We start from the raw sequence: 922,746 nt of genomic DNA, 5'->3' as shown, positions 1-922,746 counted from the left end.
ATATAAACAATGCGATTTCACCTATTTCTCTTTACACGGAATCTCTCCTGGAAACTGAAAAAAATCTGAGCGAAAAAGGAAGAAGGTATCTTGAGATAATAGAGCAGGCCATGGATGACGTGGCTAGCACAGTAAGCAGGATGCGTGAGTTCTACCGCAAACGAGAGCCTCAGCTAACACTTACCAGCCTGAACCTTAATCATATGATTGATCAGGTGATCGAACTCACCAGGGCTAAATGGTATAATTTGCCTCAGGAAAGGGGTGTAGTCATCAATATTGAAAAGCATTTGATGCCTGACATTCCCTTTGTGATGGGGGTAGAGAGTGAGATCAGAGAAGCACTGACCAACCTGATTTTTAATGGGATAGATGCTATGGGAGAAGGCGGGACATTGACCCTGACAACCAAAGTGGCAGAAAGGGCCGGTGAAAATGGGACGGAGCAAACCAGGTATGCTTTGATGGAGATATCAGATACCGGAGCAGGAATGGACGAGGAAACCCAATCCAAATGCTTTGAGCCATTCTTTTCCACCAAGGGAGAGCAAGGGACTGGTTTGGGGCTTGCAATGGTCTATGGCATTGTGAAGCGTCACCAGGGAGATATTGATATACAAAGTGAATTGGGTAAGGGTACCACCATTAGTATAAAGTTGCCTCTGGGTATTCATAATGAAGATGAAGTACTAACCCCAATTACCAGGTCTATGGTTCCAAAGCGTAAGCGGATCCTGGTAATTGACGATGATTCCCGTATCCTGAGGTCTATGTCGGATATTTTGGAAGTAGACGGGCATGTGGTTACCGCCGCAAATGGTGGACAGGTGGGAATAGATCTTTTTACGAAGGAATTTGAGGCCGGTCGTCCATTTCACTGTGTATTTACAGATCTGGGTATGCCTTATGTAGATGGCCGAAAAGTAGCAGGTTCTATTAAAGGTCTTTCTCCTACGGTCCCGGTTATCATGTTAACGGGCTGGGGTCAGCGTATCAACGAGGATGAGGAAACGCCAGAAGGTGTGGACCATGTCATGAGCAAGCCGCCGAAGCTAACAGAGCTGAGGAAAGTCTTGATAAAATTTACTAAAGAAGACCATTGAATTCAGTAATTCAACCAGCATCAGTTATGGATCAAACAGGAAGGATTATCATTGTGGACGATGAACCCACGTTGTTGACAGCAATTCATGATACGCTGCAGGATCAGGGATATGAGGCTGTTGGGTATAGTTCAGGAAAGAAAGCTCTGGAAGGGATTAGAGAAAATGAGTATGATCTCCTTATTACTGACCTTATGATGCCTGAAATGGATGGCATCACCTTGCTACAGGAGGCCTTAAAGGTTGACAAAAACCTGGTAGGTATCATAATGACCGGACAGGCGACAGTTGACCGGGCTGTCGAAGCTATGAAGACCGGGGCCATTGACTTTATTCTTAAGCCCTTTAAGCTAAGAACTATCCTTCCCGTATTGTCCCGGGCTATGGCAATCAGGCGATTAAGAATTGAAAACGAAGAACTTACCAGAAACCTCCTTAAACGAACGGAAGAGCTGGAGACCATCAATAAAGATCTGGAGGCTTTTTCATCATCAGTATCTCATGACCTCAGGGCACCCCTTGGTTTCGTGAAAAATTTCGCCAAAACGATTAAAGATCAGCCGGAATCATCCACGGGAGCCCAAAAGCTGCTTACCGGCATCATTGATAATGTAGAGTACATGGAGGAATTGATTGATAATCTCCTTGATTTTGCCCGGGCGGGAAGAAGTAAGCTGGATAAAACCAGGGTGAATATGAAAGAGATAGCTTGCAGGGTTATTGATCAACTGCATATTGAAAATCAGCAGGCTACTTTAAATGTGGGTGAACTACCTTCGGCTTACGGTGATGAAAAGTTACTCACCCAGGTATTCATAAATTTAATATCCAATGGCATAAAGTACTCATCTAAAAAGGCAAACCCTGAAATTAATATCCGGTACAGGGAAACCCCTGAGGAATTGATCTTTTGGGTTCAGGACAATGGAAATGGTTTTGATAAAGCTGGGAACGGAAAGCTTTTTGAGCCTTTTCAAAGGTTACACTCTGATACTGAGTTTCAGGGGACAGGCATTGGTCTGGCTATTGTAAAACGAATTATTACAAAACATGACGGCAATGTCTGGGCTGAGGGAGTAAAAGGCGAAGGAGCTACTTTTTATTTTTCGCTGCCCAAAGCAAAAGCCTAGAGACTAGATACGGATCAAAGAGTGGTGCCTGAGCTTTTTGATGGGGTATAATCACACCTCACAAAAGCACTCCAACATGCCTGCAGTAGCCTGCCTCTGCCGAAAGCTACTGCAGGCAGGCCACTTTCGGACTCTTACGCTAAAGCTCCTTGCTTCGCCGAAGCTACCATCGGCCGCCAGAGGCTTACCGACGGCACGGCGCGAAGGCACAGTCAGCGCCAGCGTGCAAAGGCAGGCCGGGTGTGGCTGGCAAACCTCACATTTCACTTTGATTTTGATCTTTTATAAAACCTTATAAACCCAGCAACCACGAATAATACAAATGCTACCGTGACTGCCCATAACGGATAATGATTAACCCTGGATTCGACCCACATCTCATAGTCATTGGTAAAGTAATAGGAAGGCTCTACGGTCCAAAGGACTCCTGCATGATCGTGACGGACACTATCCTTTGCCATATAACCATTGGTGTCTATTATTTTGCCAGGCATCCTGATTTCCATATCATAGCTGGAATTGTCCCAAAATACCGTGGCTTTTTCCTCCATTACAGAAACGGCACTATCGATCTCAATTTGGAAGGAAGAATAAAACTCTTCTCCTAAAACATTAGCAAAAACTGAATCTTCATCATTTCCGGACGCATTATTGGTAAGGTATTTAACGAGTTGGGGTTCACTGGACAATAACTCTTCCATGCTTAATTTCATATCGGGGTGATCTTCGGTCAGGTCATAGAATGCATAGATCCACTGCCTCACCAGACAAGTAATCAGCCAGACCTCTGTCTGGGTTTCAATGCTATCTGATAAGGCCTTGTACCTCAGACTATCAGGGCCGCTTATAAGCGATTTTTGTATATCGCCGGGCCAGTAGGCAAATTCCATTTCTTCCCTTGACAGGAAATCGGATAACGGACAATCAAAGTCCAGCCTTTTGTCTACAGTTTCGGAGTACCTGAATACGGAAGAAAACCACCTGAAACTTTTCGAAAAAGCAGCAGTCCTTTTCAGGTTTCTGTTAGCGCCCTGATCGTTTTGATAGGATCTGTTGATCTCCTCAACACTTTCAAAACGCTTTTCCGCAGTAAGGTACCATACGGTATCTTGTTTAGCTGAGTCATCATCCTTTTCCTCCAGTTTCCAGTTTATCTCAATCTGCCAGGTACTGTCCACCGGCACATCCATGCCATTCAGATCCAAATGGCGCTTTGAGCTTGTTCTTACCGAGACCTTCCGGGTGATCGACCCATCTTCATGCACGGTATTGGTGACCAGGGTTTCCTTGAAGTCACAGGAGATGGCCAACATGAGTGACAGCATACAACATGCTAATATTTTCTTTTTCATCTGTTTAGGGTCTTGGAGTTATAAATCTTTGGTCTTCCCTTTTATCTGCTCATGGTTTGGGGACTTTTTGAAAAATGATCCGGTAACGGGATTGTGCTTGAGGCTTTCATTTTCATCTATCATCCTTATATAATCTCTTAAGAGAGTTTCCATATCCTGCACGGAAACTGTAATGCTATCCTGACTCGCTTTATCTTTTAGAGCCATTTTTATCAAGACCTTCTGCATAATGCCCGGCTCATCATCCCTGTAACCAATGCTGCTTACTGCTGACGACAATTGGTTTTCCAGGTCGTATAACCGCTGATCCATGATCACCTGCTGGTGAATGAAAAAACCGACAAGAAAAAAGGAAGCAGTTGCCATAACTAGCCGCCATCTAAAGCTTTTTACCCAGTCAAACAGAATGCCATCAAGCTGCGACAGTAATGAACGATCTGGCTTAGAAGCACGAATTTTTTGCATGACCTCATCTGTCAGCTGGCTTTTATCTGATAAGGTTGGCTGGTTCTTCTTCAGGGCAGCAATTAATCTTAGATATTTATCTTCTTGTTTCATTTCAGAGATATTTTTCAATCATCTTTCCAATTTTACGCCGGGCATGATTCAAATTACTTTTGATGGTTGCTTTGACCATCCCGGTGGCTTCAGCGATCTCATCATGAGTCAGACCTTCTAATTCACTCAACACAAATACTACCTTTTGTTTGGGACTCAGTTTTTGGGTAAATACCCGGATCATTTGTCCTGTTTCTTTGTTTGTCAGGTTGTTCTCAGGGGTATTATCACTAAACACCTCCATCCTGTTCCATTTATCCAATTCAGGATGGATGATGGTTATTCTCTTTTTTCGCCTGAGCACATCCAGGCACTTATTTACAATGACTTTATATAGCCAATTTTCAAAGCTCCTCGTCGTGTCAAAACTTTCCATATTTTTCCATATGGAGATGAAGGATTCCTGAATGATATCTTTTGCTTCATCTTCATCATTAACTATCCGATGAGCTACGGAAAATGCAAAACCCGAATACCTGTCAACCAGCAGTCTGAATGCACTTTCATCCTTGTTAATACAATCTTTAATGACTTGGCGGGTATCCAATTTGAATCCTTTTAGATATATTGATAATACGTATTAATTTTGGCCAGGTAAAATTTTTATTTACCCGCCCCGGAGATTTAGCTGGAAGTTTTCTCTAAGAAACAAAAAGCTCATTAAATACGAGGTGTAGGCGTAAGACAGATAGTATTGAAAAGCATTTTATTGCTTAGGATTGCTTTATATTGGCCTACCGGATCACACGGACCGGGAGGAAAAAGCTACACGTTGATGATAGAGAAACAAGAGTGTATTTGAGTTCTAAGCTTTAAAGGATTATATAAAATTAAAAAAAATAACTATGTCTGTTATCCCTGTTCACCAAATCGATGGAAATGGTAGTTTCACAATAGATGTTGTTCTAATTGAAGGTAAGCTCCTGGTTCGAGTCATTGATTACAGAAGTATGCAAAAGGGCGAATACTACCTGGAAACTGAGGACCAGTACGACCTGATTGAGAAATTTGGTAAAACCGCAGGAAAATATGTGCTCAAGGGATTTGAGTATTGTAGAAAAATTGCGAAAATCCTCACGTTAAAAGATCTCTCAGAAGAATCAAAGACCATTTTGGGACTCATCCCCGAAGGAGAAAAAATAGACCGGAAAGAATTGGCAAAAAAAATCGGGAAAACGCAAAAAGAATTGATTGATGCCCTTAACCCGCTGCAACTAAAGTGGATGATTGGTATGGAAGAGTACAAATATATTTTTATTGAAGATCGACTCAAAAAGTTGAGGGAAAGTTTCAGTGACGAAGCAAATCACAGGTATCTGAATTAGGTCGAGATCCACCTAAAAACTGATTTGGCTTTCGTATTCACGACTTTTCTTAAGCGAATCCCCACCACGAGTCTTCAATTCACTCAATGATCAGGTGCGATTGGTGAATGACCTGCTAATAGTTACCTGATTTTAGTGAAGCCCGGCCTGAAAGGTTCCGGGCTTCAAAATCACTGTCTGATTCAATGCCTGATAAAATCCGTGCTCAGCTCGTGGGTATTTCCCGCCGGAGGTGTGGTATATCCGTTGATTATCAGTGTGAGATATTCTCCGGCATCTATCTCAACAGCCGGAACCGAAAGCAGTACTTCGCTTTCTTCCCCCTGAGATACCAGTTTAAAGTCTAAATTACCAGCCGGAATTTCTTCAAATGCTGTTGCTTCCCTGAAGGAGATACCTGGAGCTAAATTTTCCTCATCAGCAAAGACATCCAGCGTCTGAGTGTCAGGGGATAAGTGAACGACCCTGATCATGGCTTTGCCAGTACCGGGCGCTTCTGAACTATCTTCTAAAACCAAAGCTTCCACATTTGGAGAAGACCCTGAAACGAACACTGTGTAGTACTCATTATTGACAAAAGTAAAGGTAGTGTCAACAACCACCGGGGCCAGGTTCATGTGTTCGGCAAATTTCATCGTTCGCTCACCGGTATAGAAATTCAGGTATCCCGTATAGTCTCCATACCCAAAAGGCTCATTGTTTATCGTACCACTTATGTTTACAATAATGTCAAGATCATTGGTGTTTGGTGCCGCATGGTAGATGCCTACATATGCTGTTTCTACTGGTCCCGGGTCATCATCGTCTTCAAGACATCCTGAAAGACCTATAAGCCCAATCACACAACTACTTATCAGAATAAATCGGGCTTTCATTAAAAAACCATTCAACTTTTCCATGATTTAATTAAAAACTTTATGAGTAACTGAAAACATCTATTAAGACTCGCTTTCTTTAGAATTGGTTGGTGGGAAAGGAGAAAAGATTTTTAAACTCAAGGGTTAAGAATCTACTCCTGTCATATAAGAAACGTAAGGCCGCTAAAAGGTTGGAAGTATTTATGCTTATTTTTCCTTCAAAAGGGGAGGGTAGAAGCTCTTCCCTTGGCACCATGAATAATGAGTTTGCCGGAGTTTAGGAATACCTGATTGCTGGGTAATTTAGCGCTTTGAGCTAAATTGCAGATTATGAAAAATGATGAAATAGACAAACCCATTGAATCGTTGATCAGCACACTTCCGCAGGTAGGTGCGTTAGAGTGGATCGGTATAAGGCCCAAAAAGAAAGCACCTCTTTTAAGTGTGGAAAAAGTCAGGGTTATAGAAGAAACAGGACTTGAAGGCGACCACTTTTCTTCCACATTCAGCAAAAAGCGCCAGGTCACGCTCATTCAGAAAGAACACCTGGATGCAGTAGCTTCGCTCATGGGGCAAAATGCGATTGATCCCGGACTTACCCGGAGGAACCTCGTGGTTAGTAAAATCAATTTATTTGCCTTACGAAATAAGCAGTTTAGCATCGGTGAGGTTATTTTGGAAGGCACAGGTTATTGTCACCCCTGCTCACGGATGGAAGAAAACCTGGGAGCCGGTGGATACAATGCGATGAGGGGGCATGGAGGACTAACTGCGCAGGTGATAAGAGGTGGAGAGATCAGAGTTGGGGATCAGGTGTCGTTGGCCGGTAAGCGGTGAATCGGTGATCGGTATGCCGGTGGTCAGTAATCAGTAAGCGGTGGTGGGTAATCATTATATGCTCGTTTCGATATCCTGTCTCAAATACTGACCCCAAACCCATGAAGCAAGACCAGCCGGCAGCCTACATATACTACCAAAATAGCTGTAAGTATGCCAAGAAACCTTAAATTAAACCTGTTGTTGGATAAATAGGAGCCTATGCTTCCGCCCAGCACCACTGCAATCACAAGCTTTATGAGGAGGTCCTGATCATACTGAAAGGTCCCGGCAACAGTAAGCCCAAAAAGCCCTGCTACTGAATTTACCAATATAAAAGTGGAAGCAAGAGAGGCGACTGTTCTGGGATTTGCCCAGTTCAACAAGTTGAGTACAGGAGAAAGAAAAATACCCCCGCCAATTCCCGATACTCCGGCTAAAAAGCCTATGCTGCCTCCCAGTGAAAGCTTTTTAGTTAAACTAAATTCACGTGATTCCAATTTGGATCTAATATAGCGTAGCAGCATAAATGCCCCTGAGAGGATAAGGGAGGTCCCAAGGATCAGAGAAAATACCTTTTGCGACAATCTGAGTTGTGCACCCAGGTAAGCAAGTGGAATGCTCGATACCAGGAAAGGCCAGAACAATTTGAAGTTGAATACCCGGTTCTTTATAAAAACGAGGGTTCCAATGGTTACCACACAGATGTTCAGGATTAAAGCAGCGGACCGGATCTCATAAAAATCGGTGAGAAAGAGACTCATGATAGCGAGGTAACTCGAGCCTCCCCCAAAACCAACCGAGCTATAGAATAAGGCAATAAAGAAAAAGATGTAGGGTAAATACTCTATAGTCATTTACTTTTTTATAAAAGAATACATGCTATCAGATCTCCGGTCTTTAGGGCCGCTCCTCCGTCTACCTTTGCTAAAGCATTGCCCAATGCCATAGAGTGGATCATGGATGAACTCTGTCCGTCAAGAATGGAAACCTGCTGATCGGCGATATGGGCTTTGAGAAAGGCAGGTCTGTCTCCTTTGAGTTTGAAATCATGGGCTAAGGGAATCTGGCATCTCATAAGGCCTGTTTGGCCAGCTCCACTTAATTTTTGCAAGAGAGGAAGTACATAAACGTAAAAACAGGTAAGTGATGAGGCCGGATTTCCAGGCAGGGCAAAAACGTATTTTTGATCCTTCTTTCCAAAGAAAAGCGGCTTCCCGGGTTTTTGAAAAACCTTATAAAAGATTTCTTCAACGCCATTTTCAACCAGTGCCTGCTTTACATAATCATAATCTCCCACGGAGATACCGCCGGAGAGCAGCAGCACGTCCGATTTATCCAAAAAAACCTGAATGCCGGACCTGATCTCGTCGTAGTTATCTGCTATCTGGTTTTTTTCATCGCAGGTGTATCCATATCTTTTCAAAGCAGCTGTTATGGCAAAACTGTTTGACTCATAGATCTGGCCGGCTTTTCTTACCCGGCCCGGGGTGATTAACTCATTTCCAGTGGTAATTAAACGGATCGTAGGCTTTTGGAAGACCTTGATCCTTTCAATACCAAGCGATCCGATCAGTCCCACGGTAGCAGGGCTGATGAAATGACCTGGAGCGAATACCTCCTGATTTTCGGATAGTTCGCTTCCTTTTACCCGGATGTGCTGGCCAGGTGTTACCGTAGTCTGAACACGTAGGGAATAGTTAGTTACTTCCGTTTTTTCTTGCATCACCACCGCGGTAGTTCCTTCAGGGACTTTACCTCCGGTAAAAATGCGCATGGCTTTACCCTCCTTCAGAAGTTGCCCGGAAGTGTCTCCGGCGGCTACTTCACCAATGATTTCATAGCTATCCGCAAAACCGCCGACGGCATATCCATCCATTGCGGAGTTATCAAAATCAGGAAGATCAAACGGAGCGCTGATGCTTTCAGCCAGGTAAAATCCACCACTTTCTGATAATGGTTTTTCTGAGCTTTTACAAACGACCTGTTGGTTTGCAATGGCTGTGAGTGCCTCTTCTATTGATATCATTATCCACCGATTGAAATCATAGAACGATTCTTTTCATAATGTCCTGAGTCCATTTTCACATCCATTCCGTCTCGTGAATATTTTTTGGTTTTGATAGACTCAAGGATCAACTCTTCCAGCTGCTCTCCTTTTCGGAAAGGAGTGAGCAGGTCTGTTTCTGAAGTGGCAAAAAGGCAATTTTTCATTTTGCCATCAGCTGTGAGCCTGATACGATTACAATCTGAACAAAATGGGTTGGTAATGGTGCTGACAATACCAAAGTTGCCCATATGCCCTTCTACCTTATAATTGACTGAAGTGCTGTGTTTTGGGTTTTTTAATGGCTTGATCTTACCGAATTTACGCTCAATGGTATTCAATATGGTTTCCTGGCTTACGCCTTTACTCCAGTCCCACTGGTTGCCTTTGAAAGGCATAAATTCGATAAACTTCACGGATAGGTTTTGATCCCTGGTCAGTGAAATAAAATCATTGATCTCTTTGTCGTTGACTCCTTTGATCAGAACCACATTCAGTTTGATTTCAAATTGTCGTTTCAGAGCCATATCGAGGTTGCTCATGATCCGGTCAAAGTAGTCTCTTTTAGTAATGAAAACCGACTTGGCCTTGTCCAGTGAGTCGAGACTGATGTTGATCTTCTTTAACCCAATTTCTTCAAAAACCTCAAGGTAGCGATCAATCAGGATGCCATTTGTGGTGAGCTTTAACGTAACTCCAAGCCCGGCCAGCTCCCGTACCAGATATTCAAAATTTTTACGAACCAATGGCTCTCCTCCGGTTAGTCGAATGGTATCTACACCCAGATCCCGAAAGGTTTTTGCTATACTGATGATTTCTTCCAGGGACATAATGTCAGCTCTTTCCATGAGCTCTGTGCCATCCTCAGGCATGCAGTAGAAGCACCTGAGGTTGCACCGGTCAGTGAGCGAAATCCTTAAATAGGAGTGGGGGCGTCCAAATCGATCTATTATTTGTGAAGCCATATTTAATCGTGTCTTTTTCCTGTTAATACATGAAATATGTGCAATAAGTGCGGGAAAATTGAATCCATACATTCTCTGGCGCCATTGGAAGACCCTGGCAAAGCCAGAATGACGTTTCCGTTTTTAATGCCGGCTACTGACCTGGACAGCATAGCGAAAGGGGTGCGATCCTGTCCATAACGTCGCATTTGTTCTTCTACACCCAGCAGTGTAGTGTCCAGTAAAGGCCGTATGGTGTCGGGTGTATTATCCCTCGGGCCTGCACCGGTTCCGCCTGTGAAGATCAGCAGGTCGGCCGTTTGTGATTCAACCAGCTGAGTGATCTGTGCCGGTTCGTCCGGAATAACGTTATAATCGGATGAGAGTCCCAGTTCTTCCAGCTTTCTTACAATGATTTTCCCGGCCCGGTCTTCTTTTTCCCCTGCAGCTACCGAATCAGAGCAGACTACCACTTGGGCACTTAGCTTACCAGATGGGGTTTTGAATGAGGATTTTCCACCTTTCTTTTTTAGTAATTTGATCGTACTGATCTCCACCTGCTTGTCGACGGGCTTGAGCATGTCATACATGGTGAGAGCTACTATGCTGGCACCGTGCATGGCCTCTACTTCTACGCCCGTTTTATAGATCGTCTTCACCGTCATGGAAATGATGATGTCCAAACCGTTGATTTCATATTCAATGCCTGTGTATTCGATCGGGAGCGGATGACAATCGGGGAGGAGGTCAGGTGTTTTTTTTACCCCCAGAAGTCCTGCAGCTTTTGCCATTTCAAAGACGTTCCCTTTCGGGATCTCATTGTTTTTGATCTTGTCAATGGTTTCCTGCTTACTGGTTTTGACGATTGCCTGAGCAGTCGCTTCGCGTAATGTGTTTGATTTATGTGTTATATCAACCATTTTCCCTTCAATTCATTTTTATTGGTCGGTGTTTAGATTTCTTCAAAAGAGAGATTAAAAGCACATTCGTGTCCAAATACTACACGATCATTCATACTTTGTCCTCATATGCTCTTTTTTCCACTGATCGAGAATGTTGTCGTCTAAATTGTGCCCCACCCAAAATTTATCCATTTCTTCAGTTACTTTATTTGCAAAATAGTGTGACAGAAGATCTTTTATCTCTTTTAATTGTTTTTCAGGTAGCTCATAACTAAACAGATTTAGCAATTCACGTTGAAGATTTGTCAGTTCAGCACTTTGTTTCATAACATCTAACTATTGTAGTTTAAAAGGCGTTTAGTTAATCAGATTTCTTAAATCCTCTTCCTTCACCCTCTCCAATGCTCTTAAGTTAACGGTCTGCAGGTTGGTCACAAGACCAACCTGGGCGACGGACCGCACATCCGATGCCCCTGTTGGAGTTGTCTCCAACAGGCTGCTGAGCTTAGCTTAATAGCATTGGCACCCTCTACGAGGGAGGGATATGATGAGTTTAACTAAACGACTTTGGAGTAAGTTTCATCTTTCGGAAACTGTTTAGTCATTTCAAATATTTCATTTGATAACTGCTTGGCTACTTGATAGACATCTAATTCCCTAAAACTCCTTACATAGTTCATTTTTTGCATATATTAAAGTTTAAATCAGTGTAGTCTACAGTACCGACTGATACACCGGCATGCCGATCACTGGTTCACCTTCCACTGGTGCGTTTCGTCCTCAAAAATTTCCTTACCAAACACCGGTACTTTGGACTTGATCTCTTCCACCAGGTAATTACAAGCTTCAATAGCTGCTTTGCGATGGCCTGAAGAAGTAAATACAAACAGACAGATCTCCCCGACATTTACCTTACCCAAACTATGATAGATGTGCATACAGGTCAGATCGTATTTCTCAAACGCTGCTTCTCTGATGTTATGAAACTCTTTTTCCGCCATTTCCATATAAGCTGAGTAGTCAATAGCTGTTACGGTTTTGCCTTCCATTTCATCTGCTCTTACCTGTCCCAGGAAAATGCTATGCGCACCTATATTCGTTTTGCTTTGATGATTGGCAATCGACGTGGCAATTTTTTCAGGGCTTATCGGTCCGTCTACAAATACTTTCTTTGGTTTCTTTTCACTCATTTCACTATGGATTGTATTCCTCCTTCTACATTGATTAAATTTTTAAAGCCATACTTCTCGCTTAAAAGTTGAACGGCTTTTTTACTCCTGATCCCGGACTGGCAATATACATGAACGGTCCTTTCCGTTGGAATTTCCTGATACCTATCCTGTAGCTGACTCAAAGGTATTTTTAGAATATCAGTGTATCCGGGTTGAGGCTGCTCATGTGGATCACGTACATCCAGGTAGGTTTTATCCGGATCTTTCAATTCGCAACTGACAGCTTCCAAAGCTAAACCTCGTTCTTTGATTTTGCGAATTTCGGGTTCATTTCGGCTAAAGGAGATCAGCTGCTCCTGCATGGAAAGCGTATGGATGATCTTGAGCTTCCCACTCAGCACCTGTCCGATATCCAGGATCAGTTTTAATGCTTCTGCTGCCTGGTAGGTTCCCAGTATGCCTGGTAAAAAGCCAATAACACCGGTTTCTTCGCAGCTTATATCAGCTTTTGGCACTTTCGGAAACAGGCACCGGTAGGTGGGGCCATTTTGATAATTGAAGACGGAAAGCTGTCCTTCATATTTGTAAATGGAAGCATATACCCAGGGTTTGTTAGCTATGAGGCAGGCATCATTGATGAGGTATTTGGACTGGAAATTATCTGTACCGTCAATGACTATATCATATCGGTTGATGATGCTGATGGCATTTTCTGTAGTCAACCCATCAGGATAGGTCGCAATCCGGGTATCCTCATTTTGTTGCTTCAGTTTCTCTTTTGCTGCTTCGGTTTTAGGTTTTCCTATGTCTGCTGTCCCGTATAGAATTTGTCGGTGAAGGTTGGTCCGGTCCACTTTATCATGATCCACCAAACCCAATGTCCCGACACCCGCCGCTGCGAGATATTGTGCCACCGGACAACCAAGACCACCCATACCCACGATCAACACTTTGGCCTGACGGATCTTCTCCTGACCTTCAGCACCAACTTCCGGTAGCTTTATCTGTCTGCTATAGCGTAAACGCTCACTCATTATTTCATCCTCCGGCAAAAGGTGGTAAAAAAGCAACTTCATCCCCATCATTCAATTTGCCATCCTTATTCAGCTCCTGGTTAATGGCCAATTGAAGGGAATCGTCATTGGCTAATTCGTATTTTTCGATACAATAAGCTTTCAGGTCTCTGAGCTCTGATCCTATGGATCTGAGATCCAGAGTCTCTTCACTTGTGCCTGTTTGTTCGGCGATAGCGCCAAAATATTTTACATTTACTTTCATGTTTTTCCCGGTTTTTCCTGGTTTAGTGCCTCCAGCTTTTCAAGATCTTCCCTTGTATCTATATCAAAATATCCCATTTCAAAATCCACGATTGTCGTATCCGACAAATGATTTTTAATAATCTTTTTCGCTCCTTTGTCCCCCTTCAGGGATGTCAAATCAGAAAAATAATTTCTGGAAAAGACAACCGGAACACCAACCTGACCTTTATAGCTGCAGGCTGTAATTTCATTTTTGTGACTTTTGAGCAATGTTTCAATCAATTCTTCAGAGACAAAAGGCTGATCAGCAAGCAGAAACAGCACATGCTCCACGTCAGGCATTTTTAGCAGATGCTCCATTCCTGCCCGTATGGACGACCCGATTCCTTCCTGCCAGTCAGCATTGTGAATTATTTCAAAACCTGCGGTCGAAACAGCATGCTCGATCTCAGAATGCTTAGCCCCCAGGACCAGCAGCTTTGAGCAGAAGCCAAAAGATGATCCTACATCCAGTGTATGCTGGAGCAGCGTCTTTTGCCCAAAAGATACCAGCTGCTTCGGCTGTCCAAGTCTGCTGGACGATCCGGCCGCAAGTATAATAACTGCTATGTTTTTCAAACTATCCAAGCGAGGTTACTTTAAATTCAGAATGCCGTTCATGGATTGCTCCTTCTTTTTCTCTCAGCGACCTGCCGTTCGTTCCCGTCAGTACTTTTTGGATCTCTGCCAAAATGGAAAGGGCTATTTCAGCTGGATTTTCAGCCCCGATGTGCAATCCTGTTGGAGCAAAAATCCTTTTCAGATTGTCCTTTGATATTTCTACTCCCTCCTGCTGAAGTTCTTCAAGCATTCGGTCGTACTTCTTCTTTGGTCCAAGGATGCCGATATAGGGAATTTCGGGACGGTGTAATAATAATTTCAGGACTGCCAGATCATAGTTGTAATTATGGCTGATCAGCACGAAAATGGTCCGTTCATTGATCTCAATACTTTCCGAAAGTAGTTCGGGCTTTGTGACGATCACCTGACAGGAGCTGATAAACCGGTCCGGGTTTGCATGGCTGGGTCGCCCATCCGCCACCACTACTGTCCACCCCAGCAGATCGGCCATTCGGGCGAGGATCTGCGCATCATTCCCAGCACCCACCAATACAAGGTTGGGTGGAGGAGAGTGAAGCTCCAGGAAGGCATATTGGGGACCTTCATTTACCATGTATTTGCCGAAACAGGAGTGTTGCTGAGCGAAGACCATCCCGGCATCTTTCCTGACCTGATCGGTAATCTCCTGGTTTGGTAAGCTCCCGCTCATCGGTTGTCGCTCAGTCAAAACCATCAAAGTCCCATCCTGCTTTTGGGTTTTATCCAAATTAAACAGCGTGACAATGACCAGCTGTTCATTGGAATCCACTACTTTTTTCAGGAGCTCAATCGGGTTATCGGGCTTTTTGGGATCGATTGGTTCAAATAGTACCTGTATGACCCCATTGCATCCAAGCTGTGCGCCAATTACTGCATCGTCCTCGTCACTGGTATCATAGGTGATCAATTTATTCTGATCCTGATGCAACGCATGCAGTGCTTTTCTAAGTGCATCACCTTCCAGGCAGCCTCCGCTAATAGCTCCCGTCATCCTCCCGTTTTCGTCCACCAGCATCCGGGCTCCCGCCTGCCGATAAGACGAACCCTCAACGTGTACCACGGTAGCCAAAACACAGTCCAAACCCTGGCTTCCGGCCTGATCATATGCTTTGATAATGGATTCAAGTTCTCTCATGATACAGTCAGTCTAAGTTGCTCAACTGCTTGATTAATTTCATCAATGGCTACCTGTACCTCTTCCTCCTTTGTAAATCGGCCAAACCCGATGCGGATTGAGGAAAGGGCCAGCTCATCGGGAAGCCCCATGCTTTTCAAAACATGTGAGGGCTCTGTGGTGACTGAACTGCATGCGGAGCCCTGTGAAACAGCCAGTTTTTTCAAAGAGCGAAGGAGCTTGCTGCCATCAATATTTTCAATGGAAAAGTTGCTGACATGAGGAAGTCTTGGAGCCTGACTTCCGTTTATCTTCAGTCCCTCAATCGTGGATATTTCCTTCTCAAAAAAGTCCCGAAGGCCTTTAAGTCGACCGGACTCACTTTCCATTTCAGCTTTACAGATTTCACAGGCTTTCCCAAACCCCACAATTCCGGGTACATTCAGGGTGCCTGGCCGGAGGCCTTTTTCCTGGCCACCACCAAAAAGGATCGGTGCAATTTTTACTTTGGGTTGCTTTCTTAGGTACAGCGACCCAACACCTTTAGGTCCATAGAGCTTATGTGCAGAGAATGCTGCTATATCCACACCCAGAGCATCTACGTTGAACGAGATCTTTCCTACGGACTGAGTGGCGTCAGTCATTAACAGCACATTGTGCGCTTGTGCAATTGCGGCAATTTCATGAAGCGGATGGATCACCCCGGTTTCATTGTTGGCATGCATGAGGCTGATCAGGATGGTTTGCTTGGTAATGGTGTGCTTCAGTTCCTCCAAGTCAATAGATCCGGAGGAGTCTACTTTCAGGTAACTGACTTGATAGCCCTGATGCTCAAGCTGCTGACAGGTGTCCAAAATTGCCTTATGTTCAGTAGCACAAGTAATAAGGTGATTCCCCTTGTCCCTGTATGCCTGAGAGACACCAAACATAGCCAGGTTAATGGCTTCAGTAGCGCCAGATGTGAAGAATAGCTCATTTGGTTTGGCTCCGGTCAACTGTGCAATCTGTTCCCGTGAAAGGCTCACTGCTTCTTCCGCTTCCCATCCATATGCATGATTGACACTGGAAGCATTCCCAAATTGCCCGGTGAAGTAGGGGAGCATGGTTTCCAGCACCCGGGGGTCTACAGGTGTGGTGGCATTATGGTCCAGGTAGATGGGTTTTGAGATCATGGCTTTTGAGCTTCACCTGAACTACAAGTATACGATATATATAGAAATATATAACGATTGATTTAAAATATTCAAACTGAATCCAAACACCCTAACTCACATCACACGGGTGTACGACACTTCTGTATTGAATAAAGGAGCCCGCAAGGTCGGACTTTAGGCAGACCGGTCTGAAGTTTTATAAATTTGACTTTTATAAAAGGCAAAAGTGGATAGAAATGACTTTTGCAAAAGTCATTTTGATATCTTTATAATGACTATCGTAATTGCTTTCAGAGCTATTCCTCAAGTCGGACTGTCTTTTTCACATCAGCGCCAGGATTCCCTGATTTTCATTGACGACCTCTGAAAGTTTGTGAATCAATGAGTCGTAGTTTTCGAGTATTTTTTTTCCGCTTTCCGTTAATGCTGCCCCACCACCTTTAGTGCCCCCTTTTTTGGAGATCACCACGGGTTCATTCAGAGTGGCATTCAGGTTTTGAATGATATCCCAGGCTTTTTTGTAGGACATTCCCATTCGTTTGGCTGCTTTAGAAATGGAGCCCTCTGCTTCGATATACTTTAAAAGCTGTGATGGCCCCGGGCCAAATAATTTTTCACCATCATTTTCGATCCAGCATCTGATACGTATTTCTTTCATTCTCTAAAAAATAATTGATGCACTGAGTGAGATTAGTAAAGATAAGTCATTCAAAAGGGTATGTTTTCAGAAATGGTCGTTTGATTTTATAGTTTGTTTGATAGTCGTAATTAGAGTTTAATCAAAGCGAACACATTGCATGGTGAATCCATTTTAAATGGAAAAAAGGTTAAAAATATTTATCTTAATGGGTGTAATGGTAAATCCGGAATTTCTGGGAAAATGAAAAGTAAACCCATTCTTCCTGTGGACGTTCAAAAAGTACCAAATGATGAACGGTAATCAATGAACTTTAGCAAGTAACAACAATAGATCATGGCAGAATTCAGTCTATCAATCAATGGAGAAAAGCAACAAGTGGACGTAGATCCATCAACGCCACTTCTTTGGGTATTAAGAGACCACTTAAATATGGTGGGCACAAAATATGGCTGTGGAATCGCTCAATGCGGTGCCTGTACGGTCCACTTAAATGGCAATGCAGTCAGATCATGTCAGTTACCTGTTCAGTCGATCGGTGAAAATAAGATCACGACCATCGAAGGCCTCTCAGATAAAGGAGATCATCCGGTGCAGAAAGCGTGGCTGGAGCATGATGTTCCCCAGTGTGGTTATTGTCAGGCAGGTCAGATCATGAGTGCTGTAGCATTGCTCAAAAGCAATCCTAATCCGAGTGATGAAGACATAGAAAACGCAATGAGTGGAAACCTGTGCCGGTGCGGCACCTACGTTCGTATCAAGAAGGCAATTAAAACAGCTGCAAATCCTAACACATAAGTATCATGTCAATCATTAAAACAAAAGTTGGAAGACGAGCATTTCTAAAAACCTCAGCTGCTGCTGGGGGCGGATTGATGATTAGCTTCAGCTGGTTAGCCTCGTGTACACCTGGCCAGACGAAAGAAGAAATTCTGGCCATGCCAGATGAGTGGTTTGACCTGAACGGTTACATTAAAATTGGCAATAATGGTGTAGTAACCATCTTCTCACCAAACCCCGAAATTGGTCAGAATGTAATGACATCTATGCCGATGATTGTGGCTGAGGAATTAGATGTGGATTGGAAAAAAGTGATTGTGGAGCAAGGCAAACTGGATGAAGACGCATTCAAGAACCCCCAGTTTGCCGGAGGAAGTCTCTCCATCATGCTCGGATGGAATGCCTTGAGAATGGCTGGAGCGGCAGGTAAACGAATGCTCATGGAAGCAACCGCTAAAGAATGGCAGGTAACCTTGGCAGATCTGACTGCAACTGAAGGTGTAATCAAAGAAGTTAACGGCACGCGAACTATTGGTTACGGTGAGATTGCATCAAAAGCTGTGGGGATCGAGGTGCCTGAAGAATTGGAACTGAAGGAACCTAAGGATTATAAAATCATAGGTACACACAAAAAGAATGTGGAGGGTCCCAAAATCGTAACTGGTAAGCCACTATTTGGACTGGACTTCCAAAAAGAAGGAATGAAACTGGCCATGATCCATCATCCCCCGGCGTTTGGGATGAAAATCAAAGACTTCAACCGGGATGAGATCATTGCGATGAATGGTGTGGTGGACGCATTTACAATTGACACTACCACTGAAGAACCCGTTTGGGCAGAAGTGAATTCATTCAATACATTGATCGCCATCGTTGGTGATTCTACCTGGGAATTAATGAACGCTAAAAAAGCCTTGAGGGTATCATATGATACCATAAGCAATCTTGAGAGCTCTGACATGCACACGAGGCGACTTCAGGAGGATCTGCTGAAAGGGGAGGTGACAGAAAGCCGGGTGGACGGTGATTCTGAGGTAGCATTTGCTACGGCGGCCAAGGTTATTGAGCGTACTTATTCTTCCCCGTTCATTCCACATAATACCCTGGAGCCAATGAACTTTTACGCGGATGTTAAGGAGAATTCTGCGTTATTGATTGGGCCAACTCAAACGCCGAAAACACTGGAAGAAACGACCTCTAAATTGTTAGGAATACCTGTCGAAAATATTGAAGTAGAAATGACTCGTATAGGTGGTGGTTTCGGAAAGCGTCTGTATGTCCATTTTGGCTTAGAAGCTGCGGCCATATCCAAAAAGTTTGGCGGCCCCATCAAGATGATCTACACCCGCGAGGATGACATGACGCAGGGTACCTATCGGCCTGCTTACCTGGCTACTTACAAAGCAGGGCTGGATGAAAACAACAACCTGGTAGCTCTTTCGGTGAAAGGTGTGGGCTTACCGGAAAGTCCGGTATTCCCAAATAGATTTCCTGCCGGTGCAGTTGAAAACTATTCCGCAGAAAAGATAGCCTCTAAGACCAATATTTCCACTGGAGCCTGGCGAGCTCCGCGCTCCCATTTTACAGCGGGTGCTGAACAATCTTTTTTGGATGAGGTTGCTGAATTAGCTGGTAAAGACCCCATCGAGTTTAGACTGGAGCTCTTCGAGCGTGCTAAGAATAATCCGGTCGGTGAAAAATACGATTACGATCCGGATCGATATGCGGGTGTTCTCAAATTAGTGAAAGACAAATGCGACTGGGGACAGGAGACACCGGGTGTGCATCGGGGAATTGCGGCTTACTTCTGTCACAACTCCTATGTAGCAGAAGTAATAGACATCACCATGGCCAATGGCCAGCCTACAGTCCAAAAGGTTTGGTGTGCGGTAGACTGCGGGATTGTGATCAATAGGGAAGGTGCCATAAACATGATTGAAGGGGGTGTGGTAGATGGAATAGGTCACGCCCTGTACAGCGAAATAAAGTTTGAAGATGGCACTCCTACATCCAGCAACTTCAACACCTACCAGTTGATTCGCCACGCTCAGGCACCTAAGGAGATCGAAGTGTTCTTTGTGGAGAATGAGATCGACCCTACTGGTCTTGGTGAACCCGGTTTACCACCAGCAGTTGGTGCATTGGCCAATGCTCTGTACAAAGCTACCGGTCAGCGGTATTACCACCAGCCATTTATGACCGAGTCGGCTCAGCTGGTTAATAGAATTTAGAAATCAAAATAAAAATGCTTAAAACCTCAACCGGAAGTAGGTTATTACGGTCCGGTTGAGGTTTTTATGCGAGTCAAAGATGATGAGAGAGCCCTGGCGTAAGAAGAAATGATTTCATTCATTCCTGATTAAAATCATTTTTTCATAAAACAAACCAGCTTTTTTATGACAGAATAAAAGCTTTAATTCCTGCTCAAACCACCCTTTCAAATGGTATTATGAGCAGCGTTATCAGAAAAATCCTGGGGCCGGCATCAAAATATAACAAGTCCCTTCCTTTTACCTACGAAGCAAGGATAGATACACTGGAAGGACAGACTGATGAGCCCGTCCTTGCCTACATCTACTCGGACACTCTGTGTGGGGTAGTGGAATATCTTGATAAAGAAGACATATCCCCGAAAGATGTGAAATTATATGCGGTGTACCAGGACCGGGAGGTTAACATTGATCCCGCTCCCCTGTTGACAGCCGACCAAAAGTGGCTAAGGCGTCCTCTGCTTTGCAGGTCTCTGGAGGAGCATTATAAGGAAACACTGGACATCCGCTACAAAGGTCACCAGGAAAAAGGAGATTGTTCTTTTACCGATCGTAACCGAAAAGTAATCTGAGAGCGGTTTCAATGGTGAATTATGTAAAAGCAGCCAGGCTACTGTCGGAGAAGAAAAACAAAACGGAATAGCCACACTTCCACTCTATTGGTACAAGTCAATGTTAATATGGTCAGTATCGATAATTTTAAACTTTAGGCCATCGCCACTGAAAACTTCATTATTTTGGGTTTTACCAATCGTTCAAAATCAGGATATTGCATTTGGATCAGCTCGGTGTGTGATCCGGCATTAAAGGCAATTTCATGATCGCCTACAAGGCTGTCAGCTACGTAGACATCCAGGTCATAGAGGTTGCCAAAGGGCGGCATGGCTCCTGTCTCGCAGGAAGGAAACTTATCTTTGAATTCCTTTTCATCAGCAAGCCAGACATTGACCACACCAATGGCATCTTGCAACAACTCAAAATCGATCCGCGAATCTGCCGGTAAAACGACCATGGCCATTTTCCCGTCTGCCATTACTATCACCGTTTTAGCAAGGTTATGGCCCTTTATGTGGGCAGAAGCTGCTATTTTCTGAGAGGTAAACGCCTTTGAGTGACTGATAACTACGTATTCCACATCGTTATTGTCCAGGTATTTTCTTAATTTTTCCAGTACCATGTCAGTGCATTTTAAGTGAGACCATCTTTCTATATAAGTTAACGATATTATCTGAGGGTTGTCAACCATCAAAGGCAGATTTCGAGGTGACTTTAGTCAGGACTTTCCGGTTTTTCAGATATCAGCAATAACCCCGGATTATGGAAGGCGTGGAATTTACTTTTGGGTGCAAATTAATTAAGGGCTTGCGGGCAACTTCCTTCAGGCATTTCCGTCCTTCGATTAGGGCTTGTCTCGTGTGTCCCATGAAAGAAAAAATGGTCTATGCAGCCTACTGTATTGCAGGTAAGATCGATGTGTCTGGTTATAGATCCAGACACCCTGAAAACCTGGTTTCAGCTGGTTCTTCCGAATTATATTATCAGCTCAATCCCTCACAGTATATTTATATTCAGGGATATGGAGCTGTAGTATTTTCAGGTATGAGCTCTGTTGAGATCCGGGAACATCTGGAACGCCTTGCATTTTTTGCTATTCAGCGCAAAAAGACATTTACGGAAGACGATCTGGAAGTGTGTATGGTGGATAACCAGGATCAGCTGGAGCTAAGCTTCGATACCCTTACGCTGGGTCGTTTTGATCATGCGGTCAACAAGTTGATCATGATGCACCTTGCGCAGTCCGTGGCACTGGATCACTTCAACGGGTTGATCCAGGGTATCTTAAGTGAGATCAAAGAATACACTAATTGCATGCAGAATCATGGAAAACTCAAACTCGGACACCGGCAGGCTCTTAAGTTTATAGGAAAAGCCCTGAACGCAAAAAACAACATAGCCGAAAACCTTTACATCCTGGACAGTCCCGACACCACGTGGGACGATGAATACCTGGATCGTCTGCACGTGACCCTCTTGCGCTACTTTGAGCTGGTACAGCGATACAAAGAATTTGATAACACCCTGAAAATTATCGAGGATAACCTGTCTGTATACATTTCCTACTATCACCACCGGGAAAGTAGTCGCCTGGAATGGATCATCATCATACTCATCGTCATTGAAGTGCTCGATACGTTCGCCGGTAAGCTAGGGTGGTGACCTTGATTGGTAGTCTGTGAAGCGTGATCTCAATATAGTTTTCAAAGTTCCTACAATGTGATGTATTGGTCATCGATGTATTATTGATCACCTGCTTCATGTCGGTGTTGTTACCGACGAAGACCAGTAATGCATCACTCCATTGGCGCAGAACTTAGAGGCTATTTCTGGAGAATCAATTCCCAACTATATCTCTGCTAAAGCCACGATGTAGTTATGACCGTATTTCTTTGCACATTTAGGGCATGTGGTATAGTAAAAATAGTATTTCTTCGCTTCTTTTTTGATAGACTTTAGATACCTGTTTGTTTCCTTTATATATTCCGGTACTTTATGATACGGTCCATCGAAAACCTTGCTGATAAAAGAACCACTCAGGTACACATTGTTTTCATCGGGGATCTCTTTCTTGATGGACATGAATAGTTCGCCTTTAAATGGAGAAGGATCATAAGCCAGCAGCAAGAAATCTTTGAGGTCAGGCGCTGCGCCCGCATTTTCTGCTTTTTTCCACATCCTGGTAATTACCCGTTTATAGGTGCCGGGAAGTGGAATGTGAAATACCTCAGGCACAGAATCCTTGAGGAACAGTTTCCTGTTCCATTCGTGCCTGGTTTCCTCCCAGGGTTCCGGGTTAAACTCCGGACAACAAATATCAGCCTCTGCCACTTCCCTGGTTGCTTCTGTTACAGTTTCCATATCCGTATGATTAGGAGCAGAACTTATAAAATAATCTGCTCATTACCCATGACAAAAGTTATTCATCGATAGGATTTTTGTTATCCCTGATCCTTGTTCAGCGCGGGATAAGTGACCTCTAACCAAATGGTATTAATTCTAACTTATCAAGTTATGCTGAATGATCATAGTGAAGTATGGTTTGATGCAAAAGGGCGCTGGTGGGGGTTATAGAAAAATTTATCAAACCCATACTCCCTTACTGCTTAAATGCAACTTGAAGTAGTACTAAAAATACTGTACAATCCATTTAGCCGATCAACCGGAACCTTTTGCAGTTGAGGCAAACTTTATTTTTGACCTGAGAGTTATGTAGTTGTTATGCAATTCAATTGCATATTAACTATTTTTGCAATATGAAATACAGTGAGTTAAAACAGAGTCTTAAGAACCATAAATTGCGGATCACCGATTGCCGTATGGATGTGCTGGAGCATTTTCAGCAACAAAATAAAGCGCTTTCTTTTAAAGACCTGGAAGATAAATTTCATGAGTATGATCGTGTGACGCTTTACCGCACCCTGCACTCATTTACTGAAAACGGATTGTTGCATAAAATTCCCGGAGATAGTGGTTCTGCTACTTATGGCTTGTGTGCAGACTGTGATGTGGAAGCTCACCACCATAACCACATGCATTTCAAATGCAACCATTGCGGCACTACCGAATGCATCAATGAACCGATCAACATCCCCAAAATAGCTTTACCCCGAAACTACAAGATGGTAGATGTGGATGTGATTATTAACGGGGTTTGCGGGCAATGCAACGCTAACTGATATATGCGGTATTTCATTCTGGTGTTATTCGTGGCTGTGTGTTGGGTTGCCTCTGCGCAGAGCATATTGTCGGGAAAGGTGATTGACCCTTCAGGAGAGCCCCTGATTGGAGCTAGTGTGATCATTCATGAGTTGGAGAAGGGGATGACCACTGATCTTGATGGCCGGTTTGAGTTCACAGATATGCTAGCGGCCAATTACCATCTGCATATAAGTTACATTGGTTATGAGGCCAAAACGATCGTAGCTAAGGCTAATGGAGGCTCTGAGATCACCATCACCCTGGAGCCAACTTCCCTGGAACTAAGCGAGATCGTTGTAGAGTCCAATCACTACAAAACCGGCCCGAAAGAGCATACCCTTTCTATGGAGATCATTGATCTCGAATACCTCAAAAAGAACAGAAAAGGTACCCTGGTCAATTCTCTGGAAGACCTGCCCGGAGTGAACGCCATCAATACAGGCGTGGGCATCTCAAAACCCGTGATCCGGGGGATGAGCTTTAACCGGGTGATTGTCAATGACAAGGGTGTGAAGCAGGAAGGCCAGCAGTGGGGAACCGATCATGGCCTGGAAATTGACATGTTTGAACCGGGACGCGTAGAGGTGGTGAAAGGTCCCAGCTCGTTGATGTATGGCTCTGATGGACTGGGCGGTGTTCTGAATATTTTTCCACCTCCGCTCCCTGACCCAGGTGTACACAAAGGCGCCGTACAAGCTATTTACAAAACAAATAATCAGTCCATAAGTACCTCCACTTCCCTGGAAGGGAATTTTGATGATAAAGTATATCGATTGCGATTCAGCACGCAGGACTTTGGTGACTATAGAGTACCTGCAGAGAGCTTTAATTACAATGGTTTTAACCTCCCGCTTTACGATCAGCAGCTGAAGAACACAGCTGGTAACGAACGTAATTTAACTGCCATGGTGGGCTTAAAGAAGAACTGGGGATATTCAACACTCACCGTCAGCAATTTTCATCAAAAGGCAGGGTTCTTTGTAGGGGCAATAGGTATTCCGCGGGCTTACCAGCTGACACCTGATGGCGATGACAGGGACATTGACCTGCCGCGTCAGGTGATCAACCACTTCAAGGTGATCTCTAACAGCAATATCCTTCTGGGAAAAAACTGGCTCGAACTGGACCTGGGATATCAAAACAACTATCGGCAGGAACAATCCAATCCGCATGCCCATGGTAAAGGGCCCCGACCCCAGGGCACTCAGGCACATGCGCTCCGACTTCAAACGTATAGTATCAATGCCCGGTATTTCATTCATTTATCAGACCGTCACTCCAGGATCATAGGTCTTCAGGGCCAGCAGCAGATCAATACCCGGTCCGGTTTTGAGTTTCTGCTCCCCGAATTCACGAGCTCCTCTTTGGGAGGCTTTGTTTTCGAAGAGTTTAATTTTGGAGATCAGCTGACCACCACTGCGGGTCTTAGATTTGATTATGCCAACAGGCAGATCTCTGCTTACCGCGAACCTATATACAGTGATGAAACGACCATAGAACGCTACTATGAGCGAAATAGTGAAATTAACTCAGACTTCTATAATTTCTCCGGAGCTCTAGGGCTAAGCTATTATCCCAGTAAGGCTTTTAACGCCAAGTGGAACCTCGGAACGAGCTTTAAAGTCCCTACGGCTTCAGAACTGTCTATGAACGGCATACATCACGGGACGTTTCGTCACGAGGTAGGGGACAGTACACTAACGTCCGAACGCGGATTGCAGGGAGATCTGAGTTTGAGCTATCAAAAAGCTAATATCAGCCTGATTGCTACGCCTTTCATATCCTGGTTCAGCGACTTTATATATCTGGCCCCGACTGCCCGGTTTTCTTCCAGTATGGATCCGGATTCATTTCCGGAAGGAGGTCAGGTTTTTCAATACCGCCAGCACGATGCATTTTTTGCCGGAGGAGAGTTTGCCGCAGAGTATCACCCAATAGACCCGCTCCATCTTCGGGTAGCTTATGAGTATGTTTATAATTATAACCTTGATACAAGGCTTCCCCTGCCGTTTACTCCGCCCGGATCGATATTATCAGAAATTCACTATGAAATACCAGTAAAATCCAGATGGGTAGAGGAAATCAATATGGGATTGAGCTACAAAAAAACATTTGATCAAAACAGGGTGGATCGCAACGAACGCACAACACCGGGTTATCACCTGTTGGGATTTAATACGGGAACCCATCTTAAGTTCAGCCGATTCGAAGCGGATTTAATCTTCTCCGTTCAGAATCTCACAAACGCCAGGTATTTCAATCACCTGAGCCGCTACAGGCTTCTTAACCTACCGGAGCAGGGACGAAATTTTGTCGTTTCTTTAAACATCCCTTTTGCAATTAAGTAACTATTATTTTATAATTGCAATATTATTGCATTTAAAAAGGTACACATGAAAAACTCAATTTTAAGCTTAGCATTAATTTCAATGTTGTTTTTAGGGGCCTGTGAAGGGGACGATGATCCGGTGGACATTACAGCTCCTACCATCACTTTAGAAGAGCCGGGTTATGGGGAGATGTTTGCTGCCGGAGGCACCATGCATTTCGATGCGCTCTTTGAAGATGATGAAGCCCTGGCAACATTCAATATCAATATTCATAACAATTTTGACGGTCACAGTCATGGAAGGGTAGCGGTAACGCCATTTACCTTTGATCAGAGCTATACACTGACCGGAAAGGCGGATGATGTACAGGAGGATATAGCAATAGATGCGAATGCCACTGCCGGTCCTTATGACTTAGTGGTAAAGGCGATCGATGCTGCTGGTAACTCCACTACGTTTGCTGATGGCTCCTCTAAGCTATTAGAGATATGGATCACCAATGAAGAGATGGCCCACGTGCACTTTGAAGATGCAAATGGTGCCGAAGTGGCAGCCTATGAGGGAGTGGTAGGGGAGCCTTTGATGTTTTATGGTGAAGTGGAAGATGAGGTAGGAGCCCTGGAGCATGTGATCATCATAGTAGGTCACCTGGAAGCGGCGGGAGAGCATGACCATGAAAGTGGAAGGGTGCTACAGGAAGATGAGCATGTTTTTGAGGAAGAATTTGAAGTGCAGGGAGAAACTTCCGTATTGATCCAGGATCTACTGGCAGATGCCAGCATCGTGGTAAGCCAGGGTGACCTGGATGAGCTGGAAGCAGGAGAACACTTATACCTGATCGTACTTGCAGAGGATGAAGATGGAAACATATCAAGACATTCCATTGAGATCCATTTTGACTGAGTAGATTGGAAGACATATTGAATTAAGTTTAGGGAGGGTGTCTCAAAAGGGTAAACGTATTCGGGTACCTACCTGAGAAAATTCTCTTCTACAAAAAACTAGAGGCCGTTCAAAATGCTTTTGAGACGGCCTCTTTTTTTTTACTTTTTTTTACACGCTCAAAATATCGACTCTGGCTGCACTGTCCTTAATTTCGGAAAAGTTCTCTTGCTAACCGGTATCATTTGATCAAATGAAGCCTTTATTAATTAAGGAATAGATAAAGAAGACCAAACCATATATCGTAAGAAAGATGCAAACTGCAAACTATACAAATGAGGATAGCCAGCAAGTAGCTGAATGTGCAAAAAAGATCCTGGGGCACCTTGAAAGGAACATGGACTTAAACTGGGAACACCCTGAGCTTGTAGACCGAATATCAGGAATGCATAGATACATCAGAGTAAATTTCGTCCTGGGTTTAGCAAACTATTCCCGGACCCGTTCTCACAGGCTTTCCGGGTCTTTGACACTGTAACCTTATCTTTAAAGAGTTTCCAGCTCTTCTTCGGGGAGCGTGGCTATCTAGTTAGGGAAAAGGAGAGTTTTTGTTGTCAGTATTTCTTGAATAAGGACGCTGGATAGCCTGGTCGGGAGTGACATACCCCTCTAAAATGTTTCAGTCTTTGTCATCTCCAAATTTGAAGTCTCATTATCTCGAATAAAGATTAATCCTACTTTGTCAAGTTCGCCTTTTTTACCTTGGATCCCTGAAGGGAAAGGCGAAAAAATCAATTTGGCTCCCTTTAGGGTAGGGGTGAACCAAATTGATTTTTATAACTTGACAAAGTAGGATTATCACGGATTTTCTTTATTCCTTTCAGCTCTTTGCCCGTCCTTGATTCCCATAGGTGGGTATCTTATCGAAAAAAATAAATTCTTTCACAATGCCTGACTGTTTTTTTAAATGCTTCATCCTGCATTGGCGGGTGCACAAATGCCATTTCACCAAAATTCTATGTATGTTTATGGATCACATTTTCCATGGACTAACCTATCCCTGATCATGACAAAAAAGATTTCTGATTTCATTGAAGTAAAGAACCCCAGAGTATCGGGCCGATACTCAAAAGGAAAAGTGGCCATGGGTCATTTTGTACAGGATTACATCGATCAAAAAATAGATATCAATACCGATCTTCATGAGCTGATAAGCCTCAGAGGAGAGGTCTTTACTTACAACTACATTGCCCATCATTATTATTTCTTTCTGTCGCGACTGATACCCGAAGTGGTTATTCATTCTAAAAAACAGGACGAGCGTATTGTCCGCAATCACTACGACAACAAAAACGATCTGTTTAGTTGGTTTTTAGGCCCTAAGATGATCTATACCAGCTGCTACTTCACAGATCCTAATGAGAGCCTGGAGCAGGCACAGGAAAACAAAATGAATATTGTAGCTCAGAAAATGCAGCTCAAACCCGGTGAGGAAGTATTGGACATTGGCTGTGGATGGGGGACGCTTGTAGCTCATATGGCCAAGTATTACGGAGTGGATGCCACGGGAGTCACCATCGCTCAGGCAGGGGCCGATTGGGGCATGCGTCAGATCAGGGAGTATGGGGTAGAAGATCGGGCCAGGATCTGGACGAAAGATTATCGGGACATCCCAAAAGACAAGAAGTACAACAAAGTATTTTGCCTGGAGATGGCCGAGCATGTGGGGATCAAGTACTTTAAAAAATTTATGAGACAATGCTACGATCTGCTGGATGATGATGGATTGTTTTACCTGCAGATAGCGGGTCTCCGCGACAGGCCGCATTTGTTTAGTAAGAAAAACCGCGAAGACCTGGTTTGGGGTCTTTTTATGAGTGAGTACATCTTCTCCGGAGCAGATGCAAGTATGCCCCTCAACTGGGACCTCACCCGTCTTGAGAAAGTAGGCTTTGAAATACACTCTGTTGAAAACATTGGAAATCACTATTCCATCACGATCAATCACTGGTACAAAAACTGGCTGTCAAACAAAGAGAAGGTTTTGGAGAAGTATGGAGAAAAGACTTTCCGTATCTACGAGATCTTTTTGGCCTGGTCTGTGCTCATAGGCCGCCATGGAGGCTCCTCGGCGTACCAGATCGTGTGTCATAAAAACAGGGATTACTTTGACAGAATGAGGTTTATCGGGGCTGCCAACCTGGGGGAACACGATCAGTTCAGGAAAACGGCTGAATTGAAAGTTTGATCTGGTGAGCTGACTCGTAAAAAAGCCAACTATTTTTGCGCTCTTTTTCCTTCATACTGTGTTAAAATTTTCTGCCATAACCCTGCTATGCCCTCAAATTTTGTCCCGGCGGGGAACCGCGTGTCTACGCGACCCGGTCTGAAGAAAAAATAACATCAAAAAATTCAGTCACCTTTCTTACAAATCATCACACTGGTGAGTTGCTCTGGTGAATATCAGCGGCTTTTAATTCTATTTAAAACTATGGGTTGAAAACATAAAATCTAAAGAGTAGCCATCTGACGACTATTTCCGCTATGGCAGAGTCGTCTGACGGCTCTCTAAGAGTTATCAAAAACCTCCTTACAGTAGGTGCCTACTGTTTTACTTTTTGGCTGATTTATAAGCCTCTACAAGCTGGATCGCACATTCTTTTGCGACAATGTCCCGCATGGCCATCAGCTTTTCTTTGCCATTTTCCTGCATGTCATCTATATAAAATTTGAGACGGTCATCTTTTAGTCCACTGTAGCCCTCAATAGTCTTCCATATCCGGATGTTGCCATCCTTTTTATAAATGCGCATTTCCACACCCAGATTCAGTGAATATTGTTTCCATTTAGCCGGTGAGTAGGTAGCGGTCCAGGCCATTAGGTTTACAATCAGCTCTACGATGTAGTCGGTATCTACACCTTCATATTTTGACAGGTCTTTGAGTTCGCGGGGCATTTGAAATTCAAAGGGTTCTTCCACCAGCTCAATGTTAGCCATCAATCCTTCAGCACGCATAAGGCTGTCTACATAGTACTGGACCAGCTTATTGGGGTAGTAATGATACTTATCCACGCTATCGGCCAGGTCTGATTTGGTCAGGTTTGCCACGATCCCTTCGCCCACTGCACTTTTGGGTGTCATAAAGTGAAGCGGTGGTGCATTAAACCGGTAAAGCCTGACTTTTGCGGTTTTCAGGTTTTCTTTTTCTTCCGGTGTGAGCTTGCCCTTCTTCTGGGCCACAGCCGAGAAGGATGCGGTCATGATGACCATTAATACACATAGCCATTGTGTTGAAAAATACTGTTTCATTAAACTTAAGTTTGGTTATAGATTAAAAATTAGGCAAAATAAGAAAACCCAAAGTCTTTAACTAACGATTTGTTTACAAAAAACGGAGTAGTAGGAGGCGTGCGAAATAACTACTCGTTAGCGGTAAAACAAAGTTTTCGGCAGTATTTTGCCGGATTAAAGCATTTTTTAGTTTTCATAACCGGATTGGTTATACGGTATTTTATCCTCCTGAATTATATCGTGATACTATATCTTGAATGTCCAGATCAGAAGGCTTTTTGTTTTTAACCTCAGATGCTAATTCCTCATTATCTGAAATCAGATGAATTAAGCGTTCTTTCTGTCGCTTTATTTTATATAAGTTAAGGTTCTGTGCGCCTTTGCTTAATATCCAGGAGCCATGACCATTTACCATGTTGAGCCCTATGGGCCCGATCCCTATACCCGTACTTGTAGTACTGGTACATTGATGAAGGTACAGATTGATTTTCCCAACTTCGATTACCTTGACGAAATCCCGCTCAAAGACCGGAGCTGAATTGTTTATTGTGATATTGTATTTAATGGTAAAACTATCGGATTCAATTACAAATCCCTTTACATCATCCTTTGCCTTGATGGGCGTTGATTCCGGAGTAAATTTGAATTTAACTTTGCTAGGTTTACTTTTCCAGATTGACCAGGAGCCCACTGAATACTTTACATATCCATTTAAAATGCGGTTATTATCCAGGATCAAGTACCCCCTCTTATAGCCCTTGTTTTGAGCATTGATATTTGAAATTGTAACGATCAATAAGAAAAAAAACAGAACTGCTTTTGACTTCATGTGTATAATGTTTATCGTGATTTTTCTCCTTAAATCATGGATCAGGTAGGCTTAACCTTATCGGGTTTCCTCATGACCATTATCTTTTACTACACTCATGCCCAAATAAGATTTCAGCTTAAACTGACCGACCTTGTCTTTAAGCGTTTCCACAATCCTCGAAACCTCCTGAGTACGTTGCGTATACTCGGTCATTCCGGTAGAAAGCTCCGAAGATGAACTTGCGATCTCTTCCGTACCGGCTGCCGTCTGCTCGGATATGACCACTACACTTTCTATGATGTCCACTACGCTGCTGATGTCTGATGTTTGGTGCTTTGTAGCCTCTACGATCAGTTCTGAAAGTTTATGGGTTCGAGCGTATGATGCTGCCAGCTCTTCGAATGAAGCAGAGGCATCCCTGGAGGCTTCTTCCCCGCCTTTTATGCTGGAACTCATTTCTCCTATAAGCTTGGTGGTTGACCTGATGGCGCTTTGGACATCAGCCACCATTATTTCAATCTCCTTGACGGACTTACTTGATCCCTCGGAAAGCTTGCGGATCTCTTCTGCCACCACTGCAAAACCTTTCCCTGCTTCTCCGGCTTTTGCGGCTTCAATCGCAGCGTTCAGAGCCAACAGGTTGGTTTGATCAGCAATACCATTGATGATGTTCAGCACTCGCGAGATCTCCGCAGACCGCTGAGCGAGTATCTCGATGGATTCATTTGTGTCCCGGGAGTAAGACAGTATATTCTGCATGCTGCCACCCACGCGACCAATGAGCTCCTTACCGCGATCACTGTGTTCTACTCCTTCGATTGCAGCCTGATTGATCGAGTCGGCCTGTTTAGCCATTTCGTTGGAGAAGTGAAGTATTCCTTCCAGCAGATTAGAGGACTCATCAATTCGTTTTACCTGATTTTGGGCACCGCGACTTATCTCCCCAATGGAAGAAGCAATCTCCCCGGAACTTACGTTCATTTCTTCGCTGGAGGTCAACATGTCCTGGGAAGAATGCCTTATGACATCAGTCTGTGAAATGATCTCACTCAGCAATTCTGAAAGATTGTTTAACGCCTCATTGAGATTTTCGGTGAGCCGCTTAATATCTCCACTGGCTTCTTCTGTATATCTCATGCTAAGATCACTTTGAGCCATGGCATTTACGATCTCATTGATGAAATTGAACGGCAGTAAAATGGACTCAAAAAGTTTGTTTATAGATTCTCCAAGTTCCCTCCATTCCCCGGATTTGTTTTCAAGATCAATCCTTGCCGAGAAATTCCCGGATTCCACCGCTTCTTTGATCACGTAATTGGTATCTTCAATGGCCAGTTGCAGGCTGTTTTGCTGGAGCTTCAGTTCCTCATTTTGTTCGATGACTTGCTCCGTAGCCTCTTTCACCCTGGCCTCAAGCTCTGCCTTTTGCGCTTTGATCATATTGGATCTCCACTTGTAGACGGTGACTCCAGCAGTGATCAGAAAGATTGCAACGACCATCCTAAACCACCAGGTGGCCCACCAGGGAGGTGTAATGACCACCTTTAAGGAACGACCGGCTTCATTCCAGTAACCATCGTTATTGGAACCCACCACCTTGAAGGTATACTCCCCGGGATCGAGATTGGTAAACGTTGCTTTGCGCTCAGTCCCGGTGCGTACCCACTCTTCCTGTAAGCCTTCCATTATATACTTGTATTGATTGCTTTCCGATTCCCGGTAGTTCAGCGCCGTAAATTCCAGTGAGATAAAATTTTGCGTATGATCCAGGACCAATTCATCAGTGAAAAGTATGTCCTGTTGGAGGATTTCATTTTCTCCGATAGCTACATCCTCGCTGTATAGTTTGAACCCTGTGATATACACGGGTGGAATAAAATCATTTTCCTTTATGTGAGCCGGATCAAAAATATTTAGCCCATTCGTTCCACCAAAAAGCAGTTTGCCATTCCTCAGTTTAAGAAATGACCACCGGTTAAACTGATCCCCCTGCAGGCCATTGTTTTTGGTGTAATTCTTAAAGGTTCCCTTATCCGGGTTAAACTTCGATAGCCCCTTGTTTGTACTCAGCCAGAGGTTTTGATCATTGTCTTCCAGGATTCCCACAATACCTTCGTTTGGCAGGCCATCAGCCTCTGTAAACACGGTAAATACATCCTTTTCTCTGTCATACAGGTTTAATCCGCCACCGCCGGTACCCACCCATAAGCGCCTTTGTGAATCTTCATAGATGGAGTAAATACCATTGGTCGACAGCCCCCTTCTTCCACCGGCTGGTATTTTGGTAAATTTTTCCCGGGTCTTGTCAAATAAATACAACCCCTCATCTTCTGTGCCCAACCAAAACAGGCCAGTATGATCCTGTGTCATGTAAACGATCGGTGAATTTGGCAAAGCGTTGGGATCATTCGCCCGGCCTTCATATTGGGTGAAATCATCGGTTTCCGGATGATACCTGGAGATCCCATTGCCCCAGGTGGCTACCCATAACACCCCATCCTGATCGATGAAGAGGTCAAATATGCTATTGTCGCTTAAACTTCGGGGATTATCCGGGTCATGCAGGTAACGCGTAAACCGATTGGTAGCGGGATTAAATTTGATAATACCACCGCGCCAGGTGCCCGACCAAACATTCCCATCCTGATCTACCTCCACACACAGCACTTTGTCTGTCGACAGGCTATTTGCATTGTCCGGATCATGCTGATAGTGAGTAAACTTGCCCGTCTGCGGGTTGTATTTGTTCAAACCGGACCCATCCACACCTATCCAAATGTTGCCAAAAGCATCTTCGTCCATACCCTGTACATTATCACCGCTGATGCTGTTAGTTTTACTGGCCTGCTTTAAATGGTCGAAACCATATTTGCCTTTGTCATGAATGTTCATTCCCCCATACCGTGTGCCTACCAGCATCCGGTCATTCCTGTCAAAGTACACATCGGTAATGATGTTGCTGTTGAGGCTAAAATCGTCGGATTGATCCTGGACATACCTCGTGAATTCCCCGGTGTTTTCATCCAGCCGGCATAGTCCTCCATCATTTGACACCCAAATGGTTCCATCTTTTCCCTGGCTCGTATTATAGACATAAGGTAAAGGTAATTTCGTCGGATCCATGAGATCAGGGTAAAACCTGATAAACTGATCCCGGTATTGATCATATTTTATGAGACCGGCGTCAAATGTCCCAAGCCAAACGTTGTTATCTTTATCTACAAAGACACTCATGATCTGATCACTGCTGGGCGAATTAGAATTATTTGGATCATAGTGATAGTTGGTGAACCGATCCGTTTTCGGATCAAAGCGGCTGATGCCCCCCATTGTGCCTATCCAGAGGATGCCATCATTATCCTCATAGATGCTCTTTACAAAATTATCCACCAACGTATTGTTTTTGGCCGGATCGTGGTGGTAGTTGATAAAGTTGTTGGTTTTTCTGTCATAAAGACTCAAACCTTCATTGGTGCAAACCCAAACATTATTTTGACTATCTACATATACGGTAGACACTGTGCTATGGGCGAGTGATTGCGGATGGTCATCCGAATGGAAGAATCTCGTAACCGTATTGGTTTTCTGGTCCAGCCGGTTCAGGCCCTCTCTTGTCCCTACCCAAATATATCCCAGCTGATCCTCAGCTATGGATGATACAATGTTGCTGGAAAGGCTGGTCGAATCACCCTTTTTGTTTTTGTAAATAGTAAAGGTATACCCGTTATACTTATTGAGCCCATCTTCGGTAGCAACCCATATAAATCCTTGCTTATCCTGTTTGATATCCCAAACATTTCCCTGGGACAGCCCTTCATTTACTGATAAATGATCAAATTTTACCTGCTGGCCACTTGCTGTATATACAGCGGAAACGAAGAAAAGTATATTGAAGCTCTTGCGAATAAATGTTAGCATCTTGTTTGGATGTGTTAAGTCAGTACATTAAAATATTATTTCCTCACATAAAATATCCCCTCGATTTTTTAGAGTAGAATTAACAATGCTAGTTCATTATGAATAATTGAAGGTTTCAGAAATGACTTCATTTGGTGTAAGAATTGTTTGGTTGCTTCCTTAAACCGAAAAAATAACACCGGATCCGGGGTTATTCTGAGGATTTATAGTAGTGTGACAGCACTTGCCCGGCTCCAGCCAATAGGGAGAAATAGCCATCTGCAGGTCAGAAATGAACTAATCCTGCTCCAGGACATAGCGTTCCTTTAAAGTCATCCTGAAAGGATCTATCACATTCTGAAGACTAATGAACATAGATTCCTGCGGAATGACCCTCGAGGAGGGCCTATTCTCTACTCTACTCAGAGCACTCGCTCGGCTCCAGCCGAGTGAGTCATATTTTAGAGCTTTTAGCTACTCCAAGGTCTGTGGCTCACAGACCTTGTGATATTCCGGCCTGAGAGCCACAGGCCGGGGGATTGGGTAGCCTGGAGCCGGGCGATTGTGGGGGACAGTAAAGGTTTATTTCGATTTCCTTTTACAATTAAAGTAAAGTTAATATTTTTGAGCTTCCCTAACTATGGCGGTTAGAGATGATAAAAAAGGTGGGCGGGTATTTATATCCGCCCATTTTTTATTTTTCCCCATACCGCACCCTTCAGTTAGCTCATTTCACTTGACAGTATTCCTGAATGAGTAACCCATCTATTATTTAAAGATTTAGCCGTCTGACGGCTATATCCGTGGTGAAAGAGTCTTCCGACGGCTCCTTACCAGTCGCTCGGCTTGGTGTGACCGACCAGGTGTGACCGACCAGGTGTGGCCGACCAGGTGTGGCCGACCAGGCCGAGTGACTCATATGGCCGAGGCCTCTGGCCGTGTTTGAAATGTAAAACTTTACATTTACAACATGTCCGAATTGAGAAAAGCTAATACCGACCACTCTTATTTTATTATCATGTCCATAGTGGGCTGGATCGATTTGTTTACCAACCCTCATTTATGATAATATCAGCTACCGATGACATATTTGCAAAACATGCTATATTTCAGAGTTTTACAATTTTCATCATCAGTCATTTTGTGACCCGTCTAACTTAATCATCAACACAACCCTTGTCTCCAACGCTTTCACTTAAAGTAGTGTCATTGATAACAGATGATATGATTGATATGATCATGAAATCAACATTAAAAATTCTCTGGCCAAAAGCTAATTATATACACATGAAAGCAAACTTTCCTTACATTTTTATCATTGCACTTTTGATAGGTGGTGCCAGCTGTGAAGAATCCCCTGAAAACGAAACCCAATGCAGCACGTATGCCGTAGTTGAAGACTGGACGGACCTGGATGGCTGTGGGTACCTGCTCCGACTCGAAAATGGCGAATATCTGGATCCGGTCTTGCGGCTGTGGTGTGGTACTCCACCACTGCCGGAAGGAGACGATGATCCTATGAGAAACTTCACCCTGGAAGACGGCATGCAAGTGCTGGTCGACTATGAAGTAGCTGAAGACGTGGCAACCATCTGCATGAAAGGTACTCCCGTGACCATCAAGTGCATCCAGGAAGTAGAACCTCAGCTCGGTGACTGAATAACCTGCCTTACCGGAAAAGCAAAACTCAAATCCGCACCGAATATGAGGTAATGAACCCGCTTGCAAGCGGACTAGTCACTGAGGAGACTTCCTGGAAATACAGCAGTTCCGGAGTATTTTCACCCTTGAAGCTTACAGAAGGTGGAGAGGTGCAGTAGGTCGGGTGTGGCCGACCAGGCCGCGTAGGCCGGGCCGCGTAGGCGGAGGCCAAAAATCACAGGATAAGGGTCACTCGGCTGGAGCCGAGCGACTGGGTGAGGTGCCCAGTCCAGTGGGTCTTTCATTGTCAGCGTTCATCCTGGAAGCATTTCCTTCGGGAATGATTTTCCGATTTTGATATACAAGGTTTAGTCGCATGATGCCAGGTAATACCCTTCTCCAGTCGGCCCACCTAGCCGGTTGTATCTGGCCGGCCACACAAAAATGAAATCACACTCAGCTTCTTACTTCCAGCCTCTAACATCTGTCAGCTTTTTCTCCTCAACCTCCACCTCACAAACGCAATCCCAACAAAACCTGCAAATACTGCTGTGATCAACCACAGGGCATAATGATTCACCCGGGATTCAACCCACATTTCATAATCCTGGGCAAAATAATAGGCGGGCTCCACAGTCCACATCGCCCCCTTCTCATCATGTTTTTTACCCAGATAGCCATTGGTAGCTATTGGTTTACCGGGCATTTGGATTTCCATATCATAGATGGTGTTTGACTATGGTGAAAACACCCCATTTTGGGTATTCGGTTTTAAGCGTTAAAAACTATCCGGTAACCAAATCCATCCTTAGCTGATGGTTCTATAAACCCTTCGATTTGCATTACCAGATTCTTGACCAGCGAAAGTCCTAGAGAGCTTGTAGATTCAAATTTAAAACCTTTACCGGGACCTTTTCCCGTATCTCTATAGTTAAGACAAAATGTTGACTTGCCGGTTTGATGGCAATGAATGATGATGCTTCCCTGGTGGTTTTCAAACGCGTATTTTATGCTGTTAGTAATCAATTCGTTTAAGATTAGGCCAAATGGGACCAACTTGTCTATGGCCAACCGTATATCAGAAATATCTGTCTCAAATGATATATTATTTGTTGAATAGCTGGCCTTAAAATATTTGATAAGTTCATCAATGTAGGTTTTAAATGTGATCTCCGCCAGGTTCTCTGTCTGATATAATTGCTCATGAATTAAGGACATTGTTTGTATTCGATCCTGACTCAATTTCAACAATTCACCGGCTTCTTTTCCTTCTGCAAAATGATTTTGCAGATTGAGTAGGCTGGCCACAATTTGCAGATTATTTTTTACCCGATGATGGATTTCTTTCAACAGGACTTCCCTATCATTGAGTACGCTCCGGATTTCTGCATTTTTTTCCTTTAGCAGATGTGTTGTTTTATTTGACACTCTAATATACCTATATAATATACCTACAATAATCAGCATGAGCAGAAATCCTCCCAGCCACATCTGAGTATACAGCTTCTGTCTTTGATTTCTTGATTCTTTAAGTTCATTTTCTGCATTTAACAGCTTAATTTCCTGATCTTTTTGAGCCAGATCATACTTATTTTGCAATTCAGCTATTAGGCTTGAATTCTCCAGATTCAAGATTGAATCTTCATAGATCTTGTGTAATTGATAAGTTTTGTAAGCGCTCTCAAAATCGTTAAGATTTGCATAGATCTTTGCTTTTATTCTATATAGTTCTGCAAGCTGTGTTACTGATCCCAGCTTATATGCCATATCTTCCTCTGTATAGGTTTTTGCTAACACCGGGTTGACATCAGACAGGTAATTGGCTAACTTTAGTGAGGTACCAACAATAGATTCCCTTTCGCCCAATTCCTGTTGGATTTTGAGAGCTGCCTGCTGGTAAAACATTGCTGAATCAATGTTTTGTTTACTATAGAAATATTCTCCCAGGTTATTGTATGCAAATGAAAGGCCCCTGCGATCGTTTAATTTTTTCCTAATAGAAATTGATTTTCTCAGGTACCCGAGACCCGCATCAATGTTGTTTTGCTTACTATAAATGCCGAATAGGTTATTATAAGTTCTGGCAATACCGATTGAATCTCCTAAACTTCTTTTTTTATCTATGGATTTAAGCAGATAATCCACGGCGGTACTTAAGTCATTTTGATGATCATACAAGGCTCCAAGATTGTTATATAGCATAGCTACTTCCCTCTCAAGATTGAGCGTCTCACAAATCTTCAAGGATTCCAGGTACCATTCAATTGCTTTGTGATGTTTGCCCTGGCTCAAAAAAACGTTCCCAATGTTTAAGGCATTTTGTCCCATACTCGTCGAATCCTTCAATGCGGTATTAATCTCATAGGAGACATTGTAGAAATACAGGGAGCTGTCATATTCTCCCATAAAAAAAAATATACGTCCCAGGTTATTGTTACTCATCCTGTAAAATTGATTTTCCGGGAAGGATTTCAGTCGCTTGATACAGCTGAAAAAACCTTTCTTCGCCTCCGAATACTGATTTTTATCCAATAGAGATTTTGCCTGGTAGAATTGATCCTTTACTTCCAGTAGAGTAATGCTATCCGGTGATTTATCATCTTGCAAATAATCCACATCTTTTGCCTCGATTTCCCAGACAAACAATAGTGGAATTAGTGAAAATAGCTTTAAACTTATTCTCATGATACGCTAGCATTGGTCTTCAATTTTAGTATAATATTGATTAATAAAAAATGATATTGGTATTTGTAGCAGATATGCCTTATTTGGTGTGCCCTGGACACGTGACCTGTCTATTTTATAGAAAATAGCCGTCTGACTACTATCTCCTTGATGAAAGAGTCGTTTGACGTCCTGAAAAGTTCACAGACCTTACAGGTTTCGATTTGTTTACCAGAGAGCGTTATTGTGAGATCATTATAGATAGCCTTAAATATTGTATGGCTAAAAAGGGGACTAAAACTTTTTGAGTATGTCATCATGCCTAGCCACATCCATTTAATAGCTCAACATTTAGACTGCAAACTGCCTGGCATTATGCTGGATTTTAAAAGTTTTACGGCCAAAGAATTTTTAAAAGCCATTGAAGAGCATGGTGAAAGCCGACGTGAGTGGCTGATGTGCATGTTTCGCTATTTTGCTAAAGGAACGAGGCAAAACAAGGAATGTGTGATATGGGCAAAAACAAGTCATCCGATAGAGTTGAATTCTCCGGAAATTTATGAGCAAAAAGCCGAATATGTGGTAATGAACCCGGTGGCAAGCGGACCAGTAACTGAGGAGACTTCCTGGAAGTACAGCAGTTCCGGAGTATTTTCACCCTTTAGGCTTACCGAAGGAGGTGAAGTGCTGTAGGTCGGGTGTGGCCGACCAGGCCGCGTAGGTCGAGCCGCGTAGGTCGGGCTCTGGGTCGGAGGCCAAAAATCACAGGATAAGGGTCACTCGGCAAAGCCGAGCGACTGGGTGAGGTTAGAGATGATAAAAAAGGTGGGCGGGTATTTATATCCGCCCATTTTTTATTTTTCCCCATACCGCACCCTTCAGTTAGCTCATTTCATTTGACAGTATTCCTGAATGGGTAACCCATCTATTATTTAAAGATTTAGCCGTCTGACGGCTTTCATTAAAGCAAGTGATTTTTAGTCAAGGCATGACTTATTGTTTTTTTGAAGACTAGCCACCAGGCCCCTTAGCTTTACTTTTTACTGACCTGATTTCCAGTTTAAGACAAACCAGATCAACAGTGAAAGCACATAGATGAAAAATCCATAGATAATAGTGATCATGGCTACCTTCAGCCCGCCTACCATCAGACTCAAGGAAACATCCCCCGCTTTCTCAATAGCGTCAAAAGCAGAAAACAGGTCGAGGCTTGTGGCCAGTATCCCGCTCACCAAAGCAAGTAATCCGGTTTCTTTGATTAGGGCCAGCTTACGAGGTGTTGCATCATTTGTTTTCTTTGAAAAAACAGTCCATCCATTGACAACCGCCAATGCCAGCACCGCTACTGCAATTAATGTAAGAATACCCATAAATAATGGACCTCCCTTATAATATAACTCTACCATAACTTTAAAATTTTGTTTTTTTAACTATGGCGTAAAGTTACCAATGCATGCTCCGGAATTATAGGTTATATCCGGTGATAAAGTGGTTGTTAATCGCTTTTTGATACAAAATCCGGAGAAATTCAGGAGATTAGCAGAGGACTCAGCGATAAAAAAATGATTAGACAATCACGACAAATTGTATTTTGGTTATTAACCTTTTTGTTTCTTAATATTCTTTTTGGCCAAAGATGGGATAGCCATATTGATGCGTTTTATTTTACGGTCATGCTGATGCCAATAGCCATCGCGACTTCCTATTTTTTCAACTACTTTCTGGTTCCCAGGTACCTTTTTCATCAGCAGCTTTCCCGTTTTATACTTTATACTGTTTACACCATTGTTATTTCCGTCTTTTTGTCTGAAGTAGTAGTAGTTTTCTCATTTGTGATCCTGGCCAATTTAAAGTGGGATAAAATGGACCCTTTCGTTAAGGATGTATTGCAGCTGGATATAGTGATCTATTTTATTGTATTTCTATTTTCTCTGATTCACTTACTACAATCCAATCTCAGGCATAAGGAAAAGATCTATCAGCTGACTGAGGCTATGGAGACAAATCTCAGGAAAAAAATCAATGTCAAGTCAAACCGCCAAACTATTTCTATCCCCCTTGATGACATTCTCTACATTGAGAGCCTGGCTGATTATGTGAAGATCATCACCACAACCGACATTATAACTACCCGGGAAAAAATAAGCCAGTTAGAAAAGCGGTTACCTGATTGGTTTATCAGGTGTCATCGTTCCTTCCTGTTTAATCATAATCGGGTTCAAAAATTTGGATATGATTATGTTGCTGTCCAAAATGGAAAATTGCCAATAGGCCGAAAATTCAGAGAAAATGTACTGGCTGAACTCAAAAAAGATTGATATAGCCCTATACCCTGCACCACAAAAAAAGAAGTAAAAACCTTATGATATTCCGGCCTGTGAGACTCAGACCGGGGGATTGGTCCTCATAAACAATAAAAAAAGGCCCTCCAATTTAGGAGAGCCGTGAGCATCAAAAATTTGCTGCAATCGTCCTGAGACACGGTGGGTTTGACCTTATTCCGTCACCTGTGCAGTTCCATTTCCTGCGGCATTTTTCCTTCGGGTAGCGCGGGCGCGGGCAGGTATTTCGATCTCCTCTATGATCTGATCTGCTTTTTGGTTTACGTCGGCTACACCCTCAATACCGGCCATCTCCAGTCCGTTTAGTGTACTGGTGAGCGCTATGAGCTGCTGAAGTGTTTTTTCTTTGGCGATGCGGGTAGGCTCCAGGAGGCTCTTTTCCACCTCTTCGTCCATTCGGTCTCCCTGTATGTCTATAAATCCTTCCTGCGAGGTATTCAGTTCGTTTAACCACTCAGTGGCACCGCTATTTTCTACATGAGTGGCAGCCTTGTTCATTTCAGCCAGAAACAGGTTGAGCTCGGCCGTCTGTGCAGCGTATCCGAAGTAAACCAATTTGGCATCAAACTTCTGCACGTGCTTTTGCAGGCTTTGGGCGGCTTGTGATATCACTTCATTTTGTCTGAGGGCGGCCGCTTCCACATACATCCGGAATGCCCGAAAAGCCAGATCCCTTGCTTCATCGGCTTCCACCAGCAGTTCGGTCTGTGTGTTGTAGGTACCGTTTTTACGGGCTTTTTTAAGCTCGTTCAGGGCATTATCCAGACCCGTGGCCAGCGCAGCAATGGCCGGGTTGGAGGCGGTGAGCGGTTCAATGGTTTTCAGGATCTTTTCGGCGAGGGACTGTACCTCTCTGGAGGTAAAAAGGCTCTTGAGGATTTCTCTAATGGTCATAATAAATCGTTGGTTTAATAGTTAATATTAATTAATCAAGCATGAAAGATAATGGTGTTGGTTTATAGATGCAAGTGAATTATAAATTTATTGCAAAAGACCATAGGATCATGTGAAATAATCCGATTCTATCTAAGAATAATATAAAAATGCATCTACCCCCCAGGGGTTTGGAATATGGAGCATAAATACGCGCTTGTCACTGCCGGGTTTTCCGTTCGATACGGAAGTATGATTGCACTACTGCCGGGTTTTCTGTTCGATACGGAAGTATGATTGCACTACTGCCGGGTTTTTAGTTCGATATAGAAGTGTGATTGCATTACTGCCGGGTTTTCCGTTCGATATGGAAGTATGATTGAACTACTGCCGGGTTTTTCGTTCGATATGGAAGTATGATTGCACTACTGCCGGGTTTTTCGTTCGATATGGAAGCATGATTGCACTACTGCCGGGTTTTCCGTTCGATACGGAAGTATGATTGAACTGCTGCCAGGTTTTCCGTTCAATATGGAAGTATGATTGAACTGCTGCCGGGTTTTCGCGCCAGATGAGGTTATTGACCTTTTCCGGCGTTCATCTTTTCTCCCCACCTACGCTAAAGCTTCGGTGGACAAGCCCACTTATGCTAAAGCTTCGGCGGACAAGCCCACTTATGCTAAAGCTTCGGCGGACAAGCTCACTTACGCTAAAGCTTCAGTGGTCAAGCATTATTTATCGATTCTACCTCATTTAGGAAGTTGATCAGGTAGTAAAAGTTTGGGACCAGCTCCTCCTGGTTAGGCAGTTCCGGTGTTTCACTGGTGGTCATACAGTGGAAAAATAAGTCAAGCAGGCTGCGACGAAGCCTGCCGGGAGAAGTAAATTCAAAGAGCTCTTTGAGTTCGGAGAGAATGTGGTGGTCTGTTTCGGAGATGTTTGGTGGGTTAATCATGTTGTCTAAGATAATGGACTATATGCTTAACGACAAATGTGTCGTGTATTATTTGCCGTACTATTTGGAACTTCCCATTTATGGATCGTGAAAAACAGCAATCACTTCAAAAAGCTTTTGGCCAAAATGTAAAGGAGATGAGGCAGTCGAGGGGCCTTACACAAATGCAGCTTGCCGTAAAGGCTGAAACAGATGTCCGTCAGGTCCAGCGGATAGAAGCAGGAGAGATTGCTACTTCCATCTCCCAGGCATACCTGATTGCTCAGGCTTTAGGAGCAACTTTAGATGAGTTATTTGAGTAATACTCGTAGCATTTCTAATGAAAAATACCCCATTTAGGGTATTTTGTACCCTTTTCAACTACCACATTTTGGGTGTTTTTCAGGTAATGGTAGGATATTTCATGGTTTCGGTTGGAGCCTGCCTGTCGGCTGATTATATTTACTCCTATTGTCTTTTTGACATAAATAATGTAATGTAAATGTTGAATCAAAAAGCCCGGCCAATCGCAACTCCGGGCTTTTTGTTTTTTGGTGAAAAATACCCCATTTAGGGTATTTACTGGTGTTGGTGGATTTTGTAATTTGAGGGATTGCTTAAAAACTGCCTTTTTATGAAAAGAATGACATTAACCCTCTTGCTGTTTTCCGCCCTTGCATTTTATTCCTGCTCCGATGATGGTACCTGCTGCAAAACATGCTCTACCGGGAAAGCCTGTGGAGATTCCTGTATTTCTGAAAGTAAAGATTGTAATGAGGGGCCGGGGTGTGCTTGTGATGGGTAAAAAAGTATAAAAATGCTTAAACAAATAGATATTGACTCATATGGGATTTTTAAGAACTATGAATGGAAAAACCATTTTCAAGGAGATCAAGAAGATTTCAGAAAGATAAATATTATCTACGGTCGAAATTACTCTGGTAAGACCACACTTTCGCGGATTGTAAGAAGTATGGAGGAGGAAAAAGTCCATAAAGATTATCCCAATGGAAAGTTCTCATTTAAATCTGATTCCGATTCAATAAAGGAAACCGAGTTAAGTTCTCCCAAAAACAGTTATACCATAAGAGTTTACAATTCAGACTTTGTAAGAGAAAATCTTGCGTGGTTAAATAACGAAGATGGATCAATCAAGCCCTTTGCTATTCTTGGAAAGAAGAATGTGGAGATTGATAAGAGAATAAAGGAGATCGAAGAGAAGTTGGGTTCAGAGGAAGAGTCTGGCTTGCTTTTTTCCTTAATGAAAAAAGAGGAAAAATACCAAGCTACTAAAAATGACTTAAATGGTAAGGTAAAAACATTAGATAGTAGGCTTAAGTCTAAAGCCCAAGAACTTAAGTACGAAAGCAAGTTTTACAATGTGCCAACCTACAATATTTCTGCAATTAAAAAGGATATAGATAAGGCAGGTGACTTTCAGCTTCTAACTGAAACTGAGAAAGAAAGGATCAAGTCATTGCTTTTTGAAGAACCAAAACCAGAAATAGAAGAAATATCTACTGCAAGGCCACAACTACAAAAACACGTTGAAGCCGTTAAGCAATTTCTATCGAAAGAAGTCAATCCTACTAAACAGATTGCAGAATTAATGGATGACAGTTTTCTCCAAGAGTGGGTAAGAAAAGGAATTGATCTTCATAAAAGATCCAGAGAAAAATGTGGGTTTTGTGGAAGTAGGTTGGATAATGATTTATGGGATGAACTGGAAAGCCACTTTAACAAAGACTCTGAGGATCTAAGAAATGATATTTCTAATTATAAGGTCTCTATAGATAAAGCAATAGATTCTGTAAGAATGTTTCTAGGCCTTAATAGGGAAGATTTCTATCATGAGCTAAAGGATGATTTTGATCGAAATATGTCAAAATGGATTAATGAGAGTGGTGACTATATTAAAAGCTTGGAGAGTCTTAAAGAACTATTGACCGAGAGAGAAAATGATATTTTTCATATCAAGGATCTACCTAATATATATGATAATTCAGAGGAGTTGATTAGCGTGATGAAAGATTTTAATGTCCTGATAAGGAGTCATAATGCGAGAAGTGGAACACTTGAATCTGACCAATCCAAAGGGCGTAAAAAATTATTAATATCAGAGGTCAAGAATTTTTTGAATGATATTGACTATGCCTTATGCACAAGCGAAATAGAACAACTTGATGAAACGTTTAAGCAAGAAGAGGAAGAGTTGAAAATCCATCAAACAAATGTTAATGATTTGATTGAAGAAAAGAGGTCTTTAGAGGCCAAAGCGAAAGACGAGAGCCATGGAGCTGAGTTGGTTAATAATCATTTAACAAACTTCTTTGGACACGACCAGTTAAGACTGGTTGCGGAAGGTGAAATGCCAAATACAATTTTTAAGATTGAGAGGGAAGGGGAACCAGCTAGAAATTTAAGTGAGGGTGAGAGTAGCCTTATTTCATTTTGTTATTTCATTGCTCACATTGAGGATGAAATGAAAGATGATCAGATACGAAAGAAACTTGTGATTTATATTGATGATCCAATTTCAAGTTTGGATAGTAATCATGTTTTTTTCATGTATAGTCTCATTGATTCCGTAATTGTTAAACCTAAACTTTATCATCAACTCTTTATATCAACCCATAATCTGGATTTTTTGAAGTACTTGAAGAGATTAAGCATTGGGAATGCTAAAAAACCAAACTATTACCTTATTGAACGGCGCCAAAAGAGGGACGAAAAGAGAAGTTTTTTAGTTAAGATGCCGATCCATTTAAGGGAGTATATCACGGAGTTTAATTATTTGTTTGAGCAGATCTATCAATTTTACAATCAGACTGGAGAGAGTAAAATTGAATTCATTAATGATTACTACAATCAATTTTATAATCTGCCTAATAACATTCGTAAATTCTTAGAATGCTATCTCTTTTTTAAGTTTCCTAACAATAATGACCCTCTTAAAAATCTTGATAAAATTTTTGATGGGAATGTCCCAAGTATGATAATGAGAGTTGTGAATGAGTATTCTCATTTAACTTATATTGATAGGGGATGGAAACCTATTGATATTGATGAGGTAGAGGAATGTGTGAAAATTGTTATCGAAAAGATTAAAGATATTGATAGTGTACAATATGAAGCATTAGTGGAAAGTATTAATTGATGATGAAGTATAAAGAAATTGTAGGCTCAAACTTTATTTGAGTCAGCATCCGGAAAGTCAGCACTTCACCATGGGAGGGGAGGAAATGGTCTAAATTGGGTTGACATCTCTCGTTTCAGGTTTATTCATCAATATTAGCTTAATATAGATGTTTTTCAATCTCAAAAGATTAAATATGAGTAAATTTAACAAACAAGAATTGTGTTTAGGGAACTTCAAAATAACTGTTGTGCTTTGGATGTTCTTGATATTTTGTTCCTCATGCATTACACAAAAAGTACCTCCTGCGATCTCAAAAATTGAACATTTATATGTTATAGATTTCACACCATATTCTGAAAAAGGTTTCTTATTTACTCCTGAAAAATACAATGGTGACTATGAATCTGTTGGTTTATTTAGTTATTACTTTACAACTTCCGCTGAATGGAAAGAAACAGGCGTTGACTTATACGGCTATAAAGTATACGAATGGATCGAAGGGAATTATAGTCTTCAGGAGAGTTTGGGAATAGTTTACGGGAAAATAAAAGATTTGGGAGCTGATGCTGTTATGAATTTAGAAATTGAAACTATTGAGTCTTCAAATCCTAAAGTCAAAGATACGTACTTACCCAGTGGATATGTTATTTCCGGATTTGCAATAAAAAGATTATGACATCTGTGTCTAGCACAAGCGGACGCTGACGCGAATTGAGTCAAGATAGACTTTACTCAGTGTGTCTTAAGCCTTAATAATATGATTTCTTATATAGAAAAAATTCAATTTGGAGGATATAAGTCTATTTCTGACGTTGAAGTAGAATTACGAAAGGGGCTTAATATAATAATAGGGCCAAATGGATCAGGAAAAACTAATTTTTTAGAGTTTTTACTGAGATCACTTAATGGATATCCCAAAGATCTTGATCAATTTTTCCTAGATTTTGAGTTGGTTTTAGAAGAGAATAAAAATCTTTTCCATAAAGATGTCCATAGAATAAAGTCTTCAAGCAAAGTCGTTCCCTATGGAAAAAGTTTTAAAAGAGCATTATGCTTAGAATATTTCACTAATGACGCAAAGATTATTGATGAAGAATCAGAAATCGAACTCTCCGAAGATGTAAATGATTTTTTCGAACATCATTTAGCTCAAAAAAGCTTGCCACCTAGATTTCATAGACATTTTTTCGAATATAATGTTCCAGATGACTTAGTTTTTCTATCTAAGCCAGGCCAATATAGATTTATGTTTGAATGGGGAATGATCCATGGTTTGCCTGACAAAAGGTCTACTATTTTTGAGCGTTACATTTTAGATATTTATGCTTGGGAAATTTTAACAAAGTTGAAGTCTGAATTAGTGAATGGAAAACTCAGCCCCAATTCATCTCTTTCTCAAGAAATAACAAATGAATTTTTGAAGGGAGCTGAATCCAGTTTAAGTCGTAAACTATCAGATCTTTTGTCAGAATTTACACATATAAGCGATGTTAGGGTAGCCAATGCACTTTCTGTTAAATGGGTGAAAAAGGAAAGTTTAACAATAGGCGATATTTTACTTGAGTTTAAAATAGAAGATGAATGGTATAGATGGGATGCTTTGTCTGATGGGACAAAGCGTTTGTTATTAATGATAAGCAGTATACATTCATATGAGTCTGGGGTTATGTTGATTGAGGAGCCTGAACTTGGAATCCATCCTCACCAGCTAGATAAAATGATGCAATTTCTGAAAGAAGAGTCAGAAACTAAGCAAATTATTATAACTACTCATTCTCCCCAAGTGCTTGATATTTTAGAGGAAGAAGATATTGAGAGAATCATTATTTCTGAGTATTTAGATAATAGGACAAGTATAAAGAATATTAGTTCAGATCAGATCCTAAAAGCTTTGACGTTTACAAGGAATAGTTTTTTAAGTGACTTTTGGAGACATACTGATGAGCTTAAATTATGAGAAAGATTGGACTCATAGGCGAAGATCCTTATGATACGGAATCTATTCGCAATCTTTTAAATCAAAGATATTCGGGAAAAATCCAGTTTAAGCTACTTTTAAAAAGGATAAAGGGTACGCAATTGGATACAAAAAAATTTTTAGGCTTACTGGAATCTGCGGTCGAAATGGAAAACAGAATTGATGCAATAATATTTATTCGTGATTTAGATGGAATAATATCAGAGCATAAAAAGGTACAAGAGAGAAAAAAATGGTTTAATGATTGCAAGGAAAAGATAAGTGGAAGTAAATCTATTCTTCTACTAAATATTTATGAATTGGAGGCCTTAATCTTTGGTGACATAGATTATTTTAATAACAGATATAAATCTGATATAAATTTAAAGAAAACACCCCATTACATCGAAAACCCAAAAAATGTACTGATATCAAGAACTAAATACTCTAAGCACAGATATAAAGAATCACATAACCCTGATATTTTTTCTAACCTAGATTTTAACAGCGTTTTAGAAACTTGCTCTAAGTTTAGTGAGCTGATAAAAGTTTTAGACAAATATCCAAAAAGCTAACTAAAAGAGTCTTCTCCTCGCTGGTGCGACCATTATGCTCATACCTTTTGACTTTGGCTAATTTCCCCTTAATTGCCCTCTGTCCCGTAGGGATGGCTTAGTTTTACTCCTTTTTCTAGTTGTATCAGAATGAAATATGGTCTATTCTTTCTGAGGGGTGAAACGATACACTATTTAGGAGTCCTTATTATATTTTTGCCAAGCTTCTCTCAGAAGAATTGCGACCTTTGAAAGCTCATAATTGGGTTCAGAAGTCCCCATATCAAATGTGGCTTCTTCATAAACAGCTTCAGCGAGTCCAGTTGAAACTACATATTTTAATTCAATTGATTGCGGGTCGTTTTCAATAATATCTTTTAGATCATCTGAAAAAGATGCATGTATAGTATGGCATATTAATCTAAGGTCATATTGGCTAAAGTCACCACTTAAAAAAGCTTCGAAAGAAACAGCCAGGTATTCAATTTTCAGTCTTGAATCACTTTGTTCAATTGTAGTAAACAATGCATCACCGAATTTCGCTCTTCTCTTTTTATCCTTCTTAGATTCTTCTATCAGCCGTTGTAGTTGTACCTGATCAATCTCACCAACCTTTTCAATGAATATTCTCACCTTGTTAAGGTATGTAGCATCCCTAATGCTTCTAAATCCTTTGTAAAGGTTTATTGAAGTACCTAATATTGGGATTTGTTTTAATAATTCATTTTCTAACAGATTATCTAAGATAACTTCAGCATTATCTACTAATATATTTTCTACCTCTTCTTTCATTTTGTTCATTACTGACCTAATACGATCTATTCTGTTGCAACAAACTCTTCTAGTGCTTAAATATTCTTTTGGACGTTGCCCTAATTTAATTAAAATGCGATTAAAGCTCATTCAACTCCCCGCTGGTACGAGCAAAATGCTAAAGAAGTTTATTATAAAATTAATCTCAATTACTCACCAGTCGCTCGGCTGTGCCGAGTGACTAATATGACCGAGGCCTCTGGCTGTGTTTAGTTGTGAAATATTTACTTTTACAGCATGTCCGAATTGAGAAAAGCTAACCCAATCCGATAACCCTTAATCTCTTAATCGTCCTCGGTGTGCCAAGAAGTTAGGCACTTTAACATAGATAGTTATAGTTCTTTAATATGCTGTAATTGAGATGGTAGAGAAGCTTGGAAAAAAATCAAGTTTCAGTGGTCTACCGGAGGCGGCTTACAGGAGCAGCCTTCAAAACTACCCTGCGGTGCTGTCCTGGCAGGTTGTATCGCCGTAATCACCTTTAAAATCCTGCGTTTCGCTTGTGCCCTGTTGCCTAAGACTAAAAGAGCAGCCGTCTGACGGCTTCTGAACATCCTTCAATCCGGCCTAAGCCTACACGTTCCGGCTACAGGATCGAACCGGCGTAGGTAAATACCCGCCAGGCCGGAAACACTGGATTTCATCAATCGTTTTAAGGAATCCATCCGGAATTGACACTTAAAACAACGATAAGCCGATAAAAACAAGCATCTGCTAATGGCTTTTGGAAGTAAATAGTATATTTATTGGTTCATACGGACTTAACAAAAACTTTGCTTTCCATGAGGGGTAAAAAAATATTAGTAGCATTTATTGTTTGTTCCGCCTTGTTTATCGTGGCCTGTTCTGACAAAGATCCTGTCATTACCATTTATGGAAGCAGTCAGTGTCATCACTGTCTTGACCTGAAAAAGGCACTGGACAGTGCTCAGATGACCTATACATTTTATGATATTGATGTTAGCGAGCTACATGCCAGGGAAATGTTCAATAAACTGGAAAAAGCCAATAAGTTTAGTGTCAATGTGAGTCTTCCGGTAGTTGAACTCAATGAACAAATGCTGCTGGTTGGTGCAACCTTTCAATCTGTACAAAAAGCGCTTTGATGCATTGTTGAGCGTCAAAGCACTTGACCCTATTTTTGAAGTATTTGAAGTAATAAATCTAAATTCTTTAGTTTTCCAAGCTGTGGAAAGACGAAAATCACCCAAATAGACCTTGACCATACAGGGATCAGTGTAATGGAAAAGATAGACTACTTTATTCCAAATTCACCTGCGCAGATGTCTCAATTTTGCTTTCACTTTTCTTATCCCAAATTTTGATTTCGCAGGTCACCGGGCTTTTAATATCAGGATTCTTAATGATGAAACTTGGCGCTAACTGCGACTCGATTTCAGTCACTTCCATCCCGGATTCGCCGATAAGGTCTTCTTTATCCAGGATCACTTCCCCATCAGCATCCGTTACTTTAAGGCTGAGCCCGATGAAAGCTTTTCCAGCCTCATTCTTAAATCCTTTGAGACCTTCAAAAAGCACATATATGTTCTCATTAAATTTTGCATTGTTGTCAGTAATGGTCGTCTTTCGCTCCAGTGAAAACAAGTAAATTTCACTATAAGATACCCCATTGCTTTCGGTCTTGATTTGATCATTGGGGACAATATCAAAGTCCATTTCTGCCTTATACGTCCCCTTGCCTTTTTTATCCCAGATATTTACGTAAAGTGTATAATTTTCATTTGAATGCATGGGATCGGCCACTGTCACATTAGCTTGCACCAATAGGGGTGAAATGTCTATACCATCCTCATATTTGGCATACAGATCCTCATTGTTCATAACCGTATCCCCTTTCTGGCTGACCACCAGCAGTTGCAAACCAGGGAAAGCATTGCTATTAATTTTTTCAAATCCTTCCACATCCTCGAAATTCAGGTAGATCTTTTCCCCATAAGTGAATGAATTCCTGTTCAATTTTTGTTCACCGTCTGATAGATAGACGTTATCACAGGAAAGGCCGTCTCCCCGGGTGGTTAATCCTGTATTTAAATCTGTACTCACCGATTTTCTGAAGTCACACGAAAAAATGGTTAATGCGATCAGAAGGACTATTGATAGGTTATTTTTCATAGTTATTAAAAAATTTATGGATAGGATCGCTCTCGACGAAAAGTTTCGCACAAAAGCGTTAATAAGTTTTAAGTAGGTACGGATACGGGTTTTACTTTAAGTGTTTTTCAGAAAACCTTCAAAATTGCTCAAGTATAAAATCAATTTTCCGCGTATCCAATCATTCCGGGAAAATCGCTTTTATAAATGCTGATTATTCCGGTAAGGTAAAAGTTCGTGTTATCTAAAGGCGTTACAAACGCCAGTTTTGGAGTTACTCACCATACTGTATGCTTCGTTTGCACACATCTCGAACCAATAACCACCTATTTTTAAAGATATAGCCGTCTGACGACTATATCCGCTACGCAAGAGTCGTCTGACGGCTTTCCGGACAAACGAGGACTATTGGGGAGTGGGAGAGGGTTAGTAATGGGATTTAGGAAATCCCGGGCTAATAATGACCAAAAGAACCGCTTTTTATCCTTAATCATTATCTTGCCTTCATTGATGAATTGTCGATTTAATGAAGCCAATCCCTTTTATAGTATTGTTTTGCGTATTATTCTTTCCTTACCTCTCTCAAAGTCAATCTGTTTTAGACGTTACTTACGAGTGTTTGCCAGATTACGATAAGTATAATGGTGAGATAAATCCTCAGAAAATATCTAAGGATACCATAAGAATTTCCATGAAAAGTTATGGTCCATGTGATGTGGATTTTGATGTTTCTACTGAGGTTATTAGTGGTGTATACGGAGGTATAATATTGAGAGATAAGAATGCTCCTAAAACGGGTGAAACTAAAGTTGATTGTGCGTGCATGTATCAAATTGATTTTTTGATAGTGGGCATGGGACCGGTGAGTAAAGGATGGGCTATCAGTAATAAAACCATGTCCTCGGATGCCTGGGAAGAATGGTACTGGGAGCATAAGGAATAGCTATGCATTATAATAGCCGTCTGACGACTATATCCGCTACGCAAGAGTCGTCTGACGGCTTTCTCAAATCCAAACCAAATGATAAGTCAGAGAAGGAGCAAGTTATGGTGGGAGGTTTTTGATTATATCCGCAATTAGGTGTAGGGTTTTGAAATTGAATTATCATTGTAAGCAAATCTTCTCTGGTGTAATGGATCAGAAATTAAATAAGCGATACAGGTTTTATGAACTCTGTCTGATGGGACTCCTGCTTTTGCAGGTAGGGTGTAAAGATGATGAAGTTACAACATCAGGTTCTGAGTTAAGAGCGCTACTAAATACTCCAATTTACTCGTATCAGTTTCCTCCCGAGCAGGACAGACTATTTGTTGGGACTTACTTTGACCGTTCAGGAGGAGTTACATCAGAGGTTTACAAAGTCGAGCTGGATGATTTTAGTCTCACAAAATTGATGGATACTGAAGGTGGGATTTTTGATGGATTTGCTGTTTCGGATAATGAACGCTATGTCGTCGTTTCAACCTATCTCCAGTTTTCGACTGGTTTTGAGTATCGACTGGAGCTCCATGATCTGGTATCGGATACAAAAGAAACGCTTGTTACTAATTCTGAAAATAGCCTGTTTGCTTATGCGATCAGCCCGGATAACAAGTATGTGCTGTATGGGGAATACCTGAATGGAAGCAATAAGCTTATGCGTCATGAATTAGCAACGGGGGAAAACACCAAGTTATCCGGAGAAGAAAATGCTGTTTTTACTCAGATTCATCCAGTCAATAGTTGGCTCCTTTTATGGACTTATGAGGAGTTTTATTTTATCGATTGGCAAGGGAATCAGATGTCTGATCCGGTTGCCGGATTTACGCCGGGTGGGATAACTTCGGATGGAAACAGGATGCTTTGTAAGAAGAATGATGCGATCTATGTTTTAGATATTAACACTTCAGAAACAAGCCAGGTCCTCACATTAGATGCAGCCCTATCTCCTATATCCTTTTCCAATGATGGTCATTCTATTCTGTTTATCACCGATAAAGATCATCTGACTGAAGAAGGTGATCGTACATACAAGTATGAAATGTACCTGATGGATGCGTCCGGGGAGCATATGAGGAGACTTACTACCAATAAATATTCAGAGTTTCCCATTGGTTTTTTGAGTCAGGGGAACAAAATCCTTTTCACTACCAATAAGGACGATCAAAAAGGGTTATACACTCTTAGTTTTAACTAAGGTGAATTAACTTCCTTCGTTGGTGCGAGCATTATGTACGTACCTCTTGAGAATAGCGACCAGCCGGCTGGCAGGTTGTATCGCTGTAATCACCTTTAAAATTCTGGCCGGTAAAAGTTTGTGTTATCTGAAGGCGTTACAAACGCCAGTTTCGGAAAATCCTCGTTACAAACGAGGGCTATATACCATTTCACACTAATTTCATGTCATTGAAAAAATTTGAACCTGAAAATCATTTCACCAGTCGCTCGGCTGTGTGTGACCGACCAGGTGTGGCCGACCAGGTGTGACCGACCAGGTGCAGCCGGCCAGGTGCAGCCGGCCAGGCCGAGTGACTAATATGACCGAGGCCTCTGGCCGTGTTTAGTTGTGAAATCCTAACCCCACATTTCCCCATCCCTCCATAAACTAAAGTTCTAGCCGTCTGACGGCTATATCCGCTACGCAGGAGTCGTCTGACTTCTTTTCCGGACATCCCCATGGGACAAACGAGGACTATTGGAGCTTGTGATGGATGATATTTGACTTGTCTGACAAGGTCCGGGCTATAAGCTCGAACCAACGTAGGAAAAAATGGGCTAACGTAAGGAGAGCCTCACTTCAAATCTTATGAAGCAAGTATTCTTTCTGCCAGTATAAATACACTGATGATCAGTAGTCCACTCACTCCTGTTTTAAATACAATGTCAGAAGCAGCTCTCCGAAGAGCGTATGCAAAACTGGGCTTTACAAGTTGGGAGTTGGAATCGGTCGTCTTCATATCGCATAATTTAAGTTTAAAAGATTATGTAAAGCTATGTCACGGTTTGAATGGAAACATCGGTATAATTCGGATTGTAAAAAATACGGATTTTACCTAAGCCGGTAGTCTGTATGCCAGCCGGACCTGGAGCAAATAGCTAACACGGCTGCCCAAAAAACCCAAAACCTTCTCTAGTACGAGCCTGTAGCTCGTACCCTCGAAGCTTGTATCCTGCCGATCTCATCTTGCACAGATTTCTAATAAAAACTCAATTACTCCTTTTCTCTCGTTGGAGCAACTTTGGCGCACGACCCTCTATTATAAAGATCTAGCCATCTGACGGACGCACTGCCAGCTACTTCCCACTCCATACTTCCTACACCCCACCCCTCCATAAACTTTTTTCATCTCCTCCACTTTCTCCCACTGAATACTGAAAAACACCCGGATTTTTGAAATAATTGCTTCAGGTAATGAAAATGTAAGCCTTAATCCTCAGTAAGTTATCGCTGAAAGGGCCGATTCAAGCCTTAAAAGCTAGCTTTGAAGCATTTATAAGCATTTTTTATCTGAAGTGGATGAAAGTGGGGGAAAGTGGTTGTAAATGTCAATCTTTTTCCTACATTTGTATTGGTGGTTTATATTTTTCAATGTCCCGCATAAGGCGGGACGGCTCATTATGGCGTTTTTTACAAGCGAGTATGAGTGTAAGTTGGATACTAAGGGTAGGTTAGTCTTACCTGCAAAGATTAAGGCTAATCTGCCCGAGGTGTCTACGCACGAGCTCGTGATCCGAAAAGGATTCGAGCCTAATCTGATCCTGTATCCGATGTTAGAATACAAAAAGATACATGCCAAGATTGCTGCGCTTAGTGAATTCAACGCCGAGCAAAGAGCCTTAAAAAGAAACTTCTTCAGGAGTATTGCTCAGGTAGAGCTGGATAATGCGGGACGAATACTGATACCCAGGGCAATGCTCGCTCATGCCGGAATGGAAAAAGAGGCCATGCTCATCGGTATGGGCAACTATGTTGAAATGTGGAACCCTCAGACATTTGAGGAGCACCAGATAGATGACCCGGCCGAGTACTCGTCTCTTGCCCAGAAATACCTCGATGAGTAAACTGGACAAAGCGAGATGAGCGCCTATCATACACCGGTCCTTTTGCAGGCTTGCATCAAAGGCCTGAACATTGACCCGGACGGCATCTATGTGGATGTGACCTTCGGTGGCGGGGGACATTCCAAAGCCATTTTAAGCCAGTTAAAAGACGGAATGCTATACGCTTTTGATCAGGATGCTGATGCAAAAGCCAACGCTGATCCCGATAGCTATCGGGACGGGCAAAAACGTTCTTTCACGTTTGTTGAATCCAACTTCAGGCACCTGAAAAGGTATTTGAAGTTTTACGGTGTAAAGCAGGTAGACGGCATACTCGCCGATCTGGGCGTCTCCTCCCACCAGTTTGATGAGGGAAGCCGTGGCTTCTCCACCCGGTTTGAGGGAGCGCTGGATATGCGCATGGACCAAAATGCGGACTTTACTGCTCAGGATGTCATCAATGACTATGAGCAGGATAATCTGATCCACATTTTGAGTGCCTATGGCGAGATCAAAAATGCCCGGACGCTGGCTGCTGCGATCATACGCGCGCGCGGCGCAAAAAGGATCACCCGAAATGAGGAGCTGAAAGAAGCAGCGCTGCAGGTAGCCCCCAGGGGACGTGAGATGAAATACCTGGCGCAACTTTTCCAGGCCATCCGCATCGAGGTAAATGATGAGCTGGGCGCTTTACGCGAATTTCTGGAGCAGACTACCGAAGTGATCAGGCCAGGCGGCCGACTGGTAGTCATGAGCTACCACTCGCTGGAAGACCGGCCGGTCAAAAACTTCATGAACACCGGAAACTTCAAAGGGAAAATGGAAAAGGACTTTTATGGCAATGAAATACGCCCATTCAGGCCTTTGACCAGAAAACCCATCGTGCCAGACGAAGAAGAGATCCGGACAAACCCGAGAGCGCGAAGCGCGAAGCTGAGAATTGCGGAAAGAATTGAGAGTTGAGAATTGAGAATTGAGAATGAATGAGCGCGGGTTTCCCCTTCAGGGGCCAGGGGTACGCGGGAAAATGAAAACAAATAGGCAATAGGCAAACAGCAATATGCAAAATGACAATATGCAACTGGAAAAACGGAATTTGAAAAGAAGGAACTGAAAGGGCGGAAGCTTTCCCCTTTAGGGGCCAGGGGTAGAGAGGGAAATGAAGAAGATAAATAGGCAATACGCAAAAAAGGCAGAGAAGAAAGTTTTCCTGCCTACTGAAAGAAAAACTATTAGAAAGAAGTGATTAAAAAATTAAAAAAATAAAAATCCAAAGAAAGCCCCTCTCCTTTGGGGAGGGGTCTGGGGAGGGGACATGGCAACAAACACATACAAAATACCAGGCAAATCAAGCAGCAACAGAGCCCGTCTCGGTGGACAGGGCGGTATTTTCACGCTGTTGGAGAGGCTTTTGCGTATTGACGAGTCGCTGGCCGAGGTGATCCATGTGCGTTTTCTGCCGCAGATACTGTTTGTTTCCCTGCTATGCGTCATTTACATCGGCAGTCGTCATTATGCAGAGAAAAATGTCAAAGCAATCAACAGCCTGGAAAGTGAGGTAGAGGACCTGAGGGCTGACTTTACCACGCTCAAGGCCGATTACATGAAAGAAAGCAAACAATCCGAAGTGGCCAGAAAAGTAACTCCGCTCGGATTAAAAGAATCAAAGGAACCACCCTTTAAAATCATTGTGCCTAAGGAATGAGTATCAAAAAATCCATATTGCTCCGAGTAAGGATCGCTTTTATGCTGGTATTCTTGTTTTCTGCAGGAATACTTTTTCGCATTTTTAAGATCCAGTACCAGGAGGGCGAGAAGTGGAAAGGCTATGCCGAAACCCTCGGCCTCCAGGTGATGGAGGTAGAGGCCACCCGCGGCAACATCTATGCCGATGACGGGAGCCTGCTGGCTACCTCTTTACCATTTTACCAGCTGCATTTTGATCCGTACCTCGCCAGCGATGAGCTCTACAACTCCGGGATCGATTCCCTCTGTTATCTGCTGAGCAATTACTATGGAGATCTCACACAGATGCAGTACCGCAGGAAGATCGACAGGGCCCGGCGGGAGCGGCGCAGGTACATGACGCTCAACCGGCAGGAGGTCGGCTACCAGGACAAAAAGCGGATGGAGCGCTGGCCCATATTTCGGGAGGGGCGACTTACCGGTGGAGTGATCTTCAAAAAGGTGGAACAGCGGTTTCTGCCTTTTTCGCATTTGGGTGGACGGACCATCGGCACGGTCAACTCTGACAATCGCGGAGTAGTAGGCCTGGAGTACAGCTTCAACCGCCAGCTGGCCGGACAGGATGGAAAAGCATTATTTCAACGGATGGCCGGCGGAGGCTGGAAGCCGGTATACGATGGCTCGGAGATCCGGCCAAGACAAGGATACGACATCCAGACAACCATCAACGTAAACCTGCAGGACGTTACGGAATCGGCTCTTTTAAAGCATTTGGTTAAGCACCAGGCCGACTATGGCGTGGCGGTTTTGATGGAAGTGGAGACCGGCGAGATCAAAGCCATCTCCAACCTGAGCAGAAACAGCAAAGGCGATTATTACGAGCGGTATAACTATGCAGTAGGCAGCCAGGGAGCGCGTGAGCCGGGCTCTACTTTCAAGCTGGCCAGCATGATCGCTTTGCTCGAGGATTCGGACATTAAGCTGACCGATACGGTAGATACCGGGGATGGAGTCACGAAGTTTTTTGACGAGACCATGCGCGACCATAAGCCCGGAGGTTTTGGGGTGCTTACCGTTCAGGAAGTATTTGAGAAATCTTCCAACATCGGCACGGCTAAGCTGATCACCGATCATTTTGGCAGCAATCCGTCGCGATATACGGATTACCTGAAAAGCATGGGACTGGATAAGCCGCTTGGTTTTCAGATGGTGGGTGAGGGATTGCCTTACATCAAAGACCCCTCTGATTCTACCTGGAGCGGGGTTTCATTGCCCTGGATATCGCATGGTTATGAGCTGAAAATGACGCCCCTTCAGACCCTTACGCTTTACAATGCAGTGGCCAATGGCGGGAAGATGATCCAGCCACTGATCGTGAAAGAAGTAAAGAAGGCGAACCGGACCATCGACGAGTATGAGCCCAAAGTGCTGAAATCAAAGATCTGCTCGAAAGAGACTTTACGTGAGATCAGGCTGATGCTGGAAGGTGTCGTGGAGCGAGGCACGGCAAGCAACATCAAAAACGACCGGTTCAGCATTGCCGGAAAGACCGGCACGGCTAAAAAAGTAAAAAACGGGCGGTATACCAATGCGTATTACACCTCGTTTGCAGGGTATTTCCCGGCAGATGATCCGAAATACAGCTGCATCGTGGTGATCGACGATCCCAAGGGATACCAGATCTATGGTAGCGATGTGGCAGCGCCGGTTTTTAAAGAGATCGCTGATAAGATCTATTCCCTGGAGATCAATATGCACCAGGAGCTGCCTGACAAGCGCATTGAGTTTGCAGGTATTTTTCCGGTCATCAGGTCCGGCAACCGGGAGGAGCTGACGATGATCTCCAATGAGCTGGGGATCTCCAATCATTCGGAGACTGAAGCCACCTGGGTGACTACCGATGTGGTAAACAACTCGGTGTTTTGGGAAGGCAATCAGCCGCGTCCGGATCATGTGCCCGATGTGCGGGGCATGACCTTGCGGGACGCCATTTATGTGTTGGAAAACCTGGGCATGACGGTGGATGCCAATGGTGTGGGACGTGTGGAAACTCAGTCCATTGCACCGGGAACAAAATTTTCAAAAGGCAGAGAAATAAAACTGCAGTTGAGTTAATGAAGCTACTAAAAGACATATTGTTTGGTATTTCCCTCAAAGCGATCCATGGCGATCGTGATAAGGAGATCTCTGCCCTTGCTTTTGACTCCAGGAAGGTGAAGAAAGGGACGCTTTTCGTAGCGATCAAAGGGCTGACCGTAGACGGGCATGCCTATATCGAAGAATCCATATCCAAAGGAGCTGCGGCAGTGATCTGTCAGGACCTGCCGGAGAAGCAGCTTCAGGAGGTCACATATATACAGGTGGGTAATTCGGCTGCTGCGATGGGTATCGTGGCAGCCAATTTTTATGATCAGCCAACGAAAATGCTGGCACTGGTGGGTGTGACGGGCACAAATGGGAAGACCACAACCGCCACATTGCTGCATCAGCTTTTCAGTACGCTGGGGTACAAGGTTGGGTTGCTATCCACCGTTGAAAATAAGATTGGGGAAAAGGTGCTGCCGTCCAGCTTTACTACGCCGGACAGCTTACAGATCAATGAGCTGTTGGTGCAGATGGTGAAAGCGGGGTGTACACACTGCTTTATGGAGGTGAGCTCCCATGCGCTGGTGCAGGAGCGTACTTCAGGGCTGCAGTTTGCCGGGGGTGTTTTCACAAACATCAGCCACGACCACCTGGACTATCACAGCACCTTTGATGAATACATCAGGGCCAAGAAGATACTGTTTGACCGGCTGCCAAAGGAGGCCTTTGCGCTGGTAAACGCCGATGATAAGCGTGGAGCTGTGATGCTGCAAAATACCAAAGCCGATAAAAACACGTATTCGTTACGCTCCATGGCCGATTTTAAAGGAAAGATCCTGCACAATACCCTGCAGGGGTTGGAGATGGATGTGGATGGTATTGCGGCCTGGTTTAAGCTGATCGGCGATTTCAATGCATACAACCTGCTGGCCGTTTACGCTGCAGCAGTGTTGCTGGAAGAAGATAAGGAAGAGGTGCTGATGGTGCTTTCGCAGATGGAGGGCGCCCGGGGCAGGTTTGAGCAGGTGCTAAACCCAAATCAGGTGTTGGCGATCGTGGATTATGCACATACTCCTGACGCACTGGAGAATGTACTGAAAACGATCGATAACCTGAGAACCAGGCAGGAAACCGTGATCACGGTGATTGGCTGTGGTGGAAACCGCGATAAGGCTAAGCGGCCTTTGATGGCTCGTATAGCTTCGGATTTTAGCAACAAGGTCATTTTGACCTCAGATAATCCACGGGATGAAGATCCGCAGCAGATCCTTACGGACATGATGGCGGGTATCCCAAAGGTGGATCAAAAAAAAACGATGATCATTCAGGACCGGAAGGAGGCGATCCGGACGGCCTGCAATCTGGCCCGGCCGATGGATATTATCCTGGTGGCGGGAAAAGGTCACGAGACCTATCAGGAGATAAAAGGAGTGAGAAATCACTTTGACGATAAAGAAATATTGAATGAAATGCTGAATGGGTAATTGGGAATTGAGAATTGAGAATTAAGAATAGAGAATGCGCGCTGGTTTCCCCTTTAGGGGCCAGGGGTAGCGAAGGGAAATGAAGATAAATAGGCAAAAATGAAAATAGGCAATAGGCAAATGGCAGTACGCAAAAAAGGTAGAAAAGCAGGTTTCCTGCCAACTGCTTATTGCTTACTGCCTACTGGTTGATGCGCGCTGGTTTCCCCTTAAGGGGCCAGGGGTAGCGAAGGGAAATAATGAAGATAAATAGGCAATAGGCAAATGGCAATAGGCAAAAAAATGAAAATGGCAGTAGACAACAGGCAATATGCAAAAAAGGTAGAGAAGAAAGGTTTCCTGCTTCCTGCCTATACTACCTACTGCTTCCTGCCTACTGGGAGAGTGGGAAGGCCCATTCTCAATTTTCAATTTTCAATTCACAATTAATAAAAGAATGCTGTACTACCTGTTTGACTTTTTAGAACAACAATTTGACCTGATGGGGGCGAGTGTATTTCGCTATATCTCCTTCAGGGCAGGCGCTGCTGCATTTGTTTCGCTGCTGATCACGATCGTATTTGGCCGAAAGTTGATCAACGCGCTTCAGCGCTACCAGGTGGGTGAGTCCATCCGGGATCTGGGTCTGGAAGGTCAGATGAAGAAGCAGGGCACTCCTACGATGGGGGGGATCATCATTATCGCGGCTATCGTCATCCCGACCTTGCTGTTTGCGAAGCTGGAAAACATCTACGTGCAGTTGTTGCTTGTGACCGCTCTGTGGATGGGGCTGATCGGTTTTGTGGATGACTACCTCAAGGTGAAAAAGAAAAACAAGGAAGGGCTGGCAGGCCGGTTTAAGATCATCGGCCAGGTGGCTATCGGTTTGCTGGTAGGAATGGTGATGGTGATGCACCCGGATGTGATCATCCCTGAGCTGGGTGGGTTGGGCATAGCCGACAGCAGCTCCATCGTTACGACCATTCCTTTCGTGAAAAACAATGAATTCCAGTATGACTGGCTGCTTCCGTATTTTATGGAAGATTTTACCTGGGTGATCTATGTACTGGCGGTGATCTTCATCATCACTTCCGTTTCCAATGCCGCTAACCTGACCGACGGGCTGGATGGGCTGGCTGGCGGTAGTGCGGCGATCATTGGCCTTACGCTGGCCATTTTAGCTTACCTGTCAGGTAATGCTGTCTTTGCTGATTACCTCAACATTGCCTTCATCCCCAACTCCGGAGAGCTGGTGATCTTCAGCACCGCTTTTGTGGGAGCCTGCATTGGGTTCCTCTGGTACAACAGCTATCCGGCGCAGGTGTTTATGGGCGATACGGGAAGCCTTTCGCTGGGTGCCGTGATTGCCGTGATGGCTTTGGTGATCCGAAAAGAATTATTGATCCCGATACTGTGTGGTGTGTTTGTGGTAGAGAATTTGTCAGTGATCATGCAGGTATCTTATTTCAAATACACGAAGAAAAAATACGGTGAAGGCAGACGCATCTTTTTGATGTCACCGCTTCACCATCATTATCAGAAGAGGGGCTGGCATGAAGCCAAGATCGTGACGCGCTTTTGGACTACGGGCATTCTTCTGGCCATAATCACATTAGCAACGCTTAAACTTAGATAATCTCGATATGACGCTAGAACAACTCTATCAACGAAACGAAAAATTTCAGCAGCAGGCAACTGAGATTGCTGAGCTGGTTCCCGGAAGTAACCTTCTGGGCTTTTCCACCACACTGATCCGGGGAGCAAAAAAACTGGATCAGCAGTTGCGAAAAGTACTGGAGGCAAAATCCGAAATGCGGTTTTTCCAGCAGATAGAAGCCATGGAAGATGAGATGGATGAGATCATTTACCTCCTGGATAAGCTGGATGTACAAAACCGAAAAGATAAGATCGGTGCGATCAATGATTTTCTGAAGAGAGGCTATGAATTGCTATCTCTTTATTCACTGTGCTGTGATCAGATCATTGAGAAAAAAGCAAAAAAAGAAGATGAATTTGAAGCCGACTGAGACCATGGGGCAGCGGTTAACTACAAAAGAGCTAAATGAAGAATGAATAAGTCCATTGCCATATTAGGTGCAGGTGAGAGTGGTATCGGTGCGGCCATACTGGGCAAAAAGCACGGATACACGGTCTTTGTGTCTGATGCGGGTCCGATAGCAGAAGACAGGAAGCTTATCATGGACGCGCATGAGGTGGAGTACGAAGAAAAAGGTCACTCTGAGCAGCGCATTATGGCAGTAGATGAAGTCATCAAGAGTCCGGGTATACCTGACAAGGCTCCGTTGGTGAAAGAGCTGGTAAAGAAGGGAATACCTGTCATATCAGAGATTGAGTTTGCTTACCGGTACATCGATGAGCACGCCAAGGTCATAGCCATCACCGGAACCAATGGAAAAACGACAACCACTTTGCTGACTCACCATTTGCTGAAAACAGCCGGTATGAAGGTGGCCCTGGGTGGGAATGTAGGTGTAAGCCTGGCAAAGCTGGTGGCAGAAGGCGGCTATGACTATTATGTAGTGGAGGTGAGCAGCTTCCAGCTGGATGGTATTGTGAAGTTTAAACCGGATGTGGCGGTGTTGCTGAATATCACGCCGGATCATCTGGATCGATATGAGCATGACTTTCAAAAATATGTGGCGTCTAAGTTCCGGATCACCGAAAACCTCAGTCAGTCTGAGTGCTTCATCTACTGCGCTGACAGTAAGCCGATCACAGAGGAGCTGGCCCGGAGAAAGGTGGAGGCATGTCTGTTTGCCATCTCTGCCACTAGAAATCCAAAGTGGCAGGCATATATGGAGGATCATCATTTGATCTTCAATTACGAATACAAGGAGCGGAGTGAAAGCCATAAGATCCCCGTCTCTGAAATTGCCCTGATCGGCAAGCACAACATGCTGAATACGATGGCGTCCGTATTGAGCGCATTGACGGTGGAGGTGTCTATTGAGAAAATATTGAAAGGGCTGAAGTCCTTTAAGAATGCTCCGCACCGGATGGAGCTTTGCGGGGAGATAGAGGGAGTGAAATTTATCAACGATTCCAAGGCGACCAATGTGGATTCTGTCTTTTACGCACTGGATGGGATCAAACAAAGGATCATTTGGGTAGCCGGTGGGATCGATAAGGGAAATGATTATGAGCAGATCAAAAAGCTTGTATCAGAAAAGGTGAAAGGGCTGGTTTGTCTGGGTGTGGACAACCGGCCGCTGACGGAGTTTTTCGGAGATGTTTTGGAGCATATCCGGGAGACAAAGTATGTCAAAGGTGCTGTACAGATGGCATTTGAAATGGCTGAGCCAGGAGATGTGGTATTGCTATCGCCGGCCTGTGCCAGCTTTGATCTCTTTAGGAATTATGAAGACCGGGGAGATCAGTTTAAAGAAGCCGTAAAGGCCATGATCAAATCCAAAAAGGAAAAGGTATGAATGCAATAAAAGATTGGGCTTACAGAAACTTGAAAGGCGATCCGGTGATCTGGTTCATCGTGTTTGTACTGTCCATGTTTAGCATCCTGGTAGTGTATAGCGCTACGGGAAGTTTAGCCTATAAGATGAAAGGTGGAGATACTGAGTACTACTTGTTAAAGCACTCCAGCCTGGTATTGCTGAGCTTGTTTGCGATGTGGATTGCCCACAAAATAGATTACCGGTATTATTCCAGGATCTCTTTGTTTGCATTGTGGGTATCCGTACCCCTGTTGCTTTATACCTGGCTGTTCGGAACGAACGTCAATGAAGCTTCACGCTGGATCACCATACCTTTTATCAACCAGGGTTTTCAGCCTTCAGACCTGGCTAAGCTTGCCCTGCTGGTGACATTGGCAAGCATGCTATCGAAGCGACAGAAGAATATTCAGGATTTTCAGCGGGCCATCATACCCATGCTTTTCTGGGTAGGGATCATCTGCGGACTGATTGCTATGTCCAATATTTCATCCGCGATCCTCTTGTTTTTGACTTGTATGCTGGTGCTGTTCATAGGTCGTGTACCGGTAAAATACCTGGTGATGCTTGTAGTCATCGGTGCAGTATCCGGAACGATCTCCTTAACCGTCGGACAGCGTACCGAAACGGCTATTAACAGGTTGGAAAGCTTTTTTGAGAAGGAAGAAGTGCCTTTTCAGGCCAAGCAGTCTTACATCGCGATAGCTACAGGCGGACTAACCGGCAAGGGTCCCGGGCAAAGTGATCAGAGAAATTATCTGCCGCATTCCTCTTCGGACTTTGTGTTTGCAATCATCCTGGAAGAATACGGAATGATCGGTGGACTGGTGGTCCTGTTTTTATTTCTCGCTCTGCTCTACCGGGGCATGAAAGCAGCAGCAGAGAGCCACCGGGCTTATGGTGGATTGCTGTCAGCAGGGTTGTCATTTGCGCTGGTCATGCAGGCAATGGTCAACATGGGTGTGGCAGTAGGGTTGGGGCCGATTACCGGTCTTCCACTTCCACTGATCAGTATGGGAGGAACCTCCCAGCTTTTTGCCGGACTGGCCATAGGCATCATACTGAGTGTAAGTCGTGGAGAAATTGATGATATCGGATCGCCACTGGCGAATAGTTATAAAGAACGAATAAAAGAAGCAGCATAATCGAACAGAAAAAACCATATCGTGGATCTCCATTCCGGATCATGATCAGCGGCGGAGGCACCGGCGGGCATATTTATCCCGCCATCTCTATAGCTCAATCTTTGCAGGATATCCTGCATGAGGTGGAGATCCTTTTCGTGGGAGCGGAGGGAAAGATGGAGATGGAAAAAGTGCCGGAAGCCGGATTTAAGATCGTTGGGCTGTGGATCAGCGGGATTCAGCGGAGCCTTTCATTGCAGAATTTCCTGTTTCCGTTTAAGCTGACCTCCAGTATCCGAAAATCTTCCCGGCTGATCAAGTCCTTTAAGCCGGATGCGGTGGTGGGCGTAGGAGGGTATGCCAGCGGGCCGCTGCTATACGCTGCCACTAAAAAAGGCATTCCTACCCTGATACAGGAGCAAAATTCCTATGCAGGTCTTACGAATAAGTTGTTGGCAAAACGGGTAGACACGATTTGTGTAGCGCATGAAGGAATGGAGCTGTATTTTCCTTCTGATAAGCTGGTGGTAACGGGCAATCCGGTCCGGAAATCGATTTTGCTGCCCGAAGATAAGCGGGATGAGGCGTATAAGTTTTTCGGTTTTTCACCGGATAAGAAAACCATCCTTATTGTGGGTGGAAGTCTGGGCGCTCGTTCTGTAAATGAATTCATCCTGGCCGGATATGGCCGGTTAGCGGCATCCGGCTACCAGGTGATCTGGCAGACCGGGGGCTATTACTTTGAAGAAATGAAATCCCGGGTAGAAAAACCCGCAGAGAATATATTGATCAGGGACTTTGTAAAGGAAATGCACTACGCCTATGCAGTGGCGGATGTGGTGATATCCCGGGCAGGAGCATTGTCCATTGCCGAGCTGATGCTTACAGGCAAGCCAGGCATCCTGGTGCCTTCGCCTAATGTAGCCGAAGATCACCAAACCATCAATGCGAAAGCGCTGGTGGAGCGCGATGCAGCGGTCCTGGTAAAGGATAGTGAAGCCATGGAGAAATTGATCGATACGGTTTTTGATCTGATAGAAGACGACGAGCGCAAATGTGAACTGAGCAGAAATATCAAGGCTATGTCTCATCCGGATGCGGCAAAAGACATAGCTAATGAAGTCATAAAAATGATCGTATGAGGCTGGAAGACATCCATAGTGTGTATTTTATTGGGATCGGAGGGATCGGTATGAGTGCGATCGCCCGCTGGTTTGATCAGCGTGGAGCGGTGGTGGGAGGCTATGACCGTGTCCAGACCCCATTGACCGGCAGGCTGGAGTCTGAAGGTATCTGGGTGCATTATGAAGATTATATCAATGAGGTGCCTGATGCTTTTCTGGAAACAGAGGGTACGCTGATCGTGTATACACCTGCAGTGCCAAAAAACCACAACGAGCTCAATTACTTCCTGGACAAAGGGTTTGCTGTAAAAAAACGGTCTGAAGTACTGGGTATCATTTCAGCGGGACACTTTACCATTGCTGTGGGAGGAACTCATGGGAAAACCACGACTTCTTCGATGGTTGCTCATTTGCTGAATGCCTCTGCCACGGGATGTTCTGCATTTGTCGGGGGCATCATGACCAACTATGATTCCAACCTGATCGTGGGAGGTGAAGGAGCTCCGGTAGTGGTCGAAGCTGATGAATTTGACCGGTCATTCCACCGGCTGTCACCCAATTATGTGATCATTTCGTCTGTAGATCCCGATCACCTGGATATTTATGGTGACGAAACGGAGATGAAAAAAGCTTTTGCTGAATTCATTCATAAGAATGCTGAGGATGGAAAAACCATCATTCAGTACGGGGCTGCTGAAAAGATCAAATGGCACCTGGATCGGCCTTACTATACCTATGGGATTGAAAAAGGAGATATTCAGGCCAGAGATATCCGGGCAGTGGATGGAACCTTCGTTTTCAACTACCATGGTAAAAAAGAAATTCATGATCTCCGGCTGACAGTACCCGGCTTCCATAACGTGGAAAATGCGCTGGCTGCTATTACCGTGGCGCTGGATCAGGGGATGGACCCTAAAACTGTTAAAGATCAGCTGGCTGCTTATCGCGGTGTAAAAAGGAGGTTTGAGTATGTGATCAAGGATGATCGATTCATTTTCATTGATGACTATGCACATCACCCTACCGAAATCACTGCTTTTCTGAGGTCTGTCCGAAAGCTTTATCCTGCTAAAAAGGTAACTGCTGTTTTTCAGCCGCACCTGTATAGCCGCACCAAAGATTTTCAGGATGGTTTTGCCGAAAGCCTTGAGCTGGCCGATGAAGTGATCCTGCTGGACATTTACCCGGCCAGGGAAGAACCTATGCCGGGAGTCACATCGGAGATCATCTTTGAAAAGATCAGGAAGGAAGCGAAAACCCTGTGCAGCAAGGCTGACCTTTTGGAAGAATTGAATGGCCGGGAGGTAGAGCTGCTTTGTACGATCGGGGCAGGGGATATCGATCAGGAGGTCCCAAAGTTGAAAGAAAAATATTTAAAGAAATACGGCATTGAAGCGTGAGATAAAAAACATATTGTTCTTTTCGGTTTCAGCAGTGCTGATGCTGATCATCATTGGGTTTACCAGCACCAGAAACAGCGGTAAGCCCGTGAATAATGTGTTGGTAAAGATCAAAGATCAGAATGGAGATTTCTTTACCGACCAAATGGAGATCCTGGACCTGCTGAATGCTGAGAGTACCGACTATGTACTTGGATTGTCACTGAAGCAACTGGATTTGAAAATGTTGGAGAAAAGGGTGGAAGCTCATCCGTTTGTGAAGGATGCCCAGGTTTTTCGTGATGTGAAGGGAAATATTATGGTGAATGTAATTCAGGCTCAGCCTGTAGCCAGGATTTTCCGCAAAGGAGACGATCATCAGTACATCGATGCTGAGGGAAATCTGCTGCCAACGATCACGAAGCATACGGCCCGTGTTCCGCTGGTTGAGCTGGAGCACAGGTTTAGCTGGGAGAAAAACGTGACAGAAACGGATTACGGGAAGAAAGTCCTTGACTTGCTGAACTATATAGACAGGGATGAGTTCTGGCGGGCGCAGATTGCGGGATTGATTATCGAAAAAGATGGAGAGCTGACGCTACTGCCTCAGGTTACCAAGCAGGACATAAAGTTTGGAATGCCGGAGGACTTTGATCGGAAATTTAAAAAGTTGAAAATATTTTATAAGGAGATCTTACCAAACAAGGGTTGGAACACCTATAGTTTGGTCAATTTGAAGTTTAAGAATCAAATCGTTTGCGAATAAATAATGTCATAGGCCTGTAAGGCCAAAGTGTAGAAAACAGAAAACTATTATTGAAATGGAAGAAGATAAAATCATCGTCGGATTAGATATCGGAACCACCAAAATCTGCGCGATCGTCGGTCGCAAAAACGAATTTGGTAAGCTGGAAGTTCTGGGTATGGGCAAGGCGGTTTCTGACGGAGTGATCCGGGGGATCGTAACGAATATTGACAAGACAGTTAATGCCATTGAAAAGGCTGTAAATGAAGCCAGTGAGCAGTCTGGTATTGATATCCGTGTGGTAAATGTAGGCATTGCCGGGCAGCACATTAAAAGCGCTGTTCATCATGGGTCCATCACCCGGGATTCGGATGATGAGATCACTGTAGAGGATGTGGGGCGACTTACTAACGATATGTACCGTATCGTTATCCCACCCGGAAGCGAGATCATTCACGTAATGCCGCAAGATTACATTGTGGATTACGAAGATGGAATTAAGGACCCTGTTGGTATGTCCGGAGTTAAGCTGGAGGCGGACTTCCATATTATCACAGCACAAACCAACGCCATTAACAACATCAACAAATGCATTCGTCGGGCAGGTCTTGAGATTGAAAACCTCATACTGGAGCCTTTGGCTTCCAGCTTAGCCGTGCTCAGCGATGAAGAGAAGGAGGCAGGTGTATGCCTGGTTGATGTAGGGGGTGGCACCACTGACATAGCGGTATTCTATGATAATATCATTCGTCATACGGCGGTCATCCCATTTGGTGGGAATATTGTCACCTCGGACATTAAGCAGGGCTGTATGGTCATGGAGCACCAGGCGGAGCTGCTTAAGACCAGGTTTGGCCGTGCCATTGCTGAAGAGGCAAGCCCCAATGAGATCGTTTCGATCCCCGGCCTGAGAAACCGCCCTCCAAAGGAGATCTCTCTGAAAAACCTGGCGCATATCATAGAGGCAAGGATGCAGGAGATCATTGAGATGGTGCATACGGAGATCATCACCAGTGGATTCAATAAGAAGCTGGCTGCAGGGATTGTGGTCACGGGCGGTGGCGCTCAGCTGACAAACCTTCAGCAGCTTGTAGAATATATGACCGGGTTGGATACCCGTATAGGTCATCCGAACGAGCATCTGGGCAAGAGCAAGATAGATGCAGTGAAAAGCCCGATGTTTTCAACCAGTATCGGACTGGTACTGTCCGGTTTCCGGGCGATCGATATCCGGGAGGAGCGATACAATGAAAAGCGAGGGAAAGCCCCGAAAGGAAGAAACAAGCAGGGAGCTAAGTTTTTTCAAAACATTTTGGAGAAAACCAAAGGCCTTTTGATCGATGATATTGATGATCAGAAGGACTACTAATTACAGAAGCAGAATTTAAAATTATAAGTCATGGCAGATAATACTTATCAATTTGATTTGCCCTCACACCACAAGTCGATCATTAAAGTGATCGGTATCGGTGGAGGAGGTAGTAATGCAGTCAACCACATGTACAACCTTGGGATCAAGGATGTTGAGTTTGTGGTATGTAATACTGATATCCAGGCACTTGAAAGCAGTCCGGTTCCCAGTAAGCTACAGCTGGGAGTTAACCTCACTGGCGGCCTTGGAGCTGGAGCTAACCCTGAGAAGGGGAAAAATGCAGCCCTGGAATCAAAGGAAGAGATCCGGGAAATGCTTGCTGAAAATACGCGAATGGTCTTCATCACGGCTGGTATGGGAGGAGGTACCGGTACCGGTGCAGCCCCTATTATTGCCGAGGTAGCAAAAGAGCTGGATATCCTCACGGTGGGGATTGTCACTGCGCCTTTTGCTTTTGAAGGGCGTAAGAAGACTCAGGCAGCTAATGAAGGTATCGCCGAGCTGAAAGCCAACTGTGATACCGTGCTCGTGATCCTGAATGATAAGCTGAGGGAGATATTTGGCAATCTGCCGATCCGGGAGGCTTTCGGACAGGCCGATAATGTTTTGACTACCGCAGCAAAAGGAATTGCGGAGATCATTACTGTTCCCGGCTATGTCAACGTGGATTTTGAAGATGTGAAAACGGTGATGAAGAATGCCGGCGCTGCGGTAATGGGCTCTGCGCAGACCTACGGTGAAAACCGGGCACGAAGGGCAGCGGAAGAAGCGCTCAACTCGCCGCTGCTTAACAATCAGAACATCACCGGAGCACAGAAGATCCTGCTCTCCATCATGTCAGGTGAGGAGGCCGAGCTGCAAATGGACGAGCTGGCAGACATCACTGATTACATGCAGGAGTTTAGCGGTGACGAAGCTGATGTGATCTTCGGTCACGGTGTGGATCAGGACCTGGGAGAGAACATCCGCGTAACGGTGATCGCGACCGGTTTTGATAGTGATGGTGAGATCCGGCACATCCCTAAAAAGAATGCTTCATCGGAGACTAAAAAGGTCTATGACCTGGAGTCATCCCGACAGATCAAGCTCTTTGATATCAAAGATGAAGAAGATGATGATTATGAAGCGGATGAAGTAGAGGACAAAGAGGAAGAACCGTCATATGATTTCCTAAAGCGAGAGATCAGAAAAGCTGTAGAGGAGGAAGATGAGCAGGAGGAGAATGAATTTGAGTTTGATCTGGGTGCTGATTACGAGGTTTTTGAGGAAGAAGAGAAAGAAGAGCATGCACATGCTGACTTTTTCAGTGTTGAAAACATGACTTCAGATCAAATAAACTCTAAGAAAGTGGAGCTCATGGAGCAGCGCAGAAAACGGGAGGAGATGCTGGAAGGGAAGCAAAAGGAGCATATCTCCAGTCAAAATTTCAAGGAGAAATTTGACGTGCCCGCATACGAGCGTAAGCGCATTAAATTCTCCAAGGTGCCGCACTCTTCCGAACGTAATATTTCGAAGTTTAATCTAACTGATGATAATCAGATACTGGGAAACAATAAGTATCTGCACGATAATGTCGATTAATCCTGACAAGATCCTTAGGGGTTTTGACGGGATTAACTCTGAGGCTCTGTTTGATACAAACGGACAGGGCTTTTAGTGTTAATGTTTTCTGCACATGACGAAAACCGGTAGGATTTTCTTGCCGGTTTTTTATTTTTCAATAAGTAGAGCGCTAAATGCGTTATAAATTTACGATTGACAAAAAAAATGAAAGTATAGTAGGGGTTTTTATTTATATTGATCAATCATTTTATTAAACTTGAAGCAGATAAATCGAATCGTCTAGATATGAAAAATCCTTTGGCCGGCTTTTTTAAAATTTTTCAGCCGAAATACTCCGTAGTGGTTAACATGTATCATGTACTTCCCGGATCTCCGGTGAAGAAACATTCACACATCCATGATTTTGGGAAAGGTGAGTTGGATCGTGCGCAAAGCTTCTTTAATAAAGTTGTTGCAAGACATACTCAGCTTGGGTTTCCAAACACTGAGATCCACTTGATTAAAGGAAAGAAAAGAGTAATCGATCAAATGAATTATGGTCCTGTGGAGATGGTTAAGAATAACTTTAAAGTTCAGAGCGCTTAGCTGATCACCCATTTAGAATATTGAAGCTTGCCGGTTATGGTGAGCTTTTTTTGTTATTAATCTTTCTTACACCTTTTTTGAGTTAACCATTTCATCAATACTAAAATTACCTCAGTTCGGTATAATAAAAAACAAAATACCTCCTTTTGCGATTACTATATGTATGTCACTACATAAGACTTAACTTAAACGTAATCAGACCATTAAAAACAAAAAGCTATGAAAAAATTAATTTCAATTTTCACAATTGCAGCCTTAGTGATGTTCTCAGGTTTTAAGGCAGCCACCGTAGCACAGACCTGGGAGGTAGATATGGCACACAGTAAAATCGGGTTTACAGTGACCCATTTCTTTACACCAGTTGATGGAAAGTTCTCCTCGTTCAAGAGTGAGGTTAATTTCAGCCCGGATGACCTGGCCGGAAGTAACGTAAGTTTTACTATCCCGGTAGCATCAATAGATACTGATAATGAAAGGAGAGACAATCACCTGCAATCGGAAGATTTCTTCAATGTAGAGAAATGGCCCGAAATCACGTTTACCTCTGGCTCCTTTAAAAAGACAGGTGATAATCAGTTTGAGGTGACAGGTGATCTTACTATTCGTGAGGTGACTAAAACGGTGACGGTACCTTTTAAATTACTGGGAGTCCAGGATCACCCGATGAAGAAGGGCTCTAAGGTAGCGGCCGTAAGTGGTTCGGTAAAGATAGACCGTACTGACTATAATGTAGGTGTCGGCGACTGGGCAGCAACGGCTGTGGTCGGCGATGAAGTGGATATCAAATTTGCTTTCGAGCTGGTCAGTAAAAAGTAGTTGATAATAAAAATTACCTCAATTCGATATAATAAAAAACAAAATACCTATCTACTATTTAAACATCCCAGTTGCTTAAAGCCCTTTTCTTGCTGGGGGCAAGGCAATGCTATTAAGCTAAGCTCATTAGCCTGTTGGAGACAACTCCAACAGGGGGGCGGATGTGCAGTAGGTCGCCCTGGTTGGTCTTGTGACTAACCGGCAGACCGTTAGCTTAACGGTGTGGAGGGGAAAAGGTGTGGTGTCTTTCGAAATCGAAAGTGATTCCACGTCTGCCTGCGGGAATGACCGTATTTTGTTTTTTATTAAAGTGCCTACGTCAGAGTTCAAGTTTAAAAAAATACCTGCAGGCAGTTCTTAGTATCCGGGTATGTTCTTTCCCAGAACGATGTTTCTTTCTGCAACCAGTAATCCGCCTTTTTTGTTGAGCTCTATAATCCCTGAGCCACCACGATTCCCGGCCCTGTTTTTAATCTGTGCGGTCAGGTTTGGGTCATCATGGAAGTGATACGAATCGATGTAGTATTCTGAGTATCCGGGTTCTTTGATGGTGGCGTGAATGTGCTGGGCTACGGTGGTATTTGGGTAGGAAGCAGGTCTGAAAGTATAGAAGGTGTATTTCCCATCCGGCCCGGTTTTGATCCAGCCCCGGTGCTGACCGTGCCTTTTTTCCCACCCTTCAGGTTTTTCAGTGGGCTTATAGATACCTTTTTCATTGGTATGATACAGGTACAGTATCACATTTTCAGCAGGATCTCCATTCTGATCGTAGATCACCCCGGTTACTTTCATTGGTTCAGAGGAAGCGCCAAAGCCTGGAATTGTATCGACCGCATTCAAAGCCTGGTTCCCGTATTCATAAATCGCTTCACACCCCTCGCAAGATCCGCCGACCTGCTTTTCCTGTGACTGAGTGCAGCTGATTAGAAAAGCCAATAGTGCTGATAGGAGAAGAAATCGTTTCATGCCGCATTATGTTGGTTCTATTGATTCATACGAGGCAAATACCCAAATTGATTGAAAAAGTTTGATGGGCGGTTTTCAGGATCGGACTTCCGAAGTTTTGGAAACTTCGGAAGTCTGGTGATTTCTGCGAGGGTGTAGGTGTCTAATGATGGACATAGTCTGAATTTCCGCCGGATAATTTTCTGATCTCTGAGAGGTCTTTTTGGGAAAGGCTGTATTCCATTTCGAATTTTTCAAATATCACATTGTCAAAAAGGATGGTGCCTTCATTTTTTGGTAGGTAAAGCTTAAACTCTCCCTCTAAATTTGATACGGTCCCAATCCTGAATTGTGGGATAATGATATTGGTATTGTCCATCGGTTCTTTGCCTTTCTTTCGGAGTATTTTGCCTACCATAAGTAAGCTGTCCCTCTTTAGTTCATAAGTATATCGAACAATGCTTCGTTTGCTTTTGAATTCGTTTTCGTAGGGCTGTTGGACGACCTCAAATGAGAATAAAAATGCGATGAACACAAAAAGTGTAAGTGTAAGAAAACGTTTGATCATCAGATATCTAATAACAACCGGTTTCATCAAATCCCCTTAACAGCCGCCTTATCCACAAACCACAATAGGCTTCCCTGGTCAGGTTTAATATGCGCTGCCGGATAGCTTTCCCATGCTCCTTTCTGGTTCAGAATTTCATCTACCTTTTCTTTCTTGCCTGCTCCTGTTACCAGGAAAACCACTTCTTTGGCTGCATTGATTACTTTTCCTGTCAGTGTCACTCGTTTTTGTCCGGATTCAGGGTGAGTAGCCACATCACAAAGAATATTAGCTTTTAAAAGCTCCATCTGGTGAGGAAAAATAGAGGCGGTATGACCGTCTCCACCCATCCCCAGAATGATCAGGTCAAAAACCGGTAATTCATTTTCAACAGGGAGGTTGTCTTTCAGTTCTTTGGAATACCGTTCGGCTTCCCGGTGGGGCTCGCGTTCTCCTTTTACACGATGGATATTTTGTTTCGGAATAGTGATGTGATCCAGGAGGTGTTCTTTCGTCATCCTGAAGTTGCTTTCCTCATCCTCCGGAGGCACGCAACGCTCATCACCCCAGTAAAAATGAATTCGGTCCCAAAGAGGCGAGTCCTGATAGGCCTTTGCCAGGTAGTCGAAAAGCAGTTTTGGAGTGGAGCCACCGGATAGAGCGCAATGAAGCACTTTTTTACTGCCAGCTTTTTGCATCAGGTAGTCTCCAAATGCAGCTGCTGTGGCTTTGGGATCTTCAAAAATTCGTAGGTTCTTATTGTCTGTCATAATTCACAAAAAATTCCGTCTTCAGCCAGATTTTTACATGGATACCTCCACATCATGTTGTCTCCGTCGATGAGGTCATCCACATGTTCCGGCCCCCAGGTGCCGGCGGGATATCCGTATATCGGTATGCTTTTGTCTTCCTTCCATGCTTTGAGGATGGGATCTATAAACTCCCATGCAGCTTCCACACTGTCTCCACGGGCATAAAGGGTAGCATCTCCCTGCATACAGTCCAGGATGAGCCGCTCGTAAGCATCCGGTACATAGGCATCTGTCAGGTCTGAATACAGAAAGTCCATATTGACATTTTTCACTTCAAACCCTGCTCCGGGCACTTTCATGCCAAATTTCAGCAGGATTCCTTCATCAGGCTGGATCCTGAGTACAAGCATATTTTGAGCATTGATCTTCTGGTTATTACTGAATATGTGGTGATGATTGGGATTGAAGTGGATCACTACTTCAGAAACCCGGGTAGGTAGTTTTTTACCTGTCCGGATGTAAAAGGGCACACCAGCCCATCTCCAGTTGTCAATGAAGAACTTTACTGCTGCAAAAGTTTCCGTTCTCGATTCCGGATTTACACCTTCTTCCTCCCGGTAGCCTTTTACTTCTTTTCCTTTGATCTTGCTGGCCAGGTATTGTCCGCGGATCACATTGGTTCTTATCTCGTCTTTTGTAAGGGGTCTGAGGGACTGAAAAACTTTGAGCTTTTCATTCCGGATGCTGTATGCATCAGATTTTACCGGTGGCTCCATGGCCACCAGCCCAATAAGCTGCAGCAGGTGGTTTTGCACCATATCACGAAGAGCTCCGGACCCGTCGTAGTATCCGCCCCGTTTCTCCACACCTACAGACTCAGCGGAGGTGATCTCCACCCGGTGAATGTAGTTGCGGTTCCAGAGTGGCTCGAAGATGCTGTTTGAAAACCTGGTGACCAGCAGGTTTTGAACGGTTTCTTTACCTAAATAATGATCAATCCGGTAAATCTGGTCTTCCTTATAATCCTTTAGAAGACTCTTGTTTAGCGCTTTGGCAGATTTCAGGTCGTAACCAAAAGGTTTTTCAATGATCAGCCGGGTCCATCCCCTGTCTTCTTTATTCAGACCTACGCTAGCCAGGTTTTTCGGTACTACGGCATACAGGCTGGGAGGGACACTGAGGTAAAAAATGGCATTGTAGTTGGTGCCGAATGATTCGTCTATGGTATTCAAACGGTCGGCCAGCTTCTGATATTCTTCGGCTTTAGCGGTATCGAGGGATTGATAATGGATCAGTTTCGCAAACCGGTCCAGTGCTTCTCCTTTTTCCTTGTCTTTTAAATGGTCATTGTCGTGGACCACTTTTTTACGGAAAGTTTCATCATCATAGTCGGTCCGGCCAACTCCGACAATGGCGTATTTTTCCGGAAGGTAATTTTTCTTATATAGATTGTAAATTGCAGGGATCAGTTTTCTGGTCGTGAGGTCACCGGAGGCTCCGAATATGACCAGAATCTGATTATCATTTTTTACCATTTCTTAGAATATTAAAAAGGAAGCATTAATTTCAAGCCATAAATAAGGATTTCCAGGGAGTCATAGCATTTTCGCTGAAATTCACTTTAGCTTGTCTCATCCAAATACGACTTAAAATTATAGCATAATGGCAGAACAACACGATTTTGGGCTAGTAGGTTTAGGGGTAATGGGAAGAAATTTTATTCTGAACGTTGCTGACCATGGTTTTTCTTCAATGGGTCTGGATACCGACATGGAGAAGGTGAAAGCCCTCAAAGAAGAAGGAAAAAATGTAAAAGTGGATGGCACCACTGATGCTTCCACATTTGTGAAAGCGCTGAAATCACCCAGAAAGATCATGTTATTAGTGCCTGCAGGAAAACCTGTGGATGCGGTCATTGAGACGCTATTGCCCCATTTGGATAAGGGGGACATCATCATTGACGGTGGCAATTCTTTTTATGAAGACACCGAGCGACGAATTGCTTACCTGAATGAAAAGGGCATGCATTTTTTTGGTGCCGGTGTCTCCGGCGGAGCAAAGGGAGCCCGATTTGGGCCCAGCATCATGCCGGGAGGGAATGAAAAAGCCTATGAGCACGTGAAGACCATTTTTGAAGCAGCTTCCGCTAAAGTGAATGGCGAGCCTTGTGTGGCGTACATGGGTAGAGGATCTGCCGGTAATTATGTTAAAATGGTTCATAATGGCATTGAGTATGGACTCATGCAGCTCATCTCGGAAATTTACGATGTTGCCAGAAAAGGTATTGGTTATTCCAATAGTAAATTAGCTGCACTTTTCGAACAGTGGAATAAAGGATCTTTGCAGTCCTTTTTGGTGGAGATTACGGCTGAGATCTTTAAAAAGAAAGATGACCTGACAGATAAAGACCTGGTAGACGTCATTTTGGATAAAGCCAAACAGAAGGGTACGGGCAAGTGGACCTCTCAAAATGCTATGGATCTGGGTATCCCGGTACCGACGATAGATTCTGCAGTAACAATGCGGGAAATTTCTTCCATGAAGGAGTATCGGGAAGAAGCCGATAAAGCTTACTATACCTCATCCATAGCAAATGACAAGCCGGATGGGCGTACATTGGAGCATGCCCTGTATTTTGCCTTTATCGTGACTTATGCGCAGGGTATGAGCCAGCTGGTCGCTGCTTCCAGGGAGTACGAGTACGGCCTGGACATGGAAAGGATTGCCAGGATCTGGAGGGGCGGCTGTATCATAAGAGCCGTGTTGCTGGAAGATATCAGAAAAGCTTTTGATATCAATGCGAAACTGCCCAACCTGATGTTGGACCCGGACTTTGTGAAGACCCTCAAATCCATAGAAGGGGATGCCCGCATTGTGGTGAACTTTGCCATTGCCAGCGGTATTCCTGTGGCTGGTTTGGCTTCAGCAGTCAGCTATTTTGATGCGTTCCGGTCTGGCCGATTACCACTAAACCTGATCCAGGCCCAGCGAGATCATTTTGGTTCACATACTTATGAGCGTACTGACCGGGAGGGTATTTTTCATACCGAGTGGTAGAAAGAACGTTTTCGTTGGTTTTGAGTTCTCTCTATAATCGACATTGATGTCATGAGAGATTATCTCCTTTTTGTGGATACGGAAACTTCCGGGATTCCTTCTTCACTTAGTGCCTCCATTTCTGACCTTGATAACTGGCCATTTGTTTTACAGGTTGCATGGCGGATATATGACAAAGAAGGAACTTTCGTTAAAAAAGAGAACCATTTTATTTTTGAAGAAGAGATCTACGTAGAGGAGTCTTCTACTAAGATCCATGGCATCACCAAAGACGCGCTGAAAGAGAAAGGTGAGGACCGAAAGCATGTAATGCGCTTGTTAGCCAAAGACTTAAGGTATTATCGTCCTTTGATCATCGGCCATTTTGTGGAGTTTGACAGTAAGATGTTACAGGTGGCATTTTTTCGGTCCGGACTAAAAAATATAGTGAAAGGGTATCCGCATTTTTGTACGATGCGGGCTACCACAGAGTATAGCCGTTTTCCCTACCATGACTACCCAAAACTGGAAGACCTTTACCAGGGACTTTTTCGAGCGAAAATGGTTAGGCAGCATGATGCGGCTGTAGATGCTGAGGCCACGGCAGAATGTTTTTTTGAATTGTTTCGCCGGGGGGAGTTAACTGCCCGGCAAATTTCCGAACAGCCGCTGTTTGTTAGAGTTAATGATAAGATGAAGCAAAATACAGGCTGTGGACTGCCCCTTCTCCTGTTTTGTTTTGGGGGGGTAATTTGGATTATGCTATGACTGAAAAACTGGATTTTTTACAGGAAACGAAACCTTTTAATGTGCTTCCTCCGGATGAGTTAAAAGCTCTTGCTGAAAATCTTAAACCTGTAAAATTTGACCATAAGGGAGAGATCTACGAACAGCACACAACGAAAGTTGATGGCCTGGATATTATCCGAAAGGGAGAATACCAGACTTTTTTCTACAGCAGCGAAGGAAAGAAAGAAGCTGAGCGGGACCTCAAAGCCGGTGATACGTACGGGGCCTTTTCCATTCTGCTAAACAAGGGCTGCTCTATCAACACCGTCTTTGTGAGTAAAGGAACGGAGATATACAGAGTGCCGGACAAACTGTTTAAAAATCTCTGTAAGAAGTATGAAGTGTTTTACCAGTATTTTCTTTCTGCCTTTGGCAGGGAGATGCTGAATGACCGGTTTGCCAACTTCGTGACCAACCCGATGGTAGACATGGAGTCCTTGTCTTTTGACCGCTACTTTGTACGCAGGTTAGATACGGTCAATACAAGACCTATTATCAGCTGTAAAAAAGGAACTCCGGTACATGAGGCTGCCGCATTGATGGAGGCTAATAAACTGAGCTGTCTGTTTGTGGAAGAGGAGGGAGTAGGTCTGGTAGGCTATGTCACGGATATTTTATTGAGAAATAAAGTTATCGCATTACGCAGAAGTGCGGATACCCCCGTGGAGGAAGTGATGGAGGGGCCTATCTTCAGGATACCAAGGGATTCTTACGTTTACGAGGCGATCCTCCTGATGTTTAATAACATGATCCGCTACCTCATTATTGAAGAAAACGGGAAGGATACAGGTGTGCTGAGCCGCAATAAATTACTTTCCGATCAGGCCCAGTCTCCTTTTGTTTTTATCCAGTCGGTAAGGCTCGCCATGTCAGTGGAGGAGCTAAAAAATAAGTGGGCCAATGTGCCGGAAGTGGTCTACAATCTGCTGACTCGCGGAGTAAAATCAGAGCTGGTAAACCAGGTAATCACCAACATCTCGGATACCATAGCCCAAAAAGTCATCGAGGGTGTGATCAAAGAGATCGGAGAACCTCCGGCACGGTTTGTTTTTATGTCTCTCGGCAGTGAAGGGCGAAAGGAACAAACCCTCAAGACAGACCAGGACAATGCCATTATTTATGAGGATAAAGCCAATGAGTTTCGCGAAAAGACGAGGGAGTATTTTTTACACTTTGCTGAGCTGGTTTCTGAAAGACTCAACGAAATTGGCTTTTCGTTCTGTACCGGTGGGCTGATGGCTAAAAACCCGAAATGGACACACTCGCTCTCACACTGGAAAAGAAACTACAACCAGTGGATCGATAGTTCTGATGCTCAGTCAGTCATGAACTTCTCTACTTTTTTTGACTGCCGATACATCTATGGTGAGGAGTCTCTCATCAAGGAACTACAGGCACATATTCTTCAGAAGCTGAATGATCCGGGAGAACATTTTTTCATGCAGCTTGCGAAGAATGCGCTTCAGTATGAACCGCCACTTACTTTTTTCCGTGGGATCAGGACTATTTCAAAAGGAGATCAGCAGGTGTTTAATATCAAACGAGCCATGACTCCCATTGTAGACCTGGTACGCGTGTATGCGCTGAAGCATAAAATACTGAAAACCAATACAGGTGACCGCCTGGTCGCATTAAGAAAGCAAAAGGTTTTTACAGATGAGGACCTTCATGAGCTTATGCAGTCCTACTATTACCTTATGGGTATGCGTCTGAGGTATCAGGCGCAGCAAATTATTTATGACCAGGAGGAACCACATAATTTTGTCAGCCCCGGTTCGCTTACCAAGATAGAAGTGGTGACTGTAAAGGAGATTTTTAAAGTCATTGAAAACTTCCAGCAGCGTATTAAGGTGGTATTTACCAGAAATCTATTTGGATAAGATACAAACTGGCACCAAACCCCATACCTGTTCAGTATAGAAATCGCAATAACAGGGGGTCAAAATATCATCTTTATGTAAAATACACATTCATTTAATCAAAAATTATACCGTATCTAAATGTTTTATCGTTCTATTGACAATAATCTATTTGATTCCTTCCTTTGTTATAAATAATTCAATTTTTATGGAGAAATTTAGAACGATCCAACTTTTCAACTTCCTGATGGCGATTTTCGGAATCGGGCTTTGTGTTCTTACGGCTGTATTATTTTTTAATGGTATTTCATTTCCTGTAATGCTCATGACAGGAGTGAGTGGAGCTGTAGTTACGAGTCTTGGTTTTTCCCTGATGCTGGATATGCATAAGTTTAGAAACGAGCTTAGAAATCCGGAATTCAGATTATAAGATCCAGGGCGAACCATTGCACATTCCATTTTCCGGAAATGAGTTCAGTTTCTCTTCCAGGACAGTATTCTCCCCAGATGTTCCGTAACTTTTCGGGTTGATCCGAATTTACCTTTTTACTGTCCCACACTTTGAAATTCCCCCAGCTGCTTTTCAGCGGAGTAAAGATCCTTATGTTGTTGATTTAGTTGGTTGTACTCAGCTTCATTGGCCTTTTTGAATTCATTGTAGGCACTTTTCGAGATCCACTTGTCTATAGCCAGGTACGAGGAATCTTTTGAATTTTTGATGAGATCCAGCCCGAGAAAATCTTCAGACTTTTCAAAGAATGTAAACCATGGTCCCGATCGACTATAGGCTTTTTCGAAATCATCTACATGGTCTTTAGCTACTTCGTAGTGCCATACTACGTAAAACACGTCCATAGATCAAAAAAATTGGTTAGGATCTATAAATATAATACAAATATTGCATTGAAAAATACAGGGGGTGCACGACAGTTTTGCATTCCTGAATGTTCCCAACAATTTTCACACAAAAACAAACTTGCTTATAAACATTCCCCTGCACCCCTTTTTCTAAAGGGGAATATTGGTGTTTTTGTGTAAAAACCTCTTATAATGCCAGGGTCATTTTTTCGCAAAACTGTCGTACATACAATACAGGCTGTGTCATCAAACCTGTGAGAGCTTATTTATGCTCTTCCCGCCCGTCAGCATGCCGGGCAAACCTGCCACTGGACCTGGGGTGAACATGATCATGCTTTGGCCAGGGCCATCCTCCAAATTCAGTCCTTTGGTATTCTGCAAAGGCTTCCCGGATCTCTTCCTGGGTATTCATAACGAACGGCCCGTACTGTGCTACCGGCTCATCGATAGGTTTACCCTGCAGCAGCAGGATTCTGCCTTCCTGCTTGCCATTTTTCAGGACGGTCTTCTCGGAAGCTATCAGGTCAGCCCCAAATTCCTTCCGGATTTTCTGGTCGTTGATCGAAAGCTCGTCCCCTTCATAAAAGTAGATGGATCGGTTTGCCGTTTTGCCGGCGACCGGCAGCTCGTATTCAGCTCCAGGTTCCATTTTGATGGTCCATACGGCTACTTCGTTTTTCGGGTCCGCTGCCCAGGAGTTTGGAGCCGGGTCCGGGGCTTTTGTGCCTTCTACTGTTCCGGCAATTACGGTGATTTTGGTTTTCTTTCCGTAACCGTCCGTGCTCTCCACTACCGGTATGGTATCTGACCAAAGCATTGCAAAATGTGGTTCTACAAACTTATGTTTCCGGGGCAGGTTCAGCCATATCTGAAATAGCACCAGCGGGTTTTCTTTTTCCTGGTTGAGTAAGGGGAACATCTCCGAATGCAGAACCCCTTTTCCGGCAGTCATCCATTGTACGTCTCCATTCCCAAAGCGGCCCGCTGCTCCCAGTGAATCGGAGTGGTCTACCAATCCTTTTTCAACAATGGTGATGGTTTCAAATCCGCGATGCGGGTGCTGGGGAAATCCCGGGACCGTATCACCATGGTACATTCTCCAGCCATCCTTCTTCGTGAAGTCCTGGCCGATGTTTCTGCCTTCCAGGGAGGATGCAGGTCCCATTTGATCGTTTCCTTTTGGAAAATTGTCCTGATGATAAACACAAAAAAGAAATGGGTCACTGGTCTCCCACGGAAACCCTAATGGCTTAATTTTTTTGATAGCGTTACTCATTTTCTGGTTTTTTAGTCAATCAAATAGTCCTGAGCTCAGGTATCGTTCTCCCCGGTCACACACAATGAAAACAATCAACCCTTCATCAAGTTCGGCTGCAACTTCGAGAGCGGCAGTTAATGCACCGCCACTGCTCATCCCCGATAAAATAGCTTCTTCCTTTGCCATGCGTCTTGTCATCAGCTTTGCCTGCTTTTCGCTGACATCTACAATGCGGTCCACGCGCTCAGGTTCAAAAATTTTGGGCAGAAACTCCGGAGACCACCTCCTGATACCCGGTATGCTGGATCCTTCCGTAGGCTGGGTGCCTACAATTTGAATGTCTTTATTTTTTTCTTTCAGGTACCTGGAAACTCCCATGATGGTACCGGTAGTCCCCATGGCAGAAACAAAATGCGTGATCTTTCCATCCGTATCCTTCCATATTTCCGGACCGGTGGTTTTGTAATGCATTCCGTAGTTATCAGGGTTGGCAAACTGGTTGAGTAGAAAATACCCCTCGTTTTCAGCCATTTCCTCTGCCAGCTCCCTGGAGTATTCTATGGTTTTTTCTTCCGGTGTAAGTATGAGTTCCGCACCGTAGGCTTTCATAGCCTGAATACGTTCTGCTGTAGCATTTTCAGGCATGATCAATGTCAGGTGTAAGCCAAATGACTGTGCGATCATGGCTAGAGCGATCCCTGTATTTCCACTGGTGGCCTCTACTAACTTGCTGCCCGACTTAATATCCTCACGCTTGATGGCCTCAGCGATCATGCCGTAGGCTGCCCGGTCTTTCACACTTCCACCCGGGTTTTGCCCCTCCAGCTTTCCGAAGATCTTTACTGAGGGGTTTTTGTTGATTGTCGTAATCTCAACCAAAGGTGTGTTCCCGATAATATCAAACAGCTTCATTCTATTCGTTTTTAACGATGATCAAATCGGCTTTTTCGTTATTGTGCATTTCTGCTTTGTAGTAAACGCGTGATTTTGGAGGAATGCTTTTTGTGAGCCAGACATTCCCGCCAACTATCGAATGGTGACCGATTTTTGTCTGTCCGCCAAGGATTGTGGCTCCAGCATAAACCACTACATGGTCCCCAATGGTGGGGTGACGTTTTACCTTGGCATCCCGTTTGTCCACACTAAGGGCTCCCAGGGTAACTCCCTGGTAGATCTTCACATGCTTACCGATAATGGTCGTTTCACCGATTACCACTCCGGTCCCGTGGTCTATGCAGAAGTATTCACCTATGATGGCATTGGGGTGGATGTCAATACCCGTACGACTATGGGCGTGCTCTGTGATGATCCGGGGTATGTTCTTTACTCCAAGCAGGGCCAGCTCATGAGCCAAGCGGTAAGCAGCTATGGCGTAGAAGCCCGGATAGCAGCGGATTACCTCAGAACGGTCTGAAGCTGCAGGGTCACCTAAAAACATCGCTTCGATATCCAGTTGCAAACGGTCATACAGTACCGGTATGTAATCAAAAAAGGCTTCAACGATCTCATCCTTATTGTCCCCTTCCAGGGAAATGTTTCTGGAGAGAATGTCTTTCAATCGTACCTGCAGCTCCTCCAGCACCTTTTTGACCTTTTCTTCACTGCGGGCCGGATGGCTGGAAAAATCAGGAAACAGAATGCCCAGCAGGTCATTGAAAAATAATATGATCGATGAGGTGGGCGGTATCTTGGTATACTCCTGATGGGAGTCATATATTTTGTGAATGAATTGCTTATCCATAAAAAATAATATTCTGAGTTATGCGAACGCGCTGGTGGAAATATTGTTTATATCAAATTGCAACCATTGTGCAATTTGCCAAAAAGGTGACAAAGTCCCATATTCCGGCTATTCTAAAAAGCAAATCAGTACGCAATTAGTTTCGATACCGGTCCAAAATATCTTTTGAGACAGCCGGTTCTTTTTGCAGCCAGGTTTTCGGGTCGCTTGTCCACCGGTAAAGCCAGCTGATGCCCCATGGCCCAATGTAATTATCCTGTTTTTGGTAGGCGGGATCTTCCAGCGCTTCTGATAAGGAAACAAATTGATAATCTCTACTGGCCAACTTATCTAGAATTTCCTTGAGAAAAGCAGCATTTATGGGATTTACATGACAAAGGAAGATATGCGGAATGTCACGACCCACGATTTCCGATGTAGCTTTTTCAACAAAATCAAACATTCTGATGGTATGGTCCACGTAGGCTTTTCCTATCTCACTCATAGAAGTGCTATCGCCATCCAGCATTGCATCCATAAATAGTTTGTTGTATATGTAATCCGAGCTTTCCACGGTCACCGGCGCTATCTTATATCCATGAGCCTGAAGAAATGTCTCAAATCGGGCTATGGATAAACTATCCGGGCCGGTGTTGAGAAAGGGATGCCTGAAATACTGAAGGTCCGAATCATGGTCGCTTGTGAGTTTTCGGGTTATTACCTCGCCTTTCAGCACTTCTTCCTGAAAAGCTTCTAAAGGGGTTTTGTAAAATGAAGGATGGCTGAATGTATGATTTCCCAATTCCAGCCCTGCTTCCAGCCAGGCATTCAGGATACTGGTACGTTTATCCATTTCGCCGAGTATGATCAGTTTAACTTCATTGACGAACCCGATGGCTGGTACTTCATAATTGACGCAGGTTTGAATGACCTGGTCATTGATCTTGACCATTTCCTCAAGGGAGATCTTGCCTCCACCTCCGTTCAGGGGGAGATCATCTATGGTTATGGCTACTTGCTTTTGAGCAAAAAGTGGACAGGCCAGTAAAAAAGCTGTCAGCAGATTAAGGATTTTCATGTGTTAAAAGTTGTACAATAAGCCATATGCCATCCAACTTTGATCATACCCAGCCTGCCTTTGCCGAAAGTGGCTACTGCAGGCAGGTTGGTGTTGCTCAATAATTGGGTTGAGCATCATGCTCATTTCATTGTATAAAAATTTTACCTGCTAAGTTAACCTGCTGACGGCAAATACTGGTTTCTTATTCATATTTCAGGTTATCTGCCGGGTTGGCATTTGCTGCCTTTAATGCATGATATCCTGTGGTTAAGACAGTAATTACTGAAATGACCAGGAAGACCAACACGTAAAGGAGATAGTTCATGTCCACGTGATATTCAAATGTCCGGAGCCATTCGTTCATAAAATAGTAGGCTATACCAAACGCAGGTATGGCTCCAATCACAACCAGGATGAGAAAGTCTTTTACCAGGAGCGAGACCAATCCCCTCACATTAGCTCCGAGAACCTTTCGGATGCTGATTTCTTTGGTTCGCTGCTCAGCAATGAAGGAAGCCAGTCCCAGGAGCCCCAGGCATGAAATGATGATCATCATAATGGAAAATCCCAGGAAGAGTCTGCCTCGTAGCTGGTCCTCTTCATATTGTTCCATAAACTCCTCGTTGAGAAAAGTGTATTCGAAAGGCATATTGGGGAACACCTCATTCCATTTGGCTTCTATGGACCTGATCGTATTGTTAAGGTCCCCCTGGATTTTAACGAGGACGTTGGAATTATTGATATCTGGGATAAAGAGAAGCGCCTCGATGGGGTTGTAAAGAGACCGCTGGTGGAAATTCTTAACTACTCCGATCACTTTGTGAAATTTAGTGCTGTCCCGGTCAAACTGAAACTTCTTCCCAATGGGGTTATCCCAGCCCATGCGTGCCACCATAGCTTCATTGACCATCACGGCGGTGGCAGTGTCTGTTGGGTATTGTGGAGAAATGTTACGTCCTTCGATCACCTCTATTCCCAGAGTTGAGAAATAGTCATAGTCTATTCCGTAAGAATCTATGCCATACTCCTCCATTACTCCGGTGTTGGTTTCAGCGCTCATTACATTTTTTCCATACCCTCTTCCTGGAGAGGTAGTGGCTGTAGCTGCACTTTTTACATCAGGTTCTTCCAGAAGTTTGTTTTTGAGGACAGGCCATTTGTCTCTTGCATTGGGGTTATCCAAAACAAACAGCATCACCTGCTCTTTGTCAAACCCCAGGTCTTTGTTGCGGAGATATTGCATTTGGTCATAAATCACCAGCGTGCCTATGAGCATGAAAATAGAGATGGAAAACTGCACACCCACCAAAATGCTTCTTAGAAGTTTATTGCCTGATTTGCCCCCCTTTCCTTTCAGGACGGCAGCCGGCTTAAATGCTGACAGGTAAAAGGCCGGATAGCTTCCGCTTAAGATGCCGGTCACCAGAAGCATCAGGATAATCACCGCGATAATCTCTGTGGACAAGAGGTTTGAAAGGTCCAGGTTGGTCTGGAGCTGGTTATTAAAAGCAGGGACGAGTAACAGGAGCAATAACAGGCTGATAACCAGAGAAGCCAGGGTCAAAAGAATGGACTCTGACATAAACTGTCTGATCAAAGATCCTCGTTGCGCTCCCATGACCTTCCTTATGCCTACTTCGAGCGCGCGTCTCATAGATCTGGCTGTGGAGAGGTTCATGTAGTTGATACTTGCTATCAGGATGAGGAAGATAGCTATTGCCCCAAAAATGTAGATGTACTTGAAGTTGCCGAGGGATTCCGGTTCACCCTGAAAGGTAGAGTGCAGGTGAATATCCCGGATATTGATCATTTCATACCTGATTGTGATGTCAAACTGATCAAAGATCACGGCCACATGGGTTTTGATGATATTGTCGTTCAGCTTTTTTTCTACCATGGCCGGGTCGGCTCCTTCTTCCAGCAATACATAGGTATAGATGCCAAATCCACCCCAGTTTTGAGAGTTATTGCGGTCTACCGTGCTGGCTGATATCATGGCATTTGGCCTGATGTGGGAGTTTACAGGCACATCCTCAAATATTCCGGTAATCTCAAGTGAGTTGTTATCGGTTTTCAGGATCTGACCCATCGGGTTTTCTCCTTTGAAGATCTTATTTGCCATTGACCGACTGATGATCATGCTATTGGGGCCTTCTAGAGCAGTTTCGGGATTGCCAGCCGTAAGGTTAAAATCAAATACATTAAAGACTGTACTATCCACCATGAAAATGTCTTCTTCATAGTAGCTGATATCATCTTTACTGAAACGGGTACGTCCGTTTCCGATAAACCGTACATATTGTTCAACCTCTGAAAATTCTGACTTGACCGTCCGGCCCAGCGGGAGCTGTGTTACAGCCCATCTGAAGGCGTTATCCGGTTCTTTGATGTCTGATGATATCCGAAAAATCCGGTCTGCTTTGGGATGTTGCTGGTCAAAGCTGGTTTCGTGAAACAGGTATAACACAATCAATAGGCTGGATACAATCCCAATGGTGAGTCCAACGATATTCAGGGTAGTGTAGGCAGGCTGTCTTAGTAAATGCCTGATGGTGATAGTTAGGTAGTTGCGAAACATGGTTTTGATCGTTTGGGATTAAAATACGACAAAACCTTTTAAGAAGGTTGGAAATGTTACACAGGCGGTAATTCCTTAATAAAATTTAACACTTTTTTTCTGAGTACGAGAATGTGGATAAACCTGTTCAAAAGTACTGTATAACCAGGGTATGAGAATGTATATAAGTCGTGGAAAACAAAGGAGACTGAAAGTTTGAAAAGGCAAAGATTACATCTACTTTAGATAAACCAAACAAGAGATAGGAAGCGAAGTTTACTTCCGGCTTGTTTTGAGAAAGTTATCCATGGTTCAGACTATGGTTGGCGAATCAGAACAGGTCGTCTTGAGGATGTACTTCGAGGATACTCGAAAGAGGGCCTTAAGAGGTTTCTGAACTGTAGTTTGGCGTTTATGAAAGGCTACGGCCTTGCCTAAATGAAAAGGGTGACGTTCGCGAGAGCATCACCCTTTTTGCATTTGTTTGGTCAAACCAAAAGGTTATAATCTAACCACAGAGAAAACAGAGACGCACAGTGGAGAACTAGTGTTAAGTTAACGATATAATGTCTCAGCATAGTGTAGCCATACACTCTCTTTATTTTCCACAGATTACGCTAATCTTCGCTGATTTTCAATGCATTTCTGTGTTTATCTGCGGAAAAAAGGCCGGTCAGCTTTGGACTCCATATCGGCAAGCCGATTGAATATATAATCAATTTTCTGTTTTGCTTCAGTACGTGTATTACTTGAATCCATGGCTATGTATATCATTGATAATCAGCATTATAACTAAGAATAAACAAATTGTTTTTTACGACATCCAAGGCAATTTGAGTAACTTAGGAAAAAATCAACCTGATCATGAAGAGACTATTTACGGCCGGTTTTATTTACCTGATTAGTTTATGTGGCGTTTTTGCACAGCAAGACTCTGTATATCAGTCGTTAAAGCTGATGGGCCTATCATTTACCCAGGCTGAGGTTGACTCCCTTCGGGAAAATATTGCAGAGCAACTTGAGTCATTTAAGGGTATTCGTGAATTGGACTTAAATAATGAGCTTCCATATCCGCTGGTTTTTATACCTCCCACCAACCAGAAGCGGATAGCAGATACTCAAAAAGAGATTAACTGGATGCTGCCGGGAAAGGTAAAGAGGCCAAAAAACCTGAGTGATCTCGCTTTTTATTCGGTGGCCGAGCTCTCTGTCCTGGTCAGGGACCAGAAGGTAACCTCAGAGGAGTTAACAAGACTTTACCTGGACAGGTTGAGGAGGTACTCTGATACGCTGGAATGCCTGATCACACTGACTGATTCTTTGGCTCTGGCACAGGCAAGACGGGCGGATGAAGAAATAAAACAAGGTATCTACAGGGGACCTCTTCATGGCATTCCGTATGGGGTGAAAGACCTTATAGCAGTAGAAGGGTATAAAACAACCTGGGGCGCAAGGCCTTACAGGGATCAGCGAATAGCAGAAACAGCTACTGTAGTAAAGAAACTCGAGGAAGCTGGTGCTGTCCTGGTGGCAAAGCTTACTTTAGGGGCTCTGGCATGGGGTGATGTATGGTATGGGGGTAAAACCAGAAATCCCTGGAATATGGAGCAGGGGAGCAGTGGTTCTTCGGCTGGGTCAGCGTCAGCCACTGCTGCCGGGCTGGTTCCCTTTGCGATAGGGAGTGAAACATGGGGGTCGATCGTATCTCCGTCTACACGATGCGGTACCACAGGATTGCGCCCTACATATGGCGCAGTGAGTAAGTATGGAGCTATGGCGCTAAGCTGGACCATGGACAAGCTGGGGCCTATTTGCAGAAGTGCTGCTGACTGTGCGCTGGTGTATGAAGTGATCCGGGGATATGACGGGAAGGATTTGCAGGTCCTGAGAGATTACCCGTTTAACTACGATTATAGCATAGACCCTAAAACGCTTCGGGTTGGTTATCTCAAAGATCTGTTTGATCGAAAGGGCTTTAATTCAAAAAATGATAGTTTGACACTAACTCTTCTCAGGGCTAATGGTATAGAGCTGACGCCTAAAAAGTTACCAGCATCTTTTGATGCGGAGATCCTGAGTTTTATTCTGACTGCTGAAGCATCAGCAGCTTTTGACGAGCTGACCCGATCAAATCAAGATGATGAGCTGGTGAGACAAGTGCGAAATGCATGGCCCAACGTGTTTAGAGCTGGCCGGTTCATACCGGCAGTAGAGTATATTCAGGCTAACCGACTCAGGTATCAGCTGACCGCTGAATTTAACGAAATGATGAAGGATATAGATGTGCTTGTAACTCCAAGCTTTGTGGGGGATCAGTTACTCATGACTAACCTGACAGGCCATCCGTGTGTCGCCATTCCTAATGGTTCTTATAAAAATGATAAGGCGGGTACGATAACATTGGTAGGTAATCACTTTGATGAGGCAGCAATTCTTATCTTTGCGAGGTATTTGCAATCTCTGACACCTTTTGAGGAGGAACATCCTGAGTTTTTTATGAACTAAGGTGTCATGGAACTGAAAAGTAGCTGAATGATTGACACTAATGAAGACGTAGCCCGTTCCCTTCGGGTCATAAAAAACATACTGGTAGTTTTCCTGGGGATCCTCATCCTGTACCTACTGAAAATTCTCAGCAATTTGCTGGTCCCCATGGCTTTTGCGTTGTTCTTTGCCGTTCTGCTCCAGCCGCTGGTGACTTTGTTCAGGCGAAAGTTCTCATTAAATGTCAGTGTGGTATTGACCACTCTTTTGTCTGTAATAGTCTTCTTTTCAATAGGGTTTGCTTTTTATAATGCAGTAAGTAGTTTCATTTCCAATCGTGAGCAGATCCTGGCCGAAGTTACCCAAGAGCTTAAACCACTGATCGATTACCTGACAGCTTTGACGGGCACTAAACTGGGTGAAGAGGAGCTAAAAGAATATATATCCCGGCTCATCCCTACGGATAAAGTACTGTCCATTTCCGGAACCTTTGTAAACACTGTCAGTGGTTTTGCCACAGAGCTTTTAATGACCATCCTGTATTTTGCAGGGCTGCTTGGAGCCATCGCTCAGTATGGGAAGGTCATTGATTACATCACTGGTAACAACGGGACTGAAGAACGTTCTAAAGCATCGGAAACATTTCGGAGGGTAAAGGAATCCATTAGCATTTACATAAAGGTAAAAACCATTGTTAGCCTGATAACGGGCCTGGGGATAGGTATTATTTGCTGGATATTCGGAATTCAGTATGCACTTTTATGGGGAATTCTTGCTTTTGTATTAAATTATATCCCGTATGTGGGTTCTTTGATGTCATTGGTTCCACCTTTAGTCATAGGAGGACTAACCGCATCGAGCGTATCGGAGTTTATCATTTTTTATGCATTGATGCAACTGCTTCAGATTGTAATGGGAACTATTGTAGAACCTAAAATGGCAGGAAACTCTTTATCAATTAATACTGTCACCGTACTTTTTAGTCTGGTATTCTGGGGATACATGTGGAATGTTGCAGGTATGCTTCTTTCTGTTCCCATGACATTTCTGATCAAAGTAATGTTGGAAAGAGTTCCCGATGCAGGGTTCCTGGTTCGGTTGATGGATAAGAAGACGGGAAAGGAGCTGGGTTGAATTTACTTAAGTGTCGTTGAATGAAAGAAGCCGTTAAGATTGCCTTAATCTATATCATCATTTGTTCGTTATACATTCTCTTCTCGGACAAGCTGGTGTATGATCTTTTCCCCTCTTCAAAGGAGCTTACTCATATTCAGACCTACAAAGGCATTTCTTTTGTTTTGCTTTCCGGCACCCTCATTTTTATTTTGATCAAGCGATTGCTGGTGCGTATTGGATCTATCAATTTGGATCTGAAAATGGCTATTTCTCATCATCAAATGATCTTTGATAAGTGTCCGCTTCCTGCTTTTATTCTGGATAAAAAACGACTGACGTATTTAAGGGTAAATCAGGCGGCACTTTTGAAGTTTGAACGGAATGAAGAGGAGTACCTCAGGTCTACAGCTGCTGACTTTATAGTGGGCATGGACGAGGAGGATCTTTTTCAAATACGTGATAAGATTGAGGAAAACGGGTATTTGGAAGTAAATATAAGTAGTCGGATCCGGGGTGGGAGAATTATCAATCAGCAACTCTTCTGTCAGAATATTATCCATGAAAGGAAGGAGGCCATCTTTGTGATCTCTTTGGATATTACGGCCCTGAGAGCTACTGAGGATGTACTGATGGATAAGTTAATCACCGGGGTGGAAGAGGAGCGGCGGAGAATTGCGAGGGAGATCCACGATGGGTTGAAACAGTACTTTGGCCTGGCTCATGGGATGTTAAAATCAGTGAAGGCTGGCGATATGGACCTGAAAATTTTGGACCGTGTTACTGACCTCATGGGAAAAGGGGTGGAAGAAAGCCGCCGGTTGTCTCATTTGATCACTCCACAGGCTAATCAGGACTTTGATCTTACGGAGAGCCTGAATTACCTGATTGAAAATCTCAATATGCTGACTGATACAAAGTTTGTTTTTAATGCCAGTATGGAGAACGAGTATAAGGAAGATGTTAAAGTCAATATTTACAGGATTGTTCAGGAAGCTTCAAATAATATCAAAACTCATGCTAAAGCCGGCAATGCTTCGGTAGATCTCTTTGAGAAAAATAACAGCCTGTATCTGAATATCGAAGATGATGGAGCCGGTTTTGATGCCAATGTCATCTCTAAAAGCTTAAGGAGCATTGGCTTATCTACCATGCGAACGAGGGTAAGTAAGTTTGATGGGATTTTGCGGTTAAGTAGTAAGCCAAATGGTGGCACGCATATCCATGTAAAGATCCCGCTCTCGGAAAAGGTGATCAGAAATGATTTCAAAGTCCTGGGAAATAAAAAACCCTGATGGATACCACCAGGGTTAATTTCAATATTTTATGTAATGTGGATTAAGCCAGCTGTCGATCCAGTTTTTCACTCAGGGCTGTTTTTGGTACTGCCCCAATTTGCTTGTCTACGATTTCTCCATTTTTAAACACCAGTAGTGTAGGAATAGACCGAATACCGAATTTTGCTGATACTTCAGGGTTTGCATCTACATCCACTTTTCCTATTACAACTTTACCGTCATAGTCAGCAGCCAATTCTTCTACTACCGGCCCAATCATCTTACATGGACCACACCACTCCGCCCAAAAATCAACCAATACTGGCTTATCTGTATTTATGATCTCTTCGAAATTCTGATCTGTTAATTCTAATGGTTTAGCCATCTTTTTGAAAATTTATCTGTCTGTTAATTCTGAAATACACTAGGATAACGCAAAGGTAACTTGAATTGTTGATCCTTGTATTCGTAATCTTTGGAATTGTTAGCCTCAGGACAAAACGACTAAGAGGCTGTTAAAACCTTATAGCGCACTTCTTCCAACAATTCTAGTTCCTTGATAAGTTCATCATTTAAATCCACCGAGATCCTTCGGCTCAGCATCTCCAGATTGATCATGCGATCCTCGTATGCACCTAGTACATTGAGTTTTAGCACACAATTGCCAGGGTATTCCTGGCCGTACCGTTCCAACTCATTGATAAAGATCTCATTCACATCATTTAGTTTCACCTGTAGCTCCAGACCTTTCGTCATTCGCTCACGGATCTCTCCCAGTGGCTCTATGTTAGTCACTTTTAGCTCCAGCTCCGGACTGTTCCACCGGTTTTGTACAATGCCGGTTACATATAAGAACCACCCTGTTTCCAGGAGGGGTTTGAACTTGATGTAATCCTGTGAAAACAGGTAAAAGGTATGGTTGTCATTAAAGTCCTCCAGTGTAAACTGCCCGAAAGGATTTCCTTTTTTGGAGATACGATGCTGTACACTGCTGACGATACCACCGAATCTAAGCTCTCTGCCCTGATGCTTTTCCAGGTCTTTCAGGTCACCTATTTTGGCATTCATCAGGTAGTTCATTTCAAATTTGTACTGATCCAGCGGATGGCCGGAAATGTATAGCCCGACCATCTCTCGCTCGATGTTGAGCTTTTCTATCTCACCATAAGGTTCTATTTTACCCACTTTTGGTTTTATCGTAACTGAGCTGTCAGAGCCGCCACCAAACAAGGATGCCTGGTTACTTTCTTCCTCCTGCTGAAGTTTATTCGCGTAACGAATGGCCTTTTCGATGAGCGAGCTTCCTTCTTCATCCTGCTCCACATACTGACGCCTGTGGTAGGCATCAAAACAATCAAATCCACCGGCCTTTGCAAGACTTTCAAATGATTTTTTGTTGACCGATCTCAGGTTTACTCGTGAAGCAAAATCGAAAATATCTTTAAACGGGCCGTTCTCGTCTCTTTCCTCAATGATGGCTAATACGGCTGACTCTCCCGTACCTTTAATAGCCCCCATACCAAAACGGATCTCACCCTCTCTGTTCACCGCAAAATCCAGGTTGGATTCGTTGATGTGAGGCCCCAGCACCTTGATGCCCTGGTTCCTGCACTCTTCCATGAAAAAGCTGACTTTTTCTATGTTGCTTTGGTTGTGCGTAAGGACAGAAGCCATGTACTCAGCCGGATAGTTTGCTTTTAGGTATCCGGTCTGGTAAGCCACCACTGAGTAGCAGGTACTGTGAGATTTGTTAAATGCATAAGCAGCAAAAGCTTCCCAGTCCTTCCAGATCTTCTCCAGTTTGTCTTCCGGGTGGCCTTTTTCTTTGGCCTGGTTGATAAACTTGGGTTTAAGTTCTTCCAGCAGCTTAAAGATCTTCTTACCCATGGCTTTACGCAAAACATCTGCTTCACCTTTAGTAAAACCGGCCAGTTTTTGCGAGAGTAACATCACCTGCTCCTGGTAGACTGTGATCCCGTAGGTTTCCGCCAGAAATTCTTCCATCTCCGGCAGATCATATGTGATCGGCTCTCTGCCATGCTTACGGGCGATGAAATTTGGGATATACTCCATCGGTCCGGGGCGATAGAGGGCATTCATGGCAATCAGGTCCTCCAGCCGGTCCGGCTTAAGCGCCCGCAGGTGCTTCTGCATACCGGGAGACTCAAACTGGAATGTACCATTGGTCTGACCATTTTGGTAGAGCTCGTAAGTTTTGGTGTCGTCTAAAGGGATCGTATCAATATCGATCTCTATGCCGTGTCGTTTCCGGACGTTGTCCACAGCAGTCTTGATAATGGAAAGGGTCTTCAGGCCTAAAAAGTCCATTTTCAGCATACCTGCTGACTCTACCACACTGTTGTCAAACTGTGTAAGCAGAAGGTCCGAATCCTTAGACCGGGCCAGCGGAACAAACTTGGTCATATCATCGGGCGTGATGATGACCCCACACGCGTGGATACCGGTATTTCTGAGAGATCCTTCTAAGACTACTGCCTGATTGAGGACCAGAGAAGGCAGGTCTTTGCCGCGGCGCATCTGCTCAAGCTCCGGTACTTCGCCCCAGATCTTGGAAAATTTAGCTCCCGGTTTCTCTGGTACAAGCTTGGCAATAGCATCGGTTTCAGGAAGAGGCAGCTCCATTACCCGACCGGCATCCCTGATGGCTGATTTAGGGGCCATGGTACCGTAAGTGATGATCTGAGCTACCTGGTTCATCCCATATTTCTTTACCACATAGTCGATCACCTTTTCCCGTCCTTCATTGTCAAAGTCAATATCAATATCGGGCAGGGACACCCTGTCCGGATTCAGAAACCGCTCAAATAGAAGGTCGTAAGCTATTGGGTCTACGTTGGTAATCCCGATACAGTAGGCAACAGCTGATCCGGCAGCTGATCCCCGTCCGGGACCCACTGATACGCCCATTTCCCTGGCTTTGGTCGTGAAATCCTGAACGATCAGAAAGTAGCCCGGATATCCGGTATTCTCGATAGTGGCCAGCTCAAAGTCCAGCCGTTCGCGGATCTCATCTGTGATCTCTTCGTAGCGTTTTTTGGCCCCTTCGTAAGTCAGGTGGCGCAGATAGGCATTTTCTCCTCGTTTACCGCCATCTTTAGCGTCATCGGGATGTATGAATTCATCCGGTATTTTAAATGCAGGGAGGAGTACGTCACGTTCCAGTTTGTACTCTTCGATCTGGTCAATGAGCTCTCCAATGTTTTCTATAGCCTCAGGAAGGTCTGTAAAAGCCTCCTTCATTTCTTCCTGGGTCTTGAAGTAATACCTGGAGTTTTTCAGGCCTGGCCGGAAACCTCTACCCCGGCCGATCGGAGTGCTTTGCTTTTCGTTTTCTTTGATACAAAGAAGTACGTCGTGGGCTTTAGCGTCTTTTTCATCCAGGTAAAAAAGCTCATTAGCTGCCAGTACTTTGACATTGTACTTTCTGGCAAACCCGATCAGGACTTCATTGAGGTGGTTTTCTTCATCAAGACCGTGCCGGTTTATTTCCAGATAGAAATCATCTCCAAATACCTCCAGCCACCATTGCAGCGCTTCTTCGGCCTGGGTTTCACCTACATTCAGCACAAGGTGGGGGATTTCGCCTGCCAGGCCGCCACTCAGTGCGATGATTCCCTCACGGTGCTGCTCTATCAGCTCTTTGTCAATTCTCGGGTAGAGGCCATAGAGCCCCTCCATGTACCCAAAGGAAGAAAGCCTAATGAGGTTATCATACCCTTTTTTGTTTTTCGCCAGCAGGACCTGCTGAAATCTGCGGTCCGGATTGTCCTTGGTAAACTGAAGCTTTTTACGTTCTTCAGCTACAAAAAATTCACAACCGACAATCGGTTTGATGCCTTCTTTCAGTGCCGCCCTCACAAATTTGAAAGCCCCAAACATATTGCCCAGATCCGTGAGCCCTACGGCTGGCATATCGTACTCCTTTGCTTTGGCAACTATAGACTCTACATTGGGAGTAGCCTGAAGGACTGAAAACTGCGAGTGTACGTGCAGGTGGCAAAATGGGCCTTTGATCTCATCTATGGAAACTTCCTCAGTGCTTAACTTGCCGTCCGATTTCTCTCGGATCCACGCAAAGTTGGCAGCCTCCAGGTCAGGCGCTTCGTACGTTATGGATGCAGGATCAGTGTCATCAAAAGTCTTGATGATCTGGCGTTTCAGGCATTCAAAGAATGCTTTTGCAGTGGCATCTACGTCATAGGCAGCATCATGCGCATCGTCAAACGGAGCGCCAAAGAGCTTTTCATATAATTCGACCAGCCTGGGCTGTTTAAGCCTGCCTCCGATACCCCCTTTCAACTGGCAGAAGTCTACCGTTTCCACGGAAGTGTCAATATTTGGGAAATCCTCCAGAAGGTTATCCGATTCGGATCTCAGGTATTCAGCGCCAATGATCTTATTGTCAAACTCAATGTTGTGACCTACGAGGACTTTGGCTTGCTTTACATCTTCAGAGAACTTGTCTAATACTTCTTTGAGTGGCTCACCTACTTCCAGTGCCCGATCGGTGGAAATTCCATGTACTTTTTGAGCATTGAACGGGATTGTAAAGCCATCTGGCTTTACAATGTGGTTGCCCTGAGAAATGAGCTTGCCATTTCCGTCATGAAGCTGCCACGCCAGCTGTACCAGTCGGGGCCAATTATCAAAATCAGTAATTGGCGCGGTTTTGTTTCTGGGTAGACCGGTGGTTTCCGTATCAAAGATCAGGTACATAAAGGGGAGGTGGTTTCTTTCTTAAACAAAGGACAAAATAAAAAAATCCCCGGGCTAAATCACCGCGGGGATTGATGTTTTTCCTGGCTGTGGAAAACTTGTTGATATGTGTGCGGCTCATTCGTTTCTTAAAGAATGAACCGGATTAGCGCGTGCAGCTTTCCATGACTGGAAACTCATTGTAATCCAGGCAATTCCGGATGAAACAATTCCCGCCATGATGAAAATCCAGACTTTTATTTCCGTACGGTAGGCAAAGTCTTCAAGCCACATTTTCATACCGTAGTAAGCAATAGGGGAGGCCACCACAAAGGCAAGGGCTACCAGCTTGATAAAGTTGAGGGAGAGCTTGCTTACTATATGAGCTACCGAAGCGCCCAGTACTTTTCTGATCCCGATCTCTTTTCTCTTCTGCTCTGCGGTAAATGAAGCAAGCCCGAATAGTCCCAGACATGCAATAAATATTGCCAGAAATGCAAACACTCCGAATATTTTTCCAACCTGCTGTTCACTGGCATATAATCGGTCAAACCGCTCGTCCATGAAGCTATAGGCAAAAGGCTGGCCGGGAGCTAGCTGATCCCAGAGTCCGTTTAGGTAATCTATTGTAGCTTTCGCTTCCTGAGCTTTTATTGTTAAAGCAATGTAACCAGTACTTTTACCAAGATGAAAGATCAGTGGGTTGATATTTTGTCTCAGGGATTCGTAATGAAAGTCTTTCACTACTCCAATAATCTTATAAGATTCAGCATACAACGAATCCTGCTCTCCCCCGTGAGTAGAAACATACGATCCAATGGGGTTTGCCAGTCCCATTTGTCTGACTGCAGTTTCATTTAAGATAGCGGCTGTGGAATCTGAAGGAAAATCCTTGGAAAAGAATCTGCCTTCTTTCATTTCCATACCAAGAGTTTCGATGTAGTGGTGGTCTACCCAGTGATTGCTGAGGATATATGTTTCATTCGTATTGATATTTTTCCCCGGATAGTATACATTATTGTTATTGGAGGTGTTGACCGGCAGAAAACTAGCCACTGTAGCTGAGCTGATTCCGGCATCTCTCAATGCTTCATTCTTAAATGCCTGAACATTATCTCTGAGGATCCAGGCATCATGGACCATGATTACCTGTTCTTTGTTAAAGCCAAGCTTTTTGTTTTGAATAAAAGAAAGCTGATCAAAGACGATAGCTGTGCCCACAATCATAGTAATGGATACGGTAAATTGAAGAACTACTAAAAAGCTCCGGAGTCCGCCGCTTTTTACTCCAAGGGTGAGTTTGCCTTTCAGGGTTTCCACAGGCCTGAATTTAGACAGGTAAAATGCCGGGTAGCTACCGGCAAGAAGGCCTACTACAACCATGATGACAAGAATAACCAGTAGAAACCCCGTTTCGAAAAGTACAGGAGTGGCGAGTATTTTTCCGGATAGTTCATTAAAGTTTGGTAGGAGCAAAATAGCCAAAATGTAAGCGATTACTGTACTTATGATGGTGATGATCATTGCCTCTGAGATAAACTGACGGATGAGCTGACTCCTGAAGGCACCCATTACCTTTCTGATACCTACTTCCTTAGCCCTGTTGGCCGACCGGGCTGTGGCCAGATTCATGAAGTTGATGCATGCCAGAATCAGGATGAAAATACCGATCGCTGAGAAAATATAGACGTACTTGATGTCGCCGTTTGCTTCCAGTTCACCAAGCTTATCCGAGTGCAAATGAATGTCTGTAAGTGGGAAGAGATAAAAACCAGCATAATTACCGCTTTCGTCAAATTCATCGAGAGACATATTCATAAATTGCTTGATCTCGGGACCGATTTTGGATTCGATCAGTGCAGGAAATTTTGCTTCTAAAACATCCGGAGATGCACCTTCTTTGAGCTTCAGGTAGGTGTTGAAATTAAAGCTCATCCACATTGTGGATTCGGCATCTTTCCGGTCTTTCATGGTAAGCATTACATTGTAGCTAAAGTGCGAGTTACGTGGAAAGTCCTCATAAACGCCAGTGACTTCATAATCTGTCTGGTTGTCCAGTACTACAGTCTGTCCTACCGGGTTTTCATCTCCAAAGATTTTCCGGGCGGTGGTCTGATCCAGTACCAGGGTATTGGGCCGCTCAAGGCAGGTTTCAGGGTCCCCTGCAACTAAGTCGATACCCCAGAAATTGAAGAAATTAGGGTCAGCATGGATTACATTTTCTTCTTTGAAGGTGGTCTCCTTGTTTTTACGTTTTATGAACCAGTTTCCCGTAGTTCTAAACCGAAAGGCATCTACTACCTCCGGAAAATCCTCTTTCATGGTTTTGGCTGCTGGAGCACTCGCCAAAGCGGTAATGAACTCATTACCATTGATACCGCCTGAAAAATCCATTCGATAGATCTGATCTGCATCCGGATAGTGCCGGTCGTATTTCAACTCGTCCAGTACAAAAAGGGTAATAAAGACAAAACAGGTAAGGCCTATAGATAAGCCCAGGATATTGATAACGCTATAGAATTTATGCTTGAGTAAACTCCGAAACGCTACATTGAGATAATTTTTTAGCATAGTATTTAAATTGATTGGCTCTTTCAAAAAGGTTGATGCCAAACCTGAGGAAAAGGTTGCATCTGATATGTTTATTTGTACTGTATGATAACGGGTAGTATGTATTGCAAGGTTGCGAAAATTATCAGGAAAATTTTCACTTATAGCAGCTGGCAGGGTTATTCAGACTTCAGGGTTAGTTTTTCGAAAGAAGGCGCATTTATTTCGATACCAGAATAATCGAATGAGTATTCTTTAGCCCCCTGGAGTATGGTGATTTTTTCAAAAAGGAGAAGACCCAGGTCATTTTTTGACCACTCCTCAAAGTGTACCTGAATGATCTCCCCCTTCTCATAAGGGTTGGCTTGTGAGAAGCCTTCCATACGGTACTTGTGCTTGTTGAAATAGAGTCTTACCGGATAACCCAGGTGATCCACGGCTTTGATGGTGTGACATGGTACTTCGAAAAAGGTCGTGTCTATTCCCTGTTTCATATCATAGTATCTGTCTTTCACCTGCAGCATCAGTTCGTGAAATTCGTGCGCTTTTAGTACCGCAATAATGGGGTGCGATAAGGGGCCCTGAGAAACCAGCATGCTGTCCAGTCCGTACCCTTCTTTTTTAGTGTAAATAGCTGCGTAGAATGGGTGGTCTTTATAGGTGTAAGTTTGTTTGAAAAGCAGGTAATCACTGGTGAAAGAGGACTCGGTTATGGTTTTGTAAGCACCTTCCGGACCCATACAGCTTGCCTGTGCAATGATGCTTTGGACCTGATCCGTGTTGCCAACTTTCTTAATGTGCTTTTTGATTATCCGTTCCGAGTCATTTTTGACTGATGAGCAACAGCAAAGAATGGAAAGCAGTAGAACAGGACTGTATTTCATGTGTTTAAAGTTTCCAAAATAAGCGGTTTGCTGCCCAGCTTTGATCATACCTGGTTGGTGTTCTCAATATTTGGGTTGAGCATCATGCTCATTTCATGTGTTTAAAAGTTGGCTTTTAGCTCTTAGCTTTTGGCAATCCTTGAGAGACAAATTTTAATCATCTCCGGTTATCAAAATGCTCAGTTCGCATATTCATTTTAGTGTTTGTACCTATTGCCTTTCAGGAAGTATGAAAGGATGTCTGTATCAATAAGTGAAGGGTTCAAAATTGAGGAATTCGTTCTTTGTTATCTTCCCTGGATTTGTGGAGTTCAGTGGTTAGATCGTCCAACTCCAAATCCTCAAAAATTCCGCTAAATGACAAGGTAGATTTCTCAGTTATGGCATGAGATTCTAAATCGTTAAGATACGAGTCAAGGTTCCGAAGTTTGTCACCTGAAAGTTTCTTGACCTTGTTGAGGATAATATTTCTGAGCTTCTCCTTTGGTGCCATAACGTAAAGTTAGGAATTTTCGCCTTGAAGACCAATGGATCACAACGATCAGCTATCCGGCAGCTGTGAATAGCACTAAAGTAACAAATCCCCAAAGCAGTATGATATATGTTCTCGATCAGCATCTGTTACCGTGATTTTATGGTGCCAGGCCAGGGTTCTGGGGCGCGGAAGTAACTTTCGTACCAGTGGACCCGGGATACGAATCTATTTGTAGCTGAATGGGTGGATTAGCCTGAACTAATTCCAGGGAGTAGACCGCCAGCATCTATTTCTATGAGGCCTTAGCCAGTTTAAACTGACCGCTCAGGTAATTAAATATTTCAGAGACTGTGGATTCACTTTGTTTCCTGAAAAGAAATTTCACCAGCTTCACTTTTGTGTCGGCTATTTTCAACCCGAAGCTGTAAATGAAATCCTGGTAGCCGTCTTTAAATGGGCTGGTGTCAGAGGTTAGTATGGACTCATCCACATTGAGCCCGGAAATATCGGAAAGTCTGTACGTCTGCGTGTAAGTAAATCCGCAGATGAGTTTTAGCTCATTATTTTCCCAATCGATTATGATCTTGTTGGGGTATCTCCAGCGGTCATACAGGATAGGAAATCCGATGAAGAATAATCCTGATAACACCGTAGCGTAATGAAGCCCAATTCTCAACCCTATGGTGAGTAGGGTCACCCCTACGATCACTGATAAGAAAAAACCAACAATACCACTATAACTTTTTTTCTTAATGACGCTGGAGGTAGCTTCATTCACAATTAAGTATCCGTTTTCCTTGAAAACTTCACTCAGTTCAAATTTCTCGGCGGTCTTCATAGTACTATAAATACCGTAAATCGAGAAAAGGTAACTGCATGAAAAAATCCCAGCTAATGGCTGGGATTAATGATTAGTTTAAATAAAATCTTAGAAAAATACTATTCTAAAGTCACCGTCCGCTCTACGGAGTTATATGGTCCGGGGATCACATTTCCATCTTTATCGATGAGTTCCAGTTTTATGGTGACTTCCCCCTTTTCAAGTCCTTCCACATAATGCGGAGCCCACTCCGTGATCAAGTGTTCTTTTCCATTTACAATGGCTCTTACTTTGTTTCCATCCTCCGAAAGCGATACATTCATCAGGAAGAAGTCTATCATAAGTTTCTCTGTGTCACTTCCGCTGTAGGTTCCTTTTGGTCTGCTGAAAAACAGGTGTTGACCATTTGGGTCAAAGTCGTTTTGTCCTTCAGGAGTTCCCACGGTCATTTTTTGCAATACGTATGAGTTATCATTTTTGACTGCCTCATGATAAGATCTGGAGAGGAAAGCAAGAATTACGTAATGGCCTTCTTTCATGTTTTTGGTGAATTCCGGCTCATAGTGAGCAGAATAAGGCCCATTATTCACTATAAAGTGAATGTGTTGTCCTTTTGCTGAATTTGCTATGCCCCGGCCTTCTGCATCCGGTGTTTGTACCCCAAGCTCATAATCAGCTACTTCAAATTTAAAGGTAACATTACCAGTATCGGCTAGCGCAGGCTGAGGTGCTACCATTTTCAAGGAAGATTTGGGATAGTCATAAGACGGAGGTGCCTTGTATACGGCATATTTGGTTTCGCCCAGGCTACTTCCGGCCTCATCTATTTCTTCCTTAGCAGACTCTCCGTCGCCTTTTTTAGTGGGGCCACATCCGGCTAAAAATACAATGGCCAGTAAAAATGCGGTTAGTCTTAGATTGATTTTTTCCATGGTTGATTTTTTGGTTTTTAATGTAAACAGTTAAGAGGTGAGATAGTTTGAGGGGACCTCTAAAAACTCATTTATGGTTAGAGATGTCCCTTGATTATTCTTCATAGGAGGTGTTTTAAAATCCAATCGTCTGTTATTTTACCCAGATCCGTTATAATTTCAGAATGGGCTTTGTTACTGATTTTCTTAGGGACTTTGAAGCTGTGATCGGCTTCTGAAATCGTACTTAAATCTGCTTTCGGACAGGCCTCAACGACTTCTTGTATAAGGCTGTAATTGGCTAAAGCGTCCCTGGTACCCTGAATAAATAGCTGTGGAATGTGAATTTCCGGAAGATGCTCAGCTCGGTCTTTACCTGCTTTTCCGGGAGCGTGCAGCGGAAATCCAAAGTAAATCAGTCCTCTGACCGGATTGTCAGGGTTCTGGTGAACCCAGTGTGAGCTCATCCTTCCGCCGTAGGATTTACCGGAAAGGAACATGGGAATATCAGGAAACTGCTTTTCAAAATGTTTTACAACAAGGCCTGTCGCCTGGATATTAGCCTTAGGGGATCCGGGGAATTTTTTACCTGCTTCAATATAGGGAAAGTTGTACCTGACCACTGTGCCATGATGCTGTGCCATGCTTCCGGCCAATGTACTCATAAACTTATGGTCAAAACCAGCTCCGGCACCATGGGCCAGCAGTAAAACATATTTTTGGTTTTTAGCAATGTCAGTTGCTATTGAGACTTCACCCAAAGCTTCATTCAGGAAAATTTTATCCATACCGAAAGTTAGTTCAATTCTTTTATCGATTATTAGAAAAATTCAAAAGTTAGTACAGTTTTAAAACTTGTTCACTCTTGATATTTTCCCATACATCGAATTCTGCTTTGCTTGGAAATATCTGCTGATTACTTTTAACTTAACAAGTTTATACAAGTTAAGCACAACCTAACCAGGAGAAATATGGCTGAGATAGAAAGACAATCCAGAAGAGCAGCAAAAGACTATTCCATACTCTATGTGGATGATGAAAAACCTAACCTAAGGGGATTCAAATCTACATTCAGGAGGCATTACAATGTCTTTACAGCGCTGGATGGAGAAGAGGCTCTTGAGATTCTGAAAGAGACCAAAATAGACTTGCTGATCACAGACCATCGAATGCCCGGGATTACAGGAACAGAACTCCTGAAACGTGTTCATGCGATGAATCCAGGCATTATCCGAATGATCCTCAGTGGCTTTATCAAGCTGGATGAGTTGAAGGAAGCGACGAGTAGTTTTGGTATTCATGACTTCATCGGCAAGCCATGGGATTTTGATGAGTTGAAGGGTATTTTCGACAGTCTGCTGGGTACTGAAAATGCTCCTGTTAAAGAATTCAATTGATTTCATACGATATTAAGCAGAGGGTGTCTCAAAAGGGTAAACGTATTCGGGTACCTACCTGAGAAAATTCTCTTCTACAAAAAACTAGAGGCCGTTCAAAATGCTTTTGAGACGGCCTCTTTTTTATTAAACGTGAGATTCGCTACTGAATCACCACAGATTCCGAATCTTCATACCCAAAGAGCTCGTCAAGGCCTATTTCCTTGATTTCTCCGTATTTTTTGAGGTTTTCAAAGTCAATTTTGTCTCTGCTCCCTACCAGTACGGTCACAAAATTTTTGTCTTTGACGTATTTTTCGTGAAAAGCGCTGAGGTTTTCAAAATCCATTTTCTTTACATCTTCATAGATGTCTTGTCTTATATCATAGCTTATCCCTTTGTCTTCAGCATTGATGTAACTCCATAAAACTCCTGACCCGGTCACCCGCTCACTTTCTATTTTATTAAGAATCCCTTCTTTGGCAATGTTGAAAGCTTCTTCTGATTCCGGTAAGTTATTCAGCAGGTTCATCATGGCTTCCATTGCTTCAGGCTGTTTGTCAGATTGTGTACCCACGTATGCAAAGAGGTAATTGGCGTCCTCTTTATCTGATGGTTCGGAATAGCTCGAGAACACAGAGTAGGCCAGGCCTTGTGCTTCCCTGATTTCCTGGAAAACGATGCTGTTCATACCCCCACCAAAGTATTCATTGAAAAGCCTGATCTCCGGTGCCAGGTCAGGGTCATAGTCCACACTTTTATGCAGGAATACAATTTCACTCTGAACCATATCATAATCCGCCCAAAAAACTTTTGGTGTTTCCGTATCCAGCTCTTCAAACTTTCTGGAAGCAGGAAGATCTACAAATTGTTCAGGCACATTGTGGTAATCTCCCAGGAATGTAATCAGGTTTTGTTTATCCCTGGGCCCATAATACAGGATTCTATGAGGCATATTTGGGATCTGTTTAATGATCTCCGTCAGCTCTTCTGCTTTGAGCTGTGTGAGCTCATAGTTGGCCAGGACATTTGTAAATGGATTTTCCGACCCGTACTTTCCATAGTTAAACAGGCCGCTCCATAATATGGTGCCCTTCCTTTTTTTGGCATCTGCTCTTGCTTTAAGCATCCGGTCTACCAGTTTGTCCAGGGCATCCTGGTCAGGTTTAGGGCTTTGCAGGAGACTTTCAAACAATGTGGTGGATGCTTCCATATTCTCATCCAGTCCCGATAAGGTCACATAGGTACGGTCATCTGAAGCGAAAACATTAAATGAGCATCCCAGCTTGTAAAACTCCTTTTTGAGTTCCTCAGCCGTATACTGGTCTGTACCAAGATACTCCAGGTACTCTACTGCGGTTTTTAGTTTTGGGTCGGCATTGGACCCTACGTCCAGCAGGTATGTCAATTCAAACAGCTCGTTTTCATCATTTACTTTAGCCAGTATTGGCACACCACTTACCTCTTCTCGCGTGATATCTTTTTGGTAGTCTACAAAAACAGGTTTAAGTTTTCGGACCTCTTTTGAAACCAGCTGTTGATGAAATTCTGATTTATTTTCCCTGTTTACAGGAACTTTGGTGATATATGGTTTTTCTACCTGTTGCTTGTTTGGGTCTTCTCCATTGCGCTTATAGACCACTACATAGTTGTCTTTGTAGTTTTCATTGGCAAAGGCGACAAGTTCTTCTTTGGTGATTTTCTCCAGCCGATCAATTTCCTGGAGGTAATCGGCCCAGTCCATGTCATTGGTAAAAGCCATCACCATATCATTAGCACGGGACCAGTTACTTTCCATGGATTTCATTTCGCTCTTTTTGAAGTCAGTGATCACAGCATCAATCAACCAATCTTCAAACTGACCCTGCTTGATAAGCTCTATTTGCTCTAAAAGAAGCTCTTTTACTTCTTCCAGCGATTGATTTTGCTTGGCGTTTCCATAAAGCGTATGAATGGTATAGTCATTCATTACATCCGGATAGCAGCCGGCATTTAGCACTTTTTGTTGCTGCTTTAGGTTGAGATCGATAAGGCCTGCTTCAGAATTATTAAGAAGCATATCGATCATCTTGACCATGTAGTAATCTTCAGATCCATTCCCATTGAAACGGAAACCCATGCGGAGGCTTTCTGCATCGGGGCCAAATACCTCTTTCACGATAGGTTCTGTGATAGGTTCTTCTTCTATTTTATTCCACTTTGGCAGATCAGGGTTTGGCTGCCAGTCACCGTAGTACTGGTCTATCAGTTTGATGGTCTCGTTATAATCAATATCACCGCTCATACAAATGGCAACATTGTTAGGTCTGTAGTAAGTATCGAAATACTTTTTGATCTCAGTAATCGAAGGGTTTTTCAGATGGTCGATGGTGCCGATCACTGTTTGGGTTCCGTAAGGATGTTTTTGGAAAATAGAAGCATATAACGTCTCATAGGACTTCCAAAGGTCATTATCCAGTGAACGGTTTTTCTCCTCATATACGGCTTCCAGCTCGGTATGGAAAAGGCGGTTAACGATTTTTCTAAAGCGTGCTCCTTCCAGCTCCAGAAATCTTGGTAGCTCATTGGAGGGAATGTCTACAGTGTAGACCGTTCGGTCCTCGGTAGTATAGGCATTCAGGCCTTTCCCGCCCAGAGTGGCAATCATTTTATCATATTCATTAGGGATAGCCAGCGTGGCGGCTTCATTGGATACTGCGTCTATCTGCTTATAAAATGCCTTGCGTTCTTCAGGATCTTCTATTTTGGCATACTGGTTAAACATGTTTTCGATGCTATCCAGGTATACTTTCTCTTTTTCAAAGTCCAGTGAACCAAACTGGTTATTTCCCTTAAACATCATGTGTTCAAGGTAATGTGCAAGGCCGGTATTATCAGAAGGATCATTTTTACCCCCGGCTTTTACAGGTGTAAATACGTGTACTCTGGGAGCATTTTCATAGTCACTCAAGTATACTTTCAGTCCATTGTCCAGTGTGTAGATCCTGGTTTTTAAGGGATCGCCCACCACATATTCGTATGTGTACCCTTCTTCAGTGGCGGTTTTGGTTTCATATTTTTCAGGCGCAGTAGCGCAGCTCAGCAGGAAGGTAATGCCGAGAATCCATACATAGTTTTTCATGTGTTAAGTTATTCGGTTATTCATGATTAACGGATGAAATTAATGGATCAGTATAAATAATGCCTTACCGCTTATGTAAATTCATTATGGCCGGGAAGGTCACTCTTTTAGCTCATAGACCAAGCCGAGTGAAAATACGTGAGCGCTGTATAGGTTTTTTCTGGGGATGATCAGGTCCAGATAATTGAAGTAGGAGAGATCGATCAAAACCTTTTTTGTCAGGTAGATCCCGGCACTCGCTTTGATCGAAGTAAACTCTGTCCCCTCACCACGAACGAAATCCACTACCTCACTTTCGCCAAGAGACTTTTGAAAAGACATGCCCGTAATGAAAATAAATTTATTATTCAGCACCGAACCTACCTCAACTCCCCCCATGAGCTGATCGCTGAATTGAGTGTCTTTATATTTTGTTCGGAGGTTATAAGTGGAGTGCAGGGAAGCAAACAAAGGCACCGGATAGAAGGAGTGGGATCCGGCCAGGCCTATTTTATAGTTCCATTCTCCGTCGCCTGCTGGCAGATTGAGCTGTTCAAAGGCTCGTTCTTTATTCTGAGCAAGGTTGTCTTCCTTAGCTAATGGAATGTCTACTGTAAGTGAGGCTGCCAGGGGGAAATTACCCTGGAGTATCCCGTACTTCACCCCTAAAGGCAGGTCTCCCACAGCGGTCACCTTTTCTGTTGTTTCAAAAAAATGATGTTTTATTTTAGGTCCGTTTGTTATCAGTGTGAGCTGGTCTGTTAGTCCGTATTCCAGATAAAATCCACTGACGATCTGGGTAAACTGTGCAGTTGTAAGTTTTGATCCTCCAAGATTATAGTACTGGTCAGAGCTCCCGTAAATTCCGTACAGTTTCGCAAAATAATTCCCTTGCTTTTGTGTCCAGCCACTTTGCCCGAAAACGTAGCTGACTGGCTGAAAAAACAACATGCCGGCAAACAGCCAGCATGTTATTTCTTTTATATTGTTGGTCATGATCAGTTTAGCTCAGCATGACCAAATTTCACCCCAACAGATCCGCACCAAAGGATCACATGAGTGAACTTACTTCCTAATGCTCCGTCCAGTTTGAAATAATTCTCCCCTGCGTCTGTGACAGGACCTACGATCAGCAGATCCGGATTTCCATTCATAGGGTCAGGAACAAACTCTTCGGATGTAGAAAACCAGACCGTAACAGTTCCTGTAGCCAGGGCTGTGTTAAAGTCATCCCCAAATCGCATGAAATGGTTTCCTTCCGCATCGGTTCCAATCTCTACGGTTCCTGCGGAGTTTGGTGCATTTTCCGTAGCTACAAACATACCGGAAGCTGTAGCAGTAAATTCACCCTGCGGCATGCTGGTGTCTATTTCTACTTCTTTGGTATCATCGTCACATGCAAATACAAGCATGGAAACCACTAGTAAAGCGCTTAATTTTCGTAATAGCATAGTTATTCTTGATTTTGTTTTTCACAAAACTGGGAACTACCTATCACGAAACGGTCACAAAGAAATCAAAGTAAAGTAAAGCAGGTTCACAAAAAAGTATCAAAGATCACTGAAAGGACCCTGTAGATACATACCTGTCATCTTTATCAAAGATGTTGAATGTCTTGGGGGTGATCATACGGCCATACGCGATGAACTGATCCTCAGTGTCAAATAAATTGAACCGCTCCTTGTTGATAAAGCGCCCGTAGGAAATGAAGTTTCCATCCGTGTCAAAGATGCTCATATGGTTATCACTTTTTATAAGGCCGGTCGAAACAAATTTTCCTTCCGTATCGAAAATATTGAAGCGTGGATTGCCTGATTTCGTTCTGTCCTTTTTATGATTTTTTCTTCGGATCACTGGAAACTTGATTTAATGAAAAACAATAGAATAATGTAATAGGTGCCATATAGAAATACAAAAACCGATCATCAAAGGCCGCCTTTCCACTATTCCACAACGTCGGGTAAATGTATTTGTCATTAAAAGTAAGGGATTTTAATATCAAGCAGGGTGTCTCAGGCAGGGTGTCTCAGGCCTGACAGGTCACCACGTCAACGGTCCAACTTGTAATCTTAATCCTTCAGGAAGTTCCTCAGTACATAGTTAAGGATACCTCCATGCTTATAATATTCTACATCTACCCCTGAATCAAGTCTTAAAATGGCTTTGAATTCAGTTTTTGATCCATCGGGTTTAGTAGCTGTGACGTCCACTTCTTTTCCGGGTGTCAGGTCACTGGAAATTCCACTAATGTCATAGGTCTCGTTCCCCTCCAACTCCAGTGTGTCTTGATTTTCACCATCTTTAAACTGCATTGGAAGCACACCCATACCCACCAGATTAGATCTGTGGATACGTTCATAGCTCTCCGTAATGACGGCTTTTACACCCAGCAGGGTGGTGCCTTTTGCAGCCCAGTCACGGGAAGACCCCGATCCGTATTCTTTGCCTCCTATAACGACCAGGGGGGTGCCTTCTTTCTGATATTTCATAGCTGCATCAAATACGGTCATTTCTTCGCCCGTAGGATGATAAGTGGTCCAGCCACCTTCCTTAGAAGCTAATTTGTTTTTGATTCGGACATTTGCAAACGTACCACGCATCATTACCTCGTGGTTTCCCCTTCTGGAACCGTACGAGTTAAAGTCTTTTTGCTCTACGCCATGCTCTACGAGGTATTTTCCTGCCGGGTGTTCCGGAAGGAACTTACCAGCAGGAGAGATGTGGTCAGTAGTCACCATGTCTCCGAGTTGAAGCAATACTTTAGCCCCCCTGATGTCATCAGGTTCAGGCGCTTCTTCTGAGATGTTTTTGAAAAAAGGTGCCTCCTGGATGTAGGTTGATTTTTCATCCCACTCATAGATCTTGCCTTTTGGAGCCTCGAGTTTCTGCCAGGCTTCATCCCCATCAAAAATGGTCTCGTAAGTGCGCTTATAATCTTCTGGAGTCACCACTACATCCATGATCTCATTGATCTCTGCCTGAGTCGGCCAGATATCACGGAGGTATACAGCTTCACCATTGGAGTCTATGCCCAAAGGCTCATTATTCATATCAAAGTCCATGCGGCCTGCTATAGCATAGGCCACAACCAGCATTGGTGAGGCCAGGAAGTTCATTTTGATGTTGGGGTGTATCCTTGCTTCGAAGTTTCTGTTTCCTGAAAGGGCGGAGCAGACCACCAGGTCATTTTCGATCACTGCTTTCTGTACCTCTGGCATCATGTCCCCGGAGTTGCCAATACAGGTAGTACATCCGTAACCTACTGTATGGAACTTCAATGCTTCCAGGTAGGGTAGTAAGTGGGATTTTTCCAGATAATCAGTCACCACCCGCGATCCCGGGGCCAGTGAGGTTTTTACCCAGGGCTTCACGTTAAGTCCTTTTTCAATGGCTTTTTTGGCCACGAGTCCAGAGCCGATCATTACGCTGGGGTTGGAAGTATTGGTACAGGAGGTGATCGCTGCTATAACCACTGCTCCATCGGACAGGTTGTAGCTGAGGTCGCCCCGCGTCATGGGGATGCTTCTGATCCCGGTTTCCACTTTTACGGGTTCAGCAGCCTTACCACCTTCATAAGCCCAGTTTCCGACACGCTCCTGTACCGGGATGTACTCCCGGCTGTGGGTTGCTTTCAGTAAACCAATGATCTTTTCTTTGGCTTCACTGAGTAGTATTTTATCCTGAGGTCTTTTTGGTCCTGAAATGGTTGGTTCTACGGTTCCGAGATCCAACTCAATTACATCGGTATATTCGATTTTATCATCCGGATTTCTCCAGATCATGTTTTCTTTGGCATAAGCCTCTACCATATCCACGTGCTCTTTGGAGCGATTGGTTTTCAGCATATAGGCCAGGGTCTGATCATCGATAGGCCAGTGAGTGTCCGTACAGCCAAACTCCGGAGACATGTTGGAGATGGTCCCTCTGTCGGGCACAGTGAGGTACTCAAGGCCGGGCCCAAATATCTCCACGATCTTACTCACTACACCATAGTCCCTTAATAACCGGGTGACGGTAAGTACCAGGTCGGTGGAGGTGGCTCCCTCTCTCATTTTTCCGGTGAGCTTTAGCCCGATCACCTGTGGCAGGATCATATAGATGGGTTGACCCAGCATAGCTGCTTCAGCTTCAATTCCTCCTACACCCCATCCAAGCACGCCAATCCCATTGACCATTGGTGTGTGTGAGTCCGTACCTACCAGAGTATCCGGAAAAAGGTAGCCATCCCTCTCGATGACCCCTTTAGCGAGGTATTCGAGGTTTACCTGGTGGCAGATCCCCATACCGGGAGGCACTACACTGAAATTACTGAAGCCTTTCTGGGCCCACTTCAGGAGCTTGTATCGTTCAGCATTTCTCTCATATTCCAGGTCTACATTTTTCCGGTAAGAATTTTGAGTGCCAAAAAAATCAACAACCACCGAATGATCTATAACCATGTCTGCTGGTACGATCGGGTTGGTTTTGTTGGTGTCTTTCCCTTTGCGAGCTACCTCTGAGCGGATAGACGCAATGTCCACCACTGCCGGCACACCGGTAAAATCCTGCATCAACACACGGGCCGGAGTGTAAGGAATATCCTTTTCACCTGCTGTCTGATGCCAATTGATCAAAGTATTCAGGTGGTCTTCTGTAACTGCAAAATCATCATAATTCCGAAGGGCATTCTCAAGGAGGATCCTGATAGCATAAGGAAGCTTTTTTACTTCAGGCTTTTTCTTAGCAAGTTCCCTCAGAGAAAAATATTTATGTTTTCCCAGTGGAGTGGTTAGTTCCCTTTCTATACCATAAAAGTCCTGTGCCATTGATGTTTTATTTTAAAAAGTTCTCAATACCCCAAAGAATAAGCAAGTTGATAGTCAAATGCCGGGTCAAATTTTAGAATAATAACAAGCTGCAAGCCAATCTGTTCCGCCTATTCCAAATTATCTTCTTTAAAAGCCTAACATTTGAATTAAATAATTAATTATCATTTTTCAGATTTAAATAACTTTGGCGACTGAATTTTTTGAACAGGAGTAAAATCAAAATCCATGGCATTTGATATTGAAATGATCAGAGAGGTCTACAAGAAGATAGGCCAACGTGTAAATAGAGCAAAAGAGATCACCGGGAAACCTTTGAGCCTGGCTGAAAAGATCCTCTACAGCCACTTGTATGAGGGAGAGCCTACAGAGTCTTATAAGCGGGGCGAATCCTATGTGGACTTTTCTCCGGACAGGATTGCCTGCCAGGATGCTACAGCTCAGATGGCTTTGCTGCAGTTTATGCAGGCAGGAAAGGAAAAGGTAGCTGTACCTACTACTGTGCACTGTGATCACCTGATCCAGGCAAAAGTCGGAGCTGCAGCGGATTTGCAAAATGCATTGAATACCAGCAATGAGGTGTTTAATTTTTTAGAATCTGTTTCCAATAAGTACGGAATAGGGTTTTGGAAACCCGGTGCGGGAATCATTCACCAGGTAGTTTTAGAGAACTATGCCTTCCCCGGAGGAATGATGATCGGTACGGATTCTCACACTGTAAATGCAGGCGGTCTGGGTATGGTAGCTGTTGGAGTAGGGGGTGCGGATGCCGTAGACGTGATGGCAGGTATGCCCTGGGAGCTCAAATTTCCCAAACTTATCGGTGTGAAGCTAACTGGTAAACTAAATGGTTGGACGGCTCCTAAAGATGTAATTTTAAAGGTGGCAGGAATCCTGACTGTAAAAGGCGGAACAGGAGCTATAGTGGAGTACTTTGGTGAGGGTGCAAAGAGTATGTCATGTACGGGTAAAGGAACTATCTGTAATATGGGAGCTGAAATTGGGGCAACTACTTCTACTTTCGGCTATGATGAGTCTATGGAGCGGTACCTGAGAGCTACCTGCCGGGATGAGGTGGCTGACCTTGCCAATGGTGTTAAAGAGCATCTGACAGGTGATCCGGAAGTATATGCTGATCCTGAAAAGTACTTTGACCAGGTGATCGAGATCAATCTTTCTGAACTGGAGCCTCATGTAAATGGTCCTTTCACCCCGGACCTGGCTACACCCATTTCAGAAATGAGCAAGAAGGCCAAAGAAAATGGCTGGCCTGAAAAAGTGGAGTGGGGGCTGATCGGTTCCTGTACCAACTCCTCTTATGAAGATATCTCCAGGGCGGCCTCTATTGCAGAGCAAGCCTTGAGTAAGGGGTTGAAGCCGGCTGCTGAGTTTGGAATAAATCCCGGCTCAGAGCAGGTAAGATTTACGATTGAGCGGGATGGCTTTATAGAGAAATTTGAGAAGCTCGGCACGAAAGTGTTTACGAATGCCTGCGGACCATGTATCGGACAATGGTCAAGAGCGGGAGCGGATAAAGGTGAGAAAAACACGATCGTACACTCCTTCAACCGAAACTTCGCCAAACGTGCGGATGGAAATCCGAATACGCATGCCTTTGTAACTTCTCCTGAGATGGTGGCTGCTATCGCAATATCAGGAAAGCTTGGGTTTAACCCGATGACGGATGTTTTGATCAATGATAAGGGAGAAGAGGTAAAGCTGGATCCGCCAACCGGGTGGGAGCTACCGGTGAAAGGCTTTGATGTAGAAGATCCCGGGTATATTGCGCCTGCTTCAGATGGATCGGATGTGGAGGTTGTTGTGAATAGCGATTCAAAGCGGTTGCAATTACTTGACCCTTTTGACCCTTGGGATGGAAAGAATATTACCGGGGCCAAACTCCTGATCAAAGCAAAAGGAAAATGTACTACTGACCATATCTCCATGGCCGGTCCTTGGTTAAGATTCAGAGGGCACCTCGATAATATCGCCAATAATACACTCACCGGAGCAGTAAATGCCTTTAATGATGAGACTGACAAGGTCAAAAATCAACTGACGGGTGAGTATGGTACTGTGCCTGATACCCAGCGTGCTTACAAAGCTGCTGGTATTCCTACCATTGTGGTGGGAGATCATAATTATGGTGAAGGCTCTTCCCGAGAGCATGCCGCTATGCAGCCTCGACATCTTGGTGTGAAGGCAGTGCTGGTGAAATCATTTGCACGGATACATGAGACCAACCTAAAGAAGCAGGGGATGCTTGCTTTGACTTTTGCCGATGAGGCAGATTATGATAAGATCAGGGAGGATGACACTTTTGACTTTTTGGATCTGACTGATTTTGCCGAAGGTAAGGCGTTGACTATTGAGGTGAAGCATAATGATGGCTCCACAGACACCATTAAAGTCAACCATTCTTACAATGATGGTCAGATTGCGTGGTTTAAGGCCGGGTCAGCTCTTAATCTGATCAAGGAGTTGAATAAGTCATAATTGGTTTTTAAAATCTGAACGAAAGGCTGTTTACTTGTGTAAGCGGCCTTTTTTGTTCCTTATAGATTCTCATGAAAACGTCAAAAAAGGATTCATTACTTATTTCCTTCAATCAGTCGATCTCAAATATGGATTTGCCTGCACAATTCAACAATCCATTTGATTATCAACCACATGAACTTTGCGTACGTGCTGCTGCTCAGGTGCAACAACACCTGGAACAGAATGATTGGGAGCATAATTTTGGTTTGATCGAGGGTAAGGAAGGGACTATTATAGGGAAAATGTTTGGGGTTTTGATCGTAAAGGATGATCAGGATGTCGGGTTTCTGACGGCTTTCTCCGGTAAACTGGGCGGGAGAAATCACTATCCATATTTTGTGCCACCTGTCTTCGATGGCTTGGAAGAAGGAAGTTTTTTGAGTAATGGCATGGCAGAACTTACCAGAATAAATCAAAACTTAAAACGGCTGGAAGATGATTGTAAAGCGGATCATCAGGATGAGATCAATCAACTGAAGCAGCTTAGACGGGATAATTCCAATGCGCTTCAGGACAGAATCTATGAGAACTATCGATTCCTGAATCGGATGGGTTGTGAGAAAGATCTAAGGCAAATCTTTGCCCATACGCATCATAGCAACCCCCCGGGAGGAGCGGGTGAATGCGCGGCTCCAAAACTACTCCAATATGCCTTTCAAAAAGGTTATGAGCCAATTGCAATGGCAGAGTTTTGGTGGGGAGAATCCTCAAACCCCGAAGGTTGGATACATAAAGCCTTTTATCCCGCATGCACCCACAAGTGTAAACCAATTCTTAGCCACATGCTGGCAGGTGTTAGCATGGACCAGAATCCGTTTAGTTGAGTCCGCTCAAAAACTCAAGCGTATCTACCCTGTCCGCATAGTCCCATGGTTCTGGCAGCTGCGCTTTTCCGAAAGGAAGGTATCCATGACCAATTACGCATTGGATTTTTTCCTGGTGATCTTCCAGGTACTTCTCAATAGCTTTTTGATCTGCAACTTCCTGGGCAAATAAAACACCCAATGGGGATACAAGGTCCTCTGTAGGCAACCAAAGTAAAAACCCATTGTCCAGGTGTTTGGTCGTATTGACCAGATAAATGGATTTGTAATAGTCGTAGTTGTTTCGGTATTTATGGTGATTTCCAATCTCACTGAAATGCTCAATGGCCTCAAAGAAAGCTTTTGGGTCGTATCCTTCAGGAATGATGAGCTTGGATACATTCCTGCAGCCTAGACCAAAGTACCAGAAAATATCTTTCCCCAGTTCACTTAGCTCCTCTGAGGTTTCAGAACCATCTAAAATGCCAATCGATGTTCGGTTTTTTCGAATGATCTTCGGAATGTTTCTGAAGTAGTATTCAAAATACCTGGCAGTATTATCACTCCCTGTAGCAATGACAGCATCTATATTATTGAGTCTGTCCCAAAACTCCAGGTTCTTCTTGAATCGAGGCTCTATGTCAAAAAGGAAATCAGCCATGACTTTAGGTAAGTAACTGTCATCGCTGCTTGTCTTTACTGCTGCAAAATGGCCACTTAGCAGCACAGTAAGCATGTCATGAAAACCGACCAATGGGATGTTTCCGGCCATGGCGATTCCCACTATTTTAGGTACCTCTGCGGTAAGCTTGTATTCACTGAGCCACCTCTCAAGCTTTTCTTTTTCCAGCATAAACGCAATGCCTTCAAGGGCTTTCTCAACATGGTCCGGGGTGAACCATGGGTTCTCTGCATAAGCACGATTTGTGATTTCATCCCGCTTTTCCTTTGAAAGGTTTTTGATTTTGTCGCCTAAAATTGAAAAAGCTTCAATTCTTTCGTCTAAAGTCATTAATTATGCATTTGCGTTTGGACGCAAACTTATTGTGAATATTTTTGTTCTTTGTTATTGTAAGGAACAAAAAACAAAGCGATTAGAAATGGCAATAATGATCACAGACGAATGCATCAATTGTGGTGCATGTGAGCCGGAATGCCCTAACACTGCGATCTACGAAGGTGGAGTCGAGTGGAAGTGGGCTGATGGCACGGACCTGAAGGAAGTAGAGATGGAGGATGGTTCCGTAATAGATGGTGATGAGGCCCAGGAGCCGGTCTCTGATGAGTTCTATTACATTGTTTCCGGAAAGTGTACGGAATGTACAGGATTCCATGAGGAACCACAATGCGCGGCGGTGTGTCCGGTTGATTGTTGCGTGCCGGATCCGGATTACGAAGAAACCGAAGAGGAGCTGCTAGCCAAGAAAGAATGGCTACACGTTTAAAGATAACGAAAGCGGGCTCCGGCCCGCTTTTTTTTTATCTGCTCTTTTTATAATCCGACACCCATTGGCAGTCAGTTGTTTTAGAGAGTCAATCTGAATTTCTGCAAGCAAGTCGCATTTATTTATTCAGGCCGTGTTTATTTGGTGAGGAGGATATTTTGAGCTATTGGATGCGGATCGGGTAATAAAGGTTGCTTGTCTGTTACTTTGGCTTTACGTATAATTTTTCGTAAAATTGTACGTATGAATGCAAAGCTGACGCTATCCATTGATGAGGAGGTGGTGAGAAAGGCAAAGAAGTATGCTAAGGAAAACGGCAGGAGTCTTTCTGATCTAATAGAGTCGTATCTGATCGGCATTACCTCAGAACATTTTGAGGGCGAGAAGAAGAGCACTCCTTTGGCGGCTAAGTTGCAAGGTGCTTTTAAAGTGGATGGACAGATCAGCATAAGTGATTTAATCACCAAAAAGTATCAAAAAGCTGATGATTAAAGCCTTTATAGATCCGGATATTATTCTTGAGTTTCTGATCAATAGCGAGCCTCAAGCCAAAGAAGCTGCACAAATTTTCTCCATGGCGGAAAGAAAGGAGGCTAAGCTACTGGCTTTTCCTCAGACATTTGGTAATCTCTACCATGTGTTGAGGCAGTTTGCCAGCCATGAAAAGGTGGTGGAGAAACTGAGATTACTCGCCGAATTGGTAGAAGTTGGGACCCTTGATTCCCGTGCAGTGCTGAATGCCTTAAAATCCAATTTCAGTAACCTTGAAGATGGGATCCAAAACTTTTGTGTGGAATCAAACAATGTTAAAATCCTTATCACCCGAAGGCACAAGGACTACAAATACAGTGGACTTTCAATCATGAGTCCGGCGTTGTTTTTGGAGATGGTCTGAGTTACCGCATTCGCTTTCTTTTAATCAGATAAGCTCCCAGTATCTTTTCAAACGGGTCAGATACATCTGCTTCCACAAAATCAATTTTGTAAGAACCGCATCGGATCTTCAGATCGTTGTAAAGTTCTTTCATCTGGCGGGTGTAGTGTGTCTTTACCTCTCGAGGGTTTAGCTTTATGGACTCATTGGTCTCCAGATCGACAAATCGAAAGGGTCTATCATCAAACTCAAACTCAAGCTCGGTTTTGTGGTCAGTTACATGAAAGACCAGCACCTCGTGCTTATTGTGTTTCAGGTGTTGGAGTGCTTTGAAGATTTCCTCCTGGTCATCGGTCTGGTTAAACATATCACTGAAGATGACTACCAAAGAACGTTTGTGAATGCTTGCGGCAATTTTATGGAGCACACCCGCCACGTTTGTTCCGGCCCCCGGTCCTTTTTTTAATAAAGACGACATCTCAGTCATCAGTTGGTTGAGGTGGGTTTTGGTCGATTTGAGTGGAGACTGGTAAAGGATGTCTTCTGAAAAGGTGGTAAGGCCAACAGCATCGCGCTGCGATGTTAGCAGGTAAGCTACGGATGCAGCACAAAGTACTGAAAATTTCATTTTTGTATTTTCAGGCTGAGGATAATACATCGAACCTGATGCATCCATGAGTATATGAGCTCGCAGATTGGTTTCTTCCTCAAACTGCTTTGTATATAATCGATCGGTCCGGGCATAGACTTTCCAGTCTACGTGCCTGGTGCTTTCGCCAAAATTGTAAAGCTTATGCTCGGCAAATTCCACCGAAAAGCCATGGTAAGGCGATTTATGAAGGCCTGTGATGAATCCTTCCACCAGCTGCCTGGCCAGTAAATCCAGGCTTTCGAATTGCTTAATATCAGCGAGTTTTACATCCATTATTAAATTGTTAATTCCCCCTTTATTCAATCGGATATTACGAAATTAAGTTTTATTTAGCTTATTAGAAGATGGTAACGGTTTGCATTTGTCAAACTTATAATGTTATATTTAATTCTGAATTTTTAAATAACATTGCGAAAGCATATTAACAAGAGACACCAAACCTAAAGTAATAGTGGAAGAGAATAAGGAAAAAGGGAGAGACGAAATTTATTCAGAAAGGGTAAGAGCTGGTAAGAGGACTTACTTTTTTGATGTGAAGTCAACCCGGTCAAATGATTATTACCTGACCATTACAGAAAGTAAGCGTAGATTTAAGGAAGACGGCTTTTTTTATGAAAAACACAAGATTTTCTTATACAAAGAAGACTTCCATAAATTTGTTGATGCCTTGAACCAGACCGTAAACCATGTGAAAAACGAACTTCTTCCTGATGTGGATTTTTCGCAATTTGATCGAAATGATGAGGAAGAAACGGTTAATGTGTCTGATAGCGATGATTCAGAGCTGAAGTGGGATTAGACTACCCATTATGAAAAATTAAAGCTCTCAGTTATTTGGGAGCTTTTTTTATACCGGTAACTTAAGCTCATGAACCGAACCCTGGTTTCTATTGGTATTGTAGTTGGCTTACTGGGCGTAGCAGTATGGTACTTTTCAGACATCTTTGCCTACATTACCATATCCCTGGTATTGGCTACTGTTTTACGTCCCTTGGTAAATCAAATCAGTAGGATAGAGGTTTTTGGGGGGAATATTCCCCGCTTCATTGCTATACTTTCTTCTTTCATAGTAGTCATGGGTATAGCATCCCTCTTTGTTATTTTGTTTATCCCATTGATATCAAACCAGATAGAGGTATTAACCGGTATGAATTTCAATGTGGTGTTTGATTCGCTTATCCAGCCAGTAAAATCCCTGGAGGATTTTTTGATCGCCAATAACCTTACGGATAATCAGGAGGGGTTTATGGTGAATAATATGCGCGATGGCATTATAAACTTCATTCAAAGCATCAATTTTACCGAAATACTTAATCAGCTTATCAGCTTTACCGGGAGTTTTTTCATTGGGATGCTGGCGATCACATTCATTACATTTTTTCTTCTTCTTGAGAATGGGATCCTCAGGCGACAACTTATAGCCCTCATTCCAAATAAGTACTTTGAAGTGTTCATCTCAGCTCTTTATAAAATGGAGCGTTTGCTGTCCAATTATTTACTCGGGCTGCTTTTTCAGATGTTTTCCATCTTTTCGGTTGCAGCTATCGGGTTATCCATAGTAGGAGTTCCATATGCCATTACCATTGCGGTGTTTGCTGCTGTAGCTAACCTGATCCCGTACCTCGGGCCTATTTTGGGAGGAATATTTGGTATTATAGTAGCCGTCAGCACTTCCGGAGATTTTTCTTTTTCCAATGATACCATCATCCTGGTCATAAAGGTATTTTCAGTTTTTGCCGTAGTGCAGGCTACGGACAATATCGTACTCCAGCCACTTATTTTCTCTAAAAGTGTAAAAGCCCATCCTTTAGAAATATTTGTCATTATTTTTGTGGGCGCTACGGTAGCTGGCATTCCCGGCATGATAGGGGCTATACCCGTATATACGGTGCTAAGAGTCTCATCAACAGAGATTTATGCTGGGTTTAATCAATATAAAGTATTTAAAAGCAAGAGCTAAATATGGGTTTAAGATGTGGTATTGTTGGTCTTCCAAACGTGGGAAAATCAACTTTATTCAATGCGCTGTCCAACGCTAAGGCAGAGGCGGCCAATTTTCCATTTTGTACCATCGAACCGAATGTGGGTGTTATTACCGTTCCTGATGAGCGACTGACGGTTTTAGAGAAATTGGTAAACCCTCAAAAAGTAATCCCTACAGTCATTGAGTTTGTAGATATAGCAGGCCTGGTAAAAGGGGCCAGCAAAGGAGAGGGGTTAGGTAATCAGTTTTTGGCGAACATTCGGGAGGTGGATGCTATTATCCACGTGATCAGGTGTTTTGAAAATGACAATATCGTACACGTAGAAGGCCGGGTAAACCCAATAGAAGATAAGGAGGTGATCGACACGGAGCTGCAGCTCAAAGACCTGGAGTCTACCGACAAACGAATCACCCGGGTGGAGAAAATTGCCAAGAGTGGAGATGCCAAGGCTAAAAAAGAATACGATGTATTGATGCAGTTTAAGAAGCATCTGGAGTCTGGTCAGAATGCGCGATCTCTTGAAATGGATAAAGAGCAGCGTGAGATTGTTCGCGAATTACAACTACTTACAGACAAGCCGATCATTTATGTAGCAAATGTGGAGGAGGAGAATGTAAACAGTGGGAATAAGTACAGTCAGCAACTGGAGGAAATGGCTGCAAAAGAAGAAGCTCAGGTAGTAAAAGTTTCAGCAGCGTTGGAAGCGCAAATTGCGGAATTTGATGATCCTGACGACAAAGAGATGTTTTTGGAAGAGTATGGTCTGGAAGAATCAGGGCTTAATCGATTGATAAAAGCTGCTTATTCCCTGCTTGATCTGATTACATATTTTACCGCCGGGGTACAGGAAGTGCGTGCCTGGACGATCAGGAAAGGATGGAAGGCTCCTCAGGCGGCCGGAGTGATCCATACCGACTTTGAAAAAGGCTTTATCAAAGCTGAGGTAATTAAGCTGGATGATTATAAAGCTTTAGGTTCAGAGCAGGCATGTAAGGAAGCAGGTAAATTGGCTATTGAGGGTAAGGATTATGTTGTTCAGGATGGAGACATTATGCACTTCAGGTTTAATGTTTAATCATTCTTAAAAAGGTTTAAACAAAATCACCCCGATCGCTGTTCTACAGAAAACGAACCACATTTTTTAGAGCACGTGAGAATACGAATAACTTTTCAAGTAAACAACAGAGGAGGTCTCGTCCCATTTCACCATCAGTATTTGATAGCTCAGACCGTAAAGGGTCTGCTGGTCTCTGCTGACAGTAAGGAGTTTAAAAATTATCCGTTTTACAGTTTTTCAGGGATCAAGGGACAGACAAAGATCAGTAAAAAAGGCCTGCAATATACCTCCCGTAAGGTCACCATTGTGTTTTCTTCAGGCAGTCCTGATTTTATGGATCATCTTGTACAGCTGATAATGCGACAGGAAGAAGTAATGTTGGGAAATTTGAGCCTGAAACCCGAGATAGCAGAAGAGGAGCTATCGGTTACTTTTGAAAGAGGAACGAAGTATGTGTGTATTTCTCCACTGATCTTGCTTCCATCGTCTTTTAATAGCAGTGAAAGTAAGCAGTTTTTCGAACCTTCCTCTGATGCCTTCTCGGATTTACTTTACGAAAGCACTGTAAAACGTATGACAAAATACGGGGTGGATATGAGTGAAATCCCGGAAGCGCAGAAGTTTCAGCTGGTTCCGGATGAAGAGTACCTTGAGAAAATAAAGATGGGTGGCAAGAAATTCAGCAGGATCTATCCGGTATTTGATCAGGATGTAAAGTATGAAGTGAGAGGGTACACGTTTCCTTTCACACTTTATGCTGCGCCTGAAATCCAGGATTTTATTTTCACCTGCGGGTTAGGCGCTTATTGCTGTAAGGGCTTCGGAATGCTCGATCTGGCAAATAGCGACCCAACAGAACGTACTGTTTTATATAAATCCAGGGACGAGCTAATTTCGGCTTGATAGTTTTTTATACCCGATCAGTTCGTCGTAGTTTTTAGAGGGATCCCTATAGTAGAGCAGGATTTCGTAATCGTTTTGGGTTTGATAGTTACTCCCCTCCAGGTAGTCTGCCGGGAGAGTTTCTGATTTTACCCAGTACATATAGTCGTAGTATCCCTGTCTGAGTAACAGGGAGCCCTGGTAAATGCCTTTATTGGGATTGTAAGCCATGAGATTATTGGTACTTAATCCCCAATTAGTCAAATGACCGTTTATAAATACATCGCCTTCCAGTTTTTCAGAAAGGAGTTCAAAATGAACTTCTACATATTCGCTTTGACTTTGAGCGTCATTTGGGTCGGTGTTTTGTAAAAAATAGTTACCGTTCAGATCTTCATTTATTTGCGTATAAGCAAGGTTGCCTCTGGACTTATCCTGGTTGAGGAAGGCATCTACTTTACCGGGTTGCTTTTCTATATGTGACACGTTCATACCCCGATAGTCAATGGAGCGTAAGTCAAAAAAGCGAAATTCGTTTAGTCCGATAAAGTTATTTTCTCCATTGAAGTGCCGGTACTCCATGTACTTTTGATCATTTCTGATCAGTGTCGGCTTCAAATCAGTAATAGCAGTGTTCCAATTGTGATTCTGGAGCACTGTGATCTTAAAATCCTGCAAGGGGTTGGGATTACTGATGCCTTCATAATTAACTGTAAACTCGATCTGCTGATTACTTACCCTGGCAGCCACAATATCACTTTGTAAAATCTCAGAGGTTATAGCGGATCGTTGAGTGTATACACAAAATCTTCTGACAAAAAGCAGGTCATCCTCGTTGCCTTCATTGTAAACCGCCAGCATGTAGTTACCGGGAATTTTAGGAATGGGGAGGTTGGCGTCATAATGGACATAAGGGATTCGGGTATTGGAGGAGTATTCATAATCACTAATGGAAAACTCGTTGTAGTCATCCAGAAACTGGATGTCGGCCAGCGATGAGCGGGTCCAGTTTGCATTACAGTGTATATATCTGGCTTGTATATACCTGTAATTTTCTTCCAGCAGGTCAAAAGACAGTTGTATGGCGGGATCTGTAAGCTGCATCATGGGGTATTCCAGTGAAGGCCTCTCATTGTTAGTATTCGGGTAAAGCTGAACCATCCCTACTATGGATTCATAGTTAAAATTATCGTAGGCCAGTTTTTTAGTGGGGTTGTAGCTGGAAGTGTTGGTTACCGGTACACAGCTGACCAGGTAAATCAGGGTACAGGTTATGCAGATTGATAATGCTTTCATGTTCGAAGTTTTACTATTTATGGTGGTCTTTGAAACTAACACTTAATGGATATATAGTTTGAGATGCTTAAATTTCATAAATTTGTTAAGAGTGATTACAACTATTTCACTTTTTGTGTGGTCATAATGTAAAACCTAAACCGAACTGAATGTCATTCAGTGATGAAGAATTAATTCACGGCTGCTGTAAGGGAGAACGTAAAGCGCAGCAAAACTTATATGATACATACGGGCCACGTATGTACCCTATTGCTTTGCGCTATTCCAAAATGCAGCAGGAGGCAGAAGATATTCTTCAGGAAGCTTTTTTGAAAGTTTTTCAGAATATTAAAAATTTCAGAAAAGATTCATCACTGGCATACTGGATTAAGCGGATTGTGATCAACACGGCATTAAATCATCAGCGGAGTAAGCTCTACCTGTATCCTATGGTGGATATTGGCGATTTAAAAAATCACCAGAGTTACGACTTCACCTTATCCAGTTTCAGTCATAAGGAGTTGTTGGCAATGGTCCGAAGACTACCTACGGGGTGTCAGGTCATTTTCAATCTGTATGCAATAGAGGGCTTTAAGCATCATGAGATAGCCGAAATGCTGGAAATCAGCGAAGGAACTTCCAAATCTCAATATGCGCGGGCCAAGGGATTATTGAAAGAGTGGATATCAGAAAGTAACAGAATAAATTATGATAGGGCCGGAGAACTCTGAGGATGAATTTGAGAAAGGCTGGCAAGAGGCCTTTGAGGGTGCTGACGCGGCGCCTCCTTCATCAGTGTGGAAGGAGATCGACCGACAGTTGGCATATGAGGAGTTAGCTGCTTACAAGTCCAGAAATGTTTATTACAAATGGGCTGTAGCTGCAAGCATTCTCCTGGCTGCATTTCTGGGTATTTCTCAGTATGTATATTTTTCCGGTCAGGAGGAATCACGTACACTGACTGGCATAGTCACTATTGATAATCCGGAAGCTCAATCTTTCCAGATCGCTATTCCTACACAGCCTGAAAGAGAGGAGCCGTCTTTTCTCAGCAGAAAACTACTCATTTCATCTATCGCTTCGGCTGATGAGCAAAATGAGGAGCAGTTTGAATTGGTGGATTATAATGCTCTGGAGATGGACCGGCTCAATCCCAGCCTGGAAATGGCGAGTCATGTGGATAAGGAAATGTACATGTTGCCAACCTATAACTATGGTTTAGGGAAAAAGAAAAAAACAACAGATAGTGAAGATAGGTATTGGGCGGGTTTGAATGTAGGTTCCGGAAGTTTTGATCCGAACTATGAATCCGGAGTAAATACTTTATCCACATCAAATGCTTCATCCTCTTACTCTCTGACTAGCAATGAAGCTGTAGATACCCAGGGGCCCAATTTACGCGAGGGAATGACTGCCGGAGAAACGGTGGCGCTGGGTGTGAATTTCGGTGTAAAACTAAATGAAAAATGGTCAGTGGAAAGTGGTATCCAATATGCCCGGGCTGATGCTACTACTACCACTAATTTAGTGATCGAGTCCTCCAAAGTACGTGAGGTTATACCTGCCTCAGCAGAAATCAGGAGTATACCACAGGTAGAGAATATCATTGATTCTGAAGAGATTCTGGAGTATAATTATAAAGATGTGGATCTGTCTAATCAGTTTCAGTTTGCCACAGTACCTGTAAAAGCAGGTTATATGCTTATTGATAATAAGTTCAGGTTACAGTTAAATGCCGGGGTTGCCGCAAATCTCTACCTGGGGAACAAACTATCAGATCCTGATAGAGAAATCGCAAATGTAACCATTGGTCCGGGAGAGTCTTCACCGTACAGGGAGATTAGCTTTAGTGGGCTGGCTGGTGTACAGCTGGGGTATGAAGTTCTCAACCGATTTGATGTTATTCTGGAGCCAAATTACCGTCAGGCTATCAATTCACTGACCAAAGAAAACTCCGGTTTTACAGCTAACCCATCAGGGTTTGGCATCATGACAGGTATCCGTTACAAATTCAATTAAAATTTTTCAGAATTCAATCCAACCATTTGGAAGGGGACGTGTGTCTTAGAAACTACAAACTGCCTTACTAATGAAACACACAGAACACTCTCACGAACAAGATCAGGAAAAGCAGGACCTGATCAAGCTATCTACGCTTTCGATCATCATCCTGATCATTTTATCGCTGCTATACAGCGGATGTTATCACACATGTGAGAAATTCACTTACATGACCTATGAGCCAGTATATCTGGATTTGGATTCACTGCGGGATGAAGTGTCTTTTGACGACCCCAGGGAGATAGAGGAGCCTGGAGGTATATATTATAAAGCCGGTTTTGTGTTTATTAATGAACGAACAGAAGGAATTCATATCATTGATGACAGAACCCCCGAATCACCGGTTTCCGTAGGGTTCATAAATATTCCCGGAAACTTCGCCATGGCTGCCAAAGGGGATTACCTCTATGCAGATAGCTATACAGATCTGCTGGTTTTTGATATCAGCAATGAGCAGGAACCTGTTCTGGTGAGGAGGGAAGAAGACGTTTTCCATGACTTTTCAGGCATGATGACCTATTTTGATGCTCAAATGAATACTATAGTCACCTATGTGGAGGCTGAGTATGAAGATACGGATTGTGGAGAAAATAATGGTGGCTGGTTCTGGGGCGGAATGGCTGAAGATGATGTAAGCTATAGCCCGACAATGAACAGTGGTGGAGACGGTGCAAATGACACGGGAGAATCAGGCTCTATGGCGCGTTTTGTAGTGGATGGTGAAACACTTTATGGCGTAGATCACAATACGCTAAACGTTTTTGATGTAACCAACCCAAGCACTCCGAGTAAGCAGGGGACTGTAGACCTGGGATGGGGAATAGAGACCATTTTTCCTTACGAGGAAAAACTGTTTATAGGAGCAATGGACGGTATGTATATTATGGATAATTCCGATCCGTTAAATCCGGAATTGCTCTCCAAGTATGAGCATACAACAAGCTGTGACCCTGTAGTGGTACAGGGAGATTATGCTTATGTGACCCTGAGAAACGGGACAGAATGTAATGGATTTACCAATCAACTGGATATTGTGAATATAAGTGATCCAACCAAACCAACCCTCTCTAAAACTTATGAGATGCTCAATCCACACGGATTAGCGATCAACTCAGAATGTTTGTTTATCTGTGAGGGGAGTCACGGACTCAAGGTCTTTGATGTTAACCTCCAGGACCCCACAAAGATCACCCAAACAAAATTTTATGAGGATATAGATGCCTTTGATGTGATTTCTCTTCCGGATATCCTTCTCATGGTAGGAAAAGATGGTTTTTATCAGTACCACTATTCATGTGGAGAAAATTTATACTTCCTGAGTGAGATTTCTTTTGGGGCCAACCAATAATCCCGGAAACCGACCGCAAAAAGAAATAAAAGAAATAAATGTAACCCGATATCGTTTGAGGAGTATTGTTTAATATAACAACATTACCCTCAAATGGAGTGCCGCATTTTTTCTCTCCTGATTTTTTTAGCTCCTTATTGCATTTTTGGACAGTCTGATCAGGATTCTATAAAAAACTATACCACTAAAAGGGTGGAGGGAACCCCACCTGTAATAGATGGCTTGCTGACAGATGAGTCATGGAATGCAGTGGAATGGGGCGGAGACTTTATTCAGCGAATGCCTGAAGATGGAGCTCCCCCTTCCCAACAAACAAAATTTAAGATCCTTTATGATGCAAAATACCTTTATGTAGGTATACGAGCCCTGGATACGCAACCCCGGGAAGTGGTACGCAGGATGTCACGCAGGGATGGTTTTGAAGGTGATTTTGTAGAGATCAATATTGACAGCTATTACGACAAACGAACAGCATTTTCATTTTCGGCTTCAGCTTCGGGCGTTAAAGGAGAAGAGTATATTTCCAACAATGGAAATAACTGGGATGCTACCTGGGATCCTATCTGGTATCTCGAAACCAGCCTGGACGATGAAGGCTGGGTAGCGGAGTTTAAAATCCCTTTATCACAGCTACGTTTTGCCGATAAGGAAGAACATGTCTGGGGTATCCAGGTCATGCGAATGTTATTTAGGAAAGAGGAGCGGTCTTACTGGCAGCCTATAGCTCAGGATGCTCCGGGCTGGGTTCATCTTTTTGGGGAGCTACGAGGTATAAAAGGCATTCGCCCGCAGAAGCAACTTGAAATTCAGCCTTACCTTCTGGCTGGAACAGAGCGATCCCCCGCAGAAGCAGGAAATCCGTATGCCACCGGGAAAGACAACAATGTGGATTTCGGAGTGGATGCCAAGATCGGGATTACAAGTGACATTACTCTCGACCTGACGATCAATCCGGATTTCGGGCAGGTAGAGGCGGACCCATCGCAGGTAAACCTGTCGGCTTTTCAACTCTTTTTCAGGGAACGAAGGCCATTTTTTCTGGAGGGTAATAATATTCTTGATTTTGGTCTGACGGAATCTGTTGCTGGTGGCCCATTTAACAACGATAATTTGTTTTATTCAAGAAGGATAGGCGGAAGACCCTCTCACTACCCCAATGATGGGGATATAGCCCACGTTGATAAGATTAAGAATACCAGAATACTTGGAGCTGCAAAAATTACTGGTAAGAATAAAAATGGATTTTCCTGGGGGATACTTGAGTCTGTGACAAATCCCCAGAAGGTTGAGGTACAGGACACACGTGGTCAGACCAGGAAAGTAAAGATTGAGCCTTTGACCAACTATCTCGTAGGTCGGGTCCAACAGGACATCAATCAGGGAAATGCCTTGCTTGGGGCTATGGTCACAGCTACTAACAGGTCTATTGATGAAGATCAGTTTGAAGGAATGCACAGGAGCGCCTACTCCGGAGGAATTGATTTTACCCAAAACTTCAACGACCGGAATTACTACGTATCGCTAAATACTGCATTTAGCAATGTGAATGGCAGTCAGCTGGCCATCTATAATACCCAGACCTCTTCTGAGCGGTTTTTCCAACGACCGGATAATCACCATAAGGAAGTAGACTCAAGCAGGACAAGTTTGTCAGGAACATCTGCAATGGCAGCACTAGGTAAAAGGAATGGTAATTTGATCTTTCAGACGGGAGCCACTATGAGGTCTCCGGGTTTTGAGCTGAATGATGTGGGGTTTTTGGTCCAAACGGATTATGTATCACAGTGGACCTGGGCTCAATACAGGATACTGAAGCCGTTCGGGATTTTCAGGTGGTTTCGGTTAAATAGCAACCAGTATCTTACCTGGGACTATGATGGGGTAAACCTCTATAAAGCTTTAAATTTCAATAGCCATATGCAGTTTAAAAACTTTTGGTATTTGGGTGGAGGGTCGACTATAGCGGGCGAAAGTGTATCCAATGCCGACCTGAGAGGAGGGCCATCTATCCGGTATCCGGGTACAAGGGAGTTTTGGGGATATATTGGTTCGAATGATCAGAAAAAACTGACTTTTGAAATCAACCCCTGGTTTTCAAGGGGTAATAATGATTATTACAGGGGGTTAGGCCTCTACACTTATGTGCGTTATCAACCGACGGATGCTATCCGCCTGTCCGTTTCTCCTTCCATAGAATGGAACGATAATGAGCTACAGTATGTGGAACGATACAATGACGGGGAGGACCATTTTATTTTGGGGAAAATCAAACAGGTTACATATCGGGCGTCAATAAGAGCTAATTACATCATAACCCCCAATCTGTCTGTAGAATATTGGGGGCAACCCTTTATCTCGAAAGGTGAATACAGTGATTTTAAAAAAGTTCTGGCCCCGAATGCGGAATCTTATGAGGATAGATACATTTCTTATACTGAGAATGAGATTACTTATGATCCGGAGTCTGACATTTACCTGATTGATGAAAATGAGGATGGATCTACTGATTATGAATTATCGGACCCCAATTTTAATTTTCTGCAGTTCCGGTCCAACTTCGTTATTCGCTGGGAATATATTCCTGGTTCTACTTTGTTTTTGGTATGGACTTCAAATGCTTCGGATTATCATAATTCCAGGCAAAATGAATTCAGGGACCTAACCTCGGATCTGAAATCAATAGATGGTTCCAATATTTTCCTAATCAAATTTACCTACCGGTTTATTTTGTAATCCACACCATTTTTAAGACGCTTTAGCCCCTCTACAAAATAATAGTCAGCATAAGTTAACGGCACATCTACTTCACTATTAGCGGGTAGGTGGCCCACACAATGTTTGATGACAAAGTTTCCATTCTCCCCCGGATCAGCTGTATAGTTTTGATCCAGTGCGTTCAGTATTTTTCGGGCAGGGGAGCTGTAATCCTTTTCCGTATAATTGTCCAGCTCCAATAAGGCAGATGCGATGATGGCTGCAGCAGAAGCATCCCTGGGTGCATCAGCAGGAGCGTCAAAGTCCCAGATGGGTATCATATCCTCTGGCAGGTTGGGGTGAGTCAAAATAAATTCAGCGATTGCCAGGGCCTGGTCAAGATATTTTTGCTTTCCCGTTTCCCGGTAAGTAGTTGTAAAGCCATATAAACCCCAGGCTTGTCCCCTGGCCCATGCAGACTCATCATTTAATCCCTGGGCAGTTCGTTTTTCCTGCACGGCCCCTGTCTCCGGATCATAATTCAGCACATGGTAAGAGCTGGAATCCTGCCTGAAATGATTTTTGATGGTGTTATCCGCATGAGTTACAGCAATATCGTAAAATGAGCTGTCCCCCGTATGTTTTGTGGCCCAAAACAGCAGCTCAAGGTTCATCATGTTATCAATGATGACCAAAAAGTCTTCCGGGTCTGAGTCCCATGAACGGATACAGCCTACAGCAGGAGAAAACCGGGTAGATAATGACCTGGCACTGTTAACCAGTATTTGCTCATATTCCGGCTTTGGGGCGATTTTAAGAGCATTCCCAAAACTGCAATACATCATAAACCCCAGGTCGTGGGTGAAGGTGTTATGCTGTTCCTTTTCCAGGAGCACCATCATACGATCAGCTTCTTTCAGCAGGGAAGAATCTTTTGTTTCTTCAAAAAGGTAAAGCAATGTGCCCGGGTAAAATCCACTGCACCACCAACCTGAATTACTGGTTGTAAATTCACCATTTTCAAAGGACCTTGGAAACCTGTCCTCAGGTAGCTGTTTTGCCATGTTTTTGTACTGAAGCACAGCCAGCTCAATATTTCGGCTGATGAGATCATTATTTTCCGATGGCTGATTCCAGCTGGTCAGCAGTATTAAGCTAAGTAAAAAGTAAGGTCGTTTCATTTTTTGGTGTTTGGATTCCATTCTAGTACACTTATAGAAGATGGCGGAGTATTTTTCAGGCCTTCCCCGTCAATTTGATTTACCCGCTGTAAAAAGAGATGCAGAGTATGGTTTTTTCTCCACACTTCAGGATCTAAAGTTGGCTCCCAAAACGCATATCCATCCCTGGTAAGGTCTTTGATATTCCAGGAATTACAATCAGGCAAATCGCTGTACGCCACTGATACTCTATTGTCTCTTTCTGCATCCCTGAATATAAGAAAAACTGTCTTATCATAACTGACAACCTGCGGACGGGATATGGGTATAGCTTTAGTTCCGAGCCCGGAGAGGCTGAATGGGACAGTACGAAAATCAAGGTTCCTGGTATTCCACTTTCCATCCTGATAATAAACCAGGTGATATTGAGGAATGTCTGAATCTTTTGTCCTCCAATAGGTGGCAATAATTGGATTTCCATTTGTATCAGTGGTCATACTTGTTTGATTGATGAGCTCACTCTTCTGTGGAATTTCCGCAATGTATTCTGCGGAAGCTGCAGTAATGGGGAGCTTATACCTGGTGCCGTCTGACCTGCTCCAGGTTTTACCCTTATCCATGGATTTTGCATAACAAAGGTCATGATTGCTCGATACATCAGGAGATTCGCGCCAGACCCATGAAATGTGGATCACTCCACTTTCATCTACAGTGACCTGCCAGTATGCATTTCGCTCACTCTGTCCATCGATAAGGTTGGACTGGACCCGCTCCCATTTTTCCTTATCAGTGTCATATCTGTTCATTATCAGGCTGCCATTCCCCGAGCCCCCCAGGCGGTACAGGAACAGCAAATCACCATCCGGCATGGCATAAAACTCGGGGTAAGAAATAATATCTTCTTCTGAATTGATCATTGGAAGCTCCTTTGTCAACTGAAGGTTTCCAGGACTGACAGACCGTGCGTACCGAAGTGAGGTATTGTGATGGTCCCAGGAAACATGCAGGTAACCTTTACCATCTACTATCAGGCTGATACTGTTGTGGGCATCCGAGGCATTGCCCTGGTATTGAGTCTTCTTCAGGGACCAGCTGTTACTTCCCAGTTTTCTTTTGCCCAGCACGAGGTTTTGCTCCTGGTCATAAAAAGAGATGTACTGAATGCTGTCCTTTGTAAAAAGAGCATTCTTCCTGAAGATTACGGTATTTACTGAGTTTTTTGCCCAGCCGTGATCGGTTACGGGTATTTTGGTCTGCGCGGAAAGATCACCTGAAAAAAGAAGAATGGCCAGGCAAAAAATGATCGTGTTTGTAAGTGATGATGGTTTCATGTGTTCAAAGGTTGCTGAAACAAGCCGCGCCGCGTAGGCGGTTTGCCGCCCAAACTTGATCATACCCGATTGGTGTTTCTCAATGTTTTGGGTTGAGACTACGCGTGCGGACGGCTAGTCCCCGGCATCATGCTCATTTCATTTTAATAATTTCAGGATACTTAATAATCTGCTGACAAAAGTAAAGGTGTAGATTTATATGGTAAAAAATGTAAGGTCCGGCAGTCGAAGAAACATTTCATACCCATTTCGTCTCATTTTATAACCCTTTTCAGAAATACTAAAAATCTACTTTTGCTTTAGTGTGCTAATGAAGATTTTTTAACTGAACAGGAAAATAACAAGAAAATGAAAAATATATGTGTTTTGGTATTGTTGGGAGGGCTGTTTGCCTCTTGCGGTTTTTCACAAGCGAATAAAGAAACTGATGATAAAATGAAGATAGAAGAACTTATCAGTGAGATGACCCTGGAAGAGAAAGTGCATATGCTGCATGGGAAGGGCAAGTTTGCATCGGCTGGTGTACGGCGGCTGGGAATCCCCGAACTTACATCAACTGACGGTCCTCTTGGAGTAAGAGAAGAAATTCAAAATGACAGCTGGGCTCCGGCAGGATGGGATAATGATTTTGCTACCTTTTTTCCTGCCGGTGGGGGATTGTCATCGTCCTGGAACCTGGAGCTTGCTAAGAAGTTTGGCGTAGCTATCGGTGAAGAGACCCGCGCACGGGGAAAAGATGTACTTCTTGCTCCTGCAGTAAACCTCATCAGGTCTCCTTTGGGAGGCAGGAATTTTGAATACTTCACCGAAGACCCGTATTTAAATAAAAAACTTGCGGTTCCGTATGTGATAGGAGTGCAGGAACAGGATGTAGCAGCCTGTGTAAAGCATTACGCAATCAATAACCAGGAGACGCTACGGGGTTCAATTGACGTGCAGGCAGATGAGAGAACGATCCGGGAAATGTATCTCCCGGTATTTCGTGCGGCAGTAGAGGAGGGAAATGCCTATTCAGTAATGAGCGCTTACAACAAGTTTCGTGGTGAATATCTTTCTGAAAATGATTACATGCTGAATAAGATCCTGCGAGAAGAATGGGGCTTTAAAGGTTTCGTAATGTCAGACTGGGGAGCGGTACATTCCACTGTGGAGTCTGCGCTGTATGGACTGGATATAGAAATGGGCACCGAGATAGATGACTATTCTGAATGGTATTTCTCGGATGCACTGATCCAGGCTGTGAAAGAAGGGCAGGTTGCTGAATCAGTAATTGATGAAAAAGTACGGAATATCCTCTACGTCATGTATCAGATCAAGGCGCTGGGAGAAAAAACAAGAGTTGAAGGGGCCCTGGCTACTCAGGAGCACCTGGATGTTGCATATGACATTGCTAAAGAATCTGTAATTCTGCTTAAGAACGAAAATAAAGCATTACCGCTCAATGCTTCTGATATCAAAAGCATTGCCGTAATAGGAGATAATGCTAAAAGGAAGCATGCAAACCAGGGATTTGGAGCCGGAGTGAAAACCAAAACCGAGGTTACCCCTTATGATGCTCTGGTTGCAAAATACCCGGATGTAAAGATTAGTTACGCTCTTGGATACGAGGAGCAGTACCTGGAAAATGATCTGGACAGAGCCTGGGGGCTTCCGGTAGACTATTCACCTAATGAAAAGCTGATTGCAGAAGCAGTAGCTGCGGCTAAAAGTTCTGATGTAGCTATTGTATTTGCGGGATCTAACCGGTTGGTAGAGACCGAAGCAGAGGACCGGAAAGGGCTGAGGTTGCCATTTGGTCAGGAAGCCCTGATCAAAGCAGTGAAAGAAGCCAATCCGAACACAGTAGTTGTTATGATTGCAGGATCTCCACATGATATATCAGAAGTGCATGATACGGTAGATGGTCTGATTTGGTCATGGTTTAATGGCTCGAGGGCCGGCGATGCTATCGTAGATGTATTGTTTGGTGAGGTTAATCCTAGTGGTAAGCTGCCTATTACCTTTCCTAAAGAGTTGGACGATTCTCCTGCTCATGCGACCAACAGCTTCCCCGGTGGGCCGGAGGTAGTGGAGTACAAAGAAGGTATTTTGGTAGGTTACCGATGGTTTGACACCAAAAATGTGGAGCCTTTTTATCCTTTTGGGTATGGACTTTCATATACCAGTTTTGAGTATGATGGTTTAGCATTGAATGGGTCGGCATTTTCTTCTGAGGATGTTATTAAAGCAACCTTTACATTGAAAAATACCGGGAATCTGGATGGTAAGGAAATTGTTCAGGTCTACGTGAGTAAGCCTGAGTCTAAAGTGCAGCGAGCGGCCAAAGAACTAAAAGGATTTGCCAAAGTAATGGTACCGGCAGGTACTGAAAAGACGGTTACGATAGACATTCCGGTTAGTGAACTGGCTTATTATGATGAGGCTGATGGGTGGACCGTGGAACCGGGAGAATACATTTTGATGAGTGCCACATCTTCAAGAAATATCCGTGAAAAAACGGAATTCTCAATCAAATAATCTGACAAGGTTTATAGAAATCATCACCGACTAATGGGGGCGATCAAACTGATCGCCCCTTTTTTTATGTGTTTAAAAGTTGCTGGGCTGCATTTCAGGAAAGGGAATAGGGGTGAGTTAGGAATGAAAGCTCTTAACTCAACATGCCAACTTCAATTTTGAAATATGATAAAGGGCCTTGCCCTTGAGCGCCAAACGCGCCCGAACGGTAGGCATGTCCATGCTGAGCGCAGCGCGTTTTCCGCTCACCGGAAACTGTCCTGCAGAACGCAGGACGTCATCTCCCTTACCGGAAATGGTCCTGCAGCGTGCAGGGCCCTATCTCCCTTGCCGGAAAATACCACGCTGAGCGCAGGGACCCCTCCACCTCTCCGGAGAAATCATGCTGTTATTACTTCCGTGCTACAATGCTTTTTTTGACAATGGACTACACTGAAGGTGATAAAGCCACTATGTTTTTATTATTCAAGAACAAGTTTATAAACCAAAGCCTGATTGTTTGGTATTGTTGCAGGTGCACTTACTATCAATCCGCTTTCAGTAAGCGACCATGCAATTTCCTCTTGTGTCCCTAATACAGATACAGCGGCAATAGATCTACCCTGAAGGTTTTTAGTGTTGATTGATTGAATCGGTATTTCAATTTCAGGTTCGGGTATGCCCAGAATAATTGCATACAGATTATTTTCTTTTGTCGTGAAGCGGATGTCTTCAGGTGTGTATTGTTTCCACTCAAGAAAATGCCCGGATTCTCCTAAAGTAGTTGGCCCTTCTCCATAAACTGTCCAGGTTCGGGTTCCATAAATAGCCTCACCATTCACTTTCAACCATTCACCAATTTCCAGGAGTACCTTTTTCTGCTCATTCGGGATCACCCCATTTGCTTTAGGAGAAATATTGAGCATTAGCACCCCGTTTTTACTGACAATATCAATCAGGACATGGATAATTTCCACTGCGGGCTTTACCTGTAGGGTTTCGGTGTAGCTCCAGCTACCATGAGCTATGGTCTCATCGGTTAGCCAGAAATAGTCGGTTTTATCATCCATTCTACCTTTCTCCAGGTCCACCAGGCTGACCTCTTTTGGCAACTCCCCGTTTTTATGGGTGATCACTACGTTCTGATCTCGTTTCAGGCTTTCATTGATGTAGTAAGTTGCAAAATCCAGCTTGACCGAATCTGGTAGTTTACTTAGCTCTCCATCGAAGTAGATAAGATCAGGATGATAGTTGTCAATGACTTCTTTGAGCTTACCAACCCAGTTTTCATAAAACCTTTCCCTGGGAATGTTGCCGTACATGATCCGGATCAGCGAGTCTTCACTTGAGGTGGCCATTTCCGGATTGTATGGGAAGTAGGATTTATCATTCAGCCAGTTGGCAGTATCGTCCTGAAAGATCTGCAGGTTTCTGGCCATGTGAAAGGTAGTAACGAACTTTAGTCCCTTGCCATGAATCGCTGATTCCAATTCTCCTACCAGGTCTCGCCCAGGTCCCATATCCTTAGCATTCCATGGGTTTATTTCACTGTCCCAGTTGGACCAACCGTCGTGATGTTCCGCTACAACCCCGGAAAATTTCGCTCCTGCTTTTACGAACAGGTCGACCCAATCATTTGCATCAAAACTGTCTGCTTTAAATCGGGGTACAAAATCATGATAGCCAAATTCAGAAGGGTGACCATACGTCTCCAGGTGCTGTTTGTAGCTGTCCGTACCTTCAATATGCAGGTTGCGCGGGTGCCAGTCATTGGCATAAGCGGGTACCGAGAGCAATCCCCAGTGGTAATAGATCCCGAACTTAGCATCCCGGAACCAATCCGGAGCTTCTTCATACCTGGCTAGTGAATCCCAATTCTCTGCAAATAATTGGGGATCTGCATTTTTTTGTTTGCCAGGAGAGCATGAAAGTAACAAAACGAGTATCAGCGGGTAGAGGTATAGGTATCTGTTCATTGGATTATTGGTTGAGGATTAAAAAAAGCAATTTAATAAGTGTCAGAAATATGCAAGGGGGAGACAATGAATGGAATTGAGGTAAAGAATGTCATTTTTGAAAATATTCTATGTGAAACGTCCATAAACTTCATTAATATGTGATTAATTTAATTGTTAGGAGTGTGTAGAATGATTTTCATAAAAGAAGATATTGTCCGGTTTTTTGGTCTGGTGGTGATGAGTGTCTCATTTTTCGTTGCCTCAACCCAGGATATCCTGGATGTTAATTTTGAACGAATAACAACCTCCGATGGATTATCCAACAACCAGATCCATGATATTTTTCAGGATAGGCAGGGGTTTATCTGGATAAGTACACTTTCCGGGCTCAATCGGTACGATGGATATGAAATAAAGACCTTTTACCATAAAGAAGGGGATGAATCTTCTCTGAAAGACAATACCGTTCATTGGTTAGCCCATGGACCTGAAAACAAAATATGGGCAAAGCATGGCGAAGGGTTTTCTGTATATGATCCCTACCTGGAGCAGTTTAGTACTCCTGAAAAATATTTGGATCTCTTACAGACCGACGCAGCGTTCATCTCAAAAATAGTAGAAGATAAAAATGGAGATTTCTGGTTTTCCATAGATAACAGGGGGGTGGTCAAGCTTGAGGGAGACCAGGATGTGCTTCAGTTTAATAGTAGCTCGGATTCAGATGTTAAAATTGCTTCCAATGAGGTGGGAGATATGTTTTTAGATCGATCAGGAAACCTCTGGATTGTTCACCCTTCCGGAAGTGTAGAGGTGATTGACCCGAAAAACAATAAAGTAATAAAGCGCTATGGCTTGCCGGAATCTTTGGTGAAAAGTGCTCGGTATTGGCACATTTTTGTGGATAAGGACCTGGATTTGTGGCTCTATGGTGTAGAGGATTCTTTCGGGCTCTATTATTTAAATACTCAAACAGGGATTTCAAAGATCCTGGATGAGAAAGAACTTACAAGCGAGCTCGTCAGGGGAATTATTCAAAGCGAAAATGGAGATATATGGATAGGCGCAGATCACGGCGGGGTATCAGTCATCAATAAACATACCTGGAATGTCAGCGCTATACTAAATGATCCTGACGCCCCTAAGAGTATAGTAAATAACAACGTAAGCACGGTGTTTCATGACCGGAATGGAGGCATATGGGTAGGGACCACAAAAAGCGGAGTAAGCTATCATCACCGTGGCGCTAATAATTTTGACCATCACAAGATCAGCAAAAGGGATCCTGCTTACAATGATATGAGCAGTTTTGTAGAGGATGAGCATGGTAATCTATGGATTGGTACAAATGGGAAAAGTCTGCTTCATTTTGATCGTGAGCAAAGAACCCTTTCCAGTATCCTGGATGACCCAACTATCCGCGGCACGATCCCCGAGGTAATTGTCAGCCTGTTGTACACCCGCAACAAGGAACTTTGGGTAGGGACGTACCTTGAAGGACTTTTTAAGTTTAATGGAAAGCGCTTTGAAAAGGTGGATATTCTCCAGGATCAGAATTCAAGGGGCAGCAGTGTTTGGGAGTTATTTGAGGATTCCAAAGGCAATATTTGGATTGGAACTCTGAGCAAGGGTGCGTTTAAATACAACCCTGAAAACGGAGAAATAATCAACTATAATCAGTCAAAATCTCTTAAATCCAATTATGTGACCTGCATCACGGAAGACGATCAAAACCGTATCTGGTTGGGTACAGGCCTGGGTGTTTCAGTGTACCACCCTGACAGTAAAACCTTGAAGACTTATGTAAATGCTGATAGTTCTAAAGAAGGGGGATTAAGTAGCAGTAGTATTTTTTCTCTTATCAAAGACACCTCCGGCCGTGTCTGGATAGGCACCCTGGATGGTTTAAACTTGTATAATGAAGATACGGATAGCTTTACTGTACTTCGGGAAGAAGACGGATTGTCTTCCAATATCATCATGTCAATTCTGGAAGATAATAGCGGTAACCTGTGGGTAAGTACTTCAAGAGGGATCACCAAGATGACCGTAAATGATGAAGGGTATGATTTTCAGACTTTCGATCTTTCTGATGGTCTTCAGGGACAAAATTTCACAGAAGATGCCAGTCTTAAGACCAGTGACGGACATTTGATTTTCTCAGGCCAGAATGGGTTTAATATATTCAAGCCTGAGGATATTATAATCAATGATCATACCGCAAATTTACTTTTTACAGGGTTGTTTCTCTCCAATAATCGGATTACACCGGGCAATGAATTTGAGGGTGATGTGATTTTGGAAAAACCTCTTAACGAAATCAGGGAACTGTACCTTGATTACGATCAAAATTCAGTGGCCTTTGAATTTGTAGCGCTTTCATTTTTCCAGTCTGGTAAGATCCGCTATCAGTATAAACTTGAAGGTTTGGATGACCGATGGGTAAATGCTTCCCCTGAAATGCGTAGAGCAACTTATAACAATCTCAGCCCTGGTGATTATGTGTTCAAAGTCCGCTCTTCCAATAACCCTAACTCCTGGACCGAAGGAAATATTTCACTTAGCATCCACATCAGCCCACCCTTTTGGAAGACACCCTGGGCGTATGTAGCTTATTTTATCATAATTGTTGCGGCCCTTTATTTGACAAGGAGGTCTATTGTGAGAAGAGAGCGGAAAAAAGCGAGTTTAGAAAACGAAAGAAGGGAAGCGGAGCGCCAACATCAGCTTGACCTGATGAAAATTAAGTTTTTCACGAACATAAGCCATGAATTCAGAACTCCCCTTTCACTGGTGCTCACACCAATTGAGCGGATGATAAAAAATCCTGATCGTGTGAAGGTAGGTGATCTTACCATTATCCAGCGAAACGCCAAGCGACTCATGACCCTGGTAAATCAACTGCTTGACTTCAGGAAAATGGAAGCTAATCAACATGTGCTTAACCAGTCAAGTGGAGACTTGATTGCCTTTATGCAGGATATAATTGATTCGTTTTCTGATCTTTCCCGGGAAAGGGAAGTGGCATTGTCCTTTGAAACGGAGGTTAAAAGCTACTACACCTTATTTGATAAGGACAAAATGGAAAAGATCATGTTTAATCTGCTATCCAATGCATTTAAGTTCACATTGCCCGGAGGGGAAATAGTGGTTGATCTGGAAGTTCAGGATAGGTCAAATAACCGAAAAGCAGTGGTGATAATGGTCACGGATACCGGAATCGGCATTCCGGAGGAAAAACAAAAGATGGTATTTAATCGGTTTTTTCAAAATGAAATAACAGATAACCTCATAAATAATGGCACCGGAATAGGCTTATCCATTACCAAAGAGTTTGTAGAACTCCATGCGGGTAAGGTCAGTGTGGAAAGTCAACCCAATATGGGGAGTACATTTACCGTGGAGCTGCCACTTAAAGAACTCAAAAATGATGAGTATGCAGTTGATGAGTTGGTTAGAGAATTAGAGATCTCTGTCAAACAGTCAGGAATAGAAGATGATCAGCCAAAGTCCGGAGATCACCCATCCGTTCTGCTTGTAGAAGATAATTTTGATTTTCGGTTTTACTTAAAAGATAATCTGAAACAATTATATAGTGTATCTACAGCTTCCAATGGCAAGGAAGCATGGAAAATGATCCGCCATGATCTTCCAGACATCATCATTAGTGACGTGATGATGCCTTTAATGGATGGTCATGAGCTTTGCGAAAAGGTGAAATCTGATCCCAGGACTTCTCATATTCCTGTGATCCTTTTGACTGCACAGTCTTCTGATCAACATAAAATACAGGGGCTGGAATCCGGGGCTATTGAGTACATCTCTAAGCCTTTCAATTTTGAAATACTGATAAGTAGTATCAATAGTGCATTGAAATTTCAAAAAAGAGTGAAAGAAGCTAAGAACCTTATTAAGGTGGAGCCGAGTGAAATAGACGTAGAGTCTGTTGATGAAAAGCTGATCAGTAATGCTATAGAGTATGTGGAAAAGAACATATCCAACTCGGAGTTCTCCGTAGAAGATCTCAGTCATGAGCTTGGGTATAGCAGAGGGCATTTCTATCAAAAAATTTTAAAGCTTACAGGCCAGACCCCAATTGACTTTATCCGAAATATTCGAATGAAGCGTGCTGTAGACCTACTTTTAAAGAGTCAACTGAATGTTTCTGAGATCGCTTACAAAGTGGGATATAACAACCCCAAGCTATTTAGCAGATATTTTAAGTCTCAGTATAAAGTTTATCCATCACAGTACAGGGCTCAGGTTGAAGAGATAGACAATCGGGAAGAGTCAAAATAGCCGGGCAAAATTCCGGATCCTCCCAGACTATTACAGCAAAGGTGTCTTTCCATCATCATCAATAAACACTGAGGGGCTTACCACAGTCGTATCTACTATGGATCGAAGGTGAGCTTTCATCATTTCTATATCCTCAGAACAGGTCAGACGGGTAAAGGATAATACATATTAACCAGGGCAGCAGACAAAGTGAAGCTTTCATCTGCTGGTGACACTTTCAATCACATTCGGGTATCCCTTAGGAGCATCTGACCAGAAGAGAATTTTGCTCCACCTCATAGTTTGGATTTAATCGGGATAAGAAATGTCAGATAATAAAAAGCTACCATGTCTTCAGACATTTCTATCAGTGATCCACAACATTTCTGCACCCATTGTTTTCTGGTAATTGAGAAAATTGCAATGAGGTGTTGATTTGAGTGGAGGTGACTGAAACATTGATAATGTAATATCTGAAATGCTAATAAAATTTCAATATTTAATAATCAACCTAAACCGTAAACACTATGATAAGAAGTATTACTTTAATTATCTGTTTATTGATTGCTGCACTTTGTGTGCAGGCGCAGAATTTCGAAACATGTGACCGATGGGCCTCATGGAATGTAAATGGCTACACCATTTATAACAACATTTGGGGCGATGGACACGGCACCCAATGTCTTTGGGCATACGATAAGGGCAACTGGGGAGTTTGGGCAGATCACCCGAATACCGGGGGAATTAAATCGTATCCGAACGTAGACTATGATGTTAATTATACCGTGAGCAGTATGCCAACGATCACGGCCAGTTTTAATGCTTCTACTCCTGGTTGGGGTTCGTATAATACGGCTTTTGACATCTGGTACAACAACTACGACTATGAGATCATGCTCTGGGCGAACTGGAATGGGTCGATGGGGCCTATCTCCTATAACTATGGTTGTAGCGGTTATCCAAGTACGGCATGCCCGGTAGCTACCAACGTGAATGTAGGCGGCCATACCTGGAACTTATATGAAGGTACCAACGGCTCTGCCACTGTCTACTCTTTCTTGCGAACCAGTGACACCAATTCAGGTACAGTGAACATCACCCAGATTTCGCAGTGGCTGGCCAGCAATGGCTATTTTGGCTGGAATACCAATCTGCACGAGATCCAGTTTGGTTTTGAGATCACCAATTCATCCGGAGGCGCGGATTTTAGGGTCAACAGCTACAATGTCAATATCGACAACTCCGGAGGCGGTGGAGGAGGAGGTTCCTCCTACTATACTATGACCAATAGAAGCAGTGGTAAATGTGTGGATGTAGCTGGTGCATCATCAAGTAACAATGCAAATATTCAACAGTATGACTGTCATGGTGGTGAAAATCAGCAGTTTGAATTAGTTGACCTGGGAAATGGTTACTATCAGCTCAAAGCTCGACATAGCGGAAAATGTATTCGGGCAGCAGGTGGAGATGTATACCAGTATGATTGTTATGACTATTACTGGAGTGAGATGTTTGAAAGAATAAATGCCGGAAGTGGCTATTACATTTTGAAGAACCGTAGTACCGGATCTTGTCTCCGGGTAGAAAATAGTTCTGGGTCCAACGGAGCTAGTATTGTGCTGGCCTCTTGCAACACCGGCTGGTGGAGTCAGCAATTTTCCTTTTCCGGTGCCGGCTCCCGTGTGGTTGATATGGTGGAGGCAGAACTTACCGAAGACCTAACCTCAGACCTGGTGGTCTACCCAAATCCGGTCAAACGAAATGACCCTGTTACGATTGCTATGCCGTCCATTTATGAAAATGTGGAGTTGGAGATTGTGAACCTAAGTGGCCAGGTGATGTTTTCGCAACAATATAAAACTACAGACAAGATCATGGTAGATCAGAGATTGGATGAGGGGATCTATACGATCCTGATTAAGACTGATGAAATGATTGCAAACTACAAATTAATTGTCCGATAAATAGTCTTCGGAAAAATGCAAAGAAGCCGTCTCAAAAAGACGGCTTCCTGCATAAACCTGATGTTTGACAACCTAATCCTGATAACACTAGCCCTGGTAACATAGAATAAGCATAATATCTGTTGTTTTAAACTTTAATAATATTTTGAAAATAGTGGTGTGATCACTATCAAACTAATAAGCAATAACGATGAGAAAGAAGTGTTTTGGAAGGGACCGGCTGCCATGCGGACTGGTGTGGATACTATTACCTTTATTATTTATTGTACAAACATTACCTGTAGGTGCTCAAACCTATGAGTGGAACAATGTGGCTATTGGTGGCGGAGGATTTGTATCAGCCATTGTAACCAGCAAAACAGAGCAAGACCTTGTGTATGCCCGCACGGATGTAGGAGGAGCTTACCGGTGGGATGAGACCAATAGCCGGTGGATTCCGCTACTGGATTGGGTATCAGTGGATCAATTGGGCTATATGGGCGTGGAGTCATTGGCAACAGATCCGCAAAACCCTAATCGGTTGTACCTCCTGGCAGGTACTTCCTACTTCAATAGTGGAAAGTCTGCAATCCTTAAGTCAGAGGACTATGGAGAGACCTTTACCGTCATAGATGTTACCTCACAGTTTCATGCACATGGAAATGGGATGGGCAGGCAAAACGGGGAGAAATTAGTAATAGACCCCAATAATTCTGATATTCTCTATTGCGGCTCCAGGGACAATGGACTTTTCAAGAGTACAGATGCAGGATTGACATGGACCAGGCAGTCAGGACTGGATGTGACGACCACACCCAATGAAAACGGGATCAGCCTGGTGGTCATGGATCCGTCCAGTGTCTCAGGTGGTGCTACTCAGACCCTGTTTGTGGGGGTTTCACGGACGGGTACCAATTTTTACAAAAGTACAGATGGAGGCCAGTCATTTACGGCTGTTTCAGGAGCTCCCTCAGACCTGATGCCACAGCGGGCGGTCTACGATGGCAATGGCAACATTTACATTACCTACGGAAATGGGGCCGGACCTCATGCTCATTGGTCAGAGCCGGAGCCCTTTGATCTTGGTGAGGTGTGGAAATACAATATAACCGGTGATTCATGGACCAATGTGAGTCCTCCGGAAAATACGCGTCCGTTCGGAGGGATCAGCGTTGACCCGAACGATCCGGACCGGCTGATCTGCTCCAGTATCAATAACTGGGTGCTTCAGGAAAACGGGCATGGTGACCAGTTTTTCATTACTACAGATGGAGGCGCCAACTGGACAGATATCATCGCGAGGGGCTTTGATATGGACCCGAATGGAGTTCCATGGATTGACGATAGCTCCATACACTGGTGTGGTTCTATTGAATTTGATCCTTTCAATCCACAAAGGGCCTGGGTGACTTCCGGAAACGGCATTTTTCGTACCGAAGATATTGACGCTACCACCAATGTATGGAAGTTTATGATGGCTGGATTAGAAGAAACAGTACCTCAGTCGGTGGTGAGCATTCCGGGTGGTCCCCTCATCTCTGTGATCCTTGATTACGACGGATTCAGGCATACCGATGTTACGCAATATGAGGTCAGGCATACCCCTTCCATGGGCTCCACCACAGGGCTGGACTTTGCAGGACAAGCTTCTGACAAGGTGGTACGTGTGGGAGAGGCTATGTACTATTCTACTGATACCGGGATCACCTGGACTGAAACCACGGTGATCAATGGCGCCAAGGGACAAGTGGCCTTGTCAGCCGATGGCAATGTACTGCTTCACTCACCTGACGGAGAGACCACAACTTACCGTTCTACTGATAACGGAAGCACATGGTCCACTGTGAGTGGGCTGAATATCTCAAATGCCCGTCCCGTATCGGACCGTGTCAATCCCAATAAATTCTATGCCTATGATCCTTCATCCGGAGCAGTGATGGTCAGTACGGATGGCGGAGCAACCTTTTCTCAGACAACAACCGTATCAACCGGGGGCTCCAAAGTGATCCGAGCTGTACCGGATTCTGAAGGAGATATTTGGGTCCCTCTCGGAACAGGAGGTTTGACCCGTTCCACCAACTCAGGGTCCTCTTTCAGCACCGTTAGCAGTGTGACCACATGTGATGCCGTAGGCTTTGGTAAAGCGGCAGAAGGTGCCGACCATCATGCTGTCTACATATGGGGAACAGTAGATAACACTTTAGGCATCTACCGCTCAGTGGATGGAGGTGCCACCTGGGAGCGAGTTAACGATGACGCCCACGAATATGGCGGCCTGGCCAACGGCCAGTTTGTGGTTGGCGATATGAATGTGTTTGGCAGGGTGTATATAAGTACAGCGGGACGAGGTATTGTGTACGGGGAACCTACTGGTACTACAGGTGTACTGACCGTATCACCAGCTTCACTTTCTTTTTCCTCATCCGCAGGAAGTCAGGATCTCACTGTCACGTCCAATCAGAACTGGACTGCTGCTAGTGATCAGGAGTGGATCAGTATATCGCCCTCATCCGGATCGGGGACAGGAAATGTATCTGTAACAACCAACCAAAATACAGATCCAAACGACCGATCAGGAATAGTGACGGTTTCTATTGACGGCATTACCAGGTCAGTGGATGTCATCCAAAGTGGCTGTACGAAGACTACCATTACCCCTTATATACAGGTCAATGAGGGGGCTTTGCAATCAACTTCGTCTTTGTCAGTTTCGGTTGGAGACCTGGTAGTGCTCTCTCCCGAACCCGCCACCGGTGGCGCCTGGAGTTGGAGTGGGCCGAGTAGTTTTTCAGCTACTGGTCGTGAGGTAACTTTTAGCAGCATCCAGGCAGATCAGGCTGGGAAATACATTGCTATCTATACGAATGAAAGTGGCTGCCAAAGTACGCAAGACTTCACCTTAATTGTTGAAAATATCCTCGGGGTATCAGATTGGCAAACCAACGGATTGTTGTATCCAAACCCCGCAAGAAACGGGCGATTTTATGTGAATATCCCGGAAGGTACGGCTAAAACGGATCTGAAAATATTCAATGTGCAGGGGAAATTGGTGCACGACCAAACTTTAACCGGGGGGACGCAAGTCCGGATAAATATTTCATTGAAGCCAGGGGTGTATCTGGTTAAAGGTATCTCCGGATCAACGAGTTTTTCAGGAAAGCTTTTAGTCCGGTAACTACCTACAGACAGTCCTTTGAAAAAGGGTTTTTGATCAACTAAAACTAAATACAAACTAATAACCTAAACAAATAGCTTATGAGAAATAAGTACCAATTTCAAGTGAATCCACCATGGCGAAGATTACGGTGGATAATGGTATCTCTACTTTTATTAGTGGGGGTTTTACGAACGGATGCTCAATCTTATGACTGGGGCAATGTAGCCATCGGTGGCGGAGGATTTGTTTCGGCTGTAATAGCCGACCCAAGTGCTCAGGGTGTTTTTTATGCCCGGACTGATGTGGGAGGAGCTTATAGATGGGACGAAGGCACGCAATCATGGATCCCGTTGACAGACTGGGTGTCTGAAACTGAACTGGGACTCCATGGTATCGACGGAATAGCCGTGGATCCCAATGTGGCCGGGCGGGTATACCTGCTGGCAGGTACCACTTACTGGAACGGCGGTAAATCCATGTTCATGAGATCTGATGATTATGGAGATACCTGGGAGAAGTTTGATATTACCAGCCAGTTTAAAGCACACGGTAATGGTATGGGCCGGGGCAACGGAGAACGAATAGCCGTGGACCCCAACAACAGCAATGTCATTTTTATTGGCTCACGATTTGACGGGATGTGGAAAAGCACCGACCGGGGATCTTCCTGGACACAGGTGTCTTCCTACCCGGTAACCACCACTGCAAACGAAGCTGGGACATCAATTATTGTTTTTGATCCTTCCTCTGCTGTTGGTGGAGTAAGCCAGACGATCTATGCGGGTGTTGCGCGGGCCAATGACAATCTTTATGTAAGTCACGATGCAGGGGCTAGCTGGTCACTGGTGGCCAATCGGCCTACTGCTGGCGGGATCATGCCACAACGTATAGCCGTGAGCAGCGATGGCAATACCCTCTATGTAACCTATGGGAATGGTGCCGGTCCTCATGCTCAGCTCTGGGGTGGTGTTACAGATTATTTCAACAGGGGAGCGATCTACAAGTACGATGTGCCATCCGGCACCTGGACCGATATTTCCCCGGAAAACTATATGCTGGATCTAGATAAAATAGAAGAGGGTACAAGCCAGGTCCACTATGGAGCTTACAGTGGAATTTCCATTGACCCAACCAATGAAAACCGGATCCTGGTGACTTCCATCAATAGCTGGAGAGGTGTACAGTACTGGAACGACAATGGTACCTGGCTGGACAAGTACGGTGATAATATTTTCCTCAGTGAAGACGGGGGACAGACCTGGCGGGAGATGTTCAGGTTTTACTGGACACAAGGCGGACAGTTCCCGGACTATGACATGGTAAGTACCAACGGCATTAACTGGGTCAAAGGATCTACCGTTCACTGGAACAGTTCGGTAGTTATTGATCCGTTCAATTCAGACAGGGCATTTGTGACCTGTGGAAACGGCGTGTGGGGAGCTGACAACCTTTCAGACTTCTTCACCAGAACTGATTCGGAAGGAATTACCACTGAACATGGTAAAGCGACATGGAAATTTAAATCCCATGGGATAGACGAGACCGTACCCCAGGACCTTGTAAGTGTTCCGGGTGGGCCGTTGATTTCGACCATACTGGATTATACAGGCTTTAGCCACACAGATATTACCCAGTATGTGCCCCCTCATAACCCACCTGCTGGTTCTACCACTGGTCTGGCTGTGGCCGCACAAAACCCGGCCAAGGTGGTTCGTGTTGGCGTTGATATGCATTACTCTACGGATACGGCAAAGACCTGGACACAAACCACGATCAATGGAGAAAAAGGAAAATTAGCTTTGTCTGCTGATGGTAATGTGCTACTTCATTCACCTCAGGGGTCATCAGTCATGTACCGGTCTACAGACAATGGCAGCACGTGGAGCACTGTTAGCGGCATCAATACAACATCAAGTTTTTTACAGCCAGTTGCCGATCCGATCAATGTAAATAAGTTCTATACTTACGACCCTGAAACAGGAGCAGTGATGCGCAGTACCGATGGTGGAGCTTCTTTTTCTCAGGTATCCACAGTTGCTATCGATGGAAAGAGGAAATTACGGGCAGCTCCGGGCAGGGAAGGAGACATTTGGATCGCTTTGGATAGTGCTGGTCTGGTACGATCTACCGATTCCGGATCTTCTTTCAGCACTATCAGTGGGATTACTATATGTCGTGCCGTAGGTTTTGGTAAAGCCGCCAATGGGGCCAGCTACCCGGCTGTCTATATCTGGGGAACCATCAATGGCGTAACAGGCATTTACCAATCCATCGACGAAGGGGCCACCTGGACACGTGTCAACGACGATGATCACGAATATGGCGGACCGGCCAACGGAGAATATGTGGTTGGTGATATGAATGTTTTTGGACGGGTTTATATGAGTACGGCAGGAAGAGGCATTGTATATGGCGAACCTGCCAGTACCTCTGATTATCTGACAACCTCCAGCTCTACACTGGATTTCACCTCAGTGGCTTCCAGCCAAAACGTTATAGTCAGCTCCAATGTCAGCTGGACGGTATCGGTTGATCAACCGTGGCTGTCGACTTCTGCAACTTCCGGATCAAATGACGGCAGTTTTTCAGTAACGGTGACGGCTAATGATGCGACTACAAATGATCGAACCGGAACGGTTACCTTGACGGGAGGAGGAATTACCCGAACGATAGCTGTTACACAGCAAGGCGTATCTGATGAATTGAGTTTGTCAGCCAGCTCCCTGAGTTTCACCGCCGCTGATTCCAGTGAAATTGTCTGGGTTGGATCAAATATAGACTGGACAGTGTCAGAAGATCAGACCTGGATTTCACTTTCCAATACTTCGGGATCAGGTGATGGCTCTTTTACGGTTTTTGTGACCGCTAATACGAATACAACAAGTCGTACCGACACGATAACCGTTACCGGAGGAGAGATTACACGGACAGTCACTGTCACACAGGAAGGGAATTGCACGCCATCTGCGATTACACCGTATGCACAGGTGAACGGTGGCTCTTTGCAGCAAACCGATAGTATTTCTGTTACTGTAGGCGATACCCTTACGCTTAGCCCTGCACCGGCAACCGGAGGTACCTGGAGCTGGACTGGCCCTAATGCCTTTAGCGCTACGATCCGTGAAGTCACTATTTCTGACATTCAGACCATCCAGGCTGGGGATTACACTGCTACTTACACTAATGATGGAGGATGTGAGAGTACACAAACCTTTGATGTGGCAGTGACAACTGGCAGCCTGGCAGCATCTCCCGCCTCATTGACTTTTACTTCAGCTGATTCCAGTCAGGACGTGACGGTCAGCTCCGATGTAAGCTGGACGGTATCGGATGACCAATCCTGGATTTCCACTTCTGTAAGTTCAGGATCAAACAACGGTAGCTTTTCAGTTTTAGTGGCTGCCAACATTTCCACAAGCAGTCGTAGTGGGGTGGTAACTGTTTCAGGTGGTGGTGTTACACAAACGATCAGTGTAACACAAGATGGAGATACTTCCGGAGGTGCAACAGGTACAATCCTGCGTGAATACTGGACCGCCATTAGTGGTACAGCTATCAGCAACCTGACTTCCGATGCCAGTTATCCTGATAATCCGAGCGGAAGCGAACAGCTGACTTTACTGGAAGGACCGATTAACTGGGCTGACAACTATGGAACGCGTATCCGTGGATACATCCATCCGACTACCAGCGGCAGCTATACCTTCTGGGTGGCAGGTGATGATGATACTGAGCTGTACCTGAGCATTGATGACAATCCGGCGAACAGCACGCTCATTGCTTCTGTAACAGGCTGGACGAATTCCAGGGAATGGACCAAATACACTTCACAGCAGTCCACTGTAATCAGTTTGACTGCCGGACAAAAGTACTACATCGAAGTGTTGCACAAAGAAAGCGGAGGTGGCGATAATGTGGCGGTAGCCTGGCAAGGACCAGGAATAACCCAAAGCGTGATCGATGGCGCGTTCCTTTCTCCTTATGTACCTACCGGAGGCCCTGCCCAGTATACATTGAACACATCCGTTTCCGGGTCCGGGAGCATTTCCTTAAGTCCTTCAGGAGGTGTGTATGATGAAGGAACTGTGGTGACGCTTACTGCCTCTCCGGATGCAGGCTGGCAGTTTAATGGCTGGAGTGGAGATCTCAGTGGATCGACTAATCCAACTACAGTGACCATGAATAGCAATAAGACTGTAACAGCGACCTTTACAAGTGGAGGAGGAGCTGCTACTACGACACACGTAGAGTGGATAGCTGCAGAAAGTCAAAACGCAGGTCAAGGAAACAAGCGTGGTATTGCTACCATCAATATTCAGGATAATCTTGGCAGTGGAGTAAACGGTGCCACAGTTACAGGAACTTTTAGCGGGTCGTTTAACGAAACGGTAACTGGCACTACTGATTCGAACGGAAACGTGACTTTAGTAACGACAGCTACTGCTAAAGGTGGCGTAACTGTGGACATCTGTGTAGACAATGTGACCCATGGTTCTCTGACGTATGATCAGGCACAAAATGTAATAACCTGCACAGGTGCAGGGGCGCGTATTTCCGCAGGTCGATCCGATGATTTAGAAGATCAGAGCAATTTTGTGCTGTATCCGAACCCCTCAGCGGACGGTAAGTTCTTTATTGATATTCCTTCGGCTGATGGCGAGACAGGGATACATATATTCAACGTCCAGGGAAAACTTGTTTACAGCCAAGCTTCGATCGGAGTGAATAGGATAGAGGTAAATTCAGAACTGAATTCCGGAATATACTTAGTCAGAATTCATTCTGAGTCCATTCATGTTTCCAGGAAACTGGTAATCAAATAAAACTAACTATCAATTTCTAACCCATGCCTTTGGTGAATGAGCCATGGGTATGGGTTAGTTTAATCAGTTAGGAGTATAGATTTTTTATGAATTATGAAACAATGTCGTTTAGCTAAACTCCTATTATCCCTCTCCTGGAGAGGGTGAAGGGAGAGGATATAGTCCTAAATGCATAACTAAATGACATTGAATTATGAAACCGAAACTATTTGATAACAAACTATATGAATTTAAACTAACCTAAATCAATTAACTATGAAAACAACATTGCAGAAACTCCTGAATATAAGGAGTATCATTTTTTTCGTATGCGGACTGTTAATGTCCGGCGTAGCGATCTCCCAGTCACCCACCGCAACCCAGGTTGCGGCCGATATGGGGGTTGCCTGGAATCTTGGAAACACACTGGAACCGGCCTGTGGTGAAGGCTGCTGGGCACCGGCGGTAACCCCGGAATTGATAGATGCCGTTGCAGCGGCTGGTTTCAAGACCATTCGTATTCCTGTTGCCTGGGACAGCCACGCCGACAATTCAAACCAAATTGATCCGGCTTGGCTGGCCCGGGTCAAAGAAGTAGTGGATTATTGTTATGCCAATAACCTGTACGTTCTCATCAACAACCACTATGATAACGGATGGTTTGCTAGCAATGGTTTCAGGAGTTTTGACTCAAACCTCAATGCCAAATTCGAGGCTTACTGGACGCAGATTGCAAACACATTTGTCAATTACGACTCACACTTACTGTTTTGTGCAGCCAATGAGCCGCACGTTGAAAGCGCTTCACAGACAGACGTGTTACTGCAGTACTACCAGACTTTTGTTGATGCCGTGCGTGCCACAGGTGGTCAAAATACGACGCGCTGTTTGGTGCTGTCTGGCCCTCGCACCAATATCCAGGACACTTATGACTGGATGAACTCCTTGCCTACGGATCCAACGCCCGATCGTCTGATGGCTGAGGTGCATTATTATGATCCCTATCAGTTCGCCCTGATGGAAGAAGATGCAACTTGGGGTAACACATTTTACTACTGGGGACAGGGATATCATTCCACCGTCAACACTGATCGTAATGCTAACTGGGGTGAAGAAGACTGGGTAGAAGGCCAGTTTGATTTAATGCAGACTAAATTTGTCAATAATGGCATCCCGGTGATATTAGGCGAATTTGGAGCAATCAAACGCTCAGGAATCCCCGAGGAGTCGTTACATATTGCCTCAAGGGAATATTTCCATAACTATGTGAAGACATCCGCACAAAATCATGGCCTGGTACCAGTATACTGGGACAACGGCTGGGGTGGACAAAACGGATTTGCATTGTTTGACCGCAATACGGCAGCCGTAGTAGATCAGGGTACTATTGATGCCCTGACCGGAGGCGGTAGCCCTGGCAATGTGGCTCCTGTAGCTTCCTTTACCTGGTCATCTACAGACCTGACCGTTGACTTTAATGGTTCGGGAAGTAGTGACAGTGACGGTACGATTGTCAGTTATGACTGGGATTTTGGCGATGGCAATACAGGAACCGGGCAGACCATCAACTATGCCTATGCAGGATCAGGAAATTATACAGTTACTCTTACTGTAACCGATGACGGAGGAGCCTCTAATACCGATTCGCAGGTAGTCTCCGTGAGTGACGGAAGCAACGGCGGAGGTACGGGAACGATCCTACGTGAATATTGGACCAATATCGGTGGGTCAGCTGTAAGCAATCTGACTTCCGATGCTAATTATCCTAATAATCCGAGCGGAAGTGAGCAACTGACTTCATTGGAAGGCCCCATAAACTGGGCAGACAACTACGGGACACGTATCCGTGGATACATCCATCCGACTACTAGTGGCAGCTATACCTTCTGGGTGGCAGGAGATGACAATACCGAGCTGTATCTTAGTACAGATGACAACCCGGCGAACAGCACGCTCATTGGTTCCGTCACAGGCTGGACCAACTCCAGGGAATGGACCAAATACAGTACACAGCAGTCCTCAGCCGTCAATCTGGTTGCTGGCCAGAAATACTACATCGAAGTGTTGCACAAAGAAAGCGGCGGAGGTGATAACGTGGCGGTAGCGTGGCAGGGGCCTGGGATAACCCAAAGCGTGATCGGTGGGGCGTTTCTTTCTCCTTATATACCTACCGGAGGTCCTGCCCAGTATACATTGAGCACATCCGTTTCCGGGTCCGGGAGCATTTCCTTAAGTCCTTCAGGAGGTGTGTATGATGAAGGAACTGTGGTGACGCTTACTGCCAATCCGGATGCAGGCTGGCAGTTTAATGGCTGGAGCGGGGACCTCAGCGGATCTACCAATCCTACTACTATCACCATGAATAGTAATAAGTCTGTAACAGCAACCTTTACAAGCGGAGGAGGAGGTGCTACCACCGCACATGTACAATCAATAACCACTGGCACACAAAATGCCGGAAAAGGAAACAAGTATGGTACGGCTACAATCACCATTCAGGATAATTTGAGTAATGGTGTAAGTGGCGCCACGGTTACAGGAACTTTCAGCGGATCGTTTAGCGAAACAGTATCTGGCACTACTGATTCAAATGGAAACGTGACTTTGGTAACAACTGCAACGGCTAAAGGCGGCGTTACCGTGAACTTGTGCGTAGATGATGTAACTCATGGTTCCCTGACCTATGATCAGGCACAAAATATAATTACCTGCACAGGTTCATCGGCGCGAGTTTCCAATGATCAATCTGCTGAGTTGGGAGAGCAAAGCAATTTTGTGCTGTATCCGAACCCCTCCAATGGAGGAGTATTCTATGTAAATATTCCCCGGGAAAGTGGTGAAGTGAATATCAATGTATTTGATGTTCAGGGGAAATTGGTTCATAAGCAATTTACGAAAGGGGAAAGTCAAATCGTGGTGAATTCAAACCTCACGAAAGGACTTTACATTGTTAAGATCCAAACAGAAATCTCAACTTTCACCAGGAAATTAATCATCCAATAATTTTTAAAAAATCCCAGGGTACTTGTTTACCCTGGGATTACTTATCTCAAATCGAGAAGGAAAATTTGAATGTAATAAGAGTAGGTTATTTTGATTTTTGACTCAAAATACATGAGATCTGATACAAAAGTAAATAGTAAACCAGTTACCATTTATGATATAGCTGAAGAGCTTGGTTTATCTGCATCCACGGTTTCGCGCGCTCTTGGTAACAATTCCAGGATCAGCAGCAAGACCAGGCAAAGAGTGAATGAAATAGCTAAAAAGCTAAACTACAGCCGGAATTCATTCGCTTCTAATTTAAGGCAGGGCAAAAGCGCTACCATTGGAGTCATCGTACCAGAGATCAATCATTACTTTTTTGCTGGCGTAATACATGGTATTGAAGCTGAGCTAAACAAATGGGATTACAGTCTCCTTATCTGTCAAAGCGCTGAACAGGTAAGCAGAGAAATGAGGGGTATAGACTTATTTAAGACCAGTCGAGTCGAAGGTGTGATCTATGCCGCTTCCGCGGAAACGACAGAAACGGGCCATTTAGATCAAATTCTTGAATCGAATGTGCCGCTTGTACAGTTTGACAGGGTTTTGGTGGACCTGGAAACGACCTGTGTTGTGAATGACAACAGGCGTGGTGGATATGAAGCAACTGTTCATCTTATTGAGCAGGGATACACAAAGATTGCCCATCTATATGGACCACTTTCTCTGAATGTATATCGGGAGAGAAAGGCTGGTTACGAGGATGCCCTTCGGGAACATGGAATAGCACTTAATAACAACTGGATCAGAGAGGCGCTTACAGAAGATGCCGGTAAGCGAGTTTCTGTTGAACTGCTTTCACAAATTGATCCACCCGATGCTTTTTTCTGCGCCGGTGATTACTCCGCCTATGGTGTATTTGCAACGGCAAAGGAGAAAAAAATTGAGATTCCAAAAGACCTGGGGGTTGTTGGTTTTGCCAACGAACCCTTTACAAGAATGTTAAGTCCTCAACTCAGCTCCGTAGAACAGTTTAGTGAAAATCTGGGGAAGGAATCAGCAAGATTGATCATGGAAGAGATAAATGAAATAAGTGGGGAAAGTGAAATACGCCGAGCCCGCAGAGTTTTATCATACGGCACCAAATTGATCATAAGGGAATCAAGCAGCAGGGTTTAGGTTGAGACGGGCAAGTTACTTCGGTATTGAAGAGGAACATTTTTTTAAGTTAATCAAACCGGAAGTCTCTAAAAGTGAGATTGACTGATGCCCCGCCGGAAGAAAATCCAATAGAGTAGGAAAAATGTCACGATTGGAGGATAAATAGTTTGTTTTTTCTTCATATGAAGGGTTTCAAACATATGTGTCCGCGATTCAGAACATTTCTGCACCCATGGTTTTTTAGGGATTATGAATATTGCAATAATGTATTGTTGTTAAGGTTGGTAAGTGATGAATTTGATAATTAATCTCCCGATACGTTGATATTTTCAAATATTAATTAAATCTCTTACCCCATAACATTTCATCTAATTCAATATAAATAATAAACCAAAACAAATAGCATATGACAAACGAGTACCAATTTCAAGTAAGTCTACCATGGCGAAGATTACGGTGGATAATGGTATCTCTGCTTTTATTGGTAGGGGTTTTACAAGTAAATGCTCAATCTTATGACTGGGGCAATGTAGCCATCGGCGGTGGAGGATTTGTTTCGGCTGTGATAGCTGACCCAAATACTCAGGGCGTTTTTTATGCCCGGACCGATGTGGGAGGAGCTTATAGATGGGACGAAGGCACGCAATCATGGATCCCGTTGACAGACTGGGTGTCTGAAACTGAACTGGGACTCCATGGTATCGACGGAATAGCCGTGGATCCCAATGTGGCCGGGCGGGTATACCTGCTGGCAGGTACCACTTACTGGAATGACGGTAAATCCATGTTCATGAGATCTGATGATTATGGAGATACCTGGGAGAAGTTTGATATTACCAGCCAGTTTAAAGCACATGGTAATGGTATGGGCCGGGGCAACGGAGAACGAATAGCCGTGGACCCCAACAACAGCAATGTCATTTTTATTGGCTCACGATTTGACGGGATGTGGAAAAGCACCGACCGGGGATCTTCCTGGACACAGGTGTCTTCCTACCCGGTAACCACCACTGCAAACGAAGCTGGGACATCAATTATTGTTTTTGATCCTTCCTCTGCTGTTGGTGGAGTAAGCCAGACGATCTATGCGGGTGTTGCGCGGGCCAATGACAATCTTTATGTAAGTCACGATGCAGGGGCTAGCTGGTCACTGGTGGCCAATCGGCCTACTGCTGCTGGTATCATGCCACAACGCATAGCCGTGAGCAACAATGGTAACACACTATATATAACATACGCAAATGGAGCCGGTCCGCACGCTCAGCTCTGGGGTGGTGTTACAGATTATTTCAACAGGGGAGCGATCTACAAGTACGATGTGCCATCAGGCACCTGGACCGATATTTCCCCGGAAAACTATATGCTGGATCTCGATAAAATAGAAGAGGGTACAAGCCAGGTCCACTATGGAGCTTACAGCGGAATTTCCATTGACCCAACCAATGAAAACCGGATCCTGGTGACTTCCATCAATAGCTGGAGAGGTGTACAGTACTGGAACGACAATGGTACCTGGCTGGACAAGTACGGTGATAATATTTTCCTCAGTGAAGACGGGGGACAGACCTGGCGGGAGATGTTCAGGTTTTACTCGACCGAAAATGGACAATTCCCGGACTATGACATGGTAAGTACCAACGGCATTAACTGGGTCAAAGGATCTACCGTTCACTGGAACAGTTCGGTAGTTATTGATCCGTTCAATTCAGACAGGGCATTTGTGACCTGTGGAAACGGCGTGTGGGGAGCTGACAACCTTTCAGACTTCTTCACCAGAACTGATTCGGAAGGAATTACCACTGAACATGGTAAAGCGACATGGAAATTTAAATCCCATGGGATAGACGAGACCGTACCCCAGGACCTTGTAAGTGTTCCGGGTGGGCCGTTGATTTCGACCATACTGGATTATACAGGCTTTAGCCACACAGATATTACCCAGTATGTGCCCCCTCATAACCCACCTGCTGGTTCTACCACTGGTCTGGCTGTGGCCGCACAAAACCCGGCCAAGGTGGTTCGTGTTGGCGTTGATATGCATTACTCTACGGATATGGCAAAGACCTGGACACAAACCACGATCAATGGAGAAAAAGGAAAATTAGCCTTGTCTGCTGATGGCAATGTGCTGCTTCACTCACCTCAGAGGTCATCAGTCATGTACCGGTCTACAGACAATGGCAGCACGTGGAGCACTGTTAGCGGCATCAATACAACATCAAGTTTTTTACAGCCTGTGGCCGATCCGATCAATGTAAATAAGTTCTATACTTACGACCCTGAAACAGGAGCAGTGATGCGCAGTACCGATGGTGGAGCTTCTTTTTCTCAGGTATCCACAGTTGCTATCGATGGAAAGAGGAAATTACGGGCAGCGCCTGACCGGGAAGGGGACATCTGGATCGCCCTGGATAGCGCCGGCCTGGTACGTTCCACTAACTCCGGATCTTCATTCAGCACTATCAGCGGGATTACTATATGTCGTGCCGTAGGTTTTGGTAAAGCCGCCAATGGGGCCAGCTACCCGGCTGTCTATATCTGGGGAACCATCAATGGCGTAACAGGCATTTACCAATCCATCGACGAAGGGGCCACCTGGACACGTGTCAACGACGATGATCACGAATATGGCGGACCGGCCAACGGAGAATATGTGGTTGGTGATATGAATGTTTTTGGACGGGTTTATATGAGTACGGCAGGAAGAGGCATTGTATATGGCGAACCTGCCAGCACCTCTGATTATCTGACAACCTCCAGCTCTACACTGGATTTCACCTCAGCGGCTTCCAGCCAAAACGTTATAGTCAGCTCCAATGTCAGCTGGACGGTATCGGTTGATCAACCGTGGCTGTCGACTTCTGCAACTTCCGGATCAAATGACGGCAGTTTTTCAGTAACGGTGACGGCTAATGATGCGACTACAAATGATCGAACCGGAACGGTTACCTTGACGGGAGGAGGAATTACCCGAACGATAGCTGTTACACAGCAGGGCGCATCTGATGAATTGAGTTTGTCAGCCAGCTCCCTGAGTTTCACCGCCGCTGATTCCAGTGAAATTGTCTGGGTTGGATCAAATATAGACTGGACAGTGTCAGCTGATCAGACCTGGATCTCACTTTCCAATACTTCGGGATCAGGAGATGGCTTTTTTGATGTATTGGTAACAGCTAATACCGCCTCAGCCAGTCGTAATGGTACGGTGACCGTTACCGGAGGAGAGATTACACGGACAGTCACTGTCACACAAGAGGGTAACTGCACACCATCCCCTATCACACCTTATGTGCAGGTGAATGGTGGTTCCATGCAGCAAACCGACAATGTTACTGTTATTGAGGGAGATAATCTTACATTTAGTCCCGAACCGGCGACTGGAGGTACCTGGAGCTGGACCGGACCGAATGGTTTTACAGCTTCAACACGAGAAGTGACGATTTCCGGCATTCAGACCACACAGGCAGGTGAATATATTGCAACTCATATCAACGATGAAGGCTGTGAGAGTACGCATACCTTTAATGTGACAGTAACTGAATCAGGTAATACTACGAGTGCCTGGCTTGAAGCTGAATGCGGGACGGTAGGTTCTCTGTGGAATACTGCCTCTGATGCCAATGCTTCCAATGGTCAGTATATGACCGTACAATCCGGGAACAATAGCGCAAGTAGTGCTCCAGGTGCAGCTGGACAGATCAACTACACCTTCAGTGTCAGCGAAAGCGGCACCTACAAGGTATGGGCCCGGGTGATCACACCAAATGCGAATGACGACTCATTTTGGGTACGTATGGATGGTGGTAGCTGGACCCTTTGGAATAACATTCCAGCCACATCCACCTGGCAATGGGATGATGTGCATGATTCTAACAATGGGGGATCAGCAGTCAGCTACAATTTAAGCACCGGCAACCACACGCTCACCATAGCTTACCGTGAAGATGGAGCTCAATTGGATAAGGTAGTGGTAACGAATTCAGGTACAGCGCCTTCAGGTGAAGGGTCAGCAGCTGGTAATTGTACAGTAACAAATGCACCGCCTGTTGCTAATGCCGGTGCGGATCAAACGGTTACTGATAGTGATAACAGTGGCAGTGAATCCGTAACATTTGATGGTTCTGGCAGTAGCGATTCAGATGGTACGATCTCTTCATACGTTTGGACAGAAGGTGGAAGCCAGATCGCAACAGGTGTTAATCCTACCATAAGTTTACCCGTAGGTACTCATACCGTTACATTAACAGTAACTGATGACGATGGTGCAACGGGTACGGATGATGTGACCATCACAATAAATGGCGGTAGCACAGGTAATGATGCCTGGCTTGAAGCTGAATGCGGGACGGTAGGTTCTCTGTGGAATACTGTTTCAGATGCCAATGCTTCCAATGGTCAGTATATGACCGTGCAATCCGGGAACAATAGCGCAAGTAGTGCTCCAGGTACAGCTGGACAGATCACCTACACCTTCAGTGTTAGCCAAAGCGGAGCCTACAAGGTATGGGCCCGGGTGATCACACCAAATGGGAATGACGACTCATTTTGGGTACGTATGGATGGTGGTAGCTGGACCCTTTGGAATAACATTCCAGCCACATCCACCTGGCAATGGGATGATGTGCATGATTCTAACAATGGGGGATCAGCAGTCAGCTACAATTTGAGTTCCGGCAACCACACGCTCACCATAGCTTACCGTGAAGATGGAGCTCAATTGGATAAGGTAGTGGTAACGAATTCAGGTACAGCGCCTTCAGGTGAAGGGTCAGCAGCTGGTAATTGTACAGTAACAAATGCACCGCCTGTTGCTAATGCCGGTGCGGATCAAACGGTTACTGATAGTGATAACAGTGGCAGTGAATCCGTAACATTTGATGGTTCTGGCAGTAGCGATTCAGATGGTACGATCTCTTCATACGTTTGGACAGAAGGTGGAAGCCAGATCGCAACAGGTGTTAATCCTACCGTAAGTTTACCCGTAGGTACTCATACCGTTACATTAACAGTAACTGATGACGATGGTGCAACGGGTACGGATGATGTGACCATCACAATAAATGGCGGTAGCACAGGTAATGATGCCTGGCTTGAAGCTGAATGCGGGACGGTAGGTTCTCTGTGGAATACTGTTTCAGATGCCAATGCTTCCAATGGTCAGTATATGACCGTGCAATCCGGGAACAATAGCGCAAGTAGTGCTCCAGGTACAGCTGGACAGATCACCTACACCTTCAGTGTTAGCCAAAGCGGAGCCTACAAGGTATGGGCCCGGGTGATCACACCAAATGGGAATGACGACTCATTTTGGGTACGTATGGATGGTGGTAGCTGGACCCTTTGGAATAACATTCCAGCCACATCCACCTGGCAATGGGATGATGTGCATGATTCTAACAATGGGGGATCAGCAGTCAGCTACAATTTGAGTTCCGGCAACCACACGCTCACCATAGCTTACCGTGAAGATGGAGCTCAATTGGATAAGGTAGTGGTAACGAATTCAGGTACAGCGCCTTCAGGTGAAGGGTCAGTGGCCACAAATTGTAGCAGTGGTAATAATATTGTAGTGCGTGCCTTGGGTGCCCAGGGAGACGAAACCATTGACCTGCGGGTGGATGGTACTACTGTGGCTACCTGGACACTAACCACCAACATGGCGGATTACACAGCTTCCGGAAATGGCGTAGTGACCGTTCATTTTACCAATGATAATGTCGGAAGAGATGTACAGGTAGACTATGTGACAGTTGATGGATTAACCTTTCAATCAGAAGACCAGGCCACCAATACAGGGGTATGGCAGGATAACTCCTGCGGCGGTTCTAATAGTGAATGGCTGAACTGCAACGGGTATATCGAGTATGCCTCTGCCAGTGGTGCCCGCACCGCTGAACTAGAAAGCGTACTTGCCGCTCCTGACCAATCACGAATAGTAATGTATCCAAACCCATCAGAGGACGGACAGTTCTATATTGATGTTCCTGCTGCGGATGGAGAGATCAGGATACAAATATTCAACGTCCAGGGAAAACTGGTTCACAGTCAGAAATCAGCCGGAGTGGATAAGGTAGAGGTAAATTCAGGACTGAATTCCGGAATTTACCTGGTCAGAATTCATTCTGAGTCCATTCATGTTTCCAGGAAACTGGTAATAAAATAAACTCACTATCAATTTCTAACCCATGCCTTCGGTGATGTGCCGGGGGTGTGGGTTAGTTCCTATTGAACACACGTAGTTGCGATTTTGCAAATTGTGGGTGTAGAATAATAAACCGTCAAAAAAAATGGATCAAAGGATAACTGAACTGGTTGGACAGCTTCACCAGGATACAAACCAGACAAGCAGAGCTGTAAGAGCGAAAAATTTCATTGATGAATACTTTGAAAATGTACTGACTATTGATGTGATTGCACATGCTGTTCAGATTTCAAAAACTCAATTGGACAACGAGTTTAAGCAGCAATATGGTGTAAGCTTTTCACAGTATCTCAAGGATAAGAGAATTTCAGAAGCTAAAAAATTGATTAATCATGAGGAGATCCTGTGTGAAGCACCTTCAATTTTGACTAAAGAAGAAAATAAATAAGTGTAAACAATCTCTCTCAGTTCTTCAAGTCTTTTCTTATTAACCAAACCACTTTTCAATCGGAATTTATGAAGATCGCTTATCGAGTATTTTTTATTCATACCGGTTTTTATTCTTATTTCATATATAATTCTATTAGTTAAATAGAAAATTTTTATCAAGTAGGGTCGAAATAATACTTCTACTGGATAAAATAGTTCAAAAAACTTCTATCAAGCATAACTAAAATTTAATTTTTAATAAATCAATTAAACCTAATTCAATCATTATGAAACACTTTTTCAAATTTTCCATTTTTTACCTTTGGGTTCTTTCAGCCTGGGCACAAAATCAAGAGTTAAAACCAATTGCGCGAGAAGTTGCTGCAAGAGTATCAACCAATGAGACATTTACCAGAAATGGTGACCTTTTTCAATTAGCCAGTGCCAGCAAACGAAGAGCCACCACTGCGCAAATTGAAGATGCCAGTGTGCTTGAGCTTCAGCCCAATGCATTACAGCGGTTAATTACGGAGAACCCGTCAAATTTAGAAATAACCATTCCTACAAATTCCGGAAGCATGGTCCTTGAGTTGTATGAAGTGAATCTCTTCAGTGAAGGGTTCTACATTACCACTTCGGATGGCCAGCAGTTTGCCCCTGAAGGAAAACATTACCGGGGGATCATTGATGGTGATAACGAATCACTGGCTGCTATCAGCATTTTTGAAAATGAGGTCATGGGGCTGGTAGTTGATAATACTGGTAATACGGTTTTAGGAAGGATCGGAGAGACAGGAAATGATTATGTTCTTTATAACGACCGGAATTTAAAAAATTTCGAACCTCCGACATGCCAAACGACTGCTGAGCATCTTATATCTCCTATAGAAGAGCTGCCCGAAACAGGTGGCCGCATACAAGCGACCAGTTGCGTTCGCGCATACTGGGAGGCGGATTATGAGCTTTATCAAAATAAAGGAAGTGTTAACAATGTTGTCAATTATCTGACAGGTCTTTTTAATGAATCAAAGATCATCTATGACAATGATGGAATAAGTGTAATGCTTCAGGAGGTCTATGTGTGGACTTCTCCAAGTCCCTACTCAGGCACTACTAACAACAAGCTGTCACAGTTTAAAAACTACCGTACTTCCTTCAATGGTGATTTCGCGCACTTGATCCATACAGATGGAGGTGGCGGAGTGGCCTATGTAAATGCCCTCTGTGGATCCGGCTGGAACTATGGGGTTAGTAACATCAGCACATCTTATGCAAATTACCCGACCTATTCCTGGAGCGTAATGGTAGTCACGCATGAACAGGGCCATATTTTTGGATCACCACATACGCATGATTGTGTATGGAATGGCAACAATACGGCTATTGATCATTGTGGCGGAAACTCTTGTTGGGCTCCGGAAGATTATCCTTCTGATGGAGGTACCATTATGAGTTATTGCCATTTGAAGAGTGTAGGAATTAACCTGACAAAAGGTTTTGGGCCTCAGCCTAAAGCTCGTATTACAAATGCTATAAACTCCAAAGAATGCCTGTCCGGCACATGTGGAGGCGGCGGTGGCGGCGGCACCTCCTATTATGCCATGACCAATAGAGCTAGCAGCAAATGTGTGGATGTGGATGGCTGGTCAACAAGTGATAATGCAAATATTCACCAGTGGGATTGTAGTGGTGGTGAGAACCAACAGTTTGAGCTGGTGGATCTGGGAAATGGCTATCATCAGCTCAAGGCACGGCATAGTGGAAAATGCATTCGGGTAGTCAATGGTGATGTTGTACAGTATACTTGTCACTCTGATTATTGGACTGAGATGTTCGAATTAATAAGCGCCGGAGACGAGTATTACATTCTGAAAAACCGCAATACAGGCACCTGTCTGCGAGTAGAAAACAGCTCATCGTCAAATGGAGCAGATATTGTGCTGGCCAATTGTGATGCTGGCTGGTGGAGTCAGCAGTTCACCTTTTCCGCTTCCAGTAGCTCCCTCTCGGAGGAAACTATAGAGGCAGCAGCGACTGCTGATCTGACCACAGATGTGGTGGTTTATCCGAACCCGAGTGTTGATGGAGATTTTGTAATAGAGGTTCCGGAAACGTTGGTAGATGCCAAACTGGCAATCTTCAATCTGTCAGGAATGGAACTTTTCACCATGCAGTTGGAAGGGAACAGAACGACGCCTGTAAAGGCAGGACTGAAGCCGGGAATGTATTTTGTGAAGGTTATTGGGAATGGCGACAGCATAGAGAAAAAGTTTGTTGTTAGGTAATACATCTTCCTAATGAGACAGTATACAAGGTTGCATTGGTTTGGATATCCCGAACCGGTGTGCCTTGTATTGCTTCCCCCTCCGATGATAATACCAACTGGAGCAAATTGGTTTTTTGTCAATACTTTTTGAAAACCAATAAAAACCTATAAGTGCGGTACAGCCAGCGTTCCAGCTGAGGTTAACAGCCAGCTTCCTGGTAGATCATTTTTCTAAAGCAGAACACAGATTTTAAACAGACCCATTGTTGAAGAGAATACTTCAACTCTGTTTAATACTCGTTCACCCAACCTAAACGCCCATTCACGGAAAAACGTACCGGAAGTGGTCAAAACTTATATACCTTAAAGTACAACTAAAATGGAATAACCTTAATTTATACAAGCCAAGCGATCACTGATTGAGATGAAAATATTGATGGTTAAGAGTAAAGGTTATGAGGGAAAAGCGTCAATTCAGTACTTGGAAAAGGATATTGCTTTTATTGTTTTTTGTTAGACCATGGCATGCAGATGCTCAGGTTAATGAGTGGAAGAATGTGCCTGGTTTTGCTTCGAGGATTATTACCATTGATGTTACCGCACAGATTCATGTTTGTGCAGGACTGGGTCCGTCCAGCGTATCGGTAAGTGCTATTCAGACTTTGTTTGAAGATCGGTTACAGGCTGCCAATTTTCACAAAAGTATATGTGTGAAGTCATTTACAGCCGTTTCGGTTTCAGTTGTTCAACCAGTTCTAAAGCTCCAACAGGCTATTTATAATGGCAAAGGCAACCTTTACATTACTTATGGAAATGGGGTAGTATCCCATGCTCATTGGTACGAGCAAGAACCCATTAACCTTTGTAAGGTATTGAATACAAAGAAGATACTCTTTTCATTCACCCACAGGAAGTCAGGCCTTCCTTGTCTCCTCTAATTTTAGAATCTCAGACTGGATGAAAAAAGGTACTATAATAATACAACATTGATTAAAATGATAACAAACTAAATAATAGTTATATGACAAGAGAGCACCAACTTCAAATAGATCCATTGTGTCGATTACGATGGATACTGGTATCTCTGCTTTTACTGACAGAGGTTTTGCAATCGGATGCCCAATCTTACGAATGGGGAAATGTAGCCATCGGTGGCGGAGGATTTGTTTCGGCTGTAATAGCTGATCCAAATGCTCAGGATGTTTTTTATGCCCGGACCGATGTTGGCGGAGCATATAGATGGAATGAGACAACTCAATCGTGGATCCCGTTGACGGACTGGGTGTCTGAAACTGAACTGGGACTCCATGGTATCGATGGGATGGCCGTGGATCCCAGTGTGGCCGGCCGGATATACTTGCTGGCAGGTACCACTTACTGGAACGACGGTAAATCCATGTTCATGAGATCTGATGATTATGGAGATACCTGGGAGAAGTTTGACATCACCAGCCAGTTTAAAGCACACGGTAATGGTATGGGCCGGGGCAACGGAGAACGAATAGCCGTGGACCCCAACAACAGCAATGTCATTTTTATTGGCTCACGATTTGACGGGATGTGGAAAAGCACCGACCGGGGATCTACATGGTCACAGGTGACTTCCTATCCGGTCACGACGACCGCAAACGAAGCGGGAACTTCTATTGTTATCTTTGATCCTTCTTCGGCTTCCGGAGGAGTAAGCCAGACGATCTATGCGGGTGTTGGCCGGGCCGATGACAATCTTTATGTAAGTCACGATGCGGGGGCCAGCTGGTCGTTGGTAGCAGGACGTCCTACTACTGCGAGCATTATGCCGCAGCGAATGGCCCTGACCAGTGATGGTAATACACTCTACGTGACCTATGCGAATGGTGCCGGACCTCATGCTCAAACCTGGGGTGGGGTAAATGACTATTACAACCGGGGGGCTGTGTATGTATATGACGTTACTTCAGGCAATTGGACAGATATTTCCCCGGAAAATTTTATGCTGGATCTTGATTCAGTAGAAACTGTTCATTATGGTGCCTACAGCGGGATCTCTATCGATCCTAACAATGAAAACCGGATACTGGCCACTTCGATCAACAGTTGGACAGGTGTACAATATTGGAACGTTGATGGTACGTGGGAAGACCGCTATGGCGACAATATTTTCGTAAGTGAGGATGGGGGACAAACCTGGAGGGAGATGTTCAGGTTTTACTGGATCGATGGTGGAAACTACCCTGATTATGACATGGTAAGTGATAATGGTCATGGCTGGATAGAGGGGAGTACCTGCCATTGGAACAGCTCTGCGGTCATTGACCCATTCAACGCAAACAGGGCATTTGTCACCTCCGGAAATGGTATATTTGGAACTGATAATCTTTTGAATTCCTATACTGTAAATGGCGTTGAACATGGTAAAGCGACGTGGAAATTCAAATCTAATGGGGTTGATGAGACCGTACCCCAGGACCTTGTAAGTGTCCCTGGTGGCCCTTTGATTTCAACCATATTGGATTATACCGGCTTCAGTCATACGAATGTTGCCAAGTTCGTGCCTCAACATAACCCCCCCGCAGGTTCTACCACTGGTCTGGCTGTGGCCGCTCAAAACCCGGCCAAGGTGGTTCGTGTTGGCGTTGATATGCATTACTCTACAGATACGGCAAAGACCTGGACAAAAACCACGATCAATGGAGAAAAAGGAAAATTAGCTTTGTCTGCTGATGGCAATGTGCTGCTTCACTCACCTCAGGGGTCATCAGTCATGTACAGGTCTACAGACAATGGCAGCACGTGGAGCACGGTTAGTGGCATAAGTACAACATCAAGTTATTTACAGCCTGTGGCCGACCCGGTCAATTCGAACAAGTTCTATACTTACGACCCTGAGACAGGAGCGGTGATGCGCAGTACTGATGGTGGAGCTTCTTTCTCTCAGGCTTCCACAGTTGCTATCGATGGGAAGAGGAAGCTCCGGGCAGCTCCGGGCAGGGAAGGAGACATTTGGATCGCTTTGGATAGTGCTGGTCTGGTACGATCTACCGATTCCGGATCTTCTTTCAGCACTATCAGTGGAATTACTATATGTCGTGCCGTAGGCTTCGGTAAAGCAGACAGTGCGGCCAGCTATCCGGCTGTCTATATCTGGGGAATCATCAATGGCGTAACAGGCATTTACCAATCCATCGACGAAGGGGCCACCTGGACGCGTGTTAACGACGATGATCACGAATATGGCGGACCGGCCAACGGAGAATATGTGGTTGGTGATATGAATGTTTTTGGACGGGTATATATGAGTACGGCAGGAAGAGGCATTGTATATGGTGAGCCTGCCAGTACTTCGGACTACCTGATAGCATCCTCCAATTCTCTGGATTTCTCCTCATTTGCAGGAAGCAAAGGTGTTACGGTTAGTTCCAGTGTGAGTTGGACCGTATCGGATGATCAGTCCTGGATTTCCACCTCAGATACAACAGGGTCAAATGACGGTAGTTTTTCTGTAATAGTGGCGGAAGATACAACTACAAGTGGTCGCACCGGAACGGTGACCATTAGTGGTGGAGGAATAACTGAAACGATCAGTATTACGCAGGGAGGCGCATCTGAAAACATAAGTTTATCGGCTACTTCTCTGAGTTTCACTGCTGAGGATTCCAGCGAAGTTGTTTATGTTGGAGCTAACATAGCCTGGACGGTATCGGATGATCAGTCCTGGATTTCTACCTCAGACACGACAGGGTCAAATGACGGCTTTTTTTCCGTGCTGGTAACAGCTAATACCGATTCAACCAGTCGTTCAGGAACAGTGACAGTTACAGGTGGCGAGATTACCCGGACGATCGATGTTTTCCAGGCAAGTCCGTTTGGTACTACGAGTGTGTGGTTGGAGGCCGAATGCGGTAATGTAGGTTCATTGTGGAATGTTTATTCGGATGGCAATGCCTCTGGTACATTTGTTACTATCCAGTCCGGAAGCAATAGGATAAGTAGCGCTCCCGGTGATAGCGAGGGTCACATCTCCTATACCTTTGATGTAAGTGAAAGTGGCAATTATGTCCTTTGGAGTAGAGTCATTGCACCGACTGCTTCCGATGATTCATTTTGGATCCGGGTAGATGGAGGGTCATGGCTCGAATGGAACAATATTGCTCCCGGTTCCACTTCATGGACATGGGATGACGTTACTTCCTACAGCCTGGATTCAGGCAGCCATACTTTTACGGTAGCTTACCGGGAAGACGGTGCACGGTTGGATAGATTCATGTTTACCAATACCGGTGAGACACCTACCGGCGAAGGCTCGGCAGCCACCAATTGTTCTACAGGAGGCACGGATGTATGGGTTGAAGCTGAATGTGGCGAGTCAGGTTCTTTATGGGATACTGCCTCTGATACCAACGCTTCAAATGAACAATATGTGACGGTGCAATCCGGTAACAATAGTACAAGTAATCCTCCCGGTACAAACGGGCATATGAACTACAACTTCAATGTCAACGAAGGCGGGAATTACAAGGTTTGGGCCCGGGTGATTACACCAAATGCGAATGACGACTCTTTTTGGGTACGCATGGATAGTAGCAGCTGGTCACGCTGGAATAACATTCCGCTCACATCCACCTGGGGCTGGGATGATCTGCATGACCAAGGAACCAATACCTGGGAGGTCTACTATAACTTAAAGCCAGGGGACCACACCCTCACTGTAGCTTATCGCGAAGATGGGGCTCAATTGGATAAGGTACTGGTAACGAATGCAGGGACTACACCTTCAGGTGAAGGCTCGGCTGCCCCAAGCTGTAACGATAATATTGTCGTCCGTGCTCTGGGTACCAACGGAGATGAAACCATTGATCTGCGAGTGGATGGTACGACTGTGGCGACCTGGACTTTGGACACCACATTTACTGACTATACAGCCAGCGGTAATGGAGAAGTGACGGTTCATTTCACCAATGATAACAGTGGCAGAGACGTACAGGTTGACTATGTGATCATTAATGATACCACCTACCAGTCGGAGGATCAGTTTACCAATACAGGGGTATGGCAGAACAGCTCTTGTGGCGGCTCCAATAGCGAATGGCTCCATTGCAATGGATATATTAGTTACACATCCGCTCCTATAGTCGTCCGTGCACTGGGCTCCAATGGAGATGAGACCGTTGAACTGCGCGTGGATAGTACGATTGTGGCGACCTGGACATTGACTACTTCATTTGCTGACTATACAGCTACTGCAGAAAGTGGTGCTGTGACGGTTCATTTCACCAATGATAGCAGTGGCAGAGACGTACAGGTAGACTATATCACCATTGATGCAACTACTTACGAGTCCGAAGATCAGACGACCAATACGGGGGTATGGCAGAACAGCTCTTGTGGCGGCTCCAATAGTGAATGGCTCCATTGTGATGGATATATTGAGTATGCTTCTGCAAGCAGTGCTCGTAAGGCGGAGTTTGAAAACTCACTTGCAGCTCCCGACCAATCGGGGATAGTAATATATCCGAACCCATCGGAAGACGGGCGGTTCTATATTGATGTCCCTTCGGGTGATGGTAATACAGGGATACATATATTCAACGTCCAGGGAAAGCTTGTTCATAGCCAGGTATCAACCGGAGTGAATAAAGTAGAAGTAAATTCTGTACTGAACTCGGGAATTTACGTGGTCAGAATTCATTCCGAATCAATTAATGTTTCCAGGAAACTGGTAATTAGATAAAGATCACCAACCAGTGTTAACCCATGCCATGGCGACAAGCCGGGCATGGGTTTGTTTATTCCTTGTTGAGACTTCATACATTTACGTCCGTGATCAAGAACATTTCTGTCCCTACGGTTTCTGAGGGATTGTGAAAATTGCAACCAGTGTATAACTATAACAATCCGCCTAAATAGAACAAAACTTATGAAAGTCAATGGGATTCTCATTTTAGCAGGTTTAGCCCTGATGTTATTTATTTCTTGTAATAAAGACGATGAGTTCGATCCGGAAGAGCCGCTACTCACTGTAAGCGCTGATACGCTTATGTTTGGCTCCGGGGAAGATGAATCTATGCTTGGGGTCAGCATGAATGGAAGTAGCTGGACAGGTGTATCGGATCAGGACTGGTGTACGCTTTCAGTGACTTCCTCTACAAAAAGTGATGAGCAAGTATCTGTTTCAGTAGCTGCTAACACCACCCAGGAACAACGCAAGGCACAGCTGACCTTCACCATGGATGAAAAGTATACTGCTACTGTGGTGATCATACAGGAAGCAGCTGACCCGCCACTGATCACGGTGAGCAAAGAGACGCTCAATTTTACGTTCGCAGAGAGCGCCCTTACACTAGAAGTAAATATGAATGGAAGTAGCTGGACTGGTACATCGGATCAGGACTGGTGTACGCTTTCAGTGACTTCATCTACAGAAAGTGATGAACAAGTATCTGTCTCGGTAGCCGCAAATACCACCCAGGAGCAACGCAAGGCACAGCTGACCTTCACCATGGATGAAAAGTACACTGTCACCGTGGAGGTTATACAGAAAGGAGGTTACCCGGACTACAACACTTCTCCGCTGCCTCCGGACGAAACCGGTATGACAAGCACGGCTGTAGAGCTGGCCGCCAACATGAGCCTGGGCTGGAACGTAGGCAATTCACTCGAAGCTTCCGGAAGTGAAACTAACTGGGGCAACCCCAGAGTAACAGAGGAGCTTATCTTGCTTGCAAAAAACAGCGGCTTCAATGCCATCCGCCTGCCATGCTCATGGAATCAATACATGTCTGACCCGGATAAAGCTGAAATAAGTACCACCTGGCTCGATCGGGTAAAGGAAGTAGTGCAATATTGTGTAAATAATGACATGTATGTGTTACTCAACATCCACTGGGACGAAGGATGGCTGGAAAGGAATGTCACACTCGAAAAGCAGGATGAAAATAATGCCAAACAAAAAGCATTTTGGCAGCAGATAGCCACTCACCTTCGCGATTTTGATGAGCACTTACTGTTTGCCAGCGCAAATGAACCGCATGTGGAGAATGCCACACAAATGGCTGTGCTCAACTCTTACCATCAGACGTTTATAGATGCGGTACGGTCTACCGGAGGGAAAAACAGCTATCGGGTACTGGTGATCCAGGGGCCGTCAACAGATGTTCAAAAAACCAATGAGCTGATGACTACCTTGCCGGAGGATGAAGTGCCGGATAAACTGATGGCAGAAGTGCACTATTACTCCCCATATCAGTTTTGCCTGATGACCGAGGATGAGAGCTGGGGTAAGATGTTTTATTACTGGGGCGAGGACAATCACTCTACCACTGACACGGAGCGCAACCCGACATGGGGTGAAGAATCATGGGTTGATGAAATGATGGGACTTATGAAAGTACAGTTTGTCAACAAAGGTATCCCGGTAATTCTTGGAGAATTCGGCGCTATCAAGCGATCCGCCCTTACCGGAGAAGCACTCGAACTGCATCTGGCTTCCAGGGCCTACTATCTCGAATATCTGGTGCGGAGTTCTCTTTCCAATGGGGTCATCCCGTTTTACTGGGATAACGGTGGTTCAGACTTTGCTATATTCAACAGAGACAACAATACGGTTTCTGATCAGCAGGCGTTGGACGGGTTGTTAAAAGGCCTGGAATAGGACAAATGAGATGTACAAGCTATATCATAAATCAGTTCTTAACTAATCCTGCTTAATCACAACTTGACAAAGGCCTAAACACCCTTAAAGTTCTACCTGATACCATAGTTTACAGCAGCTGGCGAACTTCACGAAACGTCAGCTGCTTTTTTGTGCCGGAAGAAAACATAGGGTAGGGCCTTTGGCAAGGTTGGTAAAATAAATGGGTACCTTAGAACCGTACCCTTTCAATCTTCAGCACTGTTAACCTGTCACCCGGAACCCGGAACTTCGTTTTTTGAGCGCTTCTCCAAAAAGTATCACATCTTTTCATTTTTGTATAACAGCTCCACGGCATCCCTCCCTGACCTTTGGATGAGCTAAATAAGTATCATACATCCAAAGGATTAACCATGTCAAAGACAATATTCATCACAGGAGCCAGCAGTGGAATAGGCAAAGAAACTGCCATGTTTTTTGCTAACAAAGGCTGGAACGTAGCTGCTACCATGCGGAACCCGCAACGGGAGCGAGAGCTTAAGGAAACAGCCAATTTGAAGATTTTTGCGCTTGACGTTACCGATCCTGCCTCCATTCAAAAGGCTATAGGTGATGCCATAACCGCATTTGGGAAAATTGACGTGCTCCTCAACAACGCCGGGTATGGGATGGCCGGGGTGATGGAGTATGCTGAGCAGGAATCAGTCCGGCATCAGTTTGAGGTGAATGTCTTTGGCCTCTTTGAGGTGACCAAACAAATGCTCTCGCATTTTCGACAACAGAAGTCGGGTAGGATCATCAATGTTTCATCCATGGGCGGAAGGGTCTCCTTTCCATTATTTACCTACTACCATGCTACCAAATATGCGGTAGAAGGCTATAGCGAATCACTGAATTATGAACTCAATCCGCTAGGTATTGATGTGAAGCTCATCGAGCCCGGAGGGGTGCAAACCGAATTTGCAGGGAGGAGCATGAACTTTGTGGAAGGTGATGATCCGGACTACAATACCATACAAAACAAATTGCTCAAAGCACTCAAAGGTGAAGATGCAGCTTTTCCTTCTCGGCCGATCGATGTGGCCAGGGTGATCTTCAAAGCAGCCACCACCAAAAGTAAAAAAATGCGATATTTGGTTGGTAGCGATGCTAAAATGATGATTGGAATGAAGAAACTTCTGGGCACTGGCAATTTTCAGAAAATGGTAAAACGCTATTACAAGCTATGATGCACTTCACTACCATTTCAGAGCTACTGGAGGCATTTGGCCTGCCCAATTCACGTCATCCGCTGGTATGGATGATGAGCTTTGATGGTTGTGATATTAGTGATTTTAAACATGTGCCGAAATTTACCAGTGATTGTTACTTTATCTTTTTTAAAAAAATCACCGAGGGACAGGTCTTGTACGGGCATTCTGCCTATGACCATACCCAGGGGACGCTTTCTTTTTTCAAACCCCGGCAGATCATCGAATTTAAAGATGTGAAATGCGACGAAAGGGGATTTTTGCTGGTTTTTCATGAAAGTTTCTTACACAATACCAGCTTGTTTAGGAGCATAGACAAACTCAGCTTTTTTGATTATGAGGTCAATGAATCCCTTCACGTTTCGGATCACGAAAAAACGATCATCTGGCAACATTTCCATCAGATGGAAAAAGAATACGACAACAATGAGGATGAATTCAGCAAAGAACTCATCGTGGCCCAGATCGAGTCCATGCTCATCTATGCCAAACGCTTTTACAAACGTCAGTTCCTGCACAGACAACCCTTGCATCCCAACCTGTACTCCAGGTTCCAGCAGTGCTTACAGGATTATTATCAATCAGGACAGCAATTGAATTCAGGACTTCCGTCGGTAAGTTTTATGGCGTCAGCGCTGCATTTTTCTCCCAGGTATCTGAGTGACCTGCTTCACCACGAAACTGGAAAATCGGCGATTGAGCACATTCATTTATACATTATCAACCAGGCCAAACATCTGCTCGTGAGCTCGGATATGACGGTTGCGGAGGCGGCTTATCAACTGGGTTTTGAACACCCGCCGTATTTCACGAGATTATTTAAAAAGAAAACGGGTGTTAACCCGGTTGAATTCAGAGAACAACATATGAACTAACCTAAGATGAAACGACTTACAGATTTGAAAATCCTTTTTACAGTGGTAGCGGTATTGGAATTTTGCTATTTTTTGGCTGCAATGATGCCACCGGATTTGGTAAGGCCTGCCACAGGTTGGGAGCTGACTGCTGATGGGCATTGGATCACAAAGCTTATGGGAGTTGCCCTGCTGACACAAGCCTATATTGCCTGGATTTTCAGGAAAGAGCCGCACTTAGGTGTGGCCAGGGCTCTTGCCTTCTACCAGGTTGCAAGCGCAACGGCTGATTGGGTAATGTGGCTTCTTATGAAGGATCAGGGTATTTTTAATAATTCGTTAGCACAAACTACTGTTATTGCTGCTATCGTTTCACACTATATTTTAGGTGTGCTGCTCATTATCGGCATTAGCAGGACAAGAGGCTATGAAAAGGCTAAGCTCAAATAATCATAAAAACACAGCTGATGAACAACATAGAAAAATATTTTGAAGGGGAGAAGCTGCAGTGCATCGTTGGAATGATCATTTCCCTGATTTTTATTTCTGCTTCGATCTATTTCCTTTTTATGCAAAAGCCCGTATTGAAAGGGATGGCATATGCCTTTATTCCACTGTCCGGTTTACTATTGGCTATTTGCATAGGTATCGTCATCAGAACACCCTCAGACATTGAGCGTGTAACTGCTCTTTACCAAACGGCACCTCAACAAGTACAGACAAATGAGTTGCCGCGAATGGAAAAGGTAATGAAGAACTTTACCGTCATCAAGCGGGTAGAGATTTGCTTCTTTCTGGCAGGTTTACTGTTAGGAGTGTTCTTTTGGAGAAATGAACTGATCAGGGGCATTGCTATCGGGCTGATGATACAGAGTGTTTTACTCTACCTGTTTGATTATAGTGCGGCAATAAGAGGAAAAACATATATCGAATTTCTTCAATCCCTTTAATGACAAAAAGCAGATAAGTCACCCATCAGATAAACTAAAAAGAACATGCAATACTTTGGTTATACTTTAGTTCTTGTTCACAGCATTTTGCTTCTTTGGTCGGCAGGTGGCTTCCTCGAAATGCTTCTGCCCAGGGTGCCGTGGAAACCTTTTACCAATCCCGAGTTTCCGACCTGGGTACTGCTGATCCATTGGGGTTCGGTACTGTTTGCTTCAGTAATTTTCCTTTACGGATACTTTGCCCAGTGGGGCAAAACACCTCAAGTAATGGCGGTAGCTTATGGAATGATGGCGGTCGTTTGTGTCATCGAAACCTTCGGCTATATGACCAACTCAACCAAATATGTAGCCATGGGCGGTGAGTTTTTGGCATACACGATCATCCTGCTTCTGCTTTTCAGATCCGGTTATTTTATCAATTATTTCAACTGAATCATACATTTTTTAACCCTGAAGAAGCTAAATCTTACTCCGGCCCTGTGTGTAGGAGGGTTAAATTGTGAGTTCTAAAATCAGCCCGAAATTCGTGGGACCTCCTGAGTAGGGAATGGTAAACGGACCAATTTGTATAAACTATCTGATATGAAGTTGTTAATTTCTTTGAGCTTATTTGTTGTCACGCTGACAGTTTATTCCCAGTCAACTCAATTTTTATATCTCAGCGGAACAGATAAGGATCATACGGTGGATTGGGATTTTAAAGTTTCAGGTGGACGAAACTGCGGTAAATGGAAACAGATCCCTGTGCCTTCCAACTGGGAGATGCAGGGATTCGGTACTTACAGGTACTGGAGTGACTGGGGTGAAGATCCGGCGGCTGATAGTGTGGGGAACTACAGGTACACATTTGATGCGCCGGGTAGTTGGAAGAATAGGGTAGTGAACATTGTGTTTGAGGGCAGTATGACGGATACCGAGGTGAAGATCAATGGTAAACCGGCAGGACCTGTTCATCAGGGCGGGTTTTATGAGTTCAGCTATGACATTTCCAGTCTGTTGGAATTTGGAGGATCCAATCTGTTAGAGGTAGAGGTGCATCGTTTTTCATCCAATAAGTCAGTGAATCTCGCTGAGAGGAGAGCCGACTTCTGGATGTTTAGCGGCATTTTCCGGCCGGTGTATCTTGAGGCTTTGCCAAAGCAGCATATTGAACGGCTTGCCGTAGACGCACAGCATACAGGGCAGTTTTCAGTCGATGTTTTGCTCAAAAACATTTCTTCATCCAGTAAGCTTTTTGCTCAGATAGAAGCGCTGGACGGTACTCCCGTTGGTGAGGTTTTTTCAGCTCAGCTCAAAGAGAACCAGCAAAAAATAACACTTTCGACTTTTGTAAGTGATATCAAACCATGGTCAGCCGAATGGCCTAACCTGTATCGTGTCCGGTTAGCACTGAAAAAAGGAGACGACACCCTGCATACCATTTCTGAAAAATTTGGTTTCCGAACAATCGAAGTACGGAAAGGTGACGGAGTATACGTCAATGATCAGAAAGTCAGGCTCAGGGGAGCCAATCGTCATACTTTTTGGCCTACTTCAGGTAGGACGACCAGCAAGGAACTGAGCATAATGGATGCCATCCTGATCAAAGAGATGAACATGAACGCGGTACGGATGTCGCATTATCCTCCGGACAAACACTTTCTTGAAATCACCGATTCTCTTGGGCTGTATGTGATCGATGAGCTCACAGGCTGGCAGGATGAGTATGATGCTGAAGTGGGAAAGAAACTGGTGCGGGAGCTGATCGAGCGAGATGTTAATCATCCGTCCATTATTCTGTGGGCGAATGGAAATGAAGGTGGATGGAATGATGATCTGGACTCAGAGTTTTCCAAATGGGACCCCCAGAGCCGCACGGTCATTCATCCATGGGACAATTTTGGAGGGATCAATACCACACATTATGAAACTTATGATTGCTGTACGGATTCTTTTTTTCACGGAGTTGATCTTTTCATGCCTACTGAGTTTCTTCACGGACTGTACGATGGAGGTCATGGTGCGGGGCTGGAGGACTGGTGGAACCTGATGCTTGACAATCCGCTTGCTGTAGGTGGGTTTCTCTGGGCATTTGCTGATGAAGGGATAGTACGTGATGATCTGGAGGGCAGGATCGATGTGGCTGGTAATGGTGCTCCGGATGGTATAGTAGGCCCGTACCGGGAAAGGGAAGGGAGCTTTTTTACAATTAAAAAGATATGGTCACCCGTTTACCTGGAAATGGGAGAACTGGATATTTTCCCGGCTACCTTTTCAGGAAAACTGAAAGTGGAGAATCGATATGATCACACAAACCTGCAAGACGTGATTTTTTCCTGGAAGCTGGTTGATTTTCCAGGTCCTATATCAGGCGAGGAGATTGATGTCGCTGATTCAGGAAAAATGGTTTCCCCTGATGTAGCGCCTCATCAGACCGGCATGCTGTCATTAACCCTGCCAGACAATTGGCAAAGTCATGATGCGCTTTACCTCACGGCTACTGATCCGCATGGTCAGGAGATCTATACCTGGAGTTGGATGCTGGCCTCCCCTAAGTCCCCGGGCCATTTATTTACTACCTGCGGGCAAAAGGTGCAAGGACAACAGGAAAATGGGATCATATCTATGGAAGCTTGTGGAGTAAGAGTGCGGATCGATGCAAAAACCGGTTTGCTGTCCGGAGTGGAAGCAGATGGGGTTGATGTGCCGTTTGATCAGGGCCCGCAGTTACTGGGCGGTTCAGGTGAAGTGGAATCGTTGACTCATGGCCTTCAGGACGAAAGTTATGTGGTGGATGTTCAGCTCAATGGGGGGCTCAAAAACATTCAGTGGAGTTTGCAGCCTGATGGCGGGTTGAAGCTGAAATATGCCTATGAAATTCGTGGCGACAAAAAGTATGATGCTATGGGAGTTACGTTTAGTTTTCCCGAAGATAATGTGACAGGAATGAGCTGGTTGGGAAGAGGCCCTTATCGTGTCTGGAAAAACAGGACCAAGGGTGTGGAGTTTGGTATATGGCAAAAAGACTACAACGATACAGCTACCGGCGAAAGTTGGGATTACCCTGAATTCAAGGGGTTTCACAGTGATATGTACTGGGCAAGACTGGAAACAAAGAGTAAGCCAATTACTATTGTGTTCACTGCTACTGATACCTATCTACGGTTATTTACACCCCGTGAGGGACCTGATCCACGGGCTACTCATGTGAATTTCCCGGAGGGAGATATTTCCATACTTAAGGGTATATCCCCGATTGGTACCAAATTTCATGCAGCTGAGGTGCATGGCCCTGCCGGAGAAAAGAATTTTGTGCAGCGTCATGGCAGATGGATAGGGGATGAGGTGTATTTTTATTTTGGGGAATGATTTTGTTGCAGGATTGATCAATATTGGAACAATTACAGGCTTTTAAACATTGAAAGAGAAGTGTAGCAGTTCCACCTCCTGAGGTGAAATCAAATGAGCAAAATAATCGTTAATTTTATGGGATAATGAAAGCAGACATCAAGACAGAACTAAAAGACCTGATTGATCAGGAGACAGACCTTAGCTTATTAGAGGCGGATGATCCTAAGAAAATGAAGGGTTAGTCTACCTGTCCACCCCTAATCCCACAATCCCGACCCCACTTGCCTGGAATAGGCAGCAAGGAGGTACGGCAATGGGGGTTATAGAAAAATTTATCAAATCCATACTCCCCTTACTTCTTAATCGTAACTTGACAAAGCCGCTAGTACACCTCAACATTAGAAATCACAGGGCAGGCTTTAGCATTGCGGATGTATATTTTAATCCTTGAAGTATTAATCGGATCGATTCTCAGTATCCTCTTATAGCCAATAGTAGTGCCCACAGCAATTTGTTGCCACCCATTATTCTTCCAAACCTCAACGTTGAATGACTTGATCCGTTGACCAAGTCTGATGTACTCCTGAAGCAGAATGTATTTTACTATTTCCTCCCCATTCAGATCGATCTCTAAACTTCCGGAAGTGATGCCATCCTCCGTACTCCAGTAAGTTTCACCGTCACCGTCAGTAGTCCTGGTCCCTGAGTATTTTTTTGCACCACCTCTAATATTGGAAGCTTTTACTGGAGCATTGGAAGCTAGATTGTTTCTAAACTCAGTTTCTAATAATGCTTTAAAACCCTTAAGAGCGGATATATCAGCTTCGTGAAATTGTCCCCTGGTGTCCGGTGGAACATTGAGTAACAGTGTAGACCCCCGACCTACGGAATTCAAATAGATTTCGAAAAGCTGTTCCGGAGATTTGACAAGACTGTCCTCTTTCTCATGGTAAAACCATCCAGGGCGAATGGAAACATCTACTTCAGCCGGGATCCAGTGGGTTCCATTTTCAGAACCAGTGTTGAGCAGATCGGTTATGCCGGCTTTCCCAGCATATAAAGTATCAGGAGTGATGGGGTTCCAGTTAGTTTTTCCGGCTATTCCGTTTTCATTTCCGCACCATCGCACTCCCGGACCTGCATCACTAAAAAAGATCACATCCGGTTCCATTTCTCTGACCATATCCAGGGTTGTAGTCCAGCCGTAGTAATTTTCCCGGTTAATTTTTCTGATTTCATTGGCTCCTCCATAGTACCCATCTCCTCCGTTTGCTCCATCAAACCACATTTCAAAAATGGGTCCGTAATTTGTGAATAATTCTTTTAGCTGATTTCTGTAGTAGTTGATGTACTCCGGACGTCCATAATTCGGGTGATTTCGGTCCCATGGTGAAACGTAGACTCCAAACCTGAGGTCAAACTTTTTGCAAGCTTCAGAGACCTCACGAACCACATCTCCTTCACCACTTTTGTATGGACTGTTTTTTACTGAATGTTTCGTATAAGCTGATGGCCACAGGCAGAAACCATCATGATGCTTACAGGTGAGGATGACTCCCTTGAATCCGGTATCTTTCAACACAGATATCCACTGTTCCACATCCTGATCGACCGGATCAAATACTTCAGGACTTTCATCGCCATAACCCCATTCTTTATCAGTAAAGGTGTTGGTGGTGTAGTGGATAAAAGCATTCATTTCCATTTCATGCCATTGCATCTGAGCAGCAGAGGGTGTAGGATGTATTGCTTCTGGAGGTGCCACATTCTGCTGGCAGGAAAGAAAGGTCAAAAAGGTAGTCAGTGTAATGAGTACTTTCATGAATATTGATTGTGATGTGGGAATCTGGCCCTTTCTCAAGTAAATAAAAATGGGATAAAACCTTCCTTTTTTAACAGAAAGATAGCATTTATTTTATGAAAATGACCTTTTGAGCAATTGTAAGGCCCTTTTTTACCCACCTGACATTTTTATACCCTATTCCAACCAAAACAGCACCGGCTCCAGATCAAATTCCATTTAAAATTGGGAAGTCTTTAATCTAAAGAGTAATTGCTGGCGGATAGGTGCTATGCTGATTTTTAAGTAATAACTACAAATAATATTAAAAGCGTAAATGGATATGAAGAAGATCTATACAGAATGCAGAGGGAAGAGAAAGGCATTATCGGTATCGATAATCTACGCTCTTTTTTACTTTGCTTTAATACTGGGGGCCGTGCCGGTCATGGGACAGGAGCGGATAGTAACCGGGACAATAACTTCAGGAGACGACGGACAGCCAGTTCCTGGCGCTACAGTAGTTGTTAAAGGAACCACGTCCGGTACCGTGACAGATCTTGATGGCAATTTCAGGCTTTCTGTTCCTGGTTCGGACGCCACCCTTACGGTTTCCTTTGTCGGCTACCAGAAAGAAGAAATAGTGGTGGGGGATAGGACGGTTATAGACGTTTCTTTGCAGCCTGATATCACGAGTCTTGAGGAGGTGGTAGTAGTCGGGTATGGAGCCCAGAAGAAAAAGGTAGCTACTGCGGCGACTGTGTTTGTAAAGGAGGAAGACATCCAAAAAACAAACAGTCTGAGAATAGAACAGGCGATCCAGGGGCAGACTGCCGGAGTAAGTATAGTAACCAATTCAGGTCAACCAGGGTCAGCTATGAAAGTCAGGGTACGCGGAGTTGGTACTGTAGGCAACAATGATCCACTCTACTTAGTAGATGGTGTGCCTGTAGAGGACATCAGTTATTTGGATCCCGCAAGTATTGAGCGGGTTGATGTACTGAAAGATGCTTCTTCTGCTGCTATTTATGGAGCTCGGGCTTCTAATGGTGTAGTGCTGATTACAACCAAGTCAGGCAAGGAGGGCAAGCCGATTCTTAGCCTGAACACCTATGTGGGAAGACAAAATGCTTATAAAAAACCGGATTTACTTGATGCACGGCAATATGCCAATCTATTAAATGAAGCCTCACAAAATTCAGGGTCGAGTGTGCTTTACAATCCATCTCAAATTGCGGCTTTTGGAGAGGGGACAAATTGGTTTGATGAAGCATTGAACGATAATGCTCCGATCAGCAATGTTTCTCTTAACCTTTCGGGCGCTTCTGAAAAATCTTCCTTTTCACTTGGCTTTTCGAAGTTCAAACAAGAAGGGATCATAGGTGGTGATTTGGACAAGTCTGTTTATGACCGTACCACTTTCACAATTAATACAAGCAATGAGGCGGTAGATGGCTTATTGAGAATTGGTGAGAATCTGACATATTCCAATTCGAAACAGAACGGAGTGGCTACAGGTGGAATATATTTTAATTCCATCCGGCCATTTTTTAATGCAGCTCCCATATTTGATGTGTATGATGAAAACAGAGAATATGATAGATCCCCTTTTGTGGACCAGTCTAATCCGATTGCTTCAATGGCCTACAATAATTTCAATGACAATAAAAACGATAAGTTACTAGGAAATGTATTTGCCGAATTGACCCCAATAAATGGCTTGACTTTACGGTCTAGTTTTGGGGTGGAGCTTAACTTCTCTACAGGGCGGTCTTTTGTCCCTGTGTATGAGCTGACACCCAGTAACAGGAGAACAGTAAATGAAGCTACGCAAAGTGCAACACGCTCTTTCAACTACAACCTGGATAATACGATCAAATATGAGTTGAATACAGGGCAGCATAATGTGGAATTCTTGCTGGGTAATACTGTTCAGGAACGGACCAGTGTTTGGTCAGGGGCCACCTACGAAGGGTTGATTTTTAGCGACTTTGACCATGCTTACCTGGATAACGGTACCAGTGATACCACTATTAACGCGTGGGGTAGCCGATTTGAATATGCCTTGTTTTCATTGTTTGCCAGAGTGCAATATAACTTCAATGAGAAGTATCTCTTGACAGCAACTGTACGTCGTGACTACTCATCTAATTTCGGAGAAAATAATAGGTACGGAGATTTCCCCTCTGTCTCTGTAGGATGGGTCATTTCAGATGAAGATTTTTTTGATCCTTTGACTTCTTTTATTGACTTTATGAAACTCAGGGCAAGTTGGGGGCAAAATGGTAATGACCGGATCGGAACCTTTCAGTACGTTTCGTTGGTCAACTCCATAAATAAAAATTATTACTTCGGAAGTGGTGACGTAAAATATGTAGGTTCGGCTCCCGATGACATTGATAATCCTGATATTAAGTGGGAGACATCCGAGCAAATTGACATAGGGGTAGAGGCCTCACTCTTCCAGGATTTCACACTTGCGGTTGATCTTTATAAAAAATCGACCAAGGACTGGTTGGTGACTGCCCCAATTCCTCTGCATGTAGGAGCAAATAGTCCAACAATCAATGGCGGGAAAATAGAAAACAAGGGCTTGGAACTTGAATTGGGGTATAAAAAGTTGTTTGGTTCAATTGAAGTTGGTCTCAATGGAAATATAGCCTTCAATAAGAATCAGGTTACAAGAATAGATAATGAGGAAAAAATCATTCATGGAGATGCTAATCTGCTATTCCAGGGTATTGATGAAGTTTATCGTGCCGAGGTGGGTTACCCTGTAGGTTATTTCTATGGGCTCAAGGTGGACGGGATCTTCCAAAACCAGCAGGAGATTGATGATTACAATGTAGATGGACAATTAGTCCAGCCGGGAGCCAGACCAGGAGATGTGCGGTTTGCCGACTTGAACGGGGATGGGGTGATCAACGATGAAGACAACACGATGATAGGCAGTCCCCACCCTGATTACACCTATGGTTTTAATCTGGACCTGAGATACAAAGGATTTGATCTTTCGGCTTACACTTATGGGATGGGAGGAAAGCAGAACCTGATGTCGGTAAGGTCCTATGAAAGGTTTTACAACAACTATACTACAGAAATACTGGATAGATGGACTGGTGAAGGGAGTAGTAACTCATTGCCTCGTGTAACATTAGGCAATGAGCCAAACCAGAACTATCAGAGGTCTTCCGAATTATATGTGAAAGAATCCTCATTTTTCCGGATCAAGGCCCTGAATTTGGGATATAATTTTGCTTCACTTTTTGGTGAATCACCATTTCAGGAGGTACGGCTGTATTTCTCAGCGAATAATTTATTCACTGTCACTAAATATCCCGGTTTAGATCCGGAGGTAGGTTTTGGAGGTACAGGTCCCGGTTCCGGGAATGTTGGATGGGCCAGTGGTCTTGACGTGGGATATTACCCTCAGCCCAGGACTTTTCTTTTAGGTCTAAATGTGAAACTCTAATTGAAAAAGGACATGAAAAAGATACATAAAATAATAGGAGTGTTGATTCTTACTTTTGGAATCTCAGGTTGTGATGAAGATTTTCTAGATAAAACACCGTATACAGAGAAAGTTACTACTAATTTTTATAAAACCCCCGAAGAAGCTTTTGAAGGATTAGTTGCTGTATATGATATGCTTCAGCGAACCGGGTTTGGTCATTTCATTCTTACCTCTGAGTTGGCTTCTGATAATTGTTTTGGAGGAGGTGGCAAAAGCGATGATTTCTCTATGCAATATTGGGATCGTTTTGAAACCGGCCAGGACCTAAACATTGCTCTTTGGCAGAATAACTACAAGGGTATCTATCGTGCTAACCTTCTTCTGGAAAAGCTTCCTGATGTGGACTGGGGAAATAATCCGGACCTGGAGTTGAGGTATGAGGCTGAAGCGAGGTTTCTGAGAGCCCATTTTTATTTTGAATTAGTCCGGGTTTTTGAAAACATCCCATTAGTAACCAAACCACTGGAAAGCGAAGAGTTCATTCAGGAACAGGCAGCACCAGCGGAAGTTTATACGCAGATAGCAGAAGACTTCAAGTTTGCAGTGGAAAACCTGCCTGAAGTACCCTATCCGAATCAATCTTCTGCTGAGTATGGTAGGGTGACAGTATGGGCTGCAAAAGCATATCTGTCTAAGGTCTTTCTCTTTTATACAGATTATTATGAGCAGCCGATGATAGGAGATGTGATAACCAAATCAGAAGTATTGCAACATCTCGATGATGTGATCAATCAAAGTGGTCATGATCTGGTGAGCGATTATGCGTCGTTGTGGAGAGCATCGTCTGTTCAGCCTGATTCTACGCTTGATTACGCAGGTGAAAATAACGAGGAAATTGTATGGTCAGTTAAATATACCCACAAAGGGTTGAGGGATTGGAGTCTGAACGATGGGAACAGGTGGATTGTGATGATCGGTTTACGAACCTCTCGTGTGTTTCCTTATGGGTCCGGTTGGGGCTTTGGTCCCGTTGAGCCGGATTATTGGAACGCTTTTGCTCCGGAGGATACAATAAGAAGAAATGCTACAATCATTTCAGCGGATTATGAGGGAATCACATTTAATGTAAGTGATTGGAGGCAGGCAACAAATTATGCCTGGAAAAAATACAACCCGGTTACGCTGAATGGAACTCAAAACTCATCTGAGGAAATTGGTGGAGATTTTCAGATCGACAATTTTGAAGACTACATAGTCATTCGTTATGCGGATGTACTGTTAATGGCGGCCGAACTCAACCTTGGAGAGAACCAGGCATTGGCCCAGCAATACTTTGATCAGGTCAGATCCAGAGCCATACCTTCTTATGTGGCAGGATCTATTACGGTTTCCAAAGATGCCATTATAGATGAGAGGCGGTTTGAGTTTGGTCTTGAGGGGCATCGGTACTGGGATCTGATCAGGCAGGATATGAATACAGCAAAAGCTGCTTTAGACCACTCAAATGGTGACCCTGAATTTGATGTGTCATTCAGGCCTGAAACAGGTGGTTTCCTGGCAATCCCTGAATCACAAATCACGATAAGCGCTGGAGCTTTTGAACAAAACCAGGGATGGTGATATATGAATTTTTAAATTGAAATAATGAATACAACTAAAATGAAGATGATTATGAAGAATGCAACAATTTACTTGATGACGTTAGTCTTTACGGCTATGTTGTTTATGATCTCATGTAAGGATGATGAGGAGAAGAAATTAACAACAGAAGATCTGGTGTTTTCTATTACCCAAACAGAAGGGTATGACAATGAAGTGACTCTGAAGAATGAAACAGAAGGTACAACTGCGTTCTGGGATTACCAAATAGGCACTTCCACACTTAACGAGGTAACAGTTGTTTTCCCTTTCCCAGGAGAGTATACTATTGCCTTTAGCGCTACAACAGAGGATGGAGATGTATTAGAGGCTGAGCCTCAAACTATTACGGTTTCTGAGTTGGACTCTGAGACCTTCTCAGATCCTGCTTACGAATTACTCACTGGTGGAGTAGAGGGTAAAACCTGGGTTATTGACATGGATGGTCAGCCTAACGGATGGTACGGACTGGAAGAAGAAGGTCAATATCACGATGGTGTTCCGGGGGGAGGTCAGGATTGGAACTGGCATCCTGAACATCAGAGTTGGGCATATCCTTATCAGGATTATGGTTCAGTGACTTTTGATGTGAATGGTGCTTTTAACATGAGTGTTCATCAAATAGACACCTCAGGTGCCGAAACAGACTGTTCAGGAGGCTTTGAACTTAAGCTTGATGAGGACGGCCGTGTAGACTTCACATGTCCTATGTTGATTCCAACTCCTTTGTATGGTCAGACTAGTATTGATACTCAGAATCCTGATGAATCATGGACAAAAGGAACACCGGATACTACCCTGGTTATGAACAATATGAAAATTTTCAAACTGGTTCAGGATACCTTGCAAGTGGGCTGGGTACGGCCTGAGCCAAATGAGGCTGGTGGTTCTTGTTATGTAGTGATACAATATATTTCTTCTGAAAACAAGTAAAGCCCCAGGGTTTGAATAACACAAGCAAACAATACCGAGTTTAATATTCATAATTGCTTAAAACCTGGCACTTGGTGCCAGGTTTTTTCTAATTGATATTTGATTTCAAAAATTCTATGCCTACCAGACTTGTAACCTGTATTTTCATTTTACATTTCTTTATCTCCTGCCAGGAAAGTGGAGACCAAAGAAAGGTTATAAACTTCAATAATTCCTGGTCCTTCACCCTGGCAGACTACCAAAATCCATCCGGTTTTGATCCTGATTCTTTAGAATGGCGTACCCTCGACCTCCCCCACGACTGGAGCATCGAAGGGTCATTTGATCCGGACCACCCTGCAGGAACTGGGGGTGGCGCTTTACCCGGAGGAGTAGGCTGGTACACAAAAGAGTTTTCACTGAGTCAAGCCGATGAAGGTAAAAAGGTTTTTATTCAGTTTGATGGTGTTTACCAAAACAGTACGGTCTGGATTAATGGGAACAAATTAGAGACCAGACCCAATGGCTACATTTCCTTTGAATACGACCTGACCCCTTATGTTTCGTTCGAGACAGAAAACCTGCTTACGGTTAAAGTAGACAATTCCCAGCAACCAAATTCACGATGGTATTCCGGGTCGGGTATTTACAGAGATGTTCGTCTCGTTTTAAAAAACAAAACCTACATTCCGCAATACGGGGTACAGGTTACAACGCCGGTCGTTGATGAAAATACGTCTTCAGTGCTTGTTTCTACTGAGATAAAGAATGAGGAAAATAAAGATATAAATATTGAATTAGTAACTACTATCTCCCATGCGGGAGCTACAGTTGCTCAAAGTAGCGTTCAAAAGATTTTATTCGCCGGTCAGGGAGACGAAGTAGATCAAAAGCTAGTGGTACAAAACCCAAAATTGTGGTCTTCTGAGTCTCCCAATCTTTACAAAGCCACCATTCAGGTAATTAGTAACGGAGAAGTTTTGGATGAGGATCGTGTTTCGTTTGGAATCAGGTCCTTCTCGTTTGATGAAAAGGAAGGCTTTTCCCTGAATGGAGAATCAATAAAGATCAAAGGCGTATGCCTGCATCACGATCTGGGATGCCTGGGAGCTGCATTTAATACCCGGGCCATGGAGCGTCAGCTGGAAATTATGCAGGGGATGGGAGTAAATGCAATAAGGACAGCGCATAATCCTCCGGCGCCTCAGGTTCTTGATCTATGTGACCGTATGGGCATATTGGTGATGGATGAGATGTTTGACATGTGGAAAATGCAAAAGTCGAAATATGATTACGGAATGTACTGGGACGAGTGGCATGAGCAGGATCTTAGGGACTTTATTCGACGCGATAGAAACCATCCGAGTATTATCGTCTGGAGTGTAGGCAACGAGATCCTGGAGCAATACAACCACGCGGACACCACCGGAGGAACGATCGCAAAAGAGCTTGTCAGTATTGTCAGAGAGCTTGATCCTACCCGGCCAATTACCACAGCTAATAATGACACCTCTCCGGACAATCCGCTCATCAAATTTGGCGGTCTTGACCTGGTCGGGTTTAATTATAATCACGAGGAGTATGAACAGTTTCAGGATAATTTTCCTGGTCAAAAGTTTATTGCTACAGAGACCAATTCCGAGCTCTCCACCCGTGGACATTACGATATGCCCTCCGACAGTGTACGAATCTGGCCTCTGGCCTGGGACAAACCGTTTGAATTGGGCAATCCTGACAATACCGTATCCGCTTATGATCATGTGAGACCGCCCTGGGGTTCGACGCATGAGGATACCTGGAAAATCGTGAAAAACAATGATTTCATCTCAGGGATGTTTATCTGGACCGGGTTTGACTACCTGGGAGAGCCTACACCATATGGATGGCCTTCCAGAAGCTCTTATTTCGGTGTGGTAGACCTGGCTGGCTTTACAAAAGATACCTACTTTATGTACAAAAGCGAATGGTCAGATGATACGGTCTTACATATCTTTCCTCACTGGAATTGGGATAAGGGAAAGACTGTGGACGTATGGGCTTATTATAACAACGCTGATGAAGTAGAGCTTTTTCTGAATAATAAGTCTCTTGGTACGAGAACAAAGTCTGAAGGCCAGTTTCACGTCATGTGGAGGTTGGATTTTGAGCCGGGCACTATTCGGGCTGTGTCCAGAAAAGGTGGACTGGAAGTGGCAGTGAAGGAAATAAAAACAGCTGGTAAGCCTTCTCAGCTTAGAGTTTCACCGGATCGGGACCTTATAAACGCAAACTCGGATGATCTATCGTTTGTGACAGTTGAAGTGCTCGATTCTGTTGGAAACATTGTTCCGTACGCAGACAATGAAATTGTCTTTTCAATAACCGGTCCGGGAGAAATTGTTGGAGTGGATAATGGGGATCCTGTAAGTCATGAATCTTTTCAGGAACCAAACCGAAAGGCTTTCCACGGCTTGTGCCTGGCAATTGTTAAAGGAGAGGAACCAGGAGTGATTACCCTCAGAGCTGAGGCTTCCGGCTTACAGGGTGAAGAAGTAAAGATTGAGGTCCAAAAATGATGATTTTAAAAGGTAAAATTTGAACAAAATGAAGGATTTAATTACACACCAGATGAAAAAACTAGGATACCTGTTACTGCTTATATCTTTTACAGGGTTTTCTCAGTTGCAAAATACAGGCATTCTGAATGAGCCGCCGGATATCAGTAAAGATTTTGAAGATCTGAGGAATACTTATTATCTCGCAGATGAGCTTACCTCATTTGATCCGGAGACGGGTAGCGGAACTGTAAAATACCTCAGGCATAATTTTGCCACCAGGCAGGCTTTTAATAATACGCTCATGAGGTTGGTCCCTGTTGAGGCTAATGAGTTTCCTGCGACTGAATATGCGGCATCACCAGAGCATCCTTTTACCATTGAGTTTACTTCTCCCCGGACAGTTCGCATCAAAATGACCTCCGGTCCGCAGTTTCGGAAAAATGAAGAATCCCTGATGCTGGTGGATGGCATTGCCCCGAACGATAGAGGGTCATGGAAGTATTCTAAAACCAATGAAGGGCATGTCTACAAAAGTCAGTATGGCAAAGTAGTCATTACAGAGAAGCCCTGGCACGTTTATATCTATGATGAAAATGACAAGCTGTTGACTCAGACAATGCACTCTGCGGATGTAAGAAATACTTACACTCCCGTGACCCCATTTTCATATGTGCGCCGGGCATCAGACTACTCCAGAAGTATGGATGCCGTATTTAGTCTGTCTCCCGGTGAAAAAATATATGGATGTGGCGAGTCTTTTCAGTCTTTTAACAAACGAGGACAAAAGGTCGTACTGTGGACGGACGATGCAAACGGAGTTCAGAATGAAACCATGTATAAACCTATACCATTTTACATGAGTAGCCGGGGTTATGGTGTATTTATGCATCATTCCAGCCCGATCACCTGTGACTTTGGAAAATACTTCAGCTCTGCCAACAGTATGATGATCGGTGATGATGAGCTTGATTTATTTGTCTTTATTGGAGATCCCAAGGATGTTTTGGATGAATATACTGATCTTACAGGTAAGGCGTCCATGCCTCCACTTTGGTCTTTTGGCTTTTGGATGAGCCGTATCACCTATTTTTCAGAAGCAGATGGGCGGAAAGTAGCTGCAAACCTGAGAAAACATAAAATACCATCTGACGTGATCCACTTCGATACAGGATGGTTTGGCGTAGACTGGCGTTGTGATTACAAATTTGCATCAGACAGATTTTCAGATGCGCCTAAAATGATTAGTGATTTAAATAAGGATGGTTTTGAGATATGTCTTTGGCAGCTGCCTTACTTTACGCCGGAAAATACGCTTTTCGATGAGTTGGTAGAAAATGACCTGGTGGTCAGGGATGCCAAAGGAAACCTGCCGTATGAAGACGCTGTAATGGACCTTTCAAATCCTAAAACCATAGAATGGTATCAAAACAAAATTGCAGGCCTTCTGAACGATGGGGTGGAAGTGATTAAGGTGGATTTTGGTGAAGCTGCTCCTGCGAACGGGATCTACCATTCGGGAAGAACAGGTTTTTATGAGCACAACCTTTATCCTTTGAGATATAATAAAGCTGTAGCAGATATAACTGAAGAGATCACAGGTTATCCGTTTATCTGGGCACGAAGTGCGTGGGCCGGAAGTCAACGGTATCCAGTACACTGGGGAGGAGACGCTGCTACTTCTGATAATGCAATGGCTGCTACCCTGAGGGGTGGACTTTCTTTCGGGTTGAGTGGTTTTAGCTTTTGGTCACATGATATAGGAGGATTTGTAACAAAGACTCCTGAGGATCTATACAGAAGGTGGACGCCATTTGGTATGCTGAGCTCCCATGTGAGAAGCCATGGGGAACCTCCAACTGAACCATGGGAGTTTGGAGAAGATTTTATGGATGCATTCAGGAAGGCGGACAACATGCGATACCAATTGCTTCCTTATATTTATTCTCAGGCTAAGCAATGTAGTGAAAATGGATTGCCGATGGTTCGCGCACTTTTTGTGGAGTTCCCGGATGATCCTGGCTCCTGGTTGGTAGATGATCAGTACTTATTTGGTTCGGATATTCTCGTAGCTCCACTATTTGAAAATGGTGATTCCAGAGAGGTTTATTTGCCGTCCGGAACCTGGATAGATTACCAGACAGGTAAGCAATACGAAGGAGGTTGGCACAATATCAAAACCGGGGAGATACCCGTAGTGATGTTGGTCAGAGATGGAACCATATTACCTCATGCCAAGCTGGCCCAAACAACTAAGGAAATAGACTGGGAAGAGTTGGAGCTACGCGTGTTTTCCACTAACGGAGAAGCTTCCGGATTGCTTTTCACTCCGGGTGATAGCCAGGTCAGCACTGTGGAGGTGACCAAAAACGGAGAGAATTATAAAATGGCTACAGATCCGTATAAAGGCAGGATCAAATATGTCATTAATAAAGTGACTTTGTAATTTATTTGTTTTGCCCTTAACATTGGAAAGGCCTAACCTGAACCGGGTTGGTCCTTTTTATTTGTCTGATGGATTCCATTGGAGAATCCTGGAATTGAAAATACATCAGACTCAATAGGGGTTCTCTCTCTATTGACGCTGAAAGGGAATTTTTCAGGCTTTTATGTGTTCAAAAGTCTATTGAAATCTTGCGGTTTGCCACCCAAGCTTGATCATACACGGTTGGTGTTCTCATTATTTGGGTTGAGCATCATGCTCATTTCATGGGTTGTAGGATTGGATTACCTTTGGAAAAAGATTACGGTATGGTTGATTATAAAGAAATTATCAAGCGCAATCCCAATAAAAGGTTTGGTAAGCCTTGCATACGGAATACCAGGATAACGGTCTATGATGTTTTAGGGTGGTTAGCAGCAGGCATGGATTTTAATGAAATCATATCAGATTTTCCTGAATTGACAATGGAAGATATAAGAGCATGTCTTGCGTATGCTGCTGATAGGGAGCATAGACTTCAACATGCCTGATGAGGTTACTTTTTGACCAAAATATATCATTTAGGATTACAAAAAGGTTGAAGGATTTATTCCCGGATTGATAGTAAGGAAGCAATAATTGACTTTTCCAACAAACTATATGAATAGACGCTTCTGCTCCCGGCTATCACATACCGTCACAATCTGAATGCAAAAGATCATGAGTGTGTCAACAATATCATTGCTTGATGAAGATTGATAAGTCCTTGAAGAAGAGATGATTTATGAGCTATTATGGTAAAAAAGAGAACCTCTAACTCATATTCCTCAAAACAGCCATGTAGTTGCTACGAATTTGGTGTTTTGAGCTGTAAATGATCAATTCCCGGCAATTTTATAGTTTTTCGTCCCACTTTAAATTAAAGTGGATCAAAAATGTGGTTTCGTAGCAACTACAATGGCTCTATACGCTCAATGAAGCAACTTGTGCGGAACTTGAGCTAAAACTCAAAATCACTTGGTCAAAGAAAATATGAAAGCCTGTAGGCAAACACCTACAGAGACTATGTTGTGGTTGTTGTTTCATTACTTACTTAACAGCAAGTACAAGAAATATATTCAACTTCTACCGGGCTTATGGAACCACAGCTACTATAAAATTTAATTTGTGCAGTATTAATCCAACTAGAACCACACCCATATGGATCACCTTCGGGTACAGGTTCAAAAATAGTTACAGTTACAGTTTGATATCCACTCGAAGAAATAGATCTTGTTCCATCAATTTGTACCCATGATTCACTAGTATATGCACCCCAAGCCCCATCAATTTCAACATCTAAATAATATTCAGATGGATTTCCCCTCAATCCAAATTGGAGGGCCGATGGACTTACTGAACATGATGAAACTACTTCACAATCATTTCTATCATCGAGAGTGATTGAACTTATATCACTTTTTGAATTATTGAAACCAAAAAAACTTCCTAAAAATACTAATGCGATAATTTTAAATACCATAATCATACTGTTAAGTTAAAGAAAAATTAAAGTTAAATATAAAATTCATTCTTTTCTTAGTTATGACGATTTCAAAGACGTTGCTTGCTTAGAATTGGAGCAATAAAATAATATTTTTCTATTCACCCACTCGATAGTTAATGCTGAGGATTTCAGGTTTTTCCCGGCCATGCTGCTTATTTTTGCATTCAAATAAGAACAGAATCCAAAGCATATGTCCGAAAAACCCATCACCTCGTTTATAGAAAAACACTTTCTTCACTTCAATGGCGCAGCCCTCCATGATGCGGCTAAGGGTTATAAAACTCACCTGGAAAGTGGGAAAAAGATGCTTGTATCGCTTGCAGGAGCAATGAGCACCGGTGAGTTAGGAATCTCACTAGCGGAGATGATCAGGCAGGATAAGGTTCAGATCATATCCTGTACAGGTGCAAACCTGGAAGAAGACATCATGAACCTGGTGGCCCATTCGCATTATAAACGCATTCCAAACTATCGAGACCTTACCCCTGAGCAGGAGAGGGACTTACTGGATCAGGGGCTCAATCGGGTGACGGATACCTGTATCCCTGAAGAGGAGGCATTTCGTCGTATTCAGGAACATATTTTCAAAATATGGAAAGATGCTGAAGAAAAGGGTGAGCGCTATTTTCCTCATGAGTTTATGTACAAACTGCTTGATTCCGGTTATTTAGATGAATATTTCGAAATAGATCCCAAAAACAGCTGGATGATTGCGGCGAAAGACAAGAGCTTACCGATGGTTGTTCCAGGCTGGGAAGATTCCACGATGGGAAATATTTTCGCCTCCTACTGTGTAAAGGGGGAGCTGAAGCCCGGCACTATGAAATCCGGGATTGAGTATATGACTTACCTGGCAGATTGGTATTTAGAGAACGCAGGTACCGATGGTATTGGTTTTTTTCAGATCGGTGGCGGAATTGCAGGTGATTTTCCAATTTGTGTTGTGCCCATGCTTTATCAGGATCTTGAAAAAACAGATGTTCCATTCTGGAGCTATTTCTGCCAGATTTCGGATTCTACTACAAGTTACGGATCATACAGCGGAGCGGTGCCTAATGAGAAGATCACCTGGGGTAAGCTGGATATCGACACCCCGAAATATATAGTGGAATCTGATGCAACTATCGTAGCTCCATTGATTTTTGCTTATGTGCTAGGGTGGTAAAAGGGCTACTTGATCTTAGGGTCCAACTCACCACGCATAAACTGGTTGTATTCTTCGCAGGTGAGAAATGGCTCGCCTGCAGAGTAAGGGCAAGTCTGATAGATCTTTTCGAAAGGGCCATCCTTTAGAATTACTCCCTCGCCTTTACAAACCGGACAGATCATTTTGTCCAGGCCACCACAATCGTACTCGCCACTGGCAAATTCAGTTTGCATGGCTTCACTATTCTTTCTCGCAAGTTCCAGATACTTGTCCTCAGCTTGCTGGAGAATGCTTGTGGCTTCATCGTAAAATCGTCCCTGGGTGCCTTTTAGCTGAATATACTTGTTTAGCCAGTTGATACTCTGCTTGTACTTGTCCAGGTGAAAACTGGTTTTCCCAAAATAAAACGCCAACTCGGAAGGTAATGCCTGCATGTTGTTCATCACGTATAAAAACTCCTTCTCTGCAAGCGCATACTTGCCCTGGTTCATGAGATCTACTCCCAGATCCATTTTTTGAAACAGTCGCCCGTCTGCTGGTGTTTGACTATACGAGAGGTAAGCGAAAAATATAAATAAGACAATGGTAAAGAATTTCATTTGCATGCTTTGAATGCTGTAAAGATGGTTAATTTCCGGACTTTATTGAAGATATTCATTAGCAAAACCAGTGCCGGGTTCTTTTGATATACACCTTGAATCAATTTAACTTCGTATTATTCGTAACAAATAAACGATTATGGAAGAAAAAACATTAACCCCCGAACAAAATACCCAGGAAGCAGAAGATTTTTTGCCCATTAGTGGGACGGATTATCTGGAACTGTACGTTGGAAACTGCAAACAAGCCGCTCACTTTTATAAAACCGCTTTTGGCTTTCAGTCATTAGCGTATGCAGGCCTGGAGACAGGTCTTAAGGACAGGGAGTCTTATGTGGTTGTTCAGGATAAGATCCGTCTGGTACTGACTACACCTCTGAAGTCAGGCACGGAAATAGGACGTCACATTGACAAGCATGGAGATGGTGTGAGAGTGGTGGCACTCTGGGTAGAGGATGCCGAGAAGTCTTACAAAGAGACAGTTTCGAGAGGAGCTAAGTCTTTTATGAAACCTACAGTGGAGAAGGATGAACAAGGCGAGATCAAAAAAGCAGGTATTTACACTTATGGTGAAACAGTTCACATGTTCATCGAGCGTAAGAACTACAGTGGTGTGTTTTTGCCAGGCTTTAAAGAGTGGAGGTCAGATTACAATCCGGCGCCCGTAGGTTTGAAATACGTAGACCACATGGTGGGTAATGTAGGCTGGGGTGAGATGAACACCTGGGTAAACTTTTATGCTAAGGTAATGGGATTCAGTCAGTTGATCTCATTTGACGACAAGGATATTTCTACAGAATATACGGCTCTAATGAGTAAAGTCATGAGTAATGGAAATGGTCGTATAAAATTCCCTATCAACGAACCTGCAGAAGGTAAGAAGAAGTCGCAGATTGAGGAATACCTGGATTTTTATGAGGGAGCAGGAGTACAGCACATCGCTGTAGCAACGGATAATATCCTGGAGACCGTTAGTGCGCTTAGAGACCGGGGTGTGGAATTCCTTCGGGTTCCAAATACTTATTATGAAGACCTGCTGGATCGGGTAGGGGAGATAGATGAAGATCTGGAGCCGCTGAAGGAGCTTGGGATCTTGGTGGATAGAGATGATGAGGGTTACTTATTGCAGATCTTTACAAAACCTGTCGAACCACGACCAACCATGTTTTTTGAGATCATTCAAAGAAAAGGGGCCAAATCATTTGGAAAAGGTAACTTTAAAGCCCTTTTTGAGGCGATAGAGCGTGAACAGGAAATCAGGGGTACATTATAAAATATCTCTGCATTCCTTCGTTTTATCCCAAAACAAACTATTTGTGTTATGCATTTTAGGATTTTTCTTTTATTGGCATTGATTTTCGGATTTGTAAGCCTTGGATTTGGTCAGTCGACACGAGATGTGGACGCACCTAAGCCTCCGGCTCCTAAGTATCAGGCTGTGAAGAAGGAAAAGAAGGGGTTTTTTCTTTTCAGAATCTTCAAGAAAAAGAAACAATCTGATGTAGGTGAAATTGCCGAGTTTAGGAAAAGAGTTAAAAAGAGACTCGACAAAAAGGCAGCGGACTCCAGGAAGTATGATAAGCCCCAATACACCAATCCATTATACTTTGGGCACAAAAAGCCCCCAAAAAAGAGGAAGGCTGGGAAGAAGAAATTTTGTAAGGAATGCGGGATCGTACATTAGGAGATTAGCCCTGACTTTTGTCAGGGTTTCTCTTTACTTTCGCAGTACCAATATGCAGCAGATAGCCCGCTTTATTGAATCCACTAATCTATCACCTTTCGTCACCGGAAAGGATATCGATTTACTTATCACCTCGGCAAAGTCACTGGGGGTTTTGGGTGTCTGTATACCTCCTTTTTGGGTGAAAAGAGCCAGCAGGGAAGTGAGCGGAAGTGATCTCCAGCTTGTTACAGTGATAGGTTTTCCATTAGGTTATCAGATGACTGAAACAAAAATGGAGGAAGCAAGACTTGCTGTGCGTGATGGCGCTAATGAGTTGGATCTGGTGATGAATATTTCTGCTTTTAAGGATGGAATGTCCCAGCGAGAAGCCGGGATCCAGGCTTTTACACCTGGACCCTGGCCTAAAATAGAGTTGGCAAAAATGTCAGCATTTGCTCATGATCATGAGGTGCTTTTAAAAGTTATTATAGAAGTGGCTTACCTTTCAAAAGAAGAGATCATTAAAGCATGTAAAATTTGTGCGGATGCGGGAGTGGATTACGTGAAAACTTCTACAGGTTTTGCTGAAGGAGGAGATGTATCCACGGATCACATAAAACTAATGCGAGAAGTCCTGCCTTCCAATGTTGGGATCAAAGCATCAGGAGGGATCAAAACACATGGTCAGGCTGTTAAACTTCTGGAAGCAGGCGCAGACCGGCTTGGAACCTCCGGAGCTAAAGAGATACTGGCTTAATCAACTACGAAATGAAAGCAATAGGAATCAGAGTATATGGAAAAGTGCAGGGAGTTTTTTTCAGGGCTTCAGCAAAAACTGTAGCTGAAGATCTGAGATTAACAGGATGGGTGAAAAATGAACCGGATGGAACAGTACTTATTCATGTGGAGGGGGAGGAATCAGCTACTGAGAAGTTGGTCGAGTGGTGTCAGCATGGACCTGAGTTTGCCCGTGTGGAAGATGTACAGATGTGGGAGGAGACAGCCGAAGATTTGTCTACATTTGAAATAAGGAGAAGCTAAGCTGATTTTAACAGTTTGTTTCGTCCTATCTTCACTTTAAACTCTTTAAGGATAGCTCTCCGCATCCCGTAAAACAGGAATTTGTTATTAACCTCTTGTTTCAAAATGCAGGTCTTAAGTATAGCCCGGTAGATCTCCGGTTTTATACATAGTTTTCTCACCCATTCTTCAAATGCATCAGACCAGTTTTCAGCATAGACTTCATAGTGGCTTCTGCCATCCCAGATAATCTCCAGCTGGTTATCTCCTTTTTTAAATCGGTAAATGGCTGCTAGAATTTCATAAAGCTCCTGGAGAAAACTGGTGTCATATTCTTTTACACTTTGCAGCTCCATGATGAAATCATCCACCAGTCCCATGGGGTTTTCCATTTGCATATAGGATTCAAATGCAATCTCGACCCATTTCTTATTGAGCTGTGGCTCCACAAAGCCCTGAGCAGCTCTGAGTATAGAGTTCTTGTCTTGTTTGAAGTATTTATCCTGATATAGCATAAACCAATGTGACTTCACTTAAAGCCATCACCTACATTTTCATCCGTCTGACCACTTTGAGTGGTCTGATGGTTTAACAAAAAAGGGAATGGCTAAACCATTCCCTCAAAGATATTGAATATTGTAAAAGTTTCTTTACTGCGGCACCAGGTTAAATTCCCAGTTTCCGTCAAATCCTGCAACACGACTTCCTGATGTTGGAATATTAAAAGTTAAGCTTAGAGTTGCCCCTTCAGTCACACTCACATTCATTCTGATGCCATCATCTTGTCTAACTAAGACTCCTGTGTTTGTTTGGTTTTCAAAGGTCCAGGATTGAGAGCCTGTAGCAGAACCTGCGTCAATACCCCAAACATCAGAAGCACCGTCATTAGTAGGCACTCCACTGACATTGTATTGTCCTACATCAGTTTCATCATTGTATTGGAATGAAATGGTGAAACCAGACCAATCACCTATGTTTTCACTAACATCATTTTTAGTGATCTCACTAGCTACCCAGGTAGCTGATTCAAGCTTATCTGCTTGCACATCCAGGGGATCCGGATCGCTTCCTTTTTTCTTTTTACAGGAAATGAAAATAACCAACGAGGCGAAAACTAAGGCAGCTAATAGTCTTGTAAATTGTTTCATAATGTTAATCGTTGTAATTGGTTAGCACGGTACTTAATATCAAAAATATGGGTTTTATATCATTTTACCTAGAAGAATTTGTATATGTCCATTTTATTCTGGTGAATCACCTTTTTTGAACGGTGAACGTTTGGAAGTAGTATACGAGTGTGTGGTTAATTTTGAATTTTCAAGGTTTTGAAGCAAAACAGACAGTCACCTCTACATGGGCCTGACGCAGCGGAAAGAATGCGCCCTTAACAGGTTACAGGTTGGACAAGAACCAGACCGTACGTCACCTCTGTGCAGGCAGAGGTCCCATCAGAAAAGAGAGGTAAGGCACTATTTATACCCCTCAATGTTAATGAACTCATCACAAAAAGAGTATTCTTCTTTTTGATTCGAAGCGATGATCAGAGTCCGGTTATTTAAATGGTTTTTTATAAGGTCTTTATACCATTTAGTTCCATTCTCATCCAGGTTGGAAGTGGGCTCATCAAGTAGTATCAGTCGGGACTCAAAGAAAAATGCAAGGGAAAGCCTCAGCCGCTGCTTCATACCAGAGGAAAACTCACTAACCAACTTATGCTCACTGCCGGAAAGCCCGCTCAGGCTGCACATCTCATCTTTTGTAATGAGGGCCTTTTTAAATTTCTGGTGGAAACCCAAATGTTCCATCAGGGTAAACTCTTCAATCAGGTTGAGATAAGGGGCAGCAATTGTAAAACGGACCTGATGGTTTTCATTTTGTTCACTAAATACCACTTTTCCTTCAGATGGAGTTACATAGCCCCCAATGACTTTTAAAAGAGTGGATTTTCCGGACCCGTTATGACCTGTGATAGCCAGCTTTGATTGATCTTTTATTTTTACGCTGAGGTGACGAAAGATCCACTGACGATTGTATTTTTTGCCTAAGTCCTCAAGGTTTATCTCCATGTTATTTCTCTGCAGATCCCCGCATCAGTCCGCGGTTTGAGTTTTCAATAAACCGAATGATGTCATCTCGTTCTTGCGATGGGTTTAGTTCCATTCGGATTTTGTCCATTGCATCTGTATTATTGAGGCCACTAAGGTAAAAAATACGATAAACATCCTGTATATCTTTGATTTGCTGGTTTGAATAACCTCTTCTTCTGAGTCCGATCGAATTTACCCCGGCATAAGAAATTGGTTCTCGTGCTGCTGTCACAAATGGAGGTACATCTTTTCGAACCAGACATCCACCTGAGATCATGGTATGAACACCAATTTTCACAAACTGATGTATGGCTACCGTACCGCCAATAAATGCATAGTCACCTATGACTACATGACCAGCCATCTGAACACCATTTGCCAGGATAACATTATCACCGATCACACAGTCATGAGCCACATGAACGTAGGCCATTAGCAAGGTGTTTTTACCAATCCTTGTGTCATTTTTGTCGAGGGCTGTTCCCCGATTTACGGTTACACACTCCCTGATGGTGGTGTTTTCTCCTATGGTAGTTGTGGAAGCTTCACCCTGATATTTCAAATCCTGAGGTGGTGCGGAAATCACAGCTCCGGGAAATATTGTGCAGCTTTTTCCCAGCCGGGCTCCATCCATGATGGAGGCATTTGGGCCAATCCTGCATCCATCACCTATTATTACATCTTCAGCTATGTGTGAAAAAGGCTCCACCGTTACATTTTCTCCTAGTTGAGCTTTTGGGTGTATGAAAGCATTTGTGCTACTCATAGGCCTCCTTTACCAGATCAGAAAGGTGCTTTTTTATAAGTCGGGCAAACTCGATGTTGGAGGTATGACCCGGACGCCTGGCGATTATTCTTCCTTTGAGTGGTTTGCCCAGCAGGCTGAGATCTCCAATCATGTCGAGCAGCTTGTGCCTGGCTGGTTCATTTGGGAATCTTAAAGTTGCATTATTGAGAATTCCGGCTTCTTGTGCTGGCAGAGAGGATTTTCCAAGCAGGTCCGCCAGGTGATCCAGCTCGCCTTTTTCTACGGGCCTATCCAGGATGACTACCGCATTTGAGAGGTCTCCACCCTTTATCATATTAGCCTGATGGAGCTGTTCCAACTCATGGAGGAAACAAAAGGTACGGGATGGGGCAATTTCTTCAGGAAATTTTTCCATGCTGTTTATTTCAGCTTTTTGAATTCCTAAAACAGAAGAGTTGTAATCAATCTCGACTTCAAGCTGAAGATCATATGCAGGAAATGCATGAATTTCTGTTTGCTTGTCATCGGACTGAAAGGATATCTGTTCCGTGATTTCATAGAAGGTTTTCATAGCGGGCTGGTCAGTAATCCCTGCATTTCGAAAAGCTTCAATAAAAGCCGAACTGCTTCCATCCAGAATCGGGATCTCAGGACCATTCACTTCGATCAGTAGATTGTCAATACCCATTCCGGATGCAGCTGCGAGCAAATGCTCTACCGTATGTACGGATACACCTTCTGTTGATAATGTAGTGCCTCGAGAAGTGTCTGAAACACATTCCAGTGATGCCGGTATTCTGACGGGCTCTTTCAGATCTGTCCGGATGATCCGGATACCATGATCTATCGGTGCGGGGATAAAAATAACCCGTGTTTCAGCGCCGGTGTGTAGACCAACTCCTGAAAGGGTTACCTTGTTTTGTAAAGTCTTTTGATTAATCTCCATGCGTCTTCCCGGCGGACGGCAAATTTAGGATTTTTTGCTCAAGAAGCTCAATCCTTTTCATTAGGTCCGGTAGCTTCCTGAAAAGTGCGTATGACTTCAGGTAGTCTGTATTATTAAATGCAAATTTCCCGGAAATAGTTTGGCCTTTTTTTCGTACCGTTTTGGTTACCCCGGATTTAGCGCCAACTGTGGTGTTATCTGCAACTTCTATATGACCCTGCACTCCTACCTGTCCGCCCATCATGACCTGCTTTCCGATCTTAGCTGACCCTGAAATGCCGGTTTGAGCAGCTATGACCGTATTTTCGTTGATTTCCACATTGTGAGCCACCTGCACCAGATTGTCAATTTTAACTCCCTTATGAATGATTGTGGAATCAAGCGTGCCACAGTCTATGGTAGTATTTGCACCGATATCCACGTGGTCTTCTAATACGACCCGGCCTATTTGAGGAATGTTTTTATAAGTTCCGTCTGGTTGAGGGGCAAACCCAAAACCATGCGAGCCAAGTACAGCACCAGCCTGAATGGTGCAGAACTTGCCAATTTTGCAATTTGGATAAACTTTTGCGCCGGGAAATAAGATGGTATGATCACCAATTTCCACTCCTTCGCCAATGTAGACCTGAGGATAGATCTTTACGTGATTTCCAATCCTGCTACGATCTCCAATGTAAGCGAAGGCGCCAACATATATATTATCTCCAAGAGCAACTTCAGAACCTATATGATGGGGTATTTCCATTCCGTATTTCTTTAGGCTTTTTAGTCGCTCGTACTCCTCAAGGAGTGTAGTAAATGCCAGGTACGGATCATCTACTTTTATTAGTGTGGTTTTCGTAGCTTTTTTCGGTTTGAAATTCTTGTTTACTATTACCGCAGAAGCTTGAGTCTTATAGAATTCAGATTCATATTTTGGGTTAGCTAAGAAGGATATACTTCCGGGCATTGCCTGCTCAAGGGATTCAATTTTGTCCACACTGAGCTGGTCGTTGCCCACTATTTCTCCCTGGAGTAATTCTGCTATCTGTTGTAAAGTAAATTTCATTGCTTAAACCTCCTTTAGTAAAGTTAAGTCTTTGGGGAAGCTGAGGTAATGCTTTTTGACAATTTTGCTCATGGCCTTGATATTAGGGAGGTCTGAGGCTTTAGCTACGTCAATAATTTCTCCGTTTTTCATCAGAATATTTATACTACCTCCTTTAGCGATGTAGGCGGCATTACTTACAGACCCCTTCTGTATAAAATATTTGGCTTCTGAGTTTGTTAGCCCTTTTTCATGAAGCTGCCTTTGGAGGCTATCAATCATATCCATATCAAACTTCTCATTGGATAGTACAATGCCAAATAGTTTTCGGTGGAGGAGGTTGGTACTTAGGGTTCTCAAAACCACATCCCCATGTGACTGCCAGAGCTTGATGGATCCCCAGATATCAGTATCATCCAGCATAGCGAAAATGTCCAGCAGGTCTTTGTCATCAAAAAACTCCTGTCGGGTGATATCTCGCTCAAGGAAGATGCTGAAGGCCGGGGTGGCAGGTACTTCTTTACCTTTTTGCGTAAGTTTTTTAGCTCTGCTGATGAGTGATATCAGCATAGCTTCAGCACTGATGGTGGTCTTATGTAGATATACCTGCCAGTACATGAGTCTCCTGGCACTTAAAAAGTTTTCAATGCTGTAGATGCCTTTTTCTTCCACAACAAGCTGATCTTCGTGGACATTCAGCATCTTGATAATGCGTTCTGCACCGATGGTCCCTTCATACACTCCAGTAAAAAAACTGTCTCGTTTCAGATAGTCAAGCCGGTCAACATCCAGCTGACTGGAGACCAACTGGTGAAGGAATTTACGGTGGTACTTACCGGTAAATATCTGTTTTGCCAGCTCCAGCTTCCCACCAAACTCGGCATTAAGCTTATCAAAGATCCACAATGAGATCTGCTCATGATTTACATCTTTAAAAAGGCTGAACTCCAATGTATGAGAAAACGGCCCGTGGCCAATGTCATGGAGTAAAATGGCAATCAGCGCTGCTTCATACTCCGCTTCAAATATCATAACCCCTTTGCTGCGTAAAGTATCCAGGGTTTTTTGCATCAGATACATGGCCCCCAGAGCATGGTGAAAACGGGTGTGAAGAGCGCCAGGATAAACAAAGTCGGTGAGACCTAGTTGTTTGATTCTCCTGAGTCGCTGAAAATATGTGTGCTCAATGATATCAAATACCAAATCGTTGGGTATATTGATAAATCCGTAAACCGGATCATTTAGAATTTTCTTTTTGTTCAAATGAAGAAGCGGTTTGATTTTTGTTGGAAATTTGCAAAAAAATGACTCATGCAAAAATATAGAATATTGTGGGCCGATGATGAAATTGATCTGTTAAAGCCACACATACTTTTTTTAGATAATAAAGGGTTTGATGTTACACCGGTAAATAGTGGGTCAGATGCGCTTGAAGAGATCGACCATAACACTTTTGATATTGTTTTTTTGGATGAGAATATGCCGGGAATGACCGGTCTGGAGACTTTGAACTACATCAAGTCCACTCATCCCAATCTGCCGGTGGTGATGATCACCAAAAGTGAAGAGGAATACATCATGGAAGAGGCCATTGGCGCAAAAATATCCGATTACCTGATAAAGCCGCTTAACCCCAATCAGATACTACTTTCGGTCAAAAAGATCCTGGATAATAAACGCATTATTTCGGAACATACAAACCAGAGCTACCTGCAGGAATTTCAGAAGCTCAGCATGGAAATGCAGGATGTATATGATTTTGAAGGGTGGTCTGATCTTTACCGAAAACTCGTGTACTGGGACCTGGAGATTGACAGCACGGATGACAAAAGTATGATGGAAGTGCTGAGCAATCAACGCACGGAAGCCAATCAGCTTTTTTCAAATTTTATTGCCGAGAATTACCAGGACTGGATCATCAATCCGGATGTGGATAGGCCTCTGTTGTCTCATCAGGTATTGAAGAAGAAGGTGTTCCCGTTGTTAAAGTCAGAAAAACCTGTTTTTTTGATTGTGATAGATAATCTGAGGTGGGATCAGTGGGAAATAATAGAGCCGGAGCTTTCCGAGCTTTTTGAGATTAAACGTAAAGAGTCTTACTACTCCATCTTGCCGACCACTACAGCCTATGCGCGGAATGCCCTTTTTTCCGGAATGATGCCCCTGGAGATCCAGCAGAAGCATCCGGAACTGTGGGTCGGTGAAGATGTAGAGGAGGGGAAGAATAATTTTGAAAGCGAACTACTGGGTAAAAATCTGGAAAAAGAACGACTGGACATCAAGTATGGCTATCATAAGATCATCAAAGCCAATGATGGTAAGCAGCTAACAGAAGGAGCTAAGAATTTATTGAATAATCAACTAACAGCAGTGGTTTTCAATTTTGTGGATATGCTTTCTCATGCGCGTACGGACATGCAGATGATCCGTGAGTTAGCTCCGGACGAGTCTGCCTACAGATCACTGACAAAGTCATGGTTTACCCATTCTTCACTATATGATTTCCTAAAGTTCCTTGCTGTACAGGATGTGAAAGTGGTGGTTACAACTGATCACGGTACGATACGCGTAAAACGGCCCTACAAGATTATAGGTGACCGAAAAACCAACACCAACCTTCGCTACAAAGCAGGTAAGAACCTGGCCTTTGATGAAGAAGGTGTGTATTTTACTCGTAACCCGGAAGATATCAGATTACCAAAGGTAAATGTAAGCACTTCGTTTGCTTTTGCCCGGGAAGACTTTTTCTTTGCCTACCCTAATAATTTTAATTACTATGTCAACTTCTACAGGGACACTTTTCAGCACGGAGGTATCAGTCTGGAGGAGGTAATTATCCCTATAGTAGAGCTGGGATCAAAATGAGAAAATTTACTATTCAGAGTGAGAAAGGCCTGGAGGAGATAGCGGAGGCGGTTTTGGAAGCAATTTCGGATTATCCGGTCATATGTTTCTTTGGTGAAATGGGTGCCGGAAAGACCACATTGATTAAACGGATCTGCAGCCGGATGGGTGTGCAGGATGCCATGAGTTCACCTACATTTTCGATCGTTAACGAATACCGTGATGTGGATGGTAATCCGGTATATCATTTTGATTTTTATAGAATAGAGAAGGTGAGAGAGGCGATTGATATTGGTGCGGAGGAGTATTTTTACTCAGGAGATGTTTGCCTGATTGAGTGGCCGGAAATGATAAATCACCTGATTCCGGAAAAACACCTTGAAATAAATATTAAATTAGTGGGGGATAATGACCGAGAAATAACATTGGTAACGAATGGCTGATGAAATTAAAACGGGGTTTGCAAAGCTTGCCAGGGAGCAGAGTTTGTATCCTCAGGAAGCTCCTGCTAAGATTAAGAGTGGCTCCAAATCCTTGCTGATTGGAGTGCCAAAGGAGATTTCATTGCAGGAAAGCAGGGTGGCGCTGAAGCCGGAATCCGTGGAAGTCCTGGTAAGCAATGGACAGGAAGTGGTGGTGGAGGCTGGAGCTGGAGTGTCAGCGCATTTTTCTGACAATGAGTACAGCGAGGCAGGAGCCAAAATCGTAGAATCATCTAAGGAGGTATATAAATCAAACATTGTCCTGAAAGTGGAGCCTCCTACCTTTAAGGAAATCGAATACTTAAATGAAGGAGCTACTATCATTTCGGCCTTCCAGTCAGGTAGCCAATCTGTGGATTACATTCATGCGCTGAACAGGAAAAAGATCACTGCGATTGGCTATGAATTCATTGAAGATAAAGTAGGGGGCTTGCCCCTTGTGAGGGCTATGAGTGAGATAGCCGGAAGTACAGTCATGCTGGTTGCTGCGGAGCTATTGAGCAATACCAATGATGGTCAGGGAGTGATACTGGGTGGAATTACCGGTGTGCCACCAACCCATGTTGTGATCCTGGGTGCCGGAACGGTAGCAGAGTATGCCGCCAGGGCATCCATCGGGCTTGGAGTGGATATACAGATCTTTGATAATCACATTTATAAACTGAGAAGGATAAAGCATGCTCTGGGACAGCAAATACATACCTCAACAATTGATAACGCAACTTTAGCCCGGGCAATAGCCAATGCAGATGTAGTAATAGGTGCCGTGAGAGCAGAGAAGGGTAGAAACCGCTGTATCGTAACCGAAGAGATGGTCTCGAAAATGAAGCCTGGTTCTGTGATCATCGACGTGAGTATTGATCAGGGGGGATGCATAGAAACTTCAGAGATGACCAGTCACAGACACCCAACTTTTAAGAAGCATGATGTGATCCACTACGGCGTACCCAACATTGCTTCCCGCGTAGCACGGACCGCCTCATTAGCTATTTCGAATATTTTCACTCCTATATTATTGCACATCGCTGATTCGGGAGGCATCAATGAGATGATTTTTAATCACCCATGGTTTATGCGAGGTGTTTATACTTACAGGGGTAGTATCTGCAATATTCACCTTGCGAGGAAGTTTAATCTTGGGTACAAGGACCTTAATTTGTTAATGGCTGCCCGGTTTTAGTAAGTGCCAAGCCATCGTTTCCAAAATGGAGCACGCATCCACTTTTTTGTGTCTTGCCATTCATTTCTGGAGATTATTACAAGTTCTCTCAATTGCTCATTTTGCTGTTCCATTTTTCCAACACTCTCTCAAAACCTTAGTTTCGTCCCGAATGGCCTGAGTTTCTGACTTTATCGCCTCTGTTTCATTGATAATGCTTAGCAATATAGGCCGCATTGGGTCTTTTTCGTATTCGTTCATCCAGTCTTTCATATCCATATTTTAAAAATACGAAAAAAGATTGAACTGGTTGGTTAGCCTAAGTCTGCGAGGCTTGCCTCCAATGAAGCAATCTTCGCCTGAGCATCCGCCATCTTCTTTTTCTCCATGGCTACCACTTTTTCCGGAGCATTGTTTACAAATCGCTCATTGCCCAGTTTTTTCTCTACAGATTTCAGAAAACCTTTCGTGTATTCCAGCTCGTCAGTTAGTTTTTTACGTTCTGCTTCTACATCGATCTGTTCTGAAACCGGCACAAATAGCTCATTACCCTGAACAACGAAGCTGAAGCAGTTGTCTGGTTTCTCATCCGTGTAGCTTAGGTCCCGGATATTAGCCAATTTACGGATAGACGCTGTAAGCTGGTCAATGATCTCCTTGTTTTCTGTTTTCACGGCCAGGTCCAGAGCTTCGTTGGGAGATATTCCTTTGCTGCTTCTTAAGTTCCTGATGTTGGTGGTTAATTCAAATAAAAGGCTTGCATGAGATAGGATTTTCATATCAAATGACTGACTTTCTGGCCATTTGGAAATGATGATCCGATCATCAGCGCTTCTTTCTTTTAAAGAGGTATAAAGCTCTTCCGTAATAAACGGCATAAATGGATGCACTACCTTTAAGACCAACTCAAAAAAAGCAATCGTCTTATCATAAGTGGCCTGATCGATGGGTTGCTGATACTCTGGCTTGATCCATTCAAGATACCAGCTGCAGAAATCAGTCCAAACCAGCTTATACAGCGTCATCAACGCATCGGATAAACGATATTTAGAAAAATGATCCTCCAACTCAGATTTTGCCTGAGCAAATCGATTTTCAAACCAATCGATGGCAAACTTATTTTCTACGGGAGCTTCTTTGTTGGTGATTTCCCAGCCCTTCACCAGACGAAAAGCGTTCCATATCTTATTGGCAAAATTTCTTCCCTGCTCAACCAGCTTCTCCTCAAAAAGCAGGTCATTACCCGCAGGAGAGGAGAAAAGCATGCCTGTTCGTACGCCATCTGCGCCATATTCTTTGATCAGGTCCAGTGGGTCAGGTGAGTTGCCCAGGGATTTGGACATTTTACGGCGTTGTTTATCCCTGACTATTCCGGTCAGGTATACATCTTTAAATGGCTTATTACCAGTGTACTCATACCCCGCAATGATCATGCGGGCTACCCAGAAAAACAGGATCTCCGGAGCAGTCACCAGCGTCCTCGTAGGATAGAAGTAATCAAGGTCTTTATTCTTGCCCGGGAGTATTTTTCCTGATCCTTTATCAAAGTAAGCATCATCAAATCCATTGAAAACCTGCAATGGAAATAACCATGAAGATGCCCAGGTATCCAACACATCTTCATCCTGCTTCAGGTTTTCAGCCTTTAAATCCTTTATGCCGGATTTTTCCTGAGCAAGTATCAGGGCTTCTTCAATGGTTTCTGCTACCACATATTCGTCTTCTCCATCACCATAATAATATGCCGGGATTCGCTGACCCCACCAAAGCTGACGGGAGATGCACCAGTCTCGTACATTTTCCATCCAGTGGTTATAGGTGTTCTTAAACTTGGACGGGTAAAGCTGTACCTCATCGTCCATTACGACTTTATGAGCAGTTCTGGAGATCTCCTTCATTTTGATGAACCACTGTAATGAAAGCTTTGGTTCTACTACAGTGTTAGTCCGCTCAGATCGTCCTATTCGCGTTACAAATTCTTCCTCTTTTTGTAGGAATCCGGCTTCTTTCAGATCCTTTACGATCTGCTTTCTTACGGCAAACCGGTCCATGCCTACATATTTCTCTACACCACAGTTTTCATTGAGTGTACCATCCGGATTGATGGTATCGATTACTTCAAGATCATGTCGCTGGCCTATTTCATAATCATTCGGGTCGTGAGCTGGTGTGACTTTCAGACAACCCGTACCAAAGTCCAGCTCAACATAATCATCACCAATGATGGGTATCTCACGATTTACGAACGGGACTATAGCTTTCTTTCCGATCAGGTGAGAGAAACGTTTATCTTTTGGGTTTACAGCGATAGCAGAGTCACCAAGAATGGTTTCAGGTCTTACAGTGGCTATGGTGACGGTATCTGAGGAGTCTTTGATTTGGTAGTTCACATAATAAAGCGCTGCCTTTTCGCCACCTTCTTTATAGATGACTTCTTCATTGGAAAGGGCTGTCTTAGCCTCACAGTCCCAGTTGATCATACGAAGGCCCCGGTAGATGTATCCTTTTTTGTACAGATCAACAAAAACCCTGATGACCGCTTTGTAATAGCCGTCATCCATGGTGAAGGCTGTGCGGTCCCAATCACAGGAAGCTCCGAGTTTTTTTAGCTGCTCCAGGATGATACCACCGTATTTTTCCTTCCATTCCCAGGCGTATTTCATGAATTCTTCCCTGGAAAGATCACTTTTCTTTATACCTCGTTCCCTAAGCATAGCCACCACTTTAGCTTCGGTAGCAATGGAAGCATGATCCGTACCCGGAACCCAGCAAGCCTCTTTTCCCTCCATTCGGGCTTTTCTGATGAGTACATCCTGAATGGTATTGTTTAGCATGTGACCCATGTGCAGTACACCGGTGACATTGGGTGGTGGAATCACAATCGAAAATGGCTCCTTGTCAGGGTTAACTTTTGCTTTGAAAAAGCCTTTATCCAACCATTCCTGGTACCACTTGTCTTCCGTCTTTGCCGGGTCGTATTTAGTTGAAATCTCCATTGATGTCCTCTGTATTCTCCTGTGCTTTGGTATTAAGTGCGCAAAGTTAAATTTTTACCGTGAATTGGTTTGGTTAAGGCTATAAGGAATCGAAGGATTATTGAGCCAAACCTTGCGAAAAAGATACGTTGAAATGATTCCGGGAGTAAAGGCATAATATTTTTCACTCAGAGTATCCTTATTTAAGCATCTGATAATCAATATTTTAATTTCATTTCAAAAGTTTTAGTGTCGGTGATACACTAAAATATTTGAACAATGAAAATCTATTTTACCTTTATTGATCGTACTTTAAACAAATTTGAGAATCGAGTAAATTATGATCACGAATCCAGCAGCAGGCCAGGTATCTAACCAACAGGCCAACTATCAGGAACAGAAAGAAGTGCTTTGGAAGCAGCTTTTTAGTTTAACACTCTTGTACGCTTCGGTAATTATTGGGTGGATAGCCTATTATAACTATCAACCGATTCTTCTGGAAACGTACAGCTTTACAGACCTCACATTATTTTTGTTTATTGTACAGGGGATTATCATGGTAGTTACCCCGCCGATTGCAGGCAGGATAGGCGATAATTTCCGAGCAAAAGCCGGGCAGAGGTTGCCCATCATATCCGCAGGAGTAAGCTTTGCGGCTATGATCTTTATGGCCACCGCATTTACATTGTTTACTGAACCAGGCCCTGTTTTCAGGTGGATCCTCCCCGGGTTGATTACGCTTTGGCTCTTTTCTATGGCCTTGTTTACCAGCCCTGCGCTTTCTACCATTGAAATTTTCGTGCCTGTGAGAAAGCTACCAACGGCAATGGCTATGCTAACCATTGTATATGGATTAGTTTACGCTATTGAACCGATTATTGTGGATATTATCAACTTTCTGGGAGCACCGTTGACCTTCGTTGTGGGGGGAGTAGCCGTATTTTTTAGTGGCCTTCTGATGAAGTCTAATGCGAGGATGATCGTGGATAAACCCCGAATGCAGGAGGTCGGTAAGTCTGATTTCACCTATGCGTTTGTATTGGGTGTGGCGCTGGGCCTTTCAACTACCATTTTATTCAATCTTTTTCCGGATTGGATGGATGAGCGTAATTACCACCTTTTTGGGATCACAGGAGATGCCATTATCTCTGTGATCCTGGTAGCGGTTGCCGTTCTGTCTATCCCTATCAGCCAATTTGTTGAAGGGAGATCCATTTACCTGACAATTATGTTGAGTATCCTGGCCATCTTCCTGATCACCACCGGCATCTATTTTACTTCCGGCACTACATTACTGACCATCCTCTTGATTCTTTTTGCTCTTTTTTATGCGATGATGTCGGTGAGCTTCCTGCCGCTGGCTCTCACTGTGGTCAAAGACAGGCAAAAAGTTTTTGGGGTAGGGATATTCTTTGCAGGATTCGAACTACCCAATGGAATTTTAGAAGCCATTCTGGTGGCGAATGGGAGTTTTTAAACCGGATTTTGATATAGGTATCTAACCTTCTAATATTGCAGGTGTTAACCCTGATAAACAAAAAACCTTGCAATGATAAAAGCTAACAACCCCACCCTTAAAAGTTGGATTGACTTAAAGGAAGGTTCAGATTTTCCTATTCAGAACCTTCCTTTTGGTATTTACAAAACAAAAAACAAGGCTCCCCGGGCAGCTTCTGCTATTGGCGAGTATGTCATTGATCTTGATGCTCTGCACAAGCTTCGCTTTTTTAACAGCATCGCTTTACCTGCTGATGTTTTTGAGCACTCCACACTCAATTATTTTATCGGTTTAGGTAAAGAGGTTACGCGGAGTGTTCGTGATCGCCTGTCTGAGCTTTTCAAAGAAGATAATCCGGAGTTGAGAGACCAAAAAGATGCCCGGGATAAAGTACTGATCCCAATGAGCGAAGCAGAGATGCTTATGCCGGTACACGTGGGCGACTATACGGATTTTTACTCCAGCGAACAGCATGCATTTAATGTGGGCAGTATGTTTAGAGATCCTGACAATGCCCTGCTGCCAAACTGGAAACATATACCGGTGGGATATCACGGTAGGGCGAGTAGTATTGTGATCTCTGGTACTCAGATACATCGTCCCAAAGGTCAGACCAGAGATCCTGATCAGGAGAAGCCATCATTTGGTCCAACCAAACGATTGGATTTTGAGCTGGAGATGGCGTTCATAACAGGAAAGGCCAATGTGCTGGGAAGTTCTGTTTCCGTGGATCAAGCTGAAGACTACATTTTTGGTTTTGTACTCTTCAATGACTGGTCTGCCAGGGATGTGCAAAAGTGGGAATATGTTCCCCTGGGGCCTTTTCTGGCCAAAAACTTTGCATCTTCAATTTCTCCGTGGATTGTTACTATGGATGCGATGGAGCCTTTTCGTACAGCGGGTCCAAAGCAGGATCCGGAGGTTTTACCTTATCTGAAGTTTCAGGGAAATAAAAATTATGATCTGAACCTGGAGGTGGCCATACAGCCGGAAGGAACTGATGAAACGACTGTGTCCAGGTCCAACTTTAAGTACATGTACTGGAACATTTGTCAGCAGCTTGCGCATCACACAGTGAATGGCTGCAACATCAATGTAGGTGATATGTATGCCAGCGGTACGATCAGCGGCCCAACCCCTGAGTCGTATGGTAGCATGCTGGAGCTTGCCTGGAAGGGTACGAGACCCTTGAAAATGGCAGATGGAACCGAACGAAAATTCATTCTTGATGGGGACACGGTGATCATGCGGGGATACGCGGAAAAGGATGGAGTTCGAATTGGGTTTGGCGAAGTAAAAAATAAGATTCTTCCAGCAAAATAATTTCAGCTATGCCGATAATCAGACCATCAGAGGTTTCAACCCCGGAGTTTCACCAGATATTACTTGGCGCCGTAGTTCCACGACCCATAGCATTTGCCAGTACGATTGATAAGGCCGGGAATGTGAATCTTAGTCCGTTTTCATTTTTCAATGTGTTTAGCGCCAATCCTCCCATTATGATATTTTCTCCCGCGAGGAGGGTCCGGGACAACACGACCAAGCATACGCTTGAGAACGTGCTGGAAGTGCCTGAGGTAACCATTAATATTGTCAGTTATGAGATTGTGGAGCAAATGTCCCTGTCCAGTACGGAGTATGATCGAGGCGTGAATGAATTTGAGAAATCCGGGCTCACTCCTGAAGAATCGCAGGAAGTAAAGCCTCCAAGAGTGGGAGAATCACCAGCGTCTTTTGAATGTAAGGTGATTGAGGTTAAACCCCTTGGTGAAGATGGGGGAGCAGGAAATTTGATCATTTGTGAGGTTTTGGTAGCCCATATTTCGGATACTATTTATTCGAATGGAACGATAAATCCTTATAAATTAGATGCCGTATCCCGAATGGGGGGCAATTGGTATTGCAGGGCACAGGGGGATGCATTGTTTGAAGTGGCTAAACCTATAAAAAACAAAGGTATGGGAGTCGATCAGATACCGAAAAGCATCAGAAACAGTAAAATACTCACAGGAAACCATCTGGGTAAGCTTGGTAATGTAGAAAAACTTCCGAGCGATGAAGAAGTAGAGCAGTTTGCGCAAGAACCTGAAGTGAGCGCTATCCTCCAATATGTCGATCACGAACCAGACAGGATACAAGTGGAGCTGCACAAGCTTGCTGCCCAGCATTTAGATGCAGGAGACCCTGTAGCAGCGTGGAAAGTGCTGCTTCAGGATTATTGATCAAATAGTGGGTTGTACTTTCACAGTTTTTTGCTAATTTTTACCTGTGAAATGAGCATGATGCCGGGCCGCGTAGGCTCAACCCAAATAATGAGAACACCAACCTGCCTGCAGTAGCCACTTTCGGACTCTTACGCTAAAGCTTCAGCGCCAGCGTGCAAAGGCAGGCCAGGTATGATCAAGTTTGGGCGGCAAACCGCCTACGCGGCGCGGCTTGTTTCAGCAACCTTTGAACACATGAAAGCTGCTTATACCATTTTTTTATTGTTGGTTGTGGGCTTTTCTTATGCCCAAAACAGTATTGACCTGTTCACTGGCTCGATTCGGCATGGTTTTAAACAGAATACTGTAGAAGAAATAGGTGATGCCACGGAAAACGTCCTGCTTTTCAACCTAAAGGCTCCTGTTGTATTTTCTGAGTCTACAATCTGGTATAATAATCTGACCTATCAGGCTTCTTCTGTTACTTATTCGGATGATTTCACTAATACCGTTGATCCTACACGGATTCATGGTTTTATCCTGCAGTCTGGGTTGGTTCAGCGAGTTAGTGAAACCCAGGCTTTTCAACTGCTTTTGGTACCAAGGCTTATGACCGATCTAAACAATGTAGACGTTGGGCATTTCCAATTTGGGGGTATAGGCTTGTTCGAGCAAAAGTATTCAGGGCAATTAACTATGCGCTATGGACTTATGTATAACCGGGAGTTGTTTGGAAATATGTTTGTACCACTTGTATATGTGGATTGGCAGCCTGCTCCCAGGTGGTTTGTAAGCGGTCTTCTGCCCATTTTTGCTAAAGTAGGATACAAAGCTTCTCAGCGACTAACTGTGGGATTCAGTCATTTCGGGCTTATCACCTCGTATCAGATTGGAGATCCGACATTTGCCGGTGATTACATTGAGCGGAAGAGTATTGATCTTACGCTTTTTGCAAGGTATCAGCTGATTGGGAATCTGAATATTGAACTGCGCGGAGGTTATGCAGTAGGGAGGAGCTACCTTCAGTTTGCAGAGGGAGATGAAATGGACTTTCGTGTAGCAATTATCAGTGTGGGGGATGATCGGGTTCAGAAAAATGTATCCTTTGATCCCGGACCCATTCTGGATTTCAGGTTGGTTTATAACCTGCCTATTGACTAGCAGGTGATGCATCCCAGGTACTGATCATTTTCATCAGTATGCAGGATCTCAAGATTTAATCCCATGTCAGTACAGATCTTACTCATGGTATTTTGGTCTGCATATACCCAATCAAACCAGTCTCCTTTCTCTCCATTGTACTCGTACTGGTACCGGATTTCTCCAAAGTAATCTTTCGGCTTTTGAACACTGTCATCGTAGAGATAGCTGATATCTGACGAATCGAAAAGGATTTGGCCATTTGGCTTCAGAAGGGAAAGGCATTTTTTTATAAACCCGGGAATCGCTGAAATCTTACCCGCTATACCCAGACCATTCATGAGCATAAGTACCGTGTCGTATTGACCCCGATGTTTTTGATAGTCTTCCTGAACAACCTGTAATACCCCGGATTGCCTCATGACTTCCGCACAGCAGGGAGAGTTATCCAGAGCAAATACTTCATGCCCTCTACCCTGCAGGACGAGAGCGTGGGCACCAGCTCCGGCTCCCAGGTCCAGGACGGTTCCCAGGGATTCCATTATGGCCAGGTGCTCCAGTGTAGTAAAATCTATCTCATCGCGAAAAAAGACTTCTACAGGCATTTCTTCCGGTTCTCCATAGGAGTTATGCAGGATTAGAGGGCCTTTTTGCTTGCCCTGGTAGTGATCCCGGATAGCCAGGCCGTGGACGTCTTTCAAGCTAGAACGAAAATTTGTCGTGAAATAACGCTATCTCTTCTTTGAAAGCCGGTCGTTTGGATACATCGAGATACTTGCTCAAGTTTAGTTCTGTGCTTACCCGAACCATTCGCAGGTTTAGATGCTGATTTATAAAAATGAATTCAAGGTCGGGGTTTATTTCTTTTAGTACATCAACAATGTCAAGTATAGACAGGTTGCGTTCCACAATGTTGTAGACTCCGGACGGGACATCCGCACCGATAAGTTGATTCAGTAAGTCAGTTATGTAGTCTATGTGGACAAAAGCACGGCTTTGCTTTCCATTTCCGTGTATGGTGAGCCGGTTATTGAAGTTGCTTTCAAAAACAAATTTGTTAATAACTGAATCAAAGCGCATACTGCGGCTGTAGCCATAGATGTTTCCACACCGTATGATGTGAGTTTTCATTTTTGACTTCAACCGGGAGACATGCTCTTCTCCCCGGAATTTTGAGATTGCATAGATGGTACGCGGGTTTGGTAGCGTAGATTCATTTATTTCCGAAGAGGAAAAACCATAGACCCCTATACTGCTGCTGTAAATGAAATGTTTTACGTTACTTTCTTCTGCGGCATAGACCAGCTCTGCAGTTCCCCAGTGATTGACCTGCTCGAAAAAGTGAGGGTCGGTATTGGAGTAGGGAGTAGTTACTTTAGCTGCCAGATGAAAGACCACATCTACATCTTCCAGAGCTTTTTTAAGCTTTCGGGAGTCCAGGAGTTCTCCATGGATAAATGTAATGTTTTCATGGTTAGGATATTTATGACCGGTAAACAGCGCATAGTTATCCCTGCTCAGGTTGTCATAAATTTTAATTTTATCTACTGAGGGATTTTTAGATAAGTTTTTGATCAGTTCCGTACCTAAATATCCGGCTCCTCCGGTGATTAGTATGTTCATGGTTAGGTTATTTCTTTACCAGATCCGTATGCAGACCACACTCCACTTTGTTGAGCCCATACCAGCGGGCTTCTCTTTCCTGCATTTCCGGGTCCAATCTGCGGGTACAGGGCTCACAGCCTATACTCATGTAGCCTTTGGAATCCAGGGGGTGACGTGGCAGATTGTGTTCGCGAACATAAGCAAAAATTTCCTTTATGTTCCAATCCAGCATGGGATGAAACCGAATCGTATTAAACGGAGCGTCCTGTTCGGTCTGCATGGCTTTTCGGGTAGCGCTCTGGTCGCCTCGTACGCCATTGATCCATACATCATGGGTTTTTAACAACTCTTCAGTCGGAGCTGTTTTATTGATAAAGCAGCAGTGGTCAGGATCCGAAGTGAAAAGCAAACGCCCTTCCTCATCACGCTGCATGTACCGGGGCATGGAGGATTTGGTCTCAATGACATTGATGCCAAAAAGTTGAGCAACTTCATCTTTAAAAGCTACTGTCTCCGGGAAATGGTACCCGGTATTCAAAAAATAAACTGGAATCGAATGGTCAATTTTGCTGAGGATATGGAGCATTACCAGACTATGAGTCTGGAATGAGCTGGTAGTAAACAACTTTTTCCCCTCAGCTTTATATGAATCAATCTTTTCCTTGATCTCTGAGATTTCCATAGGTGAAATTTAGAGTACAAAACAACAAGCAATTCATAAGAATTCAAACAAGCCCTGAAAATTTCACCTTATTTAAACGAAACCGACTCAGTTATACCTTGGAGCTTCCAGTAAATAACCAAGTCTGGAGAAGGAATCCTCCTGGCTCAGACCATTTCTGATATTTAGCTTAATGTAAGAGGTAAGCTCTCCTGCTTTGTCCGTTGGTACCTTCATTACCGAGACCAGCCTGTTGATCAGGTTTTCTTTTTTATCACTTAGAGACCCATTTTTCATCAATGTACGCACTAAGTAGTAAACCAGAAGGAAGCGATCTTTAGGGGTGGTGGGCAGGTCTTCCCGGTAAGCCTCAAGGGTAGATTCTTTAATGTTTAGTGAAGGAACTGCACCAATATTTTTGCTTAAAATATGGATTTCATTACCATCAATGATGTTTTCCACCTGGGCGATTGTTACCAGTCTGCTGAGTTGTTTCCTTTCTTTTCTGTTTGAGAGAAGTGAGTTAATCCATTTCATATTCGTCTATATTTCTGCTTGGTTCATAGACAAATATAATTAATTCATCTATAAGTGCAATTAAATAGTTATAATAAATATTGAAATTATACTATTATATTTTCCATGCATGGATTTTCGACTTGCAATTGGTCAAAAAAGGATCTTTGGGTAGTTACATTCCAATTATCCAGCATCTTTGTGAACGATTTGATTATGAATCCAAAAAAGAGATGTTTAATATTTTGAGGCAGAAATTAAACAAAAGTAATTTGCATTGTGTTTGATGGGGGATTGTGAAAATTATAAACCTATTTTGCTGAAAAAGGGAATCGTTTCATGAAAGTAGCCGTTTACAGAAAAGAACATTTCAACGCAGCGCATAGACTCTACAATCCGGACTGGAGTGAGGAGAAGAATGACGAGGTCTTTGGAAAGTGCAACAATCCAAACTGGCATGGTCATAACTATGAGTTGATTGTTAAATTGATTGGTAAGCCAGACCCTGAGACCGGTTACGTTTATGATATGAAAAAGCTCAGTGATCTCATTAAAGAACATGTACTGAAAAAGTTTGATCACAAAAACCTCAATCTGGACACAGAAGAATTTAAAGACATCAATCCTACAGCAGAGCATATTGCGGTGGTGATCTACAATATTCTCAGAGACAAGATTGATTCGGACCTTGAAATGAAAGTATTGCTTTATGAAACAGAAAGAAACTTCGTTGAATACCCCGCTTAAGATAGATCCTATAGCAGACGATTTTGAGGAAGATCACGTGGGTACATCTGATCAGACTCCGCTGAGGCCTGATGCTTTTGAGATGGACGATGAACTTAAAATGGAGCTGATAGCCAAACATTTTAAGGAGATAATGCAAATTCTTGGTTTGGATCTTGAAGATGATAGCCTGCAGGGTACACCCAAACGGGTAGCTAAGATGTACGTTCAGGAGGTTTTTAGTGGGTTAAACCCGAAAAACAAGCCACATGCCAGACTTTTTGAAAATAAGTATAAATATGACCAGATGCTTGTGGAGAAAGACATTACTTTTTACTCCCATTGTGAGCATCATTTTGTGCCGATCTATGGCAAAGCGCATGTAGCGTACTTCTCGAGTGGTAAGGTTATAGGACTTTCAAAAATTAACCGAATAGTTCAGTACTATGCCAAGCGACCGCAGGTTCAGGAGCGACTGACTATGCAGATAGCCAATGAACTTAAAGAAATCCTGAAGACGGAAGACGTTGCAGTAGTGCTTGATGCCACTCATATGTGCGTATCGTCCAGAGGAGTCAATGATACCAATAGTATGACTGGTACTGCTTTCTTTGATGGAAAATTCAAGAATCAGGATATCAAAACAGAATTCCTTAATTACATCAATTCCAAGACTGACCTAAGATAGAAGGTCTGTATTTCTCTATTAATCAGGTCAGGATACTGAGCGAAATAACCAGAGGGGTCACAAATAGTTGTCAAAAGGACAATCAAATAGCTGAAAGATTGTGGGTTTAGAAGCGGTTAAGGGCTGACGCGACCATTCGCCGGATGCATCCGGGGCATCAAAGGAAGGGAAATTTGGACATCGTTTTGTGATGTCTGATCGTGCGAGGGGGGTGGTTTGAATCAAGCCGCGGCAGCTACTCGGACAGAAGTAAGTTAACGTGACTCATGACTACACGAAGTGATTCTCAAATACCTTGAACAGCAAGGTGTTGAGTCCGGAATCGCTAAAATCAAATTTATGGGTGGGCAATAGGAAAATTAGAAAAATGATGACCTAAAAAGGTAATTTCATTTACACTTTTATAATTTCTTTGAAGGCTTATCTTTGCACATCTTTTTAAAAACCAATATTAAACTATGAGTTATTTGATATACGCGGTGCCTCTGTTGGCGTTGGTAGGTATCCTTGTGATGATCATAAAATCACGATGGGTTAAAAAACAAGATGCGGGTGACGAAAAGATGCAGTCGCTTGCCAATCATATTCGAGAAGGCGCACTGGCATTTCTTAGCGCGGAGTATCGGGTGTTGGCCATTTTTGTGGCTGTGGCAGCCATACTTCTATTTATCATCTCAACCTTAGTAGAAACTACCCACTGGTTTATTGTCGTAGCCTTTATCATTGGAGCAGTTTTTTCAGCATGGGCTGGCAATATTGGGATGCGAGTAGCTACGGCTGCCAATGTAAGGACCACCCAGGCGGCCAGAACAAGTCTGCCTAAGGCCTTAAAGGTGTCTTTTACCGGCGGTACGGTTATGGGGCTGGGAGTAGCTGGTTTGGCTGTTTTCGGTCTCAGTCTCCTTTTCATCTTTTTGTTTCACTGGATGATGGGTGGCAGCTGGACCTCCAATAATGATATGACCGTGATTCTTGAAGCTTTAGCGGGGTTCTCCCTGGGAGCTGAGTCTATTGCATTGTTTGCCCGGGTAGGGGGAGGAATTTACACAAAAGCTGCCGATGTGGGAGCGGATCTGGTAGGGAAGGTAGAAGCAGGTATCCCTGAAGACGATCCCAGAAACCCGGCGACAATAGCAGATAATGTTGGTGATAATGTGGGTGATGTAGCAGGTATGGGAGCAGATCTGTTTGGTTCTTATGTGGCCACTGTTCTGGCTTCCATGGTGCTTGGAAACTATGTAATCCGGGACATGGGTGGTAGTATAGAGGATGCCTTCAATGGTATTGGCCCTATTCTGTTGCCTTTGGTAATTGCCGGGCTTGGAATCATTTTCTCTATCATAGGTACCTTTTTCATATCCATTAAAAACAATGAAGCAAAGGAAGCGGAGGTACAAAGTGCCCTGAATAAGGGAAACTGGAGTGCTATTTTGCTGACCGGAGTTGCAGCTTTCTTCATAATTGATCTGATTTTGCCCGCTACTATGCAGATGGACTTTTTTGGGCAGGGCATTGTTGATATTTCATCCACTAATGTTTTTTATGCTGTTTTGATCGGTCTTCTGGTCGGTGGGTTGATTTCTTATTTCACAGAGTACTATACCGGTTTGGGGAAAAAACCTGTTCTTAACATTGTTCAGAACTCTTCGACTGGAGCAGCTACGAATATCATCGCCGGACTTTCCACAGGTATGATATCTACTTTTGCTCCGATCCTCCTTTTTGCCGGAGCAATCTGGGGAGCTTATGAACTGGCCGGATTCTATGGTGTGGGCATTGCAGCATCGGCTATGATGGCCACTACAGCTATGCAGCTGGCTATTGATGCCTTTGGACCTATTGCGGATAATGCCGGTGGAATTGCCGAAATGAGTGAGTTGCCTCCGGAAGTCAGAGAGCGTACGGACATTCTGGATTCTGTGGGAAATACCACAGCAGCTGTAGGTAAAGGTTTTGCGATTGCTTCTGCAGCGCTAACGGCACTGGCGCTTTTTGCTGCATATGTGACCTTCACTGGTATAGATGGAATTAACATCTTTAAAGCTGACGTACTTGCCGCCCTGTTTGTAGGAGGCATGGTGCCGGTAGTATTTTCGGCCCTTGCCATGCGGTCTGTAGGTAAAGCGGCCATGGAGATGGTAAAAGAGGTACGCCGCCAGTTCAAAGAAATACCTGGTATCATGGAAGGCACAGGCAAGCCGGAATACGGTAAGTGTGTGGATATTTCCACAAAAGCGGCTATCCGTGAAATGATGCTGCCGGGAGCTATCACCATAGTGGCGCCATTGCTGATTGGTTTTCTTATGGGGCCTGAAGCTTTGGGTAGTTACATGGCGGGAGTAGCTGTATCAGGAGTGCTTTGGGCAATCTTCCAAAACAATGCAGGTGGTGCCTGGGACAATGCCAAGAAATCCTTTGAGGCAGGTGTAATGATTGATGGTGAGATGACTTACAAAGGTTCTGAAGCCCATAAAGCCGCTGTAACGGGAGATACTGTTGGTGATCCTTTTAAAGATACGTCCGGACCATCTATGAACATTCTGATCAAGCTAACTTGCCTTATTGGTCTTGTGATCGCTCCGATCCTTGGTGAGATCTATGGAAACGTAAGTCATGCTTCTGCGGAAGTAGAAGAAGTGATAGAAGTAAAAGTGGATGCAGAAAAGGCAGTTAGCGTAATTGAAGATGTAAAATAATCATCAATAAATCATTAAATGTAAAAAAGGGCTTTTGGATCTCCAAAAGCCCTTTTTACGTTTATGGGATCGTTTGCTTCAGGTTGGTGTTGTCACCAACCTGTAAATCAGTACATCTGATATGTCGGTGACAACACCGACATAAAGCATAATCAAACCTCTCAACCGTAGTTAAACTTCAATGCCAGTCATCTAATTCACTGTAAATAAGTAGTTTAAAATATTTATTATCTTTGTCTCAAAGAGAAATTACAAAAGGTTACTGATAGACCCGTTTGCCGTGGCAGGCGGGTTTTTCTATATCTGTTTTCCGGATTTCCCATACTTATTTAACCCCACTGTTAATTTTTCTTTTTGTGAATGCTGGAAATAAAAACTGATGAATTTATTTTGCAGCTAAATGATCCGGTCACTAATTTCTTTACACTTTTTTTTCTGCTTGTTTCATGTCCACTCACAGAGCCTTACCTATGCCGAAGTGCAGGCGAAGGAGATTGCCGTGGACGGGAGAGTAAACAGTGCCTGGGCAAAAGGCCGGGATTATGTAGTCATGATTAGCATTGACGGTTTTCGCTTTGATTATGCGGAAAAATATGATGCAAAGAATTTACTCAAACTAAAGGAGAATGGAGTCTCTCTGGAGAAGTTACTGCCTTCATTTCCAACCAAAACCTTTCCCAATCACTATACGCTGGTAACGGGCTTATACCCTGGTAATCACGGACTTGTTTCAAATGAATTTTTCAGTAGATCAAAGGATAGATGGTACCGGATCCCGGATAAGGAGGAGGTGCAGGATGGCTCCTGGTATGGCGGTACTCCGTTATGGGTTCTTGCAGAGCAGCAAGGCATGTTATCTGCTTCTTTCTTTTGGGTAGGTTCTGAAGCAAACATCCGCGGCTTGCTGCCTACTTATTATTATACCTACGATGGTAGCATTCCTAATGGGTATCGGGTAAAGCAGATGGTTGACTGGCTCAACCTGCCAGAGGACAAAAGACCTCATGTTATTCTGGGGTATTTTTCCATTGTGGATGATGCTGGTCACCGTTATGGCCCCGATCACGCAAAAACCCGGGAAGCTGTTCTGGAGATAGACAGCCTCATCGGCAAACTGCAGGAGGGCATTTCAGCAACAGGTTTGCCTGTTCATACGATACTGGTTTCCGACCATGGGATGTCCGGTATTTCGAGGGGGGAGGTATTGCACGAGCTGGTGGAGCTGGGTGATTCCAAAGTGGCTTATAGTTTTCCCCCGATGATCTACCAGACGGACTCTTCAGAAGTCGAGCGAATCTACCGGTCATTACTGGAAGTCCCTACGATCGACGTGTACAGAGGAAACTGTGTTCCGAAGTATCTCAATTTTAAAAATGAAGATCGGATAGGTGACCTGGTCTTAATTACCAAACCTCCTACAGTGATATTAGATAAACCTAAACGGGTTTTTGGAGGAACTCACGGATTTGATCCGTTTACAGACCCTAACATGGGGGCTCTATTTTTTGCAACGGGCCCTCAGCTGAGAGAAAATCTGGTACTTCCTCCAATTGAAAACATTCACGTTTATCCGTTTATTGTAAAATTATTAGGACTGGAAATTCCTCCGGAAATAGACGGGAAGGTCGATTTTTTAGCGCCAGCATTTAAATAGAGTAATTCGGGGATTTTTTTTGGCATACTTTTAGAGTAGGGTGCTGGTATGTTACTGGCATTAGATTATTTCCTCACGGTTTTCCATACAGCTTTTATGCTGTTTGTATTGTTTGGTTGGGCGCATCCCAAAACAAGAAAAACCCATATAACAGCATTGCTTCTGACCCTGGTGGCCTGGCTGTTGGTCGGTTTGTATAAAGGAGTAATTGGCTACTGTCCGCTGACGGACTGGCACTGGGACATCAAACGTGCGCTGGGAGAGCGAGGTATGCCGTCTTCATTTGTAGAATATATGGTAGAAAAAGTGACCGGGATTAATTTCTCAAAAGCACTGATGGATACCGTTACTGCATTTGGACTGGTTTTTGGAGTGGGTATGTCCTGGTATTATCAGCGACTGGAACAGCTTAAAATAAAAAGAAAAAGGCAGCGTCAACCTGCTTAAGAAACCTGGGATGTAAGACACTTCTGCATTGAATAAAGGAGCACGTAAGGTCGGACTTTAGTCAGACCAACCGGGCCTTTGCAAGTTTTTCAGGCCCGCCGCCCGGTAATTCCTCCCATAATTTCTTAACTTAACCTCATGCTGAAAGCACTGATACTAATAGGAGGGAAGAGTACCCGTATGGGACAGGATAAACACCTGCTGGACCATCATGGCCAGCCACAGTACCTGCACTTGTCAAAACTGCTTTCGGAAATGGATATCCCGGCATTCCTTTCCTGCCGAAAGGATCAGGCAGAAACCTTTACTGGCCACCCGTTAATTATCGACCATTATGATTCATACGGACCCATGGGAGGGATAGCTTCAGCTTTTGAGGAGGATGAGAAGTCATCATGGCTGGTGCTGGCCTGTGATATGCCCAATATTAGTGAAAAGTCTGTCAGGAGTTTAATGGAAGCTGATGACCCGCAACAGGATGTCGTTTGCTACCAAAAGGAGGACGAGGAGTTTTTCGAGACCGCATTTGCCATTTATCATCCTTCTGTTTACCCTGAGCTAAAAAAAGCCATTGACAGGAAAGAACTAAGCTTACAGAAGCTGCTGAGGAAGAGTCGTGTAAAACCCATTCACCCGGATGAGCCCGCCACCCTTCGTAATGTTAACACTCCTCGTGACCTGGGCTAAGCCAGTTCCATTTTCTTGTAACTTTCCTTTGATTTGCCGCAAGTTGGGCAATGGTAATCATCCGGCAACTCAATGAATGGGATACCCGGCTCGATTCCGCCCTCAGGATCGCCATATTCTTCGTCATATACCGTTTGGCAGGAGGAGCACTGATACCGTTCCTTTTCGATGTTGTCTACAATTGATTTTACTCGTGGAGAAATAACCTTTTCATCCGTCAGGTTTTCGAAGTAGATCAGGCTAAGCTCCAGAATGAGTGGCGCTAATACACTTTTATCTACCTTTTTTGCATAAACCTGGTACTCGGTGATGTTTGGGTTGAAGTTTTTGCTGTAAAGGATGTTGTAAGTATCGCCATTGTTATCCGGTTCGTTTTTCTCAATGACGATTGAGGTAAAAAGCGTGATGTCCGCTGAAGATTTGATCGTAAATGTAAGTCCGTAAGTACTGATATCCATCTGGTCCAGCTCTCGGACCAGGTAGATCTTCAGTGCCAGGGCTTCCTCGTCTAAAGCAGGCAGATGCCAGTTGAGCTCAAGTGCGGAGTGCCTCAGGTTCATCCCAAACTTACCGAGCAGCTTTTCCCAGCCAATCCGGTCTTTTTCAAAAATCCCTTTGATAATGAATGACTTCCAGGGTGTCAGGCTCACTTTTCCTACCTCCGTATGGATACATCGTTCCATTACTGCCCTGAGGATGGTGGTTTTAAATTTATTGTTTCTCCAATAGAGGCCCAGCCAATATTTATCATCAGCAAGCCGGTTTATTCCCTCATAATAAGGGAAGTGTGTTTCCGGAAGTACCAGCCCTTCAGTGACCGGCTGGGTATTCATCCTGGTGTTTTCAGTCAGGTGATTTAAAAGCGTCTCATAGCTCCAGCCCTTATTGATGAAGTCACTCTCTTCAACCGCTTTTGCAACTTTGGACAGATCCTCATTATACACCAGCACAGGCATTTGCCATGGAGTGTTTTGGATTTTTTGAAACCTTAAATACACATACCAATAGCTCTCCTGGTTGGAAGCAATAAAATTAATTTGTCCTGTAAATAGGGGAACCAAACTCTGTGAGGGATCCACCAGATTGATCCTGAACTTTGGTCGGTAGTCAAAACTGTTTAGCACATAATGATAGATGTGTGAAGCCAGCCATTTCTTACCCGGGAGAATGTCCTGAGAGACATAGGAGCTGCTTATATTCTGATATTCGAAGGTGTTGATCTCATAGTCAAACTGGATGGACTCGAACGCTTTATCCAGAATGGCTTTACTTTTTTCCTTGGCGGGAAAAAGGATGTCCTGTCTTGAACCAAAATGGAGGTAATCAGCTCCGAGTTTCTCCGCCACCAGAATGATTTTGAGAAAGTCTCCGGGAGAGATGATGCCCCCTTTTACAAAGACTCTGACCAGATCTTTTACTTCCATGTTTTTCATTCAACAGCTCTCTTTAGGCAGGCACAAAATAACCAAATTAATGGACTGCCTCAAGAGAAGATTCTATTATTCGTTTTACTTCAGATTTGCAGCTACCGCAGCCCAGCCCGGCGCCAGTTTGCTGGCACAGGTCGTTTAAATTGTCAGCGCCTTTTGCGATTGCCTCCTGGAGATTGCCCTGACCAACGTTGTTGCAGGCACAGACAAGCTTGCCGCGTACAGGGTCGGGAGACTTTCCGGAGCGCAATAGCTTTACCCGCTTTTCTGAAAGTTCTGTACCACTTTCGATCAACTCTTTGTACTCTGCAAACTCGGCTTTGTCACCCATGAGGATGGTACCAACCAATCTGTCATTATGAATGATGCATTTTTTGTAATAGAGCTCTTCACGGTCCAGGAAGATGATCTCACTGTAGTTTTTTCCGTTGACCGGAACTTCTGCCAGGCCTACTGAGCAAAGATCCAGGCTCGGAAATTTAAGAATGTTCATAGGGATGGTTCCCGTATAAAAAGATGTAGGATCCCCCGCCAGATACCTTGCACAGATGTCTGCCTGCTGTTCTGCAGCGGCGGTGATCCCATTGAGTTTTTGCTCATGCTCGGCAATCTCACCAAGAGCAAAGATGTCTGGGTCACTGGATTGTAAATAGTCGTTTACAATCACTCCCCGAGCCGTTTTCAAGCCACATTCTTCTGCGAGCGTGATGTTGGGTCGGGTTCCGATAGCATATACAGCAGCATGGGTGCGAAATGAGTTTCCGCTTTTCAGGTATACATCCAGTTGGTCATCCACAGATTCCATGCTTACTACCTCGTCATTGGTAAATACACGAACACCAAGGCTCTCTACGTATTCGCGAAGCATAGAGCTGGCGACCGGATCAAGCTGACGTTCCATCAGTCTGGACCCAAGCTGAATGATGGTCACCTGTATATGGATTTCGCTTAAAGCAGCAGCAAGCTCCAGTCCTAATAATCCACCTCCGATCACCAAAACGTGGCTGTCAGGACGGAGGTGCTGCTTAAGGTCATCTGCATTGGTGCGATCTCGCATGGTAAACACTCCGGGAAGTTGCATCGGTGCATTTGGCGGGATGAATGCCCTGCTTCCGGTTGCTACTATAAGTTTGTCATAAGGATGCGCTACACCGGCGCTATCGATCACTTCCTTTCGATCCCTGTTAATCTTTTCAATTGGGTTAGACGGGTGAAGCTGTAAGTTTAGCTTTTCAAGCTCCTCCTGTGTGTATTTAATTAGTTGCTCCCAGGATTTCGTTTCATTTACATACTCCGGCAGTAACACGCGGTTATAGAATGGCCACTCTTCCTTGGAGAAAACATGGATGTCGTCATGTTCATTGAAATCACGGTAGGTATTGACAAAACGATAAGCTGCTGCTCCCGCCCCGATTACCACCACTTTTTGTTTAGGAATGGATACCTTTTTGACCTCCACAGCCGAAAATTTGAACCCTGGCTGCTTTGATTTTGGGTCTACTGTGTCATTGGTCAGGTTATTGGATCGTGCAAGGTCGGAGGTTAGTTTTTTACCCCAATGCATAGGAAGAAAAACGACTCCTTTTTTGATCTGGTCGGTTACTTTAGTGCTGACCTGAACAGTCCCCCGAGTATTTTCGATCGTCACCGGATCACCGGTTTTTATTCCTCTTTTCTCAGCATCTCTGGGGTGGATTTCCAGGAATGGCTTGTCAATATGTTTATTCAGTTTGGCCACCTTGCCGGTTTTGGTCATGGTATGCCACTGGTCTCTGATTCTGCCGGTTGTTAGGATCAGGGGATAATCATCACTGATTGGTTCCTGCTCCAGTTGGTCTCCGCTTACACTTATCTTCGCTTTTTGATCTGCTGTCAGGAACCTGCCATCTTCAAAGAGCCTGGGGGTTCCATGATGTGAGGTATCGGGCACCGGCCATTGTACTGATCGCATAGACTTCAGCCGATCATAGGTTAGTCCTGAGATGTCAATAGGCGTTCCTTTGGTCAACCTTGTGTATTCCTCAAAAACCGCTTCAGCATTCTGAAAGTCAAATCCATGAAATCCCATAGCCTTTGCAAAGCGTATGAGGATCTCACTGTCTGGTAAGGCTTCTCCAGGAGCATCTACCACTTTTGGCAGGTAGCTGATCCTGCGTTCGGAGTTGGTCATTGTGCCCTCTTTCTCCAGCCAACCGGCAGCCGGGAGGAGGAGATCAGCATACTTTACGGTATCGCTGCGATTGGAAATATCCTGTACAATTACAAAGCGTGCATTTTTCAGGGCTTCATCTACCAGTCGTGCGTTAGGCAGGCTTACGGAGGGATTGGTACAGATGATCCAGATCCCTTTCATCTTTCCATCCCGCAGTGCTTCGAACATTTTGGTAGCTGTGAGCCCGGGCTCTTCCCGGATTGAGTCTACTCCCCAAAAGTCTGCAACCTCTCGCCGATGAGTTGGGTTGGCCAGGTTTTTATGAGCCGCAAGCAGGTTGGCCATCCCACCGACTTCCCGGCCACCCATCGCATTAGGCTGGCCGGTTAAGGAGAATGGTCCCGATCCGGGCTTCCCGATATTTCCTGTGATTAAGTTAAGGTTGATCAGCGCCAGGTTCTGGTTGACTCCTGCTGTGCTTTGGTTTAGCCCCATGGCCCACATAGTGATAAAGCCTTTGGAGGCTCCGATCATCCGGGCTGCTTTGGTGATCTGATCTGCCGGGATATCGCAAATGGCAGCTGCTTCCTGCAGGGTTTTCTTTTTTACTTCTTTGACCAGGTGATCATACCCGTTGGTGTGTTTTCGGATAAATTCTTCATCCGTGAGGCCTTCCTCGATAAGCTGACGGGTGATGGCATGAAATAATACCATGTCAGTGCCAGGTCGAACCTGCAGGTGCAGGTCGGCCAGAGCACACGAGTCAGTAACCCGGGGATCTACTACTATAATCTTAACATCGGGGTTGTTGGCTTTGTGTTGTTCAATTCGCCTGAAGAGAATGGGGTGGCACCATGCAGGGTTTGCACCGGCTATCATGATACAATCCGAAAGCTCAATGTCCTCATAAGAGATCGGCACTGCATCATCTCCCAGGGTTTCCTTATAGCCGACTACCGCCGAACTCATACAGAGCCTGGAGTTGGTGTCTATATTGTTAGTTCCGAGAAACCCCTTTGTGAGCTTGTTAGCTAAATAGTATTCTTCTGTTAAGCACTGACCAGAGACGTACAAACCCACACTGTCCGGGCCATGCTGCTCCATAAAGGTCTTAAAAACAGCAGCAGCACGATTGATGGCCGTGTCCCAGGAAACTTCCTCAAGGGGATGCTGCTTACTCCATCGCATTTTTGGTACAGTAAGCCGATCGCTCTGATCCATCACTGTATAATGCAGGTTCATTCCTTTTGAGCAGAGCATACCCTTATTTACAGGGTAGGTTTCGTCCCCTTTAAGCGAAAGCTTCCCTTTGTCACTTTTCCTTACTTCTATTCCACATCCAACCCCGCAATAGGAGCAGGTAGTTTTTTGTGGCTCTCCCCATTTCTGTGGCATACTATTTTATTTCAGTATTTTTTATCACCTATGCATATTCAGGTTCCAACTGCACTTCTTTTTCTGCAGCTAATTCTTCTTCGACATCTGTTACTTTTTTGTCTTCTATTGCAAATTTTATCAGTAGTGAAAGGAATGAGACCCCTAATACAATGAAGCCAAGGATCAGGAAGGATTCTGTCCATTCCAGACCAGTAAGGCCTTTTTTGAAAAGAAACATACCCGCTACGGCTCCAGCATTACCCCCTGCACCGACTATTCCGGAGACGGTCCCAAGTGCTTTTTTATTAACAAATGGCACAACGCTGTAGGTAGCCCCCTCACTCATTTGTACAAAGAGGCTGAAGAAGATCATCACCCCAATGATCGTAGGAATGGTCCCCATCCGGGAAAACAGGATCAGAAAGATCCCTTCGCAGAACAGAGCAATAAAAAGCCATTTGACACGACCGTTGAGTCCGCTACGCTTACCAAACCTATCGCCCATTAGACCTCCTAGCGATCTGGCGAAAATATTCATGAGTCCAAACAGCCCGGCTATTAGTCCGGCTGTTTTTATGTCCATATCAAAATAGTCTGTGAAATAGAGGGCCGCCTTTGAATTAACGATCAACTCTACACCGAAGCAAGCTCCGTAAATCACAAAAAGGATCCATACTCTGTAGTCTGTGAGTACATTGCTCAGTGAGCCTTTCGACCCTTTTTTGCCTTTTTGGATTGCTTTTTTTGGTAAATCACTATAGTTTCCTTCCGGAGTATCTTTGGTGAAGAAATAATAAACAATACCCATGAGGAAAAGGAGGATCCCAGGTCCTACCATCGCGTATCTCCATGCAAGATGTTCCGAACCAAAATAAGCCAGCGCTCCAGCAAAAACCAGTGGCATCACCTGCTGAGTTACTCCACCACCCAGGTTTCCCCATCCTGCTGTGGTGGCGTTAGCTGTCCCAACTACATTTGGAGCAAACATCACGGAGGTATGAAACTGGGTGATGACAAAAGATGCACCAATTGCTCCTATAAACATACGCGCCAACAGGAACTGCTCATAACTCTGTGACAGTCCGATAAGCATGACCGGGAAGGAACCGAGTACCAACAGCCAGGAGTAAGTAATCCTAGGCCCTATTTTGTCGCAGAGCCACCCGATAACTAATCGCATAATCACCGTAGATGCCACGGCTATCATGTTGGTATTGACAATCTGGTCTGTGGTGATTCCCAGGTCTTCCCTTATGATGGAGAGCATCGGAGCTACACCAAACCAACCAAAGAAACATAAAAAGAAAGCAAACCAGGTGAGGTGAAAGACCCTCATGTTGATGGTGCTCAGGTTGAATAGCTCAATTCTTTGTGCTTTTCCGAAATTCTTCATGTTGACTATTTACGTGAACTTTTTTCAAAATTACGTAATAGTTCGTAATAAGTAAGTAAAAATACGTAGAAATATAACTATTTAATACTTATTTTTGTGTAAATAGTTGGTAGTTAGGAGCTTATAGGTATGAGTTTTTACGTATTTTCAATTGTACTTAGTCTGCCATTCCTCTTCTTTTAATGGATAATACTTTTTAATGTCTGCGTAAGGAGATTTTCCTCCATCGAGATATTCGCGAACTGTCTTTATCGGTATGGTGTCTTTTAATGCTTCGGCTGCTTCATAGATATGGTTTCCATGAAAGTCATGACACTGCAGGCATGTAGACCACATATTGTTGGCAATTAATTCTTTGTGGCTGATATCCAGAGGATCATTATTCATTTTTGTATCCTCATGACAGTTTACACAATATCCGATGTTCGGTTGGGTTACACGAACTCCATTGTGTTCCACATGGCACCCTTCACATTCCGTCACGCCAAGGTTTTTCCGGGCTTCAGCAAACCGGGCCTCCGTAAAGCGATGTAATGGGTGGCGATCGTTAGGCCGGTCGTGACACTCCAGGCACTTTTTGGTATCTACGTTTTCAGTACCAAAATCTGCTTTGGTTTTGCGTAGACGCATTGCAAACATAATATTGGCCTGAAGCTGTTGAAAGACATTCCCTTTGGCCGTGGTGTGACAGGATTGGCAGCTTAAATTTTCATGGCCGGTATTCATAGGGCCTAATGAGAGCATGTCTTCATTTGGTGGGATGCTCAACAGCGTGTAGACCACTGAGGTTACGAACAATCCCAGGCCAAATCCTATCCATTGTCTTTTACGTTTCCTGCTGATTTTCATGATTCATTATTTTATGTTTTTGATAGGTCAGGACCTTCCAATAACTGGCTAGCCCTGATTTGATGCGGAGTGTTTTTTTAGGGTTATCAGGTCTGGCTTCCCACAGCCTGTAAAAGGTGGCTGTTCCGATTCCGCCTGTCATTAGTAAAAAACCCAGCCAGACCAGACTGATCAAAGGCATTTCGATGGATTTTATCGTGATCCAGTCACGTTGAGATGTGGTCACCTCAAGCTGATAAGTATTTTGGTCCGGGTTTAGATTTTTCAACAGGACCTTTGTGCCAATGGCTTTTATTTCGTCCGGGAAAAGCCTTACTTCCCGATTGGCAGAGATGTGAAAGACAGGTTTTGCTTCATAGGTATTGGATTGATCTGTGATGTGGACTAATGCTTCCAGGGCAATATCATTTGGGGCAGGTAGGATACCGGCTGGGTTTTCATTGATCCGAACTTCTTCCAACCGAAGTTTTAAACCATCAACTTCAAATACTTCTCCAGGCGAAATGGTTTTAGAAACCGTAGGATTCCATTTTACCTTCTCCGGGTCAGGGAAGTTGGTGACGTGGGTGTAAATATCTCGAATAAAATTACTTTTGATTGAAGGGGAGGCCATATATCCCATTGTTGGATTGTTCTGTACCCGTGGGTTTATGATGATCTTTTTTTCTGATGGAAGGCTCAGTTCGATAGCATAGTATTTATTGGCTTCCTTGATTCGTATGGTATCACCCTTTGAGATTTGACCTTCCCTGGGAGAGGTAGTTTGTGACAAAATTTTCAAACCGAGTTCATTGGCAGATAGGAGATCATCTGTTCTAACCAAACCTCCATCATATCGATAATAGGTTCCTTTATAGGTGAAAATGTATCCATTATTTGATTTGGGAACATTTCTGGATAGTAGCAAATTCTCCTGAATGGTATGAACAGGAAGGTTGCTTTCAGGAGCATTGATTGTAATATTCTGGCTCAAGACTTTTTTATGTCCGGCAGAATAGACAAAGCCAATCAGCATGATGGCTCCACCTGCATGAGCCAGCAACCCGCCAGCGGATAGGCTGCGTGTGGCATACATCAGCTCAATGATCAACTTGACCGATATGGTTAATAGCAGGATGCTTCCGGTTATGAGGCAGATATAACCAATATCGGTGGTTTGTCCCATTGGAAGACAAATAGCTGCAGTGATCAACGTAATGATCAAGGGTTTTGTCAGTTCATTTTCCAGTGTTTTTAAAGACCTGATTTTTTTTCGGAAAACCAGCTGTCCGATACTACAGGCCAGACATATACTGAATCCAAACCAGAGCTGGAACTTGCTGTAGAAATTTACCTGGTTAGCCGGAGGGGCAAATTTTTTATCAATTCCCATGCCTTCAAGGATGGCATTTAAAACCGGGATTGATGTAGGCAGGAAGACCTGAAATGCAGAAAGGGCCAGGATTGCAATGCCAATGATCATCCAGAACTCGATGGAGAAGATAGGCGTGTTTTGATCGGCCCTGCCGATGGTTTTTCTCCGGTAAATGAGTGTGGCCAGGCTTCCCAGTGTGAAGAGCAACAATACGATTAGCAACTGTCCGGATAACCCCAGGTCTGTAAATGCATGGACCGAAGCATTGCCAAGGATACCGCTTCTGGTTAGAAAAGTGGCGTACAGTATCAGGATAAATCCTGCCATACTTAGGAAAAGAGTCAGAGATAATCCCTTTTCCACCCGTCGGTAAAGCACTGTGCCATGGACAGCCGCAAGAAGGACCAGCCAGGGGATAAAGACAGCGTTTTCCACCGGGTCCCAGTTCCAGTACCCTCCAAAATTGAGGGTTTCATAGGCCCAATAGGCACCCATCATGATGCCAATACCCAGAACTCCTACACACGTCAGCAGCCAGGGAGCCATTTTCGAAACGAAGGTTTTGAATTGTTTTTTCCAAAGGGCCGCCAAAGCAAATACAAAGGGGACAGCCGATAACGCAAAACCCAGAAAGATCACCGGAGGATGGATGACCATCCAGATATTTTGAAGTAAAGGGTTTAGCCCTGTCCCATTTCGGGGGATAAAGTCCGGGTTTTTTCGGAAAATTTCGTCGTGCGAAACATCTCGCAATAGCAGAAAAGGGGAACTCCCGATTTTTAGATCTGTTGCCAGGTGAACACCCAGCAACATGGAAACAAGGCTGGCCTGGATCATACAAAAGAGGATCATGGTGGTAGGTTCCCAGGACCGGGCCGTTCTTGTGAGAATGAAGCCAATGATCACATTCCAGAAGATCCATAAGAGAAAACTTCCTTCCTGACCTTCCCAGAAACAGGAGATCATAAAGTGTACCGGAAGCTCGTTAGAAGAATGCTTCCAGGCGTAGTGGTATTCATAGTGATGGAAATAGATGATGCTAAACAAGGAGCTAATTGCTGCCAAAACAGAAAAGCCATGCAGACCAAAGCTGATATGAGCGAGTCGGATCCAGTTTGATTGGGTGGTCTTGTCGATGGTCCGGAGACTTTCATAATAGGCATATATTGCAGCAAGGACTGCTACAAATGAGGTAATGACCGATAAATGCCCCAGGTTTCCAAGCATCTTAGTTATATTCAATCACCACATTATTGCTTAAGGGTTTGCAGATACAAGGCAGGACGAGGTTATTGTCCAGATCTTTTTGTTTCAGGGCATGACCTTTCCGCATGAAAACCTCCCCTGATGTACAGGTAGCTTTGCATGTGCCACAGATACCATCCATACAGACATATGGGAGTTTTACTTTTTCATCAAGGGCTGCATCCAGTATGCTTTTACCAGCCTTGACGGGGACAGTATATGTTTTCCCCTTGTGTATAATAGCTACTTCCCGGTTTACCAGCATTGGGCCGGCAGCTTTTACTTCCTGTGCTGAGGGAGGAGGAGCGGAGAACTTTTCAATATTGATCCTGTCGGAGGGTATATTACAGCTTTTGAGACCTTCCTCAGCTTCGATCATCATGCCGGATGGGCCACAGATGTAGTATTCCGTTTGCTGCGGAGGGAATGTCGGCACCTCGCTGAGGAGTCCTTTGACTTGTGATCGTTCTACCCGACCCTTATAACATGCTTCAAAATCACCCGGATTTTCCAGGATATGGATCAGGTGCATTCGTTCTTTATACTTTTCGGCATATTCAGTCAGTTCTTCATTAAAAATGATGGATTCCAGATCGCGGTTTCCGTAGATCAGGGAAACCACGCTTTTAGGTTCATTTGCCAAGATAGATTTCAGGATGGAAAAGAGTGGAGTGATACCACTTCCGGCTCCAAATAATACGAGGTGTCGTTCATTATTTTTGTCCGGATTGACTGTAAATTCACCCATAGGGCGAATAACCTTTATCTTATCCCCGGCTTTAATGTTATTGTAAAGATGATTGGATACTACTCCGTCTTTAATCCTTTTGACGGTGACACTCACATAGTCATCAACACCGGGGGCACTATTCAGAGAATAGCACCTGCGCTCAGTCCGGCCATCAATATTGACAAGCAGGGTCAAAAACTGTCCCGGACTGTATTTTATTTTTTTGAAGAAAGGTTGCTTAAAATGTATGCTTATGGCATCATCAGTGACCTTGATAGTTTTTTGGACCTTGAGTGAGACAATGTTTCCCATATTATTCGTAGTAAAAAACCACCCATACATGGTAGATGGTAAGAAATGTGATAAAAAAGGAGCAGGCTACATGCAGGATCATCCATCCCTGGAAGACGATCTGTGATTTTGATTTCAAAACATCCGGATTGATCAGGCCCAGCAGAAAGTTTCCGAAGAAGGTAAGGCTCAATACAAAGAGATAGGCAAATCCCAGCTTCATGGAGTGTATGTAAAACAGGAGGGGGGTAAAAGCCCCAAGCCAGTTATGAATGTTGTAAAACTTCAAGCTCAGTTCTTCCCACTGAGGACGTGTCCTTACTAAAGTCAGAGTCCACTGGAAGAGTATGACTAGAGAAAGTCCCAGTCCCGACCACCGGCGATACATTTCATCTTGCTGAAGCTCCAGTAAATAGCCCCATTTCCAACTCATCAGGTCCTGGAGTATGAAAAAGACGAATAGAATACTCCCTGTAGTGATAAAAGCTAATCTGCTCATAAAATAGCTCGTTAGTGATTTGATGGATGCCCCACCCGAACCAGTCAGGTGGAGCACAACCAATCAAATCAACATGAAGATTTTTAGATCTTTAAAATTCCTTTTAGCGTTTTCTCAGAGGCCAATTCATTGACACTGTCCAGAAACACTTCAGGTGTAGGAAGCTGATATCCATACGCAGGCCAGCTATTACCGACTGCCGGCACTTCCACTTTAGAAAACCCGGAAGCTTTATCCAGATAGGTCCGGAAGGTAGCAGCTGCTCCGCTTCTGTAAGCCAGAACAATAGCCTGCAGTTCTTCAAACGTTACGGAATCACTGGGATAGGTCCATGTGGTTGCTCCCATGATATCACCCATTTTCCAATCAGTTTTAGTGGTTTCCGGGTGTTCGTTGTGACAATTTACACAGGGAGCAGCGGCTGCAAAATCAGGAAACATCGCTGTGTACAGTTGGTTTTCTTCATCATAAAAGAATTTAGGCTTACTATCTTTTCGGATTTCCTTAAACAAGTCAGCCTGCTTTCCGACAAACTTGTTTGACTTTCTTACAGGGAAGTCTGAGCCTAAAAACAGCCCAAGAGGAACCTCTCCTTTTTTTCGTATATCGCTGGCAATACCGCGAAGAAAGAGGGCCGGAAGCGGACCGGCTTCTACATGATCTTTCTCCCAGTCTTCATGAAACTTCAATCCTTGTTTCTTTCCCGCTCCCACAATGGCTTTCGTATAGAGAGTGCGTGCTACATCGTTTTCTGTAGCGACAATTTCAAACGCTTCTTCAATAGAATATAATTTCTGAGAGCCGGTGGCTGTTTCTCCTTCTTCGGGTAGCGGCTCACAGCCAAAAATGGTCAGTAACAACAGGCTCAGTAGGCCCAGGTTTTGTAGTTGGTTTTTCATAAAACAGGTAGTTAGAAATTGAATAATCAGGCAGCTTTGGCAGCTTCTTTCATAGTGGTAGCAAGCACTGTATAAACAGCCACCCAGGAATCTTTGACTTCTTCATTCCAGTTTTCACCCAGGCCAGTCTCCAGCGTGTAGAGCAAAGCACCGGCTACCGTATCGTAATGACTGTCTTCTACACCATAGTCTACGTGTCTTTTACCAAGGTCCTGGACCACAGGGACGAGGCTATCCAGATCGTCCAGTCCTTTTACGGCTGCAGCAAGCATAGTCATCAGCTTTTTACCCTGTTCCTTTATATCACCTTTAAACAGGGGTTTTAAAGACGGATCCATTTCAAACAATTTGTTATAAAAGATCTCGGCGGCCGTTTCCGAAATGGGAACAACCAGTGAAAATGTCCTTTGTACATGTCCTTTTTGTGCAGAAGAGATGGGACCTTGTTCCTTCCTCTTGAAAATTGATTTTAGAATGCTCATGATTTTTCAGTTGTTTGGTATTGAAGATTAAAAAGTTCGTTAAGTGTTTTATTGAGATGTTCAGCATGGTCACGTTGGCATACATGTTTCAGCTGCAATACAGGTAGCTTTACGATTCGCTGAACAATAGATTGAGATACTTCTTCTATAAGGTCAACCTGCTCTTCATTTGCTTTTTTGAGGTATTTTGCAATTGACTCTTTACGAAGGTGATCCAGGGTCTCTTTAAATTTTCGTATGGAATTCGCGAAAGCCATTGTCTCTCCCCAGTCCATAAATTCGGTGGAATATTGAGCGAGAATGGCTTTCACTTCCGGGATCGCCTTTTCTCTATTACCCATGGTTTTCTGCTGAAGCCTGCTTATATCGTCAATATTGTAGAGACGTGCTATTTCTCTCACTTTTTCTTCAACCACACGAGGTGTTCCGAGATCGACGATGGTTGGTGCGCTGAATCCCCTTTTGGTTATTGTATCCTGAGTTATCAATAATGAAGGAGAATAAGCCGTATTTATAACCACTTTAAAACTTTTCAACTCCTTCCGGTATTGGTCAAACGGAATAAAAGTTGCTCCTTTCTGGATGAGGTGCTTCGCATTTGCAGTTGTCCTGTTTGTCACTGACAGGTTAGTGAACCCGAGTTTTGTGAGATTGAGGAATACATCCGTCCCCATTTGGCCTGCCCCAATGATCAATATCGGATCTTTTGTTTCTGCCAGCTCTTCTGAAACAATGAGTTTTGAAGCATTGTATGAAACAGAAGCAGCGCCGTCTTTGAATTTAGTAGTATGAGCAACTTCTTTGTGTGCAGCAAATACAGTATGCAACAATCGGTGAATAATTACTCCTGCCATACTTGCATCCACAGATTGCTGATAGGATTTCTTGACCTGGCTAAAGATCTGGATGTCTCCCAATACCTGAGACTCCAAACCAACCGCTACCCGGAAGAGATGACCTGCAACAGCTTTTGTGTCATTCAATATAGTGAAATACCGGGTTTGATGAACAACGTTCCGGATTCCCCGCATTGAGCAAAGCAGGGCGATGATCTTATCTGATATTTCTTCCCCTGAAGGAGTGTAATAAACCTCCAGTCGATTACAGGTATTCAGGACCAGTGCTTCCTGTATGGAGAAGCAGTCTTTAAGCTTGTTTAGAAAATCGTATTGCTCAGACTCAGGTATACTAAACTTTTCCCTGACATCCACTGGAGCTGTTGTATGGTTAATGGAAATAAGTGTTAGCCGTACCTTATTCATAACTTGATTTTTAAATGTTGGATCAGGGATATTGAATACTTATAGCATCCGGTCAAATGTTCAACCTCGAATTTTGAAGTTCGCGCTGTAGTTTTTCGATCTCCTTCTGGCTGTATTCCAACTCTGCTTTGAGTTTGACATTTTCCATCATTTGATTGGTGGTTTTAAAGGTGTACTCCTTGTCCTTATCAATCAATTCCTCTTTGAGCTGCATCCCCAGCCTTCTCAGGTCTCTTATTTTTTGATTAGCCTGCTGGATCTGGGATCCTGAATAAGATTTTTCATCAGCCCGAAGCAGATTCAACTCTGAAATAGCCTTTTCTTTCTTTTTGGAGTCTGAGACCATTGGTCGGAAAATGAAGAACACTTCCATGAGGATTAGTAAGAATGTGAACCCCATCAGGTAATACTCCGTAGTGGAAAGGCTTTCAATTTTAGAAGAGGCCTGGCGGTCGTATTCAAAAGTGATCTGATTCATCAACTTCAGAAAGCTGGCCTCATTGGAAATGATTTTTTGCACAGCCCTCTCAATTGCTGGCTTGATATCCGGATGGTTGATCGCTTCAAATTTTATGCTTAAAAGATGATTTGCTGCACCTTTTATGCTCTGAAAGAAAGGTTCTATTTCTGCAAATAGCGCCTTGGATGCCTTGGAAGCATTCATCTCCGAAACGTCAATTTCTTCATTACCATTTTGCAGGTCTTTATGGGATTTTGTCCAGAGAGCAACTGCTTCCCGGAGTTCACCCTGTGCTCTAATGAAATCCTGCTCTGTTTTTGATTCCTTTATTTTTAAAGTGGCTTTGGTAATTTTCTGACTGAGCATTCTCTGACGCCCGGAAATGTTGATGATACGTGCATCCGATTTGCTGTCTTTGATGCTTTTTTGCATTAGGATCTGGCTGCCCAGAATGACCACCGTAAGGATCCCTAATACAATCAGGTATTTCGATGTTATTTTATTCATTGTTAGGAGTTTGTTTAATGATTTAAAAAATTCATGAGATAGCCTCGGTAATCATAGTACTCCGGATGCTCCAGTACTGCTTTCCGGTTTCTGGGCCGTTCAAACGGGATGATCAATTCATCTCCGATTTTCGCAAATGGACCACTGGTCATCATGACGACCCGGTCAGCAAGGAAAATAGACTCATCCACATCGTGAGTGATGGCCACAGCGGTGATCTTTTCCTTTTGCCAGATCTCCAGCAATACGTCCTGGAGCTCGCCTCGAGTTAAAGAATCGAGCATTCCAAACGGCTCATCGAGTAGTAAGACCTTGGGTTTTAAAGCAAAAGCCCTCGCTATGCCTACGCGCTGTTGCATACCCTGTGAAAGGGCGGTGGCTCGTTTATGAAAATCATTGCCTAAACCTACTTTGTCCAGGTAGTATTTGCAGATCTCTTCTTTTTCTGCCCGGCTGGCTGACGGAAAAACCTGCTTTACACCGATCATTACATTTTGCAGGGCGGTAAGCCAGGGGAGAAGGCTGGGTGACTGGAAAACCACTGCACGATCCGGTCCGGCTTCCCTCACAGGTTCGCCATCTACATAGATCTTCCCACCTGAAATATCGTTCAGGCCGGCGATCATGGTGAGCAGGGTGGATTTACCACATCCGGAATGACCTATAATAGAAATGAACTCCTCGGATTTGATGCTCAGGTCCAGGTCTTTCAGTACAGTGTAATCTCCTTTAGGAGTGGGATATATTTTAGTGAGTTCATCACAAACAAGCATGTCCGGTCGTGTGTCCTCCACTGGTTTTGTTTTTTGAAAATCTTTAAGTAATGCTTCCATGGGATTTATTTTTTTAGAAGTATTTGACTTTGTCTTTTTTGCGTCTGAGGCCAAATCGCACACGACCAGGCATGACCGGTTTCAGGTCCGGTAAAATGTATTTCTGGTCGCTGCTTTTCTTCCTGCTGACGCCTACTTCGATCAGGTATTCCAGGATTTTGTTTCTGATCTTTTTATATTCAGGATCCTGGTTGATCTCAGTTACATCTCTCGGCCTGTCAAAGTGGACATGAAACTCCGGTCCCAGTGTAGCTCGGGGTCCCGGGGTCAGAGGAATGATCCGATCTGCCATGATGATCCCTTCATCCACGTCGTTGGTGATGAGCAGGGCCGTTTTTTTGTCTTTGCTCCAGATGTTGATGATCTCCTCCTGAAGGGTGCCACGTGTAAGTGCGTCCAAAGCACTTAAAGGCTCATCCATAAGTAAAACCTCTGGGTTCATGGCCAGGGCTCTTGCTACCGAAACACGCTGACGCATGCCACCGGATAGCTCAGATGGCTTTTTGTCAAGCGCTGGAGTGAGGCTTACCATTTCAATGTACTTTTTGGTGTGTGTTTCTTTTTCCTTTTTGGACCAGCCTGGAAAAACTTCATCAACAGCGAGCTTCACATTCTGGAACACACTAAGCCATGGAAGGAGTGAATAGTTCTGGAAAATAACTCCTCGCTCGGGCCCAGGACCGGTAATGGGTTTTTGGTTCAATAATACCTCTCCTTCATCCGGAAAAAGCAGACCGTTGATCAGGTTGATCAGGGTGGTTTTACCACTCCCGGTGAAACCGACGATCGCTACAAACTCTCCTTCTTCAATGGATAAGTTGATATTGGAAAGTACTTCGGTGACTTCCGTACCCTCCTGGAAGGATTTACTTACGTTACGTAATTCTAAAGTGGCCATATTATGCTGCTGATTTGTTGAAACTCATTACATTTTGTACAGCCAGCATCATGCGGTCCAGCAGGAATCCAATGATCCCGATCACAAACATTGCGACGATGATCTTGGCGTTGGAATCGTTGGCTCCGTTTTGAAATTCCTCCCAGACGAATGATCCCAAACCAGGACTCTGTGCAAGTAGCTCAATGGCAATCAGCACCATCCAGGCTACGGACACCGTAATTCTCAGCCCGGTAAAAATCAATGGCAGGGAAGCTGGTAATATGATTTTAAAGATGTTTTTGCCTACACCCAGCTTCAGTACTTTGGATACGTTGATGTAGTCTTTATCTACTGTGGCTACTCCCATGCTGGTGTTGACCAAAGTAGCCCACATGGCGCATAATCCAACACTGATGAAGGAGATGATAAAGGACTTGTCCATGTTTGGATCTGTGATCAGTGTTTTTACGATCATAAAAACCAGCAACAGCCAAACCACTGGTGATACAGGTTTCAGGATCTGGATCAACCAGTTAAATGAGTTTCGGAGCACATCGCTCAGGCCGATGATGATCCCTATCGGTACGGCTACAAATAGTGCCAGAAGAAATCCCGCGGCTACTGTTTTGAGGCTGGTACCGATCTGGTCTACGAAAGAGGGTCTGCCTGTGTAAGTAATGGGAGCCAGACCCTGAGCTTCCCTCTGCTCGTTTGTTTCTGCTACTTTTTCTCTAAACTCGTCTTTCTTCTCAGCTATCGTCTGATGATCCTTCCAGAGAGCCAGGTAAGCATCATAAACCTGTGCCGGAGAAGGGAGTGTATTTGGCTGGCAGCTGATATCTCCTGATTCTATGCAAGTTTCCATAGCCAGAGCAGCTTCCTCACCCTGATCTTCTCGAGCTTTTTCAATTTTTGCTTCCGCTTCCTTATTAAATAAATAAGCCGCTCCGGCATGCCAGAAGAAAATGAATACGAAAATAGACAGAAGAGGGACCAGTGTCTTTTTGAAAAACCTGGTGAAATTTTTACGTGGTTGTTCTCCCGAGAACACACGGATCAGTGGTTCCAGAAATCCCAACCCAAAATACTTTAGTGTTTTTATTGTCTTATCCTTCATGTTAATTGATTTTGTGGTGGTCAATCAGTGTTTGGAAGTGTTATCTCCTTACCGGGGAGCACTTCCAAACATTGAAATTATTTTCACATTGATTGGTCTTTGTTTCCGATCTCAAAGCTGTTGATATACCCGATCGGGTCTTTACCATCGTAAGTATTGTCATCTATGAACTTGTCCGTAGCTGGCTTGTAGCCATCTGTTTCAGGAATGTCTGAAGGTTCCAGGTGACCCTCTTTGACCAGCAAAGCAGCTGCCTGTTTCCAGATGTCCGGTCGGTATATATCTTTGATCGTCTTGTGATACCAGTCAGCTGGCTTTGATTCCGGGATTTGTCCCCAGCGTCTCATCTGGGTCAGAAACCAGATGCCATCCGAGTAGAACGGATAGGTGGCATGGTATCGGAAGAACACGTTGAAGTCTGGCATGGAGCGTTTGTCGCCTTTTTCAAACTCAAATGTTCCGGTCATAGAGTTGGCAATTACGACAGAGTCTGCTCCCACATAAGCTGATTTGGATAGGATGCCTACGGCTTTTGGCCTGTTGCCCGGAGTGTCCAGCCATTTACCTGCCCGGATTAGTGCTTTCGTTACGGCAATGGCTGTATTTGGATTCTCTTCCACAAACTTTTTAGTCATCACAAACACTTTCTCCGGGTTGTTTTCCCAGATATCGTAGTTGGTCGTTACGGGCACACCTATGCCTTTAAATACTGCCTGCTGATTCCATGGTTCTCCTACACAGTATCCGTAAATGGTTCCGGCTTCCAGCGTGGCAGGCATCTGTGGCGGAGGTGTTACTGAAAGCAGTACATCTGCATCTACCTGCCCCTGAATGTTTTCTGCTGTATAAAAGCCAGGGTTGATACCTGCAGCAGCCAGCCAGTAACGGATTTCGTAGTTGTGCGTGGAAACAGGGAATACCATTCCCATTTTAAAGGGCCTTCCGGATTCTTTGTACTCATCAACCACAGGCGCCAGTGCGTCAGCCTTGATCGGATGGATCGGTTTTCCGGAATCATCTTTTGGTACGGCTGGTTTCATCTTATCCCACACTTCGTTAGAAACCGTAATCCCGTTTCCGTTAAGGTCCATGGAGAACGGAGTAACCAGGTTTGCCTGGCGTCCAAAACCTGCTCCGGCAGCAATGGGCTGTCCTGCAAGCATATGCGAGCCATCCAGCTGCCCGTCAATTACCCGGTCCAATACATTTTTCCAGTTGGATTGTGCTTCTATGGTGACATAGAGTCCTTCATCTTCGAAGTAACCAAGCTCTTTGGCAATGGCCAAAGGAGCCATATCAGTCAGCTTGATAAATCCAAATGTGAGCTGAGGTTTTTCAATCAGTAGCTTTTCTTTACTGCCTGATTTTTTGGTATCAGCGTCTTTGTCGCTGACGGATTTGCTGGACGCACCACCGCATTTTATTAAGATCACGGCAGAAGCCAGTATCCAGGTGATGGTCAGTAGTTTTTTTATGGTATGGAATTTCATAAGTCTTATTTTTTGAAGTTTTTATTCAGATTTGAAAAAAGTGGGTTTGAAAGTGATCATGGTCCATGCCCAGTTTTGGAGTGTGGTTTTGTCACCACCTCTGAGCGCTTCCATAGTATCTGTGGCAAACATTTGGGAATACCCAAGATGCCAGGTGACACCGCCTTTAAGTTTTTTCACATAAACCAGATCCAACTCCGTACCCATGGATTTATCAAGCTCGGTAGTTTCACCGCTGACGAACTGCTTAGATCCTGTCAAAAAATGGTGTACATTGGCATTCAATTTTCCGCCTGCTACACCGAAGCTGGTCTTTAGGTAAAGGTCCGTAACCCCTACGTTTCCATTGGCCGGGCCTACGAAGAAGTAGTCCATGAAGCCATTGTGAGCATGATTGGTACCAAAGTCCGGGGAGAAGTTGGTAATGTCTGAGCTGGTATCATCTGCATCTTTGCCGGATACGTGCTCCGCACCAAAGGTCAATGGTGTTACAGGTGTAGTGAAGGTAAGGTTTAAGCCAGCGAGATATGCATTTACATCATTTCCTCCCAGTTCACCCATTTGGTAGTAAAAATCACCACCTATTTTAATGCCTCCCAACTTGGTAAACCCAGTTGCTCCTGCAGTTTGCTTGAATGAAACCGTAGAGTCAGCATTTTGATAGCCGGCATTCAAGGCTACAAGTGAGAGCGAACCTTCGCTAAAGGTTTTATTGAACCACCCATATTGCATGGTCTTATAGTTGCCACCTACGCTGTAGAAACCTGCGGCCTCACGCTGAAGGAATGCCTGCTCAGGAATGTCTTTATCCTGATTGTATGCAGCTCCAAGATGAAGTTTGGTGCCTTTTTCTACACTTTCGTATAAAAACAAAACTGCGTCATGTCTTCTTCCCTGCTGCGCCCATTCCAGACCACCTATGAAACGCTGATTGTCATAGGAAATGATTTGTCTCCCTATTTTGAGTGAGAGGACTTTGTTAAAGTAGTATTGCCCCCAGGCTTCACTTAAAAAGGTAACTCCCGGTTCAGTTTTAAAGATCTGAGATGTTTCACCCCAAATCCGGATGTCTTGCAACGCCAGCTTGAATTTGAAGTCTTCTGTCGCATAATCAAAATACAGTCTCGACCGCTGCTCTATAAAGAACGCCGGATCTTTAGTCTCGTCGGTCAGGGTCTTAAATCCATTTCTGAATTCTGCTCTGGGTCTTACCTCACCAGAGATGGTAAATTGTGCCAGCGCTTTTTGTGAACCAAAAGCAGCCATAAGCATCATTAAGTAGAAAAATCTCTTCATAAGTCAATTAGTTAGATTTACGTTTACTACGTAATTATTTAAATGATATGTACGTATAATTACGTATTTACTGCAAACGTAGCAGGAGACTATGAAGTATTCTATGAGAGAGTACAGGTATGAATAGTCTTTTACACCACAAAAAAACCTGCGGTTTCGCAGGTTTGATTATATAAATGCTTCTTATGTAGCTATTTAGCTGTCAATAAAGTAATTGTGTTCGGAAATTTCCGAACTAAGTAGTTTTTCATTTTTTATGCCTACTTTTTTGCCTTCGGTATGGATGAGTCCTTCTTTTTTGAGGCTGGACAGCACGCGAATCACCTGCTCTTCAGTGGTCCCTGCAAAGTCAGAGATTTCCTTTCTGGAGAGCTGAATGTTTAACAGGTTATTGGTCTGACCGAATTTACGGTTTATATAAAGCAATGAGTCAATGACTTTTTCTCTCACAGTCATCTGGGCAAACTTTTTCACTTTGGTTTCACTTCGATTAAGTTCCTCAGCATAGAAGGTCATCAGGTCGTAGGTTAAGGAAGGTATTTCCTGAAACATCTGATGTAATAGAAGGCTGGAAAAATTACATAAAGTAGTGGTTTCCAGTGCTACAGCGCTAATTTGGTAGAACTGACCTGCCCCAAAACCACGGTGTCCTATGGTTTCTCCGTTTCCGGCAAACCGAACGATCTGCTCTTTTCCATTTAAGCCGGTTTTAGCCACTTTCACTTTGCCCTTATGGACAAAATATAGCCCGTGAACCGGCGCACCCTCAATAATAAGGTTTTGACCTTTCTTACAGGTGAGACGTGTTTTCTTATCCATAAAATCATTCATTTTTTCTGAATGACTACTTCGCTTGATGATACAGTTATGATTTTCGCATGTCCGGCAATCCTGTTTAAAAGCAACCATTGGCGTTTGTTTTAAATATTTACGTAAAAATACGTAATATTTACGTAAAAATTAAGATCATGTACTTAGTTTTGCTTTAGAGCGTAAGCAGAATAGGTATTTCGTACGGTCAGAGATAGCACGGAATGCATCGGGAAATTACGAACAGAACCTGTCTATGTTTTGATTAGGAGGCTAATGATAAAAGTAGAAGAAGCATTAAAACGGATCCATAGTCAAAAGCTGGAGATTAAATACACGGAAGTAAGTATCCTTAATGCGGAGGGACACTGGCTGGCTAATGATATATATTCACCTATGGATCTCCCTGTTTTCGATAATTCAGCCATGGATGGATATGCCGTACGCGGCAATCAGGAAAACTATCAATTGGTGGGTGAAGTGGCAGCTGGTCAGACTTTTAATAATCAGTTAAAAGAGGGTGAAGCTTGCAGAATATTTACAGGGGCTAAGGTGCCCGCCAGTACCACAGCTGTGATAATGCAGGAAAAGGTAAAAGCGGTGAATGGATCAATCCATATTGAGGATGAATTGACCTTAGGGAAAAACATACGAAAAAAAGGAGAAGAACTAAGTGCCGGTGAGCTGGTACTTGCCAGAGGACAAAAGATCAATTCATCTGCTATTGGTTTACTGGCCGCTCTGGGGATAGATAAAATAACGGTATGTAAGAAACCGAAAATCGCTGTGATTACCATTGGAGATGAGCTTGTTGAGCCCGGAAAGCCGCTAGGAGAAGGACAGATCTATGAAGCCAATGGTAGCTTACTGGAATCAGCTATACGAAGTTGTGGATTCCCGATGGTGGACCGTATCCATCTTTTGGATGATGAAAGGATAATCACCGCTAAGGTGAAGGAGGTATTGTATCTGTATGATGTCATTATATTTTCCGGGGGTATCTCAGTGGGTGATTATGATTTTGTAGGTAAGGCTTTAGATGCTAATGGCGTAGAGGAGATTTTTTATAAGGTAAAGCAGAAGCCGGGTAAACCCATATTTTTTGGTAAGAGTGACAGTACTTTTGTCTTTGGTTTACCGGGGAATCCGGCTTCCAGCCTTACCTGCTTTTATATTTATGTTTTACCTCTTTTACAAAAACATGCCGGAGCAAGAGAAACGGGCCTGAATAAGTTACCGCTAAAACTTTCTCACGGATATCAGCTAAAGGGAGATCGTCCTGCCTTTCTGAAAGGGTATGTAAAAAGTGATGGATCAGTGATCATTCTCGATGGGCAGAGTTCCTCAATGTTATTTTCATTATCCATCGGGAATGCGCTTGTGCTTTTACCTCATGGGGGAGAATATGATGAGGGGACTTTAGTTGACTGTTATTTATACTAGCGTCATATTTATCCCACATAATTCCCGATCACTGACTTTTTTTTAAGGAGATAGGAGATTAATATTTACCTTGGCATTTCCAAATATTTACTATGAAAGATTCAAAGCACACTATTCTCTACGTAGACGATGAACCAGCCAATTTGAGAAGCTTTAAGTCTGCCTTCCGGCGATTGTATAAGGTTCACACAGCCGAACATCCGATCAAAGGGATAGAGATCGTTAAAGAAAATGATATAGATATAGTGGTTTCTGACCACCGTATGCCCGAATTGATCGGAACGGACTTTCTAAAAGAAGTTTTTGAGTACGACAGCAAGATCCGCCGGATTATTTTAAGCGGGTTTGTGAAAAAAGAAGAGCTGCAACAGGCCAATAAGGAATTTGGCTTGCATGGATACATCTCCAAACCATGGGATTTTGAGGATGTTCAGGCTGTCTTTCAAAAACTGCTTTCGGAAGAGGATCCACCCTTGATCGCTTACTGATCTCAGTTGAGTATCCCTTCTTTACTCACCTTTTTGAGGAGCTCGGTAATATTATTTACTTCCAGCTTCTTCATGATGTTGAACCGGTGAGTTTCGATCGTGCGGACGCTCTTCCCCAGTTTTTCAGCGATCTCTTTATTGGATATACCGTCGTAGATCATCTCCAGGATTTCCATTTCCCGGCGGGTGAGCTGGTAACTGTCTCTGGCTACACTTGTAGCTGTCGGGGTGGGGTCTGATCGGTGTGAAGCATTCAGGTAAGAATTCACAATCGTGCTGGAAATATCCCCGCTGAAGTATTTTTGGCCATCCTGCACCATGTGAATGGCCTTGATAAACTCATGCTTGTTGGTGTCTTTCAGAAGGTATCCGTCAGCGCCATATTCCAGAGACTTCAGGATATACTCAGAGTCGTCATGCATGGTCAGTACCAGAACCTTCATTTCAGGATGAGATTTTTTTACTCGCTGAGTGACCTCCAGGCCATTCATAAGGGGCATTCGTATATCTACGATCAGTACATCAGGGGCATCTTTTTCAATCAGATCCAATGTTTCCTGGCCATCGGATGCCTCAGCTATTAGTTGGATTTCCGGGTCCCCTTCCAGGACCATCTTCAATCCATACCGTACCAGCTCATGATCATCAGCTAAAATTACTCGTATCATTTTCAGTCAAGGGATAATGTGATGTATACTCGGGTACCCTCACCCAACTTTGTCTCTAAGTTAAAAACTCCTCCGATAAATGCTGTCCTTTCACGCATGTTGAATATACCGTGACCAGCTTTTTCGAAGTGGCCACTGTCATTTACCCGATCATAATCAAAGCCTTTACCATCATCTTCCACCACGATATTAAGGTTATTGATCGTATGCGAAAACTTCACGGTGATGTTCTTTGCTTTTGCATATTTCAGCGCATTGTTTACCGCCTCCTGGATGATTCGGTAGAGGTTGGTTTCTATTCTTCCCTCCAGCCGGTTAATGAAACGTGTCTCGTTAATAAATGAAACGTTGGCGTTTGTCACCGCGTTGATCTCATCGCAGAATTTCTTAATGGCCGGAACCAACCCAAAATCATCCAGGCTGGAAGGTGTGAGGTTAAATGAAACTCTTCGTACTTCCTGGATGATGCTCTTCATCAGGTCCAAAGCTTCGCGAAGCTTGATGCGCATTAGTTTGGAGTTAGACGGCGTGATGGATTCCAGCATCAGTTTCATCGCCGAAAGCATCTGACCTACACCATCATGGAGTTCACGGGAGAGCCGTTTTCGTTCTTCCTCCTGGCCTTCAAGTATGAGCACCGAGCGATAGTTCTGTTCTTTGACCGTTTTTTCGATACGCTCCCGGTTGATCTCCCTGGACCGGATTTTGGCCTCTTTAAATTCCGTTACATCTCGTGCGATCATCTTGAACTCATCTCCCATACCCACCGGGATCATGTAGGTCTCTATCCAGCAAAAATCTCCTCCTTCGGTTACCAGTTTGATCTCACCCGTCCATTTTTCACCGGCCTCCATAAGCTTAAACAGGTCTTCTGTGAAGTCCTCCTTATACCCACTGGCTGCGAGCATTTGCTGTAGTGTTTTCGGGTGGTCATCCTGATCATATTCCATCAGCTTCCTGAAGGAGGTGGCAAAGTATGAGAAACGCCCGTCTTTCCGGATGCTGGCAAAAACGGTGGGCGATTCCGGCTCCAGGTTTACAGCTTCCAGATCCTGGTAAGATTTCCCCAGTTCTTCGTATAAGATACTGAGCTCAGAAGCCATTTTCTTGGATTCTTTTTCCGAATCGATCAGCTCCTGAACGGTGGCCCGTACACTATTGGCCAGAGGACGGAAGATAAAAAGCAACTCCAGGATGATAATGGTAAGCGAAATAATGAACAGTAAGAGCTCCGTACGGCGAAGCGCTTTTACCTTTTGCTGTGCTTCTTCATCATATTGAAAAACAATCGCATCCATGCCTTCCAGAAATTGCTGTTCCTGATCGAGGATGGTTCTGGTAAACACTTTAGCACTGTCAGGTGTGTATTGTGAGGTCGTTGTGGCGTAGTTCAGCAGGGATTCCGCATTGCGAACCATTGTCCGGAAGTGCGGTTCGATCCGCTGATACATTTCCCGGATCGTATCAGAGTTTAGTCCGGTAAGCGCCATTTCCGGATCACCATTCTGGAGGGCATTGTGTGATTTTTTCCAGAGCAAGAGCGCTTGCTGAAGCTCGTTGATCTGCTCTGGTGATTTTTCCAATGAAAGCTGAAGAGCGGTCTTACTGATCTTCTGGCTCAGCATTCGCTGCCTTCCGGCCACATTGACTATACGGGAGTCATCCTGCTGTCTGCTGATAAATGCCTGTATCAGAAACTGGCTGACAATGATGCTAAGCGCTATGCAGCCTAAGGCTATCAGGTAAAAAAGACCTAACCGTTTAAATCTGGTTTTAGGCATGGACTAGTGTTAAGTTGCAGAAATAACTACATTAAAATGCGACGCAAATAGTTGATTTACAGCTGATTGTTTCTGCTGATTATCTGTGCCATTAGGCACTGGTTTTCCTGCAAATTAAGTAATCAACGGCTTTTTACGTAACACGTTGTGGAGTTTACGTAGTTATTCTGCGAAACCTACATATACTTTATCACCTTCCACCTTCACAGGGTATGTGGCCAGGTCACACTCATCTCCGTTGATGTTTTTCCCGCTTTTCAGCGAAAAGGTCTTTTTATGAAAAGGACAGGCAACTTTTGGCTCATCACCATCTGAGCCGATCATACCGCGGGAGAGGATCATCTGCTTTTTATGAGGGCAAAGGTTTTGGGTGGCGTACCATTCACTACGTCTGGAAAAATTGAATATGGCAACCTGAAGGCCTTTGTAATAGATGCACAGGCCGCCGTTTTTAGGAAAATCCGAGACGTCTGAAGCCTCCACCCATACTTTGACCTCTTCCGGTCTTACTGTTTTATATGCTATTTCTTCCTGAATCATGTTTTTACAAGTTATGCCCAGTCCACTGGCTTTTTCATTTCTCGCATCGAATCAAATTTTTGCGTAGGGTCCGACTCCTCTACGTTGGCGAAGTGCTTAAATTTTTTCTGAAGCTCCTCATCCTCCACCACTGTTCTCCATTCACATTGATAGGCGTTGACCAGTGCCTGCATGTCTTTTTCCAGCTCTTCACCGATTCCCAGACTGTCCTCTACCACCACCTCTCGCAGGTAGTCAATACCGCCATCCAGCTTATTGAGCCAGACCGAGGTACGGTTGAGCGGTTCGGCAGTTTTGATGTAAAACATCAGGAACCGGTCGAGGTACCTGATACATGTTTTTTCGTCGATATCACCTGCCAGCAATAGCGCATGCTGGGGGTTGGCGCCTCCATTTCCACACACGTATAGGTTGTACCCCTTTTCAGTGGCAATCAGCCCAAAATCCTTGCCTTGTGCTTCGGCGCATTCTCTCCGGCAGCCGGAAACGGCTCCTTTGAGTTTGTGGGGTGACCGAAGGCCTTTGTACCGGTTTTCTATTTCAATGGCAAAAGATACCGAGTCATGGAGGCCATAGCGACACCAGGTAGAACCCACACAGCTTTTTACGGTCCGTAGCGCTTTACCATAGGCGTGTCCGCTTTCAAAACCCGCATCGATCAGCTCTCGCCAGATCTTGGGGAGCTGATCAATCCGAGCACCAAACATGTCTATACGCTGACCACCAGTGATCTTGGTATAGAGATTGTACTTTTTAGCTACCTGCCCCAGGACAATCAGTTTGTCCGGGGTGATTTCCCCACCGGGAACCCTCGGTACTACTGAGTAGCTTCCGCCTTTCTGGATATTGGCGAGGAATCGATCATTGGTATCCTGGATCGTATCTTCTTTGAGAATGTGATCATTCCAGATGCTGGCCAGCAAAGAAGCTACCGCTGGCTTACAGGTTTCGCACCCGTCTCCGGTTCCGTATTGCTCCAGCAGGTTGTCGTATGATTTGATCTCGTTGACTTTGATCAGGTCGTAAAGCTCCTGGCGGCTGTAGTCAAAATGCGCACAGAGCACTTTTTTCACCGATTGCCCCATGGACTTCATGGTTTCTGAAAACAGGTCTGAAACCATTGGGGAGCAGGCTCCGCAACCTGTGCCGGCCTTAGTGCAGGAGCGAACCTGTTTGATGTCGGTCAACTCCTGCTCTGTAATGGCCGAGACTATGTCTCCTTTTGTGACATTTTCACATGAACATATTTGTGCACTCTCAGGCAGGTCTGTGATGGCATTGCCTCCGGCGCCTTCGCCACCACGCGCACCCAGGATCAGGTCCTCCGGGTTGGGAGGGAGCGCCATATTATTGACCGCTGTCTGGTGCAGGATGTTGTAGGCGCTGGCATCACCTACCAGTATGCCGCCGATGAGTCGTTTTCCGTCAGAGGAAATATTAATGCGCTTGTAAATACCAGTCTTTTGATCTTCAAACACAATAGGATGTGAGTCCTCGGTTACCCCTAGTGGATCTCCGAAGCTCCCTACATCCACACCGATCAGTTTGAGTTTGGTAGACATGTCTGCTCCAGTAAATCGAAGCTCTCCTTTGCCCAGGATGTGGTCCAGCGCTACGTCTGCCATTTCATACCCCGGAGCTACCAGGCCGTAAACCATGTCCTTATAAGAGGCGGCCTCACCTATTGCAAAGATGTTTGGATCGTTGGTTTGCATGCTTTCATTTACCTTAAATCCACCTCGCTTGCCCGTGTCCAGTCCGCACTGTTTGGCCAGCTCATCCCTGGAGACGATCCCACAGGAGATCACCAGCATTTCTGTTTCCAATGTAGAGCCGTCCGCAAATTCCAGCTCCGTTAGCTTGCCATTTCCCTTTATTTCTTTGGTATTCTTTTCCAGCAGCACATCGATGCCCAGCGCTTCGATTTTAGACTGCAGCATGGCTGCTCCGCCCACGTCCAGCTGCCGCGGCATCAAGCGGGAAGCAAATTCGATGACAGAAGTTTTCAGTTTCATATCAAGAAGGGCTTTGGCGGCCTCCAACCCCAGGAGACCGCCACCAAGAACTGCCCCACTATTTACTTTTTTCGCGTAGGCAATGATCTGCTCCAGATCTTCTATTGTGCGGTAAACAAATACCCCTTTCTTTTCTACACCATTAATAGGAGGAACCATAGCGCTGGAGCCTGTTGCCATGATCAGGTAGTCATAAGATTCTACATCGCCATGATGGGTTTTGATGGTTTTTGCTTCCCGGTCGATCTCAGTAATGAGCTGTGATGTTTTCAGAGTTACGTCATTTTCTACGTACCAGGAGGCAGGGGCCATCAAAAGCTTGTCCGAAGATTGGTCTGAGAAGTACTCACTAAGATGTACACGGTCATACGCAGGTAGTGGCTCTTCTCCATATACAGTCAGCTCCACTTCACTTGATGAGGCCAGCTTGCGTAGTTTTTCACAAAACTTGTAACCAACCATCCCATTTCCTATGACTACAACTTTTTTCATAATTACGTGATTTATGCCTGGTTTTAAGTAGTATTAAGGTGTTTATTACCTCACTACTTAAATTTAATTACGTAAAACTACGTATAAATACTTAATTATGAAATCTTAATTACGTAATTTTACGAAAAAAATAAAGTATGTCACGATTGTTATTAGTAGGAGCAGGCCCTGGTGATCCTGAGTTGATCACCCTGAAGGCGGTAAAAGCACTGCAGGAAGCAGATGTGGTACTTTATGATGCGCTGGCGAATGAGGAGCTGCTGAAACATTGCAGGCCGGACTGTGAGCGGATCTACGTAGGCAAGAAGCCGGGTATTCACCAGTACCAGCAGATCTACATCAATGACATGATCGTGGATCTGGGGAAAAGACATAAAACCGTAGTGCGACTCAAAGGAGGCGATCCGTTTGTTTTTGGGCGTGGGCATGAGGAGCTTGAACATGCCAGGGCACACGGAATGGAAGTGGAAGTAGTGCCGGGTATTTCCAGCTCTATGGCTGTACCCGCCATGAATCAGATACCCCTGACCAAACGTGGCATCAATGAAAGTTTCTGGGTAGTAACAGGCACAACAAAGGACCATGCATTATCTAAGGATATCCAGCTCGCGGCCCGGTCAAGCGCCACTGTGGTGGTGCTGATGGGGATGAAACGGCTGTCACATATTGTGTCCCTTTTCAAAACAAGTAGGGGAGGTGAGGAACCGGTTGGGATCATTCAAAATGGTACACGATCTGATGAACGAAGTGTTTTAGGGACACTGGATACTATTGAAGAAAAAGTAAAACAACAGGGAATAGGTTCTCCGGCAATCATCGTGATTGGAGAGGTGGTGAGGCTGCATCCGGAGTATGTACTGAAGCAGATTGGTCAGAAAGAGAAGGAGGAATGAGGAAGTTTTCTTAATTTTCTAAAATTCTTTACCGAAGCTACATGAACCTGGCACATAAGTTTAACGAACTGAGGAAAAACAGGGGTATTTGTCAGGGAATATTTAGGAAAGCTCCTTTTACCATCCAGAAAGTGTCGCTTACCCACCAGGAATGCCATTTAATCTAAAGAAGGTTTGAAAATGAAAAGTAACTGTTTATCTTGTGCTATATAATCGCTTACGTTTCAACTGACGGAAGATGCTGTCAGTGAAGCCGGTTCTTAATGATAAAAGCCCAATCGAAAGATCGGGCTTTTATTTTAGAGTTCTATTGTTTGTTATGAACCAGTGTTATTAAATGTACTTCCGTCTTTCCTTTTATGCTGTCGCCTTATTGAATTGGGCTTACACGATCAATCAAAATAAACCGGTTTATTCGGGTTTTTATACAGGTCGAAAATAATCTTCAACTGTTCTTTGGTATTTCGAGGAGCAGAGAGCTCTGGTAGATCATGGATGGGGAAGTAGGCTGCATCATCTGTTTCATACCCGCGTTCCAGATTTTCATGGATCAACCCACAAAGAATAAAGATCTTATAGACATAATGAATGTCGGCGGGATGATGATGGCATTTTTTGTCCATCACTGCCAGCAGCCGTTGACTTTTCACTTTTACTCCAGCTTCTTCAGCCGTTTCTTTTTCTGCGATTTCAGATGGCGAATACCCAATATCTGCCCAGCCGCCAGGTAGTGCCCATCCACCATCTATTTTTTCTTTTACCATGAGTAGCTCATCCTTTTCATTAAAGATCACTCCCCGTACATCTGTTTTTGGTGTGATATATTCGTTCCTGGGACGCAGCACGCCCTCAATGGATTTTACCGGATGATCTATAAGCAGGGCCATCATTTCCGTACTGATCTGCTTCAGTTCCTGGTATCGGTCCCGATCAAAATCGTCTTTTTGATAGACCAGTCCTATTTCTGCGAGTGATCTGATTCGTTTTGCATGCTCCAGTAGTTCTTTTGATATCATATGTGTCGTATAAATGACTTGCTTTTTACTTTTAAATAGGCGATTTTACAGAATAGATTGGACAATATCATGAAAAAGGTCATTGAATGGATCTTAAGCTTGATCGCCGCAATCATCTTGCTTCAGACCCTTTACTTCAAATTTACAGGACAACCCGAGAGTATTTACATATTTACACAAGTAGGTATGGAGCCTGTTGGTCGAATTGGTTCCGGTATTGTAGAGCTTATCGCTGGCGTGTTGCTGGTGATTCCACGTTACAGGGTTTTCGGAGCTATTACTGGGATGCTGGTGATTTCAGGCGCTCTTTTCTTTCACCTGACCAGTCTTGGTGTTATTGTACAGGATGATGGTGGTCAGCTTTTCTTTTATGCGCTTGCTGTATTTATTGCCTGTCTGATTATTCTGATTTTTCGGAAAAAGGAGATTCCTTTGATAGGGAATAAGCTTTGACCGATTTTATGCCGCTGACAGGTAAAAAAAGTCACACAGATTTAGCACGCAGGTGGTTCCGGTCGAAAGGCTGGAAGCCGTTTACTTTTCAGGAGGAAGCCTGGCAGGCGTACCTTTTGGGGAAGTGTGGACTACTGAATGCACCAACGGGGAGCGGAAAAACTTACGCGCTTTGGATACCCTGTGTACTGGAGTTTCTCAGGGACCATGATCCGGCAGATGTTACCCCGGAACTGAGAATTCTATGGGTAACACCTTTACGGGCTTTGGCCAAAGACATCCAAAGAGCCATGCAGGAGGTATGCGATGATCTGGACCTGCGCTGGTCTGTGGGCTTACGGACCGGTGACACCACGACCACCGAGCGCCAAAAACAAAAGAAGAATGCCCCTCAGGCGCTTGTCATCACCCCGGAGAGTATTCATATCCTTCTGAGTCAGAGTGATTACCCTAATTATTTCAAAAACCTGAAAGCCATCATTGTAGATGAATGGCATGAAATCCTGGGTACTAAGCGAGGGATAGCAATGGAGCTGGCTATCTCCAGGTTAAAACACATCGCATTGGACCCGCTGAAGATCTGGGGCATTTCTGCTACCATTGGCAACCTGCCCCAGGCTAAACGGGTGCTGCTGGGAGAGGATTACTACAAGGATGCAGTGACCATTCGTGCCAGGGTGGATAAGAAAATAGAGGTGGAATCTATTCTGCCGGATCAGGTTGAAAAGTTTCCATGGTCCGGGCACTTAGGGACTAAGTTGCTTCCAAAGATCCTTCCGATCATCAATCGGAGTAAGACCACTTTACTCTTTACAAACACCCGATCGCAAACAGAACTATGGTACCAGGCGATCCTGAGATATGCCCCTGAGTTGTCCGGTGTAATTGCCATGCACCACGGGTCTATGGATCATGATATTCGAGGCTGGGTGGAGGATGCATTGCATGCGGAGAAGCTAAAAGTGGTGGTCTGTACTTCCAGCCTGGACCTGGGTGTTGATTTTCGTCCGGTCGATACCGTCATTCAGGTGGGTGGACCAAAAGGCGTATCCCGGTTTTTTCAGAGAGCGGGTCGGAGTGGTCATCAGCCCGGAGCTATCAGCAAGATCTACTTTGTGCCTACCCACTCGCTGGAGCTGATCGAAGGGGCGGCGCTGCGTCAGGCCATTAGAACCAAAAAGTTTGAGAGCAGGAAACCTCTTGAAAAAAGCCTGGATGTGCTGGTGCAATACCTGGTGACGCTGGCAGTAAGCGGGGGGTTCAAACCACTCCGGATCCTGGAAGAGGTAAAAACAACCTACTGCTACCGGTTGCTGAATGCTGAAGAGTGGCGATGGGTGCTGGATTTTATCACCACAGGGGGAAAGACGCTCGGACAGTATGATGAGTTTGCGCGTGTATATGAGGAGGATGGAATTTACAGGATCATTAACAAGAAAGCAGCCACTAAGCACCGACTTTCGATCGGAACAATTGTAGGGGATCCGGCCATGAAAGTAAAGTTTCTGACCGGAGGAACTATCGGGACAGTAGAGGAGAGCTTTGTGTCCCGGCTCAATCCGGGAGATACCTTTTGGTTTGCCGGAAAAAACCTGGAGTTTGTTCGGATCAAGGACCTCACGGTACTGGTACGTAAGTCTAAACGAAAAAGTGGAATCACACCTGCCTGGGGCGGCGGACGTTTGCCGTTATCGTCCATGCTTGCCGATGGCATAAGGGAAAAACTCCAGCAATGTATCGATGGAGATTATTCGGATATAGAGCTGCAAACCATCAGGCCTATCCTTGACCTGCAGGCCAAATGGTCCATTATTCCTTCCCGAAATAAGCTTCTCATTGAGCGAACTAAATCGCGTTTTGGCAATCATGTATTTATCTACCCTTTTGAGGGAATGTTTGTCCATGAAGTGTTGGCGGGCATTGTTGCATTAAGAATTAGCAGAATCCAGCCGATCAGCTTTTCCATTTCCATGAATGACTATGGGTTCGAACTGCTTTCTGATCAGGAGATTCCTATAGAAGAGGCATTGGAGGTGGATCTGTTTACCGAAGAGAACCTCATGCGGGATATCGAGGAGTCCATCAACATGACAGAGATGGCCACCCGGAAGTTTCGAGACATTGCTACCATAGCTGGTCTGATCTTTCATGGATATCCCGGTAAAAATATAACTGCAAGGCACTTACAGGCCTCTTCTGGGATCCTATTTAAAGTGTTTAGAGAATATGACGAAGAAAACCTGCTGATCCGCCAGTCGATGGAGGAGGTTTTAACCCTTCAACTAGAACACTCACGCCTTTTTGAAGCCTTCCGAAGGATCAACGGACAGGAGATTATACTAAAGGAGACTAAGAAACCTACACCTTTCGCGTTCCCCATTTTGGTGGACATGCTTCGCCGGCAAAACCTTACCTCAGAGCAGTTATCTGACCGTATTCAGAAAATGAGATTGCAATTGGAGCGGTATGCGGAGAAGGAGAATTGACTCTTGACTTTGACCATGGCCATTGGCTAAAATCACCAGTTAACCAGGACCACTACCTGCTGTGCTACCGGTCATCGGCCAACTAATTTCCTTTTTTTAGCCGTTGACTCTGATTAAGGAAATCTTACTCCAACATACTGAACAGGTTTAAGCTTCCATTTCCTTTTTAAATGGCCTGCGTTTTTAGTAAATTAATAGCATATAGTGGGTATAATTATTATCATAATTTAAACTAATAGGTTTATAAAATTTATAAATAATGATTATTGCACATTTGTGAAAAACAGTCAAACTTTTAATTGATTCAAAAAATGGAAGATAACAACTCATCACACAGTACTAATGGTGAAGGTAAGTGCCCATTTCACAATGGCGCTCTACGTGAAAGTGCGGGTGGAGGCACCCAAAATCGTGAATGGTGGCCTAACAAGCTGAATCTGAATATTCTGCGTCAGCATGCCCCCTTGTCCAGCCCAATGGATGAAGATTTCAATTATGCTGAAGAATTTAAGAAGCTTGACCTTCAGGCTGTAAAAAAAGACCTCAACGACCTGATGACAGACTCTCAGGACTGGTGGCCCGCAGATTTTGGCCACTACGGACCAATGTTTATCCGGATGGCATGGCACAGCGCTGGCACATATCGTGTCGTTGACGGACGTGGAGGTGGTGGTACCGGTAACCAGCGTTTTGCACCTCTCAACAGCTGGCCGGATAATGTAAACCTGGATAAAGCTCGTTTATTGCTGTGGCCGGTTAAGCAGAAATATGGTAAGAAACTCTCCTGGGCAGATCTCATGATCCTGGCCGGTAATGTAGCTTTGGAATCTATGGGCTTCAAGACGTTTGGTTTTGGAGGCGGCCGTGAAGATGTCTGGCAACCGGAAGAAGACATTTATTGGGGGTCTGAAGGTGAGTGGTTAGATAACCAACGCCATGATAAAGATGGGGAGCTCGAGAAACCTCTTGGTGCGGACCATATGGGGCTGATCTATGTAAACCCGGAAGGACCTGATGGAGAGCCTGATCCGAAAAAGGCAGCATACTTCATTCGGCAGACATTTGCCCGCATGGCGATGAATGATGAAGAGACCGTGGCACTTATAGCGGGGGGGCATACATTTGGAAAAACACACGGTGCGGCCCCCGAAGAGCACCTCGCTGCGGATCCTGAAGGAGCTACCATTGAAGAGCAAGGTATGGGCTGGAAAAGTAGTTTTGGAAGTGGTAAAGGCAATGACACCATTACCAGTGGCCTTGAGGGAACCTGGACCCAAACTCCAACACAATGGAGCAACAATTTCTTTAAAAACCTGTTTGAATACGATTGGGAAAAATATAAGAGCCCTGCAGGCAAATGGCAATGGAGACCAAAAGACGGAGCTGGTGAAGGCACCATTCCTGACGCTCATGATCCGGCAAAAAAACATGCTCCTTTCATGTTGACAACAGATCTTTCACTGAAAGAAGACCCTGCATATGAAAAGATCTCCAGACGATTCTATGAAAACCCTGATGAATTTGCAGATGCGTTTGCACGAGCATGGTACAAGCTTACTCACAGGGACATGGGGCCTAAGGAGCTTTTACTTGGTCCTGAGGTACCGGAGGAGGAATTGCTTTGGCAGGACCCCGTTCCGGCAGTGACCCATGAGTTGATTGATGATAAGGACGTGGCTGTTCTGAAAGGAAAAATACTTGATTCAGGGTTAACTACCTCTGAGCTGGTATCTACAGCCTGGGCTTCTGCTTCCACTTTCCGTGGCTCTGATAGAAGAGGTGGTGCTAATGGTGCACATATCCGACTAGAGCCTATGAAGAATTGGGAAGTCAACAACCCTAAGCAGTTAGCGAAAGTGCTGGGAGTACTTGAAGGAATTCAGGAAGAGTTTAATGATGCTCAATCCGGAAATAAAAAGGTTTCGCTAGCGGACTTGATCGTTCTGGGTGGAAGTGCTGCTGTTGAAAAAGCTGCAAAGGATGCAGGCCATGATGTAAAAGTCCTCTTTTCACCAGGTAGGGGGGACGCTTCGCAGGAGCAGACTGATGTAGAGTCCTTCTCATGGTTGGAGCCGCCAGCAGATGCTTTTCGAAATTACTTTGAACCTAAGCACAATACCACAGCAGAAGAGATGTTGCTGGATAAGTCACAATTGTTAACACTTACTCCTCCTGAGATGACAGTGTTAGTTGGCGGTATGCGAGTTCTGGATACAAACTATGATCACTCCAAACATGGCGTCTTCACAAAAACTCCGGGAAGGTTGACCAATGATTTCTTCCTGAATCTTCTGGATCTGGGTACTACCTGGAAAGCTATCACAGAAAAAGGAGATGTTTTTGAAGGAAGTGATCGTAAGACTGGTGAAGTAAAGTGGACCGGAACTCGGGCAGACCTGATTTTCGGATCTAATTCGGAGCTCAGAGCACTTGCTGAAGTTTATGGAGCTACAGATTCTGAAGAGAAGTTTGTAAAAGACTTTGTAAAAGCCTGGGTTAAAGTGATGAATTTGGATCGATTTGATCTAAAATAGACATGAACATCTGAGTTAAGATGTAGATTTAGATTTGCTAAAAAGATGGCCAGGAAGCGGGCCATCTTTTTTTGTTGGGGTTTGTCAAAATATGGAAAATTAATTTTTGTAGTAAAACAGATGATCGTTTGTCGCCTTAACAAACCCGAGGCTGTAGTAGAAATCTCTTACTCTTCGGTTTGATGGGGTGGTTTCCAATGCGATGACCTTTTTCTCATTGGTTTGAATAATCCGCTTAACGTACTTTGTTCCAAGCCCTCTTCCTCTTGCTTCCGGAATAATGTACAGCTCATCTATATGTAAAATATCACTTCCATGTTCATTGCTCCACTGGTTGATGAGTAGACCATACCCTACTATGCGATTGTGGCTTTCTATGATTTCTATTTGACCCTTCATGGGGAACTTAGTCAGTACTCCAATTGTCCGCTCTATTTTAGCCTGATCCATTGCTTCGCCCTCCGGGTCGTCCTGATATAGCGCCAAGATCATCTGTGATAGTTGTCGGTGATCGGATGATTTATATTTTCTTATTTCCATTTCGATATGCTTCTAAAAACGCTTTGGAATAACACCAGAGTAAGCTCAAAAATTCTAGATTATAAATCATTGAGTGATTAATTCTATTTGTTTGTAGTGTAGTATACTTATCGGGTTTTTTCTTGCATTAACTTGAAGTGGCAATACCTCCCGTCTGATATACCACTAACAGGAAAGGGGCTTTCACTATTTTTGTTTTTTCAAAACCTAAAAATGACATGCGATACATTATTGTTTCTTTCCTATTAGCAATTTCTCTCACGTGCTCTGCTCAGTCCATAGTGGGCAAATGGAAGACCATCGATGATAACACTGGTAAGCCAAGATCTGTGGTAGAGATCTATGAGAAAGGGGGTAAGTACTATGGTAAGATCACCAAGTTGTTTAGGGAGCCGGGAGAAGATCAGGATCCCGTCTGCGATGAATGTTCAGGAGACAAAAAAGATCAGAAAATCATCGGGATGGAAATCATTACCGACATGGAATATGATGTTGATGATACCGAATATGACAGTGGTGAGATCCTGGATCCGGAAAGTGGAAGTGTATATGATTGTAAGCTTTGGATTGGTGAGGATAATAATCTAAAAGTTCGGGGATACCTTATGTTTTTCTTCCGCACACAAACATGGCTGCCTTATGAAGGTTAGCAAGGCCCTCCGGCAAACAATTAATCTGCAACTTTGTGGCCAGGATCTTATACTGGATGCAGGCAGGTCCGTTTATTGGCCAGATCAGCAAACTCTGATTGTATCTGATCTGCATTTAGGAAAAGCCGGGCATTTTCGAAAAAATGGAGTGCCGGTTCCTAAAAAGATCCATTTTTCAGATCTGCAACGCCTGGATGAACAGGTCCGAAAGTATAAGCCAGACAGGTTGATTTTTTTGGGCGATCTGTTCCATAGTGATGAAAACCTTGAATGGCAGGATTTTATCAGCTGGTCAGCAAGTCATAAGAGCGTCCGTCAAATTCTGGTAGAAGGCAATCATGATATTCTGGACGAGGCAAGTTACGCCCAAACAGTGATCGAGCTTGTGCCAGAATGGGTAACGGGGCCATTCCGATTTACCCATGAGCCTGTCGATTCGGAAGTTTATAACATAGCCGGTCATATTCACCCCGGTGTACGCCTGCGTGGCCCTGCACGGCAGAGTATGGTCATGCCTTGTTTTTATTTTGGGAGAATGCAGGGAATACTTCCGGCATTTGGCAACTTTACCGGAAGTTACGTCTTAAATCCTAAAAAAGGGGATCGTATTTTTGCCCTGATGGAGGGGGCTATCATTGGGTTAATAGGGTAAATCAGTTAATTTACAGTAGAAATCACCTGATTTATCGTAAAGGGAGGTTACTTTTTATAGACTTATTGTATTTAAAACAGGGAGTTTCGACTTCCTCGGTGTATGAAGGATAGTGAGATTCTTGAAAAGATCAGTAAAGGGGATGAGCGGGCTTTAGACTATCTGTACAAGAAGTATTACAGGATGATGACCAACATGGTCCTTAAGAATAATGGTACGGAAGATGAAGCTAAAGATGTTTATCAGGAAGCTTTGCTTGCCTTTTGGCAAAAAGCAGCAAGCGGAAAACTGGTACTTACATCTAAAATCAGCACGTTCCTATACAGCATCTGCATGAATCAGTGGAGGAAAGAGCTCGAGCGAAAAAGCAGGCTTTCCAGTGAAGAAGTGGATAGTGAGGAGTACCAAACTTATGACGAAAAGGAAAGGTACAAAGTGGTTATGCAATGTATCAGCGAGTTGGGAGATACTTGCAAAAAGATTTTGACGTATTATTATTTTGATGGTCTGAATATGACAGACATAGCTGAGAAGCTGAATTTTGCGAATACTGATACGGCCAAAACGAAAAAATATAAGTGTAAAAAGAAACTGGATAGTTTAATAAAAGAGCGATACAGTACAACTGACTTTTTTGATTGATGGACTTTAAGCAAAAAGATATAATTGAAAGCTATTTGAGAGGTGATCTCGAGGGTAGCGACCTTGCTTCATTTGAAAATCAAATGCAGATTGACCCTGCATTCAAAGAAGAGGTATTGTACGAACAGTTAGTGAAGGAGGGGATCTCAGAATACCGCAAAGCCGAGTTAAAAGGCAGGCTAAACGCAATCGATGTATCTTCCAACTGGGTAGGACTGGGATCTTTTGGTTCAAATACAATCCTGAAATCCATTGGCGGTACCCTGGTTGTTGTTGTTTTGGGTATTGTCGCTTATTACAACATTGATGCAGATGATCTTACCGGTCATCCGGTTGACCACACATACATCGATGGTATCTACCTGCCAAATAAAGACATTGAAATTCCTGAGATTGAAATTCCTGAAGAGGAGCCTTTGGTCACAGAAAAAGCCTTTGAGCCTGCGGGGTCAGAGGCAAGAGAAGAACCTGTTGAAAAAGCTGAGCCGGTAAAAGAGGCTGTTGCTAAGTCTACTGCTGATGAATCCGAACGAGACTTTACACCTAAAGTAAACCTTCCGGGGCTTGCAGATGTAGATAGCGAGGATGCGATGAAAACCGAAGACCTTGATATTCCGGAAGTTTCGTCGCTGGATGAAGTAGGTGGCGATTCGCAACCCCTGGATGTAGAAACAGTAAATCGCAATTCCGGAACCATCAAATACAAATACCTGGAAGGCAAACTGTACCTCTACGGCGATTTTGGTAAGCAACCTTACGAGATTCTGGAGATCAATAAAGCTGATGAGCGTAGAATCTATGTTTACTATGACTCTGAATATTACCAGGTAGAGGTTACGGACAAAGTGGAGGAACTGCCGGTTATCACTAACAAGAAGCTTCGAGAAGAATTGGAGATCTTGCGAAATAGTAAACTGACCGAATAAAGGGCACCTCTAAATCTACAAATCCATTTACATTAGTTAGTTTTGGGGCGGGATGGAACAGAAAACCCGTAAAAAACGTAAGCTAGGAAGCTATCCGTTTGTCAGTGTGGTCTTTAGTATTACACTGGCACTTTTTGTTATTGGCTTATTTGGTCTGATGGCATTGCATACCAATAAGCTCACTTCTATTATTCAGGAAAATATTGAGGTTCAGGTTTTCCTTAACAAGCAACTTTCTTCGAGCGAGATGAGCCGTATAAGCCGAACCATTGGATCTAAGGAGTATGTCCTTGCCAAAAATGACCAACCCGGCATACGTCTGATTACCAGGGAAGAAGCAGCGGAGCAGTTTATGCAGGACACCGGAGAGGATTTCACGGAATTTTTAGGGGACAACCCCCTTCGTGATCTTTATGTAGTAAATATTAAACCTGCTTATCAGGCCTCCGACTCGCTTAAGCTTATCCGGAAAGACATTGAATCCATTCGGGGAGTTTACGAAGTTTCGTATATGGAGTCTCTTGTAGAAAGTATCAATGAAAACCTTACAAAAATAGGAATAGTGCTGGTAGGTTTCTTTTTGGTTTTGCTGATCGTGGTGATCATACTCATTAATAATACCATTAAGCTGGCTATGTTTTCTCAACGCTTTCTGATACGGAGTATGCAGCTTGTCGGTGCTACAGGCGGTTTTATCCGGTCACCCTTTCTGAAGCGTTCAGCGTGGTATGGTTTTCTTGCCGGGATGCTGGCATCTTTTTTTCTGGGGTTGATCCTTATGTACATGAATCAGCGCATTGATGATCTGGAGCAGTTGCAGGATACAAAAAATATGGCCATCCTTTTTACCTCGCTTGTCGTACTGGGTATTGTGGTGGGATACTTAAGTACCTGGCGCGCCGTAAGAAAATATTTAAAACTTTCATTGGACGAACTTTATTAAACACATGTCAGAACAAAGCAAATTTGCCTTTCAGAAAGCCAATTATATCATCATGATCGTAGGGGTACTTACCCTGGTCCTGGGTTTTTCCCTCATGGCTTCTGATAGTGAACCATATGGTTTCGGGTTTTTGGGTATCACCCTGGGACCGATTGTAGTGATGCTGGGCTTCCTGATCGAGTTTGTCGCGATATTCTACAAGCCAAAAAAATCTCAAAACAGCAAGGATAACAAATAAGCATGACCTGGATTGAAGCGCTATTTCTGGGTATCATCCAGGGATTGACAGAGTTTCTGCCGGTAAGCAGTAGCGGACACCTGGAGATAGGTACGGTGCTCCTTGGGGTAGAAACCGGTGATAATTTACTGTTTGCTGTCATACTTCATGCTGCCACAGCTCTCAGTACTGTTGTGGTTTTCTGGCGGGATATTGTGGAGATCATTCGCGGTTTATTTCGACTGGAATGGAATGAATCCTGGCAATTTGCTGTCAAAATCCTCATTTCTATGATCCCTGTGGGTATAGTAGGAGTTTTCTTTGAAGATCAGGTGACAGCTTTTTTTACCGGAAACCTGTTGCTTGTGGGGAGTATGCTGCTGATCACTTCGGCTTTGTTGTTTTTCACTTATTTCAAAAAAGATAACCAAAAGGAGGTTAGTCCTTTTAAGGCCTTTATCATTGGTCTTGCTCAGGCTTTTGCCATTTTGCCTGGTATATCCAGGTCAGGCGCCACTATCGCTACAGGGTTGCTGCTGGGCGTAGAAAAAAGCAAAGCAACTCGTTTCTCATTTTTAATGGTTTTAGTCCCAATTTTGGGAGCCAGCTTCCTGAAGCTAAAAGATTATCTGGAAGCTCCGGTGTCTTCTGGCGGGGTTTCAGGTTTGGTGGTTATGGTAGGATTTGTGGCTGCTTTCATTTCGGGATATGCTGCCTGCAGATGGATGATCGGGATCGTGAGAAGGGGTAAATTAACTTATTTTGCGATCTACTGTTTATTAGTAGGATCAATTGCAATTATATCTCAGCTATGGATCTGAGTATTTTTTCCGAAGGACAAATTCTGTTGATAGATAAACCCCTTACCTGGACGTCCTTTGACGTGGTGAAAAAGCTGCGTTATGTACTGAAAGTAAAAAAAATAGGTCATGCTGGCACTCTGGATCCGCTGGCCACAGGCCTCCTGCTGATAGGGACCGGCAAGTTCACAAAAAAACTCAATGAGCTGCAAGGTCTTGATAAAACCTACACCGGGATCTTTACTATTGGGAAAACCACTCCATCGTTTGATCTGGAAACGGAGTATGATGCTGAGAACTCAATCGATCACATTACAGAAGCGGCTATTCATAGTGCCACAAATGAACTAACCGGAGAGATAGAGCAGGTTCCGCCGGCTCATTCTGCGATTCGCATAAAAGGCGAACGGGCCTATGTAAAAGCACGGCAGAACCAGGAAGTGAAAATTGATCCGAGAGCAGTCACTATTCACCGCTTTGAGGTCACTTCTATCAACTTACCTGATGTGCATTTTCTGATCGAGTGCTCCAAAGGAACGTATATCCGCAGTATGGCCAGGGATTTTGGGGAGATTTTAGGAGTAGGAGCTCACCTGAAGAGCTTACGAAGAACCAGGATCGGGAACTATTCGATTGATGAAGCTGAAAATCTGGAACAATTTGTGCGAAAAATAAAAGGAGATGAAACAGGCCATGCCTGAGATCATTAAGGAGACACACAGGGCCGCCTGCCGAAGGGCAGTACGGCCCCCAGGTAGGAGGATGATTAATCTGGCTACCGGTTATCAGGCATTATTGCAAACTTTAAGCAGATGAAATTAATTGAAGATGTAAATGCATTTACACCTCCTGAGTATGCTGTGGTGACCAGCGGAACTTTTGATGGAGTGCATGTGGGCCATCAGAAGATCTTGAAAAATATAGTTTCCTACGCTCACCAGAAGCAGGGTAAGACCGTGGTAATTACATTTTGGCCACATCCCCGGTTTGTTTTGAAGAAAGGTGCTGATGAGCTGAGGTTGTTGACTACTTTCGAAGAAAAAGCGAGCCTTCTGGAAGAGATCGGCATTGATTACCTGATCAAGATCCCGTTTACCAGGGAGTTTTCAGAGCTTTCTTCTGATCAGTTTATAAGAGAGATTGTGGTTGATAAGATCCGGACAAAGAAGCTTGTTATTGGTTACGATCATCGCTTTGGCAGGAACCGTGAAGGTGGCTTTGAGTACCTTAAGGAGAACTCCGGCCGATACGGTTTTGACGTGGAGGAAATACCTCGGCAGGATATAGAACACGTGGGAGTGAGCTCTACCAAGATCAGAAAAGCCATTGCTCAGGGGAACATTCACATCGCCAATGAGTTTTTGGGGCGATACTATAGCCTTACGGGATTCGTTAAAGATGGCGACAGGATCGGCAGGAGTATAGGGTTTCCTACTGCAAATATCGATGTGCCGGAAACCTACAAGCTGATCCCGACAGACGGAGCTTATGCGGTTTTAGTAGAGTACGGTGGCCGCAAGTTACAGGGGATGTTAAACATTGGGCAGCGCCCGACCGTTTCTGGTACGGAAAGAAGAATTGAAGTGAATATCTTTAATTTTGATGAAAATATTTATAATCAACGATTGACCATCCGGTTTGTGAAGCTTTTACGTAAGGAAAGGAAGTTTGACAGCATTGATCAGCTAAAGGCTCAGTTGAATCAGGATAAACAATCAGCGTTTTCAATTTTAAATGAATCCATATGAAATGAGCATAATGCTCAACTTAGATATTGAGCCATACCAACATGGTATGATCAAAGAGTTGCGGCAAACCGCCTACGCGGCCCGGCTTATTTCGAAACTTTGAACACATGAAAGTATTAAGATTTATCAGTCAGGGAGCTATTATATTACTGTTTGCCGGGTGTGCCGCTTCCGGCCAGGTTGGTTCGATTTTCTTTTCTATTGAGGATGACAAAAAGCTGGGGAAACAGGTCAGCGAAGAAATAGCCTCAAAGCCCGGAGAGTTTCCGGTACTGTCAGCATCTCAGCATCCGAATGCTTATAAGTATCTCAATGCAATGAAGCAACAGATCCTGAATAGTGGCGCTGTGGCTTACAAGGATGATTTTGTATGGGAGCTAAAGATTATCAAAGATGATGAAACCCTCAATGCCTTTGCCACTCCGGGCGGATATATTTACGTGTACACCGGACTCATCAAATACCTCAATAACGCGGATGATCTGGCTGGTGTGATGGGACATGAGATCGCCCATGCAGACAGAAGGCATTCCATTAAACAGCTGGAAAAGCAATATGGTATTTCTATATTGCTGAGCATTGCCTTGGGTGAAAGCCCCAGCCAGCTCGCACAAATAGCAGCGCAGCTGGCAGGAACAGGCGCCGTATTGAAGTTTAGCCGTGGTGCGGAATCAGAGGCGGATGAATACTCCGTAAGATACCTTTCCAAAACTTCCTATGCTTGCAATGGTGCTGCTTCATTTTTCGAAAAACTTCTGAACGAAGGACAGGCTGGAGGAACTCCCGAGTTCCTGAGTACGCACCCCAGTCCCGGAAACCGTGTAAAAGATATCAATACATTAGCAAGCTCAATGAGCTGCTCTACCGACATGATCAACGAAACTGGTATGACTTATGCTGACTTTAAGAAAAGTCTACCTTAAAAACTAAATATTATGGTCAAAATCATAAAAGGATTTACGCTTTTAGCATCTCTTGCACTTTTTTGTGCACTTGGATCTTGTGATAAGAACAATGATGTTGTTTTTTTCTCCGTAGAGAATGATCAGCAGCTTGGAGCCCAGGTGGCTGAAGAGATCGCCAACGATTCTTCATTTACGATCCTGGATGAAGCCGAATATGCGGAGGCTTATGCTTACTTAAATGGTATGGTCGGTGCTATTCTCAACTCGGGTGAAGTCACCTATAAAGATGACTTTGTTTGGAAAGTCCACATCATAGATGATGATGTCCTGAATGCCTTTGCTACTCCGGGCGGATATATTTATGTGTACACCGGACTTATCAAATACCTCAATAATGCAGATGACCTGGCTGGTGTGATGGGGCATGAGATTGCCCATGCGGATCAGCGTCATAGCATCAAGCGTCTTCAAAGGCAATACGCATTATCTGCTTTGATCAGTATCGCGCTAGGAAAGGATCCCTCTCAATTGGAGCAGATTGCAGCGACTATAGCCGGAACCGGAGCTACTTTGGCTTTTGGTCGCGAGGCTGAGGCTGAAGCGGATGAGTATTCTGTTATTTATCTGGCAGAGACAGAATATGCCTGTGATGGGGCTGCATCGTTTTTTGAGAAACTGTTGGAAGAAGAAGGTACTGGAAACGTGCCAGAGTTTTTAAGTACCCACCCCAAGCATGAGAATCGGGTGGATGACATTAACAATAAAGCTTCTGAGCTACCCTGTGATACTTCACCTATTCAGGAAAAAGGAATGAATTACCAGGAATTTAAAGCCATATTTAATTAAGCATGAAAAAGTCGGAAATAAAGCTGGAAGTAGAACTGGACAAGGATAATATACCGGAACGTATAGTGTGGGATGCTGACGATAAGGATCAGCCGGGGCCTTCAGAAACCAAGTCCGTTAGTTTATCCATGTGGGATCACACTACCAAAAATACCTTGCGCATCGATTTATGGTCCAAAGACATGCCAGTGGACGATATGAAGCGCTTTTATATTGACTGTATTGGAGGGATGGCGCAAAGTGTCCTTAACTCTACCGGAGATGAGTATATGTCCTCAGAGCTAAATGCTGTCTGTGATCGATTGGTAGAGCACTTGAAAAAGGAAGTTGGTTAAACCGTTCTTCAAAAAAAGAATACAATGTGTGAGCCTGATAAAAATTCAGGCTTTTTTTATGTTCAAAATGGTGATTTTCTAATCATAAAGAGTTTTGGAAACTGTAAATCTTGATTTTTTTCCTGATATTAGTGTAGCAACATTATGACCAAAACACATCAGCTCTATGAATAATACAATTACGAAATCATTTCTATCCACCCTTTTCGTCTTTTGTTTAGCTACAGCCGTCTGGGGTCAGGTATCTGTTTCCGGGACAGTGACCGATGCGGATTCAGGTGAGCCTCTCATTGGGGTTAATATACTTGTGAAGGGAACAGTATTGGGAACCATTTCGGATGTAAACGGGAATTTCTCTTTGAATGTGAATTCAAAGCCGCCAATAACCCTTACTGTAAGTAGTGTGGGTTATGAGCGCCAGGAGATCAGGGTGGAGCAGGCCAATGCATCCGGGCTTGAGATAAAAATGGCCGAATCCTTTATGCTGGGTCAGGAGGTAGTGGTTTCCGCTTCCAGGGTGGAAGAAAATATTCTCCAGTCCCCCGTGAGTATAGAAAAGATGGACATTCTGTCGGTGCAAAATACTTCTTCTGATACTTATTATAAAGCCATTGCTAACCTTAAGGGAGTGGATATTGCATCCAGCAGCATCAACTTTCAGATCCTGAATGCCAGGGGTTTTGCCTCTACAGGGAATACGCGATTTGTTCAGCTGATAGATGGAATGGATACGCAGGCGCCTGCCTTAAATTTCCCGATAGGTAATCTCAATGGTCCATCAGAGCTGGATGTGGAAAGCGTAGAGCTGATCCCCGGGGCTTCTTCAGCATTATATGGTCCAAATGCCTTTAATGGTATTTTGCTGATCAATAGTAAGAATCCTTTTGATTACCAGGGGGCCAGTGCATTTGTGAAGACCGGGGTGAATCATGTGGGTAGTGGTGCGGATCAGGGAGTTTCACCAATGTACGAAGCCTCACTTCGGTATGCCAAGGCTTTCAATAACAAATTTGCCTTTAAAATACATGGTAGCTATTCGAAAGCTGATGACTGGCATGGTACTTCAACAATGGATCGAAATGCTGCTTTCAATCCCTTTTTATCTCTTGGCGCTGAAAACCCTGGAGCAGATCGGTTGCACTTTATGGGAGACGAAGCAGCTCTTAATCTTAATATACTTCGATTTAGTAGAAATACCCAGACAAGTTTAGGATGGCAAACTTTAGCAACAACGGGGCTGGGAGTTTTTGCAGGGAATGATAATATCGGTCAGACAAATGCATGGAATTATGCTCAGAATGGTTTCTTGCCAAGTCACGTTGTTTCTGCTCCAGCATATGAGGAGCAATATGTCGTAGATTATGGGGCGGAAAATAAGAAATTAAATGCTGGCCTTTATTATAGAATCAATGATCAGTTAGAGTTGAGTTATCTGTTTAACGGAGGTTGGGGAACATCCATTTATACAGGTGCGCAGCGTTATTCGTTGGCAGATTTTGGAGTTCAACAACACAGACTCCAGTTGAGGGGCGATAATTTTTACGTAAGAGCATATACCACTCGAGAAGAGTCAGGGGGCAGTTATATCGCAGAATTTCTTGCAAAACGTATTAATGATGTAAGATTTGGAGGTAATGTTAGTAATTATTTAACCGAATATCCATTATGGTTATTAAGGTATTACTATAATAATGATATAGCTCCGGGTTCAAACCCTAATGATATCCCTCTACAAACCCAACTGGAAGCTCATCAATATGCTTCATCTCAAATGGAGAGCAGGTATCCGCTATCGGCAGGTGAGAGTGATTTTGAGGAGATTAAGAGTGATGTGTTAGAGGGCGTTGTTCCAGTAGGTCCTCTGTTTGATGATCAATCAAACATGTATCATGGTGAAGTACAGTATGATTTCAAAAACGAAATAGATTTTATGGAGCTGCTGGGCGGTGCAAGCATTAGAGTGTTTGAGTTGAAATCAAATGGAACCATTTTCCCAGATACGGCCGGGGCAATTACGATCAATGAATACGGAGCCTACCTTCAGGCTGGGAAGAAGGTAACTGATAATTTGAAATTCTCCGGATCGATCCGGTTCGATAAAAATGAAAACTTTAAAGGGCAGGTTAACCCCAGAATTTCGGCTGTTTATACTGTGAACGACAATCACAACTTCAGAGCTTCTTTTCAAACAGGTTTTAGAAATCCAACAACGCAAGGGCAATATATTTCATTGGATATAATTTCTGCCAGATTACTAGGAGGGTTGCCTCAATTCTACGATTTTTATAATCTCACAAAAAGGAGTTCCACTAATGTCCCATTGGCTTTTACCGGTGGGTCTGTGAATGCATTTCGAAATGAAGTATTTAGTGGGTTGCAGCCTTTTGATCCAGCAGCTACAAGCTTGTTAGAACCATTTACCGAGTTTGAGCCGGTAAAACCTGAAAAGGTTAAGTCTATTGAATTGGGATATAAAAGTCTGATTCAGAATAAGTTACTGGTGGATGCAGTTTACTATTACAATATTTACAACGATTTTATAACCCAGATTCGTGTAGTGACAGCTGGCGAATTAACTCAGCAGGATGCTGATGACATTAACGCTTCAATTGGTTCTAATGTCTACTCAGCAGGAGATCCGGCTTTCAATTCTATTTTAAATGGGACTTCTACTAATACATTCCAGATCTATACCAATCAGGATCAGATAGTGAAGACACAGGGTGCTGCAATCGGACTCACTTACAGCCTTAGCAGGGGATTTACCATTGGCGGAAACTATAACTGGAACAGGTTTATTTCAGGATATAATGAAAATACTTTAAATGATTTTAATACTCCCGAACATAAGTTCAATGTCCAATTTGGCAACAGAAAACTTACCGATAATATAGGGTTTAATCTGACTTATCGGTGGCAGGATGCTTTTAGGTGGGAGTCCTCTTTTGCTGTAGGAGATGTGCCTGCATATAGTACACTAGATGCACAGGTTTCCTATAAACTCGATAAGTTACTTTTTAAAGTTGGAGGGTCTAATGTCCTGGGTGATTATTACATACAGAGTTTAGGAGGTCCGAATATTGGAGCTATCTACTATGTCTCGGTGACCTTTGATGAGTTGATGAATTAAAAAAATAAAACATAAAGATCAGGAGCCCGGGCAGATACTGTCCGGGCTTTTTAATGAATATCAGTTTAGCGATATTTAACTATGAAACAACCTGGATTTAAACATTTCCCGGCCCTTCGCACCAGGCTTTATGTGGTGGTCTTTGGCACCGAGACCCGGGCAGGCAGACTCTTTGACATCATTCTGCTGTGGGCCATCCTCCTGAGCATCATTGCGGTTATGCTGGAGAGTATCATTGCGGTCAAATCAACATACGGAGAAGAACTCCTCATAGCCGAGTGGACCTTCACCATCCTGTTTAGCATCGAATACCTGATAAGGATCTTTATCAGCAAACAGCCCAGGCAGTATATTTTCAGCTACCTTGGGATCATTGATTTCCTGGCCCTGGCACCTACGTACCTGAGTATTTTTATGACCGGTGGAAGTTATTTAATGGTGGTAAGGGCACTTCGGCTGCTCCGGGTACTGCGGATATTGAAGCTGACACGCTACCTGGATGAGGCCAGGGTGCTGGGGAATGCGTTGAGAGGGAGTCTGCGAAAGATCCTGATCTTTATCGGGGCGGTATCTACCCTGGTGATGATCACGGGCACCCTGATGTACCTGATCGAGGGCGGAGAAAATGGTTTCACAAGTATCCCCAAGAGTATTTACTGGGCGGTAGTGACCGTTACTACGGTAGGGTATGGCGATATAGCTCCCCAAACCATTTTGGGACAGTCCTTCGCTACCGTATTGATGCTTACAGGTTATGCCATCATAGCTGTTCCTACTGGGATTATGACCTCAGAACTTTCCAGAATGGATAAAACAGAAAAAGAGAAAAACAGGAAGCCATGCAGCCGGTGTACCACCTACAATGAAGGTGACGCAAACTATTGTCAGAAGTGTGGAGAGCGGTACCAATAAAAAACCCGGACAATGCCGGGTTTTAAATATAAGTTTCAATTTATTGTCCACTTATAGGGGGAGTAACATGAAGCGTCCCATTTAAGGCGGCATCCAGGGTAATAGATGAATCCGGATCTTCAGGATCTGGAACGGTTGCCTGGTATACATCAGTTGCAAAAATTGGCAAATACGTATCAGAATTTTGCGGATCATAAGCTAAAACCCAACCAGTAGGTGTAGTTTCTGAAACAGGTACTTCCAGTATCGTAAGTGAAAGTTCAGAAAGCATTGTTACTGTAGCACCTGCAGAAAGATCACCTGCCTTTAGTTCGCCCGAACTAATGTGGTTTAGAAGGAATCCTCTTGCAACGGCCGGTGAAGAAGTTAATTGAGTAATTGTCGCTTCTTTAGTTTCCCCAAGAACTGCTGTTAAAACATCGTTAGTTGGAATAAAGCAAGTATACTTATTTTCTTTATCGGCAAGAATTCCTCCTATTGATGTTTCTCCATCAGGTACATCAGAATCAGCTACTCCAATAATTCCGGCAACATCAGTAAAAGCAGCTCCCAGTAAAACTGGCTGTGCAAGGGTTCCGAGATTCAAACCAATACTTTGTAAAATAGGATCCGGAACAAGAATAGTTTCTACTTTATGTACCACACCGTTGGTAGCCCTAACATCAGCCTCTAAGATTTCTGACCCATCTGAATCTGTTCCAGCATCGGCAATATTACCATTCTGTCCAATGGAAACAGTGTTTCCCTCTAAGGTTGTTTTAGATGAACCTGGAGTAAGCTCTTCACTTAGTACAGTCCCGGATATAAAATGGAAACGCAATACTCTGGCTATTATTGAAGGGGCGATATCATCTAATGTTTCTACGCCAAGATTAGCTCTAAGTCGATCAAAAGCTGAGTTAGCAGGAGCAAAGAGGGTATATTCAGCTGATCCTTCTATGTAAGCTTTCAGTTCAGCATCAGCGTTTAGGAAAGTAGTAAGTTCACTTAACTCGCTATCGGCTGCTATTATTTCTGCGATTGTTTGTGTTGGATCCGGTTCTCCATCATCATCATCTCCACAGCTCGTTATAAATACAAGTCCGAAAACCACTGTAAACAATGCCAGGGCTTTTAATGGGTTAATTAAGTTTTTCTTCATCATCTTCATTTTTTAATTAGTATAGAAAGTTAATTCCAATCTTTAATAATTGTGACCATTAAAGTTAGAAAAAAAATATTATGCAAGCATACTATTTTTTAAAACTATGTTTGCGGATATAAGACTGAATTGAGAGTGAAAGGGTTGTAATCAAATCCCCTCTTCCGAAATTTTCGAATGCAGCTCATTGATTTTCATCAATGCTGCACTGCCGTACCAGGGGTGTAGCTCCATGGTCAGTCTACCTGCCTGAACAGCCGGGTCTGTATTGGTGAGCTCTTCCGCTTCTTCTATGGTCTCTACTGCAAAAACGTATATTCCCCTTACAGGCCCATCATCCAGAAATGGACCGGCAAGCACCAATTTGCCTTCTTCGGCCATCCTGGTAATGTTGTCCAGGTGAGCCCTCTGAATCCTCGCTGCTTCTGTAGAGTCCTGGTCCCGGTTGGGTCCTGCCTTCAAATAGGCCAGTACATATTGTCTCATCCCGTAGGCGTCCGCACCGGTTTCAGCCGCTAAGAGTGAGTCAAAGGCTGGCTCAGGCTTTGGTTGGGAGCTTTTGGCGGTATCTTCCGACGGAGAAGGTGTACAGGCAGAGACCCATAAAGCGATCATAATCGTTTTAAAGAGCGTTTTCATATTATAAAGAGGTTAATTGCGGATTGACTATATTTTATTTATCATCGAACAAAAGGAAATGGGACCAGGATAATCGAATTCTTAGTCGTTGAACGGTTCGCCATCGTCTAATGAATAAACGTTTTCTTCCGGGTTGTTTAAAAAATCAAAAGCAGGGTTTTTCGAAATGGATTTCATCCAAATTTCTTCTTCATCATTGTTTTCGTATTTATTTCTATTGCTTTCATCTGATTGTAGCTTAATGAACTATAGGATAAATATAAACATACGAAAACGAAAAATCGTTGTAACAACCTTAACTGATCAGGATACAAGGAGTTATTGAAGCAAAGTACTTAGTCCTAACCTTGTCAAGTTGCGATTAAGCAGTAGGGAGTATTAGCGCAAACCTGCAATCTGTGTGAAACAGTAACCAGTGATCGGTGATCAGTGTGTGATCTGTAATCTGTAATCAGTGGTCAGTGTGTAAGCGGTGATCCCAACCCACCACAACTCGCAACCTAACCCGCAACCCACAACCAATCCCCCTAATGGTATTAAGTTAAGGCTTATTGCTCCGAAAAGATCAGTCATTCCAGTGATTCCATCCGGGATTCCATCCGGATAGGGTCTATCAATTATTGAAACGAAAATGCTCAAATTACCAAAGACTCCATTCTGGAGTGACCTTAACTTAATAACATTGTAATCCCCCCAGGGGGATAGATGTTCTCACATGAACCTCACAACCCGCAACCATTAAAACCCGCAACCCGCAAACAGTTTTACACCCCACAACCTCGCAACTCGCAACCTTGCTCACTCAGATCCCTTCCTTTTAGGGCTTTCTCTTGGCTTAGTAATTGTAAGGGTCGCTGTAGATTCCACTCCACTCTGATTAACGGTGATAGTGTAATCTCCGGCTGCCAGGTAGAATAACCCGTTTTCTTTTTCTTCGATTTGATCGTCCTCGTCAAGCTCCAGTATTCCATTCAACTGGTCCGCCTTTGATCTGTCAAACGTGTAATCATACTCGATGTAGTTGAGTCCGGCATCAAGCTTTGCCTCAAAGGAGGTTAGCAGGAGGTCATCTTTATGAATGCTGACAGAAGCATTGCCACCTGATTTTGCGTATACTTCAAAGGTAGTTTCCGGCTCATTAAAGCCAGCCCAGTACCATCCGCCACGATTGCCCCATCGGTCAGAATACCGGGTTTCTTCAGGCTGGAACAGCTTCAGGTTATCCGTTAACCCAGGAAGCTGCTGGATAGTAGAAACATCAGCGATGTAAATAGACCGTCCATGTGTTCCCATAACCAGGTCTTTATCTCGTGGATGGATTACCAGGTCATGCACAGCCACTGCAGGCAGTCCACCCTGAAATGCCATGAAAGTGATACCTCTATCCAGCGAAACGTATGCGCCATGATCTGTGCCTACGTATAGGATGTTTTCATTTTCGGGGTCTTCTTTGATCACATTGACCGGCTCTTTCGGGAGATCAGCGCCTATTTTTCGCCAGGAGTTTCCATAATCCTCCGAGACATAGATCATCGCTTCAAAGTTGTCCCAGCGATACCCATTGAGGCTGAGATACACCCGGCCCACTTTATGATTGGAGGCCTGTACCTGGCTGACCCAGAAATTTTGCGGAAGCCTATCAGAAACCCTGGTCCATGTCATGCCGGCATCTTTTGAAACGTGAACCAATCCGTCATCACTCCCCACGTAGATCAGTCCGAATTGCTTTGGTGATTCGCTGATGGTGGTTAGTGTTCCGTAGCTTACGTCTCCTTTTATGCCTCCGTTGGTCAGGTCCCCTGAGAGCGTCTCGAAGTTTTCACCCTGATCCATGGACCGGTGAAATTTGTTGCTTCCAAAATAGACAATGTCCTGGTTGTGAGCAGACAGCGTGATCGGTGATTCCCAGTTCCAGCGAAGGGGAGTATCTCCCAGCTCATGTTTTGGAGTAATGTAGCTGCGGGCGCCATTGGTCGTGTTGATCCTGAAATAATTCCCAAACTGATAGCCTGTATAAACCAGTTCATTGGTTCGGGTATCGATGGCCACTTGCATGCCGTCACCACCCAGGAGCCTTTCGTACGGATATTTGCCTTCCTCATACCAGCTGTACCTGTACTCATAATCACTGGGGCCTTTCCAGACGCCATTGTCCTGAAGCCCACCGTAAACGTTGTATGGCTCAGCCATGTCCACATTGACAGAATAAAACTGCCCTACGGAGGTCGAGTTGCATTTTACCCAGGTCTCTCCATAATCGTATGAAATGTTTACACCACCATCATTCCCGTCTATCAGGTGTCCTGACCGGTTTGGGTTCACCCACAGGGCGTGATGATCAGCATGCACATTCTCCATTTTGGTAGCTTCCCAGGTTTTACCACCATCCATTGACTTGATTAGCGGAACGCCCATGGTATAAAGGATATCCGGATTTTGGCCATCCACCCGGATCTGACCAAAGTAGTACCCATACGAGTAGACAAGCGATTCGATGTAGTCTTCATGTGTTTTCGTCCAGGTCAGTCCGCCATCGTCTGAACGATAAACTTCAGCGCCTTTTACGGGGGTGTCAAAAAGCATGGAGTTGGCGTCTTCCAGGTATGTGACAAGGTCTATGGGTTTTACGGTTCCTTTTTCTACGTCCGCTTTGATATCCACAGCATTGTATTTGGATGGAAATCCCTCGCGATCCAGAAAGTCATTGATATTGTTGTTGGCGAGGGCAAGGAATGCATCGCGTGTGGTATTTCTAAGTAACTCCCTGGTTACGGCATAGGATTCTTCCTCTTCTTTATCTCTTCTGTCCTGGTTATCCAAAACGGCGTAAACTATAGAAGGGTCTGAGGGTGCAAAGGCCAGACCTATACGACCCATGCCATTAGTGTCGGGGAAACCATTTTCCCCTTTAGATATATTTTGCCAGGTTTCTCCGCCATCTGTGGACTTAAATAGCCCTGACCCTTCACCGGCTTCTACAAAATTCCAGGCTTTGCGATCTTTTTCCCATGCGGCTGTCAGCAATTCAGTGGGGTTTTCCGGGTTGATGGCCAGCTCTACAAACCCGCTTTTGCTGTCTACATAGAGTGTTTTTTGCCAGGTTTTACCTCCGTCTGTGGTTTTGTAAATCCCTCGTTCCTGATTTTCAGAGTATAGGTGGCCTAGTGATGCGACCCAAATGGTATTTTTATCCTCAGGGTGCAGGATCACCCGGCCAATGTGATGGCTTTCTTCCAGTCCCAGATGCGTCCAGCTTTTACCATTATCGGCAGATTTAAACAAACCGTATCCGGAGTAGGACGACCGGCTGGAATTGTTCTCACCGGTTCCGATGTAGATGGTATTGGTATCCCAGTCCACAGCGATATCACCTATGGTCATGACGATTTCATTATCAAATAGTGGTGTGAAAGAAGCTCCTTCATTTTTTGTTTCCCAAAGTCCTCCGGAGGCATAGGCTACATAAAAATGGGTGGGGTCGTCAGGGTCCACGGCAAAGTCTACCACCCGGCCACTCATGATCGTAGGACCTGCATTTCTGAAGGGCACATTTTTGACGAGTGAATTTTCTATCAGTTTCAGGCGTTGCTGATAACCTTCCCATCGTTCTTCGGCAGGGGTGTAGTCCGGATTTCCACTCTTTTTTCTTTTTTGTGCCTGAGCGGATGAGACAGATAACGTGATAATAAGCAGAAGTAGAGAAAATGTTCGCATGGGTATGTTTTTTGACTTGTTGTAATTATACTAAATTTCAATTTCAAATAATTGCATTATTACATGGTCAGAATTTTTCATAATCCGAGATGCCGCAAGAGCAGAGAAACGCTGGAGCTTTTAGAGGACAGGGGCGAAATGCTAACAGTGATAGAATATCTGAAAACGCCTCCATCCAAGGGGGAATTGAAGCAAATAGTGGCAATGCTGGGGATCAAACCTCAGGAGCTGATCCGAAAGGGGGAGACAGTATACAAGGAGAATTTTAAAGGAAAGGAATTATCTGATGATGAGTGGTTATCAGCAATGGCTGACTACCCCAAACTCATCGAGCGACCTATCGTGATAAAAGACGGCAAGGCGGTACTGGGCCGTCCACCACAGACGGTTTTGGATATTCTTTAATGGCTATATTTATATTTCGACTTTTTGGATAGGTTAGGGGTATTTTCCTCTTTTTTCAGCCATTGCATGGACAAAAAGGAAAAGATAAAACCAGAGGCAGCTGCTTCTATAAAGATGATGATTGTAGCACCCCATTCATTGATGTAAACCCCATGAGGTTCTTCGGCTTTCAGCGCTTGCAAAAACGCATTGTCACTCAGCAGGTATCCCAGTACAAATACTGAAAAGGTGATGGTGGTTACCAGCGTGGTTAGTAATCCCATACCCATACCGCTCAGGTAATGAAATTTCTTGCCACTTTGGTGCTTAAAAGAGCGGATGGCCAAATAAACCCCGGTAAACATAATAACACTGTTTAGCGCCCTCAATTCGTAAATGTGAATGAGGCCAAGAACTTTCATAAGAAAGAAAAAAACCATCAGGCCAGCCGTTGTGAGGAGGCCGTATTTTAATCCTCTTTTCTCAAAACTGATCTTTTCCATAGCACTTTGGGTTTGTTGTTCTCTTAAGTATTCATACTAAAGAAAGACTGTGAGGGTGATTTTGTTTAATTTTTCACGGAATTCAAGAACGGATTGTTATGTTCAGCTTTACAGCGCTTAGCTTTACTTAAACCCTCATTTATATGATGAAAGCCATTCAGTGCAAATCTTTTGGAGCTCCTGATAACCTGGTCTTTGACGAAATGTCAACCCCTGAGCCAGGGGATGATGAAGTTTTGATTAGCGTAGCATACTGTGGTGTGAATTTTCCGGACACCCTGATTGTTCAAGGCAAGTACCAGTTTAAGCCGGATCTTCCATTTGTGCCAGGGGGAGAAGTAGCTGGTGTGGTGGAAAAGGCTGGGTCAAGGATAACTCATGTCAAAAAAGGAGATCGTGTGCTGGCAGCGATGGGGTGGGGAGGCTTTGCAGAGTATGCTGTAGCAACAGGCGAGAATACGTTTCTTGTTCCTCCCGAAGTGTCGCTGGAATTGGCCGCATCACTATTGGAAACCTATGGTACTGTGATCCATGCTTTGAAGGACCGGGCTATGATGAAGCCGGGAGAAACGCTCGTAGTTTTAGGAGCAGCAGGGGGTACTGGTACTGCAGCTGTTCAGCTGGGTAATTTGTTTGGCGCTAAAGTCATAGCTGTAGCCTCTACGGAGGAGAAAAGGAACTTTGCGAAGAAGAATGGAGCATATGAGACGCTTACTCCCGGTGATGAACTGAAAGATAAGCTTAAAAAGCTGGGAGGAGCAGATGTGGTGTTTGATCCGGTGGGTGGTAAACTTTCAGAGCTTGCTTTTCGGGCCTTAAAGCCGGGAGGCAGGCATTTGGTTGTGGGGTTTGCTTCCGGTGAGATACCGGCTCTCCCATTCAATCTCCCTTTGCTCAAAAGCGCATCCATTGTGGGGGTGTTTTGGGGACATTTCTGGCGAAATGAACCGGGAGATAACAGGCGGAATGTGAAGTTGCTTTTGAAGTGGCTGGCAGAGGATAGAATAGCTCCGCAAATAACAAGGACCTATGCCCTCAAAGATGCTGCTGCAGCGCTCATGGACATTGTGGATCGAAAAGTAAAGGGGAAGGTAGTGTTAGAGGTTTCGGGCCTTAAAGGTCAATGATGGTGCTCTGTCAGGTACTGCCGATCCAAAGGATTCCTCCCATGGAGTCCTTTCGGACCTGTGAAAAGGCATCTCTGGTGGATAGACCGATCCCCGAATCGTGTTTAGATATGGCATGCACTGTATCATTGTACCTGTTTTATCGTTAACTTTACGTATGGATTTACAAACAAGAAAGCTTCATTTTATAGAGGAAATACTGGCCATCAGCAATGAAAGGATAATTGAAAAGCTGGAATCAGTGCTTAAAAAAGAGCAACAGGAGTTAGACCCTGTTTTGAAAGAAAAGCTGACATCCAGGGCTCTAAAGGCCGAAAAAGACATAAAAGAAGGAAGAGTGATGGATAGGGAAGAACTGGAGAAAAAATTGAATGCTCGCCTGGGTATATGAAGGTAATCTATACCGATCAGTCCTACGAGAGTCTGGATGAATCGTCACATTTTTTATTAGAAGAACAAGGTTGGTCCTTAGAAAAAGTCCTTGAGCTTAGAAACGTTTTGCTGGATAAAGCTGATAAGCTGGTAACCACCTATAATCATTATCAGCAAGAGGAATACCTAATCCATTTAAGGAAAGGTCATAAAAGGGCTGTGGAAGGTTATTTTAAGATTATTTACAGGATAGAAGGGGAGTTTATATACGTGACAGATTTTTTCGATACCAGACAAGATCCATCCAAAATGAAGGGGTAAGTCCACCCACGTCTGCCCAAATCCCCTCAATTCCTGTGGTTTAAGGCTGCAGTTTGAAAAAATCGACCATGGATACTGATCAATACTCCGTCAGGATTTTAGATCAATCTTGCGACGAGATTGGTGCTCCGTCAGGTTTTTGAATCAATATTGCGACAAGATTGATACTCCGTCAGCTTTTTGGATCAATATTGCGACGAGATTGATGTTCCGTCAGGATTTTAGAACGATCCTGCGACAGGATTGATGCTTTCGTCAGGATTTTGAGTGGATAAACCATTAGAATCTGATCCTTCCTCTGATTTCGCTGGCCATAAGCGCGGCCTCAGCCAGAAAGTCAACTTTTAATCCGAATATCCTTACAGACTGCACTCCAACCGTCTTCAGAAGATCATATTCAAAGCCTTCTAATATCAGCAAGATCAGTCCAATGATGATGAGTCCGATACGGAGTACTTTCAGGTACGGGCTAACCTGTCGGTAAATAATGGTAGTAAAATTATTCATGGCTTATGTTTTTTAACAATACAAAGTTCCGATAGCCACTCTACCTGTGTAACAGCGATATACTTAAAATGAAAAATAGGGATTTGACGGATCGGGGGTAGGTATAAATCTTAAGGGAGGACAACCCTCAGTAAGATTTTGTTGCCTATTGCACTAGAATCGCTGATTCATGCGAATACCCACATAGCTATGCCTGGTTGCATTGGTATTCTCCCGGGTTCTCCAGTAAGCAATGAAGCCCAGGTCAAACCTTGGCCAGCTAAACATTACTCCTGCTCTGTGCTGCCATACCCAGCGATAGGCTTCTTCAGTGTAAATGGATTTTTCTCCGATAAAATTTCCCTCGATTGTAGCATTGTAAAATACATATTCAATACCAGGAGAGTAGAAAAAATAAGATTCTATGGTTTCTGGCGAAGGTGCCCCTTTGTGAGGTTGTTGTGGCTTGGGTTCCCTTAAATTTCCGAGTGAGGAGCTCACGTATGCTGATTGATGCAGCGGCAGAAGTTTACCCGTTTTGAAAACCAGATCCTGACGAAATAAGTTGTAGACTGTTCCCAGAGCCAGGTTTGATTCCGTGCTTATCTTAAATGCCCGGGCATCAAACAGCGGCTTAATATAGGATGCATACCCGTTGATAATGGGAGTGTTATTGATCTGGTACTTCCAGCCTTTGGGTTCAGGCATGCCAAACCACTTATGCCAGGTCCGCTGTGTTTCTCCTACCAAAGCGCCGGGGCCCATCCACCCAAGCTCAATCCGCATTTTCAGGTATTGATTGCTATAGAAGTATAGTTCTCTGGAGAAAGTAGCTGAGATCTGACCGGCATAGGGACGATCCAGCTGGTTTTGGTTTTCCCACCCGACCCAGGATGGGGTATACACCCGGTGGTTGAGCCTGGCAGAATAGATAACCTTGGCTTTTTTGGTACTGTCCCCAAGCCATCGCACTGAAGGGTAGATGCCACTGCTATAATATTGATCTTTTGTGAGGTCCAGGGTGAAAACATCATTATCAACTACCAGCTGGTAATCAAAAGTAAGGACCTCCTTAGGCTCTTTTTCTTGTGCGTTTCCAACGAGGACTAAGAAGAAGGTTGTTATGGCGATTAAAACTGTCCGCATGTTGCTTCCAAAGATAGATATTTAGCTAATTTGTGCTCATGAGATTAGATTTTCTTCAGGAAAAACTTGATGAGCGGGAACAAAACGGTAATCTAAGGATTTTGCCCGCTACTGATCAACTTTTAGACTTTGTTTCAAATGACTACCTGAGTCTGGCACACAATGAAGAATTAGGTAAACGGATACTGGAAACGCTGAATGGTGAAAAGCCCGCTAATGGGGGAACTGGCAGCCGCCTGTTGTCCGGAAACCACAAGTATTATTCGGTTTTGGAGGAAATGTTATGCGGATTATTTCAAGCGGAAGCCACATTGGTATTTAACTCGGGTTATGCTGCGAATCAGGCGCTGGTTTCTTCAGTGGCTCAAAAAGGAGATACCATATTATATGACCAGCTCTCTCATGTGTGCCTCAAAGAAGGAGCCTGGCTGAGCAGAGCTGAGACCATCAGCTTTCGTCACAATGACCTGGAGGACCTTCGTCAAAGGCTGTCCAGGGCAAAAGGAAATATCTTTGTGCTTACTGAAACCATTTTTTCCATGGACGGTGATGTGGCTCCTCTGCCCGAGATCGTGTCATTGTGTGAGGAATACAGTGCTTACCTGATCGTGGATGAAGCTCACAGCACAGGTGTTTATGGAGATGGGGGAGCAGGTATGCTGGTAGATCAGGGATTAGCTTCCCGGGTTTTTGCCAGGGTATACACCTTTGGTAAAGGAATGGGAGGTCACGGTGCCTGTGTGGCCGGATCAAAGGTACTCATCGATTATCTTGTAAACTTTGGCAGACCATTCATCTACACCACGTCACTGTCACCTCACAGCATCATTTCGGTGATAGAAAGCTTTAAATATCTGGCTAATCATCAGGACCTTCAGGATACACTCCAAAGCCGGATTGCTGACTTCCGTTCGTTATGGAAAGGATCCATCAGCGAGACCGCTATTCAACCTGTGATGATCGGTTCAAATGAAAAGGCCAGAAAGGCAGCAAAATCCCTGCAGGAGCAGGGGTATGATGTGCGTCCGATCCTTTCCCCAACGGTAAAACGAGGCACGGAGCGGTTGCGGATCAGTCTTCATGTACACAATACACAAGAGGAGATACGTGGGCTAGTCAATCAGATGAAACAACTGGTATAGTTGGCTTAACATTTTCATAGCGTTTTATTAATCATTCGGTTATCGGGCTCATTTGCATCGTTTTTTAGCTTCGTGGCCTAATCTCAACACTATGAAACCAGAATCCTTTTTAACACTTTTTGTGGTCATTTATATGACCTCTTGTTCACAGATAGACACGCCTGAACCGCATATTGTTAAGGTCAGGGGGAGTGAATCCATGTTTGAGGCTTTTGAGGCCTTAAGTAATGATTTTGAATCTACCCAGGATACTGTAAAAATACAGATAGAGGGTGGAGGAAGCCGTACAGGTTTAAATGCTATCCGCAATAATGAAGCTCATATGGGGCTTTCTTCCTACCGCTTTAACCTGGACTCTTTGCTTGGTGCTCAGCATGGAGTAAAGGAGTACATTGTGGCCTATGATGGCATAGTACTCGTTACTAACTTTTCCAATCCGGTAACTGAGCTCAGCAATGAGCAGGTTTCCGGTATTTTTTCCGGAAATATTAAAGACTGGAGTGAAATAGGAGGGAATCCGGGAGCTATTTTGCCTGTTTTCAGAGACCAGAACTCAGGGACTCAACGATTTTTCACCGCTTATTTTCAGGTGGGCGAATTGCCGGGCAATAGTGTGATTGCTTCAGACAATGCAGAGATCGTATCTCTTGTCAAAAGAAATCCAAATGCCATTGGGTTTATTGGGTTTTCTTATTTTTCAGAGAGCATCCACAGTGTGCTTTTAGAATCTTCAGTGAATACCTTCGTAGCTCCCACATTTATGAACTTACGAAACAATACTTATCCGCTAAAAAGACCCCTTCAGGTTTATTTCAGAGATAGCAGTGATCTGGGGTTGCGGGCGTTTCTGAAATACCTTAATTCTGACCAGGCCCAATCGGTCCTTAAAATGCATGGCCTGATGCCACAGAAACGTTTGGTTTATTAAAGCTAAAACACACCTGCTGCAATAGAAATAAGATTTAGAACACAGAGGGTAAGTTGGTTTTAGGCGATTGGTATTTCTAATGTTCATAAGAATTTTCCGGGTTACGCTTTACCTTCGCTGTTATGAATTATTTTGTAACAGCGATAGGTACGGATAGTGGTAAGACGCTGGTGAGTGCCATTTTAACGGAAATGTTACAAGCCGATTACTGGAAGCCCGTTCAGGCCGGGTTTCCCAGAGATACTGAGACTGTTCAGCAGCTGGTATCCAACAGCAAAAGCAACTTCTACAGGGAGAAGTATCTCCTTCGTACACCGGCATCCCCACATGCTGCAGCGAAAATTGATGATGTTACGATAAAAGTAGGTGAGATCATTCCACCGGTATCTAACCGGGACCTGGTAATAGAAGGTGCGGGTGGCGTGCTGGTGCCTTTAAATGAAGAAGAGGTAGTGCTGGACATAGCCGATAGCATTAAGTGTGAGATAGTCCTTGTTTCTAATTTCTACCTGGGGAGCATCAATCATACCCTGCTTACCGCTGAGGTGATCAAACAACGAGGGTTAAAGGTGAAAGGGATTATTTTCAATGGGGAAATGAATGAGGAAAGTGAGGATATCATTCTTAAAAAGTCAGGTTACCCAAAACTTATACACATTGATCAGGAAAAGGAGATCACAAAAGAACTAGTCAGGACATACGCCAAAAAACTAAGATCATGCTGGGACTAACCAACTGGAAAAAAACGGACAAAAAAAATATCTGGCATCCATTCTCGCCTTTGGCAGGAAATGATCCACTGCTGATCAAAAAGGCCGAGGGTGTTTATCTCCATACGGACGATGGCCGAAAGATCATCGACGCGATTTCTTCATGGTGGGTCAATATACATGGTCATGCTAACAAGAAGATAGCCCGTGCTATCGCGAAGCAGTCCAGAGAGCTGGAGCAGGTAATTTTTGCAGGGTTCACCCATAAACCGGCTATTCAGCTGTCCAGGACGCTTCTCAAGTTGCTCCCCCCGAATCAAAACAAGATCTTCTTTTCTGATGACGGCAGTACTTCAGTGGAGGTGGCGCTAAAGCTGGCTATACAGTACTGGCATAATCAGGGAGTGGAGCGGAAAAGGATCATTGCGATAGAAGGTGCCTATCATGGAGATACGTTTGGGAGTATGTCTGTAGGTGACCGGAGCATTTTTTCCATGCCTTTTTTTCCTTACCTGTTTGAGGTGGATTTTATTCCGTTTCCTGAGGGCGACGGACAGAATACCATCAAGGCAATGAAGGACCTGGTATCCCTGGATACTGCTGCTTTTATTTTTGAACCGCTGGTGCAGGGCGCAGCGGGTATGCGTATGTATAACCCGGAGGTGCTGGACGAGCTGATCAAACTGGCTCACGAACAGCAGGCTATCTGTATTGCTGATGAGGTAATGACCGGTTTCGGTCGAACCGGAAAGATGTTTGCCTGTGACTACCTCAAAAATAAGCCCGATCTATTTTGCCTGTCGAAAGGGATTACCGGAGGCTTTCTACCCATGGGAGTTACCACCGTGAGTGAGAAGGTGGTGGAGGTTTTTGATAATACAGACAGGGAAAAAGCCTTTTTTCACGGACATTCCTACACAGCCAACCCATTGGCGTGTGCTGCTGCCAATGCCAGCATGAAACTCCTTCAGGAAAAGAAAACCCAGGAGGCTATTCAAAGGATAAGTGACCTGCACAAAACATTTATCAAATATTTTAGTCCTCCAAAATCTGTAAAAGAAATCAGGTCAAGAGGTACAATACTAGCTATCGAGCTGCATGCAGACGATGCAGGATATACCAGTAAGCTGAAGGAAACGATCTATGATTTTTTTCTTGACCGTGATATCCTGCTCAGGCCCCTGGGCAACGTTATCTATATGATCCCGCCATACATCATTGGTGATGCTCAGCTGGATCAGATGTATGAGGCCATCCAGGAGTTTTTAAAGGAGCCCTGATCAATAAGGAGTAACACTTCGGAAGGAAAGTATTCAATCAGTAAGATAAAATACTTTTAACTGGGTTAACCCTGACAAAAATGCTTTTTGGAGCATTTTTCGTCAATTATTCATTTTCTAATGAATAATACGGGGTTAAATTTAGCCCCTGAACGGATCATGCAACGGTCTTCTATTGCATCATTGCAGTCAGAGTTTATCTAAATATAAAAAAATATATGTCCAAACAGTCGGAAAATAACATTAGGCGGTTTCCAAGAGGTTATAGTTGGGAAGAATCCAAGGAGCGGATTGATTGGATCGAGGGACACACAGGAGTCAGGCTGGCTGATGAGCGAAATACTACTGAAGAGCTGAAGGGGATCATAGAAAACCACATAGGGTTTTTGAACCTGCCGATGGGAGTAGCCGGACCATTGCGGCTGGAAGGGGACCATGCCAGCGGCAATTTTCTGGTGCCGGTATGTACAGTAGAGGGGTCTCTGGTGGCATCAATGACTCGTGGTATGCAGGTGACTTCAAAACTAGAGGGTGTAAAAACCACTCATGTGAAGCAACAGATGACTCGTTCGCCATTTTTCATCCTGGAAGAGGCTTCCGGGCAGGCCCGTTTGGTAAACTGGGTTGAGGAGCATTTTGCGGAGATAAAGTCTGAGGCGGAGTCTACTACCAGCTATGGTAAGTTGCTTAAGCTCGAGACACACGTTGTAAACCGATTTGTGGTTATTGACTTTATCTTTTCAACGGGCAATGCCGCCGGGCAAAATATGGTAACCATCGCTACTCAGAAAGCGAGCGAATACATCAGGCTGCACACGGGCGTTTCTTATGTATTGGATTCCAATTTCTCAAGTGATAAGAAGAGCTCGGACATCACCCGGATACGAGGCAGAGGGCATTATGTGATTGCGGAGACATTTATCTCTCACCAAGCGCTTAACCGTATGCTTGGAGTTTCGGCAAAAGACATTGATATCATGCAGGAGTTTGGTCCTTATGCTTCACATATCTCAGGCAGCAATGGTATCCAGTTACACATTGCTAATGCACTCACGGCCATTTACCTGGCCACCGGACAGGATACTGCCTGTGTAGCTGAAAATGCTTTGGGGTACACTCAGACGAAGACCACCGATGCTGGAGTGAAATTCTGGCTTACTATGCCCTCGATCACTGTCGGAACAGTAGGAGGAGGGACACGACTTGCTCAGCAACGCAAAAACCTCGAAGTGCTTGGCTGCACTGAAGGCGAACATGCATCGAAAAAGCTGGCAGAAATAATTTGTGCGTCAGCCCTATGCCTGGAGATATCCCTGCTGGCCGCCATTCTTTCTAATACGTGGGTACAGGCCCATCTCAAATACGGCCGTGTGGCCAAAGAGGAAAGAGCGAAGTGATCCTGAAACGACTTTCGCGGAAACTGTTTGAGTATTACTGTCGGGTGGTATTTACGATCTATTGTCCGGTACGTGTGCATGGAGCCCATAAGCTGCCGGACCAGCCGTATGTACTCTGTAGCAATCATAGCAGCCATCTTGATTTTATTTTACTCGCCATTTATTCAGGAAAAGGTTTTAGTCATACGAAAATAGCAGTAGCCCGTGATTACTGGTTTGATCACAGATGGCGCAGAACCCTGGTTAAGTGGTTTTTTGAAGCAGTGCCGGTACAGCGCAACTGGGTACGGTCCAGCCAGACGTCCGTGATCCGGGACACCATCGATCAGTTTGGTCAGGCAATAGACAGTGAAGATATTGTGATCATTTTTCCTGAAGGTACCCGTTCTCAGACCGGCAAGGTGGGGCGAATGAAGCCTGGAGCGGCTATCATGGCCTGTGAACTTGGCCTGCCGATCGTTCCTGCTTATGTGTCCGGTAGTCTCCGAAGATGGCCTAAAGGAAAATACCTGATCCGCCCTGGCAGAATGAATGTCCGGTTTGGGAAACCACTATATCCTCCCAATGAGGCAAAACCGGATGATGATTTCAAAGCCTTGATTGAAAAAAGCCGGAAGCTGACCGATCAGCTCCGACAGGCGATCCTTGAGTTGGGAGGGAAGTGAAGTTGCAAGGCATTTGTCGTTTATGAGTGGTGGAGGGTGTACGACAGTTTTGCAAAAAAATGACCTTGACGTTATAAGAGATTTTCACATAAAAACACCAATATTCCCCTTTAGAAAAAGGGGTGTAGGGGAATGTTTATAAGCAAGTTTGTTTTTGTGTGAAAATTGTTGGGAACATTCAAGAATGCAAAATTGTCCTGCACCAGTGATTGATCAGTTTACTTAATCTTATCATAGTTTGTCTAATTTTGGTTATGCAAAAAATTGACCCTGAGAAAAGAGATCATCGGTGGGGATTTGAAGAGACGGGATTTTTACTGAAAGATGGTCAGGTGATCTTTCGTAGTAATCGTCCGGAATTCGAATTTTTTTCCAATAAGCCCTTGCCTGCTTTTAAGCCCTATGTGGAAGAGATGATAGGCGCTCCTATTTTTGATGAGGCTCATCAAAAGGAAGCTGACCCGAAATTTACCCCTGAACCAACGGTTAATGAAAAGTGGACTGCAGCGCTGCAACAAGTTTTCAGGGCTGACCAAATAAGCATTGACCCACTGGACCGACTGATCCACAGTCACGGGCAAACTACCAGTGAAGAGATATGCAAAGTACTCTACAGAGGCTTGTTACCCAAACTGGTTGATATGGTGGTATATCCGGGGAGTACAGAGGATGTGCTGCAGCTGGTAGAGCAGGCTGTGCAGCATGACGTTTGCCTGATCCCATACGGAGGCGGAACGAATGTAAGCAGCGCACTCCTTGTTCCTGAAAATGAACATCGCCTGGTTGTATCGGTAGATATGCGCCGTATGAGTAAAATCCGGTGGATCGATGAAGCTAACCAACTGGCTTGTATAGAAGCCGGAATAGTGGGTCGTCACCTGGAGGAGCAACTTGTGAAACGAGGGTTTACCATGGGGCATGAACCTGATAGTATAGAGTTTTCAACATTGGGGGGATGGATTGCCACTAATGCCAGCGGCATGAAACGTAATAAGTATGGTAACATCGAAGATATTGTCGTGAATTTTGAGATGGTCACCCCAACAGGGCTTATCAGCCATACAGCGTACCATGACAGGGTTTCTACAGGCATGAACCTGGGGCGGCTGGCTTTTGGTCATGAGGGTAACCTGGGCATTATCACTTCGGCGGTAGTTCGCCTTCATCGCAGACCGGAAAGTAAAGAATATGAATCCGTGATCTTTCGTGATTTCAGCAAAGGAGTGAGCTTTCTGAGAGCTATTGCAGGTTCTGAGATCAAGCCGGCCAGTGTACGACTGGTAGATAACAACCAGTTTAAATTTGGAATGGTGCTCAAACCGCGTGAAGAAAACTCCCTAAAACGATTTTCCGATAGCTTGAAGAAGTTTATTATTCTCAACATTATGAAAATGAATCCTGATCAGATGTGTCTGGCTACCATTGTGATGGAGGGAGCGCGGAAAGAGGTCACGCATCAAAAAAGTACGGTTCAAAAGCTGGCAAAAAAATGTGGTGGGCTCCTGGCAGGAGCCGGTAATGGCAAACGTGGCTATGGGCTAACCAATGTCATTGCGTATATCCGCGACTTCCTTCTGGACTACCAGTGTATCGGAGAAACACTGGAGACGACTGTCTCATGGGATAAAATTGAAGTGGTTGGTGAAGCCCTGGAGAAAACACTCATCGAGCAGCATAAACGATTTCAGCTTCCCGGCAAGCCGTATCTGTCGTATAGGGTAACGCAACTTTATCATAGCAGTGTATGCCTGTATATTATGTTTGGTGTTTATACCCGGGGAATTGATAAAGCTGAAGACGTATTTGCTCAAATAGAACGGGAAATGCGCAATACCATCCTGCAAAACGGAGGTTCACTTTCTCATCATCATGGTGTTGGCAAACTACGAAAGCCATTTGTGGGGCAAGTCCTTTCACCGGCAGAAATTGATCTGCATCGAATGATCAAAAAACACCTGGATCCCGGAAATGTATTTGGTGTCGGAAATACAGTGGATACATCGGATTAACCCTTATCGTCATTATTCATGATTTTATCTTGAATATAGCGGGTTAATGTGATTTCAGGGTCAGGCGGCTTTCGGTCGTCTTGGAAAAGGTCTGTACGCGTAATGGTGGAGCACTGCTTCCAGCGCTTCTTTGATTGCTTCGTTGATAGGTAAAAACTGACTGGCTAACGCAAAGTCGATCTGGATCAGTTTTTTGTAATAGTCTGAAAAAACCGGAATGTGCTGCTGGTTCTGAATAAGCTCAACAGCTTTTTGCACGTTTTCAGCCTGCTGCTCTTTAATGAGCTTACAGGTAACCAGCCGGAGCTGGCCATATTTATCCTTACTGGCTCCATACCCAAATAAGCGGCAGATCAGTCCTCTGTGCCGGTACATCCCGCAGCTGCCTTTTGTGATATTTTCTAAGGAAAGCGGAGCATAAACCGTACAGACGGGAGATGAAGAGTTGTTGAGTTGCTCGAGCATCTGCCCGGCTGTTCCTTCTGAAAACCAGTGGAAAGCCAGGGGTAAAAACTCTAAGGGAGTGGCTTCTATATCGGGTTTAGTGCAGCACCTGCCACAACCGGCTATACAATGGACTTGCGTGTGTTGCTGAAAGCTTTTTATCTCCCCGTCGAGGCGGTTAAACACCCGTTCTACCGCTCTCACTTTACGTATAATTGACATTTTTAAATTCACAGCAAAAATACGTAAAATCAATTTCAGTTTATGCTTTTTTTAGCATGCTACACAATCTTCTTCTTCCGTTTCAAACTCAATAGTCGCATGGTCAATATGTTCTTCGCTCAGCAGGTCTTTAGCCTTTTCTTTTATCTCTGACAGGTCTTGAATGGAATTGTATTTCTCTACAACCAGGTGAATACTCAGTATGTGATATTGTCCATCCATGGACCATATATGACAATCATGGGTGTTTTTTACTCCACTTAAAGACCTGAGCCTCTTTTCTATTCTTTCCGGATCTATTTCCTCAGGAGTGCCCTGCAGAATGATCTTGAGTGCTTTTTTCAGGTTTTTAAAGACATTAAAAAGGATAAATGCCGCGATCCCCATGGCCAGAATGGCGTCAATTATTGGGATATCTTTAAAGTATAATACAATGGCTGCTATCAGGGTGGCTGTCCAGCCAAGTACATCTTCGAGCAGGTGCAAATATACGGCTCTTTGGTTGATGGAGGTTCCGCCATGTAGTTTCCAGGCAGCCAGGCCATTAGCAATGATCCCCCCGATGGCAAAATAGATCATTCCCTGAGCATCCGGACTGACGGGATTGATAAGCCTTGGTATTGCCTCTAATAAAATGATGGTTGAACCTACAACCAGCACCAGTGAATTGATGACAGCCCCCAAAACTGAAAAACGACGATAACCATAGGTAAACTTCCGGTCACCTCCTTTTAAGGATAGCTTTTGAAAATACCAGGCCGTTCCCAATGACAGGCTATCCCCAAGATCATGTAAGGCATCAGACATGATGGCAATACTATTTGTGTATAGTCCACCAATTAACTCAATAGCCGCGAAAGCCAGGTTGATAAAAAAAGCTATGCGTATCTTCTTTATTGATCCGTCATCTGATAAATCATTGTGGTTGTGATGGTGAGCCATTCAGGAACTGTTATACCATAAAATTAACAAGTCATTGTGATTTGTGTTTGCTGACCAGGAATAAATAAATCCATAAAAAAAGGGCAAGCACATGGCTCGCCCTTTCGTCAACTAACTAGTGATACGGCAATCAATATGCCGGATTCTGAGTAAAATTTTCATTCTGATTCAGATCCATCGCATCCTGAGGGATAGGTCGCAAAATTTTCAATTCACTTCCATTACCATCAAAGTTTGATTGTGAGATCAGCCTGTTGTGCATTGAAGCTCGCTCCACCAGCTTGCCTGTCCTTTTCAGGTCAAACCATCGGTGGTATTCACCCAAAAGCTCCCGGGCACGTTCGTCTAGAATATAGTCTATATCAAACTCACCGATTGTGGCATCTGCTACTCCAGCGCGCTGTCTTACTACATTCAGCCTGTTAAGTCCTGTGGCCGGGTCTCCATCACCAAGGTAAGCTTCAGCCGCAATCAGGTATGTTTCCGCCAGCCTGGCTACTATGAAATCTCTCGAGCTGGTTCTGTCACCACCACCAAAGGCAGAGGAAGGGTCATCGAACTTTTTCACTATGATTGTAGCATAATTGTTACTCACATCTCCACCATCGGGATCGTGTGTGCCATAATCGTGATAAGTGGCTGATGGGTTTGCTGCAAGGTAAGCAGTCTTATCAGCTGCTGTAAACCACGAAGGTTCATAAAAGTGAGCTACAGTCAGGCTGCTCTTGTCTTCTACGTCAAAATAATCGTAGTACCGATCATAAACCTCCGTCATGAAGGTACCTTCCCAGCGCTCATCGCCCTGAGTGAAAAGGTCCAGTGTGAACCTATTTGGGCAGAGGTTATATGATTTATACGGAGCATCTCCAGCTACTTCCGAGCCTCCTGTATAAGAACCGAAAAAGTTTTGCTGCTGGCTCCCATAGTACTCGCCATCAACAAAGATGGTGTTATCACTAAACTGTACCGAAAAGATCACCTCTTCATTCAGTTCATTTCCGGGGGTCCATAACTCCTGAAAGGTTAGGTTAAGCCCCTGGCCATTGATTGCTGCGTCAGCATAAGAAGCTGCTACTGAAAAATCGTCTGATGCAGCAAAAGACTCATAAGCTCTGGTCAGGTGAACCTTTGCTAAAAGGTGTCTGACTGCTCGTTGGTTAACCCGACCGGTAAATGCCCCATCAGAAACCAGGTTCAGGGATTCTTCCAGTTCTGAGATGATAAAGGAATAGACCTCTTCAGCTGTGTTTCGTTCAAATTCGGTAACAGCTTCATCTATCAGTTCTGTAATCAGACTGACTCCTCCATAAGTCTGAACAAGGAGAAAATATGCGTTAGCTCGCAAAAACTTAATTTCTCCAATATTCTGGTCCAGATTAGGAGTTTCTGCAGTAAGATCCGCGTAGTAAAGGGCTGTGTTGGCTCTTTGAATAGCTGTATAGCAGGTATTATACAGGAAATCTACTCCGTCTGAAGATGGGGTAAGTTCCGTATATCGGCTTAGCCCGGGAGGTTCCTGATCCCTTCCTTCAGAGTACAGGTCAGTACCTGCAGCAAAAAGCCATGGTTCCTGTCCATATATTTCTCGTAATCCGGAATAGTTTGCATTAACAAGTGATTGAAAACCTTCTTCTGTAAGGTAGAACTCCTCTGCGGTTGTGTTGGATCGGTTTTCTTCCTCAAGGAAATCATCGCAACCTGTCAGAAAAACAAAAACCAAACTAAGTATTGTAGTTAGATATTTCATGTTTCGTTGATTTTAAAATTTTAAACTTAATCCTAGCTGCGTCGTGATGCTGCTTACTCGTCCGATTCCCAGGTCGGCTTGTGCCCACTCCGGGTCATATCCGGTGTACTCTGTAAAGACGAAAGGATTTAGCACGTTTACATACACCCTTAACTTTTGGATGTTGGCTCGTTCTACGAGCGCCTGAGGGATGGTATAGCCAACCGAAATGTTGTTGATCTTCACGAATGAGGCATCTTTGTAGTATCCTACACCATCGTTTCTCCAGTAAGTTCCTCCATTTCGAGGTTGAGGATAGCTGTTTGAGGCTTGAGCTGGCACACCATATTCGTTTTCCGGAACGTACCAGTCAGCAACATCCAGCTTTTGACGGCCTCTGTCGCGCATATCTTCAAAATTTGAATGGAAATTACTGTAGGCTAGTACTCCCTGTTTTGTAAACAGACTTAAGTTCAGATCAAAGTTTCCTACGTTTAACCTGGAAATCAATCCACCGATCCATTTAGGGCTGGGAGATCCCAGAATAACTCGATCATCTTCGGGTGTGATTTCCCCGTCATCATCTACGTCCACCACTTTAGCCTGTCCTTCGGTCTGATTGTACGAGGCGGCTTCCGCAGCTTCATCTGCCTGCCAGATCCCATCAAATTGGTAGTTGTAATGAGCATCAACCGGCTCGCCGATAAACCACCCGTTCCCAACATCATCTACTTCAGACTGACCATAGATAGTTTCAATGGTGTTTACATTTCTGGTGAAAGTAAACACAGTCTCCCAGTTGATGAGATTGTTGGTTATATTGATAGTAGTGAGCATAAGCTCAACTCCGGTATTTCTTACAGAGCCCGCATTAGCCGCTATGCTGGGAAAGCCGGTTTCCAACGGAAGTTTTTGGTTAACCAGGAGCCCATCCGACAGCCGGTTATACCAGTCAATACTACCCGAAACCCGGTAATCAAAAAGTCCGTAATCCAGACCGATGTTCACTTCTTCTGTGGTTTCCCAGGTCAGGGCTTTGTTGGCCAGGGTAGAGGCTACGTATCCATTGGCAGCACTACCGTTGAAATCATAGTAAGTCTGCAGGTCCAACGTATTCACTGAGGAGTACGGCGAAATGTTATTATTTCCGGTAAGTCCATAGCTTACTCTCAGTTTAAGGTTTGAAATAGCACCGATCCCTTCAATAAAAGGCTCATTACTAAGTCTCCATGCCACGGCTGCTGATGGGAAAGCATTCCATTTCAGGCCTTCAGCAAGCAAAGATGACCCATCCCAGCGATTGGATACAGTCAGTAAATACTTATCCATAAATGTATAATTCAAACGCAATGCGAAAGAGGAAAGCTGACTCTTAATGAAATTGTTATTGATGCCGAATGAAGATTGTGCCCCTGACCCTACATTGTAAAACCTGGTGTCGAAGGGCTGATTGTTTGAAGACATGCCTGCTACCTCCGTACGATCTACATAAATACTTTGAAGAGCCAGGAAATTGAAGTCATGCTGCCCAACAGTTTGAGTTACATTAACCTGATTATCCCAGGTGTAGTTGAAGTTTTCAAAGTATTCCAGTTGGGATGAAGGCAGATCGTTGTTGTTGATCCCGCGATTGGTTTGTGCACCCCAGGCTCTTCCTCTTCGGTAGGTATCCAGGCCGGCAGAGAATGTGGATCTAAGGGTAAGCCAATCGATTGCACTGTATTCTAAAAATGCAGTCCCTATACCATTCCATCCCTTGGTTTCATCAGATGAGTTAGCGATCTCGAGTAGGGGATTATAAGTGCTTGTTTTATTGACCACAAAGTCGCCATTCTCATCTGTGAGTTTACCCGGCTGAGGGAACAACTCACCCTCTATTTCATTTCCATTTTCATCTATTGCCCACGGGCTCAGAAACGGATTCAAGCGAAATGCTTCTCGCATAGCTAATGCACTTCCTCTTTCAATGGTGTTTGATGAGAGGGAAAGGGACACTCCGCTTTTAAACTTTTTACTTAATTGCTGATCTACACTTGCTCGTAGTGTTACTTTGTCTAATGATTCGTTTTCAATATTACCAACCTCATTTTGATAACCAAGACCAAAGGTGTATGCAGAGGCTCCATTTCGATGAGTGATGGAAAGGTGATTGTTTGACTGATGTCCGGGTTTTAGTACTGCATCATACCAATCAAATGAGTTCAGGTTATCAAATCGCTCTCGAAGAACACTGTTTGAGCTTGTTGGTAAAACCGCGTCATAGTATTCGTCCGGAGTAGTAACAATATCCGGGTTAATAGTAGCCAGATAAGCGGACATGTGGTAATCCCGCCATTTCTCCGGGCTCATCATTTTTGGCAAACGTGCTACATTTTTGAAGCCGTAAAATGACTCAAAGGATACGGAGGTTCCCCCGGGTACGTTGGCCCCACCTTTGGTTTGGATAAGTACTACACCATTGGAACCCCTGGAACCATATATGGCAGATGAGGAAGCATCCTTCAGGATGTCTATTTTGGCGATATCCTGTGGATTTAAAAAATCGATATTATCTGTAATGACTCCATCAACGACAAAGAGGGGTTTTTGAGCATCTGAGTTAAAAGTGTTGTTACCCCTGATGGTAATGTTAAATTCATCACCGACTCGTCCGGTAGAGTTGGTTACCTGGACTCCCGCCAGACTACCCTGAAGTGACTGAATAGGGTTGGTAACACCACGCTCATTAATAACCTGTGCGTCTACTCCGGTGATTGCTCCTGTCAGGTCCCTTTTCTTCTGAGTGCCATAACCGACCACTACCACTTCTTCCAATGCAGTAACGTCGGCTTTAAGTGTCATATCGATCTCAGAGCGGTTTCCTACTGTTACCTCTTCTTTAAGATACCCGAGATAGCTGAAAACCAGGACGGTTTCAGGGCCGGGAACCTCAATGGTATAGTTTCCGTCCACATCGGTGATGGTACCCTGGCTGGTCCCTTTGATGATGATACTTACACCCGGCAACCCTTCGCTATCTTCTGTGGAGGTTACCTGTCCGGATACTTTGGTGCCCTGAATGATGATCTCAATCTGATTTTCCTTGGCCGGATCTTCCAGTCGCTGCACATTGATGCTGTTGTTGATCTGCTTGAATTTTAGCCTTGCTTCTTTTGAAATCTCCATCAACAGGTCAGAAATTGGTCTTTTTCTTGATTTGAATGTGATCCTGACGTTATTATCTATCAGTTCGTGATCATAAGAAAACCGGTACTTGGTTTGTCTTTCGATTTCTGAGAAACATTCTTTGACTGAAGCGTCCTGTAGCTCCAGACTGATGGTTACGTCTCTTACACTTTGGGTTACCTGGTTTTCAGAACTCGCTGCCTGGGCAAACCCCACGCAAAAGAGCTGAAGCAACAGCCCGTAAGTAACCGAGCGTAATTTCATTTTCAATGAATTTGTACTTCTTTTCTTCATAGTCATTCGTGTTAAAATTGGTTTTGATTATGGGTTTTCTTCATACTGTCTTTATTCAGATTATAGTTTGATTTTGATTTTTGACCCGGTCATTTGATAGGTTATCTTTTCTGAGAATTTTAAGCTTTCAAGCACATTTTCAAGCACCTCATTTTCAAAAGTGGCTGTATATTCCCACTCTTTCTTTTTGGTATTTTCCCTGACTTCAATTTCCACATTGTACCACCGCTCCAAAACTTCGATCACCTCCTGCAGGGTAGCCCGATGAAAAGTAAGCCGACCATCTTTCCACCCGTAAGGGTCTCCAACCTCAATTTTTGATACTTCTATTGTACCGGATTCATTATCAAAGTTTGCCTGTTCTCCTGGGCTCAGGAAACTCACAGATTTGTCATTATCTGAGACAGGTTGGGTTTCTACTTTTACCTTTCCTGTTCTTAGAGCCACTTTTTCTTTAGTCTTTTTCCTGAAAGCATTGACGTTAAAGGATGTGCCTAATGCCGTGACAATGAGGTCGTTTGTGTGCACTTCGAATGGTACTTCCGGGTTTTTGGTTACCTCAAAAAATGCTTCCCCTTCCAGAAAGAGGCTCCTTGTTGTTTTATTGTAGTCAGTGGTATAAGTAAGCTTGCTGTCAGCGTTGAGCCATACTCTGGAGCCATCCGGGAGCTGAATTTTCGACTTCTGCCCCATAGGGTTGACCCGCACAATTTCCTGCGGAGGGGCATTCTCATCAGATGACTGGTTGAAATAGAGCAGATAGCCAACCGTAAGAAGAACTGATACGGCGGCTGCATATTTCATAAATACCCCTAAGCTGATTGTCTTAGGCTGTTTTGTTTTGGTTTCCTCCGGATTGTTAAGTCTGTTCCACAGCTTTTGGCGTTCGCTTTCCTGGTTAGCTATGCTTGCATGGTCAAGTGGCGCCTCCCAGATCTCTTTCAGCGCATTCAGGTGATCAATGTGCTCAGGGTCATCGTTGAGCCATTTGTCAAGGCGTATTTTGTCTTTTTCTGAGATGTCACCTCTGAGGTAATCTGCGATTATTTTGTCGATATCTTTTTTCAACAGAGCTACAGTTTTAGAGTTTGTAGCTGTAAAGACGCGTGCCGGGCTTTTTACCCTATATCAGGAAATGAAAAAAAATAAAGTTTTATTCAAAAGAGGATTTGGCGGGGTGCTTTACATCTTTTGATTCTCTGTACTCTCTGACTTTCTCTCTCAGAAATCTCAAAGCAAGAGACATTTGGAGTTCGACTGTTTTCACAGAGATATCGAGGATTTTGGCTACTTCACGGTACTTCTTTCCGGTATCTTTTACCAGGAGAAAGATGGCTTTACGTTTTGGGGGCAGACTTTGAATGGATTTTTCTATGAGCTGTATAAGCTCATTTGATATAAGTTCACTTTCAGGGTTTTTAAACTCAGTCAGAAGATAATCTTCTTTCAGGTTAATCGCATCAAAGAAACTCCTGCCTTTATTTTTTCTAAGGTATGTTCTGGATTGGTTTCTGACACAGAGGAAAACGTAGTTGTCAAAGTCTCTTATTTTCTTAAGGCGTTTCGGTTTCTTAAGAAGGTTATAAAACACGTCGGATACTACTTCCTGGGCAGCTATCAAACTTGGAACAAATACCAATGAAACCTGGATCAGCTTGGGGTAATAGTAATTGAAGAGACGATTGAAGGCTCCTTCGTCTTTCTGCCCAATGCGATCTAAAAGTTGTTTTATTTCTTCAGGTTTCATGACTTATGAAGTAACTGAAAAAATAAAAGTACAAATAAATTTTTCTAAAAAGCAAAATGTAATCCAGATACTAAAATCTCATTTTTCAAAAAAACTGCCTTGATTTTTATGAAATCTATTTGATTATGGAGGAAAGAACCACTTTCGATAATCCATTTTATTTATGACGGTTTTGTTAGTATGAGAATTATAGCGCCATGTCAGGATATAGTGAGCCACTGGATGAGTTCAACGTGGGTGCCTGGAGAGGGAATATTAATGATATTCCTGGGTTTTGCAGTTTACGCCAAACCGAAAACATCTTTTTACAATTCCATTACATAAAAAGGCAAAAACGTGTGCTCTTCATATGTCATTTCTCGTTTATATAATTGATCGTCAATAAAATAACGCTCATGATGTAATCTTTGATTTTAAACTACTTAAACCGCTTCTGCCATGCTTAGAAACTACCTGAGAGTTGCCTATAGAAGGCTGCTCAAAAACAGAAGTTATGTGATCATCAATACGTTCGGTCTTGGGATTGCATTAGCGTGTTGTATCACGGCCTATATCCTTGTGGCTTTTAACATTGAATTTGACAACTTCCATAGAAGCGATAAGATTCAAAACATTTATCGGGTCCATTCACACGTATTATTAAATGGATCTGACCGAAGAATAGCCATCAGTGCTCCACTGCTGATCGGTCCCATGGCTACCCAGGATTTTGCCGGGATCAGGCGGTATGTGAGATACGCTGGCAGTGCAGTTTATCAGGAAAGTGTCAGCTATATAGACGAAACGAAAGGCATTAATAAAACCTTCAGTGAAGGTGTGGTATTTGCTGACAGTGCACTGTTTAAAATGTTTGACTTTCCATTAATTGCGGGAAGCCATGCTGCCTTTGAAGATATTCAAAGCGTATTTCTTGAAGAGGAAGTTGCACGCAAGTACTTTGGAGACGAAGACCCAATCGGAAAGGTCTTATCCATTGGATTTCCTCGAGATGTAAGGAAAAACTTTGTAGTAGGTGGTGTTATTAAAAAAATCCCGGTCAACAGCTCTATAAGACTCCCTATCCTGATCCGTTTTGAGCACTTTGAAGAGATGCGTGCCATGGATATGAAATCCTGGGAGGATTGGAATTTGCCAGCTATTTTTTATGAGTTGGAAGATACACGCCAGGCAGTCAGCATATCAAATCTCTTTGACAAGTTTATTCCATTACGTAATGAGGCCTACAAGGAACAGGTGGTTGAAAAGTATTCTCTGGAACCATTTAAATCCAAAGTCGATAATCAGCAACTTACCTGGACCTACCTCAGCCAACCAATCAATCTCGATGCTTTACTCATATTTGTGGTTTTGGCGTTAATGATCCTGCTCATTGCCTGTTTTAACCTCACCAACACTTCCATCGCTCTGACTTCCAGCCGGCTAAAAGAGATCGGGATCAGAAGAGCGGCAGGTGCTGGGAGAAGGCAGATCATTATTCAATTTTTGGTGGAAACGATGATGGTTATTCTGCTTTCACTGGCGGTAGGTTACCTTATCTCCAGACTCATTATCCCTGAGTTCACTGCCATGTGGGGACTACCTTATGGTATGAAAGATCTGGGAGGTGTGAATCTGGTCCTTTCGTTGTTGATCATGGTATTTGTTGCAGCTATTATTGCAGGTCTTTACCCGGCATTCTTTAGTACTAAATTCCACACTGTCAACTTACTCAAAGGGAATATCAAAATCAAAGGAACCAATGGCCTTACCCATACACTTATTTCCATTCAGTTTTCCATATCTGTGATCGTACTAACAGCCGGTATCATTTTTATTCAAAATACCAGGTATCAGGAAGCGATTGATTTCGGGTATGATAAAGACGAACTCATGACCATTAATATCAAAAATGAGCAACAGTATAGAAGAATGGAGCCAGCCATAAAAGCCTTACCGAACGTCAAAGAAGTGGGTTCTACTGAACATCATATAGGGTTCAGTACTTACAGAAACCCGGTAACATATGATAATATGGAATACGAGGTGGTTCACCTGGAATTCGGAGAAAACTACTTCGAAACTTTACAATTCAAGTTCCTCAACGGGCGTCCTATCAATTATGAATCTGCTCAGGATTACAAAAACGCTATCGTGGTGACTAAACAATTTATAAAAGCACTTGGCATAAATGGGGATCCAATCGGACAGCAAGTAGAGGTACGTCGGGAAAAAAGAGCGATTGTTGGGGTCATCGATGATTTTGTTGAAAACCTGTATCGGTCCAAAGATCCGGAACCGATCGTGTTCGTTCCCACGTTTCCGGACCGATGGCGGGATATTGTCGTTCGCACTGATGCAGACAATCTTAAAGCAACTAATGACAAGATCGAAGAGATCTGGAAGAAATTGTTTCCAAGTGATCCTTATGTAAGTAGATATCAGGAAGATATTCTATTGAGCAACATGAGACAGGTAAATCAAAATCTAAAAAAGATCTTCCTGTTTCTTACGATCCTGGGTGGCCTGCTTTCAGCTTCAGGAATATTTTCACTGGCCTCTCTGAATATTGCTAAGCGGACTAAAGAAATAGGTATTCGTAAAGCCCTGGGAGCCAGTGTTCCCAATATTGTGATGCTGCTGAACAGAGAGTTTGTAATTATCCTTGTAGCTGCCGGATTCCTGGGAGCTATCGGTGGGTATCTTGGAACTTCCTGGCTGCTTGATTTTATCTATGCTTATCATATGCCCATGACTTTAATACCAGTTGCCTTGTCTGCATTGATAATCTTTGGGGTTGGTATCTTCACCACGAGCATCACCATTCTGAAGGCTGCTTCTGCTAATCCGGTGGATACGCTACGGGATGAGTGATTAGTTTAAGGAGTAAGATATTATGAGTTGTTAGCATTTGAGGCTTATAACCCGAACCGGTTCGGCTAAAGCCTGACCTTGTGGTTAGATCAGACTTTAGTCGGATCGGGAGTTCCTTCCTTCAGAGACTGTCCGGCTAGAGCCTGACCTCAGTTTAGAATCGGTCCGACTAAAAGCCTGATCTTGTGGGGTTAGATAAGGCAGCCCGGAAGCTGCCTTTTTTAAGGTCCTGACAGGAGGAACTAAAAAATTTCACGAAGTTCTGTTTTTATCAAACCCCTCCAGGTAATCTGCTACCCGTCTGACAAACATCCCGCCAAGCGCCCCATCGACTACTCTATGATCATAGCTGTGTGACAGGAACATTTTGTGACGAATGCCTATAAAGTCTCCCTGCGGTGTTTCGATTACAGCCGGTTTTTTCTGAATGGCGCCCAGCGCAAGTATTCCTACCTGTGGTTGCATGATGATGGGAGTGCCCATCACATTACCAAAAGAGCCAACATTAGACACAGTGTATGTACCTCCCTGCAGCTCATCGGGTTTGAGTTTGTTGTCTCTTGCCCGTTTTGCCAGGTCATTTACCTTTTGGGTAAGTCCTACCAGATTCATCTGGTCTGCATTGTGAATAACCGGGACGATCAGGTTGCCGGAGGGCAGCGCTACAGCTATTCCGATATTGATATTCTTTTTCTTAATGATCTTATCGCCATCCACCTGGATGTTTATCATCGGGTAATCGCGGATAGCCTTTACCACAGCCTCTATGATGATTGGGGTAAAAGTCAGAGTCTGACCGTCTCTTTCCTGGAAGACTTTTTTCATTTTGCCACGCCACTGAACCATATCAGTGACATCTGCTTCCACGAAAGAAGTGACGTGCGGCGCTATCTGTTTTGAGGAAAGCATACGCTCAGCTATCATCTTACGCATGCGGTCCATTTCGATGATCTCGTCCTCACCTCTTACACTCACAGGTACAGGTTGGGGAGTTGGTTGTGAAGGTTTGTGATGACCGTTTTGGCTGGTAGAAGGTATCGGTTGCCCAGGTGACCGTTTTTCGAGATAGGCCAGAATATCATTTTTAGTGACTCTGCCATCTTTACCTGTTCCGTTTATTTTTTCCAGTTCTTGCAGGGATACATTCTCTTCCCTGGCGATATTTCTAACCAGGGGTGAGTAGAAACGATCTCCGGCTTTTGCAGGGATCTCTACGGTAGCAGATGCAGTAGCCATTGCTGTGTCCATAATTGTTTCAGCTTCTTTCACTGATTCTTCAGGTTCTGACTCAGGTTTTGGGGTGCTTTCTGAATCTTCTCCATCTGTTTCGATGATGGCAATGGGTTTTCCAACTTCAATTACATCACCTTCTTCTGCTAAAATTTCTTTTAAAACGCCGGCATGAGTGGAGGGAATGTCTGTGTCTACCTTGTCTGTTGCTACTTCGAGGATCGATTCATCTTCCTCTACCGCATCACCTACTTTCTTTAACCATGAGAGTACAGTGCCCTCCATGACACTTTCTCCCATTTTGGGCATTACCATTTCTACTAAAGCCATAGAATATTTTGTTTTTTATTCATTTTTGGGTTGTGCAAAGTTAAATAATTTCGCTAGTTGCTGTTGAAGTTTAATCTAAACATATTTAATGCGCTTAAGGCACTGAAGTGGATATTGAGGCTTCTGTCTTTGGTGAAGGTGAATTTTTTGGCAATGGTTTTGTGCTCGTCTGAGTAGGCGATCCATACTGTCCCTACAGGTTTGCCTTCCATTCCGCCTCCCGGCCCTGCGATTCCACTGATGGAGATGCCTATGTCTGCGTTGAGTTTCTTTCTTACGTTTTTTGCCATTTGCACCACTACCTCCTCACTTACAGCTCCTTGTTTTTTCATAATATCTGCATCCACTTCCAGGGAGTGGGTTTTTACATCGTAATCGTAAGAAACAATACTTCCTTTGAAATACCTGGAACTGCCTGGAATACTGGTGATAAGATGAGACAGGTATCCGCCGGTACAGCTTTCTGCAAAAGCAATGGTTTTTTTCTTTTCCATCAGCATATCACCAATCACTTTTTCTATTTCATCAGCATCATAGCCGTATACATATTTAGATATGAGTGGTATAACCTGGTCAATAAGGTTTTTTACCTCCCTTTCCAACTGGGATTTATCGTTTCCCAGTGCGGTCAATCTAAGTTTTACCTGTCCGGCGCTGGGAAGGTAAGCCAGTTTTATATGGCTGGGTAAATTATTTTCCCAATCGCTGATTTTTTCGGCTAACGTGGATTCGGCTATTCCGATGGTTTTAATGATCTTATGATAAATGACTCCTCCCATGAATTTTTTCTTAAGCCTGGGAAGGATATAATCCGTCATCATGGTTTTCATCTCATAGGGCACACCGGGCATGGAAACAAAGATTTTATTCTCTCTGTTAAACCACATGCCGGGAGCGGTTCCCATTTTGTTGGTAATACGGGTGCAGTTAGCCGGTATCTCAGCTTGCCTGCGGTTAAGCTCAGTTACCGGACGTCCGCTTTTAGCAAACAGAGATTCGATATGAGCTTCTACCTCTTTGTCAGGAACCAGGTGAGTATCAAAGTATTCGACCAGGAGGGGCTTGGTCAGGTCGTCTTTTGTGGGGCCCAGCCCCCCCGTGATGAGGATGATGTCTGCCCTGTCTTCTGATTCTTTTAGGCTTGTCAGGATCTCGTTTCGGTCATCGCCGATCGTAATTTTTCTTCTGACTTTTATACCTATTTCATCCAATCGAGCGCTTATCCAATGTGAATTGGTGTCAAGTGTCTGACCATAAAGAATTTCATCACCTATGGAAATTATTTCTGCAAAAACGGGCATAAATTGGGTCTCTTTTATAAACTTTAAAATTATCCCTTAATTACATTACTTTTAGAGATTCAAAACGATAATCTTTTTATGATGAGGCTTGTTTCAATTTATCTGATACTAACACTACTACTGACCGGCTGCACGGTGCAGCAGATCCAGCAGACTCTGGGAGATTACATGGAAACGGATGAGCTAACCACAGATGAGGTAGTATCTGGTTTGAAAGAAGCCCTGGTCAAAGGTATCTCGGAAGGAGCCAGTCAGGCTTCTGCCGTAAATGGTTATTTTGGAAACCCTAAAATTAAAATTCCTTTTCCACCGGATGTGCAGCGCGTTGAGGACAAGCTGCGAGATCTTGGTTTAGGTGAACAGGTAGACAAATTTGTTAAAACCCTCAACAGGGGTGCGGAAGAAGCTGCAAAGGAGGCTAAGCCTATTTTTGTGAATGCTATCAAATCGATGACAGTGGAGGATGCATGGGGAATTCTTAAAGGCAATGATGATGCCGCCACTCAGTATCTTAGAGAAAAAACGTACTCGCAGCTTCAGGTGAAGTTTCAACCGGTGATAAAAGAGGCCCTGGATCAGACAAACGCCACCAGGTACTACGGAGACATTGTAAATACTTACAATAAAATTCCGTTTGTAGATAAGGTCAATCCTGATTTGGATGATTATGCAACACAAAGGGCACTCTCAGGTCTCTTTACTTTGATTGCAGATCAGGAAGAGAAAATCAGGAAAGATCCCGTTGCCAGAACTACTGAATTACTGAAGAAAGTTTTTAAAGAACAAGATTAAATCAACTTTTAAAATAACCAGCACATGTTAACTCCACTGCAAGAAAAAAAACTAACACACTACTTTAATATCCTGGACTTTGATAAAAACGGTATCCTTGAAAAGCAGGATTTCACCAATATTGGGATCAATTTCGCTATGAATCTTGGAATGACTGACGGCTCAGATGATTATGCTGACCTGGTGAAGAAGAGTGAGCATATCTGGCATAGTTTTGAGAATTTTATAGCAGAAGGGAAAAAGCCAACATTGAAGGAATGGTTGGATTTTGCTGATAAGAACATCGTAAATGGTAGTGATGAACTTTATGAAAAGCACGTAAATGCAGTCACGAGGGAAATCATTCGCCTATTTGATACTGATAATGACGGGTATTTGTCCCTGGAGGAGTACATCGAGTTGTTTGTGGCCTACAGGATTGATGTGAAGTATTCTGCAAAATCATTCATCAAACTGGATACCAACAGTAACGAGATCATCAGTTATGATGAGCTCCTTGAAGCAGTCAGACAGTTTTATCGCAGTGATGATGAGCGGGCTCCTGGTAACTGGTTGTTTGGGTTTTGGGAAGATTGATTCCTAAAAGTCGTTGAATTCCATCGCCTTGCCTTCTTCCGGTATGATAAAGTTCCGCTGGCTAACATTCATAGAGTCAAGTGCGAGAATGAGATCTTCCTCAGCTTTCCCCTGCGCTTCATCAGCCAGGGGAAAAGTGCCAAAATGCATGGCAATACTTTGGCTGGATTTTACATCCAGATGCACCTTTACTGCTTCTTCCGGTGAAATGTGGATGGGGGACATAAACCATTTAGGCAGGTAAGCACCTATCGGAATAAGGGAGAGGTCCATAGGGCCTGCTTTTTTTCCTATTTCCTTAAATAAATCCCCGTAACCCGTATCTCCTGCGAAGTATACCTTTTTGCCTTCGTTCTCAATCACATAACCACACCAGAGTGTTTGATCTCTGTCAAACATCCCCCGACCACTGAAGTGCTGTGCCGGCACGGATCTGATCTTCAGCCCTGCATCTGATTCGTCCCACCAGTCCATTTCCGTGGTGTTTCTTACCCCTTCTTGTTTCAGGTATGCGCTTACGCCTAATGGTGTTATGAATAATGGCTGGTGGTCTGCTTCCAGTTTTTTTACGGTAGTGATATCCAGATGGTCATAATGGTTATGGCTGAGCAATACCATGTCTATAGGAGGGAGTTCTTCAAGTTTTAGTCCGGGGGGGCGCATCCTTCTGGGGCCAGCAAATGAGAAAGGACTACAGCGCTCACTCCATATGGGATCGGTTAAAATGTTGAGCTCATTCCACTGGATGAGAAAGGTGCTGTGATTTACAAATGTGATACGAAGCTCATGTGAAGATTCCTGAGGTTTGGGTCCAACATAAGTTTCATAGTTTTTACTCCAGGGACCCTGATCACGCTTTATCATCCACTGGAGTACTGAGCCAAATCCTTTAGCTTTTACCTTGCCTGTGTTGATAAAGGTGGTTCCATTGAAATGTTCGGATTGCTTGCCTGTATATCCAGGTTGACTTATAGACCAGCCAATGAATAAGGTTACTAAAATAAAGAGCAAAATTGCTCCTGAAATCCAAATTAACATTCGCTTCAACATTGTGGGTTTATGAAGCGAAGATAACTGAAGTTTTACAATGGAAAGGTTTAGCGAATTATGAGCCTGTTGCGCTTAGTGATCCCATTGCTGGATAGCTCCACAATGTAAACACCCTTTTTGAGATCATTGGGAAGGGTAAAAAAGTTGTTTGATTCTGTAAAGCTCTGCTCCAGTCTTCCATCAAGGTTGTAGATGACTATATTCACCTGTTTGTGAAAGTCCCCGCGGATGGAAATTTTTTCGTTTGGTGATGCGGGGTTTGGAAACACGGATAGGGCCCGATCTTCATATCGGAAGCTGGTAAATAATGCTTTAAAGGTTTCTCTGAAACCATCAAAATCATTCGCTACCAACCTGTAGTAATTGGTGCCAGGCAGAGGATGCTCATCAGTCCATGTATAATTAATTGCGGTTTTTATTGTTCCGTTACCCGATACTATGTCCAGTGTTTCAAATTGCCCGCGATCATCTGCTCTTTGGATCTCAAAATGGTCAAAATTTTCTTCGCTGGCAGTTGTCCAGTTAAGAGTAATGCTCTGCTTTCCGACATGGAATGAAAAATTCTGTAAGGTGACAGGCAAAGGTTGTTCTCCACTGCTATCTACAAAATCAACCAGGTCATCCTCTCCGTCATCACCAAGATTTGTTATAGTCTGCTGCTGATCACCTCCGTTTTCTGTGGTGCCGGGAATAAAATCATCTGCTCCTGAATCGTAAGCTCCTGCATACACTTTACCTGTGCCGGTATAGCTGCCCTGGTTGCTGGATCCAGCCTTACTTAATGTTCCTGTTACTACCAGCGTACCGCTGGAGGAAACATCAATTTTATTATTGAGGGTAAGGTTGCCGAAAATCACGACTGTTCCATCGATATTTAAGTTCATGGACTTATTAGCAAACTCAACATCCCCGTAAATAATCAAAACTGAAGTGGAGTTAATTGAAAGTGTGTAAGCTTCCTTGTTACCGGAAAAGGTAAGTCCTACATAGTTGCCATAAGCGCCAACTTGTACCGTATCGCCAGTACTTACCGTAATGTCCTGATTATCATCTCCGACGTTAGTGACACGTATCCCGGCTCCTGAGTTCCACGTTGATCCGGTCTGCCAATCGCCATTTTGGACGGAAGTCTGAGCAAATGCATGGTTGAGAACACCTGCAATTAGCGCCAAAGTCCAAAAAAATCGTGAATTAATCATAATTGCAAATCTTACCATTATATTTCATAAGTAATATACCTATTCGGTGAAATGGTCTTTTTTGTAAGTCACTGGGGTATTTATTGAGATTATTGATCTTGTTAGGTCCAAAAAAACCATCATTCTTTGAGTATTTTAATGTGAGTTACTCTTTTTTTAGTTTCAATAGAGAGCATATAAATACCCGGTGTTATACCTGAAAGATCAAATAATAATTCCTTCTTGTCATTAGGAACGGGAAGTTTTAATAATACCCTACCCTGAAGGTCCAGGAGCTTTATGCCAGTAATTTGACGGATTATGGGAGTTTGGATGAGAAGGCTGCTTTTTACTGGGTTTGGGAATACCCCAAAGGCTTTTTCTTCAGAAATAGCCAGTACTTGTGTAGTGATAGGTTCTTTAAAGACCTGGTAACTCAGGGTGTCATAGTAGCGACATCCCCTTTGGGATTCTGCTTCAGCAACCAAACTATAAACTCCTGCTGCTTCAAAGAAGAAGACTGGTGAGGGGACAGTTTCTACGGTATTATTATAGTACCATGTTAGTTGTTTAGGGTTTTCAAAATCGGCTAAGAATTGTGCTGTTTTTTGTTCGCTCAATATCAATGTATCCGGTTCGGCCAAAATCTTTAAAGGAATGTTTTCAGGACTTATTTCTAACTGGACAGGAGATGATGGTAAAATACTGTCAAGTCCTGCTACGTAAAGTGAAAGAGAGTCTGTCACCATTCCCAGGCTCAGTGTCGTGCCTTTGTGGATAAGGCTGTCTAAGTCCGGGTCCGCATAAAAACCAAAGAACGATCCATTTTCAGGTTCAATAATGACCTCTTCATTTCGGCAGATTATCAAAGGTTCGATGATCGGTTCCGGAGTAGTACTGAAGCGAATAGTCCGGGCCAGGGAATCCTCACAGCCTAAAGAGTTGGTAATAGCTAAACCGATCTGATACGAGGTTTCAATTGCCTCAAAGGAATATTGGTTTTCATTGCTTACGAGGTTGCTGTTGACATACCATGAGAGCGAGGAAGAACCTACGGATGTATTCATTAACAGGACATTGATCGTGGAGGTTGTGGTATCCGGGATGTATTCAAATGCAGCTTCAACCTCACTGATATCTATGCAGATTTTTTCCGGAAGGCTTTCAAAGGGGCCGGTAATATTGGAAACATATACACAGGAATCCTTTTTAAATGACCCCAGGGTAACTGTTGTTCCTGTTAATAATGGTTGTGTTTCTGAATTATTAGCGTAAATGGCAATACTATCAGCATTGGTTGAAGTGAGTTGGACTTCTTCTCCGGGACAGAAGGGGTTTAAGCTGAATTCCGGTTTTGGGGGTCTTTCTGCTACCAGCAGGTTTTTGGTTGCAGAGCCCGTACAACCCAGGTCATTTTCTACTTCAAGGCTTATTTCGTAGGTACCCGTGGATGAATAATTGACCGTAGGGTTTTGGGTGATAGAACTTACGCCGTTGGCAAAGTCCCATTGCCAGCTAACAGGCCTAAAGCTCAGGTCTTCAAATGACACAGGATTAATGGATGGATCATCCAGGAAAAGTGTATCCGGACTAAAGGTAAAATCTGCCACCTTATCGACTAATCTGATGTCCAGTCTCTTAACCTCACTGGTATAGCTGCTATCAGTGTTAATCAGGAAGAAGCTTGTATCTGAGTGAATTGGGCCTGTAAAAAGCGTGTCATTTTCGGTGAGCAGATTTTGCCCCAGCGGATCGGTGTAAAACAGGTAATTCTTCCCTTCAGCAGGATCTAAAGCCAAAGCAGCTCCTTCACAACTGATAAATGTTTCCTGTAGCTCAGGGTTGTTTAATATGGCCTGATACAGCGAATCTGCTTTATTCAATTCCGTACTTAAAAGCGTCCGTTCAGAGGAAACAGCCAGCATGAAGGCAAGCCGTTTGCTCCCGAATGGAGGTATATGCAGGTCTCGATGTGCCGCCAATGATGCTATATCATTTCCCGGCCCCGTACTACCTGCAGAATCGTACGTTTCTGCCTGATCAGAAAGCTGATAGAGGATGGAGTCAGATATATTTTGAAAGTCGTGGATATTACCGTTAAGATCGTCCATATCCAGCGATTGAAAAGACTTTGGGAAATTGAAGTAAGGTCTTAGTCCCACATAGATGGATGAAGCTTCATTGTATGCCAGGAGCATTTCCAAATCAGGATCAACGGCTGCTTTATTTTGAGTAAAATCATCTATGCTCCAGTCAAAATACAAGCCGCTTGAGGCCTTTTTGATGGTATCTGAAGAATTATTTGTGATCCGGTATTCTAATATCAGAAAATTCTCATTTTCATTAGTAATTATTCGTTGATCGATCAGAAATTTTGAGGTGTCTGCAAAAGTGCTTGCTGCGAAATGATCTGATGGCAGGGTGTTTTTGAGTTTGATGTTTTTTTGTGTGCTAAAATCATTCAGAGCAGTAGATGAGCTTAAATTATCAGCCACGTAATGTGTGGAATCGCCAACAAAAAAGCCGATTTGTGATGCAATGGATTGTTGTGACCAGGTCAGTTCCGCACCGCTTTTTCCTGAACCAAAGAAATTCCCCAGGTTGCCATCGCCAGACAGTCCTAATGAAACATTATTATTGCTAAAAGTAAGATGATCCGGGGTAGTCCTTAGCTCCAGGTATTGAAAATCCCCGTAGCCCTCATCCAGGTAGTCTAGTTTGACTGGTAATAAGGTATCCGGAGGTGTGTTTTCTCTTAAATAGAGCTTTACTTCAAAGGGCCCGGCCATTTCAAGACTATCCAGCTCCCCAAGTGAGATTTCATCATCAATAACGTCAATGTATTCGGATGGAGAGGATATGAGGATAGTGCCATTTTCTATCGGATTCAGAAAGTTAGTAATTGAAAACTGAAGGTGGATCGTGTCACCATAGAACAGATAAGGGCCTACTGAGGAGGAGAATTCAAACGTTGAGACCCTTATGGATTTGAGTTGATCCGCAGAGAGGGCTTTATACGCATTCAGCCGTCCACTTCCAAGTTTATCCGTAAAGGACTCATTTTCAGGAATGTCATAAATGGGATCTGTAGTCACTCTGATGATTTCCATCAGTTGCAGTGCAGAGAGGACCGGGTAATGGGTTTTTAAAAGCGCTGCTGTTCCGGATACCAGTGGGGCAGCATAGGATGTTCCAATATCCGAGCTGTAATTATTGGTAGAGGACGTGCTGTATATGGCGTTTCCCGGAGCTATCAGATCGATGCTGTAATTATAAGTGGAGAAAGGGGCTTTAGCATCATTAGAGAGATTGCTTGCGCCTACTGAAAGTACATTTTCATAACTGGCCGGGTAGAACTTCTCATCTGCTGAAGAATTCCCGGCAGCAGCGACTATTACAACATCCTTTTCCAAAACCGCATAATTGATGATGTCTTGATTGGCTTGATTAAAACTTTCGGTTGACCCCCACGAAAGATTTACAATATCATATCCGTTGTCAGCCGCGTAAAGTATTGCTTCGTAGGCTCCGAAGGATGTGTTTGATTCACTGGTGAAAATTTTCAGGGGGCTGATCAAAGCATTGAAACCCACCCCGGCTATTCCGATACCATTATTGGTTTCAGCTCCGGCAATTCCGCCTACTCTGTTGCCGTGAATGTCTCCGTCATTTTGAGGAATGGTATCATTATCGGCAAAGTCATATCCCTGATAGTCGTCTATGTATCCATTCCCATCATCATCCATTCCATTTCCCGGAATTTCATTTTCATTTATGTAGATCTTATTTTGGATATCTTCGTGGTTAAAATCTAATCCTGTATCAATGATTCCAATGACTGTTTCAGAGCTACTCCGGGAGAGGTTCCAGGCGTCAAAAGCTTTTATCTGATCCAGGTATGGCTGGTTGCCAACGGAAATAGCCGGATCGTTGGGTATGTACAGGAGCCGCTCGCGGTAAATTGGTTCAGCATAAAGTACATTATCAAAAGATCTTACTATATGGATCAGACTGTCAATTTTCAGGGATGGGTTTACATAGACTTTAAATAATCCGTTTAGCACTGAATGAGCTGTAGTTCGGGAGGAGCTGCTGCTTTTTTTTAAAGGATAAAATTCTTTAATCCATTTAGCCTGATATATATCAAGTTGGGTTTTTTGAGAGCGGGTGTTAGAAGCTGGAATTTCGGCTCTGTCTTTCAGTTTGATATAAAAAGCACCGGATAAAATATGATCATTTTCCTGAGCCAATGATAAGAAAGGGACTAAAAGAGCCAGCCAAACCGCACAACCTCTCAGAAGCTTCATTTTATGTTACCGCTGCCTTACGGATAATTCTGGAAAACAAGCCCGGAAAGAACCGCTTAATATAAATACCGGCAACTTCTCTAAAACCTCCTATATACACTTCCTCTTTGTCTGTCTCTATCGCTCTGATGATCTTAACGGCACATTCTTCAGGAGAAAGTCCTTTGTCCTGGGCATTATCCATTTTGTTCTGTTTGCTACCATCGCCCATCAAAGCATTGTAACTGATCTTGGTCCTGACGTATCCTGGCAGGATAATGCTTACCTTAAGGTTATCCTGAAAGTGCTCAGCCCTGAGTGCATCATAAAACCCATGCAATGCATGTTTTGAGGCAGCGTAAGAAGACCTGAATGGGGTGCTGACAATGCCAACAGCCGAAGTAATGATTACCTGATGTCCGGATTTTCTCTCTATCATTTTCGGAAGGAGAGCCTTTGTCAGGGCAATGGAGCCAAAGTAGTTGACTTCCATTATTTTTCTATCCACGTCCATTTTTGTGTGAATGACCTTGTCTCGTTGGCTTATCCCTCCACAATTTACAAGTATGTCTACATGACCGAAAAAAGCCTCTGCCTCTTTGGCTTTCTGAGAAATACTGAAGCTGTCTGACAGGTCCATTGTTAGCGTTTTAACTTCTTCACTGTTTTTACAGTTTGATTTCACCCTGTCGAGCTCAGACTTTCGTCTTGCAGAGATGATGAGTCTGGCGCCTTTTTTTGATAATTCATAGGTGAGTGCTTCGCCTATTCCTGAGCTGGCACCTGTTACTAATACTACCTTTCCGCTTATCTGTGTCATTCAGTTTTATTCTCTTTTTGATTTTCAAGGTATACCCAGATAGAGTAAATACCCAATGCTGTACCAATCGGAATGTTGAGCAGACCAAGGCACCCGGAAATTAACAGGAGAGGAAGCCCCCATTTTTTACCGTTCAGCTGAGCAATTCCTCCGACAATGGAAGGAATCGGGAAAACAACGATCAGGATTACGAAAAATGATCTTATGAAGTAGAAAACCATTTTTACAATTGCCAGGTCCTCATTATTCCCGCTCTCCAGCTCAGCTTCAATGAAAGGCAAGATGGTGCTGAGTAGAAGATTTATCAATAAAAAAATTAAAATCTGAAAAGAACCATACACGATGTGCAGGATTGCTAGAAGTCTTTTATGAGCGTCCATAGTTTATTTTTTCTCATAAATTACAAAATCAAAAGCAAATTTATGCTTTTCATCTGCAGGATGATTGGATCTGGAAGTTTCTTTCCACTTTGAGCGGTCAAATTCCGGGAAAAAAGTATCTCCCTGAAAATCAGCGTCTATTTCAGTGAGGTAGATCTTTTCTGCGTAAGCCAAACCCAGTTTGTAAATTTCTCCTCCTCCAATGATAAAAGCTTCCTTTTCACCGTTATTTCTGGCACAGTCGATAGCATCTTCCAGACTATGCACTATAGCAGGACCACCTGCGTCATATTTTTTTTGGCGAGTGATGATGACATTAGGTCGGTCAGGGAGGGGGCGGAAGCGGTCTGGTAAGGACTCAAAATTCTTTCTGCCCATAAGTACATGATGACCCCTGGTCGTATTTTTAAAATACTGAAAGTCATCCGGAAGGTGCCAGGGTATATCATTATCCTTTCCGATCACTCTGTTTTTACCCATTGCAGCAATCATGGATATGGTCATAGGTATAACTTTTGGTTGAGGGGTTTCGTAAAGTCAAAGAAACTAAAAACTATGGTAACCGCAGCCCTGGTCCTTTGTTTTATATCCATTTTGGGAAATATTCTCATGGCTGAAAAGCATGACCATGATCCTCATGAATGGGTTATACTCTCGCTTTTGATCGGTCCGTTATCCTGGCCTATTCAGTATTTCAGTGCTAAGCGGTCCAGTGATAGCCTCTGAGAAATTCCTCAGTGGTCATTCGCTTTTTCCCCTGTAGCTGCACTTCTGTAAGTGACAGAGCTCCATCCTGAGTTGTTACATCTACGTAGGTTTTGCCGTCCGACTTAAATGTACCAGGAGCGGATGTGTGGCTTCTGTTACATTTCTCAGCTCCATAAATTTTAAATGTTTGGTTGTCAAGTGTTGTCCATGCAGCGGGGTAGGGGCTGAGCCCACGAATAAAGTTTCTAACTTCTTCCGCAGGTTTGTTCCAGTTGATTTCACAATCTTCCCTGAAAATCTTCGGAGCATGTTTTGGTACGGAAATGGGAGGTTGCGGATTGAGCTGGTAATTATTGTGTTGTATGGCGCCAACGGTCTTCACTACAAGGTTTGCTCCTTTTATCATGAGTCGCTCATATAAGGTTCCTGCATTATCTTCATAATGGATGGGTTCCTTTTCCTGGAATAAAATATTACCGGTATCAATCTCGTGCTTTAGTTTGAAGGTGGTCACTCCTGTTTCCTTTTCTCCATTGATGATTGCCCAGTTTATCGGAGCTGCTCCCCGATAATCCGGCAGTAACGATGCATGTAGATTAAATGAACCAAGCGGAGGCATGCTCCAGACACTCTCGGGAAGCATTCTGAATGCGACCACAATCTGCAGATCTGCCTGATAACTTTTCAGCTCTTCCTGAAATTTCGGATCCTTAAGGTTGGTTGGTTGGAGTATTGGCAATCCTTTACTTAAGGCATAGTCCTTAACAGGTGATGTAGCTACTTTTTTGCCTCTTCCTTTGGGCTTATCTGGCGCAGTTATGACTGCCACAATGTTAAAGTTCTCATCGATGAGTTTGCTCAGACTGGCAACTGCAAACTCAGGGGTCCCCATAAAGATGATTTTAAGTGGTTGTTGATCCATGGAGCAAACCTAATCATCTTTTCTCATGGACACTTATCAGAAAGTTTTAAAACATTTTTTAGTATCTATTTCAAGGCCATTTCAGTAGAAATGGCCTTATTTTTTAAGGGTAAAGCAGGTATTTATTACGCTTCGCTATAAACTGTTCCAGGTCCTTTTTCCAGCTTTCTTTAATTCTATCTTCACTCCAGCCCGCCTCTATTTGCTTTTGTAACTCCTCTGTTCCGGCGAGCCTGGTAAAGTAATCATTGAAAAACGGTTTTTCGGTACTTTCATTTAGCGCATTATAAAAATTGATCAGGTACTCTAACGTTAATCGATACCGGGGCTCCTGGTTTTGAAAACTCAGTCCAAAGCATTGTTCTCCCTCCAAAGGAGGATATTTTGAACCTTCGTTTGGTTGAGGTGTGAAGACATAGCTTCCGGGTTTATATTCGGGATGACCAATAACCTGAAAGGGGTAATCAGTCCCCCTGCCGACTGATACGGCAGTTCCTTCAAAAAGTGCCAGGGACGGATAAAGTGCTACTGCAAGGTCGTTAGGAAGGTTAGGTGAGGGTGGTACAGGAAGTGTGTAGGGCATTTTATGTGTCCAGTTCTTTAAAGGGACAACATCCAGGCTACATGTTACTCCATCATTTAGCCAACCTTCACCATTGATCATCTGTGCCAGCTCACCCAGTGTGAGTCCATGAACCAGTGGGATAGGGTGTAACCCTATGAACGACTCGAACCTTTCGTCTAAAACCGGTCCGTCCACATAGCTACCGTTTGGGTTAGGGCGATCCAGGATCATGACAGGTACATCATTGCGGGCACAAGCTTCCATCAAGTAAGTCATAGTACTCGCATAAGTATAAAACCGTACGCCCACGTCCTGGATATCGATCACCAAAAGATCCAGGTCCTCTACCTGCTGATCTGTGGGTCTTTTGTTAGTCCCATAAAGTGAAACCAATTCAAAATGCATGGACGTTTCACCGTCTATTTTTTCTCCATCGGGCTTATTTCCCAGGAAACCATGCTCAGGACTAAAAACCCTTTTGATACTGATTCCTAATGATAATAATGTATCCGTCAGATGAGTTTCCTTTACGAGTGAGGTGTGGTTTACAAAAAGACCAATTTCCTTATTTTGGAGGTCAGGAAGGTAGATCTCAAGTTGTTCTGCACCGGTCAGAATTTTCTCATAAGAGCTTTTTTGAGAAGTACAACTGACTGCTACTACTAAAAAGATCACGAGTAAAAAGTGCTTGACCATAGATATCCTGTATTATTGCACATCAAAAGTAATCATCTTGAATCTTCCGTATTTCATAGCAAAAAGAATCTCAAAAAATGAGGTCGGCTCTTTCACTACAGTGATTAACCGCATTGCAGTGGTTAGCATCGCTATGGCGCTAGCTACGCTCATTTGTTCCTTTATGATTCTCAAAGGATTTGAAAATACAATAAAAGAAAAGATCTACAGCTTTAGCGGGCACCTGATTATCAGTAAGTACACCTTATCCACATCTTTTGAGGAGTCGATGATCCGTGTGGATGATTCTTTGGTCAATTCTATTCTGGATATGAGGGGCGTTGACTATGTTCAAAAGTATGCTTATAAAGCCGGGCTATTGAAAACAGAGGAAGAGGTGCAGGGAATTATTCTCAAAGGGCTTGATGACCGGTTTGATACCACAAGTTTTGGCAAACATATGGTCAATGGCTCGTTTCCTCAATTCCCCGGGGAGGGATACGGCACTGAGGTGGCTATAAGCTCCAAAATTGCTAATTATCTCAGGCTTGACGTGGGTGATGAGGTGATGGTTTTCTTCCTGCAAAACCCACCCCGGTATCGTCAGCTTAAGATTACCGGGATCTATGAAACCGGTCTGGAGGATTTTGATGAGAAAGTGATCATGGGAGACATTAATCTGGTCAGAAGGATCAATGGATGGGACAAGTTTCAGGCTGGTGGTTTGGAGGTCTTCCTGAAGGACCCTGAAGACATGAATCGGGCGGAAACGGATATCTTTGAGCAGACCGATTCAGAGCTTTACGTAGATAAGGTGAGCGATAAATACATGCAGATATTTGATTGGTTAAGGTTGCTTAACCGAAATGTGGTGATCTTTTTCACCCTGATCCTCTTTGTAGCAGCGTTCAACATGGTCTCTATCCTGCTTATCCTCATCATGGAGCGAACAAACATGATAGGTACCTTTAAGTCCCTGGGAGCGGCTAATTCTTTAATGAGGAGAATATTTTTATTCAACGGGCTTGGTTTGATAGTAAGAGGGATGCTTTGGGGAAATTTCATAGGACTTGCTTTCTGTCTGATTCAGGATCATTTCAAAATAATCCCACTGGATGCAGCAAACTATTACATGGACCATGTGCCCATCATGTTTGATTTTAGGATGGTTGTTTTGCTGAACCTGTTTGTTTGTCTGATTACCGGGATAACGCTATTCATCCCACTATCGGTAATTTCCAGGATCAATCCGATTAAGGCTATACGGTTTGATTAGAAACTGACTGAATGTGGATTTTTTGTCAACCGCAATTTATTTACACTGAACTTCCGGATCGTGATATAAATTCTCTATTTTCTTACACTTTGCCGTACCTGGCTCAGGCTGTATGAAAGGGCTTGTACTTTCTGAAAAGGCTTCGGATTTTCATTTCCAGTACCCCAACTATTGCTTCTTTGAAGATCCCTTTTGACATTTTAGAAGTACCTCGTGTACGATCTGTAAAAATGATCGGAACTTCTATGATCTTAAAACCGTGCTTCCATGCTGTGTATTTCATTTCTATCTGGAAAGCATAGCCCACGAAGTTGATCTTCTCAAGGTTTATGGTTTTGAGGACTTCTTTACTGTAACACTTAAAACCGGCTGTGGTGTCTTTGAATGGTAATCCGGTGATTAGACGCACATAGATGCTGGCAAAATAGGACATGAGTACACGCCCGATTGGCCAGTTTACTACGTTAACGCCTTTGATGTACCTGGAGCCGATAGCCATGTGGTATCCTTCTTCTGAGCATGCCTTATAAAGAGCGATGAGGTCTTCCGGATTATGAGAAAAATCTGCATCCATCTCATAGATGTAGTCATATCCCTTTTCCAATGCATACTTAAAGCCACATATATAGGCAGTGCCAAGTCCCAGTTTTCCTTCGCGTTCTACCAGGTGTAGGCGGTCAGTATATTCGTTTTGCAATTCCTTCACCAGGTCTGCTGTGCCGTCCGGTGATCCATCATCAATAATCAGCACTTCAAAAGCAATAGGAAGCCCCAGGACTGCTCTGATGATATCTCGAACGTTTTCACTTTCGTTGTACGTAGGTATGATTACTAGATTTTTAGACACAGCTTAACTTAAAAGGAATATGGAAAATAATTGATGACTGCTTAATCTCAAAGGGAAATAACAAATATTAACGCGACATATATCATTTGGAATAACCCAAAATCTTCATCATCGCTTCGCTTTCCTGCTCCGGAGCAAATAATTCTGAGGTGATTTTCCCGTCACTGTTTTTCCGGATGATCACGTGCTTTGGAGCAGGAATAAGGCAGTGCTGGATTCCACCGTACCCTCCGAGTGATTCCTGGTATGCCCCGGTATGAAAGAAGCCAAAATACAGCGTGCCGTCATCTTCTATAGTTGGTAGAAACACCTCACCAATGTGTGCTTCTGAAGCATAGTAGTCCTGGCTATCACAGGTTAACCCGCCTATGTTCACCCGGTGATGCAGGTGGTCCCAGTTATTTACCGGAAGCAAAATGAACTTTTCGTTTAGTCCCCAGACATCCGGCATATGCGTAATGAAAGAACCATCCATCATATACCAGAGCTCCTTATCATTCTGAAGCTTTTGGTCAAGTACGGAGTACAGGGTAGCGCCACTTTCACCTACTGTGTAAGAACCAAATTCAGTGATTATGTTAGGAACCTCCACGTGATTTTTTTGACAGATCCATTTGATATTTGCTATGATCTGCTCAGCCATATAGGCATAATCATATTCAAAACCGAGTGAGTTTTTAATGGGGAAACCACCGCCAATATCAATAGTATCGAGATCCGGGCAAACTTTTTTGAGCTCACAATACTTGTAAACGAACCTGCTAAGCTCGCTCCAGTAGTAGGCCGTATCTTTTATGCCTGTATTGATGAAGAAGTGAAGCATCTTGAGCCGGGCATTGGTTCCTTCTATCTGCTCTTTAAAGTGAGGCAAAATGTCATGATACCTGATCCCCAATCTTGATGTATAAAAAGCGAAGTTGGGTTCCTCATCCGCTGCAATCCGAATGCCTACATTATACTTCCCTTTGATGTGCTCTTTATAGTACTGAAGCTCATTAAGGTTATCTAGCACCGGAATACAGTTCCTGAACCCATCGTTGATCAGGTTAGCGATATTTTCGACATAGAGAGGCCTCTTAAAACCATTACATACAACAAGCCTGTTTTTATCAAATAGCCCGCTCTTATTTAAGCTCCTGATGATGGGAATGTCGTAAGCGGAGCTTGTTTCTATATGGATGTCATTTTTCAGGGCCTCTTCCATGACAAACTGGAAGTGAGAGGACTTGGTGCAGTAGCAGTATGTGTACGAACCCTCATAGTTGTTTTTTGCTATGGCATCATTAAAGATCTTTTTAGCATACTGTATGTTCTCACTGATCTTGGGTAAATAGGTGAGCTTGAGCGGCGTACCATACTTTTCGATAATCTCCATCAGGCTTACATCGTGAAACCATAGCAGGTTATCCTTTACATTAAACTCTTTGGTAGGAAAGTAAAAGGTTTGTTCTATTAAGTCAGCGTAACTTTTCATTTGAGGGCTAATTTTCCAAAGCAATAAAACGACGCAATAATCAGAAAAAAAAATGAATTCGCATTCATCATAATATTAATAATTGATCTGAACCAAATAAGTTTTTGATCACTTACTTTTGTGGCTGTTTTTTACATCAATACCCCATGATTAAGATTCAAATAAACGACGAAACAGCTCCATTGGAGGCTGTGGTGTTAGGTATTGCGGAAAATTCCGGTGGCAAGCCCCGAGAAGAGGATGCTTATGATCCCAAGTCTCTGGAACATATTAAAGCAGGCACCTACCCAAAAGAAGAAGATATGATTCCTGAAATGGAAGCGTTAAATAAGGTCTTCGAGAAGTATAATGTGAAAGTGTATCGACCGGAAAATATCCAGAACTGTAATCAGATATTTTCCAGGGATATAGCGTTTGTTGTGGAGGATTTTTTTATTAAATCGAACATACTGCCTGACAGGGAGCCAGAACTGAAGGCTATTGAGTACATCGTAACACAAATGAACCCGGAGAAAGTAATCACTCCACCCAAAGAGGTACATATAGAAGGAGGTGATGTGATGCTTTGGGAAGATTATCTCTTTGTGGGTACGTATAAAGGACCGGACTACCCGGGGCATATCACTGCCAGGACCAACCTTGAGGGAGTAGCTTTTTTGAAATCTTTCTTCCCGAATAAGCAGGTAAAAGAGTTTGATCTGGCTAAGTCAAATACGAATGCTAAGGAAAATGCTTTGCACCTGGACTGTTGCTTTCAGCCTGTAGGCAGGGACAAAGGGATCATCCACAGGGAAGGATTTCGTGACCCGAAAGACTATCAGTTTTTGGTGGATCTTTTTGGCCAGGAAAATCTGTTTCACATAGATAAAGAAGAGATGTATCAGATGTTCAGCAATGTGTTTTCTATTGCCCCGGATGTTGTGGTTTCGGAGAAAACATTCACAAGACTTAATAATTGGTTGAGGGAGCAGGGCTTCACCGTTGAGGAAGTTCCATACGCTGAGATAGCTAAACAGGAAGGATTATTGAGGTGTTCTACCTTACCACTGAGGAGGAAATATGAGTGAGCAGATTACAGATACATTAATGATGATCCGTCCGGTAGCTTTTCATCGCAATGAACAGACTGCTGTCAATAATTACTACCAAAAGACAATAGAGGGGCTATCTCCGGAGCAAATTCAGGAAAAAGCTCTTCGGGAGTTTGATGCTTTCGTACAGAAACTAAGGAATGCCGGTGTTCATGTAGTCGTTTTTGAAGACACAAAAGATCCGGAAACACCCGATTCCATTTTTCCCAATAACTGGGTGTCATTTCATGAGTCCGGCAATGTAATCCTGTATCCGATGTATGCAGAAAACAGAAGGCTTGAGCGGAGAGATGATCTGATCCAACAGCTTGGAGAAGAATTTTTCATTTCAAGTATTTCAGGGTTTACGGACTGGGAGGCGGGAGGTAAATTTCTGGAGGGGACAGGTAGTCTGATCCTGGACCGGAAAAATAAAATCGGGTATGCTGCAATTTCCGAACGAACCCACCCTGATGTTTTGGAAGACTTTGCAAAAAACACCGGATATACAATGATTACATTCAGTGCATTTCAAACCGTAAACGATCAGCGAATGCCGATTTATCACACCAATGTAATGATGTGTCTTGGTGAGCAGTTTGCCCTGGTTTGCGGGGACAGTATTGATGACGAGATAGAAAAAAAGCAGCTGATCAGATCTTTTGAAAATACAGGTAAAGAGGTAATTTTTATCACCGAAGAGCAGAAGGAGCGGTTTGCAGGCAATATGCTCCAGGTAAGAAATGGTGTAGGCGAGCGTTTCGTTGTGATGTCTGAGTCTGCCTTTAAGTCATTAAATCAAACACAAATAAGTCAATTAGAAAAACACGGTAAGTTGCTTTACAGTCCGCTGGACACCATTGAATGCCTGGGCGGGGGTAGCGCCCGCTGTATGATGGCAGAGGTATTCTTACCGAAGAAAAAACAAGCATGATAGCCATAGAAGAGCAGTTAAAAGAGCACTTAGTTAAAGCTTTTAAGTCACTTTTTGATGCTGAGGTGGATGGGGGATCTTTTTCCCTGCAGCCTACACGCAAGGATTTTGAGGGAACGCACACGCTCGTTGTCTTCCCCTTTTTAAAGCAAACCAGGAAAAGCCCGGAAGAGTCCGGGCAGCTTATCGGGGCGTATTTGAAAGAAAATACTGAGTTGATCAGTGATTTCAACGTGGTAAAAGGGTTTCTCAACCTCGTGATAGCTGATCAGGTCTGGATTAGTGCACTTGGCAGTCTGGGGCATGACGAACATTTTGGTGTTTTTCCACCAAATGGTAAAAAAGTGATGGTAGAGTTTAGCTCTCCTAATACCAATAAGCCACTCCATCTTGGACACCTCCGAAATAACTTCCTGGGGGATTCTGTATCCCGTATCCTGACGGCCTACGGATATGAAGTAATGAAGGTAAACCTCGTTAATGACCGGGGGATTCATATCTGTAAATCCATGCTGGCGTATCAGAAATTTGGTAATGGAGAAACTCCCGAAAGTTCCGGGTTGAAAGGGGATAAGCTCATCGGCAACTACTATGTAAGGTTTGATCAGGAGTATAAAAAAGAGATCGAAGGTTTGATCCACCAGGGTATGGACCCTGAAGAAGCGAAAAAACAGGCGCCCCTGATCCTGGAGGCCCAGGCAATGCTCAGGAAATGGGAAGAAGGCGATCCGGAAATTGTAGCCCTTTGGAAAAAGATGAACGGTTGGGTCTTTGATGGATTTGATATGTCGTACGAGACCATGGGCATTTCCTTTGACAAGGTCTATTATGAGTCTGAAACCTACCTTCTGGGAAAGGACGTCATCAAAGAGGGTATCGATAAAGGGGTTTTTTACAGGAAAGAGGATAACTCCGTATGGGTTGACCTGACCAGTGAGAAGCTTGATGAGAAGCTGGTACTGCGAGGAGATGGTACTTCGGTCTATATCACTCAGGACATTGGTACCTGTGAGCTGAAGCACAATGATTTTCCTTTTGATAAGTCGGTATACGTGGTAGGTAATGAACAGGATTATCATTTTAAGGTACTCTTTTCCATCATGGATAAGCTCGGAAGGGACTATGCTGATGGTTTATATCATCTTTCTTATGGCATGGTAGATCTGCCTTCCGGTAAAATGAAGTCCAGGGAAGGTACCGTAGTGGATGCAGATGACCTGATGCAGGAAATGTTTGAGACTGCAGCGAGACAGACCGAAGAGCTTGGAAAGATTGAATCCCTGACCAACGAGGAAGCTCAGGAGCTTTACCGTGTGCTGGGTCTAGGTGCATTGAAATATTTTCTGTTAAAAGTAGATCCGAAAAAACGGATGCTTTTCAATCCCCAGGAGTCCATCGAATTTCAGGGGAATACCGGTCCGTTCATTCAATATACCCATGCCAGAATTTCAGCCATCCTAAGGAGGGCGAAGGCACTGGATATCGCAACGGACTTTGATGATCAGAAGGTAACCAGGCTTCATCCGAAGGAGCTCGAGGTAGTGCACAGGCTTACCGAACTGCCAAAAGTGGTCGAGACAGCTGCTTTGGAATATTCACCTGCTATGGTGGCTCAGTATGTATATGATCTGGCCAAGGCATACAATGGATTTTACCAGGAAGTACCTATTTTTAATGAAGATGATCCTGAAATCATAAAAATGCGTGTTGCTCTTTCTGCGGCGGTTGCAAGAACTATTAAAGGAAGTATGGAGCTTTTAGGTATTCAGGTGCCTGATCGAATGTAATTTTGTGTGATGAGTAAGACAAAAACCTGGATTCAAGCATTTAGATTAAGGACCTTACCCCTGGCATTCTCCTGTATTTTGATGGGTGCTTTTTTGGCTGCAAGGGAGCATGAACTGGATGGCTGGATCCTGACGTTAAGCTTACTCACCACCCTGTTTCTTCAGATACTTTCCAACCTGGCCAACGATTATGGTGATGCCACATCAGGAGTAGATGGCGCTCAGCGAACGGGCCCGGAGAGAACGGTATCTGCCGGGCTCATTTCCAGGTCAGCGATGAAGCGGGGCTTGTTTGTGTTTTCCTTTTTGTCTTTTCTGAGCGGGATTATTCTTATTTTTCTGGCCTTTGGTGACCAGTGGCTTACATCTGTAATCTTTCTGGTTTTGGGAGTTGGCGCTATTGGAGCGGCTATTAAGTATACTGTCGGGAAAAAACCGTACGGGTATGCAGGTTTTGGTGACCTTTTTGTAATGATCTTTTTTGGCATTGTCGGGGTAGGAGGCAGTTACTATTTGCACACCGAGCACCTCAATTACATCATTTTGCTTCCAGCTTATTCCTGTGGTGCTTTTGCTGTTGGTGTATTGAATGTCAATAACATCAGAGACATAGAATCAGACAGGCAGTCAGGCAAATACAGTCTCCCGGTTCGCATGGGGCGGTCAAATGCGATACTCTACCATTGGTTTTTGTTGGCGACCGGGATGGGAACCATGGTTGCTTATGTTTTCATGGTGCAGGGCGCATTTTTTGAATACATTTTTCTGCTCACCTTACCCCTTTTTGTGTCTAATGCCTGGGCTGTAAAGTCCCGAAAAACTTCAGAGCAGCTGGATCCATATCTGAAACAATTAGCCCTGGCCACCCTGTTTTTTGTATTGCTTTTTGGTATCGGTCAGATCCATGTCAGTTAAGAAATAAATCGCTCCCAGAGGGAGCCCTGTGGGAGAAGAAAGCAGAATTAAGTTATACTAAAGAGGTATTTGAGTGAAAGCAATCTCGATTTGATGGATTTTAGAGTGCTGGAAGTTACTTCCTGGCGAGTTGGGTAACTTCTTTTGAAGACAAGGTAGTAATTTCGGTGACCTCCTGGATTGACATACCTCTTTTAAGGAGGGTTTTGGCTATCTCCAGGTTCCTTTTTTTAATGGCTTTTTCTCTTTTTTTTCTTTCTTCAAGGGCGCCTTCCTTTTTTGCTCTGTCTAATAGAAATTCCTCTATTCCCATGGTTGTTTTCTTTTGTGTGAGCAGCTCTACTTCCTTTTCAAAGTTACGCTCTATTTCCTTATGTTCAAAACGAATGTAATACCGCAGAAAGTTCATCAACGCCCTGATCTTGCCTTTTGATATCTTTTTACCCAACAGACGTCTAGCAAGGTCTATTTTCAGTTCATAGAGCTGTATTTCATCCATTTGTTTTCCCTTCAAAGATATTTTTACAGTCAGGATCACCATAGCGAAGGGATTGTCGCTTGCCATAAGACTGACATCTGGTTGTTCCAAAACCTTGCAGGTGTTGAATTCATAGCTGGCCTTTGTGCCCAGGCACTCCTGCTCAAACTTTGAGGGGTGAAAATGCTTATCTGAATCAGTAAAAATGGCAAAGGCCGCCACAGGCTTGTCGTACTTGTCCAGTATGCGCGAATAATAGCGATACATTCTTCTGGCAAAATGCATGTCTGTATACCCCTGCACTTCTATATGTACCAGGATCCACTCTTCGCCACCTTTCTTTGTGAATACCTTGACCAATTTATCCACATATCGAGGGGTGTATTGATCCTGTTCAGGTGGGAAAAGTTGTTCCAGTTCTTTATCGAGGTACTCAAATCCCCGGTTAAAATCAAACAGCTTGTCGGCATTAGGGTAGAAAAAACGCAGGAAATCATCGAAAATATCTTCCAATATTGCCTTCCAGAGGATATCATCTTTATTCATCCGCGCAAAATAGAGAAAAACTTATGTCATGCCAATTTTTACTTGCCCAACACCTTTAGACATTCTCGGCTATTCAATTAACGAAAAACTAAATTTTTAAAAAGAAAAATTTTCTATTGCTGAAACTGGGATTAACTTAGTCTCAAACAACAAAATCACTTTAGTCATGAAGAAAATACTCGTTCCGTACGATTTTTCAGGTATAGCGCTTCATGCGCTCAACTTTGCAGCTGATCTTTCCAGGAAATCTTCAGGTTGCTCGGTTACATTGATAAACGTCATAGAACAACCTACACCAGATACTATAAAAACCATGGGGATCGTAGACTATGATCCCATGCAAAGTCTTTATATCAAAAAGCTCATTGATACTGCAAAAGAAAAGATGGAATCGTTGATGGCGGACGATCGGTATAAGAATATAAAGCTTGATTATAAAATCGTATTGGGGCACCCTTTCAAAGAAATTTCTGAAGAGATAAAAACGCAAGGGGTAGAACTCGTCGTGATGGGCACCTCAGGAGCGTCCGGTGCAGAGGAGTTTCTCGTAGGCTCAAATGCCGAACGAATGGTGAGGTACTCCAAGTGTCCTGTTATCACAATAGGTGGCGAAACAGATGTAGATAGCATCAAGAGTATCGTCCTTGCATCGGATTTCCATGAGGTCCCCGATGCGTTCGTTAATCATGTAAAAAAGCTACGAGACCTGTTTGGAGCAAAACTAAGCCTGGTAAAGATCAATACACCTGCAAGCTTTACGACTACTCGTCACGATAAGAGGCAGATGGAAGAGTTTAAACAAAAGTACGGACTTAAGGATGCACCTTATGAGACTTATAACCATTCCAATGAAGAGGATGGTATCGTGGCATATGCCGAGGATATGGAAGCTGATATGATTGCTTTAGGTACCAAGCAGAGGCGGGGAGTAAGTCACTTCCTTTCAGGCAGTATTGCAGAGGATGTGGTCAATCACGCCAAAGTCCCGGTCTGGACTTTTGGTCTCGATAACTGATAAAAACATTAAGCCCTCCCGATAGTTTCGGGAGGGTTTTTTTTCCGAAAAGCTGGATTATGCTCCCTTTCAAATGAATTTCCCTTTTTCCGTTTGTCAGTAAGTTTTGGAAAAAGAAAATTCATCTTCGTTTCATTTGATTTTATAAAAAAATCAGCTTTACATTTGCCCCAATGAATTACGTGATTACGATACATCATCATTCCCATCATTCCCGGTAAGGGAATCATATCTGTCATTATGGCTTTTTGCCATCACATAATTCATCAAACAATCTTCTTTACTTTTCATTTAATTTTTTATGTCAAAACTAAAAGTAGCCGTACAGAAATCAGGTCGCTTGAGCGAGGACTCTTTGAAGCTATTTAAGGAGTGTGGAATTAAGTTTAACAATGGTGCAAAGAAGCTTAAAGCGCATTCCAGCAATTTTCCTGTTGAATTTTTGTTTCTTAGAGATGATGATATTCCCGGGTATGTGGAAGATGGGGTAGCGGACCTGGGAGTAGTGGGCCTCAATGTCCAGGAGGAGTATAACAAAGATGTAGAAATTGTCAAATACCTCGGTTTTTCCAGATGCAGGCTTTCATTAGCTGTACCACGGGAAGTTGATTATTCAGGAATTCAGTTCTTTAACGGTAAAAATATAGCCACCTCATACCCGAATATTCTAAAAGCCTATTTAGCTAAGAAGGGCATCGAAGCGGAGGTTCATGAGATAAGCGGCTCAGTGGAAATCGCTCCGGGAATAGGTCTGGCCGAAGGTATCTGTGATATTGTGAGTTCAGGAAGCACCCTGCTTAGCAACGGACTCAAAGAGGTGGAGACGGTAATGAAGTCCGAAGCGGTACTGGTTGCCGGTAAAAACCTGGATGAAGAGCAGCGTGGTTTACTGGACCAGCTGGTGTTTCGAATGAATTCCGTTTTGGAAGGCAAAAACAATAAATACGTTTTGCTCAATGCTCCAAATGATTCACTGGATAAGATCATAGAACTATTGCCAGGCATGCGAAGCCCTACGGTTTTGCCGCTGGCTGACAAGGGGTGGAGCAGTATCCATTCTGTGATCAACGAAGACGACTTCTGGGAAGTTATAGAAAAACTCAGAGCTGCTGGAGCCGAAGGAATACTGGTAGTGCCTATTGAAAAGATGATCAAATGATTCCTATTTACGAAAATCCCGGAAAGGAAGAGCTGGTTGAGATCCTGCAGCGGCCTTCTTACGATTTTTCGAAAATCGAAAAGGTGGTGAAGCCCATCCTCAGCAAAGTACAGCGGGGAGGCGATAAAGCATTAAAAAAGTTTGCTCTGGAGTATGATCATGTGGAGCTCAATGACCTTTGGGTTACTGAAAAAGAGCTAGCTGAAGCTGACAAGCATGTTCCTGATACACTGAAGGAGGCGATTCAAATTGCCTATGAGAATGTCAGGAAATTTCACCAGGCTCAGGTGCAGGATGACCTGGTGATGGAAGTGATGCCGGGTGTAATCTGCAGCAGACGATCCGTACCCATCCAAAAAGTTGGGTTGTATATCCCGGGAGGGTCCGCACCCTTATTTTCTACGGTATTGATGTTGGCCATACCGGCAAAGATTGCTGGTTGTGAAGAGATCATTATTTCGAGCCCGACCAATCGGCTGGGGGCGATCAATCCTGTGGTACTTTACACCGCAAAGCTTGTAGGCGTTAATCGCATTCTCAAGCTAGGTGGAGCCCAGGCCATAGCAGCAATGGCCTATGGTACGGAGACTGTTCCTAAAGTGGATAAGATATTTGGGCCGGGCAATCAGTATGTAACTGTAGCTAAACAGATGGTAGCTAAACAGGACGTGGCCATAGATATGCCGGCAGGACCGTCTGAGGTGTTGGTAGTGGTAGACAAGCACTCGGATGCGGGATTTGCCGCAGCTGATCTGCTCTCCCAGGCGGAGCATGGCGTGGATAGCCAGGTGGTGCTGGTTTCTATGAGCAGAAAAAAGGCTGAGGAAGTAAATAGAGCTGTAGTCGATCAACTGGAGGGGCTCAGCAGGAAGAAAATTGCTTCAGAAGCTTTAAAAAAGAGTGCGGTTATAGTTGTAGAAGATAAGAAGCAGGCACTTTCCATCATTAATGAATATGGACCGGAGCATTTGATCATTAGTACTACTAAAGCAGAAAAGCTGGCTGAAAAGGTGGTTAATGCAGGTTCGGTATTCGTGGGGCCTTATTCTCCGGAATCTGTAGGAGATTATGCAAGTGGTACCAATCATACACTCCCTACCAATGGGTGGGCCAATTCTTACAGTGGAGTGTCTTTGGATAGCTTTGTGAAAAAGATCACTTACCAGCGACTGAGCGCTGAGGGACTAACCTTACTTGGCCCTACCGTGGAAAGAATGGCCGAAGCTGAGCACCTGGATGCTCACAAAAATGCAGTAACAGTACGATTACAAAAACTTAGAGAAGATGGTATACCCGGAAAAACTGATAAGACCCTACCTGAAGAAGGTGAAAGCATACTCTTCAGCAAGAGATGAATATGAGGGTGAGATCGGGGTTTTTCTGGATGCCAATGAGAACCCCTTAGGGTCTGCTAGTGAAGGTATCTATAACCGGTATCCGGACCCTCATCACAAAGCGCTTAAAGCACGGTGGTCAGAACTAAAAGGAGTGAGTACGGACCGGATCTTTTTCGGTAACGGCAGTGACGAGCCCATTGATCTATTAATAAGGTTGTTTTGTGAACCTGGAAAGGACTACATCATCACACTTCCCCCAACCTATGGGATGTATGAAGTCAGTGCTGCGATCAACAATGTAGAAAATAAGAAAGTACCCCTGAAGTCAGATTTTAGCATCAATCTAGGAGCGCTCAAAGTTTCCTGGGATGAGCATGCTAAGCTACTTTTTCTGTGTTCGCCAAATAACCCTTCCGGCAACCTCCTGGACCGTGAAGCTATGATGGATATTGTAAAGTCTTTCCCGGGGATGGTTGTTGTAGATGAGGCTTACATTGATTTTTCTTCCGAAGGGAGCTGGGTAGAGGTTATGGAAAAACACCCGAACCTTGTCGTTTTACAGACCCTGAGTAAAGCATGGGGCATGGCGGGTATCAGGGTAGGAGTAGCCATGGGTGATCCGTATGTGATCTCAATGCTGGACCGGATTAAGCCACCTTACAACCTGAGCCAGGCAAATCAGCGACTTGCCCTGGAGGCTTTAAACAATCAGGAGAAAAAAGAGGCTCATGTGAAAACAATCCTTTCGGAGCGGGGGAGACTATATGAGGAGCTGGATAAATTTAGTATGGTGAAAGAGATTGTTCCCAGCAATGCCAATTTTCTGCTTGCAAAGTTTGACAGAGCCCGGGAAATTTTTGAATACCTTATCAGGGAAAGGGTGATCGTCAGAGACCGGACCAGTCATTTGCACTGCGAAGGATGTCTGCGGATTACGATTGGAAAACCGGAGGAAAATGATCGGCTCTTAGAGTTGCTGAAAGCATTTCAGTAGGAGAAGAACTTTATAAGGAGGCGTTTTTGATAAGTATTGGTATCAATCAAAATCATTTCCAAGTCTTTTACGCTTTCTTTCAGCTTTATAATCATAATCTTCGTCCCAGTCTAAAGTACCAAAAAGCTTTACGATTTCCAGTTGCTTGTGGCACTGTACATATTTCTTCAGCACCTCATTTACCGCAGCTTGCTTGGTCTTATGCTTACCAAGTTTGACAGCCTCATTTGGCAGCTCTTGATCGATATCTAAATTTGTTGCCATAAATGTTTATTGGTCACACAATGTTTTATACATTAAACTTACACATAACATTTATAGAATTAGTTCGCTTAGAGTTCAAGTGCGAAAATTCTATGAATTTTTCGGGTTAATTTGCGGATTATATCAGGAATAGAAAATATGCGACCTATACTATTTATTGACCGGGATGGTACTATCAACTATGAGACGGAGGATGAGCAGATTGACAACATTGATAAGCTGAAGTTTCTGCCGGATGTGCTTTACTACCTGCGCAAGATCCAGGCAGAGTCTGATTATATGCTGGTGATGGTAACCAACCAGGATGGTCTCGGAACAGACTCTTTCCCTGAAGATACCTTCTGGCCTGTTCACAATCTTATTATGCGGGTACTGGAAAATGAGGGGATCAGGTTTGATGAGGTACATATTGATGAGCACTTTCCGGAGGATAATCACCCGAACCGTAAACCGGGTATAGGCATGCTGAAAGGATACCTGAATGGAGAGTATGATATAGCCAATAGTTATGTGCTGGGTGACAGGGCGACAGATATTCAGCTTGCTGAGAATCTGGGATGTAAGGGTATTCACATAGCTTCTGAAAAAACCACAAATGCGGTCTTTACTACAGAAAGCTGGAAAGAGATCTATGAGTACCTGATCCTCCATCCAAGAAAAGCCAGTGTGGTTCGGAAAACCAAAGAAACGGATATTGCCATTGAGCTGAACCTGGACGGAAGTGGTAAAACGAATATTACCACAGGTCTGGGTTTTTTTGATCACATGCTGGATCAGCTGGGTAAGCACGGAAACATCGACCTGAAAGTGCAGGTAAACGGCGATCTGCACATTGATGAGCATCACACCATAGAAGATACTGCGCTCGCATTAGGAGAGTGCTTTTTAAAAGTGCTTGGGAATAAAAAAGGCATTAACCGGTATGGCTTTTTGTTACCTATGGATGATGTACTTGCCCAGGTGGCCATAGATTTTGGGGGTCGACCCTGGCTGGTGTGGGAAGCGGATTTCAAACGAGAGAAAATTGGAGAGATGCCTACTGAGATGTTTATGCACTTTTTCAAATCTTTCTCGGATACAGCTAAATGTAACCTAAATATCAAAGCAGAAGGGGAAAACGAGCATCACAAGATCGAAGGGATCTTTAAAGCATGGGCAAAGGCAATCAAAATGGCTGTGAAAAGGAATCCTGAGGAAATGAGTAGTTTACCTAGCACCAAAGGGGTCTTGTAGGTTTTTTATTGTATCGTTTTTGAAGCAGGAAAATTATTTCACATTTCCCTGGTGCTTTACTATGAAAGCAATGACCTCTTCAAGCGGTAAGCCAGCTCTTTCAGAAGCATCCCGAACATCATCCCTGGAAACCTGAGCCGCAAAGTTCTTGTCTTTGAGTCGTTTCTTTACCCCTTTTACATTCATGCCCTCGTAATTGGTGGGGCGCATGAGTGAGTAGGCATGGACCAAGCCAGAGAGCTCATCAAAGGCGTAGAGCATCTTGTCCATCTTGGTTTCCGGCTCAACTCCAAAATAGGAGGGACCGTGAGAAGCGATGGCACGTATAATCTCCGGATCGATATTGCGCTTTTCGAGGTCCTCAATGATGCGCTTACAATGCTCATCCGGCCACTGATCCCAGTCAGCATCGTGTAGTAGCCCGGCGAGGTACCATTTGTGTTGATCTTCAGAGCTTAGGCCCTCGACTTCCTCAGCCCACTTTTTCATCAGGTAACCGACCTGCTTCATGTGAAAGATCAGGTTGTCATTTTTTACCCAATCCTTTAGCAGGTCCAGAGCTTCCTTTTCAGTTAATACATTTCCCTTATTTGCCGGGTCGCCGAATGTGTTTCTTCCTAATAGATACGTTGGTGTCATTTTGAGAAATATGTAAAAATGCGAGATTAAATGTAAAGAGACACCAGTTCTTCTTCAAGACATCTGCCTTCCATTTTAAACTTTTAGAGGCATAATTATCGATCAGAGTATCAGGGATACAATCCATTGCGTTAGTAGCATAATAGTATATTTGAGTAAAGAAAGTCATTGCAGATTCGCAAAAATCCACTTTTGAAAACGCCCAAGAAATACTGAAGATGAAATACCTAATACTACTCACAGCTTTTTTGTTAATCTCAGCTCCTTTGACCGGTCAGTCTGTTCAGAAAAACAGAGTCATAATCCTTACAGACATAGAAGCTGATCCCGATGATACCCAGTCGCTGGTTCGTTTGCTTCTCTACTCCAATGAAATAGAGATCAAAGGCTTAGTAGCTACGACTTCTTGCTGGCTTCAAAATTCGGTTCATCCTAATTCCATTAAGCGGGTGATTCAGGCCTACGAAAAGGTGCAACCTAATCTGACAAAGCATGACTCGGAGTTTCCGGAAGCACAGGATTTGTATCCATTGATCAAAAGTGGACTGCCAGTCTATGGAATGAAAGGTGTAGGTGAGGGAAAAGACTCAGAAGGATCCGATTGGATCATTCGTGAGCTGGAAAAAGATGATGATCGACCGTTGTGGGTCTCTACCTGGGGAGGTGTAAACACCCTGGCACAGGCACTATACAAAATAGAAAAGACCAGGAGCGAGAAAGAAGTAAAACGACTTATTTTAAAGCTTAGGGTTTATACCATTTCCGATCAGGATAATAGTGGTATCTGGATCAGGAATAACTTTCCGGACCTGTTTTACATTGTCAGTCCGGGTGATGACTATGGTCAGGCCACCTGGACTGGTATCAATAGTTACGTACGCGGAATAGACAATACTTCCATCAGCAACAGTTGGATAGCTCAAAATATCCAGCAAGGTCATGGCCCCCTGGGAGCTGTGTATCCGGATGTGGCGTGGGGGATGGAAGGTGATACTCCTGCATTTTTGTCTTTAGTACCAAACGGACTGAATAATACTGAGTATCCGGATTGGGGTGGCTGGGGTGGCCGCTACGAACTTTACAAGCCGGATTTTTCAAAATTGAAAGACGGACATTCGATAGTGACCATCGAGCCTGAGACGCGGGCCATTTGGACCAATGCTATTGACGATTATACACCATACATTCCAGACGAATATGGCCGTACCGTAAAGCGAGACACCGTTTCGTTTAAAAATGATAAAGTTACTTTATGGCGCTGGAGAGAAGATTTTCAAAATGATTTTGCCGCACGGATGGATTGGTGTACAAAGTCTTTTGATAATACCAATCATGCTCCGGTTCCGGTATTGTCACATCCTGAACGAATCACCGTAAAGTCAGGTCAGGGCTTCACCTTGGATGCTTTTGATACTTATGATCCTGATGGGGATAGTTTCGGTTTTCTATGGTTTCATTATCGGGAGGCTGGCACTTATGAAAAAACGATAAATGTAAATGGAGCCGAGAATGTGTATAAGGCCTATTACACCGCCCCAAAAGTTAAAAAGGAAGAAACGGCACATTTTATATTAAAAGTTACGGATAGGGGTGAGCCACCATTAACGAGGTATAAGCGGGTGATCGTAACTATAAAGCCAGAGTAGTTCCTTCTCTAAGGTTCATATAATCTCCCCTGCACTAAAAGTTTTCTTCAGTGACTTCCTTAGTCAGGACCTTTCCGCAGTTTGCAGCGGCAAAATTATTTTGTAGTTGGTAGATTAGAATCTGTCCCAGGGAATTCCGAACAACATAAGCAACAGAGCCACACTGAAAAAGATTGCCTGGAAACGATGCTTTACGCTGGCATCTTGGGCTTTTTTCGAGATACTTCGTCCTATTTGTGCAGCTACCACAGCAAGGATCATCACCAGAATATGCTCTACGGCCCAAAACCGTAGCGTGGCATCTTTCATAGCCCCGCCAAAGTCCTGGAATGCCTGATCAGTCCAGGGGCTTAAAAAGATGTAAAGAATGAGTCCGATCAGTAGCTGAAGGTGCATAGTGCCTACAAAGGAAGCAGCCAGGATGTTATCAATTTTCTGATAAGCAGGGCGACTAAAAAGCCCTATCAATGATTTCAGGATAACGATTACGGATAGGAGTAATACTAACCACCTAAGACCTGAATGTGTATGTAAGAAGATTTGGTAGGCACTCATACTTTTTACTTTCAAATATAGCAAGGGAGTTTAAGTCATGCTCAAAAAAAATCCGCTAATGTCTTTTCACTGATACATCTGGCTGAATGGAAATAAGCCTGGAGATATACCCGATTATTTCCGGAGCTTTCAGGATCTTGTTGTGCCCCAGGCCTTTGGTTTGTACGAATTCACTTTTTGATAATGCCTCCTTAAGCTCCGTGCCCCGCAGGAAAGGTACGGTCTCATCGTCTTCGTCATATATCAGATGAATCGAAACATTCTTCAGTTGGTCAGATTTGTCACGGAGGTCAAAGTAATCAACCTTTTGCTTATAATATTTTTCTACAAGCTCGCACATCTCTTCGTATACCTCGTCTTTAAAGCCAAATTCTTTTATGGTATCATAGAAGAAGTAACGAACATAAGGGGGAGCTGAGATCAAAATGAGATTTTTTGGGTGTATGGCCGGAGTGATTTCCGTCAGGACCAGACCAGCTGTAAGACCACCCAGTGAGTAACCTATTACCGTATGGTAAGGGCCTGATTTTACGTAGTGATTTTTGAGGATATCACGAAATTCCGGTAAAGCTGTATGCCTGCCTTCCGACTGTCCATGAGCTTTCATGTCGATTCCTTCCACCACAAATCCCTGGGCTACAAATTCTTCGATCATCCGCCTGAAATCCGCAATTTTTGAGCGCCACCCATGGCTCAGTAAAACTTTCGGGCCGGACGAGCCCCATTTGTAATGGATCACCTTATGGCCTAAATAGCTGGACTCTGTGATTTCAGCTTTTTCAATCAGTGATAGCTGGGCTGGCGTAAACCTGGACTTCCCCGGTTTGGTAAACTGATGCCAGATGATCTCCGAGGTTTTTCGGGGAGATATGTGCTGCAGTGTGTGCAAACCCTTTTTGAGCAACTCTATTTTCCAGTTGGTCCTGGCAGGGTGGCCTTTAGCCTTGCCATTTAGTTGATTTTGAGTTCTGGCTGTAGTGATTTTATTTTCCATAATATACCAATTGGTATTTTAATAATTAAAAAAATTATAAGCTTATTGCATCGATCTGCATTTCCAGTCCTTTTTTTATGGCACTGTAAGATTCGTTGGTTCCTTCCACTCTGGCCATCAGGATAGCTCCCTCTATGGTGGCATATAGCATGGTGGCATACAGTTCTGAGTCTACCCCCTCCCTGATCTGTCCCTCGTCTATTCCTCGTTGCACGATTTTTCGCAGGGAGTTTTTAATCATAGCGATGGTGTTTATTACCTTTTCTCTTAACAGGGGGTGGGTGTCATCAGCTTCTACTGCCGTATTTATTATTGGGCATCCACCCTCTATCGGTGGTTTATTAATATATTTTTCATAATACTTAATGATTGCTTTAAGCTTTAAAGGAGCTGAGGGCTGCTCCCTTATCCTTTCCTTTAAGTCTTTCAGAACCATGTTTACAGCATAATCAAAAGCGGCAACTGCTACGGCATCTTTGTTCTCAAAATTTCCGTAGATGGCGCCTTTGGTAATCCCGGTCGCTTTGGTAATGTCTGAAAGTGATGTGGCCCGATATCCCTTTGTGTTAAAGATGGACATTGCCCTGGTGATGATCAGGTTTTTAGTAAGTTCCGGGTTTCTCATACTGCAAATATACCGATCGGTATTTTAATTTCAAAATGTCATTCAGCATGATCTAAATCATAATTTCTGTTTTACACGTATTCTAACTTATAGGAGCATAAAAGGAGGTACTTATGAAAATCGATCTTAAAAAATATTTTGAAGAACGGGATAAAGTAAGGGCGGGTAGCCAATCCGAAGGGCCTGTCGTTACTTTATCCCGGGAGTATGGTTGTGAGGCGAATCGAATAGCCGGTTTGCTGATCCAGCGGTTAAATGATTTTCCATCCTGGCAAAGTAACCCGCGGTGGAGGTATATCAGCAAAGAAATAATTGATGAGTCTGCGAGGGAGCTTGGTCTTAAGCCTACGGAGGTAGATCAGCGGATCTTACAGCATTCTTCTGATACGGTCAATAATATCTTTCAATCGTTTGATCATCACTACAGCGTTTCGGACAGGGTAATTCTGAATAAGGTGAAAGAGGTCATAAAGACCTATGCAACTAAAGGGCATGTGATCATTATAGGTCGTGGAGGGGGTCTTTTGACCCAGGAGATGCAAAATGCATTAAGAGTGCGTCTGATGGCGCCTTTGAGTGTACGGGCTCAGCATATAGGCAGGAGTATGTCACTTGACATGAAAGAAGCTGAAATGCTGGTGAGCCATTTTGATGAAAACAGGATACGGTGGATGGAACATCTGTCTGGGGTGAAGTATGAGCATACTTTGTTTGATCTGTTGATCAATGTACATACCTTAAGTGATAAAGAAATTGTAGATGTGATCTTTAAAGCAATGGAAGACAAGGGCATGCTTGCGGGTAAAGACCAAAAGGCCCATGTGGTAAGTTAGAATTTTAAAGTCAGCTGAATTTCCTGAAAGGAGGGTGGTTTTTGAAAATTAGAGATCCCTACCCCCAGTAGCCTGATACCTTCGTCTCTTAAAAGGGAAGGGTCTATGAGGTTATCTATGTTGCTTTTGAGTTCGGGCAAAGTTGTGATCGGTTTTTCTTCAGAGTGGCTTCTGGTGATTTGCTTAAAGTCTCCGTATTTCACTTTGATGGTTATTGTTTTACCTGACTTTTCTTTTTGTGCATATCTCCTGTAGGTTGTTTCTGCTATCCGATGAAGTTCTGACCTTACTTCATCCAGCTTCATGATGTTGTGATCAAAGGTGTTTTCTGCACTGATCGACTTGCGTTCCCGGTTGGGTTTCACAGCCCTGGTATCGACCCCACGACAGATGTCATAATAGTAACTGCCGGACTTACCAAAACGAAGCCTCAGGTCTTCCAGAGATTTTTTCCTTAAATCTGCGCCGGTAAATATGCCCGCATTTCTCATTTTTTCAGCAGTGGCTTTACCAATTCCGTGAAACTGGCTGATCGGCATTTTTCTCAGGTATTCGTCCGCCTCCTGTGGGAGGATTACAAAGAGTCCGTCAGGTTTCTTTACATCCGATGCTGTTTTAGCCAGAAACTTATTGTACGAGATCCCTGCAGAAGCTGTTAATCCGGTCTGGTCTTTTATTTTGCTTTTGATCTCTCTGGCAATCAAAGTTGCAGAGTTTAACCCAATCCTGTTTTCAGTAACATCAAGATATGCCTCATCCAGGCTGAGTGGTTCTACCAGATCTGTGTACTCTAAAAAGATAGAACGAATAACATTGGAAACCTCCCGATAACGCTCAAACCGGGGCTTAACGAAGATCAGGTTGGGACACTGCCTTGCTGCGATAGCCGAAGGCATAGCTGATTTCACACCAAATTTTCGAGCTTCATAGCTTGCAGCTGCCACTACGCCGCGTTCTTTATTTCCACCTACGGCTATTGGTCTTCCACGATATTCTGGATAATCATGCTGCTCCACAGAAGCATAAAATGCATCCATGTCTACATGAATGATCTTTCGTATGATTTCAGGGGTTTCCAAAGCAAATAAGGCTTTATAGATAAATTTACCCCTTATATAAACGTAAAAGTAGCGTCTGGTTTGGGGGTATATTACTGTATAGCCACCGAATCACAAACATAAGTCGGGATGATCCCGGAGGTATTTACCCGCATTTCAGCTTGATTGGGCAGTGTATTACCACTCAGAACCAGTACGGTATCCAACCCAAATTTGTTTCCACCTAAAATGTCGGTTGTTAGTGTATCACCAACCATCAGAATTTTATCCTTCTCGTCTGAGCCCCCTTTTCCCACACTGTGTTCATATGCAAAGATGAACATCTGAGCATCAGGTTTACCAAACCTGATAAACTGTTTTCCGATAATGTTTTCTACCATATTGGCGATACTTCCAATGGCGACCGCAACTTCGTGCCTGGATACGGGGTAGGATTTATCCGTGTTACATACTATGGTGGGAATATTTTGCTGACGGAGGAGGTTTACCACTTTGTTGATATCATGGTACCAGTCAAACCCTTCATCATCAAGAAAAACCACCGCACTTATATCGTGTCCGTCCTGTAGGTCCAGGTCAGCAATGGATATGGTTTTGAGGCCAAGTGTTTCAATGTAATGGGCAGATCTGCCAGTCCCCAGATAGGCAATGGTTCCGGATTTTACTTTAAGTTTTAGGTATTCCTTGGCCAGCATTCCGGAAGAAATAATCTTGCTTTGGTTGACTTCCCTGAGGCCTTGCTCCCGGTAAGCCTGGGCCAGCTCTTCAGGTCCCCGTGAGGCATCATTGGTAATGATAAAATAATCTATGTCGTTGTCCTTCAAGAACTTAAAGGTGTTAATCACTCCGGGGATCAGGCCTTTGTGATTTTTTAAAACCCCAAATGCATCAAAGAATACTGTCCTGTATTTAGTGACTATGGATTTGAAAGGAGTAATTTCCATTATTAAAGGTTAAGCGCTTTTAAAATTTTATCCTCATTGAACTTCTCAACCTGTGGGAAGTAAACCTCATATGCCTCTCGCTGTAGCCTGGAAGCATAGAGTTCATTAAAAAAGTACCTGCCATCTTTGATGACATAATTTAAAATAAAAAACCTGTATGTCTCTTTGATGATTTTTACTTCCTGGACTGTCAATGGATAGATATTATGATAGGATTTTAAAAAGATCAAAAAACGATCTTCTTCCAGTGGGTCCAGCAGATAGCTGAATGCTGTTCTGTCACCGATGGTGGAACACACCCTACTGAAAAAATAGAAGTCCATCACCCGGGTACTCATTCTGAACCAGTCATAGTCCCATCGACTGTAGAAACGATAATCTTTGGTTACGGAAAAGTTACCAATGTTCCAATCTACAAAGACAGGGATTGACTCAAGCTTATCTACTCCGATCTTCTCGCAGTTTTCAACAAAAAGGTCGCATTGTTTTTTGATGGTATCGATATGACCTCTGTGTTCAAACTGACCGTGTTCCGTTTCCAGAATTTCCCTGAGATGGTCTATGTCGTGCGTGGTTTGCTTGAAAGTGGGAGGGAGTGTATTTTTTACTGTGCGACAAGCCTTATGAAATTTAGCCAGCTCTTCCCCAAGAATAGCTATTTGCCCTTCGTTTTGCTTTTTTGCTGGCTTTTGGTCAATGTTTATCGGATTATAAAACACCACCCAGGCATCCAGAATACTATCCTGGTGACGATAGGTGAAGAGCTGTCCGTACTTGGTTAACGACTTAGCCAGAAAATTCTCAAAAGGAGTTGGTAGGTTGTTTGAGAGTGAGTTGATAATAGAATGATCTTCGTAGAAGTGCTCAAACTTCCCAAAATAAGAGAGCTTTGCAATGATGATCCCATCGTCTTCAAATCTGATCCTATAGACGTGATTGGTGGATACTTTGGCACTGATGTCTTCAATAGTTCGTATCTCTCTGGAACTATCATACTCACACCATGCATCCTCTATGATTTTTATAAAATCAATTACCTGGTACATGCTTTAAATAATTTCGAAATATCGCTTAAGTTCCCAATCAGTGACGGCTTTCCTATACTGACGGCATTCCCATTCACGGGTTTTGGTAAAGTGGTCTACAAATTCTTTTCCGAAAAGGTTTTTAGCTATTGAGCTTTTTTTCATTTTCCCGGTGGCTTCAAAAAGGTCCTTTGGCAAGGTGCCATTTTCGGTATTTTTGTAACCGTTTCCTTCGGTTGGTTTTACGTCCAGTTTCAGTTTATTTTCAATTCCGTAAATACCTGATGCCAGAGCAGCGGCCATAGACAAATAGGGGTTAGCATCTGATCCGGGCACCCTGGTTTCCAGCCGCATTGCATCTTCGTTAAAGTTGATCACCCTAAGGGCCGTAGTTCGGTTATCGATACCCCAGGTCAGTGTTGTGGGTGCCCAGGCGCCCTCCACCAGTCGCTTATAGCTATTGATCGTGGGTGCATACATAGGAAGAATTTCAGGAAGACATTTTAGTTGGCCTGCGATATAGCTTTCCAGGGTAGAGGATATTCTGGTTTTTTTCTTCTCATCGAAAAAAACATTCTTTTTACCCTTCCAAAGGCTTTGATGCAGGTGACCGCTACAGCCTGGCAGGTTTTCATTCCATTTGGCCATAAAACTGGCAGTGAGCCCGTATTTAGAGGCAATTTCTTTTACAGCTGATTTAAACAGGGCTGCCCGGTCTGCAGCTTCCAAAGTGTCAGAATAACGAATACATGCTTCGTATACTCCGGGTCCGGTTTCGGTATGGATGCCTTCCAGAGGTATTCCAAACTGCTCGAGCATCACAAAAAGGTCATTGAAAAACTCACTGTTCTGAGCAGCTCGAAGTACAGAGTAGCCAAACATCCCTGGAGTGAGGGGAGTGGGTGACACGTGTCCTTTGTCAGACAGAGACTGGCCGTCTTCTTTGAAGTTAAACCATTCAAATTCCTCGGCAAATTTTGACTGAAACCCAAGTTTTGTGGTTTTAGCAATTACCTTTTTCAATAGGGTCCTTGGGCAGGCAGGGTGATCTGTACCAGAAAAATCCCCAAGAACGAATGGAATGTTTTCTTCCCAGGGGATATTTCTCAGCGTAACCAGGTCAATAGATGCTTTGGCATCCGGGTAGCCCGTATGCCACCCGGTGACCTTCACATTGTCATAGGCATTGTCAGCCACATCCCATCCAAAAATCACATCACAGAAGCCCAATTCTGAGGTTGCAGCATCAAGAAATTTTTCTTTATGCATGATCTTGCCTCTCAGGACACCATCAATGTCTACGATAGCAAATTTGACGCGGCTATCAGTACTGGATTTAATACGTTTAAGTATATCCTCTTTTTGACCCATAAACGGGAGAAAATAAGTTCTGTTACTTTACTAATGTATCTAGTTCGGCGAGCATATGTTCGAGATGGAAGACCATTTCTTCATCTGAAAGGCCTTCACTTTGCATAAGTGAGTCTATTTCCTCATAAAGCTGGATTTCGTAATTACGTGTCTCCCCTTTTGCATACTTCAAGGCATTTTTGATGTGGAGTCTACCATATTTTAAAGCCAGCTGGGCTTTCCCTTGTTCGTGTGATTCTATGAAATGTTCAGAAACCTTGATCTCAGCAAATGTCAGGGCATTCAATACACTAATGAAAGCCTCATTCATATCATCAAAATTAAGTGAATCGTTCATTAGCTCATCGTGGATCATCTCTAGTTTACCGATAGCTTCGTCAATGGTTTGTTGACTTTCCTCATCAAGTTCCTGTTCAATTTCCCGGACAGCCTCTATAGCTTCTCTCAAGTGCATCAGGCTCCTGTCGTAAGCATGCTCCACTGCATAAACCTTTGCATTCCCTAAAAAAAGATCAGGATCTGTGGCATCATGACTTAAAACGGACTCTTCGGGTTCTATAAAATATGTAGCGCTATAGAGAAGTGCCATACAAACAGCAGAAAAACCTAAATATGAGAGTAGTTTCAAAACCTTGAATCATTTAGTTTATGTAAACTTATAGGATTTGTTTAATATCACAAGATGAACCAAAGGTGAATTGATTGGTTTTGATAAAAATATTTCTCAGTTCATGGATCTGTTTATTCTATTTCGGTATATACATTTCATCGGTATTTTTTGTGTGGTGGGAAGTTTGGTCGCTGAAGTCTTCTTGTTGAAGAAGAAGCTTAGTGGGGCAGAGGTAAATCTACTTGCCAAAGTAGACGGTCTTTATGGGTTCGGGGCGATAGTAACGCTTGGAGCCGGGTTTGTTATGTGGCTTGGCGTGGGAAAGCCGGCGTTATTTTACTCCCATAATTGGATTTTTCACCTCAAAGTATTTTTGTTTCTAACTATTGGGATACTCTCCATCTGGCCTACTGTCTTTTTTATGAAAAGCCGAAAGGCAGGCGCTGATTCAGTTGAAGTTCCCGCAACCATAAGGAATATGGTTCGTATAGAGGTTTTTTTGCTGTTTATTATACCACTATTAGCTATTCTGATGGCGAGAGGTATAGGCTCTTTTTAAGCTGGATCTAGTGAGTCCCGGTAAATTGCGATTCTGATTTCTTTTCATTAGCTGCTACGGATTAGAAATCCGGGTATGCAAATGCAAGGAATCTTCCATGATGAGAGATACTGATGGGGATTTTCCTGTAATCCAGCATTGGTAATCCTTTAGTATCGGTGGATACATTCATTTCCAATGATTTCTTTTCCAGGAAAAATGCTTTAATAACTTCACGGATTTCTGCCGAAGTGTCATCTTTTTTACGCTCACGTATTTCATATGAAATGGTTCCTGAAGTAGCTTCAGCTATTGCCAGTACTTTTTCCCGGTCTGACTTTATTTCTCCTGCTGCTTTCCCGGAAGAAAATAATAGTTGCTCACCGGACTTATAGATGTTTACCTGTATGAGCTTGGGGTCAAAGGGCTTTACTTCCCTTTTTGTTTTGAAAACAGCTTCTTTGGCTGTCCAGAGTAACCAAAAGGTGACTTCACTTTCTGGGTACTGATCATTAGGGTGCTGAATAAACCTTAAAGCCCCTTCTCTTGACTTTAACAGTGGGTCCTTTAAGTCTATAATGTCAATCCCGATCAAATGCTAAATCTTGTTAAATGGCGGATTTATCTACCATGATTTCGTGAGTATTTTCAAAGACAAGCCCTTGTTGGCCATCACCTGACTTTTCATGAGCAAAGTCGATAGGCTCTTTTCCCCTATAAAGTTCATAGTATATCTCCCACCTCTTATCAAATGCCAGATTCCCAACTCCGTTGTAAAGTTCAATTTTAATTGTGTTTTTTCCCTCCAGAAGGTAAGGGTCTAAACCTATCCTTGTAGACTCATTCTTTTTGTTTTTAAGGTCCAGGTTGGGGATCTCCTCACCATTCACATAGACCTTTGCCTGGCTATCTACTGTCCCAAACAGGAGTGAGTAGCTAAATGCCTGGGGAGTAGAGGGAATAGAATCTGTCTTTGTAGATAATTCTTCTTCTTTGTTTTGATTGCCGGAAGAGCAGGCTGCAATGACCAGAAAAATCAATAAGAATTTAGAAAAATGCATAAATAATGGTTTATCTGGTATATCAGGAAGTATTAATTCTCTGTTTGCTTTTCCAGAATGATATCTATAGACTCGCCTACAGTGCTCATCTGTGCTATAGCATCATCATCAATCATAATATCATACTTCTCTTCAATATCCAGTACAATATCAACGATATGAGCTGAATTTATTTTAAGGTCGTTAATAAGGTTCGAATTTTCAGATAGATCTTGCAACAGACCTTTTTCCTGGATATAAGGGTCAATGATTTGAATCAGTTCCTCTTTTACTCTATTTCTATCCATTATCGTTATTCCACTTTCTAAATACTATACAACAATTTAAATCACCAAAACCAAAGTTTGATTTTATGATTGTCTGAACGTCAGAATCAATCTTCTGGTTTGGAATTTTTTGCAAAGGTATCAGTTTTTCAATTTCGGGGTGAATATTTTCTACGTTTAAGTTGGGGTGAATAAATCCGTGATAAAGTTGAAGCGCACAAGCTACTAGTTCAATGGACCCCGCACCTGCGATACAATGCCCAATCATGGATTTTGGCGTATTTATATAAGGGAAGTCCTCAAAAGGCAGATTCAGGGCTGTTTTCCAGTTTTCAACTTCAATAGGGTCTCCTTTTGTGGAGGTGAGGTGTCCTGATATCAGGTCTATTTCTTCGGGTGTTATATCGCTATGTTCTATAGCTGACCTAATGCAATTGACTACAGCCACTGAATTAGGGGCAGTCATCGTACCACCATTGCGTTGTCCTCCAGTGTTTATCTCTCCTCCCAGGATTTCAGCATAGATTTTAGCTCCTCTTTCCTGAGCGCTTTCGAGAGATTCCAGTACAAGTGACCCAGACCCTCCACCTGGCACAAATCCGGAACTATCAGAACTCATTGGCCTTGAACCCCTGATGGGATTATCATTCGAATCACTACATAAAACTCTCATGGCATCAAAGCCTCCCCAAATATATCTCCCATCACCTTCCGTACTACCACACAGCATTCTTTCCATCTTTCCTGACTGGATGAGTTCAAAACCCTGTAGAATAGCCTCACTGCCTGTAATACAGGCCGAACTGTTAGAAAGGATTCGTCCACCAAAACCAATGATGCTATTCAGAAAGGCTGCAGCTCCGCTACTCATAGCTTCGGGAATAGATCGGGAACCTAACCTTCTGTGATTGCCCTGATCTATTAAATTGAGCTTTGATCCAATAAATGTATCAAGTCCATGAGCTCCCGAACCCATAATGATCCCTTCATGGGGACTAACTTCATTTTCATTGATTGAAAATCCGGCATCCTTCCAGGCTTCCAAACCGGACAGGCAGGCATATATTACGGCATTATTTTCCATTTTCCTGGCAATGAAATCCGGTAGATTTTGAGATTTATATTCATCAGTTAATAAAGGTTTCCCTCCTATCTGACACTTGAAGTTTAGCTCCTTTAGTTCATCCCAAAATTGTATGCCAGATTTACCTGTTTTTATTGCTGATAGAAAATTCGATACCCCTAAAGCATTAGGTGCAATAATTCCTAGTCCGGTAATTACTACTCTTTTATTTAAACGACCCAAGTCTAAATTTGAATTAGTTTGTAAGAATAACGTGCAATCTATTTATTTGCTACAAGAAATGGTATTAAATCTAACCTTAATAAACCCGTCACTGGATTAAAATGCTATTTTTACCCAGGTTGTCGGTGAAGTATTATACTTGCTCCCCATAGCATAAAACAATGAACATTCGAAGAGCATACTCAGATTGGAAGAAGGTAATGATGCTCAGTTAAAAGCCGTATTTGATAAATATGATCTTTACGGTAAGATTAGTCAGTTTTGACCATCATCCCGGATAACTCTCCTTTGCAAACCAATTTTCCGGTAGTAAGGTTCTTGCACTCTACGGTACATTTTAATTTATTGAACCGGAAATAGACTTTTTTAGAGCTCACCTCCAGAATATCTCCCGGACTGGCAGGGGCTAGAAAATCTACGTTGGCTGAGGAGAAAAAAGGCATGATATCTTCATTGGTATTGTCCCTTGTCAGGAAAATACCCAGTGAAACCAATCCAACCTGAGCCATGATCTCCAGAATAATTACACCGGGAGTTACAGGATTTCCTGGAAAGTGCCCCTCAAAAAAATATTCATCTTCTTTTATCTTGTATGTACCTCTACTTCCTTCTTCACTGATTTCAGTGATATCATCAACAAACAAAAATGGTTGCTGGTAGGGTAGTTTTGTTATGATCTCTTTACCGGTCATCCTGTTAAGTGTTCTCCTCCATCTACATGGATCAGGCTGCCATTGATCCAGTCAGCTTCAGGAAGTGTTAGCAGGTAAATAACGTTGGCCACATCTTCGGGTTTTGTGAGGCGCTTATAAGGGTTGTTTGCGGTAGCCTTTGCCTTTAGCTTATCACTTCCCGGGATGATGTTCAGTGAAGGTGTATCCGTAATTCCGGCATTGATTGTGTTGCAACTCACTCCGAATTTGGATAATTCTACGGCCATGTATTTTGTGATGGTTTCCAATGCTGCTTTAGCTACACCCACTGCGGCATATCCTTCCCAGGCCTTTTCGCTACCGGCAGATGTAAGGGAAATCACCCGTGACGGATCTGAAAATAGATCATTTTCAAAAAGCTTACGTGTCCAGGTCAGCAGGTTGAGGGCCATTGCCTCAAAAGTCAGGGTCATATCCTGATCGCTGAGGGATGGATTTTCCTTGGAAAAAAGGGGTTTCAGGTTCCCACGTGACAGACTGTGGACCATTACATTCACTTTATCACCACGTAGCTTTTCTTTGATTATTTCTAATTGCTGATCTATTTTTTCGTCGTTGGTGGCATCAAAATTTAATGGTATGATTTGTTTGCCATATTCTGCAATCTGTGAGTGGAAAGCTTCTGCTGCTGACCGACGATCTCTATGGATACAAATTACTTTAAACGCATTTTCTGCCAGCTTTTTGGCTGTTGCCAAGCCCATACCACTTGATCCACCAATGATCAATGCCCACTTACTCATAGTCAAATATTTTTTATAAAACACCTTCTGCGGATACTGATCTCATCCAGGTGATCCTGATACTCATTCCACAAATTTAATACGCCCCAGTTGTCTTCCAGCATGGGTCCGGTAGAAACATATTCTACCCCTTTATCGATGTAGTTCCTTAGCATTTCATGAAAAATAAGGACGTTTGCGCCAAGCTTTTGGTATTTCGGGCTAACACCGATGAGGAACATATCTACATGCTTATTGCTTTTAAATGCTCTTAGGACGTGGATGAACCCAAAAGGGAATAATGATCCCTTTGCTTTTTGGAATGCCCTGGAAAGGGAAGGTAACGAAACAGCAAAACCAACCACTTCGTCTTCATCATTTACAATGATTGTTACAAACTCCTTACGAATAAAGCCAAAGTATTGATCTATGTAATAATCGATTTGTTTCTGACTTAAAGGATAGTATCCATATAGATCACTATAGGCGGCATTGAGGACGTCAAAAACGCCCTGTCCGTACTTTAAAAGTTCTTTACTTTTCCTGAATTGCTTTACTTCCAGCTTAAACCGGGAAGATACCAGGGAGGCAGTTCGTACAAGGCGTTTAGGAAGCTCTTTAGGTACATTTCCACGGACCTCCACCCAATCCACAGCCTTGGTGAATCCGCGTCTTTCAAAGTGAGTTTGATAGTAAGGGGCATTGTAAATGGTGGCTTGAGTAGCCAGCTGATCAAACCCGCCGATCAGTGTCCCTTCAAAATCCAGGTCTGTGAACCCCATAGGGCCATGGATGGCTTCCAGGTTTTTGGACCTGGTCCATTCAATTACCGTATCAATCAGGAGGTCAAAAACCTCCGCATCATCAATAAAATCAATCCAACCGAATCGGGCTACAGGCTTTTCCTTTACCTCCATACCATGGATTATTCCTGCAATTCTTCCCACGATTTCATTATCCCTATATGCCAGCCAGTAGCATGCTTCACAATATTCAAAGGCCGGGTTTTTCTTCCTGGAGAGCGAGCTGACTTCAAAACTCACAATGGGAGGGACGTAATTGGGGTTGCCCTTATAGATCTTGTTTGGAAAGTTGATGAATTTTTTGAGCTGTTTGTCTGTGGTAATTTCCTGTATAGTGAGCGTCATCTAGAGTAATTTCTTTGTGCGATAATAGGTTAAAGCATCCTTAAAACCTTCATAAAGGGGGTATCCTATGGTTAAAGGTATATTTTTTCTTTCCTCAGTAAAGTCAAAATCCCAGTCCCCGGATATTTCTTTGTATTGTTCGATGGAAACTGCCGGAGTGCGATTAAGTGTGCGATTGAGCAGATCTGAGAAGAATAAGAAAAAGAGCACTACCGGTCCTGGCAGGAATAGTGAAAAGCTTTTTCTTCCTGTTAACCTTTCCAGATTGGATTTTAGGTCGGAATGTTGATAGACGTTACCGTCATCCAAATGAACAATTTTGTTTTTATGCTTTTGAGAAAGTTCTAAAACATTTTCAGCTACGTCCCGGGCATTTATAAGGGTCATTTTATGCCTTGTAGAGGTCATTAGAGGGTAAATGCCAAGTTTTACAGACTTAATAAGAGGCAAAAACTGGATGTCCCTGGCGCCGTAGATTCCGGTGGGTCGGTAAATCATGTAATTCAGCCCGGATTTTTGGATCACCCCTTCAGCTTTAAGCTTGCTCTCCCCGTAATTGGAGGCAGGTCCATGGTTTCCAACTGGTCCACGTGCTGCCATGGATGAGATGTAGACAAATTTTCCCTCAGAGGTCAGGGCTTTGGTTTCTTTGACCCATCGGGTAAGTTTCTCAGTTATCCCTACATTGACATTCAGGTATTTGTCTAATGAGAAGGATTTGGTTACCCCGACATTATGAATGATCAGGTCAAATGGCCCTTTTTGAGAGAGGAGGTTAACTACTTGATCCTGGTCCTGGTAATTGAGGGTCAAAAGTGTATACCCGACTAAGCCATCCAGATTAGCCAAATCTGCTCCCTGTCGTATGCCTGCATAAATTTCAAAGCCTTTCCTGGTAGCCTTTTCAATAATATGACTCCCCAGAAAGCCATTTGCTCCCGTTACAAGAATTCGCAATGGAAGGATATTTTATGCTGCTACCAGTAAGTCAATCTCTTTGGCTGCCTCATAAAGGATCCCAACAGCCCGATCAATTTGTTCTTTAGTATGAGTAGCCATGATCGAGAACCTGATGAGTGAATCCTCAGGAGATACACCAGGAGATACTACAGGATTTACAAAAACGCCTTTTTCCAACAGTCGGGTAGTTAACTGATAAGTTTTAATGTCGTCTCTTACATAGATTGGGATGATCGGAGTGGTAGATGCTCCGGTATCAAAACCAAGTTCCTTAAGACGAGCAAAGGCATAATGTGTATTTTCCCAAAGTCTTTGTCGGTGAGAATCATCATTTTCAATAATATCCAGTGCAGCAAGTGCCGATGCAACAGACGCAGGGGTAATACTTGCTGAGAAGATCATGGATTTAGCGTGATGCTTCATATAATTTATGGTGTCAGCATCGGCTCCTACGAAACCTCCTAATGAGGCAAGGGATTTGCTAAATGTACCACTGATGATATCTACTTTGTCGTTTAGTCCGAAATGTGATGGAGTGCCTGATCCATGATCGCCAATTACGCCAATGGCATGAGCACAGTCACTCATGACCGTTGCGCCATACTTTTCAGCCAACTGTACGATTTCAGGCAGATTTGCAATGTCACCTTCCATGCTGAAGATGCCATCTACAATTATGAGTTTAAAGTCTACATTCTGGATCATTTTCAGCTTTCGCTCCAGGGAGTTCATGTCGTTATGACGGAACATCACAGTCTGAGCTTGTGAAAGTTTAGCTCCTTCAAAAATGGATGCATGATCCAGTCGATCCAGCAGAATGACATCATTTTTCCGGGTGATCGTAGGGATCACACCAATGTTTACCTGGAAACCAGTACTGAATAAAAGCACAGCTTCTTTATCTAAGAACTTGGCAAGTCTATGCTCTAACTCCACGTGCAGGTCACTGGTACCATTAAGGAATCGGGAACCTGCCACGCTGGTTCCGTATTTTCTTAAAGCATTTTCTGCAGCTTCTTTAACTTTTGGGTGTGTGGTCAAACCGAGGTAGCTGTTCGATCCGAACATCAGGACCTTCTTTCCTCCGACCATCACTTCAGTTCCCTGTTCAGACTGGATCTCTCTGAAAAAAGGGTATACTTGTTGCGCTTTTACCTTTTGTGGTTCGCAATAACTGCTGAATCTATTCCTAAGTTTACTACTCATAATACCTTAATGTCAGAAAAAAGAGGTCATACCCCTAAACGAATTGCAAAAGTATTTAGAAAAATTTGATAAGTAAACGATTTGAAAGGTTAAAGGATACGAAAATGGCAGTTGAATTCGGAAAATTGAGAGTGCATTTTCAGTAAACCAAGTCTTTTATTGCCAGCTTTTGAATTTAAAGTCTATGCGAAAAGTGCCTTGTTTGAATAAAAATAGCGGTTTTGTTAGTCGATACATTAACTTCGTTAACTGATATGCGAAAAATAAAAGTAGCTTTTTTTGTGGACGTGATGGAGGAGCACTTTGACGGTGTGAGCAACACAGTTCATCAGATCATAAAGCGTATTCCTAAAGATGAGATTGAGCCTATTTTTATTACACCACATCCACCAAAAAATGACATTGGGTTTCCGGTGCATAGGTGTCCCTACCTGAATCTGGATATGAATAAAGGGTATCGGTTGGCATTGCCACGGAAAATGAAGCATCTTCCGGAGATCTTAAGCAATTTTGACCCTGACATTGTCCATTGGACGTCACCTTCCTTTTTGGGAAAATATGCCATAAAGTATGCGAAAAAGCATGGCAAGCCTGTAACAACCATTTACCATACTCACTTCCCAACCTATACGGATTATTACTTTGGTTGGATACCTGGATCTAAGCGAATTGCCAATTGGATACTAAACAAAGGCTACTTTGGGTTTTACCATGATAGCGATGCGATTTTTGCTCCAACGAAAACCATGTGTGATTACCTGAAAAGTGTAGGGGTTGATGAAGAGAAAATAAAAATATGGGGTCGTGGGGTGGATATGACCCGGTTTAATTATCGGTTTCATGATGACCATTTTTGGGATGGTAAGATTTCAACTGGTGATCGCAAGATATTGTTTGTCAGTAGGTTAGTTAAGGAAAAGGAAACAGATACGCTTATCAGACTCTACGAATTAATAGAAGCTAAAAAGCAAAACTTAAAACTCATCATCACGGGTGATGGACCCGATCGTGAGCGGATGGAGAAAAAAATGCCTAACGCGATTTTTATGGGAATGAAAAAAGATGAAGAGCTAGCCCGGGTCTATGCATCTTGTGATCTGTTTATTTTCCCATCTGTGACAGAGACATTTGGGAATGTAGTCCTGGAAGCTTTGGCTTCCGGTTTGCCGGTAATAGCTGCGAATGCAGGAGGGCCAACTGACATTGTAGAGAATGGCAAGAGGGGATTTTTAATAGAGCCTCGAAATGAGCAGGCTTTCTATGATAAGATTGTTCAGGTCCTGGGTGACAAGGAGCTGTATAAAGAGCTTCAACAAAATGCTATCGCTTATGCGACGAAACAAAGCTGGAGGAGTCTGTGCGGAGAGCTCTTTGATACCTACCAGCGCTTAGGTTCAAAGGACTAATGCAAAACCTTGCTGATGTTTATTCAGTATAGTTTCTACTTCATCAAGATTTTTGGGATCATTCCAGGCTTTTTCATAATAAGCTTTCATCAGGTCAGCACGAGTATTTCCTCCTGTTGAGGTGACATGGTAGAGAAACCTGAGGTTTTTGGGAGGTTTAGGGACCCACCAAAGTGGTTTGTGGAAGTAATACCTGGGAAGGACTACCTGTTTATCTTTTACCTTAGGCTCTACGCAGTTCCAGTAAACCAGCTGATTGCGCGGATGTGTATCGTTGTACTGCTTGCCTTCATTGTAAGCGGCATGTATCCACTGGTCTATGATGGACCGTCCGGTTTCGTCATTACGGACAATGATAAACCCGGCATTAGGTTTTTTCTTAAAATCGATCCGGAAGGGTGTGTCAGCCGCCATGTATATGGCCGTATTTTCTTTTTTGAATTTATCAATAAAGAACTCAATGTTTCTCTCAGGATCCATGATCACTGTGTCAGCATCCAGCAATACAACAAAAGAATCGTTTCCTTTTGGAGCTTCAGACAGGGCTTTTTTTAGGATATCGATTTTTGTCCAGTTGATGTGCAGGTCTTCCAGTGTCTTTGAGCGCTGAACAAAGTATTGATAACGATGCTTTAAAGCATATTTACGAACGGAAGCTACACTGTACCTGGCATAATCGTCAATGTTGGGGGTTACTAACTGAATTATCGTAATCTTTGCCATCGGTTTAGCATCAGGTTGTCTCTACTCCTGCAAAAATGCATTTATTTTGATGAACCGAGCGTGTCGTTTTGAAAATGATCTATGTTTAAAGTAGTAGACTGCAATAATTTCTGGAGCCCTTCAGGAGGGGGTGTACGCAGGTATCACCTGGAGAAGATGGAGTTTTACAAGGACAGAACAGATGTGGAGTACCGGTTTGTGATGCATGATTCTTCCACCTATACCGAGCAGATCGGAGAGCACGCTTACATCGAGCACCTGAAAGTGCCTAAGGTCATGGGTAACTGGGAATACCGATATCTTACCAAAACCAAACCTCTGGAGCCCATTTTGAAGCGAATAGACCCGGGGGTCATAGAAATTGGCTCGCCGTATTTTATGCCGCGTATCGTTCGTAAGATCGTTCAAAGGAATAATTTGAAAGCAAAAATGTTTGGGTTTTGGCATGCAGACTTTCCTGTGACCTATGTGAAGCGGTTCCTTGATCCTGCGGCCCGGAAACTTGGAGATTTTGGGGAAGAGTTGGCATGGAAACATGCGCGGAAGCATTACAATCAGATGAGTGGGATCATGGTGAGTAGTGAGTTGGTTATGAAGCGGATGATTGAAAACGGGCTGCATAATGTCCATTTTCTACCCTTGGGTGTAAACAAGAGCTTGTTTCATCCAAACAATCGAGATGAGCAGCTCATTAAAAAATATAAGAAGGGTGGAAATCAGCTTTTACTCTTTTTTCCCCACCGCTTTAGTAAGGAAAAGGGATTGGATATTTTGGTAGAGGCATACCCATTGATGTGTGAAAAGCTAGACATGGAGCCTGCGCTGGTGATAGCAGGGATGGGCCCTTATGAGCGTCTAGCCAGGAATGCTGCTGAAAAGTTTGAACACGTTCACTTTTATGGCTTTATTAAGGAGAAGGAGGTTATGGCTAAATTTTATGCCAGTGCGGATCTTGGATTTGCATTGAGTAGGTGGGAGACTTTTGGGCTTTCACTGTTGGAATCTTTGAGTTCCGGGCTTCCGTTAATTGCGGCCAATGATGGAGCGGCTTATGAGCACATAGATCGGTCAGGAGCAGGAATCATCCTTGATGAAATGACCCCAGAGGCCCTTGCAAATGCAGTACTGGAGTTTCAAAAGACCAAGGATAAAGGGGCCATCAGAAAAAAAGCCAGAGGTTATGCTGAAAACCTCACGTGGGAAAATTGTTTCGAAAGGCAATTGGCGATCTACCAGGGTGATTAATTGTAAAGTTTCCAGTACTCGTCAAAGTAGTGGTAAAGCTCATTATTATTCTTATTGTCAGCATTCACTGAGTACCTTAGGCCGGTATCGCCCATGTGTTTGATCGAATGCATGCGGTAGAAAGCAAAATCTCCAATGATTACCACTCGTGGGATCTTATTCTTAGCCAGGTGTCCGCTGGTCCAGATATCATCAGCAAAAAATGCAGCCTTTGGTGCACCTTTATAATCAAAGATGTCATCCGTAAAATAGCTTTTTTTCACGGCATATGAGGAGGCACCCTGAACGATCTCTACGGGAGTTGGCTCCTTGATATTCGGATGGGGTTCTTTGAACTTAATGCCTGCTCCTTTTTTGGTACGTTTTCGATTGTGTAACATCTCAGGAGGTATGCGCCAGCCACAAAGAGTCATAACGTGGTTGGGAAACTGTTTTTCGTTTTTGAGATAAGTTTCTACAAGTCTTTTTGGGTAAACCTGATCGTCATCCAGTACAATGATCCAATCATCGTTGGCTATATCTTCAAGTTTCAAAGTGGGTAGGAGCTTGGTAGCAGGTCCAAGGTCTTTTTTTACCCGGTTAACCCTGACTTTCTTCATTTTTTCCAGGAATCGGGGGATCACATATTTCTCACCTTTTTTAGAAATTTCAGGAACATTGATGATGATTTGATCTGGTGGGACTGTCTGGTCAAGTAAGGAGAGGATAGTTGGTTTCAACTTGCTGATGCGGGATGGGGTGGAGGTGAGGGTAAAAAAGACCTTTTTATCTCTTGTTTTTTTATTTGAATACCTTACGAAAAGCCCTCCTAAAAAACATAAATGAAGGTAGCGAAGGATTTGAGATACTCGTTTCATGCATTAATGGCCATGAATGGTTTTGTATTCTTTATAACTGTGGCCAAATACATAGGCTGTGGCCCCGACACCCTGGCTTGCATTTGTCATTGCTCTCACAAAAGCTGCTTTTCCTCGAAAAGGACAACTAAAGAGCTCGAATAGTGAAGAAACAAGGTGCCTGGTGACATACCTGGTTAGTCGTAACCCAATACTAGTTTCTTCTTGCTTTAAATACACCCTGGCCATGAAAGAGTTTCCGGAACGATAGGCTCTTTTTACGACCCACTTAAAGTTAGCTCTGGAGTGGGGAACGGTTTCTTTGACATAAGCTTCTTCTACCCATACGATCTTAGCACCTTTTGAATGAGCTTCAGAAAAGAAAAAAGAGTCGCTTGATCCTGTTAGGTTTAGATACGGGTGAAATCTTAAGTTCATTTCCTTAATTAATCTAATATTAAAGAGGACATTGTTCGTACTTGCAGACTTTCTTACCTTACCGGTAGGGTAGTTTCTTGGGTTGAAAAATCTTCCTTTTTCAATCCAGTAGGGAGCGTTTTCAGGTAATACTCTTTTACAACTTCCCTGAGCGACATCAGCATTATACTTTATCAGGTTCTCACTCAAGAGCCTGAACCACTCAGGTGGAACTACCTCATCATCGTCAATGAAAGCTATATATTCTGCACTCAGATTGATAGCTTCATCCAACACACTGTTTCTGGCATTTACAATTCCTCGCTCCTGCTGGACAATATATTTAGATGAGAAGCTAAGCTGAGGTTTCATTTCTTCAAAAACCTGCCGGGCACTCTCCTCTTTATCATTATCAACCAATACCAGGATCAGCTCCCATGATTCATTCAATTCGAGTGCTATCAGAGATTTTAGGGTCTCTCTCAGCATTTGAGGTCTAAGATATGTCGCCAATCCAAGTACTGTTCTAAAAGCCATGGTTTCTCTTTGAGTTTCACTGAGGCTACAATTGGATGTATCCATCAGTGGGAAATGGTTGAGATTTTAAAGTTTTGCAAATGCAAATCTATCAAGGATTAAGGAATACCTTTACAAGGTTTTCAAGCAAGTGATCAAAAAATAGAATTGAAATGGGGCTCAGGGTGATAACCTTTGCTGATAGTTTAGATGATCGTATAGTGAATTTGGAAGAATCCTGCAAGGACCATAACCTCGTTTTGGAGGTGTTAGGAGTTGGTGAAAAATGGATCAGAAATGCTTTTAAACTGCGCCTCTTGAATGATTACCTTCATAGTTCCAGCCTTGAAAATGATGATGTATTACTTGTTGTTGATGCATTTGACGTTGTAATTAATGCTCCAGGAAAGGAGCTTCTTGAAACCTTTGATCGGTTTGGTTTAGATATTGTTTTTTCGGGCGAGGCTAACTACTATTTTAGGAACCGAAATCTTTCAGGATTTTACTGGCGGTTTTATCCGCGGATCAAAAACACTGTATATCACTATCTCAATTCCGGGTCATTCATTGGACGAGTGAGGTCATTAAAAAAGTTAATGGACGAACTTTCCTACTGTTATGGGATTAATTATTCAGATGATGAGCAATTGGAACAGATCCGGTCAGATCAAAGTGTGTACAGCCGATATTACGCAGATTATAAAGCAGGTGTTTTTGATCCTGAATTCACTTTAGGGCTAGATGCTTTTCAGGAATTGATGGGATGTAGCGGAGGAAGAATGCACGCTGCTATATGGCCAAAACTGAACTGGCTTCAGGATTACCTGGTTTTCAAATATGAGCGGAAATTACTGAAAGCTCTGAGACTTGTGGCTTATCAGAATGTGCTTAAAGACCTGACTTTCGATAAAGTTGAGGGGAAGTTTAAAAATAAACTAACCAAAACCTCACCAGCAGTCATTCATTTGCCGGGCACCTACAAAGATTTTGGTGTTATCCTAAAGTCATTAAAGAAAGGAGGTGGTACCTTTCGGCCATTCAAACCATTAGCCGTTTTTCTGAGTCTGATAGGGTATATCAGGTCTGTCCTAAGGTATGGTTTCATTCATCTTTTTAATAAGGGAAGGACTGGACTGGGTGATATTTATCCTATAGTGCTTAATGAGCCCACGGATGTCCATGACGGAGCGTCAGATATTTTGCAGAAGTTGGGTAAGGGTCAAGCTTTTATTCTTAGAAATGATAAAGGACTGGTATCCGATATACCAGCAATTTTGATGGCACTGTCCGGTAAAAAGGTGATTGTATTGGAGGATTCTGACTTCATAATAAAGTTTTTACAGGAGAAGGGTATTGACCCAATAGTTTATAATGGGCCCTTAGAGGATATTGAAAGTGATTCAGTCATCATATTGAAGCTGGAAAAAATAGATGAGGTTAAGTCTCAAACAGGTAATGAATTTATGTTTATTTCTACAGAGTCTATCCTGTCTGGTTTCAGAAATATGGGCCATGACTATTGGTTGCTTCCAAAGCACCGTCAATTTGCAACTTTTAAGTAGGATTTTAATGATGAGAAAATATCTTCTAGCAGTAGTAATCGGTTTAATTATTAATGAAGCCAGGACACAAGTCTTAGTTCCAGGTTCGCACTTATCTGATTATTTTGAGGTATATCAGCTAGAAAACAGATCGGAAAACCGGAAGATATTTTTAAGAGAATCCAATCTTTCGCCTTTTGAGGAGGATTCGGTCTCTGAGTGGAACACCTGGAGTGATCAATTTTGGTTATTTCCTGACGGAAAACATTCTTTTCATATTTTACCAGCATCCATTTCAGTCAATTATAACTCCAAGTATCCAAGAGGAGTCAATGATGGTCCGGTTTGGAAAGGGAAAGGTTTTAATAGCCAGCTAAACTTCGGAGTAAAAGGGAATATAGGCCTTTTCCACTATACGTTTGCCCCGGTAGTTTACTTTTCCCAAAATGCTGATTTCCATCGACCCAACCGGGGGATAAATGATACTCTTTACAGTTATCAGTTCAACTCGAGGATAGACTGGGTACAACGATATGGAGATAGTCCATTTGCAAGATTCAATTGGGGACAGTCTGACTTAAGAGTAATCTATAAGCACTGGACTTTGGGTGTTTCCACCCAGAATATTGTGTTTGGCCCTGCTCGTATCAACCCTATTTTAATGAGTAACAATGGAGAAATGTTTCCTCATATAGATATCGGTACGGATACCCCAATACCTACTAAAATTGGTGATTTTGAGATAAAGATGCTATGGGGTATAATGAGTGAGTCAGATTATTTTGATGAGAACCCGGATAATAACCGGCGTTACTTTAATGGAGGAGTATTCTCTTACAGGCCATCGTTTGTAGACGGACTTAGTCTGGGGATTGCCCGTGTTCATTATCGGGATTGGAATATTAAATCGTTTGATTTTGGAGACTTATTTCGTTCGTTCGCCTACTTTTCCAGCAGCCAGGATTCCTTAAATGGGCGAGTAGTTAATGATGTTTATGATCAAATGACTGCAGCAAACTTAAGGTGGAGGTTTCACGAAGTTGGCTTTGAGGCGTATCTTGAGATTGCACGAAATGATTTTAGTAATTATAAATCTCTTGCTAAGGAGCCAGAGCACAGCCGGGGCTTTACAGTAGGTTTTGTGAAAAACATTGAAACGAAACACGACAACTTATTTAAACTCGCGTATGAGCACACCACATTAGGATCTACTCGATTGGAAATACTCAGGCCAGCTACACCTACTTACTATACACATCATTTAGCCCGGCAGGGTTATACGCATAACGGCCAAATACTTGGCGCTAATATCGGACCAGGAGCAAATGGTGATTATGCTGAATTGGCATACTATTTCTCTCAAGGTATGTATGGGTTATCTGCTCAGCGTATACGATTTAATGATGATTTTGCATTTGCTAATTTCGTTGCAAATAGCGCCCGATCTTTTGATGTGGAATATACCTTTTCGGCAAAAGCTGTAAGGTTTATCAAACGATGGGTTTTGACAGGGGAAGCAGGCTATAGCGCACGGTTTAACTGGTATTATGAGCCTGGAAATCATGTAGGAAATCTTTACCTTGATTTTGGGATAGCTTACAGGCCGTCGATCAAGTGACTATAATCAGGTTTAACTCCAAAAGTATCTCTATCAATGTCTTTGAGAAGATAGCCTGATTCTTGAAGCCAGCCCATGAATTTATCTCTATCAGGAATGTGATCTGATTCAAAAAAAATCACAACAGGGTCTATTCCACTTTTTAAAGTGTCTTTAATAATCTCCTGATCATACCCTTCAGCATCTACTGCCAGGAGGTGAATGGGTGCACTTAACTGATGCTTTTCGATGAGCTTTTTGAGAGAAACAACCGGGATATCAATCTTTTCTAAAACAGCTTCCGGCGATGTTTCTTCCGGTACAAATTTTTCTACATGATCCTTTTCAAATGAAGACTTTCGCCTAAGTCTGTCACCTGCTTCTTGTGTCTTTAGAGATGTCAGGTATGATTCTTTAAAAGACCAAAAAGATAATGATGCAGCATGGTTTCCAATGGCTGCATTCTCGAAATGTAGGCCTGGTCGGTTGAGATAAGAATAGTTTCTTACAAGTCTCTCAAAGGAATAGGGGATAGGCTCAATGAGAATTCCGCTCCAGGGATTTCTGACTATAAAATCCCTTAAAGGATCTGACCTTAGCCCATCGTTTGCTCCAACCTGAATGAACTCCACTTTTCCATCAAAGTGATCAGAGAGTCTTTGAAAAATTTTCCCGGATTCCTTTAAATCTTTGCCAAAGCCATCTTTTATTCTTCTAGACAGGTCATAAAGCCTTGGGTGTTCTCTAAGGAAAGTATTGACCACCCCATGTTTTTTAAGTATCCGCATGTTGTAATACTAATTAAAAAACTCCACGAGCTGGTCATGTAGTAAATGAGACTCAAGTAGTTTCCCTTCTTTCAGCATGACGATTTCATCGGCACAGTCGAAATAGGACTCATCGTGAGTAATCGCAAAAATGGTTTTCCCACGTGCTTTTAATTCGGGTAAAAGTTTTTTGTAGAAGACTTTTTTGTAATAAGGATCCAGTCCTGCTGCCCACTCATCAAATAAATAGATAGGCTTATCTTCCAGGTAGGAAATGAGTAGGGCAAGCCGTTTTCTTTGTCCGGTGGATAAGTTAGTTGTAGTGAGTTTTTTGTTGACTATCTTGACTTTCTTATCCAGTTCGAGAAGTTTCAGGTATTCAGTGGCTTTTTCTTCAATAACTTCTTCAGAAATGTGTATCACGTCATCAAACAGGTAAAAATCTGAAAAAATAGCGCTAAACTGGTCTCTGTAAATTTCTACGTTTGATTCATCTACTTTTTTTCCAAAATGTCTTACTTCACCACTCTGAGGAGGGTAGAGCCCGCATAAGACCTTAGCTAGCGTACTTTTGCCACTACCATTTCCTCCAATAAGAAAAGTAATCTGGCCTTTTTTAATGTCAAGGTTGATAGGACCCAGATTAAAATATTTCTCCTCATCTGTCTGATAGTAACTGTAAGTAACCTGATCAAATGAAATAATTGGTTCATTATTCAGAATAAAAGGATTTTCATCTCTTTTTTTAACAATATTTTTCTTCAGGTCCAGGCCTGCAGTTTCTATTTGCTCCAAAGAAATGTCCAGTCGCTGCAGCTGAGGAAGGATTCTTGTCACTCGGGTAAGTGGGGCAATGGTAAATATGGTTACTGTAAGGAAACTAAGCATTACTTCGTAACTTGTAATTCCTGTTTGTTTAATCAGAATAAGAATCCCTCCAATCCCCAGGAATAGGATGACTTCACCCCACTTTGAGAAAATCTCAATCATCGTTTTTCCTTTTACCTGGTGAATTTTTTGCTCTTCTGTTACAGGTTTGATAATTTCTTCCGTGTAAAGACTCCTGAATTTCTTATTGATACTCAGCTCTTTTAAGCCATAAATGAGTCCTTCAAAGTGACCAAAGAGGATGTTTTGATGGTTTCTGGATTTCCGCATCCTTACTCCATAAGAATTTAATGGTAACCTGTAAAGAAGCAAGGCCATTAAAAAAACGACAACAAACATGCCGAATAATTGCCAGGAGATAATCGCCATATACCCAAAACACCCGATCACTGTCGTTAAGCTTGTCAGAATCGACGGTAGCTTAGTGATCATATTTGAAATGGTATTGATGTCGTCTGTGAGTATAGTAAACAATCGCTTGGTCTGATATTCCAGCTTATGGAAAGAGGTATCAAGAATTTTATTGCTAAGGGTAAGACGCATGTCCTGAACAGCCTGCTGACCCAATGAGGTGATCAAATAGGTACCTAGAATACTTGATCCTACATACACGGCCAGTGTCCCTAAAAATTTAGGAATAAGGGTTTCAGGGGTGGCTATCTGAGTCTTTATGGCTTCATTGACAAAGGAAATAATCCCGGCCAGTGACATACCGGAAACCAGACTTGCAGTAGCTGCGATGGTGAATTTTAAAGCTGAAGACTTAAAAAGGAGGAGGACTACTCTCATAGATTAAATTTTACGCCTGGTTAGATCAGAAGCGCAAAGTTAAAATGAATGTTGTTAAGAAAACGAAAAACGCAATTTGAAGATATTAGTTGTCTGAATTTTCTGAAAACAGTTGATCGTACTGACTTATTACTTCATTCTCAAGTAAAGTAAAAACTGATCGATCTCCTTGTTTTGCAAATTTTTCTCTTGTATAACCGCTGAGGAGCTTGGAGGAGGCACCCCAGTGAATAACGTGCGTGGTATTATCCACCATATAATTTTTGACGTGTTTGGCATTTCTTCTGGGCAGAAAAAAGTGTTCTGAAATCAAAGGACCATAAGGATAGAAGTAATCTTCAGGATAGGTTTTTAAATCCTTATGTTGGTATTGCCTGGACACTCGCTGGAGGAGAAAAGGACCTAGGCGGAGTGATTTGAGAATTTCTTCTTTGTCCATTTCAGCAATGTATTTAAAGCATTCAAGCAGGTAGTTGTGCTTAGCGCTAAACCCTAGAACAGCGTTGTTTTCAGAGGCTGAACAGAGGTGCCTGTATAGGCCATTGAGTTTGTAACCAAATGGTAGCTTAATTGCTATGAACCGAACTACCTCAAGTAAAGGCCCCCAGAAAAATCGATGAAAAGCCTGCTCTCTTTTATGGATTGGCCAGGCTGCATTTTCCTTTCCAATGAAGCCACTGTTTTCCTGAAGGAGCGGTGACATGTCTTTTAAGACAATGGTATCGGCATCCAGGTAGATACCCCCGTAAAGATAGAGTATTAGGTACCTCAGTAGATTTGAACGAGACCGTTCTACGGGCCTGGAAGGCTGTTTCCTGGCTGTATTGCTTTTGGTACCAGCAATATCAAAATTTTCTCGGATGACTTCCTTTACTACTCCATCTTCTAACTGATCAGCAAAATGCGTAATATCGATTTTTTGTATGGAAAAGCGTTGGTTCTTTTTGAGTTGTTCCAGTGAAGGAGATTTGTCATCTTTACGATCTACCCATAAAATCACCTGAGCACCATCACATCTAAGCAACACCGATTGAATAGCCACTATAAGGAAATAGGGCTTTTTAGGCCCCATCCATATGAAATGGTACTGATTTGGTATTTGATGCGGTTTTGATTTGTTCATCGGATTGCAATGTTAATAAAAGGCACTGCTGATTACTCTTTAAAGGACGGCCATTCTTCACTAAAATGCTCGTAAATGGCAGAATTATTATCTCCGGACTTGTTTTCTTTTCGGTGAAGTGTTTCGCTAAATAAGAGGTGAGATGGTACTTTCATACGAGCATATCGAAAAGGGGCCGGGACCACATAAACAGGGATGTTGTTTTTAGCCAGGTTACCACTTACCCAAATGTCATCTACAAAAAATGCTTCTTTTGGAGCCTTGTAGTAATCGAAAACTTCTGAGGTGAAAAATGAAGGTTTGACCACAAAGGTAGACGCACCCTGAACGCAATCTACCTGGGTTGGTTCCAGAATCTTAGAGGCTGATTTCGGAATGCTTCCTATTGCCCCGAATTTTATTCGTTTATGGGAGTGTATAAAGTCCTTTGGAGTATTCCATCCAACCATAGCCATTACTGATTTTTTAAAATCGGATTGCTGATTTACATAATTTTCAAAGAGCCTTCGCGGATAAATTTCATCATCATCACCGACGATGATTAAAGTATCCGATCCTTTTAATAGTCTCAATGATGGCAAAAGTTTGGTTGCCGGGCCTAAGTCTTCGTCAACTTCATTTACCTGTACATAAGGGCATTTCATTAAGTATCCGGGGATTTCATACCCTTTTTGCTCTCGTTTTGAAAACTTAGGGATATTCAGGATGATCTTATCTGGTCTCACTTTCTGATCAAGCAAAGAAGCTACAGTTGGCTTGATGTTTTTTATGCGGCTGGGCAACGTAGTAAAAGAAAAGACAATACCTTGATTTTTGTCATTCGTTTTCTTTCCCGGAATAAAAAGCCCGGGAAACAGAATTAATTTCAAATAGCGAAGTATCTCAAAGATTTTACCCATTAAATTGGTCTTATTTCTTTTTGCCTCAAAGATCATAAAAAAGGACCACCGAAAGAAAAGATCTGATTTCAAGTATTACCACCCACCCTTTTAATGTCTGATAAAAAGCTCTGGCTGTTTTCTGGTAACTGGGTTGAGCAACATGCTCATTTCATACTAGCTTTGTTGCCGATCAGGTAAATCCGATATGGGAGAAAACAAATTGGTGGTTATAGGTTTTCAAAGCTCTGATGAAAAAAATCAGCATCTGAAGACCCAGTTTATGGATAAAGGCTTTGACTTTAAGCCTATTGGGCCTGTTGCAGACCCCAGGGAAAAGCTAAAAGTTTTGATCAGCGAACTAAAAAAAGCGGATTCTCCTGTGTTGGTCATATGGGAGGCTGACAGGATTTCCCTGAGTGCTGATTTTGCTGCAAAACTAGACCAAATAGCAAGTGATTCGATTACCTTTCCCACATCTTCACACCTGAAATTTGATAACGCTGACCTCTTTTACTTCTACTGGAAACATTACCCCAGACCCCATAGGCGATACAATTTTATTGATACTTCAGCATTCGTAGGGCCTTCTGAAAGTCTCTCCGACCTTTTGAAGGATGTAACTGATAAGTATCCTGGTGAGGATTCTTTAAACGTGCTTATGAATCGCTATTATGCGGATGCTGCTAACGGGTGCTTTGTCCATCAGGTGAAAATTTTATTGGATCATAATCAGGAAACCTTTGCAGTAACTCAGCGATCTTCCAGGCCCAAACTGAAAAGAGGCTGGATGTATGAGTTGCTTTACCAGATCCATGAGCGCCAGGTGCTGGCTGAGCACCAGATGGAAAGTGTTTTGAAATACCCACTTAACGTAAAGGAGGAAAAAGGCACGTTTTACCAGTTGATCACTAAAAACCGGCCTGCTTTTTTGATCACTGACCCGAAGCCTGATGTGAGTGACTCTATACCGTCATCCCTTTCGAAAGAGATCAGAAAACGTACACGAAAGGAATTTTTTCAGATTAACAAGAAAAATAAATGGACACAGAAGTTTGATAAGCTATTCCGGTTCAAAGTAAATAAGGCTGGACAGGTCACTGAAGCAACAGAGCGAATTGTTAAGCGACTGGAAGAAAGGGAACCATTAAGTTTCGCGCATTACAATGACGGGGAGCTTTCCTTTATCAGGGACTACCTCAAAGAGAATCATCACAATGAATGGTACGGACGCAAGCAGCAACAGTATGACCCGGATCTTGCCCGGAGGCTGTATGAGGCCATGCAGTTTCGAAAAGAAGGATATTTTGTTGGCGTACCGTGTTCTGTGCATCATGGCAGGCTAAGAAAGCTGGCAGATAAGGTTGTGGGAGACTATGAATACAAAGTACAGGCCATGGCTATTCACCATAACCTTGCCTACATGCCACGGTTGCTGTATGCACTGAAGGGGCGTGAAATCTACTTTTTTACCAACGAGTATCAGGACCTTTCATTTTTCAGACATGTTGGGATTACCCTGGATCCGAAACGCATCATCGAGGTGCCTTTCCGAAACTCCTATCTGGAATATGATAAATATAAGGGGATGAAATTTCCTGAAAACGCGGTGGTAGTACTCACCTGTGGTATGTTAGCTAAGATCCTTACTAAAGTCTGGTATGAAAATCACGAATCTTTGACGATCCTGGCGCTGGGTTCCAGTCTGGATGATCAGATACAGAAAGAGAACATTAAGTTTGAGCTCTATCCTAAAGAAATGCCGCTGGCAGTACGAGGAGGGAGACCGTTTTTATTTGGTTATAAGAAATCTTGTAGAGAGTGCTTTAAATTATAGGCTGACTCTGAGCTTAAGAAGAGCAATAAAAAAGGCTGAATCGATAGACCCAGCCTTTGATTTTATTTGAAATGATGAATTACCCTTTAGTTGCGATGAACTCAAGCAGTTCAACCACTTTAGTAGAATAACCCCACTCATTGTCATACCATGACACAACTTTTACGAATGTAGGAGTAAGCTGGATGCCAGCACCTGCATCAAAAATCGAAGTTCGCGGGTCACCGAGGAAATCATTAGATACCACATCATCCTCAGTGTATCCCAAAATTCCTTTCAAAGGACCTTCTGAGGCAGCTTTCATTGCTTTGCAGATCTCTTCATAAGAGGTTTCTTTTTTCAGCTGTACGGTCAAGTCTACTACAGAAACATCCGGAGTAGGTACGCGGAAAGCCATACCTGTAAGCTTTCCATTCAACTCAGGAATTACTTTTCCTACCGCTTTAGCCGCACCAGTTGATGAAGGGATGATGTTTTGGCCGGCGCCACGTCCACCTCTCCAGTCTTTCATAGATGGTCCGTCTACAGTTTTTTGAGTTGCAGTAGTTGCGTGTACGGTAGTCATCAGGCCACTCTCGATACCGAAAGTGTCATTCAAAACTTTTGCTATCGGGGCAAGACAGTTTGTTGTACATGAAGCATTGGATACAAATTGCATGTCAGGAGTGTAGCTGTCCTGGTTTACACCCATTACAAACATTGGCGTGTCATCCTTCGAAGGAGCAGACATGATCACTTTTTTAGCACCAGCTTTGATGTGCCCTTCAGCTTTATCTTTGGTTAAGAAAAGTCCGGTAGATTCTACTACATAATCGGCTCCTACATCACCCCATTTCAAGTTAGCAGGATCTTTTTCTGAAGTTACACGGATCTCAGATCCATTTACTACAAGTTTACCATCTTTCACTTCTACTGACCCCTTGAAACGACCATGCGTAGAGTCGTACTTCAGCATGTACGCGATATATTCTACATTGATGAGGTCATTGATACCAACGACCTCAATGTTTTCCTTTTCAGCAGCTACGCGGAATACGAGACGCCCTATTCGTCCAAATCCGTTAATTCCGATCTTGATTTTTGACATGTTATTTGGTTTTTTGTGGATTATTCAAAATAATTCTCTGCAAATCTATAACTAGATTTTTGACAAGCAAATTAGTTGATTGTTTAGTTTAATCCCTGCTTAAATTATTTTATCAAACATTTCCGGGATGACATTTCCACTCACTTCGGTCAACTACCATTTATGTAAAACCGTTCTGAATTCTTTTAATTCCAAGCGAACTTACATTTCTTTAAAAATAAAAATCATACTATGAAACTGAATTACCCAAAGTGGATTCCTGCGCTTTTTGCCATGTTTCTGCTTGTTTCCTGCTCGCCTGAAAAGGAAGAGTCTAAAGTACTCTCCGTTCCCTTTGAAAAGTATACCCTTGATAATGGTTTGGAAGTAGTACTTCATGAAGATAATTCAGACCCTATCGTCGCAGTTTCTATTGTGGTGCATGTAGGGTCTAACCGGGAAAAGCCCGGGAGAACCGGTTTTGCGCACTTTTTTGAGCACATGCTTTTTCAAAGGTCCGAAAATGTGCCTGATGGAGGTTTTTTCAAAAACATAAATGAATGGGGCGGCTCATTCAATGGAGGTACCTCCAATGACTTTACCATCTATTTTGAGACTGTTCCAAAGGATGCTTTGGAAAAGGTGCTTTGGATGGAGTCAGACAGAATGGGCTTTTTCATCAATGCAGTTACACTGGCTGATCTGGAAGGAGAGAAGCCTGTTGTGAAAAACGAAAAACGTCAGCGAGTTGACAACCAACCTTATGGACATACGGATTATGTAATCCGAAAAGCCTTGTACCCGGAAGGTCACCCTTATAACTGGACCGTAATAGGAGAACTGGAGGATCTGCAAAATGCTACTCTTGAGGATGTAAAGGAATTTTACAATAAGTGGTACGGCCCGAATAATGCCACTTTAGTGATTGCAGGTGATTTCAATAAGCCTGAGGTAAAAGAAATGGTCCAAAAGTACTTTGGGGAGATACCTTCACGTGGTGTTGATACCCCGATGGAGCCCATGCCTGTTTCACTGGATGAAACCAAAGTGTTCTATCACGAAGATAATTTCGCAAGTCTTCCCGAACTCAGAATGACCTACCCTACCGTAGAAAATTATCATTCTGATCAGTGGGCTTTGGATGCGCTGCAAGAGATCCTTACTGATGGAAAGAGAGCACCTCTTTACAAAGCATTGGTTGAAGAAGCTGAATTGGCTCCTGAGTCAGGGGTTAATGCTTATCATAGCTCAAGCGAACTGGCAGGTACTTTTACCATCAGGGTTCGAGCGAATAAGGGAGTGGATCTGGATAGTGTGCGAATGGTTGTGAAAGATGCACTGGATAAGTTTGAGCAGGAGGGCTTTTCGCAGAAGGACCTTGACAGGATTAAGGCTCGCCAGGAAACCCAGTTTTATAATGGCATCTCCAGCGTTTTCAACAAGTCTCTTCAACTGGCTTTTTACAATGAATATGCAGGTGATCCCGGCTACATTACCAAGGATATCGAGAATATAAAAAGCGTGACCAAAGAGGATGTGATGCGCGTGTACCGTGAGTACATCAAAGATAAAGACCACATTGTCACTAATTTTGTACCTAAAGGTTCTACTGACCTGGCAATGGAAGCAGCAGCTCAGGCAGATGTAGTAGAAGAAGAAATTACAGCTTATCAGCCAAATGAAGTGCTTGATAAAGAGGAGGATCTCGCTATAGAAAAAACACCTTCATCTTTTGATCGCTCGGTTGAACCTCCTTTTGGTGAAGAACCCTTAGTGAGCCCTCCTACCATCTGGACCAGTACTACGGAGAATGGCGTAGACGTATATGGAATTGAATCCGGTGAGCTTCCATTGGTTCAATTCTCCCTTAGAATTATGGGCGGACTGTATGTGGATAACCCGGAGAAAATAGGTGCAGCAAACATGATCACCGATCTGATGATGGAAGGAACAGCCAATAAAACTCCTGAAGAGCTGGAGGATGCCATTGGGCAATTGGGCTCATCCATCAATATGTATACTTCTGACGAATACATTACTATATCCGGAAATTGTCTGGCGAGAAATTATCAGAAGACCATGGATCTGGTGACTGAGATTCTGCTTGAGCCCCGTTGGGATGATGAAGAGTTTAAGCGTATCAAGAAGAGCACAGTTAATACCATTCAGCAGCGTGAGGCCAATCCAAATTCCGTGGCTGCCGTGGTGATGAACAAGATGCTTTATGGTGATGATCATATACTTTCAAATCCTACGGTAGGATATATTGAGACCGTGGAAAGCACTACACTGGATGATGTGAAAGCTTACTATGAGAAAAATTTCTCTCCGACAGTGGCTAATTATCATGTAGCAGGGGCAGTAAGCCAAAGTGAAGCGATGGAGGCACTGAGTAAAATAGCTTCTGGGTGGGAAGCCAAAGAAGTGAACATTCCTTCTTATACTCCAGCAGAGGTTCCCACAGAACCGCAAGTTTATTTTGTAGATATTCCGGATGCCAAGCAGTCTGTGATCCGTATAGGTCGGTTGACAGTACCTGGTGATGACCCGGTCTATAACGATTTAATGATCAGTAATGATCGATTAGGTGGTGGTTCCAGCGGTCAGCTATTCCAGGTGCTTAGAGAGGAAAAAGGTTTTACGTATGGTGCCTATTCATTTGTGACCCGGCAGACATTCGATAGGGGTTCGTTTCAGGCAACTTCAAGTGTTCGATCAAATGTTACTAAGGAGTCTTTAGATACCTTCAAAGAGATTATCAGTAGTTATGGTGAGAACTATGATGCAGAGCAACTGGATAAAACGCAGTCCTCTATGATCAAGGAAAACACTCGTCAGTTTGAGACTTTATACAGTTTAATTGGTATTCTGCAGAATATAAGTACCTATGACCTGCCGCAGGATTATATTGATCAACAGCAAGATGCGGTTACAAACATGACTGTGGATAGAGTGAAAGAAATGGTAGACCAATATATGGACTTGAATAATATGATCTTTGTGATCGTAGGGGATAAGGCTACTCAGTATGATCGCTTAGAAGTAGATGGTCCGGGGAGCCCTGTACTTGTAGATAAATATGGAAATCCTGTTGCTCTTTAAAACAGATCCTTAAATATGCTTGATAAAGGCCGCTTTTGAGCGGCTTTTATTTTTTTATAATTTTTTTGAGAGGTGCATTTGTAATTATTAAACACAAGTCTATATTTGCACTCCCAAACTTAAGAACGCATCTAAAAAAGCTTCTTAAACTTTGGTAATCCGATCCCATCATCTCAGTCTTCGGCAAGCCTACGACTGACTCGGTAGGGGTTAGGAAAAGATAACCCGGTCCCATCGTCTAGGGGTTAGGGTGGCCGACTAGGTGCATCCGGCAAGGACGCCAGGTTTTCAGACTGGGATGAAAACCGAAAGTTAGACGACAACTAAAAAGTGGTTGTAAAATAAATTAAGATACCCGGTCCCATCGTCTAGGGGTTAGGACGCCAGGTTTTCATCCTGGAAACAGGGGTTCGATTCCCCTTGGGACTGCCACAAGCGAATGAGCCAGTTTTCCACCTCGTGGAAGGCTGGTTTTTTCATTTGTACCCTCTGAAAATGAGTTCATTACGGTAAAAATTGAATTAATTCGAGGGGTTCGATATTCACCTTTAGCCTTATCATACATTAAACCTTCCGGGAAGACTAAGTTTTGGAGCCTCCTTTGATCCAAAATACTGCTTTCCTGCCATAGTTTGGCCGATTTTGTGAGCAACTTCATGCAGTGATCGATGAATTTAGAGGGGTTCGATAACTGCACGTGCTTTTTCAACTCTTTCTCATATTCTGCCAGCTGTGCTTTCGTACGCTTGATGTGCTTTTCGTACGTAGGCCGGTCCAGCTGCTCCCGGATAAATTTTTCTTCAGTCTTTTCCATAAAATAGTTAAGGTTGGCTATCTGCTTTTTCAGCCGTATGGCTGTGCTCCTGGTGTCTCCCTGCATGGTGTTAAAGACGGTGGTGAGTTCTGTGCGGAAGTCCTGGACGTCATCGTGATGGAGGGAAAGGCAGGAGAGCAGCTCTACAAACCGCTCATGCAGCAGCTTACCAGATACATTACTGCAACTGCACTTGTAGTAGATGGGTTTGCTTTTTTTGTCGCGATAGGAGCCGTCAGCTCTTTGCTTTCGCTTCACCTGGTAGCCGGTGTACATGGCGCCACATCCGGGGCAGGAGAGTAAGCCTTTGAGCGGGTACAGGTCATCCCTGCGACCTCCTTTTTTATTGCCGGTGAGTAGCTCCTGTACGACCTCCCAGGTGGCAGCGCTTACTGCGGCAGGCTGCTTCCCTTTCACTACTTCATCACCCAGTAAACTGTGAGCGATGTGCCCTTTATAAAAGGGATTTCGGAGCATCTTACTAAGCGCTTTAAAGGTCACGTTTATACCACGTAGGTTGAGGAAAACCTGGGCATCCCGGATGTTGTAGTCATGGTGGGCTATCTTGTCAAAGGCCTGGCCGATCAGCTTACCCTCATCTGTCAGGTGGATCTCTCCGGTGTTTTTATCTTTCCAGTACCCGCGGGGCATGGGACCGGCACACCAGTTGCCTGCACGGAGCGACTGGATCATGCCGCGCTTTACTTTGATGGATCGCCATTTGTTGTCTACTGCTGGCATGGTGATGTAGTTACCCCGCATGATCAGGCTCTCTGGTACCTCGTAATTTAAGAGCTGATCGATGGCCTGTAGTTCTATGCCCCACTGGTCCAGCTGGTTGATGTAGACGTATGCCATCACATCATTGCGGCTGAAGCGGGAGTAGTCTATGACCAGCACCAGGTTGATGGCATTATGATACTTTTCCAGGTACTTCATGAGCTGCTCCCATCCGGGGCGGTGGAAGTCTTTAGCGGAGTGGTCATCCACAAAGTACTGCTCTACGATCACGCCAAAGTGCTCGGCCCAGAGCTGCATCTGCTCACGCTGGCTCTGTATGGAGTATTTTTGCCGAAAGGCATCATCGGTGGACTTTCGCAGATAGCCTAATGCTCGTTTGTTTGTGAATGTGGATTGGTCCAGGTACATAGTTTAATAAAAAAGCGTGAGAGTAAGTAAGGTTAAAGCAAAAGCCACGATAATGGCAAAAAATATTCGAAGAGTCCACTTATCCTCTTTCATAATCTGCCTGTGTTTGATCTTACAATCATCACCGGCATGACCTCCGGTGTTTGAGTCACAGGTGTATTCACATTCTTTATCTGTAATTAAGCATTTCATCTGGTTTCCGATTTTATGAGACTATCAATATACTGATTGTACATGATTTCTGCCAGTATCCGCAGGGACTTGCGCCGGTCTTTTGGGTTTGGTTTGGTTTTATGGTTAGTCATATCCCCGGCCTCCCATTTCTACTGAGCTCCTTATACTCCAGCCTGATCAACCATGGATTCCTGTCATATGCGTACATGCCCCCATCTCTTTTAAGGTTTATGGAGTCCCAAAGGGTCATATAAGAAGTTAGTGGGTCGCCAAAGGATGTCCATCCATTGTAATTTTTCCATGTGATCATAAATCCTGGAGTTGTGACTGGCTCGATGCCCTCCCTTTTAGCATCAGATCGCGTGATATCATGCAGCCGCTCTATGCGGATGCTGACGTTTTCCAGCCAGAGGCGTGAGAAGCATTTACGATGATGAATGGAAGGTTTCCAATCTGATTGAGGGATCAACTGGTCATCACCTGTCAGGACTCTAGCATGGACCATATCACTCATAAAAAAAACATCTCCGGTTTTGAACTCAATCAGATCTTCACCAAAGTACCCATAGTGATGAGCTAATCTCCACGTCTCCCGCACATAAAGCAAATCACCTGGCTTGCCGTAGGGAGATTTCATAATTAATTCCGCACCGGCCATTGCATAGTGAAAAACGAAGTGCAATTCTTCATCAATCATTTCTGTCCGATCAAAGTGCCAATCATCCGGATTCTCGTTAATGATCTTTAGCTCTTTACCACGGATCCTGCGGGTCACGTCTTTCTCATCCCGGAGCATGGCTTCTACCATGTCGGTTTGAAAGAGTATGGGATATTCTTTTACAGTGCTCATACCAGGTAAGTTTTTACAATTACTTTCATGACGTCCGCACTGTCCTCATGGATGCGTACGGTTTTGTAGTGTTTGTCAAAGACCACCTTAGGCCTACCGAGTTCGAAGATCATGGTCCATTTTTCCTGCGAGGCATTGATCCCACCGTCCTTAAATTTTAGTCGATGTGTTTCTATGGCAAAGAATCTTTCCATCGCGTTGGCTTCCTCCCTGGTGCGGGTCACATCCCCCGAGCCATCCTGCGGATTAGCTCCGGGGGACTTGTTAGCGTTTTTGGTGTCTGTAGTCATATTGGTGTATTGTTTTAAAGCGGTGTTGCCTACTCGGCTACACCTATGAGACGGAATTGATCTGTAGTACAGAAAGGTTCAGAGAGTAGCCCAGGCCCGTCTGTGTGGGAAATGACTCACCATACAGACCGAGGTTACAGTTTACAATCTTGCCGGGCCGTATCTGGTACTTGGCGATGTCTTCCATCTTGGATCTGAAAAACTTCACCTCATACTCCTGGTCTTTACCTCTCGGCTGACCGGTGGTCTGATCGGTGGGGGCGTATTGTTTCAGGACAAATTTTGTCCAATATTTTCCACCCTCGCGCTTAGGCTGCCGTATAGGTTCTACGCTTATTACTTTTCCTGATATCTCTTTGAGGTAGATCATGAATGTTTCACTTTTTGGGTTTCAAAAATTTTTGTCTTATTCGGTCCCACCAGGTTTTGACACGGGGAAATAGTTCCTGCTGTCTGCTGGTCTGGTAGTACATGCCTATGGTGTACCGGTGCATGAAGGTGGTCTGACCGTCCGGCTTTTGTATGCGGATCAGAAAGTTACCCTCACAGTGCTTGTCTATGATGCGGATATAGTCCGGTGTCCCGGGCTTATCGGGCCTGCGGTACAGTTTCATTCCGGTCTGTATGGCCAGCTGGTTTTTCATCAGCTGGAGTGAAGTCTTAAGAGCGCTACTATGACCGCTTCCTTTGGTATGGACAGCAACACACGCAGGCTTACCTTTTCGTGCTCTGGTGTCGCCGAGTAGGCAACACTCTCCGGCCAGTGGCCCAGATGCTGGCATATGCGTATGAAAAGCCATACGCTCAGCTCACGATTGTTATTAGGGCTAAGCGCCCGGTCCAGGTTAGCCCGGCTTACTTTGATCTCCCGGCATAGGCCTGCCATGCCCCGGCCCTGTGGACCTTCATAGGCAGCTATCTGCCCTTTCAGACACTCGATGGTCTCATCATAGCTGTCAGAGAGCAGGTTCATGACCTGGTTTACTACTTGTGGTTTTTCAGTCATTGGTGAAATGGTTTTAATGTGGAATTATCCCGGAACGGACCCATTCGGGGTGCATGGGGCGGGCCTGGTGGCCGGATTCACCGCCAACAATAACCCAGTCGATGTGAGGACATCCATCTATATCATATTCAGAATCAGGCAGCCAAAACTGTTTGTACTGGTCTACCATTTGCAGATCCACCGGACCCAGCAGCGGTTCGCAGCTGAGAAACCGCACAGCTGCCGGTACTTTGAGCAGGTAGGGGATCCGCTTGTTTGCCTGCTCCTGGTCCTCTACACTGGTACCGATCCATACATTGGGAAGGGGCCAGTGTCTATTCGTGTCACTGAGAATGACATGATCAGGCATAGTGCTATTTGCAAACCTGATACACTTCAGGGGATGATTGTCTATTCCAAAATGGAGCCACTCAAAAAACTCCACGGCCCGATCAATGCGCTTGGTGAGTACCTGGAAGGTGTGGTGTTTACAACCAGCCATCACGCCAAATACAGCAGCTATAAAATCAAATGGCACCTCTTCATGAAACAGATCTCCCATGCTTTCCACGAAGATCATGCGTGGCTTTTTCCATTTTAGTGGGATATGGAGTTGGTCAGGGTGTGTTTTCACTACTCCTGTCCACTGTACCTGGCCACCGGCAGTTTTACGGGTGGTGCCTTCGTACTTTTTTACACCCTCCGCCCTGCGGGCACCTCCCTCCAGGGAGGACTTGGCCCTCGCTATACCTGCCAGCCGGTGGCTCATGTGCATGGCGTAGCAGTGCTCACAGCCCGGGCTTACCTTGGTGCAGCCGGTGATGGGGTTCCAGGTCTCATCGGTCCACTCTATTTTGCTCATTTTGTTGGGGGTTTTGGTTTGTGCAAAAGGTCCATTCCTTCACCGGCATATTCTATGTCGTGATCAGAAAGGTCTATGATGTCTACTATATCAGTGGTGACAGTGCCGTAATACTCCCGTATCCCATCTATGGACGGAAACCAAAGCACACCGCCGCCCGGGTATACTGCCAGATATCCTGATAGTGTTTTAGACGTTTTTTGCATCACTTAAAATGTTTGAGAGATTTACCTGATGCCTCATAAAGTCCAATAGGGCGATACCTCTATCAGATAGCCAATAATTATGGGTGTCTCTTGAAACACCTGTTAAGTGCTCTTTTATCCATTTAATGGGGTTATCCGTATATGATTCCCTATAAATGACATACCAGTCTTGCAATGTCTGCTCAATGGTTTCTGTATCTGATTTTTGGTCAAACTCAACAGCAATGAGGCAGTTCTTTTTAAAATTTTCGTAGTTACAAAAACTCAACTTTGCCCTTTTAAATTGATCCTCTAGTTTCTTATTATCCATCACTTTATAGTATCTCCAGGGTGATAGGTTTTGATCACGGAGGCGCCAAAGGGGCTGTCTGCTCCGGCGTAGCTGTAGAGGTTACCGTCCAGGTCGCGGACGGTCACGTGTCCGGTGTAGTCGGGGTCTATTGCCACCACTATAAGGGGTGTCTTTACGCTTCGCACTCTGGATGCCTGGCATCCGGCCAGTGCGATTAGAAGTAATGCTATGAGTAGCTTTTTCATAATTGAGAATTTATAATTGAGAATGAGACCAAGGGCTTATTTAATCACTCGTTAGCCCTACTAAGCCAGCGGCACGAGTGGACACCGCTCTGAATGTTAGTTTAGGTCTCACCCCTTACTTTTTCAGGTCGCCCATTACATTTCGCTCTATGCGGTCCTGTACTCGTTTTTGAAACCACATCAATGCCTCTTCCATTTTTGTGATTGCCAGCGAATTTTCCCTGCAAGGAAACTTATGATTCAGCTTTTGAGTACGATCGATCAGCGCGATAAGTAATTGCTCGGATTGAAGTCCAGGCGTGATACTACCGTCTACTTCCTTTTTCACAAACTTGATTTCCTGCACAGAATCTACATAGCGTGTCTGGCCTTTATGGAAGCCCGTGCATTCTTGAAACTGGTATTTGTGAGCTCCACCGTAGGTATCATCTTCGTGTACTTTTACAGTGTCCTGATTTGATGGGTAAACTTTAGAATGGATCTGTTTCATTGGTATTGGGGGGTTATTGGTTAAAAAAAAATCAAATTTGTCCGTGTGTTAAAAAGTGCTTTTTCTTTTCGCTGGCGCAGGTGTCTGAGCCTCCGTGCTTAAGATGCCGCGGCTTACGCACCGCGCATGAGCTAAGCAGCACTGTAATGACGAGTATGAGTATCGTTAGTCTCTTCATGGCGTGGAGCGGGTATGGATGATTCTGATCACCAGCATGGTAAGGACCAGGAGCACAAACCACGTGGTGGCAAAGCCTTCAAATCCCAGGTCTACGTAGGTGACCCACAGCCAGGCGATCTGCCGGATGAATAAGCAGCAGATGATCGTGAAGATGGCAAAGAGCAGCAGCAGCGTGACTGCTACGGGGTCTGGTTTTTGTTGGTGTCTCATTGGTGTATTGTTGCTTTTGGTTTTCAAATAATTTCGTACTCAAATCCCCGCTGTGTGAGGTGGCTGATCATGGCGTGTATGTCATCGCCTTGCCACTCCTGGTAAGCGGATGGTTTTACGGCCAGTATGCGGCCGTCAATCTTCGCTGCCACGGCACTCACCTGCAGCTCTCTCAGCATGAAGAAATATAGCCGCGTATTGCCGTGGTGGTACATGCTGGCATTGCCTTTTACATCCAGCATGTATGATTTCTTTTAGCCATGTGCAGCAGGTCCAGGAGCTCCCGGCGCTTAGCCTGGTACTCGCTGGCATCCCCGGGCAGCAGAATACAGATCTCATCATGCAGCAGGTGGTAGTGGTTGATCATCACCTGGGCGCTGCGATCAGGGAAATGCGCCAGCCGCTTGCGGATGGTGGTTATGGCCTTTAGCTGGCGCATTTTGTTTGAAGTGTAGTTTTCCCTGATCATTCGTTCTTTCCACCGGACAAAGCCCATAAGGGTGGCGTACAGGCGCTGTCCCTGTGCCGGGTGGTTTTTGGTGGAAATACGTGGGGGGCGTGTGGTGGTCATGATCTGCCGCGTTTACTATCCAGGGCATAAAATTTTTTCAAAAACTCGTGCTTAGCCAGCTCAGGGGAGTAGCACATAAAGTGCGGGTCGTTTTTGATAAACAAGCTGCTCCACTCTTCCTCCAAAAGCACCCGGTCTACACGCTTCACTTCCGGGTGCATGGGGTACCGGAGGCCAAACTTTTTAAAAATGACGCGCATCAGCCGGGCCTCTATTTTCTTATAGTCTGGCAGCCGCTTTTTGATAGGCGAGGGCATGTCCAGCAGGTAAGCCTCTGTGACTTCATGCAGCAGGCCTGTCAGCTCCCAAAGGGTACCCTCCAGGAGCTGAGCGGCACGGATGCTGTGCTGTGCTACACTGTAAAAGCGTGGCAAATGCCCGCCAAACCGGCACAGGTGGGAGAGGGCATGGGCTATGTCCTCTATGATGATGGTGTCCGGGTGGGGGTCAAAGACATTGACGTACAGGCCGGAGCTGGTCCGTATATGATCGGTGTTGTGGAGGTCTTCTGTTTGCATGGGGGAGTTAGGTAGTCCCTCCGTATGAATTACCGCCTGAAAATCCACATGAGAAAGGTCGGAGGGACTATGTTTTTGATGTTTTACGGGCATGACTGGTTGCTTTTGGATTCGTGATCAAAGGCCGTGTCTTCCAGGGCGTAGCGTGTGTCATGGATAAGCTCAAAAAGGTCTGAGGCTTCATTTTCCAGATCGTCCAGGGCTTTGTTTAGGATCTTGCTGGCCTCCGGATCACTGGCCTTTGCGGCATTTTGCAGGTCGTGGTAGACCTTTAGCTGGAAGCGCATCTGCATATCGCTGAGCTTTTCTTTTACACTGGCCGCTGCTTGCTGGTATGTGCTCATGCTACCTGTAGCTTTTCGTCTTCAAAAATCTCATCTATGGTGCAGCCGAAGTAGTCTGCCAGGAGCTGGATGCGCTCCACGGGCTCCTGCCGCAGCTCGTCTATGGGCTTAGCCAGGAGGGCATAAAAGACCGATTTGCTGACCGGCTTGCGCAGCTTGGTCTCGAAGAGCAGGCGCAGCTGCTTCTGCTGCGCCCGGTTCAGTGCGTGGTAGCGCACTTTCAGGGTGCTGTACTTATGGGTAAACTCTTTTACTTGTACCATTTGGCATGGGTTTATTGGTGTATTGTGCGGGCTCCGTCAGGATACCTTTATTTTTTACTGAAATTCCTTTGGCATAGGAATTGGCTCCTATTATATTAGACTTTATTCCGGTCCGACAGGACAAATATTAAAACCATTGGTGGGAAAACCAAACAATTGAGAAAATATTTTTGACTATTGAGTGATTTTTTTACGATACTGTCTGAAAACATTCGCTTAAAGCGTGAATCCAATCGGCTGAACAAATCACAGTTTGCTGATCAGATTGGTATTTCAAGCGGATTGGTAACTGACTATGAGCGTGGCACCAAAAAGCCAGGGTTAGAAATTTTAGTTTCGATAGCTAGATTCTTTGAGTGTACCGTGGATGAACTATTATTTGGGAAAACCGAGCAGCCTTTCATAGCAGAGGAACCTCGTGCGCCGTATCATCCTAAAAGCGATATGCGGGATGACGATGTGTATAAGCTGCTGGATGAGGCGCATCTGCGCAATATCCGTAACCTGGAGGGGCAGATCGATTTTTTGAAAAACCAGCTGGACCGGTGCCAGTCTCAGCTACAGCTGAAGCAAACTGGCTAATAATGATCAGACAGAGCAATGGAAGTACCAAATATAAGATTTACACCCAAAAAAACTAAAAGGCATCCAATAGGGTCGCGTTTGCGTGGGCTTATTGGTGTATTGTGCGGGCTCAGGGGTGGTACCCTGAGCCTATTTTTTAGCTAAAAACCTCAACTGGCCTGAATTTTGTAAATTATTCACCACTTATAACCAAAAATCACTGTCATGAAAAGATTAACTTTTATTATTTGTATGACCGCTATGGTCAACTGCTACGGTCAATTTTCTATAGGACTAACCGGAGGCACTAGCTTCCCAATAGCTGAATTTTCCGCCACTGATAGCGATGATGATGAAAGCGGCTATGCCAATATGGGATCATATTACAACCTGGAACTGGCTTATAATATAAATGAAGAGTATGGGATTAGTATTTTATGGGGTGCATCGATCAACCCCTTTGATGAGGTAAGTTTTGCAGCAGAAAGCAACGGGGTATTTACCAGTAGTGATATCATTGTAGATCCGTGGATTAACGGATATTTTTTGATAGGTCCCACAGTAGGAAAACAAACAGAAAAGCATGATTTTAGAGTTCATGCAGGAATTGGGGGCATGGCTGGATCATCCCCTGAATTTTATATTCCCTTAAGCGGCGATCGTTATGAATCCGAAGATTCGGAGCTTGGATTTGCCTACTCACTCAGGATTCAATACGATTACTTTTTTGTTCCAAACTTTGGATTTATAAGCGGATTAGACCTTATAGGAGCTACTACCGCTTATGAAAACTATGATCAACCTGTAGCTATTATTGGCTTAAAGATTGGCCTAAAGTACAGGTTTTATGAATAGGCCACACGCATATTATAATGCATGTGATCTTCAAGCCTGTCTTTAGCTATGGCATACTGTGACGGGGTAAGGGCATCACTCATTAAGATCCATTGGGTGGCGCCTTTTTTCCGGACGTACCATCTGCCGCTAGGTTTTTCCATTTTATAGTCCCATACGGAATCAAAATTTGTGATAAGTATGCTTCTAATGGATTCATCCGGTAAGAATTGATTTGATCCTGCATCAGCGGCCAAAAAGTCACTATCGATATCACTATCAGAAGGTACCGGGGTGTTTTTGGCTTTTAGTGCTTTTGCAATAAAAAACCCCGCTACTGCTAAACCACCGGCGATTAACCAGCCACTATTTGATTTTTTTGAATCAGACTTTTTCATGATCGATCTTTTATTTAAGTTTTTGAATCCTTTTCTGGCCAGACGATTTTTTTAGTGGCCGGGTAGTACTTTAACCCCAGCCGGTTGCCGCGGCTTTTTCTGAGGTAGGCCCACTTATCTTTGTGATTGTGGCCGTCTGTACCAGTCTCGATGATCACCGGGCTGTCATATCCGGGACCGGATCCGCCGCGGGTTTTACCATCATCCCGCAGCTGAAAGATCCCTATCAGTATCTTATCCGGGTTTTGCATCCTGAACTCATCAAAGCTGCCTCCTTTTAGCCTGGCTTTGTCCATAAACTTATTCCAGGAGTCGAAAACCCCCACGTCAAACTGCTTCATGAGCTTATTGAGCTCGTCCATGCTACCAGGTAGGTACCCGGTTGTCTGGATGTACTGCCTGTTTTCCTTTGGGATATTGCGGTTGATGCTTTCCCGGGTATCTCTGCTCTCCAGTCCGCCATGCTCCCAGTCGAAGTTAGCCACAGACAAGCCCAGCTCAGCAAAGGCATTGATCAGCTGGTTTTTGACCTCTGACTTACCCGTATGGGTAGGCCCCTCGATCAAAATCGCCTGGCGAAAGCGCTGCATCCGCTGGATGAAGTCATAGAGGGGATTGGCAGGCAGGAGCCGGAAGCTTTCCGGAGCTTCTATGCTGTCCATGTCGGCGGTGTTTTGGAAAACGGGTCCTGCCACACCGCTGGGCGGTGGCTCTTTTCTGGCAATTGGCCGGTGTTCTATGACGGTGATTTCGGTGGGGAAGGCCCCCCTTCCGTCCGAAACGTCGGACCGCCCCCGAAGGGGGGAGACCTCCCCGGAGGGGGGAGATCCTGCTAGTGCCGGAGTCTTTTTCTTAGCTGCTTTCTTGTGGGATTTTGAGGAATCCCCCTGGCCCCCTTTAGGAAAGGGGGAATCACTTCTTTTGCCAATACCTGTTTTGGCGGGAGATCGCTTTTTTTCCTCCCCCTTACCCCCTCCAGAGGGGGACACTTTCTTAGCTTGATTTGTGGTGACTTTTAAATATTTAGGCAACCCATCTTTATCTCGCTGTAGCATATAGTCTGCGGCGGCCTGTGCCTGGCTGGCGGCTTTGAAAAAGAATTTGTTGTCTTTTTCCATCTCACCTACCAGTCGTTTTTTCCAGCTTTTCACGTAAGCGGCGCTATTGTTGAGGGTGAAAAACAGGATGCCGCTCTCTCCACAGAGAAATGTAGCTCCGAGCTCGGCTATGAGCTCTTCAAAGCTGTATGATTTGGACCCAAAGGCTCCGGACAGGTCACGGTCCAGCCGCTTATGATGCCCGGTGCTGTGGATGAGCTCATGAAAGTAGGTGCTGTAGTAGCCCTGGTCCTGCCGGAAGAAACTCTCCGGAGGCATGTTTAGCTGATCGGTGGACGGCACGTAAAAAGCAGCGGTCTTATCGGTGCCTACATACTCAGGCGTGGGGGTAGGGTAGTGCCGGATAATAGCCTCGGCTGTGGCTATCCGCTCAAACGATGTGCGGGGCTTTACCTTCGGTAGTTTGAAGTCTATGCCCTCTATGTCATCGGCATTGAACACCTTATAGTACCTCAGGATGGGAAACTCATCGAGTATTTTGCAGACGTTTTCGCCGTTTTCGATCACTTCGCCTTGTGCGCACCGGGCAAAGTACTGGTAGTACTGCTGCTCGGTGATCTGCTCGCTGCCTTTTTTGTACACCAGCTGAAAGTAAGTGACGGGGTACCCTTCGGCACCTTTTTTTACTTTGCCGCCCAGTTTTTCCACCTGGTTGAAGGTGAGAAAATAGGGAACGGTCCATTTCTTTTTGCGCAGTATCGGGGCCAGGAAGTTTAGCATAAAGGCATTGGCTCCCCGGTAGGGCTTTTTGGTGATGTAGTTGCTGGCGGCTATGCCATACTGCTCTATGGAGTCCCAGGGCTTTCGCCACACCAGCTCTTTTTTAGACTCGATGGTTTTGAGCACCATGTCTGTGATCATCTGGTAGACGTCATCGTTTACCACCGCTGCCATGCCTGCCTCCTGGTAGGGGTCAGCTTCGGCCGGGTATGCTTCCAGCCCGTAGAGGGATTTGGGATTTGGGATTGGGGATTGCGGATTGCGGATTGCGGATTTGGGATTTTTAGGGCTGATCTTTCTGAGGCTTTCTATTTTGATTTTTCCCTCGGGGGAAATGTTAACCTCAAAAGCGTGAGCATCCGCCGTGCTGCTGATCTGTGAAAGGGACTGCGCGAGCCAGGTTAGCTCGGGTTGCGGGGGCAGGGTGCTGGTGGCTGCTTTTACCGTATGGGTAATGATCAGAAACTCGTCAGGTGAGATCCGCCTGCCGGTAGCCAGCCAGTCGGCGATGGAGCCGCCGATATCTTTTTTGTACCATCGGTTATGCTTCGGGCTCCAGTTAAAGCCCATTTTGTCCAGCAGTTTTCGTTTGGCTAGATCCGGTTTGGTGGTATAGGTGATCTCTATCCCGTTTTTTTGCTTATTGATGGTGATCTGTGGCGTCATATGGTTATTTTCAGATTTTCAGGGTCATGTTTTATTACTTGTCTTTACTCCACTTTCTGCCCTCATCTCCACCCCAGAGCAGCCAGTTTACATACATCAGGTTTGGCGGGTTGGCCTGCATATCCCTGGCGGCCCATCGGGGAAAGTACCGCGACATCCTCTGCCGGTCTGCCTTGGTGATCTTTCCGGAGGCGAGCTTTTTTGCCATCCGGTACCCTACGCGACTGGATGACAGGAGTCCGTGTTTTTTTCGGAGCATAAGCCCCAGTTTGGCATTGGTGATCACAGGTCCGGGTACTTTGATCATGGTTACAGCTTTTCTTTGATCTCTTCCAGGCTTTTCTGGATGTAAATATAGCGCTCTTCGGTGCGGGCAGACTGCTGCTGCAGCTGGTTGATCTGGTTGCGGATCTCCTTCCGGTCTTCGTCCGCCTGATCACGCTGGCGGTCCATGGCGGAGAGCTTGTCTTTAATAAGAAAACCCACTACAGCCACCACGATGATCGCCAGGCGGGAGAGCCAGTTTAGTATAAGTTTTTGCGATTCTTTTGCTGTGTTGATCGGTGCCATATTATTCCCCGTTTTAGATCTTTGTTTTTTATCTTCTATATCCCCTGATCCATTGCTTTACGTATTGGATTTTTTCCCCTTCCCGGTGGACAATGAAGGGGGATCCTGTGCATTCATGCCGCGGTATAGCAGTAACCCGGCCACCGCCGCTATGCCGACATAGAGCATGGTGTTGCCGCCTGCAGTGACCGTGCCTGGATCAGTGCTACCCCCACTTGTGCTGTCCCCTGAATTTACGGGAACGTTTTGCACAGATTTGCAGTCCTTGCGTCCCTCTCGCAGACAATCTATCTCCGCCTGGGTGTCTATGATCGCCTGGTCGAGCTTGTTTAGTTGATCCCTAAATCCGTCGTAGCATCTTTTCCTAAGGTAATCAGGCAAATCATTACACTTTTCACCTATTTCGGACCGTCTTTGCTGATGCTCCTTTATGTACCCTTCAAGTACTTTGATGCGGGCCTGAACGTCATCGGGCAGTAAACGGTCAGGATCTGCCATAAGCCGGTTACTTAAGAAAGTAAGCCGGTCTACACCTGCTGTCGTTAAAAAGTCATTTACTATAGTACCAATCATTTCTTTACGTCGTTTTTAGGTTTTTTAAGTAACAATCCGGCCGCTGCCAGGGCAGCTAACAGGATGCCTGCATTTGCTGTGTTTATTACGCCACCACTTGCTGCGCCTTCTATGCTGGCAATCTTAGCTTTGAGCTGCTTGATCTCGTTGATCAGCTGCTGGGCTAATGCCTTACGTATTTCGTATAATTCGATTCTGGCTTGTAATACTTCGTCCAAAGTTCTGCCTCCGGAACTTTCGCCCCTTGGAAAAGTACACGTATAGTTACCAAGGTCAAATTTTGTTTCTATCCAATTCCCTCCTTTAGCTATACATTGCCTTTCCTGAAAACTGTGGAGATCAGCCTTTGTAACCGGCTGAGTGTTTCCTGATTGCAGTTTGTTAAGTTTTACGATCAGCTGGTCTCTTTGCTCTAGTGCCGGATGAATGGTTTTTTCCAAATCTTCTATAGCCTTATCCATCTTTTCGATCATGTCCACGGTAGCTTCTCTTTGCCTCTTTTTGGCTATAATGCCCGCTACTATTTTGCTGGTCACAGATACGAGGGTGAGAATGGTAGTGAGTGGCTCGCCCAGCTGCCCGAGGCCTGCTTCCTCCTTACTTTTCAGGTAGCTGTTGTATATCTCACCGCCTATGGTGCCAAGCGCTCCACCGGCTATAAGGATGGGGGTTTGGTATTTTGGCAAGTAGGCCCGGGAGATCGCCCAGGCCGTGACACCGGTACCGGCGCTGATCAGGGCAGTGCGGGCTGAGGGGGTGAGGGTGAAGGGGAGGCCTTGTAGGCTTACACCCCCCGATCCTGACAAGTCAGGATCACCCCCCTGTAGGGGGGACTTCCCACCGCACTGGCCGCCACAGCCACAGCCGCAATCGGTATCTGTTTTGTAGGGGATGCCTTCTGGTGTGATGTGTATGGTCTTCATAATAGAATGAATAGAAGTGGAACAATGATGTTTCCTGCGGTGAGCAGCCCGGTTTTAATTTTTTGCTTGCGCAGGTTTTTGCGGAGTGTCTTATTTTCACTGGTCAGCTTATCGGTGATTTTATTTTGGTTGTGAATGATATCGCTTTGGTTGCTGATCAGGCTTTTGTACTGCCGGATGGTCTTTTGGTAGACCGCTCGCAGGCTGTCGTTTACTTCCTGGAAGCGTGGCAATAGTACCTTCAGGCTGTCTGCCTGCTTGCGTGCCAGGTAGTAGCCGGTGAAAGCCTGGAAGGAGAGGACCACTGAGGTGTCGGAGGCGGTGTGGGTCTCATTTGGTAAAATGAGAACCCCTCTTACATCCCCCGCCCTTTGGGCACCCCCTTCAAAGGGGGATTTATCCACCGCCGGAGAACTTACCACCGCACGATCATCCCCCTGTTCCGATTCTTTCAGATCGGAACTTTCCCCCTTCAAAGGGGGAGTAACACCCCCCTGCCCAGCGCACAAGCCTAAAACCAGCAAAATGAAAGCCGTGAGCATGGCGTATTTGAGTACGTCCCGGGGGTTGGGTGGCTGTATGTGAATCTGAGGTCGTTTATTTTGAGAGATAGTCATGATTTTTTAACATTTTACGAGTTCCCCATTTCTTAAAAATCCATGCCATCCTGGTACTGATATACTTCCGGATCCTGCATTACAGGTAGTTCCGTTTTTGTCTACGGTTACTGGCTCAGTCTCCGGGTTGCCATGACGAACCCAGCATCTATGAGTCCTGTCTTTAGGCATTGTGCAGTTGCTGGCTCTGGAATCCACAATCCATGTTTGGTTATTGGGCAAAACAACTTGCAGGTGAGGCCCTTTATGATTGTCCCAATACATTTTTTCCGGATACCAGGTGTTCCAGTAAATATCCCCCGGCTCAGGTCTGCCGGACTGGGTGCCATAGATCCGGGATCTGCACAAATTAAAACTAGGCAGACTTCCATGACTTCTGTCTGTTTTCCAATCTATAGACTTACCACACTTATCGCAGGTGACTTTTATATTTTTATCCACCTCAAACCCTTCCAGTTCCAGCTTATCAGCTTGCTCATGGAGCGTGGTTTCGCATCTGTGGTAATCGTAATTGTCTTTACACTTACCATCCCATACAACAACCTGCGATATCCTGTAACCTACTACGTCTATAAATCTGGTTTTCATCTCTTAAACTGGTTTAAATAATGCTGCAAGTTTTTCAGAATACTTAAAGCCTTGGATCTGATCGCTTCATTGTTGGCGTAAAGTGCTACATAGGCCATGTTTCCGATGGCTGTTGCATTTAAATTGCCATAGTCCATATCGGCAGGATCGATGCTGTCAAACTGCTGATGTACAAACTCATCGTCGTGGATCCTTTGTACACAAATACCATCGGCGTATTTTGCCTGCTTTTCCAACGGATAAAAAGCTATCTCCCTTTGAATGTTCGATAAATGATCGGGAGTGTACTTCAGCCCATGGCTGTCATAAAATCCGAATATCCTTTTTATGGCGTCTAGCATGGCTTAGTTAAAATATCCGGTTTGAAATGTTTCAATAAGCTGGTATGTACGCTCGATCTCATTTGCAGACATGCCAAGTCTGACCATGGCCGTTTCAAAGCCTGCATCATTTATGGGTGCATCAGAGTTCATCGCGAGATTCCAAAGCCTCCTGTCATTTTCGCTAAGGCTTGCTTCAAAATTTCTGGCATAGCGCTCTACTTCCAGTTTGATATTTCGCTTGCCTATCTTAACCGTCGGGTTATTGTTGGCTATTTTCCTGGCTATAAAGTAAGACCCCACACCCACTGCCAATAATGCTCCAATTCCTATTCCTTTTAGATTTTTCATGGTTTTGTTTTATGCTGTTAAAAATTTTGGGTTTGATACGGTGCAGGCCTGGCCGGTGCGTACACACTCGGTGTAGTGGCACTTGCAGTACTCGCTTTCGAGCTCACGGGCTTCTATCTCCATGGGCATATTGTCATAGCCATAGCGAAAGGCCTGGCCAAAGTAATCTGAGTAAAACCCGAGCAGTCCGCGCTGCTGAAACTGCCGCCAGTGGACCTTCTCATGCTCCAGCAGGTTGCCGTTGCTTAGCTGGTCTTTGCGCACGAAGATCCCCACCGGAGGCACGGTCATGGCATTAAAGCCAAAAGGCAGCTGCCCCATAGGTATCACGTCAGGATCCTGGTACCGGCGATATGCCGCATAGGCCAGGAGGGCTACTGCTGAAGCGGTCAGTATGGTGGCTTTTGTGGTCAAAGTTTCACTACCGGTTCGGTTATCAGTTCACCATCTATGTAGACATTGCCCTGATCGTATTTCACATCGATCATACCTTTGGAGGTGGATACGCTTACGTTTGTGGCAGCTGTAACCTTCGTGGTCTGTCCATTGTGCTCTACCAGTATGTAGTCAGCTGTTTTGGACCGAATGGTGATGATGCTTTCCTGGTAATTGTCCCGGTAAGCTTTCCACCCAAAGTATGCCAGCGCTCCTATTCCGGATATTACTAATAGTTTTTTCATGGTGTTTGTGTTAAAAACCTTAATACTTCATTTCTCAATGAATCCGGATGGATAGACTGATCATCCAGGATGTCATCTATTTGGTCAGACAGCTGGTCGGACTCGCCCGAGAGCGTCGTGATCACCAGGCTGTCGCGCCGGATCTGCTCGGCTATGCGCTCATTGACCTGGTGCAGACTGTCATTGGCAACTTGAAGGGAGCGGATCTGACTGTCAGTATCATACATTTTCACAGACCCCAACGCTGCAATAAGTATATTGATACCTACAGACACTGCCAGTGCAATGCGGGTGACCCGCCCCTTCTCGTTGTACCAACTAACCGCCATCCTATTTAATTAGTGATTTGAGTGCCATTTGGTTTAGTCCGTTGCTAAGCTGCCGGTCTGCTGCCGGTAGATTGAGGCCTGAAAGGAATTTCAGGGTTTTCACGCTCAAAGAGCTGAGTTTTGCCAACGCAGCTGCTTTGCTATTCAGTTCGTTTAGATCGTTTGACTCGATCATTATTTCTTTAGGATGCCTGGGCATGTGCGTCGGGGTTTGGTGTTGGTAACAGATCTATGACGGTCTGGGCATTTTCGGCAAACTTTTCATCGCCGGAGTTAGCCAGACCTATGATCACTCTATACACCAGCTGCTTGTGCTCTGGTGTGGGCAGGCTGTTGTACCACTGGATGATATCAGACAGCTTCTTATCGGCCGGGCCTGCCAGGGCTGCCTGGCCATTGCCGCCAAATCCCTTGCGCAGGTTTTCGCCCAGCCCATTCATCAGCGTCATGGCGCCCTCCGGATTTTGCTGTGCGAGTTCAAATATCCCGTTGAGCTTTTCGCTCCATCCTTTTGCTTTGGTGACCTCAGATTCTTTTTCCTTGATCTGGTCTTCCAGCTTATCCACCTTTTGCCGGTGCTCTATCTCAGCTAGCTTGTAGCCCTGGATCTGCTCTTTTAGCTTCTCGATCTTCGTGGCCTGCTCTTCGGCTTTTCGCTCCAGCTTGTCACGCTCGCTTTTTACCTGTTCGTAGAAAAACGAAGATGAGGCGGGGTTGGCAAAGACGGCATTAAGGCCGGTCATGCGTGGAGCGGCGGGCTCAGAACCTGGTGGTTCTGGCTGATGGGCTTCCTGAGCAGATTCACCCCCCGATCCTGACAAGTCAGGATCACCCCCCTGAAGGGGGGAGTGCCCCTTTACAAGGGGGATTGTAAACCGGTCTTTCTGCCGGTACTTTTGTTTTTCCACTCCGTCTACGGTCTCTCTGCGGCCATTGGGCTGGTATACGACTACTTGCAGTTCATCCAGGTCGGGGTGGTCCTCCAGTACACCGTTTAGCGTGCCTACACTCAGCGGACTGGACTGGCCATCGTGCAGTAGCTCATTGTCCTGGCTGTACAGGTTGTATCGCCAGGCCGGGTTTAGATTTTCTTTGAATTGGTTGATATTCATATCTTCTGGGGTTTTTTATTTCTGCTGTACGGGCAGGTTGGCGGTGACGCCTCTGCCCTGGTTTAGCGCATTAAGTAATTTTCTGCCCTTTCGACGATTAGCAGGCCATATACTGTCCTGCAGACTTTCGCCTATCTCCTGGAGCAGTGACAGGTCTTTAGGGTCATAGGCTATCAGCTGCTTTTGGATAGCTGGCTGCTGCTGATTGCCTTCCTTTTGCTGGTTTCGTGGTGAGGTCTTTTTAGTGCCTCCTTTGTTAGTTGATTTCATGGGGTTTGTTTTTTTGGTTCTACTAATTTTTTGATACGGCGATAGTTGAAGTAAGCGTACAGAGCGCCTGCACTGAGCAGGGTGATGCCACCTATGATGGCATACTTTTTCAGATCAGCGGGGTCCGGCAGGCCAAAGTCAAACCCTCCCGGATCCAGCGCCGAATAAAACAGGTCATCACGCTTACCCTGGCTGGTGTTTTTAGCGGTGTCAGGATCAAACTTACCGACGGCATGCTGTACCCAGCCGCCTTCTTTGAGCTGCCACCATACTACACCGGAGCGTACTACCCACGTTTGTATTTCCCCGACGATGCTGCCGGTTTCGTACTCGCGCGTGACAGGACCCTCCGGGTAGCTATGCACGGTGCCTGGCTTCAGGGCCTTTAGTGTGGCTTCTACATAGTAAGAAGCCTGATCGTCTGTGATTTCCCCTAATCTGGTCATGTGCATTGGCGCTTGGTGGTAAATTTTTAAAGTTTAGCTAAAATGTCCGCCACGGCGTATATCTGCCGTTTGTCGCGGTACATCACGTGAAAGCCATCGCCTTCCCTGCTGCCTGCAATGTTTGTATTGCCCTCCAGGGTAATGGCCATGCGTCCGTACGGATGCCAGTTATCAATAATGCCCGTGTGCGCTACTCTGCCCAGCCTGCTATTGTATATCCAAAATACGTCTGCTCTATCTGGTCGCCGGTGCTTACTCAATGTGTACTTGCCATGCTGATACAGTATGCTGTTTTCGGATTGAGCTCGATTATATGTATAAGGTGTATAAGCCCATTTTTGCATGGTGAGGTAGCTATCCAGGGTGCCGGTGTCTATGCACTGGCTGTAGTGATAGGCTACGGCTGCTCCACACCAGGCGGCGCCCGGCTCAAAATGCACGGTGGCCAGCATCTGGTCTATGACCGGGCTGGAATTGTGCGTTACTTCCATTTCGCCTACTGCATCGTAGGACGCCTCAATAATGCAATCGCGGAGATCTCCCGGGGGGCTGTTTTCCGCATGCGTCAAATTGGGTATGGCTACAAAAGCCAGCATCATAATCAATAGGGAATAAATAGTGTTTTTCATGGTGTATTGTGTTTTAGTTAAAATTTGAGTTTTATAAATACCCTGCCTGAACGCTCAGTATACACCAGGCGGCCAGCGCAAAGAGTACCAGGTAGAGGGTAATTAAGATCTTAGCCCGGTAGCGGTCCACGGCGCTAAACGTGCGGTCCTTAAATGCCCGGGTTTCAAATACGTCATCCAGCCATCGGCCTGCCAGCGGAAAGCTAAACTTGATCGCCCACCAGGCCGCTGCCCCGGCTGCATAGAAGCAGAGCAGGCCATACACGATGTTTTGGAGCAGGCCTGGGTCACTAAAGCCAAACTGAAAGTCTGCCAGCGGGTAGAAGACCCCGTAAAGTGCGCGGATCCACGTAGGAAATGTAAGCCACACGCCCAGCAGGATGATGAGCATGTAAAACTCATTGAGCTGCTTCCAGTGCCTCCGGAAAATTGTTAGCCATTTAGGTGGCTGTTTTTGATTGTCCATTGCTTCCATTTTTGCTCGGTCTAGTTTTTGTTTGAACTCCATGCCCCCTTTGCCTTTCGGCATTTCCCCCGTCAGGGGGAAACACTCCGTTTCTTATATGCTTTGTACAAAAAGTAACCACCTATGATGGTTACCACTGCTATCCCGGCTTTCGGGATGTCTGCTACATCCGGTACCGGTATGATATCCGGGAGGAAAGCCCGTGCCCTTTTGAGCCAGCCTTCCATAAACTTTCCGGAGACGATGCCCCGGCTGACCATGTCCTCGTGAAACTCCTTTCTCCGCTCATAAAAAGCGGTGAGCAGCTCATCCGGATCAGCGGCGTTTACTGCGCTAATGGTCTGCGGACCTATGGCATTGTCCACCGCTATGCCCCCTTTAGTTCCCCCCGAAGGGGGAAGACTGTTCAGTGCCTCTTGCAGGGTCTTTACTGCCTGGCTGCTCAGGATGTACAGATCAAAGTAGGCGTTAGCTACGTCCTGGCTGTTGATCTGGCCTGCCCGGCTATCCTGCCAGCGCTCCTGGTAGAAGTCCCTGACGGCCTGGTCTATGAGGCCAGCGTACTGGTAGCTGTCAGCGACAAACTCACCGGTACGCGGCTGCCTGCCCTCCTGGAGCATGAGCCAGATCTTCCAGTTGTCAATCTGGCGCCAACCACCCCAGGAGGGCCACACCTTACGCGCTATCCCCCTGTACGTCTCACCACCGGTATCATCCGGGTCGTTTACGTAACCGCCCTCGTGCTGCTGGACGATGGAGTATGCTGGGGGGAAGGAGGACATTTTTTTAAGCTATTATTCCAAGGATCCTAGCATGCTCTGTGGCAACTGCTGGATCGTAGTTTATAGCCTCTGCGTATGCTGCTCTTACAGGATTACTTTTTGCGTTTTCTGGATCTTTTGTCCAAAGTAGATGACTTTCAATAGTTTCCTCCCAGGCTTTTTGGTTTACTTGATCGTATTGTCGAAAACGCATAAAAATTTCATCGAGTCCCGGGTACTTGCTTAATAATTTCTCTGGAGTCATCTTCCTAGTACTTAAGAAAAATCCTGTTGCAGCCAGTAATCCACCTCCTATTAATAATTTTTTCTTAGTTGATTTTTTCATCTTATTACGAAATTTTAAGTTTATTAATTTCTTTTTGTAATTCGTTTATCGTTCGTTGCTGCTGTTGAATGACCGAATATATCGGTGCCAACATTTGTTTATCGTCCCATCCAAAATATCCTTCATTATTTCTACGAAATACTGGTGAATTTCCGTAATTCTTGTCAACATAATTGGCTATGAATCCCCACTGGTCAAAATCTCCCCATTCCTTGTCTTTGTATCTGAATGTGTAAGGCTTTGCTGACATTACGAATCTAAGAGCCTCGTTTTCTGAAAATTCTCTGATTTTTTTCTTATAAATCTTATCCGAAACGATTCTGGTAAGTGTTCCGTCTGATAAGGCTTGTATATCCTCTGTCCCCGTACCAGTTAAATCACTAGATTTTAAAGGTCCTATAAAGTTTGCACCTCCATTATCTATTAGTGTTAACACATCGAGTGCGTTGGTTTCGTCTCGAAATCTCAGGTTCCCAGTAGCAATCCTCTGTATTCCCCATTGTGACCCGGAACCATTCGTTTCCTTAAACCTCAAAAAGGGTGATCCGTTTGACCTTATCAGCGTAAGAGGCTGTGCGTTTTCAATCGTTACATTTCCAACAACATATAAATCATTCTGCACCTCTACCAAGCCACTCTCTACGCTAAGCTCGGTGGTGCCATTGTAGGCCAGGTCTATGCCGGTGGTGGCGTCTATGGTGAGCAGGCCGGTGCGGGAGATGTTGGCTACGTCCTGAAGGTCATTGTCATTGAGGCTGGTGTCTCCGGCATTGGAAATGGTCAAATAATCTGACCAGCTGTGGGCTGTGATTAACTCTGCATCCGGGTCGCCCTGGATCCGGAAGCCATTTCCTGCATCCCTCAGTATCCGGGACCCATAAAAATCGGAGCCTGTGCCTGAGTACACATAGTATGTCTGGGTAATGCTTGTGCCAATGTTGTCTACTTCATAATAGCCTCCTGACCCTGCTGATACGGTCAAATAGCCTGCTACATCAACATTCCCTGACTGATCTACCGAAAAAACATTAGATGCGGACCCATTGGCTTGTACGGCAAAGACGGATGAGGTGTCCGTGTTATCAGCATCTATCATTACTACCATACTCGCATTGCTATATATCTGCTGTACGCCTAATCCGAGGGTGTTATCAAGGGTAACTAGCCCTGAACCACCGGCAACACCAAAAGACATTCGGTCATTCTGGTGATCATACTGGATAGTCCCTCTGTTGCTAACTGTATCATTGAACCGGATATAGCCTAAGCCTGTGTCACTCGTGATAACAGCTATTTCATTCTGGGAGGAAGCAGTGGTCCCTACCTGAAAATTCCCACTTCCTTTAGGGATCATAATTATGCTTGCATTGGCATCACTGCTCTGTGCCGTGAAGGTAACTCCACCTGAATTGCTTGAATTTCCAATTAGCAGATCATTACCCGAATCATCGGAAATATTATCAAGTGCCGCATCATCTATGCTCGGTAGCGTAGCAATCTGCGCGGCGCTCAGTTCTGTGATCTCTCCATATACGAATGCATCGCGTACCTCATCAAACCCAAAAAAGAAGGGGTTAAGGCTGCCACGGTCTATGTACATGCCTGAATAGCCAAGGGTAACGCCGGAGCCTACCTCGCCATCATTGAAGGCGACTACCGCATCGGCGGTTACGATCTCTGCATCTACCTGCAGGGTGCTGCCCTGGATGGTGACGTCTCCATTGAAAGTGTGTGTGCCGCCCCAGCTGATGTTTTCCCCATTGATGGCGGCTATCACCTCTGCGGCAGAGCTGTAGGTTTCGCTAAAGCTAAAAACGCCCGTACCACTGTCATAGCTCAGGTCTCCGCCTGCACTCACAGCTGCCCGTGCCCGGGCATCGGTGTAAAAGAGATTGCTGCCCTCGGTGAGGTCGGTGGTGCTGCCACTTACAGCCACATCTGCCAGGTCGGTCACTTCTATGTTTTGCACGTCTATCCACACGGCGGCCCCTTCGGTAGGATCTGTACACTCATACAGCTGGTTGTTATCCGCATCATAGTACTTAGACCCGCGGCGGTACCCCGCTGAGCTATCCTCATTGACCGTGGGTGCGCCTGAGCCGTCGAAGGTGTTGCGGACGGCGACAAACTGATCATTATCCTTATCATACAATACCCCTGACGTGCCGTTTTCTATGCCGGTCATGTCAAAGAGCAGGTTGACCGACTCATTATTATAGAGAACCGGAATCTGCACCTCTCCATTAGGATCGATCAGCTGATCGTTGTAGTCCGGGTGCTTAAGCGCCCTGCGGGTAAGATCTCCTGCGGCCATGGTAATAAAAATCAGTATGATGCCTAAATATTTCATTCATTTTACTTCACAGTGGGCCTATTTTTCCGCCTGCCACATTTTTGATAACGACGATATTGGATGCGGCTGCCGGGGCATAGATCCAGATACTGCTGTTGTACAGAAAATTGTCATTTTCCGGAGAAAACTTCCGGGTTTCGCCTGCAGCAATAGCGACATTCTTGTTTTTTCCGTTTCTCTGAAAATTGACGTACACTGTGGATTGATCTCCGGAGGCGGCCAGGTTGTTTTCAATGCTGTAGTCAATCACCCTGCCCATCTGAACCTCACGGCTCTCACCGGCAGGGATATCAAAATTTTGCTCATCGGGCTGTGCTTCGTAGATGACCATCGTTTATTCTTCTTTTTTTCGCCACAGTAAGAAAACAAGCTGGTACTTCAGCGCATCAGTCGCTATCGTAGCGTTGATCTTCGTTTTCACCTTGTACTTCGCTCCTTTTTGGAAGGTATGCATCAGGGGTAGAAATTTATCTACCTGACCCACATCCTTGGTGGTTTCCAAAATGGTTTTATTGGCTATCTGCATGAGCTCCCGTGACTGATTGTCCTGGATGCCTATGTCATAATTTTTAACCAGGTCGCCATCGGTGATCTCCAGCAGCGCTACGCCCAGTACCTTGTCATAGGCACTGTCAAACTCCAGGTCGTCAGATTTGGTGGCTGCGGTCACGCCTATTGCATATTCTACTTCAAGGGTTTGAAGTTTGGTTTCCCCGCCTATACCTAGGATTTCTGCTACTCCATTCATGGTGTTTTGTGTTTTGTCCCTGGTGTCAGGGAGTTTGTTTTTTGATGTTTTTTAAAAAAGCCCTGCCTGCCATGGTTTGCGGAGGCAGGGCTTTTGAAGAAATATGAAGAAGTACTTTTGCCGCTTAGCGTTGTACCGTCTGCAGCCCGGGGATCTTCAGCTCAAAGTGGTGCTTAGAGCCGGAGTCTACCGTCTGGTCCTCAGGGAAAGTGAGCATGATGTCGATCGGCTCATTCTCGATGAAGTACTGCACCGTGTCGAGTTCCATAGCGTACTCGCGAGATCCGCGCGGACGGTCTGAAGCTGCCTCGGTGAGAAACTCATCGATGGGCTTTTCCACAAGCACCCGGCTGTTTTGCTTGATGGTGAGTACAGCTCCCCTCAGCGCCAGGTCCAGGTTGGACGTGTTGATGAGGTTGGTATATTGGACCTTCGCAGGGTCAGTCTCAGCCGCGTCTTTGGCATAGCCAATGATCATTCGGCTGAAGAAATGATTTTGCAGGGAAGGAAGCTTGTTACCGTCAAAGTTGGTCGTACCTACCTTGTGTACGGTGGAAGCTTTCACAATATGCTCATCGCCGGACTTGCCAGTGACCTGGTAGCGGATGTAGAGCGTTTTGTCAGCAAATTTGAGCCGGTCACCGGCCAGCTGACGAAGCGTTTCTTCGGGGATCCCGTATTTTCTGGACGCCAGGTTTGGGCTGTTACCAATCTGGCTAAGTAGCGTGCCAACGTAGGCAAATTCTTTAGATATGAGTGAATTTTTCATGATTTTATTGGTGTTTTGTGCGGGCCTCTGGGAGGCGCTTATTTTTCAAAAATTTATTTCCTTTTTCTTATTGAGTTTTTACCAACTTACATGGCGTGCATGTAGTCGGTCATCATCTCATCGCTCGCTCCTGTGAGGGAGACAAAGTCATTTTCCAGGGATGTCTGGCCCATGCCCAGCATGCCACCTGGCGATGTGGGTGCTTTGAGCATGTACCCGTCTGCCGGTAAGCCCATAGATCTTCGCCTGGGACCATTGATAGATGGTATGGCCTGGGATCCGGTCAGCTGCTTAAGACCGCCGAATGTCCCTACTATGATGTGCCCCGTGCCAAATCCCTGTGCAAACTGCGCTAAGGACTTGTCTTTTTGGGTAATCCCAAAATATACTACTCCGGCTCCTGCTAGGATATTAACGATCCAAAAAGGAACCGGCAGCTTTGCTGCCAGCATTCGCTGGAGCAGCGTAGCAACGAAAACTCCCGCGTTAGCGCCTAGCGCCGCTACAAGTGCGTTTTCTATTTTGCTCGATTCTGCTTGTGTCATGGTTTTAAAATGTTTAAAGGTTTACTTTGATTGTTTTAGAGCCGGATGTTCCGGGTTTCTTAGCCCCCTTTGCTTTTCCCCCACTAGGGGAAACAGAGGATTTTTTCTTTTTGGCCTTTTTTGTTTTCCTTCCAGGACCATTCATTTTTTGCTTTTCCGTCTTAGTGGTGGACTCTTCATCACTCAAAAACATGCTGCCGAGGGCGAAAACGGCCCCTGCTATGATCAGTGTGCGCACGGGATTGTCTCCCAGGATGCCTGCGGTTTGCGGGCCTGGCTGGGCGGTGGTATCCAAAAGGTCACTGGCGTCACCTACCGCGTTTTTTGCCGTGGTGGTCATAGAGGCATTGGCTGCCGCTGCCTGTTTTCTGCGCTCTTCCGTAGTGATGGGATCAGACGGCTCGGGCGTTCTGGTTACCGCCTCGCCTGTTTCCCTGTCCAGGGTGACCGTAAGGTTTCCCTCCGGATTAGCTATAGCTGTACGTGTGGTGGTATCGCTGCTGATCCTGCGGGTGATGTTGCGGGTCTGAAACTCCGGGGAGAGGTCTGCAAAAGTCTCCAGCTCAGCCATGATCAGGCCCAGTCCGCCAAGTACGGGGGTATCTTTTTTCTGCTGCGGTGCCCGGTTATCCGGCCACTCCCAGTCAAAAACGTGTATGACCGGATCCAGCACATAGTAGGTGTTGCGGCCTGCCAGTAGCTGGCCTTTGGGTACCACCACATACACGTGGCTGTAGTCCTGCTCTCCTGCGTACTTGACGCGGCGGATGTAGTGGCTAATGCCCAGGTTAGTAAGTATGCTGCTGATGCTGATCACAAAGCAGTCACAGTCTACCCCGGTAGCGCGGTCTGCATAAGCCCTCAGTGGAGATCGCAGCTCTTCGAAGCGGCTGTTATCCTTTTTGTACTGATAGAGTCCTACAAAATAGTCGTGTATGTTTCTGATGGTGTCTTTGAGGGTGTTGCCTTCCAGTGCGGCAGCTATTTTTTTGGTTTGATCCAGGGTGTCGTGGATGATCCGGAGCATATGGTCTACGGTAGCATCCGTCATCACGCTGGTGCCTATGCGCTGATTGTTTCGGATCAGCCACGGGTCAGTGCCCTGCAGCTGGGTGGTGTCCCAGTAGCGGTCATAGGCGCTGGTGCGAATGATGGGACGGGGTCCGTATCCGGGCACTTGTGAGCCGGTGGCCTGAAAGTCGCCATTGAGGTATTTTACGCCATATGGTGCTCTCATGCTCATATCCAGCCTTGATTTTTGGCCAAAATGCCACCGCCCAGCACCAGCAGTGCGGGGATGGCGTATTTTTTCAGGTCAAAACCTGCCTGTTGGGGAGGGTCTGGGTATCCTGCAGGGTAACCGCCTGGATTGATGCCCGAACCATCATATCCACCGGATGGCTGCTGTCCGCCGCTTTTTGCTTTCTGAACAGTTTCTATTCCAGTGTTTACGATCTTAAAAGCCGTATCGAAAAGCTGGGTAATGTCTTGCTGGTTTCTCTCCCACCAGTCAAATACCCCGCCGCCATCGGTATCGCCACCCGTTTCGGTGGTGGTGTCCAACCAGTTGTTGGTGTATAAATTAAAGTCTCCGTTTCCGTTCATATCGTAAAGGTGGTTGAGTAAGTAAGCGGGATGGTCTGCTGACCGCCGAGTACCATTTCTGTATCAATTTTAAATACTTCGTTATCTCCTATCAGACGGCCAATGACTGTCTGAAAAAGCTCCCTGGATGAGGTTTTTACAGGTGTAGTGATGCGTATCTTATGGTTGTTTTCCCCTTCGGTGATGTTGATAGTGCGGGTCTGGTCTGAGGGGGCGTTTCGGGCTATTTCTCTCCACTGGTCCACGCCGCTTTCATCTGTGCCTACGCGACGGGAGATCACCAGCACCAGGCGGGTAATGGTAAATGATATGGGCAGGAAGTTGTCTATGCTAAAGTTGAAGTCGAAGGACAGGGTGCCTTCTACGGGGTTGTACCCCACGTTGGTGGGCTTGTGGACCTGGAAGTTTATCTTCTCACTGGCCCAGCTGCTTATTTTCTCCAGGATGACGTCTTTTTTAGACCCCAGATAGAGAAACCCAACCCCAAGTAGTATGTATTTTAGCACATTTTACAGTTTTTGGTGATCTGTCTGTAGTGCAATCATACGAAGGTGCTTTGGCGGGAAAAGTCACTTTTCTGCGATTACCGGCATTATTCGGCGTTAGGCAGGCAAAAACTGTTTTTTTCTTTAATTTTATACGACACAATACACCAACACCAAAAAATCAAATGCGCTTATGGAAGAAATTGCAAGTACGCAGGAAACCAAGCGGCCATTACAAGCACCTATGAGTAGGCGGCAGATCGCTGAGCAGCTAAAAATAAGCAGGGATACAGTCCGGAAGTATTTAAAAAAAGTGGGGATACGGCATACTGAGTTGCTTACCCAGCGGGAGTTGGATCAGTTCAGTGAGTTTTATTTTGGGTAAGCCCCTCTGCCTTGCGGCATCTCCCCCGAGGGGGGAGAAAAGGATTAACTTCTATTCTCCATTGGAAATGGCTCTTTTGGTATTGGTTTACCTAAAAAATCACACAGCTGCTCCCAGTTGAGCACGTTTATATCCATGACCAGCATATTTTCGGCAGATAAAAACCCCTTTGTCCGGTAATTAAATATCATTCCAAGATGCTTAAGTTTTAACGTTAAAGCCTCATTTTTAGAAAGAGGTTTTCTTCCATTAATCATATTTTGATGAACATAGCTTTGATACCAGCTGTCAAATGACCTATGAACATAGATAAACTTAGCTCTGTCACCATACCTATCGACAAACTCGCCCAGGCGCTCTCTACCTAAATACATGATATCATGGAAAGCATTATATCCTGAGGCTATGAAGGGATCCAGGTTGGTAGTTTGGTCTACTACCATGTGGTCATGCATGCTTTTGATGCCCAGCTGTAAGCAAGCGCGATGTATAGAAGTGGTGGCGCACTTGCCGTGGGAGATGTTGAGGATAATAGCTTTCATTTTTTTTAATAGGAATATTCCTTCAAAAACTTGGTATGGTTAAATAGGACGGGGGTGTTTTTGTAGTATAGTTTATCTTCTGCCTCGTAGCATGGGGTATCGTAATACCAGATAGCATTGTGCAAGCTGGGGTGCTGTGGTATAAAAAGAAAATCCTTAGCTACTATCCAGTTCATGAGCCACTGGCCAGCTGCATGGTGATCAAATACCCTGGTCATACGATCGATATTAGCCAGGTATTGCTCACTCATGGACCTGTAGGTTTTCGCGGTGCAGCAAATAAAGCCGGCGCAAAACATTGGTTTTAGCCAATCCCCGGGATACTCCCTTCGGGCGGCGGTATAGCCTACTTTATTTTTAAGCTTCCAAAACTCTTCGCGTAGGTGTGTAGGAGGGTAGCTGTGGTAGTTGCTCAAAACAGAACCTTCTATAGCCCATGTAGTATTTATATTTTTTAACTCATCCTCTGTAAATGGCCGCTGCATGACAAAGTCTGCATCTATGTGGATGATCACTTCATTATCATCAAACTCAAAGTAATCTAACCACTCGCCGCCTTCGGCACAGGCATAAAACTTACGGTTCTTTGGCCATCCGGGCCGGTAAGAGGTGAGTTGATTAAGGCTGATGGTTTGTACTTCAAAGTCTCCCTTGATTCCTTTCACATGCATTGGGATATCAACCGGTCTTAAAGGCTCATGACCTTTACTTATTATCAAAATACACTTTCTAATGCCAGTCGCATTTTTTTCAAGTGAATTAAAAAGCGGTTTGGCCTTATCCAGGTAGTCATCTGTAAGGGCTACTACTATTGTGGGGTATTTCATGGATCTATTTGGTTAATTGGTTAATTAGTTAGTTATTGGTTTATTGGTTTATTGGGTTGTTGGGGTTCATATATCACCGAAGCAATAAGCCAAATTTTCTTTTCAACGTTACCCGCGTGGTCCATGTTTTCATTGACAGTAGAGTAACAAACATTGTAAATTTTTGCATTGGCACGTTTTAAAAAATCATTCATTTGAGCATCTAATTTTTCTAAAGCATTATCATAATACTTGACTCTCAATGGGGTATCAATATACTTTAATACCGAAAATGTTTTTATCATCCTCATTCTTTTATTGTTCTAAATCCTCTATATCAAATGTACGACTCCAGTAATGCTCTTTATCCCGGGCAAACTCGCTATATGATTTCACAAATGGTTGGGCGGCTTTAAGTTTCGTGATCTGGCCTACTCCGTAATCCTGGGGGTAAACTCCAAAATCCCATGCTTTATCCAGTGATAGTAAGGTTGTAACCAGGTCCCAGGCTTTCCAGCCATTGCCGGTCCATTTTTTTTCGCGGCGGGGGATGGCCTGCATGGCTTCTGACTCGGGATTGAGGTCATGGCAGAATAGGGTGCCGCCCACGCTGAGCCGGTCCAGGCCGTTGAGGATATCCCACAGCACAGCGCTGGCATGGTGCAGGCCGTCTATGAAGATGCAGTCCACCTTCGCTAAAGCTACGGCGGACACGTCCGCCTCTAAAGCTTGTTTGGACACGTCCGCCTCTAACCCCCCTGAACCATCCTTCGGATTAGGTTCTGTCCCCCCGGATAGGGGGACATTTTCCCCACGCTGCAACTCCCAGAAGTACTCGCTGGGGCCGTGGTAGAAGGTGCCGTGGTAGAGGGGGTTTTCTACGGGGTGGCAGTCGGAGAGGTTTTTGACAAAGACCTTCTCTGCCTCTGGTTCGTCGTTAAAGCTGCGGAGTACAGGACGGGCAGCCACGGGTTTTTCTGTCCACATTTCGGGATCTACGCCGGTTTTGTGGGGGATCTCTATTTTATTGAAGTTGTGGTCGGGGAACTGTACGCCTATTTCCAGATAGGTCTGATATCCGTGCTTACGGGCGTAGTGGTTGATGATGTCGGTGTGGTTCATGGTGTATTGTGCTTGGTTATTGGTTAATTGGTTATTGGTTAATTAGTTATTGGGTTATTGGTTATTGGGTTATTGGGACTTACCGATTAAATTAAGTGCTGCTACCATAATGCAAACCAGGCAAATCCAAAAAAACAATGAGAATGTGTTGTTTAATTTTGTGCTATGTAGTGCCCAGTCTGATAAGGTAAATTTTTTGTTTTTCCAAATGTGGCTTTCAGGTAGAAAATGGATCATCACTCTAACTAAAATCCATGTGGGTAGTACTAGTAATTGTTTCATGATGACTTCCATATTAAATAGCAGTTAATTTCAACGAACCGAACGGGGAATGTAGCTGATCCATAGTGGTGGTGGACACATGGGTGTATCGTTCGGTAGTTTTGGCGTTTTTGTGACCCATCAATACCTGTATGATGCGCAGATCCGTACCTGCATCCATCAGGTGGGTGGCGTATGAGTGGCGAAGGGAATGCACGGTAGCAAGTTTGGTAATGCCTGCTTTGGCCATAGAGGCTTTCATCACGTTCTGGATGCTGGTGGCGCTGTATTTTCCTCCGGTTTGCCCTTCAAATAAATAATTTTTTGGCTTGTACTCCCGCCAGTATTTTTCGATAAGCTGAAGCAGCCGGGGATTGATCGGCACCTGGCGCTGCTTATCTCCCTTACCGATGACCACCAGGACCATACGAGAGCGGTCTATCCATCTGAGGGTGCAATCTATTGCTTCGGATATTCGAAGGCCACAAGCGTAGATGAGCGAAAGGATGGTTTTGTGTTTGAGGTTGTCAGTGGCCAGTATGAGGCGCTCCACCTCATGGGTAGAGAGCACTACGGGTAGTCTATCCTGTTTTTTTGCGAAAGGGACGTATTTCAGCTTATCGGGCTGGTGGATCACCCACCGATAGAAGTTTTTAAGGCATCCATACATCTGCCGCTGGTAGGCCGGTGAGGGCAGTGAGGTGATGAAGGTCTGTATCTGATCTGCTGATACGGCTTTTGGTTCGGATAAGTGCTGAAAGTGCTTAAGAAAAACACCGAGGCATGAGCCGTATGTGCTGATGGTGCGTGGAGACATTCTGGCGGCTTCCAGTGCTTTCGAATATTTATCAAGGTGCTTTCGAATTTCCATAACGTAAGTGTTTGATTTTGTGATCGTTAATGTGTGTTTGGTTTAAAGTGATGTTAGAAGCAAGACTCCTTATTCGCCCTTTGAAACCTCTGTGCATCTGGAAAGGAAATAAAAAGCCCTGCTACTCATTTCAGATAATGTTCATCGGCTCTCCATTCGAGTCTCTAAACCCAACAGTGCATCCACCTGATTCATGGCTATTGTACTCACGTGATGCTCCGCATAAGCATTGTTCTATCCTCTCAGATACATCCATTGTTGCGTATCTCTGATTGCCCCAATTTGGGTTACATACATGGCAATCAGAAGATGGAATTTGTACCACCTTCATAAATTGTCTTTTGGTTAAGTATTTAACTTGCTCTTCAAGTTGTTCGACTCTCTTTTCTAATAATCCCATCTTGCTTTTTATTTTTTGGTTACTTATTAATTTCATCGGTTAATCCCGTCCAGCTTCTAACATACACTAGCGCAAATCACTTTCAGGACGGCTATTGCGCTAGTTGGGTCGTTAGATTTCATGGGTTTATCTTTATGTTCCATTTTTCAAGCCAGTCAGTTTTTTCCAGCCTAAAGTAATCGTTCGCTTTCAGGAATGCCTTTACCAGCTTGTCATTTTCTCCGGGGTTTATAGTTTAAGTCGGCTGAAATCCAGCCCATATCTTTTACGTTAGACCAAATGCTCATTGAATTGCTGGCCTTCCAGGAGGCGGTAGTAGTGCAGGGCATAGTTGTTTTCGCACCGGAGGATCTGCTTACCGGTTTTGAGTACTCTCCAGCCAAAGTCATTGTCTATGCCCAGGGCGGCGCCTTCTGTGAATCCACCTACCTGCTGCCAGGTGTCTTTGTTGAACAGCATGGCAAACCCGCTGATGCTGTGCTGTTTTGCTTCCTCGGAGATGTCTGTGCAGGTGCCTGGTGGTAGGGAGGTGTCCACCATGTCGGCGACATTTTTATGAAAGAGAATGGAGGGATTGTTAGACCCGTGCTTATTATCGGCGATCTGGTCCAGCCGCTGGAGGGGGTTGGCGGTGCGGCTGGCATAGCAGGTGATGAGCCCGGCGTCCGGGTGCTGCGCGATGGCCTGCTGGAAGTTGGTGAAGTAGTTGGGGTTGATCCAAGCTATGTCATAGTCCTGGACTAAAATCCAGCTGTGGGCGGGCTGTTTGCTCACCTCCTGGTTGTAGGCGCGGCCCAGGTCTTTGAGACCGGTGCTGTCGAAGGGGATACACTGGTGGATGTACGGCAGGTTTTTGGGTTTTTTTACATGCCCTACCTCCCGGGCTATGTAGGTGCGCTCCGCTACGGTGACGTAGCAGGTGGATACAAAGGGGGTTTTGCCATCCCAAAGTGCATACGGAAAGCTGAGCTGGTCGCGGTGGCTATACCTGGCTACATCTTTCCACCACCAGTCCATAATGCGGGCTATCTTCGGGGTCTTTCGGCGGATCAGAAAGCTGGTATCGTATAGTCCATTGTTTTTTGGGTAAAACTGGTTGCTATATTCTTCCAGCTGGGCGCTTATCCGCTCATAGTTGGTGTCTTTGCGTAGCTTTTTAATGGCCTCAGCTTCCTCGTATATGCAATTGCGCTGCGTATGGTTTACCAGGAGCATATCAAAAGGCTCTGGGGTGAGGTTGCGTAAAAATTTGAATAGATCGGCTACTACTTCCAGCTTGCCGTCTACCCATACGGTAAGGTCATACTCCGGCAGGACCTTGTGTGGGTTGATCTTGTGAAACCGGGCCTGCTTTATGGGGTCCAGTCCCTCCGGAAGGTGAGGGGAGAGCGGTTTTATGGTCCATCCGTTCGCCTCAGCTTCCTGGTCCAGGAAAGCTATGTAGTCTACGCCTGGTGTTTTGGTGGGTGGACGAAGGGAATCGTAACCTCCGGTGATGCAGGTGTATACGGCTATTTTAAGGCCTTCGTACCAGGGAGTTTGGTTCTTTTTCATAGGGGTCTGCGTATTTGGTGGTGTATTGTGCTTTTTTTCAAAGGTATAAAATTATTTTTTAAGGGTTTTTATTTAAAAAGTCCTAATTCATTGTAAATCCGCTTTTCAAAGATTGGCTGATAGTCTGGGTTGATGTCGAAGGCTATAGCATCGCGGTTTAGCTTACGGGTGGTGGTAAAGGTGGTGCCACTTCCAACAAAAGTGTCAAGTACAATACCAGACTTTGGTTTGGAGATCACACACTTGCAGGTCATCGTATAACCGGTTTTGGTGCTTTCATAAATGTGGGCATTTTTATGACCGTCCTTTTGTCTGTTGCTGCCCTGATCCTGACGGTCGGCATTTCTGTCTCGATCATCAATGATGTGTTTTTTTGATGCTTTCGGTGTTGGCACCAGGACTTTTGAGTACTCCGGCATAAACGGAGCTCCACAGCATGAGCAGACATACTCCGGGCATCCGGCCTTGATGCAGTCTACTATGAGATTAGGCGGGTAGGTGGCAAAGTGTGCCTCCGAAAAGGGCTTGGTGGCAACCTCCCAGACAGAGCGCTTATTGGCTCCCTGGCTGGTTTGCTGTTCTTTGGTCATGTTGTCCCACTTCCCGGAAAACCCCCCATGCTCAAAGAACCTTTGTCTGTCTCGGTATTTTCTACTTTGTCCATCCGGCAATGGCTTTAATTTAGATTTCCGAATTTCAGTACCATGGCCTTTCCTGCTATCATTTATACTTCCATCAATGGCTTTTCCCCATGCATATTTTGTTTCATCAGGACACTTTGCCGGTTTTTTTATTGCTTCAGCATCGTAGAAGTACTTTTTAGACTTGGTGAGCAGAAAAATGTACTCATGGGACTTGGTGCACCTGTCGGTCACGCTCTCGGGCATGGGATTAGGTTTGCTCCAGATAATGTCCTGCCGGAGATACCACCCGTCATCCCGCAGGGCAAAGGCCACCATCCAGGGGATGCCGCAGAGATCTTTGGGTTTCAAAAAACCAGTGATCTTTGATTGCTGTTTGAGGGATTGAATTTGTGTTTTTGATGATCCTATTGTGGATGTTCTTGTTGCCTGATCATAGGTTCTTTTTTTCTCAGCTGCTGCATAGCTATCGCCAAAGTTCATCCAGAGGGTGCCGTCAGATCGGAGTACGCGGCGGGCTTCGCGAAATATGTACACGATATGGGCGGTAAACATCATGGGGTCGGGCTCGTGGCCCAGCTGCCCGGACCATGGAGCCACAGTCACCTGCATACCAAACAGACTAAAGGTAATCTCCGGAAAGTGGCTGATCACCTCAGCACCATAGTCGCGCAAAGCCCAGTATGGCGGACTGGTGACTATGCAGTGTACGGAGGTGTCAGGGAGTTTGCGCAGTCCTGGCAGGCAGTCTGTGAGGGTGACGGTGTTGAGGTATGGGGACACCCCCCTGAACCATCCTTTGGATTGGTTCTTTCCCCCCTCAATGGGGGATAGGTTGGAAGTTTTCACGCTGCTGCCTCCTTTCTGTCTGCTAAAATCCTTTTACGGGCGGCTGTCATGGCTTTTGCCAGGGTCACTTCCACGGCATTGCCGATGAAGCGCTTTTGGTCGGTCTGGGTGCCTTTGAGTACATAGCCGTCACCAAAGCCCTGGATGCGCAGGAGCTCTTTTACAAACAGCATGCGCATTTTGATGTCCATGATGCCGTAAGCGGCCATGAAAAGTTTTATTTTCTTCATGGTGTCTGAGTCGGTAGGGTAGATGATGATGGCTGGTATACACCCCCCGGCCTGCGGCCACCCCCCTGAAGGGGGGACATTCCCCGCTTTCTCTGCTTCTAGCAGGTATGGTGGTTTTTTGTCCATCCGGGCGATGAGGGTAAAGCAGGGTCTGTCCAGGTTCTGGCCGATGTTTTTGAACTGGTGGGTCATTAGCCACTCTGCTGTCACTTTGCAATGCTTGTCATTACTAAGGATAGATCCGGCAGGTTTGTCGATGCTCTGGTGGTTGTACTCGCTTCGGTACTGCTTATCCAGCCAGACGAGGGCCATGGTGTCACGGGCTACTACCGTACCGATGGGGTCATTGAGGGGAGATGTATTGCTGCTTTTACCTCCATTGCTGCTGTAGTATTTGGAAATAAAACCTTCTACCTGATCAGCGCTTATAATCGCAATCCTGTCCTTTGTGGTAAGGGTGTCGGCTGGTTTGTCCAAATCATGTGTGATGCCTGTGCCGTAATATTTGGATAAAAACACCAAATCCATATTGCCTCCTGTCTGAGTAAGTGTGCGGGATGGCTCATTTACAGACGGAACTTTGCTCTTTGGATCTCCTGAGTTTCTTTGGTGTAAAAACTCAGTGTTTACTAATGCTCCACCTCCAAAGCTGGTGATGGTACCAATAGGCTCATTTACGGATTTTACCTTTCCGTTTGGCCTGCCGGAAAAGTATTTCATTAGAAATTCAGTTTGAACGAGTGCCAGACGGTTTTGGGTTGTGACAGTTGGTGCGGTATCATCCAGATCGACCGGATTTGAAACACCTGATTTTCGATTGTTAGAAAGATATTTTGAAATAAAAGCCGGTTCTTTTCCTTCACCAACGTGCTTCACCAGTCCGGCATAGATCCTTTTCAGGGTATTCTCGCTGAGGGGCTTTTTCCTTCCGAAGATGCTTTTGCCTTTTTCGTCCAGATCGAGGGCTGGTTTTACAGGTCTCCATTTTTCCAGCCTGGTGACTCCTATGCCACCGCCTGACTTTTCCGGATCTTTAGCATGGGTGGCTTCCGGCCATGTCCAGGGCAGGCCTGGTTTTTTGAACTGACCGAAGTAGCGAACACGGCTGGTCATGGCTCCATAGTCGGCGGCATTCAAAATGCGGTAGTCATACTCATAGCCGTAGGTGTCGCAAATGTGCTGATGCCACCGGCGATAGTACAGTCCGTTCCTGTTCGAAATCGGCACTAAATGATATGGGTGACCTTGTTTTTCCACCCGTTTCTCCCTTTTTAATATTCTTAATTCGCATCTGTCTTTGAGCGCTTTTGCTGAAGCGATCCGCAACGGTCCCCAGCTCATAAACTCCACCACGTTTTCGATATCGATGTAGTCGGGATCTATAGCGTCAATGTATCTGTACAAATGTTCTGCCAGTGTCCGGCTGTCTGCATCTCTGCTATCACCCCCTTTGGCTTTGCTGAAATGGGTACACTCCAAACTGCCATGAAGACAGATAACCGCGTCAGGATCTTCGCGGCGGATCCGCTTAACCAGACGCGCCAGAGGTGATACATTGAAATTTCGAATATCTTCTGTGAAATGTAGTACTCCCGTGTGATTAGCTTTGTGGCTTTCGATGGCAATGGGATCGTGATTGATGCATGCGATTACTTTGGCGCCTGCACGTACTACGCCGGTGGTAAGGCCGCCAGCGCCACAGAATAGGTCTATGTAGTATAGATTCATGGTGTATTGTGCTTATAGTTTAAATGATTTTCTTACCTCATATAGGTTACTTTCTCTGAATTTATTGTTGGGCAGCTGTGTGAGCCACTGCTCCGCTTCGTCTTGGCTGCCAAACCCGGTTTTAAGGACCAGCTCACCAGTTACCAGCACATCTCCCTGGATGTTGATAGGGCGCATGTTGGGGATGATGCGGTAGACCGTCCACGTTTCTTTGAGGTTATTGGGCATTGGCATTCTCATTATGTAACTGTGCTACAAGCTTTCCATTATAGCTAATGAATATATAGTGGTGACCTGTAGCGTACCATATATAATAGTCATATCTGGACTTACCAACGGTCCATTCATACCTATTGGTCGCTTTAGTAGTTCTGACTTTAAGGTCTTTTGGTTTTCCTTTTTTAGTGTAGTATGGGGTCATGGTGGCGTCAGTTATTGTGGATATCAAATACTTTGGTGGAATCTCCTGATCGTATTTGCTGGGCCAATCCTTCACAGAGTCCTGCCAGCTGCTCTGTAGTCATTTCCTCCGGGCAGGTGACTACTGCACGGCCTTTGTTTGGTCCGCGGAGTACCATGCCTATGGCAAAGGTGATGGTGGCTCCCTGGGTGTTGAACTGACGAACCCACCGGCTCCCCCTGTCTTTGTTTGCTTTTTCTATTTGCTTCTGATTCATGGTGTATTGTGCTTTATGTGAAAAAAAAATCATTTTTTACGAGTGCCGAGGGGTTGATTTGGCTTCCAACCTGTCCAACCGCTCCAACCAAACAGCCTGTTTCCAACCTTTTAGGTACTTTTCCAACTTTACTAATCCTATATCCAACCATACTTTAATACTTATCCTTTTGGTTTTCAGATACTTATGTATTAAAGTTGGACCGGTTGGACGGGTTGGAGGTATTATTGGTGTTTGGAAATGGTGTTTCATCTTCTTTTTATGTTTTTAATCCGTGCAAAATCCGGCCTGACATCCACTGCCAGCGCCATAGTAAAAATCATTATCAACATCCATGTCTTTTATTTCACGGAGAGAATGATCACTTCTGAAAGTGGCCTCAGCCATGACTTCCATTATCATAGACCATAGCATGATTGGTGGATTGTGATCAAAATTTTTTCGAAGTTGCTTGGGTTGTTTCCAAAAACAATTCTGGCAGTTTGAATCCTCCGCAAACTCTACATCCGTATTAACATCCCAGTAACCATTGATGTGTGGACTTGAAATGCGATCCCTAATCAAGCAAAAGTCACCAACCCTCCATTTGATATCCCTCCAGTGGTATACCCACCGTGCGATTGTGTGCGGTCTGAAATGAAAGTTTGTTACTTTTTTATCCCCAAAGAGATCAAATTGATTGCTTATGGACTTATCCACCTGGTGGGTAAATTCCCGGGATGCATAGGCAGCGTAACGGTATATTTCGGAAAAGTCATTTGCCCGTTCTTTTTCGTCGTACCGGTACCCTACGCGCATTATGCATGGTAGTAGTCCATGAGTAAACAGAAAGCAAAATATTGGGTATATTTTCAGGATATCCGTACAAAATCGCCAGTGTCTGTTCGGAAGCGCTTTCTTTACCTTGAATATCATTTCTTCCCAGGAGATCCCCCGGAGCCAAATGATTTCACGTCCAATCTTTTGTTCTAATTGGAACATGGTTTTAAGGATGGTGGGATCCTCACTGGTAGCAACAAATTCCGGCATATGGGGACAATACTTTTGCAGTTTGTCATTGGCCATTTGCTTTAGTTTTGGATCGATATTTCCTCCGGCATTATGGTCATCTATGCAAACCAGAGCAAACAGCTCATAATCTGCGGGGTAATGCACAGCGAGATAAGAAGAGGTCCTTCCTCCGGAAAGGCTGTTGACAGTGGCTTTTGGTTCACTATCGAAAAATCCTGTATGAAGTACCCCTGTTTTTTTCATAAGCTTAAAATGGTAAATCATCGTCATCGTCATTATCTGGTCCTGGTGGCGGTGGCGGTGTATTGGGTGGCGGTGGCGGTGTATTGGGTGGCGGGTCTGCTCGCTCGATGTTGATTCCCAGCAGGTCATAGTCGAATATGAAGCAGCTGTGACTTTTGTCGCCAATCTTTTCGCTTTTCACATAGCCGATAAAGTAGGGCCTGGTCTTCAGGTAGGCTACCAGTGAGGTTTTATTGATCGGTGTGGTGCCTTCCGTGCGCAGTTCCTTCAAGTACATCTTGTGAACCTCTGCCAGGCGTATGTACAGCAGCTTTTTCGTTTCCGGCAGGGCCATGTACCCATCGGCAGTGTCGGGTTCGTCTACCCTGATGTGGTGATCTTCCCGGGTTTTGTAGTGTTTGTTTTCACTGATCCTGCCACCATCGGCCAGGGTCTGCACGGTGAGCCAGAAGTCTTTGAGGATATCGCTTTCGCTCATGAGTTTGGTGAGGTAGATCACTTTTTCCTCTGCCCAGTCAAAGTATCCCCCTTCATCCCAGGGAAAAGTAAACCACTGCTTGAAGATCCGGACCATGGTGACTAGGGCGCTGTAGTTTCTCATGACCCGCTCATCGGCCAGTTTTTTGCGGTCCCGGATCCTTTTGCCCAGGGTGGTAAACACATGGTTGAACTGCTCATAGTATTCTTTCTCCAGCTGCTCACGGTAAGGCAGTAGTTCGGTGACCATGCCGCCTATGCCTTTTTTCTCCAGGTATTTGAGCTCATTGTATGCTTTTGTCTGATCCTCCGGCCGGTTGGTTCGCAGCTTGAAGTTTTCCAGGATAGATCTACTCACTGCGGAGTTATCATCTTTGGTGGCCAGGTATTGGCCCATCAGGATCATGGTGACGTTTACCTTTTGGGTGTTGCTTCGGAGTTTGGAGCCACCACGGCCCAGGCGTTCACGTCCTTCACCATCAAATGCGGTTTTTACCGCCTGGAATCGCTCTTCTTTGATGCTGTTTTCGTCAAATTCGTTAAACAGCATCGGGGTGTTTCGGAACCGATCCAGGGCCGCCGCAAACGCCGCGTCGGTACCATTGGCCATGGAAAAGGGTTTGAGGTCGCGAAAGAATGCATTTGCTACCGATTCGCCAAATTTTGACTTTCCGGATTTTGACTCCCCATAACAGTACAGGTGAGGGCAGTTGTTATCCACACTGTACACAATGTCTTTGAAAAGCGACACCAGCACGTAAGGGATGCCGCTGTAACAATGCTCGCCATAGGCGGTGTGCATTTTTTCCATCCATTCATTAAATGAAATGAGCGGCTTTTGATAGTACAGCTGCCGGTCTTTTTCAAACTGGTCGTTGTCTTTGCGCTCATCCTGGAAGATGGCAGAGCTCGCAGGCGAAAAGTACCACCGTTTGCCCACCTGCACCAGACCGGCTTCATTGTACTCGGCAATTTTGTGGCCGTCCGGGATAAAACAGCAGTTGTAGTAAGCAAAAAAGCCTTCGGGCTGCCAGCCCAGGGTTTTGAGTTCGTAACCTTTCGGGAACTGGCGCAGCATGGTGGCAGCGATCTTATCGAGGTGTGATTTGCTGCCGTACCAGTGGTAAGGTCCGCGGTTGATCAGTGAGGATCTGAATTTTTCGGCGCTGATCAGGGCATCGGAGGCTATCTCAATGATTTCCGGTTCGTCTATGCCGTTTTCCAGTTTCAGGATGCGGCTGTTATCTTCAGGGTCGTACTTGTGCAGGATGGCCGTCATAATAAAATTAGAAACCTTGATGAAGCCATTGAACCCGTCATTGAGCATGTAGTACCCGGTGAGCTCATCGTCTACTTTGCCAAAAAACCTGCGGCGGGCTATCTGCTCATAGTCAGGGTCAGGAGGCAGGTTGTTATCACCTTCAAAGCCGTATACAAAATCCAGGTTGCGGCTTGACTTTTTGGCCGCTTCCTCTTCTTTTACTTTGTCTTCCCGGCTTTTGAGGGATGCTATCTTTAGTTTCAGTTCTTTGGAAATGGCCTTTCGGTAATCTTCCTGCACAAAGTCATCGGGCAGGCTGCCGATCATAGCGGCGATCTGGTCTATAGCATCGGCGCGATCATAGGCATCAGTCGCGCTGTTGTACATGCGCATGGCGAAAAATGTCAGCGCATCTTCATGGTTTTCCAGTACCCAGTCTACGGTCTTATCGCCGAGTTCCCTGGCCAGCTGCTCCGGGTCCTGCTCATCCGGTAGCAGGGCTATTCGTACCTTGAAACCCCTTTTGAGCAGGGCGATAGTGTCCTTTTGCGCGGCACGAATACCGGCAGCATCCGAGTCGCGCATGATGATGACCGTGCTGGCCAGCCTGCAGAGCTCTTTGCATTGCCTTTCGCTCAGCGCTGTGCCCAGGGACGCGACCGCATTGGTAATCCCGATCTGGTGAAAGGCAATCACATCGGTATAGCCTTCCTGCAGGATGGCCGTTCGCTGAAGTACGCGCTTTGCGATCGGTTTTCCTTCCTCGGTGGTGTGGTGATCTATGCCATTGCGGATGGATTTTTGTGCGAAACACAGCCCGTACAGGTAGTCATCTTTTTTGTACAGGATGTTTTCCCGGGTGTTGAGGTATTTGGCGGGGTCTGCGGTGTAGGTGCGCCCACCAAAGCCCACTATGCGTTCGTGCCGGTCGTGGATGGGGAAAATGATCCGATCGCGGAAGTAGTCGTAGTACTGTCCCTGCTTTTGCCCGAGCAGTCCGGCTTCATGGCAGTCCTGTACCTTGCCTTTTTCGGAGGCGCTTTTGTAAATAAACTTATGATCGTCGGTAGCAATGCCAATGCCCCACTGGGTGATCTGGTCATCTGAAAATCTTTCTATTTGCTCCCAGTAGGGTTTGGTACTGTCCGGATCTTCTGATTTTCTGATCTCCAGGAGCTGCTGGCTGTATTTGACCTGGGCGGCCTGGTTGAGCTGGGTGAAGTACTGCTTCTTATCCCGCTGCTCGGTGTACTTCGGGTCTTCCTCATTTTCTACGATCTCTATGGAGTACATTTTAGCCAGGTGCTTGATGGCCTGCCGGTAGTCCATCGCCTGGTACTCCATGAGAAAGGTGACCGGTCCGCCACCTTTGCCACTGCTGAAGTCTTTGAAGATGTTTTTTACAGGCACTACATGAAAAGAGGGGGTTTTCTCATTGGTGAGGGGTGAGAATCCTTTCCAGGCAGACCCTGCTTTTTTGAGCTCCACGAAGGGGCTGACTACATCGTATATCTCTGCGGCTTCAAATACGGCATCTATCGTAGACTGTGCGATCATGTAGGAGTTGTTGGTGTATTGTGCTGTTTTGTAAAAAAAGGGTTTTGGAAATGGCTTAAAGCGAAAGAGTAGATCTATGGTGGTATCAGAAAAACATATCCTTCGCCGTCTACCTCATAGGGTTGGTCACAGTTCCAGCAGTTGAAGTGAAAGGAGGCAGCTTGTAAGATGCTGTCGTAATGCAAATGCGGGTCATAGGACCAAACGAACTTATGGAGCCGCCCGCAGATCACGCAAGGGACAAAGGCCACCAGGCTGTCTGCTTTGCGGCGATCTACGTGGTAGTAGATATCGCTCAGGTAGTTCCACGACCGGTAGGAAAACTCGATCTGGTGACAGGCCAGGTTACCGGAAAGGATCTGGTTTATCTTGTCTATGAGAGCGATCTGATCCGGATCACCAAAAGTGACCGGCTGACCATCGATGGTGTGCTGCTTCCGGTCGATGACAGTGTTTTCGATGGTGACGCGTGGTGTGTAGTTTTGGGGGATCATGATTCACCTCCTTTTACTTCCACATGCTTCAAGTTTTCCCATGCTTTTAAAAGATTGGTCGCACTAGTATGAAAACTTTTCAGATCAATTGGAAGGCCTTTGTTATCTATAGGACATTTTATAACCTCATCTTTTTCTCTAAACATATATAGTATGACTAATGCTCCGCAGAATTCAGGAAAAAGGGAATGGTACACTAGATTTATTTCCAAAACCCTATCCAGGTCGATATACTTAGTCCCCTTTGGGAATCGGAAAGGAAATATGTTAGGAATCATACCGCCTGCTCTTTTAGGTTCTCTACTTGCAGGAACTTCACCGGGGCAAAGCAAACGGTGGATTTACCGTGTACCTGTATCTCTACATAGCCCTGCAGGATGTAGCGGATATCGGTCACGGTGCCATACTCCCCGGGCTTTGCCTTTACCTGTCCGTTTTTGCTACGAATGGTCTCGATGATCCTCACGGTATCTTTCTCCAGTATTTCCGAGGTGTTTAGGATGCTGCTGCAAATGTGATACTGGCGGACATACCAGTGCTGTAGGTTATCCCCGGGCATGTCTATGCGTTCTTTCACATAGTTATTCATGGCCTCAATGAGTATGATCGGCTCAGGGAACTGATCATAGTGTCTGCTTTGGAACGCTGTGACAAAATCCTGAATGGTGGATTTTGGTGTGATCCATTGGTGCGTTTGATTGGTGTTTGTGCTCATTTTATTTGTTTTAGGTGTTTTTTTGGGGTTTAGAACCCTTCTTTTCCAAACCTGCATATCAAAACGGTAATAGTCTATCCATGACAATCTGCTAAATACCGACTCAGTACGACTCTTATAGGAAGGGAAAAATAATAGCATCTGTCCCGTGCTCCTTTGTGAAATTTTTCGGTGCATCATTTTTCTATCAGTCATGGCTTCCTCCTTTTTTCTTCCTCAATTTGCTTTTTGATGGTTTCGGCCAGTTCATAGTCTTCTTTTTTGATGGCCTGCTTTAGGTCATCCTGGAGCCGTTGGAGCATGGGCTTTGGTTGCCTGTTTTTCCTGGGGATTTCATCCAATGACGAAAACAGGGCGGTACCTACTGCTTTTAGTCGGTCATGGAGGCTTGCCGGGTGGTCATTGTTATAACGCTTTATTAAATCATTAAGAGCTACCGTTAACAGCTCAATAGCTACATCATTGACCCTGATAAAAAAGGTGAAGAAAATGACCGCTATAACGTACGACCACCGTGGATCTAATGCGGGATATATCCACCAGGCGATAAAACCATATAAGGCCATCGGAAACAAAATACTGGCGGCGTATTGTACAATTTTGTTCATGACTTGCCTCCTTTCTTTACTTCAAGATGAAAGATTGAATCAAACTCACGATAGCTTATTATGGTGAATCCTCTTTTAATAAAGTAAAGGAGGAAAGTCCCAGAACACTTCTTACCACATATAAACGAAAATGTGAGCATATTTTCTTGTGTTCTGTTAAACCAATCAATATGCCTTAGCTCTTCATCCGTAAGTCGGTCATTAATTTCAGCCATTTCTAAAGCGGTACTAAACCCATGGTTGTAATATGCCTTTAGAGAAAATGAGTGGTTTTTGTTCGGGTCCTGGAAGTGCTCCAGAAGTTGCTGGACGATCTCCCGATCATGCTTAAAGTACCATTTCATAAAACTCAGGTACAGTTTGATCCTATCGCGATTTTTTTGGTACCACCTGAATGTATTGTATCCTGCTATGGCTAGTAGCAGGCAGGTGAGAATGGTGAAGATTATTGGTAGTTGGTTCATTGGTGTATGTGCTTTTATTTTATGGGAATACCTTATTTAAATTTTTATGCTATGAAGTGCCCAGTCTGGTAAAACCCAGTCATTATTTCGCATGTACTTTAGCATGTAAAATGTCTGTAAAAACTTATAATGAGATGTGCGTGGGGAATCAAACTCTTTAATCAGGTTAGCGCGCTTGTAAAAAGTATCATACTCGATCTCCTGAGCCTTTCGGTCAAACTCCTTTACATCATCGAGCATGGAGATGTCTAGCTGAAAAGCATCGAAGATGCACAGGGTAAATTCCCTTTCCATTTTCCTGTAGGTCTCCATGCCGTCCAGTACCTTCATGGGCTTTTTCATGTCTCCCAGGTATGCTTCCGCGGCATCATGCAGCTGGCAGGCCAGGAGGAAAAGTGGATCGGTATGTTTTTCGGCTGCCAGCTGGGTAACGAGCGTGCTATGACTGGCTATGGAAAAGTACATAGACGGGTCTATCAGCCCTCCGAAATGACAATTGTTAGCCAGGCTGCAAGCGATATCGAGAATGTTGATATCCTTCGGGTCCGGATTGATCAGGCTGATCTTACCGGTTGGGGTATTGATACAGCCGTCGTAGTTGGTAAGTGGGTGTGGTGTTTTTTGGTTATTCATGATTGATCAATTTTAATTTATGAGTAAAGCCGAAACCGTTGGTGTATTCTTTTTCTAGAGTTATATCTATAGGCGAATCACACTCTTTGATTTCAAACATCATAGTTTGGAAAAATGGATTTAGCAGTTCCAGCTTTCCTTTATTCCATTTTAAGTGCTTAGAAAACCAACGGGTGGATCTGACACGGTATCCTCTTGGTGTGAGGCATCTGAGAGTATTCTTAAGATCGTTTAATCCCTGGCAGTATAGAAAAATGAATTCTGAGGTTTCGGATATATAAAATCTATCCTTTGGTTTTGCCGCTTTTACGATGAACTTTTTCATAACTCCAACAGGGTTTCGTTAGAGATATTGATAAAATCCTCGATGTATAAAGGGTTAGATTTGCGGGAAGTGGGGACTGCATAAGCCCTGATACCTTAAAGGTGTCAGGGCTTTTTTTATATCTTCTATGCAGACTTTTCGGATCAAGCAGAAATCTTTTATGACATCCCTTTGTCTTTACCGGGCTTAAATTTGTCATCTTCAGAGAAGATTCGAATTGGTGTCGGGTGATCTATTGGTCTGGAGACCATAATATCATTGATAACTTCTTTCGAATATTTTAGATCCGTCAGCGCATTACCCAATCTGTTTAAATTATCTTTTACAGGGTTGATCCAAAGATCCATGTCCCCTGTAAATCGTGCATATCCATGAAAACCAACAGCAAGCCCTCCGACTAAAAGAAACTCAACTTTATTTTTATTGAACTTTTCAATAACTTCTTTATAGAACCCGGTTATTTCCATTCAATTCTTCTTTCTCCTTTTTTGGAAGAAGTATTAATTCCTTGTGAAACTAAATCCATTAGGTATTCCCATTTTTTGATGAGGGACCACAATAAGTATCTATCAATAAAAGCATTCTGCTGATCATCTGCATTTTTATGTTCCGGATCCCACTCTAATCTTCTGGACATAGTTCAATTTGTTTTGGAGGACTTTTTTCAACTTTTCTTTGGTCTCAACAGCTTCCCTTTATGGCCACTTTAATTTCCATACTTAAAATTAAAGCTTCTTATGCTCATAACAAATCCTTACGATCCATCAGTTCTCATCCTCCCGTTTGCCAAATTTCCGAATGAGCAACCTTCGTTGGTATTCTTTTAAAATAAGACCTCCAAAAGAAAAAAATCAGTAAAAAACCTTGTTACAAACATTTCAATTTTATAATATTGTTATATGTACTACATAATTACATAATTACTTATTGGTTATGTGAAAGGAAGTACTGTTGACTTTTTAACCTATTACTTAAGGTTTTCTTTAAAAAATGTTGATATGAAGAAAGATGTACAATCGATTTGGAAAAAATTCTGCCTGATCGCACTGGTGATCCAGGTAGGAGTACTTTCGGAAGCATTTGCTTTGGAAAGGGGCTTTGCAATGCACGAAAAATTACAAGACGTAATTGAGGTGACCGGTAAGGTGGTTGACCCGGAGACCAATGAAGGTCTGCCCGGAGTAACGGTTCTGGAAAAGGGAACCACAAACGGTACCATAACAGATGTGGATGGTGACTATAAAATTTCAGTAGACCCTAAATCTACACTGGTATTCAGTTTTGTAGGTTATTCACCTCAGGAGGTTTCCGTGAATGGACGCAATACAATTGACGTAAGTATGGAGTTGGATATACAATCGCTGGATGAGGTGGTTGTAATTGGGTACGGTGAGGTGAAACGTGCAGACGTGACAGGTTCGGTGGTCTCTATGGATTCTAAGCAAATTGAGCAGACCAACAAGGTCGATGCTATTTCTTCCCTCCAGGGCCAGGTGCCTGGTGTAGTTATCCAGCGAACTAGCAATAAACCCGGCAGTGGAAATTTTAATATAAGGATACGGGGGTCAAGTACCATTAACAATGATCAAACTGCTTTTCGAGGAGGATACGTCCCGGGACAGAATCCTCTGTTCATCGTGGATGGGATGTTTGTGAACGATATATCATTCCTAAACCCGGCGGATATCGAGCGGATGGATGTACTGAAAGATGCTTCTGCTACAGCGATTTACGGTTCGAGAGGTAGTAATGGCGTGGTGATTATCAAAACCAAAAGAGGATCCAGCGGTAAATTAACGATTCGCTACAATAATTATTTTGGAGTAAAACAAGCCACACATTTACCTCCAATAATGGATGCCGAAAAATTCTATAACCTGACTATAGATATGGGAGTAGGCAGAGAGTTTGCTACTGGTAATTTAAGCTTCACCAGAGATGATGTTGACATCAATACTTATATGAGTGCGGACTTGCAGCAAAACTATGCTGACGGAGTGGATACTGACTGGGTAGATCTGATCTCTCAAAATGGTTTTCAAACCAACCATACAGTGGATTTAGGCGGTGGTAATGAAACGACCGTCTACAATATAGGCCTGGGCTATACCTATGACGAAAGCGCCGTAAAAGGTGAAGATTTTACCCGTTACAATCTCCGGGGAAATCTAAGCAGCGATCTGACTGACTGGTTAAATTTGAGCTATAATAACTATGTGACTGTAGGAAAAATAAATGAGGGAAGTTGGGAAGGATTTCGCAGCGCTTACCGGTTGAAGCCCCTTTTTAGTCCTTACAATGCTGATGGATCATTGAGGTTTGATTATCTGCCTGACGAGCACCAGATAACCAACCCTTTGTTTGATGCCAAAAATATCACAAGGGAAAATAAATACCTTCAGTACCTAGGAGATATTGCTCTTAAGCTGAAGCCGGTTAAAGGGCTGACTGTTACGACAAGGTTTTCTCCAAATATAAAATATACCCGATATGGAGAGTTTAGAGGGCTGTATTCTAAGTCCGTCACTGGCGATCCGGCTAACCGCAGGGCTCAGGTTGACCACTTTAATGATTTCTCCTATACATGGGATAATATCCTGAACTATGAGTACGCCATTGGAGATGCACATAGTTTTAATGCAACCTTTGTCTATTCCCAATTTTCAGAGCGGCACGAGTCATATGCCACCCAGGTGAGGAATTTTACAACGGATGATTTTCTCTTCTATAATCAGGATGCCGGATCCAGTATCAGGGAATTATCAGGTGACTTTTGGAAGCAGACTTTACAGTCTTACACGACAAGGTTAAATTATTCACTAATGGGTAAATACCTTCTGACTGTTACCGGTCGCTATGATGGATCTTCAATCCTTGCAGAAGGAAATAAATGGGCATTCTTCCCATCCGCAGCTTTAGCCTGGAGACTTGGAGATGAAGGATTTATGCAGGGTGTGGGTATGATCTCAGATGCAAAAGTACGGTTGAGTTACGGGCAAACAGGTAACAATGGTTCGGGAGCCGGACTTGGTCCTTTAAGAACTCAGTCGTTATTGGAGAACCGTATTACCAATATCAATGATGAGGCGGTGCAAACTTTTTATGTTACAGATCTGGCTAACAAAGATTTGACATGGGAAAGAACCACTGAGTTGAATTTAGGTGTTGATTTCGGTTTGATGAAAAACAGGATATACGGTTCCATAGATATCTACAATCGTAAGACAAGAGATATTATTTTCAGTAGGCAGCTGCCTTATGTTACCGGTTTTCCCGGAACATTTCAGAACATAGGTGAAGTCAGCAATAAGGGAGTTGAGGTGGCTTTGAACACTGTCAATGTTGCCAATGGGGATTTCAAATGGACTACCGGGATCAATTTTGCGGCAAATCGAAATACCGTTGAAAGACTAAACGATGAAGTGGACGAATTGATCTTCTGGGCCGGAGCATCCCAGATCCACAGAGTGGGTGAGCCCATGGGTGCCATTTATGACTACCAGTTTGATGGTATCTGGCAATTGGATGAGGCGGCAGAAGCTGCCGAGTACGGACAATATCCGGGTCAGGTAAGAGTGAAGGATATCGATGGGGATGGTGAGATCACTCCTGAAGATGATCGAACCATCATTGGGAATACGACTCCAAAATGGACCGGAGGTATCACGAATACTGTGAATTATAAGAATTTGGATTTTTCCGTTTTTGTATACACCAGTCAGGGCAATATGTTTAGAAGTGCTTTTCATGCCCACAATGCTTTTCCTCACGCAGAGGGTTCAGAGCCAAACAGGTTGTTCAGCTCTTATGATGTGAATTACTGGACTCCGGACAATCCATCCAATGAATGGTATCAGCCCGGAAACGCCGGACCGCACGCTGGCGCTATTTTCTACAGGAATGTTTCCTATGTTCGTGTGGGGTATATGACCTTGGGTTACTCATTACCAAAGGCTGTACTGGACAAGGCAGGAATTGGTAATCTGAGAGTCTACGTGATGGCACAAAACCCATTCACATTTTCCGAATATGACGGATGGGATCCTGAAAGCGCCAGCAGAGATACCTGGGGGCTGAGCTTTTTTACCCGCACGTTCATGACAGGGCTCAATCTCACTTTCTAACTATTTCAAATTAAAAAATAAGAAGAAATGAAATTTATTAACTATAAATTGATTGGGATACTTCTCGTCTTAGGCTTCGCTATAGCCGGATGTGAAGACTTCCTGGACGAAGAGAACCGGAGATCGGTTACTATCGAAACCGCAACAGCTCATGCTGAAACTTTTGATCAACTGGTGGCATCAGTTTACGAAAGATCACGGGAATTCACCACCCGGTACGATCCTGATATGTATTATGTACTGGAAGACCTGGGTACGGACATAGCAACCAGGAAGTCACCCTTGTCAGGATCAGATGAATTCAATGACTATGTAAATGTGACTCCTACTGCCTGGGTATATGAGGTGTACTGGAGAAATCAGTATGAAATCATTGGCGCTGCAAATGTGGTCATAGAGAATGCAGATGCAATAGAAGGGCTAGATGAAAATGTCATGACTCATGGAGTGGGAGAAGCCAAGTTTTTCAGGGCCTGGTCTTATTTTAACCTGGTGGAAAACTTTGGCGGAGTTCCATTAGTAGTGGATCAGGTAACAACAGCGCAAACAAATTTCACACGTGCTTCGGAGGAAGAGGTATACACTCAGATCTTGGCAGATCTGGAAGATGCATTAGATGCTGTAGATGAGAGCCAGGAAGAATATGGACGGGTATCCAAAGACGCAGTAAGGCATTTGATGTCTAAAGTGTTGTTGACTCGGGGATACAAAGACTTTGCATCTTCCACTGACTTCACAGACGCTGCTTCGCTGGCCGAAACGGTCATCACCAATCATCCGCTGGTTTCTACCTATGCTGACCTGGTGGATATCGACAATCAGCGAAACTCTGAGGTGATATTCTCCTATCTGTTTGGTAGCAATTCAACTAGCAGGGGTTGGGGTAACTCACGTCATATGATGTATAAGTTTGATTACTTTAACTATGGTGATTTTGGAATGACAAACAGAAGCTCTACCTATCAGCGTGGGTTTAATGGATACGCTTCTGCCCTCACTCCTTTTTATTTTAGCTTGTTTGAAGCGGGTGATGAGCGTGCAGCAGCTACTTTCAGAAGAGTGATTTATGCGGAAGTTGATGCACCTGATAATAGTATTGCAGCAGGAGATACCGCTATCTATTTCCCTGAAACAGCATGGAGTCAGGCAGAAATAGATGCCGTACCTTATGCAGTAATTAATCCGGATACATACTTTACAAATGATGGCTATACCAATGTTCACTATCCAATGTTTCGTAAATTCGATGATCCCGGAGTGCTATGGTTTCAGCCGGATCAACCCTCTCAGGGTGAGCGGGATATGGTGGTGATGCGATCCGGTGAAGCATACCTGATAGCTGCAGAAGCATACCTACGGAGTGGAAATACAACAACGGCTGCCGAACGTCTTACTACGCTAAGATCCAGGTCAGGATTGACAGTAGCAGTTGCCGAGGGTGACGTGGATCTGGACTTCATACTAGATGAAAGGGCCAGAGAACTTACAGGAGAGGTAAATCGTTGGATGGATCTGAAAAGAACCGGAAAGCTCATTGAGCGAACTTTGGCGCATAATCCGCATGCGGCATTACACGACGCACTTACTACCAGGCATTTGTTGAGACCAATCCCTCAACACGAAATTGACGCTTCAGGAGGAAGCATTACCCAGAACGATTATTGATTCACAATGAAAATTAAGTTTGTTAGTTAACTTCTCATACAATTACCGCAGGGCTGTTTTAAACAGCCCTGCTTTGTTTCCGGGTTTTTTTCCTCTTACTGGTGTAGGATTTATTCTTCCGGACTGTCTGTGTATTGATCAGTCTCGAAGTATTAAAACTACGATCAGTCTTCAACAAGATGATTCATGTATTGAAAGGAATAGCATTTTAATGATTAAAGGTAATAGTGTACCATGTTGAACTTTTTGCCAATGAAGAAGCTGAATTGGATATTTTCCGGGTGGGTGATGGTGTGCTTGGGTGTGACTGGTTGCCAATGGGTAGCGGAAAACCATAAGGAGCCTGTCGATCTGGTCTATCCACAGCTTGATACGGAAAACTCCCGATGGTTTTACTTTTCATCTGCTTGCAGACCTTTTGGGATGGTCAACCTCAGCCCGGATGCAGAAATTAACGGTGCATGGAATAGCGGTTACCGCTATCAGACTGATACTGTCAGGGGATTTAGCCACATTCATGCATGGCAGCTATCGGGTCTATCCGTGATGCCGGTGAGTTTACAAGATGATCAGACGGATATCACCAGGGATTACCATTCCTATTTTGACCATCAGAAAGAAATAATAAAACCCGGATACCATCGGCTAGAGCTGGAAAGGTACGGAATTGTCGCAGAATTGACCAGTACCAAAAGAGTAGGATTTCACAGGTACACGTTTTCAGGAAAGAATAATGCGATGATCATCAATCTTGGTGGACAGTTGGGGCCTTCAGAGATTACCGCTGGATCTCTGAAACGCATTAATACCCGGGTTTTTACTGGTCAATTGGTAAATGCGCCTACATTCAGAAGAATAAAAGAGACCAAAGTCTTTTTCCGGATTGAGTTTAACTGTGATGTAACCGGGCTAAAAGGGCCGGATGGAAATGGTAATTATCTGCTTTCACTGGAAGCGGACTCGTCCGCAAAAGTGAAAATGAAAGTAGCTCTTTCTTATACTTCCGTAGAAAACGCCACCTACAACCTGTATATGGAAATGCCACAGTGGGATTTTGATCAGGTGGTGGAAGACTCTCGCAATGAATGGAACGAATACCTGGGGCGTATCCGGGTGGAGGGAGGTACCAGGGATCAGAGAAGGAGATTTTACACTGATCTCTGGCATGCGTTGCAAGGCCGACGTACCATCAGTGATTTCAATGGCTTTTACCCAGACAATACCCGGGACACGTTTCAGGTAAGACGATTACCATTGGATGAGAAAGGAGAGCCACTTTTCGTCCATTACAACTCAGATTCGTTTTGGGGAGCTCAATGGACTATTAATACGCTTTGGCATTTGGTTTACCCAGAAATCACCGAAGGGTTTGTTAACTCACTGCTGCAATATTATAAAGATGGAGGATTAGTACCCAGGGGGCCGTCAGGAGGTAACTACACTTATGTGATGACCGGAGCCAGCAGTACCCCCTTTATTGTTAGTGCTTATCAAAAGGGAATCCGGGGATATGATGCGGAGCTTGCCTATGAAGCATTAAAAAAGAATCATCTGTCCGGAGGTATTATGGCTAAAGCTGGATATGAACACGAAACTTCTCTTGGAGGAGGGTTGGAGCATTACCTGGAAAAAGGCTATGTACCATTCCCAATTCCCGAAGGTGAATTTGGGGCACATCAGGATGGAGCCAGCCTGACCCTGGAATATGCCTACCAGGACTGGACCCTGGCCCAGTTTGCTAAAGCGCTGGGTAAGCAAGATGATTACCAGTATTTTACAGGACGGGCGCAAAATTATCACAACGTTTTTGACACAGTCCAAAAATGGATGAGACCCAAAGATGTGGACGGAAACTGGTATGATCCATTTGATCCTTATGAATACGAGCATGGCTTTAATGAAGCCAATGGAGCTCAGGCCACATGGTTCGTGCCGCATGATATCAGGGGGTTGGCAGGGCTGATGGGGGGCAGAGAAAAAGCTGTTGAAAAACTGAATGCTCAGTTTGAGGCTGCAGAAAAACTGGGTTTCACCTCCGGAACATCACATGCCAGGGAGCGTCATCCGGAGTACTCTCGCATCCCGATTAATTATGGCAATCAGCCCTCCATTCAGACAGCCTTTATTTTCAACTACCTGGGAAGACCCGATCTGAGTCAGTACTGGTCCCGGAAAGTGGTGGATGCTGTGTACGAAGGTTTGCAGACCGATAGAGGCTATAATGGTGACGAAGACCAGGGGTTGATGGGGGCGCTGGCTGTGCTCATGAAGATCGGTTTGTTTCAAATGACCGGTGGTACAGAAGAAGATCCGGTTTATGAGATTGGAAGCCCGGTGTTTGACAAAGTGACAATAGCACTTAATCCTGAATACTACCCGGGAGAGCAATTTGTGATAGAGACCCTGGGAAACAGTGATCAGAATATATACATAAAGAATATGCAGTTAAATAATGTGCCTTTAGAGAACCAGCATGTAATCAATCATAGTGATATAGTAAAAGGAGGAAAGCTCACCCTGGAGATGACGGGTAAGCTGTAATCAGGATTGGCCTGGTTCGTAGAGGGGCATTAATGATTCGAATAAATTAACCTAAAACCAAAAAGAACCAAATATGAAAAAAGTATCTGTATTTTTAGCCCTGGTAGTGTGTATCATCGGATGTGATGAGCTGAGCGATCCTCAGCCTGAGCTGACCGACAGTCCATCTGAAGCAAATCTGGAGAATTCAACCCACTCATTTTCCGTACTAACCTACAATGTATCCGGACTACCAGGCTTTTTGTCCAGTGGTAATCCGGAGGCAAATACCCCTGCTATGGGCCAACTCGTCAGAGACTATGATGTGGTCCATGTACAGGAGGACTTCAACTACCACGCCACTTTGTATGCAAATGATAATCATCCACACAGGACACCTACCAGTGGAGGAGTACCGTTTGGTGACGGACTCAATACCATGTCCAATTTCCACTTCACTGATTTTCAGCGAATCAAATGGAATGATTGTAATGGTACGGATTGCCTCACCCCGAAGGGATTTACTGTAGCCAGGCACAGGATTGCACCGGGAGTCTATATTGATTTTTACAATGCACATCCTAATGCCAGTGTAGGAGAGGCTGATCTTGCAGCACGCAGATCCAATATCACTCAACTGAAAAACTTTATAGCTTCATTTTCAGCAGGAAACGCAGTAGTGGTGATGGGTGATATGAACTGCCGCTATACCCGGTCCGGTGATAATATCCGCGAGCTCACTACGCTGGGCCTTACGGATGTGTGGGTGGAGCTTATAAAAGGCGGCACAGAACCAGCAATAGGTACGGCTGCTCTTGTGTGTGACAATAGCATCCAGTATAACGATCCTCAATGTGAAATTGTGGATAAAGTTTTTTATCGTGGGAATGATTTTATCAACTTAGAACCAACTACTTTTTCCTATGAGGAGAGTAAGTTTAGAGATGAAAACGGTGACATGCTCTCCGATCATCGTCCGATATATGTACAGTTTGACTGGGAGCTTGCAGAAGACCTACACTTAAGTGATCAGTTTGGCGGGCCTCACGGCACTTCTTTTAGTGATGTCAATCTAATTCCTCAAAACCCCGTTGTTGACAAACTCTTTTTGAGAGCGGGAAGCAGGTTAGATCAGGTAGGTGTCGCCTTGTCAGGAGGTCCTACTTTGGTACATGGAGGAAACGGAGGCACTTATCAGGAACTGACGCTCAATACGGGCGAATATTTCAATGAGGTGCTGCTTTGCCAGGGGAAAAAAGACGGACATACCCGGATATTCAGGGCGGAGTTCAGAACCAACCAAAACCGTACCCTGGGTGGTGGAAACTATACAAATGATAATGTCACATTCACAGCGCCGGCAGGATGGCAGATCGTCGGTTTTCATGGACGATCGGGAGATGAGGTAGATAAACTTGGGGTAATATATGCCCCGATCAATTAGTGTTTTTTTAGAATTTCTTCTTCATAATTGAGGGATCGGAAGACAGTTTCCGGTCCCTTATTTCATACATAGAATGGCAGGTTTAGAGAGATCGGTTGTTGTTACCGGGTTTTTGAATTAACCGGAACTTGTTAATACAAATCTGTCCTTGTTTGTGTCTTCACAAACATTTTCTTTGCTCATTACTTCATCGTTTGTGGGGACACAAACGATGGCTAAAAGTTATATTCAAAACCCATCAGCTTACCCTTTCTCCGCTGCCCGTTGCAGTTTCTTATAGTGTGGGGTTAAGTGCTCCCGCATGTTTTCCCTAAAATCATCAGCAGTCCCGGAACGGTTTTGCAGGAATGACATGTAACGCACAGCTATGATGAGTATGCGTACCATTTGCTAGAAGCTCTGAAGTTTCTTGTTCGCATATTCATTTTTGCGGTTGTTACCCACGTGTTTGGTTATTCAAAGTATTTTTGTACCAGTGAGTCATTTGTAATAATTTCAAATGCCTTGGCTTTAACCTGGGCGATGATTAACCTATCAAATGGATCCTGATGATGAAAAGGCAAAGTCTGCATTGTTTGTAAATCTTCAAAGTCAAATTCAAGTATCTTAAATCCTTTGTCATTCAGGTAGTTTTGTAAGTCAATTAAGCTTCCTTTTAGTTTTAATTTGCCAATACTGACTTTTATTGCAATTTCCCATAGGCTTGCGTTACTCAAATAAATGGCATTTGATTCATTTTCTATTTTGGTTTGAGTCTCTTTGTTAATTCTTTTGTCACCAACGATATACCAGAGTAGGACATGAGTATCGATCAGGTAATTCATTTTTGATACTCTTTAAACATGTCAGGAGTTTCGTTGAAATCGTCGGCGATATATTCCACCAAATGCTTGCCCGAGCCGTATATTTTCGAATCAGGATTCTTTTTGTGAGTACTCATATTTTTTTTCAAGATCAACAATTTGTTTATAGCTTGCTGATCATTGAGTTGAGCAATCCAATCGATAAGTTCAACCTTTATGGTATCTATATTCATCCTTATTGATCTTAAATTTAATTAGCCAAAGATACAATTTTTAACTGGTATTTTTACTTTGGGGTTGTTGAGACCATGTGGTAACATTTGTGTATTAGTACCTTTTGTCTACTTATTTTTCATATAGCGGTGTATTAAAGCATATCTTTCTGTTCCCACTATAAATACCTTATACATTCCACGAATAAAGAGGCTCGTTTATCGCTACTACAAGTCCTTGAAGTCCGGACCCGATTCATCTGTCCCTGTTTGTGTCTTCACAAACATTTTCTTTGCTCATTACTTCATCGTTTGAGGGGACACAAACGATGGCAAAAAGTAATATTCAAAACCCATCAGCTTACCCTTTCTCCGCTGCCCGTTGCAGTTTCTTATAGTGAGGAGTAAGGTGCTCCCGCATGTTTTCCCTAAAATCATCAGCAGTCCCTGAACGCAGTGTTTCCACAAGGTCAAAGTGAGAGATATTTCCTTTTTCCGGTTTTTTCTGAAGTTTGGCCTCCTGTTCCATCATGTAATGGAATACCGGTAGCAGCAGAGACTGGAACCTGTTTAAGGTATCATTTCCTGACATTTGATAGAGATGTGAATGAAACTCTATCTCATATTCCAGTCTGGTTTTGATGCTATCCGCGCAAAGTGGGTCAGCTGCTTCCCGCTCAGCGATATCCTGTAATATCTTCACATCGTCGGGTTTTTTCCGGATAAATAAAAGGTCACTCATCCCTACTTCCAGCACCAGCCTGAGTTCAAAAATATTTTGCATAGCTTTTTCCCCGAGGAGATCCGGATCCATTACGCGTTCTACTCCACCTAACAGATCGGGTTCGGAGATAATCATCCCCTTTCTCTTCTTTGACTCTATAATGCCCAGCATCCGGAGTCTGCTGAGTGCCTCACGGACAATATTCCGACTTACCCCCAGATATTCTGCCAATTCGGTCTCTTTGGGTAATGGATCCCCTGTCTTGAACCTGTTTTCTTTCAGATAACGCATGAGGCTTTCTTCAACTTGTTCTGCCAGGGAGAAATTCTTCACTGGTTGTGGTCTGGAACTGGTTTCTTTCATTACTAATGTGCTAATATGAGGTGGATAAAATATCAAATATTACAAATTCCAACACTTGTTTGTTAGAGTTTTTTACATATATTGCAATATGTAATTATGTAGTACATATATATGGCAATATACAATATTATTGATTTCGGAGCAAGAGGAAATGGGCAAAGTGACGATGCTGAGGCGATCCAAAAAGCAATAGATGCTTGTCATGAGGCCGGAGGCGGTACTGTATTAATTCCATCTGGTAAAGTTTTTCTTGTTAGTCCGTTTTTTCTTAAGTCAAATATAGAATTATACTTAGAAAGAGGTGCGGTGCTTAAAGCCAATCCTGATGAAACGGTTTATACAAAAAGTGCTTTCAAAGGGAACAAGGGAGAGGGTACGATCTGGATAGGAGGTGAAAATATCGAAAATGTTTCTATTTGTGGCAAAGGAGTCATTGATGGAAATGGAGTAGCTTTTATGGGGCAGGAACTACCTGATGCTTTCGAGTTAAAACCATTTATTGAAACAGATCCACGGCCTCATATTCTCACCTTGATAGGTGGGCAGAATATTAAAGTAACAGGCATTACCGTAAAGAATGCCGCTTATTGGGCGCTCCACTTTGTGGGTTGTAATGATGTGGGCATTTCGGACATTTCCATATATAATCACCTGAAGATTAGAAACAGTGACGGAATTGATATAGACCATTGTAAGAATGTGCGTATTGTTAACTGCCACATAGAATCGGGAGATGATTGTATTTGCTTGAAAAATCGTCGGGAATACGAGGAGTATGGTAGTTGCGAAGACGTAGTGATCTCCAATTGCACGTTTGTTTCCACCTCATGTGCAGTGAAGATAGGGTCTGAAAACGTAGATGCCATTCGTAGAGTGACCTTTAATAATTGTATTATAAAAGGAAGCAGCCGCGGTATTGGTATTCAAAACCGGGATGAAGGAACGGTTTCGGATGTGATCTTCTCCAATGTGATCCTGGAATGCCGACTGTTTTCGGATGTGTGGTGGGGTAAAGCAGAACCTATCTATGTGACTGCTTACCCAAGAGCTTCCAATGATCACAAAGATGCAGGATGGCGATTAAAACCAGGTAGTTCCAAAGGAGAAGTGGGAGAGGTGAAAAACATTACGTTTGCTAATTTCAGATGTAAAAGTGAAAATGGAATTTTTGTAGGGGCAGAACAGCCTGATCTGATCACCAATATCCGTTTCAATGATATTGATATTGAAATAGATAAAACGACGAATTATCAGGGAGGGGTTTACGATTGCCGTCCTTGTGAAGGGGATGACATGATTCAGGCTGATACCTCGGGATTCTTCCTGAAAAATGCCAGTAAGATATTTGTGCACAATTGCAGTGTTTCATGGGGAGAAAACAGGCCCGACTACTTTGGTAGTGCCATTCATGCGGATAATGTAAAGGGACTTATTGTTGAAAATTTTGAAGGTGAGCCTGCTTTTCCTGAAAAACAGGAATATGTAAAGAAAGGGAATACACAGTGGCAGTTTATCGAAAAATGATCAAATAAAAATGATACTAGGACTTTCGTATATAGATATAGCTGTTTTGGCCATTTACTTTGCTGGTATAGTATATATCGGGATAAAGTCAAGTTTATCTATCCGGGAAGAGGAGGATTACTTCCTCGGAGGCAGAAAGTTTGGCAAACTGTTTTCAACCTTTGCCAGCTTCGGGCAGGCCACCTCGGCAGATGGGCCTGCCGGAGTAGCTACTACTACTTATAATAATGGTGCCAGCGGCATTTGGAGTTCATTGCTCATGCTGTTTGCTACACCCGTTTTTTGGATCACCGCTCCATGGTTGAGACGCTTACGGATGATCACGATGGGTGATTTTTACGAAGCGCGGTATGGATCAAAGAAAATGGCTGCTACTTATGCCCTGGTAGCGACAATCGGTATGATGGGCTTACTTTCCGTAGGATATAAGGCTGTAACAGTTACTGCCATGGCTATGACACCCAAGCCGGATACTGAGCTCACAGCAAATGAACTTTTGGAAAAAGAGAAGTCAGAACGACTTTTTGTCCTCCAAAACCAGGATTTTGAATACCTCTCAGAGAGTGAAAAATCCGAGCTCGCTACATTGAGAAAGCAGCCCCCCCGTGCACTCTTCTCGTACCTTTCCGAGCAGACACTGGTGTGGAGTATATGTATTATTGTAATTATATATACTTCACTGGGCGGGCTTGAAGCAGCATTTTATACAGATTTACTGCAGGGAGTATTTATTATTCTACTGTCATTTATTCTCATACCCTTTGCCTGGTCAGAGATCAACTCCCTCTATGGTGGGAGTGGTGCAGGTCAGGCACTCCGTCATTTGCATGAAAGATTGCCCGAGAGCGCATTTGAGGTTTTCGGGTCACCGGCTACTATAGATTTTACCTGGTATTTTATTGCTACAGCTGCACTTGTTTCAGGACTTACTGTCGTTACCCAACCCAATCAGCTGGTTACGGCTGGTGCAGCTCGGGATGAATACTCTGCCAGAGTAGGATTTGTGACAGGGACCTTTATGAAACGGGTTGTAACTATCATGTGGGGTGTCCTGGGACTAGCCGCTATCTTGCTTTTTGGCGGGCAGCTTACCAATTCTGATTTGGTATGGGGGCATGCTACAAGGACATTACTTGGTCCGCTAAATATCGGTCTGGTAGGGTTGATGTTGGCCAGTCTGATGGCCGCTCTTATGTCTACCGCCGATTGCCTGATGATCACGGTATCAGGTCTTATAGTCAGCAATCTGTACCGCCCATTTTTCCCGGACCGTTCGGCCAATCATTACATTTGGGCCGGGAGAATTTCCGGTGGACTGTTTCTGATAGGTGCAGCCATTGTCACCACACAGTTTGATAACATCTTACAGATCCTGAAATTCATCTGGGAGTTTTTTGTGATTTTCGTAGCAGCTTTCTGGCTTGGATTAAAATGGAGAAAGGCAAATAAAAACGCAGCCTGGATTTCGATCCTCTTAACCTTTTCACTGTTTTACCTGATACCATTACTCATACCTACGATTTGGCCATCGGTTAGGACAAACGACGCACTACTGAAGCAAACTGATCCTGCTCCAATCGTGAGAACATATACAGCAAAAAAACTGGATGTGGAAGTCAGGGAAGCTCGGATAGAGCAATGGAAGGCATTACCTCCTGATGAACGGACATCTGTGGATCTGCCACAGCCTATTTCACTTGGGGATGAGATTCAGAGGTCTTACACCCTTCCTCAGCGGTCGGTTTTCTGGTCTAAGGGGTTAAAAAAGGGAGATGGTGACCAGTCATTATATGGTAGTGGCTATATTTATCTTGAGCTGTTGTTCCTGGATTACGTGGGTTTTGATCTGAGGCAAAACCCCTATGCACTTAATGAGACTATCAGACTGTTGATCAGGTTGGTATTTCCTTTTATTATCCTCATCCTGGTTGCCTTGTTTACAAAGCAGGATGATCCAAAACTATTGGAAAAATTTTATAGGAATATGAGAAAACGTGTAAGGCCTGTAGGTACAGGTGATGATCAGTTAGAAGAACGACTCATTTTCCCAAACTCTAATTGGGAGCTTTATAGATGGAATAGGCAGGACTGGATGGGATTTATGCTGTCCTGGGGAGTAGTGGTTCTGATAATAGGCCTGCTGTATCTTGTAGTTTCTTTGGGAAGTTAATTATTGAAAAATATAAATTCATCATTATGGAAAATATAAATTCATCTGATGCCCCACTGAAAAATTTAGAGGAGTGGGAAGACGACGTGGTCAGGAGATATCCTGAAAAAGCACACAAGGCCAAAGAGGATTATCGTAATTACGATGAGCCTGGCAGAGATACTGTAAAGGAGTTTTACCGGCTCAATCATATCAACCAGACGTATGATTTTGTCCTGGAAAAGGAACGTGACTTTTTACAGTTTAATAGAAGGGAGATGTCCCTATGGGATGCTGTGGATTATTTAAATACACTCGTAGATGATTCAGATCCCGATATTGACCTGGATCAAACCCAGCATCTTTTACAGACTTCCGAAGCGATTCGCGCTGACGGACATCCTGACTGGTTCATCCTGACCGGATTCTTACATGACCTGGGTAAGGTATTGTGTCTCTTTGGTGAGCCTCAGTGGGCCGTAGTTGGAGATACGTTTCCGGTAGGGTGCAAGCATTCGGATAAGATCGTTTACCCGGAGTTTTTTGAGCAAAACCCTGACTCTAACGATGAAAAGTACAATACAAAGTATGGGGTTTATGAACCAAACTGTGGTCTGGATAATGTGCACATGTCATGGGGACATGATGAATACTTGTATCACATTATGAAGGACTATTTGCCTGAACCGGCATTGTATATGATCAGGTATCATTCATTTTATGCGCAGCATAGAGAAGGTGCATATGGTCATTTGTTGAGTAAACATGACAGGGAGATGTTTGAGTGGGTAAAGGCCTTTAACCCCTACGATCTGTATTCTAAAGCTCCGGTTCCTCCGAATGTGAAAGAGTTGAGACCCTATTATGAAGACCTGGCAGCTAAGTTCCTTCCTGACACGCTGAAATTTTAATCAAAGGGTGATCACAGGAAGAAGTATCCGGGCAGTCATACTACTCGGGATATCTTTTGTAACCTTCTTCTTGTTTAGAATTATTGTCATCCGACTAAATTTTAATACTCTAAAAAAGTACGTTTAAACGAAATGAGAAAAGATTTTTTAGATTTCCTAAAATTACCCCCGTCCCCTGAAGGGGTGATCAAAAAGTCCCCTTTAGGGGATTTAGAGGTGGATTTTGAAGAATTTCCTTCGAAAGCAAAATCTTTTCTCGGACTCCAGTATTTTTTAAAGCTCTTATTTTTGCAAAATAGCTATGTCATCTTTTTTTGGATCGCAACAGCAGTTTTAATAGCCAGTTGTGCTCAAAAAGAACCCATTCAGGAGGAAGATCCCATACTTACTTTGATCCGTAGGGTCGTCCCTGACCATGCAGAAGCATTTGTAGTGGAAAATCTTCCTGGAGGGAAAAAGGATGTATTCGAGGTAGCTTCTGAAAACGGTAAGATCATTCTTCGCGGTAACAATGGGGTAGCTGTAGCTTCAGCGTTGTATTATTACCTGCGCGAATATGCACACTGCCAAATCACCTGGAATGGTACAAACCTGGACTTACCTGAAAACCTACCTTTAGTTCCTGAACCGGTCAGGAAGGAAAGCCCCTACGAATACCGTTATTATTTAAACTACTGCACGTTTAACTACACGATGAGCTGGTGGGACTGGGAGCGGTGGGAGCAGGAGATCGACTGGATGGCATTGCATGGGATCAACATGCCCCTGGCCATCACAGGTCAGGAATATGTATGGGATGAGGTGTATAAAGACTATGGGTTTACAGACCAGGACTTAGAAGACTTCTTTAGCGGTCCGGCATATTTCTCCTGGTTTTGGATGGGCAACCTGGACGGCTGGGGCGGACCACTCCCCATGAGCTGGAAAGAGAGTCACCGGGATTTACAAAAGAAAATACTGCAACGTGAACGGGAGTTAGGAATGAAGCCGGTTTTGCCTGCATTTACCGGGCATGTTCCGGCTTCTTTTAAGATTTTTTTTCCGGAAGCCAACCTTAAGAAAACCAACTGGGGCAATGGTTTCGGGGATACGTACATCCTGGATGCCAATGATCCGTTATTTGCTGAGATCGGTAAGAAGTTTCTGGAAAAACAGGAAGAGATCTATGGTACGGATAACCTGTATACCGCTGATACCTTCAATGAAAATGAACCACCATCAGACGATCCCGAATACCTGGGGGATCTTAGTGCTAAGGTCTTTGAGGGTATGAAAGCCGCAGACCCGGATGCGATCTGGGTGATGCAGGGATGGCTTTTTTATAGCCACCGGGATTTCTGGAAAGCTCCGCAAATCCAGGGATTGCTAGGTGCCGTGCCTGATGACCGGATGATCATCCTGGATCTGGCAGCAGAAATCGAACCGGTCTGGAAGCGAACAGAGGCTTTTTACGGTAAGCAGTGGATATGGAACATGCTTCATAATTTTGGTGGGAATATCAGCATGTTTGGCCGAATAGAGACCGTGGCAGAACAACCGGCATTGGCCTTGAAAGACTCCACTTCCGGTAATCTGAAGGGCATTGGCCTGACCATGGAAGGGATCGAACAAAACCCGGTCCTCTACGAGCTGATGACGGACCATACGTGGAGAGACGAGCCGATTGATCTTCAATCATGGCTGAAAGAATATAACCGCAACAGATATGGTAAAGTCAATGAAGGCTTGCTCCAGGCCTGGGATATTTTGGTCAGGACCGTCTACAATGGTAAGTCGATCCGGGATGGGGCAGAAACGATCATTTCAGCACGGCCTACCTTTGAGGCATACCGACGGTGGGCGCGGACCAAGCTGAATTATGCTCCTGAAGATTTGCTTCCGGCGTGGGATCTTTTTGTTCAGGCAATTCCCGAATGTGGTTCTTACGAAGGGTGTCAGTATGACCTGGTGGACATAACCCGGCAGGTGCTGGCCAATTATGCCCTGCCGCTTCAGCAGCAAATAGCACTGGCTTATGAAGCCGGTGATCGGGCCGCTTTCGATCAATATAGCGCTGAATTCATTGAATTGATTGAGGATATGGATCGTCTTTTAGGCACTCAAAAAGACTTCTTATTGGGGCCATGGATAGCTGATGCGCGAAGCTGGGGAGGAAATGATGAAGAGAAAGCCCTCTATGAGCGAAATGCCAAAAACCTGATTACCCTCTGGGGTGGTCCTGATAACTTTCTTCATGAGTATGCCTGCAGGCAGTGGAGTGGTCTGTTTTCGGACTTTTATCAGCCAAGGTGGGAACGCTTCTTTGTCCAGGTTAAAGAAAACTGGGGCAATTTCGATCAACAGGCCTTTGATGCGGAAATACAACAGTGGGAGTGGCAATGGGTAAACTCAAGGAAGGATTATCCTTTGAAGCCCTCCGGAGATCCCTTGATCGTAGTAAAACAGCTACATGATAAGTATAGGAACCGTATAGCGCCGATCACTAATCAAATGCCACCAATTGAATACAACTATTGATGGAGGAAAGCCTGAGTCAAAAACCGGAACGTTTCCTTTCGCTAGACGTCTTTCGCGGACTGACTATTGCTTTGATGATCCTGGTAAACTCTCCCGGGACGGGGGCGGAGATGTATCCATACCTGGTTCATGCCGACTGGTTTGGATTTACCCTGGCCGACCTGGTATTTCCGTCATTTCTCTTTGCTGTAGGCAATGCCATGAGCTTTTCCATGAGGAAGTTTCAGGAATCCGCTTCAAGTGATTTTTGGGAGAAAGTATTCAAGCGTACCATCCTGATCTTTTTGCTGGGCTACCTGATGTACTGGTATCCTTTTTTCAGAATAACTGATGGCCAGTTTGAGTGGATACCTATTGGAGAAACCCGGATCATGGGAGTGCTTCAGCGCATTGCACTGTGCTATTTTTTTGCTGCCGTACTGGTCAGGCATTGCTCCATACGCACAATTTTGATCCTCTGTGGAGTGATTTTATTGGCTTATTGGGGCGTACTCTATGCCTTTGGTGATCCCGGAAAGGAACTGGAAATGGCCACCAATGCGGCCACTAAATTTGACCTTTCTGTGTTGGGGTTTGGGCACATTTATAAAAAAGATGCCATACCATTTGATCCTGAAGGACTACTGAGCACACTTCCATCCATTGTTAACGTATTGGCAGGTTATCTCGCAGGTGTATTTATCCAAAGAAAAGGAAAAACTTTCGAGGGCCTTAGCCTGCTGCTCATTTCGGGTTTTTTGATTATGATGCTTGCCCTGTGGTGGGATCTGGTTTTCCCGATATCCAAAAAACTATGGACCAGTTCGTTTACAATTTATACGATTGGTTTAGACCTGTCAATCCTGGCGGTTCTGATCTATGGAGTAGAGTTTCGAAACGTAAAAGCCGGTACCCGGTTCTTTGATGTTTTCGGTAAAAACCCGCTGGTGATCTATCTCTTCTCGGAGATTTTTTTCATCACCTTAAGATTAATTCCTGTTACGCTTGAGTTAGATGTCTTTGAGTGGGTAAGCGAAAAGATCTTTCAGGTAATATTTCCCGGGTCGTTTGGCGCATTCATGACAGCAGTAGTATTCATGTTGTTGTGCTGGGCTTTAGGTTGGTGGATGTATAAAAGAAGGATTTATGTTAAAATATAGAAATATGAAGATTGTTTTAAAGATATCACTGGTTGTGGTGATCTTAATGGTTATTAAAGGTTGCCAAACACCTGAGAAGAAGGATAAAAACACAGAACAGAAACCCCTGAATATTATTTTCATGATCGGGGACGGCATGGGGCTTACGCAGGTGTCCACCTCGTTTTATTTTAAGGGGTCACCCTCCAATTTTGAACGGTTCAGGAGCATAGGTATAATTAAAACATCCTCCACCAGCCATAAGGTGACTGATTCGGCTGCCGGTGCCACGGCATTCTCTACCGGAGAAAAAACGTACAAGCGGGCTATTGGTGTGTCCGGAGATACGGTAGCGCTCCCTACAATTGTAGAGCAACTGGAAGAGGAGGAGAGGTACAAAACCGGACTGATCAGCCTTACATCCATTACACATGCTACTCCTGCAAGCTTTTATGCGCATGTGAAAGATCGGGACATGCACGAGGACATTGCTGCTTACTTACCCAAATCCGGTGTGGATTTTTTCGCCGGAGGAGGATTGAAGTTTTTCAATAAAAGAAAAGACGGCAAGGACCTGTATAAAGAATTGGAACTGGCAGGTTATCAGATGGACTCTACGCAGCTTTTGACAGAAGTTAGCGCTGAAAATCAGTATGGCTTTCTGCTGGCCCAAAATAACCTTCCAAACAAGACAGAAGGGCGGGGGAGTTATCTCCAGGATGCTACCAGACTGGCTTTGGATTATTTCACGGCATCTGATGACCCTTTCTTTTTGATGGTGGAGGGTTCCTACATCGATTGGGGTGGACATGACGAAGATGCTGAAATGGTCGTTCAGGAAGTGCTGGATTTTGATGAGACCATCGGGGTAGTACTGGATTATATGGAGAGTCATGAAAATACGCTTTTGGTAGTGACGGCAGATCATGAAACCGGGGGTATAGGACTGGGGAAATATTATGAAGAAAATCCTGAAACTGGTGAGAAAACCGAAGTGCCGGATCGTGTAGCCGTGTATTTCAACACGGACCAGCATACCACCACAGCCGTTCCGGTTTTTGCCAAAGGAGCGGGGGAAGAGCTATTCCAGGGCGTTTACGAAAACAACGAGATCTATCACAAATTCAGAGAATTATTAGGTAATTGATCATAAGAAAATCGTACGCTTTGCTTCAGGTTGGTGTTGTCACCAACCGGCAAATCGTACTGAATAATAAATAATAAATAATAATATGTCGGTGACAACACCGACATAAAGCAAAACCGTACATCATGTCTCCCAAACTCTTGACTTTTCTTTGTAGCATTTTACTTCAAAGTAGCGCTCTTTTTGCACAAACACCCCTTCATTCCTACATCGACCCGTTCATTGGCTCGGAAGGAGACGGCAATGTCTTTGTCGGGCCAAGCTGTCCTTTTGGGATGGTCAAGCCCGGGCCGGATTATAGTCAGGGTGCCAATAGCGGGTATGTCCCGGATACGGAAGTGCCTCTGATGGGCTTTAGCCAGGTGCATGTAAGCGGTACCGGTGGTGGACCTAAGTACGGCAACATCCTCGTTATGCCCTTTTCCGGTGATTTTGAATCCATAGAACAAAGATCTTTACGGGAAAATGAGGTAGCCAGAGCCGGCTATTATGCCGTGGATCTCAAAAAGTGGGGGATTAAAGCTGAGCTGACTACTTCAGACAGGGTAGCTTTTCATCAATACACTTTTAAGGATACTAAAAAGAATGCGATCAAAATAGACGGCGGCTTCTTTTTAGGGGAGAATCCTGTCCCTGATGCCCGTGAAGCCCAGCAGTTTGTAGGCTCCGAGGTGGAAGTGGTATCTGATACGGAGGTGCAGGGCTATTCGCGCATTCGTGGCGGATGGAATAACGGCACTGCCTATACGGTCTACTATTATGCCCGGTTTGATCAGCCGTTCGGGAATTTTTCTACCTGGAAAGGAGACGAGCTGACCAGGGGAGAAGTCAGCCAGTTTGACTCAGGGGAAAAGACTGGCGTGATCTGCTACTTTGAAGATCACGAAAGACAGATGGTCCAGGTGAAAATAGGTATCTCCTTTATCAGTACGGCAAAGGCAAAAGAGAATCTGAACACGGGAATTCCCGGATGGGATTTCGAAAATGTTGTAAAGGAAACGCAAGACAAATGGGAATCGCTAATTAGTAAAATAGAGCTTGGGAGCTCGGCTACAGAAGAGCAGAAAACCATGTTTTATACGGCTCTTTACCACACCATGCTGATGCCGGTAGACCGCTCAAATGAAAACCCACTCTGGACAGCCACTCCATACTACGATGACTTCTATGCGATCTGGGATACCTTTCGGTCTTCATCTCCATTGATAACCCTGATCGATCCGAAACGTCAGGCAGAGATCATCAATGCGATGCTCAATATCTATAAGTACGACGGATATTTGCCGGATGCACGTAGCGGCAACTGTAACGGGCGAACCCAGGGAGGCTCCAATGCGGAAGTGGTGATAGCAGATGCTTACGCTAAAAACCTTAAAGGCGTCAATTATCACCAGGCCCTTAAAGCGATGGTCAAAGATGCTACCATTCCTCCCGGAGGCAATGAAGAAAAAGAAGGGCGGGGCGGACTCACGGATTACAATAGCCTGGGTTATGTCTCCAATCGTTTTGTAAGAGCCGGCAATCGGACGTTGGAGTATGCTTATAACGACTACTGCCTGGCAGCTGTAGCCAAAGGCCTGGGGCGCATGGGTGAATATTATCGATTCTATGACCAGTCGGACAACTGGCAAAACCTCTGGCGTGAAATTGAAGACCATGGAGCCAGGGGTTTTATCATGCCAAAAGATCCGTCGGGTAGATGGATCGACAGCATTCAGTGTGATGGTAAAGAAGGCAGGGTTAGTTACATTCCTTATACGCCGCTGGCGCAAGACTGGCCCAATTGTGTTTGTTGGTGGTGTGGCTTTTTCTATGAAGCGAGCTCCTGGGAATACTCCTTTTATGTTCCCCATGATGTGGCCTCCATTATTCGGAAGTCGGGAGGTGAAGAAGCTTTTCGTAAGCGATTGGATATCCTTTTCGAAAACGGATATTACAACGTAGGCAATGAGCCTTCATTTCTTACTCCCACGCTTTATCACTGGATCGGAAGGCCTGACCTGAGCTCAAGTCGTATCTACCAGATCATCGACAAAAATTACAATGCTTCCAGATCCGGGATCCCTGGAAATGATGACTCAGGAGCCATGTCCTCCTGGCTGGCTTTTCACATGATGGGCTTATTTCCTAATGCCGGTCAGTCTTATTACCTGATCAATACCCCTTATATAGATGAGGTGACCATTCACCAGGGTGCCGGGGACTTTAAGATCATAGCTAAAAATCTTTCTGAAAAAAATCAATATATTCAGGCTGCAAAACTGAACGGTGTACCTTATGACAAAGCATGGATTGATCACAAGGATATTGTAAATGGAGGAGTATTGGAGCTTACGATGGGCGCCAGCCCCACCGACTGGGGAAGAAAGACTCCGCCACCATCTAAATCTGATGAATATTAACCCAACGGAGGTTAAACGTTTGTCATCATGTGGTAACTGGTTGATTTTCAGTTGATAATAAATTCTATAAATAAATTCAACTCTAGTTGATAACAGACAAAAAAGAAGATAAATGAAGTTTTTTTTGGCCTTTACAATGGCACTGATTGCTGGCTTCAGTGCGTATACTCAATCTCAAAATGAATGGGAAAATCCACAGGTCTATGAGCGAAATAAGCTGCAGGGACACGTGGATTTTATAGCTTATGACAATGTTGCTGATGCCAGAAAGGATGACTTTCGTAAATCAGCCTATTTTCAGTCGCTTAACGGTACCTGGAAATTTGACTTTGTGAAAAAACCGGCTGATCGTCCATTAGACTTTTACCAGGTGGACTTTGATGATTCGAGTTGGGATGATATTACGGTGCCATCAAATTGGGAAATTGAGGGTTTCGGCCTACCCATCTATGTCAACAGTGGTTACTGCTTTCCGGCTAATCCTCCGTATGTAGACAATGAGTACAACCCGGTAGGAACTTACCGTCGTACTTTTGACCTGCCTGCCAACTGGGATGACAGGGAAGTGATCCTCAATTTATCATCAGCTTCAGGGTACACCCGTGTTTTCATCAATGGCAAAGAAGTGGGCATGTCCAAAGTTTCAAAGTCACCTACCGAATTTGATGTGACCGAATTTGTAAAAGCAGGTCCGAATGTGATCGCCATTCAAATGTTTAGATGGCATGATGGACGCTATCTGGAAGATCAGGATTTTTGGCGACTCAGTGGACTGGAGCAGGATGTTTTCTTGTATGCTTTGCCAAAAGTGACTATTTGGGATTTTTTCTTAAAAGCCGGACTGGATGAAATGTATCAAAATGGCATGTTCGATGCTACTATTGATATTAAAGACTTTGCCGGATCGGCAGAGGCATCTGGCGCTGTGAAAATTGAACTGTATCCGGCAGGAGAAGAGAAGGCCGTTTATTCCATGGAAAAGGCCTTTACCAATGTGTCTGCTCCGCTTACCTTTCAGACAACGCTCAAAAATGTAGCAAAGTGGAGTGCGGAGACACCTAACCTGTATGACTGTGTGATCACGCTAAAGGATGCCAGCGGAAAGGTGTCCATGGTGACCAGTGAACAGGTGGGTTTCCGAACGGTGGAAATCAAAAATGCGCAACTATTGGTCAATGGAGTGGATGTACTTGTAAAAGGGGTGAACCTGCACATTCATGACGATGAGCTGGGACACGTACCCACGCTGGAAACCATGATGAAAGACATCACTTTGATGAAGCAAAACAACATCAATGCAGTGCGTACCAGCCACTATCCGCAAAGTCCACTTTGGTATAAACTCTGCGATAAGTACGGGCTCTATCTGGTGGATGAAGCGAATATTGAAACACATGGTATGGGGTCAAACTACTGGGCCGAGCGCAACAAAGATGTACATCCGGCATGGCAGCCCGAATGGTTTCCAGCCCATCTGGATAGAATGCGCAGGCTGGTAGAGCGTGACAAAAATCACCCTTCAGTGATCATCTGGTCGCTGGGTAATGAATGTGGAAATGGTCCGGTTTTCTTTGAGGGGTATGATTGGATCAAACAAAGAGATGACACAAGGTTGGTACAATTTGAGCAAGCTAACGAAAAAGCTAATACGGACATTGTGGCGCCTATGTATCCTTCTATAAATTATATGAAAAAGTATGCTGCGGACACTACTCAGAAGCGTCCGTATATTATGTGTGAATACTCCCATGCTATGGGAAATAGCAATGGGAATTTTCAGGAGTATTGGGATATCATCATGGGTAGCCCGCGCATGCAGGGTGGTTTCATTTGGGACTGGGTAGACCAGGGTCTGAAGACAGAAGATGAGAATGGGGTTTACTGGGCATATGGAGGAGATCTCGGAGGACTCAATTTTAAAAACGATGACAATTTCTGCGCAAATGGACTTGTAGCTGCTGATAGAACTACCCACCCCGCTCTGGTGGAAGTGAAAAAAGTTTACCAAAATATCCTTTTTGCATTAAAAAATAAGTCAGGAGTTCTCACCGTAAAGAATATTTTTGACTTCACTAATCTGAGTGATTTCACTTTTAAATACGAGCTGATCAGGAATGGTAAAGTGGATAATACCGGCGCCTTTTTGGTAAAAGCCCAGCCCCATACGTCAGTTGATCAAAAGATCAAATTGCCAAAATTGGATGCAGGAGCGGAGTACTTTTTAAATGTATTTGCCTATACCAAATCAGCTTCAGATCTGGTGCCGGCAGGTCACGAGGTAGCTCGTGGTCAGTTTCAGCTTACCGAAACGGATTTTGTTGCTGGCAAAACTGAAGGTGTGTTGGAAGTAGTAGACGGTGAAGATCAGCTGACGTTTACTTCAGGCAAGGTGAAAGGAACATTCGACAAAAAACGAGGCGAATTTACCCACTACTCTGCTGGCGAGGTAGCACTTCGCAGACCCCCGGAGCCTTACTTCTGGAGAGCGCCGACAGACAATGATTTTGGAAATGGAATGCCCACCAAGTTAGGTCTGTGGAGATCAGTTCATGCAAACAGGAAAGTAAAATCTGTGGAAGTGGGAGAGCAGACCGACAAAGGACTTCCTATTACGGTGACTTATGAGCTGAGCGACATTCAGGCTCCGTATACCATTTCTTACCTGATTATGAATGATGGTGCTATGCAGGTCACTTCCTCCATTGACCTGTCAGGGAAAGAGTTGCCTGAGCTACCAAGATTTGGTATGCGAATGGAGATCCCCGGTCATTACAATAATCTGCAATACTACGGTCGGGGACCTGTGGAAAATTACAGCGATCGGAATACTGCAACTTTTCTTAGGGTCTGGGAAGATAATGTGAATGAGATACGAATGCCTTACATACGTCCCCAGGAATATGGATACCATACCGATACACGATGGGTAAAACTTCAGGATGAGGAAGGGAACGGACTTTTGATTACCGGGCTTCAGCCTTTAAGCTTTAGCGCCCTGAACATTAAAACTGAAGCGATGGATCCGGGGCTGACCAAAAAACAGCAGCACCCCACAGACCTGGCTTATAGTGATCACATAACACTACATGTCGATCTGACTCAACGTGGGCTGGGCGGGGACAACAGCTGGGGAGCCTATCCTCATGCACCATATCTCCTGAAAGAGGATGCATATAGTTACAGTTACATGATCCAGTTGATCAAAAAATGAAAAGGGTGAGCACAGCTTATACGATAGGAGTGTTTGTTGGTATATCCATGCTGTTTGGATGTGCCAGCCCTCAAAAAAAGGCCAAACCCGAAGAGTTAGCTTATTCTGAAAAGCCAGTTGTGAATATTTCAGAAGTAGCAAACCCGTTACTATGCTGATCCGTCAATTTTAGTAAATGAAGGAGTGTTTTACATCTATGCGACTATTGATCCATGGGGAGGGGATAGTTTGGCGTTGTTTCGTTCCGAAGATTTTAAGAGCTGGGAGCGCGTCGCTCTGAATTGGCCAACAAAGGCACAATGTAAGAGCCCGACATCCAATGATAGCAGGGTATGGGCGCCTTCTGTAGTGAAAGGTCGGGATGGCAAATTCCACATGTTCGTATCGGTAGGGAGTGAGGTATACGCGGGAATAAGCGATTCACCGGAAGGCCCCTGGCGCAATGTAAAAGATGATGGAAGCCCACTCATTGCCACACAAAAAGCTGATGATATCCATACGATAGATGCTGAAGCTTTTATTGATACGGACGGGCAGGCGTACCTTTACTGGGGATCTGGTTGGGACTGGGAAGATGGTCACTGCCTGGTTGCTAAAATGAACGAATCAATGACTGAGCTTACAAGTGAGCCAATGGATATTACACCACCAAGTTATTTCGAAGCGCCTTTTATGGTCAAATTGAATAAAATCCGTCTGCCTTTTTCGGAGATTTTTGTATCGATACAAAAATCTCATTTTCAAATACAAGGAGGGGTAAATCAAGGCTATCTTCTTGAGAGACAGGCTTTTTGCTAAGTGGTTAGTTGCTAAATTTACCCAGATCCAAACTGATCAAGCATCCCCGGAAAAGACCAAAAAATTGACTAAACTCGTTTATAATTTTGTAAGATTAGGAAATAAAGAACAATAAACGTTATATTTACGTTTATTATTAGAAGTAATACTGCAAAAGATGAATGATGCAATATACAAGTCGGTTAAAGCAAGCTTTGAGAATAACTTTGGTCGGCCTGAAGTGAGTGTGAGGGCTCCTGGCAGGATCAATCTGATCGGTGAGCACACAGATTACAATGAGGGGTTTGTATTGCCCGCTTCAGTCAGTCATGCTATTTACTTTGCTGTAGGTCAGTCCGATAGCAAAGACGACTGTAGCATTATCTCCCTGGACTTCAATGAACGCTATGATTTTAAGCTATCTGAACTGAAGCCTCTTCCGACTGATTCATGGCAAAATTATCTCCTTGGAGTTATAGCTGAGATTCTAAAATCGGGTAGAAAAGTATCAGGGTTTAATTTGGTTTTTAGTGGAGATGTACCTCGCGGTTCAGGTATGTCCTCTTCTGCTGCATTGGAATGTGGTACCTGTTTTGCCCTTAATGAGCTCTTTGGGCTGGAGATATCCAGGCTGGATATGGTTAAAATGTCTCAAAAAGCTGAGCATAATTATGCCGGAGTGATGTGTGGGATCATGGATCAGTTTGCCAGTGTGATGGGGAAAAAAGATCAGGCTTTACTGCTGGACTGTAGAAGTCTTGAGTATGATTACTTTCCTATCGAATTAAATGACCATGTCCTTTTACTATGCAACTCCAATGTGAGTCATAGCCTTGCCAGTTCAGAATACAATGTCCGCAGGCAGCAATGTGAAGAAGGGGTTGCTACACTAAAAAAGTCTTTTCCTGAAATCAACTCCTTGCGTGATGCTACATTGGAGCAGCTGGAAAAAGTAAAAGGTGAGCTTGATGAAAAGGTTTACCTGCGCTGTAAATATGTTATCGAGGAGAATTTACGTGTTTCTGCATTCACTGCTGCTCTGAAAGCCGATGACCTGACTACAGCCGGATCTATTCTTAAGATCGCTCAACATGCTATGGCCAATGAGTATGAGATCAGCTGCCCTGAGATCGACTTTATGGCTGATTTTGCAAACCGACGTTCTGATGTACTGGGAGCGAGGATGATGGGGGGTGGATTTGGAGGCTGTACACTCAACCTGATAGAGAAGGGTTCCGAAGACCAGTTCGTGAAAGAACTGAATACTGCTTATAAGAAGAAGTTTGATAAAGAAATCACACCAATAGAAGTACACATTGATGAGGGTGTTCATCTTATAAAAGAGAAGGTGTTCACCTCCTAAATGAATAAAAATGCCATTCAACACTTTTGAAAAACCTCACAAGAGGTACAATCCGCTGACAGAGGAGTGGGTTTTGGTTTCACCTCACCGCACTAAGCGCCCCTGGCAGGGAAAAACAGAAGATGCGGAGGAGACCGCCAGGCCTAATTATGATCCGGAATGTTACTTATGCCCCGGAAACGAACGAGCAGGCGGACATCAAAACCCCGATTACGAGCAGACTTTTGTTTTTCAGAATGATTTTGCGGCATTGCTGGAAGATCAGGGAACGGAAGTTGAGGAGGAAGGCATGTTAAAACTGCAGCAGGAAAAAGGGCTTTGTAAAGTTATCTGCTTTTCTCCGGATCACTCACTGACGATGCCTGAGATGGAGATCAATGAGCTGGTAAATGTGGTTAAAGTTTGGAAGAGAGAATTTACTGAACTTGAAAAGCTTCCATATATCAGCAATATTCAGATCTTTGAAAATAAGGGGCCTATCATGGGATGCAGCAATCCTCATCCACATGGCCAGGTATGGGCGCAAAGTTCAGTGCCTAACGAAATCGCTGTTCGAACAAAGAGCCAGGAAAAGTATTTTGCGGAGAAAGGAACCAGCCTATTAGGAGACTATCTGAAGCAAGAGCTGGAGACCGAAAGCAGGGTCGTTTGCCAGAATAAACATTTTGTTTGCCTGGTACCATTTTGGGCGGTATGGCCTTATGAAACGATGATCATTCCCAAAAGGCATTTTCAGGCTATAACGGACATGACCGGGGAGGAAGAAGTAGCTTTTGCGGATATCCTTTCCCGGATCACGATTCGTTACGATAATCTGTTTAATTGTTCGTTTCCTTACTCGGCAGGTATGCAGCAGCGTCCGACTGACGGGAAACCTCATAAAGGCTGGCACTTTCATTATTCATTTTATCCACCACTCCTGCGATCTGCCACCGTAAAAAAATTTATGGTGGGATATGAAATGTTTGCCAATCCACAGCGGGATATTACTGCAGAGCAGGCAGCTGATACATTGAAGAAACTTTCAGAAGTTCACTATAAAAAAATAAAAGGATGAGCACCGTTTTAGTAACAGGGGGCGCCGGATACATTGGGTCGCATACCGTCCGGCTCATGGCTGATCAGGGATATAAAATTGTTGTACTTGATAATCTGGTTTATGGCCATCAGGAAGCAATAATTAATGACAAAGTAGAATTAATAAAAGGCGATATTGGTGACGAAACGTTGCTTAAAGAGCTTTTTCAAAAACACCAATTTGAAGCCGTACTCCATTTTGCAGCCTATGCTTATGTGGGGGAGTCGGTTACGCACCCGCATAAGTATTATGTGAATAATGTTGCTAAGCCTTTGACGTTGCTGAAGACGATGGTAGATCATGACTGCAAGAAGTTTATTTTTTCGTCTACCTGTGCAACTTATGGTAACCCCGAGTACATGCCTTTGGATGAAAAGCATCCTCAAAACCCGGTCAGCCCTTACGGTAAAAGCAAGTTTTTGCTGGAGCAGATCATTAAGGATTATGAGGTTGCGTACGGTCTGAAGTATGTATTCCTTCGCTACTTCAATGCCAGCGGAGCTGCGGAAGATGGCTTGATCGGGGAGGATCATGATCCTGAAACCCACCTGATCCCGCTCATTCTGGATGCTGTGACCGGCGATCGGCCACCGATCAAGGTTTTTGGAACAGACTACCCAACAGAGGATGGTACATGCATCCGGGATTACATCCACGTAAATGACCTGGGAGACGCTCATGTGAAAGCGTTCGAATATCTGAAGAAAGGAGAACCTTCCATTGCCTGCAACCTGGGGACAGGTTTTGGGTATTCTGTATTGGAAGTGATCAAAGCCACAGAAGAAGTCACCGGCAAAAAAGTGCCTTACGAAATCGCTGACCGCCGACCCGGAGATGCTACCAAGCTCATAGCCGATGCAAAGCTGGCACTGGAAAAACTGGGGTGGGACCCAAAGTACAAAGATGTAAGAGAGATCATCCGTACGGCCTGGCAATGGAAAACCGGGGAGCGAATGGGAAGGTTTTAATCACCTTTTCTTACATCGGGTTCAGTTCACTTAGTAGCTATCGACTGTTTTATCCTGTTAAATACAAGTGAAATCAGGTAAATACCCAGAAAGTCAAACGCCATGTCTGCAAAGTCAAAGGTTCGGCTGGGGAAAGCGAGCTGGGTGAATTCTTCCAGGATGGCAAAAGAAAGAACCAGGAATGATCCGAGAAAAACACGCTTTCTCAAAAAGTTGATTTTTCTGAAATGCAGGGCCTGATTAAGCAGCAAGGCGAGGATACCATAAAGTAAGAAATGTCCTAATTTATCACCCATAGGTACCTTGTGAGCCCATTGGATCAGTAATGGATCTTGATCCTGATCTGCCTGAAAAATTATCCAGCAGATGAAACCGAAGAAGGCCAGAAAGGGGAGTAGGGTGAGTAGTTTTTTCATATATGCATGATTTTGTGTATTGATTGATATTGAGCCTGGCGACATTTCACCAGGCTCAGGTTGTTTACGTTGTAGGTTTTAGCTGGTACCAGTTTACATTTCGTGTGAAGTACATCGTGGCTCCCAGAATGAGCGTGAGTCCGACACTGCCCAGCAGTAACGCATAATCAGCCATCTGTAGTGTGACAAACAGGAACCCATAAATTCCAATAAGTACTACAGCCAGTAGCCCGGTAATCTTTCTGGCTTTGAATACACTGAGTGAATACAGCGTGATCATTGTGATGATGCTCACTGATGATATGATGTAAGCCGTGTTGAAATTGGAGTGTTCGGAGATGGAGATCAGGAGCACGTAAAACAAGCACAATGAGAGACCTACCAAAGTGTATTGGAATGCATGGATCTTTCGGTTATTGAGGATCTCTACCAGGAAGAAGATCAGGAATGTCAATGCGATGGTCATCACAGCATACTTGGCAGACCGGATGGATTTCTGATAATCGTCCAGAGGTAGTAACAGATCCATCCCGAAGGATGATTCAGTCAGAGAGCCCGAATAACGGCTTCCGGTCCAGCTTTGTGGAAAGTTCCGATTGAGTTCAAGCACCTTCCAACTGGCATTAAATCCCTGATCGTTCACTTCCCGGTTTTTTGGTAAAAAGTTGCCGTTGAAGCTTGGAGAGGACCAGGCGGACTGTACATTCACAGTGGTGGCGCTTCCAAGTGGTACAAAGGACAGGTTTTCGCTTCCCTGTAAGTTTAATGTGAAACCAAATGTTGCCTTGCCGGTTTCCTCTGAGAGATCGGGGAGGTTGATGGTTACACCGGAAGGAATGATGTCCATGATCCTGGATCCAGGCTCAGCTTTGAGCTTCTTGCCATCCCAATTGACAATGATGTTTTCTTTGATACCTCTCAGGTCGGAAATCCCAATGGTCAGAAAGGCCTCTTTCCAGACGATTTCCTTCAGGTTGGTCTGGTCAATTTTTGGCGTCATGGTAAAATCCCCATTGATCTTCAGATCTGATTTATATACCACCACTTCATAGATCCCTCTTTTGAGTTTTTGCGGATCGATGGACCCGCTAATATCCAGGTCATTTGGCAGCAAGTGCACATACCGGGTTAGTTCCGTTACTTCATCTTTCTTCTCTATCTGGTAGATCAGCGGAATACTTAGCACAGGCCCATTGATCAGCTGGCGGTTGGCCCATTTGGAGCTGACCTCACCGATGGCCTCCTGACTCAGCGCTTCCCGTTCGTGAATGATGGAGGTGACCATCGAAGAGGGGATAAGTAACAACAGGACCAGTATGGTAATACTGATCAGTTTCAATGTAACCGAATGCTTCATCCAGTTATTGATTCGTTCTGCGATTGATGTTTCTGTTTCCATAATATATAGGCTTAAAAGTACTTTGTATTTCAAAGCAAAAGATTAAAATTTTTTATTTTAAAAGTTGTTCTATGGCCTTAATGTGTTTGACAAATGCTTCTTTTCCTACTTTGGTGGCTTTGTATTTGGTATTGGGTTTGCGTTCAATGAATTCTTTGGATACGGAAATGTATTTATTCTTTTCGAGTGCCTTCAGGTGGGAGGCCAGGTTGCCATCGGTCACATCCAGCAGGTTTTTCAGTCCGTTGAAGTCCAGGTAGTCGTTAACGACCAGGGCGGACATAATGCCCAAACGGACCTTGTTTTCAAAAGCCTTATTTAAGTCTTTGAGTATATTCTTCACGACTCGTATTTAAAGTACATCGCTACCCCGTATACAATGTGGAGTATTCCAAACCCGGCAGCCCAAAGCAGCAATCCATATCCTACAAAATAGCACCCTGAGAGACCAAGCAGGACCTCTATTAATCCCAGGCTTCTGATTTCGGAAAGTGTGTATTTGCTGGCATTGATCAGGCCCAGACCATAAAAGACAAGTGTTAGCGGAGCTACAAGGCCTATGAACCCTTTTGAAAGTAGGATCAGACAAAGAATACCACCGGTAACTAAAGGGATCATCAGATTGATAAGCAATCTGCGTGCCTGACTGTCCCATAGCTTTTGTTTGTGTTTAATGGCCTTGCGTCGGGTAAAGAAGACCCCGCCTAAAAAGGAGAGGATTAATACTCCAAGTGCTATTCCAAGAAGTGTCAGGATGGTTTCCTGATTCATAGTTGCCTGACGATAGCTTAGATAATTCTGACCATAATAAACCGTTTGGTATGCCAGCCATGCGCCACCGAGTGCCAGTATCCCGGCTATTACTCCCGAAAGGCCACTTAGAGAAATGAAACGCGAGGACCGGTCCATAATGGATTTGATGTCCTTCAGGTCTTCGAGGTATTTTTCCTTAGTCATTTAAAAACACGATTAGAGCGATTAAATCTGAGCTTTGTTGGTATCAAACTATCCTTTTATATAGACTTTTGAGTTATCAAAACATCTAAATAAAAAGTACTTTGACATGCAAAGTAAATATACGAACGGATAAATGAAAAGTTTCTTGTAGAAAATTCAATTCAACAATTTTCTGATCAGCAATATTTTCCAGGAAGGAAAAATTAAAATCCGGCGTTTTCTTGTTACTCCCTTCATCTTTGAAGGAATCGATGGAACATCACAACTCTCTGTGATTTTATATAAGTTGATTAGGAGGTTCGAGGTTAGGAAGGTTACAAAGAAAAGCTATCTTTGCTTGAGTAAATAGAAAAGGTCTGATACTCAAAGCAAATTGCAAAATCCACTTCTGGCAGTTTGCTTGACCATTTTCAACTTCAAAAGAGAATCGTTTATCGAAAGGGACGCTCGTTCTTTATACTAATTGTTTAACATACATATAACAAAAAAATCCCGCTGCAATCCATAGATATAGTGAGCCATGAAAAATAAGAAAGAATCGATCCAGCCAAAAAAAATTATTCAGTTGACGAAAATTGAGGTTTTTTATTCAATTTCAGAAAAATATGGAGCACAAAGCCCTATAGTAGAAGTCTGCGCTGATGGTATACAAAAAACCGAAGCTGATTTTCAACTTGATAGGTTGTTCTCCATATTTCACTGTAACTGATATCCGGCTTTTTCTCAAAAGCGGGTTGGTCAAATAGTCAAATGATGCCCTGACAGCTTTGTGCCTGAGCAAAACTTGAATATGCAATTGGTTTTAACCTTTTGACCAATTAGTAGCCATATTATACATCTGGTCAAAAAGCTCCTTAATGATCACTTTCATTTCATTTTTGAGGTCATCAGGAAGTTCTGTTATAAGCTTGGCAATATCATCGTGACCGGTACCAGCAGTGTGGTTTTCTTCCATTTCATGATGTTTTTTGCCGAAAAAATCCAATTGCTCATACAAGTCAGCCTCTTTAAGAACAGGGTGAATTGCCAATTTGAACTTATCAAAAGTAATTTCCAGTACTTCGATTATCAGCATTCTGGCCACAGGATTAGTGTAGCTTTGAATATATCTGCTAAACAGGTAAACCGTTTGCCTTACTTCATAAGTGCTATCATCCCATATTTCGTTAATTAGTTCTTCAGAATTTGCATTTTTAAATTCAGCGCTGATAAAAGCAAGGTCATGCAGGTACCATTCCCAATGACCGGAATCTTCATCACTGTGGATGTTTACTCCTTCCTCTATTTTATTTTTGGGGTTTTCATACCTCACAGCCGCCATAAGATCCTTAAACCCTAAGATGAAGTAGAGCATTTTGGGAACAAACTTTAGTTTGTTTTGGATTTTGTCCTTGCTTTTGAGTTTCTGGTGTAATGGATTGTTGGCAAACTTCATTGCACCTAACAGGAATTCTTCCTGGAGTTGAGCATCAATGTCATTTCCAAGAGTTGTTTTTGATTGTTTTTGCTGGGTTCTTAATTCCATAGTGTAAAATTTAAATTGGTTTGATTAATGTAAAAAAGATACTGTATAATGGTTAAAAATGTCAATTTATGACTTAAAATTATACTAATACTCTCGTCCTGGAAATACCCAAAAGTGGGTATTTTTCATACTGGAATAAGTGTCCCGGATTATACATCAAAAACTCATCATAATATATATACATCTGATATTCAGTTCCTTAACTAACAGTTTCATCGTTTATCTAATGAAACTGGTGAATTTTTAGTTTGGTGGCTATTATCACAAGTCTGCTGTGTAACCCGGGAATAAATAATAACGCGCCGCGCGATATATGATTATATGCCAGAAGCAGAATCAAAAAAAATGGCGCAAAAAATTTATTTTAAGATCACCAGGTGATCCGAAAAGTACAGGAGCTTCCGCCTTTTCTGCGTGTTTCTTTGGTTTCATCTAAAACAACCCGTGTCTTGATTGATCCTTCAGGTTTAAATCTTCTAACAACCTGCAGGATCAACCCCTCTTCAAATTTGCTGGGGTAGGGAGTCCGGCAGATCATAGCCGCTTCCTTTTTATCCGGATCAAATTCTGCTAAAGAGTAGCTGCCAATCCCGTCAAGTTTCTTTCCGGTTCCCGGGTCGAACATTACCTGGCCGTCTTTTCGGTGGTTCATGTGGTACGCCACATCAATAGACTTTAGCGCACTTTCCAGCCCGTCCATTGGTGGGAATTCCGCGTTGTCCATTATTGCCTTGCCTACGAGAAACAAGTTCATTTCACCGATGGTTTCCCCTAGGTCTTTGAAAGCTTTTACTATACTTTCCAGGGGATACCAATCATCTTGTTTGAGTTCATCAATTCCATTTTTTTTAAGAATTGATTTTCGCTGCTCTGTTCCTATAGCATCAGATATAAGAAAGGCCATAGCTGATTGTCCTTTTGTTTCGATGTTGTCAAAATTAAATTCCGCCATTTGTTAACTTTAAAATTTATTTGTTCTGTTATTAATTAAATATTGATTAAATTTTTGGAAAATAGGCAAAATTGCAATTAATTCAAATATAGATGTGTGATTTTTTAATTTTATAATGAAGAATAACATCTTGATATTTTATTTCAAGTATGTTATACAAGCAAGGCTCAATTGGAACTTACCGTACTTTGGTAGTGAGAAGATTACGTTTCACGACAAAATATAATTAATTTTTGAAAATTTTAAATGCAATGTTGATAAATAACTAATTTGTCACATACTTTTATGTGAGATCTATTGATCTAAGCAAGAAGAATCAGCTTTGAGGTGGCTTTCAAATGGCTATCTCTGTATAATACTATTATGAATAGATACTTAATCTATGCAAAGTTATTCTACGAACTACGACGTAGTTATTTTTTGTAGAGCAGGTCTAGTTGGCCTTATACTGGCAAAACAATTACGTATGCAGCTCCAAGGTCAAACTATCCTGATGCCTGACCGGCTAAAAAGACACCTGGCTAAAGTTGCTCACAAGATAAGAGAATCTACTCTGCATCCCAGGGGTACATCCCTGTTGCAAGTCCTAGGTCTGAAAGATTATCTGAACATGTACAAAAACTAAACAGCGGTTAAATAAAGAAATAAAATTACCAGTCAATGAAAATAGGAAAACAGTTAGTAACTAACATCTCATTTTTTAAAACACGGACAAAGTTCATCGTGGTTTTTTTGGCATTGGCCTTTTTAATACTCATCCAGTCACTTGCCGTTTTTTACATTCGGGAATTTGGATCAGGAGTCGGGTTTGTTATTTTATTGTTAATCACCTTGGCAGGGCTGTTTGGCCTTTTCTTTTACGTGGATAGAAACTTGATCCACCCAATTGGCAGGATTTCATCAGTGGTTGGTGATCTTTCCAGCGGTAAACTTGGTAATCAACCAGGTAAAGTAAAAAATAATGAGATAGGTGAGATATTGCAGAATCTCCATAAGCTGGACCAACGCCTTTTACGGCTCACAAGTTTTTTGCAAATGGTTGGGGATGGAGACTTCAGAAGTGATTTTACAGTTGAAGGTGACGATGATGTCATGGGGCAGTCGTTGATAAAAATGCGCCGTAACCTCGCCAATACGATAGCAGAAGTCAGCATCATACTGGAAGAGGCAAGTGAACACGGTGACTTTGAGCGGCGTGTGGGGATCCAGGGTAAGACCGGGGAATGGCTTATTCTGGCTGAGTCGATAAATGATCTGCTCAATGCGATGACCACTCCTATTAGTTCGATCACACGTATTGTAAATGCCATGGCTGCTGGTGACCTCACATTGAGGTACACAGATGAGGCCGCCGGGGATATCAGAGTCCTGGCAGAGGATCTAAATGTTTCTCTGGATAGCCTGACCTCTTTGGTGGGAAAGATAAGTTCAGGAGCAAATGCCATAGAGGACCACGTGAAAGATATGGTGGTTACGGGAGAAGAAATGTCTTCAAGTACCAATGAGATTGCCAGCTCTATTGCTCAAATGAGTCACGGAGCGCAAACACAGGTGCAGAAGGTAGATGAGTCTTCCAGCCTGGTGGAGCACATCTTAAGGAGCTCTAAAGAAATGGGAGAAAAGTCGGAAACGATTCATCTGGCGGCGCAGAAAAGTGTTGAGAACTGCGAAAAAGGTAATGGCATAGTCAATAATGTGGTCAATAAGATCAACGAGATCTATGACCTTTCTCATCAGACCACTGATTCCATGAAGGTGCTCACTCAAAGGTCTGCTGAAATTTCCAGGGTTTTGAACATGATCACTGAGATCTCTTCTCAGACAAACCTACTTGCTTTGAATGCTGCGATAGAGGCGGCACATGCCGGAGAGTATGGCCGAGGGTTTGCAGTAGTGGCCGAGGAAATCCGGAAGCTTGCAGAGGACTCTAACAACTCAGCGAAGGAGATTCAAAAATTGGTGGATAGTGTACAGAAGGATACGCGTATGGCTGTAGAAATTACTGAACGAATGAATGAAAACGTGACCTACAGTGTGGATGCGTCCAAAGAAGCCTCCCAGGTTTTTGAGGAAATGGCCACATCCTCCAGACAGACCCTGGAATACTCTAAAGATATTCTGGGTGCCACGCAAGGCCAGACCCAAAGCATTACCAACATGGTGTCCATTACAGAGTCTGTGGTAGTGGTGGCTGAGCAGACAGCTGCCGGAACGGAGGAGATTGCAAGCTCTGCCTCAGAGCTGTCAACAGGGATGCAAAGCTATATGCAGCGATCACAAAGCCTGCGTGAGATTGCCGAGGAACTCAAAGGCGGAGTGAGGGAGTTTAAGTTGGCTTCCATAGAGATGGAATCAGCTGAGGTGGAATCAGTAGAGATGGAATCAGCCGGGAATATTTCTAACTAGCAGCTTTGTCAAGTTAAGATTAAGTAGTAAGAGAGTATGGGTTTGATAAATTTTCCTATAACCCCCATCAGCCCCCTGAAAGGATGTATCAAACCCATACTCCACTAAGATCATTCGCGCCCAATTTCGTGTCCCCATGAAATTCTATGTTGATAAAACAGACCGTGAAGACACGGTCTTGGGGCGATGGTTTTGAATATGACGAAGTAATATTCCCAACTAACCAGAATTTGAGATAAGAGCCAACAAAAAAACTTATTGAGATAAGATTTTCATTCATTTTCGATGTATGGGTTAACCTTGACTTGGTCTACCCATGGTAATCCGCCAATTTCTATCGACCATTTTGGGTTAAATGGATTTCTTCCCGGATGTCTTGTAGTGATTGTTCCTCAGGGTAGTGTATCAGTGCAATTTCCACGAGGGTCAAGGCATCCAGGACATAGCGCTGATCCCACAGCTCCTGGATAGCATGGGTGTATTCCACAATCGGATATTTCAAACTGGTATCAAATAGTGGGTGAAATTGCTCCATGCCATTTTCCAATTTGATACCGACTTCATTACTGCTTTGGTCATCTGAAGTAACTTTAAGGAGAAATAAAAAAGGGTTCGTCAAGTTGAGCTCATCTACACTGATCCATAGATAAGGATCTGATGTCTCTTTTTCATAAACAACCTCATTGTATACATTCTCAAGAATCACTTTATAGGGGCCCTGAGTCATTTGTGACGTCCACCTAACCAAAAATAGTGGACCTGTTAAAGTCGATTGAACAGGCAACAGGATGTCAATATCAGAAGAACCGGTCGCACGACTTACGGCTCCCGTAGTGTTGAGCTGGGTGCGGTAAGATTGGCTCACATACCCAGAGCGTGTATAATCGCCAGGAATAGGCAACGGTTGATCAATTGAAGCTACTGGTCTCAGGCTGTGGTTAGCAACCTCACTGTCGATCGCCACAAACGAGGTGTAGTCAGTCAGGAGTGCATAGTTGAGTCCGAGCTGCTTTACGGCTTCTTTAATGCCGTCCGAGGGATGATTAAAATCAACGAGCTCCTTCACCCTATTTCTGGCCCAAAGATGTACAAGTGCGGGGTTGTAGCTGGAAGAACCCCCTGCTTTTGGAATGACCTGGGTGAAATATCCGTTTCCAGTCTGGCCTGTTACGGTGATGTCGTCAGTCAGTTCGTCAAAGAACTTTCCATAAATCGTCAATGGTCGGTTTGAGAGCAGGTCGGGAAGATTTAATGGAGAGACCTCAAAGACTTTGTTTTGTCCATAATCGATGGAGATATTGGTCAGGGCCGGTCGATTGATGTATCCAGCCAACTCTTTAGCTTTTTCTTTCGCGAATGCGGGATCAGTCACCATAAAAGCTTCTCCCAACCCCGCTTCAGCAATCCCCTCAATCAGATATCGGTTTACGGAAGTCCCAATCCCAAAAGCAAAAACATTTGAGATGTGCAGGTTATCCCGAATCCTTTTGAAAACCTTTCGTTCAGCTTCTATTTGTCCATCGGTTATTATGATCGTAGAGCGGGACAGGTCACGTGTTTGATCTATGCGGTAAACGTTGTTTAAAGCATTGTCAAGGTTAGTGCCTCCAAATCCGTTACGGGTTCTGGTAAAGCGAATGGCTTTGTTGATATTACTTTCAGTAGCCCGGACACTTTCTCTAAACAGCTGATTGCTCCCAAATTCAAACTGAATGATGTTGAAGAAGTCAATGGGTCTCAGCTCAGACAACAGGTCCTCCAGAAGTATTTTGGCAGTCTCCATGGGAAAGCCTTGCATGGAGCCGGATACATCGATGATAAAAAGGTATTCCCTTGGCGGTACATGACTAATTTCCACTTGCTTTGGAGGTTGTATCTGCAGCGCAAAAAAGTTTTCTTGTGGAGTCTTATGCTGGAGTAAGCCACTTTGGATGTTATCTCCCCGTACCTGGTATTCAAAAATGAAATCTTTATTCGCATTGAATCGCTCGCCAGGGTTCAGACTGACCTGGAAATGATTTGAGGTGAGCATGTCCACGTTTATTTTATGAGTGCCCGATGTTACCCTTTGGATGGGGACGGTACTGTTAAGAGAAAGGTTAATGTCAAACGGATGGCTACTGCTCATGTAACCGGGGAGGTACAATGGGTCGACGGGCTTGTCTTCATGATGCATGTTTTCTCCCGCATATCGTGGACCAATGGTCATAGGGAGCACGAACTGGTAGGTTCCCTGATCATTTTCTATGAACTCCGAATAGGAGATAGCGACTTTAATTGTATCATCAGACATAATATTAGCAACCTGCATTTGGAAAACATTGGGTCGGGTTTGCTGAAGAAGTGAGGCTCGTTTTCCAGCCGATTTGGCCTTTTCATATTCCCTGATCGCTCTTTGGTTTTCCCTTATTTCCGCGGTGATGGTGCGATCACCTATTTGCATGGACAATCCGTGAATGGCCGCTTCTGATGAACCAGGAAAGATATAAACAGCCTCAATGGCTCTTTCAAACGAATTGGTAAAGGTTTGAGTGAGCTTTACCTCAGCAATGGAGGAGGCGATATCTACATCTGCTGTGATGCTGATCAGTGGCAGGTACTGGGTAGGATCTCCGGGGCTTTCGATCTTAAAATATGGACAGCTGCCTGAGACATTGGATGGTTGTGAATATCCGGAAAAGGCTAAAATCAATAAGGCGGTACTTAGTAAAGTTTTCATGACGGTAATGATTAATTTAAATCTAACCCTACTTTTTATCAAGTTATGTAAAGTGATAATAGTGAGTATGGGTTTGATACAAATATTCCCCCTTTTCTTTTTAAAGGGGGCAAATGGGGGTTATATGAAATTCATCAAACCCATACTTCTTTGACTACTTGATTGAAACTTGACAAAGACTAAACATTACCAGTATATACCTTCCAATGCTTATTAAGTACAATTTTTTAGTTGAATAGTACTATTTTATCTATGAATGCAGTCTTATTTATTATCAATTCATTCAAAATCCCAAAATAAGCCCTGTGGATGACCGTAATTTGTTGCGATTGTATACGCAATAAATTTTATAGTGGTTTTATGCTATATTAATTAGTAATTTTTAATTTTAAAGTTGAATTTTTTACTTTCGTGATCCGTTGTAATGATTGGAGAAAAGAAGTAGAATCTTTCTTAAAGGACTTTAAGGAGAAGATGAGGATCACTCAGGTTTTCTTTAGGGATGACCGGGGTAAGAATGCCCAGACACTTGCCGATCTGGAAATCAGGCCTATGGACCGGGAAAAGGTTTTGCAAAACCTCAGTGTGGAAGACTATTCAGAGGGTCCGATAGAAGACACACTTTACAAAGGCAGTGACCTTTGGGTCTTTGGAGTGGAGGTAAAAGAAGAAGAGATTTATATCAAGATATCCATTGGTTATGGAACAGGAGGAGTGATATGTATCTCATTTCATATTTCAGAAAAACCAATGAATTATCCCTTTCGCTAATAAGCAAAATATCTAATCTATAACTATGAAGAGTCCAATAACCGGGAAAGAGATGACTTTACGATATGAGACCAGAGCGCTCAATTTTCGTAAAGAATCATTTCCAGTCGTTTATCACTATTACCTCTGTGAGGATAGCGGAGAGCAGTTTACCACCACGGAGCTGGATGAGCGGAATATGACCCAGCTGTATAATCAGTACCGTGAAAAACACAACCTGCCTTTTCCGGACGAGGTAAAGGCAATCCGTGAGAAGTATGGACTTGCGGCTACCAGGATGTCTGAAATACTGGGGTTTGGGGTCAATAGCTACCGCAACTATGAAAATGGAGAAGTTCCCAGCCAGGCCAACGGCCGGTTGATCCAGCTGGCGAATGATCCGGAAAAGTTTAAAGACCTGGTGGAGCTGTCTGATACACTGGAGGGCAACCAGAAGCAGAAACTTCTCCAAAGGTTGGTTACCCTGATCAAAGAGCAGGAGAAAAATTTTTTTTCTGCTGAATTTCAGGACTATTTGCTTGGAGAACCTGTTTCCAATGAATACTCCGGTTACCGCAAGCCCAATCTGGAAAAACTCACGGAGATGGTGGTCTACTTTAGCGAGCTATTGCAACCTTGGAAAACCGGACTGAACAAGCTGTTATTTTACGCGGATTTTCTCCATTTCAAGCGTACGGGATTTTCTATAAGCGGAGCTCGCTATCGGGCGATCAATATGGGGCCTGTTCCAAACAACTACAACAGCATTTTCGAGTACATGGCCAATAAAGATGAAGTGGATATCTGGCAGACTGAGTTTGAAAACGGTGGGATAGGTGAGCAGTTTAAGCCGCATGCAGGAAGGCGCTTCAACCCTGAGCTGTTCACAGACGATGAGCTGGCTATCCTGCCGGAAATAGCGGAGCGTTTCAAAGGAATGTCTACAAGTGATCTAATAACCGTAAGCCACCGGGAAAAAGCCTGGTATGAAAATGAAAAGAAGCGAAGATTGATTAGTTATAAATATGGGTTTGAGTTGGAGGTATGATGGAGTTATGGCGCCAACAAACCAGGTAAAATCAAAAGGAAGGGATTAACCATCTAAACAGATTATCATCATGCTTGAAACCAAATCATCCAAATAAATTGTTAATTTGTGGTATGAATACCCGGGAAGTAAAACAGACCATCCATCATTTGATCGATCAGATCGATGATCCGGCTTTGTTGGCAAGCTATATGAGATTGCTGGAAATGGAAAGCCGGATGGATCAGAAAGATCCATTTCAGACTACAGATGAGGATATGGTTTCAAGGGCAAAAAAATCCTTACAATCTATCGAGGAAGGAAAATCCCGGGATCTGCGGGAGTTCAAAAAAGATGTAGTGCTGTGGCAGAAAAAGCGGAGTATTTAGTTCAGATTACTCCGGAGGCCGAGGTGTTTTTCCTGAATCTTTCCGATTATTTACACCGAACACACTCGACAGAGAGTGCCAACAGGAAAATGGACGAGCTGTTAAAAAAGGCGGCATCTCTGAATCATAATCCTCGACGTGGCACATTAGAAAAGAAGTTGGCTTTTCTGGGAAGACAACATAGGTTTCTGATATATCAGGTTACCCGCCGTAAAACAGTTAAGATCATTTATTTTATTGAGGAGGCGACAAAAAAGGTTTTTGTTACCGATTTTTTTGGGACAGAAATGGATGATACCCGCATTTCAGACAGAAATAGATAAAATCATTTGCAATGTCATATATGAAATCAATCCATTTAAACTTTCAATAATTTTTGAAACTTCCGAAAGTTTACTTACGTTTGTTACCGTAATGGAATATCAGGAGGCAAAACATAAGTTTATTCAAGCCTGGGGTGCATTGGGCTCCAGCTGGGGTGTCAACAAAGCGATGGCCCAGATCCATGCATTGCTTTTGGTGTCTACCAAGCCGCTGTCTGCTGATGAGATCATGGAGGAGCTGCAGATGTCTCGTGGCAATGTAAACATGAACGTACGGGCGCTGATGGACTGGGGAATTGTGTTCAAGGAGAATCAGGTAGGGGAACGGAAAGATTTTTTTGTGGCAGATAAGGATATCCTGGCACTGGCCAGACAGGTGACCCGCGAACGCAGACGCAGAGAGATCGAACCGATCATCCGGGTACTTGGCCAGGTACAAAATGTATCAGGTGATGGGCAAGATGTAGAAACCTTTAAAGCAGTGACCGGAGACCTGAAAGACTTTTCTGAAAAAGTGGATGGTGTACTTGATAAGTTTGAGAAATCCGAGAAAAACTGGTTTTACAAATTGCTTCTGAGGCTCTGATATTTTTTTGAAATTAATTTTCAATATTTTCTGAAATTAATGAATTAATTGAATTTAAACTAAACCATACGATCATGAACTACACCATTTTAACGTACGCCCTTTATTTGCCTGCTACTGTTATTCTTACCGTTTGGGTAGCAAGGACTTTGTTTAACAATGGCCGGATCTTCCTGGTGGATATCTTTCACGGGAATGAAGCCCTGGCCGATAGTGTCAATAAGCTACTTGTAGTTGGATTTTACCTGATCAACGTAGGCTATGCGGTATTTACCCTCCGGATCATGAGTCCGGTAGCATCTCCGCAGGAGGTAATCGAAGAGCTGAGTGTAAAACTGGGAGCGATCATCCTCATCCTTGGAGGCATGCACTTCTTCAACCTGTTTGTCTTCTTCAAGCTGAGGAGTAGGGCTGCGAGTGAAGTGAAAACTGTTAACCGATGAGATCATGAGAGCGATAAATTTCTATTTGCAGCTAGTGGCTTTACTTTCAGTTTTAGTGGCTCTTTTTATGGCCATTTTTGAACGTGAGTCGCTGATGTACATTGTTACGATGCAATTTTTCATTGGTGCGTATCAGTACCTTACCGGTAGTTATCTCATGCTCTGTAAAACCACAAGCTCTATAAGGAAGTACTGGCAAAGTTCGACCGCCCTTTTAGTAGTCATTTTCATAATTTTTAATGCTAATCTGGGGCCGGGCTTCGAGGTGCCGTTTATTGTTATTGTGTTTATTCTGCCCTGGCTGCTGGCTCTGTATTTTCTCTACATCTCATTTCAGCTTTATAAATCTCCATCCAAATGAAAAAGGTCGTTATTGCAGGAGGTACGGGTTTTCTGGGTAGGCTATTAACCGATCATTTTACTTCAAAGGGGTTCGAAGTGGTTGTTCTTTCTCGCAAACATCACGTGGATCATGGCATGGTTCATTATGTAAAATGGGATGCTAAATGTCTGGGCTATTGGTTTGGTGAATTGGATGGAGCGGATGCTGTGATCAACCTGAACGGAAAATCAGTTGACTGCAGGTATAATGAAACTAACAAGCAAGCCATCTACGATACCCGGATTGATGCTACCTACATACTGGGAAAAGCGATTAGTCAATGTAAGAATCCACCAAAGGTCTGGTTCAACGCTTCTTCAGCGACTATTTATCGTCATGCGGAAGATCGGGATATGGATGAGGCTACCGGCGAATTAGGAGAGGGGTTTTCCGTGGATGTTTGCAAAAAATGGGAGCGTACATTTTTTGGAGGTGGAGTGCCTAATACACGGAAAGTTGCTTTGAGAATGGCCATCGTTCTTGGAAAAAGCGGAGGAGCATTAGATCCATTAAAAAGACTTGCTAAAGCAGGAATGGGTGGGTGTCAGGGCAGTGGCCGTCAATACTTTAGCTGGATCCATGAGGAGGATTTTGTACGGTCGGTTAATTTTCTACTAAAAGAACCACTCGAAGGGGTCTTTAATATTTCTGCTCCTGACCCGGTTCCCAATCGGGTTTTTATGAAAGTTTTAAGAAATGCTTTGGGTGTTCTCACAGGATTACCTTTGTCGAAATGGTTGCTTGAAGTTGGAGCCAGGGTTATTGGAACGGAGACTGAACTGATCCTGAAGAGCAGACGGGTGGTTCCACAGCGATTACTTGATCAGGGATTTTGCTTCCGTTTCCCGAGTATTGGATCTGCTTTGAGAAGTTTGAACAAATAACTTTGGTAGGGTTTCCCTACACCTTCCCGTTTCACATGCAGAACTATTGTAAACAAAAGCTATACACATGAATGAGCAGATGCTCACTCAAATATTGAGCCACACCAATCCTGCCTTTGCCGGCAGGCAGGTGCGAATGATCAAAATTGGGTAGCAAATAGCTGATTTAAATAATTTAAACACATGAAGATAAACCTTTCAATTAAACTCAAATCCTTATTCATTGGAGTCATCGCTCTGATCACCTTTTCTTGCGACCAGGAAGTGCCTGCAGAGCCTTCAGCCACTGGTTACTTAAGCTTATCCCTTGCAGCACCGGAGCAATCTGCCGGTGGCCGGACAGCTGCCAACGAAGATTATCAGTACCTGGTGATATCCATTATGAATGAAGACGGAGAATACGTCCTCAACAATGAAAAGCTGGAGCTGGTCAAGCTTGGAAATGGCTACTTTACCGAAAACATTCAGTTTGAGGTCGGGGAGTATACCATTGAGGACTTTATTGTACTTGATTCCGGGGAAAATGCGGTACTACTGGCTCCCAAGGAGGGGTCAGAATACGCACCATACGTAGAAGATCCGCTTCCGGTGAGCTATGCTGTCAATGAGGATGAGACACTGGTCAAATCTGTGGAAGTCGTGGACGCAACAATGGGTGATCCGGCCCAGTTTGGATACACCATTTTTACTTTTAATTATGTGGATTTGATCAACCTGGAAGATGGTTTGTTAGCTCACTATGATTTCAACGGGGATGCCAGTGACCTTAGTGGCAATGGATATGATGGAAAGGTTTTTGGAGCAACTTTGACTGCAAGTCGGAAGGGGCATGCCGATCAGGCGTATCGGTTCAATGGATCTACTGATTACATCGAAACCGGCATTACTGATAGTGTATTGGTTGGTCTGGAGAGTTTCAGCTACGGATGTTGGGTAAAATTCGATTCGCTTAACAACACTCGTCAGGTGGTGATCTCCAATACCCGCGATGGAAATGCCTTGTTTACTCAGCGCATTGAGGACAATCAAATTACTACTGGTCTGTACAATGAACAGGACAGTGCTACCTACAGATGGTCGCAAATCAAGGTAGGTAAAGCGCAGCTCACCATTACTCAGGGTACCTGGTATCATTTTGTGACTGTCTATGACGGGAGCATGTTGCGATTGTATGCAAATGGATACGAATTGTCTGCCACAGTTGCTACAGGGACACTTGCCAGGCAGGGAAGTGCTGCCCGAACCATCAAACTGGGCAGCAATGCAGACAAACGAACTGATTACATGCTGGAAGGTGTACTGGATGAAGTAAGGGTTTACTCCAGAGCTCTGAATCCCCACGAAGTTCAGGCCTGGTATTCCAATTACTAGCCCAACATCCAAAAGGAAAAACCCCATTCAACGAACCTGAATGGGGTTTTCTTAGGTCTTAGCCAGGATAATCAAGGCCTAAATTGATATTTTGTTGGTGAAAACACCAAGAATGGATGGGGAAAATAGAGCTACCTGTTTCTCTGAACTTCTTTTTCTTCTTTTGGAAGTTCATTGAAAGTCCGATAGTCAACCAATTATAGCCATAATCATATTCATCTCTCAGAGGCACAAGTTGTCGGCCATAGGTCATCTGAAATCCAAATTTAGATTCTTTGCTAAATTGAGAACCAAAGCCTACGATCCAACTTGGAGGATACTCCGTGCCAGGTAAAAAATCAACATTAGCTCCAAAAACCCCGTAGATTTCTCGTTTACCGAAGACCATCTCATATTGTACGCCCGAAGGTCTGGGGAAACCTCCAAACAGGGCCAGATCGCCTGATAATTTGAAGTTTTCCGTATCCAGGTAAGAGTGTTTCCAGTCAAAGACGAGGCCAGGAGTGTAAACACCGTATAATGTCATTCCAATATCCGATCCACCACCAAGACCAGTTCTGTAAGTAACCACCGGCTGAAAAGAAAAAGGACCTAAATACTCATCTTCATATAGTGCTGGTTCTGTAACTACACCGAACGACCAGGTCTGTTCTTCTTTACTCAATACTTCCGGTGAAGTCATGCGGTTGTGCATAACGCATGAACTAAAACCTATGACAGCTGAAATGAAATAGAAGGCGGATTTCATAGACCTGTTTTAAAAATTTAAGCAAGGTAAGATTTCCAACCATTATTTTCAAGTTATATCAGTGTATACTGTTAAAACGGAAAGGCCATCGCTGGGATGGCCTTTCTGTAAACCGCCCGGGCCTAAGCCCGAACCTATCAACTAAACCGCACTTGTTTCAATCAAATTAGCTTTAGCCGCAGCTACTTTAGCTACCGGCACCCTGTATGGAGAACAACTCACATAGTTCATGCCTACGTGATGGCAAAAATCTACTGACCCGGGTTCTCCTCCGTGCTCTCCGCATAGGCCTATTACCAGGTTGTGGCGGGCAGTGCGTCCTTTCTGAATTGCTGAAGTGACCAGCTGACCAACACCTTCCTGGTCCAGTACCTCAAATGGGTCTTCTTTGAGCAGGCCTTTTTCCAGGTAGATGGGAAGGAATTTACCCACATCATCACGGGAATATCCGAAAGTCATCTGGGTCAGGTCATTGGTGCCGAAGGAGAAAAACTCAGCGTGACTGGCTATCTGATCAGCGATGAGCGCAGCACGAGGCACCTCGATCATGGTACCGATTTTGTAATCGAGCTGATCGTGTCTTTCCAGGAATACCCGTTCGATTTCTCGTCTCACTATGTCCGCCTGCATTTTGTATTCACTCACGGTTCCTGTAAGGGGGACCATGATCTCCGGTTTGGTATAAATACCCATTCCCTTCAGGTTGAGGGCTGCCTCCATGATAGCCCTGGCCTGCATCTCTGTGATCTCAGGATAGGTATTGCCCAACCTACAGCCTCTATGCCCCAGCATTGGGTTTACCTCCTTCAAGTATTCTATTTTTTCCTGTACTGCTTCCAGAGAGACACCCATTGTTTCAGCCATTTCTATCTGGTTTGGCAGATCCTGCGGCAGGAACTCATGCAGCGGTGGGTCCAGCAGCCGAATGGTGACCGGTGAGCTTTCCATCACCTTGAGGATCTCTTCAAAATCCGCACGTTGTATCGGGAGTAGCTTATCCAGCGCTTTTCGTCGACCTTCCTCATCATCAGCCAGGATCATTTCACGCATGGCTTTGATACGCTCTCCCTCAAAAAACATGTGTTCGGTTCTGCAGAGTCCGATTCCTTCAGCTCCGAACTTTTTGGCCAGCCTTGCTGTCTCCGGAGTGTCTGCATTCGCATGAACTTTCATTTTGGCATGCTTATCGGCCAGCTCGATCAGGCGGGCAAAATTTCCGGTCAGCTCGGGTGTTATTGTTTTTATTTTACCTTCGTAAACCTGTCCGGTGGTACCATTCATGGAGATCCAGTCTCCTTCGTGATAGACTTTTCCACTGGCCATTACCTGTTTTCTGCCGGAATCGATCTGTAATCCTCCGGCCCCTGCAATACAGCACTTGCCCATACCACGTGCCACTACGGCTGCATGTGAGGTCATGCCACCTCGTGAGGTCAAAATTCCTTCAGCAGCATCCATTCCTGCCAGATCTTCGGGGGATGTTTCCTGCCTTACCAGTATTACCTTTTTGCCTGCTGCTTTCCACTCGGTAGCCTCATCTGATAAGAACACAATCTGTCCGGTGGCTGCGCCTGGTGAAGCCGGTAATCCTTTGGCTATAGGAGTTGATTTTGCAAGTTCTTTGGGGTCAAATACGGGGTGTAAAAGCTCATCGATCTTATTGGGGTTGAGCCGTTTGAGTAAGGTAACCTCATCGATCATTCCATCATCCAGCATCTCCATGCCAATGCGTACCATAGCTTCTCCGGTACGTTTGCCGTTTCGGGTCTGCAAGATCCACAGCTTGTTTTCTTCTATGGTAAACTCCAGGTCCTGCATGTCCCGGAAGTGATCTTCGAGTGTATGCTCGATCTTTACCAATTCCTGAAAGATATCAGGCATGTATTCTTCCAGCGATGCATAATTCTTCTTACGATCAGCCTCCTCTACCTGGGCGAGTTCAGCCCACTTTCTGGAGCCTTCCAGGGTTATCTCATGCGGTGTGCGAATACCTGCTACCACGTCTTCACCCTGTGCGTCTATCAGGTATTCTCCGTTAAAGACATTTTCGCCGGTAGCTGCATCCCGTGTAAAGGCCACCCCTGATGCGGAGTTATCGCCCATATTACCATATACCATGGCCTGTACGTTTACAGCAGTTCCCCATTCTTCAGGAATGTTGTTTAGCCTGCGATAAACAATGGCTCGGGGAGTATTCCAGCTTTCAAATACGGCGATAATGGAATTCCAGAGCTGGGTGGCGGGGTCTTGTGGGAAGTCCAGATCGGTCAGCTCCTTAATTCTTTCTTTGTATAGTTTGACGAGCCGTTGGAGGTCTTCCGTGCTGAGCTCCTGGTCGGTTTTTACTTTGCGGTCTTCTTTCATTTGATCCAGGATGATCTCAAATACATCCTTGTCATCCGTTGTATACCTGTTTACCTTCATGACTACATCCCCATACATCTGAATAAACCGCCTGTACGAGTCCCATGCAAAGTGAGGTTTTCCGGATTTACGGGCCAGCCCTTCTACCACGTTATCGTTTAGCCCGATATCCAGTACGGTGTCCATCATCCCTGGCATTGAGTCTCTGGCACCTGAGCGGACTGAGAGCAGCAATGGATTGTCTGCATTGCCAAACTCGGTTTTCATAATGTTTTCGATGAATTTTACTCCATCCTCCACTTCCGGACGAAGAAGTTTTTTGACCTGATCTTTGCCAAGGTTATGGTACTCTGTACATACATCCGTAGTGATCGTAAATCCGGGAGGAACGGGTAGGCCAATGCGACTCATTTCTGCGAGATTGGCCCCTTTCCCACCCAGTAGTGGCTTCATCTTAGCGCTTCCATCTGCTTTGTTTTCACCAAATCGATAGACCCTTTTGAGGTTGATTTTTGTTGTTTCCATGTTTTGAAGTTTTGTGCGCGGAGCATATTCATAATTAGTGCATTTTTGATGCTTAAACTATGATATTACGGAGGTAGGCATATGACTTTTGATAGCTAAGTCAGATTTCTTTGTGCACAGATATACCTTGCGTCAGATTATTCATTACATAGTCAATTACCCGCCATTCTACCAGCGGTATGGCCTCCTCTACCTTTGGTGATAGCGATTTCCCAAACTCCCAGTTATCCCCTTCTATTCCAATAAAGAGTAAGCTCTGCGGAAGTTTATTTAAAAGTTTGCCCATATGAAGTACTTCGATTATCCCAAGTCCGTGAGTGGAATAATGTCTTTCCTTGTCTTCGATCATATCCTCTACTGAGCAGACCATATGTATGCGACCCGGTGTAAAGTGTTTGGAGAATGCCGCATCGATGATGATCGTGTGCTTGTCTTCCCAGGTTTCTATGAGTTTGCTCAGGTCGGATTGCAGAATGAGGTAATCTGCAATTTCCGGATATTTTTTTTTCAGCAGTTTTGCTGTTTTAATTCCTACCGCATCATCTCCTCTGAACTCATTGCCTATTCCAACGATCAGTATTTGATTTTCAGGTTCTTTCAACATTGATTTTCATAAAATGGGTGGAACACGAAATACATGGATCATAATTACGTACCGAGTGTTCACAGCGCTCAGTCAACTGCAGGTCATCCAGCTCCTGGTATTGCTCTACAATACGCCTCAGGTCCAGCTCTATTACACGCTGGTTGTGGCTGGTAGGAGCTACTATTCTCGCATTTTTAATAATACCTTTTTCATCAATTTCATACCGGTGAAACAGGATACCTCTTGGAGCCTCTGTTACTGATCTGCCTACACCTGCCTTTGGTTTTACTTCATCACTTATTTTTACCGGATACTCATATCTTTCTATGATTTCCACGGCGTGCTCGCAGGCGTAAAATGTTTCTATCATCCTTATCAGGAGGCTTTTGAAGGGGTTTTTGCAGCCCGGATTCAGGTTGATTTCTTTAGATAATTGCTTAGCGCCATTGGAGAGCTGGTCGAAGTTCAGATTAAATCGAGCCAGAGGACCTGTAAACACGATCTTCTCCTTATCGAGCAGCGTGTGGAGCGTCGTGCTGTAAGCCATATGTTCTTCAGTAAAGTGCGCTTCATAGTTATCTACTTCCAGGCTCAATCCCTTATTAGATATGAGTACGCCTTCATTCATAGCATACTCTTTGTCGTGATGAAGCGCTATAAACTCATAATCATATTCGTAATCCGGGAAATCTAACCCCGCCATCCATAAAGTAGCATCTCTGGCTATTTGCTGTGCGGTCTTTAGTTGTTCTTTGATTTCGGAAAGCTCCTCAGGCTGTGGATATCGGTAGAAACCACCCACTTTTACATTGACGGGATGTATTTCCCGGCCTCCAAGTATATTGACCAGGTCGTTTCCGGTTTTTTTTAGTTTTAAAGCTTTCTCTACCCACTCCCGATGGTCTTTGGCCATGGCAATTGCGTCCGGATAACCGAGGAAGTCCGGAGCATGTAACATAAATGTGTGTAACGCATGGCTCTCGATCCACTCCCCACAGTAAAGCAATCGTCTCAGATCCCTCACCACAGGATCGATGGAAAAACCGCAGATCTTTTCCATAGCGTGAACGGAGCTCATCTGATAGGCTACCGGGCAAATACCGCAGATCCTGGCTGTGATATCCGGCGCCTCCAGAAATGATCGATCCTGGAGAAATCCTTCAAAAAAACGAGGAGGCTCAAAAATTTTAAGTTTTGATTCCTGCACTTTTCCTTCCTTAAGCTTAACATGGAATGCGCCCTCGCCCTCTACACGGGCTATGTAGTCAAATTTGATCAGCCTGGAGTTGTCCCTTGTTTTCATGTGTATATAACAGGTTAAGTATCTGTTTGCCAATAAATTATATTCATATCGGTTGGTGTCCTAAAATTGCTTCGGCCATGCCGATTTCATGTGTTTAAAAATTAGCTTTTAGCTCTTAGCCTTTAGCTTGACTTCATTTTCAATTCTCAATTCATAATTCTCATTGCCTACTGCTTTTGACTTTTGACTGTTAGCTATTGACCATTTGACTTCATTATAATAAACCCTTAATCTTTGTCTATTGCATTTTGCCAACTGCCTATTGTTCTAGCATGTTTCACCCCTTCAGGGTTGTTTTGACTTTTGTGCCAGAAGCTATAGCTATTTCATCCCTTCGGGATTTCTTTTTTGCTTATTGCAAATTGCTTATTGACCATTGACTATTTGATTTCATCATTTTTAGATCCTTCATCTTTCGTCTCACGTCTATTGTCTTTTTTCCTTCCGAAGCCTCGGGATGCAAATTGCCTACTGCCCACTGCTACTGCTTACTGCCTACTGCTCACTGCTTACTGCTTACTGCCTACCGCCTACCGCCTATTGACCGTTGACTTCATTTTCAATTCTCAATTATTCCATATCTGCTGCTTTCTTTTGAGAATTCCGGTGCTCCTGAATTAAAATTTCGGAAAAGGCGCCTGACGTCATCATTAGCCAATCCGTTTAACCTTAAGTGATCAGAAAGTGCTTTGGTATTGGGGTTTTCTTTCGGACCATAGCAACCAAAGCAACCTCTGTAGTAATGAGGACAAATGGCTCCACACCCCGCCTGTGTCACTGGCCCCAGGCATGGAAGGCCTCTGACAACAGCTACACATGGGTTTTCATTTAGTTTACATTCCATGCATACACTGTAATTGGGGATGGATGGTTTTTTGCCCGCCAGCAGAGAAGATACAACCTCCAAAAGCTGATATTTATTAATAGGACAACCTCTTAGCTCAAAGTCAACTTGTACGTGATCACTAATAGGAGTAGAGGTCTCCAATGTCTTGATGTATTCCGGGTGGGCGTAAACCCTTTGAATATAGTCTGAAATCCGGGTAAAGTTTCTCAGCGCCTGAATTCCACCGGCTGTGGCACATGCCCCGATACTGATCAGTATTTTTGAATTTTTACGGATTTCAAGTATTCTCAAAGCATCATGTGGCGTGGTAACGGAACCTTCCACCAGAGAAATGTCATAGGGTCCTTCAATGATGGTCTTGGTAGCTTCCGGAAAGTAGGCTATCTGAATGTGGTCAGCTAAAAGCAAAAGCTCATCTTCCAGATCCAGTATACTCAGCTGACAACCATCGCATGATGCAAATTTCCAAACGGCCAGTTTTTTCTTTTCGGGATTCATAGCTCACTGATTTTCAGGAATGGACTTAAGGCTGTGTAGGAGAATACTGGTCCGTCTTTGCAGACAAAGAACGGCCCGTACTGGCAATGACCGCACTGACCGATGGCACATTTCATGTTGCGTTCCATCGAAAGAAAAATGTTTTCTGGTGCGAGTCCTGAATCTAAAGCTGTATAAGCACCATAACGCATCATGATTTCCGGTCCACAGATATAGGCTATCGTTTCAGCTGGATTGAATCTAGCCTTTTCCATAAGATTGGTTACTACGCCTACATAGCCTCTCCAGTGAGAATATGCATGGTCCACCGTGATCAGGAAGTTCATAGTAGGATCTGCCTGCCAGGAGATCATGTCCTGGTGGAAGAGGATCGATTCCGGGTTTCTCGTGCCATATAAAATGTTGACCTCTCCATATTGATCCCGCTTTTCTAAAATGACTTCTATCAATGGCCGGAGCGGAGCAATACCTACTCCACCGGCCATAATAATCACATCTTTCCCTTTGGCCTTTTCTACAGGCCATGAGGTTCCAAAAGGCCCCCGAACACCTAATTGATCTCCAATTTGTACGTCGCAACATGCTTTAGATACTGCACCTACATCCTGAATGGTATGGACGAGTCCCATAGGCGGAGCGGTCAGACTACTGACCGATATAGGAATCTCGCCAACACCATATGCATAAAGCATATTAAATTGACCCGGATGCATTTCAGAAATATGGTCTTTACTGTCAGGTTCCAGCGTAAGTGTAACCAAACTACCATTCTCCTTTTTTTTACCAGTTACTGTATAAAAGCAAGGTGTCCAGGAGCCAGTTTTGGAGGAAAATACCTCATTATGTATTTCAAGTGCTTGCACAGTATATGTCTAATAGTTGTAATCTTGTATCTTGTAATCGTTTGACCATAACCACGGCTGATTGCTTCATGAGTCGATAACCGAGGTGAAAGTCTTCCTCACATTTTTTCCGCAGGCAGGTGCCATCCAGAGCTACTACTGAGGTGTGATCCAGTGCTTTTAAGTCAAACTGTAAACGGTAAGGAGGGATGATCCAGCTGAAGCCGGCTATCTCCCCATCTGTGAGTGTTTTTATGGTAAGTGAGCCCTGGCTTGGGTGCTGGATTTGTACTGCTACATTTCCGCTGCGGATGACATACAGGTAGTCAGCGGGTTCTCCTTCACGTCCGATAAACTCGCCGGGAGAAAAATGCATATTTTGTCCGCAGCCTGCGATAAACGCGATCATGTCTTCACTCAACCCCTGAAAAAAGGTCTGGTCGGTTAAAATGTCTTTAATGGTTTTCATCTTTTATTTTTTTAGCTGGGTTACCCAGAGCCTGAACTTCTTTTGTTAGATCTATGCCCACCGGGCACCAGGTGATACACCTTCCGCAACCAACACATCCGGAGGATCCAAACTGATCATACCAGTTTGAAAGCTTGTGAGACATCCATTGTCGGTATCTTGACCTGGTAGTTGGGCGAACGGTACCTCCATGGATGTAGGAAAATGCACCATTGAAGCAGCTGTCCCATTGGAGCCATCGCTCACTGTGATTACCAGTGATATCTGTGATATCTTCGGTGGTAGTACAAAAGCAGGTAGGGCATACCATGGTGCAGTTGCCACAGCTCAGACATTTGGAGGCTATATCTTCCCAATGCGGATGCTCGGGATTATCGCGGATCGTTTTAGCCGCTGCTACCGGATCAAATCGTTTGCGCATGCCGGACTCGGCTTTGCTGACCTCAGCCTCGGCGGCCTCAATGTCCTGAGGCAGGGCTTCCTTAAGATCGAGTTTTTTGGCAAATGAATCTGCCAAAGCAGAACCACACCGGACCAGAAAAAAGTGGTCTTTTTCAGACAGTATTTCTGTTATCAAAAAATCAAATCCCGTATCAGGAGTTGGCCCGGTGTTGGTTGAACTGCAAAAACAATTTTTAGAAGGCCGGGTACAAGCCACAGCTATCACAAAAAGGTCTTTTCTTGCCTGCTGGTACCATAGTTTTGGGAAATCTCCCTGTAAAAAAATACGGTCCAGTATATGGATGGCTGATAAATCACAACTTCTTATGCCCCAAAAAGCCATCCTTGGTGGCTCATCGTTATTTTCAATAATCCTGAAGCTTGTTTTTGATCCCTCGGAGCTCCACAGCTTTCGCCTGGGAGGATGTAGAAATTTTTTGAACGATTGAGGACCTACAGTGTATTGGAAAAAGGACTCATCAACCTGGTGCAAAGAGTAAGAACCACCTGCTATGGTTTCATGAAATCCTCTGGCCAGCCGATCAAAATCTTTAAGCTTTTCAAGCATAATGGCTCCATCCCGTGCTTCAGGTCCGATGTTTGTATATCCTTTGCTAATTAGCGTATCAAACAATTTCCTAAGCTCGGCTACCCCCATTCTGTAATGGATTTGAGTACCGGAATCCATCTGAGTAGATCTTGTTTATTTGCGACTATAATATCATCACCCAGTAGCACATTATTTATGATTAACGCCACTGGTGTACCTGATTTATTTCATAGGTTACTCCCTGGTTTTCACTCAAATTAATAAGTCACAACTGGCAGTTAATTATGAGTATTTTGAGAACGTGGCATCTCCATATCAACGGGCAGGTACAGGGAGTGGGTTTCCGCCCTTATGTGTTTGCTGTGGCCAAAAAAATGCGGTTAAAAGGTTGGGTCAATAACGGCGCTGATGGTGTTCATGTAGAATTCAATTGCCGGGAGGATCCCGGTGCAGTTGTCAGCGAGATTGTGGAGAATGCACCAAAGCAGTCAAGGATAAATAGTGCTGCATATTGGCAGGTTGGCGATCAGAATTTTAAGTCTTTCGAAATAAGGTTTAGTGAAGGTGAGGGAGATCATTCTGTAAAGGTTTCCCCTGATTTCGCATTGTGTGGTGACTGCATTGAAGACATGGAAAACACCGATAACAGGCGCTATGAATATGCATTCACAACCTGTACCAATTGCGGTCCTCGCTATTCCATCATTTCCGGCCTTCCTTATGATCGTGAAAATACCGGGATGCATCCTTTTGAGATGTGCCCGACCTGTGAAGAAGAATATCAGAACCCGCTGGACAGGCGCTTTTACTCACAGACCAATTCCTGTCCGAAATGTGGTGTACATATTTCATTGTTTCATCGAGGCGCAAGGTTAAGGATTGATGAACGTGCCTGTTTGCTTCGGGTGGTTAAATTTTTGGAAGAAGGAAGAATTGTGGCCGTAAAGGGTATTGGAGGGTACCTGCTCCTTTGCGATGCTTCCAACCGGGAGGCGATTGCCAAACTGAGAGAGCGCAAACGAAGACCGGAGAAACCTTTTGCCCTCATGTATCCTGATCTGAAAGCCATCCGGAGAGATTTTAACTGTTCCGATCATGAGCTTGAAGAGCTTTCCAGCCCCGGGTCTCCTATCGTATTGCTTAGTAAAATCAGGGAAACCATTTCCTGCCTTGATGAGCATGGAATTGCTCCGCACCTAAGCCGCCTGGGAGTGATGCTTCCTTATGCTCCATTGCTTTATATACTTCTAAAGAAGTTTGGTAAACCGGTGGTAGCAACCAGTGGCAATGTAAGTGGCTCACCGATCGTTCATGAAGATCATGAGGCCATCAGCCGTCTGGCTGCTTTTGCAGATTACGTGCTCGTTCATAACCGGGAGATCGTAGTGCCACAGGATGATTCTGTGGTTCGGTTTGCAGAGGACCAGCGGATTGTTTTGCGGAGGTCCAGAGGTATTGCACCAGGCTATTTTCAACAATTACCTGATGATTTTCTATCATCCTGGCTGGCTCTGGGAGCAGAGATGAAAGCGGCATTTGCACTTTCTACTGCAAAACAGATAACTGCAAGTCAGTACCTGGGTGACCTTAGCAGCTTCGATGCACAGATAGTATATGTAAAGGCCCTGGATCACCTGCAACACGTTCTCCACTTTAAGCCAAAGCGCTTCTTTACAGACTTACACCCAAACTATTTTGTTTATGAGTATGCAAAAGAGTTAGCCGGATTCAGGATACCGGTAAAACATATTCAGCATCACAAAGCCCATTTTGGAGCCGTAATGCTTGAGAACGATCTGTTAAATACCGGAGAACCAGTTATGGGAGTGATTTGGGATGGTACTGGTTATGGTGAGGATGGTGTTACCTGGGGTAGCGAGTTTTTCACCTATTCGGATTATGAGATCAAACGTACAGCCCATTTGAAATCCTATCCGCTCATTTTTGGAGATAGAATGGCACGAGAGCCACAACTGTCTGCTTTGTCGCTATCCTATTTTCTGGAGGAGACCCCTGTAGAAGTACACGATAAATTCAGTACAGCAGAACTCAAACTGTATAGAGCCTTTAGCCATCCTGAAACCACAAGCATGGGACGGTTATTCGATGGAGTGGCCAGCATACTCGGGCTGATCGATATAAGCAGCTTCGAGGGGCAGGCAGCTCTTTATCTGGAAACCCTGGCCGAAAGGTTTAGAGGTAGCTCTACTGCTTATTCTTTTCATATAGAAAGCGCGGATATCTGCATTGAAGAGCTTCTGGAGGGTATCTTAAGGGATAGTAGATTGGGGGTAGATAAATCGGAAATAGCTTTCAGGTTTCATCTTACACTAGTGGAAATAATCAGGGCTGTTGCTGAAAGGATGCAGGTTAAGCGCCTGGCTTTCAGCGGAGGTGTTTTTCAGAATGGCTTGCTAACCAGGTTGATTAATGACTCCATGGGGACCGACTATAAGCTCTATTTCCATAAAGAACTTTCTCCTAACGATGAGAATGTGGCAGTAGGTCAACTTGCTTGCGGATACATGGAGTATAAGTTGCAAACACAAAAAGCTGAGGGATTAAACGTACTGACTCATGAGACATCTAAGTGAATACCGTAATCCCGAGATAGTAAAAACCTATCTGGATCTGATCAGGGAAGAGACCACTCAGCCCTGGACTTTGATGGAGATCTGTGGAGGTCAAACGCATGGGCTGGTTAAAAACGGACTGCTGGACCTTTTGCCTAAAGAGATCACGATGATCCACGGCCCGGGCTGCCCGGTTTGTGTTACCCCGGTTTCTGTCATTGACCAGGCCATACGGCTTGCTACAGACGAAAGAGTGGCTTTATGCTCTTTTGGGGATATGCTGCGTGTGCCCGGGTCTCAGGGCAGTTTGCTGGAGGCAAAAGCCAAAGGGGCCGATGTTCGTATTTTTTATTCGCCACTGGAAGCTGTCCGGTACGCTAAAGATCATCCGGAAAAGGAGATTGTTTTCTTTGCTGTAGGTTTCGAAACCACCGCTCCGGCAAATGCGCTGTCCGTGCTGCAGGCCAAAAGCTATGGCCTGAAAAACTACTCGATATTAAATGCGCATGTGCGGGTGCCTCCGGCAATCAAATCCATTATGGAAGATGAGCAGACCAGGATCCAGGGTATTTTGGGGGCTGGTCATGTGATGGCCATCATGGGCGCCGGTGAGTACCTGCCTATTTGTAAAAAGTATCATGTGCCAATCGTAATGACAGGATTTGAGCCTGTAGATCTGGTGCAGGGAATTTTACAGTTGGTTCTTCTGCTTGAGCGGGGAGAGGCAAAAGTTGAAAATCAATACTCAAGGGTAATCCAAACCGAAGGAAATCCGGAAGCACAGCGGGTCATGGAGGAGGTCTTTGAAATAAGTGACCGGGAGTGGCGAGGAATAGGTGAAATCCCGGAAAGCGGATATCGTCTGAAAGCGAAGTATTCCACTTTTGACTCAGGTAAAAAGTACGGGTTGAAAGTACTCAAAACGAACACTTGTGAGACCTGCATTGCGGGTAAGATTTTGCAAGGAATTTGCAAACCCTACGATTGTCGGCACTTTGGTACTCAATGCACTCCTTCTAATCCGCTGGGTGCACCTATGGTTTCATCGGAGGGCGCTTGTTCTGCTTACTACCAACATTCATTTACTTATCAAACCCTTTAAAACTATGTTACAGGAATGTCCGTTACCTCAACTTGATTTTGATATGATTACCACGGGGCATGGGAGCGGGGGGCAGCTGACTCACAAGCTTCTGGAAGCCGGTGTTTTCAGCCTTTTTGATAATCCATTTTTAAGTGACCAGCATGATGGAGCTGTTCTTCCGTCAGAAGGTGACCTGGTATTTACCACGGATAGCTTCGTGGTATCACCTCTGTTTTTCCCCGGAGGTAACATTGGCGAGCTGGCGGTATATGGTACGGTAAATGATCTGGCAATGAGTGGGGGTATTCCAAAATACCTTTCTCTTGCTTTTATTTTAGAAGAGGGCTTGAAAATGTCCACTTTCTGGGATGTTTTAGTTTCCATAAAGTACGCAGCTGATCTTGTGGGAGTACAGGTGGTGACAGGTGATACCAAAGTTGTGGAGAGGGGAAAAGGAGACCAATTGTTTATTAATACAACAGGCATTGGATTCCGTCATCCCAAATCTGAGATAAGTATAAATCGGGTGAAAACGGGTGATAAAATAATTGTCAGTGGTCGGCTGGCTAATCATGGTGTAGCTGTGATGTCTGTGCGGGAGGGCATAGCATTTGATTCTGAAATTGTTTCTGACACCAGACCCCTTCATCAGATGAGTCTTTCCCTGCTGGGAGAGTTTGGCTCGGATATTCATTTGTTCAGAGATCCTACCCGTGGAGGGCTGGCTACCGCTTTGACTGAAATTGCCATGAAGACTAACCGGGGAATGGACATATTTCAAAATACTGTTCCTGTAAGTACTGAAGTAGAGTCAGCGTGTGAGTTACTGGGACTTGATCCTTTTTACGTAGCTAACGAAGGGATTTTCATTGCGATTGTTGATGCAAATGTTGCAGACTGTGTGCTCAATAAGCTGAGCATGATGAAAAGCGGCTCTTATGCTGCCATTATTGGGGAAGTTACCTATGAACATCCAGGAAAGGTGGTCTTGCATAATGACATTGGCGGAAAACGCGTTTTGGGGTTTTTGCCAGGGGAACAGCTGCCGAGGATTTGTTAGGTTTAGGTGTCAGGTTAGTTGTAGTAAATGGATTTAGGGTAATGTGAATGCCCATAAATGTATAATTTGTATTTTTGTATAAATGTATATTTTGGGGACTATTAAAGGGAGGAAGGATGAGCCGGTTAATTATAGATATATCAGGTGAACAGCATCAGAAGATCAAAACTCTTGCTGCTTTACAGGGCAAGACCATGAAGGATTATGTTTTAGGTAAATTGTTTCCTGAAGGCGAAGATAAATCCTGGGAGGAACTCAAAGTACTTTTAAAAACCCGGATTGAGGATGCTGAGAGCAATCCTCCTGCTCAGAAGAAAACCTTTGAGCAATTAACACAGGAAATCATACAGAATCGAAGGTCAGATAAATGACACTGTATGAGAGAAGTCATGCGGCGTTAAATGATTGGCAAGAGATTGTCGAATATACATTGGATCGTCATGGTGTTGTTCAAACTGAAAAGTATACGGCTGGTTTAGTCAAGTGTATTGAAGATATGGCTAAGGGACAGGGGCATTTCAAAGACATTATGATAGAGGGCCGTAGCATTCGTGTCAAACATTGTCAAAAGCATTACATTTTTGGCTTAATTCGAAACAAAACGCCGATGGTGGTTATTGCACTTTTTCATGAACACATGGACTTAATGTCTCGCCTAAAAAGAAGATTGCGTTAGGTTATGGATAAATTAAGCAATGTACATCCGGGGGAAATACTTCAATTTGACTTCATGGATCCTTTAGGGATTAGTGCCTATGCTTTGGCAAAAGCTATCGGTGTAGATCAAACAAGGATCAGCCAATTGCTAAAAGGAAAAAGGAGTATTACAGCTGATACTGCGATTAGATTGTCCCGGTATTTTAAAATGTCACCTGAGTTCTGGTTGAACGCACAGAGCCGCTACGATTTGGTGAAAGAGATGGATCACCAGGAAGACTACAAGAATATAAAACCATTTGAACCTGCATGATTAATCCAAAAATCACTTCTCGCTGATCTGTCAATTTCATAAGTCTGCACTTACCTGCATTCCGAAGGTTCGGAATCTGCGAGATTTAAATGAGGTAGAACTCCTGGTTTCATGGCAAGCGACATTCCAAATCTCATATTTTTCATAATTCCCATCAATCTCATTGATCCGGTTGACAAACGTCATAGTACATCTGAAAGATTCATAGGATATTAAGCAACCAATTTAATACCCAATTGGTGGCAAGAGATGAAACGCAATTTTTTCCTAATGACCTTTTTGCTATTACCTGTAGCCTATTCCGGCCTGGCACATTCGGGTCATGGGATAGACACAAAGACAGGATTGCACTACATTTCATCACCTCAGCATTCCTTATCGCTGTTGGTGGTTATCATTTTGATCCTGGTGGTACTATTCGGAATCAGCAAAAAGATGAGAGATGCATGAGTTATCCCTGGCTATGAATGTGGTTTCCATTGCAAGTGATGCGGTTAAGCGTGCAAGTGCAAATAAAGCAACTGCTATAACCCTGGAGGTGGGAGAGTGTGCCGGAGTAGAACTGGATGCATTTGATTTTGCATGGCCATTAGCAGTGAAAGGATCCGTTTTGGAAGGCGCTGTAAAAGAGATCATAGAAATTGGAGGGAAAGCGAAATGCCAGGATTGTGGTAGCCAATTTTCGATCCACCGACTTTATGACCGCTGTCCAAACTGTGGATCCTACCTGTGTGATATCTACCAGGGAAAAGAATTTAAAGTGAAATCAATTAGAGTTATCTAAACCTTAATCTTATGTGTGAGAACTGTGGATGTGACAGTGGTACTTCGGTGAAAATTACCGTGCCAGGTCAGGATTATGAGCATACACATGATCACCATCATGACCGGGAGGTCCAGCTGGATCAGGATGTACTGCATCATAATAATCACATAGCAGAGCGTAATCGCGGCTATTTTGAGGCAAAAAAGATCCTGGCGATAAACCTGGTAAGCTCTCCGGGATCGGGTAAAACTACACTTTTGGAAAAAACCCTGCGGATGGTGCCTGAGATTCCGATTTATGTAATCGAAGGAGACCAGCAGACGATGAATGATGCCAATAGGATAAAGGCTACAGGCGCTCCGGTAGTGCAGGTAAATACAGGAAACGGGTGTCACCTGGATGCTGATATGATACACCGGGCGCTGCATCAGTTGAATCCCTCAGATGAAAGTATCGTGATCATTGAAAACGTAGGGAACCTGGTGTGTCCGTCTTTGTTTGATCTGGGTGAAGCTAAACGGGTGGTAATCATGAGTGTACCAGAGGGGGATGATAAACCGCTGAAATACCCTAACATGTTTGCTACTTCTCAGCTCTGTATTATTAATAAGACAGACTTGCTTCCTTATGTGGAGTTTGATGTAAAAAAAGCTAAGGAATATGCACATCAGGTAAACCCACGGATTCGGTTTATTGAGCTTTCTGCCACCAGGGAGAAAGGACTGAAGGAATGGTTTTCCTGGTTGAAAGAGCACTTTCCCGTAGCTCATATTTAGAACTAAAACCCGCATAAAATGTGTCTTGCCATACCCGGTAAAATTATAGTAATGACTTCAGAAGGTGAGCCCTGTCTGAGGTCCGGTAAGGTTTCCTTTGGTGGCGTGACCAGGGAGGTTAACTTAAGCATGGTCCCTGATGCCAATGTCGGGGACTATGTATTGGTGCACGTGGGGGTGGCGATTAGCCGGATAGATGAGGAAGAAGCCAAAAGGACTTTAGACTATCTCAACACTAGGTTTTAAGCTCGATGCTCATGGTGTATATTTATCGTTGTTCCAATTGGCAGGATTGGTTAGATACGGCAGGTGGGGTTCACCCGTCTGACGGGTATTGCTGATTATTTTAGGACCCCTCAGAGATCCAGGCCGATGAGCCTCAGCGAGCTGCAAATTTCTATAAAGAAGTTTTTGGATGGAGATTCGAAAAACAGGAAGGGCTACCCATTGAGTACTGGAATATTCATACAGATGGTATGTATGGCGGACTGCTTCTGCGTCCTGCTGAAACTCCTCTTGAAGAATGCGGCACCAAAACCTCTGATACCCTTGTTTTACCTCCAAACAGTGGATCTACATCTGTCTGCTTTAAATTCATCTGCTCCATTCTAAATTTGATGGCTTCAATTGGGTTAGGCGCCTCCACAGGGTAATGCTCCTGTTCATATTTTTCAACCAGGAGGGACAGAAGCTCAATCTCTTCTCCCTCTTTACTGTTTGGCTCAATGGCTTTTTCACTTTTATGAATCAGGTTATATATACGGTCGCAAGCCTTGTTATATTCTTCCTCTGTCTTTAATATTTTAGTTTTCATAGGTTACCGTCTTTACGTCTATTTTGATCGTGACACTGGTCAGTACTTGTGCATTTCGCAGGGAAAATGGCCGGTTTATAGCTATTTCATAGAGATATTATGGATAATATATCCATTTCAGAAGACTTTCGGATTGGGAAATCCGAAAGAGCAAGAAGAAAGTTGCCTATAGATGCACTCCCTCACCCTCAGAGTCCCTTTTAGAAGAACTCTGAGCGGAAGGTTCATTTGGTTAATAAACCACCTCCGCTTTTTTCACATCTCCAGCTATCCTTTCCCATGCTTTGAAACCACCGCTAATGTTTTTCACATTTCTAAACCCATTGTGAAACAGAATAAGACTGGCCAGGTAGCCTCTGAGCCCCCTTGCACAATATACATAAATGGGTTTTTCCTGATCAATCTCCTCCAACCGCTCTCTCAGGTCATCCAATGGAATATTCAATGCTGAGTCTATAAAACCTTCTTTGTGCAGTTCAACCAGATTTCTCACATCAATCAGAGTATACTCATCAGCAGGGTGATCTTGAAAATGCTGCTTTGCTACTGGCACGGTCACTTCCTCAAACTGCCCGGTCATAGCATTACCGGCCACATAGCCTGAGACCACTACAGGGTCTTTAGCAGGAGAATAAGGCGGAGCATAAGCCAGATCCAGCTTGGGTAGATCATCAATGGTCAAGTGCGCATAGATGGCCGTAGATAGCACATCCACTCGCTTGTCCACACCTTTTTCTCCAAACAGCTCAGCGCCAAGTAACACTTTGGTTTCCGGATCAAAATAAATTTGGATGAAGAGATCTTTTGGGTTCGGAAAGAAGCTGGGTGTAGATCCTGCGATGATAAAACTGGTTTTGAAAGGCTTTCCGGTAAGTTTCAGTTCTTTAGAACCCATGCCTGTCCGGGCAATGGTATAGTCAAAGACCTTCATGATGGCTGTTCCATAGCCCCCGTCAAATGCCTCCTGGCCGCCAGCGGCATTTGCTCCGGCCACTCTTCCTCCTTTGTTTGAGTGGGTCCCCATAGGGTACCAGTGATGCTCTCCGGTCACCAGATTTTTGATGCTGGCGCAATCACCGGCCGCATAGATGTCAGGGATCGAGGTTTCCATTTGTTCGTTCACGATCAAAGCTCCATTTTTCAGGTGAGCTGCTCCTTTACTGGTCAGGATATCTGTATTGGGTCGGATGCTTACACCTACCATCATGTAATCGGTGTAAAGCCTCTCTCTATTGCTTAAGATTAGTTCATGTCTTTCCAGGTCTATTCCATTCACTGAGGTTTCAAGTCTGATATCAATCCCTTTTTCACGAATTACATTTTCAGCCATTTTGGCAAATGCCGGATCCCATTGAGCCAGAATTTGATCACTTAACTCGATCACCGTTACCTTTTTACCGGCAAGGATCATGTTTTCTGCTGTTTCCAGGCCAATCAGTCCGGCACCAACGATCGTAATATGATCAGCCCGTTCGATCACACCTTGTTTCATGACCTTATCAAAGTCTTCGAGCGTTTTGGCATGAGCCCAATCATCAAACTTCTCAATATTCTCAATAGGAGGCAGGAAGGAACGTCCGCCGGTGGCAAAAACCAGTTTGTCATAATGATACTCTCCTTTGCGCGTATACACAATGTGTGCCACTGGATCGATCTCCAGCACAGGCTCTTCCAGGTGTACATCTATATTGAAGCGTTTTCGCAAAAGATCCGGCTGAACTACAATGAGCTTATCCCTGGTTTTGATCTGTCCGGACATGGCGTACGGTATGCCACAAGTGGCATAGCTTACATGTGCGGTTTTTTCAAAAAGTAATATCTCAGCATGCTCGTCAGTCCTTCTTGCTTTTGCTGCAGCAGATGGTCCGGCAGATAATCCACCTACGATTATGATCCTTCGTTTTTCCATTTTTCCCCGGTATTAAATTGTTTTCGATCTCACTGTAAAAATACGGGGGACTCAGGTGATTATAAGTAACAATTGTAACAGAAGATGAAAGTCTTCTGACTCGGGATCTGAATCAAAAAACCCGGCTTCCTGGAAGCCGGGTTTGTCATCAAAACCTTGGTTTTGATCGCTGCCTTAGCTTTTACATATCATTGTTTAATAAGCTTTTGCTGATGAACTATCTCCCCGTTTTTATCATACAGGTACAGCAGAAGTATGCCGTTACGTATGCCTTCTATTGATAGGTTTTCCTTTCTGTCAGTCGATAAGAGTACTCGACCATTCAAATCAAATAGTACCAATCGATTATAGTCTATGCCTTTTATGATCAATTCCCTGGCTACTGGATTGGGATAAATCTCAAATTGCATGGGAGGGTTAGTGGCCAGTACCAGCTCAATCGGATCTGAGGTGGCCAAGCAATCATTGGCATCCTGAACCGTAAATATGAAACTTCCTGAACTCAATTCAGCAAACACTTCTGAAGACTGGAATGACCCTCCATTCACTGCATATTCGTACGGCTCTGTACCGCCAGATGCTGAAACGGTAAAGTCACGACCATTTTGTGTCACAGACAAAGTAAGTTCTTCTGGCTCATCGATCACTACCATTGAGCTGGTGACACACCCGGTCGAATCTACTGTATGCACAGTGTATGTTCCGGCATCTAAACCAGTGAATGTACTAGTGCTTTGAAAATTTATACTATCAAGGCTGAATTGGTAAGGTAAGATTCCTCCAGCAACTTCTACGGCAATAGATCCACTGGCGTCACCATTACAGGTGAGATTGGTGGTGGAAGTAACAGATTTTAGTTCAAGAGGGTGGGAGACCCCTATAGTTCCGGAAGTAATAGTGCATCCTCGTACATCTTTTACTGTGACCGTATATGATCCCGAATCAAGTACTGAAAAAACGCTGTCCGACTGGAAGGAGGTTCCGTCCAAACTGTATTCGTAAGGAGAAGTACCACCGGTTACGGAGATACTTATAATGCCGCTAGCATCTCCGTAACACGTTGCATCGGTGGTCTCTATGGCGGCAAAAGCAAGTACATCCGGTTCCGCTAAGGTGGCTGAAGTAGAGAAAGTACAACCATGAGCGTCTTTTACCTCCACTGTGTAAGTGGCTGGTCCCAAATTTTCAAAAGTGTCTTGTGTACTGAAATTGCCACCATTAAAACCGTATTCATAAGGTGGCGTTCCTCCGGATGGAATAGCTACGATGGATCCATCAGTTTCTCCATTGCAGGTTATATCGGAAACAGTTAATCCAAGTCGCAGAACTTCAGGAGACGTGATAGTAATTGAATCTGTCCTGGAACATTGATTAACATCTCGTGTGGTAATACCATAGGTGCCTTCTCCCAGATTGGAGAAAACATTACCAGACTGGAAGGTAATGCCATCCAGGCTATATTCGACACCTCCCGATCCTCCTGATGTAGTAATGGTTATTGAACCATCTGTTGCTCCAAGACATGAAATGGAATCAGAAATACTTAATGAGACGGTTAGTGGATCGGGTTCTCCGATGACAATTTCCCCGGAGGTGCTACACCCATTGGAATCAGAAACATAATAAGTATATGTAGCGACGGCCAGATTTCCGAAGTTGGGGTCAGTTCCAAAATTAGTTCCATTTATGCTATACAGGTATGGCAGGACACCACCTGAACCTATCACAGTAAATGACGCTGTATTATCTCCATTACATAAAATGGAGTCATTTTGAGTAGCTGAAACGGTAAGTACTGGTGGCTCTGTAAGTGAGATCGTATCTTCTACTATACAGTTATTAGCATCCTTAACATACACTGAATGTGTACCTGCCGTAAGGCCAGTGATCGAGTCTGTGGCATTGAAGGTAATTCCATCCTGACTGAAAGTATAAGGGCCAGTACCACCAACAGCTGAGATTTCCAGTGAGCCACTGTTATCCCCATTGCATAAAATGGGGTTTGCAATCGATAAAGATGGCTGAATGATTGTTGGCTCACTTACACTGATGCTGCTGAACGAAACACAACCTGTATTGTCCTTGACATAATACGTATGATTTCCGGCCCCTACATTGAAAACATTAGAAGACTGATATGTGATGCCGTCAAGGCTATAGGTAAATGGAGATACACCCCCAGAAGCGGTGATAGTGATAGAACCATCCTGAGCACCATTGCAGGTAGCATCTGTTACTGTTTCAGAAATGGTATAAGCAAACGGATTGTTCACAGTATCCTGCACAATGACCTGACAGCCATTGGCGTCTTCAAATAAGATCTCATAAATTCCTGGAGCCAGGGAAGTGCCGTTGTACGATGTACCTACAGTAAATGAAGTGCCACCGTCCAGGGAGTATTGATAAGGAGAGGTACCGCCAGAGACAGAAGCGGTGATCGTCCCATCATCTCCTGTGCAAGAAGTTACATCTGTAGAAGAGGAAGAACTGCTGAGCGTGGTGGGCTCTGAGATTATGATCGTAGAAGAGCTGGTGATGCAATTGTTGGCATCCCTGACATCAATACCTCTTGAACCTGCATTGAGGCTGTCTAGTAACAGGTTGGAACCTGTGATTGATTGATAACCGCTTCCATTTACCTGATATTCATATGGAGTGGTTCCACCAGTGATAGTTATATCAATTGACCCATCATCCGCCCCATTGCAGGATATATTCGTATCAACAAATGAAGCACTTAGCATGGTAGGTTCATTCACTGTGACACTTATTGGATCAGACATGCATCCTTGACCATTCTGGATCACAACATCATACGTTCCAGCCGCAAGTCCTTGAAAATTACCAAATGATACAGGAGGGTCCCCATCAAAGTGATATTGGTAAGGTGTATTGGTCCCTGTTGCAGTAATCAGTATTTCTCCATCACTCTGTCCATTGCAACTTACATCTGTTACGGATAGGGTATATGGTTCCGAATCATCCTCTGGTCCGATCGTTTCAATCATTGATTTCACACAACCCAAATTATCCTGTACGTAAACGTCGTAGTTCCCAGGAGCAAGACCAGTAAAACTATTAGAAGACTGAAAGTTCGTACCATCTATACTGTAGGTGAGTGGTGTATTGGAAGAAGTCGCGCTTACAACGATGCTTCCATCAGAAGTGTTAGAACATGCAGCATCATTGATTGTATTGGAAATAGTGATAGCGGCAGTAGAAGCTATGGTGTACTGAGCCTCTCTGATACACTGAGAGCCCACCTCCCTGATCATCAAATTGTAGGTGCCCGAAGAAAGCCCTCCGATGGAATTAGAAGTGTAAGTCGCTCCTCCATCTATACTGTACTCGAAAGTTGTAGAGCCTGCAACTGTGAATGAGAGGCTCCCATCTGGAGCAGTAGCACATGTCTCCGAAGAGGACACTACGGTGACCCCATCTTGCAGTTCGATGGGCCCCAGGTCAGGATTATCTCCTATGACCCTGGTAGCTCCGTTAATATCTTCGGAAATACCAGTAAGTACACCTGATACACCAAAGTCAATAGCTGGTGAACAGAACGAAATACTGAAATCACCATTATCAGGATCCGTCCATAAGGGATCTTCATCCAGGATATCCGTACCGGAAGTAAATCCTCCTTCTATGATGTTATTTTCGATTGTAGAAGATTGAGCCACATCGTATACTTCAGCCCCACTATTGTTGCCCCATATAATGGAGTTGATCAACTCAAAATCAACCCCGCCCATTCTCACAGCACCTTGTGGGCTGGAACACCCCGAGCAGGTATTATCATATACGGTTGAATTATAAATTTTTGTAACCACTCCTTGTCCACTCATCAAAGCAGCTGCGGAGGTTGCAGAATTTAAGCTATTATTCACCTGATTCCCGTAAAACAGGCAATTGGTAAAAGTGATAACATAAGAAGATATAGATGAACCCGAATTAAACACTGCGCCTCCCCTCTCATACGCTGTATTGTTATAAAATTCACAATTGATAAAAGTTGGGCTGGAGAACTGATTATAAACGGCGCCTCCTTGTCCTGAAGTAAGACCATGGAATTTGCAATTCCTAATGATCGGAGACGCATAAAAATTCGTCATCCCCGATCCGGTACCTAAACTAGATGCTCCGGTAATTTCAAAACCATCCAAAATGGCCGAATCATCCAGGGGACTCCCAGCTGTATAATTATTATGGAAAACATACTGATTGGTTTGCACGCCATTGGCTCCGGACAGGATAGTTACATTGGTTTTAAAATCTCGCTGAGAAAGCAAGGTTTCTGACCCGATGAAGCCACCATAGATTTCAACATTAGCTTTCATGATGAATTTATCCGTAGAAGTGGTCCCCGGGTAATAAGTACCCGCTGACACCCAGACTTCCCCGCCACCCTGATTGAATGCCGCATTGATCCCGTCTTGCAAGTCGGTGAAGGCGTCAACCCAGGATGAGCCGTCATTGTTGCCCGCTGCATCTATATCTACATAGACAACTTGGGCTTTCGTGCTTACTGAAATAACTAGGGTTATAAGAATGTAAATAATTGTAAGGCTTGATTTCATAATCCTCGATTTTTAAAATTTCAAGAAAAATTGGTATTAATCGAGGACTGCTACCGAAGTGATTGATAAAGGGTGGAGTAAGATTGGTAAACTGTGGAGTAAGATTGATAAAGGAATCAGAGCTTGCTGATCAACTCATCCATTCGTTCTCTTTTCAATGATACGGGGAGATGGTGCTCGCCTGTGAAAACCAGGACTCCCTCTGCACGGTCATAACGAATGATGCGTGTTAGATTGATAAGGTAGGAGCGGTGGACTCTATAAAATTGGTTGGAAGCGAGTAGTTTCTCATATTCTTTCAGGTGTTTTGACACTACTACCTCGGTACCGTTTATTAAATGAAAAGATGTGTAGCTTCCTTCTGCGCTGCACCATAGAATATCAGGGGTTTTTACTACATGGAAGGATTCCAGCCCTTTTAGAACGATTTTCCGGTCTTGTTCAGAAATGGACTCAAGACTTTGACGCATTACTTCCAGTTGAGTTTCCAGGTGTATTTGCTCAATATTTCTGGTGGCCTTTTTTACAGCTTCCCTGAGGTCTTCTAAAACGATAGGCTTCATCAGAAAATCAATGGCACTATATCTGAATGCATTTACTGCGTAATGGTTGTGAGCAGTAACGAAGATCAGAGAAAAATTCTTGTTTTTCAGGTGGTCTAATAGATCAAAGCCCGTCCGATTACCAATTTCTACATCCAGAAATACCAGATCAGGCTGCAGTTCTTCAATAACGATAGCACCTTCTTCAACTGAGCTAGCGATGGCCACAATTTCAAGGTTACTAAAATGTTGTTCAATCAGATGACTTAAAGAATCCTGAAAATGTTTTTCATCATCTACAATAACTACTTTCATAAGAGCGGTATAATCAAGGTTACTGCCGTGAATTTAAACCCTTCTTCTTGGAGGGACTCCACTGTATAGCTGGTCTTTTTGCCTGTTTTCTTTTGCAGGAGTTTAAGCCGGTCTGTTGTGATGGAGCTGCCCATGGATCGATGATTTTGTTGTTTTATTGCATCAAATCCCTCACCATTATCTTTAACAATGATCCTGAGGGAGGTATCTTCTACTGAAACATCCACAATCAACCTTCCAGGTTTTATTTTGGGTAGAAGCCCGTGTTCGAACGCATTCTCCAATATAGGCTGAGTGAGCATCGGAGGGATCCTGATCCGATCGGTTTCCAAGTCTTCTGCTATCTTAAATTCTACATTTATGAAGTGTTCTGATCTTAGTTTTTGTAGGTCAATGTATTTTTCCAGTAGTTCCAGTTCTTCTTCAAGGCTGATCAGATCTTCCTTGTTGGTTTCCAGGATCTGTCTTGTCATCTGACTAAACTTAGCTAGGTAATCAGCTGCAGTTGACCTGTTCTGATCTGTAAGTATCTTCTGCTGGATGGCGTTCAGGGCATTGAACAAAAAATGTGGATTGAGTTGAGTGCGAAGCAGTCGTTGGTTCAGTTCATCAGTTTTTTGTTGTTCTTTTAATCTACGCTGCCTCCATAAGAGGATAAAGGTAATGGTCACGATCAGCGCGATCAACAAAACTATAAGAATAAACAGATTTTGTTGACGTAGCTGGAGTTCCTGGATTTGGTTGGTTTGAGAAAGTACTTTGATCTCACTGTCCTTCTTTTCTGTTTCGTATTTGATCTCCAGTTCATTCAGCGCTTTTGACTTTTGAGCATTCAAGGTGCTATCATCTATTGAGTGGTATATTTCATGATGGTGGAGGGCTTCTTCAAAATTCTCCTGATTTTTGCTTACCTCGTACAATAGGGTGTGCACGGCAGATATGAGTACCACATTTCCCATTCGATTCACTATTTCCAGGGCATTATTGGCATACTGAAGAGCTCGGTCCGTATCTCCTTTTTTATTATAAGCTTTGCCCAGGACATAATAGGCCTGGGCCAGGGGACGGTCTGCAATCTCAGGGTTATCGATAATGCTTTCAGAATACCTAATGGCTGACTCATAGTCTTCTACTCCCAAATAGATATTGCTCAAAAAGGCACTAGCCTGTAGGATACCATGCTGAAACCCTTTTTCACGGCTCATGGTCAGAGCCCTCTCTGCATAGAATATGGAACTGTCCAGCTGTCCGAGCTTACTCAGTCCGGAAGACAGATTTAGTAGATTATAGAACAGGACATCAAATTCGAGCTCATCATCTAATATGGCTATAGCTTTTTTCTGGGTTGCGATGGACTCCTCTATTCTTCCAAGAGCATTCTGGATCAATGCTGTATTGGTATAGACAACCCCTAATTTTCCAGGTACATTCTTTTCATAATATTTAAAGGCTCCCAGGTAATTTTCAAGGCTTTTGTTTAAATCTCCTTTCTGATAATAGGCTCCTCCGAGCAGGTTTTGAGCATCTGCCATACCCAGAGAGTCTCCTTTTGCCGTGAAAAGGGCCAAAGCTTTATTGGAATAGTTAAGGGCAGAATCGGGTTTTGATTTCTTTAAAAATATCATACCCCTGCAAATATTAAGTTGGCCTTTTAGATCATCTCGGGAAGCTAGTTTATCGATCGCTACCCAGGCAGAATCAAAACTGTGTCTATTTATATAGGCTTTTATCAATGCAATAGTATCTTCCTCAATACTTCCCTGAGCATAAAGAAGTGATGAAACAAACCAAAGCGGGAGGATAAGCAAGCGGCCCTTCATTCTGCTTTAAAAGTACTTATATCATATTAAAAGAAAAATACGTGGAGAATTACACATCCATTTAGGAGTTTTTTGAATAAAGGGATATTCATTTCAAAAAGTTGAAAAACAAAGAGGGGTTTCTCCTGATATCCTTTAGCTTTTCTTCACCCTCTTTTTTTGGTGGTTGATATAAATCATCGTGCCTGCTGACCAATCCCCTTCTAAACGCGCAGGATTCTGTCGAGCTTAATGGCAGATTATGGCACAAGAAAAGTCATTTAATTATGGAAAAATCGCAATACATTACCACCGATGGGAACACAGCGGCTTCTAACATCGCGTACGCTTTTAGTGAAGTAGCAGCCATCTACCCAATTACTCCATCTTCGGATATGGGAGAAAAGGCAGATGCCTGGTCAGCTTCCGGCAAGAAAAATCTTTTTGGCGAAAAGGTCGATGTTATTCAGATGCAATCTGAGGCAGGTGCAGCAGGTGCTATTCATGGTGTCCTTTCGGGGGGCGCGATGGCAACCACATTTACCGCTTCACAGGGTCTGCTGCTGATGATTCCGAATATGTTTAAGATCGCCGGTGAAATGCTACCGACGGTATTTCATGTTTCTGCCCGTTCGATTGCCGCCCAGTCCCTTTCTATTTTTGGAGATCACTCTGATGTGATGGCCACCAGGGGTACCGGGTTTGCATTGTTATCCTCCGGAAACGTTCAGGAGGCGCAGGACCTGGCGGCAATTGCTCATCTGGCTACTTTGAAGTCCGGAATCCCTTTTGTTCACTTCTTTGATGGTTTTCGTACCTCACATTCCATTCAGAAGATCCAGTCATTAGACTATGATCAGCTCAAAAAAATGCTGGATATGAAGTATGTGGAGGCTTTCCGTGGTGGAGCGCTGAAACCCGAAAATCCGGTCTGTAAAGTAGGCGCTCAAAACCCTGATGTGTACTTCCAGGGAAGAGAAACCGTGAATAAATACTATCAGGACTGCCCGGCCGTAGTTCAGGAATATATGAAGCTTTTCCATGAAAAGACCGGACGTAAATACGAACTCTTTGAATATGTAGGCGATCCTGAAGCTGAGAAAATTATCATTTCCATGGGGTCCAGTGTAGAAACGATCGAAGAAACGGTCAACTACCTTACCAGGAAAGGGGAGAAGGTTGGGGCCATAAAAGTAAGACTGTACCGCCCATTCTCCGTAGAGGCATTTTTGGATAAGATCCCTGAAACAGTGAAGAAAATCGCTGTTTTGGACCGAACCAAAGAACCTGGCGCTACAGGTGAGCCATTGTACCTGGATGTGGTCTCCACATTCAAAGGCAGAGCAGATGTTTCGATCATAGGTGGTCGTTATGGATTATCGTCCAAAGAATTTACTCCTGCAATGGTGAAGGCTGTATTTGATCACCTGGATAATGATGGATGGCATGGCTTTACTGTGGGTATCAACGATGACGTGACGCATTTATCCATACCTGTAAAAGAAGACGTTGATGCCGAGCAGGAAGGAATTATCCGCTGCAAATTCTGGGGTTATGGTTCTGATGGCACTGTTTCCGCAAACAAAAACTCCATCATGATCATAGGTCAAAGCACCGATCAGTTTGTGCAGGGGTACTTCCAATACGATTCCAATAAGTCAGGAGGGTATACGGTTTCGCACCTGCGTTTTGGAAAAGAAAAGATCCAGTCCGAGTACCTGCTTAACAAAGCCGAGTTTATCGCCCTTCATCGTCCACAGTACATTGGAAAATACGATATCCTGGAAGGGATTACCGAAGGAGGTACTTTCCTGGTCAACAGCAGTCAGCAGCCTGAAAAGGTCTTTGGACTTTTCACTGAGGATATGCAAAAGACCATTCGGGATAAAAAGATCAGGGTTTTCGCCATTGATGCAGCTAAGATTGCCAAGAGTGTGGGACTCGGTGGCCGCATCAACAGCGTCATGCAAACTGCTTTTTTCAAGCTGTCTGGCGTACTCCCTGAAAAGGAAGCGATTACGCTGATCAAACAATATATCGAGAAACAGTTCAAGCGGAAAGGGCAGGAGATCGTGGAGATGAACTGGCGAGCGATCGATGAGGCCGTAAATGCAGTAGTAGAAGTGCCGGTACCTAAAAAAGAAGCTGATGAAAGGAGCGGTAAATGGCAAGAAGTAGTACCTGCAGAATCAGGAGTATTTGCTGAAAAAGTAATGGATCCGGTGTTGCGGCTTAAGGGTGATAGCGTACCTGTATCTCTGATGTCTGTAAATGGCACCATCCCTACAGCCACTAAAAAGCTGGAAAATAGAGGAAGGCCTGGAAATCCGGCTAAATGGGCAGCTAAGCTTGATTTTGTTCCTGAGTTTAATTCGGAAGAGCCTTATTTTGAATATCCTGGCTGTTGCTCCGGATGCGGAGAGACGCCATACATCCATTTGGCCACTCAGTTCTTTGGCGATAGGATGTTGATAGCCAATGCTACTGGTTGCTCCTCTATCTATGGAGGCACTTTCCCGTCCACACCTTATTCCAAGGATAGTAAGGGACATGGGCCTGCCTGGGCCAATTCCCTTTTTGAGGATAATGCAGAGTATGGATTTGGAATGCGGTTAGCTATTGATGCTAACAGAAAGCAGTTGCGGTCCAATATTGAAAGGTATTTGGAAAGTTATCCTGCAACCAAATTGGGTAAGGCTCTAAACAAATCACTAGCACTTTGGAGTGAAGTGACAACAGTTGCCAAAGAACATGCAGAGGTTGTAAAAGGACTGTTGAAGTCCACTCACACCGATGACGCGTTGAAACCTGTGATCCATAAGATCATTGAGCTTCAGGATTACCTGGTAGATAAGTCTGTATGGATCATTGGAGGAGATGGATGGGCATATGATATCGGATTTAGCGGTTTGGACCATGTCATGGCTTCTGATAAAAATGTGAACCTTTTGGTATTGGATACTGAAGTCTACTCCAATACCGGTGGTCAGTCATCCAAGGCAACTCCACGCGGAGCAGTAGCGAAATTTGCTTCCGATGGTAAAAAGCTGGGCAAAAAGAATCTGGGGCTCATGATGACCAGCTACAGCAATGCTTATGTAGCATCAGTAAACATGGGTCAGGATCGTGACCAAACTGCCAGAGCCATTGTTGAGGCTGAACAGCACAACGGACCTTCCCTGATCATCGCTTACTCTCCATGTATCGCTCATGGCTACAACATGCAGTTGGCTAAAAAGCAATCTGAGCGAGCATCAAAAAGTGGTTACTGGCCACTCTATCGGTTCAACCCTGATCTGCGAGAGCGCGGAAAAGAGCCATTTACCTGGGATTCACCTGCATTGGATACAGATTTCCAAAAATATGTGGAAGAAGAGATCCGCTATAGATCGCTCATGCGTGCTAACCCTGAGGAAGCTGATCGGCTAATCAATCTGGCAATGAAAGATAATGCTCGGAGGTTTGAAGAGTTGATGCATCTGAGTGGTGGAGGAATTACCCAGAATAAGTCCGAAAATCAAGAAAAAGAACCTGTCCATGATTGACCTTAAAACAACCTACATGGGGATTCCTTTAAAGAATCCCCTGGTGGTTGGTGCCAGTAACCTGGTGACCGACCTGGATATTCTCTTCAAGCTGGAAGAAGAAGGAGCGGCAGCTATTGTTTACAAGTCTCTTTTTGAGGAGCAGATCCAATTGGAAAGCTATACGATGGAAGAAGAAACCGGCCTCTATGCAGACTGGGATGCGGAGCACGCATCTATTTTTCCTATGCTGGGCCATGCCGGTCCGGCAGAACACCTCATGAAACTGAAGAAAGTAAAAGAATCACTGGGGATCCCGGTAATCGGCAGTTTGAACTGTGTTTATGAAGAAACCTGGGAGGAATATGCTATCAGAATGGCCGAAACAGGTATAGATGCACTGGAGCTGAACTTCTATGCCAATAATATTGACCCGGAAAAAACAGGTACAAGCATTGTGGGTGATCAGTTGAATATCCTGAAACGGGTCAAAGAGGCCATTTCTATTCCTGTAGCCGTAAAACTAAGTCCATATTATACGAACACTTTTTCGGTGATCAAACAAATGGATCAGGCTGGTGCAGATGGGTTTGTACTTTTCAACCGGCTTTTTCAGCCGGATATAGACCTGGAAAAGGAAGCGCATCATTATCCTTACAATTTCAGCAGCTCTACGGACAGCCGGTTGGCTTTGAGATACGCCGGGCTGCTACACAAGCAAATTAAGGGGACTATTGTCAGCAATACAGGGATCATGACCGGTGCGGATGTGCTCAAAGTAATTATGGCAGGAGCTGACGCAGTACAAGTGGTTAGCGCGATTTACAAAAAGGGTACGACTCACATCTCCACCATTCTGAAAGATATGAGTGAGTGGATGGATTACCATGGATATAAGAGTTTGAATGACTTTAGAGGTAAGCTGTCCAAGACGAATCTCAGTGACCCTTTTGCATACAAACGAGCTCAGTATGTGGATATTCTGATGAAATCAGAGATCCATATGCAATACCACCCAAAAGCAGGTGAAGACATTTACTAAACAATAAACAATTATGGCAAAGATTGGAATCTTTTATGGGTCTACTGAAGGTAATACCGAACGAGTTGCAACCCAGATACAGGAAGAATTTGGAGGGGAGGATGTAGTCGCCCTTCATAATGTAAACTCCGCCACGGCAGATGATATGTCAGCATATGACTACCTGATCCTCGCCTGCCCAACATGGGATATAGGAGAGCTGCAGGAAGACTGGGATACATTCCTTGATGAACTGGAGGATGTTGATTTTAATGGTAAAATGGTGACCTATCTGGGTTTGGGTGATGCCGACGGATATCCTGACACCTTCATCGATGCTCCGGGGCTTATACACGAACATATCGCGGATTCCGGGGCAAAGTTTGTCGGGTTCTGGCCGACTGACGGATATGATTTTGAAGAGTCAAAAAGCATCGTGGACGGCAAGTTTTTAGGGCTGGTGATCGATGATGATAATCAAAAAGACCTGACGCCCGGCCGAGTCAAAGAATGGGTGAAACAGCTTAAGGAAGAAGGTTTTGGAGCTTAGGAATGAATCGAGGGGTTTACAAAAAATACCTTTATTCCTCTCTTTAGGGAGGTGTAGGAGGGTGTTTTGAGACAAATGATTTTTTGTAAATCCATTCAATCAATATTGGTATGATACTAGAAAGAAGACTCCCAAGATCATGGTAGCGGTAGAAGAAAAAGCGCATACTGGTGTGGTGACAAACCTTATCGGTGACAAGGCTGTCATTCATTTGCTGGTGCCAGAGTCCTGCCATAGTTGTGGCATGAAGGACTTCTGCAATGCAGAAGATGAGGACCGTACGCGTTTCGTAGTGCCAAATGATCGCTTTGAGATTGGAGATTCGGTGATCCTGGAAGTTGGAACTAAAACAGGTTTTATGGCTGTCTTTTGGGCGTATCTGATGCCTTTTCTGCTGATAATACTATCATTGATCTTTGGAACATTATTTGCCCTTTCCGAAGGCTTTTCGGCCATTATGGCTTTGAGTTTACTTGTGCTGTACTACCCACTTTTAGCTCGGTTTGGAAAAAGATTCAGGTTTCATCTTAAAGTGACTAAGCATGAGTAATGAAGTTCTCTATACCGTTATTTTGCTGGTTTCTCTGGGAGCACTGGCTGCCTTGATCCTTTATTTCGTTTCCAAACGATTCTATGTAAGAGAAGATCCCCGTGGTGAAGAGATCATGGATGCTCTACCCAACACCAACTGTGGTGGTTGTGGATTCCCGGGATGTAGTGCATTTAAGGACGTCTTGCTAAATGCCGATGATCTGGAGCCTTATCATTGTCCGGTGGGTGGAAATGAAGTCATGAAAGAGGTTGCTGAGATCCTGGGAAAAGAGGTTACAGAGAAAGATCCATTTGTGGCAGTGATTCGCTGCTCCGGTTCTTTTGATACGCGTAAACAAACCTCCATTTATGACGGAGCGGCAAACTGCACTATTGCCTCACAACTTTACAGCGGAGATCATGGATGTGCTTATGGCTGTGTAGGTCTGGGTGAGTGTGTAGATGCATGTGATTTTGATGCCATGTATATGGATGAAGTCACAGGTCTGCCGGTAGTGATTGAGGATAAATGCACTGCGTGCAATGCCTGTGTGACGGCTTGTCCAAAGGATATCGTAGAGCTTTGGCCCGTTGGCAGGAAACATCAACGCATCTATGTAGCCTGTAAAAATGAGGAGCGTTCCGGCGTGGCCAGGCAGGAGTGCTCTGTGGCCTGTACGGGTTGTGCCAAATGTGTGGAGGAGTGTAAGCAGGAAGCAATCACTGTCGAAAATAATCTGGCGACCATAGATTGGGAAAAATGTAATCTGTGTAGGAAATGCGTGGTGGTTTGCGATTCGCATTCTATCAAAGCTGACAACGTACCAGTGGAAAGTCTTGAAAAACTGATGGAGATCCGTGCTAAACGAATGGCACGGGAAAAAGAAGCAAAGGCTGCAGCCAAAGAATCTTCTAAAGAAAAGGTGAACGAAGATGTTGAGTCAAAGTAATCAAATAAAGACCTTTCATAAAGGTGGAGTTCATCCCGAGGATAACAAGCTTTCGGCTCACGCCCGCATTGAAGATCTTCCTTTACCTAAAAGTGTTGTTATACCCATTTACCAGCAAATAGGCGCTCCTCCAAAAATAGTGGTAGAGCGAGGTGATCAGGTAAAGGTGGGACAGGTCATTGCTGTTCACGAAGGGTTTGTCTCAGCTAATATTCATTCTTCCGTTTCAGGAAAAGTTGGGAAAATTGATACAGTGATGGATAGCAGCGGCTATAAGCATCTGGCCATCAACATCCGGGTAAAGGGAGATGAGTGGATGGAAACCATCGATCGTAGTGATGATCTGATTGAATACATCACTGACAGCCCAAAAGTGATCCTAGAAAAGATCATGGAAGCAGGTATTGTAGGTCAGGGAGGAGCAGCTTTTCCGAGCCATGTCAAGCTTTCTGTTCCGGCAGGAAAATCTGTGGATACCTTGATCATAAATGGGGTGGAGTGTGAGCCTTACCTTACCGCTGACCACCGCGTGATGCTGGAGAAGCCTTATGAGATCATTGTAGGGACAGAGATATTGATGAAGGTTCTTGGTGTTAAAAAAGCGATCATTGCCATTGAGAATAACAAGCAGGATGCCGTTGATCTTTTAACATCTGCTACGGAGGATTATCCGCACATTACGGTTCAGCCGCTAAAAGTTCTATATCCACAGGGTGGTGAGCGGCAGTTGATTGAGGCGGTTTTAGGTAGGGAAGTACCTTCAGGAGGGTTACCTCATGATGTGGGAGCGATCGTTCACAATGTAGGAACAACCTACTCCATCTACCAGGCCGTACAAAAAAACCAACCCATGATACAGCGAGTGGTGACCGTAACCGGTAAATCACTTAAGAAGCCCTCCAATTTTATGGTCAGGATCGGGACTCCTGTTGCTGAACTGGTGGCAGCAGCCGGAGGTATACCAGAGGATACAGGTAAGATTATCATTGGTGGGCCAATGATGGGAAAAGCTATTGTGGACCTGGACGTACCTGTGACCAAAGCAACATCCGGAATTTTGATGGTTCCGGAAATGATTTCCAAACGAGCTGAAGAGTATAACTGTATCCGCTGCGGAAAATGTATTGAAGTATGTCCTATGGGGCTGGAACCGTATCAGCTTGTTTTAATAGCGAAGGGCAAAAATACTGATCCTTCCAAAGCTGAAAATATTTTTGATTGTATGGAATGCGGCTCATGTTCGTTCATTTGTCCTTCCAATCGCCCAATACTGGATTATATCAGATTTGGCAAGTCCAGGATCAAAAAAGCAAAACCTGTAAAACAATGAGCACTTCGTTACTCACCGTATCACCCTCGCCTCACGTGCACCATGAGCTTACAGTACCACAAATCATGAAGGGGGTGGTGGTGGCTATGCTTCCGGCCCTTGGTTTCTCGATCTATGTTTTTGGGCTGAATGCGCTCTTTGTTACCCTGATTGCTGTTTTCAGCTGCTTGCTGATAGAAAATCTGATCAGTATTTACCTCCTGAAAGAACGGTCCAGCATAGTGGATTATTCGGCAGTTATTACCGGAATGCTCCTGGCTTTTAACCTGCCCTCTAACCTGCCCTGGTATCTGATCATTTTAGGAAGTGTAGTAGCCATTGGTATCGGTAAGATGAGCTTTGGAGGACTGGGTAACAATCCGTTTAATCCGGCTTTGGTAGGTCGGGTATTCCTTTTGATCTCTTTTCCTGTGCAAATGACAAGCTGGCCTGCAGTAGGTCAGGTGGATGGAGTAACAGGGGCCACAGCCCTGGGAGTATTAAAAGACGGGCTAAAACAAGGGGAGACAGTGAGTACCCTGATGGATAGCGTTCCTGAGTATTGGGAACTGTTCTTTGGCTTTCAAGGCGGGTCACTTGGTGAGATGTCTGGCTTTGCTCTGCTTCTTGGTTTGCTCTTCATGTTATATAGAAAGATCGTCACCTGGCACATTCCCGTATCTATGGTTTTGACGGTGTTTTTACTGACTGGCTTGTTTTGGTTAGTGGATCCGGGACGCTATGCAGATCCTGTGTTTCATGTCCTGACCGGAGGTGTTTTGCTGGGTGCCATTTTTATGGCCACAGATTATGTTACATCTCCTTTTACGCATAGAGGGATGTTGATTTTTGGAGTGGGCATAGGGGTGATTACCGTCATGATCAGGCTGTTTGGCAGCTATCCTGAAGGGGTGTCTTTCGCCATCCTGATCATGAATGCTATGGTACCCCTCATTAACCAATATACCCGACCAGTAAAGTATGGAGCTAAAACCGTGGAGCCATGAATCAGAAGGAATCCACATTTTTAAATATGTTTATAACACTGGTTATGGTAACCGGGGTGGCAGCGCTTTCGCTCGGATTTGTACATCAGTGGACAAAGGGTCCGATAGAGAAAGCCCGGGAAGAGAAGCAGAAACGGGCCATTGAGTCCGTGGTAGGTGATTATGACAATAACCCTTTGACAGATGCCTATGAAGTTTGCCGGGAATCCGGAGAAGGACGCAGGCACCGGTATCGAAGAAGGGCTAACTGCCAGCACGAACATGAAGATCGTTCGGAAATACTGACTTTTTATCCCGCCTCTGTTAACCAGGAAACGCAGGTGACTGCCATCAGCGCTTTTTCAGAAAATGGCTATAGCGGACGCATCGAGCTGATGGTAGGCATTGATAAAAGTGGGGTGATCCGAAACATCGAGGTGATCAGCCACAAGGAAACTCCCGGACTTGGTTCAAAGATCAGGGAGGAGAAATTTATTAGTCAGTTTATTGGGAAGACCGTACCGGACTTTGACTTGCGAGTGAAAAAGGATGGCGGAGATGTGGATGCCATTTCCGGAGCTACGATTTCTTCACGGGCCTTTTCCGAGGCTGTGCAGCAGGCGATTGACGCATTTAACCAGACCAAAGATGAAAAACCAAACGAGCCTTAAGGAAACCTTCAGCAGAGGGTTGTTGAAGGAAAATCCCGTTTTCGTACTTCTTTTGGGCCTTTGTCCCACTTTGGGCGTGACCACTTCAGCCATTAATGGTTTGGGCATGGGCCTGGCGACATTGTTTGTTTTGCTGATGTCTAATACGGTGATTTCGCTCATTCGAAATCTGATCCCCAGAAAAGTCCGGATTCCGGCTTTTATTGTGGTCATCGCTTCATTTGTGACGGTCGTGGACCTGGTCATGGCGGGATATACACCGGCACTTCATGAAGAGCTGGGCCTTTTCATCCCGCTGATAGTGGTAAACTGCATCGTTTTGGGCCGTGCGGAAGCCTTTGCTTCAAAACACACATTGCTGTTCTCCACCATTGATGGTTTGGGAATGGGAGTAGGGTTTACGTTTGCCCTTGTTCTGCTGGGCGGTGTGAGAGAGCTGCTGGGCAACTTTTCCATCTTCGGGTTTAAGTTCGTTGAAGCAGACGGAATGATCCTGTTTATTCTTGCACCGGGAGCGTTTATTGTCCTGGGGTTTCTGATTGCATTTTTCGAATGGCGAAAACAAAAAACTGCCTGATCATGGAAAACTACCTCATTATTTTTATCTCAGCCATATTCATCAATAACATCGTATTGGCTCGCTTCCTGGGGATCTGTCCGTTTCTGGGTGTTTCAAAAAGTGTATCCACATCCGTGGGAATGGGAGGAGCTGTGCTGTTTGTAATGACAGTGGCTACCCTGGTGACGTTTCTCATCTACCACTATCTGCTTGTACCCCTGAATATTGCGTACCTACAGACCGTGGCTTACATCCTGGTGATTGCTTTCCTGGTTCAGGTGGTAGAGATTGTCCTGAGGAAAGCAAGTCCTGAGTTGTATCAGGCCCTTGGCGTTTTCCTTCCGCTGATCACTACAAACTGTGCCATTTTAGGAGTGGCTATTTTGGTCATTCAGCAGGATTATAACCTCATGGAAAGCGTGGTTTTTGCCATAGCCAATGCCATTGGTTTTACGGTGGCCATCCTTATTTTCTCCAGTTTAAGGGAACACCTGGAAGCTTCAGAATTACCTCCGGCAATGAAAGGCATGCCTGCAGCCTTGATCGTAGCAGGCATTCTGAGCATGGCTTTTATGGGCTTTGCCGGGTTGGTTTGACTGCTTGCTCAGAGTATCCGGAAAGGGGCTGATTTGTTCAGGATTTGAGGCGCTTGCGTACGAAGGCACCAGTGACCTAGCCAACAGGTCTACCCATATGGCTATCAATGGTTTCAGTCAAACTAAAAATCCATTAGATTTGGAATGATGTATGTCGGCTATGTGCAAGAAATGCATAATGTGCTGTGGTGCAGACTCATACAGACAAGCCAATCCGCAAATAAATGATAGATCTGGAAAACAAAACAGCAGTAATAACAGGGGCAGCCAGTGGGCTCGGTGAGGCACTGGCTGCTGAATTTCACAGACAAGGCTGCCGCTTAGCGCTTATTTTCCCCTGGACTGTGACTCACAGGCCGGAATATCACAAAGTGGGAGAGTATGGATGAGAAAAATACAAACGCGTTACAAACGCGCTCGAACGGGGTGAGCACAAACTGCTAGCTTGGCGTTAGAGAGCACGATCTCCAGATCAACATTTCCTACTAATTCTTCGTAACTTTGATATATGGAATGGCGAGAACATGTAATATCCGATAACAAAGTGCTTTTAGGCAAGCCAACGGTCAAGGGAACCAGAATTTCTGTTGAACACATTATTGGCCTTCTTGCTCAAGGTTGGACGGAACAACAGATTCTTGAGAACTACCCTCGCCTGACTACTGAATCTTTGCAAGCCGTATTCTCATACATCCAGGAGTGTATGAAAGACGGACTTCTTTACTCGAACGCATAACGAACGTCAACCTTGAAATTTCTAGCGAACGAAAATGTTCCGATTTCGAGTGTCAACTATTTGAAATCTAAAGGTTTTGATATCACTTCAATTGGAGTTGACGATCCCGGAACTTCAGATGAAGAGGTCATGAAGATTGCGATTGATCAAGATCGAACGATCATAACATACGACAGTGATTACGGCGAACTCATTTTCAAACACGGTTTCAAACCGAACGCTGGTGTCATTTTTATCAGGCAACAACCAACTGAACCTCTAGAAACTGCGAAGATCATGGAACAACTAACTTCCAACTTCAAATTAACTGTTGAACGGACTCTAACGGTGGTGGATTCGAACTCGCTGAGACAGAAGAGATACTAAAAAATCGCTCTCTAAAAAACGCTCATCGGGCATATGCCTTATTGAAATTGCCCCCAGCCTGTGACCACAAGCCGGAATATCACTAGGTGGGAGAGTATGGATGGGATAAATACGAGCGCATTACAAACGCGCTCGAACGGAGCTTATGATCCCTTGTTGAAACTCATATAGTCTTAGCCGAAGGCTATGGGGTCCCAGCTGATGGTTATGGAGTCCTGGTTGAAAGCTATGGGGTCCCAGCTGATGGTTATGGAGTCCTGGTTGAAAGCTATGGAGTACTAGTTGATGGTCATGGAGCCTTAGCTGAAGGTTATGGAGTTGGAGTCATTGCCTATGGAGTAAGAGTTGAAGGTTATGGGGTACGGGTCATTGCCTATGGAGTAAGAGTTAAAGATTATGGGGTACGGGTCATTGCCTACGTAGTAAGAGTTGGAAGTTATGGAGTATGGGTTCAGTCAAACTAAAAATCCATTAGATTTGGAATGATGTATGTCGGCTATGTGCAACGGATGTTGCGTATAGACAATTGTTATGATCAATTCACTCCCATTTTAAAATCCTATAATAATGAAAAAGAAACTCCTATTGATTTTTGCTCTGACCCTTTCAATGTCTCTAAACGCTCAAGTGACGGATACTGGAACTGATGTTGGAATTGGAACTTCACAGCCACAAGACAAACTCCACATTTTCAAAAGGAGCTTACCGAATGGCCAAATCAATGACGTTCTTCGAATCCAAGCAAACACCGACGGAGATAGACAAACCGGCTTTGGTGCCAGAATTAATTTCTCTCTCAATAAATTTGGGAACGTTGCGGGCGGAACAGGCTCAACTTTAGGTGCCATTAGTGTCTATGATGCAAATAATGAATCAAGCTTCGGAACTATGGCATTTGCCACGAAAGAACGCTATGATAAACCTCTAGAGAACAAAATGTGGTTAGATCGTTTTGGGAATTTAGGTGTTGGGACTGATCAGCCACAAGATAAGCTTCATGTTTTCAAAAGGAGCTTACCAAACGGTCAAATCAATGACGTTCTTCGAATTCAGGCCAACACTGACGGAGATCGCCAAACCGGTTTTGGAGCTAGAATTAATTTCTCTCTTAACAAATTTGGGAATGTTGCAAGTGGAACGGGCTCAACTTTAGGTGCCATTAGTGTCTATGATGCAAATAATGAATCAAGCTTCGGAACTATGGCATTTGCCACGAAAGAACGCTATGATAAGCCATTAGAAAATAAGATGTGGTTAGATCGATTTGGCAACTTAGGTATTGGCACAGAAGATACCTTTGGTTATAGACTGGCAGTGAATGGCACTATTGGAGCAACAGAAGTCAAGGTTGAAAACACAAGTGATTGGCCAGACTTTGTTTTTGAGAAAAACTATGAACTCCGAACTCTTGAAGAAGTAGAGGAACATATAGGCGAAAACGGACACCTCCCGGAAATCCCGAGTCAAACCGACGTAACCGAAAACGGAATCAACTTAGGAGAAATGGATGCAAAACTTCTGATGAAGATTGAGGAACTAACGCTTTACATGATAGATATGAACAAGCAGATGAAAACTCAGGCGACCGAAATCGAACAACTGAAGATGGAGAACTCCAAGCTGAAAAATGAGGTCTCTGCCCTGAAAAACGAATAAAAAGATCATAACAAAATGTATAGTGAATGCGCTTACGAGCTATTTTTAGATTTCAGAGAAAGTCGATTCTTTGGAGGATTTGGAAAGTATGAGCGCACTCACCATACATAGGCGTTATGATAATTAACTATATACAAAATGAAAAAGTTAGCTCTAATACTCGGAATAATTCTCCCAACAATATCGATGGCTCAATATGATGTTAATGGAGATTACAAAATAAGTGGGGATGTAGGGATCGGTACCAGTGCTCCTCAAAGTAAATTACATCTGTACCGAGATGCAACAATTGGAAGTTTTCCGAACCCAAACCTTAATCAGTCCACATTAAAAATTGAAGATTTATCTACGAGTCTCTATTTAGATGGGAATGCCGTGATTGCAGATTTACCCAGTGGTAAGTTCTCAATTGGTACTACCGGAAGCTCCAATTTAGTGTTTGGAACAAACAGCAAAGAAAGGATGATTGTCGACCCTTTAGGTAATGTTGTTATTGGAACTGGAAGCTCATCAGACGGCAGATTGCATTTGAAGAGAGGTACAACAATTGGAAGTTTTCCGAACCCAAACCTTAATCAGTCCACATTAAAAATTGAAGATTTATCTACGAGTCTCTATTTAGATGGGAATGCCGTGATTGCAGATTTACCCAGTGGTAAGTTCTCAATTGGTACTACCGGAAGCTCCAATTTAGTGTTTGGAACAAACAGCAAAGAAAGGATGATTGTCGACCCTTTAGGTAATGTTGTTATTGGAACTGGAAGCTCATCAGACGGCAGATTGCATTTGAAGAGAGGTACAACGATTGGAAGCTTTCCGAACCCTAACCTTAATCAGTCCACATTAAAAATTGAAGATTTATCTACAAGTCTCTACTTAGACGGGAATGCCATGATTGCAGATTTACCCAGTGGTAAGTTCTCAATTGGAACAACGGGCAATTCAAGCTTGATTTTTGGAACCAATAGTGAAGAAAGAATGATTGTTGATCATGATGGTAATGTTGGAATTGGAGCAACAAACCCAGATCCCAACTTTAAACTTTCTGTTAACGGAGCTATTAGATCCAAGGAGGTTAAAGTCGAAGCTAATTGGCCAGATTTTGTTTTCTATGAAAACTACGAACTTCGAACTCTTGAAGAAGTGGAAAAACATATAGTCGACAAAGGTCATCTCCCCGAAATCCCAAGTGAGAAAGAAGTAGCTCAGAACGGAATCAACTTAGGTGAAATGGATGCCAAACTACTTCAGAAGATAGAGGAACTAACTCTTTACCTTATAGAACAGAACAAGCAAAATCAAGCTCAACAAGAACAGCTTGAAGCTCAGGCGGATTTAATTGAACAACTGAAAAAAGAGGTTATAGCCTTGAAAAACGAATAAAAGATCATAATCGAGTAGACGGCCGTGAGCCATAAGCTCACGGTGCGCCTCTCACACCACCGTACGTACGGGTCTCGTATACGGCGGTTCACTGAATTTCGGGTTGCATCTTATGGTAATAGGAAAGCATCGATTCGTACCCTTTGCGTCTGAGTCGGGGTAAGGTAATAGTCGTGCCAAGAATAGGGCTTTGGGCTACCGCCCAGCCTCCCATGCGAGTACGACTATAGGCATATGCTCTGTCTTTACCCAGTCCCAGACGGATCAGGTTCTTACGTTTCCGCTCAGGTTTCTTCCAGTCATGCCAGATACAATACCGAAGGCGGTTCCTTAGCCACTCATCCAGTGCTTTGAGCTTGGCATGAATGTTCGTCAAGCGAAAATTGTTCACCCAACCTCTCCACACTTCGGCCAGCTTCTGTAACCGCTCATCGAAACTCATTGGTTTGGTCTTTCTGGTCAGATCCTTGAGCTTGCGCTTGAAGGATTGCCATGCACTCTTCTTTACTACAAGTTGGTATTGTCCCCTCGATCCCTTCGTGTATACCGGAACAAATCCATGTCCCAGCAACTCGAAGTTCACCGGTCTGCGTATCCCGCTTTTCTCCCTGTTGATCGGCAGCCTCAACTTATCCCGAAGGAAAATGTAGATGGCATTACCAATCTTCCTGGCTTCTGCTTTTGATCCAGCATAGATGCTGAAATCATCTGCATAGCGGACATACCGCAATTCTCTTTCGACCAGATATTTATCCAATTCATCCAGCAGGATGTTGGATAATATCGGACTGATCGGTGAACCTTGCGGCATACCTTTCCGACGTTTGTGGAGCCTTCCATTAATTGAAATGGGCGCTCTCAGCCACTTTCGGATCAACCGCAGGGTCGTCGGGCATTTTACCTTCTTGTGGATCAGTTGTAACAACACCATGTGGTCTACTTCATCAAAGAATCCTTTCAGGTCTATATCCACAATATCCTGATAGCCATCATTGATGTACTTCAGTGCCTGTGACACTGCCTGTTGGGTATTCTTCTCAGGCCGGAAGCCATAGCTATGGTCTTCAAAATTCAATTCGAATTTTGGGGCAAGTATTTGGCTTACCGCCTGCTGTAGCCATCGGTCCGTTACGGTTGGAATCCCCAGTAATCGGGTCTTTCCATTACCTTTGGGTATCTCTACACCAAGTATAGCAGCAGGTACATAAGTGTGGTTAAGAACAGAGGTCATGATACTGTCCCGGTTGACTTCCAGATACGTTGGAAGCTCCGCAACTGACATCCCATCTATCCCTGCCGAACCCTTATTCCGCAACACCTGCCGGCTAGCTTTGTAGAGGTTCTTTCGCTTAAGTACTTCTGCTATCATAAAACTTACTTCCTTGTCTGCCTAAGGATAGGCTATCTGCCAGTCGGCGGATTCCTACCCGAATTTGGACACAATTCAATGTTCGGCCCTTCCTCAACTTGTGAGTCCTCCATCTGTCTCTGATGGCTCGTGGCTGATGAGTACTATGACCTCTGCTGACTTCTCAGTCTGTAGCTCGTACAGTCCGAGACCTCCCCAGGTAAGGACATATTCCTTCCCCCAATATCCACTGGATCTACATGCCAAGTTCCTGATGGTTTCCCACCCTTTGGACGTCAGTATGATGTGTTACCTCATCCGACTTGACATGCCTCTGTATCCAGTCGCCCGGCGACCCGGTCCTGTTCGTTGGAACCAGGGTTTGCAGTCTCGCTTCCTTCACTCCATGTCTCACGACAAACGAGCTTGCGACTTGCTAATGCTTCGGGACACGACTCCCGCACATAAGGGACTTGGCCTTCTGCCGCACCCTCTGGAATAATTTGGTATCTTTAGATACCAGATGCCCATGCTGGGCACACACAAAATGTATAGTGAATGCGCTTTCGAGCTACTTTCAACTTTCACTGCAACTCGATTCTTTCGAGCTATTGGAAATTGTGAGCGCACTCACCATACATAGACGTTGACGCTCATGAGCCAATCCGCAAATGAATGATAGACCTGGAAAACAAAACAGCAGTAATAACAGGTGCAGCCAGCGGGCTCGGCAAAGCACTGGCTGCTGAATTTCACAGACAAGGATGCCGCTTAGCGCTTATTGACGTAGATTTTGAGGGGCTTGAAAAAGTAAAGAAAGAGCTTGAAACCAACAGACAGATAATTACCATTCATCGAGCGGACATTTCCAATGAAGATAATATCGTTGCGGCAAGATTAGAAATAGTAAGCAATCATGAGCACGTTGATATTTTAGTAAATAATGCGGCAGTTTCTATCAGCCAAAATTTTGAACAGATTGATCTATCGGATTACAGGCATCTTTTTGACGTCAACTTTTGGGGAGTTATATACTGCACCCGCCATTTTCTACCCGACCTGAAAAAACAAAGTGACAGTCGGTTGGTAAACATTATCAGCGACTTTGCTTTTATGGGGTTTCCCGGCAAAACGGCTTACGGATCATCTAAAAGTGCCGTGTTGGGTTTTACTAACTCATTGAAAACCGAACTTGCAGATACAAATGTGAAAGTTTGTTTTGTGGTGCCGCCACCACTTGACACGGGACTTGTAAAAAATGGCGGGCATATTGACGATAAAAAGAGAGAAAATGAAGTAAGGTTTTTAGCGAAAACCGGATCCCCGATTGACAAGACTGCAAAGAGGATAGTCAAGCAGATTAGAAAAGGGAAATATAGAATTATTGTAGGCAGAATGATGTTTGGGCTAGATCTTATTGCAAGACTATTTCCAACCTTATTGCATCGCTTAATTGGAAAAAATAAAAAGCGATTTGACTTTGTGTGACAGCAGAGCCCGAACCGGTTACCCTTTCCCGGTGATCCTGCCTAACTTTCCCAGCCAGTGACTCACGGGCAAGAATATCACAAGGTGGGGGAGTATGGATGGGATAAATACGAACAGGTTACTCCGAAGGAGTCCCTTTGGGACAAATGCGTTCGAACTGGTAAATTTTTCGATTTCAACCTTCTCAAATGCATATCATTAAAGCAACTATTTACGTATCTTTGTGTAATGAGCAACATCGGAGGACATATAACAGTGGATCCAGACATCCAGAACGGTCAACCGGTTTTTACCGGAACTCGTGTGCCGGTGCAGACACTTTTTTGGCATTTGGAGAAGGGGATCACCATAGAGGAATTCCTGGAGGATTTTCCAAGTGTAACCAAGGAACAAGCAATTGGAGTACTTGAGATTGCTAACAAAATTGTGAACTCTGCACAGCTGGACAAAATTTATGAAACTGTTAATTGACGAAAACCTACCTAAACGCCTCAAAACAGACTTTCCTGAATATGAAATTTTCACTGTAACTGACATGGGCTGGAACAGTAAAAAGAACGGTGAATTACTCAAATTGATGTTAAATGAAGGTTTTGAGGTTTTGCTGACTTTTGACCGTAACCTCCAATACCAACAGAATTTTGCCAAATATCCTATTGCTGTGTTTGTCTTCAATGCCGAAGACAATGCCTATACAACATTAAAACCGCTAGTACCAAAGATTCACCAGCATTTGACCATAGATTTGAAACCTGGCCCAACAGAAATCAAAGCCTGAGTCTAACATGGATACTGATCGGACACATGCTTCCCAAAGCTTCGGAGTGCTTTTACCATAGGCATGCCTTTGGCACTGGAAACTGGTGACTCACAAGCCGGAATATCACAGGTTAGGGGAGTATGGATGAGATAAATACGAACTGGTTACTCCGAAGGAGTCAGTCCCTTTGGGACAAACGCGTTCGAACCATATCTGAAATATATTGACCATAGTGACTATTGGAACGTTTATCATATCAAGTTTGGACTTAAGTCCTGGTTCAGTAAACATCATGGTACGTTTTGGAAGGAATTGACGGAGGAATTAATCAAGGTATAAAAGAGACTTTCGAAAGTTACGATTCAACTTTAGTTGGATAACTGTATCCAAGTGAATACATTTGTCGTATTTGACAAGTGGTTAAGCTGAAAGACCAACGAGCCAAAGCCAAAATTCTATTCAGAATCCAACGAATTGAAGAGCAGGGGAATTTTGGAGATTGTGAACCTGTTGGACAGGGAATTAGTGAACTGCGAATTCACTATGCAAAAGGATACCGAGTCTATTTGAAAGAATACGATGGTAGAATTGTGCTTCTCCTGAACGGTGGAACTAAATCGTCCCAACAGAAGGACATAGAGAAAGCCAAAGATTTATGGTCGAACTATAAAGACAAACTTGAAGATGGCAACTAAAGAGATAACAAAATTTGACATTGCGGAATATCTGGAAGATGATGCAATGATTGTGGAGTATTTGAACACGGTACTTGAAGAAGGGGATGCAGAGGATATCAAAACTGCTCTTGGACATGTGGCTAAAGCAAGAGGAATGTCAAAAATTGCTGAGGAAACTGGATTGAGTAGACCAAGTTTGTATAAAGCTCTATCGCGCGGTTCAAAACCTCAATTTGACACTATTCTTAAAGTACTGAGAGCTGTAGGCGGCAACTTAAACATTCCAACTGCTTAACTGAAAATACGACTCACAAACACTAACATGAAAAAATAAAAAGCGATTTGACTTTGTGTGACAGCAGAGCCCGAACCGGTAACTCCTTTCCCCGGTGATCCTGCCCATCTTTACCCCGCCTGTCACTCACAGGCAAGAATATCACAAGCTTGGGGAGTATGGATGGGATAAATACGAACCCGCGCTCGAACGGGGGTAGGTCCACACTAATATGGCTATTAATGGTTTCAGTCAAACTAAAAATCCATTAGATTTGGAATGATGTATGTCGGCTATGTGCAACAGGTGTTGCATATGGACGGTTGTTGTAGCCAATTGGCGAAACTGCTATAGATCAAAAGAAAATTGTCAAAGAATGGCACCAAAAGAAATATTAGTCAAAGCAATCAAAGACTTTCTGAAAGAGCAACTTGAACGAGAAGGTTTCACATTTTATGAATCACAAATCAAGTTTAAAAAGAAACTTAAGAGCGGATTCGTACAGGAAATTGGTTTTCGAGGTTCCAAGAACAACACTAATGGATTAATAGTTGACTTTGAAGTTCTATTCAACGTTTTTTCATCTAAATATAAGAAATGGTGGATGGACAACTTTCCTAATATTGCTGTAATTGGTGGTGGTTACCTTCCTGATGATAGAAGTGCTTTTGAAGGTATGAACAGAGATCTCCAACCGGGTTTTGGCTATAATTTTATGAAACTGGATCATAAGTTAATAATGGATGACATATGGAACACTTATCAAAATCATGCAAAACGATATTTTGAAATGCATAAATCATGGGAACAATTAGCGGTAAACGATAAAATTCGATCCTATGTTCAAATAGATGCCTTAATTCACTCTCAACAACCGGATCGAGCACTGGAGCTTGCACAAGAAACTTATCAAAAATATATAGATCATTATGGATCTGAAGAACAGATTCAAAGAGGCGCTCTGCAAACTTTTGGCATAATTAAATCCAGAATAAAGTATCTGGAGGAAAAATAAAACTGGCTACAACACGAGTCTAAAAACAATGGCGGTTTTGCGGGTAATTGAAATATTCTTGCTTTTTACTACCTTTATTAAGTTGCCAAAAAAAAGAGTATTTAATCCGCCACAGTTTTTTAGCCCAATCGTTAGATTCAATACTCACAATGCTTAAACTTCCCCTCCTGTCATTAACAGTGTTTCTATTTGTTTCCTGTAAGGTGAATTCTTTTGAAGAGAACCTGACGCAATGTCGAGATTTTGAACTAATAATGTTCAAACACCCAGAACTTGGTATGAATGTCAAAATTCCATCAAACTGGGAAACAGATATTGACTTTGTATTTGGTGATACAATTAGCGTTTTTTCAATTGATACAACCTATGATCGTCAGTACTCGGGATTAACGGCTTTTAGCTTTTTTCAATTTTCGACTAAAGAGAACGAAGAAACTAATTTCGGAGCGCTCCAAAGCATTCTATTGCAAGAAGATGATATTGAATTGTTAGCGAAGGGCGATTTACAAGTCAGAACCAACCGTTTCAAATTTTTGCTTTTATACGAGACCATTGACAACTATCCGATGACCAACTTGGTCGCCTTTAAACAGGATGGAACTGAGGTTATTCACTGTTTCAATAGACTTGAAGGAAGGAAAAGGAAACTTAAAGATTTCTGTCTATTCGCAGGAATTCTGGAAGAAATAGGAAAGTAAAGAATGTGAAATGTGCTATCGGTTATGTGCCTCCCGAAGCTTTGGGGTGCTTACTGGCTGGTTCCAGCAACTTGACCGTGAACCTGCCTGACCGGTAGGCAGGTCTGCTGTTGTGAAATGATAGTGCTTTCTTCTCACTTCAGCTCGCAGGAATTTTTTTCTTTCTGAACGCAGTGGTTTTCTGAACCGTTGTGAGCTTCGGCAGAATTCACTATTTTGCTGCTACTAATCCAGTGGGGGCACACAGGCATTGGCATCCATAGTCTTCATGGCGCATAAGTAACTCTCAAGTGGACGTATTCAGAATTGGAAATAGAGAATTGCACATTGAACCTTTCAGGATTTACTGGGAGAATCAACTGTTTGACAACCTCATAGAACAACCAACCCAAATACGCTACGGAATAGCCCCGATTCAATTGGACATGTTCACTATTGGAACAAACTTCAAAATTCAACTACGAAATGACAAGAATGACCGTCTCAACATTTCACTGAAATCTCACTTTGGAATCGGAAGAACTAAGAAACATCAACTTTACGAACAGATCGCTGATGCCATCTGGGACAATTATTTCGCAATACCTTTCGCTGAGCTCGTTGAAAAATGGGAGGATGGTGAAATTATTGAGGTGGCTGGGTTCTTGATTGACTCTCAGGGAATAACTAAAAAACTCGGCCCTCATAAAATCACTATGAATTTCGACGAGATGAAATTATTTCGCAGGTATGACCATCTCCTTATCAACTCCAAATTTAAGACAGACAAATTCATGAAGTTTTACTACTTAGATCATTGGAATTGGCCACTAGTTAACGAAATTCTAAACCGAAGGGTAAAAAAGGATGAAAACTAAAATAAGCTTTTTTATATACCTGGAACACTTGGGAAATGTACCTTGCTCTCCCTGCAGAACTGAATTCATGGCGAATTTATGGGGTTACCTGATTATCTGGAATCGCATTTGTTTCGCATTTTTCGAACTGAGAAAACGAATTAGAACGGAAGTCAACAGACGTAGCTGTTGCACAACCCCTCAATAGTTGGTAAATTCCTAATATTGTCAAGCGTTACCTATCTATAAACCTTGTAATCGAGGTTATCAGATAGGAAATTTTGACCGTTTCGAGGAATTGAGTTGCGCAACAGGCACAAACACCATCATCCTTAAGCTAACGAGCTATTTGCAAAGGCTGGTGGAAAAAGATACTTTTATAGATGTTTAATAAAGTCTACACGCCCCAGTCCAGCTTACAGATGATAGCTGGACAATATTCTCAATAAGTTCTTTTCAAAATGAAACCACAAGTAATCAAATGTATCTTCTTATTGCTCTCTGTAATGATTATTAGTTGTAGGAATGATTTTGATGCAAGCCGATATAAAATAGAAGCTGGAGATTCAATTGAACATATTGATTCTAATCATACGTCCGTCATAAAATTTTTTCCCGATGGTAACTACAAAGCAGAATTTATGCTTTTCAACGGCATTCCTCAGGGGGATATCTACGAATATTATAACAGCCATGACACAGTGATAATATCGAATGATGAAGAAGTTGGATTCCCATATCTTGCGAAGAAGTTTAAACTGAAAGACTATTTTTTTATTGAAGGTGGATCTTTAGTTTTTAGAGCATCCCTAACTGCAAATGGAAACATCCAAACATTTGAAGGGAACCCTGTAGTCTACCATCTAGCCCCTGAAAAAAAGTATCAAGTAGGAGACACTTTGGAATCGATAGTGCAATTTGCAGCAGTTAAGCAATTTGATTTTAATGCTTTGCTTATTGAGTTCTTCAATGGAGATTTTACTATCATTGATAGCCTGGAACTGAATAAGGAATTTGAAGCTAACCTCACATATATATTTGACAAACCAGGGAACATTTCACTTGGAATTCAATACGAAGTAAACCACAGAGGCTTCTATAAGAAAGATGAGGTAGTGCTTCCAACAATTCAAGTTGAAAATTAGGATAACATGGTTTAGCCGCATGTACAAACTGAGCATTTTTCCAACTTCCTTGCAACTCGATCATGAATCTGTTGAACGAATCTACTAAACACCCACCTTCCCCAGCTATCACCTCAGAGATGACATAAGTTTCCAGAGGAGGTGTCATAGATCATTTCTGAAAAGCTGTTTTCGAAATACCTTGGGAGCATAATCTCAATCGTACAAACATGATAACGGCCACAAAAACATTACTGGATAAAGCCCTGGAAGAATATGATGCGGTGATGGCAGAGCTAAATCGTCCACAGGAAGATTTGGTGGTGATAGCGGCTTGCGAATTGATTAAGAAATCCATCAGCGACTTTTTGGTTGCTTACCTCACTGAGCGGGGTATCACTGTGGAGGATAAGCAGGATTTACTGGCCCTGCAAAAACTATGTGAAACCTTTGATAGCTCGTTCAACAAGCTGGACTACTCATCCATTGCCTGTTTAAGCGAGGAATCAAGCATGGCATATACTAACGCACTGGAAGATACCAGATTGAAAAGGTATGCTGATACTTTAAAAAGGACCAAGGAGTGGGTCATTGAACTTATATAACACCTTATAAACACAGATGCGCAAAAGCCCCCGGACAGACGGTTTTGGGGCTTTTTTATACCTACCTGACAATACAGGACGGTTTCTTCTTCGGATATTCAGACTTTTACAGCACCCCATACTTTCATATTCTAAAAAGACCTGGTTTCGGCAACCGGGTCTTTTATTTTACCGGCCAGTCCATAGACGGCGTTCGAGCCTCTGCCATGTAGCTTTCTATCTTTTCGACAATTTCAGGATATGTTTTAGCAATATTTTGAGTTTCACCGAGATCGATCTTCAGATTGTATAATTCCAGTTCTTTTCCCTTTTCCAGCCTTACGGCCTTCCAGTCCTTCCACCGTGCGGCTTGCTGGAATCCGAGCTCGTGAAACTCCCAGTAGAAGAATCGGTCTTTCATATTCATTTGCTTTTCGAAAAGAGCCGGGAGTACGCTTACTCCATCAATGTTTCGCGGAGGTTCTGCACCTGCTAACCCGGCAAGCGTCGGTAAAACATCCGGAAAATACCAGGGGATGTCACTGACCTGGCCCGGGTTTATTTTTCCGGGAAACCGGACGAGCATCGGTGTCCTGATCCCGCCTTCATAGAGGTCTCGTTTTCTGCCCTTTAAGGAGCCTGAGCTATTAAATCGTCCTTCCCAGCGCTGTGCAGCTCCATTGTCGGAGCAGAAAAAGACGATGGTGTTTTCATCGATTTGGAGCTCCTTTAATGTTTTCATGATGGTGCCAATGTCCCGATCCATCCGGGTGATCATGGCTGCATAGGTTTTCTCATCATCCGTCCAGTTTTTATCAGAGTAGGGGGAGGTGTCTGGTATTTCATAGGCATCGTGCGGGATGGTGTAGGGGAGGTACAGGAAAAAAGAGGTGTCCTGGTTTTGCCGGATAAAATCCAATGCAAAGTCTGTAAACAGGTCATGAGAATAGGTCTCCTGCTTCCCATCCCTGTTTTCTTCCAGGAAGACTTTCTCCCGATTATGCCAGAGGTATTCCACAAAATAATGATGTGCCCTTCGTTGATTCAAAAAACCAAAGAACTCATCAAATCCCTGATCATTTGGATGGCCGGACGTATTGGGTTCGCCCAGCCCCCATTTGCCGGACATTCCGGTAACATATCCGGCTTTTTTCAAAACTTCTGCCACGGTAATATCCTCATCTTTTAAAGGCACCCTGCCTTCGCCACCACCGAGTCCCACCACCCCTGTTTTACCGAAGTTTCCACGAATGGTGGTGTGCCCGGTATGCTGACCGGTCATTAATGTACTCCGGGAAGGCGCACAGACAGGTGATCCGGCGTAGCAGTTGGTAAACCTGAGGCCTTCGGCAGCCATTTGATCCAGGTTAGGCGTTTGAATGACTTCCTGTCCATAAGAGCCCAGGTCGCCATAACCCAGATCATCTGCCATAATGAAAATGATGTTTGGCCTTTGCGCCTGTCCTTTTACCAGAAGGCAAAAGGAAGTAAGAAATACCAGTAGCCAGGTCTTTATTCTTGATGTCCACATATCCCTAAAGCTAGGAAATACAGAACGCTTAACCCTCCTGTAGTGACCTTATGCTTACAATAAAGCCGCCCCAAATACACCCGCACTATCACCCAGCCTGGGTTTGATAATAGGCGTATCAAAAGTGGTGTTAAATACGTGTTTTTTTACTGATTCCACTCCTTCCTTATACAGCACATCCAGGTTGGAAACACCGCCACCCAGCACGATGACGTCTGGATCCAAAACGTTAACGATATTGGATAGACCCAGTCCGAAATAATGGATCAACCGATCGATCGTCTTTGTTGCATTCGCATCAGCGCCATCCTTGTACAGTTGATAGATTTCTTTGAGTGACTTTTTAGTGCCGGTTATTTCCTCATAATAGCGCTCCAGGTGGGGTCCGGCTATCAGCCGCTCGGTGCACCCTACATCACCGCAGTAACATTTACCAGCTTCCTCATGGAGAAAGGTATGGCCCCATTCACCACCGATTCCCTGGCGTCCGTTGATCACTTTTCCATTCACCACAATACCTCCGCCTACGCCCGTGCCCATGATCACGCCGAAAACGACCTTTGCATCGGGATAACTATCAGGGACAGCTCCCATAACTGCCTCAGCAAGCGCAAAGCAGTTGGCATCATTGGCCATCCTGATGTCAATACCCAATTTCCTTTTCAGGTCTTCCAGAAAAGGCTGACCATTGATGGATTGTGCATTACAGTTTTTGAGCAGCCCGGTTTGTGGATCAATGGAGCCCGGAGTTCCCATCCCTATAGTACTGGGGTTGGCCCCCACTTCTCCACTCAACTCTTCCAGCAGAGTACTTACCTGGTTGAGTACGTATTCATAGCCATTTTCAACACCAGTCGGGACTCGTTTTCTGACCAGCACATTGTAATCTCTGTCCAGCACGGCACCTTCAATTTTCGTACCGCCTAGGTCAAAGCCCCAGAGCAATTTTTTCGGATCCTTCATTCTTCAATTTTTCTTTTACGGGCCAAATATAGGATTTGCGTGGAATTACTTTACACTAAATTCCCTATTCAGGTATCCAAAAATCAATAGCTTTAAAAGTCCAAACCTGATCTCTCAATGAAAACTGCATTATTGATTTTTACGCTTTTGCTAATAGCTGGATGTGTCCCGAAACAAAAACCGGATACGACCAGCCTCCCATTCAACGAACAATACCGTCCCCAATACCACTTTACCCCACCTGCTCAATGGATGAATGACCCCAATGGCATGGTATACTATGAAGGGGAGTACCATTTGTTTTACCAGCATTACCCGGATAGCAACGTCTGGGGACCTATGCACTGGGGACATGCCGTTTCAATGGATATGATTAACTGGGAGCATCTGCCCATAGCACTTTACCCGGACAGTCTTGGCTATATCTTTAGTGGAAGCGCGGTGATCGACTGGACCAATACCAGCGGACTGGGAACTGTAGACAATCCCGCCATGGTCGCTATTTATACCTACCATGATCCGGTAGGAGCCGAAGAGGGGCGAGATGATTACCAGACGCAGGGTATTGCCTACAGCCTGGATAAGGGGAGGAGCTGGACTAAATACGAAAACAACCCTGTTTTAGATAATCCGGGGATCATTGATTTCAGAGATCCAAAGGTTGCCTGGAATGAAGATTATGAAAAGTGGGTCATGACCCTGGCTGTTAAAGATCACATTGAGTTTTACGCTTCACCTGACCTGATCAACTGGAAGAAGGAAAGCGAATTTGGGAAAGATCTGGGCGCACATGGTGGTGTCTGGGAATGTCCGGATTTGTTTGCTTTAAGGGATCAGGAAGGCAATGAAAAGTGGGTTTTATTGGTTAGCATTAATCCCGGCGGACCTCAGGGGGGCTCAGCTACACAATATTTCATCGGGGATTTTGATGGCAGCAGGTTTACAGCTTTGGATTCAACCATCAGGTGGATCGATCACGGGGCAGACAACTACGCAGGAGTGACCTGGTCAGATATCCCAGAAGAGGATGGTCGCAGACTGTTCATTGGATGGATGAGCAACTGGCAGTATGCGAACATTGTGCCCACCTACGAATGGCGGAGCGCCATGACTGTGCCCCGGGAGCTTCAATTGGCAAAAAACGAAACCGGCTATATCCTGAAATCAAAACCAGTGGCTGAGCTGGATAAATACAAAAAGCCATATGAAGCGCAGGGAAACAATGGGGTCTATCAGCTTCGGGATGAACTGAGCCATGTAACAATTGAAAACATAAAAAATGATACGGTCCGGATTCAACTTTCAAATGAAGCCGGGGAGAACGTGATCATCCAAATCGATCCCGAAATGATTTATTTTGACAGGGCCAATTCAGGAAAGACAGACTTTCACCAGGACTTTGGCGCCGTTCATCAGTATGAAAATTTTCTGACTGAGCTAAATAAAGTCGAACTGTACATCGATCGATCATCCATTGAGCTATTCATCAATGATGGAGCTTTTGTAATGACGGAGTTGGTATTTCCGAATGGGCCATATACCTCCCTGACGGTAGATCAGCCTCATGCAGATGTTTCTTTAGCATCGGTTACATCTATTTGGGATGAAGCGGACAACTAAACCTACAGATTAAATACCTATCTGACAGTATTTCTGAGTAATATATTGCAACAGACTAGTCGAATTATGAGTCACTTAAACATGAAATATCTAACAATTATTCCGGTAATAATTATTGTAATTTTTCTCGGTTCATGTGGTGAGTCAGATTCAGTAAAACCTGAACTACCTGATTTTTGGTCTGAACATCATATGTCAGAGTGGGATAGTACCTCAACAGCCAACACGCTTATTGGAACATGGAACCTCACTTATCGGTACTGCTGTCCTAAATCAAAAACGGAAGGAACAATTAGCAATGTTGAGGAAGAGAATTTTCAACTGGTTATCACCCCTGGTAAGATGTACGTTTTTATAAATGAAGAATTAACCCAGGAATCAGACTGGTCAATAGAATCCAGAGATGCAGACTTGTTTGGAATAACTGCTCAACCTTATGTTGCAAACACTTTTGGGAGAATTCTTTTTGCAAAGGATATGGTTCTTTTTAACGGATCCTACATCGATGGGCCCGACAACTATTTCAAGAAGGTGGTGGAGAGTTCAATAACAAGGTGATCCCACTTTTGGTAACAACCTGAAAGCTTTTTTAATTGGTCAGGAGTTAAACTGTTACAGATAGTGTTTTGGTAGCAATAGAGCCGTCAGACCGATTCTCTCCTGTGTCACTGACAGTTGCAATTAATGGTTGGTTTTTGTAGCTTAAGCAGTAGATATATGATACCGCTGACTTTTTTGGAATACGAACTTTCTGAACAACCTGACAAAATACTATCACGATTAAAATGGGCGGTTGAGGAAGTGGAATCTAGTTGGCTTGACAGCCTTAACAACCTACAAACAACTCCGACAACTCACAAAGATTGGATTGGTCAAATTGATAAACGAAATCTGAAATTTTCACTAGAAGAACCAGGACATTTTTTTAAACGTAGTTTCAACGTGTTGCTAAAAGGCAAACTTGAACTAAAAGCTTCAACGACCAATGTCAAAATAAGGCTTGGTCTTGATAATTTTTCATTTCTCTGGATTTTCTTGTTGTATTTAGTGGGGATCATGATCATATCAGATGCGATTACAAACAAGGAATTTGACTCTTACTTCACCCTCTTCTTCTTTCTGACTGTATACCCGCTTTTGGGAACGTTTTTGATTAGGAGAAGGATGAAACGTGCGGAAAGAAAACTGGATCAACTTTTTGCATGAGATATATACAAAGTTTGAAGAAGTTAACTTTCGCGCCAGTTAAGGGGTATTATACAAGTTGCATCGCACGGCAGATTTAGCTACTTTAGATTTTCATAGAATCGGGAGGGCCACTCGCTCTATCCGGGCATTAGCAGACAGCACTAGAGACTTCATCAATGAAAACAATCACAATACTGCTTATCCTAATACTGATTTCAGCATGCTCAATTAACAAATATCAATTGGCGGGGGACGATAAGAATTTTCTGATTGATCAAATAACTAAATTATCCCAAGAAAGTCATATTTCAAAAAGACCAATTCTAGTGGTAGATGGCGTTGAATATGTCAAAACGAAGGACATAAATCTCGAAGAGATCGACCTTACGAAAGATAGCATCAAGGAAATCGAGCTATTAAAGAAAGATCCGGCTATTCGAATTTTTGGAAAAGCAGGGGAACGTGGAGTCTTGGTTATAACGACCAAATCAACTGATGACAAATAAAAACTTTACTCCCGATTATTTCGGATGGACACTTCTATTACTCTTTGATATCTGTCTTACATTATTCTGGTTATGGCTTGCCAACCAAGGCTTGAATGCTGAGCGTGATTACACCTTTGACTTGGGTGGTTATTCCTTAGCTTTTGTAGCGGGAGTATTTTTCATCTGGAACGTTTATGAAATCTGGATTTTGATCGAATTTCTGAAAGTAGAGCTAGGTCGAACTATTGAATATGACGAATCAACACGAACGATTAATGTTTTTAGGAATGGAAAAACTAAATCATTTCAGGTCAACGACTTGCAGGCAGTAATCTTTTCGGGTCGTAGAATTGGTACGAGAACTCCTACAGCGCATTTGTCATATTCCAAACTGTATTTTAAATCAAGTGAACCTCTGATAGTTACTTCATTCGCACTCAACAGTCGAGAACTTGAAAAACTGTTGGGGAACGGATCATTCAGGAGAACAACGCGGAATAGGAAACTTTTTGAAGGAGTAAAGATGAAAAAGCCGTCTGACCGTTCCTCTGTTCCTTAAATAACATTGGAACAAATCACCACCTCGGCCTGATCCCCGGAGCATATGGGAAAAACAGTGATTGATAATACTTCAAGGTCTTTTTAGGCTGTTCGATGGTTTCCGGGAATGGTCTATCTGAGAACGTCTGGAAATACAGAAGCGATGCATCTTTCCACCAGATGGCTTCATCTTCCTGGATCTCCAGGAGCATGCTTACATGATTGAAGCGTTCTTCATCGATGACATTTTCAAGACTGCTCCATCGGGTTTGCATCTCCCGTACTTCATTTACACCTTCCTGGTATTTGTAAGCCAGCTCGTTCCAGAGGCTTCTGCCGGATTCCATTTCATATTCCCAGGGAACGTGATGAAACCACAACAAAAACTTCTCGGGACATTTTTTCGGAGATCTGAACATTTCTTCTACTTCCGGGAAGTACTGTGAGACCGCATCGCTTCCGGTTTCCGTTCGATCAAACCCGATACCTATACTATCCGCCCGATGGTAGTAAACCGGTGTCCAGTCCGCACGACCGAGATCATCCACCCAGGGAGCCGGGCCGTAATGGTGTCCCGTGCCCATCAGGTGATGAAGGCCCAGAGGTGTCATATAGCTAACGGATGCTTCCCAGGAGTCCATCATGATCTCTTTGATGGTTTTTAATGGTTCGGACAGATTGGTGAAGGTCATCCTTACCCATTCATCAGCGATGGCTTCAGAGGTTAGCTCCGGGTTCCAGACCAATCGCCCAAAAGCATACCAGTTGGATTGGGCCATCAGGTGTCCTGTCCAGTTGAGATCTGTGCCGGTATTGGCTACCCCGGCAATGCCCGAAACCGGGTAATCATGAAGGGATCCATCCACCACTCTGGCTACTGTTGATCCTTTTCCTTTTGCATAAGTGTCTGAGTTCAGGACTTCTTTCCACATTGGGGCCAGGTAGACCAGCTGTGTGGCCTGACCGAGGTATTCCTGGGTGATCTGAAACTCCATCATCAAGGGTGTCTCAGGCATAGCGCCAAACATGGGATGGAAGGGCTCCCTTGGCTGAAAATCGATCGGTCCGTTTTTCACCTGGATCAATACATTATCCCTGAAAGATCCATCCAGGGGTTTAAATTCATTATAAGCTTGTTTAGCCCGGTCTTCAGGCTCTTCGCTGCTGTAAACAAACGCCCGCCACATGACCACACCGCCAAAGGGCTCTACAGCATTGGCCAGCATGTTTGCTCCTTCAGCATGGGTCCTGTTATAATCTTGTGGTCCGGGCTGGCCTTCGGAGTTTGCTTTTACTAAAAAACCTCCAAAGTCAGGGATAGAGTCATAGATCTCCCTGGCTTTGTTTTTCCACCAGTCGATGACTTTTGGGTCAAGCGGGTCAGCCGTTTCCAATCCTCCGATCTCTATTGGAGCGCTGAATCGAGCGGTGAGATATACCTTAATTCCGTACGGACGAAAAACCCGGGCCAATGCCTTTACCTTTTCCAGGTATCTGGGCGTGAGCACCAGAGCGTTTGCATTCACATTGGTCAGGACAGTCCCATTAATGCCAATAGAAGCATTTGCTCTTGCATAATCCTCATATCGGGGATCAATGTACTTTGGCAGTCGGTGCCAGTCCCACAGCGAAAAACCGGCATAACCCCGCTCAGAGGTACGGTCCAGGTTGTCCCAGTGATTGAGGATACGAATGTCCACTTTCGGGTTTTCTACCACATCCATCTCAGAGAGGGACTGATTGGTTTGAAGTTGTCTTAGGAAGCGGAATACACCGTAAAGCAGGCCAACATCTGTTTTTGCTGTGATGACGAGCTGGTTTTTGATTTTTTTTATGAGAAAACCTTCATCTGTTAAGTCTTTGTCAGAAAGGCCAATGGACGCTGGCAGATCGTTGACTTTTGCCACAACCAAAGCTGCAGTTTCTCCTGAAGCCTTCGGAAGTCCAGCTCCCAGAAGGCCGGAGAGTCCTTTACCAAGTTCCTCCCGGATGACATCAATAGTAGCAGATCTGCCAACTATGGATAATGACTTCAACTGGCTTTTGTAATCCTGTAATACCTGCTCATCTTCTATCAGTTGATAACGTAACCACAGGTCATAGCCTGTTTCTGCTTTCGCGAAAATGACAAGGTTAAATAAAAGTATGGTTAAGAGATATTTGGAGGTTCTCACAGTGACCGTTTTTTAGTGTATTATTAAATAGAGGCTGCATTCATAACGCAACCGATTGTTTAAGTCATAAATATATGATATTTTGCCTTCCCGAAAGAGAGAGTGGCTATGAAAATATATCATTTTACTCTTGATTTTGAATGCTGGTATTGAAGGGTTGGGTTTTTTTTGACTAAATTATTAACATAATGCAAATCCTTATGCGTCTTCTGTTTTTTTCATTTCTGTTTTTTATAGCTGTCTTTACTCAAGCTCAAAATGAAGTTTATCTTGACCCTTCCAGGCCGGTCAGTGAGCGGGCTAAGGACCTGGTGAGTCGTCTCACCCTGGAGGAGAAAACTCAACTAATGATGAACTCCAGTCCGGCTATCGAACGGTTGAATATACCACCGTATGACTGGTGGAATGAAGCTTTGCATGGGGTAGGTCGTGCAGGAGTAGCCACGGTTTTTCCTCAGGCCATTGCCCTGGGAGCCACCTTTGATCCGGAGCTGGTTAAAGACGTAGCAACTACTATTTCTGATGAGGCAAGGGCACAGTATAATATCACCAAAGAAAAAGGATATTACAATCGTTATAACGGACTTACTTTTTGGACACCCAATATCAACATCTTCCGCGATCCACGCTGGGGCAGAGGACAGGAGACTTATGGAGAGGATCCGTTCCTGACTTCATTAATAGGGGTTGCTTTTGTAGAAGGACTTCAGGGTGATCACCCCAAATATCTTAAAACAGCAGCCTGTGCCAAGCACTTTGCTGTACACAGTGGTCCGGAGCGTGTGCGGCATGAATTTAACGCCACGAGTTCCAGGAAAGATATGTTCGAAACCTACCTTCCGGCTTTTAAGGCTTTGGTAGAAGCCGATGTGGAAGCAGTGATGTGTGCTTACAATCGTACCAATGGTGAACCGTGCTGCGCCCATAACTATTTGCTGGATGAAGTTCTGAGAGGTAAGTGGGGTTTTGACGGACATGTAGTGAGCGATTGTGGTGCCGTTTCTGATTTTTATGCGGACTATGGTCACGGTACTGTGGAGACGGTAGAGGAAGCAGCAGCCTTGGCCGTGAAAAGTGGGGTAAACCTGGATTGTGGTTCAGAATATCGGGCGCTTGTAGAGGCGGTAGAGCAAGGGCTTATTGAGGAAAAAACGATTGATGAAAAGCTTGCAAAACTTCTTGAGACCCGTTTTGACCTGGGAATGTTTGACCCTGCTGAGGATAACCCGTATTCCAGTCTTGGAGAGGAAGATATCAATAGTGCTGAAAATAGAATGCTTGCCAAAGAAGCGGCATTGAAATCCATAGTGCTATTGAAGAATGATGGGGTGCTGCCTCTAAGAAATGATTTGGCCAAATACTATGTCACCGGCCCGAATGCTTCAAGTATCGAGCCTTTGATAGGTAATTATTATGGAATTAACCCGGATATGGTCACCATACTGGAAGGGATCGCAGCTGCTGCCGAACCGGGTAGTCAGGTTTACTACCGTCAGGGTACGCTTCTGGATCGTAAAAATGTCAATCCGATTGATTGGGCGTCCGGCGGAGCGAGAACTTCAGATGCCACGTTCTATGTGATGGGTATTCATGGAAACATCGAGGGAGAAGAAGGGGCATCGATTGCATCCCCACATTTCGGTGATCGGTTAGACTATAATATTCCTCAGAACCAGATAGACTACCTGAAGAAGCTTAAAGATGGAAATGAAAATCCTGTCATTGCAATTGTGACAGGAGGCAGCCCAATGAACCTTGCTGAAGTACATGAGCTTGCAGATGCCGTTCTACTGGTTTGGTACCCCGGAGAAGAAGGTGGAACTGCAGTGGCTGACATTTTATTTGGAAATGCAGCCCCCTCTGGCAGGCTACCGGTCACTTTTCCAAAATCCCTGGATCAGTTACCTCCATATGAAGACTACTCCATGGAAGGCCGAACTTATAAATATATGACAGAAACTCCATTGTATCCGTTTGGGTTTGGGCTTAGCTATGCAACGTTTGAGTACAGTGATCTTTCACTTTCTAAAAGCAAGATCAGGAAAAACGAGTCGACCGAAGTTTCGGTGACTGTAACGAATAAAGGTGATGTGGCCGGAGAAGAAGTTGTCCAGCTGTATTTGACAGATGTGGAGTCAAGTGTGCGCGCACCTCTTTTTGATCTGAAAGGGATGAAGCGCATCAAGCTTGAGCCAAATGAGTCTAAACAGGTGGCTTTCACAATTACTCCCGCAATGCTGGAACTAATTGATGATGAAGGAAGCCGAATTTTAGAAAAGGGCGCTTTTAAAATATCCGTAGGAGGTTCCTTGCCAACTGAGAGAAGTCTTGAACTTGGCGCGGCTGATTTCCAGCAAGTTGAATTGAACGTTCGATAAGTTGAGTCGGGAAAAGAAAAATAAATTACGGAGCTCCGGATGGTTTGGGGGCGATGACAAGATGGGTTTTGTTCATCGCAGCTGGTTGCGAAACCAGGGCCATCCGGACCACATGTTTAAAAAGCCGGTCATTGGTATTTGCAATACATGGTCTGACCTGACACCCTGCAATGCGCATCTGAGGGATTTTGCTGAAATCGTAAAAAGAGGTATTTATGAGGCTGGAGGCTTTCCTCTGGAATTTCCCGTTATGTCTTTGGGAGAGACCATCATGAAACCAACCACCATGCTTTGGAGGAATTTGGTCAGCATGGACGTGGAGGAATCTATCAGAGCAAATCCTCTTGATGGGATTGTGCTTTTGACCGGATGTGATAAAACCACACCCTCAACCATTATGGGAGCAGCCAGTGTGGATCTGCCTACCATTGTTGTTCCCGGAGGTCCGATGCTTAGCGGCAAATGGCGGGGCAAGGATGTGGGTTCCGGAACACTCACCTGGCAACTGTCAGAGGGCATGAAAGATGGTTCCATTTCTAAAGAAGACCTTTATGAAGCGGAAAGCTGTATGTCCAGAAGCGCCGGGCATTGTATGACCATGGGTACTGCTTCTACAATGGCCGTGATGGTGGAAACCCTGGGACTGACACTCCCGGGAGCTTCGTCCATTCCGGCTGTAGATTCCAGAAAAAAAGTCATGGCGCATCTTTCCGGTAATCGGATCGTGGAGATGGTCAAGGAGGACCTGAAACTCTCGAAGATCCTGACACGAAAAGCTTTTGAGAATGCCATCAAAGTAAATTCCGCTGTAGGTGGCTCTACAAACATGCCCATCCACCTGCTGGCTATTGCCGGAAGAATAGGAGTGGAACTGGATATCGAAGATTTTGATCGATTGGGAAGCGATATACCTTTGCTGGTAAACCTGATGCCTTCCGGTAAATTCCTGATGGAGGATTTTTACTATGCCGGGGGGTTACCCGTGGTTTTGGATGAGTTGAAAAATGAAATCCATAGTGAAACACTTACGGTCAACGGAAAGACACACCAGGATAATGCTAGAGACAGTCCTTGTTATAACCGGGAGGTCATCGCCAAATTTGATCAGCCTGTTAAAGAGCATGCCGGGATTGTGGTGTTGAAAGGGAATCTGTGTGTGGATGGCGCCATGATCAAGCCCTCAGCCGCCACAGCGGAGCTGATGCAGCATAAGGGGAGAGCTGTGGTTTTTGAAACCATCGAAGACTATCATGCCCGGATTGATGATCCCGATCTGGATATTGACAAGGATTGTGTGATGGTATTGAAGGGAGTAGGGCCGGTTGGCTATCCGGGGATGCCGGAGGTCGGAAATATGGATCTTCCGGAAAAGCTGATCAGGCAGGGTGTCCGGGATATGGTACGTATTTCCGATGGACGCATGAGTGGCACAGCTTATGGAACGGTTGTATTACATGTTTCACCGGAATCAGCTGTTGGTGGCAACCTCGCTTTGGTTCAGAATGGCGACATGATCGAACTGGATGTAAAGAACAGGCGGCTCGAATTACTGGTTTCTGAAGCGGAGCTTGACAAGCGCAGAAAGGCCTGGAAAAAACCTGCCCCGGTTGCTGACAGAGGGTATACAAAAATTTATCTTGACCATGTAGAACAGTCCCATCTTGGATGTGATTTTGATTTTCTGAAAGGTGGATCCGGTTCTGAGGTGACCCGTGAACCCCATTAACCTGAAGCTATGCTGACCATTTTTCTCATTCTTTTAAGCATCCTGCTCATCGTTGTTTCGAGTGTCAGGTTTTCCCTTCACCCGTTTCTGGCATTGATTTTAGCCTGTTTCTTTTTTGGCTTCCTTTCCGGAATGCCAGCGAAGGATATCATATCGACTATCAATACTGGCTTTGGAGACACCATAGGTAAGATTGGGATTATCATCATAGCAGGGATTATCATTGGTGCATTTCTGGAAGAATCCGGAGGAGCATATGCACTTGCCAGCAAAGTGTTGAAAATCATCGGTAAGAAAAGGGTTCATACAGCTATGGCCATTATTGGTTATATTGTCTCTGTTCCGGTTTTTGCTGATAGTGGCTTTGTTATCCTTTCATCACTCAATAAAGCCATTTCCAAAGAAGCAGGAGTTTCACTGGCAGGTACAGCTATTGCCCTGTCATTGGGGCTGATGGCTACCCACACGATGGTTCCCCCAACTCCCGGACCGATCACGGCAGCAGGGATCATAGGAGCAGATCTCGGATTGGTGATCCTGGTGGGGTTGGTTGCAAGCCTTGGAAGCCTTTTCATTGCGATCCTTTTTGCCAAAAAAATTGCCGGAAAGGTTTGGATCGACCCGGAACCGGATCTTTCAAAAGAGATGGTAGAAGAAAAGATCCAAAGTGCCCCACCGTCTTTTAAATCTTTTCTTCCTATACTGGTCCCGATCATTTTGATCGTCTTAGGGTCCATTGCTGATTATCCCACAGAGCCTTTTGGTGACTCAGGTGTAGTGAATGTGATCCTGTTTTTTGGAGATCCGGTAGTAGCCTTATTCGTTGGGGTGATCCTGTCTTTTACTTTGCCTAAGAAACTTTCCAGGGAAATGCTTAGCAACGATGGTTGGGTGGGAAAGGCCCTTCGGTCAGCGGCAGTGATTATCCTGATCACTGGTGCAGGAGGAGCTTTTGGAAGTGTTTTACAAACTTCGGATATTGGCGAAATCCTCGGCGGATTTGCCGAGAAATATAGAATTGGCATCTGGCTGCCTTTTATTGTGGCTGCATGCATCAAGTCTGCTCAGGGTTCATCTACCGTTTCATTGACTACTACGGCAGCTATCATTGCTCCGTTAATTCCGGTCATTGGGATGGAAGCGGAAATAGACAAGGCGATAGTTGTAGTTTCAATAGGTGCCGGATCAGCAGTTGTTTCACATGCCAATGACAGTTTTTTCTGGGTGGTGACGCAAATGAGCAATATGAATGTGAGTCAGGGATACCGGCTACAAAGCCTGGGTTCGGGAGTTTTAGGCTTTTCGGCAATGGTTCTGCTTACTATACTCAGTTTCCTATTTTAGATTAAGATTAAATTAAACATGAAGCTATACAAAACAAAAAGTTGTATCCTGATCGAGAATGGCGATGACTTTTATGCCACCCATGAGGATTGGGATGCCTTTATGAATCAAGAAAATATATATGACGCTCTTCAGGATCTGATCAAAAAGATCAAACCGGTTCCTTACGGAATGGATTTAATTGGGCGGGAGTTGCTGCCCCCAATTGGCACACAGGAGGTCTGGGCTTCCGGCGTGACCTATTTCAAAAGCCGGGAAGCACGGATGGAAGAAGCTAAAGATTCTGGTGGAGGTGACTTTTATGACCGGGTTTACAATGCAGAGCGGCCTGAACTGTTCATGAAAGCTCCCTATTATCGGGTGGTCGGTTCCGGTCAGAAAGTAAATATCCGAAAAGACTCCAACTGGAATGTGCCTGAACCTGAGCTTACACTTGTGGTGAATTCCTCAGGAAAAATCATCGGTTACACGGCCGGTAACGACATGAGCTCAAGGGATATTGAAGGGGAAAATCCATTGTATCTTCCGCAGGCGAAAAGCTATGATAACTCGGCATCTGTAGGCCCTTGTATATGGCTCACTAAGGAGCCAATTCCCAATGATTCAAAAATTACTTTGGAGATCATTCGTGGAAAAACGGTATTTGAAGGGGAGGTGGAGATCAGCCAGATCAAACGAAAACTCACGGACCTGGTTGATTATTTACATCGGGAAACTTCTTTTCCGACAGGTTGTTTGATCATGAGCGGAACGGGTATTGTTCCTCCCAATGAATTCACACTGGATCACGGGGATGAGATCAGGATCACTATTGACCACATTGGCACTTTAATCAATTTTGTAGCATAAGAAAAGCACCAAAATATGAATCTTACAGGACAACAGTTTATTGGATCTGAGCGATCGGCAAAAGGAACAGCAACCTTTCAGGCTAAAGATCCGGCTACCGAGAAAGTCCTTGAAATAAATTTCACAGAGGCAACAAAAGAAGAAGTAGATCAGGCTGTATCAAAGGCTGCTAATGCCTTTCAGGCTTTTAAATCTAAAAGCAGGGACGAGCGTGCTGGTTTTCTTGAAATGATTGCGGAAGAATTGCTGGCTTTAGAAGATGCACTTATCAGTAGATGTCATCAGGAAACAGCCTTGCCAGAAGCGCGTCTGAATGGAGAAAGAATGCGCACCGTCAATCAGCTGAAACTATTTGCATCTGTGGTACGGGAAGGTTCCTGGGTAGATGCACGGATCGATACTGCCATACCTGATCGCGAACCTCTTCCAAAGCCTGATGTCCGACAAATGCAAGTTCCACTCGGACCTGCGGGTATTTTTGGCGCAAGTAATTTTCCATTGGCTTTTTCGGTGGCGGGAGGAGATACTGCTTCTGCCCTGGCGGCTGGCTGTCCCATTGTTGTGAAGGCACACCCATTGCATCCAGGTACTTCGGAAATGGTAGGTGGAGCTATTATAGCTGCTGCTAAAAAGACAGGAATGCCTGATGGAGTTTTCTCCCTGTTGCAGGGAACTTCTCACGAGGTTGGAATGGCTATGGCAACCCATCCGAAAATCACAGCCATTGGGTTTACCGGTTCTTTCCGGGGAGGTAAAGTGCTGTTTGACGCTGCTAATAAACGTTCGGTACCTATTCCGGTATTTGCGGAAATGGGTAGCTCCAATCCCGTGTTTATTCTTCCGGGAGCGCTGAAAAATGTTGATTCCCTTGCTCAGGGGATGGTTAATTCAGTTAATCTGGGTGTAGGGCAGTTTTGTACTAATCCGGGACTGATGGTGACAGCTGATTCTGGTGATTCAGAGAAATTACTCAGCCAGATGAAAGAATTGATATCCGAATCAAGTCCGGGCACCATGCTATCATCAGGCATAAAGGACAACTATGTGAAAGGACTTCAACGAATGGAGTCTGGTTCTGTGGAGTTGGTGGCGAGCAGTTCCGGAGCGGATGGAAATAGTGCGGAGAGCAGATTATTCAAAACGACCGGAAAACATTTTATTGAGAATAAGGAAATTGCTGAGGAGGTTTTTGGACCATCCACCACTGCGGTTATGGCCAAAGATGATAATGAACTATTGGCTATTGCTGAAGGTCTGGAAGGACACCTGACTGCAACGATCCATGGTACTGATAAAGATCTGGAAAACCACAAAGAGCTTATCGCCATTCTTGAACAAAAAGTAGGACGTTTGATCTTCAATGGATATCCAACGGGTGTGGAAGTATGCCATTCGATGGTTCATGGCGGACCTTATCCAGCGACAACAGCCTCTCAGACAACCTCTGTAGGGACAGCTGCCATCAAGCGTTTTGTTCGTCCAGTGTGTTACCAGGGTTTTCCACAAGATGCATTGCCTACGGAGCTTAGAAATGGGAACCCGATGAAAATATGGCGTTTGGTAAACGGAGAGTTTACCAATAGTCCTCAACCGGAAAATTAAATTCTTTGATTAATTTCATGGCATGCTTAGAACATCAACCTTAATTAGGAGATTGTGTGTGCTTTTCGTGGTTTGCCTGCCTTTTTCAGCAAGTGCTCAGGAAAGTGATACTCAAACCTGGACAGCCGACAATGGCAATGGGACCTTTACCAATCCGCTTTTTTATGAAGAATTCTCAGACCCTGACCTGATCCGGGTAGGGGATGATTACTATATGACTGGTACCACCATGCATACCATGCCCGGTCTGCCGATCCTCCATTCCAAAGATCTTGTAAACTGGGAACTGCTGACCTATGCTGTGGACAGGCTTGATCTGGGTCCTGCATTCAGGCTGGAAGATGGACAGGATATTTATGGTCAGGGCATCTGGGCGCCTTGTTTGCGTTATCATGAAGGCACTTTTTACATTTTCACGAATGTGAACGGAAAGGGGACTCAGGTTTTCTCGGCTACTGATCCGGCTGGCCCATGGGAGCAAAGACAAATGAATGCTACGTTGCATGATCTCACAGTTTTATTTGACAATGACGGTAAGATCTATGCAGTCTGGGGATACGATGAATTGAAGATGGTCCAGCTAACTGACGATTTGATGGATGTGGTGCCGGACACTGAACGAGTAATTGTAGAAGGGGGCAGTGGGGCCGGAGAAGGCTGCCACATGTACAAGATTGATGGGAAATACTACATTACAAATACCAACTATGATCCTGTATGCTATCAGGTTTGTCTAAGAGCTGATGACCCTTACGGCCCTTACGAGATCAATGTGATGAGCGCTGAAGAAAACCTCGGTGTAGGTCAGCGGTCACGCGTCTTCAATACACGAGGAGGAGCTCCTTTTGACATAGTCAGATTCCCGGAGAATCATGTTGGCTGCATCCCAATGCACCAGGGTGGGATCGTTCAGACCCAAACGGGTGAATGGTGGGGTTGGTCAATGCTTGATCACAATTCGGTAGGTCGGGTAACGGCTCTTTCACCAGTGACCTGGAAAGATGGTTGGCCTCATTTTGGATTACCTGATAATCTCAATCGTTCTCCGCGCACCTGGGTAAAACCAAATACGGGTTTTACTTCCGAGCCTTCACCGCTGTTTGAGCGGGATGATGACTTCAATGGTTCTGAGCTTAATCCGATCTGGCAGTGGAACCATGTTCCTGTGGATGAGAAATGGTCGCTGAGTGAGCGAAAAGGGTATTTGCGTTTGCATTCGCTACCATCAGAAACATTTTGGCAAGCTAAAAACACCCTGACACAACGCGGAGTAGGTCCGGAATCATTTGCTATAGCGGAATTAGAGGTGTCAAACCTGGAGGATGGTGATGTTGCCGGACTTGGCTTGCTGAATTTGCCATATGCCTGGATTGGTGTGGTGCAAGATGAGGAAGGTCAAAAAGTACGATTTTTCAATCAGCAGCAACAAAAAACCATTGATGCGGATTTTGAAGAGGATAAGATCTGGCTTAGAGCGGATTGTAACTTTGATACGGACATTGGAAAGCTAAGCTACAGTCTGGATGGAGAGAACTTTACAGAGGTGAGTGGAGATATCCGCATGCCTTACCAGCTGAGAACTTTCCAGGGTGTTCGCTATGCCTTATTTAACTTCAATACCAGTGGAGAGGAAGGAGGCTATGCTGATTTCAACTCTTTTGATGTGACTGAACCGAGATACAAAGGACTTACCCGCCCCATTCCTTATGGCAAAACCATAAAACTCAATAGTCTGGCGGATGGAAGCGTTTTGGTGAACTGGAGAAATCATGTTCGTCCGGTTGACCCGGAAAGCCCGTTTGCGGAGGGTAATACTCCGCATTTTAAGGTATTAGACCGGGGTAACGGGCGCATTGCTCTTCAGTCTGTTGCTACCGATGGGTTTGTAACGGTCAAAGGAGAGGCGGGAATGGCAGAAGTCCGGATTAAAAACGGAGATCAGGGCGAAGCTTCTACATTTCAGTGGCAGGATATGCTTCAGGGTGATTTGATGCTTATGTCACTCTACAGTCATAAGTACCTGTTTGTTGATCCCAATGCAGGGAGCCTGTGTTCAGCTGATGCACCAGGAGCACAACCAGACCGAAAAGGTGGAGCTTGTTTTAGCTGGAGTATTGTTGAGGAATAGTATTTTCTAGCTTCTTTCTTTCCGTAATGTCTGTTGGTGTCATATGCCACGGAATCACTTCTTACCAGACGGAACCTCAGTCCTAAATGGAGAAGCAGGCAGGCCTTCTTTATTGTAAAGGTTGGCAAAGTCAGGATTATCTGCCCAGGCATATCGAATGTATTTAGGATCTGAGATCCCTTCATGCCATACGATGACTTTATCACCTTCTATTTTGGCATCTCCCCACACAAACTTCTTATCTTCTCCAGCTATGGCAAAATGCGCTAACGGTTCACCATTACCTGATACCAGCCCTGAACCTACCTGATCAAAAGAAAGTATAGCCTTGTTTCCATCGGCTTTTGCTGACCTGAAGACCGGTCCGGAGTACACCATATCTTTTTCACCATAGGCCACTTTCATGGCCGATAGTGCAAGTCGCTCACCAACAGGCTTTTTATTGCCGGGGTGAATATCGTTCCACTCCCCCAAATCAATAGTTACGGCCAATCCAGTATTCGGTACATCCAGCGTTTCAAGTTGCGCTTCTCTCATCAGCGCCCAGTTACTTTCGGATGGCAGATAACTCACATCCATATAGTTGGGCAGCTGTGCGATGAGAAATGGAAGGTCTTCGTCTCCCCACTTATCTCTCCAGTCATAGATCAGGGCAGGGAGTAGTTTCTTGTATTCCTCCGGTCGCCCCGCATTGCTTTCTCCCTGATACCACACAAACCCATTAATGGCATAATTAGTCATCGGAGCTATCATCGCGTTGTACAAAGCAGTAGGCGAGTTCTGAGCAGAAATACCTCTGACGAAATTTCCTTTTGGCTTTGGTCTTACTTCTCCCACCTTGTACTGCCAGTATCCTTTCAGGTCAATCGTATCACCTGCTGCTGCCAGATAGTAAGGCTTATCAGGCACAAAACCACCCTTTCCATAGTTATTGGTGACTCGAATAACAAACAGGTTCTTTCCAGGCTTTAAAACACCGAGCTCTACTTCATATCTTCTCTGAGGGTATTGATAAGTTGTGTTTCCTACTTTTTCTCCGTTGACATAAAGCTCATCAGCATCTACAATTCTACCCAGCTTTATCATTGCCGGAACACCTGTCATCGATTCAGGTACGTTAATCTCTCTTCTATACCAGACTGTTCCATTCAGGTCATCAACACCCTGGTCTTCCCAGTATCCGGGAATGTTGATCCTTTTCCAGTTTAGGGGTTCATAAGACGGATCAAACCATTTAATAGACCCTATCATTCCTTTATCAGCAGGTTCACGACGATTTTTCTGCATGCTTTGCCATGCTTTTCGGTTTTGTTCGTTTACGTAAGCTGTGTCTTTGTTTTGCTGTATCGTTTCCTGTATTTCGGGGAAGTTTTTAAATCCTTCCTCACTGGTCCATGCTTCTATAGGCGTGCCACCAACACTGGAATTGATAAAGCCGACAGGGACCTGGTATTTATCATGCAGTTTTTTTGCAAAAAAATAAGCCACTACGGAAAAATCCAGCAGATTTTCCGGATCAGCAGATTCCCATTTTATATCCGGGAGTGTTTCTTTCGGACCTTGTAAATCTGTAAGTGCTGGGATGCGAAACTGCCTGATTTCAGAATTGGTGGATTCAGCTATTTCTTTTGCGTACCGTTCCTGATGTCGGCCAAAATAATGTACCATATTGGACTGCCCGGAGCATAACCATACATCCCCGATCAGTATATTTTCCAGCTCGATCTTATTACTTGCTGAAATCTCCATGGTGTAAGGTCCGCCCGCTTCCATTGAAGGGAGAGTGGTAGACCATTCACCTTCAGAGTTGCTCTTTGCCTGGTATTTTTCACCTCTAAAATTAATGGTGACTTCTTCACCAGGGTTTGCCCAGCCCCAGATTTTCAACTCAGCATCTCGTTGTACTACCATGCCATCACCAATGAGCGATGGAAGTTTAACCTGGGCAATCAGTGAAACTGAGGTGAAAAGAAATAATGCAGATAGAAAGTTTACGATTCTTATTTTAGTCATGATATAGATTTCTTATGCGTTTAGAGTTAGCAGACATCAAGGGTAAGAGTAACCAATGATATCATTCATCCATTTTATAAAATGCTTCATATTAGGCGCATCTGTATGCCCTCCATCGTGTTGCCTCCAGGCTAGATGGCCATCCAGTAAATCCACATTAACGGCTGGCATTTTCTCAGTCATATAGTCATCAGACACACCCAGGCCTTTTACACCCAGTAGCCCAAAAGCCGGTCCGGCTGCTACTGCGGCCATGTAGCTACCCTGGTGGTCCAGCCAGTTGGCATCACCTTTTTCAGGAATCCCGTAGCTTATAAAGGTAGGTCTTGGCGCACACATTGCGATCAGCTGATGCGAATCCACCGGCAGATCACTCGCATCCATTTCACCAAGTTTACCTTCAGAAGCTCCATATTTCAAATAATTACCTGCCATCCAATAGTAGCCTCCTCCGGTGAGGTTTTCTACAGCTTCTCCAAAATTACGACGATGAAGGGTGGTTCCTCCTTTCCCGGAAGACCCGATGAGCCCAAAAGCGAATCGTTCTTCAAATGCTAAAGTAACCAGTGCTGCCTTTCCGTAGCGCGATACGCCCTCAATTCCTACATTTTCAGCATCTACAAGTGAATCTGTTTCGAGGTAATCCAGTACCCGGGCTGCTCCCCAGGACCAGGCCCGCAATGCACCCCAGTCATCGGGTTTTCGAGGTTGGCCTTTATTAACTAAACCAATAATGCCGCCGCAGGTAAGGCCTTCAGCATTATCCGCCTGGATGGATGAAGGATCTATCATTACATAGCCCCATCCGGCATTGATCAATTCATGAGTTCTTGGTGGTTCATCTTCCGGAGGTGAATAAAATCCCCAATGATTAACCCCTTCAGGTCTTACGAGGGGATCGTAGGCAGGGTATTTATCAAGTATTTCTTTTATTGTGCTGTCCTTGGACAGTAAGGAACGAAATGCCTGATTCAAAATCTCAAAATCCTCAGGATTGGGTTGACGTGGTGCAGGTAAATTATCCGCCCCAAACATCATCAGTGTGGGAACGGGTCCTTTGGCGTTTGCCGGGGTAACCACTACCATAGATATGTCTACATCGATGAGGGGGTAAGATGTATTGTCCACATGACCGACGATCTTTTTAGCGATTACAGGTGTCCAACCTATGTACTCCTGCTCAGTAAAGAGCACTTCCCATTTTACATCAGGAACATTTTCGGGGATACGCCCATAAACTTCCCGAGCAAATGCTTCTTTAATCTCAGGCCTCCTTACATCCCACCACATTTCCGGGTTTTTGACCTTTTTACCTTTATTAGTTACCAGTAACTCCGGAAGTTTAGAAAAAGGAGTGGCTTTGGATTCATCATAGTTTGCTGCATTTGGAGCTGTAGGGTTTCCGTTTCGTCCGGGCCGTAATTTTGTGATCCCTAGTTGATCCATCATATGCTGGTGGTCCTCTTCGGAAGTGAAGCATAGAGGATCTGATAGTGTTTCATTTTTGTTTTGCTGAGAAAATGATGTCAAGAAGCTGAAAATCAGCACATTAAAAAATAGGTTCTTCATTACGAATTCAGGTTTCTGTGAGGGATGGCTCATTTAATAATTAAATACATTGAAAGAAATTTATCAAAAGGGTCAAATATTTACGGAAATTTAAACAACCGATTGCATAAATAAAATATGTTTACTACTTTGGTGCAATTCAATTGTTAATTTTAATGAGAAGGACCTCTGCTTAAAGGCCGGTTTATCAAAATTGAAACCATTGGCGTCCGAGAAAAGATTTTGTTTTCGAAGGAAATTCGTCCAAAATTTATCCCTCAAAGGGAAATATTTATATCTCTTGCTACTTAATCACGACTTGACAAGGGAATAACCACAGCATAACAATCGGGATCATTTAACTTATCAAATGATCCCTGATTAACGCCTGATTATTCCATTTCTAACACAATGGTTGTGATGCTTTTAGTCGGGATGTTTGTAACTGCTTTACCGTCCTTTATTTCCAGTTCCTTACTACTCATATTTAAATTGAGGGAAGTTGTATATGATGTAGCGGAAAGTATATTTTCAGCGGGTATTTCAACCTGAACATTTGAAACAAAGCTTTCTTCCTGGTTAAGAATTTCGACAATGACTTTTCCATCACCCGTGTAAGCTGAAAGTTCCAAACCTTCTCCTTTGTTAATGTCCACAGAAATTCGTGAATAACCCGGTCTGATAAATTTCGAAAAATGCGAGTAAGCATACCCCCTTTTCAGAACCACCCCATTAGTAGTACCCTCATCACCATCGCCTATAAACGAATAATATCGCCTTAGATACCACCAGATATAGGCATTCCAATTGTTGAGCATAGCTTCATTGACTGTGGAGAGCATCGTTAATGTTTCTTCCCATTTCACTTCCTCTTCGATGTTTTCCCAGTCTCCAACATTAAGGTTGAGTAAATACTCGGTCATCCAAATCTCTTTACCCTTTTCTTCCGCTAATGGATAGGGGTTCAGACCTCCTCCATAAATATGGCCTGCAACAATATCCAGATTGCTGACTGCCCCATCATCGTTGAGTAGCACGTCAGTATAGGCCTGATTGAAATTGAAGGATTCGGGAGCAGCAATTTTCGCTCCCGTAATCATATCTCCATAATTCTTGATAAAATCTCTCATTTGAGCTGCTGTCCAATCACACGATTCATAGGAAACCTCAATATCTGGTTCGTTTTGGATGGATATTGCGTAAACATCTACTCCGTTCGTTGACATAAATTCAATAAAAGAATTCAAATGTTCAGCAAAAGCCTTATAGTTTTCCTCCAGTAAGTACCCACCAACGTCGCTGTTATTGCTTTTCAGAGCCGGAGGAGGAGACCAGGGTGATGCTAAGATCATTGCTCCAAGCTTTCGAACCTCTTGAGTACATTCTACTATCCTCGTCCATTCATCTGGGTTTGAGGCAATTCTAACTCTAAAGATGCTCAAGCCTAATTGATCTTCTCCATTCCCAAAAGCAGTCTGCACTTCCGGAGGAGTTAAAAATCGCGTTCCCCACATTTGATTGGCACCACCAAAACCTGCAATAGTTTGATGAGCTTCTGATAAGTCTGCGGTAATTACAACCGGAGGTGTAGAACGATCTGATATTTCAGGTTCTGAACCGCAAGCATTCAGAAATAAGGTAAGGATCGATAATATGGCCGTGGGTAAAAGGTTACTTGTATTTTTCATAGTGTACTTTTTTCAATTCTTTAAATCACCGGTTTATTATAGAACTATCGGTTTCGTGTTTAACTCAATATCAGACTTTTATTAGTTAATACTTTCGATACACATATTAAGCTAATTTTTCTCCAAAACATATTGATCAATCGATTGAATTTCCATAAAAATCAGCTCTTAAAATAATTGTAAATAAATGCATTTTTTCACACAATCGATTGCGTATATTAAAAATAAATACTACTTTCATCAAATAATTTAGTGAAAGGCTTCTATCAGCATGGACTGGTGAGGCGGTTCCGTCTGGTGAAGCCATTAATGTTTAACCAAACAAACTTAATTCTATGTCCTATGTGTACTAAAAAACATAAATCCACGATGAAAAAACTGGTATTTCAGTTGTGGATAATTCTTTTATTTTTATCCTTCTCTTCTTACGCTCAGACAACTGTAACAGGCAGGGTGACAGGAGAGGAAGATGGAGAAGGGCTGCCAGGAGTTTCAGTACTAGTGAAAGGTACTTCTACAGGTACAATTACAGATATTGACGGAAGTTTTTCATTATCTGCAGAACCAGATGATGTTTTGACATTTTCTTTTGTAGGTTATCAGACTAAAGAGGTAAGGGCAGGTGATCGTACCGTTATTAATGTTGAGCTGGAAGTTAATATTACTGCTCTTGATGAAGTGGTTGTAGTAGGTTACGGAACGCAAAGGAAGAGTGATGTAACGGGAGCTGTTTCCATAGTGGGTAGCAAGGAAATTGATGAGGTACCTGTTGCAAACATGCAGCAGGCCCTGCAGGGCAGGGCAGCTGGAGTGGAGGTTCAGCGTGTAGGTACGGCACCCGGTGCTACTGCCAGGATCCGGATACGGGGGCAGCGATCGATCAATGGTTCAAATGACCCGTTGATCGTGTTGGATGGGATTCCATTCGAGGGTAACATCAGTGATATCAATCAGGATGAAATTGCAACCATAAACGTTCTGAAAGATGCTTCAGCTACTGCCATTTACGGTTCGCGTGGCGCCAATGGTGTTATCCTCGTCACTACTAAAAGAGGTAAACCTGGTGAAACACGCCTGAATTTTGATAGTTATTATGGTATTTCGACTGTAGCGCGTAAGTATGATTTGTTTAATGCTGAAGAGTATGCTACGATGCGGGATATTTCCGGATATACTGATGGCTATGAACCAGAAGAAGTTGAAGGTATGGCCCTCGGGAGGAATACGGACTGGCAAAATCTCATGTATGAGGATGGATATATAACTAATCATAACCTGGGTATTACCGGTGGTAATGAAAAGAGCCTGTATGCTGTAAGTGCAGGGTATTTCAAGGAAACTACCATCTTACCGGGTCAGGATTTTGAGCGGTATTCCCTGAAATCCACTTTCGACACCAAAATTGGTGCAAGGTTGAGGATTGGTATGAACTCATTGAACAGTTTCTCTTATAGGCACGGTGCTCAGTTTGTTAACCAACAACCAGATACACCTGGAGCTTTTGGCGGAAGTGTAATGTATCCTATTTTGGCCCTAAGCCCATTAATGCCTGCTTATGATGAAAATGGTGATATTTTTATCAGACCGGCTGGAAACCAGACGGATAAGGTAGGGCAATATAACCCCCTACTCCTCAAAGAGAATAACAATAATTGGACTGATGAAATACGTAGATTTCGGTCATTCAATTCCGCATTTGCAGAATTTGAAATTATGGATGGACTAAAGTACCGGTTCAACCTCGGTCTTGACTTTAGTCAGGCCAACTCAGCGCAGTTTCAGGGAGCAGACTCCTATCATCGTCCTAATCAGGGCAACCGGGCTCGTGTACGAAACGCAGAGCAACTTTCATGGACTGCTGAAAACGTGATCACCTATGATAAAACCTTTGCGAGAGATCATCACATTACTTTTACAGGGTTGTACAGTGCGCAACAGAGCAGCTCGTGGAATACACTGGTAAGTAAAGACTCCATTACATCTGATTTTATTCAGTATTATGATTTGGGTATTGCAAGCCCCAGTTCTAACCAATTGCTTGATGGAGGGGAGCAAACCTGGGGTTTGATCTCTTACATGGCTCGTATAAACTACTCCTTCAAAGACCGGTACTTACTAACCCTGACGGCAAGAAGAGATGGTTCATCACGTTTGGCTAACAAATGGCATAATTATCCGGCTGTGGCTGTAGGATGGAATGTTGCGGAAGAGCCATTTCTGCAAAATCAGACAATTGTTTCAGCATTTAAGCTGAGAGCAGGGTATGGACAAACTTCCAATCAGGCGGTAGCGCCCTATACTACGTTAGGTGGTGTATCACCAGACAACGGAGGGGTGCCGATCCGATACAATTACGGCAGCACAAGGGTTGTTGGTTACCTGCCAGCAAGAATACCGGATAAATCACTGGATTGGGAATATACCAATACATGGAATGTTGGGTTGGATTTTGGGGTATTACTAAACCGAATCACAGGTTCAGTGGAATGGTACAACGCTCAGACCAATAACCTTTTGTACGACTACCAGCTTCCGATTACTTCCGGATATCAGGATGCTTTCCAAACGAATTTGGGGGAAGTTGAGAACAAAGGGGTGGAAGTATCAATCTCTGCGGATATTATCGAATCAAATGATGACGGATTTACCTGGAGCGCCGATCTAAACTGGTTTAGGAACCGTAACAAATTGCTTGCACTTGCTCCTGGTGAAGAAAGAAATATTGGTAACGGATTGCATGTGGGACATGCCCTTACAGCTATTTATAACTTCGAAAAATTGGGTATATGGCAAACAGATGAAGCGGATGAAGCAGCTACATTTGGTCAGTTGCCTGGAGAATTGAAGGTGGCAGATATCAGTGGCCCAGATGGTGAACCGGATGGTGTGATCTCGGAAGAGTATGACCGTAAGGTTATTGGTGACCAACAAGCAGATTGGCAAGGAGGCATTACCAACCGATTTACTTTTAAAGGGTTTGATCTGTCTATTGTAACTTACGCAAGGATAGGCGGATTGCTGATGAGCTATCTGCATGCCCCTAATGGTGCTTATCTCACCAATAATAATGGAATCAGAAATGGTTTGGATGTAGACTATTGGACCCCGGAAAACCCCACTAATTGGTTCCCTGCACCAAATTCCGCTTTGCCTGGAGGGGCTGCCAATTCATGGTCTACACTAGCCTACTATGACGCATCATTTGTGCGAGTACGTAGCATCAACTTCGGGTATAATATACCAAACTCAATAATTGACAGGATTGGAGCACAATCACTTCGGGTGTATTTCTCAGCTCAAAATCCATTCTTACTTTATGCACCTTATGTGACAAAGTGGAACGGTGTGGACCCGGAGCCTACAGGACAGGGTACTACTGGGATTGTATCAACAGGAGCTGGTTTCCGCACAAATGGGGAAAATCAAAACCTGGTGATTTCTGCCTCTACGCCCCCTACACGTTCATTTATTTTAGGGATTAATGTTACTTTCTAAAGAGAATTAATTATGAAACGATATTTCAAAATACTACTAACTGTATTTGCAGTGATGGCTTTTGCTCCGGGATGTCAGGATATTCTGGAGGAAGACCCGAAAACCGCTTTCACCAATGCCTATTTTCAAACGGCACAGGGTGCACAAGATGGTCTGAATACAGCCCATGCCTATTTGCGTTTTCAATACGGAGTAAATCCCGCGTTGGCACTTAATATTTCTGGCACGGATGAGTTTACTTATGGTGAACAGCCTGCTACCAATACTTCTGGTGATAACCTGCCGCACAGGCTCTTTGGCACCTATGATATCAACTCTGAACTTGGGTTCCTTACGGTTACATTCAATCGTACCTATCCGATCATCAATTTGCTAAACGGATTGTTGGAATTCATTCCGGATATTGCTGAGTTGACAGAAACACAAAAAACCAGCATGATCGCCCAGACGCGGTATCTGCGGGCACATTACTATTACTTCCTTATTGGACAGTTTGGTGCTGCTCCTATAGATCTGGGCAGTGGGGATTTTGTTTTCAATACCCAGCCCTATACTGGTTTTAATCGCCCTGCCGGTGATGATACAGAAGGTTTGCGCAATCTCTTGGAGAAAAATTATGAGATGATGATTGAAGACCTGGAATTTGCAAGCCAAAACTTAATGCCGGCTCGACCTGCTGGAGAATTCCGGCTTTCCAGGGCAGTAGCCCTGCATTTATTATCAAGGATCTATTTGTATAGGGCATATTCCAATGTGTCACCAGACGCCAATGCGGATTTCCAGGCAGCTTACGATGCAGCCATAGAACTTATCGATAATCAGGGAATGTACGGTGCAGAACTAATGCAGGATTTCAGTCAGGCTTATGCACAAAGTAATGAGTACAATCGAGAAATCCTTTTTGCGGCAGAGCGTATTCCCTTGGATAATGTAAATAATGAGTACACCAATCCTGCCGGCATTGGTGACAGGGAAAATATGGCCGCTAATTGCTTTACTTCTAATTATGAAGCAGTTTCCCTTAGAGATGGAACAGACCCGATCGATGGGAGAGCATTGAAGTTTCAGCGACCCTTGCGAAAGCTGGCCCCAACTCAGTGGTTGTATAATGTGGCCTTTGCGGATAAGGTAAATGACAGCAGGTTTCACGGCTCATTTCGGACTGTTTATACCATTGAGTCTTTAAATCAACCTGGGTCTGAATCGTATGAAAGTTTTGTTTCAAACATGGCCGATTTAGGGCTCTCCATAGGTGACACAGCATTTGTGATGACAAACACGGATGCTCAGGCAAATGCCATAAACGCACAAACACCTTATTATTATGCATATGGTCCGTCTGACTGGTGGACACCAGATAATCCTTCAGGTCTTGCGATATATCCGTCTTTGAAAAAATTTGATGATGTACAGCGAGCAGCAGGTAATGATGCATCAGGACGTCCGATGCCTATCTTTAAATTCGGAGAGACATATCTGCTCGCAGCAGAGGCTGCATTTCAGGGAAATATAAATGGAGGTGCTTCTGAAGCTGCACGGTTGATCAACATTATCCGTAGAAGAGCCGCTTATCGACCGGAACTTTCGAATGCACAATTGGCAACACGGGAGGCAAATATGGAAATAGGTGCCGGCGATATTGATCTGGACTTTATTTTGGATGAGCGGGCACGTGAGTTATGCGGTGAAGGTAGCCGCTGGGTAGATCTCTCACTTCGGGGAGAAAGTGTTTTTCTGAGCCGCATTAGTCTCAATAATGAAGCAGCACCGGGCGTGAAGGCTTACCACAGGTTGCGTCCTATTCCGCAGCAACATTTGGATCGGTTAAGTGTATCTGATCCGGGAGCTTATCAAAACCCAGGGTATTGAAAATTTTAATGATAAGACTATGATGAAAAATATAAAAATACTAATGACGATGCTATTGCTTCCGGCGATCATGTCGGTGGTGATTGTCGGTTGTGAAATCGATGAAGGTATTACCTATTCGGTGACGGATGTGAGTGACAGGATACAGAGTGTGAGTTCAACAGAACCTTTCCATGAAGATCCGCTCACAATCACTGGTACACAAATGAACCAGGTATCAAGAATATTTATTGGAGATGAAGGAGTAACTAAATCTAACTTTACCGAACAGACAGAGACGAGTGTTACATTTATTGTGCCTTCATCCGTCCCGGTCGGAGAAAACGAAATGCTGGTAGTTTGGGAAGGTAATGGCAGAGGAACTGTAATGCTCAACGTTCAGGCTAAGCCAACCCCTCAAATCCATTCATTCACTGCTTTCGTTCCGGTCGGTGATAATGTTACAATTACCGGATTACAGTTGGATTTCAATACTGAGGTAACCATAGATGGCGTTGAGGCTCCGATTGTTTCAGCCAGCAACACGGAATTGGTCGTGACAGTGCCTAGTGGTATAAATACCGGTGGTTCAGTAGATCTGGAGATCACAACAGACTACGGGTCTACCACACCTACAACTGCTTTCTATGCAAAGGAAAATTTTCTTGTTAATTCTCAACTGGAGGAAGGTGAAGGAGATGAGTTTACCGGATGGGAAAAACTGAACAATGGTGATAATATGACACAGGTAACCGGTTCAAGTGCTTATGGTGAAGGGCGTTCTATGAGGATTGTGCCTGCTGGTGGTAATCCGTGGGACACACAATTAGCCAGTACACCGACACCCCTTAATTTCGGAGAGACCTACACTTTAGTCTTGTGGGCAAAGGGAGAGGCGGAAGGTGCTGCTATGCGTGTATCAGTCTCCCAGTATGATGGCAATGGTGCAGATTATTTTTATGGCGCTGACCAGGAATTTGATACCGAGTGGAAGCAATACACATGGACCTTTGAGGTAACCAATGATTTACCTGAACACAAAGTTGTCTTGGATATGGGAGCATATGATGTTCCGTTTTTAATCGATCATATTGCATTGGTACAAGGAGCGATAGGCGATGTTATTATTGGCGCTCCGGAGGAGTTGATGAACCCAAGCTTCGAAGAAGGTTTGACGGGTTGGGAATCATTAAATGGAACTCATGACGTTTCCACGGACGAAGCCTATTGCGGAACCACTTCTATGACATCTACTGGTACCGGTGGAAATCCATGGGATGTCCAGATAGCTTCCACCCCTATGGTTCTAGAAGTAGGTACTGATTATGAAATCGGTTTCTGGGCCAAAGCCGCAGGACCAGATGGTATCTTTAGGGTATCCATGTCACAGTGGGATGGTGCAGGGGCAGATTTCTTTTATTCACCTGACCTTGATATTCCTGAAAACTGGACGTATTTCTCCTTTGTAACAACAGCACAGGAAACTGCTTCAGGTGATCATAGACTACTCTTTGATATGGGGGCTACTACCCAAACCTTCTTTGTAGACGGTGTAAGTGTGAAAGAGTATCAAGCGCCAGTTAGTCTCTATGCAAACGGTGGATTCGAGGACGGTATGAGTGAATGGGAAGTGCTAAATGGCGCAGCAGAAGCAACGACCGATGATGCCTATGAAGGATCTACTTCTATGACGGCAACAGGTGCTGGAGGAAATCCATGGGATGTGCAGATCGCTTCAGATGCAGTGGCTCTTACGGTAGGAAGTGACTACAAGATTAGCTTCTGGGCGAAAGCTGCCGGACCTGATGGAGTGTTTAGGATATCCATGTCACAGTGGGATGGTGCAGGAGCAGATTTCTTTTATTCACCTGACCTTGATATTCCTGAAGACTGGACGTATTTCTCCTTTGTAACAACAGCACAGGAAACTGCTTCAGGTGATCATAGACTACTCTTTGATATAGGAGCAAGTACACAGACATTCTTTGTGGATGGAGTAGTCGTTTCTGAATATGAAGCCTGTGAATGATAATAGTTATAAGCTGTAATTGAATAAACAAAAAGAGGCCGTCTCAAAAATATTTTGAACGGCCTCTAGTTTTTGTAGACGAGAATTCTTTCTGATCAACCTCTCCAACCTACTTTGTCCTTTATTCATCTTTGAATCAACTAAACTCTTTTGGATCTTGTATTAGTCGACCTTAGGTCGGGCTTTAGCCGGGCCGAGATTCATTCAAGCCAGAATAACCAAGCCTTCCGAATTCCTGAAAGATCAACCTTCCAATGGCCAGATAACGCTACCTCAATAGAGAATGGAGGGGATGGATGAGATGATTTACTTGCTGAAAGTTGTTAACAAACGCCCTTAGTAGTATCAATTCATCAAAAAAAGGGTGTAAAATGATTATGAATTTACAAGAGTGATAAAAATACCTCAAATTATCACTTGATTTTTAGGGTGATCAAAAATCCGTGATTTTTAATTTATGAGTAATTCATTAGAACAGATCAAACAACTGATCGCTCAATACGAGCAATTCCTAAGTATAAAAAATGAACCTGCCGGAGAGTCAAACGGGGTTTATCAGCGATATAAAAATCCAGTTTTAACCGACAAGCATACGCCGGTCTTTTGGCGGTACGACCTGAACCCGGAGACCAATCCTCACCTGATGGAGCGGCAGGGTATCAATGCTGCTTTCAATGCCGGAGCTATTGAATTCAAGGGGAAGTTTTGCCTGGTAGTACGGGTAGAAGGGTATGACCGCAAGTCTTTTTTTGCGGTATCTGAAAGTGATAATGGAGTGGATAATTTCCGTTTTTGGGACCATCCGATCACTTTACCGCAGACCAAGGATCCGGATACCAATGTTTACGATATGCGGTTGACGAAACATGAAGACGGCTGGATCTATGGACTTTTTTGCACTGAGCGAAGAGATAAAAGTGCCCCTGAAACGGACCAATCCGCAGCAGAGGCCAAATGTGGTATCGCCAGGACAAAGGATCTGGTAAAGTGGGAGCGACTTCCTGACCTGGACTCAGGAGGAAGTCAGCAAAGGAATGTAGTGCTGCACCCTGAGTTTGTAGATGGGAAATATGCCCTTTATACCCGTCCTCAGGATGGCTTTATCGATGCTGGGAAAGGTGGCGGTATCGGTTGGGCTTTGGTAGACAGCATGGAGAACGCTAAAGTCTCCAACGAGCAGATCATTGATCCAAAGGTCTATCATACCATCAAAGAAGTGAAGAATGGGCAAGGTCCTGCGCCGATCAAAACGAAGGAAGGTTGGCTTCATCTGGCCCACGGGGTGCGAAATACTGCGGCTGGTTTACGTTACACGCTTTACATGTTCATGACTTCATTGGATGATCCGGCAAAGGTTATTTATAGACCAGCAGGTCATTTCATGGGACCACAGGGAGAGGAGCGAGTAGGTGATGTATCAAACGTCTTATTTACAAATGGATGGATTGCAAAGGAAAATGGAGATGTGTTCATCTACTATGCTTCTTCAGATACGCGGATGCACGTAGCTACATCCACTGTGGATAAACTGACAGACTACTGTAAAAACACCCCGGAAGATGGCTTGAAGTCTCATCTGAGTGTACAAACCAGGAATAAATTGATTGATAAAAATCTGGCCTTTCTCAAAGCAAAAGGACTTAAAATAAACAGCTAATGGCAGATCAGGCAATAAAAATCAGAGAAAAGATAGCTTATGGATTTGGCGATTTTGCTTCGTCCATGTTCTGGAAGCTTTTTTCCATTTTTCTCATCTTCTTTTACACAGACGTTTTTGGGATTTCTGCTGCGGCAGTAGGAACCATGTTTTTGCTGGTGAGGGTGTGGGATGCTCTGAATGACCCGATCATGGGGATACTCTCAGACCGGACAAGCACTCGCTGGGGGAAATTCCGACCATTTTTGCTGTTCGGAGCAGTTCCGTTCGCAATCACGGGTATTTTGACTTTTACTACACCTGACCTTTCTGTGGAGGGTAAGCTCATCTATGCGTATGTTACTTACACATTGATGATGATGGCGTATACGGCGGTAAATGTTCCCTATGGTTCACTGATGGCTGTAATGTCACGGAGCAGTGATGAACGAACTTCATTAGCTTCCTGGAGATTCATCGGGGCTTTTTCCGGTGGGTTGGCGGTGACTGCCAGCGCCAATTACCTGGTTGAATTTTTTAGTGAACAAACTGACCAGGCAACAGGCTTCCAGTATACCATTTCCATCTACGCCATTTTAGCGGCTTTGCTTTTTATCCTGACTTTTCTCTGGACTCGAGAAAGGCTGGCTCCACCTATTAAGGCAAATAACCTGAAAGAAGACCTTAAAGATCTGGGGAAAAACGCTCCCTGGTTCATTATGCTTGGGGCCAACATCTTTATCCTGATCTTCACTACGCTGAGAGAAGGCTCTTTGCTTTACTATTTCAAGTATTTCATTAAAACGCAGGAGATTCAGTTTTTTGGCGAAACCTATGAGGTTACGGATTCCGTTTTGTCTTCCACCTATCTGTCAATGTGGTTGGCGACAAACCTGATAGGGGTTATTTTAGCGAAGCCTGTCGCTTCACGTTTTGGAAAAAAGACAACCTTTAGTGGAGCTGCTCTTGTTTCAGCAGTTCTAAGTTTTTTATTTTATCTCATTCCATCTGACGGTCTGCTTTGGATCTTTATACTGAATGTATTCATGGGTGTGTTTGCAGGAATTATCCTCCCCCTTGGCTGGTCGATGTATGCTGATATTGCCGACTATTCGGAGTGGAAAAGTGGCCGAAGAGCCACCGGACTGGTGTTTTCTTCCTCTTCTATGTCCCAAAAATTTGGGTGGACTATTGGTGGAGCTATTACCGGTTGGTTGCTTGCAGCTTTTGGTTATCAGGAAGCCACCGAAGGCCAAACTTACGTACCACAGACTGATCAGGCAATTTTAGGTATCCGGCTTATCGTGAGTGTTTTTGCAGGATTAGGAGCGCTTGTATCTTTTGCGTTTATTCGTATGTATAAGCTTGATGAATCCTACATGCAAAACGTAAAATCCGATTTGGATGTGGAAGAGTCAGATAATGATTCAATATAATTAAGTTAAGCTCCAATTATCCCTCTTCGGAGAGGGATTAAGGGTGAGGACTTGAGAAATCTGCTTAACTTAATGGTATTGGATAGTGATTAGTTTTAATTAGAAGAAACCAAACCTGAAAACCTCAATGAAAAAAAGCCTGTTTGTTGTAGTAACTTTCCTTTTTGTGTTCAGCGCTTTTGCTCAATACGGCAAAGTTTATGACAATCTCACCATGGAGAGTAAAATCCTGAAGAGTGAACGAAAATATGCAGTTTACCTTCCACCTGATTATGAAAGCTCAGAGAGAAGCTACCCGGTTTTGTACCTGCTTCACGGGGCAGGGGATGACCAAACCGGATGGGTGCAGTTTGGGGAGGTAAGAAGAATTGCCGATGAAGCCATAAAAAATGGTGCTGCCACACCCATGATCATCATCATGCCCGATGCAGATACTGGTAGAAGAGGCTACTTCAATAGCATAGATGGGAAGTGGCGATACGAAGACTTCTTTTTTGAGGAGCTGATGCCCTATGTGGAGAAAAAATACCGGATAAAGGGTGAGAAAAGGTATCGGGCTGTTGCAGGACTTTCCATGGGTGGTGGGGGCACTTTTATGTATGCACTGCGTCATCCCGAGCTGTTTTCGTCGGCTTGTCCGCTTAGCGCCTATGTGGGGCCGCTATCATTAGACCAGCTCAAAGGTCGGCTTTCCGATGAAGAGAAAAACCTTGAAAGTGAAGTGATTGAGAAGTATTACAAAAACCACAATGCCATAGAATTACTGGGACAAAAGACCAAAGAAGAAGCAAACTCCGTTCGCTGGTTTATTGATTGCGGTGATGATGATTTTCTGTATGAAGGCAACAGCCTCATGCATATTGCCATGACCAAGAAAGAGGTTCGGCATGAGTATCGCGTGAGAGATGGCGCTCACAGCTGGACGTACTGGCGGGCATCTCTGCCGGTTGTTTTGAGCTTCATATCGGATGCATTTCACCAATATTAATGCAATGTTGTTTAGTTAAGCTCCTTTTATCCCTCTCTTGGAGAGGGTGAAGGGAGAGGAGTTAGGAAATTTGCTTAAATAAACGACATTGATTATTGATTTTAAAATTCGACTTTGTAAATGATTAAAGAGTTAGCCTCGTATTGCCGGATAAATATTTTTCTGGTTGTAGTAGTTTCTATAGGAATGGCCGGATGCGGTCTGTCTCCGTCAGTTCTGGTTGTACGGGTAAACAACAACGAGACCATATCAAATCAGGGCTATGACTCCATTCATTATGTCAATAAACTGGAGGAGCCTATTTTGAAATCCGCTGGACATTTGCTCATCCAGTCACCTGTCACATCATTGGATTTCAGGGAGCGGAGTTTCGTAGAGCGCTACCTGGAAGCCGGGGGCAGGGTTTCTTTCACCTGTCGGGATACGGTGTATAATTGGGGTCAGCTAACCCCATATTTTCAATCAGGAAAAGCCAGAATTCTTTGTGAAGAAGATCCTGATTTACCAGCTTCACGGCCCAACTATAAGCATGTCCGGACAGAAATTCGCCCTTCAGATGACCGGCTGGTTCGGGAAGTTTTAGTTGCTCCCTTACGGGAACCCATGGCTCTGGTGGTTACTGAGAAATCCTTCGTTTACTGGATTGAACGGAAAGGCACCATCAATACCTACAATCCGGCAACCGGAGAAGCTAAGGAAATCGATTCGCTGGAGGTCTACACAGGAGAGGAGGACGGTTTGCTGGGGATCGCTTTGGACCCTGACTTCCAGGAGAATCAGTGGGTGTACCTCTTTTATTCTCCACCGGGTGAGATCCCGAAGCAGCACATTTCCAGGTTCTGTCTTTCTCCGGAAGGATTGGATAAAGATTCTGAAAAAGTGATTCTGGAAATACCCACTCAGCGTGAAGAATGTTGTCATTCGGCTGGGGACCTGGAGTTTGACCGGCATGGTAATCTGTATATTTCTACCGGAGACAATACATTCTCCCGTGCATCTGATGGCTTTACACCACTGGATGAGCGACCGGGCAGATCGGCTTTTGATTCGCAAAAGTCTTCATCTAATACAAATGATCTGAGAGGTAAAATACTCAGAATACATCCTGAAAAAGACGGCACATACACCATTCCTGATGGCAATCTCTTTCCAAAAGATGGTTCAGAAGGCTTACCGGAGATATATGTAATGGGTGCCCGAAATCCTTTTACGATTGCTATCCACCCGGATAATGATTGGTTGTATTGGGGAGACGTGGGGCCGGACGGCAATGTAACTTCTGAGCGCGGACCCACTGCGCATGATGAAATCAATTTCGCGAAAAAACCGGGAAATTACGGCTGGCCTTACTTCAATGCAAATAACCTGGCCTATGCCGATTACGATTTTGAAACGGGTGAAATCGGAGAGCGTTTTGACCCTGAAAACCCGGTAAACACATCGGTGAATAATACAGGTCGGGAAGAGCTTCCTCCGGCAGTTCCGGCTATGGTTTACTACAGCTTTTCTGAAACAGAACAATTTCCGGGTGTTGGGAAAGGTTCCAGGTCTGTGGGAGTTGGGGAAGTCTATAACTATCGGGATACCAGGAAGCATGGCTACCAGTTTCCAAAGTATTTTGATGGGAAGCTTTTTGCTTTTGACTGGGCCAGGGATTGGGTGAAAGTGGTAACCCAGGATAAGAAGGGAAATTTTCAATCCATAGAGCCTTTCCTGGACAATTCGGTGCTGGCTTCACCGATCGATATGACTTTTGGGCCGGATGGAGCTTTGTATGTGCTGGAGTATGGTATTGGTTATTTTACCAACAACCGTGATTCGAAGCTGATCCGAGTGGAATATGTGAATGGGAATCGTCCGCCGCAAGCAATAGTAGATGCATCGGATTACCATGGACAACTGCCTCTGAAAATTACTTTATCCGGAGAGCAATCCTCTGATCCTGATCAGGATGATCAACTCACTTTTCGATGGGCAATTTCCGGTCCTGAGACTTTTGAGCTGATTGGGCCTGTTGCTTCCATTGAGCTCAATCAGGCAGGCACTTATACGGCAAGGTTGAGAGTTTCTGATGATAAAGGAGCCTTTTCAGAAAATGAAATAGAGCTTGTAGCAGGCAATTCAGCGCCAAAGATCTCTATTCGATTCGCAGGGAATCAAACATTTTATGAGCCTGGAAAAACGGTAAACTATCAGGTAGGGGTAGAAGATGCGGAAGACGGGTCGATTGGAAAAGGGATCAACCCGGATGATGTGACCGTCCAGCTCTCACGTTATGAGGGGAGTGACAACCGTGCACCTGCAAGCCTGGCGTTACTGGATGATATGAAAAGTGAAGGTTTGCCTCCAGGTCTTCAGTTGATCCAAAAATCCGATTGCAAAAGCTGCCATAAGCTTAATGAAAAATCAATCGGTCCAAGCTTTTATGAGATCGCAGAGAAGTATGATAAGGATTACATTGCTATAGAACTGTTATCCAAAAAGATCAGGGAAGGTGGAAGTGGTGTCTGGGGGGATGGTATGATGATCGCTCATCCGGATATAAGTATGGAAGCAGCCCAGGAAATTGTGAAATACATTTTTACAGTAAATGACCCTCAGGATAATGAGAGCCGGGCCATTCCCGTTTCGGGTAGGATAAACACGAAAGCAGGTTCCGAACAGAAGATCCGATTAGAAGCATTGTATCAGGATCGAGGTGGGGATGCTCCTTCACTTACTGCACGAGTAGAAAAAACCCTGAGACCACCTGTACTTCAGGCAGAGCTGGCTGATCAATGGAAGGGATTTGAAGTAAGAGGGGCAATAGAAGACGGTGACAGAAGAGTTTTGGAGCAGACAGAGGCTGATGCCCGGTTGGCTTTTAATGACATAGATTTAACGGGTGTCTCTTCGATAGAAATTTCGTATTTCCTGGAAGGGAAAGAGCCTGTAATTGTTGAGGTTATTTCTGATAAGTCCAACTCAATAGCCTCTGCTAAGCTTGACTCTGGTTCTAACTCAAAGAAAATTGCAATAGAATCGGAAGGAATTCATAATTTAAGGCTCCGTTTTACCAATTCCTCAGCCGATAAGCTGAGCATAGATCAATTATCTTTTCACTTAAACCCAAAATCACCATGAACCCTAACAGAAGAAAAGCCATAAAAACTTTAGGAATGGCCGGTACCGGATTAGCCGTACTAGGAAGTAGCAGTCTGATATCAGCGTGCTCAAGTGGTAATAAAAAAGCTGAGGAACAAACTGAAGCCGTAGCGGAAGCGGGATTGTTTTTTAGTATTTCCCTTGCTCAGTGGTCTCTTAATCGTTCTTTTTTTGGGAAGAGCCGAGAGTTACCCTGGGAGGAATTCAATGCAATGAGGCAAAAAGATCCTGATTCCATTTTGCAGGGAGATTTGAAAGCAGAGAATTTTCCGGTGATCGCCCGCCAGCAGTTTGGAGTAGATGCCGTAGAGTATGTAAACCAGTTTTACTTCAGTAAGAAAAATGATATGAAATACTGGCAGGATATGAAAAGCCGATGTGATGGCGAGGGAGTGAAGAGTTTGTTGATCATGTGTGATGGAGAGGGAAACCTGGGGGACCTGGATGAAGCAGCCCGGGTAAAGGCTGTTGAAAATCATTACGCCTGGGTGGATATAGCTAAAACTTTAGGTTGCCATTCCATCAGGGTAAATGCTGCGGGTAGTGGTACCGCTGAGGAAGTAAAAGCTGCGGCAGTAGATGGTCTGGGCAGGCTTACGGCATATGGAAGCGAAAATGGGATCAATGTCATTGTAGAGAATCACGGTGGTTATTCTTCTGATGGAAAATGGCTCTCTGATGTAATCTCGCAGGTGGGTAGCAAGTTTTGCGGTACACTTCCTGATTTTGGTAACTTCTGTGTAGAAAATGGTCCCGATGGCTGTGTGAATGAGTATGACCGCTATCAGGGAGTAAAGGAGCTGATGCCGTTTGCCAAAGGAGTCAGCGCCAAATCCCATGAGTTTGATGAAAATGGCAATGAGGTCCGTACCGATTACAATAAGATGCTCTCCATTGTGAAAGAATCAGGCTTTACAGGTCATATAGGAATAGAGTATGAGGGGAATCAGTTGTCGGAAGCAGAAGGTATAAAGGCAACCAAAGCACTCCTCGAAAAAGCCGGTAAAATTTAAGAAACAGAAATCACCCCAAAAAATGATCACCAGAAATGAGGCCTTAAAAGTTCTGAATGAAAACATTCTCAACTTTTGGCATAAGCGGATGATCGATCCCGACAATGGAGGATTTTATGGTCGCATGGACGGCCATGGTAACCTCCAAAAGGAGGCTGATAAGGGTGTGATTCTGAATACACGTCTTCTATGGACCTTTTCGGCTGCCTTTGGGTTGACAGGTAATCCAAAGTACAAGCTCATGGCTGACAGGGCTTATGAATACCTGGTTCAGCGCTTTATAGACCCGGAGTCCGGGGGTGTTTTTTGGATGCTGGACTGCAGTGGTGGAGTGGTCAATGACAAAAAGCAGGTTTATGCTCAGGCATTTGCCATCTATGCTCTTGCCGAATATCATAAGATCAACCCTTACAGGCGGGCTTTAGATCATGCCAAAAGACTTTTTGAACTGGTCGAACTCCATAGTTTTGATACCAGGCGAAATGGCTATTTCGAGGCTTTTGACAGATCGTGGGGTAAGATGTCTGATGTCCGGCTTAGCGACAAAGATATGAATGCCACCAAAACCATGAACACGCACCTGCATGTTCTGGAGGCCTATACAAATCTATACCGTGTTTGGCCAGACTCAACGCTGAGAAGCCAACTGATCAATTTGATAAAGCTTTTGAGTACGACCTTTTTATACCAAAACGGTCACTTTAAGCTATTTTTTGAAGACAACTGGAATCTGCTGTCTCATGAGTTTTCTTACGGCCATGATATTGAAGGCAGCTGGCTGTTATGTGAAGCAGCAGAAGTAGCAAATGAGGGGAGGCTTTTGAAAGACATCAGGGCGGTTTCGTTGAAGATGGTGGCAGCGGCTCTTGAGGGGTTGGATAAGGATGGTGGATTGATGAATGAAGGAGATCAGGATGGATTCACTGATACGGATAAACACTGGTGGCCTCAGGCCGAAGCACTGGTTGGCCTTATAAATGCTTTTCAGATAACAGAGGATAGCAAGTATCTAAAGGACCTGGAGAAAGTATGGACGTTTACAAAAGAAAAGCTGGTGGACCCGGATGGTGAGTGGTACTGGAAAGTTTCCCGGGATGGAATGGTATCCGCAGAGGAGGATAAAGCTGGTCCGTGGAAAGGACCCTATCACAATGGCCGGGCTATGATCGAGCTTTATTTGCGGTTGGTTTAATTAAGTTGTCCATTGATCCGTGGTTAAGGGTCAAAGCCTTCTCCTTCTCCTTCTCCAACTTTTTGAGTCATGCCATGACTTCAGAAGGTTATATAAGGCATGACTTGTTTAGTCCTATTGCTGATTAGCTACGAAGGCCACTTCACTCCAAGGTCTGGTGGTCTCACAGATCTTGTGATATTACGGCCTGTGAGCCACGGAAGGGACGCCATCACGAAGGCCTTCCAAATCTCAGATTTCATGCTGCACGCTGCGAGAGGATTTCCCCACCTGGGGATTTCGTGCCGCAGGCTGCGAGAAGGTTACTATTATTCCCCTCAGAGTCTCCTGCAAGGGACTCTGAGATAAAGTAGTGATTCCCTCAGTACCATCGGTCAGACGGCGTTCACAGACCTTGTGATATTCCGGCCCGGAGCCACGGAAGGGACGCCATCACGAAGGCCTTCCGAATCTCGGATTTCATGCCGCAGGCTACGAGAGGATTTCCCCACCTGGGGATTTCGTACCGCAGGCTGCGAGAAGGTTACGAGTCCCCGGATTTCGTGCTGACGTTCACGACAGGACTAAATCGTTCCAATACAGTCATCAAATGTTCACAGGCCTTTACAGTCTTTGACTTAATTTATATCATTAAGTGATCGTTTGATCTTGCAAATGTTTCACACTTCATTTATTTAGTTGATTAAGTTTTGAAGAGCCGGTTCCTGCTGGCTCTTTTTTTCGATTTAGTGATTTTTATTTAAAAATATTTCAGTACGGTTCTACACCAACATAAGATGAGACGCAAGTTTTTATCCGCAATTTTAGCTTTGGCATCTTCACTGGCCTTTGCCCAGGTTCCTGTTGACAAAGAAGCTACCCAAAAGACGCGTCATTTGTTAGTCAACCTGCATGAGATAGCAAAGCGGGGCTTTATGTTTGGTCACCAGGATGACCAGGCATATGGAGTAGGGTGGAAGGCTGAAAAGGGCAGGTCGGATGTGAAAGAGGCAGCAGGAAGCTTTCCTGCAGTCCATGGATGGGATGTGGGCAGGAGGCTTGATAGAGATAGTAATATTGATCAGGTGCGTTTTGATAATATGACCCTATGGATCAAAAAAGCCTATAAAATGGGCGCTATCAACACCATCTCCTGGCACCTGGATAACCTCACCTCAGGTAGTAATAGCTGGGATAAGACCCCTTCGGTTGCTGATATTTTACCAGGAGGGTCCAAGCATCAGGAGTTCTTGCAGCAATTGGATCTTTTGGCTGAGCTGTTGAATGATCAGAAGTCCTGGTTTTCTAAAATTCCCATCATTTTCAGACCCTGGCATGAACATAATGGTGACTGGTTTTGGTGGGGAAGGGGAAACTGTACTGAGGATGAATACATACGACTTTTTCAGTTCACTGCTGATTACCTGAAAAATGAAAAGGATATCCATCACCTGCTATATGCTTTTTCACCCGACCGATCGCGACTGAAAATGGATACCCTGACGCGTCAGAACTACTTTTATGGCTATCCTGGAGATGAATATGTAGATATTATTGGTTTGGATAATTACAGAGATGTAGGCCGTGGCGGAGACCCGCATAGCGAAGCACAGCAACGGAAATATTTCACAGAGAGCCTGAAACTTATCACAGCTATTGCTGAGGAGAAAGGCAAAGTAGCCGCTCTTACTGAAACGGGATTAGAAGGAGTGTCTAAGCCAGACTGGTTTACAGATACCATTCTTAATCCAATAAAGGAGCATGATGACGAAATAGACATTGCCTGGATCCTTGTTTGGAGAAATGCCAATGATACCCATCACTATGCTCCTTACCAGGGCCATCCAAGTGTTCCTGATTTTCAAAAGTTTAATGAAGATGAAATAACCTTTTTTGAAAAGGATCTTCGAAACCCATATAAACAAGGAAAGCTCTTCAACTGAAAATGCTATGAAAACCTTATTGAGCCTGTTTTTTTATTTGCTGATCATTTCATCCTGGGCGCAGCTCTCTATGCCTCAGTTTTTTAACGACCATATGATCCTCCAGCGGGAGATGCCGATTCGCTTCTGGGGTAATGCTACTCCTGGAGAAGCAATAACTGTAGAGCTGAATAGTTTCAGCACCATGACCAGGGCAGATAAGGATGGCAAGTGGGAGCTCCTTTTCCCTGCTCAGGATGCGGGAGGGCCTTATGATGTTACCATTACCGCTGGATCAGAGCTTACCTTTTCAGATGTATGGATAGGAGATGTGTGGGTGGCGAGCGGTCAGTCAAATATGGAATGGAAGCTGGGCTGGAAAGTTGATGATTCAGAAACCGAAATTGCCGATGGTAATTATCCGCAGATCCGGTTTTTTGAGGTTCCCAAAGTTATAGCTCTCAATCCAAAGGAGGATGTAACCGGTGGAGAATGGGTAGCAGCAAGCCCGGAAACTGTGGCTGATTTTTCGGCTGTAGCCTGGTTTTTTGCGAAGCGGAATCACCTGGAGAAGAACGTGCCTGTGGGCATCATCAGCAGTAACTGGGGAGGCACGCCGGCTGAAGCCTGGACCTCCGCAGAGCGGCTTCTGGAAGTGCCCGGTTACCGGGAAGCAGCAGCAGAGATGCTGGATCCGGATATAGACTGGGAAAAGAGAAAGCGCGAAAATGAGGAGCGTGAGGCGCTGAAATGGAGACTGATTGATAATAAAGAATCATTTAAAAAACTCAGAGCTCACAAGTTGATTTACGATGATTCCGGCTGGGAAGAGATCCGGCTTCCTAATGAACAACCGCTTCATGACTTTGTTTGGGTTCGCAAATCCTTTGATGTAGCGTCAAACAAAAACGCCAGCCTTTACCTGGGAGAGATCACTCAGATATGTCATGTGTTTCTGAACGGAGAGTTAATAAGTGCTGAGACCTGGCAGGATACCACCGGTATAGTAGAAGTATCGCCGGAAGTTTTGAGAAATGGAGCGAATACACTGGCGATCCGTGTGATCAATAGCTGGGATAACAATGTATACATTGGCAGGAAAGGTGAGATGTGGATTAAAACCTCCAAAGATGAGGTGAACCTTGAAGGAAATTGGAAATTCAGTAATTCACTGGAACCCGAAATACCTGAAGTAAAACGTTTTAACTGGCTTCCTGCTACGATTTACAATCAAATGATCCATCCTGTTGCAGGCTATTCCATGCAGGGTGTTATCTGGTATCAGGGAGAAAGCAATGCGGATAAACCCCAGTATTATAATGAGCTTTTCGAAACGATGATCGAGGACTGGCGAATCAAATGGAAGCAGGGTAATTTCCCCTTCCTGTTTGTGCAGCTGGCTAATTTTATGGAGAGGAAGGACCAGCCAGGTCAGAGTAACTGGGCCGAACTTCGTGAAGCCCAAACCCAGACTCTGGAGCTACCCAAAACCGGGATGGCCACCATCATTGATATAGGTGAAGCTAACGACATACATCCCCGAAACAAGCAGGATGTCGGATATAGACTTTGGCTGGCAGCCAGGAAAGTTGCTTTTAATGAGCCTATGATTTATTCCGGCCCACAATATGAATCTCATCATGTGATGGGTAGTAAGGTGATTATTACCTTTAATCAGGTTGGAAAAGGTCTGAAGTCATCTACCGAAAATGTGAAAGGGTTTGCACTAGCGGGAGCTGATGGGACTTTTTATTGGGCTGAAGCTAAGATAGTAGGTGATCAGGTGGAGGTTTGGAGTGAGCAGGTAGATCAGCCCAAATATATACGTTATGCCTGGGGGGATAATCCGGAAGTGAGTTTGTACAATATGGAAGATCTGCCGGCAGTACCGTTTCGAACTGATTCTAAATAGCTGAGATCGTGAGAATAATTTTTCCATTCTTGTTTCACCTGAAACGGTCAAATTAAATCCTTTTTAAACTTATTTTCCTAAGAGAGTCAGTTTGAGGGATTATGCTTATTTTTAATAAAGTGGATCAGGTTTGAAGTAACTATGAATTGTCATTGGAAATGTGTGTTAGCAGTTTTTTTAGCAGCCCTGGCTTATGAAGGGAATGGGCAGCTATCTCAAATCCGGTTTGAGCATCTGGATATTCGCGATGGCCTGTCACACAACCGGGTCTCATCTATTTTTGAGGATGAGCTGGGCTTCATGTGGTTTGGGACCCGTTCCGGCTTAAATCGCTATGACGGTTACAAGATCAAGACCATCGAATACGATGAGGACGATCCCTATTCACCCACTGATCCCGGTGTGGTATGGCTGAAGGAAGGACCGCATGGTTACCTGTGGATCAAGACTAACTTTGGAGTTTTTGGCTATGATATTTACCGGGAGCGCTTTGTGGATATTTCAGCTCTGCTCAGTGAAATGCAGATAAATAATTACAATTTGTCTGATATTATTAAAGATCATCAGGGTAATTACTGGTTTTTGATAAACGGTGTAGGTATCAAAAAATACATCGCTGATAAGGATGCCGTTTACCATTATGGAGGCGCGTACCGGGACGTAACTTCAGTACAGTCAGATCAGACCGGAAACATGGCTTTGATACACTTAGATGGTGAGATTGAGTTAGTCAACATAGATGACCCCAGGCAAACTACCTTTCTGTCTTACCCTGATCATATACAAAACCTTCAAAACCTTTCGACCTACATAGATGATGATGGGGATTATTGGTTTTACAGTTCAGACCATTCTCTGGGAGTTTGTTATTATAATCCTGATAAAGGATCATGCAGGCATTTTGATGAGAAAGAACTGGGGTCCAGTTTGGCAACGGGAGTCATTCAGGATGAATCAGGCCGGATAATAGTGGGTGTTGATCATGGAGGTATTACGGTAATTTCCAAGAGTGATTGGAGTTATCAGAACTTCACAGACAATCCTTCAGATCCCAAGTCCCTTAGCCACAATAGTATAATATCCTTATACCAGGACCGCTCAGGACTGATATGGATTGGTACCAATAAGGGCGGTGTTAATTATTTTTCACCCAAGTCAGTGTCCTTCAATTTCTATAAGCAAACAGATAATGAAACTCCGAATGTCAATGATATATGGCCCCTTGTGGAAGACAAAAAAGGAAATTTATGGATAGGGAGCGATGGGGGAGGTTTGGTATACTTTAACCTCCATAATGGAAATTTCACGAATTACCGCCATGATGTCAATAATCCGCACAGTATAAGCTCCGATATTGTGGTGAGTATGTGTAAGGGTACAGATGGCGGACTCTGGTTAGGTACTTATTTTGGAGGCTTAAATTATTTTGACGGTCAGAAGTTTTCGCATTTCTATCATGACCCTGAAGACCCTAATTCAATAAGCGATAACAGTGTTTGGAAATTGTATTTAGACTCTGAAGAAAACCTCTGGGTAGGCACACTTAAAGGGGGAGTAGATGTTTATAATTCACAGTTTAAAAAGATTTATCATTTTGGACTGGATAATCAGGCTATTCATTCCAATTACATCACTTCATTTTTTGAGGATAAAAGTGGCAGCATATGGATCGGTACCGGGTATGGCCTTGAGATCTTTAATCCTCAGGACACTTCTTTTGTGCATATGCTAAAGGAGGAAGGAAACCCGGAATCTTTGAGTAATAACTCTATTCTGGATCTTTATTGTGACTCCAATAATGATATGTGGGTGGGGACCATGTACGGTCTGAGCCATTATGACAGGGATTCCGGCAGGTTCTTTAATTACTATAAAGAAAATGGACTTCCTGAAAACATTGTTGCTGCTTCTCTGGAGGACGAGCAGGGAAATATGTGGTTTAGCACTTACAAAGGCATATCTAAACTGAACTTTAAAAATGGAGAAGCTGAGTTTCAGAATTTTGATATTTCAGACGGGCTTCAGGGAGATATGTTTAATGAAAGGTCCGCGCTCAGACTCAGTAATGGAAATCTTGCGTTTGGGGGTAAAAATGGGTTAAACGTTTTTGATCCGGATAAGATCAATATAGTTGACAATAAGAATAAACTGGTTTTTCTGGATTTTTATGTATCTAATCACCTCATAAAACCCGGATCAGAATATAACGGAAGAACATGGCTGGAAGATGGAATCAATAACGCCAAAGAGATTGTACTAAAACCCTCCGAAAACTCTTTTACCATAGAGTTTACCTCGCTGAATTTTTATCAGCAGGAAAATATGATCTACAAGTATCGGTTAGCAGGGTTTGATGATAACTGGATAGTACGCCCAAATATCCATAGAGCCAATTATACCAACCTGGACCCTGGAAAGTATCGGTTTGAAGTGATGGCTACAGATCAGAGTAATAAATGGGATGATCAGGCTATTATTTTGGATATAGAAGTGTTGACCCCTTTTTGGAAGACCCCACTGGCTAACCTGATATATACCATATTGGTTTTAGTTGCATTACTGCTGACCAGAAGAGCGATTATTCAGAAGGAGCGTTTTAGAGCCAAAGTAGCTCATGACCGTCTTGAAGCACAAAGGCTCCATGAGCTGGACTTGATGAAGATAAAGTTCTTTACAAACATCAGCCATGAGTTCCGTACGCCACTGACCCTTATACTTACTCCTATAGAACGATTACTGAAACGGGAGAATGACACTGGTGACCAAAAGAACTTTCAACTGATCTTCAGGAATGCAAAGCGGCTCCTAACATTAGTTAACCAACTGTTGGATTTCAGGAAAATGGAAGCCAATCAGCACAGGTTATCTCTCGCTACGGGAGATTTAGTGGCTTTCATCCGAAGTATAGTTGAATCATTTTCAGATCTTTCGAGTGACAGGCATATCCGACTTGATTTTAAATCCGGCTTACCGGAGTTTCTTACTCTTTTTGATAGAGATAAGGTGGAAAAAATAATGTTTAACCTTCTTTCGAATGCTTTCAAATTCACCAATACGGGTGGAAAGGTGGAAGTCCACCTCAATGAAATGTCGTATAGAGAAGGTGTACATATCATCCAGATAAAAGTAAAGGACACGGGCATTGGAATACCACCTGAACGTCTCAATGATGTTTTTAACCGTTTCTTTCAAGTGGAAAATGATAAAAAAGTGAATCTAAATCATGGAAGTGGGATAGGCCTGTCGATCACCAAGGAATTTGTGGAGATGCATGATGGGAATATTTGGGTTGAAAGTAAACCGGATGTAGGTAGCTCATTCATATTTGAGCTGCCCCTGAAGCGTATTACGGATCAATATGAAGCTATTGATGTAATTGATGGGTTACAAGAAGAAGTGTTGGTGCAAACGGAACATCAAAGCTCAAAACCAACTATCATGCTGGCTGAAGACAATACTGATTTTCGATTTTACTTGCGTGATAACCTGCGGGACCAGTATAATATTCACGAAGCACCAAACGGTAAACTGGCGTGGAAGAAAATCATGGAGAGCCATCCGGACCTGGTCGTTACGGATATCATGATGCCAGAGCTGAATGGAATTGAGCTTTGCCACAAAATAAAAAATGATCCGCGGACGGCTCACATCCCTGTTATCCTTCTGACGGCTCATTATTCTGATGACCAGAAGCTTGAAGGCTTTGAAGCAGGCGCTATAGAATACATCACAAAGCCATTCAATTTTGAAATTCTGATCCGGGCGATACGCTCTGCAGTACAGCTCCAAAAGTTAATTCATGCCTCGGAACACAGAATCGATGTGAAGCCCGCAGAGATAGAGATCACCTCTCTTGACGAGAAGTTTATCAAAAAAGCCATGGATATCGTAGAGGAGAATATTTCCAATGCTGACTTTTCCGTTCAGGAGCTAAGCCGGGAGCTAGCCGTAAGCCGGGGACAGCTTTATAAGAAAACCCTGGAGCTAACAGGGAAGACACCCATTGAGTTTATCCGCTCTATTCGTATAAAGCGTGCGGCCGCATTGCTTGAAAAAAGTCAGCTTAATGTGGCAGAGGTAGCTTATAAAGTAGGGTTTAACAACCCCAAATACTTCACTAAATATTTTAAAAAGGAATATAAAGTGCTCCCGTCCAGATACACTGCCATGGATCACAGCCGTGCGGAAGGGTAGAGTTGTGGTCAGAGCTGTCATGTATTTACACATTCTTCAATTGGAAATCGATTTCCTTTGAAAATATTTTTTATCCAGGTATCATTTTGTCTAATCATACGGGTTCATCTGATTATTTGATCTTCAAATAATACAATTACACATCTCTAATATCCTTATAAAAGCTGTTTAATCTCCCATAAGGTCATTTTTAACATTTTGATACCATTTTGTGATCAAATGAGGTACATTGGTTGTGTGGCGTCTGATTAACATTATATCAGATTTAGTCAGCGATGTGCAGGCTATGCGAAAAATCAAGTTGTAAAACGTAACTAAATGTTTATGAGAAGTATTTCTACAAAAAGGGGGCGGTCATCTTTCCACTGTTGGCCAACCTTAATGATTACCTTCTTTCTGCTCTTTACTTTACGGGTTCAGGGGCAAGACAGAACGGTAACCGGAGTAGTAACATCCGGGGAAGATGGAGAACCTTTGCCAGGTGTCACAGTTTTGGTCAAAGGGACCACTAACGGCACGATTACTGATATAGAAGGTGCATACAAGATAAATACAGGTCCCGAGGCAGTATTGTCAATTTCCTTCGTTGGTTTTCAGACAAAGGAGATTGAAGTTGGTGACCGCTCAAAAATAGATGTCACTCTTGATCTGGATGTAACCGCATTGGAAGAAGTGGTTGTAATTGGCTATGGTTCTATGAGGAAGGCGGATATGACTAGTGCCCACACATCCATAGGTGTGGAAGAAATAGAAAAGACCATTAACGTAACCATTGAACAAGCTATCCAAGGTAGATCCCCCGGTGTGTATGTTACACAAAATACGGGAGCACCAGGAGGAGGTATCTCAGTAAATATCCGCGGAATTAACTCCATCAATGGTAGTAACGAACCTCTATACGTTATCGATGGGGTCCAAATACAAGGGGCTATTTCACCTGATGGGTCAAACCCATTATCTAATCTCAATCCATCTGATATTGAGAGCATTGAGATTTTACAAGGCCCGTCTGCCACAGCAATATACGGTTCAAGAGCAACCAATGGAGTTGTTTTAATCACAACAAAAAGAGGAAAGGCTGGGGAAATGAAGGTTTCATACGGCTACATGTACAGTTTGCAGGCGGCTCCTAAGGAACTGAGCGTAATGAACATGAGACAATATGCTCAAATGGAAAATGAGTATAAAGGTATAGCAGGAGGTACAGTAAGAGAAGAATTTTTAGATCCGTCTCTTCTTGGAGAGGGTACTAATTGGCAAGATGAGCTGTTTAAGTCAGCACCTATGCAAAAACATCAGGTAAGTTTGAGCGGGGGTGGTGATAAAACTACTTATTTTCTGTCAGGTGAATATCTGGATCAGGAAGGTGTAGCTATAGGATCAGGGTTTGACCGGTACTCAGTAAGGTTGAATTTGGATAACCAACCCAGAGAATGGCTGAAAATTGGTGCTAACTTTAATGTTGCTCAAACTAACCAACAACTCTCCACTACTGAATCTAATATAATCACACGTGCGATTCAGCTAGCCCCCCATATCCCGGTGAGAAATCTTGATGGAAGTTATGGTGGAGGAACTGTTACACCGGAAAATAGCTCAGAACAATTTTCGCCACCTAATCCTATAGGTTTAGCTAATATCACTACTAATGAAGTGACCAGAAGGCAGGTCTTGGGTGGTGTTAATTTAGGAGTGGATATTATCGAAGGTTTGACCTTCCGTACGGCGTTTAATACGAATATTGGTTTTTCAAACTCCACTTACTTTTTACCAACCTACAAGTTTGGATATCAGGAAAATGCGGAGGCAATTCTGAATAATAGTCACAACTTAAATACCTATTGGGGTTGGAACCAGACTTTAGAATACAGGAAGCAAATAGGTGATCACAGTTTTTCTGTTATGGCCACGCATGAGGCACAGGAGTCTGCATGGAAGAACCTGTTTGCAGAAAGGAGAGGATTCCAGACTAATGATGTAATAGATATCAATGCAGGAGACGAAGCTTTGGATGATACCGGAGGAGGACAAGGTGATTGGGCCATGGAGTCTTACCTTAGCCGGGTTACTTACAATTTTGCGGATCGGTATATGATACAAGCAAACTTCCGAGCTGATGGGTCCGTGAACTTTGGTTCTGAAAATAAGTGGGGTTATTTCCCCTCTGTTTCTGCAGCTTGGAGAATTTCAGAGGAACCATTTTTCAATTTCCCGATTATATCTGATTTGAAGCTGCGTTACGAAACAGGTCTTACAGGAAGTCAGGGAAGTGGAGGTGCCATTTATGGAACATTGCAAGCTAGTCCATCCGAATGGGGGACGAGTTTTAGACCAAACAGATACCCTAACCCTGGCTATGGCTGGGAAGAAACACTGACTAATAACTTTGGTGTCAATTTGGCCCTTTTTGATAACCGCATCCAGATTGAGGCAGATTATTATATCAAGACCACTGACAACCTGATCCTGGAAAATCAGCTTCCCTGGTATATGGGAGTACAAGGTCAGGGAAATATCCAGGCGCCAACAGTTAACATTGGATCTTTGGAAAATACAGGATGGAATTTCACTCTAAATACAATCAATATTGATAGGAGAGGCTTCACCTGGTCTTCTAGCATGAACTTGTCACATTTTGAAACAAAACTAACAAGTTTGACCACTGCTGCAAGTCACCTGGACAAAATAAACTGGTGGATGAGAGACTGGACTCAACGTTCAGTGGTAGGAAAGGCCCCATGGTTATTCTATGGCTATATCGAAGAGGGAATCTTCCAAAGTATAGAGGAACTGGAAGCAAGCGCTCTTCCGGCTGACAATAACGGCGATGAATATCCAATTGAAGAGAATGGTATTTGGATTGGAGATGTTAAGTACAAGGACATAAATGGTGATGGAATCATTACTGGTGAAGATCGAACATTTATTGGTAATCCATGGCCAAGGCTTTTTGCGGGTTTAACTAATACCTTCACTTACAAAGGATTTGATCTGAGTATCTTATTAACAGGAACTTACGGAAATGATGTGTATAATTTTCTCCGTAATGAAAACACAAATCCCAATAACATAAATCTTGGTAGAAACCTGTTTGAGGAAGCATTTGATTATGCTAAGATTGAATATGATGAAGGAGACAACCCCTACCTCGCAAATCCAGGTACGGATGTAGCCCGACTATCCGGAACAGGTCAGAATAATAATTTTGAGCGTCACACAGATAAGTTTGTAGAGGACGGATCTTATGTTAGAGTCAAGAATATTACCCTTACATACAGACTTCCAGCGATGGTTATTGGAAAACTTAAATTTATTCGTGGAGCACGAATCGGGGTGAGCGGACAGAATATATACACTTTAACGAATTACTCAGGATATGATCCTGAAGTTGGATCCTATGTGGGGCCTAATGCTAATGCAAGCAATGCTGCAGTTGGTGTGGATTACGGCCGCTATCCTATTACCCCGGTGTATACTGTAAATGTGGGTATTGATTTTTAAGAATTTAAAAGACAGAACAATGAAGACTAATAATATATTAATTGGTTTATTGCTGATAAGTGTATTGGCTGGTTGTCAGGACGATTTTCTTGAGAGGCCTCCTAAGGACACTTTGGTAGATGCCAACTTCTATAAAACCGATGATCAGGTACTTGCCGGAACAGCAGCCTTGTATAGTGTGGTATGGAAGGATTATAATGATAAATCCAGCTACAACCTTGGAGATTTTAGAGGTGGTACCGTTTACCGGGCCTGGAATGATCGGGATAATGTGCTTTTTAATACTACCTCTGTTTCACCCAGAAATGGTGAAGCATATCGTTCATTCTATAATGTAATAGGACAGGCAAATATTGCGATCCATAATATCAATACTTATGCAGGATCAGCGGTAAGCGATGAAATTAAAAATCACGCAATTGCAGAAGCGAGATTTATGCGAGCAACTGCTTATAGTTATTTAGTTATGAATTATGGTCCGGTTCCTATCATTGAAAATAACCTGGAACTTTTGTCAGACTCCAGTATTACGCGGAATACAGTAGAAAGTGTATGGGAGTTCATTACCCGGGATTACCTTTTTGCAGCAGAAAATTTGTTGGAGTCGCCTGAAGAAGTAGGCCGTGTTACGAAATGGTCTGCAGAAGGGATGCTGGCTCGTACGTACCTTACTCGCGCCGGAGTTGGGTCTTCTGGTGGAAACAAAAATCAGGAATACCTGGATCTGGCAATGGAATACGCTGATCGTGTAATTACTATGAGTGGTAAGTCTCTGCTTTCTGATTATGCGGACTTATTCCTTTTTCCTTACGATAACAACAATGAGTCTCTGTTTGAGCTTCAGTGGGTTTATACTACTGATTATGCAGCGGCTAATACTATGGTGTCACAGATCACCTTCAGCAATGATATTGCTAATGGTGACGGCTGGGGAGGAGATATTGGAGCTTCATATTGGATGTTAACCCTTTATGACGGCTTGGTACCCACGGATGGATCGCCGGGTTTCACGAACGATGAGCGCCTGAAAGCTACTTTTATGCTTCCTGGGTTTCATTATCCTGAGATCACACAGACCGTCAGAAATGAAGATGGAAGTACTTCTGAACAAGAATTGGTATTCCCTAACCCAGGAACAGAGGCCTTCCAAAGCTTTGCCAGTCCTAAGAAATACGTAGTTGGTAAAGCCAAGGATCTACAGGAAAAAGGAGGAAATGCCACAACTCAGCGATATCCTAACAACACATATATGCTCAGGTTGGCTGAAATGTACCTAATCTATGCTGAAGCAGCATTAGGAAATAATGCATCTACAACTGATGCTAAAGCGCTTGAGTATTTTAACGAAGTTCATACCAGAGCCGGACTCTCAACATTTACAGATGCTTTAACATGGCGCGTGATTTTTGAAGAGCGATGCAGAGAATTTGCGATGGAAGGTATGTCCTGGTATGACCTGGTAAGATTACATTACTTCAATCCTAACGAAGCCTATAATATCATCAATAATCAAAATCGTGGTTTGTATTTAATTCAACCAAACCAATGGCCTGACCCTACTGCATGGACTGTGGAAATCCAGGAGGATTCTGAATTGCAGGCTTTTGCTGTAGCTAATTCTGGAAATTTCCAGCTTCCAATACCCGCTGCAGAGGCTAGTCAGGCACCTAATCTGAAAAAGCCTCCAGTGCCTTATGATTTTGGAGATTAATGTCAAATGAACTTAGAAATGAATATTGATATGAAAATATTTAATAGAACAACATGGAGCTTCGTGATAGCTTTAATGTTGGCAGCATTAATTACATCATGTAATGATGATGATGACGCCATGAATAATGGAGAACCTAGCATAAGCTATGTCAGAGTGACTGATCCTGAGTCTTCAGATTCTTTATTGGTATCAGCGGGTCAGGGAAGTATGGTTGCCATTATTGGAGAAAATCTTGGCTCCACCCGTCAGGTATGGTTTAATAACAGGCGAGCACAACTTTCTCCAAACCTGATTACATCTACTTCTGTTATCACAAGGGTGCCAAGTCAAATTCCAACAGTGATCAATAACACCTTGACTATTGTTTTTGCGAATGGTGACTCCTTATACCATGATTTTGAGGTAGCCATTGGGGAGCCGCAAGCTTTAAGCATGGTGAGTGAATATGTGAATACTGGAGATATAGCACAGATTCGTGGGCAATATCTATACGAGCCACTTACCGTAACTTTTACTGGAGGTGTAACAGGCACTTTGGATAATGTAGAAGATGATTTTCTGAGTGTAATTGTTCCGGAAGGTGCTCAACCAGGGCCAATTACCATTACCAATAATTTTGGCGAGGTTGAGTCGAGTTTTTGGTTCAGAGACAATCGAAACATAATCGCTGGATTTGAAGAGTCTGATTTTTCTGGCTGGTGGCACGGTCCGGATTACATTGTATCCAGTGATCCTCAAATCACATCTATTAATAATAAATTCATCAGAATTGATCGAGAACTTGCCGAGTGGGGTTGGTTTGAGATGTGGGTAGGAAATGGAGGAACCATTCTGGAAGGGACAAGCAATATTCCAGCAGATGCTTTTGACAATCCAGGTGATTATAGTCTCAAATTTGAGATTAATACGCTTGAGTCACTTACAGGAGCAAGGCTTCATATGTACATAGGGCCGGATATGCCAGGAGAACGTAACAATGAAAATAATGAGTATTGGTGGGAACCTAACCTTCATACTGAGGGAGAGTGGCAAACTGTATCAATCCCATGGGACGAGTTTATGGCGAGTGCTTCTACTCTGGCATATGATCCAAATGGTTATCAGGTGTCCTTCCACTTTAGTGGACCAAATGCAGTCAACGCGAAGTTTGGCTTAGACAATATCCGTGTAGTACCTAATTAAACTGAAAATCATGATAAGTAGACTATATAAAACAAAGTTATTTGTCTTGCTGGCATTACTGATTTCAGGAGCTATGATGGTTTCTTGTAATGATGATGATGAAGATAATGCAAGCGATGAGATAATATTATTGAGTTATGGTCCCTCGCCTATTCTCAGAGGAGAACAAATTCAATTTATTGGACGGAACCTGGATCAGGTTACAACTATTGTTTTTCCTGAGAATGTAGAAGTCACTGAGTTTGAGGAACAGCAACATGATAAAATAGTTGTAGTAGTTCCAGAAGCTGCAGTACCGGGAAACATCACTCTTAAAACTCCTGATGGGGACATAGTTCCGAAAACTCCTTTTGATGTATTGGAGCCTATTGAAATAGAGAACATTTCTCCTCTGGAGCTGAGGCCGGGAGCAGTCTTAACAATCAAAGGCACCTATTTGAATCTCATAAACCAGGTTCAGTTTAGTGTGAGTAAGGTGGTTAAGAAAGCCGATTTTGTAAGCCAGTCTCAGACTGAGTTGAAGGTTATTGTACCCGCTGATGCACAAAGTGGACCTATTATAATCAGTAACCTAGCTGAGAATGAAAATGAGCTTGTTGAGATAGAATCTGAAGAAGAGATAGCAGTTATTTTACCTAAAATCACAGGGATGTCACCACTTCCTGTTAAACCAGGTAATAATCTGACCATAACCGGGACCGATTTAGATTTAACTGCACAAGTATTATTTAATGGAGGAGTTTCGGCAGACGAGTTTGTAAGTGTGAGTGCAACTGAATTAGTTGTAGTTGTTCCTTTAAATTCTTTAGAGGGGGTGGTCAAAGTTAGTGCTCCATCGTTGGTTTCTACCGAATCCGCTGATCCTTTAACTATCGTTGCACCAACTATTTCAGATATTTCTCCTTCTCCAATTAAGTCTGGAAATAATGTTACAATTACGGGAACTGACCTTGATTTGGTCACTGATGCCGTTTTTGGAGGAGGAGTTGAAGGGACTATAGTAACACAATCAGAAACTCAACTGGAAATAACAGTACCTCAAAATGCATCTGAAGATGTAGTTACACTAAACACAGTTGCAAAATCAGTAAGTTCTGCAGCTGCTTTGGAATTAGTTGACCCTACCATTACATCGTTAAGTGAAACTACAATAAAGACAAATCAGGAACTTACTATTACAGGCACAGACCTGGATCTTGTAGTTTCTGTTTTTTTTGGAGGAGGAATTCAGGGTACTATTAGCTCTCAGACAGAGACTGAACTGGTTGTCAAAGTACCTGTTGGGTCAGAGTCAGATGTGATTACCTTAAATACCATCAATAATAGTGAGATTCTATCCAGTGAGTCAATTACAATTTTGCCGGGGAATGTGCCTGTAATTAGTACAATGCCTTTATCAGCAAAACGAGGTAGTGTACTTGTCGTAGAAGGTGAAAAGATGGAATTTGTTGTAGAGGTTATCTTTCCAGGGGATATAGTAGCTACTAAATATGGAGCAAAAACAGCAACTTTGCTGGAAGTTTATGTGCCGGAGAATACAACTAAAGGGAAAGGTACAATTACATTGATTACATATGAAGATGAAGTAACCACCACTCCTGAAATATTGATTACTGGACTTGATCCGGTTCAAGATACTGATCTGGTATTTTTTAATTTTGATGGAACTGGAGCTAAAGATAGCTGGTGGGGTGCAGTATCTATAGAAAGTGATGCTTCACATGAAGTGAATGGTACTCCATATGGTCGTATAAATGGTAGTTATACTAATTGGTCCGATTTGTTCTGGAGAAATGCAAGTAATAATTTTCCAGGTGATGTAGTGGGGACAGATATTTCCAGTTATGTCTTAAAATTCGATATCAAGTTAGTTAGTACAATTACTGATGGGAATCTTAAATTCAAGCTTCAGCCTGATGGAGGTACAGAGTACTGGGCGCTAATAGGCCCTGAAGGGCCAAGCGGAGAGAATGTACTGGCAACAGATGGTTGGATTACAATGACCATTCCTCTCACCGATTTTAAAGATGGTTGGGGATGGGGTACTAACACAATGACAGATCTGTCAGGTGGAAGTACTACTTTCGGGATGGCTTTTGATAATGGATCAGCTGATTTAGATTTCTATATCGACAATGTACGCTTTGAGTTGAAGGAATAGTTCAACAATAGTGCAATATTATTGAACCGAGGAAACAACCATTGTTTCCTCGGTTATTTCTTAATTACCTAGGACCTTCTTGTTATTGATCATGCGGATTTTTTGCGGGTTGTTTTTCCTTATGTTATCATTGGAAAGGTGTGCCTTTGTTGACCCTTACCAATACACAGAATCAGCCATTCGGCTAAATCAGATTGGCTATCTAACACAAGGTAAGAAGCAGGCTGTAGTCGTTAGTCCTGATCAGGATTCTTTCACTTTAAAGAATGAGGCAGGAGAAGTGGTTTTTGAAGGCAGTCTTTTAAAAAAGAAGTTTTGGGATAAATCAGGAGAGGAAGTGGCTATTGCTGACTTTTCTTCATTCAATATACCCGGTCGGTATCAGCTTTATAATGGGGAGATCTTTAGTGGAGTTTTTACAATTGGGGATCAGCCGTATACGGATCTGATCAAAAAATCCTCTAAGTACTACTATTATCATCGGGCATCCACTACCATCGAAAAAAAATACTCAGGCATTTACAACAGACCATTAGGCCACCCGGATACAGCTGTGAGCGTCCATTTATCAGGAGCCTCAAAAGAACGACCCGAGGGGTATCAACTAGCTACTCCTTTTGGCTGGTACGATGCAGGTGACTACAATAAATATATGGTAAATAGTGGCATAACCACCTACACATTACTGTTAGCTTACCAGCAAAACCGTTCTGTATTTGATACACTGGATCTTCATAATCCGGAGAGTAGGAACTCCACTGCCGACCTTTTGGATGAAATACTATGGAATATCAAGTGGATGGAGTCCATGCAGGACCCCAACGATGGGGGTGTTTATCATAAAACAACTACAGCAAATTTTGAGGGGTTCATCCAGCCGGAAAAAGCTACCAGCCCAAGATATGTAGTTTCGAAAGGAACCACAGCAACTCTAAACTTTGCAGCGGTTTTGTCTAACGCTTCCAGAGTATTTCATGAAACAGATCCTGAATATGCCAAATCATTATTGACAAAGGCAGAGCAGGCATGGAGCTGGGCAGAAGTACACCCGAATCTGCCTTTTGAAAATCCCAGAGCCATAGACCCTAACTTTCCTTCTATTACCACTGGTGAATATGGAGATAGGGTCTTTACAGATGAATTTTTTTGGGCAGCAACAGAACTTTACCTTGCCACGGGAAAGAATAAATACCTGGACTATATTGATTTTTCGAGTGTCCAGTATTTTGGTGTGCCAAGTTGGAATGCAGTGGAAACCCTGGGGCTGATCTCCTTATCGTCCTCGGGAAATATGGTCCCGGAAATGTTAAAGAAAAAATCGTCAGATGAGCTGATGATGCTGGCTGAGAAGCTTATTGGTGTTTGGAGAGAAGCTCCATATAAAATTACCCTGAATGAATTCAGGTGGGGGAGTAATTCCGTTATTCTTAATCAAGGGCTGGTCCTGATTAATGCCTACAAAAGCTTTGGCAACACTGAATACTATGAGGCTGCGCTCTCATGTTTGGACTATGTGCTGGGACGCAATGCACTAGGCTATTGTTTTGTCACGGGAATGGGACACCTGTCTCCGATGAATCCACACCATAGAATATCTGCCAGTGATACTATCAAAGAGCCAATTCCCGGAATGCTGGTGGGAGGTCCTAACCCTCAAAATGTGGATCAGGACTGTGGCAGTGAAAAGTATGAAGTTTTACTGCCGGCACGATGTTACATTGATGATGAATGTAGTTATTCTACAAACGAGGTAGCTATTAACTGGAACGCACCCCTTGTCTATGTAAGTTCTACTCTCCAGATGATTTACCTTGACGATTTCAAGGAACGGATCTGATCATCATGCTGATTTCATGTGTTTAAAGTTTCCAAATTTGACATTTGGTACATACTTTAATCCCGGCCGGGCAGGCATATCAGTTGGACTGCGCGTCCCGATGTTGCTCAATAATTGGGTTGAGACTGCGCGTGCGGACGGCTAGTCCCCGACATCATGCTCATTTCATGAACTTTCCGGATTCCACCCAATCATTGCCACGAACAATGATCTGATAAATTCCGGAAGGAAGCCCCCGGATTTCCAGCTTCGTTTCCATTTCAGCAACTTCGGTTTTTAAAACCTGCTTACCCTGGAGGTCATAGATCTCGATGGTATTTCTACTGTCAAAAGAGGTCTTGAGCGGGTTCATTTTTACCGTCAATGTCCCTTCAGCAAAAGTAGGGTAGCATACAAAATGTCTGTTTTTTTCTTTGAGTGCTAGTGGCGTTGGGAGAACAGGCTCCCCATCAATAACATGGAAGGTCTGAGTGGTGGTGGCGCCACAAGTGTTGGTAAAGGTAGCCGTTGCAGTACCCAATCCATTCATTGAGACGATTTGTTCAGTGAGTGAAACTTCCGGGTCTGTAGTAGTCCCATACCCTGACCAACTCCAGGTTCCTTTGTCTTCGGTTTCTACTCTGAATTTGAGGGTTGCCCCACTTCCCAGTACTATTTTATTATCTTCAATCCATTCACCTTCATCTATCTGTGTAAATGCCGCAATCACGGAAGCATTGCAATCGTCACTCCATCCGTAGGCAGCCATGATATCAGGTAATTCATCATGAGTTACCACCAGGTGATTTTCATACTGTTCTTTGAGATAATCCGTCTCGATGCCTTTCAGCCAGTCCGTATGCCAAACCATCCACCAGGACCACATTGCACCATCCACAATACATTCCTCCGCATTGGGGATGTTTCCGGTTTCGTGAAAGGTGATAGGATAGTTATTTCCATCTATCGATCCCAAAACATCATTATACATGCTGAGGTATGAGTTCGGGAGTCCATCGTAGTTATCAGCTCCGGCAATATCTACATATTCATTTCCGGGGAACCATGCACCATCAGGATCTCCAGTGTAACAGAGTACCCAAATCAGGTTATTTAAACCCCTTTCTTCAACAAGATATTTATACATGGTGACCCAGAGCAGCTTAAATTTCTCAGGACCTTCTTTGCTCCACCAGAACCATCCTCCATCCAGCTCGTGAAAGGGTCGCCACAAAACCGGGACGTTTGCATCTTCCAGTACCTGTAGATAATCACCAATTCGCTTCAGATCAGCCCAAAAATCTTCATGCTCCGGAGTATTTTGAATAAAGCATTGATCGATATCGATGGTGGCTTTACTGTTTTCGTAACCTTCTCCCACTCCGGGAGCCCCCCAATGCCACATCATGGTGGTAATACCTCCATTTTTCCAATAGTCTATGGCTTTTTGGTTTTCTCCCGGATTTTGAGGCTCGTTTATGTAATCAAAACCTGCAATGGCTGGTTTTTTTCCTGTTTTTGAGATGACATAATCAATCTCATTGATGCCCCATGGAGCCCACATCTGTCCTGACAGGATCTTCTTTCCAAACATGTCCTGGATGTATCGATATAAAGCCACGGCTTCAGGAGAAGGGTTTGGAGTACTTAAGACATCCGAAGGACCAAAGTCAAAAGCTCTTCTTGCATCTGAAGATCGGAGGTGTGGTGACTTATCAAGCGTATTTCCCTCTACTTCTACATCTGAAATGGAAATGCTATCATTTTGTGCAATTGAGAGCGTAGAAATGAGCAATAATCCAAAAAAAGATATGATGTGTTTCATAATCCAGCTGGGCAAGTTTTGACGAACCTTACAAATAAAGTGAGGGTTAAATCAAGTTGCCGGATGAATTTGTTTGAGATTTAGGGCTTATTTGTTCATGGAAGAGGGTTTTGTACTTCCTTTAGCTGAAATATTCTTACTGGTCCGTTATTTACAGCATAAATAAGCCTATTTCCGTCATTTTGAATACTGCGAATATCAGCCTTTAAGGATATTCCGCTTTTCAACGGATCAACCACACTAAAACTCCCTGAACCATCCCCTAAGAACACAAATCCCGTATTTCCTGAAAGCCTGCCTGTTCTTGCTCTTGCAACTTCCAGGTTACCACCGGTCACCAGATCCAAATCACCATCTCCATTTATATCCATTGCAGCCATCGCATAAAGAGGAGCATATTGCATTTCCTTAGGTAGAGATCGCGGTACGAATCTTCCGGACTCATTACTGAAGTACATGGTTTCAAAACTGGTAGCATTCAGTTTCTGAGCTTTCTCCAATTGGTACTTATCAAAAACATCCTCAATCGTTGCTCTGGCATAACTCTCGTAATCTGTAAACTTTTTTCTAAGCACGGCCAATTGTTGCAAGAGTTCATCGCGGGTGGGGTATGGGTAGCTTTTGCCCTGGATGTAATAAGTTATAACTGGATCAATAGCTCCATTTTGATCAAAATCGGCATAGTACAACTCTACAGGTTCATTCAGAGTTGGCTTCATCTGGGTATTCATGCCGACGTTTCCAGCTATCAGATCCCGATCGCCATCATTGTCAAAATCGGCAAAACAGAGGGTATTCCACCAACCTGTCTTTTGTTGGTCAAAATAGGTATCTGAGGCATCTGAAAGCTGATCATTTTTATATTCAAATACTTTTATTGGCATCCATTCTCCTGTTAAGACCAACTCCTCCTTTTCATCTCCGTTCAGGTCTACCCATTCGGCGATTGTCACCATACCAAGGTTTTCCAGTTTTGGATCTTGATACAGATCAAGATTTCCATTGCCATCATTGATCAGTAAGTGAGAAGTTGGCGAAAGAGGATATTTCCCCGGAATTATCCTTCCCCCAATAAACAGATCAATGTCTCCGTCTCCATCCATATCTGCCGGGGCTACTTTAGAACCACTGGTTAACATTTTGGGAAGCTCCTTTTCAGTAAACTGGCCTGTACCATCATTTATATACAGCCGGTCCTGTAGTGCTTCGGAACTTTCACTAAATTCATATCCACCATTTACTACATACAGGTCCTGATCATTGTCGCCATCCACATCTATAAATACAGCATCTGTACCTTCAGACTCACTGCTTTCAGAAAAAATCTTGTTTGCTGATCTGATGTAGTTTCCTGACTTCACCTGTAAAAACAGTTCACCTGGCTGACCTTTTGCTCCTCCTAAATAGATATCATTCAATTCGTCTCCATTTACATCGCCAATAGCCATCGCAGGGCCTTCTCTGGAATACATTCGAGGAAGTAAAGCCTGCACTTTAAAGTCAACAAATACGTTTTCCTGATGATGAAAGTCAATCTTGTCAGATATATCAGTAAAGAATGTTGAGGGATCCCTTCCAGCCGCGAGCCTGGTAACATTTGCCTCAGCCTGGCGAAGGGTTAAAGTTTGGTTTGTATTTACCTCTCTTAGTACCTGAACCTCACCTGTGGGCCAAATAATTTTAATGGAATCATATTTTTCCAGCTTTCCTGAGCCAATATGTAAAATGGGATCTACTGAAGATTGGAATCCTCTGACCGGATACTGCTCTCTTAAAAACAATTTATTAGCAGTGTAGAAATAAAGCTTACTGCCAATACCAAAAGTGTTTTTGCCTTTGCCCTCCAACTTTACTTTCAGGTACCTGCTTTTTGTCTTTGGTATAGTCTTATTTTCATAAATACCTGCATAATCATTGATGTCATTTGTGATAAGATCCAGGTCACCGTCATTGTCAAGGTCTGCATATATAGCGCCATTTGACAAGGTTGGGCTGTTCATGCCCCACTCAGATGATTTATTTTGAAAGTACAGACTATCCGTTCCTTTGTAAATGTAATTATGAAGATTGGAAACCGGCATTTTGTTGATCAGATCGGCCATTTCTTCCCGCTTATCGGTGCCTTGAAGCGTTTTTTTATCGTTTCGGTATTTGATGTAATCTTTATTGTTGAGGTCTCGCTTGAATCCATTGGTAACGAAAAGGTCATTAATCCCATCATTGTCATAATCTGCAAGAAGTGCAGCCCAACTCCAGTCTGTGCTCGCAACGCCAGTCAACTGGCCAACTTCACTGTAGTTTCCGGCTCCCTGATTGAGATGCAGCATATTTCGCATGTACTGGTGATGTAGCCCTGCATCTACAGCTTGTCTATATGCATCATAATTATCTGGTGAAAGGAGTTGCTTCTGACGGAGATTATCTTCCGGAAGCATATCCAGTGTAAATATGTCCTGGTATCCATCATTATTAATATCTGCTATATCCAGCCCCATAGAAAACTTCGAGATATGAGTCATAGCAGAATCTATAATGTCGATGAAGAACTTACCTTTCTGATTTATTAGCATTCTGTCAGGCCCGGTGTAGTCACAGGAGGTATAAACATCCGTCCAACCATCTCCGTTAAAGTCTGACAACGCGATTCCAAGGCCGTAGTTTGATGCAGGTCCGTAAACGCCAATTGAATCACTAACATCGATAAATTTACCGTTAATATTTTCGAAAAACTTGTTTCCCACGTATGGGTACCGTTTAGTATTGTTCCTTATGGATATATCAAAAGAGTTGGAAATGGTCAGAAGAGAGTGATTCAATAAGAACATATCCAGGTCACCATCCTTATCAAAATCAAAGAATGCGGATTGAGTAGAGAATGAAGGGTCATCCAATCCGTACTCGGCTGCCTTATCAGTGAAGGTCAGATCTTTATTGTTGATCAGTAAACTGTTTCTTCGCTGTTTAGGGTCCCGCAAAGCAGAGCGGCATACATAGATATCCAGGTAGCCATCTCCGTTCACATCCACCATGTTGACCCCGGTTTTCCAGCCATCAGGGAGTGCGGTACCAGACTGATCTGTAATGTCCTCGAATTTCCAATTTCCTTGATTTAAATAGAGTTTGTTTGATTCACTATTGCTGGTAAAGTATAAATCGGTTAACCCATCGTTATCGATATCACCTGCAGCTACTCCTCCACCATTATAAAAATATTCATAGACCAGAATATTCATATTAACACTCTCCTTATTGGTGTTCACAAACTCAATACCCGTCTTGGAAGGGGAGAGCTTTTTAAATCCTGATCCGGGGTTTTCACAGGCAATCAAAAAAGAAAACAAAACAAGAATAAAAAGTTTACCTGATGGTTTCATTAGGATAAGTATGAAATGGTCCGGGATGATAAAACTAGTTAGAATAACCTGAGTAAACCGTATCAAATGTTTATAATAAGGTCTTAGAAAAGCTTCATGTTATTACTAGTGGTAATTTAGTTCAACTATTTTCCCCTTAAACAGGAAACTCATTTATGATTTTAAGCTCCCAGGTATGAGCTTATCCCAATTCCACAAAATGTTTCCTGAAACAAAAAGATTGTAAAGTATAAATGTTACTTTGGATAGTATAATTTCGATTTAAAAGGAGTTTTTTGAAAAAATTATTGCGTCAGGCATACATCTTGTCAGCTTTTTACTATCTTCGAAATTGTACAATCGATTGCGCAAACTATGAAATACTTAAGCTTTATTTTTCTCTTAGCCTCATGTATAGGCTGGGCTCAGGAAACACAAGAGTCGATCTATGACGGGGTGGAATTTGATATGCCGCGAGTCGTGGTGCCAACCTTTCCTGATCTGACTGTTTCGGTTACAGATTTTGGGGGAATAGGAGATGGAAAGACCGATAACAGTGATGCTTTCAGAAAAGCTATCGAAGAACTTTCCGGTAAGGGCGGAGGAAAGCTGGTTGTCCCCAGAGGAATTTGGTTAACTGGACCCATCACTTTGAAAAGTAACATCAATTTACATCTTGAGGGTGGTGCCTTATTGCTCTTTAGTGATGATTTTGATCAATATCCTTTGGTGAAAACAAGTTTTGAGGGATTGGAAACGGTACGATGTATATCCCCCATAAATGGAAATAATCTGGAAAATGTGGCCATTACCGGCTCAGGAACCATTGACGGATCAGGAGACGCCTGGAGGCCTGTTAAGAAAAGTAAGCTAACAAGCAGTCATTGGAATAAACTGGTAAAGAGTGGTGGCGTTCTGGGTGAGGATGAACGGATCTGGTATCCTTCAGAGAAATCTAAAAGGGGAGCAGAAGGAACCGGAAATTTCAATGTGCCCGATATGGAATCTATGGAAGACTATGAGACTGTAAAGGATTTCCTGCGTCCCGTGATGATCAGCATTGTCAAGTCTAAAAATGTCCTTTTAGACGGACCAACATTTCAGAATTCTCCGGCATGGAACATTCACCCCTTAATGTGTGAAAATGTGATCATCCGGAATGTCAATGTACGTAATCCCTGGTATTCACAAAATGGAGATGGCCTGGATCTTGAGTCGTGCAAAAATGCACTGATATACAACAACACCTTCGATGTGGGAGATGATGCGATGTGTATCAAATCCGGTAAGAATGAAGATGGCCGAAAACGCGGCATGCCGACAGAGAATGTGATCATCAAGAATAACATTGTTTACCATGGGCATGGTGGTTTTGTAGTCGGTAGTGAGATGTCCGGAGGGGTGAAAAACATTCATGTGTCCAAATGTACGTTTATGGGGACAGATGTAGGGCTGCGCTTTAAAAGTACACGTGGCAGAGGTGGAGTTGTAGAAAATATTTACATCTCGGATATCGACATGACGGATATCCCTACCGATCCTATCCGGTTTAACCTGTTTTACGGTGGTCAGTCCCCTATTTTGGAGGACGATCAGGAAGCTCCGGAAGTAGATGAAGAACTGGTGCCTGTTACCGAAGAAACCCCTTCATTTAAAGATATATACATTAAGAATGTAACGTCCGTCGGTGGTGGAACAGCAGGTTATTTTCAGGGCTTGCCTGAAATGAATCTCAAAAATATCAATCTGGAAAACGTAACTCTTGAAGCTAAAAAAGGAATTTCTATGGTAGATGCGGATGGAGTTACATTTAGTAATGTAAAAGTGGAAGTTGCGAAAGGCTACCCATTGACGATTTATAATGGGAGGAACGTGACCATTACAGAATCGGATTTTACTTCCCTGGAGAACAATCAGATCCGAATACTGGGTGCCAAATCCGAAGCAATATCAATTAAAGGTATTACGAAGGAACAGTTTAAAGTGGGAGATGAGGTATCCGGGAAAGCATTAAAGATCAAATAACTATGCAGAAATTTTTGATCCTGGTATTATGTCTGGTGGTATTTGCCTTTTCATTCAGGCAGGAAGACCCTTTGACCATCTATTTAGTAGGAGACTCGACCTGTGCTGATAAGGATCCGGATGCTTTTCCGGAAATGGGATGGGGCACGCCCTTTAAGACTTTTTTTAACAAGTCTGTAACCATTGAAAATAGGGCTAAGAATGGCCGAAGCACCAAATCCTTTATGGAGGAGGGTAGATGGAGCGATGTTTTAAACTCTTTGAAGCCTGGTGACTTTGTTTTTATTCAGTTTGGGCATAATGATGAAGTACCCACTAAAGTAGGACGCTACACCACTCCGGATGAATTTCAGAAAAACCTAAAGAAGTATATTGATGATACACGAGTCAAAGGGGCTAGCCCGGTTTTATTAACCCCGGTATCCCGACGGTCATTCAATGATTCCGGCGCTCTTGAAGATACCCATGAGCAATATGCCGATCTGGTGAGAAAGGTAGCTGTTAAAGAAAATGTTCCTTTAATTGATATGACTGAGAAATCAATGAAGCTGATTAAAGCGTTTGGGTTAGATAAGTCCAGACTGCTATTTCATCACCTGGAAGCAGGAGAACATCCCAATTATCCAGATGGGAAAGAAGACAATACCCATTTCAATGAGCTGGGTGCTCGCAAAATGGCACAGCTGGTGCTGGATGGTATCCGGGAGCTTGACCTGACACTTGAGCAGTACATAGTAAAAGGTAAAAGATGATGACCCGATTGAATAAAATTGTATTGGTTTTAGTGGGTCTTCTTTTAGGGTGTGGTCAGAAGGCTGATGATGTGATAACCGTATTTTTGATCGGTGATTCTACCATGGCAGACTATGCTGATAATTATGACCCTGGCAAAGACTATTATAAAACCAGATATCCGGTTACGGGCTGGGGACAGGTTTTCCAGGAGTTTTTTACGGGAGCTGATCTGAGTGAATTTTCTGATCTGTTTACGGCAGACTCGGTGGTGATAGATGATCGTGCCAGAGGAGGAAGGAGTACCCGGACCTTTTTCCAGGAAGGACGCTGGAGAAAGGTATATGAATCACTGGAATCGGGCGACCTGGTCCTAATGCAGTTTGGCCACAATGATGCTGCTGAAAGCAAGCCTGAACGTTATGTGAATATTGAAGGGTATAAAGAGTTTCTAAGACTGTTTGTGCTCCAAACTCGTCAAAAGGATGCCACCCCAATCATTTTGACACCTGTTTGTCGGAATTACCCATGGGAGGATGGCCACCTGGAAAATGTACACGGTGAGTACCCATTGGCCGCCAAAGAGGTCGCTGCGGAGATGGATGTTTTGTTAATAGACCTGAATCAACTTTCTATGGATGCCTTTTCTGAAAAAGGCAAGGAGTATGTCACCGAAAAGTACTTTATGAATTTGCCTGCTGGTGAATATGAGGCGTACCCCGAAGGTCAAAATGACAATACACACTTTCAGCCTGAGGGCGCCAGAGCCGTAGCTGGATTGGTTTTTGAGGCATTGAAACAACTGGAGCGATGAGGGAATATCTGTTTTTGGTAGTGCTTTTTTCTTTTTTGATCTGTGATGGGCAGGAAAAAAAGCTGGAATATGATTTTGTGGTAGCTGCTGACGGAACGGGTGATTTTACAACTGTGCAGTCAGCCATAGATGCTGTTCCTCATTTGAGAAAAAACAGGACCTGTATTTTTATCAAAGCTGGTATTTACAAGGAGAAGCTCATACTCCCATCCACCAAAACCAACGTGACTTTTATTGGCGAGGATCTGGAAAACACAGTGCTCACCTATGACGATTTTGCCAGCAGGAAAAATCGGGTTAATGAAGAGGTCGGAACATCCGGTTCCAGCTCCTTTTACATATTTGGAGATGGTTTCGTAGCAAAAAACGTCACTTTTGAGAACAGTGCCGGACCAGTAGGGCAGGCTGTGGCAGTGAGGGTAGATGGTGATCGGGTAAAGTTTGAAAACTGCCGGTTTCTGGGCAATCAGGACACATTATATCCACATGGAAGAGGGAGTCGGCAGTATTATAAGGATTGTTATATCGAAGGTACAGTCGATTTTATATTTGGCTGGTCTACAGCGTATTTTGAAGACTGTGAGATCTACTGTAAGAGAGACGGTTATATAACTGCTGCGTCTACTGAGGAGGGGACTGCTTATGGATTTGTTTTTAAAAACTGTAAGATCACAGGTAGTGCTCCTGAAGGCTCGGTCTATCTCGGTCGTCCCTGGAGACCTTATGCGAAGACTGTATTCATTAACTGTGATCTTGATGCCCTGATCCGACCTGAGGGCTGGCATAACTGGAACTCTCCTGAAAAGGAGAAAACGGCTTATTACGCTGAATATAATAATTTCGGTACCGGATATAAACCACAGGAACGAGTCAGCTGGTCACACATCCTCACTGAAAAGGAAGCCTCTCAATATGCTATAGAAAATGTTTTAGGGGATTGGGTTAAGGAAAACAAATAAAAACCCGCCAAAGACTTGCGTCTCTGACGGGTAATCTGCCACATTCAATTCTCTCTTTACCCATCATACCCAAAGCGGAAATATGCCTTTGCCATGACATGAAATCTGCATGAGCTGAACGAAGGTTTTGCTTCAGATCAGAATTCCATTTCAGAAGCTACCATCAGGATGGCACAAAGTCCATGAGTCGAATTTTCAAGCCGTTTTTTATTGAGATAATCCTCATAGGTGTCTTGTATGCCCATACCTTCCACCACATCAAAAATGACCGGATGACCTTTTTCTATTTTGATTTTAGATTGGATACCTTCCCAGCCTTTTTCTGCTACTGTCAGATACTTTTCGTCGAGTACTCCGAGCCTGATTCCTTTTTTGATCGCATAGACAAACATGGCTGAGCCGGATACTTCATGCCAGTTTTCTTCATCACCTCCTCTGTCTAATACCTGGTACCAAAGCCCGGTATCGGGGTCCTGATATCGCTCAATTCCTTTTACTATCTTTTCTAAGGCGCTTTGAAAAACCGGGCGATTCTCATTTTCCTGAGGCAGCACTTCCAGAATGTCTACCATAGCCATGGCAAACCAGCCCAGTCCCCGAGACCAGTAAAACCCGGATTGACCGGTAACAGGGTCTGCCCAGGAGGCATTTTTATTGGAATCCCATCCGTGATAAAACAGGTCAGCCTCAGCATTATAAGTTTTTTCAGCAATAAGGCTTACCTGCTTCGCAGCCTCATTGTACTCATCTAAAGAATCACCAAATACCGTCCCATACCTGACCAGAAATGGCTGAGCCATATAAATCCCATCCAGCCACATTTCCGTTTCATACTTTTGCTTATGCCAGAAGCCACCTTCTTCGGTCCTTGGTTGATTATCAAATTCAGCCCTGATCTTATCAGCTGCAATCCTGTATTTTTCATCACTGAATTCCCTGATAATAGGAAAGAGGATAATCCCCGGATGTAATTTATCCAGGTTGTTGGATTCAGGCTCCAGGTCATAGATGTCCCCGGTATCACTTACATATTGATCTACAAAGTTTTTGATATAATCAAGATAGCGCTTATCACCTGTCTGGTTGTATACCTTTTCTATTCCATGCAGGATGATGGTATTGTTATATTCCCACCCTTTGTTACTTAAAGTATTCGGATCTTCCCAGTTGGTGAGAATGTAATCTGCAAATTGAGTTGACCATTTTTCAGGTTTGGTTTCTGAGGTTTCCTCGCCTGACTTCTTTGTTTGATTACAAGCAAGAATGATCAAAAAAGAGAGAAGAAAAAATAATCGGTTAGTACTTAGGGTATTCATTGTTTTCTGTGTATATTTTACATAGTAAATATACTTTAATTGTGGCAGGAAACCATGTCAGATCCTGTTTTAATGGTATTTAAATTGGTCCGTAAAATGAATCTTCGAATTATGAAAAGAGGCATTAATTTTTTACTGATAATTCTGGTTATTCTGGTCAGCTCTTGCCAGAAAGGGGGATTTGAGGTGAAAGAAAAAGTATCCGGGTTATCACTTTACTTTGATGGTCAATTGATCACCAGGTACCTTTTTGCAGACTCATTACAAAAGACCTGTTTTCATCCGCTGAATTTACCAAATGGCAAAGGCTTTGTCCGAAGTTATCCGCTCGAAGAGGAGAGGGGTGAAAGTACTGATCATTTGCATCATATCGGGCTTTGGTTTTCTTATGGGGAAGTAAATGATGTGGATTTCTGGACAACTACCTGGGACAACTATGGTGAAAGCAACAGACATGGAAAAATCAAATCCATAAATGTGAATTATGAAATTGTTGAACCCAATGAAGTTTTGGTAAAAACCGAAAATCAATGGGTCACACTTGATAGGGAAAAACTGCTCACAGAATATGCTGTGAATCGGTTTTGGATGAAGGATTTGCAGCTTATTATTGATCGGGAAACAAAGTTAGTGGCAGGTGAGGTACCTCTTAGGTTTAAGGATTCTAAAGAAGGAATGTACGCCATTCGTGTAGCAGATAAACTAAGACAAGACCAAAACGGGCTGTATAAGAATAGTGAAGGACAAACTGGGGATGCGGTATGGGGCCAGCGGGCAAAATGGGTTATGCTTGAAAATCAAGAAGACACTTCCTCGGTTCTTTTTATTGACCACCGGGAAAACGTCAATTTTCCAACCTACTGGATGGCTCGCGGATATGGCCTTTTTAGTGCAAATCCCCTGGGACAGGCTGTTTATGAAAATAGTACGGATTCCCTGAACCTGATCCTGCAGCCTGGAGATTCTGTAAAGTTTAGTTACAGGGTTGTATTATCAGACCGAAAGGTTAAAGAAAGTGAGATCCACGCACTATTTGATGGTTTTCAGGAAAGAGACTAAAGGGCACCTCTGAAAACCCATTTATGGCCGTAAGCATAAAAATCAAAGATTTTTATTAATGACTCTTTTTGAATTATATGTCGTTGTATTTCAATCACTTAATAATTCCATTAGGCTCATGAAATACGCCTTATCTAATTCAAAAATAGTTCACTTTTCGGCGCATTCTGAGTTTTTAGAGGTGCCCTAAAGCGAAACACCCCGTTTCCACGGTATAAAATCATGCTGCTCCAACTCCACCGCTTTAGCAGTTTTCCTGCCACTGGCTACTTCGATTATGTGATCAAGGATCTCTGCACCCATTTCTTCGATGGTTTTTTCACCTGTGATCACTTTGCCTGTATCAATGTCTATGATATCGGGCATTTTTTGAGCAAGCTTGCTATTTGATGAGAGCTTAAGCACAGGCGTCACCGGGTTTCCGGTAGGAGTCCCCAGACCTGTTGTAAATAAAATTACGTTTGCTCCTGAGCCGGCAAGTCCCGTGGTAGACTCCACGTCATTTCCCGGAGTACAAAGCAGGTTCAACCCCGGGTTGTTTGCATATTCCGTATAGTCCAGTACATCTGTTACCGGCGAGGTCCCACCTTTTTTAGCAGCGCCGGCAGATTTCATAGCATCAGTAATCAGACCATCCTTGATATTTCCCGGGGAAGGGTTCATATCAAATCCGGATCCTGCGGCTACAGCTGCTTTTTCGTATTTACGCATGATATCTACAAACTTATCTGCAATCCTATCATTGGTCATCCGGTTGATCAGCTCTTGCTCCACTCCGCACAACTCCGGGAATTCTGAGAGGATGGCTTTTCCACCCAGGGCCACAACAAGGTCGCTGGTATACCCGATAGATGGGTTAGCAGAAATTCCTGAAAACCCATCCGATCCACCGCATTCCAGGCCAATGGTAAGCTTACTGAGAGGTGCCGGTTTACGTGTTTGATTATTTGCTTCTACAAGCGCCATAAATGTTTTGGTGATGGCTTCTTTTAGCATTTGCTGCTCCGTACCGGATTGCTGCTGTTCCAGGATGATGACAGGCTTCTTAATGTCCGGGTTGATGGCGTGAAGGGCATCTGTAAACATTTTGACCTGGGCATTTTGACACCCAAGACTAAGTACGGTTGCTCCGGCCACATTCGGGTTGTTGACATATCCGGAAAGCAGCCTGCAAAGTGTTTCAGCATCATGCCGTGTACCACCACATCCTCCCTGGTGGGTGAGAAAACGAACGCCGTCTATGTTTTCAAAGACTCTTTTGCTTTTTGTAGCATTTGTTTCAACCGGACTAACCAGGTCCACGTTACCATCTTCCAGCTCGTTGCGCTCATACCGATCGACCAGGGTAGTTACCATATTGACGTACGGATCCTCTTTTTCAAAGCCCAGCGCTTTATTAAAGGCTTTTTTGATTGTTTCTATATTTCTATTCTCGCAAAAGACGAGAGGAAATACCAACCAGTAATTGGCTGTGCCAACCTGGCCATCAGGTCTATGGTACCCGTCAAAAGTGGCCTTCTCCCATTTAGAAACATCGGGTTTAGACCAGGTGGTTTGTGTACGATCGGTAGCGCTAAAGGACTCAGACTTATGTATAAGATTTTCGGTAGTCACGGCCTCTCCTTTTTTAATGGGATACTTGGCCATACCAACCACCACGTTATACATTCTTACTTCATCTTCTTTGTCAAAGTCCTTCAATGCGAACTTGTGCTTTGCACTGATCGTATGAAGAAGACGTATTTCATTACCGTTTACAGAAACGACCGTACCAGTTGGTAAATCTGTTAATGCTACAGCTACATCGTCGTTTTCGTGAATGGTTATCGCTTGAGTCATAATTATTATATATTCAAAAGTACTTCTTTCATCTGGTCAGAACTGATAGCTGAGTAGTGTTCCTCTACCAGGGCTGACAGACCGGTGACAGTGGTTAAGTCCTGATCCCAAAAGTCTTTATTAGAAAGTACATTGTTAATCATTTCGCTTTGAGGTAATGATTTCTGAGTATTAAAAAACTCCAGAACACTATCATTATCCTTCATAGATTCTGTTTTCTCTAAATATAGCTTTATAAGGCATGCCAGAGAAAATACCAATCGGGTTGGTAATTTTCCTTTGATCTTAAAGTAATCTAAAATCGTGGGCAAAACCCGAACTTTAAATTTAGATATAGAATTTAAAGCAATTGACATTAGCTCATGTCTGATAAACGGATTTTTAAACCGGGATATAATTTCCCCGGCAAAGTCGTTGGGGTCTTCTCCCGGTATTTGGATAGTAGGTACGATTTCGTCAAAGATGATTTCCCGCATCAGTTTACCGGTTTCTTCATTGTCCATTGTTTCACTTACCGTTTCCAGACCATGGAGGAGTCCTATGGGTACCATGGATGTATGCGCTCCGTTAAGGATACGGACTTTTTGAGTTCGGTATGGTGTGATGTCTTTCACATATTTCACATTCAAACCAATCTCATGTGCAGGAAAAAGGCGTTTAACCTCCTCGGGGGCCTGGATAACAAATAGATGAAATGCTTCAGATTTAACAATGAGCTTATCCTGATAGCCAATTCTCTTTTCGAGCGTTTCAGCTTCTTCCTTCGGGTATCCGGGTACGATTCTGTCCACCAGGGTGTTTGCGAAAAAACAGTGATTTGAAATCCACTCTTTAAAATCTTCACCAAGATCCCACTGGTCAACGTATTTAAAGATACATTCCTGAAGCTTAGTACCATTCTTTTCGATGAGCTCACAGGGAACCATCGCAACGCCGGATTCTTGGCTTCCTTTAAAGTGGTCAAATCGATGTTTTAATAACTGAGTAAGCTTTCCTGGAAATGTTTTTGCAAGGGCATTTTCACCCGGGTGTTTTTCGGATTCATAAACAATGCCCGCCTCGGTAGTATTTGAAAAAATGAGCTTTAATTCCGGTTCCTTTGCCAGGCTAAAAAAAGTATTGAGATCCCTGAATGGGTTGATGGCTTTTGCAATACATTTGATTTTTCGGATCTCATTAATTGTTTTCCCGTTTTCGATGCCCTGGCGCAAATGATGATACAGACCTGCTTGTTTGTCGAGGAATTGGATCATGCCCTGCTCCAGAGGCTGAACTACTGCTACATTCCCGTTGAAATCAGACTTTTCGTTTAGAATGTCAATGATCCAGTCAACAAAAGCTCTTAAAAAATTCCCTTCACCAAATTGGATGACTTTTATTGGCCTTTCAGTTACTGGTGTATTTCTGGTTAATTCTTGCATGGTATAAATAAGTGAAATCTTGATTATTATGGTTGGCCAGATCCTAAAGACACGCTGCAACCTTCATCTTTCCAATTTGCAGTTTTATTTCTGCATCATTGTACGGTACCATCCTGACCATCCTCTAATCTGAAAAATTTTCGAGTTTGCGTAAACGATTGCGCAATTTACTAAAAATTTCAAAAAGCCATTACCTGTCCATCATTAAATTACCATTTTACTTACAGATACTTTGGTAGAGGACTCACGAACTATGAGCTCCGGGCTCAACAAAACCTTCCGGTGACCAGCTGCCTTTCCGTCCAGTTGATCCAGAAATACCTGAGCGGTGGTTTTACCCATTAATTTACTCTTTTGGTCTACTGAGGACATAGTAGGATCCAGATACTGCGTAAATGGATCATTACCGAAGCCTACTACACCAACGTCCTGTGGTACCTGATAGTTGTTTTCTATCAACCACTTTATCGCTCCAAGTGCTGAGAAGTCAGAAGAGGAAAATATGGCATCAGGTTTATTTTTCAGGCTCATGAGTTTTTGTGTTACCTGTTTTCCCTGTTCAACATCACTTGGAACTTCGATGATGTAATCTTCATTGACAGGGTATCCGTTATCCTTTAAGGCTGCCAGATACCCTCGGTATCGTTCCTTGAAAATGCTTACATTCTTATTGCCTGAGAAAAAAGCGATCCGGGAATAGCCATTTTTAATTAAGTGAGAAACTGATGAATAGGCTCCTCTGTAATCATCTATGGCTACAGATGACGTGTCGATCTCATCTGTTGTCCGGTCAAAGAGAACCAGGGTCTTGTTCTTGGCGATTACCTTCCTTAGATGATCATACTTATTAGTTTCCCTGGAAACTGAGATGATGATCCCGGCCACCTGGGCAGATAGCAAAGCATTCACATCTTCAATTTCATTTTCTATTTTCTCATAAGACTGGCAAATGATAACATTATAGCCAGATTTTTTTACCTCTTCTTCTATACCACGGATCACGGAAGAGAAGAATATCCGATCGGCATAGGGTACGATGATCCCAATAATTTTTGACCGTCCTTTTCTTAGGGATGAAGCCATGGTATTTGGTTCATAGCCCAATTTCTTAGCCATTTCAAATACCTTCTTCTTTGTTTCCTCACTGATCCGAGGATTGTTATTTAAAGCTCTGGATACAGTGGAGGCTGTAGTGTTCAGTGCTTTAGCTATTTCGTGTATGGTTGTTTTTCCCTTTTGCAAAGCGTTGAATTTAGGACAAAAATAACATTTTGACTGAATTGCAATCAAAAAGTGTGTAATCCATTGAACAAGTCAAAAGATTTAAGAGCCTTATATTATCATTAATTCATTAATACATAGAGTGTTTTCCTTTGATTTTGAAAAAATGAAATCATATTAGGTATAAAAATACAAAATTATAGTGTAATCGATTGCGCGTTTGAATATTTAATTTTAACTTTCTGACATCAAAAAATAGGTTTCCTAAATAGATGTGAAGAGAGGTCGTCGTTTTGATGGCCTCTTTTTTAATTTTATTAACCCAACAGATATGAAAGTCTTTATAAAAGTTAGTCTGATCCTTTTCGGTGCTCTTATAGTACTTGTCGGATGTACTCAAAAGCCTTCAGTTAGTTTCACGGTCCAAAATCCTACTAAGATAGCCCGGCAAGAGATTCTGCAAATGGATATCAGCGAATATGATCTGAAGGCTGCTGAGACTTATACAGTAAATGGAAACTCCAAGCCTCTACCGGCAGAATGGCTTGATAACAACCAGGATGGTAAACTGGATGAGGTACTTAGTGAGGTTCAGTTTTCAGGGCAGGAAACCATTAACTTGAGAATAGAACAATCCGAATCTACACTTAAAGTCAATAAGCGAACTCAGGCGGAAATTTCTGTAAAAGAGGGTGGAAGCTGGAACGAGAGAAAATACGAGGGAGGCACTTTTAAAAATATCTCAGGTCTGAGCGTGCCGGATGCTCATACGGATCATTCTTACTTCATTCGTTATGAAGGGCCAGGATGGGAGTCTGATAAAGCAGCGTACAGGTTTTACCTGGACTGGAGAAATGGGATAGATTTTTTTGGCAAGACCACAAATGAGATGGTTTTGCAAAATATAGGCCAGGATGGGTTTGATTCTTATCATGAGTTGCAGGGTTGGGGGATGGACCTCCTTAAAGTAGGAAATACGTTAGGCCTGGGTTCTATTGGGAGATATCTGGATGATTCGCTTTATCGTTTTCAGTCAGTAGACTCTGTGACTTGTGAAATCACTCAAAATGGACTGTTGAGGTCGGAGATCACTAGCAATTATTTCGGTTGGCAAACTGAGGAAGATAAGACTACACTGACTTCTCAAATCAGCATTGAAGCTGGGTCTGCTTTGACTCGTCATAAAATTAATTTTTCCAATCCAATGTCTGGTTTTTGTACAGGAGTTGTGAAGAATGAGGGAGAGGAATATTTAGATAAGGAATCCGGAACTTACCGAGTTTTAGCTACCTATGGTAAGTTTAGCTTAAATGATGATAAAATAGGGTTGGCGATAATAACGGATACTCGTCAGATTGAGCAAGTTATGGATGGAGCTGGAAGCCATGTTATAACTTTTAGTCCGAATAAAAGTGTCACTTACTACCTGATGGGCGTTTGGGAGAAAGACCCAAATGGAATTACAAACATGGAAAGCTTTGAAAAACTGCTTGATCAAGAGCTGGAGAAATTGAACAACCCACTTGAAATAACAAAATTATAATTAGTGCCGTGTTGAGCATAAATTGTAAGTATAGGTTCGGAATCTGCGGGAAATAAAGAGAGTGTATTGCTACACTATGCTGAGACTTCATATCGTTAAGCTTAACACTAGTCAACTTGAGGCCTCCAGTCACCAAAAATATTTTCAAAAGTGTAGCTCAAGGCTTCTTGATTTGTCAGCTTTTTTGCCCAATCTACTCGTTCAGTATTATTGGCTCCAGGGCCCTGTGATTGATATTCAGCATACAGTACTGTACTTTCCTTTTCCTCTGATCCCCAGTTGTCCCAGCCTTTTGGCAAAATGTGACTTCCCATAAAGCAGTTTATAAAAACTGTTTTGGCAAAACTTCTCCAGGGTCGTCCGAGCAAAACTTCATTTACATCAGATGTGGATTCTAGCTGGCAATCCATAAAAACAAAACCATATTTTACCCCTTTTGGAGTAGATGCTGCTGTAATATATGAATCAGATTTACTGCGAATAATACAGTCCCTAAAAAGCGCCGTGGCTGACCCAAAAATGTAATCCGTGGTTCCTTCAATTAGACAATTTTCATAATAGTGTCTAAGATTTTCACCAGTAGCGTAAAGGGTATCCTGGTCTCCCAGAATGTTGCAATTTTTGATAACGACCCGGTCCGCATCTATATGTAAAGCAACAGCCTGGCCTACCGGACCAGCTGCATTTTTGATGGTGAGGTTTTTCAGGGTTACATCATTGGCTTCTACCTGGAAAGTATATGTATGAAAAGTGCTATTTCTCCCAAGGTCTATTTTATTAAAATAATCGTCCCAGGTAATAATGGTGCTATCCTTACTTTCACCCTGAATAGTCAGGTTAGTATTCCAGTCATAAACCCTCACTTTTTCCTTATAGGTGCCATTTTTGATAAACAGGGTTATGTCCTTTTCAGGAAATGCCTTGGTAGCATTGATAGCCTCCTGGATACTGTTAAAATCACCCGACCCATCTTTAGCTACTGTAATGTAAGTGGCATACTGTGAGTAAGCACTAAAACTTACTCCACAGTATAATATTATGGTCAGAATTCTGGTCATTACTTTGTTACTCTAAACCAATCAAACAATGCATAGCCGCCCAGACCTGTAGTTTTGGGTCGTTGAGCATAGAGTCCGGTTTTAGCGCCTACCCATTTTCCTTCTCTTGCTTTGAATGTTTCCCCTATCGGAAGAAACTCCTTACCATCCGTGCTGTATTGAAAGGAAACTAAAGCTCCGGGATTGACCTTAGCTCTTAACCATACGGTGGTATTTTTCAGGTTCCTTGAGTCAATTTTTTCTTCGGATTGATTCCCATCCGCATCCTCACAAAGCCTTTGGATCAATGAATAGTTTTGGCCACGCTTCTGAACAATAAGCGAAGCATAATCCATTCCAAAAACCACCAGACCAGCCTCTTCACGGTCTTTAAGGTTGCTGGCATCCAGTTTTACAGTAGAGGTAAACTCTTCAGCGGGGAATTTCTGCAGCAGAAGATTTGGAACCATCCAGAGATTTGAAGCTTTCGCAGGCATAGGTTGAGCATTTAGTCTGAGATGACCTTGAGGGTTGTTTAATTGATACCACCCACGCTGCGGGCTTGCATTCCACTGCCATTGCAACCCTAATTTGCTTTCGTTGAACTCGTCAGTATCAACCGGGTTCATTACCGGAGATTTTGGAAGGCCGGGCTTTTTGTAAGTCAAAACAGGTTCTCCGGTTCCGTCACCATCCGCATCATTTCCCATTACCGGCCAGTCATTAATCCACTCCACAGGCTGTAGGTGAACGATTCTTCCGTAAGCTTCTTTATCCTGAAAGTGAACGAACCAGCTTTCTCCGTTTTCCAATTCGGCCAGACCACCCTGATGAGGGCCATTGATCGGGGTGTTACCCTGTGCCAACACGATTTTTTCCTCATAAGGTCCGTAAATATTTTTAGATCGTAAGACCAGCTGCCAGCCCGTTGGTACACCACCCGCTGGTGCAAAAATGTAGTAGTATCCGTTTCGTTTATAGAACTTTGGACCTTCTATGGTGGGATGATCTTGATGTCCATCAAATACAATCGTACCTTTATCGAGGATTTCAGATCCGTCCTGTGAGAGCTCTACGACCTGGAGTAAACTTTTCACACCTGCTCTGCTATGGGCAAAAGCATGAACCAAATATACCTTACCGTTATCATCCCATAGTGGGCTTGGGTCGATGTTACCATAGGCTTTTTTAACCAGGATAGGTGTGGACCATTCGTCGGCCGGATCATTTGTTTTTACCATAAATATGCCCTGATCAGGATCTCCCCAATAGATATAGAACGTACCATCATGGTATCTGAAGCAAGGTGCCCAGACTCCATTTCCGTGCTGAGGAGTGTCATAGTAGCTTCCGGGAAATTCAGGGATTGCGTAGTTGATCAGTTCCCAGTTAACCAAATCGGTTGAATGAAGGATAGGCAATGCCGGAACGGAATTAAAAGAGGATGAGGTCATATAGAAATCACCTCCTGCCTGACAGATATCCGGATCAGAATAATCTGCATGAATGATTGGGTTTTTGTAAGTTCCGTCTCCAAGGTCAGGTGACCAGGCCTCGGATGCCTTTTGAGCAAAGCTGGTACTTAAGGAAAAAAGAAGAATAGAAATCATTAGGTATCGCATAATTGGTTGTTTTACTTTTTGTTAAAAATTTCACTACTCTCAATAAGCAGACTTAGCATAATAAATGGGCCCGTACCCTTCCCATCATTGGATCGGCGCCTCTCGTTGATGTAGTATTCATAAGTGCCGTCACGGACCGGATTATCCGCTGGCCCCAGTCCTGCTCCCGCACAGCAGTGGAGAAGTTCGAGTTCTTCATCCGGATGTATTTTCGTCAAATGCTTCACAATGCCATTGTAGGCTTTCATAGTAGGTCTTTTAAAATCCTCAGCGGAAATATATCCTTCGATAACGCCCTTCACCAGCCCATAAGCGAACATAGAGGAGCAGGTTGCTTCCAGGTAGTTTCCTTCACGCTCAGGCATATCCAATACCTGGTACCAGAGCCCTGTTTTTTCATCCTGATTTTTGATGATAGTCTTTGAAAGATCCTTATAGATAGCCAGGAGTTCATTCCTTTTTGGGTGATCTTCAGGAAAAAAGTCCAGAACATCCACCAGAGCCATGTAGTACCATCCGACCCCACGACCCCAAAAATTTTCAGACAGGCCGGTCTCCGGGTCCGCCCAATAAACAGATTTACTGGCATCCCATCCATGGTAATACCATCCTGAGGCAGAATCTCTTGCATGATCCCTTAAGAGGGTAAACTGCAAGGCTATATCATCAAAGGACGTGGTGTCTCCGAAAGTCACAGCATACTGTGTATAGAAGGGGGTGCCCATATAAATTCCATCCAGCCACATTTGATTGGGGTAGATCTTTTTATGCCAGAAGCCACCCTGCGATGTTCTTGGTTGATCTCTGATCTGGTCTCGTAGTGTTTCAATAGCTCTAAGGTACCGCTCATCACCTGTCTCTTTATATAAGGTGAAGAGCATCTTGCCTGAGTTGAGTTTATCCAGGTTAAAATCCCCTTTCTTATACCCTTTTATTTTCCCTGTTTCATTAATTAAAGTGTCGGCATATCCTTTTGCATAGTCAAAGTACTTTTGATTTCCGGTAGCTTCCCAGGTTTTCAGGATAGCCTGACAGACAAGACCATTTACATAGGACCATTTGGGCTCACTTTGAAAGTCGATCATCCAGGCTGATGGATTCCTTTTCATTTCAGAATCAGCCATCTTTACACTAAGAGACTCAGGACTGTCTGCTGCCCGATCTTTCTTAGTGCTTGTACATTGTGCAATGGATAACACAAATAACAGAATAAAACCCATGGATTTTAGATGTCGTGAGTATTTCATGCTGAAAATTTAAGCGTTTTTAGAGTGACTGTGTATAAGCAACACGGAAAGTGAATTTTAATTGGGTGACTATTAATAAAATCAAATGAAATGAAATGTTACTTTTAACGATAAGGAGCCAATCAAACCTCAATTTAATTTACATTATTTTAAATTATTACCTTTTAAGTTGACAAAAGAATAATTTTATTGAAATATAAAATCAATCAAATTGAAAATTTTATAATCGAAATTGTTTCTAATCCAGAGGATTTTTCTTTAATTTAAAGGAGAATTCGAAATCTAAACGAGTGAATGTATGAGATTTTTAAAATTATCGGGGTGTGTGCAAAGCACTCCTTATCAATTAAGGCGCCGAGGGAGCCTTTATTTTTCATGTAGTGTGCAATCGATTGTACGAAATGATGAAAAATTAGCACTATTACGGCCAATTTATCATGGCTTTCAATATGTCACTAACCTAAATTCTATATGAGTTATGTTTACTAATTTGATGAAGCTTTTCAACTGGTCACGAATTGTTTTTGTGATCACATGCTGCGCATTGCTGATCAATACGGAAGTGATGGGGCAGAGCAAAACGGTAACCGGGACCATCACTGATGGAGAGACTGGTGAATCCTTGCCGGGAGTAAGTGTCGTTGTAAAAGGTACCTCTGAAGGTACGATTACTGACATAGATGGGAAATACACTATCTCAGTTTCACCTGATCAGGTTTTGACCTTTAGCTTTATTGGCTATACCACTCAGGAAGTTCGGGTAGGTACACAAAGTACGATCGATGTAGCCCTCCCTGTCGATATACAGGCACTGGATGAGGTAGTTGTAGTTGGTTATGGTACTCAAAAGAAATCTGACCTGACCGGCTCAGTAGTTTCAGTGTCAGGAGATGTCTTGAAGAAAGTTCCTGTGTCCACAGTTGCAGAATCATTGACAGGCCGCCTTGCTGGTGTACAGATCACTACTACAGAGGGGTCGCCAGATGCCCAAATTAACATCCGTGTAAGAGGGGGTGCCTCGCTCACACAAAGCAGCTCTCCATTATTTATCGTAGATGGTTTTCCTGTTAGTACAATCTCTGATCTGGCACCATCAGACATTCAGTCCATTGACGTCTTAAAGGATGCATCATCCACCGCAATCTATGGTTCCAGGGGTGCTAATGGGGTGGTAATCGTAACCACCAAAAGTGGGAAAGAAGGAAAGGTGACTGTGAATTTTAATTCTTTCTACGCACAGAAAAAGATAGCTAAAACACTCGATGTGCTTGATCCCGGGGATTATGCCCGTTGGCAATATGAATATGCAGTGCTGGATTCTGATGGTGAAAATGATGACGGTACTCCTGATCTGTCATCATACGAAGACTACTTCGGCCTGTTCCCTGATTTGGATCTCTATGAAGGACAGCTGGCCAATGACTGGCAGCGTCAGATCTATGGACGCACTGGTAACACATTTAGTAATGACCTCAGCATTCGAGGAGGTGGCGAAAAGTTTAGCTTCTCTGCCAACTTTGCTCGCTTTGACGATAGAGCAATCATGATTGGGTCTGATTACGTGAGAAACAACATCACATTGAAATTCAATAATAAGCCCAATGATAAAATCGACCTGAATTTCTCATTGCGTTACTCTGATACGGAAATTAATGGAGGTGGCGCAAATGAGCAAAACGAGGTTTCGTCCGCGGACTCTCGATTGAAGCACGCAGTAGCTTACTCACCAATTCCTATTTCCGGAGTGAGTTTGCCTGATGATACTAACGAGCAAATATCAAGTGACCTGGTGAATCCGATCACTTCTACTTATGATAATGATCGTTTACAACAGCGCAAAAACTACAATATCTCAGGGAGCTTTACCTGGAACATTATCGAACCACTGATACTTTCTACTTCTTTCACCGTGGACAATTATAATTTCCTGGATAATCGTTTTTACGGTGTTACCACTTACAAAGCAAGGGACCGAACTCCCGATTATCCTAATCTGCCTTCCGCTGTATTTAGGGATAGAAAGGAATTACGACTAAGAAATACTAACACCATTACATATAGTATTTTAGAGAATGAATCTCACGACCTGAAGTTTATGGCGGGGCATGAGATGCTATACACCCAAACCAACGAGTTGGAGTATGAGATTCAAGGCTATCCGGCGCTATTTACGTCTGAAGAGGCCTTCAAACTTACCACTCAGGGTCATCCTTTTTATGCAGACAATAACTTCAGCCCGGATGATAAATTACTTTCTTTCTTCGGACGCTTGAACTACGATTATAAAGATCGTTATCTACTTGCTGCTGTGTACCGAGCTGATGGTTCCAGCCGTTTTATGGGCGATAATGTGTGGGGATATTTTCCTTCAGTATCAGCTGGATGGAAGATTTCCGAAGAAAGTTTCATGCCGGGTAATATGGGCTGGCTCAACTTGCTAAAGTTGCGAGCAAGCTATGGACTGGCTGGAAATAATAATATTCCAAGAGGTCAGACAGTACAAACCTTTGAGTCTCGTAATACAGCTTATATCAATGATGTAACTAGCTATTGGGCGGCCTCAACCATTCTGGCTAACCCTGATCTGAAATGGGAAACTACTGCAACCAAGAACGCAGGGTTAGATTTCAGTATGCTTAAAGGACGGATTAACGGTACGGTTGAAGTATACCAAAACAATACACGAGATCTGTTGATTCGATTCCCGGTTTCGGGTACTGGTTATGAGTATCAATACCGAAATATGGGTGAAACTGAAAACAAAGGGCTGGAAGTAACATTAGGCGCTTTTGTGGTAGATAAAAAGGACTATGGGCTTAGCTTCAATTTCAACATTGCCTTTAACAGAAACACAATCAAATCACTTGGTGTAATGGAAGAGTTGATAGGTTCTGAGGTAACTACCGGTTGGGCCTCTACTCAGATAGGTAATGACTTCCTGGCAAGGGTAGGTGACCCAATAGGTATGATGTACGGATACGTGAATGACGGACGATACGAAGTGGATGATTTTGAGGGTTACGATGAGAACGCAGATGAATGGATTCTCAAAGAAGGAGTTGTAAATTCGGAAGGGATTCTCACGCCACAACCAGGCATGATGAAGCTACAAGATCTTAATGGTGATGGTGCCATCACTATTGATGATAGACGCTTTATTGGTAACGCCAATCCTAACCATACAGGTGGATTTGTACTTAATGCATATGCCTATGGTTTTGACATGACCGCAGCTTTCAACTGGAGCTATGGCAATGATGTATACAATGCCAATAAGATCGAGTTTACTACTGCTAATCAAAACAACCAGTACCGAAACCTCATCACCATGCAGGCGGATGGTAAGCGCTGGACCAATATTAATCAGAGTACAGGAGAACTTGAGACAAATCCCGGGCGCCTGGCAGCTATGAATGCCAATACGACCATGTGGTCCCCATATATGGATCGCTATATATTTAGTGACTGGGCGGTAGAGGATGGATCCTTCCTCCGGCTTAACACCCTCACTTTGGGGTATACACTACCGCAGGCCATCGTTGAAAAAGCCCGCATTGAAAACCTTAGGTTTTATGTAACTGGCTACAATGTATTTGTTCTTACCAATTACTCCGGGTTTGATCCCGAGGTTTCCACGCGAAGGAAAACACCACTTACTCCGGGTGTCGACTATTCGGCCTACCCACGTAGCAAGCAGGTTACAGTTGGTATGAATCTTACATTTTAACTCTAACCGAATAAGAAAATGAAAAAGTTAATATATATAATGCTGATAGGTGTGCTGGTATTAAGTGGTACATCTTGCGAAGACTATCTTGAAGCTCCGGCCAAGTCTACTCTTGATGAGTCCAAGATATTTTCAATCTATGTTCTCGCAAAGGGTGCTGTGGATGGGATCAAAGAACCCATGGGACAAACCAATTCATACAGGGGACGATTTTTACCCTGGTACGGTATGAACACGGATGTAGAATGGAATAACAACTCCAATAACTCGGATGATAACTACGATCTGGTTAAATATGATGCTAAGCCCAACAATGATCAAATGAATACGACCAACAATGCCTGGGCGATGATGTATTCAGGTATTGAACGTGCTAACATTTGTATTCGTGGGCTTCGTGTATATGGGGATATTGAAAATAAGGCCGATATGGCTCACTTGTTGGGAGAGGCACTAACTCTTAGGGCTGTTTACTATGCTGATCTGGTGAAAACCTGGGGCGATGTACCCGCGCGATTTGAACCTATCAATACAGAGACGCTCTATCTACCCAGATCAAGCAGAGATGTGATCTACAAGCAATTGCTTGCTGACCTGGAGGAGGCTGCTACACTGGTGCCCTGGCCGGGTGAGTCATCAAATACGGTGACCGTTGAGCGGGTAAATAAGGCTTTTGTAAAAGGCTTGCGTGCTCGACTTGCCCTTGCCGCTGGTGGTTATTCCCAATATGCTGACGGTGTTCGTCTCAGTAATGACCCTGAACTGGCCAGAGAAGACATGTATGCAATAGCCCTACAGGAATGTAAAGATGTGATCGAAAGTGGTACAGCCCGCCTGGAGCCAGATTTTGAGACACTTTGGAGGGAATTTAACGAGGATAATGTATTAGCAGGAGGGGAGCCCCTTTGGGAAATTCCTTTTGCATCTGGTCGCGGCAGGGTACTCTTTACTTTTGCTGTCCGCCACATGAGTAACGATAAATATACGGGGCAGGCCAGAGGTGGACAAGCAGGTCCACTACCTTTTGTGTTTTATGACTATGATGCTCGTGACACTCGTCGTGATGTTACTTGTGTCCCTTACAGATGGAAGGATGTGAGTCCTGCTGAGGATATTGCTGAGCAAGAGCCTACCGGGCTGGATGAATGGATGTTTGGGAAGTATCGGTATGAATGGAAAAATGTGCGGGTTACGGCCAGTAACGATGATGGTACTAACTGGATGTACATGCGTTATGCCGAGATACTGCTCATGGCCGCTGAAGCAGCGTATGAGTTGGAAGGGGCTGATGCAGCTAAGCCTTATCTAAGAGAGATACGCCAGCGCGCTTTTGATCCCTCAGACTGGTCTACGAAGGTGGATGCTTATCTGAATGGTCTGTCAGGTACGGCTGTCTTTGATGCTATTGTAGAAGAGCATAAGTTGGAACTCTGTGGAGAGATGCAACGCAAGCAAGCGCTCATTAGATGGAACCTGCTTGGTGACAAGCTGGCTGAAGCCAAACAAAAAATGTATGACCTGCGCAACAGGGCTGGTGACTATACCAACGTACCCACCACATTGTACTATCGCCTGGCAGATGATGATGAAACACTCGAATTCTATGGTCTGGAACGGGGTGAAACGGATACTCCTACGGGGTATAGCGACAATATTGATTGGGCTGTACCTGAGCAACTGGATGACGAAAAGGTTGAAAGTCTGTATGTGGGAGATCCTGATGCCAACCAATTCTGGCCCATCTGGCAGGTATTTATCGATGGCAGCAATGGCCAGTTAACCAACGAATTACTGAACTAAAATCTATTAATGATGTATATCAGAATGAAAAAATATATTGGAGTTTTGATAGGCCTGGTGGTATTGATACCTATGGCTTGTGAGGACGACATTGATCCGGTGGTGGAAGAGTTGACCACTTCCAGGACTTTTGCTCCTGTGGGTTTAGATGCTCGCGTGCGAAATCAGGTGGATATCGAACTTAGCTGGACAGCTAACCCCGATGTAGATCAGTACGTGGTAGAGTTTTTTCAGGATAGCCTGAAGTTTTCAGGAGATCCTATTAGTACAGGAACAGTTGATGAGATCCCTGCTGCAGGAACGATAACCTACACTGAAACTTTTTCCGGTGAAACCCGCTATTCAGCACGTATAAAGGCTGTTACTGAAGGGCAGGAAGAGTCGCACTGGGCAACTATAACTGCGATAACCGATCCTGAACAGATATTCCTCCCTATAGTGGGACCTAATATTCAGGATACCTATGCCACTGTGCAATGGACAGCCGGAAGTGATGTTACTCACTTTTTGATCGTGCCTGGAAATACTCTGGTTCAGATCTCAGCTGGTCAAAAAGCTGCCGGTGAAGCGATTATTGAAGGACTCGCTGGAGCCACAGATTATATGGTGACTTTGTATAATGGTGAAAACCGACGCGGTACAGTTAGTTTTTCAACCCTGAAGGAAGCTAACGTAACAGCCGCCGATGACTTGAGTGCAGTGATCGACGCTGCAGCAGATGGAGCCACACTTATCCTGGCTTCCGGAACCTATAGTCTGGGAGGCAAGGAGATCACTAAATCGATTACCATAGAAGGGCAGAAATTTTATGATATGCCAGTGATCGAGGGGCAACTTACCTGTGCAACATCTGTATCTTCAATTACCTTAAGATATCTCAACTTCCAGGGTGGCGGTGACTATGGTCAGTTTTTCAATGCATCTGCTGCTGAATGTAATTTGGCTGCTCTAACGATTGAAGGATGTGAGATCAGTGGTTACGATAATAACATCATTTATAGCAACAGTGGTGGTACTTATGGAGATATTACCATGACAGATACCTACGTCCATGATATCGATGGTGGGGGTGGCGATGGTTTTGACTTCAGAGGAGGAAGCGTTGGTTCACTGACAGTTGAGAATTCAACCTTTGCCAATGGAATCCGGTCATTCTTACGTATGCAGGTACCTGCTGATGTCGTGTTCAGAAACTGTACCATGTATCAGGTTTGCATTGTAGCAAGCAGTAACAACCGAGGTTTCTTCCGAATGGCGGGAGGAGGCGGATCCCTTGAGGTGAGCAATTGCCTGTTAGTTGAAACAGGAGTCAATGATAATGGCACCAATCGAGGGGAGTGGTCGAGAGCAGGTGACATAGATGCGGAAGTGACTACTTCCTATAGCTCCAACTATTATTTCAACAACATCGGGCTTTGGGAAGGTGAATATACCGATCCAGGAGAAGTTGATGCTTCCGAAGCTGATCCCGGGTTTGTAGATGCAGCTAACGCTGATTTTACGGTCACTAACCAGACACTTATTGATGAAAATGTGGGCGATTCCAGATGGTTGCAATAAGTGCTCTGATCACTGAACTAACTTTTAATATAAACAACAGCCAGGTGGCTCTGTTCATCCGGTTGCTTAAAATTGAATGATATTATGAAAATCTTATCTACTATATTATCCGCCCTGATACTTTGTATGTTTTGGGTGCCTGAAGTCAGGGCACAGGATGATGATCCAAACCAGCCTCCTGTAGGTGATTGGACCATTTACAATGCGAATGAATTACCAGGTGCAGCTGATCCTGCCTGGAGTGAAAGTAACGGAACTGGTACCATCTGGGCCATAGAGTCTGATCCTGTGCGAGTAGGTAATAACCTCTTGACGTTGGATAATGATGGTCTTGGTACCGATGATTCCGGGATGTTCAAGACAGCTGATTTTGACCCGGTGCCTGAGGCCTTGACAGTGGTCATGCGAGTGAAGGCAAAAGATCCAGCTGCCGACCGGCTGACTGATATAGACATGCACGTGAATGGTATCCGTGATGGTTTGAATATCCGCTCCAATGGTGAGCTAACCCTTCAACGCTCCGGAGCCTCCGTAGATTTATCGGAAGTTTTAAACGTATCGCAATGGAATGTTTTCCGAATGACAATTGATGCTAGCAGTGGTACAGAGGGAACTGTGAGGGTTTATTTGAATGAAAATCCCTTTCCGGTACTTACAGCTACAACAACCACAACTACGGGTTCAAATTATTTCCGGTTTGGAGATGGCAACGGCAGCCCGACCTATTCTGCATATGTAGATTATGTGAGCTATGATGTTTCGGGTGCTTATTCACCCTCTCAGACTCGCTTACCTAATGAAGTGACCAAGCCTCCTGTAGGTGATTGGACCATATATCATGCAAATGAATTACCAGGTGCAGCTGATCCTGCCTGGAGTGAAAGTAACGGTACTGGTACCATCTGGGCCATTGAGTCTGATCCTGTACGAGTAGGTAACAATCTGCTGACGCTGGATAACGATGGTCTTGGTACTGATGATTCCGGAATGTTCAAGACAGCTGATTTTGATCCGGTGCCTGAGGCCTTGACCGTGGTCATGCGAGTGAAGGCAAAAGATCCAGCGGCCGACCGGCTGACTGATATAGACATGCATGTGAATGGTATTAGGGATGGTTTGAATATCCGATCGAATGGGGAGCTAACTCTTCAGCGCTCCGGAGCTTCTGTGGACTTGTCAGGTGTTATAAATCTGTCAGGTTGGAATGTATTTCGTATGACGGTTGATGCCAGTAGTGGCACAGAAGGTACTGTAAATATCTACCTGAATGAAAACCCGATTCCAGTGCTTACAGCCACAACAACCACAACTACGGGTTCAAATTATTTCCGGTTTGGAGATGGCAACGGCAGCCCGACCTATTCTGCATATGTAGATTATGTGAGCTATGATGTTTCGGGCGCTTACTCACCTGGCCAGACACGCTTGCCAAATGAAGTGACCAAGCCTCCTGTAGGTGATTGGACCATATATCATGCGAATGAATTACCAAGTGCGGCTGATCCTGCCTGGAGTGAAAGTAATGGCACTGGAACGATCTGGACCATAGAGTCTGACCCAGTTAAAGTAGGCAACAACCTGTTGACACTGGACAACGATGGTCTTGGTACCGATGATTCCGGAATGTTCAAGACAGCTGATTTTGATCCGGTGCCTGAGGCCTTGACAGTGGTCATGCGAGTGAAGGCCAAAGACCTGGCTGCCGACCGGCTGACTGATATAGACATGCATGTAAATGGTATTCGTGATGGTTTGAATATTCGATCGAATGGAGAACTGACCCTTCAACGCTCCGGAGCTTCTGTAGACCTGGCAGGTGTTTTGAATCTATCAAAGTGGAATGTATTTCGGATGACGATTGATGCCAGCAGTGGCACAGAAGGTACTGTAAATATCTACCTCAACGAAAATCCATTTCCAGTGCTTACAGCCACAACAACCACAACCACGGGTTCAAATTATTTCCGGTTTGGAGATGGCAATGGCAGCCCGACCTATTCTGCATATGTAGATTATGTGAGCTATGATGTCACAGGCGCTTATTCACCAGCTCAAACGCGACTACCTGCCGAATTTACAGGTGACGATGAGGGACCAACTCCAGCAATAGCTGGACCATCGGCACTTTCGTCTTTCCTTCAACATGTGGGAACACCCACTGATGCTAAATCATTTACAATATCAGGAACAGATCTCACTACCGACATTACGATTACACCTCCATCGGGCTATGAGTTGTCAGTAAATGAAGGTACAGGTTACAGTGCTGATCCGCTGATAATTGCGCAAGCTGGTGGTTTGGTGCCTGACACTATCATTTATGTAAGACTTAATGCGGCTGAAGTTGGTAGTTATGAAGGGGATATTTTAATGGTAAGTGGAGAAGCTGATAGAGCTGTATCGGTAAGTGGGATCACGGTGGTACCCGAAATAAGTGTTGCTGGTGCACTGGAGCCTTTTACCGAAAGTGTAAGTGGGGCATCTGCATCACAAACTTATACAGTATCGGCGATCTACCTGGTAGGCGACCTGACCATCACTGCCCCAACAAATTACGAGTTGTCATCGGATGATGGTGCCAACTGGTCAGCTTCCCTGACAATATCTCCGGATGGGGAAGGTACAATAGAAAGTACTACGATTTCTGTTAGACTGAACAGCACAGAGTTAGGTGAATTCACAGGAAACATTGTTCACTCATCCACGGATGCTGTTGATGTTAATTTTGAGGTGTCGGGAGAAACCATTCCTGATCCCGGCATTACAGTGACAGGTGAGCTCACAGCCTTTTCTCAATCGTTGGGTACACCGTCTGAACCACAGACCTACACGGTTTCCGGAGCAAATTTGGCCGGAGGTATCAAGATCTCTCTTCCTGATGGGTTTCAGATATCCTTTAATGGTGAAGTATGGCTCGACTCTCTTATATTGGCTCCACTGGGAGGGAACGTTGAAGAATTGACGGTTTATATAAGACTAAATGGACTTGCCGAGGGCAATGTCAGTGGAGATATTGTACATTCCAGTACGGGGATTGATCCGGTTACCAGAGCGGTATCAGGTACAATAGATGCGAGTGTAGTGCTTTCCACTGGAGGAAACACTGATGCGCCTCTAAGCCTATGGCCTAATCCATCCACCGATAGGGTTATTATTGAGCGCAGTGATTTTTCATCGGACGCACAGCTTACTATACATACCCTTGGGGGTATAGGAGTGGCTTCACATAATGTTCCATCCGGCAAAGCAAAGCTGGAAATAGACATCAGTACTTTGCCACATGGTTTGTATCTGATTGAATATGTGAATGCAGGCCGGAAAAGCCAGCTTAAATTTATGAAGGAATAGCAACGACGGAAGTCATTAAATGCTATATGTAACATGGAGTTTCCAACCTCTCAAAGGTTGGGAACTCCTTTTTGAAATCACAGAAAGTCAAAAACTGATGCTGAGATTAAGTCTGATAATGGGGTTGTTTTTCATGTACCTGTTTACTTGCGCACAGCCTATTGCTTTTCCCGGAGCAGAGGGATTTGGAAAATTTACCACCGGCGGCAGGGGAGGAAAAGTTCTAATCGTAACGAATCTGAATGATTCGGGAGAGGGGAGTTTGCGTGAAGCGCTGAGAAAGGACTATCCCCGCATCATTGTATTTGCTGTTTCGGGTACCATTGAGTTAGAATCTGACCTGGATATCAATGATGGCAATGTGACCATTGCTGGTCAGAGTGCTCCTGGTGATGGTATCACACTCAAAAATTATCCCTTAAAAGTAAAGGGTGATAATATCATCATAAGATATATCCGTTCACGCATGGGTGACGAACGAAAAGTCCAGGATGACGCAATTAGTATCACCAACAACAAAAACATCATAGTGGACCATTGCTCTTTCAGCTGGGGTACGGATGAGTGTGCTACCTTTTATGATAATGAAAACCTTACGGTACAGTGGTGCATCATTTCAGAAAGTCTGAATAACTCGGTTCATCAGAAAGGCGAACATGGTTATGGCGGTATTTGGGGTGGAAAAAAAGCTTCTTTCCATCATAATATTTTTGCACATCATAAAAGCCGAAATCCGCGCTTTCATGGAGCCCGGTATCATAAGCAACCTGCTTTGGAAATTGTGGATTTTAGAAACAATGTTATTTATAACTGGCAAGCCAATAATAGCTACGGTGGTGAGGAAGGCAATCATAACGTGATCAATAACTATTACAAGGCTGGTCCTGCTACCAGGTCCAAAGAAGATAAGATTCTGGATCCGTTTGATCCCTATGGGAAATTTTACCTCTCTGGCAATGTTTTAGAAGGTGATGAGGAAGTAAATCAGGATAACTGGGAAGGAGTAGCTGCAGATGAGGATGTGTTGAATGAGATCAAGCTAGTAGAACCACTTGAGGTTGATCCTGTATCCACCAGCTCCGCAACAGAAGCATTTAATGAAGTTATAAAAGATGCCGGAGCTAATCATGCAAGGGATGAAGTAGATAGTCGGGTTCTTGAAGAAGCCAAAAATGGTACGGCGACTTACGGAGAAGGCGGGATTATTGATATGCAATCACAGGCTGGTGGCTGGCCGGAGCTGATCTGCGAAAAGGCTCCCAGGGATAGTGATCAGGATGGAATGCCAGATAAATGGGAAAGGCGTAATAAACTTAATCCAGACGATGCCTCTGACGGAACAGGCTTTGATTTGGATAAATACTATACAAACGTAGAAGTGTATTTGAACTCGCTGGTAGAGGTAGAATGAAGAATAAGCTTTCATTAGTAGTCTTAATGGTAATCTTTGGGAGTGTTTCTGCTCAGGACATTCTAAGAGATACTACTTACACAGTATCCAGAACATTTGCCAAAGTCCAAAAATATCATCCGGAGGCCAAAGCTTCTGTAGTTTATTCTGAGCCCTCAGGTAATATTCTGGTAGATAAAGAAGTGGTTTACAGAACTATTGGTGACCGTCAGTTACCAGCAAATTGCTTTTATCCAAAACCAGTGGGAGGAACTAAATATCCTGGGATACTCCTGATTCACGGAGGCGGATGGAGAGCCGGGAATAAATCACTTATGACACCTATGGCTGAGCGTTTGGCTGCTGAAGGGTATGTGGTGATTGCACCGGAATATCGGCTTTCCCTGGAAGCTCAATTTCCAGCAGCTGTCCATGATCTAAAGTATGCCATTAACTGGATGCGAGCCAATACTGAAGACTACCAGCTCAACCCTGATCAGATAGCAGTGATGGGCTGCTCAGCGGGGGGACAGTTGGCCGCTCTGATCGGCACAACAAATGGAAATTCTGAATTTGAGCCTGATGGCCGGACTCATTCGACTGAAGTACAGGCCATCATTGATGTAGATGGAGTCCTTGCTTTCAAACACCCTGAATCTGAAGAGGGCAGAGTAGCTTCGGAGTGGCTGGGTGGAACATATGAAGAGGTGCCTGAAACGTGGGAAAAGGCCTCTGCCCTGACACATGCTGGTCCGGATACACCCCCTGTACTATTTCTCGGGAGTTCTTACCCAAGATTTTTAGCCGGAAGGCAGGATTTCATTGACAAGATTTCAAAATACAATACCTATTCAAAAACCAAAATATTTGGCGATGCACCCCATTCCTTCTGGCTGTTCAACCCCTGGTTTGAACCGGCAATAAAGGAAGTGCTCAGCTTTTTAGAACTTAACTTTAAAACTAAAAACAATTAATACATAGCATATATGAATACGAAGGGGTCGATATTGATGATCATTCTGGGAGCACTGATTCTCCTGATGGCTTGTGAGGAAGATGAACCGATGGATACCATTTTGGTTAGCTATATTTCCATCAAAGGTGACTTTATTGAAGATGGGGGTACAAGTCAACTTACAGCTGTTATTAGCCCGGATGATGCAACCAATCAGAAAGTGGAGTGGTCCGTGTCTAATGAGTCTGTTGCCACTATTTCTGAAGATGGTTTACTGACAGCAGTGTCCAATGGTGTTGTTACCGTTACAGTTACCGCTACTGATGGTTCTGGTGTCACAGCAAACAAGTCATTCGAAGTTTCAGGTGTAAAGGGTCCCCAGGTGTTGGTTGAGAGTATTTCAGTTCAGGGAGGTGATATTGCAGATGGTAAATCTCAACAACTGAGCGTAGAAGTATTACCAACAAATGCCACTAACAAAGTTGTGTCCTGGTCCGTGTCCGATGAAAGCATTGCGGAGATATCTGGAAGCGGGCTGTTGACCCCTAAGGTAAACGGAACGATAACAGTCACAGCTTCTGCTACTGATGAGTCAGGAGTGACAGGAACACTTGGAATTAAAATCACCGGAGTTCCGGAAGATGGTTTGGTAGTTGATAATAAAGGAGACCTGCTTACTGCTATAGCCAATGCCGATCCCGGTGATAAGATTTATGTGAGAGAAGGAACTTACACTTTCAATACCACCATTTCTATCAACAGAGATGGAACCGAGGGGAACATGATTATCCTGTTGGCTTATCCTGGTGATGATAGTAGGCCATTGTTTGATTTTTCATCTATGTCTGAAAGTTCTTCCAACAGGGGTATTCAGCTTAATGGAAGCTATTGGCATATTAAGGGAATAGATGTGTACAATGCCGGTGATAACGGAATGTTCATCAAAGGGCATAACAATCTCATTGAATTCTGTACCTTCTACGAGAACGCGGACAGTGGTCTTCAGATTGGAAACGGGGCCAGTAACAATACCGTTCTGAACTGTGACTCTTACTATAATGCCGATTCATCCATCGAGAATGCTGATGGGTTTGCCTGTAAGCTGGATGCCGGGGATGGCAACAAATTCATTGGCTGTCGTGCATGGCAAAACCTGGATGATGGATGGGATGGTTACATGAGAGGGAATGATAATATTACTACCACTTATGAAAACTGCTGGGCCTTTAAAAACGGATACCTCAAAGATGGAACTGTAGGAGGAGGAGATGGAAATGGGTTTAAAACCGGAGGGAGTGATGATAAGACCCTTAAGCACAATGCCATCTATACGAATTGTATCGCTGCTGGTAATGTCTACGACGGATTTGACCACAATAGCAATCGGGGAGATGTTACACTCTACAATTGTAGTGCTCATAACAATGGTCGGAACATCAGCTTTGGGTCAACTAATATTGCCAACTCGCTGACCATCAAAAACACTATATCCATAGGCGGTAGTGGAGACAGCTATCAGGCAACTACTACGGACATTACCAACAACAGCTGGCAAGACGGGCTGGTAGCTGATTCGGATGATTTTATAAGCCTGAATATGGATCTTTTAGAAAGCCCTCGAAATGCCGATGGCAGCCTTCCGGATATAGACTATTTGTATTTGAAAGCCGGTAGTGACCTGGTTGATAAGGGGGTGGATGTTGGATTACCATTTAATGGTTCAGCTCCTGATCTGGGAGCTTTTGAGGCCGGAAATTAATCCTGACGAAAATATAAAATTTGTCAGGACAAGGGCTAAGCCCTGGTAATTCAGGGTCACAAACTTAGATGACAGAACGACCCAAGCTCGAGAAAATGATGGGTTTTTTAGATCTGTCATCGGTAGGATAAACTAAGGCAGACCAACTCTAAGGCAAGGTTGGTCATAAACCCGGCTCCCAGGGGGCCGGGTTTTTTGGTGTTTATCAAAACATCCGAATTAATGTCGGTTACTGGTTTAGAGTACAACTTTGATGTAGTTGCTGATTATAACATTTCTAATAAGTACTAAAGACTCCTGTTTTGAAAAGAAAAAGTTTAAAACTGACTTACTTTCCCTGATCCAGGGTTCCTTTTTTCATCGACATATTTCACACGTTGGACTACATAAATAGCTCCTCCGTAAATTAAAAATTCCACAGGATTTTGAATCCAGATTTTATCCAGAATTGAAATCTAGTATTGCTCCTGTATTAAAAACGGAATAAAAAAGGACCATGAATGATCAACTAACATCAAATCAAACACGAGGATTCAGACTGATTTTGCCAGAGATCCTATATGCTAACACATTGTAATCTAAATATCCCTAAATCAAAGTTTTATTAACCTAATTGTAAAGTAGTTAATTGTGAAAATTATCATGAACAGAATTCTCATGATCACTGTCGTATGTGCCTCACTATTTTTGGCTGGATGTCAATCACACGAAGAACATCACGAATCAAACGGCAAGTTTTTGGTAACATCTCCAGTCAGAAAGGATACTCTGATCACCAGAAATTATGTATGTCAGATCCATTCCATCCAGCACATAGAGCTTCGGGCTCTGGAGAGGGGCTATCTTGAAAAGATCTATGTAGATGAGGGACAGTTTGTGAAAAAGGGGCAGCTGATGTTTCAAATTATGCCCAGACTTTACCAGGCTGAGTTGAAAAAAGCAGAAGCTGAGGCACACTTTGCGGAAATTGAATACCAAAACACGAAGAGGTTAGCAGAGAGCAATGTGGTGGCTCCAACAGAGTTAGCCCTGGCAGAGGCAAAGTTTGATAAAGCAAAAGCCGAATTGTCGTTGGCTCAGGTTCACCTGGATTTTACACAGGTGCGGGCTCCTTTTGATGGCATTATGGATCATTTTCATGTCCGGCTGGGTAGCCTCCTGGAGGAAGGAGAGCTGCTCACTACGCTTTCCGATAACCATGAAATGTGGGTCTATTTCAATGTGCCGGAAGCAGAGTATCTCGACTATAAGATCAAAGTAAATCCTGATAGCACGCTGAAGGTAAAGTTGTTGATGGCCAACAACAAACTTTTTGACTATGAGGGGGAGGTGACCACCATAGAGGCCGATTTTAATAATGAGACTGGGAATATCGCTTTTAGAGCCACATTTCCTAATCCAAAAGGGCTTTTAAGGCATGGAGAAACCGGAAATATTTTGGTGGATGTGCCGCTGGAAAATGCGCTATTGATCCCCCAGAAAACGACGTTCGAGATCCTTGACAAACAGTATGTTTTTGTCGTCAGAGATGACAATGTAATCAAATCAAGGGAAATCAGGATAATTCACGAGTTGCCTCATTTATATGTGGTGGCGGCAGGGTTATCAGAAGATGATAAGATCCTGCTGGATGGCCTGAGGAAGGTGAGGGATAATGATCACATAACCTATGATTATGAAAACCCGGAATCAGTGCTGAGTCAGCTGGATTTATATGCCGAATAATGTGTCAACTCAGAAAAGGTAAGAAAAATGTTTAGAAAAATTCTTCACAGACCGGTCCTCTCCATAGTGATTTCATTGATGCTTGTCTTCACTGGAGTTATCACCATTTATCAGTTGCCCATATCGCAGTTTCCGCAAATTGCTCCTACGACGGTCAATATATTTGTTGCTTACTCGGGCGCCAGTGCAGATGTATTAGTTAAATCCACTCTCGTGCCTCTGGAAACAGCCATCAATGGAGTCCAGGGAATGAGGTACATTGCTTCTGATGCTACCAGTGCCGGAGAAGGCACCATTCGGATAATTTTTGAACCTGGAACAGACCCAAACCAAGCAGTGGTAAGAGTGAAAACAAGGGTTGATCAGGTGTTGCCTCTGCTCCCTCCACTGGTTCAGAGAGAAGGGGTGATCATTACCCCGATCCAGCCAAGTATGTTGATGTATGTGAATCTATTCAGTAAAGATGATAATACTGATGAGAAATTTTTGTACAACTACGCCTACACCAGGATAATGCCGGAAATCCAACGGATCACTGGTATTGCCCGGGCTCAAATCCTGGGGAGTAGGGAATATGCCATGCGTGTTTGGCTGAAGCCCGACCGGATGCGGGCCTACAATATATCGGTGGAAGAAGTGATGGAGGCGATGGAAGAACAAAGTATCATCGGAAGGCCTGGTCGATTAGGCAGGAGTTCAGGGAAAGCTGCTCAATCCCTGGAATATGTTCTGACGTATCAAGGCAGGTATAATAAAGCGGAGCAATATGAAAACATCATTGTTCGGGCCAATGAAGAAGGTGAAATCATAAGCTTAAAGGATATTGCTACTGTAGAGCTGGGTAGCAGGTTTTTTGACATTTACTCAAACCTGGATGGTGAACCGTCTGCATCCATGGTATTGAAACAAACCGTGGGCAGTAATGCCAGTGAGGTAATTAAGAATGTAAAAGCCAGGCTGGAAGAGTTGAAAGGGGAGTTTCCTCCGGGAATGGATTATCAGATCAGCTATGATGTTTCACAGTTTTTGGATGCCTCTATCGACCAGGTGACACATACTCTGCGGGATGCTTTTATATTGGTAGCATTAGTGGTATTTGTTTTTCTGGGGGACTGGCGTTCTACCCTGATCCCGATCCTGGCTGTTCCGGTATCGCTGATCGGAACATTTTTCATGATGCAGCTTTTTGGCCTTTCCATAAACCTGATTACTCTGTTCGCATTGGTGCTGGCCATCGGTATAGTAGTGGATAATGCTATCGTGGTTGTAGAAGCTGTTCATGCTAAAATGGAGGAGGAAAATCTCTCGCCATACAATGCTACACAGAAGGTGCTCGGAGAGATCAGTGGTGCCATAATAGCCATTACACTGGTCATGTCAGCCGTGTTTATTCCGCTTGTGTTCATGACAGGTCCTGTAGGAGTGTTTTACCGGCAGTTCTCCATCGCTATGGCTTCCTCCATAGTGATTTCCGGAGTGGTAGCGTTGACCTTAACTCCAGTGCTCTGTGCCATTATACTGAAGAATAACTATGGGAAGCAGAAGAAGATGGGTCCTCTCAATAAGGCGCTTGATAGTTTTAACAGGATGTTTGATCGAGGAACCAATTTCTATGTCAGGATCTTAAAATTGATTGTGAACAGGAGGCTTGTCACATTCGGTATTTTGCTGGCATTCGGTGCAGGGATATTCCTCGAAAGTCAGGTGCTTCCATCCGGGTTTATTCCTGGCGAAGACCAGGGCACCATCTACGCCATTATCCAGACATCTCCGGGAGCCACGCTGGAGAGGACCAACAAGGTGGCTCAGCAATTACAACGGATCTGTGAAGAAACAGAAGGCATCGAATCTGTCACCTCTCTGGCTGGCTATGAGATTATGACCGAGGGAAGAGGCTCCAATGCGGGTACCTGCTTGATTAACCTGAAAAACTGGTCAGAGCGTGAACACTCCGTACATGAAATCATGGAAGAATTGGAAGAAAAATCAAAGGACCTGGGAGCGATCATTGAATTCTTCGAGCCTCCGGCTGTTCCTGGATTTGGGTCCTCGGGTGGTTTTTCTATGCGTCTGTTGGACAAGACCAATAACATCGACTATCAGGAATTTGACAAGATCAATCAAGGTTTTATGGATGCTTTGCGTAAGCGCAAAGAGGTGACCGGACTATTCACCTTTTATGCTGCCAACTATCCACAGTATGAATTGGAAATAGACAATAAGGTAGCTATGCAAAAGGGTGTGTCTATCGGGAGAGCCATGGAAAACCTCAATATTTTAATAGGGAGTACCTTTGAACAGGGATTTATCCGGTTTGGCCGCTTCTTTAAGGTGTATACCCAAGCCGCTCCTGAATACAGACGATATCCTTCAGATCTTGACAACCTGTTTGTAAAGAATGAGCATGGTGAAATGGTGCCTTATTCGTCTTTCATGACAATCAGGAAGAAGCAGGGTCCAAATGAGATCACACGCTATAATTTGTACAATTCAGCGGCTATCAGAGGACTCCCGGCGGCTGGATACACCACCAAGGATGCCATAGATGCCATAAAAGAGGTTGCTGCAGAAACACTACCCAGAGGATGTGATATTGCCTGGGAGGGTCTTTCCTATGATGAAGCTTCAAGAGGAAATGAAGCGGTCTTTATCTTCCTTGTTGTTTTGATATTTGTGTACCTTATCCTCGCAGCTCAGTATGAAAGTTTCTTATTGCCTCTGCCTGTGATCCTTTCTCTTCCGGTCGGAGTTTTTGGTTCGTTCTTTTTACTAAAGCTCATGGGGCTGGCTAATGATATTTATGCCCAGGTAGGATTGATCATGTTAATTGGTTTGTTGGGGAAAAATGCGGTGCTGATTGTAGAATTTGCCGTGCAAAAGCATCATCAGGGAGCTACAGTCCTTGAGGCGGCAGTTGAAGGTGCCAGGGTGCGTTTTCGCCCAATATTAATGACCTCCTTTGCGTTCATGGCCGGATTGATCCCTCTGGTGATTGCCACCGGCCCGGGAGCCATAGGCAACCGTACTATCGGTTCATCAGCGTTGGGAGGAATGTTCATAGGTACCGTTTTCGGAGTATTGATCATCCCCGGACTGTATTACATTTTTGGTAAACTGGCAGAAGGCCGGGCGTTGATTAAGGACGAATATGACGAACCCTTGTCAGAAGAATATGTGCATACAATGGAGGAAAGAGACAGGATGCTACGTGAACATCATAGTGACCATTTTGACTCTGATAACAAAGAGAAAGAATAATCGAACCATTGATCTTAATGAAAAATATTATACATAAATGTTTAGGTGGGATTCTCTTTATGATGAGTATATCAGCTTGTACACCTGAGCTAACGGTTAAAAAATTGGTAAATAGGTCTACTCCTGAAAGTTTCAATCAGGCGCAGGATACCACCAATACCGCAAATATCAGCTGGAAGGAGTATTTCACAGATCCATACCTGATCGCCCTGATTGACACTGCATTAAATAATAATCAGGAGTTGAATATTACTTTTCAGGAGATTGATATTGCGAGAAATGAAGTGATGGCCAGAAAAGGGGAATATTTACCTTTTGTTGATATAAAGGCAGGAGCAGGAATAGACAAGGTAGGCCAGTATACCCGAAATGGAGCGGTAGAAGAAAATCTGAATATCAGGGAGGGAGAGGAGTTTCCCGAACCATTTCCGGACCTCATGGTCGGGGCATATGCTTCGTGGGAGGTGGATATCTGGCGAAAACTGCGAAATGCTAAAAAATCTGCGTATACCCGTTATCTGGCCTCAGTAGAGGGACGAAATTTCATGGTGACCAATTTGATTGCGGAGATCGCCAATTCCTATTATGAACTTCTGGCACTTGATAATCAGCTGGCTATCGTAAAACAGAATATACAGATCCAGAGCGATGCCCTGAAAATTGTGAAGCTACAAAAACAATCTACCAGGGTGACTGAGCTGGCAGTGCGCAGGTTTGAGGCACAGGTGCTTAATACTAGAAGCCTCCAATATAGGATTCAGCAGGAGATCATCGAAACAGAAAACCGTATAAATTTTCTCCTGGGTCGGTATCCTCAGCCTGTACCCAGAGATTCTGAATCGTTTGGAGAGCTGGTGCCTGACTCCATCAGGGTTGGTATTCCCTCCCAGCTTTTGGAAAATCGCCCCGATGTGCGGCAGGCAGAGCTGGAGCTGGCTGCAGCCAAACTGGATGTGAAAGTGGCAAAAGCGCGATTTTATCCTTCATTTGGGATTGCAGCCGGAGTAGGTTATCAGGCTTTTAATCCAGCTTACCTGATCACAACGCCTGAATCATTGGTCTATTCGTTGGCTGGAGACCTCACAGCCCCTCTGGTCAATAGAAAAGCAATAAAGGCAACCTATTTCAATGCAAATGCAAAACAAATTCAGGCCGTTTATAATTATGAGCAGACGCTCCTCAATGCATACATTGAAGTGGCCAACCAACTGTCCAGGATCGGTAACCTGGAAAGTAGCCTGGAGCTGAAACAGCAGCAGGTAGAGGCCCTGAATGAATCAATTGAGATCTCTAACAATCTCTTTAGATCAGCTCGCGCAGATTATATGGAAGTATTGTTGACACAACGAGATGCACTGGAATCCCGGTTTGAGCTTATTGAGACAAAAATGCAGCAACTCAGAGCGTATGTCAATGTCTATCAGGCACTGGGAGGTGGCTGGAATTAGTTTTTAGAAGGTTAGGGTGGTTTACATAGTTGAAAGCCATTTTGCAAAATGCAAAATGGCTTTACTTTTCTTATCGTTTATTGAATTTAAGTCTCAGCAGTTGAGCATTACCCGCACAAATAATCGTACTTAAGCTCATCAAAGCTGCGCCAAGTGCCGGATTGATCATAATGCCCTGATAAAATAATACCCCAGCTGCCAATGGTATAGCCACGATATTGTATCCTGAAGCCCAGATGAGGTTCTGAACCATCTTCCGATAGGTAGCTCGCCCAAACAGGATCAGGTTAGCAATGTCTTTGGGGCTGCTTTCCGTAAGAATGATGTCGGCGGTTTCTGCAGCTATATCTGTTCCTGATCCTACGGCTATACCTATATCTGCCTTTGCCAGGGCAGGGGCATCATTGACACCATCTCCGGTCATAGCTACATACGCTCCCTCTTTCTGGAGCTTCTCTACCAGCTCCGATTTTTCATGCGGCAATACCTGACTGTAATACCCATCAAGATTCAGTTGGTCAGCTACGGATTTAGCGGTTTGCTCATTATCACCAGTTGCCATTAGTACTTTGATCCCTTTGCTTTTGAGTATTTCTATGGCTTCCCTGCTCTCAGCACGTATCTGATCGCTCAAAGCAATGAATCCCATCAATTCCTCTTTTTTAAGAACAAATACTACGGTTTCGGCTACATCTGTAAAGGCATTATTTGGTAATTCTTTACCAGCATCTTTCAGGTAACCCGGGCTGACGATCCGATAGGTATCACCGTCAATTTTTGCTGAAACTCCCTTTCCTTTTTCCGAATTGAAATCACTGACCTTTGGCAGGGCTAACTCTTTCTCTTTTGCTGCTCTGACAATCCCTCTGGCGATAGGGTGCTCAGAGTTTTGCTCAATGGCAGCCGCAACTGTGAGGAGTTGATCGTTGTCTGACCCATCTTGTGTTTCAACTCTACTCACGCTGAAATTGCCTTCCGTCAGTGTACCCGTTTTATCAAATATGATAGTAGTGATCTTTCGACTGTTTTCAAAGGCAGTACGGTTTCGGATCAAAAGTCCGTTTTTGGCTGATAATGCCGTAGAAATGGACACTACAAGAGGAACTGCCAAACCAAGAGCGTGTGGACAGGTGATGATCATCACGGTGACTGTCCGTTCCAAAGCAAAGTCCATGTTTTGAGCGGAGAAAAAGCCCCAGGCAATGAAGGTGATCACACCCACACCGATGGCAATGTATGCCAGCCAACCGGCAGCTCTGTTGGCCAGGTTTTGGGTTTTGGATTTGGTCTGCTGGGCTTCTTCCACCAGTTTGATGACTTTGTTGAGATAGCTGCCCTCTCCGGAAGAAGTCACTTCCACTTTCAGGCTTCCGTCACCATTGATCGCACCACCGATCACTTCATCGCCTTCACCTTTTTCGACTGGTTTGCTTTCACCCGTCAGAGCACTTTCATTCAGGTCACTGGTTCCTTCCACGATTTTGCCGTCTGCCGGCACCTTTTCACCAGGCTTGATAAGAATGGTGTTTCCCTTTTTTAGCTCACTGATACTGACTTCCCGGATGTCATTACCCTCCACCAGATGGGCTTCTGAAGGCATAAGCTCAGCAAGCTTTTCCAATGCCTTGCTGGCACCCATAATGGAACGCATTTCCAGCCAGTGACCAAGGAGCATAATATCTATTAAGGTTACCAGCTCCCAGTAAAATACCTTGCCCTGCAAGCCTAGTACGACGGCTGTACTGTAAGCCCAGGCTACTGTGATGGCAATAGCAATCAGTGTCATCATGCCTGGGCCACCTTCGGAAAGTTCATCTTTCAATCCCTTCAGGAATGGCCAGCCACCATAGATGAAAATCAGGGTAGCCAGTGTTGCTGCTGCATAATCCATTCCTGGAAATGAAAACGACAGCCCCAGAAATCCCTGGATCATTTCTGAAAAGGCCAGAACAGGGATAGATAGTGCTGTGTTGATGTAAAAGCGTTTCTTAAAATCCTCAATCATGTGTGCGTGGTGATCATGGTGGCTGTGTCCACCACCTCCGTGACTATGATGATGATCATGATTTTGTCCGCCATGATGCTCGTGCCTATCATGATGGTGCTCGTGGTGATGATGTTCGCTCATATTGTAATTGTTTATACACAAAAATACCGTCACTTACAGGTGCAGCTGTTACATCTTGTTGCGTATTCGTTAGATTATTTTGTGGTGCTAATTCGCTCTGCTCTTATATAAAAAGACCACAAAAGTCCCTAATTGTTCATAGGCTTTTGTAGTCTTTTCTCCACACTAAAGCTGCTAATTAGCCCGGTGATCATAGTTTGAAAAGATCATCGACACAGCATTTCGGATCTCCTCCTGTTTGTTTTTGGTAGCTGTTTCGATCACTTCCGGAGCATACCCCTGCCATACCAGCTGTTTTCTTGATTTATCGATCAGCTCGATGATCACTCCACCTTCCTTTTGGTTAGAGGAGGTGGGGTAAGTGTAGGGGGAGTAACCATACCAGTAATATGGTGAAGGGACGTAGTTTCTTTGGTTATTGCTTTTTTCTACAATGACGCGGGAGTTTACCAAAAGATCTGGTGAAACGGGGTCCAGTTCATATCCACGCCCGTCCATTTCTGTTTCAATGGCCTTTTTAAGCCGCTTTTTGGTTAGTGAATTATAGAAAAGCGGATTCTCCTCCCCGTTCTTATTTTGAAATTCATCTGACCAGTAGTAGGTTTTATATTCATTGAAATCCGCATCCCGATCGTAATCTGTAATTACGGAATACCTGGATACAGTACATCCTGAAATGAAGATTAAGCTGGTGATTGTTAATGCTATGATTGATTTTACAGGTATCATGATCATTTATTTTAGTTAACAATCGTTTACTTATATAACCAACCAGCAGGCAGCATGTTTTGCCGGGACCAGTCAGATCAGGGGTTAAAGGTGCTCAATGACTGTCTTCAGTCTACTCTGAATTTCTTGAGCGATATGTCCGAGTTCTTCATTTTCAATGGCCTGCATGGAAGCTACCGGGTCAACTGCAGAAACTTCTATGGAACCGTCCTCAAGTTGCTGTACCACTACGTTGCAGGGTAGCATGGTTCCGATCTTGTTTTCAGCTTTCAGGGCTTTAAAAGCAAAAGGAGGATTGCAGGCTCCCAGGATCTTATACGGTCTGAAGTCCTCATTAAGCTTTTTTTTCATCGTTTCCTTTACATCGATTTGAGTAAGAATGCCAAAGCCTTGTACGGATAGCGCTTCGGTTACTTTTTCGATAGCTTCATCAAAAGAAATATTTGTCAGCGTTTTTGAATGGTAATAGTTCATAATTTTAAGTGTTATGTTATACTCTCATGAACGTTTCCGTGCATATTAGTTTGTAACAAAAGTCACATTGGAAATTAATGGACTACAAAAGTCTCTTTTATTTACTCTTGAGACTTTTGTAGTATGTGGGGCAGTATTTTTCCTATAACTCCTCTGTCACCTTTCCACACTTCAGCATCATATCTCCAAAGTATGGGTTTCGGATCTCCTCAGAGTTACTGATCCAGTTGGCTCCCTGATTGTTAAAAGCCATAGGGCAGTATTGTACGTAAAGCGTGGTGGTGTTGTCTGTTGCCTTCACAGCTGGAATCAACAAGTCAGTTACTTCTTTGAAAGCTGTACGCTGTTCTTTGATGTCATCACTTTCAGAGATTTTTTTAGCAGCTGCCAGCAGCTCTTCGCTCATATTAGCTTTTTTAAGCTGATCGAGCAGTATCTGACTGGCATTTTTGGCATTTGAAGCGTCAGTTGCTACAAGGGCATCTTTCATTTTAATATAAGCATCTATAACTCCCGAAAGGTCCTGGTTTTGAGTGATTTCGGTTGATTCTGCCTGATCGTTTGCTCCTTCACTTTGTTTTGGGGAAGAGCAAGCCAGCATGATTGCTGTAAGTGTGATTGTTAAATACATGGTTTTCATTGTTTTATATTGATTGTCATTAGTTAAAGTTCATCGTCTACATTTCCACAGGTTAGCATTGCTTCTCCGAAATATGGATTTAAAATTTCCTCGGTATCGCTAAGCCAATAAGCGCCGGTATTGTTAATAGCCATGGGGCAATATTGCCTGTAACCATCAATGTCTACCTGGTATTTTTTAAGAGAATGATAAAGCTGGTCGCTTAATGGGAGTAAGGTTTTGCGCATACCCTCGAGCCCCATTCCATTGACCATACTTTCCGCTGAAGTTTTAAGCACCTCCAGATCTTTCATCCATTCCATGTGGGCTGCTCCTTTGAGTAATTTCATATCTGCCTTTTGAATGGCGGTTAGCAGTGGCTTTGCTTTTTCACTGGCTTCTTTTGGATCGCTGGCTACTAAGGCATCTTTTACCAGCAGGTAAGCCTGGAAAACATTTGCCAGTTGATTCCTGAATGCTTTATCCACTTCGTAAGTCTCTGCTACGGTGTTTACCTCCGGATCAGTTTCAGGTTGTGAGGAGGAATTTTGCATTTGCCCGTGATTGTGGCCACTCATTCCGGCTCCACCTTCTTTGGCCATCATGCTTGGTTTGCCTGCGAGCTGCGCTGCGGCATCAATGCTAAAGGTGCCGTTTACAGCGATCTCTTCACCTGCCTCCACACCATCTTCGATTATGTAACTATCACCCAGGGCAGGTCCCAGCGTTACTTCCCGCATGCGAAAGTACAGTCCCTGATCCGTTGTGGTTTTCACATAGACCACGGAGCGTTTGCCGGTCCACATCACAGCTGATTTTGGGACGACCAGCTGATCATCGTTTTGCTTCAGTTTTGAGTCAATGGTACCTGAAACAAACATTTCCGGTTTGAGAAGGCCTTCACTATTTGGTACAGTCAGTCTTGCTTTTGCAACCCGGGTTTTAGGGTTGATGACCGGGTCAATATAATCAATAGCGCCTGCAAAGGTCTTGCCTGGGAGTGAAGAGATCATAAATGTGACTTTGTCGCCCTTATTTATCCAGGCCATGTCACTTTCATACACATCGAATTGGACCCACACACGAGACAGGTCGGCTATTTCATAGATCGTTTCGCCAAGCTTAATGTAGTCTCCCAGGTTGACTTTCTTTTCGGTCACGTATCCGGAAATGTCGGCTGTGATAGGAAATGCCTCTTTTGTTTTTCCTGCCTGGATAATTTCATCAACCTGGCTTGAGGATATCTTCCAGTTCCTGAGTTTTTCTCGTGCTGCCTTATACAGGTCGGGCTGATTTTCCCGGATCTTCCAGGCTTCAAAAAGTTCCTGTTGAGCAGTAACCAGTTCAGGCGAATAGACACTTGCTAGTCGAGAGCCCTTTTTGATGTATTCTCCGGTGAAGTTAACATGGAGCTTTTCGACACGCCCGGGAATGTGGGTCGATTGAGAATATACTAACCGTTCGTCGGCCTGGATTTTTCCGTTTAGTTTGATAGCCTTCACAGGAGCTTCTGAGCCGACTTTGGCTGTAACAACATTGGCCAGCTGCATGGCTGTAGGTGACATAGCTATTGCCATCGGGTCGATACCATCACCGCCGGTTTCATCTACGGGTATTAGGTCCATTCCGCAGATTGGGCAACTTCCGGGTTCGTTTTGCCTGATCTGAGGGTGCATTGAGCAGGTCCAAACTTCCGAAGTGTCAGTGTGCTGATGCTCCGCGGTCTCCGTGGTATTCACCGGCTTATTGCCCGATGACCCGATGAACCAACCAGCCAGACCACCCAGAATTAAGAGGCCGGCGATTTGTAGATATTTATTTTTTAATAGGTTCTTCATAGTTCACTTGTATTTGAAGTGAGATAATTCAGTTTTGCCTGCTCAATAAAGTATTGAGCTTCGGCTGAAGCCTTTTGCTTCTGATATTTCAATAGTTTTTGTTGCGTGTTGAGGATCTCCTCAAAATCCGTTTCTGCGTTTTCGTATGATGAAAAAAGGAGTCTCAATGTCCTGTCCGTCTCTTCGATTTGTCGCTCGAAAAGCAATGCCAGATCTGATTGTTTTTGCAATTCAAAATAGCTGGATTCAAATTGAGACCGAAGGGAGTTGGTAATAGCCTCTTGTCGAAGTGCTGTGGCTTCTTTCATTAGCTCAGCTTCCTTGATAGCAGCTTTGTACTTCCCTCTGAAAATGGGTAAGCTGATGGTCACCATCGGCATGAGTACATCTTTTCCATTATCGGCTACTGCCATATCTTCTCTTTCTCCTACAATCACATAATCCAATCCCGCCCCGATTTTAGGGAGGCCTTGTTTTTGAGCTGCTATACCTTTTTGATCATAAGATCGCTCTTTAAGCTCCAACTCCTTGATTAGGGGGTGATTAGCCAGGGAGTCCCGGGAAACCGGGAATTCTGAAGGTAAGGCAAGGCTGTCATAAATATTTAAGCTTGCTGTAGTATCCGTATTCAACAATTCATGGAATCGTGTGATCAATGGTTTCTGTCTTTTCTCCAGGATGGAAAGGTTCGTTTTAGCATCATTGAGCATAATGTCTACCCGCAATGCATCTACCAGCGCCCCATTTCCATTTTCAAACCGGGAGGTGGCTATGGCCTTGTAAGACTCAAGTACTTCAATGTTTTCCCTTTCGATCTGCTGCCATTTCTCCAACTCGTAAAGTGGGTAATAGGCTGCTGCCACATCATAGTAGAGCTTGTTTTTTGCGTCGATGAAGGCCTGGAATTTGGCTTCAGCATCCAAAGTAGCTGCTTCTTTTTGCACCTTCAGTGTTCCAAACCACGGAAACATCTGCGTAAGAGACAGACGCGCCCTTTGTGGACCCACTCGTGTCTCTACCGGAGAGATGAAATAGCCAAAGGAAAAGTTTGGGTCCGGAAGGCTACTCACCTGGGGGACTTTCTCCATGGCTGCTTCAAATTCTTTGTATTGAGCTTTGAGCGTTGGGTTGTTCTCGGCGGCCTGTATTTGATAATCACGTAATGATTGCCCCAAAGTGACAAAACCTGAAAGTGTAAGTATCAGTATCATTAATGGCTGTTTCATGACTTTGGTATTAAAAGCTGAAAAGAATTTTCTCCGAAAACGACTGCTTCAAGATGACCTGTTTTCTGTACACCTTTAGTGACCACATGAACATGCATGTTTGAATCGTGATGTGTATAAACACCCTTAGCGTCAGTGGCATAAAAGCCAACAAGTATCACTTCTTCACCAGCTACGGACTCGTATTTTGAACTTGCCTTGTGATTGGACAGGTCTCCATTTTTCGTGTCGAAATTGATGACGTGGTAAGTGACAGAATCGGGTGTCCCTAAGACCATAAAAGGGAACGGGCCTGTGAACTTTTTCTTTATAGATAAACTGGCTATAGTCTCTTCCAGATCAATGATCGATTTAACTCGAATGGTGTCCCACCGAGCTATCCGGGAGGTCACCATTAGGGTAGCTTTGAGATTCCTGTCTTCAACTGATTTGACAGAATCATCAAGCACTTTGGAAGCAAACACCTTTCCGTTTACTACGGTAATTTCTCCTGACAGATTCTCCAAAGCACCAACTGCATAAAGGTTTGTTCTATCCATGGTATCTACCGCTAGCCGGGCCTGGTATTTCCCCTGATGCATGATCTGGCGCAGTTCACCAACGTGGCTTACAACCGACTCCCTTTTCTCCGGGGATGAGGTGCAGCTACTGGTAAAGAGAATTATTGGAATGAGAAAAGACTTAGCAAAATCACTGTAAAATGCCTTTCCCGATTGTTTATATCTATTATTCATATTCGTTTTTTTTAACCGCTTAGACATTGAGTGCACAGAGTTATTCATTTGAATTCTCATCATTCTCGTCTCTGCGTATCTCTGTTTTCTCTGTGGTTTGTTTTGAAATCTTCCATTCTTCTCGCAGGCAGTAAAGTGCTGGCACAATGAAAATACTGACCAGTGCAAATGCCATCCCACCGAATGTTGGAATAGCCATAGGCACCATGATGTCTGAACCTTTTCCTGTAGATGTCAGCACAGGGAGCAGGGCGATCATGGTGGTGGAAACGGTCATGAGTGCAGGCCGTATCCTCCGCTGGCCTGCTTCGATGACTGCCTCTCTTACCTCCTTAAGGCCGGTTGGTCTATTTCGCTCGAAGCTCTGATCCAGGTAAGTGGCTATAAGCACACCATCATCTGTGGCGATTCCAAACAGTGCGATAAATCCAACCCACACCGCAACACTCAGATTGATGGTTTTCATCTGGAAGAGGTCGCGCATATTGGTTTCAAAGACGGAAAAGTCAACGAACCAACCTTGTCCATATAGCCAGAGCATGATAAATCCTCCACTAAATGCCATCGCAATTCCTGAAAAGACCATGAAGGACGTGCTGACGGATTTGAACTGAAAGTAAAGGATCAGGAAAACGATGATCAATACGACCGGAACTATGATGGACAACCTTTTTTCTGCACGAACCTGGTTTTCATAACTGCCCGAAAATTTGTAACTAATGCCGGCAGGAACATCTAAAGCTCCTGAATCAATCTGATCCTGAATGGCTTGTTGTGCATCATTTACGACTCCTACCTCAGAGTAGCCATCACGCTTGTCAAAAAGGACATAGCCTACCAGGAAGGTTTCTTCACTCTTGATGACCTGTGGTCCTTTTACATATTCAAAGTCCACCAATTGTTTTAACGGGATCTGCGCACCGGTGGGAGTGGGCATGAGGATTTTACCGAGCGATTCCGGATCGTCTCGCAGCTCCCTGGGATACCTGACCCGGACTGGGAAGCGCTCCCGTCCTTCTACCGTAGAAGTGATCTTCATTCCTCCGATAGCAGTTTCAATGGTCTGCTGTACATCCTCAATGTTCAATCCAAATCGGGCAATTTCATCACGGTTGATATTGAGGTGCAGGTAAGGTTTCCCGACGATGCGGTCAGCGAATACTGCCTCTGCCTTTACTAAAGGAACCTGTTTCAGGATCATTTCCAGTTTCAGTCCAAAGTCCTGGATCGTTTTGAGGTCCGGGCCGTATACTTTGATCCCCATGGGTGCCCTCATGCCTGTCTGAAGCATGATCAGCCGCGTTTCGATGGGCTGTAGCTTAGGAGCAGAGGTAACACCGGGAATTTTGGTGACCTTCACTATCTCTTCCCATATATCATCAGGAGACTGGATCTCCGGACGCCAGTTGCGGAAGTATTGGCCGTTAGGATCTCTAATCAAATAATCCTCAATATTCGCCAACTGTGAATTGCTGATTAATCCATTTTGAGTTGGAAGCTGGAAGTTAGAAGTCAGGTAAACAGTGTCCTTACCATCAAACAGCCATTTTTTTTGTTTGTCAAGAACAGTCGTTGGAGTATTCAGGCTATGTTTCCTGCTTCCATCTGCCAATTCTTTTCCCCCGGGGTTCAACAGATAATTTCCATCGTCATCAACCTTGAATCGCATCCGGTGCCCATCTTCATTCAGCGCATATTCCGACTTATAATTGATGATGTTTTCGTACATAGAAACAGGAGCAGGGTCCAGGGCGGATTCTACACGTCCCAATTTACCCACGGTTAACTCGACTTCCGGAATGTTTGTGACCAGCATATCCAGCTGACCTACCACTTTTCGGTTATATTCAACGCCCGAGTGTGGCATGGAAGTAGGCATCAGTAAAAAGCTTCCTTCATTCAGGGATGGCATAAATTCCTTGCCAATACCCGGGAAAGCATGAGCCAGGGAGGACCATACAGGAGTAGTGCTCACTTCCCACCCGATCTTATCAAAACCCTTAGCCACAAAACCAAAAATGGTGTTGAAACCTAGCCAGATGTTTACTCCGAAGAGTATCAGGAAAGCCGGAATGACCAGGAAGATTGCTTTGTATTCCAAACACCAGGAAAGGATGTTTTTGTAATACTGCTCCAGCAATGTGAATGCCCCGAGAATAAATCCTACCAGGATAGAAACAAAAAGGATGTTAGCAAACAGGCTTTTTCCGGCTCCCAATGGCAGCCAGTATTTTCCTAATAGCCAGACCACACCCAGAACAACCAGGATTAGCTCGGCATTTTTCAGGACCTGGTTGTACCATCTTCCTTTTGAATTGACCGGAAACTGGCGTTTAACAAAACCGATACCGCCAAAAAGTAGCAGCATGATTCCTGCCCAACTATATCCGGCAAAAAGGCTAATCATTCCTATTAGAGCCAGAACTAATTGGGCCCATTTTGCAAGACCCGGATTTTTGATTCGGGTTCCAAAAAACCAATAGGCGAGGGTGGGTAATATTAGTAAGGCAACGATGAGGGCTGCTATCAGTGCAAATGTTTTGGTGAAAGCCAACGGACCAAAAAGCTTACCCTCAGCGGCCTGCAAGGTGAAAACCGGGATAAAGCTCACTATTGTAGTGGAAACGGCCGTTAAGATGGCTGAAGCTACTTCTGCAGACCCCTTATAGATGGTTTCTATCAGTTTTTGACCAGGAGGAGCTTCATCAAGGTGCTTGATGATGTTTTCAGACAGAATGATCCCCAGGTCCACCATGGTACCTATCGCAATAGCTATTCCTGAGAGGGCGACGATATTAGCATCCACACCAAAGTATCGCATGGCAATAAAGACCATCAGCACGGCAATCGGCAGCAAGCTGGAAATGAGGAAAGAAGCCCTGAGGTTGTACACCATGACGATCACAACCAAAATGGAGATCAGTACCTCCAATGAAAGGGCTTCTTCCAGGGTGCCTAGTGTTTCATAGATTAATTCTGAGCGATCGTAAAATGGCACGATCATGAGTTGGCTTTCAGTTCCATCGGCCAGTGTCTTCTTCGGTAAGCCAGGGGCTATCTCCCTGATCTTGGCCTTTACATTATTGATGACTTCCAGTGGATTAGCGCCATAACGTGCCACCACCACACCACCAACTACTTCAGCACCGTCTTTATCAAGGACCCCTCGCCGGGTAGCGGGACCCAGACTAACCACTGCTATATCCCGGATGCGGACCGGTACGTTATCCTGCACCGCCACTACAGCCTTTTCGATATCCTCGATTTTTTTGATATAGCCAAGTCCTCTTACGAGGTATTCGGCCTGGTTGATCTCAATGGTCTTGGCTCCAACATCTTTATTGGATTTTTGTACCGCCTGCATGACCTTATGCAGTGGTATGTCGAAGGCTTTGAGAGCATCGGGGTTTACATCAATTTGATATTCCTGAACAAAACCTCCTATAGAAGCCACTTCAGAAACTCCTTCGGTAGCGTTGAGACCATATTTTACATAAAAATCCTGAACAGAACGGATCTCATGGAGATCCCAACCGCCGGTTGGATTCCCTTCTTTATCGCGTCCTTCTATGGTATACCAAAAAATCTGTCCAAGGGCAGTTGCATCCGGACCAAGAGCCGGTTGTACTCCATCAGGAAGCAGGCCGGAGGGTAATGAATTGATTTTTTCCAGAATACGTGATCGAGACCAGTAAAATTCAATATCCTCCTTGAAGATGATGTAGATACTGGAAAACCCAAAGATGGAAGAGCTACGGATCGATTTCACTCCTGGTATCCCCAGCATATAGGTAGTGAGCGGATAGGAAATCTGATCCTCTATGTCCTGAGGTGACCTCCCGGGCCATTGTGTAAAGACAATTTGCTGGTTTTCACCAATGTCAGGAATGGCATCAACGGGGACCGGATCAGAAGGCAAGTTACCAAGCTTCCAGCCAAAGGGAGCTGTGACAATACCCCAAACAATGAAGCCGATAAGTAGGAGAACGGTTACTAACCGGTTTTCCAGAAAATATTTTATAATTCTATTTAGCATAATCTGAATGAAAGAGGTTGAAACATCGGTGATGATTCAAAAATGGCTGAAGTGTACAGTCCAGCCGTGACCCCGGGTGTTCCCGCGGTTCAATTCAAATTATAAGTACTATATGATAAAGACCTGATGTAGCGTATTCAGGTCCTGATCAGGTAAAGGTGGAGAAGGGGATATGAAGTGTTTTGGATGGACAGTTTCATCCCATATAATTTCAAAAAGCTCATAAGCAAAAGCAATCGTAACTAAAGCCGGGGTAAAATCAGCAGAGAGGTGATGCTTGATCGCCTCGTCGGTTTCCTGTGAAACGTACTCATTGGAACAGCATTCCGGGGCAGCTATGCTGTCACCTTTTTCTTTTTCAGGCATTTCCATCATGGCCATGCCACAGTCCATATGCTCATGACCCAGCATTATTTCGCTGATCACTGCATGACCGCCGCAAAAGTGCGTGCCGTAGGTGAATCCTACGTTACCAAGTAGTAGTAGCAGCGCTAATGATATGGAAATAAGCTTTTTCACTAATGTAAATATACTCTTTTGTGTAAAAATGGTTTTATATAATTATGATATGCCTTTATAAAATTCAGTTTTTTAAATCAGTTTTTTAAATCTTAAACAGCATCCAGGCAGCCATAGCAACCATGGTCAGGTCTTCAATGATCGTTACCGTGCTCATGGGGAGGTTAAATACATCGCCAAGACAGGCGCATTTGATCTTGCGCTTGTTCAGGTTGCTTTCGATTACACCAATACTGCTAACACCCAGGAGGATAACTGTAGTGAGGTTGGTGTAGAAAGGAGCGAAATTGATCAGGTAGGCAATACCCAGCCCCAGCTCCGCAAAAGGATAGATGTATCCCCAGCCTTTCCATTTGGCAGCCACGATATCGTACATGCGGTATGAGCTTGCAAAACCATCAAGGTTAAGCAACTTAAAAAATGAAAAAGCGAGGAAGAACCCAGCCATGAAATGCCGCATCCATAGGAATCCTGAGAAGTCCGAAAATGGATATTGTACCAGTAAAGAAACCCCTGCGATAAAACCTACTATAAGCAGTAAGGGCTTGTACGTTTTGATAGAAATGCCCGGAAGGTCCTCGTTTGATTTACTTTTTCCAATGGATGGAAGAGGAGCCAGCCCCTTTGCTTTCTTTTCGTTTGAGATGGTATATTTTCCTTTTGTTTTGAGACGCTCATTGACCTCTTGCAGATTTAGTTCTTTTTCTGTTTCGATGGTAGCTTGAGGATAATTAAGCTGGACATTAGCAGTTCGTACTCCCTCTGTAGACTCCAGTACTTTTTTAACCGAGGCTACACAGCCGTCACAGGTCATACCTGTTATTGAATATTCCTTTTTTGTTAGTTCTTTGGTTTCCATGTTGCAAAGATGAAATGGTTAGCAGAACTACCTGTTATATTTTGTTGCGGAAAGGTTATAAGATTTTGAAGAGCTCAATATTATTCAAATTTCAGATGTATTATCCTCATACTCTTCGACTTGTGGTTATTAAATCTCGAAGGAATGAGACTTTTGTAGAAAATGTTATCAATTAATTTAATCAACCCCGAAGGGGTGGCATAGAATAGGAGTAATAAGACATAAAAAAAGCCTAACCGTAATGGCCAGACCGCTTGCAACGCGACTCATACTTTGGGTTTGGTACTTGCCGCTTTCACTTGACAAGGGCTATTGCCCTTGCTTTCTGGTTGTGTAAACGACTGGAAGCAGAAATAGTTCGGATAATTTTAAACCAGTCCTCTTCTTCCGTGATCTTTCTGCTTTTTGAAAGTAGTTGGCGTCATTCCGGTCTCTTTCTTAAACTGGGCAGAAAGGTGCGCTACACTGCTGTAGTTCAGCTGATAGGCTATCTGTGAAAGCGTTAGCTCATCATAAAAAAGCAGTTCCTTTACCTTTTCTATTTTTTGGGAAGTAATGAATTTTTCAATGGTTATTCCCTCTACGGAAGAGAAAAGCCTGCTCAGGTAAGTATATTCATGATGTAGTCTTTCAGCAAGGAAAGTGGAAAAATTCACGTTTAGCTGCTTTTTGGAATAATGTATTTGCTCCACAATTGCAGCCTTGATCTGGGCGATGAGTCCGGATTTCCCTGGTTCCAGCAGCTCAAATCCCAGATTTTTCAACTCCCGATCAATGACAGGTTTTGTTTTTGGATCCAAAGAAGATGGTAGCTTTACTTCTCCTAATTTGATCGTGTCAGGTGGGAAACCATGATCTTTAAAGGTCTTTTCCACCGCTGCAATGCACCGCGGACATACCATGTTTTTGATATAGAGGGTTTCGCTCATAAGGTAAAATTAGGGAGGATCGGTTTAATACCCCACTATTTGTCCCGTTGGGAAGACAAATAGTGGGTTGTTCTATCACTAAAACTTAAACGTATAGACAATATTTGGTAGAAACGGCAACTGTGGTGACTTCTCGATTTCACCGGTGGCGTGGATGTAGTATTCATTCACATTCCCTTGATTGTTTGTTACGTTGGTAATATCGATCTTAAACTCCCGCGTCGTATTCTTTTTGTTTCTTCTCGTTCCAATAGCGAGATTCAGGAAGAAGATATCGTCTCCTTTTGCTCCATATGGATTGGATTCATCTCTAACCTCACCCCCAAGCTCTCTGGAGGCTTCTAAATCAATGGGTGTATATCGAGCTCCGCCGATGAGACCGATTTTTGTATTGACAAACATGACTCTTTGCTTTTCAGGTTTACCGATTTGAAATTCTTTCCCCGCCAGTAGGTTAGCCACATAATTTCCATCAAAAGCGGTGTTTCTCTCTACTCCATCCAATGCAGTATAAAGTGATTTATAGAGAGATAGAGTAGTCATGTAATAAAAACCATTGTGAAAATATCTTTCCATGGTAAGTTCCAGTCCGTAATTGGTTCCGGTCCCCTTATTGACAAAAGTGTCATTTAGGTAGCTTTCCGTAGAATTAAGTAACGAAAAGTAGCTTCCCGGATCATTCTCTACGGGCACGTCATACAGGCGCTGATAATAAGTTTCTATTTTCAGTCGTGTATTTGGATTGATCAGATAATCATAACCCAAAACAAAGTGGGCAGCTTTTGTGGGTTCCAGTTCTTTATTAGGTTGAATGGTCGATCCTTCTTCCTGTTGCTGCCTGGCCAGATAAATAGCGATACTTTCCAGTCTGCTGTGGATACCAAAACCTGCTGTGAATGCATGTCTTGGATTTGCCTCCCACCGGAGACCTAGTCTTGGCTCTATGGAATAGCTATCGTTGAGGCCGAAATGCAGGTAGTGCAAACCACTCGTCATGGTCCAGTTTTCATTGAATCTATATTTCCAACTGGTAAAGGTCTGAACGGTGTAAGTTCCTCCTTCATCATTTAGCGTATTTTCCATCTGATCTTGCTCGAAGTTGTACCAATTGGCCCGGGCATTGTAATTGAGCTTTGATAGGATAAATCCGGTTTCCAGCTTGTGCTTTGCACTGAGTTTTAAGTTGTAAGTGCTCGCCAGACGGTAAGTTCCTTTTGTAATTCTGCTATTCCCAACGTTGTAGAAATCGCCATTATCATCAGGAAGGTTGTCATCTGATTCGGAAACCGTACCCGCTGCAGATATGGAGGTTTTCAGAAAGGAGTTTTTGTTGATAAAATACAAGTGATTTATGCCAGCCACTCCCAGATCAGCATCAAACATACCACGGTAAAGGGGAGTGCCTTCAGCATCTTCATCGTCTACATGAATGCTGCTAATACCACCTAATCCAAAGACGGAAAGGTAGTTCTTATCTCCAAGGGGCAATTCTACATTGAATGAAGCATCCTGGTATTTAGGCACACCGCCAAAATCCAGAATCCCTAATTGATCAATCAGTTGCAGAGAGGAGTACCGGTAGTTGGCGAGGTAGGAGCCCTGATAGCTTTCACTAAAAGGTCCTTCCGCTGCAAAGTCAATACCAAAGACACTCACTCCCGCAGCATACTCTCTACGTTCGTTGTTTCCTTTTTTGAACCGCATATCAAATACTCCTGAGAGCGCATTTCCATATTCCGGGGCGAATGCACCAGAAAAGAAGTCAGAGTTGTCCAGCATGTTACTGTTCAGTGCATTGATAGGACCACCGGTAGCGCCCTCATTGGCAAAGTGGTTTGGATTTGGGATCTCGATTCCTTCCAGTCTCCAGAGGATTCCTTTGGGGGAGTTTCCCCGCACGACGATATCATTGTTTCCCTCTGCATTGCCGGTAACACCTGCAAAAGAGGCTACCATTCGAGCAGGATCACTTAAGGCACCGGCATAACGTTGAGTTTCTTCGACTGAGAAGGTTCTGGCACTCACAGTGGCCATTTCATTGAGTACTTCAGCTTTATTCTTTTGGGCAGTTACTACCACCTCTTCCAGGTTTTCCACTGATTCCAGCATCGGTATGTCCAGTACTACCTCCTTAGCTGCTGTCACCAGTATATTTGGGAGTACCTTTTCTTCATAACCCACAGAAGTAATCAGCAGGGAAATCCTTCCCACTGCAACATCTTCAATACGAAATGTACCATCGATATCCGTTACAGCCCCTTTGACCGGGTTGGAACCTACAATTCTTACCGTCGCTCCGATCAGCGGTGATTTGGAGTCCTGATCTATCAGGGTTCCTCTTATGGTTTGTGTTGTTTCCTGCGCAGCACTTATGCTAAAAGTAAAAAGTAGAAGTGCTTTAAAAATGAATTTAGGATTCATAAGTCAGTTATTTTGTGTTTTTAACATCCGTATGGAAACTGACTTGAGATTTACCCCTATGTAGACCTGAAAAAATTAGGGAGCCCGGTTAATTAGAGTCTAAAAATGGATTGGAAACAGAATCGAGAATGTCGAATTAAGCTGAATACCTAAAGAATAAACATCTAATAGCCCATGTGACTGATAATACAGAAGAAACCAATTAACCTTAAAAAACGTTGATATTGTGTAAGTTAACTTGTACACTTGTGGTATGGAAGAGAGACCTGATTACATAGCCTATAAAGGCGAAGTGTACCAGATTGAATTCTATTATAACGATAAAGGAAAAAGTCAGGCAAGGGAATACATTTTGGACAAATTTTCTGGTGCCGATGCTAAGAAATTTCAGCATCTTCTGATGATGATTGGGGATATAGGTAAAATTCGGAATAAGGAGAAGTTTAGAAACGAGGGCGATAAAATTTATGCTTTTAAGCCTCAACCTCACAGATTTCTGTGCTTTTTCTTTAATGACGGTAAGATCATCATTACGAATGGTTTTATGAAGAAACAACAAAAGCTTCCCAAGGCCGAAAAAGAAAGAGCTTTGAAGTGGAAGCAGGATTATGAAAGACGAGTGAAGAAAGGATCATATTATGAAAAAGAAGGTTGAAAATCGTTTCGGATCAGTTTTCGATAAATGGAAAAATGATCCTGAATTCAAAAAAGATTATGATAGGGAATTCAAGGAATTTGCCTTATCCGAATTGATACTGTCCCTGATGGAGGATGATAAAAAAAGTGTAAGAAAGCTTGCTGAACTGGCAAGAATTTCTGCTACGGCCATACAGGACTTACGCTCGGGCAAAGCCAAAGATGTGAAACTCAGCAATCTAATTAGCATTGTTGAAGCTTGTGGTTACAGTATTGAACTAGTCAAAGGTGAAAAACGCATCCCCTTTCATTCAAATGTAGTTGGTTAATCGGCTAGTGTCATCAATAAGCATTGGAAATATCTCAATACTCTCTCTAAATAATTTAATAGAGTTCTTCTATAGGATTGAGAGACGTATTTTGATTAGAAATTGAGAATTAGACAACAGGGAAACAGCCTCCCGTATCATTCAATAAAAACAAACCCACCCCAATAGTAGGGATGAGTATACTTCCTTTTCAACTCAGCTTGTGCCTGATAAAATGCTGTTTCAACCGACATGTTTTTACTTATCCAGTTCGAATAAAATGATACGAAAAGTTCTTGCGTGGCATCATCATTTACTTTCCACAGGCTCATGATCATTTTATCTACCCCTGCTATTTTGAAGGCCCGTTGGAGTCCGTAAACTCCTTCACCAACATCAATATGGCCCAGGGCGGTTTCACAAGCCGATAAGACAACCAATTGGGTTTCATTAAGGTCCATGCCTTCTACTTCATAAGCTGTGAGAATCCCATCCTCTTTAGAGACTTGAGTTTTATCTGTTACATAATTTTTGATCCCTGCGAACAATAATCCCGAATGAAACATGGCATCAACCTTTTCATCGGCTGAACCCTGTAGCCAAAAACCGTGAGTGGCAATGTGCATGATACTGCCGGCCGACCGTTTAAAATTCTCTTCGGAAGAATGGTTTCCAATAAAATAAGCTGTAGGGATTTTCTTGTCATCCATGATTTTGCGAATAGCCACTATTTCTTTCTCCGTTCCGGGGAGATCATCTATAGTCCCTCTGGCAAGCTGCTCACGGGTGATCGCACGGTCTGGCGAATCCTCAATGGGATCAAAAGGGTTCTCTTTGTCCGTTTCTATAAAATAAGCCGGTCGGCCCATTAAGGTAACGGACTGTATCTGGCCGGAAGCCGGCTTTGTAGTGCTAAGCTCTTTTGTAGAAATTACGTGGAGTATTTTAAGGTCATCAATCAGATACCTTTTTGTTTCCGGGTTGAATAGCGTGTTCAGGTTGATCTGGTTATAGACACCATCAGGCGACAGGAAAATTTTGGAAATCTTTCCCAGCTTTTCTTGTATTGGCTTCCAAAAGCGGCCATAACTTATCGTATCTTCCAGCTTATACTGAATACTATTTTGGTAATTTTTCAGGTAGCGACCTTCCAATAGATTGCCTTCTGGCAAGAATACTACTTCCGGCTTTTTTGAGCCATGAGTAATTATGTAAGCAGCATATATATTTTCGTCAGTCCACTGACCGGATTTATAGCGGGGGACCCTCCGGATCTCAATGGCGGCTTCATTTTTTTTTAAAGTTTGACCGACCTCAAGCCAGGAAGTAAATGTTTTTTCCATTGGCGCAAATAAGGCTGTTCGGGAGGAGAGCTGTGCTTTCAACGTGTCAATAGCGATTGATAGCTGTTCCACATCTTCCTGTGTTCCATACCCATCCAGCTTTACCTTCACCAGACGGTCCCTCACTTCCAGGTATTGTCTATAGAGATTCCGGAGTTCTGGGTCCTCAGAATTTTCAATGGTAGTCCGCATATGGCGGTACTCATATTGTATGTTGGCTTTGGAGTCGAGAATTTGCAAAAAAGCAAGCATGATGTTCTCACCATTATTCTCAATTCTTACCAGGCTGTCTTTAAATAGAATATTTTGAAAAAGGTCGTAAGCAGGGAAGAGCTCATTTTTCAGGCGATAGATCTCATAAAGATCACTTCCACGCTCCATTATATTTCTTTCGCGCTCTATTTCAGTGTAGAACTCGTTGATATAAGACAATACATACTTTCTGGCCAGGGCATATTCTTCCACTAAAAATGACGCTTTGGCCAACTTAAACAGCAGCGTGCGGTAATGCAGGCCATTGGGTTTATAAGGATGGATAACACTTATGGTCTCAGCGGGTCCGATATCAAGAACAATTTGTTCTTCATCTATGATTTCCATATCATCTTCAAGGAATTCTTCGTTTTCCTTTCCCTCATAATATTCCATCTGCACTTCCGACCAATATTCATCATACGCTTTCGTGTAGAATTTAAAGGCTCCCGCATAGTCGTCCACCCTCATCATTAGATCGCCATAACGCGTCATACGTGCTGTGAAATCCTCAGAGATCTCTGTTCCTAATTGAAAAGATCTCAGTACATCACGCAGCCCCTTCATATCATTATGCTTCGATAGGGTAATCAGGATATTATGCTGGATAAAATCCTGGCCGTATAGGAGTTTTACTGACCGGAACAGGGAATCACATTGCTGAAATGAATGCAAGGCTTTTTGGTATTCACCGATGTTGTAATAAGCACATCCGATGGCGTTGAGAGAATTGGTAATGCCTGAGAATTGATCGGGGCCTTCGGTATAGGGCTTTTTAAAAAATTCAATGGATTTCTGTAGGGTTTCAACCGCTTGATGCTCATTGGCCAGGGAAAGTTCCTGCAGACCTTTATGTATTAAGAATTGCCCGTAGAATTCAGACTGTTGCCATTCGGTATTAGATGCATCCTCCAGTTCATTAAACAGCGTAACAGCCAAAACTTCATTATAAGGGTTGTATTCATTAGCATACAAAAACAGGAGCGCCAAACGATAGCGTTCAGCCGACCGCCCAGGTGTGCTTAGCATATCTAAAGTCGGCCCGGGCGTATGCCGTTTAAAAATGACCGGGTAGGGGATGTTGATACCGCGTTCCTGCAACACATTCAGTTCAGCCTGTTTTCTTATTTGTGCGGCCATTTCCAGGTTGCCGACAGTGGTGTAGTAGGATGCCAATCGCCCGAGGGCCTCTTCATAGACCGGATGTGACTTGCCTATTGTTTCAGAAATAGCCAGTGCTTTTGAAAACACTTTTAATGCTTGCTTAAAATCGCTGATCTGCATTAATAGTCCACCATAACGCATATGTGCATGAACGGATACCAGGGACGAATCCTGACCGACTGACTGAAGCAATTCGATAGCTTCTTGTATGCGTTTCAGGGTAACTGCTGCTTCCTGATCATACGTATTTCTACAGTGACTTAGAATAAACAGCGCTTTACGAAAGGGTTTATCAGCATAGCCTGAGGTAACGGTTTGATAGTATTCCTCAGATTCTTCCTGGGTTATTGACTCATCATACAAAATTCCCAGCAGGTGTGTCTCTTCGGTAGTTAGGTTTCCTTGTTTGAATTCCTCCTTTAATTTTGCTAATAACTGTTCATGTAGGTCCCAGGCGATATAGTAATCGATAACAGCCGTTTCTAAATAATTGTCTGCTACTTCCTGCCAATCCTGTGACTGACCAAATGAAATAATGGCATTTAAAAGCAAGAGTAAGATTATGGAAATGCGCATCAGACTACCTCTGGCCATAAATTTTTCAATTGTAAAGCTTTAACGTGAGTTCGTCAATATAATCAACCTTAGCAGCAACTGAACTTGCGAATAAGAATTAAACTTAATGCTTTATCGTTTTCAATCAAGCTTTAGTTAAGCTCCTTTTATCCCTCTCTTGGGGAGGGTATGGATGTGAGAAAACCTGCTTAACTAAATGGTATTAATTTTCAATCTAATAATAAATTTAAGTAAAACATCAGTTAGTAAATAAGGATTCATTTATAACCTCAAAGCCACCCTGTACCCAATCCACCATTTTTGATTGGCTGCAGGTTCTGAAAAGGGCTTTGTGCCAACTCTTTCAAAGAGGATAGATGCTCTATCGGAGCTTTGATCAAAGTGAGCAAAGTGGAGAACCGGTCCTCCGTGAATAGCAATGCGCTCACTCAACTTGTAGCCTAATGAAACATTAAATCGGTGATTATAAACAGGGTTTTCGAAAAGGTCATCAATATGGTGTAGGTTATGTGTGGTGAGCTCTAAATCAGTGAAAAAATGGTCTCCTAATCCTATTTGACTTCCAAACCCCATTCCATAACTCCACATGTCTCGATCAGAAGTGATCCCGGTATTGAGAATAGTGTAAAAGTGTTTTGGCCCTGATTTGAAGGAAGCGCTAACGTCAGTGACATCATTGTGATCAATTTCGAAAGCAAGGAGGCCTCCTTTTGTTATATTGATCAGTCCAAGCATAAATCCTTTTTGAGCCTCCGGTGCAATATTGATCACCCCAACTTGTAAGCCATTAAGTCGTTTGGCTATATTGATAGCTCCACTTATTTGTACACCATTTACAATGCCAGCTGCCTGATTATAAGCTCCTGAAAGCTGCAGGCCATTCATATCTGTTGCTATGTTGCTTGCTCCGGCTAGTTGAAAACCTTTAAAATCTCCACCCCAGTTGGCGGCTCCCCCGATTTGACTCCCCTTTGATTTGGATCCGCTGACATTGATCGCTCCGGCTAGCTGTAATCCATTGAGTGTTTTTGAGGTATTTACCGCTCCCGCTATCTGAGCTCCTTTCATTGTGAGCGTATGATTATAAGCTCCCGCTATCTGTGCCCCATCCATTTTTTCATTAGCTATATTTGCTGCCCCGGCCGTCTGAATGCCCCGGGTATTTTTGAGGTTGAGATTTACCGCTCCTGCTAATTGCACACCAGACAGAGAATCACCTACAATGTTGACAGCCCCTGCTAATTGAACTCCATTAACCTCTTCACGAACTATATTAAATGCTCCTCCGAGTTCTAACCCGTTAATTCCTCGTACATAGCCTCCTGCCAGGTTCAATGAAAAATTATTCCTGACCTGACCACTGATAAATCCGTTTGTACTAATCCCCGGAACCAGCGATATCTGCGCAAACCTGGATTCCTCCATGTATACATTCTCTGTGTGCTGCCTGGATTTCCTGTTGACAAAGAGCCTTACCATACCTACTTTGTTTGCTAACCACTCCTTGATTTCGCCTTTTTCCTCTTTTGGGGATGGTTTGAGAGATAAGTTGAAAAACCCCTTCTGAGAAGGATCCACGGTAATAACCGTGTCCTCATAATTTCGCTTGCTGATGACGAATGTGGCCTGGTTTCCATAAGTTTTTGAAGTAAGGTCAAATGAACCATCATTAGAGGATAGTGTGGCAGTGAGCTTGTTTACTTCATAGATACTCACATCCTTGATGTCCTGACCAGTTTTCTGGTCAGTAACTTTACCTGTCACCTGCACCACCTGTTTTTTATTCCCCAATTCTGCTTTCTGAATGATGATGTAGCGACCTCTTACTTTATATTGATAACCCGCTCCGAGTATTTCATCCAGGATGTCTTCTAAAGGTTGATTTTGGTAAGTTCCCGAAATGTTTTTTTCAGGTAAGACATCTGGGTTAAATGCCAGTTGAGAGCTGGAGTGATCGGATAGTTTTATAAGAGCCTGATGGGTGGGTTCATCTGTGAAGGAGATGGAATGATGACTTTGAAGCACACTTTGACCAGTTGCCTGGGTAACCCACAATAACACTAACGCAAATACCCCTAATTTGAACATCCCTCTCCACTTAAAGCGTATCCATCTTTGGTTTTAGTTATTTCCAGGTCCAGTGTGATTCGGATTATTTCCATAATATTCTCCAGTGAGTCATTTTCAAAGGTCACACTCAGGCTGCAATTGGAAAGGCTTTCATTGAGAAGGGTGATATTGGTGTCAAAAACCTGCTCAAGAGCTTTGACCACTTTTGGTAGTTTATCTCCGGTAAACCTAAGCGTTTGGGTTCGCCAGTATTGATCCGCTCTGATGGCATCTCTATTTGTTTCTTTCTCAATGACGTTTGTACTAATCGCGTACTTCGCGGATTCTCCGGCAGATAATCGTACCCCATCTTCTGCTGAGGAGAACTGAACCAAACCAGTCTCCACGAAAACAGAAACAAAATCTTCAGTGGACTTGATGTTAAATGAGGTGCCTAAAACCTTGATCTCAGTTTGACCGGCTCTGACGATGAAAGGTTTCTCCTGATCAGGAACCACCTGAAAGAAGGCTTCGCCTTCCAGGGTTACCTTTCGTTCGTGGTCTTCAAATTCCCTGTGATAAGTAATCTTGCTCGCTTTGTTTAGTAAAACCACACTGCTGTCAGGTAAGGTTCGGGAGACTGTATTGTTCTCTGCCACTACAGTTTCAGTGACTGGTTGATTCAGGTAGTATTGGATCAGGAAGCCTAAGCTCAGAGCCAATAAGACCCCCGCAGCTACTTTCCATACAGGAAAGAAGGATCTTTTCTTAGCTTCAGAAAGCTTTTTCTGCACTTTTACTTTCTCCCAGGCAGCATTGGCGTCATATACTTTTTTACGAGCGATTTCTTTTGCACTTATCCGACCAGTGTCTGCCCATACCACATGAGCCTGAATGAGAAACTCCCTGTTCTCATTGGATTGATTGGCCCAGCTTTCGATTGCCAACCGTTCTTTTTCAGTGGCTTCTCCCGAAAAGTATTTTGCCAACTCTTTCTCCGTAACTCTATGTGAAAAGTCTTCCTTCATCTCCTGCTTATTCGACAACCAACTTAAAATTTACCCCCATGCATCATAAACCAGACGATCAGAATCAGGTAGTCTTTTAGCTCTTCTCTCAGTATTTTCAATGCTTTACCCATTTGGTTTTCAACTGTTTTGATTGATAAGCTCAGTTCATCAGCTATCTCCTGATATTTTTTTCCTTCATACCTACTCATTTCAAAGATCTCCCGGCATTTCTCAGGTATAAGTTGCATAGCTTCATCTATGCGTTCCTTCAGCTCATCCAATTCCAGAAAATTGGTTTGGTCAGAGCTGGGGGAAGTCCTTAGCTGATGATCTGCATGAGCTTGCTTTACTTTCTCGTGTTTCAGGAAGTTCAGACAGGCATTCCTCACCGCCCCGAATAAGTAAGACTTCAGAGAAGTTCGAATGGATATTTTCTCAGCATTGCTCCACAGGTTGCTAAACATCTCCTGTACGAGCTCTTCAGCGATCTCATCATCCCTTACGTATTGATAAGCAAAAGAAGCCAACTGACTATAGTGACTCTTGAAAATGGATTCAAAAGCTTTTTCGTCTCTTAGATCTACAAATTGTTGACTTGTGTGCTGCAAAATCAGTTTAGATTTTGAAAAAACCAGCTGTAAAAGTATAGAAAACTATTCTGTCTAACTTTGATGAATCCAGCTATCATAAAAAATAACAACATGCTTATAGTATTTTTGACTATAAGTTAATATCTTTATGGAATATTTCTTCTAAACGACATTAAATGTATTCACTCGGAATTGACGTAGGGAGTTCATCTGTTAAAGTATCCGTTCTGGACATAAAAACAGGTAAAAGTGTTGGGTCTGCGTTTCACCCGGAGAGTGAGCTGGAGATCAGCGCTCCTGAACCCGGCTGGGCGGAGCAGGATCCGGATACCTGGTGGGAGTCATTTTTAGCAGCATATAAAAAGGTATTATCTAGTACATCCATATCGGCGAGTGCTATCAAAAGCATAGGGATCTCCTACCAGATGCATGGACTGGTTATCCTGGATGAAAAGGGAGACGTGTTGCGTCCTTCTATTATTTGGTGTGACAGCCGGGCTGTAGAGGTAGGAGATAGAGGGTTTGAAGCCTTGGGAGCCTCTTATTGTACGGAGAGTTTATTGAATTCTCCTGGAAATTTCACAGCTTCTAAATTGAAATGGGTGCAGGAAAATGAACCCGATACTTTCAGGAAGGTTACACACTTCATGCTACCGGGTGACTATATTGCTTACAAGCTTTCCGGTCAGGTCAACACCACTGCTTCAGGTTTGTCAGAAGGGGTTTTCTGGGATTTTAAAAAACGAGCTATTTCATGGGAACTACTAAAAGAATATGGTATTTCCGAACGTACAGTCCCTGACTTGGTTCCTACATTTGGCTTACAAAGTGGAGTTTCCGAAAGCATTGCAGGTGAAACAGGTATCTCAGCGGGTACGCCCATTTCGTACCGGGCAGGAGACCAACCAAATAATGCATTTTCTCTCAATGTACTGAATACAGGAGAAGTAGCTGCCACAGCAGGAACTTCAGGAGTTATCTATGCAGTGACGGACCGAAACATCGGAGATAAAGCATTTCGGGTAAATACGTTTTTGCATGTAAGTGATACGGAGGAGCAGCCAAGAAATGGTATCCTGCTTTGTGTTAACGGTACCGGAATCCTGAATAGCTGGTTACGTAAGACAGTTGGTGCCGGAACTTACTCATATGATGAAATGAATACCCTGGCGGCTGAAGTGCCTGTGGGAGCTGAAGGGCTCAGGTTTTTCCCATTTGGAAATGGAGCTGAGCGGGTTTTAAAAAACAAGTATCCAAAAGCCACAATGGCCGGACTGGACTTTAACCGTCATCAGAATAAACACATTTACCGCGCTGCACAGGAGGGTATTGTTTTTGCCTTGCGCTACGGGTTTGATGTGTTGAATGAAATTGGGGTAGCGGGTAAAACGATCCGTGCAGGTAAAGCCAATATGTTTTTAAGTCCTGTATTTCGGGAAGCCTTTGTAAATACAGTAGGAGCCAATTTGGAGCTTTATGATACGGATGGAGCCGAAGGGGCCGCCAGAGGTGCTGCGCTGGGAGCGGGGCTTTATACTTCCAGAGATGAAGCTTTTGCCGGGTTGGAATGTCTTGGTTCCTTTGAGCCGGACGTCAAGTTGCAGCAAAAATATGAAGCCACATACCAGGAGTGGAAAAATGCATTGGAAAGACAAATCAAACATTGACAATTAATAACCATAAAGAATGAGTACAGGAGAAAAAGAATACTTTAAAGGTATCGGAAAGGTAAAGTATGAGGGACCTGAGTCAGATAACCCATTTGCCTTTAAGTACTATGATGAAAACAAAGTAGTGGCTGGTAAGACCATGAAAGAGCACTTTAAGTTTGCTTGTGCTTACTGGCATACCTTCTGCAATGATGGAGGCGATCCATTTGGCGCTGGCACTAAAAATTACCCATGGAGTACTGCATCTGATGCCGTCTCACGGGCAAAAGAGAAGATGGATGCAGCATTTGAGTTTCTTGGTAAACTAGGGTTGCCATATTTCTGCTTTCATGATTTTGATCTGATTGAAGAGGGCTCCACCATTGCTGAGTCTGAGTCAAGGCTTGAAACCATCACTGACTATGCGAAGCAGTATATGGATGATACAGGAGTGAAGTTGCTTTGGGGAACTGCAAACCTTTTTGAAAACCCCAGATACATGAATGGAGCTTCTACCAACCCTGACTTCAATGTTTTGGCCCATGCAGGTACCCAGGTGAAAAATGCTCTCGATGCTACCATAAAGCTAAATGGCGAAAACTACGTATTCTGGGGAGGACGGGAAGGTTACATGTCCCTGCTCAATACTAAAATGAAGCGTGAACTGGATCATCTTGCTCAATTCCTGCATATGGCTAAAGACTATGCTCGAAAAAATGGATTCAAAGGAAACTTCTTTGTGGAGCCAAAACCAATGGAGCCTACCAAACACCAGTATGATTTTGATGCGGCTACAGTGGTTGGTTTCCTTCGAGAGTATGGTTTGGATAAAGATTTTAAGCTAAACATTGAGGTAAACCACGCTACACTGGCGAGTCATACCTTCCAGCATGAGCTACAGGTAGCTGCGGATGCAGGAATGCTGGGCAGCATTGATGCTAACCGTGGTGACTACCAAAATGGATGGGATACCGATCAATTCCCAAATAATTTATTTGAAGTGACTGAAGCATTTCTTGTGATTTTAGAATCCGGAGGAATCCAGGGTGGGGGAATCAACTTTGATGCGAAAACACGGAGAAACTCCACAGACCTGGACGATATATTCCATGCGCATATTGGTGGAATGGATGTGTTTGCCCGTTCACTTGAGATTGCCGATAGGGTATTGGGCAGCACTGCGTATAAAAAACTGAGAGAGGAGCGTTATGCTTCTTTTGATTCAGGCAAAGGAAAAGCATTTGAGGATGGAAAGCTGACCATGGAAGACCTTAGGGAGATTGCAATTGCTAATGGTGAGCCAAAAATGGCTAGTGGTAAGCAGGAACTTTTCGAAAACCTGATCAATAACTGTATCTAAGTACACAATTACTTCTTCATATTTTTATACAGAGGGCTTCTAAAATTCAAAATTGAAGCCCTCTTCTTTTAACCGGTTGTATACGGCTTCATCAAAGCGGTATAGGTTGGCAGCCCTATGTGCCACTTCTTTTTGCTTTTCTTTACAATCGATCAGTAGTTTCATTTTGAGGAATTTCCGTCGGAAGTTGGGCTTATCCAGTTTTATTCCCAGAATAGATTCATAGAGCTGCTGAAGCTGCAGGAGTGTAAACTTTTCGGGGAGCAGGTTGAATCCGATGGGTTCGTGTTTTACTATGTGTCTGAGGTGATCCAGACTATGATTCAAAATGGCGTTATGGTCATAGGGCAGGGTGGGGATCTCACCTAGTTTAAACCACCTGGCATCTGAGGCGGTGAAGCCCGGTATGATCTCATACTCTTCAGGTTTAACCAGCGAATAGTATGCGACGGTTATTACGCGCTTATTAGGATATCGATCCACCTCTCCAAACGCTTTTAACTGTTCCAGGAAAATATCCTGAATTCCTGTAAGTGCAGATAAGATTCGGTAGGCTGCATCATCCAGTCCCTCATTGTACTTAATCCAGCCTCCGGGCAATGCCCACTTACCTTCACTGATCCCTTCGCCATGTTTTACTAATAATACATTCAGGTCAGAGGAGTTAAAACCAAAAATGAGGCAATCAATGGATAGAACATCAATTATTTTATCAGGGAAAGACACTTTAGTGTGCAGAGTTGATTTTTTCAAAGAAGCATTAAATGAAAAAAGCTGTTCCTATCAGAACAGCTTTCTTATAAAAAGATTGTTTTAAAACCTTATCCTACTGAAAAAACTAAGGTGAATTTTCCTACACCACTAATACGTGCTGTAGATTCCTCAGTAGAGAAAACAATGGTAATTGTCCCTGCTCCTGAGTCATAGTTTATAGAAGTAGCAGTAGCTGACCTGTCAGTTGCTGGATCTACGGTAAGCCCACTTAGGGTACCATCCTCAGCAATTGCAAATGAACCTCCGGTGGCCGCGTGAGTATTTATATCTCCGCCAGTCAGTGTGAAGGTCATTGAGGCATCGCCGGAAAAACTTATGGAAACTTCACTGACCGTAACCCCTTCTACATTTTCCAATGAAGAGGCAGCTGTTGCTGTGAAGGTGTTTCCATGGAGCAAGTCGATCAGTTCTTCCTGTGCGGAAGGTCCATCATCACCTCCTTTGTTACAAGAGGTTACAAAAATTAAACTAAAGGCAACGAAAACTAAGGCAAGCAGTTTTACGAATTTCAATTTGTGCATGATGTAATTTTAAATCTTTAGTTAAGTTCTCAAATGTAAGTTATTTGATCCAATTATGCCTTGGTGATTGAGGTTTTATTTCCTTGGTTAGTACTTTAATATCTTTTATTCATCGAAAATTGTTAATTTAAGTGGCTAGTATCTATAAAATGTGCCGCTTTACCTTCTACCAGGGCAAGCCGATCAGGATCAGCTCCCTTATTATTGAGCCCAAACATTCGCTTATTCATCAAAGTTATGGGGCTCAGGAACGTGAAGAACCTCTGAATGGGGACGGTTTTGGCTTAGCCTGGTATAATCCGGAGCTGTCTGATGAGCCAGCCCTCTTCAAATCCATTAGCCCTGCCTGGAGCAACAACAATTTAAGAGAGTTAAGTAAAATGGTTGTTTCAGGGTGTATCCTGGCGCATGTACGAGCTGCTACCCAGAGCCTGAGTGTGTCAGAAGCAAACTGTCATCCTTTTAAATGGGGGAAATATGGATTTATGCACAATGGAGATATCGGAGGCTTCCCGGAGATTCGCCGACCACTCCTCAACCTATTGCCTGATGAGGTTTTTAAGCATATCAAAGGTTCTACTGATTCAGAGCACTTTTTTGGGCTGTTTCTCAGTGAATTTTTAGAACGACCGGATATGGAAACTACCGATAGGCTTGCCACCTCTATGATGGCAGCCATCAGAAAGGTTGTTAAGTTAGTTGAAGTGTATGCACCGGGCGAAAAGTGCTATCTTAATATTGTCGTTACTGATGGCAGTATGGCCCTGGCTGTTCGTTTTACCACCGATGTGCCGGAACATGCCGACTCTCTCTACTTCAACCTTGGCAGAAAATATGTATGTGAGGATGGGATCTGTTATATGAAAGATCCGGGAGAAGGCGAAAAAGCTGTAATCATTAGCTCAGAACCCCTTAGTAACGAACCTGGATGGCAAACTATTCCCGTAAATTCAATGGTTTTGGTGCGAGATGGGAAGGTGCATAATCAGATGACTATAGACGCTTATTTCTAGTTTGGCACAAGCTTTGTTCCCGATCATCGAAAGATTCGGGCAAGTCACCGATTTTTGAGGTGATAATTGGTGAAAATCCTGAATCTTTGTTTTGAGTTTTTTCATAGCATGAGTTATTCATCTTCATGAGTTATTTTAGGTTAGGTTGGTTTTACAAATCTGAAGATGAACACGGACCCCGACGTTTCAGTCGGGGTTTTTTTATATCTACTCATCTTTAAGACATTCCACCGGGTTGATCATCGTTGCTTTTATTGTCTGGTAGCTTATTGCTAAAAGGGTAAGAACCGTAGCTGCTATTACCGGTAAAAGTATAATCCAAAAAGAAATAGCGGTCCGGTATACAAAGTTTTCAAGCCATTGACTCATAAACCAATAGGCAATTGGTAAAGCAATGATAAAAGCAACCGATATGAGTATGAGGAACCGGTTACTAATAAGCATCCAGATGTTGCCTGTAGAAGCTCCCAGAACTTTTCTCACACCTATTTCTTTGATCTTGGTTTCAATGATAAAACCTACCATTCCGATTAGCCCAAGACACCCGATGAGAATGGCTATGACAGCAAAAACCTTAATCATGGTGCTTAGCCTTTGCTCCTGTTCGTATTGCTCATTAAAAAGCTCATTAACAAAGCGGTAGTTTGCCGTACCCTCCGGATCAAAAGAAGCATATATTTTTTCTATGTGATTGAGCGTGTTGCGTATATCACCTTCTTTTAATTTCAGACTAATCCTACGGTAATTATTTACATACATGATTAGCATTGGTACAATAGGGCTGTGCATCGATTCAAAATGAAAATCTTCCATCACCCCTATAATTCTCCCTTGTGTGTTCCCATATTCCAGTTTCATCCCAATAATCTCCTGGGCAGAGCTGTAACCAAAAGCTTTTACTGCTGCCATATTGATGATGTAGTTAGCTGGCGGTATGGAGTCACTGTTTAGCTTTGTTTCCATTCCTTCCCTGAAATTTTCACCGGCTAAGAGGCTGATCTCATAGGTTTTCAGAAAGTCAGGGTCTACAGAAACGATGGGTAACCTAAAGCTGGTAGAGATAGCCGAATCACCAGCAAAAAATCTGGAGCCCCAGCTATCCGCCAGCCTTCCGGTAGGGATTCGGCTGGAGTAGGAAGCGCTCAAAATATTCGGGTTGCTTAATAATTCGTTCTTGAAGGTTTCGTTATTTACGTTTCTTGGCAAAGAAAGCCTGAGGATCTGCTCTCTCTGGTACCCCGGATCAGTCCTTTGGATAAATGCCATTTGGCTTTCGATCACCGCTATTGCAAAGATCAATGCTATGGTTACCGCATACTGAAATGTTACCAGAAAGGACCTGAAATTCCATTTGGAAGCATTTGTAGTTTGCTCGCCTTTAAGGGCATTTACGAGGTTTACCCTGGATAGAAAGAGCGCCGGATATAACCCGGCAAACAAGCCCACACCTAGAAGTAACAGGATCAAAATACCCGAAATCTCAATGTTTACCCAGGGATGAAAAGTCAAAGCTTTGTCCATGAAACTGTTCAGGTAGGGGAGCGCCCAGTAAATCAGGAGTATACAAGCAGGGAATGATATGATTGTAATCAGAGTGGATTCTGTAAGAAATTGTTTGATCAGGGCGATTTTATGGGCACCGATGACTTTACGCACACCCACTTCCCTCATCCTTCTGGAATAGTGGGAGGTAGCTATATTCATATAGTTTACACAGGCTACCAGAAGCAGTAATACCCCCACAATACTGAATATGTAGACTTGTTGCAGCGAGCCATTCGTTTCGTATTCACCTTCCAGGTTAGAGGTAAGATGGATGTCAGTGATGGGCTGAAACACAAAATCATAGTAGTCTCTGGCCTTCACTCCACTGGAAAATGTTCCCATATATTTATCCCAAAACTCATCATTTGCCTGATTTTGTAGTTTTTCGATATCCGTATTCGGTGCGGTTCGTATGTAGGTCATCCAGTTATAATTTCCCCCTACATTACTCATGGCCTGCTCACCATAGAGCATTTCAATAAACCGGATAGGGGCCAGGTAGTCAAAGTGAAAATGCTGTTGGTCGGGCATATTTTCTATAACTCCGGTTATTTTAAAAGACCCTGAATTACCGTCTCTGGACAGGGTCACCTGCGCACCAAGGATATCCTTCTCCTGCCAGTCATTACCAAAGATCTTAATAGCCGTTTCTTCCGTTAAAACCAGAGAATAAAGGTCTTTAAGAGCGGTTTTCGGGTCACCGATGATAAATGGGAACGTGAAAACATCGAAGACTTCTTCATCAGCAAAAATTACCGGTTCCCCTCTGAACTTTTGATCGCCATACTGAAGGTCCGGAAAGGCCCATGGAAAGAAGCGGACGGCATGAGTAATTTGAGGATAGTCCTGATTCAGGCGTTCTGCATGCCCGGCAGAACCAAACGCCCAGTGCCTGCTTACCGAGCCTTCAGCATCGTAGTTTTTTACCGTCACCCGGTAAATGTTTTCAGCATGCTCATGATGCTGATCGTAGCTGTACTCATCGGTCACGAAAAGCGCAATAAGTACAAAAGCTGCCATACCGGTGGAAAGACCAACTATATTGATCAGAGTACCCGCTTTGTACTTCCACAGATTTCTGAAGCCTATTTTAATGTAGTTTCTAAACATGGTAGTTTCTTTTTCTATTTTATTATGAGGTTTTGCCTTTTTAAGTAGAGTGGGTCTGAATAGCTTCAATACCTGCCTGTAGTACCAGAACTTTGCGCTGAGAGCTGAAGAGAAAGATAACTCTGCAAACTCCTCTTCCAGGTCTCCCAGGACCTCTTCGTGGTATTTAGACTTACAGAAATATTTAAAAAGCCTGTTAGCTAACTCTGGTGGAGATAACTGATTCTTTTGCATCACTTTTCAAAATCAAATGCCACCTCAGGTATTGCTTTCCAGAGCTGATTTCTCGTTTCTTTCGCATAATCGAGGGCTTGTTTACCCAGTGGAGTCACATGGTAATAGCGTTTTCTTTTCCCGCCCCTTACGGAGGTAGCCTCACCAAAAGTCGATTCCAGGTAGCCCTTTTTCTCCATTCTCTTGAGGGCAGTTTGCAATGCCCCCACACTGACAGATCGCTTTAGCCGGTCCACAATCTCCTTTTTTATGGCCACACCGTAGGCTTCTCCGTGTAGTATGGCTACTGTGAGAAGTACGATCTCTTCAAATTCACCTAATTGGTAATCTTTCATTTACCTCTTTTTAAGCCTGTATAATTAGTTATTTTCCTAAATGTATATAAAATATTAATTTCCTAAACGTAGTTTTTATAAAAGAGTTACTGTGGAGCAGATATATGATTTTTAATTGGGGGTGTGCGGGAATTTTTCTTACTTTATGAAAACAATAAACACGAAATCAAAATGAAAAAACTACTAATGGTAATGGCTCTTTGCCTGGGAGCTGTGGTCACGTATGGTCAGGCTCGCGTAGAGTTGGGTCTTAAAGGCGGAATGAACTTTGCGAACATTAAAGGAGAAGAAGCAGACGGAACCTTTGACTATCAAAACAAAACCGGATTTCATGCTGGCGTGTATGGACTGATTAAAATAGCTAACATTGGTATTCAGCCTGAATTACTTTACTCTAGGAAAGGATCTACGATAGAGCAAAGTTTTGGTGGAGCCACTGAGGAGTTCAAAAGTGACTTTGTTTATCTGGATGTACCTGTGATAGCCAAACTTTACTTGCCACTAGGTTTAAATATTCAGGCAGGACCTCAGTTTGGTATGCTTTTATCAGCAGAGGCTGATGGGGAGGATGTCAAAGACAGCTACAAGAATGCTGATGTGAGTGCTGCTGTAGGGGCAGGCTGGGATGCACCATTTGGCCTCAGACTGACTGCCAGGTATATTATCGGACTTAATGACATCAATGATACCGATGTAGATTTTGAGCAAAAGAACCGTATGTTCCAGGTATCTCTAGGCTATGCGTTAATTAAGCTTGGTAAATAAAAATTGAATTAGAGTATTATCCATCAAAAAGCTCCCTTTGTGGAGCTTTTTTATTGCTCTAGGCGGTTTAGTGACCAGTCGTATTCCTGAAATTTAACTGTATAGTTTTCCGGTACCTTATAGAAGCGGTATTTATTGACAAAGGCTATCAGTGATCCGGCTTTCTCAACAAACTGGTCCTGATACCAGTCAAAGATTTTATTAAGGGTTACTACCCTGCTTTTTTCGTTTACATCCACATAGTTAGGGCGATCTATTATGAGCTGTGCTCTAAACTCCAGCTGCTCCTGGACATGCTCAGGAGTAAAAGCATTATCATAAAGAAACGGACAGCTTTTGGCCGCACAGCCCAGTGCAAAATGTATTCTGGGGTCTTTGTATGGAGCTATAATCTTGTCAAATTCAATCTGGTCCAAGGTGAGCTCTTCCCCCGCCACATTAAATTTTCTTTCCTTGAAAAATCCCGGAACCTCCATGGGGCTGTTGATCGGGTACTTATCCAGGACCTGGTCAATGACTAACAGGTTGTATGCATTGATGTAGAAAGCCAGCTTAAAGTCATCACTTTTATTATCCAGGTTCATATCGGCTATTTGCGTAATCAGGCCTGATAGATTCTGATCATTAAACTTAAGGGCATTGTAGTTGATCCTACCGTATTCCACATTGTTGATCAGGAACGTATTAACCTGCTCAAAAAAGTCATTTGCATCCTGCTGCCCCCAGGTACTCGTGGAGATTAGGAAGGAAAAGACGGTAATTAAGGCTTTCATGCGCATATAATTTAGCTTTTAGCTCTTAGCCTTTGGCTTTTGGCCGAAAACTTATATTCATATTCAGTTGGACTACGCGTCCCGGACTGCGCGTCCCGGACTACGCGTCCCGGAATGCTATTTGGCTTATGCTCATTTCATGAGTAGAATTTATCGATTAATCATTACATATAAAAATCTTGCGGTATTTTCCATTGTGTAATAAATATAAAAAAAACCGGATCGATTACCGACCCGGTTTTTATTCTAAATGTGTAGAAAATGTCTTTTAGCAGAATTCTTTAAATACCTCTACCAGGTGATTTGCTATCATCTCCGCTGAGCGGCCCTCTATATGGTGCCTTTCCACAAAGTGAACCAATTCACCATCTTTAAACAATGCAACGGATGGAGAAGAAGGCGGGAAAGGCATGGTAAATTCACGTGCCTTTGCAGTGGCTTCTTTATCTACTCCGGCAAATACGGTTGCCAGGTTATCCGGCTTTTTGCTACTCAGGTTCAAGCCTGCAAGTACTCCGGGGCGAGCCGTTCCGGCAGCACATCCACACACTGAGTTAATTACCAGCAATGTAGTGCCTTTATGATCCTTCAGATGGTTCTCTACATCCTCAGGCGTTTTAAATTCTTCAAATCCAAACTCCGTAAGTTCGGATCTCATTGGGGCAACTAATTCTTCAGGATACATATTTACTTTAGTTTATAAGATCTGTTAAAGTTTCAAGTTTTTACATAAAGCCCAGCTCCAGCTTGGCTGTTTCTGACATCATTTCAGTAGTAAAGGGAGGATCAAATGTTACCTCAACAGTTACATCGTTGACCTCTTCTATTTCCCTGATCCTGGCTTCTATTTCTCCCGGTATCTCTTCAGCAGAAGGGCACGCAGGAGAGGTGAGCGTCATCAGGACGTGTACGTTATTGACCGGAAAAACATTGATCTCGTAAATCAGACCCAACTCGTAGACATCTACAGGTATTTCAGGGTCATAAACGAGCTTGATTGCGCGTACTACCTTTTCTTTGAGTTCAAGATCGCCAGTTTGTGCGTTTTGTTGTTCTTTTTGCTCTTCCATATTATGCGTTGGTTTGCGTTTTAGAACTTAAAGCCAGTGCGTAAAGTTTCATTTGCTTGATCATGGCAGCAAAGCCATTAGATCTTTGCGTGCCGATAAATCGCTGCATGCCTATTTTTTGAGGAAAGGTGACTTCCTCATTAAGTATAGTATCCGGTTTTTCATCGGAAAGAACACGGACCAATAAGCTTACAAGCCCTTTGGTTATGGCTGTATTCGAATCGGCCTCAAAGTGGACATTGCCGTCACCGGAAAGATCTGCTGTCAGCCATACTTTACTTTGACAACCTTTGACGATATTGTCTTCTGTTTTCTTATCAGCAGCCATCTCAGGGAGAGCTTCTCCCAGCTCCATGATGTAGTTTATGGTCATTTCCATATCACCATCCAGGATGGAAAACTCTTCCACAATTGCATTTTCCTTTTCGCTGATACTACTCATCTTCTAAACTTCTTTACAATTTCGGTTAATGCTCCGGCAAATGCGTCAATTTCTTCTACGGTGTTATAAACAGCAAAGGAGGCCCTGACTGTTCCCTCAATTCCAAAATGATCCATCAAAGGTTGAGTACAGTGATGGCCTGTTCGGACAGCAATGCCCTTGGCATCCAGCCACATACCCAGGTCAAATGGGTGTACTCCATCAATTGTAAATGAGACGACACTTGCTCTGTTTGTAGCCATACCTACCGGCACAAACCCGTCAATGGGGTAGAGGCTTTCCCTGGCATGGTCCAGGAGCTTAGCTTCATGCTGATGAAGGAAGTCATAGCCTATTTCTTCAATGAACTCCATAGCGGATTTAAAAGCGACTACATCCGCAATATTTGGAGTGCCAGCTTCAAATTTGTACGGGATGTCGTTGTAGGTAGTCCCTTTGAAGGAGACTTCACTGATCATCTCGCCACCGCTCTGATAGGGGTCCATTTTCTCAAGGAGAGCCCTTTTTCCATACAGTACACCTACTCCCGTAGGTCCGTACATTTTGTGAGAAGAGAAGGAGAGGAAGTCACAGTTAAGCGCTTTGACGTCCAATCTCACATGAGGTGCAGCCTGTGCAGCGTCTATTAACACTTTTGCCCCGGCCTCATGCGCTTTTTTTATGAGTTCTTTTACCGGGTTGATCGTTCCAAGCGTATTGCTGATATAAACCAGTGAAACAAACTTAGTTTTTTCGGAAAGGAGCTCCTCAAAATCATCAACCGATATTTCCCCATTTTTGAGCACAGGCACTACTTTGAGCTTTGCACCTGTTTGCTCACAGAGGATCTGCCAGGGAACAATGTTTGAATGATGCTCCATGCCGGTGATAATGATCTCATCGCCTTCTTTCAGAAATTTTCTTCCATAAGCCTGGGCTACGAGATTGATACCGTCTGTCGTGCCTTTTGTGAAGATAATTTCTTCGGGTTCAGGGGCATTGATAAATGTCTGGACCCTTTTTCGTGTTTCCTCAAATGCTGACGTTGCTCGCTCGGCAAGTGTATGGATGCCCCGGTGAATGTTTGCGTTGTTGTAAGTATAGTATTCAACCAGCGCGTCGATTACACGCTTAGGCTTTTGTGATGTAGCGGCGTTATCGAAATAGATCAAAGGCTTCCCATTGACCTGCTGATTAAGCACCGGAAATTGCTTTCTTACAGAATCTACGGAAAGGGTAGCTGCTACACTCATTGACCCAGCTTGTTTAAAATGATGCCCTTTATTTCCTCACTAACCAATTCATTTTTTACTTCAGCGAGTGTTTCATTTGCAAAAGCAGTCAGCATTAGCGCTTTTGCCTTGTTCTTTTCTATTCCCCTGGATCGGAGATAAAATACCGCTTCTTCATCCAACTGCCCAGTGGTACATCCGTGAGAGCACTGTACATCGTCAGCCCATATTTCAAGCTGAGGTTTAGTATTTACTATCGCAGTGTCTGACAATATAATGTTGTTGTTTGCCTGAAATGCGTTTGTTTTCTGAGCATCAGGGCGCACGTAGATCCTGCCATTGAATACGGCTCTTGCGTTCTCATCGATAACCCCCTTATAAAGCTCGTTGCTGAAGGAGTTTGGCTTCCTGTGGTCTACGGCTGTATTGTTATCTACGTGAGATTTGCCGGAAAGTAAATACAAACCATGCATATGCGCTTCACAGTTTTCGTCATCCACGCTTACATAGATGTTGTTTCTGATCACTGCACCTTTAAATGAGAACGTGTTTGTATAGAAACGCGAGTCTTTCCCCTGATGACCGTAGATACCGTCAATAGCGTAACTACTCGTGGAGTAGTTCTGTATTTTAGTGTAGTTTACCGAAGCATTGGCTTTTACTTCAGCTTCAAAAATGCTGTTTGAAAACGAATTGTTCTCTCCCCTGACAAATGATTTCTCATAGATCCGGGTATTAGAAGAAGTTTCTCCAATAACCAGTACTCTGGGAAAGAAAACCACTGCAGAATCTGCCGTATCTACAAAATGGTAGATAAAAGTGGGTATGTTTTCAGCATTTTTAGCAGCCTTTAGAAATAAACCCTGGTTGAAGTAAGCGAGGTTCATGGCTGCAAATGGGTCCTGAGACTGATCACCGGTTTTACCCAGTGCTTCCCTTACTTCCGGATATTCCGTATACGTCTGCGAGTCCAAAAGTCTGATTTCAAGATCCGATGAAGCGCTTTTAATGACTGAGAAATCCTCAATGAACAAACCATTTACAAAAACGAGATGGTTTGCTTCATTGATATCATAGAATTTACTCTGACATTCATCTTTCGCCCATTTAGGCGGCTCATCCAGATTTGTAAAGTCTACGTTCTTCTCCAGGATCCTGGTGATTGGAGTGTATTTGTAAGCTTCACTTTTTCTTGCAGGTAAACCTATCTCATGAAACTGGCGAATAGCTTTCAGTTTCTCATTTTTCAGTTCACTCTCATCTGCAAAATGTTTCTCAAGCCAACTTACAAACTGTGCCTCTATCTGATTGTCTATAGTCAATTCGTTATCGCTACTCATTGTCTTATGCTGTTGCGAGTTCTTCTTTGATCCAGTCGTAACCTTTTTCTTCCAGTTCAAATGCCAGTGACTTATCACCAGACTTGACAATCTTACCCTGGTAAAGCACATGAACAAAATCAGGTACGATATATTCCAGGAGTCGCTGATAGTGTGTGATGACTATGGTAGCGTTGTTTGGATTTCTTAACTTATTGACTCCATCGGCCACAATTTTTAATGCATCGATATCCAGCCCGGAATCCGTTTCGTCCAGTATGGAAAGCTTAGGCTCCAGCATGGCCATTTGAAAGATCTCATTTCGCTTTTTCTCACCACCTGAGAAGCCTTCGTTCAATGCCCGACTCAGTAAGGCCTGATCCATTTCCACAAGCTTCATTTTTTCTTTCATATCTTTTAAGAAAGAAACTGCATCCAGTGCTTTTTCTCCCCTGGACTCACGCACCTGATTCACAGCTGTTTTCAGGAAGTTTGTGGTAGATACACCGGGTATTTCTACCGGATATTGGAAAGCCAGGAAAATTCCCTTTCTGGCTCTTTCCTCCGGAGCAAGCTCGAGAAGGTCCTCATTTTCGTATGTGATAGACCCACTTTCCACTTCATATTCTTCTCTACCGGCAAGTACAGAAGCCAGTGTACTTTTACCTGAGCCATTTGGACCCATAATGGCATGGATCTCACCCGGCTTTACTTCCAGGTTTATACCTTTTAATATTTCTTTGCCTTCTATAGAGGCGTGTAAGTTTTCTATTTTGAGCATTTGGTTTAAATGATTTTTAACCTACGCTTCCTTCGAGAGTCAGCGCTAATAATTTTTGAGCCTCTACCGCAAATTCCATCGGTAGTTTGTTCATAACTTCTTTAGCAAAACCATTGACTATAAGCGCTACGGCACTTTCCTCATCAATTCCCCTTTGCTGGCAGTAAAAGATCTGATCTTCTCCGATCTTGGATGTGGTAGCCTCGTGCTCTACCTGGGCAGAGCTATTTTCCACATCTATATAGGGGAATGTATGTGCACCGCACTTGTCTCCCATAAGGAGTGAGTCACACTGCGAGAAGTTTCTGGCATTTTTAGCCCTTTTCATAATATGGACCTGGCCCCTGTAGCTATTTTGTGATTTCCCAGCTGAAATACCCTTTGAAACAACCCTGGATTTTGTGTTTTTCCCGATATGGATCATTTTGGTACCTGTGTCAGCTTGCTGATAATTGTTGGTAACAGCTACTGAATAAAATTCTCCTTGCGAGTTGTCTCCTTTCAGGATACATGAAGGGTACTTCCACGTTACAGCAGAACCGGTTTCTACCTGTGTCCAGCTTATCTTGGAGTTATCACCGAAACAAATACCTCTTTTGGTAACGAAGTTGTATATTCCTCCTTTACCTTCTTTATTTCCTGGATACCAGTTCTGAACGGTAGAGTATTTTACTTCAGCATCCTTAGCTGCATGGATCTCTACAACAGCTGCATGCAGTTGATTTTCGTCTCGCTGCGGAGCAGTACACCCTTCCAAATAAGAGACGTATGAGCCTTCTTCTGCAACGATAAGGGTCCTTTCAAACTGCCCTGTATTTGCTGCATTGATACGGAAGTAGGTGGAAAGCTCCATGGGGCAACGTACTCCTTTCGGGATGTAGCAGAATGATCCGTCTGAAAATACAGCCGAATTTAAAGCTGCAAAGTAGTTGTCGTTGGCAGGTACAACCGATCCCAGGTATTTTTTGACCAGCTCCGGATGCTCCTGAACGGCCTCACTAAATGAACAGAAAATGATCCCCAGTTCAGAAAGCGTTTCTTTAAAGGTAGTTGCTACTGAAACAGAGTCGATCACAGCATCTACTGCTACTCCGGTTAAGCGCTTTTGCTCCTGTAGAGAAATACCTAATCGCTCAAAAGTCCTAAGCAGCTCAGGATCCACTTCATCCAGGTTTTTAGGCTTGTTCTTTTGTTTAGGTGCCGAATAGTATCTGATGCTTTGATAGTCAATCTCGGGATATTTTACATTTGGCCATCGTGGCTCCTTCATTTGCTCCCATCTCCGAAAAGCCTTCAGACGCCACTCAAGCAACCATTCAGGTTCTTCCTTCTTAGCAGAGATAAAATGAATTATATCTTCATTTATCCCCAGAGGAGCTTCATCAGCCTCAAAGTCTACAGACCAGCCGTGTTCGTATTCTTTTGAAGTAAATTCTTCTAATATTTGATCATCCTTACTCATAAAGGCTATTTCTGTTCAAAAATTCTAGTACCATAACTTCTATACGCGCCAAGAAGTTTAGCAAAGTTAACTCTTATTTATAATTAATCTAAATAAGGCATTAATTAAAGATTATATCTTATTCCGGGTTTTCATTTTGGCACCGAATGGTGTTTGCAGAGAGAATGGAGCCGCAGATATTATTACTTAAGTGCAATAGCATTTAGATGCAAGTCTACAAATGTAAAATGCAATTACCCAATAGCAACTCACTTAAACAATAACTGAAGATGAATGCAGCCAGTTTGAAATTGAATAAGTGATGTCTTAGAAATACAGCAGCGGCATCAGGTGACACCAGCTGATATTGACAAATGCTATATATCAAGGTAAGCTATAAATACTGAAGACCCTTACCTGATCAGAAAAGCAGGTGACGGTTAAGGCTCTCTTCAAGGGAAATAAAAGTCTCAGTACGTTCAATCCCCTCCACCTTTTGAATCTTATCATGTAAGACATCTTTCAGATGCTTCGTGTCTTTGCAGTGAATTTTGATAAAGATATTATAGTTACCAGTAGTATAGTGCACTTTTACAATTTCCGGAATGGTTCTAAGCTGTTCCACCACACTGTCATAAAGGGAGGACTTTTGCAGGTAAATACCCATGAAACAAGTCACATCGAATCCCAGTTTGGAGTAGTCCATTTTCAAGGTGGTACCTCGTACTACACCCATTTCTTCCAGCTTTTTCATTCTTACGTGAACGGTACCACCGGATACAAATACCTTTTTTGCTACCTCAGTGTATGGAATTTTCGCGTCTTCCATCAAAATATTGAGGATTTTAAGGTCTACATTGTCAATCTCGTAATTTTTACTCATGGTTTGCGGCCTTTTTTTTATATATTCAATATTTAATATGCAAAATTAAACATCATATAAATATTAATCAAATTTATTAAAATATTTTTAAAAAAATAGTAAGTATGTTACTTTTGAGTCATCATTATGATTGAGAACGACAGTTGGTTGTTCTCTAGCACTACACTGTAGGGTGATGAAATTGGCAGACATGCCCTCCTGTCTCGGGGGTGAAGATAAGGGATAAACCTTGTCGGCTTTCACTAAAGGTTACTCTGGTACTCTTTCGTGATGGTCGCAGGCTAACTGCTTCGTGGAGGTTCGAATCCTCCCCCTACAGCCATCATTTTTGGGTTAATGTTGTTTATTTGTCCAAAGGATTCTTTTAACAAAAGCTACCTTTGGCAGAAGAAATACGGTCGTGGTAGGGGTGCCACGGCCTTTTTCTTTTTTATAAGCAACCTTTTTTTGTGAAAGCTGTCTTCGTCCGGTTATCTTAAGCCCATTTGTACTCCCGCTTTTTCTTCATCCCTTTTATTCCTGATTACACCGAGTACTTACTTTCAAAAATTGATTACCCAAATACTTTTTTTCAGGAAAGGGTGACTCATCTGTCCTGCTTTTAATTCTATTTCCATAGATTTTTCCATATTTTTCTATTGCTTTTTATGAAAATGCGAAATTTTCATCTTTTTTACCGATATCTCTCATTGAATAATATCTAAAATCAGACCTTAAAACAGCTATTAATTGCGAAATATATAATTGAATATCCAAAAAATACCTATGAGTGTAAAAATTTACTAAAAAGGTTAAAATCATTTTAAAGAATGCTGTAGAATGCTAATTTTGAACTGTCAAAACGATCAAACACAGACAAAAATTTGGTCGTCAGACATCACACTGTAGGGTGATGAAATTGGCAGACATGCCCTCCTGTCTCGGGGGTGGAGATAAGGGATAAATCCCGGTAACTTTCACGATAAATTATTTTAGGTAATCTATCGTGAAGGTCGGGACTAACCGCTCCGTGGAGGTTCGAATCCTCCCCCTACAGCCATCATTTTTGGGTTAATGTTGTTTATTTGAATCTGGTCGTGGTAGGGGTGCCACGACCTTTTTCTTTTTTAGGACCTTGTAAAATGAATCCTCCCTCTACAGCCATCATTTTTGGGTTAATGTTGTTTATTTGAATGCGGCCGGCTAGGTCTGGTCGTGGTAGGGGTGCCAGGCTACGCGCCCCGGACCTTTTTCTTTTTTAGGACCTTGTAAAATGAATCCTCCCTCTACAGCCATCATTTTTGGGTTAATGTTGTTTATTTGAATGCGGCCGGCTAGGTCTGGTCGTGGTAGGGGTGCCACGACCTTTTTCTTTTTTAGGACCTTGTAAAATGAATCCTCCCTCTACAGCCATCATTTTTGGGTTAATGTTGTTTATTTGAATGCGGCCGGCCAGGTCTGGTCGTGGTAGGGGTGCCAGGCTACGCGCCCCGGACTACGCGCCCCGGACTACGCGTCCCGGACTACGCGTCCCGGACTACGCGTCCCGGACTACGCGTCCCGGACTACGCGTCCCGGACTACGCGTCCCGGACCTTTTCTTTTAATACCTACCTATTTTAATTGCGCTTTTCTCGTGGGTTAACTTATATTTATAAGCAGCAAAGGCCTTATTTATTTAGCATCATGAAAATTGCTAAATTGAGACAGGCAGAAGAATGAAGCTTAACCTGTAATACAAAATACTAAAAGAGATGAGCAGTCACCCTTGGTTAGAACACTACCCCCCCGGAGTTCCTAAAAGTATTGACATTGAGAAATATAACTCACTTCCCGATTTGTTTCAGGAAGCGTCAGAAAAGTATACCAATCTCATTGCCTATGAAAATATGGGCAAGGCTCTGTCATTTAATGAGTTGGACCAGCTTTCTGATCTGTTTGCAGCGTATCTCCAAAAGGGTCTGGGGCTGAAGCAAGGTGATAAAGTAGCTATCCAGATACCCAACGTTTTGCAAAATCCAATTGCATTGCAGGGTATACTTAAAGCAGGTATGGTAGTGGTGAATACCAATCCGCTTTATACACCATCAGAGATGAAACATCAATTTGTAGATTCAGGAACCAAGGCAATAGTGATTCTGGCGAATTTTGCTCATAATCTGGAGCTGATCATTGATGATACGGAGATAGAGCATGTTATTATTACTGAGTTAGGGGATCTTCTGGGCGGCTTTAAGGGGGGGCTTGTCAATTTTGTGGTTAAGCATATCAAAAAAATGGTTCCTTCATACCATCTGAAAAGTAAGGTTTCATTTAAGGATGTTCTGAAGGAAGGAAAGAAATATAGTCTGAGCAAACCGAAAATTGACAGGCACGATCTGGCTTTTCTTCAGTACACCGGAGGTACCACCGGCGTTTCTAAAGGAGCAATGTTGTCTCATCATAATCTTATTGCAAACCTGCAACAGATTGAAGCCTGGCTGGCTCAGACCAACCTGAAAGAAGGGGAGGAGGTATTTATTGCAGCACTTCCGCTTTATCACATATTTGCTTTGAATGCACATGGCCTCTTGCCGGCTAAGCTTGGTGCAAAAAATGTTCTGATCACCAACCCAAGGGATATGAAAGGCTTTGTAAAGGAGCTTAAGAAACACAAGTTCACCTTGATTACCGGGGTAAATACATTATTTAATGGTCTCCTGAACACGCCCGGTTTCGAGGATGTAGATCACTCAAATATCAAAGTGGCTCTAGCAGGTGGAATGGCTTTGCAACGAGCAGTGTTTGACAAGTGGCAGAAGGTAACAGGTAAGAAAATCGCTGAAGCCTATGGACTTACGGAAACTTCACCTGGTCTTTGCATTAATCCGATGGGTGACGGGAATCGTGTTGGAACGATCGGAATGCCCCTTCCTGAAACAGAGATTGTGCTTTTGGATGATAAGGGTAATGAAATTGCGGGTGATAAACCCGGTGAACTATGTTGTAAAGGACCTCAGGTCTTTTCAGGTTACTGGAATAAAAAGGAAGAGACTGATGCAGCTTTCATAAACGGATATTTCAAGACAGGAGATATGGCCACCATGGATCCTGATGGTTATTTCCGAATTGTGGATCGTAAAAAAGAGATGATCCTGGTGTCTGGCTTTAATGTTTATCCAAATGAAGTGGAAGGAGCCATCGCCTCCCATCCGAAGGTTTTGGAGGTAGGAGCCATAGGTGTACCTGATAGTAAGTCCACTGAGGCTGTGAAAGTCTACATCGTAAAAAAAGATGAGAGCCTGACAGCGGAAGAGGTTAAGGAGTTTTGTAAGGAAAACCTCACAGGGTACAAATGTCCCAAGTATGTCGCATTTGCAGATGAGTTGCCAAAATCAAATGTGGGCAAAATTCTGAGGAGAGTTTTGAGTGAAAAGGATGCAAAAGAAAACTCCTACGATTAAATCTTTACCTCAAAGATACCTTTGAGCTCTTCGAAAGGGATGAGTATAGCAGTAGGACCCTGAGCATAAGAAGCAATCTCATAGCTATTGTAGTAGAAAACTACACCAGCCTTGGAAAAGCCAAAATTATCTGTCAACTCAAACGTGTTATCGTCAAACATGAAGCCGGCTTCTGAAAGGTCTTCATCGGGTTTGAGGTCGTATTCCTTCCTAAACTTTTGTTCTGCTTTTTCTTTCAGCTGATCAATATCGGTAAAAAAAGAAGACAACTCTGTAATCTTATTACCCTTTTGATCCAGGTTAAGGTACGCTACCTGATGGTTTGGGTGCGCGCCACCCGTATAGCTTGAGGTATTAAAAGATAAAGAAACAAACGAAGGGGTAGTATATGATACAATTACATCGACACTTAAATCCCACGGAGTGGTGCTGGTGGGAAATTCTTTTTTAAACTTCTCATAACTTTTTAAGAAAGCAGAAGTTAGCTGATCAATCGAAGCAGCAGGTGAAGCCTCTTCCATAAGGTAATCAGAGACGGTTCTTTTGACTTCCTCTTTGATAACCTCATTAAGAGTGGTGTGGACAGCCTTTCCCTCTGAAAAGGCGGGATAGTTGATGACTATCCGGGTGCATTCCGGAGTGCTACAGCCTGTCTCCCGATCGGTTATTTTTTGGATATCGTAGCTGTACAATGCAGGCTCTCCTGGTTTCTCCTGCGTACTCTTTTGACTGGTATCACAAGCAACCGTTAATAGGAGAATAAAACTAAAGAAGAAGATAATTGTCTTCATTTTATGTGAAAAATTAGGACTCAATGTTAAAAAGCTTTTTTTTACGGAAAAATCCCTGCAATTATCATGAAAATTAAAACATTAATTCCTGTTTGCACTTTATTCTTTTTTTCCCATATACAAGCACAAACGCAAAGTGCTGATACGTCCTACTGGGCTGTCGGCGGGCTTAACTCCCTGACGTTCTCTCAGGTTTCACTGAACAACTGGGCTTCCGGGGGACGAAGTTCCGTAGCTATTAATGCAGCTATTTCATTGTTTGCTGATTACGCAAGGGATAAGAATACCTGGGAAAACTCCCTTGATCTGGGCTATGGGCTTATTAAGCAAGGCAGTGATGAGAGCCTGCGAAAATCAGACGATAAGCTAAATTTGGTGACAAAGTACGGCTATCAGATCAAAAGTGGAGATGCCCGTTGGTACTTCAGTGCCCTTCTTGATTTCAGAAGTCAATTTACCAGGGGTTTATCCCAGGAAAATCCGGATAGTGTGATATCCCGGTTTATGTCTCCCGGTTACCTGGTCACGGGGCTAGGGTTGGATTTTAAACCTAACAAGGCCTTGTCATTAAACTACATTCCTCTGACTGGTAAATTTACCTTTGTTAATGACCCTGAGCTTTCTGCCCTGGGTGCCTACGGAGTAGATCCTGGCAGAAAAATGAGAGCTGAGCTGGGTTCTTACTTAAGAATAAAGTTTAAAAATGAAATTTTTAAAAACGTAAACCTGGATTCCCGGCTGGAGCTGTTTGGTAATTACATTGAGAATTTTGGGAATATAGATGTAAACTGGCAAAACGGACTGGTTATGAAAATAAATAAGGCCCTTACAGCAAACTTTTTTACTCATCTTATATATGATGATGATATTAAGATCGAAATTGATAATGACAATGACGGAACAGTTGATGAAACTGGTCCGAGGGTACAGTTCAAAAGTGTGTTTGGTGCAGGGCTAACTTATAATTTTGGGGCTTCCCGGGATAAATAAGGCTAAAAATAACTCTGAGTAAAAAGTGAACTAATTACTAACTTGTTTATATCGAACTTTTTCATGGTTTGTTTTAATTAGTATTACCCCAGAGGCATATGCATTTACCACTTTTAGAAGACATATTGATTTTATTAGGGTTTTCTGTCTTCGTTGTTTTTTTTCTTCAGCGATTGCGGCTTCCTTCCATTCTTGGTTTTCTTATAACGGGTGTAATAATTGGGCCTACGGGTTTGAGCCTGGTAAATGCTATTGATGAGGTTGAGGTTATAGCCGAGATTGGGGTTATACTGCTTCTTTTTGTGATTGGCATGGAGCTTTCACTGAAGCAACTGGTGTCTATCAGGAAGACCGTTTTTTTGGGAGGCGTTTTACAGGTGGGGCTCACGGTCCTGGTCGTTATGGTTATCGCCTATGGTCTGGGATATAAGCTGACTGAAGCGATCTTCATGGGTTTTCTTTTTTCACTGTCCAGTACTGCTATTGTGCTGAAAATATTGCAGGAGCGTAATGAGATATCAACTCCGCATGGCCGTAACGCTCTTGGCATCCTTATTTTTCAGGATATTATCGTGGTGCCAATGATGTTAGTGACACCTATTATGGCCGGTCAGGAAGTTAATCTGTGGGCGTCATTGGCAACACTGGTGGTCAAGTCACTAGTGGTAATTGGAGTAACCTACGTCAGTGCCCGCTACCTGGTGCCTAAGCTGCTATACATCATAGTGAAGACCAATAGTAAGGAGCTTTTTTTACTCACTACCATTACCATTTGTTTTACAGTGGCTTTTTTGACCTTCGAGGCGGGTCTTTCTCTTGCTTTGGGCGCATTTTTGGCAGGCCTGATTATCTCCGAATCGGAATATAGCCATCAGGCCACCAGTACTATTTTGCCATTTCGGGAGCTGTTTACCAGTATATTTTTCATCTCGGTTGGGATGTTACTTGACCTGTATTTTTTCATATCCCACCTGCCTGTGATTATTTTACTGGTTTCGGCCGTTTTTGTAGTTAAAGGGGCGCTTGCCTCAGTGGCTGCGGCTTTTCTGAAGTATCCTTTACGTACGGTACTCTTGACGGGTTTGTCTCTTTTTCAGGTAGGGGAGTTTGCTTTCATTCTTTCAAAGGTAGGTTTAGAGTACAATTTGCTTACTGATGAAATGAATCAATATTTTCTCTCAGTTTCTATAGCCACGATGATACTCACGCCTTTTCTTTTGAACTATTCTGATAACTTATCCAAGTTTCTTGTTCGGGGACAGGCCCGGAAAAAACAGCCTCAGAAAGTCCCGGGGAAGGTTTCTCTGCATTCAGCCCACGAAGGTATGGAGAATCACCTGGTGATTATTGGCTATGGCGTAAATGGAAGAAATGTTGCTAAAGCAGCAAAGTATGCGGATATACCTTATATTATTTTGGAGTTGAATGCAGCGACAGTGAGAGCTGAGCGAGCAAAAGGAGAACCGATCGTTTTTGGAGATGCTGTTCACGAAAGTATATTACATGGGGTAGGGATAAAGCAGGCCAGGGTGGTGGTGCTAGCCATTTCTGACCCCCAGGCTACGAAAAACATTATTGCCAATATCAGAAGTATTTCTCAGTCTGTATATGTGGTGGTAAGAACCCGATATGTCAGGGAGATTGACCCACTGATAGCTTTAGGAGCCGATGAGGTGATCCCGGAAGAGTTTGAAACGTCCATAGAGATTTTCTCCAGGGTGTTGAATAATTTTCTGGTACCAATGGATGAACTCGAAACACTGGTGGATTCTATCCGATCAGATAACTACAAAATGTTCAGACCTAAAAGCTCCCACCTTCGGCATGTTAGATCTACGATAAACCCTGAATTTAAAATAACTTGTGTTCGAATAATGGCAGATAGTGGGGATGTAGTAGGAAAAACTCTTAAGGAAGCTAAAATCCGCGATACATATGGAGTGAATGTGTTAGCGATCAAAAGGAATGAGGAAATGATCACAATCGTAAATCCTGAAGAACAGATCTTACAGAATGATCAGCTCTTTATCAGTGGTGACCATCAGGGCATTGAGCAATTTTATAAGTCGGTCAATTGATATTTGATTTGCAATGAGTCGCTAGGAGGGTGGTTGGGTTTTGATGTGGATGTCTCTTTGTGGAAAAGGGATTTCAATGTTATGCTCTTTAAATTTATCAAAGATCTCGAAATACAGCTCACTTTTTAACACTCGGGGTTTGTCAGTATGAGTGGTTGTCCACACAGCCAGGTAAAAGTTCAGAGAACTATCACCATATTCGTCGAAAAGGACCTTAGGCTGGGGGTTTTTTAGTACGTGCTCATTTTTATCGGCCACTTCGAGGAGTAGTTTACGAATTTTGGCAGGGTCTTCTCTATAACTCACGCCTACAGGGATCCGGAAACGGATATTACGATCATTGTGACTCCAGTTGATGACCTTGCTGGAAATGAACTCAGAATTGGGGACGATGATGGATATGTTGTCGTTGGTCAGCACCTGAGTAGCGCGGAAGGAGATACTAATCACATCTCCCTGCACGTCACCAACCTCAATGCGATCGCCTACTTTTATGGGTTTTTCGAAAAGGATGATGATCCCTGAAATAAAATTGTCGGTTACATTTTGCAAGCCAAACCCAATACCAACCCCCAGAGCCCCTGCGATTAACGTAAGCGATGTGAGATCAATTCCTGCACTTTGAATGATGATAATGGATCCTATCAGGATCATCGCAAACTTGGTGACGGTACCTATGGTGGCGCGAACGCCTTTTTCCATATTTGCACGGATAAGAATTCGGTCTACCAGTATTTTTCTAAACCGGCGTGCTACAAAAGACAATACGGCAAAGGCAAATACGATATAAAGGATCGTCCCAAGCGTGATGTGACTACTTCCCAGGTCAAAAAGCGTAGTGGTAAATACATTGTATACCTTTTCAATGTAGCCACTCACTTCTTCCCAAAATTCCTTAAAGGTCTTTTCCATTGGCTTAAATTAATAAGAATCAGGTAGAAGCAACGAGCTGTCGCCATAACTTAAGAAGCGATAATCATTATTCAGGGCCTCCTGGTATACTTTTTCCCAATCTTCGCCGATCATTGCTGCCACAAGGAGTATAAGTGTAGAGCCCGGCAAATGAAAGTTTGTGATAAGCCCGTTGCAGATTTTGAATTGATATCCCGGGAAGATGAAAATCTCTGTGTGCCCGATCAGGTGGTTTATAGAATTAGCCTCCATATACGCCAAAACATTTTTCAGTGACTGGTTTCTGCTAATTGGTCTCTCCTGGTAGGGTGCTAGTTTTTCAATGAAAAAGTCAGCGCCTTTGTGATGCTCCAGCTTATTCCCAAACCAGTAAAGGCTTTCCAGAGTACGCAGGCTTGTTGTACCTACGGCTATGATTTTATCATTTTCCAGCAGTTTACTGACATTTTCTTTAGTGATCACAACCTGCTCTTTGTGCATAGGATGATCTTCTATCTTTTTAGCTTTTATGGGCTGGAATGTACCTGCAGAAACATGTAATGTCAGATAATCGGTAGAAATGGATTTTTTCTGAAGTTCTTCCAGAATGTCGCTGGTGAAATGAAGCCCGGCAGTAGGCGCTGCTACTGCACCCTCCACTTTAGAGTACACCGTTTGGTAGCGGGGCTTGTCTTCTGCTGTGGCTTCACGGCCCAGGTAGGGCGGTAAAGGTATTGTCCCTGCTTTGTCCAGTAACTCGGAAAAAGTACAGTCACTTTCCCAGGTAAATTTTACGCTTTGCTCCCCTGTTCTGGTAGCAGTTAGTATGGTGTGTCCCAGGTCCAGGGATAAGGTGGTTTCTTTCTTCCATTTTTTCGCATTCCCGATCATGACATGCCACTCCGTAGATGTTTTGCTTGCCATTGCGGTTTCGTACACATTGGAGGGTTTTATTGGGTCAAGTAAAAAAACTTCTATTCTTGCCCCTGTTTCTTTGTGGAGAATAAGACGGGCAGGTATTACTTTCGTGTTGTTGAAAACGAGGTGCGACTTTTGCGGTAGTAGTGAGCTGATGTTTTCAAAAACGGAGTGATTTATCTGTCCTCTGTTATAGGAAAGGAGTTTTGATTTTGATCGATCTTTCAGAGGGTACTTAGCAATTCTTTCTTCGGGTAGGTTGTAATGATATTCGCTTAAATTCACTCCTTTGACCAAACTATTTGATGACATGTTTTTTGTAAAGGTATGTTGAGGCTCGAATATAAAGATTACACCCTTCAATTTAAATTTGATGCGGGAACATCACGAGGAGTTCTTAAGGAGCATCCGGTCAAGATCTTGAAGGTTTACCAGTCTGATAACCATAAGGTTTATGGTTTGGGGGAGGCTGCTCCTTTGGAAAAACTGAGCCCCGAATCATTTGAAGACCTGGATGAAGTGCTACGGAAGCTGACTTCCGAATTAAAAGGCATTTCAAAAATACCACGTAATGAAGATATTCCTGGCTTAGTGGATTCTCTGGTGGGTAAAGATTTTCCCAGCTTAAGGTTTGCTCTGGAGACTGCGCTATATGATCTGGTGAATGGTGGTAAGCGGATGGTCTTTGATAATGATTTCTTTGCTGGAGACAGACACTTGCCAATAAACGGGCTCATCTGGATGGGTGATCCGGAGTTTATGAAGGAACAGATTGATCTGAAACTGTCCGAAGGATTCAAGTGCATTAAAATGAAAATTGGAGCCATTGACTTTGAAAAAGAACTTAAGATCATTGAATACCTTAGAGACAAGTCTGAAAGCCTGATTATTCGTGTAGATGCAAATGGTGCTTTTCGTAATAATGAAGTTTTTCAAAAGTTGTTGGCATTGGAGCCTTATAATATACATTCTATAGAACAACCCATTATGCCAAAACAATGGGAGGCGATGCAGCTGGTTTGTTCCAAATCCTGTATTCCAATAGCTCTCGATGAGGAGCTCATCGGGATCCATGAGTTTTCACAAAAACAGGAACTCCTTAAATTTTTGAAACCGCAGTTTTTAGTCTTAAAGCCTACACTTGTGGGTGGATTTAAAAGCACTGAGGAATGGATACGTTTAGCTGAACAGCTGGGAATAGGGTGGTGGCTTACCTCTGCTCTGGAAAGTAACATCGGTTTAAATGCTATTTCTCAGTTTGGAGCCAGGTTTGATGATTTGGGACATCAGGGTCTGGGTACAGGACAATTATATACGAATAACTTTAAGTCTCCATTAGAAATCAGTGGTGAATATATCAGCTATACGTTTCGGACAAGGTGGGAAGTGAATTTGTTTGAGTGATCAAACAGCAAGCTCTAAGGGAATTTCTACAAGAATGTTTGTTCCTTTCCCCGGTTGACTTGTGATCTCTATTCCTGCTCCCACTGCACTTGCCCTGCTTTTCATGGATGATATTCCGAGACCAGAATACAGGAGATTCTTTTCATTGGCATCAAATCCTTTTCCGTTATCCTCTATGGTAAGGATGATAATGTCGTCATATTTCATGAGCTGAATGCTGGCTTCTGTGGCTTGCGAGTATTTTAGCGTGTTGTTGATAGCCTCTTGTGTGATCCTGTAGAAGCAAGTCTCTACCTTATCATTTAGTCGGAAATCATTTAGATTTTCATAAAATGAGAAATCTATTTCGGAATGATTCCTTATGGAATAAATCAAACTCTCTATGGTTTTTACCAGACCAAAATCCTGAATCGATTTTGGCATGATACTATGAGCAATGTTTTTGGTTTCAGCGACACCTTCCTGCAGTCTTTTTAGTGCATCTTTATATTGATCTGATATAGACGGGTCTGATACTGACTCTTCAAAATATTTTTCAAGACTTTGGAGGTTCATTAGAGAGGACACCAGGGTTTGCTGTACACCATCATGTATTTCTTTGGCGATTCGTCTGCGTTCAGCATCTTCGGCCTGTAAGGTGGCTGAGATGATCCGGTCTTCTTGTCTAAGTCGATCCGTTATATCCATCAGGAAGCCTTGCCTTTCAATTTTTCCTTCAAACTCCGTGAAGAGCCCCTTTTCCCAAATCCATTTCTCTTTTCCATATCTGGATCTTATGCGATAGGAGAGTTCAAAGTCTGAGAGGTTTTCGGCGGCTTTATTTAAAACATTACCGGCCATTTCCCGGTCATTTTCTACGATCAGATCTTTGTAATCAATATTTTCTTTAATAAAGGATTTTGGTTCATATCCTGTGATTTGCCTGATTTGACTTGAAATAAATTCAAGGTTATTATCCTCCCTGATTTTATAAACTGCTCCTGGTACGCTTTTGATCGTGTTACTTAGTTGTTCATTAATGTTGCGAAGTTCATTTTCGGAGATAAATTGCTCGGTAATATCTCTTGATACACTGAGTACGGTATCAACATCTCCATTTCGGTCAAGTACAGGGTAAAGTCGCCAATCCAAATATCTGTAGTTTCCTGTCTTATCCGGGGCCTTTATGATTTCCTTTCGGGCCTTCTTATTCTTGATGATCTCCTTTACTTCAGACACAAATTTTTTTGCCTTTTCACTTTCTCCAAGTATTTCAATATGGTTCTTTCCGATGAGCTGATCATCGGTCAGATCCCAGTCATTTTTTATGCTTTCATTGACGTATAGTATTCTGGCTTGTTTATCAAAGTGTATGATGTAGTCATGACTGGATTCTGCCAGGACCTTGTATTTTTTCTCACTTTCTTTGAGCGCAATTTCAGTGTTTTTACGAGCGGTTATGTCCTGAATGGATCCTTTAGCGCCAATTACTTTTGTGTGGTTTTTGACCGGCTCACCAATTACCCGAACCCAGAAAATGTTTTTGTTAGTGTCATAAACTGGTAGCTCCAGGTCAAATGACTTACCATTTTTCTCTAATTGTTGCATTGCCCGGGAGATTTCCTTTTTCGCTTCCGGAGGATAGTGGTCAAGGTATTTATTCAGGTTTGGAGGAGGCTGGTTGTATGGAATTTTTAACAGGTCGTGGACTGTTCTCGTCCAGTTAGATTGGCCGGAAGGAAAGTCTATCCGCCAGCCGCCAATTCTACCTATTTTACCCATGTCGTCCAGCATTTCCTGGCTTTGGAGAAGTTTTTTTTCTACAATGACCTTTTCTGTAATGTCCTGCTTTGTGCCAATGTATCTTAAGGGGATTCCGTTGTTATCGAATTCAAAATAACCCCTTGAGCTAAAATATTTTATCTCTGTTTTGCCTTTCAGTTTGAGTCTGTAAACACCTGTGAAATATTTTCTGTTTTTCAGGCATTGGTTAAATTCTTCTGAGATTTTCTGTAGGTCATCGGGATGAATGAGTTCATTCAAAAGCTCCTGAGGCTGCCATCCGGGCGGAATGCCTATCATTTTTGAAAAGGATTCGGATATTAAGATTTGATTTTTTTGCAGGTCTATTTCGAACGGTGTAATCTTTGCTATTTTGTAGGCCTCTTCCAGTCTTTTGTTTTGCTCGTTTTCCTGTGCGGTTCGCTTCATTTCCTGAGAGATATCTCTGGCTATTCCCTGGTATCCTATCGGATCACCCTGATCGTTGATGATATTAAAGAGGCGTGATTCCAGCCAGACCCAGTGCCCGTCTTTATGCTTAACCCGGTATTGTACAATGATCTGTTTAGCTGTGTTGGGCCTCTTTTCTAGAAATTTTCTCTTTTTGTGGAGGTCCTCAGTATGGAAAAGTTTTACCCACCTGTTTTTTTCGTTGAGTTCTTTTTGGGTAAAACCGAGGATCCTTTCTGAAGCGTTATTTAGAATTTTTAGTGAACCGTCCGCTCCCTGAAAGTAAACGATATCTCCAATAGACATTATAACTTTTTCCGGGTTAATAGGGGCGTTTTCTGGAGGATTTGTCATTTGGAGGAATTTCTAATTCCTAAAATAACGATTCAAATAGTCTTATGAGGTAGGTGATTTACCTAAATCAAGAGGTTAGGTAAAACCCCCATTCGTAATTCTCAGAAAAAGCTAATATGATCTTTTGATTTTGATATTAATATCATGGGGTGCCACTTCATCTCCTCCAAAATAAGGGAAAAGCATGTAGTATGCACCTACAGTACAGCCTTGTTTTTTTTCAATCGCGACTGGTGCCAGGTCATTTAGCTTAAAGATAAAATGCGTCTCAGTTATTTTCAGCGAATAATAACCTGGTTCATTTAGAGGGACAGCGCCGATGGTCTCAACGACCCTTTCCCCATCTATGTAGCAGTAAGCCATTACCTCTAACTGATCATAAAGCCAGCGCCACCCAAAGCGGGCGCTGCTTGTGTGGTGGTGAGTATTACAATCAGAAAACCCAAGCAGTTTATTTACATCCCACTGGTTTTCCTTTGAGCTGGAAGTGTATTGTGCAGATTCATCAAATACCGCTTCGAAGGCCAGGGTTTCCTGCTGCAGCATTTCCACCGGAAATGACATGGTGTGCTTGCCTTCCGGAATGGTAAAAACTTCGTACGGTTCTACCCATTCAGGTTCGCATGCGGCACATAACAGAGCAATAATAAAATGTAGCGGTTTCATCTTAGTAGCGGTTTAAATAGGCATGATATTCATATCCAGGTGGTACAATTCTGAAAAATCAACCCCTGTTTCTATCATCTCATGATTGTGCCAGTCAGCAAACCAGTTTATGGTGATCTTTTTTCCTGAGCGTTGGTGCTTCTTTAATGTTTTAAATACATCAAAAAGAAAACCTGCGGTTTGCTGATTGAAGTCCTTTAGAAAGAAATAGCAAGTCAGCTTATCAGAATTCTTGAGGTGTTCTTTGATAATTGTCTGTACAGGCCTGTAGAAATGAGTGACATTTTGCTCTACAGATATTCCTTTGATCAGAAGCACACCCTGACTACCATTGAATTTTACAAATGGTGTTTGCTTATCAGGTTCGATAATGAACTCCTGTGGAGTTCTTGTGATTTGCTGAACCGGATTATTTGTATAAGTAAAGTGAGTATGCATTTTTTTGATTTAAAATGTGGTTAAAATGATTTTTCCTGATATTGCAGCTTGCCTGCTTCTTATTCCCGCACCTATTCCTATTTTTATGAATGGCGCTATCGAAATCCGTGTTTCCAACTCCGGGATCAACACGATGAATTTTTGATTGACCAACCCTGGTTTTAAGTGTCCCAGGAATGTCATATCATTTCCTTTTTTGATTGGCAAGCTCAGATCGATACCCATAAAAGGATAGTTGCTGGCCCCAGTTTCGAATGACAGATGTTTGGTAGACTGGTACATTAGTCCTATGCCAAAACCTTTTTCTGCCCTGAACCCTACAGTATACCCGCTTTGCAATCCCATTACAGTTTTCTGAGCATGCGACTCTACTTCCAGCTGCTGAGCCTTAGTAACAGGGGATAGGAGCAGTGCTCCAATTGAAAACAGGATAATATGGATGTTTGACCAGATCATTTGATTAGTCGTTTAATGCGATTAGACTACCACCTTTGCCAGTTCCTCCGATGTTGATTTTAATGGAGGCCATATAAGTAGGACGGAAAGCTCTGGTACCAATACCTCCACCAATCGTAAGGATTTTTAATGGCTGGAATCCCGCAAGGATACTTGGAGTAATGACGAAGTTTTCGCCATTTGATACCCCGGTTCTTACGTTGAACTTGATGTGTGTATTGAAATCGTTAAATAATGGATATGCGAAATATGCTCCATAAAACTCGTTTTCACTCTTTAAAGGTCGACCTGCCTCCGGCTCAGCGATTTCCGCTGCTCTTTGGAAAAATCCACCTACTTCTATGTGTTCTTTAAACTGATAACCAAGTGAAGTCCCGAATTTTGGGCTTACGTGCGTTTGCTCAAGGTATGTAGCTACCTGCAGGTTCTGTGCGAATGCGGTAACTCCTAATAATAATAAAGTACAAGTGAGAGTTAATCTTTTCATGGCTAGTTCTTTGAATTTCTTTATCAAAGGTCAGCCATAAATCACCCAAATATGAGAGCGAAATACTTATTTATGAAAATTAGGTAATAGTGCTAAAAATGCACGATTTTACTTGTAGGGTTAATTGCTAAGTGATTATTACAATCAAACTTTGGGCTTTGTAGATTATACACTTAGGTATTTCTCTTAGGTAAATGATAGCAGGACCTATTCGATGTTATGCTCCAGGGCATAAACAACCAGGCCGGCGATATTTTTACAACCGGTCTTCTCCAGCAGATTTCTTTTGTGAGCGTCTACCGTTCGTGGGCTTATGAAGAGTTCATCGGCTATTTCCTGATTGCTATACTCTTTGACAATTAGCTTAAGCACTTCTTTTTCCCGACCTGTCAGAGGAGTTTCCAGGGTCAGTCGCTGGGTTGGTTTCTTTTTCCCTGACATGCTATCCATGATGATTTTTGTGACTTCTCCCGAGTAATAGTTCTCTCCCGATAGGATTGTCTCAATAGCATTGATGATTTCACCCTTATCAGAATTTTTCAGGATATAACCATTTACACCAGCGGACAGCATGTGTTTGATATGCTGATTTTCTCCCATCATGGTCAGTGCCATTACCTTTTGGTCCGGATTCAGTTCTTTGATCTTTTGCGTGAGACTAATTCCATCCATCTCAGGCATACTAATGTCAGTGATTACAATATCAAACTGTTGGTCTTTCAGTAGTTCAAGGGCAGTGTATCCATTATCAGCTTCAGCCAATACTTCATAACTTGTACTGTCCTCAAAATAAAGCTTCAGACCATCCCGAATAATCTTATGATCATCTACAAGTAGAATGGTGTTTTTTCCTTGGGGCATTTGTTTTATCAGTTAATTGTTTAGGCGTTGTGCTCAAATTACTTCATTTTCACTAAAAAACAGAACTCAACTCCAGAAATCATATAAAAAGATTTCATCAAGACCTAACAATTATCCCAACTGATTGTAAAGCAATAATATGGATTCATTTTAATCTATTGAAATTGTAACTGAAAAATATTTTTTAGTTTGCGGGTCTTTGGCAATCAAATGATGACCGTTTGAACCGGTTATTAGCCGATAAACAAGTATGTATAAACTCAGAAGTAATTTCATGCGTAGTGTTAAACAATCAAGCCAAAACATGATCTCCAAAAGACTTGTCTCTCTTGTTTTATGTTCGATTTTTCTTCTGAAAGGCTATAGTCAGCTTTCTCAGACCTATCACTCGGGAGAGATACTGCAACAGTTGGAGCGTCTGAATACTATAGGATCGGCCCTTTACATTGCTGCTCATCCGGATGATGAAAACACCCAGCTGATTGCCTACCTGGCTAATGGAATGCATGTCAGGGCTGGGTATCTGGCAGCAACCCGGGGAGATGGAGGTCAAAATCTAATAGGCCCGGAAATACGAGAGAAGCTGGGTATAATTAGGACACAGGAGCTTTTAGCGGCCAGAAAAATTGATGGCGGGCATCAGTTTTTTTCCAGGGCAAATGACTTTGGGTATTCGAAAGATCCGGAGGAAACGTTTAATGTTTGGGACAAGGAAAAGGTACTTGCAGATTTTGTGTGGACAATCCGGAAATTCAGACCTGACATACTGATCACACGATTTAATACGGAACCAGGCACTACTCACGGGCATCATACGGCTTCAGCGATTCTGGCTAAGGAGGCGTTTGAACTTAGCGGAGATCCGTCTGCTTTTCCTGAGCAACTGAAGTATGTGCAGGTTTGGAAACCCAGCAGGATTGTATGGAATACCAGCCCATGGTTTTTCAGACGTACCGGAAAGGAGTTTAAGGAGGAAGATTATATCAAGGTGAATGTAGGGGCTTACAATACTTACCTTGGGACTTCATACACCGAAATATCTGCCAGGAGTCGCAGTATGCATAAAAGCCAGGGGTTTGGCGCTACTGGTACTCGAGGAGAGAATTATGAGTACTTTGAGCATTGGGGCGGAGTAGAATCCGAAGATCTATTTGGTGGCATTGACCTTACCTGGGGAAGAATAGAGGGTGCGGATCAAGTGGCTTATTTTCTGAATGAAGCTAAACTTAATTTTGACCCTGCAGTTCCTCATGGGATTTTACCGGAGTTATTAAACGCTCGCAAAGAATTACTGGGTATTCGTGATCAGTATTGGAAGGAAGTAAAGCTTGATCAGATAGAAGAAACCATCAGAATGGTCACAGGTACTTACATTGAAGTAACGGCAGATGACTATTTATTTACACGGGGAGATTCTATAAACCTGAATCTGGAGATCATCAATCGTAGCCCTGTGAATATAAAGCTTTCCGGTGTTAGCTATTCACTTTGGGGAGACAGGGCTCTTTATAACCTCGACCTTGAGGAGAACCAGAAAGTAACTTTTAGTTCTGCATTGAAGCTGCCGGAAGAGCTGGAGCCGACGCACCCTTACTGGCTCGGGAAGGCTGGTTCAGAAGGGATGTATACGGTGGAGGATCAACAGCTGAGAGGGTTGCCGGAAAATCCACCATTGATAACCGCACAAGTCACACTTAAGCTTGATGACCAGTTTATGGATTATTTTATACCTGTCATCTATAAAAGGAATGACCCTGTAAAAGGTGAGACATCAAGGCCTGTGGAACTGGCACCTAAAGTGATGATCTCACTGGAAAATAAATCTCTTGTTTTCGGGGATGAGAGTGGAAAGGAAGTAGCTGTAAGGGTAACAGCGGGTGAGGGTAATCTTGCTGGAAGTGCATCATTGGAGTTACCCAATGAGTGGAAGGCAAAACCTCAGTCGCAAGACTTTAAACTGGAAAGTAAAGGAGAAGAGATTAATCTTAGTTTTTCTCTCTTCCCACCATCTGAGGCATCTACAGCAAGTGTAAAGGTGGTGGCGAGAATTGGTGAAGAGTCTTTTAGTAAAGGCATAACTACTATAAGCTACGACCACATTCCAACCCAGACACTCTTTCCGGAGGCTGTTGCTACAGCAGTGAAGCTTGATATAAAAAAGGCAGGTAAGCAGGTGGGCTACATTATGGGCGCAGGTGATGAGGTGCCGTTTTCTTTAGAACAGGTAGGTTTTGAGGTAACACTTCTTGAGAAAGATCAGGTAGAAACTGCTTTTTTACAGCAGTTTGATGCAGTGATTTTAGGGATAAGGGCATTCAATACCATATCATGGCTGGCCTATAAGAATCAGGTGTTATTTGATTATGTAGAGCAGGGAGGAAATCTCATAGTACAATATAATACGAGTCATCGGCTGGTGACAGAGGAGGTAGCTCCATATCCATTGGAGCTGTCCAGAGACCGGGTGACTGTGGAAGAGGCTCCCGTGACCTTTCTTGATGCCAAACACCCGGTACTAAATACTCCTAACAGGATTAATGAAAGTGATTTTGACGGGTGGGTACAAGAGCGAGGGCTTTATTTTCCGGATAAATGGTCAGAAGAGTTTACTCCGGTTTTGAGTGTAAATGACCCTGGTGAGGAGCCAAAGTCGGGAAGTGTACTCGTAGCACAATATGGAAACGGCTATTACGTATACACGGGGCTTTCGTTTTTCAGAGAGCTTCCGGCGGGGGTACCCGGTGCCTATCGATTATTAATTAACATGTTATCATTAGGAAAAAACAATCAACCTAAGTAAATGATGGAAAAAACAGGTCAGGATATGGACACCCCTCCGTTTTTCAAGTCATGGAGGAGCATTTACCTTATTGTGCTTGCTTCTTTGGTCCTGGTAATTGCTTTGTTATATCTTTTTAGTGTGTCCTACTCATGAATTACCTTGATCTGCTGGTTCTGTTTGGGACGCTCCTGATAATTGTCAGCTATGGAGTCTGGCGTACCCGGGGTCAGCATAGTATAGAAGGATATTTCCTGGGAGACAAATCAATGCGCTGGGGAACTATAGGACTGTCTGTAATGGCTACTCAGGCCAGTGCCATTACGTTCATTTCTACTCCGGGCCAGGGCTATGAGAGCGGTATTGGTTTTGTTCAAAATTACTTCGGCTTGCCTATCGCTTTGATTATTGTGAGTGCGGTATTTATCCCGATTTTTTACCGGCTAAAAGTTTATACCGCCTATGAATTTTTGGAGAATCGATTTGATTTGAAAACCAGGATGCTGGGTGCGCTTTTGTTTTTGATTCAAAGAGGCCTGGCAGCAGGGATCACAATCTATGCTCCGGCCATTATTCTCTCATCAATCCTGGAATGGAACCTGACAGCTACCATTTTAGTCACGGGAATACTGGTTATCATCTATACCGTTTCGGGTGGTACACGTGCTGTAAGTGTAACGCAGAAACAGCAGATGGGGGTGATTATGGTTGGGATGTTCATTGCTTTTGGGGTGATAATTTACTACATCACAGACTTTGTGTCTTTTGGCAATGCACTGAATATAGCAGGAAAGCTGGATAAACTAAATGCAGTAGACCTGGACCTGAACTTTGAGAAGCGGTATACCATCTGGTCAGGTCTTGCAGGCGGACTGTTCCTCGCGCTTTCATATTTTGGCACGGATCAGTCACAGGTGCAGCGGTACCTGGGAGGTAAAAATATTACCGAAAGCCGAATGGGGCTGATTTTCAATGCGATGCTCAAGATTCCCATGCAGTTTTTCATCCTGCTTACAGGTGCATTGATCTATGTCTTTTATCTCTTTTATACACCTCCGGTTCATTTTAAGGATGCATCGATACAGTTATTAAACCAATCTGAATATAAAGAGGAGTATCAGCTCCTGGCAAACGAATATCAGTCCCTGGTAGAAGATCGAAAAGAGTTAGCCCTGGCTTATGCTGAAGTAGATAAGAACAGTCCAAAAGCGGAACAACTGAATATTGCATTATCTGCTATTGATCATGAGTCAATAGGGGTAAGAAATAAGGTGAAGGGGTTGATCTTGAAAATGGACCCGGATCTGGAGACCAAAGACTCAGATTATGTGTTTCTTACATTTGTTCTGAACTACCTGCCTCATGGTCTGATCGGGCTACTGATAGCTGTTATTTTTTCTGCCGCCATGTCTTCTACTGCTTCAGAGCTGAATGCACTGGCATCCACTACAGTCATTGATTTTTATAAGCGTATCTTTCATCCTGAACAGGAGACTAACGGTAATCATCTGGTAGCTTCCAAAGTACTTACACTGATATGGGGAGGTATAGCTATTTCTTTCGCCATTCTGGCTAAAAATTCTGAAAACCTCATAGAAGCGGTGAATATTGTAGGTTCCATATTTTATGGAACTATACTGGGAATTTTCTTAGTAGCATTTTTTCTGAAGTTTGTAAAAGGCCATGCGGTTTTCCTGGCGGCGCTTATTGCTCAGGCTACAGTGATCATATTCCACTTTTTGACTATTTCCGGCGTGATCACCCTGGGCTATTTATGGTACAATGCCATAGGTTGTTCCCTGACAATTATCCTTGGAGTTATATTTCAGCTGTTTTTTCCAAAAGGAATGAAATAAACTAATGCCTATCTACTAATTGCTGGGGTTGATCTAATTTTTTTCGGTATTCAAACAGAAAGTGAGCAATTTCATTTTCACAAGCTATTGATTGTTTGAAAGCGCCCATTACCGCCTTTCAAATCACAAAAAAAGGCTGCACACTCGTGCGGCCTTTTTTAATTCTTCAAGAAGTATTGGTCGGGTTATTTTAACTCTGCAATCAGGTCCTCATTCCTTTTCACATAGCCAAAGTCTCCATTTGGATTCTCTTTAGCCAGTTGTAAAGACTTCTTGGCTGTTTCGATGGCATCTTCTTTCTTGCCCATCTTAGCCAGGATCTGAGCTTTTAGGTGCACATTCCAAAACTGCTGGCTGTTTTGGCCTTCAGCCAGATACATATTTACCCAGTCCAGAGCCTGATTCAGGTCTTTATCATAGTTATAATAGAAATTAGCCGCCTGAATGTAGTTTACCGGGTTCACTTTGGTTTTTGTGGCGATCTGCTCCATTATTTCTTCTTCGAAAGATACCTCCATTGGGACCTTGACAGAGACATCACTCCATGCCAGGTGGATATTGGCCTGGGTATTGTCTTCACTCAGATCACTGATACTGAATGTCAGGGCCTCTACCGGACGCTCCAGTTTTGTAGGTTTGACCTGGGTTCTTACTACCTCTTTTTCCTTATCAAATGCATTCATATTTCCTCCTATGCTGGGATCTCCATACAAAATGAACGTCCATTCATCTGCTCCGGGAATGGTTAGAATCAAATATTCACCGGCACCTACTTCTTTACCTGCAATTTTGGCATCCGTGCTTAGCTTCAAAATGGTGCCTGAGTTAGCTCCGGTTCTCCACATCTGACCATAAGGCTGAAGGAATGTGTCTCCTTCTCCGAATATTTTTCTCCCTTTTACTTTTGGCCTGAAGTAATCTATCGTTACATCAGTCAGTCCTACTTTGGTATAAACGGATCCTGCAGGGCTGGCCTGTGGAGTGGTGATTTGGGCGTGGGCTACAATGCCCACAAATAATGCTAGTAGTGTTAATTTTAGGTTTTTCATATTTAATTGGTTGTTTGAAAAAATATAGAATGAATAATAGTGAATACGTAAAACTTCCCAGGTCGTTTTATGTTCGCCCGGATGTAGTAAAGATAGCGCAGGATTTACTTGGTAAATTTCTCTTTACAAAAATAGACGGGCAATTGACTGGTGGAAGGATCGTTGAAACAGAAGCATATAATGGGCGGTCTGATAAAGCCTGTCACGCATTTCTCAAAAGGACCAAACGGACAGAAGTGATGTATAAGGCTGGTGGTGCCGCGTATATTTATCTATGCTACGGTATTCATCACCTCTTTAATATTGTAACCAATGAGGAGGGGTTAGCAGATGCTGTTTTGGTGAGAGGACTGGAACCAGTGGAAGGGGTAAAGCAAATGAAAGAACGGAGAAACAAGGATCAGGTAAAAAAATTAAGCTCTGGTCCTGGTACACTTAGCCAGGCTTTGGGGATCAGAACAGAGTATAATGGAGAAGATCTGGTGGAAAGTGATCGTCTGTGGCTGGCCGAAAAACCATTCGATACGGAACGTAGCCTGGAAATTGAAACTGATGTTAGAATTGGTATAGATTATGCTGAAGAAGATGCACTTTTGCCGTGGCGTTTTTACATAAAAGACAGTCCTTATATCAGTGCGAAAAAAAATCCCGACGGTAACCGCCGGGACACAAATTCATTCATACACTGATTTATACTTTGGATGTCTTAAAATGCCAATCAGTCTTTCAAAGCTAATGGATATAGTAGAAAAATAAAAATTATTAAAAAAAATCTTTGAATATTCATATAATGATTAAATTCATTTTTTTCCAACTTCTATTCTTCTCGGTGTTTGTGATGCATGGTCAGGTTACCTTCTACGGTGAGCCAGAGCCGGTTACCGGGGTAAATTCTCCTGTTGGTGAAAACTATCTGTACTTGAGTCCTGATGGAAAATCTCTTTTTTTTACAAGACAGAATGACCCTGAAAATGCAGGAGGACAAATGGATCGGGGAGATTTGTGGCGAAGTGACTTTGATTCTTCATGGACTGTTCCTGTTCGTCTTCCCATAAACAGTAAAGCCTTTGTAGCGCCTCTGGGGTTTACATTCAATGGTGATTATTTTTTATACAATAAGGTGTGGTTTGATAAAGGGATGTATTACGGGGGAGTATTTGCCTATGATCCGGATCAACCATCGAAAGAGCTTGAAATAGAGGTGTCTTATTTTAAGAACAGATCTCCTCTTCAGACAGGCTACCTTTCTTACAATGGTAAGTACTTGTTGTTGAGTTTGGAGAATTCAGGTGGATATGGTGTAGACGATGTATTCGTGAGCACTTTACAATCCGATGGCTCCTGGTCCTTACCGAAAAATCTCGGCCATACTGTAAATACTACCTTTCAGGAAACCTCACCATTTCTCGCAGCTGATAATAAAACCCTGTTTTTTGCTTCCAATGGAAGAGATGGAGTCGGGAGTTTTGATATCTATATGACGGTTCGTCAGGATGATACCTGGCGAAATTGGTCGGAGCCTGTGAATCTTGGTGATAAGGTCAATTCAATAGGAGCGGAAACCTCCTTTGTTTTCAATCACGGAGCTGATTATGCTTATTTTGTTTCCACCCAGAATAGTGATGGGTATGGAGATATCAAGCGAATAAAGATAACAGAGACGATCCAGGAAGTAGAAATAGAGGAGCCTGTAGCCGATGTAGGACTGGCTGATACGGCAAGTTCAGAATCTGTAAGTAATAACCGACAGGTATCGTTTAAATTCCTGAATGCAAAAACCACTGACAGCATAAAGGCGGTAATTCTGCGAAAAGGAGTGAATGAGACTGGGGCAGTTGTAATAAATCAGCAGTCGGATTCAAGTTTTATTCATTCAGTAGAACTGAAACCCGATGAAGTTGCTGATCTCGAATTTAAGTCCAAAGGTTTTCTCTCTCAGGAGCTTGCCATAGGTTGGGAAGAGCTGGATAGTGGCGTTACCCAGACACGCAGTATAGCACTGGAGCCTTTGGAAAGTGGGAATACCATCACACTGAAAAATGTGCTTTTCTACAGAGGTACAGCTAACTTTATAGAAGGATCTCAGCGGGAACTTGACCTGGTGGTGGAAATGATGAAAGAAAACCCAGATATCAATATTTTTCTGAAAGGGCATACGGATAATGTGGGCAACTCAGTGCTTAATGCACAGCTGTCAAATGAGCGGGTCAAATCGGTTAAGGAATACCTGGTAGAAAAGGGTATTTCCAGGTCCAGAATCTCGGGTAAAGGTTATGGAGGTAGTCAGCCAATAGCTTCAAATAAGACTGAAGAAACCCGAAAGCTGAATAGAAGAGTAGAGTTTGAGATACGAAGGGATCAGTAACCTTCGGCGTAATCATCACCACGCCAGTCAGCCCCTCCTTCCAGTTTGCCATCTTCGCGGATGAGGATGCAGTCCGTACGGCCTATTTTATCCCGGAACTCAATATTGTGGCCCATTTCACGGAGTTCGTTGAGTTGTGGTTCTGTTAATGCACCTTCCTCTACCAGTATCCGGTCTGGTAACCACTGGTGATGGACCTTTTTTGCAGATACTGCTTCCTGCATGGTCATATTATAATCTACCACATTGAGGATGGTTTGAAACACGGACGTAATAATAGTAGCGCCTCCCGGGGTGCCGGCGACCATTTTTAGCTTTCCATCCTTTTCTATGATCACGGGGGTCATGGAGCTAAGCATTCTTTTACCCGGAGCTATGGAATTAGCTTCTGCTCCAATCAAACCAAACATGTTTGGTACGCCGGGTTTTGCGCTAAAGTCATCCATTTCATTATTGAGAAAAAAACCGGCATCTTTTACCATCACCTTTGACCCATAATTACCATTTAGTGTAGTTGTAAGGGAAATGGCATTTCCATATTTATCGACTATCGAGTAGTGGGTAGTCTGGAAAGACTCCTCCAGCATTTTTCCAGCTTCAATTTCCTCCGAAGCGGTCGCTTTATTTTTTTTAATGGTATCGAATCGCGATTTGTTATACTCCCTGCTGATTAGCATATCTGCTGGTACTTCAGTGAAATCGGGATCACCTAGATACTGTGCACGATCAGCAAAGACCCTTCGCTCGAGCTCTGCCATTAAATGAACTGCTTTAATGGAGTTATGGTCGTATCTGCCCAGGTTTAATTGTTCTGCCCCCTGAAGCAGTTGTATCACAGCAATTCCGCCACTGGATGGGGGAGGCATGCCAATAATCTTGTGGCCATTGTATGTCCCAATGATCGGATCCCTCCAGACAGGCTGATAGTTTTCAAGATCTTCTTTGGTTATGAGGCCTCCGCCACGTACCATCTCTTTGAAAATCTGGTCCGCTACGATCCCCTTATAGAACCCGTCCCTGCCTGAGTCTCTGATAAAGGAAAGTGTAGCTGCCAATTTAGGTTGATGGATATAATCATTTACTGACCAACCTCCTTCTTTTAGTACCCAGGGAGCATAAGTATTTGCTTCGGCAAAGTCCTTTTGCTTTTCGTTCAGCGTATTTGCTTCATCTTCTGTGATCTGGTGCCCCTCAAAAGCAATGTCTATTGCCGGCTGTATGAGCCGGTCCCAGGGTAAGGAACCAAATTTTTGATGTAGCTCCCACATGCCGGCTACACTACCAGGTACTCCCACAGCAAGGTGACCCAATGTGCTCATGTTGGCGCTTACATTGCCTTCGCTATCCTGGTACATTTCACGGTAAGCAGCTGATGGTGCTTTTTCTCTGAAGTCTAAAGTAGCTGTGGAACCATCGGTATTGCGAACCACCGCAAATCCACCTCCGCCTATATTTCCGGCTCGGGGGTATACAACTGTAAGTGCAAACTGCACCGCCACTGCCGCATCGGAAGCATTGCCCCCGTCCTTAAGTACGGCCAACCCCACTTCGGTGGCAATCGGATGAGCTGTGACGATCATGGCACTGTCACCAAGCGCTCCTACGTCCTGTTGCCCGATCCGGGAGGAGTTTTTGCAGGAAACTAGCAGGAAAATTGCAAAAGTAATTGATAGGACTCTAGTCATCTTTTGATTTATGCTTGAAGGACCTGGTTTTCTTAAGTGACTTGTACTTCTTGATCTTTACTCGTTTTTTTCTGCGATCCCTTTTACTGTCATAGGGCCGAAAGTGCTTCCTGGACTTTACGATTGGGATTTTATAGTACGTAGCCTTACAGCTGGAAAGTCCGGCCCCAGTCATCAGTACAACCCCGAGCAGGAAATAAATGGTCAGCCGCTTAATCAAGATTACCATCAGGCTGAAAAATAGTCAAAAGTCTCCGGGTTTTAAACCACTTGAGCAAATTTTGGATTTTTGGTGTTTTTAGCCTGTCTGATTTCGATGGAGATATTCTTGTCTCTTGCAGTAGCCTTAAAGTCATCGATGGTTTCCAAAATATCTTCATCGATAAATATAGACTCAGTTTCGTCAAAGGTCACGTGGCAATTATTGGGAAGATCTCTAAGCGATCTTCTGAGAAAAGCCTTATTCAGGAAGCTGACATCTTTTTCCAGTCGGATCACATATTCATTATCATCTACTTTAATTACAGAGATAGCCTGATGCAGGTTGGATTTGAGGACAAAAAATAATCCAACGATGATCCCTATGGTTATACCCACAAGAAGATCTGTGAATAATATTGCCAGGATGGTGGCTACATAAGGAATAAACTGGTCCCAGCCTTTTCTAAAGATGGCTTTGTACATTGATGGTTTGGTCAGCTTATAACCTACTACCAGCAATACTGCTGCAAGTGCAGATAGCGGAATCAGATTAAGGATATCTGGAAAGAATACCACAGAAATAGCCAGTATAAACCCATGAAAGATAGCGGAAACCTTTGTTTTAGCACCGGAGCTGACGTTTGCAGTACTCCTTACAATTACAGCAGTAACAGGAAGTCCGCCCAGTAACCCGGATACCATGTTCCCTGAGCCTTGAGCAATAAGCTCCTTATTCGCAGGGGCTATTCGCTTATATGGATCTAGCTTATCTACCGCATCCAGACTTAAAAGGGTCTCGAGACTGGCAATTATTGCTATGGTAACAGCAGTAATATAGATTTCCTTATTAAAAATCTGGGAGAAATCCGGAAAGGTCAGGAACGTCGCGAATTCTTCAAAACTACCTGCAACGGGTAAAGAAACCATGTGTTTTCCTACAAGGACCATATCCGGCGAAATAGCTTTGTAGATCACTGAATTAGCTACCATTCCCCAGGCCACTGCAACCAGGGGTCCCGGAACAATATTCGTCCACTTTTTACTCTTCATAAATGGACGATCCCAGAAAATAAGGATAGCCAGAGCTGATAAGCTTATTAATAAGGCAGCAGTATCAATGTTTTGCACTGCCATAACAATTTCTGTAAATGTGTTTTCTCCGTCAGGCTGGTAAAAGCTTTCATCTCCCTCATAGTCCCTGTCGTCACCAAGAGCATGAGGTATTTGCTTGAGTATTAGAATTAAACCAATGGCAGAAAGCATCCCTTTAATCACGGATGAAGGAAAGAAGTGACCTATGATCCCGGCTTTTAGCAGCCCCAGGATAAACTGAATTGCTCCAGCCAGGAACACAGCTAGTAGGAAAGATTCAAATGCTCCCAGGGATTCTATGGCATTAAGAACAATAACCGTAAGACCGGCTGCCGGCCCACTGACACTCAGTTGTGACCCGCTGATAAGACCTACTACAAGTCCACCCACTATGCCGGCAATCAGACCGGAAAACAAAGGCGCTCCTGATGCCAACGCAATTCCAAGACATAGGGGAAGAGCAACTAATGAGACCACTACACCGGCCGGTAAATCAGATCTTAAATTCTTTCCTAGGTATTTTTTCATGGGTTGATTATGCGTGATTATTTTCTTATCTAATTACTTACTGAAAAAGTCTGTTTTTTGTTTTAAAAAAGATGCAAGATGCACACCAGATGAAGAATCTCCAAATACTATTTTGTGAATACTCCATTGATTAGTGCTGGTGCTTTCATAACTTTCTATGAATCAAGGAGTACAAAAAACAGATTTAAAGGAAATTTATAAGCAAATTGTTTTATTAGAATATTAGTTTAATTATATTCAGCCCCGGGAAAATAGAATTTTTTTAACAACCAGATATACAGCGAATGAAAAATATAGGAGACTCTACAATTTCTACTGAAATTCCAAAAGGGTACAGAGCATACAAAATCAAAGGTGTCGATCATACAATAGTTGCTCGTAAAGGGGGACCTTCAAGAGAGGCTATCAAGACCAAATCAACTTACGCAGAGCTCAGAAATAATCAGAAGGAATTTGGAGTAGCCTCCATGATGGCAAAGGTTCTGAGAAACTCTCTTTCTGACGGAATGTCTGAGATTTGCGAGACATACGTTTCCGGAAGGCTGACTGCGCAATTCAGAAACCTGGCAAAGTATGAAGAAGGCAAAACCGGCACCAGGCCGCTTTATCTCAGTAAGCATGGTCACCACCTGAATGGGTTTGAGTTTAATACCATTGCACCTTATGAGCAGATATTTGGCGCTAAGTACTTTATACAAGGCGGAAGCTCACGAGGAAATGTAATCCTTCATTTTCCTGCTTTTATCCCTGAGAAAACCTTCAAGAAGCCGAAAGAGGCAACAAACTTTAAAATTAATGCTAGGTTAGTGGCTCTTTCTGATTATAAATATGACAACACAGAAAACATATACCGGGCTATAAATAAGGAACTCCACGGTAAGTATGGTTCATACACCAGTCCTATGCTGCCAATCCTGAAAATTCCAACTGAGCCAATGACTGCTAACGTGTCTATTGATGCCAAGGTACCTGAAGAAACTGCCCTTTTTCTGGTGATGGCTATCAGCTTTTACAACTACAAGGATGGGAAATTTCACCATCTGAGTAAAGAAAGTGGCATGTCTATCAAAAGAGTCTACTAAACATTAAATCTTTTTTCTTAATTGTTGGTTCTCCATATTGTGCGAGAACCACATGATAGGCGGAGTGTGTCTGAACTGCGGCGGGAAGGAGATAGTTTATCCGATGAGGTGGTTTTTGTTAAAGTGGTGAAGGGATTTCAGACGAGTTTGTGGAAGGAAAACATTAAACCTCCGTTTAAAATTACGTATTAGTACTTATGAAACTAGTACTTATGAGAGCGCTGCTATTATCGATCTACATTCTTTTTTATACAAGCCTTACTCTGGCTCAAAACAGACACGAGCTAGCTATTGAGTTATATGAGCAAGCGCGGGAAGCATATCGATCAGGTTATCTGGAAAGTGCTAATCAATTGCTGGAGGAATCCCTGCAGATGAAACAAACGACAGAAGCCAACTATCTGAGTGGGTTGGTTTACGAGGCTATGGGCAGAGACTTGCGAGCTGTTTCTGCATATGAGGCTGTCTTAACGATTGACCCGGACCACCAGGAAGCTATCTTTCAGAAAGCGCTCATTTACCTAAACTATGGAGACCCTGACCAGGCCCTGAAGGATTTTACTTACCTGATTAATTCCGGAAATGCCGCGGAGACTAAAGGTGTTTATTTTCAGGTAGATCCCACAGGGAATTCACAAAATAGTATTCTTACTTTGGCCACAATAAAAGATCAGTTGTATCATTATCGTGGGCAATGCTATGAAAAACTGGAAGATCCGGATAAGGCATTAGAGGATTACAACATGGCTATTGCTGCAGATAGTTTACCGGATTATTTCATCAGCAGAGGATTACTTTATTCAAGACAGGATAAATTATCCCCTGCACTTAATGATCTGAAGACTGCATTAAATCTGGACCCTGAAAATCAGCTTGCCTGGTACAATCTGGCCCTGCTGAATCCTGCAGTTAAACTTCCTGATCACCTGATCAGGGATTCGTCGTTTGCTCCGACTTTGGGATTGCTTGCTTCCAGGGCAATGGAGGACGGAAAATACACATTGGCTAAGAAATATTATGATCAGGCAATTGTAAATGACCCTAAGGATGCGCTTTCTTACATAAACAGGGGACGCACGCTTATGAAAATGGAAAAATACAATGCCGCCCGATCAGATTTCAATACGGCGAATCGTCTTGAGCCAAAACGAGCTGAGGCGTTATATCTTATCGGGAATTCTTTCTTTTTTCAGAAAGACTATGATACAGCAATTGCTTACTATAATCAGTACTTGATTTTGGACCCAACAAACGGAATGGTGTGGTATAATGGAGCCATGGCTTATATGGAGCAGAAGAAATACGAAGAGGCATGTCATTTTCTCCAAAAGGCACACACACTGGGGATGATACAAGCAAAGACGCTTTCGGACCGCTATTGCCAGTAGGATTTGTTATTTTTGAAAAATGGCAAGTAAAACACCCCTCAAGATCGATATGCATACGCATATCCTGCCCAGGACATTACCCAATTTCACTGAAAAGTTTGGTTACGGAGAGTTTATTAATTTGCTACATCATAAGTCGGGTTCTGCGCTTATGATGAAAGGGGATAAGTTTTTCCGAGAAATCGGGGAGAACTGCTGGGATCCCAAAGTGCGAATAGAAGAATACGAAAGCTTTCACACTAAAGTACAGGTGATCTGTACCATTCCGGTTATGTTTAGCTACTGGGCTGACCCGGCAGACTGCCTTGAGCTTACGCAATTTTTAAACGATCACATAGCCTCAGTGGTGGAAGAGTACCCTCAGCACTATATCGGGTTGGGTACCGTACCGATGCAGGATGTAGATCTTGCTGTTCAGGAGCTGGAGCGTCTTAAGAAAATGGGGATCCCGGGGGTGCAGATAGGCTCAAACGTGAACAATCATAACCTTAGTAAACCGCGGTTTTTTGAGTTTTTTGAGGCCTGTGAAAAACTGGATATGGCGGTATTGGTTCATCCCTGGGAGATGATGGGAAAAGAACACATGGAAAAATACTGGCTTCCCTGGCTGGTGGGCATGCCTGCTGAAACTGCCCGTGCCGTTTCTTCCATGATCTTTGGAGGTGTATTTGCCAGGTACCCGAAACTTAGAGTTTGCTTTGCCCATGCAGGGGGATCGTTCTTACCTACCATTGGCAGGATAGAACACGGCTTTAACTGTCGTCCAGATCTGGTAGCTGTACATAACAATGTGAATCCCCGGGAATATCTCGGTAAGTTTTGGGTAGACAGCATTACCCATGATCCGATGTTGCTCGAGTATGTTATGAAAATGATCGGTTCGGAAAAGATATGTTTAGGTTCAGATTATCCTTTCCCTTTGGGTGATCTGGAGATCGGTAAATACATAGAGGATATGAACCTTCCCGGGGAGGATCTTGAAAACATCATGTACCGCTCTACCTTAGACTGGTTAGGTCTGGGGTCAAAAGTGGAAGACGAACTAATCAAAGAGGTCCTTCAGAAATCCGGCTCTTAGTTTGATTACTTTCGGACTACTTTGATCAGTGCCACTGCGGCGATTCCCACCCAGACAAAATTGATAAAAGTAGACGGATAGGCTCCATAATAGATCGTATTGACAATCAGGAAAATGGCGCCGGTCAGGTTGAGCAGTTGATAAACGGGGGATCTGGACTCTATTTTCTGATAACTGATCAGGAAATAAGCCAGTACTACTTCCATAGATCCGATCCACCCAACGATGTCTGCAAAGAGTTTCAGGTCCATTAGTAGTTGCCTTTCGCTTCTTTTGCTTGCCGAATATGTGCAAGGTGATGATCACAATGCCACGCATATTGAGCGATGGTTTGCATGACGTTGAATGTCTTTTGATGTTCGGGATGAAAGTAAGTTCTCTCCAGTTCTTCAGGGTGCAAATTTTCAAGTAAAATAACCCATCTTTTGTGCAGGCCTTCAAGTAATGTCAATGACCAATCTATGGGTGTCTGCATATCGGATAGCTCAGCCCACTTGTCTTCCATATAAGGCTTGATTGTAGGATTGTCTTCCGTTAAAGCCAGTTTGAATTTTGGCTGACTATTGAGGTGACTGTCTGCACAGTGATGTATGACCTGGCGGATACACCAGCCATCCGGTCGGTACTTCCATTCCAGTTGCTCGGTGGTCAGGTCAGCTACTTCCGCTTTCAGGAGTCCGGGGAAGTCACGAATGCAGCTGATCCAGTTTTTGATTTCTAGCGCCGTAGCTTCGGAAGGGAGGTGAAACGGGCCAATCGGATACTTTAACTGATCGAGGTTCATAGTCGTGTAGCAATATTTCCGTCCAAAAATAGGATTTATTAGCTTTAAAGCAGAATGTCGCTAAAATGTCGCATCGAATTCCGTTAAAAAACCACACTTAAATCCTGATCTTCCGTGAAATTGGCTGAGCAAACAAAATTTTATAAGATTATGAAGCAACCTGAGTTAGGAAAAAAACTCGTAGAGCTACGTCAGCTAAAAGGAGTCACGCAGCAGGAAATTTCAGAAGTGTGTAATGTAAGCATGCGTACGATTCAGCGTATAGAGCTTGGTCAGACAGATCCACGGCCGGTGACACTAAAGTTAATACTAGAGTTTCTGGGTGAAGATTATGAAGCTTTTATGGGAAAGGCGGAAAGGGAGCCGGGTACCTCACTGAAGAAAACCGGGTATCTCACAGCAGCGGTGGCCGGAGGTATTTATTTTATTTTGGGGCTGCCCGAAGCTTACGTAGACCTCAACCTCATGGATAGTTTCCCCGCTTTCGGCGGAAAAGTCTTCTTTACCCTGGTGAAGCTATTGGTCATTGCCTCGTACCTGGTCTTTATGAATGGTTTTGCAAAGCTGGGAGAGCAATTGAATTTGAAAGCGCTGACTTTTACATCCTATATCCTGATGGTGGTGACCACTGTTTTCTACCTGGTGTGGATCGGGTTTGTGATCGCAGAAGTGGATGGAACCTTTTTGCTGATAGGAGAGTCGCTGACTATGGGTACGCTTTCGTTATTCTTTGGGCTATCGCTTTACCAGCTGAGGCATACCCTCGGTGATGTGGTGCTGGGAGCTGCGGTTTTAGAGGTGCTTATTGGTATCTTCCTGATCCTTGTGGTATCAGCATTTGCGGCCTTCTTATTACTCATTCCAGCCACACTCGTAGAGATTTATTTGCTGTATTCAGCTTCTGCAAAGTCAGAAGCTGAGTTTTCCCTTTCATAACCACTCTTCCCGGATCATGCGAGCCACCTTTGGTACACCGGTACTCGCAGCCTCTTCAAATAAGTGAAGGTTGGCAGACTCTCTCACGGCAGGCAGCTTGGGGTCGACGATGTATTTGGGGATTTCCGGGGCGGCAAAATCCAGCAAACCTGCTGCCGGATAGACCAGCAGGGAGGTACCCACTACCATGAAAATATCTGCCTGTGTAGTCTCTTTCATAGCTACTTCCATCATGGGCACCAGTTCTCCAAACCAAACGACGTGTGGTCGCAACTGAGAACCTTTCTCACACAAGTCACCCTTTTTCAGTTCCCAGCCATCCAGGTCATAAACGAGAGACTCATCTACTGTACTGCGAACTTTAAATAGCTCGCCGTGAAGGTGGATCACCCTGGAGCTTCCGGCTTTTTCATGCAGGTTGTCAATGTTTTGGGTGATCACGGTCACATCAAAATCCTTTTCCAGGTCAGCCAGGGCCAGATGCCCGGGGTTTGGCTTGACATGGAGGGCTTGTTTTCTACGTTCGTTATAAAAGTTCAGCACCAGCTCCATATCTGCTGCCCACCCTTGCGGAGAGGCTACATCCATCACATCATGGCCTTCCCATAGACCACCGGCATCCCGGAAGGTTTTTACCCCGCTCTCGGCACTGATGCCTGCTCCGGTAAGGACAACTATCTTTTTCATATGTTTCCTGGCGTTTACCTGGACAAAAAGTACAGATACTGCTTACAAAAAACAAAATTAAATCATGTCCTTTGGTTTTACGGAATTATTGTTTGATAAACCTGGCTCTTTTTACGAAACTGCCTGAGTGGAGCTCAATTAAATAAATACCTGTCTTCAGCCTGGAAACGTCTATTGAAATCACTCCGTTTTCACTTTGAGAACGTTCGGAGATTAACTTCCGGCCAGCTAAATCTGTGATAGTTATTTGGGTATCCGCCAGCAAAAAGGAACTGCTTAGAGTCAGCTGTTTTTGAGCAGGATTTGGATAGATTTTAATTGTACTGCCGTTTTGGATCCATTCCACTCTCAGGGTTTTCAGCGAAACCTGGGTGCCATCAAAATCTTCCTGTTTCAAACGGTAGTAATAAGCTCCATCTGTTCTTAACAGGTCTAAATAACTATAAGACAATTGGCTCTTACTGGTTCCGGCACCATTGATCCGCGCAATTTGAGTAAAATCCTTGCCATTTTGTGATCTGTGAAGAGTAAAATGGCTGTTATCTTTTTCGCTGGCAGTTTCCCAGGTCAGTAGTACTCCATTTTCTTTTACATCACCGGAGAAGCCTATGAGGGTAACGGGAAGGGTGACCACATTGTCACCATCCAGATAGTCAGGTATTCCGTCTCCGTCTGCATCAGGAGCGATGTATGGGCTACCGGAATCCGAATAATCAAAGAGGTCAATTAATCCATCTCCATCCGTATCGTGATAGTGACTGGAATTCGCGTCCAGAAAGTCAGGTGTTCCGTCCAGATCACTGTCTTCCAACCAGTCAGGGATACCGTCAGCGTCATCATTTCCATTGATGTCATCCGTGGTATAGTACCCCGGATCTCCGGCTGCAGTTTCGAAAGCGCTGGCTCTGCTCAGGTAATCATTGAGGGAATCACCATCCGAGTCATCATCAAAACCTTCGATATAGTCAGCCTTTCCGTCTTCGTCAGCATCCGTATCCATAAAATCCTTATCCCCGTCATTGTCTGTATCGGGGTTTTCCAGCGGTGTGCCTCCGTCAGTAGGGTCATATGCATTGGCCAGCCCATCGCCATCAAAATCATTGGACTGAAGGTACGAAACCGAAAACCGTCCATCATCCAGCATGTTCGCCGGGAGTGAACCTCCATTTGCTTCCGTAGCATCGGGTATGCCATCGCTATCCGTATCCAGATCCAGATGATTAGGTATGCCATCCAGGTCCAAATCAGCATTATCATCTATATTGTCACCATTAGCGTCTGAAAAGGCTGAATAATCAGGGTCTTCAAAATTCAGGATACCATCTCCGTCCTCATCCAATAGCAGTGCGCTTGATGTTTCCACGTCATCCGGTAGTCCGTCGTTATCATCATCATTATCATCCGTATCAGCTACTCCATCATTGTCCCAGTCAGGATCACACTGCGTGAAGGAGTAGGAGAAACCATCCAGGTGAAAATCGGCCCCACTACTTTCAGCAGTAAACTCGATCCGCAGGTATCTGATTCCGCCGGAGGTATTGACCGTATAGGCTTGAGAAGCATAGGTGCTGTTTGCCGCAGAAAAGCTTTGGGTATCTCCAAAACCGGTGGAGGTAAGGGAGGAGGATATCTCGGCAGTTACATTTTTGTTTTTACTGCTGGCAAACCGTACTGTTACAGATTGATTTTGAGGAATCTCGTCAGTCAGATCCACGATCAAAATATCCCCGATATCATCAAACACCGCAGGGGTATCGTCTGCTGAGCCCAGCGCGTTGTTTTGGTTGACCACCCCGGTATTGGAGAAAATACCATCAGCGTTTCCCGCAAAATCAGTCGTAATAAACTGAAGGCCGCATGATCCTACATTGTTTTCCAGGTAGTCTTTTACTCCGTTTTGCGGGTTGAGGTCAAGGGGTTCATCTATGGTGAGAATGCCATCCCCGTCATCATCAGTATCTCTCCAGTCAGGGGTCAGGTCTGTATCCAGGTCTTGCCGGGCTACAGGCGTACCGCCATTATCGGTATCAAAAGCATCGTCTAGCCCGTCACCATCGGTATCAGTGCCTAAAGGAGTGGTATCTCTGACGCCATCTCCATCCGCATCATTTCCCTCTATAGCATCTGAGATGCCGTCATTATCTGCGTCACTATCCAAAAAATCAGCTGAGTCCTTTCCATCGGTATTGACAGGCAAAATAGCAGTGCCGCCATTGTCAGGATCATAGCTGTCATCTATGCCATCATTGTCTGTATCTGTGCCAGAAGGGGCCGTATACCCTGCGGAGGTTTGCGCTTCATAATCATCAGTGATGCCGTCGTTGTCTGCATCGATATCCCTGAAGTCCTGAAATCCATCACTATCTGTGTCAGGCAGGTTGAGTGGAGTTCCTCCGTTGTCCGGGTCAATAGAGTCGTGGAAGCCATTACCATCCGCATCTGTAAATGCGTCAAGCACCCCATCATTATCACTGTCTGTACCACCAGCCTCAATGAGATCAACAATACCATCGCCATCACTGTCCAGGTCCTGGCTGTTAGGATTCCCGTCTCCATCACTATCCATGAGCGTTAGTGGACTTCCGTCAAATATGTCAGGGATACCATTGCGATCAGCGTCAGTGGTGGTATCAGCATAGCCGTTTCCGTCAGTGTCAGTACCTCCGTTTTCAGTAATATCCGGGATGCCATCATTATCAGCGTCCCGATCATAAGCATCTGCTATGCCATCACCATCTGTATCCGGGTTGGTCAGTGGGGTTCCACCATTATCCGTATCAAAGGTATCCGCTAAACCATCTGAATCGGTATCAGTGGGGTCGTCCACTTTTCCATCATTATCAGCATCGGTTCCTCCGGCTTCTATTATATCCAGTACTCCGTCATTGTCAGAATCAAGATCTCTGAAATCCGGGATTCCATCCAGGTCCGTATCAAATTCATCCACAATCCCGTCACCATTAGAATCAGTGGCAGTGAAGTTGTTATCACCAAGATCAAGATAGTTTAATATCCCGTCTCCGTCACGGTCACCCGTGGGGCTAAGAGATTCTCCCGAACCGGCTCCTTGCTCATCAATCACTCCTCCATTCTCATCAATATCCGGGATGCCATCATTATCGGAGTCCTGGTCAAATTCATCGTTTATCCCGTCACCATCTGAGTCGGGGTTGTACAAATAATCCGGAACGCTTCCACCGCCCTGGGTGAAACCTATACCTTCTGTGGCGGTATCGGTACCATCACCGTCATCGTCCGTATCCTGAAAATCCTTGATACCATCACCATCCGTATCCTGAAGGGCTGCATTGGAGGCGGTGGAGTTATAGCTGGTGTTATCAGAATCAAAGGCATCGAGGAGGCCATCACCATCCGTATCGCCGGTCCCTTCAGCTCCATTAACCACGCCGTTTCCATTGTCATCCCAGTCACCTATTCCGTCGATATTTCCATCATGACCTTCAATGATATCGTTGACCCCATCATCATCTGAGTCACTGTCCAGGTAGTCAGGCTCTCCGGCGCTATCGGTATTTACAGGAGTGAGATAAGTTCCACCATTATCAGGATCATACGCATCATCTATGCCGTCATTGTCTGCGTCATTATTTAGTGGAGCTATGTACGAGGATGAGCTTTGAGCTTCTACGTTATCCACTATGCCGTCATTGTCAGAATCGATATCGTAAGCATCCAAAAGACCATCTGAATCAGTATCAGGCGGTACCAGTGCAGTACCTCCATTGTCAGGATCAAATACATCCGGCAAACCGTCGCCATCCGTGTCAGAGCCATCGGCGCGACCATCCATATCAGCATCACTTCCACCAGCTTCAATAATGTCTGTCAGACCATCATTATCTGAATCCAGGTCTTTGAAGTCTGGGATCCCGTCCATATCAAAGTCATAGGCATCCACGATCCCATCTCCGTTGGAATCCGTCTCAAAAGCATAATTGGCATCATCCAGATCCAGGTAATTCAAAATTCCATCCCCATCCTCATCGCTGGTTGGGTCATATCCGGTACCGCCGTCCTCATCAGCATCGGGCAAGCCATCATTATCAGAATCAGGGTCTGACGAGTCTATTACACCATCTCCATCTGCATCCGGGTTGTATAGATAATCCGGTACGGGACTACCCCCTTGCGTAAACCCGGTACCTTCTGTGGTAGTAAGTGTACCGTCCCCATCGTCATCAGTATCCCGGTAGTCAGGTACACCGTCGCCATCTGTATCTTGTAGTACCGGTAGTGTACCGCCACTGTCTTCGTCAAATACGTCATCCAGTCCATCGCCATCCGCATCAGAGCCGGAAGGAGGGGTGTCGGTATTTCCATCTTTGTTAGCATCATTTCCCTCTATCAGGTCATCTATCCCATCCTCATCAGAGTCGCTATCCAGGTAGTCTTCCGTTCCGTCCGAATCTGTATCTGCCGGACTGCTTAGATCCACACCTCCATTATCCGGGTCAAAACTGTCGTCAATTCCATCCCCATCCGAATCGTTACCTGAAGGAGCTACCGGTGTATTGGTGCTCTGTGCTTCTATGTAATCAGGGATCCCGTCTCCATCAGCATCGGTATCCAGGTAGTCTGGCAAGCCATCAGCATCCTGGTCATTGGATGTGGACTCTACAGAATCAGGGATGCCATCTCCATCAGCGTCTCCATCCAGGTGGTTGGGGAGCCCGTCATCATCCGGGTCATCTATGGACAGTGCCGTGCCTCCTTCATCGGTATCCACTTCACCGGCCAGTCCATCTCCATCTGCATCCGGGTCGTATTCATCAGCGATCCCGTCTCCGTCGGTATCGTTAGCGGATCCACCACCACCAATAGTCGAAGGTTGATACGCATCACAGATCCCATCCGGGTAACTTCCGCCTACGGCGACCACATCGGTGCAGCCGCTATTATCAGGATGGTCAGCATCTACGGTGTTAGGTATACCATCTCCATCGTGGTCTTCCATGGAGTCAATGACACCATCATTGTTGGTATCATTGGCAGGGTCACCACCTGCCTGAATGTAGTCATAGATTCCGTCTCCATTCGAGTCCGGGTCCAGGTGATTGGGGATCCCGTCACCATCAGGATCAAAATTATCATTGATCCCATCTGCGGGGCTGGTGTCTGTAAAACCCGGAAAGTCCGTATCCAGGTAGTTGGCTATACCGTCACCATCTGCATCTGCACCTGGGTCTATCCCATTTCCTTCGTCTGTCGCATCCAGGATGCCATCATCGTCTGAGTCCAGGTCATTGATCACGTTTACTTTTGCACTTTCAGCAGATGCAAACTCACAACTGTCCCGGGCTATGGCGGTGATCTCATCATAGGGCCTGATGGCTCCCTGGCTAAAAGCAATGGACCAACGCCCATCCGTACCGGCAGTAGTGGTGCTTAGCGTGTCTCCATTTTTAAATACGGTTATTAAGGCACCTTCCGGTTCATTCACATAGCCGTTTATTCGCGTATTGCTATCAAAGATCGGTTCCAGGACGACAGGTGTTTCGCTTGTTCCGCTTTGAAAACACCCACCTTCACCGAGATTTCCCACTACTGTACCTTCACCCTGTAATTCGATGAGTTTGACGTAGATTGTATCATATCTTGGAGAGGCATCACCATATAAGAAGTTCTGATCATCTGCTCCGGCTACATCCGAGGGGTTTTTTAAGATTGAGTTTGTTGGCTGTGAAGATGTAGCTGCAGCAAGACGGATAGAGGAGGAACTGGACAATCCCAGGTCCGTAATGGGAATGTAAAAATCATAGAAAACCGGTGTGTCTCCCACGCAGTTGGTAAACCGTGCATAGGATCGTTGGGTCTGGTTGGTTTCGGGGTAGGATTTGATGGTAGAGTTTGTGGTACTGCCATCCACATCCTCGACATACACACCGGGGCTCCCACCACCTGTTTTGTAGCGGATCTCATACTCAAAGCCTGGGTTACCTGACAACGCATTGGGGTCAGATGAAGCTCCTGTAAAGCCGAATTTTCCATCCGTATCCACTAACACGGAGTATCCAAATGCTCCTGTAGCATTACCGGCAAGGCGTATCCTGTAGATCATCACGGGACCTGCAGTGTCGTCTTCGATAAAATAAACAAAGCTGCTGACACCTCCTGAAGTCTCGTCTACTACTTCGGTACTTCCGCAAGAACCACCAGTTTCAGGATCTCCGGTAGGCTCTGTGCTCAGCTGGGGGATAGCCACAAAATCAAACTCGGTATCTTCCTGCCCGGCGGAAAACCCTGTGCCGGCCTCTGAGGTGAATCCGTCACCATTAGGATCCATAATATTTGCGGTGGGAGTGGCTTGCTGGAAAATTTGTCCAGGAGTTTGGCCGGCCAGGTCAAAACTCAATACCCAGAAAATATTAATAATAAAAAAAAAGCCTAGCTTGGTTAAAGACATTTCTTTTCGTAGTAGTTGCTGATTGAAATATTATCAACTATAAAAATCTGAAAAGGCTGGCAGGTTTTAGAAGTTATTTAGTTCAGTTACGTGTTTTGCTCGATAAATGTAGCTTATGTAAGTACTTCTGTCATGTGAATTGAGGCTGTTTTGGAACAGACCGGTAAATTATAAAAAAGACCTCATAATTTTACCTTTAACTGGTTTAAGTAACCGGAAAAGCCCCGGATAGGCATTAGGAAGAGCTAAAAAATTCTGGCCTGTTAAAAGAAACAACAGCTACCAATAGTCATATTAAGCTGGCATAAGCTGTTAGCGGTTTCCTGCATTCCTGTCAGGAAGTATCTGTTAGTTAAATCAAATAAAAACTAAAATAAGCGATCCGGATTTACCAGGATCGCTTCAAATTAGGTTTCTTATCGGCTAAAAAATAATGATCAGTAGTAAAATAATGATGATAGCAGCTCCTATAGAAATTGTAAACTTGTCATCCAGGCCCATTTCTTTTTTGATCTCTTTCAGCTCCTTTCTCACTTCCTTTCTTTCACTACGACTCATGGACATAAAATCCATGGACCTGATTTCATCTACTCGGTTTTTCAGCACTTCCATACGTGCTTCTATTTCAGCCTCACTTTTTAAATGAATGTTTTCTTTGGTTAATTTTTCATCACCGGGATCAGCATAAGCCAATGTAGTTCCGAAAAACGATATCAAAACGATTAGGAGTAGTTTGTTGATCTTCATTTTAATATTGATTTGTTGATAAACAGCTATAAGTAAGTTTAAATTAATCAAAAATTTCTTTATTCCGCAGATTTTGAGATTAGCTCCCATACTTTTTCTACATGCTTTTGTTCCAAATAGGTCTGACCGGTTACCAGGCGTAAGGCATACTTTCCACTTACCTTGGTGTGGGTGATGAAGGCTTCTCCCGAATCATTAATTTTGTTGAGTAACTTTTCATTTTTTGCATTTAACTCTTCCGCTGAAAATCGTGGAGAAGTATATCTGAAAACGACCATATTAAGTTTTGGTGGAGTGACCATTTCAAAGTTTGAATGATCCTCAATGGTGTTTTGCAGCCACTTGCTAAATGCAATATGTTTTCTGATAACATTCCTGATCCCTTCGGTACCATACGTTCTCAGTACGAACCATAACTTTAAAGCTCTGAACCTGCGTCCGAGCGGAATGCCCCAATCTCTGTAATCATTTACCTGACCTCTTGTTTTCGTTTTCAGGTACTCAGGTAATATTTCAAAAGTCTTTGTCAGTGCCTCAGGATCTCTTACGTAATAGGCGGAACAATCAAAGTTTGTAAAGAGCCACTTGTGGGGGTTGAAAACGAAACTGTCAGCTGTTTCCAGCCCCTGTCTCAACCATTTTAACTCTGGGAGTACCAGTGCACTGCCAGCATAGGCTGCATCGATATGATGCCAGATGCCGTACTTTTGGCAGATATTTCCAATAGCTGATGCAGGGTCAAATGCCAGGGTTCCGGTTGTCCCCAGCGTGGTAATAACACAGCATGGAAGGTGACCTTTTTCTAAATCTTTGCTTATTGCTGCTTCCAGGGCATCAGGGATCATGGACAGGTTATTATCTACCGATACTTTGACCAGATTCTCACTTCCTATCCCGGCAATCTTTACTGCTTTATCTATGGAAGAATGCGTTTCCGAAGAACAATATACCCTGAGTTTCTGATCGGGTAATCCCTTTTTATTAACTGAATATCCTGTGAGTTTTTCTCTTGCAGATAGTATGGCGGTGAGGGTAGCTGTGGAGGCTGTGTCCTGGATCACGCCAGTCCAGCTTTCGGGTAAACCCATAATCTCTCTGAGCCACTCCATCATCTTTTCTTCGAGCTCAGCTGCTGCCGGGGATGTTTCCCACACCATGCACTGAGCTCCGATACCAGCAGTTATAATTTCAGCGATGATGGAAGGAAAACTTGAATTAGCCGGGAAGTACCCGTGAAAATTCGGGTGCTGCCAGTGGGTGATCCCAGGGGTGATCTTATGATCCAGATCTTCCATTAGTTGATCAAAGGGTTCACTTTGTTCCGGGGCATGTTTCGGGATCTGGTTGTAGACTTCTCTGGGTTTTACCTGGGATTTTACCGGATACTTTTCAATATTTTCCAGGTAATCAGCTACCCAATCTACAGCTTCATGTGCGTGCTTTCGAAATTCTTCAGAGGTCATCCTCAAATTTATGACACTTTATGGAGTTTATTGTTGGTGAACCAATCATGTAAACGATGATGTTTTTTCTCCGGGCTTAATTGAGAGACTTTTATAGGATTAAGTAGCCAATAGAGAATTATTCTCCTGCTCAGGTTACACAGGTATATAGACGATCTTTTTAGTTTCGAAGAACGGATCATCGAAATAGTTGCTGATGTCCATTATGCTATGGGATCTTCCAAGCTCTTTCAGTTCTTCATCCAGGTCACCGCCTTTTAACAGCAGATATCCATTAGAAAGGGTAGGGTGGTCATTTCTCTTCAGCAGCTTATTGGTCCATTGAAAGATGGTTTTTGTCCTTGCTACAGCTCGTGAAACCACAAAATCAAATTTGTCTTTGATCTTTTCTGCTCGGGCGTGCTCGGAACTGACATTTTTAAGTCCAATGGCCTCTGCAATGGCCTCAACTACCTTTATTTTTTTTCCAATGCTGTCTACCAGCAGAAAATGGCTATCAGGAAACATAATAGCTAAAGGTATACCCGGAAATCCACCACCGGTACCTACATCCAGTATTTTGGTTCCGGCTTCAAAAGTAGCATACCTGGCTATTGCAAGGCTGTGCAGAACGTGCCGGATGTAGAGTTGGTCAATATCCTTTCTTGAGATCACGTTGATCTTCTCATTCCAATCCGAATAGAGTGCTCCCAAAGCTTCAAACTGAGCCTTCTGAGCGGCGGACAATTCCGGGAAGTGATCAAAAACTATCTGCGCCGGAGTATTGATCATTTAAATGTGTCGCTTTTTGTCTTTTACCAGTTCATACATCAGTTCCCGGGCCCGGTGTAGCTGTGCTTTTACAGTACCCAAAGGGGCTTCCAGTTCCTTGGCTATTTCTTCATAAGAGAGCTCATCAAAATACCGGAGCTTTACGAGGCGTTGGTATTTCGCAGGCAGTTTGGTGACAAACATCCTTACCAGCTCAATTTTTTGGGTGTTAATTGCTTCTTCATCAGGGGTGAGCTTGCTGTCCTCCACATCGATATTTACAGACTCCCCGCTATCGTCAGTAAAGGAGGTATTCAGACTATAGGTTTCCAGCTTTTTCTTTCGAATGAAATCGATGGCATTATTCGTTGCAATTCGGAAGAGCCATGTACTAAAAGTATAGTCCTTTTTGAAACGAGCAAGATTTCGGAATGCTTTGGCAAATGCTTCTATGGTGAGATCCTCTGCATCATCCACATTTCTCACCATCTTCAGGATCATGTGATATACCGGTTTTTTATACCGGCTCATCAGCTCTGCAAATGCCGATTCATCATTTTCAAGCGTAGCTTTATCAATGAGCTTAAAGTCCTTTAGCGCCTTATCAGAAAATTGCCTGTTTACTTCCATCTAATATTTTTTACAAATACAGCCCGGATTCCTATCAGGGGTAGAAAAACCGCGTACAAAAAATCCACAACTGGAAACCAAAGTAAACTAAAGAGTGTACCCATTTTTGAGGCGGTTTTGGTAAAAACTAATCCTTTTACGACCACTAACGCACAAAATGCCCCGATTGTAAGTGGGTCAGTAGGATTACTGAAGACCAAATATAGAAAACTCAACCATACCAATACATGGACGGCTGCCTTAAAGGTGAGTACATTTTTGAGTTTTGACCTGTAATACTTGCCCACTGACAAATGTCGGGTTTTTTGTGTTAGATATTCTTTAAATGTACGTTTAGGAGCTGAATAGGTTAAACTTTCTTTAGCTAAAACAACCTTTGTATTTATGGAGTTTGCATGTTTTTGAACAAACAGGTCGTCATCACCTCCGGTTAAACCCTTATAATCCTGAAATCCACCCACCTTATTAAAAAGTGATTTTTTGTAAGCTAAGTTCCTTCCCACACCCATGTAAGGGGAACCATGAAGTGCTGAGCTCACATATTGAAGTGCTGTTTGGAAGGTTTCGTATCTGATAAGCGCATTGAGTAGTCCGGGATACCACCTTAACGGACCTATGCCGAGAATAATTTCTGTCTTTTTATCTATCTGCCCATTAAAAACAGAGATCCAGTAAGAGGAAGCAGGCAGGCAGTCGGCATCTGTAAATAGCAACCAGTCTTTTGAGGCTGATCCTATGGCTTTTGTCAGGGCATGTTTTTTACCATCAAAATATTCAGGCTTTTCTTTGATTTCCAGTGTCTTAAGTATACTGGTTTGCTCCTGAAAACTTCTGACTATTGCTGCACTTTGGTCGGTGCACCGGTCCAGCACTATGATAACCTCAAAGTCCGGGTACTGCTGATCGAGAAGTCGTGGAATAAGTTTTTTTAGATTGTGGGCTTCATTTTGGGCTGCTACGATCACAGAAAACCCTGATGGCCGGGTAGTTGCTTTTTTTTCAGAGTGGAGGAGGATTGCGGTCACATCCGGTAGGAGCAGTACCACGTGAATAAGAATAATGCCAAAGAAAAGGTATATCAAGGTTTTTTAGGTTCTGTTACAAAGATAGAAGCCACATGATGTTGAGATTCATAGCTACCCAACTATTTTTGCGGCATTCATGAAATTTACATTATCCCATACAGATGCCGGTTCGAATGCCAGGGCCGGAAGGGTCGAAACGGATCATGGCAATATTGAGACACCCATATTCATGCCGGTGGGCACAGCCGGTACGGTTAAGGCTGTTCATCAACGCGAGCTAAAAGAAGATGTGCAGGCAGAAATCATTCTTGGTAATACTTATCATCTTTATTTGAGGCCAGGACTGGAAATCATCAAAGAAGCAGGAGGCCTGCATAAGTTTAATGGCTGGGACCGACCTATTCTAACGGATAGCGGGGGTTACCAGGTGTATTCTCTCGGAGATAACCGGAAGATCACTGAGAAGGGTGTAAACTTCAAGTCACATATTGATGGCTCAAAACACGACTTCACCCCGGAGAATGTGATGGATATTCAGCGGGTGATCGGGGCAGACATTATCATGGCTTTCGATGAGTGTACGCCATACCCTTGCGATAAAAAGTATGCCGGGGATTCCATGCATATGACCCATAGATGGCTGAAGCGTTGTATTGATCATTTTGATAAGACGGAGCCTGTTTACGGTTATCAGCAGGCACTCTTTCCGATTGTTCAGGGTAGTACTTATCCTGACCTGAGAAAACAGTCTGCAGAATATATTGCGAGGCAGGAGCGAGAGGGAAATGCCATCGGGGGACTTTCAGTAGGAGAGCCTCATGAGGATATGTACGCCATGACCGATCTGGTATGCCACATTTTGCCAAAAGACAAGCCTCGTTACCTGATGGGAGTAGGTACTCCTGAAAATATTCTGGAGTGTATTGCGTTGGGAATAGACATGTTTGACTGTGTGATGCCTACTCGAAATGCCCGAAATGGGATGTTGTTCACTTCCGAGGGTATTGTGAATATTAAAAATGAGAAATGGAAGAATGATTATAGCCCCATTAATCCGGAGATAGGAGGGTATGTTAGTGCCTTTTATTCCAGGGCTTATCTCAGGCATCTGATTATGAGCAAAGAAATATTAGGCGCTCAGATCAGCAGCATTCATAACCTTACGTTTTATCTATGGTTAGTCAGAGAAGCACGGGAACAAATAAAAGCGGGTACCTTTGCTGCTTGGAAAAATAAGATGGTTAAAAAAGTGTCTCAGCGACTTTGAAAAAGATAGATTGGTACATACTGAAAAAGATCCTGACCACTTTCGTTTTTGTGGTTTTGCTGCTGGTGCTGATCATCTGTGTGATTGATTTCACAGAAAAGAACGATGATTTCATTCAAAATGATGTCCCTGGGCGACTCATATTAAAGTACTATCTGACTTTTATCCCATTTATTATTACGCTGTTAACTCCGATAACTGCGTTTATTGCCACCGTTTTTGTAACCGCCAAGATGGCGGCAAAAACAGAGATCATAGCTATTTTGGCTTCCGGCGTTAGCTTTCGCAGAATGATGGTTCCTTACTTTATAGGCGCAACGCTCATTGCAGCCATGAGCTTTCTGTTTATGAACTATATCATTCCTGATTCTAATAAATTCAGAATAGCTTTTGAGTTAGAGAATCTGAAAAAGCCTTTTTACTACAGTGACAGAAACATACACCTTAAGATCGATGATGATGCGTACATCTATATTGACAGGTATAACAACCAGCGAGACATTGGGTATACGGTAACTCTGGAGCGGATAATGGGTCAGGAGCTGAAAGACAAGATCACTGCAAAGCGAATCCACTGGGATACCGCTACCAATAAATGGAGTCTGAAAAGCTGGCAAAGACGTCTGTTACTTCCGGATGGTGAGCAGATTACATCCGGAGGACCAACACAGGATATAGATACTTTGCTGAACCTGTCGCCATCTGATTTCCAAAACAAAGAACGGCTGCAGGAAACCCTGACACTCCCGGAGTTAAATGACTATATAGAACTACAACGTAGCAGGGGGGCGGACGATGTGCAGATCTACCTTATAGAAAAGTATGTTCGTTTTATGTCACCTTTTACGGTCATTATACTTTGCTTTATAGGTCTCATTGTTTCAGCCAAAAAATCCCGCAGAGGCACCGGTTTTCAGATAGCTCTGGGGTTTTTGATTGCCTTTATTTTTATCATCTTCTTTATCCTGGCAAAGTCCATTGCGGAAGCCGGTACACTTAATCCTATTTTTGCGGTATGGATACCCAACATTGTCTTTTCAATTGTTGGAGTGATTATGTACAATACCGTACCACGATGACGCAAGAAAATAAGGATTTTGCCTTTCTGCATTTCATTGTATTGATCTGGGGGTTTACAGCTATTCTGGGGGTCCTTATAGATTTGCCATCTGTCGAGATGGTATTTTTCAGGGTGCTTATTGCTTCACTGGGCCTGCTGGCACTTATCCTCATCAGGCGCAAATCCTTTCGGTTTTTTAGAGGAAGCGATTACCTCTTAACATTGGGAACCGGTAGTTTGATAGCTGCTCACTGGGTTTTGTTTTTCCTCTCAGCCAGGGTGTCTAACGTTTCCGTTTGTCTGGCAGGTATGGCCACTTGTTCTTTGTGGACCAGCCTCCTGGAGCCGATTGCGAATAAAAGTAAGATCAAGGGGTTTGAAGTTGTACTTAGCATTATCGCTTTTATTGGCATAGTGGTGATCTTTAATGTAGAGTTTGATTATTTTCTGGGATTGTCTCTGGCCATCCTGTCTGCGTTTATTTCTGCTTTGTTTACAGTGATCAACGGAAAGCTCTCTAAACGGGAAGATCCTTTTGTGATCACTTACTATGAGATGGTCGGCGCTACTCTGAGTATTGCATTATTTTTCCCACTGTACCTTCAGATGGATGGGGTAAATCACCTGGACCTTTCGCCAGGTTGGTCTGACTGGGGATACCTTGTATTGCTGGGCCTGGTTTGCACTGTCTATGCTTATTCTTATTCGGTGGAGTTGATGAAGCGCCTGTCGGCTTTTTCTGTAAACCTTACTGTAAACCTGGAGCCGGTCTACGGGATCATTATGGCGCTGATCTTTTTTCCGGAAAGAGAAAAGATGACGCCAGGGTTTTACCTGGGAACATCACTCATATTGGGATCAGTGCTTCTTTATCCGATTATCAACCGAAGAATGAGACGGAAAGCCCTGGATACGGATATACTCAGATGAATTAACAACTTTTTGAGCTCAAATACGAATATTTTTAAGTGCCTTTTTCAGAAGGTTTATTAATAACCATTTTATCATTTCAATAAAAACCACATGACAACAACTACCACACACACTGTAGAAGGAAAACAGATCACTCAGTATCTGGGGATAGTGACCGGAGAAGCAATTATCGGCGCTAATATTTTTAAAGATCTTTTTGCCAGCATTACGGATGTAATAGGAGGGCGATCCGGAGCCTATGAGCGATCCCTTCGGGAGGCTAAGGATATTGCACTTACTGAGATGGAGGAGAATGCCAGAAAGCTGGGTGCAGATGCCGTGGTGGGAATAGATCTGGATTATGAAAATATGGGCAGAGACGGAGGCATGCTGATGGTTAGCGCTAGCGGTACGGCTGTCAAATTAGCCTAAATCCTCCAGGTTCGGAACCGTTCTTCACAAAATGACGTTTAAGTAGGTTACACCCGTAGCCTATGAATGTTTATACGTTCATAACACCGATAGTACTTATTCTGCTGGTGGCTGAGATCATTTACAGTGTAAGAGCAAAGAAGGGTTTGTACCCTTTTCAGGATACTGTAACTAATCTGGCTACCGGCATTGGAAATCAATGTGTAAATCTGGCTGTAGCCTTTTTTGTATTTAAGTGGTATGGGTGGCTGTATCAGTTTGCTCCGTGGCAGATTCCTCCCACATGGTACTTTTTGTTGCTCCTTCTCCTGTTGCAGGATTTCATTTTTTACTGGTTTCACCGGCTAGGCCATACCATCAATGTGTTTTGGGCAGCTCACATGCCACACCATTCGTCAGAGGAATTAAACCTTTCCGTGGGTATCCGGGCAAGCTTTACTCAGCGACTGTTTCAGTTTTTATTTTTCGATTGGATTTTGGTCCTGATTGGTTTCTCACCTGAAATGGTCTATGCGGTGGCGGCCGTTCACTTGCTGCTGGCATACTGGCATCACACCCAGGTTATTAAACGGTTGGGTTGGTTTGAAAAATATTTTGTTACACCCTCACATCACAGGGTTCATCATGGTGTAAACCCGCAATACCTGGATAAAAATTTCTCGGAGTTTCTCATTATCTGGGATAAGATATTTGGAACGTTTGAGCCTGAAGAAGAGGAGATCTGTTATGGAGTTACCCATCCACCACGGACATGGGATCCTATTTTCGTCAATTTCCAGTATTGGAAACAACTATGGAGTGATGCTGTGGCAGCGCCTTACTGGTGGGATAAGATCAGGCTATGGTTTATGCCTCTTGGCTGGAGGCCCAGGGGGCTGAGGGAAAACAAACCTAAGAGAATAGGCTATACCAGGGCAGAACAGGTAAAATACAGGAGTGATCAGTTTAAGAATATCAAACCCTACATTATTGCTCAGATAGGACTTGGCTTGATATTTATGGTGTTTGCCATCAATCTTTCTTTGCCATTAAGCTACCAGGACAGGATCATTATGTCGGTTGGCATATTTATGATGATTATTAGCTGGGGAGGATTGCTTCAGGCCAGAAGGTGGGCATTGAAGCTGGAGATCTTCAGGTTATTGTTTATGGGTTCCTCCTTTGTGATGATATTGCACGATACGGGATTAGCACATTGGACCAGCTGGTCGACCATTGTTGCAGGCATAGCAACTGGTGTAAGTATCATATACATTTCTTTTTACATCAGAAAGGATCAGGTGGAGCGGCTTTCTACTCCTGAGGGTAGTTCTAACTACCTGGAGAATCCATCCATGTCCCCTGAATCATAACCAAACACTTCAGCTTTAATGCTTTGTAAATGTGGGTTAGGGGTAAACTCTAAAGGAATGAAATCCTGTGGAATAGGTCTGATAGGGACAGGGGGTAAATTACCTGGGTGCTCAGGTTGCCGGCCTGCAAACTCAAATGCACTTAAAAAACCAAGCAATACCAGTATTCCACAGATTTTGATGATTAGCTTAAACTTTGTTTTCATGGTTGATTCCCCTTCTCTTCATGACTTGTTACCACGTAGATGATCTTTGCCCAGTCCGCCTGGTTTTTGATGTTTAGCTTTAGACGGATATTTTTTCTGTAGCCATCATAAGTCAGTTTGGTAATGCCAAGCTGCCGAGCGATTTCATCTCTTTTAATACCGGAGACTAATAGTCTGACGACCTGAAATTCGCGTGGCGATAGTGTCTCCCTGATGTGTTTGTATTGTGTTTCGATGCCCCTAATTAAGGGCCTTTAAATTGAGGGAATCAAATAAATGTCGTGAATGACAGGTTGCTAGCCGTGAATGACAGTGGGGTTAGCTCACTAATGAATCCAGGAGCTGCTGTTTGTATTTTCTGGAAAGGGGGAGGGGTGTTTCGTCCTTCAGGATAACCTTATCTGAGTAAGTAGATTTTACGTACTCCAGGTTGACAATTGTGGACCGATGAATCCTTGCGAACTGGTCAGGCAATTCACTGCTGATTTTGCTGAGTGTGTTGCGGTCAATTTCTTTCGTCTTGTCGCCATCAAAATAAAATTCCAAATAATGATCATCTGCTTTAATATACATCAGCCGGTTTACAGGTATTACTGCTTTGCTCTTTAAAGTGATATAACCGGTTTTCTGGATCTTTTCTTTGGCTGTATGGATCTCGATAGCTTCCAGAAGCTCTTCGTTTTCAGCCTGCAGTTTAGTCCGTTGGCTTAGCATTTTTTTGAGAATAACGGCCATAGTGACCGTTAGAAACAGAACCTCAATGAAAAAGCCCGGAAAGATCGGGTCAACGCTGAATAGTGACTCATTTACAAACCCAAACTCAGCAAAGATCTTACTAAATATGGCCAGAAAGAAGAACGAATAGGCCAGTAAGAACATATTTGACCGGAAGGTGTCGATCTTGCGATACCTGATAGCCGCAGTAATGGCAAAAATGATCACCAGGGCAGTTAGTGCGTATCGAACGACAAAAAGTTTTGGTGCAATATTGATAAACCAGTCAGGAAATAGCGCCCAGACTATAAATCCTGCCGTAAAGAAAATAAGAACTCCGTTCATCACTCTATGGAAGCTTCTCAGGTATGACCTGGTATCAAAGAAGGTCTGAATGTAAAAGATAAGGGTCATTACTGCTAACTGTGTACAAACAGGAAGAAAGTGGCGGTTGATTTCAGGGAAGTCAAAAGTCAAAAACTGGTAAGTATAGCCAAGCCTTGAAAAGAGCCATAGCCAAAAAGCTGTGAGGTATAGGCTATAGGCCACGAAAACCCGCTGATTTACCAGAATCCCCAGCAACAGGGAAGCAATAATGACTAGTAAGATAAACCCAAAATAGAAGCTGTAAAACAAGTTTTCGTTAAACTGCTTTGGGATGAAAATATCCTGATGATAAACCTGAATGGGGAATCTCACCGCAGATTTTCGCTTGTCAATATTCAAAAGAAATGTTTGTGGTGTGTCTTCTTCCAGTTGTACTGGGAGTATAAAATTTCTTGCTTTAACAGGGCGCTGTGAAAATGTAAACTGATCACCGGTATTTTGTAGCTCCCTAACCTGTTCATTTACTGCGTAGAACCTGATTCGATCGATTTGCGGGTAATCTATTTCCAGGTAGTAGGTTCCTGGATTGGGGCTGCTCAGCGAAAACACCAGCCAGTAAGAGTCCAGGGGGTGGCTCATGCCGGGGTTGGCTTTCTCCCCGGACCTTTCCATATCACCTTTTAGGATTGCTTCCCATGCTGCTATCCCTTCTAAAGTATCCGGAGTGTGGAATACGTCCAGGTGTTGATTTAATGTATAGATCCTGGATTTATCATTCAGACTAAGCGTATCGCTTGCCAATAATGTGTCGCTTGAGAGAAAGCTCAGGATCAGCGTTAATGCTGTAATTAAATTTATTATACGTGCTTTTCTTTTATCCCGGCTACACTGCATTGCTGGTCGGTTGACTAAGGCTGATCTATAGTTTCAGAATATGAAACTCCGGTAGGTTGGGTTTACGCTCAAAAATACCATAAACGGCGGAACCTGAACCGGTCATAGAAGCATAAATGGCCCCAGCCTGGTAAAGTTTGTCTTTAAGCGATTTGATTTCGGGATGAGCAGGGAAAATCGATGCTTCAAAGTCATTAATTAGTTGGTCTTTCCAGGTAGTTATTGGGTTATTTAATATTTCAGGAACTGAAATTTGAGGTTTTCTCGGGACAATATTGCCGTAGGCTTCTCCGGTGCCAATATGAATATGGGGATGCTTTAGAGCTATATACTTTCCGGATAGGCTGCAGTTTACTGACTGGAGGGATGTGCCGGTTCCTGTGGCAAAAACCGGTTTGTTTTCAATGAAGAACGGGCAATCGCTTCCCAGGAGAGCTGCCAGCTCTTTCATTGTTTCCTGTTTTAATTTCAGATCAAAAAGATCATTGAGCATTTTGATGGTAAATGCACCATCTGACGACCCTCCGCCCAGGCCAGCTCCCATGGGGATTACTTTGTGCAGGTGGATGTGAACCGGGGAGATGTTGTATTTCTCAGCGATAAGTTGATAAGATTTTACACAAAGGTTTGACCCGGTATCACCCGGGATATCTAATCCGGTTGAAACAAAGGAGAAGGTTTCATCTTTCGTGATTTCAAGAATGTCAGTCCATGGAATGGGATAAAAGCAGCTTTCCAGGTTGTGGTATCCGTCCGGGCGTCTGGAGATGATATTTAAGCCCAGATTGATCTTGGCGTTGGGGAAGGAGAGCATGGGAGAATTAAAAATGGAAAATTGAGAGTTAAGAATTGAGAATTAAAAATGGAAAATTGAGAACTTTTAAATAAGGTATTCCCCATTCCTGATTCTCAATTTTCCATTATCAATTCTTAATTTATTAATTATTTACCCATCTGTTCAATAATCTCCTCTGAAATTCCGGTCATGGAGTAACCACCATCGTGATATAGGTTCTGCATGGTAATCATTTTACTCAGGTCAGAAAACAGGAAGATGCAATAGTTAGCACAATCTGCTGCCATGGCATTTCCAAGGGGCGACATCTTATCTGCAAAATCAAAGAAGCTGTCAAAGCCGCCGATACCCGCTCCAGCCGTTGTTTTTGTGGGAGATTGGGAAATGGTGTTCACACGTACTTTTTTCGCTTTTCCAAGCCGATAGCCATAACCCCTGGCAATAGACTCCAGAACTGCCTTGGCATCAGCCATGTCCGTATAGAAAGGGAAGGTTCTTTGAGCAGCAATGTAAGACAGCCCAACAACAGAGCCCCATTCATTTAATGCATCGAGCTTTTCTGCTACGGCCATCATTTTGTGAAATGACAGTGCAGATATGTCAAGCGATTTTTGATACCAGTCGTAGTTTAGCTCTCCGTAAGATTTGCCCTTTCTCACGTTAGGGGACATGCCTATAGAGTGCAGCACAAAATCAATTTTTCCTCCAAGGATTTCCTGAGATTTAGAGAAAAGATTCTCCAGGTCTTCAACTGAAGTAGCATCAGCCGGAATGATCTCGCTTCCTGTTTTTTCTCCAAGTTCATTAATCTTACCCATTCGCATTGCGATTGGGGCGTTTGTCAATGTGAAAGTAGCACCTTCCTCATGCGCCCTCTGAGCTACATGCCATGCGATAGAGTTTTCATCCAGTGCTCCTGATATAATTCCTCGTTTTCCTTTGAGTAAGTTATTGGCCATTTTGTGTTTTTTTTAAAATTTTGAGTAAAAATAGTAAAGTGACTGTAATTCGACTCTCCTGAGTCGAATACATTTAAATAGTTCCTCCCTTGACTCAGGGTCGGACTATGTTATACATCAAATATAGAGTTGATATGTTATCCTTTCGGGCCTCGACTCGGAGATTCGAGTTACATAAATTCGTTATAATCCGGTTTTATGTAGTTCCATTTCCAATCTGACCTGTTAGCACATAACCCTGCTTTTATGGGATTATCCAAAATGTACTCGATTGTTCTGGTTAGCTCTTCTCTGTCTCTAACCAGCCGATCATATGATTCATTTTGCCAAAACGGATTTCCGGTCCGGTCAAGGATTTTGTTACATTCTCTGCCTGAAAATTTTTTCTGAGATTCCATGATCCTGAAAAGTGATATTTCCGTTCCTTTTTTGTCCTTTTCAAAAGGTGTAATAAGCACATGAACATGGTTTGATATGATGGTATATGCAATTAACTCATACTTGATATTATCAAAGAAGTGCCAGGCATCTGCTACTATTTGAGCGAGTTTTTCATTTTTCAGATGGTTTGCTCCATTTGCTTTGCCTAATTCTTCATCAAACTTTCGGAAATATTCCAGTGCTGCATTTTCCTTCTCTGATTGGCTTTCCAGTTTCGCGATTGCATTTTCGTGCTCTTCTTTCATTTTCTTGATCAGAGTCTTTGGCATTGCTCCTTTTAGCAGGTAAGTCACGAAAAATGTTCCTCCTTTTGGTTGCAGGTGTGGAAGGTTTTTGCGGTAGAATACTTTCATAATAGTAAATCGACTCTCCGAGTCGATAGTAAATAAGAATTTTGCAGAGCATCAATTTATCGACTCGGAGAGTCGATTTACTTTTTCAGGCTTAGTGTTGGTTTAAAGTTCTTCCAGGTCAAATACTACATCTACTTCACTTTTGGTCTCATTTGGTATGGGTCGAGGGATTACTTTATCCGGAGCGAAAAAACCTGAATTGACCAATTTTTGTTGAGAAGACAGTAATCTGGAGCGGTTAAATAAATCTCCGCTTTTAAGATCAACATATACCATTAACTCCTGGTCTGATAACTTTTGATTGCCTTTGAAAAGTATATTTTTTACTATAACCTGGGGGCCTTCGTAAACCTGTAGTGTGATATTTACTTTTCCATTTTCTTCTGTTTGTTCAGGTGTTATACTGAAGAAAAGATAACCGTTATCCATATATAAAGATGAGATGTCGTTTTGAGTGTTTTCGGGATGCCACCTTAATGCCTCATTTAGTTTCTTTTGGCTAAAGAGGTCACCCTTTTTTAGCTGGAAACGATCCGTTAATTCTTCATCGGAATATTTACTATTGCCCTGCCATTTAATATTACCAACCGACAGTTGTAATTGACCCTTCAAGTCTGTTTGACTGGTGATGATCAAAAAGATGAAGAGATTAGCTGCGATTACTTTGAAGTAATTTTTCATTGCTGATAACTTTGGTTTTACGCCAAGGTTATAAATTTGAATCAAAGTTAAATACAATGGTATGTTAAATAAGGTTAAGAGGGAAAGAAACCTGGCCTATTTTTACAATTTTTAACCTAAATGGAAAGTTGGAGCAGCTCTTTAGCGCTCTCAATGGCACTTTCTCCAGGCTTTTCACCGCCGATCATTTGAGCAATTGCCATAATGCGTTCATCTTCTTCCAGCTTTTTGATCTTACTTACAGACTTGGCTGCAGAGTGGTCTTTGTATACGTAATAATGGGTATCCCCCTTGGCGGCAAATTGCGGGAGATGGCTGATAGAGATCACCTGATGATTTTGCGCCATTTGTTTCATCATGCTTACCATCTGGAGGGCAATCTCGCCAGATACTCCCGTATCGATCTCATCAAATATGATCGTGGGCAATGCGGTTTTATCTGCTATCAGGTACTTGACCGCAAAGATCAGCCTGGAAAATTCACCCCCGGAGGCAACGCTTTTAAGCTCTCTTGGAGCTACTCCTTTGTTTGCGGAAAACAGCATTTCTACAAGGTCCAGACCATTTGAGCCAGGTTCAGTCTCAGAAATGTTTATCTCCACCACTCCATTTTCTATGCCCAGTTTGTGAATGAGGTTGGCAATTTCCTGAGCAAAAAGCGGAGCATGTTTTTTGCGTTCTTCGGAAAGCTGCTGACCAATGGCCTGCAGCTTCTTTTCCTGTTCTTTTAAAGCCTTCTCTGCGTCCTGTATTTCAGTGTCAATGTTCAATATCTTTTCCAGCTTTTTGGAAAGATCTTCTCTGATTTCGATGAGTTCTTCTACGCTGTTTACCTGATGTTTTTGTTGCAGTCTGAATAGTAAATCAATTCGCTCTTTGACAACCTGAAGCCTCTCAGGGTCTAATTCTACCTGCTCTTGCTCCCGGGCTATTTCATTTGCAATATCTGAAAGTTCAATGCTGGTGCTGTTGATCCGTTCGTAGAGGTTATCCAGCTTTTTGGAAAACTTCTTAATGGAAGAAAGCAGGGGAAGCGCTTCCTTCATTTGATTGATCAGGGAAAACTCTGATTCGTCCAGAAGTTGATTTAGGTGTCCAAGGTTAAGCTTGATCTCTTCGGCATTTTCCAGTACTTCCAGTTCTTCTTCCAGCTCTTCCAGCTCACCTGCCTGTAGTTTGGCTTCCTCCAGTTCATTGAAGAGAAACTGCTGATAATCCGTCTCTTTAGCACTTTCCTGTGCGGTCCGTACCAGCTCGCTGTATTTTTTTTCAAGCTTTTTGAAGGTAGTGTAAATACCCTGGTATTCATTCAGCAATTTCCCCGCCCCTGCATAGATATCGAGAATTTCCAGCTGGTATTGATTGTTTCCGAGGTGAAGCGATTCATGTTGAGAGTGAACATCCATCAGGTGGCTTCCCAGTGTTTTCAGCACATCCAGTGTAACCGGAGTATCGTTTACAAATGCCCTGGATTTTCCTGAAGGACTGATCTCTCTGCGGATGATACATTCCACTTCATAATCAAGTTCTTCCTTATTGAAGAAAGACTTAACCTGATATTGACCAATATCAAAAACACCTTCTACCACGCACTTTTCATCCTCAGAAAACAATGCTTTGGTATCAGCACGGTTGCCAAGTAATAAACCGACAGCTCCAAGCATGATGGACTTCCCGGCACCTGTTTCTCCCGTGATAATATTCAGGTTAGGAGATGGTGTCATTTCCAGACGCTGGATCAGTGCATAATTCTTAATCGAAAGGGATTTGATCATGAGTTATTGCGCAACCTTTTCTTCAGCCCAGACATCCTCGATCTGGTCCAGAGGCAAATGTAACACATGACCTTTAGTATTTTTTATTTTGACTGAAGCTGATTCTACAGAAAGGGCCTTTGCCAGAAAAACCGAATCATTTTTCATAATAAAATTTAGCAACTCACCCGAAACCATGTACTTGCCCAGGTCATCTTTAGAGACCTTTACCTGCCGCTTCGCCATTTATTCCATGATTTTATTGAAGGTGTCGGTTTTACTGGGGTCCAGCTTTGAAAGAATGTCGAATGATTCCTTTTTCTGTGAGGGGGTTCCTTCTTTGAATATCTGCGCCAGTTCTTCGGCTTTTGCGTCCAGGAAACTGATTGTAAGGATAGATCGTGGTCTGCTTCGGTTTACCTGTTGTATGGCTTTCAACCCATTCAATATATTATCTCTTGACGTTTCCGGGTCTTCTATGAAGGTATCCAGACCTTTTATGTGGTAAGCGTAGAGGGTTTTTCTCAGCGGTTCAAAGTTGCTGCTCAGAAGGTTTTCATTCAGCCAGTACCGGTTTCTTACGCTGTTAAATTGTGACCAGCCGGGATAGTTGGAGTTCTGCGCATTCGAAACGATCTGATTGGCAATTTGAAAATGACGAGTACCGCCCAGCTCACTAAAGGAATCATAATCCAGGCCTATAATGGTATAGGCATAATAGGCCAGGAGGGAGGTGATGTTGTTAGTAAATGAGTTTTCATTAAACTGTAAGGGCTGTGACTGTACGTATTCAAACTGCCAGTCTCTATCGGCGAAGTTGAAAAGAACCGTTTCGTACGAAGAGTTATAAACAGGTCTGGAAGACAGGATCTGAACGGAAGCTCCCCAGCGTCCGGCGCTTGGTTGCGATTCAGTGGGGTCCATGGTAAGGATGATATTGCAGTTGATCTTCTCTTCTGGTTTATACTCATCGTCTGTCCAACTGCGGTTGTTGAGAAACTGGGAGAACGCGATTTCCATATCGGAGAAGATCTGTCGTTCAGTAGCCTGAATTCTCTGGGCATTTACCACGACTCTGCAGTTTAGCTCCTGACTGGAGCTGATAAACGGAAATATCAGGAAAAGTACGATTAAAATTCTAACCATTGAGTGCTTTTTCAATCATATCAGCCAGGTCTTTAGCCACCTCGGCTTTACTTTTTAACTCAAAATGTCTCACATTATTATGCTGGTCAAAAATAGAAATCTGGTTTGTGTCGTGAGCAAAGCCTGCACCTTTGTGATTTAAAGAATTTAACACGATCATGTCCAGGTTTTTGCTTTCCAGTTTTTTGACTGCATTTATTTCTTCTTCATCAGTTTCTAACGCAAAACCTACGGTAAATTGTTTCTTCTTTTTAGCCCCCAGTTCTTTTGCTATATCCGGGTTGGGGACTAAAGTTATACCAAGATTTTCTTCTTTTTTCTTGATCTTGGACCGGGCCACTTCACCAGGCTTATAGTCCGCTACTGCGGCTGTGAATATTGCTATGTCTGTTTTTGGAAAAGCTTTTTGTGCTGCTTCATACATTTGGTCTGCAGAACTCACCTTGGTAACCTCTATTTTAGGGTGATGGGGGTAGTGACCAACCGGTCCTGAAATAAAAACAACCTCAGCTCCCCTTTTAGCTAATTCATAGGCTATGGAAGCTCCCATTTTACCCGTGGAGTGGTTTCCTATAAACCGAACCGGGTCTATGGCCTCCTGAGTAGGCCCTGACGTGATCATCACTTTTTTTCCTTTGAAGCTTTCAGAGGAAGCAATATATTCTTCAATTCTTTTGAGGATCGTTTCGGGTTCAGCCATCCGGCCAATGCCGCTCAGTCCACTTGCCAGCTCACCTTCTTCTGCATCTATGATGACATTCCCGAAGGACTTTACCCTGGAGAGATTTGCCTTAGTAGCCGGGTGTTGGTACATGTCCAGGTCCATAGCCGGACAAAGCATCACCGGGCATCTGGCTGAAAGGTAAGTTGCCGTGACCAGATTATCACAAGCTCCGTTTGCCAGTTTGGACAGAGTATTGGCACTTAATGGAGCAAAGATCATCAGGTCAGCCCAAAGGCCCAGATCTACGTGGTTATTCCATTCCCCCGTTTCTCCTTTGGTGAAAGAAGATAAAACCGGATTCTTAGAGAGTGTGGAAAGGGTGAGGGGAGTAATAAAATCCTTAGCGCTTTCTGTCATGAGAACTTTCACTTCAGCTCCTGCTTTCACAAGTAAGCGCACAAAAAAAGCGGTTTTATAGGCTGCTATTGAACCACAAACCGCTACTAAAATTTTTTTTCCGTCCAGCATTGCTGGGGTAAATTTATAACTCTTCTTCTGAATCCAGTGTTCTGAATGAAACTTTTCCTTCCAGGAATTCCTCTACCGCAACTGTAGACGGCTTTGGCATTCTTTCGTAGAACTTAGAGATTTCAATTTGTTCTCTGTTTTCAAAGATTTCTTCCAGGTTATCTACAGAAGAAGCAAACTCAGCAAGCTTAGAGTTCAACTCCTCTTTTTGCTGGGAAGAAATTTGTCGCGCTCTTTTTCCAATTACTACGATAGATTCGTAGATATTTCCACTTAGTGCAGCTATTTTTTCGTTATCTCTGGTAACTAAAGATGCGTTTGTAGCCATGTCCTTTTATTGATTCTGATTATTTTGATCGGCAAAGATAGTCAATTGTTCGATGCAATCCTTATAAATCTTCTCAGCATCCTTAAGATATTTACTATTTGGATACTTATCTACAAATTTTTCATAAAGATCGACTGTGTTTCTATATCGTTCTTCCTGCTTGCTTCGGATGCTGACTTCAGCCAGGTCGTAGGAAGTCTCTATAGCCAGGTAAGCAATCTCTTCGTTGTATTTGGAGTCCGGGAAGTCATACTGAAAGTTTTCAAAAGCAACCAGCGAGGCTTTGTATCTTCTCAGCTGATAATAAAGTTTGGCGTTCTCGTAAGCTTTGGTTTCAAGTTTTACCTGTAACTCATCAATCTGCTCATCAGCCTTTTCCGCATACTTTGAGTAAGGATATTTGTTGAGGAAGTTTTGTAGTGCTGCTATAGCTTCATAGGTACTGGTTTGATCCAGGCTCGGTTGAGGGGATTGATTGTAAAGAGAGTTTGCATGCATGTAAGCAGCTTCCTCTACATATTCACTTCTACCGTACACATCCGTAAAAAGCTTGAAGTAGTGAGCACTAAGAATATACTGCTTTTGATAATAATAAGAGTAGGCATAGATGAAGTTTGCCTTCTCAGCCTCTTCAGTACCACGGATGATCGGTAGTATCTCTTCCAAAAGGACATTGGCTTTGTAGTAGTCCTTTTTTTCATAATAATCCAGGGCAGCTTCGTACTTCACTTTCCAATCGCTGCTCTTCTGTATTTTTCTAAACTTCGAACAGGAAGCCACTGTTACAGCAATTATTATAAAGGTGATATTTCTTACAATCTTTCTATTCATATGCCAAAATTGGTCGCAAACTTAATGTTTTAAGATTTAATATTCAGACACTGTGTTTATAACTCGTCCCGGCCGCTTTTTAGTGTCGCATTGGGTTTCATTTTAGGTGAATTGTCATCTTTCTTTATTGGAGGCCGTCCGGTATCCAGGACCGGACGCCTGTCTCCTCTGTTTAATTCCTGTCCTGCTCGTTTATTATTAAGTTGTTTTTTCAGGTCAGCTTTATCTACAGGTGTTTTGGATTCAATAGAGTCTTTTTTAACATCAAGAGCCCTTAAAGAGTCCTCCCTGGCAGCTGCGGCTACAGGGTCATAGTTTGGATCCAGGTATGGCGCTACATCAAAAAGCTCCGGTCGCTCTTCGATTCGCCAGGCAAAGTTATCGAGCTGTTGCACCTCCGGGGTAAGCTCGTGCGGAGGGATCAGCTGCGCCTCCGGGTTATTATAGACCCGGAAGTTTGAGATATCCCTTTCCTTAAAATAGATCTTCATTCTTGCACAAAAGATCTTATTCATGCCCATGAGCACAGAGTCTCCCTTCTCCAGTGCAAAATACAGGATCTCACCATTACCATCCACATCGATCCTGCTGATATCATTGTCTACAAAATATGCCTGCATCTGCCTGCCTTTCATTTGGTTGTAATTTTTGATAGTGTCTTCAGAGACCATAAAGGCTTTACTCTTCAGGTTCATTTTTCTGATCTCATTTTCTGTCACCTCCAGGTTGATCGTATCAGCAGTTATCTGATTTCTGGTGTTCCATATGACCGGATCCTGGTATAAAAATATAATCGAGTCTGCCCTGAAATAGGCCATTGAGTCTGCTATGCCTTGCAGGCCTTTTTTGTATACTTTCACATCATGGTAAGCCAGGATTCGTTTGGCAGAATCATAGTCACTCTCTATGGCTACCAGGGTGTCTGCAGACAGGTAGAAGGTATCTTCTTTTAATATCCTTTTCATCAACGGATTGCCGTAGATCTTGCTTATCCCTTCGTTTTTATCGTAAAAGCCTTCGTCACCTACAATGATTACATCCCGCTCTTTAGCAGTCATGGTCACATTTCCGATGGCCTTATAATATTTTTTGAGATCATCGAAAAACAATTCATCTCCATCCAGCTCGTAATCATCCGTTTCTACAGTTCCTTCAATGAATTCTGACTGTTCAGAAACTGTCCTGAATTCGCCTCCTTTGGCATGGAGGGTGGTACCATCTTCAGTGATGATCTCAGTCCTTCCGTATGTGTAAGCAATTTTAGTCGTGGTATTGTATTTTAGTGTATCCGTCTTCAATGTATAGTCCGGAGCAATAAGCACTACATTGTTAAAGAATTGGGCATAATTCTGCTGTGCATAGAAGTAGCCTATCTCGCTGGTCAGTGTATTTGTGCTGTCTTTAAGCTTTCCATTGTTAAAGTAGTGAGCGATCTCCAGGTCCAGGTTATAGTTGAGAAAATCCGTATACAGCCTTCGCTCTCCCCTTGTATAGATTACATTTTCACGAAGTCTGGACTTACGTTCATTCCCTTCATAGACAAGCTTACGTGAAGTGATCACCGTAGAGTCATCCACAATGCGTACATGACCAAAAGCTTCCATGGTATTTCGCCCGGGGAAGAACAAAGAGCTGTCGCAGTAAACCGTTGTAGATTCCTGTTTAAAAACAACATTATCTATCAGTTTCCGAAAGGTTTCCCCGTTACGTTTCCCATTTTCCAGAGCGCCTTCTGCCTTGTATTTTATGCGTTTTCCTTTTTGGGACAAAGCCTGTGGAACTGCAGTCAAAATGATAAACAGGAATATGTAATATTGCAGTATCTTGTACATGAGCGTGCAAAACTAACAATACTAACGCAAGCAAACACCATAGGATTATGTACCGGACTTTTTTAACATTTATTGGGAAAAATAAGCTCCTCAATAAGGAGGATAAAGTGCTGCTTGCGGTAAGTGGGGGTGTTGATTCCATGACCCTCCTGCATTTGATGCACAAAGTGGGCTATTCATTAGCTGTAGCTCACGTTAATTACCAGCTTAGAGGGGAAGAATCCGACCGGGATGCCAGGCTCGTAGCAGAGACCTGTAAAAAACTGGGAGTTGGTTTTCATGACCGGCTGGTGGATCCGAAGGAATATGAGTCCGGTGAATCCATACAGATGGTGGCAAGAAACATTCGTTATGATTTTTTTGATGAGTTGGTTAAAACTCATGGATATACCAAAGTTGCTACTGCACACAATGCTAATGATAATCTGGAAACTGTGCTTTTCAACCTGACTAAAGGCACTGGTATATCGGGGTTGGCAGGCATAGCGATGAAAAAAGGAAAAAGGGTACGGCCTTTACTTTTTGCGCATAAGGAGGAGATTTACAGGTATGCTAAGCGGGAGAAGATTAAATGGAGAGAAGATCTGTCAAACACAAAGAATGATTACCATCGCAATCTTATCCGAAATGAGGTAATACCCGTTTTGGAAAAGATCAATCCTTCGCTGGTAGAAACATTTAAGGGGTCCGTAAACCGGTTTCAGGGAGCTTCGAAATTAGTAGAGGTGGAGAAGGAACGTATTCTGAAGGTTCATAAAATTGTGAAAAAAGGGTTTGAGGAAATTGATCTGGGCTGGTTTGCTGCAGATAATTTAGGACAAATGATGCTTTATGAAGTCCTCAAATCGTATGGGTTTAATTACAGGCAAACGGAAGATCTTTTTGAATCGATCGTTCAGGGAAGTATCGGAGCGGTATTTTTCTCACCGGATTTTAAAGTAAACCTGGATCGTGGAAAGCTTTTAATTGAGGTGCTTACTGCGGATAACCATGTTTCTTGCCGGATAGATTCTGGTCAGAAAAAAGTGACCCTGAGAGATCTTGAACTCGTTTTTGAAGAAGTTGACGGGAACCAACCGAAAATCAACAGTGATATTGCTTGTCTGGATGCTGATTTTGTACACTTTCCGCTGACACTCAGAAGCTGGAGTCAGGGCGATACATTTCAGCCATTGGGTATGAAGGGTAAAAAAAAGGTGAGCGATTTTATGATTGATTCTAAAATTCCCGTAACATTGAAAAACAAGGTTTTGGTCCTGGAATCAGGTGGGAGGATCATGTGGGTAGTGGGATACCGGATCGATGATCGATTTAAAGTGACCACCTCTACCAAACGGATGTTGAAAATTACATTGAGTCATGCTTAAGATCTTCAAGAAGTCATACTCTGAGAAGGAGTTGCTGCTGTTTAACTTTTTGCGTAAAAACCGGCTTTTTGAGAAGCTCAATGATGATGAGCTTATTCGATTTCATCCCTATCTCTACTTACGAAAATATAAGCAGGACGAGGTGGTTTTTTTTACCGGCGACCCGAGTCATGCCGTTTATATTGTGAAAAATGGTATTGTAACATTAAATCTTGATGTGAACGATTCCTTTGAGAAGCTTATGACGCTGCGAAGTGGTAAACTTTTTGGTGATAATGCTATACTACCCAATACCAAGCGCATTTATACGGCCATAGTAGTGACTGAGGAGGCGGAGCTTTACGTGATCCCAAAGGTTAATTTTGTGGAGATTATGAATGATCATCCTCCGATCAAAGCTAAGATCATGTCTGCTTTTGCAGAAATGTACAATGAATATACCACCAACCTCTTTAAAACCTACAAGTCATCACTGGGCTTTTTTGATCTGAATACCGTGTATAGTGGGGTGGAGGATATGTAATTGGGCTTAGCCTTACCAAACTGCTGAAAATCATGGTATAGAAAAAGATAGATCACTTTTCTGTTAACCGTTTCGATAGTAGTTTTGGGCATCTTAATTTTCAAATCCTAAATCCACAAATACAATGAAAGTAACTGTCGTAGGGGCAGGCGCTGTAGGTGCCAGTTGCGCAGAGTACATAGCCATTAAAGATTTTGCTTCTGAAGTAGTGCTTATTGACATCAAAGAAGGTTTTGCTGAAGGTAAGGCCATGGACCTGATGCAGACCGCTTCTCTGAATAGCTTTGATACAAAGATAGTAGGTACTACAAATGATTATTCAAAAACTGCAGATAGTGATATTGCAGTGATCACTTCAGGTATTCCCCGTAAGCCGGGAATGACTCGTGAAGAACTGATATCTACAAATGCGGGTATTGTAAAGCAGGTTTCGGAAAACCTGATCAAGCACTCGCCAAATGTGATCATTATAGTAGTGTCTAATCCAATGGATACTATGACTTACCTGGCTCATAAAGCAACAGGCCTTCCTAAGAACAGAATTATCGGTATGGGTGGTGCTTTAGACTCTGCCAGATTTAAATACAGACTGGCCGAAGCCCTGGACTGCCCTGCGTCTGATGTGGATGGCATGGTGATCGGTGGTCACAGCGATACTGGTATGATCCCTCTGACTCGACTGGCTACCAGAAATAGTGTTCCTGTTTCTAAGTTCTTAAGCAAAGATAAGCTGGACTATGTGCGGGAAGAAACCAAGGTGGGGGGTGCTACACTCACAAAACTCTTAGGTACCTCTGCATGGTATGCTCCGGGAGCGGCAGTTTCTGCTATGGTTCAGGCTATCGCATGTGATACTAAGAAAATGTTCCCTTGCTCATGTCTGCTGGAAGGAGAATACGGACTAAATGATATTTCCATCGGTGTTCCGGCCGTGATAGGAAGAAACGGCATTGAAAAAATAGTAGAGATAGAGCTGGATGATGCTGAAAAAGCGAAACTTCAGGAAAGCGCTGAAGCAGTGAAGAAAACCAACGGACTGCTTTAAGTACTTTATCGCATACAGTTTAGTTTTTTAAAAATCCCTGGTTTCGCGATCAGGGATTTTTTTTGATAGGACACTTCCTAACAAACAAATAATTTGCTATTTGCTTGTATACTGTAGTATTTTGAGGTTTCGTTAGGAACCACCTAAAAACACTTGCAATAACTCAATGATAGAGCGATACGATCACTTAATACAGCAAAGTGACCTGATAAGTCGGGATCTTAGCTGGTTGCACTTTAATTATAGGGTATTGGATCAGGCTAAAAATGAGGAAAGAAACCTATTCGACCGCCTGAAGTTTGTGGCTATTACGGCCTCCAATGCTGATGAGTTTTTTATGATCAGGGTAGGGAGTTTATACAACTATCTGGATTATGGAAAGGATCGTATCGATTATTCTGGTTTAAGGGCTGTACCTTTTAAGCGAAAGCTCCTCCATGATTATAAAGAATTTACCAGGGCTCAGAATGATTACTATTTAAATCATCTCGCTCCCCTTTTTCCAGGTCACCAGTTTATGATCCTTGAGTATGATAAGCTGCAAAAGCGGGAAAAGGAGCGGGTAACGAATTACTTTGAAAAGATCGTATTCCCAATGCTTACGCCTATGGTGTACGATTCTTATCATTCCTTTCCCATTTTGATGAATAACATTCTGATCTTTGGGGTGGTAACAAGGACGCTTGATAAGAAAGAGAAAAAGAAGATGTCCTTCATCCAGATTCCTCAAAACCTTCCCCGGTTTTATGAGATTGAGCGAAAAGACAGGATCATTTTTGTGCCAATAGAAGAGGTGGTGAGGCAGCACATTTGTGAGGTTTTTAAGAATGTAGATATAATCTCGTCTACTTTATTTCGAGTGACCCGAAACGGTGACTTCACTCTTGAAGAGTCTGAGGATGTGGAAGCAAACTTCATCGAAGAGATGAAGAAGAAGCTCAAGACCAGGAAAACAGGGCGTGTGGTCCGCCTGGAAGTAGAAGGCGGCTATGATAAATGGCTCATCAAACAGCTTAAGTCCAGGTACGAGATAGATGATGATAATATCATCGAGATTCCCTCCGGGGCACTGATGGACTATCACGGGTTGTGGCAAATAGCAGGACATGAGGATTTCCAGGATCAGCGCACTGAAATGCCTAAACCTGTGCCGCCGATCAGCATGGCAGAATATGAGGATCAGGATATGTTTAAAATCCTGAAAGACAGGGATATCCTGCTGCACCACCCTTACAATAGTATAGACCCACTTCTGGATCTGCTGGACCAGGCTGCTGAAGATCCGAATGTTTTGTCCATAAAGCTTACCATTTATCGCCTGGCCAAAAATAGCAGGGTTGTAAGTGCACTGTTAAATGCTGCTGAAAATGGCAAGCACGTTTCAGTACTCTTTGAGGTGAAAGCTCGCTTCGATGAGGAAAATAATATGAAAGAAGCCCAGCGTCTTCAGAAAGCCGGTTGTTTTGTGATATATGGTGTAGGAATGCTGAAGACCCACACCAAGCTACTTTTAATTGTCCGGAGGGAAAAGGAAAAAGTAACCCGGTTCGTTCATATGTCGAGTGGTAACTACAATGAATCAACTGCTCGCCTGTATACTGATATTGGTATTATGAGTTCCGATGAAGGATATGCGAATGACGTACAGGAATTCTTCAACGTAATTACGGGCCATTCTGTACCTGATAGGTATCAAAATCTGATCACAGCACCACGAGAAATGCGTAGCAGGCTGATCGAACTCATAGCTAACGAAGAGAAAAATGCTAAAGAGGGTAAGCCCACCGGTATTGTAATTAAAATGAATTCCTTACAGGATAGTGATACCATTCGGGCGATGTATTCCGCATCTATGGCTGGTGTTCCCATAAAACTTATTGTACGAGGTATTTGCTGTTTAAGACCCGGTAGGCCCGGGTTAAGTGAAAACATTACTGTGCGTTCTATTGTAGGAGAGTACCTGGAGCACAGCAGGATCTTATATTTCCGAAATGGAGGAGAATCCCTGGTCTATTCCGGGAGTGCTGACATTATGGTTCGTTCGTTTGAGCGCAGACTTGAGTCTCTTTTTCTTATTAAAGATGAGCTTCTGAAGCAGCAGGCCATAAATATCCTTGCCTATAACCTTAAGGATAATGTCAATACTTATGAAATGAATGAAGACGGCTCTTTTACTCCGGTCCAGCCAAACGGAGAGAAGGCATTCAATATTCATAGGGAATTTTATAAAGTAAAGCGGGAGACCATTATGGTAGCCAAACTGTTTTAGATATGTCTGCGGAAGATTGGATTAACAAGCTTGGGCTTGAAACGCACCCTGAAGGAGGGTATTACAAGGAGGTTTACCGTAATCCCGCAACTATTCAATTGAGTGGTGGTGGCGGAACCCGAAACCTGGCAACAAGTATTTATTTTCTACTAAAAGGAGGTCAGAAGTCCCATTTTCATCAGTTGAAGTCAGATGAGCTGTGGTATTTTCATCATGGTACTCCGGCAGAAATTCACATTTTTGAAAGGGGTAATTACAGGCAGGAGGTTTTGGGTTTAGATCTTGATGAAGGACAAAAACCTCAGATTTTAATCCCTGCTAATTCCATATTTGCTGCTGAGGTAAGCTCTGGTGTTGGTTACTCTCTGATGGGCTGTATGGTCAATCCTGGCTTTGATTTCAAGGATTTTCGGATGCTCTCTGCTGAGGAGCTTACAGAGCTTTATCCGGATAGAAAACCCCTAATCAAAAAGTTTACCGTGGAATAAAACCTTCATGAATTATCTGCTCGTCATATTTCCTTACCAGGCAAAAGGACAGGCTCTGAAGGCATAACGGCCACATTGCCATTTCGGTTTTCCTTAGGTGTCCTTTTGGTCAAAGAAAAAATGGGATTGACCTGAAGAGTCAATCCCATAATAAACGCTAATAAGATGTGAGTTCTTATGCTGGTTTATATTTTCGTTGCCAGAAAAGTACAACAATGAATGCACCTATCAAAACCACTGGTATAATTGCGATATTAGCTAATGTGGCCTGACCAGCGGCAAGCTCCAGAGCCTCTCCGGTAAGCCCTTCAGCGCCAAGTGATTTCCTGTGACCTTCAATCCAACTTCCTATGATCGGCTGGAAAATAGATAATCCAAGCATTCCTACGCCACCGATCAGCGACATTCCCAGGGCTCCTGTTCCCGGGAGGTATTCAGCAACGAAAGAGATCATTGTAGGCCAGAAATAACACACCCCAACAGCGAAGAGAATGGCCGAAACATACACCATTGGTCCGGTAGCCATACTCATCAGAAAAATGGATACAGCTGAAATGACAGCTGAAGCCAGAAGTACTCCAGTAATATTCAGCTGATGGATGAGAGGTCCGGCAAATAATCTACCTACCGCCATAAGGCCTGTTACCAGTGCCAATACAAGCAAAGGCTGAGCCCCTGAATTAGCCAGAATCCTTTCTACCCAGGCTTGAGTACCCAGCTCCGTGGTAGCTGTCAGGGTCATACAGGCCAGCATCAGCCAGTAAATAGGGGAAGAGAATATAGCTTTTATGTTTCCTGACGTTGTTACGGTAGTTTCTTTAGGAGCTTCCGGGAACTTTTGCCCCCAAAACAGGAAGAAATAGATGAGCGCAGGCACATACATAATAGCCAGTTTGATCTGCCAGCCACCTCCGGAGTTAGCGATTAAAAGTGCCAAAACCGAACCTATTGCAATACCTCCAGGGAACCACACATGAAATCGGTTTAGCATTACGGCTCTTTTTTCGGTATACATAGCGGCAATCATAGGATTGTAGGCTGCTTCCACCATTCCATTTCCAAAGCTGATGAAGAATGTAGAGAAAAATAAAGTGTAAAAGCTTGTAGATAGAATGGAAAAAGTAATTCCAAGGATATGACAGGCAAATGCGATGTTTCCTATCTTTTTAGGCCCCAGCGAGTTGTATAAAGGACCTCCCACCAAAGTGGCAATGGGGAAGCCAAAGATACCCATGAAGTTGATCCAGCCAAGCTGAGAGTCATCCAGGCTCATGTCGGTTACCAGGTCATTCATGATACCCGCGCGGATACCAAAAGCAAAAGCCGTTGTTAAAAGTGCGAAACAACTGGCAATGAATAATCGATTACGATTCATTTGAGATTCCATTTCGTTTAAGATTAAGCTATCAATTAAATAAATTAGGTGGTCAAATTCAAAGCAAATTAATAAAGTTGTAAAATCATGTCACTTACAAACGTTTGCATAAAATAAATAATTGAATTTGCTAATCAATCTTGATAGTTTTCCAATCTCATTTGAAAAATAACAAAATAAGATTTTATAAAAGCTAAACAGACCAACCTAACAATATGCAAAAAGGAAGAATCAGACTTGGACTAATTGGCGGTGGCCTTAACTCATTCATTGGCCCTGTTCATAGGATTGCTGCTTACATGGGTGAGCGTTATACTCTTGTAGGAGGAGCCTTTGATGTGGATTATCAGAAAGGGCTGGAGTTTGCTGAGAAGCTGGAGTTAGATCCGTCCAGGACCTATGAGAATATTGATGTTTTTATTGAAAAGGAACTTGCACTGCCCGCTGATGAGCGGATAGAGGTCGTTTCAATCCTCACGCCCAACTTTCTGCATTATCAGATGGCCATGAAACTCGTAGGGGCTGGCTTTCATGTGATTTGCGAAAAGCCGGTGACAATTACAGCGAAGGAAGCCGTAGATCTGGATAAGCTGGTCAAAGAAAAAGGGGTTACATTTTGCCTGACACATACCTACACAGGTTATCCGATGGTTCGTCAGATGAAATCCATGATTGCCGATGGTGCGATCGGAAAGGTCCAGAAAGTAGATGCCCAGTACTACCAGGGTTGGATCAACCCTTTCATTCATGATAAAGAAAAAAGAAAGGGTGTCTGGCGTCTGGATCCGGAAAAATCCGGACAAAGCTGCTGCTTTGGAGATATAGGTGTTCACGCATTTAATTTACTTGAGTACACTACCGGGCTGGAAGTGGAGAAAGTCCTTTCAGATATCGATACCCTTTATGATAACAACCCACTGGATGTAGACGGTACGGCTTTGGTTCGCACTAAAAATGGGGTAAAGGGAATTGTAAGAGCAAGTCAGATTGCTACAGGTGAGGAAAACAACATCGTGATATCCGTTTATGGAGATAAGGCCGGTCTCAAATGGGCTCAGGAAAACCCTACCTATCTGTATTATATGGAAGAAGGGAAGCCAGCTCAGATTCTGAAGCCGGGAAATCCGTATAATTCTGAATTCGCTTTAGAAAGTACAAAAATTGCTCCCGGCCATCCTGAAGGACTTTTTGATGCCATGGGCAATATTTATGAAGGCACGGCAAAGGCAATTAGAAATGAACCTGTAAAAGATGGTGCATACCCGACTATGGAAGACGGTGTTAGAGGCATGAAATTCATAGAAGCAGTTTTGGAATCCAGTAGAAAAGGTCAAGTTTGGGTAGCAATTGATTGATCAAATAAAATAAACTATGGCAAATCGAAAACTTAGAATGGGAATGGTAGGTGGTGGTATTGGCGCTTTTATCGGCGCTGTACATCGCATGGCAGCAAACCTTGATGGTCAGATTGACCTGGTTTGTGGAGCATTTAGTTCGGATCCTAAAAGATCTGCTGATTCCGGAGAGGAACTTTTCCTGCCGAAAGATAGGGTTTACGGGTCTTATGAGGAGATGTATCTGAAAGAAAAGGACCTTCCTGAAGGTGAGCGGATGGATTTTGTTTCTATTGTCACGCCCAATGTGCTTCATTTTGCTCCGGCCATGGAAGCTCTAAATCATGGGTTTCCGGTCATTATTGATAAACCCCTGACCTTCACATTGGATGAGGCACAAAAACTAAGAGATAAAGTAAGGGAGACAGGGTTGCCGTTTGCGGTGACCTATACCTATACAGGCTATCCCATGGTAAAACAGGCGATGGCAATGGTCAAGAATGGGGCCATTGGTACCGTGCGTAAGATCATGGTGGAATATCCGCAGGGTTGGCTTACTGACAAAGTAGAAGACACAGACCAGAAGCAGGCGTCATGGAGAGCCGACCCGAAAAGAGCCGGGATCAGTAACTGTTTTGGAGATATCGGAACACATGCTGCGAATATGGCTGAATATGTTTCAGGCCTGAAGATCACCGAGATCCTTTCCGAGATCAGGGCTACAGTTCCGGGCCGTGTCCTTGATGATGATGCCAATGTATTGCTTCATTTTGAAAATGGAGCCACAGGAGTACTTACTGCCTCACAGGTAGCTTCCGGTGAAGAAAATGATTTGAAAATCCGGATTTATGGGGATAAAGGTGGTTTGGAGTGGAATCAGCGTGATCTCAATTCACTGATAGTCAAAGATCATGGCAAACCGGATCAGGTATTTCGTGCAGGAGTTGACAGAGGAGGCTATCTTTCTGATGAAGCCATGCTCCATACCAGAACTCCTGCTGGTCATCCGGAAGGTTATGTGGAGGCTTTTGCTAACATTTACCGCAATTATGCTTTTTTCTTAAGAAACCACCTCTTTGGAGATACATACAATGAAAAAATGGATTTTCCAGGGATAGACGATGGGGTGAAAGGCATGGCACTGATTGAGGCAGTAGTTGACTCCAGTAAGAAGGGGAATGTGTGGGTGAAAGTAGGATCCTGATATGATCCCTAACTTAAAAAGACCAATTTTCCTGAGAGAGACCTTCAGGTTCATAATAGTAACTGAATTTCTCCGTAGGAGTCCTTGAACAAAATATAGATCATAAAACGTAAAACCGAGAACCTAAAAACCTATAAGAAATGAAAACCATAAAAGGCCCAGCCATATTTCTGGCGCAGTTTGCAGACGATCAGGAACCCTTTAACAACCTTAAGTCTATTTGTAAATGGGCGAAAGGTATTGGATATGAAGGAGTGCAGATACCTGCATGGGATGGTCGTCTTATTGATGTAAAAAAGGCCGCAGAAAGTAAAACCTATGCCGATGAGATTAAAGGTATTGTGAATGATGCCGGGCTGGAACTTACAGAGCTGGCCACACACCTGCAGGGGCAGCTGGTGGCTGTACATCCTGCTTATGATATCATGTTTGATTCCTTTGCTCCTGCTGAGGTTCACGGAAACCCTAAAGCACGAACAGCGTGGGCTGTGGATCAGGTGAAAAGTGCAGCTACGGCAAGTAAAAACCTTGGCATAGATGTGATGGCTTCATTCTCCGGAGCGCTGCTTTGGCACACCATGTACCCATGGCCACAGCGTCCGGCTGGTCTGGCTGAAGCCGGGTTTGAAGAGCTGGCCAAAAGGTGGATGCCTATCCTGGATCATGCCAGGGATTGTGGCGTGGAAGTGTGTTATGAGCTTCATCCGGGAGAAGACCTGCATGACGGGATCACTTATGAACGCTTTTGGGAAGCAACAGGAAAGCATAGTTCAGCTAAAATTCTTTATGATCCATCTCACTTTTTATTGCAGCAGTTGGATTACCTGCAATTCATTGACTTTTACCATGAAAACATTCGGATGTTCCATGTAAAGGATGCTGAGTTTAATCCTACAGGAAAAGCAGGAGTTTATGGTGGTTTCCAGAGCTGGATCGATCGTCCGGGTCGCTTCAGGTCTTTAGGAGATGGCCAGGTGGATTTCAGCGGAATTTTTACCAAACTAAGTCAATATGGCTTTGATGGCTGGGCGGTGCTTGAGTGGGAATGCTGTATCAAGTCTCCACAACAAGGAGCCGAAGAAGGAGCTCCGTTTATCAAAGACCATATCATCAAGGTCACGGACAAGGCATTCGATGATTTTGCCGGTGGCGGAGCAGACCATGAGACCAATAAGAAGATTTTAGGTCTGTAGAAATAAATAGGAGAAGTAATAAAAGAAGTATGAAGAAGTATTTACGTGTGATGATTGCGACAGCTATTGTGGTCGGCTGTCAGCAGTCAAATGAGTCTGTGGACAGGCCAATAGAAGCATGGGTTTTCCGGTCTGTCCTCGACCAAAAGCCCAGAATGGTTACTGCTGCTCTGAGCGATGAAATCTGGGTAGCATATGACGCCCAAAGGGCCAGTCTATATAAAGCATGGAAAGGAGGAGTGAATTTTGACGGGGCAGTGTATACTACCGTTCATGGACCACAGCCAACCAGCAAAGGATATGCTTACTACCAGGACAAAGAGCAGGACGATGTAGAATGGTTTATGGTGAAAGGAGATAAAGTAATAAGTCCCAGGGTGGATTATAAGGGTCATACTATTCTTGACGGGAAGGTTTCTTTCCTGTACAATCTGATTTCGGCTGATGGCACGATTGTGAAGGTAACAGAAACCCCGGAAGGTATCAAAAGAGGAAGCCAGAACGGTCTGCATCGAAAATTTACGGTGGAAGGTGCAGGTGATTATCAGGTGGGAATGGAATTGGTCATATCCTCATTAGTGAACGAACGGGATATCTCTACTAATGGACGTTTGGAAATAACAAGCACAAAAGATGTGGAGTATCCGGGTGGATCTGTAAAAACAGTCACTGGCAAGTTTATCCTGAATAATGATCAACCCACAGACCTGAAGGCTTATTTCCATCAGGGGTTTGATCGGCTGACAGTTGGCGTTACTATAGATGAGGAAGAAAGCTCCGAGGTACCCGTGGGGGCTATGCTAATAGAGGAGAGTGATTGTAAAGCGTGCCACAATGAAGAGGTAAAGACAGTGGGACCGGCTTATTTAGCAGTAGCGAGAAAATACAATGACAGTGATGAATCGATAAACATGCTGGCTGGAAAAGTGATAAAAGGCGGTAGTGGAGTTTGGGGTGAAGCCATGATGACTCCCCATCCAAATCTGGAAGAGTCTGATGCCAGAGATATGATCCGGTATATCCTTTCCCTGGATGACGATGAAGATGATGGTGAGAGCGGTGCCTGGCATTTGGGAGAAAAAACCATTCCTCTGAAGTTGCAGGACGAAATCAATATCAGTGAGGAAACACAGGGTGTAGCAGCCTATCAATACCTGTATAGTGGTGACCAACCTAATTTTAGCGTATTGAAAAAGGAGGCTTTCCCCATCAAAGCAAGTATCGTTTCTCAGATACATACAAGGGAGGCAGCGGATTTTGGAGAGAGGGAAGAAGATTTTGCCATGCTCTATAAGGGGAACCTTCGAATATCGAAAGAAGGAAGCTATAGTTTTCGTTTAGTTTCTGATGACGGATCAAAGCTCTATATTGATGGAAATGAAGTTATTGACCATTGGGGGTTACACGGTACGGATGCAAAAGATGGAGAAGTCTATCTGACTACAGGGGATCATCCGTTTGAAATAGAGTATTTCCAGGCTGGATCAGGAGCGGCAGTTTCGCTGCAATGGTTTAATAAAGAAGCAGGACAATTTGAATTAGTGCCTGAGTCTATGCTCTATGTTACTCCCGAAGCATACCTGGAGACAGAAGAATACATACCCACAACAAAACTGGTCAAATCCATCCCCGGCGACCAACAGTGGTTGGCTGATGTTCACCCGGCGTTTGATCTTTTTCAGGCCAGACCGGAAGGCTTTAAACCACGCGTTGGAGGGATAGACTTTCTTTCAGAGGATGAAATGCTGGTATGTACCTGGGATTCATTGGGGCCTGTGTACTTATTGGAAAATTTCCGGGCAGAGAATCCGGAAGATATTAAAGTAACCCGTATAGCTACCGGCCTGGCTGAGCCATTGGGAATTAAAGTGGTGGATGGAGAGATCTACGTTCTTCAGAAACAGGAGTTAACGAAACTGGTTGATCTGGATGGGGACCGCATTATAGATCAATATGAAACCATAGCCGATGACTGGACCGTTTCAGCAAACTTCCACGAGTTCTCATTTGGGCTTGTGTATAAAGACGGCTACTTCTATGGTGCACTAGCTACTGATATCTTGCCTGGCGGAGCCTCAGCTCAGCCGCAACCAAAGGATCGAGGGAAGGTTATAAAAGTTTCCAGGGAAACTGGTGAAGTGGAATTTATTGCCTCAGGCCTTCGCACGCCAAATGGAATAGGTATCGGTGTGGACAATGAGATATTTGTTGCGGATAATCAGGGCGATTGGTTACCGGCATCCAAGATCAATCATATCCGGGAAGGAGCCTGGTTTGGCTCCAGGTCGGTGGATTTTGAAGGTACTGAGGGCATGGTTCAGGATGAGCCTGTTGTCTGGCTTCCTCAGGATGAGATCGGTAACTCTCCAAGTACGCCACTTTACATAGATAAGGGGCCTTATGCTGGTCAGATGATTCACTGTGAGGTCACGCATGGAGGAATCAAGCGTGACTTTGTGGAGAAAGTAAATGGTAATTATCAGGGAGCTGTTTTCCGGTTTTCTCAAGGCCTGGAAGCCGGGGTAAACAGGCTGCAATGGGCTCCGGATGGTTCATTGCTGGTAGGAGGAATCGGCGTTTCCGGAAACTGGGGGCAGGTAGGAAAATTGAACTATGGCCTGCAGCGACTGGTTTACAATGGTACTTCTGTTTTTGAGATGCTGAAGGTTAGTGCACGATCCAATGGTTTTGAGATTGAGTTTACAGAACCCATAAAGGAAGGGCAGCAGATTAGCGCAGAGGATTTTGAGATTCAGCAGTTCTATTTTAAACCCACTGCTGAATACGGAGGACCAAAACATGATCTTAAGACACTGATACCAAAAGGGTTTTACCTGTCGGAGGACCGTAAGAAGATATTTGTAGAGCTGGAGGGTCTGAAGGAAAAGCATGTCGTTTATTTCCATATCAAACGACCATTTGTCAGCGCACTGGATCATGAACTTTGGACTACGGAAGCCTGGTATACACTCACGGCCATTCCTAAGGATAAGCCAGGGTTTACCAATGACTATGTGGTAGCTCATAATACCCTGACAGATGAAGAAGTAGCAGCGGGATGGAAGCTTCTGTTTGATGGAAAGACTACCAGTGGCCTGAGAAATTTCAAGTCAGAGACATTGGGTAAAAAATGGACCGTGCAAAATGGAGCCCTGCATTTTGTTGGTAAAGGGAATGGAGAAGGATGGCAGGCTGAGGATGGAGGAGATATCATCATCACAGACAAAACCTATCAGAATTATGAGCTTGTATTGGATTGGAAGATCGAAAGAGGAGGAAACAGCGGTGTGATCTACAATGTGGTGGAAGATGACAAGTACGAATATGTGTGGCATACAGGACTGGAGATGCAGATACTGGATAATTTGCGCCACCCGGATGGGCAGATAGAAAAGCACCGGGCAGGAGATCTGTATGATCTTGTAGAGACGAAGTTTGTTACTGTAAGTCCTGCTGGAGAGTGGAATCGTGCTCGCTTAGTGGTCAGAGATGGTCATGTCCAACATTGGCTCAATGGTTATAAGGTTGTTGAAACCGACCTTTGGGATGCTGCCTGGGAAGCTATGGTTTCAGAAAGTAAGTTTGCGGATATGCCCGATTTCGGGACGGCAAAAAGAGGCCATATCGCCTTGCAGGATCATGGAGATAAAGCGTGGTTCAGGAATATTAAAATAAGAGAATTGTAAGTGAAAAAAATCATCTATGGAGTGCTCTTCGGAGCACTTTTATCTTGCGGAGAAAGTCACGAGGAGTTGGTAAATACTCAGCCTCCTGATGAGAATCGATTTATCAAAGAGGTCTTTGTGTCAAACCTGTTTGAACCTACTGAGCTGGTAGTATTACCGGATAACAAATTACTATATACTCAGAGGAGAGGGGGAATAAAACAGTATGACTTACAAAAGGAAGCTCTTTCTGATTATGATTCCATTCCCGTTTTTCATGTGAATGAAGACGGACTTATGGGAGTAGAGCTGGATCCGGAATTTGAGCAAAACAGCTGGATCTACTTCTATTACTCTCCGCTGGAAAAGGCAGTTAATCGGCTATCAAGGTTTAGCTACACGCCCACCGGTCTAAAAAATGAGGTGGTAGTACTGGAAGTCCCGGTCCAGAGGGAAGAATGCTGTCATACGGGAGGCTCTATCGAGTTTGGTCCGGATGGGTTACTTTATTTATCTACCGGTGACAATACCAATCCTTTCGCTTCATCGGGGTATTCTCCTTCAGATGAGCGGCCTGGCCGTTCTGCCTGGGATGCGCAACGGTCGTCTTCTAATACCGATGATCTGCGAGGTAAGATCTTGCGGATCAGACCTGAACCTGATGGTTCTTACACGATACCCGAGGGCAACCTTTTTGAGGATGGTGATCCGCTTACCAGGCCTGAGATCTATGTAATGGGTTGTAGAAATCCGTACCGGATAGCAGTTGATTCAAAGCGGGGATGGCTTTTTTGGGGAGATGTAGGACCTGATGCGGGAGATGATGGTGAAGGCAGAGGCCCCAGAGGGCATGATGAATTTAATGTAGCTACAGAAGCAGGCTACTTTGGCTGGCCGCTTTTTGTTGGAGATAATTATGCTTATAACAAGTACAATTTTGCTTCGGGTGAGTCAGGCCCTAAGCATGATCCGAAAAATCCGGTTAATAGCTCTCCTAATAATACCGGACTTAAAAATTTACCGCCTGCTCAACCGGCAAAGATTTATTATCCCTATGCCCGGTTTGATGTTTTTCCCCAGGTAAAAAATGGAGGAAGGAATGCGATGGCAGGTCCCGTTTACTATTCGGATGAATATGAAAGCAGAAGTAAGTTTCCGGAGTACCTGGATGGTCGGGTGATTTTTTATGACTGGATGCGCGGGTTTATCTATTTCCTTGAGCTGGATGAAAAAGGAAATCCGGTTGACTGGTATCCGTTCATGCCCACCACAGAATTTAATAATGTGATTGATATGGAATTTGGGCCTGATGGCCGACTTTATATGATTGAATACGGTACCGGCTGGTTTACACAAAATGAAAATGCCCGCCTTTCCAGGATAAATTATGTTTCCGGCAACCGTGCACCAATTCTTAAAACAGATCTTACCGAAACAAAAGGAGCTGCACCTCTGAAGGTTACCTTTGATGCATCGCCATCTTATGATCATGATGGCGATCAGCTGCGGTTTGAATGGACCATTGATGATCAGGTTTTCAGTGATTCTGTGTTTACATACACCTTTGAGGAAGAGGGTGTCTACTATCCTGAACTGGTCTTGTCGGATGGGAAAGGAGAAAGTCAGAGAGAGCAATTTGTAGTGGAGGTTGGTAATGAGCCGCCCACAGTAAAAATAGACATAAAGGGAAATAGAACCTTTTTCTGGAAAGACAGGGTCATAGATTATTCTGTTCATGTTTCGGATCCTGAAGACAGTCAGCGACCTGGTGGAATAGATCGGAGTACGATCTCCTTTGACATTTCACATTATCAATCTACCGATATGGCAGAAGCACTGGGACATAAGGTCCCTGTTAGCGATGGTTTAAGTTTGATAGAATCACTGGATTGCAAGGCTTGCCATAAAGTAAATGAAAAATCCATAGGACCATCCTATACCGAGGTAGCCGCACGTTACAATGGCCAAAGGAATGCGCTAAATTACCTGAGCTATAAGATCATCAACGGAGGAGGTGGAGTATGGGGAGAGCAGGCAATGTCTGCCCATCCTGATCTGACTACCGAAGATGCCCAGAGTATTGTTAACTATATCCTGTCCCTGGCAAGTGACCGGTCATATCCACTGGATGGTTCCTATAAGGTTGATAAATCAGAAGGGCGATACTTGTTTACTGCCTCGTATAAAGACGGAGGCAAGGAGCCGCTTCGGCCGATAGAAGTTACCGAAAATGTTTGGTTGAAACCTGTAAGGTTTGATGCTGACCTCTTCGATGACTCTAAAGAGATCCAGGCCAGAAATGGGCGGATAAATAGCATTTATCACAATTCCTGGGTGGCATATAATCACGTAGACCTTACAGATATAGCTCAAATCAGGCTGGAGGTTGGCAGGGACATTCGAGGGGCGGACATTTCGGTGCGGCTTGGAGCTCCGGATGGAGAAGTGCTCGGGAAAATCCTTGCCTACCCGTCCGAATCATCAACCGATGCATACACCATTGACCTAAAACCTGTGTCAGGTTATAATGACATCTATCTGGTTTTTGAGAACGAACAGGAAGAAAATAAACTTTTAATGATCAGAACAGTGGAATTTATCCCTAAACCCTAACCAATATGAATCAGAACAGAAGATCCTTTATTAAAAAATCCGTGGCTGCTTCTGCAGCTATAGCCATTTTTCCCTCTTGTGTAACCAGTCCCGGAGGCTCTAAAATCCCTGAAATAGGCATACAACTGTATACCGTCCGTGATGCTATGGCAAATGATCCAAAAGGCACCCTGGAGAAGGTTGCTAAAATCGGTTATAAAAAGATCGAAACAGCAGGATATGCAGATGGAAAGGTCTATGGCTTTGGAGGTGCGAGTTTTAAAACGTTGCTGGATGATCTTGGCCTGAAGCTGGTGAGTGGACATATCTCTCCTCAGTTTTTTGAAGAGTCCTTTGACGAGGCATTGGAATTTATGGTTGAAGCCGGACAGGAATATGCAGTTTTCCCATGGCTGGCACCAGAGCAACGACAGACCCTGGACCAGTATCGTGGCTATGCGGAGACACTCAATAAATGTGCGGAAAAAGGCAAGCCGGCCGGGGTAAAGGTATGCTACCATAACCATGACTTTGAGTTTCAGCCAATAGAGGGCGAGTTGCCAATGAATGTGTTGCTACAGGAGCTGGACCCGGACCTTGTGGATATCGAGCTTGATCTGTATTGGATTAGCAGGGCAGGTCATGATCCTGTGGCTTTCTTTGAAAAGAATAAACAGCGGGTGCCTTTGTGGCATGTGAAAGATATTGCTGATACTCCTGAAAGGGGGTTTGCTGAAGTGGGAACCGGAACCATAGACTTTAAAACAATATTTGCAAATGCAGAGGTTTCCGGGATGAAACACTTTTTTGTGGAGCAAGACCAGTCAGATAACCCACTTCAAAGTATTGAGACGTCTTTTAATAATCTGACTCAAAAAATCCTGGTTTAACACATTAAGTGAGTATAAATATGGGTCTGCTGGCCCAATTAAAATAGTTACATCTCTACTTTGTCAGGTTATATTGAATGATCATAGGAGTATGGATTTGATACAAATATTCCCCCTTTTCTGTAAAGATGGCTCTAATGCCATCAAGATAAGGTTGAAATTTCAAAGAATCAGTCATTCCAGCAATGGAATCTATGTATTATAAAAACGAAAATGTTCAATTTGATCAAAGACTTCCCGGCCGGGTAGGCATGACTGGAGTGACCTTATCTTGATGGCATTAAAGAGACCGATGGGGGTTATAGAGAAATTTTTCAAACCGTATCCCTTACTGCTTAATCGCAACTTGACAAAGTATGATTAGAATAGATAATAGATAGCTAACTGCTGATTTTACAATCTTAAGGTATGAAATATTGGTTAGGAGTGCTGACTCTGGTCAGCGCTATGGGGTTGAAAGGACAAGTTATATCCGGTTATGTTAAAGATGACCTGAGCAAAGAACCCTTAGTGGGAGCGACTGTGCAGGTGTTACAAACCGATAAGGGAACCACTACGGACGAAGACGGCCATTTTACAATAGCGTCTGTCATGCCAGGCAGGTATTCAGTTTCCGTGAGTTACGTAGGGTATAAGTCTTCTGTACAGAATGATGTTTGGGTGAAAACAGGAAGGGAAACGGTTCTGAAGGTGGAATTAAGCCGTGATTTTACTAACCTGGAAGAAGTTACCGTCACAGAACGGGTTTCTTTTTCGAGTCCGGGCAAGCTGAAGATTACCGAAGAGCAGATCAACAGGTTTGCGGCTACTTACTATGATCCTGCCCGACTCATCACCTCATCACCCGATGTGGCAGTATCCAACGACCAGAATAATCTTATTTCTGTACGGGGAATACCACCGGCTTATAATGTCTGGATGCTGGAGGGTGCAGAGATTGTAAACCCCAATCATCTTTCAAACGCGGGCACTTTTCTGGATCAACCTACAGCCACTGGAGGCGGAGTAAACATACTGAGCGCACAGATGCTAAGTGAGTCAAATTTCTTATACAGTACATTTGATAATACCTATGGCAATAGTGTAGGTGGTATTTTCGATATGCACCTCAAACAAGGCAATCAGCAGGAGCGGCAATATACCGCTCAGGCCTCCCTCATTGGAATTGACCTGGCAGCAGAGGGTCCATACAGAAAAGGAGGATCGGCCACTTTTGCCGCAAATTATCGCTATTCATTCACCGGTTTATTGACCAATATGGGGGTGGATTTTGGCGGAGAGTCTATTGGTTTTCAGGACTTAGCTTTAGCCACATCCCTGAAATTGGGCAAAAAAACCAAACTCAAAGTATTTGGAGTAGGCGGGTTGAGTTTCAACCATTTCGATCATCTGGATTTTGAAGATTCGGAAAGAGAGAAAGACCGGAGTGATATCTACTACGATAACAAAATGGGTATCGCAGGGGCAAGCCTGGAAACTTCTTTTGAGAACAGTGAATGGACCAACACACTGGTGGCTTCAGGCTATCAGAATGAAAGGGATCAGACAGTCTTCAATAATCAGGATGCGTATCAGAGTCGGATCAATTATCAGGATGAATATACCATTTATTCAGGTACATCCAGCTATGTGAAAAGGTTTGGAACCAACCGGGTATACCTGGGGAGTACGGTGAATTTTTATAATTACAAAGAAAGCGAAAGCACCTTTTTTGAAAGTCCTATACCCGCCAACAGCCAGCGCTTTAACAAGCAGCAGCTTTTGGGGCGTCATTTCCTGGCGTTTGATCATCAGCTCAGTCCGCATTTTTATGTGAATTATGGGCTCACTTACAACTGGAATAATGGCAATCAGCATTCCTGGGACCCCAGAGCAGAGATACGAATTCTTGTAAGTCCGAACGCTACGCTTTCGATGGGTGCCGGGAAGTATAGTCAACTATATCAGCCATTCACTGTATATTTTACAGGTTCCGGAGCAGACCAGACTACCATTACTAATGAAGCTGACTTCATCAGGAGCTATAGGTATAGTTTAGCTTACAACCTTACTTTGAATGGGTATAGCATAGGAGCGGAGTTGTTTCATTACCAGTTTCCTGAAATTTACCTATTGTTTGAAGATGAGGCTTCTGCCCGATCTACAGGCTTTAGTTTGATGACCGAGAAAGCTTTTAGTGATGGGTTTTATTTCAGACTGGGGGGTTCCTTGTTTGATGCGCCATTGGAAACAGACTTTGATGAAAGAAACAGGTACAACACAAGGTATAATCTGAGCCTGGCCAGCGGAAAGGAATGGCAAAAGAATAAGGAGGATAAAACCAGTTCATTTGGTATCAATGGTCGGCTACTGTACCAGGGGGGACAATACAACCCACCTCAGTGGTTCTGGGGTGAAGGCTATGAGACTGACAGTTACTTCCGGTTTGACCTCAGAGTGCAATGGGTTAGATACAGGGAAAAGTATACACGGGTTTTAGCCATCGATCTTCAGAATGCCTTTAATGTCAAAAATGAAGCTTACAGATATTTTGACCAGTTCACAGGAAGTGAAGAAACTCAATATCAGCTTGGACTTATTCCTATACTAACCTACCGGGTAGAGTGGTAAATTATAAGAATGAATTACATTAAGGTCAAACTTGCCAGTTGATTTTCAGGTAGTTACCATCGTCTCCCTGTATTTGGTTATATAGGCGCTATATAATCGGATATTACCTGTAAATTAGATCTATGAAACCAAACATTAAATATGCCGTCATAGCTATACTTTTTCTCCTGTTTGCAGTGGTTCAGTATAATGATCCGGACCCGTTAATCTGGATACTGATCTACGGAGCAGTAGCATTGATAGCTTTTTTAAAGATTTACCTTAAGCAGGTAAATTTTAGCCCATTGATTATCACCCTGATCGTAATCATGCTTTTATATGCTTTCTTCTACATTCCAAGTGTGATGCAGTTTTTAAGCAAGCCTGATAAAGCAGAGTTATTTGGAGCTATGAAGGTAAAAAAGCCCTGGATAGAAGGAACCCGGGAGTTTATTGGCCTCCTGCTAGCCATCGGAGCGCTGCTTTACCTCAGAAAAAATCCGCCCAAAAAGAAAAGATCAGGGAAAAATAAACGCCGGGTTTGACCAGAGTTAGCCCGAATTCTGGTTAGTTGGTTTTTACAGTAAATAGCTCGATGTTTTTTGAATGGTTGGTTTGTATGGTACCAGAGAATACTTTTTCAAAAAACGCTGGCAGGCTTAGTTGATCCATAAGCGGTTTGGAGATCAGGTGATCTGTCTGGAATTTTTTGCATGACTTTTCAATTTGTGCCCCTTCATACAAGACTTTTCCACTGAAAACAATCTGGCTTTTGACATCACCTACCTGCCCAACTATTACTTGTCCGCAGTGAAATCCTGCCGTAAACTGAGGAACAATCCCATACTTTTTTAAGTACTTTTCTCTATGCTTCCTGATATCCCGTTTTACCTGCTGGAAGGCCCTTAAACAGTTAATATTCCTGATGCCGTCCTTCATTTTCCATGTCACGACCATTTCATCACCGACGTATCGATAGATCCGTCCATAGGTGTTTAGGATTGCGTCAGTTATATCATAAAAGAACTCATTGAGAAACTGGTTATACCGGATTTCACCCATTTTTTCAGCAATAGTTGTGGAATCATTGAGATCGAGGAACATGAAAATCCGTTTCTCTTTACGAGGAGTGTGATACTTACCAAAAATCAGGTTCAGCAAGACGCCCTGTCCCATTTTGTTGGAGATCTGGTGGGTAAAAATAAGACCAGCACTGATTAGTAGCGTATACAAAATGATGACGTGAAAATCTCCATGGTATACAAAAGCATGAAATTCTTCTCCCTGGAGGTATTCCGTGTAATTTTCTCCATTGTAAAGACTTCTGTTAAATGAAAAAACCAATAGGATTAACAATATGAAGAAGGAGGTGTAAACCAGTGTTTTTAAAATTACCTTTTTGAAAAATTTCATTTTCCTCTTGAGAGGGCTGTGAAGGTAAAGTTCTGATATGGATAAAAATGCTCCACCTAAAAGGCCGATCGTCATTCCATTAATGAAGGCGATCGGGTCATTGTATTCTCGGGCTGTGAGCGGATAGAGCAGGCCAAACAGAACACCTACAGCGATGAACATGAAAGAGATTCTGGTGTTCCGATGCCTGAGCCAACTTACTCTCATATTGCCAGGAGTTCTTTATCGTGGATTGAAAACACTTCAATTGGATTTTGTTTGCCACGCAGTGACATACTTCCAACTGCTTTGCTCTCAAAGAGGAGTGGCAGGTCTACTTTTCCAATCAGATCTTCAGAGACCAGAAGCTCTTCCCCAAGCTCTCTGCCTTTGGATAGAAGCCTGGAAGTAGTATTCATGACATCTCCGTGGAATACTATCTGCGTCTTTATGTTTCCGATTTCCGCGCGCACCAGCCTTCCGGTATGGATACTTCCGATCGGAGTGGGGATCAGCCCATACTTGGTAAAATACTTCTCCCTTTTCTGCTCAATTCTATCTTTTATAGCATGAAATGTCCGTACACAATTTGCATTAAAAAGGCCTTTTTCCATTCTCCAGGTGACCACCAGTGTATCTTCCACGTATTCGTAGATGATTCCCTGATGCTTTACTATGGGTTCTGTGATGTCATAGAAGTATTCATTAATGAATTTGAAGAAAGTAATTTCACTCAGCCTTGAGGTGAATTCATCCACGTTCCCCAACCCGATAAACATGACTATGCGCTCCTGCAGTACAGGCCGGTAAAAAGTGCCGGTGATAAAGCTGACGAGTACTCCCTGTCCCATCTTTCTGCTCATCATTCGGGTGAAATTGATGCTGAACGCAAAAAATAATGCATACAAAACGCCAACCGAAAAGTTTCCATACAAAAGATAATGCTGAAATTCACCATCGTTGAGCACTTCCGAATAGGACATACCAAGACGGAGCATTCTCGAGGTAGCTACTACATTTGTCAGGATAAAAACGATCAAAAAGAGGTAAAGTGTGGTCCTTAGTAAAAGAAGATAAATGAACTTGAGCTTTCGGATACCCCCTGTAAAGATCCACAGCTCTAAAAAAGATATCAATATCCCGATCAATGCTCCTGAAATAGCTCCGTTAATGAACGGAATAAGCTCAGAAAAGCCGTTTGAAAACATCACATAAATAACTCCCAGCAGAATACCTACTAAGATAATCTGCCCAGATACCCTATATTTGACTTTTTGGCTGACAGTGAGTTTCAAAAAAAGGCCTGATGTTGGACCCATGAAATTACAAATTATTTGGTAAGTTTCTGATATGAACAACAAACACCTTCTCCCGAAGATCTTTTTCATTCTGTTGCTATTCCTGGGTGTGTCTCCAGTGAGGAGTCAGGACCTGACAACAATCATCCTTGTGAGGCATGCTGAGAAAGAGCAGGATGGTACATCCGACCCATCGCTTACTGAAAAAGGTAAGCTGAGGGCTGAAAGACTGGCTTATATGTTGAACAGCCAACCTATTGAGACCATTTACACCACACGTTTCAGTAGAAATACCAGTACCATTTACCCAACAGCCCATCTGAAAGGTGTAATTACCAAAGTATATAAGCCCCATCAGAAAGGTTTTGTTGAGGAAATCGTAAAACAGCATAAAGGGAAGACGGTGCTGGTTTGCGGGCACTCAAACACTGTGCCCTTTATGGTCAATGAGCTCATCGGAAAAGAGCTTTTTGACCAACTTGCTGATGATGACTACAATGATATTTTTATAGTGACGGTTACTGAAGTAGGTAATGGAACCTTCACCATTATCAACTATTAAACCCGCTCAGGAGTTTTTCACAAATACCTTCCCTTTTGTCGGGTAGTACTTTTCAAAAAGGTAATAGTTTATACCATCTTTCAGTCCTACATCCGGAACCACCATGGTTCTGGCACCGGCAGACTTCATGGCCTCAATGTAGATCTCAGAGGCCGGAATGATCACATCTGCCCGGTCAGGGTTTAACTGGAGTTTTGACATCCGATCCTGCAGAGACATATTTTTAAGAAATTCCTGCACTTTCATGACCGTATCGAGGGATATCTTTCTCTTTTTACCGACCTGTGAAAGCTCATAGATCTTATTGATATTTCCTCCGGTACCAATGGCAGTAATGCCCTTATAATCTTTAACCTGATGGTAAATCCAGTCTTTCATGGCTTTCCAGGCTTTGGGAGAATCCACATGGTCGAGCCTGCGAACCGACCCTATTTTAAATGAATTGGATAAGATCTTGGCTTTATTTTTATAGAAATTGAGCTCGGTACTTCCACCTCCTACATCTATATGCAGGTATATCTTATCATCCAGATCAAGGCTGATGACATTATTGATCAGTGAAGCTTCCTTTTCGCCAGATATAATGGTGAGCTGCAGGTTTAATTCCTTTTTCACCCGCTCAACAATCTCTTTACCGTTTCTAGCTTCACGCATGGCAGAAGTAGCACAACCATAGAAATGATCTACTTCATAAAGGTCTATGAGGTGCTTATATGCCGTCATAAGCTTCATGAATTTTTCTTCACGCTCCGGGCTGATCTTTTTGGTTTTAAAAACATCATGGCCTAATCGAAGAGGGAAGCGAACGTATTCAAGCTTTTTTAACGTGATAATTGTTTCGAATTCAATCACTTTGGTGATCTGTAACCTGATGGCGTTAGATCCTATATCAATAGCTGCAAATTTCATTGGAGCCAAAAGTAGTCGTTTCAGAAATTGAGCCCTTGAAATATTTTCATTTTTATTATGAGGAATCACGTGTATATTTGCATCACATTTATCGAGAAAGGCGGAGGGATTGGGCCCTGTGAAGCCTTGGCAACCTTTTCGGACGTTCACAGTCTGGATTTCGGTGCCAATTCCCACCCAGACCGAAGCGTCAGGGAAGAGATAAGCTGTCCACTCACACCTTTCTCCAAATAAATGTCTTTAAATAACCTGGATAATGACAAAGCTAAAAGACATAGCGTCGGAGAGAATATTGGTGTTAGATGGCGCCATGGGTACCATGATACAGCGATACAAACTGGAAGAGGAAGACTTTCGAAATGAAGAGTTAAAGGATCACCCTCACGCTTTAAAGGGGAATAATGATCTTCTTTCCATCACCAGACCCGATGTGATCAGGGAGATTCATGCCGCCTATTTTGAGGCCGGAGCTGATATTGCTGAAACGAATACATTTAGCAGTACATCAATAGCACAGGCTGACTATCACCTGGAGCATTTGGTTTATGAGCTGAACTTTCAGTCAGCAAAAATCGCCAGAGAGGCTGCTGATGAATTCACCTCAAAAGATCCTGATAAACCACGTTTTGTAACAGGTTCAATAGGCCCGACAAACCGTACAGCATCCATTTCCCCGGATGTAAATGATCCTGGTTTCAGGGCCGTTTCTTTTGATGGATTAAAGGCAGCATACCGTGAACAGATCAAAGGACTGATTGACGGGGGGGTAGATGCTTTACTTGTAGAGACGGTTTTTGATACGCTTAATGCCAAAGCCGCTTTAATGGCCATTGACGAGGAAGTGAGTGAAAGAGGCATTGAATTACCCGTTATGGTTTCCGGTACCATTACGGATGCGTCAGGACGAACCTTGTCCGGTCAGACTACCGAAGCATTTTTAATCTCCTTAAGTCATATGCCTCTTTTGAGCATTGGTCTGAATTGTGCCCTTGGAGCCAGCCAGCTCAGGCCTTATTTACAGATCATGGCTGAGAAATCAGACTACATGGTGAGCGCCCACCCAAATGCAGGTCTGCCTAATGAATTTGGACAATATGATCAGACTCCTGAAGAAATGACCATGCAGATAGAGGAATACCTTCAGGAAGGTTTGGTCAATATTATCGGGGGGTGTTGTGGTACTACTCCGGACCATATCAGGTCCATTGCGGAGGCAGCCGGCAAGTATAAGCCCCGCAAAATTATTAGTAACCAGCAAGTGATTGCTTAAACCATTTTAGCCGCAAAAATTTTGAATGGAGTTACCATGAAGGTAACAGATATGCCTATGAAACCATTGATGCTTTCTGGCCTGGAGCCGCTTGTCATTACATCAGACACCAATTTTGTAAACATTGGCGAACGAACCAATGTGACAGGCTCAGCTCGTTTTGCCCGCCTCATCCGGGAGGACAAGTACGAAGAAGCCCTGGAAGTAGCCCTCGATCAGGTACGAGGTGGAGCTCAGATCCTGGACGTGAATATGGATGAGGGGATGCTGGATGGTAAAGCTGCAATGGTCAGATTCCTGAACCTCATTGCATCAGAACCTGAGATATCACGGATTCCGATTATGATTGACTCATCCAAATGGGAAATTATTGAAGCAGGACTCCAGTGCATTCAGGGTAAAGGAGTGGTTAATTCCATTAGCCTGAAAGAAGGAGAGGAGTCTTTCCTGTATCAGGCAAGAAAGATCAAGCAATACGGTGCGGCGGTTGTAGTGATGGCTTTTGATGAGGATGGGCAGGCAGATACTTATGAAAGGCGGATAACTATCTGTAAAAGGACGTATGATTTGCTGGTCAATGTGGTGAAATTTCCTCCCCAGGACATCATATTTGATCCCAATATCTTCCCGGTTGCCACCGGAATAGATGAGCATAACAATTATGCCGTTGATTTTTTCAATGCTACCAAATGGATCAAAGAAAACCTGCCCGGAGCCAAGGTGAGTGGTGGAGTCAGTAATGTTTCATTTTCATTCAGAGGAAATAACGTAGTTAGAGAAGCCATGCACTCAGCTTTTCTTTATCATGGCATTAAGCATGGCATGGATATGGGGATCGTGAATGCCGGAATGATCGAAGTATATGATGAGATCCCTAAAGACTTACTGGAGCGTGTAGAAGACGTCTTACTCAACCGAAGATCAGATGCCACCGAACGGCTACTGGCTTTCGCCGAAAAGGTAAAAGGTAAAGGAAAAGTAAAAGAGACAGATACTGCATGGCGAGAGAACCCTGTGGAGGAACGCCTGAAACATGCCCTAGTAAAGGGAATTATAGACTTTATCGAAGAGGATACGGAAGAAGCTCGCCAAAAGTATGATAAGCCACTGCATGTCATTGAGGGGCCGTTGATGGATGGGATGAACGTAGTGGGTGATCTTTTTGGATCAGGAAAGATGTTTTTACCACAGGTGGTCAAGAGTGCCCGTGTAATGAAAAAGTCTGTGGCATACCTGATCCCATTTCTGGAGGAGGAAAAAGCAAGATCCGGTGATACTAAAAAAAGTAAGGGGAAGATCCTTTTAGCTACGGTGAAGGGTGATGTACACGATATTGGTAAAAACATAGTGGGAGTGGTACTTGCCTGCAACAACTATGATATAGTAGATCTTGGGGTAATGGTCCCGGCAGAAAAGATCCTGGATGAAGCGGCAAAAGAGGATGCAGATATTATTGGGTTGAGCGGATTGATCACCCCGTCGCTGGATGAGATGGTGCATGTGGCGGCAGAGATGGAGCACAGAGGAATGCAGCTGCCCCTGCTCATCGGAGGGGCTACTACCTCGAGGATACACACTGCTGTGAAGATCACCCCTAAATATTCTGGCCCGGTGATACATGTGCTGGATGCTTCTAAGAGTGTTGGTGTAGCATCTAACTTATTAGGAGAGAAACGGGATGCTTTGGTTCAGAAAATTGCACAAGAGTACCATGACCTTCGGATAGGTCATGAGAATCGTCAGCAGGAAAAAGCTTCCGTAAGCTTTGATCAGGCAAAGAATAATAGATTTAAAGCAGACTGGCAAAGTTATACGCCTGTAAAGCCAGACAAATTGGGCAACCAGGTTTTTGAAGATGTGCCGCTTGATCAGGTCAGGAATTATATTGACTGGACACCGTTCTTTACTACCTGGATGTTGAAAGGGAAATTCCCCCAAATCTTTGAGAATCCTACGGTAGGCCAGGAGGCCAGGAAACTGTACGATGAAGCCAATACCCTCATCGATAAGGTAATTGCTGATGGTTCCCTGAAGGGTAAAGCCGTAGTAGGATTATACCCTGCTAAAGCTGTTGGAGAAGATGTAATGGTGTTTAACGAAGGTCAGGATGAAGTTTGCACTTTCCATTTTTTGAGGCAACAGGGTAAAAAAGGTAGCGGTATCCCCAACCTGAGTTTAGTGGATTTTATCTCTCCGGAGAGCGATTACATTGGTGGGTTCGCAGTATCTGTATTTGGAGCTTCGGAAATAGCAAAAAAGTTTGAAGATGACCATGACGATTATTCCTCTATTATGATCAAGTCTGTAGCCGATCGTTTTGCTGAGGCGCTGGCTGAAATGATGCATGAGAAGGTGAGAAAAGAGCTGTGGGGATATAGTTCTGAGCAGCTTAGTAATGAAGAGCTTATAAAAGAGAAGTATTTGGGAATCAGACCTGCACCAGGCTACCCTGCGTGTCCGGATCATACGGAAAAACGGATTTTGTTTGACCTCCTGAAAGCAGAACAGAATATAGGAGTTGAGCTGACAGAGAGCTATGCCATGTGGCCTGCATCTTCGGTGAGCGGTTTTTATATAGCTCATCCGGAATCTAAATATTTTGGGTTAGGGAAGATCTACGAAGACCAGGTAACAGACTATGCTAAAAGAAAAAGACTGGATAAAAAAACTATAGAACAATGGCTGGCACCCAATCTGGGGTATTAAAAAACGTCTGAATTCCTATATTCAATATTTGAAAAGAAAAATAGCTGATATTGATGGAGATGATTCCCAAAATCCCAACAACCCAACAGCCTACATACCAATAAAGAAATGAAAGTAACTGAACATATAAATGCCTCGAAAGGGAATACCCTTTTTTCATTAGAGATAATCCCACCTAAGAAGGGGGATAGCATCAATTCATTGTTTGATCACATTGACCCTTTAATGGAGTTTAAGCCTCCATTCATTGATGTGACTTATCACCGGGAGGAGTTTGTCTATAAAAACCGGGAAAACGGACTCCTGGAGAAGAAAACCATTCGAAAACGACCAGGAACCGTAGGGATCTGTGCGGCCATTAAAAACCGGTATGAAGTAGACCCTGTGCCTCATATCATTTGTGGAGGGTTCTCAAAAGAAGAAACGGAGAATGCCCTGATAGATCTGAATTTTCTGGGGATTGATAATGTATTGGCCATTCGGGGAGACTCCATAGCTGAAGAGAAAAGCTTCAGGCCTGAGCCGGACGGTAATCAATATGCCATTGATCTGGTAGATCAGCTGGTAAATATGAACATGGGACGATACCTCGATGAGGATCTTCAGAATGCAGTCCCTACACATTTCTGCATAGGGGTTGCTGGTTACCCTGAAAAGCACTTTGAAGCGCCAAACATCAAATCAGACCTGAAGTACCTTAAGCAAAAAATAGAGCGTGGAGCGGAGTATATAGTAACCCAGATGTTTTTTGACAATCAAAAGTACTTTGACTTTGTAGATAAGTGCAGGGCAGAAGATATCAATGTGCCGATCATTCCGGGACTAAAGCCGATCACTACAAAAAGACATATGACGGTGCTACCGAGTATCTTTCACATTGACATTCCGGATGATCTCTATCATGAGATCGAGAAGTGCAAAGACAATAAAGCAGTCAAAGAAGTAGGAATAGAGTGGGGTATACAGCAATCCAGGGAACTCATGGAAGCAGGAGCGCCGGTATTGCATTACTACTCCATGGGCAAATCGGATTCAGTATACCGGATAGCCAGGGAGCTTTTTTAGGGATTTGGGAATTTAGGGGGGTGGGATTGGTCGTCTGGATGAATCTGGAGCTCGTTCGGAAGTACCTGGTGGTTGGCCGGGTAGACCTGGAGTATGTCCCGTCCGTATTCCCCGGCAATCATAAAAGTCCACGATCCACAATCAAAAAATCCGCAATCGGGTATATTTATACACATGAAATGAGCATGATGCTCAACCCAAATATTGAGAACACCAACCTGCCTGCAGTAGCCACTTTCGGCAAAGGCAGGCCGGGTATGATCAAAATTGGGTGGCAAACCGCTGATTTCATCAATTTTAAACACATGAAGATTATCGAATGCCCAAGAGATGCTATGCAGGGAATAACCCGTTTTATCCCAACCGACCTAAAGATCCGGTATATCAACTCCCTGTTGGATGTGGGGTTTGACACCATTGACTTTGGGAGCTTTGTATCTCCGAAGGCCATACCTCAGATGAAGGATACCAAAGAAGTGTTGGAAGGGTTAAATGTAAGTAGCACAAAATCAAAATTGCTGGTGATTGTAGCCAATGTCAGAGGTGCGGAAACTGCTTCTGATTATGATGAGATTACTTATATGGGTTATCCACTGTCACTCTCAGAAACCTTTCAGCAACGAAACACCAACCGCTCTATTGATACGGCATTTGATAACCTTGCAGAGATCCAGGAAATCTGCCAAATGGAGGATAAGACACTTGTCGTCTATTTGTCTATGGGTTTTGGAAATCCGTATGGCGATCCTTACAGCGTAGATCTTGTGGGGGAGTTTGTACAAAGGCTTGACAAAATGGAAGTCGGGATTATTTCTTTGGCTGATACGATCGGTGTTTCCAAGCCCGAAATAATCGGAGGTCTTTTTCAGGCTTTAATTCCGAAATTCCCTCACATTGAGTTTGGCGCTCATTTGCATTCCACTCCTGACACTTCTCATGAGAAGGTGGAGGCAGCCTATAATTCAGGTTGTCGAAGGATCGACGCGGCTATTCGCGGTTTTGGAGGGTGCCCGATGGCAAAAGATGACCTGGTTGGAAATTTAGCTACAGAGGGACTGATCCGGTCATTGAATAGGTTAGAGGTAAATTTTTCATATAACAAAGAGGCATTTGAGAAATCCATGCTACTTTCGAATGAGGTGTTTTTGTGATTCAGTACTAAGTAAATGGGTATAGAAGCAATTATAGTAATAATAGTCATCGTGGTTGCGATGGTTTTGTTTGCCACAGAGTGGCTTTCAGTGGATCTCGTGGCTATAATGATTATGGTTTCACTGGTCGTTACGGGAGTGGTTAGTGCTGAAGAGGGGCTGGCCGGATTCAGTAATTCAGCTACTATTACCGTCGCCTTTATGTTTGTGCTGAGCTATGCCTTGCTGAAAACCGGATCTCTGCAGCGTATCGGGCCTTTACTGGGACCCGTTTTCAAGAAAAATTTCAACCTCGGCATTCTTTTGATGATGATATTCGTTGGTGTAGTGTCAGCTTTCATCAACAATACTCCCGTGGTGGCCATGTTTATCCCGGTGATGATCAGTATCGCCAATTTATCAGGTATCAGTCCGTCCAAATTGTTGATCCCTCTGTCTTATGCTTCAATTTTTGGCGGAACATGTACCCTTATCGGAACATCTACAAACGTGTTAGTAAGCGGGATAGCCGAAAAGAATGGGATCGAGGCTTTCCCCATGTTTATTAGCGCACCGATTGGGATCTTTTTTCTGGTGATAGGGGCCGTTTACATTTATTTTTTCGGAAAGCGATTACTTCCGGATCGACTTTCGGAGAAGGACCTTACCCGGAAGTTTGGGATGAGAGATTATCTCACCGAGATCGAGGTGCTTGATGATGCAGATTTTGTTGGTCAGCGCATTATGGACTCCATACTGGCTACTGAGCTGGAGATTGATATCATAGAGGTACAGCGAAATGGCAATACCTTTACACTACCCGCCGGTGACTTTGTGATCAATGCTCATGATAAGCTGAAAGTTCAATGCAATGTGGAGAAGATCAAGGCATTGAAGGACCGGTTGAAAGTTAACTTCAATACGGATGCAGTACGGATAAATGAAAATGAAGTACAGAAAGGTGATACCTCCATACTGGAACTGATCATTACTTCAGGATCAGAGTTTGAAGGCAAGAGCTTACGACAGATGGATTTCCGGAGGAGGTATCGGGCTATTCCCCTGGCTATTTTGCACCGGGAGGAAGTAGTCCATGAGAACCTTCATGATGTGGAGTTAAGGGCAGGGGATATTATTCTGACGGAGATTAAATCACACCGGGTCCAAAACCTTAAGAAGCAGGAGATGACTCAGAAGAGCCCGTTTATCATCTTGTCTGAGGAAGGGATCATTGATTTTAACCGAAATAAATTTTTGACGGTTCTGGCAGTAATAGGAGGGGTTGTTACGATAGCTACGCTAAATATCCTTCCCATAGTTATCTCTACGGTCTTAGGGGCATTGCTTCTGGTCCTCTCCCGTACCATTACAATGAAGGAAGTCTACGAGTCCATTGAGTGGAGGATCATCTTTCTGCTGGCAGGCGCTTTGAGTCTTGGTGTGGCTATGCAGAACAGTGGTCTTGCAGATATGATTGCCTCATTCTTTGTCAATCACCTGGGCACCTGGGGACCTGTAGCAATTGTATCAGGGATGTATCTGGTGACCTCTCTACTTACGGAAATAATGAGCAATAATGCTACAGCTGCCCTCATCGCACCAATAGCCATAACTACCGCTGACAGACTGGAGCTTAGCCCATATCCATTTCTGATAGCAGTTATGCTGGCCGCATCAGCGAGCTTTATGACCCCAATAGGCTATCAGACCAATACCATGGTCTATAGTGCGGGTCAATATAAGTTTAAAGATTTTTTCAAGGTAGGGGTTTGGCTCAACATCCTGTTTTGGCTGATCGCTACCCTGTTGATCCCGGTGTTTTATCCTTTCTAGTGTAGGGATTGCAAAGAAAGTAAACTAATTATTCATGCCATCACTCAACTTTTTACTTTATAAACAGGGGTTTTCATCAACTAGTGATAGCATGAATTAGTGGGCCAATTTAAGAGTCATGACACTAGGCTACACGGTACTTCTTTCCCGGCAGGCTTTTTATCAACCCCTGAAATTCCATATTCAACAGGAGGGTAGCGACCTGATTGATGGGGATTTGAGCTTTCCAGGCCAGATCATCTACTGCAACACCCTCTTTCCGGGACTCCAGGATCTTATAAATAGATTTCTCGGGAGGGGTAAGGCTGTTTAAGCTCTGTTCCTTTTTTTGGTTTTCGATCACACTCTGCTCGTCCCAGTTCAGGTGATACTGCAGATCCCTGACCCCGGTGTATATCAGAGCTTTTTGATTTCGGATCAGGTAGTTGCATCCTTCGGAGAATGTATTAGAAAGGTCTCCGGGAACAGAAAACACTACCTTATTATAGGAGTCAGCAATATTTGCTGTAATTAGTGCACCACCTTTTTTAGCTGCTTCCACCACTATTACTGCATCGGCCATCCCCGCAATGATCCTGTTTCGTGCCGGGAAAAAGTGTGCTTCGGCCTTTACTCCAGGCGGATTTTCCGAGATCAGGCCTCCGGCTTCCAGCATTTCTTCGGAGGTTTTCTTATGAAGGTTTGGATAGATTTTATCCAGACCACCCGCCAGCACACCAATCGTGGGAATGTTATTTTTTAATGCAGCCCGGTGGGCCGTAACATCTATACCATAAGCCAGACCACTTACAATTACAGCATTGAGCTGCTTTGATTCCTCCACAATCTTCTCAGTCACTGCTTTACCATAGTCCGTCGCATTTCTGGTACCCACGATTGCGATCACCCGGTCCCAGGCATTGATTGTCCCTTTGGCATAAATTACGTTTGGTGCATCAGCCACCATCTTAAGCTTACCAGGGTAGCTGGCATTCGTATAGTGGTGGATAGTAACTCCATTCTTGTTACAATCGGCAATGATCTTTTCGGCTTTATGGAGTACGTCAGCGGATGTGATAAGATCTATGGTTTTCTGTCCTATACCCGGGATCTTTTTTAGCAACCCATTCCTGGATTTGAAAACAGCGGATGCAGAACCACAATAGGCGATAAGATTTTTTACTGTAACATCTCCTATTCCCGGGATTAGTTCCAGGGCTACCTGGTACAGTTTTTCATCCATTGATTATGGAAGCTCTTTTTTTAAGGTTTCTAAAAATATTCTGACTTTCCTTAGGGATTCAATCAACTCCAGCCTGTCGGCGGCTTGATTGATATCACTTTTAATAAAATCTCTCGCACCCTGTAAAGTGTAGCCCTTTTCTTTCACCAGATGAAAGATCAGTTTGACATTTCTGATATCCTCTTTAGTAAACTGACGATTACCCTTCCGGTTTTTCTTCGGCTTTATGATATCAAACTCACCTTCCCAAAAGCGAATCAATGAGGTGGCTACCCCCAGATCCTCGGCCACCTCACCAATGGTGAAGTATTTTTTTTCTATTTCTCTTTCCTTATAAGGCACGGTGATTTTTTTCAGTTTTGAATATAGAAAATTCTCCCCGCATCATCAATGATAATTTGATTTTCAGGGAAATCTTCTTCAGATAATTTTTTAATTGATTGAATTACGGTGTTTTTTTCATCATAAACGGGGCCATAGGAATATGATTGCAGGAAAGGAATAATTTTTCCCTCCAGGAATTTTCCATTTGCATCCGTTTTTAAAGTGAGAAGCGGGGCTTCCCCGCTTGGCCCTCTCAGGTTGAACCGACCGTATGTGCAAAAATTGCCCAGTGAATAAGCAATCAACCGGTCATTGTATACCTCCAGTGCCCTGACTACATGGGGTCCGTGACCCAGAATGAAATCAGCTCCGGCATCTACCATCTTATGAGCGAAATCATAAATATTCCCTCTGTTTTCGCCATAATAAAATTCCGTTTTCCGGGTTACATGCATGTTTTTAGCGCCTTCCGCACCTCCATGAATGGATACAAACACCATGTCTGAAATCGAATCCAGTTTTTGAACAATCTCCTGGGCCCTATCTTCATCATAAAAAGTAAGTGTTCCCCTGTTAGGGGCAAAGGCCACAAAACCAATTTTTAAATGTCCGATCTTCCTGGTTATGTATGGAGCCTCGACTGACCCGGCATACCCGATTTTCAACGAGTCAAGCACGGACTGGGTATACCTTCTCCCTGAGGATCCAAAATCGTTGGCATGGTTGTTTGCCAGACTGAGTAAATCAAATCCATTATCCACCAGGTTGGATGCCAGGTAAGATGGCATTTTAAACAGGTAGCAGGCCTTTGGGTTTTGACATTGTTTAGGGTCACCCTCACCGTCCAGTATGGTTCCTTCAAGGTTGCCGAAGGTTATGTCTGCAGATTGAAGGTAAGTCCTGGCCTCATCCCAGAGGTAAGAACCATCGCCTGCTGGCAGGTAGCTGGGGTTGGGAAATTTCGTGCCCATCATGATATCACCGACAGCTGCTATGGTGACAGTGTCAGGCAATAACCTGAAAACAGGTATAGCTACCTCCATCCCTAAAGAGTCCAGTGTGTCGCCTTTTTGAGTGACCCAGTATTCTTTTTTGGGTAGCAGTGTATCAGGAGGGAGCTGGGTAGTATCTGTCTTTTGACTGGTTCGTTGGGGTGGAGTCTGAGTTACCTTACAACTAACCATAAGGATGAAAATGATACTTACGAAAAGCCAGCTACGAGTCATCATTGAGTTTTAATGAGCTCACAAAAATAGCAGGATTGATCGGCTACAGGTAGACGACTTTTCCACAAGTTTTAGACATAAAAAAAGCGATCCGGACAGTGCGCCTGGATCGCTTTCAAATTAACTCTTCCCGGGCTTCTTAATAAGAACCCATTGCCTGGTTTTCTATAGAAGCCAGTCTCAATACCTCTTCATATTCCTCTTCGTTGAGGTCTTTGTAGAAGTAGTGAACCGGGTTGTTTGGTACGTTGTCAATTTTCACCTCATAATGCAGGTGAGGTGCTGTGGATTTTCCCGTGTTGCCTGAGTAGGCAATAAGCTCTCCTCTTTTTACTTTTTGCCCGGGTCTAACGAGTATTTCACTTAAGTGGGCGTATTTGGTTTTATACCCAAACCCATGGTTTACTTCTATCTGGTTTCCATATCCGCTTATCTTATTGTGGCGGACCAGGCTCACTTCTCCATCGCCAGTAGCATATACAGGAGACCCGATAGGTAATGAAAAGTCCACGCCATTGTGAGGTCTGGTTACTTTAAGGATTGGGTCCAAACGATAACCAAATCCACTGGAGAGCCGCTTTAGGTTCTCTTTAGATACTGGCTGTATGGCGGGTAGTGAAGCTAAAAACTTCTCTTTATCCCTGGCCATGGCTATAATCTCATCGTAAGATTTGGTTTGGATATACATTTGCTTTTTCAGCTGATTGATCCGTTGATAATTTTCCAGAACAAGCTTCTCACTTTCCAGACCTTCCTCCATCAAGGTCTTGTATCGGTTAGCGCCCCCAAATCCTGCTGAACGTATTTCTTCCGGGATAGGCTCTACACCAAAAATTACTCTGTAGATGTTATCATCTCGATCCTGGAGCGCCTGAAGCATCTCATTTGCGTCTGCTACTTCCTTACCAAGAAGCTCATAGTACATTTTGAGCTCTTCGTTTTCCTTCCTTAGAAGGGCTTCCTCCGGAGATTCAAAATATTTGATGTAGACAAAAACGATTCCTGTTGATAGTATCAGAGCCAAGGTTAAAAAACCTAGTGCATTCCATATAATATCCCAGGTGGAAACCCTTATTCGCTCGTATCTACATGACTCTGTGTCATAATAGTACTTAATCCTGGCCATAGATCAATTTTATTCTATTTTCAACTAGTTTTGTTGCGCTGTTGGAAATATTCTAAGCAGCAAATTACGGTTTTTATACCAAAAAAACCAAACATATAGTGGTAACAGGTTAATATTCAGGTAGTTAGATGGATTCTAAAGATATCCGAAAGAAATTTCTAGACTTTTTTAAATCAAAATCTCACAAAATAGTTCCTTCTGCTCCCATAGTGGTGCAGAACGATCCCACGTTGATGTTTACCAATGCGGGAATGAACCAGTTTAAGGATTATTTTCTGGGAAATAAGGACCCCGAAGTAAATCGTGTTGCCGATACTCAAAAGTGCCTGAGAGTGTCGGGTAAGCACAATGATCTGGAGGAAGTAGGTCTGGACACCTATCACCATACAATGTTCGAAATGTTAGGCAACTGGTCCTTTGGTGATTATTTCAAAAAGGAGGCCATCGAATGGGCATGGGAACTACTGACCGATGTGTATGGATTGCCAGAGGACCGCATGTATGCTACCGTATTCGAAGGAGATGAAAATGACGGACTGGAAGCTGATGACGAGGCAAGATCCTATTGGGCAGGTTTGATTCCACAGGATCGTATTCTCAATGGTAATAAAAAGGATAATTTCTGGGAGATGGGGGATAGCGGACCGTGTGGGCCTTGTTCCGAGATTCACATTGATCTCAGACCTCAATCAGAAGTTGAGAAATTGTCAGGAAGTAAACTGGTAAATAAAGATCATCCGTTGGTGGTGGAAATCTGGAACCTTGTGTTTATGCAGTTTAACAGACTGGCTGATGGTTCTTTAAAGAGCTTACCGGCGAAGCATGTGGATACAGGAATGGGATTTGAGCGTCTGGTTATGGCGATCCAGGGTAAGCAGTCCAACTATGACACGGATGTTTTTCAGCCAATGATCCAGTCAATCGCTAAACGTGCCGGGGTTTCCTACGGAAATAACGATAAGATAGACATTGCTATCCGGGTAATCTCAGATCATATTCGGGCCATTTCTTTTACCATAGCAGATGGTCAGCTACCAGGCAACGCCAGGGCCGGTTATGTGATTCGCAGGATCCTACGACGGGCTGTTCGATACGGCTATACATTTTTAAATTTTAAAGAACCCTTTCTTACAGGCCTGGTTCCCCTGCTGGCTGATCAGTTTAAGGAAACTTTCCCGGAGCTGGACTCTCAAAGGGATTTTGTGGCTAAAGTGATCAGAGAAGAAGAAGTCTCTTTTCTAAGAACATTAGATAAGGGACTCAAACGCTTTGAAACCATTAAGGAGGACCTGTCCGGAAAGGTTATTGACGGGAAAACGGCCTTCGAGCTGTATGATACTTATGGTTTTCCCCTGGACCTCACTTCTCTGATAGCAAGGGAAAACGGGTTGTCTGTGGATGATGCTGCCTTCCAGACGGAAATGAAAAAGCAAAAAGAACGCTCAAAAAGTGCGGCACAGCAGTCCACCGGTGACTGGGAAGAGGTGATCCCTGAGGCAGAGGCCTCGGTATTTTTGGGGTATGAGCAGTTGGAAGCGATGGCGAAAATTACCCGCTACAGAAAGGTAGAGCAAAAAGGAAAATCTTTTTATCAGGTCGTTCTGGATCAAACCCCCTTTTATGCAGAAAGTGGTGGACAGGTAGGTGATACTGGTGTGCTTCAAAATGACCAGGAAACGGTGAAGGTATTTGACACTAAAAAAGAAAATGACCTGATTGTCCATTTCACAGACACACTACCCAGGGATCTGACTGCAACTTTTACCGCCAGGGTGCATGAGCAAAAACGAAAGTTGACGGAAAATAATCATTCTGCAACTCACCTGCTGCATGCAGCCCTTCGGGAAGTCCTTGGGGACCACGTGCAGCAAAAAGGATCTCTGGTCAATGACCAGGTATTACGCTTTGATTTTTCGCATTTTGCTAAAGTAACTGACGAGGAGCTAAGCAGAATTGAGCGGATCGTCAATCAGAAAATTCGTGAAAACATACAGCTAAACGAAAAGCGAAACGTACCGATTGATGAAGCAAAGGCAATGGGAGCTATGGCGCTTTTCGGAGAGAAATATGGTGATTTTGTGCGAGTGGTCACATTTGATAAGGACTTTTCTGTGGAGCTGTGTGGAGGCACACATGTTCCCACAACAGGAAAGATTGGCTTATTAAAGATCGTAAGTGAAAGTTCGGTAGCTGCGGGTGTCAGACGCATCGAGGCAATTACTGCTGAAAAAGCTGAAACCTATCTTGATGAGCAAATGGAGCTGCTTAAAGAGGTGAGGGAGCTGCTCAAAAATCCGAAAGACACCAAAAAAGCGATACAGGCGCTCATCAGGGAAAAGGATCAATTACAAAAGAAAATAGATGAACTGAATCAGCAACAGGGCGGTGCCCTTAAGAAAGAGCTGGTCGGTACAGCGACAGAAATAAATGGTATCAAGCTCATCACCCAGACTGTAAATGTGCCTGATGCCAATGTACTCAAACAACTATCATTTGAACTCAAAAATGAACTTTCCGGGGTCCTTGTGATTTTGGGAGCTAATCTGAACGAAAAACCCATGCTGAGCGTCATTATGGATGACTCATTAGTCAGCCAGTATGGATTCAATGCGGGTGAAATGGTTCGGACAATGGCCAAAGAAATTCAGGGAGGTGGCGGAGGTCAGCCTTTTTATGCAACAGCTGGAGGTAAAAATATTGCTGGCCTTACCAAAGCACTGGAAGTAGGAAAACAAATTGTTTCAGACAAACTGAATGTAGAGATCAAATGATTTCAGAAGAGATCCAGACACAGTATCGAGTGGTAGTGGGGCTTGAAGTACATGCCCAGTTACAGACGGAGAGTAAGATATTTTCTTCAGATGCCAATGCCTTCGGAAGTGCGCCAAATACCAATGTGAGTGCCATTTCACTGGGGCATCCGGGTGTAATGCCCAAGCTGAATAAAAAGGCGGTTGAGTATGCCATCCGTATGGGGCTAGCCTGCAATTGCGAGATTAGCAGGGTTCAGTTCTTTGACCGCAAAAACTATTTTTACCCGGATCTGCCAAAGGGTTATCAGATCACTCAGGATAAAACACCCATTTGCGTTGGTGGGTATGTTCCCGTCCACCTGGAGGACGGAACCATTTCCAAAGTAAAGCTTAACCGTATTCACCTGGAAGAAGATGCAGGAAAGTCAATTCATGAAGAGGGTGAAAGCGACAGCTTTATTGATCTGAACAGAGCTGGAGTTCCTCTCATTGAAATAGTCACCGAACCAGTCATTAACAGTGCGGAAGAGGCGGGTGCATTTCTGGCGGATATTCGAAAGATCGTCAGGTTTCTGGGGATATGTGATGGGAATATGGAAGAAGGTTCACTGAGATGTGACGCCAATGTGTCTGTGATGCGGGTGACCGATAAAGAGCTTGGTAAAAAGGTGGAGGTAAAGAATATGAACTCCATAAAAAGTGTCGTCAAAGCTATTAACCATGAAGTGGAGCGCCAGATAGATAAACTGGAGGACGGTGAACCGATCCTTTCTGAAACCCGGACGTTTGATGTAAATACAGGAAGAACCTCTGGTATGCGCACAAAAGAGGAACTAAATGATTATCGGTATTTTCCGGAACCCGATCTCAGTCCACTGCATATTACAGAGGAGTGGCTTGAAGAGATTAAAGCTGCCATGCCGCCTTTGCCGGCTCAGCTTAAGGAGAAATTTAAAAAGGAGTATGGGTTAAATGATTATGATGCCGGCCTGTTATCTGACCAGAAGGATCTGGCTTATTTTTTCCAGTCACTCTGTGCTGAAACTGATAATTATAAAGCAGCTGCTAACTGGATGATGGGCCCTGTGAAATCCTTCATGAATGACAATAATGCTTCAGCTGAAGAGCTGCCGATCACTCCAGGGCAATTAAGCGCGATCATTAAGTTAATTGATGAAAGCAAAATCAACTTCACAGCAGCCAGCCAGCAGCTTTTTCCTGCGATGCTCCAGTCTCCCGATGCTACAGCTTTGGAGTTGGCTACCAAACTGAATATTTTGCAGGAGTCTGATTCGGAAAGTATCCAGCCCATAATAGAAGAGGTCCTCGCCGAAAATCAGGCGAAGGTAAAGCAATACCGAAATGGTAAGAAGGGACTTATTGGGATGTTTATGGGAGAGGTCATGAAGAAGACCAAAGGTAAAGTAGATCCCAAAATAGCGAATAAGCTTTTAAGAGATTTGTTAGATACTAAATAGATGTCAAAAGAAATGAAAAAGGTAATTATTAGCTGCTTTGCAGTTTTCACCCTGATAGCAACCAGCTGCTCACAGCAGGAAGGTGTTAAGATCTCGGGAAAAGTACAAAATAAGGTTAATGGAGAAGAAGTCGTTTTTTTCCGGCTGGAAGATGATGGGGTAAAGCCATTTGATACGATCAAAGTAAAAGAAAACGGAACCTTTGAAACTTATGTGCACCCGGACGGACCTACTTTTTACCAACTCAACTTTTTTAACCGGCAAAAGACCAATCTGATCCTGGATGGTAAAGAGGAAGAAGTAACTATAGAACTGGATGGGAACAATCCATCGGGAGAAATCGTAATTGAGGGATCACGTCATACAAAGTATCTGAAAGACCTGGAAGGCCTGATGAAAGACCATCAGATGGATGTACAGGAGCTCAATCAGCAGGCTATACAAGCTAGGATGAATGACAACCAGGAACGTCTTTCTGATCTTACTGAAAATTACTACGCTCTTGTGAGAGAAAGCCAGCAAAATATAAAAAAATACATCTGGCGGGTCACTCCGTCCCTGGCAGCAATTTATGGCCTCCAATCGCTCAGCGTTGAGGAGAATTTTTCCTTTTTTGATAGTGTGGCTACCCGGTTTAATGAAGAACTGCCAAACCACATACTGACGAAGCAGCTCAACGACCAGGTCAATGGAGCCAAGAAACTGGCCATAGGGTCCGAGGCGCCGGAAATCTCTCTGCCAACTCCGGACGGAGATATCATTACGTTAAGCTCTTTGAGAGGTAACTATGTATTGATTGATTTTTGGGCAGCATGGTGTAAGCCCTGCAGAGCTGAAAATCCCAACGTAGTACGGGTTTACAAAGAGTACTCTGATGAGAACTTCGAGATATTGGGTGTCTCACTGGACAGAAACAAAGAGGCATGGGTTGGCGCCATTAAACAGGACGGACTTCCGTGGAAGCACGTTTCTGATCTTAAATATTTCAATTCAGAAGCTGCGGCTGATTACCAGATAAATGCCATTCCTGCAACCTACCTTATTGATCCGGAAGGAAAAATCATTGCCAAGGGCTTGAGGGGAGGTTCTCTGGAAGCTAAGCTTAAGGAAATATTTGGGTAGGACCCTACTTAAGAAACATTTTCTGAAGCGCTTCCCAGAGAAGCGCTTTTTGTTTTTTGTCCTCCTGTAGCTCAGCAGGTGAAACGGAAGTAAGGAACGTTCTGCCGTCTACAGTAAGGGGCTGATACAGTTGTGCTGATTTTCCTGCTTTTAGTTCCAGCTCTTTCTGGTAGCCAAAGCAAAGCAACGTTTTAAACTGAGGCTCATAAGCATTTATCCCTTCCATCAGGTAAGCATTCGTAAACTCTTTGTTGATTGCCTTAAGAATTTTAGTCAATAATTCCCTGTCCTGGTTGGTAAGGGGAGGGGTCCAGATGGCGAGATCATGAACTTGCGCGGTAGTATTGGTTATTTCTTCTTTTTGTGGTGGAGCTGCCACCGGTTGTTCCACTACAGGTTCTTCAACTCTCGTAGTTGTTTCTTCAGGCTCATTATAGGAGCTTTTCTGCTCCTTTACCTGGTAGATTTCTTCTGTAATGAAATAAGCTAAATACTGATCTTCAATCATTCTATCTTAAATATAGATTTAAGTTCGGTGGCATCTTCAGGTTTCATCCTTTTACCCAGCACCAATCTGAGCTGTCTCCTTCTCAATGCCCCAGCGTGAAGTTCTTTTTCCAGCTCTGTTTCAGGCATTACTTCAGGCACATCGATAGGTCTCCCGAGTTGGTCCACAGCTACAAATGTAAAAAAAGCGCTGTTGGTTTCTATCTTCTTGCCGGATGGAACATCCTCAGCGATGACTTCAATGTATACCTCCATGGAGGAATTGAACGCCCTGGTGACAAACGCCCTAAGAGTGACTACATTTCCCAGCTGGATGGCTTTGGAAAAGGAAATATTATCTACGGAAGCAGTTACTACAATACGATTGCTATGTCTCTGAGCGGCTATAGCGGACACAATATCCATCCAATGCATCAGGCGGCCGCCCATCAGGTTGTTCAAAGTATTTGTGTCGTTAGGCAGGACCATCTCGGTCATAGTCACCTGGGAGTCTCTGCAGTATTTTGAGTTTTTAGCCATATTCAGCAATGAATTGCAAAAATTCGGTATACAAAAATGATTTATAAGTATTTGATTTACAGCTTATTGTGTCTTATGAATAGTTTATGCCATCAGGCATTAGTTCCATCCGTCATCGCGGCGCAAAGGTACGAAGCTGAAATGTTTAAATGTTTTTTTGGTTATTTTGTTTTCGTCGGTTTTTACAAACTTGTACATAACCTGGGTCTTGCCTCCTCCCACGGGTATGACCAGTCTGCCACCTACCTTTAGTTGTTTTATCAGTTCCTGGGGAACAGCGGGGGCGCCGGCTGTTACTATTATCCCGTCAAAAGGGGCTTGCTCAGGTAGTCCTTTCGAGCCATCTCCATGATAGAAAAACGGGCTAAAGCCGATTTTGGGAAGAAAACGTTTTGTTTTTTTGTAAAGCTTCCCGATGTATTCGATGGTATGAACTTCAGCTCCCAAAAGCATAAGTATGGCTGCCTGGTACCCTGACCCGGTCCCTATTTCGAGGATTTTGTCACCTTTTTTTACTTCCAGGAGTTCGGTCTGAAAAGCCACGGTATACGGCTGGGAGATAGTTTGCCCTTCACCGATGGGAAAAGCCTTGTCTTCATAGGCATGCTCCACAAAGATTGGGTCAAAGAAATAGTGTCTGGGGAGGTGGCTCATGGCCGCCAGTACTCGGGGATCCCTGATTCCTTTTGATTCTACCTCTTTGATGAGTTGTTTCCTCATCCCTTTGTGACGATAGTTATCTTCAGGTTTGCTCACAGCGCAGTTTAGTTTGGTTTTTTTCGAACAATATATTTATATCCTTTTTGCAAAGGAATCACATCGTTTTCATAATTACTCCTTAATTTTCATCTACAATACTAAAGTGTGGTAGAATTAAGTGTACAAATATATCAGCAGACTTCAATATACATGTTTACAGGAATAGTAGAGTCAATGGGGATTCTAAAAGATAAGAGGCAGGAGGGGACCAATGTGGTTTTAACCATAGAGTCTGACATTAGCTCTGAATTAAAAATCGACCAAAGTATAAGTCATAATGGTGTTTGCCTTACTACCACAGAGGTGGGTGAAGGGTGGCATAGGGTTACAGCTGTGAAAGAAACACTCCTTAAAAGTAATCTGGGTGGATTAGATACCGGAGATAAGGTCAACCTGGAGCGATGTATGCAGCTAAATGGCCGGTTTGACGGACATATTGTTCAGGGGCATGTGGATACTACCGCTGAGGTCGTAAACATCAGCGATCAGGATGGCAGCTGGTTGTTTACCTTTGAGTTGAAGAACACTGACGAAGTAATGGTGGAAAAGGGAAGTGTCTGCCTGAACGGAGTAAGCCTTACTTGCTTTGATATTTTCGAAAATCGCTTTAGTGTAGCGATCATTCCCTATACTTTTGAGCATACAAATTTCGGAAATTTAGAAAAAAGCAGTATTGTTAATGTAGAATTTGATATTATCGGTAAATATTTAAAAAAATTAATTACTAAATAATCAGCGAATGGTTCTGAATGCAATGATTGTTGATGATGATGAGATGTCGCGTCTTTTGATCTCAAAGTTTGTCGAGCAGACTGACTTTTTAAACCTGTCCTATGTCATCGATAACTCTATTGAAGCGTCAAACATTCTAAGTGATGAAAAGAATAGTGATGTAGACCTGATCTTTTTGGATATTGAGATGCCTGAAATGAGTGGGATGGAGTTAGCCACCTCTTTAAATAATACTTACCCTATTATTTTTATAACCTCTAAAAAGGATTATGCTATTGAGGCTTTTGAGGGCAATGTGCTGGATTATCTGGTGAAGCCCATAGAGTATCCCAGGTTCCTTAAATCTGCCGTAAAAGCAAAAGAGCAGCGTGAGAAAGAGCTGCTCTATGCTGAAAAGGAGAATCACATTTTTGTGAAGTCAGATTCCAGACTTGTACGAATCCCGTATCAGGATCTGTTTTTTGTGGAGGCTCTTGCTGATTATGTCATTTTTAATACAACGAAAGGAAAGTATATCGTACACCATACGATGAAGGGTATCGAAAAGAAGCTGCCGATCAGTATTTTCAGCCGGGTGCACAGGTCCTACATTGTAAACCGCAATAAAATCAACCATATCGAGGACTTTAATATTTCGATTACCGATAAAATGATACCGGTAGGAGCTTCTTACAAAGAGCAGTTCCTGAACAAGATCAATCACCTTTAAAGCTCAGGCCTGAGCTTCCTGAGTAAACGGACCAGTAAAAAGCCGGTCAGTAGACCAATAATACCTCCTGTAAGTATATCGCCTGGAAAGTGGACTCCCAGGTATACTCTGCTGTAGCTGACGATAGACGCCCAGACCAGCAGAAAAATGGAAAGCCTGCTTTTATGCTCATAAAAGACAAAAAAGGAAGCCAGCCCAAAAGTATTTGCAGCATGACCGGAGGCAAAGCTGTATTTACCGCCACATTTTCCTGCCAGGTTTATCAATGATGAGATTTCGGGATCATGACACGGCCTTAAACGTTCGAAGAGTGGCTTCATAATGCCTGAGGTAGCCTGATCTGTGATAATGATTGTGATCACTAAAGCAAGTAAAGGCCAGTAAAACAGCTTGCCATTTTTTTTGTACAGTCTGAGTATAAGGAGGGCGTACATGGGAAACCAGATAAACTTGTTGGACATCCACCACATAAAATCATCCAGGTACGGATGTCCTAAGGGATGAAGGAAAAAGAATAAAGACTCATCCAGGGCTTTTACCGTTTCAAGCATAGCTAAGCCAGTCAATATCCTTTTTAAGCCATTTTAATGTCTCCTCTTCTTTGCTGCCCGGTTCCGGATGGTGATTGTACTCCCAGGCGGCCTGGGGAGGAAGGCTCATCAGGATAGATTCAGTTCTTCCATTAGTATCCAACCCAAACTTTGTTCCTTTATCCCAGACCAGGTTAAACTCAGCATACCTGCCACGTCGCAGATATTGCCAGTCTTTTTGGTGGTGGTCCCACTCCTGGTTTTGATACTTCTTCACAAAGTGCGTGTAAATGGGAATGAAGGCTTCACCTACTTGCCTGGAGAAATTCCAGAGCTCATCAAAGGATTTGTTTTCAGTTTTCTCATTTAGACGATCAAAAAATATACCGCCAACTCCCCGGGTTTCTTTCCGGTGTTTGATATAGAAGTAATCGTCTGCCCATTTTTTAAACCGCGGATAATAGCCGGGATCTGTTTTATCACAAACTGACTTCAAAGCGTGATGTAGATAACCTCCATCCTCAGGAGATACGTAGTGAGGCGTCAGGTCAATTCCACCACCAAACCAATAAGTCCCGTTGCTCATCTCGAAGTAGCGGATGTTCATGTGAATGATAGGTACCCATGGGTTTACAGGATGTAAAACAATGGAAACACCTGTAGCATAAAATTCTGCTTTCTCGAGCTTCAGAGCAGCCAGGATTTTTTGTGGTGTATCACCGTGAACAGCGGAAAAGTTTACGCCACCCTTTTCGATCACTCTTCCATTGTTAATAACCCTTGACCGGCCTCCACCTCCTTCAGGACGGTCCCATTTGTCTTCCAGGAATGAACCTTCACCATCAAGTGATTCCAGAGAGCTACAAATGTGGTCCTGAAGGGCTTTATGCCAGTTTGCAATGGTTTCTTTTCTACTCATATCATGTTAAAAGGGATATCCTATCCCAATATTTATAACTGCTTTGTTTCCAAAATCTATCAGGTCTGAGAGCTTATAATCCGGAAGAATGAATCGTTCTCCCAGTGGTTGTGCAGGGTCTACCATTTTGTAGGCCACATCAAAACGCAGAACCAGGAACGAAAAGTCAAATCGCAGGCCAAATCCGCTCCCTACTGCAATCTGTCTTGGGAATGACCGGAAGCGAAACACACCGTCATCTCCTTCAGGGTCCTCACTCTCATCTACAGTATTACTCTCCCACAACCATACGTTACCCGCATCCAGAAAAAAAGCATAATCTACAAAGCCCAGGAGTTCTTGCCGGTATTCTATGGAAGTCTCCAGTAAAATATCACCAGGCTGTTCACGGTTATAATCTACCATTTCTTTGCCCTCTACATATCCATTATCGTCAGGCCCTAGAAATTCGGCAAATGATCCGGGACCAAGACGTCTGGGTTTCCAGGCCCGGATACTATTGCTACCGCCCCCGTAGAAATATTTTTCGTAGGGCATGGCTTTATTAGCTCCATATACATAAGCGATTCCCAGATTAACCCGGTAGGCCAATGATGACTTTTCATTTAGCTTGTGGTTTTTCCTGAAATCAAACCTGGTTTTGATGTACTGGTAATAGGCTAGTTGGGCACTGTCTGTATCAAAGAGATTATCTCCAAAGATGTTTTGGAGGTTACCTCCGGTTTCCAGGTAGGCCTGAAAGTACGAAGCATCATCATTCCCAACGCCGTAGTTATTCTTATTAATAGCCAGTGAAAAAGCTGAAAATGAAACAAAAGATGACTCAAAAGAGCTGACCAGGGAGCGTCCTCCTGCCTCGCGGACAGAATCCAGGTAAAGCTTGAAATTGGGTGTATTAACGGACTTAATGTAGCTGGCATCAAAGGGTTTTAAGGAAAACTGCAGATCGTCCCGAACCTGCCAGATATATGACATGCTTGCATTGAAAGTATTTCGTTCATATTCGTTGCGTCTATCTTCAAAATTGACACCTGTGGTGAATTTTGTTCTGGGGTTGAACCGGCCTATGGACTCGCGAATAGAACTTCTTAGCGGGAAGAGAAATTGCGGGAATGTAACGGACAGCTGACCTCCGGACTGTAATCTGGAGTAATTGTCTTCTTTATTTACACCCTGTATACCCTGTATACTTGCACTCCCATCAAACTGGATGATCTCCAGGCCTCCAAAGATGTTTCTGCTTTTGGCATTGAAATTAATGAAAGGGCCGGGAAACCCATTACTTTGCTCAAATACACTGAGTCCTAATTCCGAAGATGTCTGGTATTTTTTTAATGGACTGGTAAAGATGTTGGCCACAAACTTGCCTCCTGAGCTATCATAAGCAATATTCACAAACTTGAAGATGTCAAGGTAGGAGAGCTGTTTTTGAGTTTCCAGGGTCAGCTGCTTGCTGTACAGACTATCCTCATGTAAAAAGATCCTGTAATCCAGAAGCTTGGGCGAATATTTACTTTTACCCCTCAGATCATAAGTGATATCTTTGTATACAAATGGTTCTTCATCTTTAGCTCTTCTCAGCCCTGATTCTGCACTGAAGGATATTGAGTCGACCCGAAATTTTTTATGCCTTTTTTGGTCAATCGGATTGACGATGGTTTCTCTGACTACCAGACGCCTTTCATCCAGGATCGTAGAATCAATTTCGAAAAGAATAAATTGCCTTTTGAAATCATAGTAACCATTATTGGTCATCAGGTTGTAAACCCTGTCACGCTCCCGGGTTAGCAGGTCCTGATTATATTGCTCTCCTATGAATTGGTTTTCTTCAAGATTCTGAAGGAAAAATTTCTCCATTTCCTTATCCCGGATCACATAGATAGTGGAGTCAATGGTATAGGGCTCTTTTTTGTTTATGATATAATCTACCGAAACTGTCTTGTCTTTCGACGTGACCTTTGTATCTACGGATGCATTGAAATAGCCCTTTGAAAAGAGGTACACTTTAATGCTTTCGACGGATTGTGGGAGTTTGGTGCTATCGTAGATGGATAGTTTTTCTCCCCATTTCATTCCCAGGTTTCCTTCTTTTAGCTTCTTATCATACTTTTCTACTTTCTGGAGTTTTTTTGAGTTGAGTCGCGATTTTCTGCCGGATGATCTGGCTTTTGTCATTTTCCGATCATATTTTTTGATGACTTTTTGTTTCTTTTTGAGGATCTTGGATGTGTCCAGGTTGTTTTTTCCCAGGTGGTATAGATAAACCCGGGGATGCATGCCAAGGAATTTTGAGTTTACATTTTGTATGAGCTGGTCCTTTATCTTGTCTTTTTGCACCTTGGTTTGCGACTCAACAGACTGCTTGTACAGAATTTTTTCTCCAGGCCGTAGGTATTTTGTGCCTACACATGAAGTGAATAAAAAACCTATGGCTAAAATTGCGAAACGTATGTTCAAATCCCTGCTCACCTTATGATCTCGAAAAGACTTTTAAAATTCATCAAATCATTGAAGATAAAAAAGTTCCGTGCCCGGGAAAAGTCATTCATGGTGGAAGGTAAGAAAAACGTTTTGGAACTTTTAAAGTCTGATTTTAAGATAAAACACTTGTTGTGTACCGCCCAGTTCATCAACGAAAACGATAAATACCTGAAAAGAGTTAGTGATATCCTTCTGGAAGTTACTTCTGAAGAACTTGAGGAGGCAGGCACATTTAAAACGAACCAGGAGTGTCTGGCAGTGGCTGAAGTAAAGCATTATGCAATTGGCGACCTGAATACGGAGGATCACATCTTTGCCTTAGATGGTGTTAGTGATCCTGGTAATCTGGGGACTATCATCCGGACTCTTGACTGGTTTGGTTACAATCAGCTGGTTTGCTCTCCTATGACGGCTGAGCTTTATAACCCAAAGGTGATCAACTCTACGATGGGCTCCTTTACAAGGGTCAGGGTCGTTTATCACGAACTGGAAGATGTGATCACACACCTTTCCCTGCCTGCTTATGGAGCAGACCTTGACGGAGTTTCTATTGATAAATGGATGCCGGATTCTCCATCGGTCATTGTGATGGGGAGCGAATCTCACGGATTGCAACCTGGCATCAGGAACCTGCTGAGAGACCGAATATCGATTCCACAGTATGGACAAGCTGAGTCCCTTAATGTAGCGATTGCTACAGGGATCATTTGTCATCATTTAAGATCTTAAAGCTTTGTAAGCGTTGATAAGCCCGGAAGTAGAGGTGTCATGGTCCGTGACCTTCTCTTTTCCATCAAGTTTGGGCAATATCTTTTTTGCTAATTGCTTGCCAAGTTCCACACCCCACTGGTCAAAACTGAAGATATTCCAAATGATGCCCTGAGCGAATATTTTATGCTCATACATAGCAATTAGTGATCCTAAAGTACGTGGGTTCAACTCTTTGAACAGGATGGAATTGGTAGGGCGATTCCCTTTAAAAACCTTAAAAGCCGCCAATTCTTCAGCTTCTTTATCAGGTACATTATTCGCTTTGAATTCGGCCATCACTTCTTCGTGAGATTTACCCCGCATTAGAGCTTCTGTTTGAGCAAAGAAGTTAGCCATTAGTTTTTGGTGATGATCACCCAGTGAGTTTTGGCTATTGGCAGGTGCGAGAAAGTCACAGGGGATAAGTTTGGTGCCCTGGTGTATCAATTGGTAAAAGGCGTGTTGCCCGTTTGTGCCAGGCTCTCCCCAGATGATCGGACCTGTCTGATACGTCACTTTTTTTCCGCTACGGTCTACATATTTTCCGTTGCTTTCCATGTCTCCCTGCTGAAGGTAGGGAGCAAAGGCATGCATGTATTGGTCATATGGGAGTATGGCATGTGTTTCCGCACCGAAAAAGTTGTTGTACCAGATACCCAGCAAAGCCAGGATCGTAGGGAGGTTTTGGTCGTGGGGAGCTTCCAGAAAATGCTTGTCCATTGCTTCGGCTCCTTCAAGTAGCTCTTCAAACCTGTCAAAACCAATAGTGCAGGCTATGGACATCCCTATGGCTGACCAAAGCGAATATCTTCCGCCAACCCAGTCCCAAAACTCAAACATATTTTCAGGGTCTATCCCAAATGCTGTAACCGCTTCTTTGTTGGTGGAAATAGCAATGAAATGATCTTTTACATAACCTTCATCCTTTGCCGCTTCCATAAACCAGGATTTGGCTGATAGGGCATTGGTCATGGTTTCCTGTGTAGTAAAGGTTTTGGATGAAATGATAAAGAGGGTGGTTTCCGGGTTTACACTATTCAGCACATTGACAATATGCGTACTGTCCACATTTGATACAAAATGAGGAGTGATTCCTTTCACTTTGAAAGGCTTTAACGCTTCAGTGACCATAAATGGCCCCAGATCAGAGCCACCTATTCCAATATTTACTACATCGGTGATGGGTTTTCCCGTATACCCTTTCAATTCGCCGGAATGAAGCCTGGTGGTAAATGATTTCATTCGGTCTAAAACCTTATTGACCATCGGCATGACATCTCCTCCGTTTACCTTTATCGGCCGGTTAGACCTGTTTCTCAGAGCTACATGAAGCACTGACCTGCCTTCCGTAAGGTTAATTGCATCACCGGAAAACATCGCTTCTTTTGCTTCCTGAAGTTTTGTTTCTTCGGCCAGGTCTATCAGCAGCTGAAAGGTTTCTTTAGTTATCCTGTTCTTGGAAAAGTCCAGTAAGATATCTTCAAATTTTCTGTGAAAAGTTTCAAAACGGTTTAGGTCCTCTTCAAAGAGGGACTTCATTTTTACCGATTTAATCTTATCGAAGTGGCCAGAAAGTTTTTCCCAGGCGGAAGTTTGTGTTGGATCTATTATAGGTAGCATTATGAAATGATGATGGTCTAGTGTTAAGTTGCAGAATTAAACTACATTTAAAATGTGTCGCAAATAGTTAATTGCCAGTTCGTTGTTTCTATTGATTATTTGTGCCATTAGGCACTAGTTAAAAGTCGAGGACAAACTTTATTATAAACCACCAGATTAGCAATAAAACTACCACTCAAAATTTAGAAGACCGGAAGTTGCTCTGCTATTGGAAAAACAAGTTGAATCCAAAACCTTCCCTTTCAAAGAGCACATACATGTATGCAAAGAAACCTATCAGGTATATGATCCCTTCAGAACGGTCCAGCTTGTACTTGTTGAAGGTAAACATGAATACGAACAGAAGGAAAGTGCCTCCCATGACAAAATACATGTCGAGGTTAAGAGCCACGGGATAGCCCAAAGGAGGATGCACAAGTCCTGTAGCTCCTATAACCAATAGTAAGTTGAAAATATTTGAACCCACAATGTTACCAACAGCCAGGTCAGACTTCTTCTGAAAGGCAGCTACAGCAGAAGTGGCCAGCTCCGGTAAGGACGTACCTGCTGCAAGGATGGTAAGCCCTATGAGTTTTTCACTTACATTAAAAGCTTCAGCTATTGATACGGCATTGTCTACGATCATTTTTCCACCGAAAACCAGCCCTGCAATGCCCAGGACGATCATTACCGTAGTCTTTAAACTGCCATAGATCTCAATGTCTTCTACCAGTTCAGAGTCATCGGGATTTCTGCTGAGATTCATGAAAATGTACACCAGAAAAAGTGTAAACATCCCCAGAAGAATAATCGAATCAACAATGCTGAGGGAATTCTTGTCTGCCTCGAAAAATATCACATCATTTACCAGGATGAAAAAAATGAATGTTGCGAGGAGTGAATAGGGGATCTCTTTCCAAAGGGCATTTCGCTGAACAGTAAGCGGATAAATAACCGAGGATATTCCCAGGATCAGAAAAATATTAAAGATGTTTGATCCTATGATATTACCAAAAACAATATCATTGGTTCCTTCTTCAGAAATTACTGTGCCCGAGATAATATTGACTACCAACTCAGGAGCTGATGTCCCCATCGCAACCACTGTAAGTCCTATGGCGATATCCGAAACGTTAAAACGCTTGGCGAGCGAAGAGGCACCATTCACCAGAAAATCCGCTCCTTTAATAAGGAGTACGAACCCTACGGCTACCAGCATTAAATTTATTAATACGATCAAGGCGGTCTAGGTTATTTGCGTTTTAGAAATATAAGTATAAATATTTTTAGACTTTTTTTAAAAATTCCCTGCAAGATAATTAGATCTAAAGATTTAAGCAATCTAAGCTAAAAACTTATAAACCAAGGTCTTTTATGATGTCATTTACCTTGCCTTTTAGCTTATCTACTGTTGTGTCGTAAGCGTTGATGTCATCTAATTGCGTATTCACCGAAAAGTAAAATTTAATCTTTGGCTCTGTGCCAGAGGGTCTTACAGACACCTTTGTGCTGTCTTCGGTAATAAATTGCAGTACGTTGGATGACGGAAAGTTGATCTTCTCGGTTTTTCCGGATTTCAGGTCTTTTGACTCTCCGCTTTTATAGTCAATGACAACATTTACGGAAGAATTGGCTAGTTTTTTAGGCGGGTCCTGCCGAAAATCCACCATCATTTGGTTAATTTCCTCAGATCCTGATTTACCCTTTTTCGTTATTGACTTCAGGGATTCGTGGTACAGGCCAAACTCTTTATGGATTTTTTGCATGAGGGTGTACAGGTCCTCGCCATTTGCTTTAGCCCATGCAGTCATTTCAGCAATCATGGCACAAGATGCGATGGCATCTTTATCGCGTACGGCATCACCGATCAGATAGCCGTAGCTCTCTTCGCCACCTCCGATAAACTTCTCCTTGCCTTCAAGCTCGCGTATTACCTCAGCAATGTATTTAAATCCAGTAAGCGTGTTGTAGTATTTGACCTTGTACTTTTTGGCTATTTCCTGGATGAGATCAGTCGTAACGATCGTTTTTACAATGTATTGATTTCCATCCAGTTTACCGTTCTCCTTCCATTTGGTAAGCAAATAGTACAGTAAGAGAGAGCCGGTCTGATTCCCATTCAGAAGTTGAAATTGTCCCTTATCATTTTTTACAGCTATTCCTACCCGGTCAGAATCCGGATCTGTAGCCATCACCAGGTCAGCATCGATTTCTTCTGCCTTTTTCAGCGCCAGGCTGAGAGCCTCAGCTTCTTCAGGGTTTGGGTAAACGACAGTTGGAAAGTTCCCGTCCGTATTAGCCTGTTCTTCAACTACAGTTACATTTTCAAATCCAAATTTTTTCAGCACGGGTGGCACTAATGTGATCCCGGTACCGTGAATAGAACTGAAAACAATTTTCAGGTCTTTCTCTTTGGCAATGGAATCAGGGGATAAGGTGAGAGACTTGATCTCATCCAGGTATTCATCATCAATTTGCTTACCTATCATTTCAATGAGGCTGTCATTTTTATCAAATTTCACCTCATCAATCGAAGTGATATTTGCTACTTCTTTAATCACATTCTTGTCATGCGGCGGCACTAGCTGTGCACCGTCATTCCAGTATGCTTTGTAGCCGTTGTATTCTTTTGGATTATGAGAAGCGGTAAGCACTACACCACTCTGGCAGTTGAGTCTGCGAATGGCAAATGACAGCTCAGGGGTTGGTCTGAGATCCTCAAACAAATAGACCTTAATATCATTAGCAGAAAAAATTGCGGCAGTTGTTTCAGCAAAGAAGCGGCTGTTGTTTCGGTTATCATAAGCTATAGCTACCTTTATCTGCTGACCGGTAAACGTCTTTTTGAGGTAATTGGCCAAACCCTGAGTGGCCATTCCCACCGTGTATTTATTCATCCTGTTGGAACCAACGCCCATGATACCACGCAGCCCACCGGTACCGAATTCAAGATCACGGTAAAAAGCTTCAGTTAATTCAGATTTGTCTGAAGACTCTAAAAGACCCTTGATGATTTCTTTTGTTTCCTGATCTACTTTTTGGCTTTCCAGCCATTTCTTCGCTTTTACTTCTACTTCCATGTTTTATTGATAATTTCATAATTTCCAGGTATTTGAAACACCCGGAATAATTTTATTACAATTTTATCTTGTTTTTATTTTAAAAATTTCAACTTTTGCAAATTGGTTACGTATCTGTGATTGACTGAACCAAAATGCGGTATGAATATAGAAAATCTTAATCAAGCATTCGCCGAAATTGCTGAAAAGAAAAGCAAATTATCACAAATTGATCGGGGTAGTGAAGAAGGGAAATTATTAGAAAATAATATTCGTCAACTCGAAGAATCTTTCCAACAAGATTATGGCAATTACATAGAGGAGGTTTTGTTCAATGTGTATGATGAGTACTGTCCGGATGACGAGGTTTTGAAGCCTTCCTCATACATTGCGCAGGATTACCATATCAATAAATCCGGCTCGTATATTCAGTTTGATGTGGATAAAAATGCCGGTATCGAGGTGGATGCGGACGACTTCCCGGGTATAAAAGCCAGACTGGTGCTGGTTCCAAACCCTACGCGCCTTATCCTGCAGGGGGAAAAGGAAAATTTCCGTGAGGTAGTGTGGAGTTTGCGTCAGCCGCTAGAAGCCTAGTTTCTTACGAACTCTGTCAAGAACATCAGCAGCAACAGCGGCGGCTTTACGCTCTCCTTCCTGGAGTTTAGCCTCAAGCTCAGGTAAGTTATTCATCAGGTAGGCAAACTTCTCTCTCGGCTCCTTGTACTGTTCTGCGACCAGCTCAAAGAGGGCTTGTTTGGCGTGACCGTATCCATAGTTACCACTTTCGTAATTTTTTCGCATTTCTGCTACCTGCTGATCATTGGCCAGTATCTTATAAATGGCAAACACATTGCAGGTGTCAGGATCCTTTGGTTCTTCCAGAGGAGTACTGTCGGTGACAATGGCCATTATATTTTTTCTGAGCTTTTTATCGGTCTGAAAGATATCTATGGTGTTTCCGTAAGATTTGCTCATCTTTTGCCCGTCCGTTCCCGGAATGGTCATCAGATTTTCATCAATCCGAGCGTCAGGCAGTATGAACGTTTCACCATATTGATGGTTAAAGCCGGAGGCTATATCCCTGGTCATTTCCAGATGTTGCTTTTGGTCTTTCCCAACCGGCACAATATTAGCGTCATATAGCAGGATATCGGCAGCCATTAGTACGGGGTACGTAAACAATCCTGCATTTACATCTGCCAGACGATCTGACTTGTCTTTAAATGAATGAGCGTTTGCCAGCATGGGAAAGGGTGTATGGCAGTTCAGATACCAGGCCAACTCACATACTGCAGGAACTTTTGATTGTCGGTAAAAGAGGTTTTTCTCAGTATCAAACCCACAGGCCAGCCATGCAGCCGCTACTGCATAGACATTTTCTTTACGCATTTCTGCGTCTTTGATAGTGGTGAGGGAATGTAGGTCTGCTATGAAAAAGAAAGATTCGTTTTTCTCATCCCTGGATAGTTCTATTGCCGGAAGGATCGCTCCCAGCAGATTACCCAGATGTGGTTTTCCTGAACTTTGTATACCTGTTAAAATCCTGGCCATTCTGATTTTTTTTGCAAACCTAAATAATTTGATCTTGTATTTCCGTTCTTTTCGAGATGCCTTATTGAACAATGGAATTCTTAAGCATAATTAGGGGTTGAAGTAGATTATCAAGAGGTATTATTAAGTTTGTGTGGATTTTAAATTTTTGAATGAGCTATGTATAAACTGTTTTCGATCTTAATAGCATTTGTCGTAGCCTCTGGAGCATTGGCTCAGGGGGATATGATCTTTGATGTCAATACTTACGATTTTGGGGAGGTGCCTGAAGAGGGCGGCCCGATCACCTATTCATTTTCATTTATGAATAATGGAGATCAGCCAGTGAAAATTACTGCGGTGAAAGCTTCCTGTGGTTGTACCACGCCGGGATGGTCTAAAGAGGAAGTTGCTCCGATGGATTCCGGGTTTGTAACTGCACGATACAACCCGATGAACCGACCGGGAAGGTTTAAAAAATCCCTGAGGGTGACTTATGAAAATGGTGGATCACGGCAAACGAAAACGCTTTATATAGAAGGTTCGGTAAAGCCACGTCCCAAGACTGTTGAGGATGAATTATCTACAAAGATTGGGGCTGTCCGGTTGAAATATAAGTCCCTGAATATGGGAAAGGTCACTACGGAAAAGGTGGTTTCTAAAGCTTTTGATGTATACAATGATGGAGACACAGCCATCACCTGGTCAGTGGATCGGGATCTTCCTAAACACATTTCCGTTTCCTTTGAGCCACAGACCCTTGAGCCGAAAGAAACGGGCAAGCTGGTTGTTCATTATGATCCAAATAAGAAAGATGATTTGGGCTTTATTTCAGACAATATCAAGCTGTATACCACTGAAAAAGAAGATGCTGAAAAGGAGCTTTTTGTGATAACTACCATTGAGGAATATTTCCCACCCATGACAGATGAAGAAAAGGCCATGGCTCCCAGGTTGTCATTTGACAAGGTGCAGCATGATTTTGGGCAGGTGAATGAAGGCACTACGGTCGAAACTACATTTCAGTTGACTAATAATGGTCAGGAAAAGCTTCTGATCAGAAAGACCAAGGGAAACTGCAGTTGTACGTCAGCTGAGTTGCAAAAAGCGAAGATCAAGCCGGGACAGACCATCGAGATGAAAGTGAGCTTTGACACATCCGGCAGGAAAGGGAGACAGTACAAGACTGTGACGGTCTTTAGTAATGACCCTACCGGACCGAGTCAGATGATCACAGTGAAGGCTGAGGTCAAGTAAAACTGATAGCAATAAATAATAAAAGAGGTCGCTGGATTACACTCCTGCGACCTTTTTTATTCTCTTCAATTAATTCTCTTCATTTTCATTTTCTGATACGGAAACCGAATCACCGACCTTTATCTTGTTATTGGATCGGTTGATATCAGCCATTCGTCCGGAGGGGTCTATTTCTACCTCACTGATTTCTGAATAAGGTATGTCTATCGTAAAAGAATACTCCGGGTGTGTCCATGACCAGTCCTCCCCGATCACCCGCTCAAACGAAAACTCATTAGGCTTTTCTCCCCGCATGATTCCGAGCGGTATGTAGTAAAGCAATTTGGAGCCATCTTTTTTTGTAATAACCACATCCAAAGGCATAGGCATTTTTTTGAGTCGTATCAGCGCAATCTGTGTTTTCTGACCCTGATCTGCAATACCTTTGATGGCGTAATCGATCGTTTCTGTGGTTTTAATCCAATAGTCATAATACCAATCCAGGGTAATGCCGGATTGCTTTTCCATGACCCTTATGAAATCATACATATCCGGATGCTTAAAGGCCCATTGTTTATGGTACCGGAGCAATCCTGCGTTTCTGTTTTCATCTCCAATGACATAACCTAACTGCTCCAGTGAAATAGCTCCTTTCGTATATGAGGCAATGGAATAGGCCTGGTTTAGATCAAAATGGTCTGAATGGGTTGTTAAAGGTTCTTCAAGACCGGTTTTAGCCCATCGAAAATATCGTTTGTAGTCGCTTTCCATGGGGTGCCCATCAAGCGCCATTATGTGATTTAGGGTGTAGTTTTCAGCAAAAGAGGTAAACCCTTCATCCATCCATGCATAGTAACTTTCATTTGTTGCCAACATGCCCTGGTACCAGCTATGCAGTACTTCATGAACCATTACACCAACTAATGAACGTAAAGACCTTACTCCACTTGTGGCGCGTTTATTGGCGATTAAAGTAGCCATTGGGTATTCCATACCGCCATCGCCACCCTGTATTACCGAGTATTCGCTCCAGCCATATTTACCAAAATGATCTTCAAGATATTGAAAGGCCTTTACTGTATATTCAGGTAGTTTGGTTTGCCATAGTTCTGTTTCAGGTCCGGGGATATAAAAGAACCTGAGTAGGGGACCGCCAGGTACCTGAGCAGTGGTCTGTGTATAAGCTGTGTCTGCAGCCAAGACGAAATCATGCACATTTTCTGCTTTAAAGTGCCATGTAAGCTTCCTGCCTTTTCTTTTAACGTTGGCGTCTGGGGCCTCATATCCATAACCGATCTCATCGGGGTTTTGTAAAACACCGGTTCCGGCAAGCACATAATCCTTGTCAATAGTGATCTTCACGTCGTAATCTCCCCAGGGTGCGTAAAATTCACGGGCTACATAAGGTGGTGTATGCCATCCATCTTCATCATATTCTGCCATTTTAGGGAACCACTGAGCCATAGAATAGTCCACCCCTTCGAAGCTGTTTCTTCCACTCCTCCTGACCTGAAGAGGCACTTGCGCTTCAAACTTCATAGTGAAAGTAGCGCTTTGTCCGGGCAGGATGGGCTCCGCAAGCCTGACTTCCAATACCGTTTCAGAGACTTCATACTCGAGGTTATTACTGCCTTGCTTGAGAGAAATAACTTTTTGGTATCCAATCTCATCGGGCTTCAGCTTTTGTATTCTATCCATGACCCGGGGGTCCGGATCATCAATAGTCCGGCTCCTTACATCCATCATGCTGTTTGGCTGAAATGCGTTGAAGTACAGATGGTAATAGATGTTGGTAAGGGTATCGGGTGAATTATTAAAGTACTTCAGCGACTGATTTCCAGTGAACTGGTGTGACTTCACGTCAAAGTCAATCTCCATTTCATATTCCACTCGTTGTTGCCAATAGCCCTGAGCTATTGATAAATTACAAATAAAAAAAATAAAGGTCGCCGATATTGCAATCTTCATAAAATAATATTTTATGTGGATAAGTTTTTTCAGAATATTTGAACTTTCTCCCGTTTTTTCCATTTATTTATATGTAACAACAGATATAATGGACAAGGTATTAGAATTGTTTTTGCTTATTGTCTTAGCGTTGGGATCAGCGGTATTATTTTCTTTCGCAATGATATGGAAGTTTGTGCAGGCACTATTTCAGCTAGTGATTGCTCCTTTCCGATCCAAGTCAACGTTTTAGACATCAATATTTGCGTATTTTGCATTTTTCTCGATGAAATCTCTTCGAGGCGCTACCTCGTCGCCCATTAGCATTGAGAACAGGTGATCTGCCTCTGCTGCTGATTCTATAGAAACCTTCTTAAGTCCCCTGGATTCCGGGTTCATCGTTGTTGTCCATAATTGTTCAGGGTTCATCTCTCCCAATCCTTTGTAACGCTGCACATTGACTGTGTCTTCTTTTCCTTCCGGGGCTATTTCTTTTATAATTGCTATTCGGTCGTCTTCAGTCCATGCATAGCGTTCCTGTTTACCTTTCTTTATTAAGTACAAAGGAGGCAGGGCAATGTAGAGATAACCGTTTTCGATCAGCTCTCTCATGTAGCGGAAGAAGAATGTAAGTATCAGGGTTCGGATGTGACTACCATCAATATCGGCATCCGTCATAATGATGATCTTATGGTATCGCAGCTTGTCCGTGTTTAAAGCTTTTTGGTCATCTTCCCGACCAAACTGGACACCCAGAGCAGTAATGATATTTTTGATCTCATCATTGTCATAGATCTTATGCTCCTGTGCTTTTTCTACGTTCAGGATTTTACCTCTGAGGGGCAGTATTGCCTGAAACTTCCTGTCTCTGCCTTGTTTAGCTGATCCACCGGCAGAATCACCCTCCACCAGGTAGATTTCGCAGTTTGCAGGGTCTTTATCAGCACAGTCAGCCAGTTTTCCCGGAAGGCCGGTTCCGGAAAGGACGTTTTTCCTTTGGACCATTTCCCGGGCTTTCCGGGCAGCATGACGTGCCTGGGCAGCTAATATTACTTTGGAAACAATAGATCTGGCTTCTTTTGGATGCTCCTCGAGGTATTCAAAAAGGGCTTCGCTTAAGCTGCCATCCACAGCGCCCATAGCATCGGAGTTACCCAACTTGGTTTTGGTCTGTCCTTCAAACTGTGGTTCGGCTACTTTGATGGAAATAACCGCTGTTAATCCCTCTCTGAAATCATCTCCCGTTATTTCTACTTTAGCCTTTTCCAGAAGGCCGGATTTGTCCGCATATGATTTCAGCGTACGAGTGAGCGCTCTCCTGAATCCTGCTACATGGGTTCCGCCCTCTATGGTATTGATGTTATTGACATAGGAAACTACATTTTCGGTAAATGAGGTATTGTAGTTCAGAGCTACTTCTACTGGTATATCTCCTTTGTCGTTGTTGATGTGGATGGGCTCAGGAATGAGTTTTTCACGCGTGCTATCCAGGTAATCCACAAATTCCTTCAGTCCTCCCTCGGAGAAAAAATCCTCAGAAAGGTCATTTCCATTCTCGTCCTGATCTCTGTGGTCAATCAAAATGAGTTTAATTCCTGCATTAAGGAAAGATAATTCGCGCAGGCGGCCAGCTATCGTGTCATACTTATACTCATGAACGGAAAAGATATCCTGGTCTGGCAGGAAAGTAATGACAGTACCTGTTTTATCCGTTTTACCAATCTCTCTGACAGGTTCCTTCGGGACGCCTCGCTCATATTCCTGCTCGTAAATGATCCCTTTCCGATGAATGGTAGCTTTCAGGCTTGAAGAAAGTGCGTTCACACAGGATACACCTACACCATGAAGACCTCCGGAAACCTTATACGTGTCTTTATCAAATTTACCTCCGGCGTGTAATACGGTCATTACTACCTCCAGGGCTGACTTTTTCTCTTTTTGGTGAATATCAGTAGGTATACCACGTCCGTTATCGGTTACGGTAATGGAGTTATCTTTATTGATCTCTACAGTAATCTCATCGCAATGGCCTGCAAGCGCCTCGTCAATTGAGTTATCCACTACCTCCCAGACCAGGTGATGAAACCCTTTGACCCCCACGTCACCGATATACATCGCTGGTCGTTTTCTTACTGCTTCCAACCCTTCTAGTACCTGAATATTACTGGCTGAGTAGTCTCCTTTACCTAATGACTTTTCTTGTTCCATAATTCGCATTTTAAAAGCTCAAAAATATATAAAATATGCTTCATGAACGGCTTGGATTTAGACATTTGCTTGATTAGTTTTGATCAACTAAAAATTTAGTTATGAGGATATTTTTAAGTCTTGTGATTTTTATAGTGTTATGCACTGTCAGCAGGGGACAGGATACCACAAATTCAGAGAAATTAAGCCATCGGGATAGTTTGCGGAAGGTGATGGAGGAGCGGATGGCTAAGTACAGGAGGCAGCAGCAGATTTATAAAAAAATGTTTGCGGAAAGCCCTAAAAAGGCGATGGACTCTATTGTACAATACAAAAAGCATGAGTACTCTGCAAATGGGCTGAGGCGTCTCAAAGCCCTGCTTGAAAATAAGCGTATAGACACCCTGAAAAAAATAGACCTGACCTACGCAGGGCTTGAGGAAGTGCCGGAAGAGGTCTTTCAGGCTGTCAGTCTGGAAGTGCTGATCCTTGATTATAATAATATTAAGAAGCTACCCGAAGAGTTGGGGAGTTTACCTAACTTAAAAAGGATTTACTGGCGGTCTAACAGCCTGGATGATTTCTGGTGGATCAGGATCCAAAAGCTGGAGAATATCGAAAAGCTGGATCTTAGCTATAATACCCTGACGCGCGTACCCCTGGGGATTAAAAAGCTGACAAACCTGAAAGAGCTTGTTTTGGATGAGAATTTATTTGAAGAGATCCCTGTGAATCGTTTAGTCAGGGCAGAATTTGTCGAGAAAGTTTCCTTTAACAACAGCCCGAATCTGGAGATCACGGAAAATAACTATGATAAAATTGACTTCATTAAGGTGTTTAAGGCTAATAAGTGTGATTTAACTTATTTACACCCGAGCTTTTATGAAATGGACGGAGTAGAGGAGGTGCAGCTACAGGAAAATAAGTTGGATTCTTTGCCGGATGGCATTTCTAACTGGAAAAAGTTAACCAAACTATCTTTTTATAAGAATGACCTGAGATCGCTTCCGGGGGACTTTTTTGATTTGAAGCAGTTGCTGGTAGTAGATCTGTATTTCAATGAACTGGAGGTAATACCTGATGCTATTGGGGATTTAAAGACACTTGAAATCTTATACCTGGCCAGCAATAAGATCTACGATGTGCCAGAGTCCATCGGAAGGTTGACAAATCTTGAGCAGCTCTATCTCCACAGAAACAGGCTCAGTGTGATTCCTTCCAGTATTAGCAACCTGAAGAACCTTAAAATTTTACGGGTAAATGAAAACTATCTGTTGGAGTTTCCCAGGCAGGTATTGGAGCTCCCAATGCTGGAAGACCTGGATATTTCAGACAATCAGATCAATACCATCCCGAAAGGAGTAGAAAATCTGGAACATTTAAAGCTATTTACCTACCAGAAAAATCCGATTGATTTCAATGCAACTGAAAACCGGTACCTTTCTCCTATGATCGCTAGAATGATCGATTCGGGAACCATCTGTGTACCAAGAGTTTATAAAGAGGAGGTCAGAGAGCCTTCAGAAGGCAGCTCGGAGTAGTACCAAGATTAGTAAGTCTGAGACCCCAGCATTACCAGGGTACATGCATTCATTGTATTAATACCGGCTTTTTGAGCTTTGTCCTGCAATGAAGGGTTTTCGGTTCCGGGGTTGAAAATGATCCGTTCCGGCTTAAGGTTGATAATGTAATCTTCCCATTCCTGCTGATTGGTGGGGTTGAGGTAGAGCGTCACTGTATCTACCTTTTCTATTGAAGGTCTTTCCCTCAGGTTTAGTATTGGCTTGTCAAATACTTCTCCTTTTTTAATCCCAATGGGTACAATGGGGTGTCCCTTTGCCGTAAGACGTTCTGCTGCCAGGTATGCATAGCGAGCAGGGTTTGGTGTGGCACCAATAATGACTGTTTTTTTACTCATCTTCATTTAAAAACTTGTGCTTCTACGCTTTGGTCCTGCGTATCCGATATTCAACGTTATTATGATGGGTAAATACAATTTGTTTTGATTTAGTTCATTGAAAAGCTGATCATATACCGGATCGGGGCTGTAATCCTTTTTCATGAACCTCCTGCCTATAGCCAGGCCAATGTTAAAGTCAAATGTGAGCCCTGAGTCGCCTGCTCTTTCCATCCACCGGTTGCCTATAAAGAGCCCGTAAGCGATACGGCTCTCCATCATTTTTACAGCTTCGGGGATGGGAGGGATGGAGGTGTTTGTGCTGTCCAGGATGTTGGAGCCATGCTCGATATAGGCCCCCAGCAGCTCATGGCCAAAGTAAAACATGCCAAGCTCTGCGTCCGGATTGTAAAACTTTTGCTTGATGGCCAGCTCTATACCTGTTTTGTAAAGGGAGTTGGTTTTGACTTCAGCAGGGTATTGAAAAAAAGGCCGATTGTGTATGGTAACCTCCGTTTCAAATCCCAGTCGCTCCTGGATATAGTATTCGACCGATACCGGAAACTTACCTACAAAGGCCCATAGTGGATTGGTACCCACGATGTATCCTGTATATTCATTTATTCTTGGGTTAAAGTACCTGAGCTTTTTGTTTTTGTAACGGTACTCAGGTTTATCACTTCCTTTTTTATTATCGTTATCATCCAGTTCTGTCGTTCTGAAAATAGGTTTTTCTTCCTCATACACAGGTTTATAAATTCCAGCTACTGTTCCATCCGGATTGTAAAGCGTCCACTTCCCGACCCGTTTGCCATCCTCAATCAGGCCCGTCATTTTTGTGGTACCATCAGGGTAGTAACCGTAGTATTCTCCTACACCGTTTTCAAAGAAGGCAATCCCGTCTTCCAGTCCTTCTTCTGTGTAATAGGTCCATTTCCCGTCTTTTTTTCCATCTTTTATCTTTCCGCGGGCTTTTTGCTTACCGTTGGCGTAGTATTCTACATACTCGCCAGTTCCCCGGTCGTATTTTCCTTCACCCTTCACCTCACCACTTTGGTAATACAATTTCCAGAATCCGTCTTGCTGATTATTAACCATCTGCCCCTCGGAGCTTATGCTGCCATCCGGGAAGTAGTATTTCCATACACCCGACTTTTCTCCATTGCTGAAGTTGCCTTCAGCAGCTACCTGCCCGTTTTTATGAAAATATTGCCAGAAACCATCTCTGATTCCCTTTTTGAATGAACCTCTGGCTTCTATTTCGCCCGATTCGTAATAGTAGGTCCATTCTCCTTCGCTCTGGTCATCTTTGTTGATCCCTTCCGCCTTAAGTTTGCCTGACGGGTAAAATTCCTTGTAAGGTCCGTTGCCTCTTTCGTAATAGGCCTGGGCTTTTAGAGACCCTTCTTCGTAAAAATAGTTCCATATACCTTCTTTTTGATCGTTGAAGTATATTCCGGAACTTTTCTCCGATCCGTTTTCGTAGTAAAAGGTCCACTGGCCATGCTTTTTGTTGTTTTTAAATGCGCCTTCTACCCTGGTATTTCCATTTTCGAAGTAGTATCGCCATTTTCTTTCCTGCAATCCCTGCTGGTAAGACCCTTTCGCTTTTTCCCGGCCATTTTCAAAGTAGTAGATCCAGGTACTGTCTGTTTGATTGTTTTCATAGTAACCGGAGATAGCCAGCGAGCCATTTTCAAAAAAGGAATGATAGACTCCATGCAAGGTGGAGTCTGCTTTTTTTAAAGTGATAACCTCTTTTATTTTGGTTTTCTCCGTGTCAAAGTATGTTTTTTTGACAAAAGTACGCTGACCTGAAGCAGAGCTTACAGCGAAAAATGTGAATATGGTGAACCATAATATGCGCATCCTAAAGCTGTCATACGAGGTGTTCACGAGTACCCCACTTTGAGTGCTCATCTTCACTCCATAGTTCCGGGTAAAAAATGATGTATTGCCTTCTTGGAGGAAGGTATTTTTGCCAGTTAGTTCCTCCTGTTGCCTTAATGACCTCCGGGTCTTTTTGCAGGTACCTTACCGCTGATTTATAATGCATAAGTGGCCATTCCACATTGGCTTTATGATCAAAAAACCGTAGCTGTTCCATGACTTCTTCGTCTCCTTCAAAATGCGAATGATAAAGCTGCCGCAGATTTTTATCCCGTACTTTTTCACCACGATCTATAAAGTCATCAGAATATTTCTTTTCAAACTGCTTCAGGGTCAACGTCTTTTTACCGGTAGCCAATTCAGTAGCGCCTTTTTTCCAGTACAAGTGAGGATAGATATCCTCAATTTCGTTCTTTTCAGAAAAGTTTTGCCGCTCGTCTACGGATACCAGGTAATGGAAATCCGTGGCGCCGATCTCTATCAGCCTGTACTGAGCAGACTGAAACCCACTGGATGGGAGCAGTGACATCCTAAAGCTGAGAAACTGCTCGGGATCCATACCATCAATCATGATGTCAAACGAGTCGATCAGGTGATCAAAGTAGCGGTTGATCCGTTTGATCCGTTTTAAAAATGTCTCCCGATCATGGGATTCGCTAAAAATGAGCTGATCCTGCTCATTGATGATCAGCCGGAAATAAAGCTCGGTGATCTGGTGATAGAGGATAAAGATCTTCTCATCCGGGAAACTGGTACGTGGTTGCTGCAGGCTCAGGAGCGTGTCCAGTCGGATATAATCCCAGTAAGTGAGGTAGTCGGAATGCAACAGTCCGTCGAGGTAGGCTGACAGGTCCTGGCCCATTGCGTCGTATTTTGCCTCCAGCTTTCCGAGCTGTTCCAGTATCTCTTCACTAAACTCTTTGTTTCCCATTCTTTATCTCTCTTAAATAAACGCCGGATAATTCCACCCATTTGAAATTTGGCACTTGATTATCAGACCACCACAACATGTTCTCAATAATTGTCCATATGGACTCCATATAAGTTGTAAATTTGATCCTTTATCGTGATAAAACAAAAGCAACATTTATGTCGTCTGAAACATTAACCCCAAACAGTCAGGCAAAGAAGCGCAATTTCGTTGACGATTTTGAGTCTCCTGACTTTTATCAGATCGATGACCTGCTCACAGAAGAGCACAAACTCATACGATCTTCCATTCGTGACTTTGTCAAAAAAGAGATCACCCCATACATCGAAGACTGGGCTGAGCGAAACCACTTTCCGGTTGAAATAGTGAAAAAGTTTGGAGATATCGGTGCATTTGGTCCGACCGTTCCCACGGAATACGGAGGAGGGGGGTTGGACTATACCTCCTATGGTCTGATCATGCAGGAGATCGAGCGTGGTGACTCAGGTATGCGGTCTACCGCTTCCGTACAGGGCTCGCTGGTGATGTACCCCATCTTTGCCTATGGCTCTGAAGCGCAGAAGAAGAAATATCTGCCTAAGCTGGCCTCTGGCGAAATGCTGGGCTGCTTTGGGCTGACAGAACCCGACCATGGCTCTAATCCGGCTGGCATGGAAACACACTTTACCGATGAAGGAGATCATTACCTGCTGAATGGTGCTAAAATGTGGATATCTAACGCACCTAAAGCAGATATAGCCGTTGTCTGGGCGAAAAATGAAAAAGGCCGTATCAAAGGGCTGATCGTGGAGCGTGGTATGGAAGGTTTTTCTACACCGGAGACACATGGTAAATGGTCATTACGGGCATCCTGCACAGGAGAGCTGGTTTTTAGCGATGTGAAGGTCCCCAAAGAAAACCTCCTTCCGGGAAAAGATGGGCTGGGAGCGCCAATGGGTTGCCTGGATAAGGCACGGTATGGCATTGCGTGGGGGACGATCGGGGCAGCGATGGACTGCTACGAGTCTGCCCGAAAATATGCAGCAGAGCGCATTCAGTTTGATAAACCAATCGCTTCGTTCCAATTGGTACAGAAAAAACTGGCTGAAATGCTTTCAGAGATCACTAAGGCTCAGCTGCTCAACTGGCGACTGGGTAAACTGATGGATGAAGGCAAAGCTACCACGCCGCAGATCTCCCTGGCAAAGCGGAATAACGTTGCTCTGGCATTGGATATCGCCAGAGAAGCAAGGCAGATCCACGGTGGTATGGGCATTACCGGTGAGTACCCAATGATGCGGCACATGATGAACCTGGAGTCTGTAATCACCTACGAGGGCACGCACGATATTCACCTGCTGATCCTGGGGGCGGATATCACCGGTATTCCGGCATTTAAGTGATGGAGAAAGGTCTGCGAGATTGCAGGCCTTTTTCGTTGGATTAAAAAAATCCCGAAGGGGTGGAACTACTGGATGGTTCCTCCGGTTTTTTGATTTTGCTTCCAACCTGCGTAGTAGATCAGGTGTCTTAACTCATAAATACCATGACTATGAAAAAGAGACCTCTTACATTATCAGCCATTTTTACTGGTGTACTCGTTGCAGGCTTACTGTTTTTTGTTTCCTGCAACAAGGATTCTCCTGAACCTGACAACATACCTGACCTGCGGACACTCTCTGCAGAGGAGATAGAGGTGGTACAGGCATCAAACAGCTTTGCTTTTGATATGTTTTTACGGATCAATGCGGAGAATGCTGATGATAATCTTTTCATTTCTCCTTTTAGCATTAGTACGGCTCTTTCTATGACTCTTAATGGGGCAGAAGGTAGTACAAAACAGGCCATGAAGGAGGTGCTCCACCAGGGAGATATGAGCTCTACAGAGATAAATAAGGCTTATAGAGATCTGGTATCATTCCTCTTTACCCTGGATAAAACGGTTATCCTGGAGGTGGCCAACTCCAACTGGTACCGGGACGATCTGTCGATCAATGAATCTTTCAAAACTACCTTGCTGGACTACTACGATGCTGAAGTCAGGGCGGCTGATTTCAAGAGTGCTACTACCCTGGACCTGATCAACGGCTGGATAGAAAATGAGACGCATGGGAAAATTAAAGATATGCTGGATCAGATCCCACCGGATGCGGTGATGTACCTGATTAACGCAATCTATTTCAAGGCTGACTGGCAGTACCAGTTTGATAAGAAGGAGACTGAAGATCGTGTGTTCCATCTTAGCGATGGAAGCAGTGTAATGGTTCCCACCATGTTTGCTGAGGAAGTGAAAGTGACTCGTGCAGTATCTGAAAACGCACAATTAATTGAGTTGCCTTATGGCAATGGCCAGTTTAGGTTTTCCATTGTGCAGCCAGTAGATGAAGAGCAAGGTATCAATGAGTTTATTGAGCAGTTTGATGGGGAAGATTTTGAGGGTCTACTGACGGATACAGCTTCACTAACCACATCGGTTTACCTGCCAAAATTCAAAATTGAGTTTAAGACCTTGCTCAATCAGATGCTGACGGATGCAGGCATGGGAATCGCCTTTAGTGGAGATGCTGATTTTAGTAATTTATTTGAGGAGGCAATTTCTACGCAAATCAGCCGCGTAATCCATCAGTCTTTTCTGGAAGTAAATGAAGAAGGATCTGAAGCAGCCGCAGCCACAATTGTGGAAATTGTAGAGACAGCCGCTCCTCAGTCGATTGCGATTGATCGACCTTTTTTGTTTTTTATTCGTGAAAACCATTCCGGAACCATACTCTTTTCAGGCAAGTTGATGAACCCTTTGTAGTAAGCCGGTAGGGCACAACCCCGAAGGGGTCAAACAAACAACAATGCCACCCTTTCAGGGTTATTTCGATCAATAATATTCATTTCTACAATAATCCTCATCCCTTCGGGATTTAGATTATCGAACAGTAGGAGGTCACTTTCATCTGCTTTCTGTTTGTAACTTTCTTCCAGGCTTCAAGCTTGGAGTGATTAGTAAGCCACAGACTTGTACTGGTTAAGGAAACGCTAAGCCGATTCTTTAATCTCTTTCAATTTTGGAGCAGGTCTTTCTCAGTTAGACAGGTTTTGAACAATAGCTTTATAAAACTCAAGGTAAGAGATCCAATATGGACATTTACCATGGGGATACAACCTTCAAAAAAAGAGAAAATCAGCCAAATCCCGAAGGGATGAAATATTTTTAGAAATATAAAACAAATCAAACGAAACCCCGAAGGGGTGAAACAAAACAGACTACATTAATCTCACTCCATCAGGATCTGATTACAGTCATTCCCATGTCATAAAAAGGGTTTTATTGCCTACTGAAATCTCTACTCATCCTTCAACGCATTCACCGGATTGGCAATAGCTGCTTTGATGGACTGGAAGCTGATGGTCAGCAGCCCGGTCAGCAAAGCTAGGATATACGCGGTTGAGAGCCACACGATATACCTTGTCATCTTGAAATTCATCGTACGAAAGGTCATGGTTAACATAAAGAAAGATTGCCAGGCAGGTAGCCAGTCCCAGGGCAAGGCCAAATACATTAACGATTGTGAACCCAATCTTTTTGCGGAGACTTCTCAGGGAGGAGAGGATGTAATTTTTCAGCATGAGCAGTAAGGTTTGTTTTCTTGTTTTACGGCAAAAAACACTACTCGTTTAGCCACTCATAAAAAACCATTAACAAGCCATTATTGAATTTGGCTGGGTGGCAAATTAGTCTTTGTACTTATCCAAATACTTAAGAGCCTCCTTTTTTGAACTGAAAACCTGGGTTGGCACAGTGGGTTTATTCACATAGAGATAAAAATTGGTCATCACTCTGAGGCCGGGTGATGCACCGATCAATGCGACAGCTTTCACCAGGTTGGACCCTTCTTTCGCCAGGTAATCTCTTCCTGCTTTGCTAATGCCTTTCAGGCCTGTAATATTACATAACACGGGGTAAGGCGTTCCGTCTTGTATGGAAACTCTGTCTGCCACAACCTTTTTGGCAGCATCCAATTCTAAATAAGTATCTGGCTTATAATTGAAGTATAGAATATCGCCTTCTATAAAAAATTCTGCGAATTCATTTTCGATACTTGGTTTATTCATGATGCTTTATTAGAGAGTTAAGGCTATATCGACAAAAAAACCTGATTCACCTAAAATGCCAACTATCAAGTAGCAAGGATGCTTTACCTTGGACTAATTACACACGCCTAAAGTCGGAGCCTTAAGGCTAATCTAGATAAAAATGAATTCTAGAAAAAATAGGGAATTTCATTAATGGCAAAAGTTCGTCACAACAATTTTATTGATACGGTAAGTGGGATTTCGGAGAATGCGAAAGAAAAAGGGGTCATGCAGCTTTATACTGAGGGAGCTCATTTTGATGGCAAATATATCCGGATCGATGGTAATGATCTGTGTCATTTTGGAACTACGGGCTACCTCGGGCTTGAGCAGGATCTACGTCTCAAAGAGGCAGCTATAAATGCGATTATCCAATACGGAACCCAGTTCCCACTTTCACGGACATTCGTAAGTTTCGGTATCTATAAAGAGCTGGAATCGAGGCTGGAGCAAATGTATGGTTTACCCGTGGTGGTGATGAAGAATAGTACTCTGGGGCATATTGGAGTGATCCCCACTGTAGTGCGGGATGAAGATGCTATTATACTTGATCACCAGGTTCACTGGAGTGTGCAAAATGCTGCTCAGCTTTCTAAAGGCAGAGGAGTGCCTGTGGAGATGATCCGTCATAATAATATGGAGATGCTAGAGGATAAGATCAGGGATCTAAGGTCCAGGTACTCAAAGATATGGTACATGGCTGATGGTATCTACTCCATGTATGGGGATGTAGCTCCTATTGAAGAGCTCCTGTCATTATGTAAGAAATACCCCCAGCTTCACCTGTATTTTGATGACGTACATGGTATGAGCTGGAAGGGGAAAAACGGTACAGGGTATACCATCGACCAATTAGGAAAACTAGAGGATAATATGGTGGTCATGGCCACTCTGAGCAAGACATTTGGGGCCAGTGGTGCTATGATGGTGACATCAAATAAAGAATTTTTCACCAAAGTCAAGAATTTTGGGGGTCCTCTTACCTTTTCAGCTCAGCTGGAGCCGGCTTCAGTAGCAGCCGCTTCAGCCTCTGCTGCCATCCACCTTTCAGATGAGATCTACCAGCTTCAGCACGACCTTTCAGATCGGGTTGAATATTGCAATACGCTCATTGAGGACTCAGAGCTTCCTTTGGTACAAAAAAATGACTGTCCGGTCTTCTATATCGCAGCAGGTCCGCCAGCTGTTGGCTATAACATCAACAAAAAATTGCTGGATGCTGGCTTCTATGTGAATATGGGCATATTTCCTGCGGTACCTATAAAGCAATCAGGAGTGCGGTTTACGATCTCTCGTCACAATGATAGAGAGGATATCAAAAACCTGATAGATGCCATGAAGGTGCTCTATCCGAAAGCGCTGGAAGAAGAAAATTATGCACCCAACATGGTGCGCAGGATTTTTAAAATGCCGCTTCTCGAGGAAGGACACAGAACAGATACGCTGGAGGATAATTCATCCCTGAAAGTGAAAACATATACAAGCGCGTCGCAGATCGACGGGGAGCAATGGGATGAGATATTTTCCGGAAATGGCGTGTTTGATCATAAAGGACTTCTTTTCCAGGAAAACCTTTTCAAAAATCAGGCTGAGAAAGAAAATAACTGGAAGTTTTATTACTTCCTCATAGAAGACTCCAAAGGTGTACCGGTGTTAGCAACGTACTTTACATATAGCGTTTGGAAGGAAGACATGCTGGCTCCTGCCTCTGTTTCTGAGGAGATCGAAAAAAAACGCAAAAAGGACCCATATCATCTTTCCACCTACGCACTGGCCATGGGGTCTCTGTTTACTGAGGGAGAGCATCTGTTTTTAGACAAGAAGCATGCTAAGTCCAAAGAAGCCCTGGACCTACTTATGGAGAAAGTTGAAGAACTCGATCTGCAACTCAACCCGGGGATGGTTGCGCTCAGGGATTTTGAGGATGATGAGTATTTTACGGATTATTTTGAAAAGAAAGGGTTTGTGAAAATAGACCTACCACATTCTTGCGTGGTTGAAGACCTGTCCTGGGCAACAGAGGAAGAGTATGTTGAGAACCTCTCTGCTAAATCCAGGAGGCATTTCAGAAGGGAAATAGCTCCCTTTACTTCAAAGTTTAATGTAACCATAAAAGACAAGCTGACTAAGGAAGAAGTAGACCAGTTTTATAAATTGTATCATAACGTATGGGATAATAATCTGGCTTTTAATACCTATCCCTACAATAAAAACCTGCTTTGGTCTATGTCTGATCATCCCGATTGGGAATTTATTGTGCTTCATCTTAAATCAGATTACAATGATCTGCCGGAGGACCGTCTTTTAGCGGTCATGTTTTCCTATAAAAACAAAGGGATCAGCTATGTTCCTTCACTGATTGGTATGGATTATAGCATATCTCGTGAGTTCAATGTCTATAGGCAGATGCTTTTTCAAAGTATCAAGAGAGCTAAGTGCCTGGGTTTTAAGAAAGTAGAAATGGGACTTTCTGCAGCTTTTGAAAAACGTAAAGTGGGGGCAACGATCAAATCAAAAATTGGGTTTATTCAGGCCAAGGATAATTATTCCATGGAAATGATGTCTACCATTCAAAAAGGAGGATAGGTGGTAAGGTTAGGAAGTGGTGTAGTCCTATTTATTTAAATTTTCCATGATGGCATCATAGACATCCTTTTTTGTAAAAGGTTTTCTAACATGGCCATCCATACCGGATTCAAAACATTTTTCTATGTACTCTTTGTAAGCATTTGCTGAAAGTGCAATGATCAGTCCATCATATCCTTTCTTGCGCAACTTTCTGGTAGCGGCATAACCGTCCATTACCGGCATCTGCACATCCATAAGGATTATATCAAACTGATATTTTACAGTCATTTCAATAGCCTCCTGACCATCTGTAGCTACACGCACATTGGCGTTCATGCTTTCGAGTACTTTTTTTGCTAATAGCAGATTTATTTCATTATCATCTACGATAAGAATCTCATAATGCTTGTCAAAGGTGATTTTTGATGCTTCCCGGACTGTTTCTTCTGCTATGTTTTCTTCACCGATCCCCAGTTTTACGGTAAATGTGAATTTACAACCTAAATCCAACCCTTCAGACTTTGCAGGACTTTCAAGTTGAATATGGCCATTCATCAATTCGATAAGGTGTTTGGTTATGGTCAAGCCCAAACCGGATCCTCCGTATTTTCGACTGGTTGAGTTATCAGCCTGTGTAAAGCTTTCGAATATGGAGAATTGTTTTTCGCTGGGGATTCCAATTCCTGTATCAGTAACCTTGCCCGTAATAATTACTTCTGCATCACTAACAGGGGAGGCGGAAAATTCAACTCTGATAAACCCTTCCTTTGTGAATTTCAGAGCATTGACAATGAGGTTTCTGGTGATTTGATTTATCCTTGAAGGGTCTCCTAACACAATTTTGGGTATGGATGGATCAAAAACCAGTTCAAAGCTAAGGCCACGTTCTTTCGCTGTGAAAGCATATGGATTCAAGTTTGACCGGGTGGCTTCTTCAAAATGAAAATCGATCGTTTCCAGATTCAGCTTACCTTGCTCTACCCGGTTAAGGTCCAGGATGTCGTTCAAGAGTTTGGATAAGGATTCGCCGGAAACCTTTATCATCCTTAAATACTTCAGTTGTTTATCCGTTGGGGTATCCTCAATAAGGAGGTCTACAAATCCAAGAATACCATTTAGGGGAGTTCTGATCTCATGACTCATGTTGGCCAGAAAGCTGGATTTGGCTTCATTTGCTGCTTCAGCCCGCTCTTTAGCTTCCTGCATTTGTTTCTCGGAATCTTTCAGTTGTGAGATGTCTTTGGCAATAAAAAGTATTCCGAGCATATTCTTTTTATTATCATACAGTACGGAGAAAGCTGATGACACGGGGAAAGAATGACCACTTTTGGCTTTGAGTTTGAATTCTACATTATCCAAAACCATTTTTTTGCTCAGCTCATCTTTTACTTCCCTGAGAAAGTTCGTTTTGCTGTCGTTAAGTATTTCTTTAAAAGGTTTTCCCTCAAACTCTTCATAAGTATAGCCGAGTATGTTTTGAGCAGGTGTATTGGCCCTTTCTATCTTGAGGTCAGGCGTGAGAATAAACATGATATCGACTACCCCACGATAGACACTCTCCATGAAATCTTTGGAAACAGTGGAAGTTTTCAGCTCCTCTCCGAGCATGTGGATACCCCCAATCAAACCTTCCAGCTCTGATTCATAATCAGTCACCTGCAGTTTGTAATCAAAATTTCCAGCTGCAATCTCATAAAGCAATTGACTGATCTCGTCAATTCTTTTACGGATGGATAGCTCGGTCTTACTTTGCCTTGACATATTGTATAGCTTGGAGAGATCATTTAAATCCAAAACACACCATTACGACCGCATGGTGTTTTTAGCAGGGGGTTCGTATGCCTGTTCAACAGCTAGTCGATGGTTAATTTTGGCTCATAATGATCAATATTTTATCTCATAATCGAAAACTCAATAAGGCGCAATACAACTCTGCGGTAGGTTAGCTTCAATTGCTATTATACGAAGAAAATCGATCCTCTGCAATAAAGTTAGTCTAAAGCCAGGGGAAACGCATTTAAAAAAACAAATCATAAAAGATTGGTCATTTTAAGCTGCAAAAAAACAAATTTTATATTTGACATCCCTCTCACCCTTTTTTCAGGGGATTACAGGAGTTTTTTGCAGTTCAAAATTCTTAAATGCGTTTCCCCTGGGTCTAAAGTCTGCGACGGATGGGGATCACACAGTCGTTTTGCCGCTGATGTAAAACATTCAGCAATTCAGGTTGATAATGATTAAACTAGGCAGAGAATTGATAACCAGATTAAACAGTAAAATATGAGGAGAATTATCTTATGCTTGCTGGTCGTGGTATTTCATTTTGCCAGGGGACAGGAAGGTTTTCCTGTAAATGGGGTGGCTGATGAGAGGCCGGGACTTTATGCACTGACCAATGCCACGATCTATGTGGATTACCAGACCAAATTAGAAAATGCAACACTCGTCATCCGGGATGGCAAGGTGGAAGCAGTAGGGCCTAATGTGACCGTTCCAAAGGGAGCGATCAGTATCGATGTGGAAGGAAAATACATTTATCCTGCACTGGTAGAGCCGTACTCTAATTTTGGTTTACCTGAAGTAAAGCCTAGCGGTGGAGGGTTTGGAGATGGGCCGCAGTATGATTCAAAGCTGAAGGGACCTTTTGGCTGGAACGACGCGATCAAGTCCACCTACAAAGCTTATGAAGAGTTTAAAATGGATAGCAAAGAAGCTGATAAAATGCGAAAAATGGGTATTGGATCAGCTGTTTCATTCAAGCCGGATGGAATTGTCCGGGGTACATCCGTTTTTGTGAACCTTTCCAATAAACCTGTACAGGAGGCTGTTATCTCTGAAAATGCATCCGCTCATTTCTCTTTTAATAAGGGGTCTTCCAGGCAGTCTTATCCAAACTCGATCATGGGGATGGTAGCATTGCTTCGCCAGACTTACCTGGATGCGCAGTGGTACCGGACGCTGGGCAAAGAAGAGCAGACCAACGTTACCCTGAAAGCATTTAATGAACTGCGCCCATTGCCAAAGGTTTTTGAAGCAAACGGAGGAAAACTTCGTGTACTCCTTGCTGATAAAGTAGGGGACGAGTTTGGTGATCAGTACATCATTAAAGGAAATGGTGATGAGTACCAGCGCATCAATGAGATCAAAGCAACCAATGCCTCGCTGATCATTCCTTTGAGTTTTCCGGACGCTTATGATGTTTCTGATCCTGTAGTGGCCCTGGATGTATCCCTGGCAGATATGAAGCACTGGGAGATGGCGGCAGCTAATGCCAAAATGATCGCTGAAGCGGGCATGGACCTGGCTTTTACCAGCAACGGGTCTAAAGACTACTGGGAAAGCATCAGAAAGACAGTGAAATACGGCCTCTCAGAGTCACAGGCCTTGAAAGCTTTGACCTATACGCCTGCACGATATTATAATATGCAAAATGAGGTGGGAGCTTTGAAGAAGGGTATGCAGGCCAATTTCTTCATAGCCTCTGATAACATTTTTGACGATAAGGCTAAGATCCATCAGACCTGGGTCCAGGGCCAGAAGTTTGAGTACCAGGAGCTTGACCCTGCCGACTACTCCGGTAAGTACGAGCTGACTGTGGGTGGGGATGATTTTGATATGGAGATATCCGGCGAACCGGGTAGCCCTAAAGCTAAGCTGGTCATCAATGACTCTACAGATGTAAAAGTTACCTTAAAGATCAAAGAAAACCGGATTAACATGACCTACACCCTGGAAGGAGCGGATGCTGATGTACGGCTTTCCGGATGGGTAAAAGCAAGTGGTTTTGCCGGAAATGGCCAATCTGTCTCAGGTGAATGGCTCAACTGGTCAGCAACTAGAACCGGTGACCTGGAAGTGAAAGAAGACGAAGAGAAGGACCAGGAAGATGAGGAGGAGAAAGCCCCTGAAATAGGAGAAATGATCTATCCGTTCGTAGCTTATGGCTGGACCGAAAAGCCACAGCAGGAAACGATCCTCTTCCAAAATGCGACAGTATGGACCCTGGAAGGGGATGGCAAAATGGAAGGCGCTGATGTGCTCGTTAAAGATGGGAAAATCGCAGCAGTTGGCCAGGGACTCAGTGCAAATGGAGCCCGGGTTGTAGATGCTACAGGCAAGCACCTGACACCGGGGATCGTTGATGAACATTCGCATGCTGCCCTTTCAGGAGTAAATGAAGGCTCGGCTGCCGTAACAGCGGAGGTTAGAATGTATGATGCGGTAGATTCTGAGGATATAGATATTTATCGTCAGCTGGCAGGCGGCGTGACAGCTGCCCAGCTATTGCATGGCTCTGCCAACCCGGTAGGCGGTCAGTCTGCATTGGTGAAATTCCGGTGGGGTTCTGCTCCGGAAGCCATGAAGATCAAGGGAGCCGATGGATTTATCAAGTTTGCACTGGGTGAAAATGTGAAGCAATCCAACTGGGGCGAGGATTACGATATCCGTTTCCCTCAGACACGAATGGGTGTGGAGCAGGTCTATGTGAATGGATTTACCCTGGCTAAGGAGTATGGAGAAGCAATGGCTAAATACAATACCTTAAGCAAAAAAGCAAAAGCATCTACTCCGGCACCCAGACGAGACCTGCGGTTAGAAACCCTGCTTGAGATCCTGAATAAAGAGCGATTCATCACCTGTCACTCCTATGTGCAGTCAGAGATCTCCATGCTGATGAGTGTTGCTGATAAATTCAATTTCAATGTTAATACGTTTACCCACATTCTGGAGGGATACAAAGTGGCCGACCTCATGGCCGAACACGGCGTAGGTGGCTCTACTTTCAGTGACTGGTGGTTTTATAAGTATGAGGTGAAGCACGCCATTCCTTACAATGCTTCCCTGATGACCCTGGCAGGTGTTGTCTCGGCCATCAATTCGGATGACAGTGAGATGGCCCGGAGGCTTAACCAGGAGGCTGCCAAGTCTGTGAAATATGGCGGCATGTCTGAGGTTGAAGCCTTAAAGATGGTTACCCTCAATCCGGCAAAGCTTCTACACCTTGATGGTCGTATGGGTAGCATCAAAAAAGGAAAAGACGGTGACCTGGTATTGTGGACAGATCATCCTTTGAGCATTTATGCCAAACCGGAAATGACCCTGGTAGATGGTATTGTCTATTTCAGCCTGGAAAAGGATGCTGAAATGCGTGAGAAGATCTCATCAGAAAGAGCAAGACTCATTAAGAAACTGCGTGAAGCCAAAAATGGTGGGGCAAAGACTCAAAAGCCACAAAAAAGCGAACGCAGAGAGTTTCACTGTGAGGATATCGTAATAGAAGGTTCCACTTTAAATACACTTGATCATGAATAAGCAAATAAAACTATACATACTCGGGTGGATCTTTGCATTGGGAGTGATGGCGCAGGTTCCTGCCCCGGCACCCCCACAAAGTGAGCCCATTGCGATAATAAATGGTACAGCACATATCGGAAATGGAGAAGTGATCGAAAATGCGGTGATCCTGTTTGAGGATGGTAAAATCACTTCAGTTTCTGATCAGGCCCCCTCAGATCTTAATGGCTACAGGCAGGTAGATGCTGCGGGTAAGGACGTTTACCCGGGATTGATTTCCCCTGTTATCAGCCTTGGTTTGGCCGAAGTAGCAGCTGTACGAGCAACGATCGATAACGATGAAGTGGGAACATTTATTCCTCATGTCCGATCCATCATTGCTTATAACACCGACTCTGAGGTGATCCCTACCATGAAGTTTAACGGGATACAAATTGCCCAGATCACGCCAAGTGGAGGGCGTATTTCCGGAACATCCAGCATTGTGCAGCTCGATGCCTGGAACTGGCGGGATGCTATTTACGAAGAAGATGATGCAGTACATCTGAACTGGCCGGCGCTTTCGTACGGTCCGCGATGGTGGAGAGGAGAAACTGAGCGCAGAGAAAATGAGGATTACGTTGAGCAGGTAGAGGAGGTGAAAAACTTTTTGAAGGATGCTAAATCCTATGCCGAACTCAACCCTGTAGAGACCAACCTGAAGCTGGAGGCTATGAAAGGTGTCTTCACAGGAGAGAAGCAACTGTTTGTCTCGGCTAATCGTGTGGAGCAGATCATAGAGGCAATCAAAGCGGTCAAAGCGATGGATATACCAAAAATGGTTTTGGTAGGAGCTGAAGATGTCTGGTATGTCAAAGACCTGATCAAAGAAGAGGAAATTCCGGTATTGCTGGCTGATGTTCATCGTAGGCCAAACCGGGAAGAAGAGGATATCGACATGCCTTACAAACTTCCGGCTTTGCTTCATAAAGAAGGCATCAAAGTGGGGCTTACTTACACCGCACTGAGAAGCGCCAGAAACCTGGCTTTTTATGCCGGTACAGCCGCAGCTTATGGTATTTCAAAGGAGGATGCCTTGAGCATGATCACTTCTAACACAGCGGAAATTCTGGGCATAGCAGATCGCACGGGAACACTGGAAGAAGGAAAGGATGCCAACATTGTCATTTCCAGTGGTGATATACTGGATATGCGAACCAACAATATCGAATATTCTTTTATTCAGGGTAGAGAAGTAGATTTGGAAGCGCTGCAGCAGCGGCTTTATCAGAAGTATAAGGAGAAATATGAAAATCAGGAATGATTGGGAATGGAGAGTTGAGAATGGAGAATGGAGAGTTAAGAATGGAGAATTGGAATTGAGAATTCTCAATTCTCCGTTTTCAATTCTTTCTTAAGGTGCTTTAAAAACCGGGCTTCCTTTAAAAAATTCAGGCGCATGCTCAGTTCTGCTTTTTGCGCTAGAAAAATTACCAGTACCAATAAACTAAATGCACGGAAATCAGTACTTATCGCAGGATTGGTCAGCAGGTAAACATTAAATGCTGTAAACAGGATCAGTAGTACATTGCAGGAAAGCACAAACCACCTCAGCTCCCTTAATCGCTTTTTTGTGTAAAATTTCTTATCGTGAATTTGTTCCTTTTTCCATACAAGCCGTTCAAAAAATGGAAGTGATTTCCACTTTAACTCGTCTATTTTTTGTTCGATTTCTTCTACTGTTTCCATATGACCTCCTCTTTTGAAAAATGAACCTAATATTATCCTAATGTTACCATAAAGTTACGTAAATATACCTTTAACACCAATTAACGGCTATTGAGTTCGATTAAAAGAGGTTTTTTTATGAAGAGTACAAGCTTTTTGTGCGGGAAATGAAGGTGCCTCTGCTGGAAAATACCTTCAGGACACTGTATTCAGGGACCTTACTTCTTAAATTGATGTTGACACGCTTTACATGTGTAGTCGTTAAGCAGGTTGCCAATAGGCAGAACCAGGAAAATTGCGATCAGCGCAAGTTTTAATTTGTTAGTTATTCGCTCGACCGAATTCTCAATTTCTGATGATCCGCAGTTCGGACAGGTTAAAACATCCTGGTTAAGCTTTGCGATTTCCTTCGCTCTTTTAAGTTGATCCGTAGGAACCATAACTCTAACTCCACTTCCAAGCATGTTAAAGAAGTGAGGCATGATGTTGGTAAAGTTCTCGTTGTTTAAAAAGCATGGAATTCCCTCACTTTCAAGCTTTGATTTCAGCATGTTAGCCGTTATACTGTTGTCATATGTTGTTAATAGGGATAAACTCATAGAACGTGACATAAGGGGTTTATTTAGCATACATATAACCGAGCGTAGCTGCCAGCATGCACTTCACCCCGGTGATCATACCCTCATCGGCTACATAGAAGTCAGGTGTATGATGTGGAGCTACCTCTGCAGGGTCCCGGTCTTTTGGACACCCGCCTACGAAAAAGAAAAAGCTGGGAACCTCATTGGCATAGAAAGAAAAGTCCTCCGCTCCGGTCATAGCTTTTCTGACCTTCACGTTTTCTGAGCCAATGGCCTTTTCCAGGTAAGGGACCAGCCGGGTGGTGAGTTCAGGGTCATTAAACGTGACAGGTACATGGTTGACAATCTCCAGGTCTATTTTCGCTCCCATTGCTTCTCCGATGTTAGTGGCTACTCTGCGGAAGTCCTCATGGAGCTTCTTTTGCATTTCCTCATCCAACGTCCGTATGGTACCGATCATTTCCACTTCCTCGGGAATGATATTATTTCTGACACCACCACGTATAAGGCCTACAGACAGTACGGCTGCCTCTTTGGTCAGCTCGGTATTTCGGCTGATGACTGTTTGCATGCCGGTAATGATCTGTCCGGCAGTGGCAATAGGGTCTACACTGGTCCAGGGTGTGGAGCCGTGGGACTGCTTACCTGAGATTTTCATTACCCACCGGTCTGCTGCGGCCATGGTACCACCGGATTTGTAATTTATTTCTCCAACCGGGGTTTGAGCATTGATGTGGAGGCCCACCATAATGTCTACATCCGGATTTTTCAGGACGCCTTCTTTCACCATGAGTTTAGCGCCGCCTTCTTCTCCCGGAGGAGGTCCCTCTTCCGCAGGCTGAAAAACAAATTTTACGGTACCTCGCAGGTCAGCCTTCATCCTGGACAAAACTTCAGCAGTAGCCATCAGGATAGCAACATGCGTATCATGACCACAGGCATGCATTACGCCTGTTTCTACTCCATTGTAAGTAGAGGTTGCTTCGGAAGCCCACGGGATATCTACGCGTTCTGTGACGGGCAGGGCATCAATATCAGCCCTGAGGCCCACTACCGGTCCGGGTTTTCCACCCTTAAGGATACCGACAACTCCGGTTTTAGCTACTTCAGTCTGTACTTCCAGCCCTAAGCTCTTCAGGTGATTAGCGATTTTTTCAGCCGTTTCAAATTCCCGGTTTGACAGCTCGGGGTTTTGGTGGATGTCATGACGCCACCCGATCATTTTGGATTCGATCTCAGCAGCAAGGTTGTTAGCTTTGTCCGAAACCTTCTGAGGTTGTGAAAGGGCTACACTGGCTGATAAAAGCAAGGTAAAGAATATAGAAGAAGCTCTGTTCATAGGTTAGGATTTCTGATTTTATGATCTCTAAAAATAATCAAACTATTTTGGGATTTCATGATAACCGGATATGACTTTATGGTGATCTCCATGTCCCTGGGTATTGTGTTGTTTTATACTTTAAGGCTAAAGGAATGAAAAATACCATTAAGGTAGAGCGAGCAAAAAAGGATCTGACGCAGGAGAAGCTGGCTGAAATGGTGGGTGTTTCAAGGCAGACCATCAACTCAATCGAAAAAGGGAAGTATGTACCCTCAACGGTCCTGGCATTGAAGATGTCTGGTATCTTTGGTATACCCGTAAATGACTTTATGAAGCTCGATGAAAATGACTGAGGAGACCCCTTTACCGAAAAAGGGGGGAATATCTGTATCAAACCCATAGTACGCGATAATCATTCAACATAACTTAACAAGTATGACTAACTTCAATCATCATTTAAACAAAGAAATCACATGATCAGACGTAGAGCATTCCTTGGTAAAGTATCCGCTGGTATTGCAGGAGCTGCAGCGTTCCCCTCACTGACTTTTGCTAATAGTAAAGCCATTAAAAAACCTGTCATTATTTCCACCTGGAATCATGGAGTAACGGCTAATAATGCGGTATGGAATGATTTAAATAGCGGAAAGCTGGCGCTGGATGCAGTGGAAGAGGCCGTAAGGGTGGTTGAAGCTGACCCCAGGGTTATGACGGTGGGGCGTGGAGGTTTTCCGGATCGTGAGGGAAAAGTCACACTGGATGCCTGTATTATGGATAAAAACAGTGATTGCGGCTCTGTTGCCTTTCTTCAAAATATCGTTCACCCGATTTCGGTTGCTCGCAAAGTGATGGAGAAAACACCTCATGTGATGTTGGTAGGGCAGGGGGCGCTGGCCTTTGCCAGGGCAGAGGGTTTTAAGGAAGAGGATCTGCTGACCCCTGAAGCTGAAAAAGCTTATAAGGAGTGGTTGAAACAGTCGGAGTACGAACCGATCATCAACATTGAAAATCACGACACCATCAGTACACTGGCCCTGGATCAGAATGGAGACCTGGCCGGAGCATGCACCACGAGCGGCGCTGCTTACAAAATGCATGGCCGTGTGGGGGACTCTCCGATCATAGGTGCCGGATTGTTTCTGGATAATGAGATAGGAGCAGCTGCTGCAACAGGCCTGGGTGAGGCAGTCATGCGGACGGCCGGAAGCGCCATGGTAGTGGAGCTGATGCGTCAGGGTAAAAGCCCGGAAGCAGCATGTAAAGAAGTTACCGAGCGGATCGCTAAGCTTTATGAGCGCAGAGATGAGCTGGAATACCTGCAGGTGGGATTTATAGCCCTTGATAAGAATGGAACCTATGGAGGCTATAGTTTACGGAAAGGGTTTAATTATGCCATCCATGAGCCGGAAATGCAAGAACTCGTGGATTCAAAGTTTATCCTGGAATGAGGAACAAATTGTGTTTCCATGGAGGATTGGGTAATTTTAAGAAAGACCTAACTCTTCAACTATGAGAAATACATTATTGGCGGTATCACTCCTGGTCATAGGAGCGTGTACCTCCACCTCTACAAGCAACGAATCTGCTGAAGAATCTTTAGCCAGTCCCGAACGGTTTATCGGAGCCTGGGAGGCCACCATTCAGACAGATTCAGGATCTTTCAATATCGTTGCCATTGTCACTGATGGTTATTTCAGTACAGCTACGTTTAATGAGGACAAGAAAGTGTTTGTCGGAGCGGCTGGTGGCTCCTGGAAACTGGATAGCGGCCATTTCGTGGAAACCTACGAGTACTTTACTACAGACACGGCCAAAGTAGGTACCGCAAACGCTCAGAAATTTACTTTCAGTGGAGATTCACTGACATTTGCGGATGAAATTCTGGTTTGGACGAGGCTGGATGACGGAACTCCCGGAGAGCTTAATGGCGCCTGGTTGATCACCGGAAGGGAACGAGATGGGGAAATCAGTCGCAGAACACCGGGAGTCCGGAAAACCATGAAAATCCTCTCAGGCACCCGCTTTCAGTGGATTGCTTACAATACGGAAACCAAACAATTTCATGGTACCGGAGGTGGTACGTATACTACTGGCGATAGCACCTATACGGAAAACATTGACTTTTTCTCACGTGATAGTAGTCGTGTAGGTGCATCACTCGAGTTCACCTATGCACTGGATAGTGGGGAGTGGCATCACAGCGGACTTAGCAGCAGGGGTGAGCCGCTCTATGAGATATGGACTCCAAGAAAGTGGATTGATGAGGCTGAATAGTTTTCAGCTGATTTTCAGTTGGTAGCGGGCAAGCAAGCCGATCAGCGCATCCCGTGAAATGCAGGCTCCTTTTATTTGGTTGATCTCCGGGTCTATTTGGAAATTACAGGAGTTTCGCAAGTCAGCTTTTTCCAGGTTGGTATGATCAAAAGTGGCTTTATCAAGGTCACAATCGGTTATCACAGCCCTGGACAGGTTTGCCTGAGTAAGGTCTGTTTCCTGCATGCTGCATTGATCAAAACTACAGTTTCGAAGATCCAGGTTATAAAACGATGAGAGGTCAAGCTGACAGTTTTCAAAATTCATAGCCAGCAGGAAGGGACTACAGATGTCAAACTGCAACCCCATGAGTTTACAGGTTTTGAAACTGACTTCTTTTAGCCCGGTGCCCAGAAGTTTTGCATTGGTAAAATCACAATCCCTGAAGTCGCACTCGATAAATTGGAAGTCAGACAGGTCCGTACCGGAAAAATTGCAACCTGAAAAGGAGCAGCTTTCGTAATCGCCTTTTGGAAGTGGAGTAGTAGAAAAATCTTTATTTTTAAATTCCTCGTCTGAGGAGTAGGTCTTTTCCATGGAGGCTTTTCTTTTTAAATGTCTGAAAACAACTGATTGGGAACATTTATATCTCTAAACTAACTTACCTATTCAATTTTATCAATAGTATACCGAATGAGATTATTCATTTTCATCATCTCTCTTTATACAATACAGCTTGTTTCAGCTCAGCAAAAAGCCCTTTTCCCTGTGGGGGTAAAGCATAAGCTGGATAGTCCGCAGGCTTTATTTGAGGAAGTAAAGGGCATGATCTTAAAAAACTACTATACTGAGCTGAGTGAATCTGATCTTTACTGGGCAGCTATAAAAGGAATGCTTCGCCATATTTCTCCACCGGAATCGCCTGATCTGGCCACGATCTGGACTGCTGAGGAGTATGAGAAGATCCTCAACTCGCTAAAAGGCGTGGATGTTTCCTTAGGAATTAAAAGCACCTTTGACTCTAATACCGGAAGCCTGACTGTGACCGAAATAGAAGAGAACTCTCCTGCAAAGGGCAAACTTCAGGTATATGACAGGATACTGAGAATTGACAAACAACCACTGAAGGGCATCACAGTAGCGGAAGTAAATGAAAAGCTTGAGGGGCCTCCCGGCTCAGAGGTCACACTGACTGTCAACCGGGACGTAGAGGTTTTTGATATAAACCTTACCCGGGAAAGTTTTAAGGTGAGCAACCTGGAGGTCAATATCATTCCGGGTCGTTCCACAGCGTTAGTAGAGGTTCACAAGATCTATCTGGGCTTAGCCGACCAGCTGGAAGCCGAACTCTCCAGGTTAAAAGCTGCCGGCATAGAAGATATTATACTGGATCTCAGACACAATACCGGCGGAGTGTTAAACGAAGGAGTCAAAGTGGCCAATCTGTTTTTGGAGCCCAGAAACATTATTATCAGAACGCTGACTCGATCGGATGAGGCCAAACCGATCGCTGCGGACCGGGAGGATAGCTTTGACTTTGATCTGGTCGTATTGATTGATGAGAAGACCGCCTCAGCCAGTGAAATTATTGCTTCTGCATTTCAGGACCATCAGCGTGCCACGATCATTGGTACCAAAACCTTTGGAAAGGGAGTGATAGAAACGACATATACTTTGAGCAATGATTACCGGGTGAAGTTTATCACCAGCGCGATGTATTCTCCAGCGGGGAAAAGCTGGCAGGCCAGGGGGATACTTCCCGATATCCTGGTGGAACAGGAGGATAGCGCCTACCTGGCATATTCAAAACTATCTGTGGAGGAGCGTGTGCGAAGGGATATTTATTTGATTACCGCACTGAAATTACTTTAATGTGAACTCGACGTAAGCACTTTAATAAAAAACAAAAAACGGTCATTCAGAGGCTCGCAGGGCTGTTTGCGAGCTGGAAGCCCTGCCTATGCCGGCAGGCAGGCGTGGAATCTCTTTCGATTTTGAAAGACTCCACGCCTTTTCCCTCCACACTCCCAACAAGAAAAGGCTTTGAGCCGCAGTGGAACTGGGACGTTTAGATAGGTTTTTTTTTATTATATCGAACTGAAATTACTTTAAAGTTATCTGTCTGGTTGTGGCTTTTTCCGTATCCAGGATCAAAAGCCCCTCATTGGCTTCATCCAGCTGATCAACCAACTGACCGTTTCTATCCCAGATTGCAGATTGTCCGGCGCAGGTATCTCCATCAGCTGGCCCGACAGCATTTGACATCAATACTGTCATCGCATAATTCCGTGCAATGGCTGCAAGTCTTTTATGAGCCCTTTCTACTCCCCTGGCTGTTTTGGCTACACTCGCCAGGTAGATCGAAGAACCTGTTTGAGCAGCCTCTTCGGCGTGTTCCGGAACTGATAGCTCGTAGCAAATGGCTAAACTGATACTACTGAGTTCCTCAGGAAATTTAGTGTTAGCGCCCGGAATGAAGTATGGCTTTTCGTCCTCATGAAGGTAATGCTTTGAATAGATCGTTCTTTGCTTGCCCGGATGAAAAAGGATCATACTGATGCAAATACCGCTCTTATTTTTTGTAGGAGCGCCTACGCCAATGGTTATTTCATGGTTATCGCTAAACTCCCGGAATACATCCAATCGGTTATCCCTGATATCCATAGCCAGGCTATTTGCCAATGTGGGTTCATACCCTGTGAGAGAAAGTTCCGGAAAAATGATCAGATCCGCCTTTTCGCCAATTGCAGAGTGGACAAAGGCTTGATGCCGCTCAATATTTTCAGCAATATTTCCCGGCCTGGGCTTTGTCTGAGCAATGCAGATCTTCATGAGGGTGGTTACTTTATGGGGAAATTAGCGTAAAATGAAATGGCATCAAAGGGGTGCACGACAGTTTTGCATTCCTGAATGTCCCCAACAATTTTCACACAAAAACAAACTTGCTTATAAACATTCCCCTGCACCCCTTTTTCTTCCCGAAGCTTCGGGAGGGGAATATTGGTGTTTTTGTGTGAAAACCTCTTATAACGCCGGGGTCATTTTTTCGTAAAACTGTCGTACACACCATCAAAGCAAACTAACCTAAACCTCTATCCTGACAGAGCTCTTCAAAACGGACTTTTGATCATGGGTACCTCAATCAACAGGAGTTCCGCATCTTTTGAGGCTTTGATCTCCAGTTTTTCCACCTCCGTAAAACCCATTCCATCTCGTTTGGCTAAAGCCTCTCCATTAATGGAAATTTCCCCTTCGATCAAAAAAGCATAAACACCATCTCCAGGTTTGTGGAGGTCGTAAGTGATTTCTTTCCCTGCCTCCGGGTCTGTCCGTGTGAACCACGCATCCTGATTGATCCACAGGGCCTTATCGTCATCCGGAGCTACCACTGTTTGCAGCTTGTTTTTCCGGTCTTCAGGGGTAAACGTGATCTGCTGGTATCTCGGTTCAATGTCCCTTTCTTTCGGTAGCACCCAGATCTGCAGGAAGTTGACTTTATCTGTTTTGGAGTGGTTGTACTCCGAATGAGTAAGCCCCGATCCCGCACTCATGATCTGCACGTCTCCCTGCCGGATTACCTCGGTGTTTCCGGTGCTGTCCTTATGCTCCAGGTCTCCCTGTAAAGGGATGGAAACGATCTCCATATTGTCGTGCGGGTGGGTGCCAAAGCCCATTCCACCTTCTACTATATCGTCATTGAGTACTCTCAAGGCACCAAAGTTTAGCCGATCGGGATCATAGTATCTCCCAAAGCTAAATGTATGTCGGCTATGCAGCCATCCGAAAAAGGCTGTGCCTCTGGTGTCGGCTTTGTGGGTAATTGTATTCATAGTGTTCATGTGTTTAGAAATTAGCTTTTAGCTTTTAGCTCTTAGCTCTTAGCTGTTAGTTGTTAGCCCTCACCCTTGCCGGGCGCCCCTTGCCGGGCGCCCCTTGCCGAAGGCATCCCTTGGGGAAAAGGAGAGGGACCTTTTGCCCTATTGTGTTTATATCACCCCTTCGGGGTTGTTTTGACTTTTGTGCCAAAAGCTATAATTATTTCATCCCTTCGGGATTTCTTTTTTGCCTCCCGAAGCCTCGGGATGCTTTTTACTTACTGCCTACTGCCAATGGCTTTTGGCCGAAAACTTATATTCATATTCAGTCCGATGCCCCTGTTGGAGTTGTCTCCAACAGGCTGATAGTCCCGGACGGCAAGTCCCCGGCATCAAGCTCATTTCTGTCCATTTTTGAATGATCCGTCAAAGGCAAAATCACTCACGGGTAAACGCTTTCGTTCACCATACTCCCTTTCCCGCAATCCTTCAGGCAGGCTGTCAGGATCTCCAAAGTATCCCAGCGCTACAGCAGTCACTGCCTGGTATCCTTCCGGGATCTCAAAAAGTGATTCAGCTTTCTCTCGAGAAAAACCACCCATTTGATGCAAACCTATTCCTTCATGTGTTGCCTGAGCGCTTAAATTACCAATAGCTAAACCCAGATCGTGTGGGGCTGAAACGTTTGGAGCACCACTGCGGTCAAAATATGTTTTGATAAACGTGATCAGGAGCACCGGAGCTTCCTTTGCCCAGGTTTTATTTCCTTCCATCAAAGTCTCAACGATCTTATCGTGGGCTTCACTGCCTTTGTGAGCATAGATAAATCTCCAGGGCTGCTCGTTCATGCTGGAGGCAGCCCACCTGGCAGCTTCAAAAAGTTTGTTTAGCGTTTCTGCTTCTACTGGCCGGTCGTCAAAAGCCCTCGGACTCCATCGGTTAGCAAGCACATCCAGTATGGCGTAATCCGTTTTTGCGTGTTTATTTAAAGTAGCTGTTTCCATTTTTCTGTCGTTTGTAACAATATACGATTATACATTAAATGTAGTTACATATAAATGGATCTGATCCTAAATTCTCTGTAATATGTGGTAGACTGTTTGGATATCCTATAGTTTCAGAAAAACGGTGTATGTATCTAACTGCTTGAGGAATGCCTCCTAAGTTTTCTGAAGTTGCTAAACCTATGGAAGTCCTCTTCACAGCAACACTTGTAATGGTTTGCGAGAGCACATCTCAGGGTGAAAATCAAATACTTGATGATAATGGGTGTGTGCTTCTACTTTGTGGTTTTTACTACTTTCCTTATTATTTCCTTATCATCCAATGTGATCCTTAATAGGTAAACTCCATTGTTTATGGGATGATCATGCTGGTCTTTGGCATTCCATATAAATGTGGGTTTGTTAGGATGGAAAGTATTGATCAAAGCTCCACTAATAGTATAGATATCAACTCGATCGGGTATGGTACCTCCAAAATTCATAGATAGTTGACTTGTAAATGGATTTGGAAATAAATTAATGTTTGTAGCATCAACAGATAAAGGGTTATTGATAATCGTACCTGGGGAGATAGTCATTCCACTGATTGCCGTAAAACCAGTATTGCCGATAATGGCCAGGAGTGAACCATTGGTTTTGTCAATGGTCAGTAACTCATTGTCAGAACTTTTACCTCCACCGGCTACAGCATAGAGAGCACCATCCATGTCAAAAGCGATATCGGTTACATTCTCAACCCCAATAGATCCTATCGGGGAAACAGCGCCATCGGTTTTATCCAGGGTGTAAAGCTCTCCGCTTGCATCTACTCCATATATCATATCGGTAAGAGGGTCTCTGCTAATACCAGTAAGGCGTACGTCTACCGGACCGAGTGTCTGTATGTTTTTTGCTTGTACATCAATTGTAAAGAGCTTTCGATCACCTGTAGATTCAGTGCCTACCACATAGAGCAGGTCGTCACTACCAAAATCCATTGCTACATCACTGAGCTCCGTATCCATTACCTTAATGGCTCGTCCATCTTCAGCATCTACTTTGATCAGTTCCTGATGCTCTGCGTTTATGCTAAACAAGAAACCGTCAGTATTTACGGCAACTGCCGTCGAAAGGTCCAGGCCCTCCATATTCGTTACAAGTGAGGCTGAGCCATCAGATAAACTCACTTCGAGTAAGCGTCCTCCATCATTGATGCCGGTCACGGCATAACATACAGTTGCTTCAGCCTTTTGGAGGGTGATGGATTCCCCCTGAACGGTTATTTCAACTGTTCCGTTAGGAGCATTACTGTTGACAACAAGTTTTTGACTAAATGCCCCTGTTTTATCAGGAGAAAATGTTAGTTCAACCTGTAGTTCATTATCAGCAGGAATATCAAAGGGCAATGCTGGGTGTGTGATAAAAAATGGAGCAGTAAGTCCTGAAATATCTGTAATAGTAAGATCAGCTGTCCCCGTGTTCATGAGGGTAATGGATTCTGTTGAATTATGCATGGGCTCGAGGTATCCAAAAGTCACTTCAGAAGCACCCGCTGTCAGCATAGCTCCTTCGCTGCTGCCTGAGGTTATCACAAAATTCCCGCTTTCAGCTGAGTAATTCCCACCGTTATTGTCTTGAATTACTTTGATCCGGGCATCGGAGACTTCTATGTTGGGTACGGGCCACTCCAATTCCAATTGACTTACAGGCAGGTTGTCAGCAATAGTGGTCCAGGTGTTGCCGCCATCCGTACTAAGTTTCAGGTGCCAGTTTTTCTGGTCATGCTGAACAGCAAGCTCCCATGAGATCGTGATAACTTCTCCAGGATGGAACACTTCACCTCCTTCGGGATAGGTAAGATTTACGTGAGCCCAGCATGGCGCAGATGCCAATAGCAATATGAAAAAAATACAATGACGGGTCATTTTTCTAATTTAATCAATTATTAACTCCTTCGATTACACCATCGATTCAATCATACCCAATGTTTATCTCCTGACAAATCACTGCAATTTCAACCGGACCATCAGTTTGATCTCTGATTGCTGATCTCCTTCGATCTCATTTAGTCCGGAACTGATCGTTTCCTGGTCAGCATATTTAAAGCGAGCGTATCGAGCATAAAGCCGAAGGTTCCTGGTGACATTGTATTGAGCCAGCAGGTAGGATCTGGCGCCGGTCTCCTGGTAGGTCGGTATTGAAAATGCATATAAAACATCCCTTTCGTAGACATATTGTCTGTTTTCAAAATTACTCGTTTCGAACACCGCAAAGCGGGTACTCAGTTTCAGTTGCTTAAACTTCACATTGAGATCCTGAATAATGGCTATTCCTGTCGTTCGCTTACTGGTCTCCTTGTAGCTGGATCCCTGCACCCTCGTTTTCATGCGAAACCTTCGCCCGATCTTATAATCAATATTGAAGAGGTAGTTGGCTTTTCTGGTTGGGATCAGCTCGTTGATGTTTTCGCTACCCACGGCCTCTGTTCTTTCTTTATGCTCCACCCGGTATTGGGCATACATTGAGATCGACCTGGATGGCTTGTAGGTAAACCTCCCGAGGTATTCATAGCCATCGGAAGGGGCCTCTACCCGGTATTTTAACCATGGAAATATGAATCGATCAAAATAGGCTGACACTTTGTACTTGCGGCTTGGCGAAAATTTTATACCCCAGTACAATCCCTTTTCATTGATCACGCGGGAGTTTTCACTAAAAGCATTTCCGTAAAAAGAATGATAATCTTTGTCGTAATGCCGGATCACCCAGCTGAAATCCAGCTTTGGAGTCAGCGAGGCTATCAATCCGCCCACTCCTCCAAATCCACCGGACTTTGAAATGGCGGCTTCACCAAAGAAGATCATGTTTTGCCAGTTGTAGTTAGCAAACAGGCTGGTCAGCCCGTTTTGGTTTCCGGAGAACTCAAATTGATTGTAATTATTTGGTTTTTTCTGAAGCGGCCGGGAGTAATACGAATACAAGCCTGTACCGCCGATAGAAAGGCGGTGATTCACGTCAAACTGCAATCCAAAGCCACCCGACAGCTCCCGGATCTGGTTTTTGGCTGAAAGCTCCCTTGAGGTTCTGTGGTATCCGGTCGCCTGAATGGAGTTGATAAACTCTTCAAAGTCTGAGTATGTGGTGTCATTTACGAGGTTCGCGTCTTGTTTGAGTGCAGAGAAAAATGAGGTGGCTTTTATCCTGCCAAAAGCCATAGTAGCAGCAGCTCCCCGGAAAAATCCCGATTCCAGCACGGAAGTGTAGGGCCTGATGCCAATGGTATTGCGTTTTACTGTATTGGTGGTTTCGGCGCCTTTTCCCGGGGTAAACCCGGAACCCAACACCAGCCCCTGACCAAACTGGAGCTGGTAATCGCCAATGACCAGGGCATCGAGCTTGCCCTGATTCTCGATGAAAAAATGCGCGGAGTAATAATCAAATCCATATTGCCGGTTTTTTTTGTTCCAGGTCAGCTGCTCCCCGTCATCTTTTTCAAAGGTGAGGCCCAGACTAAAATCGTTTGGCTGGCTTATCCTTAACCGTCCGTAGAGTTTATTAGGATCACCTGCGTATCCGCTTTTATTTTCTCTCCGGTAGCCTTCACGCTTTTCCAGTGTTCTGGAATACCGCAGTAGTAAGTATGCGTTTTCTGCGGATGTGATTCGTTTGAGCAGTGGGCGCGGGTCGTTGATGGAGGTGACCGTCACAAAAGGCAGGAGCTCGCGGATACGTTCCCGGGGCAAGTCCGGAACAGCTTGAAGTTCGTACAAAGAAATAAACGGTCCATGTTGTTCTCTGTAGTCCAACAAATTGTTCAACTCTCCGGGACTTAGGATATAAAGGGAAGCAATCTCCTCCCTGGTCGCTTTATTTAAATTCAGCGGGTTTGTGTGGTATAAAAGGAGTGACTCATAAAGGGTTTCATAATCCAACTCATGGTCCTGGACCTGAAATCGCTGTTCGGCAAAGTCTTCAAGGTCAATTTCCCTGTTTGGTTGGGCCATTAAAAATGCAGAAGCTAAACCTGATAAAAGTACGGTAAAGACTGACCTCATGAAGGATTAAATTCGTATGTCAGTGAAACCTCATGAACTGCACCGAGGCTGCTGTGGCTGGAAAATGCGTAATCGACAATGATAAAACCGGGGTTAAACCCAAAGCCGAAATGGGATCTTACCTGGGTTTGGCGGATTTCACTGGAATGAATGTTGATCCCGGTTCGCAGGTACAGGCTTTCCAAAACGCGGTATTCAAGCCCGGTCTTAAAGACTTCACGCACATCCAGCTGTTTTTCGACTTCAGCATTTAATCTCAGCGAAGCAATGGGGAGGTAGGAGATGCCGGCTTTCATGGTAGTCGGCAGCTCATGAGAATGCCTGATGTTGAAGATATGAGCTCCGAACAGTAATTGCGGGCTGATCTCAGCTCTTCCGCCAAACTCCAAAGCGATGATCCTGTCCGATTTTTGTCCTTCTGCGGCTGTCTGCACCACGTTGATGCCTCCTCCCAGACTTACCATCTGAAACCGGTTTCCGAATACCAGCCCGGCCAGCTGCTGACTGAAAAGGTGGTCTCCAAACCTGTAGTATTTGACTCCCAGATTGCCAATTTTTGAGTGGTAATTGAATCCGCCTCCGGTTACCTGGAAGCTGCTGATGCCGTAACGATTCTGATAGGATGCATAAGCAGTTGTCTTCTTTAAAGCGCCAAAACCTCCCACATTGTTAAAAGCCGACCAGGCATCATGGTAGGTGGTGGTGGCGCCTCCCAGTCCGGCATGCCGGGAGCCAAGAGAAAACACTCCATCTTGTGCAACTGCTGTGGCTGTAAGGAACAAAAACAATACAGTCAGGCGGTTCATGGCGCCAAAATAAGATTTTCAACGCTTTATGTCAACTGATTCTTAAATTGAGGTATGAAAAAAGTTATTTTCATTGCTTTTCTGGGTGTGGGATTAATATTTCCGTCCTTTGGCCAAAGCCTCCCGGACACGGCTTATTATAAAGACGGGTCCATTAAGTCTGTAGGTGAAAAAGACGGGGCTGTTCGTTTGGGGGAGTGGGTGATCTATTATCCTGACGGCACCATCAATGCCAGGCTGCATTATGAGGCGGACTTTCTGCATGGGACCCAGGAATACTATGATTTCAATGGCAATCTGATTGGCCGTGAGCAGTGGGATATGGGGCAGCTGCAGGACAGCGCTACCTATTACCACTCAAATGGGGTGGTTGAGAAGGTGGGCCGTTACAAAAATTCCCTTTATGAGGGCGAATGGAAGTTTTATTTTGAAAATGGTCAGCTCAAGCGAGTGGGTAATTACGAAGAGGGTCTTCCTCATGGTAAATGGACCTTTTATTATAAGGACGGGACACTGTACCAGGAGGGCCATTTTAGCCAGGGAAAGGAGGACGGACTTTGGAAGTTTTATGACGAAAAGGGGCGGCAAACCTATGAGGGAAATTATGAAAACGGTGAGCGGGTAGGGCAGTGGTACTTTTTCAGAAAGTCTGGCAAAAGGAAAAAGTGGAAGGTATTTTGAACTTGAAGGTTCTCGTAAGGTTAGGGGAGCTATGCTGGTTTGAATGATTAATTGAGAGGTTTGCTTTGCGCTGAAGAGTTTTATCAAAAGCTTGAATTAGGAAATAATCAATGAATACAGCCGGGATGTATGTCCCAAGGTTCGAACGGTTTAACAATTACCATTCCGACACACGTGGCATCTAATGTTTTGTCCGGCATCAAGAATCTACTAGATTAGTGTAACTATTGCAGAAATAACCCAAGGTTTTATTGGGTTATCCGGATGTTATGCGCAAAAGTCGATGAAAACTCTAATCTTCCTTTTTAGCTTCTTTATTTTTTATACTTCGAACGTTCAGTCAACTATTGAATTAGTTGAACGAGAAGATTCCAAATACTTTAAGAAGCTAGAAATTTTCGAGGGATGTTTTTTGACATTAACAACATTTGATACAACCAACTCATACAATAGCAACCATCCAACAGTCATAGTTAACCTCTTCAAATTAACTGGGAATAGTCTTGATACTGTGATTGCTGACACATTGTTCGCCAAGAACTCAATTACAGCGGAACCTGAGTTAAACTTTGAATTTATCGATTTCAACTTTGACGGAATACAAGATGTCGCACTTCAGGCTGGAACAGACCCCAGAGGTAATTATGGTTTGCATCTTTATATTGTCAACAAGGAAAACAAAACATTGGAATATGTGGACGGATTCAAGAGAATTGGAAATCCTAGACCTGATTCAGTGAATAGGTTAATTCAAAGTTTTGTCTTATCTAGTCCACCATTTATGAACTTCTACGAAATTGATTTGAACAACGAACTTATTGAACTAGGTCATCAAATAGAGTTTTTTGAACTTGATGATAACCATGTTGATTCTCTTATAAATACTGAAATTGAGCTCATTAAAGCTGAAAGAGCGCATAACAGGCGCTAAAAATCCATAGGCTTACTGAGCTACTTGCAAAGGGCATTTGAATCCGATATTTTTAAAGAAATTAACTGTCAGGCCTACGGATTTTAGCTGATCGTTATGTGGCATTAGAGGCGGCCAGTTGAGACATACTATGAGGGAATTCGTCATTCTTCAACACAACAAGAACAGGCCTATAAGATGGGCAATGATAATTGGTTCCATAGTAACTACCTGGATTATCTCCAACTATATTGAACTCTCATATTTTACAGCATTGGCACCAACTGGAATTGTTATTGTCGGATCTGTAATTCATCATATCTACAATGAGGACTATAAAGAAATAGGTAGTTTCTGTTTTACCACGGAAGGTGTTTTAATAAAAAATTTCGAAAGTAATTCAGAGAGCCAACTCAGTCTCGATGAATTGAAAAAAGTCATTTACAGCTATGCAGGGTATTATGGCGAAGAGCAGCCCTATGGATTCCTCGGCTGGAAAACGACAACAAGTTTTGGAGATGGCAACTATATTCAATTTGAAACAATTACAAAGCGATACCGATTTTGTTTCTTTGGCAACAACTCCGGAGATATTTCTAATTTCCAAAAATGGTCAGAAAACTACCGAACTCAGAACATTGAATTCAAATCTGCTGACTACATCCGATATCCAAAATTTATAAGAAACCTATTCGATAAGCCTTTGACGGAAATTAAAACAGCCATATAATAAGTACTATAGGTTATATGCCTCTCTAAGCTTGGGAGTGCACTCAGGAAACTGTAGTGAGGATTTGCTACTTTTATCTGATCTTGATCGGCTGGACATCCGATAGCTTTTATCTTTGTTGTAAAACAGAAGTAAATGGATGATTATAAATTCCGGGTGGAGTTTATGGAAGATGCAAAGCAATTTCTTGATAAGCTTGATGAAAAGGCCAGAGACAAAGTTTATTACAATATTTGGAAAGCTAGAAGCACGAATGACAAGGAACTTTTCAAGAAACTTCAAGACGAAATTTGGGAGTTCAGGACAAAATATAGCAAGTCATAGTATCGACTCTTCGCATTTTGGGACAAAACAGACAAAGAGGACACTGTGGTGATTTCAACACACGGACTTATCAAGAAAACGGATAAAATACCAAAAAGTGAAATTGCCAAAGCAGAACGATTGAGACAACAGTACCTTGCCTACCGGCAGGCAGGTTTTAACAGCAAAAACAAAGAAAAATGAAGACATACAGTTTAGAAGAAATGACCGATAAGCACATCGGTAAAAAAGGGACAACAAAAAGAGATGAATTCGATTATGAACTTCGTCTTGACTTACTAGGACATTCCATAAAACAAGCAAGGAAAGAACGTCACTTAACACAAGATCAACTTGGAAAACTTGTGGGCGTAAAAAAAGCTCAAATCTCCAAGATTGAGAATAGCGTTACCGATGCCAGATTTTCTACCATCTTAAAAGTGTTTAAAGTGTTGGGCGCCAAAGTGAATTTCAATGTAGAACTTAATAATAATGAGTTAGTTTAATGGCCGAAAATAAAAAGCCGACCGCACAACAATGCATATAGCTTATGGCGAGTAAGGTGGTTAGTGAAAGTTTTGGGCTTTTGAATAAGGTAGGCGTAAGCCGACAAGAAAGCATTTCGAAAACCGCCACAAAGCCATATGCGAGAATGTAGTGTGCCACGAAGTGGTACAAATCCAATAGGCTGAGAGCCCGGACTCAATGTCCCGGCCGTATGAGGGAAACTTCATGCACAGCCTGTCCCGAGGTATTCAGGGAGTTTGATGTAGGCGTTCCCGACTAGCCGTCCGCGACTAGCCGTCCGCGACTAGCCGTCCGCGACAGTTCTTTTTGCTATATTTATAGCCAAATGTGGGGCTGGCAGGCTCTACTCTACTGCGTCAGTATATCCGATATGATAAGAAATAAAAAAATATTTGCAAATTGGATTCTTCTACTGATGATAGGGCTTGGGTCATGTTCTGTGCAACAGAACACTGTTGAATATTCCTTTAATTTCTTAGACAAATGGGGAATGGTAACTGGTTATGAACTCCAATACTATCCGGTATCCAGAACGACACTAGATGACGAACAGAAAAAGAAACTATTTCTCGAAACCGAGAAAACTGCCAGAGCATATGGTAGAGAAATTGCATTGACTGATTTTTATTTTAAGCGGGACTCAATTGAGGAACATTTTATAATGGAGATAATCGAACAGATGGAAAAAAATGAGATTGAAATCAAGGACATCAAGATTATTAACTTAATAGTCAATAAGCAGATTGCAGACGCTCTTTCTCAAAGGGCAGCAATCTTAAATGAGCCACAACCAACAAGGATAAAGATACTGGACTAGAGTTAGCCAAACAGCCACTATTATCCGTAAGCTTACTGAGCTACTTGCAAAGGCTGGTGCGATGAGATACTTTTGAACTGTCCAGCTTACGGATGATAGTTAGACGAACCATACTGCTTAGCCTATGAATCATGTACTTGATAGCTTTTTGTCTCTCTGGTGGTATTGGATGTTTGTTTCATTCGGACTTGGACTAATAGGTTTCTGTCTTTTGTTCTATGTACAATATGGAAAACCTGAAAACAAGCGTAAACCATTAATCAGAGGTGGTTTGCTATTAGGGCAAGTTTTTGCCACGTGGATAATTGCGTTTGGGTTAGCGTGGGTTCTTGAATCCAATGTGAGATCTGAATTAAAGGAATTTCTTAATAACCCGAACATTCAAGTCAAGTTGAACGGAGAAGTACTGCCAATTGAACAATCCGAACGGATACTTAATGAACTTAAGAAGATTGACAACATTATGGCTCATCATTCAAGTCCAACCGACAACATCAAGATTGAACTTATTTCACAATCCGAAGCTTTTCAATTGAGGCTTAGCCGTGATTCTGAAATACCTACAGAATATTGGGTTTTCTCGAACAAATATAAGGTAACTTCTAATAACGAAATTGGACGAATAAGAACGGAGATGTTTAACTAAACGGTGTCTAACAACTAAGCCTCCGTGTGGTCGGCACAACCAACAACTACGCGTTCCGATTGAACTAATCTAGGCGCTAACTTGGCGTCCCCGACCAGGCGTCCCCGACAGTTCTATTTTGCTATATTTATAGTCAAATGTGGGGCTGTCAGGCTTTACTTTACCGTGCAATTATGAGAATCACTAAAGTATTTTCTTTAATCATAATTTATTTAGCCAGTTGTACTTCTCAGTCTGAGCAGAATTCAATTGAACGTTTGGTTTCAGATTTTCGAACCACTAATTCCGCACACTTAAAAAGTCCAATGCCGGCAGCAAATTGTATAGAAGCTTATGGTATAGAAGGTTTTGGAATCACAACTGAATTCCGTGATTCTATTGACTTCTGGTATCGGAAAGTACCTGAACTAACAGACCGAACCAAGAAGTTTAATATTTGGGTCGACACTGCCAACTCTGTCGCGATGGAATTCCAACTCGATGAACTGGGGTATCCTGAACCTGATTCTATCAACTTTTCCATTGATTCAACCTATGAAAAATATAGTTCGAAGTGGGCGAACTTCTCCGGACTTCCTGTATACATCATGAACGAAGATACAATTGAGCACATCCTAGAATTTCAGGACGGAGCAGTTTACATGATTTACGAGGCACAAGACTCAACCGGAAATTGGAGACCAATTGAAAATTGGGTTTTCACACACTTTTGTGGGAACAGCTATTATGAACTCGTTTTTAAGCCAAAATCTTACATCGTATCCAAGGTCATCAAGTATGAAGGCGATTTTGAAACAAATCTGCGTTTGAAATTTCGTAACTTTGATTTCGTAACTTATAGCAACGCCTTCAGAGGAACAATCAACTACGAACAGCTGAATGATTCAGTCTTTGTAGCCTATTCTAACAAAATGGCCGAACAATATTGCAGAAACCCAGACTCACTGAACTCATATGCGAACAAGTATTTAGCTGCGATGCGGCTGGAAAAAAGCATGTAACAGTCACAATGTGTATGGTTGTATGTGCGAACTGAGCATTCTGCCATGTTCTGTGGTCAACCGTACTACTAAACTACCACTGGGAAAATCAAGTGCTTTTTACCAATGTAGAGCGCAGGATTTCTTCTCTTTCTGAAATCAGTTAGGTATTTGCCGCTTGTATTGCATTGGCAGTTTAGCTATTTTGCTACTACAAGCCGGGGGGCATACAGCGGCATACACAGGCGTTGTCTGTTATTTGAAAATGGACGAAAAACAAATCATAGAATGGTTGCTTAAAGGTGATGTTTCAATACAATACCAGGTTTACCGCGATTTGTTATGGACTTATAGAAAAGATTTACAAGACAGAATTGGATCTGAAGGTTGGGGGAAGCAATTCTTATCCAAAAGAAAACCAAAAGGACATTGGGGAGATAGGTTTTATCAACCCAAGTGGATTTCAACCCATTATACGCTTCTCGATCTTCGCAATTTGAATCTGGGCCCAAATCATAAACTTGTAAAAGCATCCATTGAGCAGGTTTTGAAAACTTCAAAAGCTGAAGATGGTGGGATTCAACTAGGACCATCAACATCTAACCATAGTGATGTTTGTGTAAATGGAATGTTTTTAAACTATGCATCTTATTTCAAAACGCCTGAAAAGGAATTGCATTCGATTGTAGATAGTCTCCTCAATGAAATAATGCCTGATGGTGGATTCAATTGTAGGACAACAAGAAGCGGGGCAAGACATAGTTCATTGCATTCGACAATTTCAGTTCTTGAAGGATTGTTTGAGTTTCAAAAAGCGGGTTTTGCTTACAGAAAAAATGAAATTTCCACCGCCATTCAACGCGCAGAAGAATTCATACTTATTCATAGACTATTTCTTTCTGACCGAACGGGTAAAATTATTCATAAGGACTTTTTGAAATTAACTTACCCGAGCAGGTGGAAGTATGATATTCTTAGAGCATTAGATTATTTCCAAGAAGCCGAAAGAAAATGGGATGTAAGAATGGATGAAGCGATTACAATAATTCTGAAAAAACGTAATAAAGATGGAACTTGGAATATGCAAGCGGCTCATCCAGGAGAATTACACTTTATAATGGAAAATGCCGGTAAACCCAGTAGATGGAATACATTAAGAGCTATGCGAGTATTGAAACATTTTGAAAGAAATAAATAAAAAAACTACTGCCAACAACTAAGGCGTCGTGTGGTCGGTAAGACCCCAACAACTACGCGTTCCGATGAAGCCTCGGTTGGACGAATCTAGGCGCTGACCAGGTGCCCCGACTAGGCGTCCCCAACAGTTCTATTTTGCTATATTTATAGCCAAAAGCGGGCTTTCAGGCTTTACTCTGCTATAGCGCGAAACTTAAAACCTCCTAACTCATGAACAGGACATTTTTACTTTCAGTCATTTCCCTCAGCCTCATTCTAGCGAACTGCGGTACAGCGAAACAAGAAAAAGAAGCTGCAGATTCTGAACAAGTAACTGCAGATTCTGCTAATGAAAAACGTGAAAAGCTGAAGATTGAATCATCAAGGCTCAGAGCAGGTGGTTCAATTAAGACGGTCACTCTTGAACAAGGAGTTGCAACAATTGTATACGTCAAGAACTATAGTGAATACAAAGAACTTAACCCTCAATCTTCCTTATCCAAGTCTGATCTTGAATCCTATTGGGATTCTGGGGATGCAATTGAAAAGGCACTTGTAGATGGTTCCGTAAGGCTGTTGAGAAAAATGAATTTTTTGGAACAAACAAACATTATTCTCCCATACAAAGGAACTACTTATTCAATATCCGTCAACAAAACAGAACTTGAGAAATTCATTGGAGCCGATCTTGTCCAAATTGTGGCTAACTGGGACGAACTTTTCTCTAACCCTTATGTTTATTCTGATGAAGGGAGGAGTAAATTTTTCAGCAAGTTTGGATCTACCAAATAAGTATAATTCTCCGTTGAGAATTGCTAAATTTACTTGATGGCAAAGGAACGGGAGAAACTTGATTTTTGGATAGATGACTTGACCAATTCTATTCGCAATAGAATTTCAGGAGACAGCTTTCAAACAGAAGTTTCCAGGTTAACGAAAAATGATTTAAAAACAGTAACTAGAAAGGCAGGATGGAATTTTAGTTGGAATACTGAATTGGCGGATAACTCACGAGAAGTTTTCAAACTGACTATTGTTAATAATCCATCTGTGATCCAAGGTTTGATGAGTGTAACTATTGAAAGTGATCATGTTTACATGAACTTGCTTGAAAGTGCGCCGTTCAACATAGGAGAAGAAAAACTTTATGAAGGCGTTCCGGGAAACATGGTTGCATATGCTTGTAAACTCTCGTTTCGACATGGAAATGAAGGTTTTGTGGCATTCACTGCTAAAACCAAGTTGATCAAGCACTATGAGGCAACTTTGGGTGCGTATCATTTTGGAGGACATAAAATGATAATACCGACTGATGCTTCGAAAAAGCTGGTAGAGAAATACTATAAAACTTAAAGACATGGGATATATAAAAGAGCCAAAAGGTGTGGATTTCATAATTGATAGTAAACCCCTAACTGAAAAGGATAGAGAGGAGATCAGTAAATTTATCGCCGAATATAAGCGTAAATCCAAAAAAAGAACACCTCGAAAAAAAGAAGCGACATACAACAAACAATAAGCTCAATGAGGAAACTGAGCTATTTGGCATTTTTATCGGACAGCCAATTTTACGCTATCAAAACCAGGCATGGGGGTCAGTATGCTCCGGTATATTGACTTACCATTTTAAGCAGGGGGTCAGTATGGTCCGGATTATCCATTTAACGAACAAAGCAATTGAAATCACCGGGAATGATTACATTTTGATTCCTTTTGAATCTGCGGTCGAACTATTTGAATTTCCTAAACACCAGAACAAGCTAAAAATAAAATCCAGGATTTACAGGAGCCTAATTCTCAAGTTTGATTCTGAATTCGCCCAACAAAAAATTACTGCTCAACTTGAGAACCTAATCTGACGCATGTGCGAACTGAGCGTTTTGCCAGCTTCTGTGCAACTCGGTCACTCAACTGCTGCTTGGAAAATGAGTGGCTTTTCACCAATTCTGTGCGTAGTAGGAACTTGCCATTTGTATCACACCGGCAGTTTAGCTATTTTGCTGCTATTCACCAGCTGTGGGTCAGGCTACTTAGGCATACAACCGATAGCTATTTAAAAGCCAGATCGCGACATTCACCTATAATTTGAATCAGATTAAAAAAGACAAAATGAAAACCAGGATTTTCTTTCTTCTATTTATTTCAATTGCCGTTTTCGCACAAGCTCAGATACTAGAACCAGTCAAATGGGCAATTGCGAGCAACAAAATAAATGACAATGAATTTGAAATATTATATACCGCCAAAATAGATAATGGTTGGCATTTATATTCACAATTCATTGAACCTGATGGGCCTACTCCAACTAGTTTTAATTTGGAAGAATCAACAAAATTTTCTCTGGTAGGTAGGGTAACAGAAGAAAAAGGTCATGTTGTATATGAAAAAATTTTCAATATGGAAGTCAAACATTTCAAAGACAAGGCAGTCTTTAAACAGAAAATAAAAAAAATTAAAAATGAGAAAGTTAATATTATTGGGGAGATAGATTTCATGTCTTGCAATGGTAGTAGTTGCACTGTAGGCTCTTTTGACATTGACATTGATATCTAAATAAAAGATTACAAATTAATCCTTTTGATAAAAAACCGTAGTTAACACTTTGTGTATTCCATAGGAGTTTCAGCGGTTTTCGAGCCGTGGATTACCGTTCATTATCTCATCCGTAACTGGACAGATAATCACACGCATCCCCTTAACATTGATTATAACTTGTCATGAACATCTTGAAGTTTTTACTTTTTCCAATGATCCTTACATTTTTCTTTAATCAAGATGCAAAGAAGGAATTATACGGAAAATGGCAACTTGTAAAAGTTGAGACCAATAACGAAACGCTAATCCCTGGAATGGATTTCTTTTTAACAATATCAGAGAAGGGACTTGGATTTAACAGAGATGTTAACGGATGTTCCGCAGAAGCCAGGATCACTGCCACGTCTATAGACTACGACAGTGAACTTTGTACCAGGGTTTGTTGTGACGGGAGCCATGATCCAATTGGAGGGATGAATATTTATAGAGGAAATTATGTTGTTTCGAGGAATTCACTGATAATAGAAAACGAACAAGTTAAGACATACCTGATAAGAATTAGAAACGAGAGGTAACAAAATGCCAAGCCTTCGGAGCTTGACGTCACCTGGCATTACACAATTGCACATGAGCTTTCTAAATGCAGAATGGAGGAAATTAGCAATTGCAAATTATGCAATTGACTCTAACCTTTTGGCCAGATATATTCCACCCAAAACGGAGTTGGACTTATGGAATGGCACCTGTTATGTAAGCCTTGTAGGCTTTATGTTTCTCAACACTAAACTACTTGGATTTTCAATTCCATTTCACCGCAACTTTGAGGAGGTGAACCTACGATTCTATGTCAGATATAAGGATAAAGGCGAATGGAAAAGAGGTGTGGTTTTCATAAAAGAAATCGTACCCAAACCAGCTTTGACATTTGTTGCCAACGCTATTTATAAGGAGCATTACCAGACCATGAAAATGTCTCATATTTGGGAAGAACAAGAAAGTAGCAGAACTGTTAAGTATAGCTGGTTTCTGAACGGTGAAGAAAATTCATTTATGGTAAGAGCAGCGCTTGCACCCACAATAATTGATGAAGGTTCAGAATCTGAATTTATAACCGAACATTACTGGGGGTATACTAAAGCCGGGAACAACTCATCCTTTGAATATGAAGTAACCCACCCTCGTTGGGATTGTTACCAGGTATCTGAACATACGATTAAGGTGAATTTTAAGGCCGTGTATGGAGCGGATTTTTCTGACCTAAGCAACCTCAAGCCGACCTCTGTAATGCTTGCTGAAGGATCCGAAATAACAGTCGAAAACAAAAGAACGATATAATACCACCTTTCTAATCCATGTATTTTTTCGACTATTTGGGTGCTTTTTACTATTGGGTTTGGTTGAATATCTGGAACTCTATTACCAACACAAAAAGACCAACTTTTAAAGAGGTGTTAGAAGGCAAGGATAGATATCAAGAAGGTGATATTGTCGACTTGAACGCCTACGGAATGAAGTTGAAGTTTATAGGGTTCGTTGTAACTATGATAATTGTGTCAATTCTTGCCAAGTTTTAACATCTCGCTAACTATCGGTTATTCCTCCCGAAGCTTTGAGAATGCTTTCTGGCTATTTTCAGTGCAACTCGACCGTGAACCTGCCTGACCGGTAGGCAGGTCTTCCACTAAGGAAATGGTGGTGCTTTGCCATAGACCATGCCCCGGCACTACTCATACCATATCCCCTCATGATTCTAAAGAATTCACTAGTTTAGTGCTATTCACAGCTTGAGGGCATACCCAACAACGGACCGATAGCGACAAGCAAATAGAAGGAATGTCATAATGTTAAAGCAGTTATCCGGACAGATTGAATTACAGCCAAAACGACTCTTCTTAATAGATGGGTTGGGGGCAATTCTGTCAGCTTTTTTATTAGGAGTAGTGTTGGTGAGATTCGAGAGAATTTTCGGAATACCTTCTTCAACGCTGTATTTTCTAGCTGTAATCCCGATCTTTTTTGCGATTTATGATTTTCTCAGTTACCGAAATGATCATGTTAAAACCGGGCGATTATTAAAAGGAATTGGAATTATGAACCTGTTGTATTGTCTCCTGTCAATCGGATTAGCTGGTTATCATGCAAAAACAATTACAAGTTTGGGGTGGACTTATATTCTTGTTGAAATTTTGATTGTAATCACACTTGCAATAATTGAGTTAAGAATTGCAAATAGATTGAAGCAAAAGACCGTGTAAATTTTACTGATTAACAAGATAAATAATTGTAAAAAAGACCTTTGGTACACTTGAATGGTATGATTAGCCAGCCGGTGTATCTTTACAAACGCATTCCACCAGTAGCATACGTATGTTATCTTTTAGATAATATATTTTATGTAAAACATAAAATTTTTAATGTTATATCCTGTTTGAACTGTATCTTTGTGAGATAAGAAAGGATACATGAAAAATTCACATTACAGAGGAGTGCTCAAAACCCTCGAATGGATTACCAACCTGTCTCTATATGCTTCAATAGGTATTTCCGTCCTTGTTATCATTGCCTTTGTTTTCTCATTATACGACGAAGGCGAATTAGTGTCTGCCTGGGATGTCGAAATAGGGGAACAGCTTACGGGCTTCCAGGTGATGTCAAAAAGCGCTTCCATTGATGATCCCAAAATCATCATTAACAGTGGTACCGTTCAGTTTACATCTCGCAGCATCGGTTATTATTTACTAAAGTTTGTGGATGCTACCATTGTAATTTTATGCGCTATATACATTATTATCTTACTGAAAAGAACGATTCATTCAATTCATCAGCATCATCCGTTTACGAAGGAAAATGCGCTTAGAATAAAGCGTATCGCTTTCACACTCATACTTATCAGTTTCTATAGTCTGGTTAAAAGTATGGTATATCATATTTACATTATTAATAGCATTGGCATTAAAGGAAAAACGTTTACTGACATTTTTGAATTTTCCCGGACTACCGCAGATAATGAAATTCGACTCGTTCCGGATATAAATTTTCAAGCCCTCCTTATTGGCATAGTCCTATTGGTGATAGCAGAAGTGTTTAGGGAAGGAGTGTTGATTAAAGAAGATAATGATTCAATTCTATAATCATGCCTATAATAATAAATCTGGATGTGGCTATGGCCAGGAAGAAAATGTCTTTGACAGAACTCTCAGAAAAAGTGGGTATTTCAATGACAAACCTTTCACTCCTAAAAAAAGGACGAGTGAAAGGGATACGCTTCAACACCCTGGAGACTATATGTAAGGTATTAGAATGTAAGCCTGGAGATATTCTGGATTATGAAGAATAAGAGTTGCTTCCACACAAGTTGAAGAACCCCCTTAAACCTTTAAATGAATTCGATGAAAATCATAAAAAATGTTCTCTTAATCGTCCTCTTCGCCTTTCAATGTCACTATATCTCTGCCCAAAATGTGGAGACAGATCTTGAATTTCGCATATTAAAAATCCTGCAGGATCATCATGTCCCGGGAGCAGCTGTTGCTTTGATTTCTAAAGACAGCCTTATTTGGAAAGGAACATTCGGTCTTGCTGATGTTGTAAATAAGGTTCCGGTCACTGACAGCACTTTATTTGCCACGGGCTCTATTTCGAAAACCTTTGTATCATCAGCAGCTATGATAGCCCAGGAGAAAGGCTTGTTGAGCATAAATGATCCCCTGGAAAAACTTGTCCCTTCATTGGAATATAGTAATCAATGGAATAATACTGATCCTGTAAGACTTGTTCATTTACTTGAACATACTTCAGGTTTTGACGAGGCTCATTTTAACCTGTTTCCACAGGCAGATTCATCCACACCTTTTAGTGAGGTAATGAAAAAGAGTAAAAAATCACTTAAAACCCGATGGCGACCGGGTAAATATTTTGAATATAATACTTTGGGATACATCACAGCGGCTTATGTAATTGAAGAAAGTGTAGGAATGCCTTTTGAGGATTTCGTAGAAAGGAATCTGCTACAACCGCTTAACATGAAGCATGCTACCTATCGCCTCCGGAACACTGTTGTATCGAATTTTTCAAGGGCATATAGAGGAAATAGCTTCGAAGAAGTTCCATTTCCGGATATACCACAATGGCCTGCAGGAGCATTATCAACGACCCTTGGGGATATGACTAATTTTATCAAAATGTTTCTCACTAACGGCCACTTTAGTGATAAACAAGTAATCAGCGAAAACTCAATCAAACAAATGGAGAGTCCTGAAACATCCCTTGGTGCTTTGGCAGGTGTTCAATATGGCTATGGTAAAGGTTTATGGGGAAAATTTGAGCGAGGTTATCTTTTTTACGGCCACACAGGAAGGGTGGGAGGTTTTCTGTCTGAATTCGGATATTCCGGAGAACTTAACATAGGATACGTAATTCTAATCAATAATGTAGACGGAGGAAAGGCTGTTAAAGCCATCAAATCAGTTCTCTTATCTTCAGTTGATAAGCGTAAAAATGAACCGGTAAATGGGGCTGCTGAATTTACTCAGTTAAACGATATTAAGGGCTGCTATCAACCGATCACATCTGTTCCTCAATTGGGAGAAATGGGATATTTCATCTATAGATTGATAGACATGCCAATTGTTGAAGAAAAAAATGGTCAATTGTATCAGTCAACAATGTTGGGTGACAGGCAAGCGCTGTTGCATGTACAAGATCTCTTGTTTAAAAACCCGGACGAACCTATGGCCACAGCTTCCTTTGTAGAAGATCAGAGTGGAAGTTGGCAATGGCTAACTAGCGATGCTTCCTACAGGCAAATACCAATGTGGTGGGGATACACACAGTTTTATATGGCGTTGATGTGTGTTCTCCTTATCATCGTAGGGTTTATTAGCCTGCTCTTTTGGATCCCGGTCCGGCTGACCAGGAAGAAAAGAAAAAATATTCAACTGCAATTGTTTCCATTTTTAGCCATATGTTCCTTACTGGGAATGATCGCTTCAATAGCGCTATTTTATGATCCTGAGAAAATGTATAGCCTCGGTGCAGTTCTTTTTCTTGTATTTGGATGGTTATTTTTTGCTTTTTCATTTTTAGGGCTGATAAAGGCAGTTATCATTATTCAAAAAAAATCAGAGGTTAATGGATGGATTAAATATCATGCCATATTGATAACATTGGCCTGCTGCATCAGTGCTTCGTATCTTCTCTATTGGGATATTATTGGACTAACGCTTTGGGATTATTAATCATATCAATTTATGAATAAAGCATCAATGCCATTAAGATAACTCCAATGTATAGGATAAGTCATTCCAGTAGCGGAATCTATGCATTACAAAAACGAAATTTCTGAACACAGCAGGAACCTGCTACTTGTATCACTCCGGCAGTTTGGTTATTTTGCTGCTCCCGATACTATATAGCTATCGGGATAGCCAGAGTGATACATACGAGCCATGTACGGTCCCTGGTGTCCATTTAATTTTTTTTACCTAACCTACATAATTATGAAAACCCAAAACCTTTTTCTCTTTTCATTAGCAGCAATTGTAATTTTTTCCTGTGGAGGATCACAGGAAGGTGGTCAAGAGAGCGAATCCGATTCAACGGCGGTAGTTGAAAAAGAGCCGGCAAAGGAAGTGAATGCCGTAAGTATCTGGGACAAGATCTCCTTACGTGAAATACCTTCCGATGACGGAAAATGGCTTACTTCTTTGAGTCTGGGAGAAACACTTATTTATCTTGGTGAAGAGCAAACCAGTTCTGACGATAAAACCTTTTTGAAGGTCCGATTAAATGATGGAACGGAAGGTTGGTGTCGTACCGAGTTTATAGTTCCAGAAGCAGATCCGGCGGTTTTTGTGAATGAAACAAACATCTACAAACGTCCCGATCTCCTGACCAAAACAGACGACAAATTTTTTCAGATGGACATTATTGCTGTGATCCAGGTACAAGACTCGTGGGCAGAGGTAAAAGGACGACCAACAGGTGAGAAATGGTTTAAGAGTGGCTGGGTAAAAAAGGAAAACCTGTCCTATGGTCAGGTAGACATTGCTATGGCCAAGTTTGCCAAACCCGTGTTGACTGGTGAAATTGATGAAGATACTCCGGGTGCACTTGAAGATATCTTGTCCAACCAGGACCTGACTTCTTCAGTATTTACGTCCCGGATACAAGAGAAACTTGACTCACTTAAATCAGTGAAGCTTCCCGATCTGCCAACCAAGGCGGACACGATGAAGACAGAATGATAGGTTTTGGAAGTAACAATTCATTCCAGTCCTGATCTCTGAATTTGTATTTTCTGCTCATCTAACGAAGATAGCCGCATCTATCAAAGAGCACAAGCGGACCGTGTCGCGTAGACCGGGTCGCGTAGACCGGGTCGCGTAGACGCTTGCGCCAGGAGGGTGTGACTTTTTGTTTGCCTGGTGATTTTCACCGGATAAGACTAATCCGCTCAAAACCCGATGAAGTCATTCGGTAGTCAAAACCATCAATTTTGATGCGTTGACCGACGTTCACATTTTGCAGGTCTGTGATATCCTCTTTTAAAGTATGAAGGGTAAACCTGTACTTTCTGGCGAGGTTCATATAGTCTGTGTTGATGCCTTTTTCGGTACCGCACAGGATGATCTTTAGCTGACCTTTGTAGTTGGCCAGGAGCTGATGATCACGAGGAAAAGCGTAATTATCCGCAATCATGATCGCTGAATTAGGATAACCTGATTTACTGATCCCGAAGAGGAGCGCTTCGATATTGTTCTCATTCAGGTCGCCGCCTCCGCCACTGCGCATGGCTTCAAACATCTTGTCTCTTACTTCCGAAAAATGCTGTGAACGTACCAGGTACAAACCACCGGTTTTACCGATCTTTTTCTGAGCAGTAGGCTTATCATTTCCGTCATTGAAGAATACAAATGTTCTCTCTTCTTTGAGTGCCCCAAGCCGGATCCACTTGAGCAGGTCAGCTGTGTAGGGAAACATGCTGCCCGTAACATCGATTACGATCAGGGGATCACTCCACCTGTTTCTGAACAGTACTGACGAAACCTCCTTTTTCGTAACCTTCGGGATAAGTCTGGTGTAGGTGGTGTCTACTTCGTAGGCTGTGCACCGGGTCGTTTGTTCCAGTATCTTAAATTTTTGAACCAGGCTGTCAGCGATCCTGAACCTGGAAATGGATACACTTTCTTTTCGCAGGGGAAAGGTCACCAGGCCCTCAGCTGCCAGTCCATATTGTTTTCTCCCGATGACCAGCCCTCTTTTCCATTGCAGGATGTATTTCAGGGCTCCGGCTAGCCGGTCCTGGCAGGGGAAGAGGGAGCCTTTGATCGTAACATTTGTGGTTCTGCCTTTATAGTCCATCCAGGCGGTAAAAAATACCCGCCCGTTATACTTTTCATTGCAGGAATAATACTTTTCAAGCTCCTCAGTGAGGTACTCATCGGAATAAAGCATTTCCGGATATTCACAATCAATCTGACTGGTAGAAAACTCCAGCAGCGGCTGGTTTTGAGTGATGGTGGCTTCCAGGTGGCCCAGGTCTTCCCTGATACTGTCTATCTCTAACCTCGTGTCTTCTTTGGTGTAGTACTTATCATAGTAGATGACAAAGCCATGGTAAAAATCTTTACACTGTTCGGAAGAGTAGCAGCCGGTTTGCTCCACCAGGCGCCAGTCAAAAAATTTATTATTGATGATTGCCGGGTTAATGGCAATCAGGTTTCGCAGCCTCGCCAGATTCAGTTCTTCCTGGCTGAATTCAGGGGATTCCCGGTAGGCTGTATATACCAGGTCGATTTTGAGGATCCGTCGGTCAGTGTATTGGATCCTTTGGATCGTTTCTTCGGAAAACGCTGAACCCAGTCTGAGGTACTCGTACTCCTGATCAAAGGAATACTTCGAAACGGTTACTTCTTCAGCTACTTCCAGGATCTTTTCCGCAGCTGTTTCGGTGGACTGCGCCCATATGCTGAAGCCACAAAAGATTATCCATATTGAAAGTAATGCTTTCATCTTACCAAAATACAGGAGACCTCAGATCAATTCTCCTGAGCTATAAGTTAAAAAGAAAGTTCTGACTGAAAGTTCGGGAAGAAGTTAAACTCTTCTTCAGAATTGTAAGAGTACTCTACTCTAAACGTAAGGTCATATAGAGTGACGATGTCTAACCCAATTCCCAATCCATAAATAGGTCGGTCAGTCAAGCGATCATTGGCTTCATAACCGGGGTAATTTCTCACATATCCCCCATCGGCAAACAGTTTGGCATAGAAGGCAAATGGGACTTTTCTAAACTGCTTAATAGGCATCCATTTGCCCAGATCAAACTGTGTCTTAAACAGTCTTTTTCTTAAAGAGTTCTTAGAAATAAAATTAACCGGACCTTCCACAACTATTTCGTCAAACCCTCGAACATAATAATTACCCACACCTAGTTTGATATAGTTAAAGTAGGGTACATTGGTTATGGTAGATAATTGAGTGGCAACCCCTGTATTAGCATAAAAACCTGAACCCAGATCATAATATTTGTAGTAATTTGCTGTAAATCTCCAGATATCAATATCGTTGAATATGCCCATTCCTGCTTTTTCGATTTCTCCGTAGATAAAATACCCACTTAATGGGTAATTCCTGTTATCACGTTTATCCCGCAGGTATGAGTAGGAGAGCTTTACAGCCGTTTGTCTTGTTTTCCCTACTCCTAAATAATTTGGGTTCAAAAGTGCAATAGAGTCAGCAACCTGAGAACCGAAAGTGCTGAGAGTAACATAATGGTAATCAAAAAATGAAGGCCTGTATGAATAGAGAATACTTCCGGCCCATGCTGATCTCATCTCTCTTTCTGATTCATAATATTGATCAACATGATCTACCGTAAAGTAGGCTACATTATTGTTGCTGATATAGCTGGCTCCAATAGCCAAACCATGTTTTTGAGATTTTTCTATGTAAGGGATTGAATAATTGAGCAGCAAGTTTTTTTCATAGCCGATCACCCCGGTTAGTTTTAACTTTTCCTTCCTTCCTCTCATATTATAGACATCCAACTTCAGACCATACTTTGCCCACTTCAACTCGTGATTTCGGTTGATCCACCAATCATTGAAATTTCGGGTAGCCAGGCGAAACACAATAGAAGGATAGATGTACCAACGCTCTTCGAGCTTGATCATGATATCAATGGAAGAGGAATCTAGCTCTAGTTTCTTGAGCTCTACGGTAGAGAAGAGGTTCGTATTGTATACATTTTTTCTGGATTGTTCAAGGATCCCATCCAGCGAAGAGGCTGGGATTTGATCTCCTTCCTCAAAGTCCAGTTCCCGTGTAATGATGTTTAACTTGGTCTTTTCGTTACCGATGACATAGATCTCGTTTATTCTGATTAATCTGTCGCCGGATAGAGAGTCTGCTTTTGTTTTCTCCGTTTTATTCTGACCAAACAGGTCAGATTTACAACCTAAAAAGCAGAAGACAGCCATTAGCAACATTATCCTCACCTTTCTGCTCATCTATTCCTTAAATCAAATTTCATTATTAAATATCCTGTTCGCGACCTTTGATAATTGCGATCGCCAAAGATGCTGATTACTTTTGATACGTGAAGAACGTAATCCGCAAGTTATTTATTCTCCCAGTATTATTTTATCAATATAGCATTTCACCGCTTTTTCCCAGCACCTGCAGGTTTACGCCTACGTGTTCAAATTATGCCAAAGAAGCCATCATGAAACACGGCCCGCTCAAAGGCATGTGGCTGGCCATTAAACGCATCTCAAAATGCCATCCCTGGGGAGGAAGCGGATACGATCCTGTACCTTGATTTATAGCTTTCATCTCCTGGCATGAGGCTGGTTTAATGCCTTTCGAACGGGTGTGGTCTATGGTTTTTTATTAATATTGTAGTGTGAGAGTTATTGCAGGCATATTCGCTTTATTTATACTCGGCTTGTCCGTTGCTCCTTGTGATGATGAAGAGCAGAAGGACGCCTGTGTGGAGATGTGCCCGGACAAAACCCAGGAGCGCTCTCAGGAGCATTCGGAAGATCTATGCTCACCGCTATGTATATGCCACTGCTGCCATTCCCACCTTATTGTTGAATATGTACCTGTTTTCACTCATTCGCCTGTTTACCTCCCGGAGATGAATTCAGAATACCTTTCCTCACCAGGGGATGGGTATAACAATCCGTTGTTACAGCCGCCTCAGGCTTAATTCAGTTACATGCCTTTTATCAATACCCCATTTTCAAATGTGTTGGGGCAATCATGCATTATCTGAAACTGAATTAAACTTCATTTAAATGATTAATAAGATCATCTCGTTTTCTATTGAAAACAAGCTTATCATCGGTTTGCTCACAGTAGCCCTGATAGCTGGAGGTATCTGGAGTATGACCAGGGTTCCGCTGGATGCTGTTCCGGATATCACAAACAACCAGGTGCAGGTCATCACCCAGGCGCCTAACCTTGGTACGGTTGATATAGAGCAGTTTGTTACCTATCCGGTAGAGGTAGCTATGGCAAACCTGCCCGGCGTAAAAGAGATTCGCTCTGTTTCCCGGTTCGGGCTTTCACTTGTAACGATCGTCTTTCGTGATGACATGGGGACCTACCTTCCACGCCAGCTGGTGGGTGAGAAGCTCAATGTGGTAAAGGAGGAAATCCCCGAAGGGTTTGGCACTCCATTTATGGGCCCGATCTCCACAGGTCTCAGCGAGATCTATCAGTACACATTAAATGTAGATCCTGCTTATAAGGATCAATATTCCGTCACTGATCTCCGTACGGTCCAGGACTGGATCATCCGCAGGCAGATGGCCATGGTGCCTGGGGTGGTTGAGGTCAATGCTTTTGGCGGAAACATCAAGCAGTATGAAGTGGCCGTTGATCCGGATGAGCTTAAGGCCATTGGTCTTACCATCCGGGATGTGTTTGTTGCGCTGGAGAAGAACAATAAAAACACCGGTGGAGCATATATCGAAAAGGATCACTATGCAAACTTCATTCGGGGAGAGGGGCTGGCTCGCAGCCTGAAGGATATAGAAGAGATTGTGGTCACCACTAAAAGCGGTATCCCGATCACTATAAAAGATGTTGCAGAGGTCCGGTTTGGGAAGGCTGTCCGGTATGGAGTATTTACAAAAGATGGGAACGGTGAGGCCGTTGGGGGGATGATCCTGATGCTGAAAGGCGCCAACTCCAATGAAGTGATCGAGGCAGTAAAGCAGCGGATGGCCGAGATACAAAAGTCCCTGCCTGAGGGGGTATCCATAGCTCCTTTTTTAGATAGAAGCGAGCTTATTGCAAATACCACAAGTACGGTCACCCAAAACCTTACTGAGGGGGCTCTGATTGTCATTTTTGTGCTGGTTTTTTTGTTGGGAAATTGGCGGGGAGGACTCATTGTGGCCTCTACAATTCCGCTCTCATTGTTGTTTGCATTCATCTTAATGAATGTGTTTGACGTATGGGCAAACCTGATGAGCCTGGGGGCAATAGACTTTGGGATCATTGTGGACGGAGCGGTCATCATAGTGGAAGGGACCGTGTTTTTTCTTTATCAGAGAGTGCTGAAAGGCGGGTCGATCACCCGTGATACCAGAAACAAAGTAGCTCGCTCTGCCTCGGGAAAAATGATGAATTCGGCCTTTTTTGGCCAGCTGATCATCCTCATAGTATTTATCCCCATTCTGGCGCTGGAGGGTGTAGAAGGCAAAATGTTCCGGCCTATGGCCCTTACATTTATGTTTGCCATGATCGGTGTGATGATCCTGTGCCTGACTTATGTTCCCATGATGTCTGCATGGGTGATCCGCATAGGGGATCAAAACAAACGTTCCTGGGGTGACCGCCTGGTAAACTGGCTTGAAAACATTTATGAGTCAGCATTAAGAAGTGCTCTCTGGGGCGCCAAATGGGTTGTAGGGGCAGCGATCCTCATCCTCGGATTGGCGGTATTCACTTTTACCCGGATGGGAGGGGAGTTTATACCTCAGCTGGACGAGGGGGATATTGCCTTTCACATCATTCTGAAACCCGGCAGTTCGCTTTCAGAGTCCGTGAAGACATCTACTCAGGTAGAAAAGATCCTACTTGAAAATTTTCCGGAGATCGAGCATGCCATGTCCCGGTTTGGCGTGGCGGATGTTCCTACCGATCCTATGCCGATGGATCTGGCAGACTGCTTTGTGATACTCAAGCCCAGGGACGAATGGGTGTCGGCCGATAGTAAAGAAGAGCTTATAGAAAAAATAAAAGAGAAGATCAGTGTGGTGCCGGGAGTAAACTACGAGTTTACCCAGCCCATAGAGATGCGGTTTAATGAATTGATCACTGGCGTGAGGGAAGATATTGCAGTGAAATTATTTGGTGAAGACCTGGACATCCTTGCTGCTAAGTCTGAAGAGATGGGACGGATCATCTCTACTGTGCCTGGTGTAGCAGATATGCGTGTAGAGGCTACCAGTGGACTTCCTCAGATGACAGTAAACTATAATCGCTCCAAGCTGGCCCAATATGGGTTAAATGTGGAGGAATTAAACACGGTCGTTCAGACGGCATTTGCAGGAGGAAAATCGGGTGTCATATTTGAAGGTGAAAAACGCTTTGATCTGGTGGTGCGCCTGGATAGCCAGCATCGCCAGAATATTGATGACCTGAAAAATCTGTACATCAACCTGCCCAATAGTTCACAGATCCCGCTGAAAGAGGTGGCGGAGATCAGTTATGAACCAGGTCCTATGCAGATAAGCCGTGATAATACCAATCGCAGGGTATATGTCGGCATTAATGTGCGTGGAAGGGATGTAAAAACCCTGGTGGAAGAGATACAGCAAAAACTGGATGCCGAGCTCAACCTTCCCCCCGGGTATTACATCCGGTATGGAGGAGCATTTGAAAACCTGGAACGAGCCTCCAACCGCCTTCAGGTGGTTGTGCCGGTTGCTCTCGGTTTGATTTTCCTGCTCATCTTTTTTGCGCTCGGATCATTCAAACAGACCACCATGATCTATATAGCCATACCCATGGCGGCCATCGGTGGAGTGTTTTCACTGTGGATAAGGGACATGCCTTTCAGTATCTCTGCCGGTGTTGGCTTCATTGTGCTGTTTGGTGTGGCAGTGCTTAACGGACTGGTACTGATCAATGGCTGGAATGAACTGAAAGAGGAGGGCATGGATGACCTGGATGAACGTATTCGCCTGGGAGCAAAACGCAGGATCAGACCCATTTTGCTCACGGCATTGACGGATGTGCTGGGCTTTTTGCCAATGGCCGTTTCTACTTCTGCCGGTGCAGAAGTACAGCGTCCCCTGGCGACGGTGGTCATCGGCGGCATGATAACGGCTACATTACTCACGCTATTTATTTTACCAATCCTTTACCGGTGGGTAGAATCCGGCACAGGTAAAGTCGGCTTAGCCAAACCCATGGCGCTTGTGTTGCTGATCGGAGCGTTCACATTTGCCCCGGGGGAGGCTGGCGCCCAAAGTAAGGATAGTCTGTCAGCCATCACACTACAGGAGGCTGTGGACAGGGCCAGGAATGCCTATCCGCAAATTAAAGCTTCACGTCTGGAGATAGAAGGTCAGAAAGCGTTGAAAAAAACAGCCTGGAATATGGGCAGGACCCAGCTGTTTACGGGAGGAGAGGAAATCGGGAGTGACGGTGAGGGTATCTATACGGTAATAGGCGTACAGCAACAAAACATGGACCTGCTGGGTGTGCCGGCAAAAATGCAGTTGCAAAAAGAGAAAATAGCCCTGGCGGCTGCAGCACTGGAGCTTACGGAACGGGAGCTGACGTACCAGGTAAAACTGAGCTACGGACGTCTGTATACTGCAGAAAAACAGTTGCAACTGTATCAGGAGCTTGATTCTGCTTTTCGGGAATTTGAACGGGCAGCGAAAGTAAGGTATGAAACGGAAGAAACATCCAGGCTGGCGTATCTGGCAGCGGCTAATCAGTCCAGGCAGCTATCCATTCAGAAGGGGCAGAAAGCCCGTGATTTTGAGATGGCATTGCAGCAATTCAACCTTTGGATGGTGAGTGATACCACCTTCACTGTCCAACCCATCAGTGAAAAGGACCGGGACGATGTTGTTTCTTTTCAGACCGATGTGTTGGAGAAACACCCTGAGCTGCAGGTAAGCCACCAGCGCTCTGAGGTAGCTGAGCAGGAATGGAAAAGCGCTAAGGCCGGTTTGCTTCCTACGTTTAACGTCCAGTACGGATGGCAGGAGGTTGGCGGTCAGCCCGGATTTTATCAATATCAGGCAGGGGTAAATATCCCTTTGTTTTTCATGCAGGATCAGGGAAACATTCAGGCCGCAAAGGTCAGACAGCTGCAAGCAGAACAACAGCAACAGCAGGTAAGGCTGGAGCTGCAAATGAAGTACAATCAGGCACTGCAGATGTATCGCAAATGGAAGGATTCCTGGGAATATTATGAAGCTGAAGCTATGGACCTGGCCAGGGAGCAGCGGGATGGAGCTTTAATTGCTTACCAGGAGGGGGAAATTGATTATGTGACCTTCCTCCAAAATGTAGAATCAGCCATCCGAATAGAGCTAAGTGCTTGGGAGGCTTATGAAAAGTACCTGCAAAGCAGGTTTCAACTGAACTATTTTATTGACAGATGAAGCTAAACATTTTGAATAAAATGAACATCAATATAAGAATATATACACTGCTGATATACGTTGTATTGCTGGCAGCAGCCTGTAGCCATTCTCATGAACACGCGAATGGCCATGAGGAGCATGAACATGGAGAAGAGGAGCATGGGGGGCAGGTGCATTTTACGGAACAGCAATTCGAATCACTGGGAATGAAAGTAGATACACTTCCCATGCGTAATATGTCCTCTTATGTAGAATCCAATGGTCAGCTGGAGGTGCCTCCGCAAAATGAAGCATCCGTAACGGCGATTATCGGTGCTAATGTCACAAGTATTGAGGTAATAGAAGGAGATGAGATATCAGCTGGCCAGGCGCTGGCATACCTGAGTCACCCTGACCTGATCAAGCTTCAGACAGACTACATCAACAGCCGGAATCAGCTCGGTTATCTGGAAAAAGAGTATATGCGACAGAAAAGGCTTTATGAAGAAAATGTAGGATCGGGTAAAAACTTCCAGAAAGTACAGACTGATTTTCAGGTAGCTCAGAGCACCGTCAAAGGATTAGAAGCGCAGCTAAAACTTTTAGGACTCAATCTCGCCAGGGTCAGGGAGCAAGGTGTTTATGAGAAAATTGCGGTCAGGAGCCCAATAAGTGGTTCGGTTCGCATGGTTATGATAAAAACCGCTCAGTATGTAGCACCACAAACGGAAATGTTTGAGATCGTAAACATTGATCATATACATGCAGACCTGATGGTCTTCGAAAAAGATGTTCACAAGGTCAAAAAGGGGCAAAAAGTACGTTTTACTATTGGGTCCCTTCCGGAGAGGGAACTGTTTGCTACGGTATATTCTGTGGGGAGGTCGTTTGAGCAAAATCCGAAGGCTATTCACCTGCATGCAGAAATTGAAAATAAAGAAGGGCTCCTTATCCCGGGTATGTATGTGAAAGGCCGGATTTTAACAGATGATGTCCGGACCATTGCCTTGCCGGAGGAGGGGGTTGTGAGAGAAGGAGATAAATATTTCTTATTTACTGCCTCGAAAGAAACGGAGGATGAGGGGGTAACCTGGGCTTTTGAGCCGGTAGAGATTATCCCCGGAATCAGGGATAATGGATGGGTCGAGGTGAAACTACTTGATACACTACCTGTTACTACTGTAGTAGCATGGAATAACGCTTATTACCTTATGGCTGAAATGAAGAAAGGTGAAGCAGGTCATCATCATTGATATGGAAAAACAGATCTTATTAAAACGAGCATATATACTTAGTATGATCACCATCTTCTACAACCTCGTAGAAGGTGGTGTTTCTACCTTTTTTGGTTCGCAGGATGAGACCCTGGCCCTTTTTGGTTTTGGGGTGGATAGTTTCGCGGAAGTCCTGTCCGGTGTAGGCATTGCTCACATGATCAGGAGAATGAAAGGTGGAGAGGTGGAGCGACATGACTCTTTTGAGGTGACGGCCCTGCGTATTACGGGAGTAGCCCTTTACCTGCTGACCGGAGGACTGATAGTAGGCGCGGTACTGGCTTTTGTCTACCAGGTGGAGCCACAAACTACCCTGGCCGGTGTGATCATATCAGCGCTTTCCATCATTACGATGTACTTTTTATTTAAGGAGAAGCTGAAAGTAGGCCACAAGCTAAACAGCCAGCCCATTATCTCAGATGCCAACTGTACCAAAACCTGTTTTTATCTTTCATTCATTCTGTTGGCTTCCAGCCTGATCTATGAGTTATTCCGGATACCATATGTTGATGCAATAGGGGGGCTGGGTATCGCCTGGTATGCATTTAGGGAAGGAAAAGAAGCCTTTGAAAAGGCCAAAACGAAGAAGCTAAGCTGTGTGGATGACTGCTGTTAGAGATATCACATGATCATTATCATTGATCCAGCATAATTTGCATTTGCTTTCAAAAAAAGGCATTTCTGTCTGGATTGTGCCCGGGTATGAATAAAAAAACCTGACCATTTCTGATCAGGCTTCTTTCTAGTAGCGGGGAGGGGAGAAGTATCGAACTTTTTGCTGGAAGATCTTCGGCGAATTACAGCCCAGTTAGTGGGGGCAAATAAGCCCTGTAATAATTCTCTGGGACAAATCAAGGCTACCTATGTCTCGCGAACATCACGCTAAACTTAAGCACTTGACTAATGTTGGCTAAGAAACCACGTTTACAACATTGCATCTGGCATTGGGAATCTCAGCGTACTGAAAAAACTTAAACAATTAAAGTATAAATCAATAATCAGTCCACCAATTAACAACATTACCTGTAGTATCCACTTTAATATAGAAATTATGTGAAAAGTACATATCCCGTTGTTCAACCTCTCTAAATTCCAATTGGACATAGGTATACTCTTCTACCTGGATGTGGCGATGAACTATCAGATAAATACTCTTAGGGTATAAAGTTAAGTCAGCTGTATAATCATCCCAATCAAGCACTTTAAACTCATCTACTTTCAATAAGGGTATAGTATCTTTCTTTTTTTGCTTTCGTTTAAAGTCTTCGTAAAGCAATTCTATAAATTTCAGATCATCTCCCTGAAAATAATCAAACTCACTTGAGTCCACATAAGGTCTTGATACTTCTGTTGAATTTAATGAATAATAAATCTGCTCTTCTTTAAAAAGCCCATTGATATATTTCGAAGAATCCATGAAAGGAATGTCCCTATATTTACCTTCTGTCTCTCCAAACAATCCTGTTTTATCTAGAAGACTATCTCTAAAGAAAATTAAAGCTCCATTTTCAACAGTCAAACTGTCTGTTATAACCGAACTTACATCTGCATCATTTCTAACTGAACAACCTGCAGTCACTACTAAAAATATTAGTACATATTTACTCATAACTATCTTCCTTTGATATAACAGATAAGTCCATTAATGGAACCTCACCGTACCAGTGAAAACACTGGCGAGATAAAGGAGGAAATATACAAGCATTGTCCTGTACATGTAGGTTATTACCTCCCATCCAATTCAACCAAGGAAAATGAGATGATAGGTAAACGATATATAATACTATTCTCAAAATCCTCATCACCAATACATTTCATATACTCTTCAAAAGCTTCCGTATTTTCAAAAGAAAGATCGAAACCTTCTTTCATTTGATTCATCGGCTCAATGAGGCAATATAAAGGTGAATGTTTATCGAGCTGTTGCACATTAACTGTCTCAGCATAATAAGAAAAAATCAATGCCACATTTGACGGAAGTACAACAAATTCAATACTAGGGTAATTTTGATAAAGGCATTTAAAATTAACAGATCCCTCATGTGAAATTATGTAATTCTTAAAAAATTCTTGATAACCTTGCTTACTTCTGTCTTTTAGAATTCCTAAAAAAAGAAAATAGTCTTCGATTTTTTTATACTTTCCTATTGTATTTAAGGTATCTGCCGTTTCATACGGGTTACTAAATTTATCTTCCAATCCTCTTGCAAATATTCCTTCATCAAAGAGATTTTTCTTTGATGAACATCCAAGGGTTAAGACAACTAGTAGAAATTGTAATTTTACTCTCATAGGCCTAAGACTGTTCTCATATTTTTTTCAAATTTAACTGGTACAGATATATGAATACCAAGGTTACCCCATTCTATTACCCACCTTGTATCATTATTTCGATATCTTGTATTGTAATTAAATGGATCTATATTCTTTCCTGTAGCATGAAATGGAATTTCAGTATAAATTGGGGTATTCTCTCCAAATAATTTGATTGAAGTACTAGCACGGTAGTGTGTGCCTCCTGAAATACCTAAAAGTTTATCATTAGTAAGATTCTTGAAAAGTTTATGGAGATCAATAGATGATCTATTATGGATGTGATGCCTAAGTCCTTTGACCAAATGTGATGCCACTTTAGATTCGGAACTTTTAGAAATATCTATAGTTCCTGGGTGAGGATATTCTTGTATTAATGATATAGCACCCAAATCAGTTTCTTCACTCTGAACCGCCAGATCATAAACAATACTCGGCGCCTCTAACAAGGATGCTGTTATCACGCCCTCTGTAAAGGGATTCCCGCCAACTTTAGCCCACCGGGCATCTGATGTTCCTCCACTAGGTGCCATAAAACCATCTCCAAGCAGCTCAATCGACAGACCAAGACTTGCAAGACCTCCAGCCACCGATGCACCCCAGTCCCGACCTTCCCATTCGCCTGGGTTGTACCACTCATCTACGCCATTCCGAAAAGCCGAAAATGAGCCACTTCCATACCAGCCTATTATAGTTATGGCTGCTTCTAACAACCAACCCCCATCAGGGTCCACACCTATATTTGGACTATTCCCCATACCAGCATAAGGACTCCAGTACTGCCCATAAGGATCGGTCGCTAACCAGCGGCCGAGATCACTATCGTAATCCCGAAGCTGAAAGTAATTGAGCCCCGTTTCCTTATCACTTTCCGCAAATAATCCCTGGTAGCCGAACCGGTAATCTTCTTCCGTCCATTCCTTAGCTACACTTCCGTATGGATAATAATCAGCTGTCTTCACCACCTTGGCTCCCAGGTGGGTGACTGTCAGGTTATCAAACCATACATCTACATCCTGATTACTTTCATTGGCTACATAGATGTACATATACCCGTCATGCTCTATATCCACTTCCAGGGATAAGGTCTCCACTCCGTTCGCAGCGGCTGTAGTCACTTTTTTGAAGCAGTCACAATCTCCGCTTTCAGCGCCTATGAAATTATAGTTTTCATCAAACAGCAGGAATTGCAGGTAAGCTTTCGGTAAACGTTCATCGGTAGGGTTGGGCACCATAGCATCACCTGTTACGGCATCTTCCAGTCCGTCTGCCGCGTTCATCCCTTCGGATGTTCCTGTATTGATGTTAAAAGCAGATGCCAGAAGTGAACCCAGCCCGGTGATAAACACATTATCATCCGAGGGAGGCACATAAGCTGCCAGCACTTCCATGGTCACTACATCACCTTTCTCCACCTGCAGCGACTTGGCCGGTCCTATGGCCTCACCATCTGTGAGAGCGGGGTTAAGTAAGGCTGAGTACGTGCCGTCGATGGCATTTACCGGATCATTTTGCCGTGTACCTAGGTTATCAAACCGCGTATTTTCGAAATCTATTCTGGAGTCCTCCATCGTAGCGGTTCCCATAAACTTCAGCTTCGTTACTACGGCCCGGGTGTTACCCTGATGGTCAGTAAGAGTATAGTTGTACTGCCAGTGGTCAATGTTGCGATAAGCAATACCCAACATGGCATGGCCATGGATCGGAACTTCACCCTGCAGCAGCTCACCACCATTCCGGTAGTAAATGCTCATGATATTCCCGGAAGGGTCGCGCACATACCAGGTCTCCAGCCCGGTAGCCTCATCCCGCTTCATGATCCGGTCACCCCGGTCATTGTATTTGTAAGCATACAGCAGTTGGGCATGTCCGGCAATGCGCCTATCGCCTTCCGGCCATATTTGGCTCCAGTAGTTCATCCCCAAAAATAAATCCTTAAACAAGCCATCAGCATGTCTTTTTGCTTTGAAAAACAGATGGTTCGCCTGGATAATCTTTTTAGATGTGTCCTGATATTTAAATGCATCCGCTCCACATGATTATTGGCATAGCGTTCCCAACTGTGAAGACCCCATGGAATCAAGGTGCGATATAAGTTTAACCTGTCCGTAGTGAGTTGTGTAGCCTGTGATGTCAACAATGTATTGACCACCATTCGCAAGCTGCGTTTGGTTCGGGGGCCAATATAAAAATCTACCACTCGCCGACTTTCTCTTTCCAGCGCTATGACAATCCAGACAGGCTTGGTTTTATTGCCAATAAACGTGTACATCTCATCTACTTCATAGGCTTTTTTTGGGAAATAAGTGGCTTTTCTGTGTTTGATGCAATCTTCCTGATACGGCTGATCACTGTGCCTTGTGAGATATTCAACAGCCTACTGGTGCTCCGTATACCTACACCTTCTTTTGTGAAGTTGGCGATTGTATCATCGCTTACCTTATAGGCTTCGTACTTGTAATCCCTGCGTTGGTATTTGTGACACTGGGTACACCAATATTGCTGGTTCCCATTGATCACCCCTTTTTTATGGCATTTTCCTCCGCAGTATTTACATTCCATCCGTTAAAAGTTATAGTTTATAGCATCAGGTGCCTGTCTGATCCATTTATAGGCCTTTTAAGTCATTAACGTTTTTCACGTGAAACCCATTACCTCCAAAAATAAGAAATGAATCCATCCCTAAATACTTAAAAACATAAAAAGTTATATTCTTTAGCATTACCGTAAGGGTCGTTCGCCAGTTAGCGACCCAGACCATTGCTAATTGCTATAGTATCTTAGTTCAATACTAATTTGGGAAATACTTAGAAAGCTGATTTAGGACATAGAAAGTTTTATTATGATATTTAAAAGAATATAAATGAAAAACAATTTTTTTAAGGTTTTGGATTTCAGACTCTTCTATATTTTTTTTCATAAAAATATTACCAAAATCAATACGTCCATTTTTTATTTCAAAATAGACAACCCTTTTTGAAATAAAACTTATCATAATAAGCAGGATACAATTGATGAGTGTTAGAAAAATTACTCCGTCAATATCTCCCTTGCGATAAGTTATTTCAGTCAGCACTGCCATAAGTATGGCAAATAAAAACAGAAAAACTACACCTATTATGTAGTAGATTCTGGATGACTTTATATTCATAAATCAACATTTTAAATACTAGTAAAAATCTAATTTAAGTCCAGCTTTTAAACCTCCCTGTACACCAAGACCGTAAGCCCAACCTGCAGAGGGCATACCTCCAACAAAAAATTCACCCGTGCTCCAATTCATTTCTACTCCAATTAAACCAAGCATTGATGATCCACTTGTCACATATTCTGAAACACCATTCTTATAGGACCGCTTACCTTCAATAGCAAAAAACGGTGTTGAAAATGCAATGTCATTTGTAATTCCTGTCATAAAATTAGCAGTTGGTTTTTGTCTAAATCCAGCCTTTCCTTCAACTAGGATTATGGAGACCAAATTAACCTTGAGTCCCCCTACTCCCCTCGCATAAAACGAAGCAGGAGATGGTCCGGAGGTATTAAAAGTCGACTGAAATCCTGCAGTGACCTCACCCCCAATTTCGAAATGGAAATGATCCCAAAACCAATTTCCAGATGTATTTCCTCCATTCTGGTCGTTTTGCTCCCCACCTTCCCGTGGTTGCATTTCATCAGGCAAGTTAACATCCGGAGCTAAATTCCCAGTATTTAAACCTAAAGAATTAGGTGGGTTAAAGTTAACATCATAGTTGTAATTACCCGGCCCAATATTGATATTAGAAGTGTTGTAACGCCCGATCTCCAGCTCCCAGCCACTACTGGCAAATGGATCTGAACCGTCTGTAACCGTCACCGGATCAAAGTTCACATAACACTGGCAATGTTCATCCCATTTACGCTCAGTAGTAGACCCTCCCGTTGGATCAATAAGCAGATGCGGAGCATTCCCCATGCCATTGTACGGGCTCCAGTACTGCCTGTAAGGGTCAGTCGCCAGCCATCGGCCCAAACCGCTATCATAGTCTCTTAGCCAGAAGTGGCTCAGCCCGGTTTCTGTGTCTGTTTCGGCAAACTGCCCCTGGTAGCCGAACCTGAAATCTTCATCCGTCCATTCCTTCGCTACACTACCAAACGGGTAGTAATCAGCTGTCTTCACCACCTTGGCTCCCAGGTGGGTCACCGTCAGGTTGTCAAACCAGACATTTACATCATTTTTGCTTTCATTGACCACATAGATATACATATAGCCGTCCTGCTCTACCTCCACTTCTAAGGATAGCGTTTCTACACCATTTGCAGCCGCTGTGGTCACCTTTTTGAAGCAGTCGCAATCACCGTCTTCTGCTTCGATGAAGTTGTAGTTTTCATCAAACAGCAGGAACTGCAGGTAAGCTTTTGGTATGGTGGTAGACTCTGCCGGATTTGGCACAAAGGCGGGGCCTGTCACTGCATAGTCCAGTCCATCGGCGGCACTCGCGCCTTCTGAGGTACCCGTATTGATACCAAACGCTGAAGCCAGTAGCGTCCCAAGGCCGGTAATGTAGGTATTGTTCTCAGACGGTGGCACATAAGCCGCCAGCACTTCCATCGTCACCACATCACCTTTCTCCACCTTCAGGGATTTGGCCGGTCCTACTGCTTCTCCATCTGTGAGGGCCGGGTTAAGCAAAGCGGAATACGTACCATCAATGGCACTTACAGGGTCATTCTGTCGTGTATCCAGGTTATCAAACCGGGTATTTTCATAATCTATCCTGGATTCCTCCATCGTAGCAGTGCCCATAAACTTCAGCTTGGTCACTACTGCCCTGGTGTTGCCCTGGTGGTCGGTGAGCGTGTAGTTGTACTGCCAGTGGTCAATATTGCGGTAGGCGATCCCTAGCATGGTATTACCATGGATCGGCACCTCGCCTTGCAGCAGTTCACCGCCATTGCGGTAGTAAATGCTCATGATATTGCCTGTAGCATCTCGTACATACCAGGTTTCCAGCCCGGTAGTCTCGTCCCGCTTCATGATCCGGGCGGCACCATCGTTGTACCGGTAGGAGTAGAGGTGCTCACTATGATCGGCATCCCCGTACACAGCCGTAATGCGGCTGTAGGCATCGTACTCGTAGTACAGGTCCTGTTTGTCAGCATCTTCATATTCATAGCCGGTCACTCGCCCCAGCTCATCATGGCTGAATGCTGCATACCCGGCCACCTGCTCCAGCCGGTTATTCTTCGGCAAAGCAGCATTGGAGTTGTATGTGTAGTCAAAGTCATTGAAAAGTTCTCCTGCCTGATCGTAGCGTTCAAGCGAAAGCATGTTCCCGTTGGGGTCGTAGGTCAGGCTTTTCACTGACAAAGGATTGTTACTGGTACTAAAAGCTTCCGTAGCTGAATAGTACGCTCCGGCCAGCTGGCTTTTTTGATCATAGGTGTAAGCATAAAGCTCCGGTGTCTGCTGCACAAATTCCTCATCTACACTGCGCCACCTTGCTGCCCGGATGTTCCCGTTGTACTGATCACTGATGCCGGACAATGCACCCATCGGATCGTACCACGATTCAGCCGTCTGATAGTCATTTTGAAAATATTCCAGGGAAAATCCGAAAGCATCTTGTGTAAAATCAGAAATACCATCATTTCCGGGATCTCCATTCACCCCGTTGATGCCTTTCAGCCAGCCCTGGATCGTATAAGTATAGTCAATGCCCTGAAGGTTCTTTGCGAGCTCCACCCGCTTTAGCGGACCATGTAAATAGTACTCATAGGCGGCATGTTCATAGGCATTGGCCAGCGCTCCGTCCGTAGAGGTCAGGACACGGGTAAGCTGTTGGTTTCGATCATATTCATAATGATGATAAAAAGCTTCGTCCGGCTCATTTTTCTGGTAAGCAATTGTACGGATATTCCCGGACGCATCGTATTCATAGTTCACTGTAAATACCTTGTCCAGCGTCTTATACTTCTGTACTGTCCAGGTGGTCCTCCCGCGCTCATCATAGCTGTACCAGGTGATCACGTCTTCACTTTCTGTTCGTGTCACTCCACCCATCAGGTAAGTTTGTTCATATCCGGTCAGGCCGGTCGCTGTAGCAAAATCCGGGTCCGGCAGGTCATACCGAATGCTTACCCAGTCCTCTTTATCCGTATTTGCGTAACCATTCGGCCCCACATCTTCCAGGGTAGTGATCATTTCAGATGAACCGAAGGAGACACTGCTACCGGTATACACCCCATATTCGATCACACGGCCCGTTTCATCATAGTTGGTGTAGGAGAAGGTGGTAGCGCCGGCTGCCGCCTGTTGGGCATTCTGGCTATACCGCACAGCTCCGTCGTTTCGGGCCAGGAAGCGGGTTTCGTCTGCATCCACCTCTTTCATAGACTCTATCTGTCCCCGCCCGTCATAGGTATAGGTCGTTTTGTTTACCTCATCCAGCAAAACGCCATCCAGGAACTCAGCCACCCCATTCGGGGAGATTTCTTCGACCAGTCGACTGGCCATGTCGTATATATTGTAGCTCATGGAGGTATAGTTCACCTCATAGGCTACCTCTATGGAATTGTCCGTACTGTTGCTCTTAGCCCTGTAAAACCCGGGTTCAAGGCTCACCTCTTTTAGGTCAGCTGTCAGGACATTCAATTGCTCTTCCGGGCTTTCCATAATGTCATAGATGGTTACGTCCCCCTGAGAAGTGATTGTCACAGTCTGTGTGAACGGCACATAAAAATTGAGGTAATAAGAACCGCTTTGCGATACAGCATAAGATGTTTCTCCTGCGGCCTGGCAGTTTCCAATCCTATTTCCACGCTGATCCTGAAAGGTGATGTATGCCTGGCCATTGGGGTCGATGACCACCTGCTTGGTCAGGTTGGCAGGTGACTGGCTCTGACCGGCGCCCAAAACGGCCTGACGGATGGTTTGATATTGCGGCAGTTCGGAAATGCTCGCCGGCAGGGTCATTGCCTGAGATTCTTTCCCGCTCCCCGGTGCAAAAGCCTCTCCGGGGATGGTGGACTTCCTCACCCGGCTATCGTCTCCGTATTCCCGTAGGTACTCCACATATTCCGAGCTGGGCAGGTTGTTTTCAATGTCGGTAAAGGTATCTTCCGTACCATAGTAATTCTTCAATGTTTCCTGATCCTCTACATATCCCAGGGCACTTTCAGAAACCGTCGGTAGAGCCAGCGATTCGCCAAGGCTCCTGTCAAACTCATCATACAGTTGGTAGCTTATCAGAGGAATGTTTTCCTCATTGTTCAGGGCCAGGGTCTGAAGGGGATCTCCTTCACTATCGTTATAGCTTTTAGCCAGTCCGGTGATGTCCCCATTGTCATCAAAAGAAACTATTTTCACCCAGTTTCGATGCGGGTCAGACAGTTCATTCAGTCTGCGGCTACTGGTAGCCACTGATGCTGATCCAAGACTAGTCAGCTCGGACGTTTCATTAAGATATGGATGTACTTTATAGTAATAGGTCTTACCTGATTCCAGCCCTTCATCCACAAAGGAAGTGTCAGGAGCATTGACAAATCCCACTCCCGTGTATTCACCGCTTTCAGCTTCACTGCGATAGATCTTGTACCCCAATACGCTTCCGGGACTCTTGTCCCAGCCGATGAGGATCCTTGCCGGTGATACAGCGCTGGCCATCACCGGTTGTGAGTTGAAACTCACATGCCCGTCATCAGCCGATCTGTCATAGGAGTAATTAGCTTCTATCACCTCCGTATACAGTGCTAAACCCGTAACCAGGGTGTTGGTTATTTTAAACCGCATTGGGGCTTTACTCCCGTAAGGAATAGTGGGACTGGTTTGCTCCTTATAGCTGTCAGTAAAAGACTGCCATACTACCCGGTCTCCGGTAGTCGTTTTAGTTTCCAGTGTATACCGGCCATTCTTACCGGCTGCATCTAAATCCGGGTAAGAGAAGTCCGGGGCATCGGATTTCCAAAAGTAAGAGGTCACTTCCATAGATGTACCCAAAGCAGCTCGCTGTCCGGAGTATGTCAGTGAACCGTAGATGCTTTCTCCGGGAGCGGTGAAAAGTGGTTCCAGGTCGGTAAAGTCCAGCTTGTTACCACTGATATCCACATTCATACCTGTAGTACTGGTAGTAGTTGCCTGTACGCTAAACATGCTGAAAGTAGCCGGTGCAGGCACTTCCTCAATACTTTCCAGCTCATTATTTGCCAGGTTCAGGCTTTCCAGGTTGGACATACCCAGGATACTTCCTGGGATAGTTCCCGAAAATGTGTTGTTGTCCAGTGACAATACTCTCAATGCGCCCAGGTTTGAAATGGCCGAAGGGATAGCGCCTGAAAACTCGTTCTTTCCAAGATCAAGGATTTCCAGGGTGGGGTGGTTCCAGGTATCGGGCATGTCCGGCAACCTGTTATCTGACAGGTCCAGCCTGTTGATAGCCTGCATCTCCGCTAACCGGCTGGCATCCCATGAAGTAAATTCGTTACCGCTCAGGTCCAGCTCCGTCACACCGGGCAAAGCAGTGGCTTCTACCGGGATCTCTCCGGAAAACCGGTTATTGCTCAGGTCCAGGTAAGCCAGTGAATCAAAAGGCCAGTTGGCAGGTAGTGTACCATTCAGCGCATTGTCATTCAATGTAATGGAGGCCACGTTTACCCAATTGCTGATCCCCGCAGGCAACGAACCTGTCAGCCGGTTACTCTTTAGGTCTACCAGCTCCAATGCGGCCAGATTGGCGATGGAAGCAGGGAGTGGGCCGGACAATTCATTGTTTCCTAACGAGAGAACCTTAAGGTTGATCAAGTTTCCGATTGTCTCCGGCAATGTATCTGCCAGGTTGTTATTTTCCAGCCGGAGGGTAGTCAGGTTAACCAGGTTTCCTATCGTTTCGGGAATCCCTCCATAAAGGTCACAGTCATTAGCGATCAGCTCCTCCAGGTTGGTAAGGTTACCCAGCTCGGCAGGTAAGCGGTTGGCAGGAATATAACTGAGCGTATTACTGTTATCACTGATATCAAGATACCGGAGCGCTACAAGATTACCAATATTGCGAAAGGTCCATGAACTCCTGAGCCCGGACCCGGACATATCCAGATATTCCAAAGCGGGGAACTGCTCACCTTCATTGCCCAAACCGCCGATTTCAGTACCATTCAACTCCAGCTTTTTCAGTGAAACAAACTTACCAGTGTCATGTTCGGCCAGCAGACCGTCAATAGGGTTCCCACTCAGGATCAGTGTTTGCAGGCTGTCAATTTCACCAAGCCTTGAAACTCCGGTGATCTCATTTCCTTCAAAATTCAAATATGTCAGCTCACGCAGGTTGCTGAGCGCTCCGGGCAGATCGCCGGTCAGGCCTCTGTCCGGAAGAGAAATACGGGTGACTTTTCCGTCCACCACCGTCAATCCGCCCCACTTGTTGTAGGTATTGCGGTCCACGAATGCATTGTCATCTTCCAGGCGATAAAAGAACTCCTCGGAAGGCCAGCCATCTATCTCCCAGCTGTCTCCGCCTAAAGCGTTAAACAGGTCCCGTAAAGCCTCGTAGCGGGGCCGGTCTTCTGCTATTAGTTCCGGAGAGACAAGGTTCAGATAGAAAGTTTGGGAATAGAACGTTGTTCCGGGGAAAATATCATTCGTGATCCTGCACCTGTAAAGTCCTTCATCGTTTTCACTGGCAAACTCTATACGCCCTTCTACTACACCATTTCCTCCGCCGGCAAAGACTTCCCAGCCGTCTCCTCTGTTCACTTCCCAGAGGGCCAGATCATAATCTCCGTTACTGATCATATAAAAAGAAAGGTCTGAATACCGGTTAAAATTAACCGTATCCTTTTGGAGGTCGGGATAAGCTACATCGTCGATATACAGGTCTACCGGCAAGGGTTTTTGATCCTGGAAACTGAAACTTTGAAATAGGAAATCCTCTTCCCCCGCAAGGAATTGCTCCAGGTCTCCGAAATCCAGCCGGTTCCCATCGGCATTTAAACTGATCTGTCCCGGATTCGGATGCTCCCAGAAATCTGCCAGTTCCTCGAACTGGTTATCAGCGATATCGAGCTGTGTGAGGTTTTCCAGCCAGGTAAATCCCCAGTGCATTTCTCCTGAAAGCATATTGCCGGATAACAGAAAGGTTTCCAGCTGGGAAAGGTCAAAAAGTGTTTCGGGCAGGCTGGTCAGATCATTACCTGACAGGTTCAGGTAAGTCAGAGGAAGGGCCGAACCACCTTCTTCAGTAGCGTTTGGATCCAGGAATACCTCATCAGGAAGGAGCGTCAGGTTATTGTCTGACAGGTCCAGCGACTGCAGGAAGTCAAAACCTATTAAAAGCGCGCTGAATTCGCTGATCTCTTTACCGGGAAAATACAACCCGGTGATCTGTCCCGCTTCATTGATCTGCACACCCTCCCAGGTCCCGTAATCCTCCCGGTCCAGGTGTAAGCCTGCTTGCTCAAGCGCTGAAAATTCATCTAACGTTGGCCAGCCTGTCAGGTCGAGGGCGTCGCCATTCATAGACAGGTACAGGTCTTTCAATAGATTGAACTGGACAGAATCTGCCAGGATAACCGCAGAAGGGGTGATAAAAGTGGATTCCCAGCCCGGTTCGGACCAGGCCCCGGAGCACATTACCCGCACCCGCCACTGGTATTCAGTATCCGGTAGAAGATTTTCAATGATGACAGTGGTATCGGTAGTGACGGGTAGCACAATCTCCTCAGCTCCGGTTTGGCCGTATATTACTTCGTACTGCTCGCCAAGGATCGTCCCTGTCCATCTTAATGTGGTGATAATGTTGCCTTCGGTTTGCATGTCCGGAATAGCATTAGCAGCATGATTGGTGGCTTCACAGAAAGCCCATAGGGGAGTGGTAAAGTTTGATTCCCATTCAGGTGCTGACCATGCCCCGGAGCACAACACCCGCACCTTCCATTGATAATCGGTATTCGGGGCCAGCCCGGTTATGGTAACAGTCGTATCGGTAGTTGCAGAGAGTACCACTTCTTCCGATCCTGGCTGGCTGTAGACTACTTCGTACTGATCACCAATCTCTGTTCCGGTCCAGCTTAGGGTTGCAGTAATGCTGTTCTCAGCTTCACGGTCAGGTTCAGCTGATACGGTATGATCAGTTACTTCGCAGAAAGTCCATAGGGGAGTAGTGAAACTCGATTCCCAGTCAGGCGTTGACCAGGCCCCGGAGCACAATACCCGCACCTTCCATTGATAATCAGTATTCGGGGCCAGCCCGGTTATGATAACAGTCGTATCGGTAGTTGCAGGGAGCACCACTTCTTCCGATCCTGGCTGGCTGTAGACCACTTCATACTGATCACCAATTTCTGTATCCGTCCAGCTTAAAGTAGCAGTAATGCTGTTCTCTTCTTTACGATCAGGTTTAGCTGATACGGTATGATCAGTCACTTCGCAGAAAGCCCATAGGGGAGTGGTAAAGCTCGACTCCCAGTCAGGTTCCGACCAGGTACCGGAACACAATACCCGCACCTTCCATTGATAATCAGTATTCGGGGCCAGCCCGGTTACCGTAACTGTAGTATCAGTAGTTGCCGGAACCACCACTTCTTCAGAACCTTCCTGGCTGTAAACCACCTCGTAATGCTCGCCAATCACTGTTCCGTTCCAACTTAAGGTTGCGGTAAGGCTGTTCTCAGCTTCACGGTCGGGTACCGCAGTAGCCACATGACCGGCTACTGCACAAAGCGCCCCTTCTGGTGTTACAAATTCTGATTGCCAGTCAGGGTCAGTCCATACCCCGGAGCACTTTACGCGAACGCGCCACTGGTAAGTGGTACCAGGCTCAAGACCTTCTGCAATTATGGAAGTTTCAGTGGTTGTTGGCAAGACGACCTCACCGGTTTCCGGATGGCGATAGCTTACTTCATATAGTTCAGCAGAAGGGGTGCCGGTCCAACTCAGCACAGCGGTCATACCTGCCTGTCCGGTAGGCAGGCTGTTTTCGGACTCCGGGTCACGGGAAACTTCAGCAAAATATTCCGTAGCAAAACAATCGGCATCAGGTGTCTGAAATTCCGCCTGCCAACCACCCCATCCTGACCAGTGCCTGCCGCATTTCACCCGCACCCGCCACTCGTATGTGGTATTCGGATCCAGGTCATAAAGGTTAATCGAAGTTTCCGTTGTAGGAGGGAGGAACTCCACTCCCTTTCCTTTTGATCCATGTTTGTACCGCCCATTGTGCTTGCGGCCTTTCCGCCAGTTTTTTTTCTCCTTGTAGCTCACCTGGTATTTCGTAGCGTCAGGACTGCCTGTCCAGCTTAGCCTGGCAGTGATAGTCTCCGTATCGGGATCTACAGTTACCTGGTTTGCAAGCTCACTTGCCTTGCAGTAGTTTGCTCCGGGTGTTTGGAACTCCGGCTGCCAGTCACCCCAGTCCGACCACTTCCTTCCGCACTTCATGCGCACCCGCCACCGGTAGGTTGTACCGGGTTGCAATCGTCTGAGGGTTGTAGAAGGCCACCAGGTGGGAGACTTCACAATGACCTGGCCATCTTCAGCCATATAGCTGACCTGGTAAAAGGCAAACCATGAGGACCCGCTCCAGCTTAAATTAGCTGTAAATGTTCCATGATGATACCAGTCCTCACGGACATCCACAGCATGATCGGTTACTTCACAAGAATGACCGGCATGGAGGTTCGTGCTGATTAAAAGACAAAAAATGATACAAGTGAATGATCTTAAAAGTATAGAATTCATAGCAAATAGGCCGGTTAAGTTAGTATTGGCAGTATTTGGCTGTATAAATAGGTTAGGTTTGGTGATACCTTTCATAAGCTTTCTTATTTGGCCAGGTTATAATCCAGTTGACTGAGTTTGATCTCTCCCTGGTTGGTTTCTTTGTATATTCCCGTTATTCTTCCAAGATCATCGTATTCCAGTCGGGTGTAGAAATGATTGTTGTCCAGGATATATTCCTGCTTTCCAAGGTTGTTGTAGGTATAACATTGGATATTAGCGGAAACAGGAGCTACCCGGAAGTCGTCAAACGTAGGCATCTCATTGGCACTTTCCGGAGAAACATTGACAACCGAGAATCGTATTTCAGTCGCATCTGTGATCGTGTAATTTGACAGAGGTACATCCAGTTCAAAGAGATACCATCCATTAATATTTGGTTTTCCGGAGGGATCGCACGTAAGTTTAAGATTACTCGCTTGCTGGCCTACTATCGCTATCGTTGCCCAGAGCTGAGCGGAGCTAACATTTTGTTCGTGAACCCAAACTGACATACGATAAATCTTGTTTTTATTGACTACACCAGGCTTCATCTTATGTAGAGTTATCACAACTCCTCTACTGGTTTGAAAGCCATACTGCCCGGTATGAGCTTTATCGGACAGGTTTGCATTCGGGCCAAAATCATAAGAAAAATTAATACCCTTTTCGGCTCCATGAAAAGCAAATTCCCGGACATCCGAACCATCTGAGGAAGCAATAACAAAGTTATTATCCGGTGAATATCGGACTGACCGTTTGACTTTGCTTGCCCCCGCTACTTCCAGTGGTTTGGAATTTTTATCAAATAGCGTAATTTCGGATGCCTTAAGCCATGCATCATTAGTTGCTCCCTCATCATGTTGAAACTCCTCTGCTGAAGTTAAGAGCTGGACTGTACCATCTGCATTAAGTGACTTGTTCAAAGCATACCTGCCCGATGGCCTCCGGATACTTTCTTCACTGTCTTCTTTCCAGGTAAGGACATTGGCGCTCAGCAACTCTGTATACTGTGGGCTTGCGGTGGTAAAGTCAAGGTCTGCCAGTTTGTACAAATAGGACTCTGTGGCAGCATTCAGCATGTTTTTCTGACCGGTACCCGGACCCATATCTTCATACCGGTGATAGGCCGGTACAGTTACCTTCCCAAGTTGGTTCCCATAACCGTCTTTACTAATAGCTACCATCGGTTCTCCCGAATAGAAATCCTGATTTTTGAAAAGCGTAGAGGTCTGAATATTGTTCCGGTAGTTAGTATAGCGGACCTGGCTAAGCTGGTAAACAAGTTCTTCAGAAAAAGAATTGATAAACCGGGCAGTGATGCGTTTGTCATTTTTATTCTCGTCAGATCGTCCCTTTTCAAAGCTCCTGAAAGCGTGATCAAAAAGATTTAGCGACTGGGTAATATTACCGTACTCGGACACACTGTAGTCATAAGCAGTTTCTGTTAGCAGCAGGTCATTCCGGTCATAGCTCTGTACCCTCATGGTTTTACCCGGGAGCTGAGTTCTGAAGGTGGTTTTATAGGTAGCCTCATTCAGCTGGTAGCCATACTTATAGCCATTCTTTGCTATATCAGGATTGATTCTCGCTTTACGTGAGTGTAAAGTATCAATTGTCACAGTAGAGTCTTCAAAGGTCAGAAAATGATACATTGTTCTACCTGCCGGCTCTTCATCTTCTGACAGCCTGCGGTGACTTACCGTTGAGTAAAGGATGGTAGGAGAGGGATAACCAAAATACTCTTTAAAACGGGATTCCGTATCTATATAACCTGGCTCATCAGAGGCTACTCCCGAGGATTCTCCATCTAACTTACCATCCCTGGTGTAGATATACTCATCTATAATTTCATTTACACCATCTGAGCTAATGATCCGGCTGACACGCGAACCTCCTCCTTGCTTTTGGTCAGCCAGCTCCATACCGGCGATCCGTTTATAGGAGTCCCGTTCGTAAGCGATGGAGATCAGGTTTCCGGCAGGGTTCCGGATGCTGCTTAGCGCCCATTCATCCCCTTTAGAAGCTGGATCTACATCATGGGAGTTCACTCCTCCTTCGGGATTGTTTTTGTATTCCCCCCAGGCATCCCAGTTGTATCTGCCGTAAGTCGCCTCTTCCGGTACATTGTAACCAAATTTGTAATCCAGAGATGGACCGGTCTTGCCCTGTATGGATACTTTCGTCAATGCGTTCCTGCCTGACTCCGCATTTGGCAAGCCCTTATACAAAATATCGTCCTGCTCAAAATAGACCGTTTGCAGAGCATGATCAGCTATGTAATCGCGAATAGCATCGCTGACCGTCAGATCCTCAGTCTTCAGCACATTTCCTTCCAGTTCACCTGCACCGTACCCTGCATACTGGTTTGCCCGGAAGTTCAGGTTATCAACCAGGTGTGTATAGTGGTCATTACGTAGCAATACGATCCTGTCCAAAGCCAGGCTTCTGGGCTGCATCTTATTTCCTTCCAGCTTCACTACAGCCGAACGATTATCTGGTCTGGGCTTTTTAACAAACAAAGCTGTATGCGTCCGGGTGGAAATACTGTTAAGGTAGAATACTTCTTTTAGCTGTATCGATCTCACCTCGGTAGTTGATGAGTCTGTAGAACCGGGTGTATACATAGAGTTGCCGTCTAGTGGAGACTGGGACCTGAAGTACTCGGTGAATTTACCATAGTCAAACTTGACAAAGAACCCCCTGTCATTTTCGCCCACCTGCTCAACACCTTCGATCGGGGCATCCACGAAATCTGGTCCGGTAATAGCGGTTAATAGCCACTGATGTGCGTACGGCTCTGTTATCTCATCCCGCCCGGTGAATACGCCGTTTTCCACCAGTGTCACCTGTGCTTTGGTATATGCCGGAGTAGAAAAATAATAGGTAAACCCTTTTTTATCCGTGATCTTGATCCCACCTATCCCGTACCGAGGATAGGTAGCTCGCGGCCTGTCACGATCTATTTCAAATAAAACTCCTGATCCATTTGCAATTTCATCGTTAGAGTACCACTCAATCTCGTATCCTCGTTCTAGTTTCGAATCCCCGTCATATCCCTCTCTGGCCGCATCCATGAAGTTTATGGCGTCACTCTGCATTTCGAAGTATGGAGCATACAGGCTCAAGCCCAGATTTACATCGTAATATTGCTTGGGCTGGAATCGGAGTGAAAAATTCCCGTTAAATGCGCCCTGGTGGTAATCAAAATAGTTTGAACGGTCGCCTACCCATCCGAAACGTATTTTGTTATACGAAGTAGCGTGTCTACCGTCACCATAATCTGCTACACTCAACCGGTGCTTTACCAGGGCCACTTTTCCGGCATAAAATTCATTTATTGGGAAAGATGAAGCCACTGATACATTATCGAACCGGTAAGGCCTGATCTGGCCAGAGAGATTGGCGGCAGAGACAATATACAGATCAGGAGCCCAGTAGATCGGAGAAAGATTTTCTGTTATCAAACCCTGTTTTCTGTGCTGGAAAAAATCGCTGGATACGTTTTCCCCGTCATAGCTTATATTTTCATCCTTCGAAGATATCCGGGTGTACACCGGGTACCTTTGGCTGGTGCCGTCGAGAAACCGGGGATTAAAATGTCCCTGTCCTGGCCCGGAATAGAGATTCCGCATATTCGATTGCTGTAGCATTCCGTACTGAAATTCGGTAGTTGTTCGATCCATACTCCATCTATAGGTAACATCTCTGTCATAAGGGATCAGCCACAGAAATTTCTTTACCCTGGTACTCACTTCTTCTGCAGACCAATCCCACATTGAGGGGATAATATTGATCCTTGATTCAGGTACCGTGAATAAACTTGAATAAACTGAGCCCGGATCAAAGGGAGATAAAGGATTTCCATAAACGAGACTGTTACCTAAAGAGCTCATTGCAGACTTAACATCTTCTGTGAAACCTGGATCATTCGCTGCATCAGCTACATTTTCCATATCATTTGCCAGCCTTTTCAACCATGCCTCAAACCTTGTTGGCTCATCAAAGGTCTTCTCTACAGCAGGAGCATGCATCTTGCCGATCTTTTTGCTCTTACGAGTATCATCAGGCAGCTCGGAAACAACTCTTCGGATGCTGTTGTCCTCCAGAACCCAACCCAGTCCCGCCCAGCTTGCTTCCATATCCACGCCAAAACCGGAGTGGTACTTTAATGTGATCGGGTAGTCCCCCTCCGGGCCTGGTATTGTTAGCAGGTTCAAATTATACTGCAAATCCCCAGTTGGAAGGTCTACCCGCTGACCGAAAACAGTGGTAGTCCCTAAAAAGAGCAGGGCCAAAGTGGCTGTTTTTGAAAATGATCTAAAAAATGTTAATCCCATATCGCAATGAAATTTTCTGTGTTTGTGAATTATCAAAATTGTAAAGTATCAGTAAGCTTCCATTGAGCTTGCCAAGGAGAATATTACGTCCGATCCCGGTTGCGTAATTGTATTTTGCAGGGATCATCTTAAATGATTCACCATCTTGTTTCATGGGCTCCCTGGATTCTGCTTCAAAATGAGCAAAGTATTTTCTAAACCGGTACTGGGTAAAGCTTCGGAAATAGACCTCATCCACCTTTATCGGATCAAAGTGAAAACTAAACGAATAGCCCAGACCCAGTGAAAGTTTATTGGTCAGGTTTACCTTCACAGAAGGGTTACAAACCAGGTAAAAAGGTTCCTGCCTGACCTCAAAAAAAGCCCCCATTTCAAAACGTTTAAAGTCACCCAAAGAATCAGATTCGCTGTTTGAAAACTTGTTGGAAAAGAACTCCTTAATAAAAGACCTGAAATCTTCTTTCTTTTTATATTTCCGGATCTCCTGCTGAGTGGATGCTACCACACCTTTATACTTTTCAAAATGATCTGTATAGTCATCCAGAAACGATTCCTTTCTGAAGTTGGCTAATAGTTCATGGTCTGGTTGCTCAGGAAGCTGAACGGTATCCATCCCGGAAAATTCCTGTATGATTCTGGTGGTGTCCACCTGGAGAGTGTAGCGGCCAGAGTCTAATTTGTGATGAAGTAAACTATCAAGGCTTGCGGAGTCCATAGGAATGGGACCAGCTAAATCCGCAAGAGAGTCCAACTCAAACTGACTAGCTACTGAGTCCTTTACCGCCGTAGTGTCAAGTGATATGCGATCAGCTAACCAGGTACTATCTATAGCCGCAGTATCCATTGAACTTATTTTTGTGGTATCAATGGTTTTTTTCAGCTCAATACTGCGAGCTTTTCTGACCATACTTTTTAGAGAGTCTCCGGGAAGGTCTATTTCGATAAATTCATCGACCGGCTTATTTATTTGAGAACCATATTCAGACTTGAGGTAGGCAGCGCCTTTCTTTTTAAAACCTGACCACGCCTCTTTATTATTTAAGCGGGAAAAGGGGTTCTCGAAATTGGTTTCGATCTTGCTCTGACCGAAAGCACTCCAGGCTGTCAATGCCAATAAAAAGAGGCATAAGTAAATTTTGGTATTAGGCGGCAAAATATTAATTGTCAGCTGTTTACAAAAAAATTGATCAGACGCTAACCGGATCATCAAAAACAATTAGCTCAAAGTGAAATAAAACTGCACTGTGGATTTTACTTACTTTGAACGGTTACCTCGAAAGAGTTAAAAAGAATTCAAAATATCAAAAAAACAGCCTTAAAAAACGGTCTATACTATCAATTGATAATACAAAACGGGAGCATTCATCTTATTTACTATCAATTGATATAATTAAGGGAACAGAGATTAATGTCTGAGAAGGCAAATTGGGAAAGTCTCCCTCTAATCCTTTTTAGATTTTCTTTTTGACAGCGCTGAAATAGTGCTCGATCCTTGATCCATTTTTGTTATACAGGGAGCATAAAAAAAGGGAGTCACTTATTTTTTAGTAGTTGCGCCCGGGTATAAACAAAAAAACCTGATCATTTCTGATCAGGCTTCTTTCTAGTAGCGGGGACAGGACTCGAACCTGTGACCTTCGGGTTATGAGCCCGACGAGCTACCAACTGCTCCACCCCGCGATGTAATGTGTCCCACTTTTTAAGGTTAACCTCCTGCTGATCCATAACTTCAACAAGCTTTTCTGAACGTTTTCAGACCCCTTTGTTGTGATGTGGACTGCAAAAGTAGCATAGAGTTTTAGATTACCCAAACCCTTCCACTAAATAATTTTTATTATTTCTGACCCAGTATCTGGCCGGTAAGCCGCATCAGCTCTACCTCAGCTATTTTTGCTGCATTCCGAGCCTCCAAATAACGTATCTCGGCATTGAGCCGGTTATTTTGAGCCTCACGAAACTCCAGCGCATTTGATTTTCCCACCCGGTAGCGCTCCAGGGCAATTGCCTCGTTTTCCTGGGCTACCTCCAGGTTCTGACGCTCCAGCTCGGCCAGCTCCACCGAGTTTTGATAGGTCAGGTTTGCTGACCTCACCGAGGTGATCAGCTGGGTTTTAGCCCGCTCAAAGGCCAGCTGACTTGACTCAGCCTGGACCCGGGCATTTTGTATGTTACGCCGCTGATTCAATCCATCAAATAGCGTCATCCTTGCCGTAAGTCCGTAATTAACACCATTTGAGCGGTTACTCAGTAGAAATCCTGCCTCAGCGTTCAGGTTGGAGTATGAATATCCCAAATTAAAATCCAAAGATGGCCATTGCTGCCGTTCCAACTCAACCTGCGAGAGGATCGCAGCCTCGCGGTTGCTGCTGAGTTGTTTTAGGTCAGGGTTATTGGTCAGTGCTGACTCAATGATCTCATCCTCAGATAAGGCCGGATTCAAATCATAGTTGTAGCCAAGCCTGAAGTTCACTTCATTTTCCTGGATCGCCAGAAATTCGATCAACTGAAATTTCCGTACAGCGATCACTTCCTTCTGCTTGACCAGGGCAGACCGGTCACTGTTGTAATCGACCTGGGCCTGCAAAAACTCAAGCTTACTGGCCTTGCCCACCTCGTATTTGTCCCGGCTTATATTGACACGCTCTTCAGACAGCTCCATGGTGCTTTGCAGTAAAGCCAGGCGTTCCTGCTCCAGGGCAGTGTTGTAAAAAGCCTTCATCACATCCGAGATCGTGGTTTGCAATTGTGACTGGAACGCATATTGATTGGAGCGCCTGATCTCTTCCAGGCGGTCTTTGGAAGCAAACATTTTAAGCCCGTCAAACAATGTCCAGGAAAGGTTGGCAGCAGCGTTGTAGCTTGTTGATTTAGCGCCGGTTCGGGACTGCCCATCACCACTGGCAAATTCCAATTCCGAATCCTGTATAGTTTGGCTGGTGCCTCCTGTGAGCTCCACGGTGGGCAGGAATCCAGCGTTTCCATAGGTGTCGTTGTTTTCTGCGATGCGCAGATTGTTGCGTTCCAGGCGGATGTCGTAATTTTTCTCCAGAGCCAATCCCACCACTTCTTCTACAGTCCATAGAGAATCATTACTCTGGGCAAACAGCCCGGTAGAACAAATCAAAAAAAGATACCTGATCATACGCGTGCTAATCTTTTCTCTTTACTGGTTAAAAATGAATAAATGGCCGGGATCACAAAAAGGGTGAGGAAAGTGGCAATGATCAGCCCTCCGATAACGGCAATCCCCATGGAAACACGACTTTCAGACCCGGCTCCCAGTGCAAGGGCAATAGGCAAAATGCCCAAAATGGTAGAAAGGCTCGTCATCAGGACAGGTCTGAAACGCATCTTGGCGGCGCTTTTGATGGACTCCATGATGCCCAGGTCTCTTGCCTTGCGCTGATTGGCAAACTCCACGATCAAGATACCATTTTTGGTCACCAGCCCAATCAGCATGATCATCCCGATCTGGGAGAAGATATTCAGGGTTTCGTTGAAATACCAGAGACTAAAAAGCGCCCCGGACAAAGCCAGTGGCACAGTAAACATGATGGTCAGTGGGTCACGAAAGCTCTCAAACTGAGCTGCCAGTACGAGGTAGATGAGTATAAGGGCCAGCGCAAAAGCAAAGTATAAGTTGTTTGAACTTTGCTGAAACTCCAAAGAAGATCCTGCCAGGGCCGTCTGAAAACGATCATCCAGTACTTCAGCTGCTATGCGATCCATCTCTTCCAGTCCCGGACCAAGTGTGTAACCACTTGCTAAACTTGCTGATATGGTAGCTGAAGTAAACCGGTTGTAATGAAATAGCTGCGGTGGGGTGGACCGCTCTTCCAGCCTCACCAGGTTATCCAACTGCACCAGGTCGCCGTTACCGGATCTGATGTAGATGGACTTGAGGTCCAGAGGCTCATTCCGGTTGATTTTTTCCAACTGCCCGATCACATAGTACTGCTTCCCATTCATGATGAAGTATCCAAACCGGTTTCCGCTCAGACTAAGCTGCAGGGTTTGAGCTATATCACGTACAGATACGCCCATGCTACGGGCCTTTTCCCGATCTATCCTTACACCCAGTTCCGGTTTATTGAACTTCAGGTCCAGGTCTACAAAGTCAAATGCCGGACTTGCATTGGCTTTTTCGATAAACTCCGGCAGCACTTCTTTCAGCTCCGCGAGTTCACGTGCCTGAAGCACAAAACTCACCGGCAGTCCTCCGCGCCTGTTGCCGATGGATTCCGGCTCCACCACAAAAGCCCGCGCTTTGGTGTTTCTAGCAATCTTCGGTTTGATGGCTTCTACGATTTCATGCTGCGAGCGATCCCGGTCTTTTGCATCTTCCAGCTTTACGATAATAAAGGCAGAGTTTACTGAAGCTGAAGCGGTAAACCCCGGAGAAGTAATGGTAATGATGGATGCTGCTTCGGGTACTTCTTCCTGAACCAGGGCTGTCATTTCATTAGCGTAATCATCCATGTAATCAAAAGAAGCACCTTCTGGTCCGGTGGCAATGATCCTGAACACCCCACGATCTTCCAGCGGGGACAGCTCCGATGGGATGATCTGTACAAAAAGAAAGATCAGTCCACTGGCCACTAGTACGATCACCCCGGAAAGCCAGCGATTCCCCATGAACCTGTCCAGGGCGTTGTTGTATTTATTATTTAGCCATACGAAGAAAGGCTCCGTTTTACGGTAAAACCACTGTTTTTGCTCACGGTGCTTGAGCATTTTACTGGAAAGCATGGGAGTGAGGGTCAAAGCGACAAAGGACGAAATAACCACAGCTACAGCTACAGTGATCCCAAACTCCCGGAAGAGCCTGCCGGTAAGTCCCTGGAGAAAAATAATCGGGAAAAATACAGAAGTCAGCGCCACAGTGGTAGAGATGACCGCAAAGAAGATCTCATTGGTTCCTTTTTTGCCTGCCTCACGAGGAGGCATTCCCTCTTCTATCTTGGTGTAAATGTTTTCCAGCACTACGATGGCATCATCCACCACCAGCCCGATGGCCAGGACAATACCCAGCAATGTGAGCACATTGATGGAAAATCCTAGTATGTACATAACAAAAAACGAACCGATCAGGGCAATGGGCACCGTGATCACCGGGATAAAGGTGGTTCTCCAGTCCCTCAGGAAAAAGAAGATGATCAGGACCACCAGTCCAAAAGCGATGAAGATGGTTTGCCGCACTTCAGCAATAGACTCGCTGATGTACTCGGTATTGTCAAAGGCAATCTCCGTGCTGATGTCCTCGGGAATATTTTTTTTCAGGCTTTCCAGTCTTTCGTAAAACTCTTCAGCAATGTCCAGATTGTTTGAACCGGGTTGGGGTACAATGGCATTGAGCACCATGGGTATCCCGTTGTTTCGCAGGGCTGTTCGTTCGTTTTCAGGGAAAAGCTCTGCCCGTCCGATATCCTGGAATCGAACTATATTGTTTTCGGATTCTCGGATGATCAGGCTATTGAATTCATCCGGGGAGGATAACCTTCCGAATGTCCGCACGGTCAGTTCCGTTGAAGCTCCTTCAATCCGCCCGGACGGGAGCTCGATATTCTGACTTTGGACGGCATTTAGTACATCCAGTGGAGTCAGCTCATAAGCAGCCAGCCGGTCAGGATCCATCCACAAGCGCATGGAATATTTTTTTTCGCCCCAGACGCGTACCTCACTCACTCCGGAGATGGTCTGAAAGGTTTCTTTAAAAACATTGTTTGCTATTTCAGACATTTCCAGCAGGTTGCGCTTTTCTGAGTAGATCCTCAGGGCGATAATGGGTTGTGAGTCCGCATCGGCCTTGGTAACAATGGGGGGGTCTGCATCCGGAGGTAGGTTTCGGATCGCCCTGGATACTTTATCCCGGACGTCATTAGCGGCAGCTTCCAGGTTGGTTTCCAAACCAAATTCCACAGTGATGGTACTTCGGCCATCGCTGCTGTTGGAAGACAGGGTTTTGATGCCGTCGATCCCATTGATGGATTCTTCCAAAGGCTCTGTGATCTGCGTTTCGATGACGTCTGCACTGGCTCCGGTATAGGAGGTGGATACCGTGATGACGGGTGGGTCCACGCTGGGGTATTCGCGTACACCCAGGAAGTTGAACCCGATAATGCCAAAAAGAACGATGACAATCGACATAACCACCGCCAAAACCGGCCGTTCGATACTGATATTGGATAGACTCGCCATTTAGTTCAGGTTAATGTTTACTTCCGAACCTGTATTGATCTGCAAAACACCCGTTGTAATTACGGTATCGCCTGGAGCCAGGCCTTCCAGTACCTGCACGTCCTCTTCAGTTCTGATCCCGGTAATGATGCTTTTAGAACCCACCTTTCCATTTTGGTATAAGAAAACCTTTTTGCCATTGAGCTCGGGGATCACAGCTTCTGTAGGGATAAGCAGAGCCTCCGGAATGACTTCCAGGATGAGGCTGACCCGGGCAAACTGGCCTGGCAAAAGCCTTCCATCCCGGTTGTCAGCTTTTGCCCGGAGCCTGATGCTTCTTGTCTGCGGGTCGATCTGCGGCTCAATGGCGTAGATCGATCCGCTAAAGGTGTCGTCGTAGGCATCTACAGTGAAGTTAACCCGGTCGCCAATGTCTACCAGTTTCAGGTACCTGCTGGGCACACTGAATTCCAGCTTGATCGGATTGATCTTGAAAAGCTCTGCGATAGAGTTTCCGGGGTTTAAATAGCTCCCTTCCGAGACGTTTCGCAGGCCTACCACACCGTCGAAAGGCGCTATGATGCTATGTTTGGCTAGTCGGGCTTCCAGCACCCTGATCTCCGCCTGAGTAGTATTCAGTGTGGTCAGCGCTGTTTCATACTCCTCCTGGCTGATGGCCTCTTTTTCCAGGAGTTGCTTTTGCCGGTGCTCATTGTCCTTATTTAGCTTAAGAATAAACTGCAGACGCTCCAGCTCTGCACGGATCTCGTCATCGTTCAGCTTTACCATTAATTTGCCCTTTTTTACCGTTTGCCCCTCCTCAAAGAAGATCTGACTTACTTTTCCAGCCACCTCACTATTCAGGAGTACAGACTCATCGGCCAGCACAGACCCGGTTACATTGACCTGGTTATTGAGCTGCTGCCCCTTTAAGACCAGGCCGTCTACGGTCAGTTTTGCCGGGGCTGTAGCAGTGGCTGAGGCCGAAGCTTTGTCATCTTCTTTTGGGAGCTTTGGGTATACAATGGCACCGAGGATCACAACCACAATAACGATATATAGAATTCTTTTTAAGGTCTTATTCATCAAGCTACAAACAGAAATTATGTCTAATTAATACCACCAATGGAGGGTATTTGTTTAAATATATTCTTTGTAAATGTATATACATGGATCAAGGAACTGAAAAGAAATTACATCTACGGAAACTAAGAGTTTTGAACTGTTATGAGATTGATAGAAAGAAGAAAGAAGCGTATTTTTTTCAGCCTACAGTAGGGATATCAACAAATGTTTTTGAAGCTGGGTTTACTTCACGTTTAGTTTGGGTTAATTTGGATCAGGCTGGTAATAGCTCCTCAGGGGTATTTATAGAGCCTGTTGAACCACTAAACTCGGATTTAAAAACATTAAAGCTATTGCTCAGCTTGGGCTTTCATACCCAATGAACGAAGAGAGGATGGATTTTACTTATCAGCCCTTTATGTTTTCAATCGGCCTGCAAGCCAAACTAAATGTTCTTTCAAGGTGATCAGTAATGACGAGACTACTTTAGAACTACGGTTTTGCCAGAGGCTGCAGATTTTTTAGCGGCATCAAGGATCTTCACCACGATCAGATTGTTTTGGAGAGAGTTCAGATCTCTGTCTGGTTGGATGGTTCCTTTCACCACAGCCGCCAGATAAGCAAAGGGATCAGAAACGGGATATTTCAGCGGAGGCAAATGAACGGAAGAGTCCGGTTGGTTTTCGGCCATTCTAAGGATCAGATTGGTTGCATCCTGGGTTTTTATGTAGCCTGCAGTTCCGTAAACTTCCATGTCCTTACGGCTAAAGGTCCAGTTCCAGGAGGGCTGGATCACTCCGACGGTTTTCGGGTATTGGAGTATGATCGTTGCTTCATCTTCCACGTGGGGATACAGTTTCGGTTTGTTGGTATTGGTAACGGCCGTCACGGAAAGGGGTAACTGATTTCCCATCATGCTGGTAATAATATTGGCCCCGTAGCACCCAAAATCTGTCAGGGCTCCGGCCCCGTTTTGTTCAGGATCGGTAAGCCAGTCCAGAAACTCTTTGTTGATCCCGATCTCAACAGGCCCCTGATGACCATCATTTACAACAATTCGATTGATCTTATCCAGTTTCCCTTCTTCAACTTGCGAAAGGGTATATTGGGTGGTTGGATACCAGGTGGTCTCATAATTGGTGAGCAAATGGATGTTATGCTTTTTTGCCAATGATTCCATTTTAAGCGCATGAGTTGTACTGATAGCCAGTGGCTTTTCCACCATCACGTGAATGCCTTTAGGAGCACAACTTTCCACCACTTCCAGGTGCTGGTAAATGGTCCCAAAGGCCGTGACAGCTTCAGGTTTTGTTTCGGAGAGCATCTCATCCAGCGATCCATAAACCAGATCCATGCTAAACCCGTGCTGTTCAGCGTATCGTTGAGCGAGCTCCCGGTTCGGTTCGGCAATCCCTACGATCTCTATATCCCCGATATCATCCCGTCCCAGTATCCAGTGGACATGCGTATGAGTAAGGCCAGCTATCCCAACTCTGAGTGGCTCGGATCCATCCAAACCACTCTGAGCATTGAGGTTTGCTATCACAGCAAAGACTAAAAATAGAGCGTAAATAAGTTTCATAGCTATTTAAACATTGGGCTAACCTCCAGGTCCTTTGATCCGGCGGTGTATTTATAAAATCCTTCACCGGTCTTGATTCCCTTATACCCGGCAGTTACCATATTGACAAGCAAAGGACATGGCGCATATTTTGGATTGCCAAGACCTTCATACAGAACGTTCATGATGGAGAGGCAAACGTCCAGACCAATAAAATCTGCTAGCTGTAGTGGACCCATTGGGTGGGCCATACCCAGCTTCATGACCGTGTCTATTTCCTCTACGCCAGCCACACCCTCAAAAAGCGAAATGATCGCTTCATTGATCATGGGCATCAGGATGCGGTTGGCCACAAAGCCCGGGTAGTCGTTAACTTCAACCGGCACTTTATTTAACTTCACGGAAGCTGCCATCACTGTTTTGGTGGTTTCGTCAGAGGTAGCATAGCCTCTGATCACCTCTACCAGTTTCATCACAGGGACGGGATTCATAAAGTGCATGCCGATCACCTGTGCAGGCCTTTTTGTTTCTGCCGCAATTTTGGTAATAGAGATGGATGAGGTGTTTGAAGCCAGTATCGCTTTCTCCGGGGCGTTTGCATCAATGGTGTGGAATATCTTCTTCTTGATGTCAAAATTTTCTGTGGCAGCTTCCACTACCAGGTCAGCATTTTTTACGCCTTCTTCGATTTTGGTGAAGGTTGCTATGTTCTTGAGTGTGGCTTCCTTATCACTTTCGCTGATCAGTTCTTTTTTGATCTGTCGATCCAGGTTTTTGCCGATGGTAGCCAGGGCTTTTCCCAGTGCTTCAGGAGCAATGTCAATCAATGCTACCTGGTAACCATGCTGGGCAAAAACGTGAGCGATTCCATTGCCCATGGTGCCGGATCCTATTACGGAAATGTTGTTCATTTTGGGTTATGATTTGGGTTTATATAATATGATGCTTTGAAACGGCGACAAAGTTAAGAACCTGTCGGATATTTTTACATTATCAGGTTTGCTACTCCAATTTACTGCTTCAAAACCACCCCAAAGCTCAAGGGTTTTCTTTTTTGAGCTCAGGTTGTGAAGTACAAGTAGGGCATCGTCTTTAAACTTTCGGTAATATCCAAAGGTCCCGGAAGGCAGGTCATCTACTGCTGTGATTTTACCTTTTCTTAAAATCTCGTTTGACTTTCTGAAGTGGATGAGCCTTTTGTAATGATTGAAAATAGAATCTGTCCTGTGCTTCTGTTGATCCAGAGGGAGTGTTTTGTCGGGTGTGTTGTACGTGACCTCTCGCCAATTGGTTTGTTCCGGTACAGGGTCTGCGGACCATGGGAATGGTTCTCTGATCCGTTCGTCCGGTTTCTTTCCTCGCATCCCCAACTCTTCACCATAGTAGATGTACGGGTTTCCCGGAAAGGTGAGTAGGATGGAGGCCGCCAGTTTGGCTTTTCGGGAGCTGTTTTTGAGAAAAGACATCACCCTGTTTTGATCATGATTGGTCAGGAAAGGTGTATTGATAAAATCAGAATTAAATTTCTTAAACACTTTTTCACTTTCGTTGAAAAGCCTGACAGGATTACCCGTATTGTCCACTTTCCAATGATCTTTATAAATAGAGGCCGTAACAACCCTCCCTTTTTTGACCATCTCCATAATAGAATAGGCCAGGTCAAAATTGAAAAGTGCAGAGAAACCCTGAGTAAATGGAGCCTGTTCCTGAAGGTCGGCCCACACTTCACCCACGAGGTATACGTTTGGCTTTATAGCCTCCATTTTTGTTTTAAATTCCTTCCAGAATGCATGATTATCTACTGCACGATGATCAGGATAGATGTGTTTGGCTGCATCCAAACGAAATCCGTCAACACCTGTTTCCCTCAGCCAGAACTTTCCGATTTTGTAAACCTCTTCCCGAACTTTTGGGTTATCGAAATTGAGGTCCGGCATACCTCTCCAGAAAAAAGAAAAGTACAATTCATCCTGGCCTCTTACCTCATTCCACTGGTGGATATTGTCACTATCTCCAGTGGTTTCTTTCAGGAGATTGCCTTTCGATTTGATCTCTTCAGGTGTGGACCAGATAAAGTAATCGCGGTATTTGCTGTCAGGATTTAGGGCGCTGGTAAACCATGGGTGGAGTCGGGAGCAGTGGTTAATCACCAGGTCCATGATGACTTTTATACTACGCTGGTGAGCCTCACGAATTAAATTTTTGAAATCTACTAAAGAACCATAATCCGGATGAATATTATAGTAGTCGGTTACATCATATTTATGATAGGAGGGCGAAGGATTGATCGGCATTAGCCAGATAGCTTCTATGCCCAGATCAACAAGGTAATCCAGCTTCGAGGTTACTCCATTCAGGTCTCCAATGCCGTCACCATTAGAGTCAGCGAAAGACTGAACGAAGATCTCATAGGTAACGCCATTCAGCCATTTACTTGTGGCAGATTCTACTATCATTAAATTAGGTTACTGGAATCATTCCGACAGGAGGTTATATTGAATCCAGATGTAATAACCCGTAACTAAAGGTGCTTGATCTTTTCTTTTATTTCTGTGATTTCCTTATCGAGCTCAGAGAGAGAGAGGAAGCAACAAACGAATAAAAGTCAGTGCTTTCTTTATTTAATTCCTTCAGAGCTTCTTCAATGTTCTTTTGCCTTTCAAGGATAAATGAAAATTTTGCTTCATTCACATTTTGATGCTTTTCAAAGCGCTTTATAAGTTCTTTTATGGTGTCACTCATACCTAAATTTATATAAAACTCTGTTTGAAAATTGCACATATTTGAAATTTGGCACTTGATCATCAGACAACACAACATATTCTCAATAATTGTCCACACGCCTGCCGACAAAGGCAGGAACTCCATATAATTACTTTTCCCTGATTTTGGTTCACTCACATTGAAACCTCAAAGATCTGATAAGAAAGAGGACCGATCTGAAGGTTTACGATATTGGCTTTATCGGTTATGGTCACACTTTTAAAACTTTCATCGGTGACTGCAGCTTCTTCCACCTTTGTAAACGTGGCGCTTTTACTTTCCCATCCGATCTTATTCCAGAAATCTTCTGGTATCCTCAAATCGATCGCATCAAATTCTTCGGAGAAATTAACAGTGATCAGGAGCACCTGGTTTTCTGAATGCCGAAGAAAGGCATAGATCCGATCCGAGTATCCGATATAAGCTTCACTTCGGTTGAAGTAGTGCAGATCGTAAAAACCACCTTTACGGATAGCCTCATACCCGCTACAGGCATTCAGGATCTGACTGTAGGTATTTCTCAGGTTTTTCTGATCAACAGAAAGCTGACCGCCATCAAATTTCCCCTGATTTACCCATTTCACGTGCTCCGGAACTCCCCAGTAGTCGAAGATTGTGGTGCGTCCATCATCTCCTCCGAAACCTGACGCTCCCTTCCCGGGTTCGCCCACTTCTTGTCCGAAGTACATCATCACCGGTCCTGTGTGCATGAAAGCTGATACAGCCATCATCGGGATGCCCTTTTTCATATCTCCGGCAAAATCCGGTGAGGCAATTCGCTGCTCGTCATGGTTTTCCAGGAATCGAAGCATGTACTTACCAATGCCTTCCTGTCGTTGCCAGACTGTGGGTATGTCATCCGTAGATGCCTTGCCCTGAATTACATGCTTTAGCGTATCATACATCTCCACCTTGTCGTAGAGGTAGTCAAAACCGCCTTTGAAGATATAATTTCGGTAGGCATTTGGGTTGTAGATCTCTGCGATAAATACAATATCCGGATATTCATTTTTTACTTCATTGGTTACCCACTTCCAGAATTCCACGGGGACCATCTCTGCCATATCACATCGGAATCCATCTACATTTTTCTCTGCCCAGTAAAGCAAAATGTCTTTCATTTTTCGCCAGGTATCCGGAATGGAGTCAAAGTACTTTTTTCGGTCATCCAGGTAATCTACACCGTAGTTTAGTTTCACCGTCTCAAACCAATCGTAAATACCGGGAGTAGCGCTAAAAACATCGTTTCCGGTTGCTTTCGCAGGTGTTTCATCAAACATGCCATCTTTTGTCGGAAAGTCATACGGACCTAAAGAGTTATATCCTTCAGGAACCTGAAAGGATTCGCCAGGGAGGTAATAAAAGTTATTGTCTTCATGAAAGGCTGCAGACTTATCGTCATCCTCACCAAAATCAAAGATGCCATCAGGTTTTGCGTCCGAATGATAACCTCTGGCTACATGATTAGGTACAAAATCAATAATGACCTTTAGGCCTGAATCGTGCGTACGTTCTACTAACGCTTCAAATTCCTTCATGCGGTCTGGTACCGACTCGGCAAGGTCCGGGTTGATGTCATAATAATCTTTGATCGCATAAGGTGATCCGGCTCGTCCTTTTACTACATCTGCATCGTCTAATGCAATGCCGTACTCCATGTAGTCCGTAAGAACAGCATGCTCTATTACACCGGTGTACCAGACATGGGTATGACCCATTTTCCTGATTTCTTCTAATGCTTTTGGGGTAATGTCGTTGAATTTACCAACACCATTTTCTTCCATAGTGCCCCAGGGTTTATTTGTGGTGTTGGTGTTGCCAAACAGTCGGGTAAACATCTGGTAAATGACAAGCCGGTTATTCATAGACTCTTTAGCTTCGGGTGTAGAGGAGGTGTCTTTAGTTTGGGTAGTACAGCAGGAAAAGAAAACCCCGACCAAAATGATCAGGGTTAAAGCTTTTAGCGCTTTCATGTGTTTAAAGTTATCGATATCGTTTCACCTGCGAGGTGAAATTTAACCATGCTACTATATGTCTCAATAATTATCTCAGGCATGGCCTGTTTCATTACGCGTTTCGGTTGATATTATTTAGATCCTCAAAGGCTTGTTTCAGGCGGTGAACAAATTGCTTTTCACCTTCCCTCAACCAGGCTCTCGGATCATAGTGTTTCTTGTTAGGGATATCATCGCCATCCGGGTTACCGATCTGCTCTTGCAAGTATCCTTCTTTAGATTGGTAGTAATTTTTAACACCTTCCCAGAATGCCCATTGCATATCCGTATCAATGTTCATTTTGATCGCTCCATAAGAGATGGCCTCACGGATCTCTTCCTGGCTGGAACCTGAACCACCATGGAAAACAAAGTTTACCGGGTTTTTGCCGGTACCAAGTTTTTCCTGGATATATTCCTGAGAGTTTTTAAGGATCTTGGGAGTAAGCTTGACATTCCCCGGCTTATATACACCATGTACATTACCAAAGGCTGCAGCTACGGTAAAGTTCGGGCTGATCTTTATCAGCTCATCATAAGAGTAAGAAACTTCCTCAGGCTGAGTATAAAGTCTGGAGTTATCAATATCGGTATTGTCCACACCATCTTCTTCACCTCCGGTTACTCCAAGCTCAATTTCCAGGGTCATGCCCATTTTAGACATCCGTTCAAAATACCTGGTACAGGTAGCAATATTCTCTTCCAAAGGCTCTTCTGAGAGATCGATCATATGTGAGCTGAAAAGAGGGGCACCCGTTTTTTCGAAGTGCTTTTCATTTTCGTCTAATAATCCATCGATCCATGGAAGAAGTTTTCTGGCGGCATGATCTGTATGAAGGATCACTGGTATCCCATACTTTTCAGCCATAAGATGTACATGGTGTGCGCCTGATACCGCGCCAGCTACGGCAGCTTGCTGTCCGTCGTTACTTAATCCTTTGCCGGCAATAAACGCTGCACCACCATTTGAAAATTGAATAATTACAGGGGAGTTTACATCACGGGCAGTTTCTAAAACTGCGTTGATGGAATTGGTCCCGATTACATTGACCGCAGGTAGCGCAAAGCCATTTTCATTTGCATAGTTAAGAAGCTCCGTAGCTTCCTTTCCTGTAAGTACACCAGGTCTGAATTTCATAAGTACATTTTTTTGGTTGTTCCTAAAAGATACCCCAAATATAAACGGTTAAAATTATACCCTTCACCATGTTTTAAATTCTTATAATTTGAAGGTCAAATAAATGATAATTTCCTATTTTAACAGGCTGAAAAACGCCCTTTATTGGCGAATTTTCAGCTTTTTGTTGGATTTGGTTTCAAACAAACGTTTGTATTTCTCATGATACTAATGTTATGGTGAAACTGACCACAACATTTAGCCTGATGAATCATTGAAAATTAACCGAAAAATGAAAAAACCTGGCCTTTCCACAGCCCGGATCTGGAATATGAGTATGGGTTTTCTGGGGATACAGTTTGGTTTTGCTTTACAGAATGCAAATGCCAGTCGTATCCTCCAGAATTTTGGTGCTGATGTGGAGCATCTTTCCTGGTTTTGGTTGGCTGCCCCGGTCACAGGCCTGGTAGTGCAGCCGATTGTCGGGCACTACAGCGACAGAACCTGGAATCGTCTGGGCCGACGCAGACCTTATTTTCTTGTGGGAGCTATCCTGGCTTCCATAGCTTTGTGCCTCATGCCTAATAGCGGAGCACTCACATCCCTAATACCTCCCATGTTTGTGGGAGCGGGAATGCTGATGATCATGGATGCTTCCATCAATATTTCCATGGAACCTTTCAGAGCTCTGGTAGGTGATATGCTGCCATCGGAGCAACGTACCCAGGGTTTTTCTGTTCAGGCAGTGTTGATCGGTGTTGGCGCGGTAGTGGGGTCATTTCTGCCATATATACTGGCTGAATGGGTTGGGGTGGCTAAAACCGCACCTCCCGGAGAGGTACCGGATAATGTCATTTTTAGCTTCTACTTTGGTGCAGTTGTATTTATGTCCACAATTATCTGGACCATCTCAAAAACACGAGAGTATCCACCTGATGAGTATGCAAAATACAATGGAGGTGAGGAATCCGACGAGGGAGGAAACCTGCTGGATATTTTCAGGGATTTTGCAGCTATGCCTAAAACCATGAAACAGCTTGGGGCCGTTCAGTTTTTTTCCTGGTTTGCGCTGTTTTCTATGTGGGTGTTTGCTACTCCGGCAATAGCTCAGCATGTGTTTGGCACTGAGGTAGGGGACTCTCAATCCGTAGCCTTCAACAATGGAGCCAACTGGGTTGGGGTTATGTTTACAGTCTACAATGCTGTTTCGGCCGTTTTTGCGTTGGCTCTTCCGGCTATTGCTGCCAGGGTTGGCAGGAAAAGGACACATGCTATTGCACTAGCTTGTGGGGGTGTAGGGTTGCTATCCATTTATTTCTTTCCTACTCAGCCATTGACCCTGATTTCTATGGTCTTGGTTGGCCTTGCCTGGGCCAGCATATTATCCATGCCTTATGCTATTCTGGCCGGGGCAATACCCGGAGGCAAAATGGGCATTTACATGGGGATCTTTAATTTTTTCATTGTCATACCACAGATCATAAACGGACTGATCGGTGGACCTATAATTAAACGAATTTTTGAATCGCAAGCCATCTTCGCTCTGGTGATTGCGGGAGTTTGCTTACTGATAGCTGCTGCCTCAGTCAGTTTTGTAGATGATAAGGATGAGGTGGTAGAAATTTAATCAGCTATTTATGAAGTTAAAATTTGTAATAGACTACAGAACCCAGTGGGGACAGCAGCTATATATATGTGGGAGCGCGAAAGAGCTTGGTGCACATAATGAGAAAAAGGCTCTGCAAATGCATCCTACTTCCGGAGATCAGTGGGAAGCTGAAGTTGACATTGCTAAAGTTGATGGGCTAACGTACAGGTATTTTCTTAGGGATGAAAATACGGGGTGGGTTAGTCGTGAATTTGGTGATGTTCGCTCGCTTATCATAGATCCGGGATTTGATAAGACACATATTCGCGATTACTGGAGGCCGGAGGGTGCTCATGAAAACCCTCTCTATACATCACCATTTGCAAAGGCCTTTTTTCATCGGGATAAACCGGAACCTCAAATCATCTCCTACAATGAAAAGTCAAATTATATCCGGCTGCAGATCAGGGCTCCCAGGATAGGGCAAGATTACCAGATGGCGGTGGTTGGGAGCAGTGAAGCTCTTGGCCGGTGGGATGAGAAAAAAGCCGTGATGATGAGTGATGTAAATTTTCCTGTCTGGAAGGTGGACATCCCGATCAAAGCTGCGTCAGTTCCTTTTGAATACAAGTATGTGATATACAGTCATAAGGAAAAAAGGGTAGTAACGTGGGAGCGTGGAGACAACCGGTATTTTCCGCTCTATGAGCTGAAGGATAAGAAGAAATTTGTAATCCGGACAGATGAGTTTTTCAATTACCCGGTTGGAAACTGGAAGTGCGCCGGAGTGGCTATTCCGGTGTTTTCCCTTCGGTCAAAAAAATCAAGTGGAGTAGGAGAGTTTACAGACATTAAGCTCATGGTAGACTGGTCTGTGAAGACCGGGATGAAGACGGTACAGGTGCTGCCCGTAAATGATACGATAGCCACACATACCTGGGTAGATTCTTATCCTTACGCAGCGATATCTGTAGATGCTTTACATCCGGTCTATGCGGATCTTGCAGCCATTGGCCCACTGAAAGACAAGGAAGCCCAAAAACGAATAGATACTGTACGAAAAAAGCTAAATGCTCTGCCGGAAGTGGATTATGAGGAGGTCATGAAGCTGAAGTCTGAGTTTTTCAAGCTGAGCTATGAGGAGAATAAAGGTGATTTCCTGAAAAGTAAAGCCTTTAAAGCCTTTCTAAATGCCAATGAACATTGGTTGTTTGACTATGCTGCCTACAGCTATTTGCGGGATAAGTATAAGACTCCTGATTTTAGTCAGTGGGGAGAATATGCTTCCATGACAGATCAGCAGCTAGCAGCATTTGTTTCTCCTCAGCAGAAGCACTATGATGACATTGCGATTCATTACTACATTCAGTTTCATTTGGATAAACAGCTGAGAGAGGCTTCCGAATATGCCCGGGCACACGGAGTGGTGCTGAAAGGAGACATTCCCATAGGGATCTATCGTTATTCAGTGGAAGCCTGGAGGCTTCCGCATCTGTTTAATATGGACTGCCAGTCGGGGGCGCCACCTGATGACTTCTCTGTCACTGGTCAAAACTGGGGGTTTCCTACTTACAACTGGGAGGAAATGGCTAAAGATGGCTTTGAGTGGTGGAAAGACAGGCTGGTGAAGATGTCAGAATACTTTGATGTATTTAGGATCGATCATATTCTTGGTTTTTTCCGGATATGGGAAATACCGATGGATGCAGTGGAAGGCCTGTTGGGTCGGTTTAATCCGGCATTACCATTTCACATAAGTGAGTTTGAGCAGCGTGATTTGCTTTTTGACCGGGACAGGTTCTGCAAGCCATACATCAGGGCTCATATGATCTATGACCTCTTTGGGAACTATGCGGATATGGTTTTTAAGGAATACCTGCATGAATATGAGGATGGATGCTTCCGGTTTAAAGCAGGATATGACACTCAGCGAAAGCTGAAAGATCATTTTGACTTACTGATAGCCAAAGATCCGGAAGATAAGGATTTTAATAATTGGATGCGATTCAATTTGTACCAGTTACATAGTGAGGTTTTGTTTCTTGAGGCGCCCCAACCTAATGGTACTTATTATAATCCAAGGATTGGTTTTCACAGCACCTACTCCTTTATGGAACTTGACGAGCATACCAGGCAGAAGCTGGACGATATGTATATTCATTATTTCTACAAGCGTCACAACGGATTTTGGAGGGACAGTGCGATGAAAAAGCTTCCTGTGTTGAAAGCAGCAACAGACATGTTGATTTGTGGAGAGGACCTGGGGATGGTACCTGCAAGTGTGCCTGGTGTCATGAATGAGCTTCAAATCCTCAGCCTGGCGATTCAGCGCATGCCAAATGATGATCGTGAGTTCTGGCATCCGGCAGATACTCCATACATGAGTGTAACCAGCACGGGGAGCCATGATATGTCTACGCTTCGCGAGTGGTGGCAGGAAGATATGGAGCAGTCTCAGCGTTTTTATAATCAAATTATGGGACATGAAGGAGTTGTACCTAATTTCTGTGAACCATGGGTAGCTACGGAGATCATCAATCAGCACCTGCATTCACCAAGTATGCTTGCCATTTTTCCAATTCAGGACCTGGTAGCTATGGATGGTCAGCTCAGGAGGCTGGTCCCGGAGGAAGAGCGAATCAATGTGCCGGCGAATCCACAACACTATTGGAAATACCGTTTTCATATCGATCTGGAGGACTTGCTTGAAGAAGAGGGGTTTAATGGTTTTTTGAGAGAGCTGGTAGATAAAGGTGGGAGAAGTGCGGATTATTAGATTGGTGGATTGGTGATTAGTGGATTGGTGATTAGTGAATTGGTTGATTGGTGATTGGTTGATTGGTGATTGGTGGATTGGTGATTGGTGGATTGGTGAATTAGTGAATTAGTGATTAGTGATTGGTGATTTGTTGAGATGCAACTATCACCTTTTCACTACAGGCACGGTCCTGTCAAAATGCACCAAAAGCCAATTCCAGATCTCTTTGGGACGGTAGGATTTTTGGATGTCAGGCCAGTACTCGTGTAGCCGGATCAGCACCTCGTCATATTGCTCACTGTTGATCTTATAAAGGTTACATAGCTTTTCTCGTATAGTATCCTGAGCTATGTATTTTTGGTAAGAGATGGTTTCACGCGTTTCTTCGTAAGCTTCAGCAGCTTTGCGTTTTTCACGCTCGTCTTTACTGAAGTAGGTTATCGGACCCTCTATGGTGACTCCACCGCCGGGAATTCCGCCTACACCAGGGCTTGTGCCTGGTCTTACATCTCCTGCTTTTATCGGTTCACCGGGATTTACAATGGAGACTCCGGGGATAATGATCGGTTCTCCTTTGATGTTCAAAGGGACTTTGTAATACTTATCTGCATAGATGGTGATGGAGGGCAGCATTAATGAGTCTTCGGTAAGGGTGATTTTAAGGTAGTTGGCCAGGTGAATGGATTTCACTATCAGTTCAAATGTCTGATAACCTACATAGGAAAATCTGATGGTATCATCTTTACGGGCCAGCAATTCAAACCGGCCCTGCATATCTGCTACCTTTCCTGAGTTTAGCGTCTTATTGTAAACATGGCAAAACCCTACGTCATCTCCGTCTTCGTTGATGACTTTCCCTTTCACATTATGTTGTCCAAGAGCAACTGATGTAGTGAAACAAAAAAGGGCTATCGAGATTAATTTCTTCACTGACTCAAAGAAACGAAGGAAATGATGGAATCATTCATCACCGATTCTTTTTTAACAAATATTAAGGGAAACTGCTTCGTAAAATTTATCTTCAATCAGAAAAATGACCAGGCTTTATGATCCATTCTAAATTTTTCGAGGAGAATCCTTCTTTATACGCTTTCGTGCCTATCCTGTATATGGTGTGGGCAGACGCCATTCTCACTCCCAGTGAGTTATTAAATATCAGAGAGCTTATCAATAAACAGGCATGGTTGAGTGAAAAGGAACGAGCATTCCTGCTGGGAAATCTGGACCCAAAATCACCTCCTGCACCCGATGAGCTTAAGGGCTGGCTTAATGCTATCCGGCAATTCTCCGGTGAAATGACGGAGGAGATGAAGAAGAGCCTTGTGGGTATGGGAATAAAGCTGGCACAGATCAATGCAAGAAATCAGGACCCGGAAACCCTGGAGAAAGCCAGGGCTCCTCTGACCGATATTGAAGAAGCTCTCGGTGTGATTTCGTCCGAAGCAGCATCTCATTTGCGGTCCGCAACCCGAAAGACTTTAATCGAGGACCAGGTTACTCCCAGTTCTTTCGATCCCAGGGTTTTGGGGGATGTCCTGGATGGAGAATACAAGCCAACATACGAGAGGGTCAGGAAAATACTGTCCGATAAAACTTTTGAGTACCTGGACACAGACAACCTTTCTGTTTACAGGGAGCATGTCCTCCAATGGTGTAAGCATTTGGCTGAGCAGGGGTTTGGTGCGACGGCTTATCCTGAAGAATATGGTGGTGAAGGTGATATGGGTAAGTATTTTGCGATCATGGAAGGACTTTCGTACCATGACCTGAGCACTGTGATCAAGTTTGGGGTACAGTTTGGGCTGTGGGGGATGAGTGTCTATTTTTTGGGTACCGAAAAGCACCACAAAAAGTACCTGAAGGCTATTGGCTCTTTGAGATTGCCCGGATGTTTTGCTATGACTGAGACAGGTCATGGTAGTAATGTAAAAAGACTTGAAACTACTGCCACTTATGACCATAATAAGAAAGAATTTGTGATCCACTCGCCAAATGAGCAGGCAGGAAAGGAATACATTGGGAACGCTGCTCTGCATGGCCGGATGGCTACAGTATTTGCAAAACTCATTATCGGTGATACGGATTACGGGGTAAATGCTTTCATCGTACCGTTGAGGGATGAAAGTGGTGCCACGCTACCGGGTATTACCATTAAAGACTGTGGAAGAAAGATGGGGCTGAATGGTGTAGATAATGGACGCATTTGGTTTGATCAGGTGCGTATCCCGAAAGAAAATATGCTTGACCGGTATGCATTTGTAGATGAAGAAGGAACCTTTCAAAGTCCGATCACCAGTGACAATCGTCGGTTCTTCACTATGCTGGGAACCCTTGTGGGAGGCCGTATAGGCATACCCAGATCGGGATTGAGTGCTATGAAGTCGGGATTAGCGATTACGATTAAGTATAGCGATAAGAGGAGACAGTTTGGTCCGGAAAATGGGAGCGAGGTACCTATCCTGAATTACCGTACCCACCAGCGCAGACTGATGCCTCATCTGTCCACAACCTATGCGAACCACTTTGCTTTGCAATACCTGACCAACAGGTTTCTGAACCGGTCAGAAGAAGATGCCCAGGAAATAGAGGCTCTGGCCGCAGGGTTAAAGGCTTTTTGTACCTGGGAAACTACCAGGGCACTGCAGGAGTGCAGGGAAGCCCTGGGTGGGAAAGGCTACCTGTCGGAAAATCGTATCGATCGGCTGAAAAATGATACGGACGTGTATACTACTTTTGAAGGGGACAACACTGTCCTGATGCAGCTGGTGGCAAAAAGCAGATTGTCAGAGTTTAGAAAGGAGTTTGCAGATATCAGCTTTTTTGGTATGCTAAGCTTTGTAGCCGAGCAGGCCAAAACTTCGTTGACCGAAATGAACCCAATTACTGTTCGAAATACAGATAAGGATCACCTTTTGGATTTTGAATTTCACTTGAGTGCCTTTCAATATAGAGAGCGGGACATTCTCACTTCTGCAGCGCGCCGCATTAAAAAACACATCGATGAAGGGATGGACTCATTTGATGCTTTTAATCAGACTCAGTTTCACATGTTGAATGTGGGGTTTGCTTATGTGGAACGGGTGATACTGGAGCAGTTTATTGAGCAGGTAGAGCGTACTAAAGATAAAGACTGCAAAGCTATACTTACAAAACTATGCCAGCTTTTCGCATTGTCACAGATCGAAAAGAACAAAGGATGGTACCTGGAGCACGGATATATGGAAGGCGTTAAGACCAAAGCAATCAGAAAGCAGGTAAACCAGCTATGCTGGGAAATCCGGCAGGAGGCTGTACCCCTGGTAGAAGCTTTTAGAATACCGGATAGTTGCCTGGCCGCCCCTATTGCTGTGGAGTCGTAGTTCCGGTTCCATCTTTTTTAAAAATGACAGGGTCTTTAAAACTTTGGTACGCTATTTGGTAGTGCTAACCATTATTTATCAACGTCTAAAACATATGAAAAAACTGACCCTTTGTTTGGGAGTGTTTATGGTGAGCATTTCCGCCTTTGCTCAAAATGAAGAAAGCAACATTCCACTTCCTGAGAAGATCATCAAAATGAACCCCTGGGAGTTTATTGACAATACCTTTTTTCTGGAAATAGAAGATTTTAATGCGGACCAGGATGAAAGCTGGAATATTGGAATGGGTTTTAAAACCGGATATGACTGGTATGGTGATGAGGAGATCGGTGGAAAGCTGGAGCTGTCAAAGCGATTTTACCTGAAAGGCATGGAAGTCCATTACCCTAAAAAAGATAATGCACCACACGTCCTTGGAGTATTTGTCGGGTTTTTCGCCAGAGGAGTTTATACTTTTAAAGATCAGGAGGACGAGTTTTGGGTGGATAGCAGCCAGTCTTACCAGACAGAAACCAATGAGCGGACTGTTGTGTCCGTTTTTCCGGGAGTACAACTGGGTGTCACTCGCACGTTCTGGGATATCCTTTATTTAGAGGGATACATAGGTGGTGGCGTCCGTTATGCTTTTTATGAAGACTCCAACCCCAATTTTGGAAGCGATGACTTTTACAATGATGGCTATTTTGACGTGTCTGATGCTGAGTATCGCGGAGTAGCTCCAAACATAGGGATGAAGATCGGGGTTGCCTTTTAAGCCACCCGATTGTTTATCAGGCCGCTTATAACATTCTGGTATTATTTCATTGAAAAGGCGTTTCTTTATTGAGATGCCTTTTTTACTTTATAGTTGAATGAAACAAATATTTATTTTCTTCGCAGTAGTAATTTTCTCGTACTCTTTATTTGGTCAGGACCTGCTTACAATGAGTTATGAGGTGGATGTGACCCAAAATCTTGATACTTTTCGCGTATCTCTTTCTTTGGACAAGAAACCTGACCGGGCAGACACGCTTTTTCAGTTTGCCGCTACAGCGCCAGGCACCTATCAGACCATGAATATTGGCCGGTTTATTAGTGACTTTAAAGCTTTAGATAAGAAAGGTAATCAACTGCCTCACAGGCGTCAGGGCACCAACCGGTTTGTTTTGGAATCCCCTAAAGATGTAGTGCAAATTACATACAAGGTTGCTGAGACATTTGATACCAGAGTCAACGGATACCCGATCTATCTGATGTGCGGCTCTTCTATTGAAGCAGACCATACATTAATCAATGCCCATACCATACTTGGTTATTTTTCGAATAAACAGAAAACACCTTTTCGTATAAAAATAGTAGGAGAAGAGGGCTGGTCCTCCGGGACGGCATTGTCTCTGAATGAGGACGGTTATTACCATGCTGAAAGTTTTGATCATCTTGTGGATTCTCCGATTTTGATGGGCAATCTTACTTATGCTGATACGACCATTTCAGATACTCAGGTAGCGGTTTACACCTATTCAAAGAAGGGTAAAATGAAATCAGCTGATTTGCTGAAGGATATGGGGGATATGCTGGATGCAGCCCGGCAGTTTCTGGTAGACCTTCCGGTAGATCGATATACATTCCTCTACTTTTTTGAGCCGGGAATCAGGGGACGCACTGGCGCCTGGGAGCATTCTTATAGCTCTGAATATGTCCTTCCTGAGCAGGAGCCCACACCCGAACATATGGCAAAAGTCATTGACATTGCTTCTCATGAGTTTTTTCATATTGTGACACCTCTCAATATACACAGTGAGATTATTGAATCTTTCAACTTCGTGGAGCCGACTCCTTCCGTGCACTTATGGATGTATGAAGGGGTGACGGAGTGGGCTTCCAATATCTTGCTTTATCGAGGAGGGGTGGTGGATCTCAATGAATACCTGGAGAAGTCCATCGCGGATAAGATCCTGATTGATGAAAAATATTTTGACGCTGCCTGGAGCCTTAAAAAGCTATCTGATGAATCTTTTAAAGGTGGTGCCGGAACCCAGCAGTATGGCAATATCTATTATAGGGGTTCATTGGTTGCAGGGTTACTGGATATCAGGCTGCTGGAGTTGTCTGACGGAAAATATGGACTAAGAGAGCTTATACTTGATCTCATACAAAAATATGGTAAAGGAAGACCCGTTTCTGAAGCAACATTCTTTGATGATATCGCTGAAATGACCTATCCTGAAATCAGAGAGTTTTTTGACCAATACGTTTTGGCTGCCCAAAAGCTTCCTTATGAATCGTATTTCAGTAAGATTGGTTTGAGGTTTGCCCGGACGGAAAGCGGGGTGCCTGTGGTAACTAAAATGAAGGAATTGTCTCTTGAACAAAAAAGGCTCTTTGATGCATGGAGTGAAAATATGCCCCGGTAGGTTTACTGCTCAACAGGTATTTGATTCGATTTACCGAGATTGTTTGTTAGTCTGACTTTTTATCATTGATCAGAATTGTTTTAGTTTGTTACTTTCCATTTGAAAATGACTTAGTCATTCCTTTTTAGCCAGCACTTTCCTTAAATCTACACCTGGGTATTCCAGGTGATTGGTGTATAGAAATGAAGAGAATTGTGAAAAATAATCCACCAATGAAGTGGAGTGGGAGATCTGTATTCTCAGGTCTTTTGGCATTTCTGGTATTACTTCTGGCAGGTACCTATGTTACTTTTCTTAGCTATACTGTAGCCCGGGAGAGTAAGAAGAAGGAGATGTTCAACATCATGAGTTTTGTGGAGCGTAATATTGACCAGATGCTTAAGCAAAGCTACTCCGCTACTCTCACCATGGCTTTAACCATAAGTGACGAAGGTGTTCCACAAAAATTTGATTCGGTAGCGGCTCAGCTGCTGAGGTCTAATGCCTATATAGACGCAGTGCAATTGGTTCCTGACGGTGTTATTAAATACGTATATCCGCTGGAGGGTAATGAACCCGCTCTAAACTATGATATTTTGGACGACTCCACACCTAACAGGGAGGCTTACATGGCTATCGATACCAAGCAGATGTATTTTGCCGGGCCTATAAAGCTAAAACAGGGGGGAGTGGCTGTAATTGGCAGAATGCCTGTTTTTATTCAAAATCAATTTTGGGGTTTTTCAGCCGTGATTATAAAAATTGACAGGCTGTTAAGCAATTCGGGTATTCCCGAAGTAAATGACGAGAACTACCATTTCCAGTTTTCAAAGGTTAATGTCAATACCGGTGAAGAAGAGTATTTTCTTCCGTTGGATAAAGAAATGAACCTCGAGGATTCCGCAGTAATAACTTTTCCGGAAGGTGATTGGAAATTGTACATTTCAACAAAAGACCAGGGAGAGTTGCTGCGATCTCTGTTGCCCCTGGCTTTGATCTGTTTTGTTCTGGCTATTGTCGGTGTTTTTTTTGTTTTTGAGCTTGTCAACAGGCCTATTATACTTAAGAGAGAGCTTAGAGACAGGTCCAGAGAGCTGATCAAAAGTGAGCGTAAGTTCAGAACGTTTTTTGAGCAGGCTACCATCGGGGTAGCTCATGTGGAAAGTAAAACCGGGAAATTCCTTGAAGTAAATGACCGGTACGGTAAACTATTGGGATACAACAATGAAGAACTTATTGGGAAAACATACCGGGACATTGCTGATAAAGATGACCTTCGGGAGTCCGATAAAAATATGCAAAAACTTCTGAAAGGGCAGATCAGGGAGTTTAGTATGGAGAAGCGATGCATTCAGAAAAACGGGAAACCTGTGTGGGTAAACGTTACTGTTTCGCCTATGTGGAAAGAAAATGAAGAGCCAACGACCCATATCGCTGTAGTAGAAGATATCACAGAGCGAAAGAACTTTCAGCAATTGATACTGGAAAGCTCTATTCAGGCACAGGAAAAAGAAAAGAACCGCATTGCTAAAGAACTTCATGATGGAATCGTACAGGAATTAGTAGCCTGTGGTATCCAGTGCGAAAACCTGAACAATATGTTTACCGCGGAGGGGGAAGTAAAGAAACGGCTGGATCAGCTGACTCAGCTAATAAAGAAGATCACCAATGATACCAGGAGTATATCTCATAACCTTTTATCTGCAGATATGAATGAAATGTCTTTGGATGAGCTAATAGACCGGTTAGAGCATCAGTTCAGGAGTATTTCATCTGTTGATCTAAAGATACAATCCCACCTGGAGGAAGACCTTCCTATCCCTAAAGAGGTAAAGATTAACCTGTATCGCGCCATACAAGAGTTGCTGACTAATATTTTAAAACACGCCAGGGCTACCTTTGCCAGCGTGATCATTGAAATGATCGGTAAGGAGATCCATGTTACCGTGAGGGATAATGGAATTGGTCTTAAGGATCCTTCCAGGATGGAAAAAGGCATTGGGTTGTACAATGTGAAGAACCGGATTTATAAACTTGGGGGCAATGTGGAATACAGACAGCCGGCTAACGGAGGGCTGGAGGTAAGTTTTAATGTTCCCTTATACGGGTAAATCACTCAGAAAAGTTCACCCTGCTTTACCAGTGCGCCTCCCAGCTCGAGCAAAGACTTTTTTCGCCATAGTTTAGTTTACCTCCATAACCTACCAGGTCACCGTTGCTGCCTATTACCCTGTGACAGGGAATAATGATGGCTATCCGGTTCTCTCCATTGGCTTTAGCCATAGCTCTGATCACTTTTTTGTCACCAATCAATTCTGATTGCTGAGCGTAGGAACACGTTTTTCCATAAGGTAATGAAAATGTCAGGCAAGGTATCACACGGAAAAGGAACGTTATGGAAAATTTGGCTAACTTCCATTTATGGAGACCTGGATTGTACTGGTGGTTATTTTTGTTATTCTTCCTGTATTTTTTTGGCACAGGGTCAGGACCATTAATCGACGTAAAGAGTCTGTATCTGTCAGGTGTCCGTACTGCGAGACTGATCAGCGAATAGACCATTTGAAAAATTATACCTGCATCCATTGCTCAGAACTGGTTCGGTTTTTTGATGATGAAGGCACTCCGTTGGTTTCTGCCGAAACTTATGATTGTGAAATTTGCGGGAGCCAAAACTTTGTAGGGGTCCTTAGCTGTACAGCCTGCGGTAATGGCAATAAAGCAGGTGTTCCAAGTAATTCGGCCAGCTGACGAATCAGCTGGCCGAATTAGACAACTTTATTCCCTTCTCAAAGAGTCTGCCGGATTATCAGATGAGGTTTTATAAGAGTATCTGAGGGTTTTACTCGGTACCCATACGCCGCACCATGAAGTAATAGACCAGAAATCCAAGACTGACACTCACAGCAAAGATCCCGTAAGGAAGTGCCGAGTCGTACCGGTAAGGTATGGCATCCAACAGGATCAATCCCAGTCCTCCAAAAAGTATGATCAATCCCCATTTCAGGGAACTTAGTCTTGATTCGGACTGGCTTTTCAGTAGTTGTGTAGCGTCATCACCTACAAGCCCTTTATCGACCATCTTTTTCTTAAGATAGTAGTCTGTAAGGGTTTTGGTAAACAAAACGATACCCGCAGCTATGGTTCCGAGCACGCCTACAGGTAATAGTACTTCCATTAAATTGTGATCCATGATTTTGAATTTTTGTTTGTTTCTTCTTATGACAGTAAGGTGTAAGTGAAATGTTGCAAGGTTTTAGAAAAAATTTTTCGTAAATTCTATGGGTAATTGCAACATCACAAAAAAGACTGATGTCATATGTGCTGAATGGATGATAGAAGTCTGGTAAAAAGAATCCTGGATGGAGATGCACAGGCATTTAAAGAGCTGATAAACACCTATCGGCGCCTGGTGGCTCATATGGTGGCAAGACTGGTTGACAATGACCTGGACAGGGAAGAGCTATGCCAGGATATCTTTGTCAAAATCTATGATAATCTGGGAAACTTTAAGTTTGATTCAAAGCTCTCCACCTGGATTGCCACGATAGCTTATCGTATGGCGATCAATTTTTTAAAGAAGAGCAAAAGGAGGCTCGAAGAGGAAGATCTGGATCATGTGGCTTTTTCCGTAGGAAAGGAAGATAAGGAGCTGGAGGATAAGGATTATGCCAGGTTTATTCATACGCTGATTGAGCAGATGCCATTGAATTACCGCACAGTGTTAACGCTCTATCACATTGACGGATTTAACTATCCGGAGATTGTAGAGGTGACGGGAATGCCGGAAGGTACCGTGAAAAATTATTTGTTTAGAGCGAGACAGAAACTAAAAGACCTGTCTATGCCTTATATTGGGAAGGAAATACATCAATTATGAACCGAAAAAACATTGATGAGCAGCTGGATAAAGCCTTAAAAACTGAGCCAAAGTTTTCATTATCTGACGACTTTGCGGATAAAGTGCTTCATAAAATAGACCTGCGTAAAGAGGCTGATGAAAAGCACTATGCCAATGCTCTTATTGCGGCTATTGTTGGTTTTTTGGTTATCTCAGGAGTCAGTCTTGGAGTATTTCTGGACAAAGAGATCCTCGCTCAGCTGATGGACGTGAGTGGGTGGGCGGTTGTTACCGGTCTGCTGGTGGTGCTGATCCAGGTTTTGGACAGTAGGATCATAAAGAAAAAACACCAGTTGACTTGAAAGCCTAACCAAATTTTTTGGTGTAATCGGAGATCGCTTTATCGATAATCTCTATGGCTACATTGCGTCCCTGCATTTCTTCGATCACTACAGTCTTATTCTCCAGCTTTTTGTAATCCTCAAAGAAATTTTTCAACTCCCGGACAAAATGCGGTCCCAGGTCTGAGACATCGTTGAGGTGGCTTACGCTCATATCGCCATCTGCCACTGCGATGATCTTATCATCTTTTTCTCCCTGGTCCAGCATCTGCATCACACCCAGGACTTTAGCGGGAACGATGCAGAGAGGCTCCAGCACGATTTGGGAAAGAACAAGGATATCCAGCGGGTCGCCATCATCACAGTAAGTACGGGGAATGAACCCGTAGTTTGCGGGATAATACATGGAGGAGTAGATCACGCGATCCAGTATGAGCATACCGGAATCTTTGTCCAGTTCATATTTGGCCCGGCTACCCTGAGGAATTTCGATGATGCCATTTACAACACCGGGTGATTCTTTGCCAATTCGGACACTGTGCCACGGGTTCATCATAACTTATTCGTTTGTTAGATTTAATTTAAAGTTCTTTTCATTTGGGTCTCAGGGATGAAATCACTCTGGTTTGGAATTATTATCTTGTGATGCCCTTAACCCAAAAGTACATTAACCTTTTATGAGAACCCCACTTTGCCTGATTGGTTTTTTTCTTGTTCATATCTTGTTGGGGCAGGACCCGAAGCAAATAGAAATCATAAGAGATACTTTTGGTGTTCCTCATATCTATGCTCCCACAGATGCAGGGGTGGCTTACGGGTTGGCCTGGGCGCATTCGGAAGATGATTTCAAAACCATGCAGCTCACCTTATTGGCAGCTAAACAAATGCTTGGTCAGCACCTTGGGAAAGATGGTGCAAAAGCTGATTATGTAACCGCGCTTTTGCGATGTGATAAAGTGGTGGAGCAGGAGTGGGACTCCTTATCTGATGACTACAAAGAAGTAATAACCGGCTATACCAACGGGATCAACGCCTATGCAAAAAGGTACCCGAAAGAGGTGCTGGTGGAGGACGCTTTTCCGGTTACCGTCAAAGAGGTTTTGTCAGCTTATGTGCTTTCACTATCGGTCATTTCAGGGGTGGATTGGGTGATCGGTAATTTGGTCACGGGCAGGGTGGAAGAAGCCCAAAAACCAAAAGGAAATGGCTCCAATGCATTTGCATTTAGCCGGAGAAAAACCACAGACGAGTATGTGTATTTGAATGTCAATTCGCACCAGCCATTGGAGGGACCTACAGCCTGGTATGAGGCTCACCTGGTAAGCGACGAAGGATGGAATGCTTTGGGTGGTTTGTTCCCCGGAGCAGCTACTATTTTTCATGGGACTAATGAGGATCTGGGATGGGCCCATACGGTAAATTACCCTGATAAGATAGATGTTTATCAGCTGGAAATGCATCCTGAATATCCATTAAAGTATAAGTTTGATAATGAGTGGAAAACCCTTGATTTAAAAGAAGTTAAACTTTCAGTCAGAATATTATTTGGCATAAAAATAAGGGTCAAAAGGGAGGTTTACCGGAGCGTTTACGGACCTGTGATCAAAAACAATAAAGGCTTTTTTGCTTTTAACCTGGGAACACTCCACGACCTGCGTGCCCCTGAGCAATGGTACCGGATGAACAAAGCCACAAACTGGGAGGAGTTTAGGGAGGCGCTGGCGATGGTGGCTATCCCCGGATTCAACATCGTATATGCTGATCGGGAGGATAATATCTATTACCTGGGTAACGGCAAAATACCCATCCGAGATCCCAACTATGACTGGTCCGGCACACTGCCCGGTGATACCTCCGCAACCCTTTGGAATTCGTTTCACCAGCTTGCGGATCTGCCCCAGGTTCTGAACCCAAAATCGGGTTACGTCTTCAATACCAATAATGGTGCTTTCAATGCAACTGCTGAGCCGGACAATGTGGATCAGAACGACTATGACCCTACCATGGGCTACCGCGAATTTGAGAACAACCGAAGTACGCGATTTGTGGAGTTGGTCAGCCGGTATGACTCGGTAAGCTGGGAGGATTTTCTTAAAATCAAATACGATGATTCTCTTCCAAAAGAGCTTGCTTACCCGGTAGACCTGGACCCGCTCTGGGAGCTGGACAGCTTGGAGAATATGAAGTATGCTTCACTCATTAAAGTACTGCATACCTGGGACCGGACTGCCCACTTTAAGAGCAAAGGAGCCGCCCAGTTTATGATCCTCTACAGATTCCTGGTAGAGCAGCATCGCTCTAAATATACCGGTGTTCCTTATCCGCTTACCGAGGAAGAAGCTTGGGAGGCGATAGCATACACTCACCGGTACCTGAAGAAGTATTTCAGCCGCATCGATATTACACTCGGCGATTATCAGCTGCTGGTCAGAGGAGATTTTGAAGTGCCTGTTAGCGGAATCATAGATGTGATTACTGCTATGGATGCCGAACCTTACAAGCATGGGCGGACCCAAGCTGTACAGGGAGAATCTTACATCATGCTGGTCCGGTATCCGGAGGAGGGGTTACCCATCATCGAGACGATCAATGTCTTTGGCGCATCCAATCACCCGGAGAGTCCGCACTACAAGGACCAGATGCTGATGTTTTTAAAACAGCAGCGCAAAAGGATGACGCTGGACATTGAAAAGGTTCGGGAAAATGCTGAAGCTGTTTATCATCCGGGGTAGGTATTATGCCAGGGTCTGGGGCACAGACCATGTGATATTCCGGAACCACAGGGTGGGGAAAGGTAACTTGGTAACTTTCATGCCGGAGGTAGATGGACAAGCGCCATAGGGGGCGCCTGTGATAGGAGGATAATTTCAAGAATTTGTTGTTCTGTTCAGCCTTGAACAAGTAGTCCAATGATGTGTCCCACAGAAACACGTGTACCTTTGACTGTTCCAGAAGTGCGCCATACCAGATGAGAAGTATGAATCTTGCGGGACCACTCATGCACCATCAGAGCCCATCCCGGGTAATTTCCTCTCCTCCATGCCAAATAAAATTCTGTCATGTTGATATTTTAGCCTCCATGCAAAATAATATTCCGTCATGTTACTGCTCGCATGCTCCATGCCCGGCATGGAGGGGTATATGATCAACATGGAGGGGTACTACATTAACATGGAGGGGTCTATGACCAACATGTAGGGTACTACATTAACATGGAGGGGTGTAATACCAACATGGAGGTACCTTAGTGCACCATGGAGGCTTACTTGCTGGTCCAGTTCGCACTGTAGTAGCCCTGCAGCCGCTTCTCATCCTTCCGAAAGACAAACTTACCGACCTCCCGGATCTCATCTATGGCATCTTCAGCAGGGTATAGGCTTTGTCACGCAAGATCTTCGCACTGTTTTTGTCGGCCTGCTCGCCGTTCATAGCAGCCAGCAGTACGCTCACCTCCGTACCCTTTTCGTTGGCAATATCCAGTTTGCCCAGATCAAGCTGCTGATAGATTCCAGCAGAGGTTATCGATAATTTAAATGAAAAAATTGGCACTTTGGAAAGTGAAATCAATCGTTATAAGACCCAATTGGAAAAACAGCTGTTAACCCTTACTGAGACCTCAGTAACCCAACAACCTAAACAACCCAACTACGCCACCTTCTTCACAGCGGCTTGTATCTCACCTGCCTGAGCTACGCCGGTTTTTCGCCAGACGACTTTACCATTTTTGAATAGGAGGAGAGTAGGGATACTGCGGATATTGTACTTCATGGCTGCTTTATTGTTACGGTCCACATCTACTTTCAGTATGTGTATGTTGCTACCAAGATTATTTTTCACCTCATCAAGGATGGGCGGCATCATTTTGCATGGGCCACACCAGTCTGCATAGAAGTCTACCAGTGTAGGTGTATTTTGATTGATCAGTTCGTGGAATTTCGCCATAGCGAATCAATAACTCAAAATGGGGTGGAAAAGTTGCGGGAGTTGGGGCATTAGTACCTTAAGATTCAAATCCTGACATAATTTGGCAGAATATTTTTTTGGAATAATAAAACAGTAGCGGTAGTTGGCAGGAGCAGTTGGCAGTTAATAAAAAACATATGGATAGTAGAGGATATATATCCGAAATATTTTTCAAGTAAAATGACCGATGCTGATGGAGAATGTACGGAAACACAGATCTGGTTTACCCCACTGCCTACTGCTCCTGAGTTGCTTTGGTTCTGGCCAGGCCAGGTTAGGAAGGTTAGGGTGTTAGGATATTTAGGAGTTTGGACCTTAAGCCTCAACAACTCAAAATAGTTGCTCTATGCAGTGTGAAATCCTCAAATACCTCTTTGATATTAAAGAATCGATCCAGTCTATAGATGAATATCTTGGAGAAAAACGTGATTTCAATGAGTACAAGTCCAATAAATTGCCCTAAATAAGTTTGCAGAACAACCCAAAGCGCCAACAACCAAAAGTCTTAATAGCCCAAAGAACCTAAATACCCAAAGCCCTAAGAACCCAAAGACCAATAAAGAATATAAGATGCCGTAGTTCCCTTCTCCTTGATCTTCATGCTGGTAGAGAACTTCCCAAACTTATCCTCACCAAGGATCATCTCAAACGTACCGAGAAAATCATTGGGGCTGAGGTAGTCATAGTCCCAGAGCTCAATAACGATAGGCTTATGGGGATCATCGTGCTCTATATCCACATCCAGATCAAAAGTTTCGGAGATGTCAATCCCGACAAACTTCTCGTTAACCGGCCAGATTTTTTCTCCATTGTATTTGAGAAACACTTCATCCTCATCTACTTCGTCATTGACGATACACTGAAGCTTGGTTAGGTGTACGGTAGGCATAATTGGTAAAATGCGATGATTAAAGGGATGAAAATACGCAACTTTTCTCTTTTCTGGTTCTACTTGGTAGTATTTCCTTTCTGAAAGTCAGTGAAAACCTCGTCTACAGGCTCCCATAGTTCAATCTTGTTGCCCTCAGGATCCATAATATGTACGAACTTTCCGTAATCATATTCTTCGATCTCATCCACTACTTTCACCCCCGCTTTTTTCAGGTTCTCTACCAGCTTTTCGATGTGGGTCACCCGGTAGTTAACCATAAATTCCTTTTCTGAAGGCTGGAAATAGGTAGTGTCATCCTGAAACGGACTCCATTGCAGGTAGTTCAGTTTATCCGGGTCATTTGTGTTTCGAAATTCGAAAAGGGAACCATACTTATCTGTGACAAGTCCCAGATTGTCTTTGTACCAGTTTTTGATCTTTTCGGGGTCTTTGGATTTAAAAAAGATGCCTCCGACTCCTGTTACCCTTGGTTTATCGTCCATGCTTTTTTGATCAAAGAAGCAGGAATTCTGTCTGGAAGTCAAGCGGTAGTAGAAAAATCACCCGAAAGGATGAGGAGAAATCAGGACATACCTGGCTTTATGTTTTTCTCCGCATTCTCTGCGACCATTTTTATTCGTTTTTCTCTGGTTGCTTTTCTTTTAGCCATGTTTATGTAAAAGATATATCGTGCCTGATAGGATTGGGTAAGTGCATTAAAATTCTTCCATGCTGTGGGTTTATTTTTTAAAGCGGCTTCCAGGTCTTTGGGAATTTCAGCTCGTGTTTGCATGTCATAGGCCGCATCCCACCTGCCAGAGTGTTTGGCTTCATTTATTTTTTCTAATCCATACGGGGACACCTTGTTATCAGCCAGGAGCTTTTCGGCTATTTCGCGATTTACTTTAGACCAAAGACTTCCGGGCTTTCTGGGGCCAAATCGTCTGACGTACTTTTCATCATCCACTCGTTTGATCAGTCCGTCTATCCATCCAAAACAGATAGCTTCTTCCAGAGATGCATGGTAAGGCACAGTAGGTTTTTTAGTGTGTTTCTTATAGTAAACCACCCATATCTCATTGGCACTCCTGTGATTCTTAGTCAGCCATTCGTGCCATTCTTTCCGGTTTTTAGGATAGAAGGTGTCCATTTTTTGTGATCGTTACCTTCGCTTCAAGTTACGAAAAGTGGAGCTGTATGACTAAAATGAACCACTCTGAATGCGGTTTGCTTCATTTACCGGTTTCAGGTATTCATAAACCCAGCAGTCCAGAAAGCCTTCAGGAGTTTTTATGGGTCTGATTACACGTTCGTATTCAGGATTGGCTTTGACAAGCGGAAGAGCATGTTCGTATTGGTCTAAAACTGGCAGCAGTTTATCCGGATGCTGCATTTTAAAAACTTCTCCCCGTACAACATAGCCTGCAGCCTTATCAAAAACGACTCCCGGGTAATGAACGATGCGATAGATCCTGCCCTGGTAAAATCCCGGACAAACAAAGTCCACATCCATAGGAGGCGTTTTGGTTTGTGAGTTTCCATGATAGGCTCTCTTCAGAAAACCATATGCGAAGAGGTACTCGCTCATTTACCCTGACAATCCTTTAACGCTTCTTCTGCCGCCAGCCTCTGTTGTTCTGCTATAACCATTTGCTGCTCTGCAAGGGCCTGTTGCTCAACAGCTCTTGCGGCTTCCAGCTCCGCTCGCTTTTCGTTTACTTCAGCAATCTCTTTGTACTTATCAACCTGACTTTCAAGCTCATTAGTTTTCATCCGGCTGAAAACCGCCAGGGCGGCGATGATCAGGATATAGATGAAGTGTATGCCGTATTTTTTCATTTCTGCTTCGATTCACAATCCTCAATTGCTTTCTGTGCCAGTTTAGCTTGTTTCATGGCTTCAGCTGCCATTTGTTCGGCTGCCTGTTGAGCTTCTACTGACATAGCCGCCTGCTCCTCAGCAATTTGCTGTTGTCTTTCAGCCATCTCTTTATATTCTTCTATTTTTTCGGTCAGCTCGTTAGTCTTCATCCGGCTGAAAACCGCCAGGGCGGCGATGATCAGGATGTAGATAAAATGTATCGTATATTTTTTCATTGATTAAAGTTTGGTGCAAATTATTATTCCCGTAGACCAGTCTATCCGGGTCATCTGAATGTCTTGCCTGTTTTCAAGGGTTTCAGCAAGCTTTTCAGCTTTCTCTTCGTGACCTTCCGGCCAGTTGGACTGAGGGAGCATATCATCAATGATATAGAACCCCCCGCTTTTCACCAGGGCCAAAGTTTCTTCCAGTTCACTGTATTTTCCCGGCCAGGCATCTGCAAAGATCAGGTCAAACTTCGGTCCCCGGTAGTTTAGTATCCAATCAGATCCATCGGCACATATGATCTCTACTTTGGCGCTAGAGCCGAAATAGTTTCTGGCGATCTTAATCAGTTCAGCATCATTATCTATTGTGATAAGCCTGGAGTTTTCAGTAAGTCCGTCTGCCATCCAGCTTAAAGATAACCCAATGCCCGTTCCAAGTTCCAGCACCAAAGCATCATTTTTAGACGAAATCAGTGTTTTTAGCAGGGAGCCAACGAGTCTGTCCGAGGGCATAGTAAAGCCAATTTCTTTGCATTTGGACTCCAGCTCAGACAATAAAGAGGGAATCTGTGGTCGGATGGATTCATTCATAAAGAAAAGTTTATTTCTGAGCGGCTTTACAGGCTTCGAGTTCTTTTTTAATCTCCAAAGCTTTAGTTTCTTCCATAATAGCCCGAGCAGCTTCTTGCTCTGCCAGTTTTTCTGTTTTCGCTGCTCTTTCAGCAAATTCCCTGGCCAATTGCTCCTGCTTTACGGCTTCATTAGAACGAATATAAGCTAACACAACTAAAAACAGAATGACCATGATGTACAAGACGTGAAAGATATATTTCTTCATAATGGCGGTGTTTTAATCAATAATGAATCTGCACCAGACTTTCTGATGCATATTTGTAGTGATTTTACTGAATGAATTTCTAAAATAATGATTTACACGGAACTGCTTGGATTTACTGCTGCTTTTTGTACTACTATTGCTTTCCTGCCGCAGGCAGTTAAGACCTGGCGCACTAAGTCTGCCCGAGATTTGTCCCTCCCGATGTTTTTGATCTTTTGTATAGGTATTATTCTCTGGCTGGCCTATGGAGTGATTATCACCAACTGGCCCATGATTGTGGCCAATTCGCTCACCTTTTTTCTGGCCGTTTCTATTTTGTATCATAAGGTTAAGTATGGATAATTTACTGTGAGTCAATTAGTTGGTATATTCTTTTAAAAAAAACTTTGATCAAACTTGTAACAAATCGGCCAGGCTTGAGACTAAATAAGCGAGTGAAAACAATAAGCCGATGAAAAAGCCATTCAGGAAGTATTTGATTGTTTTGGGGATTATGATCGCTTTGTTTTTGGTTTATACTATGCAGGTAGATATTCCGACTTCAAGGTTGACCTCCGGGAGTCATCACCAGGTAAAAAACCAGATAACTACACAGTTCACAGGAGTGGTAAGTTCCACGGTATTGAAGTTCATCAGTAGATGAGTGGACAACCCAAAGTTGATTTTGCTGAGATTGTAGCTGAAAACAAGCCGTCTATTTATCGAATATGCAGGGCTTACCTGGGTTTTTCAGAAGAAGTTGATGATCTGTTTCAGGAAGTGCTTATTAATATCTGGAAAGCCTTGCCCGGGTTTAAAGGAAACGCCAAACTCAGTACGTGGATCTATCGGATCACCGTAAACACTGCTATTACTTACCGGAGGAAGCTTAGTAGAAACGCATCGGAAAATGTTTCGATTAATGGATATGAGCATGCCCTCAAAGATGATCTCTCAGAGCGGAATGAAAAAATAAAAGTTGAGATTCAGCTCAATCAAATGATGGACCTTATCAAACAGCTTCAAGAGGATCAGAGGATCATCATAGGGCTTTACCTGGAAGATCTTTCTTATAAAGAGATAGCAGAGGTAGTAGGTAAGGACACTAATTACATAGGGGTAAAGATCAACCGTATAAAAGAAAAATTGGCCAAAATGATGCAGTGATGGATGAGTTGGAAAACCTTAAATCAATTTGGAAAAGTCAGTCTATAAGTTCTGAAAAGGCAGAAAAGCTGGAGGACTCTATACAGCTGGCATTGGATAAGCAGCGCAGAAAGATCCGAAGAACCAATGTGTTCGCCTCTTTCTGTATGCTTGCTACATCGGTGTACCTGGTATCTGTAATGGTTAATTACCCGGATGAGTCGCTGCTGTTTTATCTTTCTATTTCAGGAGTGATCTTACTGATGGGCCTGGTGCTCGTCATTTTGTGGAAGCGGTCTCTGAAACCTGCCGCGCACCTTGGCGAGTCCAGCGAGGAGTATATTGTTCATCAGCTTAAGCGACTAAAAAGAAACAAGAAAGTCATCCAGTTATCACCGGTATATGGATTTCTGCTCGGTGTACTTATCAATGCTTATGCATATTCTTTGATGGAACATGCCACTACGGAGTTTGTCTTTTGGGTAACCAATATCAACTGGGCTTACATTTTTCTGATCAGTTATCTTTCTTACATCTATAAGATCAGGCGTTTCAGGAAAAACCTGGAGCCTTTGATTTCAGACCTGGAGCGGTTCAAACATGACCTGGACATAAAAAAAATCTAATACAATCGTTCTCATAAATTGCACGCCCTTATTCCTTTTCAAATTTGTAAAATCGTTAATTTGATCTTCATATCTTTGGCCATAATCAAGAAGCAAAGAGATTAGGATCAAATGGCAAAGAAAGTTGCAATAGGAGTAGATATAGGAGGCACATTGACAAAAGTAGGGATTGTAGACCGGGGAGGTACACTTTTTCAACATACGGATTTTCCTACCAGTACACATGAGGTCTTTGACGATTACCTGGATGAGCTTAAAAACCACATTGAATCATTAAAGAAGAAACTGGATTTTGAATACGAGGTACTGGGTATTGGGGTAGGAGCTCCTAATGCAAATGCTTTCAGAGGTACGATCGAATATGCAGCCAATCTCATATGGAAAGGGGTAGTTCCTTTTAGTGAAAAACTGAAAGAGCGCTATGACCTTCCTGTATTCATAACCAATGACGCGAGTGCTGCAGCTATCGGTGAGATGATATATGGTAGCGCTCAGGAGATGAAGGACTTTATGGTCATCACTCTGGGAACCGGACTCGGCAGTGGTATCGTGGCAAATGGTAAACTTATTTATGGGTTTGACTCGCAGGCGGGTGAGCTTGGACATGTGATGATTGAGCGAGGAGGCCGGATGACGGGGCTGGGCCGCAGGGGTGGACTGGAAGCCTATGTATCCTCCACAGGACTCAAGAGAACAGTGTTTTTTCTCCTCTCAGACCTGATGGATGACAGTGAGTTAAGAAATTACTCGTATAATGACCTGCATGGAGAGATGATTACCAAAGCAGCAGAAAATGGTGACCCGATTGCCCGGGCCGCTTTTGAGATGACCGGACGTATCCTGGGTGAGCAGTTGGCTAACTTTACCACCTTCTCCCATCCCGAAGCTTACTTTTTGCTTGGAGGTCTTGCAAAAGCGGGCAAATGGATCTTTGACCCGGCCAGCAGACATCTGGAAGAAAATTTATTACCGTTTTACAAAGGGAAAGTCAAACTTCTACCTTCAGGCATGATGGATAAAAATGCCGCCATTCTGGGTGCAGCAGCCCTGGTTTGGGAGCAGTACAAGGAAGACTAACTTTTATACTATACTATGAATATCCTGCTTGTAGAAGACGAAACTGGTCTTGCGGATTCTATGATCCGGTATCTTAAAAAAGAAGGATATCATGTAGAATGGGCTGAAAACCTTAATGACGCCCTGGAAAAAGCCTGGTTGTATTCTTATGATTGTGTAATTGTGGATATTACGTTGCCAGATGGTAGCGGACTGGAGGTTATTCAGCGTCTGAAAGACCTGAAGTCCAAATCAGGCATCATTATAGTCTCGGCCAAAAATGCGCTGGAGGATCGAATTAGAGGGCTTGATATCGGAGCTGATGATTACATGACCAAGCCCTTTGATCTGTCTGAACTCAATGCGCGGGTAAAAGCAGTCATTCGCAGAAGAAGCTTCGATGCACAAAATGAAATTACCTTCAATGAGATAAAGGTTGAGCCATATGAACACCGCGTCACGGTAAATGAAGAACCTTTATCACTGACGAAGAAAGAATTTGACCTGCTTTTATATTTCATATCCAATCAAAACAGGGTAATTACCAAGGAGTCTATCGCAGAACACCTCTGGGGGGATGATATGGATATGGCAGATTCTTTTGATTTCATATATTCTCACCTGAAAAACCTGAGGAAGAAAATCCAGGAAAAGGGAGGTAATGATTACATAAAGACCGTATACGGGATAGGATATAAGCTCGCCAAAGAATGAAACTGCTTTCCATTGCTAATCGGTATTACCTGGTCGTTTTGATCCTCGTCTTTGCAATTGGGAGTGTGTCAGCATATTTCACTTTAAAATCCATTATCAACAAAGAGTTTAATGAAAAGCTGCTGGCTGAAAAAAAACAGCTTATTTATGAGCTGCACACTTACGATGACCTGAAGGACACCTATTACCTTAATATTGGTGACCTGATCGAAGTGGAGGAAGTGGACTCAGACCCAAATCTGGAAACCACTTTGAGGGATACGGTGATGTACGATCAGTATGAGAAAAAAGAGCTCCCGTTTCGGATCATGACATTTTCGGATCAGTTTAATGGCAAATACTACATTATCCAAATTAAGAAGTCGCTGCTTCCCAACCAGGACCTGATAGAAGGTATCAGTGAGATTATGATTGGTCTGGTGCTTGCTCTGGCCATATCCCTGGGAGTCCTGAATCGTTTCATATTTAAACGGCTTTGGGCGCCTTTTCATCAGATTGTAAACCAGCTTTCCCATTTTAATATTAAAAAGCCCGTCCCTATCAGTGTGGATACCAATAATGTAGAAGAGTTTAGGGAGCTGAAATCAGTCCTGGATATGATGATCGAAAAAAACATCCGGGACTATAAGAACCTGAAGGAATATACCGAGAATACCTCTCATGAGATACAGACTCCTCTCGCTATCATTAAAAACAAAGCTGAAGTACTTCTGCAGGAACCACTTAGTGAAGAGGTGCTGACTGACATATCCCGGATCTACGAGGCGGCCACTCGTCTTTCACGACTCAAAGAAGGGCTTTCGATGCTTTCAAAAATTGAAAACAATCAATATTTGGAAGCTGAACCCATCAATATCCGGGAGTTTATTGATATGAAGCTGGAAGCGCTGGAGGAGGTGATAGAAATGAAGGATTTAAAGGTGACAAAGGATATAAAGGCCGACCCAAAGATCATGGCCAATAATGATCTTGTCTTTATGCTGATCACAAACCTGATAGGGAATGCTATCAAGCATAATGTAACTTCAGGCAGCATTCATTTTGAACTTGACAGGAATACCTTCCTTATAAAAAACACCGGAAAAGAGCCTGCTATTTCTACTGATCAACTATTTGACAGGTTTAAGCGCTCAGCTCAAATCTCGGCTGATGGATCAGGACTTGGCTTGTCACTGGTCAGGCGAATTGTAGAGTTTTACGATATGCAAATCGAATACATCTATAAGGATGGCTGGCATATTATCACCATTGATTTCAGTTCATTAGTAGTCTGACCGTGTTTTTCCGTATTTTCTACTAGTTGCGGCGGGATAGTTTTCTAATACTTTTGTTGTAAGTAAAATTTGTTAACCCTTAAATAAAGTGAGGTGTGTTTCAGTCCACCAAAGGCACCTCTTAATGTTTATGAAGTTCAAGATAGTAGTAGTATTTACAACCTTTCTGATAGTTTTTTCTTCGTCGGCACAGGATAAAGAGAGGAGTGATGTCCGGTTATTGCTGGATGAAAGTGGTGATCGCTATGTGAAGTTTACTGGGCTAGGCCAGATATGGTTAAGGCATACAGACTTAAATAACGGGAGTACGATCAATGGTGAGGATACAGACCAGTATACCGATATAAGTATCAGGAGATTGCGATTTCAGGTAATAGCTCAACTAACTGACCGGGTTTTTTTCTATACGCAGTTTGGTCAGAACAATTTCCTTTTCCATTCGGAAAAATATACGGGTGCATTCTTTCATGATGCGGTTTTGGAGTATGCTGTAGTTAAAGAATCGTTATCGATAGGGGGTGGACTTACCGGGTGGAGTGGTTTGACACGGTATGCTTCTCCCAGCATTGGCTCTATCCTGTCACTCGATGCACCGCTATATCAGCAGGCTACTAACGGGGTAAATGATCAGTTTATCAGAAAGTTAAGTGTCTATGCCAAAGGGCAGCTGGGGAAACTGGATTACCGGGTAGCCCTTACTCAACCCATGTCTGTTAGCGGGCTGACGGATTCCCAGACAGAACCGCTTAGTACGCAATTTTCCTTTGCTAATGGCGCTCCGGGTAAACAAATACAGGGATACTTTAAATACATGTTTTTGGATAAGGAATCCAATCTTACACCCTATCAGGCAGGTGCCTACCTTGGTAAAAAGCGAATATTCAATATTGGAGCAGGTATCATCTATCAGGGAGCGGCTATGTGGGCGCTGGATAATAACGGAGAGACCACCTATGGAGACATGCTGTTGCTGGGAGCAGATATTTTCTATGACGAGCCCATCAACGAAAACAGTACTATTACAGCTTATGCAGCTTTTACAAATTATGACTTTGGAAATGGGTATATCCGAAATGTAGGGGTAAACGGTGTAGCAACAGGGCTATCTTCACCAAATCCGGGTGGTGCAGGTAATGCATTTCCTATGGTGGGTACCGGCAACACTTTTTATGCTCAGTTTGGTTATTTATTTGGCAAAGATTTTATGACTCAGGGAGGTAAGTTTCAGCCCTTTGCCTCGTTGCAGTACTCTGATTATGATTATTTGAGTGATGGAATGCTCATGTATGAGGTAGGAGCTAACCTGCTGACTTCCGGAAGCCACGCAAGTAAATTGAGCCTTATGTATCAAAGCCGTCCAACTTATGAAATAGAAGCCGCCAATATTGTGGCTGATGCTCGTAAAGGGATGGCAGTATTACAGTATCAGGTTAGTTTTTAGGCTGACAGGTGATTCAGAGAGTCACCTATCAATTTTAGTACTTTTTTTGGTTACCATTATGATGTTTGACGTATTCAGTAGTATATTTATTTTTTCAACAGCTATGTATTATGAATTACCGTCTCCCAAAAGTGGCCACATTTTTGGCCGCAATAATTGCATTTTCCGCGTCTGCCCAGCTTTCAGATCCGTTAGTTCATCCCAAAATTTGGTTAAAAGTACAGTCTGATTCCAGTGTGATCAATAACTATTGGAGGGATTACAGTGGCTACAATCATGATGGTTATTTCTCGGATCAGGTCCAAAGCGGCTCACTAAATTTTAATCAGTCCGTTCTTTTTGAGCAAGGTGCTTATCTGGAAATACCATTTAATGTGGACAGTCTGTCAGACCTAACCATATTTACGGTTTTTCATTCGTATGATTCATTGGAAAGTGTAGTATGGTCATCGGAAAACACACTATCCCGAAACATTTTGCTAACAACTCAAAAAGCTCTGGGACCGGATAGCGCCTATGATGCATACGATGTATTTAAAGGATTACCTTCAAGTAGTACCGTATTTCAGCGCTGGGATAAAGATGAAGAGCTGAGTGAAGCAGCCTCTATTGTAATTGGAAAAACCAAAAGCAACGGTGATGTAAAATCATTCACTGGCCATGTTTCTGAATTTATCTTGTTTGACCGGGTATTGAGCTTCCTGGAACGAGTTCAGGTAGAAACCTATCTGTCATTAAAATACGGGATCAGCAAGGCTACAGGCAATTATGTGAGCTCTTCCGAAACGGTCCTTTGGGATCGGAAAAAATTTGAGGAATTCGGACACAATATCATTGGTATAGGCAGAGATGATGGGTTTGGGCTTAACCAAAAACAAACCATCAACAGCCTTGATACCACCACCTTTATAAGCTTTGGTGCAGGGCCGCTTGCTGTAGATAATGAACAGAATAGTAAGGCACTGAATAACCTGGATTTTATAGTAATAGGTGATAATAAGGGAGCCCATGTCATGGACATTCCTGATTCCCAGACAGGTCTACCGGTGTTGGACAGAAGGTGGCTTGTTTCTGTCAAGGGGGAAACGGCCAGCACTATCGAAACTACTTTACAACTGGATCTAACCCAATTGCCCTATGATTCACTTGGTTATTGGTTAGTGATTAACCGGTCAGGAACTGAATTTCAGACAGATCAGCTGGAATTTATTTTGCCGGACAGTATCAATAATGATAGCATCGCTTTTTTCCATAGCATTCAATGGGATACCGACTTGTCCGGGACCGATGCATTCAGTCTTGCGCACGTTCAGCCACTGCTAGCAAAGGTTCAGGACATCCAAAAGCCTTTGTGTACAGCACCTGGAACGGGAGAAGCTTCCTTTAAGGTCATTGCCGGTAAGGCCCCTTTTCGATACCGGGTTATTAGGAGGAAAAGCAATTATGATCATTTTTTCAGCGGAGGGGATTATGTGACTGAAACCGGCCTGGACGCGGGAGAGTATCAGCTTCTGATCACAGATGCCAACGGGTCAGAATATAAACGCACATTTTCCATAGAGGTGCAGGATGCTATTGCTTTTGACCTGGGAACCGAAAAAGACCTGAAGGAAATGGATTCGATACGTCTGGACGCCCGGGACTATGTGGCAGACAGCCTGAACGTAACCTTTGAGTGGACTAATAACTTTGGTTTCAGGAGCCAGGGACCTGAGGTTTCAATAACAGAATCCGGTATTTACAGCCTGAATGTAACCAATGAGGAAGGGTGCGTCTTCTCAGAAGAGTTGATAGTCTCCGGCTCTCCATTTGAAAAGGTGGCTGTATATCCATCGATTTCCACTGATGGCTTTTATAGTGTCAATGTATCCCTCGATCAGGAGAACGCTGTATATATCAATGTATTTAGTATGTCCGGAAATCTGGAAGCCAGGATGGAGCATAGCGGACAACGTGAATATAGATTCGAAGGACATCTGCCTGGATCAGGGATGTATATGATCTCCATAGAAACACCGGAAGGGGTCTTAACCAAAAAAGTAATTAAACAGTAAACTCATTTTTTCACCAGCTACCTAACCATGAAATTACCGTTTTTATCCTTACTCACTTTACTTAAAATCACTGTATTATTTGGATCGTCAGCATCAGCAATGATCCACTCATCCACCGATTCAAATGAGGGACTAATTGGTTCGTCAGCGGAATCGTCTGTAGATAACCCAGTAGACAATATCTTCCACGTCACTTTGGCTCAGGAGCTATGTGGTTCTGAAAGGGCATGGCTGGTTTATGAGGTCTATGGACTGGCAGACCATGTGGGTGTATCCAGGAGTATCAATGACCAGCTGGCAACAGGTGGATATGCAGGCAGACTAAGTGAAGAATGGTCTCAACAAATAGAGCCGGTTGATCCCAGGTGGCTAAAAGAAGGAGAGAATATCATCCGGTTTGGTGTGCCGGAGAATGGTGAATTTTCCTATCGGGTCAAAAACGTTCGTATCGAGCTGGAAGAGTCTGATTTTCAGCGAGAGTTGGTGATTGGAAAAAGTGCATTCACAGGTGATGGGATCTACTTAAGTGGATACATCACGGGAGAAGCTTCAAAGAAAACAACCCTTACCATTGACGGGAAAAAGGTTGCTGTTACTGACGGTTCTTTTGAATTTGTTCAGCCGTTTGAAAATGCCAGGGCAAGTGCTATTACTGTGGAAGCTACATATCCGGATGGAGAGCAGGTTTGTCAGGAGTTGGAGTTTGATGAGGCCAATGTGACGGATTTCTTTTTAACAGCTAAAGAAAAAGGCACCAGTGCTTTTCAACCATTTCAGGCCCATGAAGCCGGCTCCTTTCAATTTTCCGGGGCTGGATTACAGCTTTCGGACCAGGCGCTGGATGCCTCGTCCACCCTTTCCATTACTACTTTGAGGAATGTAGATATGCCTCCATTAGACCCGGGCATGGTTAATGTCACCAAAGGTTTTAGCGGGTATCGGTTCCTGCCGCATGGTACAGTATTTACAGATAAGGTGCAGGTGGAAATAGGCTATGACCCCTGCAAAATACCAGAAGGATATACGGAAAAAGATATCCGTACTTATTTCTTTGATGAGGGCACTCATCACTGGGTAGCCCTGCCCGTGGATTCGGTGTTAACATCCGACAGTACGCTGCGTTCCTTTACTACCCACTTTACCGATATGATCAATGGGATCATCAAAGTGCCGGAATCGCCGGAAGTAGCCGCTTACAACAGCACCTCCATGAAGGGGATCAAAGCCGCTAACCCTACAGCCGGGATCAACCTGATGCAACCCCCTTCGGCTAACAGTATGGGGAATGCCAACATCAGCTATCCGCTGAACCTTCCGGCGGGCAGAGCCGGTATGCAGCCCCGGCTGGCTCTGAGCTATAGCAATGGTGGAGGCAATGGCTGGCTGGGACTGGGGTGGTCGCTATCAATACCCTCTGTTTCCATTGATACCCGCTGGGGAGTGCCACGCTATGACCCTGATTATGAAAGTGAAACTTATCTGCTTAATGGCAGCCAACTTACCCCGGTAGCCCATAGAGACGAATGGGAAACAAGAAGTACTGGTACGAAGCAGTTTTATCCTCGTGTTGAAGGTGGATTTCAGAAAATAGAACGGCATGGAGATGGCCCGAAGGATTACTGGTGGGAAGTCACTGATAAAAGTGGGACCAAATATTTCTACGGTGGCCTACCGGGGCAGAATTTGGTAGAGTCTGCGGTCTTACGAACAGGCCTGGATACGGGAGCTGTAGCACAATGGCAGCTGCTTGAAGTACGCGACCTCAATAATAATTTTGTTCGCTACCATTATGAGAAAGTAAAAGATAGCGGATTTGAAGATCCGGAAGCAGGTGTGCAGGGGCATGAAATTTATTGTACTCGTATTACTTATACAGGGCATAATCAGACGGAAGGAAAGTATGAAGTACGTTTTGACCGGACCGGTGATCGCAGGGATGATGTTTCGATTGATGGGAGGCTTGGTTTTAAGCGAGTAACAGCTGACTTATTAGAGCGGATTGATATTGTGTTGAAACATGATGGAGAAAAGACCATACGCAGCTATGACCTGATATACGGGAAAGGAGCTTTTTCCAAGACCTTGCTTACACAGATCGATGAATACGATGCGGCAGGTGAGCTATTTACTACTCATACCATGGAGTACTATGATGATGTGGATGCGGCGGGAAATTATAAGCCTTATGATCAGGAGTTTACCACCTGGGGCATTGATGCTGATGATTTAAAAGGTGTTTTCGATGCTAGAAAAGAAGATTTTAAGGGGAAAGTCACTGCTTTAAGCGGTACCCGATCCAACAACCATGGATTTGGTACCGGAGTTGGGGTAGGCTTTAATTGGAGATTCTGGGATAAAAGCAATTCGGTGACAGCAAATTTTGGGTATGGGAAGAGTAACAGCTTCGGAATAATAACCATGATGGATATCAATGGAGATGGTCTACCTGATAAAATATTTCTGGATGAAGATGATCAGTTTTATTATCGACCTAACTTACTTCAGGCTGCAGGTACTCATAAATTTGGAGATCCTTTACCTATTGAATTCGATAAAGAGAGTTTTTATCAGGAAGAAAGCTCAACTATTAACGGGGGGATTCAGGCTCAGTTTGGGCCGGCTTTCGTTTCAGGGGGTCATAGCCGAACCAAGTCAAAAACGTCTACATACTTTAGCGAAGTAAACGGCGATCAGCTTCCGGATATTGTTGATAATGGGGTGGTGTGGTTTAACCATTTAGATACGGAGACAGGCCATATTAGTTTTAGTACAAATAGCTATGGAACACCCAATGCTATTAATGATGGAGAAGGTGTTGAGGGTGGGTTGATCGAAACGGATCCTCAGGAGCGAATTGATCTGATCAATCAAAATCCCTTGCATGATGTGGTAAGAATGTGGATAGCGCCTTATGCAGGAAGTATTCGTATTGATGCCCCTGTTCAGCTCATTGAGCCAATCGATCCTGATGGGGAGAATCTGGATGGGGTCACCGTTAAAGTTCAGGTGGGAGATGAGGAGAAATGGAGCCAACGTATTGAAGCGGGCGATTATACAGAAAAGCCATTTGAAACCAGTACCAATGTAGAAAAAGGGGCCAAAGTATTTTTCAGAGTCCAGTCGGTGGAAAATGGGTTCAATGATCAGGTCCTGTGGGCTCCTACCATTGAATACCTGGACCATGAACCGGAGGTTTTAAACACTTATGGAAAACCACGGGGATATTTTAGCAGTGAAGAAGATTTTGTATTGGCTGGTCAGCAGGAAATTGCTATGCCATATAAGGGTGAACTCGTATTGGAAAGCCCTTTTATCAAGCCAAAAATATCTGATCACCTCACAGGATTGATTACCCTAAATTCAGAATCAGGCCCTGCCGAAGAAATATGGAGAGGTGAATTTAGCCCTGATTCCCTGGTGGATACGTTCATTAATAAGGTTATTCCGGTTGATTCTAATGATGTTCTGAAAATTCAGTTCTTCACTGATAGTAATGTTGACTGGTCGGAAATGGTGTTTGATCCGTTTATTTATTACACTGGTGTTGACAATGAAGATGTTCAGGTGTTTGAAAATCCCGATGCAGAAGACCTTGTACCATTAATCACTTTCAAACCAGTACCGGATTATTATATGTACTCCGGCGTACAATTCCCATCTCATCCTTTAATGGGAGAAAAGGATTCTGTATCCTTAAGAGTAAAACCCTATTTATCATTAGAGGAAGTACCACTAGTAAGTAGTACGGGCCGATTGACCTTTACCATCAAAACTGCTGATTCTCTGATGTTTAAAGATACTCTGGACATTATAGCTGGAGATACTTTAATAGGGATACGTACTTTTACGGGAGCCATAAAAAAAGATGAGGCATTCTATTTTGAGTTTTCGGCAAAGGACTCTGTATTGTATAGTCTCCTTAAGCAGCTGAAACTGGATGTAATCGTTGATGACACTTTGGTCGATACTGACTTTGGGTATTATTATAACAAGGGGAATAAGACCTTTGGTCATCTTTTCAAAGGTTGGGGCCAATTTTCATATAATGGTAATGGGCAATTGGCCGATTCGCCAATTGATCAGGATGCTCTAAAAATAAGTAACAGCCTTACTGGTCTGGAAGAAGACGATTTTAAGGGTAAGGATATTGAACAGTTGGAAAATAGTGGTTTTAGCCCAGCGAATGAGAAATTTATTGTAATGATCCCCTCTGGAAATGGGTGGCAGGGCTATGATAATTTTACTCTTCTTGATGGACTTACTATTCAAAGTTCCAGATTAGGTGTTGATGATATTCCGCCACTTGAAGAAGAAGGTGGAGGTGGTTTTGCGGTAAAGAAAATCTCTGTAAGCAACAATACTTCCCTGTCAGGGGGTATTAGTGTTGATCTCGGAGGTGGTTTTGGCGGAGGAGTAAACGGGAATACCAGTTTTGGTCCTAATAAGGTTCTTTTGGACTTTATGGACATGAATGGGGATAGGTATCCTGATGTAGTTACCCCGGAAAAGGTACAATATACAAGCTATCAAGGTGGGTTGCTATCAGGGTTTAAAGAACATGGTTTTAGTGACTTTACGCATGAAAATTATTCCACGAGTAAAGGTGTGAGTTTATCAGGATCCATGGTAACTGCAGAAACCCAACCATATGAAACCAGAATTGGAAAGGTAAGAGTGGTTGTAGGAAGTGGTAAGAATTCTGTAGGCTTAAGTGGGAACTATGGCCTGGGAGATAGCAGGACAAGGCATACTTTCGCAGATATTAATGGGGACGGTCTTCCGGACAGGCTGACCCAGGTAGAGAAAGATGATAAAGTCTCTGTTGCTTTAAACCTTGGATACCGATTTGCACCGTCTGAAGAATGGGATTTAGGAGATATTCAAGTGGGAAGTAGTAAGAGCTATGGTGGAGGATTAGGAGTAGATATATTAAAAGGAAGTATTAGTGCCGGAATTAGTCTTTCCAGATCAGAAAACCATTCAGACTTCAGACTTCAGGATGTGAATGGAGATGGATTGGCAGATGCTATATTTGAAGTAAGAACCGGATCCGGAAATACAGTTTTTGTTCGGTTTAATCAGGGTGGATCTTTTTCCGAACCCTTTGCCTGGAGTGAGATTTCTGATGTTGGGGAAAGTAGAACCGCGGGATTCTCAGCAAACGGAGCCTTTACTGTAGGATTTCCAATAAATATTGCTCCTCCCATGAAGTTAGTGGTTAACCCTAGTTTTTATGGTGGTTCAAGTATAACACGTGAGCAAAACGGAATTCGTGATATAGATGGAGACGGTTACCCGGATTTTGTGGAGTCCATAAACGATGGACAGCTTAAGTATAAAAGTTCAAAAATCCGCCGGACAAATATGCTCAAGACCGTCCACCGGCCTTTGGGAGCATCATTTACCCTCGATTATAAACCAGAAGGAAGTACCTATGACCATCCGGGTACCGTCTGGACGCTCAGCAAAGTGGAAGTGTATGACGGATTCAGCGGGGATGGGGTAGATACCTTACGGACGGCCTATACCTATGAAGGTGGCTTCCATGATCGGCGTGAGCGTGAATTTTATGGATTTGAAAAAGTCATCACCCGGACCCTTGACGAAAACGGAGCGCTTTATACCGCTGTGGAGCAGACCTTCAAAAATGATAATTATTATGAAAAAGGGCTGCTGGCTACAGAAGTAATGACTGATTCGGTTAGCAAAAAGTATGTGGAAAAAGAAAACATCTATGAATTCAGGGACATTTTTACCGGAGATGAGTTGTCAGGATCTGGCCTGGAAGCAGATGACGGCAATGCTTTCCCGGCGCTGGTGGAGACCGTTCAGCGATTTTATGAAGGAGAAAGTGATGCCGGGAAAACAACCCGAATGACCTACGATTATGATCAGTATGGCAATGTTACGGACTTTTCAGATGAGGGAGATGAAGGCAATGAGGATGATCTGGTGGCTGCTATCGATTACCATGAAGTAGTCTCAGATAACGATTACCTGGTTAGTATGCCAAAGTCCATCGAAGTGCGCGGGGCGAGCGGTACACTCTACCGAAAGCGGGAAGCCGACATCAATGAAACGACCGGGAATGTTACGCAGATCCGGCAGTATCTGAGTAGTGAGACAGCAGCAGTTCACGATATGGAGTACGATGCCTTTGGCAACCTGACGAGGATCACCCGCCCGGAAAACAGTAATGGTGAACGGCTCAGCATGGAGTACACCTATGATCCGGTGGTAAATACCTACACCACTGATGTAAGCAATAGCTATGGGTATACCTCTTCAGCCACTTATGATTTCCGGTTCGGGCAGGTACTTACTTCCACAGACCTCAACGAGCAACAGATCGTTTACGAACTGGATGCCAAAGGAAGGGTAACCAAGATCACCGGACCTTATGAGCGGGCCAATGGTTCCGGGTTTACATTGAAGTTTTTCTATCACCCGGATGGTGGTACGGAAGGAGCCATCCCCTGGGCCTTAACGCAGCACTACGATCCGTCCAACCCGCAAAATGAAATGGAAACCGCGATCTTTGTAGATGGACTGGGAAGAGTTCTGCAAACCAAAAAAGACGGGGCCATTAACCAGGGAGACGGACAACCGGACGAAGAAATGATGATCGTTTCCGGCCGGGTGAAATTTGATGCTTTTGGGCGTACGACAGAAGCTTATTATCCGGTAGTAGAAGCAATCAATAACCAGGGTTATTTTAATGAAGACTTTGATCAGGACGCGCTGCCCACCAAAACCGAATATGATGTATTGAACCGGGCCATTTCCGTAACATTACCGGATCTGGCAGAAACCAAAACAGCATATGGCTTTGGAGACGACCGGGACGGGAAAAGCCAGTTTATGACCCAAACGACTGATGCCAATGGCATAGTGACCGAGCAGTTTACCGATGTGCGCGGGCGGGTGACAGCCGTGAAAAACGTAACCTCCGAAGGTCCGGTATGGACCAGCTTTGCCTACAATGCCATCAACGAGCAGGTGGCTGCTACCGATGACCTGGGATATACCACCTCTTCTGAATACGATCTTTTTGGTCGCAGGGTGAGCCGTGATCATCCGGATGCGGGAGTGACCACCTACAGCTATGACCTGGCTGGCAACCTGACCGAACTACTTACTGCTAATCTTGCTGAACAGGGCTCGTCTGCCGGAGCTTCAGCGCAGGCAGGGGGACCAATCAAATACACCTATGAATTTGAACGGCTCACGGATATCAGCTATCCTGAAAACCCCGAAAATGATGTGCACTACACCTACGGAGAAGCAGGTGCTGAATACAACCGCGCCGGACGCATCGTGCTGCAGGAAGATGCCACCGGGGCACAGGAGTTTTTCTACGGCCCGCTGGGAGAAGTAGTGAAAAACATTCGCACCGTGGTGATCCCGAAATTTGACGAGCAGACTTTTACGACCGAGTGGACCTACGATACCTGGAACCGCCTTACCTCCATGATCTACCCCGATGGCGAAGAGGTAACCTATGAATACAATGAAGGCGGATTGCTGAACTCGATGACTGGAGTCAAAAAAGGACGCAAATATTACTATGTGAAGCAGCTGGGCTATGACAAGTTTGAGCAGCGGGTATTCCTGGCCTATGGCAATGGCAGTAAAATGACCTACAGCTACGAATCTGATAGAAGAAGGCTGGAAAACATGACGGCTGCTACAGGTGCGAAGCGTTTGTTTATGGACAATACTTATACGTACGATAAGGTAAACAACATCCTGGGGCTGAAAAACAATGCACCGGTACCTAAACCCAGCTTTATGGGCGGAGCGAGCGAGTACAGCTATGAGTACGATGACCTGTACCGACTGACCAGCGCCACCGGGCACTACACCGGTCCTAATGAGGAGCACCGCTACAGCCTGGCCATGCAGTACAATACTGTGGGCGGTATCACCCACAAGACCCAATCCCACGACAAAGCCGGTGGAAACGACTGGAATCCGCAGCACAAGACCTCCTATGATATGGCCTATGCTTACGGGCAGGAGCAACCACATGCCCCTACACATATTGGTCAGTTTAGCTACGCCTATGATAAGAACGGAAACCAAACCGGCTGGACCGATGATGTAAGTGGCCAGGAGCGTAGGATTTTGTGGGATGAAGAAAATCGTATCCGCGCCATTTATGATGAGGGCAACATCAACCATTACATTTACGATGCCTCCGGTGAGCGGGTGATCAAGGGAAAAAGCACCGGCCAGGCTGTATATGTGAATGGAAAGAAAGAATCCGCCTCCGGGAGTATCGGAAATTACACGGTTTACGTAAATCCGTATATGGTACTTCAATCTGGTGGCTATACCAAGCATTTCTACATTGAAGGACAGCGAATTGTCTCCAAACTCGGAGGTGGCCAGGATAAGGTGTCGCAAAGCAAGGCCGGTGGAGACGTCATCAACTACTCCCTGAAGCAGGAAGAAATGGAGCAGTCCATTGTCAAAAATCTCAAGTGGTTAGGCGATGACGGCACGGTGCTCACGGCAGGGAAAAGCGGCAAGATCCCGCCGGGACAGGTGAAGGGCACTGGCAATGAAGCCGAGAATATGCAATACTATTACCATCCTGATCATCTGGGAAGTACCAGCTACATCACAGATATAACAGGAGAAGTATATCAGCACCTGGAGTATTTTGCTTTTGGGGAAACTTTCGTAGAGGAGCATAGTAATACTCACCGTACTCCATATAAATTTAACGGTAAGGAGTTGGATGAGGAGACTGGGCTTTATTACTACGGGGCGAGGTATTATGAGCCGAAGGTGAGTTTGTGGTTGAGTGTGGATCCGATGGCGGAAAAGTATCCAGGATGGAATCCTTATAATTACACGCTAAATAATCCTATTAGCTTAATGGATCCTGACGGAAATTCACCAGTTGGACCTAAGCCTAATGTTATTCCAGTTATACTTTCGTTGGATAGAAAAAGTGAGACTATTAAGGTAGGTTTTTCAGGAGCCTATCACCGACCTGCTAGTAAGGAAAGGATTGATCATGTTATAAACAGAGCCAAGAGATTAAAAACAATTGATAACATTAATTCATTAGCAGGATCGGATGGTGGCCCTCCTGTCCTTGGACTCTTAAGTGAAGGTGTCAATATTGCACTTAGTTATGCTAAATCTGATATTTTACAAGAAGCTAGGGCCATTGATACACAAAATAGAGATGTTGCTGTACAAGCTAAGCAAATTAGTACAAGAACAAAATTTGCAGTTAACACAATAAAAAATTTGGATATTGCGAACAGTGAAGGTGTCTTTGGTAAAAATATTGATGATAATACGTTAATGGATTTAGCTAATTATTCAATCTTTAGTGAATTTAGTGATCCTAAAGCAATGCAATTTTATAAAGGCATATTTAAAGGACAAGGAGATGTTTCTACAGGTCAATATTTAAGCAAATTAAATTCACTTTACAACAAATATCAAAATGCATACAATAAGGATAAAGATGAAAATAGTCAAGGTATAATTAATGTAAGCAAGTTGGATGGGCCTCCTATTTTAATAGATAAGCCTGATAATAGAGTATATAAGAGTTTAGATGAGAATTGAATAAGAAGAATATAATGCGAATAGTAATATTTACTTGTATTGTTACTTTGTGTGGTTGTGTAACCAAATCAAAATTGAATAACGACACAGAAGGAAAAATGGCTATTGAAGATTCGTTAAAATATGAAATTCGAGATTTGGGCCAGATCGAAAGAGATTTGTATGATTACTACATGGATACAGAAAAGTATTTAAAAGATAAACATGACATATGTGATGAAGAAATTAATTCATATATGCAATTACTAATTGATGATGGTACAATTGATCCACCTTACATAATTATTAATGAAGGTGCAGAGTTGAATTATAAAACTTTAACTTATCAAGAATACAAAAAATATATCAAAAACGTAAAGTTGGATTCAACCAAACAACTACGATTGAATTATAATTAGAATCTATTGAAAAAGTAAAAACTCCAGCTAGGGCGCGTTTGCAACGCGACCTAATCCCCCTCTGGTACGGAAGTAACTTCCTTCCGTGCCTGGATAGAAAAGTACTGGGCAGGCCGTGTACGTAAATGGGAGAAAGAATCCGCCTCCGGGAGTATCGAACTATACGGTTTACGTAAAATCCCTATATGGTACTCCAATCTGGTGGCTATACCAAACACTTTTACATCGAGGGACAGCGCATCGTTAGCAAGCTGGGAGGTGGCCAGGATAAAGTCAACAATTCCAAGGCTGGTGATGGTGAAACGGCCATCGATTACTCCGTCAAACAGCAGGAGATGATCGAATCTATTGTGAAAACCTTAAGTGGTTGGACGATGATGGAACCGTGTTAACTGCTGGTAATAGCGGTAAGATTCGGGGGCGCCTAGCCCACCAGGACAAGCCTACGCGGCCCGGTAAAAGGGAACCGGGAATGTAGCAGAAAATATGCAGTACTACTACCATCCTGATCATTTGGGCTCCACAAGCTATATCACTGACATCACCGGAGAGGTTTATCAACACCTGGAGTATTTTGCTTTTGGAGAGACTTTTGTAGAAGAGCATAGTAATACGCACAGGACTCCGTACAAATTCAACGGTAAGGAGCTTGATGAAGAGACTGGGTTGTATTATTATGGGGCTCGTTACATGGAACCTCAAATCAGTACAATGTTATCCGTTGACAGATTTGCGGAGAAATATCCTGGGATGAGCCCATATAGCTACGGAGCTAATAATCCAGTCAAATATGTTGATGTTAATGGGGATTCCTTATGGATCACACAGCGTACAGGTTTTTTAGGGTTAGGAGGTAAGCAAACTTTAAGATATGAAAATGGCAATCTTTATAACCAAGATGGATCTGCCTATACAGGAGATTTAAAAGGGTTTACCTCAAAGGCTTTTGAAGCTTTAAATAATTTAAATAGTGTGTCAGAAGGTTCTTCCCGTCTTAGAACTTTAGAAAGTAGCAACCACGACTTTACCATAAAAAGGGGTAAAAATGAATTTATCCCTTCGAGTAAAAGTAGAGCTTCAATAGCGCTTAATGCCCAAATAAGTGGAGGATCAATACCTGCTGGAGTAACTGTAGGTTCTGGTGGCACTATTAAATGGTCTCCTGGTAGTACACAAGGGGGAATGAATACTTCGGGAAATACTGAGCGACCAAGCTTTATAGGTTTAGGACATGAGTTATTAGGACATGCCTATACTTCCAACCAAGGAATGACAGATTTTCGAGCTCATTCTTCAGGTCTTTTTGCTATGGATGAATTAAATGCATCTCATGTAGAAAATCTGATTAGAGCGCAATGGCATCTCCCATTGCGAACATCGTATGGTTCGGAGCAGCTTGTAAAGCCTGGTTCTGGTAGATTTAGTTCTTTTTATTACAATTCACAAACGGGTTCTTATTATGATCAGATAAATTATCAGCAACACTATTTTGGACCCCATTCAGGAAGATGATATGGAACGATTTACTTATATATGTTTACTTCTTTACCTTATGGTTATAAGTTCATGTGTTGTAATGAAAAAACAAGGCTTAAAAGAAAGAATTATCAATTTGAATAAGCAAGAAGCACCTTCAGTGGCAATTACAGTTTCAAAAGGCAAAATCTATCTAGAAAGTGATAATGTATTGGAAATGCTCAATAGAGAACTTAAAAAAAATCTGAATAGCCAAATAGAGTCTGATAAAAAAGCATTATTAAATTTTCTGAAGGGTGAGAAGCAAATTTATGAAATTACAGAAACCGACGTAGCTTACTTTAGTGGTATGTTATCTATACTGGATAAGCTCTTAAAAAAGGGCGAAGCTCAAGTATTTAATTCTTCAGGAGCACAAGTATATAAAGTAAAATTAAAGGAAATGCATGGCTTGTACGGTTCTTATACACGAGGCTATACCTTTATGGATGGAGAAGAATTAATTATAACTTATGGGGAATTGGGAGAGTAAGTTTTTTGTTCTTTGAAATAAAAGAAAGAATCCGCTTCCGGAAGTATGTTTTGTCTACCAAAGCTCTTCTCAATCACCGAAATGGGAAGAAAGAATCTGCCTCCGAAAACATCGGAAATTATACCATATACGTTAATCCTTACATGGTACTTCAATCAGGCGGCTATACCAAGCATTTTTATATTGAAGGTCAGCGGATTGTGAGCAAGCTGGGCGGTGGGCAGGACAAGGTTAACAATGCCAAGGCTGGGGATGGTGAAACAGCCATCGATTACTCAGCAAAGCAGCAGGAAATGATTGAGTCTATTGTGAAAAACCTGAAGTGGCTTGGAGACGATGGGACAGTTCTAACCGCTGGGAAGAGTGGAAAAATACCCCTGGACAAGTTAAAGGAACAGGTAATGTAGCTGAGAATTTGCAATTCTACTATCATCCGGACCACCTGGGATCTACCAGTTATATCACAGATATTACCGGTGAGGTTTATCAGCATCTTGAGTATTTCGCTTTCGGGGAGACGTTTGTTGAGGAGCATTCAAACACCCATAGGACACCATATAAATTCAATGGCAAGGAGCTGGATGAGGAAACGGGCTTGTATTATTACGGGGCGAGGTATTATGATGCTAAGGCGAGTGTTTGGTTGAGTGTGGATCCTTTGGCGGAGAAGTATCCTGGTACATCGGCCTTTGCTTATGCAATGAATAACCCAATCAAATTTATTGACCCTAATGGTTTAGAAAATATTGTGGTAACAGGTGGAGATTATGAGGTTGGAGGAAAGAATAAATATAAGTACGAATTTGTTGAAACATCTATTAATAAATTGAAAGAATTATCGAGTCAAAATGAGAAAACAACTTGGATTGTTGTGGGTAATAATTATAGTGAAGGAGACCTTAAAAAGATGAAAAAAATTGCAAAAGAAATGGGTGTTTCATTCAAAGAAATATCTACAAAAAAGCAATTGATATCTTATATAAATAATGGTTCTGACAGAGCAAATGATCAAATTACAGATATGGCATATTTTGGGCATGGAGGTTCGGATGGTGCTATGTGGCTTGATGTTACAGATAAATCTCAAAATTTCGGAATCAATGATGTTGGTAGTTTAAACCCCAGTGCTTTTAAATCAGCTAACATAGGACTCTACGGTTGCAACGCGGCCACTCCATCAGATTTTTGGGAAAACCCTGATCAGATGGCGGCATCAATAACCCCTAGCTCATCATTAGCACATGCCATATCAGCCAGAACCAACTCGAGTGTAATGGGTTTTTGGGGTAAATCTGATTATTCAATGATTAACTCAGGGGAATCATACCTTAATAAGATGAATCGAGCTTTAAACGGTTTTAATACAGGGGGGTCAGTGAGTATGCCGATTACTGGCTATAAAGGTTCTGGTAGTCGCTATTTATCGATAAATGGAAAAAAAGTAAGAGCAACCACAGTAAGGATTATAAGATAATGAGAGAATCATTAAATATATTGATTATTGTATTGATAAGCGGCTGCACGGACAATCCTAATATGAAAGATAGTTTGTTAACATCAGATATAAATAAACCATTTATTGATGAATCAACATATCAAACCATAGATTTTACAGATACAATTGCTTTTAACGTACTTAATAATCCATTTCAATTGGATGCTAGTTATAATATGAAGTTATTTCTTAATGATGATTTGGTTTATCAAGGAGAATATCACGACTTTATTTTAATATCAGTCCCTAGATATGAATACGGGAAAAGTGTTGAAATTTTACTCCAGATAAATGATACTCGTGATCCGAAAGTTATATATAGTAGTGAAGTAGGCGAATTTCTCATCTGGCGAAAAGACTTAAATGAAATAGCATTAGTGTATTTAGTGGATAACACTAAGATTGAAAGTGGTATGCTTTTTATAGCCTCTGAGTATCATCTTGGGAAGTGATTCCTGCTCGGATTTGTAATCCGTGCATTCGATATTAAGTAAAACAATATTATATACAAAGCCAGGGCATTGTTAGTAAGCTGGGCGGTGGTTTTGATAGTAATGGCTAGGGACCACAGAAGCAGGCAATGATAAAATCAACTATAATACCAAGCATCAGGAGCTATTTGATGGCATTGTGCGAAACCAAAAATTTCTTGCTCCGGATGGTACGATATTGACTGCAGGCAAGAGCGGCAAGATCCCTCCGTGACAAGTGAAGGGAACGGGGAATGAAGCTGAGAATTTACAGTTTTATTACCATCCTGATCATTTAGGAAGTACAAGTTATATTACGGATATTACGGGAGAGGTTTATCAGCATCTGGAATATTTTGCTTTTGGGGAGACTTTTGTTGAGGAGCATTCAAACACCCATAGGACACCATATAAATTCAATGGAAAGGAGCTTGGTGAGGAGACAGGGCTTTATTCCTCATTTCGCTACCAGAGAAAAAGCCTTCTTCACTGGCAAAATGAAGATAGGCCTAGTGAAAGCTATGTTAAGTCCGCTTATTATGACAAAATAGAAAATATTGAAATTGTTTATGGGGATGGTTTTGAAATTACATCGGCGTTATTGATAAAACCCAAAAATGGTCAAAAGTTTAAAGTCTATTTCAACGGTGAAAAAGGTGAGATCGATTCTATTTATCATGAAGTCAAAAGATTTTTAAAATAACCCATTCCGGTCGTAGAATAGGAATTAGCTTAACCACCTATGAGTAGAATTTTACGCTTTTTTTATCTTTCAGGTAGTCAAGGTCTATTAGAGATCGACATGATATAGAACCTTAGTGATTGACTAAATTTAGATTGATGAAAAGGTTAGATATGAGAATAATATTATCCTGCGTCATTGTGATACTAGGAATGAGCTTAACAGTTCAAGGTCAAAATATCTCAGAAGTTGTTTCCAAAGAGATTAATTTGGACTGTTTGGTGGATTCGAAAGCGGATGTAGAAGGCTACAGCTTTTATAAGACGTTAAAGGAGGATGGCTTTATTAATGCAGATATTAAAGTGTATTATTCTGCTTTTAAGAAAAAAGACAATAGGCTTAACAAAAATTATAAGTATGATATCATTTATGAAAGTTGGAAAGTAAGAGACCAGAAAAAAATACCTGAATTGCTCAATGAATTAGAGGAAAAGTTATCAGATATGTTTTATGAAAAGCCTCCAAAGGTTATCCTATAGAGATGATGAAATTCATGTGTTTTCTACTTGGGGGGCTGTTTATAGAGGTGATCTATACCAAATTCAAGATTTATTAGTGAAGAAATATAACATGGAATTTTTGTAACCACCAGCTCGGTTGCAATTATATTGTGGCTAGTATCTTTGGAGTAATTGCAATACGAAAAAATGATTAACAGTCCCCGCAAACACAGAAGTACATTGAGAATCAGCGAAGATCAGCGCGAAAAGAATGTGTTACAGTCTGCCTGAGACATTATATCGTTAACAGAACACTATTACTTAAACTGATAAAGTTTCTCAAGCTGGTCAATGGAATTAATTGTAACCCCCTGGTCTTTTATCAAGCCGTCATTTAAGCTGTAAACCCATCCATGGATATAGGGAAATTCTCCTTTTCTCCATTCTTCCTGAATAAATGATACCTTGGATAAGTCTTTTACCTGTTGCTGAACATTTCGCTCCACAAACCGGTCAAACCGTTTACCTTCATCGCTGATACCATCAAGCTCTTCCTGATGCAGTCGGTAAACATCTTTGATATGCGTTACCCAGTTATTGAGATATCCCAGATCCTCATTACCCATAGCTGCTTTCACTCCGCCACACCCATAATGGCCACATACGATCACGTGTCTTACTTTCAAAACCTTTACAGCATAAAAAACCACACTTAGCAGGTTAGAGTCAGTATGAACCACCATATTGGCAATGTTCCTGTGAACAAATATTGATCCTGGAACCGTGTCGGTGATTTCCGTGGCGGGTACCCGACTGTCAGAACATCCTATCCAGAGAAACTCCGGACTTTGCCCTTTGGACAGATTTTTGAAAAACTCAGGCTTGAGTTTCAGGGTATCTGCTACCCACTTCTGGTTTCCTTCTAATAATTTTTTGTATGAATCTGACATGTGTCGAGAGTTTTGTTTGCTAATATAAGTCTCAGCGGCTAAAAATAAATAGCTAAGCGGAAAACGGCTGTCGAGTCTGTGAGGACTTTAGGCGAATTATTTTGTTGTAACTTTTAAAAAGTTATTTAGTTTCATTAATTGATTGAATTATTTCTGATATTTTAGAAATCTGTTTAATCTCCTGTTTTACATTTAAGCTTTTTGTAAGCTTGTCGGAAGGGCTGAAATATTTTTGGGAATATACCAATTACACCAAGAATTCATCACTTGTAAATTTCAGGCACCAAGTTTGATAAGATTTCGTTTTATACGCTAACAAGAATACTCGATATATGAATAAGCTATTATTGATTTTAGGATCCCTGGTTATCACGTATGGTTTTGGTGGTGTTGGATATGTAATAAGTGAGGAGCTGGAGGTTCAGGACTCTCTGAAAGTTCTGAGCCCCAAGCCGGAACATGCAAGTGAAACCTTTGTAATAGTAAATCTACTTAATCGATATCATTATGGGAAAATTGATCTTAATGATTCATTATCCTCTGTCGTCTATGATAACTACATGAGCGCCCTGGACCCAAATAAATCTTATTTTTTGAAGGAAGATGTGGAACAGTTCGAATCCTTGCGATACCAGCTGGATAACAGCCTTCCGGAAGGAGATCTGAAGTTTGCTTATGAACTTTTCAGTATCTACAGAACCCGCTCACTCGAACGAATAAGCTATGTATATGACCTTCTGGAAAAGGAAATGGATTTTTCAGAAAAAGAATATTTCGAGACAGATCGAGAAAACCTGCCCTGGCCGGAAACTACCCAGGAGCTAAATAAGGTTTGGGATAAGATTATCAAAAATCAGGCACTTAGTTACAAACTTGCAGGTAAGGAATGGCCTGACATTGCCGATGCGCTGAAAAAGCGCTATAAACGAGTGGAAAAGGCAATCTATCAATATAATAGTGAAGATGTTTATCAGGCCTACATGAATGCATTTACGAGTGCATATGATCCCCATACGGATTATTTTTCTCCGATCGCAAAGGAGAACTTTCAAATTGATATGAGCCTTTCCCTTGAAGGAATTGGAGCCCGACTTACTCAGCAGCTTGATTATACCAAAGTGGCTGATATCATTCCGGGTGGACCAGCCTATAAAAGCAAAGGCCTTCAAAAGGATGATAAGATCATAGGTGTAGCTCAGGGAGATGATGGAGAGTTTGTTGATGTTATCGGCTGGCGGTTAGACGATGTAGTCCAAAAGATCCGTGGCCCAAAAGGGTCGGTTGTACGACTTCAGCTCCTGAAGCATGATGAAGATATCAGTGCACTTCCTGACACCCTCCGGCTCGTAAGGGATAAGATCAAACTGGAAGAAGCTGCTGCTAAAGCAGAGGTTATTCCATTGACGGAAGGCAATCAAACGTATCGGTTAGGAGTGATCACAGTTCCCAGCTTTTACATAGACTTTGATGAGATGAATAAAGGTGTAAAAGACTATAAGAGTACAACCCGGGATGTGAAGAAGCTGATAGCTGACCTCAAGATAAAAGGGATCGATGGTCTTTTAGTTGACCTGAGGTACAATGGAGGAGGGTCGTTGCAGGAAGCCATTGAACTTACGGGATTGTTTATTCCTCAGGGGCCGGTGGTTCAGGTTCGAAATACTGATGAATCAGTAGACGTGCTTCGTGATGAAGATCGGGGAGAAGTACTTTATGACGGGCCACTTGCGGTATTGACAAACAGGTACAGCGCTTCGGCATCAGAGATCTTTTCAGGGGCTATACAGGACTATAACAGGGGTATAATAGTTGGCGAAAACACCTTTGGAAAAGGTACTGTCCAGAACCTGATTGATATAGGAAGGTATATGCGGCAGGATGACGTGGAGCTCGGTCAGCTAAAAATGACCCTGGCTAAATTTTACCGGGCTACGGGCAGCAGTACTCAGAAAATAGGCGTTTCCCCGGATATTTCATTTCCATCGCCTTACGAGGATGAGGCCTTTGGGGAGAGTGGTCGGCCAAACGCGCTACCATGGGATGAGATCAGCTCTGCTTCATTTAAGCCAACAGATGATATTTCTCCTGAACTGCTCAAACAGCTACGGAGACTATATACAGATCACCTGGAGTCAGATAAGGATCTGAAGAAGCTTGTGGCAGACATTGAGCGAGTTAAAGAATTGAGACGTGAGACTACTGTTTCGCTTAACCTGGAAGAACGAAAAGCCCTTCAGCAAAAAGAAGAGGAAACTGAGTCGGATCTCTCAACAACCCTGAGTGGAAGTGAGATAATTACTGATGAAGAGATAGGTAAAAAGCTGTCAGAGGATCCGTATCTGAAAGAAGGACTCAGACTTTTGGCAGAACTGTCAAAAAATAAAATAGGTTAGATGCAACCTTGAGGTCAGAAAGTTCATCTTTTAAATAAAAAGATTATGAAACTTTACCTGACCATTTTTTTGATTACGCTCACTCTGTCCGTATCAGGCCAAAACATTCTCGCCGAGCATCACTTTGAGTCTGAAAACATTACTGAGGTGTCTGTAGTAGGTTCTTTTTGCGATGTTTATGTCACAAAAGGTGACAAAGTTGTTTTTGATGGAGTGATAGAAGGCAATGGGGATAAAGATGATTTCCTGATAGCTTCCATGAAGCGAGGCAGTGAGGTCATTTTCAAAGTGGAGCGGAAAAAGGATTTTAACTTTGGATGGCAAAACATTAAAAAAGCCCGGTTTGACATTACCATTCCGGATGGAACAATATTGTCAATCGATAATACTTCCGGAGACGTTCGAGTAGATGGACTTTCAGCTGATGGCTTTAAAGTAGAAACTACCAGTGGGGATATCTACCTGAAGGATTTGACAGGGAGGCTTGGTTCACGAAGTACTTCCGGAGATGCGGTGATTGATGGTGTCACCGGAAACGTAGTATTCCAGTCTACGAGTGGTGATCAGGAGTTTAGAGACATCATAGGAAACCTGGAAACACGAGCTACTTCTGGTGATATAGACATTATAGGGGTGAAAGGTAATTTAACAGCCCGTGCAACCAGCGGGGATATGGAGCTGAGAGATGTTGAGGGAAGTGTTTCTCTCGGAACTACTTCCGGGAATATTGAGGGGGAAAACATACTTCTCACTGCTGATTCGGATGCTCGTTCTACGTCCGGAGATATTTATTTAGAGTTTATAAATGATCTGGAGGAAATTGGTTTTGACCTGGATGCGACTTCCGGTGATCTGGAGGTGGGGTCAATAGACGGTGAAGATCGACTCATTCTGAAGCGAGGGAAGATCCGGTTTAGCGGCAATTCAACTAGTGGTGATCAGGTATATACCAACTAAAAGAGCAGAAATATAAAATATTGAAAGGAGGCAGCCGGAAGTGGCTGTCTTTTTTTATTATATCGAACTGAGGTTGGTAAGAAGGCAAGGTTTTGCTTTTTGGAACTTAAATTTCCATTTTTGTCGGCAATCAATTTAAACATCAAACCCTAGACCTATGAGTCAACCCTATATTAGCCCCGAGACCAAGCTCAATGAATTAACCTTTCGCTCCATCATCCTGGGAGCAGTTTTGTCAGTAGTCTTAGGAGCAGCCAATGCTTATTTTGGATTATTTTCAGGCCTTACTGTTTCGGCTTCTATTCCGGCGGCAGTCATATCCATGGCCATTCTCAAGATTTTTAAAAATGCCAATATCCTTGAAAATAATATGGTCCAAACTGCTGCATCAGCGGGGGAGTCACTGGCGGCCGGAGTGATATTTACCATTCCTGCATTGGTTATTATGGGCTATTGG

The 922,746-nt window shown here is 43.8% G+C and carries 777 protein-coding genes, 3 tRNA genes, 2 pseudogenes and 1 riboswitch (2 of these 783 running past the window's edge); of the genes and pseudogenes, 387 read left to right on the top strand and 395 right to left on the bottom strand.

Going from position 1 to position 922,746, the window contains the following annotated elements:
* Both AC3E9V_RS18780 and AC3E9V_RS18775 read left to right on the top strand, forming a co-directional pair.
* Window positions 1-1,103, top strand: the end of a protein-coding gene (locus AC3E9V_RS18780) for a sensor histidine kinase, YfiR-like protein-associated (RefSeq protein ID WP_488749693.1). It extends 1,702 nt beyond the left edge of the window; only the last 1,103 of its 2,805 coding nucleotides appear in the window; its start codon lies off the left edge, out of view; it ends in the stop codon at window positions 1,101-1,103.
* Window positions 1,104-1,129: 26 nt separating this feature from the next.
* Window positions 1,130-2,233, top strand: a complete 1,104-nt coding sequence (locus tag AC3E9V_RS18775) for a sensor histidine kinase (protein WP_488749692.1) — start codon at window positions 1,130-1,132, stop codon at window positions 2,231-2,233.
* 263 nt (window positions 2,234-2,496) lie between these two features.
* On the opposite strand, the gene AC3E9V_RS18770 is transcribed toward AC3E9V_RS18775, so the two are convergent.
* The 3 genes from AC3E9V_RS18770 to AC3E9V_RS18760 are packed head-to-tail and all read right to left on the bottom strand — an operon-like array spanning window position 2,497 to window position 4,690.
* On the bottom strand, window positions 2,497-3,585 hold the full coding sequence (locus AC3E9V_RS18770) for a hypothetical protein (RefSeq protein ID WP_488749691.1): 1,089 nt from the start codon (window positions 3,583-3,585) through the stop codon (window positions 2,497-2,499).
* An 18-nt stretch (window positions 3,586-3,603) separates the two neighbouring features.
* The gene (locus AC3E9V_RS18765; RefSeq protein ID WP_488749690.1) at window positions 3,604-4,143 is read right to left on the bottom strand and encodes a hypothetical protein; all 540 of its coding nucleotides are present in this window, start codon (window positions 4,141-4,143) and stop codon (window positions 3,604-3,606) included.
* A gap of 1 nt (window position 4,144) precedes the next feature.
* On the bottom strand, window positions 4,145-4,690 hold the full coding sequence (locus AC3E9V_RS18760) for an RNA polymerase sigma factor (RefSeq protein WP_488749689.1): 546 nt from the start codon (window positions 4,688-4,690) through the stop codon (window positions 4,145-4,147).
* Between the two features lie 298 nt (window positions 4,691-4,988).
* Here AC3E9V_RS18760 and AC3E9V_RS18755 point away from each other — a divergent pair, with 298 nt between their 5' ends.
* Entirely contained in the window at window positions 4,989-5,468 is a 480-nt protein-coding gene (locus tag AC3E9V_RS18755; RefSeq protein WP_488749688.1) for a hypothetical protein, read from the top strand.
* 182 nt (window positions 5,469-5,650) lie between these two features.
* Here the strand turns inward: AC3E9V_RS18755 and AC3E9V_RS18750 are convergent, their stop codons facing one another.
* Entirely contained in the window at window positions 5,651-6,367 is a 717-nt protein-coding gene (locus tag AC3E9V_RS18750; RefSeq protein WP_488749687.1) for a DUF4397 domain-containing protein, read from the bottom strand.
* Between the two features lie 288 nt (window positions 6,368-6,655).
* Between AC3E9V_RS18750 and AC3E9V_RS18745 the strand changes: the two genes are divergently transcribed.
* Window positions 6,656-7,162, top strand: a complete 507-nt coding sequence (locus tag AC3E9V_RS18745; RefSeq protein WP_488749686.1) for an MOSC domain-containing protein — start codon at window positions 6,656-6,658, stop codon at window positions 7,160-7,162.
* A gap of 80 nt (window positions 7,163-7,242) precedes the next feature.
* Here AC3E9V_RS18745 and AC3E9V_RS18740 read toward each other — a convergent pair whose 3' ends face one another.
* The 12 genes from AC3E9V_RS18740 to AC3E9V_RS18685 all read right to left on the bottom strand — a co-directional run bounded on the left by AC3E9V_RS18740 (window position 7,243) and on the right by AC3E9V_RS18685 (window position 17,030).
* Window positions 7,243-7,998 carry a sulfite exporter TauE/SafE family protein gene (locus AC3E9V_RS18740; protein WP_488749685.1) on the bottom strand — a complete coding sequence of 252 codons (756 nt, stop codon included), beginning with the start codon at window positions 7,996-7,998 and terminating at the stop codon, window positions 7,243-7,245.
* Window positions 7,999-8,006: 8 nt separating this feature from the next.
* A complete protein-coding gene (locus AC3E9V_RS18735; protein ID WP_488749684.1) occupies window positions 8,007-9,170 on the bottom strand; it encodes a molybdopterin molybdotransferase MoeA in 1,164 nt (387 codons plus the stop codon).
* Window positions 9,170-10,153: a GTP 3',8-cyclase MoaA gene (moaA, locus tag AC3E9V_RS18730; protein WP_488749683.1), complete on the bottom strand. Its 984-nt coding sequence runs from the start codon at window positions 10,151-10,153 to the stop codon at window positions 9,170-9,172. Before moaA ends, AC3E9V_RS18735 begins: the two co-directional genes overlap by 1 nt.
* Before the next feature lie 2 nt (window positions 10,154-10,155).
* Window positions 10,156-11,052 (bottom strand): bifunctional molybdenum cofactor biosynthesis protein MoaC/MoaB, encoded by an 897-nt coding sequence (gene moaCB / locus AC3E9V_RS18725; RefSeq protein ID WP_488749682.1) that lies wholly within the window; start codon window positions 11,050-11,052, stop codon window positions 10,156-10,158.
* 87 nt (window positions 11,053-11,139) lie between these two features.
* Entirely contained in the window at window positions 11,140-11,361 is a 222-nt protein-coding gene (locus AC3E9V_RS18720) for a hypothetical protein (RefSeq protein WP_488749681.1), read from the bottom strand.
* A gap of 419 nt (window positions 11,362-11,780) precedes the next feature.
* Window positions 11,781-12,224 (bottom strand): molybdenum cofactor biosynthesis protein MoaE, encoded by a 444-nt coding sequence (locus AC3E9V_RS18715; RefSeq protein ID WP_488749680.1) that lies wholly within the window; start codon window positions 12,222-12,224, stop codon window positions 11,781-11,783.
* A complete protein-coding gene (gene moeB / locus AC3E9V_RS18710) occupies window positions 12,221-13,240 on the bottom strand; it encodes a molybdopterin-synthase adenylyltransferase MoeB (protein WP_488749679.1) in 1,020 nt (339 codons plus the stop codon). The genes AC3E9V_RS18715 and moeB overlap by 4 nt, the downstream gene beginning before the upstream one ends.
* Before the next feature lie 4 nt (window positions 13,241-13,244).
* Entirely contained in the window at window positions 13,245-13,484 is a 240-nt protein-coding gene (locus AC3E9V_RS18705) for a MoaD/ThiS family protein (RefSeq protein ID WP_488749678.1), read from the bottom strand.
* A complete protein-coding gene (locus tag AC3E9V_RS18700) occupies window positions 13,481-14,092 on the bottom strand; it encodes a nucleotidyltransferase family protein (RefSeq protein WP_488749677.1) in 612 nt (203 codons plus the stop codon). Before AC3E9V_RS18700 ends, AC3E9V_RS18705 begins: the two co-directional genes overlap by 4 nt.
* Window positions 14,085-15,239: an XdhC family protein gene (locus AC3E9V_RS18695; RefSeq protein WP_488749676.1), complete on the bottom strand. Its 1,155-nt coding sequence runs from the start codon at window positions 15,237-15,239 to the stop codon at window positions 14,085-14,087. The genes AC3E9V_RS18700 and AC3E9V_RS18695 overlap by 8 nt, the downstream gene beginning before the upstream one ends.
* Window positions 15,236-16,390: a cysteine desulfurase family protein gene (locus AC3E9V_RS18690; RefSeq protein ID WP_488749675.1), complete on the bottom strand. Its 1,155-nt coding sequence runs from the start codon at window positions 16,388-16,390 to the stop codon at window positions 15,236-15,238. The genes AC3E9V_RS18695 and AC3E9V_RS18690 overlap by 4 nt, the downstream gene beginning before the upstream one ends.
* A 304-nt stretch (window positions 16,391-16,694) precedes the next feature.
* Entirely contained in the window at window positions 16,695-17,030 is a 336-nt protein-coding gene (locus AC3E9V_RS18685) for a winged helix-turn-helix domain-containing protein (protein WP_488749674.1), read from the bottom strand.
* Between the two features lie 315 nt (window positions 17,031-17,345).
* Here AC3E9V_RS18685 and AC3E9V_RS18680 point away from each other — a divergent pair, with 315 nt between their 5' ends.
* The 3 genes from AC3E9V_RS18680 (at window position 17,346) to AC3E9V_RS18670 (ending at window position 20,631) form a co-directional block, all read left to right on the top strand.
* Window positions 17,346-17,807, top strand: coding sequence for a (2Fe-2S)-binding protein (locus tag AC3E9V_RS18680; protein ID WP_488749673.1), 462 nt, complete (start codon window positions 17,346-17,348; stop codon window positions 17,805-17,807).
* A 5-nt stretch (window positions 17,808-17,812) separates the two neighbouring features.
* The gene (locus tag AC3E9V_RS18675) at window positions 17,813-20,020 is read left to right on the top strand and encodes a xanthine dehydrogenase family protein molybdopterin-binding subunit (protein WP_488749672.1); all 2,208 of its coding nucleotides are present in this window, start codon (window positions 17,813-17,815) and stop codon (window positions 20,018-20,020) included.
* A gap of 218 nt (window positions 20,021-20,238) precedes the next feature.
* Entirely contained in the window at window positions 20,239-20,631 is a 393-nt protein-coding gene (locus AC3E9V_RS18670; protein ID WP_488749671.1) for a hypothetical protein, read from the top strand.
* 134 nt (window positions 20,632-20,765) lie between these two features.
* Here the strand turns inward: AC3E9V_RS18670 and AC3E9V_RS18665 are convergent, their stop codons facing one another.
* Window positions 20,766-21,236, bottom strand: a complete 471-nt coding sequence (locus AC3E9V_RS18665) for an aminoacyl-tRNA deacylase (RefSeq protein WP_488749670.1) — start codon at window positions 21,234-21,236, stop codon at window positions 20,766-20,768.
* Window positions 21,237-21,481: 245 nt separating this feature from the next.
* Here AC3E9V_RS18665 and AC3E9V_RS18660 point away from each other — a divergent pair, with 245 nt between their 5' ends.
* On the top strand, window positions 21,482-22,276 hold the full coding sequence (locus tag AC3E9V_RS18660; protein ID WP_488749669.1) for an RMD1 family protein: 795 nt from the start codon (window positions 21,482-21,484) through the stop codon (window positions 22,274-22,276).
* Between the two features lie 186 nt (window positions 22,277-22,462).
* On the opposite strand, the gene AC3E9V_RS18655 is transcribed toward AC3E9V_RS18660, so the two are convergent.
* On the bottom strand, window positions 22,463-22,975 hold the full coding sequence (locus AC3E9V_RS18655; RefSeq protein WP_488749668.1) for a hydrolase: 513 nt from the start codon (window positions 22,973-22,975) through the stop codon (window positions 22,463-22,465).
* Between the two features lie 395 nt (window positions 22,976-23,370).
* Here AC3E9V_RS18655 and AC3E9V_RS18650 point away from each other — a divergent pair, with 395 nt between their 5' ends.
* The 5 genes from AC3E9V_RS18650 to AC3E9V_RS18630 all read left to right on the top strand — a co-directional run bounded on the left by AC3E9V_RS18650 (window position 23,371) and on the right by AC3E9V_RS18630 (window position 29,275).
* Window positions 23,371-23,793: a Fur family transcriptional regulator gene (locus AC3E9V_RS18650; protein ID WP_488749667.1), complete on the top strand. Its 423-nt coding sequence runs from the start codon at window positions 23,371-23,373 to the stop codon at window positions 23,791-23,793.
* A 3-nt stretch (window positions 23,794-23,796) separates the two neighbouring features.
* The gene (locus AC3E9V_RS18645; RefSeq protein ID WP_488749666.1) at window positions 23,797-26,163 is read left to right on the top strand and encodes a TonB-dependent receptor; all 2,367 of its coding nucleotides are present in this window, start codon (window positions 23,797-23,799) and stop codon (window positions 26,161-26,163) included.
* Window positions 26,164-26,208: 45 nt separating this feature from the next.
* A complete protein-coding gene (locus tag AC3E9V_RS18640) occupies window positions 26,209-27,048 on the top strand; it encodes a DUF4625 domain-containing protein (RefSeq protein ID WP_488749665.1) in 840 nt (279 codons plus the stop codon).
* A 292-nt stretch (window positions 27,049-27,340) separates the two neighbouring features.
* Entirely contained in the window at window positions 27,341-27,565 is a 225-nt protein-coding gene (locus AC3E9V_RS18635) for a hypothetical protein (protein ID WP_488749664.1), read from the top strand.
* A 528-nt stretch (window positions 27,566-28,093) separates the two neighbouring features.
* The gene (locus AC3E9V_RS18630) at window positions 28,094-29,275 is read left to right on the top strand and encodes an SAM-dependent methyltransferase (protein WP_488749663.1); all 1,182 of its coding nucleotides are present in this window, start codon (window positions 28,094-28,096) and stop codon (window positions 29,273-29,275) included.
* Between the two features lie 363 nt (window positions 29,276-29,638).
* Here AC3E9V_RS18630 and AC3E9V_RS18625 read toward each other — a convergent pair whose 3' ends face one another.
* From AC3E9V_RS18625 to AC3E9V_RS18615, 3 genes are all read right to left on the bottom strand, one after another.
* Complete coding sequence (locus AC3E9V_RS18625) at window positions 29,639-30,337, bottom strand: hypothetical protein (RefSeq protein ID WP_488749662.1); 699 nt, start codon at window positions 30,335-30,337, stop codon at window positions 29,639-29,641.
* 202 nt (window positions 30,338-30,539) lie between these two features.
* Window positions 30,540-31,148, bottom strand: coding sequence for a hypothetical protein (locus tag AC3E9V_RS18620; RefSeq protein ID WP_488749661.1), 609 nt, complete (start codon window positions 31,146-31,148; stop codon window positions 30,540-30,542).
* Between the two features lie 57 nt (window positions 31,149-31,205).
* Window positions 31,206-35,048, bottom strand: a complete 3,843-nt coding sequence (locus tag AC3E9V_RS18615; protein ID WP_488749660.1) for a two-component regulator propeller domain-containing protein — start codon at window positions 35,046-35,048, stop codon at window positions 31,206-31,208.
* A 1,266-nt stretch (window positions 35,049-36,314) separates the two neighbouring features.
* On the opposite strand from AC3E9V_RS18615, the gene AC3E9V_RS18610 reads away from it, so the two are divergent.
* Window positions 36,315-36,686, top strand: coding sequence for a hypothetical protein (locus AC3E9V_RS18610; RefSeq protein WP_488749659.1), 372 nt, complete (start codon window positions 36,315-36,317; stop codon window positions 36,684-36,686).
* Between the two features lie 469 nt (window positions 36,687-37,155).
* On the opposite strand, the gene AC3E9V_RS18605 is transcribed toward AC3E9V_RS18610, so the two are convergent.
* Both AC3E9V_RS18605 and AC3E9V_RS18600 read right to left on the bottom strand, forming a co-directional pair.
* Entirely contained in the window at window positions 37,156-37,386 is a 231-nt protein-coding gene (locus tag AC3E9V_RS18605; protein WP_488749658.1) for a hypothetical protein, read from the bottom strand.
* 53 nt (window positions 37,387-37,439) lie between these two features.
* Complete coding sequence (locus tag AC3E9V_RS18600; RefSeq protein ID WP_488749657.1) at window positions 37,440-39,353, bottom strand: histidine kinase dimerization/phosphoacceptor domain -containing protein; 1,914 nt, start codon at window positions 39,351-39,353, stop codon at window positions 37,440-37,442.
* Window positions 39,354-39,707: 354 nt separating this feature from the next.
* On the opposite strand from AC3E9V_RS18600, the gene AC3E9V_RS18595 reads away from it, so the two are divergent.
* Complete coding sequence (locus AC3E9V_RS18595; protein WP_488749656.1) at window positions 39,708-40,025, top strand: hypothetical protein; 318 nt, start codon at window positions 39,708-39,710, stop codon at window positions 40,023-40,025.
* A 347-nt stretch (window positions 40,026-40,372) separates the two neighbouring features.
* Here the strand turns inward: AC3E9V_RS18595 and AC3E9V_RS18590 are convergent, their stop codons facing one another.
* Window positions 40,373-40,738 carry a MotA/TolQ/ExbB proton channel family protein gene (locus AC3E9V_RS18590; RefSeq protein WP_488749655.1) on the bottom strand — a complete coding sequence of 122 codons (366 nt, stop codon included), beginning with the start codon at window positions 40,736-40,738 and terminating at the stop codon, window positions 40,373-40,375.
* 156 nt (window positions 40,739-40,894) lie between these two features.
* On the opposite strand from AC3E9V_RS18590, the gene AC3E9V_RS18585 reads away from it, so the two are divergent.
* Window positions 40,895-41,650: a LytR/AlgR family response regulator transcription factor gene (locus tag AC3E9V_RS18585; RefSeq protein WP_488749654.1), complete on the top strand. Its 756-nt coding sequence runs from the start codon at window positions 40,895-40,897 to the stop codon at window positions 41,648-41,650.
* 177 nt (window positions 41,651-41,827) lie between these two features.
* Here the strand turns inward: AC3E9V_RS18585 and AC3E9V_RS18580 are convergent, their stop codons facing one another.
* Together AC3E9V_RS18580 and AC3E9V_RS18575 are read right to left on the bottom strand one after the other, a co-directional pair.
* Window positions 41,828-42,568, bottom strand: a complete 741-nt coding sequence (locus tag AC3E9V_RS18580) for a DUF6261 family protein (RefSeq protein ID WP_488749653.1) — start codon at window positions 42,566-42,568, stop codon at window positions 41,828-41,830.
* A gap of 703 nt (window positions 42,569-43,271) precedes the next feature.
* A complete protein-coding gene (locus tag AC3E9V_RS18575; protein ID WP_488749652.1) occupies window positions 43,272-43,502 on the bottom strand; it encodes a hypothetical protein in 231 nt (76 codons plus the stop codon).
* A gap of 80 nt (window positions 43,503-43,582) precedes the next feature.
* Here AC3E9V_RS18575 and AC3E9V_RS18570 point away from each other — a divergent pair, with 80 nt between their 5' ends.
* From AC3E9V_RS18570 to AC3E9V_RS18550, 5 genes are all read left to right on the top strand, one after another.
* The gene (locus AC3E9V_RS18570) at window positions 43,583-43,804 is read left to right on the top strand and encodes a helix-turn-helix transcriptional regulator (RefSeq protein WP_488749651.1); all 222 of its coding nucleotides are present in this window, start codon (window positions 43,583-43,585) and stop codon (window positions 43,802-43,804) included.
* Between the two features lie 494 nt (window positions 43,805-44,298).
* Window positions 44,299-46,638 (top strand): AAA family ATPase, encoded by a 2,340-nt coding sequence (locus AC3E9V_RS18565; protein WP_488749650.1) that lies wholly within the window; start codon window positions 44,299-44,301, stop codon window positions 46,636-46,638.
* Window positions 46,639-46,813: 175 nt separating this feature from the next.
* On the top strand, window positions 46,814-47,296 hold the full coding sequence (locus tag AC3E9V_RS18560) for a hypothetical protein (protein ID WP_488749649.1): 483 nt from the start codon (window positions 46,814-46,816) through the stop codon (window positions 47,294-47,296).
* A gap of 81 nt (window positions 47,297-47,377) precedes the next feature.
* Complete coding sequence (locus AC3E9V_RS18555; protein WP_488749648.1) at window positions 47,378-48,577, top strand: AAA family ATPase; 1,200 nt, start codon at window positions 47,378-47,380, stop codon at window positions 48,575-48,577.
* Window positions 48,574-49,152, top strand: coding sequence for a DUF4276 family protein (locus AC3E9V_RS18550; RefSeq protein WP_488749647.1), 579 nt, complete (start codon window positions 48,574-48,576; stop codon window positions 49,150-49,152). Before AC3E9V_RS18555 ends, AC3E9V_RS18550 begins: the two co-directional genes overlap by 4 nt.
* A 174-nt stretch (window positions 49,153-49,326) precedes the next feature.
* Here the strand turns inward: AC3E9V_RS18550 and AC3E9V_RS18545 are convergent, their stop codons facing one another.
* Window positions 49,327-49,923 (bottom strand): hypothetical protein, encoded by a 597-nt coding sequence (locus tag AC3E9V_RS18545; RefSeq protein ID WP_488749646.1) that lies wholly within the window; start codon window positions 49,921-49,923, stop codon window positions 49,327-49,329.
* 803 nt (window positions 49,924-50,726) lie between these two features.
* Here AC3E9V_RS18545 and AC3E9V_RS18540 point away from each other — a divergent pair.
* A complete protein-coding gene (locus AC3E9V_RS18540) occupies window positions 50,727-51,050 on the top strand; it encodes a glutaredoxin family protein (protein WP_488749645.1) in 324 nt (107 codons plus the stop codon).
* Window positions 51,051-51,204: 154 nt separating this feature from the next.
* Here the strand turns inward: AC3E9V_RS18540 and AC3E9V_RS18535 are convergent, their stop codons facing one another.
* Window positions 51,205-52,077 carry a hypothetical protein gene (locus AC3E9V_RS18535; protein WP_488749644.1) on the bottom strand — a complete coding sequence of 291 codons (873 nt, stop codon included), beginning with the start codon at window positions 52,075-52,077 and terminating at the stop codon, window positions 51,205-51,207.
* A 505-nt stretch (window positions 52,078-52,582) separates the two neighbouring features.
* Between AC3E9V_RS18535 and AC3E9V_RS18530 the strand changes: the two genes are divergently transcribed.
* Window positions 52,583-52,999: a hypothetical protein gene (locus AC3E9V_RS18530; protein ID WP_488749643.1), complete on the top strand. Its 417-nt coding sequence runs from the start codon at window positions 52,583-52,585 to the stop codon at window positions 52,997-52,999.
* Window positions 53,000-53,189: 190 nt separating this feature from the next.
* Complete coding sequence (locus AC3E9V_RS18525; protein WP_488749642.1) at window positions 53,190-54,233, top strand: TolB family protein; 1,044 nt, start codon at window positions 53,190-53,192, stop codon at window positions 54,231-54,233.
* 607 nt (window positions 54,234-54,840) lie between these two features.
* Here the strand turns inward: AC3E9V_RS18525 and AC3E9V_RS18520 are convergent.
* The gene (locus AC3E9V_RS18520; protein WP_488749641.1) at window positions 54,841-54,993 is read right to left on the bottom strand and encodes a hypothetical protein; all 153 of its coding nucleotides are present in this window, start codon (window positions 54,991-54,993) and stop codon (window positions 54,841-54,843) included.
* 661 nt (window positions 54,994-55,654) lie between these two features.
* On the opposite strand from AC3E9V_RS18520, the gene mraZ reads away from it, so the two are divergent.
* The 16 genes from mraZ (at window position 55,655) to AC3E9V_RS18440 (ending at window position 73,486) form a co-directional block, all read left to right on the top strand.
* The gene (gene mraZ / locus AC3E9V_RS18515) at window positions 55,655-56,098 is read left to right on the top strand and encodes a division/cell wall cluster transcriptional repressor MraZ (RefSeq protein ID WP_488749640.1); all 444 of its coding nucleotides are present in this window, start codon (window positions 55,655-55,657) and stop codon (window positions 56,096-56,098) included.
* Window positions 56,099-56,113: 15 nt separating this feature from the next.
* Window positions 56,114-57,040: a 16S rRNA (cytosine(1402)-N(4))-methyltransferase RsmH gene (gene rsmH / locus AC3E9V_RS18510; RefSeq protein WP_488749639.1), complete on the top strand. Its 927-nt coding sequence runs from the start codon at window positions 56,114-56,116 to the stop codon at window positions 57,038-57,040.
* Window positions 57,041-57,392: 352 nt separating this feature from the next.
* Complete coding sequence (locus AC3E9V_RS18505; RefSeq protein WP_488749638.1) at window positions 57,393-57,782, top strand: FtsL-like putative cell division protein; 390 nt, start codon at window positions 57,393-57,395, stop codon at window positions 57,780-57,782.
* Window positions 57,779-59,878, top strand: a complete 2,100-nt coding sequence (locus AC3E9V_RS18500) for a penicillin-binding protein (RefSeq protein WP_488749637.1) — start codon at window positions 57,779-57,781, stop codon at window positions 59,876-59,878. Before AC3E9V_RS18505 ends, AC3E9V_RS18500 begins: the two co-directional genes overlap by 4 nt.
* Complete coding sequence (locus tag AC3E9V_RS18495; RefSeq protein WP_488749636.1) at window positions 59,878-61,332, top strand: UDP-N-acetylmuramoyl-L-alanyl-D-glutamate--2,6-diaminopimelate ligase; 1,455 nt, start codon at window positions 59,878-59,880, stop codon at window positions 61,330-61,332. The genes AC3E9V_RS18500 and AC3E9V_RS18495 overlap by 1 nt, the downstream gene beginning before the upstream one ends.
* Before the next feature lie 436 nt (window positions 61,333-61,768).
* Entirely contained in the window at window positions 61,769-62,947 is a 1,179-nt protein-coding gene (mraY, locus tag AC3E9V_RS18490; protein ID WP_488749635.1) for a phospho-N-acetylmuramoyl-pentapeptide-transferase, read from the top strand.
* Window positions 62,948-62,954: 7 nt separating this feature from the next.
* Window positions 62,955-63,338 (top strand): hypothetical protein, encoded by a 384-nt coding sequence (locus AC3E9V_RS18485; RefSeq protein ID WP_488749634.1) that lies wholly within the window; start codon window positions 62,955-62,957, stop codon window positions 63,336-63,338.
* Window positions 63,339-63,380: 42 nt separating this feature from the next.
* The gene (gene murD, locus AC3E9V_RS18480) at window positions 63,381-64,760 is read left to right on the top strand and encodes a UDP-N-acetylmuramoyl-L-alanine--D-glutamate ligase (RefSeq protein WP_488749633.1); all 1,380 of its coding nucleotides are present in this window, start codon (window positions 63,381-63,383) and stop codon (window positions 64,758-64,760) included.
* Window positions 64,757-65,923, top strand: coding sequence for an FtsW/RodA/SpoVE family cell cycle protein (locus AC3E9V_RS18475; protein WP_488749632.1), 1,167 nt, complete (start codon window positions 64,757-64,759; stop codon window positions 65,921-65,923). Before murD ends, AC3E9V_RS18475 begins: the two co-directional genes overlap by 4 nt.
* Before the next feature lie 41 nt (window positions 65,924-65,964).
* Complete coding sequence (gene murG / locus AC3E9V_RS18470; RefSeq protein ID WP_488749631.1) at window positions 65,965-67,044, top strand: undecaprenyldiphospho-muramoylpentapeptide beta-N-acetylglucosaminyltransferase; 1,080 nt, start codon at window positions 65,965-65,967, stop codon at window positions 67,042-67,044.
* Window positions 67,041-68,426, top strand: coding sequence for a UDP-N-acetylmuramate--L-alanine ligase (murC, locus tag AC3E9V_RS18465; RefSeq protein ID WP_488749630.1), 1,386 nt, complete (start codon window positions 67,041-67,043; stop codon window positions 68,424-68,426). The genes murG and murC overlap by 4 nt, the downstream gene beginning before the upstream one ends.
* On the top strand, window positions 68,416-69,171 hold the full coding sequence (locus AC3E9V_RS18460; protein ID WP_488749629.1) for a cell division protein FtsQ/DivIB: 756 nt from the start codon (window positions 68,416-68,418) through the stop codon (window positions 69,169-69,171). Before murC ends, AC3E9V_RS18460 begins: the two co-directional genes overlap by 11 nt.
* Before the next feature lie 55 nt (window positions 69,172-69,226).
* Entirely contained in the window at window positions 69,227-70,519 is a 1,293-nt protein-coding gene (ftsA, locus tag AC3E9V_RS18455; protein WP_488749628.1) for a cell division protein FtsA, read from the top strand.
* 30 nt (window positions 70,520-70,549) lie between these two features.
* On the top strand, window positions 70,550-72,103 hold the full coding sequence (gene ftsZ / locus AC3E9V_RS18450) for a cell division protein FtsZ (RefSeq protein ID WP_488749627.1): 1,554 nt from the start codon (window positions 70,550-70,552) through the stop codon (window positions 72,101-72,103).
* A 267-nt stretch (window positions 72,104-72,370) separates the two neighbouring features.
* The gene (locus AC3E9V_RS18445) at window positions 72,371-72,670 is read left to right on the top strand and encodes a hypothetical protein (RefSeq protein ID WP_488749626.1); all 300 of its coding nucleotides are present in this window, start codon (window positions 72,371-72,373) and stop codon (window positions 72,668-72,670) included.
* A 219-nt stretch (window positions 72,671-72,889) separates the two neighbouring features.
* Window positions 72,890-73,486, top strand: coding sequence for a YceI family protein (locus AC3E9V_RS18440; protein ID WP_488749625.1), 597 nt, complete (start codon window positions 72,890-72,892; stop codon window positions 73,484-73,486).
* A gap of 357 nt (window positions 73,487-73,843) precedes the next feature.
* Here AC3E9V_RS18440 and AC3E9V_RS18435 read toward each other — a convergent pair whose 3' ends face one another.
* The 4 genes from AC3E9V_RS18435 to zwf all read right to left on the bottom strand — a co-directional run bounded on the left by AC3E9V_RS18435 (window position 73,844) and on the right by zwf (window position 77,265).
* The gene (locus tag AC3E9V_RS18435) at window positions 73,844-74,452 is read right to left on the bottom strand and encodes a dioxygenase family protein (protein ID WP_488749624.1); all 609 of its coding nucleotides are present in this window, start codon (window positions 74,450-74,452) and stop codon (window positions 73,844-73,846) included.
* A 142-nt stretch (window positions 74,453-74,594) separates the two neighbouring features.
* A complete protein-coding gene (locus AC3E9V_RS18430; protein WP_488749623.1) occupies window positions 74,595-74,999 on the bottom strand; it encodes a carboxypeptidase-like regulatory domain-containing protein in 405 nt (134 codons plus the stop codon).
* Between the two features lie 26 nt (window positions 75,000-75,025).
* On the bottom strand, window positions 75,026-75,748 hold the full coding sequence (pgl, locus tag AC3E9V_RS18425; RefSeq protein ID WP_488749622.1) for a 6-phosphogluconolactonase: 723 nt from the start codon (window positions 75,746-75,748) through the stop codon (window positions 75,026-75,028).
* The gene (zwf, locus tag AC3E9V_RS18420; protein WP_488749621.1) at window positions 75,745-77,265 is read right to left on the bottom strand and encodes a glucose-6-phosphate dehydrogenase; all 1,521 of its coding nucleotides are present in this window, start codon (window positions 77,263-77,265) and stop codon (window positions 75,745-75,747) included. Before zwf ends, pgl begins: the two co-directional genes overlap by 4 nt.
* A 127-nt stretch (window positions 77,266-77,392) precedes the next feature.
* On the opposite strand from zwf, the gene gndA reads away from it, so the two are divergent.
* The 4 genes from gndA (at window position 77,393) to AC3E9V_RS18400 (ending at window position 81,844) form a co-directional block, all read left to right on the top strand.
* A complete protein-coding gene (gndA, locus tag AC3E9V_RS18415) occupies window positions 77,393-78,787 on the top strand; it encodes an NADP-dependent phosphogluconate dehydrogenase (protein ID WP_488749620.1) in 1,395 nt (464 codons plus the stop codon).
* Window positions 78,788-78,838: 51 nt separating this feature from the next.
* A complete protein-coding gene (locus tag AC3E9V_RS18410; RefSeq protein ID WP_488749619.1) occupies window positions 78,839-79,534 on the top strand; it encodes a 3'-5' exonuclease in 696 nt (231 codons plus the stop codon).
* Complete coding sequence (locus AC3E9V_RS18405) at window positions 79,531-81,435, top strand: DUF294 nucleotidyltransferase-like domain-containing protein (protein ID WP_488749618.1); 1,905 nt, start codon at window positions 79,531-79,533, stop codon at window positions 81,433-81,435. The genes AC3E9V_RS18410 and AC3E9V_RS18405 overlap by 4 nt, the downstream gene beginning before the upstream one ends.
* A 187-nt stretch (window positions 81,436-81,622) precedes the next feature.
* On the top strand, window positions 81,623-81,844 hold the full coding sequence (locus AC3E9V_RS18400; RefSeq protein ID WP_488749617.1) for a hypothetical protein: 222 nt from the start codon (window positions 81,623-81,625) through the stop codon (window positions 81,842-81,844).
* Between the two features lie 116 nt (window positions 81,845-81,960).
* On the opposite strand, the gene AC3E9V_RS18395 is transcribed toward AC3E9V_RS18400, so the two are convergent.
* The 6 genes from AC3E9V_RS18395 to AC3E9V_RS18370 all read right to left on the bottom strand — a co-directional run bounded on the left by AC3E9V_RS18395 (window position 81,961) and on the right by AC3E9V_RS18370 (window position 88,888).
* A complete protein-coding gene (locus tag AC3E9V_RS18395) occupies window positions 81,961-82,269 on the bottom strand; it encodes a hypothetical protein (RefSeq protein WP_488749616.1) in 309 nt (102 codons plus the stop codon).
* A 265-nt stretch (window positions 82,270-82,534) separates the two neighbouring features.
* Window positions 82,535-83,548: a pirin family protein gene (locus AC3E9V_RS18390; RefSeq protein WP_488749615.1), complete on the bottom strand. Its 1,014-nt coding sequence runs from the start codon at window positions 83,546-83,548 to the stop codon at window positions 82,535-82,537.
* 15 nt (window positions 83,549-83,563) lie between these two features.
* On the bottom strand, window positions 83,564-84,442 hold the full coding sequence (gene cysM / locus AC3E9V_RS18385) for a cysteine synthase CysM (protein WP_488749614.1): 879 nt from the start codon (window positions 84,440-84,442) through the stop codon (window positions 83,564-83,566).
* Between the two features lies 1 nt (window position 84,443).
* Complete coding sequence (locus AC3E9V_RS18380; protein ID WP_488749613.1) at window positions 84,444-85,271, bottom strand: serine O-acetyltransferase; 828 nt, start codon at window positions 85,269-85,271, stop codon at window positions 84,444-84,446.
* Between the two features lie 136 nt (window positions 85,272-85,407).
* Window positions 85,408-86,328 carry a polysaccharide deacetylase family protein gene (locus AC3E9V_RS18375; protein ID WP_488749612.1) on the bottom strand — a complete coding sequence of 307 codons (921 nt, stop codon included), beginning with the start codon at window positions 86,326-86,328 and terminating at the stop codon, window positions 85,408-85,410.
* A gap of 184 nt (window positions 86,329-86,512) precedes the next feature.
* Window positions 86,513-88,888 (bottom strand): ABC transporter permease, encoded by a 2,376-nt coding sequence (locus tag AC3E9V_RS18370; RefSeq protein ID WP_488749611.1) that lies wholly within the window; start codon window positions 88,886-88,888, stop codon window positions 86,513-86,515.
* A gap of 843 nt (window positions 88,889-89,731) precedes the next feature.
* On the opposite strand from AC3E9V_RS18370, the gene AC3E9V_RS18365 reads away from it, so the two are divergent.
* From AC3E9V_RS18365 to AC3E9V_RS18355, 3 genes are read left to right on the top strand one after another with little or no spacing between them, the layout of a single operon-like run.
* Window positions 89,732-91,372 (top strand): amidase, encoded by a 1,641-nt coding sequence (locus AC3E9V_RS18365; protein ID WP_488749610.1) that lies wholly within the window; start codon window positions 89,732-89,734, stop codon window positions 91,370-91,372.
* Window positions 91,373-91,399: 27 nt separating this feature from the next.
* Complete coding sequence (locus tag AC3E9V_RS18360) at window positions 91,400-92,485, top strand: AI-2E family transporter (RefSeq protein WP_488749609.1); 1,086 nt, start codon at window positions 91,400-91,402, stop codon at window positions 92,483-92,485.
* A gap of 20 nt (window positions 92,486-92,505) precedes the next feature.
* A complete protein-coding gene (locus AC3E9V_RS18355; protein ID WP_488749608.1) occupies window positions 92,506-93,759 on the top strand; it encodes a sensor histidine kinase in 1,254 nt (417 codons plus the stop codon).
* Between the two features lie 43 nt (window positions 93,760-93,802).
* On the opposite strand, the gene trxA (AC3E9V_RS18350) is transcribed toward AC3E9V_RS18355, so the two are convergent.
* The 8 genes from trxA (AC3E9V_RS18350) to AC3E9V_RS18315 form a co-directional block, all read right to left on the bottom strand.
* The gene (gene trxA / locus AC3E9V_RS18350) at window positions 93,803-94,126 is read right to left on the bottom strand and encodes a thioredoxin (protein WP_488749607.1); all 324 of its coding nucleotides are present in this window, start codon (window positions 94,124-94,126) and stop codon (window positions 93,803-93,805) included.
* Between the two features lie 119 nt (window positions 94,127-94,245).
* A complete protein-coding gene (gene dnaE, locus AC3E9V_RS18345) occupies window positions 94,246-98,478 on the bottom strand; it encodes a DNA polymerase III subunit alpha (RefSeq protein ID WP_488749606.1) in 4,233 nt (1,410 codons plus the stop codon).
* Window positions 98,479-98,595: 117 nt separating this feature from the next.
* Window positions 98,596-101,028, bottom strand: a complete 2,433-nt coding sequence (locus AC3E9V_RS18340) for an ABC transporter permease (RefSeq protein WP_488749605.1) — start codon at window positions 101,026-101,028, stop codon at window positions 98,596-98,598.
* A 158-nt stretch (window positions 101,029-101,186) separates the two neighbouring features.
* On the bottom strand, window positions 101,187-101,891 hold the full coding sequence (locus AC3E9V_RS18335; RefSeq protein WP_488749604.1) for a hypothetical protein: 705 nt from the start codon (window positions 101,889-101,891) through the stop codon (window positions 101,187-101,189).
* A 262-nt stretch (window positions 101,892-102,153) separates the two neighbouring features.
* Window positions 102,154-102,384, bottom strand: coding sequence for a hypothetical protein (locus AC3E9V_RS18330; RefSeq protein ID WP_488749603.1), 231 nt, complete (start codon window positions 102,382-102,384; stop codon window positions 102,154-102,156).
* 274 nt (window positions 102,385-102,658) lie between these two features.
* Window positions 102,659-103,204: a hypothetical protein gene (locus AC3E9V_RS18325; RefSeq protein WP_488749602.1), complete on the bottom strand. Its 546-nt coding sequence runs from the start codon at window positions 103,202-103,204 to the stop codon at window positions 102,659-102,661.
* Between the two features lie 101 nt (window positions 103,205-103,305).
* On the bottom strand, window positions 103,306-104,118 hold the full coding sequence (locus AC3E9V_RS18320) for a hypothetical protein (protein ID WP_488749601.1): 813 nt from the start codon (window positions 104,116-104,118) through the stop codon (window positions 103,306-103,308).
* A gap of 101 nt (window positions 104,119-104,219) precedes the next feature.
* Window positions 104,220-104,885 carry an alpha/beta hydrolase family protein gene (locus AC3E9V_RS18315; protein ID WP_488749600.1) on the bottom strand — a complete coding sequence of 222 codons (666 nt, stop codon included), beginning with the start codon at window positions 104,883-104,885 and terminating at the stop codon, window positions 104,220-104,222.
* Between the two features lie 183 nt (window positions 104,886-105,068).
* On the opposite strand from AC3E9V_RS18315, the gene AC3E9V_RS18310 reads away from it, so the two are divergent.
* Window positions 105,069-105,494 (top strand): response regulator, encoded by a 426-nt coding sequence (locus tag AC3E9V_RS18310; RefSeq protein ID WP_488749599.1) that lies wholly within the window; start codon window positions 105,069-105,071, stop codon window positions 105,492-105,494.
* Window positions 105,495-105,636: 142 nt separating this feature from the next.
* Here the strand turns inward: AC3E9V_RS18310 and AC3E9V_RS18305 are convergent, their stop codons facing one another.
* The 5 genes from AC3E9V_RS18305 to acnA form a co-directional block, all read right to left on the bottom strand.
* Window positions 105,637-108,594: a M16 family metallopeptidase gene (locus AC3E9V_RS18305; protein WP_488749598.1), complete on the bottom strand. Its 2,958-nt coding sequence runs from the start codon at window positions 108,592-108,594 to the stop codon at window positions 105,637-105,639.
* Window positions 108,595-108,693: 99 nt separating this feature from the next.
* Window positions 108,694-109,569: a hypothetical protein gene (locus AC3E9V_RS18300; RefSeq protein ID WP_488749597.1), complete on the bottom strand. Its 876-nt coding sequence runs from the start codon at window positions 109,567-109,569 to the stop codon at window positions 108,694-108,696.
* A 2-nt stretch (window positions 109,570-109,571) separates the two neighbouring features.
* On the bottom strand, window positions 109,572-110,024 hold the full coding sequence (locus tag AC3E9V_RS18295; RefSeq protein WP_488749596.1) for a DM13 domain-containing protein: 453 nt from the start codon (window positions 110,022-110,024) through the stop codon (window positions 109,572-109,574).
* 106 nt (window positions 110,025-110,130) lie between these two features.
* Window positions 110,131-110,427, bottom strand: coding sequence for a hypothetical protein (locus AC3E9V_RS18290; protein ID WP_488749595.1), 297 nt, complete (start codon window positions 110,425-110,427; stop codon window positions 110,131-110,133).
* A gap of 215 nt (window positions 110,428-110,642) precedes the next feature.
* Complete coding sequence (gene acnA, locus AC3E9V_RS18285) at window positions 110,643-113,378, bottom strand: aconitate hydratase AcnA (protein ID WP_488749594.1); 2,736 nt, start codon at window positions 113,376-113,378, stop codon at window positions 110,643-110,645.
* Between the two features lie 228 nt (window positions 113,379-113,606).
* Between acnA and AC3E9V_RS18280 the strand changes: the two genes are divergently transcribed.
* Together AC3E9V_RS18280 and AC3E9V_RS18275 are read left to right on the top strand one after the other, a co-directional pair.
* Window positions 113,607-115,874, top strand: coding sequence for an aconitate hydratase (locus AC3E9V_RS18280; protein ID WP_488749593.1), 2,268 nt, complete (start codon window positions 113,607-113,609; stop codon window positions 115,872-115,874).
* A gap of 71 nt (window positions 115,875-115,945) precedes the next feature.
* Window positions 115,946-116,740, top strand: a complete 795-nt coding sequence (locus tag AC3E9V_RS18275) for a pseudouridylate synthase (RefSeq protein WP_488749592.1) — start codon at window positions 115,946-115,948, stop codon at window positions 116,738-116,740.
* On the opposite strand, the gene AC3E9V_RS18270 is transcribed toward AC3E9V_RS18275, so the two are convergent.
* Window positions 116,733-117,731 carry an acyl-CoA reductase gene (locus tag AC3E9V_RS18270; RefSeq protein ID WP_488749591.1) on the bottom strand — a complete coding sequence of 333 codons (999 nt, stop codon included), beginning with the start codon at window positions 117,729-117,731 and terminating at the stop codon, window positions 116,733-116,735. The two genes, AC3E9V_RS18275 and AC3E9V_RS18270, sit on opposite strands and share 8 nt — an antisense overlap.
* Window positions 117,732-117,819: 88 nt before the next feature.
* Between AC3E9V_RS18270 and AC3E9V_RS18265 the strand changes: the two genes are divergently transcribed.
* The 3 genes from AC3E9V_RS18265 to AC3E9V_RS18255 all read left to right on the top strand — a co-directional run bounded on the left by AC3E9V_RS18265 (window position 117,820) and on the right by AC3E9V_RS18255 (window position 119,059).
* A complete protein-coding gene (locus AC3E9V_RS18265; protein ID WP_488749590.1) occupies window positions 117,820-118,164 on the top strand; it encodes a 4Fe-4S dicluster domain-containing protein in 345 nt (114 codons plus the stop codon).
* 243 nt (window positions 118,165-118,407) lie between these two features.
* Complete coding sequence (locus AC3E9V_RS18260; protein ID WP_488749589.1) at window positions 118,408-118,656, top strand: DUF6364 family protein; 249 nt, start codon at window positions 118,408-118,410, stop codon at window positions 118,654-118,656.
* Window positions 118,649-119,059, top strand: coding sequence for a PIN domain-containing protein (locus AC3E9V_RS18255; protein WP_488749588.1), 411 nt, complete (start codon window positions 118,649-118,651; stop codon window positions 119,057-119,059). The genes AC3E9V_RS18260 and AC3E9V_RS18255 overlap by 8 nt, the downstream gene beginning before the upstream one ends.
* Window position 119,060: 1 nt before the next feature.
* Here the strand turns inward: AC3E9V_RS18255 and AC3E9V_RS18250 are convergent, their stop codons facing one another.
* Window positions 119,061-119,963, bottom strand: a complete 903-nt coding sequence (locus tag AC3E9V_RS18250; protein ID WP_488749587.1) for a DUF58 domain-containing protein — start codon at window positions 119,961-119,963, stop codon at window positions 119,061-119,063.
* A gap of 178 nt (window positions 119,964-120,141) precedes the next feature.
* Between AC3E9V_RS18250 and AC3E9V_RS18245 the strand changes: the two genes are divergently transcribed.
* From AC3E9V_RS18245 to cas6, 4 genes are all read left to right on the top strand, one after another.
* Complete coding sequence (locus tag AC3E9V_RS18245; RefSeq protein WP_488749586.1) at window positions 120,142-120,489, top strand: DUF3276 family protein; 348 nt, start codon at window positions 120,142-120,144, stop codon at window positions 120,487-120,489.
* 69 nt (window positions 120,490-120,558) lie between these two features.
* Entirely contained in the window at window positions 120,559-121,650 is a 1,092-nt protein-coding gene (locus AC3E9V_RS18240; RefSeq protein ID WP_488749585.1) for an AI-2E family transporter, read from the top strand.
* A gap of 2 nt (window positions 121,651-121,652) precedes the next feature.
* The gene (ychF, locus tag AC3E9V_RS18235; protein WP_488749584.1) at window positions 121,653-122,750 is read left to right on the top strand and encodes a redox-regulated ATPase YchF; all 1,098 of its coding nucleotides are present in this window, start codon (window positions 121,653-121,655) and stop codon (window positions 122,748-122,750) included.
* Between the two features lie 75 nt (window positions 122,751-122,825).
* Window positions 122,826-123,635 carry a CRISPR-associated endoribonuclease Cas6 gene (gene cas6 / locus AC3E9V_RS18230; RefSeq protein WP_488749583.1) on the top strand — a complete coding sequence of 270 codons (810 nt, stop codon included), beginning with the start codon at window positions 122,826-122,828 and terminating at the stop codon, window positions 123,633-123,635.
* Here cas6 and AC3E9V_RS18225 read toward each other — a convergent pair.
* The gene (locus AC3E9V_RS18225) at window positions 123,621-124,910 is read right to left on the bottom strand and encodes a type IX secretion system plug protein (protein ID WP_488749582.1); all 1,290 of its coding nucleotides are present in this window, start codon (window positions 124,908-124,910) and stop codon (window positions 123,621-123,623) included. The two genes, cas6 and AC3E9V_RS18225, sit on opposite strands and share 15 nt — an antisense overlap.
* Window positions 124,911-125,059: 149 nt before the next feature.
* Here AC3E9V_RS18225 and AC3E9V_RS18220 point away from each other — a divergent pair, with 149 nt between their 5' ends.
* The 4 genes from AC3E9V_RS18220 (at window position 125,060) to AC3E9V_RS18205 (ending at window position 131,031) form a co-directional block, all read left to right on the top strand.
* The gene (locus AC3E9V_RS18220; RefSeq protein ID WP_488749581.1) at window positions 125,060-125,620 is read left to right on the top strand and encodes an RNA polymerase sigma factor; all 561 of its coding nucleotides are present in this window, start codon (window positions 125,060-125,062) and stop codon (window positions 125,618-125,620) included.
* Entirely contained in the window at window positions 125,598-126,908 is a 1,311-nt protein-coding gene (locus tag AC3E9V_RS18215; RefSeq protein WP_488749580.1) for a hypothetical protein, read from the top strand. Before AC3E9V_RS18220 ends, AC3E9V_RS18215 begins: the two co-directional genes overlap by 23 nt.
* A gap of 70 nt (window positions 126,909-126,978) precedes the next feature.
* A complete protein-coding gene (locus AC3E9V_RS18210; protein ID WP_488749579.1) occupies window positions 126,979-128,298 on the top strand; it encodes an LVIVD repeat-containing protein in 1,320 nt (439 codons plus the stop codon).
* 93 nt (window positions 128,299-128,391) lie between these two features.
* Window positions 128,392-131,031 carry a DUF5916 domain-containing protein gene (locus AC3E9V_RS18205; RefSeq protein ID WP_488749578.1) on the top strand — a complete coding sequence of 880 codons (2,640 nt, stop codon included), beginning with the start codon at window positions 128,392-128,394 and terminating at the stop codon, window positions 131,029-131,031.
* On the opposite strand, the gene AC3E9V_RS18200 is transcribed toward AC3E9V_RS18205, so the two are convergent.
* Together AC3E9V_RS18200 and AC3E9V_RS18195 are read right to left on the bottom strand one after the other, a co-directional pair.
* Entirely contained in the window at window positions 131,013-132,173 is a 1,161-nt protein-coding gene (locus tag AC3E9V_RS18200) for a glycoside hydrolase family 88 protein (RefSeq protein WP_488749577.1), read from the bottom strand. The two genes, AC3E9V_RS18205 and AC3E9V_RS18200, sit on opposite strands and share 19 nt — an antisense overlap.
* Window positions 132,170-133,483, bottom strand: a complete 1,314-nt coding sequence (locus tag AC3E9V_RS18195; RefSeq protein WP_488749576.1) for a BNR repeat-containing protein — start codon at window positions 133,481-133,483, stop codon at window positions 132,170-132,172. Before AC3E9V_RS18195 ends, AC3E9V_RS18200 begins: the two co-directional genes overlap by 4 nt.
* A 348-nt stretch (window positions 133,484-133,831) precedes the next feature.
* Between AC3E9V_RS18195 and AC3E9V_RS18190 the strand changes: the two genes are divergently transcribed.
* Complete coding sequence (locus AC3E9V_RS18190; protein WP_488749575.1) at window positions 133,832-136,000, top strand: glycoside hydrolase family 3 C-terminal domain-containing protein; 2,169 nt, start codon at window positions 133,832-133,834, stop codon at window positions 135,998-136,000.
* A gap of 461 nt (window positions 136,001-136,461) precedes the next feature.
* On the opposite strand, the gene AC3E9V_RS18185 is transcribed toward AC3E9V_RS18190, so the two are convergent.
* Complete coding sequence (locus AC3E9V_RS18185) at window positions 136,462-137,955, bottom strand: alpha-L-fucosidase (RefSeq protein ID WP_488749574.1); 1,494 nt, start codon at window positions 137,953-137,955, stop codon at window positions 136,462-136,464.
* Between the two features lie 171 nt (window positions 137,956-138,126).
* On the opposite strand from AC3E9V_RS18185, the gene AC3E9V_RS18180 reads away from it, so the two are divergent.
* From AC3E9V_RS18180 to AC3E9V_RS18095, 18 genes are all read left to right on the top strand, one after another.
* Entirely contained in the window at window positions 138,127-142,233 is a 4,107-nt protein-coding gene (locus AC3E9V_RS18180; RefSeq protein WP_488749573.1) for a hybrid sensor histidine kinase/response regulator, read from the top strand.
* Between the two features lie 506 nt (window positions 142,234-142,739).
* Window positions 142,740-144,176 carry an RICIN domain-containing protein gene (locus tag AC3E9V_RS18175; RefSeq protein ID WP_488749572.1) on the top strand — a complete coding sequence of 479 codons (1,437 nt, stop codon included), beginning with the start codon at window positions 142,740-142,742 and terminating at the stop codon, window positions 144,174-144,176.
* A 190-nt stretch (window positions 144,177-144,366) separates the two neighbouring features.
* Entirely contained in the window at window positions 144,367-147,330 is a 2,964-nt protein-coding gene (locus AC3E9V_RS18170; RefSeq protein WP_488749571.1) for a BACON domain-containing protein, read from the top strand.
* Window positions 147,331-147,410: 80 nt separating this feature from the next.
* On the top strand, window positions 147,411-152,135 hold the full coding sequence (locus tag AC3E9V_RS18165) for a BACON domain-containing protein (RefSeq protein ID WP_488749570.1): 4,725 nt from the start codon (window positions 147,411-147,413) through the stop codon (window positions 152,133-152,135).
* A gap of 255 nt (window positions 152,136-152,390) precedes the next feature.
* Window positions 152,391-155,117 (top strand): cellulase family glycosylhydrolase, encoded by a 2,727-nt coding sequence (locus tag AC3E9V_RS18160; RefSeq protein WP_488749569.1) that lies wholly within the window; start codon window positions 152,391-152,393, stop codon window positions 155,115-155,117.
* Window positions 155,118-155,228: 111 nt separating this feature from the next.
* Window positions 155,229-156,278, top strand: a complete 1,050-nt coding sequence (locus AC3E9V_RS18155) for a LacI family DNA-binding transcriptional regulator (RefSeq protein WP_488749568.1) — start codon at window positions 155,229-155,231, stop codon at window positions 156,276-156,278.
* Between the two features lie 388 nt (window positions 156,279-156,666).
* Window positions 156,667-162,423: a PKD domain-containing protein gene (locus tag AC3E9V_RS18150; protein ID WP_488749567.1), complete on the top strand. Its 5,757-nt coding sequence runs from the start codon at window positions 156,667-156,669 to the stop codon at window positions 162,421-162,423.
* Window positions 162,424-162,547: 124 nt separating this feature from the next.
* Window positions 162,548-162,850: a helix-turn-helix domain-containing protein gene (locus AC3E9V_RS18145; protein ID WP_488749566.1), complete on the top strand. Its 303-nt coding sequence runs from the start codon at window positions 162,548-162,550 to the stop codon at window positions 162,848-162,850.
* 268 nt (window positions 162,851-163,118) lie between these two features.
* On the top strand, window positions 163,119-165,116 hold the full coding sequence (locus AC3E9V_RS18140; protein WP_488749565.1) for an RICIN domain-containing protein: 1,998 nt from the start codon (window positions 163,119-163,121) through the stop codon (window positions 165,114-165,116).
* Between the two features lie 436 nt (window positions 165,117-165,552).
* Window positions 165,553-166,035 carry a hypothetical protein gene (locus AC3E9V_RS18135; protein ID WP_488749564.1) on the top strand — a complete coding sequence of 161 codons (483 nt, stop codon included), beginning with the start codon at window positions 165,553-165,555 and terminating at the stop codon, window positions 166,033-166,035.
* Window positions 166,036-166,118: 83 nt separating this feature from the next.
* Window positions 166,119-170,807: a carbohydrate-binding domain-containing protein gene (locus AC3E9V_RS18130; protein ID WP_488749563.1), complete on the top strand. Its 4,689-nt coding sequence runs from the start codon at window positions 166,119-166,121 to the stop codon at window positions 170,805-170,807.
* Window positions 170,808-170,993: 186 nt separating this feature from the next.
* Complete coding sequence (locus AC3E9V_RS18125) at window positions 170,994-172,727, top strand: cellulase family glycosylhydrolase (RefSeq protein ID WP_488749562.1); 1,734 nt, start codon at window positions 170,994-170,996, stop codon at window positions 172,725-172,727.
* A gap of 392 nt (window positions 172,728-173,119) precedes the next feature.
* Complete coding sequence (locus AC3E9V_RS18120) at window positions 173,120-173,935, top strand: SDR family oxidoreductase (RefSeq protein ID WP_488749561.1); 816 nt, start codon at window positions 173,120-173,122, stop codon at window positions 173,933-173,935.
* The gene (locus tag AC3E9V_RS18115) at window positions 173,932-174,831 is read left to right on the top strand and encodes a helix-turn-helix domain-containing protein (RefSeq protein WP_488749560.1); all 900 of its coding nucleotides are present in this window, start codon (window positions 173,932-173,934) and stop codon (window positions 174,829-174,831) included. The genes AC3E9V_RS18120 and AC3E9V_RS18115 overlap by 4 nt, the downstream gene beginning before the upstream one ends.
* A gap of 6 nt (window positions 174,832-174,837) precedes the next feature.
* Complete coding sequence (locus tag AC3E9V_RS18110; protein ID WP_488749559.1) at window positions 174,838-175,260, top strand: hypothetical protein; 423 nt, start codon at window positions 174,838-174,840, stop codon at window positions 175,258-175,260.
* Window positions 175,261-175,277: 17 nt separating this feature from the next.
* Window positions 175,278-175,760: a hypothetical protein gene (locus AC3E9V_RS18105; protein ID WP_488749558.1), complete on the top strand. Its 483-nt coding sequence runs from the start codon at window positions 175,278-175,280 to the stop codon at window positions 175,758-175,760.
* A gap of 45 nt (window positions 175,761-175,805) precedes the next feature.
* Entirely contained in the window at window positions 175,806-176,192 is a 387-nt protein-coding gene (locus AC3E9V_RS18100; protein ID WP_488749557.1) for a hypothetical protein, read from the top strand.
* Window positions 176,193-176,342: 150 nt separating this feature from the next.
* Window positions 176,343-179,108: a glycoside hydrolase family 2 TIM barrel-domain containing protein gene (locus AC3E9V_RS18095; RefSeq protein ID WP_488749556.1), complete on the top strand. Its 2,766-nt coding sequence runs from the start codon at window positions 176,343-176,345 to the stop codon at window positions 179,106-179,108.
* A 364-nt stretch (window positions 179,109-179,472) separates the two neighbouring features.
* Here AC3E9V_RS18095 and AC3E9V_RS18090 read toward each other — a convergent pair whose 3' ends face one another.
* Entirely contained in the window at window positions 179,473-180,912 is a 1,440-nt protein-coding gene (locus AC3E9V_RS18090) for an alpha-L-fucosidase (protein ID WP_488749555.1), read from the bottom strand.
* 301 nt (window positions 180,913-181,213) lie between these two features.
* On the opposite strand from AC3E9V_RS18090, the gene AC3E9V_RS18085 reads away from it, so the two are divergent.
* The 6 genes from AC3E9V_RS18085 to AC3E9V_RS18060 all read left to right on the top strand — a co-directional run bounded on the left by AC3E9V_RS18085 (window position 181,214) and on the right by AC3E9V_RS18060 (window position 192,381).
* Complete coding sequence (locus AC3E9V_RS18085; RefSeq protein ID WP_488749554.1) at window positions 181,214-184,342, top strand: SusC/RagA family TonB-linked outer membrane protein; 3,129 nt, start codon at window positions 181,214-181,216, stop codon at window positions 184,340-184,342.
* 12 nt (window positions 184,343-184,354) lie between these two features.
* Window positions 184,355-185,944 (top strand): RagB/SusD family nutrient uptake outer membrane protein, encoded by a 1,590-nt coding sequence (locus AC3E9V_RS18080; RefSeq protein ID WP_488749553.1) that lies wholly within the window; start codon window positions 184,355-184,357, stop codon window positions 185,942-185,944.
* 51 nt (window positions 185,945-185,995) lie between these two features.
* Window positions 185,996-186,895 carry a hypothetical protein gene (locus tag AC3E9V_RS18075; protein WP_488749552.1) on the top strand — a complete coding sequence of 300 codons (900 nt, stop codon included), beginning with the start codon at window positions 185,996-185,998 and terminating at the stop codon, window positions 186,893-186,895.
* A gap of 116 nt (window positions 186,896-187,011) precedes the next feature.
* Window positions 187,012-189,429, top strand: a complete 2,418-nt coding sequence (gene galB / locus AC3E9V_RS18070; RefSeq protein WP_488749551.1) for a beta-galactosidase GalB — start codon at window positions 187,012-187,014, stop codon at window positions 189,427-189,429.
* A 28-nt stretch (window positions 189,430-189,457) separates the two neighbouring features.
* Window positions 189,458-191,854, top strand: a complete 2,397-nt coding sequence (locus AC3E9V_RS18065) for a glycoside hydrolase family 31 protein (RefSeq protein WP_488749550.1) — start codon at window positions 189,458-189,460, stop codon at window positions 191,852-191,854.
* Between the two features lie 287 nt (window positions 191,855-192,141).
* Window positions 192,142-192,381, top strand: coding sequence for a DUF433 domain-containing protein (locus AC3E9V_RS18060; protein WP_488749549.1), 240 nt, complete (start codon window positions 192,142-192,144; stop codon window positions 192,379-192,381).
* 542 nt (window positions 192,382-192,923) lie between these two features.
* Here AC3E9V_RS18060 and AC3E9V_RS18055 read toward each other — a convergent pair.
* The gene (locus AC3E9V_RS18055; protein ID WP_488749548.1) at window positions 192,924-193,352 is read right to left on the bottom strand and encodes a hypothetical protein; all 429 of its coding nucleotides are present in this window, start codon (window positions 193,350-193,352) and stop codon (window positions 192,924-192,926) included.
* 214 nt (window positions 193,353-193,566) lie between these two features.
* On the opposite strand from AC3E9V_RS18055, the gene AC3E9V_RS18050 reads away from it, so the two are divergent.
* Window positions 193,567-194,541: a deoxyhypusine synthase family protein gene (locus AC3E9V_RS18050; protein WP_488749547.1), complete on the top strand. Its 975-nt coding sequence runs from the start codon at window positions 193,567-193,569 to the stop codon at window positions 194,539-194,541.
* Between the two features lie 5 nt (window positions 194,542-194,546).
* Here the strand turns inward: AC3E9V_RS18050 and AC3E9V_RS18045 are convergent, their stop codons facing one another.
* Window positions 194,547-195,122: a hypothetical protein gene (locus AC3E9V_RS18045; RefSeq protein WP_488749546.1), complete on the bottom strand. Its 576-nt coding sequence runs from the start codon at window positions 195,120-195,122 to the stop codon at window positions 194,547-194,549.
* 139 nt (window positions 195,123-195,261) lie between these two features.
* Between AC3E9V_RS18045 and hppD the strand changes: the two genes are divergently transcribed.
* The 4 genes from hppD to AC3E9V_RS18025 all read left to right on the top strand — a co-directional run bounded on the left by hppD (window position 195,262) and on the right by AC3E9V_RS18025 (window position 197,829).
* A complete protein-coding gene (gene hppD, locus AC3E9V_RS18040; RefSeq protein ID WP_488749545.1) occupies window positions 195,262-196,395 on the top strand; it encodes a 4-hydroxyphenylpyruvate dioxygenase in 1,134 nt (377 codons plus the stop codon).
* 165 nt (window positions 196,396-196,560) lie between these two features.
* Entirely contained in the window at window positions 196,561-196,806 is a 246-nt protein-coding gene (locus AC3E9V_RS18035; protein WP_488749544.1) for a hypothetical protein, read from the top strand.
* Window positions 196,807-196,858: 52 nt separating this feature from the next.
* A complete protein-coding gene (gene deoC, locus AC3E9V_RS18030; protein WP_488749543.1) occupies window positions 196,859-197,545 on the top strand; it encodes a deoxyribose-phosphate aldolase in 687 nt (228 codons plus the stop codon).
* Between the two features lie 11 nt (window positions 197,546-197,556).
* On the top strand, window positions 197,557-197,829 hold the full coding sequence (locus tag AC3E9V_RS18025; protein WP_488749542.1) for an acylphosphatase: 273 nt from the start codon (window positions 197,557-197,559) through the stop codon (window positions 197,827-197,829).
* On the opposite strand, the gene AC3E9V_RS18020 is transcribed toward AC3E9V_RS18025, so the two are convergent.
* The 7 genes from AC3E9V_RS18020 to AC3E9V_RS17990 form a co-directional block, all read right to left on the bottom strand.
* The gene (locus AC3E9V_RS18020) at window positions 197,826-198,323 is read right to left on the bottom strand and encodes a hypothetical protein (RefSeq protein WP_488749541.1); all 498 of its coding nucleotides are present in this window, start codon (window positions 198,321-198,323) and stop codon (window positions 197,826-197,828) included. The genes AC3E9V_RS18025 and AC3E9V_RS18020 overlap by 4 nt on opposite strands.
* 135 nt (window positions 198,324-198,458) lie before the next feature.
* Window positions 198,459-198,956 (bottom strand): hypothetical protein, encoded by a 498-nt coding sequence (locus AC3E9V_RS18015; RefSeq protein ID WP_488749540.1) that lies wholly within the window; start codon window positions 198,954-198,956, stop codon window positions 198,459-198,461.
* Window positions 198,957-199,277: 321 nt separating this feature from the next.
* Window positions 199,278-199,874: an ABC transporter ATP-binding protein gene (locus tag AC3E9V_RS18010; RefSeq protein ID WP_488749539.1), complete on the bottom strand. Its 597-nt coding sequence runs from the start codon at window positions 199,872-199,874 to the stop codon at window positions 199,278-199,280.
* A gap of 1 nt (window position 199,875) precedes the next feature.
* Window positions 199,876-200,661 (bottom strand): acyl-ACP--UDP-N-acetylglucosamine O-acyltransferase, encoded by a 786-nt coding sequence (gene lpxA / locus AC3E9V_RS18005; RefSeq protein ID WP_488749538.1) that lies wholly within the window; start codon window positions 200,659-200,661, stop codon window positions 199,876-199,878.
* The gene (gene lpxC / locus AC3E9V_RS18000; protein ID WP_488749537.1) at window positions 200,654-201,589 is read right to left on the bottom strand and encodes a UDP-3-O-acyl-N-acetylglucosamine deacetylase; all 936 of its coding nucleotides are present in this window, start codon (window positions 201,587-201,589) and stop codon (window positions 200,654-200,656) included. Before lpxC ends, lpxA begins: the two co-directional genes overlap by 8 nt.
* Window positions 201,579-202,637: a UDP-3-O-(3-hydroxymyristoyl)glucosamine N-acyltransferase gene (gene lpxD / locus AC3E9V_RS17995; protein WP_488749536.1), complete on the bottom strand. Its 1,059-nt coding sequence runs from the start codon at window positions 202,635-202,637 to the stop codon at window positions 201,579-201,581. Before lpxD ends, lpxC begins: the two co-directional genes overlap by 11 nt.
* A gap of 3 nt (window positions 202,638-202,640) precedes the next feature.
* Window positions 202,641-203,879, bottom strand: coding sequence for an HD domain-containing protein (locus AC3E9V_RS17990; protein ID WP_488749535.1), 1,239 nt, complete (start codon window positions 203,877-203,879; stop codon window positions 202,641-202,643).
* 48 nt (window positions 203,880-203,927) lie between these two features.
* Between AC3E9V_RS17990 and porX the strand changes: the two genes are divergently transcribed.
* The 3 genes from porX to AC3E9V_RS17975 are packed head-to-tail and all read left to right on the top strand — an operon-like array spanning window position 203,928 to window position 207,122.
* The gene (porX, locus tag AC3E9V_RS17985; protein WP_488749534.1) at window positions 203,928-205,481 is read left to right on the top strand and encodes a T9SS response regulator signal transducer PorX; all 1,554 of its coding nucleotides are present in this window, start codon (window positions 203,928-203,930) and stop codon (window positions 205,479-205,481) included.
* The gene (tsaE, locus tag AC3E9V_RS17980; protein WP_488749533.1) at window positions 205,478-205,903 is read left to right on the top strand and encodes a tRNA (adenosine(37)-N6)-threonylcarbamoyltransferase complex ATPase subunit type 1 TsaE; all 426 of its coding nucleotides are present in this window, start codon (window positions 205,478-205,480) and stop codon (window positions 205,901-205,903) included. Before porX ends, tsaE begins: the two co-directional genes overlap by 4 nt.
* Window positions 205,896-207,122, top strand: coding sequence for an alanine dehydrogenase (locus AC3E9V_RS17975; protein WP_488749532.1), 1,227 nt, complete (start codon window positions 205,896-205,898; stop codon window positions 207,120-207,122). Before tsaE ends, AC3E9V_RS17975 begins: the two co-directional genes overlap by 8 nt.
* A gap of 96 nt (window positions 207,123-207,218) precedes the next feature.
* Here the strand turns inward: AC3E9V_RS17975 and AC3E9V_RS17970 are convergent, their stop codons facing one another.
* A complete protein-coding gene (locus AC3E9V_RS17970; protein WP_488749531.1) occupies window positions 207,219-207,374 on the bottom strand; it encodes a hypothetical protein in 156 nt (51 codons plus the stop codon).
* Between the two features lie 41 nt (window positions 207,375-207,415).
* The gene (locus AC3E9V_RS17965) at window positions 207,416-210,097 is read right to left on the bottom strand and encodes a valine--tRNA ligase (RefSeq protein ID WP_488749530.1); all 2,682 of its coding nucleotides are present in this window, start codon (window positions 210,095-210,097) and stop codon (window positions 207,416-207,418) included.
* 319 nt (window positions 210,098-210,416) lie between these two features.
* Here AC3E9V_RS17965 and AC3E9V_RS17960 point away from each other — a divergent pair, with 319 nt between their 5' ends.
* The 4 genes from AC3E9V_RS17960 (at window position 210,417) to AC3E9V_RS17945 (ending at window position 214,939) form a co-directional block, all read left to right on the top strand.
* On the top strand, window positions 210,417-211,553 hold the full coding sequence (locus AC3E9V_RS17960) for an MFS transporter (protein WP_488749529.1): 1,137 nt from the start codon (window positions 210,417-210,419) through the stop codon (window positions 211,551-211,553).
* 72 nt (window positions 211,554-211,625) lie between these two features.
* Window positions 211,626-212,897 carry a fumarylacetoacetase gene (gene fahA, locus AC3E9V_RS17955; protein WP_488749528.1) on the top strand — a complete coding sequence of 424 codons (1,272 nt, stop codon included), beginning with the start codon at window positions 211,626-211,628 and terminating at the stop codon, window positions 212,895-212,897.
* Window positions 212,898-212,905: 8 nt separating this feature from the next.
* Entirely contained in the window at window positions 212,906-213,796 is an 891-nt protein-coding gene (locus AC3E9V_RS17950; RefSeq protein WP_488749527.1) for a flavin reductase family protein, read from the top strand.
* A 237-nt stretch (window positions 213,797-214,033) separates the two neighbouring features.
* Complete coding sequence (locus AC3E9V_RS17945) at window positions 214,034-214,939, top strand: DUF6268 family outer membrane beta-barrel protein (protein ID WP_488749526.1); 906 nt, start codon at window positions 214,034-214,036, stop codon at window positions 214,937-214,939.
* On the opposite strand, the gene AC3E9V_RS17940 is transcribed toward AC3E9V_RS17945, so the two are convergent.
* The 4 genes from AC3E9V_RS17940 to AC3E9V_RS17925 all read right to left on the bottom strand — a co-directional run bounded on the left by AC3E9V_RS17940 (window position 214,936) and on the right by AC3E9V_RS17925 (window position 217,721).
* Window positions 214,936-215,619 (bottom strand): class I SAM-dependent methyltransferase, encoded by a 684-nt coding sequence (locus AC3E9V_RS17940; RefSeq protein ID WP_488749525.1) that lies wholly within the window; start codon window positions 215,617-215,619, stop codon window positions 214,936-214,938. The genes AC3E9V_RS17945 and AC3E9V_RS17940 overlap by 4 nt on opposite strands.
* A 1-nt stretch (window position 215,620) precedes the next feature.
* Entirely contained in the window at window positions 215,621-216,541 is a 921-nt protein-coding gene (locus tag AC3E9V_RS17935; protein WP_488749524.1) for an NAD-dependent epimerase/dehydratase family protein, read from the bottom strand.
* Between the two features lie 7 nt (window positions 216,542-216,548).
* Window positions 216,549-217,205 carry a phosphoadenylyl-sulfate reductase gene (locus tag AC3E9V_RS17930; RefSeq protein ID WP_488749523.1) on the bottom strand — a complete coding sequence of 219 codons (657 nt, stop codon included), beginning with the start codon at window positions 217,203-217,205 and terminating at the stop codon, window positions 216,549-216,551.
* A gap of 87 nt (window positions 217,206-217,292) precedes the next feature.
* Window positions 217,293-217,721 (bottom strand): hypothetical protein, encoded by a 429-nt coding sequence (locus AC3E9V_RS17925; RefSeq protein ID WP_488749522.1) that lies wholly within the window; start codon window positions 217,719-217,721, stop codon window positions 217,293-217,295.
* A 318-nt stretch (window positions 217,722-218,039) separates the two neighbouring features.
* Between AC3E9V_RS17925 and AC3E9V_RS17920 the strand changes: the two genes are divergently transcribed.
* From AC3E9V_RS17920 to mobA, 6 genes are all read left to right on the top strand, one after another.
* Entirely contained in the window at window positions 218,040-218,447 is a 408-nt protein-coding gene (locus AC3E9V_RS17920; RefSeq protein WP_488749521.1) for a 6-pyruvoyl trahydropterin synthase family protein, read from the top strand.
* Window positions 218,410-219,114, top strand: a complete 705-nt coding sequence (folE, locus tag AC3E9V_RS17915) for a GTP cyclohydrolase I FolE (protein ID WP_488749520.1) — start codon at window positions 218,410-218,412, stop codon at window positions 219,112-219,114. Before AC3E9V_RS17920 ends, folE begins: the two co-directional genes overlap by 38 nt.
* Window positions 219,115-219,572: 458 nt before the next feature.
* Entirely contained in the window at window positions 219,573-221,810 is a 2,238-nt protein-coding gene (locus tag AC3E9V_RS17910) for a sodium-translocating pyrophosphatase (protein WP_488749519.1), read from the top strand.
* A gap of 400 nt (window positions 221,811-222,210) precedes the next feature.
* Window positions 222,211-223,464: an alkaline phosphatase family protein gene (locus tag AC3E9V_RS17905; RefSeq protein WP_488749518.1), complete on the top strand. Its 1,254-nt coding sequence runs from the start codon at window positions 222,211-222,213 to the stop codon at window positions 223,462-223,464.
* 48 nt (window positions 223,465-223,512) lie between these two features.
* On the top strand, window positions 223,513-223,911 hold the full coding sequence (locus AC3E9V_RS17900; protein WP_488749517.1) for a DUF2784 domain-containing protein: 399 nt from the start codon (window positions 223,513-223,515) through the stop codon (window positions 223,909-223,911).
* 138 nt (window positions 223,912-224,049) lie between these two features.
* On the top strand, window positions 224,050-224,598 hold the full coding sequence (gene mobA, locus AC3E9V_RS17895; RefSeq protein WP_488749516.1) for a molybdenum cofactor guanylyltransferase: 549 nt from the start codon (window positions 224,050-224,052) through the stop codon (window positions 224,596-224,598).
* Here the strand turns inward: mobA and AC3E9V_RS17890 are convergent.
* From AC3E9V_RS17890 to AC3E9V_RS17810, 17 genes are all read right to left on the bottom strand, one after another.
* Complete coding sequence (locus AC3E9V_RS17890; RefSeq protein ID WP_488749515.1) at window positions 224,595-226,022, bottom strand: rubredoxin; 1,428 nt, start codon at window positions 226,020-226,022, stop codon at window positions 224,595-224,597. The two genes, mobA and AC3E9V_RS17890, sit on opposite strands and share 4 nt — an antisense overlap.
* Before the next feature lie 46 nt (window positions 226,023-226,068).
* Window positions 226,069-229,575 carry a molybdopterin-dependent oxidoreductase gene (locus tag AC3E9V_RS17885; protein WP_488749514.1) on the bottom strand — a complete coding sequence of 1,169 codons (3,507 nt, stop codon included), beginning with the start codon at window positions 229,573-229,575 and terminating at the stop codon, window positions 226,069-226,071.
* 28 nt (window positions 229,576-229,603) lie between these two features.
* Window positions 229,604-230,950 (bottom strand): NarK family nitrate/nitrite MFS transporter, encoded by a 1,347-nt coding sequence (locus tag AC3E9V_RS17880; RefSeq protein WP_488749513.1) that lies wholly within the window; start codon window positions 230,948-230,950, stop codon window positions 229,604-229,606.
* Between the two features lie 147 nt (window positions 230,951-231,097).
* Window positions 231,098-231,799, bottom strand: coding sequence for a cytochrome c3 family protein (locus AC3E9V_RS17875; protein WP_488749512.1), 702 nt, complete (start codon window positions 231,797-231,799; stop codon window positions 231,098-231,100).
* Window positions 231,777-234,380, bottom strand: a complete 2,604-nt coding sequence (gene ccsA, locus AC3E9V_RS17870) for a cytochrome c biogenesis protein CcsA (protein ID WP_488749511.1) — start codon at window positions 234,378-234,380, stop codon at window positions 231,777-231,779. The genes AC3E9V_RS17875 and ccsA overlap by 23 nt, the downstream gene beginning before the upstream one ends.
* 1 nt (window position 234,381) lies before the next feature.
* Window positions 234,382-235,440, bottom strand: a complete 1,059-nt coding sequence (locus AC3E9V_RS17865; protein ID WP_488749510.1) for a 2Fe-2S iron-sulfur cluster-binding protein — start codon at window positions 235,438-235,440, stop codon at window positions 234,382-234,384.
* A 1-nt stretch (window position 235,441) separates the two neighbouring features.
* Entirely contained in the window at window positions 235,442-235,918 is a 477-nt protein-coding gene (locus tag AC3E9V_RS17860) for a hypothetical protein (RefSeq protein WP_488749509.1), read from the bottom strand.
* An 83-nt stretch (window positions 235,919-236,001) separates the two neighbouring features.
* Entirely contained in the window at window positions 236,002-236,817 is an 816-nt protein-coding gene (locus tag AC3E9V_RS17855) for a c-type heme family protein (protein WP_488749508.1), read from the bottom strand.
* A 26-nt stretch (window positions 236,818-236,843) separates the two neighbouring features.
* Window positions 236,844-237,299 (bottom strand): globin family protein, encoded by a 456-nt coding sequence (locus tag AC3E9V_RS17850; RefSeq protein WP_488749507.1) that lies wholly within the window; start codon window positions 237,297-237,299, stop codon window positions 236,844-236,846.
* A complete protein-coding gene (hemA, locus tag AC3E9V_RS17845) occupies window positions 237,296-238,561 on the bottom strand; it encodes a glutamyl-tRNA reductase (RefSeq protein ID WP_488749506.1) in 1,266 nt (421 codons plus the stop codon). Before hemA ends, AC3E9V_RS17850 begins: the two co-directional genes overlap by 4 nt.
* Window positions 238,562-238,613: 52 nt before the next feature.
* Entirely contained in the window at window positions 238,614-239,528 is a 915-nt protein-coding gene (locus tag AC3E9V_RS17840) for a type IV pili methyl-accepting chemotaxis transducer N-terminal domain-containing protein (protein WP_488749505.1), read from the bottom strand.
* Window positions 239,529-239,542: 14 nt separating this feature from the next.
* The gene (locus AC3E9V_RS17835; protein WP_488749504.1) at window positions 239,543-240,361 is read right to left on the bottom strand and encodes an ABC transporter ATP-binding protein; all 819 of its coding nucleotides are present in this window, start codon (window positions 240,359-240,361) and stop codon (window positions 239,543-239,545) included.
* Between the two features lie 13 nt (window positions 240,362-240,374).
* Window positions 240,375-241,259: an ABC transporter ATP-binding protein gene (locus tag AC3E9V_RS17830; protein WP_488749503.1), complete on the bottom strand. Its 885-nt coding sequence runs from the start codon at window positions 241,257-241,259 to the stop codon at window positions 240,375-240,377.
* 1 nt (window position 241,260) lies between these two features.
* Window positions 241,261-242,358: an ABC transporter permease gene (locus tag AC3E9V_RS17825; protein WP_488749502.1), complete on the bottom strand. Its 1,098-nt coding sequence runs from the start codon at window positions 242,356-242,358 to the stop codon at window positions 241,261-241,263.
* 83 nt (window positions 242,359-242,441) lie between these two features.
* A complete protein-coding gene (locus tag AC3E9V_RS17820; RefSeq protein WP_488749501.1) occupies window positions 242,442-243,848 on the bottom strand; it encodes a CmpA/NrtA family ABC transporter substrate-binding protein in 1,407 nt (468 codons plus the stop codon).
* A gap of 21 nt (window positions 243,849-243,869) precedes the next feature.
* The gene (locus AC3E9V_RS17815) at window positions 243,870-245,144 is read right to left on the bottom strand and encodes an alginate export family protein (RefSeq protein WP_488749500.1); all 1,275 of its coding nucleotides are present in this window, start codon (window positions 245,142-245,144) and stop codon (window positions 243,870-243,872) included.
* Window positions 245,145-245,339: 195 nt separating this feature from the next.
* Entirely contained in the window at window positions 245,340-245,963 is a 624-nt protein-coding gene (locus tag AC3E9V_RS17810; RefSeq protein WP_488749499.1) for a Crp/Fnr family transcriptional regulator, read from the bottom strand.
* A gap of 267 nt (window positions 245,964-246,230) precedes the next feature.
* On the opposite strand from AC3E9V_RS17810, the gene AC3E9V_RS17805 reads away from it, so the two are divergent.
* Window positions 246,231-247,397 (top strand): molybdopterin molybdotransferase MoeA, encoded by a 1,167-nt coding sequence (locus AC3E9V_RS17805; RefSeq protein ID WP_488749498.1) that lies wholly within the window; start codon window positions 246,231-246,233, stop codon window positions 247,395-247,397.
* Between the two features lie 92 nt (window positions 247,398-247,489).
* Entirely contained in the window at window positions 247,490-247,885 is a 396-nt protein-coding gene (locus AC3E9V_RS17800; RefSeq protein WP_488749497.1) for a response regulator, read from the top strand.
* Window positions 247,886-247,887: 2 nt separating this feature from the next.
* Here the strand turns inward: AC3E9V_RS17800 and AC3E9V_RS17795 are convergent, their stop codons facing one another.
* From AC3E9V_RS17795 to nirB, 4 genes are all read right to left on the bottom strand, one after another.
* The gene (locus AC3E9V_RS17795; protein ID WP_488749496.1) at window positions 247,888-248,553 is read right to left on the bottom strand and encodes a response regulator; all 666 of its coding nucleotides are present in this window, start codon (window positions 248,551-248,553) and stop codon (window positions 247,888-247,890) included.
* Between the two features lie 2 nt (window positions 248,554-248,555).
* Window positions 248,556-250,334, bottom strand: a complete 1,779-nt coding sequence (locus tag AC3E9V_RS17790) for a sensor histidine kinase (RefSeq protein WP_488749495.1) — start codon at window positions 250,332-250,334, stop codon at window positions 248,556-248,558.
* Between the two features lie 162 nt (window positions 250,335-250,496).
* Window positions 250,497-250,874 carry a nitrite reductase small subunit NirD gene (nirD, locus tag AC3E9V_RS17785; RefSeq protein WP_488749494.1) on the bottom strand — a complete coding sequence of 126 codons (378 nt, stop codon included), beginning with the start codon at window positions 250,872-250,874 and terminating at the stop codon, window positions 250,497-250,499.
* A gap of 11 nt (window positions 250,875-250,885) precedes the next feature.
* Entirely contained in the window at window positions 250,886-253,381 is a 2,496-nt protein-coding gene (gene nirB, locus AC3E9V_RS17780; protein WP_488749493.1) for a nitrite reductase large subunit NirB, read from the bottom strand.
* Between the two features lie 137 nt (window positions 253,382-253,518).
* On the opposite strand from nirB, the gene cobA reads away from it, so the two are divergent.
* Entirely contained in the window at window positions 253,519-254,274 is a 756-nt protein-coding gene (gene cobA, locus AC3E9V_RS17775) for a uroporphyrinogen-III C-methyltransferase (protein WP_488749492.1), read from the top strand.
* Window positions 254,275-254,666: 392 nt separating this feature from the next.
* Here the strand turns inward: cobA and AC3E9V_RS17770 are convergent, their stop codons facing one another.
* Entirely contained in the window at window positions 254,667-255,290 is a 624-nt protein-coding gene (locus AC3E9V_RS17770) for an NUDIX hydrolase (RefSeq protein WP_488749491.1), read from the bottom strand.
* A gap of 69 nt (window positions 255,291-255,359) precedes the next feature.
* On the opposite strand from AC3E9V_RS17770, the gene AC3E9V_RS17765 reads away from it, so the two are divergent.
* From AC3E9V_RS17765 to katG, 3 genes are all read left to right on the top strand, one after another.
* Window positions 255,360-255,743, top strand: a complete 384-nt coding sequence (locus AC3E9V_RS17765) for a DoxX family protein (RefSeq protein WP_488749490.1) — start codon at window positions 255,360-255,362, stop codon at window positions 255,741-255,743.
* On the top strand, window positions 255,740-258,229 hold the full coding sequence (locus AC3E9V_RS17760) for a ligase-associated DNA damage response DEXH box helicase (protein ID WP_488749489.1): 2,490 nt from the start codon (window positions 255,740-255,742) through the stop codon (window positions 258,227-258,229). Before AC3E9V_RS17765 ends, AC3E9V_RS17760 begins: the two co-directional genes overlap by 4 nt.
* A gap of 311 nt (window positions 258,230-258,540) precedes the next feature.
* The gene (gene katG, locus AC3E9V_RS17755) at window positions 258,541-260,763 is read left to right on the top strand and encodes a catalase/peroxidase HPI (protein ID WP_488749488.1); all 2,223 of its coding nucleotides are present in this window, start codon (window positions 258,541-258,543) and stop codon (window positions 260,761-260,763) included.
* A gap of 99 nt (window positions 260,764-260,862) precedes the next feature.
* Here the strand turns inward: katG and AC3E9V_RS17750 are convergent, their stop codons facing one another.
* On the bottom strand, window positions 260,863-261,303 hold the full coding sequence (locus tag AC3E9V_RS17750; RefSeq protein WP_488749487.1) for a GNAT family N-acetyltransferase: 441 nt from the start codon (window positions 261,301-261,303) through the stop codon (window positions 260,863-260,865).
* Between the two features lie 218 nt (window positions 261,304-261,521).
* Between AC3E9V_RS17750 and AC3E9V_RS17745 the strand changes: the two genes are divergently transcribed.
* From AC3E9V_RS17745 to AC3E9V_RS17680, 14 genes are all read left to right on the top strand, one after another.
* Window positions 261,522-261,953: a DUF2147 domain-containing protein gene (locus AC3E9V_RS17745; RefSeq protein ID WP_488749486.1), complete on the top strand. Its 432-nt coding sequence runs from the start codon at window positions 261,522-261,524 to the stop codon at window positions 261,951-261,953.
* Window positions 261,943-262,605, top strand: a complete 663-nt coding sequence (gene pdeM / locus AC3E9V_RS17740; RefSeq protein ID WP_488749485.1) for a ligase-associated DNA damage response endonuclease PdeM — start codon at window positions 261,943-261,945, stop codon at window positions 262,603-262,605. The genes AC3E9V_RS17745 and pdeM overlap by 11 nt, the downstream gene beginning before the upstream one ends.
* Before the next feature lie 102 nt (window positions 262,606-262,707).
* Window positions 262,708-263,247 carry an RNA polymerase sigma factor gene (locus tag AC3E9V_RS17735; RefSeq protein ID WP_488749484.1) on the top strand — a complete coding sequence of 180 codons (540 nt, stop codon included), beginning with the start codon at window positions 262,708-262,710 and terminating at the stop codon, window positions 263,245-263,247.
* Window positions 263,247-264,173, top strand: coding sequence for a hypothetical protein (locus AC3E9V_RS17730; protein WP_488749483.1), 927 nt, complete (start codon window positions 263,247-263,249; stop codon window positions 264,171-264,173). The genes AC3E9V_RS17735 and AC3E9V_RS17730 overlap by 1 nt, the downstream gene beginning before the upstream one ends.
* A gap of 52 nt (window positions 264,174-264,225) precedes the next feature.
* Window positions 264,226-265,116, top strand: coding sequence for a cell division protein FtsX (locus AC3E9V_RS17725; RefSeq protein WP_488749482.1), 891 nt, complete (start codon window positions 264,226-264,228; stop codon window positions 265,114-265,116).
* A 4-nt stretch (window positions 265,117-265,120) separates the two neighbouring features.
* Window positions 265,121-265,354 carry a DUF3098 domain-containing protein gene (locus AC3E9V_RS17720; protein ID WP_488749481.1) on the top strand — a complete coding sequence of 78 codons (234 nt, stop codon included), beginning with the start codon at window positions 265,121-265,123 and terminating at the stop codon, window positions 265,352-265,354.
* A 2-nt stretch (window positions 265,355-265,356) separates the two neighbouring features.
* On the top strand, window positions 265,357-266,154 hold the full coding sequence (locus tag AC3E9V_RS17715) for an undecaprenyl-diphosphate phosphatase (RefSeq protein ID WP_488749480.1): 798 nt from the start codon (window positions 265,357-265,359) through the stop codon (window positions 266,152-266,154).
* Window positions 266,145-266,834 carry a tRNA pseudouridine(55) synthase TruB gene (gene truB, locus AC3E9V_RS17710; RefSeq protein WP_488749479.1) on the top strand — a complete coding sequence of 230 codons (690 nt, stop codon included), beginning with the start codon at window positions 266,145-266,147 and terminating at the stop codon, window positions 266,832-266,834. The genes AC3E9V_RS17715 and truB overlap by 10 nt, the downstream gene beginning before the upstream one ends.
* A 111-nt stretch (window positions 266,835-266,945) precedes the next feature.
* Entirely contained in the window at window positions 266,946-267,881 is a 936-nt protein-coding gene (locus AC3E9V_RS17705) for a bifunctional riboflavin kinase/FAD synthetase (RefSeq protein WP_488749478.1), read from the top strand.
* A 107-nt stretch (window positions 267,882-267,988) separates the two neighbouring features.
* Window positions 267,989-268,804, top strand: coding sequence for a M48 family metallopeptidase (locus tag AC3E9V_RS17700; RefSeq protein ID WP_488749477.1), 816 nt, complete (start codon window positions 267,989-267,991; stop codon window positions 268,802-268,804).
* 12 nt (window positions 268,805-268,816) lie between these two features.
* A complete protein-coding gene (locus tag AC3E9V_RS17695) occupies window positions 268,817-269,632 on the top strand; it encodes a M48 family metalloprotease (RefSeq protein ID WP_488749476.1) in 816 nt (271 codons plus the stop codon).
* A gap of 2 nt (window positions 269,633-269,634) precedes the next feature.
* Entirely contained in the window at window positions 269,635-269,967 is a 333-nt protein-coding gene (gene gldC / locus AC3E9V_RS17690; RefSeq protein ID WP_488749475.1) for a gliding motility protein GldC, read from the top strand.
* Between the two features lie 166 nt (window positions 269,968-270,133).
* Window positions 270,134-273,097: a TonB-dependent receptor gene (locus tag AC3E9V_RS17685; RefSeq protein ID WP_488749474.1), complete on the top strand. Its 2,964-nt coding sequence runs from the start codon at window positions 270,134-270,136 to the stop codon at window positions 273,095-273,097.
* Between the two features lie 81 nt (window positions 273,098-273,178).
* Complete coding sequence (locus AC3E9V_RS17680) at window positions 273,179-274,009, top strand: ion transporter (protein ID WP_488749473.1); 831 nt, start codon at window positions 273,179-273,181, stop codon at window positions 274,007-274,009.
* A 40-nt stretch (window positions 274,010-274,049) separates the two neighbouring features.
* Here AC3E9V_RS17680 and AC3E9V_RS17675 read toward each other — a convergent pair whose 3' ends face one another.
* From AC3E9V_RS17675 to AC3E9V_RS17665, 3 genes are all read right to left on the bottom strand, one after another.
* On the bottom strand, window positions 274,050-275,153 hold the full coding sequence (locus AC3E9V_RS17675; protein ID WP_488749472.1) for a fasciclin domain-containing protein: 1,104 nt from the start codon (window positions 275,151-275,153) through the stop codon (window positions 274,050-274,052).
* 147 nt (window positions 275,154-275,300) lie between these two features.
* Window positions 275,301-275,789 carry a YciI family protein gene (locus AC3E9V_RS17670; protein WP_488749471.1) on the bottom strand — a complete coding sequence of 163 codons (489 nt, stop codon included), beginning with the start codon at window positions 275,787-275,789 and terminating at the stop codon, window positions 275,301-275,303.
* Between the two features lie 798 nt (window positions 275,790-276,587).
* Window positions 276,588-279,503 carry a WD40/YVTN/BNR-like repeat-containing protein gene (locus AC3E9V_RS17665; protein ID WP_488749470.1) on the bottom strand — a complete coding sequence of 972 codons (2,916 nt, stop codon included), beginning with the start codon at window positions 279,501-279,503 and terminating at the stop codon, window positions 276,588-276,590.
* A 63-nt stretch (window positions 279,504-279,566) separates the two neighbouring features.
* On the opposite strand from AC3E9V_RS17665, the gene arsC reads away from it, so the two are divergent.
* Window positions 279,567-279,908 (top strand): arsenate reductase (glutaredoxin), encoded by a 342-nt coding sequence (gene arsC, locus AC3E9V_RS17660; protein WP_488749469.1) that lies wholly within the window; start codon window positions 279,567-279,569, stop codon window positions 279,906-279,908.
* On the opposite strand, the gene AC3E9V_RS17655 is transcribed toward arsC, so the two are convergent.
* Entirely contained in the window at window positions 279,905-280,390 is a 486-nt protein-coding gene (locus AC3E9V_RS17655; protein ID WP_488749468.1) for a hypothetical protein, read from the bottom strand. The two genes, arsC and AC3E9V_RS17655, sit on opposite strands and share 4 nt — an antisense overlap.
* Window positions 280,391-280,533: 143 nt before the next feature.
* Here AC3E9V_RS17655 and AC3E9V_RS17650 point away from each other — a divergent pair, with 143 nt between their 5' ends.
* From AC3E9V_RS17650 to AC3E9V_RS17640, 3 genes are all read left to right on the top strand, one after another.
* Entirely contained in the window at window positions 280,534-281,517 is a 984-nt protein-coding gene (locus AC3E9V_RS17650; RefSeq protein WP_488749467.1) for an NADPH:quinone oxidoreductase family protein, read from the top strand.
* Window positions 281,518-281,674: 157 nt separating this feature from the next.
* The gene (locus tag AC3E9V_RS17645; RefSeq protein ID WP_488749466.1) at window positions 281,675-281,908 is read left to right on the top strand and encodes a hypothetical protein; all 234 of its coding nucleotides are present in this window, start codon (window positions 281,675-281,677) and stop codon (window positions 281,906-281,908) included.
* Window positions 281,905-282,210, top strand: coding sequence for a type II toxin-antitoxin system RelE/ParE family toxin (locus AC3E9V_RS17640; RefSeq protein ID WP_488749465.1), 306 nt, complete (start codon window positions 281,905-281,907; stop codon window positions 282,208-282,210). The genes AC3E9V_RS17645 and AC3E9V_RS17640 overlap by 4 nt, the downstream gene beginning before the upstream one ends.
* A 279-nt stretch (window positions 282,211-282,489) precedes the next feature.
* Here AC3E9V_RS17640 and AC3E9V_RS17635 read toward each other — a convergent pair whose 3' ends face one another.
* Entirely contained in the window at window positions 282,490-282,717 is a 228-nt protein-coding gene (locus AC3E9V_RS17635) for a hypothetical protein (RefSeq protein ID WP_488749464.1), read from the bottom strand.
* Between the two features lie 153 nt (window positions 282,718-282,870).
* Window positions 282,871-283,842, bottom strand: a complete 972-nt coding sequence (locus AC3E9V_RS17630) for a lipid A-modifier LpxR family protein (RefSeq protein WP_488749463.1) — start codon at window positions 283,840-283,842, stop codon at window positions 282,871-282,873.
* A gap of 38 nt (window positions 283,843-283,880) precedes the next feature.
* Here AC3E9V_RS17630 and AC3E9V_RS17625 point away from each other — a divergent pair, with 38 nt between their 5' ends.
* The 7 genes from AC3E9V_RS17625 to AC3E9V_RS17595 all read left to right on the top strand — a co-directional run bounded on the left by AC3E9V_RS17625 (window position 283,881) and on the right by AC3E9V_RS17595 (window position 291,973).
* A complete protein-coding gene (locus AC3E9V_RS17625; protein ID WP_488749462.1) occupies window positions 283,881-284,984 on the top strand; it encodes an aminotransferase class I/II-fold pyridoxal phosphate-dependent enzyme in 1,104 nt (367 codons plus the stop codon).
* A gap of 91 nt (window positions 284,985-285,075) precedes the next feature.
* On the top strand, window positions 285,076-285,912 hold the full coding sequence (locus AC3E9V_RS17620; RefSeq protein WP_488749461.1) for a PstS family phosphate ABC transporter substrate-binding protein: 837 nt from the start codon (window positions 285,076-285,078) through the stop codon (window positions 285,910-285,912).
* Between the two features lie 122 nt (window positions 285,913-286,034).
* The gene (gene bioD, locus AC3E9V_RS17615; protein WP_488749460.1) at window positions 286,035-286,643 is read left to right on the top strand and encodes a dethiobiotin synthase; all 609 of its coding nucleotides are present in this window, start codon (window positions 286,035-286,037) and stop codon (window positions 286,641-286,643) included.
* Entirely contained in the window at window positions 286,631-287,902 is a 1,272-nt protein-coding gene (gene bioA / locus AC3E9V_RS17610; RefSeq protein WP_488749459.1) for an adenosylmethionine--8-amino-7-oxononanoate transaminase, read from the top strand. The genes bioD and bioA overlap by 13 nt, the downstream gene beginning before the upstream one ends.
* A gap of 218 nt (window positions 287,903-288,120) precedes the next feature.
* Window positions 288,121-289,299 (top strand): hydroxymethylglutaryl-CoA reductase, encoded by a 1,179-nt coding sequence (locus tag AC3E9V_RS17605; protein ID WP_488749458.1) that lies wholly within the window; start codon window positions 288,121-288,123, stop codon window positions 289,297-289,299.
* Window positions 289,296-289,964 (top strand): lysophospholipid acyltransferase family protein, encoded by a 669-nt coding sequence (locus tag AC3E9V_RS17600; RefSeq protein WP_488749457.1) that lies wholly within the window; start codon window positions 289,296-289,298, stop codon window positions 289,962-289,964. Before AC3E9V_RS17605 ends, AC3E9V_RS17600 begins: the two co-directional genes overlap by 4 nt.
* Before the next feature lie 254 nt (window positions 289,965-290,218).
* Window positions 290,219-291,973, top strand: a complete 1,755-nt coding sequence (locus tag AC3E9V_RS17595; protein WP_488749456.1) for an FAD-binding oxidoreductase — start codon at window positions 290,219-290,221, stop codon at window positions 291,971-291,973.
* Between the two features lie 60 nt (window positions 291,974-292,033).
* Here the strand turns inward: AC3E9V_RS17595 and AC3E9V_RS17590 are convergent, their stop codons facing one another.
* The 6 genes from AC3E9V_RS17590 to AC3E9V_RS17565 all read right to left on the bottom strand — a co-directional run bounded on the left by AC3E9V_RS17590 (window position 292,034) and on the right by AC3E9V_RS17565 (window position 300,513).
* Complete coding sequence (locus AC3E9V_RS17590; RefSeq protein ID WP_488749455.1) at window positions 292,034-292,639, bottom strand: YkgJ family cysteine cluster protein; 606 nt, start codon at window positions 292,637-292,639, stop codon at window positions 292,034-292,036.
* A gap of 51 nt (window positions 292,640-292,690) precedes the next feature.
* Window positions 292,691-293,581 carry a cation diffusion facilitator family transporter gene (locus AC3E9V_RS17585; protein ID WP_488749454.1) on the bottom strand — a complete coding sequence of 297 codons (891 nt, stop codon included), beginning with the start codon at window positions 293,579-293,581 and terminating at the stop codon, window positions 292,691-292,693.
* 130 nt (window positions 293,582-293,711) lie between these two features.
* Window positions 293,712-295,328: a RagB/SusD family nutrient uptake outer membrane protein gene (locus AC3E9V_RS17580; protein ID WP_488749453.1), complete on the bottom strand. Its 1,617-nt coding sequence runs from the start codon at window positions 295,326-295,328 to the stop codon at window positions 293,712-293,714.
* A gap of 12 nt (window positions 295,329-295,340) precedes the next feature.
* Window positions 295,341-298,766 carry a SusC/RagA family TonB-linked outer membrane protein gene (locus tag AC3E9V_RS17575; RefSeq protein ID WP_488749452.1) on the bottom strand — a complete coding sequence of 1,142 codons (3,426 nt, stop codon included), beginning with the start codon at window positions 298,764-298,766 and terminating at the stop codon, window positions 295,341-295,343.
* A gap of 60 nt (window positions 298,767-298,826) precedes the next feature.
* Entirely contained in the window at window positions 298,827-299,834 is a 1,008-nt protein-coding gene (locus AC3E9V_RS17570; protein ID WP_488749451.1) for a FecR family protein, read from the bottom strand.
* A gap of 85 nt (window positions 299,835-299,919) precedes the next feature.
* Window positions 299,920-300,513, bottom strand: coding sequence for an RNA polymerase sigma factor (locus AC3E9V_RS17565; protein ID WP_488749450.1), 594 nt, complete (start codon window positions 300,511-300,513; stop codon window positions 299,920-299,922).
* A 438-nt stretch (window positions 300,514-300,951) separates the two neighbouring features.
* Here AC3E9V_RS17565 and AC3E9V_RS17560 point away from each other — a divergent pair, with 438 nt between their 5' ends.
* Window positions 300,952-303,363, top strand: coding sequence for an ABC transporter permease (locus tag AC3E9V_RS17560; RefSeq protein WP_488749449.1), 2,412 nt, complete (start codon window positions 300,952-300,954; stop codon window positions 303,361-303,363).
* A 252-nt stretch (window positions 303,364-303,615) separates the two neighbouring features.
* On the opposite strand, the gene AC3E9V_RS17555 is transcribed toward AC3E9V_RS17560, so the two are convergent.
* Together AC3E9V_RS17555 and AC3E9V_RS17550 are read right to left on the bottom strand one after the other, a co-directional pair.
* The gene (locus AC3E9V_RS17555; protein ID WP_488749448.1) at window positions 303,616-304,923 is read right to left on the bottom strand and encodes a dihydrolipoamide acetyltransferase family protein; all 1,308 of its coding nucleotides are present in this window, start codon (window positions 304,921-304,923) and stop codon (window positions 303,616-303,618) included.
* A 53-nt stretch (window positions 304,924-304,976) separates the two neighbouring features.
* A complete protein-coding gene (locus tag AC3E9V_RS17550; protein ID WP_488749447.1) occupies window positions 304,977-306,224 on the bottom strand; it encodes a competence/damage-inducible protein A in 1,248 nt (415 codons plus the stop codon).
* A gap of 78 nt (window positions 306,225-306,302) precedes the next feature.
* Here AC3E9V_RS17550 and AC3E9V_RS17545 point away from each other — a divergent pair, with 78 nt between their 5' ends.
* Window positions 306,303-307,016, top strand: coding sequence for a DUF4197 domain-containing protein (locus AC3E9V_RS17545; protein WP_488749446.1), 714 nt, complete (start codon window positions 306,303-306,305; stop codon window positions 307,014-307,016).
* Between the two features lie 24 nt (window positions 307,017-307,040).
* Complete coding sequence (locus AC3E9V_RS17540) at window positions 307,041-307,592, top strand: EF-hand domain-containing protein (protein WP_488749445.1); 552 nt, start codon at window positions 307,041-307,043, stop codon at window positions 307,590-307,592.
* 3 nt (window positions 307,593-307,595) lie between these two features.
* Here the strand turns inward: AC3E9V_RS17540 and AC3E9V_RS17535 are convergent, their stop codons facing one another.
* The 8 genes from AC3E9V_RS17535 to AC3E9V_RS17500 form a co-directional block, all read right to left on the bottom strand.
* Entirely contained in the window at window positions 307,596-308,630 is a 1,035-nt protein-coding gene (locus AC3E9V_RS17535) for an MBL fold metallo-hydrolase (RefSeq protein WP_488749444.1), read from the bottom strand.
* A gap of 59 nt (window positions 308,631-308,689) precedes the next feature.
* On the bottom strand, window positions 308,690-309,841 hold the full coding sequence (locus tag AC3E9V_RS17530; RefSeq protein WP_488749443.1) for a T9SS type A sorting domain-containing protein: 1,152 nt from the start codon (window positions 309,839-309,841) through the stop codon (window positions 308,690-308,692).
* A gap of 119 nt (window positions 309,842-309,960) precedes the next feature.
* Window positions 309,961-314,127, bottom strand: coding sequence for a S8 family serine peptidase (locus AC3E9V_RS17525; protein ID WP_488749442.1), 4,167 nt, complete (start codon window positions 314,125-314,127; stop codon window positions 309,961-309,963).
* Window position 314,128: 1 nt separating this feature from the next.
* Window positions 314,129-314,926, bottom strand: a complete 798-nt coding sequence (locus tag AC3E9V_RS17520; protein WP_488749441.1) for an SDR family oxidoreductase — start codon at window positions 314,924-314,926, stop codon at window positions 314,129-314,131.
* On the bottom strand, window positions 314,923-315,234 hold the full coding sequence (locus AC3E9V_RS17515; RefSeq protein ID WP_488749440.1) for a hypothetical protein: 312 nt from the start codon (window positions 315,232-315,234) through the stop codon (window positions 314,923-314,925). The genes AC3E9V_RS17520 and AC3E9V_RS17515 overlap by 4 nt, the downstream gene beginning before the upstream one ends.
* Before the next feature lie 75 nt (window positions 315,235-315,309).
* Window positions 315,310-315,810 carry a dihydrofolate reductase gene (locus tag AC3E9V_RS17510; protein ID WP_488749439.1) on the bottom strand — a complete coding sequence of 167 codons (501 nt, stop codon included), beginning with the start codon at window positions 315,808-315,810 and terminating at the stop codon, window positions 315,310-315,312.
* A gap of 196 nt (window positions 315,811-316,006) precedes the next feature.
* Window positions 316,007-316,936 (bottom strand): methionyl-tRNA formyltransferase, encoded by a 930-nt coding sequence (fmt, locus tag AC3E9V_RS17505; protein WP_488749438.1) that lies wholly within the window; start codon window positions 316,934-316,936, stop codon window positions 316,007-316,009.
* A 103-nt stretch (window positions 316,937-317,039) separates the two neighbouring features.
* On the bottom strand, window positions 317,040-318,197 hold the full coding sequence (locus tag AC3E9V_RS17500) for an exo-beta-N-acetylmuramidase NamZ family protein (protein WP_488749437.1): 1,158 nt from the start codon (window positions 318,195-318,197) through the stop codon (window positions 317,040-317,042).
* Between the two features lie 37 nt (window positions 318,198-318,234).
* Between AC3E9V_RS17500 and AC3E9V_RS17495 the strand changes: the two genes are divergently transcribed.
* Window positions 318,235-319,452, top strand: a complete 1,218-nt coding sequence (locus tag AC3E9V_RS17495) for an ABC transporter permease (protein WP_488749436.1) — start codon at window positions 318,235-318,237, stop codon at window positions 319,450-319,452.
* A 103-nt stretch (window positions 319,453-319,555) separates the two neighbouring features.
* On the opposite strand, the gene AC3E9V_RS17490 is transcribed toward AC3E9V_RS17495, so the two are convergent.
* Complete coding sequence (locus AC3E9V_RS17490) at window positions 319,556-320,299, bottom strand: polyprenol monophosphomannose synthase (RefSeq protein WP_488749435.1); 744 nt, start codon at window positions 320,297-320,299, stop codon at window positions 319,556-319,558.
* 82 nt (window positions 320,300-320,381) lie between these two features.
* Window positions 320,382-321,773, bottom strand: coding sequence for a type III PLP-dependent enzyme domain-containing protein (locus tag AC3E9V_RS17485; protein ID WP_488749434.1), 1,392 nt, complete (start codon window positions 321,771-321,773; stop codon window positions 320,382-320,384).
* Between the two features lie 146 nt (window positions 321,774-321,919).
* On the opposite strand from AC3E9V_RS17485, the gene AC3E9V_RS17480 reads away from it, so the two are divergent.
* The 4 genes from AC3E9V_RS17480 to AC3E9V_RS17465 are packed head-to-tail and all read left to right on the top strand — an operon-like array spanning window position 321,920 to window position 326,479.
* Window positions 321,920-322,840, top strand: coding sequence for a dimethylarginine dimethylaminohydrolase family protein (locus AC3E9V_RS17480; protein WP_488749433.1), 921 nt, complete (start codon window positions 321,920-321,922; stop codon window positions 322,838-322,840).
* Window positions 322,833-323,777 carry a citrulline utilization hydrolase CtlX gene (gene ctlX, locus AC3E9V_RS17475; RefSeq protein ID WP_488749432.1) on the top strand — a complete coding sequence of 315 codons (945 nt, stop codon included), beginning with the start codon at window positions 322,833-322,835 and terminating at the stop codon, window positions 323,775-323,777. Before AC3E9V_RS17480 ends, ctlX begins: the two co-directional genes overlap by 8 nt.
* Window positions 323,774-325,564: an arginine--tRNA ligase gene (gene argS / locus AC3E9V_RS17470; RefSeq protein ID WP_488749431.1), complete on the top strand. Its 1,791-nt coding sequence runs from the start codon at window positions 323,774-323,776 to the stop codon at window positions 325,562-325,564. Before ctlX ends, argS begins: the two co-directional genes overlap by 4 nt.
* 9 nt (window positions 325,565-325,573) lie before the next feature.
* The gene (locus AC3E9V_RS17465; protein WP_488749430.1) at window positions 325,574-326,479 is read left to right on the top strand and encodes a 1,4-dihydroxy-2-naphthoate polyprenyltransferase; all 906 of its coding nucleotides are present in this window, start codon (window positions 325,574-325,576) and stop codon (window positions 326,477-326,479) included.
* Window positions 326,480-326,594: 115 nt separating this feature from the next.
* Here the strand turns inward: AC3E9V_RS17465 and AC3E9V_RS17460 are convergent, their stop codons facing one another.
* Window positions 326,595-327,503 (bottom strand): Rpn family recombination-promoting nuclease/putative transposase, encoded by a 909-nt coding sequence (locus AC3E9V_RS17460; protein ID WP_488749429.1) that lies wholly within the window; start codon window positions 327,501-327,503, stop codon window positions 326,595-326,597.
* A gap of 166 nt (window positions 327,504-327,669) precedes the next feature.
* On the opposite strand from AC3E9V_RS17460, the gene AC3E9V_RS17455 reads away from it, so the two are divergent.
* The 4 genes from AC3E9V_RS17455 (at window position 327,670) to hisC (ending at window position 332,008) form a co-directional block, all read left to right on the top strand.
* Window positions 327,670-328,518, top strand: a complete 849-nt coding sequence (locus tag AC3E9V_RS17455) for a universal stress protein (RefSeq protein ID WP_488749428.1) — start codon at window positions 327,670-327,672, stop codon at window positions 328,516-328,518.
* A 301-nt stretch (window positions 328,519-328,819) separates the two neighbouring features.
* Complete coding sequence (gene hisG, locus AC3E9V_RS17450) at window positions 328,820-329,677, top strand: ATP phosphoribosyltransferase (protein WP_488749427.1); 858 nt, start codon at window positions 328,820-328,822, stop codon at window positions 329,675-329,677.
* Complete coding sequence (hisD, locus tag AC3E9V_RS17445) at window positions 329,677-331,032, top strand: histidinol dehydrogenase (RefSeq protein ID WP_488753672.1); 1,356 nt, start codon at window positions 329,677-329,679, stop codon at window positions 331,030-331,032. The genes hisG and hisD overlap by 1 nt, the downstream gene beginning before the upstream one ends.
* Complete coding sequence (gene hisC / locus AC3E9V_RS17440; protein WP_488749426.1) at window positions 330,962-332,008, top strand: histidinol-phosphate transaminase; 1,047 nt, start codon at window positions 330,962-330,964, stop codon at window positions 332,006-332,008. Before hisD ends, hisC begins: the two co-directional genes overlap by 71 nt.
* A 42-nt stretch (window positions 332,009-332,050) precedes the next feature.
* Here the strand turns inward: hisC and AC3E9V_RS17435 are convergent, their stop codons facing one another.
* Entirely contained in the window at window positions 332,051-332,272 is a 222-nt protein-coding gene (locus tag AC3E9V_RS17435) for a type II toxin-antitoxin system VapB family antitoxin (RefSeq protein ID WP_488749425.1), read from the bottom strand.
* Window positions 332,273-332,410: 138 nt separating this feature from the next.
* Between AC3E9V_RS17435 and hisB the strand changes: the two genes are divergently transcribed.
* On the top strand, window positions 332,411-333,505 hold the full coding sequence (gene hisB / locus AC3E9V_RS17430) for a bifunctional histidinol-phosphatase/imidazoleglycerol-phosphate dehydratase HisB (RefSeq protein ID WP_488749424.1): 1,095 nt from the start codon (window positions 332,411-332,413) through the stop codon (window positions 333,503-333,505).
* Window positions 333,506-333,538: 33 nt separating this feature from the next.
* Here hisB and AC3E9V_RS17425 read toward each other — a convergent pair whose 3' ends face one another.
* Window positions 333,539-334,144: an HD domain-containing protein gene (locus AC3E9V_RS17425; protein ID WP_488749423.1), complete on the bottom strand. Its 606-nt coding sequence runs from the start codon at window positions 334,142-334,144 to the stop codon at window positions 333,539-333,541.
* 218 nt (window positions 334,145-334,362) lie between these two features.
* Between AC3E9V_RS17425 and AC3E9V_RS17420 the strand changes: the two genes are divergently transcribed.
* Window positions 334,363-335,790 (top strand): DUF1593 domain-containing protein, encoded by a 1,428-nt coding sequence (locus AC3E9V_RS17420; protein ID WP_488749422.1) that lies wholly within the window; start codon window positions 334,363-334,365, stop codon window positions 335,788-335,790.
* A gap of 114 nt (window positions 335,791-335,904) precedes the next feature.
* Here the strand turns inward: AC3E9V_RS17420 and AC3E9V_RS17415 are convergent, their stop codons facing one another.
* Genes AC3E9V_RS17415 through AC3E9V_RS17405 form a run of 3 tightly spaced genes read right to left on the bottom strand, consistent with a single transcriptional unit; the run spans window position 335,905 to window position 337,964 of the window.
* Complete coding sequence (locus AC3E9V_RS17415; protein WP_488749421.1) at window positions 335,905-336,345, bottom strand: hypothetical protein; 441 nt, start codon at window positions 336,343-336,345, stop codon at window positions 335,905-335,907.
* A 55-nt stretch (window positions 336,346-336,400) separates the two neighbouring features.
* A complete protein-coding gene (locus AC3E9V_RS17410; protein ID WP_488749420.1) occupies window positions 336,401-337,339 on the bottom strand; it encodes an alpha/beta fold hydrolase in 939 nt (312 codons plus the stop codon).
* A gap of 34 nt (window positions 337,340-337,373) precedes the next feature.
* On the bottom strand, window positions 337,374-337,964 hold the full coding sequence (locus AC3E9V_RS17405) for a TetR/AcrR family transcriptional regulator (RefSeq protein ID WP_488749419.1): 591 nt from the start codon (window positions 337,962-337,964) through the stop codon (window positions 337,374-337,376).
* 113 nt (window positions 337,965-338,077) lie between these two features.
* Here AC3E9V_RS17405 and AC3E9V_RS17400 point away from each other — a divergent pair, with 113 nt between their 5' ends.
* Window positions 338,078-338,797, top strand: a complete 720-nt coding sequence (locus tag AC3E9V_RS17400; RefSeq protein WP_488749418.1) for a cytidylate kinase-like family protein — start codon at window positions 338,078-338,080, stop codon at window positions 338,795-338,797.
* Here the strand turns inward: AC3E9V_RS17400 and dinB are convergent.
* The 5 genes from dinB to AC3E9V_RS17375 all read right to left on the bottom strand — a co-directional run bounded on the left by dinB (window position 338,794) and on the right by AC3E9V_RS17375 (window position 343,784).
* Window positions 338,794-339,876 carry a DNA polymerase IV gene (gene dinB, locus AC3E9V_RS17395; RefSeq protein WP_488749417.1) on the bottom strand — a complete coding sequence of 361 codons (1,083 nt, stop codon included), beginning with the start codon at window positions 339,874-339,876 and terminating at the stop codon, window positions 338,794-338,796. The genes AC3E9V_RS17400 and dinB overlap by 4 nt on opposite strands.
* Window positions 339,877-339,947: 71 nt before the next feature.
* On the bottom strand, window positions 339,948-340,799 hold the full coding sequence (locus AC3E9V_RS17390; protein ID WP_488749416.1) for an HAD-IIA family hydrolase: 852 nt from the start codon (window positions 340,797-340,799) through the stop codon (window positions 339,948-339,950).
* 2 nt (window positions 340,800-340,801) lie between these two features.
* Complete coding sequence (locus AC3E9V_RS17385) at window positions 340,802-341,845, bottom strand: aminoglycoside phosphotransferase/kinase family protein (RefSeq protein ID WP_488749415.1); 1,044 nt, start codon at window positions 341,843-341,845, stop codon at window positions 340,802-340,804.
* A 3-nt stretch (window positions 341,846-341,848) separates the two neighbouring features.
* Window positions 341,849-343,195, bottom strand: a complete 1,347-nt coding sequence (locus AC3E9V_RS17380) for a glutamine synthetase family protein (RefSeq protein WP_488749414.1) — start codon at window positions 343,193-343,195, stop codon at window positions 341,849-341,851.
* Between the two features lie 22 nt (window positions 343,196-343,217).
* On the bottom strand, window positions 343,218-343,784 hold the full coding sequence (locus AC3E9V_RS17375) for a hypothetical protein (RefSeq protein WP_488749413.1): 567 nt from the start codon (window positions 343,782-343,784) through the stop codon (window positions 343,218-343,220).
* Between the two features lie 109 nt (window positions 343,785-343,893).
* On the opposite strand from AC3E9V_RS17375, the gene AC3E9V_RS17370 reads away from it, so the two are divergent.
* Window positions 343,894-344,364: a DUF2214 family protein gene (locus AC3E9V_RS17370; protein ID WP_488749412.1), complete on the top strand. Its 471-nt coding sequence runs from the start codon at window positions 343,894-343,896 to the stop codon at window positions 344,362-344,364.
* A gap of 61 nt (window positions 344,365-344,425) precedes the next feature.
* Here the strand turns inward: AC3E9V_RS17370 and AC3E9V_RS17365 are convergent, their stop codons facing one another.
* The 9 genes from AC3E9V_RS17365 to AC3E9V_RS17325 form a co-directional block, all read right to left on the bottom strand.
* Window positions 344,426-344,938 carry a 4'-phosphopantetheinyl transferase family protein gene (locus AC3E9V_RS17365; RefSeq protein WP_488749411.1) on the bottom strand — a complete coding sequence of 171 codons (513 nt, stop codon included), beginning with the start codon at window positions 344,936-344,938 and terminating at the stop codon, window positions 344,426-344,428.
* Between the two features lie 13 nt (window positions 344,939-344,951).
* Window positions 344,952-345,404 (bottom strand): cellulose biosynthesis cyclic di-GMP-binding regulatory protein BcsB, encoded by a 453-nt coding sequence (locus tag AC3E9V_RS17360; RefSeq protein ID WP_488749410.1) that lies wholly within the window; start codon window positions 345,402-345,404, stop codon window positions 344,952-344,954.
* 32 nt (window positions 345,405-345,436) lie between these two features.
* Complete coding sequence (locus AC3E9V_RS17355) at window positions 345,437-345,691, bottom strand: acyl carrier protein (RefSeq protein WP_488749409.1); 255 nt, start codon at window positions 345,689-345,691, stop codon at window positions 345,437-345,439.
* Entirely contained in the window at window positions 345,684-346,976 is a 1,293-nt protein-coding gene (locus AC3E9V_RS17350) for a beta-ketoacyl-[acyl-carrier-protein] synthase family protein (protein WP_488749408.1), read from the bottom strand. Before AC3E9V_RS17350 ends, AC3E9V_RS17355 begins: the two co-directional genes overlap by 8 nt.
* Window positions 346,977-347,227: 251 nt before the next feature.
* Window positions 347,228-347,668 (bottom strand): 3-hydroxyacyl-ACP dehydratase FabZ family protein, encoded by a 441-nt coding sequence (locus AC3E9V_RS17345; RefSeq protein WP_488749407.1) that lies wholly within the window; start codon window positions 347,666-347,668, stop codon window positions 347,228-347,230.
* A complete protein-coding gene (locus AC3E9V_RS17340; RefSeq protein ID WP_488749406.1) occupies window positions 347,665-348,432 on the bottom strand; it encodes an SDR family oxidoreductase in 768 nt (255 codons plus the stop codon). Before AC3E9V_RS17340 ends, AC3E9V_RS17345 begins: the two co-directional genes overlap by 4 nt.
* 2 nt (window positions 348,433-348,434) lie before the next feature.
* Entirely contained in the window at window positions 348,435-349,559 is a 1,125-nt protein-coding gene (locus AC3E9V_RS17335) for a hypothetical protein (protein WP_488749405.1), read from the bottom strand.
* Window positions 349,560-350,516, bottom strand: a complete 957-nt coding sequence (locus AC3E9V_RS17330) for an NAD-dependent epimerase/dehydratase family protein (protein ID WP_488749404.1) — start codon at window positions 350,514-350,516, stop codon at window positions 349,560-349,562. It lies immediately after the preceding gene.
* A gap of 12 nt (window positions 350,517-350,528) precedes the next feature.
* Window positions 350,529-351,725 carry an aminotransferase class I/II-fold pyridoxal phosphate-dependent enzyme gene (locus AC3E9V_RS17325; protein WP_488749403.1) on the bottom strand — a complete coding sequence of 399 codons (1,197 nt, stop codon included), beginning with the start codon at window positions 351,723-351,725 and terminating at the stop codon, window positions 350,529-350,531.
* A gap of 254 nt (window positions 351,726-351,979) precedes the next feature.
* On the opposite strand from AC3E9V_RS17325, the gene AC3E9V_RS17320 reads away from it, so the two are divergent.
* Complete coding sequence (locus AC3E9V_RS17320) at window positions 351,980-353,131, top strand: glycosyltransferase family 4 protein (protein WP_488749402.1); 1,152 nt, start codon at window positions 351,980-351,982, stop codon at window positions 353,129-353,131.
* Here AC3E9V_RS17320 and AC3E9V_RS17315 read toward each other — a convergent pair.
* On the bottom strand, window positions 353,120-353,854 hold the full coding sequence (locus AC3E9V_RS17315) for a glycosyltransferase family protein (protein ID WP_488749401.1): 735 nt from the start codon (window positions 353,852-353,854) through the stop codon (window positions 353,120-353,122). The genes AC3E9V_RS17320 and AC3E9V_RS17315 overlap by 12 nt on opposite strands.
* Before the next feature lie 81 nt (window positions 353,855-353,935).
* Between AC3E9V_RS17315 and AC3E9V_RS17310 the strand changes: the two genes are divergently transcribed.
* Window positions 353,936-355,099: a glycosyltransferase gene (locus AC3E9V_RS17310; RefSeq protein ID WP_488749400.1), complete on the top strand. Its 1,164-nt coding sequence runs from the start codon at window positions 353,936-353,938 to the stop codon at window positions 355,097-355,099.
* Here the strand turns inward: AC3E9V_RS17310 and AC3E9V_RS17305 are convergent.
* Window positions 355,096-355,956, bottom strand: coding sequence for a glycosyltransferase family A protein (locus tag AC3E9V_RS17305; RefSeq protein WP_488749399.1), 861 nt, complete (start codon window positions 355,954-355,956; stop codon window positions 355,096-355,098). The two genes, AC3E9V_RS17310 and AC3E9V_RS17305, sit on opposite strands and share 4 nt — an antisense overlap.
* 3 nt (window positions 355,957-355,959) lie before the next feature.
* Window positions 355,960-356,934 carry a glycosyltransferase family 2 protein gene (locus tag AC3E9V_RS17300; RefSeq protein WP_488749398.1) on the bottom strand — a complete coding sequence of 325 codons (975 nt, stop codon included), beginning with the start codon at window positions 356,932-356,934 and terminating at the stop codon, window positions 355,960-355,962.
* 107 nt (window positions 356,935-357,041) lie between these two features.
* Between AC3E9V_RS17300 and AC3E9V_RS17295 the strand changes: the two genes are divergently transcribed.
* Window positions 357,042-358,430, top strand: a complete 1,389-nt coding sequence (locus AC3E9V_RS17295) for a glycosyltransferase domain-containing protein (protein ID WP_488749397.1) — start codon at window positions 357,042-357,044, stop codon at window positions 358,428-358,430.
* Window positions 358,431-358,437: 7 nt separating this feature from the next.
* A complete protein-coding gene (locus AC3E9V_RS17290) occupies window positions 358,438-360,027 on the top strand; it encodes a capsule assembly Wzi family protein (protein ID WP_488749396.1) in 1,590 nt (529 codons plus the stop codon).
* Here the strand turns inward: AC3E9V_RS17290 and AC3E9V_RS17285 are convergent.
* The 4 genes from AC3E9V_RS17285 to AC3E9V_RS17270 form a co-directional block, all read right to left on the bottom strand.
* Window positions 360,006-360,794: an FkbM family methyltransferase gene (locus AC3E9V_RS17285; protein ID WP_488749395.1), complete on the bottom strand. Its 789-nt coding sequence runs from the start codon at window positions 360,792-360,794 to the stop codon at window positions 360,006-360,008. The two genes, AC3E9V_RS17290 and AC3E9V_RS17285, sit on opposite strands and share 22 nt — an antisense overlap.
* Window positions 360,795-360,803: 9 nt before the next feature.
* Window positions 360,804-362,450, bottom strand: coding sequence for a cyclic peptide export ABC transporter (locus tag AC3E9V_RS17280; RefSeq protein ID WP_488749394.1), 1,647 nt, complete (start codon window positions 362,448-362,450; stop codon window positions 360,804-360,806).
* A gap of 85 nt (window positions 362,451-362,535) precedes the next feature.
* Window positions 362,536-363,573: a glycosyltransferase gene (locus tag AC3E9V_RS17275; RefSeq protein WP_488749393.1), complete on the bottom strand. Its 1,038-nt coding sequence runs from the start codon at window positions 363,571-363,573 to the stop codon at window positions 362,536-362,538.
* 32 nt (window positions 363,574-363,605) lie between these two features.
* Window positions 363,606-364,472 carry a hypothetical protein gene (locus tag AC3E9V_RS17270; RefSeq protein WP_488749392.1) on the bottom strand — a complete coding sequence of 289 codons (867 nt, stop codon included), beginning with the start codon at window positions 364,470-364,472 and terminating at the stop codon, window positions 363,606-363,608.
* Between the two features lie 187 nt (window positions 364,473-364,659).
* Between AC3E9V_RS17270 and AC3E9V_RS17265 the strand changes: the two genes are divergently transcribed.
* Complete coding sequence (locus AC3E9V_RS17265) at window positions 364,660-366,288, top strand: hypothetical protein (protein ID WP_488749391.1); 1,629 nt, start codon at window positions 364,660-364,662, stop codon at window positions 366,286-366,288.
* A 79-nt stretch (window positions 366,289-366,367) separates the two neighbouring features.
* Here the strand turns inward: AC3E9V_RS17265 and gap are convergent, their stop codons facing one another.
* A complete protein-coding gene (gene gap, locus AC3E9V_RS17260) occupies window positions 366,368-367,375 on the bottom strand; it encodes a type I glyceraldehyde-3-phosphate dehydrogenase (RefSeq protein ID WP_488749390.1) in 1,008 nt (335 codons plus the stop codon).
* 231 nt (window positions 367,376-367,606) lie between these two features.
* Between gap and AC3E9V_RS17255 the strand changes: the two genes are divergently transcribed.
* The 3 genes from AC3E9V_RS17255 to AC3E9V_RS17245 all read left to right on the top strand — a co-directional run bounded on the left by AC3E9V_RS17255 (window position 367,607) and on the right by AC3E9V_RS17245 (window position 371,573).
* Window positions 367,607-370,456, top strand: a complete 2,850-nt coding sequence (locus AC3E9V_RS17255; RefSeq protein WP_488749389.1) for a M16 family metallopeptidase — start codon at window positions 367,607-367,609, stop codon at window positions 370,454-370,456.
* Between the two features lie 357 nt (window positions 370,457-370,813).
* Window positions 370,814-370,888, top strand: a tRNA-Glu gene (locus AC3E9V_RS17250).
* Between the two features lie 265 nt (window positions 370,889-371,153).
* Entirely contained in the window at window positions 371,154-371,573 is a 420-nt protein-coding gene (locus AC3E9V_RS17245) for a hypothetical protein (RefSeq protein WP_488749388.1), read from the top strand.
* A 102-nt stretch (window positions 371,574-371,675) separates the two neighbouring features.
* On the opposite strand, the pseudogene AC3E9V_RS17240 reads toward AC3E9V_RS17245, so the two are convergent.
* The 18 genes and pseudogenes from AC3E9V_RS17240 to AC3E9V_RS17155 form a co-directional block, all read right to left on the bottom strand.
* A pseudogene (locus tag AC3E9V_RS17240) lies at window positions 371,676-372,419 on the bottom strand (recombinase family protein); the annotation flags it as partial.
* A 3-nt stretch (window positions 372,420-372,422) separates the two neighbouring features.
* Complete coding sequence (locus AC3E9V_RS17235; RefSeq protein WP_488749387.1) at window positions 372,423-372,611, bottom strand: hypothetical protein; 189 nt, start codon at window positions 372,609-372,611, stop codon at window positions 372,423-372,425.
* A gap of 109 nt (window positions 372,612-372,720) precedes the next feature.
* Entirely contained in the window at window positions 372,721-373,443 is a 723-nt protein-coding gene (locus AC3E9V_RS17230) for a hypothetical protein (RefSeq protein ID WP_488749386.1), read from the bottom strand.
* Window positions 373,440-373,733, bottom strand: a complete 294-nt coding sequence (locus tag AC3E9V_RS17225) for a hypothetical protein (RefSeq protein ID WP_488749385.1) — start codon at window positions 373,731-373,733, stop codon at window positions 373,440-373,442. Before AC3E9V_RS17225 ends, AC3E9V_RS17230 begins: the two co-directional genes overlap by 4 nt.
* A 43-nt stretch (window positions 373,734-373,776) precedes the next feature.
* Window positions 373,777-374,103, bottom strand: a complete 327-nt coding sequence (locus tag AC3E9V_RS17220) for a hypothetical protein (RefSeq protein ID WP_488749384.1) — start codon at window positions 374,101-374,103, stop codon at window positions 373,777-373,779.
* A 7-nt stretch (window positions 374,104-374,110) separates the two neighbouring features.
* Entirely contained in the window at window positions 374,111-374,377 is a 267-nt protein-coding gene (locus tag AC3E9V_RS17215) for a hypothetical protein (protein ID WP_488749383.1), read from the bottom strand.
* Complete coding sequence (locus tag AC3E9V_RS17210) at window positions 374,377-374,739, bottom strand: hypothetical protein (RefSeq protein WP_488749382.1); 363 nt, start codon at window positions 374,737-374,739, stop codon at window positions 374,377-374,379. The genes AC3E9V_RS17215 and AC3E9V_RS17210 overlap by 1 nt, the downstream gene beginning before the upstream one ends.
* A 13-nt stretch (window positions 374,740-374,752) precedes the next feature.
* Entirely contained in the window at window positions 374,753-375,580 is an 828-nt protein-coding gene (locus AC3E9V_RS17205) for a phage Gp37/Gp68 family protein (RefSeq protein ID WP_488749381.1), read from the bottom strand.
* The gene (locus AC3E9V_RS17200; protein WP_488749380.1) at window positions 375,577-375,786 is read right to left on the bottom strand and encodes a hypothetical protein; all 210 of its coding nucleotides are present in this window, start codon (window positions 375,784-375,786) and stop codon (window positions 375,577-375,579) included. Before AC3E9V_RS17200 ends, AC3E9V_RS17205 begins: the two co-directional genes overlap by 4 nt.
* The gene (locus tag AC3E9V_RS17195) at window positions 375,770-376,096 is read right to left on the bottom strand and encodes a hypothetical protein (RefSeq protein ID WP_488749379.1); all 327 of its coding nucleotides are present in this window, start codon (window positions 376,094-376,096) and stop codon (window positions 375,770-375,772) included. The genes AC3E9V_RS17200 and AC3E9V_RS17195 overlap by 17 nt, the downstream gene beginning before the upstream one ends.
* Complete coding sequence (locus AC3E9V_RS17190; RefSeq protein WP_488749378.1) at window positions 376,096-376,323, bottom strand: hypothetical protein; 228 nt, start codon at window positions 376,321-376,323, stop codon at window positions 376,096-376,098. Before AC3E9V_RS17190 ends, AC3E9V_RS17195 begins: the two co-directional genes overlap by 1 nt.
* A gap of 115 nt (window positions 376,324-376,438) precedes the next feature.
* The gene (locus AC3E9V_RS17185) at window positions 376,439-376,813 is read right to left on the bottom strand and encodes an Acb2/Tad1 domain-containing protein (RefSeq protein ID WP_488749377.1); all 375 of its coding nucleotides are present in this window, start codon (window positions 376,811-376,813) and stop codon (window positions 376,439-376,441) included.
* A gap of 174 nt (window positions 376,814-376,987) precedes the next feature.
* The gene (locus AC3E9V_RS17180; RefSeq protein WP_488749376.1) at window positions 376,988-377,203 is read right to left on the bottom strand and encodes a hypothetical protein; all 216 of its coding nucleotides are present in this window, start codon (window positions 377,201-377,203) and stop codon (window positions 376,988-376,990) included.
* A gap of 23 nt (window positions 377,204-377,226) precedes the next feature.
* Window positions 377,227-377,418 carry a hypothetical protein gene (locus tag AC3E9V_RS17175; RefSeq protein ID WP_488749375.1) on the bottom strand — a complete coding sequence of 64 codons (192 nt, stop codon included), beginning with the start codon at window positions 377,416-377,418 and terminating at the stop codon, window positions 377,227-377,229.
* 14 nt (window positions 377,419-377,432) lie between these two features.
* The gene (locus tag AC3E9V_RS17170; RefSeq protein WP_488749374.1) at window positions 377,433-377,774 is read right to left on the bottom strand and encodes a hypothetical protein; all 342 of its coding nucleotides are present in this window, start codon (window positions 377,772-377,774) and stop codon (window positions 377,433-377,435) included.
* Window positions 377,771-378,385: a hypothetical protein gene (locus AC3E9V_RS17165; protein ID WP_488749373.1), complete on the bottom strand. Its 615-nt coding sequence runs from the start codon at window positions 378,383-378,385 to the stop codon at window positions 377,771-377,773. Before AC3E9V_RS17165 ends, AC3E9V_RS17170 begins: the two co-directional genes overlap by 4 nt.
* Window positions 378,376-378,636: a hypothetical protein gene (locus AC3E9V_RS17160; protein WP_488749372.1), complete on the bottom strand. Its 261-nt coding sequence runs from the start codon at window positions 378,634-378,636 to the stop codon at window positions 378,376-378,378. Before AC3E9V_RS17160 ends, AC3E9V_RS17165 begins: the two co-directional genes overlap by 10 nt.
* Window positions 378,633-378,899, bottom strand: a complete 267-nt coding sequence (locus AC3E9V_RS17155) for a hypothetical protein (protein WP_488749371.1) — start codon at window positions 378,897-378,899, stop codon at window positions 378,633-378,635. Before AC3E9V_RS17155 ends, AC3E9V_RS17160 begins: the two co-directional genes overlap by 4 nt.
* Before the next feature lie 177 nt (window positions 378,900-379,076).
* Between AC3E9V_RS17155 and AC3E9V_RS17150 the strand changes: the two genes are divergently transcribed.
* Both AC3E9V_RS17150 and AC3E9V_RS17145 read left to right on the top strand, forming a co-directional pair.
* A complete protein-coding gene (locus AC3E9V_RS17150) occupies window positions 379,077-379,481 on the top strand; it encodes a helix-turn-helix domain-containing protein (protein ID WP_488749370.1) in 405 nt (134 codons plus the stop codon).
* Window positions 379,482-379,688: 207 nt separating this feature from the next.
* Entirely contained in the window at window positions 379,689-380,318 is a 630-nt protein-coding gene (locus tag AC3E9V_RS17145) for a hypothetical protein (protein ID WP_488749369.1), read from the top strand.
* On the opposite strand, the gene AC3E9V_RS17140 is transcribed toward AC3E9V_RS17145, so the two are convergent.
* The 29 genes from AC3E9V_RS17140 to AC3E9V_RS17000 all read right to left on the bottom strand — a co-directional run bounded on the left by AC3E9V_RS17140 (window position 380,309) and on the right by AC3E9V_RS17000 (window position 398,706).
* Window positions 380,309-380,695, bottom strand: coding sequence for a hypothetical protein (locus tag AC3E9V_RS17140; protein ID WP_488749368.1), 387 nt, complete (start codon window positions 380,693-380,695; stop codon window positions 380,309-380,311). The two genes, AC3E9V_RS17145 and AC3E9V_RS17140, sit on opposite strands and share 10 nt — an antisense overlap.
* 14 nt (window positions 380,696-380,709) lie before the next feature.
* Window positions 380,710-383,199: an ArdC family protein gene (locus AC3E9V_RS17135; protein WP_488749367.1), complete on the bottom strand. Its 2,490-nt coding sequence runs from the start codon at window positions 383,197-383,199 to the stop codon at window positions 380,710-380,712.
* A gap of 34 nt (window positions 383,200-383,233) precedes the next feature.
* The gene (locus tag AC3E9V_RS17130) at window positions 383,234-383,506 is read right to left on the bottom strand and encodes a hypothetical protein (RefSeq protein ID WP_488749366.1); all 273 of its coding nucleotides are present in this window, start codon (window positions 383,504-383,506) and stop codon (window positions 383,234-383,236) included.
* A gap of 2 nt (window positions 383,507-383,508) precedes the next feature.
* A complete protein-coding gene (locus AC3E9V_RS17125; protein ID WP_488749365.1) occupies window positions 383,509-383,769 on the bottom strand; it encodes a hypothetical protein in 261 nt (86 codons plus the stop codon).
* Between the two features lie 57 nt (window positions 383,770-383,826).
* Window positions 383,827-384,342, bottom strand: coding sequence for a hypothetical protein (locus AC3E9V_RS17120; RefSeq protein WP_488749364.1), 516 nt, complete (start codon window positions 384,340-384,342; stop codon window positions 383,827-383,829).
* Window positions 384,339-385,265, bottom strand: a complete 927-nt coding sequence (locus AC3E9V_RS17115) for a hypothetical protein (protein ID WP_488749363.1) — start codon at window positions 385,263-385,265, stop codon at window positions 384,339-384,341. The genes AC3E9V_RS17120 and AC3E9V_RS17115 overlap by 4 nt, the downstream gene beginning before the upstream one ends.
* Entirely contained in the window at window positions 385,262-385,882 is a 621-nt protein-coding gene (locus AC3E9V_RS17110) for a hypothetical protein (protein ID WP_488749362.1), read from the bottom strand. The genes AC3E9V_RS17115 and AC3E9V_RS17110 overlap by 4 nt, the downstream gene beginning before the upstream one ends.
* Before the next feature lie 6 nt (window positions 385,883-385,888).
* Window positions 385,889-386,470, bottom strand: coding sequence for a hypothetical protein (locus AC3E9V_RS17105; RefSeq protein ID WP_488749361.1), 582 nt, complete (start codon window positions 386,468-386,470; stop codon window positions 385,889-385,891).
* On the bottom strand, window positions 386,467-386,811 hold the full coding sequence (locus tag AC3E9V_RS17100; RefSeq protein ID WP_488749360.1) for a hypothetical protein: 345 nt from the start codon (window positions 386,809-386,811) through the stop codon (window positions 386,467-386,469). The genes AC3E9V_RS17105 and AC3E9V_RS17100 overlap by 4 nt, the downstream gene beginning before the upstream one ends.
* Before the next feature lie 3 nt (window positions 386,812-386,814).
* The gene (locus AC3E9V_RS17095; protein ID WP_488749359.1) at window positions 386,815-387,141 is read right to left on the bottom strand and encodes a hypothetical protein; all 327 of its coding nucleotides are present in this window, start codon (window positions 387,139-387,141) and stop codon (window positions 386,815-386,817) included.
* 9 nt (window positions 387,142-387,150) lie between these two features.
* Complete coding sequence (locus AC3E9V_RS17090; RefSeq protein ID WP_488749358.1) at window positions 387,151-387,555, bottom strand: hypothetical protein; 405 nt, start codon at window positions 387,553-387,555, stop codon at window positions 387,151-387,153.
* Window positions 387,552-387,821 carry a hypothetical protein gene (locus tag AC3E9V_RS17085; protein WP_488749357.1) on the bottom strand — a complete coding sequence of 90 codons (270 nt, stop codon included), beginning with the start codon at window positions 387,819-387,821 and terminating at the stop codon, window positions 387,552-387,554. The genes AC3E9V_RS17090 and AC3E9V_RS17085 overlap by 4 nt, the downstream gene beginning before the upstream one ends.
* The gene (locus tag AC3E9V_RS17080; RefSeq protein WP_488749356.1) at window positions 387,818-388,150 is read right to left on the bottom strand and encodes a hypothetical protein; all 333 of its coding nucleotides are present in this window, start codon (window positions 388,148-388,150) and stop codon (window positions 387,818-387,820) included. Before AC3E9V_RS17080 ends, AC3E9V_RS17085 begins: the two co-directional genes overlap by 4 nt.
* 1 nt (window position 388,151) lies before the next feature.
* Window positions 388,152-388,349: a hypothetical protein gene (locus tag AC3E9V_RS17075; protein ID WP_488749355.1), complete on the bottom strand. Its 198-nt coding sequence runs from the start codon at window positions 388,347-388,349 to the stop codon at window positions 388,152-388,154.
* Entirely contained in the window at window positions 388,333-389,262 is a 930-nt protein-coding gene (locus AC3E9V_RS17070) for a hypothetical protein (protein WP_488749354.1), read from the bottom strand. The genes AC3E9V_RS17075 and AC3E9V_RS17070 overlap by 17 nt, the downstream gene beginning before the upstream one ends.
* A 15-nt stretch (window positions 389,263-389,277) precedes the next feature.
* Window positions 389,278-389,532, bottom strand: a complete 255-nt coding sequence (locus tag AC3E9V_RS17065; protein WP_488749353.1) for a hypothetical protein — start codon at window positions 389,530-389,532, stop codon at window positions 389,278-389,280.
* Window positions 389,529-389,978: a hypothetical protein gene (locus AC3E9V_RS17060; protein ID WP_488749352.1), complete on the bottom strand. Its 450-nt coding sequence runs from the start codon at window positions 389,976-389,978 to the stop codon at window positions 389,529-389,531. Before AC3E9V_RS17060 ends, AC3E9V_RS17065 begins: the two co-directional genes overlap by 4 nt.
* Before the next feature lie 26 nt (window positions 389,979-390,004).
* Window positions 390,005-390,607 (bottom strand): hypothetical protein, encoded by a 603-nt coding sequence (locus AC3E9V_RS17055; RefSeq protein WP_488749351.1) that lies wholly within the window; start codon window positions 390,605-390,607, stop codon window positions 390,005-390,007.
* Window positions 390,608-390,638: 31 nt separating this feature from the next.
* Window positions 390,639-391,073, bottom strand: a complete 435-nt coding sequence (locus AC3E9V_RS17050) for a hypothetical protein (protein WP_488749350.1) — start codon at window positions 391,071-391,073, stop codon at window positions 390,639-390,641.
* A gap of 71 nt (window positions 391,074-391,144) precedes the next feature.
* The gene (locus tag AC3E9V_RS17045) at window positions 391,145-391,855 is read right to left on the bottom strand and encodes a glycoside hydrolase family 108 protein (RefSeq protein WP_488749349.1); all 711 of its coding nucleotides are present in this window, start codon (window positions 391,853-391,855) and stop codon (window positions 391,145-391,147) included.
* A gap of 4 nt (window positions 391,856-391,859) precedes the next feature.
* Entirely contained in the window at window positions 391,860-392,180 is a 321-nt protein-coding gene (locus AC3E9V_RS17040) for a hypothetical protein (protein ID WP_488749348.1), read from the bottom strand.
* A 4-nt stretch (window positions 392,181-392,184) separates the two neighbouring features.
* Window positions 392,185-394,530, bottom strand: a complete 2,346-nt coding sequence (locus AC3E9V_RS17035) for a tail fiber domain-containing protein (RefSeq protein ID WP_488749347.1) — start codon at window positions 394,528-394,530, stop codon at window positions 392,185-392,187.
* A 10-nt stretch (window positions 394,531-394,540) separates the two neighbouring features.
* A complete protein-coding gene (locus tag AC3E9V_RS17030; RefSeq protein ID WP_488749346.1) occupies window positions 394,541-394,864 on the bottom strand; it encodes a hypothetical protein in 324 nt (107 codons plus the stop codon).
* A gap of 3 nt (window positions 394,865-394,867) precedes the next feature.
* Window positions 394,868-395,281 (bottom strand): hypothetical protein, encoded by a 414-nt coding sequence (locus AC3E9V_RS17025; protein ID WP_488749345.1) that lies wholly within the window; start codon window positions 395,279-395,281, stop codon window positions 394,868-394,870.
* Window positions 395,282-395,405: 124 nt separating this feature from the next.
* On the bottom strand, window positions 395,406-396,050 hold the full coding sequence (locus AC3E9V_RS17020) for a hypothetical protein (protein ID WP_488749344.1): 645 nt from the start codon (window positions 396,048-396,050) through the stop codon (window positions 395,406-395,408).
* Between the two features lie 86 nt (window positions 396,051-396,136).
* A complete protein-coding gene (locus AC3E9V_RS17015) occupies window positions 396,137-396,595 on the bottom strand; it encodes a hypothetical protein (RefSeq protein ID WP_488749343.1) in 459 nt (152 codons plus the stop codon).
* A 13-nt stretch (window positions 396,596-396,608) separates the two neighbouring features.
* Complete coding sequence (locus AC3E9V_RS17010) at window positions 396,609-397,838, bottom strand: hypothetical protein (protein ID WP_488749342.1); 1,230 nt, start codon at window positions 397,836-397,838, stop codon at window positions 396,609-396,611.
* A complete protein-coding gene (locus AC3E9V_RS17005; protein WP_488749341.1) occupies window positions 397,835-398,200 on the bottom strand; it encodes a hypothetical protein in 366 nt (121 codons plus the stop codon). Before AC3E9V_RS17005 ends, AC3E9V_RS17010 begins: the two co-directional genes overlap by 4 nt.
* Window positions 398,197-398,706, bottom strand: a complete 510-nt coding sequence (locus tag AC3E9V_RS17000; protein WP_488749340.1) for a hypothetical protein — start codon at window positions 398,704-398,706, stop codon at window positions 398,197-398,199. Before AC3E9V_RS17000 ends, AC3E9V_RS17005 begins: the two co-directional genes overlap by 4 nt.
* A 172-nt stretch (window positions 398,707-398,878) precedes the next feature.
* Here AC3E9V_RS17000 and AC3E9V_RS16995 point away from each other — a divergent pair, with 172 nt between their 5' ends.
* Window positions 398,879-399,070: a helix-turn-helix domain-containing protein gene (locus AC3E9V_RS16995; RefSeq protein ID WP_488749339.1), complete on the top strand. Its 192-nt coding sequence runs from the start codon at window positions 398,879-398,881 to the stop codon at window positions 399,068-399,070.
* Window positions 399,071-399,114: 44 nt separating this feature from the next.
* Here AC3E9V_RS16995 and AC3E9V_RS16990 read toward each other — a convergent pair whose 3' ends face one another.
* From AC3E9V_RS16990 to AC3E9V_RS16885, 22 genes are all read right to left on the bottom strand, one after another.
* Window positions 399,115-399,612: a sulfotransferase gene (locus tag AC3E9V_RS16990; RefSeq protein ID WP_488749338.1), complete on the bottom strand. Its 498-nt coding sequence runs from the start codon at window positions 399,610-399,612 to the stop codon at window positions 399,115-399,117.
* Between the two features lie 5 nt (window positions 399,613-399,617).
* Window positions 399,618-400,439 carry a hypothetical protein gene (locus AC3E9V_RS16985; protein WP_488749337.1) on the bottom strand — a complete coding sequence of 274 codons (822 nt, stop codon included), beginning with the start codon at window positions 400,437-400,439 and terminating at the stop codon, window positions 399,618-399,620.
* 32 nt (window positions 400,440-400,471) lie between these two features.
* Entirely contained in the window at window positions 400,472-400,723 is a 252-nt protein-coding gene (locus tag AC3E9V_RS16980; protein ID WP_488749336.1) for a hypothetical protein, read from the bottom strand.
* Window positions 400,724-400,733: 10 nt separating this feature from the next.
* The gene (locus tag AC3E9V_RS16975) at window positions 400,734-401,540 is read right to left on the bottom strand and encodes a class I SAM-dependent methyltransferase (protein WP_488749335.1); all 807 of its coding nucleotides are present in this window, start codon (window positions 401,538-401,540) and stop codon (window positions 400,734-400,736) included.
* A 295-nt stretch (window positions 401,541-401,835) separates the two neighbouring features.
* Window positions 401,836-402,672, bottom strand: coding sequence for a tyrosine-type recombinase/integrase (locus AC3E9V_RS16970; protein WP_488749334.1), 837 nt, complete (start codon window positions 402,670-402,672; stop codon window positions 401,836-401,838).
* A gap of 130 nt (window positions 402,673-402,802) precedes the next feature.
* Window positions 402,803-403,108 (bottom strand): hypothetical protein, encoded by a 306-nt coding sequence (locus tag AC3E9V_RS16965; protein ID WP_488749333.1) that lies wholly within the window; start codon window positions 403,106-403,108, stop codon window positions 402,803-402,805.
* Window positions 403,109-403,342: 234 nt separating this feature from the next.
* On the bottom strand, window positions 403,343-404,626 hold the full coding sequence (locus tag AC3E9V_RS16960; RefSeq protein WP_488749332.1) for a glycosyltransferase domain-containing protein: 1,284 nt from the start codon (window positions 404,624-404,626) through the stop codon (window positions 403,343-403,345).
* Between the two features lie 68 nt (window positions 404,627-404,694).
* Complete coding sequence (locus AC3E9V_RS16955; RefSeq protein ID WP_488749331.1) at window positions 404,695-406,116, bottom strand: DNA-methyltransferase; 1,422 nt, start codon at window positions 406,114-406,116, stop codon at window positions 404,695-404,697.
* Window positions 406,113-408,074, bottom strand: a complete 1,962-nt coding sequence (locus tag AC3E9V_RS16950) for a DNA cytosine methyltransferase (protein WP_488749330.1) — start codon at window positions 408,072-408,074, stop codon at window positions 406,113-406,115. Before AC3E9V_RS16950 ends, AC3E9V_RS16955 begins: the two co-directional genes overlap by 4 nt.
* 12 nt (window positions 408,075-408,086) lie before the next feature.
* A complete protein-coding gene (locus AC3E9V_RS16945; protein ID WP_488749329.1) occupies window positions 408,087-408,302 on the bottom strand; it encodes a hypothetical protein in 216 nt (71 codons plus the stop codon).
* A complete protein-coding gene (locus AC3E9V_RS16940) occupies window positions 408,292-408,495 on the bottom strand; it encodes a hypothetical protein (protein WP_488749328.1) in 204 nt (67 codons plus the stop codon). Before AC3E9V_RS16940 ends, AC3E9V_RS16945 begins: the two co-directional genes overlap by 11 nt.
* Before the next feature lie 7 nt (window positions 408,496-408,502).
* Window positions 408,503-408,751 (bottom strand): hypothetical protein, encoded by a 249-nt coding sequence (locus tag AC3E9V_RS16935; protein WP_488749327.1) that lies wholly within the window; start codon window positions 408,749-408,751, stop codon window positions 408,503-408,505.
* Between the two features lie 267 nt (window positions 408,752-409,018).
* Window positions 409,019-410,005 (bottom strand): hypothetical protein, encoded by a 987-nt coding sequence (locus AC3E9V_RS16930; RefSeq protein WP_488749326.1) that lies wholly within the window; start codon window positions 410,003-410,005, stop codon window positions 409,019-409,021.
* Window positions 410,006-410,009: 4 nt separating this feature from the next.
* Entirely contained in the window at window positions 410,010-413,300 is a 3,291-nt protein-coding gene (gene dnaG / locus AC3E9V_RS16925; RefSeq protein ID WP_488749325.1) for a DNA primase, read from the bottom strand.
* Between the two features lie 74 nt (window positions 413,301-413,374).
* Complete coding sequence (locus AC3E9V_RS16920) at window positions 413,375-413,794, bottom strand: hypothetical protein (protein WP_488749324.1); 420 nt, start codon at window positions 413,792-413,794, stop codon at window positions 413,375-413,377.
* Between the two features lie 274 nt (window positions 413,795-414,068).
* Window positions 414,069-414,509 carry a hypothetical protein gene (locus AC3E9V_RS16915; protein ID WP_488749323.1) on the bottom strand — a complete coding sequence of 147 codons (441 nt, stop codon included), beginning with the start codon at window positions 414,507-414,509 and terminating at the stop codon, window positions 414,069-414,071.
* A 191-nt stretch (window positions 414,510-414,700) separates the two neighbouring features.
* Window positions 414,701-415,117 carry a hypothetical protein gene (locus tag AC3E9V_RS16910; RefSeq protein WP_488749322.1) on the bottom strand — a complete coding sequence of 139 codons (417 nt, stop codon included), beginning with the start codon at window positions 415,115-415,117 and terminating at the stop codon, window positions 414,701-414,703.
* Entirely contained in the window at window positions 415,114-415,581 is a 468-nt protein-coding gene (locus tag AC3E9V_RS16905) for a hypothetical protein (RefSeq protein WP_488749321.1), read from the bottom strand. Before AC3E9V_RS16905 ends, AC3E9V_RS16910 begins: the two co-directional genes overlap by 4 nt.
* A 36-nt stretch (window positions 415,582-415,617) precedes the next feature.
* Window positions 415,618-416,214, bottom strand: coding sequence for a hypothetical protein (locus AC3E9V_RS16900; RefSeq protein WP_488749320.1), 597 nt, complete (start codon window positions 416,212-416,214; stop codon window positions 415,618-415,620).
* Window positions 416,207-416,539 (bottom strand): hypothetical protein, encoded by a 333-nt coding sequence (locus AC3E9V_RS16895; RefSeq protein ID WP_488749319.1) that lies wholly within the window; start codon window positions 416,537-416,539, stop codon window positions 416,207-416,209. The genes AC3E9V_RS16900 and AC3E9V_RS16895 overlap by 8 nt, the downstream gene beginning before the upstream one ends.
* A 158-nt stretch (window positions 416,540-416,697) precedes the next feature.
* Window positions 416,698-417,006 (bottom strand): hypothetical protein, encoded by a 309-nt coding sequence (locus AC3E9V_RS16890; protein ID WP_488749318.1) that lies wholly within the window; start codon window positions 417,004-417,006, stop codon window positions 416,698-416,700.
* Entirely contained in the window at window positions 416,997-417,176 is a 180-nt protein-coding gene (locus AC3E9V_RS16885) for a hypothetical protein (protein ID WP_488749317.1), read from the bottom strand. Before AC3E9V_RS16885 ends, AC3E9V_RS16890 begins: the two co-directional genes overlap by 10 nt.
* A 361-nt stretch (window positions 417,177-417,537) precedes the next feature.
* Here AC3E9V_RS16885 and AC3E9V_RS16880 point away from each other — a divergent pair, with 361 nt between their 5' ends.
* The 4 genes from AC3E9V_RS16880 to AC3E9V_RS16865 all read left to right on the top strand — a co-directional run bounded on the left by AC3E9V_RS16880 (window position 417,538) and on the right by AC3E9V_RS16865 (window position 426,292).
* Window positions 417,538-420,663 (top strand): SusC/RagA family TonB-linked outer membrane protein, encoded by a 3,126-nt coding sequence (locus AC3E9V_RS16880; protein WP_488749316.1) that lies wholly within the window; start codon window positions 417,538-417,540, stop codon window positions 420,661-420,663.
* 27 nt (window positions 420,664-420,690) lie between these two features.
* Window positions 420,691-422,328, top strand: coding sequence for a RagB/SusD family nutrient uptake outer membrane protein (locus AC3E9V_RS16875; protein ID WP_488749315.1), 1,638 nt, complete (start codon window positions 420,691-420,693; stop codon window positions 422,326-422,328).
* 252 nt (window positions 422,329-422,580) lie between these two features.
* Window positions 422,581-424,869, top strand: a complete 2,289-nt coding sequence (locus AC3E9V_RS16870) for a GH92 family glycosyl hydrolase (protein WP_488749314.1) — start codon at window positions 422,581-422,583, stop codon at window positions 424,867-424,869.
* 73 nt (window positions 424,870-424,942) lie between these two features.
* A complete protein-coding gene (locus AC3E9V_RS16865; protein WP_488749313.1) occupies window positions 424,943-426,292 on the top strand; it encodes a jacalin-like lectin in 1,350 nt (449 codons plus the stop codon).
* Window positions 426,293-426,535: 243 nt separating this feature from the next.
* On the opposite strand, the gene AC3E9V_RS16860 is transcribed toward AC3E9V_RS16865, so the two are convergent.
* From AC3E9V_RS16860 to AC3E9V_RS16845, 4 genes are all read right to left on the bottom strand, one after another.
* Window positions 426,536-426,679 (bottom strand): hypothetical protein, encoded by a 144-nt coding sequence (locus AC3E9V_RS16860; RefSeq protein ID WP_488749312.1) that lies wholly within the window; start codon window positions 426,677-426,679, stop codon window positions 426,536-426,538.
* A 65-nt stretch (window positions 426,680-426,744) separates the two neighbouring features.
* Window positions 426,745-427,116: a type II toxin-antitoxin system VapC family toxin gene (locus AC3E9V_RS16855; RefSeq protein ID WP_488749311.1), complete on the bottom strand. Its 372-nt coding sequence runs from the start codon at window positions 427,114-427,116 to the stop codon at window positions 426,745-426,747.
* Entirely contained in the window at window positions 427,113-427,328 is a 216-nt protein-coding gene (locus AC3E9V_RS16850) for a hypothetical protein (RefSeq protein ID WP_488749310.1), read from the bottom strand. Before AC3E9V_RS16850 ends, AC3E9V_RS16855 begins: the two co-directional genes overlap by 4 nt.
* 340 nt (window positions 427,329-427,668) lie before the next feature.
* Window positions 427,669-428,394, bottom strand: a complete 726-nt coding sequence (locus AC3E9V_RS16845) for a FadR/GntR family transcriptional regulator (protein ID WP_488749309.1) — start codon at window positions 428,392-428,394, stop codon at window positions 427,669-427,671.
* A gap of 111 nt (window positions 428,395-428,505) precedes the next feature.
* Here AC3E9V_RS16845 and AC3E9V_RS16840 point away from each other — a divergent pair, with 111 nt between their 5' ends.
* The 13 genes from AC3E9V_RS16840 to galE all read left to right on the top strand — a co-directional run bounded on the left by AC3E9V_RS16840 (window position 428,506) and on the right by galE (window position 447,559).
* Window positions 428,506-429,918: a glycoside hydrolase family 28 protein gene (locus tag AC3E9V_RS16840; RefSeq protein ID WP_488749308.1), complete on the top strand. Its 1,413-nt coding sequence runs from the start codon at window positions 428,506-428,508 to the stop codon at window positions 429,916-429,918.
* A gap of 10 nt (window positions 429,919-429,928) precedes the next feature.
* Complete coding sequence (locus AC3E9V_RS16835) at window positions 429,929-432,088, top strand: sodium:solute symporter family protein (protein ID WP_488749307.1); 2,160 nt, start codon at window positions 429,929-429,931, stop codon at window positions 432,086-432,088.
* Window positions 432,089-432,114: 26 nt separating this feature from the next.
* A complete protein-coding gene (locus tag AC3E9V_RS16830; protein ID WP_488749306.1) occupies window positions 432,115-432,978 on the top strand; it encodes an inositol oxygenase family protein in 864 nt (287 codons plus the stop codon).
* Between the two features lie 132 nt (window positions 432,979-433,110).
* The gene (locus AC3E9V_RS16825) at window positions 433,111-435,495 is read left to right on the top strand and encodes an alpha-N-acetylglucosaminidase (protein WP_488749305.1); all 2,385 of its coding nucleotides are present in this window, start codon (window positions 433,111-433,113) and stop codon (window positions 435,493-435,495) included.
* Window positions 435,495-436,634: an acyltransferase family protein gene (locus tag AC3E9V_RS16820; protein WP_488749304.1), complete on the top strand. Its 1,140-nt coding sequence runs from the start codon at window positions 435,495-435,497 to the stop codon at window positions 436,632-436,634. Before AC3E9V_RS16825 ends, AC3E9V_RS16820 begins: the two co-directional genes overlap by 1 nt.
* 4 nt (window positions 436,635-436,638) lie before the next feature.
* Window positions 436,639-437,760 (top strand): alkaline phosphatase, encoded by a 1,122-nt coding sequence (locus AC3E9V_RS16815; RefSeq protein WP_488749303.1) that lies wholly within the window; start codon window positions 436,639-436,641, stop codon window positions 437,758-437,760.
* 125 nt (window positions 437,761-437,885) lie between these two features.
* On the top strand, window positions 437,886-440,162 hold the full coding sequence (locus tag AC3E9V_RS16810) for a GH92 family glycosyl hydrolase (protein WP_488749302.1): 2,277 nt from the start codon (window positions 437,886-437,888) through the stop codon (window positions 440,160-440,162).
* Between the two features lie 112 nt (window positions 440,163-440,274).
* On the top strand, window positions 440,275-443,373 hold the full coding sequence (lacZ, locus tag AC3E9V_RS16805; protein WP_488749301.1) for a beta-galactosidase, LacZ type: 3,099 nt from the start codon (window positions 440,275-440,277) through the stop codon (window positions 443,371-443,373).
* A complete protein-coding gene (locus AC3E9V_RS16800) occupies window positions 443,370-443,531 on the top strand; it encodes a hypothetical protein (RefSeq protein ID WP_488749300.1) in 162 nt (53 codons plus the stop codon). Before lacZ ends, AC3E9V_RS16800 begins: the two co-directional genes overlap by 4 nt.
* Window positions 443,532-443,556: 25 nt before the next feature.
* Window positions 443,557-444,171: a family 43 glycosylhydrolase gene (locus AC3E9V_RS16795; protein WP_488749299.1), complete on the top strand. Its 615-nt coding sequence runs from the start codon at window positions 443,557-443,559 to the stop codon at window positions 444,169-444,171.
* A gap of 157 nt (window positions 444,172-444,328) precedes the next feature.
* The gene (gene galK / locus AC3E9V_RS16790) at window positions 444,329-445,513 is read left to right on the top strand and encodes a galactokinase (RefSeq protein WP_488749298.1); all 1,185 of its coding nucleotides are present in this window, start codon (window positions 444,329-444,331) and stop codon (window positions 445,511-445,513) included.
* Between the two features lie 10 nt (window positions 445,514-445,523).
* The gene (locus tag AC3E9V_RS16785) at window positions 445,524-446,570 is read left to right on the top strand and encodes a UDP-glucose--hexose-1-phosphate uridylyltransferase (RefSeq protein ID WP_488749297.1); all 1,047 of its coding nucleotides are present in this window, start codon (window positions 445,524-445,526) and stop codon (window positions 446,568-446,570) included.
* A complete protein-coding gene (galE, locus tag AC3E9V_RS16780) occupies window positions 446,567-447,559 on the top strand; it encodes a UDP-glucose 4-epimerase GalE (RefSeq protein ID WP_488749296.1) in 993 nt (330 codons plus the stop codon). Before AC3E9V_RS16785 ends, galE begins: the two co-directional genes overlap by 4 nt.
* A gap of 26 nt (window positions 447,560-447,585) precedes the next feature.
* On the opposite strand, the gene AC3E9V_RS16775 is transcribed toward galE, so the two are convergent.
* The 6 genes from AC3E9V_RS16775 to AC3E9V_RS16750 all read right to left on the bottom strand — a co-directional run bounded on the left by AC3E9V_RS16775 (window position 447,586) and on the right by AC3E9V_RS16750 (window position 452,808).
* Complete coding sequence (locus AC3E9V_RS16775; RefSeq protein WP_488749295.1) at window positions 447,586-447,975, bottom strand: VanZ family protein; 390 nt, start codon at window positions 447,973-447,975, stop codon at window positions 447,586-447,588.
* Between the two features lie 64 nt (window positions 447,976-448,039).
* Window positions 448,040-449,374, bottom strand: a complete 1,335-nt coding sequence (gene creD, locus AC3E9V_RS16770) for a cell envelope integrity protein CreD (protein WP_488749294.1) — start codon at window positions 449,372-449,374, stop codon at window positions 448,040-448,042.
* Between the two features lie 52 nt (window positions 449,375-449,426).
* Window positions 449,427-449,717, bottom strand: a complete 291-nt coding sequence (locus AC3E9V_RS16765) for a winged helix-turn-helix domain-containing protein (protein ID WP_488749293.1) — start codon at window positions 449,715-449,717, stop codon at window positions 449,427-449,429.
* On the bottom strand, window positions 449,714-450,331 hold the full coding sequence (locus AC3E9V_RS16760; protein WP_488749292.1) for a hypothetical protein: 618 nt from the start codon (window positions 450,329-450,331) through the stop codon (window positions 449,714-449,716). The genes AC3E9V_RS16765 and AC3E9V_RS16760 overlap by 4 nt, the downstream gene beginning before the upstream one ends.
* A gap of 802 nt (window positions 450,332-451,133) precedes the next feature.
* Window positions 451,134-451,856, bottom strand: coding sequence for a hypothetical protein (locus AC3E9V_RS16755; protein ID WP_488749291.1), 723 nt, complete (start codon window positions 451,854-451,856; stop codon window positions 451,134-451,136).
* 370 nt (window positions 451,857-452,226) lie between these two features.
* The gene (locus tag AC3E9V_RS16750; RefSeq protein WP_488749290.1) at window positions 452,227-452,808 is read right to left on the bottom strand and encodes a hypothetical protein; all 582 of its coding nucleotides are present in this window, start codon (window positions 452,806-452,808) and stop codon (window positions 452,227-452,229) included.
* A 660-nt stretch (window positions 452,809-453,468) separates the two neighbouring features.
* Here AC3E9V_RS16750 and AC3E9V_RS16745 point away from each other — a divergent pair.
* The gene (locus AC3E9V_RS16745; RefSeq protein ID WP_488749289.1) at window positions 453,469-455,214 is read left to right on the top strand and encodes a methyl-accepting chemotaxis protein; all 1,746 of its coding nucleotides are present in this window, start codon (window positions 453,469-453,471) and stop codon (window positions 455,212-455,214) included.
* A gap of 334 nt (window positions 455,215-455,548) precedes the next feature.
* Here AC3E9V_RS16745 and AC3E9V_RS16740 read toward each other — a convergent pair whose 3' ends face one another.
* Window positions 455,549-457,933, bottom strand: coding sequence for a VIT domain-containing protein (locus AC3E9V_RS16740; RefSeq protein WP_488749288.1), 2,385 nt, complete (start codon window positions 457,931-457,933; stop codon window positions 455,549-455,551).
* Window positions 457,934-458,344: 411 nt separating this feature from the next.
* Between AC3E9V_RS16740 and AC3E9V_RS16735 the strand changes: the two genes are divergently transcribed.
* The 9 genes from AC3E9V_RS16735 (at window position 458,345) to AC3E9V_RS16695 (ending at window position 464,088) form a co-directional block, all read left to right on the top strand.
* On the top strand, window positions 458,345-458,704 hold the full coding sequence (locus AC3E9V_RS16735; protein WP_488749287.1) for a hypothetical protein: 360 nt from the start codon (window positions 458,345-458,347) through the stop codon (window positions 458,702-458,704).
* A 25-nt stretch (window positions 458,705-458,729) separates the two neighbouring features.
* The gene (locus AC3E9V_RS16730) at window positions 458,730-459,731 is read left to right on the top strand and encodes a type II TA system antitoxin MqsA family protein (RefSeq protein ID WP_488749286.1); all 1,002 of its coding nucleotides are present in this window, start codon (window positions 458,730-458,732) and stop codon (window positions 459,729-459,731) included.
* A 113-nt stretch (window positions 459,732-459,844) separates the two neighbouring features.
* On the top strand, window positions 459,845-460,099 hold the full coding sequence (locus AC3E9V_RS16725; RefSeq protein WP_488749285.1) for a hypothetical protein: 255 nt from the start codon (window positions 459,845-459,847) through the stop codon (window positions 460,097-460,099).
* Window positions 460,075-460,422, top strand: a complete 348-nt coding sequence (locus tag AC3E9V_RS16720; protein ID WP_488749284.1) for a type II toxin-antitoxin system RelE/ParE family toxin — start codon at window positions 460,075-460,077, stop codon at window positions 460,420-460,422. Before AC3E9V_RS16725 ends, AC3E9V_RS16720 begins: the two co-directional genes overlap by 25 nt.
* Window positions 460,391-461,008, top strand: coding sequence for a GbsR/MarR family transcriptional regulator (locus tag AC3E9V_RS16715; protein WP_488749283.1), 618 nt, complete (start codon window positions 460,391-460,393; stop codon window positions 461,006-461,008). The genes AC3E9V_RS16720 and AC3E9V_RS16715 overlap by 32 nt, the downstream gene beginning before the upstream one ends.
* Window positions 461,009-461,082: 74 nt before the next feature.
* Entirely contained in the window at window positions 461,083-461,451 is a 369-nt protein-coding gene (locus tag AC3E9V_RS16710; protein ID WP_488749282.1) for a hypothetical protein, read from the top strand.
* Window positions 461,452-461,455: 4 nt separating this feature from the next.
* Entirely contained in the window at window positions 461,456-461,812 is a 357-nt protein-coding gene (locus AC3E9V_RS16705; RefSeq protein WP_488749281.1) for a hypothetical protein, read from the top strand.
* On the top strand, window positions 461,809-462,717 hold the full coding sequence (locus AC3E9V_RS16700) for a TIGR01777 family oxidoreductase (RefSeq protein ID WP_488749280.1): 909 nt from the start codon (window positions 461,809-461,811) through the stop codon (window positions 462,715-462,717). The genes AC3E9V_RS16705 and AC3E9V_RS16700 overlap by 4 nt, the downstream gene beginning before the upstream one ends.
* Window positions 462,718-462,900: 183 nt before the next feature.
* Window positions 462,901-464,088 carry a LamG domain-containing protein gene (locus AC3E9V_RS16695; RefSeq protein WP_488749279.1) on the top strand — a complete coding sequence of 396 codons (1,188 nt, stop codon included), beginning with the start codon at window positions 462,901-462,903 and terminating at the stop codon, window positions 464,086-464,088.
* A 58-nt stretch (window positions 464,089-464,146) separates the two neighbouring features.
* On the opposite strand, the gene AC3E9V_RS16690 is transcribed toward AC3E9V_RS16695, so the two are convergent.
* The 8 genes from AC3E9V_RS16690 to AC3E9V_RS16655 form a co-directional block, all read right to left on the bottom strand.
* A complete protein-coding gene (locus AC3E9V_RS16690) occupies window positions 464,147-464,836 on the bottom strand; it encodes a hypothetical protein (protein WP_488749278.1) in 690 nt (229 codons plus the stop codon).
* A 141-nt stretch (window positions 464,837-464,977) separates the two neighbouring features.
* Window positions 464,978-467,725, bottom strand: a complete 2,748-nt coding sequence (ppdK, locus tag AC3E9V_RS16685) for a pyruvate, phosphate dikinase (RefSeq protein WP_488749277.1) — start codon at window positions 467,723-467,725, stop codon at window positions 464,978-464,980.
* Window positions 467,726-467,825: 100 nt separating this feature from the next.
* Window positions 467,826-468,329 carry a hydrogenase maturation protease gene (locus tag AC3E9V_RS16680; protein ID WP_488749276.1) on the bottom strand — a complete coding sequence of 168 codons (504 nt, stop codon included), beginning with the start codon at window positions 468,327-468,329 and terminating at the stop codon, window positions 467,826-467,828.
* Window positions 468,313-469,614: a Ni/Fe hydrogenase subunit alpha gene (locus AC3E9V_RS16675; protein ID WP_488749275.1), complete on the bottom strand. Its 1,302-nt coding sequence runs from the start codon at window positions 469,612-469,614 to the stop codon at window positions 468,313-468,315. Before AC3E9V_RS16675 ends, AC3E9V_RS16680 begins: the two co-directional genes overlap by 17 nt.
* Before the next feature lie 559 nt (window positions 469,615-470,173).
* The gene (locus AC3E9V_RS16670) at window positions 470,174-470,959 is read right to left on the bottom strand and encodes an NADH-quinone oxidoreductase subunit B family protein (protein WP_488749274.1); all 786 of its coding nucleotides are present in this window, start codon (window positions 470,957-470,959) and stop codon (window positions 470,174-470,176) included.
* Window positions 470,956-471,822 (bottom strand): FAD/NAD(P)-binding protein, encoded by an 867-nt coding sequence (locus AC3E9V_RS16665; protein WP_488749273.1) that lies wholly within the window; start codon window positions 471,820-471,822, stop codon window positions 470,956-470,958. Before AC3E9V_RS16665 ends, AC3E9V_RS16670 begins: the two co-directional genes overlap by 4 nt.
* Entirely contained in the window at window positions 471,809-472,270 is a 462-nt protein-coding gene (locus AC3E9V_RS16660; RefSeq protein ID WP_488749272.1) for a cyclic nucleotide-binding domain-containing protein, read from the bottom strand. Before AC3E9V_RS16660 ends, AC3E9V_RS16665 begins: the two co-directional genes overlap by 14 nt.
* Window positions 472,257-473,399: a 4Fe-4S dicluster domain-containing protein gene (locus AC3E9V_RS16655; RefSeq protein ID WP_488749271.1), complete on the bottom strand. Its 1,143-nt coding sequence runs from the start codon at window positions 473,397-473,399 to the stop codon at window positions 472,257-472,259. The genes AC3E9V_RS16660 and AC3E9V_RS16655 overlap by 14 nt, the downstream gene beginning before the upstream one ends.
* Window positions 473,400-473,545: 146 nt before the next feature.
* Between AC3E9V_RS16655 and hypF the strand changes: the two genes are divergently transcribed.
* From hypF to AC3E9V_RS16605, 10 genes are all read left to right on the top strand, one after another.
* Entirely contained in the window at window positions 473,546-475,855 is a 2,310-nt protein-coding gene (gene hypF / locus AC3E9V_RS16650; RefSeq protein ID WP_488749270.1) for a carbamoyltransferase HypF, read from the top strand.
* The gene (hypD, locus tag AC3E9V_RS16645; RefSeq protein ID WP_488749269.1) at window positions 475,839-476,936 is read left to right on the top strand and encodes a hydrogenase formation protein HypD; all 1,098 of its coding nucleotides are present in this window, start codon (window positions 475,839-475,841) and stop codon (window positions 476,934-476,936) included. The genes hypF and hypD overlap by 17 nt, the downstream gene beginning before the upstream one ends.
* Window positions 476,937-476,940: 4 nt before the next feature.
* Complete coding sequence (gene hypE, locus AC3E9V_RS16640; RefSeq protein ID WP_488749268.1) at window positions 476,941-477,978, top strand: hydrogenase expression/formation protein HypE; 1,038 nt, start codon at window positions 476,941-476,943, stop codon at window positions 477,976-477,978.
* Between the two features lie 116 nt (window positions 477,979-478,094).
* Entirely contained in the window at window positions 478,095-478,349 is a 255-nt protein-coding gene (locus AC3E9V_RS16635; protein ID WP_488749267.1) for a hypothetical protein, read from the top strand.
* Window positions 478,346-478,654 carry a type II toxin-antitoxin system RelE/ParE family toxin gene (locus tag AC3E9V_RS16630; RefSeq protein WP_488749266.1) on the top strand — a complete coding sequence of 103 codons (309 nt, stop codon included), beginning with the start codon at window positions 478,346-478,348 and terminating at the stop codon, window positions 478,652-478,654. Before AC3E9V_RS16635 ends, AC3E9V_RS16630 begins: the two co-directional genes overlap by 4 nt.
* 3 nt (window positions 478,655-478,657) lie before the next feature.
* A complete protein-coding gene (locus tag AC3E9V_RS16625; RefSeq protein ID WP_488749265.1) occupies window positions 478,658-478,948 on the top strand; it encodes a HigA family addiction module antitoxin in 291 nt (96 codons plus the stop codon).
* A gap of 249 nt (window positions 478,949-479,197) precedes the next feature.
* A complete protein-coding gene (locus tag AC3E9V_RS16620) occupies window positions 479,198-479,398 on the top strand; it encodes a hypothetical protein (protein WP_488749264.1) in 201 nt (66 codons plus the stop codon).
* A complete protein-coding gene (gene hypA / locus AC3E9V_RS16615) occupies window positions 479,391-479,732 on the top strand; it encodes a hydrogenase maturation nickel metallochaperone HypA (protein WP_488749263.1) in 342 nt (113 codons plus the stop codon). The genes AC3E9V_RS16620 and hypA overlap by 8 nt, the downstream gene beginning before the upstream one ends.
* 11 nt (window positions 479,733-479,743) lie before the next feature.
* Window positions 479,744-480,490 carry a hydrogenase nickel incorporation protein HypB gene (gene hypB / locus AC3E9V_RS16610; protein ID WP_488749262.1) on the top strand — a complete coding sequence of 249 codons (747 nt, stop codon included), beginning with the start codon at window positions 479,744-479,746 and terminating at the stop codon, window positions 480,488-480,490.
* An 18-nt stretch (window positions 480,491-480,508) separates the two neighbouring features.
* Window positions 480,509-480,736, top strand: coding sequence for a HypC/HybG/HupF family hydrogenase formation chaperone (locus AC3E9V_RS16605; protein ID WP_488749261.1), 228 nt, complete (start codon window positions 480,509-480,511; stop codon window positions 480,734-480,736).
* Window positions 480,737-480,953: 217 nt separating this feature from the next.
* On the opposite strand, the gene AC3E9V_RS16600 is transcribed toward AC3E9V_RS16605, so the two are convergent.
* From AC3E9V_RS16600 to AC3E9V_RS16580, 5 genes are all read right to left on the bottom strand, one after another.
* Entirely contained in the window at window positions 480,954-481,304 is a 351-nt protein-coding gene (locus AC3E9V_RS16600; protein ID WP_488749260.1) for a helix-turn-helix domain-containing protein, read from the bottom strand.
* Between the two features lie 232 nt (window positions 481,305-481,536).
* Entirely contained in the window at window positions 481,537-483,213 is a 1,677-nt protein-coding gene (locus AC3E9V_RS16595) for an FAD-dependent oxidoreductase (protein WP_488749259.1), read from the bottom strand.
* Between the two features lie 188 nt (window positions 483,214-483,401).
* Window positions 483,402-487,790, bottom strand: coding sequence for a hypothetical protein (locus AC3E9V_RS16590; RefSeq protein WP_488749258.1), 4,389 nt, complete (start codon window positions 487,788-487,790; stop codon window positions 483,402-483,404).
* A 116-nt stretch (window positions 487,791-487,906) separates the two neighbouring features.
* Window positions 487,907-488,647 carry a LytR/AlgR family response regulator transcription factor gene (locus AC3E9V_RS16585; RefSeq protein WP_488749257.1) on the bottom strand — a complete coding sequence of 247 codons (741 nt, stop codon included), beginning with the start codon at window positions 488,645-488,647 and terminating at the stop codon, window positions 487,907-487,909.
* Window positions 488,644-490,272: a tetratricopeptide repeat-containing sensor histidine kinase gene (locus AC3E9V_RS16580; RefSeq protein WP_488749256.1), complete on the bottom strand. Its 1,629-nt coding sequence runs from the start codon at window positions 490,270-490,272 to the stop codon at window positions 488,644-488,646. Before AC3E9V_RS16580 ends, AC3E9V_RS16585 begins: the two co-directional genes overlap by 4 nt.
* Window positions 490,273-490,733: 461 nt before the next feature.
* Between AC3E9V_RS16580 and nifJ the strand changes: the two genes are divergently transcribed.
* The 15 genes from nifJ (at window position 490,734) to AC3E9V_RS16505 (ending at window position 505,284) form a co-directional block, all read left to right on the top strand.
* A complete protein-coding gene (gene nifJ / locus AC3E9V_RS16575) occupies window positions 490,734-493,991 on the top strand; it encodes a pyruvate:ferredoxin (flavodoxin) oxidoreductase (RefSeq protein WP_488749255.1) in 3,258 nt (1,085 codons plus the stop codon).
* On the top strand, window positions 493,984-495,012 hold the full coding sequence (locus tag AC3E9V_RS16570) for a dihydroorotate dehydrogenase-like protein (protein ID WP_488749254.1): 1,029 nt from the start codon (window positions 493,984-493,986) through the stop codon (window positions 495,010-495,012). The genes nifJ and AC3E9V_RS16570 overlap by 8 nt, the downstream gene beginning before the upstream one ends.
* A gap of 13 nt (window positions 495,013-495,025) precedes the next feature.
* Window positions 495,026-495,541, top strand: coding sequence for a flavodoxin (locus AC3E9V_RS16565; RefSeq protein WP_488749253.1), 516 nt, complete (start codon window positions 495,026-495,028; stop codon window positions 495,539-495,541).
* A 139-nt stretch (window positions 495,542-495,680) separates the two neighbouring features.
* A complete protein-coding gene (locus AC3E9V_RS16560) occupies window positions 495,681-496,091 on the top strand; it encodes a SoxR reducing system RseC family protein (protein WP_488749252.1) in 411 nt (136 codons plus the stop codon).
* Window positions 496,084-497,022 (top strand): RnfABCDGE type electron transport complex subunit B, encoded by a 939-nt coding sequence (locus AC3E9V_RS16555; protein WP_488749251.1) that lies wholly within the window; start codon window positions 496,084-496,086, stop codon window positions 497,020-497,022. Before AC3E9V_RS16560 ends, AC3E9V_RS16555 begins: the two co-directional genes overlap by 8 nt.
* Complete coding sequence (gene rsxC, locus AC3E9V_RS16550) at window positions 497,006-498,352, top strand: electron transport complex subunit RsxC (RefSeq protein WP_488749250.1); 1,347 nt, start codon at window positions 497,006-497,008, stop codon at window positions 498,350-498,352. The genes AC3E9V_RS16555 and rsxC overlap by 17 nt, the downstream gene beginning before the upstream one ends.
* Complete coding sequence (locus AC3E9V_RS16545; RefSeq protein ID WP_488749249.1) at window positions 498,349-499,338, top strand: RnfABCDGE type electron transport complex subunit D; 990 nt, start codon at window positions 498,349-498,351, stop codon at window positions 499,336-499,338. The genes rsxC and AC3E9V_RS16545 overlap by 4 nt, the downstream gene beginning before the upstream one ends.
* Window positions 499,335-499,988, top strand: coding sequence for an RnfABCDGE type electron transport complex subunit G (locus AC3E9V_RS16540; RefSeq protein WP_488749248.1), 654 nt, complete (start codon window positions 499,335-499,337; stop codon window positions 499,986-499,988). Before AC3E9V_RS16545 ends, AC3E9V_RS16540 begins: the two co-directional genes overlap by 4 nt.
* Window positions 499,966-500,565, top strand: coding sequence for an RnfABCDGE type electron transport complex subunit E (locus tag AC3E9V_RS16535; RefSeq protein WP_488749247.1), 600 nt, complete (start codon window positions 499,966-499,968; stop codon window positions 500,563-500,565). Before AC3E9V_RS16540 ends, AC3E9V_RS16535 begins: the two co-directional genes overlap by 23 nt.
* A gap of 2 nt (window positions 500,566-500,567) precedes the next feature.
* On the top strand, window positions 500,568-501,143 hold the full coding sequence (gene rsxA, locus AC3E9V_RS16530) for an electron transport complex subunit RsxA (RefSeq protein ID WP_488749246.1): 576 nt from the start codon (window positions 500,568-500,570) through the stop codon (window positions 501,141-501,143).
* Between the two features lie 224 nt (window positions 501,144-501,367).
* Window positions 501,368-501,532, top strand: a complete 165-nt coding sequence (locus tag AC3E9V_RS16525) for a hypothetical protein (RefSeq protein ID WP_488749245.1) — start codon at window positions 501,368-501,370, stop codon at window positions 501,530-501,532.
* 119 nt (window positions 501,533-501,651) lie between these two features.
* Window positions 501,652-501,879 carry a DUF433 domain-containing protein gene (locus AC3E9V_RS16520; protein WP_488749244.1) on the top strand — a complete coding sequence of 76 codons (228 nt, stop codon included), beginning with the start codon at window positions 501,652-501,654 and terminating at the stop codon, window positions 501,877-501,879.
* Between the two features lie 12 nt (window positions 501,880-501,891).
* Window positions 501,892-502,245: a DUF5615 family PIN-like protein gene (locus AC3E9V_RS16515; RefSeq protein WP_488749243.1), complete on the top strand. Its 354-nt coding sequence runs from the start codon at window positions 501,892-501,894 to the stop codon at window positions 502,243-502,245.
* A gap of 567 nt (window positions 502,246-502,812) precedes the next feature.
* Entirely contained in the window at window positions 502,813-503,901 is a 1,089-nt protein-coding gene (locus AC3E9V_RS16510) for a hypothetical protein (protein WP_488749242.1), read from the top strand.
* 138 nt (window positions 503,902-504,039) lie between these two features.
* The gene (locus AC3E9V_RS16505; RefSeq protein WP_488749241.1) at window positions 504,040-505,284 is read left to right on the top strand and encodes a hypothetical protein; all 1,245 of its coding nucleotides are present in this window, start codon (window positions 504,040-504,042) and stop codon (window positions 505,282-505,284) included.
* 88 nt (window positions 505,285-505,372) lie between these two features.
* Here AC3E9V_RS16505 and ltrA read toward each other — a convergent pair whose 3' ends face one another.
* Window positions 505,373-506,653, bottom strand: coding sequence for a group II intron reverse transcriptase/maturase (ltrA, locus tag AC3E9V_RS16500; RefSeq protein ID WP_488749240.1), 1,281 nt, complete (start codon window positions 506,651-506,653; stop codon window positions 505,373-505,375).
* Window positions 506,654-506,746: 93 nt separating this feature from the next.
* Window positions 506,747-506,899, bottom strand: coding sequence for a hypothetical protein (locus AC3E9V_RS16495; RefSeq protein ID WP_488748835.1), 153 nt, complete (start codon window positions 506,897-506,899; stop codon window positions 506,747-506,749).
* Window positions 506,900-507,307: 408 nt separating this feature from the next.
* Here AC3E9V_RS16495 and AC3E9V_RS16490 point away from each other — a divergent pair, with 408 nt between their 5' ends.
* The 10 genes from AC3E9V_RS16490 to AC3E9V_RS16445 all read left to right on the top strand — a co-directional run bounded on the left by AC3E9V_RS16490 (window position 507,308) and on the right by AC3E9V_RS16445 (window position 514,109).
* On the top strand, window positions 507,308-508,120 hold the full coding sequence (locus AC3E9V_RS16490; RefSeq protein ID WP_488749239.1) for an SDR family NAD(P)-dependent oxidoreductase: 813 nt from the start codon (window positions 507,308-507,310) through the stop codon (window positions 508,118-508,120).
* A gap of 228 nt (window positions 508,121-508,348) precedes the next feature.
* The gene (locus AC3E9V_RS16485; protein ID WP_488749238.1) at window positions 508,349-508,591 is read left to right on the top strand and encodes a DUF433 domain-containing protein; all 243 of its coding nucleotides are present in this window, start codon (window positions 508,349-508,351) and stop codon (window positions 508,589-508,591) included.
* Window positions 508,575-508,898, top strand: a complete 324-nt coding sequence (locus tag AC3E9V_RS16480) for a DUF5615 family PIN-like protein (RefSeq protein WP_488749237.1) — start codon at window positions 508,575-508,577, stop codon at window positions 508,896-508,898. Before AC3E9V_RS16485 ends, AC3E9V_RS16480 begins: the two co-directional genes overlap by 17 nt.
* 398 nt (window positions 508,899-509,296) lie before the next feature.
* Complete coding sequence (locus AC3E9V_RS16475; protein WP_488749236.1) at window positions 509,297-509,575, top strand: type II toxin-antitoxin system RelE/ParE family toxin; 279 nt, start codon at window positions 509,297-509,299, stop codon at window positions 509,573-509,575.
* Window positions 509,565-509,852 (top strand): addiction module antidote protein, encoded by a 288-nt coding sequence (locus AC3E9V_RS16470; protein ID WP_488749235.1) that lies wholly within the window; start codon window positions 509,565-509,567, stop codon window positions 509,850-509,852. The genes AC3E9V_RS16475 and AC3E9V_RS16470 overlap by 11 nt, the downstream gene beginning before the upstream one ends.
* A gap of 355 nt (window positions 509,853-510,207) precedes the next feature.
* Window positions 510,208-510,846 (top strand): hypothetical protein, encoded by a 639-nt coding sequence (locus AC3E9V_RS16465; RefSeq protein WP_488749234.1) that lies wholly within the window; start codon window positions 510,208-510,210, stop codon window positions 510,844-510,846.
* A gap of 278 nt (window positions 510,847-511,124) precedes the next feature.
* Window positions 511,125-511,544 carry a hypothetical protein gene (locus AC3E9V_RS16460; protein WP_488749233.1) on the top strand — a complete coding sequence of 140 codons (420 nt, stop codon included), beginning with the start codon at window positions 511,125-511,127 and terminating at the stop codon, window positions 511,542-511,544.
* Between the two features lie 290 nt (window positions 511,545-511,834).
* On the top strand, window positions 511,835-512,401 hold the full coding sequence (locus AC3E9V_RS16455; protein WP_488749232.1) for a hypothetical protein: 567 nt from the start codon (window positions 511,835-511,837) through the stop codon (window positions 512,399-512,401).
* Between the two features lie 440 nt (window positions 512,402-512,841).
* A complete protein-coding gene (locus AC3E9V_RS16450; RefSeq protein ID WP_488749231.1) occupies window positions 512,842-513,525 on the top strand; it encodes a hypothetical protein in 684 nt (227 codons plus the stop codon).
* A gap of 209 nt (window positions 513,526-513,734) precedes the next feature.
* Entirely contained in the window at window positions 513,735-514,109 is a 375-nt protein-coding gene (locus AC3E9V_RS16445) for a hypothetical protein (RefSeq protein ID WP_488749230.1), read from the top strand.
* Window positions 514,110-514,272: 163 nt separating this feature from the next.
* Here AC3E9V_RS16445 and AC3E9V_RS16440 read toward each other — a convergent pair whose 3' ends face one another.
* Window positions 514,273-515,619 (bottom strand): arylsulfatase, encoded by a 1,347-nt coding sequence (locus AC3E9V_RS16440; protein WP_488749229.1) that lies wholly within the window; start codon window positions 515,617-515,619, stop codon window positions 514,273-514,275.
* 54 nt (window positions 515,620-515,673) lie between these two features.
* Window positions 515,674-516,582 carry an ROK family protein gene (locus AC3E9V_RS16435; protein ID WP_488749228.1) on the bottom strand — a complete coding sequence of 303 codons (909 nt, stop codon included), beginning with the start codon at window positions 516,580-516,582 and terminating at the stop codon, window positions 515,674-515,676.
* 117 nt (window positions 516,583-516,699) lie between these two features.
* Here AC3E9V_RS16435 and AC3E9V_RS16430 point away from each other — a divergent pair, with 117 nt between their 5' ends.
* The 5 genes from AC3E9V_RS16430 (at window position 516,700) to AC3E9V_RS16410 (ending at window position 520,437) form a co-directional block, all read left to right on the top strand.
* Entirely contained in the window at window positions 516,700-518,202 is a 1,503-nt protein-coding gene (locus tag AC3E9V_RS16430; protein WP_488749227.1) for a glycoside hydrolase family 32 protein, read from the top strand.
* Window positions 518,203-518,283: 81 nt separating this feature from the next.
* Window positions 518,284-518,760: a hypothetical protein gene (locus tag AC3E9V_RS16425; protein ID WP_488749226.1), complete on the top strand. Its 477-nt coding sequence runs from the start codon at window positions 518,284-518,286 to the stop codon at window positions 518,758-518,760.
* Between the two features lie 159 nt (window positions 518,761-518,919).
* A complete protein-coding gene (locus tag AC3E9V_RS16420; protein WP_488749225.1) occupies window positions 518,920-519,408 on the top strand; it encodes a hypothetical protein in 489 nt (162 codons plus the stop codon).
* A gap of 158 nt (window positions 519,409-519,566) precedes the next feature.
* Window positions 519,567-519,896 carry a hypothetical protein gene (locus AC3E9V_RS16415; RefSeq protein WP_488749224.1) on the top strand — a complete coding sequence of 110 codons (330 nt, stop codon included), beginning with the start codon at window positions 519,567-519,569 and terminating at the stop codon, window positions 519,894-519,896.
* Entirely contained in the window at window positions 519,886-520,437 is a 552-nt protein-coding gene (locus tag AC3E9V_RS16410; RefSeq protein ID WP_488749223.1) for a PH domain-containing protein, read from the top strand. The genes AC3E9V_RS16415 and AC3E9V_RS16410 overlap by 11 nt, the downstream gene beginning before the upstream one ends.
* 16 nt (window positions 520,438-520,453) lie before the next feature.
* Here the strand turns inward: AC3E9V_RS16410 and AC3E9V_RS16405 are convergent, their stop codons facing one another.
* Entirely contained in the window at window positions 520,454-522,592 is a 2,139-nt protein-coding gene (locus AC3E9V_RS16405; protein WP_488749222.1) for an alpha-glucuronidase family glycosyl hydrolase, read from the bottom strand.
* Window positions 522,593-522,780: 188 nt separating this feature from the next.
* On the opposite strand from AC3E9V_RS16405, the gene AC3E9V_RS16400 reads away from it, so the two are divergent.
* From AC3E9V_RS16400 to AC3E9V_RS16375, 6 genes are read left to right on the top strand one after another with little or no spacing between them, the layout of a single operon-like run.
* Complete coding sequence (locus AC3E9V_RS16400) at window positions 522,781-524,970, top strand: glycoside hydrolase family 3 N-terminal domain-containing protein (protein WP_488749221.1); 2,190 nt, start codon at window positions 522,781-522,783, stop codon at window positions 524,968-524,970.
* A 1-nt stretch (window position 524,971) separates the two neighbouring features.
* Window positions 524,972-526,696, top strand: a complete 1,725-nt coding sequence (locus AC3E9V_RS16395) for an IlvD/Edd family dehydratase (protein WP_488749220.1) — start codon at window positions 524,972-524,974, stop codon at window positions 526,694-526,696.
* Between the two features lie 9 nt (window positions 526,697-526,705).
* Window positions 526,706-528,040 carry a GntP family permease gene (locus AC3E9V_RS16390; RefSeq protein WP_488749219.1) on the top strand — a complete coding sequence of 445 codons (1,335 nt, stop codon included), beginning with the start codon at window positions 526,706-526,708 and terminating at the stop codon, window positions 528,038-528,040.
* An 18-nt stretch (window positions 528,041-528,058) separates the two neighbouring features.
* Window positions 528,059-528,889 carry a fumarylacetoacetate hydrolase family protein gene (locus AC3E9V_RS16385; protein ID WP_488749218.1) on the top strand — a complete coding sequence of 277 codons (831 nt, stop codon included), beginning with the start codon at window positions 528,059-528,061 and terminating at the stop codon, window positions 528,887-528,889.
* Between the two features lie 15 nt (window positions 528,890-528,904).
* Entirely contained in the window at window positions 528,905-530,491 is a 1,587-nt protein-coding gene (locus tag AC3E9V_RS16380; protein ID WP_488749217.1) for an aldehyde dehydrogenase (NADP(+)), read from the top strand.
* 22 nt (window positions 530,492-530,513) lie between these two features.
* Window positions 530,514-532,619, top strand: a complete 2,106-nt coding sequence (locus AC3E9V_RS16375; RefSeq protein ID WP_488749216.1) for a family 43 glycosylhydrolase — start codon at window positions 530,514-530,516, stop codon at window positions 532,617-532,619.
* Between the two features lie 54 nt (window positions 532,620-532,673).
* Here the strand turns inward: AC3E9V_RS16375 and AC3E9V_RS16370 are convergent, their stop codons facing one another.
* The 3 genes from AC3E9V_RS16370 to AC3E9V_RS16360 form a co-directional block, all read right to left on the bottom strand.
* Window positions 532,674-534,632, bottom strand: coding sequence for a sialate O-acetylesterase (locus AC3E9V_RS16370; RefSeq protein ID WP_488749215.1), 1,959 nt, complete (start codon window positions 534,630-534,632; stop codon window positions 532,674-532,676).
* 36 nt (window positions 534,633-534,668) lie between these two features.
* Window positions 534,669-536,201: a glucuronyl esterase domain-containing protein gene (locus tag AC3E9V_RS16365; protein WP_488749214.1), complete on the bottom strand. Its 1,533-nt coding sequence runs from the start codon at window positions 536,199-536,201 to the stop codon at window positions 534,669-534,671.
* Between the two features lie 371 nt (window positions 536,202-536,572).
* A complete protein-coding gene (locus tag AC3E9V_RS16360) occupies window positions 536,573-537,868 on the bottom strand; it encodes a glycoside hydrolase (protein ID WP_488749213.1) in 1,296 nt (431 codons plus the stop codon).
* 369 nt (window positions 537,869-538,237) lie between these two features.
* Here AC3E9V_RS16360 and AC3E9V_RS16355 point away from each other — a divergent pair, with 369 nt between their 5' ends.
* The 17 genes from AC3E9V_RS16355 to AC3E9V_RS16275 all read left to right on the top strand — a co-directional run bounded on the left by AC3E9V_RS16355 (window position 538,238) and on the right by AC3E9V_RS16275 (window position 573,051).
* Entirely contained in the window at window positions 538,238-541,363 is a 3,126-nt protein-coding gene (locus AC3E9V_RS16355; protein ID WP_488749212.1) for a SusC/RagA family TonB-linked outer membrane protein, read from the top strand.
* A 12-nt stretch (window positions 541,364-541,375) separates the two neighbouring features.
* Window positions 541,376-543,232, top strand: coding sequence for a RagB/SusD family nutrient uptake outer membrane protein (locus AC3E9V_RS16350; protein ID WP_488749211.1), 1,857 nt, complete (start codon window positions 541,376-541,378; stop codon window positions 543,230-543,232).
* Window positions 543,233-543,251: 19 nt separating this feature from the next.
* Window positions 543,252-545,240 carry a carbohydrate binding domain-containing protein gene (locus AC3E9V_RS16345; RefSeq protein ID WP_488749210.1) on the top strand — a complete coding sequence of 663 codons (1,989 nt, stop codon included), beginning with the start codon at window positions 543,252-543,254 and terminating at the stop codon, window positions 545,238-545,240.
* Window positions 545,241-545,697: 457 nt separating this feature from the next.
* Window positions 545,698-546,897, top strand: coding sequence for a glycoside hydrolase family 130 protein (locus AC3E9V_RS16340; RefSeq protein WP_488749209.1), 1,200 nt, complete (start codon window positions 545,698-545,700; stop codon window positions 546,895-546,897).
* Window positions 546,897-548,312, top strand: coding sequence for an MFS transporter (locus AC3E9V_RS16335; protein ID WP_488749208.1), 1,416 nt, complete (start codon window positions 546,897-546,899; stop codon window positions 548,310-548,312). The genes AC3E9V_RS16340 and AC3E9V_RS16335 overlap by 1 nt, the downstream gene beginning before the upstream one ends.
* A gap of 127 nt (window positions 548,313-548,439) precedes the next feature.
* A complete protein-coding gene (locus AC3E9V_RS16330) occupies window positions 548,440-549,300 on the top strand; it encodes an alpha/beta hydrolase (protein ID WP_488749207.1) in 861 nt (286 codons plus the stop codon).
* A 120-nt stretch (window positions 549,301-549,420) separates the two neighbouring features.
* Window positions 549,421-552,423 carry a PQQ-dependent sugar dehydrogenase gene (locus AC3E9V_RS16325; RefSeq protein WP_488749206.1) on the top strand — a complete coding sequence of 1,001 codons (3,003 nt, stop codon included), beginning with the start codon at window positions 549,421-549,423 and terminating at the stop codon, window positions 552,421-552,423.
* Window positions 552,420-553,457: a sugar phosphate isomerase/epimerase family protein gene (locus tag AC3E9V_RS16320; RefSeq protein WP_488749205.1), complete on the top strand. Its 1,038-nt coding sequence runs from the start codon at window positions 552,420-552,422 to the stop codon at window positions 553,455-553,457. Before AC3E9V_RS16325 ends, AC3E9V_RS16320 begins: the two co-directional genes overlap by 4 nt.
* Window positions 553,458-553,479: 22 nt before the next feature.
* Window positions 553,480-554,649 carry an AGE family epimerase/isomerase gene (locus tag AC3E9V_RS16315; RefSeq protein WP_488749204.1) on the top strand — a complete coding sequence of 390 codons (1,170 nt, stop codon included), beginning with the start codon at window positions 553,480-553,482 and terminating at the stop codon, window positions 554,647-554,649.
* 776 nt (window positions 554,650-555,425) lie between these two features.
* Window positions 555,426-556,571: a glycoside hydrolase family 26 protein gene (locus AC3E9V_RS16310; RefSeq protein WP_488749203.1), complete on the top strand. Its 1,146-nt coding sequence runs from the start codon at window positions 555,426-555,428 to the stop codon at window positions 556,569-556,571.
* Window positions 556,572-556,578: 7 nt separating this feature from the next.
* The gene (locus AC3E9V_RS16305; RefSeq protein WP_488749202.1) at window positions 556,579-558,462 is read left to right on the top strand and encodes a sialate O-acetylesterase; all 1,884 of its coding nucleotides are present in this window, start codon (window positions 556,579-556,581) and stop codon (window positions 558,460-558,462) included.
* A gap of 162 nt (window positions 558,463-558,624) precedes the next feature.
* A complete protein-coding gene (locus tag AC3E9V_RS16300; protein ID WP_488749201.1) occupies window positions 558,625-562,656 on the top strand; it encodes a hybrid sensor histidine kinase/response regulator transcription factor in 4,032 nt (1,343 codons plus the stop codon).
* A 381-nt stretch (window positions 562,657-563,037) separates the two neighbouring features.
* Window positions 563,038-566,157, top strand: coding sequence for a SusC/RagA family TonB-linked outer membrane protein (locus AC3E9V_RS16295; protein WP_488749200.1), 3,120 nt, complete (start codon window positions 563,038-563,040; stop codon window positions 566,155-566,157).
* Window positions 566,158-566,176: 19 nt separating this feature from the next.
* Window positions 566,177-567,868: a RagB/SusD family nutrient uptake outer membrane protein gene (locus AC3E9V_RS16290; protein ID WP_488749199.1), complete on the top strand. Its 1,692-nt coding sequence runs from the start codon at window positions 566,177-566,179 to the stop codon at window positions 567,866-567,868.
* 30 nt (window positions 567,869-567,898) lie between these two features.
* Window positions 567,899-569,053: a glycan-binding surface protein gene (locus AC3E9V_RS16285; protein ID WP_488749198.1), complete on the top strand. Its 1,155-nt coding sequence runs from the start codon at window positions 567,899-567,901 to the stop codon at window positions 569,051-569,053.
* Window positions 569,054-569,063: 10 nt separating this feature from the next.
* Window positions 569,064-571,214 (top strand): glycan-binding surface protein, encoded by a 2,151-nt coding sequence (locus tag AC3E9V_RS16280; RefSeq protein ID WP_488749197.1) that lies wholly within the window; start codon window positions 569,064-569,066, stop codon window positions 571,212-571,214.
* Between the two features lie 121 nt (window positions 571,215-571,335).
* Window positions 571,336-573,051 carry a glycoside hydrolase family 9 protein gene (locus tag AC3E9V_RS16275; protein ID WP_488749196.1) on the top strand — a complete coding sequence of 572 codons (1,716 nt, stop codon included), beginning with the start codon at window positions 571,336-571,338 and terminating at the stop codon, window positions 573,049-573,051.
* A 160-nt stretch (window positions 573,052-573,211) separates the two neighbouring features.
* Here the strand turns inward: AC3E9V_RS16275 and AC3E9V_RS16270 are convergent, their stop codons facing one another.
* Entirely contained in the window at window positions 573,212-574,855 is a 1,644-nt protein-coding gene (locus AC3E9V_RS16270; protein WP_488749195.1) for a glycosyl hydrolase, read from the bottom strand.
* 95 nt (window positions 574,856-574,950) lie between these two features.
* A complete protein-coding gene (locus AC3E9V_RS16265) occupies window positions 574,951-578,229 on the bottom strand; it encodes a VCBS repeat-containing protein (RefSeq protein WP_488749194.1) in 3,279 nt (1,092 codons plus the stop codon).
* A 354-nt stretch (window positions 578,230-578,583) separates the two neighbouring features.
* Here AC3E9V_RS16265 and AC3E9V_RS16260 point away from each other — a divergent pair, with 354 nt between their 5' ends.
* Genes AC3E9V_RS16260 through AC3E9V_RS16245 form a run of 4 tightly spaced genes read left to right on the top strand, consistent with a single transcriptional unit; the run spans window position 578,584 to window position 582,738 of the window.
* Window positions 578,584-580,233, top strand: a complete 1,650-nt coding sequence (locus AC3E9V_RS16260; protein ID WP_488749193.1) for a glycoside hydrolase family 28 protein — start codon at window positions 578,584-578,586, stop codon at window positions 580,231-580,233.
* 2 nt (window positions 580,234-580,235) lie between these two features.
* Window positions 580,236-580,985 (top strand): rhamnogalacturonan acetylesterase, encoded by a 750-nt coding sequence (locus AC3E9V_RS16255; protein ID WP_488749192.1) that lies wholly within the window; start codon window positions 580,236-580,238, stop codon window positions 580,983-580,985.
* Window positions 580,982-581,779 carry a rhamnogalacturonan acetylesterase gene (locus AC3E9V_RS16250; RefSeq protein WP_488749191.1) on the top strand — a complete coding sequence of 266 codons (798 nt, stop codon included), beginning with the start codon at window positions 580,982-580,984 and terminating at the stop codon, window positions 581,777-581,779. The genes AC3E9V_RS16255 and AC3E9V_RS16250 overlap by 4 nt, the downstream gene beginning before the upstream one ends.
* Window positions 581,776-582,738 (top strand): pectinesterase family protein, encoded by a 963-nt coding sequence (locus AC3E9V_RS16245; protein ID WP_488749190.1) that lies wholly within the window; start codon window positions 581,776-581,778, stop codon window positions 582,736-582,738. Before AC3E9V_RS16250 ends, AC3E9V_RS16245 begins: the two co-directional genes overlap by 4 nt.
* Window positions 582,739-582,875: 137 nt before the next feature.
* Here the strand turns inward: AC3E9V_RS16245 and AC3E9V_RS16240 are convergent, their stop codons facing one another.
* Complete coding sequence (locus AC3E9V_RS16240; protein WP_488749189.1) at window positions 582,876-584,054, bottom strand: glycoside hydrolase family 88/105 protein; 1,179 nt, start codon at window positions 584,052-584,054, stop codon at window positions 582,876-582,878.
* A 96-nt stretch (window positions 584,055-584,150) separates the two neighbouring features.
* Here AC3E9V_RS16240 and AC3E9V_RS16235 point away from each other — a divergent pair, with 96 nt between their 5' ends.
* A complete protein-coding gene (locus AC3E9V_RS16235; protein WP_488749188.1) occupies window positions 584,151-585,113 on the top strand; it encodes a DUF6807 domain-containing protein in 963 nt (320 codons plus the stop codon).
* A gap of 186 nt (window positions 585,114-585,299) precedes the next feature.
* Here AC3E9V_RS16235 and AC3E9V_RS16230 read toward each other — a convergent pair whose 3' ends face one another.
* The 3 genes from AC3E9V_RS16230 to AC3E9V_RS16220 all read right to left on the bottom strand — a co-directional run bounded on the left by AC3E9V_RS16230 (window position 585,300) and on the right by AC3E9V_RS16220 (window position 589,615).
* On the bottom strand, window positions 585,300-586,952 hold the full coding sequence (locus tag AC3E9V_RS16230; protein WP_488749187.1) for a UxaA family hydrolase: 1,653 nt from the start codon (window positions 586,950-586,952) through the stop codon (window positions 585,300-585,302).
* Window positions 586,953-586,957: 5 nt separating this feature from the next.
* Window positions 586,958-588,373 carry a tagaturonate reductase gene (locus AC3E9V_RS16225; RefSeq protein ID WP_488749186.1) on the bottom strand — a complete coding sequence of 472 codons (1,416 nt, stop codon included), beginning with the start codon at window positions 588,371-588,373 and terminating at the stop codon, window positions 586,958-586,960.
* 204 nt (window positions 588,374-588,577) lie between these two features.
* Entirely contained in the window at window positions 588,578-589,615 is a 1,038-nt protein-coding gene (locus tag AC3E9V_RS16220) for a LacI family DNA-binding transcriptional regulator (RefSeq protein ID WP_488749185.1), read from the bottom strand.
* A 310-nt stretch (window positions 589,616-589,925) separates the two neighbouring features.
* Between AC3E9V_RS16220 and AC3E9V_RS16215 the strand changes: the two genes are divergently transcribed.
* Entirely contained in the window at window positions 589,926-591,137 is a 1,212-nt protein-coding gene (locus AC3E9V_RS16215; protein WP_488749184.1) for a DUF4861 family protein, read from the top strand.
* Window positions 591,138-591,244: 107 nt separating this feature from the next.
* Here AC3E9V_RS16215 and AC3E9V_RS16210 read toward each other — a convergent pair whose 3' ends face one another.
* From AC3E9V_RS16210 to AC3E9V_RS16200, 3 genes are read right to left on the bottom strand one after another with little or no spacing between them, the layout of a single operon-like run.
* On the bottom strand, window positions 591,245-592,195 hold the full coding sequence (locus tag AC3E9V_RS16210) for a pectinesterase family protein (RefSeq protein WP_488749183.1): 951 nt from the start codon (window positions 592,193-592,195) through the stop codon (window positions 591,245-591,247).
* The gene (locus AC3E9V_RS16205; protein WP_488749182.1) at window positions 592,195-593,796 is read right to left on the bottom strand and encodes a glycoside hydrolase family 43 protein; all 1,602 of its coding nucleotides are present in this window, start codon (window positions 593,794-593,796) and stop codon (window positions 592,195-592,197) included. Before AC3E9V_RS16205 ends, AC3E9V_RS16210 begins: the two co-directional genes overlap by 1 nt.
* Before the next feature lie 11 nt (window positions 593,797-593,807).
* Entirely contained in the window at window positions 593,808-595,043 is a 1,236-nt protein-coding gene (locus tag AC3E9V_RS16200) for a glycoside hydrolase family 88/105 protein (RefSeq protein WP_488749181.1), read from the bottom strand.
* A gap of 478 nt (window positions 595,044-595,521) precedes the next feature.
* On the opposite strand from AC3E9V_RS16200, the gene AC3E9V_RS16195 reads away from it, so the two are divergent.
* The 10 genes from AC3E9V_RS16195 (at window position 595,522) to AC3E9V_RS16150 (ending at window position 616,013) form a co-directional block, all read left to right on the top strand.
* Window positions 595,522-598,770, top strand: a complete 3,249-nt coding sequence (locus AC3E9V_RS16195) for a SusC/RagA family TonB-linked outer membrane protein (protein WP_488749180.1) — start codon at window positions 595,522-595,524, stop codon at window positions 598,768-598,770.
* An 18-nt stretch (window positions 598,771-598,788) separates the two neighbouring features.
* Window positions 598,789-600,570 carry a RagB/SusD family nutrient uptake outer membrane protein gene (locus tag AC3E9V_RS16190; protein ID WP_488749179.1) on the top strand — a complete coding sequence of 594 codons (1,782 nt, stop codon included), beginning with the start codon at window positions 598,789-598,791 and terminating at the stop codon, window positions 600,568-600,570.
* A 24-nt stretch (window positions 600,571-600,594) separates the two neighbouring features.
* A complete protein-coding gene (locus tag AC3E9V_RS16185; protein ID WP_488749178.1) occupies window positions 600,595-602,130 on the top strand; it encodes a DUF5123 domain-containing protein in 1,536 nt (511 codons plus the stop codon).
* An 84-nt stretch (window positions 602,131-602,214) separates the two neighbouring features.
* A complete protein-coding gene (locus AC3E9V_RS16180) occupies window positions 602,215-605,478 on the top strand; it encodes a T9SS type A sorting domain-containing protein (protein ID WP_488749177.1) in 3,264 nt (1,087 codons plus the stop codon).
* Between the two features lie 97 nt (window positions 605,479-605,575).
* Window positions 605,576-606,889 (top strand): pectate lyase family protein, encoded by a 1,314-nt coding sequence (locus AC3E9V_RS16175; RefSeq protein WP_488749176.1) that lies wholly within the window; start codon window positions 605,576-605,578, stop codon window positions 606,887-606,889.
* Entirely contained in the window at window positions 606,886-607,842 is a 957-nt protein-coding gene (locus AC3E9V_RS16170) for an alpha/beta hydrolase fold domain-containing protein (RefSeq protein ID WP_488749175.1), read from the top strand. Before AC3E9V_RS16175 ends, AC3E9V_RS16170 begins: the two co-directional genes overlap by 4 nt.
* Before the next feature lie 12 nt (window positions 607,843-607,854).
* Entirely contained in the window at window positions 607,855-609,582 is a 1,728-nt protein-coding gene (locus AC3E9V_RS16165) for a right-handed parallel beta-helix repeat-containing protein (RefSeq protein ID WP_488749174.1), read from the top strand.
* Window positions 609,583-610,224: 642 nt separating this feature from the next.
* On the top strand, window positions 610,225-611,307 hold the full coding sequence (locus AC3E9V_RS16160) for an efflux RND transporter periplasmic adaptor subunit (protein WP_488749173.1): 1,083 nt from the start codon (window positions 610,225-610,227) through the stop codon (window positions 611,305-611,307).
* A 27-nt stretch (window positions 611,308-611,334) separates the two neighbouring features.
* Window positions 611,335-614,565 (top strand): efflux RND transporter permease subunit, encoded by a 3,231-nt coding sequence (locus AC3E9V_RS16155; RefSeq protein WP_488749172.1) that lies wholly within the window; start codon window positions 611,335-611,337, stop codon window positions 614,563-614,565.
* 17 nt (window positions 614,566-614,582) lie between these two features.
* Entirely contained in the window at window positions 614,583-616,013 is a 1,431-nt protein-coding gene (locus tag AC3E9V_RS16150; protein ID WP_488749171.1) for a TolC family protein, read from the top strand.
* Window positions 616,014-616,083: 70 nt separating this feature from the next.
* Here AC3E9V_RS16150 and AC3E9V_RS16145 read toward each other — a convergent pair whose 3' ends face one another.
* The 12 genes from AC3E9V_RS16145 to AC3E9V_RS16090 form a co-directional block, all read right to left on the bottom strand.
* Window positions 616,084-618,141, bottom strand: coding sequence for a copper-translocating P-type ATPase (locus tag AC3E9V_RS16145; RefSeq protein ID WP_488749170.1), 2,058 nt, complete (start codon window positions 618,139-618,141; stop codon window positions 616,084-616,086).
* Between the two features lie 174 nt (window positions 618,142-618,315).
* Entirely contained in the window at window positions 618,316-618,870 is a 555-nt protein-coding gene (locus AC3E9V_RS16140) for a DUF4136 domain-containing protein (RefSeq protein WP_488749169.1), read from the bottom strand.
* An 84-nt stretch (window positions 618,871-618,954) separates the two neighbouring features.
* Window positions 618,955-619,344, bottom strand: coding sequence for a DUF302 domain-containing protein (locus AC3E9V_RS16135; protein WP_488749168.1), 390 nt, complete (start codon window positions 619,342-619,344; stop codon window positions 618,955-618,957).
* Between the two features lie 142 nt (window positions 619,345-619,486).
* Complete coding sequence (locus AC3E9V_RS16130; RefSeq protein ID WP_488749167.1) at window positions 619,487-619,975, bottom strand: DUF3347 domain-containing protein; 489 nt, start codon at window positions 619,973-619,975, stop codon at window positions 619,487-619,489.
* 32 nt (window positions 619,976-620,007) lie between these two features.
* Complete coding sequence (locus tag AC3E9V_RS16125; RefSeq protein ID WP_488749166.1) at window positions 620,008-621,801, bottom strand: efflux RND transporter periplasmic adaptor subunit; 1,794 nt, start codon at window positions 621,799-621,801, stop codon at window positions 620,008-620,010.
* Window positions 621,798-623,027 carry a TolC family protein gene (locus AC3E9V_RS16120; protein WP_488749165.1) on the bottom strand — a complete coding sequence of 410 codons (1,230 nt, stop codon included), beginning with the start codon at window positions 623,025-623,027 and terminating at the stop codon, window positions 621,798-621,800. Before AC3E9V_RS16120 ends, AC3E9V_RS16125 begins: the two co-directional genes overlap by 4 nt.
* Window positions 623,024-623,761 (bottom strand): acetolactate decarboxylase, encoded by a 738-nt coding sequence (locus AC3E9V_RS16115; RefSeq protein WP_488749164.1) that lies wholly within the window; start codon window positions 623,759-623,761, stop codon window positions 623,024-623,026. The genes AC3E9V_RS16120 and AC3E9V_RS16115 overlap by 4 nt, the downstream gene beginning before the upstream one ends.
* A gap of 40 nt (window positions 623,762-623,801) precedes the next feature.
* Window positions 623,802-627,797 carry an efflux RND transporter permease subunit gene (locus tag AC3E9V_RS16110; RefSeq protein WP_488749163.1) on the bottom strand — a complete coding sequence of 1,332 codons (3,996 nt, stop codon included), beginning with the start codon at window positions 627,795-627,797 and terminating at the stop codon, window positions 623,802-623,804.
* 108 nt (window positions 627,798-627,905) lie between these two features.
* Window positions 627,906-628,316 (bottom strand): HYC_CC_PP family protein, encoded by a 411-nt coding sequence (locus AC3E9V_RS16105; protein ID WP_488749162.1) that lies wholly within the window; start codon window positions 628,314-628,316, stop codon window positions 627,906-627,908.
* 85 nt (window positions 628,317-628,401) lie between these two features.
* Window positions 628,402-629,175: a heavy-metal-associated domain-containing protein gene (locus AC3E9V_RS16100; RefSeq protein ID WP_488749161.1), complete on the bottom strand. Its 774-nt coding sequence runs from the start codon at window positions 629,173-629,175 to the stop codon at window positions 628,402-628,404.
* A 368-nt stretch (window positions 629,176-629,543) separates the two neighbouring features.
* Window positions 629,544-630,104, bottom strand: a complete 561-nt coding sequence (locus AC3E9V_RS16095) for a helix-turn-helix domain-containing protein (protein WP_488749160.1) — start codon at window positions 630,102-630,104, stop codon at window positions 629,544-629,546.
* 78 nt (window positions 630,105-630,182) lie between these two features.
* Complete coding sequence (locus AC3E9V_RS16090) at window positions 630,183-632,525, bottom strand: TonB-dependent receptor (protein ID WP_488749159.1); 2,343 nt, start codon at window positions 632,523-632,525, stop codon at window positions 630,183-630,185.
* Window positions 632,526-632,778: 253 nt separating this feature from the next.
* Here AC3E9V_RS16090 and AC3E9V_RS16085 point away from each other — a divergent pair, with 253 nt between their 5' ends.
* Together AC3E9V_RS16085 and AC3E9V_RS16080 are read left to right on the top strand one after the other, a co-directional pair.
* Window positions 632,779-633,180 (top strand): type II toxin-antitoxin system RelE/ParE family toxin, encoded by a 402-nt coding sequence (locus tag AC3E9V_RS16085; protein ID WP_488749158.1) that lies wholly within the window; start codon window positions 632,779-632,781, stop codon window positions 633,178-633,180.
* Window positions 633,164-633,490, top strand: coding sequence for a helix-turn-helix domain-containing protein (locus AC3E9V_RS16080; RefSeq protein ID WP_488749157.1), 327 nt, complete (start codon window positions 633,164-633,166; stop codon window positions 633,488-633,490). Before AC3E9V_RS16085 ends, AC3E9V_RS16080 begins: the two co-directional genes overlap by 17 nt.
* A 137-nt stretch (window positions 633,491-633,627) precedes the next feature.
* On the opposite strand, the gene AC3E9V_RS16075 is transcribed toward AC3E9V_RS16080, so the two are convergent.
* The 4 genes from AC3E9V_RS16075 to AC3E9V_RS16060 all read right to left on the bottom strand — a co-directional run bounded on the left by AC3E9V_RS16075 (window position 633,628) and on the right by AC3E9V_RS16060 (window position 640,471).
* Window positions 633,628-636,822, bottom strand: a complete 3,195-nt coding sequence (locus tag AC3E9V_RS16075; protein WP_488749156.1) for a CHAT domain-containing protein — start codon at window positions 636,820-636,822, stop codon at window positions 633,628-633,630.
* Window positions 636,823-637,065: 243 nt separating this feature from the next.
* On the bottom strand, window positions 637,066-638,892 hold the full coding sequence (locus AC3E9V_RS16070) for a hypothetical protein (RefSeq protein ID WP_488749155.1): 1,827 nt from the start codon (window positions 638,890-638,892) through the stop codon (window positions 637,066-637,068).
* A complete protein-coding gene (locus tag AC3E9V_RS16065) occupies window positions 638,880-639,881 on the bottom strand; it encodes a FecR family protein (RefSeq protein WP_488749154.1) in 1,002 nt (333 codons plus the stop codon). The genes AC3E9V_RS16070 and AC3E9V_RS16065 overlap by 13 nt, the downstream gene beginning before the upstream one ends.
* Before the next feature lie 23 nt (window positions 639,882-639,904).
* The gene (locus tag AC3E9V_RS16060; protein WP_488749153.1) at window positions 639,905-640,471 is read right to left on the bottom strand and encodes an RNA polymerase sigma-70 factor; all 567 of its coding nucleotides are present in this window, start codon (window positions 640,469-640,471) and stop codon (window positions 639,905-639,907) included.
* 158 nt (window positions 640,472-640,629) lie between these two features.
* Here AC3E9V_RS16060 and AC3E9V_RS16055 point away from each other — a divergent pair, with 158 nt between their 5' ends.
* Together AC3E9V_RS16055 and xylA are read left to right on the top strand one after the other, a co-directional pair.
* Window positions 640,630-642,120 (top strand): xylulokinase, encoded by a 1,491-nt coding sequence (locus tag AC3E9V_RS16055; RefSeq protein ID WP_488749152.1) that lies wholly within the window; start codon window positions 640,630-640,632, stop codon window positions 642,118-642,120.
* A 19-nt stretch (window positions 642,121-642,139) separates the two neighbouring features.
* Entirely contained in the window at window positions 642,140-643,462 is a 1,323-nt protein-coding gene (gene xylA / locus AC3E9V_RS16050; RefSeq protein WP_488749151.1) for a xylose isomerase, read from the top strand.
* A gap of 39 nt (window positions 643,463-643,501) precedes the next feature.
* On the opposite strand, the gene AC3E9V_RS16045 is transcribed toward xylA, so the two are convergent.
* Both AC3E9V_RS16045 and AC3E9V_RS16040 read right to left on the bottom strand, forming a co-directional pair.
* Complete coding sequence (locus AC3E9V_RS16045) at window positions 643,502-644,215, bottom strand: NUDIX hydrolase (protein ID WP_488749150.1); 714 nt, start codon at window positions 644,213-644,215, stop codon at window positions 643,502-643,504.
* 68 nt (window positions 644,216-644,283) lie between these two features.
* Window positions 644,284-644,757 carry a hypothetical protein gene (locus tag AC3E9V_RS16040; protein WP_488749149.1) on the bottom strand — a complete coding sequence of 158 codons (474 nt, stop codon included), beginning with the start codon at window positions 644,755-644,757 and terminating at the stop codon, window positions 644,284-644,286.
* A gap of 131 nt (window positions 644,758-644,888) precedes the next feature.
* On the opposite strand from AC3E9V_RS16040, the gene AC3E9V_RS16035 reads away from it, so the two are divergent.
* A complete protein-coding gene (locus AC3E9V_RS16035; RefSeq protein WP_488749148.1) occupies window positions 644,889-645,770 on the top strand; it encodes a class II glutamine amidotransferase in 882 nt (293 codons plus the stop codon).
* A gap of 207 nt (window positions 645,771-645,977) precedes the next feature.
* On the opposite strand, the gene AC3E9V_RS16030 is transcribed toward AC3E9V_RS16035, so the two are convergent.
* A complete protein-coding gene (locus AC3E9V_RS16030; RefSeq protein ID WP_488749147.1) occupies window positions 645,978-648,659 on the bottom strand; it encodes an ABC transporter permease in 2,682 nt (893 codons plus the stop codon).
* The gene (locus AC3E9V_RS16025; protein WP_488749146.1) at window positions 648,659-648,994 is read right to left on the bottom strand and encodes a PadR family transcriptional regulator; all 336 of its coding nucleotides are present in this window, start codon (window positions 648,992-648,994) and stop codon (window positions 648,659-648,661) included. The genes AC3E9V_RS16030 and AC3E9V_RS16025 overlap by 1 nt, the downstream gene beginning before the upstream one ends.
* A gap of 171 nt (window positions 648,995-649,165) precedes the next feature.
* Here AC3E9V_RS16025 and AC3E9V_RS16020 point away from each other — a divergent pair, with 171 nt between their 5' ends.
* Complete coding sequence (locus AC3E9V_RS16020) at window positions 649,166-649,759, top strand: porin family protein (protein WP_488749145.1); 594 nt, start codon at window positions 649,166-649,168, stop codon at window positions 649,757-649,759.
* A 50-nt stretch (window positions 649,760-649,809) separates the two neighbouring features.
* Here the strand turns inward: AC3E9V_RS16020 and AC3E9V_RS16015 are convergent, their stop codons facing one another.
* From AC3E9V_RS16015 to AC3E9V_RS15975, 9 genes are all read right to left on the bottom strand, one after another.
* Window positions 649,810-650,532 carry a DUF547 domain-containing protein gene (locus tag AC3E9V_RS16015; RefSeq protein WP_488749144.1) on the bottom strand — a complete coding sequence of 241 codons (723 nt, stop codon included), beginning with the start codon at window positions 650,530-650,532 and terminating at the stop codon, window positions 649,810-649,812.
* Window positions 650,533-650,800: 268 nt separating this feature from the next.
* Window positions 650,801-651,217, bottom strand: a complete 417-nt coding sequence (locus tag AC3E9V_RS16010; RefSeq protein WP_488749143.1) for a BrxA/BrxB family bacilliredoxin — start codon at window positions 651,215-651,217, stop codon at window positions 650,801-650,803.
* Between the two features lie 40 nt (window positions 651,218-651,257).
* Window positions 651,258-651,602: an iron-sulfur cluster assembly protein gene (locus AC3E9V_RS16005; protein ID WP_488749142.1), complete on the bottom strand. Its 345-nt coding sequence runs from the start codon at window positions 651,600-651,602 to the stop codon at window positions 651,258-651,260.
* 1 nt (window position 651,603) lies between these two features.
* Window positions 651,604-652,044 (bottom strand): SufE family protein, encoded by a 441-nt coding sequence (locus AC3E9V_RS16000; protein WP_488749141.1) that lies wholly within the window; start codon window positions 652,042-652,044, stop codon window positions 651,604-651,606.
* On the bottom strand, window positions 652,041-653,276 hold the full coding sequence (locus AC3E9V_RS15995) for an aminotransferase class V-fold PLP-dependent enzyme (RefSeq protein WP_488749140.1): 1,236 nt from the start codon (window positions 653,274-653,276) through the stop codon (window positions 652,041-652,043). The genes AC3E9V_RS16000 and AC3E9V_RS15995 overlap by 4 nt, the downstream gene beginning before the upstream one ends.
* Window positions 653,273-654,595, bottom strand: a complete 1,323-nt coding sequence (gene sufD, locus AC3E9V_RS15990) for a Fe-S cluster assembly protein SufD (RefSeq protein ID WP_488749139.1) — start codon at window positions 654,593-654,595, stop codon at window positions 653,273-653,275. Before sufD ends, AC3E9V_RS15995 begins: the two co-directional genes overlap by 4 nt.
* Window positions 654,596-654,599: 4 nt before the next feature.
* Window positions 654,600-655,355 (bottom strand): Fe-S cluster assembly ATPase SufC, encoded by a 756-nt coding sequence (gene sufC / locus AC3E9V_RS15985; protein ID WP_488749138.1) that lies wholly within the window; start codon window positions 655,353-655,355, stop codon window positions 654,600-654,602.
* A 16-nt stretch (window positions 655,356-655,371) separates the two neighbouring features.
* Window positions 655,372-656,817 carry a Fe-S cluster assembly protein SufB gene (gene sufB, locus AC3E9V_RS15980; RefSeq protein WP_488749137.1) on the bottom strand — a complete coding sequence of 482 codons (1,446 nt, stop codon included), beginning with the start codon at window positions 656,815-656,817 and terminating at the stop codon, window positions 655,372-655,374.
* A gap of 400 nt (window positions 656,818-657,217) precedes the next feature.
* Window positions 657,218-657,679: an Lrp/AsnC ligand binding domain-containing protein gene (locus AC3E9V_RS15975; protein WP_488749136.1), complete on the bottom strand. Its 462-nt coding sequence runs from the start codon at window positions 657,677-657,679 to the stop codon at window positions 657,218-657,220.
* Window positions 657,680-658,562: 883 nt separating this feature from the next.
* On the opposite strand from AC3E9V_RS15975, the gene AC3E9V_RS15970 reads away from it, so the two are divergent.
* A tRNA-Asp gene (locus AC3E9V_RS15970) sits at window positions 658,563-658,718 on the top strand.
* 693 nt (window positions 658,719-659,411) lie between these two features.
* Window positions 659,412-661,100, top strand: coding sequence for an AMP-binding protein (locus tag AC3E9V_RS15965; RefSeq protein ID WP_488749135.1), 1,689 nt, complete (start codon window positions 659,412-659,414; stop codon window positions 661,098-661,100).
* Here AC3E9V_RS15965 and AC3E9V_RS15960 read toward each other — a convergent pair.
* Window positions 661,097-661,891 (bottom strand): DUF3298 and DUF4163 domain-containing protein, encoded by a 795-nt coding sequence (locus AC3E9V_RS15960; protein WP_488749134.1) that lies wholly within the window; start codon window positions 661,889-661,891, stop codon window positions 661,097-661,099. The genes AC3E9V_RS15965 and AC3E9V_RS15960 overlap by 4 nt on opposite strands.
* Window positions 661,892-661,957: 66 nt before the next feature.
* Between AC3E9V_RS15960 and AC3E9V_RS15955 the strand changes: the two genes are divergently transcribed.
* Both AC3E9V_RS15955 and AC3E9V_RS15950 read left to right on the top strand, forming a co-directional pair.
* Window positions 661,958-662,881 carry a DUF3078 domain-containing protein gene (locus AC3E9V_RS15955; RefSeq protein ID WP_488749133.1) on the top strand — a complete coding sequence of 308 codons (924 nt, stop codon included), beginning with the start codon at window positions 661,958-661,960 and terminating at the stop codon, window positions 662,879-662,881.
* 98 nt (window positions 662,882-662,979) lie between these two features.
* Window positions 662,980-664,959 (top strand): monovalent cation:proton antiporter family protein, encoded by a 1,980-nt coding sequence (locus AC3E9V_RS15950; protein WP_488749132.1) that lies wholly within the window; start codon window positions 662,980-662,982, stop codon window positions 664,957-664,959.
* Window positions 664,960-664,980: 21 nt separating this feature from the next.
* Here AC3E9V_RS15950 and AC3E9V_RS15945 read toward each other — a convergent pair whose 3' ends face one another.
* Both AC3E9V_RS15945 and AC3E9V_RS15940 read right to left on the bottom strand, forming a co-directional pair.
* Complete coding sequence (locus AC3E9V_RS15945; RefSeq protein WP_488749131.1) at window positions 664,981-665,871, bottom strand: mechanosensitive ion channel family protein; 891 nt, start codon at window positions 665,869-665,871, stop codon at window positions 664,981-664,983.
* 9 nt (window positions 665,872-665,880) lie between these two features.
* Window positions 665,881-667,080, bottom strand: coding sequence for an S-adenosylmethionine:tRNA ribosyltransferase-isomerase (locus AC3E9V_RS15940; RefSeq protein ID WP_488749130.1), 1,200 nt, complete (start codon window positions 667,078-667,080; stop codon window positions 665,881-665,883).
* A gap of 15 nt (window positions 667,081-667,095) precedes the next feature.
* Here AC3E9V_RS15940 and AC3E9V_RS15935 point away from each other — a divergent pair, with 15 nt between their 5' ends.
* Window positions 667,096-668,172: an o-succinylbenzoate synthase gene (locus tag AC3E9V_RS15935; RefSeq protein WP_488749129.1), complete on the top strand. Its 1,077-nt coding sequence runs from the start codon at window positions 667,096-667,098 to the stop codon at window positions 668,170-668,172.
* Here the strand turns inward: AC3E9V_RS15935 and AC3E9V_RS15930 are convergent, their stop codons facing one another.
* The 6 genes from AC3E9V_RS15930 to AC3E9V_RS15905 all read right to left on the bottom strand — a co-directional run bounded on the left by AC3E9V_RS15930 (window position 668,173) and on the right by AC3E9V_RS15905 (window position 673,645).
* Window positions 668,173-670,737, bottom strand: a complete 2,565-nt coding sequence (locus AC3E9V_RS15930; protein ID WP_488749128.1) for a PAS domain-containing sensor histidine kinase — start codon at window positions 670,735-670,737, stop codon at window positions 668,173-668,175.
* Between the two features lie 111 nt (window positions 670,738-670,848).
* A complete protein-coding gene (locus tag AC3E9V_RS15925) occupies window positions 670,849-671,403 on the bottom strand; it encodes a hypothetical protein (RefSeq protein WP_488749127.1) in 555 nt (184 codons plus the stop codon).
* 12 nt (window positions 671,404-671,415) lie between these two features.
* Entirely contained in the window at window positions 671,416-671,841 is a 426-nt protein-coding gene (locus tag AC3E9V_RS15920; protein ID WP_488749126.1) for a DUF1987 domain-containing protein, read from the bottom strand.
* Window positions 671,842-671,850: 9 nt separating this feature from the next.
* Window positions 671,851-672,297, bottom strand: a complete 447-nt coding sequence (locus AC3E9V_RS15915; RefSeq protein ID WP_488749125.1) for a hypothetical protein — start codon at window positions 672,295-672,297, stop codon at window positions 671,851-671,853.
* A 4-nt stretch (window positions 672,298-672,301) separates the two neighbouring features.
* The gene (locus AC3E9V_RS15910; protein ID WP_488749124.1) at window positions 672,302-672,784 is read right to left on the bottom strand and encodes a hypothetical protein; all 483 of its coding nucleotides are present in this window, start codon (window positions 672,782-672,784) and stop codon (window positions 672,302-672,304) included.
* Window positions 672,785-672,991: 207 nt separating this feature from the next.
* Window positions 672,992-673,645 carry a response regulator transcription factor gene (locus AC3E9V_RS15905; RefSeq protein WP_488749123.1) on the bottom strand — a complete coding sequence of 218 codons (654 nt, stop codon included), beginning with the start codon at window positions 673,643-673,645 and terminating at the stop codon, window positions 672,992-672,994.
* 304 nt (window positions 673,646-673,949) lie between these two features.
* On the opposite strand from AC3E9V_RS15905, the gene AC3E9V_RS15900 reads away from it, so the two are divergent.
* Together AC3E9V_RS15900 and AC3E9V_RS15895 are read left to right on the top strand one after the other, a co-directional pair.
* Window positions 673,950-676,445, top strand: coding sequence for a PIG-L family deacetylase (locus AC3E9V_RS15900; RefSeq protein ID WP_488749122.1), 2,496 nt, complete (start codon window positions 673,950-673,952; stop codon window positions 676,443-676,445).
* A gap of 131 nt (window positions 676,446-676,576) precedes the next feature.
* A complete protein-coding gene (locus AC3E9V_RS15895) occupies window positions 676,577-678,280 on the top strand; it encodes a sodium:solute symporter family protein (RefSeq protein WP_488749121.1) in 1,704 nt (567 codons plus the stop codon).
* A gap of 185 nt (window positions 678,281-678,465) precedes the next feature.
* Here the strand turns inward: AC3E9V_RS15895 and AC3E9V_RS15890 are convergent, their stop codons facing one another.
* Window positions 678,466-679,329, bottom strand: a complete 864-nt coding sequence (locus AC3E9V_RS15890) for a DUF2911 domain-containing protein (protein ID WP_488749120.1) — start codon at window positions 679,327-679,329, stop codon at window positions 678,466-678,468.
* A gap of 29 nt (window positions 679,330-679,358) precedes the next feature.
* On the opposite strand from AC3E9V_RS15890, the gene AC3E9V_RS15885 reads away from it, so the two are divergent.
* The gene (locus tag AC3E9V_RS15885) at window positions 679,359-680,018 is read left to right on the top strand and encodes a DNA-3-methyladenine glycosylase (protein ID WP_488749119.1); all 660 of its coding nucleotides are present in this window, start codon (window positions 679,359-679,361) and stop codon (window positions 680,016-680,018) included.
* Between the two features lie 101 nt (window positions 680,019-680,119).
* A complete protein-coding gene (locus AC3E9V_RS15880) occupies window positions 680,120-681,694 on the top strand; it encodes an OmpA family protein (protein WP_488749118.1) in 1,575 nt (524 codons plus the stop codon).
* Here AC3E9V_RS15880 and ggt read toward each other — a convergent pair.
* From ggt to AC3E9V_RS15865, 3 genes are read right to left on the bottom strand one after another with little or no spacing between them, the layout of a single operon-like run.
* The gene (ggt, locus tag AC3E9V_RS15875; RefSeq protein ID WP_488749117.1) at window positions 681,688-683,379 is read right to left on the bottom strand and encodes a gamma-glutamyltransferase; all 1,692 of its coding nucleotides are present in this window, start codon (window positions 683,377-683,379) and stop codon (window positions 681,688-681,690) included. The genes AC3E9V_RS15880 and ggt overlap by 7 nt on opposite strands.
* Window positions 683,372-683,608, bottom strand: a complete 237-nt coding sequence (locus AC3E9V_RS15870; protein WP_488749116.1) for a hypothetical protein — start codon at window positions 683,606-683,608, stop codon at window positions 683,372-683,374. The genes ggt and AC3E9V_RS15870 overlap by 8 nt, the downstream gene beginning before the upstream one ends.
* 32 nt (window positions 683,609-683,640) lie before the next feature.
* Complete coding sequence (locus AC3E9V_RS15865; RefSeq protein ID WP_488749115.1) at window positions 683,641-685,200, bottom strand: SulP family inorganic anion transporter; 1,560 nt, start codon at window positions 685,198-685,200, stop codon at window positions 683,641-683,643.
* A gap of 284 nt (window positions 685,201-685,484) precedes the next feature.
* Here AC3E9V_RS15865 and AC3E9V_RS15860 point away from each other — a divergent pair, with 284 nt between their 5' ends.
* From AC3E9V_RS15860 to AC3E9V_RS15850, 3 genes are all read left to right on the top strand, one after another.
* Complete coding sequence (locus tag AC3E9V_RS15860; RefSeq protein ID WP_488749114.1) at window positions 685,485-686,282, top strand: hypothetical protein; 798 nt, start codon at window positions 685,485-685,487, stop codon at window positions 686,280-686,282.
* Window positions 686,283-686,479: 197 nt separating this feature from the next.
* Window positions 686,480-687,670 carry a tetratricopeptide repeat protein gene (locus AC3E9V_RS15855; RefSeq protein ID WP_488749113.1) on the top strand — a complete coding sequence of 397 codons (1,191 nt, stop codon included), beginning with the start codon at window positions 686,480-686,482 and terminating at the stop codon, window positions 687,668-687,670.
* Window positions 687,671-687,689: 19 nt separating this feature from the next.
* Entirely contained in the window at window positions 687,690-688,748 is a 1,059-nt protein-coding gene (locus tag AC3E9V_RS15850; protein ID WP_488749112.1) for an amidohydrolase family protein, read from the top strand.
* Window positions 688,749-688,753: 5 nt separating this feature from the next.
* On the opposite strand, the gene AC3E9V_RS15845 is transcribed toward AC3E9V_RS15850, so the two are convergent.
* A complete protein-coding gene (locus AC3E9V_RS15845) occupies window positions 688,754-688,999 on the bottom strand; it encodes a CBU_0592 family membrane protein (protein ID WP_488749111.1) in 246 nt (81 codons plus the stop codon).
* Window positions 688,999-689,532, bottom strand: a complete 534-nt coding sequence (locus tag AC3E9V_RS15840; protein ID WP_488749110.1) for a YfiT family bacillithiol transferase — start codon at window positions 689,530-689,532, stop codon at window positions 688,999-689,001. Before AC3E9V_RS15840 ends, AC3E9V_RS15845 begins: the two co-directional genes overlap by 1 nt.
* A 150-nt stretch (window positions 689,533-689,682) precedes the next feature.
* On the opposite strand from AC3E9V_RS15840, the gene AC3E9V_RS15835 reads away from it, so the two are divergent.
* On the top strand, window positions 689,683-690,468 hold the full coding sequence (locus AC3E9V_RS15835; protein WP_488749109.1) for a helix-turn-helix domain-containing protein: 786 nt from the start codon (window positions 689,683-689,685) through the stop codon (window positions 690,466-690,468).
* Here the strand turns inward: AC3E9V_RS15835 and AC3E9V_RS15830 are convergent.
* From AC3E9V_RS15830 to AC3E9V_RS15800, 7 genes are all read right to left on the bottom strand, one after another.
* Window positions 690,463-691,155 (bottom strand): SIR2 family NAD-dependent protein deacylase, encoded by a 693-nt coding sequence (locus tag AC3E9V_RS15830; protein ID WP_488749108.1) that lies wholly within the window; start codon window positions 691,153-691,155, stop codon window positions 690,463-690,465. The genes AC3E9V_RS15835 and AC3E9V_RS15830 overlap by 6 nt on opposite strands.
* Before the next feature lie 85 nt (window positions 691,156-691,240).
* Entirely contained in the window at window positions 691,241-697,579 is a 6,339-nt protein-coding gene (locus AC3E9V_RS15825) for a T9SS type A sorting domain-containing protein (protein WP_488749107.1), read from the bottom strand.
* Between the two features lie 423 nt (window positions 697,580-698,002).
* A complete protein-coding gene (locus AC3E9V_RS15820; protein WP_488749106.1) occupies window positions 698,003-698,326 on the bottom strand; it encodes a hypothetical protein in 324 nt (107 codons plus the stop codon).
* Window positions 698,327-698,385: 59 nt separating this feature from the next.
* Entirely contained in the window at window positions 698,386-699,789 is a 1,404-nt protein-coding gene (locus AC3E9V_RS15815) for a pyridoxal phosphate-dependent decarboxylase family protein (RefSeq protein ID WP_488749105.1), read from the bottom strand.
* A 135-nt stretch (window positions 699,790-699,924) separates the two neighbouring features.
* The gene (gene rsmG, locus AC3E9V_RS15810) at window positions 699,925-700,560 is read right to left on the bottom strand and encodes a 16S rRNA (guanine(527)-N(7))-methyltransferase RsmG (RefSeq protein ID WP_488749104.1); all 636 of its coding nucleotides are present in this window, start codon (window positions 700,558-700,560) and stop codon (window positions 699,925-699,927) included.
* Window positions 700,561-701,169 (bottom strand): RNA polymerase sigma factor, encoded by a 609-nt coding sequence (locus tag AC3E9V_RS15805; protein ID WP_488749103.1) that lies wholly within the window; start codon window positions 701,167-701,169, stop codon window positions 700,561-700,563.
* Complete coding sequence (locus AC3E9V_RS15800; RefSeq protein ID WP_488749102.1) at window positions 701,160-702,251, bottom strand: glycosyltransferase; 1,092 nt, start codon at window positions 702,249-702,251, stop codon at window positions 701,160-701,162. Before AC3E9V_RS15800 ends, AC3E9V_RS15805 begins: the two co-directional genes overlap by 10 nt.
* Window positions 702,252-702,330: 79 nt before the next feature.
* On the opposite strand from AC3E9V_RS15800, the gene tgt reads away from it, so the two are divergent.
* The 5 genes from tgt (at window position 702,331) to AC3E9V_RS15775 (ending at window position 707,217) form a co-directional block, all read left to right on the top strand.
* Window positions 702,331-703,461, top strand: coding sequence for a tRNA guanosine(34) transglycosylase Tgt (tgt, locus tag AC3E9V_RS15795; RefSeq protein ID WP_488749101.1), 1,131 nt, complete (start codon window positions 702,331-702,333; stop codon window positions 703,459-703,461).
* Window positions 703,458-704,540: an LptF/LptG family permease gene (locus tag AC3E9V_RS15790; protein ID WP_488749100.1), complete on the top strand. Its 1,083-nt coding sequence runs from the start codon at window positions 703,458-703,460 to the stop codon at window positions 704,538-704,540. Before tgt ends, AC3E9V_RS15790 begins: the two co-directional genes overlap by 4 nt.
* Window positions 704,537-705,451: a DMT family transporter gene (locus AC3E9V_RS15785; RefSeq protein ID WP_488749099.1), complete on the top strand. Its 915-nt coding sequence runs from the start codon at window positions 704,537-704,539 to the stop codon at window positions 705,449-705,451. The genes AC3E9V_RS15790 and AC3E9V_RS15785 overlap by 4 nt, the downstream gene beginning before the upstream one ends.
* A 93-nt stretch (window positions 705,452-705,544) precedes the next feature.
* Window positions 705,545-705,865, top strand: coding sequence for a heavy metal-binding domain-containing protein (locus tag AC3E9V_RS15780; protein WP_488749098.1), 321 nt, complete (start codon window positions 705,545-705,547; stop codon window positions 705,863-705,865).
* 62 nt (window positions 705,866-705,927) lie between these two features.
* Window positions 705,928-707,217: a sterol desaturase family protein gene (locus AC3E9V_RS15775; protein WP_488749097.1), complete on the top strand. Its 1,290-nt coding sequence runs from the start codon at window positions 705,928-705,930 to the stop codon at window positions 707,215-707,217.
* Between the two features lie 202 nt (window positions 707,218-707,419).
* Here AC3E9V_RS15775 and AC3E9V_RS15770 read toward each other — a convergent pair whose 3' ends face one another.
* From AC3E9V_RS15770 to AC3E9V_RS15710, 13 genes are all read right to left on the bottom strand, one after another.
* Window positions 707,420-707,638, bottom strand: coding sequence for a response regulator transcription factor (locus tag AC3E9V_RS15770; RefSeq protein ID WP_488753671.1), 219 nt, complete (start codon window positions 707,636-707,638; stop codon window positions 707,420-707,422).
* A 103-nt stretch (window positions 707,639-707,741) separates the two neighbouring features.
* Window positions 707,742-709,358: a 7TM-DISM domain-containing protein gene (locus AC3E9V_RS15765; RefSeq protein WP_488749096.1), complete on the bottom strand. Its 1,617-nt coding sequence runs from the start codon at window positions 709,356-709,358 to the stop codon at window positions 707,742-707,744.
* Between the two features lie 25 nt (window positions 709,359-709,383).
* Window positions 709,384-710,172 carry a 4-(cytidine 5'-diphospho)-2-C-methyl-D-erythritol kinase gene (ispE, locus tag AC3E9V_RS15760; RefSeq protein ID WP_488749095.1) on the bottom strand — a complete coding sequence of 263 codons (789 nt, stop codon included), beginning with the start codon at window positions 710,170-710,172 and terminating at the stop codon, window positions 709,384-709,386.
* 128 nt (window positions 710,173-710,300) lie between these two features.
* Complete coding sequence (locus AC3E9V_RS15755) at window positions 710,301-711,113, bottom strand: enoyl-ACP reductase FabI (protein ID WP_488749094.1); 813 nt, start codon at window positions 711,111-711,113, stop codon at window positions 710,301-710,303.
* Between the two features lie 170 nt (window positions 711,114-711,283).
* Complete coding sequence (locus AC3E9V_RS15750; RefSeq protein ID WP_488749093.1) at window positions 711,284-711,907, bottom strand: transposase; 624 nt, start codon at window positions 711,905-711,907, stop codon at window positions 711,284-711,286.
* A gap of 102 nt (window positions 711,908-712,009) precedes the next feature.
* The gene (locus AC3E9V_RS15745; protein ID WP_488749092.1) at window positions 712,010-712,588 is read right to left on the bottom strand and encodes a POTRA domain-containing protein; all 579 of its coding nucleotides are present in this window, start codon (window positions 712,586-712,588) and stop codon (window positions 712,010-712,012) included.
* A 116-nt stretch (window positions 712,589-712,704) separates the two neighbouring features.
* Complete coding sequence (gene recN, locus AC3E9V_RS15740; RefSeq protein WP_488749091.1) at window positions 712,705-714,363, bottom strand: DNA repair protein RecN; 1,659 nt, start codon at window positions 714,361-714,363, stop codon at window positions 712,705-712,707.
* Window positions 714,364-714,366: 3 nt separating this feature from the next.
* Window positions 714,367-714,588 (bottom strand): hypothetical protein, encoded by a 222-nt coding sequence (locus AC3E9V_RS15735; RefSeq protein WP_488749090.1) that lies wholly within the window; start codon window positions 714,586-714,588, stop codon window positions 714,367-714,369.
* The gene (gene porD / locus AC3E9V_RS15730; protein WP_488749089.1) at window positions 714,589-715,488 is read right to left on the bottom strand and encodes a type IX secretion system protein PorD; all 900 of its coding nucleotides are present in this window, start codon (window positions 715,486-715,488) and stop codon (window positions 714,589-714,591) included. It abuts the gene before it with no gap.
* Window positions 715,481-716,680 carry a bifunctional phosphopantothenoylcysteine decarboxylase/phosphopantothenate--cysteine ligase CoaBC gene (coaBC, locus tag AC3E9V_RS15725; RefSeq protein ID WP_488749088.1) on the bottom strand — a complete coding sequence of 400 codons (1,200 nt, stop codon included), beginning with the start codon at window positions 716,678-716,680 and terminating at the stop codon, window positions 715,481-715,483. The genes porD and coaBC overlap by 8 nt, the downstream gene beginning before the upstream one ends.
* Before the next feature lie 13 nt (window positions 716,681-716,693).
* Window positions 716,694-717,008 carry a DNA-directed RNA polymerase subunit omega gene (locus tag AC3E9V_RS15720; RefSeq protein WP_488749087.1) on the bottom strand — a complete coding sequence of 105 codons (315 nt, stop codon included), beginning with the start codon at window positions 717,006-717,008 and terminating at the stop codon, window positions 716,694-716,696.
* 6 nt (window positions 717,009-717,014) lie between these two features.
* Window positions 717,015-717,839: an outer membrane protein assembly factor BamD gene (locus AC3E9V_RS15715; protein ID WP_488749086.1), complete on the bottom strand. Its 825-nt coding sequence runs from the start codon at window positions 717,837-717,839 to the stop codon at window positions 717,015-717,017.
* Between the two features lie 56 nt (window positions 717,840-717,895).
* The gene (locus tag AC3E9V_RS15710) at window positions 717,896-719,671 is read right to left on the bottom strand and encodes an OstA-like protein (protein WP_488749085.1); all 1,776 of its coding nucleotides are present in this window, start codon (window positions 719,669-719,671) and stop codon (window positions 717,896-717,898) included.
* 47 nt (window positions 719,672-719,718) lie between these two features.
* On the opposite strand from AC3E9V_RS15710, the gene tilS reads away from it, so the two are divergent.
* The 5 genes from tilS to AC3E9V_RS15685 all read left to right on the top strand — a co-directional run bounded on the left by tilS (window position 719,719) and on the right by AC3E9V_RS15685 (window position 725,363).
* The gene (tilS, locus tag AC3E9V_RS15705; RefSeq protein WP_488749084.1) at window positions 719,719-721,038 is read left to right on the top strand and encodes a tRNA lysidine(34) synthetase TilS; all 1,320 of its coding nucleotides are present in this window, start codon (window positions 719,719-719,721) and stop codon (window positions 721,036-721,038) included.
* The gene (locus AC3E9V_RS15700) at window positions 721,031-721,561 is read left to right on the top strand and encodes a cyclic nucleotide-binding domain-containing protein (protein WP_488749083.1); all 531 of its coding nucleotides are present in this window, start codon (window positions 721,031-721,033) and stop codon (window positions 721,559-721,561) included. Before tilS ends, AC3E9V_RS15700 begins: the two co-directional genes overlap by 8 nt.
* 124 nt (window positions 721,562-721,685) lie before the next feature.
* The gene (gene mdh, locus AC3E9V_RS15695; protein WP_488749082.1) at window positions 721,686-722,606 is read left to right on the top strand and encodes a malate dehydrogenase; all 921 of its coding nucleotides are present in this window, start codon (window positions 721,686-721,688) and stop codon (window positions 722,604-722,606) included.
* A gap of 166 nt (window positions 722,607-722,772) precedes the next feature.
* Window positions 722,773-724,875 (top strand): polyphosphate kinase 1, encoded by a 2,103-nt coding sequence (gene ppk1, locus AC3E9V_RS15690; RefSeq protein WP_488749081.1) that lies wholly within the window; start codon window positions 722,773-722,775, stop codon window positions 724,873-724,875.
* A 2-nt stretch (window positions 724,876-724,877) separates the two neighbouring features.
* Window positions 724,878-725,363 carry a cupin domain-containing protein gene (locus tag AC3E9V_RS15685; protein WP_488749080.1) on the top strand — a complete coding sequence of 162 codons (486 nt, stop codon included), beginning with the start codon at window positions 724,878-724,880 and terminating at the stop codon, window positions 725,361-725,363.
* A 175-nt stretch (window positions 725,364-725,538) separates the two neighbouring features.
* Here the strand turns inward: AC3E9V_RS15685 and AC3E9V_RS15680 are convergent, their stop codons facing one another.
* Window positions 725,539-726,738 (bottom strand): MFS transporter, encoded by a 1,200-nt coding sequence (locus AC3E9V_RS15680; RefSeq protein ID WP_488749079.1) that lies wholly within the window; start codon window positions 726,736-726,738, stop codon window positions 725,539-725,541.
* Window positions 726,739-726,953: 215 nt separating this feature from the next.
* Between AC3E9V_RS15680 and AC3E9V_RS15675 the strand changes: the two genes are divergently transcribed.
* The 8 genes from AC3E9V_RS15675 (at window position 726,954) to AC3E9V_RS15640 (ending at window position 740,750) form a co-directional block, all read left to right on the top strand.
* A complete protein-coding gene (locus tag AC3E9V_RS15675; RefSeq protein ID WP_488749078.1) occupies window positions 726,954-728,093 on the top strand; it encodes a Gfo/Idh/MocA family protein in 1,140 nt (379 codons plus the stop codon).
* Window positions 728,094-728,109: 16 nt separating this feature from the next.
* Window positions 728,110-729,276, top strand: a complete 1,167-nt coding sequence (locus AC3E9V_RS15670; protein ID WP_488749077.1) for a Gfo/Idh/MocA family protein — start codon at window positions 728,110-728,112, stop codon at window positions 729,274-729,276.
* Window positions 729,277-729,416: 140 nt separating this feature from the next.
* Window positions 729,417-730,469 (top strand): sugar phosphate isomerase/epimerase family protein, encoded by a 1,053-nt coding sequence (locus AC3E9V_RS15665; RefSeq protein WP_488749076.1) that lies wholly within the window; start codon window positions 729,417-729,419, stop codon window positions 730,467-730,469.
* A gap of 29 nt (window positions 730,470-730,498) precedes the next feature.
* Window positions 730,499-734,155: a 3-keto-alpha-glucoside-1,2-lyase-like domain-containing protein gene (locus tag AC3E9V_RS15660; RefSeq protein ID WP_488749075.1), complete on the top strand. Its 3,657-nt coding sequence runs from the start codon at window positions 730,499-730,501 to the stop codon at window positions 734,153-734,155.
* Entirely contained in the window at window positions 734,156-736,747 is a 2,592-nt protein-coding gene (locus AC3E9V_RS15655) for a PQQ-dependent sugar dehydrogenase (protein ID WP_488749074.1), read from the top strand. It abuts the gene before it with no gap.
* Window positions 736,748-736,752: 5 nt separating this feature from the next.
* Window positions 736,753-737,616, top strand: a complete 864-nt coding sequence (locus AC3E9V_RS15650; RefSeq protein WP_488749073.1) for a sugar phosphate isomerase/epimerase family protein — start codon at window positions 736,753-736,755, stop codon at window positions 737,614-737,616.
* A 408-nt stretch (window positions 737,617-738,024) separates the two neighbouring features.
* Window positions 738,025-740,226 (top strand): TonB-dependent receptor, encoded by a 2,202-nt coding sequence (locus tag AC3E9V_RS15645; protein ID WP_488749072.1) that lies wholly within the window; start codon window positions 738,025-738,027, stop codon window positions 740,224-740,226.
* Between the two features lie 122 nt (window positions 740,227-740,348).
* The gene (locus AC3E9V_RS15640; RefSeq protein WP_488749071.1) at window positions 740,349-740,750 is read left to right on the top strand and encodes a transmembrane 220 family protein; all 402 of its coding nucleotides are present in this window, start codon (window positions 740,349-740,351) and stop codon (window positions 740,748-740,750) included.
* Window positions 740,751-740,772: 22 nt separating this feature from the next.
* On the opposite strand, the gene AC3E9V_RS15635 is transcribed toward AC3E9V_RS15640, so the two are convergent.
* Together AC3E9V_RS15635 and AC3E9V_RS15630 are read right to left on the bottom strand one after the other, a co-directional pair.
* Entirely contained in the window at window positions 740,773-741,780 is a 1,008-nt protein-coding gene (locus AC3E9V_RS15635; RefSeq protein ID WP_488749070.1) for an adenylate/guanylate cyclase domain-containing protein, read from the bottom strand.
* A 41-nt stretch (window positions 741,781-741,821) separates the two neighbouring features.
* Window positions 741,822-742,916 carry an adenylate/guanylate cyclase domain-containing protein gene (locus tag AC3E9V_RS15630; RefSeq protein ID WP_488749069.1) on the bottom strand — a complete coding sequence of 365 codons (1,095 nt, stop codon included), beginning with the start codon at window positions 742,914-742,916 and terminating at the stop codon, window positions 741,822-741,824.
* Window positions 742,917-742,947: 31 nt separating this feature from the next.
* Between AC3E9V_RS15630 and AC3E9V_RS15625 the strand changes: the two genes are divergently transcribed.
* The gene (locus AC3E9V_RS15625; protein WP_488749068.1) at window positions 742,948-743,457 is read left to right on the top strand and encodes a phosphoglycerate mutase family protein; all 510 of its coding nucleotides are present in this window, start codon (window positions 742,948-742,950) and stop codon (window positions 743,455-743,457) included.
* A gap of 6 nt (window positions 743,458-743,463) precedes the next feature.
* Here the strand turns inward: AC3E9V_RS15625 and AC3E9V_RS15620 are convergent, their stop codons facing one another.
* Entirely contained in the window at window positions 743,464-744,366 is a 903-nt protein-coding gene (locus AC3E9V_RS15620; RefSeq protein WP_488749067.1) for a Ppx/GppA phosphatase family protein, read from the bottom strand.
* 85 nt (window positions 744,367-744,451) lie between these two features.
* A riboswitch (SAM riboswitch) is annotated at window positions 744,452-744,574 on the top strand.
* Between the two features lie 48 nt (window positions 744,575-744,622).
* On the opposite strand from AC3E9V_RS15620, the gene AC3E9V_RS15615 reads away from it, so the two are divergent.
* The 5 genes from AC3E9V_RS15615 (at window position 744,623) to AC3E9V_RS15595 (ending at window position 752,370) form a co-directional block, all read left to right on the top strand.
* Entirely contained in the window at window positions 744,623-745,636 is a 1,014-nt protein-coding gene (locus AC3E9V_RS15615) for a homocysteine S-methyltransferase family protein (protein ID WP_488749066.1), read from the top strand.
* Between the two features lie 21 nt (window positions 745,637-745,657).
* On the top strand, window positions 745,658-748,342 hold the full coding sequence (gene metH, locus AC3E9V_RS15610; protein WP_488749065.1) for a methionine synthase: 2,685 nt from the start codon (window positions 745,658-745,660) through the stop codon (window positions 748,340-748,342).
* Window positions 748,343-748,450: 108 nt separating this feature from the next.
* Window positions 748,451-749,407, top strand: coding sequence for a methylenetetrahydrofolate reductase [NAD(P)H] (gene metF, locus AC3E9V_RS15605; protein ID WP_488749064.1), 957 nt, complete (start codon window positions 748,451-748,453; stop codon window positions 749,405-749,407).
* Complete coding sequence (locus AC3E9V_RS15600; RefSeq protein ID WP_488749063.1) at window positions 749,296-750,558, top strand: hydroxymethylglutaryl-CoA lyase; 1,263 nt, start codon at window positions 749,296-749,298, stop codon at window positions 750,556-750,558. Before metF ends, AC3E9V_RS15600 begins: the two co-directional genes overlap by 112 nt.
* A gap of 15 nt (window positions 750,559-750,573) precedes the next feature.
* Window positions 750,574-752,370, top strand: coding sequence for a sodium:proton antiporter (locus tag AC3E9V_RS15595; RefSeq protein ID WP_488749062.1), 1,797 nt, complete (start codon window positions 750,574-750,576; stop codon window positions 752,368-752,370).
* 124 nt (window positions 752,371-752,494) lie between these two features.
* On the opposite strand, the gene dprA is transcribed toward AC3E9V_RS15595, so the two are convergent.
* The 4 genes from dprA to AC3E9V_RS15575 form a co-directional block, all read right to left on the bottom strand.
* The gene (dprA, locus tag AC3E9V_RS15590; protein WP_488749061.1) at window positions 752,495-753,592 is read right to left on the bottom strand and encodes a DNA-processing protein DprA; all 1,098 of its coding nucleotides are present in this window, start codon (window positions 753,590-753,592) and stop codon (window positions 752,495-752,497) included.
* Between the two features lie 3 nt (window positions 753,593-753,595).
* Window positions 753,596-753,934, bottom strand: a complete 339-nt coding sequence (locus tag AC3E9V_RS15585; RefSeq protein WP_488749060.1) for a MerR family transcriptional regulator — start codon at window positions 753,932-753,934, stop codon at window positions 753,596-753,598.
* An 11-nt stretch (window positions 753,935-753,945) separates the two neighbouring features.
* A complete protein-coding gene (locus AC3E9V_RS15580; protein ID WP_488749059.1) occupies window positions 753,946-755,145 on the bottom strand; it encodes a CapA family protein in 1,200 nt (399 codons plus the stop codon).
* Window positions 755,146-755,281: 136 nt separating this feature from the next.
* Complete coding sequence (locus tag AC3E9V_RS15575) at window positions 755,282-756,268, bottom strand: M23 family metallopeptidase (RefSeq protein ID WP_488749058.1); 987 nt, start codon at window positions 756,266-756,268, stop codon at window positions 755,282-755,284.
* A 128-nt stretch (window positions 756,269-756,396) separates the two neighbouring features.
* Between AC3E9V_RS15575 and alaS the strand changes: the two genes are divergently transcribed.
* The 3 genes from alaS to AC3E9V_RS15560 are packed head-to-tail and all read left to right on the top strand — an operon-like array spanning window position 756,397 to window position 761,621.
* Window positions 756,397-759,039, top strand: a complete 2,643-nt coding sequence (gene alaS / locus AC3E9V_RS15570) for an alanine--tRNA ligase (protein ID WP_488749057.1) — start codon at window positions 756,397-756,399, stop codon at window positions 759,037-759,039.
* Window positions 759,036-760,499: an Asp-tRNA(Asn)/Glu-tRNA(Gln) amidotransferase subunit GatB gene (gene gatB / locus AC3E9V_RS15565; protein ID WP_488749056.1), complete on the top strand. Its 1,464-nt coding sequence runs from the start codon at window positions 759,036-759,038 to the stop codon at window positions 760,497-760,499. Before alaS ends, gatB begins: the two co-directional genes overlap by 4 nt.
* A 12-nt stretch (window positions 760,500-760,511) precedes the next feature.
* Window positions 760,512-761,621, top strand: a complete 1,110-nt coding sequence (locus tag AC3E9V_RS15560; protein WP_488749055.1) for a redoxin domain-containing protein — start codon at window positions 760,512-760,514, stop codon at window positions 761,619-761,621.
* 4 nt (window positions 761,622-761,625) lie between these two features.
* Here AC3E9V_RS15560 and AC3E9V_RS15555 read toward each other — a convergent pair whose 3' ends face one another.
* The 3 genes from AC3E9V_RS15555 to AC3E9V_RS15545 form a co-directional block, all read right to left on the bottom strand.
* The gene (locus AC3E9V_RS15555; RefSeq protein ID WP_488749054.1) at window positions 761,626-762,129 is read right to left on the bottom strand and encodes a hypothetical protein; all 504 of its coding nucleotides are present in this window, start codon (window positions 762,127-762,129) and stop codon (window positions 761,626-761,628) included.
* Window positions 762,126-762,647, bottom strand: a complete 522-nt coding sequence (locus AC3E9V_RS15550; protein ID WP_488749053.1) for an acyl-CoA thioesterase — start codon at window positions 762,645-762,647, stop codon at window positions 762,126-762,128. The genes AC3E9V_RS15555 and AC3E9V_RS15550 overlap by 4 nt, the downstream gene beginning before the upstream one ends.
* A 99-nt stretch (window positions 762,648-762,746) precedes the next feature.
* Window positions 762,747-763,403 (bottom strand): protein-L-isoaspartate(D-aspartate) O-methyltransferase, encoded by a 657-nt coding sequence (locus tag AC3E9V_RS15545; RefSeq protein ID WP_488749052.1) that lies wholly within the window; start codon window positions 763,401-763,403, stop codon window positions 762,747-762,749.
* A 153-nt stretch (window positions 763,404-763,556) separates the two neighbouring features.
* On the opposite strand from AC3E9V_RS15545, the gene AC3E9V_RS15540 reads away from it, so the two are divergent.
* Together AC3E9V_RS15540 and AC3E9V_RS15535 are read left to right on the top strand one after the other, a co-directional pair.
* Window positions 763,557-764,138, top strand: a complete 582-nt coding sequence (locus tag AC3E9V_RS15540) for a riboflavin synthase (RefSeq protein WP_488749051.1) — start codon at window positions 763,557-763,559, stop codon at window positions 764,136-764,138.
* 7 nt (window positions 764,139-764,145) lie between these two features.
* On the top strand, window positions 764,146-764,847 hold the full coding sequence (locus AC3E9V_RS15535) for a LytR/AlgR family response regulator transcription factor (protein WP_488749050.1): 702 nt from the start codon (window positions 764,146-764,148) through the stop codon (window positions 764,845-764,847).
* Here AC3E9V_RS15535 and AC3E9V_RS15530 read toward each other — a convergent pair.
* Genes AC3E9V_RS15530 through tamL form a run of 3 tightly spaced genes read right to left on the bottom strand, consistent with a single transcriptional unit; the run spans window position 764,844 to window position 768,765 of the window.
* Window positions 764,844-765,398 (bottom strand): phosphatase PAP2 family protein, encoded by a 555-nt coding sequence (locus tag AC3E9V_RS15530; protein WP_488749049.1) that lies wholly within the window; start codon window positions 765,396-765,398, stop codon window positions 764,844-764,846. The two genes, AC3E9V_RS15535 and AC3E9V_RS15530, sit on opposite strands and share 4 nt — an antisense overlap.
* On the bottom strand, window positions 765,391-766,296 hold the full coding sequence (hemF, locus tag AC3E9V_RS15525; RefSeq protein ID WP_488749048.1) for an oxygen-dependent coproporphyrinogen oxidase: 906 nt from the start codon (window positions 766,294-766,296) through the stop codon (window positions 765,391-765,393). Before hemF ends, AC3E9V_RS15530 begins: the two co-directional genes overlap by 8 nt.
* Window positions 766,297-766,302: 6 nt before the next feature.
* Entirely contained in the window at window positions 766,303-768,765 is a 2,463-nt protein-coding gene (tamL, locus tag AC3E9V_RS15520) for a translocation and assembly module lipoprotein TamL (RefSeq protein WP_488749047.1), read from the bottom strand.
* Between the two features lie 3 nt (window positions 768,766-768,768).
* Here tamL and AC3E9V_RS15515 point away from each other — a divergent pair, with 3 nt between their 5' ends.
* The gene (locus AC3E9V_RS15515) at window positions 768,769-769,506 is read left to right on the top strand and encodes a TrmH family RNA methyltransferase (protein ID WP_488749046.1); all 738 of its coding nucleotides are present in this window, start codon (window positions 768,769-768,771) and stop codon (window positions 769,504-769,506) included.
* Here AC3E9V_RS15515 and pgi read toward each other — a convergent pair.
* The 3 genes from pgi to AC3E9V_RS15500 form a co-directional block, all read right to left on the bottom strand.
* Window positions 769,495-771,147 (bottom strand): glucose-6-phosphate isomerase, encoded by a 1,653-nt coding sequence (gene pgi, locus AC3E9V_RS15510; protein ID WP_488749045.1) that lies wholly within the window; start codon window positions 771,145-771,147, stop codon window positions 769,495-769,497. The genes AC3E9V_RS15515 and pgi overlap by 12 nt on opposite strands.
* A 205-nt stretch (window positions 771,148-771,352) precedes the next feature.
* Window positions 771,353-772,366: a calcium/sodium antiporter gene (locus tag AC3E9V_RS15505; protein ID WP_488749044.1), complete on the bottom strand. Its 1,014-nt coding sequence runs from the start codon at window positions 772,364-772,366 to the stop codon at window positions 771,353-771,355.
* Between the two features lie 115 nt (window positions 772,367-772,481).
* Window positions 772,482-774,206: a phospho-sugar mutase gene (locus AC3E9V_RS15500; protein WP_488749043.1), complete on the bottom strand. Its 1,725-nt coding sequence runs from the start codon at window positions 774,204-774,206 to the stop codon at window positions 772,482-772,484.
* A 141-nt stretch (window positions 774,207-774,347) separates the two neighbouring features.
* Between AC3E9V_RS15500 and AC3E9V_RS15495 the strand changes: the two genes are divergently transcribed.
* Window positions 774,348-774,782 (top strand): hypothetical protein, encoded by a 435-nt coding sequence (locus AC3E9V_RS15495; RefSeq protein ID WP_488749042.1) that lies wholly within the window; start codon window positions 774,348-774,350, stop codon window positions 774,780-774,782.
* Here the strand turns inward: AC3E9V_RS15495 and trpS are convergent.
* Window positions 774,771-775,739, bottom strand: coding sequence for a tryptophan--tRNA ligase (gene trpS / locus AC3E9V_RS15490; protein ID WP_488749041.1), 969 nt, complete (start codon window positions 775,737-775,739; stop codon window positions 774,771-774,773). The two genes, AC3E9V_RS15495 and trpS, sit on opposite strands and share 12 nt — an antisense overlap.
* Before the next feature lie 159 nt (window positions 775,740-775,898).
* On the opposite strand from trpS, the gene AC3E9V_RS15485 reads away from it, so the two are divergent.
* Entirely contained in the window at window positions 775,899-776,975 is a 1,077-nt protein-coding gene (locus tag AC3E9V_RS15485) for a DUF1573 domain-containing protein (RefSeq protein ID WP_488749040.1), read from the top strand.
* Window positions 776,976-777,044: 69 nt separating this feature from the next.
* Here AC3E9V_RS15485 and AC3E9V_RS15480 read toward each other — a convergent pair whose 3' ends face one another.
* Both AC3E9V_RS15480 and gyrB read right to left on the bottom strand, forming a co-directional pair.
* The gene (locus AC3E9V_RS15480; RefSeq protein WP_488749039.1) at window positions 777,045-778,922 is read right to left on the bottom strand and encodes a M1 family metallopeptidase; all 1,878 of its coding nucleotides are present in this window, start codon (window positions 778,920-778,922) and stop codon (window positions 777,045-777,047) included.
* Window positions 778,923-779,150: 228 nt separating this feature from the next.
* On the bottom strand, window positions 779,151-781,109 hold the full coding sequence (gene gyrB, locus AC3E9V_RS15475) for a DNA topoisomerase (ATP-hydrolyzing) subunit B (protein WP_488749038.1): 1,959 nt from the start codon (window positions 781,107-781,109) through the stop codon (window positions 779,151-779,153).
* Between the two features lie 101 nt (window positions 781,110-781,210).
* On the opposite strand from gyrB, the gene AC3E9V_RS15470 reads away from it, so the two are divergent.
* On the top strand, window positions 781,211-782,629 hold the full coding sequence (locus AC3E9V_RS15470; RefSeq protein WP_488749037.1) for a leucine-rich repeat domain-containing protein: 1,419 nt from the start codon (window positions 781,211-781,213) through the stop codon (window positions 782,627-782,629).
* A gap of 8 nt (window positions 782,630-782,637) precedes the next feature.
* Here the strand turns inward: AC3E9V_RS15470 and AC3E9V_RS15465 are convergent, their stop codons facing one another.
* From AC3E9V_RS15465 to AC3E9V_RS15455, 3 genes are read right to left on the bottom strand one after another with little or no spacing between them, the layout of a single operon-like run.
* On the bottom strand, window positions 782,638-783,006 hold the full coding sequence (locus AC3E9V_RS15465) for a CoA-binding protein (protein ID WP_488749036.1): 369 nt from the start codon (window positions 783,004-783,006) through the stop codon (window positions 782,638-782,640).
* 6 nt (window positions 783,007-783,012) lie between these two features.
* On the bottom strand, window positions 783,013-784,854 hold the full coding sequence (locus AC3E9V_RS15460) for a toxin-antitoxin system YwqK family antitoxin (RefSeq protein WP_488749035.1): 1,842 nt from the start codon (window positions 784,852-784,854) through the stop codon (window positions 783,013-783,015).
* A 10-nt stretch (window positions 784,855-784,864) separates the two neighbouring features.
* Window positions 784,865-785,806 (bottom strand): tryptophan 2,3-dioxygenase family protein, encoded by a 942-nt coding sequence (locus AC3E9V_RS15455; RefSeq protein WP_488749034.1) that lies wholly within the window; start codon window positions 785,804-785,806, stop codon window positions 784,865-784,867.
* 158 nt (window positions 785,807-785,964) lie between these two features.
* On the opposite strand from AC3E9V_RS15455, the gene AC3E9V_RS15450 reads away from it, so the two are divergent.
* Complete coding sequence (locus tag AC3E9V_RS15450) at window positions 785,965-787,188, top strand: acyl-CoA dehydrogenase family protein (protein WP_488749033.1); 1,224 nt, start codon at window positions 785,965-785,967, stop codon at window positions 787,186-787,188.
* Window positions 787,189-787,337: 149 nt separating this feature from the next.
* Window positions 787,338-788,585 carry a serpin family protein gene (locus tag AC3E9V_RS15445; RefSeq protein ID WP_488749032.1) on the top strand — a complete coding sequence of 416 codons (1,248 nt, stop codon included), beginning with the start codon at window positions 787,338-787,340 and terminating at the stop codon, window positions 788,583-788,585.
* A 539-nt stretch (window positions 788,586-789,124) separates the two neighbouring features.
* Here AC3E9V_RS15445 and AC3E9V_RS15440 read toward each other — a convergent pair.
* Entirely contained in the window at window positions 789,125-789,403 is a 279-nt protein-coding gene (locus AC3E9V_RS15440) for a hypothetical protein (RefSeq protein ID WP_488749031.1), read from the bottom strand.
* A gap of 105 nt (window positions 789,404-789,508) precedes the next feature.
* A complete protein-coding gene (locus AC3E9V_RS15435) occupies window positions 789,509-789,889 on the bottom strand; it encodes a DUF7793 family protein (protein ID WP_488749030.1) in 381 nt (126 codons plus the stop codon).
* A gap of 174 nt (window positions 789,890-790,063) precedes the next feature.
* Here AC3E9V_RS15435 and AC3E9V_RS15430 point away from each other — a divergent pair, with 174 nt between their 5' ends.
* Entirely contained in the window at window positions 790,064-792,496 is a 2,433-nt protein-coding gene (locus AC3E9V_RS15430; protein ID WP_488749029.1) for an aminotransferase class I/II-fold pyridoxal phosphate-dependent enzyme, read from the top strand.
* Between the two features lie 27 nt (window positions 792,497-792,523).
* Here AC3E9V_RS15430 and AC3E9V_RS15425 read toward each other — a convergent pair whose 3' ends face one another.
* Window positions 792,524-794,239, bottom strand: a complete 1,716-nt coding sequence (locus AC3E9V_RS15425; RefSeq protein ID WP_488749028.1) for a PAS domain-containing hybrid sensor histidine kinase/response regulator — start codon at window positions 794,237-794,239, stop codon at window positions 792,524-792,526.
* A 519-nt stretch (window positions 794,240-794,758) separates the two neighbouring features.
* Between AC3E9V_RS15425 and AC3E9V_RS15420 the strand changes: the two genes are divergently transcribed.
* Window positions 794,759-797,791 carry an amidohydrolase family protein gene (locus AC3E9V_RS15420; RefSeq protein WP_488749027.1) on the top strand — a complete coding sequence of 1,011 codons (3,033 nt, stop codon included), beginning with the start codon at window positions 794,759-794,761 and terminating at the stop codon, window positions 797,789-797,791.
* Window positions 797,784-799,076: an amidohydrolase family protein gene (locus AC3E9V_RS15415; RefSeq protein WP_488749026.1), complete on the top strand. Its 1,293-nt coding sequence runs from the start codon at window positions 797,784-797,786 to the stop codon at window positions 799,074-799,076. The genes AC3E9V_RS15420 and AC3E9V_RS15415 overlap by 8 nt, the downstream gene beginning before the upstream one ends.
* Before the next feature lie 65 nt (window positions 799,077-799,141).
* On the opposite strand, the gene AC3E9V_RS15410 is transcribed toward AC3E9V_RS15415, so the two are convergent.
* From AC3E9V_RS15410 to AC3E9V_RS15400, 3 genes are all read right to left on the bottom strand, one after another.
* Window positions 799,142-799,501, bottom strand: coding sequence for a hypothetical protein (locus AC3E9V_RS15410; RefSeq protein WP_488749025.1), 360 nt, complete (start codon window positions 799,499-799,501; stop codon window positions 799,142-799,144).
* Window positions 799,502-799,698: 197 nt separating this feature from the next.
* Entirely contained in the window at window positions 799,699-800,079 is a 381-nt protein-coding gene (locus AC3E9V_RS15405; RefSeq protein WP_488753670.1) for a putative signal transducing protein, read from the bottom strand.
* Between the two features lie 19 nt (window positions 800,080-800,098).
* Window positions 800,099-801,400: an amidohydrolase gene (locus AC3E9V_RS15400; RefSeq protein ID WP_488749024.1), complete on the bottom strand. Its 1,302-nt coding sequence runs from the start codon at window positions 801,398-801,400 to the stop codon at window positions 800,099-800,101.
* A gap of 134 nt (window positions 801,401-801,534) precedes the next feature.
* On the opposite strand from AC3E9V_RS15400, the gene AC3E9V_RS15395 reads away from it, so the two are divergent.
* The 3 genes from AC3E9V_RS15395 to AC3E9V_RS15385 all read left to right on the top strand — a co-directional run bounded on the left by AC3E9V_RS15395 (window position 801,535) and on the right by AC3E9V_RS15385 (window position 803,656).
* The gene (locus AC3E9V_RS15395; RefSeq protein WP_488749023.1) at window positions 801,535-801,735 is read left to right on the top strand and encodes a helix-turn-helix transcriptional regulator; all 201 of its coding nucleotides are present in this window, start codon (window positions 801,535-801,537) and stop codon (window positions 801,733-801,735) included.
* Between the two features lie 120 nt (window positions 801,736-801,855).
* On the top strand, window positions 801,856-802,830 hold the full coding sequence (locus AC3E9V_RS15390; protein ID WP_488749022.1) for an isoaspartyl peptidase/L-asparaginase family protein: 975 nt from the start codon (window positions 801,856-801,858) through the stop codon (window positions 802,828-802,830).
* Between the two features lie 61 nt (window positions 802,831-802,891).
* Window positions 802,892-803,656, top strand: coding sequence for a membrane or secreted protein (locus AC3E9V_RS15385; RefSeq protein ID WP_488749021.1), 765 nt, complete (start codon window positions 802,892-802,894; stop codon window positions 803,654-803,656).
* A gap of 3 nt (window positions 803,657-803,659) precedes the next feature.
* Here the strand turns inward: AC3E9V_RS15385 and AC3E9V_RS15380 are convergent, their stop codons facing one another.
* Window positions 803,660-804,232 (bottom strand): pentapeptide repeat-containing protein, encoded by a 573-nt coding sequence (locus AC3E9V_RS15380; protein WP_488749020.1) that lies wholly within the window; start codon window positions 804,230-804,232, stop codon window positions 803,660-803,662.
* A gap of 96 nt (window positions 804,233-804,328) precedes the next feature.
* On the opposite strand from AC3E9V_RS15380, the gene AC3E9V_RS15375 reads away from it, so the two are divergent.
* Window positions 804,329-805,507 carry a S41 family peptidase gene (locus AC3E9V_RS15375; RefSeq protein ID WP_488749019.1) on the top strand — a complete coding sequence of 393 codons (1,179 nt, stop codon included), beginning with the start codon at window positions 804,329-804,331 and terminating at the stop codon, window positions 805,505-805,507.
* A gap of 231 nt (window positions 805,508-805,738) precedes the next feature.
* On the opposite strand, the gene AC3E9V_RS15370 is transcribed toward AC3E9V_RS15375, so the two are convergent.
* The 6 genes from AC3E9V_RS15370 to AC3E9V_RS15345 all read right to left on the bottom strand — a co-directional run bounded on the left by AC3E9V_RS15370 (window position 805,739) and on the right by AC3E9V_RS15345 (window position 813,294).
* Window positions 805,739-806,467, bottom strand: coding sequence for a carbon-nitrogen hydrolase family protein (locus AC3E9V_RS15370; RefSeq protein WP_488749018.1), 729 nt, complete (start codon window positions 806,465-806,467; stop codon window positions 805,739-805,741).
* A gap of 278 nt (window positions 806,468-806,745) precedes the next feature.
* The gene (locus AC3E9V_RS15365) at window positions 806,746-807,465 is read right to left on the bottom strand and encodes a pirin family protein (protein WP_488749017.1); all 720 of its coding nucleotides are present in this window, start codon (window positions 807,463-807,465) and stop codon (window positions 806,746-806,748) included.
* A gap of 383 nt (window positions 807,466-807,848) precedes the next feature.
* Entirely contained in the window at window positions 807,849-808,454 is a 606-nt protein-coding gene (locus tag AC3E9V_RS15360) for a nitroreductase family protein (protein WP_488749016.1), read from the bottom strand.
* 275 nt (window positions 808,455-808,729) lie between these two features.
* Window positions 808,730-810,358, bottom strand: a complete 1,629-nt coding sequence (locus AC3E9V_RS15355) for an Ig-like domain-containing protein (RefSeq protein ID WP_488749015.1) — start codon at window positions 810,356-810,358, stop codon at window positions 808,730-808,732.
* Between the two features lie 78 nt (window positions 810,359-810,436).
* Window positions 810,437-812,488 (bottom strand): ComEA family DNA-binding protein, encoded by a 2,052-nt coding sequence (locus tag AC3E9V_RS15350; RefSeq protein ID WP_488749014.1) that lies wholly within the window; start codon window positions 812,486-812,488, stop codon window positions 810,437-810,439.
* Window positions 812,485-813,294, bottom strand: a complete 810-nt coding sequence (locus AC3E9V_RS15345; protein ID WP_488749013.1) for a PorV/PorQ family protein — start codon at window positions 813,292-813,294, stop codon at window positions 812,485-812,487. The genes AC3E9V_RS15350 and AC3E9V_RS15345 overlap by 4 nt, the downstream gene beginning before the upstream one ends.
* Window positions 813,295-813,348: 54 nt before the next feature.
* Between AC3E9V_RS15345 and AC3E9V_RS15340 the strand changes: the two genes are divergently transcribed.
* The 20 genes and pseudogenes from AC3E9V_RS15340 (at window position 813,349) to AC3E9V_RS15245 (ending at window position 828,845) form a co-directional block, all read left to right on the top strand.
* Complete coding sequence (locus tag AC3E9V_RS15340) at window positions 813,349-813,975, top strand: toxin-antitoxin system YwqK family antitoxin (protein WP_488749012.1); 627 nt, start codon at window positions 813,349-813,351, stop codon at window positions 813,973-813,975.
* A gap of 283 nt (window positions 813,976-814,258) precedes the next feature.
* Window positions 814,259-814,906, top strand: a complete 648-nt coding sequence (locus AC3E9V_RS15335; RefSeq protein WP_488749011.1) for an XAC2610-related protein — start codon at window positions 814,259-814,261, stop codon at window positions 814,904-814,906.
* A 184-nt stretch (window positions 814,907-815,090) separates the two neighbouring features.
* Complete coding sequence (locus AC3E9V_RS15330; RefSeq protein WP_488749010.1) at window positions 815,091-815,615, top strand: hypothetical protein; 525 nt, start codon at window positions 815,091-815,093, stop codon at window positions 815,613-815,615.
* Window positions 815,616-815,750: 135 nt separating this feature from the next.
* A pseudogene (locus tag AC3E9V_RS15325) lies at window positions 815,751-816,122 on the top strand (type II toxin-antitoxin system RelE/ParE family toxin).
* Window positions 816,119-816,424 carry a helix-turn-helix transcriptional regulator gene (locus AC3E9V_RS15320; RefSeq protein WP_488749009.1) on the top strand — a complete coding sequence of 102 codons (306 nt, stop codon included), beginning with the start codon at window positions 816,119-816,121 and terminating at the stop codon, window positions 816,422-816,424. The pseudogene AC3E9V_RS15325 and the gene AC3E9V_RS15320 overlap by 4 nt, the downstream one beginning before the upstream one ends.
* A 392-nt stretch (window positions 816,425-816,816) precedes the next feature.
* The gene (locus tag AC3E9V_RS15315) at window positions 816,817-817,263 is read left to right on the top strand and encodes a hypothetical protein (protein WP_488749008.1); all 447 of its coding nucleotides are present in this window, start codon (window positions 816,817-816,819) and stop codon (window positions 817,261-817,263) included.
* 124 nt (window positions 817,264-817,387) lie between these two features.
* Window positions 817,388-817,909: a hypothetical protein gene (locus AC3E9V_RS15310; protein WP_488749007.1), complete on the top strand. Its 522-nt coding sequence runs from the start codon at window positions 817,388-817,390 to the stop codon at window positions 817,907-817,909.
* A gap of 305 nt (window positions 817,910-818,214) precedes the next feature.
* Complete coding sequence (locus tag AC3E9V_RS15305; RefSeq protein ID WP_488749006.1) at window positions 818,215-818,910, top strand: hypothetical protein; 696 nt, start codon at window positions 818,215-818,217, stop codon at window positions 818,908-818,910.
* Window positions 818,911-819,154: 244 nt separating this feature from the next.
* Window positions 819,155-820,087, top strand: coding sequence for a hypothetical protein (locus AC3E9V_RS15300; protein ID WP_488749005.1), 933 nt, complete (start codon window positions 819,155-819,157; stop codon window positions 820,085-820,087).
* A 209-nt stretch (window positions 820,088-820,296) separates the two neighbouring features.
* Window positions 820,297-820,857 carry a hypothetical protein gene (locus AC3E9V_RS15295; protein WP_488749004.1) on the top strand — a complete coding sequence of 187 codons (561 nt, stop codon included), beginning with the start codon at window positions 820,297-820,299 and terminating at the stop codon, window positions 820,855-820,857.
* Window positions 820,858-820,893: 36 nt separating this feature from the next.
* Window positions 820,894-821,418 (top strand): hypothetical protein, encoded by a 525-nt coding sequence (locus AC3E9V_RS15290; RefSeq protein WP_488749003.1) that lies wholly within the window; start codon window positions 820,894-820,896, stop codon window positions 821,416-821,418.
* Window positions 821,419-821,422: 4 nt separating this feature from the next.
* Window positions 821,423-821,584: a hypothetical protein gene (locus AC3E9V_RS15285; RefSeq protein ID WP_488749002.1), complete on the top strand. Its 162-nt coding sequence runs from the start codon at window positions 821,423-821,425 to the stop codon at window positions 821,582-821,584.
* Window positions 821,585-822,174: 590 nt separating this feature from the next.
* Window positions 822,175-822,618 (top strand): protein-disulfide reductase DsbD domain-containing protein, encoded by a 444-nt coding sequence (locus AC3E9V_RS15280; RefSeq protein WP_488749001.1) that lies wholly within the window; start codon window positions 822,175-822,177, stop codon window positions 822,616-822,618.
* Between the two features lie 164 nt (window positions 822,619-822,782).
* Window positions 822,783-823,175: a hypothetical protein gene (locus AC3E9V_RS15275; RefSeq protein WP_488749000.1), complete on the top strand. Its 393-nt coding sequence runs from the start codon at window positions 822,783-822,785 to the stop codon at window positions 823,173-823,175.
* Between the two features lie 52 nt (window positions 823,176-823,227).
* The gene (locus AC3E9V_RS15270) at window positions 823,228-823,935 is read left to right on the top strand and encodes a YqjF family protein (protein WP_488748999.1); all 708 of its coding nucleotides are present in this window, start codon (window positions 823,228-823,230) and stop codon (window positions 823,933-823,935) included.
* Between the two features lie 506 nt (window positions 823,936-824,441).
* On the top strand, window positions 824,442-824,855 hold the full coding sequence (locus tag AC3E9V_RS15265; protein WP_488748998.1) for a hypothetical protein: 414 nt from the start codon (window positions 824,442-824,444) through the stop codon (window positions 824,853-824,855).
* A gap of 207 nt (window positions 824,856-825,062) precedes the next feature.
* Window positions 825,063-825,731, top strand: a complete 669-nt coding sequence (locus AC3E9V_RS15260) for a DUF2975 domain-containing protein (protein ID WP_488748997.1) — start codon at window positions 825,063-825,065, stop codon at window positions 825,729-825,731.
* A 2-nt stretch (window positions 825,732-825,733) separates the two neighbouring features.
* Window positions 825,734-825,937, top strand: a complete 204-nt coding sequence (locus tag AC3E9V_RS15255; protein ID WP_488748996.1) for a helix-turn-helix domain-containing protein — start codon at window positions 825,734-825,736, stop codon at window positions 825,935-825,937.
* Between the two features lie 52 nt (window positions 825,938-825,989).
* On the top strand, window positions 825,990-827,837 hold the full coding sequence (locus tag AC3E9V_RS15250) for a serine hydrolase domain-containing protein (RefSeq protein WP_488748995.1): 1,848 nt from the start codon (window positions 825,990-825,992) through the stop codon (window positions 827,835-827,837).
* Between the two features lie 261 nt (window positions 827,838-828,098).
* A complete protein-coding gene (locus AC3E9V_RS15245; RefSeq protein ID WP_488748994.1) occupies window positions 828,099-828,845 on the top strand; it encodes an SH3 domain-containing protein in 747 nt (248 codons plus the stop codon).
* A gap of 187 nt (window positions 828,846-829,032) precedes the next feature.
* Here the strand turns inward: AC3E9V_RS15245 and AC3E9V_RS15240 are convergent, their stop codons facing one another.
* Both AC3E9V_RS15240 and AC3E9V_RS15235 read right to left on the bottom strand, forming a co-directional pair.
* Window positions 829,033-830,613, bottom strand: coding sequence for a hypothetical protein (locus tag AC3E9V_RS15240; RefSeq protein WP_488748993.1), 1,581 nt, complete (start codon window positions 830,611-830,613; stop codon window positions 829,033-829,035).
* A gap of 47 nt (window positions 830,614-830,660) precedes the next feature.
* On the bottom strand, window positions 830,661-832,082 hold the full coding sequence (locus AC3E9V_RS15235; protein WP_488748992.1) for a BamA/TamA family outer membrane protein: 1,422 nt from the start codon (window positions 832,080-832,082) through the stop codon (window positions 830,661-830,663).
* 119 nt (window positions 832,083-832,201) lie between these two features.
* On the opposite strand from AC3E9V_RS15235, the gene yidD reads away from it, so the two are divergent.
* The 5 genes from yidD (at window position 832,202) to AC3E9V_RS15210 (ending at window position 839,096) form a co-directional block, all read left to right on the top strand.
* Window positions 832,202-832,423, top strand: coding sequence for a membrane protein insertion efficiency factor YidD (yidD, locus tag AC3E9V_RS15230; RefSeq protein WP_488748991.1), 222 nt, complete (start codon window positions 832,202-832,204; stop codon window positions 832,421-832,423).
* Window positions 832,424-832,507: 84 nt separating this feature from the next.
* On the top strand, window positions 832,508-832,816 hold the full coding sequence (locus AC3E9V_RS15225; RefSeq protein ID WP_488748990.1) for a DUF6660 family protein: 309 nt from the start codon (window positions 832,508-832,510) through the stop codon (window positions 832,814-832,816).
* A gap of 88 nt (window positions 832,817-832,904) precedes the next feature.
* Complete coding sequence (locus AC3E9V_RS15220) at window positions 832,905-837,245, top strand: CusA/CzcA family heavy metal efflux RND transporter (protein ID WP_488748989.1); 4,341 nt, start codon at window positions 832,905-832,907, stop codon at window positions 837,243-837,245.
* 20 nt (window positions 837,246-837,265) lie between these two features.
* Complete coding sequence (locus AC3E9V_RS15215) at window positions 837,266-838,459, top strand: efflux RND transporter periplasmic adaptor subunit (protein ID WP_488748988.1); 1,194 nt, start codon at window positions 837,266-837,268, stop codon at window positions 838,457-838,459.
* The gene (locus AC3E9V_RS15210) at window positions 838,437-839,096 is read left to right on the top strand and encodes a cation efflux transmembrane domain-containing protein (RefSeq protein WP_488748987.1); all 660 of its coding nucleotides are present in this window, start codon (window positions 838,437-838,439) and stop codon (window positions 839,094-839,096) included. Before AC3E9V_RS15215 ends, AC3E9V_RS15210 begins: the two co-directional genes overlap by 23 nt.
* A 375-nt stretch (window positions 839,097-839,471) precedes the next feature.
* Here AC3E9V_RS15210 and AC3E9V_RS15205 read toward each other — a convergent pair whose 3' ends face one another.
* The 13 genes from AC3E9V_RS15205 to AC3E9V_RS15145 all read right to left on the bottom strand — a co-directional run bounded on the left by AC3E9V_RS15205 (window position 839,472) and on the right by AC3E9V_RS15145 (window position 865,120).
* A complete protein-coding gene (locus AC3E9V_RS15205; RefSeq protein ID WP_488748986.1) occupies window positions 839,472-840,089 on the bottom strand; it encodes a hypothetical protein in 618 nt (205 codons plus the stop codon).
* Between the two features lie 116 nt (window positions 840,090-840,205).
* Entirely contained in the window at window positions 840,206-840,772 is a 567-nt protein-coding gene (locus tag AC3E9V_RS15200; protein WP_488748985.1) for a hypothetical protein, read from the bottom strand.
* Window positions 840,769-842,712: an RHS repeat-associated core domain-containing protein gene (locus tag AC3E9V_RS15195; protein ID WP_488748984.1), complete on the bottom strand. Its 1,944-nt coding sequence runs from the start codon at window positions 842,710-842,712 to the stop codon at window positions 840,769-840,771. The genes AC3E9V_RS15200 and AC3E9V_RS15195 overlap by 4 nt, the downstream gene beginning before the upstream one ends.
* Window positions 842,709-843,065, bottom strand: a complete 357-nt coding sequence (locus tag AC3E9V_RS15190; protein ID WP_488748983.1) for an IS1 family transposase — start codon at window positions 843,063-843,065, stop codon at window positions 842,709-842,711. Before AC3E9V_RS15190 ends, AC3E9V_RS15195 begins: the two co-directional genes overlap by 4 nt.
* A gap of 5 nt (window positions 843,066-843,070) precedes the next feature.
* A complete protein-coding gene (locus tag AC3E9V_RS15185; RefSeq protein ID WP_488748982.1) occupies window positions 843,071-843,355 on the bottom strand; it encodes a transposase in 285 nt (94 codons plus the stop codon).
* Window positions 843,356-843,584: 229 nt separating this feature from the next.
* The gene (locus AC3E9V_RS15180; protein ID WP_488748981.1) at window positions 843,585-843,944 is read right to left on the bottom strand and encodes a hypothetical protein; all 360 of its coding nucleotides are present in this window, start codon (window positions 843,942-843,944) and stop codon (window positions 843,585-843,587) included.
* A gap of 18 nt (window positions 843,945-843,962) precedes the next feature.
* Window positions 843,963-853,499 (bottom strand): fibronectin type III domain-containing protein, encoded by a 9,537-nt coding sequence (locus AC3E9V_RS15175; protein ID WP_488748980.1) that lies wholly within the window; start codon window positions 853,497-853,499, stop codon window positions 843,963-843,965.
* An 83-nt stretch (window positions 853,500-853,582) separates the two neighbouring features.
* On the bottom strand, window positions 853,583-857,857 hold the full coding sequence (locus AC3E9V_RS15170; protein ID WP_488748979.1) for a hypothetical protein: 4,275 nt from the start codon (window positions 857,855-857,857) through the stop codon (window positions 853,583-853,585).
* Window positions 857,838-858,971, bottom strand: coding sequence for a hypothetical protein (locus AC3E9V_RS15165; protein ID WP_488748978.1), 1,134 nt, complete (start codon window positions 858,969-858,971; stop codon window positions 857,838-857,840). The genes AC3E9V_RS15170 and AC3E9V_RS15165 overlap by 20 nt, the downstream gene beginning before the upstream one ends.
* Window positions 858,972-859,464: 493 nt before the next feature.
* Window positions 859,465-859,537: transfer RNA gene (locus AC3E9V_RS15160), tRNA-Met, on the bottom strand.
* Window positions 859,538-859,691: 154 nt separating this feature from the next.
* Window positions 859,692-860,999, bottom strand: coding sequence for a TolC family protein (locus AC3E9V_RS15155; RefSeq protein ID WP_488748977.1), 1,308 nt, complete (start codon window positions 860,997-860,999; stop codon window positions 859,692-859,694).
* Window positions 860,996-864,055: an efflux RND transporter permease subunit gene (locus AC3E9V_RS15150; protein WP_488748976.1), complete on the bottom strand. Its 3,060-nt coding sequence runs from the start codon at window positions 864,053-864,055 to the stop codon at window positions 860,996-860,998. The genes AC3E9V_RS15155 and AC3E9V_RS15150 overlap by 4 nt, the downstream gene beginning before the upstream one ends.
* Window positions 864,056-865,120 (bottom strand): efflux RND transporter periplasmic adaptor subunit, encoded by a 1,065-nt coding sequence (locus AC3E9V_RS15145; protein ID WP_488748975.1) that lies wholly within the window; start codon window positions 865,118-865,120, stop codon window positions 864,056-864,058.
* A gap of 83 nt (window positions 865,121-865,203) precedes the next feature.
* Here AC3E9V_RS15145 and AC3E9V_RS15140 point away from each other — a divergent pair, with 83 nt between their 5' ends.
* Window positions 865,204-865,482 carry a hypothetical protein gene (locus AC3E9V_RS15140; protein ID WP_488748974.1) on the top strand — a complete coding sequence of 93 codons (279 nt, stop codon included), beginning with the start codon at window positions 865,204-865,206 and terminating at the stop codon, window positions 865,480-865,482.
* Between the two features lie 98 nt (window positions 865,483-865,580).
* Here AC3E9V_RS15140 and AC3E9V_RS15135 read toward each other — a convergent pair whose 3' ends face one another.
* The 6 genes from AC3E9V_RS15135 to fbaA all read right to left on the bottom strand — a co-directional run bounded on the left by AC3E9V_RS15135 (window position 865,581) and on the right by fbaA (window position 872,555).
* On the bottom strand, window positions 865,581-866,681 hold the full coding sequence (locus tag AC3E9V_RS15135) for a Gfo/Idh/MocA family protein (protein WP_488748973.1): 1,101 nt from the start codon (window positions 866,679-866,681) through the stop codon (window positions 865,581-865,583).
* A gap of 2 nt (window positions 866,682-866,683) precedes the next feature.
* A complete protein-coding gene (locus tag AC3E9V_RS15130; RefSeq protein ID WP_488748972.1) occupies window positions 866,684-867,571 on the bottom strand; it encodes a 3-hydroxyacyl-CoA dehydrogenase family protein in 888 nt (295 codons plus the stop codon).
* A gap of 6 nt (window positions 867,572-867,577) precedes the next feature.
* A complete protein-coding gene (locus AC3E9V_RS15125) occupies window positions 867,578-869,116 on the bottom strand; it encodes an alpha-amylase family glycosyl hydrolase (RefSeq protein WP_488748971.1) in 1,539 nt (512 codons plus the stop codon).
* A gap of 88 nt (window positions 869,117-869,204) precedes the next feature.
* Window positions 869,205-869,402, bottom strand: a complete 198-nt coding sequence (locus AC3E9V_RS15120; protein ID WP_488748970.1) for a hypothetical protein — start codon at window positions 869,400-869,402, stop codon at window positions 869,205-869,207.
* Between the two features lie 155 nt (window positions 869,403-869,557).
* Window positions 869,558-871,396, bottom strand: a complete 1,839-nt coding sequence (locus tag AC3E9V_RS15115) for an alpha-amylase family protein (protein WP_488748969.1) — start codon at window positions 871,394-871,396, stop codon at window positions 869,558-869,560.
* Window positions 871,397-871,490: 94 nt separating this feature from the next.
* Window positions 871,491-872,555 (bottom strand): class II fructose-bisphosphate aldolase, encoded by a 1,065-nt coding sequence (gene fbaA / locus AC3E9V_RS15110; protein WP_488748968.1) that lies wholly within the window; start codon window positions 872,553-872,555, stop codon window positions 871,491-871,493.
* Window positions 872,556-872,826: 271 nt separating this feature from the next.
* Between fbaA and AC3E9V_RS15105 the strand changes: the two genes are divergently transcribed.
* Together AC3E9V_RS15105 and AC3E9V_RS15100 are read left to right on the top strand one after the other, a co-directional pair.
* Window positions 872,827-874,161 (top strand): MFS transporter, encoded by a 1,335-nt coding sequence (locus AC3E9V_RS15105; RefSeq protein ID WP_488748967.1) that lies wholly within the window; start codon window positions 872,827-872,829, stop codon window positions 874,159-874,161.
* 10 nt (window positions 874,162-874,171) lie between these two features.
* Window positions 874,172-876,898 carry a 4-alpha-glucanotransferase gene (locus tag AC3E9V_RS15100; protein ID WP_488748966.1) on the top strand — a complete coding sequence of 909 codons (2,727 nt, stop codon included), beginning with the start codon at window positions 874,172-874,174 and terminating at the stop codon, window positions 876,896-876,898.
* Between the two features lie 147 nt (window positions 876,899-877,045).
* On the opposite strand, the gene AC3E9V_RS15095 is transcribed toward AC3E9V_RS15100, so the two are convergent.
* Window positions 877,046-877,810 carry a carboxypeptidase-like regulatory domain-containing protein gene (locus tag AC3E9V_RS15095; RefSeq protein ID WP_488748965.1) on the bottom strand — a complete coding sequence of 255 codons (765 nt, stop codon included), beginning with the start codon at window positions 877,808-877,810 and terminating at the stop codon, window positions 877,046-877,048.
* A 116-nt stretch (window positions 877,811-877,926) separates the two neighbouring features.
* Here AC3E9V_RS15095 and AC3E9V_RS15090 point away from each other — a divergent pair, with 116 nt between their 5' ends.
* The 4 genes from AC3E9V_RS15090 (at window position 877,927) to AC3E9V_RS15075 (ending at window position 884,722) form a co-directional block, all read left to right on the top strand.
* Window positions 877,927-880,239: an acyl-CoA dehydrogenase family protein gene (locus tag AC3E9V_RS15090; RefSeq protein WP_488748964.1), complete on the top strand. Its 2,313-nt coding sequence runs from the start codon at window positions 877,927-877,929 to the stop codon at window positions 880,237-880,239.
* 94 nt (window positions 880,240-880,333) lie between these two features.
* The gene (locus AC3E9V_RS15085) at window positions 880,334-880,993 is read left to right on the top strand and encodes a hypothetical protein (protein WP_488748963.1); all 660 of its coding nucleotides are present in this window, start codon (window positions 880,334-880,336) and stop codon (window positions 880,991-880,993) included.
* A 97-nt stretch (window positions 880,994-881,090) separates the two neighbouring features.
* Entirely contained in the window at window positions 881,091-882,632 is a 1,542-nt protein-coding gene (locus AC3E9V_RS15080) for a M61 family metallopeptidase (RefSeq protein ID WP_488748962.1), read from the top strand.
* A gap of 182 nt (window positions 882,633-882,814) precedes the next feature.
* A complete protein-coding gene (locus AC3E9V_RS15075; RefSeq protein ID WP_488748961.1) occupies window positions 882,815-884,722 on the top strand; it encodes a PAS domain S-box protein in 1,908 nt (635 codons plus the stop codon).
* A gap of 25 nt (window positions 884,723-884,747) precedes the next feature.
* On the opposite strand, the gene AC3E9V_RS15070 is transcribed toward AC3E9V_RS15075, so the two are convergent.
* Window positions 884,748-884,990 carry a methylated-DNA--[protein]-cysteine S-methyltransferase gene (locus AC3E9V_RS15070; RefSeq protein ID WP_488748960.1) on the bottom strand — a complete coding sequence of 81 codons (243 nt, stop codon included), beginning with the start codon at window positions 884,988-884,990 and terminating at the stop codon, window positions 884,748-884,750.
* Window positions 884,991-885,032: 42 nt separating this feature from the next.
* On the opposite strand from AC3E9V_RS15070, the gene AC3E9V_RS15065 reads away from it, so the two are divergent.
* Window positions 885,033-885,362 carry a hypothetical protein gene (locus AC3E9V_RS15065; protein ID WP_488748959.1) on the top strand — a complete coding sequence of 110 codons (330 nt, stop codon included), beginning with the start codon at window positions 885,033-885,035 and terminating at the stop codon, window positions 885,360-885,362.
* Window positions 885,363-885,453: 91 nt separating this feature from the next.
* Here the strand turns inward: AC3E9V_RS15065 and AC3E9V_RS15060 are convergent, their stop codons facing one another.
* Window positions 885,454-885,804, bottom strand: a complete 351-nt coding sequence (locus AC3E9V_RS15060; protein ID WP_488748958.1) for a DUF6249 domain-containing protein — start codon at window positions 885,802-885,804, stop codon at window positions 885,454-885,456.
* A gap of 135 nt (window positions 885,805-885,939) precedes the next feature.
* Here AC3E9V_RS15060 and AC3E9V_RS15055 point away from each other — a divergent pair, with 135 nt between their 5' ends.
* Both AC3E9V_RS15055 and AC3E9V_RS15050 read left to right on the top strand, forming a co-directional pair.
* A complete protein-coding gene (locus tag AC3E9V_RS15055; protein ID WP_488748957.1) occupies window positions 885,940-886,491 on the top strand; it encodes an RNA polymerase sigma factor in 552 nt (183 codons plus the stop codon).
* On the top strand, window positions 886,488-886,814 hold the full coding sequence (locus tag AC3E9V_RS15050) for a hypothetical protein (RefSeq protein WP_488748956.1): 327 nt from the start codon (window positions 886,488-886,490) through the stop codon (window positions 886,812-886,814). Before AC3E9V_RS15055 ends, AC3E9V_RS15050 begins: the two co-directional genes overlap by 4 nt.
* A gap of 4 nt (window positions 886,815-886,818) precedes the next feature.
* Here AC3E9V_RS15050 and AC3E9V_RS15045 read toward each other — a convergent pair whose 3' ends face one another.
* Window positions 886,819-887,349 carry an inorganic diphosphatase gene (locus AC3E9V_RS15045; RefSeq protein WP_488748955.1) on the bottom strand — a complete coding sequence of 177 codons (531 nt, stop codon included), beginning with the start codon at window positions 887,347-887,349 and terminating at the stop codon, window positions 886,819-886,821.
* Between the two features lie 121 nt (window positions 887,350-887,470).
* Here AC3E9V_RS15045 and AC3E9V_RS15040 point away from each other — a divergent pair, with 121 nt between their 5' ends.
* Window positions 887,471-889,525, top strand: coding sequence for a penicillin acylase family protein (locus tag AC3E9V_RS15040; protein WP_488748954.1), 2,055 nt, complete (start codon window positions 887,471-887,473; stop codon window positions 889,523-889,525).
* A 619-nt stretch (window positions 889,526-890,144) separates the two neighbouring features.
* Here the strand turns inward: AC3E9V_RS15040 and AC3E9V_RS15035 are convergent.
* The 10 genes from AC3E9V_RS15035 to AC3E9V_RS14990 all read right to left on the bottom strand — a co-directional run bounded on the left by AC3E9V_RS15035 (window position 890,145) and on the right by AC3E9V_RS14990 (window position 894,552).
* Window positions 890,145-890,342 (bottom strand): hypothetical protein, encoded by a 198-nt coding sequence (locus tag AC3E9V_RS15035; RefSeq protein ID WP_488748953.1) that lies wholly within the window; start codon window positions 890,340-890,342, stop codon window positions 890,145-890,147.
* A 96-nt stretch (window positions 890,343-890,438) separates the two neighbouring features.
* Window positions 890,439-890,735 carry a thioredoxin gene (gene trxA / locus AC3E9V_RS15030; protein ID WP_488748952.1) on the bottom strand — a complete coding sequence of 99 codons (297 nt, stop codon included), beginning with the start codon at window positions 890,733-890,735 and terminating at the stop codon, window positions 890,439-890,441.
* Between the two features lie 559 nt (window positions 890,736-891,294).
* On the bottom strand, window positions 891,295-891,645 hold the full coding sequence (locus AC3E9V_RS15025; protein ID WP_488748951.1) for a C2 domain-containing protein: 351 nt from the start codon (window positions 891,643-891,645) through the stop codon (window positions 891,295-891,297).
* A gap of 59 nt (window positions 891,646-891,704) precedes the next feature.
* Window positions 891,705-892,130 carry a VOC family protein gene (locus AC3E9V_RS15020; protein WP_488748950.1) on the bottom strand — a complete coding sequence of 142 codons (426 nt, stop codon included), beginning with the start codon at window positions 892,128-892,130 and terminating at the stop codon, window positions 891,705-891,707.
* Window positions 892,131-892,210: 80 nt separating this feature from the next.
* Window positions 892,211-892,777, bottom strand: coding sequence for a YdeI/OmpD-associated family protein (locus AC3E9V_RS15015; protein ID WP_488748949.1), 567 nt, complete (start codon window positions 892,775-892,777; stop codon window positions 892,211-892,213).
* 51 nt (window positions 892,778-892,828) lie between these two features.
* Entirely contained in the window at window positions 892,829-893,215 is a 387-nt protein-coding gene (locus AC3E9V_RS15010) for a gamma-glutamylcyclotransferase family protein (protein WP_488748948.1), read from the bottom strand.
* Complete coding sequence (locus AC3E9V_RS15005) at window positions 893,212-893,466, bottom strand: hypothetical protein (RefSeq protein ID WP_488748947.1); 255 nt, start codon at window positions 893,464-893,466, stop codon at window positions 893,212-893,214. The genes AC3E9V_RS15010 and AC3E9V_RS15005 overlap by 4 nt, the downstream gene beginning before the upstream one ends.
* A complete protein-coding gene (locus tag AC3E9V_RS15000; RefSeq protein ID WP_488748946.1) occupies window positions 893,463-893,723 on the bottom strand; it encodes a hypothetical protein in 261 nt (86 codons plus the stop codon). Before AC3E9V_RS15000 ends, AC3E9V_RS15005 begins: the two co-directional genes overlap by 4 nt.
* A 3-nt stretch (window positions 893,724-893,726) precedes the next feature.
* Window positions 893,727-894,305 carry an O-methyltransferase gene (locus AC3E9V_RS14995; protein ID WP_488748945.1) on the bottom strand — a complete coding sequence of 193 codons (579 nt, stop codon included), beginning with the start codon at window positions 894,303-894,305 and terminating at the stop codon, window positions 893,727-893,729.
* Window positions 894,306-894,315: 10 nt separating this feature from the next.
* Complete coding sequence (locus AC3E9V_RS14990; RefSeq protein ID WP_488748944.1) at window positions 894,316-894,552, bottom strand: hypothetical protein; 237 nt, start codon at window positions 894,550-894,552, stop codon at window positions 894,316-894,318.
* An 87-nt stretch (window positions 894,553-894,639) separates the two neighbouring features.
* Between AC3E9V_RS14990 and AC3E9V_RS14985 the strand changes: the two genes are divergently transcribed.
* The 19 genes from AC3E9V_RS14985 (at window position 894,640) to AC3E9V_RS14895 (ending at window position 918,028) form a co-directional block, all read left to right on the top strand.
* Complete coding sequence (locus AC3E9V_RS14985) at window positions 894,640-894,894, top strand: SemiSWEET transporter (protein ID WP_488748943.1); 255 nt, start codon at window positions 894,640-894,642, stop codon at window positions 894,892-894,894.
* A 109-nt stretch (window positions 894,895-895,003) separates the two neighbouring features.
* Window positions 895,004-895,195 carry a hypothetical protein gene (locus AC3E9V_RS14980; RefSeq protein WP_488748942.1) on the top strand — a complete coding sequence of 64 codons (192 nt, stop codon included), beginning with the start codon at window positions 895,004-895,006 and terminating at the stop codon, window positions 895,193-895,195.
* Window positions 895,192-895,698, top strand: coding sequence for an RNA polymerase sigma factor (locus AC3E9V_RS14975; protein ID WP_488748941.1), 507 nt, complete (start codon window positions 895,192-895,194; stop codon window positions 895,696-895,698). The genes AC3E9V_RS14980 and AC3E9V_RS14975 overlap by 4 nt, the downstream gene beginning before the upstream one ends.
* Window positions 895,698-896,303 (top strand): hypothetical protein, encoded by a 606-nt coding sequence (locus AC3E9V_RS14970; protein ID WP_488748940.1) that lies wholly within the window; start codon window positions 895,698-895,700, stop codon window positions 896,301-896,303. The genes AC3E9V_RS14975 and AC3E9V_RS14970 overlap by 1 nt, the downstream gene beginning before the upstream one ends.
* Before the next feature lie 111 nt (window positions 896,304-896,414).
* Window positions 896,415-897,380, top strand: coding sequence for an ROK family protein (locus AC3E9V_RS14965; RefSeq protein WP_488748939.1), 966 nt, complete (start codon window positions 896,415-896,417; stop codon window positions 897,378-897,380).
* Between the two features lie 15 nt (window positions 897,381-897,395).
* Complete coding sequence (locus tag AC3E9V_RS14960) at window positions 897,396-898,073, top strand: response regulator transcription factor (protein WP_488748938.1); 678 nt, start codon at window positions 897,396-897,398, stop codon at window positions 898,071-898,073.
* Entirely contained in the window at window positions 898,070-899,347 is a 1,278-nt protein-coding gene (locus AC3E9V_RS14955) for a sensor histidine kinase (protein WP_488748937.1), read from the top strand. Before AC3E9V_RS14960 ends, AC3E9V_RS14955 begins: the two co-directional genes overlap by 4 nt.
* 130 nt (window positions 899,348-899,477) lie before the next feature.
* Window positions 899,478-900,788 carry a hypothetical protein gene (locus AC3E9V_RS14950; protein ID WP_488748936.1) on the top strand — a complete coding sequence of 437 codons (1,311 nt, stop codon included), beginning with the start codon at window positions 899,478-899,480 and terminating at the stop codon, window positions 900,786-900,788.
* A 110-nt stretch (window positions 900,789-900,898) separates the two neighbouring features.
* The gene (locus AC3E9V_RS14945; protein WP_488748935.1) at window positions 900,899-902,842 is read left to right on the top strand and encodes a T9SS type A sorting domain-containing protein; all 1,944 of its coding nucleotides are present in this window, start codon (window positions 900,899-900,901) and stop codon (window positions 902,840-902,842) included.
* A gap of 27 nt (window positions 902,843-902,869) precedes the next feature.
* Window positions 902,870-912,436 carry a SpvB/TcaC N-terminal domain-containing protein gene (locus AC3E9V_RS14940; RefSeq protein WP_488748934.1) on the top strand — a complete coding sequence of 3,189 codons (9,567 nt, stop codon included), beginning with the start codon at window positions 902,870-902,872 and terminating at the stop codon, window positions 912,434-912,436.
* A gap of 74 nt (window positions 912,437-912,510) precedes the next feature.
* On the top strand, window positions 912,511-912,834 hold the full coding sequence (locus AC3E9V_RS14935; protein WP_488748933.1) for a hypothetical protein: 324 nt from the start codon (window positions 912,511-912,513) through the stop codon (window positions 912,832-912,834).
* A 185-nt stretch (window positions 912,835-913,019) separates the two neighbouring features.
* A complete protein-coding gene (locus tag AC3E9V_RS14930) occupies window positions 913,020-913,226 on the top strand; it encodes a hypothetical protein (RefSeq protein ID WP_488748932.1) in 207 nt (68 codons plus the stop codon).
* 94 nt (window positions 913,227-913,320) lie between these two features.
* Window positions 913,321-914,346, top strand: a complete 1,026-nt coding sequence (locus AC3E9V_RS14925; RefSeq protein ID WP_488748931.1) for an RHS repeat domain-containing protein — start codon at window positions 913,321-913,323, stop codon at window positions 914,344-914,346.
* A gap of 64 nt (window positions 914,347-914,410) precedes the next feature.
* Window positions 914,411-914,842 carry a hypothetical protein gene (locus AC3E9V_RS14920; RefSeq protein WP_488748930.1) on the top strand — a complete coding sequence of 144 codons (432 nt, stop codon included), beginning with the start codon at window positions 914,411-914,413 and terminating at the stop codon, window positions 914,840-914,842.
* A 50-nt stretch (window positions 914,843-914,892) separates the two neighbouring features.
* Window positions 914,893-915,249 (top strand): hypothetical protein, encoded by a 357-nt coding sequence (locus AC3E9V_RS14915; protein ID WP_488748929.1) that lies wholly within the window; start codon window positions 914,893-914,895, stop codon window positions 915,247-915,249.
* Window positions 915,165-916,316 carry an RHS repeat domain-containing protein gene (locus tag AC3E9V_RS14910; RefSeq protein WP_488748928.1) on the top strand — a complete coding sequence of 384 codons (1,152 nt, stop codon included), beginning with the start codon at window positions 915,165-915,167 and terminating at the stop codon, window positions 916,314-916,316. Before AC3E9V_RS14915 ends, AC3E9V_RS14910 begins: the two co-directional genes overlap by 85 nt.
* Window positions 916,316-916,789, top strand: a complete 474-nt coding sequence (locus AC3E9V_RS14905) for a hypothetical protein (RefSeq protein ID WP_488748927.1) — start codon at window positions 916,316-916,318, stop codon at window positions 916,787-916,789. The genes AC3E9V_RS14910 and AC3E9V_RS14905 overlap by 1 nt, the downstream gene beginning before the upstream one ends.
* Window positions 916,790-917,045: 256 nt before the next feature.
* Entirely contained in the window at window positions 917,046-917,510 is a 465-nt protein-coding gene (locus tag AC3E9V_RS14900) for an RHS repeat domain-containing protein (protein WP_488748926.1), read from the top strand.
* A 137-nt stretch (window positions 917,511-917,647) separates the two neighbouring features.
* On the top strand, window positions 917,648-918,028 hold the full coding sequence (locus AC3E9V_RS14895) for a hypothetical protein (RefSeq protein ID WP_488748925.1): 381 nt from the start codon (window positions 917,648-917,650) through the stop codon (window positions 918,026-918,028).
* 278 nt (window positions 918,029-918,306) lie between these two features.
* Here AC3E9V_RS14895 and AC3E9V_RS14890 read toward each other — a convergent pair whose 3' ends face one another.
* Window positions 918,307-918,939: a carbonic anhydrase gene (locus AC3E9V_RS14890; RefSeq protein ID WP_488748924.1), complete on the bottom strand. Its 633-nt coding sequence runs from the start codon at window positions 918,937-918,939 to the stop codon at window positions 918,307-918,309.
* A 332-nt stretch (window positions 918,940-919,271) separates the two neighbouring features.
* Between AC3E9V_RS14890 and AC3E9V_RS14885 the strand changes: the two genes are divergently transcribed.
* The 3 genes from AC3E9V_RS14885 to AC3E9V_RS14875 form a co-directional block, all read left to right on the top strand.
* A complete protein-coding gene (locus AC3E9V_RS14885; RefSeq protein WP_488748923.1) occupies window positions 919,272-921,332 on the top strand; it encodes a carboxy terminal-processing peptidase in 2,061 nt (686 codons plus the stop codon).
* A 45-nt stretch (window positions 921,333-921,377) separates the two neighbouring features.
* The gene (locus tag AC3E9V_RS14880; protein ID WP_488748922.1) at window positions 921,378-922,289 is read left to right on the top strand and encodes a DUF4097 family beta strand repeat-containing protein; all 912 of its coding nucleotides are present in this window, start codon (window positions 921,378-921,380) and stop codon (window positions 922,287-922,289) included.
* 157 nt (window positions 922,290-922,446) lie between these two features.
* Window positions 922,447-922,746 carry the 5' end (the start) of an OPT family oligopeptide transporter gene (locus tag AC3E9V_RS14875; RefSeq protein WP_488748921.1) on the top strand. It continues 1,674 nt past the right edge of the window, so the window shows 300 of its 1,974 coding nt (coding positions 1-300); its start codon is at window positions 922,447-922,449; its stop codon lies off the right edge, out of view.

Source organism: Marinoscillum sp. HNIBRBA16962 (genome assembly GCF_057801515.1).
This window is presented reverse-complemented; position numbering and strand designations above follow the sequence as displayed.

What these genes read in the sequence shown, in the direction of transcription:
- AC3E9V_RS18775 (WP_488749692.1), top strand. Translation starts at nt 1,130, where the DNA reads ATGGATCAAACAGGAAGGATTATCATTGTGGACGATGAACCCACGTTG.
- AC3E9V_RS18770 (WP_488749691.1), bottom strand. Translation starts at nt 3,585, where the DNA reads ATGAAAAAGAAAATATTAGCATGTTGTATGCTGTCACTCATGTTGGCC.
- AC3E9V_RS18765 (WP_488749690.1), bottom strand. Translation starts at nt 4,143, where the DNA reads ATGAAACAAGAAGATAAATATCTAAGATTAATTGCTGCCCTGAAGAAG.
- AC3E9V_RS18755 (WP_488749688.1), top strand. Translation starts at nt 4,989, where the DNA reads ATGTCTGTTATCCCTGTTCACCAAATCGATGGAAATGGTAGTTTCACA.
- AC3E9V_RS18750 (WP_488749687.1), bottom strand. Translation starts at nt 6,367, where the DNA reads ATGGAAAAGTTGAATGGTTTTTTAATGAAAGCCCGATTTATTCTGATA.
- AC3E9V_RS18745 (WP_488749686.1), top strand. Translation starts at nt 6,656, where the DNA reads ATGAAAAATGATGAAATAGACAAACCCATTGAATCGTTGATCAGCACA.
- AC3E9V_RS18740 (WP_488749685.1), bottom strand. Translation starts at nt 7,998, where the DNA reads ATGACTATAGAGTATTTACCCTACATCTTTTTCTTTATTGCCTTATTC.
- AC3E9V_RS18735 (WP_488749684.1), bottom strand. Translation starts at nt 9,170, where the DNA reads ATGATATCAATAGAAGAGGCACTCACAGCCATTGCAAACCAACAGGTC.
- moaA (WP_488749683.1), bottom strand. Translation starts at nt 10,153, where the DNA reads ATGGCTTCACAAATAATAGATCGATTTGGACGCCCCCACTCCTATTTA.
- moaCB (WP_488749682.1), bottom strand. Translation starts at nt 11,052, where the DNA reads ATGGTTGATATAACACATAAATCAAACACATTACGCGAAGCGACTGCT.
- AC3E9V_RS18720 (WP_488749681.1), bottom strand. Translation starts at nt 11,361, where the DNA reads ATGAAACAAAGTGCTGAACTGACAAATCTTCAACGTGAATTGCTAAAT.
- AC3E9V_RS18715 (WP_488749680.1), bottom strand. Translation starts at nt 12,224, where the DNA reads ATGAGTGAAAAGAAACCAAAGAAAGTATTTGTAGACGGACCGATAAGC.
- moeB (WP_488749679.1), bottom strand. Translation starts at nt 13,240, where the DNA reads ATGAGTGAGCGTTTACGCTATAGCAGACAGATAAAGCTACCGGAAGTT.
- AC3E9V_RS18705 (WP_488749678.1), bottom strand. Translation starts at nt 13,484, where the DNA reads ATGAAAGTAAATGTAAAATATTTTGGCGCTATCGCCGAACAAACAGGC.
- AC3E9V_RS18695 (WP_488749676.1), bottom strand. Translation starts at nt 15,239, where the DNA reads ATGAGAGAACTTGAATCCATTATCAAAGCATATGATCAGGCCGGAAGC.
- AC3E9V_RS18690 (WP_488749675.1), bottom strand. Translation starts at nt 16,390, where the DNA reads ATGATCTCAAAACCCATCTACCTGGACCATAATGCCACCACACCTGTA.
- AC3E9V_RS18685 (WP_488749674.1), bottom strand. Translation starts at nt 17,030, where the DNA reads ATGAAAGAAATACGTATCAGATGCTGGATCGAAAATGATGGTGAAAAA.
- AC3E9V_RS18680 (WP_488749673.1), top strand. Translation starts at nt 17,346, where the DNA reads ATGGCAGAATTCAGTCTATCAATCAATGGAGAAAAGCAACAAGTGGAC.
- AC3E9V_RS18675 (WP_488749672.1), top strand. Translation starts at nt 17,813, where the DNA reads ATGTCAATCATTAAAACAAAAGTTGGAAGACGAGCATTTCTAAAAACC.
- AC3E9V_RS18670 (WP_488749671.1), top strand. Translation starts at nt 20,239, where the DNA reads ATGAGCAGCGTTATCAGAAAAATCCTGGGGCCGGCATCAAAATATAAC.
- AC3E9V_RS18665 (WP_488749670.1), bottom strand. Translation starts at nt 21,236, where the DNA reads ATGGTACTGGAAAAATTAAGAAAATACCTGGACAATAACGATGTGGAA.
- AC3E9V_RS18660 (WP_488749669.1), top strand. Translation starts at nt 21,482, where the DNA reads ATGAAAGAAAAAATGGTCTATGCAGCCTACTGTATTGCAGGTAAGATC.
- AC3E9V_RS18655 (WP_488749668.1), bottom strand. Translation starts at nt 22,975, where the DNA reads ATGGAAACTGTAACAGAAGCAACCAGGGAAGTGGCAGAGGCTGATATT.
- AC3E9V_RS18650 (WP_488749667.1), top strand. Translation starts at nt 23,371, where the DNA reads ATGAAATACAGTGAGTTAAAACAGAGTCTTAAGAACCATAAATTGCGG.
- AC3E9V_RS18645 (WP_488749666.1), top strand. Translation starts at nt 23,797, where the DNA reads ATGCGGTATTTCATTCTGGTGTTATTCGTGGCTGTGTGTTGGGTTGCC.
- AC3E9V_RS18640 (WP_488749665.1), top strand. Translation starts at nt 26,209, where the DNA reads ATGAAAAACTCAATTTTAAGCTTAGCATTAATTTCAATGTTGTTTTTA.
- AC3E9V_RS18635 (WP_488749664.1), top strand. Translation starts at nt 27,341, where the DNA reads ATGCAAACTGCAAACTATACAAATGAGGATAGCCAGCAAGTAGCTGAA.
- AC3E9V_RS18630 (WP_488749663.1), top strand. Translation starts at nt 28,094, where the DNA reads ATGACAAAAAAGATTTCTGATTTCATTGAAGTAAAGAACCCCAGAGTA.
- AC3E9V_RS18625 (WP_488749662.1), bottom strand. Translation starts at nt 30,337, where the DNA reads ATGAAACAGTATTTTTCAACACAATGGCTATGTGTATTAATGGTCATC.
- AC3E9V_RS18620 (WP_488749661.1), bottom strand. Translation starts at nt 31,148, where the DNA reads ATGAAGTCAAAAGCAGTTCTGTTTTTTTTCTTATTGATCGTTACAATT.
- AC3E9V_RS18615 (WP_488749660.1), bottom strand. Translation starts at nt 35,048, where the DNA reads ATGCTAACATTTATTCGCAAGAGCTTCAATATACTTTTCTTCGTTTCC.
- AC3E9V_RS18610 (WP_488749659.1), top strand. Translation starts at nt 36,315, where the DNA reads ATGAAAGCAAACTTTCCTTACATTTTTATCATTGCACTTTTGATAGGT.
- AC3E9V_RS18605 (WP_488749658.1), bottom strand. Translation starts at nt 37,386, where the DNA reads ATGGAAATCCAAATGCCCGGTAAACCAATAGCTACCAATGGCTATCTG.
- AC3E9V_RS18600 (WP_488749657.1), bottom strand. Translation starts at nt 39,353, where the DNA reads ATGAGAATAAGTTTAAAGCTATTTTCACTAATTCCACTATTGTTTGTC.
- AC3E9V_RS18595 (WP_488749656.1), top strand. Translation starts at nt 39,708, where the DNA reads ATGCTGGATTTTAAAAGTTTTACGGCCAAAGAATTTTTAAAAGCCATT.
- AC3E9V_RS18590 (WP_488749655.1), bottom strand. Translation starts at nt 40,738, where the DNA reads ATGGTAGAGTTATATTATAAGGGAGGTCCATTATTTATGGGTATTCTT.
- AC3E9V_RS18585 (WP_488749654.1), top strand. Translation starts at nt 40,895, where the DNA reads ATGATTAGACAATCACGACAAATTGTATTTTGGTTATTAACCTTTTTG.
- AC3E9V_RS18580 (WP_488749653.1), bottom strand. Translation starts at nt 42,568, where the DNA reads ATGACCATTAGAGAAATCCTCAAGAGCCTTTTTACCTCCAGAGAGGTA.
- AC3E9V_RS18575 (WP_488749652.1), bottom strand. Translation starts at nt 43,502, where the DNA reads ATGATTAACCCACCAAACATCTCCGAAACAGACCACCACATTCTCTCC.
- AC3E9V_RS18570 (WP_488749651.1), top strand. Translation starts at nt 43,583, where the DNA reads ATGGATCGTGAAAAACAGCAATCACTTCAAAAAGCTTTTGGCCAAAAT.
- AC3E9V_RS18565 (WP_488749650.1), top strand. Translation starts at nt 44,299, where the DNA reads ATGCTTAAACAAATAGATATTGACTCATATGGGATTTTTAAGAACTAT.
- AC3E9V_RS18560 (WP_488749649.1), top strand. Translation starts at nt 46,814, where the DNA reads ATGAGTAAATTTAACAAACAAGAATTGTGTTTAGGGAACTTCAAAATA.
- AC3E9V_RS18555 (WP_488749648.1), top strand. Translation starts at nt 47,378, where the DNA reads ATGATTTCTTATATAGAAAAAATTCAATTTGGAGGATATAAGTCTATT.
- AC3E9V_RS18550 (WP_488749647.1), top strand. Translation starts at nt 48,574, where the DNA reads ATGAGAAAGATTGGACTCATAGGCGAAGATCCTTATGATACGGAATCT.
- AC3E9V_RS18545 (WP_488749646.1), bottom strand. Translation starts at nt 49,923, where the DNA reads ATGAAAGAAGAGGTAGAAAATATATTAGTAGATAATGCTGAAGTTATC.
- AC3E9V_RS18540 (WP_488749645.1), top strand. Translation starts at nt 50,727, where the DNA reads ATGAGGGGTAAAAAAATATTAGTAGCATTTATTGTTTGTTCCGCCTTG.
- AC3E9V_RS18535 (WP_488749644.1), bottom strand. Translation starts at nt 52,077, where the DNA reads ATGAAAAATAACCTATCAATAGTCCTTCTGATCGCATTAACCATTTTT.
- AC3E9V_RS18530 (WP_488749643.1), top strand. Translation starts at nt 52,583, where the DNA reads ATGAAGCCAATCCCTTTTATAGTATTGTTTTGCGTATTATTCTTTCCT.
- AC3E9V_RS18525 (WP_488749642.1), top strand. Translation starts at nt 53,190, where the DNA reads ATGGATCAGAAATTAAATAAGCGATACAGGTTTTATGAACTCTGTCTG.
- AC3E9V_RS18520 (WP_488749641.1), bottom strand. Translation starts at nt 54,993, where the DNA reads ATGAAGACGACCGATTCCAACTCCCAACTTGTAAAGCCCAGTTTTGCA.
- mraZ (WP_488749640.1), top strand. Translation starts at nt 55,655, where the DNA reads ATGGCGTTTTTTACAAGCGAGTATGAGTGTAAGTTGGATACTAAGGGT.
- rsmH (WP_488749639.1), top strand. Translation starts at nt 56,114, where the DNA reads ATGAGCGCCTATCATACACCGGTCCTTTTGCAGGCTTGCATCAAAGGC.
- AC3E9V_RS18505 (WP_488749638.1), top strand. Translation starts at nt 57,393, where the DNA reads ATGGCAACAAACACATACAAAATACCAGGCAAATCAAGCAGCAACAGA.
- AC3E9V_RS18500 (WP_488749637.1), top strand. Translation starts at nt 57,779, where the DNA reads ATGAGTATCAAAAAATCCATATTGCTCCGAGTAAGGATCGCTTTTATG.
- AC3E9V_RS18495 (WP_488749636.1), top strand. Translation starts at nt 59,878, where the DNA reads ATGAAGCTACTAAAAGACATATTGTTTGGTATTTCCCTCAAAGCGATC.
- mraY (WP_488749635.1), top strand. Translation starts at nt 61,769, where the DNA reads ATGCTGTACTACCTGTTTGACTTTTTAGAACAACAATTTGACCTGATG.
- AC3E9V_RS18485 (WP_488749634.1), top strand. Translation starts at nt 62,955, where the DNA reads ATGACGCTAGAACAACTCTATCAACGAAACGAAAAATTTCAGCAGCAG.
- murD (WP_488749633.1), top strand. Translation starts at nt 63,381, where the DNA reads ATGAATAAGTCCATTGCCATATTAGGTGCAGGTGAGAGTGGTATCGGT.
- AC3E9V_RS18475 (WP_488749632.1), top strand. Translation starts at nt 64,757, where the DNA reads ATGAATGCAATAAAAGATTGGGCTTACAGAAACTTGAAAGGCGATCCG.
- murG (WP_488749631.1), top strand. Translation starts at nt 65,965, where the DNA reads ATGATCAGCGGCGGAGGCACCGGCGGGCATATTTATCCCGCCATCTCT.
- murC (WP_488749630.1), top strand. Translation starts at nt 67,041, where the DNA reads ATGAGGCTGGAAGACATCCATAGTGTGTATTTTATTGGGATCGGAGGG.
- ftsA (WP_488749628.1), top strand. Translation starts at nt 69,227, where the DNA reads ATGGAAGAAGATAAAATCATCGTCGGATTAGATATCGGAACCACCAAA.
- ftsZ (WP_488749627.1), top strand. Translation starts at nt 70,550, where the DNA reads ATGGCAGATAATACTTATCAATTTGATTTGCCCTCACACCACAAGTCG.
- AC3E9V_RS18445 (WP_488749626.1), top strand. Translation starts at nt 72,371, where the DNA reads ATGAAAAATCCTTTGGCCGGCTTTTTTAAAATTTTTCAGCCGAAATAC.
- AC3E9V_RS18440 (WP_488749625.1), top strand. Translation starts at nt 72,890, where the DNA reads ATGAAAAAATTAATTTCAATTTTCACAATTGCAGCCTTAGTGATGTTC.
- AC3E9V_RS18435 (WP_488749624.1), bottom strand. Translation starts at nt 74,452, where the DNA reads ATGAAACGATTTCTTCTCCTATCAGCACTATTGGCTTTTCTAATCAGC.
- AC3E9V_RS18430 (WP_488749623.1), bottom strand. Translation starts at nt 74,999, where the DNA reads ATGATCAAACGTTTTCTTACACTTACACTTTTTGTGTTCATCGCATTT.
- pgl (WP_488749622.1), bottom strand. Translation starts at nt 75,748, where the DNA reads ATGACAGACAATAAGAACCTACGAATTTTTGAAGATCCCAAAGCCACA.
- zwf (WP_488749621.1), bottom strand. Translation starts at nt 77,265, where the DNA reads ATGGTAAAAAATGATAATCAGATTCTGGTCATATTCGGAGCCTCCGGT.
- gndA (WP_488749620.1), top strand. Translation starts at nt 77,393, where the DNA reads ATGGCAGAACAACACGATTTTGGGCTAGTAGGTTTAGGGGTAATGGGA.
- AC3E9V_RS18410 (WP_488749619.1), top strand. Translation starts at nt 78,839, where the DNA reads ATGAGAGATTATCTCCTTTTTGTGGATACGGAAACTTCCGGGATTCCT.
- AC3E9V_RS18405 (WP_488749618.1), top strand. Translation starts at nt 79,531, where the DNA reads ATGACTGAAAAACTGGATTTTTTACAGGAAACGAAACCTTTTAATGTG.
- AC3E9V_RS18400 (WP_488749617.1), top strand. Translation starts at nt 81,623, where the DNA reads ATGGAGAAATTTAGAACGATCCAACTTTTCAACTTCCTGATGGCGATT.
- AC3E9V_RS18395 (WP_488749616.1), bottom strand. Translation starts at nt 82,269, where the DNA reads ATGGACGTGTTTTACGTAGTATGGCACTACGAAGTAGCTAAAGACCAT.
- AC3E9V_RS18390 (WP_488749615.1), bottom strand. Translation starts at nt 83,548, where the DNA reads ATGAGTAACGCTATCAAAAAAATTAAGCCATTAGGGTTTCCGTGGGAG.
- cysM (WP_488749614.1), bottom strand. Translation starts at nt 84,442, where the DNA reads ATGAAGCTGTTTGATATTATCGGGAACACACCTTTGGTTGAGATTACG.
- AC3E9V_RS18380 (WP_488749613.1), bottom strand. Translation starts at nt 85,271, where the DNA reads ATGGATAAGCAATTCATTCACAAAATATATGACTCCCATCAGGAGTAT.
- AC3E9V_RS18375 (WP_488749612.1), bottom strand. Translation starts at nt 86,328, where the DNA reads ATGAAAATCCTTAATCTGCTGACAGCTTTTTTACTGGCCTGTCCACTT.
- AC3E9V_RS18370 (WP_488749611.1), bottom strand. Translation starts at nt 88,888, where the DNA reads ATGTTTCGCAACTACCTAACTATCACCATCAGGCATTTACTAAGACAG.
- AC3E9V_RS18365 (WP_488749610.1), top strand. Translation starts at nt 89,732, where the DNA reads ATGAAGAGACTATTTACGGCCGGTTTTATTTACCTGATTAGTTTATGT.
- AC3E9V_RS18360 (WP_488749609.1), top strand. Translation starts at nt 91,400, where the DNA reads ATGATTGACACTAATGAAGACGTAGCCCGTTCCCTTCGGGTCATAAAA.
- AC3E9V_RS18355 (WP_488749608.1), top strand. Translation starts at nt 92,506, where the DNA reads ATGAAAGAAGCCGTTAAGATTGCCTTAATCTATATCATCATTTGTTCG.
- trxA (WP_488749607.1), bottom strand. Translation starts at nt 94,126, where the DNA reads ATGGCTAAACCATTAGAATTAACAGATCAGAATTTCGAAGAGATCATA.
- dnaE (WP_488749606.1), bottom strand. Translation starts at nt 98,478, where the DNA reads ATGTACCTGATCTTTGATACGGAAACCACCGGTCTACCCAGAAACAAA.
- AC3E9V_RS18340 (WP_488749605.1), bottom strand. Translation starts at nt 101,028, where the DNA reads ATGCTAAAAAATTATCTCAATGTAGCGTTTCGGAGTTTACTCAAGCAT.
- AC3E9V_RS18335 (WP_488749604.1), bottom strand. Translation starts at nt 101,891, where the DNA reads ATGAAATACAGTCCTGTTCTACTGCTTTCCATTCTTTGCTGTTGCTCA.
- AC3E9V_RS18330 (WP_488749603.1), bottom strand. Translation starts at nt 102,384, where the DNA reads ATGGCACCAAAGGAGAAGCTCAGAAATATTATCCTCAACAAGGTCAAG.
- AC3E9V_RS18325 (WP_488749602.1), bottom strand. Translation starts at nt 103,204, where the DNA reads ATGAAGACCGCCGAGAAATTTGAACTGAGTGAAGTTTTCAAGGAAAAC.
- AC3E9V_RS18320 (WP_488749601.1), bottom strand. Translation starts at nt 104,118, where the DNA reads ATGGAAAAAATCAATCTAAGACTAACCGCATTTTTACTGGCCATTGTA.
- AC3E9V_RS18315 (WP_488749600.1), bottom strand. Translation starts at nt 104,885, where the DNA reads ATGGATAAAATTTTCCTGAATGAAGCTTTGGGTGAAGTCTCAATAGCA.
- AC3E9V_RS18310 (WP_488749599.1), top strand. Translation starts at nt 105,069, where the DNA reads ATGGCTGAGATAGAAAGACAATCCAGAAGAGCAGCAAAAGACTATTCC.
- AC3E9V_RS18305 (WP_488749598.1), bottom strand. Translation starts at nt 108,594, where the DNA reads ATGAAAAACTATGTATGGATTCTCGGCATTACCTTCCTGCTGAGCTGC.
- AC3E9V_RS18300 (WP_488749597.1), bottom strand. Translation starts at nt 109,569, where the DNA reads ATGACCAACAATATAAAAGAAATAACATGCTGGCTGTTTGCCGGCATG.
- AC3E9V_RS18295 (WP_488749596.1), bottom strand. Translation starts at nt 110,024, where the DNA reads ATGCTATTACGAAAATTAAGCGCTTTACTAGTGGTTTCCATGCTTGTA.
- acnA (WP_488749594.1), bottom strand. Translation starts at nt 113,378, where the DNA reads ATGGCACAGGACTTTTATGGTATAGAAAGGGAACTAACCACTCCACTG.
- AC3E9V_RS18280 (WP_488749593.1), top strand. Translation starts at nt 113,607, where the DNA reads ATGGCATTTGATATTGAAATGATCAGAGAGGTCTACAAGAAGATAGGC.
- AC3E9V_RS18275 (WP_488749592.1), top strand. Translation starts at nt 115,946, where the DNA reads ATGAAAACGTCAAAAAAGGATTCATTACTTATTTCCTTCAATCAGTCG.
- AC3E9V_RS18270 (WP_488749591.1), bottom strand. Translation starts at nt 117,731, where the DNA reads ATGACTTTAGACGAAAGAATTGAAGCTTTTTCAATTTTAGGCGACAAA.
- AC3E9V_RS18265 (WP_488749590.1), top strand. Translation starts at nt 117,820, where the DNA reads ATGGCAATAATGATCACAGACGAATGCATCAATTGTGGTGCATGTGAG.
- AC3E9V_RS18260 (WP_488749589.1), top strand. Translation starts at nt 118,408, where the DNA reads ATGAATGCAAAGCTGACGCTATCCATTGATGAGGAGGTGGTGAGAAAG.
- AC3E9V_RS18255 (WP_488749588.1), top strand. Translation starts at nt 118,649, where the DNA reads ATGATTAAAGCCTTTATAGATCCGGATATTATTCTTGAGTTTCTGATC.
- AC3E9V_RS18250 (WP_488749587.1), bottom strand. Translation starts at nt 119,963, where the DNA reads ATGGATGTAAAACTCGCTGATATTAAGCAATTCGAAAGCCTGGATTTA.
- AC3E9V_RS18240 (WP_488749585.1), top strand. Translation starts at nt 120,559, where the DNA reads ATGAACCGAACCCTGGTTTCTATTGGTATTGTAGTTGGCTTACTGGGC.
- ychF (WP_488749584.1), top strand. Translation starts at nt 121,653, where the DNA reads ATGGGTTTAAGATGTGGTATTGTTGGTCTTCCAAACGTGGGAAAATCA.
- AC3E9V_RS18225 (WP_488749582.1), bottom strand. Translation starts at nt 124,910, where the DNA reads ATGAAAGCATTATCAATCTGCATAACCTGTACCCTGATTTACCTGGTC.
- AC3E9V_RS18220 (WP_488749581.1), top strand. Translation starts at nt 125,060, where the DNA reads ATGTCATTCAGTGATGAAGAATTAATTCACGGCTGCTGTAAGGGAGAA.
- AC3E9V_RS18215 (WP_488749580.1), top strand. Translation starts at nt 125,598, where the DNA reads ATGATAGGGCCGGAGAACTCTGAGGATGAATTTGAGAAAGGCTGGCAA.
- AC3E9V_RS18210 (WP_488749579.1), top strand. Translation starts at nt 126,979, where the DNA reads ATGAAACACACAGAACACTCTCACGAACAAGATCAGGAAAAGCAGGAC.
- AC3E9V_RS18205 (WP_488749578.1), top strand. Translation starts at nt 128,392, where the DNA reads ATGGAGTGCCGCATTTTTTCTCTCCTGATTTTTTTAGCTCCTTATTGC.
- AC3E9V_RS18200 (WP_488749577.1), bottom strand. Translation starts at nt 132,173, where the DNA reads ATGAAACGACCTTACTTTTTACTTAGCTTAATACTGCTGACCAGCTGG.
- AC3E9V_RS18195 (WP_488749576.1), bottom strand. Translation starts at nt 133,483, where the DNA reads ATGAAACCATCATCACTTACAAACACGATCATTTTTTGCCTGGCCATT.
- AC3E9V_RS18190 (WP_488749575.1), top strand. Translation starts at nt 133,832, where the DNA reads ATGAAAAATATATGTGTTTTGGTATTGTTGGGAGGGCTGTTTGCCTCT.
- AC3E9V_RS18185 (WP_488749574.1), bottom strand. Translation starts at nt 137,955, where the DNA reads ATGAACAGATACCTATACCTCTACCCGCTGATACTCGTTTTGTTACTT.
- AC3E9V_RS18180 (WP_488749573.1), top strand. Translation starts at nt 138,127, where the DNA reads ATGATTTTCATAAAAGAAGATATTGTCCGGTTTTTTGGTCTGGTGGTG.
- AC3E9V_RS18175 (WP_488749572.1), top strand. Translation starts at nt 142,740, where the DNA reads ATGATAAGAAGTATTACTTTAATTATCTGTTTATTGATTGCTGCACTT.
- AC3E9V_RS18170 (WP_488749571.1), top strand. Translation starts at nt 144,367, where the DNA reads ATGAGAAAGAAGTGTTTTGGAAGGGACCGGCTGCCATGCGGACTGGTG.
- AC3E9V_RS18165 (WP_488749570.1), top strand. Translation starts at nt 147,411, where the DNA reads ATGAGAAATAAGTACCAATTTCAAGTGAATCCACCATGGCGAAGATTA.
- AC3E9V_RS18160 (WP_488749569.1), top strand. Translation starts at nt 152,391, where the DNA reads ATGAAAACAACATTGCAGAAACTCCTGAATATAAGGAGTATCATTTTT.
- AC3E9V_RS18155 (WP_488749568.1), top strand. Translation starts at nt 155,229, where the DNA reads ATGAGATCTGATACAAAAGTAAATAGTAAACCAGTTACCATTTATGAT.
- AC3E9V_RS18150 (WP_488749567.1), top strand. Translation starts at nt 156,667, where the DNA reads ATGACAAACGAGTACCAATTTCAAGTAAGTCTACCATGGCGAAGATTA.
- AC3E9V_RS18145 (WP_488749566.1), top strand. Translation starts at nt 162,548, where the DNA reads ATGGATCAAAGGATAACTGAACTGGTTGGACAGCTTCACCAGGATACA.
- AC3E9V_RS18140 (WP_488749565.1), top strand. Translation starts at nt 163,119, where the DNA reads ATGAAACACTTTTTCAAATTTTCCATTTTTTACCTTTGGGTTCTTTCA.
- AC3E9V_RS18135 (WP_488749564.1), top strand. Translation starts at nt 165,553, where the DNA reads ATGAGGGAAAAGCGTCAATTCAGTACTTGGAAAAGGATATTGCTTTTA.
- AC3E9V_RS18130 (WP_488749563.1), top strand. Translation starts at nt 166,119, where the DNA reads ATGACAAGAGAGCACCAACTTCAAATAGATCCATTGTGTCGATTACGA.
- AC3E9V_RS18125 (WP_488749562.1), top strand. Translation starts at nt 170,994, where the DNA reads ATGAAAGTCAATGGGATTCTCATTTTAGCAGGTTTAGCCCTGATGTTA.
- AC3E9V_RS18120 (WP_488749561.1), top strand. Translation starts at nt 173,120, where the DNA reads ATGTCAAAGACAATATTCATCACAGGAGCCAGCAGTGGAATAGGCAAA.
- AC3E9V_RS18115 (WP_488749560.1), top strand. Translation starts at nt 173,932, where the DNA reads ATGATGCACTTCACTACCATTTCAGAGCTACTGGAGGCATTTGGCCTG.
- AC3E9V_RS18110 (WP_488749559.1), top strand. Translation starts at nt 174,838, where the DNA reads ATGAAACGACTTACAGATTTGAAAATCCTTTTTACAGTGGTAGCGGTA.
- AC3E9V_RS18105 (WP_488749558.1), top strand. Translation starts at nt 175,278, where the DNA reads ATGAACAACATAGAAAAATATTTTGAAGGGGAGAAGCTGCAGTGCATC.
- AC3E9V_RS18100 (WP_488749557.1), top strand. Translation starts at nt 175,806, where the DNA reads ATGCAATACTTTGGTTATACTTTAGTTCTTGTTCACAGCATTTTGCTT.
- AC3E9V_RS18095 (WP_488749556.1), top strand. Translation starts at nt 176,343, where the DNA reads ATGAAGTTGTTAATTTCTTTGAGCTTATTTGTTGTCACGCTGACAGTT.
- AC3E9V_RS18090 (WP_488749555.1), bottom strand. Translation starts at nt 180,912, where the DNA reads ATGAAAGTACTCATTACACTGACTACCTTTTTGACCTTTCTTTCCTGC.
- AC3E9V_RS18085 (WP_488749554.1), top strand. Translation starts at nt 181,214, where the DNA reads ATGAAGAAGATCTATACAGAATGCAGAGGGAAGAGAAAGGCATTATCG.
- AC3E9V_RS18080 (WP_488749553.1), top strand. Translation starts at nt 184,355, where the DNA reads ATGAAAAAGATACATAAAATAATAGGAGTGTTGATTCTTACTTTTGGA.
- AC3E9V_RS18075 (WP_488749552.1), top strand. Translation starts at nt 185,996, where the DNA reads ATGAAGAATGCAACAATTTACTTGATGACGTTAGTCTTTACGGCTATG.
- galB (WP_488749551.1), top strand. Translation starts at nt 187,012, where the DNA reads ATGCCTACCAGACTTGTAACCTGTATTTTCATTTTACATTTCTTTATC.
- AC3E9V_RS18065 (WP_488749550.1), top strand. Translation starts at nt 189,458, where the DNA reads ATGAAGGATTTAATTACACACCAGATGAAAAAACTAGGATACCTGTTA.
- AC3E9V_RS18055 (WP_488749548.1), bottom strand. Translation starts at nt 193,352, where the DNA reads ATGGTATTTAAAATTATCGCATTAGTATTTTTAGGAAGTTTTTTTGGT.
- AC3E9V_RS18050 (WP_488749547.1), top strand. Translation starts at nt 193,567, where the DNA reads ATGTCCGAAAAACCCATCACCTCGTTTATAGAAAAACACTTTCTTCAC.
- AC3E9V_RS18045 (WP_488749546.1), bottom strand. Translation starts at nt 195,122, where the DNA reads ATGAAATTCTTTACCATTGTCTTATTTATATTTTTCGCTTACCTCTCG.
- hppD (WP_488749545.1), top strand. Translation starts at nt 195,262, where the DNA reads ATGGAAGAAAAAACATTAACCCCCGAACAAAATACCCAGGAAGCAGAA.
- deoC (WP_488749543.1), top strand. Translation starts at nt 196,859, where the DNA reads ATGCAGCAGATAGCCCGCTTTATTGAATCCACTAATCTATCACCTTTC.
- AC3E9V_RS18025 (WP_488749542.1), top strand. Translation starts at nt 197,557, where the DNA reads ATGAAAGCAATAGGAATCAGAGTATATGGAAAAGTGCAGGGAGTTTTT.
- AC3E9V_RS18020 (WP_488749541.1), bottom strand. Translation starts at nt 198,323, where the DNA reads ATGCTATATCAGGATAAATACTTCAAACAAGACAAGAACTCTATACTC.
- AC3E9V_RS18015 (WP_488749540.1), bottom strand. Translation starts at nt 198,956, where the DNA reads ATGAAACAATTTACAAGACTATTAGCTGCCTTAGTTTTCGCCTCGTTG.
- AC3E9V_RS18010 (WP_488749539.1), bottom strand. Translation starts at nt 199,874, where the DNA reads ATGGAGATAAACCTTGAGGACTTAGGCAAAAAATACAATCGTCAGTGG.
- lpxA (WP_488749538.1), bottom strand. Translation starts at nt 200,661, where the DNA reads ATGAGTAGCACAAATGCTTTCATACACCCAAAAGCTCAACTAGGAGAA.
- lpxC (WP_488749537.1), bottom strand. Translation starts at nt 201,589, where the DNA reads ATGGAGATTAATCAAAAGACTTTACAAAACAAGGTAACCCTTTCAGGA.
- lpxD (WP_488749536.1), bottom strand. Translation starts at nt 202,637, where the DNA reads ATGAAATTTACTTTACAACAGATAGCAGAATTACTCCAGGGAGAAATA.
- porX (WP_488749534.1), top strand. Translation starts at nt 203,928, where the DNA reads ATGCAAAAATATAGAATATTGTGGGCCGATGATGAAATTGATCTGTTA.
- tsaE (WP_488749533.1), top strand. Translation starts at nt 205,478, where the DNA reads ATGAGAAAATTTACTATTCAGAGTGAGAAAGGCCTGGAGGAGATAGCG.
- AC3E9V_RS17975 (WP_488749532.1), top strand. Translation starts at nt 205,896, where the DNA reads ATGGCTGATGAAATTAAAACGGGGTTTGCAAAGCTTGCCAGGGAGCAG.
- AC3E9V_RS17970 (WP_488749531.1), bottom strand. Translation starts at nt 207,374, where the DNA reads ATGAAAGACTGGATGAACGAATACGAAAAAGACCCAATGCGGCCTATA.
- AC3E9V_RS17965 (WP_488749530.1), bottom strand. Translation starts at nt 210,097, where the DNA reads ATGGAGATTTCAACTAAATACGACCCGGCAAAGACGGAAGACAAGTGG.
- AC3E9V_RS17960 (WP_488749529.1), top strand. Translation starts at nt 210,417, where the DNA reads ATGATCACGAATCCAGCAGCAGGCCAGGTATCTAACCAACAGGCCAAC.
- fahA (WP_488749528.1), top strand. Translation starts at nt 211,626, where the DNA reads ATGATAAAAGCTAACAACCCCACCCTTAAAAGTTGGATTGACTTAAAG.
- AC3E9V_RS17950 (WP_488749527.1), top strand. Translation starts at nt 212,906, where the DNA reads ATGCCGATAATCAGACCATCAGAGGTTTCAACCCCGGAGTTTCACCAG.
- AC3E9V_RS17945 (WP_488749526.1), top strand. Translation starts at nt 214,034, where the DNA reads ATGAAAGCTGCTTATACCATTTTTTTATTGTTGGTTGTGGGCTTTTCT.
- AC3E9V_RS17935 (WP_488749524.1), bottom strand. Translation starts at nt 216,541, where the DNA reads ATGAACATACTAATCACCGGAGGAGCCGGATATTTAGGTACGGAACTG.
- AC3E9V_RS17930 (WP_488749523.1), bottom strand. Translation starts at nt 217,205, where the DNA reads ATGGAAATCTCAGAGATCAAGGAAAAGATTGATTCATATAAAGCTGAG.
- AC3E9V_RS17925 (WP_488749522.1), bottom strand. Translation starts at nt 217,721, where the DNA reads ATGAAATGGATTAACTCACTTCTCTCAAACAGAAAAGAAAGGAAACAA.
- AC3E9V_RS17920 (WP_488749521.1), top strand. Translation starts at nt 218,040, where the DNA reads ATGAAAGTAGCCGTTTACAGAAAAGAACATTTCAACGCAGCGCATAGA.
- folE (WP_488749520.1), top strand. Translation starts at nt 218,410, where the DNA reads ATGAAACAGAAAGAAACTTCGTTGAATACCCCGCTTAAGATAGATCCT.
- AC3E9V_RS17910 (WP_488749519.1), top strand. Translation starts at nt 219,573, where the DNA reads ATGAGTTATTTGATATACGCGGTGCCTCTGTTGGCGTTGGTAGGTATC.
- AC3E9V_RS17905 (WP_488749518.1), top strand. Translation starts at nt 222,211, where the DNA reads ATGATCCGGTCACTAATTTCTTTACACTTTTTTTTCTGCTTGTTTCAT.
- AC3E9V_RS17900 (WP_488749517.1), top strand. Translation starts at nt 223,513, where the DNA reads ATGTTACTGGCATTAGATTATTTCCTCACGGTTTTCCATACAGCTTTT.
- mobA (WP_488749516.1), top strand. Translation starts at nt 224,050, where the DNA reads ATGCTGAAAGCACTGATACTAATAGGAGGGAAGAGTACCCGTATGGGA.
- AC3E9V_RS17890 (WP_488749515.1), bottom strand. Translation starts at nt 226,022, where the DNA reads ATGGAAGTAAAAGATCTGGTCAGAGTCTTTGTAAAAGGGGGCATCATC.
- AC3E9V_RS17885 (WP_488749514.1), bottom strand. Translation starts at nt 229,575, where the DNA reads ATGCCACAGAAATGGGGAGAGCCACAAAAAACTACCTGCTCCTATTGC.
- AC3E9V_RS17880 (WP_488749513.1), bottom strand. Translation starts at nt 230,950, where the DNA reads ATGAAGAATTTCGGAAAAGCACAAAGAATTGAGCTATTCAACCTGAGC.
- AC3E9V_RS17875 (WP_488749512.1), bottom strand. Translation starts at nt 231,799, where the DNA reads ATGAAAATCAGCAGGAAACGTAAAAGACAATGGATAGGATTTGGCCTG.
- ccsA (WP_488749511.1), bottom strand. Translation starts at nt 234,380, where the DNA reads ATGCTTGGAAACCTGGGGCATTTATCGGTCATTACCTCATTTGTAGCA.
- AC3E9V_RS17865 (WP_488749510.1), bottom strand. Translation starts at nt 235,440, where the DNA reads ATGGGAAACATTGTCTCACTCAAGGTCCAAAAAACTATCAAGGTCACT.
- AC3E9V_RS17860 (WP_488749509.1), bottom strand. Translation starts at nt 235,918, where the DNA reads ATGAGCAGATTAGCTTTTATCACTACAGGGAGTATTCTATTCGTCTTT.
- AC3E9V_RS17855 (WP_488749508.1), bottom strand. Translation starts at nt 236,817, where the DNA reads ATGAAAAACCAACTACAAAACCTGGGCCTACTGAGCCTGTTGTTACTG.
- AC3E9V_RS17850 (WP_488749507.1), bottom strand. Translation starts at nt 237,299, where the DNA reads ATGAGCATTCTAAAATCAATTTTCAAGAGGAAGGAACAAGGTCCCATC.
- hemA (WP_488749506.1), bottom strand. Translation starts at nt 238,561, where the DNA reads ATGAATAAGGTACGGCTAACACTTATTTCCATTAACCATACAACAGCT.
- AC3E9V_RS17840 (WP_488749505.1), bottom strand. Translation starts at nt 239,528, where the DNA reads ATGAATAAAATAACATCGAAATACCTGATTGTATTAGGGATCCTTACG.
- AC3E9V_RS17835 (WP_488749504.1), bottom strand. Translation starts at nt 240,361, where the DNA reads ATGGAAGCATTACTTAAAGATTTTCAAAAAACAAAACCAGTGGAGGAC.
- AC3E9V_RS17830 (WP_488749503.1), bottom strand. Translation starts at nt 241,259, where the DNA reads ATGGCCACTTTAGAATTACGTAACGTAAGTAAATCCTTCCAGGAGGGT.
- AC3E9V_RS17825 (WP_488749502.1), bottom strand. Translation starts at nt 242,358, where the DNA reads ATGAAGGATAAGACAATAAAAACACTAAAGTATTTTGGGTTGGGATTT.
- AC3E9V_RS17820 (WP_488749501.1), bottom strand. Translation starts at nt 243,848, where the DNA reads ATGAAATTCCATACCATAAAAAAACTACTGACCATCACCTGGATACTG.
- AC3E9V_RS17815 (WP_488749500.1), bottom strand. Translation starts at nt 245,144, where the DNA reads ATGAAGAGATTTTTCTACTTAATGATGCTTATGGCTGCTTTTGGTTCA.
- AC3E9V_RS17810 (WP_488749499.1), bottom strand. Translation starts at nt 245,963, where the DNA reads ATGGATAAGAAAACACGTCTCACCTGTAAGAAAGGTCAAAACCTTATT.
- AC3E9V_RS17805 (WP_488749498.1), top strand. Translation starts at nt 246,231, where the DNA reads ATGATAAAAGTAGAAGAAGCATTAAAACGGATCCATAGTCAAAAGCTG.
- AC3E9V_RS17800 (WP_488749497.1), top strand. Translation starts at nt 247,490, where the DNA reads ATGAAAGATTCAAAGCACACTATTCTCTACGTAGACGATGAACCAGCC.
- AC3E9V_RS17795 (WP_488749496.1), bottom strand. Translation starts at nt 248,553, where the DNA reads ATGATACGAGTAATTTTAGCTGATGATCATGAGCTGGTACGGTATGGA.
- AC3E9V_RS17790 (WP_488749495.1), bottom strand. Translation starts at nt 250,334, where the DNA reads ATGCCTAAAACCAGATTTAAACGGTTAGGTCTTTTTTACCTGATAGCC.
- nirD (WP_488749494.1), bottom strand. Translation starts at nt 250,874, where the DNA reads ATGATTCAGGAAGAAATAGCATATAAAACAGTAAGACCGGAAGAGGTC.
- nirB (WP_488749493.1), bottom strand. Translation starts at nt 253,381, where the DNA reads ATGAAAAAAGTTGTAGTCATAGGAAATGGGATGGTTGGTTACAAGTTT.
- cobA (WP_488749492.1), top strand. Translation starts at nt 253,519, where the DNA reads ATGTCACGATTGTTATTAGTAGGAGCAGGCCCTGGTGATCCTGAGTTG.
- AC3E9V_RS17770 (WP_488749491.1), bottom strand. Translation starts at nt 255,290, where the DNA reads ATGATATCAAAAGAACTACTGGAGCATGCAAAACGAATCAGATCACTC.
- AC3E9V_RS17765 (WP_488749490.1), top strand. Translation starts at nt 255,360, where the DNA reads ATGAAAAAGGTCATTGAATGGATCTTAAGCTTGATCGCCGCAATCATC.
- katG (WP_488749488.1), top strand. Translation starts at nt 258,541, where the DNA reads ATGGAAGATAACAACTCATCACACAGTACTAATGGTGAAGGTAAGTGC.
- AC3E9V_RS17750 (WP_488749487.1), bottom strand. Translation starts at nt 261,303, where the DNA reads ATGGAAATAAGAAAATATAAATCATCCGATCACCGACAACTATCACAG.
- AC3E9V_RS17745 (WP_488749486.1), top strand. Translation starts at nt 261,522, where the DNA reads ATGCGATACATTATTGTTTCTTTCCTATTAGCAATTTCTCTCACGTGC.
- pdeM (WP_488749485.1), top strand. Translation starts at nt 261,943, where the DNA reads ATGAAGGTTAGCAAGGCCCTCCGGCAAACAATTAATCTGCAACTTTGT.
- AC3E9V_RS17735 (WP_488749484.1), top strand. Translation starts at nt 262,708, where the DNA reads ATGAAGGATAGTGAGATTCTTGAAAAGATCAGTAAAGGGGATGAGCGG.
- AC3E9V_RS17730 (WP_488749483.1), top strand. Translation starts at nt 263,247, where the DNA reads ATGGACTTTAAGCAAAAAGATATAATTGAAAGCTATTTGAGAGGTGAT.
- AC3E9V_RS17725 (WP_488749482.1), top strand. Translation starts at nt 264,226, where the DNA reads ATGGAACAGAAAACCCGTAAAAAACGTAAGCTAGGAAGCTATCCGTTT.
- AC3E9V_RS17720 (WP_488749481.1), top strand. Translation starts at nt 265,121, where the DNA reads ATGTCAGAACAAAGCAAATTTGCCTTTCAGAAAGCCAATTATATCATC.
- AC3E9V_RS17715 (WP_488749480.1), top strand. Translation starts at nt 265,357, where the DNA reads ATGACCTGGATTGAAGCGCTATTTCTGGGTATCATCCAGGGATTGACA.
- truB (WP_488749479.1), top strand. Translation starts at nt 266,145, where the DNA reads ATGGATCTGAGTATTTTTTCCGAAGGACAAATTCTGTTGATAGATAAA.
- AC3E9V_RS17705 (WP_488749478.1), top strand. Translation starts at nt 266,946, where the DNA reads ATGAAATTAATTGAAGATGTAAATGCATTTACACCTCCTGAGTATGCT.
- AC3E9V_RS17700 (WP_488749477.1), top strand. Translation starts at nt 267,989, where the DNA reads ATGAAAGTATTAAGATTTATCAGTCAGGGAGCTATTATATTACTGTTT.
- AC3E9V_RS17695 (WP_488749476.1), top strand. Translation starts at nt 268,817, where the DNA reads ATGGTCAAAATCATAAAAGGATTTACGCTTTTAGCATCTCTTGCACTT.
- gldC (WP_488749475.1), top strand. Translation starts at nt 269,635, where the DNA reads ATGAAAAAGTCGGAAATAAAGCTGGAAGTAGAACTGGACAAGGATAAT.
- AC3E9V_RS17685 (WP_488749474.1), top strand. Translation starts at nt 270,134, where the DNA reads ATGAATAATACAATTACGAAATCATTTCTATCCACCCTTTTCGTCTTT.
- AC3E9V_RS17680 (WP_488749473.1), top strand. Translation starts at nt 273,179, where the DNA reads ATGAAACAACCTGGATTTAAACATTTCCCGGCCCTTCGCACCAGGCTT.
- AC3E9V_RS17675 (WP_488749472.1), bottom strand. Translation starts at nt 275,153, where the DNA reads ATGATGAAGAAAAACTTAATTAACCCATTAAAAGCCCTGGCATTGTTT.
- AC3E9V_RS17670 (WP_488749471.1), bottom strand. Translation starts at nt 275,789, where the DNA reads ATGAAAACGCTCTTTAAAACGATTATGATCGCTTTATGGGTCTCTGCC.
- AC3E9V_RS17665 (WP_488749470.1), bottom strand. Translation starts at nt 279,503, where the DNA reads ATGCGAACATTTTCTCTACTTCTGCTTATTATCACGTTATCTGTCTCA.
- arsC (WP_488749469.1), top strand. Translation starts at nt 279,567, where the DNA reads ATGGTCAGAATTTTTCATAATCCGAGATGCCGCAAGAGCAGAGAAACG.
- AC3E9V_RS17655 (WP_488749468.1), bottom strand. Translation starts at nt 280,390, where the DNA reads ATGGAAAAGATCAGTTTTGAGAAAAGAGGATTAAAATACGGCCTCCTC.
- AC3E9V_RS17650 (WP_488749467.1), top strand. Translation starts at nt 280,534, where the DNA reads ATGATGAAAGCCATTCAGTGCAAATCTTTTGGAGCTCCTGATAACCTG.
- AC3E9V_RS17645 (WP_488749466.1), top strand. Translation starts at nt 281,675, where the DNA reads ATGGATTTACAAACAAGAAAGCTTCATTTTATAGAGGAAATACTGGCC.
- AC3E9V_RS17640 (WP_488749465.1), top strand. Translation starts at nt 281,905, where the DNA reads ATGAAGGTAATCTATACCGATCAGTCCTACGAGAGTCTGGATGAATCG.
- AC3E9V_RS17635 (WP_488749464.1), bottom strand. Translation starts at nt 282,717, where the DNA reads ATGAATAATTTTACTACCATTATTTACCGACAGGTTAGCCCGTACCTG.
- AC3E9V_RS17630 (WP_488749463.1), bottom strand. Translation starts at nt 283,842, where the DNA reads ATGCGGACAGTTTTAATCGCCATAACAACCTTCTTCTTAGTCCTCGTT.
- AC3E9V_RS17625 (WP_488749462.1), top strand. Translation starts at nt 283,881, where the DNA reads ATGAGATTAGATTTTCTTCAGGAAAAACTTGATGAGCGGGAACAAAAC.
- AC3E9V_RS17620 (WP_488749461.1), top strand. Translation starts at nt 285,076, where the DNA reads ATGAAACCAGAATCCTTTTTAACACTTTTTGTGGTCATTTATATGACC.
- bioD (WP_488749460.1), top strand. Translation starts at nt 286,035, where the DNA reads ATGAATTATTTTGTAACAGCGATAGGTACGGATAGTGGTAAGACGCTG.
- bioA (WP_488749459.1), top strand. Translation starts at nt 286,631, where the DNA reads ATGCTGGGACTAACCAACTGGAAAAAAACGGACAAAAAAAATATCTGG.
- AC3E9V_RS17605 (WP_488749458.1), top strand. Translation starts at nt 288,121, where the DNA reads ATGTCCAAACAGTCGGAAAATAACATTAGGCGGTTTCCAAGAGGTTAT.
- AC3E9V_RS17595 (WP_488749456.1), top strand. Translation starts at nt 290,219, where the DNA reads ATGCAAAAAATTGACCCTGAGAAAAGAGATCATCGGTGGGGATTTGAA.
- AC3E9V_RS17590 (WP_488749455.1), bottom strand. Translation starts at nt 292,639, where the DNA reads ATGTCAATTATACGTAAAGTGAGAGCGGTAGAACGGGTGTTTAACCGC.
- AC3E9V_RS17585 (WP_488749454.1), bottom strand. Translation starts at nt 293,581, where the DNA reads ATGGCTCACCATCACAACCACAATGATTTATCAGATGACGGATCAATA.
- AC3E9V_RS17580 (WP_488749453.1), bottom strand. Translation starts at nt 295,328, where the DNA reads ATGAAATATCTAACTACAATACTTAGTTTGGTTTTTGTTTTTCTGACA.
- AC3E9V_RS17575 (WP_488749452.1), bottom strand. Translation starts at nt 298,766, where the DNA reads ATGAAGAAAAGAAGTACAAATTCATTGAAAATGAAATTACGCTCGGTT.
- AC3E9V_RS17565 (WP_488749450.1), bottom strand. Translation starts at nt 300,513, where the DNA reads ATGAAACCTGAAGAAATAAAACAACTTTTAGATCGCATTGGGCAGAAA.
- AC3E9V_RS17560 (WP_488749449.1), top strand. Translation starts at nt 300,952, where the DNA reads ATGCTTAGAAACTACCTGAGAGTTGCCTATAGAAGGCTGCTCAAAAAC.
- AC3E9V_RS17555 (WP_488749448.1), bottom strand. Translation starts at nt 304,923, where the DNA reads ATGGCTTTAGTAGAAATGGTAATGCCCAAAATGGGAGAAAGTGTCATG.
- AC3E9V_RS17550 (WP_488749447.1), bottom strand. Translation starts at nt 306,224, where the DNA reads ATGCCCGTTTTTGCAGAAATAATTTCCATAGGTGATGAAATTCTTTAT.
- AC3E9V_RS17545 (WP_488749446.1), top strand. Translation starts at nt 306,303, where the DNA reads ATGATGAGGCTTGTTTCAATTTATCTGATACTAACACTACTACTGACC.
- AC3E9V_RS17540 (WP_488749445.1), top strand. Translation starts at nt 307,041, where the DNA reads ATGTTAACTCCACTGCAAGAAAAAAAACTAACACACTACTTTAATATC.
- AC3E9V_RS17535 (WP_488749444.1), bottom strand. Translation starts at nt 308,630, where the DNA reads ATGTTAATTTGGATTTCAGGAGCAATTTTGCTCTTTATTTTAGTAACC.
- AC3E9V_RS17530 (WP_488749443.1), bottom strand. Translation starts at nt 309,841, where the DNA reads ATGATTAATTCACGATTTTTTTGGACTTTGGCGCTAATTGCAGGTGTT.
- AC3E9V_RS17525 (WP_488749442.1), bottom strand. Translation starts at nt 314,127, where the DNA reads ATGAAGCTTCTGAGAGGTTGTGCGGTTTGGCTGGCTCTTTTAGTCCCT.
- AC3E9V_RS17520 (WP_488749441.1), bottom strand. Translation starts at nt 314,926, where the DNA reads ATGACACAGATAAGCGGAAAGGTAGTATTAGTAACAGGTGCCAGCTCA.
- AC3E9V_RS17510 (WP_488749439.1), bottom strand. Translation starts at nt 315,810, where the DNA reads ATGACCATATCCATGATTGCTGCAATGGGTAAAAACAGAGTGATCGGA.
- fmt (WP_488749438.1), bottom strand. Translation starts at nt 316,936, where the DNA reads ATGGATCAACAACCACTTAAAATCATCTTTATGGGGACCCCTGAGTTT.
- AC3E9V_RS17500 (WP_488749437.1), bottom strand. Translation starts at nt 318,197, where the DNA reads ATGGTCAAGCACTTTTTACTCGTGATCTTTTTAGTAGTAGCAGTCAGT.
- AC3E9V_RS17485 (WP_488749434.1), bottom strand. Translation starts at nt 321,773, where the DNA reads ATGAAAAGTTACGCTGACTTAATAGAACAAACCTTTTACTTTCCTACC.
- AC3E9V_RS17480 (WP_488749433.1), top strand. Translation starts at nt 321,920, where the DNA reads ATGATTAAGATTCAAATAAACGACGAAACAGCTCCATTGGAGGCTGTG.
- ctlX (WP_488749432.1), top strand. Translation starts at nt 322,833, where the DNA reads ATGAGTGAGCAGATTACAGATACATTAATGATGATCCGTCCGGTAGCT.
- argS (WP_488749431.1), top strand. Translation starts at nt 323,774, where the DNA reads ATGATAGCCATAGAAGAGCAGTTAAAAGAGCACTTAGTTAAAGCTTTT.
- AC3E9V_RS17465 (WP_488749430.1), top strand. Translation starts at nt 325,574, where the DNA reads ATGAGTAAGACAAAAACCTGGATTCAAGCATTTAGATTAAGGACCTTA.
- AC3E9V_RS17460 (WP_488749429.1), bottom strand. Translation starts at nt 327,503, where the DNA reads ATGAATAAAGATGATATCCTCTGGAAGGCAATATTGGAAGATATTTTC.
- AC3E9V_RS17455 (WP_488749428.1), top strand. Translation starts at nt 327,670, where the DNA reads ATGAAGAAAATACTCGTTCCGTACGATTTTTCAGGTATAGCGCTTCAT.
- hisG (WP_488749427.1), top strand. Translation starts at nt 328,820, where the DNA reads ATGTCAAAACTAAAAGTAGCCGTACAGAAATCAGGTCGCTTGAGCGAG.
- hisC (WP_488749426.1), top strand. Translation starts at nt 330,962, where the DNA reads ATGGTATACCCGGAAAAACTGATAAGACCCTACCTGAAGAAGGTGAAA.
- AC3E9V_RS17435 (WP_488749425.1), bottom strand. Translation starts at nt 332,272, where the DNA reads ATGGCAACAAATTTAGATATCGATCAAGAGCTGCCAAATGAGGCTGTC.
- hisB (WP_488749424.1), top strand. Translation starts at nt 332,411, where the DNA reads ATGCGACCTATACTATTTATTGACCGGGATGGTACTATCAACTATGAG.
- AC3E9V_RS17425 (WP_488749423.1), bottom strand. Translation starts at nt 334,144, where the DNA reads ATGACACCAACGTATCTATTAGGAAGAAACACATTCGGCGACCCGGCA.
- AC3E9V_RS17420 (WP_488749422.1), top strand. Translation starts at nt 334,363, where the DNA reads ATGAAATACCTAATACTACTCACAGCTTTTTTGTTAATCTCAGCTCCT.
- AC3E9V_RS17415 (WP_488749421.1), bottom strand. Translation starts at nt 336,345, where the DNA reads ATGAGTGCCTACCAAATCTTCTTACATACACATTCAGGTCTTAGGTGG.
- AC3E9V_RS17410 (WP_488749420.1), bottom strand. Translation starts at nt 337,339, where the DNA reads ATGGAAAATAAAATCACTACAGCCAGAACTCAAAATCAACTAAATGGC.
- AC3E9V_RS17405 (WP_488749419.1), bottom strand. Translation starts at nt 337,964, where the DNA reads ATGAGAAACCCGGAACTTACTAAAAACCTGATCATCACCAGGGCAATG.
- AC3E9V_RS17400 (WP_488749418.1), top strand. Translation starts at nt 338,078, where the DNA reads ATGAAAATCGATCTTAAAAAATATTTTGAAGAACGGGATAAAGTAAGG.
- AC3E9V_RS17390 (WP_488749416.1), bottom strand. Translation starts at nt 340,799, where the DNA reads ATGGAAATTACTCCTTTCAAATCCATAGTCACTAAATACAGGACAGTA.
- AC3E9V_RS17385 (WP_488749415.1), bottom strand. Translation starts at nt 341,845, where the DNA reads ATGTACCAGGTAATTGATTTTATAAAAATCATAGAGGATGCATGGTGT.
- AC3E9V_RS17380 (WP_488749414.1), bottom strand. Translation starts at nt 343,195, where the DNA reads ATGGGTCAAAAAGAGGATATACTTAAACGTATTAAATCCAGTACTGAT.
- AC3E9V_RS17375 (WP_488749413.1), bottom strand. Translation starts at nt 343,784, where the DNA reads ATGGCACTTCTCTATAGCGCTACATATTTTATAGAACCCGAAGAGTCC.
- AC3E9V_RS17360 (WP_488749410.1), bottom strand. Translation starts at nt 345,404, where the DNA reads ATGCATTTTTCTAAATTCTTATTGATTTTTCTGGTCATTGCAGCCTGC.
- AC3E9V_RS17355 (WP_488749409.1), bottom strand. Translation starts at nt 345,691, where the DNA reads ATGGATAGAAATAGAGTAAAAGAGGAACTGATTCAAATCATTGACCCT.
- AC3E9V_RS17345 (WP_488749407.1), bottom strand. Translation starts at nt 347,668, where the DNA reads ATGACCGGTAAAGAGATCATAACAAAACTACCCTACCAGCAACCATTT.
- AC3E9V_RS17340 (WP_488749406.1), bottom strand. Translation starts at nt 348,432, where the DNA reads ATGAGTAAGTGGGCATTGATCATTGGTGGATCAAGTGGTATGGGCTTG.
- AC3E9V_RS17335 (WP_488749405.1), bottom strand. Translation starts at nt 349,559, where the DNA reads ATGACGCTCACTATACAGGAAATTACCACAGACAAACAGCTCAAAAAA.
- AC3E9V_RS17325 (WP_488749403.1), bottom strand. Translation starts at nt 351,725, where the DNA reads ATGAGTAGTAAACTTAGGAATAGATTCAGCAGTTATTGCGAACCACAA.
- AC3E9V_RS17320 (WP_488749402.1), top strand. Translation starts at nt 351,980, where the DNA reads ATGCGAAAAATAAAAGTAGCTTTTTTTGTGGACGTGATGGAGGAGCAC.
- AC3E9V_RS17315 (WP_488749401.1), bottom strand. Translation starts at nt 353,854, where the DNA reads ATGGCAAAGATTACGATAATTCAGTTAGTAACCCCCAACATTGACGAT.
- AC3E9V_RS17310 (WP_488749400.1), top strand. Translation starts at nt 353,936, where the DNA reads ATGTTTAAAGTAGTAGACTGCAATAATTTCTGGAGCCCTTCAGGAGGG.
- AC3E9V_RS17305 (WP_488749399.1), bottom strand. Translation starts at nt 355,956, where the DNA reads ATGAAACGAGTATCTCAAATCCTTCGCTACCTTCATTTATGTTTTTTA.
- AC3E9V_RS17300 (WP_488749398.1), bottom strand. Translation starts at nt 356,934, where the DNA reads ATGGATACATCCAATTGTAGCCTCAGTGAAACTCAAAGAGAAACCATG.
- AC3E9V_RS17295 (WP_488749397.1), top strand. Translation starts at nt 357,042, where the DNA reads ATGGGGCTCAGGGTGATAACCTTTGCTGATAGTTTAGATGATCGTATA.
- AC3E9V_RS17290 (WP_488749396.1), top strand. Translation starts at nt 358,438, where the DNA reads ATGATGAGAAAATATCTTCTAGCAGTAGTAATCGGTTTAATTATTAAT.
- AC3E9V_RS17285 (WP_488749395.1), bottom strand. Translation starts at nt 360,794, where the DNA reads ATGCGGATACTTAAAAAACATGGGGTGGTCAATACTTTCCTTAGAGAA.
- AC3E9V_RS17280 (WP_488749394.1), bottom strand. Translation starts at nt 362,450, where the DNA reads ATGAGAGTAGTCCTCCTCCTTTTTAAGTCTTCAGCTTTAAAATTCACC.
- AC3E9V_RS17275 (WP_488749393.1), bottom strand. Translation starts at nt 363,573, where the DNA reads ATGAACAAATCAAAACCGCATCAAATACCAAATCAGTACCATTTCATA.
- AC3E9V_RS17270 (WP_488749392.1), bottom strand. Translation starts at nt 364,472, where the DNA reads ATGGGTAAAATCTTTGAGATACTTCGCTATTTGAAATTAATTCTGTTT.
- AC3E9V_RS17265 (WP_488749391.1), top strand. Translation starts at nt 364,660, where the DNA reads ATGGGAGAAAACAAATTGGTGGTTATAGGTTTTCAAAGCTCTGATGAA.
- gap (WP_488749390.1), bottom strand. Translation starts at nt 367,375, where the DNA reads ATGTCAAAAATCAAGATCGGAATTAACGGATTTGGACGAATAGGGCGT.
- AC3E9V_RS17255 (WP_488749389.1), top strand. Translation starts at nt 367,607, where the DNA reads ATGAAACTGAATTACCCAAAGTGGATTCCTGCGCTTTTTGCCATGTTT.
- AC3E9V_RS17235 (WP_488749387.1), bottom strand. Translation starts at nt 372,611, where the DNA reads ATGAAATGCTTAATTACAGATAAAGAATGTGAATACACCTGTGACTCA.
- AC3E9V_RS17230 (WP_488749386.1), bottom strand. Translation starts at nt 373,443, where the DNA reads ATGAGCACTGTAAAAGAATATCCCATACTCTTTCAAACCGACATGGTA.
- AC3E9V_RS17225 (WP_488749385.1), bottom strand. Translation starts at nt 373,733, where the DNA reads ATGACTACAGACACCAAAAACGCTAACAAGTCCCCCGGAGCTAATCCG.
- AC3E9V_RS17220 (WP_488749384.1), bottom strand. Translation starts at nt 374,103, where the DNA reads ATGATCTACCTCAAAGAGATATCAGGAAAAGTAATAAGCGTAGAACCT.
- AC3E9V_RS17215 (WP_488749383.1), bottom strand. Translation starts at nt 374,377, where the DNA reads ATGAAAAACCAGCTGGCCATACAGACCGGAATGAAACTGTACCGCAGG.
- AC3E9V_RS17210 (WP_488749382.1), bottom strand. Translation starts at nt 374,739, where the DNA reads ATGACTGAAAAACCACAAGTAGTAAACCAGGTCATGAACCTGCTCTCT.
- AC3E9V_RS17205 (WP_488749381.1), bottom strand. Translation starts at nt 375,580, where the DNA reads ATGAGCAAAATAGAGTGGACCGATGAGACCTGGAACCCCATCACCGGC.
- AC3E9V_RS17200 (WP_488749380.1), bottom strand. Translation starts at nt 375,786, where the DNA reads ATGCAAAAAACGTCTAAAACACTATCAGGATATCTGGCAGTATACCCG.
- AC3E9V_RS17195 (WP_488749379.1), bottom strand. Translation starts at nt 376,096, where the DNA reads ATGGATAATAAGAAACTAGAGGATCAATTTAAAAGGGCAAAGTTGAGT.
- AC3E9V_RS17190 (WP_488749378.1), bottom strand. Translation starts at nt 376,323, where the DNA reads ATGAAAAAGCTACTCATAGCATTACTTCTAATCGCACTGGCCGGATGC.
- AC3E9V_RS17185 (WP_488749377.1), bottom strand. Translation starts at nt 376,813, where the DNA reads ATGAAACAGATCCATTCTAAAGTTTACCCATCAAATCAGGACACTGTA.
- AC3E9V_RS17180 (WP_488749376.1), bottom strand. Translation starts at nt 377,203, where the DNA reads ATGAGACACCAACAAAAACCAGACCCCGTAGCAGTCACGCTGCTGCTG.
- AC3E9V_RS17175 (WP_488749375.1), bottom strand. Translation starts at nt 377,418, where the DNA reads ATGTACCACCACGGCAATACGCGGCTATATTTCTTCATGCTGAGAGAG.
- AC3E9V_RS17170 (WP_488749374.1), bottom strand. Translation starts at nt 377,774, where the DNA reads ATGACCACCACACGCCCCCCACGTATTTCCACCAAAAACCACCCGGCA.
- AC3E9V_RS17165 (WP_488749373.1), bottom strand. Translation starts at nt 378,385, where the DNA reads ATGCCCGTAAAACATCAAAAACATAGTCCCTCCGACCTTTCTCATGTG.
- AC3E9V_RS17160 (WP_488749372.1), bottom strand. Translation starts at nt 378,636, where the DNA reads ATGAGCACATACCAGCAAGCAGCGGCCAGTGTAAAAGAAAAGCTCAGC.
- AC3E9V_RS17155 (WP_488749371.1), bottom strand. Translation starts at nt 378,899, where the DNA reads ATGGTACAAGTAAAAGAGTTTACCCATAAGTACAGCACCCTGAAAGTG.
- AC3E9V_RS17145 (WP_488749369.1), top strand. Translation starts at nt 379,689, where the DNA reads ATGAAAAGATTAACTTTTATTATTTGTATGACCGCTATGGTCAACTGC.
- AC3E9V_RS17140 (WP_488749368.1), bottom strand. Translation starts at nt 380,695, where the DNA reads ATGAAAAAGTCTGATTCAAAAAAATCAAATAGTGGCTGGTTAATCGCC.
- AC3E9V_RS17135 (WP_488749367.1), bottom strand. Translation starts at nt 383,199, where the DNA reads ATGACGCCACAGATCACCATCAATAAGCAAAAAAACGGGATAGAGATC.
- AC3E9V_RS17130 (WP_488749366.1), bottom strand. Translation starts at nt 383,506, where the DNA reads ATGATCAAAGTACCCGGACCTGTGATCACCAATGCCAAACTGGGGCTT.
- AC3E9V_RS17125 (WP_488749365.1), bottom strand. Translation starts at nt 383,769, where the DNA reads ATGGCACCGATCAACACAGCAAAAGAATCGCAAAAACTTATACTAAAC.
- AC3E9V_RS17120 (WP_488749364.1), bottom strand. Translation starts at nt 384,342, where the DNA reads ATGATTGGTACTATAGTAAATGACTTTTTAACGACAGCAGGTGTAGAC.
- AC3E9V_RS17115 (WP_488749363.1), bottom strand. Translation starts at nt 385,265, where the DNA reads ATGAAGACCATACACATCACACCAGAAGGCATCCCCTACAAAACAGAT.
- AC3E9V_RS17110 (WP_488749362.1), bottom strand. Translation starts at nt 385,882, where the DNA reads ATGACTATCTCTCAAAATAAACGACCTCAGATTCACATACAGCCACCC.
- AC3E9V_RS17105 (WP_488749361.1), bottom strand. Translation starts at nt 386,470, where the DNA reads ATGAAAACCAGATTTATAGACGTAGTAGGTTACAGGATATCGCAGGTT.
- AC3E9V_RS17100 (WP_488749360.1), bottom strand. Translation starts at nt 386,811, where the DNA reads ATGCTAGACGCCATAAAAAGGATATTCGGATTTTATGACAGCCATGGG.
- AC3E9V_RS17095 (WP_488749359.1), bottom strand. Translation starts at nt 387,141, where the DNA reads ATGAAAAATCTAAAAGGAATAGGAATTGGAGCATTATTGGCAGTGGGT.
- AC3E9V_RS17085 (WP_488749357.1), bottom strand. Translation starts at nt 387,821, where the DNA reads ATGAAAAAACTATTAGTAATATCCGGAATAGGAGCGCTGGCATACTTT.
- AC3E9V_RS17080 (WP_488749356.1), bottom strand. Translation starts at nt 388,150, where the DNA reads ATGGCGGTTAGTTGGTACAACGAGAAGGGGCGGGTCACCCGCATTGCA.
- AC3E9V_RS17075 (WP_488749355.1), bottom strand. Translation starts at nt 388,349, where the DNA reads ATGCCCAGGCATCCTAAAGAAATAATGATCGAGTCAAACGATCTAAAC.
- AC3E9V_RS17070 (WP_488749354.1), bottom strand. Translation starts at nt 389,262, where the DNA reads ATGAATATCAACCAATTCAAAGAAAATCTAAACCCGGCCTGGCGATAC.
- AC3E9V_RS17065 (WP_488749353.1), bottom strand. Translation starts at nt 389,532, where the DNA reads ATGAAATCAACTAACAAAGGAGGCACTAAAAAGACCTCACCACGAAAC.
- AC3E9V_RS17060 (WP_488749352.1), bottom strand. Translation starts at nt 389,978, where the DNA reads ATGACCAGATTAGGGGAAATCACAGACGATCAGGCTTCTTACTATGTA.
- AC3E9V_RS17055 (WP_488749351.1), bottom strand. Translation starts at nt 390,607, where the DNA reads ATGAAAAACACTATTTATTCCCTATTGATTATGATGCTGGCTTTTGTA.
- AC3E9V_RS17050 (WP_488749350.1), bottom strand. Translation starts at nt 391,073, where the DNA reads ATGGACAATCAAAAACAGCCACCTAAATGGCTAACAATTTTCCGGAGG.
- AC3E9V_RS17045 (WP_488749349.1), bottom strand. Translation starts at nt 391,855, where the DNA reads ATGTCCTCCTTCCCCCCAGCATACTCCATCGTCCAGCAGCACGAGGGC.
- AC3E9V_RS17040 (WP_488749348.1), bottom strand. Translation starts at nt 392,180, where the DNA reads ATGAAAAAATCAACTAAGAAAAAATTATTAATAGGAGGTGGATTACTG.
- AC3E9V_RS17035 (WP_488749347.1), bottom strand. Translation starts at nt 394,530, where the DNA reads ATGAAATATTTAGGCATCATACTGATTTTTATTACCATGGCCGCAGGA.
- AC3E9V_RS17030 (WP_488749346.1), bottom strand. Translation starts at nt 394,864, where the DNA reads ATGGTCATCTACGAAGCACAGCCCGATGAGCAAAATTTTGATATCCCT.
- AC3E9V_RS17025 (WP_488749345.1), bottom strand. Translation starts at nt 395,281, where the DNA reads ATGAATGGAGTAGCAGAAATCCTAGGTATAGGCGGGGAAACCAAACTT.
- AC3E9V_RS17020 (WP_488749344.1), bottom strand. Translation starts at nt 396,050, where the DNA reads ATGAAAAATTCACTCATATCTAAAGAATTTGCCTACGTTGGCACGCTA.
- AC3E9V_RS17015 (WP_488749343.1), bottom strand. Translation starts at nt 396,595, where the DNA reads ATGACACAAGCAGAATCGAGCAAAATAGAAAACGCACTTGTAGCGGCG.
- AC3E9V_RS17010 (WP_488749342.1), bottom strand. Translation starts at nt 397,838, where the DNA reads ATGAGCATGAGAGCACCATATGGCGTAAAATACCTCAATGGCGACTTT.
- AC3E9V_RS17005 (WP_488749341.1), bottom strand. Translation starts at nt 398,200, where the DNA reads ATGAACGGAAACGGAGACTTTAATTTATACACCAACAACTGGTTGGAC.
- AC3E9V_RS16995 (WP_488749339.1), top strand. Translation starts at nt 398,879, where the DNA reads ATGGAAGAAATTGCAAGTACGCAGGAAACCAAGCGGCCATTACAAGCA.
- AC3E9V_RS16990 (WP_488749338.1), bottom strand. Translation starts at nt 399,612, where the DNA reads ATGAAAGCTATTATCCTCAACATCTCCCACGGCAAGTGCGCCACCACT.
- AC3E9V_RS16985 (WP_488749337.1), bottom strand. Translation starts at nt 400,439, where the DNA reads ATGAAATACCCCACAATAGTAGTAGCCCTTACAGATGACTACCTGGAT.
- AC3E9V_RS16980 (WP_488749336.1), bottom strand. Translation starts at nt 400,723, where the DNA reads ATGATAAAAACATTTTCGGTATTAAAGTATATTGATACCCCATTGAGA.
- AC3E9V_RS16975 (WP_488749335.1), bottom strand. Translation starts at nt 401,540, where the DNA reads ATGAACCACACCGACATCATCAACCACTACGCCCGTAAGCACGGATAT.
- AC3E9V_RS16970 (WP_488749334.1), bottom strand. Translation starts at nt 402,672, where the DNA reads ATGGAAATTCGAAAGCACCTTGATAAATATTCGAAAGCACTGGAAGCC.
- AC3E9V_RS16965 (WP_488749333.1), bottom strand. Translation starts at nt 403,108, where the DNA reads ATGAAATTAATAAGTAACCAAAAAATAAAAAGCAAGATGGGATTATTA.
- AC3E9V_RS16960 (WP_488749332.1), bottom strand. Translation starts at nt 404,626, where the DNA reads ATGAAAAAGAACCAAACTCCCTGGTACGAAGGCCTTAAAATAGCCGTA.
- AC3E9V_RS16950 (WP_488749330.1), bottom strand. Translation starts at nt 408,074, where the DNA reads ATGAATCTATACTACATAGACCTATTCTGTGGCGCTGGCGGCCTTACC.
- AC3E9V_RS16945 (WP_488749329.1), bottom strand. Translation starts at nt 408,302, where the DNA reads ATGCCCAATAACCTCAAAGAAACGTGGACGGTCTACCGCATCATCCCC.
- AC3E9V_RS16940 (WP_488749328.1), bottom strand. Translation starts at nt 408,495, where the DNA reads ATGACCCCATACTACACTAAAAAAGGAAAACCAAAAGACCTTAAAGTC.
- AC3E9V_RS16935 (WP_488749327.1), bottom strand. Translation starts at nt 408,751, where the DNA reads ATGAATCAGAAGCAAATAGAAAAAGCAAACAAAGACAGGGGGAGCCGG.
- AC3E9V_RS16930 (WP_488749326.1), bottom strand. Translation starts at nt 410,005, where the DNA reads ATGAAAAAAACAGGGGTACTTCATACAGGATTTTTCGATAGTGAACCA.
- dnaG (WP_488749325.1), bottom strand. Translation starts at nt 413,300, where the DNA reads ATGATCGCACAGTCTACGATAGATGCCGTATTTGAAGCCGCAGAGATA.
- AC3E9V_RS16920 (WP_488749324.1), bottom strand. Translation starts at nt 413,794, where the DNA reads ATGATCCCCCAAAACTACACACCACGCGTCACCATCGAAAACACTGTC.
- AC3E9V_RS16915 (WP_488749323.1), bottom strand. Translation starts at nt 414,509, where the DNA reads ATGAGCACAAACACCAATCAAACGCACCAATGGATCACACCAAAATCC.
- AC3E9V_RS16910 (WP_488749322.1), bottom strand. Translation starts at nt 415,117, where the DNA reads ATGAACAAAATTGTACAATACGCCGCCAGTATTTTGTTTCCGATGGCC.
- AC3E9V_RS16905 (WP_488749321.1), bottom strand. Translation starts at nt 415,581, where the DNA reads ATGAACCAACTACCAATAATCTTCACCATTCTCACCTGCCTGCTACTA.
- AC3E9V_RS16900 (WP_488749320.1), bottom strand. Translation starts at nt 416,214, where the DNA reads ATGAATAACCAAAAAACACCACACCCACTTACCAACTACGACGGCTGT.
- AC3E9V_RS16895 (WP_488749319.1), bottom strand. Translation starts at nt 416,539, where the DNA reads ATGAAAAAGTTCATCGTAAAAGCGGCAAAACCAAAGGATAGATTTTAT.
- AC3E9V_RS16890 (WP_488749318.1), bottom strand. Translation starts at nt 417,006, where the DNA reads ATGGAAATAACCGGGTTCTATAAAGAAGTTATTGAAAAGTTCAATAAA.
- AC3E9V_RS16885 (WP_488749317.1), bottom strand. Translation starts at nt 417,176, where the DNA reads ATGTCCAGAAGATTAGAGTGGGATCCGGAACATAAAAATGCAGATGAT.
- AC3E9V_RS16880 (WP_488749316.1), top strand. Translation starts at nt 417,538, where the DNA reads ATGAAGAAAGATGTACAATCGATTTGGAAAAAATTCTGCCTGATCGCA.
- AC3E9V_RS16875 (WP_488749315.1), top strand. Translation starts at nt 420,691, where the DNA reads ATGAAATTTATTAACTATAAATTGATTGGGATACTTCTCGTCTTAGGC.
- AC3E9V_RS16870 (WP_488749314.1), top strand. Translation starts at nt 422,581, where the DNA reads ATGAAGAAGCTGAATTGGATATTTTCCGGGTGGGTGATGGTGTGCTTG.
- AC3E9V_RS16865 (WP_488749313.1), top strand. Translation starts at nt 424,943, where the DNA reads ATGAAAAAAGTATCTGTATTTTTAGCCCTGGTAGTGTGTATCATCGGA.
- AC3E9V_RS16860 (WP_488749312.1), bottom strand. Translation starts at nt 426,679, where the DNA reads ATGGTACGCATACTCATCATAGCTGTGCGTTACATGTCATTCCTGCAA.
- AC3E9V_RS16855 (WP_488749311.1), bottom strand. Translation starts at nt 427,116, where the DNA reads ATGAATTACCTGATCGATACTCATGTCCTACTCTGGTATATCGTTGGT.
- AC3E9V_RS16850 (WP_488749310.1), bottom strand. Translation starts at nt 427,328, where the DNA reads ATGAATATAGATACCATAAAGGTTGAACTTATCGATTGGATTGCTCAA.
- AC3E9V_RS16845 (WP_488749309.1), bottom strand. Translation starts at nt 428,394, where the DNA reads ATGAAAGAAACCAGTTCCAGACCACAACCAGTGAAGAATTTCTCCCTG.
- AC3E9V_RS16840 (WP_488749308.1), top strand. Translation starts at nt 428,506, where the DNA reads ATGGCAATATACAATATTATTGATTTCGGAGCAAGAGGAAATGGGCAA.
- AC3E9V_RS16835 (WP_488749307.1), top strand. Translation starts at nt 429,929, where the DNA reads ATGATACTAGGACTTTCGTATATAGATATAGCTGTTTTGGCCATTTAC.
- AC3E9V_RS16830 (WP_488749306.1), top strand. Translation starts at nt 432,115, where the DNA reads ATGGAAAATATAAATTCATCTGATGCCCCACTGAAAAATTTAGAGGAG.
- AC3E9V_RS16825 (WP_488749305.1), top strand. Translation starts at nt 433,111, where the DNA reads ATGAGAAAAGATTTTTTAGATTTCCTAAAATTACCCCCGTCCCCTGAA.
- AC3E9V_RS16820 (WP_488749304.1), top strand. Translation starts at nt 435,495, where the DNA reads ATGGAGGAAAGCCTGAGTCAAAAACCGGAACGTTTCCTTTCGCTAGAC.
- AC3E9V_RS16815 (WP_488749303.1), top strand. Translation starts at nt 436,639, where the DNA reads ATGAAGATTGTTTTAAAGATATCACTGGTTGTGGTGATCTTAATGGTT.
- AC3E9V_RS16810 (WP_488749302.1), top strand. Translation starts at nt 437,886, where the DNA reads ATGTCTCCCAAACTCTTGACTTTTCTTTGTAGCATTTTACTTCAAAGT.
- lacZ (WP_488749301.1), top strand. Translation starts at nt 440,275, where the DNA reads ATGAAGTTTTTTTTGGCCTTTACAATGGCACTGATTGCTGGCTTCAGT.
- AC3E9V_RS16800 (WP_488749300.1), top strand. Translation starts at nt 443,370, where the DNA reads ATGAAAAGGGTGAGCACAGCTTATACGATAGGAGTGTTTGTTGGTATA.
- galK (WP_488749298.1), top strand. Translation starts at nt 444,329, where the DNA reads ATGAATGATGCAATATACAAGTCGGTTAAAGCAAGCTTTGAGAATAAC.
- AC3E9V_RS16785 (WP_488749297.1), top strand. Translation starts at nt 445,524, where the DNA reads ATGCCATTCAACACTTTTGAAAAACCTCACAAGAGGTACAATCCGCTG.
- galE (WP_488749296.1), top strand. Translation starts at nt 446,567, where the DNA reads ATGAGCACCGTTTTAGTAACAGGGGGCGCCGGATACATTGGGTCGCAT.
- AC3E9V_RS16775 (WP_488749295.1), bottom strand. Translation starts at nt 447,975, where the DNA reads ATGAAAAAACTACTCACCCTACTCCCCTTTCTGGCCTTCTTCGGTTTC.
- creD (WP_488749294.1), bottom strand. Translation starts at nt 449,374, where the DNA reads ATGGAAACAGAAACATCAATCGCAGAACGAATCAATAACTGGATGAAG.
- AC3E9V_RS16760 (WP_488749292.1), bottom strand. Translation starts at nt 450,331, where the DNA reads ATGACTAAGGAAAAATACCTCGAAGACCTGAAGGACATCAAATCCATT.
- AC3E9V_RS16755 (WP_488749291.1), bottom strand. Translation starts at nt 451,856, where the DNA reads ATGGAATTAAGAACCCAGCAAAAACAATCAAAAACAACTCTTGGAAAT.
- AC3E9V_RS16750 (WP_488749290.1), bottom strand. Translation starts at nt 452,808, where the DNA reads ATGGCGGAATTTAATTTTGACAACATCGAAACAAAAGGACAATCAGCT.
- AC3E9V_RS16745 (WP_488749289.1), top strand. Translation starts at nt 453,469, where the DNA reads ATGAAAATAGGAAAACAGTTAGTAACTAACATCTCATTTTTTAAAACA.
- AC3E9V_RS16740 (WP_488749288.1), bottom strand. Translation starts at nt 457,933, where the DNA reads ATGAAAACTTTACTAAGTACCGCCTTATTGATTTTAGCCTTTTCCGGA.
- AC3E9V_RS16730 (WP_488749286.1), top strand. Translation starts at nt 458,730, where the DNA reads ATGAAGAGTCCAATAACCGGGAAAGAGATGACTTTACGATATGAGACC.
- AC3E9V_RS16725 (WP_488749285.1), top strand. Translation starts at nt 459,845, where the DNA reads ATGAATACCCGGGAAGTAAAACAGACCATCCATCATTTGATCGATCAG.
- AC3E9V_RS16715 (WP_488749283.1), top strand. Translation starts at nt 460,391, where the DNA reads ATGATACCCGCATTTCAGACAGAAATAGATAAAATCATTTGCAATGTC.
- AC3E9V_RS16710 (WP_488749282.1), top strand. Translation starts at nt 461,083, where the DNA reads ATGAACTACACCATTTTAACGTACGCCCTTTATTTGCCTGCTACTGTT.
- AC3E9V_RS16705 (WP_488749281.1), top strand. Translation starts at nt 461,456, where the DNA reads ATGAGAGCGATAAATTTCTATTTGCAGCTAGTGGCTTTACTTTCAGTT.
- AC3E9V_RS16700 (WP_488749280.1), top strand. Translation starts at nt 461,809, where the DNA reads ATGAAAAAGGTCGTTATTGCAGGAGGTACGGGTTTTCTGGGTAGGCTA.
- AC3E9V_RS16695 (WP_488749279.1), top strand. Translation starts at nt 462,901, where the DNA reads ATGAAGATAAACCTTTCAATTAAACTCAAATCCTTATTCATTGGAGTC.
- AC3E9V_RS16690 (WP_488749278.1), bottom strand. Translation starts at nt 464,836, where the DNA reads ATGAAATCCGCCTTCTATTTCATTTCAGCTGTCATAGGTTTTAGTTCA.
- ppdK (WP_488749277.1), bottom strand. Translation starts at nt 467,725, where the DNA reads ATGGAAACAACAAAAATCAACCTCAAAAGGGTCTATCGATTTGGTGAA.
- AC3E9V_RS16680 (WP_488749276.1), bottom strand. Translation starts at nt 468,329, where the DNA reads ATGTTGAAAGAACCTGAAAATCAAATACTGATCGTTGGAATAGGCAAT.
- AC3E9V_RS16675 (WP_488749275.1), bottom strand. Translation starts at nt 469,614, where the DNA reads ATGAAAACAAGGGACAACTCCAGGCTGATCAAATTTGACTACATAGCC.
- AC3E9V_RS16670 (WP_488749274.1), bottom strand. Translation starts at nt 470,959, where the DNA reads ATGAATCCCGAAAAGAAAAAACTGGCCGTTTGGAAATTTGCATCATGC.
- AC3E9V_RS16660 (WP_488749272.1), bottom strand. Translation starts at nt 472,270, where the DNA reads ATGAAAACCATTAAAGACATTTTAACCGACCAGACCTTTTTTCAGGGG.
- AC3E9V_RS16655 (WP_488749271.1), bottom strand. Translation starts at nt 473,399, where the DNA reads ATGGATTCCGGTACTCAAATCCATTACAGAATGGGGGTAGCCGAGCTT.
- hypF (WP_488749270.1), top strand. Translation starts at nt 473,546, where the DNA reads ATGAGTATTTTGAGAACGTGGCATCTCCATATCAACGGGCAGGTACAG.
- hypD (WP_488749269.1), top strand. Translation starts at nt 475,839, where the DNA reads ATGAGACATCTAAGTGAATACCGTAATCCCGAGATAGTAAAAACCTAT.
- hypE (WP_488749268.1), top strand. Translation starts at nt 476,941, where the DNA reads ATGTTACAGGAATGTCCGTTACCTCAACTTGATTTTGATATGATTACC.
- AC3E9V_RS16635 (WP_488749267.1), top strand. Translation starts at nt 478,095, where the DNA reads ATGAGCCGGTTAATTATAGATATATCAGGTGAACAGCATCAGAAGATC.
- AC3E9V_RS16630 (WP_488749266.1), top strand. Translation starts at nt 478,346, where the DNA reads ATGACACTGTATGAGAGAAGTCATGCGGCGTTAAATGATTGGCAAGAG.
- AC3E9V_RS16625 (WP_488749265.1), top strand. Translation starts at nt 478,658, where the DNA reads ATGGATAAATTAAGCAATGTACATCCGGGGGAAATACTTCAATTTGAC.
- AC3E9V_RS16620 (WP_488749264.1), top strand. Translation starts at nt 479,198, where the DNA reads ATGAAACGCAATTTTTTCCTAATGACCTTTTTGCTATTACCTGTAGCC.
- hypA (WP_488749263.1), top strand. Translation starts at nt 479,391, where the DNA reads ATGCATGAGTTATCCCTGGCTATGAATGTGGTTTCCATTGCAAGTGAT.
- hypB (WP_488749262.1), top strand. Translation starts at nt 479,744, where the DNA reads ATGTGTGAGAACTGTGGATGTGACAGTGGTACTTCGGTGAAAATTACC.
- AC3E9V_RS16605 (WP_488749261.1), top strand. Translation starts at nt 480,509, where the DNA reads ATGTGTCTTGCCATACCCGGTAAAATTATAGTAATGACTTCAGAAGGT.
- AC3E9V_RS16600 (WP_488749260.1), bottom strand. Translation starts at nt 481,304, where the DNA reads ATGAAAACTAAAATATTAAAGACAGAGGAAGAATATAACAAGGCTTGC.
- AC3E9V_RS16595 (WP_488749259.1), bottom strand. Translation starts at nt 483,213, where the DNA reads ATGGAAAAACGAAGGATCATAATCGTAGGTGGATTATCTGCCGGACCA.
- AC3E9V_RS16590 (WP_488749258.1), bottom strand. Translation starts at nt 487,790, where the DNA reads ATGAAATCAAGCCTTACAATTATTTACATTCTTATAACCCTAGTTATT.
- AC3E9V_RS16585 (WP_488749257.1), bottom strand. Translation starts at nt 488,647, where the DNA reads ATGAAAGTAGTTATTGTAGATGATGAAAAACATTTTCAGGATTCTTTA.
- AC3E9V_RS16580 (WP_488749256.1), bottom strand. Translation starts at nt 490,272, where the DNA reads ATGATATTTTTAAAGAAATCAAAACCCGATTCTGCCCTTAACTATTCC.
- nifJ (WP_488749255.1), top strand. Translation starts at nt 490,734, where the DNA reads ATGGAAAAATCGCAATACATTACCACCGATGGGAACACAGCGGCTTCT.
- AC3E9V_RS16570 (WP_488749254.1), top strand. Translation starts at nt 493,984, where the DNA reads ATGATTGACCTTAAAACAACCTACATGGGGATTCCTTTAAAGAATCCC.
- AC3E9V_RS16565 (WP_488749253.1), top strand. Translation starts at nt 495,026, where the DNA reads ATGGCAAAGATTGGAATCTTTTATGGGTCTACTGAAGGTAATACCGAA.
- AC3E9V_RS16560 (WP_488749252.1), top strand. Translation starts at nt 495,681, where the DNA reads ATGGTAGCGGTAGAAGAAAAAGCGCATACTGGTGTGGTGACAAACCTT.
- AC3E9V_RS16555 (WP_488749251.1), top strand. Translation starts at nt 496,084, where the DNA reads ATGAGTAATGAAGTTCTCTATACCGTTATTTTGCTGGTTTCTCTGGGA.
- rsxC (WP_488749250.1), top strand. Translation starts at nt 497,006, where the DNA reads ATGTTGAGTCAAAGTAATCAAATAAAGACCTTTCATAAAGGTGGAGTT.
- AC3E9V_RS16545 (WP_488749249.1), top strand. Translation starts at nt 498,349, where the DNA reads ATGAGCACTTCGTTACTCACCGTATCACCCTCGCCTCACGTGCACCAT.
- AC3E9V_RS16540 (WP_488749248.1), top strand. Translation starts at nt 499,335, where the DNA reads ATGAATCAGAAGGAATCCACATTTTTAAATATGTTTATAACACTGGTT.
- AC3E9V_RS16535 (WP_488749247.1), top strand. Translation starts at nt 499,966, where the DNA reads ATGAAAAACCAAACGAGCCTTAAGGAAACCTTCAGCAGAGGGTTGTTG.
- rsxA (WP_488749246.1), top strand. Translation starts at nt 500,568, where the DNA reads ATGGAAAACTACCTCATTATTTTTATCTCAGCCATATTCATCAATAAC.
- AC3E9V_RS16525 (WP_488749245.1), top strand. Translation starts at nt 501,368, where the DNA reads ATGATAGATCTGGAAAACAAAACAGCAGTAATAACAGGGGCAGCCAGT.
- AC3E9V_RS16520 (WP_488749244.1), top strand. Translation starts at nt 501,652, where the DNA reads ATGGAATGGCGAGAACATGTAATATCCGATAACAAAGTGCTTTTAGGC.
- AC3E9V_RS16510 (WP_488749242.1), top strand. Translation starts at nt 502,813, where the DNA reads ATGAAAAAGAAACTCCTATTGATTTTTGCTCTGACCCTTTCAATGTCT.
- AC3E9V_RS16505 (WP_488749241.1), top strand. Translation starts at nt 504,040, where the DNA reads ATGAAAAAGTTAGCTCTAATACTCGGAATAATTCTCCCAACAATATCG.
- ltrA (WP_488749240.1), bottom strand. Translation starts at nt 506,653, where the DNA reads ATGATAGCAGAAGTACTTAAGCGAAAGAACCTCTACAAAGCTAGCCGG.
- AC3E9V_RS16490 (WP_488749239.1), top strand. Translation starts at nt 507,308, where the DNA reads ATGATAGACCTGGAAAACAAAACAGCAGTAATAACAGGTGCAGCCAGC.
- AC3E9V_RS16485 (WP_488749238.1), top strand. Translation starts at nt 508,349, where the DNA reads ATGAGCAACATCGGAGGACATATAACAGTGGATCCAGACATCCAGAAC.
- AC3E9V_RS16480 (WP_488749237.1), top strand. Translation starts at nt 508,575, where the DNA reads ATGAAACTGTTAATTGACGAAAACCTACCTAAACGCCTCAAAACAGAC.
- AC3E9V_RS16470 (WP_488749235.1), top strand. Translation starts at nt 509,565, where the DNA reads ATGGCAACTAAAGAGATAACAAAATTTGACATTGCGGAATATCTGGAA.
- AC3E9V_RS16465 (WP_488749234.1), top strand. Translation starts at nt 510,208, where the DNA reads ATGGCACCAAAAGAAATATTAGTCAAAGCAATCAAAGACTTTCTGAAA.
- AC3E9V_RS16460 (WP_488749233.1), top strand. Translation starts at nt 511,125, where the DNA reads ATGAATGTCAAAATTCCATCAAACTGGGAAACAGATATTGACTTTGTA.
- AC3E9V_RS16450 (WP_488749231.1), top strand. Translation starts at nt 512,842, where the DNA reads ATGAAACCACAAGTAATCAAATGTATCTTCTTATTGCTCTCTGTAATG.
- AC3E9V_RS16445 (WP_488749230.1), top strand. Translation starts at nt 513,735, where the DNA reads ATGATAACGGCCACAAAAACATTACTGGATAAAGCCCTGGAAGAATAT.
- AC3E9V_RS16440 (WP_488749229.1), bottom strand. Translation starts at nt 515,619, where the DNA reads ATGTGGACATCAAGAATAAAGACCTGGCTACTGGTATTTCTTACTTCC.
- AC3E9V_RS16435 (WP_488749228.1), bottom strand. Translation starts at nt 516,582, where the DNA reads ATGAAGGATCCGAAAAAATTGCTCTGGGGCTTTGACCTAGGCGGTACG.
- AC3E9V_RS16430 (WP_488749227.1), top strand. Translation starts at nt 516,700, where the DNA reads ATGAAAACTGCATTATTGATTTTTACGCTTTTGCTAATAGCTGGATGT.
- AC3E9V_RS16425 (WP_488749226.1), top strand. Translation starts at nt 518,284, where the DNA reads ATGAAATATCTAACAATTATTCCGGTAATAATTATTGTAATTTTTCTC.
- AC3E9V_RS16420 (WP_488749225.1), top strand. Translation starts at nt 518,920, where the DNA reads ATGATACCGCTGACTTTTTTGGAATACGAACTTTCTGAACAACCTGAC.
- AC3E9V_RS16415 (WP_488749224.1), top strand. Translation starts at nt 519,567, where the DNA reads ATGAAAACAATCACAATACTGCTTATCCTAATACTGATTTCAGCATGC.
- AC3E9V_RS16410 (WP_488749223.1), top strand. Translation starts at nt 519,886, where the DNA reads ATGACAAATAAAAACTTTACTCCCGATTATTTCGGATGGACACTTCTA.
- AC3E9V_RS16400 (WP_488749221.1), top strand. Translation starts at nt 522,781, where the DNA reads ATGCAAATCCTTATGCGTCTTCTGTTTTTTTCATTTCTGTTTTTTATA.
- AC3E9V_RS16390 (WP_488749219.1), top strand. Translation starts at nt 526,706, where the DNA reads ATGCTGACCATTTTTCTCATTCTTTTAAGCATCCTGCTCATCGTTGTT.
- AC3E9V_RS16385 (WP_488749218.1), top strand. Translation starts at nt 528,059, where the DNA reads ATGAAGCTATACAAAACAAAAAGTTGTATCCTGATCGAGAATGGCGAT.
- AC3E9V_RS16380 (WP_488749217.1), top strand. Translation starts at nt 528,905, where the DNA reads ATGAATCTTACAGGACAACAGTTTATTGGATCTGAGCGATCGGCAAAA.
- AC3E9V_RS16375 (WP_488749216.1), top strand. Translation starts at nt 530,514, where the DNA reads ATGCTTAGAACATCAACCTTAATTAGGAGATTGTGTGTGCTTTTCGTG.
- AC3E9V_RS16370 (WP_488749215.1), bottom strand. Translation starts at nt 534,632, where the DNA reads ATGACTAAAATAAGAATCGTAAACTTTCTATCTGCATTATTTCTTTTC.
- AC3E9V_RS16365 (WP_488749214.1), bottom strand. Translation starts at nt 536,201, where the DNA reads ATGAAGAACCTATTTTTTAATGTGCTGATTTTCAGCTTCTTGACATCA.
- AC3E9V_RS16360 (WP_488749213.1), bottom strand. Translation starts at nt 537,868, where the DNA reads ATGAAAAATACAAGTAACCTTTTACCCACGGCCATATTATCGATCCTT.
- AC3E9V_RS16355 (WP_488749212.1), top strand. Translation starts at nt 538,238, where the DNA reads ATGAAAAAACTGGTATTTCAGTTGTGGATAATTCTTTTATTTTTATCC.
- AC3E9V_RS16350 (WP_488749211.1), top strand. Translation starts at nt 541,376, where the DNA reads ATGAAACGATATTTCAAAATACTACTAACTGTATTTGCAGTGATGGCT.
- AC3E9V_RS16345 (WP_488749210.1), top strand. Translation starts at nt 543,252, where the DNA reads ATGATGAAAAATATAAAAATACTAATGACGATGCTATTGCTTCCGGCG.
- AC3E9V_RS16340 (WP_488749209.1), top strand. Translation starts at nt 545,698, where the DNA reads ATGAGTAATTCATTAGAACAGATCAAACAACTGATCGCTCAATACGAG.
- AC3E9V_RS16335 (WP_488749208.1), top strand. Translation starts at nt 546,897, where the DNA reads ATGGCAGATCAGGCAATAAAAATCAGAGAAAAGATAGCTTATGGATTT.
- AC3E9V_RS16330 (WP_488749207.1), top strand. Translation starts at nt 548,440, where the DNA reads ATGAAAAAAAGCCTGTTTGTTGTAGTAACTTTCCTTTTTGTGTTCAGC.
- AC3E9V_RS16325 (WP_488749206.1), top strand. Translation starts at nt 549,421, where the DNA reads ATGATTAAAGAGTTAGCCTCGTATTGCCGGATAAATATTTTTCTGGTT.
- AC3E9V_RS16320 (WP_488749205.1), top strand. Translation starts at nt 552,420, where the DNA reads ATGAACCCTAACAGAAGAAAAGCCATAAAAACTTTAGGAATGGCCGGT.
- AC3E9V_RS16315 (WP_488749204.1), top strand. Translation starts at nt 553,480, where the DNA reads ATGATCACCAGAAATGAGGCCTTAAAAGTTCTGAATGAAAACATTCTC.
- AC3E9V_RS16310 (WP_488749203.1), top strand. Translation starts at nt 555,426, where the DNA reads ATGAGACGCAAGTTTTTATCCGCAATTTTAGCTTTGGCATCTTCACTG.
- AC3E9V_RS16305 (WP_488749202.1), top strand. Translation starts at nt 556,579, where the DNA reads ATGAAAACCTTATTGAGCCTGTTTTTTTATTTGCTGATCATTTCATCC.
- AC3E9V_RS16295 (WP_488749200.1), top strand. Translation starts at nt 563,038, where the DNA reads ATGATTACCTTCTTTCTGCTCTTTACTTTACGGGTTCAGGGGCAAGAC.
- AC3E9V_RS16290 (WP_488749199.1), top strand. Translation starts at nt 566,177, where the DNA reads ATGAAGACTAATAATATATTAATTGGTTTATTGCTGATAAGTGTATTG.
- AC3E9V_RS16285 (WP_488749198.1), top strand. Translation starts at nt 567,899, where the DNA reads ATGAAAATATTTAATAGAACAACATGGAGCTTCGTGATAGCTTTAATG.
- AC3E9V_RS16280 (WP_488749197.1), top strand. Translation starts at nt 569,064, where the DNA reads ATGATAAGTAGACTATATAAAACAAAGTTATTTGTCTTGCTGGCATTA.
- AC3E9V_RS16275 (WP_488749196.1), top strand. Translation starts at nt 571,336, where the DNA reads ATGTTATCATTGGAAAGGTGTGCCTTTGTTGACCCTTACCAATACACA.
- AC3E9V_RS16270 (WP_488749195.1), bottom strand. Translation starts at nt 574,855, where the DNA reads ATGAAACACATCATATCTTTTTTTGGATTATTGCTCATTTCTACGCTC.
- AC3E9V_RS16265 (WP_488749194.1), bottom strand. Translation starts at nt 578,229, where the DNA reads ATGAAACCATCAGGTAAACTTTTTATTCTTGTTTTGTTTTCTTTTTTG.
- AC3E9V_RS16260 (WP_488749193.1), top strand. Translation starts at nt 578,584, where the DNA reads ATGAAATACTTAAGCTTTATTTTTCTCTTAGCCTCATGTATAGGCTGG.
- AC3E9V_RS16255 (WP_488749192.1), top strand. Translation starts at nt 580,236, where the DNA reads ATGCAGAAATTTTTGATCCTGGTATTATGTCTGGTGGTATTTGCCTTT.
- AC3E9V_RS16250 (WP_488749191.1), top strand. Translation starts at nt 580,982, where the DNA reads ATGATGACCCGATTGAATAAAATTGTATTGGTTTTAGTGGGTCTTCTT.
- AC3E9V_RS16245 (WP_488749190.1), top strand. Translation starts at nt 581,776, where the DNA reads ATGAGGGAATATCTGTTTTTGGTAGTGCTTTTTTCTTTTTTGATCTGT.
- AC3E9V_RS16240 (WP_488749189.1), bottom strand. Translation starts at nt 584,054, where the DNA reads ATGAATACCCTAAGTACTAACCGATTATTTTTTCTTCTCTCTTTTTTG.
- AC3E9V_RS16235 (WP_488749188.1), top strand. Translation starts at nt 584,151, where the DNA reads ATGAATCTTCGAATTATGAAAAGAGGCATTAATTTTTTACTGATAATT.
- AC3E9V_RS16230 (WP_488749187.1), bottom strand. Translation starts at nt 586,952, where the DNA reads ATGACTCAAGCGATAACCATTCACGAAAACGACGATGTAGCTGTAGCA.
- AC3E9V_RS16225 (WP_488749186.1), bottom strand. Translation starts at nt 588,373, where the DNA reads ATGCAAGAATTAACCAGAAATACACCAGTAACTGAAAGGCCAATAAAA.
- AC3E9V_RS16215 (WP_488749184.1), top strand. Translation starts at nt 589,926, where the DNA reads ATGAAAGTCTTTATAAAAGTTAGTCTGATCCTTTTCGGTGCTCTTATA.
- AC3E9V_RS16210 (WP_488749183.1), bottom strand. Translation starts at nt 592,195, where the DNA reads ATGACCAGAATTCTGACCATAATATTATACTGTGGAGTAAGTTTTAGT.
- AC3E9V_RS16205 (WP_488749182.1), bottom strand. Translation starts at nt 593,796, where the DNA reads ATGCGATACCTAATGATTTCTATTCTTCTTTTTTCCTTAAGTACCAGC.
- AC3E9V_RS16200 (WP_488749181.1), bottom strand. Translation starts at nt 595,043, where the DNA reads ATGAAATACTCACGACATCTAAAATCCATGGGTTTTATTCTGTTATTT.
- AC3E9V_RS16195 (WP_488749180.1), top strand. Translation starts at nt 595,522, where the DNA reads ATGTTTACTAATTTGATGAAGCTTTTCAACTGGTCACGAATTGTTTTT.
- AC3E9V_RS16190 (WP_488749179.1), top strand. Translation starts at nt 598,789, where the DNA reads ATGAAAAAGTTAATATATATAATGCTGATAGGTGTGCTGGTATTAAGT.
- AC3E9V_RS16185 (WP_488749178.1), top strand. Translation starts at nt 600,595, where the DNA reads ATGAAAAAATATATTGGAGTTTTGATAGGCCTGGTGGTATTGATACCT.
- AC3E9V_RS16180 (WP_488749177.1), top strand. Translation starts at nt 602,215, where the DNA reads ATGAAAATCTTATCTACTATATTATCCGCCCTGATACTTTGTATGTTT.
- AC3E9V_RS16175 (WP_488749176.1), top strand. Translation starts at nt 605,576, where the DNA reads ATGCTGAGATTAAGTCTGATAATGGGGTTGTTTTTCATGTACCTGTTT.
- AC3E9V_RS16170 (WP_488749175.1), top strand. Translation starts at nt 606,886, where the DNA reads ATGAAGAATAAGCTTTCATTAGTAGTCTTAATGGTAATCTTTGGGAGT.
- AC3E9V_RS16165 (WP_488749174.1), top strand. Translation starts at nt 607,855, where the DNA reads ATGAATACGAAGGGGTCGATATTGATGATCATTCTGGGAGCACTGATT.
- AC3E9V_RS16160 (WP_488749173.1), top strand. Translation starts at nt 610,225, where the DNA reads ATGAACAGAATTCTCATGATCACTGTCGTATGTGCCTCACTATTTTTG.
- AC3E9V_RS16155 (WP_488749172.1), top strand. Translation starts at nt 611,335, where the DNA reads ATGTTTAGAAAAATTCTTCACAGACCGGTCCTCTCCATAGTGATTTCA.
- AC3E9V_RS16150 (WP_488749171.1), top strand. Translation starts at nt 614,583, where the DNA reads ATGAAAAATATTATACATAAATGTTTAGGTGGGATTCTCTTTATGATG.
- AC3E9V_RS16145 (WP_488749170.1), bottom strand. Translation starts at nt 618,141, where the DNA reads ATGAGCGAACATCATCACCACGAGCACCATCATGATAGGCACGAGCAT.
- AC3E9V_RS16140 (WP_488749169.1), bottom strand. Translation starts at nt 618,870, where the DNA reads ATGATACCTGTAAAATCAATCATAGCATTAACAATCACCAGCTTAATC.
- AC3E9V_RS16135 (WP_488749168.1), bottom strand. Translation starts at nt 619,344, where the DNA reads ATGAACTATTACCATTCAAAAACGCTGACAAATATTTCTTTTGATGAA.
- AC3E9V_RS16130 (WP_488749167.1), bottom strand. Translation starts at nt 619,975, where the DNA reads ATGTATTTAACAATCACACTTACAGCAATCATGCTGGCTTGCTCTTCC.
- AC3E9V_RS16125 (WP_488749166.1), bottom strand. Translation starts at nt 621,801, where the DNA reads ATGAAGAACCTATTAAAAAATAAATATCTACAAATCGCCGGCCTCTTA.
- AC3E9V_RS16120 (WP_488749165.1), bottom strand. Translation starts at nt 623,027, where the DNA reads ATGAAACAGCCATTAATGATACTGATACTTACACTTTCAGGTTTTGTC.
- AC3E9V_RS16115 (WP_488749164.1), bottom strand. Translation starts at nt 623,761, where the DNA reads ATGAATAATAGATATAAACAATCGGGAAAGGCATTTTACAGTGATTTT.
- AC3E9V_RS16110 (WP_488749163.1), bottom strand. Translation starts at nt 627,797, where the DNA reads ATGCTAAATAGAATTATAAAATATTTTCTGGAAAACCGGTTAGTAACC.
- AC3E9V_RS16100 (WP_488749161.1), bottom strand. Translation starts at nt 629,175, where the DNA reads ATGGAAACCAAAGAACTAACAAAAAAGGAATATTCAATAACAGGTATG.
- AC3E9V_RS16095 (WP_488749160.1), bottom strand. Translation starts at nt 630,104, where the DNA reads ATGAGCGAAACCCTCTATATCAAAAACATGGTATGTCCGCGGTGCATT.
- AC3E9V_RS16090 (WP_488749159.1), bottom strand. Translation starts at nt 632,525, where the DNA reads ATGAATCCTAAATTCATTTTTAAAGCACTTCTACTTTTTACTTTTAGC.
- AC3E9V_RS16085 (WP_488749158.1), top strand. Translation starts at nt 632,779, where the DNA reads ATGGAAGAGAGACCTGATTACATAGCCTATAAAGGCGAAGTGTACCAG.
- AC3E9V_RS16080 (WP_488749157.1), top strand. Translation starts at nt 633,164, where the DNA reads ATGAAAAAGAAGGTTGAAAATCGTTTCGGATCAGTTTTCGATAAATGG.
- AC3E9V_RS16075 (WP_488749156.1), bottom strand. Translation starts at nt 636,822, where the DNA reads ATGGCCAGAGGTAGTCTGATGCGCATTTCCATAATCTTACTCTTGCTT.
- AC3E9V_RS16070 (WP_488749155.1), bottom strand. Translation starts at nt 638,892, where the DNA reads ATGTTCAAATTAGGGGTATTTGCGTTAGTGTTATTGTGGGTTACCCAG.
- AC3E9V_RS16065 (WP_488749154.1), bottom strand. Translation starts at nt 639,881, where the DNA reads ATGAAGGAAGACTTTTCACATAGAGTTACGGAGAAAGAGTTGGCAAAA.
- AC3E9V_RS16055 (WP_488749152.1), top strand. Translation starts at nt 640,630, where the DNA reads ATGTATTCACTCGGAATTGACGTAGGGAGTTCATCTGTTAAAGTATCC.
- xylA (WP_488749151.1), top strand. Translation starts at nt 642,140, where the DNA reads ATGAGTACAGGAGAAAAAGAATACTTTAAAGGTATCGGAAAGGTAAAG.
- AC3E9V_RS16040 (WP_488749149.1), bottom strand. Translation starts at nt 644,757, where the DNA reads ATGCACAAATTGAAATTCGTAAAACTGCTTGCCTTAGTTTTCGTTGCC.
- AC3E9V_RS16030 (WP_488749147.1), bottom strand. Translation starts at nt 648,659, where the DNA reads ATGCAAAAGAATCAGTTATCTCCACCAGAGTTAGCTAACAGGCTTTTT.
- AC3E9V_RS16025 (WP_488749146.1), bottom strand. Translation starts at nt 648,994, where the DNA reads ATGAAAGATTACCAATTAGGTGAATTTGAAGAGATCGTACTTCTCACA.
- AC3E9V_RS16020 (WP_488749145.1), top strand. Translation starts at nt 649,166, where the DNA reads ATGAAAAAACTACTAATGGTAATGGCTCTTTGCCTGGGAGCTGTGGTC.
- AC3E9V_RS16015 (WP_488749144.1), bottom strand. Translation starts at nt 650,532, where the DNA reads ATGAAAGCCTTAATTACCGTCTTTTCCTTCCTAATCTCCACGAGTACC.
- AC3E9V_RS16010 (WP_488749143.1), bottom strand. Translation starts at nt 651,217, where the DNA reads ATGTATCCTGAAGAATTAGTTGCCCCAATGAGATCCGAACTTACGGAG.
- AC3E9V_RS16005 (WP_488749142.1), bottom strand. Translation starts at nt 651,602, where the DNA reads ATGGAAGAGCAAAAAGAACAACAAAACGCACAAACTGGCGATCTTGAA.
- AC3E9V_RS16000 (WP_488749141.1), bottom strand. Translation starts at nt 652,044, where the DNA reads ATGAGTAGTATCAGCGAAAAGGAAAATGCAATTGTGGAAGAGTTTTCC.
- AC3E9V_RS15995 (WP_488749140.1), bottom strand. Translation starts at nt 653,276, where the DNA reads ATGAGTGTAGCAGCTACCCTTTCCGTAGATTCTGTAAGAAAGCAATTT.
- sufD (WP_488749139.1), bottom strand. Translation starts at nt 654,595, where the DNA reads ATGAGTAGCGATAACGAATTGACTATAGACAATCAGATAGAGGCACAG.
- sufC (WP_488749138.1), bottom strand. Translation starts at nt 655,355, where the DNA reads ATGCTCAAAATAGAAAACTTACACGCCTCTATAGAAGGCAAAGAAATA.
- sufB (WP_488749137.1), bottom strand. Translation starts at nt 656,817, where the DNA reads ATGAGTAAGGATGATCAAATATTAGAAGAATTTACTTCAAAAGAATAC.
- AC3E9V_RS15975 (WP_488749136.1), bottom strand. Translation starts at nt 657,679, where the DNA reads ATGAGTAAAAATTACGAGATTGACAATGTAGACCTTAAAATCCTCAAT.
- AC3E9V_RS15965 (WP_488749135.1), top strand. Translation starts at nt 659,412, where the DNA reads ATGAGCAGTCACCCTTGGTTAGAACACTACCCCCCCGGAGTTCCTAAA.
- AC3E9V_RS15960 (WP_488749134.1), bottom strand. Translation starts at nt 661,891, where the DNA reads ATGAAGACAATTATCTTCTTCTTTAGTTTTATTCTCCTATTAACGGTT.
- AC3E9V_RS15955 (WP_488749133.1), top strand. Translation starts at nt 661,958, where the DNA reads ATGAAAATTAAAACATTAATTCCTGTTTGCACTTTATTCTTTTTTTCC.
- AC3E9V_RS15950 (WP_488749132.1), top strand. Translation starts at nt 662,980, where the DNA reads ATGCATTTACCACTTTTAGAAGACATATTGATTTTATTAGGGTTTTCT.
- AC3E9V_RS15945 (WP_488749131.1), bottom strand. Translation starts at nt 665,871, where the DNA reads ATGGAAAAGACCTTTAAGGAATTTTGGGAAGAAGTGAGTGGCTACATT.
- AC3E9V_RS15940 (WP_488749130.1), bottom strand. Translation starts at nt 667,080, where the DNA reads ATGTCATCAAATAGTTTGGTCAAAGGAGTGAATTTAAGCGAATATCAT.
- AC3E9V_RS15935 (WP_488749129.1), top strand. Translation starts at nt 667,096, where the DNA reads ATGTTGAGGCTCGAATATAAAGATTACACCCTTCAATTTAAATTTGAT.
- AC3E9V_RS15930 (WP_488749128.1), bottom strand. Translation starts at nt 670,737, where the DNA reads ATGACAAATCCTCCAGAAAACGCCCCTATTAACCCGGAAAAAGTTATA.
- AC3E9V_RS15925 (WP_488749127.1), bottom strand. Translation starts at nt 671,403, where the DNA reads ATGAAACCGCTACATTTTATTATTGCTCTGTTATGTGCCGCATGCGAA.
- AC3E9V_RS15920 (WP_488749126.1), bottom strand. Translation starts at nt 671,841, where the DNA reads ATGCATACTCACTTTACTTATACAAATAATCCGGTTCAGCAAATCACA.
- AC3E9V_RS15915 (WP_488749125.1), bottom strand. Translation starts at nt 672,297, where the DNA reads ATGATCTGGTCAAACATCCATATTATCCTGTTTTCAATTGGAGCACTG.
- AC3E9V_RS15910 (WP_488749124.1), bottom strand. Translation starts at nt 672,784, where the DNA reads ATGAAAAGATTAACTCTCACTTGTACTTTATTATTATTAGGAGTTACC.
- AC3E9V_RS15905 (WP_488749123.1), bottom strand. Translation starts at nt 673,645, where the DNA reads ATGCCCCAAGGAAAAAACACCATTCTACTTGTAGATGATCATAAGATT.
- AC3E9V_RS15900 (WP_488749122.1), top strand. Translation starts at nt 673,950, where the DNA reads ATGATCTCCAAAAGACTTGTCTCTCTTGTTTTATGTTCGATTTTTCTT.
- AC3E9V_RS15895 (WP_488749121.1), top strand. Translation starts at nt 676,577, where the DNA reads ATGAATTACCTTGATCTGCTGGTTCTGTTTGGGACGCTCCTGATAATT.
- AC3E9V_RS15890 (WP_488749120.1), bottom strand. Translation starts at nt 679,329, where the DNA reads ATGAAAAACCTAAAATTAACACTACTAGCATTATTTGTGGGCATTGTA.
- AC3E9V_RS15885 (WP_488749119.1), top strand. Translation starts at nt 679,359, where the DNA reads ATGAATAATAGTGAATACGTAAAACTTCCCAGGTCGTTTTATGTTCGC.
- AC3E9V_RS15880 (WP_488749118.1), top strand. Translation starts at nt 680,120, where the DNA reads ATGATTAAATTCATTTTTTTCCAACTTCTATTCTTCTCGGTGTTTGTG.
- ggt (WP_488749117.1), bottom strand. Translation starts at nt 683,379, where the DNA reads ATGACTAGAGTCCTATCAATTACTTTTGCAATTTTCCTGCTAGTTTCC.
- AC3E9V_RS15870 (WP_488749116.1), bottom strand. Translation starts at nt 683,608, where the DNA reads ATGGTAATCTTGATTAAGCGGCTGACCATTTATTTCCTGCTCGGGGTT.
- AC3E9V_RS15865 (WP_488749115.1), bottom strand. Translation starts at nt 685,200, where the DNA reads ATGAAAAAATACCTAGGAAAGAATTTAAGATCTGATTTACCGGCCGGT.
- AC3E9V_RS15860 (WP_488749114.1), top strand. Translation starts at nt 685,485, where the DNA reads ATGAAAAATATAGGAGACTCTACAATTTCTACTGAAATTCCAAAAGGG.
- AC3E9V_RS15855 (WP_488749113.1), top strand. Translation starts at nt 686,480, where the DNA reads ATGAAACTAGTACTTATGAGAGCGCTGCTATTATCGATCTACATTCTT.
- AC3E9V_RS15850 (WP_488749112.1), top strand. Translation starts at nt 687,690, where the DNA reads ATGGCAAGTAAAACACCCCTCAAGATCGATATGCATACGCATATCCTG.
- AC3E9V_RS15845 (WP_488749111.1), bottom strand. Translation starts at nt 688,999, where the DNA reads ATGGACCTGAAACTCTTTGCAGACATCGTTGGGTGGATCGGATCTATG.
- AC3E9V_RS15840 (WP_488749110.1), bottom strand. Translation starts at nt 689,532, where the DNA reads ATGAACCTCGATCAGTTAAAGTATCCGATTGGCCCGTTTCACCTCCCT.
- AC3E9V_RS15835 (WP_488749109.1), top strand. Translation starts at nt 689,683, where the DNA reads ATGAAGCAACCTGAGTTAGGAAAAAAACTCGTAGAGCTACGTCAGCTA.
- AC3E9V_RS15830 (WP_488749108.1), bottom strand. Translation starts at nt 691,155, where the DNA reads ATGAAAAAGATAGTTGTCCTTACCGGAGCAGGCATCAGTGCCGAGAGC.
- AC3E9V_RS15825 (WP_488749107.1), bottom strand. Translation starts at nt 697,579, where the DNA reads ATGTCTTTAACCAAGCTAGGCTTTTTTTTTATTATTAATATTTTCTGG.
- AC3E9V_RS15820 (WP_488749106.1), bottom strand. Translation starts at nt 698,326, where the DNA reads ATGAAGATCAACAAACTACTCCTAATCGTTTTGATATCGTTTTTCGGA.
- AC3E9V_RS15815 (WP_488749105.1), bottom strand. Translation starts at nt 699,789, where the DNA reads ATGACCTCTGAAGAATTTCGAAAGCACGCACATGAAGCTGTAGATTGG.
- rsmG (WP_488749104.1), bottom strand. Translation starts at nt 700,560, where the DNA reads ATGATCAATACTCCGGCGCAGATAGTTTTTGATCACTTCCCGGAATTG.
- AC3E9V_RS15805 (WP_488749103.1), bottom strand. Translation starts at nt 701,169, where the DNA reads ATGGAAGTAAACAGGCAATTTTCTGATAAGGCGCTAAAGGACTTTAAG.
- tgt (WP_488749101.1), top strand. Translation starts at nt 702,331, where the DNA reads ATGAAATTTACATTATCCCATACAGATGCCGGTTCGAATGCCAGGGCC.
- AC3E9V_RS15785 (WP_488749099.1), top strand. Translation starts at nt 704,537, where the DNA reads ATGACGCAAGAAAATAAGGATTTTGCCTTTCTGCATTTCATTGTATTG.
- AC3E9V_RS15780 (WP_488749098.1), top strand. Translation starts at nt 705,545, where the DNA reads ATGACAACAACTACCACACACACTGTAGAAGGAAAACAGATCACTCAG.
- AC3E9V_RS15775 (WP_488749097.1), top strand. Translation starts at nt 705,928, where the DNA reads ATGAATGTTTATACGTTCATAACACCGATAGTACTTATTCTGCTGGTG.
- AC3E9V_RS15765 (WP_488749096.1), bottom strand. Translation starts at nt 709,358, where the DNA reads ATGCAGTGTAGCCGGGATAAAAGAAAAGCACGTATAATAAATTTAATT.
- ispE (WP_488749095.1), bottom strand. Translation starts at nt 710,172, where the DNA reads ATGCTCTCCTTCCCCAACGCCAAGATCAATCTGGGCTTAAATATCATC.
- AC3E9V_RS15755 (WP_488749094.1), bottom strand. Translation starts at nt 711,113, where the DNA reads ATGGCCAATAACTTACTCAAAGGAAAACGAGGAATTATATCAGGAGCA.
- AC3E9V_RS15750 (WP_488749093.1), bottom strand. Translation starts at nt 711,907, where the DNA reads ATGAAAGTATTCTACCGCAAAAACCTTCCACACCTGCAACCAAAAGGA.
- AC3E9V_RS15745 (WP_488749092.1), bottom strand. Translation starts at nt 712,588, where the DNA reads ATGAAAAATTACTTCAAAGTAATCGCAGCTAATCTCTTCATCTTTTTG.
- recN (WP_488749091.1), bottom strand. Translation starts at nt 714,363, where the DNA reads ATGATCAAATCCCTTTCGATTAAGAATTATGCACTGATCCAGCGTCTG.
- AC3E9V_RS15735 (WP_488749090.1), bottom strand. Translation starts at nt 714,588, where the DNA reads ATGGCGAAGCGGCAGGTAAAGGTCTCTAAAGATGACCTGGGCAAGTAC.
- porD (WP_488749089.1), bottom strand. Translation starts at nt 715,488, where the DNA reads ATGGTTAGAATTTTAATCGTACTTTTCCTGATATTTCCGTTTATCAGC.
- coaBC (WP_488749088.1), bottom strand. Translation starts at nt 716,680, where the DNA reads ATGCTGGACGGAAAAAAAATTTTAGTAGCGGTTTGTGGTTCAATAGCA.
- AC3E9V_RS15720 (WP_488749087.1), bottom strand. Translation starts at nt 717,008, where the DNA reads ATGGCTACAAACGCATCTTTAGTTACCAGAGATAACGAAAAAATAGCT.
- AC3E9V_RS15715 (WP_488749086.1), bottom strand. Translation starts at nt 717,839, where the DNA reads ATGAATAGAAAGATTGTAAGAAATATCACCTTTATAATAATTGCTGTA.
- AC3E9V_RS15710 (WP_488749085.1), bottom strand. Translation starts at nt 719,671, where the DNA reads ATGTACAAGATACTGCAATATTACATATTCCTGTTTATCATTTTGACT.
- tilS (WP_488749084.1), top strand. Translation starts at nt 719,719, where the DNA reads ATGTACCGGACTTTTTTAACATTTATTGGGAAAAATAAGCTCCTCAAT.
- AC3E9V_RS15700 (WP_488749083.1), top strand. Translation starts at nt 721,031, where the DNA reads ATGCTTAAGATCTTCAAGAAGTCATACTCTGAGAAGGAGTTGCTGCTG.
- mdh (WP_488749082.1), top strand. Translation starts at nt 721,686, where the DNA reads ATGAAAGTAACTGTCGTAGGGGCAGGCGCTGTAGGTGCCAGTTGCGCA.
- ppk1 (WP_488749081.1), top strand. Translation starts at nt 722,773, where the DNA reads ATGATAGAGCGATACGATCACTTAATACAGCAAAGTGACCTGATAAGT.
- AC3E9V_RS15685 (WP_488749080.1), top strand. Translation starts at nt 724,878, where the DNA reads ATGTCTGCGGAAGATTGGATTAACAAGCTTGGGCTTGAAACGCACCCT.
- AC3E9V_RS15680 (WP_488749079.1), bottom strand. Translation starts at nt 726,738, where the DNA reads ATGAATCGTAATCGATTATTCATTGCCAGTTGTTTCGCACTTTTAACA.
- AC3E9V_RS15675 (WP_488749078.1), top strand. Translation starts at nt 726,954, where the DNA reads ATGCAAAAAGGAAGAATCAGACTTGGACTAATTGGCGGTGGCCTTAAC.
- AC3E9V_RS15670 (WP_488749077.1), top strand. Translation starts at nt 728,110, where the DNA reads ATGGCAAATCGAAAACTTAGAATGGGAATGGTAGGTGGTGGTATTGGC.
- AC3E9V_RS15665 (WP_488749076.1), top strand. Translation starts at nt 729,417, where the DNA reads ATGAAAACCATAAAAGGCCCAGCCATATTTCTGGCGCAGTTTGCAGAC.
- AC3E9V_RS15660 (WP_488749075.1), top strand. Translation starts at nt 730,499, where the DNA reads ATGAAGAAGTATTTACGTGTGATGATTGCGACAGCTATTGTGGTCGGC.
- AC3E9V_RS15650 (WP_488749073.1), top strand. Translation starts at nt 736,753, where the DNA reads ATGAATCAGAACAGAAGATCCTTTATTAAAAAATCCGTGGCTGCTTCT.
- AC3E9V_RS15645 (WP_488749072.1), top strand. Translation starts at nt 738,025, where the DNA reads ATGAAATATTGGTTAGGAGTGCTGACTCTGGTCAGCGCTATGGGGTTG.
- AC3E9V_RS15640 (WP_488749071.1), top strand. Translation starts at nt 740,349, where the DNA reads ATGAAACCAAACATTAAATATGCCGTCATAGCTATACTTTTTCTCCTG.
- AC3E9V_RS15635 (WP_488749070.1), bottom strand. Translation starts at nt 741,780, where the DNA reads ATGTTCATCGCTGTAGGTGTTCTGTTTGGCCTGCTCTATCCGCTCACA.
- AC3E9V_RS15630 (WP_488749069.1), bottom strand. Translation starts at nt 742,916, where the DNA reads ATGGGTCCAACATCAGGCCTTTTTTTGAAACTCACTGTCAGCCAAAAA.
- AC3E9V_RS15625 (WP_488749068.1), top strand. Translation starts at nt 742,948, where the DNA reads ATGAACAACAAACACCTTCTCCCGAAGATCTTTTTCATTCTGTTGCTA.
- AC3E9V_RS15620 (WP_488749067.1), bottom strand. Translation starts at nt 744,366, where the DNA reads ATGAAATTTGCAGCTATTGATATAGGATCTAACGCCATCAGGTTACAG.
- AC3E9V_RS15615 (WP_488749066.1), top strand. Translation starts at nt 744,623, where the DNA reads ATGACAAAGCTAAAAGACATAGCGTCGGAGAGAATATTGGTGTTAGAT.
- metF (WP_488749064.1), top strand. Translation starts at nt 748,451, where the DNA reads ATGAAAGTAACTGAACATATAAATGCCTCGAAAGGGAATACCCTTTTT.
- AC3E9V_RS15595 (WP_488749062.1), top strand. Translation starts at nt 750,574, where the DNA reads ATGGGTATAGAAGCAATTATAGTAATAATAGTCATCGTGGTTGCGATG.
- dprA (WP_488749061.1), bottom strand. Translation starts at nt 753,592, where the DNA reads ATGGATGAAAAACTGTACCAGGTAGCCCTGGAACTAATCCCGGGAATA.
- AC3E9V_RS15580 (WP_488749059.1), bottom strand. Translation starts at nt 755,145, where the DNA reads ATGATGACTCGTAGCTGGCTTTTCGTAAGTATCATTTTCATCCTTATG.
- AC3E9V_RS15575 (WP_488749058.1), bottom strand. Translation starts at nt 756,268, where the DNA reads ATGGCCAGGATTAAGTACTATTATGACACAGAGTCATGTAGATACGAG.
- alaS (WP_488749057.1), top strand. Translation starts at nt 756,397, where the DNA reads ATGGATTCTAAAGATATCCGAAAGAAATTTCTAGACTTTTTTAAATCA.
- gatB (WP_488749056.1), top strand. Translation starts at nt 759,036, where the DNA reads ATGATTTCAGAAGAGATCCAGACACAGTATCGAGTGGTAGTGGGGCTT.
- AC3E9V_RS15560 (WP_488749055.1), top strand. Translation starts at nt 760,512, where the DNA reads ATGAAAAAGGTAATTATTAGCTGCTTTGCAGTTTTCACCCTGATAGCA.
- AC3E9V_RS15555 (WP_488749054.1), bottom strand. Translation starts at nt 762,129, where the DNA reads ATGATTGAAGATCAGTATTTAGCTTATTTCATTACAGAAGAAATCTAC.
- AC3E9V_RS15550 (WP_488749053.1), bottom strand. Translation starts at nt 762,647, where the DNA reads ATGGCTAAAAACTCAAAATACTGCAGAGACTCCCAGGTGACTATGACC.
- AC3E9V_RS15540 (WP_488749051.1), top strand. Translation starts at nt 763,557, where the DNA reads ATGTTTACAGGAATAGTAGAGTCAATGGGGATTCTAAAAGATAAGAGG.
- AC3E9V_RS15535 (WP_488749050.1), top strand. Translation starts at nt 764,146, where the DNA reads ATGGTTCTGAATGCAATGATTGTTGATGATGATGAGATGTCGCGTCTT.
- AC3E9V_RS15530 (WP_488749049.1), bottom strand. Translation starts at nt 765,398, where the DNA reads ATGCTTGAAACGGTAAAAGCCCTGGATGAGTCTTTATTCTTTTTCCTT.
- hemF (WP_488749048.1), bottom strand. Translation starts at nt 766,296, where the DNA reads ATGAGTAGAAAAGAAACCATTGCAAACTGGCATAAAGCCCTTCAGGAC.
- AC3E9V_RS15515 (WP_488749046.1), top strand. Translation starts at nt 768,769, where the DNA reads ATGATCTCGAAAAGACTTTTAAAATTCATCAAATCATTGAAGATAAAA.
- pgi (WP_488749045.1), bottom strand. Translation starts at nt 771,147, where the DNA reads ATGCTACCTATAATAGATCCAACACAAACTTCCGCCTGGGAAAAACTT.
- AC3E9V_RS15500 (WP_488749043.1), bottom strand. Translation starts at nt 774,206, where the DNA reads ATGGAAGTAGAAGTAAAAGCGAAGAAATGGCTGGAAAGCCAAAAAGTA.
- AC3E9V_RS15495 (WP_488749042.1), top strand. Translation starts at nt 774,348, where the DNA reads ATGAATATAGAAAATCTTAATCAAGCATTCGCCGAAATTGCTGAAAAG.
- trpS (WP_488749041.1), bottom strand. Translation starts at nt 775,739, where the DNA reads ATGGCCAGGATTTTAACAGGTATACAAAGTTCAGGAAAACCACATCTG.
- AC3E9V_RS15485 (WP_488749040.1), top strand. Translation starts at nt 775,899, where the DNA reads ATGTATAAACTGTTTTCGATCTTAATAGCATTTGTCGTAGCCTCTGGA.
- AC3E9V_RS15480 (WP_488749039.1), bottom strand. Translation starts at nt 778,922, where the DNA reads ATGAAGATTGCAATATCGGCGACCTTTATTTTTTTTATTTGTAATTTA.
- gyrB (WP_488749038.1), bottom strand. Translation starts at nt 781,109, where the DNA reads ATGGAACAAGAAAAGTCATTAGGTAAAGGAGACTACTCAGCCAGTAAT.
- AC3E9V_RS15470 (WP_488749037.1), top strand. Translation starts at nt 781,211, where the DNA reads ATGAGGATATTTTTAAGTCTTGTGATTTTTATAGTGTTATGCACTGTC.
- AC3E9V_RS15465 (WP_488749036.1), bottom strand. Translation starts at nt 783,006, where the DNA reads ATGAGTAAAAAAACAGTCATTATTGGTGCCACACCAAACCCTGCTCGC.
- AC3E9V_RS15460 (WP_488749035.1), bottom strand. Translation starts at nt 784,854, where the DNA reads ATGCGCATATTATGGTTCACCATATTCACATTTTTCGCTGTAAGCTCT.
- AC3E9V_RS15455 (WP_488749034.1), bottom strand. Translation starts at nt 785,806, where the DNA reads ATGGGAAACAAAGAGTTTAGTGAAGAGATACTGGAACAGCTCGGAAAG.
- AC3E9V_RS15450 (WP_488749033.1), top strand. Translation starts at nt 785,965, where the DNA reads ATGTCGTCTGAAACATTAACCCCAAACAGTCAGGCAAAGAAGCGCAAT.
- AC3E9V_RS15445 (WP_488749032.1), top strand. Translation starts at nt 787,338, where the DNA reads ATGAAAAAGAGACCTCTTACATTATCAGCCATTTTTACTGGTGTACTC.
- AC3E9V_RS15440 (WP_488749031.1), bottom strand. Translation starts at nt 789,403, where the DNA reads ATGCTGAAAAATTACATCCTCTCCTCCCTGAGAAGTCTCCGCAAAAAG.
- AC3E9V_RS15435 (WP_488749030.1), bottom strand. Translation starts at nt 789,889, where the DNA reads ATGAATAAACCAAGTATCGAAAATGAATTCGCAGAATTTTTTATAGAA.
- AC3E9V_RS15430 (WP_488749029.1), top strand. Translation starts at nt 790,064, where the DNA reads ATGGCAAAAGTTCGTCACAACAATTTTATTGATACGGTAAGTGGGATT.
- AC3E9V_RS15425 (WP_488749028.1), bottom strand. Translation starts at nt 794,239, where the DNA reads ATGTCAAGGCAAAGTAAGACCGAGCTATCCATCCGTAAAAGAATTGAC.
- AC3E9V_RS15420 (WP_488749027.1), top strand. Translation starts at nt 794,759, where the DNA reads ATGAGGAGAATTATCTTATGCTTGCTGGTCGTGGTATTTCATTTTGCC.
- AC3E9V_RS15415 (WP_488749026.1), top strand. Translation starts at nt 797,784, where the DNA reads ATGAATAAGCAAATAAAACTATACATACTCGGGTGGATCTTTGCATTG.
- AC3E9V_RS15410 (WP_488749025.1), bottom strand. Translation starts at nt 799,501, where the DNA reads ATGGAAACAGTAGAAGAAATCGAACAAAAAATAGACGAGTTAAAGTGG.
- AC3E9V_RS15405 (WP_488753670.1), bottom strand. Translation starts at nt 800,079, where the DNA reads ATGAGTTTATCCCTATTAACAACATATGACAACAGTATAACGGCTAAC.
- AC3E9V_RS15400 (WP_488749024.1), bottom strand. Translation starts at nt 801,400, where the DNA reads ATGAACAGAGCTTCTTCTATATTCTTTACCTTGCTTTTATCAGCCAGT.
- AC3E9V_RS15395 (WP_488749023.1), top strand. Translation starts at nt 801,535, where the DNA reads ATGAAAAATACCATTAAGGTAGAGCGAGCAAAAAAGGATCTGACGCAG.
- AC3E9V_RS15390 (WP_488749022.1), top strand. Translation starts at nt 801,856, where the DNA reads ATGATCAGACGTAGAGCATTCCTTGGTAAAGTATCCGCTGGTATTGCA.
- AC3E9V_RS15385 (WP_488749021.1), top strand. Translation starts at nt 802,892, where the DNA reads ATGAGAAATACATTATTGGCGGTATCACTCCTGGTCATAGGAGCGTGT.
- AC3E9V_RS15380 (WP_488749020.1), bottom strand. Translation starts at nt 804,232, where the DNA reads ATGGAAAAGACCTACTCCTCAGACGAGGAATTTAAAAATAAAGATTTT.
- AC3E9V_RS15375 (WP_488749019.1), top strand. Translation starts at nt 804,329, where the DNA reads ATGAGATTATTCATTTTCATCATCTCTCTTTATACAATACAGCTTGTT.
- AC3E9V_RS15370 (WP_488749018.1), bottom strand. Translation starts at nt 806,467, where the DNA reads ATGAAGATCTGCATTGCTCAGACAAAGCCCAGGCCGGGAAATATTGCT.
- AC3E9V_RS15365 (WP_488749017.1), bottom strand. Translation starts at nt 807,465, where the DNA reads ATGAATACAATTACCCACAAAGCCGACACCAGAGGCACAGCCTTTTTC.
- AC3E9V_RS15360 (WP_488749016.1), bottom strand. Translation starts at nt 808,454, where the DNA reads ATGGAAACAGCTACTTTAAATAAACACGCAAAAACGGATTACGCCATA.
- AC3E9V_RS15355 (WP_488749015.1), bottom strand. Translation starts at nt 810,358, where the DNA reads ATGACCCGTCATTGTATTTTTTTCATATTGCTATTGGCATCTGCGCCA.
- AC3E9V_RS15350 (WP_488749014.1), bottom strand. Translation starts at nt 812,488, where the DNA reads ATGAGGTCAGTCTTTACCGTACTTTTATCAGGTTTAGCTTCTGCATTT.
- AC3E9V_RS15345 (WP_488749013.1), bottom strand. Translation starts at nt 813,294, where the DNA reads ATGAACCGCCTGACTGTATTGTTTTTGTTCCTTACAGCCACAGCAGTT.
- AC3E9V_RS15340 (WP_488749012.1), top strand. Translation starts at nt 813,349, where the DNA reads ATGAAAAAAGTTATTTTCATTGCTTTTCTGGGTGTGGGATTAATATTT.
- AC3E9V_RS15335 (WP_488749011.1), top strand. Translation starts at nt 814,259, where the DNA reads ATGAAAACTCTAATCTTCCTTTTTAGCTTCTTTATTTTTTATACTTCG.
- AC3E9V_RS15330 (WP_488749010.1), top strand. Translation starts at nt 815,091, where the DNA reads ATGATAATTGGTTCCATAGTAACTACCTGGATTATCTCCAACTATATT.
- AC3E9V_RS15320 (WP_488749009.1), top strand. Translation starts at nt 816,119, where the DNA reads ATGAAGACATACAGTTTAGAAGAAATGACCGATAAGCACATCGGTAAA.
- AC3E9V_RS15315 (WP_488749008.1), top strand. Translation starts at nt 816,817, where the DNA reads ATGATAAGAAATAAAAAAATATTTGCAAATTGGATTCTTCTACTGATG.
- AC3E9V_RS15310 (WP_488749007.1), top strand. Translation starts at nt 817,388, where the DNA reads ATGAATCATGTACTTGATAGCTTTTTGTCTCTCTGGTGGTATTGGATG.
- AC3E9V_RS15305 (WP_488749006.1), top strand. Translation starts at nt 818,215, where the DNA reads ATGCCGGCAGCAAATTGTATAGAAGCTTATGGTATAGAAGGTTTTGGA.
- AC3E9V_RS15300 (WP_488749005.1), top strand. Translation starts at nt 819,155, where the DNA reads ATGGACGAAAAACAAATCATAGAATGGTTGCTTAAAGGTGATGTTTCA.
- AC3E9V_RS15295 (WP_488749004.1), top strand. Translation starts at nt 820,297, where the DNA reads ATGAACAGGACATTTTTACTTTCAGTCATTTCCCTCAGCCTCATTCTA.
- AC3E9V_RS15290 (WP_488749003.1), top strand. Translation starts at nt 820,894, where the DNA reads ATGGCAAAGGAACGGGAGAAACTTGATTTTTGGATAGATGACTTGACC.
- AC3E9V_RS15285 (WP_488749002.1), top strand. Translation starts at nt 821,423, where the DNA reads ATGGGATATATAAAAGAGCCAAAAGGTGTGGATTTCATAATTGATAGT.
- AC3E9V_RS15280 (WP_488749001.1), top strand. Translation starts at nt 822,175, where the DNA reads ATGAAAACCAGGATTTTCTTTCTTCTATTTATTTCAATTGCCGTTTTC.
- AC3E9V_RS15275 (WP_488749000.1), top strand. Translation starts at nt 822,783, where the DNA reads ATGAACATCTTGAAGTTTTTACTTTTTCCAATGATCCTTACATTTTTC.
- AC3E9V_RS15270 (WP_488748999.1), top strand. Translation starts at nt 823,228, where the DNA reads ATGAGCTTTCTAAATGCAGAATGGAGGAAATTAGCAATTGCAAATTAT.
- AC3E9V_RS15265 (WP_488748998.1), top strand. Translation starts at nt 824,442, where the DNA reads ATGTTAAAGCAGTTATCCGGACAGATTGAATTACAGCCAAAACGACTC.
- AC3E9V_RS15260 (WP_488748997.1), top strand. Translation starts at nt 825,063, where the DNA reads ATGAAAAATTCACATTACAGAGGAGTGCTCAAAACCCTCGAATGGATT.
- AC3E9V_RS15255 (WP_488748996.1), top strand. Translation starts at nt 825,734, where the DNA reads ATGCCTATAATAATAAATCTGGATGTGGCTATGGCCAGGAAGAAAATG.
- AC3E9V_RS15250 (WP_488748995.1), top strand. Translation starts at nt 825,990, where the DNA reads ATGAAAATCATAAAAAATGTTCTCTTAATCGTCCTCTTCGCCTTTCAA.
- AC3E9V_RS15245 (WP_488748994.1), top strand. Translation starts at nt 828,099, where the DNA reads ATGAAAACCCAAAACCTTTTTCTCTTTTCATTAGCAGCAATTGTAATT.
- AC3E9V_RS15240 (WP_488748993.1), bottom strand. Translation starts at nt 830,613, where the DNA reads ATGAAAGCATTACTTTCAATATGGATAATCTTTTGTGGCTTCAGCATA.
- AC3E9V_RS15235 (WP_488748992.1), bottom strand. Translation starts at nt 832,082, where the DNA reads ATGGCTGTCTTCTGCTTTTTAGGTTGTAAATCTGACCTGTTTGGTCAG.
- AC3E9V_RS15220 (WP_488748989.1), top strand. Translation starts at nt 832,905, where the DNA reads ATGATTAATAAGATCATCTCGTTTTCTATTGAAAACAAGCTTATCATC.
- AC3E9V_RS15215 (WP_488748988.1), top strand. Translation starts at nt 837,266, where the DNA reads ATGAACATCAATATAAGAATATATACACTGCTGATATACGTTGTATTG.
- AC3E9V_RS15205 (WP_488748986.1), bottom strand. Translation starts at nt 840,089, where the DNA reads ATGAGTAAATATGTACTAATATTTTTAGTAGTGACTGCAGGTTGTTCA.
- AC3E9V_RS15200 (WP_488748985.1), bottom strand. Translation starts at nt 840,772, where the DNA reads ATGAGAGTAAAATTACAATTTCTACTAGTTGTCTTAACCCTTGGATGT.
- AC3E9V_RS15195 (WP_488748984.1), bottom strand. Translation starts at nt 842,712, where the DNA reads ATGAACTACTGGAGCCAAATATGGCCGGAAGGCGATAGGCGCATTGCC.
- AC3E9V_RS15190 (WP_488748983.1), bottom strand. Translation starts at nt 843,065, where the DNA reads ATGTACACGTTTATTGGCAATAAAACCAAGCCTGTCTGGATTGTCATA.
- AC3E9V_RS15185 (WP_488748982.1), bottom strand. Translation starts at nt 843,355, where the DNA reads ATGGAATGTAAATACTGCGGAGGAAAATGCCATAAAAAAGGGGTGATC.
- AC3E9V_RS15180 (WP_488748981.1), bottom strand. Translation starts at nt 843,944, where the DNA reads ATGAATATAAAGTCATCCAGAATCTACTACATAATAGGTGTAGTTTTT.
- AC3E9V_RS15175 (WP_488748980.1), bottom strand. Translation starts at nt 853,499, where the DNA reads ATGAATTCTATACTTTTAAGATCATTCACTTGTATCATTTTTTGTCTT.
- AC3E9V_RS15170 (WP_488748979.1), bottom strand. Translation starts at nt 857,857, where the DNA reads ATGGGATTAACATTTTTTAGATCATTTTCAAAAACAGCCACTTTGGCC.
- AC3E9V_RS15155 (WP_488748977.1), bottom strand. Translation starts at nt 860,999, where the DNA reads ATGATCAGGTATCTTTTTTTGATTTGTTCTACCGGGCTGTTTGCCCAG.
- AC3E9V_RS15150 (WP_488748976.1), bottom strand. Translation starts at nt 864,055, where the DNA reads ATGGCGAGTCTATCCAATATCAGTATCGAACGGCCGGTTTTGGCGGTG.
- AC3E9V_RS15145 (WP_488748975.1), bottom strand. Translation starts at nt 865,120, where the DNA reads ATGAATAAGACCTTAAAAAGAATTCTATATATCGTTATTGTGGTTGTG.
- AC3E9V_RS15140 (WP_488748974.1), top strand. Translation starts at nt 865,204, where the DNA reads ATGGATCAAGGAACTGAAAAGAAATTACATCTACGGAAACTAAGAGTT.
- AC3E9V_RS15135 (WP_488748973.1), bottom strand. Translation starts at nt 866,681, where the DNA reads ATGAAACTTATTTACGCTCTATTTTTAGTCTTTGCTGTGATAGCAAAC.
- AC3E9V_RS15130 (WP_488748972.1), bottom strand. Translation starts at nt 867,571, where the DNA reads ATGAACAACATTTCCGTAATAGGATCCGGCACCATGGGCAATGGAATC.
- AC3E9V_RS15125 (WP_488748971.1), bottom strand. Translation starts at nt 869,116, where the DNA reads ATGATAGTAGAATCTGCCACAAGTAAATGGCTGAATGGCGTTACCTAT.
- AC3E9V_RS15120 (WP_488748970.1), bottom strand. Translation starts at nt 869,402, where the DNA reads ATGAGTGACACCATAAAAGAACTTATAAAGCGCTTTGAAAAGCATCAA.
- AC3E9V_RS15115 (WP_488748969.1), bottom strand. Translation starts at nt 871,396, where the DNA reads ATGAAAGCGCTAAAAGCTTTAACCCTGATCATTTTGGTCGGGGTTTTC.
- fbaA (WP_488748968.1), bottom strand. Translation starts at nt 872,555, where the DNA reads ATGAAATTCAGACCTGGTGTACTTACAGGAAAGGAAGCTACGGAGCTT.
- AC3E9V_RS15105 (WP_488748967.1), top strand. Translation starts at nt 872,827, where the DNA reads ATGAAAAAACCTGGCCTTTCCACAGCCCGGATCTGGAATATGAGTATG.
- AC3E9V_RS15100 (WP_488748966.1), top strand. Translation starts at nt 874,172, where the DNA reads ATGAAGTTAAAATTTGTAATAGACTACAGAACCCAGTGGGGACAGCAG.
- AC3E9V_RS15090 (WP_488748964.1), top strand. Translation starts at nt 877,927, where the DNA reads ATGATCCATTCTAAATTTTTCGAGGAGAATCCTTCTTTATACGCTTTC.
- AC3E9V_RS15085 (WP_488748963.1), top strand. Translation starts at nt 880,334, where the DNA reads ATGAAAAAACTGACCCTTTGTTTGGGAGTGTTTATGGTGAGCATTTCC.
- AC3E9V_RS15080 (WP_488748962.1), top strand. Translation starts at nt 881,091, where the DNA reads ATGAAACAAATATTTATTTTCTTCGCAGTAGTAATTTTCTCGTACTCT.
- AC3E9V_RS15075 (WP_488748961.1), top strand. Translation starts at nt 882,815, where the DNA reads ATGAAGAGAATTGTGAAAAATAATCCACCAATGAAGTGGAGTGGGAGA.
- AC3E9V_RS15065 (WP_488748959.1), top strand. Translation starts at nt 885,033, where the DNA reads ATGGAGACCTGGATTGTACTGGTGGTTATTTTTGTTATTCTTCCTGTA.
- AC3E9V_RS15060 (WP_488748958.1), bottom strand. Translation starts at nt 885,804, where the DNA reads ATGGATCACAATTTAATGGAAGTACTATTACCTGTAGGCGTGCTCGGA.
- AC3E9V_RS15055 (WP_488748957.1), top strand. Translation starts at nt 885,940, where the DNA reads ATGGATGATAGAAGTCTGGTAAAAAGAATCCTGGATGGAGATGCACAG.
- AC3E9V_RS15050 (WP_488748956.1), top strand. Translation starts at nt 886,488, where the DNA reads ATGAACCGAAAAAACATTGATGAGCAGCTGGATAAAGCCTTAAAAACT.
- AC3E9V_RS15045 (WP_488748955.1), bottom strand. Translation starts at nt 887,349, where the DNA reads ATGATGAACCCGTGGCACAGTGTCCGAATTGGCAAAGAATCACCCGGT.
- AC3E9V_RS15040 (WP_488748954.1), top strand. Translation starts at nt 887,471, where the DNA reads ATGAGAACCCCACTTTGCCTGATTGGTTTTTTTCTTGTTCATATCTTG.
- trxA (WP_488748952.1), bottom strand. Translation starts at nt 890,735, where the DNA reads ATGGCGAAATTCCACGAACTGATCAATCAAAATACACCTACACTGGTA.
- AC3E9V_RS15025 (WP_488748951.1), bottom strand. Translation starts at nt 891,645, where the DNA reads ATGCCTACCGTACACCTAACCAAGCTTCAGTGTATCGTCAATGACGAA.
- AC3E9V_RS15020 (WP_488748950.1), bottom strand. Translation starts at nt 892,130, where the DNA reads ATGGACGATAAACCAAGGGTAACAGGAGTCGGAGGCATCTTTTTTAAA.
- AC3E9V_RS15015 (WP_488748949.1), bottom strand. Translation starts at nt 892,777, where the DNA reads ATGGACACCTTCTATCCTAAAAACCGGAAAGAATGGCACGAATGGCTG.
- AC3E9V_RS15010 (WP_488748948.1), bottom strand. Translation starts at nt 893,215, where the DNA reads ATGAGCGAGTACCTCTTCGCATATGGTTTTCTGAAGAGAGCCTATCAT.
- AC3E9V_RS15005 (WP_488748947.1), bottom strand. Translation starts at nt 893,466, where the DNA reads ATGAAAAAATACGGCATACACTTCATCTATATCCTGATCATCGCCGCC.
- AC3E9V_RS15000 (WP_488748946.1), bottom strand. Translation starts at nt 893,723, where the DNA reads ATGAAAAAATATACGATACATTTTATCTACATCCTGATCATCGCCGCC.
- AC3E9V_RS14995 (WP_488748945.1), bottom strand. Translation starts at nt 894,305, where the DNA reads ATGAATGAATCCATCCGACCACAGATTCCCTCTTTATTGTCTGAGCTG.
- AC3E9V_RS14990 (WP_488748944.1), bottom strand. Translation starts at nt 894,552, where the DNA reads ATGAAGAAATATATCTTTCACGTCTTGTACATCATGGTCATTCTGTTT.
- AC3E9V_RS14985 (WP_488748943.1), top strand. Translation starts at nt 894,640, where the DNA reads ATGATTTACACGGAACTGCTTGGATTTACTGCTGCTTTTTGTACTACT.
- AC3E9V_RS14980 (WP_488748942.1), top strand. Translation starts at nt 895,004, where the DNA reads ATGAAAAAGCCATTCAGGAAGTATTTGATTGTTTTGGGGATTATGATC.
- AC3E9V_RS14975 (WP_488748941.1), top strand. Translation starts at nt 895,192, where the DNA reads ATGAGTGGACAACCCAAAGTTGATTTTGCTGAGATTGTAGCTGAAAAC.
- AC3E9V_RS14970 (WP_488748940.1), top strand. Translation starts at nt 895,698, where the DNA reads ATGGATGAGTTGGAAAACCTTAAATCAATTTGGAAAAGTCAGTCTATA.
- AC3E9V_RS14965 (WP_488748939.1), top strand. Translation starts at nt 896,415, where the DNA reads ATGGCAAAGAAAGTTGCAATAGGAGTAGATATAGGAGGCACATTGACA.
- AC3E9V_RS14960 (WP_488748938.1), top strand. Translation starts at nt 897,396, where the DNA reads ATGAATATCCTGCTTGTAGAAGACGAAACTGGTCTTGCGGATTCTATG.
- AC3E9V_RS14955 (WP_488748937.1), top strand. Translation starts at nt 898,070, where the DNA reads ATGAAACTGCTTTCCATTGCTAATCGGTATTACCTGGTCGTTTTGATC.
- AC3E9V_RS14950 (WP_488748936.1), top strand. Translation starts at nt 899,478, where the DNA reads ATGAAGTTCAAGATAGTAGTAGTATTTACAACCTTTCTGATAGTTTTT.
- AC3E9V_RS14945 (WP_488748935.1), top strand. Translation starts at nt 900,899, where the DNA reads ATGAATTACCGTCTCCCAAAAGTGGCCACATTTTTGGCCGCAATAATT.
- AC3E9V_RS14940 (WP_488748934.1), top strand. Translation starts at nt 902,870, where the DNA reads ATGAAATTACCGTTTTTATCCTTACTCACTTTACTTAAAATCACTGTA.
- AC3E9V_RS14930 (WP_488748932.1), top strand. Translation starts at nt 913,020, where the DNA reads ATGGTACTCCAATCTGGTGGCTATACCAAACACTTTTACATCGAGGGA.
- AC3E9V_RS14925 (WP_488748931.1), top strand. Translation starts at nt 913,321, where the DNA reads ATGCAGTACTACTACCATCCTGATCATTTGGGCTCCACAAGCTATATC.
- AC3E9V_RS14920 (WP_488748930.1), top strand. Translation starts at nt 914,411, where the DNA reads ATGAAAAAACAAGGCTTAAAAGAAAGAATTATCAATTTGAATAAGCAA.
- AC3E9V_RS14905 (WP_488748927.1), top strand. Translation starts at nt 916,316, where the DNA reads ATGAGAGAATCATTAAATATATTGATTATTGTATTGATAAGCGGCTGC.
- AC3E9V_RS14895 (WP_488748925.1), top strand. Translation starts at nt 917,648, where the DNA reads ATGAAAAGGTTAGATATGAGAATAATATTATCCTGCGTCATTGTGATA.
- AC3E9V_RS14890 (WP_488748924.1), bottom strand. Translation starts at nt 918,939, where the DNA reads ATGTCAGATTCATACAAAAAATTATTAGAAGGAAACCAGAAGTGGGTA.
- AC3E9V_RS14885 (WP_488748923.1), top strand. Translation starts at nt 919,272, where the DNA reads ATGAATAAGCTATTATTGATTTTAGGATCCCTGGTTATCACGTATGGT.
- AC3E9V_RS14880 (WP_488748922.1), top strand. Translation starts at nt 921,378, where the DNA reads ATGAAACTTTACCTGACCATTTTTTTGATTACGCTCACTCTGTCCGTA.